This window comes from Mycobacterium sp. NGS16, from assembly GCF_059813225.1.
In genome coordinates this window covers 394,094-1,170,208 of sequence record NZ_JCALEE010000001.1, presented here as the reverse complement: position 1 = coordinate 1,170,208, position 776,115 = coordinate 394,094, and the positions used below count along the sequence as shown (strand labels likewise).

750 protein-coding genes, 4 tRNA genes, 1 other RNA gene, 11 pseudogenes and 6 riboswitches (1 of these 772 running past the window's edge) are annotated in these 776,115 nt (G+C 69.0%); of the genes and pseudogenes, 323 read left to right on the top strand and 443 right to left on the bottom strand.

The window, feature by feature from the left end; translation table 11 throughout:
* Positions 1-49 precede the first annotated feature (49 nt).
* From coaD to AC5Y4Q_RS05725, 6 genes are read right to left on the bottom strand one after another with little or no spacing between them, the layout of a single operon-like run.
* Positions 50-526, bottom strand: coding sequence for a pantetheine-phosphate adenylyltransferase (gene coaD, locus AC5Y4Q_RS05750; protein ID WP_125225324.1), 477 nt, complete (start codon positions 524-526; stop codon positions 50-52).
* Positions 527-549: 23 nt separating this feature from the next.
* Entirely contained in the window at positions 550-1,104 is a 555-nt protein-coding gene (gene rsmD / locus AC5Y4Q_RS05745) for a 16S rRNA (guanine(966)-N(2))-methyltransferase RsmD (protein ID WP_064919826.1), read from the bottom strand.
* Between the two features lie 46 nt (positions 1,105-1,150).
* A complete protein-coding gene (locus AC5Y4Q_RS05740) occupies positions 1,151-4,534 on the bottom strand; it encodes a pyruvate carboxylase (RefSeq protein ID WP_064919823.1) in 3,384 nt (1,127 codons plus the stop codon).
* Positions 4,535-4,544: 10 nt separating this feature from the next.
* Positions 4,545-5,168, bottom strand: coding sequence for a vitamin K epoxide reductase family protein (locus AC5Y4Q_RS05735; RefSeq protein WP_064919822.1), 624 nt, complete (start codon positions 5,166-5,168; stop codon positions 4,545-4,547).
* Positions 5,165-5,920 carry a DsbA family protein gene (locus AC5Y4Q_RS05730; protein WP_064919821.1) on the bottom strand — a complete coding sequence of 252 codons (756 nt, stop codon included), beginning with the start codon at positions 5,918-5,920 and terminating at the stop codon, positions 5,165-5,167. The genes AC5Y4Q_RS05735 and AC5Y4Q_RS05730 overlap by 4 nt, the downstream gene beginning before the upstream one ends.
* A gap of 60 nt (positions 5,921-5,980) precedes the next feature.
* Positions 5,981-7,093, bottom strand: a complete 1,113-nt coding sequence (locus tag AC5Y4Q_RS05725; RefSeq protein WP_125225325.1) for an alpha/beta hydrolase — start codon at positions 7,091-7,093, stop codon at positions 5,981-5,983.
* Here AC5Y4Q_RS05725 and AC5Y4Q_RS05720 point away from each other — a divergent pair.
* Together AC5Y4Q_RS05720 and AC5Y4Q_RS05715 are read left to right on the top strand one after the other, a co-directional pair.
* Complete coding sequence (locus AC5Y4Q_RS05720) at positions 7,092-7,937, top strand: aldo/keto reductase (RefSeq protein WP_064919819.1); 846 nt, start codon at positions 7,092-7,094, stop codon at positions 7,935-7,937. The genes AC5Y4Q_RS05725 and AC5Y4Q_RS05720 overlap by 2 nt on opposite strands.
* Position 7,938: 1 nt before the next feature.
* Positions 7,939-8,778 (top strand): aldo/keto reductase, encoded by an 840-nt coding sequence (locus AC5Y4Q_RS05715; RefSeq protein ID WP_125225326.1) that lies wholly within the window; start codon positions 7,939-7,941, stop codon positions 8,776-8,778.
* A 4-nt stretch (positions 8,779-8,782) separates the two neighbouring features.
* Here the strand turns inward: AC5Y4Q_RS05715 and AC5Y4Q_RS05710 are convergent, their stop codons facing one another.
* Genes AC5Y4Q_RS05710 through AC5Y4Q_RS05700 form a run of 3 tightly spaced genes read right to left on the bottom strand, consistent with a single transcriptional unit; the run spans position 8,783 to position 13,376 of the window.
* Positions 8,783-9,496, bottom strand: a complete 714-nt coding sequence (locus AC5Y4Q_RS05710) for an HNH endonuclease family protein (RefSeq protein ID WP_125225327.1) — start codon at positions 9,494-9,496, stop codon at positions 8,783-8,785.
* Positions 9,493-11,721 carry an ATP-dependent DNA helicase RecG gene (gene recG / locus AC5Y4Q_RS05705; RefSeq protein WP_125225328.1) on the bottom strand — a complete coding sequence of 743 codons (2,229 nt, stop codon included), beginning with the start codon at positions 11,719-11,721 and terminating at the stop codon, positions 9,493-9,495. Before recG ends, AC5Y4Q_RS05710 begins: the two co-directional genes overlap by 4 nt.
* A gap of 2 nt (positions 11,722-11,723) precedes the next feature.
* Positions 11,724-13,376, bottom strand: a complete 1,653-nt coding sequence (locus AC5Y4Q_RS05700; protein WP_065019086.1) for a DAK2 domain-containing protein — start codon at positions 13,374-13,376, stop codon at positions 11,724-11,726.
* A 199-nt stretch (positions 13,377-13,575) separates the two neighbouring features.
* On the opposite strand from AC5Y4Q_RS05700, the gene rpmB reads away from it, so the two are divergent.
* The gene (gene rpmB, locus AC5Y4Q_RS05695) at positions 13,576-13,767 is read left to right on the top strand and encodes a 50S ribosomal protein L28 (RefSeq protein WP_064923574.1); all 192 of its coding nucleotides are present in this window, start codon (positions 13,576-13,578) and stop codon (positions 13,765-13,767) included.
* A 115-nt stretch (positions 13,768-13,882) separates the two neighbouring features.
* On the opposite strand, the gene AC5Y4Q_RS05690 is transcribed toward rpmB, so the two are convergent.
* Positions 13,883-14,563 (bottom strand): uracil-DNA glycosylase, encoded by a 681-nt coding sequence (locus AC5Y4Q_RS05690; protein ID WP_064923576.1) that lies wholly within the window; start codon positions 14,561-14,563, stop codon positions 13,883-13,885.
* 6 nt (positions 14,564-14,569) lie between these two features.
* Positions 14,570-15,580, bottom strand: coding sequence for a thiamine-phosphate kinase (locus AC5Y4Q_RS05685; protein WP_064923578.1), 1,011 nt, complete (start codon positions 15,578-15,580; stop codon positions 14,570-14,572).
* Here AC5Y4Q_RS05685 and AC5Y4Q_RS05680 point away from each other — a divergent pair.
* Together AC5Y4Q_RS05680 and AC5Y4Q_RS05675 are read left to right on the top strand one after the other, a co-directional pair.
* The gene (locus AC5Y4Q_RS05680; RefSeq protein WP_064923580.1) at positions 15,579-16,112 is read left to right on the top strand and encodes a DUF3515 domain-containing protein; all 534 of its coding nucleotides are present in this window, start codon (positions 15,579-15,581) and stop codon (positions 16,110-16,112) included. The two genes, AC5Y4Q_RS05685 and AC5Y4Q_RS05680, sit on opposite strands and share 2 nt — an antisense overlap.
* 36 nt (positions 16,113-16,148) lie before the next feature.
* Positions 16,149-17,474, top strand: coding sequence for a TetR/AcrR family transcriptional regulator (locus AC5Y4Q_RS05675; protein WP_064923583.1), 1,326 nt, complete (start codon positions 16,149-16,151; stop codon positions 17,472-17,474).
* Here AC5Y4Q_RS05675 and AC5Y4Q_RS05670 read toward each other — a convergent pair.
* The 4 genes from AC5Y4Q_RS05670 to AC5Y4Q_RS05655 all read right to left on the bottom strand — a co-directional run bounded on the left by AC5Y4Q_RS05670 (position 17,458) and on the right by AC5Y4Q_RS05655 (position 23,206).
* Positions 17,458-18,603, bottom strand: a complete 1,146-nt coding sequence (locus AC5Y4Q_RS05670; RefSeq protein WP_082952732.1) for a cytochrome P450 — start codon at positions 18,601-18,603, stop codon at positions 17,458-17,460. The genes AC5Y4Q_RS05675 and AC5Y4Q_RS05670 overlap by 17 nt on opposite strands.
* Positions 18,604-18,644: 41 nt before the next feature.
* On the bottom strand, positions 18,645-20,810 hold the full coding sequence (locus tag AC5Y4Q_RS05665) for a hypothetical protein (protein WP_064923587.1): 2,166 nt from the start codon (positions 20,808-20,810) through the stop codon (positions 18,645-18,647).
* Positions 20,811-21,052: 242 nt separating this feature from the next.
* On the bottom strand, positions 21,053-22,171 hold the full coding sequence (locus AC5Y4Q_RS05660) for a D-alanine--D-alanine ligase family protein (protein ID WP_064923589.1): 1,119 nt from the start codon (positions 22,169-22,171) through the stop codon (positions 21,053-21,055).
* Positions 22,172-22,207: 36 nt separating this feature from the next.
* Positions 22,208-23,206, bottom strand: a complete 999-nt coding sequence (locus AC5Y4Q_RS05655) for an NAD(P)H-dependent glycerol-3-phosphate dehydrogenase (RefSeq protein WP_064923650.1) — start codon at positions 23,204-23,206, stop codon at positions 22,208-22,210.
* A 93-nt stretch (positions 23,207-23,299) separates the two neighbouring features.
* On the opposite strand from AC5Y4Q_RS05655, the gene cofC reads away from it, so the two are divergent.
* From cofC to mutT1, 3 genes are read left to right on the top strand one after another with little or no spacing between them, the layout of a single operon-like run.
* Entirely contained in the window at positions 23,300-23,977 is a 678-nt protein-coding gene (cofC, locus tag AC5Y4Q_RS05650) for a 2-phospho-L-lactate guanylyltransferase (protein WP_064923591.1), read from the top strand.
* Entirely contained in the window at positions 23,974-26,178 is a 2,205-nt protein-coding gene (locus AC5Y4Q_RS05645) for an RNA degradosome polyphosphate kinase (protein WP_064923593.1), read from the top strand. The genes cofC and AC5Y4Q_RS05645 overlap by 4 nt, the downstream gene beginning before the upstream one ends.
* 41 nt (positions 26,179-26,219) lie before the next feature.
* The gene (mutT1, locus tag AC5Y4Q_RS05640) at positions 26,220-27,152 is read left to right on the top strand and encodes an 8-oxo-(d)GTP phosphatase MutT1 (RefSeq protein WP_064923595.1); all 933 of its coding nucleotides are present in this window, start codon (positions 26,220-26,222) and stop codon (positions 27,150-27,152) included.
* Positions 27,153-27,199: 47 nt separating this feature from the next.
* Here mutT1 and AC5Y4Q_RS05635 read toward each other — a convergent pair whose 3' ends face one another.
* From AC5Y4Q_RS05635 to leuC, 3 genes are all read right to left on the bottom strand, one after another.
* On the bottom strand, positions 27,200-27,874 hold the full coding sequence (locus AC5Y4Q_RS05635; protein ID WP_064923597.1) for an HU family DNA-binding protein: 675 nt from the start codon (positions 27,872-27,874) through the stop codon (positions 27,200-27,202).
* Between the two features lie 197 nt (positions 27,875-28,071).
* A complete protein-coding gene (leuD, locus tag AC5Y4Q_RS05630; RefSeq protein WP_064923598.1) occupies positions 28,072-28,668 on the bottom strand; it encodes a 3-isopropylmalate dehydratase small subunit in 597 nt (198 codons plus the stop codon).
* Between the two features lie 21 nt (positions 28,669-28,689).
* On the bottom strand, positions 28,690-30,108 hold the full coding sequence (leuC, locus tag AC5Y4Q_RS05625) for a 3-isopropylmalate dehydratase large subunit (protein ID WP_064923600.1): 1,419 nt from the start codon (positions 30,106-30,108) through the stop codon (positions 28,690-28,692).
* A gap of 30 nt (positions 30,109-30,138) precedes the next feature.
* Between leuC and AC5Y4Q_RS05620 the strand changes: the two genes are divergently transcribed.
* Positions 30,139-30,840 carry an IclR family transcriptional regulator gene (locus tag AC5Y4Q_RS05620; protein WP_064923602.1) on the top strand — a complete coding sequence of 234 codons (702 nt, stop codon included), beginning with the start codon at positions 30,139-30,141 and terminating at the stop codon, positions 30,838-30,840.
* 20 nt (positions 30,841-30,860) lie between these two features.
* Positions 30,861-31,361, top strand: a complete 501-nt coding sequence (locus AC5Y4Q_RS05615) for a pyridoxamine 5'-phosphate oxidase family protein (RefSeq protein WP_064923604.1) — start codon at positions 30,861-30,863, stop codon at positions 31,359-31,361.
* Positions 31,362-31,423: 62 nt separating this feature from the next.
* Here the strand turns inward: AC5Y4Q_RS05615 and AC5Y4Q_RS05610 are convergent.
* The 4 genes from AC5Y4Q_RS05610 to AC5Y4Q_RS05595 form a co-directional block, all read right to left on the bottom strand.
* Positions 31,424-31,496 (bottom strand) — tRNA-Glu (locus AC5Y4Q_RS05610).
* A gap of 73 nt (positions 31,497-31,569) precedes the next feature.
* A tRNA-Gln gene (locus AC5Y4Q_RS05605) sits at positions 31,570-31,641 on the bottom strand.
* A 107-nt stretch (positions 31,642-31,748) separates the two neighbouring features.
* Positions 31,749-33,212: a glutamate--tRNA ligase gene (gene gltX / locus AC5Y4Q_RS05600; RefSeq protein WP_064923606.1), complete on the bottom strand. Its 1,464-nt coding sequence runs from the start codon at positions 33,210-33,212 to the stop codon at positions 31,749-31,751.
* Entirely contained in the window at positions 33,209-34,006 is a 798-nt protein-coding gene (locus AC5Y4Q_RS05595; protein WP_064923608.1) for a fumarylacetoacetate hydrolase family protein, read from the bottom strand. The genes gltX and AC5Y4Q_RS05595 overlap by 4 nt, the downstream gene beginning before the upstream one ends.
* A 43-nt stretch (positions 34,007-34,049) precedes the next feature.
* On the opposite strand from AC5Y4Q_RS05595, the gene AC5Y4Q_RS05590 reads away from it, so the two are divergent.
* The 6 genes from AC5Y4Q_RS05590 (at position 34,050) to AC5Y4Q_RS05565 (ending at position 39,117) form a co-directional block, all read left to right on the top strand.
* Positions 34,050-35,324, top strand: a complete 1,275-nt coding sequence (locus AC5Y4Q_RS05590; protein ID WP_082952734.1) for an MFS transporter — start codon at positions 34,050-34,052, stop codon at positions 35,322-35,324.
* Between the two features lie 25 nt (positions 35,325-35,349).
* Positions 35,350-35,898, top strand: a complete 549-nt coding sequence (gene ectA, locus AC5Y4Q_RS05585; protein WP_064923610.1) for a diaminobutyrate acetyltransferase — start codon at positions 35,350-35,352, stop codon at positions 35,896-35,898.
* A gap of 148 nt (positions 35,899-36,046) precedes the next feature.
* Positions 36,047-37,324, top strand: a complete 1,278-nt coding sequence (ectB, locus tag AC5Y4Q_RS05580) for a diaminobutyrate--2-oxoglutarate transaminase (RefSeq protein WP_065019085.1) — start codon at positions 36,047-36,049, stop codon at positions 37,322-37,324.
* Positions 37,321-37,725, top strand: coding sequence for an ectoine synthase (locus AC5Y4Q_RS05575; RefSeq protein WP_064923614.1), 405 nt, complete (start codon positions 37,321-37,323; stop codon positions 37,723-37,725). Before ectB ends, AC5Y4Q_RS05575 begins: the two co-directional genes overlap by 4 nt.
* Positions 37,725-38,615, top strand: coding sequence for an ectoine hydroxylase (gene thpD, locus AC5Y4Q_RS05570; protein ID WP_064923616.1), 891 nt, complete (start codon positions 37,725-37,727; stop codon positions 38,613-38,615). The genes AC5Y4Q_RS05575 and thpD overlap by 1 nt, the downstream gene beginning before the upstream one ends.
* A gap of 10 nt (positions 38,616-38,625) precedes the next feature.
* Positions 38,626-39,117, top strand: a complete 492-nt coding sequence (locus AC5Y4Q_RS05565; RefSeq protein ID WP_064923618.1) for a DUF3830 family protein — start codon at positions 38,626-38,628, stop codon at positions 39,115-39,117.
* A 14-nt stretch (positions 39,118-39,131) separates the two neighbouring features.
* Here the strand turns inward: AC5Y4Q_RS05565 and AC5Y4Q_RS05560 are convergent, their stop codons facing one another.
* Both AC5Y4Q_RS05560 and AC5Y4Q_RS05555 read right to left on the bottom strand, forming a co-directional pair.
* Positions 39,132-40,505: an amidase gene (locus tag AC5Y4Q_RS05560; protein WP_064923620.1), complete on the bottom strand. Its 1,374-nt coding sequence runs from the start codon at positions 40,503-40,505 to the stop codon at positions 39,132-39,134.
* 12 nt (positions 40,506-40,517) lie between these two features.
* Positions 40,518-41,498, bottom strand: a complete 981-nt coding sequence (locus tag AC5Y4Q_RS05555; protein ID WP_064923622.1) for a D-2-hydroxyacid dehydrogenase — start codon at positions 41,496-41,498, stop codon at positions 40,518-40,520.
* 81 nt (positions 41,499-41,579) lie between these two features.
* On the opposite strand from AC5Y4Q_RS05555, the gene AC5Y4Q_RS05550 reads away from it, so the two are divergent.
* Genes AC5Y4Q_RS05550 through AC5Y4Q_RS05535 form a run of 4 tightly spaced genes read left to right on the top strand, consistent with a single transcriptional unit; the run spans position 41,580 to position 44,927 of the window.
* Positions 41,580-42,347 carry a maleate cis-trans isomerase family protein gene (locus AC5Y4Q_RS05550; RefSeq protein ID WP_064923624.1) on the top strand — a complete coding sequence of 256 codons (768 nt, stop codon included), beginning with the start codon at positions 41,580-41,582 and terminating at the stop codon, positions 42,345-42,347.
* Positions 42,344-43,063, top strand: a complete 720-nt coding sequence (locus AC5Y4Q_RS05545; protein WP_064923626.1) for a maleate cis-trans isomerase family protein — start codon at positions 42,344-42,346, stop codon at positions 43,061-43,063. The genes AC5Y4Q_RS05550 and AC5Y4Q_RS05545 overlap by 4 nt, the downstream gene beginning before the upstream one ends.
* Entirely contained in the window at positions 43,060-43,743 is a 684-nt protein-coding gene (locus tag AC5Y4Q_RS05540) for a GntR family transcriptional regulator (protein WP_499958251.1), read from the top strand. Before AC5Y4Q_RS05545 ends, AC5Y4Q_RS05540 begins: the two co-directional genes overlap by 4 nt.
* Complete coding sequence (locus AC5Y4Q_RS05535) at positions 43,740-44,927, top strand: MFS transporter (RefSeq protein WP_064923630.1); 1,188 nt, start codon at positions 43,740-43,742, stop codon at positions 44,925-44,927. The genes AC5Y4Q_RS05540 and AC5Y4Q_RS05535 overlap by 4 nt, the downstream gene beginning before the upstream one ends.
* Here the strand turns inward: AC5Y4Q_RS05535 and AC5Y4Q_RS05530 are convergent.
* Both AC5Y4Q_RS05530 and serA read right to left on the bottom strand, forming a co-directional pair.
* A complete protein-coding gene (locus AC5Y4Q_RS05530; protein WP_064923632.1) occupies positions 44,924-45,940 on the bottom strand; it encodes a 3-isopropylmalate dehydrogenase in 1,017 nt (338 codons plus the stop codon). The two genes, AC5Y4Q_RS05535 and AC5Y4Q_RS05530, sit on opposite strands and share 4 nt — an antisense overlap.
* A complete protein-coding gene (gene serA / locus AC5Y4Q_RS05525; protein WP_064923654.1) occupies positions 45,937-47,523 on the bottom strand; it encodes a phosphoglycerate dehydrogenase in 1,587 nt (528 codons plus the stop codon). Before serA ends, AC5Y4Q_RS05530 begins: the two co-directional genes overlap by 4 nt.
* Positions 47,524-47,786: 263 nt before the next feature.
* Here serA and AC5Y4Q_RS05520 point away from each other — a divergent pair, with 263 nt between their 5' ends.
* Positions 47,787-49,439, top strand: coding sequence for a hypothetical protein (locus AC5Y4Q_RS05520; protein ID WP_064923634.1), 1,653 nt, complete (start codon positions 47,787-47,789; stop codon positions 49,437-49,439).
* An 81-nt stretch (positions 49,440-49,520) separates the two neighbouring features.
* Here AC5Y4Q_RS05520 and AC5Y4Q_RS05515 read toward each other — a convergent pair whose 3' ends face one another.
* The 6 genes from AC5Y4Q_RS05515 to AC5Y4Q_RS05490 all read right to left on the bottom strand — a co-directional run bounded on the left by AC5Y4Q_RS05515 (position 49,521) and on the right by AC5Y4Q_RS05490 (position 56,198).
* Entirely contained in the window at positions 49,521-50,975 is a 1,455-nt protein-coding gene (locus AC5Y4Q_RS05515; protein WP_064923636.1) for a biotin carboxylase, read from the bottom strand.
* Between the two features lie 78 nt (positions 50,976-51,053).
* Positions 51,054-52,055: a ketol-acid reductoisomerase gene (gene ilvC / locus AC5Y4Q_RS05510; protein ID WP_185746655.1), complete on the bottom strand. Its 1,002-nt coding sequence runs from the start codon at positions 52,053-52,055 to the stop codon at positions 51,054-51,056.
* Positions 52,056-52,116: 61 nt separating this feature from the next.
* Entirely contained in the window at positions 52,117-52,629 is a 513-nt protein-coding gene (gene ilvN / locus AC5Y4Q_RS05505; RefSeq protein ID WP_064923640.1) for an acetolactate synthase small subunit, read from the bottom strand.
* Positions 52,629-54,494, bottom strand: coding sequence for an acetolactate synthase large subunit (locus AC5Y4Q_RS05500; RefSeq protein WP_064923642.1), 1,866 nt, complete (start codon positions 54,492-54,494; stop codon positions 52,629-52,631). Before AC5Y4Q_RS05500 ends, ilvN begins: the two co-directional genes overlap by 1 nt.
* A gap of 207 nt (positions 54,495-54,701) precedes the next feature.
* On the bottom strand, positions 54,702-55,559 hold the full coding sequence (locus AC5Y4Q_RS05495; RefSeq protein WP_064923644.1) for a metal-dependent hydrolase: 858 nt from the start codon (positions 55,557-55,559) through the stop codon (positions 54,702-54,704).
* Positions 55,560-55,568: 9 nt separating this feature from the next.
* Positions 55,569-56,198 (bottom strand): TetR/AcrR family transcriptional regulator, encoded by a 630-nt coding sequence (locus AC5Y4Q_RS05490; RefSeq protein WP_064923646.1) that lies wholly within the window; start codon positions 56,196-56,198, stop codon positions 55,569-55,571.
* A gap of 155 nt (positions 56,199-56,353) precedes the next feature.
* Between AC5Y4Q_RS05490 and AC5Y4Q_RS05485 the strand changes: the two genes are divergently transcribed.
* Entirely contained in the window at positions 56,354-56,692 is a 339-nt protein-coding gene (locus AC5Y4Q_RS05485) for a PH domain-containing protein (protein ID WP_064923656.1), read from the top strand.
* Positions 56,693-56,712: 20 nt separating this feature from the next.
* Here the strand turns inward: AC5Y4Q_RS05485 and AC5Y4Q_RS05480 are convergent, their stop codons facing one another.
* Positions 56,713-57,522 carry a DoxX family membrane protein gene (locus AC5Y4Q_RS05480; protein WP_125225337.1) on the bottom strand — a complete coding sequence of 270 codons (810 nt, stop codon included), beginning with the start codon at positions 57,520-57,522 and terminating at the stop codon, positions 56,713-56,715.
* Positions 57,523-57,679: 157 nt separating this feature from the next.
* On the opposite strand from AC5Y4Q_RS05480, the gene AC5Y4Q_RS05475 reads away from it, so the two are divergent.
* Entirely contained in the window at positions 57,680-58,801 is a 1,122-nt protein-coding gene (locus tag AC5Y4Q_RS05475; RefSeq protein WP_064923865.1) for a PQQ-dependent sugar dehydrogenase, read from the top strand.
* Between the two features lie 306 nt (positions 58,802-59,107).
* Complete coding sequence (gene gjpA, locus AC5Y4Q_RS05470; RefSeq protein ID WP_064923866.1) at positions 59,108-60,157, top strand: outer membrane porin GjpA; 1,050 nt, start codon at positions 59,108-59,110, stop codon at positions 60,155-60,157.
* Positions 60,158-60,442: 285 nt separating this feature from the next.
* On the opposite strand, the gene gatB is transcribed toward gjpA (AC5Y4Q_RS05470), so the two are convergent.
* The gene (gene gatB / locus AC5Y4Q_RS05465; RefSeq protein ID WP_064923867.1) at positions 60,443-61,945 is read right to left on the bottom strand and encodes an Asp-tRNA(Asn)/Glu-tRNA(Gln) amidotransferase subunit GatB; all 1,503 of its coding nucleotides are present in this window, start codon (positions 61,943-61,945) and stop codon (positions 60,443-60,445) included.
* Between the two features lie 24 nt (positions 61,946-61,969).
* Positions 61,970-62,638, bottom strand: a complete 669-nt coding sequence (gene tenA / locus AC5Y4Q_RS05460) for a thiaminase II (protein ID WP_064923868.1) — start codon at positions 62,636-62,638, stop codon at positions 61,970-61,972.
* A gap of 37 nt (positions 62,639-62,675) precedes the next feature.
* Between tenA and AC5Y4Q_RS05455 the strand changes: the two genes are divergently transcribed.
* Positions 62,676-63,062, top strand: coding sequence for a DUF2237 family protein (locus AC5Y4Q_RS05455; protein ID WP_064923869.1), 387 nt, complete (start codon positions 62,676-62,678; stop codon positions 63,060-63,062).
* A gap of 8 nt (positions 63,063-63,070) precedes the next feature.
* Here the strand turns inward: AC5Y4Q_RS05455 and AC5Y4Q_RS05450 are convergent, their stop codons facing one another.
* The 4 genes from AC5Y4Q_RS05450 to gatC form a co-directional block, all read right to left on the bottom strand.
* Positions 63,071-63,433: a hypothetical protein gene (locus tag AC5Y4Q_RS05450; RefSeq protein WP_064923870.1), complete on the bottom strand. Its 363-nt coding sequence runs from the start codon at positions 63,431-63,433 to the stop codon at positions 63,071-63,073.
* A 111-nt stretch (positions 63,434-63,544) separates the two neighbouring features.
* On the bottom strand, positions 63,545-64,576 hold the full coding sequence (locus tag AC5Y4Q_RS05445; RefSeq protein WP_064923921.1) for an ATP-dependent 6-phosphofructokinase: 1,032 nt from the start codon (positions 64,574-64,576) through the stop codon (positions 63,545-63,547).
* 101 nt (positions 64,577-64,677) lie between these two features.
* On the bottom strand, positions 64,678-66,159 hold the full coding sequence (gatA, locus tag AC5Y4Q_RS05440; protein ID WP_064923871.1) for an Asp-tRNA(Asn)/Glu-tRNA(Gln) amidotransferase subunit GatA: 1,482 nt from the start codon (positions 66,157-66,159) through the stop codon (positions 64,678-64,680).
* Positions 66,156-66,455, bottom strand: a complete 300-nt coding sequence (gatC, locus tag AC5Y4Q_RS05435; RefSeq protein WP_064923922.1) for an Asp-tRNA(Asn)/Glu-tRNA(Gln) amidotransferase subunit GatC — start codon at positions 66,453-66,455, stop codon at positions 66,156-66,158. The genes gatA and gatC overlap by 4 nt, the downstream gene beginning before the upstream one ends.
* A gap of 39 nt (positions 66,456-66,494) precedes the next feature.
* On the opposite strand from gatC, the gene AC5Y4Q_RS05430 reads away from it, so the two are divergent.
* Positions 66,495-67,160 carry an ACT domain-containing protein gene (locus AC5Y4Q_RS05430; RefSeq protein WP_109535759.1) on the top strand — a complete coding sequence of 222 codons (666 nt, stop codon included), beginning with the start codon at positions 66,495-66,497 and terminating at the stop codon, positions 67,158-67,160.
* Here AC5Y4Q_RS05430 and ligA read toward each other — a convergent pair.
* A complete protein-coding gene (gene ligA / locus AC5Y4Q_RS05425) occupies positions 67,157-69,235 on the bottom strand; it encodes an NAD-dependent DNA ligase LigA (protein WP_064923873.1) in 2,079 nt (692 codons plus the stop codon). The two genes, AC5Y4Q_RS05430 and ligA, sit on opposite strands and share 4 nt — an antisense overlap.
* A 219-nt stretch (positions 69,236-69,454) precedes the next feature.
* Here ligA and AC5Y4Q_RS05420 point away from each other — a divergent pair, with 219 nt between their 5' ends.
* Positions 69,455-70,306 carry an EamA family transporter gene (locus AC5Y4Q_RS05420; protein ID WP_082952759.1) on the top strand — a complete coding sequence of 284 codons (852 nt, stop codon included), beginning with the start codon at positions 69,455-69,457 and terminating at the stop codon, positions 70,304-70,306.
* Between the two features lie 17 nt (positions 70,307-70,323).
* Entirely contained in the window at positions 70,324-70,719 is a 396-nt protein-coding gene (locus AC5Y4Q_RS05415) for an MmcQ/YjbR family DNA-binding protein (RefSeq protein WP_064923874.1), read from the top strand.
* Here AC5Y4Q_RS05415 and AC5Y4Q_RS05410 read toward each other — a convergent pair.
* The 3 genes from AC5Y4Q_RS05410 to AC5Y4Q_RS05400 form a co-directional block, all read right to left on the bottom strand.
* Entirely contained in the window at positions 70,714-71,025 is a 312-nt protein-coding gene (locus tag AC5Y4Q_RS05410) for an ArsR/SmtB family transcription factor (protein ID WP_109535757.1), read from the bottom strand. The genes AC5Y4Q_RS05415 and AC5Y4Q_RS05410 overlap by 6 nt on opposite strands.
* Positions 71,022-71,510, bottom strand: a complete 489-nt coding sequence (locus AC5Y4Q_RS05405; protein WP_064923875.1) for an SRPBCC family protein — start codon at positions 71,508-71,510, stop codon at positions 71,022-71,024. Before AC5Y4Q_RS05405 ends, AC5Y4Q_RS05410 begins: the two co-directional genes overlap by 4 nt.
* Before the next feature lie 375 nt (positions 71,511-71,885).
* On the bottom strand, positions 71,886-72,899 hold the full coding sequence (locus AC5Y4Q_RS05400) for a uroporphyrinogen decarboxylase/cobalamine-independent methonine synthase family protein (RefSeq protein ID WP_064923876.1): 1,014 nt from the start codon (positions 72,897-72,899) through the stop codon (positions 71,886-71,888).
* Positions 72,900-72,979: 80 nt separating this feature from the next.
* Between AC5Y4Q_RS05400 and AC5Y4Q_RS05395 the strand changes: the two genes are divergently transcribed.
* Positions 72,980-73,585, top strand: coding sequence for a sensor domain-containing protein (locus AC5Y4Q_RS05395; protein ID WP_064923925.1), 606 nt, complete (start codon positions 72,980-72,982; stop codon positions 73,583-73,585).
* 10 nt (positions 73,586-73,595) lie between these two features.
* Here the strand turns inward: AC5Y4Q_RS05395 and mnmA are convergent, their stop codons facing one another.
* From mnmA to AC5Y4Q_RS05375, 4 genes are read right to left on the bottom strand one after another with little or no spacing between them, the layout of a single operon-like run.
* Complete coding sequence (mnmA, locus tag AC5Y4Q_RS05390) at positions 73,596-74,669, bottom strand: tRNA 2-thiouridine(34) synthase MnmA (RefSeq protein WP_064923877.1); 1,074 nt, start codon at positions 74,667-74,669, stop codon at positions 73,596-73,598.
* A complete protein-coding gene (locus AC5Y4Q_RS05385; RefSeq protein WP_064923926.1) occupies positions 74,666-75,844 on the bottom strand; it encodes a cysteine desulfurase family protein in 1,179 nt (392 codons plus the stop codon). The genes mnmA and AC5Y4Q_RS05385 overlap by 4 nt, the downstream gene beginning before the upstream one ends.
* A 48-nt stretch (positions 75,845-75,892) precedes the next feature.
* Positions 75,893-76,711 carry a lysophospholipid acyltransferase family protein gene (locus tag AC5Y4Q_RS05380; protein WP_065019460.1) on the bottom strand — a complete coding sequence of 273 codons (819 nt, stop codon included), beginning with the start codon at positions 76,709-76,711 and terminating at the stop codon, positions 75,893-75,895.
* Positions 76,708-77,523, bottom strand: a complete 816-nt coding sequence (locus AC5Y4Q_RS05375) for a GNAT family N-acetyltransferase (RefSeq protein WP_064923878.1) — start codon at positions 77,521-77,523, stop codon at positions 76,708-76,710. The genes AC5Y4Q_RS05380 and AC5Y4Q_RS05375 overlap by 4 nt, the downstream gene beginning before the upstream one ends.
* Before the next feature lie 174 nt (positions 77,524-77,697).
* On the opposite strand from AC5Y4Q_RS05375, the gene AC5Y4Q_RS05370 reads away from it, so the two are divergent.
* Positions 77,698-78,585: an oxidoreductase gene (locus AC5Y4Q_RS05370; RefSeq protein ID WP_499958239.1), complete on the top strand. Its 888-nt coding sequence runs from the start codon at positions 77,698-77,700 to the stop codon at positions 78,583-78,585.
* A complete protein-coding gene (locus AC5Y4Q_RS05365) occupies positions 78,585-79,196 on the top strand; it encodes a TetR/AcrR family transcriptional regulator (RefSeq protein WP_064923880.1) in 612 nt (203 codons plus the stop codon). The genes AC5Y4Q_RS05370 and AC5Y4Q_RS05365 overlap by 1 nt, the downstream gene beginning before the upstream one ends.
* Before the next feature lie 21 nt (positions 79,197-79,217).
* Here AC5Y4Q_RS05365 and AC5Y4Q_RS05360 read toward each other — a convergent pair whose 3' ends face one another.
* The 5 genes from AC5Y4Q_RS05360 to AC5Y4Q_RS05340 form a co-directional block, all read right to left on the bottom strand.
* A complete protein-coding gene (locus AC5Y4Q_RS05360; RefSeq protein WP_064923881.1) occupies positions 79,218-79,943 on the bottom strand; it encodes an SDR family NAD(P)-dependent oxidoreductase in 726 nt (241 codons plus the stop codon).
* On the bottom strand, positions 79,940-80,683 hold the full coding sequence (locus tag AC5Y4Q_RS05355) for an SDR family oxidoreductase (protein WP_064923882.1): 744 nt from the start codon (positions 80,681-80,683) through the stop codon (positions 79,940-79,942). Before AC5Y4Q_RS05355 ends, AC5Y4Q_RS05360 begins: the two co-directional genes overlap by 4 nt.
* 90 nt (positions 80,684-80,773) lie before the next feature.
* Positions 80,774-83,521 (bottom strand): helix-turn-helix transcriptional regulator, encoded by a 2,748-nt coding sequence (locus AC5Y4Q_RS05350; RefSeq protein WP_082952760.1) that lies wholly within the window; start codon positions 83,519-83,521, stop codon positions 80,774-80,776.
* 46 nt (positions 83,522-83,567) lie between these two features.
* A complete protein-coding gene (locus AC5Y4Q_RS05345; RefSeq protein ID WP_064923883.1) occupies positions 83,568-84,524 on the bottom strand; it encodes an electron transfer flavoprotein subunit alpha/FixB family protein in 957 nt (318 codons plus the stop codon).
* A 37-nt stretch (positions 84,525-84,561) separates the two neighbouring features.
* Complete coding sequence (locus AC5Y4Q_RS05340) at positions 84,562-85,353, bottom strand: electron transfer flavoprotein subunit beta/FixA family protein (protein WP_064923884.1); 792 nt, start codon at positions 85,351-85,353, stop codon at positions 84,562-84,564.
* A 196-nt stretch (positions 85,354-85,549) separates the two neighbouring features.
* Between AC5Y4Q_RS05340 and AC5Y4Q_RS05335 the strand changes: the two genes are divergently transcribed.
* From AC5Y4Q_RS05335 to AC5Y4Q_RS05320, 4 genes are all read left to right on the top strand, one after another.
* Complete coding sequence (locus AC5Y4Q_RS05335) at positions 85,550-86,332, top strand: class I SAM-dependent methyltransferase (protein WP_064923885.1); 783 nt, start codon at positions 85,550-85,552, stop codon at positions 86,330-86,332.
* Positions 86,329-87,858, top strand: coding sequence for a 1,4-alpha-glucan branching protein domain-containing protein (locus tag AC5Y4Q_RS05330; RefSeq protein ID WP_064923886.1), 1,530 nt, complete (start codon positions 86,329-86,331; stop codon positions 87,856-87,858). The genes AC5Y4Q_RS05335 and AC5Y4Q_RS05330 overlap by 4 nt, the downstream gene beginning before the upstream one ends.
* Before the next feature lie 61 nt (positions 87,859-87,919).
* Entirely contained in the window at positions 87,920-89,164 is a 1,245-nt protein-coding gene (locus tag AC5Y4Q_RS05325; RefSeq protein WP_064923887.1) for a glycosyltransferase family 4 protein, read from the top strand.
* Positions 89,165-89,172: 8 nt separating this feature from the next.
* Entirely contained in the window at positions 89,173-91,248 is a 2,076-nt protein-coding gene (locus tag AC5Y4Q_RS05320) for an MMPL family transporter (RefSeq protein WP_065019459.1), read from the top strand.
* Here AC5Y4Q_RS05320 and AC5Y4Q_RS05315 read toward each other — a convergent pair.
* The gene (locus tag AC5Y4Q_RS05315) at positions 91,245-91,568 is read right to left on the bottom strand and encodes a TfoX/Sxy family protein (RefSeq protein WP_064923888.1); all 324 of its coding nucleotides are present in this window, start codon (positions 91,566-91,568) and stop codon (positions 91,245-91,247) included. The genes AC5Y4Q_RS05320 and AC5Y4Q_RS05315 overlap by 4 nt on opposite strands.
* A complete protein-coding gene (locus AC5Y4Q_RS05310) occupies positions 91,568-92,446 on the bottom strand; it encodes an alpha/beta fold hydrolase (protein WP_064923889.1) in 879 nt (292 codons plus the stop codon). The genes AC5Y4Q_RS05315 and AC5Y4Q_RS05310 overlap by 1 nt, the downstream gene beginning before the upstream one ends.
* A gap of 62 nt (positions 92,447-92,508) precedes the next feature.
* Between AC5Y4Q_RS05310 and AC5Y4Q_RS05305 the strand changes: the two genes are divergently transcribed.
* Complete coding sequence (locus AC5Y4Q_RS05305) at positions 92,509-93,186, top strand: winged helix-turn-helix transcriptional regulator (RefSeq protein ID WP_064923890.1); 678 nt, start codon at positions 92,509-92,511, stop codon at positions 93,184-93,186.
* Here AC5Y4Q_RS05305 and AC5Y4Q_RS05300 read toward each other — a convergent pair.
* Positions 93,149-94,093 carry an alpha/beta hydrolase gene (locus tag AC5Y4Q_RS05300; RefSeq protein ID WP_064923891.1) on the bottom strand — a complete coding sequence of 315 codons (945 nt, stop codon included), beginning with the start codon at positions 94,091-94,093 and terminating at the stop codon, positions 93,149-93,151. The genes AC5Y4Q_RS05305 and AC5Y4Q_RS05300 overlap by 38 nt on opposite strands.
* A gap of 72 nt (positions 94,094-94,165) precedes the next feature.
* Between AC5Y4Q_RS05300 and AC5Y4Q_RS05295 the strand changes: the two genes are divergently transcribed.
* On the top strand, positions 94,166-95,143 hold the full coding sequence (locus tag AC5Y4Q_RS05295; protein WP_064923892.1) for an LLM class flavin-dependent oxidoreductase: 978 nt from the start codon (positions 94,166-94,168) through the stop codon (positions 95,141-95,143).
* 4 nt (positions 95,144-95,147) lie between these two features.
* Here the strand turns inward: AC5Y4Q_RS05295 and AC5Y4Q_RS05290 are convergent, their stop codons facing one another.
* The 3 genes from AC5Y4Q_RS05290 to AC5Y4Q_RS05280 all read right to left on the bottom strand — a co-directional run bounded on the left by AC5Y4Q_RS05290 (position 95,148) and on the right by AC5Y4Q_RS05280 (position 99,324).
* The gene (locus tag AC5Y4Q_RS05290) at positions 95,148-97,004 is read right to left on the bottom strand and encodes a hypothetical protein (RefSeq protein ID WP_234786564.1); all 1,857 of its coding nucleotides are present in this window, start codon (positions 97,002-97,004) and stop codon (positions 95,148-95,150) included.
* 197 nt (positions 97,005-97,201) lie between these two features.
* Positions 97,202-98,242: an ATP-grasp domain-containing protein gene (locus AC5Y4Q_RS05285; protein WP_234786563.1), complete on the bottom strand. Its 1,041-nt coding sequence runs from the start codon at positions 98,240-98,242 to the stop codon at positions 97,202-97,204.
* A 344-nt stretch (positions 98,243-98,586) separates the two neighbouring features.
* Positions 98,587-99,324 carry an acyltransferase gene (locus tag AC5Y4Q_RS05280; protein ID WP_064923894.1) on the bottom strand — a complete coding sequence of 246 codons (738 nt, stop codon included), beginning with the start codon at positions 99,322-99,324 and terminating at the stop codon, positions 98,587-98,589.
* 126 nt (positions 99,325-99,450) lie between these two features.
* Between AC5Y4Q_RS05280 and AC5Y4Q_RS05275 the strand changes: the two genes are divergently transcribed.
* Entirely contained in the window at positions 99,451-100,722 is a 1,272-nt protein-coding gene (locus tag AC5Y4Q_RS05275) for an outer membrane protein assembly factor BamB (RefSeq protein WP_064923931.1), read from the top strand.
* A gap of 8 nt (positions 100,723-100,730) precedes the next feature.
* Here the strand turns inward: AC5Y4Q_RS05275 and AC5Y4Q_RS05270 are convergent, their stop codons facing one another.
* From AC5Y4Q_RS05270 to AC5Y4Q_RS05220, 11 genes are all read right to left on the bottom strand, one after another.
* Entirely contained in the window at positions 100,731-101,432 is a 702-nt protein-coding gene (locus AC5Y4Q_RS05270) for an esterase (RefSeq protein WP_064923895.1), read from the bottom strand.
* Between the two features lie 77 nt (positions 101,433-101,509).
* Complete coding sequence (locus tag AC5Y4Q_RS05265) at positions 101,510-102,664, bottom strand: THUMP-like domain-containing protein (RefSeq protein WP_064923896.1); 1,155 nt, start codon at positions 102,662-102,664, stop codon at positions 101,510-101,512.
* 26 nt (positions 102,665-102,690) lie between these two features.
* On the bottom strand, positions 102,691-103,659 hold the full coding sequence (locus tag AC5Y4Q_RS05260) for a class I SAM-dependent methyltransferase (RefSeq protein ID WP_064923897.1): 969 nt from the start codon (positions 103,657-103,659) through the stop codon (positions 102,691-102,693).
* Positions 103,660-103,693: 34 nt separating this feature from the next.
* On the bottom strand, positions 103,694-104,764 hold the full coding sequence (locus AC5Y4Q_RS05255; RefSeq protein ID WP_064923898.1) for a histidine phosphatase family protein: 1,071 nt from the start codon (positions 104,762-104,764) through the stop codon (positions 103,694-103,696).
* A gap of 120 nt (positions 104,765-104,884) precedes the next feature.
* A complete protein-coding gene (locus AC5Y4Q_RS05250) occupies positions 104,885-105,925 on the bottom strand; it encodes a histidine phosphatase family protein (RefSeq protein ID WP_064923899.1) in 1,041 nt (346 codons plus the stop codon).
* A 147-nt stretch (positions 105,926-106,072) separates the two neighbouring features.
* On the bottom strand, positions 106,073-107,185 hold the full coding sequence (locus AC5Y4Q_RS05245; RefSeq protein WP_328589412.1) for a histidine phosphatase family protein: 1,113 nt from the start codon (positions 107,183-107,185) through the stop codon (positions 106,073-106,075).
* A gap of 145 nt (positions 107,186-107,330) precedes the next feature.
* Positions 107,331-108,425, bottom strand: a complete 1,095-nt coding sequence (locus AC5Y4Q_RS05240; RefSeq protein ID WP_064923900.1) for a histidine phosphatase family protein — start codon at positions 108,423-108,425, stop codon at positions 107,331-107,333.
* Between the two features lie 120 nt (positions 108,426-108,545).
* A complete protein-coding gene (locus AC5Y4Q_RS05235; RefSeq protein ID WP_064923901.1) occupies positions 108,546-109,556 on the bottom strand; it encodes a histidine phosphatase family protein in 1,011 nt (336 codons plus the stop codon).
* Between the two features lie 83 nt (positions 109,557-109,639).
* Positions 109,640-110,374: an enoyl-CoA hydratase gene (locus tag AC5Y4Q_RS05230; RefSeq protein WP_109535762.1), complete on the bottom strand. Its 735-nt coding sequence runs from the start codon at positions 110,372-110,374 to the stop codon at positions 109,640-109,642.
* Complete coding sequence (locus AC5Y4Q_RS05225) at positions 110,371-111,189, bottom strand: NUDIX hydrolase (protein ID WP_064923903.1); 819 nt, start codon at positions 111,187-111,189, stop codon at positions 110,371-110,373. The genes AC5Y4Q_RS05230 and AC5Y4Q_RS05225 overlap by 4 nt, the downstream gene beginning before the upstream one ends.
* Complete coding sequence (locus AC5Y4Q_RS05220; protein WP_064923904.1) at positions 111,186-112,040, bottom strand: ABC transporter ATP-binding protein; 855 nt, start codon at positions 112,038-112,040, stop codon at positions 111,186-111,188. The genes AC5Y4Q_RS05225 and AC5Y4Q_RS05220 overlap by 4 nt, the downstream gene beginning before the upstream one ends.
* A 155-nt stretch (positions 112,041-112,195) precedes the next feature.
* Here AC5Y4Q_RS05220 and AC5Y4Q_RS05215 point away from each other — a divergent pair, with 155 nt between their 5' ends.
* Positions 112,196-113,581, top strand: a complete 1,386-nt coding sequence (locus AC5Y4Q_RS05215) for a PE-PPE domain-containing protein (protein WP_064923905.1) — start codon at positions 112,196-112,198, stop codon at positions 113,579-113,581.
* 18 nt (positions 113,582-113,599) lie between these two features.
* Here AC5Y4Q_RS05215 and serB read toward each other — a convergent pair whose 3' ends face one another.
* Both serB and ctaD read right to left on the bottom strand, forming a co-directional pair.
* Positions 113,600-114,826: a phosphoserine phosphatase SerB gene (gene serB / locus AC5Y4Q_RS05210; protein ID WP_064923906.1), complete on the bottom strand. Its 1,227-nt coding sequence runs from the start codon at positions 114,824-114,826 to the stop codon at positions 113,600-113,602.
* Positions 114,827-114,884: 58 nt separating this feature from the next.
* The gene (gene ctaD, locus AC5Y4Q_RS05205) at positions 114,885-116,609 is read right to left on the bottom strand and encodes an aa3-type cytochrome oxidase subunit I (RefSeq protein ID WP_064923933.1); all 1,725 of its coding nucleotides are present in this window, start codon (positions 116,607-116,609) and stop codon (positions 114,885-114,887) included.
* Positions 116,610-116,748: 139 nt separating this feature from the next.
* Here ctaD and AC5Y4Q_RS05200 point away from each other — a divergent pair, with 139 nt between their 5' ends.
* The 3 genes from AC5Y4Q_RS05200 (at position 116,749) to AC5Y4Q_RS05190 (ending at position 120,975) form a co-directional block, all read left to right on the top strand.
* On the top strand, positions 116,749-117,828 hold the full coding sequence (locus AC5Y4Q_RS05200; RefSeq protein ID WP_065019458.1) for an iron-siderophore ABC transporter substrate-binding protein: 1,080 nt from the start codon (positions 116,749-116,751) through the stop codon (positions 117,826-117,828).
* 320 nt (positions 117,829-118,148) lie between these two features.
* Positions 118,149-119,708: an adenylate/guanylate cyclase domain-containing protein gene (locus AC5Y4Q_RS05195; protein ID WP_064923934.1), complete on the top strand. Its 1,560-nt coding sequence runs from the start codon at positions 118,149-118,151 to the stop codon at positions 119,706-119,708.
* Between the two features lie 214 nt (positions 119,709-119,922).
* Positions 119,923-120,975, top strand: a complete 1,053-nt coding sequence (locus AC5Y4Q_RS05190; protein ID WP_064923908.1) for an NAD(P)-dependent alcohol dehydrogenase — start codon at positions 119,923-119,925, stop codon at positions 120,973-120,975.
* A 15-nt stretch (positions 120,976-120,990) separates the two neighbouring features.
* On the opposite strand, the gene AC5Y4Q_RS05185 is transcribed toward AC5Y4Q_RS05190, so the two are convergent.
* Positions 120,991-122,151: a CynX/NimT family MFS transporter gene (locus AC5Y4Q_RS05185; RefSeq protein WP_064923935.1), complete on the bottom strand. Its 1,161-nt coding sequence runs from the start codon at positions 122,149-122,151 to the stop codon at positions 120,991-120,993.
* 141 nt (positions 122,152-122,292) lie between these two features.
* Here AC5Y4Q_RS05185 and AC5Y4Q_RS05180 point away from each other — a divergent pair, with 141 nt between their 5' ends.
* Positions 122,293-122,967 (top strand): FadR/GntR family transcriptional regulator, encoded by a 675-nt coding sequence (locus AC5Y4Q_RS05180; RefSeq protein WP_064923909.1) that lies wholly within the window; start codon positions 122,293-122,295, stop codon positions 122,965-122,967.
* A gap of 5 nt (positions 122,968-122,972) precedes the next feature.
* Here AC5Y4Q_RS05180 and AC5Y4Q_RS05175 read toward each other — a convergent pair whose 3' ends face one another.
* The 3 genes from AC5Y4Q_RS05175 to AC5Y4Q_RS05165 form a co-directional block, all read right to left on the bottom strand.
* Positions 122,973-123,380 carry a DoxX family protein gene (locus AC5Y4Q_RS05175; RefSeq protein ID WP_064923910.1) on the bottom strand — a complete coding sequence of 136 codons (408 nt, stop codon included), beginning with the start codon at positions 123,378-123,380 and terminating at the stop codon, positions 122,973-122,975.
* 37 nt (positions 123,381-123,417) lie between these two features.
* Entirely contained in the window at positions 123,418-124,563 is a 1,146-nt protein-coding gene (locus AC5Y4Q_RS05170; RefSeq protein WP_165604385.1) for an MFS transporter, read from the bottom strand.
* A 143-nt stretch (positions 124,564-124,706) separates the two neighbouring features.
* Positions 124,707-125,651 carry a GlxA family transcriptional regulator gene (locus AC5Y4Q_RS05165; RefSeq protein WP_125225592.1) on the bottom strand — a complete coding sequence of 315 codons (945 nt, stop codon included), beginning with the start codon at positions 125,649-125,651 and terminating at the stop codon, positions 124,707-124,709.
* Between the two features lie 137 nt (positions 125,652-125,788).
* Between AC5Y4Q_RS05165 and AC5Y4Q_RS05160 the strand changes: the two genes are divergently transcribed.
* From AC5Y4Q_RS05160 to AC5Y4Q_RS05150, 3 genes are read left to right on the top strand one after another with little or no spacing between them, the layout of a single operon-like run.
* On the top strand, positions 125,789-126,439 hold the full coding sequence (locus tag AC5Y4Q_RS05160) for an HD domain-containing protein (RefSeq protein WP_064923912.1): 651 nt from the start codon (positions 125,789-125,791) through the stop codon (positions 126,437-126,439).
* Between the two features lie 16 nt (positions 126,440-126,455).
* A complete protein-coding gene (locus tag AC5Y4Q_RS05155) occupies positions 126,456-127,157 on the top strand; it encodes a nitroreductase family protein (RefSeq protein ID WP_064923913.1) in 702 nt (233 codons plus the stop codon).
* Between the two features lie 6 nt (positions 127,158-127,163).
* A complete protein-coding gene (locus AC5Y4Q_RS05150) occupies positions 127,164-128,081 on the top strand; it encodes an NADP-dependent oxidoreductase (protein ID WP_064923914.1) in 918 nt (305 codons plus the stop codon).
* A 170-nt stretch (positions 128,082-128,251) separates the two neighbouring features.
* Here AC5Y4Q_RS05150 and nrdF read toward each other — a convergent pair whose 3' ends face one another.
* The 3 genes from nrdF to AC5Y4Q_RS05135 all read right to left on the bottom strand — a co-directional run bounded on the left by nrdF (position 128,252) and on the right by AC5Y4Q_RS05135 (position 132,911).
* Positions 128,252-129,226, bottom strand: coding sequence for a class 1b ribonucleoside-diphosphate reductase subunit beta (gene nrdF / locus AC5Y4Q_RS05145; protein WP_185746683.1), 975 nt, complete (start codon positions 129,224-129,226; stop codon positions 128,252-128,254).
* Between the two features lie 98 nt (positions 129,227-129,324).
* Positions 129,325-130,842 carry a flavin-containing monooxygenase gene (locus AC5Y4Q_RS05140; RefSeq protein ID WP_064923915.1) on the bottom strand — a complete coding sequence of 506 codons (1,518 nt, stop codon included), beginning with the start codon at positions 130,840-130,842 and terminating at the stop codon, positions 129,325-129,327.
* A gap of 119 nt (positions 130,843-130,961) precedes the next feature.
* Complete coding sequence (locus tag AC5Y4Q_RS05135) at positions 130,962-132,911, bottom strand: hypothetical protein (RefSeq protein ID WP_064923916.1); 1,950 nt, start codon at positions 132,909-132,911, stop codon at positions 130,962-130,964.
* Between the two features lie 154 nt (positions 132,912-133,065).
* Between AC5Y4Q_RS05135 and AC5Y4Q_RS05130 the strand changes: the two genes are divergently transcribed.
* Complete coding sequence (locus tag AC5Y4Q_RS05130; RefSeq protein WP_064923917.1) at positions 133,066-134,298, top strand: PucR family transcriptional regulator; 1,233 nt, start codon at positions 133,066-133,068, stop codon at positions 134,296-134,298.
* A gap of 20 nt (positions 134,299-134,318) precedes the next feature.
* Here AC5Y4Q_RS05130 and AC5Y4Q_RS05125 read toward each other — a convergent pair whose 3' ends face one another.
* The gene (locus AC5Y4Q_RS05125) at positions 134,319-135,056 is read right to left on the bottom strand and encodes a TetR/AcrR family transcriptional regulator (protein WP_064923918.1); all 738 of its coding nucleotides are present in this window, start codon (positions 135,054-135,056) and stop codon (positions 134,319-134,321) included.
* A gap of 119 nt (positions 135,057-135,175) precedes the next feature.
* On the opposite strand from AC5Y4Q_RS05125, the gene AC5Y4Q_RS05120 reads away from it, so the two are divergent.
* The gene (locus AC5Y4Q_RS05120; protein WP_064923919.1) at positions 135,176-136,357 is read left to right on the top strand and encodes an NAD(P)/FAD-dependent oxidoreductase; all 1,182 of its coding nucleotides are present in this window, start codon (positions 135,176-135,178) and stop codon (positions 136,355-136,357) included.
* A 98-nt stretch (positions 136,358-136,455) separates the two neighbouring features.
* Here the strand turns inward: AC5Y4Q_RS05120 and AC5Y4Q_RS05115 are convergent, their stop codons facing one another.
* Entirely contained in the window at positions 136,456-137,169 is a 714-nt protein-coding gene (locus AC5Y4Q_RS05115) for a LysR family substrate-binding domain-containing protein (protein ID WP_065019457.1), read from the bottom strand.
* Positions 137,170-137,197: 28 nt separating this feature from the next.
* On the opposite strand from AC5Y4Q_RS05115, the gene AC5Y4Q_RS05110 reads away from it, so the two are divergent.
* A complete protein-coding gene (locus AC5Y4Q_RS05110; RefSeq protein ID WP_064922274.1) occupies positions 137,198-137,584 on the top strand; it encodes a DUF5997 family protein in 387 nt (128 codons plus the stop codon).
* An 84-nt stretch (positions 137,585-137,668) separates the two neighbouring features.
* Here AC5Y4Q_RS05110 and nrdE read toward each other — a convergent pair whose 3' ends face one another.
* The 5 genes from nrdE to AC5Y4Q_RS05085 all read right to left on the bottom strand — a co-directional run bounded on the left by nrdE (position 137,669) and on the right by AC5Y4Q_RS05085 (position 142,689).
* Positions 137,669-139,840, bottom strand: coding sequence for a class 1b ribonucleoside-diphosphate reductase subunit alpha (nrdE, locus tag AC5Y4Q_RS05105; RefSeq protein ID WP_064922273.1), 2,172 nt, complete (start codon positions 139,838-139,840; stop codon positions 137,669-137,671).
* On the bottom strand, positions 139,807-140,265 hold the full coding sequence (nrdI, locus tag AC5Y4Q_RS05100) for a class Ib ribonucleoside-diphosphate reductase assembly flavoprotein NrdI (protein ID WP_064922272.1): 459 nt from the start codon (positions 140,263-140,265) through the stop codon (positions 139,807-139,809). The genes nrdE and nrdI overlap by 34 nt, the downstream gene beginning before the upstream one ends.
* Before the next feature lie 55 nt (positions 140,266-140,320).
* Positions 140,321-140,560, bottom strand: coding sequence for a redoxin NrdH (locus tag AC5Y4Q_RS05095; protein WP_064922271.1), 240 nt, complete (start codon positions 140,558-140,560; stop codon positions 140,321-140,323).
* Positions 140,561-141,070: 510 nt separating this feature from the next.
* Entirely contained in the window at positions 141,071-141,946 is an 876-nt protein-coding gene (locus AC5Y4Q_RS05090) for an SDR family oxidoreductase (RefSeq protein ID WP_064922270.1), read from the bottom strand.
* Positions 141,947-142,041: 95 nt separating this feature from the next.
* The gene (locus AC5Y4Q_RS05085; RefSeq protein ID WP_064922269.1) at positions 142,042-142,689 is read right to left on the bottom strand and encodes a TetR/AcrR family transcriptional regulator; all 648 of its coding nucleotides are present in this window, start codon (positions 142,687-142,689) and stop codon (positions 142,042-142,044) included.
* Between the two features lie 141 nt (positions 142,690-142,830).
* Between AC5Y4Q_RS05085 and AC5Y4Q_RS05080 the strand changes: the two genes are divergently transcribed.
* Positions 142,831-144,306, top strand: a complete 1,476-nt coding sequence (locus tag AC5Y4Q_RS05080; protein ID WP_064922268.1) for a cytochrome P450 — start codon at positions 142,831-142,833, stop codon at positions 144,304-144,306.
* 9 nt (positions 144,307-144,315) lie between these two features.
* On the opposite strand, the gene AC5Y4Q_RS05075 is transcribed toward AC5Y4Q_RS05080, so the two are convergent.
* From AC5Y4Q_RS05075 to AC5Y4Q_RS05060, 4 genes are all read right to left on the bottom strand, one after another.
* Positions 144,316-144,783, bottom strand: a complete 468-nt coding sequence (locus AC5Y4Q_RS05075) for a 2-isopropylmalate synthase (protein WP_064922267.1) — start codon at positions 144,781-144,783, stop codon at positions 144,316-144,318.
* Between the two features lie 172 nt (positions 144,784-144,955).
* On the bottom strand, positions 144,956-146,692 hold the full coding sequence (gene poxB / locus AC5Y4Q_RS05070; RefSeq protein WP_064922266.1) for a ubiquinone-dependent pyruvate dehydrogenase: 1,737 nt from the start codon (positions 146,690-146,692) through the stop codon (positions 144,956-144,958).
* A 119-nt stretch (positions 146,693-146,811) separates the two neighbouring features.
* Positions 146,812-148,977, bottom strand: coding sequence for an acyl-CoA dehydrogenase family protein (locus AC5Y4Q_RS05065; protein ID WP_064922265.1), 2,166 nt, complete (start codon positions 148,975-148,977; stop codon positions 146,812-146,814).
* Between the two features lie 21 nt (positions 148,978-148,998).
* On the bottom strand, positions 148,999-149,757 hold the full coding sequence (locus AC5Y4Q_RS05060; RefSeq protein ID WP_064922264.1) for an SDR family NAD(P)-dependent oxidoreductase: 759 nt from the start codon (positions 149,755-149,757) through the stop codon (positions 148,999-149,001).
* A 102-nt stretch (positions 149,758-149,859) separates the two neighbouring features.
* Here AC5Y4Q_RS05060 and AC5Y4Q_RS05055 point away from each other — a divergent pair, with 102 nt between their 5' ends.
* The 4 genes from AC5Y4Q_RS05055 to AC5Y4Q_RS05040 all read left to right on the top strand — a co-directional run bounded on the left by AC5Y4Q_RS05055 (position 149,860) and on the right by AC5Y4Q_RS05040 (position 154,598).
* Complete coding sequence (locus AC5Y4Q_RS05055) at positions 149,860-152,130, top strand: carbon starvation CstA family protein (protein WP_125225585.1); 2,271 nt, start codon at positions 149,860-149,862, stop codon at positions 152,128-152,130.
* Positions 152,106-152,300 (top strand): YbdD/YjiX family protein, encoded by a 195-nt coding sequence (locus AC5Y4Q_RS05050; protein WP_082952652.1) that lies wholly within the window; start codon positions 152,106-152,108, stop codon positions 152,298-152,300. The genes AC5Y4Q_RS05055 and AC5Y4Q_RS05050 overlap by 25 nt, the downstream gene beginning before the upstream one ends.
* 33 nt (positions 152,301-152,333) lie before the next feature.
* Positions 152,334-153,644: a macrolide-binding ATPase MABP-1 gene (locus tag AC5Y4Q_RS05045; protein WP_125225586.1), complete on the top strand. Its 1,311-nt coding sequence runs from the start codon at positions 152,334-152,336 to the stop codon at positions 153,642-153,644.
* Positions 153,645-153,800: 156 nt separating this feature from the next.
* Positions 153,801-154,598, top strand: a complete 798-nt coding sequence (locus AC5Y4Q_RS05040; RefSeq protein ID WP_125225587.1) for a L,D-transpeptidase — start codon at positions 153,801-153,803, stop codon at positions 154,596-154,598.
* On the opposite strand, the gene AC5Y4Q_RS05035 is transcribed toward AC5Y4Q_RS05040, so the two are convergent.
* Positions 154,588-155,859, bottom strand: coding sequence for a cytochrome P450 (locus AC5Y4Q_RS05035; protein ID WP_125225588.1), 1,272 nt, complete (start codon positions 155,857-155,859; stop codon positions 154,588-154,590). The two genes, AC5Y4Q_RS05040 and AC5Y4Q_RS05035, sit on opposite strands and share 11 nt — an antisense overlap.
* Before the next feature lie 124 nt (positions 155,860-155,983).
* Here AC5Y4Q_RS05035 and AC5Y4Q_RS05030 point away from each other — a divergent pair, with 124 nt between their 5' ends.
* A complete protein-coding gene (locus AC5Y4Q_RS05030; protein WP_185746685.1) occupies positions 155,984-156,952 on the top strand; it encodes a D-2-hydroxyacid dehydrogenase family protein in 969 nt (322 codons plus the stop codon).
* Between the two features lie 150 nt (positions 156,953-157,102).
* Here the strand turns inward: AC5Y4Q_RS05030 and AC5Y4Q_RS05025 are convergent, their stop codons facing one another.
* The 6 genes from AC5Y4Q_RS05025 to AC5Y4Q_RS05000 form a co-directional block, all read right to left on the bottom strand.
* Positions 157,103-157,462 carry a hypothetical protein gene (locus tag AC5Y4Q_RS05025; protein WP_064922259.1) on the bottom strand — a complete coding sequence of 120 codons (360 nt, stop codon included), beginning with the start codon at positions 157,460-157,462 and terminating at the stop codon, positions 157,103-157,105.
* Positions 157,463-157,774: 312 nt separating this feature from the next.
* Positions 157,775-157,847: transfer RNA gene (locus AC5Y4Q_RS05020), tRNA-Ala, on the bottom strand.
* Between the two features lie 73 nt (positions 157,848-157,920).
* Positions 157,921-158,370, bottom strand: a complete 450-nt coding sequence (locus tag AC5Y4Q_RS05015; protein WP_064922258.1) for a GreA/GreB family elongation factor — start codon at positions 158,368-158,370, stop codon at positions 157,921-157,923.
* A gap of 47 nt (positions 158,371-158,417) precedes the next feature.
* Entirely contained in the window at positions 158,418-159,674 is a 1,257-nt protein-coding gene (locus AC5Y4Q_RS05010) for an NAD(P)/FAD-dependent oxidoreductase (RefSeq protein WP_064922257.1), read from the bottom strand.
* Between the two features lie 59 nt (positions 159,675-159,733).
* Positions 159,734-161,284: a PucR family transcriptional regulator gene (locus tag AC5Y4Q_RS05005; protein ID WP_064922256.1), complete on the bottom strand. Its 1,551-nt coding sequence runs from the start codon at positions 161,282-161,284 to the stop codon at positions 159,734-159,736.
* Positions 161,166-162,491 (bottom strand): MFS transporter, encoded by a 1,326-nt coding sequence (locus AC5Y4Q_RS05000; protein ID WP_125225593.1) that lies wholly within the window; start codon positions 162,489-162,491, stop codon positions 161,166-161,168. The genes AC5Y4Q_RS05005 and AC5Y4Q_RS05000 overlap by 119 nt, the downstream gene beginning before the upstream one ends.
* Positions 162,492-162,661: 170 nt before the next feature.
* Here AC5Y4Q_RS05000 and AC5Y4Q_RS04995 point away from each other — a divergent pair, with 170 nt between their 5' ends.
* The gene (locus tag AC5Y4Q_RS04995) at positions 162,662-163,162 is read left to right on the top strand and encodes a hypothetical protein (RefSeq protein WP_125225589.1); all 501 of its coding nucleotides are present in this window, start codon (positions 162,662-162,664) and stop codon (positions 163,160-163,162) included.
* 13 nt (positions 163,163-163,175) lie between these two features.
* Here AC5Y4Q_RS04995 and AC5Y4Q_RS04990 read toward each other — a convergent pair whose 3' ends face one another.
* The 10 genes from AC5Y4Q_RS04990 to prfB form a co-directional block, all read right to left on the bottom strand.
* Positions 163,176-163,544: a DUF488 domain-containing protein gene (locus AC5Y4Q_RS04990; protein ID WP_125225590.1), complete on the bottom strand. Its 369-nt coding sequence runs from the start codon at positions 163,542-163,544 to the stop codon at positions 163,176-163,178.
* Positions 163,545-163,627: 83 nt separating this feature from the next.
* Positions 163,628-164,019, bottom strand: a transfer-messenger RNA (tmRNA) gene (gene ssrA / locus AC5Y4Q_RS04985).
* 112 nt (positions 164,020-164,131) lie between these two features.
* Positions 164,132-164,965: a maleylpyruvate isomerase family mycothiol-dependent enzyme gene (locus AC5Y4Q_RS04980; RefSeq protein ID WP_499958212.1), complete on the bottom strand. Its 834-nt coding sequence runs from the start codon at positions 164,963-164,965 to the stop codon at positions 164,132-164,134.
* A 24-nt stretch (positions 164,966-164,989) separates the two neighbouring features.
* Entirely contained in the window at positions 164,990-165,835 is an 846-nt protein-coding gene (locus AC5Y4Q_RS04975) for an EamA family transporter (protein WP_185746755.1), read from the bottom strand.
* Complete coding sequence (gene smpB, locus AC5Y4Q_RS04970) at positions 165,832-166,329, bottom strand: SsrA-binding protein SmpB (RefSeq protein WP_064922289.1); 498 nt, start codon at positions 166,327-166,329, stop codon at positions 165,832-165,834. Before smpB ends, AC5Y4Q_RS04975 begins: the two co-directional genes overlap by 4 nt.
* Before the next feature lie 2 nt (positions 166,330-166,331).
* Positions 166,332-167,225 carry a permease-like cell division protein FtsX gene (gene ftsX / locus AC5Y4Q_RS04965; protein WP_064922253.1) on the bottom strand — a complete coding sequence of 298 codons (894 nt, stop codon included), beginning with the start codon at positions 167,223-167,225 and terminating at the stop codon, positions 166,332-166,334.
* Between the two features lies 1 nt (position 167,226).
* Positions 167,227-167,916, bottom strand: coding sequence for a cell division ATP-binding protein FtsE (gene ftsE, locus AC5Y4Q_RS04960; protein ID WP_064922252.1), 690 nt, complete (start codon positions 167,914-167,916; stop codon positions 167,227-167,229).
* A gap of 50 nt (positions 167,917-167,966) precedes the next feature.
* Positions 167,967-168,479, bottom strand: a complete 513-nt coding sequence (locus tag AC5Y4Q_RS04955; RefSeq protein ID WP_064922251.1) for an Rv3103c family proline-rich protein — start codon at positions 168,477-168,479, stop codon at positions 167,967-167,969.
* Positions 168,476-169,378: a mechanosensitive ion channel family protein gene (locus AC5Y4Q_RS04950; protein WP_064922250.1), complete on the bottom strand. Its 903-nt coding sequence runs from the start codon at positions 169,376-169,378 to the stop codon at positions 168,476-168,478. Before AC5Y4Q_RS04950 ends, AC5Y4Q_RS04955 begins: the two co-directional genes overlap by 4 nt.
* A 4-nt stretch (positions 169,379-169,382) precedes the next feature.
* Complete coding sequence (gene prfB, locus AC5Y4Q_RS04945; RefSeq protein WP_125225440.1) at positions 169,383-170,498, bottom strand: peptide chain release factor 2; 1,116 nt, start codon at positions 170,496-170,498, stop codon at positions 169,383-169,385.
* Between the two features lie 97 nt (positions 170,499-170,595).
* Here prfB and AC5Y4Q_RS04940 point away from each other — a divergent pair, with 97 nt between their 5' ends.
* Positions 170,596-171,972, top strand: coding sequence for an FAD-dependent oxidoreductase (locus AC5Y4Q_RS04940; RefSeq protein ID WP_064922248.1), 1,377 nt, complete (start codon positions 170,596-170,598; stop codon positions 171,970-171,972).
* Positions 171,973-172,049: 77 nt separating this feature from the next.
* Here the strand turns inward: AC5Y4Q_RS04940 and AC5Y4Q_RS04935 are convergent, their stop codons facing one another.
* Positions 172,050-172,379: a hypothetical protein gene (locus AC5Y4Q_RS04935; protein ID WP_064922247.1), complete on the bottom strand. Its 330-nt coding sequence runs from the start codon at positions 172,377-172,379 to the stop codon at positions 172,050-172,052.
* 23 nt (positions 172,380-172,402) lie between these two features.
* Here AC5Y4Q_RS04935 and hisN point away from each other — a divergent pair, with 23 nt between their 5' ends.
* The 3 genes from hisN to AC5Y4Q_RS04920 all read left to right on the top strand — a co-directional run bounded on the left by hisN (position 172,403) and on the right by AC5Y4Q_RS04920 (position 175,971).
* Entirely contained in the window at positions 172,403-173,215 is an 813-nt protein-coding gene (gene hisN / locus AC5Y4Q_RS04930; protein ID WP_499958208.1) for a histidinol-phosphatase, read from the top strand.
* A 110-nt stretch (positions 173,216-173,325) separates the two neighbouring features.
* Entirely contained in the window at positions 173,326-174,717 is a 1,392-nt protein-coding gene (locus AC5Y4Q_RS04925; protein ID WP_064922245.1) for an acyl-CoA dehydrogenase family protein, read from the top strand.
* A gap of 45 nt (positions 174,718-174,762) precedes the next feature.
* The gene (locus tag AC5Y4Q_RS04920) at positions 174,763-175,971 is read left to right on the top strand and encodes an acyl-CoA dehydrogenase family protein (protein WP_125225441.1); all 1,209 of its coding nucleotides are present in this window, start codon (positions 174,763-174,765) and stop codon (positions 175,969-175,971) included.
* A 117-nt stretch (positions 175,972-176,088) separates the two neighbouring features.
* On the opposite strand, the pseudogene AC5Y4Q_RS04915 reads toward AC5Y4Q_RS04920, so the two are convergent.
* Positions 176,089-176,310: pseudogene (locus tag AC5Y4Q_RS04915) on the bottom strand (TetR family transcriptional regulator); the annotation flags it as partial.
* 115 nt (positions 176,311-176,425) lie between these two features.
* On the opposite strand from AC5Y4Q_RS04915, the gene AC5Y4Q_RS04910 reads away from it, so the two are divergent.
* The 24 genes from AC5Y4Q_RS04910 (at position 176,426) to AC5Y4Q_RS04795 (ending at position 200,878) form a co-directional block, all read left to right on the top strand.
* Positions 176,426-177,520 carry a homogentisate 1,2-dioxygenase gene (locus AC5Y4Q_RS04910; RefSeq protein WP_499958205.1) on the top strand — a complete coding sequence of 365 codons (1,095 nt, stop codon included), beginning with the start codon at positions 176,426-176,428 and terminating at the stop codon, positions 177,518-177,520.
* Positions 177,517-178,701 (top strand): alpha/beta hydrolase family protein, encoded by a 1,185-nt coding sequence (locus AC5Y4Q_RS04905; RefSeq protein WP_499958203.1) that lies wholly within the window; start codon positions 177,517-177,519, stop codon positions 178,699-178,701. The genes AC5Y4Q_RS04910 and AC5Y4Q_RS04905 overlap by 4 nt, the downstream gene beginning before the upstream one ends.
* On the top strand, positions 178,698-179,909 hold the full coding sequence (locus AC5Y4Q_RS04900; RefSeq protein WP_499958201.1) for a CaiB/BaiF CoA transferase family protein: 1,212 nt from the start codon (positions 178,698-178,700) through the stop codon (positions 179,907-179,909). Before AC5Y4Q_RS04905 ends, AC5Y4Q_RS04900 begins: the two co-directional genes overlap by 4 nt.
* On the top strand, positions 179,906-180,805 hold the full coding sequence (locus tag AC5Y4Q_RS04895; protein WP_499958199.1) for a hydroxymethylglutaryl-CoA lyase: 900 nt from the start codon (positions 179,906-179,908) through the stop codon (positions 180,803-180,805). The genes AC5Y4Q_RS04900 and AC5Y4Q_RS04895 overlap by 4 nt, the downstream gene beginning before the upstream one ends.
* A gap of 8 nt (positions 180,806-180,813) precedes the next feature.
* Positions 180,814-181,428, top strand: a complete 615-nt coding sequence (locus tag AC5Y4Q_RS04890) for a TetR/AcrR family transcriptional regulator (RefSeq protein WP_499958197.1) — start codon at positions 180,814-180,816, stop codon at positions 181,426-181,428.
* Positions 181,429-181,448: 20 nt separating this feature from the next.
* Positions 181,449-182,690, top strand: a complete 1,242-nt coding sequence (locus tag AC5Y4Q_RS04885; RefSeq protein ID WP_064922238.1) for an acyl-CoA dehydrogenase family protein — start codon at positions 181,449-181,451, stop codon at positions 182,688-182,690.
* A 112-nt stretch (positions 182,691-182,802) separates the two neighbouring features.
* Positions 182,803-183,771, top strand: coding sequence for a phosphotransferase family protein (locus AC5Y4Q_RS04880; RefSeq protein WP_499958308.1), 969 nt, complete (start codon positions 182,803-182,805; stop codon positions 183,769-183,771).
* The gene (locus AC5Y4Q_RS04875; RefSeq protein WP_499958194.1) at positions 183,768-184,103 is read left to right on the top strand and encodes a DUF6285 domain-containing protein; all 336 of its coding nucleotides are present in this window, start codon (positions 183,768-183,770) and stop codon (positions 184,101-184,103) included. Before AC5Y4Q_RS04880 ends, AC5Y4Q_RS04875 begins: the two co-directional genes overlap by 4 nt.
* A gap of 87 nt (positions 184,104-184,190) precedes the next feature.
* The gene (locus AC5Y4Q_RS04870; RefSeq protein ID WP_064922236.1) at positions 184,191-184,613 is read left to right on the top strand and encodes an Rv3143 family two-component system response regulator; all 423 of its coding nucleotides are present in this window, start codon (positions 184,191-184,193) and stop codon (positions 184,611-184,613) included.
* A gap of 220 nt (positions 184,614-184,833) precedes the next feature.
* Positions 184,834-185,211 (top strand): NADH-quinone oxidoreductase subunit A, encoded by a 378-nt coding sequence (locus AC5Y4Q_RS04865; RefSeq protein WP_064922235.1) that lies wholly within the window; start codon positions 184,834-184,836, stop codon positions 185,209-185,211.
* Positions 185,212-185,233: 22 nt separating this feature from the next.
* Positions 185,234-185,788 (top strand): NuoB/complex I 20 kDa subunit family protein, encoded by a 555-nt coding sequence (locus AC5Y4Q_RS04860; RefSeq protein WP_064922234.1) that lies wholly within the window; start codon positions 185,234-185,236, stop codon positions 185,786-185,788.
* Positions 185,785-186,486 (top strand): NADH-quinone oxidoreductase subunit C, encoded by a 702-nt coding sequence (locus AC5Y4Q_RS04855; protein ID WP_125225443.1) that lies wholly within the window; start codon positions 185,785-185,787, stop codon positions 186,484-186,486. Before AC5Y4Q_RS04860 ends, AC5Y4Q_RS04855 begins: the two co-directional genes overlap by 4 nt.
* Complete coding sequence (nuoD, locus tag AC5Y4Q_RS04850; protein ID WP_125225444.1) at positions 186,486-187,790, top strand: NADH dehydrogenase (quinone) subunit D; 1,305 nt, start codon at positions 186,486-186,488, stop codon at positions 187,788-187,790. The genes AC5Y4Q_RS04855 and nuoD overlap by 1 nt, the downstream gene beginning before the upstream one ends.
* Positions 187,791-187,834: 44 nt before the next feature.
* Entirely contained in the window at positions 187,835-188,614 is a 780-nt protein-coding gene (nuoE, locus tag AC5Y4Q_RS04845) for an NADH-quinone oxidoreductase subunit NuoE (protein ID WP_499958306.1), read from the top strand.
* The gene (gene nuoF / locus AC5Y4Q_RS04840) at positions 188,611-189,948 is read left to right on the top strand and encodes an NADH-quinone oxidoreductase subunit NuoF (protein ID WP_064922231.1); all 1,338 of its coding nucleotides are present in this window, start codon (positions 188,611-188,613) and stop codon (positions 189,946-189,948) included. Before nuoE ends, nuoF begins: the two co-directional genes overlap by 4 nt.
* Positions 189,945-192,356 carry an NADH-quinone oxidoreductase subunit G gene (locus tag AC5Y4Q_RS04835; protein ID WP_499958190.1) on the top strand — a complete coding sequence of 804 codons (2,412 nt, stop codon included), beginning with the start codon at positions 189,945-189,947 and terminating at the stop codon, positions 192,354-192,356. Before nuoF ends, AC5Y4Q_RS04835 begins: the two co-directional genes overlap by 4 nt.
* Complete coding sequence (gene nuoH, locus AC5Y4Q_RS04830) at positions 192,353-193,582, top strand: NADH-quinone oxidoreductase subunit NuoH (protein WP_064922229.1); 1,230 nt, start codon at positions 192,353-192,355, stop codon at positions 193,580-193,582. The genes AC5Y4Q_RS04835 and nuoH overlap by 4 nt, the downstream gene beginning before the upstream one ends.
* The gene (gene nuoI, locus AC5Y4Q_RS04825) at positions 193,569-194,144 is read left to right on the top strand and encodes an NADH-quinone oxidoreductase subunit NuoI (protein ID WP_499958188.1); all 576 of its coding nucleotides are present in this window, start codon (positions 193,569-193,571) and stop codon (positions 194,142-194,144) included. Before nuoH ends, nuoI begins: the two co-directional genes overlap by 14 nt.
* The gene (locus AC5Y4Q_RS04820; protein WP_064922227.1) at positions 194,144-194,953 is read left to right on the top strand and encodes an NADH-quinone oxidoreductase subunit J; all 810 of its coding nucleotides are present in this window, start codon (positions 194,144-194,146) and stop codon (positions 194,951-194,953) included. Before nuoI ends, AC5Y4Q_RS04820 begins: the two co-directional genes overlap by 1 nt.
* Entirely contained in the window at positions 194,950-195,249 is a 300-nt protein-coding gene (gene nuoK, locus AC5Y4Q_RS04815; protein WP_064922226.1) for an NADH-quinone oxidoreductase subunit NuoK, read from the top strand. The genes AC5Y4Q_RS04820 and nuoK overlap by 4 nt, the downstream gene beginning before the upstream one ends.
* A 15-nt stretch (positions 195,250-195,264) precedes the next feature.
* On the top strand, positions 195,265-197,202 hold the full coding sequence (gene nuoL, locus AC5Y4Q_RS04810) for an NADH-quinone oxidoreductase subunit L (RefSeq protein ID WP_499958185.1): 1,938 nt from the start codon (positions 195,265-195,267) through the stop codon (positions 197,200-197,202).
* Entirely contained in the window at positions 197,199-198,761 is a 1,563-nt protein-coding gene (locus AC5Y4Q_RS04805) for an NADH-quinone oxidoreductase subunit M (protein ID WP_499958183.1), read from the top strand. The genes nuoL and AC5Y4Q_RS04805 overlap by 4 nt, the downstream gene beginning before the upstream one ends.
* Positions 198,762-198,763: 2 nt before the next feature.
* Positions 198,764-200,356: an NADH-quinone oxidoreductase subunit NuoN gene (gene nuoN / locus AC5Y4Q_RS04800; protein ID WP_499958181.1), complete on the top strand. Its 1,593-nt coding sequence runs from the start codon at positions 198,764-198,766 to the stop codon at positions 200,354-200,356.
* Positions 200,357-200,422: 66 nt separating this feature from the next.
* Positions 200,423-200,878, top strand: a complete 456-nt coding sequence (locus AC5Y4Q_RS04795) for a flavin reductase family protein (RefSeq protein WP_499958304.1) — start codon at positions 200,423-200,425, stop codon at positions 200,876-200,878.
* A 19-nt stretch (positions 200,879-200,897) separates the two neighbouring features.
* Here AC5Y4Q_RS04795 and AC5Y4Q_RS04790 read toward each other — a convergent pair whose 3' ends face one another.
* Genes AC5Y4Q_RS04790 through AC5Y4Q_RS04780 form a run of 3 tightly spaced genes read right to left on the bottom strand, consistent with a single transcriptional unit; the run spans position 200,898 to position 203,195 of the window.
* On the bottom strand, positions 200,898-201,896 hold the full coding sequence (locus AC5Y4Q_RS04790) for a Gfo/Idh/MocA family protein (protein WP_499958179.1): 999 nt from the start codon (positions 201,894-201,896) through the stop codon (positions 200,898-200,900).
* Positions 201,893-202,588, bottom strand: a complete 696-nt coding sequence (locus AC5Y4Q_RS04785) for a PIG-L deacetylase family protein (protein ID WP_499958177.1) — start codon at positions 202,586-202,588, stop codon at positions 201,893-201,895. The genes AC5Y4Q_RS04790 and AC5Y4Q_RS04785 overlap by 4 nt, the downstream gene beginning before the upstream one ends.
* A gap of 4 nt (positions 202,589-202,592) precedes the next feature.
* The gene (locus AC5Y4Q_RS04780; protein ID WP_064922220.1) at positions 202,593-203,195 is read right to left on the bottom strand and encodes a TetR/AcrR family transcriptional regulator; all 603 of its coding nucleotides are present in this window, start codon (positions 203,193-203,195) and stop codon (positions 202,593-202,595) included.
* A 27-nt stretch (positions 203,196-203,222) separates the two neighbouring features.
* Between AC5Y4Q_RS04780 and AC5Y4Q_RS04775 the strand changes: the two genes are divergently transcribed.
* Together AC5Y4Q_RS04775 and AC5Y4Q_RS04770 are read left to right on the top strand one after the other, a co-directional pair.
* Positions 203,223-204,380 (top strand): phosphotransferase family protein, encoded by a 1,158-nt coding sequence (locus tag AC5Y4Q_RS04775; protein WP_499958174.1) that lies wholly within the window; start codon positions 203,223-203,225, stop codon positions 204,378-204,380.
* Complete coding sequence (locus AC5Y4Q_RS04770; RefSeq protein ID WP_499958172.1) at positions 204,380-205,495, top strand: Rv3169 family protein; 1,116 nt, start codon at positions 204,380-204,382, stop codon at positions 205,493-205,495. The genes AC5Y4Q_RS04775 and AC5Y4Q_RS04770 overlap by 1 nt, the downstream gene beginning before the upstream one ends.
* A gap of 2 nt (positions 205,496-205,497) precedes the next feature.
* Here AC5Y4Q_RS04770 and AC5Y4Q_RS04765 read toward each other — a convergent pair whose 3' ends face one another.
* Together AC5Y4Q_RS04765 and AC5Y4Q_RS04760 are read right to left on the bottom strand one after the other, a co-directional pair.
* Positions 205,498-206,496, bottom strand: a complete 999-nt coding sequence (locus AC5Y4Q_RS04765; RefSeq protein ID WP_499958170.1) for a TIGR03617 family F420-dependent LLM class oxidoreductase — start codon at positions 206,494-206,496, stop codon at positions 205,498-205,500.
* 4 nt (positions 206,497-206,500) lie between these two features.
* A complete protein-coding gene (locus AC5Y4Q_RS04760) occupies positions 206,501-207,487 on the bottom strand; it encodes an alpha/beta fold hydrolase (RefSeq protein WP_064922216.1) in 987 nt (328 codons plus the stop codon).
* A 105-nt stretch (positions 207,488-207,592) separates the two neighbouring features.
* Between AC5Y4Q_RS04760 and AC5Y4Q_RS04755 the strand changes: the two genes are divergently transcribed.
* Both AC5Y4Q_RS04755 and AC5Y4Q_RS04750 read left to right on the top strand, forming a co-directional pair.
* Complete coding sequence (locus AC5Y4Q_RS04755) at positions 207,593-208,567, top strand: NADPH:quinone oxidoreductase family protein (protein WP_064922215.1); 975 nt, start codon at positions 207,593-207,595, stop codon at positions 208,565-208,567.
* Between the two features lie 98 nt (positions 208,568-208,665).
* Positions 208,666-209,487 (top strand): nuclear transport factor 2 family protein, encoded by an 822-nt coding sequence (locus tag AC5Y4Q_RS04750; RefSeq protein ID WP_064922214.1) that lies wholly within the window; start codon positions 208,666-208,668, stop codon positions 209,485-209,487.
* 11 nt (positions 209,488-209,498) lie between these two features.
* On the opposite strand, the gene AC5Y4Q_RS04745 is transcribed toward AC5Y4Q_RS04750, so the two are convergent.
* From AC5Y4Q_RS04745 to AC5Y4Q_RS04735, 3 genes are all read right to left on the bottom strand, one after another.
* Complete coding sequence (locus AC5Y4Q_RS04745; protein WP_499958167.1) at positions 209,499-210,254, bottom strand: DUF1295 domain-containing protein; 756 nt, start codon at positions 210,252-210,254, stop codon at positions 209,499-209,501.
* An 84-nt stretch (positions 210,255-210,338) separates the two neighbouring features.
* Positions 210,339-210,842, bottom strand: a complete 504-nt coding sequence (locus AC5Y4Q_RS04740; RefSeq protein WP_499958165.1) for an STM3941 family protein — start codon at positions 210,840-210,842, stop codon at positions 210,339-210,341.
* 34 nt (positions 210,843-210,876) lie between these two features.
* Positions 210,877-211,260 (bottom strand): MerR family transcriptional regulator, encoded by a 384-nt coding sequence (locus AC5Y4Q_RS04735; protein ID WP_499958163.1) that lies wholly within the window; start codon positions 211,258-211,260, stop codon positions 210,877-210,879.
* Positions 211,261-211,337: 77 nt separating this feature from the next.
* Between AC5Y4Q_RS04735 and lipP1 the strand changes: the two genes are divergently transcribed.
* From lipP1 to AC5Y4Q_RS04720, 3 genes are all read left to right on the top strand, one after another.
* Entirely contained in the window at positions 211,338-212,273 is a 936-nt protein-coding gene (gene lipP1, locus AC5Y4Q_RS04730) for a LipP1 family hormone-sensitive lipase (RefSeq protein ID WP_499958161.1), read from the top strand.
* 77 nt (positions 212,274-212,350) lie between these two features.
* Positions 212,351-213,757, top strand: a complete 1,407-nt coding sequence (locus AC5Y4Q_RS04725; protein WP_499958159.1) for a TIGR00366 family protein — start codon at positions 212,351-212,353, stop codon at positions 213,755-213,757.
* Positions 213,758-213,969: 212 nt separating this feature from the next.
* On the top strand, positions 213,970-214,173 hold the full coding sequence (locus AC5Y4Q_RS04720; RefSeq protein ID WP_125225453.1) for a cold-shock protein: 204 nt from the start codon (positions 213,970-213,972) through the stop codon (positions 214,171-214,173).
* Between the two features lie 261 nt (positions 214,174-214,434).
* On the opposite strand, the pseudogene AC5Y4Q_RS04715 reads toward AC5Y4Q_RS04720, so the two are convergent.
* Both AC5Y4Q_RS04715 and AC5Y4Q_RS04710 read right to left on the bottom strand, forming a co-directional pair.
* Positions 214,435-215,685: pseudogene (locus AC5Y4Q_RS04715) on the bottom strand (APC family permease); the annotation flags it as partial.
* 113 nt (positions 215,686-215,798) lie between these two features.
* Positions 215,799-215,872: transfer RNA gene (locus tag AC5Y4Q_RS04710), tRNA-Met, on the bottom strand.
* A 414-nt stretch (positions 215,873-216,286) separates the two neighbouring features.
* Between AC5Y4Q_RS04710 and AC5Y4Q_RS04705 the strand changes: the two genes are divergently transcribed.
* The 16 genes from AC5Y4Q_RS04705 to AC5Y4Q_RS04630 are packed head-to-tail and all read left to right on the top strand — an operon-like array spanning position 216,287 to position 230,418.
* Positions 216,287-216,520 (top strand): hypothetical protein, encoded by a 234-nt coding sequence (locus AC5Y4Q_RS04705; protein ID WP_499958156.1) that lies wholly within the window; start codon positions 216,287-216,289, stop codon positions 216,518-216,520.
* Positions 216,520-217,407: an MlaE family ABC transporter permease gene (locus AC5Y4Q_RS04700; protein WP_499958154.1), complete on the top strand. Its 888-nt coding sequence runs from the start codon at positions 216,520-216,522 to the stop codon at positions 217,405-217,407. Before AC5Y4Q_RS04705 ends, AC5Y4Q_RS04700 begins: the two co-directional genes overlap by 1 nt.
* Positions 217,407-218,270, top strand: coding sequence for an ABC transporter permease (locus tag AC5Y4Q_RS04695; protein WP_064922208.1), 864 nt, complete (start codon positions 217,407-217,409; stop codon positions 218,268-218,270). Before AC5Y4Q_RS04700 ends, AC5Y4Q_RS04695 begins: the two co-directional genes overlap by 1 nt.
* Before the next feature lie 3 nt (positions 218,271-218,273).
* Positions 218,274-219,710: an MlaD family protein gene (locus AC5Y4Q_RS04690; protein WP_499958151.1), complete on the top strand. Its 1,437-nt coding sequence runs from the start codon at positions 218,274-218,276 to the stop codon at positions 219,708-219,710.
* A complete protein-coding gene (locus AC5Y4Q_RS04685; RefSeq protein WP_064922206.1) occupies positions 219,707-220,756 on the top strand; it encodes an MlaD family protein in 1,050 nt (349 codons plus the stop codon). Before AC5Y4Q_RS04690 ends, AC5Y4Q_RS04685 begins: the two co-directional genes overlap by 4 nt.
* On the top strand, positions 220,753-221,787 hold the full coding sequence (locus tag AC5Y4Q_RS04680) for an MlaD family protein (protein WP_499958148.1): 1,035 nt from the start codon (positions 220,753-220,755) through the stop codon (positions 221,785-221,787). The genes AC5Y4Q_RS04685 and AC5Y4Q_RS04680 overlap by 4 nt, the downstream gene beginning before the upstream one ends.
* Positions 221,784-222,920, top strand: coding sequence for an MCE family protein (locus AC5Y4Q_RS04675; RefSeq protein ID WP_064922205.1), 1,137 nt, complete (start codon positions 221,784-221,786; stop codon positions 222,918-222,920). The genes AC5Y4Q_RS04680 and AC5Y4Q_RS04675 overlap by 4 nt, the downstream gene beginning before the upstream one ends.
* Complete coding sequence (locus AC5Y4Q_RS04670) at positions 222,917-224,032, top strand: MlaD family protein (protein ID WP_064922204.1); 1,116 nt, start codon at positions 222,917-222,919, stop codon at positions 224,030-224,032. The genes AC5Y4Q_RS04675 and AC5Y4Q_RS04670 overlap by 4 nt, the downstream gene beginning before the upstream one ends.
* A complete protein-coding gene (locus AC5Y4Q_RS04665) occupies positions 224,029-225,300 on the top strand; it encodes an MlaD family protein (RefSeq protein WP_499958145.1) in 1,272 nt (423 codons plus the stop codon). The genes AC5Y4Q_RS04670 and AC5Y4Q_RS04665 overlap by 4 nt, the downstream gene beginning before the upstream one ends.
* Before the next feature lie 17 nt (positions 225,301-225,317).
* A complete protein-coding gene (locus AC5Y4Q_RS04660) occupies positions 225,318-225,914 on the top strand; it encodes an Rv1363c family protein (RefSeq protein ID WP_499958143.1) in 597 nt (198 codons plus the stop codon).
* Between the two features lie 19 nt (positions 225,915-225,933).
* The gene (locus AC5Y4Q_RS04655; RefSeq protein ID WP_064922201.1) at positions 225,934-226,512 is read left to right on the top strand and encodes an Rv1363c family protein; all 579 of its coding nucleotides are present in this window, start codon (positions 225,934-225,936) and stop codon (positions 226,510-226,512) included.
* On the top strand, positions 226,509-227,309 hold the full coding sequence (locus AC5Y4Q_RS04650; RefSeq protein ID WP_499958141.1) for a mannan-binding protein: 801 nt from the start codon (positions 226,509-226,511) through the stop codon (positions 227,307-227,309). The genes AC5Y4Q_RS04655 and AC5Y4Q_RS04650 overlap by 4 nt, the downstream gene beginning before the upstream one ends.
* 28 nt (positions 227,310-227,337) lie before the next feature.
* Positions 227,338-227,517, top strand: a complete 180-nt coding sequence (locus AC5Y4Q_RS04645; protein WP_064922199.1) for a hypothetical protein — start codon at positions 227,338-227,340, stop codon at positions 227,515-227,517.
* A 23-nt stretch (positions 227,518-227,540) separates the two neighbouring features.
* On the top strand, positions 227,541-228,422 hold the full coding sequence (locus AC5Y4Q_RS04640) for an oxygenase MpaB family protein (protein ID WP_499958139.1): 882 nt from the start codon (positions 227,541-227,543) through the stop codon (positions 228,420-228,422).
* A gap of 2 nt (positions 228,423-228,424) precedes the next feature.
* Positions 228,425-229,201 carry an oxygenase MpaB family protein gene (locus tag AC5Y4Q_RS04635; RefSeq protein ID WP_499958137.1) on the top strand — a complete coding sequence of 259 codons (777 nt, stop codon included), beginning with the start codon at positions 228,425-228,427 and terminating at the stop codon, positions 229,199-229,201.
* A complete protein-coding gene (locus AC5Y4Q_RS04630) occupies positions 229,198-230,418 on the top strand; it encodes a TetR/AcrR family transcriptional regulator (RefSeq protein WP_499958135.1) in 1,221 nt (406 codons plus the stop codon). The genes AC5Y4Q_RS04635 and AC5Y4Q_RS04630 overlap by 4 nt, the downstream gene beginning before the upstream one ends.
* Before the next feature lie 14 nt (positions 230,419-230,432).
* Here the strand turns inward: AC5Y4Q_RS04630 and AC5Y4Q_RS04625 are convergent, their stop codons facing one another.
* A complete protein-coding gene (locus AC5Y4Q_RS04625) occupies positions 230,433-233,393 on the bottom strand; it encodes a UPF0182 family protein (protein WP_499958133.1) in 2,961 nt (986 codons plus the stop codon).
* 56 nt (positions 233,394-233,449) lie between these two features.
* Positions 233,450-234,469, bottom strand: coding sequence for a YlbL family protein (locus AC5Y4Q_RS04620; RefSeq protein WP_499958131.1), 1,020 nt, complete (start codon positions 234,467-234,469; stop codon positions 233,450-233,452).
* A gap of 99 nt (positions 234,470-234,568) precedes the next feature.
* Between AC5Y4Q_RS04620 and AC5Y4Q_RS04615 the strand changes: the two genes are divergently transcribed.
* The gene (locus tag AC5Y4Q_RS04615; RefSeq protein ID WP_499958129.1) at positions 234,569-235,933 is read left to right on the top strand and encodes a zinc-dependent metalloprotease; all 1,365 of its coding nucleotides are present in this window, start codon (positions 234,569-234,571) and stop codon (positions 235,931-235,933) included.
* 13 nt (positions 235,934-235,946) lie between these two features.
* On the opposite strand, the gene AC5Y4Q_RS04610 is transcribed toward AC5Y4Q_RS04615, so the two are convergent.
* On the bottom strand, positions 235,947-236,834 hold the full coding sequence (locus tag AC5Y4Q_RS04610; RefSeq protein WP_499958127.1) for a lysophospholipid acyltransferase family protein: 888 nt from the start codon (positions 236,832-236,834) through the stop codon (positions 235,947-235,949).
* Positions 236,835-236,880: 46 nt separating this feature from the next.
* On the opposite strand from AC5Y4Q_RS04610, the gene AC5Y4Q_RS04605 reads away from it, so the two are divergent.
* The 3 genes from AC5Y4Q_RS04605 to AC5Y4Q_RS04595 are packed head-to-tail and all read left to right on the top strand — an operon-like array spanning position 236,881 to position 239,783.
* Positions 236,881-237,456 (top strand): TetR/AcrR family transcriptional regulator, encoded by a 576-nt coding sequence (locus tag AC5Y4Q_RS04605; protein ID WP_499958125.1) that lies wholly within the window; start codon positions 236,881-236,883, stop codon positions 237,454-237,456.
* Between the two features lie 40 nt (positions 237,457-237,496).
* A complete protein-coding gene (locus AC5Y4Q_RS04600) occupies positions 237,497-238,366 on the top strand; it encodes a TOMM precursor leader peptide-binding protein (RefSeq protein WP_499958123.1) in 870 nt (289 codons plus the stop codon).
* Positions 238,367-238,421: 55 nt separating this feature from the next.
* Positions 238,422-239,783 carry a macrolide-binding ATPase MABP-1 gene (locus AC5Y4Q_RS04595; RefSeq protein WP_499958121.1) on the top strand — a complete coding sequence of 454 codons (1,362 nt, stop codon included), beginning with the start codon at positions 238,422-238,424 and terminating at the stop codon, positions 239,781-239,783.
* 13 nt (positions 239,784-239,796) lie between these two features.
* Here AC5Y4Q_RS04595 and AC5Y4Q_RS04590 read toward each other — a convergent pair whose 3' ends face one another.
* Together AC5Y4Q_RS04590 and AC5Y4Q_RS04585 are read right to left on the bottom strand one after the other, a co-directional pair.
* A complete protein-coding gene (locus tag AC5Y4Q_RS04590) occupies positions 239,797-240,063 on the bottom strand; it encodes a WhiB family transcriptional regulator (RefSeq protein ID WP_499958119.1) in 267 nt (88 codons plus the stop codon).
* 251 nt (positions 240,064-240,314) lie between these two features.
* On the bottom strand, positions 240,315-242,411 hold the full coding sequence (locus tag AC5Y4Q_RS04585) for an ATP-dependent DNA helicase UvrD2 (protein ID WP_064922190.1): 2,097 nt from the start codon (positions 242,409-242,411) through the stop codon (positions 240,315-240,317).
* A gap of 66 nt (positions 242,412-242,477) precedes the next feature.
* On the opposite strand from AC5Y4Q_RS04585, the gene AC5Y4Q_RS04580 reads away from it, so the two are divergent.
* On the top strand, positions 242,478-242,738 hold the full coding sequence (locus tag AC5Y4Q_RS04580) for a mycoredoxin (protein ID WP_064922189.1): 261 nt from the start codon (positions 242,478-242,480) through the stop codon (positions 242,736-242,738).
* Between the two features lie 14 nt (positions 242,739-242,752).
* On the opposite strand, the gene nudC is transcribed toward AC5Y4Q_RS04580, so the two are convergent.
* Genes nudC through AC5Y4Q_RS04560 form a run of 4 tightly spaced genes read right to left on the bottom strand, consistent with a single transcriptional unit; the run spans position 242,753 to position 251,192 of the window.
* A complete protein-coding gene (gene nudC, locus AC5Y4Q_RS04575; protein WP_234786355.1) occupies positions 242,753-243,667 on the bottom strand; it encodes an NAD(+) diphosphatase in 915 nt (304 codons plus the stop codon).
* Between the two features lie 52 nt (positions 243,668-243,719).
* Entirely contained in the window at positions 243,720-244,796 is a 1,077-nt protein-coding gene (locus tag AC5Y4Q_RS04570; protein WP_064922187.1) for a potassium channel family protein, read from the bottom strand.
* Between the two features lie 55 nt (positions 244,797-244,851).
* Entirely contained in the window at positions 244,852-248,085 is a 3,234-nt protein-coding gene (locus AC5Y4Q_RS04565) for an ATP-dependent DNA helicase (protein WP_499958116.1), read from the bottom strand.
* Positions 248,082-251,192 (bottom strand): ATP-dependent helicase, encoded by a 3,111-nt coding sequence (locus tag AC5Y4Q_RS04560; RefSeq protein WP_499958114.1) that lies wholly within the window; start codon positions 251,190-251,192, stop codon positions 248,082-248,084. Before AC5Y4Q_RS04560 ends, AC5Y4Q_RS04565 begins: the two co-directional genes overlap by 4 nt.
* Before the next feature lie 58 nt (positions 251,193-251,250).
* On the opposite strand from AC5Y4Q_RS04560, the gene AC5Y4Q_RS04555 reads away from it, so the two are divergent.
* Positions 251,251-252,045 (top strand): alpha/beta fold hydrolase, encoded by a 795-nt coding sequence (locus AC5Y4Q_RS04555; RefSeq protein ID WP_499958112.1) that lies wholly within the window; start codon positions 251,251-251,253, stop codon positions 252,043-252,045.
* The gene (locus AC5Y4Q_RS04550; protein ID WP_499958110.1) at positions 252,045-252,341 is read left to right on the top strand and encodes an MGMT family protein; all 297 of its coding nucleotides are present in this window, start codon (positions 252,045-252,047) and stop codon (positions 252,339-252,341) included. The genes AC5Y4Q_RS04555 and AC5Y4Q_RS04550 overlap by 1 nt, the downstream gene beginning before the upstream one ends.
* 2 nt (positions 252,342-252,343) lie before the next feature.
* Here the strand turns inward: AC5Y4Q_RS04550 and AC5Y4Q_RS04545 are convergent, their stop codons facing one another.
* The 3 genes from AC5Y4Q_RS04545 to AC5Y4Q_RS04535 all read right to left on the bottom strand — a co-directional run bounded on the left by AC5Y4Q_RS04545 (position 252,344) and on the right by AC5Y4Q_RS04535 (position 255,585).
* Positions 252,344-253,198, bottom strand: coding sequence for a TIGR02569 family protein (locus AC5Y4Q_RS04545; protein ID WP_064922184.1), 855 nt, complete (start codon positions 253,196-253,198; stop codon positions 252,344-252,346).
* 51 nt (positions 253,199-253,249) lie between these two features.
* On the bottom strand, positions 253,250-254,428 hold the full coding sequence (gene moeZ / locus AC5Y4Q_RS04540) for an adenylyltransferase/sulfurtransferase MoeZ (RefSeq protein ID WP_064922183.1): 1,179 nt from the start codon (positions 254,426-254,428) through the stop codon (positions 253,250-253,252).
* Between the two features lie 122 nt (positions 254,429-254,550).
* Positions 254,551-255,585 carry a DUF3152 domain-containing protein gene (locus AC5Y4Q_RS04535; RefSeq protein ID WP_082952644.1) on the bottom strand — a complete coding sequence of 345 codons (1,035 nt, stop codon included), beginning with the start codon at positions 255,583-255,585 and terminating at the stop codon, positions 254,551-254,553.
* A gap of 202 nt (positions 255,586-255,787) precedes the next feature.
* On the opposite strand from AC5Y4Q_RS04535, the gene fasR reads away from it, so the two are divergent.
* Positions 255,788-256,474: an HTH-type transcriptional activator FasR gene (fasR, locus tag AC5Y4Q_RS04530; RefSeq protein ID WP_064922181.1), complete on the top strand. Its 687-nt coding sequence runs from the start codon at positions 255,788-255,790 to the stop codon at positions 256,472-256,474.
* On the opposite strand, the gene AC5Y4Q_RS04525 is transcribed toward fasR, so the two are convergent.
* Entirely contained in the window at positions 256,471-256,731 is a 261-nt protein-coding gene (locus AC5Y4Q_RS04525) for a DUF3107 domain-containing protein (protein ID WP_064922180.1), read from the bottom strand. The genes fasR and AC5Y4Q_RS04525 overlap by 4 nt on opposite strands.
* A 101-nt stretch (positions 256,732-256,832) precedes the next feature.
* On the bottom strand, positions 256,833-257,528 hold the full coding sequence (locus tag AC5Y4Q_RS04520) for a ferritin-like fold-containing protein (RefSeq protein WP_064922275.1): 696 nt from the start codon (positions 257,526-257,528) through the stop codon (positions 256,833-256,835).
* A gap of 241 nt (positions 257,529-257,769) precedes the next feature.
* Between AC5Y4Q_RS04520 and AC5Y4Q_RS04515 the strand changes: the two genes are divergently transcribed.
* Together AC5Y4Q_RS04515 and AC5Y4Q_RS04510 are read left to right on the top strand one after the other, a co-directional pair.
* The gene (locus tag AC5Y4Q_RS04515) at positions 257,770-259,287 is read left to right on the top strand and encodes a DEAD/DEAH box helicase (RefSeq protein WP_064922179.1); all 1,518 of its coding nucleotides are present in this window, start codon (positions 257,770-257,772) and stop codon (positions 259,285-259,287) included.
* Between the two features lie 14 nt (positions 259,288-259,301).
* Positions 259,302-260,537 carry an Rv3212 family protein gene (locus tag AC5Y4Q_RS04510; protein ID WP_499958105.1) on the top strand — a complete coding sequence of 412 codons (1,236 nt, stop codon included), beginning with the start codon at positions 259,302-259,304 and terminating at the stop codon, positions 260,535-260,537.
* 81 nt (positions 260,538-260,618) lie between these two features.
* On the opposite strand, the gene AC5Y4Q_RS04505 is transcribed toward AC5Y4Q_RS04510, so the two are convergent.
* On the bottom strand, positions 260,619-261,419 hold the full coding sequence (locus AC5Y4Q_RS04505) for a ParA family protein (protein WP_064922177.1): 801 nt from the start codon (positions 261,417-261,419) through the stop codon (positions 260,619-260,621).
* 131 nt (positions 261,420-261,550) lie between these two features.
* Here AC5Y4Q_RS04505 and AC5Y4Q_RS04500 point away from each other — a divergent pair, with 131 nt between their 5' ends.
* Both AC5Y4Q_RS04500 and AC5Y4Q_RS04495 read left to right on the top strand, forming a co-directional pair.
* Complete coding sequence (locus AC5Y4Q_RS04500; protein WP_499958103.1) at positions 261,551-262,147, top strand: acid phosphatase; 597 nt, start codon at positions 261,551-261,553, stop codon at positions 262,145-262,147.
* A 46-nt stretch (positions 262,148-262,193) separates the two neighbouring features.
* Entirely contained in the window at positions 262,194-263,288 is a 1,095-nt protein-coding gene (locus AC5Y4Q_RS04495; protein ID WP_499958101.1) for an isochorismate synthase, read from the top strand.
* On the opposite strand, the gene AC5Y4Q_RS04490 is transcribed toward AC5Y4Q_RS04495, so the two are convergent.
* Positions 263,233-263,640 carry a hypothetical protein gene (locus AC5Y4Q_RS04490; protein WP_499958099.1) on the bottom strand — a complete coding sequence of 136 codons (408 nt, stop codon included), beginning with the start codon at positions 263,638-263,640 and terminating at the stop codon, positions 263,233-263,235. The genes AC5Y4Q_RS04495 and AC5Y4Q_RS04490 overlap by 56 nt on opposite strands.
* A gap of 56 nt (positions 263,641-263,696) precedes the next feature.
* On the opposite strand from AC5Y4Q_RS04490, the gene AC5Y4Q_RS04485 reads away from it, so the two are divergent.
* Both AC5Y4Q_RS04485 and AC5Y4Q_RS04480 read left to right on the top strand, forming a co-directional pair.
* A complete protein-coding gene (locus AC5Y4Q_RS04485) occupies positions 263,697-264,674 on the top strand; it encodes a diacylglycerol/lipid kinase family protein (RefSeq protein ID WP_499958097.1) in 978 nt (325 codons plus the stop codon).
* 244 nt (positions 264,675-264,918) lie between these two features.
* Positions 264,919-265,173, top strand: a complete 255-nt coding sequence (locus AC5Y4Q_RS04480; RefSeq protein ID WP_019737187.1) for a WhiB family transcriptional regulator — start codon at positions 264,919-264,921, stop codon at positions 265,171-265,173.
* 75 nt (positions 265,174-265,248) lie between these two features.
* On the opposite strand, the gene AC5Y4Q_RS04475 is transcribed toward AC5Y4Q_RS04480, so the two are convergent.
* A complete protein-coding gene (locus AC5Y4Q_RS04475; protein WP_125224376.1) occupies positions 265,249-266,745 on the bottom strand; it encodes a sensor histidine kinase in 1,497 nt (498 codons plus the stop codon).
* Positions 266,746-266,775: 30 nt separating this feature from the next.
* Positions 266,776-266,991, bottom strand: a complete 216-nt coding sequence (locus AC5Y4Q_RS04470) for a biotin/lipoyl-binding carrier protein (protein WP_064921674.1) — start codon at positions 266,989-266,991, stop codon at positions 266,776-266,778.
* A gap of 358 nt (positions 266,992-267,349) precedes the next feature.
* Between AC5Y4Q_RS04470 and AC5Y4Q_RS04465 the strand changes: the two genes are divergently transcribed.
* Together AC5Y4Q_RS04465 and AC5Y4Q_RS04460 are read left to right on the top strand one after the other, a co-directional pair.
* A complete protein-coding gene (locus AC5Y4Q_RS04465) occupies positions 267,350-267,739 on the top strand; it encodes a hypothetical protein (RefSeq protein WP_064921665.1) in 390 nt (129 codons plus the stop codon).
* Positions 267,740-267,834: 95 nt separating this feature from the next.
* On the top strand, positions 267,835-267,909 hold the full coding sequence (locus AC5Y4Q_RS04460) for a 50S ribosomal protein bL37 (protein WP_011728008.1): 75 nt from the start codon (positions 267,835-267,837) through the stop codon (positions 267,907-267,909).
* Positions 267,910-267,939: 30 nt separating this feature from the next.
* Here the strand turns inward: AC5Y4Q_RS04460 and rsrA are convergent, their stop codons facing one another.
* The gene (gene rsrA / locus AC5Y4Q_RS04455) at positions 267,940-268,236 is read right to left on the bottom strand and encodes a mycothiol system anti-sigma-R factor (RefSeq protein WP_064921664.1); all 297 of its coding nucleotides are present in this window, start codon (positions 268,234-268,236) and stop codon (positions 267,940-267,942) included.
* Entirely contained in the window at positions 268,233-268,901 is a 669-nt protein-coding gene (locus tag AC5Y4Q_RS04450; protein ID WP_235663859.1) for a sigma-70 family RNA polymerase sigma factor, read from the bottom strand. The genes rsrA and AC5Y4Q_RS04450 overlap by 4 nt, the downstream gene beginning before the upstream one ends.
* A 193-nt stretch (positions 268,902-269,094) precedes the next feature.
* Between AC5Y4Q_RS04450 and ybaK the strand changes: the two are divergent.
* A pseudogene (gene ybaK / locus AC5Y4Q_RS04445) lies at positions 269,095-269,593 on the top strand (Cys-tRNA(Pro) deacylase).
* A gap of 6 nt (positions 269,594-269,599) precedes the next feature.
* On the opposite strand, the gene AC5Y4Q_RS04440 reads toward ybaK, so the two are convergent.
* The 4 genes from AC5Y4Q_RS04440 to AC5Y4Q_RS04425 form a co-directional block, all read right to left on the bottom strand.
* Positions 269,600-270,136 carry an anti-sigma factor antagonist gene (locus AC5Y4Q_RS04440; protein ID WP_499958094.1) on the bottom strand — a complete coding sequence of 179 codons (537 nt, stop codon included), beginning with the start codon at positions 270,134-270,136 and terminating at the stop codon, positions 269,600-269,602.
* Positions 270,137-270,160: 24 nt separating this feature from the next.
* A complete protein-coding gene (locus AC5Y4Q_RS04435; protein ID WP_125224406.1) occupies positions 270,161-270,472 on the bottom strand; it encodes an aminopeptidase in 312 nt (103 codons plus the stop codon).
* 84 nt (positions 270,473-270,556) lie between these two features.
* Complete coding sequence (locus AC5Y4Q_RS04430) at positions 270,557-270,730, bottom strand: CsbD family protein (RefSeq protein ID WP_064921661.1); 174 nt, start codon at positions 270,728-270,730, stop codon at positions 270,557-270,559.
* 80 nt (positions 270,731-270,810) lie between these two features.
* On the bottom strand, positions 270,811-271,554 hold the full coding sequence (locus AC5Y4Q_RS04425) for a TetR/AcrR family transcriptional regulator (protein WP_064921671.1): 744 nt from the start codon (positions 271,552-271,554) through the stop codon (positions 270,811-270,813).
* 207 nt (positions 271,555-271,761) lie between these two features.
* Here AC5Y4Q_RS04425 and AC5Y4Q_RS04420 point away from each other — a divergent pair, with 207 nt between their 5' ends.
* A complete protein-coding gene (locus AC5Y4Q_RS04420; protein ID WP_499958091.1) occupies positions 271,762-272,622 on the top strand; it encodes an SDR family oxidoreductase in 861 nt (286 codons plus the stop codon).
* A gap of 18 nt (positions 272,623-272,640) precedes the next feature.
* A complete protein-coding gene (locus AC5Y4Q_RS04415) occupies positions 272,641-273,612 on the top strand; it encodes a dimethylarginine dimethylaminohydrolase family protein (RefSeq protein ID WP_499958089.1) in 972 nt (323 codons plus the stop codon).
* On the opposite strand, the gene AC5Y4Q_RS04410 is transcribed toward AC5Y4Q_RS04415, so the two are convergent.
* Complete coding sequence (locus AC5Y4Q_RS04410) at positions 273,609-275,024, bottom strand: sensor histidine kinase (protein WP_499958087.1); 1,416 nt, start codon at positions 275,022-275,024, stop codon at positions 273,609-273,611. The genes AC5Y4Q_RS04415 and AC5Y4Q_RS04410 overlap by 4 nt on opposite strands.
* Entirely contained in the window at positions 275,021-275,764 is a 744-nt protein-coding gene (locus tag AC5Y4Q_RS04405; protein WP_185746544.1) for a response regulator transcription factor, read from the bottom strand. The genes AC5Y4Q_RS04410 and AC5Y4Q_RS04405 overlap by 4 nt, the downstream gene beginning before the upstream one ends.
* A gap of 213 nt (positions 275,765-275,977) precedes the next feature.
* On the opposite strand from AC5Y4Q_RS04405, the gene AC5Y4Q_RS04400 reads away from it, so the two are divergent.
* Together AC5Y4Q_RS04400 and AC5Y4Q_RS04395 are read left to right on the top strand one after the other, a co-directional pair.
* A complete protein-coding gene (locus AC5Y4Q_RS04400) occupies positions 275,978-277,330 on the top strand; it encodes a PPE family protein, SVP subgroup (RefSeq protein ID WP_499958084.1) in 1,353 nt (450 codons plus the stop codon).
* Positions 277,331-277,333: 3 nt separating this feature from the next.
* Positions 277,334-278,647 carry a PPE domain-containing protein gene (locus tag AC5Y4Q_RS04395; RefSeq protein WP_499958082.1) on the top strand — a complete coding sequence of 438 codons (1,314 nt, stop codon included), beginning with the start codon at positions 277,334-277,336 and terminating at the stop codon, positions 278,645-278,647.
* A gap of 3 nt (positions 278,648-278,650) precedes the next feature.
* Here AC5Y4Q_RS04395 and AC5Y4Q_RS04390 read toward each other — a convergent pair whose 3' ends face one another.
* Together AC5Y4Q_RS04390 and AC5Y4Q_RS04385 are read right to left on the bottom strand one after the other, a co-directional pair.
* The gene (locus AC5Y4Q_RS04390; protein WP_125224369.1) at positions 278,651-279,397 is read right to left on the bottom strand and encodes an SOS response-associated peptidase; all 747 of its coding nucleotides are present in this window, start codon (positions 279,395-279,397) and stop codon (positions 278,651-278,653) included.
* A 16-nt stretch (positions 279,398-279,413) separates the two neighbouring features.
* Positions 279,414-280,133, bottom strand: coding sequence for a class I SAM-dependent methyltransferase (locus AC5Y4Q_RS04385; RefSeq protein ID WP_125224368.1), 720 nt, complete (start codon positions 280,131-280,133; stop codon positions 279,414-279,416).
* Between the two features lie 92 nt (positions 280,134-280,225).
* Here AC5Y4Q_RS04385 and AC5Y4Q_RS04380 point away from each other — a divergent pair, with 92 nt between their 5' ends.
* The 4 genes from AC5Y4Q_RS04380 (at position 280,226) to AC5Y4Q_RS04365 (ending at position 284,295) form a co-directional block, all read left to right on the top strand.
* Positions 280,226-281,263 carry an LLM class flavin-dependent oxidoreductase gene (locus AC5Y4Q_RS04380; protein ID WP_064921652.1) on the top strand — a complete coding sequence of 346 codons (1,038 nt, stop codon included), beginning with the start codon at positions 280,226-280,228 and terminating at the stop codon, positions 281,261-281,263.
* 224 nt (positions 281,264-281,487) lie between these two features.
* Entirely contained in the window at positions 281,488-281,787 is a 300-nt protein-coding gene (locus AC5Y4Q_RS04375) for a PE family protein (protein WP_064921651.1), read from the top strand.
* A gap of 9 nt (positions 281,788-281,796) precedes the next feature.
* Positions 281,797-283,011: a PPE family protein gene (locus AC5Y4Q_RS04370; RefSeq protein ID WP_064921650.1), complete on the top strand. Its 1,215-nt coding sequence runs from the start codon at positions 281,797-281,799 to the stop codon at positions 283,009-283,011.
* Between the two features lie 18 nt (positions 283,012-283,029).
* On the top strand, positions 283,030-284,295 hold the full coding sequence (locus tag AC5Y4Q_RS04365) for a PPE family protein (protein WP_082952597.1): 1,266 nt from the start codon (positions 283,030-283,032) through the stop codon (positions 284,293-284,295).
* Between the two features lie 120 nt (positions 284,296-284,415).
* Here the strand turns inward: AC5Y4Q_RS04365 and AC5Y4Q_RS04360 are convergent, their stop codons facing one another.
* The gene (locus AC5Y4Q_RS04360) at positions 284,416-285,999 is read right to left on the bottom strand and encodes a serine/threonine-protein kinase (RefSeq protein WP_064921648.1); all 1,584 of its coding nucleotides are present in this window, start codon (positions 285,997-285,999) and stop codon (positions 284,416-284,418) included.
* 107 nt (positions 286,000-286,106) lie between these two features.
* Between AC5Y4Q_RS04360 and aroA the strand changes: the two genes are divergently transcribed.
* The gene (gene aroA, locus AC5Y4Q_RS04355; protein ID WP_125224367.1) at positions 286,107-287,399 is read left to right on the top strand and encodes a 3-phosphoshikimate 1-carboxyvinyltransferase; all 1,293 of its coding nucleotides are present in this window, start codon (positions 286,107-286,109) and stop codon (positions 287,397-287,399) included.
* Positions 287,396-288,376 (top strand): ribosome small subunit-dependent GTPase A, encoded by a 981-nt coding sequence (gene rsgA / locus AC5Y4Q_RS04350; RefSeq protein ID WP_064921669.1) that lies wholly within the window; start codon positions 287,396-287,398, stop codon positions 288,374-288,376. Before aroA ends, rsgA begins: the two co-directional genes overlap by 4 nt.
* Before the next feature lie 82 nt (positions 288,377-288,458).
* Here the strand turns inward: rsgA and AC5Y4Q_RS04345 are convergent, their stop codons facing one another.
* The 5 genes from AC5Y4Q_RS04345 to AC5Y4Q_RS04325 form a co-directional block, all read right to left on the bottom strand.
* Positions 288,459-289,718 (bottom strand): fatty acid desaturase family protein, encoded by a 1,260-nt coding sequence (locus AC5Y4Q_RS04345; protein ID WP_125224366.1) that lies wholly within the window; start codon positions 289,716-289,718, stop codon positions 288,459-288,461.
* Positions 289,719-289,800: 82 nt separating this feature from the next.
* On the bottom strand, positions 289,801-290,943 hold the full coding sequence (locus AC5Y4Q_RS04340; protein WP_064921646.1) for a ferredoxin reductase: 1,143 nt from the start codon (positions 290,941-290,943) through the stop codon (positions 289,801-289,803).
* Between the two features lie 66 nt (positions 290,944-291,009).
* Complete coding sequence (locus AC5Y4Q_RS04335; RefSeq protein ID WP_064921645.1) at positions 291,010-291,519, bottom strand: DUF6912 family protein; 510 nt, start codon at positions 291,517-291,519, stop codon at positions 291,010-291,012.
* Positions 291,520-291,662: 143 nt separating this feature from the next.
* Positions 291,663-292,484 carry a polyphosphate kinase 2 gene (ppk2, locus tag AC5Y4Q_RS04330; protein WP_064921130.1) on the bottom strand — a complete coding sequence of 274 codons (822 nt, stop codon included), beginning with the start codon at positions 292,482-292,484 and terminating at the stop codon, positions 291,663-291,665.
* Positions 292,481-293,875 carry a WS/DGAT/MGAT family O-acyltransferase gene (locus AC5Y4Q_RS04325; RefSeq protein WP_064921129.1) on the bottom strand — a complete coding sequence of 465 codons (1,395 nt, stop codon included), beginning with the start codon at positions 293,873-293,875 and terminating at the stop codon, positions 292,481-292,483. Before AC5Y4Q_RS04325 ends, ppk2 begins: the two co-directional genes overlap by 4 nt.
* Positions 293,876-294,305: 430 nt before the next feature.
* Between AC5Y4Q_RS04325 and AC5Y4Q_RS04320 the strand changes: the two genes are divergently transcribed.
* Positions 294,306-294,644 carry an Rv3235 family protein gene (locus tag AC5Y4Q_RS04320; RefSeq protein ID WP_109535624.1) on the top strand — a complete coding sequence of 113 codons (339 nt, stop codon included), beginning with the start codon at positions 294,306-294,308 and terminating at the stop codon, positions 294,642-294,644.
* Between the two features lie 9 nt (positions 294,645-294,653).
* Here AC5Y4Q_RS04320 and secA read toward each other — a convergent pair whose 3' ends face one another.
* The 3 genes from secA to AC5Y4Q_RS04305 form a co-directional block, all read right to left on the bottom strand.
* Positions 294,654-297,428 (bottom strand): preprotein translocase subunit SecA, encoded by a 2,775-nt coding sequence (secA, locus tag AC5Y4Q_RS04315; RefSeq protein WP_064921127.1) that lies wholly within the window; start codon positions 297,426-297,428, stop codon positions 294,654-294,656.
* 118 nt (positions 297,429-297,546) lie between these two features.
* Entirely contained in the window at positions 297,547-298,251 is a 705-nt protein-coding gene (gene hpf / locus AC5Y4Q_RS04310) for a ribosome hibernation-promoting factor, HPF/YfiA family (protein ID WP_234786425.1), read from the bottom strand.
* 149 nt (positions 298,252-298,400) lie between these two features.
* The gene (locus AC5Y4Q_RS04305; RefSeq protein WP_064921132.1) at positions 298,401-299,036 is read right to left on the bottom strand and encodes a ComF family protein; all 636 of its coding nucleotides are present in this window, start codon (positions 299,034-299,036) and stop codon (positions 298,401-298,403) included.
* A gap of 202 nt (positions 299,037-299,238) precedes the next feature.
* Here AC5Y4Q_RS04305 and AC5Y4Q_RS04300 point away from each other — a divergent pair, with 202 nt between their 5' ends.
* The 9 genes from AC5Y4Q_RS04300 (at position 299,239) to AC5Y4Q_RS04260 (ending at position 308,694) form a co-directional block, all read left to right on the top strand.
* Positions 299,239-301,572 (top strand): nitric-oxide reductase large subunit, encoded by a 2,334-nt coding sequence (locus AC5Y4Q_RS04300; protein ID WP_064921125.1) that lies wholly within the window; start codon positions 299,239-299,241, stop codon positions 301,570-301,572.
* 6 nt (positions 301,573-301,578) lie between these two features.
* On the top strand, positions 301,579-302,220 hold the full coding sequence (locus AC5Y4Q_RS04295; RefSeq protein WP_064921124.1) for a hypothetical protein: 642 nt from the start codon (positions 301,579-301,581) through the stop codon (positions 302,218-302,220).
* The gene (locus AC5Y4Q_RS04290) at positions 302,213-302,980 is read left to right on the top strand and encodes a slipin family protein (RefSeq protein ID WP_064921123.1); all 768 of its coding nucleotides are present in this window, start codon (positions 302,213-302,215) and stop codon (positions 302,978-302,980) included. Before AC5Y4Q_RS04295 ends, AC5Y4Q_RS04290 begins: the two co-directional genes overlap by 8 nt.
* A gap of 94 nt (positions 302,981-303,074) precedes the next feature.
* Positions 303,075-303,839 carry a universal stress protein gene (locus AC5Y4Q_RS04285; RefSeq protein ID WP_064921122.1) on the top strand — a complete coding sequence of 255 codons (765 nt, stop codon included), beginning with the start codon at positions 303,075-303,077 and terminating at the stop codon, positions 303,837-303,839.
* A 23-nt stretch (positions 303,840-303,862) separates the two neighbouring features.
* Positions 303,863-304,504 (top strand): hypoxia response regulator transcription factor DosR/DevR, encoded by a 642-nt coding sequence (gene dosR, locus AC5Y4Q_RS04280; RefSeq protein WP_064921121.1) that lies wholly within the window; start codon positions 303,863-303,865, stop codon positions 304,502-304,504.
* Positions 304,497-306,206 carry a GAF domain-containing sensor histidine kinase gene (locus AC5Y4Q_RS04275; protein ID WP_064921120.1) on the top strand — a complete coding sequence of 570 codons (1,710 nt, stop codon included), beginning with the start codon at positions 304,497-304,499 and terminating at the stop codon, positions 306,204-306,206. Before dosR ends, AC5Y4Q_RS04275 begins: the two co-directional genes overlap by 8 nt.
* A gap of 108 nt (positions 306,207-306,314) precedes the next feature.
* Positions 306,315-306,947, top strand: a complete 633-nt coding sequence (locus AC5Y4Q_RS04270; protein ID WP_131809535.1) for a DUF6308 family protein — start codon at positions 306,315-306,317, stop codon at positions 306,945-306,947.
* Entirely contained in the window at positions 306,944-308,041 is a 1,098-nt protein-coding gene (locus AC5Y4Q_RS04265; protein ID WP_064921118.1) for a DUF5925 domain-containing protein, read from the top strand. The genes AC5Y4Q_RS04270 and AC5Y4Q_RS04265 overlap by 4 nt, the downstream gene beginning before the upstream one ends.
* The gene (locus AC5Y4Q_RS04260; protein WP_064921117.1) at positions 308,038-308,694 is read left to right on the top strand and encodes a DUF6308 family protein; all 657 of its coding nucleotides are present in this window, start codon (positions 308,038-308,040) and stop codon (positions 308,692-308,694) included. Before AC5Y4Q_RS04265 ends, AC5Y4Q_RS04260 begins: the two co-directional genes overlap by 4 nt.
* A gap of 1 nt (position 308,695) precedes the next feature.
* Here the strand turns inward: AC5Y4Q_RS04260 and AC5Y4Q_RS04255 are convergent, their stop codons facing one another.
* Positions 308,696-309,736 carry an Acg family FMN-binding oxidoreductase gene (locus AC5Y4Q_RS04255; RefSeq protein ID WP_234786419.1) on the bottom strand — a complete coding sequence of 347 codons (1,041 nt, stop codon included), beginning with the start codon at positions 309,734-309,736 and terminating at the stop codon, positions 308,696-308,698.
* A 234-nt stretch (positions 309,737-309,970) separates the two neighbouring features.
* Here AC5Y4Q_RS04255 and AC5Y4Q_RS04250 point away from each other — a divergent pair, with 234 nt between their 5' ends.
* The 3 genes and pseudogenes from AC5Y4Q_RS04250 to AC5Y4Q_RS04240 all read left to right on the top strand — a co-directional run.
* Positions 309,971-311,413, top strand: coding sequence for a WS/DGAT/MGAT family O-acyltransferase (locus tag AC5Y4Q_RS04250; protein WP_064923476.1), 1,443 nt, complete (start codon positions 309,971-309,973; stop codon positions 311,411-311,413).
* 154 nt (positions 311,414-311,567) lie between these two features.
* The gene (locus AC5Y4Q_RS04245; protein WP_064923474.1) at positions 311,568-312,674 is read left to right on the top strand and encodes a catalase family peroxidase; all 1,107 of its coding nucleotides are present in this window, start codon (positions 311,568-311,570) and stop codon (positions 312,672-312,674) included.
* Positions 312,671-313,180, top strand: a pseudogene (locus AC5Y4Q_RS04240) (cytochrome b); the annotation flags it as partial. The gene AC5Y4Q_RS04245 and the pseudogene AC5Y4Q_RS04240, both read left to right, overlap by 4 nt.
* A gap of 35 nt (positions 313,181-313,215) precedes the next feature.
* Here the strand turns inward: AC5Y4Q_RS04240 and lpqB are convergent.
* The 4 genes from lpqB to AC5Y4Q_RS04220 form a co-directional block, all read right to left on the bottom strand.
* The gene (gene lpqB, locus AC5Y4Q_RS04235) at positions 313,216-314,976 is read right to left on the bottom strand and encodes an MtrAB system accessory lipoprotein LpqB (RefSeq protein WP_064923472.1); all 1,761 of its coding nucleotides are present in this window, start codon (positions 314,974-314,976) and stop codon (positions 313,216-313,218) included.
* Complete coding sequence (gene mtrB / locus AC5Y4Q_RS04230; RefSeq protein WP_065019120.1) at positions 314,976-316,616, bottom strand: MtrAB system histidine kinase MtrB; 1,641 nt, start codon at positions 316,614-316,616, stop codon at positions 314,976-314,978. The genes lpqB and mtrB overlap by 1 nt, the downstream gene beginning before the upstream one ends.
* Positions 316,617-316,694: 78 nt before the next feature.
* A complete protein-coding gene (mtrA, locus tag AC5Y4Q_RS04225; protein WP_019737852.1) occupies positions 316,695-317,381 on the bottom strand; it encodes a two-component system response regulator MtrA in 687 nt (228 codons plus the stop codon).
* Positions 317,382-317,433: 52 nt separating this feature from the next.
* Complete coding sequence (locus AC5Y4Q_RS04220; protein ID WP_064923824.1) at positions 317,434-318,075, bottom strand: dTMP kinase; 642 nt, start codon at positions 318,073-318,075, stop codon at positions 317,434-317,436.
* A gap of 81 nt (positions 318,076-318,156) precedes the next feature.
* On the opposite strand from AC5Y4Q_RS04220, the gene AC5Y4Q_RS04215 reads away from it, so the two are divergent.
* Positions 318,157-318,546, top strand: coding sequence for a hypothetical protein (locus AC5Y4Q_RS04215; RefSeq protein WP_125224358.1), 390 nt, complete (start codon positions 318,157-318,159; stop codon positions 318,544-318,546).
* 9 nt (positions 318,547-318,555) lie between these two features.
* Here the strand turns inward: AC5Y4Q_RS04215 and AC5Y4Q_RS04210 are convergent, their stop codons facing one another.
* The 6 genes from AC5Y4Q_RS04210 to AC5Y4Q_RS04185 all read right to left on the bottom strand — a co-directional run bounded on the left by AC5Y4Q_RS04210 (position 318,556) and on the right by AC5Y4Q_RS04185 (position 322,803).
* Positions 318,556-318,903 (bottom strand): hypothetical protein, encoded by a 348-nt coding sequence (locus tag AC5Y4Q_RS04210; RefSeq protein ID WP_064923822.1) that lies wholly within the window; start codon positions 318,901-318,903, stop codon positions 318,556-318,558.
* Positions 318,904-319,061: 158 nt separating this feature from the next.
* Entirely contained in the window at positions 319,062-320,519 is a 1,458-nt protein-coding gene (gene ahcY / locus AC5Y4Q_RS04205) for an adenosylhomocysteinase (RefSeq protein WP_064923821.1), read from the bottom strand.
* Between the two features lie 76 nt (positions 320,520-320,595).
* Entirely contained in the window at positions 320,596-321,225 is a 630-nt protein-coding gene (alkX, locus tag AC5Y4Q_RS04200) for a TetR family transcriptional regulator AlkX (RefSeq protein ID WP_064923820.1), read from the bottom strand.
* A complete protein-coding gene (locus AC5Y4Q_RS04195; RefSeq protein ID WP_064923819.1) occupies positions 321,222-321,404 on the bottom strand; it encodes a rubredoxin in 183 nt (60 codons plus the stop codon). Before AC5Y4Q_RS04195 ends, alkX begins: the two co-directional genes overlap by 4 nt.
* Positions 321,401-321,574 carry a rubredoxin gene (locus AC5Y4Q_RS04190; RefSeq protein ID WP_064923818.1) on the bottom strand — a complete coding sequence of 58 codons (174 nt, stop codon included), beginning with the start codon at positions 321,572-321,574 and terminating at the stop codon, positions 321,401-321,403. The genes AC5Y4Q_RS04195 and AC5Y4Q_RS04190 overlap by 4 nt, the downstream gene beginning before the upstream one ends.
* Positions 321,574-322,803: an alkane 1-monooxygenase gene (locus AC5Y4Q_RS04185; RefSeq protein ID WP_064923817.1), complete on the bottom strand. Its 1,230-nt coding sequence runs from the start codon at positions 322,801-322,803 to the stop codon at positions 321,574-321,576. Before AC5Y4Q_RS04185 ends, AC5Y4Q_RS04190 begins: the two co-directional genes overlap by 1 nt.
* A gap of 268 nt (positions 322,804-323,071) precedes the next feature.
* Here AC5Y4Q_RS04185 and AC5Y4Q_RS04180 point away from each other — a divergent pair, with 268 nt between their 5' ends.
* The 3 genes from AC5Y4Q_RS04180 to AC5Y4Q_RS04170 are packed head-to-tail and all read left to right on the top strand — an operon-like array spanning position 323,072 to position 325,883.
* Positions 323,072-324,538: an adenylate/guanylate cyclase domain-containing protein gene (locus tag AC5Y4Q_RS04180; RefSeq protein WP_064923831.1), complete on the top strand. Its 1,467-nt coding sequence runs from the start codon at positions 323,072-323,074 to the stop codon at positions 324,536-324,538.
* 32 nt (positions 324,539-324,570) lie between these two features.
* Positions 324,571-325,485, top strand: a complete 915-nt coding sequence (locus tag AC5Y4Q_RS04175; RefSeq protein WP_064923816.1) for an alpha/beta fold hydrolase — start codon at positions 324,571-324,573, stop codon at positions 325,483-325,485.
* Positions 325,486-325,487: 2 nt separating this feature from the next.
* Positions 325,488-325,883, top strand: coding sequence for a PaaI family thioesterase (locus AC5Y4Q_RS04170; protein ID WP_064923815.1), 396 nt, complete (start codon positions 325,488-325,490; stop codon positions 325,881-325,883).
* On the opposite strand, the gene AC5Y4Q_RS04165 is transcribed toward AC5Y4Q_RS04170, so the two are convergent.
* The 12 genes from AC5Y4Q_RS04165 to AC5Y4Q_RS04110 form a co-directional block, all read right to left on the bottom strand.
* Positions 325,872-326,882 carry an LLM class flavin-dependent oxidoreductase gene (locus AC5Y4Q_RS04165; protein ID WP_064923814.1) on the bottom strand — a complete coding sequence of 337 codons (1,011 nt, stop codon included), beginning with the start codon at positions 326,880-326,882 and terminating at the stop codon, positions 325,872-325,874. The two genes, AC5Y4Q_RS04170 and AC5Y4Q_RS04165, sit on opposite strands and share 12 nt — an antisense overlap.
* On the bottom strand, positions 326,879-327,304 hold the full coding sequence (locus AC5Y4Q_RS04160) for a tautomerase family protein (RefSeq protein ID WP_064923813.1): 426 nt from the start codon (positions 327,302-327,304) through the stop codon (positions 326,879-326,881). Before AC5Y4Q_RS04160 ends, AC5Y4Q_RS04165 begins: the two co-directional genes overlap by 4 nt.
* A 37-nt stretch (positions 327,305-327,341) precedes the next feature.
* A complete protein-coding gene (locus tag AC5Y4Q_RS04155) occupies positions 327,342-328,940 on the bottom strand; it encodes a UbiD family decarboxylase (protein WP_064923812.1) in 1,599 nt (532 codons plus the stop codon).
* Entirely contained in the window at positions 328,937-329,548 is a 612-nt protein-coding gene (locus tag AC5Y4Q_RS04150; protein WP_064923811.1) for a UbiX family flavin prenyltransferase, read from the bottom strand. The genes AC5Y4Q_RS04155 and AC5Y4Q_RS04150 overlap by 4 nt, the downstream gene beginning before the upstream one ends.
* Positions 329,549-329,624: 76 nt before the next feature.
* Complete coding sequence (locus AC5Y4Q_RS04145) at positions 329,625-330,533, bottom strand: SAM-dependent methyltransferase (RefSeq protein ID WP_064923830.1); 909 nt, start codon at positions 330,531-330,533, stop codon at positions 329,625-329,627.
* A 285-nt stretch (positions 330,534-330,818) separates the two neighbouring features.
* Entirely contained in the window at positions 330,819-333,590 is a 2,772-nt protein-coding gene (locus AC5Y4Q_RS04140; RefSeq protein ID WP_234786420.1) for a helix-turn-helix transcriptional regulator, read from the bottom strand.
* A 138-nt stretch (positions 333,591-333,728) separates the two neighbouring features.
* Complete coding sequence (locus AC5Y4Q_RS04135) at positions 333,729-334,814, bottom strand: type I-U CRISPR-associated protein Cas7 (RefSeq protein ID WP_234786421.1); 1,086 nt, start codon at positions 334,812-334,814, stop codon at positions 333,729-333,731.
* The gene (locus AC5Y4Q_RS04130) at positions 334,811-335,752 is read right to left on the bottom strand and encodes a cation diffusion facilitator family transporter (RefSeq protein ID WP_064923810.1); all 942 of its coding nucleotides are present in this window, start codon (positions 335,750-335,752) and stop codon (positions 334,811-334,813) included. The genes AC5Y4Q_RS04135 and AC5Y4Q_RS04130 overlap by 4 nt, the downstream gene beginning before the upstream one ends.
* On the bottom strand, positions 335,753-336,994 hold the full coding sequence (manA, locus tag AC5Y4Q_RS04125) for a mannose-6-phosphate isomerase, class I (protein WP_064923809.1): 1,242 nt from the start codon (positions 336,992-336,994) through the stop codon (positions 335,753-335,755).
* A gap of 8 nt (positions 336,995-337,002) precedes the next feature.
* Positions 337,003-338,142: a hypothetical protein gene (locus AC5Y4Q_RS04120; protein ID WP_064923808.1), complete on the bottom strand. Its 1,140-nt coding sequence runs from the start codon at positions 338,140-338,142 to the stop codon at positions 337,003-337,005.
* The gene (locus tag AC5Y4Q_RS04115; protein WP_064923807.1) at positions 338,139-339,542 is read right to left on the bottom strand and encodes a phosphomannomutase/phosphoglucomutase; all 1,404 of its coding nucleotides are present in this window, start codon (positions 339,540-339,542) and stop codon (positions 338,139-338,141) included. The genes AC5Y4Q_RS04120 and AC5Y4Q_RS04115 overlap by 4 nt, the downstream gene beginning before the upstream one ends.
* Positions 339,543-339,600: 58 nt before the next feature.
* Positions 339,601-340,035 carry a DUF3499 domain-containing protein gene (locus tag AC5Y4Q_RS04110; RefSeq protein WP_082952751.1) on the bottom strand — a complete coding sequence of 145 codons (435 nt, stop codon included), beginning with the start codon at positions 340,033-340,035 and terminating at the stop codon, positions 339,601-339,603.
* A gap of 91 nt (positions 340,036-340,126) precedes the next feature.
* Here AC5Y4Q_RS04110 and AC5Y4Q_RS04105 point away from each other — a divergent pair, with 91 nt between their 5' ends.
* Complete coding sequence (locus AC5Y4Q_RS04105) at positions 340,127-340,582, top strand: metallopeptidase family protein (RefSeq protein WP_064923805.1); 456 nt, start codon at positions 340,127-340,129, stop codon at positions 340,580-340,582.
* Between the two features lie 16 nt (positions 340,583-340,598).
* Here the strand turns inward: AC5Y4Q_RS04105 and AC5Y4Q_RS04100 are convergent, their stop codons facing one another.
* A complete protein-coding gene (locus AC5Y4Q_RS04100) occupies positions 340,599-340,955 on the bottom strand; it encodes a WhiB family transcriptional regulator (protein WP_275080514.1) in 357 nt (118 codons plus the stop codon).
* 362 nt (positions 340,956-341,317) lie between these two features.
* On the opposite strand from AC5Y4Q_RS04100, the gene cofD reads away from it, so the two are divergent.
* The 3 genes from cofD to AC5Y4Q_RS04085 are packed head-to-tail and all read left to right on the top strand — an operon-like array spanning position 341,318 to position 344,177.
* The gene (gene cofD, locus AC5Y4Q_RS04095) at positions 341,318-342,310 is read left to right on the top strand and encodes a 2-phospho-L-lactate transferase (RefSeq protein WP_064923803.1); all 993 of its coding nucleotides are present in this window, start codon (positions 341,318-341,320) and stop codon (positions 342,308-342,310) included.
* Positions 342,307-343,647 (top strand): coenzyme F420-0:L-glutamate ligase, encoded by a 1,341-nt coding sequence (locus AC5Y4Q_RS04090; RefSeq protein WP_064923802.1) that lies wholly within the window; start codon positions 342,307-342,309, stop codon positions 343,645-343,647. The genes cofD and AC5Y4Q_RS04090 overlap by 4 nt, the downstream gene beginning before the upstream one ends.
* Positions 343,644-344,177 (top strand): NUDIX hydrolase, encoded by a 534-nt coding sequence (locus AC5Y4Q_RS04085; protein ID WP_064923801.1) that lies wholly within the window; start codon positions 343,644-343,646, stop codon positions 344,175-344,177. Before AC5Y4Q_RS04090 ends, AC5Y4Q_RS04085 begins: the two co-directional genes overlap by 4 nt.
* A 14-nt stretch (positions 344,178-344,191) precedes the next feature.
* Here AC5Y4Q_RS04085 and AC5Y4Q_RS04080 read toward each other — a convergent pair whose 3' ends face one another.
* From AC5Y4Q_RS04080 to rfbD, 4 genes are all read right to left on the bottom strand, one after another.
* Complete coding sequence (locus AC5Y4Q_RS04080) at positions 344,192-344,548, bottom strand: Rv1352/Rv1906c domain-containing protein (RefSeq protein ID WP_064923800.1); 357 nt, start codon at positions 344,546-344,548, stop codon at positions 344,192-344,194.
* Between the two features lie 89 nt (positions 344,549-344,637).
* Positions 344,638-345,711 (bottom strand): mannose-1-phosphate guanylyltransferase, encoded by a 1,074-nt coding sequence (manB, locus tag AC5Y4Q_RS04075; protein WP_064923799.1) that lies wholly within the window; start codon positions 345,709-345,711, stop codon positions 344,638-344,640.
* Positions 345,708-346,577: a glycosyltransferase family 2 protein gene (locus AC5Y4Q_RS04070; protein ID WP_499958302.1), complete on the bottom strand. Its 870-nt coding sequence runs from the start codon at positions 346,575-346,577 to the stop codon at positions 345,708-345,710. The genes manB and AC5Y4Q_RS04070 overlap by 4 nt, the downstream gene beginning before the upstream one ends.
* Before the next feature lie 28 nt (positions 346,578-346,605).
* Positions 346,606-347,475, bottom strand: coding sequence for a dTDP-4-dehydrorhamnose reductase (rfbD, locus tag AC5Y4Q_RS04065; protein ID WP_064923798.1), 870 nt, complete (start codon positions 347,473-347,475; stop codon positions 346,606-346,608).
* A gap of 90 nt (positions 347,476-347,565) precedes the next feature.
* Here rfbD and AC5Y4Q_RS04060 point away from each other — a divergent pair, with 90 nt between their 5' ends.
* The 4 genes from AC5Y4Q_RS04060 (at position 347,566) to ctpC (ending at position 352,421) form a co-directional block, all read left to right on the top strand.
* Positions 347,566-349,035 (top strand): LCP family protein, encoded by a 1,470-nt coding sequence (locus tag AC5Y4Q_RS04060; protein ID WP_185746541.1) that lies wholly within the window; start codon positions 347,566-347,568, stop codon positions 349,033-349,035.
* 10 nt (positions 349,036-349,045) lie between these two features.
* Entirely contained in the window at positions 349,046-349,771 is a 726-nt protein-coding gene (locus AC5Y4Q_RS04055) for a TIGR03089 family protein (RefSeq protein ID WP_125224350.1), read from the top strand.
* A gap of 174 nt (positions 349,772-349,945) precedes the next feature.
* Positions 349,946-350,227, top strand: a complete 282-nt coding sequence (locus tag AC5Y4Q_RS04050; RefSeq protein WP_064923796.1) for a DUF1490 family protein — start codon at positions 349,946-349,948, stop codon at positions 350,225-350,227.
* Between the two features lie 64 nt (positions 350,228-350,291).
* Positions 350,292-352,421, top strand: coding sequence for a manganese-exporting P-type ATPase CtpC (gene ctpC / locus AC5Y4Q_RS04045; RefSeq protein ID WP_185746551.1), 2,130 nt, complete (start codon positions 350,292-350,294; stop codon positions 352,419-352,421).
* A gap of 99 nt (positions 352,422-352,520) precedes the next feature.
* Here ctpC and AC5Y4Q_RS04040 read toward each other — a convergent pair whose 3' ends face one another.
* From AC5Y4Q_RS04040 to pstS (AC5Y4Q_RS04025), 4 genes and pseudogenes are all read right to left on the bottom strand, one after another.
* Positions 352,521-353,132 (bottom strand): cation efflux transmembrane domain-containing protein, encoded by a 612-nt coding sequence (locus AC5Y4Q_RS04040; protein WP_125224401.1) that lies wholly within the window; start codon positions 353,130-353,132, stop codon positions 352,521-352,523.
* A 183-nt stretch (positions 353,133-353,315) separates the two neighbouring features.
* A pseudogene (locus AC5Y4Q_RS04035) lies at positions 353,316-355,244 on the bottom strand (serine/threonine-protein kinase PknD).
* A gap of 6 nt (positions 355,245-355,250) precedes the next feature.
* Positions 355,251-357,191 carry a serine/threonine-protein kinase PknD gene (locus AC5Y4Q_RS04030; RefSeq protein WP_125224347.1) on the bottom strand — a complete coding sequence of 647 codons (1,941 nt, stop codon included), beginning with the start codon at positions 357,189-357,191 and terminating at the stop codon, positions 355,251-355,253.
* A 91-nt stretch (positions 357,192-357,282) separates the two neighbouring features.
* A complete protein-coding gene (pstS, locus tag AC5Y4Q_RS04025) occupies positions 357,283-358,401 on the bottom strand; it encodes a phosphate ABC transporter substrate-binding protein PstS (RefSeq protein ID WP_064923793.1) in 1,119 nt (372 codons plus the stop codon).
* A 49-nt stretch (positions 358,402-358,450) separates the two neighbouring features.
* Between pstS (AC5Y4Q_RS04025) and pstS (AC5Y4Q_RS04020) the strand changes: the two genes are divergently transcribed.
* From pstS (AC5Y4Q_RS04020) to pstA, 5 genes are all read left to right on the top strand, one after another.
* A complete protein-coding gene (gene pstS, locus AC5Y4Q_RS04020) occupies positions 358,451-359,545 on the top strand; it encodes a phosphate ABC transporter substrate-binding protein PstS (protein ID WP_065019122.1) in 1,095 nt (364 codons plus the stop codon).
* A 46-nt stretch (positions 359,546-359,591) separates the two neighbouring features.
* Positions 359,592-360,398: an ATP-binding cassette domain-containing protein gene (locus AC5Y4Q_RS04015; protein WP_125224346.1), complete on the top strand. Its 807-nt coding sequence runs from the start codon at positions 359,592-359,594 to the stop codon at positions 360,396-360,398.
* A gap of 65 nt (positions 360,399-360,463) precedes the next feature.
* A complete protein-coding gene (gene pstS / locus AC5Y4Q_RS04010) occupies positions 360,464-361,567 on the top strand; it encodes a phosphate ABC transporter substrate-binding protein PstS (RefSeq protein WP_065019123.1) in 1,104 nt (367 codons plus the stop codon).
* 59 nt (positions 361,568-361,626) lie between these two features.
* Complete coding sequence (gene pstC, locus AC5Y4Q_RS04005; protein WP_419179695.1) at positions 361,627-362,595, top strand: phosphate ABC transporter permease subunit PstC; 969 nt, start codon at positions 361,627-361,629, stop codon at positions 362,593-362,595.
* Between the two features lie 2 nt (positions 362,596-362,597).
* Positions 362,598-363,437 (top strand): phosphate ABC transporter permease PstA, encoded by an 840-nt coding sequence (gene pstA / locus AC5Y4Q_RS04000; RefSeq protein WP_064921738.1) that lies wholly within the window; start codon positions 362,598-362,600, stop codon positions 363,435-363,437.
* On the opposite strand, the gene AC5Y4Q_RS03995 is transcribed toward pstA, so the two are convergent.
* From AC5Y4Q_RS03995 to AC5Y4Q_RS03960, 8 genes are all read right to left on the bottom strand, one after another.
* Entirely contained in the window at positions 363,341-364,732 is a 1,392-nt protein-coding gene (locus AC5Y4Q_RS03995) for an acyltransferase family protein (protein ID WP_082952606.1), read from the bottom strand. The two genes, pstA and AC5Y4Q_RS03995, sit on opposite strands and share 97 nt — an antisense overlap.
* 61 nt (positions 364,733-364,793) lie before the next feature.
* Positions 364,794-365,447 (bottom strand): response regulator, encoded by a 654-nt coding sequence (locus AC5Y4Q_RS03990; RefSeq protein ID WP_064921739.1) that lies wholly within the window; start codon positions 365,445-365,447, stop codon positions 364,794-364,796.
* Positions 365,423-366,547 carry a MacS family sensor histidine kinase gene (gene macS / locus AC5Y4Q_RS03985; protein ID WP_065019124.1) on the bottom strand — a complete coding sequence of 375 codons (1,125 nt, stop codon included), beginning with the start codon at positions 366,545-366,547 and terminating at the stop codon, positions 365,423-365,425. The genes AC5Y4Q_RS03990 and macS overlap by 25 nt, the downstream gene beginning before the upstream one ends.
* A gap of 5 nt (positions 366,548-366,552) precedes the next feature.
* On the bottom strand, positions 366,553-367,698 hold the full coding sequence (locus tag AC5Y4Q_RS03980) for an acetate kinase (protein ID WP_125224345.1): 1,146 nt from the start codon (positions 367,696-367,698) through the stop codon (positions 366,553-366,555).
* A complete protein-coding gene (gene pta, locus AC5Y4Q_RS03975; protein ID WP_125224344.1) occupies positions 367,695-369,791 on the bottom strand; it encodes a phosphate acetyltransferase in 2,097 nt (698 codons plus the stop codon). Before pta ends, AC5Y4Q_RS03980 begins: the two co-directional genes overlap by 4 nt.
* A gap of 57 nt (positions 369,792-369,848) precedes the next feature.
* On the bottom strand, positions 369,849-371,018 hold the full coding sequence (locus AC5Y4Q_RS03970) for an acyl-CoA dehydrogenase (RefSeq protein ID WP_064921742.1): 1,170 nt from the start codon (positions 371,016-371,018) through the stop codon (positions 369,849-369,851).
* Between the two features lie 14 nt (positions 371,019-371,032).
* Entirely contained in the window at positions 371,033-371,539 is a 507-nt protein-coding gene (gene purE, locus AC5Y4Q_RS03965; RefSeq protein WP_065019125.1) for a 5-(carboxyamino)imidazole ribonucleotide mutase, read from the bottom strand.
* Positions 371,532-372,761 carry a 5-(carboxyamino)imidazole ribonucleotide synthase gene (locus tag AC5Y4Q_RS03960; protein ID WP_125224343.1) on the bottom strand — a complete coding sequence of 410 codons (1,230 nt, stop codon included), beginning with the start codon at positions 372,759-372,761 and terminating at the stop codon, positions 371,532-371,534. The genes purE and AC5Y4Q_RS03960 overlap by 8 nt, the downstream gene beginning before the upstream one ends.
* Positions 372,762-372,845: 84 nt before the next feature.
* Between AC5Y4Q_RS03960 and AC5Y4Q_RS03955 the strand changes: the two genes are divergently transcribed.
* On the top strand, positions 372,846-373,508 hold the full coding sequence (locus AC5Y4Q_RS03955) for a GtrA family protein (protein WP_125224342.1): 663 nt from the start codon (positions 372,846-372,848) through the stop codon (positions 373,506-373,508).
* Here AC5Y4Q_RS03955 and AC5Y4Q_RS03950 read toward each other — a convergent pair.
* A complete protein-coding gene (locus tag AC5Y4Q_RS03950) occupies positions 373,469-373,981 on the bottom strand; it encodes a PH domain-containing protein (RefSeq protein WP_064921746.1) in 513 nt (170 codons plus the stop codon). The genes AC5Y4Q_RS03955 and AC5Y4Q_RS03950 overlap by 40 nt on opposite strands.
* 9 nt (positions 373,982-373,990) lie before the next feature.
* Positions 373,991-374,806 (bottom strand): biotin--[acetyl-CoA-carboxylase] ligase, encoded by an 816-nt coding sequence (locus AC5Y4Q_RS03945; protein ID WP_064921747.1) that lies wholly within the window; start codon positions 374,804-374,806, stop codon positions 373,991-373,993.
* A gap of 85 nt (positions 374,807-374,891) precedes the next feature.
* Between AC5Y4Q_RS03945 and AC5Y4Q_RS03940 the strand changes: the two genes are divergently transcribed.
* On the top strand, positions 374,892-375,869 hold the full coding sequence (locus tag AC5Y4Q_RS03940; protein ID WP_125224341.1) for an alpha/beta hydrolase: 978 nt from the start codon (positions 374,892-374,894) through the stop codon (positions 375,867-375,869).
* A 1-nt stretch (position 375,870) separates the two neighbouring features.
* Here the strand turns inward: AC5Y4Q_RS03940 and ligD are convergent, their stop codons facing one another.
* Positions 375,871-376,776: a non-homologous end-joining DNA ligase gene (ligD, locus tag AC5Y4Q_RS03935; protein ID WP_207515977.1), complete on the bottom strand. Its 906-nt coding sequence runs from the start codon at positions 376,774-376,776 to the stop codon at positions 375,871-375,873.
* Positions 376,777-377,049: 273 nt separating this feature from the next.
* On the opposite strand from ligD, the gene AC5Y4Q_RS03930 reads away from it, so the two are divergent.
* From AC5Y4Q_RS03930 to AC5Y4Q_RS03915, 4 genes are read left to right on the top strand one after another with little or no spacing between them, the layout of a single operon-like run.
* Positions 377,050-378,702: an acyl-CoA carboxylase subunit beta gene (locus AC5Y4Q_RS03930; RefSeq protein WP_064921750.1), complete on the top strand. Its 1,653-nt coding sequence runs from the start codon at positions 377,050-377,052 to the stop codon at positions 378,700-378,702.
* Positions 378,699-378,971, top strand: a complete 273-nt coding sequence (locus tag AC5Y4Q_RS03925; RefSeq protein WP_064921751.1) for an acyl-CoA carboxylase subunit epsilon — start codon at positions 378,699-378,701, stop codon at positions 378,969-378,971. Before AC5Y4Q_RS03930 ends, AC5Y4Q_RS03925 begins: the two co-directional genes overlap by 4 nt.
* A 50-nt stretch (positions 378,972-379,021) precedes the next feature.
* On the top strand, positions 379,022-379,666 hold the full coding sequence (locus tag AC5Y4Q_RS03920; protein ID WP_125224399.1) for a Maf family protein: 645 nt from the start codon (positions 379,022-379,024) through the stop codon (positions 379,664-379,666).
* Between the two features lie 32 nt (positions 379,667-379,698).
* Entirely contained in the window at positions 379,699-379,953 is a 255-nt protein-coding gene (locus AC5Y4Q_RS03915; protein ID WP_065019126.1) for a hypothetical protein, read from the top strand.
* Here AC5Y4Q_RS03915 and AC5Y4Q_RS03910 read toward each other — a convergent pair.
* The 3 genes from AC5Y4Q_RS03910 to AC5Y4Q_RS03900 are packed head-to-tail and all read right to left on the bottom strand — an operon-like array spanning position 379,950 to position 382,075.
* Complete coding sequence (locus AC5Y4Q_RS03910; RefSeq protein WP_499958046.1) at positions 379,950-381,116, bottom strand: zinc-dependent alcohol dehydrogenase; 1,167 nt, start codon at positions 381,114-381,116, stop codon at positions 379,950-379,952. The two genes, AC5Y4Q_RS03915 and AC5Y4Q_RS03910, sit on opposite strands and share 4 nt — an antisense overlap.
* Before the next feature lie 18 nt (positions 381,117-381,134).
* Positions 381,135-381,674, bottom strand: a complete 540-nt coding sequence (locus AC5Y4Q_RS03905; protein ID WP_064921754.1) for an SRPBCC family protein — start codon at positions 381,672-381,674, stop codon at positions 381,135-381,137.
* 17 nt (positions 381,675-381,691) lie between these two features.
* Positions 381,692-382,075: a hypothetical protein gene (locus AC5Y4Q_RS03900; protein WP_064921755.1), complete on the bottom strand. Its 384-nt coding sequence runs from the start codon at positions 382,073-382,075 to the stop codon at positions 381,692-381,694.
* Positions 382,076-382,195: 120 nt separating this feature from the next.
* On the opposite strand from AC5Y4Q_RS03900, the gene AC5Y4Q_RS03895 reads away from it, so the two are divergent.
* The 4 genes from AC5Y4Q_RS03895 to AC5Y4Q_RS03880 all read left to right on the top strand — a co-directional run bounded on the left by AC5Y4Q_RS03895 (position 382,196) and on the right by AC5Y4Q_RS03880 (position 385,834).
* Complete coding sequence (locus tag AC5Y4Q_RS03895) at positions 382,196-383,110, top strand: sulfurtransferase (RefSeq protein WP_064921756.1); 915 nt, start codon at positions 382,196-382,198, stop codon at positions 383,108-383,110.
* Positions 383,110-383,526 carry a SufE family protein gene (locus AC5Y4Q_RS03890; RefSeq protein WP_064921757.1) on the top strand — a complete coding sequence of 139 codons (417 nt, stop codon included), beginning with the start codon at positions 383,110-383,112 and terminating at the stop codon, positions 383,524-383,526. The genes AC5Y4Q_RS03895 and AC5Y4Q_RS03890 overlap by 1 nt, the downstream gene beginning before the upstream one ends.
* Before the next feature lie 91 nt (positions 383,527-383,617).
* Positions 383,618-385,417, top strand: coding sequence for an acetyl/propionyl/methylcrotonyl-CoA carboxylase subunit alpha (locus tag AC5Y4Q_RS03885; protein WP_064921758.1), 1,800 nt, complete (start codon positions 383,618-383,620; stop codon positions 385,415-385,417).
* A 9-nt stretch (positions 385,418-385,426) separates the two neighbouring features.
* Positions 385,427-385,834: a hypothetical protein gene (locus tag AC5Y4Q_RS03880; RefSeq protein ID WP_064921759.1), complete on the top strand. Its 408-nt coding sequence runs from the start codon at positions 385,427-385,429 to the stop codon at positions 385,832-385,834.
* 278 nt (positions 385,835-386,112) lie between these two features.
* On the opposite strand, the gene AC5Y4Q_RS03875 is transcribed toward AC5Y4Q_RS03880, so the two are convergent.
* Positions 386,113-387,096 carry a TIGR03557 family F420-dependent LLM class oxidoreductase gene (locus AC5Y4Q_RS03875; protein WP_064921760.1) on the bottom strand — a complete coding sequence of 328 codons (984 nt, stop codon included), beginning with the start codon at positions 387,094-387,096 and terminating at the stop codon, positions 386,113-386,115.
* Between the two features lie 92 nt (positions 387,097-387,188).
* Here AC5Y4Q_RS03875 and AC5Y4Q_RS03870 point away from each other — a divergent pair, with 92 nt between their 5' ends.
* Together AC5Y4Q_RS03870 and AC5Y4Q_RS03865 are read left to right on the top strand one after the other, a co-directional pair.
* Complete coding sequence (locus tag AC5Y4Q_RS03870; RefSeq protein WP_064921761.1) at positions 387,189-388,196, top strand: iron-containing redox enzyme family protein; 1,008 nt, start codon at positions 387,189-387,191, stop codon at positions 388,194-388,196.
* A gap of 192 nt (positions 388,197-388,388) precedes the next feature.
* Positions 388,389-388,841, top strand: coding sequence for an STAS domain-containing protein (locus tag AC5Y4Q_RS03865; RefSeq protein ID WP_065019128.1), 453 nt, complete (start codon positions 388,389-388,391; stop codon positions 388,839-388,841).
* On the opposite strand, the gene AC5Y4Q_RS03860 is transcribed toward AC5Y4Q_RS03865, so the two are convergent.
* The gene (locus AC5Y4Q_RS03860; RefSeq protein ID WP_499958042.1) at positions 388,838-390,976 is read right to left on the bottom strand and encodes a catalase; all 2,139 of its coding nucleotides are present in this window, start codon (positions 390,974-390,976) and stop codon (positions 388,838-388,840) included. The two genes, AC5Y4Q_RS03865 and AC5Y4Q_RS03860, sit on opposite strands and share 4 nt — an antisense overlap.
* An 87-nt stretch (positions 390,977-391,063) precedes the next feature.
* Here AC5Y4Q_RS03860 and AC5Y4Q_RS03855 point away from each other — a divergent pair, with 87 nt between their 5' ends.
* From AC5Y4Q_RS03855 to AC5Y4Q_RS03845, 3 genes are read left to right on the top strand one after another with little or no spacing between them, the layout of a single operon-like run.
* Positions 391,064-391,753: an HAD family hydrolase gene (locus AC5Y4Q_RS03855; protein WP_499958040.1), complete on the top strand. Its 690-nt coding sequence runs from the start codon at positions 391,064-391,066 to the stop codon at positions 391,751-391,753.
* Positions 391,746-392,549, top strand: a complete 804-nt coding sequence (locus tag AC5Y4Q_RS03850) for a nucleotidyltransferase (RefSeq protein ID WP_064921765.1) — start codon at positions 391,746-391,748, stop codon at positions 392,547-392,549. The genes AC5Y4Q_RS03855 and AC5Y4Q_RS03850 overlap by 8 nt, the downstream gene beginning before the upstream one ends.
* Positions 392,546-393,304 carry a metallophosphoesterase family protein gene (locus AC5Y4Q_RS03845; RefSeq protein WP_064921766.1) on the top strand — a complete coding sequence of 253 codons (759 nt, stop codon included), beginning with the start codon at positions 392,546-392,548 and terminating at the stop codon, positions 393,302-393,304. Before AC5Y4Q_RS03850 ends, AC5Y4Q_RS03845 begins: the two co-directional genes overlap by 4 nt.
* Here the strand turns inward: AC5Y4Q_RS03845 and AC5Y4Q_RS03840 are convergent.
* Genes AC5Y4Q_RS03840 through AC5Y4Q_RS03805 form a run of 8 tightly spaced genes read right to left on the bottom strand, consistent with a single transcriptional unit; the run spans position 393,235 to position 397,766 of the window.
* On the bottom strand, positions 393,235-395,007 hold the full coding sequence (locus tag AC5Y4Q_RS03840) for a complex I subunit 5 family protein (protein WP_499958037.1): 1,773 nt from the start codon (positions 395,005-395,007) through the stop codon (positions 393,235-393,237). The genes AC5Y4Q_RS03845 and AC5Y4Q_RS03840 overlap by 70 nt on opposite strands.
* 6 nt (positions 395,008-395,013) lie before the next feature.
* Entirely contained in the window at positions 395,014-395,370 is a 357-nt protein-coding gene (locus AC5Y4Q_RS03835; RefSeq protein ID WP_064921767.1) for a sodium:proton antiporter, read from the bottom strand.
* The gene (locus AC5Y4Q_RS03830) at positions 395,367-396,110 is read right to left on the bottom strand and encodes an MnhB domain-containing protein (protein WP_235663851.1); all 744 of its coding nucleotides are present in this window, start codon (positions 396,108-396,110) and stop codon (positions 395,367-395,369) included. The genes AC5Y4Q_RS03835 and AC5Y4Q_RS03830 overlap by 4 nt, the downstream gene beginning before the upstream one ends.
* Positions 396,107-396,358, bottom strand: coding sequence for a Na(+)/H(+) antiporter subunit B (locus AC5Y4Q_RS03825; protein WP_125224338.1), 252 nt, complete (start codon positions 396,356-396,358; stop codon positions 396,107-396,109). Before AC5Y4Q_RS03825 ends, AC5Y4Q_RS03830 begins: the two co-directional genes overlap by 4 nt.
* Positions 396,355-396,648: a monovalent cation/H(+) antiporter subunit G gene (locus AC5Y4Q_RS03820; protein WP_125224337.1), complete on the bottom strand. Its 294-nt coding sequence runs from the start codon at positions 396,646-396,648 to the stop codon at positions 396,355-396,357. Before AC5Y4Q_RS03820 ends, AC5Y4Q_RS03825 begins: the two co-directional genes overlap by 4 nt.
* Entirely contained in the window at positions 396,645-396,899 is a 255-nt protein-coding gene (locus AC5Y4Q_RS03815) for an MrpF/PhaF family protein (protein WP_221740334.1), read from the bottom strand. The genes AC5Y4Q_RS03820 and AC5Y4Q_RS03815 overlap by 4 nt, the downstream gene beginning before the upstream one ends.
* Positions 396,896-397,369: a hypothetical protein gene (locus AC5Y4Q_RS03810; RefSeq protein WP_499958033.1), complete on the bottom strand. Its 474-nt coding sequence runs from the start codon at positions 397,367-397,369 to the stop codon at positions 396,896-396,898. Before AC5Y4Q_RS03810 ends, AC5Y4Q_RS03815 begins: the two co-directional genes overlap by 4 nt.
* On the bottom strand, positions 397,353-397,766 hold the full coding sequence (locus tag AC5Y4Q_RS03805) for a ChaB family protein (protein WP_064921772.1): 414 nt from the start codon (positions 397,764-397,766) through the stop codon (positions 397,353-397,355). The genes AC5Y4Q_RS03810 and AC5Y4Q_RS03805 overlap by 17 nt, the downstream gene beginning before the upstream one ends.
* Before the next feature lie 109 nt (positions 397,767-397,875).
* Here AC5Y4Q_RS03805 and AC5Y4Q_RS03800 point away from each other — a divergent pair, with 109 nt between their 5' ends.
* A complete protein-coding gene (locus AC5Y4Q_RS03800; RefSeq protein WP_125224335.1) occupies positions 397,876-398,982 on the top strand; it encodes an Rv2629 family ribosome hibernation factor in 1,107 nt (368 codons plus the stop codon).
* 9 nt (positions 398,983-398,991) lie between these two features.
* Here the strand turns inward: AC5Y4Q_RS03800 and AC5Y4Q_RS03795 are convergent, their stop codons facing one another.
* From AC5Y4Q_RS03795 to AC5Y4Q_RS03775, 5 genes are all read right to left on the bottom strand, one after another.
* Positions 398,992-400,617, bottom strand: coding sequence for an HNH endonuclease signature motif containing protein (locus AC5Y4Q_RS03795; RefSeq protein WP_499958030.1), 1,626 nt, complete (start codon positions 400,615-400,617; stop codon positions 398,992-398,994).
* A gap of 185 nt (positions 400,618-400,802) precedes the next feature.
* Positions 400,803-401,801, bottom strand: a complete 999-nt coding sequence (locus tag AC5Y4Q_RS03790; RefSeq protein ID WP_064921775.1) for an SDR family oxidoreductase — start codon at positions 401,799-401,801, stop codon at positions 400,803-400,805.
* Positions 401,798-403,471, bottom strand: a complete 1,674-nt coding sequence (locus AC5Y4Q_RS03785; RefSeq protein WP_499958028.1) for a GMC family oxidoreductase — start codon at positions 403,469-403,471, stop codon at positions 401,798-401,800. The genes AC5Y4Q_RS03790 and AC5Y4Q_RS03785 overlap by 4 nt, the downstream gene beginning before the upstream one ends.
* Positions 403,471-404,217 (bottom strand): gluconate 2-dehydrogenase subunit 3 family protein, encoded by a 747-nt coding sequence (locus tag AC5Y4Q_RS03780; protein WP_499958026.1) that lies wholly within the window; start codon positions 404,215-404,217, stop codon positions 403,471-403,473. The genes AC5Y4Q_RS03785 and AC5Y4Q_RS03780 overlap by 1 nt, the downstream gene beginning before the upstream one ends.
* A gap of 7 nt (positions 404,218-404,224) precedes the next feature.
* Entirely contained in the window at positions 404,225-404,722 is a 498-nt protein-coding gene (locus AC5Y4Q_RS03775) for a hypothetical protein (RefSeq protein WP_064921777.1), read from the bottom strand.
* Between the two features lie 142 nt (positions 404,723-404,864).
* Here AC5Y4Q_RS03775 and AC5Y4Q_RS03770 point away from each other — a divergent pair, with 142 nt between their 5' ends.
* The 5 genes from AC5Y4Q_RS03770 to AC5Y4Q_RS03750 all read left to right on the top strand — a co-directional run bounded on the left by AC5Y4Q_RS03770 (position 404,865) and on the right by AC5Y4Q_RS03750 (position 408,070).
* Positions 404,865-405,098, top strand: coding sequence for a hypothetical protein (locus AC5Y4Q_RS03770; protein ID WP_082952610.1), 234 nt, complete (start codon positions 404,865-404,867; stop codon positions 405,096-405,098).
* A 15-nt stretch (positions 405,099-405,113) separates the two neighbouring features.
* Positions 405,114-405,269: a DUF6131 family protein gene (locus AC5Y4Q_RS03765; RefSeq protein WP_221740335.1), complete on the top strand. Its 156-nt coding sequence runs from the start codon at positions 405,114-405,116 to the stop codon at positions 405,267-405,269.
* Positions 405,270-405,382: 113 nt separating this feature from the next.
* Complete coding sequence (locus AC5Y4Q_RS03760) at positions 405,383-406,339, top strand: sensor histidine kinase (protein WP_064921778.1); 957 nt, start codon at positions 405,383-405,385, stop codon at positions 406,337-406,339.
* Positions 406,339-407,166, top strand: a complete 828-nt coding sequence (locus AC5Y4Q_RS03755; protein WP_064921779.1) for an MEDS domain-containing protein — start codon at positions 406,339-406,341, stop codon at positions 407,164-407,166. Before AC5Y4Q_RS03760 ends, AC5Y4Q_RS03755 begins: the two co-directional genes overlap by 1 nt.
* A 43-nt stretch (positions 407,167-407,209) precedes the next feature.
* Positions 407,210-408,070: a cyclopropane mycolic acid synthase family methyltransferase gene (locus AC5Y4Q_RS03750; protein WP_064921780.1), complete on the top strand. Its 861-nt coding sequence runs from the start codon at positions 407,210-407,212 to the stop codon at positions 408,068-408,070.
* 11 nt (positions 408,071-408,081) lie between these two features.
* On the opposite strand, the gene AC5Y4Q_RS03745 is transcribed toward AC5Y4Q_RS03750, so the two are convergent.
* From AC5Y4Q_RS03745 to AC5Y4Q_RS03735, 3 genes are all read right to left on the bottom strand, one after another.
* Positions 408,082-408,441 (bottom strand): J domain-containing protein, encoded by a 360-nt coding sequence (locus tag AC5Y4Q_RS03745; RefSeq protein WP_499958022.1) that lies wholly within the window; start codon positions 408,439-408,441, stop codon positions 408,082-408,084.
* Positions 408,442-408,568: 127 nt separating this feature from the next.
* On the bottom strand, positions 408,569-408,871 hold the full coding sequence (locus AC5Y4Q_RS03740; protein WP_499958020.1) for a hypothetical protein: 303 nt from the start codon (positions 408,869-408,871) through the stop codon (positions 408,569-408,571).
* A 43-nt stretch (positions 408,872-408,914) separates the two neighbouring features.
* Positions 408,915-409,337 (bottom strand): Hsp20/alpha crystallin family protein, encoded by a 423-nt coding sequence (locus tag AC5Y4Q_RS03735; protein ID WP_064921820.1) that lies wholly within the window; start codon positions 409,335-409,337, stop codon positions 408,915-408,917.
* Between the two features lie 125 nt (positions 409,338-409,462).
* Between AC5Y4Q_RS03735 and AC5Y4Q_RS03730 the strand changes: the two genes are divergently transcribed.
* A complete protein-coding gene (locus tag AC5Y4Q_RS03730) occupies positions 409,463-409,861 on the top strand; it encodes a MerR family transcriptional regulator (RefSeq protein ID WP_064921821.1) in 399 nt (132 codons plus the stop codon).
* Complete coding sequence (locus tag AC5Y4Q_RS03725) at positions 409,861-410,073, top strand: Rv3202a family protein (protein WP_499958017.1); 213 nt, start codon at positions 409,861-409,863, stop codon at positions 410,071-410,073. The genes AC5Y4Q_RS03730 and AC5Y4Q_RS03725 overlap by 1 nt, the downstream gene beginning before the upstream one ends.
* Before the next feature lie 11 nt (positions 410,074-410,084).
* Here the strand turns inward: AC5Y4Q_RS03725 and AC5Y4Q_RS03720 are convergent, their stop codons facing one another.
* From AC5Y4Q_RS03720 to AC5Y4Q_RS03710, 3 genes are read right to left on the bottom strand one after another with little or no spacing between them, the layout of a single operon-like run.
* The gene (locus AC5Y4Q_RS03720) at positions 410,085-410,306 is read right to left on the bottom strand and encodes a CDGSH iron-sulfur domain-containing protein (protein ID WP_499958015.1); all 222 of its coding nucleotides are present in this window, start codon (positions 410,304-410,306) and stop codon (positions 410,085-410,087) included.
* Complete coding sequence (locus tag AC5Y4Q_RS03715; protein ID WP_267887749.1) at positions 410,303-410,998, bottom strand: HemK2/MTQ2 family protein methyltransferase; 696 nt, start codon at positions 410,996-410,998, stop codon at positions 410,303-410,305. The genes AC5Y4Q_RS03720 and AC5Y4Q_RS03715 overlap by 4 nt, the downstream gene beginning before the upstream one ends.
* A 43-nt stretch (positions 410,999-411,041) precedes the next feature.
* Positions 411,042-412,094, bottom strand: a complete 1,053-nt coding sequence (locus AC5Y4Q_RS03710; RefSeq protein WP_125224331.1) for an LLM class flavin-dependent oxidoreductase — start codon at positions 412,092-412,094, stop codon at positions 411,042-411,044.
* Positions 412,095-412,166: 72 nt separating this feature from the next.
* Between AC5Y4Q_RS03710 and AC5Y4Q_RS03705 the strand changes: the two genes are divergently transcribed.
* Positions 412,167-413,345, top strand: a complete 1,179-nt coding sequence (locus AC5Y4Q_RS03705; RefSeq protein ID WP_499958012.1) for a phosphatidylserine decarboxylase — start codon at positions 412,167-412,169, stop codon at positions 413,343-413,345.
* 44 nt (positions 413,346-413,389) lie between these two features.
* Positions 413,390-414,502 (top strand): enolase C-terminal domain-like protein, encoded by a 1,113-nt coding sequence (locus AC5Y4Q_RS03700; protein ID WP_499958010.1) that lies wholly within the window; start codon positions 413,390-413,392, stop codon positions 414,500-414,502.
* Here the strand turns inward: AC5Y4Q_RS03700 and AC5Y4Q_RS03695 are convergent.
* The 4 genes from AC5Y4Q_RS03695 to AC5Y4Q_RS03680 are packed head-to-tail and all read right to left on the bottom strand — an operon-like array spanning position 414,465 to position 421,102.
* On the bottom strand, positions 414,465-417,611 hold the full coding sequence (locus AC5Y4Q_RS03695; protein ID WP_499958008.1) for an FAD-binding and (Fe-S)-binding domain-containing protein: 3,147 nt from the start codon (positions 417,609-417,611) through the stop codon (positions 414,465-414,467). The two genes, AC5Y4Q_RS03700 and AC5Y4Q_RS03695, sit on opposite strands and share 38 nt — an antisense overlap.
* Positions 417,608-419,431, bottom strand: a complete 1,824-nt coding sequence (locus tag AC5Y4Q_RS03690) for a thiamine pyrophosphate-requiring protein (protein ID WP_064921789.1) — start codon at positions 419,429-419,431, stop codon at positions 417,608-417,610. Before AC5Y4Q_RS03690 ends, AC5Y4Q_RS03695 begins: the two co-directional genes overlap by 4 nt.
* Before the next feature lie 58 nt (positions 419,432-419,489).
* A complete protein-coding gene (locus tag AC5Y4Q_RS03685) occupies positions 419,490-420,149 on the bottom strand; it encodes a UdgX family uracil-DNA binding protein (RefSeq protein ID WP_064921790.1) in 660 nt (219 codons plus the stop codon).
* Positions 420,146-421,102, bottom strand: a complete 957-nt coding sequence (locus AC5Y4Q_RS03680; protein ID WP_499958005.1) for a TIGR03557 family F420-dependent LLM class oxidoreductase — start codon at positions 421,100-421,102, stop codon at positions 420,146-420,148. The genes AC5Y4Q_RS03685 and AC5Y4Q_RS03680 overlap by 4 nt, the downstream gene beginning before the upstream one ends.
* Before the next feature lie 123 nt (positions 421,103-421,225).
* Here AC5Y4Q_RS03680 and AC5Y4Q_RS03675 point away from each other — a divergent pair, with 123 nt between their 5' ends.
* From AC5Y4Q_RS03675 to AC5Y4Q_RS03665, 3 genes are read left to right on the top strand one after another with little or no spacing between them, the layout of a single operon-like run.
* Positions 421,226-421,465, top strand: coding sequence for a hypothetical protein (locus tag AC5Y4Q_RS03675; protein ID WP_064921792.1), 240 nt, complete (start codon positions 421,226-421,228; stop codon positions 421,463-421,465).
* 16 nt (positions 421,466-421,481) lie between these two features.
* Complete coding sequence (locus AC5Y4Q_RS03670; RefSeq protein WP_165604336.1) at positions 421,482-421,649, top strand: hypothetical protein; 168 nt, start codon at positions 421,482-421,484, stop codon at positions 421,647-421,649.
* Between the two features lie 54 nt (positions 421,650-421,703).
* Positions 421,704-421,904 carry a hypothetical protein gene (locus AC5Y4Q_RS03665; RefSeq protein WP_125224328.1) on the top strand — a complete coding sequence of 67 codons (201 nt, stop codon included), beginning with the start codon at positions 421,704-421,706 and terminating at the stop codon, positions 421,902-421,904.
* 104 nt (positions 421,905-422,008) lie between these two features.
* Here AC5Y4Q_RS03665 and AC5Y4Q_RS03660 read toward each other — a convergent pair whose 3' ends face one another.
* From AC5Y4Q_RS03660 to AC5Y4Q_RS03615, 10 genes and pseudogenes are all read right to left on the bottom strand, one after another.
* On the bottom strand, positions 422,009-423,301 hold the full coding sequence (locus tag AC5Y4Q_RS03660) for a UDP-glucose dehydrogenase family protein (protein ID WP_234786451.1): 1,293 nt from the start codon (positions 423,299-423,301) through the stop codon (positions 422,009-422,011).
* Positions 423,298-424,242, bottom strand: a complete 945-nt coding sequence (locus AC5Y4Q_RS03655; RefSeq protein ID WP_235663849.1) for a glycosyltransferase family 9 protein — start codon at positions 424,240-424,242, stop codon at positions 423,298-423,300. Before AC5Y4Q_RS03655 ends, AC5Y4Q_RS03660 begins: the two co-directional genes overlap by 4 nt.
* A complete protein-coding gene (locus AC5Y4Q_RS03650; RefSeq protein ID WP_125224327.1) occupies positions 424,233-424,922 on the bottom strand; it encodes an SDR family oxidoreductase in 690 nt (229 codons plus the stop codon). Before AC5Y4Q_RS03650 ends, AC5Y4Q_RS03655 begins: the two co-directional genes overlap by 10 nt.
* A gap of 16 nt (positions 424,923-424,938) precedes the next feature.
* On the bottom strand, positions 424,939-426,324 hold the full coding sequence (locus AC5Y4Q_RS03645) for a PfkB family carbohydrate kinase (protein ID WP_125224326.1): 1,386 nt from the start codon (positions 426,322-426,324) through the stop codon (positions 424,939-424,941).
* On the bottom strand, positions 426,321-426,896 hold the full coding sequence (locus AC5Y4Q_RS03640; RefSeq protein WP_165604337.1) for a D-sedoheptulose-7-phosphate isomerase: 576 nt from the start codon (positions 426,894-426,896) through the stop codon (positions 426,321-426,323). The genes AC5Y4Q_RS03645 and AC5Y4Q_RS03640 overlap by 4 nt, the downstream gene beginning before the upstream one ends.
* Before the next feature lie 147 nt (positions 426,897-427,043).
* Positions 427,044-427,610 (bottom strand): annotated as a pseudogene (locus tag AC5Y4Q_RS03635) (glycosyltransferase family 9 protein); the annotation flags it as partial.
* A 314-nt stretch (positions 427,611-427,924) separates the two neighbouring features.
* Entirely contained in the window at positions 427,925-429,421 is a 1,497-nt protein-coding gene (locus AC5Y4Q_RS03630; protein WP_064921799.1) for an HAD-IIIA family hydrolase, read from the bottom strand.
* The gene (locus AC5Y4Q_RS03625) at positions 429,418-431,067 is read right to left on the bottom strand and encodes a carbamoyltransferase family protein (protein WP_499957999.1); all 1,650 of its coding nucleotides are present in this window, start codon (positions 431,065-431,067) and stop codon (positions 429,418-429,420) included. Before AC5Y4Q_RS03625 ends, AC5Y4Q_RS03630 begins: the two co-directional genes overlap by 4 nt.
* 90 nt (positions 431,068-431,157) lie before the next feature.
* On the bottom strand, positions 431,158-432,138 hold the full coding sequence (locus tag AC5Y4Q_RS03620) for an NAD-dependent epimerase/dehydratase family protein (protein WP_419179692.1): 981 nt from the start codon (positions 432,136-432,138) through the stop codon (positions 431,158-431,160).
* Between the two features lie 47 nt (positions 432,139-432,185).
* Complete coding sequence (locus AC5Y4Q_RS03615; RefSeq protein ID WP_109535658.1) at positions 432,186-432,665, bottom strand: MPT63 family protein; 480 nt, start codon at positions 432,663-432,665, stop codon at positions 432,186-432,188.
* A 275-nt stretch (positions 432,666-432,940) separates the two neighbouring features.
* On the opposite strand from AC5Y4Q_RS03615, the gene AC5Y4Q_RS03610 reads away from it, so the two are divergent.
* The 4 genes and pseudogenes from AC5Y4Q_RS03610 to AC5Y4Q_RS03595 all read left to right on the top strand — a co-directional run bounded on the left by AC5Y4Q_RS03610 (position 432,941) and on the right by AC5Y4Q_RS03595 (position 437,374).
* The gene (locus AC5Y4Q_RS03610; RefSeq protein ID WP_064921802.1) at positions 432,941-433,609 is read left to right on the top strand and encodes a PAS and ANTAR domain-containing protein; all 669 of its coding nucleotides are present in this window, start codon (positions 432,941-432,943) and stop codon (positions 433,607-433,609) included.
* Between the two features lie 90 nt (positions 433,610-433,699).
* The gene (locus AC5Y4Q_RS03605) at positions 433,700-434,704 is read left to right on the top strand and encodes a chemotaxis protein CheB (protein ID WP_064921803.1); all 1,005 of its coding nucleotides are present in this window, start codon (positions 433,700-433,702) and stop codon (positions 434,702-434,704) included.
* A 19-nt stretch (positions 434,705-434,723) separates the two neighbouring features.
* Entirely contained in the window at positions 434,724-435,449 is a 726-nt protein-coding gene (locus tag AC5Y4Q_RS03600; RefSeq protein ID WP_082952613.1) for an STAS domain-containing protein, read from the top strand.
* A 72-nt stretch (positions 435,450-435,521) separates the two neighbouring features.
* Positions 435,522-437,374: pseudogene (locus AC5Y4Q_RS03595) on the top strand (CheR family methyltransferase).
* Here AC5Y4Q_RS03595 and AC5Y4Q_RS03590 read toward each other — a convergent pair.
* The 4 genes from AC5Y4Q_RS03590 to AC5Y4Q_RS03575 form a co-directional block, all read right to left on the bottom strand.
* The gene (locus AC5Y4Q_RS03590; protein ID WP_064921804.1) at positions 437,314-437,733 is read right to left on the bottom strand and encodes a hypothetical protein; all 420 of its coding nucleotides are present in this window, start codon (positions 437,731-437,733) and stop codon (positions 437,314-437,316) included. The pseudogene AC5Y4Q_RS03595 and the gene AC5Y4Q_RS03590 overlap by 61 nt on opposite strands.
* Positions 437,730-438,431 carry a GAF and ANTAR domain-containing protein gene (locus tag AC5Y4Q_RS03585; RefSeq protein WP_064921805.1) on the bottom strand — a complete coding sequence of 234 codons (702 nt, stop codon included), beginning with the start codon at positions 438,429-438,431 and terminating at the stop codon, positions 437,730-437,732. Before AC5Y4Q_RS03585 ends, AC5Y4Q_RS03590 begins: the two co-directional genes overlap by 4 nt.
* A gap of 92 nt (positions 438,432-438,523) precedes the next feature.
* Positions 438,524-439,750, bottom strand: a complete 1,227-nt coding sequence (locus AC5Y4Q_RS03580) for a glycosyltransferase (protein ID WP_064921806.1) — start codon at positions 439,748-439,750, stop codon at positions 438,524-438,526.
* A 19-nt stretch (positions 439,751-439,769) separates the two neighbouring features.
* Positions 439,770-440,750, bottom strand: a complete 981-nt coding sequence (locus AC5Y4Q_RS03575; protein ID WP_064921807.1) for a glycosyltransferase — start codon at positions 440,748-440,750, stop codon at positions 439,770-439,772.
* 282 nt (positions 440,751-441,032) lie between these two features.
* Between AC5Y4Q_RS03575 and AC5Y4Q_RS03570 the strand changes: the two genes are divergently transcribed.
* Positions 441,033-441,467, top strand: a complete 435-nt coding sequence (locus AC5Y4Q_RS03570) for an STAS domain-containing protein (RefSeq protein ID WP_185746539.1) — start codon at positions 441,033-441,035, stop codon at positions 441,465-441,467.
* Here AC5Y4Q_RS03570 and AC5Y4Q_RS03565 read toward each other — a convergent pair.
* The 3 genes from AC5Y4Q_RS03565 to AC5Y4Q_RS03555 all read right to left on the bottom strand — a co-directional run bounded on the left by AC5Y4Q_RS03565 (position 441,464) and on the right by AC5Y4Q_RS03555 (position 444,724).
* Positions 441,464-442,786: an MFS transporter gene (locus AC5Y4Q_RS03565; RefSeq protein WP_064921809.1), complete on the bottom strand. Its 1,323-nt coding sequence runs from the start codon at positions 442,784-442,786 to the stop codon at positions 441,464-441,466. The genes AC5Y4Q_RS03570 and AC5Y4Q_RS03565 overlap by 4 nt on opposite strands.
* A gap of 71 nt (positions 442,787-442,857) precedes the next feature.
* A complete protein-coding gene (locus tag AC5Y4Q_RS03560) occupies positions 442,858-444,012 on the bottom strand; it encodes an alpha-hydroxy-acid oxidizing protein (protein WP_064921810.1) in 1,155 nt (384 codons plus the stop codon).
* 4 nt (positions 444,013-444,016) lie between these two features.
* Positions 444,017-444,724 (bottom strand): cutinase family protein, encoded by a 708-nt coding sequence (locus tag AC5Y4Q_RS03555; protein ID WP_082952616.1) that lies wholly within the window; start codon positions 444,722-444,724, stop codon positions 444,017-444,019.
* 199 nt (positions 444,725-444,923) lie between these two features.
* Here AC5Y4Q_RS03555 and AC5Y4Q_RS03550 point away from each other — a divergent pair, with 199 nt between their 5' ends.
* Positions 444,924-445,865, top strand: a complete 942-nt coding sequence (locus tag AC5Y4Q_RS03550; RefSeq protein ID WP_064921812.1) for an esterase family protein — start codon at positions 444,924-444,926, stop codon at positions 445,863-445,865.
* Positions 445,866-445,877: 12 nt separating this feature from the next.
* Here the strand turns inward: AC5Y4Q_RS03550 and AC5Y4Q_RS03545 are convergent, their stop codons facing one another.
* The 4 genes from AC5Y4Q_RS03545 to AC5Y4Q_RS03530 are packed head-to-tail and all read right to left on the bottom strand — an operon-like array spanning position 445,878 to position 448,861.
* Entirely contained in the window at positions 445,878-446,630 is a 753-nt protein-coding gene (locus AC5Y4Q_RS03545) for an MBL fold metallo-hydrolase (protein WP_064921813.1), read from the bottom strand.
* Between the two features lie 5 nt (positions 446,631-446,635).
* A complete protein-coding gene (locus AC5Y4Q_RS03540) occupies positions 446,636-446,791 on the bottom strand; it encodes a hypothetical protein (RefSeq protein ID WP_165604335.1) in 156 nt (51 codons plus the stop codon).
* Positions 446,788-447,351 (bottom strand): hemerythrin domain-containing protein, encoded by a 564-nt coding sequence (locus AC5Y4Q_RS03535; protein ID WP_064921814.1) that lies wholly within the window; start codon positions 447,349-447,351, stop codon positions 446,788-446,790. The genes AC5Y4Q_RS03540 and AC5Y4Q_RS03535 overlap by 4 nt, the downstream gene beginning before the upstream one ends.
* A 49-nt stretch (positions 447,352-447,400) precedes the next feature.
* Positions 447,401-448,861 carry an aminotransferase class I/II-fold pyridoxal phosphate-dependent enzyme gene (locus tag AC5Y4Q_RS03530; protein ID WP_065019231.1) on the bottom strand — a complete coding sequence of 487 codons (1,461 nt, stop codon included), beginning with the start codon at positions 448,859-448,861 and terminating at the stop codon, positions 447,401-447,403.
* 53 nt (positions 448,862-448,914) lie between these two features.
* On the opposite strand from AC5Y4Q_RS03530, the gene AC5Y4Q_RS03525 reads away from it, so the two are divergent.
* Entirely contained in the window at positions 448,915-451,242 is a 2,328-nt protein-coding gene (locus tag AC5Y4Q_RS03525) for a molybdopterin oxidoreductase family protein (RefSeq protein ID WP_064923379.1), read from the top strand.
* Positions 451,239-451,721, top strand: coding sequence for a hypothetical protein (locus AC5Y4Q_RS03520; RefSeq protein ID WP_064923377.1), 483 nt, complete (start codon positions 451,239-451,241; stop codon positions 451,719-451,721). Before AC5Y4Q_RS03525 ends, AC5Y4Q_RS03520 begins: the two co-directional genes overlap by 4 nt.
* Before the next feature lie 2 nt (positions 451,722-451,723).
* Here AC5Y4Q_RS03520 and AC5Y4Q_RS03515 read toward each other — a convergent pair whose 3' ends face one another.
* The 5 genes from AC5Y4Q_RS03515 to AC5Y4Q_RS03495 form a co-directional block, all read right to left on the bottom strand.
* Positions 451,724-452,059 (bottom strand): hypothetical protein, encoded by a 336-nt coding sequence (locus AC5Y4Q_RS03515; RefSeq protein WP_234786450.1) that lies wholly within the window; start codon positions 452,057-452,059, stop codon positions 451,724-451,726.
* 11 nt (positions 452,060-452,070) lie between these two features.
* The gene (locus AC5Y4Q_RS03510) at positions 452,071-452,640 is read right to left on the bottom strand and encodes a type 1 glutamine amidotransferase domain-containing protein (RefSeq protein WP_064923372.1); all 570 of its coding nucleotides are present in this window, start codon (positions 452,638-452,640) and stop codon (positions 452,071-452,073) included.
* A gap of 255 nt (positions 452,641-452,895) precedes the next feature.
* Positions 452,896-453,774, bottom strand: a complete 879-nt coding sequence (locus tag AC5Y4Q_RS03505; RefSeq protein ID WP_165604334.1) for a Rieske (2Fe-2S) protein — start codon at positions 453,772-453,774, stop codon at positions 452,896-452,898.
* 26 nt (positions 453,775-453,800) lie between these two features.
* Positions 453,801-454,337, bottom strand: coding sequence for a DUF1360 domain-containing protein (locus tag AC5Y4Q_RS03500; protein ID WP_064923401.1), 537 nt, complete (start codon positions 454,335-454,337; stop codon positions 453,801-453,803).
* Positions 454,338-454,340: 3 nt separating this feature from the next.
* Positions 454,341-454,676 carry a hemophore-related protein gene (locus AC5Y4Q_RS03495; RefSeq protein ID WP_064923370.1) on the bottom strand — a complete coding sequence of 112 codons (336 nt, stop codon included), beginning with the start codon at positions 454,674-454,676 and terminating at the stop codon, positions 454,341-454,343.
* Positions 454,677-454,794: 118 nt separating this feature from the next.
* Here AC5Y4Q_RS03495 and AC5Y4Q_RS03490 point away from each other — a divergent pair, with 118 nt between their 5' ends.
* Entirely contained in the window at positions 454,795-455,466 is a 672-nt protein-coding gene (locus AC5Y4Q_RS03490) for a cutinase family protein (RefSeq protein WP_082952722.1), read from the top strand.
* Entirely contained in the window at positions 455,463-457,223 is a 1,761-nt protein-coding gene (locus AC5Y4Q_RS03485) for a glycoside hydrolase family 15 protein (RefSeq protein ID WP_064923368.1), read from the top strand. The genes AC5Y4Q_RS03490 and AC5Y4Q_RS03485 overlap by 4 nt, the downstream gene beginning before the upstream one ends.
* On the opposite strand, the gene AC5Y4Q_RS03480 is transcribed toward AC5Y4Q_RS03485, so the two are convergent.
* Entirely contained in the window at positions 457,213-458,391 is a 1,179-nt protein-coding gene (locus AC5Y4Q_RS03480) for an alcohol dehydrogenase catalytic domain-containing protein (RefSeq protein WP_499957993.1), read from the bottom strand. The two genes, AC5Y4Q_RS03485 and AC5Y4Q_RS03480, sit on opposite strands and share 11 nt — an antisense overlap.
* Before the next feature lie 157 nt (positions 458,392-458,548).
* Here AC5Y4Q_RS03480 and AC5Y4Q_RS03475 point away from each other — a divergent pair, with 157 nt between their 5' ends.
* Positions 458,549-459,439, top strand: coding sequence for a manganese catalase family protein (locus AC5Y4Q_RS03475; protein WP_499957991.1), 891 nt, complete (start codon positions 458,549-458,551; stop codon positions 459,437-459,439).
* 16 nt (positions 459,440-459,455) lie between these two features.
* Positions 459,456-459,608 carry a hypothetical protein gene (locus AC5Y4Q_RS03470; protein ID WP_499957989.1) on the top strand — a complete coding sequence of 51 codons (153 nt, stop codon included), beginning with the start codon at positions 459,456-459,458 and terminating at the stop codon, positions 459,606-459,608.
* Between the two features lie 34 nt (positions 459,609-459,642).
* Here the strand turns inward: AC5Y4Q_RS03470 and AC5Y4Q_RS03465 are convergent, their stop codons facing one another.
* Positions 459,643-460,227, bottom strand: a complete 585-nt coding sequence (locus tag AC5Y4Q_RS03465; RefSeq protein ID WP_499957987.1) for a hemerythrin domain-containing protein — start codon at positions 460,225-460,227, stop codon at positions 459,643-459,645.
* Positions 460,228-460,336: 109 nt separating this feature from the next.
* Here AC5Y4Q_RS03465 and AC5Y4Q_RS03460 point away from each other — a divergent pair, with 109 nt between their 5' ends.
* The 4 genes from AC5Y4Q_RS03460 (at position 460,337) to AC5Y4Q_RS03445 (ending at position 463,511) form a co-directional block, all read left to right on the top strand.
* The gene (locus AC5Y4Q_RS03460; protein WP_064923360.1) at positions 460,337-461,845 is read left to right on the top strand and encodes an FAD-dependent oxidoreductase; all 1,509 of its coding nucleotides are present in this window, start codon (positions 460,337-460,339) and stop codon (positions 461,843-461,845) included.
* A gap of 87 nt (positions 461,846-461,932) precedes the next feature.
* Positions 461,933-462,388 (top strand): pyridoxamine 5'-phosphate oxidase family protein, encoded by a 456-nt coding sequence (locus AC5Y4Q_RS03455; RefSeq protein ID WP_082952721.1) that lies wholly within the window; start codon positions 461,933-461,935, stop codon positions 462,386-462,388.
* A complete protein-coding gene (locus tag AC5Y4Q_RS03450) occupies positions 462,385-463,323 on the top strand; it encodes a PfkB family carbohydrate kinase (RefSeq protein WP_064923358.1) in 939 nt (312 codons plus the stop codon). The genes AC5Y4Q_RS03455 and AC5Y4Q_RS03450 overlap by 4 nt, the downstream gene beginning before the upstream one ends.
* Positions 463,320-463,511, top strand: a complete 192-nt coding sequence (locus tag AC5Y4Q_RS03445) for a DUF2795 domain-containing protein (protein WP_234786315.1) — start codon at positions 463,320-463,322, stop codon at positions 463,509-463,511. The genes AC5Y4Q_RS03450 and AC5Y4Q_RS03445 overlap by 4 nt, the downstream gene beginning before the upstream one ends.
* Positions 463,512-463,518: 7 nt before the next feature.
* Here AC5Y4Q_RS03445 and AC5Y4Q_RS03440 read toward each other — a convergent pair whose 3' ends face one another.
* From AC5Y4Q_RS03440 to AC5Y4Q_RS03425, 4 genes are all read right to left on the bottom strand, one after another.
* Positions 463,519-464,307: an RNA polymerase sigma factor SigF gene (locus AC5Y4Q_RS03440; RefSeq protein ID WP_064923355.1), complete on the bottom strand. Its 789-nt coding sequence runs from the start codon at positions 464,305-464,307 to the stop codon at positions 463,519-463,521.
* Positions 464,304-464,741, bottom strand: a complete 438-nt coding sequence (locus AC5Y4Q_RS03435; RefSeq protein ID WP_064923353.1) for an ATP-binding protein — start codon at positions 464,739-464,741, stop codon at positions 464,304-464,306. Before AC5Y4Q_RS03435 ends, AC5Y4Q_RS03440 begins: the two co-directional genes overlap by 4 nt.
* Before the next feature lie 205 nt (positions 464,742-464,946).
* A complete protein-coding gene (gene usfY / locus AC5Y4Q_RS03430) occupies positions 464,947-465,258 on the bottom strand; it encodes a protein UsfY (RefSeq protein WP_064923351.1) in 312 nt (103 codons plus the stop codon).
* A 175-nt stretch (positions 465,259-465,433) separates the two neighbouring features.
* Entirely contained in the window at positions 465,434-465,808 is a 375-nt protein-coding gene (locus tag AC5Y4Q_RS03425; RefSeq protein ID WP_064923349.1) for a hypothetical protein, read from the bottom strand.
* Between the two features lie 153 nt (positions 465,809-465,961).
* On the opposite strand from AC5Y4Q_RS03425, the gene mbp1 reads away from it, so the two are divergent.
* The 3 genes from mbp1 to AC5Y4Q_RS03410 all read left to right on the top strand — a co-directional run bounded on the left by mbp1 (position 465,962) and on the right by AC5Y4Q_RS03410 (position 467,332).
* Positions 465,962-466,201 carry a microaggregate-binding protein 1 gene (gene mbp1, locus AC5Y4Q_RS03420; RefSeq protein ID WP_064923347.1) on the top strand — a complete coding sequence of 80 codons (240 nt, stop codon included), beginning with the start codon at positions 465,962-465,964 and terminating at the stop codon, positions 466,199-466,201.
* A gap of 127 nt (positions 466,202-466,328) precedes the next feature.
* Positions 466,329-467,003 (top strand): winged helix-turn-helix transcriptional regulator, encoded by a 675-nt coding sequence (locus AC5Y4Q_RS03415; protein ID WP_064923345.1) that lies wholly within the window; start codon positions 466,329-466,331, stop codon positions 467,001-467,003.
* Between the two features lie 23 nt (positions 467,004-467,026).
* Positions 467,027-467,332 (top strand): hypothetical protein, encoded by a 306-nt coding sequence (locus tag AC5Y4Q_RS03410; protein WP_064923343.1) that lies wholly within the window; start codon positions 467,027-467,029, stop codon positions 467,330-467,332.
* Positions 467,333-467,389: 57 nt separating this feature from the next.
* Here the strand turns inward: AC5Y4Q_RS03410 and AC5Y4Q_RS03405 are convergent, their stop codons facing one another.
* From AC5Y4Q_RS03405 to AC5Y4Q_RS03395, 3 genes are all read right to left on the bottom strand, one after another.
* The gene (locus AC5Y4Q_RS03405; RefSeq protein ID WP_064923341.1) at positions 467,390-467,809 is read right to left on the bottom strand and encodes a CBS domain-containing protein; all 420 of its coding nucleotides are present in this window, start codon (positions 467,807-467,809) and stop codon (positions 467,390-467,392) included.
* A 76-nt stretch (positions 467,810-467,885) separates the two neighbouring features.
* Positions 467,886-468,941: an NAD-dependent epimerase/dehydratase family protein gene (locus tag AC5Y4Q_RS03400; RefSeq protein ID WP_499957980.1), complete on the bottom strand. Its 1,056-nt coding sequence runs from the start codon at positions 468,939-468,941 to the stop codon at positions 467,886-467,888.
* Positions 468,942-469,025: 84 nt separating this feature from the next.
* Positions 469,026-469,202, bottom strand: a complete 177-nt coding sequence (locus tag AC5Y4Q_RS03395) for a hypothetical protein (protein ID WP_165604274.1) — start codon at positions 469,200-469,202, stop codon at positions 469,026-469,028.
* A gap of 116 nt (positions 469,203-469,318) precedes the next feature.
* On the opposite strand from AC5Y4Q_RS03395, the gene AC5Y4Q_RS03390 reads away from it, so the two are divergent.
* Positions 469,319-470,230 carry a cation diffusion facilitator family transporter gene (locus tag AC5Y4Q_RS03390; RefSeq protein ID WP_064923395.1) on the top strand — a complete coding sequence of 304 codons (912 nt, stop codon included), beginning with the start codon at positions 469,319-469,321 and terminating at the stop codon, positions 470,228-470,230.
* A 102-nt stretch (positions 470,231-470,332) separates the two neighbouring features.
* Here the strand turns inward: AC5Y4Q_RS03390 and AC5Y4Q_RS03385 are convergent, their stop codons facing one another.
* The 3 genes from AC5Y4Q_RS03385 to AC5Y4Q_RS03375 all read right to left on the bottom strand — a co-directional run bounded on the left by AC5Y4Q_RS03385 (position 470,333) and on the right by AC5Y4Q_RS03375 (position 473,901).
* Positions 470,333-471,262: a glycosyltransferase family 2 protein gene (locus AC5Y4Q_RS03385; protein ID WP_064923334.1), complete on the bottom strand. Its 930-nt coding sequence runs from the start codon at positions 471,260-471,262 to the stop codon at positions 470,333-470,335.
* A 154-nt stretch (positions 471,263-471,416) separates the two neighbouring features.
* Entirely contained in the window at positions 471,417-473,393 is a 1,977-nt protein-coding gene (locus AC5Y4Q_RS03380; RefSeq protein WP_064923332.1) for an erythromycin esterase family protein, read from the bottom strand.
* A gap of 109 nt (positions 473,394-473,502) precedes the next feature.
* On the bottom strand, positions 473,503-473,901 hold the full coding sequence (locus tag AC5Y4Q_RS03375) for a hypothetical protein (protein WP_064923330.1): 399 nt from the start codon (positions 473,899-473,901) through the stop codon (positions 473,503-473,505).
* Between the two features lie 107 nt (positions 473,902-474,008).
* Between AC5Y4Q_RS03375 and AC5Y4Q_RS03370 the strand changes: the two genes are divergently transcribed.
* On the top strand, positions 474,009-478,508 hold the full coding sequence (locus AC5Y4Q_RS03370; protein WP_064923328.1) for an ATP-dependent helicase: 4,500 nt from the start codon (positions 474,009-474,011) through the stop codon (positions 478,506-478,508).
* Positions 478,508-479,257, top strand: coding sequence for an endonuclease VIII Nei2 (gene nei2, locus AC5Y4Q_RS03365; RefSeq protein ID WP_064923326.1), 750 nt, complete (start codon positions 478,508-478,510; stop codon positions 479,255-479,257). The genes AC5Y4Q_RS03370 and nei2 overlap by 1 nt, the downstream gene beginning before the upstream one ends.
* 967 nt (positions 479,258-480,224) lie before the next feature.
* On the opposite strand, the gene AC5Y4Q_RS03360 is transcribed toward nei2, so the two are convergent.
* The 6 genes from AC5Y4Q_RS03360 to AC5Y4Q_RS03335 form a co-directional block, all read right to left on the bottom strand.
* Positions 480,225-480,650: a hypothetical protein gene (locus AC5Y4Q_RS03360; protein WP_064923322.1), complete on the bottom strand. Its 426-nt coding sequence runs from the start codon at positions 480,648-480,650 to the stop codon at positions 480,225-480,227.
* 50 nt (positions 480,651-480,700) lie between these two features.
* Positions 480,701-481,573 (bottom strand): pseudouridine synthase, encoded by an 873-nt coding sequence (locus tag AC5Y4Q_RS03355; protein WP_082952720.1) that lies wholly within the window; start codon positions 481,571-481,573, stop codon positions 480,701-480,703.
* A gap of 93 nt (positions 481,574-481,666) precedes the next feature.
* A complete protein-coding gene (locus tag AC5Y4Q_RS03350; RefSeq protein ID WP_064923317.1) occupies positions 481,667-482,518 on the bottom strand; it encodes a hypothetical protein in 852 nt (283 codons plus the stop codon).
* 542 nt (positions 482,519-483,060) lie between these two features.
* Positions 483,061-484,122 carry a hypothetical protein gene (locus AC5Y4Q_RS03345; protein WP_125224307.1) on the bottom strand — a complete coding sequence of 354 codons (1,062 nt, stop codon included), beginning with the start codon at positions 484,120-484,122 and terminating at the stop codon, positions 483,061-483,063.
* 159 nt (positions 484,123-484,281) lie between these two features.
* Positions 484,282-486,003 carry a glycerol-3-phosphate dehydrogenase gene (gene glpD / locus AC5Y4Q_RS03340; protein WP_185746547.1) on the bottom strand — a complete coding sequence of 574 codons (1,722 nt, stop codon included), beginning with the start codon at positions 486,001-486,003 and terminating at the stop codon, positions 484,282-484,284.
* A 187-nt stretch (positions 486,004-486,190) separates the two neighbouring features.
* Entirely contained in the window at positions 486,191-487,615 is a 1,425-nt protein-coding gene (locus AC5Y4Q_RS03335) for an NAD(P)H-quinone dehydrogenase (protein WP_125224306.1), read from the bottom strand.
* Positions 487,616-487,657: 42 nt separating this feature from the next.
* Here AC5Y4Q_RS03335 and AC5Y4Q_RS03330 point away from each other — a divergent pair, with 42 nt between their 5' ends.
* On the top strand, positions 487,658-488,149 hold the full coding sequence (locus AC5Y4Q_RS03330; RefSeq protein ID WP_125224305.1) for a gamma-glutamylcyclotransferase family protein: 492 nt from the start codon (positions 487,658-487,660) through the stop codon (positions 488,147-488,149).
* An 83-nt stretch (positions 488,150-488,232) separates the two neighbouring features.
* Here AC5Y4Q_RS03330 and AC5Y4Q_RS03325 read toward each other — a convergent pair whose 3' ends face one another.
* Complete coding sequence (locus AC5Y4Q_RS03325) at positions 488,233-489,411, bottom strand: amidohydrolase (protein WP_499957973.1); 1,179 nt, start codon at positions 489,409-489,411, stop codon at positions 488,233-488,235.
* 43 nt (positions 489,412-489,454) lie between these two features.
* Between AC5Y4Q_RS03325 and AC5Y4Q_RS03320 the strand changes: the two genes are divergently transcribed.
* Both AC5Y4Q_RS03320 and AC5Y4Q_RS03315 read left to right on the top strand, forming a co-directional pair.
* Positions 489,455-490,243 carry a purine-nucleoside phosphorylase gene (locus AC5Y4Q_RS03320; protein WP_499957971.1) on the top strand — a complete coding sequence of 263 codons (789 nt, stop codon included), beginning with the start codon at positions 489,455-489,457 and terminating at the stop codon, positions 490,241-490,243.
* Positions 490,240-491,847 carry a phospho-sugar mutase gene (locus AC5Y4Q_RS03315; protein ID WP_499957969.1) on the top strand — a complete coding sequence of 536 codons (1,608 nt, stop codon included), beginning with the start codon at positions 490,240-490,242 and terminating at the stop codon, positions 491,845-491,847. The genes AC5Y4Q_RS03320 and AC5Y4Q_RS03315 overlap by 4 nt, the downstream gene beginning before the upstream one ends.
* 129 nt (positions 491,848-491,976) lie before the next feature.
* Here AC5Y4Q_RS03315 and upp read toward each other — a convergent pair whose 3' ends face one another.
* The 6 genes from upp to AC5Y4Q_RS03285 all read right to left on the bottom strand — a co-directional run bounded on the left by upp (position 491,977) and on the right by AC5Y4Q_RS03285 (position 498,224).
* On the bottom strand, positions 491,977-492,609 hold the full coding sequence (gene upp, locus AC5Y4Q_RS03310) for a uracil phosphoribosyltransferase (RefSeq protein WP_499957967.1): 633 nt from the start codon (positions 492,607-492,609) through the stop codon (positions 491,977-491,979).
* A 19-nt stretch (positions 492,610-492,628) separates the two neighbouring features.
* A complete protein-coding gene (locus tag AC5Y4Q_RS03305) occupies positions 492,629-493,984 on the bottom strand; it encodes a PE-PPE domain-containing protein (RefSeq protein WP_499957965.1) in 1,356 nt (451 codons plus the stop codon).
* Between the two features lie 194 nt (positions 493,985-494,178).
* On the bottom strand, positions 494,179-495,639 hold the full coding sequence (locus tag AC5Y4Q_RS03300) for a PE-PPE domain-containing protein (RefSeq protein WP_125224303.1): 1,461 nt from the start codon (positions 495,637-495,639) through the stop codon (positions 494,179-494,181).
* A 798-nt stretch (positions 495,640-496,437) separates the two neighbouring features.
* Positions 496,438-497,091: a carboxymuconolactone decarboxylase family protein gene (locus tag AC5Y4Q_RS03295; protein WP_235663845.1), complete on the bottom strand. Its 654-nt coding sequence runs from the start codon at positions 497,089-497,091 to the stop codon at positions 496,438-496,440.
* Between the two features lie 177 nt (positions 497,092-497,268).
* Positions 497,269-497,667, bottom strand: coding sequence for a nitroreductase family deazaflavin-dependent oxidoreductase (locus tag AC5Y4Q_RS03290; protein ID WP_064923291.1), 399 nt, complete (start codon positions 497,665-497,667; stop codon positions 497,269-497,271).
* Positions 497,668-497,693: 26 nt separating this feature from the next.
* Positions 497,694-498,224: a methyltransferase family protein gene (locus tag AC5Y4Q_RS03285; protein WP_064923289.1), complete on the bottom strand. Its 531-nt coding sequence runs from the start codon at positions 498,222-498,224 to the stop codon at positions 497,694-497,696.
* A gap of 92 nt (positions 498,225-498,316) precedes the next feature.
* Between AC5Y4Q_RS03285 and AC5Y4Q_RS03280 the strand changes: the two genes are divergently transcribed.
* The 4 genes from AC5Y4Q_RS03280 to satS all read left to right on the top strand — a co-directional run bounded on the left by AC5Y4Q_RS03280 (position 498,317) and on the right by satS (position 502,494).
* Positions 498,317-498,928 (top strand): TetR/AcrR family transcriptional regulator, encoded by a 612-nt coding sequence (locus AC5Y4Q_RS03280; protein WP_064923287.1) that lies wholly within the window; start codon positions 498,317-498,319, stop codon positions 498,926-498,928.
* 82 nt (positions 498,929-499,010) lie between these two features.
* Positions 499,011-499,649 carry a TetR/AcrR family transcriptional regulator gene (locus AC5Y4Q_RS03275; protein ID WP_064923285.1) on the top strand — a complete coding sequence of 213 codons (639 nt, stop codon included), beginning with the start codon at positions 499,011-499,013 and terminating at the stop codon, positions 499,647-499,649.
* A complete protein-coding gene (locus AC5Y4Q_RS03270) occupies positions 499,646-501,097 on the top strand; it encodes an FAD-dependent monooxygenase (RefSeq protein ID WP_064923283.1) in 1,452 nt (483 codons plus the stop codon). Before AC5Y4Q_RS03275 ends, AC5Y4Q_RS03270 begins: the two co-directional genes overlap by 4 nt.
* A gap of 128 nt (positions 501,098-501,225) precedes the next feature.
* The gene (satS, locus tag AC5Y4Q_RS03265; protein ID WP_064923281.1) at positions 501,226-502,494 is read left to right on the top strand and encodes a protein export chaperone SatS; all 1,269 of its coding nucleotides are present in this window, start codon (positions 501,226-501,228) and stop codon (positions 502,492-502,494) included.
* Positions 502,495-502,555: 61 nt separating this feature from the next.
* Here satS and AC5Y4Q_RS03260 read toward each other — a convergent pair whose 3' ends face one another.
* Positions 502,556-502,885, bottom strand: a complete 330-nt coding sequence (locus AC5Y4Q_RS03260) for a hypothetical protein (RefSeq protein ID WP_125224299.1) — start codon at positions 502,883-502,885, stop codon at positions 502,556-502,558.
* Between AC5Y4Q_RS03260 and AC5Y4Q_RS03255 the strand changes: the two genes are divergently transcribed.
* Positions 502,878-503,282, top strand: coding sequence for an LGFP repeat-containing protein (locus AC5Y4Q_RS03255; RefSeq protein ID WP_234786392.1), 405 nt, complete (start codon positions 502,878-502,880; stop codon positions 503,280-503,282). The genes AC5Y4Q_RS03260 and AC5Y4Q_RS03255 overlap by 8 nt on opposite strands.
* A gap of 64 nt (positions 503,283-503,346) precedes the next feature.
* Here AC5Y4Q_RS03255 and AC5Y4Q_RS03250 read toward each other — a convergent pair whose 3' ends face one another.
* From AC5Y4Q_RS03250 to AC5Y4Q_RS03240, 3 genes are read right to left on the bottom strand one after another with little or no spacing between them, the layout of a single operon-like run.
* The gene (locus AC5Y4Q_RS03250; RefSeq protein ID WP_064923279.1) at positions 503,347-504,435 is read right to left on the bottom strand and encodes an adenosine deaminase; all 1,089 of its coding nucleotides are present in this window, start codon (positions 504,433-504,435) and stop codon (positions 503,347-503,349) included.
* Positions 504,432-505,724, bottom strand: coding sequence for a thymidine phosphorylase (locus tag AC5Y4Q_RS03245; RefSeq protein WP_064923277.1), 1,293 nt, complete (start codon positions 505,722-505,724; stop codon positions 504,432-504,434). The genes AC5Y4Q_RS03250 and AC5Y4Q_RS03245 overlap by 4 nt, the downstream gene beginning before the upstream one ends.
* Positions 505,715-506,122 carry a cytidine deaminase gene (locus tag AC5Y4Q_RS03240; RefSeq protein WP_185746536.1) on the bottom strand — a complete coding sequence of 136 codons (408 nt, stop codon included), beginning with the start codon at positions 506,120-506,122 and terminating at the stop codon, positions 505,715-505,717. Before AC5Y4Q_RS03240 ends, AC5Y4Q_RS03245 begins: the two co-directional genes overlap by 10 nt.
* A 215-nt stretch (positions 506,123-506,337) precedes the next feature.
* Between AC5Y4Q_RS03240 and sdhC the strand changes: the two genes are divergently transcribed.
* The 6 genes from sdhC (at position 506,338) to AC5Y4Q_RS03210 (ending at position 511,483) form a co-directional block, all read left to right on the top strand.
* Positions 506,338-506,769, top strand: coding sequence for a succinate dehydrogenase, cytochrome b556 subunit (sdhC, locus tag AC5Y4Q_RS03235; protein WP_082952724.1), 432 nt, complete (start codon positions 506,338-506,340; stop codon positions 506,767-506,769).
* Positions 506,766-507,233 (top strand): succinate dehydrogenase hydrophobic membrane anchor subunit, encoded by a 468-nt coding sequence (locus AC5Y4Q_RS03230; RefSeq protein ID WP_064923273.1) that lies wholly within the window; start codon positions 506,766-506,768, stop codon positions 507,231-507,233. Before sdhC ends, AC5Y4Q_RS03230 begins: the two co-directional genes overlap by 4 nt.
* Positions 507,234-507,265: 32 nt before the next feature.
* Entirely contained in the window at positions 507,266-509,020 is a 1,755-nt protein-coding gene (gene sdhA / locus AC5Y4Q_RS03225) for a succinate dehydrogenase flavoprotein subunit (protein ID WP_064923271.1), read from the top strand.
* On the top strand, positions 509,020-509,889 hold the full coding sequence (locus AC5Y4Q_RS03220) for a succinate dehydrogenase iron-sulfur subunit (protein WP_234787937.1): 870 nt from the start codon (positions 509,020-509,022) through the stop codon (positions 509,887-509,889). The genes sdhA and AC5Y4Q_RS03220 overlap by 1 nt, the downstream gene beginning before the upstream one ends.
* Before the next feature lie 105 nt (positions 509,890-509,994).
* The gene (locus tag AC5Y4Q_RS03215; RefSeq protein ID WP_125224296.1) at positions 509,995-510,786 is read left to right on the top strand and encodes a phosphatidylethanolamine N-methyltransferase family domain-containing protein; all 792 of its coding nucleotides are present in this window, start codon (positions 509,995-509,997) and stop codon (positions 510,784-510,786) included.
* 118 nt (positions 510,787-510,904) lie between these two features.
* A complete protein-coding gene (locus AC5Y4Q_RS03210; RefSeq protein ID WP_125224295.1) occupies positions 510,905-511,483 on the top strand; it encodes a carboxymuconolactone decarboxylase family protein in 579 nt (192 codons plus the stop codon).
* A 65-nt stretch (positions 511,484-511,548) separates the two neighbouring features.
* On the opposite strand, the gene AC5Y4Q_RS03205 is transcribed toward AC5Y4Q_RS03210, so the two are convergent.
* Both AC5Y4Q_RS03205 and AC5Y4Q_RS03200 read right to left on the bottom strand, forming a co-directional pair.
* A complete protein-coding gene (locus AC5Y4Q_RS03205; RefSeq protein ID WP_064923265.1) occupies positions 511,549-512,445 on the bottom strand; it encodes a sigma-70 family RNA polymerase sigma factor in 897 nt (298 codons plus the stop codon).
* 26 nt (positions 512,446-512,471) lie between these two features.
* On the bottom strand, positions 512,472-512,909 hold the full coding sequence (locus AC5Y4Q_RS03200) for a styrene oxide isomerase (protein ID WP_064923263.1): 438 nt from the start codon (positions 512,907-512,909) through the stop codon (positions 512,472-512,474).
* An 85-nt stretch (positions 512,910-512,994) separates the two neighbouring features.
* Between AC5Y4Q_RS03200 and AC5Y4Q_RS03195 the strand changes: the two genes are divergently transcribed.
* From AC5Y4Q_RS03195 to AC5Y4Q_RS03170, 6 genes are all read left to right on the top strand, one after another.
* Positions 512,995-513,999: an SMP-30/gluconolactonase/LRE family protein gene (locus AC5Y4Q_RS03195; protein ID WP_125224294.1), complete on the top strand. Its 1,005-nt coding sequence runs from the start codon at positions 512,995-512,997 to the stop codon at positions 513,997-513,999.
* Between the two features lie 142 nt (positions 514,000-514,141).
* Positions 514,142-515,359, top strand: a complete 1,218-nt coding sequence (locus AC5Y4Q_RS03190; protein ID WP_125224293.1) for a D-alanyl-D-alanine carboxypeptidase family protein — start codon at positions 514,142-514,144, stop codon at positions 515,357-515,359.
* Between the two features lie 71 nt (positions 515,360-515,430).
* Positions 515,431-516,840 (top strand): sugar porter family MFS transporter, encoded by a 1,410-nt coding sequence (locus AC5Y4Q_RS03185; protein ID WP_442929138.1) that lies wholly within the window; start codon positions 515,431-515,433, stop codon positions 516,838-516,840.
* The gene (nagA, locus tag AC5Y4Q_RS03180) at positions 516,831-517,949 is read left to right on the top strand and encodes an N-acetylglucosamine-6-phosphate deacetylase (RefSeq protein WP_125224291.1); all 1,119 of its coding nucleotides are present in this window, start codon (positions 516,831-516,833) and stop codon (positions 517,947-517,949) included. The genes AC5Y4Q_RS03185 and nagA overlap by 10 nt, the downstream gene beginning before the upstream one ends.
* Before the next feature lie 9 nt (positions 517,950-517,958).
* Positions 517,959-518,234, top strand: a complete 276-nt coding sequence (locus AC5Y4Q_RS03175; protein WP_064923253.1) for a GNAT family N-acetyltransferase — start codon at positions 517,959-517,961, stop codon at positions 518,232-518,234.
* 62 nt (positions 518,235-518,296) lie between these two features.
* Positions 518,297-518,602 (top strand): DUF2563 family protein, encoded by a 306-nt coding sequence (locus AC5Y4Q_RS03170; RefSeq protein ID WP_125224290.1) that lies wholly within the window; start codon positions 518,297-518,299, stop codon positions 518,600-518,602.
* Here AC5Y4Q_RS03170 and AC5Y4Q_RS03165 read toward each other — a convergent pair.
* From AC5Y4Q_RS03165 to trpS, 4 genes are all read right to left on the bottom strand, one after another.
* On the bottom strand, positions 518,599-520,434 hold the full coding sequence (locus AC5Y4Q_RS03165) for a glycoside hydrolase family 15 protein (RefSeq protein ID WP_064923249.1): 1,836 nt from the start codon (positions 520,432-520,434) through the stop codon (positions 518,599-518,601). The two genes, AC5Y4Q_RS03170 and AC5Y4Q_RS03165, sit on opposite strands and share 4 nt — an antisense overlap.
* A 12-nt stretch (positions 520,435-520,446) precedes the next feature.
* Positions 520,447-521,382, bottom strand: coding sequence for a DUF5996 family protein (locus AC5Y4Q_RS03160; protein WP_499957947.1), 936 nt, complete (start codon positions 521,380-521,382; stop codon positions 520,447-520,449).
* A 67-nt stretch (positions 521,383-521,449) separates the two neighbouring features.
* Entirely contained in the window at positions 521,450-522,388 is a 939-nt protein-coding gene (gene yhjD / locus AC5Y4Q_RS03155) for an inner membrane protein YhjD (RefSeq protein ID WP_064923245.1), read from the bottom strand.
* The gene (gene trpS / locus AC5Y4Q_RS03150; RefSeq protein WP_064923243.1) at positions 522,385-523,404 is read right to left on the bottom strand and encodes a tryptophan--tRNA ligase; all 1,020 of its coding nucleotides are present in this window, start codon (positions 523,402-523,404) and stop codon (positions 522,385-522,387) included. Before trpS ends, yhjD begins: the two co-directional genes overlap by 4 nt.
* Before the next feature lie 78 nt (positions 523,405-523,482).
* Between trpS and AC5Y4Q_RS03145 the strand changes: the two genes are divergently transcribed.
* Both AC5Y4Q_RS03145 and AC5Y4Q_RS03140 read left to right on the top strand, forming a co-directional pair.
* Complete coding sequence (locus AC5Y4Q_RS03145) at positions 523,483-524,100, top strand: TetR family transcriptional regulator (RefSeq protein ID WP_065019076.1); 618 nt, start codon at positions 523,483-523,485, stop codon at positions 524,098-524,100.
* Complete coding sequence (locus AC5Y4Q_RS03140; protein ID WP_064923242.1) at positions 524,084-524,746, top strand: enoyl-CoA hydratase-related protein; 663 nt, start codon at positions 524,084-524,086, stop codon at positions 524,744-524,746. Before AC5Y4Q_RS03145 ends, AC5Y4Q_RS03140 begins: the two co-directional genes overlap by 17 nt.
* A gap of 9 nt (positions 524,747-524,755) precedes the next feature.
* Here AC5Y4Q_RS03140 and AC5Y4Q_RS03135 read toward each other — a convergent pair whose 3' ends face one another.
* The 4 genes from AC5Y4Q_RS03135 to AC5Y4Q_RS03120 all read right to left on the bottom strand — a co-directional run bounded on the left by AC5Y4Q_RS03135 (position 524,756) and on the right by AC5Y4Q_RS03120 (position 526,995).
* Positions 524,756-525,046 carry an SH3-like domain-containing protein gene (locus AC5Y4Q_RS03135; protein WP_109535726.1) on the bottom strand — a complete coding sequence of 97 codons (291 nt, stop codon included), beginning with the start codon at positions 525,044-525,046 and terminating at the stop codon, positions 524,756-524,758.
* 95 nt (positions 525,047-525,141) lie between these two features.
* Positions 525,142-525,861, bottom strand: a complete 720-nt coding sequence (gene scnC / locus AC5Y4Q_RS03130; protein ID WP_064923240.1) for a thiocyanate hydrolase subunit gamma — start codon at positions 525,859-525,861, stop codon at positions 525,142-525,144.
* 28 nt (positions 525,862-525,889) lie between these two features.
* The gene (locus AC5Y4Q_RS03125; protein ID WP_064923238.1) at positions 525,890-526,726 is read right to left on the bottom strand and encodes an SH3-like domain-containing protein; all 837 of its coding nucleotides are present in this window, start codon (positions 526,724-526,726) and stop codon (positions 525,890-525,892) included.
* A 74-nt stretch (positions 526,727-526,800) separates the two neighbouring features.
* Positions 526,801-526,995, bottom strand: coding sequence for a DUF7676 family protein (locus tag AC5Y4Q_RS03120; protein ID WP_428844276.1), 195 nt, complete (start codon positions 526,993-526,995; stop codon positions 526,801-526,803).
* Between the two features lie 271 nt (positions 526,996-527,266).
* Between AC5Y4Q_RS03120 and AC5Y4Q_RS03115 the strand changes: the two genes are divergently transcribed.
* Genes AC5Y4Q_RS03115 through cobM form a run of 4 tightly spaced genes read left to right on the top strand, consistent with a single transcriptional unit; the run spans position 527,267 to position 531,043 of the window.
* Positions 527,267-528,115: a ferredoxin-like domain-containing protein gene (locus tag AC5Y4Q_RS03115; RefSeq protein WP_064922348.1), complete on the top strand. Its 849-nt coding sequence runs from the start codon at positions 527,267-527,269 to the stop codon at positions 528,113-528,115.
* A gap of 8 nt (positions 528,116-528,123) precedes the next feature.
* Entirely contained in the window at positions 528,124-528,780 is a 657-nt protein-coding gene (locus tag AC5Y4Q_RS03110; RefSeq protein WP_064922349.1) for a precorrin-8X methylmutase, read from the top strand.
* Positions 528,777-530,291: a precorrin-3B C(17)-methyltransferase gene (cobJ, locus tag AC5Y4Q_RS03105; RefSeq protein WP_064922350.1), complete on the top strand. Its 1,515-nt coding sequence runs from the start codon at positions 528,777-528,779 to the stop codon at positions 530,289-530,291. Before AC5Y4Q_RS03110 ends, cobJ begins: the two co-directional genes overlap by 4 nt.
* Positions 530,267-531,043 carry a precorrin-4 C(11)-methyltransferase gene (cobM, locus tag AC5Y4Q_RS03100; RefSeq protein WP_064922351.1) on the top strand — a complete coding sequence of 259 codons (777 nt, stop codon included), beginning with the start codon at positions 530,267-530,269 and terminating at the stop codon, positions 531,041-531,043. The genes cobJ and cobM overlap by 25 nt, the downstream gene beginning before the upstream one ends.
* A gap of 97 nt (positions 531,044-531,140) precedes the next feature.
* On the opposite strand, the gene cbiE is transcribed toward cobM, so the two are convergent.
* Positions 531,141-532,352 (bottom strand): precorrin-6y C5,15-methyltransferase (decarboxylating) subunit CbiE, encoded by a 1,212-nt coding sequence (gene cbiE / locus AC5Y4Q_RS03095; RefSeq protein WP_419179745.1) that lies wholly within the window; start codon positions 532,350-532,352, stop codon positions 531,141-531,143.
* 22 nt (positions 532,353-532,374) lie between these two features.
* Positions 532,375-534,192 (bottom strand): alpha/beta hydrolase family protein, encoded by a 1,818-nt coding sequence (locus AC5Y4Q_RS03090; protein WP_125225481.1) that lies wholly within the window; start codon positions 534,190-534,192, stop codon positions 532,375-532,377.
* Positions 534,193-534,552: 360 nt separating this feature from the next.
* Here AC5Y4Q_RS03090 and AC5Y4Q_RS03085 point away from each other — a divergent pair, with 360 nt between their 5' ends.
* On the top strand, positions 534,553-535,215 hold the full coding sequence (locus AC5Y4Q_RS03085; protein WP_064922354.1) for an Abi family protein: 663 nt from the start codon (positions 534,553-534,555) through the stop codon (positions 535,213-535,215).
* A gap of 166 nt (positions 535,216-535,381) precedes the next feature.
* Here AC5Y4Q_RS03085 and AC5Y4Q_RS03080 read toward each other — a convergent pair whose 3' ends face one another.
* Positions 535,382-536,179: a dienelactone hydrolase family protein gene (locus tag AC5Y4Q_RS03080; RefSeq protein WP_064922355.1), complete on the bottom strand. Its 798-nt coding sequence runs from the start codon at positions 536,177-536,179 to the stop codon at positions 535,382-535,384.
* A gap of 23 nt (positions 536,180-536,202) precedes the next feature.
* A riboswitch (cobalamin riboswitch) is annotated at positions 536,203-536,329 on the top strand.
* A gap of 20 nt (positions 536,330-536,349) precedes the next feature.
* Between AC5Y4Q_RS03080 and AC5Y4Q_RS03075 the strand changes: the two genes are divergently transcribed.
* From AC5Y4Q_RS03075 to AC5Y4Q_RS03050, 6 genes are read left to right on the top strand one after another with little or no spacing between them, the layout of a single operon-like run.
* Positions 536,350-538,308, top strand: coding sequence for a magnesium chelatase subunit D family protein (locus AC5Y4Q_RS03075; RefSeq protein ID WP_064922356.1), 1,959 nt, complete (start codon positions 536,350-536,352; stop codon positions 538,306-538,308).
* Positions 538,308-538,922 carry a cob(I)yrinic acid a,c-diamide adenosyltransferase gene (gene cobO, locus AC5Y4Q_RS03070; RefSeq protein ID WP_064922357.1) on the top strand — a complete coding sequence of 205 codons (615 nt, stop codon included), beginning with the start codon at positions 538,308-538,310 and terminating at the stop codon, positions 538,920-538,922. Before AC5Y4Q_RS03075 ends, cobO begins: the two co-directional genes overlap by 1 nt.
* A complete protein-coding gene (gene cobBC / locus AC5Y4Q_RS03065; RefSeq protein ID WP_065018951.1) occupies positions 538,916-541,267 on the top strand; it encodes a bifunctional hydrogenobyrinic acid a,c-diamide synthase/histidinol phosphate aminotransferase CobBC in 2,352 nt (783 codons plus the stop codon). Before cobO ends, cobBC begins: the two co-directional genes overlap by 7 nt.
* The gene (locus AC5Y4Q_RS03060; RefSeq protein WP_064922359.1) at positions 541,267-542,181 is read left to right on the top strand and encodes a cobalamin biosynthesis protein; all 915 of its coding nucleotides are present in this window, start codon (positions 541,267-541,269) and stop codon (positions 542,179-542,181) included. The genes cobBC and AC5Y4Q_RS03060 overlap by 1 nt, the downstream gene beginning before the upstream one ends.
* Before the next feature lie 20 nt (positions 542,182-542,201).
* Positions 542,202-542,540 (top strand): hypothetical protein, encoded by a 339-nt coding sequence (locus AC5Y4Q_RS03055; protein ID WP_234786352.1) that lies wholly within the window; start codon positions 542,202-542,204, stop codon positions 542,538-542,540.
* Complete coding sequence (locus AC5Y4Q_RS03050) at positions 542,518-542,670, top strand: hypothetical protein (RefSeq protein ID WP_165604295.1); 153 nt, start codon at positions 542,518-542,520, stop codon at positions 542,668-542,670. Before AC5Y4Q_RS03055 ends, AC5Y4Q_RS03050 begins: the two co-directional genes overlap by 23 nt.
* 7 nt (positions 542,671-542,677) lie before the next feature.
* Here AC5Y4Q_RS03050 and AC5Y4Q_RS03045 read toward each other — a convergent pair whose 3' ends face one another.
* Genes AC5Y4Q_RS03045 through AC5Y4Q_RS03035 form a run of 3 tightly spaced genes read right to left on the bottom strand, consistent with a single transcriptional unit; the run spans position 542,678 to position 543,782 of the window.
* Complete coding sequence (locus tag AC5Y4Q_RS03045; RefSeq protein WP_064922360.1) at positions 542,678-543,043, bottom strand: hypothetical protein; 366 nt, start codon at positions 543,041-543,043, stop codon at positions 542,678-542,680.
* An 11-nt stretch (positions 543,044-543,054) separates the two neighbouring features.
* On the bottom strand, positions 543,055-543,477 hold the full coding sequence (locus AC5Y4Q_RS03040; RefSeq protein WP_064922380.1) for a nitroreductase family deazaflavin-dependent oxidoreductase: 423 nt from the start codon (positions 543,475-543,477) through the stop codon (positions 543,055-543,057).
* Between the two features lie 14 nt (positions 543,478-543,491).
* On the bottom strand, positions 543,492-543,782 hold the full coding sequence (locus tag AC5Y4Q_RS03035; RefSeq protein ID WP_064922361.1) for an antibiotic biosynthesis monooxygenase family protein: 291 nt from the start codon (positions 543,780-543,782) through the stop codon (positions 543,492-543,494).
* A 123-nt stretch (positions 543,783-543,905) separates the two neighbouring features.
* On the opposite strand from AC5Y4Q_RS03035, the gene AC5Y4Q_RS03030 reads away from it, so the two are divergent.
* On the top strand, positions 543,906-544,355 hold the full coding sequence (locus tag AC5Y4Q_RS03030; protein ID WP_064922362.1) for a hypothetical protein: 450 nt from the start codon (positions 543,906-543,908) through the stop codon (positions 544,353-544,355).
* Here the strand turns inward: AC5Y4Q_RS03030 and AC5Y4Q_RS03025 are convergent.
* From AC5Y4Q_RS03025 to AC5Y4Q_RS03010, 4 genes are read right to left on the bottom strand one after another with little or no spacing between them, the layout of a single operon-like run.
* Positions 544,341-545,075 carry a cobalt-precorrin-6A reductase gene (locus AC5Y4Q_RS03025; protein WP_064922363.1) on the bottom strand — a complete coding sequence of 245 codons (735 nt, stop codon included), beginning with the start codon at positions 545,073-545,075 and terminating at the stop codon, positions 544,341-544,343. The two genes, AC5Y4Q_RS03030 and AC5Y4Q_RS03025, sit on opposite strands and share 15 nt — an antisense overlap.
* A complete protein-coding gene (locus tag AC5Y4Q_RS03020; RefSeq protein WP_064922364.1) occupies positions 545,072-546,523 on the bottom strand; it encodes a cobyric acid synthase in 1,452 nt (483 codons plus the stop codon). Before AC5Y4Q_RS03020 ends, AC5Y4Q_RS03025 begins: the two co-directional genes overlap by 4 nt.
* The gene (cobF, locus tag AC5Y4Q_RS03015) at positions 546,523-547,260 is read right to left on the bottom strand and encodes a precorrin-6A synthase (deacetylating) (RefSeq protein ID WP_064922365.1); all 738 of its coding nucleotides are present in this window, start codon (positions 547,258-547,260) and stop codon (positions 546,523-546,525) included. Before cobF ends, AC5Y4Q_RS03020 begins: the two co-directional genes overlap by 1 nt.
* Positions 547,257-550,829: a cobaltochelatase subunit CobN gene (locus AC5Y4Q_RS03010; RefSeq protein ID WP_064922366.1), complete on the bottom strand. Its 3,573-nt coding sequence runs from the start codon at positions 550,827-550,829 to the stop codon at positions 547,257-547,259. The genes cobF and AC5Y4Q_RS03010 overlap by 4 nt, the downstream gene beginning before the upstream one ends.
* A gap of 32 nt (positions 550,830-550,861) precedes the next feature.
* Positions 550,862-550,994: riboswitch (cobalamin riboswitch) on the bottom strand.
* Positions 550,989-551,178: riboswitch (cobalamin riboswitch) on the top strand. (Overlaps the previous riboswitch by 6 nt.)
* A gap of 37 nt (positions 551,179-551,215) precedes the next feature.
* On the opposite strand from AC5Y4Q_RS03010, the gene AC5Y4Q_RS03005 reads away from it, so the two are divergent.
* Genes AC5Y4Q_RS03005 through AC5Y4Q_RS02990 form a run of 4 tightly spaced genes read left to right on the top strand, consistent with a single transcriptional unit; the run spans position 551,216 to position 555,727 of the window.
* Positions 551,216-552,400: an ABC transporter substrate-binding protein gene (locus AC5Y4Q_RS03005; RefSeq protein WP_064922367.1), complete on the top strand. Its 1,185-nt coding sequence runs from the start codon at positions 551,216-551,218 to the stop codon at positions 552,398-552,400.
* Positions 552,397-553,434: a FecCD family ABC transporter permease gene (locus tag AC5Y4Q_RS03000; RefSeq protein WP_064922368.1), complete on the top strand. Its 1,038-nt coding sequence runs from the start codon at positions 552,397-552,399 to the stop codon at positions 553,432-553,434. Before AC5Y4Q_RS03005 ends, AC5Y4Q_RS03000 begins: the two co-directional genes overlap by 4 nt.
* Positions 553,431-555,158 (top strand): ATP-binding cassette domain-containing protein, encoded by a 1,728-nt coding sequence (locus AC5Y4Q_RS02995; RefSeq protein WP_064922369.1) that lies wholly within the window; start codon positions 553,431-553,433, stop codon positions 555,156-555,158. Before AC5Y4Q_RS03000 ends, AC5Y4Q_RS02995 begins: the two co-directional genes overlap by 4 nt.
* Positions 555,155-555,727: a DUF7676 family protein gene (locus AC5Y4Q_RS02990; protein WP_064922370.1), complete on the top strand. Its 573-nt coding sequence runs from the start codon at positions 555,155-555,157 to the stop codon at positions 555,725-555,727. The genes AC5Y4Q_RS02995 and AC5Y4Q_RS02990 overlap by 4 nt, the downstream gene beginning before the upstream one ends.
* A 41-nt stretch (positions 555,728-555,768) precedes the next feature.
* Here the strand turns inward: AC5Y4Q_RS02990 and AC5Y4Q_RS02985 are convergent, their stop codons facing one another.
* Complete coding sequence (locus AC5Y4Q_RS02985) at positions 555,769-557,484, bottom strand: PPE family protein (RefSeq protein ID WP_499957931.1); 1,716 nt, start codon at positions 557,482-557,484, stop codon at positions 555,769-555,771.
* A gap of 33 nt (positions 557,485-557,517) precedes the next feature.
* A riboswitch (cobalamin riboswitch) is annotated at positions 557,518-557,701 on the bottom strand.
* Positions 557,702-557,724: 23 nt separating this feature from the next.
* Positions 557,725-559,032, bottom strand: a complete 1,308-nt coding sequence (locus AC5Y4Q_RS02980; RefSeq protein WP_064922381.1) for an aminotransferase class I/II-fold pyridoxal phosphate-dependent enzyme — start codon at positions 559,030-559,032, stop codon at positions 557,725-557,727.
* Between the two features lie 40 nt (positions 559,033-559,072).
* Here AC5Y4Q_RS02980 and AC5Y4Q_RS02975 point away from each other — a divergent pair, with 40 nt between their 5' ends.
* On the top strand, positions 559,073-559,729 hold the full coding sequence (locus AC5Y4Q_RS02975; protein ID WP_064922372.1) for a pyridoxamine 5'-phosphate oxidase family protein: 657 nt from the start codon (positions 559,073-559,075) through the stop codon (positions 559,727-559,729).
* Here the strand turns inward: AC5Y4Q_RS02975 and AC5Y4Q_RS02970 are convergent.
* Both AC5Y4Q_RS02970 and AC5Y4Q_RS02965 read right to left on the bottom strand, forming a co-directional pair.
* Positions 559,711-561,300 carry a PPE domain-containing protein gene (locus AC5Y4Q_RS02970; protein ID WP_499957927.1) on the bottom strand — a complete coding sequence of 530 codons (1,590 nt, stop codon included), beginning with the start codon at positions 561,298-561,300 and terminating at the stop codon, positions 559,711-559,713. The genes AC5Y4Q_RS02975 and AC5Y4Q_RS02970 overlap by 19 nt on opposite strands.
* Positions 561,301-561,329: 29 nt before the next feature.
* Positions 561,330-561,509, bottom strand: a riboswitch (cobalamin riboswitch).
* Between the two features lie 81 nt (positions 561,510-561,590).
* Positions 561,591-563,825 (bottom strand): NADP-dependent isocitrate dehydrogenase, encoded by a 2,235-nt coding sequence (locus AC5Y4Q_RS02965; RefSeq protein WP_499957925.1) that lies wholly within the window; start codon positions 563,823-563,825, stop codon positions 561,591-561,593.
* A 142-nt stretch (positions 563,826-563,967) separates the two neighbouring features.
* Positions 563,968-564,088: riboswitch (SAM riboswitch) on the top strand.
* Positions 564,089-564,219: 131 nt separating this feature from the next.
* On the opposite strand from AC5Y4Q_RS02965, the gene AC5Y4Q_RS02960 reads away from it, so the two are divergent.
* The 5 genes from AC5Y4Q_RS02960 (at position 564,220) to AC5Y4Q_RS02940 (ending at position 569,140) form a co-directional block, all read left to right on the top strand.
* Positions 564,220-565,542 (top strand): bifunctional o-acetylhomoserine/o-acetylserine sulfhydrylase, encoded by a 1,323-nt coding sequence (locus tag AC5Y4Q_RS02960; RefSeq protein ID WP_064922375.1) that lies wholly within the window; start codon positions 564,220-564,222, stop codon positions 565,540-565,542.
* 11 nt (positions 565,543-565,553) lie between these two features.
* Positions 565,554-566,693, top strand: a complete 1,140-nt coding sequence (gene metX / locus AC5Y4Q_RS02955; protein WP_064922376.1) for a homoserine O-acetyltransferase MetX — start codon at positions 565,554-565,556, stop codon at positions 566,691-566,693.
* Positions 566,690-567,439: a class I SAM-dependent methyltransferase gene (locus AC5Y4Q_RS02950; RefSeq protein ID WP_064922377.1), complete on the top strand. Its 750-nt coding sequence runs from the start codon at positions 566,690-566,692 to the stop codon at positions 567,437-567,439. Before metX ends, AC5Y4Q_RS02950 begins: the two co-directional genes overlap by 4 nt.
* 236 nt (positions 567,440-567,675) lie before the next feature.
* Complete coding sequence (locus AC5Y4Q_RS02945; RefSeq protein ID WP_234786353.1) at positions 567,676-568,077, top strand: DUF732 domain-containing protein; 402 nt, start codon at positions 567,676-567,678, stop codon at positions 568,075-568,077.
* Positions 568,078-568,276: 199 nt separating this feature from the next.
* Positions 568,277-569,140, top strand: coding sequence for a cyclopropane mycolic acid synthase family methyltransferase (locus tag AC5Y4Q_RS02940; RefSeq protein ID WP_125225501.1), 864 nt, complete (start codon positions 568,277-568,279; stop codon positions 569,138-569,140).
* A gap of 12 nt (positions 569,141-569,152) precedes the next feature.
* Here AC5Y4Q_RS02940 and AC5Y4Q_RS02935 read toward each other — a convergent pair whose 3' ends face one another.
* Entirely contained in the window at positions 569,153-569,446 is a 294-nt protein-coding gene (locus AC5Y4Q_RS02935) for a DUF3017 domain-containing protein (RefSeq protein ID WP_165604341.1), read from the bottom strand.
* Positions 569,443-570,291: a bifunctional methylenetetrahydrofolate dehydrogenase/methenyltetrahydrofolate cyclohydrolase gene (locus tag AC5Y4Q_RS02930; protein ID WP_064922165.1), complete on the bottom strand. Its 849-nt coding sequence runs from the start codon at positions 570,289-570,291 to the stop codon at positions 569,443-569,445. The genes AC5Y4Q_RS02935 and AC5Y4Q_RS02930 overlap by 4 nt, the downstream gene beginning before the upstream one ends.
* 71 nt (positions 570,292-570,362) lie before the next feature.
* Here AC5Y4Q_RS02930 and AC5Y4Q_RS02925 point away from each other — a divergent pair, with 71 nt between their 5' ends.
* A complete protein-coding gene (locus AC5Y4Q_RS02925; protein WP_064922164.1) occupies positions 570,363-571,547 on the top strand; it encodes an NADH:flavin oxidoreductase in 1,185 nt (394 codons plus the stop codon).
* A gap of 78 nt (positions 571,548-571,625) precedes the next feature.
* Positions 571,626-574,331, top strand: a complete 2,706-nt coding sequence (locus AC5Y4Q_RS02920; RefSeq protein WP_499957918.1) for an ATP-binding cassette domain-containing protein — start codon at positions 571,626-571,628, stop codon at positions 574,329-574,331.
* A gap of 2 nt (positions 574,332-574,333) precedes the next feature.
* Here the strand turns inward: AC5Y4Q_RS02920 and AC5Y4Q_RS02915 are convergent, their stop codons facing one another.
* From AC5Y4Q_RS02915 to AC5Y4Q_RS02895, 5 genes are read right to left on the bottom strand one after another with little or no spacing between them, the layout of a single operon-like run.
* Complete coding sequence (locus tag AC5Y4Q_RS02915) at positions 574,334-574,906, bottom strand: pentapeptide repeat-containing protein (RefSeq protein WP_125225504.1); 573 nt, start codon at positions 574,904-574,906, stop codon at positions 574,334-574,336.
* Positions 574,903-575,481 (bottom strand): GTP-binding protein, encoded by a 579-nt coding sequence (locus AC5Y4Q_RS02910; RefSeq protein ID WP_064922161.1) that lies wholly within the window; start codon positions 575,479-575,481, stop codon positions 574,903-574,905. The genes AC5Y4Q_RS02915 and AC5Y4Q_RS02910 overlap by 4 nt, the downstream gene beginning before the upstream one ends.
* Positions 575,459-575,839, bottom strand: a complete 381-nt coding sequence (locus AC5Y4Q_RS02905) for a DUF742 domain-containing protein (RefSeq protein ID WP_499957916.1) — start codon at positions 575,837-575,839, stop codon at positions 575,459-575,461. Before AC5Y4Q_RS02905 ends, AC5Y4Q_RS02910 begins: the two co-directional genes overlap by 23 nt.
* Positions 575,840-575,849: 10 nt before the next feature.
* On the bottom strand, positions 575,850-576,296 hold the full coding sequence (locus AC5Y4Q_RS02900) for a roadblock/LC7 domain-containing protein (RefSeq protein WP_064922160.1): 447 nt from the start codon (positions 576,294-576,296) through the stop codon (positions 575,850-575,852).
* Positions 576,293-579,052 (bottom strand): ATP-binding protein, encoded by a 2,760-nt coding sequence (locus AC5Y4Q_RS02895; RefSeq protein WP_499957913.1) that lies wholly within the window; start codon positions 579,050-579,052, stop codon positions 576,293-576,295. The genes AC5Y4Q_RS02900 and AC5Y4Q_RS02895 overlap by 4 nt, the downstream gene beginning before the upstream one ends.
* 243 nt (positions 579,053-579,295) lie before the next feature.
* On the opposite strand from AC5Y4Q_RS02895, the gene AC5Y4Q_RS02890 reads away from it, so the two are divergent.
* From AC5Y4Q_RS02890 to AC5Y4Q_RS02875, 4 genes are all read left to right on the top strand, one after another.
* Positions 579,296-579,760, top strand: a complete 465-nt coding sequence (locus AC5Y4Q_RS02890; protein WP_064922158.1) for a tRNA (cytidine(34)-2'-O)-methyltransferase — start codon at positions 579,296-579,298, stop codon at positions 579,758-579,760.
* Between the two features lie 244 nt (positions 579,761-580,004).
* Positions 580,005-580,712, top strand: coding sequence for a DUF1326 domain-containing protein (locus AC5Y4Q_RS02885; RefSeq protein ID WP_125225269.1), 708 nt, complete (start codon positions 580,005-580,007; stop codon positions 580,710-580,712).
* 39 nt (positions 580,713-580,751) lie between these two features.
* Positions 580,752-581,084 carry a hypothetical protein gene (locus AC5Y4Q_RS02880; RefSeq protein WP_499957909.1) on the top strand — a complete coding sequence of 111 codons (333 nt, stop codon included), beginning with the start codon at positions 580,752-580,754 and terminating at the stop codon, positions 581,082-581,084.
* Positions 581,085-581,108: 24 nt separating this feature from the next.
* Positions 581,109-581,591: a hypothetical protein gene (locus AC5Y4Q_RS02875; RefSeq protein ID WP_499957907.1), complete on the top strand. Its 483-nt coding sequence runs from the start codon at positions 581,109-581,111 to the stop codon at positions 581,589-581,591.
* Positions 581,592-581,600: 9 nt separating this feature from the next.
* On the opposite strand, the gene AC5Y4Q_RS02870 is transcribed toward AC5Y4Q_RS02875, so the two are convergent.
* Both AC5Y4Q_RS02870 and AC5Y4Q_RS02865 read right to left on the bottom strand, forming a co-directional pair.
* Positions 581,601-582,248 (bottom strand): nitroreductase family protein, encoded by a 648-nt coding sequence (locus tag AC5Y4Q_RS02870; RefSeq protein WP_064921367.1) that lies wholly within the window; start codon positions 582,246-582,248, stop codon positions 581,601-581,603.
* Between the two features lie 21 nt (positions 582,249-582,269).
* Positions 582,270-585,569: an error-prone DNA polymerase gene (locus AC5Y4Q_RS02865; RefSeq protein ID WP_064921412.1), complete on the bottom strand. Its 3,300-nt coding sequence runs from the start codon at positions 585,567-585,569 to the stop codon at positions 582,270-582,272.
* A 113-nt stretch (positions 585,570-585,682) separates the two neighbouring features.
* Here AC5Y4Q_RS02865 and AC5Y4Q_RS02860 point away from each other — a divergent pair, with 113 nt between their 5' ends.
* Together AC5Y4Q_RS02860 and AC5Y4Q_RS02855 are read left to right on the top strand one after the other, a co-directional pair.
* The gene (locus tag AC5Y4Q_RS02860; RefSeq protein WP_064921368.1) at positions 585,683-586,114 is read left to right on the top strand and encodes an MmpS family transport accessory protein; all 432 of its coding nucleotides are present in this window, start codon (positions 585,683-585,685) and stop codon (positions 586,112-586,114) included.
* Positions 586,111-589,017 (top strand): MMPL/RND family transporter, encoded by a 2,907-nt coding sequence (locus AC5Y4Q_RS02855; RefSeq protein WP_125225265.1) that lies wholly within the window; start codon positions 586,111-586,113, stop codon positions 589,015-589,017. The genes AC5Y4Q_RS02860 and AC5Y4Q_RS02855 overlap by 4 nt, the downstream gene beginning before the upstream one ends.
* A 9-nt stretch (positions 589,018-589,026) precedes the next feature.
* Here AC5Y4Q_RS02855 and AC5Y4Q_RS02850 read toward each other — a convergent pair whose 3' ends face one another.
* Positions 589,027-589,887 carry a universal stress protein gene (locus AC5Y4Q_RS02850; protein ID WP_499957903.1) on the bottom strand — a complete coding sequence of 287 codons (861 nt, stop codon included), beginning with the start codon at positions 589,885-589,887 and terminating at the stop codon, positions 589,027-589,029.
* 76 nt (positions 589,888-589,963) lie between these two features.
* Between AC5Y4Q_RS02850 and otsB the strand changes: the two genes are divergently transcribed.
* Positions 589,964-591,043: a trehalose-phosphatase gene (gene otsB / locus AC5Y4Q_RS02845; RefSeq protein ID WP_499957901.1), complete on the top strand. Its 1,080-nt coding sequence runs from the start codon at positions 589,964-589,966 to the stop codon at positions 591,041-591,043.
* Positions 591,044-591,113: 70 nt separating this feature from the next.
* Here otsB and AC5Y4Q_RS02840 read toward each other — a convergent pair whose 3' ends face one another.
* Positions 591,114-591,983, bottom strand: coding sequence for a MaoC/PaaZ C-terminal domain-containing protein (locus tag AC5Y4Q_RS02840; RefSeq protein WP_499957898.1), 870 nt, complete (start codon positions 591,981-591,983; stop codon positions 591,114-591,116).
* A gap of 92 nt (positions 591,984-592,075) precedes the next feature.
* Between AC5Y4Q_RS02840 and AC5Y4Q_RS02835 the strand changes: the two genes are divergently transcribed.
* Genes AC5Y4Q_RS02835 through AC5Y4Q_RS02825 form a run of 3 tightly spaced genes read left to right on the top strand, consistent with a single transcriptional unit; the run spans position 592,076 to position 595,856 of the window.
* Complete coding sequence (locus tag AC5Y4Q_RS02835; RefSeq protein ID WP_428844266.1) at positions 592,076-592,792, top strand: histidine phosphatase family protein; 717 nt, start codon at positions 592,076-592,078, stop codon at positions 592,790-592,792.
* Positions 592,793-592,846: 54 nt separating this feature from the next.
* The gene (locus tag AC5Y4Q_RS02830; RefSeq protein ID WP_499957895.1) at positions 592,847-594,874 is read left to right on the top strand and encodes an SDR family oxidoreductase; all 2,028 of its coding nucleotides are present in this window, start codon (positions 592,847-592,849) and stop codon (positions 594,872-594,874) included.
* Between the two features lie 10 nt (positions 594,875-594,884).
* Positions 594,885-595,856, top strand: coding sequence for a nucleoside hydrolase (locus AC5Y4Q_RS02825; RefSeq protein ID WP_125225260.1), 972 nt, complete (start codon positions 594,885-594,887; stop codon positions 595,854-595,856).
* Here AC5Y4Q_RS02825 and AC5Y4Q_RS02820 read toward each other — a convergent pair.
* The 4 genes and pseudogenes from AC5Y4Q_RS02820 to guaA all read right to left on the bottom strand — a co-directional run bounded on the left by AC5Y4Q_RS02820 (position 595,847) and on the right by guaA (position 600,239).
* On the bottom strand, positions 595,847-597,445 hold the full coding sequence (locus AC5Y4Q_RS02820) for a DNA polymerase Y family protein (RefSeq protein ID WP_499957892.1): 1,599 nt from the start codon (positions 597,443-597,445) through the stop codon (positions 595,847-595,849). The two genes, AC5Y4Q_RS02825 and AC5Y4Q_RS02820, sit on opposite strands and share 10 nt — an antisense overlap.
* Positions 597,445-598,152, bottom strand: a complete 708-nt coding sequence (gene imuA' / locus AC5Y4Q_RS02815; protein WP_499958296.1) for a DnaE2-dependent mutagenesis accessory factor ImuA' — start codon at positions 598,150-598,152, stop codon at positions 597,445-597,447. Before imuA' ends, AC5Y4Q_RS02820 begins: the two co-directional genes overlap by 1 nt.
* A gap of 176 nt (positions 598,153-598,328) precedes the next feature.
* A pseudogene (locus tag AC5Y4Q_RS02810) lies at positions 598,329-598,487 on the bottom strand (NAD-dependent epimerase); the annotation flags it as partial.
* A 198-nt stretch (positions 598,488-598,685) separates the two neighbouring features.
* Entirely contained in the window at positions 598,686-600,239 is a 1,554-nt protein-coding gene (guaA, locus tag AC5Y4Q_RS02805; RefSeq protein ID WP_125225257.1) for a glutamine-hydrolyzing GMP synthase, read from the bottom strand.
* A gap of 91 nt (positions 600,240-600,330) precedes the next feature.
* On the opposite strand from guaA, the gene AC5Y4Q_RS02800 reads away from it, so the two are divergent.
* Positions 600,331-601,068, top strand: a complete 738-nt coding sequence (locus AC5Y4Q_RS02800) for a beta-phosphoglucomutase family hydrolase (protein WP_125225256.1) — start codon at positions 600,331-600,333, stop codon at positions 601,066-601,068.
* Between the two features lie 10 nt (positions 601,069-601,078).
* Positions 601,079-603,439 (top strand): glycoside hydrolase family 65 protein, encoded by a 2,361-nt coding sequence (locus tag AC5Y4Q_RS02795; protein ID WP_064921378.1) that lies wholly within the window; start codon positions 601,079-601,081, stop codon positions 603,437-603,439.
* Between the two features lie 4 nt (positions 603,440-603,443).
* Here AC5Y4Q_RS02795 and AC5Y4Q_RS02790 read toward each other — a convergent pair whose 3' ends face one another.
* The 3 genes from AC5Y4Q_RS02790 to guaB form a co-directional block, all read right to left on the bottom strand.
* Positions 603,444-605,177, bottom strand: a complete 1,734-nt coding sequence (locus AC5Y4Q_RS02790) for a GMC oxidoreductase (protein WP_064921379.1) — start codon at positions 605,175-605,177, stop codon at positions 603,444-603,446.
* 59 nt (positions 605,178-605,236) lie between these two features.
* Positions 605,237-606,367 (bottom strand): GuaB3 family IMP dehydrogenase-related protein, encoded by a 1,131-nt coding sequence (locus AC5Y4Q_RS02785; protein ID WP_185746648.1) that lies wholly within the window; start codon positions 606,365-606,367, stop codon positions 605,237-605,239.
* Between the two features lie 67 nt (positions 606,368-606,434).
* Positions 606,435-608,018: an IMP dehydrogenase gene (guaB, locus tag AC5Y4Q_RS02780; RefSeq protein ID WP_499957887.1), complete on the bottom strand. Its 1,584-nt coding sequence runs from the start codon at positions 608,016-608,018 to the stop codon at positions 606,435-606,437.
* A 148-nt stretch (positions 608,019-608,166) separates the two neighbouring features.
* Between guaB and AC5Y4Q_RS02775 the strand changes: the two genes are divergently transcribed.
* Positions 608,167-608,571: a DUF5319 domain-containing protein gene (locus AC5Y4Q_RS02775; RefSeq protein ID WP_064921417.1), complete on the top strand. Its 405-nt coding sequence runs from the start codon at positions 608,167-608,169 to the stop codon at positions 608,569-608,571.
* On the opposite strand, the gene AC5Y4Q_RS02770 is transcribed toward AC5Y4Q_RS02775, so the two are convergent.
* Entirely contained in the window at positions 608,572-609,384 is an 813-nt protein-coding gene (locus tag AC5Y4Q_RS02770; protein WP_499957885.1) for a hypothetical protein, read from the bottom strand.
* A gap of 241 nt (positions 609,385-609,625) precedes the next feature.
* Between AC5Y4Q_RS02770 and AC5Y4Q_RS02765 the strand changes: the two genes are divergently transcribed.
* The 4 genes from AC5Y4Q_RS02765 to AC5Y4Q_RS02750 all read left to right on the top strand — a co-directional run bounded on the left by AC5Y4Q_RS02765 (position 609,626) and on the right by AC5Y4Q_RS02750 (position 611,773).
* Positions 609,626-609,916 carry a WhiB family transcriptional regulator gene (locus AC5Y4Q_RS02765; protein ID WP_064921382.1) on the top strand — a complete coding sequence of 97 codons (291 nt, stop codon included), beginning with the start codon at positions 609,626-609,628 and terminating at the stop codon, positions 609,914-609,916.
* A gap of 119 nt (positions 609,917-610,035) precedes the next feature.
* On the top strand, positions 610,036-610,281 hold the full coding sequence (locus AC5Y4Q_RS02760) for a hypothetical protein (protein WP_064921383.1): 246 nt from the start codon (positions 610,036-610,038) through the stop codon (positions 610,279-610,281).
* A gap of 81 nt (positions 610,282-610,362) precedes the next feature.
* On the top strand, positions 610,363-610,674 hold the full coding sequence (locus AC5Y4Q_RS02755; RefSeq protein ID WP_064921418.1) for a DUF732 domain-containing protein: 312 nt from the start codon (positions 610,363-610,365) through the stop codon (positions 610,672-610,674).
* 199 nt (positions 610,675-610,873) lie between these two features.
* Positions 610,874-611,773 (top strand): PE-PPE domain-containing protein, encoded by a 900-nt coding sequence (locus tag AC5Y4Q_RS02750; protein WP_235663943.1) that lies wholly within the window; start codon positions 610,874-610,876, stop codon positions 611,771-611,773.
* Here AC5Y4Q_RS02750 and AC5Y4Q_RS02745 read toward each other — a convergent pair.
* Positions 611,757-612,644: an NAD(P)-dependent oxidoreductase gene (locus AC5Y4Q_RS02745; RefSeq protein ID WP_064921385.1), complete on the bottom strand. Its 888-nt coding sequence runs from the start codon at positions 612,642-612,644 to the stop codon at positions 611,757-611,759. The two genes, AC5Y4Q_RS02750 and AC5Y4Q_RS02745, sit on opposite strands and share 17 nt — an antisense overlap.
* Positions 612,641-613,021: a carboxymuconolactone decarboxylase family protein gene (locus tag AC5Y4Q_RS02740; protein ID WP_125225253.1), complete on the bottom strand. Its 381-nt coding sequence runs from the start codon at positions 613,019-613,021 to the stop codon at positions 612,641-612,643. The genes AC5Y4Q_RS02745 and AC5Y4Q_RS02740 overlap by 4 nt, the downstream gene beginning before the upstream one ends.
* Before the next feature lie 115 nt (positions 613,022-613,136).
* Between AC5Y4Q_RS02740 and AC5Y4Q_RS02735 the strand changes: the two genes are divergently transcribed.
* Positions 613,137-614,135 carry a PE-PPE domain-containing protein gene (locus tag AC5Y4Q_RS02735; protein WP_235663942.1) on the top strand — a complete coding sequence of 333 codons (999 nt, stop codon included), beginning with the start codon at positions 613,137-613,139 and terminating at the stop codon, positions 614,133-614,135.
* 44 nt (positions 614,136-614,179) lie between these two features.
* Here the strand turns inward: AC5Y4Q_RS02735 and AC5Y4Q_RS02730 are convergent, their stop codons facing one another.
* The 15 genes and pseudogenes from AC5Y4Q_RS02730 to AC5Y4Q_RS02660 all read right to left on the bottom strand — a co-directional run bounded on the left by AC5Y4Q_RS02730 (position 614,180) and on the right by AC5Y4Q_RS02660 (position 626,398).
* The gene (locus tag AC5Y4Q_RS02730; RefSeq protein ID WP_064921420.1) at positions 614,180-614,461 is read right to left on the bottom strand and encodes a hypothetical protein; all 282 of its coding nucleotides are present in this window, start codon (positions 614,459-614,461) and stop codon (positions 614,180-614,182) included.
* Between the two features lie 8 nt (positions 614,462-614,469).
* Positions 614,470-614,769, bottom strand: a complete 300-nt coding sequence (locus AC5Y4Q_RS02725; protein ID WP_064921387.1) for a GlsB/YeaQ/YmgE family stress response membrane protein — start codon at positions 614,767-614,769, stop codon at positions 614,470-614,472.
* Between the two features lie 188 nt (positions 614,770-614,957).
* Complete coding sequence (groL, locus tag AC5Y4Q_RS02720) at positions 614,958-616,577, bottom strand: chaperonin GroEL (protein WP_064921388.1); 1,620 nt, start codon at positions 616,575-616,577, stop codon at positions 614,958-614,960.
* A 101-nt stretch (positions 616,578-616,678) separates the two neighbouring features.
* A complete protein-coding gene (gene groES / locus AC5Y4Q_RS02715) occupies positions 616,679-616,981 on the bottom strand; it encodes a co-chaperone GroES (RefSeq protein WP_019736720.1) in 303 nt (100 codons plus the stop codon).
* A 202-nt stretch (positions 616,982-617,183) separates the two neighbouring features.
* Positions 617,184-618,215, bottom strand: coding sequence for a tRNA (adenosine(37)-N6)-threonylcarbamoyltransferase complex transferase subunit TsaD (gene tsaD / locus AC5Y4Q_RS02710; protein ID WP_064921389.1), 1,032 nt, complete (start codon positions 618,213-618,215; stop codon positions 617,184-617,186).
* Positions 618,212-618,643, bottom strand: a complete 432-nt coding sequence (gene rimI, locus AC5Y4Q_RS02705) for a ribosomal protein S18-alanine N-acetyltransferase (protein WP_499958294.1) — start codon at positions 618,641-618,643, stop codon at positions 618,212-618,214. The genes tsaD and rimI overlap by 4 nt, the downstream gene beginning before the upstream one ends.
* A 21-nt stretch (positions 618,644-618,664) precedes the next feature.
* Positions 618,665-619,288 (bottom strand): annotated as a pseudogene (gene tsaB / locus AC5Y4Q_RS02700) (tRNA (adenosine(37)-N6)-threonylcarbamoyltransferase complex dimerization subunit type 1 TsaB); the annotation flags it as partial.
* Positions 619,285-619,740: a tRNA (adenosine(37)-N6)-threonylcarbamoyltransferase complex ATPase subunit type 1 TsaE gene (gene tsaE / locus AC5Y4Q_RS02695; protein ID WP_064921390.1), complete on the bottom strand. Its 456-nt coding sequence runs from the start codon at positions 619,738-619,740 to the stop codon at positions 619,285-619,287. The pseudogene tsaB and the gene tsaE, both read right to left, overlap by 4 nt.
* Complete coding sequence (locus AC5Y4Q_RS02690) at positions 619,733-620,839, bottom strand: alpha/beta fold hydrolase (protein WP_064921391.1); 1,107 nt, start codon at positions 620,837-620,839, stop codon at positions 619,733-619,735. The genes tsaE and AC5Y4Q_RS02690 overlap by 8 nt, the downstream gene beginning before the upstream one ends.
* Complete coding sequence (gene alr / locus AC5Y4Q_RS02685; protein WP_499957877.1) at positions 620,829-621,983, bottom strand: alanine racemase; 1,155 nt, start codon at positions 621,981-621,983, stop codon at positions 620,829-620,831. Before alr ends, AC5Y4Q_RS02690 begins: the two co-directional genes overlap by 11 nt.
* Before the next feature lie 91 nt (positions 621,984-622,074).
* Positions 622,075-623,460 carry a glutamate decarboxylase gene (gene gad / locus AC5Y4Q_RS02680; protein ID WP_125225248.1) on the bottom strand — a complete coding sequence of 462 codons (1,386 nt, stop codon included), beginning with the start codon at positions 623,458-623,460 and terminating at the stop codon, positions 622,075-622,077.
* 8 nt (positions 623,461-623,468) lie between these two features.
* On the bottom strand, positions 623,469-624,998 hold the full coding sequence (locus AC5Y4Q_RS02675) for a bifunctional ADP-dependent NAD(P)H-hydrate dehydratase/NAD(P)H-hydrate epimerase (protein ID WP_499957875.1): 1,530 nt from the start codon (positions 624,996-624,998) through the stop codon (positions 623,469-623,471).
* A gap of 6 nt (positions 624,999-625,004) precedes the next feature.
* On the bottom strand, positions 625,005-625,400 hold the full coding sequence (locus AC5Y4Q_RS02670) for a type II toxin-antitoxin system VapC family toxin (RefSeq protein ID WP_499957872.1): 396 nt from the start codon (positions 625,398-625,400) through the stop codon (positions 625,005-625,007).
* Entirely contained in the window at positions 625,397-625,750 is a 354-nt protein-coding gene (locus AC5Y4Q_RS02665) for a type II toxin-antitoxin system Phd/YefM family antitoxin (protein WP_499957870.1), read from the bottom strand. Before AC5Y4Q_RS02665 ends, AC5Y4Q_RS02670 begins: the two co-directional genes overlap by 4 nt.
* Positions 625,751-625,792: 42 nt before the next feature.
* Positions 625,793-626,398: a rhomboid-like protein gene (locus AC5Y4Q_RS02660; RefSeq protein ID WP_234786387.1), complete on the bottom strand. Its 606-nt coding sequence runs from the start codon at positions 626,396-626,398 to the stop codon at positions 625,793-625,795.
* 113 nt (positions 626,399-626,511) lie between these two features.
* Between AC5Y4Q_RS02660 and AC5Y4Q_RS02655 the strand changes: the two genes are divergently transcribed.
* The 4 genes from AC5Y4Q_RS02655 to AC5Y4Q_RS02640 all read left to right on the top strand — a co-directional run bounded on the left by AC5Y4Q_RS02655 (position 626,512) and on the right by AC5Y4Q_RS02640 (position 631,165).
* Positions 626,512-627,399, top strand: coding sequence for a sensor domain-containing protein (locus AC5Y4Q_RS02655; RefSeq protein ID WP_235663941.1), 888 nt, complete (start codon positions 626,512-626,514; stop codon positions 627,397-627,399).
* 310 nt (positions 627,400-627,709) lie between these two features.
* Entirely contained in the window at positions 627,710-628,408 is a 699-nt protein-coding gene (locus AC5Y4Q_RS02650; protein WP_234786385.1) for a sensor domain-containing protein, read from the top strand.
* A gap of 97 nt (positions 628,409-628,505) precedes the next feature.
* Positions 628,506-630,431: a flavin-containing monooxygenase gene (locus AC5Y4Q_RS02645; protein ID WP_499957866.1), complete on the top strand. Its 1,926-nt coding sequence runs from the start codon at positions 628,506-628,508 to the stop codon at positions 630,429-630,431.
* Positions 630,428-631,165, top strand: coding sequence for an SDR family NAD(P)-dependent oxidoreductase (locus AC5Y4Q_RS02640; protein WP_064921400.1), 738 nt, complete (start codon positions 630,428-630,430; stop codon positions 631,163-631,165). Before AC5Y4Q_RS02645 ends, AC5Y4Q_RS02640 begins: the two co-directional genes overlap by 4 nt.
* On the opposite strand, the gene AC5Y4Q_RS02635 is transcribed toward AC5Y4Q_RS02640, so the two are convergent.
* From AC5Y4Q_RS02635 to glmS, 3 genes are all read right to left on the bottom strand, one after another.
* Positions 631,146-631,988 (bottom strand): DUF4436 domain-containing protein, encoded by an 843-nt coding sequence (locus AC5Y4Q_RS02635; RefSeq protein WP_043335614.1) that lies wholly within the window; start codon positions 631,986-631,988, stop codon positions 631,146-631,148. The two genes, AC5Y4Q_RS02640 and AC5Y4Q_RS02635, sit on opposite strands and share 20 nt — an antisense overlap.
* A 207-nt stretch (positions 631,989-632,195) precedes the next feature.
* The gene (locus tag AC5Y4Q_RS02630) at positions 632,196-632,756 is read right to left on the bottom strand and encodes a hypothetical protein (RefSeq protein ID WP_234786384.1); all 561 of its coding nucleotides are present in this window, start codon (positions 632,754-632,756) and stop codon (positions 632,196-632,198) included.
* Positions 632,757-632,767: 11 nt separating this feature from the next.
* Positions 632,768-634,636 carry a glutamine--fructose-6-phosphate transaminase (isomerizing) gene (gene glmS, locus AC5Y4Q_RS02625; RefSeq protein ID WP_064921401.1) on the bottom strand — a complete coding sequence of 623 codons (1,869 nt, stop codon included), beginning with the start codon at positions 634,634-634,636 and terminating at the stop codon, positions 632,768-632,770.
* Positions 634,637-634,777: 141 nt separating this feature from the next.
* Between glmS and AC5Y4Q_RS02620 the strand changes: the two genes are divergently transcribed.
* A complete protein-coding gene (locus tag AC5Y4Q_RS02620; protein WP_499957862.1) occupies positions 634,778-635,617 on the top strand; it encodes a dienelactone hydrolase family protein in 840 nt (279 codons plus the stop codon).
* A gap of 70 nt (positions 635,618-635,687) precedes the next feature.
* Here the strand turns inward: AC5Y4Q_RS02620 and AC5Y4Q_RS02615 are convergent, their stop codons facing one another.
* Both AC5Y4Q_RS02615 and gjpA (AC5Y4Q_RS02610) read right to left on the bottom strand, forming a co-directional pair.
* Positions 635,688-638,891 carry a PGRS repeat-containing protein gene (locus AC5Y4Q_RS02615; protein WP_499957861.1) on the bottom strand — a complete coding sequence of 1,068 codons (3,204 nt, stop codon included), beginning with the start codon at positions 638,889-638,891 and terminating at the stop codon, positions 635,688-635,690.
* A 59-nt stretch (positions 638,892-638,950) separates the two neighbouring features.
* Positions 638,951-640,138 (bottom strand): outer membrane porin GjpA, encoded by a 1,188-nt coding sequence (gene gjpA, locus AC5Y4Q_RS02610; protein WP_499957859.1) that lies wholly within the window; start codon positions 640,136-640,138, stop codon positions 638,951-638,953.
* Between the two features lie 337 nt (positions 640,139-640,475).
* On the opposite strand from gjpA (AC5Y4Q_RS02610), the gene AC5Y4Q_RS02605 reads away from it, so the two are divergent.
* Positions 640,476-642,278, top strand: coding sequence for a fatty acyl-AMP ligase (locus tag AC5Y4Q_RS02605; RefSeq protein ID WP_499957858.1), 1,803 nt, complete (start codon positions 640,476-640,478; stop codon positions 642,276-642,278).
* A 72-nt stretch (positions 642,279-642,350) separates the two neighbouring features.
* Here the strand turns inward: AC5Y4Q_RS02605 and AC5Y4Q_RS02600 are convergent, their stop codons facing one another.
* Both AC5Y4Q_RS02600 and gjpA (AC5Y4Q_RS02595) read right to left on the bottom strand, forming a co-directional pair.
* Entirely contained in the window at positions 642,351-645,131 is a 2,781-nt protein-coding gene (locus AC5Y4Q_RS02600) for a PGRS repeat-containing protein (protein ID WP_499957857.1), read from the bottom strand.
* Positions 645,132-645,215: 84 nt separating this feature from the next.
* Positions 645,216-646,412 carry an outer membrane porin GjpA gene (gjpA, locus tag AC5Y4Q_RS02595; RefSeq protein ID WP_499957855.1) on the bottom strand — a complete coding sequence of 399 codons (1,197 nt, stop codon included), beginning with the start codon at positions 646,410-646,412 and terminating at the stop codon, positions 645,216-645,218.
* 279 nt (positions 646,413-646,691) lie between these two features.
* Here gjpA (AC5Y4Q_RS02595) and AC5Y4Q_RS02590 point away from each other — a divergent pair, with 279 nt between their 5' ends.
* Positions 646,692-647,735 carry an LLM class F420-dependent oxidoreductase gene (locus AC5Y4Q_RS02590; protein ID WP_499957853.1) on the top strand — a complete coding sequence of 348 codons (1,044 nt, stop codon included), beginning with the start codon at positions 646,692-646,694 and terminating at the stop codon, positions 647,733-647,735.
* 78 nt (positions 647,736-647,813) lie between these two features.
* Positions 647,814-649,637 (top strand): fatty acyl-AMP ligase, encoded by a 1,824-nt coding sequence (locus tag AC5Y4Q_RS02585; protein WP_064921409.1) that lies wholly within the window; start codon positions 647,814-647,816, stop codon positions 649,635-649,637.
* A gap of 189 nt (positions 649,638-649,826) precedes the next feature.
* Here AC5Y4Q_RS02585 and AC5Y4Q_RS02580 read toward each other — a convergent pair whose 3' ends face one another.
* The 13 genes from AC5Y4Q_RS02580 to gjpA (AC5Y4Q_RS02520) form a co-directional block, all read right to left on the bottom strand.
* Positions 649,827-650,066, bottom strand: a complete 240-nt coding sequence (locus AC5Y4Q_RS02580) for a CopG family transcriptional regulator (RefSeq protein ID WP_235664010.1) — start codon at positions 650,064-650,066, stop codon at positions 649,827-649,829.
* A gap of 55 nt (positions 650,067-650,121) precedes the next feature.
* Complete coding sequence (locus tag AC5Y4Q_RS02575) at positions 650,122-651,432, bottom strand: hypothetical protein (RefSeq protein ID WP_499957848.1); 1,311 nt, start codon at positions 651,430-651,432, stop codon at positions 650,122-650,124.
* Between the two features lies 1 nt (position 651,433).
* Complete coding sequence (locus AC5Y4Q_RS02570) at positions 651,434-651,736, bottom strand: type VII secretion target (protein ID WP_499957845.1); 303 nt, start codon at positions 651,734-651,736, stop codon at positions 651,434-651,436.
* A gap of 142 nt (positions 651,737-651,878) precedes the next feature.
* Entirely contained in the window at positions 651,879-653,207 is a 1,329-nt protein-coding gene (gene glmM / locus AC5Y4Q_RS02565) for a phosphoglucosamine mutase (protein WP_125225963.1), read from the bottom strand.
* A 145-nt stretch (positions 653,208-653,352) separates the two neighbouring features.
* The gene (rpsI, locus tag AC5Y4Q_RS02560) at positions 653,353-653,865 is read right to left on the bottom strand and encodes a 30S ribosomal protein S9 (RefSeq protein ID WP_064920230.1); all 513 of its coding nucleotides are present in this window, start codon (positions 653,863-653,865) and stop codon (positions 653,353-653,355) included.
* Positions 653,862-654,305 carry a 50S ribosomal protein L13 gene (gene rplM / locus AC5Y4Q_RS02555; protein WP_064920231.1) on the bottom strand — a complete coding sequence of 148 codons (444 nt, stop codon included), beginning with the start codon at positions 654,303-654,305 and terminating at the stop codon, positions 653,862-653,864. Before rplM ends, rpsI begins: the two co-directional genes overlap by 4 nt.
* A gap of 335 nt (positions 654,306-654,640) precedes the next feature.
* Positions 654,641-654,766, bottom strand: a complete 126-nt coding sequence (locus AC5Y4Q_RS02550) for a hypothetical protein (RefSeq protein ID WP_267887732.1) — start codon at positions 654,764-654,766, stop codon at positions 654,641-654,643.
* Positions 654,767-654,782: 16 nt separating this feature from the next.
* On the bottom strand, positions 654,783-655,016 hold the full coding sequence (locus AC5Y4Q_RS02545; RefSeq protein WP_064920232.1) for a hypothetical protein: 234 nt from the start codon (positions 655,014-655,016) through the stop codon (positions 654,783-654,785).
* A gap of 43 nt (positions 655,017-655,059) precedes the next feature.
* Positions 655,060-655,497, bottom strand: coding sequence for a hypothetical protein (locus tag AC5Y4Q_RS02540; RefSeq protein ID WP_499957840.1), 438 nt, complete (start codon positions 655,495-655,497; stop codon positions 655,060-655,062).
* 160 nt (positions 655,498-655,657) lie between these two features.
* On the bottom strand, positions 655,658-655,954 hold the full coding sequence (locus AC5Y4Q_RS02535) for a WXG100 family type VII secretion target (protein ID WP_064920234.1): 297 nt from the start codon (positions 655,952-655,954) through the stop codon (positions 655,658-655,660).
* Position 655,955: 1 nt separating this feature from the next.
* Positions 655,956-656,273 carry a WXG100 family type VII secretion target gene (locus AC5Y4Q_RS02530; RefSeq protein WP_064920235.1) on the bottom strand — a complete coding sequence of 106 codons (318 nt, stop codon included), beginning with the start codon at positions 656,271-656,273 and terminating at the stop codon, positions 655,956-655,958.
* Positions 656,274-656,417: 144 nt separating this feature from the next.
* The gene (locus tag AC5Y4Q_RS02525) at positions 656,418-659,045 is read right to left on the bottom strand and encodes a PGRS repeat-containing protein (protein ID WP_499957832.1); all 2,628 of its coding nucleotides are present in this window, start codon (positions 659,043-659,045) and stop codon (positions 656,418-656,420) included.
* Positions 659,046-659,098: 53 nt separating this feature from the next.
* Entirely contained in the window at positions 659,099-660,223 is a 1,125-nt protein-coding gene (gene gjpA, locus AC5Y4Q_RS02520; RefSeq protein ID WP_499957830.1) for an outer membrane porin GjpA, read from the bottom strand.
* A 237-nt stretch (positions 660,224-660,460) separates the two neighbouring features.
* Here gjpA (AC5Y4Q_RS02520) and AC5Y4Q_RS02515 point away from each other — a divergent pair.
* Positions 660,461-661,288 (top strand): annotated as a pseudogene (locus AC5Y4Q_RS02515) (helix-turn-helix transcriptional regulator); the annotation flags it as partial.
* 32 nt (positions 661,289-661,320) lie between these two features.
* Here AC5Y4Q_RS02515 and AC5Y4Q_RS02510 read toward each other — a convergent pair.
* Positions 661,321-662,484, bottom strand: a complete 1,164-nt coding sequence (locus AC5Y4Q_RS02510) for a type VII secretion-associated protein (protein ID WP_499957828.1) — start codon at positions 662,482-662,484, stop codon at positions 661,321-661,323.
* Positions 662,481-666,032, bottom strand: coding sequence for a type VII secretion protein EccCb (eccCb, locus tag AC5Y4Q_RS02505; RefSeq protein WP_499957826.1), 3,552 nt, complete (start codon positions 666,030-666,032; stop codon positions 662,481-662,483). Before eccCb ends, AC5Y4Q_RS02510 begins: the two co-directional genes overlap by 4 nt.
* 110 nt (positions 666,033-666,142) lie before the next feature.
* Between eccCb and AC5Y4Q_RS02500 the strand changes: the two genes are divergently transcribed.
* Positions 666,143-667,267: an EsaB/YukD family protein gene (locus tag AC5Y4Q_RS02500; protein WP_499957824.1), complete on the top strand. Its 1,125-nt coding sequence runs from the start codon at positions 666,143-666,145 to the stop codon at positions 667,265-667,267.
* Between the two features lie 26 nt (positions 667,268-667,293).
* The gene (gene mycP, locus AC5Y4Q_RS02495) at positions 667,294-668,553 is read left to right on the top strand and encodes a type VII secretion-associated serine protease mycosin (RefSeq protein ID WP_499957822.1); all 1,260 of its coding nucleotides are present in this window, start codon (positions 667,294-667,296) and stop codon (positions 668,551-668,553) included.
* Here the strand turns inward: mycP and eccB are convergent.
* Complete coding sequence (eccB, locus tag AC5Y4Q_RS02490) at positions 668,495-669,598, bottom strand: type VII secretion protein EccB (RefSeq protein WP_499957820.1); 1,104 nt, start codon at positions 669,596-669,598, stop codon at positions 668,495-668,497. The genes mycP and eccB overlap by 59 nt on opposite strands.
* A 106-nt stretch (positions 669,599-669,704) precedes the next feature.
* On the opposite strand from eccB, the gene AC5Y4Q_RS02485 reads away from it, so the two are divergent.
* The gene (locus AC5Y4Q_RS02485) at positions 669,705-670,409 is read left to right on the top strand and encodes a cutinase family protein (protein WP_499957818.1); all 705 of its coding nucleotides are present in this window, start codon (positions 669,705-669,707) and stop codon (positions 670,407-670,409) included.
* Positions 670,410-670,467: 58 nt separating this feature from the next.
* Complete coding sequence (locus AC5Y4Q_RS02480) at positions 670,468-671,097, top strand: cutinase family protein (RefSeq protein WP_064923449.1); 630 nt, start codon at positions 670,468-670,470, stop codon at positions 671,095-671,097.
* Between the two features lie 27 nt (positions 671,098-671,124).
* Here AC5Y4Q_RS02480 and truA read toward each other — a convergent pair whose 3' ends face one another.
* The 8 genes from truA to infA all read right to left on the bottom strand — a co-directional run bounded on the left by truA (position 671,125) and on the right by infA (position 675,703).
* Positions 671,125-672,009, bottom strand: coding sequence for a tRNA pseudouridine(38-40) synthase TruA (gene truA, locus AC5Y4Q_RS02475; RefSeq protein ID WP_499958292.1), 885 nt, complete (start codon positions 672,007-672,009; stop codon positions 671,125-671,127).
* Positions 671,969-672,526 (bottom strand): 50S ribosomal protein L17, encoded by a 558-nt coding sequence (rplQ, locus tag AC5Y4Q_RS02470; protein WP_064923447.1) that lies wholly within the window; start codon positions 672,524-672,526, stop codon positions 671,969-671,971. The genes truA and rplQ overlap by 41 nt, the downstream gene beginning before the upstream one ends.
* A gap of 59 nt (positions 672,527-672,585) precedes the next feature.
* Positions 672,586-673,629, bottom strand: a complete 1,044-nt coding sequence (locus AC5Y4Q_RS02465) for a DNA-directed RNA polymerase subunit alpha (protein WP_064923445.1) — start codon at positions 673,627-673,629, stop codon at positions 672,586-672,588.
* 69 nt (positions 673,630-673,698) lie between these two features.
* Entirely contained in the window at positions 673,699-674,304 is a 606-nt protein-coding gene (gene rpsD / locus AC5Y4Q_RS02460; protein ID WP_064923443.1) for a 30S ribosomal protein S4, read from the bottom strand.
* Positions 674,305-674,319: 15 nt separating this feature from the next.
* A complete protein-coding gene (gene rpsK / locus AC5Y4Q_RS02455; RefSeq protein WP_064923441.1) occupies positions 674,320-674,730 on the bottom strand; it encodes a 30S ribosomal protein S11 in 411 nt (136 codons plus the stop codon).
* Between the two features lie 5 nt (positions 674,731-674,735).
* Positions 674,736-675,110: a 30S ribosomal protein S13 gene (gene rpsM / locus AC5Y4Q_RS02450; protein WP_064923439.1), complete on the bottom strand. Its 375-nt coding sequence runs from the start codon at positions 675,108-675,110 to the stop codon at positions 674,736-674,738.
* Between the two features lie 191 nt (positions 675,111-675,301).
* A complete protein-coding gene (gene rpmJ / locus AC5Y4Q_RS02445; protein ID WP_003879483.1) occupies positions 675,302-675,415 on the bottom strand; it encodes a 50S ribosomal protein L36 in 114 nt (37 codons plus the stop codon).
* Between the two features lie 66 nt (positions 675,416-675,481).
* The gene (gene infA, locus AC5Y4Q_RS02440) at positions 675,482-675,703 is read right to left on the bottom strand and encodes a translation initiation factor IF-1 (RefSeq protein ID WP_003418601.1); all 222 of its coding nucleotides are present in this window, start codon (positions 675,701-675,703) and stop codon (positions 675,482-675,484) included.
* 265 nt (positions 675,704-675,968) lie between these two features.
* Between infA and AC5Y4Q_RS02435 the strand changes: the two genes are divergently transcribed.
* From AC5Y4Q_RS02435 to rfbC, 3 genes are all read left to right on the top strand, one after another.
* Positions 675,969-676,814 carry an LLM class F420-dependent oxidoreductase gene (locus AC5Y4Q_RS02435; RefSeq protein WP_125225725.1) on the top strand — a complete coding sequence of 282 codons (846 nt, stop codon included), beginning with the start codon at positions 675,969-675,971 and terminating at the stop codon, positions 676,812-676,814.
* 75 nt (positions 676,815-676,889) lie between these two features.
* The gene (gene rfbB / locus AC5Y4Q_RS02430) at positions 676,890-677,897 is read left to right on the top strand and encodes a dTDP-glucose 4,6-dehydratase (RefSeq protein ID WP_125225724.1); all 1,008 of its coding nucleotides are present in this window, start codon (positions 676,890-676,892) and stop codon (positions 677,895-677,897) included.
* A gap of 1 nt (position 677,898) precedes the next feature.
* Positions 677,899-678,471: a dTDP-4-dehydrorhamnose 3,5-epimerase gene (gene rfbC, locus AC5Y4Q_RS02425; RefSeq protein ID WP_499957812.1), complete on the top strand. Its 573-nt coding sequence runs from the start codon at positions 677,899-677,901 to the stop codon at positions 678,469-678,471.
* A 31-nt stretch (positions 678,472-678,502) separates the two neighbouring features.
* Here rfbC and AC5Y4Q_RS02420 read toward each other — a convergent pair whose 3' ends face one another.
* Positions 678,503-678,808 (bottom strand): type II toxin-antitoxin system PemK/MazF family toxin, encoded by a 306-nt coding sequence (locus AC5Y4Q_RS02420; RefSeq protein ID WP_064923434.1) that lies wholly within the window; start codon positions 678,806-678,808, stop codon positions 678,503-678,505.
* On the bottom strand, positions 678,798-679,034 hold the full coding sequence (locus AC5Y4Q_RS02415; protein WP_499957809.1) for a hypothetical protein: 237 nt from the start codon (positions 679,032-679,034) through the stop codon (positions 678,798-678,800). Before AC5Y4Q_RS02415 ends, AC5Y4Q_RS02420 begins: the two co-directional genes overlap by 11 nt.
* A gap of 149 nt (positions 679,035-679,183) precedes the next feature.
* Between AC5Y4Q_RS02415 and AC5Y4Q_RS02410 the strand changes: the two genes are divergently transcribed.
* Genes AC5Y4Q_RS02410 through mmsB form a run of 3 tightly spaced genes read left to right on the top strand, consistent with a single transcriptional unit; the run spans position 679,184 to position 682,771 of the window.
* Positions 679,184-680,704 carry a CoA-acylating methylmalonate-semialdehyde dehydrogenase gene (locus tag AC5Y4Q_RS02410; RefSeq protein ID WP_499957807.1) on the top strand — a complete coding sequence of 507 codons (1,521 nt, stop codon included), beginning with the start codon at positions 679,184-679,186 and terminating at the stop codon, positions 680,702-680,704.
* 23 nt (positions 680,705-680,727) lie between these two features.
* Positions 680,728-681,879, top strand: a complete 1,152-nt coding sequence (locus AC5Y4Q_RS02405) for an acyl-CoA dehydrogenase family protein (RefSeq protein WP_125225735.1) — start codon at positions 680,728-680,730, stop codon at positions 681,877-681,879.
* A 19-nt stretch (positions 681,880-681,898) separates the two neighbouring features.
* Complete coding sequence (mmsB, locus tag AC5Y4Q_RS02400; protein ID WP_499957804.1) at positions 681,899-682,771, top strand: 3-hydroxyisobutyrate dehydrogenase; 873 nt, start codon at positions 681,899-681,901, stop codon at positions 682,769-682,771.
* Here the strand turns inward: mmsB and AC5Y4Q_RS02395 are convergent.
* Positions 682,752-683,291: an HAD family hydrolase gene (locus tag AC5Y4Q_RS02395; RefSeq protein WP_064923431.1), complete on the bottom strand. Its 540-nt coding sequence runs from the start codon at positions 683,289-683,291 to the stop codon at positions 682,752-682,754. The two genes, mmsB and AC5Y4Q_RS02395, sit on opposite strands and share 20 nt — an antisense overlap.
* A 139-nt stretch (positions 683,292-683,430) precedes the next feature.
* Between AC5Y4Q_RS02395 and AC5Y4Q_RS02390 the strand changes: the two genes are divergently transcribed.
* Both AC5Y4Q_RS02390 and AC5Y4Q_RS02385 read left to right on the top strand, forming a co-directional pair.
* The gene (locus tag AC5Y4Q_RS02390; RefSeq protein ID WP_019736547.1) at positions 683,431-684,081 is read left to right on the top strand and encodes a response regulator; all 651 of its coding nucleotides are present in this window, start codon (positions 683,431-683,433) and stop codon (positions 684,079-684,081) included.
* Complete coding sequence (locus tag AC5Y4Q_RS02385) at positions 684,078-685,334, top strand: GAF domain-containing sensor histidine kinase (protein ID WP_082952726.1); 1,257 nt, start codon at positions 684,078-684,080, stop codon at positions 685,332-685,334. Before AC5Y4Q_RS02390 ends, AC5Y4Q_RS02385 begins: the two co-directional genes overlap by 4 nt.
* Here AC5Y4Q_RS02385 and AC5Y4Q_RS02380 read toward each other — a convergent pair.
* From AC5Y4Q_RS02380 to secY, 4 genes are read right to left on the bottom strand one after another with little or no spacing between them, the layout of a single operon-like run.
* The gene (locus AC5Y4Q_RS02380; protein ID WP_499957801.1) at positions 685,331-685,837 is read right to left on the bottom strand and encodes a MarR family transcriptional regulator; all 507 of its coding nucleotides are present in this window, start codon (positions 685,835-685,837) and stop codon (positions 685,331-685,333) included. The two genes, AC5Y4Q_RS02385 and AC5Y4Q_RS02380, sit on opposite strands and share 4 nt — an antisense overlap.
* Before the next feature lie 3 nt (positions 685,838-685,840).
* A complete protein-coding gene (gene map, locus AC5Y4Q_RS02375) occupies positions 685,841-686,629 on the bottom strand; it encodes a type I methionyl aminopeptidase (protein WP_064923425.1) in 789 nt (262 codons plus the stop codon).
* Positions 686,630-687,181 carry an adenylate kinase gene (locus AC5Y4Q_RS02370; RefSeq protein WP_064923423.1) on the bottom strand — a complete coding sequence of 184 codons (552 nt, stop codon included), beginning with the start codon at positions 687,179-687,181 and terminating at the stop codon, positions 686,630-686,632. It abuts the gene before it with no gap.
* Positions 687,178-688,509: a preprotein translocase subunit SecY gene (gene secY, locus AC5Y4Q_RS02365; RefSeq protein WP_064923421.1), complete on the bottom strand. Its 1,332-nt coding sequence runs from the start codon at positions 688,507-688,509 to the stop codon at positions 687,178-687,180. Before secY ends, AC5Y4Q_RS02370 begins: the two co-directional genes overlap by 4 nt.
* A gap of 308 nt (positions 688,510-688,817) precedes the next feature.
* Here secY and AC5Y4Q_RS02360 point away from each other — a divergent pair, with 308 nt between their 5' ends.
* Positions 688,818-689,762, top strand: coding sequence for a class I SAM-dependent methyltransferase (locus tag AC5Y4Q_RS02360; RefSeq protein WP_125225719.1), 945 nt, complete (start codon positions 688,818-688,820; stop codon positions 689,760-689,762).
* A gap of 10 nt (positions 689,763-689,772) precedes the next feature.
* Positions 689,773-690,693 carry an SAM-dependent methyltransferase gene (locus AC5Y4Q_RS02355; RefSeq protein ID WP_125225718.1) on the top strand — a complete coding sequence of 307 codons (921 nt, stop codon included), beginning with the start codon at positions 689,773-689,775 and terminating at the stop codon, positions 690,691-690,693.
* A gap of 9 nt (positions 690,694-690,702) precedes the next feature.
* On the opposite strand, the gene AC5Y4Q_RS02350 is transcribed toward AC5Y4Q_RS02355, so the two are convergent.
* From AC5Y4Q_RS02350 to AC5Y4Q_RS02270, 17 genes are all read right to left on the bottom strand, one after another.
* Positions 690,703-692,067: an alkaline phosphatase family protein gene (locus AC5Y4Q_RS02350; protein WP_235663978.1), complete on the bottom strand. Its 1,365-nt coding sequence runs from the start codon at positions 692,065-692,067 to the stop codon at positions 690,703-690,705.
* Positions 692,068-692,233: 166 nt separating this feature from the next.
* On the bottom strand, positions 692,234-692,539 hold the full coding sequence (locus tag AC5Y4Q_RS02345) for a DUF732 domain-containing protein (RefSeq protein WP_185746704.1): 306 nt from the start codon (positions 692,537-692,539) through the stop codon (positions 692,234-692,236).
* An 86-nt stretch (positions 692,540-692,625) separates the two neighbouring features.
* Complete coding sequence (gene sppA, locus AC5Y4Q_RS02340) at positions 692,626-694,422, bottom strand: signal peptide peptidase SppA (RefSeq protein WP_499957796.1); 1,797 nt, start codon at positions 694,420-694,422, stop codon at positions 692,626-692,628.
* A 75-nt stretch (positions 694,423-694,497) separates the two neighbouring features.
* The gene (locus AC5Y4Q_RS02335) at positions 694,498-701,562 is read right to left on the bottom strand and encodes a PGRS repeat-containing protein (RefSeq protein WP_499957794.1); all 7,065 of its coding nucleotides are present in this window, start codon (positions 701,560-701,562) and stop codon (positions 694,498-694,500) included.
* A 193-nt stretch (positions 701,563-701,755) separates the two neighbouring features.
* The gene (gene rplO, locus AC5Y4Q_RS02330; protein WP_064920841.1) at positions 701,756-702,196 is read right to left on the bottom strand and encodes a 50S ribosomal protein L15; all 441 of its coding nucleotides are present in this window, start codon (positions 702,194-702,196) and stop codon (positions 701,756-701,758) included.
* Complete coding sequence (gene rpmD / locus AC5Y4Q_RS02325) at positions 702,193-702,375, bottom strand: 50S ribosomal protein L30 (protein ID WP_019738973.1); 183 nt, start codon at positions 702,373-702,375, stop codon at positions 702,193-702,195. The genes rplO and rpmD overlap by 4 nt, the downstream gene beginning before the upstream one ends.
* Positions 702,376-702,377: 2 nt before the next feature.
* Positions 702,378-703,067 carry a 30S ribosomal protein S5 gene (gene rpsE, locus AC5Y4Q_RS02320; protein ID WP_419179760.1) on the bottom strand — a complete coding sequence of 230 codons (690 nt, stop codon included), beginning with the start codon at positions 703,065-703,067 and terminating at the stop codon, positions 702,378-702,380.
* A 46-nt stretch (positions 703,068-703,113) separates the two neighbouring features.
* Complete coding sequence (gene rplR, locus AC5Y4Q_RS02315; protein ID WP_064920839.1) at positions 703,114-703,503, bottom strand: 50S ribosomal protein L18; 390 nt, start codon at positions 703,501-703,503, stop codon at positions 703,114-703,116.
* A 2-nt stretch (positions 703,504-703,505) separates the two neighbouring features.
* On the bottom strand, positions 703,506-704,045 hold the full coding sequence (gene rplF, locus AC5Y4Q_RS02310) for a 50S ribosomal protein L6 (protein ID WP_064920838.1): 540 nt from the start codon (positions 704,043-704,045) through the stop codon (positions 703,506-703,508).
* 13 nt (positions 704,046-704,058) lie between these two features.
* Positions 704,059-704,457: a 30S ribosomal protein S8 gene (rpsH, locus tag AC5Y4Q_RS02305; RefSeq protein ID WP_029249222.1), complete on the bottom strand. Its 399-nt coding sequence runs from the start codon at positions 704,455-704,457 to the stop codon at positions 704,059-704,061.
* A 20-nt stretch (positions 704,458-704,477) separates the two neighbouring features.
* Entirely contained in the window at positions 704,478-704,663 is a 186-nt protein-coding gene (locus tag AC5Y4Q_RS02300) for a type Z 30S ribosomal protein S14 (protein WP_019737213.1), read from the bottom strand.
* Positions 704,664-704,667: 4 nt separating this feature from the next.
* Positions 704,668-705,231 carry a 50S ribosomal protein L5 gene (gene rplE / locus AC5Y4Q_RS02295; RefSeq protein ID WP_064920837.1) on the bottom strand — a complete coding sequence of 188 codons (564 nt, stop codon included), beginning with the start codon at positions 705,229-705,231 and terminating at the stop codon, positions 704,668-704,670.
* Between the two features lie 2 nt (positions 705,232-705,233).
* Positions 705,234-705,551 (bottom strand): 50S ribosomal protein L24, encoded by a 318-nt coding sequence (gene rplX, locus AC5Y4Q_RS02290; protein ID WP_064920836.1) that lies wholly within the window; start codon positions 705,549-705,551, stop codon positions 705,234-705,236.
* The gene (gene rplN / locus AC5Y4Q_RS02285) at positions 705,552-705,920 is read right to left on the bottom strand and encodes a 50S ribosomal protein L14 (RefSeq protein WP_046318367.1); all 369 of its coding nucleotides are present in this window, start codon (positions 705,918-705,920) and stop codon (positions 705,552-705,554) included.
* Between the two features lie 266 nt (positions 705,921-706,186).
* Positions 706,187-707,047, bottom strand: coding sequence for a formylglycine-generating enzyme family protein (locus AC5Y4Q_RS02280; protein ID WP_064920835.1), 861 nt, complete (start codon positions 707,045-707,047; stop codon positions 706,187-706,189).
* Positions 707,048-707,052: 5 nt separating this feature from the next.
* On the bottom strand, positions 707,053-709,410 hold the full coding sequence (locus AC5Y4Q_RS02275; protein ID WP_125225800.1) for an arylsulfatase: 2,358 nt from the start codon (positions 709,408-709,410) through the stop codon (positions 707,053-707,055).
* A gap of 69 nt (positions 709,411-709,479) precedes the next feature.
* Entirely contained in the window at positions 709,480-710,394 is a 915-nt protein-coding gene (locus tag AC5Y4Q_RS02270; RefSeq protein ID WP_064920833.1) for a LysR family transcriptional regulator, read from the bottom strand.
* A 451-nt stretch (positions 710,395-710,845) separates the two neighbouring features.
* Here AC5Y4Q_RS02270 and AC5Y4Q_RS02265 point away from each other — a divergent pair, with 451 nt between their 5' ends.
* Positions 710,846-711,913: a hypothetical protein gene (locus tag AC5Y4Q_RS02265; RefSeq protein ID WP_165604307.1), complete on the top strand. Its 1,068-nt coding sequence runs from the start codon at positions 710,846-710,848 to the stop codon at positions 711,911-711,913.
* A 156-nt stretch (positions 711,914-712,069) separates the two neighbouring features.
* Positions 712,070-713,254 carry a type VII secretion protein EccE gene (gene eccE / locus AC5Y4Q_RS02260; protein WP_499957782.1) on the top strand — a complete coding sequence of 395 codons (1,185 nt, stop codon included), beginning with the start codon at positions 712,070-712,072 and terminating at the stop codon, positions 713,252-713,254.
* 60 nt (positions 713,255-713,314) lie between these two features.
* On the opposite strand, the gene rpsQ is transcribed toward eccE, so the two are convergent.
* From rpsQ to rpsJ, 11 genes are read right to left on the bottom strand one after another with little or no spacing between them, the layout of a single operon-like run.
* Positions 713,315-713,632: a 30S ribosomal protein S17 gene (rpsQ, locus tag AC5Y4Q_RS02255; RefSeq protein ID WP_064920830.1), complete on the bottom strand. Its 318-nt coding sequence runs from the start codon at positions 713,630-713,632 to the stop codon at positions 713,315-713,317.
* A complete protein-coding gene (gene rpmC / locus AC5Y4Q_RS02250; protein WP_064920829.1) occupies positions 713,632-713,874 on the bottom strand; it encodes a 50S ribosomal protein L29 in 243 nt (80 codons plus the stop codon). The genes rpsQ and rpmC overlap by 1 nt, the downstream gene beginning before the upstream one ends.
* Positions 713,874-714,290, bottom strand: coding sequence for a 50S ribosomal protein L16 (rplP, locus tag AC5Y4Q_RS02245; RefSeq protein ID WP_019737223.1), 417 nt, complete (start codon positions 714,288-714,290; stop codon positions 713,874-713,876). Before rplP ends, rpmC begins: the two co-directional genes overlap by 1 nt.
* Positions 714,291-714,293: 3 nt before the next feature.
* Entirely contained in the window at positions 714,294-715,142 is an 849-nt protein-coding gene (rpsC, locus tag AC5Y4Q_RS02240) for a 30S ribosomal protein S3 (protein ID WP_064920828.1), read from the bottom strand.
* Positions 715,142-715,750, bottom strand: a complete 609-nt coding sequence (gene rplV / locus AC5Y4Q_RS02235) for a 50S ribosomal protein L22 (RefSeq protein WP_064920827.1) — start codon at positions 715,748-715,750, stop codon at positions 715,142-715,144. Before rplV ends, rpsC begins: the two co-directional genes overlap by 1 nt.
* Entirely contained in the window at positions 715,747-716,028 is a 282-nt protein-coding gene (rpsS, locus tag AC5Y4Q_RS02230; protein ID WP_006245110.1) for a 30S ribosomal protein S19, read from the bottom strand. The genes rplV and rpsS overlap by 4 nt, the downstream gene beginning before the upstream one ends.
* A gap of 18 nt (positions 716,029-716,046) precedes the next feature.
* Complete coding sequence (gene rplB / locus AC5Y4Q_RS02225; protein ID WP_499957777.1) at positions 716,047-716,883, bottom strand: 50S ribosomal protein L2; 837 nt, start codon at positions 716,881-716,883, stop codon at positions 716,047-716,049.
* A gap of 27 nt (positions 716,884-716,910) precedes the next feature.
* Positions 716,911-717,213, bottom strand: coding sequence for a 50S ribosomal protein L23 (gene rplW, locus AC5Y4Q_RS02220; RefSeq protein WP_064920825.1), 303 nt, complete (start codon positions 717,211-717,213; stop codon positions 716,911-716,913).
* Positions 717,213-717,866, bottom strand: a complete 654-nt coding sequence (gene rplD / locus AC5Y4Q_RS02215; protein ID WP_064920824.1) for a 50S ribosomal protein L4 — start codon at positions 717,864-717,866, stop codon at positions 717,213-717,215. The genes rplW and rplD overlap by 1 nt, the downstream gene beginning before the upstream one ends.
* Entirely contained in the window at positions 717,866-718,519 is a 654-nt protein-coding gene (gene rplC / locus AC5Y4Q_RS02210; protein ID WP_064920823.1) for a 50S ribosomal protein L3, read from the bottom strand. The genes rplD and rplC overlap by 1 nt, the downstream gene beginning before the upstream one ends.
* Positions 718,520-718,534: 15 nt before the next feature.
* On the bottom strand, positions 718,535-718,840 hold the full coding sequence (gene rpsJ / locus AC5Y4Q_RS02205; RefSeq protein WP_003883485.1) for a 30S ribosomal protein S10: 306 nt from the start codon (positions 718,838-718,840) through the stop codon (positions 718,535-718,537).
* 398 nt (positions 718,841-719,238) lie between these two features.
* Here rpsJ and AC5Y4Q_RS02200 point away from each other — a divergent pair, with 398 nt between their 5' ends.
* Complete coding sequence (locus tag AC5Y4Q_RS02200; RefSeq protein WP_064920822.1) at positions 719,239-719,712, top strand: hotdog fold domain-containing protein; 474 nt, start codon at positions 719,239-719,241, stop codon at positions 719,710-719,712.
* A gap of 76 nt (positions 719,713-719,788) precedes the next feature.
* Here AC5Y4Q_RS02200 and AC5Y4Q_RS02195 read toward each other — a convergent pair whose 3' ends face one another.
* Complete coding sequence (locus tag AC5Y4Q_RS02195) at positions 719,789-721,432, bottom strand: carboxylesterase/lipase family protein (protein ID WP_499957774.1); 1,644 nt, start codon at positions 721,430-721,432, stop codon at positions 719,789-719,791.
* Between the two features lie 117 nt (positions 721,433-721,549).
* On the opposite strand from AC5Y4Q_RS02195, the gene AC5Y4Q_RS02190 reads away from it, so the two are divergent.
* The gene (locus AC5Y4Q_RS02190) at positions 721,550-722,803 is read left to right on the top strand and encodes a cytochrome P450 (RefSeq protein ID WP_499957773.1); all 1,254 of its coding nucleotides are present in this window, start codon (positions 721,550-721,552) and stop codon (positions 722,801-722,803) included.
* Here the strand turns inward: AC5Y4Q_RS02190 and mftG are convergent.
* From mftG to mftA, 7 genes are all read right to left on the bottom strand, one after another.
* Positions 722,800-724,230 (bottom strand): mycofactocin dehydrogenase MftG, encoded by a 1,431-nt coding sequence (mftG, locus tag AC5Y4Q_RS02185; protein ID WP_499957771.1) that lies wholly within the window; start codon positions 724,228-724,230, stop codon positions 722,800-722,802. The two genes, AC5Y4Q_RS02190 and mftG, sit on opposite strands and share 4 nt — an antisense overlap.
* Positions 724,231-724,236: 6 nt before the next feature.
* Complete coding sequence (mftF, locus tag AC5Y4Q_RS02180; RefSeq protein WP_499957770.1) at positions 724,237-725,664, bottom strand: mycofactocin biosynthesis glycosyltransferase MftF; 1,428 nt, start codon at positions 725,662-725,664, stop codon at positions 724,237-724,239.
* Complete coding sequence (mftE, locus tag AC5Y4Q_RS02175) at positions 725,661-726,392, bottom strand: mycofactocin biosynthesis peptidyl-dipeptidase MftE (protein ID WP_064920817.1); 732 nt, start codon at positions 726,390-726,392, stop codon at positions 725,661-725,663. The genes mftF and mftE overlap by 4 nt, the downstream gene beginning before the upstream one ends.
* Positions 726,393-726,609: 217 nt before the next feature.
* Positions 726,610-727,803, bottom strand: a complete 1,194-nt coding sequence (gene mftD, locus AC5Y4Q_RS02170) for a pre-mycofactocin synthase MftD (RefSeq protein WP_499957769.1) — start codon at positions 727,801-727,803, stop codon at positions 726,610-726,612.
* Between the two features lie 3 nt (positions 727,804-727,806).
* Positions 727,807-728,994 carry a mycofactocin radical SAM maturase gene (mftC, locus tag AC5Y4Q_RS02165; protein WP_499957767.1) on the bottom strand — a complete coding sequence of 396 codons (1,188 nt, stop codon included), beginning with the start codon at positions 728,992-728,994 and terminating at the stop codon, positions 727,807-727,809.
* On the bottom strand, positions 728,991-729,308 hold the full coding sequence (mftB, locus tag AC5Y4Q_RS02160; RefSeq protein ID WP_109535602.1) for a mycofactocin biosynthesis chaperone MftB: 318 nt from the start codon (positions 729,306-729,308) through the stop codon (positions 728,991-728,993). The genes mftC and mftB overlap by 4 nt, the downstream gene beginning before the upstream one ends.
* 2 nt (positions 729,309-729,310) lie before the next feature.
* Positions 729,311-729,409: a mycofactocin precursor MftA gene (gene mftA, locus AC5Y4Q_RS02155; protein ID WP_064920814.1), complete on the bottom strand. Its 99-nt coding sequence runs from the start codon at positions 729,407-729,409 to the stop codon at positions 729,311-729,313.
* A gap of 131 nt (positions 729,410-729,540) precedes the next feature.
* On the opposite strand from mftA, the gene mftR reads away from it, so the two are divergent.
* Positions 729,541-730,119, top strand: a complete 579-nt coding sequence (gene mftR, locus AC5Y4Q_RS02150; RefSeq protein ID WP_207515928.1) for a mycofactocin system transcriptional regulator MftR — start codon at positions 729,541-729,543, stop codon at positions 730,117-730,119.
* Positions 730,120-730,206: 87 nt separating this feature from the next.
* On the opposite strand, the gene AC5Y4Q_RS02145 is transcribed toward mftR, so the two are convergent.
* The gene (locus AC5Y4Q_RS02145) at positions 730,207-731,259 is read right to left on the bottom strand and encodes a TIGR03857 family LLM class F420-dependent oxidoreductase (protein ID WP_234786395.1); all 1,053 of its coding nucleotides are present in this window, start codon (positions 731,257-731,259) and stop codon (positions 730,207-730,209) included.
* Positions 731,260-731,416: 157 nt separating this feature from the next.
* Between AC5Y4Q_RS02145 and AC5Y4Q_RS02140 the strand changes: the two genes are divergently transcribed.
* The 3 genes and pseudogenes from AC5Y4Q_RS02140 (at position 731,417) to AC5Y4Q_RS02130 (ending at position 734,431) form a co-directional block, all read left to right on the top strand.
* Complete coding sequence (locus AC5Y4Q_RS02140) at positions 731,417-732,427, top strand: aromatic ring-hydroxylating oxygenase subunit alpha (RefSeq protein WP_064920811.1); 1,011 nt, start codon at positions 731,417-731,419, stop codon at positions 732,425-732,427.
* Between the two features lie 48 nt (positions 732,428-732,475).
* Positions 732,476-732,794, top strand: a pseudogene (locus AC5Y4Q_RS02135) (isochorismatase family protein); the annotation flags it as partial.
* Positions 732,782-734,431 carry an acyl-CoA synthetase gene (locus tag AC5Y4Q_RS02130; RefSeq protein ID WP_064920810.1) on the top strand — a complete coding sequence of 550 codons (1,650 nt, stop codon included), beginning with the start codon at positions 732,782-732,784 and terminating at the stop codon, positions 734,429-734,431. The pseudogene AC5Y4Q_RS02135 and the gene AC5Y4Q_RS02130, both read left to right, overlap by 13 nt.
* Here the strand turns inward: AC5Y4Q_RS02130 and AC5Y4Q_RS02125 are convergent.
* Together AC5Y4Q_RS02125 and AC5Y4Q_RS02120 are read right to left on the bottom strand one after the other, a co-directional pair.
* Positions 734,428-735,858, bottom strand: a complete 1,431-nt coding sequence (locus AC5Y4Q_RS02125; RefSeq protein ID WP_064920843.1) for an aldehyde dehydrogenase family protein — start codon at positions 735,856-735,858, stop codon at positions 734,428-734,430. The two genes, AC5Y4Q_RS02130 and AC5Y4Q_RS02125, sit on opposite strands and share 4 nt — an antisense overlap.
* 14 nt (positions 735,859-735,872) lie before the next feature.
* Complete coding sequence (locus AC5Y4Q_RS02120; RefSeq protein ID WP_064920809.1) at positions 735,873-736,682, bottom strand: NAD(P)-dependent oxidoreductase; 810 nt, start codon at positions 736,680-736,682, stop codon at positions 735,873-735,875.
* Positions 736,683-736,830: 148 nt separating this feature from the next.
* Here AC5Y4Q_RS02120 and AC5Y4Q_RS02115 point away from each other — a divergent pair, with 148 nt between their 5' ends.
* From AC5Y4Q_RS02115 to AC5Y4Q_RS02105, 3 genes are all read left to right on the top strand, one after another.
* Entirely contained in the window at positions 736,831-737,724 is an 894-nt protein-coding gene (locus AC5Y4Q_RS02115; RefSeq protein ID WP_234786394.1) for an SDR family oxidoreductase, read from the top strand.
* Positions 737,636-738,916, top strand: a complete 1,281-nt coding sequence (locus AC5Y4Q_RS02110) for a cytochrome P450 (protein WP_499957763.1) — start codon at positions 737,636-737,638, stop codon at positions 738,914-738,916. Before AC5Y4Q_RS02115 ends, AC5Y4Q_RS02110 begins: the two co-directional genes overlap by 89 nt.
* A 75-nt stretch (positions 738,917-738,991) precedes the next feature.
* Positions 738,992-740,200 (top strand): cytochrome P450, encoded by a 1,209-nt coding sequence (locus AC5Y4Q_RS02105; protein WP_064922615.1) that lies wholly within the window; start codon positions 738,992-738,994, stop codon positions 740,198-740,200.
* 88 nt (positions 740,201-740,288) lie between these two features.
* On the opposite strand, the gene AC5Y4Q_RS02100 is transcribed toward AC5Y4Q_RS02105, so the two are convergent.
* The gene (locus AC5Y4Q_RS02100) at positions 740,289-741,845 is read right to left on the bottom strand and encodes an aldehyde dehydrogenase family protein (RefSeq protein WP_065019432.1); all 1,557 of its coding nucleotides are present in this window, start codon (positions 741,843-741,845) and stop codon (positions 740,289-740,291) included.
* 57 nt (positions 741,846-741,902) lie between these two features.
* Between AC5Y4Q_RS02100 and AC5Y4Q_RS02095 the strand changes: the two genes are divergently transcribed.
* Complete coding sequence (locus AC5Y4Q_RS02095) at positions 741,903-743,117, top strand: CaiB/BaiF CoA transferase family protein (RefSeq protein ID WP_064922627.1); 1,215 nt, start codon at positions 741,903-741,905, stop codon at positions 743,115-743,117.
* Here the strand turns inward: AC5Y4Q_RS02095 and AC5Y4Q_RS02090 are convergent.
* Positions 743,114-743,917, bottom strand: a complete 804-nt coding sequence (locus AC5Y4Q_RS02090; protein ID WP_064922613.1) for a thioesterase family protein — start codon at positions 743,915-743,917, stop codon at positions 743,114-743,116. The genes AC5Y4Q_RS02095 and AC5Y4Q_RS02090 overlap by 4 nt on opposite strands.
* Positions 743,914-744,933, bottom strand: a complete 1,020-nt coding sequence (locus AC5Y4Q_RS02085) for an NAD-dependent epimerase/dehydratase family protein (protein ID WP_064922612.1) — start codon at positions 744,931-744,933, stop codon at positions 743,914-743,916. Before AC5Y4Q_RS02085 ends, AC5Y4Q_RS02090 begins: the two co-directional genes overlap by 4 nt.
* A 111-nt stretch (positions 744,934-745,044) precedes the next feature.
* On the opposite strand from AC5Y4Q_RS02085, the gene AC5Y4Q_RS02080 reads away from it, so the two are divergent.
* Genes AC5Y4Q_RS02080 through AC5Y4Q_RS02070 form a run of 3 tightly spaced genes read left to right on the top strand, consistent with a single transcriptional unit; the run spans position 745,045 to position 747,858 of the window.
* The gene (locus AC5Y4Q_RS02080; RefSeq protein WP_064922611.1) at positions 745,045-745,470 is read left to right on the top strand and encodes a Zn-ribbon domain-containing OB-fold protein; all 426 of its coding nucleotides are present in this window, start codon (positions 745,045-745,047) and stop codon (positions 745,468-745,470) included.
* On the top strand, positions 745,467-746,612 hold the full coding sequence (locus AC5Y4Q_RS02075) for a thiolase family protein (protein WP_064922610.1): 1,146 nt from the start codon (positions 745,467-745,469) through the stop codon (positions 746,610-746,612). The genes AC5Y4Q_RS02080 and AC5Y4Q_RS02075 overlap by 4 nt, the downstream gene beginning before the upstream one ends.
* A 16-nt stretch (positions 746,613-746,628) precedes the next feature.
* Positions 746,629-747,858: an amidohydrolase family protein gene (locus tag AC5Y4Q_RS02070; RefSeq protein ID WP_064922609.1), complete on the top strand. Its 1,230-nt coding sequence runs from the start codon at positions 746,629-746,631 to the stop codon at positions 747,856-747,858.
* Positions 747,859-747,963: 105 nt separating this feature from the next.
* Here the strand turns inward: AC5Y4Q_RS02070 and AC5Y4Q_RS02065 are convergent, their stop codons facing one another.
* From AC5Y4Q_RS02065 to AC5Y4Q_RS02020, 10 genes are read right to left on the bottom strand one after another with little or no spacing between them, the layout of a single operon-like run.
* On the bottom strand, positions 747,964-748,458 hold the full coding sequence (locus AC5Y4Q_RS02065) for a nuclear transport factor 2 family protein (protein ID WP_064922608.1): 495 nt from the start codon (positions 748,456-748,458) through the stop codon (positions 747,964-747,966).
* A complete protein-coding gene (locus AC5Y4Q_RS02060) occupies positions 748,458-748,880 on the bottom strand; it encodes a Zn-ribbon domain-containing OB-fold protein (protein ID WP_064922607.1) in 423 nt (140 codons plus the stop codon). Before AC5Y4Q_RS02060 ends, AC5Y4Q_RS02065 begins: the two co-directional genes overlap by 1 nt.
* Positions 748,881-748,886: 6 nt before the next feature.
* Entirely contained in the window at positions 748,887-750,095 is a 1,209-nt protein-coding gene (locus tag AC5Y4Q_RS02055) for a thiolase family protein (protein ID WP_064922606.1), read from the bottom strand.
* Positions 750,096-750,110: 15 nt separating this feature from the next.
* Entirely contained in the window at positions 750,111-752,336 is a 2,226-nt protein-coding gene (locus AC5Y4Q_RS02050) for an acyl-CoA dehydrogenase family protein (protein ID WP_065019431.1), read from the bottom strand.
* A complete protein-coding gene (locus tag AC5Y4Q_RS02045; RefSeq protein WP_064922604.1) occupies positions 752,333-753,340 on the bottom strand; it encodes an NAD-dependent epimerase/dehydratase family protein in 1,008 nt (335 codons plus the stop codon). Before AC5Y4Q_RS02045 ends, AC5Y4Q_RS02050 begins: the two co-directional genes overlap by 4 nt.
* 12 nt (positions 753,341-753,352) lie before the next feature.
* Positions 753,353-753,793 (bottom strand): nuclear transport factor 2 family protein, encoded by a 441-nt coding sequence (locus AC5Y4Q_RS02040; protein WP_064922603.1) that lies wholly within the window; start codon positions 753,791-753,793, stop codon positions 753,353-753,355.
* Complete coding sequence (locus AC5Y4Q_RS02035) at positions 753,790-754,668, bottom strand: IclR family transcriptional regulator (RefSeq protein ID WP_234786542.1); 879 nt, start codon at positions 754,666-754,668, stop codon at positions 753,790-753,792. The genes AC5Y4Q_RS02040 and AC5Y4Q_RS02035 overlap by 4 nt, the downstream gene beginning before the upstream one ends.
* Positions 754,669-754,687: 19 nt before the next feature.
* A complete protein-coding gene (locus AC5Y4Q_RS02030) occupies positions 754,688-755,521 on the bottom strand; it encodes an SDR family oxidoreductase (protein ID WP_064922602.1) in 834 nt (277 codons plus the stop codon).
* A gap of 13 nt (positions 755,522-755,534) precedes the next feature.
* Positions 755,535-756,350: an SDR family NAD(P)-dependent oxidoreductase gene (locus tag AC5Y4Q_RS02025; protein WP_064922601.1), complete on the bottom strand. Its 816-nt coding sequence runs from the start codon at positions 756,348-756,350 to the stop codon at positions 755,535-755,537.
* Positions 756,351-756,393: 43 nt separating this feature from the next.
* A complete protein-coding gene (locus AC5Y4Q_RS02020) occupies positions 756,394-757,656 on the bottom strand; it encodes an amidohydrolase family protein (RefSeq protein ID WP_064922600.1) in 1,263 nt (420 codons plus the stop codon).
* Positions 757,657-757,681: 25 nt separating this feature from the next.
* Between AC5Y4Q_RS02020 and AC5Y4Q_RS02015 the strand changes: the two genes are divergently transcribed.
* Positions 757,682-758,500, top strand: a complete 819-nt coding sequence (locus AC5Y4Q_RS02015; protein WP_064922599.1) for an AraC family transcriptional regulator — start codon at positions 757,682-757,684, stop codon at positions 758,498-758,500.
* A gap of 119 nt (positions 758,501-758,619) precedes the next feature.
* On the opposite strand, the gene AC5Y4Q_RS02010 is transcribed toward AC5Y4Q_RS02015, so the two are convergent.
* The 9 genes from AC5Y4Q_RS02010 to AC5Y4Q_RS01970 form a co-directional block, all read right to left on the bottom strand.
* Positions 758,620-759,801 carry an acyl-CoA dehydrogenase family protein gene (locus AC5Y4Q_RS02010; protein ID WP_064922598.1) on the bottom strand — a complete coding sequence of 394 codons (1,182 nt, stop codon included), beginning with the start codon at positions 759,799-759,801 and terminating at the stop codon, positions 758,620-758,622.
* A 12-nt stretch (positions 759,802-759,813) separates the two neighbouring features.
* Entirely contained in the window at positions 759,814-760,866 is a 1,053-nt protein-coding gene (locus AC5Y4Q_RS02005) for an acyl-CoA dehydrogenase family protein (protein ID WP_064922597.1), read from the bottom strand.
* 13 nt (positions 760,867-760,879) lie between these two features.
* Positions 760,880-761,698: an amidohydrolase family protein gene (locus AC5Y4Q_RS02000; protein ID WP_064922625.1), complete on the bottom strand. Its 819-nt coding sequence runs from the start codon at positions 761,696-761,698 to the stop codon at positions 760,880-760,882.
* Positions 761,695-763,317, bottom strand: coding sequence for an acyl-CoA synthetase (locus AC5Y4Q_RS01995; protein WP_064922596.1), 1,623 nt, complete (start codon positions 763,315-763,317; stop codon positions 761,695-761,697). The genes AC5Y4Q_RS02000 and AC5Y4Q_RS01995 overlap by 4 nt, the downstream gene beginning before the upstream one ends.
* A gap of 12 nt (positions 763,318-763,329) precedes the next feature.
* Positions 763,330-764,529 (bottom strand): amidohydrolase family protein, encoded by a 1,200-nt coding sequence (locus tag AC5Y4Q_RS01990; protein ID WP_064922595.1) that lies wholly within the window; start codon positions 764,527-764,529, stop codon positions 763,330-763,332.
* Between the two features lie 29 nt (positions 764,530-764,558).
* Entirely contained in the window at positions 764,559-765,377 is an 819-nt protein-coding gene (locus AC5Y4Q_RS01985) for an enoyl-CoA hydratase (protein WP_064922624.1), read from the bottom strand.
* Positions 765,378-765,557: 180 nt separating this feature from the next.
* Positions 765,558-766,355, bottom strand: a complete 798-nt coding sequence (locus AC5Y4Q_RS01980; RefSeq protein ID WP_064922594.1) for an SDR family NAD(P)-dependent oxidoreductase — start codon at positions 766,353-766,355, stop codon at positions 765,558-765,560.
* 3 nt (positions 766,356-766,358) lie between these two features.
* On the bottom strand, positions 766,359-767,129 hold the full coding sequence (locus AC5Y4Q_RS01975; protein WP_064922593.1) for an SDR family oxidoreductase: 771 nt from the start codon (positions 767,127-767,129) through the stop codon (positions 766,359-766,361).
* Between the two features lie 47 nt (positions 767,130-767,176).
* Entirely contained in the window at positions 767,177-767,938 is a 762-nt protein-coding gene (locus tag AC5Y4Q_RS01970) for a crotonase/enoyl-CoA hydratase family protein (RefSeq protein WP_064922592.1), read from the bottom strand.
* 151 nt (positions 767,939-768,089) lie between these two features.
* On the opposite strand from AC5Y4Q_RS01970, the gene AC5Y4Q_RS01965 reads away from it, so the two are divergent.
* The gene (locus AC5Y4Q_RS01965) at positions 768,090-768,848 is read left to right on the top strand and encodes a TetR/AcrR family transcriptional regulator (protein WP_064922591.1); all 759 of its coding nucleotides are present in this window, start codon (positions 768,090-768,092) and stop codon (positions 768,846-768,848) included.
* Positions 768,849-768,850: 2 nt separating this feature from the next.
* Here the strand turns inward: AC5Y4Q_RS01965 and AC5Y4Q_RS01960 are convergent, their stop codons facing one another.
* From AC5Y4Q_RS01960 to AC5Y4Q_RS01950, 3 genes are all read right to left on the bottom strand, one after another.
* Positions 768,851-770,026 (bottom strand): thiolase family protein, encoded by a 1,176-nt coding sequence (locus AC5Y4Q_RS01960; RefSeq protein ID WP_064922590.1) that lies wholly within the window; start codon positions 770,024-770,026, stop codon positions 768,851-768,853.
* 72 nt (positions 770,027-770,098) lie between these two features.
* Positions 770,099-770,977, bottom strand: a complete 879-nt coding sequence (locus AC5Y4Q_RS01955; protein WP_064922589.1) for an enoyl-CoA hydratase/isomerase family protein — start codon at positions 770,975-770,977, stop codon at positions 770,099-770,101.
* The gene (locus AC5Y4Q_RS01950) at positions 770,974-771,666 is read right to left on the bottom strand and encodes a hotdog family protein (RefSeq protein ID WP_499957741.1); all 693 of its coding nucleotides are present in this window, start codon (positions 771,664-771,666) and stop codon (positions 770,974-770,976) included. Before AC5Y4Q_RS01950 ends, AC5Y4Q_RS01955 begins: the two co-directional genes overlap by 4 nt.
* Before the next feature lie 72 nt (positions 771,667-771,738).
* On the opposite strand from AC5Y4Q_RS01950, the gene AC5Y4Q_RS01945 reads away from it, so the two are divergent.
* The 5 genes in view from AC5Y4Q_RS01945 to AC5Y4Q_RS01925 are tightly spaced (at most 17 nt apart) and all read left to right on the top strand, a layout consistent with a single transcriptional unit that may run on beyond the window.
* Positions 771,739-772,572: an enoyl-CoA hydratase/isomerase family protein gene (locus AC5Y4Q_RS01945; protein WP_082952683.1), complete on the top strand. Its 834-nt coding sequence runs from the start codon at positions 771,739-771,741 to the stop codon at positions 772,570-772,572.
* Positions 772,573-772,589: 17 nt separating this feature from the next.
* Positions 772,590-773,396: an enoyl-CoA hydratase/isomerase family protein gene (locus tag AC5Y4Q_RS01940; RefSeq protein ID WP_064922587.1), complete on the top strand. Its 807-nt coding sequence runs from the start codon at positions 772,590-772,592 to the stop codon at positions 773,394-773,396.
* Positions 773,393-774,184: an enoyl-CoA hydratase/isomerase family protein gene (locus tag AC5Y4Q_RS01935; protein WP_064922586.1), complete on the top strand. Its 792-nt coding sequence runs from the start codon at positions 773,393-773,395 to the stop codon at positions 774,182-774,184. Before AC5Y4Q_RS01940 ends, AC5Y4Q_RS01935 begins: the two co-directional genes overlap by 4 nt.
* On the top strand, positions 774,184-775,644 hold the full coding sequence (locus AC5Y4Q_RS01930) for a class I adenylate-forming enzyme family protein (RefSeq protein ID WP_064922585.1): 1,461 nt from the start codon (positions 774,184-774,186) through the stop codon (positions 775,642-775,644). Before AC5Y4Q_RS01935 ends, AC5Y4Q_RS01930 begins: the two co-directional genes overlap by 1 nt.
* Positions 775,634-776,115, top strand: the 5' end (the start) of a protein-coding gene (locus AC5Y4Q_RS01925) for a class I adenylate-forming enzyme family protein (RefSeq protein WP_064922584.1). The gene runs 1,051 nt beyond the window's last position; 482 of the gene's 1,533 nt are visible here — the first part of the coding sequence; the start codon lies at positions 775,634-775,636; its stop codon lies off the right edge, out of view. The genes AC5Y4Q_RS01930 and AC5Y4Q_RS01925 overlap by 11 nt, the downstream gene beginning before the upstream one ends.

Sequence of the window (776,115 nt, the reverse complement as noted above, 5' to 3'; positions counted from 1 at the left end):
AACGCGAACTGAGTCGGCGCACCGCGTCCCGTTTTGCCGGAAGCCGCCGCTAGGAGCGCAGCTTCTCGGCCAGCCGCCGGTTCACCACCTCGGGCAACAGATCCGAGACGTCCCCGCCCATCGACGCGACCTCCTTGGCCAGCGACGAGGACACGAACGAGTACCGCGGTGTGGTCGCCACGAAAAACGTGTCCACCCCGGCGATGTGCTTGTTCATCTGCGCCATCTGCAGCTCGTACTCGAAGTCGGTGCCGGTGCGCAGACCCTTGACGATCGCGGTCAGTCCCCGCTCCCGGACGAAGTCGACCACCAAGCCCTGACCCGACTCCGCGCGCACATTGGGCAGGTGCGCCGTTGCCTCGGCGATCATCTCCAGGCGCTCATCCAGGCTGAACATGCCCTTCTTGGCCGGGTTGACCAACACCGCGGCCACCACCTCATCGAACTGGGCGGCTGCGCGCTCCAAGATGTCGACATGTCCCAGCGTCACCGGGTCGAAGGATCCGGGGCATACCGCACCGCTCATGGCTCAAGACGCTAGCAGCAGGCCTATACCAGTTCGGCCAGCTCCAGCCGGGTGTCGCCGTACCGGCGATCCGGCCACGCCTCCCAGCCGTCCGGCCAGCACACTGCAGAACTGGAGGCAGCGCGCTCGATCACCACCACGGTGCCCGGCCCGGCCCAGCCGCCGGCGGTCAATAACACCGGAAGGGCGTCGATGTCCGCGTCGGCGATCTCATACGGCGGGTCGGCCAGCACCAGATCCACCGGCGCAGCGGTACCGGCGGTCAGCACCGCGGCCACCGTCCCGCGGCGCAGCGTGGCACCGGCCAGTCCCAAGGCGGCGATGTTGCCGGCCAGCACGTCGGCGGCGCGGCGGTCCGATTCGACGAACAGCGCCGAGGCGGCGCCACGCGACAGCGCCTCCAACCCCAGCGCCCCCGAGCCGGCATACAGATCCAGCACCGCCATCCCGGTCAGGTCCAGCCGCGCGTCGAGCACGTTGAACAGTGCCTCACGGACCCGGTCGGTGGTCGGCCGGGTTCCGCGGGGCGGCACGGCAATCCGCCGCCCGCCCGCGGCGCCGCCGACGATGCGGGTCATCTGCGCCACTCCTCAGCATCGCTGCGCTCTGCACCGTCGTCGGCGGTCAGCTCAGCACCACCAGCAGATCGCCGCCCTCGACCTGCGCGGTCTGCGAAACGGCCACCCGCTCCACGGTCCCATCGGCCGGTGCGGTGATGGCGGCCTCCATCTTCATCGCCTCGATGGTGGCGACGGTCTGGCCCGCGGTTACCTGCTCACCCTCTGCCACCCCGATAGTCACCACGCCGGCGAACGGCGCGGCAACGTGTCCGGGCTTGCTGCGATCGGCCTTTTCGGCCACCGGCGCCTCGCTGGCCACGCTGCGGTCACGCACCTCGACCGGCCGCAGCTGGCCGTTGATGATGCACATCACCGTGCGCATGCCGCGTTCATCCGGTTCGGAGATGGCCTCCAACCCGATCAGCAGTTCCACACCGCGTTCGAGGCGCACCCGGTGCTCCTCGCCCTGCCGCAGACCGTAGAAGAACTGGTTGGCCGACAGCCCCGAGGTGTCGCCGTAGAGGTCACGGTGCGCCTCGAATTCCTTGGTGGGGCCGGGAAACAACAGCCGGTTCAGCGTCGCCTGCCGCTTCGGTCCGGACAACGCCAGCGCGGCCTCGTCATCGGCGGAGAGCTGCTGCACCTCCCGCGCCGGGCCACGCCCCGTCAATGCCTTGGTGCGCAACGGTTCCGGCCATCCACCGGCCGGCTCCCCCAGCTCCCCGCGCAGGAAACCGATCACCGAGTCGGGGATGTCCACCCGCGCCGGGTCGGCGGCGAACTCCTCAGCGCTGATGCCGGCCCCGACCAGGGCCAGCGCCAGGTCCCCCACCACCTTCGAGCTGGGGGTGACTTTGATCAGCCGGCCCAGCACCGCGTCGGCTCCGGCGTAGTTGGCTTCGATGTCCTCGAACCGGTCGGCCAGCCCCAGCGCCTTGGCCTGCTGGTGCAGGTTGGACAGCTGACCGCCGGGGATCTCATGCCGGTAGACCCGGCCGGTCGGCCCGGCCAGCCCGGATTCGAACGGGGCGTAAACCTTTCGCACCCCTTCCCAGTACGGCTCCAGGTCGCATACCGCCGACAGCGACAGGCCGGTGTCGAAATCGGTGTGCGCCGCGGCAGCCACGATCGAGCTCAGCGCGGGCTGGCTGGTGGTGCCGGCCAGTGGCGCGGACGCGCCATCGACGGCGTCGGCTCCGGCCCGCCAGGCCGCCTCGTAACTGGCCAGCTGACCGCCCGGAGTGTCATGGGTATGGACGTGGATCGGCAGGTCGAAACGGCTCCGCAGCGCACCGACCAAGGTGGTCGCCGCCGCCGGCCGCAGCAGCCCGGCCATGTCCTTGATCGCCAGCACATGCGCACCCGCGTCGACGATCTGCTCGGCCAGCTTGAGGTAGTAGTCCAAGGTGTAGAGGTCCTCGGCCGGATTGCTGAGGTCTCCGGTGTAGCACATGGCGACTTCGGCGATCGCCGAACCGGTTTCGCGCACCGCGTCGATCGCCGGACGCATCGAGCCGACATTGTTGAGGGCATCGAAGATCCGGAAGATATCGATACCGGTATCGGTTGCTTCCTGAACGAACGCCGAGCACACCGATTCCGGGTAGGGCGTGTAACCGACGGTGTTGCGGCCCCGAAGGAGCATCTGCAGGCAGATGTTGGGCAGTGCTTCACGCAGCGCGGCCAGCCGCTCCCACGGGTCCTCCTTCAAAAACCGCAGCGCCACATCGTAAGTCGCCCCGCCCCAGCACTCCACCGAAAGCAGCTGCGGGGTGGTGCGGGCGACGTACGGCGCCACATTGAGCAGCCCCTTGGTGCGCAGCCGGGTGGCCAGCAGCGACTGGTGCGCATCCCGGAACGTGGTGTCGGTGACCCCGACCGCCGGTGATTCACGCAGCCAGCGGGCGAAGCCGTCGGGCCCGAGCGCCATCAACCGCTGCTTGGAGCCCGGCGGCGGCGCACTCGCCAGATCGACCTCGGGCAGCTTGTCGCGTGGGTACACCGCCGACGGCCGGGCACCATGCGGCTGGTTGACCGTGACGTCGGCCAGATAGGTCAAGATCTTGGTGCCGCGGTCGGCCGAAGCGTGCGAGGTCAGCAGCTGTGGGCGCTCGTCGATGAACGACGTGGTCACGCGTCCGGCGCGGAAGTCGGGGTCGTCGAGCACCGCCTGCAGGAACGGGATGTTCGTCGACACCCCACGGATGCGGAACTCGGCGATCGCCCGCCGCGCCCGGTTCACCGCGGTGGGAAAGTCCCGGCCCCGGCAGGTCAGTTTGACCAGCATCGAATCGAAGTGTGGGCTGACCTCCGCGCCCAGGTTGGTGCCGCCGTCGAGGCGGATACCGGCCCCGCCCGGGCTGCGGTAGGCGGTGATCCGGCCGGTGTCGGGCCGGAAACCGTTGGCCGGGTCCTCGGTGGTGATCCGGCACTGCAGCGCCGCGCCGTGCGGCACGATGTCGTCCTGGCGCAGGCCCAGATCCGCCAGGGACTCCCCGGCGGCGACCCGCAGCTGCGCCGAGACCAGGTCGACGTCGGTGATCTCCTCGGTGACGGTGTGCTCCACCTGGATTCGCGGGTTCATCTCGATGAACACGTAGTGGCCGCGCTCGTCGAGCAGGAACTCCACCGTGCCCGCGCAGCTGTAGCCGATGTGCCTGGCAAACGCGACGGCGTCGGCACAGATCTTGTCCCGCAGCACCGGATCCAGGTTCGGTGCCGGGGCCAGCTCGACGACCTTCTGGTGCCGGCGCTGCACGCTGCAGTCCCGCTCAAACAGGTGCACCACGTTGCCGTGGGCGTCGGCGAGCACCTGCACCTCGATGTGGCGTGGGTTGATCACCGCCTGCTCGAGATACACGGTCGGATCCCCGAAGGCCGATTCGGCTTCCCGACTGGCGGCTTCGACGGCCTCGGCCAACCCACTCCGGTCGGCGACCCGGCGCATCCCACGACCACCCCCGCCCGCGACCGCCTTGACGAACAGGGGGAACGACATGTCGGCCGCGGCCGCCACCAAGTCGTCGACCGAGCGCGACGGCTCCGAGGACGCCAGCACCGGCAGGCCGGCCTCCCGCGCGGCCGCTACCGCGTGCGACTTGTTGCCGGCCAGCGCCAGCACCGCCGCGCTGGGGCCCACGAAGGTGATGCCCTCGTCGGCACAGGCCTGGGCCAGTCGCGGGTTCTCCGAGAGGAAGCCGTACCCGGGGTAGACCGCATCTGCACCGCACCGCTTGGCAGTGGCGACAATGGCCTCCACCGACAGGTAGCCACGCACCGGGTGCCCCGGCTCGCCGATCTGGTAGGACTCGTCCGCCTTGAGCCGGTGCACCGAATTGCGGTCTTCATAGGCGTAGACCGCAACCGTGTCGATTCCGAGTTCATAGGCGGCGCGGAACGCGCGGATGGCGATCTCTCCGCGGTTGGCGACCAGCACTTTGGAGATCACAGGGCACCCCTTAAATCAGCGTCAACCAGTAATCCTGAAATCGAAGGAATACCAACAGGAATAACGCGATAAACCATAACGCAGCCAACGTCCACCGCCACCGGTGCAAATACTGCAATATTTTGGGTGCACCGTCGTACTCAGAGGCGAAAGCGGCGAATATCACCAGCAGGCACATGGTGACCGCCCAGACCACCATGCAGTACGGGCACAGCGCGCCGATCCGGTACAGACTCTGGAAGATCAGCCAGTGCACGAAGCCCGCCCCGACCAGGGTGCCGGCTGCCATACCGCCCCAATACCACCGTGGCAGAGGGACTTTCGCTACCGCCAGCACCCCGGTGACCACCACGACGGTGAACGCCACGATGCCCATCAGCGGGTTGGGGAAGCCCAGCACCGATGCCTGCGGGGTGGCCATCACCGGTCCGCACGACAACACCGGGTTCAGATTGCACGACGGCACATACGACGAATCGGTGAGCAGCCGGATCTTCTCGACGGTCAGGATGAGCGAGGCGGCCAACCCGATGACCCCGGCGACCAACACCGCCCAGGCCCGGGAGGCCGCCGGCGGCGCCCCGGGTGCCGGCGGCGGTGCGGCTGAGTCGACCGCCGGAGCCGCGATGCTCACGACTCCTTGGCCGGGACGTCCATACCGGGCAGGTCGCCGACGATCTCCCGGATCTTCGAGACCAGGGCTTCCGGGGTCGACGGGCGGTAATCCTCACCGTTGATCCGCAGCGTGGGGGTGGCGTGGATGCCGGCGGCCTGGGCCATGCCGCCCACCATCTTGAGGTATTTGCCGCTGTTGATGCACGCCGGAACGCTGCCGGCCGCACCGGCTTGGCGAGCCAGTTCGATCAGACGCTTGTTGTCGGGGAACTCGGTCCCGATCTCCGACGGTTGCAGCTCCTCGGTGTACAGCGCGGTGTGGAACCGGCGGAAGGCGTCGATGCTCTCGTCGGCGACGCAGTAGGCCGCGGCACCGGCCCGCGAGGAGTAATTGTCATTCTGCGAGCGGTCCAGGATCGCGACCATGTGGTAGTCGGCCGCGATCGCCCCGCTGTCGATGAGCCGGGACACCGTCGGACCGAGCGCACGCTCGAGGTTGCCGCAGGCCGGGCAGAGGAAGTCCTCGTAGAACGACACCACAGCCTTCGGCTCGTCGGTGCCGTCGCGGGTGACCAGCTTGCTCGACGTCACCCGGATCGCCTCGCCGGCGCCGGCGCCCTTCTTGTGACTGTTAGACACCACGATGTAGCCGATGAGCCCGACCGCGAAGACCACCACGATCGCGACGAGCCCGATCTGCATGGCGAGATTGCGTTTGTGATCGGCGGCCCTCAAGCCGGAGGCGCCGGGGCGTTTGGGTTTGCTGGCCACAGTGGTCCTCGTGTTCGGTGGTCGGTTTGCGGTTCAGCGTACCGGCGTGCGCAGGCGGCCTCAGCCGCGGCTGAGGTGGGCCCGCAGCGCCGAGATCAACGCGGTGGTCGCGGTGGTGCTGCCACCGCCGAGTCCGAACAGGTTGATGAAACCGTGCGTCAACGACCGCATCCGCCGCAGATCGACGACGACCCCGGCGTCGCGCAGCAGCGTGGCGAACTGTTCGCCTTCGTCGCGCAGCGGGTCGAATCCGGCGACGGCGATCAGCGCGGGCGCCACGCCGGACAGGTCTGGGGCCAGCAGCGGCGACAGCCGCGGGTCGGTCGGATCCAGCCGTGAGCGGCCCACGTACTGGGCGGTGAACCAGTCGATGTCGTGCTTGGTCAGCAGGTAGCCGTCGGCGAAGAGCGTGCGGGAACGGGTCTGGGCCGCCATGTCGGTCACCGGGTAGATCAGCCATTGCAGGGTCGGCGCCGGTCCGCCGTCATCGCGCGCCAGCAGCGCTACCCCCGCGGCCAGGTTGCCGCCGGCGCTGTCCCCGCCCACCGCCACGCAGCCGGGGATGCCGCCCAGCTCCGCCGCGTGGTCGTGGGCCCAGCGGAACGCAGCGTAGGCGTCGTCGAGCGCGGCCGGTGCCGGGTGCTCGGGGGCCAGCCGGTAGTCGATGGACAGCACCACCACCTCGGCGTCCCGACAGGTCAGCCGGCATATCGCGTCGTGGGTGTCCAAGTCCCCGACCACGAAACCGCCGCCGTGATAGAAGACCAGCACCGGGTGCGCGGCGGTATCGCTGCTGCCGGCCGGCCGGTAGCAGCGGGCGGCGATGTCGCCGGCCGGGCCGGGCACCACGGTGTCGCGAACGTCGACATGGATGTCGGTGCCGCCGAGCCCGGCGGTCAGCTCACGGAGCTGGGCTCGGGAGGCGGCCACGTCGTCATCGGTGATGATGCCGTTGATGCCCACGGCGCGCTGCCCGGCCAGCGCCAGGCGCAAGGTGGGGTCGAGGGTGTTGCCGTCGATGGTCACCAACCGCCCGCCGGTCATCAGCCGTTGCACCCCGATCGGCAGCATCGGCGTCACCTTCATGCCGACGGTGAAGACGGTGCTCTGCAGCTGGTCGGCCCACCGCGCCGCCGCCCCGGAGGTCGGTCCGCCTGGCAGACTTCGTGGCATGACTGTTCGAAGTAACTTGCGCTCGGTCACGCTCAACGACGGTAATTCGATCCCCTCCGTCGGTTTCGGGGTTTACAAGATTTCGCCCGCCGACACCGAGCGGGCGGTGAGCACCGCACTCGCGGCGGGATACCGCCACATCGACACCGCTGCCCTGTACGCCAACGAGCGCGAGGTCGGCCGTGCCGTGGCGGCGTCCGGATTGCCGCGCGAGGAGGTGTACATCGTCACCAAGCTGTGGAACGCCGACCAGGGATACGACTCGACGCTGGCGGCATTCGACAAGAGCATGGGCCGGCTCGGCCTCGACGTGCTGGACCTGTACCTGATCCACTGGCCCCTTCCAGCCCTCGGCAAATTCGTCGACACCTTCCGGGCGCTGGCCCACCTGCGGGATCAGGGCCGGATCCGCTCGATCGGGGTGAGCAACTTCGAACCCGAGCACCTCAAGATGCTCATCGACGGCACCGGCATCGTGCCCGTCGTCAACCAGGTCGAGCTGCACCCCCGGTTCAGCCAGGCCGAACTGCGTGCGGTGCACGCCCGCCACGGCATCGCCACCGAGGCGTGGGCGCCGCTGGGCCGGGGTTCGCTGCTGGCGCACCCGACGGTCACCGAGGTCGCGCAGCGGTGCGGCAAGACACCGGCGCAGGTGCTGATCCGGTGGCACATTCAGCTCGGTAATATCGTCATTCCGAAATCGGTCAACCCTGAGCGCATCGTCAGCAACTTCGAAGTCTTCGACTTCGAACTCGGCACGGCTGAGATGGCCGCGATATCCTCGCTCGACGACGGCGCCCGTCTGGGACCCGATCCACGCACATTCGACTACACAGGTAGGTGAGATGACGCCGGGCACTTCGATCCCCACCGTCGCGCTCAACGACGGCAACACGATGCCGACTCTGGGGCTCGGGGTGGCCGAGCTGTCGGACGCCGAAACCGAGCGCGCGGTCTCGGCCGCGCTCGAGCTGGGTTGCCGGCTGATCGACACCGCCAAGGTATACGGCAACGAGGCCGCGGTGGGCCGGGCGATCGCCGCGTCGGGCATCCCCCGCGAGGAGCTGTTCGTCACCACCAAGCTGGCCAACGCCGATCAGGGTTTCACCAGCGCCATCGAGGCCTGTGGTGCCAGCGCGGAGCGGCTCGGGCTGGAGTATGTGGACCTGTACCTGATCCACTGGCCGGCTCCGCCGCTGGGCATGTACGTCGACAGCTTCGGCGGATTGATCCAGGCCAGGGAGCAGGGGCTGACCCGGTCGATCGGGGTGTGCAACTTCACCCCCGAGCACCTCAACGACGCGATCGACCTGTCGTTCGTGACGCCGGCGGTCAACCAGATCGAGCTGCACCCGCTGCTCAACCAGGCCGAGCTGCGGGCGTTCCACGCCGAGCACAACATCGTCACCGAGGCCTACAGCCCGCTGGCGGTGGGCCGGCTGCTCGACCACCCGGCGGTGACGGCGATCGCCGGCGAGTACGGCAAGACCCCCGCTCAGGTGCTGATCCGGTGGAGCCTGCAGCTGGGCAACGTGGTCATCCCGCGGTCGGCCAACCCGGAGCGCATCGCGGCCAACTTCGACGTGTTCGGCTTCGAACTGGCCGCCGAGCACATGGACGCGCTGGGCGGGCTCAACGACGGCACCCGGGTGCGCGAGGACCCGCTGACCTACACCGGGCTCTGAGCCCCTATCCGGTCGGGCACGTCCCCGCCGCCCGGCGCAGCACCTCGGCCGACGGCGCGTCGAGCCGCAGCGCGTAGCCGCGCAGGACCGCGAGGTAGGCCATGGCGTACTGGCAGGCGAACGCCTGATTCGGCGGCATCCACTGGCCCGGCCCGGCATCGCCCTTGTCCTGGTTGCCCTGCCCGGCGACCGCCAGCAGATTGGCCGGGTCGTTGGCGAAGCGCAGCCGCTGGCGGTACGACCAGCCCGAGGCGCCCATGTCCCAGGCGTAGGCCAGCGGGACGATGTGGTCGATCTGCACAGCTTCGCCGATCTTGGCGCCGCGGGTGAAGGCGACGGTGGCATTGGTGTAGGGGTCGTGCAGGGTGCCGGTGGCCACCGCCTGCGCGCAGCGCTTCGTCGACACGTGGGTGATGTCGACCAGGTCACGGTTGAGGATGTCGTTGCGGGTGTCGCAGCCGTTGTGGCCGCCGGGCGCGTCGTTGTCGTCGTCCCAGGCGTCACCGAACAGCGAACGGCGGTAGTCATAGCGGTGGGTGCGCGCCGGAACCACCGTGATCCCGGCCAGCACATCGGTGCCGGGCGCCACCGTGGGCACCCCGGACCGCGCACCCAGGGCACGGCTGCTCCTGCCCGCCGCCGACACGGTCTGAAAGGCGACGACCACGGCCAGCAGCGCCACCACGGCCAGCCACAGCAACGTTTTGCGGTTGGTCATGACTTGTCCAGGTATTCGATGTCGGTGAACGGCTCGGCCAGCACGGCTAATCCGGGATCGGACGGGTCGGTATCCCAGGCCTGCGCGCAGAACTGCCGGGCGGCTTCGATCACCTCGCCGTGATCGGCGAGCGACAACAGCTTCAACCCACCGCGCCAGCCGGACTGATTGCGGCCCAACACATCTCCCTCACCGCGCTCACGCAGGTCCAGGTCGGCCAGCGCGAACCCGTCCAGCGTGCCGGCCACGGCCTCCAGGCGCTTTCCGGCCTTGGATCCCGGGGCGCTGGAGGTCACCAGCAGGCACAGGCTGGCGTGCTGGCCGCGGCCGATCCGGCCGCGCAGCTGGTGCAGCTGGCTGATGCCGAACCAGTCGGCGTCGGCGATCAGCATCACCGTGGCGTTGGGCACGTCGACCCCGACCTCGATCACCGTGGTGCACACCAGCACATCGACTGCGCCGCTGCGGAACGCCGCCATCACCGCGTCCTTCTCGTCTGCGGTGAGCCGCCCGTGCATCAAGCCCAGCCGCAAGCCCGACAGCGGCCCGGCCCGCAGCCGATCGAACAGTCCCACCGCGGTGGCCGAGGTGCGGCCGCCCTCGTCGGTCGCGCCAGGCGTGCTGCCCTCGTCGGACTCGTCGATGCGGGGCGCCACCACGTAGGCCTGCCGGCCGGCCGCGACCTCTTCGCGGATGCGCTGCCAGGCCCGGTCCAGCCAGGCCGGTTTGTCCTTCTCGAAGATCACCGAGGACCGGATCGGTCGGCGCCCGCGGGGCAGCTCGCGCAACGTCGAGGTCTCCAGATCGCCGTAGACCGTGAGCGCTACCGTGCGCGGGATCGGCGTTGCCGTCATCACCAGCAGGTGCGGGGTGATGCCGTCGCGGGCCTTGGCGCGCAACTGGTCCCGCTGCTCGACGCCGAACCGGTGCTGTTCGTCGACGACCACCATGCCCAGCTCGTGGAACTCCACAGCGTCCTGCAGCAGGGCGTGGGTGCCCACCACGATCCCGGCGGCACCACTGTTGATCTCGGCGCGGACCTGCTTCTTGGCGCCCGCCGACATCGAGCCGGTGAGCAGCGTCACCGCGGTGGCGTTGTCGGCGCCGCCGAGCTGACCACCCATCGCCAACGGACCCAGCATGTCCCGGATCGACCGGACGTGTTGGGCGGCAAGCACTTCGGTAGGGGCAAGCAACGCGCACTGATATCCCGCATCGACCATCTGCAGCATCGCCAGCAGCGCCACGATCGTCTTGCCGGAGCCGACCTCACCCTGCAGCAATCGGTTCATCGGACGCGGCGCAGCGAGCTCGGCCGCCAACACGTCAAGCACGTCTCGCTGCCCGGCGGTGAGCTCGAACGGCAAGCGGCCCAGCAGCTCCGCGGCCAGCCCGTCGATTCGCGGCGCCGCCGGCGGGCCGGATTGGGACAGTTCGCTGTTGCGGCGCATCGCCAGCGCCCACTGCAGGCCGAACGCTTCGTCGACGGCCAGCCGATCGCGGGCGCGGTCGCGTTCGGCGGCGTTCTCCGCCAGATGGATCGCCCGCAGCGCTTCGTCTTCGCCGAGCAGACCGCGTTCGGTGCGCACCACCGCCGGCAGCGGATCGGGAACCGGATCGAGCACTGCAAGAACCTGCCGGACACAGGCGAAGATGTCCCAGCTCTGCAGTTTCGCGGTGGCGGGATAGATCGGGTAGCAGCTGCGCTCGAAGTCCGCGTGGTTGAGCTGCCCGCTGACTTTTTGAGATGCGTCGGCGATATTGCGCAGGGAACTGCTGCCGAAGTGACCGTTCTGCGCTGTCCCGTCGGCTTCCTTGAGTACCAAGAAGTCCGGGTGGGTGAGCTGGATCGCGCCCCGGTACAGCTTGACCTCACCGGAGAGCATCACCCGGGTGCCAGGTGTCAGCCGCCAGCGCAGGCCTTTGGGGTTGAAGAACGTCGCACTGACCCTGTTGCGGCCAGTTCCGACGGTGACGACGAGGAATTTGCCCTTACGGCGCTGCATGTCCTTGAGCACGGCCGAGCCGATGGTGTCGACGACGGTGATGTGGTCGCCTTCGACGGGGCGGCTATCGGCGGCCCGGCGGACTCCGGCGCCTTCGACGTAGCTGCGCGGGTAGTGCCGCAACAGCTCGCCGACGGTGCGGATGCCGAACGCATCGTCGAGCTTTGCCGCAGCGTCGGAGCCGATGACGAAATCCAGCCGGTCACGCAACGTGGCCATCGCTACTCGACCCCGATCAGCAGGGCGTCGCCCCGATGCCCGGTGAGGTAGGTCGCCAGTTCTATTCCGGGATGCTGATCATGTACATGGGCCGCGAGCACGTCGACGACATCGCTGTCCGCACCGTCGGGACCGGCTCCAACCAGCACCGTGACCAGCTCACCGCCGGCCGCCAGCAACAGGTCGATCAGGCCGATCGCCGCCGCGCCGACATCGCCGGCCACGATCAGCACCTCGTCACCGGCGATGGCCAGCCCGTCACCGGGCCGGCAGGTGCCGGCCCACGTCAGCGCCTGCTCGGTGGCGACCCGCACCGAACCGTGCCGGGTGCTGCCTGCCGCCCGCGCCATGGTGTAGCCGTCGTCGACCACCGGCCGGCCCGGATCGTGGACCGCCAGCGCCGACAACCCCTGCACCATCGAGCCGGACGGGACCGGCACCACGTCGATGCCCCAGCCGATGGCCGCCGTGCACCCGGCAACCAGCTCCTCGGCGGCGACGTACCCGTTGGGCAGCAGCATCACCTGGGCGGCGCCGGTGTCGACCACCGCGCGCAGCAGCTGCTGGGCGGTGACCATGGTCGCGGGGTCGGCGCTGTGCGGGTCCGGCCGCAGCACGCAGGCGCCCTCGGAGGCGAATAGCTCCTGCGCCCCTTCACCGTCGACCACGGCGAGCACCGCACGCTCCCGGGCCCAACTGCCCGGCGGCAGGCCGGTGGCCCCGCCCAGCGCCGAGATCTGGATCCGCCGCGGCCGGCCGAACGCCAGGCCCGCCTCCACGGCGGCACCGGCGTCGTCGGTGTGCACGTGCACCGAATAGCCGCCGACCACCCCCGAGGTCGCGATCGCCACCGAATCACCGAGCTGGGTCAGCCGTTCGCGCAACGCGTCGGTGTCGTCGGGGCCGCACTCGCCGAGCAGGTACATCACCTCGAATTGCGGCCCGGGCGCCTCGGTGACCGCTTCCGGCGGGCGGGGCCGCGGGGACGGCTGATAAACCTGCCGAACGGGTGCCTGCCCGGTGATCGTCGACCGCAACGCGTCGAGCAACACCAGCAGGCCGCGGCCGCCGGCATCGACCACCCCGGCTTGCGCCAGTACATCGAGCTGTTCGGTGGTCTGCTCCAATGCCTCGGCCGCGGCGTCCGTGGCGGCCGTGATCGCCGCACCCAACCCGGCGCCGTGCGCCGCGCACTGCTCGATGGCCACCGCCGCGGCGTGCAGCACCGACACGATGGTTCCCGGCACTTCCCGGCCGCCCATCGAGGTGATCACCAGCTCGACCCCGTGCCGCAGGCCGGCACCCAACAGCGCGGCGTCGACGTCGGCTGCACGGGTGCCGTCGGCGGCGGTCACGTCCGCCAAGCCGCGCAAGATCTGCGACAGGATCACCCCGGAGTTGCCGCGTGCGCCGTGCAGGGCACCTGCCGACAGCGCGGCCGCGACGCGGGCCACCTCACCGGAGGCGGCCTCGGTGTTGGCCTCGGCCAGGGCCGAGCGCATGGTGAACAGCATGTTGGTGCCGGTGTCGGAATCGGCGACCGGGAAGACGTTGAGCTGGTTGATCTCGTCGGTGTGGGTGATCAGATCGCCGACAGCGGTGTGCGCCCAGTCCCGCAAGGTGGCCGCATCCAGCCGACGTTCGGGGTTGCCCACCTGCACGCACCTTCCTGCCGCCACCTTCGGTGGCTGCAAGCCTAATCATTGCGGGCGACGCCACAGGTCACACCGCTTCGCGGGCTGCAGCGGGCCGTTTTGGTGGTTGCCCGGCCTGCCGGGTATCCTGATCAGGTTGTCGGGCCACCCGCTCGTTAGGTTGTTGGCCCTCAAGCAGACGTTTTGAGGAGTGTCACATATGGCTGCCGTGTGCGATATCTGCGGAAAGGGCCCCGGCTTCGGCAAGTCGGTGTCGCACTCGCACCGTCGGACCAGCCGCCGGTGGGACCCGAACATTCAGACCGTGCACGCCGCCCGTCCCGGCGGCAACAAGCAGCGCCTGAACGCCTGCACCTCGTGCATCAAGGCCGGCAAGGTCGTGCGCGGCTAAATAGTCGCGCGGTTGTGTCATTGCAGCCCTGAGAACGCCGACGGGCTTTACCGGCGGGCGCCGGGCGCCATATCGAGTCGGCGTCGGTAGGAATGCGTGAGGACGTTTCGGTGGTCTAGGGAAGCCGCCAGTCGATCGGCTCGGCGCCCAGCTGGGTCAGCAGCTCGTTGGCGCGGCTGAACGGCCGCGAACCGAAGAACCCCCGCGACGCCGACAGCGGCGAGGGGTGCGGTGACTCGATCGCGACACACTTGTCGGCCAGCATCGGCTTCAGCGTCCCCGCGTCGCGCCCCCACAGAATCGCCACCATCGGCTGCTCACGGGCTACCAGCGCGCGGATCGCGCACTCGGTGACCGCCTCCCACCCCTTGCCGCGGTGTGACGCCGGATTGCCTGGCCGCACCGTGAGCACCCTGTTGAGCAGCAGCACACCGCGCTGCGCCCACGCGGAAAGATCGCCGTTGGCGGGCCTGGGGTAGCCGAGGTCGGCGGTGTACTCGGTGAAGATGTTCTCCAGGCTGCGCGGCAGCGGCCGCACCTGCGGAGCCACCGAGAAACTCAGTCCCACCGCGTGCCCGGGTGTCGGATAGGGATCCTGCCCGACGATCAGCACCCGCACGGCGTCGAACGGAAAGGTGAAGGCTCGCAACACATTGGGCCCGTCCGGAAGGTAGCCGCGCCCGGCTGCGATCTCTTCACGCAGGAACTTGCCCATCAAGGCCACCTGCTCGGTCACCGGCGCCAGGGCCGCGGCCCAACCGCTCTCGACGAGTTCAGGAAGTGGACGCGCGCTCATGGTGTCTCAACGTAACGGGGCGCCGGAACCGTATGACTGCCAGCCCGCATCCCCCTCCCACGGCGCCCCGTCGACCAGCACCCGGGCCGGTCCGTCGAGCACCTGCCCGATCACCCGCCAGCCGGCCGGAACCGCGCCGGGAAACGCCGCGACCAGCGCATGGTCCTCTCCCCCGCCCAGCACCCATGACCACGCCTCGGCGCCAACCGCAGTGGCGACCGGTGCCAGCGCCTGCTGATCGGCGGCCAGCGCCGCGGTGAACACCTCGATCGTCACCTGCGATGCGGTGGCCACATGGCCCAGGTCGGCCAGCAGACCGTCGGAGACGTCGGTCATGGCCTGCGCGCCGGCGTCAGCGGCCACCACGCCCTGCCCGTAGGGCGGCTCCGGGACGAGGTGGCGGCGGCGCAGCGCCTCGAAATCGGCCACACCGTCGCGCAACAGCCGAAAGCCCGCCGCCGACCGGCCCAGCTCGCCGGCCACCGCTACCGTCGCGCCGGGCCGCGCCCCGGACCGCAGCACCGGCGCGCGGCCGGCCAGATCGCCGAGGACCGTCACCGACACGATCCAGGAATCGGCCTCGACCAGGTCACCGCCGACCACCCCAGCACCGAACCGCCCAGCTTCGGCCCACATGCCGTCCGCCACGGCGGCGGCATCGGCGGCCCGCGTGGCCGCGGGGGCGCCGAATGCCACGACGAACGCGGTGGGGCGGGCGCCCATCGCCTCGATGTCGGCGGCATTCTGCGCGATCGCCTTGCGCCCGATGTCGTGCGGAGCCGACCAGTCCAGCCGGAAATGCCGGCCTTCCACCAGCATGTCGGTGGAGACGACGGTCCGGCCATCGGCGCACCGCACCACCGCCGCGTCGTCGCCGGGGCCCACTTCGGTCGCACTGGGCTGACGGCGACCGGCCACCAGCCGGTCGATCATGGGAAACTCTCCAAGCTGACCCAGCGTGGGCTCGCTACCGCGCACAGCCACCGAGTCTAGGGGCGACCGAAAGGACGGGGCCATGACCGACGCCGACGGGCCGCCGCGGTTCGCGCTGATCGCCGCCCTGGTCGTCGCCGTCGCCGCGGTGAGCGCCGCGCTGGCGGTGGCGGCCGCCCACCGGCCGGGCGGGCAACCGGCTGAACCGATCCGGCTTGCGGTGGTGCCGGCCCCGCACGCCGGCGACGCGGCCTGCCACGCCGTGCTCGACGCGCTGCCCGAGCAGCTGGGCGACTATCGGCGCGCCGAGATCGCCCCACCGGCACCCGAAGGCGCGGCGGCCTGGACAGCCGGCGCCGAGGAGACGGTGGTGCTGCGCTGCGGACTGGACCGGCCGGCCGACTTCGTGGTCGGCTCGCCCATCCAGGTGGTCGATCGCGTGCAGTGGTTCGAGGTCCGCGAAGGAGAACGCGCCACCTGGTATGCCGTCGATCGCAAGGTCTATCTGGCGCTGACCCTGCCCCGCGGTTCCGGGCCCGCGCCGATTCAGGAGCTGTCCGATCTGATCGCCGAGAATCTGGACGCAGTGCCGATCCGGCCGGGTCCGGCACGTTAGCCGCCACCTTAAACCGCGGCCGATAAGGTAGCTCGGGTGCCAGGTTCTGAGCCGGTCTACCGTCCCGGTTACGCGCCGGACAATGTCGCGGTCGGTTACCGAGGCCTGGGCACGCGCCGTCGAATTCTGGAGTGCGCCGGGCGCCTTTTCGTCGCGCGCGGCTACCACGGCACGTCGATCGATGCGATCGCCGAAGAAGTGGGCAGTTCCCGCGCCGCCATCTACCAGTACTTCCACAGCAAAGACGACATCTTCGGCGAGCTCTACCGCCAATGCGAACCGGACGTACTCGCCCACGGCCGGCGCCTCGGGCGGCTCGCACCCGACGCCGACGGCCTGCGCAACCTGCATCAGTGGCTGCTGGAGTGGGCCGACATGTACGACAGGTACGCGATGGTGTTTTTGGAGCTACCCGGAATCGGCCCGGTCGAGGGAAGCCCCCAAATCGACGCCGGGCGAATCTCCGTTGAGTACGCAGCGACGATCAGCGCCAAACTGCACGACGCGGGAGTCTGCGGCATTGAACCCGACGACGCGGCCGATGTGCTGATCCGAATAGTGCACATGGTCAATCTGTATCGCTTTCGCGCCATGTTCGGCCTGTGCTCCAGCACGCGTACCTCGGCGTCGCTCGCCATCGCCCTGCAGCTGCTGCTCTTCCCCGAGACACCCGACGAGGTATTGGAAACAGTGGCGGCACCCCCGATGCCGGACGCCGGTCCCCGCACGGCGCCCGAAGTGACTGACGCCGTTGTAGCGCAGGCAGATCCGGGCGCCGGGCCGCCGGTGCGCCAAGAGATTCTGGTGGCCGCCTCGGCGCTGTTCTTCGCTCACGGCTACCACTCAACCTCCATGCGTGACATCGCCGCGGCGGCAGATACCAGCCGGGCCACGCTGTATCGCTACTTCAGCACCAAGGTGGCCATCCTCGCCGAACTCAGCGACCAAGCCATCGCCAAGGGCCGGTCACTCGCCGACGAGCTTCGCGCACTCGCCCACACCGGCATCGGCGCGGAGTCGCTTCAGGATTGGCTGACACGGTTCGTCACCTTCCAGCGTGCCTACGCGGGAGTCACCCGCACTTGGTACGACGGCACCTTGGCGCAGCAGTTGCCCGTCGACAGGTACCGAGCCGGCAATGAGAGCTTCCATAGGGCCACAGTGACTTTGGTCGAGCGTGTCCAACTGCCGGCTGGCCTGGACATGACAGTGTCCGCTGCGGTTTTCCTTGCGGTGCTGGGCAGGCTGACCGACCTTTCGTTGTCGCATCACCCGGAGCGCAACGACGCCGACACCGCGGCCCTGATGATGACCGTGCTGCGCCGCACCCTGCTGCGCGCCGCTTTCACGCCTCCAGGGTGAGAGGCAGGCAGTCCAGGCCGACGTTGCCGCTGGGCCAGCGCACCCGCGGCGTCGCGCCGGGTGTGATGTGGTAGCGCGGGATGCGTTTATGCCACTCCCGGTAGATGATCTGCATCTCCAGCCGGGCCAGGTGCGCGCCCAAGCAGCGGTGCGGGCCCAGGCCAAAACTGGTATGGCGGTTGGTGCTGCGGTGGAAGTCGATGGTCTGCGGGTCGGGAAAGTCGGCCTCATCGCGGTTGGCTACCGCCAGATAGCTGCTGATCATGGTGCCGGCCGGCCAGGTCGTGGTTCCCAGCGTGGCGGTCGCCGTGGTCACCCGCGGGACGAACGGGGACGGCGGATCCAACCGCAGCAGCTCCTCGGTTGCGGCGGCGATCAGCGACGGATCGTCGACGAGTTCTTGGCGCTTGTCGGCGTTTTCCGCCAACCGTTGCATTCCAAAACCCAACGCGTCTTTGACGGTGTCCACACCGGCCAGCACCAGCAGGAAGCACACGCCGATCACGTCATCGTCGGTCAACGCGTCCGGGCCGGACAGCTTCAGCAGCCGGGTGAGCACGTCGTCGCTGTTGCCGAGTCGGACACGACGCTGCCGCACCAACCCCGCGAGGCAGTCGAACAGTTCGGCCGCGGCCTGCAGCCCGTTGCGGGCGGCTTCGGCGTCGGATGTCACCGACGCCGACGGAGCGGCCCGCCCAAGGACTCCATCCTTCCATTCGACGAACTGGTGGCGCATGTCTGACGGAAGCCCGACGACGGTGAAGAAGGCGTCAGCGGCGAAGACTGCGGCAACCTCGGCGATAAAGTCGCAGTGGCCGCGTTCGGCGATCGGTTCGATGAGGCCGGCGGCGCGCCGGCGCAACTCGGGTTCGTGCGGTGTGATCATGCGTGGACTGAACAACGGCTGCAGGATGCGCCGATAGCGCGTCTGCTCCGGCGGGTCGAGGGCCAGCGGTACCAGCGGCACCGGGCAGCTCAACACGCCGAACGCCGTCTTCGACGAGAACATCACCGGGTCCTTCAGCACCTCTTCGACCAGCGCGCGGCCGGTAACGGCATAGCCGTCGTCGACCACAGCCAGAGGGCACCGGCCGACGAGTTCCCATGCGGCATCACGGGACTCGGCCACCGGCAGGTCCGCCGCGGCAAACGTAGGAGTGGTGCCGATGGTCAGAACCAGGTGCCCGGGTCGAAGATGTCGAAGGCCGCGCCGGCGTCAGAGATCCCGGCGGCGGCGTCGCCCGGGTCCAGAGCGGCGACGGCGTCGAACATGCTCGACAGGTCGAGGTTGCCGAACGGCGTCACCAGCATGTCGTGGATGCTGGCCGCGGCGTCGCCGTCCTCGTTCGGAAGGGCCCAGTACACGTTCTCGAAGCCGCCGCCGAAGTCGATGACGCTGTAGACCGTGCCCAACTCCGGCAGGTCAGAGGCGTAGGCGGCGACCGCACCGTTGATGACATCGGCGACCGCCTGCGGGTCGATGCCGGAGCCGTAGAGACCGCCCCAGAACAGTGGGCCGATGAGATCCATATCGGTGAGCTGGCCGGTACCGAGGACGAAGGAGTTGAACGTGTTGCCATAGTTTTCCAGCACAGTGACCAGGTCGGCGGCGGTGAAGCCCAGGCTCGTGAAGTCGATGTCGCTGTTTTCCAGCGCGGCGACCAGGTCGCCGGCGGGCAGGTCGTACCCGTCGACCGTGAGCGTCGTGGTGTCGACGAGACCGAGCAGGCTCGCGGTCTCCACCGCGGTGACCACCGATCCGAGATCGCCGCTGTCGCCGTACGCCTCGAGGGCCTGGTTGGCGAAGTGCGTTGCGCCCCCGAGCGTCCCGCCGCCGATCTGCAGCAACGGCGCGATCCCCGACGTCTCGTTGATCGGGTCGAACCCGGCGCTGCCGGGGTCGAAGGTGACACCGCCGATCGTGAACGCGTTGTCGCTGAGTCCGCTGGCTTCAGCCGCGACGCCAAGACCCGCCAGGGCGGCCCCGGGGTCCATTAGGGCAATGGCGTCGTAACCGGTCGGAAGCTCGAAATTGCCCCACGGCGTCACCACCTTGTCGGTGATGGTGGCCGCGGCGGTGCCGTCGGCGTTCGGGGTGGCGATGTAGACGTTGGCGAAGCCCGAACCGAAGTCGGTGACGCTGTATACCGTGCCGTCAGTTGGCAGCGCGGCCGAGCCGGCACCGTCGGCCGGCGCACCGTCGATGACGGTGAGCTGGGTGCTCTCGATGCCCAACAGGTTCTGGACGTTCACCGCGGTGGTGACCGACCCGATGCCGGACCCGCTGTTGTCATAGACGGTGAAGTCCTGAGTTGCCAGATGCAGGCTGGTGCCGCCGCCGACGACTTGGCCGCCGCCGATCTCCATCAGCGGCGCCACCGCGAAGAGCGGGAATACCGGGGCGAACCCTTCGCCGCCCGGGTCGAAAGTGATGCCGCCGAGGGTGAATGCGTCGTCACCGATGTCTGCGTTGTGAGTGGTGGCGTCCAAGTCCGCGAAGGCGGCTCCCGGATCCATGGCGGCCACGGCATCAAACGTCGTCGGGATGTCGAGATTTCCGAAGGGTGTCACCAGGGTGTCGGTGATGCTCGCAACACCGGTGCCGTCGGCATTGGGAACGGCTGCATAGACATTCGCCCACCCCGAGCCGAAATTGGTGATGCTGAAGACGGTCCCGGCATCTGGCAGGGCCGAGGTGTCGATACCGTTCAATACCGCGGCGATGTCGGCGTCGGTGATGCCGGCGCCGTTGAGGTCGATGTTCGTGCCCAGGAGAGCGATAAGGACGTCGTCGCTGCTGATATCGCCGGTGCCGTATGGGATTTGGGAGCCGAAGGCGGGGGTGGCTGCCAAGGCGTTCGCCAGGTCGCTGACACTGATCCCCGCACCGGCGAAGTCGAGGCCACTGCCGGTGAGGGCAGCCTGGATATCTGCGACCGGCGGCGTGACGGTCTGGACGGTGAACTGCGCGCTGTCAATGCCCAGCAGGTCCGAGGCGTTCACCGAGGCGTGTGCCATGCCCAATTCGGCACCGCTGCCGTCGTATACCACGAGGTCTTGTGTCCCCGCCGCGCTGCCATCGGAACTCAGGAGTGAGCTGAAGCCGATCTTGAGCAATGGGGCGATACCGACAAACGGGTTCACCGGCTCGTACCCGTCACTGCCGGGGTCGAAGGTGAGGCCGCCGACGGTAAAGGCGTTGCCGCTGAGTTCAGCGGTGTCACCGACGGTGTCGGCGGTTGCAGCGGCCGCCTGCAAAACTGCCGCGGTCAGCAGTCCTCCGGCTGTGGCGGCGGCCAACGGGATGTAGCGAAACGTACGGGCGGCTAGCTGCACTGCTCTCTCCTTACCGAGAAGTCAGGAACGCACCCACGCGAACTTACTTGAGAGTAGGGCTACCGACAAGACTCTGCGTCAGAAATTTGAGACACGTCGTCAGAATCGCGTTGTGCTGGCAAAACGTCATCGAGCACAGCCGGTCAAGGCAGAATCGCCGCGCTCACTCAGGTTCCGACCGACCCAGCTGATGCGAAAGCTGTGTCAAAGATCAGTGTGGGATGTGATAGGCCCGCGTGCCGTCAGCGCAGCCCCACCCCGCGGGCCAGCGCGGTGTCGACCATCGTCGCCAGCAGTGTCGGGTAGTCGACGCCGCTGGCCGCCCACATTCGCGGATACATCGAAATCGTGGTGAATCCGGGCATGGTGTTGATCTCGTTGATCACCGGACCGTTGTCGGTGTGGAAGAAGTCCACCCGGGCCAGGCCCTGGCAGTCCAGCGCGGCGAAGGCGCGAATTGCCAACTGCCGCACCGTATCCGCGACGTCGTCGTCAATCTTGGCGGGCACGTCGAGTTCCGCGGCGTCGTCGAGGTACTTGGTGGCGAAGTCGTAGAAGGGGTCGTCGTAGTCGGCAGAGCCGCGCACCACCCGGATCTCCCCCACCGTGCTGGCGGCCACTGTGCCGTCGGGGAATTCCAGCACCCCGCACTCGAGTTCGCGCCCGACGATGGCGGCCTCGATGATGACCTTGGGATCGTGGCGGCGCGCCTCGGCGATGGCCGCGGGAAGCTCGTCGTACGACGTCACCCGACTGACCCCGATCGACGACCCGCCGCGCGCCGGTTTGACGAACACCGGCAACCCCAACCGCTCCCGGTCCTCGATCGACGGCGTCGCCTGGTTGGCCCGCAGCACCGCGTACGGCCCGATCGGCAGGCCCTCAGCCGCCAGCAGCTTCTTGGTGAACTCCTTGTCCATGCCGGCGGCGCTGGCCAGCACCCCGGCGCCGACGTAGGGCACCCCGGCCAGCTCGAGCAGCCCCTGCACCGTGCCGTCCTCGCCGTAGGGGCCGTGCAGCACCGGAAACACCACGTCGACCGACTGCAGCAGCGCCGTGGGCGCCGCCGGGGATGACAAGGCGACCAGTTGGCCGGCCCGCTGCGGGTCGGCGGGCAGGGTCAGTTCGGCACCGGAGGCCTTGCTCACCGCAGGCAGCTGGCGGCCGCTGATCACCCAACTATCCGGGTCGCCGTCGGTGAGCACCCAGGAACCCTCCGGGGTGATCCCGACGGCAACGACCTCGAAACGCTGCGGATCGAGATTGCGCAGGATGCTTCCCGCCGACACGCACGAGATCGCGTGCTCGCTGCTGCGGCCGCCGAACACGACGGCCACCCGGGTGCGTTCGTGGGAATTCACACGCCAGAGGGTACCGGGCGGTCCGGCCCGGGCCGCTCACTCCGGTTTGGTGCGACGTCCCAACAGCAACGCCACCGCCTCGTTGACCGACAAGCCGGTGTGGCAGACCCGATGCACGGCGTCGGTCAGCGGCATCTCCACGTCGTAGCTCGAGGCCAGCGCCAGCACCGACTGACACGACGTGACACCCTCGACGACGTGACCGTCGGTGGTGCTGGGCAGTCCTTGGGACCCCGGTAGCGGCGGCATCGCCTCGCCCCGGCCGAGCCGCTCACCGAACGACCGGTTGCGCGACTGCGGTGAGGTGCAGGTCGCCACCAGGTCACCCACCCCGGCCAGACCGGCCAGCGTGGCGCCCTTGGCCCCGAGCGCGACGCCCAGCCGGATGATCTCGGCCAGTCCCCGGGTGATGATCGCCGCCGCGGTGTTCTCGCCCAGGCCCACCCCGGCCGCCATGCCGCACGCCAGGGCGATGACGTTCTTGCAGGCGCCGCCGATCTCGGTGCCGATCACGTCGGCGTTGGTGTAGGGGCGGAAGTAGCCGGTGTTGAGCATGCGCTGCAGCGCCACCGCCCGACCGGAGTCGGTGCAGGCGACCACCGTTGCGGCGGGCTGTTCGGCGGCGATCTCCGCCGCCAGGTTGGGCCCGGAGATCACGGCGACCTGTCCGGGGTCGACGCCGGTTACCGCGGCGATCACCTGGCTCATCCGCATCAGCGTGCCCAGTTCGATGCCCTTGGCGACACTGACCAGGGTGGCGCCGTCGGCCAGCTGCGCCGTCCAGGCCTCCAGGTTGGTCCGCATGGTCTGCGCCGGCACGGCCAGCACCACCGTGGTCAACCCCGTCAGTGCCTCGGCCGGGTCGGTGGTGGCGCGTACCCCGTCCGGCACCGTGACGCCGGGCAGATAATCGGGGTTGCAGCGGGTCTCGTTGATCTGAGCGGCGACATCGGATCGGCGCGCCCACAGCCTGACCTGGCTACCGGCGTCGGCGAGCACCTTGGCCAGCGCGGTGCCCCAGGCTCCCGCTCCCATCACCGCGACCGTGCCCTCAGCGCCCTCGGTGCCGCTCACCTCACACCACCTCCCTTAGGCGCATCACCCTAACCCGGTACCGACGCTGGCAGGATGTCGGTTGTGAACTCCATGGCCGAGGAAGCCGGTATCGGCCTGATCATCGCCGTCAAACGGCTCACCGTCGCCAAGACCCGGCTGGCGCCGGCCTTTCCCGCACCGCTGCGCGAGGCCGTGGTGCTGGCCATGCTGGTCGACACCATCACCGCGGCGTCGGCCGCCCAGGGGCTGGAGCACATCACCGTGGTCACCCCCGACGAGGCCGCCGCCGCGGCAGCGGCCGAGCTGGGCGCTGACGTGCTGGAGGATCCGACCCCGACCGGCCACGGTGACCCGCTGAACAACGCCCTCGCCGCCGCCGAACGGGCGGTGGCTGGATCGGTGCCGAATATCGTTGCCCTGCAAGGTGATCTGCCGGCACTGCAGTCCTACGAACTCGACGAGGCGATCGCCGCCGCCCGCGCCTACCGGCGCAGCTTCGTGGCCGACCGGCACGGGATGGGCACCGCGGCGCTGTTCGCGTTCGGCAGCCCGCTGGACCCGCGATTCGGTCGGGATTCCTCGGCGCGGCATCGGCAGTCCGGCGCATTGGAGCTGACCGGAGCGTGGCCCGGCCTGCGCTGTGACATCGACACACCCGAGGACCTGGCGGTGGCACGGCGTCTGGGGGTCGGCCCGGCGACCACGCGTGCGCTCGCGCAATCGGCGATCGGTGGCAGCACCACCCATTGATGAGTAATGATTTCGGAGTGGATGAAATCGAGGTCGGCCAACTGACCGAGGCGCGCGGCGACGAGACCGACTGGCGCCCGAATGACGCCACCCCGACCGCGCCACCGGCCGCCACCGCGGCGCCGCTGACCGAGGACGGCGATGAACTGCCCGCGCACCGCTACCTCAACCGGGAGCTGAGCTGGCTGGACTTCAACGCCAGGGTGTTGGCTCTGGCGGCCGACACCTCGCTGCCGCTGTTGGAGCGGGCCAAGTTCCTGGCGATCTTCGCCTCCAATCTCGATGAGTTCTATATGGTCCGGGTCGCCGGTCTCAAGCGCCGCGACGAGATGGGCCTGTCGGTGCGCTCGGCCGACGGCCTGACGCCGCGCGAGCAACTGCGCCGGATCGGTGAGCAGACCCAGCAGATCGCCACCCGCCACGCGCGGGTTTTTCTCGAATCGGTGCGGCCGGCGTTGGCTGACGAAGGCATCCACATCGTCACGTGGGCCGATCTGCAACCGGGCGAACGTGACCAGTTATCGGTGTACTTCCACGAGCAGGTGTTCCCGGTCCTGACGCCGTTGGCGGTCGACCCGGCGCACCCGTTCCCGTTCGTCAGCGGGCTCAGCCTGAATCTGGCGGTGACGGTCAAGCGCCCTGAGGACGGCGGGAATCACTTCGCGCGGGTGAAGGTTCCCGACAACGTCGACCGTTTCGTCGAACTCGATCCCGGCGGCGAGGGGCCCGGTGAGATCCGGTTGCTGCCGATGGAGGAGCTGATCGCGGCATTCCTGCCGGTGCTGTTCCCCGGCATGGAGATCGTCGAGCATCACGCTTTCCGCATCACCCGCAACGCTGATTTCGAGGTCGAGGAGGACCGCGACGAGGACCTGCTGCAGGCCCTGGAACGGGAATTGGCGCGACGCCGATTCGGGTCGCCGGTGCGCCTCGAGGTCGCCGACGACATGACCGAGAGCATGTTAGAGCTGCTGCTGCGGGAACTCGACGTGGATCCCGGCGACGTCATCGAGGTACCCGGACTGTTGGATCTGTCGTCGCTGTGGCAGGTCTACCGCCAGGACCGCCCTGACCTCAAGGACCGCACCTTCGTGCCGGCGACTCACCCGGCGTTCGCCGAACGGGAAACCCCCAAAAGCATTTTCGCCACCCTGCGGGAAGGCGACGTGCTGGTGCACCACCCCTACGATTCGTTCTCCACCAGCGTCCAGCGGTTCGTCGAACAGGCCGCTGCGGACCCCGGAGTGCTGGCGATCAAGCAGACGCTGTACCGCACCTCCGGCGACTCGCCGATCGTCACCGCGTTGATCGACGCCGCCGAAGCCGGAAAACAGGTGGTGGCTCTGGTCGAGATCAAGGCCCGGTTCGACGAGCAGGCCAATATCAAGTGGGCTCGCAAGCTGGAACAGGCGGGCGTGCATGTGGTGTACGGGCTGATCGGGCTCAAGACGCACTGCAAGGTCGCGCTGGTGGTGCGCCGTGAGGGCTCGGTGATTCGGCGGTACTGCCATATCGGCACCGGCAACTACAACAGCAAGACCGCGCGCCTCTACGAGGACATCGGGTTGCTGACCGCCGACCCGGACATCGGCGCCGATCTGACCGACCTGTTCAACTCATTGACCGGCTATTCGCGGAAGATGGAGTACCGCAATCTGTTGGTGGCCCCGCACGGCGTGCGGTCCGGGATCATCGAACGCATCGAACGCGAGACCGCCGCGCATCGCAGCAGCGGCGGAGGGGGCCGGATCCGGCTGAAGCTCAACTCACTGGTCGATGAGCAGGTGGTCGATGCGCTCTACCGTGCCTCGAGGGCCGGCGTGCAGGTCGAATTGGTGGTACGCGGGATCTGCGCACTGCGGCCCGGAGTCGAGGGCTTTTCGGAAAACATCGTCGTTCGGTCGATTCTCGGCCGTTTCCTGGAGCATTCCCGCATCATCGAGTGCCGCGCCATCGACGAATTCTGGATCGGCAGCGCCGACATGATGCACCGCAACTTGGACCGGCGGGTCGAAGTGATGGTGCAGGTGAAGGATCCGCGCCTGACCGCTCAACTGCGTGATGTATTCGACTCTGCGATGCACCCGGCCACCCGCTGTTGGGAACTCGGCCCGGACGGGCAGTGGACCGCAGCACCGCAGGACGGCGCGACGGTGCGCGACCACCAGGTGTCGTTGATGGAACGACATCGCAATCCCTGAGCACCCCGTCCACGAGGCCCGAATTGACCTGCAGGAGTGAAGTGTCCACAAAGACCTCGTCGAACGGCTCGGTGCCGGCGGACAAGATCGTCTACGCCGCCGGTGCGGTGCTGTGGCGGACGCGGCGAAAGACCGTCGAGGTGGCGCTTATCCACCGGCCCCGCTACGACGACTGGTCACTGCCCAAGGGCAAGGTCGATCCCGGGGAGACCGAACCGGTGACGGCGGTACGGGAGATCCTCGAGGAGACCGGCCAGCATGCCCACCTGGGTCGCCGGCTGGGGTCGGTCAGCTATCCGGTCGCCCAGGGCGTCAAGAAGGTGCGCTACTGGAGTGCACGGGCGCTGGGTGGCGATTTCGTGCCCAACCACGAGGTCGACGACCTGGTCTGGCTGCCGGTCAGCGCGGCGCTGAAGGAACTGCACTACCCCTACGACCGGAAGATATTGCGGCGGTTCGCCAAGGCTCCCGCAGACACCCAAACGGTGTTGGTGGTGCGGCACGGCACCGCCGGGCGCCGGTCCCGGTTCACCGGCGATGACACCCTGCGGCCGCTGGACAAGAAGGGGCGCGCGCAGGCCGAGGCACTCACCGCTCAACTGCTGGCCTTCGGCGCCACCGACGTGTACGCGGCCGATCGGGTGCGCTGTCATCAGACCGTCGAACCACTGGCCGCCGAACTCGGCGTGGCCGTGCACAACGAGCCGACGCTGACCGAGGAAGCGTACAACCACACCCCGAAAAAGGGCCGCCGCCGGGTGCTGGAGATCGCCCGGCTGGGCGGCACACCGGTTATCTGCACCCAGGGCAAGGTGATTCCGGACCTGATCGCGTGGTGGTGTGCCCGTGACGGCGTCACCCCGGACAAGTCGCGCAATCGCAAGGGCAGTACCTGGGTGCTATCGGTGTCGGGCGGCCGGTTGATCGCCGCCGACCACCTCGGCAGCCCGCTGGCGGCGCACGCCCTGGTGTAAACGACCGGGCGCCGCGGGGGTTCCCCGCGGCGCCCGGCGATGCGTTGTTACTTACGGCCTTTGCGTGCCGTGGCCTTCTTGGCCGGAGCCTTCTTGGCTGCCGTCTTCTTGGCGGCGGCCTTCTTGGCCGGAGCCTTGGTCGCGGCCTTGCGGGCCGGCGCCTTGGTCGCGGCCTTCTTGGCGGTGACCTTCTTCGCCGGCGCCTTGGTCGCGGTCTTCTTGGCGGTGACCTTCTTCGCCGGCGCCTTGGTCGCGGTCTTCTTGGCGGCGGCCTTCTTGGCCGGAGCCTTGGTCGCCGCCTTCTTGGCCGGAGCCTTAGCCGCGGTCTTCTTCGCGGCGGCCTTGGTGGCCTTCTTAGCCGGCGACTTCTTGGCCGCCTTCTTGGCCGCCGTGGTACCGGCGCCGGCGCCGCGCTTGACCGCGAGGCCCTCGGACGGGACCCGCTGCGCGCCAGAGACAATCGCCTTGAACTGGGCGCCCGGGCGGAAAGCGGGGACAGACGTCGGCTTCACCTTGACCGTCTCACCGGTGCGGGGATTGCGGGCCACGCGCGCGGCGCGACGACGGCGCTCAAACACGCCGAACCCGGTGATGGTGACGCTCTCACCCTTGTGGACGGCGCGCACAATGGCATTGACGAAATGCTCCACGGCATCGGTAGCCGACCGGCGGTCGGTGTCCAATTCCTTTGTGAGCACCTCGATGAGCTCTGCTTTGTTCATCCAATCCCTCCGAAACCAGTGGCCCTACTTGAGCCGACTAGAGCACACGGTAAACCCTGATACCACTGATATCCAAGAGCCACGCGCAATTTCAGATGAGATTATCGGCCATTTCCGCAATCCGGTTACCGCCCTTGGGCGCTGACGGGGGCGTTCAATCGCCCAGAAATAGGCCTCCGGAGACCGTCAACGCGGCGTCAAGAGGCCGGCACGGTCCGCGGTTTCCAGCCCGGGCGGGCTGCCTCGAAGGAATCGATTTCATCGAGTTTCCGCAGCGTAAGGCCTATATCGTCGAGCCCCTCGGACAGTCGCCAGGCGGTGTAGTCGTCAATAGTGAACGCCACCACCGCCGTTCCGGCGGTGATATTCCGATCTTGAAGATTGACAGTGATTTCCAGTCCCGGGCTCTGCTCGATGAGTTTCCAGAGCAGTTCCACGTCGTCCTGGGCCACCTGGGCGGCCAGCAACCCCGCCTTGCCGGCGTTGCCGCGGAAGATGTCGGCGAAGCGTGAGGAGATCACCACCCGGAAGCCGTAATCAAGCAGGGCCCACACCGCGTGCTCCCGGGAGGAACCGGTGCCGAAGTCCGGCCCGGCAACCAGCACCGAACCTTGGTCGAACGGCTTGAGATTCAGGACGAAGGACGGATCGGTGCGCCAGGTGGCGAACAGTCCGTCCTCGAATCCGGTACGGGTGATGCGCTTCAAATAGACCGCCGGAATGATTTGGTCGGTGTCGACATTGGACCGTCGCAGCGGGACTCCGATTCCGGTATGAGTGTGGAAAGCTTCCATGACTAAACTCCTTTATGGCGGTCAGTTCAAGTCGGCGGGTGCCGACAGCGTCCCGCGGACCGCGGTGGCGGCAGCCACCGCCGGAGACACCAGGTGCGTCCGCCCTCCCTTGCCCTGCCGGCCCTCGAAATTACGGTTGGAAGTCGACGCGCAGCGCTGGCCTTCAGCGAGCTGATCGGGGTTCATTCCCAGGCACATCGAACAGCCGGGCTGACGCCACTCGGCGCCCGCGGCGGTGAAAACCTCGGCGAGGCCTTCTGCTTCGGCTTGGTTACGAACCCGCATCGATCCGGGCACGACGAGCATCCGTACCCCTTCGGAGACCCGCCGCCCACGCAGCACGTCGGCCACCGCGCGCAGGTCCTCGATGCGCCCGTTGGTACACGATCCGACGAACACCGTGTCGACCGCGATGTCGCGCATCGGCGTCCCCGGGCGAAGGTCCATGTAGGCCAACGCCTTCTCGGCGGCGCGCCGCTCGGCCTCGTCGGCGATCGTCTCCGGATCGGGAACCGCCGCACCCAGCGGCACGCCCTGGCCGGGGTTGGTGCCCCAGGTGACGAACGGGGTCAGCGCGGATGCGTCCAAGAAGACCTCGGCGTCGAATACCGCGCCTGAGTCGGTGCGCAGGCTGTCCCAGTAGGCCACGGCGGCATCCCAGTCCGCTCCGGAGGGCGCATGCGGGCGCCCCCGCAGATACTCGTAGGTGGTGGCATCGGGAGCCACCATGCCGGCTCGGGCGCCCGCCTCAATGCTCATGTTGCAGATCGTCATCCGCGCCTCCATGGACAGCGCCTCGATGGCGCTGCCCCGGTACTCGATGACATAGCCCTGGCCGCCGCCGGTTCCGATCTGGGCGATCACCGCCAGGATGATGTCCTTGGCCGTCACCCCCTCAGCCAGCCGGCCCTCGACATTGACCGCCATCGTCTTGAACGGCCGCAATGGCAACGTCTGGGTGGCCAGCACGTGTTCGACCTCCGAGGTCCCGATGCCCATCGCCAGCGCACCGAATGCACCGTGGGTGGAGGTGTGACTGTCGCCGCAGACCACGGTGGTGCCCGGCTGGGTGAGCCCCAGCTGCGGGCCGATGATGTGCACGATCCCCTGGTCGACGTCGCCCATCGGATGCAACCGGATGCCGAACTCGGCGCAGTTGCGCCGCAGCGTCTCAACCTGGGTGCGCGACACCGGGTCGGCGATCGGCTTGTCGATGTCGACCGTGGGCACGTTGTGGTCCTCGGTGGCGATGGTCAGGTCCGGGCGCCGCACGCCACGGCCGGCCAACCGCAGGCCCTCGAACGCCTGCGGACTGGTGACCTCGTGCACGAGGTGCAGATCGATGTAGATCAAGTCGGGTTCGGTTCCGCCGCCGGAGACCACGACGTGGTCAGCCCAGACCTTCTCGGCCAGGGTGCGAGGCTGCTGCGTCATTACCATTCTCACATTCTGAGACGTTAGTATCTGTATATGGGACAGCATAGCGGCATCGGCGTTCTGGACAAAGCCCTGGTGGTGCTGCACACGGTCGCTGAATCGCCGTGTGGGCTCGCCGAACTGTGCGATCGCACCGGCCTGCCCCGCGCCACCGCCCACCGGCTCGCCGCCGGTCTGGAGGCACACCGGCTGCTCGGGCGCGACGATGACGGCCGCTGGCAGATCGGTCCCGCGGTCAGTGAACTGGCGGCCCGCGCCGACGATCCGCTACGGGCGGCCGGTGCGGCCGTGCTGCCGCGCCTGCGAGAGATCACCGGCGAGAGCGCGCAGCTGTATCGCCGCGAGGGCTCCGCGCGGGTCTGTGTAGCGGCAGTGGAACCGCCTGCGGGGCTGCGTGACACCGTTCCGGTCGGCGCCCGGCTGCCGATGACCGCCGGCTCGGCAGCCAAGGTACTGCTGGCCTACGCCGAACCGGCGCTGCAGCAGGAAGTGCTGGCGGAGGCCAAGTTCACCGGCCGCGCCCTGGCCGACGTGCGCCGCCGGGGCTGGGCGCAGAGCGTCGCCGAACGCGAACCCGGAGTGGCCAGCGTCTCAGCACCGGTGCGCGACCAACGCGGCACGGTAGTGGCGGCCATCTCGGTGTCCGGCCCGATCGACCGGATGGGGCGGCGCCCCGGGGCGCGCTGGGCGGCGGCCCTCCTTGCGGCCGCCGACGCGCTCACCGCCCGGTTATAGCCGCCTGCCAAACTGCTGGGATGGGAACCAAGCAGCGCGCGCAGATCGTCATGACCGACGCCGAGGTCGCCGACTTCGTCACCAGCCACCGCACCGGGACGCTGGCCACCATCGGCCCCGACGGCCAGCCGCACCTGACCGCGATGTGGTACGCGGTCCTCGACGGCGAAATCTGGCTCGAGACCAAGGCCAAGTCGCAGAAGGCGGTCAACCTGCGCCGTGACCCGCGGGTCAGCTTCCTGCTGGAGGACGGCCAGACCTACGACACCCTGCGCGGGGTGTCATTCGAAGGCGTCGCGGAGATCATCGACGACCCGGACACTCTCTTCCGGGTGGGCGTCAGCGTCTGGGAGCGCTACACCGGTCCCTACACCGACGAGATGAAGCCGGGCGTCGACGCGATGATGAACAACCGGGTGGCTGTGCGCATCGTCACACAGCGCACCCGGTCCTGGGACCACCGCAAGCTGGGATTGCCCGCAATGCCCCTGGCCGGATCCACCGCACCGGCGGGCACCTGAGCCCGTCCGCCCCGAAACCCACAAGGCCCGCACCTTCGTTCCAGGTGCGGGCCTTTGACTTGTACCCCCGATGGGATTCGAACCCACGCTACCGCCGTGAGAGGGCGGCGTCCTAGGCCGCTAGACGACGGGGGCTAGAACATTTCCGGGTTGTCAGCATAGCCCAACCCGATCGGACCGCCTAATCGCTTGCGGCGGACCGGCTTTGCTGGGGTACCAGGACTCGAACCTAGAATGGCTGAACCAGAATCAGCTGTGTTGCCAATTACACCATACCCCATTGGCAGACCATTACCGCTGGTCAGAGTGCCGGTTGGGCACTTCGGGCCAGCCGCTGTGGGCCGACGTGCAGACTACCAAACTTCTACCGAGAAGTACTCATCGCGCTCACCCCACGCCGTCGCGGGCGGCCCGTAACCGCGCCAGGCTGCGCTCGGAACCCAGCAGCTCCAGTGACTCGAACAGCGGCGGGCTGACCAATCCGCCGGTGACGGCGACCCGGACCGGGCCGAAGGCCTTACGCGGTTTGAGCTCCAGGCCGTCCAGCAGCGCGGCCTTCAGCGCGGCCTCGATGGCCTCGGTGGTCCAGTCCGCCACACCGGCCAGCGCGGCGATAGCCGCGTCCAGCACCGGGGCGGCGTCGGGGCCCAACTCCTTGCCGGCGGCGCGCGGGTCCAGCGCGTAGCAGTCGTCGTTGAAGAACTTCAGCAGTGCCCAGGCGTCACCCAGCACCACGATGCGGGTCTGCACCAGTGCCGCGGCCGTCGCGAAGGCGGCGTCATCGAGTCCGGTGTCATGACCGTGGGTGTCGAAGTAGGCACGCAGGCGCGTGGCGAAATCCTGCGGGTCCAGCATCCGGATGTGCTCGGCGTTGAGCGCGTCGGCCTTCTTCTGGTCGAATCGCGCCGGGTTGGAATTGACGTTCACCACATCGAAGGCCGCGACCATCTCGTCAAGACTGAACACGTCGCGGTCGTCGGCGATGGACCAGCCCAGCAGCGCCAGGTAGTTCAGCAGCCCCTCCGGGATGAAGCCGCGGTCGCGGTGCGCGAACAGGTTCGACTGTGGGTCGCGCTTGGACAGCTTTTTCGTTCCTTCACCCAAAACGGTTGGCAGGTGCGCGAATTCCGGAATCCGGTCAGCCACTCCGATACGCATCAATGCCTGGTAGAGCGCGATCTGGCGCGGCGTGGACGGCAGCAGGTCCTCGCCGCGCAGCACGTGGGTGATCTTCATCATGGCGTCGTCAACCGGGTTGACCAATGTGTACAGCGGATCCCCGTTGGCCCGGGTCAGCGCGAAGTCGGGGACGGTGCCGGCCGGAAAGCTCGTCGGCCCACGCACCAGGTCGTGCCAGCCCAGCTCGACATCGGGCATCCGCAGCCGCACGACGGGCTTGCGGCCCTCGGCCAGATAACCGGCGCGCTGTTCGTCGGTGAGGTCCCGGTCGAAATTGTCGTAGCCCAGTTTCGGATTGCGACCGGCGGCGATATGGCGGGCCTCGACCTCCTGCGGCGTCGAGAACGCCTCGTAGGCCTCGCCCGCCGCCAGCAGCTGTGCCACCACGTCCCGGTGGATGTCGGCGCGTTGCGACTGCCGGTAGGGGCCGTAGGGGCCCCCCACCTCGGGGCCCTCGTCCCAGTCCAGGTGCAGCCAGCGCAGGGCGTCGAGCAGCGCCAGATAACTTTCCTCGCTGTCGCGTTGCGCGTCGGTGTCCTCGACCCGGAACACCAAGGTGCCGCCGGTGTGTCGGGCGTAGGCCCAGTTGAACAGCGCGGTGCGGATGAGGCCGACGTGCGGCGTGCCGGTCGGAGACGGGCAGAACCGGACGCGAACAGCAGGTGCAGTCACGACTTTCCTTTGCGGATAACCGGATTGGTGAGGGTTCCGATGCCCTCGACGGAGACGGACACGGTGTCACCGTGTTCGATCGGGCCGACGCCGTCGGGGGTGCCGGTGAGGATGAGGTCGCCGGGCAGCAGGGTCATCACCGCCGAGATCCACTCCACGATGGCGCCGACGTCATGCATCATCAGCGACGTGCGGCTGTCCTGCTTGAGCACCCCGTTGACCTCGGTGCGGATCGCCAGGTCGGCCGGGTCGAGGTCGGTGACGATCCACGGCCCGACCGGACAGAAGGTGTCGTGGCCCTTGGCCCGGGTCCACTGCCCATCGGCCTGCTGCTGGTCGCGGGCCGAGACATCGTTGCCGATGGTGTAGCCCAGGATGTTGTCGCGAGCCCGCGCCGCCGGAACGTCCTTGCACGGCCGCGAGATCACCACCGCCAGCTCGCCCTCGTAGTGCACCGGGGAGGCGTCGGCGGGCAGCTGAATCGGCACGTTCGGCCCCACGATCGCGGTGTTGGGCTTGAGGAACATGGTCGGGTTGGCCGGTGGTGCGCCACCCATCTCGGCGATGTGGGCCGCGTAGTTCTTGCCGATGCAGACCACCTTGCTGGCCAGGATCGGGGCCAGCAGGCGCACGTCGGCCAGCGGCCAGGACCGGCCGGTGAACTCCGGTGTGCCGAACGGGTGCTCGGCGATCTCGCGGGCTGTCATCGCGGTCAGGTCATCGGGCCGGTCCGGATCGCCTTCCAAGCTGACGAAGGCGACGCCGTCCGGGCTGGCAATTCGGCCTAGGCGCATTCGCCCAAGCCTAGTGTTCGCCGGCACCCCGACCGGGGCCGGCATGTGGAACCATGACCAAGTGTCCACGCAGCCGATCAGCACCGCGGCACGCTGGTCAGTAATGATCGTCGCGTTGGCGGCGACGCTGTGCTCGTTCGTGTTCATCAACGGCATCGCCTTCGTCATCCCGATGCTGGAGACCAAGCGCGACACCAACCTGGCAGCGGCGGGTCTGTTGGCGTCGATGCCCAGCTTCGGCATGGTGCTGACCCTGTTCGCCTGGGGCGCCCTGCTGGACCGCATCGGTGAGCGGATCGTGTTGTCGGTCGGATCCGCACTGACCGCGCTGGCCACCTTCGGGGCCGCGTCGATGCACTCGCTGATCGGGGTGGGCGCGTTTCTGTTTCTGGGCGGTATGGCCGCCGCCAGCGCCAACAGCGCCAGCGGCCGGCTGGTGACCGGTTGGTTCCCACCGCACCAGCGCGGTCTGGTGATGGGGATCCGGCAGACTGCGCAGCCACTGGGAATCGCCTTGGGGGCCGAGGTAATTCCGGAACTGGCCGAGCACGGCCTGGCCCGGGCACTGATGTTCCCGGCGACACTGTGCGCGGTGGCGGCGGTGGCGTGCGCCATCGGGGTGGTCGATCCGCCCCGCAGACCCCGATCCGCGGCGACCGGCACGGAGTTGGCCAACCCCTACAGCGGCTCGAAGGTGCTGTGGCGTATCCATCTGTCCTCGGCGCTGTTGATGATTCCGCAAGCTGTGCTGGCCACCTTCATGCTGGTGTGGCTGATCGTCGACACCGACTGGTCGATCGCCGCCGCCGGCGCTCTGGTGACCGTGTCGCAGTTGCTCGGTGCGGCCGGGCGGGTGCTGGCCGGCCGATGGTCCGATCGGGTGAGGTCGCGGCTGCGACCGATCCGCAGCCTCGCCGTCGCCGGTGTGGTGTCCATGGTGGCGCTCGGGGTGGCCGATCATCTGCACTCGCACCTGGCCGAGGCCGCGATGGTGGTTGCGGCAGTGATCAGCGTGCTGGACAACGGGCTGTCGTCGACCGCGGTCGCCGAGATCGCCGGCCCGTATTGGAGCGGGCGCGCGCTCGGCACCCAGAACACCACCCAGCGGCTCACCGCCGGAATCGCTCCCCCGGTGTTCGGTGCGCTGATCGGCGCCGTCGGTTATCCCTTCGCCTTCGCGCTGTGCGGCCTGTTCCCGCTGGCCGCGTGGCGGCTGGTGCCGGTCAGCGCCGAGCCGCGGGGCCGCTCGGTGCTCGAGGCGCTGAAGACGTTGCGGGTACCGCCCGAGGCACCACCGGACCCGTCGGTAAATCGATGAGCCGCCCCCACGTACCGTCGATGGGATGACTGACCCGGCTGATATCCAGCTACGGACGCCGACTGTGGCGGACGGCCCGGCCCTGTGGCAGATGGCCGTCGACAGCGCCACCCTCGACGTCAACGCGCCTTATGCCTACCTGTTGTGGTGCCGCGACTTCGCCGCCAGCTCGGTGATCGCCGAGGTCGGCGGCGAGCCGGCCGGCTTCGTCACCGGCTACCGCCGTCCGGAGCAGCCGGGAACACTGATGGTCTGGCAGGTCGCGGTGAACGACGCGCACCGCGGCATGGGACTGGCCGGACGGATGCTCGATCATCTGGCGACCGCCCTGGTGGCCGACGGCGGCACGCATCTTGAGACGTCGATCACACCGGACAACGAAGCCAGCCGGCGGCTCTTCAGCGCCTTCGCCCGCCGCTGGGACGCCACCCTGGAGTGCTCCGAGCTGTTCGGGGCCGGTTTGTTCCCCGAGTCACACCTGGCCGAAGAGCTGTTTCGGATCGGGCCGCTGCGGGTAGACACGCCAAGCTGGCGACAGCATGGCAAGCTTGAGATCACAAAACGGTCTCGGTAAGGTCACGACCGCGCAAACGAGAGCCCCGGCAGACCTGGCCGGGGGCATCGAGCGGGGTGGTGGGTCGAGCCGAGATCACCCGCGGCACGAGTTGGAAGTCGACCTGTCGTTCCGTTCCGTTGTATGTGACCGACGGACGGAGGAAACCATGAGTATTTTCGAAACCCTTGAATCCGATGTACGGAGTTATTGCCGGTCGTGGCCGGTGACGTTCGACCGGGCCAAAGGCTCCCGGATGTGGGACGTCGACGGCAACGAATACGTGGACTTCTTCGCCGGCGCGGGGGCGCTGAACTACGGCCATAATCACCCGGACCTGCGGGCGCCACTGCTGGAGTACCTGAGTTCGGACCGGGTGGTGCACAGCCTCGACATGCACACCGTGGCCAAGGGCGAGTTCCTGGAGCGGTTCAACGAGGTGATCCTCAAGCCGCGCGGGCTGGACTACAAGGTCCAGTTCCCCGGCCCCACCGGAACCAACGCGGTGGAGTCGGCGCTGAAGCTGGCCCGCAAGGTCACCGGCAAGGAAAGCATCATCAGCTTCACCAATGCCTTCCACGGCATGACGCTGGGCTCGTTGAGCGTCACCGGCAATTCAATGAAACGCGGCGGCGCCGGCATCCCGCTGGTGCACGCCACCCCGATGCCCTACGACAACTACCTCGACGGCGTCACCCCCGACTTCATCTGGTTCGAGCGCCTGCTACAGGACAGCGGCAGCGGCCTCAACGAGCCCGCCGCGGTGATCGTCGAGACGGTGCAGGGTGAAGGCGGCATCAACGTGGCGCGGTTGGAGTGGCTGCACGGGCTGGCCGAACTCTGCAAACGGCACGACCTGCTGCTGATCGTCGACGACGTACAGATGGGCTGCGGGCGCACCGGGCCGTTCTTCAGCTTCGAGGCGGCCGACATCGTGCCCGACATCGTCTGCATGTCCAAGTCCATCAGCGGCTACGGGCTGCCGATGGCACTGACGCTGTTCAAGCCGGAGCTCGACGTGTGGGAGCCCGGCGAGCACAACGGCACCTTCCGCGGCCAGAACCCGTCGTTCGTGACGGCCGCTGCAGCGCTGAACTTCTGGACCGACAACCTGCTGGAAAAGCAGGTGATCCGCAAGGGCGAACAGATCGACCAGGCGCTGCGCGAAGTGATCGAGCCCTTCGAGGGGGTCGAGACCCGCGGCCGCGGGCTGATCCGCGGTGTGGCGTTCGACCAACCCGAGCTGGCCGGTGCGGTGCAGAAGGAGGCGTTCGCTCGCGGGCTGCTGTTGGAGACCTCGGGACCGGAAGGCGAGGTGGTAAAACTGATGCCACCGTTGGTTATCGACGACGACGATCTGGCCGAAGGCCTGACGATCGCCGCCCAGTCGATCGAGGCCGTCGCCACCCGAGAACTCGCCGGCACTACCTCAGGAGCCAATCGATGATCGTCCGTACCCTTGCCGAAATCAAAGGCACCGACCGCGACGTGCAGGCCAAGACCTGGAACAGCCAGCGGCTGCTGCTGGCCCGGGACGGGCAGCGGTTCTCCATGCACGAGACCATCCTGTACGCCGGTACCGAAACCTCGATGTGGTACGCCAACCACGTCGAGGCGGTGTACTGCGTCGGCGGCGAAGGCGAGCTGGTCAACGAGGAGACCGGCGAGGTGCACCCACTTCGCGACGGCACCCTGTACCTGCTCGACGGGCACGAACACCACCGCGTGACGGCTCACACCGACTTGCGCATGGTGTGCGTATTCGACCCGCCGGTCACCGGTCAGGAGGTGCATGACGAGACCGGCGCCTACCCCCTGCTCACCGAGGAAACCCAGGAGACCGCGTAGTGACGACCGCTGTCACCGACCACTACCCCACCCGCAACAACGTCACAATCGGCATCGAGCCGCGGCGTGACCCGGTGGTGTGGGCAACGGAGGCCAACAGCGGGCCCCTGGCCGCCGCCAGCGTCGAGGCGTTCGACGCCGACGGATTCCTGGCCGTCGACCAGCTGGTGGATGCCGACGTCGTCGCCGACCTGCGCAACGAGCTCGACCGCCTGCGCGCCGACCCGGTGCTGGCGGCCGACGAGCGCTCGATCTGCGAACGCGACAGCGGGCAGATCCGGTCGATCTTCGAGGTGCACCGGATCAGTCCGGCGTTCGCCGCGCTCGTCGCCGACCCGCGCCTGGTCGGCCCGGTCCGCCAGTTGCTCGGCTCCGAGGTGTACGTGCACCAGAGCCGGGTCAATTTCAAGCCGGGCTTCAACGGCCGGGAGTTCTACTGGCACTCCGACTTCGAGACCTGGCACGCCGAGGACGGGATGCCCACCCCGCGCGCGATCAGCGTCTCGGTGGCGCTCACCGAGAACCTGGACAGCAACGGTTCGCTGATGATCATGCCGGGCTCGCACCGCTGGTTCGTCTCATGCCCGGACGAGACCCCACCGGATCACTACCGCTCCTCGCTGAAGCAACAAGAGGTCGGCACACCCGATGACGACAGCCTGACGTGGATGGCCGACCAGCACGGCATCCGTCAGATCACCGGCCCGGCGGGGTCGGCGGTCTTCTTCGACAGCAATTGCATGCACGGTTCGAGCAGCAACATCACGCCGTATCCGCGCTCGAACGTCTTCATCGTCTACAACAGCGTGGAGAACACCCTGGTGGAGCCGTTCGGCGCCGCGGCTCCGCGGCCGACCTTCATCGCCAGCCGGACCTTCGACCCGGTGTAGAACGGTCGATGTGGCACGTTTCCTGTCCATCACGCTGACCAGCCGTGGTGTGTCATGCCGCGCGCGACTGCTCGAGGAGGCGGCTCCCCGGACCTGCGCCCTGGTCTGGGATGCGTTGCCGGTGGCCGGCCAGGCCTACCACGGCAAGTACGCCCGCAATGAGGTCTACACGCTGTTGCCGCCGCTGGGCACGCCGGGCCGGGAGAACACCACGGTGACGCCGATCCCCGGCGACGTCTGCTTCTTCAGCTTCGACGCCGGCGATATCGGCAACCCCGCCTACGGTTACGACGAAGGGGAGCAAGGGAATTCACCGCTGGGCGCGACCGATCTGGCGATCTTCTACGGCCGCAACAACCTGCTGCTCAACGGCGACGTCGGCTGGGTACCCGGCAATGTGTTCGCGACGATCGAAGAGGGTTTGACCGAGATGGCGGCCGCGTGCAATGACCTGTGGATGGCCGGCGCGGTGGGCGAACAGTTGGCGTTCGCGCGAGCTTAGTTCCCTCCCGCGGTCTAGAAGCCCAGTACCCGCTCGGCGAACAGCCCGGCTGCCAGCACCAGATCGTCGCTGTGCCGCGGCCCGATGATCTGCATGCCGATCGGCAGGCCTTCGGCGGTGGTACCGATCGGGATACTCAGCGCCGGTTGCTGAGTCATGTTGAACGGGTAGGTGAACGGCGTCCACTGAGCCCACCAGCGCAGGCCCGAATCGATCGGCACGTCGTGCCCGGCGGTGAAGGCCGGGATCGGGGTGGTCGGTGTGATCAGCAGATTGTGGCGTTCATGGAAGCGCCCCATGACCAGTCCCAGGTCGACGCTGACCTGACGCGCGGCCAGATAGTCGACCGCTGAAACCGCCAGGCCGCGTTCCCACATCTCGGCCAGGCCCGGATCGACCAGTCCGCGGTCCTTCTCGTGGCCGCGCAGGCTGCCGGCCGCCCCGGTCGCCCACAGCACCTCGAACGCATCGATGGGGTCGGCGAAGCCGGGATCGGCGACCAGGACGTTCAGCCCGGCGTCGGCCAGCGCCTGCACCGCCGCGGCTACCGTCGCCTCGATCTGCGGGTCGACGTCGACGTAGCCCAGCGTCGGCGAGTAGGCGACGTCCAGACCGACCACCTCCCGCCGGACTTCGCCGCGGTAGGTCGTCAGCGTCGGCGGCAACGACGTGGGGTCGCGGTGATCGGGCAACGCGATGATGTCCATCAGCACGGCGGCGTCTTCGACGGTCCGGGTGATCGGCCCGGCGTGTGCCAGCGGCCCGAACGGACTGATCGGATACATCGGGACCCGCCCGTGGGTGGGCTTGAACCCGACGACGCCGCAGAAACTCGCCGGGATGCGGATGCTGCCCCCGCCGTCGGTGCCGATCGCCAACGGCGCCATTCCGGAGGCGACCGCGGCGGCGCTGCCGCCCGACGACCCGCCCGCGGTGCGGGTGATGTCTACCGGATTGCGGGTGACACCGGTCCGCGGGCTGTCGGTGACGCCCTTCCACGCCAACTCCGGGGTGGTGGTCTTACCCAGCAGCACCATCCCGTCGTCCCGCATCTTCCCGACCGCCGGACTGTCGTCCGGCCACGGCCCGGCGGCGTCGGCGAGCAGCGAACCGCGCAAGGTGGGCCATCCGGCGGTCCGGAACACGTCTTTGACGGCGACCGGCACCCCGTCGAGCAGACCCTTGGTGTAGTTGCCGCTCCAGCGCGCTTCGGACTTGCGCGCCGCGGACAATGCGGCCTGCTCATCGACCAGGCAGAAGGCGTTGACGTCGCCATCACGCTCGGCGATCGCCGAGATCGCGGCCGCGGTTGCTTCAACCGGGGACAGTTCACCGGAGGTGTAGGCCGCGACCAGTTGCAGCGCCGTCAGATCGGTGGGGTGAGTCATGTGCGCGCCTCCTCAACCGGTTCCACTCGGCGTGGCCGGTGACGGCGCGTAGCCGCGGCGTTTGTCGACGACGTTGTGCAGCGGCTGACCGGACACGTACCGCCGGAAGTTGGCGATGAACTGTTGTTGCAAGGCGATTCGCCAACCCGTGATATCGCCACTGTGGTGCGGGGTCAATCGCACACCCGGAGCGCTCCACAGCGGGTGGTCCGCCGGCAGCGGCTCGGGGTCGACCACGTCGAGCGCCGCACCGGCCAGGGCGCCGGTCTGCAGGGCCGACACCAGGGCGTCGGTGTCCACCAGCTCGCCGCGACCGACGTTGATCAGCCGCGCGGTCGGGCGCATGGCAGCCAGCACGCCGGCGTCGACCATGCCCCGGGACTGCGGCGTCAGTGGCGCAGCCAGCACCACATAGTCGGCATCGGCGGCCGCGGCCGCCAAGTCGGTGGTGATCGCGCCGAAGTCAGGGTCCTCGCGCGGTGCGCGCCCGACGCCGCACACCGTCATACCGACCGCACGCAGTAGCCGCGCGATGGCCCGGCCCACCGGCCCGGGGCCGACGATGGTGACCGACGCACCGGCGATCGGCTCGGTGTCGAAGTGTTGCCACCGCTGCGCACGCTGAGCGTCCTCCGAACGCCGGAAGTCCTTGGCGAAGGCCAGGATCTGGCCCAGCACGTATTCGGCGATGGGCTCTTCGAAGATCCCGCGGGAGTTGGTCACCACGACGTCGCTGTCGATCAGGTCGTCGAACAGGACTGCGTCCACCCCGATCGCGGCGACCTGGACCCAGCGCAACGCACCGGCGGCCGGCCACACCGATTCCAGTGCGGGAGAAGAGAAGTCGTACACGAACAGCACATCACAGCCGCTGATCGCTTCGCCCAGCCGCGACGACGGGACCATGCGCAGCTCCGCGTCTGCGCCGATCGAATCGAGTTGGGCGGGAACCGACTCAGCGTGCTGGACGGTCACCACCGGACGCGCGTCCACATTGACACGGTAAAAACAAATCGTATGATTGTCAACAATCCAGGGCTCGCCTGGGGGTGGAACGTCAGTATGGGGAAACCCATGGATCTGTCCCTGTTTCCGGAATTGCCGGACTTCGACGGGCCGGTCGATCAGCGCGATGTCGGCATCATCGCGCCCTTCGATCTGGCGATCGAGCGTGAGCTGTGGCGCTGGATCCCCGCCGAGGTGGCGCTGCACCTGGCGCGCACCCATTACGAACCCGTCCCGGTGAGCCGGGCGATGGCCGAACTGGTCTCGGATACCAACCATTTACAGGCCGCCACCCGCGACGTGCTGCACGTCGAACCCGAGGTGGTCGCCTACCTGTGCTCGTCGGGCAGCTTCATCCACGGTGTCGACTACGAGAAGACCCTGGTCGCCGCGATCGAGGCGGCGGGCGCCAAGGCTGCAGTCACCACCTCGGGGGCACTGGCCGAAGCGATCATCGCCCTGGAGATCTCCCGGGTGTGTGTGCTGACTCCCTACGATGCCGAGCTCACCGAGCTGCTGCGGGTGTTCTTGAACCAGCTCGGAGTGGCGGTGCTGCACTCGGATCACCTGGGCCTGGGCGGCGGCATCTGGAAGGTCAACTACCGGACCGTGGCCGAGCGCATCATTGCCGCCGACCGCCCCGAAGCCCAGGCGATCTTCGTCAGCTGCACCAACTTACGCACCTACGACATCATCGCGCCGCTGGAGGAGATGCTCGGCAAGCCGATCCTGACCGCGAACCAACTGACGATGTGGGCGTGCCTGGGCCGGATGAACCTACCGATGATGGGCCCCGGCCGGTGGCTGCGGGACGTCTTCACCGGAGCCCCGCAATGAGCGGCGTGCGCTGCGTGGGCTTTATCTACCCCGGACATGCCGCGGAGGCCGATTACGGCCAAGCCGCCCGGCTGCTGCAGCTGGATCTGCCCGTCGCGCACGTCTACGGCACCGACCTGCACGCCGTAGCGGAGCTGATGGATCTGGGCAGCCCGGCCAAGCTCGCCCACGGCGCGGCGCTACTGGCGCCGCAACGACCGGCCGCTGTGGTCTGGGCCTGCACCTCAGGCAGTTTCGTGTTCGGGCCCGAGGGCGCCGCGCACCAGGTCGACCGGCTGGCGGCGGAAGCCGGTGTGCCCGCATCCAGCACGTCGTTCGGCTTCGTGCACGCCCTGGCCGCACTGGGTTGCCGCCGCGTTGCGGTTGCCGCCAGCTATCCGCGTGACATCGCCGGGCTGTTCGCGGGATTCATTGCCGCCCACGGCATCACCATCGAGGCGATGGGCGATGCCGGGATTCCCACCGCAGCGGAGGTCGGCCGCCTCACCCGATCCCAGATCCGAGACCTCGCGCTGCGCAACGACACCGCCCGGGCGGAGGCGCTGTTGATCCCCGACACCGCCATGCACACCATCGGCCAGGTGGATGAGCTTGAGCGGCTGCTCGGCAAGCCGGTGCTGACCGCCAACGCAGTGACGATTTGGGAGGGTTTGCGCATCGCCGGGATAGCCCGGCACGCAACGGGACTCGGCGCATTGTTCGAGGAAGGCCGATGACACTTTCACAAGACGCAGCATTCGAGCCGTTGAGCAGACCCTCAACGCCGGAGTTGATCGCCGAGCGGCTGCGCGAGGCGATCACCCGCGGCCGGCTGACGCCGGGCCAGCAGCTCGGCGAGGCGAGCCTGGCCGCACAGTTCGAGGTGTCCCGCGGTCCGTTGCGCGAAGCGATGCAGCGGCTGGTCGCCGAGGGCCTGTTACGCAGCGAACGCAACCGCGGCATCTTCGTCGTCGAACTCACCGACGACGACGTGCGCGATGTCTACCAGGCCCGCAAAACCATTGAACGGGCCGCCGTGAGCGAGGTGCTGCGCCGCGATCCCGGGGCTGCCGCCGCCCGACTACGCCCACCGGTGGAGGCCATGCGCGTTGCCGCCGCCCGGCACGACGGGGCCGCGGCGGCCGATGCCGACCAGGAGTTCCACGAGGTGCTCGTCGAGTGCGCGGGCAGCCCTCGCCTGCACCGGGCGATGCGCACCCTGTTGTCGGAGACCCGGATCCTGCTGGGCGAACTGGAAGAGGCCTACCCCGACCTGCGCGAGCAGGTCACCGAACATGTGGTGTTGCGCAAGGCCATCGGCGCCGGCGACGAGGCCGCCGCGGTCCGGCTGATCGAGGAGCACATGGACGATGCGGTCCGCCGGCTGCTGGCGCGGCGTGCGACGATCACCAGATGACGACCGACGCGATAGGTAGCGCGCGTCGCTGGTCGATCCTGGGCTTGGCGCTGACGGCGACCATGTGCGCCAACGTGTTCATCAATGGTGTCGCGTTTCTTATCCCCGTTCTGCACAGCGACCGCGGGCTGGATCTCGCCCGGGCCGGGCTGCTGTCGTCGCTGCCGAGTTTCGGCCTGGTGGCGACGCTGATCGCCTGGGGCTACCTGGTGGACCGGCTCGGTGAGCGGCTGGTGCTGGTGGCCGGCTCGGCGCTGACCGCGCTGGCGACATTCGGGGCGGCGAGCGCATCGTCGGGGGGCTCGCTGACCGCCACCGGCGCATTCCTGCTGCTGGGCGGGATGGCCGCGGCCAGCAGTAACACCGCCAGCGGCCGGCTGGTGGTGGGATGGTTTCCCGCGCATCAGCGGGGTCTGGCGATGGGTATCCGACAGACCGCGCAGCCCTTGGGAGTCGGACTGGGCGCGTTGGTGATTCCGCGCCTGGCCGAACACCACGGCATCGGCGTGGCGCTGCTGTTCCCGGCCGCGGTGTGCGCGGCGGCGGCGCTGGCCTGCGCCGTGGGGGTCAGTGACCCGCCCCGTCCACCGCGCGACGAAGCACCGGCCGAACACCTGGCCAACCCCTACCGCGGCTCGGCGCTGCTGTGGCGGATCCACGCGATGTCGGTGCTGCTGGTGGTGCCGCAGGTGATGGTGTGGACGTTCATGCTGGTCTGGCTGATGTCCGAGCGGGGCTGGTCGGCGGGCGCGGCCGGCGCCCTGGTCACCGTCAGCCAACTGCTGGGAGCAGCCGGCCGGATCGGTGCCGGACGCTGGTCGGACCGGGTCGGGTCCCGGTTGCGGCCGGTGCGCACCATCGCCGTCGCCGCTGCGCTGACCATGCTGGCCCTGGCGGTGACCGCCTGGGCCGGATCGCCGATCAGTGTGGCGCTCATCGTGGTGGCGTCGGTGATCACGGTGTCGGACAACGGATTGGCCTTCACGGCGATCGCCGAGATCGCCGGCCCGTTCTGGAGTGGGCGGGCCTTGGGCGCCCAGAACACCAGTCAACACTTCGCGGGCGGGCTGGCGCCACCGTTGTTCGGCACCCTGATCGGCGTGGCCGGCTACCCCGTGGCGTTCGCGGTCTGCGCGCTGTTCCCGCTGGCCGCGCTGCCGGTCGTGCCGGCCGATCCGGACTAGAGCAGGCCCAGAATCCGGTCGCCGGTGGCGGCCGTCGACAGCTTCTGGCTGCCGCGGGTGGCCAGGTGCTGCTCGACAGCCTTGTCGACCCGGGCCGCGGCAGCGTGCTCGCCGATGTGGCTCAGCAGCATGGCCACCGACATCACCGCCGCAGTCGGGTCGGCGACGCCCTGCCCGGCGATGTCCGGGGCGCTGCCGTGCACCGGCTCGAACATCGACGGGTTGGTTCCGGTGGCGTCGATGTTGCCGCTGGCCGCCAACCCGATCCCACCGCACACGGCGCCGGCCAGGTCGGTGATGATGTCGCCGAACAGGTTGTCGCTGACGATCACGTCGAACCGGCCGGGATCGTTGACCAGGTAGATGGTGGCGGCGTCCACGTGGGTATAGGCGGTCTCGACGTCCGGGTACTCCTTGCCGATCTCGGCCACCGTGCGCGTCCACAGCGATCCGGCGTAGGTCAGCACATTGTTCTTGTGCACCAGGGTCAGGTGCTTGCGCCGCGCGCGGGCCTTCTCGAACGCGAACCGCACCACCCGGGCCACGCCGAACGCGGTGTTGACGCTGACCTCGGTGGCGACCTCATGCGCGGTGCCGACGCGAAGCGCGCCACCGTTGCCGGTGTAGGGCCCTTCGGTGCCTTCACGCACCACCACGAAGTCGATCGCGGGCGGATCGGCCAGCGGGCTGGCGACCCCCGGGTAGAGCCGGCTGGGTCGCAGGTTGACGTGGTGGTCCAGCGCGAACCGGGCGTGCAGCAACAGACCGCGCTCCAGCACCCCCGACGGCACCGAGGGATCACCGATCGCACCGAGCAGGATCACGTCGTGGCCGCGGAGTTCGTCGAGCACCGAATCCGGCAGCACCTCACCGGTGGCGTGATAGCGCTTTGCCCCGAGGTCGTAGGTGGTCTTCTCCGTACCCGGCAGCACCGCGTCGAGCACTTTCACCGCTTCGGTGATGACCTCCGGGCCGATACCGTCGCCGGGGATGACCGCGAGTTTGACGCTCATGCCAGGTCAACCTCCTCGATCTTGTTGGCGCCGACGGCCGCGCTGATCGCCGAGCACACATCTGCGGGCACCTGGCGGTCGACCCGCAGCAGGATCGTCGCCGCCGGCCCCTCGGCGTCCTCGGAGAGTTGTGCGGCATGGATGTTGATCCCGGCAGAACCCAACAGGGTGCCGATCTTGCCCAGCGCGCCGGGCTGGTCGGAGTAGTTGATGATCAGGTTGACACCCTCGGCCCGCAAGTCGAAGTGCCGGCCGTTGATCTCGACGATCTTCTCCACCTGATGCGGGCCGGACAGGGTGCCGGCCACGGTGACGACCGCCCCGTCGGCGGTCACCGCCCTGAGCTCGACGACGCTACGGTGGTTGGGACTTTCGGTGGCGCTGCCGATTTCGGCGTCCACTCCCCGCTCGGCAGCCAGCGCCGGCGCGTTGACGAACGTCACCGGATCCTCGATGACGGCCGAGAAGAGCCCACGCAGGGCCGAAAGCCGCAGCACTCCAACGTCTTCGGATGCCAGCTCACCGCGCACCTGCACCGACAGCGACACCGGCAGACCGTCGGAGAGTGCACCGGCCAACAGCCCGAGTTTGCGCACCAGGTCCAGCCAGGGCGCTACTTCCTCACTGACCGCGCCACCGCCGACGTTGACCGCGTCGGGCACGAATTCCCCAGCCAGCGCCAGCTTTACGCTCTTGGCGACGTCGGTGCCGGCCCGGTCCTGGGCCTCGGCGGTCGAGGCGCCCAGGTGCGGGGTCACCACGACCTGCGGCAGGTCGAACAACGGGGAGTCGGTGCACGGTTCGGTGGCGAACACGTCCAGTCCGGCGGCTCGGACATGGCCGCTGGTGATCGCCTCGGCCAGCGCCGCCTCGTCGATCAACCCGCCACGGGCCGCGTTGACGATGATGACCCCGGGCTTCGTCTTCGCCAGCGCCTCCTTGCCGATCAGGCCCGCGGTCTCGGGCGTCTTCGGCAGGTGCACCGAGATGAAGTCGGCGCGCGCCAGCAGCTCGTCGAGGCTGAGCAGCTCGATGCCCAGCTGCGCGGCCCGAGCCGCCGACACGTAGGGGTCGTAGGCGATGATATGCGCACCGAACGCGGCCAGGCGCTGGGCGACAAGCTGGCCGATGCGGCCCAAGCCGACCACGCCGACGGTGTGGTCGAAGATCTCGGTGCCGGAGAACGACGAGCGCTTCCACTCGCGGTTGTGCAGTGAGGCGTCCGCAGCCGGGATCTGACGGGCGGCGGCGAGCATCAGCGCGATCGCATGCTCGGCGGCGCTGTGGATGTTCGACGTCGGAGCGTTGACCACCAGCACTCCGCGCGCGGTGGCGGCGTCGACGTCGACGTTGTCCAGGCCGACCCCGGCACGCGCCACGATCTTGAGCTTGGTGCCGGCCGCCAGCACCTCGGCATCGACGGTGGTGGCCGAGCGCACCAGCAAGGCGTCCGCATCCGGTACCGCCGCCAGCAGCTTCTCCCGGTCCGGGCCGTCGACCCAGCGCACCTCGACCTGGTCACCCAGGGCGGCCACGGTGGATTGGGCGAGTTTGTCAGCGATCAAAACCACGGGCAGAGTCACCCGGCCAGCGTAGTGGGCCATCGCCAGCGCGACGAAGTCGGGCGCAGCGGGCCGCCCACCATTAGACAGGCGCGGCGATGGGCCTGGCCCAGCCGGGCGCAAACCGTCCGTCTCGGTAGCGATGCAGCGTGCGGGCGAATGTTCGACGCGGACGCAACTTTCTCAGAACACTTGTAAGTTACTCGTCGGTATGTTACGTTCGCTCAGGTTGCACCCAGGCAATGTATTCAATTTTCTGAAAAGACCCGGAAGAGGAGTTCCGAATGCACCGTCGCATTCTTTGGGCCGCCGGCGCTGCTGGCGGTGGTCTGCTGACCAGCGCATTTTTGACGACGGCCATTGCCGTCGCCGACACTGGCACCGGTAGCACCGTCACCGACAACGCCTTCACCATCGGGGACTTCACCTTCGATCCGGGCGGCGACGGATACACGCCGATCAGCCCGCTGTCTCAGCTTTCGCCGCTGTTGGGCATCGGCGGCGCGTCGATCAGTAAGGCGCTGACCTCTTCCGGGCTTGCCCGCCAGGAGTTCGATGTCTACGGCAAGGACGGCACCGAGCTGGGCACCGTCAACACCAACGTCAACGTGCAGAACCTGTTGGGCATCGAATCCGTCCAGCTGCGGGTCATCGACGCCGACGGCGGTGCCGGCGCCGCGGGGCTCCCGGCCGTCGGGACGGTCTACAGCATCACCGACCTCGGTGGCGGCTTCCAGAACGTCTACATCGCCACGCCGGGCGCCGACGGCGGCCCCGGCACTGTCACCGACGTGCTGGTGACGCCGCTGGGCAACATGAACCTGGACTGGCTCTTCGGCGGCTATGACGCCACTCATGGGCTCAACCCCGGCGATGCCTTCGCCGGCCTGGCCGGCGGCGCCGGCGAATCCAGCGACAACGCCTTCACCATCGACGGCGTGACCTTCGACCCCGGGGCCGACGGATTCAAAGAGGCCAACGAGCTCTTCGGCATCGCGCCGTTGATGAACCTCGGCGGCGGCATGGCCGTCCTCGGCACCATCCAGCTCCCGCTGTACACCCAGAACTTCGACGTGTACGACGGCGACGAGCTGGCCGGGACGGTGAAGACCAACGTCAACACCCTCAACCTGCTGGGCATCGAAGCCACCCAGTTCACCGTCGCCAGCAGCAAACTGGCCGAGGGTGCCGACGCCGCTGACCTTCCGGTCAAGGGCGCCGTCTACTCCGTCGTCAACCTCGGTGGTGGCATCCAGAACATCTACACCGCGGTGCCCGGCGCCGACGGCGGCAAAGCCACCATCACCGACACCTTGGTGACGCCGTGGGGCAAGACCGACCTGAGTTCGATGTTCGCCGGCTTCGACGCCACCAAGCCCCTGGACCCGGGGGCGGCGCTGACCGGCCTCGACGGCGGCGCCGGGAACCTCGGCGAAAACGCCTTCACCATCAACGGGATCACCTTCACCCCGGGCGACGACGGCTTCACCGCCATCAACCCGATGTTCGGTGTTGCGCCGTTGCTGGCGATCGGTGGCGGCGAGCTTGCCGGCGTGCCGTTGGCGCCCCAGGACCTCGAGGTGTACGGCGCCGACGGCAACCTGCTCGGCTCGGTTGACACAGTGGTGAACGTCGCGAACCTGTTCGGCATGATCGAGACCACCCAGTTCACCATCACCGACGGCGAGTTCGCCGATGGTGTGACCGCCGGCCTGCCCGCCGACGGCACGGTGTACTCCATCACCGACCTGTTCGGCTGGACGAACATCTACCAGGCCATCCCCGGTGTCGGCGACGGTCCGGCGACCATCTCCGATGTCCTGGTGACGCCGTTCGGCAACATGGACCTGAGTTGGATGTTCGGCAACTTCGACGCCACCGCCGTCTTCAACCCGGGCGACATCCTCGCCGGCCTCGACTTGGGCGATTTCGCCTAAAGGCCGCGGCCGACCGAAAACCCCACCTGTCGCGGCTGTCAGGTGGGGTTTTCTTTTTCCCTATATGGCGCAAGCCGTGAGTCAGGCCCGGGCGACGAGCCGCGGCACGGTCGGCTCCCCCGGCGACAGCCGGGTCGAGCGGAAGTGGGCCTTGAGGCCCGCCACCCAGCGCCGGCACCGCTCGGTGAGCCGATAGTCTTTGGTCTGCAGGTGCCCGCGGGTGACCAGCACTCCGAGTTCGGCGCCCTTGCAACGCACGTCGCCGGGCGCGGCGATGCGCATGTAGAACGCCTCCGACTCGTCCATCAGCGACGCCCAGTCGTTGGCCGGACGGGCAAACGACACCCGCCCGTCGTCGTCGAGACGCCAGATCCCGGTACGTGGCGTCGCGGTCAGCAGCTCGACGTGCGAGGAGGTCTCCCAGATCATCAGCTGGCCCCAGACGTCGTTGTCGCCGTAGCCGCGCTCCCAGCGCGAGTTGAGCTCGTCGACGTCGAGTTCGTAATCCACGTCCAGGTATTCGAGCAGATGGAACAGGAACAACGGCACGTCGGCGTAGGCCTCGGTGGTCAGGTTCGTCATCGGGCTCACTCCGCTCAGGCGGGGATTCACCTCGCCGAGATACAGCTCGTCGGAGTCCAGGTCGCGCAGCAGGTCCACCTCGAAGTAGCCGCGGTATCGCTCGCGGCCCAGGCAGTCGCCGAGCTTGCGCACCATCTCCCGCGCGGCGTGCGTCTGCGCCGGGGTCAGCGCCCCACGCCACACGTCATTGCCGCACCACCCGCCCTTGTAGGGGGTCAGCTCTGAATAGCCGACCAGGCTGGTCATGGCCGGTCCGACCACGGTGCCGTGCCGGGTCAGCGCGCCCTCCAAGCACACCTCGACATTGCGGATGCGCTTCATCACCTTGAGTTCCTGGCCGACCAGCGCCTCGGCGTGCCGGTCCCAGTCGCGTTGGCCGCGCAGAAAATATGTTGTCGTGCCGGCGTCGCCGTAGGCGGCCTGGACGACGAGGTTCTCCCCCAGCCCGGCACCGCGGGCCAGCGTCAACAGGTCGTCATAGGAACCGGCCCGTCCGATCACATTGGGCACGCTCGACACGCCCGCCTGCTGGGCCAGGCGCGTCATGACGATCTTGGAACTCAGGCGATGTCGCAGCTCCCATCCCGGCTGCATGACCTCCAGCTCCACTTCGTGGGCCAGAGCCTGGGTGGCCTCGTCGAGCATCACGAAGCAGGCCTTGCCGCCGGGCCCTTGGCGCGCGATGAACTCGAGGGTCTCCGGATCACGCAGCAGGTAATTGCACACGTCCTGCATGGAGTCGAAGTCCATCCGGTCGCGCCGCCGGGGGACGAACACCCGCGGGTGCTCGCCTTCGAACGAGTCGAAGTAGGTCAGGTAGAAGAAGTTGCGCACCCAGCGGTCGATGCCGAGCAGATTGAACGGGGTCGGCGATATGAAGTACAGCGGGACGGTGTTGGTGTGAAAGTACGCGCGGATATCCGAGAGCCCGTGCAGCCGACGGCGCGGTTCCATCCCACAAGTCTGCACCGAAATTGAAGCCACGCAGGCGTCCTCTCGGACATTGCCTGCGTGGCTGCAATCTGGAACTGACTAGGCCGTTTCGGTGATGGGCCGGTCCACCCAGCTCATCAGGTCGCGCAGCTTCTTGCCGGTGACCTCGATCGGGTGCTCGGCGTTGGCCTTGCGCAGCCCCTCGAGTTCCTTGTTGCCGCCCTCGACGTTGGCCACCAGGCGCTTGACGAAGGTGCCGTCCTGGATGTCGGAGAGGATGTCGCGCATCCGCTGCTTGGTGTCGGCGTCGATCACCCGCGGGCCGGACAGGTAGCCGCCGAACTCCGCGGTGTCGGAAACCGAGTAGTTCATCCGGGCGATGCCACCCTCATACATCAGGTCGACGATCAGCTTGAGCTCGTGCAGCACCTCGAAGTAGGCCATCTCCGGGGCGTAACCGGCCTCGACCATCACCTCGAAGCCGGCCTTGACCAACTCCTCGGTGCCGCCGCACAATACGGCCTGCTCACCGAACAGGTCGGTCTCGGTCTCCTCCTTGAAGGTGGTCTTGATCACGCCGGCCCGGGTGCCGCCGATGCCCTTGGCGTACGACAGCGCCAGCGCCTCCCCTTCACCGCGCGGGTCCTGGGCGACCGCGATCAGCGAGGGCACGCCCTTGCCGTCGACGAACTGACGGCGCACCAGGTGGCCCGGCCCCTTGGGCGCGACCATCCCGACGGTGATGTCATCAGCCGGCTTGATCAGCCCGAAGTGGATGTTGAGGCCGTGGCCGAAGAACAGCGCGTCACCGGCCTTCAGGTTGGGCTCGATGTCGTTTGTGAAGATCTCGGCCTGCGCGGTGTCGGGCGCCAGCAGCATGATCACGTCGGCCCACTTGGCGACCTCGGCCGGGGTGTCGACCTCCAGGCCCTGCTCGGTAACCTTGGCCCGCGACTTGGAGCCTTCCTTGAGGCCGACCTTCACCTGCACGCCGGAGTCGCGCAGGCTCAGCGAGTGCGCGTGCCCCTGGCTGCCGTAGCCGATCACGCCGACCTTGCGGCCCTGGATGATCGACAGGTCGGCGTCGTCGTCGTAGAACATCTCAACTGCCACTTTGTGTCACTTCTTTCTGTTCGTTCTTCGATGAAGTATTTGCGGGTTGTTACTTAGCCGTGCCGATGCCGCGCGGACCGCGGGACAACGATACGAGACCCGATTGGACGATCTCGCGGATACCGTAGGGCTCCAGCACCCGCAGCAGCGCCTCGAACTTGGCCGGGGTGCCGGTGGCCTCGACGATCAGCGACTCCGGCGAGACGTCGATCACCCTGGCGCGGAACAGGTTCACCGCCTCGACGATCTGGCCGCGGGTCGTCGCGTCGGCGCGGACTTTGATCAGCGCGATCTCACGGGAGACCGAGTTGTCGTCCTCCTGCTCGACGATCTTGATGACGTTGATCAGCTTGTTGAGCTGCTTGGTGATCTGCTCCAGCGGGGTGTCCTCCACCGAGACGACGATCGTCATCCGCGACATGTTCTTGGTCTCGGTGGCGCCGACGGCCAGCGACTCGATGTTGAAGCCGCGCCGGGAGAACAGCGCCGCCACCCGCGCCAGCACACCCGGCTTGTCCTCGACCAGCACCGACAGGGTGTGAGTCTTCCATTCTGCGGCCATCAGGCGTGCCCCTCGTTGTCGGCGTCGTCGAACAGCGGCCGGATACCGCGAGCGGCCTGGATCTCGTCGTTGCTGGTGCCGGCGGCCACCATCGGCCACACCTGTGCGTCCGCGCCGACATGGAAGTCGATCACCACCGGGCGGTCGGTGATCGCCCGCGCCTGGTTGATCACGTCTTCGACGTCTTCCTCTCGCTCGCAACGCAATCCGACGCAACCCAGCGCCTCGGCCAGCATCACGAAGTCGGGAATGCGGTGCGAGTGGGTGGCCAGGTCGGTCTGCGAGTAGCGCTCCCCGTAGAACAGGGTCTGCCACTGGCGCACCATGCCCAGGTTGCCGTTGTTGATCAGCGCGACCTTGATCGGCATGCCTTCGATGGCGCAGGTGGCCAGTTCCTGGTTGGTCATCTGAAAACAGCCGTCGCCGTCGATCGCCCACACCTCGGCGTCCGGGCGGCCCGCCTTGGCGCCCATCGCCGCCGGGATCGCGAAGCCCATGGTGCCCAAGCCGCCGGAATTCAGCCAGGTGCGCGGCTTTTCGTAGTGGACGAACTGCGCGGCCCACATCTGGTGCTGGCCCACACCGGCGACATACACCGCATCGGGACCGGCGATGCGGCCCAGCGTCTCGATCACATACTCCGGGGACAGGCTGCCGTCGCTCTGCGGCCCGTAGCTCAGTGGGTAGGTGGCACGCACGTCGTCGAGGTAGGACCACCACTCGGCCAGATCCAGCGACAGCTTCTCGTGACGCAGGGCGCCGATCAGCTCGGTGATGACGGCCTTGACGTCGCCCACGATCGGCACATCGGCGTGCCGGTTCTTGCCGATCTCCGCCGGGTCGATGTCGGCGTGAATCACCTTGGCGTCCGGGGCGAACGAGTCCAGCTGGCCGGTGACCCGGTCATCGAAGCGGGCGCCCAGGGTGATCAGCAGATCCGAACGCTGCAGGCCGGCAACCGCCGCGACGGTGCCGTGCATGCCGGGCATGCCCAGGTGCTGGCGGTGACTGTCCGGGAAGGCGCCGCGGGCCATCAAGGTGGTGACCACCGGGATGCCGGTCAGCTCGGCCAGCTCCGCCAGCTGTGCGCACGCCTCGCCGCGGATCACCCCACCGCCGACGTAGAGCACCGGCCGGCGCGCCGCGGCGATCAGCTTGGCGGCCTCGCGGATCTGCCGGTTGTGCGGTTTGGTGGTGGGCTTGTAGCCGGGCAGGTCCAGTTTCGGCGGCCAGGCGAAGGTGCACTGACCCTGCAGAATGTCCTTGGGGATATCGACCAGAACTGCTCCAGGCCGTCCGCTTGCCGCGATGTGGAACGCCTCGGCGATCACCCGGGGAATGTCGTCGCCGTTGCGAACCAGGAAGTTGTGCTTGGTGATCGGCATGGTGATGCCGGAGATGTCGGCCTCTTGGAAGGCGTCGGTGCCGATCAGCTGACGGCCGACCTGCCCGGTGATGGCCACCACCGGGATGGAGTCCATCTGTGCGTCGGCCAGCGGGGTGACCAGGTTGGTGGCACCAGGACCCGAGGTGGCCATGCACACCCCCACCCGCCCGGTGGCGTGCGCGTAACCGCTGGCGGCGTGCCCGGCCCCCTGCTCGTGGCGAACCAGCACGTGGCGCAGCTTCTTCGAGTCGAACAGCGGGTCATAGACCGGCAGCACCGCGCCACCCGGGATGCCGAAGATGACGTCGACGTCGAGCTCCTCCAGCGAGCGGATCACCGACTGGGCGCCGGTCATCTGCTCGGGGGCGACGCGCTTGGCTGCGGTCCGGGCCTTGTCGGCGGAAGGAGCCCCGTTGGCCGGCTGCGGCCCGTCGGTTGCGGCCGACCGCTGCGGCGGTCGCGTGGTGGGTGCGCTCACGGTTTCCTCTTCAATTCCTCTGATGATCTGGACTGGTGGCAACAAAAAACCCCCGCCAGCTCAGCTGCTGCACGAGGGTTGCGCGTTGGTGGTTGAAAGCTCAGGCAACAACCAACGCGCAGGGGGCTACTACGAGCATGCCGTTGTCCATAGCGGATGACGGTAGTCGCTGGACCGACCGGGCGTCAAATGAGTCCATTGGGGTGCTCAATGCAGGTGGTCGACAAGCGATCCCTGCTCGCCGAAGAGCGCTGTCGTCCAGTGCGCCAACAGCGCGGTGTTGTCATGGTCGTCGGGATGGAACCCGTACCTGGTGTAGTCACCGAGCCGGCGGAACACCGCACGGGTCAGAAACGGCGAATGCCGCAGTGCGGCAAAGCTGCGGACGAGCCGCACCGGGTGATAGGCAGCGCGGTCAGAGAACAGCGAGATCAGCGAGTAGATGACGACGCTCAGCGGGAAGGTGAGCCGGATGACCCGCATCACCCGGATGCGCCGCTTCTCGCTGCCGCCGACCGCCCGGTAAACGTCAAAGGCAACCGACCGGTGCTCGGATTCCTCGACGGCGTGCCACAGCAGCATCGACCGCACCTCGGAGTCCCCGAGCAGGGCCTGGGCGCGTTCATCGCTGAGCAGGGTCTCGGCGAACACCGCGGTGAAATGCTCGTCGGCCGCGGTCATGGCCAGGCAGGTCAGCGGCGACAATCGCCGCTCGACGAACTTCAGCTGCCGACGGACCATCCGATCCACGCGGGCGGTGGGGTAGCCCATCTGGGCCAGCCGATCGTTGAGCTCGCGATGCTCGCGGCCATGCGAAACCTCTTGGCCGATAAAGCCTTTCACCCGTTCCTTCAGTTCCGGGTCGGTGATCTGGTCGGCGAAGTGGCGCACCGAGCGCACGAAGAAGTCCTCGCCCTCGGGGAACACCGCCGACAGGTGGGCGATGACGTGGCTCATCACCAGGTCTCCGGCGACGTAGTGCCGATCCAGCGAGGCGACCGGGTAGTTGAACCGGATACGGCGCGGGCGGACCGCGGGGTGGTGGCCGTTCGTGTCGGCGGTCATGACGTCCCCTTATGTTTGTTGGTCTGCTGGGTCGGCCACCAGCGGTCGGGCCAGCGCCTTGAAGGTGTCGAGGATGTCGTTGGCGGCCAACGGTTCATAGCCGTCGATCGAGCGCGACATCGCCAGACCGTTCATCAGCGCGAACGCCATCTGCAGGCCGATGCGCGAGTGCGGCGTGGCGCCACCGGCCGGGGCCAGCAGTTGGGCGTAGACCCGCTCGCAGGCTTCGGCGAACTGCCGATCGGTGTCAATGACCGCCGGCGCCAGGTCCGGATCGGTGCGAGCCGCCACCCACAGTTCGTGCGTTGCGGTAAAAGCCGGGCCGGAAAACATCGACCACAGCAGGTCAAAGGCCTCGTCCAGCTTATCGGCGCAGGGATCCAGCCCGGCCATCAAGACCTCGAACTCCTCGATGCGGCGGTTCAGCGCGAATTCGATGGCAGCGGTCAGCAGCCCGATCTTCGTCGGGAAATGACCTTGCAGCGCCCCCACCGACACCCCGGCGCGCCGGGCGACCTCGGTGGTCGTGGTGCCCTTGAAGCCGACCTCGACCAGTGCGTCGAGCGTCGCGTCCAGCAGGGCCCGGCGGGTCTCCGCGGTCCGCTCGGCCTGAGTGCGGCGGGCTCTGGTGGGCGCCATGGGCCCATCCTGCCCCACTTAAAATAAGTAGTCAATATTTTTTCTGCGCGGTCCGGAGGCTGCCGGTCCGCGCGCGCCGGTACCGGCGGTGACATCATGCGAGGGTGGCCTCCCACTCCCCCGATCCGGCGCCGCTGGTCATCCGCGTTTCGCCGATGGCACACTTCGCCGTCGGCTTCCTGGCGCTGGGTCTGCTCATTCCGGTGCTGACCTGGCCACTGACCGCGCCGCTGCTGGTACTGCCGGTGCTGCTCTCGGCGCTGATCGTGCGGTGGCGGACGGTCGCCGACGCGCAGCAGATCACGGTGCGCACGCTGCTCGGCAGCCGCTCGGTCAAATGGGACGCCATCGCAGGACTGGGGTTCAGCCGGGGATCCTGGGCGCGCGCGCACCTGCACAACGGTGAGCAACTGCGCCTGCCGGCGGTCAGCTTCGCGACTTTGCCGCTGCTCACCGAAGCCAGCGGTGGGCGGGTACCCAACCCGTATCGCTGATCAGCAGCTTTATGCGCCGGTCAGCCGAGTGGGTTGGCTCCGTTGAGGAACACCCACATCGCCGCGCCGCCGGCGATTCCGAGCAGCAGCGCCGCAACTGATCCGATGAACGGGCGCCGGGCCCAGCCGCGGTCACCGTCGAGCCCGTACCGGCCGGGCCCGACCAGCACGATCGCCACCGCCACCACAATGAGCATGAGGTGGTACTCGTGGCCGTCCGGCAGGAAGAAGTCGAAGCGCCCTTGGCTCTGCGCCGACACGCCGGCGAGCACGCCGTTGATCAGATACGCCAGTGCGCCGGCAGCGGCCAGCGGGGTGAACAGTCCGAGCACCAGCAGCAGCCCCGCGGCGATCTGCCCGCCGCCGGCGGCGTAGGTCAGGATGTCGGCGTGCTGGTAGCCGGCGTCGGCGATCGAGGACTTGAATCCGGTCAGGCCTTGGCCGCCCCACCAGCCGAACAGCTGCCGCAGCCCGTGAGCCACGAGCAGCACGCCCAGGCCCACGCGCAGGATCAGCAGGCCCAGATCCTGGGTTCCGCGCCGGTCCACCACCCGGAACGGCTCGTCGGCGTCGGCGCCGACCGAACCGGGCACCCGCCCGGGCGCGCCCTGCGGTTCGGCGTACGGCAGCGGGTTGTAGTCACCGCCGAGGGGGCGGGAACCGGTCGGGTCGTAGGGCGGGATGGCAGCGGTCTCGAAATCACCGGTATAGGTCGGCGATGGCATGTCGTCCTCCGGATCCACCAGACGCGCCGACTTGGGACGTCCTTGTTCTGCCTCGGCGGCCTCACCCGGCCGACGCCAGTGTGAGCCCTCACCTTGACTCTTCACCCTGCAAGGGTAAGGGCAACCCCGGCGGGATTGGGGATTTGAACGGCTTCGTTAGCGAATCGATTCCGGCGCGGTGCAACCCCGACGACGCCGCACCGTCGTCGTCCGGGGCGGGCATCGTGGCGAAACCGGACCCGGTGTCCGTAACCTGACGGGCATGCGGATGCGCGGGGCGATTCACCGGGTGCCTGTCGTGCTGTGCGCGGCCCTACTGGTCCTGACCGGTTGCGCGCACTTCGACGACGCTCAGTCACAGCCCTTCACCACCGTGCCCCGCCGCGGGATGGCTCCCAGCACGACGCCCCCGCCGCCCCCGCCGCTGCCGGCCAACCCGTTCCCCAAACAATGCCCGGCCCCCGGGGTGATGCAGGGCTGCCTGGAGAGCACCAGCGGCCTGATCATGCACGCCGACAGCAAATCGGCGCTGGTCGCCGAGCGGACCACCGGCGCGGTGAAGGAGGTCTCGCTGACCGCCGAACCCAAGGTGAAGACGGTCATCGGCGTCGACCCGTCCGGTGACGGCGGACTGATGGACATCGTGCTGTCGCCGACGTACGCCCAGGACCGGCTGATGTACGCCTACATCAGCACCCCCACCGACAACCGGGTGGTCCGGGTCGCCGACGGCGACGTGCCCAAGGACATCCTGACCGGAATTCCCAAGGGCGCGACCGGCAACACCGGCGCACTGATCTTCACCAGCCCCACCACGTTGGTGGTGCTGACCGGCGACGCAGGCAACCCGGCCGCGGCCGCTGATCCCGGTTCCACGGCGGGCAAGGTGTTGCGTATCGAGCAACCGACGACGATCGGGCAGGCGCCGCCCACCACCGCGCTGAGCGGAATGGGTGCCGGCGGCGGGTTATGCGTCGATCGGGTCGACGGCTCGCTCTACGTCACCGACCGGACTCCGAGCGGCGATCGCCTGCAGCGCATCACCAAGGACTCCCGGGTATCGACGGTATGGACCTGGCCGGACAAGCCCGGCGTCGCCGGCTGCGCCGCGATGGACGGAATCGTGCTGGTCAACCTGATCAACACCAAGCAGACCGTGGCCGTGCGGCTGGCCTCGGGTACCGGTTCGGTGACCAGCGAGCCCGAGGTGATGCGTCAGGACACCCACGGCCACGTCTGGGCCGTCAAGATGTCGCCGGACGGCAACGTCTGGGGGGCGACGGTGAACAAGACCGCCGGCGACGCGGAGAAACTCGACGACGTCGTGTTTCCCCTGTTCCCGTCCGGCGGCGGGTTCCCGCGCGCCAACGACGACAAGGACTGATCCGGCCCGCATTGACCTGTGCGGCCATTAAGTTAACTTTGGGCAAACCTTTGCCAACCGCAGCGCGCGCCGGTCCGTCATCCCGGCCGATGCCCCCGGGCCACCACCCGTAGCTCAGCGAAGTGACGCACTGCGCGCACCGACTAACTGGTCTTTTCCGCGTCTGATTCCACCGACGTGGACCACAGACCGCCCCATTATTTACGCGTGCGTAAAACAACGTCGCCGACTTGCTCTCCTAAGCTACTTTCAAGTAACGTTTCGCCGACTGTGCGACCGGTCACAGCAACTGTAATGAGGAGCCCCATGCAAAACGTTGTTCGCTCACCGTGGATCGTCGCCGGCGCGGCGCTCGTCGGCGCCGGCGCCATTGCGGCCACCCCCGTCGCCGCACCGCTTGCCGCCGTGTCCGCCGGGCAGGCACCCACGGTCGCGCTGACCGCCGACTTCGACCCGTTCGGCGCGTGGCAGGACGTCTTCGACACCGCCAAGACCAACGCCACCGCGCTGTGGGACCACATGTCGGAGACCCCGATGGTGGCGGGACAGCAGTTGATCTACGACCTGATGCACGGCGTGTCGATCGACCCGCAGGCCGTCATCGATGCCGTCGTGCAGCCGAGCATGCAAACCGACCTGACGATCTCACCGCTGCTGCTGAGCAACGACGCGCTGCAGGCCCTGATCACGCTGGTGATGCCGCAGTACATGCCCGAGGACTTCCCGCTCACCACCGATGAGCTCACGCCGATTCTCTCCTTCCTCGCCTCACCGCTCAGCGGGGTGCTGATCGGCGCGCTCGGCCCGTCCATCAGCCCGCTGGTGGCGCTGGGCAACAGCGTCAGTGAGATCAGCACCGCACTGTCCGGCGACAACCCGGACTGGACCGCGGCGCTGCAGGAGATGGCCAACATCCCTGCCAACATGGTCGGCGGGCTGCTCAACGGGGCCACCCTCAACCTGGACGCGCTGCTGCCGAGCCTGACCGAGGCCGGCCTGCTGCCCGCGGACCTGGACGTCACCGCGCTCAGCTACACCTTCGGCGGGCTGCTGTCGCCCGGCCTGACCGGGACCGACGTCGAGGGCTTCATCAAGGAGATCTCCGACGGCAGCTCCCCCGGCATCGGCGGCTCGATCATCAACGGCTTGGGACTCACCACCGGCCTCATGGGCTTCCCGCTCGAGGTTGAGGGCCAAGGCGTCGGGCTGCTGGGCGCGTGGCAAAGCCTGCAGGAGATCATCGCCATGGCGCTCGGCTGGGACGGCGTGGGCGATCCGCTCGACGACGTTGCTGCCGGCGGCAGCGCCGCGGGCGCCGACCTGCTCGCCGACCTGGCGAGTTCGTTCGGCCTGTAGACCGGTCGATCATCACGAAAGTGGCCCCCTTCACGAAGGGGGCCACTTTCGTCGTCGTCGCCACCGCCGCAGCGGTTCTCACAGAAGCTTTACCGACTCCGCCCGACGGCCTTAAATATCCGGCTTACTTTGGAACCCGGGTCAAGGTCACCACCGCGGCACACCGAGACCGTCTAGCGAAAAGGAAGACGACACGATGTTGATCGACGTTCGGTGGCTGCAGTTCATCTTCGACCACAGGGGCCGGACCCGAAGCGGCGCCGCCGCCGGCTGAGGCAGCCGGAGCTACCCGCAGGCTTCCAGCACCAGTTCACGCACCCGGGCGGCATCCGCCTGGCCCTTGGTGGCTTTCATCACCGCACCGACGATCGCACCGGCGGCCTGCACCTTGCCACCCCGAATCTTCTCGGCCACATCGGGGTTGGCGGCCAGCGCCTCGTCGATCGCCGCCTGGATCACCGAGTCGTCGCGCACCACCGCCAGGCCACGATCGGTCATCACCTGGGTCGGCTCCCCCTCTCCGGCGAGCACGCCTTCGACAACCTGGCGGGCCAGCTTGTTGGACAGCTTGCCCGAATCCACCAGCGACACCACCTCGGCGACCTGCTTCGGGGTGATGCCCAAGGCGTCGAGTTCAACCCCGGCCTCATTCGCCTTCTGCACCAGGAAGTTTCCCCACCAGGCCCGGGCTGCTTCGCTGGACGCCCCGGCCGCCACGGTGGCCGCCACCAACTCGACCGCACCGGCATTGACCAGGTCGCGCATCACCTCGTCGGAGACGCCCCACTCGTCTTGAATCTTCTTGCGGGCCAACCACGGCAGCTCGCCAATGGTCTCCCGCAACTGCGCGACCAGCTCCGCGCTCGGCGCCACCGGCTCCAGGTCCGGTTCTGGGAAGTAACGGTAGTCCTCGGCGGTCTCCTTGGCCCGGCCCGGGCTGGTGTAGCCGGCCTCGTGGAAGTGCCTGGTCTCCTGGATGACCGTTCCGCCTCCGGTCAGCACCGCGGCCTGGCGCCGCATCTCGTAGCTGACCGCCACCTCGACGCTTTTGAGCGAGTTGACGTTCTTCGTCTCGGTACGGGTGCCGAATTCCGTTGTACCAGTAGGCATCAGCGATACATTGGCGTCACAGCGCATGGACCCCTGATCCATGCGCACATCGGAGACATTCAGGGAGCGCAGCAGATCCCGCAACGCGGTCACATATGCCCGGGCGATCTGTGGGGCACGCTCACCGGCCCCGGTGATCGGCTTGGTGACGATCTCGATCAGCGGCACCCCGGCCCGGTTGTAGTCCACCAGGGATTCACTGGCGCCCTCGATGCGGCCGGTGTCGCTGCCCACGTGGGTGAGCTTGCCGGTGTCCTCCTCCATGTGGGCGCGTTCGATGTCCACCCGCCAGACCGACCCGTCCTCCAGCGGCACGTCCAGGTGGCCGTTGAAGGCGATCGGCTCGTCGTACTGGGAGATCTGATAGTTCTTCGGCTGGTCGGGATAGAAGTAGTTCTTACGGGCGAACCGGCACCAGGACGCGATCTCGCAGTTCAGCGCCAGCCCGATCCGGATCGCCGATTCGACGGCCGCGGCGTTGAGCACCGGCAGCGAACCGGGCAGGCCGAGGCAGACCGGGCACACCTGGGTGTTGGGTTCGGCGCCGAACGCGGTCGAGCAGCCGCAGAACATCTTGGTGGCCGTGGACAGCTCGACATGCACTTCCAGGCCCAGCACCGGGTCGAAGCGGGCGACGACGTCGTCGTAGTCGAGCAGTTCGGCGACAGCAGCGGTCATGGAAGGAAAGTCTAGGTGACCCGATCACACCGGCCAGTCCTCCATCCGGTAGGCGGCGTCGAAGAACATCCACTCATAGCGTGCGGCGGTGTGGACATGCCGGCGCATCAGGTCCCACTCGGCCGATGACGCCTGCGCGCCAATCCGGTCGGTGACCGCCAGCACCGCATCAACCACCGCCTGGTAGTCGGGGCCCGCGTAGGTGTCGATCCAGCGCTGGAACAGCGGCTCCGGCGAGCCGTGGCGCTGCAGATGTTCGCCGACCCGGGCGTAAAGCCAATAGCAGGGCAGCACCGCGGCGACGGCTTCGGCGTAGGAGCCGGATCCGGTGACGGCCAACAGGTAGCTGGCATAGGCCTGCGTGGCCGGGGCGACCGGCACGGCCGCGGCCACCCCGGCGTCCAGGCCCAGGTCGGAGAGCAGCCCGGCGTGCAGTTCGGCCTCGGCGGCGATCGCTACCCCGGCGTGCTCGACGAACATCGTCAACTCCGCCTCGACCGGCGCCTTGGCCGCACAACCGGCCAGCGCCCGCGCGTAGGCGCGCAAGTAGTGCGCGTCTTGGGCGATGTAGTAGCGAAATCGGTCGTGGCCCAACGACCCGTCGGTCAGCCCGGTGATGAAGGGGTGATCGCAGATCCGCTGGTAGATCTCGGCGATATCGGCCCACAACAGCGCGCGCGTCCGCTCAGCCATACCTCACGCTAAGTGATGCCGCCCTAGACTGACGCCCATGCCCGACCGCAACGTACTGGGCGGCCCTTTGCAGCCGTGCGGCACCGACCCCGTCACCGGCTTCTACCGCGACGGCTGCTGTTCGTCCGGGCCGGAGGACGTCGGCCTGCACACCATTTGCGCCGTGGTCACGGCCGAGTTCCTCGAGCACCAGCGCTCGATCGGCAATGACCTGTCCACGCCGATGCCGGCCTATCGGTTCCCGGGCTTGGTGCCCGGTGATCGCTGGTGTGTCACCGCGCTGAATTGGCTGCGGGCGCACCGCGATGGGCGGGCGGCTCCGGTGGTACTGGCCGCCACCCATGAACGCACCCTCGACGTGGTTGCGCTGGATGTATTGCGCGCGTACGCCGTTGACGTACCGGACGACCCGGGCGATTTATAGGCGGAGCGCTACTTGCCCAAAATGGCACCGGCGCCGAGGCCGATGCCACCGTTCTGCTGCTGCTGGCGGTGATGGACGTACCAGATGAATTCCTCGACCAGCTCGCCGTATTGAGGGCAATCGGCCATCACGGACCCGGCTAGCAATTGACCGGTTTGATCCTGGGGCAACCCGCTGGTCTCCAGAATGTGGTTGACCGCGTGTTTGACTCCGGCCAGATTCGGCTGGTCGGTCATGAACGCGCAGACTTCCCCGCCGTGATCGTCGACATATCCGCTGATGGCGTCACCGCTGGCGTGGGCCGGCCCGGCGAGGACAAGCCCGCCCGGCAAGGCGCACAGCGCTGCGGCCAGCCGCGATAGCTTTCCCATGGCGCGCCCCCCCCAACCGTTGTCCGCCCGGCAAGCGAACCCCAGCCCGCCGAACGGTCTTTGACCATTGTGTGACTATTGCCTGAACTTGGCATGCACAAACGGGGAGGACTATCCGAAGAACGCCGCCGCATCGTCATAGCGGCTCTGCGGGACCACCTTGAGTTGGCGCACCGCGTCGGCCAGCGCCACCCTGCCGATCTCCTGGCCGCGCAGCGCCACCATCATCCCGTACTCCCCGGCGTGGGCGGCGTCGGCGGCGTTGACCCCGAACCGGGTGGCCAGCACCCGGTCGTAGGCGGTGGGCGTGCCGCCCCGCTGCACGTGGCCCAGCACGGTGGTGCGCACTTCTTTCTTGACACGTTGCTCGATCTCGACGGCCAACTGGGCGGCGACCCCGGTGAACCGTTCGTGGCCGAACTCGTCGATCCCGCCGGCCCGCAGCTCCATCGACCCGGCAGCGGGTTTGGCGCCTTCGGCCACGACACAGATGAAGTGCGACGAGCCGTGCTGAAAGCGCTGCTTGACCAGCCGGCACACCTCTTCGACGTCGAAGGGTTGCTCGGGGATCAGCGTCATGTGCGCACCGGAGGCCAGCCCGGCGTTCAGTGCGATCCACCCGGCGTGGCGGCCCATCACCTCGACCAGCATCACCCGCTGGTGGGATTCGGCGGTGGAGTGCAGCCGGTCGATGGCCTCGGTGGCGATCTGCAGGGCGGTGTCGTGGCCGAAAGTGACGTCGGTGCAATCGATGTCGTTGTCGATGGTCTTGGGCACCCCGACCACCGGCACGTTCTCCTGCGACAGCCAGTGCGCCGCGGTCAGCGTGCCCTCCCCGCCGATCGGGATGAGCACGTCGATGCCGTTGTCATCGAGGGTCGCTTTGACCTGGTCCAGCCCGGCGCGCAGCTTGTCGGGGTTGACCCGGGCGGTGCCGAGCATGGTGCCGCCCTTGGCCAGCAGCCGGTCGTTGCGGTCGTCGTTGGCCAGCTGGATACGCCGGTTCTCCAGCAGGCCGCGCCAGCCGTCCTGAAATCCCACCACCGTCGAGCCGTAGCGCGAATCGCAGGTGCGCACCACGGCCCTGATCACCGCGTTCAGCCCGGGACAGTCACCGCCACCGGTGAGGACTCCGATCCGCATGAGATCCATCTTGCCGACGCAACGGGCCCGATTGTGCGGATTCATCCGTGCTCCTCGGCGCGTCGCGTATAAAACCGCACGCTGAGCGGGCTGGGGTGCGGCTAAATCGCCGTCGGCAACGCCCCGCGGGCAGCCTCGTAGGCCGCGCCCACCCGGTAGAGCCGGTCGTCGGCCAGCGCCGGCGCCATGATCTGCAGGCCCACCGGCAGCCCGTCGTCGCCGGAGAGCCCCGAGGGCACCGACATGCCGCAGTGCCCGGCCAGGTTCAACGGCAGCGTGCACAGGTCGAACAGGTACATCGCCAGCGGGTCGTCGACCTTCTCCCCCAGCCGGAACGCGGTCGTGGGCGTGGTGGGCGAGATCAGCACGTCCACACTCCGGTAGGCCTCATCCAGGTCGCGGGCGATCAGCGTGCGCACCTTCTGGGCCTGGTTGTAGTAGGCGTCGTAGTAGCCGGCCGACAGCGCGTAGGTGCCGAGCATGATGCGGCGCTTGACCTCCGGGCCGAAGCCGGCCGCCCGGGTCATCGCCATCACCTCCTCGGCGCTGTGGGTGCCGTCGTCGCCGACGCGCAGCCCGAAGCGCATCGCGTCGAAGCGGGCCAGGTTGGATGACACCTCCGAGGGCAGGATCAGGTAGTAGGCGCTCAGCGAGTAGTCGAAGTGCGGGCAGTCCACCTCGGAGATCTGTGCGCCCAGGGCTTGGAGCTGCTCCACGGCGGTATTGAACGACGCCAGCACGCCCGGCTGGTAGCCCTCGCCGCTGTGCAGCTGGCGCACCACACCGATCCGCACGCCCGAAAGATCGCCGGTGGCACCGGCTTTCGCGGCGGCGACGACGTCGGGCACCGGTGCGTCCAGCGAGGTGGAGTCGCGGGGGTCATGTCCGGCGATCACCTGATGCAGCAGCGCGGTATCGAGCACCGTGCGGGCGCACGGCCCGCCCTGGTCCAGTGACGACGCGCAGGCCACCAGCCCGTAGCGGGACACGGTGCCGTAGGTGGGTTTGACACCGACGGTGGCGGTCAGCGCGGCCGGCTGCCGGATCGAGCCGCCGGTGTCGGTGCCGATGGCCAGCGGGGCCTGGAACGCCGCCAGCGCCGCGGCGCTGCCGCCGCCCGATCCGCCGGGCACCCGCTCGACATCCCACGGGTTGCGGGTGACCTGGTAGGCGGAGTTCTCGGTGGAGGAGCCCATCGCGAACTCATCCATGTTGGTCTTGCCCAGAATCGGGATGCCGGCCGCGCGCAGCCGCAGGGTGACCGTCGCGTCGTAGGGGGCGCGCCAGCCTTCCAGGATCTTCGATCCGCAGGTGGTGGGCGCATCGACGGTGGTGAACACGTCTTTGAGGGCCAGCGGGACCCCGGCCAGGGCCGACGGCGACTCCCCGGCCGCGATCGCCTTGTCGGCGGCCTCCGCGGCGGCCAGCGCCTCGTCGGCGGCCACGTGCAGAAAAGCCCCGTATTTCGAGTCGGTGGCCGCGATCTGGTCCAGGTGGGCTCGGGTCACCTCGACCGAGGACACCTCGCGGGCGGCGATGCGCGCCGCCAGGATGGCCGCGTCGGATCGGATCAGCTCGCTCACTGGCCCTCCCCGAGGATCTGCGGGACCGCGAAGCGGCCGTCTTCGGCGCGGGGCGCAGCGGCCAGCGCTTCGGCCTGGCTCAGACAGGGCACGATCTCGTCGGGCCGGGTGACGTTGACGTCCTTGAGCGGGTTGTCGGTCGCCTCGACGCCGGCGACGTCGACGGCCTGAATCGTGCTGACATGGGTAAGGATCGCGTCGAGCTGGCCGGCGAAGCCGTCGAGCTCGGCGTCGGTCAGCGCCAGCCGGGCCAGTCGGGCCAGGTGGGCTACGTCGTCACGGGAGATCTGGGACACGGCCGCCAAGCCTAGTCGGGCTGTGGAACAGTGTTCGCCGTGCCTTCCTATCTGCTGCGCGTCGAACTCGACGACCGCCCGGGCAGCCTCGGCTCACTAGCGGTCGCCCTGGGCTCGGTGGGTGCCGACATCTTGTCGCTGGACGTCGTCGAGCGCGGCAACGGCTCGGCGATCGACGATCTGGTGGTCGAACTGCCGCCCGGATCGATGCCCGACGTGCTGATCACCGCCGCCGAACGGCTCACCGGGATCCGGGTGCACAGCGTGCGCCCACACACCGGGCTGCTGGAGGCGCACCGCGAACTCGAGCTCATCGACCACGTCGCGGCGGCCGGTGACCGCTCGGCCAAGCTGCAGAAGCTGGTCGACGAGGCGCCCCGGGTGCTGCGGGTCAGCTGGTGTGTGGTGGTACGCGGCCAGGGAGCTGGCGGGCAGTTCCGCCGGCTGGCCGGCAGCCCCGGCACCCCCGAGACCGAAGTCGGGGCGGTGCCGTGGCTACCACTCGAACGGGCCACCGCACTGGACAACACCGAAGACTGGGTGCCCGCGGTATGGCGGGAGATGGACACTGCGCTGCTGGCCGCCCCGCTGGGTGACCCAGGAACCGCGATCGTGCTGGGACGCACCGGCGGTCCGGCGTTCCTGCCGGCCGAGGTCGCGCGGCTGGGCTATCTGGCCGGGATCGTCGCGACCCTGCTGCGCTAATCCGTCGACTCGTCGGCGGGTCCCTCGGCCAGCAATCGGATGAAACCCTCCTCGTCCAGGATCGGCACGCCGAGTTCGACGGCCTTGTCGTACTTTGATCCCGGTGCGTCACCGGCGACGACATAGGCCGTCTTCTTCGACACCGACCCGGCCGCCCGGCCGCCGCGCGCGATGATGGCCTCCTTGGCCTCATCGCGGGAGAAGCCGGTCAGCGACCCCGTCACGACGATGCTCAAGCCCTCCAGCGTGCGTTCGATGCTTGCGTCGCGCTCGTCGGCCATCCGCACCCCGGCCGCCCGCCACTTGTCGACGATCGCGCGATGCCAGTCGACGTCGAACCATTCGGTGACGGCGGTGGCGATGGTCGGCCCGACGCCCTCGACGGCCGCCAGTTGCTCGGTGGACGCCGCGGTGATCGCGTCCAGGCTGCCGAATTCGGTGGCCAGCGCCCGGGCCGCGGTCGGGCCGACATGGCGGATCGACAACGCCACCAACACCCGCCACAGCGGCTGCGATTTCGCCTTGTCGAGATTGGCCAGCAGTTGCCGCCCATTCTTGGACAGCGCACCGCCTTTGGTGGTGAACAACTCGGTGCGCAGCAGGTCGTCTTCGGTGAGGTCGAACAGGTCGCCCTCGTCGGTGATGACGCCGGCGCTCAGCAGCGCGATCGCCGCCTCGTACCCGAGCGCCTCGATGTCGAAGGCGCCCCGCCCGGCGACGTGGAACACCCGCTCGCGCAGCTGCGCCGGGCAGGTTCGCGCGTTCGGGCAGCGGATGTCGACGTCGGCCTCCTTGGCCGGCGCCAGCAGGGTGCCGCATTCCGGGCAGTGGGTGGGCATGACGAATTCGCGTTCGGTGCCGTCGCGCAGGTCCACGACCGGCCCGAGCACCTCGGGGATCACGTCGCCGGCCTTGCGGATGATCACGGTGTCGCCGATCAGCACCCCTTTGCGTTTGACCTCCGAGGCGTTGTGCAGGGTGGCCAGGCCGACGGTGGAGCCGGCCACCTTGACCGGGGTCATGTAGGCGAACGGGGTGACGCGCCCGGTGCGGCCGACGCTGACTTTGATGTCGACCAGCGTGGTCTGCGCCTCCTCCGGCGGATACTTGTAGGCCACCGCCCAGCGCGGCACCCGAGAGGTGGCGCCGAGCCGGCGCTGCAACGCCCGGTCGTCGACTTTGACCACCACGCCGTCGATTTCGTGTTCCACGTCGTGGCGGTGCTCACCCCAGTAGGCGATGCGTTCGGCCACCGCGGCCATGCCCTCGACGCGGGCGGTGTGCGCCGAGACCGGCAGACCCCAGGCCTTCATCGCGGTGTAGGCCTCATGCAGGGTCTCGGGGTTGAAGCCCTCGGTGTAGCCCAGCCCGTGGCAGACCATCCGCAGGTTGCGTCGGGCGGTGATGGCCGGGTTCTTCTGCCGCAGTGAGCCGGCCGCGCTGTTGCGGGGATTGGCGAACGGCGCCTTGCCCTCAGCGACCAGGCCGGCGTTGAGGGCTTCGAAGTCCTCCAGGCGGAAGTACACCTCCCCGCGCACCTCCAGTACCGTCGGGACCGGGAATTGGCTGTCGGCGGTGAGGAATTCGGGGATATCGGCGATGGTGCGCGCGTTGAGGGTCACGTCCTCACCGACCCGACCGTCGCCGCGGGTGGCGCCACTGCTCAACCGGCCGTCGCGATACACCAGCCCGAGCGCGACCCCGTCGACCTTGAGCTCGCACAGATAGGTGGTGTCGCCGCCGATCTCACCGGCGACCCGGCCCGCCCAGGCCGTCAGCTCCTCGGGTGAGAACACGTCTTCCAGCGACAGCATGCGCTCCAGGTGCTCGGCCGGCGCGAACTCGGTGGTGAAACCGGCACCGCCCACCAGTTGGGTGGGTGAGTCGGCGGCCCGCAGCTCCGGGTGGGCGTCCTCGAGGGCCAGCAGCCGGTTGAACAGCTCGTCGAACTCGCTGTCGGGAATGATCGGCGCGTCTTTGACGTAGTAGCGGAACTGGTGCTCGCGCACCTCTTCGGCCAGGTCGTGCCACTGCCGCCGGATCTCGGGGGGGACGCTGTCCGCTTCTGGGCTCACCCCCGCAGGTTATCCGGTAGGGCCGTCGCCGGAATTTCGGCGCAGGGTGATTCTTGACCGCGCGAGCCGGCAGCCAGCGCCGGAACACCCAAATCGACCCGAGCCGTTCACTGCGCGTACACCAAGGCTGATTAATCTCCGCTATGCGTAAGCCTTCGTGATGCATGAGAGCTTGCTCAAGACCGCTGGCATCGACCTTTCCCAGGAGCACGAGCAAGCATGGCCTCTTCAAGCCCCTCACTGGCGTTGCTATCGGCGGCCAGTTTCGGGGTCACCGACTTCGTGGGCGGGGTGGCCGCCCGCCAGGTCGCCGCCCTGCGCGTGATCCTGATCTCCACACCGGTGTCGATGGTGCTGATCGGCGGCCTGGCCGCCGTCTGCGGCGGATCGGTAACCGCCAACGCGGTGGTCTACGGTGCGCTGGGCGGAATCAGTCAAGCGATCGGTATCTGGTGGTTCTTCTCGGCGCTCGGCGCCGGGCCGATTTCGGTGGTGTCCCCGCTGGCGGCGCTGGTCGATGCCGCCGTCCCGATCGGATTCGGGTTCCTCTTGGGTGAGCGGCCGAGTCCGGTCGCCACGGCGGGCATCTTGCTGGCGCTGACGGCCGTGGTCCTGATCAGCCGGGAAGCCAGCGGTGCCGGCGCTGGTCCACATCGCTTCACCCCGAAGGTGGCCTGGCTGACGATCGGTTCGGGCTTCGCGCTCGGGCTCAATTTCGTCTGCATCGACCACACCGAGCTGCAGTCGCGGCTGTGGCCACTGCTGTTCGCCCGGGCTGCGGCCACCGTGCTGGTGGTCGTTTTGGCAACGGCCACTCGCAATGCGACGCCGCCGTCCGGGTTCCCGCTGCGGCTGGCATTGGTTGCCGGCGTGCTGGATACCGGGGCCAACGTGACGATGGTGCTGACGCTGCACACCTCGCTGCTGTCGTTGGGCAGCGTGCTGATCTCGCTGTATCCGGCGGCGACGGTGGTGCTGGCGATCGTGGTGCTGCGCGAGCGGGTACATCGCTGGCAAGTGGTCGGCATGGTGCTCGCGGCGGCCGCGGTGGCGATGATCACCGCCGGCTGAGGCTTTAGCCTGGGTCGATGCCGCACCCGATCATGTTCCACGACGACGACCCGGGCCTGGCGGAGTTGCGCCGCATCGCGTTGGGGTTTCCCGAGGCGTCCGAGAAGATCTCGCACGGCCGCCCGGTGTTCTGCGCGCCGAAGATGTTCGCCGTCTTCGGTGGCAGCGCCAAGATCGACGGGTCGGTGGTGCGCTACCCCCACGCGCTGCTGGTCAAGGTCGACGAATCGGAGCGGCGAGCACTTGAGCAAGACAGTCGGTTCTTTCGTCCGATGTATCTGGCGCCATCGGGGTGGCTGGGACTGGATTTCACTGCGGCCCCGGTGGATTGGGACGAGGTCGGTGAGCTGGTCGACGCCTCGTTTCGGCTGACCGCGGCACCGCGGCTGATCCGGCTGCTCGACGGGCTATGACCCGTCTTCGACGTGGGCGCGCAGCCGGTCGATGGTGGCGTCCCAGCGTCGTGACAGGACGGACAGGTAGTCGCCGGCGTCGGCCAGCGGCCGGGCCTGGACCTCCCAGATGCGTTCCCGGCCGCGGCGGGTGCTGCTGACCAGGCCGACCGCCTCCAGCAGTTGCAGGTGCTTGGCGGCCCCCTGCCGTGTCACCGGGATCACCTGGGCGACCTGGGATGTCGAACGGGGACCGCCCTCACACAGCCGGTTGATGATAAGAAGGCGATTGGGGTCGCCGAGCGCCTCGAAGACCGGAGCCGTCACGCCGGCCGGCCCAGCGCCAGATACTTGCGCACCAACTCGGCCTGGTGCGCCCAGCCACCCGAGTTCGCCTCGAAGGCGCTCGACCGCCGCGCGGCGGGCAGCGCGTCGAACCCGCTCTCGACGATGGTGAGCAGCACCCCCTCGGGCGTCTCCGCGAGGGTGAATTCCACCAGTGTCATCGGTTCGTCCCGCACATCGGCGTCCACCGCGAAGGGGTGCCAGCGGTAGGCGAACCGCCGCGGGGGTTCCACGGCGACGATGTGCCAGGTCGCCCGGTTCCCGGCGTGCGGTTCCTGCAGCCGGGCGACGTCGGCGTCGACGGTGGTCGGGGTGATCGTCCCGGTCACCGCGGTTCCGGCGACGAACGGGCCGTCGAACCGGACCCCGAACCACTGCCCGAATTCCGCCGCGTCGCTGATCGCCCGCCAGACCCGGTCCAGCGATGCCCGCAACACGACCTGCTTCTCGATACGATCGGCACTCATATGCAACCTCCTGGTTGCCTATCAGTAGAACAGGCTCGGCCCCTATGCGCAACCAAACGGTTGCGCTTCTAGATCGGGTAGATCCCGCCGGCCGGAGACTCCCGTAGGGGAAGCAGGTGCCGTTCCGGTCAACGCGACGACAAAGACGACATCCGCGTAGCATCATCGGTGCTGATTGATGTCGTAGTCCAAGGTATTCCCCGCTCGGACCAGATCACCGAAGCTGTCACGCAATTGAGCTCCGACCGGGTGAAGTAATCGCCGACCTCGTCGTCCGCCGCCGCATCGCGAGACAGCATCGCACGGCACACCGACAACTAGTTCGCCATTTGTGGAAAATCAGCCTCGGCTCGGAGCCGGTTTCCGCCGGAGCCGCTACACCGCCTCCGGGTCCTCCCCCAGCGCCTCACCCGCCTTACGCACCAGCCCCACTGCGGTGCGCGCCCACTCGGGCGTGGCGCCGGCCATCCCGCAGACCGGGCTGATGCCGACCCGCTCGGCCAGCAGCGAACGCGCAAAGCCGATCCGGTCGGTGATCGCCGCCGCCGCGGCGGCGAGTTCCTCCACCGACGGGCGCCGCGCCGGCGCGACCGCCGGGACCATGCCCAGTACCACGGTGCGCCCGGAGTCGAGGAACGCGCCGATCGCGTCGTAGTCGGCCGGCGCCAAGGCGGTGCAGTCCAGGGATATCGCCGCAATACTGCTGCGCTGCAATACGTTCCACGGCAACTCCGAGGCACAACTGTGCACCAGGATCTCGCCGCCCACCGTCTCGGCGCAGCTGTCGAGCAGCGCGATGGCCACGGCCTCGTCGAGGGCGGGCACCGGGCTCAGCGCGGTGACCCCGGCCAGTCGGCCGGTCACCGCGGCGGTCAGGGACGGCTCGTCGAGCTGTACGACCACCGGGGTGTCAAGCCGCCGGGCCAGGTCGGCCCGGTGCGTCTTGAGGCCCTCGGCCAGCGACGCGGCCAGGTCTCGCATCGCGCCCGGGTCGGTGATCGCCCGGTGGCCGTTGGCCAGCTCCAGCTCGGCGGCCAGGGTCAGCGGCCCGGGCGCCTGCACCTTGACCGGATGCCCACCGCCGCGCAGCCCGGCGATCTCCCAGGCCTCTTCGAGGGCGTCGGTGTCCTCGGCGAGCAGGCTGACCGCGCGCCGGCTCACCGCGCCGGGGCGCGCACACAGCCGGTAGCCGCGCGGGGCGGTGTCGATGGCGATGTCGACCAGCAGCGCACCGGCCCGGCCGAGCAGATCCGCACCCACCCCGCGGGCCGGCAACTCGACCAGGTGGGCCAGGCCGCCGCCCAGCTCGCCGACGACGACCTCGGCGGCCTGGCGCGCCGAAGTGCCCGGCCATGACCCCAGGGCGGTCCCGGTGGCGAAAGCGCTCATCGAGCAACCGTATTGAAGGAGGTTTCGACCTCGACACGGCGGGTTACCTTCGACGAGTGAAGACGTCGCGGCTGGTGCTCATGGGTGCGGTAGCCGCGACGGTGCTCGGTTGTACCCGGTTCGTCGGTGGCACGGCGCTGGCACCGGTCGTGGCGCCGGTGCCCGACGGCGCCGTCCGCGTCGGGGCGATCCTGCTCGATACCTCCCGGATGCGCGGCATCACCGGTACCGACGAGGACCTGACGATCATCCCCACCATGGATTCCATCGCCCCGGTGGACATCGATGAGCTTGCCGCGACGGTGTCGCCACCGTGCCGCTTCGTCTTCACCGAGACGGCGGTGTTCGGCAGCGGGTACACCCAGTTCCGCAAGACCACCTACCAGTACCCGCCCAAGGGCGCGTTGATCTCCGAGGGCGCGGCCGCCTACCCCGACCCGCAGTTCGCCCGCCGCGCATTCGACGAGCTGGTGGCCACCGTCGCCGGTTGTGCCGGCAGCCCCGTCGGGCCGAAGATGGTCGGCGACTGGGGCGCCGACGAGCAGTCCCTGCACACCCGGCCCGGTGAGTGCGGGCGCGCCTACCTGCTCAAGGCGGTGGTGCTGCTGGAGGTCACCCACTGCGGCTTCTCCGAATCGATCGCTGACCTGGTGGTGACGAATATGGCGGCGGCGGTGCCGGGCTAAGGCCGGTGGCTCAGGCGGTGTCGGCGATGGTGGCGCTGGCGATCACCTCGTCGCCGTGCGGGTCCGGGCGGTAGCAGACCAGCGTCTGACCGCGGGCCACCCCGCGCAGTGGCGCACGCAGCCGCACGCGCAGATCGTCGCCGACGAGCTCGGCCACCGCGCCCACGGTCTCCCCGTGGGCGCGCACCTGCACCTCGCATTCGACCGGGCCGCGCCAGGCGCTTCCCGAGGTGAATACCGGCGTCCGTCCGGTCAGGCCCAGCACGTCCAGGTCGGCGGCGGTGCCGACGGTGATGGTGGCGGTGGCGGCGTCGATGCCGGTCACGTAGCGGGGCCGGCCGTCCGGGCCGGGGCCGGCGATGCCCAGGCCCTTGCGCTGGCCGATGGTGAAGCCGTGCACCCCGTCGTGCTCGGCCAGCACCGTCCCGCCGGCGTCGACGACCGCCCCGGGCCGCACCCCGATGTGGCTGCCCAGGAAGGTGCGGGTGTCGCCGGTCGGGATGAAGCAGATGTCGTGACTGTCGGGTTTGCTCGCCACCGCCAGGCCGCGTTCGGCGGCTTCGGCGCGGATGGCCGGCTTGGGGGTGTCGCCGATCGGGAACGCCGCGTGGCTGAGCTGTTCGGCGGTCAGCACCGCCAGCACATAGGACTGGTCCTTGTCGGCGTCGACCGCGCGGCGCAGCCGGCCGTCGGCGAGCCGGGCGTAGTGGCCGGTGGCCACCATGTCGAAGCCGAGCGCCACGGCGCGGGCGGCCACCGCGGAGAACTTGATCTTCTCGTTGCAGCGCACGCACGGGTTCGGGGTCTCACCGCGGGCATAGGAGTCGACGAAGTCGTCGATCACCTCGGCTTGAAACTGCTCAGAGAAGTCCCACACGTAGAACGGGATGCCCAGCAGGTCGGCGACCCGGCGGGCGTCGTCGGAGTCCTCCCGCGAACAGCAGCCCCGCGAGCCGGTGCGCAGTGTGCCCGGGTTGCGGGACAGCGCCAGGTGCACGCCGACCACCTCGTGCCCGGCATCGACCATGCGGGCGGCGGCGACCGACGAATCCACCCCGCCGCTCATCGCGGCTATGACTTTCACCGTGGCACCCCGGCGGCGGCCAGCATGGCCTGACGGGCCCGGTCCACCGCGCCCGGCAGCACCGCCAGCACCGCATCCACGTCGGCGTCGACGCTGGTGTGCCCCAATGACAGCCGCAGCGAGCCCCGCGCGGCCACCGGGTCAGCGCCCATCGCCGTCAGAACGTGCGACGGCCGCGCCACCCCGGCGGTGCAGGCCGAACCGGTGGAGCATTCGATGCCGTTGGCATCCAACAACATCAGCAGCGAGTCACCTTCGCAGCCGGCGAAGGTGAAGTGCGCGTTGCCCGGCAGCCGCTCGGTGCGCGACCCGTTGACGCAGGCGTCCTCAATCCGCGCGAGCACCCCGTCGATGAGCCGGTCCCGCATGGCCGCCACCCGGTCGGCGGTGTCCTCCAGTGAGCCCACCGCGATCTGCAACGCGGTTGCCATGCCGACGGCGCCGGCGACATCGGGTGTGCCCGAACGGATGTCACGCTCCTGGCCCCCGCCGTGCATCAGCGGAACACAGGCCACGTCGCGGCGCATCAACAGCGCGCCGGCCCCGCAGGGCCCACCGAACTTGTGGGCCGTCAGAGTCAGCGCCGACAGCCCGCTGCCCGCGAAGTCGACCGGCAGCTGACCGACGGCCTGCACCGCATCGGAGTGCATGGGCACGCCGAATTCCGCTGCGACGGCGGCGAGTTCGGCAATCGGCAACACAGTGCCGACCTCGTTGTTGGCCCACATCACCGATACCAGTGCGACATCCTCAGAGTCCTGCAGCGCCGCGCGCAGCGCGTCCGGCGTCACCGAACCGTCGGCAGCGGTGGGCAGCCAGGTGATCTCGGCGTCTTCGTGGTCGGCGAGCCAGCTGACCGCGTCCAGCACAGCATGGTGTTCGATCTCGGTGGTGATGATCCGACGCCGGCGCGGGTCGGCGTCACGCCTGGCCCAGTAGATGCCCTTGACCGCCAGGTTGTCGCCGTCGGTGCCGCCGGCGGTGAACACCACCTCCGACGGACGTGCGCCCAGGAGTGCAGCGATCGACTCCCGGGACTCCTCCATCCGGCGGCGCGCGCTGCGGCCGGCGGCGTGCAGCGACGAGGCGTTGCCGACGGTGCCCATCACGGCCGTCATCGCCTCGATGGCCTCGGGGTACATCGGGGTGGTGGCTGCGTGATCCAGATAGACCATGACCCGCCCAGGATACCGGGCAGTTCCCGTCACCTCGGTGGCCATGCGTCAGCAGCAGATGCAGGCCTGCCGGGGCGGTCGCACCTGGCAGCCCACGGCGGCCTGGCAGCGGGCGGCCAGCTCGCGCCGATCTGTCCCGGGCAGCTGCAGGGATGCGACGTGCACCCGCGCGACGGTACGCCGTGCGGTGATCAGCCGGCGCATCGAGGCCGCCAGGGTGTCGTCGCCGACGAAGGCCGGCAGGGTCGAGCGGGATCCGTCGGGATGGTGGTAGCTGAGTTGTAGCGGCTGCACGGGGCGCGCCGCGTCGACGGCGGCCTGGAACATCGCCGGATAGAACCTGCCGTGGGCGCGCCCGCACCAGGTGGTGCCCTCCGGGAACGCCACGACGGTACGGCCTTCCCGCAATCTGGCGGCCACTGCCTCGACCACCGTCGGCAGCCGGCGCAGGCTGTCCCGGTCGATCGGGATGATCCGCATGAGGCGGGCCAGCGCCCCGATGCCGGGCCAGCTGATCAGGTCGGCGCGCGCCACGAATGTCCCCGGGCACACCGCGCCGACGACGAACACGTCCAGCCAGGAGATGTGCCCGCTGACCACCAGCATGCCGCGCAGGTTGCGCAACGGTGCCCCGATCGTCGTCACCCGCACTCCGAAGCAGCGCAACACCAGCCGGCAGCAGCCGCGCTGGAAGGTGACCCGGCCCGGCAGCGGCGCCGCCAGCAGCGGCAGCACCGGTAGCAGCAGCATCAGCAGGGCCAGCCGGGCCGCCACCACCGCCGGGAACAACAGCTTCGCGCCGCCGTGCACGCACGCCGGCGTACACGATGGCCGCGGCGCCCAGGCGTTGACGACCCCGTGGTTCACGCGTCCGTGGCGACGTCGGCTGCCGCCGCGACCGAGCGCAGGCGGTTCAGGTAGCGGGTATCGGCGTCGCTGCGGCACAACAGCGCCGGGAAGTCGCCCACCCCGAAGCCGGGGTCGTGGGCCGGTTCACCGCAGATCCGCGCGCCCAGCCGCAGATAGCCGCGCAGCAGCGGCGGCAGGACCGGACGGGCCGGCGGCGCGATCTCCTCGAGGCTCTTGCCGTCCAGCACCACCGGCCGATACGGCGTCAGCCGGTGCGGTGAGGCGTGGCGGCGCCGCACGAAGTCGCGGACGCCGCGGATCTGGCTGCCGGGCGCGCCCTCGCCGTGGACGGGCACCGAGACGCAGCCGGTGATGTAGTCGTATCCGTAGCGGTCCAGGTAGGCCAGGATCCCGGCCCACATCAACAGCACGACGGCACCGTTGCGGTGCCCCGGGCGCACCACCGCCCGGCCCATCTCGACCAGCGACGGGCGCAGCGGATCGAGTGCGGCGACGTCGAATTCGGCTGCGCTGTAAAGGCCTCCGGCGGCGATGGCGCCGGTCGGGGGCAGCATCCGGTAGCAGCCGACCAGCGCTCCGGAGGTGTCGTCCCGCACCAGCAGGTGATCGCAGTATTGGTCGAATCGGTCGGCGTCTCGGCCGTCGGCCGCGGGCGGCAGGGTGAATCCCGGCTCGGTGCTGAACACCTCGTAGCGCAGCCGCTGCGCGGCTTCGATCAGGGCGGGCTCGGTGGATACCAGCAGCGAGTATCGCGGGGTGTCGGTGGTGGTGGTGGGCTCGGGGGCGATGAGAACAGAACCAGTGCTCACAATCGCCCACGGTCGCGCAGTCATGCGGCGTAGAGGCAATCACCGCATGACATGTCGGTGCACTCTCGGTGACGAGTTGCAGCCTCCGGGCGGTCCGCGCGCTGGCAGCGGCAACTCGAGAGAAATCGACATTGTGACGATAAAAATCAACGTTGTGTAGACTTTGTCGGCAAAGTGCTCGATCGCGATTTCTCGGTCCCAACGGGGGTGCAAATGCCGACACAGCAGTGGCTCATCACCGGCGTCAGCACGGGTCTGGGCCGTGCCTTCGCCCAAGCGGCTTTGGCCGCCGGGCACACCGTCGTCGGGACGGTGCGGTCCGCAGATGACCTAGCGGCCTTCCGCGCGCTCAAACCCGGGTACGCCCACGGCCGCATCGTGGACGTGACGGACGACGACGCCGTTGCGAGTCTGTTCAACGAGGTAGAACAGTGCGTCGGCCCATTGGATGTCGTCGTCGCCAACGCCGGCTACGGCCTGGAGGGCACCTTCGAGGAGACTCCACTGGCCGAGGTGAGGCGACAGTTCGCGGTCAACGTGTTCGGGACCGTGGCCACCCTGCAGGCCGCACTGCCGCAGATGCGCCGGCGCCGGCGCGGACACTTGATGGCCGTCACCTCCATGGGCGGGCTCATGGCCGTCCCCGGCATGTCGGCCTACTGCGGCAGCAAGTTCGCTGTCGAAGGCATCCTGGAAGCACTCGGCAAAGAGGTTGCGCAGTTCGGGATCCACGTGACAGCGATCGAGCCTGGCTCCTTCCGCACCGACTGGGCCGGACGATCCATGACACGCGCCGCGCGGAGCATCGCCGACTACGACGAGCTGTTCGGTCCCATCCGCGAAACCCGAAAGCAGGCCAGCGGCAGGCAGCTGGGCAACCCGGCGAAAGCCGGCGACGCCATCGTGCACATCGCGTCGCTCGAGCGGCCACCGGCACATCTCGTCCTGGGCTCAGATGCGCTGCGACTGATCACCGCCGCGCGCGCGGCTGTAGACGAGGAGATCCGGAGCTGGGAAATGCTTTCCCGCACAACCGACTTCGCCGAAGGCGCCGCGCTCTGATGGTCCGTCACCACCCGGCACACGGCCGCCGCCCCACGGTGCGTAAGGGCGATCTCCGCGAGCAGGCGATTCTGGACACCTGCGAAGCTCTGCTGGCGCAAACGGGCTACGACGCCATGACCGTCGCCGACATCGCCCAGGGCGCCGGCATCACCCGCGGCGCCTTGTACTTCTACTTCGGGTCGAAGCAAGACGTGGTCACCGCACTCGTCGCCCGCACCGTCGAGCACTTGTGGGAGCGGTCCCGCGCCACCGCAGAGACCGACGACCCGTGCCAGGCAATCGCAGCGGCCATGCAGCGCACAGTCGAGCTGTGGAACGAGCACGGCCTAGTCATGCGCACAGCGATCGACCTGTCGTTGACCGTGCCGGAGATCGGCAGACTGTGGAGCCATACCGCTGACTTGTTCATCGCGGCCATCACCGCCGTCCTGGAACGAGCCGGCGTTGAGTCCGGCACGAAACCCGAACAGGCGCCTGCAATGGCGCGCACCTTGTGTTGGATGATCGAGCGGACCTTCTACCACACATCGCACGAATCTCGCGAGGAACTCCAACGGGCATCGAAGACGTGCGAACACATCTGGCTGATCAGCGCCGGGCTGACCTGATGACGCCCCGGTATGCCAACCTCAGGCGGCAGCACCGCCGCCGTCGGCGTGCAGCGTCGAGCCGGTGATGAAACTGGACCGCGGCGAGGCCAGAAACAGTACGGCTTCGGCGATCTCGGACGCCTGCGCGGTGCGGCCGAGCGGAAGCGCCCGGCCCAGTTCGTCGTTGACGTCGCCCCACTCGGCCACCACCCCCGCGGTAGCGGTGGGTCCGGGCGCGACGCTGTTCACCCGCACCCCGTGCGGCCCGAACTCGGCAGCCCAGGTTCGGGTCAGCGATTCCAGGGCGGCTTTGGACGCGCTGTAGCTTGACGCGCCCGGAACGCCTTTGAAGGCGACCATGCTGGTGACGTTGACGATGGCGCCGCGCCCGCGCCGCAACATGGCCGGCACCAGGGCCGCAACCAAGAAGTAGGCGCCGCGCACGTTGGTGTCAAACGTCGACTCGAATGACGAGACGTCCTGGTCGACGGTGAGCGCGCCGGGGAAACTGGCGGCGTTGTTCACCAGGATGTCGACATCACCACACTGCCGGGCAAGGGAGTGCACCGATTCGAGGTCCGCCAGATCGGCGGCCACGAACCGCACGCCGTCGCCGAGTTCGGCGACGGCGGCGGCACCGCGACCAGCGGAACGGCCGGTGATGATCACCGTGGCGCCGTGCCGCGCCAGCAGCCGGGCCGACTCCAGTCCGATACCGGCGGTCCCGCCGGTCACCACCGCGGTCTGGCCCGCCAGCTCGCTCACTGGGTCGCCAGCCAGTCCGCCAGGCGGGTCTGGGCCAGGATCGCGTCGGGGCCGGTGACCAGGCCGGTGTCCCCCACCTTGGTGCCGAAGTAGACGGCCGCCGGGTCGACCACGATCGGCAGGGTCTCGCCGCGGTGCGCTAGCGCCGCAGCGGCCAGTTCGGCGAACGTCATCTTCTCCGGACCGCCGACGTTGACGATCCCGTCCACCGGGGCCGCCTGGGCCGCACGGGCCACCGCGGCGGCCACGTCGGCGCCGGCGATCGGCTGGATCAGCCCCTCGGGGGCCCGCACCACACCGTCGACGGTCAAAGACGCGGTGATCGCGTCGGCGAACTCGTGAAACTGGGTGGCGCGCACGATGGTGTAGGGCAGCCCCGAGTCGGTGATGATCCGTTCCTGGGCCACCTTGGCGCGCATGTAGCCGCTGTCCGGCAGGGCGTCGCAGCCCACGATCGACAGCGCCACGTAGTGGCTGACATCGGCCTTTTTCGCCGCTGCGACCTGGTTGGTGGTCGAGCGGGTGAAGAAGTCCATGACCGGGTCGTCGTCGAAGTTCGGGGAGTTCACCACGTCGACCAGCACGTCGGCGCCCGACAGCGCCTCAACCAGGCCCTGGCCGGTCAGGACGTCGGCGCCGGTGTCGCGCGACGCCGCCACCGGCTCGTGCCCGGCCGCGGCCAGCAGCGCGACGACCTTCGAGCCGATCTGCCCGCTGGCGCCCATCACGGTGATTTTCATTTCTTCCAGACCTCCTTGGTCGACTGTGGTGTGTCCACAGTGGCACTGCAGAGGCCGTGCCGGTACCCCGGAAAGTCCGTAGTCTGCGGGTCAGCGCCACGGGGTGTCGCGCAGTTGACGCCGGGACCGGATGCCGAGCTTGGCGAACACCTTGCGCAGGTGCCATTCGACGGTGTGCGCGCTGATGAACAACTGGGCACCGATTTCGGTGTTGGTCAGACCCGCGCCGGCCAGCTCAGCGATCTGCTGCTCCTGCGGGGTCAAGGCGTCCCCGGGGCCGGTAGGGCGTTTGCCGGCCTTCTCCCCGGTGGCTTGCAGTTCCCGGCGGCTGCGCTCGGCGAAGGCCTGCGCCCCCATCCGGCTGAAAACCGCGTGCGCGGTCCGCAGCTGGGCCCGCGCGTCGCTGCGACGATTCTCCCGCCGCAGCCATTCCCCGTACACCAGCTGGGTGCGGGGCAGCTGCACTGCCATCCGGACACCGGCCAGCCGCTCGAGGGCCTCGCGGTAGCAGTCCTCGGCGGCACTGCCTTGGCTCACCAGCGCCCGCGAGCGGGCCAGCACACCCAGCGCCAAGTCGGTGCCGGCGGCCGACGTGCGCTCTTCGAGCTGTGCCAACGCGTCGAGGGCGACTGCATGTTCGCCGGCGCGCACTGCGGCCTCGACCAGCTCGACCAGATTCCAGCCGTACAGGCCCAAGTCCTCGTATTCGCAGGCCCGCCGCAGCGCCGCGCAGGCCACCGGGTAGTGGCCCAGCCCGAGGTGCAACACCGCGGTGGCATAGCCGACGAGGGCACTGATGCGGCCCTCCCCGCGCGCGGCGCCGTCGCGGGCCGCGGCCTCGATCAGCACGGTGGCCTCCGCTTCGTCGCCGGCCCACGCCGCCAGCGCCAGTTCGTGATAACGCACCGGGGTCTGGCCGGCCGCGGCCGACAGCGACCGCGCCTCGGCGAGAAGCGCACGCGCCGACGCGAACTCGCCGGCCTGGACATGCACCCCGGCCCGGGTCGTCAGCGCGGTCGGTAGCGCCGCCAACGCACCGGTACCGGTGGCCACCCGCACCGCATCGGTGGCGATCCGGTGCCAGGATTCGTCGTCCCACAGATCGTGCACGACAGCCTCGTGGGCGACCGGGAAGGCTTGCCACGACCAGGTTTCCGGGGTGATCGCCGCGATCGCGGCCCGCATCGGTGCGAGGCCGGCCGTGTACCCCGCAGCGATCCGGGTGGCCAGTCCGTGTAGCAGCAGGCCGCTCGGCCGGTGCGGGGTGGCCAGCGGTTGTGCGGTCAGCATCGTCGCGATATCGGTGCGCATCCCGGGCCCGAACTCTCGTCCGGCGTACATGGCCGCGCTGACGGCTTCCAGCATTGCGTCTTGGGCCATCGGCCCGTCCAGGTCGGCCAATTGTGTTGCGGCGTCGAATAGTTGGTGCACCGACTGGGTCAGGGCCGGGGCGTCGCCGGTGCCGCGACCACGGGTGAACGCCAACACCGCGCGAGTGCGCGCCACTCTGGCGCGCTGCAGGTCGTCCAGCGGGGCCATTTCGGCGGTGTCCAGCAGGGCGTCCGCGGCGTCGAGCTCGGCGGCCGCACGCATCGCCTCGGCGGCGTCCAGTGCCCGGGCGCCGCGCAGCGCGGCATCCGGGGTCAGTTCGGTGGCCCGGCTCAAAAACGCCGCCGCCGCAGCGGTTCCGCCGCGAAGCTGGGCCCGGCCGGCGGAGTGTTCCAGTTCCGCGGCGACCGATTCGTCCGGGGCCGCCGCGGCGTGGGCGCCGTGCCACGCACGACGGTCGGGGTCATGCGCCGGGTCGGTGGCTTCGGCCAGGGCACGGTGGGCCTGCCGCCGCTCGCCGTGCTGCGCCGCACGGTAGACGGCCGAGCGCACCAACGGATGCCGGAACCGCACGCGCGCGCCCGTCTCCAGCAGGCCCGCCTCTTCGGCCGGCGTCAAGGCCTCGCCGGGCAGGCCGAGCAGCTGCGCCGCCCGCAGCAGTAGCGTCGGATCCCCCACCGGCTCGGCGGCGGCCAGCAGCAGCAACTGCTGGGTGTCGCCCGGCAACGACCGGATCCGGGCCAGGAAGTGCTGCTCGATCTGGCCGGCCACCGGTTGCACGTCGGGCCGGTGGTATCCGCCCGCCAGTTCGGCGGATGACAGGCCTCGCGGCAACTCCAGTAGCGCCAGCGGGTTGCCGTGTGTTTCGGCGACGATGCGGTCTCGCACCTGGGTATCGATGCGCCCGGCGACCGCCGAGGCCAGCAAGGCCCGGGCGTCGGCATCGCCGAGCCCCCGCAGCACCAGTCTGGGCAGTCCGGTCAGGCCGTCGACCGGCTCGCGCAGCGCGAACACCAGCGCGACCGGTCCGGCCGCCAGCCGGCGCGCCACGAACCCCAAGGTCTGCGCCGTGACCTGGTCCAGCCACTGCGCGTCGTCCACCAGGCACAGCACCGGGCGCTCGACGGCCGCACCGGCCAGCAGCCCCAGCACCGCGAGCCCGACCAGGAAGCGATCCGGTGCCGGGCCCGAGCTCAGACCGAAGGCGGTCTGCAGCGCCGCGCGCTGAGGCTCGGGAAGCTCAGCGGCGCAATCGAGCACCGGCGCGCACAACTGCTGCAGGCCGGCGAAGGCCAGTTCCATGTCCGACTCCACGCCGGCGGTGCCGATCACCTGGAATCCGGTGGCACTGTCGGCCAGGTAGTCCAGCAGCGCGGTCTTGCCGATGCCGGGCTCGCCCCGCACGATCAGCACCTGTGGATCGCCGGCCCGGGTGCGCTCGAGCAGTTGCCGCAGCTGCGCGCACTCCTGGGCGCGGCCGATCAGCCGACCAGTCACGAAAGCCCCCATTCCGGCGTCGGAACGGGGGCTTTCGCGATTGCTCACGCAGAAGAAATTAACCCTTGCGGGCCTTGACCGCCTCGGTCAGCTGCGGGGCGACCTTGAACAGGTCCCCGACGATGCCGTAGTCGGCGATCTCGAAGATCGGCGCTTCCTCGTCCTTGTTGACCACCACGATGGTCTTGGACGTCTGCATGCCGGCCCGGTGCTGGATCGCACCGGAGATGCCCAGGGCGATGTAGAGCTGCGGCGAAACCGTCTTGCCGGTCTGGCCGATCTGGAACTGGCCCGGGTAGTAGCCCGAGTCCACCGCGGCACGCGAGGCGCCCACGGCCGCACCGAGCGAGTCGGCCAGCTCCTCGACCACCGAGAAGCTCTCGGCGCTGCCGACGCCGCGACCGCCGGCCACCACGATGGGGGCCTCGGTGAGCTCCGGACGGTCGCCGGCCACCGCGGGCTCACGCGAGGTGATCTTGGTGGCGTTCTCGGCAGGCGCGGGAACCTCCACGGTGACCTGCTCGCCCGCTCCGGCGCTCGGGGCCGGCTCCACGGCGCCGGCCCGCACGGTGATCACCGGGGTCTCACCGGTGGGCTCGGCGTCGACGGTGTAGGCGCCACCGAAGATGGAGTGCACCACCTTGGCGCCTTCGGAGACCTCGACCACGTCGACCAGCAGACCGGAGCCGATCCGAGCCGCCAGCCGGCCGGCGACCTCCTTGCCGTCGGCGTTGGCGGCGATCAGCACCGCGGCCGGGGTCGCCGACTCGGTCAGCGCGGCCAGCACGTCGACGGTCGGGGTGACCAGGTAACCCTCCACCACGTCGGACTCGGCGACGTAGATCTTGGCCGCACCGGCCTCCTTCAGCCCGTCGACCAGCGGAGCGGCGGTGCCGGGGGCACCGACGACGACGGCGGACGGTTCGCCGAGCACGCGCGCGGCGGTGATCAGTTCGGAGCTGACCTTCTTCAGCGCTCCTTCGGCGTGCTCGACGAGCACGAGTACTTCAGCCATGTTTGTCTACTTCCGTTTTCGTAAGTCCGGGGATCGCTTAGATCAGCTTCTGGGCAACCAGGTACTCGGCGATCTTGGTGCCGCCGTCGCCCTCGTCGGTCACCTTCTCGCCGGCGGTCTTCGGCGGCTTCGGCGTCGACGCGGTCACCTTGGACCCGGCGTTGGCGACACCGACCTCGTCGGCCTCGACCCCGATCTCGGCCAGGGTGAGCACGGTGACTTCCTTCTTCTTGGCGGCCATGATGCCCTTGAAGGACGGGAAGCGGGGCTCGTTGATCTTCTCGTTGACGCTCACCACCGCCGGCAGCGAGGCCTCCAGGGTGAACACGCCCTCGTCGGTCTCCCGCTCGCCGGTGACCTTGCCGCCCTCGACGGTCAGCTTGCGCAGGTGCGTCAGCTGCGGCAGGCCCAGGTACTCGGCGATGATCGCCGGAACCGCACCGCCGACACCGTCGGTGGACTCGTTGCCGGCGATGACCAGCTCGGTGCCCTCGATCGCGCCCAGCGCCCGGGCCAGCGCCCAGGCGGTCTGCACGACGTCGGAACCCTTCATGCCGTCGTCGAGGATGTGCACGGCCTTGTCGGCCCCCATCGACAGCGCCTTGCGGATCGCCTCGGTGGCCCGTTCCGGGCCGGCGGTCAGCACGGTGACGGTGCCTTCGGCACCTTCCTTCTCGCGGATCAGCAGCGCCTCTTCGACGGCCCGCTCGTTGATCTCGTCGAGCACGGCGTCGGCGGCGTCACGGTCCAGCGTGAAGTCGCCGTCACTGAGCTTGCGCTCCGACCAGGTGTCTGGGACCTGTTTGATCAGGACCACGATGTTCGTCATGAGTGTGGTTCGTCCTCCTCGAAGGGGTCCTGCGGCGGCCGGCCACAAGACTGGGTCACGATTTACGCAGCCGCACGGCCATATTACTCGTCGGTAACTTAGTGCGGTTCGCCTGTACAGAGTAGCGGGTCGTGATAGAGCCACTGCGGGGTAGCCGGTTCGTGGACCGCGCCATTAGCGTTAGCCTGCCTGTGCAATGAAATCTATTGACGGTCCCGACTCCCCCGCCGACACCACCTTGATGCTGACGGGCGAGCGCACCATTCCCGGACTCGACGTCGAGAACTACTGGTTCCGCCGTCACGAGGTGGTCTACCAACAGCTGGCGCCGCGTTGCGCCGGCCGCGACGTCCTGGAAGCCGGGTGCGGCGAGGGCTACGGCGCCGACCTGATCGCGCGCGGGGCACGTCGGGTGATCGGGCTGGACTACGACGACGCGGCGGTGGCCCACGTGCGGGACCGCTACCCGCGGGTGGAGGCGATCCAGGGCAATCTCGCCGACTTGCCGCTGCCCGACGCCGCCGTGGACGTGGTGGTCAACTTTCAGGTGATCGAGCACCTGTGGGACCAGGCGCAGTTCATCGCCGAGTGCGCCCGGGTGCTGCGGCCCGGTGGGCTGCTGATGGTGTCGACCCCCAACCGGATCACGTTCTCCCCCGGCCGCGACACCCCGATCAACCCGTTCCACACCCGGGAGCTCAACGCCGCCGAGCTGACCGCACTGCTCATCGACGGCGGGTTCGTCATGGACGCGATGCTCGGGGTGTTTCATGGGCCGGCACTGCGCGAGATGGACGCCCGGCACGGGGGCTCGATCATCGACGCGCAGATCGAACGCGCGGTCGCCGACGCGCCCTGGCCGGCCGAGCTGCTGGCCGACGTCGCCGCCGTCACCAGTACAGATTTCGACATCCTCCACGCCGCCGAACGCGCAATCGATGACAGCCTGGATCTGGTGGCGATCGCGGTGCGGCCGTGAACGAAAAGCCCTCGGTGCCAGGCCTGTTCACCCTGGTGCTGCACACCCACCTCCCGTGGCTGGCCCACCACGGCCGCTGGCCCGTGGGCGAGGAGTGGCTCTACCAATCCTGGTCGGCGGCCTACCTGCCGCTGATGCGGGTGCTGCGGTCGCTGGCCGCTGAGGGCCGGCGCAACCTGCTCACCCTCGGGGTGACGCCGGTGGTCGCCGCCCAGCTCGACGACCCCTACTGCCTCGACGGCATGCACCACTGGCTGGCGAACTGGCAGCTGCGCGCCACCCAGGCCACGACTTTGCCGGATCTGCGCGACTTCGGCCGGCACGAGTGCGCCGCGGCCGAGCAGGCGCTTGAGGAGTTCGCGCTGCTGTGGCGGCACGGTGCCAGCCCGCTGCTGCGCGAGCTGGCGCAGGCCGGCACTGTCGAACTGCTCGGCGGCCCGCTGGCCCACCCGTTCCAGCCCCTGCTGGCGCCGCGGCTTCGTGAGTTCGCGCTGCGCGAGGGCCTGGCCGACGCGGCGGCACGGCTGGCCCACACCCCCGCCGGGATCTGGGCGCCGGAATGCGCCTACGCGCCCGGGATGGAACACGGCTACGCCGCGGCCGGGGTCTCGCACTTCATGGTCGACGGGCCATCGCTGCACGGCGACACCGCGCTGGGCCGCCCGGTCGGCGACACCGACGTGATCGCGTTCGGGCGCGACCTGCAGGTCAGTTACCGGGTGTGGTCGCCGAAATCGGGCTATCCCGGCCACGACGCCTATCGCGACTTCCACACCTACGACCACCGCACCGGGCTGAAGCCGTCCCGGGTCACCGGCCGCAACGTCGACCCCGAACACAAAGCGCCCTATGACCCGCAGCGCGCTGACGCCGCCGTCGACGCCGACGTCGCCGATTTCGTCGAAGTGGTCCGGGGCCGCCTGCAGGCCGAGTCCGAGCGGATCGGTCGCCCCGCCCACGTGGTCGCCGCCTTCGACACCGAGCTGTTCGGCCACTGGTGGTACGAGGGGCCGACCTGGCTGGCCCGGGTATTGCGGGCGCTGCCGGAGGCCGGGGTGCGCGTCGGCACCCTGTCCGACGCGATCAGCGCCGGGTTCGTCGGCGACGCGGTCGAACTGCCGCCCAGCTCCTGGGGCTCGGGCAAGGACTGGCGGGTGTGGTCCGGGGAGAAGGTCGCCGACCTGGTGCAGCTCAACACCGAGGTGGTCGAGACGGCGCTGGGCGCCGTCGACAAGGCGCTGGCGCAGACCGGGGCGCCCTCGGGCCCGACTCCGCGTGACCGGGTCGCCGACCAGATCCTGCGGGAGGCGCTGTTGACGGTGTCCAGCGACTGGCCGTTCATGGTGAGCAAGGACTCCGCCGCCGACTACGCCCGCTATCGCGCACAGCTGCACGCGCACGCCACCCGGGAGATCGCCGACGCACTGGCATCGGGGCATCGTGACGCGGCCGAACGGCTCGCCGAGGGATGGAATCGGGCCGACGGTCTGTTCGGCGCGCTGGATGCCCGTAGGCTGCCACGGTGACCCCCCTCTTTCGCGACCGTGCATGTGTCCGGCGCGACATGGCAGGACAAGGAACAGCCGCGTGAAGATCCTGATGGTGTCGTGGGAATACCCACCGGTGGTGATCGGCGGGTTGGGCCGGCACGTCCACCACCTGTCCACCGCTCTGGCCGCTGCCGGTCATGACGTCGTGGTGCTGGCCAGGCGTCCCTCGGGCACCGACCCGAGCACCCACCCGTTGTCGGACGAGATCAGCGAGGGCGTGCGGGTCATCGCCGCGGCCCAGGATCCGCACGAATTCTCCTTCGGCGAAGACATGATGGCTTGGACCCTGGCGATGGGGCATTCCATGGTGCGCGCCGGGCTGTCCTTGAAGACCGACGGGGGCCAGACCGTGTGGCGCCCCGACCTGGTGCACGCCCACGACTGGCTGGTGGCGCACCCGGCGATCGCGCTGGCCGAATTCTATGATGTCCCTTTGGTTTCCACTATCCATGCCACTGAGGCCGGGCGGCACTCCGGCTGGGTGTCAGGCCGGCTGAGCCGTCAGGTGCACGCGGTGGAATCGTGGCTGGTGCGCGAATCGGACTCCCTGATCACCTGTTCGGCCTCCATGCGCGACGAGATCACCGACCTGTTCGGCCCCGGGCTGGCCGAAACGACCGTGATCCGCAACGGAATCGACGCCGCGCGGTGGCCATTCGCCCGCCGCCGGCCCCGCACCGGTCCGCCGGAACTGCTGTTCGTCGGGCGCCTCGAATACGAGAAGGGCGTGCACGACGCCATTGCGGCGCTACCGAGGATCCGGCGGGCCCACCCGGGCACGACGCTGACCATCGCCGGTGACGGCACCCAGCAGGACTGGCTGATCGAGTGCGCCCGAAAGCACCGGGTGCTCAAGGCAACCCGGTTCGTCGGCCGACTCGACCATGACGAGTTGCTGGCACTGTTGCATCGTGCCGACGCCGCCGTGCTGCCCAGCCACTACGAGCCGTTCGGGCTGGCCGCCCTGGAGGCTGCTGCCGCTGGGACCCCGCTGGTGGCATCCAATGTCGGCGGTCTCGGTGAGGCCGTGATCGACGGCGATACCGGCATGTCGTGCCCACCGCGCGACGTGCCCGCCCTGGCCTCGGCGGTCTGCGCGGTGCTCGACGACCCGGCCGCGGCTCAGCACCGCGCCGTGGCTGCCCGGGACCGGCTCAGCGCCGACTTCGACTGGCATACCGTCGCCGACGAGACCGCTCAGGTGTATCTGGCCGCCAAGCGCCGCGAGCGCGAACCGCAACAGCGCCGACCGATCATCGAGCACGCGCTACCGGACCGGTAAGCCCTCGGGTGTGGGACCGCATCGCCGCCCTAGTCACGCGCCGTCGTTCGTGGCTGGTGGCAGTTGCGGTCGTCGTCGCCGCGGCAGCGCTGATGGCGCCGGGTGGTCACACCTCCGATGCCACCGCATCGCCCGCGCTGCTGCCGGAGTCCGCGGAGTCCGCGGCAGCCGCCGCGGCGCAGCGCGGGTTCCCCGGTGGTGATCGAGCGACGGCGATCCTGGTCGTCACCCGCCGCGACGGCTCGGCTTTGACGGCGGCCGATCTGGCCGCGGTCGCGCAGGCACACGAGCGGATGCAGCAGGTGCCGCAGGCGCTACCCGGCCCGCCGGCTCCGGCAGCGGTCTCCGCCGATGCCCGGGCGGCGATCGCCACCGCGCAGGTGAGCACCGCACTGTCCGGATTCGAGCTGCGTGACGCCGTGCAGGCCCTGCGGTCGGCGGTCACCAATGGCTTGCCCGGCCCGCTCACCGCGCACGTCACCGGTGGGCCGGCGTTCGGCGCCGATATCGCCGATGCCTTCTCCGGGGCCAACATCACCTTGCTGGTGGTGACGGCGCTGGTGGTCGCCCTGCTGTTGATCGTCACCTACCGCTCACCGGTGTTGTGGCTGCTGCCGCTGCTGGTTATCGCGTTCGCCGACCGGGCGGCCACCGTGCTGGGCGGGCTGATCGCCGGCGCGACCGGGGTCACCGTCGACGGCTCGACGGCGGGGATCACCAGCGTGCTGGTGTTCGGCGCCGGCACCAATTACGCACTGCTGCTGATCTCCCGTTACCGAGAGGAGCTGCGCCGTTGCGCAGAGCATCGCATCGCTCTGCGCGCCGCGGTGCGCGCCGCCGGCCCGGCGATTGTGGCCAGCAATGCCACCGTGGTGCTGGCTTTGCTGACTCTGATCGCCGCGAGCATTCCGAGCACCCGCAGCCTGGGGGTCTGTGCAGCCAGCGGGCTGGTGGTGGCGGCGGTGTTCGTGCTGCTGGTTCTGCCCCCGCTGTTGGCGGCGTGCGGGCGAAACGTCTTCTGGCCCTACATTCCCCATATCGGCGACGATTCCACGGGCACCCGCTGGCGCCGGGTCGCCGATGCGGTGGGCCGCCGGCCGGTGCCGATCTGTGCGATCGCGGTGGTGGTGCTGGCGCTGTCGGCAGCCGGGCTGCTCGGCACCCGGGTCGGCCTTTCGCAAACCGAGCAGTTCCGGGTTCGGGCCGACTCGGTGACAGGCTTTCAGACCCTGGCCGAGCACTTCCCCGGCGGGGCGTCCGACCCTACCATCGTCATCGGCTCCAGCGCCCGGACAGCGCAGCTGCGCGACGCCATCACGCGGGTCCCCGGGGTGACGTCGGCGACTCCCACCGGCCTGTCGCCGGCCGGCTTGACCCGGTGGTCGGTCGTGATCGGCGCCGCCCCGTCGACCACCGAGGCGTTCGGTACCGTTGCCGCACTGCGGGATTCGGTTCACGCCGCCGACCCCGATGCGCTGGTGGGCGGCGCCGACGCTCAGGCGCTGGACATCAGCGATGCCGCCGACCGCGACCGCCGGGTGCTCATCCCAGCGATCCTGGCGGTGGTGCTGGTCGTGCTCTGCGTGCTGTTGCGCGCTGCGCTGGCCCCGCCGGTGCTGGTCGCCGCAACGGTGCTCAGCGCGCTGGCCGCACTCGGCCTGGGCGGCTGGGCCAGCATCCACCTGTTCGGATTCCCGGCACTGGACAACAGCACACCGCTGTTCGCGTTCCTGTTCCTGGTCGCGCTCGGGGTGGACTACACCATCTTCCTGGTGACCCGTGCTCGCGAGGAGAGCGCCGAGCGCGGCACCCGCGACGGCATGGTGGCCGCGGTCGCCGCCACCGGCGGCGTGATCACCAGCGCTGGAATCGTTCTGGCGGCGGTGTTCTGCGTGCTCGGTGTGCTGCCGCTGATCGTGCTGACCCAGTTGGGCATCATCGTCGGGCTCGGGATCCTGCTGGACACGTTCGTGGTGCGCACCCTGGTCATCCCGGCGTTGTTCACCCTGATCGGCGACCGGATCTGGTGGCCGTCCAACACCGCGGACACCCGCTCGTCCGACGACCTAGTCGCAGGCCGCTAACGGCTTGTCGCAGCGGCGATTCCGATATCGATCCATTCGCCGAGCCGACGCCGGGTACGCACGTGCTCGGCGCCGACGTGCACCCAGCCGCGCATGGTCCGCCCTCCCATCGCCATGGGCTGCGCGGCGGTGGTCCGCACAAGCTGGTCGGCGCGGTCGGCACCGGCCCGGACCAGCAGGCCGCCCTCGGCGCTGGCGGCGACCGCGATTCTGCCGTAGACGAGGAACGCCAGCCCACCGAACATCGCCTTTTCCAGCACCGGTGGGCCATCGGCGAACTGCTCCCGCACGCGGGCCGCCAACTGCGCGTCGTAAGCCACTATGACCCCGACGGTGCGTACCAGCGCCGGATCGCCTCCGCGAACTGCCCGGGGGCATCCGAGGGCACGAAGTGGCCGGCCCCCTTGATAACCACGGTCTGGTGATCCGTCAGCGTCTGCTCCCACCGCCGTAACTCGTTGTCTCCGAAGGCGAAGTCGGCGTCGCCCCAGACGATCAGCGCCGGCAGCGCCGCGATGGCGGGCAACCCGGATTCGACGCCGGCGAGAAAAGCGCGGCTGGCGGTGATCTCGCGGGGAAACACCGCCGACCCCTCCCGTCGTGCCCAACTGCCGAGGGCCTTCTGGTAGTGGGCCATCTCCTCGCCGGTGGGCTTGGTGAGGCGGTGGCCGACAGGGATCATGACGTTGACGAAGAGGTTGAACTGCCGGATCAGCAGGCGTCCGATCGGGCCGCCCATCACCTGGGACATGATCTGCACCAGCGGAGCTCCGACCGGCCAGGCCCAGGTGTTGGTCAGCACCAGCCGGTCAAAGACCTCGGGGCGCTGCTGCACGACGGCCAACCCGATCGGCCCGCCCCAGTCGTGGGCCACCAAGGTGACGCCGCTCAGCGCGAGCGCTTCGACGAACGCGCCGATCACCCGGGAGTGTTCGGCCGGCAGGTACCGATATCCCGGTGCCGCTGAGGACAGCCCGAATCCGGGGTAGTCCACTGCGATGCAACGGAAGTCCCGCCGTAGCGCTGCGATGACCTCGCGATAGTCGAATGACCAGGTCGGGTTGCCGTGCAAGAACAGCAGCACCGGCCCCGTTCCCTCATCGACGTAGTGCAGGCGGTGCCCATCGATGTCGATGAATCGGCTCTCGAACGGGAACAACTCGTCGTCGACCCAGGCGGGCCTCTCCGCGACCCTCATAGCCACCCTCCTCGTCGAACTTGATATAATCAAGCGCACTTTAGAATAGCAAGTAGGTGGCGATGAGTCGAGACTACGGTCAGTACTGCGGACTTGCCCGGGCCCTGGATGTGGTGGGTGACCGGTGGAACCTGTTGATCGTGCGCCAGCTGCTGCTGGGGCCCGCCCGCTACCGCGAGTTGCGCGACGGGCTGTCCGGCATCGCGACGAACCTACTGACCGAGCGCCTGCGTGATCTGCAGACCGCCGGTGTGGTCGAGCGGCGGTTGTCCGACGACGGCCGCGCGGTCAGCTACGCGCTCACCGACTGGGGCGCGCAGCTGCGTGAGCCCATCTACGCCCTGGTCCGCTGGTCGACGCCGTTGATGGTCCGCGGGCCGCAGGGCGACGAGTTCCGTCCCGAGTGGCTGGCACTGGCGCTGCCCGCCTTGTTCGCCGGTCGCACGCCTGCGGATCGGTCGACCGTGGGAATCGCCGTGGAGGGCGGAATGGTTCAACTGCGAACCACCGAATCCGGCATCGAGGTCGGTATGCCCGACGGGCGCGAGCTTGACGCCGTGCTGCACACCGAGGCGCCCGTGGTTCTCGGGCTCGCGGCCGGTGTGTTGTCCCTTGATGACATTGCCGCGCTCGTGCACATCGACGGCGACGCATCCGCCCTGCGCAGCTTCTTCGGCGCACCCGCAACGGATCCGTCGGGGTCTACACCGATCCCAGATACCGCACCCGGTCGGCGATAACCCGTTGCGACACATCGGCATCGGGGACCAGCAGATCGAACGCATGCGGGCAGCCCGGGTAGACGTGCAACTCGACGGGCACCCCGGCGGCGAGCAACCGGTGCGCAAAGGAGACGTCTTCTGCGGCGAAGATGTCCAGCCCGCCGACGTCGAGGTAGGCCGGCGGCAGACCGGTCAGGTCATCTGCGCGGGCCGGCGCGGCATAGCCGTCGGCGGTGGCGCCGCCCAGCAGCGCGCCCCAGCCGGTGGCATTGTCGTCGTAGCTCCAAGTCAGCAGCCTGCCCGCCGCGTCACCGTCGCGCGTCCGGTCGTCGAGCATCGGGTAGATCAACAGCTGGGTGGCGATCGCCGGCCCACCCCGGTCCCGGGCCAACAGGCACACCCCGGCGGCCAGTCCCCCGCCGGCGCTGTCGCCCATCACCGCCAGCCGGGAAGCATCCACGCCCAACTCAGCGGCGTGGCCGGCCAGCCAGCACAGCGCCGCATAGCAGTCCCGAAGCGGAATGGGGTGCGGGAATTCCGGGGCGACACGGTAATCGACGACCAGCATCGGCACCCCGGATGCGGCGACGTAGCCGCGGACCGCCGCATCGTAGAGTCCACCGAGGCGATCCCAGCCCAGGATCATCCCACCGCCGTGCAGGTACAGCGCCGCACTGCCGGGCTGAGCAGCGCCCGCGCGCCGATACCAGCGCAAGCCGAGCGTGCCGCCCTCGTAACGTAGCGAGAACTCGTGGGCCTCAACGCCGGTGACCGGCGGCCGCGCCGCCAGCACCTGGTTGAACATGTGACCGGCATTGCGGCGACGGGTCACGACGTCACCGACCGCCGGCGGCGGCGCCTCGGCGGCGCCATCTCGCATCGCCAGCAAGGCCGCGAGCACCTGGGCGTCAGGCGGACCGGCCATCGGCGCTCCCTAGCAATCGGTTGACGGTATCGTCCGCTACGGTAACGCCGGAGGAGGTGACCGGTCAGTTCTATGCCGCTACTGAGCGCCCTGCGCCTGAACATGACGAATGTCCCCGGCGCCGGGCATTCCGGGCGCTACCGGGCCGCGCTGGAGATGGCGTCCTACGCCGATGCCCGCGGGGTGACCGCGATCGGTTGCGAAGAACATCATCTCGCCGCCACCGGATGGTTGCCGGCCCCATTGCTGATGGCCGCAGCCGTCGCCGGATGCACGACAACCGCCCGCATCAGCGTGGGTGCGCTGCTGGTGCCGCTCTACGACCCGGTGCGTCTGGCCGAAGACATCGCCGTCCTCGATCAGCTGTCCGCCGGGCGAGTCAGCTTCGTGGCCGGGATCGGTTACCGCCCAGAGGAATACCATGCCCTCGGCAAGGACTTCCGCCGGCGTGGGCGGCTGATGGACGAATCCCTGGCCGTGCTGCTGCAGGCCTGGGGCGACGAACCGTTCGAGTTCAACGGCCAGAAGGTGAATGTCACGCCCAAGCCGTACACCACACCGCATCCGCTGTTGCTCATCGGCGGTATGAGCGTCGCGGCGGCGCGGCGGGCGGCTCGATTCGGGTTGCCGTTCTCGCCGCCGATGCCGATGCCCGACATCGAAGCGGTCTATCTGGCCGAGCTGGCCGCCCACGGCAAGCACGGGTTCGTGTTCAGTCCCGAAAACGGCAACACCGTCACGCATCTCAGCGACGATCCGGACAAGGCCTGGGCCTGCTGCGGTGACTACTTCCTGCACGAGGCCCGCGAATACAGCTCATGGGCCGTGCCGGAAGTGGCGCGCCCCAACGAAACTGCGGTGGGCAGCGTGGCTGAGCTGCGCCGGGCCGGCACGGTGGAGGTGCTGACCCCCGAAGAGCTCATCGCGCAGTGCCGCGCCGGACGCACCAGCGTGACGCTGCATCCGCTGATCGGCGGCCTGCCGCTCGACGACGGGTGGGAGAGCCTGCGGCTGCTGGTCGAGCGGGTGTTGCCGGAGCTGGGATCCTGACGTCTCACGCCTGGACCGCGGCCGCGGCGACCATTCGGTCGGCGCCCCAGCTGCGCTGCAGGTATCCGAGCACCCGGTCCAGCTCGGCCTGGGGCACCGCTGCCCGCTCGCCCGGTTCCAGCGGATCGAAGTGGAAGATGTAGAGCCGCGACGCGAACTGCTCGAACGGCAGCGACGCCTCGCCGAAGCGTTCAGCATGTCCGGCGGTGCTCACCACCACCTCGTCGCCCCAGTCCTGCCCGCTGTCGTTGTTGGGGTTGTAGAAGTAGACCCGCATGGTGCCCTCGGGGTCCAAGCTCACCCGCAGCACGGTGATCGCATGCCAGCCGACGAAGCGGGCGGCGCTGTCGGTCACCGCGATGCCGGCCGGCTGCGGGTGGATGAGCGGTTGATTGCCGTTGTAGAACGGGTGGTAGGCGGCGTAGAAGTGTCGCAGGAACCCTTCCAGGTCGACCAGATTGCCGGTCTCGACATCGACATTGATGCGGAAGCCGCGCCCGGACCACCACCCGTGGAACTCCGGATTGACCCATCGGTGCGGGTCGCCGTCGCGGCCGACACACCGCCGGAACATCTCGGCATAGATGCGGTCCAGATGCGGCACCACCAGCAATGACACCGGGTCCAGGTCGAGGGGATGGTGGGCGGCCACCCCGGCTTCGGTGTCCTTCGACGAGATCGGCTGCCCCTCGAAGTGCATGACGATCTCGTCGTCACGCGCGGCCCAGGCGATCGTCTGCAGCAGATAGTCGGGGTCGTTGTAGGACCACATCGACAATGCACGCGCCGCCTGGCAGGTCGGGTTGTCGCCCTGCCCGACCCCGAGCGGCAGCCCGAGCATCGACAACGTCCCGGCCAGCAGCCAGGTATGGGGGTCTTGCGCCGCCCCGAACACCTGGGTGATCCGCTCGCGGGACTGCTTGGACAGCGGCAACGCCAATTGACGCCACAGCGACGGCGCGACCGGCGGCTGGTAGAGGATGCCGCGCTCGAGCAGCAGCGCCAGCCCGTAGATGCATTGGGCCGTCTCGACGTGCACCGCGGCCGCGATCAGGCTGTGCACCAGATCGTGAAAGCACAGCAGGCTGTCGCGCCCGGTGCTAGACAGGCCCAGCGCCTCGCCGATCAGGTAGTCGCTTTTCTCGAGCAGGAACCGCAGCAGCACCGCGTGATAGGGCGACACCAGCCCGGTGTCGTGCATCGACCGCGCGAAGCCGGCCGCCTCGTACTGCAGGGTCGGTTCGTCCATCGAGTCCAGCCGGCTGCGATACACCTGCACCCCGGGATCTTCCCGACAGCCATCGGTGGTGCCGTACAGGCTGGTGATCAACCGATCCGTCCCCAGCGCACCGCTGCCGAGATCAATGCTCGGATCACTGCGCACAATCGCGATCTGGGTGATCATCGCCTTGATCTGGTCGACCTGGATGGGCCGCTGCCGCAGAATCCGCCAGATCTCATCGACCAGCCGGTCGAGAACGCCGTCGTACCCGATCTCCTCGACCAGGTACCCGAACAGGTCCCGGGTCAGCCGGGCCATCCGGCCCTGCAGTTCGCGCTCCGCCTCGGTCGGCGGGGTCAACAGCAGGGACAGGTTGAGCGCCAGCACCTGCGCGAGATGATGACGCGCCTGCTCGGCGGTGATCAGCGGATGGGGGTACTCGCCGTTGGCCACGGCGAGCAGACGCAGCTCGTTGACCGCCTCCAGCACCACGGTGTCCGGATTCGGGCTGCGCAATGAACCGGTGGTCAGCACCGGCAACAGCGTGCGCGGCGACGCCCAGTCGGTTCCCCAGAACAGCCCGGCCTCCTCCAGCGCTGCGCTGCGGGCGCGTACCGCCGCGCAACCACCCGGTTGCATCAGCACCAGTCGCAGCCCGTCGAGAACACGGCGCAGCCGGTCCGGTTTACCCAGCGCACCGGCCAGCGCCAGCGCGCTGGTGGCATCATCGAGCCTGGTCAGGCGAGATTCCAGGGTCGCTAGGTCACCGTTTGCCTGACTCCGCGGTGGATTCCCAGTCACCTCAACGGGTTCCTCACGTGCGTGCCGCCGCCACCTCAGACGTAGAAGTCAAGGTCTTCTTGTCGCTTGAGCAACCGCCGCATCTCATACGGATCCTCACCGGAGAAGTAGACCAGACCCCAGTGGGTGCCGAATGCGGTGCGCTTGGTGACAGTCTCTTCCAGCGGTGCGGTGAGTTCGTGCGATTCGAAGTATTGGTGATCCTCGGTCTCCTCGGGGATGGCCAGCGTGCTGACCACCCGCCGGCGCGGATACACCCCGAAACAGCCCGCGTGCCCGCTGGCGTCGACGACCTCGCGCGGGAAGAACTGCTCGAGTTCGTCCTCGGTGGTTTTCGGGTCGAACGCCAGCACCAGGCCCTGATAGCCGTTGAAGCCGTAGACGCGCTCCAGCAGTTCGAAGACCTTGAAGCCCGGCGGCCGGTAGGCGACCTCACCGAAGTACATCTCCCCGTCGCTGGTCACGAAATATTCCGGGTGGACAAAGCCGAAATCGATGTCGAACGTCTTGATCAGCTTCTCGATCTGCGCGGTGATCTGCGGCCGGTAACGTTCCAATTCCGGTGACGCCGGTACGAACACCGAATAGCCGAGGGTGACGTACTCGGAAATATTGAGAAACCGAATCTTCCCGTTGTGCACCCAGGCTTCGACGGCGAATTCCCAGCCGTCGAGATGTGATTCCATCAGCGCCGGGAATTCTTCGTCGGGAATCGAGTCAATGTCATCGGGAGCACGAATCACCCGGTGCCCCAGGCAGCCGGCCTTGTCGAAGGCCTTGAAGTGGATCGGGTCGTTGGGGTCGCCGTCGAGTTTCAACAACGTCTGGTTGACCCGCTTGAGGAACCGGATGACGTCGTCGCGGTCGTGCGCCTCCTCGAAGATGCCCACCCGGATCCCGCCCAGCTGGGCGCGGCGCTTCATCAGCGACTTGTCTCGCAGCAGCATGGCTTGGCCGAGCAGTCGCGGGTTGTCCAGCAGGACGGAGTTGATGGCCCCGGCCCATTCCACGGTCTCCTCGAAGAGCGGGATCGCCACGTCGACGCCGCGCTCCTTGAGGGTTTCGGCGATCTCCATCGACCGCTCATTGAGACGCTCGAAATTCCAGGCGAGGTACGGGATGTCGTGCTGCTGACAATATTCTTCGGCCCAGTCCGGCGCCACCACCACATATCGGCGATCGAAACGGTCCACCGCATCGATGGCGTTGAGACTCCAGCCGAGTAACGCAATATAACCCTTGTCGGGGTTCCGGCGCTTTTCCGAGGTCCGCTCAGCAATGATTCCAGCGGAATTCTGCAAAATCCCTCCAATATTTCGGGCTTTCTGCGTGCGCTTCCGCAATCCACCGTACCCGCCGGGCACCGGCGCGCATCCGCCCGCGGGGCCGCCCCAGTTGGAGAGTCAGGAGTCGGCGAGCCTCAGCGTGCCGCTTTCTTGCGTTCGATGTCGGCCAGCGCAGCGGCCAGCTCGGCCCGCTCGGCGGCCGAGGTCTCCCAGGCCAGCTTGCGGTTCTTGACCACCTTGGCCGGCGCGCCCACCGCGATCGAGTAGTCCGGGATGACACCCTTGACCACAGCGTGGGCGCCCAGCACGCAGCCGCGGCCGACGCTGGTCTCACGCAGGATGGTGACCTTGGCCGCGATCCAGGTGTCGGGCCCGATCCGCACCGGGCTCTTGACGATGCCCTGGTCCTTGATGGGCACGGTGATGTCGTCCATCTTGTGGTCGAAGTCGCAGACATAGCACCAGTCCGCCATCAGCACCGAATCGCCGAGCTCGATGTCGAGATAGGTGTTGATGACGTTGTCACGCCCCAGCACCACTTTGTCGCCGATGCGCAGCGAGCCCTCGTGCGCCCGAATGGTGTTCTTGTCGCCGATGTGCACCCAGCGGCCGATCTCCAGCTCGGACAGTTCCGGGGTGGCCTGAATCTCGACGCCTTTGCCCAGGAACACCATGCCGCGGGTGATGACGTGCGGGTTGGCCAGCTTGAACTTCAGCAGCCGCCAGTAACGCACCAGGTACCACGGGGTGTAGGCCCGGTTGGCCAGCACCCAGCGCAGCGAGGCCAGCGTGAGAAAGCGGGCCTGACGCGGATCCCGCAGACGCGAACCACGCCAGCGTTTGTGGATCGGAGCACCCCACATGGTCGTCATGGCCGGAAAGCCTACGCGAGCGCGTTCTTGCCACGCGCTACCCTCACCTGGACTCGTTCACTGGCCTGCCGATGATGGGGGATTGCCACTGTGTTGCGGCGACGCGGTGTCCTGGCAATCGTCGCGGTGACGGCGGTGACGCTGGCGACATTGCCGCTGGGCGGCTGCGCCAACACCGATTCGTGGGTGGACGCCGCCCCCGCACCGGGCTGGCCCGCCCAGTACGGCGATGCCGCCAACAGCAGCAACACCGCCACCGCCGGGGCCACCGACCTGCAGTTGGACTGGACCCGGTCGGTCAAGGGCGAGCTGGGAGCCGGTCCGGCGCTCGGCGTGCACGGCTGGCTGGTGCTCAACTCCCAGACCGAGGCCGGCTGTTCGCTGATGCAGTGGGAGAACGCCGACCACGGCCGGCAGCGCTGGTGCACCCGGCTGCACCAGGGGGGCGGATTCTTCGGCCCGCTCATCGACGGCTTCGACAACGTTTATGTCGGCCAGCCGGGCGCGATGCTGTCTTTTCCACCCACCCAGTGGATCCGCTGGCGGGCACCGGTGATCGGGATGCCCTCGACCCCGCGGATCCTCGGTGACGGCCTGCTGCTGGTGGTGACCCACCTGGGGCAGACCCTGGTTTTCGACGCGCACCGCGGCACCGTCGTGGGCACGCCGCTGGACCTGGTGGACGGCATCGACCCGACCGACTTCCGTCGCGGCTTGGCTGACTGCGCCGCCGCCCGCCCGGACTGCCCGGTCGCCGCCGCGCCCGCCTACTCCCCGGCCAGCAACACCGTGGTGGTGAGCCTGTGGCAGCCGGGCGCCAAGGAGTCCGGCCTCGTCGGCATCAAGTACCACCCGGGCGGCACTCCCCTGCTCACTCAGGAGTGGACCAGCGACGCCGTCGCCGCCGGAGTGCTGGCCAGCCCGGTGCTCTCGGCCGACGGCACCACCGTCTACGTCAATGGACGCGACCAACGGCTGTGGGCGATCAACGCCGCCGACGGCAAGGCGAAATGGTCGGTGCCGCTGAAGTTCCTGGCGCAGACACCGCCGGCGGTGACGCCCGGCGGGCTGATCGTCTCCGGCGGCGGCCCGGACACCGACCTGGTGGCGTTCGCCGACCGCGGCGACTACGCCGAGCAGGTGTGGCGCCGCGACGACACCACCCCGCTGTCGTCGTCGAGCCTGGCCGGAAAGGTCGGCTACACCGTCGTCGCGGGCACCAGTGTCGGGCCGGCCGGGTTGTCGCTGCTGGTGTTCGACCCCAACGACGGCCATACCGTCAACAGCTATCCGCTGCCGGAATCGCGCGGGTTTCCGCTCGGGGTCTCCGTCGGCCGTGACCGGCGGGTGGTGGTCGCCACCAGCGCCGGGCAGGTCTTCAGCTTCGCCCCGGCCTGAACCACCACTCAAACGGCCAGCGGCGGCAGCGCGGCGCGCGGCACCTTCACCGAGGTGGCACCGGCGCTCATCGGCAGCAGCTCGCCGGGCGCGAAGTAGAAGATCACGTCCTCGTTGGTGATGGCGAAGTTCTGGTAGTGCGAGGGGTCCATGCCCGAACCGGTCGAAATCAGGATCGCCGGCACCCCGGTCTGGCGCTCGAGGTCGCGCTGCACCACCGGAAAGATCGCTTCCAATGGCTTGCTGCCCGGTGCGAACAGAGTTTCGAAGGTGATCGGCTTACGCGCCGCCAGATCGTAGTTGAACGACTGGTACCAGGTCGACGGCTGCGGGCCGCCGAGGTCCTGGAAGATCTTGAGCACGACGCTGTGAGTTCCCTTGGGCGCCTGGCCTGAACGGTGCTGCTCGGAGGTGGCGTCCATTTCGTAGGGCATGTCGCGTGAGCCGGGCGACTTGGCCACGGTCAGGAAGCCGTCGCGGTTCTGCACCAGGTAGGCGGTGAGCGCCTGCTGATCGGGGTAGTCGACCGGGAACTTCATGTCGAGCGTGTAATTGGCGGTCGAGGAGTGGACATGACACAGCCCCCCGGACTCGATGGTTCCGCCGAGTTCGGCACACGGCGAAGCCGCGATCGCCGCGGGCAGACCCGGCAGCCCCAGCCACCCGCCCACTGCCCCGCCCGCCAACAGGGCGGCCACCAGAATGCGCATCGTCGGTTTCGTCTCGCTTTGTCTCGACTTGCCGCAGCAAGCAGGAATGGCCCGGAGTCGATAGCCTACCGGGCTATTCAGCGGGAAGGATGGCAGACGAACGCAATCGGCCGGGCCGCGGCCCCCGCCCCGAGCCGGGTGATCACCACCGATAGTGCCCGGTCACCGCGCAGCCGCAGGCGGCGCCGGAGCACGTCGGGATCGAGGTCGACGCCGCGGACCAGGATCTCGCACGTGCCGCAGTCGCGGGCCGCCAGCGCCTGACGCAGGCGCTTCTCGCTGTAGGCCAACGAATCGAGTACCTCGAACCCGCGTACCCCGCAGGGCAACTCATCCCCGGACAGGTAGGCGATATCGGGATCGAGCTGCCAGAGCCCGTGCCGGGCACCGTATTGGCGGACCAGACCGGCCCGCACCACCGCGCCGTCCGGATCGATGATCCACCGCCCCGCCGGGCGCACGTCGCAATCGGCGGGTTCGGCGTCGGTGATCTGCTCGTCGCGGTCCAGGATCACAGCGCGGCGGCGCACCCCGGGGTCAGCCAGGCCGGGTGACCACAGGCAGGCCTCACGTACCGAGGCCCGCCATGAACTGACTTCGATCTCGCCGTCAAAACCCAGCTGTCGCACCTTATCGAAATCGATTCCAGGAGCAGTCTTTACGACGAGTTCGCGCTGCGCATAGACATGCAGCAGGCGGTCCAGGGCGGGTTGGTAGTCGGCCGGGTCGAAGCGGCGCCGTCCCCCACTGCGGCGGCCCGGGTCGGCCAGCACCACCGTGTCGCGGGTGACCGGGGCCAGTGCGTCGGCCCGGACCAGATTTGCCCCGCCCAGATTGTGGCGTGCCATTGCCAGCCGCACCGGGTCCAGGTCGCTGCCCAGCGCCGTAGCGCTGACCTCGGACAGTGCCGCCAGTTCGGTACCGATGGAGCACGTCACATCGTGGACGACGGCATCCGGCGCGCTGGCTTTGATCCGCTGTGCCCGGCGCCGTGCCACCGGCGCGGCGCTGGCCTGTTGCAGCGCCTCGTCGGTGAACAGCCACTGCGCCGTGCCCGGCAGCTCGGCCAGCTTGGCCGACGCCCGCCGGCGCAGCAGAATGGTCTCGGCCAGTGCCGGTGTCCGCCCACCGAAGCGGCCACGCAGCGCGGCGATGTCGGCGACCCTGGTGGCGGCGGTCAACGCGAAACCGGCGACCTCGGCCAGGGCGGCGGCGCCGTCCGTCGAACTCAGGTAGCCGACATCGTCGGCACTGAAATCTAGGACGGTTTAACCCCGGTGACCATCACGTTGTAGAACCAGCCCTTGGGCACCACGCGGCGCAACACGTTGGCGTCCACCCAGCTCAGCGTCCTCCAGCTACCGAACGCGAACCGCGCCCACCCCCAGCCGAGCTTGCCCGGCGGCACCGTGGACTCGAAGGTCCGAACCGGCCAGCCCAGCATGGCGGCGGTGAACTCCTCACTGGCGGTGCGCACGTCCACGGCTCCGGCGTTGGCGGCCATCCGCTCCAGATCACGCGGCTCGAAAGTGTGCAGGTCCACGATCCACTCCAGGGCAGCGGCGCGGGAGTTCTCGTCGAGCTCTTCCTGCGGCCGGCGCCAGGAACCCATCCCGGGCAGTTTCATCGCGGCGACCGTGGTTTTCCACGTCAGGTCGGCCAGCCGGCGGGCATAGAAGTTGCCGACGGTGGTGGGCTCGCCGGCGAACACGAACCGCCCGCCCGGCTTGAGCACCCGGATCACCTCGCGCAGCGACAGCTCCACGTCCGGGATGTGGTGCAGCACGGCGTGGCCGACCACCAAATCGAAGGTGTTGTCCTCGTAGGGAATGCCCTCGGCGTCGGCGACCCGGCCGTCGACGTCCAGGCCGAGGTTCTTGCCGTTGCGGGTGGCGACTTTGACCATGCCCGGCGACAGATCGGTGACCGACCCGCGCCGCGCCACCCCGGACTGCATCAGGTTCAGCAGGAAGAACCCGGTGCCACAGCCCAGCTCCAGCGCCCGGTCATAGGGCAGATTGTCGCGGTCGGCAGCGGGCACGATCACGTCGAAGCGGCCCCGGGCGTAGTCGATACAGCGCTCGTCGTAAGAGATCGACCACTTCTCGTCGTACTGCTCGGCCTCCCAGTCGTGATAGAGCACCTGAGCCAGCTTGCTGTCGTGCCGGGCGGCCTCCACCTGCTCGGCGGTGGCGTGCGGGTTCGGCGTCGGGTCCGTACTCGTCATAGCGAGTCAGCCTAACGGCTGGGCCGACCTCGGTTCAGATCGCTCCCAGCAAGCCGTCAGCGACTGAGTCGGCGGCCCCGCCGGCGCTGCCCGCGAATGCGCCGGTGATCGTGTCCATCACCGACTGCGGGAAGGCCTCGTACGCGGCGATCACGTCGTTGAAGCCGGTCTGCCACGCCGCGGTGATGTCCGCCTGATCACCACCCTGGATGGCCTCCCACAGGTGCCACAGCGCGATCTGCGGCGCGGTGATCACATTGCGGACGTCGACCAACAATCCGGTGATCAGATCCGGATTCGCCGGCACGGCTATGCCGTCCCAACTGACCAGCGTCCAGCCGTCGGTGGGATTGCCCTCCAGGATGGCCTCGCCCGCGTTGGGGGGCGGGCCGCCGTTTTCCAGCACCGTCTGCAGGATCGGCCAGATATCGGGGTTCTTGACGTTCATCAGAATCCAGATGGCGATGTCCCCGCCGCTGGAAGACGCCACGGCGGTCGTCGCGCCGCTCGGGTCGGCGATCGTGTTGTCGTACATCGTCTGGACGGCTTGGTTGACCTGGTCCTCGAACACCACCCCGTTGTAGTTGGTGCCGGGCTCGGAGACCAGGAGGTTGCCGAGGATCCACGAGGCCATCGGCAGGAAGAAGTTGGCTTCGGTGATCAGGTCGCGGGGGTGCCCCTCGAAGAGACCGGCGGGGATCTCGTTGAGGTCCGACAACACCGTCACGTCCGGCATGCCGGGCAGGGCGGCCAGGGCCTGCATGGTCTCCTGGGTCCGGACCAGCTCCGAGGCGTAGATGCCGGCGATACCGCCCGGAAACTCCTGCTGAATGTCCTGGGCGACCTGCGCGGCCTGTTGTTCGCCCAAATCGGTGAGGTGAGCACCGGGCGGCATCGTGCCGAGAATGCCATTGAGGTCGTCGGTCGATTGCCCGTGCCGCACCAGGTCCAGCGTGATGTCGGTAGCGGTGAGCTGGATATCGGTACCGACCGCTGCGGCGGGCGGGGGCGCCGCTAGTGGCGTGACGACGGCGAATACGCCGGTGCCAAGCAGTGCGATGCCGGTGGTGGCCCACGGGCGGGTAGCAAGTCGGTGCTTGTCCATATCTCCCCCTGGCAGACTTCGGGCGCGGTTGACGCCACGCTGCATACCCACTGGCGAACGGGATAACACCCAATTTTCAGGAAGGCCCGGGTCCTTGTTCAGTAACACCGACACGCCGGTTCAGCCTGCCAGCGCCGCCAGCGCGTCGCCGGCACTGCTGCCGGCGGCATCGCCCATGGCCCCGGTGATGGTGTCGATCACCGCCTGCGGGAAGGCTTCGACCGCGGCGACGACTTGGTTGAAGCCGGTCTGCAGCGCGGTGGCGATGTCGGCGGAGTTGCCGCCCAGGATCGCCTCCCAGATGTTCCACAGTGCGATCTGTGGCGCAGTGACCAGGTCGCGGTAGTCAACGAACAGTCCGGTGAGCAGGTCCGGGGTCTGTACGACCGGTGTCCCGTCCCAGCTGAGCATCGTCCAGCCGTCGGTGGGATTGCCCTGCAGGATGGCCTGGCCCGCGTTGGGGGGCGGACCCAGCGTTTGGAGCAGCTGCTGGGCCAGCAGGAAAATCGGCGGGTTTTTGACGTTCATCAGCGCCCAGATCGCGATCGGCCCGCCGCTGGAATACGCCACATCTGTCAGTGGGCCATTGCCCGCGAGGGTGTTGTCGTAGATCGTGCCGATGGCGTCGTCGACCTGCTCATCGAACTGCACGCCGTTGATGGACCCGATCTCGGGTACGAACAGCAAGCCGAGGACCCAGGCGGCCATCGGCCCGAAATAGCCGATCTCGGTGACCAGGTCGCGGGGTTGGCCTTCGAGGAACCCGGCGGGGATCTCGTTGAGGCCCGGCAGGATCTGGACGTCTAGGCCCAGTGCCTGGGCCAACGGGTCGGCGGTCTCCTGGGTCCGGACCAGTTGCGAGGCGTAGATCCCGGCGATGCCGTCGGGGAATTCCTGCTGGATGGCTTTGGCGACGTCGACGGCCTGCTGGTCGCCGAGCTCGGTGAGATGGGCACCGGGGGGCAGCGTGCCGAGAATGCCGTTGGCGTCGTCGGTCGACTCCCCGTGTCGCACCAGATCCAGCGTGATGTCGGTAGCGGTGAGCCGGATGTCGTCTAGCTGCGCGGCGGCGGCCGGGGGTGCCGTTACCGGGGTGATGACTCCGGCGGCGACCAGCGGTATTCCAGCGGCGATCCCCGAACAGCTGAGAAGTCGCTGCATGTCCGTCCTCCCCTGGCAGGACATTTTGTGACGGACATCACATTTCCTATTCGACGTCGAGCCCGGCAATACCGGGTTTTCAGCCAATCGCGCGGGTGCGTTCAGCCGCTCATGCGCCGCGACTCTGGCTCAAGGACCGGCTGCGGTTCAGCCCGCCAGCGATGCCAGCGCGTCGCCGACCGCGTCGCCGGCACTGCCGCCGGCCACATCGCCCAGGGACCCGGTGATGGTGTCGATCACCGCCTGCGGGAACGCGGTGACCGCGGCGAGCACCTCGTTGAAGCCGGTCTGCAGCGCGGCGGTGATGTCGGCGGGGTCGCCACCCTGCAGGGCCTCCATGATGTGCCAGCTGGCCATCTGCGGGGCGATCATCAGGTCGCGGAAGTCGACGAACAGCCCGGTGAGCAGGCCCGGGTTCTCGGCCACCTCCTGCCCGTTCCAGCTGACCAGCGTCCAGCCGTCGGTCGGGTTACCCTCGATCACCACCTGGCCGGTGTTGGGCAGCAACCCCGCCATCAACGACTTGAAGTAGAGCTCGAAGTCGGGGTTCTTGACGTTCATCATCACCCACGTGGAGATCGCCGCGCCGTGCGAGAACGCCACGCCGTTGAGGTTGCCATCGGCATCGACGGGCCCGGCGTTGTTGTAGATCTGGTCGATGGCGTCGGAAAACCGGTCCTGGAACGCCATCCCGTTCGGGTCGATGGTCGAACCCAGCTGCGGCACCCAGTACTGGCCGAACATCCAGGCCATCGGCGCCACCAGGTACAGCAGCGCGGTCGCCTGGCTGGACTGGGAGGTGCCTTCGAGGATGCCGGCGTTGAGCTCATTGAGTCCGGCCAGGTGCGTCACCGGGGTGTCCGGCGCACCCGCCGCGGCCAGCCAGTCGGCTGCGGTCTGCTGAGTCCGGAGGAAGTCTGACGTGTAGATCCCGTCGTAAAAGCTCGGGTCGGCGAGGTGCTGCGGGTTGTCGGGGTCGGCGAGATACATCGCCTGGGTAGCGCCCTCCGCGGTGAGCGGCGCGCCCGGAGGCAGCGTCCCGATGACACCCTCGACGTTGTCGGCCGACTGGCCGTGGCGTACCAGGTCGAGCACCATGTCGGTGGCGGTCAGCTGGATGCCGGGCAGGGTGACAGCGGCCAGCGGCCCGGCCATCGGAGCCGCCGGGCTGGCGGCGAGGAGTCCGGCGCCGACGAGGGCGACTCCGGCGGCGATCCAGGGGCGGGTGTGGTGCATGGCCTTCTCCTTCAGCGAGCACACGTTCAGTTACGATACGTTGCGTAGCGCAAATGTTCAGCTCAGATTAAGCTGATGTTTTTCCTATGTCAATAGTTTGGGGCCACCACAGACGAAGCCGGGCGCAGCGGAATGACCCCGCCACGCCCGGCCAAGCGCCTGCTGCGGTTCAGCTCGCCAGCGACGCCACCACGTCGCCGATCGCGTCGTTGGTTGCCTCCACGCCACCACTCGTGGCATCACCGAATGCTCCGGAGAGGGTCTCGAACACCGCCTGCGGGAACTGGGTCACGGCATTGAACACGTCTTGGAAGCCGGTCTGGATGGCCGAGGTGATCTGGTCCGGATCCATGCTCAGCAGGGCCTGCTGAATGTGGTAGGAAGCCATTTGCGGCGCCACGATCAGGTCACGGACGTCGACGATCAGCCCGGTCATCGAATCCGGGGTCGCGGAGACCTCGACCCCGTCCCAGTTGACCAGCGTCCAGCCGTCCGTCGGATTGCCCTCGATCACCACCCGGCTGGTGTTGGTCAGCGGGTGCTCCAAGAGCAGGTCGAAATCGGGGTTCTTGACGTTCATCAGCGTCCAGACCATGATCGCCCCGCCGTGGGAAAACGCCACGTCGTGCATCGTGGGGTCGTCAAGCGAGAGGCTGTGGTCATAGATCGCTTGAACGGCGTCGCCGAAGCGGTCGTTGAACGCCATCCCGTTGAAGTCCGAGGAACCCAGCAGCGGCACCGAATACAGACCGTAGGTCCACAACATCGGGGCCATCAGGTACGACAGCGCCACCGCCTTGAACTGGTCCACGGTTGACGACTGGATGCCCTCCCAAATGCCGGCGTTGATCTCGTTGAGCCCGGACAGGTTCGCCACATCCATGCCCATCAGTCCGGCGAACGGCGCGGCGGTCTCCTGGGTCCGGACCAGGCCGGAGGCAAAGATCCCGTCCACGCCGTCCGTGCCGTATTCGTCGAACAACGCCTGGCCGACCGCTTCCGCCTGATGGAAGCCGTTGTACGGGTCCGGGTAGTCGGCCAAGTGCGCGCCGGGCGCCACGCTGCCGTTGATGAGCTGGACGTTGTCGGTCGACAGCCCATGCCGCACGAACTCCAGCACCATGTCGGTGGCGGTGAGCTGGATGTCAGGCGTACCGAGGGTGGGCAGTGGCCCGGACATCGAGGCAGCCCCCGGAGTGGCGGCGAGGAGGCCGGCGCCGACAAGGGCGACTCCGGCGGTGATCCATGGGCGGGTGTGGTGCATGGTCTTCTCCTTCAGCGAGCTTCCGTTACGCTACGTCGCGTAACGCAAATACTTCGCTGAAGCTACGCTCACATTTTTCCTACGTCAATAGATCGGCCGCCCGGCGTTCCGGCGCGCGTCCTAGCCGCTCAGCGCGCCGGTGAGGGTGTCGATCACCGCCTGCGGGAAGGCGGTGATCGCCCCGACGACCTGGTCGAACCCGGTCTGCAGGGCGGCGGTGATGTCTGCCTGGTCGCCGCCCTGGAAGGCCTCCAGGATGTGCCAGGCGGCGATCTGCGGCGCCGTGGTGAGATCGCGCCAGTCGACGAACAATCCGGTGAGCAGGTCCGGAGTGGCCGACACCTCGTGCCCTTCCCAGCTGACCAGCGTCCAGCCGTCGGTCGGATTGCCCTCGATCACGACCTGGCCGGTGTTGGCCAGCGGAGTGTGGGTGTCGAGCAACTCTTTGATGACCAGCCCGAAGTCGGGGTTCTTGACGTTCATCAACGTCCAGATCGCGATCGTGCCCGCGTGGGCGAACACCGCGCTGCTCGGCGGGTTGTCCGGGTCGGACACGGTGTGGTGGTAGACGGTTTCGATCGCGTCGGTGACGCGGTCGTTGAACGCCACCCCGTTGGGGTCGATCGTGGATCCCAACATCGGCACCCAGTACTGACCCATGACCCACAGCAATGTCGGTAGGGCGTAGGCGATCTGGGTGAGCGTGTCGAGTTCGCGGCCTTCGAACCATCCCGCATTGATTTCGTTGAGCCCGGCCAGGTGCGTGACGTCCATACCCAGCAGATCGGACAGCGGCTGGGCGGTGTGCTGGGCGCGGATCATCTCCGAGGCGAAGAGCCCGGCGATCCCGTCCGGGAACGCCTCATGAATCGCCGGGGCGACGTCGGCCGCCTGCTGCCGGCCGAGCTCGGTGAGCTCGGCACCCGGCGCCAAGGTGCCCAAAAACCCTTCGGCGTTGTCCACCGACTCGCCGTGGCGCACCAGATCCAGGGTGATGTCCTGGGCGGCCAGCACGACCTCCACCGCGGCGACGTCGGGCAGCGGTGTCGCGACCGGCGTGGCCGCGACAGCTCCCGCGGCGACCAGCGCAACGGTCGCCGTGATCCACGGACGGGGGCCAAGTGGCTGCATTGGTCTCTCTCCCTCACGCCAGCAAGCGGGCGAACGTCGCCACGCGACTGAACGTTAGCTGATAAGAGAGTTAGAACGGGTGATTATCGAGGGTTTTCGCCGAGTCCGGCGGCGAACACCTGGGCGTAGCGGCGGCGGTCGGCCGCGGCCCGCTCGGCCGGCGGCAGCGTGGCGACGGTGTCGATCGAGGCCTTGGCCGCTGCCAGCGCCTGACGCGGGGCATCCACGAAGCGTCGGGCCCAGGTCATCGCCGCGTCGTAGACCCCGTCGGGAGCCACCATGTCGTCGATGACGCCCAGCGCGAGCGCCTCCTCGGCGTCGAAGAACCGCCCGCTGTACGCCAACTCCTTGGCGCGGCTGGCGCCGATGGTGCGCGTGAGCCGGGCCAGCCCGGCACCATCGGGGACCAGCCCGGCCAGGATCTCGGTGGCGCCGAACTTGACGTTGTCACCGCTGATCCGCCAGTCGGCCGCCAACGCCAGCGCCAGCCCGCTGCCCAGCGCGTAGCCGGTGACCGCGGCCACCGTCGGCTTGCCGATCGCCGCCACCGCTTCCACGGCGTCATGGCGGACGCCGGCGAACCGCTCGGCCTCGGCAGGCAGCAAGGTGCGCAGTTCGGGAACGTCGTCACCGGCGCAGAAGATCTCGTGGCCGCCGAACAGCACCACCGCGGCGACGTCGTCGCGCGCCGAGACCTCGGCGGCGGCCGCGGTGAGCTCCCGGTAGACCTGCCGGGTCAAGGCGTTGCTCGGCGGACGCGACAGCACCAGGGTGGCTACTCCGGCCGACGACGGGTGGACCGTGACGAATTCGCTCATCCGGGCCACCGCTTGCCGCGCGCCTCGTTGTAGCGCGCCGAGTCGAAGAACTCGATCTCCCAGTTGTCGCCGTGCCGGGCCAACGTCGGCTGGGTCACCACGATCTGGCGTTCCAACGTCAGCACGTCCTGCACGCTGCGGCCGACCAGCGAATCCAACTGGGTCCAGGTCGGCGGCAGCAGGAAACTGCGCCCGGCCGCGAAGTCTTCGATCGCCGCTTCCGGGGTGACCCACCCGGCGTGGTCGGACTCGGTGTTCTCGCCGTCGGCGCGCTGCCCGACCGGCAGTGCCGCGGCGAAGAAGTAGGTGTCATAGCGTCGGGTGCGCTCGGCCTCCGGGGTCACCCAGTTCGCCCACGGCCGCAACAGTTCGGCATGCAGCACCAGGTTCTCGGTGCGCAGGAACTCGGCGAAGGACAGATCGCCGGCAGCCAGGGCGCGGCGGGAGTCGGCGTATACCGAGGCGTCAGCGACCACACGTTGGGAGTCATCCGCCGGGCCGGCGAACAGCACGCCGGATTCCTCGAAGGTCTCGCGCACCGCCGCGCACACCAGCGCCGCGGCCAGGTCGGTCTGGACGCCGAACCGCTGCGCCCACCAAGACGAGTCCGGCCCGACCCAGGCGATCTCGGCGCTGCGGTCCCGGTCATCGACCCCGCCGCCGGGAAACACCATCACACCGGCAGCGAACTGCATGGCGGCATGGCGCCGCATCAAAAACACGTCCAGGGCACCGCGTCCGCTGTCCCCGTCGCGCACCAGCATCACCGTCGCGGCGGGTCGCGTCGGCAGGGGCGGCGGCTGTGGATGGTTCATGCCCGCCTCCGGTGCGCCGCCCGGCTGCGGGTCCGGCGGGCGAAGTACCGACCGTCGATGACGTCCAAGGAGATCGACTGCCCGAACGCCGCGGACAGGTTCTCCGCGGTCAGCACATCGCTGAGCAGGCCGGCGGCGACGGTGCGGCCCTCGGCCAGCAACAGGCAGTGGCTGAAGCCGACCGGAATCTCCTCGACGTGGTGGGTGACCAGCACAATCGCCGGCGCGTCGGGATCGGCGGCCAGATCGGCCAGCCGGGCGACGAGTTCCTCCCGGCCGCCCAGGTCCAGGCCGGCCGCGGGTTCATCGAGCAGCAGCAGCTCGGGATCGGTCATCAGCGCGCGAGCGATCAGCACCCGCTTGCGCTCGCCTTCGGACAGCGTTTCGTAGGTGCGGTCGGCCAGGTGTTCGGCGCCCAGGCTCTCCAGCAGGTCCACGGCCCGCTCGTGGTCGACGGCGTCATAGCGTTCCCGCCAGCGTCCCAGCACCGCGTAGCCGGCCGAGATCACCAGGTCGCGGACGGTTTCGCCGCCCGGGATCCGCTGCGCCAGCGCTGAGGAGCTCAACCCGACCCGGGCCCGCAGTTCGGTGGTATCGACCCGGCCCAGCTGTTCACCAAGCACAAAGGCCATACCCGAGGACGGATGTTCGGTGGCGGCGGCGATCCGCAGCAGCGATGTCTTGCCGGCCCCGTTGGGCCCGATGATCACCCAGCGTTCGTCGAGTTCAACCGACCAGTCCAGCGGGCCCACCAGGGAGCGCCCGTCACGGCACAACGAAACGCCCTCGAAGTGGATCAGCAGATCTTGGTCGGCCGCTGCAGCGGGGCCGGGGCGTCCGGTGTCGGGCACGGCCCTATGGTGCCGTACCCCGCTCCCCTGGCAACCGACCGGGGTGCCGGTAGCACCGCCCACAGCGCCAGCGTCGGGAAGCAAAGGCATGCAGGTTGTAATTTCCCGGATGGTGCGCGCACACTATCGCCTGCGCCATATTTCAGGGGGTTGCGATGGTCCTCTTTCCCAATGCACTCGCGGTCGGGCTCGCCGCCGGTCTCATCGCCTCCCCGCTGCCGGGCGCCCAGACCCCCGAAATTCAGCTCACCGCAGCCGACGGCACGTCTTCACTGGGCGGCGGCACGGCACTGATTCTCGGCGGCAGCGGCTTGCCGACGCCGAGTCAGACCTACGCCGACTTCGCTGTCGCGGATTACCTGGCACCGCGCGGATTCACCGGCACGACGCAGATCGTCACCACCCCCGAAGGGCTCTACCCGTTCCTGGGCCCGTTCGGCTTGGTGTTCGACAAGTCCGAGGCGCAGGGCGCCCAACTGCTGGCCACCGCGATCGGGGACCAGATCGCCGGCGGGCAGGTGGACGCCGCGAACCCGGTGGTGGTGTTCGGCTATTCGCAGGGCGCCGACGTCGAGACCGTGGCCATGTCGCTGCTCGCCGAGCAGGGCGTGCCCCGCGACCTGGTGCACTTCGTGCTCGTCGGGGATCCCGCCAACCCCAACGGCGGCATGCTGGAACGGTTCAATCTGCCCGACGACAGCATGCCGACAATCCCCAGCCTGGGGCTCACATTCAGCGGTGCTACCCCCGATGATCTGTACCCGACCGACATCTACACCCACGAGTACGACGGATTCGCCGACTTCCCGCGGTACCCGATCAACTTCCTGGCCGACCTCAACGCCGCGCTGGGCATCATCTTCGAGCACACCACCTACCTGGGGCTCACGCCCGAGGAGATCGCCGACGCGGTAGCGCTGCCGACGGCGGCGGCCGACACCTTGACCAACTACTACATGCTGCCGGTCGACACCCTGCCGCTGCTGGCGCCGCTGCAGTTGCTGCCGTTCATCGGCGACCCGTTGGTCGACCTGCTGCAGCCGGCACTGCGAGTGCTGGTCAACCTGGGCTACGGCAACCTCGAACACGGCTGGGACCAGGGCTTCGCCGATCTGCCCACCCCGCTAGGCTTCCTGCCCGATGCCAGTGTGCTGCAACAGGTTCCGCAGGCACTGGCCGAAGGCCTGGTCAAGGGCGTCACCGATGCGTTGAAGGATCTGGCCGACCCGAACAACTACGTGTACTCGCTGCCGTCCTGGGCTGAGCAACTCGTCAAATCCGCGGAGATGCTGCCCGGAAGCCAATTCTCGGTGCTGTCGATGGTGCCCACCACATCGGAAGATCTGTTCGGCACCTTCCCGCCGCACACCGGTATCCCACCGCTGGACATGCTCAGCGCGGTGCTGTTCACCCTGCCGCAGCTGGACTACCAGATCTTCACCAGCGAACTCGCCGACGGAAACCTGCTCGACGCGATCGGCACCCCGATCGCCGCCGACCTCGGGTTGTTGCCGTTGATCGTGGTGGGCGCGCTGTTCTGACCGCGTCTGCTCGCCGGCTTATTCCGGGGGGATCTCGACCCGGCGCAGCACTCCGTCGTGGGCGTCGGCGGCCTCGATCTCGGCGCGGGTGACCCCCAGCAGGAACAGCACCGTGTCCAGGTACGGGTAGCTCAACGATGCATCGGCCACCTCGCGCAACGCCGGTTTGGCGTTGAACGCCACGCCCAACCCGGCGGCGGCCAGCATGTCGATATCGTTGGCGCCGTCGCCGACCGCGACGGTCTGCTCCAGCGGCACGCCGGCCCGGTCGGCGAACTCGCGCAGCGCGTCGGCCTTGCCCGCCCGGTCCACCACCGGCCCGATCACCCGGCCGGTGAGCTTGCCGTCGACGATCTCCAATTCGTTGGCGGCGACGAAGTCCAGCTTCAGCTCGGCGGCCAGCGGTGCGATCACCTGCCGGAACCCACCGGAGACCACCCCGCATTTGAACCCCAGCCGGCGCAACGTGCGCAGCGTGGTGCGTGCCCCCGGGGTGAGCTCGATCTGCCCGGCCACTTCGTCGATGACACCGGCGGGAAGGCCGGCGAGGGTGGCTACCCGGTGATGCAGCGACTCGGCGAAGTCGAGTTCGCCGCGCATCGCGGCCTCGGTGATCGCCGCAACCGCGTCCCCGGCCCCGGCCCGGGCGGCGAGCATCTCGATGACCTCGCCCTGGATCAGCGTGGAGTCGACGTCGAAGACGATCAGGCGCTTGGTCCGCCGCGACAGGCTGGCGTCTTGGAATGCCACGTCGACCCGCTGCTGGGCGGCGACCTGGCTCAGCGCGGACTGCAACTCACCGGCCGCGCCGGGCGGCACCGATACCCGCAGTTCCAGCCCGGTCACCGGGTAGTCCGAGACGCCCCGGATCATGTCGATGTTGGCGTCGATCTCCGCGATCTCGCTGGCCAGCGCCCCGAGGGCGGCGGCGGTCACCGGCCGTCCCAGGACCACGATCCGGTGCGTGGACGGCACGGCGATGATCGGGGCGTCGTCGCTGCGCTCGATCGTGACGTCCAGGCCCACGCCGTGGATGGCCGCGGTGACCTCGGCAGCAAACGCCGATCCGTCGGCCACATCCGGTACTGCAGACACCAGCACGCCCAGAGTCAGCCGGCCGCGGACCACGACCTGTTCGACGTTGAGCAGCTCGATCCGATACCGCGACAGCACCTCGAAGAGCGCTGATGTCACGCCCGGCTGATCGACGCCGGTGACGGTGATCAACACCGGCACCTTGGGCATGCTCACCCGCGGCGGCCGCCCGACCCGACCCGGCGCCGCCTCACCCCCAGCGGACTCATCAAGCGTTTGCGGGCTCGTACAGCTCGTCGCCGGGGTGGCGGCCGACGTGCGCCTCGGCACGCAGCCGATCGATCATGTGCGGGTAGTGCAGCTCGAAAGCCGGCCGCTCCGAACGGATCCGGGGCAGCTCGGTGAAGTTGTGCCGCGGCGGCGGGCAGCTAGTCGCCCACTCCAGCGAGTTGCCGTAGCCCCACGGGTCGTCCACGGTGACAACCTCGCCGTACCGCCAGCTCTTGAAGACGTTCCAGGTGAAGGCCAGCATCGAGGCACCCAGGATGAAAGCTCCGACGGTGGAGACGATGTTGAACGGCTGGAATCCGTCGGTCGGCAGGTAGTCGGCGTACCGCCGCGGCATACCCATGTTGCCCAGCCAGTGCTGAATCAAGAACGTGGTGTGGAACCCGATGAACGTCAGCCAGAAGTGCAGCTTGCCCAGCCGCTCGTCGAGCAGGCGACCGGTCATCTTGGGGAACCAGAAGTAGATTCCGGCGAAGGTGGCGAACACGATGGTGCCGAACAGCACGTAGTGGAAGTGCGCGATCAAGAAGTAGCTGTCGCTGACGTGGAAGTCGATCGGCGGGCTGGCCAGCATCACCCCGGTCAGGCCGCCGGCCAGGAACGTGACGAGGAAGCCGAGCGAAAACAGCATCGGCGTCTCGAACGTCATCTGGCCCCGCCACATCGTGCCGATCCAGTTGAAGAACTTCAGCCCGGTCGGGATGGCGATCATCAGCGTCAGCAGCGAGAAGAACGGCAGCAGCACCGCGCCGGTGGCGTACATGTGGTGCGCCCACACCGCAGTCGACAGCCCGGCGATGCTCATCGTCGCGTAGACCAGGGTGACGTAGCCGAAGATCGGCTTGCGGGAGAACACCGGGAACACTTCGCTGACGATGCCGAAGAACGGCAGCGCGATGATATAGACCTCGGGATGGCCGAAGAACCAGAACAGGTGTTGCCATAGCAACTCACCGCCGTTGGCGGAGTCGTAGATATGCCCGCCCAGGTGCCGGTCGACGGCCAGGCCCAGCAGGGCCGCGGTCAGCAGCGGGAACACGATCAGCACCATGATCGAGGTGACCAGGATGTTCCAGGTGAAGATCGGCATCCGGAACATGGTCATCCCCGGCGCGCGCATGCAGGCCACGGTGGTGATCATGTTCACCCCGCCCAGGATGGTGCCCAGACCACTGACCGCCAGGCCCATGATCCACAGGTCCCCGCCGGCGCCCGGCGAGTGCACGGCGTTGCTCAGCGGGGTGTAGCCGGTCCAGCCGAAGTCGGCTGCACCGCCGGGGGTGATGAACCCGGCCAGCGCGATCGTCGCACCGCACACGAACAGCCAGAACGAGAATGCGTTGAGCCGCGGGAACGCCACGTCGGGCGCGCCGATCTGCAGCGGCAGCACCAGGTTGGCGAAGCCGAACACGATCGGGGTGGCATAGAACAGCAGCATGATCGTGCCGTGCATGGTGAACAGCTGGTTGAACTGCTCATTGGACAGGAACTGCAGGCCCGGCGCGGCGAGCTCGGTGCGCATCAGCAGCGCCAGCAGGCCGCCGATGAAGAAGAACACCATGCAGGCGACGCAGTACATGATGCCGATCAGCTTGTGATCGGTCGTGGTGATCACCTTGTAGAGCAGGCCGCCCTTGGGGCCCATCAACGGTGGGAACGGCCGACTCGGCTCGAGTTCTGCGCGCGGGGGTGCTTCGGCGGTCAACATTCCTCCAAACATGGGCATCCCGGGAACTTGGGTCGAATCCTAACCCCGGCCGTCGCCGCGCCGGTATAGGCCTCCTACAAACTGTCGTATTCGTCTCCCCGGCGGGCGCGCCGCGCCCGGGTGTTACCGTCACCGCGTGAGCAGGGCGGACCGGCGAGCGGTGTCGGCGGCAGCACTGGCCGTGCTGCTGGCCGCGGTCTCGGGCTGCGCCGGCGAGGGGCCGGAATCGGTGCCGACGTCCACCAGCACCACCATGGTCGCCGGGGCCGGGGTGCTGGGCAACGATCGTCGGCCCGACGAGTCCTGTGCGGCCGAGCCGGCCCGGGCCGACGCGGGGCCACCGATGCGGTCGGTGCACAACGCGGCCGGCGTGGAGCCGCCCAGCGTCGAGGTGCCCGAGAACGCGGAGCGCATCGTGGTGCTCTCCGGTGATCAGCTCGATGCCCTGTGCGCGCTCGGCCTGCAGTCGCGCATCGTCGGGGCGGCGCTGCCGGAGGGCTCGGAGAACCAGCCGGCGTATCTGGGCGCGGTGGTGCACGACCTGCCGGCGGTGGGCACCCGCAGCAATCCGGACACCGACGCCATCGCCGCATTGCACCCGGATCTGATCCTGGGAGCCCACGGCCTGACGCCGGGGTATGCGGAGCTGGCGGCGATTGCCCCGACGGTGTTCACCGGAGCACCGGGGATGGCATGGGAGGACAACGTGCGCGGCGTCGGCGCCGCGACCGCGCGCAGCGGCGCCGCCGACCAAGTGCTCGACAAGTTCAGCGAGAAGGCGACCGAGACCGGCGAGGCCAGTGACGCCACCCACTTCCAAGCCTCGGTGGTTGCACTCACCGACAACGGCGTGCGGGTGTACGGGGCGGCCAACTTCGCTGCCAGTGTGCTCAAGGCCGTCGGGGTGGACCGGCCGCCATCGCAACGGTTCACCGACCGGCCCTACATCGAAATCGCCGCAGCCGACGGCGATCTCGGCGGCCGCGCGGACTTCTCGGCGGCCGACGGCGACATCGTCTACGTGTCGTTTGCCTCACCGGCGGCCAAGGCGCGGGCGGCCGCCGTGTTCGACAGCGTCTCCTGGCGCCGGTTGGCGGCCAACCGTGACAGCCGGGTGTTCGTGGTCAACAACGAGGTGTGGCAGACCGGGCAGGGACCGGTCGCGGCCCGCGGCGTGGTCGACGACCTGCGCTGGCTGAACGCGCCGATCAACTAGCCCGGCCGCTGCGGCGATCACCTGCCGCAGCTCGACCGGCGCCGGCTGACGGGCCTCCTCGGCCTCGTCGCGCTGTACTTGCGCCCGTTGGCATTGCGCCGCAAGCCGACAGGTCTCAAGCACCGTCGCCTCGGTGCCCGGCCACCGGCTCCCACTCAAAATTCTCTTTTCGGTGTGAAGCGCGGAAAATTTACTGCAGTGCAGAAGTTTTCACTCGGCTGACCTTCCATTGGCGGCCGGTGATCGCGGCAATTATCGGCGTGGCGTCGGACGCCTCCGTTTTCGGCGACGGCAAACTCCGGCCGCAGTACGCTCATGCCGTGCCCGAAACGTCATACGCCAAGTGTGGCGATCTCAGCCTGGCCTATCAGGTATTCGGTGACGGGCCGATCGAGCTGGTCGTCGTCGGGCCTTTCGTCAGCCACATCGAGCTGGCCTGGACCCTCCCCCAATTCAAAGCGTTCGTTGACCAGCTCGCGACGTTCTGTCGCGTTGCCTGGTTCGACAAGGCCGGCGTCGGGCTGTCGGACCCGGTGCCAAAAGTTCGAACGTTGGAGGAACGCGCCGCCGAGATCGAGGCGGTCATGGATGCCGTCGGCTTCGGACAGGCCGTGGTGTGCGGTCTCAGTGACGGCGGGCCGGTCGCCATCATGTTCGCGGCAACATGGCCGGCGCGAACGCGGGCGCTGATCCTTTCCGGCACAGTGCCCTATTGGGGCTTCGAGGGCTGGGACGACCTAGACCGAGACCCGGCCGAGCTGCGGGCACGCTTCCTTGCCGAACTGGGCGAGGACTACACGCCGTCGATCGAGCAGCTGGCCCGCTTCCAGCAAGCCGGCCGCACGGTGCGCTCCGGGTGGGGCAACGGTGAGACAGCCAGCATCAGTGCCCCCTCGGTCGGGTCGGTACGCCAGCTCGCGATGTGCGAGCGCATGAGCGCGAGCCCGGGGATGGCGCGGGCATCGTTTGAAGCGGCGTTTCTGATCGACGTGCGGCCGATCCTGCCGACACTCACCGCGCCCACGCTGGTCATCCATGCCCGCGAGGACCACGCGGTTCCGGTGCAGGGCGGACGGTATCTCGCCGCCCATATCCCCGGCGCGCGGTACCTGGAGGTCGAAGGCATAGACCACGCACCCTTTTTGACCGAGCCCGACAAGATCCTGACTGAGATCGAGGAGTTCCTCACCGGTAGCCATGCGGCGCCGTCGCAGTCACATCGCGCCCTGCGCACAGTGTTGTTCACCGACATCGTCGCCTCGACGGAACGTGCCGCTGCCACCGGTGACGAACGGTGGCGAGCGGTGCTTCAGCGCTTCGGTGAGGTCACCGCCGAACTGACGAAGCGGTTCAGCGGCGCGGTGGTGAAGAGCACCGGCGACGGCCATCTCGCCACCTTCGACGGCCCGACACAGGCGATCCGCTGTGCCGAGGCATTACAGACCGACGCCGACACCCTGGGCATCGAGATCCGGGTAGGCATCCACACTGGTGAGTGCGAACTGATCGACAACGACATTGCCGGAATGGCGGTGCACATCGCGGCGCGGATCGTCGGCCAGGCCGGCGCCGGGGAGATTCTGGTCTCGCGCACGGTGCGCGACCTGGTCGTCGGCTCGGGCACGGGCTTCGAGGACCGCGGCAGCGTCGAGCTACGCGGCGTTCCCGGCACCTGGCAACTCCTGGCCGTCGATCGCAACGGCCCGCCGGCCGGATCCGCCGAGGCCGAACTGGCGTCGACGCCAACTCCGGGCCCTCAGACCTCGATGCGCCGCTCGGACCGTGCCGTCGCGGTGATGGCACGGCAGACACCGTGGCTGCTGCGCGGGGCCGCCCGCCTCGCTTTGACCACCCGCCGCAGAGGAACCGTGGCACGCTGAGCCGCGACGCCGGCTACGCCCCACCACGGTGCGGCAGTGACCTGCAGAGGGATGTGTCAAAGATTACGTGACGGCCCCATCATCACCCCCACGCTGGGCAAACAGCGCCTCGGCATCGCGCCTGCGCAGAGCAGCCGGCGGCCCGAGAGAACTTACTTCGCTAGGCTATATAAAAACGATGAAAACGCCGCCGAATCGAAGAGGGATATCACCGATGAGCACCGTTTCCGCGTACGCCGCAACGGCGCCGGACGCGCCGCTGAGCAAGACCACCATCACCCGCCGCGAGCCCGGCCCGCACGACGTCGCCTTTGATATCGCCTTCGCCGGAATCTGCCACTCCGACATCCACACCGTCAGGGCCGAATGGGGCCGCCCGCAGTACCCCCTGGTGCCCGGACATGAGATCGCCGGTGTGGTGACCGCGGTCGGCGCGCAAGTCACCAAATTCAAGGTCGGCGACCGTGTCGGGGTCGGCTGTTTTGTCGACTCCTGCCGCGAGTGCCCCAGCTGCCTGGCCGGCCAGGAGCAGTACTGCACCGGCGGCGGCATGGTCGGCACCTACGCCGGCGTCGACCGCGACGGCCAGCCCACCCAGGGCGGCTACAGCGGCGGGATCGTCGTCGACGAGAACTACGTGCTGCGCATCCCGGATGAGATCCCCCTGGATGCGGCTGCACCGCTGCTGTGCGCCGGCATCACCACGTACTCGCCGCTGCGGCACTGGAATGTGGGGCCGGGCAAGCGAATTGCCGTCGTCGGTCTCGGCGGCCTGGGCCACATGGCCGTCAAGCTCGGCACCGCCATGGGCGCCGAGGTCACCGTGCTGTCCCAGTCGCTGAAGAAGATGGAGGACGGCCTGCGATTGGGCGCCCAGCACTACTACGCCACCAGCGACCCCGAGACGTTCAAGAAGCTACGCAACGGCTTCGACGTCATCTTGAACACCGTCTCGGCGAGCCTGGACCTGGGCGCGTATCTGAACCTGCTCACGCTGGACGGCACCCTGGTCGAGTTGGGCATGCCCGAGCACGCGCTGGCGGTGCCACCGGGTCCGCTGGTGCGGATGCGACGCAGCGTGTCGGGGTCGTTGATCGGCGGGATCGCCGAGACGCAGGAGATGCTGGACTTCTGCGCGGCGCACGGTGTGCGCCCCGAGATCGAGGTCATCGAGCCGGACTACGTCAACACCGCCTACGAGCGGGTGCTGGCCTCCGACGTGCGCTACCGCTTCGTCATCGACACCGAGTGGCTACGGCAGTCCTGAGCGCCGGGCCGGGACTCAGACGTAGCGGCCGCGCCCGGCCAGTGCGCCCGCCAGGGTCTGCACCAGGTAGACCGCGAGCATCATGAGCCACGGCACCGTCCATCCGCCGCTCACATGGTGCAGCAGGCCGAACAAGAACGGGCCGGCGCCGGCGAGCAGATAGCCGAAGCCCTGCGCCATCCCCGACAACCGCACGGTGTCCTCGGCGTCGCGGGCACGCAGCGCAATCACGGTGAGCGCCAACGAGAATACGCTCATGCCCAGGCCGACCAGCACGCTCCACAGCAGTGGTGCGGCTGCGGGCGCTAGCAGCAGACCGAGTATTCCGGCGATGCCGAGCACACCCAGCCCGACGATCCAGCCGCTCTGGCTGGCGCGACGCGCGGCCAGCGGCGAGACGATCAGGCTGATCGGCACGGCGATCAGCGAGATCAACCCGAGCAGCAGGCCGGCGTGGGCGTCGCTCATGCCGTTGTCGATCAGCACCTCGGGCAGCCAGCCCATCACCACGTAGGCCAGAAACGACTGGGTGCCGAAGAACAGCGTGACGGTCCAGGCCAGCCTGCTGCGCAACAGCGACCGGCCCTTCGCCGCGGCGACGGGTGCTACGGTGCCGGCCCGATCGAACCCGCGGGACCCCACCACCCAGGCCGCCAGCGCCAGCAGGGCCAGCGCACTCCAGGCGCCCAGGGCCGAGCGCCAGCCTCCCAGCGCGTCATCGAGCAGCGGGGTGACCGCAGACCCCAATGCTCCTCCCCCTTGCAGCGCCGCGGTGTAGATCCCGGTCATCAGCCCCACCCGCGCCGGGAAGGACCCGCGGATGATCACCGGGATCAGCACGTTGATCAACGCGATTCCGGCGGTCGCCACCAAGGTGCCACCGAGCACCGTGAAGGGCCCGTCGCAGACCCGGATCAGCAGTCCGGCAACGAGAGTGAGCAGTGCTGCCGAGATGGTGCGGCCCAATCCGATCCGCCGCGACAACCACGGCGCGGCCAGCCCGGCTCCGGCAAAGCACAGTCCGGGCAGCGTGGTCAGCACGCCGGCCCAGGTGTCCGAGGTGCCCAAGGCGCCACGCATCTCGGGGAGCAGCGGCCCCACGCTGGTGATCGCCGGACGTAGGTTCAGCGCGGTCAGCACCACCGCGACGGTCAGCAGGGCGCCGCCGGCCGCCATCGTGGCCGGTCGGAGCTCGGTGACGCCGTCGAGCTCGAGCTCAAGGTCGTGCTCGTACTGGCCGAGCGTTTCGGTGCGGGCTGCGCGGGTCACCTAACGTAGGATCGCATACATCCCATGATTGGATGAAGGGAGGACGCTGTGCCGTTGGTCACCACCCGCCGCACCGGCTTGGTCGATCAGGTGATCGAACAGCTTCGCGCCTCGGTGACCGGCGGGGAATGGCCGGTCGATTCACGGATCCCCACCGAGCCAGAACTCGCCGACGCGCTCGGGGTCGGCCGCAATACCGTGCGGGAGGCGGTCCGGGCGCTGGCCCACAGCGGCATCCTGGAGGTCCGCCAGGGCGACGGCACGTATGTGCGCGCTACCAGCGAGGTCTCCGGTGCCGTGCGCAGGCTGTGCGGATCCGAGCTACGCGACGTGCTACAGGTGCGGCGTTGCCTGGAAGTCGAGGGCGCGCGCCTGGCCGCCGCTGCCCGCACCGACGACGATCTGGCCGAGTTGCGCGCACTGCTGGAGATCCGCGACGGCCACCAGCAGCAGGGCCGACACTCCGACTTCGTGCGGGCCGACACCGATTTCCATCTCGCGGTGGTCCGCTGTTCGCACAATCCGGTGTTGACCGAGCTGTACTGCGGACTGACCGAAGTGGTCATGGCCAGTGTGGCCACCACGAGCGCGAAACCGGTGCAGTCAGACCAGATCCGGCACCGGGGTTTGGTGGAGGCGATCGCCACTGGCGACGTCGAGGCGGCCGGGCGTGAGGCGGGCGGATTCCTCGACGAGCTGTTAGATCAGCTGCCGGCCCGCTAGGCCGCTCAGTCGCGCCGAAGTCCCAGCACCCGCAGCAGTTCCGGCCGGCGCAGGACGAGCCCGATCCACAGCAGCACGCCGACGTACACGCCGGATAACACGAAGCCGGCCAGCGGCTTGTCGGCTTGTAGGTTGGCGGTCACCGCCCCACCCAGGTAGGCGGTCAGGCCAAGGGCGCCCAGCACCGCGGTGCGCGGGATCAGAAAGACGATCAGGCACACCAGCAGCACCCAGCCGATCACCGCGGTCTTGTCCGGGGCGAAACCGAGCGCTTCGGTGCCTTCGCGGGCGAAGCGCATCCCGGCGATCTTCGGGATGCTGTCGAAGGCGAAGAACAACCCGAGCAGCGCGGTGATCGCGGCTCCGGCGTACCACGCTCGGGAACGGGTGCTGCGTTCGGTCTCTGTCGTCATCCTGCACTCCCTGTACTCGAAGGTGATTACCGCAACATTAAGCGTGTGCCGCGCCGGCCGGTTCGCGGGCACGCAACCGTAACGCGGTATAGCCGAACATGATCAGGGCAGTCGCCACCAGCAGCAGCAGCCCGACCGTGTAGTCGTTGTGCACGGGGTCGTAGGTCACGCCCATCACGATCGGCGGAAAGTAGCCGCCCAAACCTCCTACCGCGGAGACAATTCCGGTGACGGCACCAAGTGTCCCGACCGGGGCACGTCGCGTCACCCACCCGAACACTCCGCCCGTGCCGATACCGAGGGCAACGGCGAGCGTGATGAAGGTGATCGCCGACCATATGTCCGTCGGCGGCTTGAGGGCAGCGACCGCAGCCATCACCGCCGTTCCCGCCAACGACGCCAAGACGACGTACTTGGGTGCGATGCGGTCGGCCAGCGCACCACCGACGGGCCGGGCCAGCACCGCCGCGAGCGCAAACGCCGCCGTGCGTTCCCCGGCATCCACCTGCGAGAACCCGTAGATGGTCTTGATGTAGATGGGCAGGTAGTTGCTGAAGGCCACGAATCCCCCGAACACCACCCCATACAACAGTGACATCTCCCAGGTGACCCGCAGCCGGATCGCCGCCCTGAGCTTGGGCAGCACCGGCGCGGTATTCGGGGCGAAGTAGTCCCCGTTGCTCATCACCAGGAAGCAGATCACGACCGTGACTGCCAGCGCGGCGGCGATCATGTAGTGGGTGTGCAGCAACCCGAACCGTCGCACCATGCGGGGGGTGAAGAACGCCGACAGCGCCGTGCCGGCCATGCCCATGCCGAAGACGCCGGTGGAAAAACCGCGGCGGGCCGGCTCATACCAGTTGTTGGCGAACGGGATACCGATGGCGAACACCGTTCCGGGTATGCCGAGCAGCAGCGCGGAGGCCAGCACCAGGGGGTAGGAGCCGGCGGCCTCGGCGGCACCGACGGCCAGCACCGGGCCGATCGAGGCCAACGAGACCCCGATGAACATGGTGCGACCGCCGAACCGGTCGGTCAGCGGCCCGGCGACCATCCGGCCCAAGGAGCCGGCCAGGATGGGGGTGGCCACCAGCAGCGAGACTTCGGTGCTGCCCAGCGACATCCGCGCGGCATCGGTCATCGCCACCGGGCCGATGAGATTCCAGGCCCAGAAGTTGATCATCGACACCCAGGTGGCCAGGGCCAGTTGCAGCCCCGGGCGGGCGCCGGCAACGGGTCGCTCAACGCTCCTCACTGGGATATGCAAACACCGGGAAGCCCGCTCGGCCCGTCATTCGCCCAAAAAGCCGACAGGCGGGCCTGCGTTCACCCGCGCAGGGCGGTGCGGAATCTGTCTCGGTAGGCCTTCGGCGAGACGCCGAGGTGATCGACGAACACCCGCCGGAGGGTTTCGGTACTGCCGAAGCCCGCGAGGCGTGCCGTGTCGGTCACCGTGTGGCCGGCGTCCAGGGCGGCGCGGGCCGCGTCGACGCGAACCTTTTCGACGTAGTCGGCCGGAGTCATGCCCAGCTCGGATCGGAACAAGCGCGTCAGCTGCCGTGTGCTGAGACTGGCCCGTACGGCGAGAGCGCTGACCCGGTGATCCGCGCCGGGGTCGGCGGCAATGGCATCGGTCACCGCTCGCAGCGCGGACTGCGGCGGCGGATCGGCTTCGACCAGCGTGGAGAACTGCGACTGGCCGCCCGCGCGCTTGAGGTAGACCACCAACCACCGGGCCACGGCGCGGACAAGCTCTGCGCCATGGTCCATTTCGACCAACGCCAACGCCAGGTCGATGCCCGACGACACGCCCGCCGAGGTGAACACATCGCCGTCGCGCACGAAGATCGCGTCCGGCTCGACGGTGATCGCGGGAAAGGCGCGCGAGAACAACCGGACATCATGCCAGTGGGTGGTGGCACGCCGGCCGTTCAACAGACCGGCCTGCGCCAGAACGAACGACCCGGTGCAGATGGAGGCCAGCCGTCGGGTGCGCTGCGCGACCGACTTGACCGCCGCCACAAGCTCAGGATCGATCGCGCGGCGGGGCAGGCTGTCGGCACCGGCGACCATGATGGTATCGGCGCACTCGATCGAGGAGAGGGCATCGGTGACACCCAGCCGCGTCCCGATCGAGGTGGTCACGTCACGCCCGTCCACCGAGGCGATCTTGATCCGGTAGTCGGCTCCGAACCGGTTGGCTTCGGCGAAGACCTCACCGGCACCTGCGACGTCCAACATCGTCACATCGTCGAAGACGACGATCACCATCACCCGCGATCGGGAACCGGCTTCAGCCACGGACCCATTGTGTCGCAATCTGAGGTTTTGACGGCTCGATCGCCGCGCGTCGACCACCCGCGTCGGCGGCAGGCTGGTCTCTGTTCGACCAACCAAGGAGACCCACCGTGCCCGTTCAGCGGAGTGAGACCATCGCCGACATCGTCGTACCCGACACGCCACTCGCCCGCGAGGCGACCGAGTTCGTTCGCAGTGCCGAGGACGACGTGCTGTTCCATCACTCCCGGCGGGTGTACCTGTTCGGAGCGCTGCACGGTCGCCGACTCGGGCGCCAGCCAGACCTGGAACTGCTTTACGTGGCGGCGATGTTCCACGACTTCGGCCTCACCACGCGCTACCGGAGGTCCACTCAGCGCTTCGAGATCGACGGCGCCGATGCCGCCCGCGAGTTCCTGCTGGACCGCGGCGTCGGTCGATCCGAGGCCGATAAGGTGTGGCTCGGCATTGCCCTGCACACGACGCCGGAGATCACCGCACGACTCGACACCGAAACCTTGCTTCTTGCAGCAGGTGTCAAGACCGATGTGGTCGGCGTCGGCCGGGCAGACCTGGACGCGGCGGACATTGACGCGGTGGTCGCCGCCCATCCCCGCCCGGACTTCAAGAACCGCATTCTGGCGGCTTTCAACGACGGTATGAAGCATCGTCCGGACAGCACTTTCGGCACGATGAACGACGATGTGCTGGCACACTTCGACCCCTCCTTCAAGCGGGGAAACCTGGTGGACAGCATCCTCAACAGCCCATGGCCCGAATAGCGAAAGGAGCAGGCACATGGATATCCACGAAGCGCTGTATACCACCAGAATGATGCGGCGGTTGCGGCCTGAACCGATCCCGCTGGACGTCCAGGCCCGCATCCTGGATGCGGCCGTGCGCGCCCCCAACGGGGGTAACACCCAGCGCTGGCATTTTCTCGCCGTCGACGATCCGGCACTCAAGAGTGAACTGGCACAGTTGTTCCGGCAGGGCCGCGCCCTCGAGTACGAGAAATTCGCGGCCGGCACGGGACCGATGGTCGCGCCGGCCCCGGGCGCGGATCCGACCCGACACGACGAGACGATGCGCCGCATCAAGGGCTCCGGGGACTATCTGGCCGACCATTTCGAAGAAGTTCCCCTGCTGCTCTTCGTCTTCGCCATCGACGATCTCGGCGGGGCCAACATCTACCCGGCGATCTGGAGCGCGCTGCTGGCCGCCCGGGCCGAAGGCGTCGGTGGGGTCATGACGATGGTCCTCCGCAATTTCAACGACCGCGTCAACGAACTGCTGGGCGTGCCGGTGGAGGAAGGCTGGACAATGTCAGCCATGCTCGCACTCGGATATCCCCGGGGAAGGTGGGGCGTAGCAGCCAATCGGCGCCCGGTGCAAGAGGTTTCATCACGAAACCACTGGGGCACACCGTTCGGCGTCGACGTCCCTCAGCCGCTGTGGCCGCACGACTACCTGGCGCCCGACCTGGCCACGGTAGGTTGAGTACTCGTGCAGGCAATTGTTGCCACGGACCGCGCTGCGGGTGTCGCGGGGCTTTCGCTGGCCGATGTCGCCTACCCGCATGCCGCGGAGAACGACGTCATCGTCCGGGTCCACGCCGCCGGTTTCACGCCGGGTGAGCTCGACTGGCCGGCCACCTGGACGGACCGCGCGGGGCGTGACCGCTCACCCAGCGTCCCTGGGCACGAGGTCTCCGGTGTCGTGGCCGAGTTGGGCTACGGCACAACCGGGTTGACGCTGGGGCAGCGCGTCTTCGGAATGACCGATTGGGCCCGCAATGGCTCGCTGGCCGAATACGTCGCCGTGGAGGCCCGCAACCTCGCCCCGCTGTCGGCCGACGTAGACCACACGGTGGCCGCCGCTTTGCCGATATCTGGACTGACCGCCTGGCAGGGGCTTTTCGCGCATGCGCGTCTGGTGGCCGGTCAGACAGTGGTGATTCATGGCGCCGCCGGTGCTGTTGGCTGCCTCGCCGTACAACTGGCCCACGAGGCCGGCGCGCGCGTCATCGGAAGCGGTCGAACCGAACACCGGGACACGATCTTGGGCCTCGGCGCCGCTGAGTTCCTGGATCTGCAACAGGATCGGCTGGAGGATGTCGGCCAGGTGGACGTGGTGTTTGACGTGATCGGCGGTGAGCTGCTCGATCGTTCAGCGCCACTGGTGCGTCCCGGTGGGGCGCTGGTTTCCATCGCCGAACCGCCGCGCGTTCGACCCGCCGACGCACAGACCATCTTTTTCGTTGTCGAGCCCGACAGGTCGGGTCTGGCTGTCCTGGAGCGCAGACTCCGCGAGGGCCGGCTGCGCCCGATCCTGGGAGCGACATGCTTACTGGCCGAAGTGCCGACGGCATTCGACCCCGCAAGGCGCAGCCACGGAAAGACCGTCGTCGTCGTCGCCGACTAGGCGCCACCGCCGGCTCTCCGGTGCGCACCGCCACTGCGGTGTCATGGCTGGCTGACCAGCAACCAGCAGATGCTCCAGGCGGCCGTCGAGGTCCGCGAGCGAGCCGCGGCCTGGTGACCGATGTCTTCAGTGGCCGGACTGGATGTGCCCGGCCACCAGACGGGAGAACCTCAGAACTCCCAGTCCTCATCCTCGGTGATGACGGCCTTGCCGATCACATACGACGACCCCGACCCGGAGAAGAAGTCGTGGTTCTCGTCGCCGTTGGGGCTCAGCGCCGACAGGATCGCCGGGTTGACATCGGTCTCATCCCGCGGGAACAGCGCCTCATAGCCGAGGTTCATCAGCGCCTTGTTGGCGTTGTAGCGCAAGAACTTTTTGACGTCCTCGGTCAGCCCGACCCCGTCGTAGAGATCCTGGGTGTACTCGACCTCGTTGTCGTAGAGCTCGAAGAGCAGCTCGTAGGTGTAGTCCTTGAGCTCCTGGCGCTTGGCCTCGTCCTGCATGGCCAGCCCGCGCTGGAACTTGTAGCCGATGTAGTAGCCGTGCACCGCCTCGTCACGGATGATCAGCCGGATCACGTCGGCAGTGTTGGTGAGCTTGCCCCGGCTCGACCAGTACATCGGCAGGTAGAAGCCGGAGTAGAACAGGAAGCTCTCCAACAGCGTGGAGGCCACCTTGCGCTTGAGCGGCTCGTCCCCGCGGTAGTACTGCATGACGATGGCCGCCTTGCGCTGCAGGTTGGCGTTCTCCTCCGACCAGCGGAACGCCTCGTCGATCTCGTTGGTCGAGCACAGCGTGGAGAAGATCTGGCTGTAGCTCTTGGCGTGCACCGACTCCATGAACGCGATGTTGGTGTAGACGGCTTCCTCGTGCGGGGTCAGCGCGTCGGGAATCAGGCTGACCGCGCCGACGGTGCCCTGAATGGTGTCCAGCAGCGTCAGGCCGGTGAAGACCCGCATGGTGAGCTGGCGTTCCTCATCGGTCAGCGTCCCCCAGGACGGCAGGTCGTTGGAGACCGGCACCTTCTCGGGCAGCCAGAAGTTTCCGGTCAGCCGGTCCCAGACCTCGAGGTCCTTGTCGTCGTGCACCCGGTTCCAGTTGATCGCTGAGACCCGGTCGATCAGCTTCAGTTTCTCGCTCACCAGAACCCCATTTCACCCGCGGAAAGCTAGGCCTTCGACACTACCCCTGGGGGCCGACAACCCGTGGCAACACAAGAAGTTGTGTCTGCCGTGTCGCGTCAGCCCACTCCGGAGAACTGGTACTCGGCCGGGCGCAGCTTACGGGTGGAGCGCCAGTACTGCCACGTCATGCCGCTCCACAGCGTCCGGTTGACGCCGTGCTCATCGAGGTACCAGCTGCGGCAGCCGCCGGTATTCCACACCGACCCGCCCAGCTGCCGCTGCAGTTCGGCGTTGAAGCGGTCCTGGGCGGCGCGGGTGGGCGCCAGCGCCTGCGCCCCGGCGGCGTCCGCCGCGGTGATCGCTTCGGCGACGTAGTGGATCTGCGACTCGATCATGAACACCACCGAGGTGTGCCCCAAGCCGGTGTTGGGGCCCAGCAGGAAGAACAGGTTGGGCATGCCGGCGACCGCGATGCCCCGATGCGCCACTACCCCCTCGCGGTTCCAGCGGTCTACCAGGTCCTCCCCGCCCGGGCCCTTGATGTCGACGTAGGTGTAGGAGTCGGTGACATGGAAGCCGGTGGCATAGACGATGACGTCGCACGGGTGCTCGACACCGTCGGCGGTGACGATCCCGCTGGCGGTGATCTTGTCGATGCGCTCGGTGATCAGCTGCGCCTTCGGGTTGGCGACCGCCTGATAGTAGTTGGGCGCGTAGAGGATTCGTTTGCAGCCGGCCCGGTAGCGCGGGGTGAGTTTGCGGCGCAGCTCCTTGTCGCGGACATTGCGGCGGATGTTCCACCGGCCGACCAGCTCGACTGCCCGCAGCAGGCTCGGCCTCCTGGTCATGGCGAAGCCGAGACCTTCCAGCGCCCAGTAGATCGTCGTGCGCACGCCGCGACGCAGGCCCGGAACGGTCGAGAAGGCGGTCAGCAGTGCCTTCGGGAACGGGCTGTTCGGCCGCGGCACCACCCACGGCGGAGTGCGTTGATACAGCTGCACCTGGGCCACCTTCGCGTCATCGCGAACCAGCTCGGGCACGATCTGGATCGCGCTGGCGCCGGTGCCGATCACCGCGACTCGCTTGCCGGTCAGGTCGACGTTGTGATCCCACTGCGCGGAATGGAAAGCCGCCCCGGCAAATTCGTCCATGCCCTCGATGTCGGGCACGCGCGGGATGTGCAACGCCCCGGCACCGGAGATCAAGAACTGGGCGATGTACTCCTGCCCGGTCGTGGTGAACACATGCCAGCGGAACTCGGTGTCGTCCCAGTGCGCGCGGTCGACGCGCGACCCGAACCGGATGCGGCGGCGCAACCCGTATTTGTCGGTGACCCCCTTGAGGTAGTCCAGGATCTCCGGCTGCGGTGAGAACAGTTTGCTCCAGGTGGCCTTCGGCTCGAAGGAGAAGGAGTACAGGTGCGACGGGACGTCGCAGGCGCAGCCGGGGTAGGTGTTGTCGCGCCAGGTTCCGCCGATGTCGTCGGCCTTCTCCAGGATCAGGAAGTCGACGCCGCGGCGTTGCAGTTCGATGCCCATACCGAGCCCGGAGAACCCGGTTCCGATGATGAGCGCCCGGGTCTGTACGGGTGCGCGCTGGCCGGCTTCTTCGGCGGTCTCGTCGGTAAGCGTCATGAGGCGTCCTTCCCTTGCGGGTACTGATGTTCAGTGTGTTTGCCGGACCTGAGTCCGTCAACGTCGTGCCGCCCACCCCGCAGGGCCGTGCGGGGCGGCGGCACGACGGCGACGGCGACTCAGCCCAGCAGGGCGGCCATTACCTGCTGATTCAGGTCGACCAGTGAATCCGTCAGCGGCGAGTACCCACTGAGATCGAAACTGTTGCCGGCGTGCAGGATTCCGGTCGCCATGTCGTCGCGCGCATTGAGCAGACCCGCCATGATTCCGGTCGCCGGGTCGGTGAACGCGTCGTCGAACAGTGTTCCCAGCCCCTGCAGACCGCTGCTCAGCTCGGCCCAGGCCTGCGTCCAGTCGCCGGAGCTGAGATCGCCCTGAACCGCTTGAGCGGTCTCGTCGATGACCGCCTTCATGCTCAACGAGGCCAGCAGGATCGGCAATTCCACGTCTTTGATCGCCAGTGGCAGATTGCCGATGAACGCCGCCAGGCTTCCGGCCGGATTGGTCAGGAACTCCGATGCGACGGCGTCGAGGTTGGGCATCAGGGACGGGTCGGTCATCCGGTCCAGCACCGTCGGTACGTCGGTCTGGCCCCCGAAGATCTGCTCGAACGCCTCTGGGCCCATCGCGGCCTTGAACTGGTTGTACACCAGGTTCCAGCCCAGCCAGTCGATGTTGTGGTCCTGGTCTTGGGTGTAGCCGTAGTCGAAGAGGCGCTCCTGCAGCAGGGCGGCCCGTTCCTCGGCCGTGACCAGCGGGGTGTCCGAGGGCAGATAGTCCTTGACGTCGGCGATGTTGACGACCTGGGTCTGCACGTCCGGGTTGGTCACATCTCCGGTCACGTTCTGCCAGCGCAACCCGACGATGCCGTCGGTCAGCGAGGAATTGTCGACCCAGTTCGCCACGCCGGGGTCCTTGCTGCTGACCACGTAATAGGTGTAGCCGTCGGAATCCTGGAAGATCTGGGTGTTGTTGAGGCCGCCCTGCGCGGTCACATAGGGAACGTTCTGGCCCCAGTCGTTGTAGAGCTGCAGGCCGAAGTACCCGGCCTCCAGGTTGGGCGCCTTGATGATCAGCGCCTGATCCGGGCCGAGCTCGAAGTGCCCCATGCTGCTGATCTGGCCCGGCGTCGATATCCCCTCTACCGCGCCGCTGGTCGCCGAGATGTCGGTCATGGTGTTGTCCGGCAACGAGTCCGGAATCTCCATCTGCGAGTAGTACGTACCCGAGGCGTTCACCAAGGGCATGATCGCGGCAAGCTGGCCGAGCATCGTGATCATCTGGTCATGCGACAACTCCGGAAGACTCGATGCTGCCGTGGCACCGTCTTGATGAATGGTGATGTAGTCGTGCGGCAGACCGCCGTCGCCCATGATGTTGCGAATCATCACCGTTCCCACCCCGGAGATGTCGACCCAGTTCCCGTCGTGGGGTGTGGCACTGAGGATGATCGTGTAGGTGCCGTCGGCGTTGGGGGTGGCGTCGGCCAAGTCCAGGCTCGACACCGGGGTGAAGTCGACCGTCACGCCGTTGCCGGCGTTGGCGGTGAAGGACAGATCCTGGGTGCCCGCACCGGGGTTGACCGTGACCGTGTAGGTCGCGGTGGGGTCGACCGCGATGGGCCCGTACTGGTCGTCGGGGTTCGGCAGGATCAGCGGCGATTGCGGCTCGGCGACGTTCGCCGACCACGGGAACGGGACCCAGGTGATGCTGTCACTGCTGGTGTTCAGCTTGTTCAGCCCGAGCAGCAGCGTGGTGATCGCCAGGTTCTGGGTGTAGCCCTGCAGCGACGACAAATCGGACGGAACGATGAACGGGTAGTCGCTGTTGGTGTCGATGATCTTTTGCTGCGCGTCGAGCAGTTGGTCGATCACCGATTGCATGGCTCCGGCCGGCGCCACTTCGGCGACCGCGTGCGGGGTGGCCAACGCCATCGCCAGTGCCCCGGCCGCCAGCCCTGGTGCCGTGGCGGCCACGACGCGCAGCCGCTGCCGTACCCGGCGCCGCTGAACGGCCTTGCGGTTGGCGCGCTCGACGGCTGCGCGTTGTGTGGATCCGATGCGCGACATGTGGTCCTCCAGTGTGTGGTCAAGGTGCGCTGTGACGGCTGTCACCTGATAGCGACCTGATTGTTCGGGGGTCCCGGGTGGAGAGGAAAGAGCATTTATCACCTAATGCGCCCGATTGCCGGTGCATATTGCACCACCGACCTATGCTCTGGCCATGGACTGGGCACGGCCCTCGGAGCCGGTACGCGAACTGATCCGGCACGGCGCTCAGCTGATGGTCAGCGCTCCCCCGGAATCACTCGACGAACTACACGAGGCCACCCTGTCGGGCGTGTACACCCAGGCAATCGCCTCGGACCCGGTCCTCGCCGAAGGCATCCGCCGCAGTAACCGCTCCAACCTGCTGCACTGGGCGGCCGCCAACGTCAGTCACCCCGGAGAACCGGTACCGGCCAACCTCGCGACGGAGTCATTGCTCATCGTCCGAGACGGTTTCCGCCGCGGCCTCGATGAGTCGGCCGTGCTGGACGCCTACCGAGTGGGAACGAATGTGGTGTGGCGATCGTGGATGCAGACCGCGTTCGAATTGACCCGCGACCCCGACGTGCTGCGCGAACTCCTCGACGTGACGGCCCGCTCGCTGACGTCTTTCATCGATGCGACGATCGCCGGGATCTGCGCGCAGATGCAGATCGAACGCGAGGCGCTGACACGGGGGACGCACGCCGAACGGCGAGAGACCGTTGCGCTGATCCTCGACGGCGCGGCCATCACCAGACAGCGTGCCGAAAGCCGGCTCGGTTACCGACTGCAACAAAGCCACACCGCCGCGGTGATCTGGGCCGATGAGTCCATGGCCAACCTGGCCGATCTCGACGCCGCCGCCGAAGCACTGGGACGCACCGATGATGGCCGGCGCGCCTTGTCGGTGCTCGCCAGCGCGGCGACCCGCTGGGTATGGGTGCCCGGCCCGGCAGGCCCCGACCTCGCCGCCGTCGCAACGGCTCTGGACGACCTGCCGGGGGTGCACATCGCGGTCGGTGCGACGGCGTCAGGCATCGACGGGTTCCGGCGCAGCCATCTCGACGCCGTCACGGCTCAGCGCATGATGGTACGACTGGGCTCAAGCCAGCGCGTCGCGCGATTCACCGACATCGAACTGGTGGCGCTGATCAGTGCCGACCCGGAGTTGGCGGACCGGTTCATCACGCATACCCTCGGAGATTTGGCATCGGCGGACATCGAACTCCGGGAGACAGTCCTGGCATTCGTGCAGCAGCAGTGCAACGCATCGCGCACCGCAGAGCGCATGTTCACCCACCGAAACACGCTGCTGCGCAGGTTAACTCGCGCCAATGAACTGTTGCCGAGGCCCTTGGAGGACAACAGCGTGCACGTCGCGGTGGCCTTGGAGGCACTGCATTGGCGTGGCGCCCGCCAGCTGTGAGGTGCCCAGCGCAGCGAAAATCAGCCGACCGGCTGGCGCTGCACGGCCTCGTGGATCGGCCGGTCCGGGTTGATGGTGATGCCCAGTAGTTCGGCGGTGCCGTTGACCACGCCCATGATGATCGTGGTGAAGTAGCTGGCGAACGCCTCGTGGGTGATCCGCCGCGGGCTGTCCGGGTCCGAGCCCAGCCACCAGTCGGTCGCCGAGGCCGCCGCGCCGAAGGCCGCGAACGCGGCCAGCTCGATCGCGGAGCGGTCCAGCTCCATCTCGCGCAGCTCGTTGTTGAACATCTCCGCCATTGCCAGGGTGATCTCGCGGCCCTCGTTGAGCGTGCGCATCGTCGACTCCGACCGCTCCGGGAAGCGCCCCTGGATGAAGAACCGCAGCACGTTGGGATGTTCGTCGACCAAGGCGACGTATTCCTCCACACTGCGCTGGATCACGGTTCGGACCGGGTCGGTCGCCAGGTCGATCGACGGGAAGATCGCCGCCCACAGCTTGTCGCGCAGCCGCTCCCCGATGGCCTGGAACAGGTCGGATTTATCGGCGAAGTGCCGGTAGATCTTGGGCTTGGCGGTACCGGCTTCCTCGGCGATCTGGCGCACACTCAGGTCGGGGCCGAGCCGGTCGATCGCCCGAAAGGCGGCCTCGACGATCTCGCCGCGGACCTTCTTGCGGTGTTCGCGCCAACGCTCACTGCGCGCATCGACCTTCTGCCCGCCGTTGTCGGCCGGCTTGGGCCTACTGGTTCCGCGCACGTCAAGCACCTTACCGCGTTGCCGGGGCTGACCTGGGGAGACCGCGCGGTGACCTGGTCCGTTAGCATCGGTAGACAGTTCCCGTGGCGCACAAACGCGCATATTTGAGACGAGATGTAGTGACCCAACGATTCGACCTGGCCATCGTCGGCGGCGGCCCGGCGGGATCGGCAGCGGCCTGGCAGGCCCGTCAGGCCGGCGCGAACGTCGTCGTCCTGGACAAGGCCGACTTCCCGCGCGACAAGCCCTGCGGCGACGGGCTGACCGCCCGCGCCGTCAGCTATCTGCAGAAGATGGGGCTGGCCGAAGAGGTCGACAAATTCCACCAGGTCAACCGGGTGAAGGTGTTCAGCCCCAGTGAGTGGGAGCTGTCGTTTCCGCGCCGCCCGGGGATGCCCGATCATGGCTACGTAGCCCGCCGGCCCGAGCTGGACACCCTGCTGCTCAAGCACGCCGAATCGGCCGGGGCGCAGGTCCGCCAGTCCGCCGAGGCCGCCGCACCGCTACTCGACGACGCCGGCCGGGTCACCGGGGTTGTGCTCAAAAGCGGCGAGAAGGTGCGGGCCGACGCGGTGATCGCCGCCGACGGCGCCTACTCGCCGATCAAGCGGGCGCTCAAGCTCGACTCGGCCTACAACGGCTATTCGGCGATCGCGATCCGCGCCGAGATGCCCGCGGCGCGTCCCGATGTCGATTCCCTCGACATCTATCTGAAGCTGGCGTTTCACGGCGACCAGCTCCCCGGCTACGGCTGGGTGTTCCCGTTGGGCGGCGGACGGGTCAACGTCGGTCTGGGCTACGTCAACAGCTACAAGAACTGGCAGGCGATCAACGCCACGCAGTTCCTCGGCGAGTTCCTGGAGACGCTGCCGGCCGAGTGGGAGTTGCCGTCGATCACCGAGCTGAAGGAATCCAAGACGGTGCGGGCCTGGCGGTTGCCGATGGGCTTCACCGCGTGGCCGCCGTGGCGCCCGGGTGTGCTGTTCGCCGGCGATTCCCTGGGTGCGGGCAAGCCCGCCTCCGGGGCGGGCATCTCCAAGGCGCTGGAATCGGGGTTGGCCGCCGGTGAGTGCGCCGTCGCGGCGTTGACCAACGGTGGCCCCGACGACTTCAGCAACTACGCGCAGCGGATGGAGGCCGCCTGGGGCCGGGAGTATCGGCGCGGCCGGGTGTTTCACAAGCTCGCGGGCATTCCAGCGATCGCCAACACCGGGATCAAGCTCATCGACAACGGCTGGGTCCGCGACAAGATGCTGCGGCGGATGTACGCCGGGCAGCAGGGGCCGGCGCACCGGTACTGAGTGGCCAACGGATCGCCCGCGCCTAAGCGCGAGTGTGCCGTTTCGTACGCGACTCGCCGACGATGGCGCCTAAAACGCACAGTCGACGCCTAGTTGACTCAGCGCCGACCGCGCCGGCCCGGGCCCGGCTTCCTTGCGACCTTGCCCGCCGCGGCCCGGGCAGCCTGTTTTGCCAAAGTCTTCTCCCGCGCAGTGCGTTTCGGCACCGGCTGCGCCTGCCCCCGCGAGGATCCCGGTCTGCGGCCACGCACGATGCCGATGAACTCCTCGATCAGGACCGACTGCGACCCGTGCCGGAAGGCGAGTGCCACCGGGCAGGCGGGCGCGTCGGTGATCGGCCGGTAGGTCAGGTCTTTGCGGTGATACAGCCGGGCCAGCGACTGCGGAACGATGAGCACCCCCATCCCCGCGGCGACGAGTTCTATTGCGTCCTTGGTGGTCTCGGGCCGGTAATCGACCGGGGCGCCGGGGGCACCGGCCCAGGCGAGTACGTCGTCGAGTGGGAGCAGTATCGGCTCGCCGTCGAGGTCCGCGGCGGTGATCTCGTCGGCGGCGGCCACCATGTGGTCGGTCGGGACCACGGCGACCGTCGTCTCGTCGTAGAGGGGAATGACGGCCAGCCCGGAGGCGTCGGCCGGCGGCCGCAGCAACGCCACGTCGACGGTGCCGTCGCGAACCGCGGCGGCCGCCTCCGCGGCGGCGACGGACTGTAGCTGCAGTGCGACCTCGGGGTGGCGCTCCGCCCAGATCCGGGCCCACTTCGCGGGCGTCCCGCCGGGGACGTACCCGAGGGTCAGGGAGAGCCGGGTCACCGCATCAGGCTACCGATACGCTGCTTGCATGAGCCGGCCGAACGCGCAGTCCATGAAACCCGCCACGGCGGCGAAGAAGCTCGACGTGTACCTGCCGGCGACACCGGCGGAGTTCCAGGCCGGCCCGATCACCCGCAGCGAGCTCGCCGCCCTGCAGGCCGACCCGCCGCAGTGGCTGAGGGACCTCCGCAAGAACGGGCCGCATCCGAAGAACCTGGTGGCCGCCAAGCTGGGTGTCTCGATCGCCGCACTCGCACGCAACAACGTTGAGAGTGCGCTCACCACCGAGCAGATCAATGCGCTGCTCGAGGAGAAACCGCCGTGGCTGGTCACCGAACGCGAGAGCTACCAGGCGGTGCTGGGCGAGCAGCGACGCCTCAAGGCGCTACATGCGGAACGGGCCCGCGAGAGCTGACGCTCGCCCTGCGCAGCGCCGAGTGTCGGATTAATACACGCCGAAGAGCCAAACGCGTGCATCAACCCGACACTCGGGGAGCCTTTACAGCATGCAGCTGACGCAACCCTCCACCTCGGTGCCCTCCAGCGCCATCTGCCGCAGCCGGATGTAGTACAGCGTCTTGATTCCCTTGCGCCAGGCGTAGATCTGCGCCCGGTTCACGTCGCGGGTGGTGGCGGTGTCCTTGAAAAACAGCGTCAGGCTCAACCCCTGATCCACGTGCTGGGTGGCCGCGGCGTAGGTGTCGATGATCTTCTCGTAGCCGATCTCGTAGGCGTCCTGGTAGTACTCCAGGTTGTCGTTGGTCATGTACGGCGCCGGGTAGTAGACCCGGCCGATCTTGCCTTCCTTGCGGATCTCGATCTTGGAGACGATCGGGTGGATCGAAGAAGTCGAGTGGTTGATGTAGGAGATCGACCCGGTCGGCGGAACCGCCTGCAGGTTCTGGTTGTAGATGCCGTGCGCGGCAACCGATTCCTTGAGTCGCTGCCAATCGCTTTGGTCCGGGATCCGGATACCGGCGTCGGCGAAGAGCTGGCGCACCTTGGCCGTCTTCGGTTCCCACACCTGGTTGAGGTATTTGTCGAAGAACTCCCCGGAGGCGTACTTGGACTTCTCGAATCCTACGAACGCCTTGCCCCGCTCCAGCGCAAGACGATTCGACGCCCGCAGCGCGTGGTACAGCACGGTGTAGAAGTAGATGTTGGTGAAGTCGATGCCCTCTTCCGAGCCGTAGTGGATGCGCTCGCGGGCCAGGTAGCCGTGCAGGTTCATCTGGCCCAGCCCGATGGCGTGCGACTCGTTGTTGCCGTGCTCGATCGACGGCACCGACCAGATGTGGGTCTGATCCGACACCGCGGTCAACGCCCGGATCGCGACCTCGATGGTCTGGCCGAAGTCGGGTGAGTCCATGGCCTTGGCGATGTTGAGCGAGCCCAGGTTGCAGGAGATGTCCTTGCCCACCTTGGCGTACGACAGATCATCGTTGTACAGCGACGCGGTGGAGACCTGCAGGATCTCCGAGCACAGGTTCGAGTGGGTGATCTTGCCGGCGATGGGGTTGGCCCGGTTCACCGTGTCTTCGAACATGATGTAGGGGTAGCCGGACTCGAACTGCAGCTCGGCGAGGGTCTGGAAGAACTCGCGCGCCTTGATCTTGGTCTTGCGGATCGCGGAGTTGTCGACCATTTCGTAGTACTTCTCGCTGACCGAGACGTCGGCGAACGGAACGCCGTAGACCCGCTCGACGTCATAGGGCGAGAACAGGTACATGTCCTCGTTCTTCTTGGCCAGCTCGAAGGTGATGTCGGGGATCACCACGCCCAGGCTCAGCGTCTTGATCCGGATCTTCTCGTCGGCGTTCTCCCGCTTGGTGTCCAGGAACCGGTAGATGTCCGGGTGGTGGGCATGCAGGTACACCGCCCCGGCACCCTGGCGGGCGCCGAGCTGGTTGGCGTAGGAGAACGAGTCCTCCAGCAGCTTCATGATCGGGATGACCCCGGAGGACTGGTTCTCGATGTTCTTGATCGGGGCGCCGTGCTCGCGAATGTTGGTCAGCAGCAACGCCACTCCCCCGCCGCGCTTGGACAGCTGCAGTGCGGAGTTGATCGAGCGGCCGATCGACTCCATGTTGTCCTCGATGCGCAACAGGAAGCAACTGACCGCCTCGCCGCGCTGTTTCTTGCCGGAATTCAAAAACGTCGGGGTGGCCGGCTGGAACCGGCCGTCGATGATCTCGTCGACCAGCTTCTCGGCCAGTGCGGTGTCACCGGCGGCCAGGGTCAGCGCCACCATGCACACCCGGTCCTCGAACCGCTCCAGGTAGCGCTTGCCGTCGAAGGTTTTCAGCGTGTAGGAGGTGTAGTACTTGAACGCGCCCAGAAATGTCGGGAACCGGAACTTCTTGGCGTAGGCCCGGTCCAGCAGTGACTTGACGAAGTTGCGCGAGTACTGGTCGAGTACTTCGCGCTCGTAGTACTCCTTCTGGATCAGGTAGTCGAGCTTCTCGTCCTGGTTGTGGAAGAACACCGTGTTCTGGTTGACGTGCTCCAGGAAGTACTGCCGGGCCGCCAGCACGTCCTTGTCGAATTGGATCTTGCCGTCGCTGTCGTACAGGTTGAGCATCGCGTTGAGCGCGTGGTAGTCCAGCTCGCCCACCGGAGCACTGCGGGTGGTTGCGGTTACCTGCTCTGCAGTTGCAGCGGTAGGTGGCATGCCTCGTCCTTCCAGAAATCAGCCAAACCCGCGCGGACGGCTTGGACGTCCTCGTCGGTTCCCATCAATTCGAATCGGTACAGGTACGGCACCCCGCACTTGCGGGCGATCACGTCGCCGGCATAGCAGAACTCCGCACCGAAGTTGGTGTTGCCGGCGGCGATTACGCCGCGCAGCAGACTCCGGTTGTGTTCGTTGTTCAAAAAGGCGATGACCTGCTTGGGCACGTAACCGCCCTCGTTCACATCGGGCTGCTGACGTCCGCCGCCGTAGGTCGGCAGCACCAGCACGTAGGGGTGATCCACCTCGATGCGCCCGTGCAGCGGAATCCGGATGGCCGGCAGCCGCAGCTTCTGCACGAAGCGGTGGGTGTTCTCCGATACCGAGGAGAAATACACCAGGCTGCATGCAGACTCCGCAGACACGGCGACCCCCTTCAGCTCTCAGTCAGACTCCACCCGTACCCGACCCGGCGGTCACTTACGCGCTGAGCGCTGTCTTCGCCAGCGCCTTGATGCGGTCCGGGCGGAAACCCGACCAGTGCTCGTCGCCGGCGACGACGACCGGGGCCTGCAGGTAACCCAGCGCCATCACGTAGTCCCGCGCTTCGGAGTCGAGCGAGATGTCGACGGTCTCGTAGGCGATGCCCTGATTGTCCAGCGCCTTGTAGGTGGCGTTGCACTGCACGCACGCGGGCTTGGTGTACACGGTGATGCTCATGGGCGGCAGACTCCTCAGCGAATCGTCGACAACGAACGGATGACGGATCAGGTAGAGCGTCCAGCGGGCCGCCAGGACCGCAATTCGCCAGTTCCCCCCACCGTGGCAGGGCACCCAAATCGGTGCTGGTCGCCGCGGCTCGGGTAACCGGAAAACCCCGGCCTGTCGGTTCCACGAACACTACACCTAGTGGTCACCCCTTGGTGTCAATACTAGATGTTCTGAACGACATTGTTGAAATTCGCTGGTCGCGGCCCGGCCGCACCGCGGCCTCGGCGTGTCGCATCTCACAATCGCGCGGGTGGCTCGTCATAACCGCAGGTCTACCACCCGACACCGACAAGCAACCGCAACGCGCGGCCGGCGAACACGTACCAGCAAAGTTGCCCGGACACCGGCTCAGCACGTCCGGCCGGCATCGGCGAGTCGTCGCGGTGTCGGGCGCTGCGACTGTCGGCCGACGGCGGGCCGGATGCTCTGGCGTGGGACGGCGGCAGCCGATGACGCCGGCTAGGAGCTGCGCTGCGGACTCCTCGTCGGAAGCAGTGCGCGGCTGAACAGCCCATTGACCTGCCGCATGACAACGCTGTACGGCAGCCACGCCAGCCGCTTGAACGCATACAACGCGCGGATGTCACCGGAGGTGTAGACCAGGTAGCGGTTGCGAGCCACCCCGGCCAGGATCTTCTCCGCCGCTTTCTCCGGCGTCACCGCGTGGCCGGCGAACCGGTCCACCCACCGTTGCACCTGCGGATCATCGCGGTCGACGCCGGCGATCTCCACGGTGTTGACCAGCGGGGTCTTCACGGCGCCGGGAACCACCACCGACACCCCGATGCGGTGGCGCGCCAGGTCGAAGCGGAGCACCTCCGATACTCCGCGCAGGCCGTACTTGCTAGCGGAATAGGCGGCGTGCCACGGCAACGCGACGATTCCCGCCGCCGAGGACACGTTGACCAGGTGCCCGCCCCGGCCGGCGGCGACCATCGGCGGCAGGAAGGTCTCGATAACGTGGATCGGGCCCATCAGGTTGATGGAGACCATCTTGTTCCACTGCTCGTGGCTCAACCGGTCGACGGTCCCCCACGCCGACACCCCCGCGATGTTCATCACGATGTCCATCGACTCATGGCGCGCGTGGATGTCGGCGCCGAACGCGGCGACGTCGTCGTAATCGGCGATATCGACCACTCGGTGTTCGGGCACCAGCGCCCCCAGCGCCCGCGCGTCGGCCACGGTTTCGGCAAGTCCTTGCGCATTGCGGTCCGTCAGATAAAGCTCCGCGCCCAACTCGGCCAGCCGTAGCGCGGTGGCCCTACCGATCCCGCTCGCCGCTCCGGTGATGAAGCACCGCTTGCCCCGGTAGTACTGCGCTACGCGTGTCATAGGTGCAGACGATACCGGCGGTTCAGCGAGGACGATTCAATCCCCGCGGAGCCCACGGCGCTGACCCGTTGCGCCCGCCTCCGCCGCGCTCGCGATCAGCGCGACCCGCTCCATAACGCGGTGCGCCACAGCGCCTCGAGCACCCGCACGCCACGAGGCACGTCACCATCGGCGCCCAGGAAAGCACTATCGCCGGAGAGCATGTAGGCGGTGGTGGCCGCCAATGTTCGCACCAGGGCGGGAATGTCATCGCTGATCGGGTTCGCCGTACCGGCGGCGATCTCGTCGTTGACCACACCGACGATCTGGTTGATCACCGCGTCGATCTGGGCGTCGAGCAGTTCGCGGATCTCGGCGTCGCTGTTGCGGGCCAGGTTGCACGCCGACATCACCGGGTCGTTGTGGGCATAAACTGCCGCCGCGCTGCCCACCATCCGTTCGGCGAAGGCCGCCGGCGATTCGTCGGCGCCCCGCGGCGCGAAGTAATGGGTGAGTTCTTCGAGTTCCTGAGTCGCCTCGGCGAGGATGTGGGCGAGCACGGCGTACTTGGAATCGAAGTAGAAATAGAAGCCCGAGCGCGCCACCCCGGCGCGGTCGCTGATGGTGCTGACCGACAGCTCCGCGAACGGCTTCTCCTCCAGCAATTCCCGGACTGCCTGCACAATCGCCTGGCGCTGCTTGTCGCCTCGGCGCTGGGGCGCATCGTCGGTGGCCGGACCGCCCGGGTCGTGCTCGGTACTCACCCTTTGCACCTTGCACCACGCCGCGCCGGATTCAAACTTGACACGCGTCAACTTTAATCTGAGGATGTGGATGCGTGACGGTCGCCACAGGCGCCATAGTCGCTGCGTGTTATGACGCCATGAACGAGAGGTAGTCAGCCGATGACGACCATGACCACCCCGCAGTACCTTCTCGACCAGGCCCGGCGTCGGTTCACCCCGACGCTGAACACCATCCCCGGCATGGGCGCCATCGAGAAGCGGCTGTTGAACGTGGAATGGAAGCAGAAGACGCTGGCCGAGCCACCGGCGGGCAGCGGACTCAAACCCATCCTGGGTGATTCCGGGCTGCCGCTGCTCGGCCACATCATCGAGATGTTCCGGCAGGGACCGGATTTCCCGCTGCACATCTACAACAAGTACGGCCCGGTGTACTTCGCGGAGTCACCGATTCTGCCGTCGATCGTTGCGCTGGGACCCGACGCCACCCAGGCCATCTTCACCAACAAGGCGAAGGACTTTTCGACGACCGGCTGGATCCCGGTTATCGGGCCGTTCTTCGACCGTGGCCTGATGCTGCTGGACTTCGACGAGCACTTACATCACAAGCGGATCATGCAGGGCGCGTTCACCCGTCCGCGGCTGGCCAGCTACGTCGAGGACATGGACCGGGTGATCACCCGGATCGTGGCCGACTGGCCGACCGACGACGCGCGGTTCCTGTTCCACCCGGCGGCCAAGGAACTCACGCTCGACGTGGCGGCGGTGGTGTTCATGGGCCATGAACCCGGCGAGGACCACGAGCTGGTGACCAAGGTCAACCACGCCTTCGAGCAGACCACCCGCGCCGGCGGGGCGATCATCCGCACCGGGGTGCCGCCGTTCAAATGGTGGCGTGGTCTGCAGGGCCGCAAGGTGCTCGAGGACTACTTCGCCGAGCGGGTCACCGAACGCCGACGGGTCGAGGGCGCGGACATGCTGTCGGTGCTGTGCCACACCGCCGACGACGACGGGAACACGTTCAGCGACACCGACATCGTCAACCACATGATCTTCCTGATGATGGCCGCGCACGACACCACCACCTCGACGGTGACCACGATGGCCTACCACCTGGCCGCACACCCGGACTGGCAGGAGCGGGCCCGCGACGAATCGGCACGGCTCGGCGACGCACCGCTGGATATCGAGGCGCTGGAGAAGCTGGAGACCCTCGACCTGGTGATGGACGAGTCGCTGCGGCTGGTCACCCCGCTGCCGTTCAATATGCGCCAGGCCGTGCGCGACACCGAGCTGCTCGGGCACTATTTGCCGGCCGGCACCAACGTGGTCACCTGGCCGGGCATGAACCACTGGCTGCCCGAGCTCTACACCAACCCGCGCCAGTTCGACCCGGAGCGGTTCCTGGAGCCGCGCGCCGAGCACAAGAAGCACCGCTACGCCTGGGCGCCGTTCGGCGGCGGGGCGCACAAGTGCATCGGCATGAATTACGGGCGCCTGGAGGTCAAGACCATCGTCCACCGGCTGCTGCGCCGCTACCGGCTGGAGCTGGCCCGGCCCGGGTACCAGCCGCGCTGGGACTACGGCGGGATGCCGATCCCGATGGACGGTATGCCGATCGTGTTGCGTCGGCGGTAGATCGACGCCTCACCGGGCGGTCAGCAGCCGGTTGGCGCAGGTGATGAGGGCCTCCAGCGCGGAGCGCCCGGCATCGGGCGCAAAACCCACCGCCCAGGCCGCACCGCGCCCGTTCGAGCCGTGGATGAAGGTGGCGGTCTCGGCGCCGCACCGAAGCTGGTGAAACCCCAGGATTTCCAGGGGGACTCCGCGGTCGTGCAGCATCGTGGTGAGCGCTGCCAGCGGTCCGGGCGCCGCGGCGGTGCAGGTACCGTTCACGCCGCCGACGGTGAGGGTCGCCTGGTAGGTGCGGCCCTGCGGCCCCAGTCGGGTGGCCGGGCGATCAGCGTCCAGGCAGCGCCATCGGCTCAGCGACAGCGGGCCGGCGGCGCGGCCGTAGGCCGAAACGAAGCCGTCCCAGGACAGCCGCGCGGCCTGGTCGCGCAGTTCACGTGGGAGCGGAACCCGGAATTGGTCGGCGAATGATGTTGTGGTCATGTCTCGGTCTTTTCTGCTCGAGGAGAGTGACCGACGGGTAGCAGCCTCCGACCCACAGCGGGGGGTCGGTCGAAATCAGACCCCGCTGCGGGTACTGGCTACTACAAGCAGATGACGCATGATCCGGCCAGGCTAGTCGGGCTCCGGTCGGCATGCAACCGCATTATTGGGTTCAATCCAGAATGCGCCGAGCCACATTGGTGGTCACCAGATCGAGCAGTTCCTCTCCGCGGCCGGCGAGAATGGTGCGGATCGCATACAACGAGAATCCCTTGGCCTGCTCGGCGGTGATCGCCGGCGGAATCGACAGTTCCTGGCGGGCCGTGATGACGTCGACCACGGCCGGTCCGTCGTAGCCGAACGCTTCGGCGAGGGCGGGCTCCAGGTCGCCGGGCTGCTCCACTCGGCGCCCGAACATGCCCAGCGCGCTGGCGACGGCGCCGAAGTCGGGATTGCGCAACTCGGTGCCGAAGTTGACGATGCCGGCGGCCTTCATCTCCAGCTCGACGAAGTTCAGCGACGAGTTGTTGAATACGACCACCTTGACCGGCAACCGATTCTGCGCCAGCGTCAGCAGCTCGCCGAACAGCATCGCCAGCCCGCCGTCGCCGGCCAAGGCGACCACCTGCCGCTCGCGGTCGACGGTCTGCGCGCCGATCGCGTGCGGCAATGCGCACGCCATGGTGCCGTGGTTGAACGACCCGATCAGCCGTCGCCGCCCGTTCATGGTCACGTAGCGCGCGGCCCACACCACCGGGGAGCCGACGTCGACGGTGAACACCGCGTCGTCGGCGGCCAGCCGATTCGCTACCGCGGCAACGTATTCGGGACGAATCGGGGTGCGGTCGCGATCATTGGACGCCAATGCGTCCAGCCGCTTGCGGGTCTTGCGGTAGTGGCCCAGTGACCGGTCCAGATGAGTGCGGTCGCTCTTGGCGGCCAGTAGCGGGCGCAGCGCGGTGAGGGTGTCGGCGACTGTGCCCAGCAGTCCGAGATCGATCGGGGTGCGCCGGCCCAGGTTTCGGCCACGGATGTCGACCTGGATGATCTGGGCACGCTCGGGATAGAACTGCTGGTAGGGAAAATCGGTGCCGAGCATCAGCAGCACGTCGGCTTCCCTGATCGCCTTGTACCCGGATGCGAATCCGAGCAGCCCGGTCATGCCGACGTCGTGGGGGTTGTCGTACTCGATGTGCTCCTTGCCGCGCAGCGCGTGCACGATCGGGGCCTGTAGCGTCCGCGCCAGTTCGATGACCTGGTCGTGGGCGCCGGCCACCCCGGCACCGGCGAGGATGGTGACATTGGTGGCGGCGTTGAGCATGCCCGCCGCCGTCGCCAGCCCGCGCTGATCGGGATGGCAGACCGACCCGGTCGGCAGCACCGGGCGCGCTCCCCAGGCGGTGTCGTCGACCCGGTTGGAGAAGATCTCGCCGGGCACCACCACGACCGCGACCCCGTTCTCCTCGACCGCGGCGCGCATCGCCAGCTCGAGGATGCGCGGTGCCTGCTCGGGGGTGCTGACCAATTCGCAGTACACGCTGCACTCGTGAAACAGGTTCTGGGGATGGGTTTCCTGGAAGTAGTCCGAGCCGATCTCGGCCAGCGGGATGTGGGCGGCGACCGCCAGCACCGGCACCCGGCTGCGCTGCGCGTCGAACAGACCGTTGATCAGGTGCAGGTTGCCGGGCCCGCAACTGCCGGCGCACACCGCCAGCCCCCCGCTCAGTGCGGCGTCGGCGGCGGCGGCGAACGCCGCGGTCTCCTCGTGCCGCACCTGTTCCCAGGTGAAGTCACCGGCGCGCCGGATCGCGTCGGTGAAGCCGTTGAGGCTGTCCCCCGGGATCCCGTAGACGCGGTGCACTCCACTGCGTTTGAGGGTGGCGATGACATGGTCGGCGACGGTCGCCATTTCACGTCCTCCTCACCAGGAGCGAGTGTGCGCAGAATGCCATCGCGGACGGCGTGTCGCCGCGCAAACACGCACCCTCGCCGAAGCGGTGGTACCCCCGGCCCACGCAGTAGGAAACGCTACTTGATCAGCGGGTCGCGGGGCATCCCCAAGATCCGCTCGGCGATCTGGTTGCGGGTGACCTCCGAGGTGCCGCCGGCGATCGCAATGCCGCGCGCTCCCATCACCATCCGGCCGGCCATCGCGCCGGGGCCGTCGTCGAGGGCCACGTCGGGGCCGAGCAGCGCCGCTCCGATCGCCGCGCCGTCGCCCATGTGCTCGGCGAGCTTGAGTTTGGTGACGTTGCCCTCCGGGCCGGGCCCGGCACCGGCGATGCTGCGCGCCACGCGGCGCAGGTTCAGCAGCCGCAGCGCGTGCTCGTCGGCGACGAACCGGCCGACCCGCACCGCGGCATCGGCCACCGACTGCCGGTGCTGCTGGGCCAGCGCGATCAGCTTCTGGTCGACACCGGCGGTGTAGGAGCCGCCGCCACCGATGCTGACCCGCTCATTGCCTAAGGTGGCCCGGGCTACCTTCCAGCCCTCGTTGACCTCGCCGACGACGTCCTCGTCGGGAACGAACACATCGTTGAAGAACACCTCGTTGAACTCCGAGCCGCCGGTGATCTGGCGCAGCGGACGCACCTGCACGCCCGGGGCCTCCATGTCGATGATCACCATGGTGATGCCGGCGTGCTTGGGGACGTCAGGATCGGTGCGCACGGTGGCCAGCCCACGCCGGCACAGGTGCGCCCCCGAAGTCCAGACCTTCTGGCCGTTGATCTTCCAGCCGCCCTCGACCCGGGTGGCCCTGGTCTTGACCGCGGCGGCATCCGAGCCGGCGTCCGGCTCGGAGAACAGCTGACACCAGATCTCGTCCTGGCGCAGCGCTTTCTCCACGAACCGCTCGATCTGCGAGGGAGTGCCCTGCTGGATCAGGGTCAGGATCACCCAGCCGGTGATGGAATAGTCCGGCCGCTGGATCCCGGCAGCACTGAACTCCTGCTCGATCACCAGCTGCTCGACCGCGTCGGCCGCCCGCCCCCAGGGCTTGGGCCAGTGCGGCATCACGTAGCCGGTTGCGATCAGCCGGTCGAGTTGGGCCTCGGGGGCCAGCCCGGCGATCTCAAGCGCATCGGCGTGGATCTGCGTGCGCAGCTCCTCGGCCTCGGGCGGCAGGTCCAGGCTGTTGGCCCGGGTGATGCCGGCGGCAGCGCTCTCGAATACCGCCAGGGCCGCGGCGTCGCCGCCGAACAGCGCCTGCACCGTCAGGGCGCGGCGCAGCTGCAGGTGGGCGTCGTGCTCCCAGGTGTAGCCGATCCCGCCGTGCACCTGGATGTTCAGCTCGGCGTTGCGCACATAGGCCGGGAACGCCAAGGTGGCGGCTACCGCGGCCGCCAGCCGGAAGGCGAACTCGTCGTCGCCGTCGGCGCGGGCGGCGTCCCACACCGCCGCGGTGGCCGCCTCCGCGGCGACCAGCATGTTCGCGCAGTGGTGCTTGATCGCCTGAAAGGTGGCGATCGGCCGGCCGAACTGTTCGCGCACCTTGGCGTACTCCACCGCCGCGTCGGTGCAGTCGGCAGCGCCGCCGACCGCCTCGGCCGCCAGCAGCAGCCGGGCGCGCGCCAGCGCCGACTCGCGCGCGCCGACCAGCGTGTCATCGGCACTCACCCCGACACCGGTCAGCGTGACCCGCCCGGACCGCCGGGTCGGGTCGAGGTTGCCGGGTACGTCGACGTTGACCCCCGCCCGGTCACGCTCCAATACCAGCACGTCGTCGCCGGCGGCGATCAGCAGCACATCGGCCAGTCCTGCGCCCAGCACGATCCCGGCGTCACCGGAGGCCACGCCGCCGTCGAGGGCGACGGCACCGGCCAGACCCACCCCGGCGGTGACCGAACCGTCGATCAGCCCGGGCAGCAGCCGAGCCTGCTGGTCACCGGTGCCGTTGGCGGCGATCACCGCCGAGGCGATAACCGTCGGCACGAACGGTCCCGGCGCCACAGCTCGGCCCAGCTCCTCGATCACCACCACCAGTTCGGGCAGCCCGAAGCCCGAGCCGCCGTGCGCCTCGTCGATGTGCAGGCCCAGCCAGCCCAGGGCGGCCAATTCGCCCCAGAACGGCGGCCTGCCTTCGTCTGCGGCGTCCAGTAGCGCACGCGCCGCCGCACGGGCCTTCTGGGCGGTCAAGAATCCGCGGGCCACCTCGGCCAGTTCGCGATGGTCGTCGGTTACTGCGATGCCCATTGAAGGCCTCCTGGTGTGTATCTACTTGGGTGCGAACCGCTGTCCGGCGTCGAGCCGCAGGCACTGCCCGTTGAGCATCGGGTTGTCGACGATGGCGGCGACCAGTTTGGCGTACTCCTCCGGGCGGCCGAGCCGCTTGGGGAACGCCGCATCCTTGGTCAGGGCGCTGGCGAACTCGTCCGGGATGCCCTTGGTCAGCCCGGTGGCGAACAGGCTGGGGGCGATCGCCAGCACCCGGATCCCCACCGACCCCAGGTCACGAGCCATGGTCAGGCACATGCCGGCGATACCGGCCTTGGCGGCGGTGTAGGCGACCTGGCCGATCTGCCCCTCGAACGCCGCGATCGACGCGGTGTTGATGATGACGCCGCGCTCCTCGTCTTCGGGCTCGTTGACGCTCATGTGCGCCGCGGCGAGCCGGCTGATGTTGAAGGTGCCGACGAGGTTGAGGTCGACGACCGACTGGAACGATTCTAGGTCGTGCGGTCCGGACTTGGACAGCGTGCGCTTGGCGATCCCGCCGCCGGCGGTGGTCACGATGACGTGCAGGCCGCCCAAGGCCTGCACAGCGTTCTTGAGCACCTCTTCGGTGCCGGCGAAATCCGTGACGTCAACCGGGTAGAACCCTCCGCCGAACCCCGCCGCAACCTCCTTGCCCTCGGAGCCTTCCCGGTCCAGCACCGCGACGCTGGCGCCGCGGGACGCCAGCAGCTCGGCAGTGGCGCGGCCCATCCCCGAGGCACCACCGACGACGACGACCTTCTTGCCACTGATCTCCATGCGAACTCCTTTTAAGCAAGTACTTGAGTATCAGGAACAAGTTATCGTTCCGCTCGGAATCCGCTGCCACTCGGGCATCCGGCAGGCCTGAAGGAGGTAACCGTGGCCGCACCGCCGACCGCGCTGGAGGTGATTGAGCGACGCGACGGCGCGGTGGCCTACCTGCAGACCGATCCGGAACTGCCGCCGGTCGCCGTTGTCGACCGCTCCCCGATCTCGGCGCGCCACAAACTGGTGTTGGGTGCGTTGGCCGTCGTCGGTGCGGTGGCGTGGGCCGTGATCGCCTTCGCCCGCGGCGAGTCGGTGAACGCGGTTTGGTTCGTGGTCGCCGCGCTGTGCACCTATATCTTCGGATTCCGCTGCTACGCAAGGCTTATCGAACGCAAGATCGTGCAGCCCCGCGACGAGCACGCCACCCCCGCGGAGATCTTCGAGGACGGCACCGACTATCTGCCGACCGACCGGCGGGTGCTGTTCGGCCACCACTTCGCCGCGATCGCCGGCGCCGGCCCGCTGGTAGGCCCGGTGCTGGCCACGCAGATGGGCTATCTACCGGGCACGATCTGGATCGTGATCGGCGCGGTGGTGGCCGGCTGCGTGCAGGACTACCTGGTGCTGTGGTGCTCGACGCGGCGCCGTGGGCGCTCGCTCGGGCAGATGGCCCGCGAGGAGCTCGGCGCCGTCGGCGGTGCCGCCGCGATCATCGGGGTGCTGGTGATCATGGTGATTCTGATCGCGGTGTTGGCGCTGATCGTGGTGCGGGCGCTGGCGGTCAGCCCGTGGGGGGTGTTCTCCATTGCGATGACGATCCCGATCGCACTGTTCATGGGGATCTATCTGCGGTTCCTGCGGCCCGGCCGGGTGTCCGAGGTGTCCCTGATCGGCATCGTCGCGTTGCTGGGCGCTGTCGCCTCCGGCCGCTGGGTTGCCGAAACATCCTGGGGCGCCGCGTGGTTCACGCTGTCGCCGGTGACGCTGTCGTGGTGCATCATCGGCTACGGCTTCGCCGCCTCGGTGCTGCCGGTGTGGTTGTTGTTGGCGCCGCGCGACTATCTGTCGACGTTCATGAAGGTCGGCACCATCGTGCTGCTGGCGGTCGGGATCCTGATCGCCCAGCCGATGATGGCCGCTCCCGCCGTCTCGTCCTTCGCCCACACCGGCGACGGGCCGGTGTTCGCCGGCTCGCTGTTCCCGTTCCTGTTCATCACGATCGCATGCGGGGCGCTGTCGGGTTTTCATTCGCTGATCGCCTCGGGCACCACGCCGAAGTTGCTGGAAAAAGAGAGCCAGATGCGGCTGATCGGTTACGGCGGCATGCTCACCGAGTCCTTTGTGGCGGTGATGGCGCTGATCACCGCGTCGATTCTGGACCAGCACCTGTTCTTCACCCTCAATGCTCCGGTCGCCTCGACCGGCGGCACCGCCGCCAGCGCCGCCGACTATGTCAACGGCCTCGGACTCGGCGGGCCGCCGGTGACCGCCGAGCAGATCAGCGGGGCCGCCACGGCCGTCGGGGAGTCCTCGATCGTGTCGCGCACCGGCGGGGCGCCGACATTGGCGCTGGGCATGGCCGATGTGCTGGGCCGGGTGTTCGGCGGGCCGGGCCTGAAAGCGTTCTGGTACCACTTCGCGATCATGTTCGAGGCGCTGTTCATCCTCACCACCGTCGACGCCGGCACCCGGGTGGCCCGCTTCATGCTGTCGGATGCGCTGAGCAACCTGGGCGGGCCGCTGCGTAGGCTCGCCAACCCGGGATGGCGAATCGGCGCCTGGGCGTGCAGCGTCGCGGTGGTCGCCGGGTGGGGTTCCATCCTGTTGATGGGGGTGACCGATCCGCTCGGCGGAATCAACACCCTCTACCCGCTGTTCGGCATCGCCAACCAATTGCTCGCCGCGATCGCGTTGACCGTGGTGACGGTGATCGTGGTCAAGCGGAGCCGGCACGGCTTGAGCCTGAAATGGGCGTTGGTGCCGGGCATTCCGTTGTTGTGGGACCTTGCGGTCACGATGACGGCGTCGTGGCAGAAGATCTTCTCGGCCGACCCGCGGGTCGGCTATTGGACGCAGCACTTTGCCTACCGGGCCGCGGAGCGGGACGGGAAGACCTCCTTCGGGTCGGCGGCCGACCCGGCGCAGCTGCACGACGTCGTCCGCAACACCTTCGTCCAGGGCAGCCTGTCGATCGTATTCGCCTCCCTGGTCGCGGTGGTGTTCGTGACCGGGCTCGTGGTCTGTATCAAGGCGATTCGCGGTAACGCGCCGACGACCGAAGCCGGGCCGGTATTGTCACGGCGGTTCGCGCCCGCCGGGCTGATCCCCTCAGCCGCCGAGCGAAAGGTACAGGCGCAGTGGGACGCTCAGCCAGTGGACTAGCCCGGGCGGCCCGCCATGTCAGCTGGTACTGGGCCAGCCTATTGGGCGACAACCATTACCGCCGGTACCTGGACTACCGCCGGCGGGCCCACCCGGGCGAACCGGTGCTCTCCGAGCGGGACTATTGGCGGCGGCGTTATGCCGCCGATCCCGGTGGACGGTGCTGCTGACCGCACTCGGGCAGCTTCGGGCATGATCGAAAGGTGGCTGACATCACCCGCGGGCGGGCGGCGCGCAATGCCAAGCTCGCCGGCCTGCCGCTGAGCCTGGCCGGGCGGGCCGCTCTCGGATTGGGCAAACGGCTGGCCGGCAGGCCCAAGGACGAAGTCACCGCCGAACTCATGGAGCAGGCGGCCGAGCAGGTGTTCACCGTCCTCGGCGAGCTCAAGGGCGGTGCCATGAAGGTCGGCCAGGTGCTCTCGGTGCTCGAGGCCGCGGTGCCCCCGGAGTTCGGTGAGCCCTACCGTGAGGCCCTGACCAGACTGCAGAAGGACGCCCCACCGTTGCCCGCGAACAAGGTCCACCGGGTGCTCGACGCGCAGTTGGGCACCCGGTGGCGGCAGCGGTTCAGCTCCTTCGACGACGCCCCGGTCGCCGCGGCCAGCATCGGGCAGGTGCACAAAGCGGTGTGGGCCGACGGGCGCCCGGTCGCCGTCAAGATCCAATACCCCGGTGCCGACGAGGCCCTGCGCGCCGACCTGAAGACGTTGCGGCGGCTGACCGGCATACTCAAGCCCCTGGCCCCCGGGGCCGACGTGCAGGGCGTCGTCGACGAACTGATCGACCGCGCCGATATGGAACTGGACTATCGGCTCGAAGCCGACAACCAGCGCGTGTTCGCCAAGGCCTATGCCGGCCATCCGCGCTTCGCGGTGCCACACGTGGTGGCCAGTGCGCCCAAGGTGGTGATCCAGGAGTGGATCGAGGGCATCGGCATGTCGGCGATCATCGCCGGCGGCACCGTCGAGCAGCGCGACCTGCTGGGTGCCCGGCTGGTCGAGCTGATCGGCGACGCACCGGCGCGGGTGGGCATGCTGCACGGGGACGCCCATCCGGGCAATTTCATGCTGCTGCCCGACGGCCGGATGGGTGTCATCGACTTCGGCGCGGTGGCGCCGCTTCCCGACGGCCTGCCGGTCGAGCTGGGCATGGCGCTGCGGTTCGCGGGCCAGTTCAACTACGACCTTTTGCTGCCCACGCTGGAGAAGGCCGGTTTCATCCAGCCGGGCGAACAGATCTCGGTGGCGGAGATCGACGAGATGCTGCGCCGCTACGTCGAGCCGGTGGCACCCGAGGTATTCCATTTCAGCCGCGACTGGCTGCAGAAACTGGCTGCCGCACAACTGGATCAGTCGATTCATCAGATCAAGACCGCACGCCAGTTGGATCTGCCGCCCCACCTGGCGGTGCTGGCGCGCGTCGTCGGGACCACAGTGGCGATCCTGGCTCAGCTGGACGCGCACGTACCGGTTCGGGCGATCGCGCTCGAACTGCTGCCCGGTTTCGCCCCCTAGTAGTGGCCCAGCCGCCCGTCCGGCTCACACGGCCGTGGCCAAACCTTAATGAAGCCTTGACCGAGTCGTGGGCATGGGTTGCAGGGGCGGCAGCTCGAATCTCCTTACCATCAACGGCAATAACCTCAGTTATTTGGTCGGGAAGGTACGCCGCGGATGTGGAAATTGGTGCGCTCTGCCATTGTCATTGTCGGGGTCGCCGTCACAACGGTGGTGACCCCGCCGGCAACGAGTTCGGCGGCTGCCAGCCGGCCACCGGGCGGCGGTATCGCATCGATCCAACCGGCGCAGGGTGCGGTGGTCGGCGTGGCGCATCCGGTGGTGGTGCAGTTTTCGGCGCCGGTGCTCGACCGCCGAGCCGCCGAGCGCGCCATCGCGGTGCGCTCAACCCCGCCCATGACCGGATCCTTCGAGTGGGTCGATGACACCGAGGTGCAGTGGGTTCCCGACCACTACTGGCCGGCGCACAGCACCGTGAAGCTCTCGGTGGGCAAGCTCTCCGCCGATTTCAGCACCGGAGCCAAGGTGGTGGGCGTGGCCAGTATCTCCGCGCACACCTTCACCGTGACCGTCGACGACGAGGAGGCCGGCCCGCTGCCCGCCCCGCATCACCGCCCGCACTGGGGTGAGGACGGGGTGCTGCCAGCCACCATGGGCAAATCCGAGTTCCCTACCCCGACAGGCAATTACACGGTGCTGGCCAAGGACAAGAAGGTCCTGATGGATTCCAGCAGCGTCGGTATCCCGATCGACGACCCCGAGGGCTACCGCTTCGATGTCGAGCAGGCGGTGCGCATCTCGCGGCGCGGCCTCTACGTCCACTCCGCACCCTGGGCGCTGGGCTCGCTGGGCCTGGAGAACGTCAGCCACGGCTGCGTCGGACTGAGCCCCACGGATGCGGAATGGTACTTCGATCGGGTCAACATCGGCGACCCGGTGATCATCAAGGAATAGCGTCGCCTGCACGGCGAGTACGCCCGAAACCCACACGCAGCGAATCGATCCCGTTGATCCAGGGCAGCGCGGACCGCGTCCCGTCGTCGAGTCGGCGGATGTCGGGAATGATGTCGGCCAGCGCGCCGAACACCAGGTTGATCTGCATACGGGCGAGATTTGCACCGATGCAGTAGTGCGCACCCGGCGCCCCGAAACCCAGGTGCGGGTTGGGGCTGCGCAGGATGTCGAACGTGAACGGATCGGCGAACACCTCTTCGTCATAGTTGGCCGAACCGTAGAACATCCCGACCCGCTGGCCCTTGGCGATGTGCACGCCACCGAGGTCGACATCGCGCAGTGCGGTGCGCTGGAAGGAGATCACCGGAGTCGCCCAGCGGACCACTTCGTCGACCATGGTCGGGGGGCGTTCGGCCACAAACAACCGCCATTGGTCGGGATGGTCGAAAAACGCCAACATCCCCTGCGAGGTGGCGTTGCGGGTGGTCTCGTTGCCGGCGACCATCAGCATCATCACGTAGTAACCGAATTCCAGCGCGGTCAGTGCCTCGCCGTCGATCGTCGCAGTGACCAGAGCCGTCGCGATGTCCTCTCGTGGGCGGCTCTTGCGGTCTTCGGCCATTTGGTAGGCGTAGCCCAGAAGTTCGGCGGAGGCCTGCATCGCGTCGGCGGTGGCCGCCTCATCACCGGCGCCGCCGGCCACCAGGCGGTTGCTCCACTCGAAGACGTGCTCGCGCTCGTCGGAGGGAACCCCGATCAGCTCGCAGATGGTCGCCAGGGGTAGCCGGGAGGCCACGTCGGTGACGAAATCGCCGGTCTCGCGCTCGGCGGCCGCGCCGACGATCTCCCGCGCCTGCCGGTCGAGTGAATCGCGCATGCCGGCAATCACGCGCGGGGTGAATCCGCGCGCGACGATGCGGCGCAACTTGGCGTGCTGCGGCCCGTCCAGGAACAGCATCACGTTGTTGCGGGAGGCTTCGTGGACTTCCGGGTTGGTGGTGGTGCTCGTGCGGATCAGCGAGGTGTTCTCATGCGAGGAGAACACCTCGTCCCGCAGGGAAACCGCACGGACGTCAGCGTGTTTCGTGACGACCCAGTAGCCCTCATCGGGGTAGCCGGAGGCGCCGTACGGTTGGTGGTTCCACCAGATGGGTTCGGTCTTGCGCAGCAGGGCGAACTCCTCATGCGGGATCCGCTGCGCGATCAGTGCGGGGTCGGTGAAGTCGAATCCCTCGGGTAGCAGATGAGGTGTCTGGGTCATCGTGTTGCCTTCCGGTCGACTCAGCCCGTAGTCCCCTTCTCGCACGGCGATCGTATGACACAAATCACGTGCCTCCCTATGATTTGGTGATGGCGGTCCAGCCCGATCCGGACGCGGTCTGATGATGGCCACCGCCTCGATACCGCTGCGTATCGCGGTCCTCGACGACTACCAGGGCATCGCCGAAACCGTCGACTGGTCAGCTATCCCGCGGCCCATCGACCTGTTAGCGCTGCGCGAGCACATCGCACCCGGCGACGAACTCCTCGCCCTGCTCGCCGGGCGCGAGGTCGTGGTGGCGATGCGCGAGCGCACCCCGATCGACGCCGAGCTGCTCGGCCGGTTGCCGTCGCTGAAGCTGCTGGTGACGACCGGGCCGTTCAACGCCGCCATTGACACGGCGGCGGCCCGCCGGCTGGGGATCACGGTGTGCGGAACCGGCGGCATCATCACCTCGACGGTCGAACTCACTTGGGCGTTGATCCACGCCCTGCAACGCCACCTGATCGTCGAGGACCGGGCGGTGCGCGCCGGGCGCTGGCAACAGACCGTCGGCGCCGATCTTGCCGGGGCGACGCTGGGACTGGTCGGACTGGGCCGGATCGGTCGGCGGGTCGCCGCGGTGGGCCACGCCTTCGGTATGCGGGTGACGGCGTGGAGCCCCAACCTGACCGCGGAACGTGCCGCCGAAGCGCGGGCGGAGCTGCTGGACCGGCACAGCTTGTTCGCCACCGCCGATGTGGTCTCGGTTCACCTGGTGCTGTCCGAGGCCACCCGGGGCGTCGTCGGCCGCGCCGAGCTCGCGGCGATGAAGTCCAGCGCGATCCTGGTCAACACCGCACGCGGCGGCCTGATCGACGAGGCGGCGCTGATCGAGGCGCTGCGCGCGAAGCGGATCAAAGGTGCGGCGCTCGACGTCTACGGTGAGGAGCCGCTGCCGCCCGGCCACCCCTTGACGGGGCTGCCCAATACCGTACTCACTCCGCACCTGGGTTATGTCACCGAGAAATGCATGGAGCGGTTCTACCGGGATATCGTCGACGATATTGCCGCCTATTGTGTGGGCGCGCCGCGACGAATTGTGGCCGGTTGACTTGTAGCACTATTTCCTTACGGCGAAAACGCATTGCGGCCTCAGGTGCATAACGGTTCTGCCGAAAAGCTGCGGTAGCGAGTGCGGCGAATTCGGGCGCGATAGAACAGGGCCCGCAAGCAGATGCTTGCGGGCCCTGTTTGCCGGGCGTTATTTAGTGCCGCCGGCCAAGCCGATGGGGGCGCTGGCGTCGGCCAGCACACCCGCCACCGGGCTCGCTGCCGCGGCACCGGCCGGCCCTGGCGCCACTAAGGGGATCGGTGGAGGCGCACCCGGCAGCACCGGAATCGGGGCGATCGGCACCGGCGGCACCGGGCCGGGAAGCCCCATCGGCACAACGGGAGCCGCGAGCGTCGTCAGGTCCGCAACGGCGGGCCCGCAGGGAGCCCCGGCCACCACCGCGGTGGTGTCGACCAGTGTCGCCTCCGCCGGCGCTCCGGCACCCGCCGGACCCACGAACGCGGTGAGGCCGCCATTGCACACCGGCCCACCCACCGGCAACGGCACCATCGAAAATGGCGCAGCTACCGCACTGGCACTGAAAATCAGTGCACTTGCACACAAGCCAATACCGGCGAATATCGCGATACCGGGTCTCCCGAGGCTCTTCAACGTACGCTCCGATTGTTAGTATCCAGCCCCCCGGACACGCAGTTTTTGACTGCGAATGAACCGTATCACAGCGTTGTAAGTAACTCCGACCGCAATGTGATTCGTTATCGCATTGATGCGGATCGGCGACGTTGATTCTGCGTTCAGCTGCCGGTTTACCGCATATTTGCATGCTCAATGCGCGATGAACGTCGAGACTCAAGAAATGAGTGGAGCTAAGGGGACTCGAACCCCTGACCCCCACACTGCCAGTGTGGTGCGCTACCAGCTGCGCCATAGCCCCGCGGTGTCGTGCTCATCGAAGCTACACCACCGCCATACCCAGGCTCAAAACGCCTGGTCGCTCACCCCGGCATTCAGGCCGGGTGCTGGGTCTGATGCAACCCGTAGGGCACCGCGTCGAGCAGGGTGACCGTCACGTTGGCGCCGCTGGGCACCTGATAGCTGCGCTGCTCGCCGGGGCGCGCTCCGGCGATGGCCTTGCCGAGCGGCGATTGCGGCGAATAGACCTCCAGCCCGCTCTGGTCGTCGTCGCGCACCCCGAGCAGGAAGGTCTCGGTCTCCCCGTCGTCGTAGCGCACGGTGAGCACCATGCCGGGCTCGGCCACCCCGTCGTCCGGCGGGTCCTCCCCCACGACCGCCACCGACAGCAGATCGTGGATCTGGTGGATCCGAGCCTGGCGCGCCTGCTGCTCGCTGATGTCGGCGGTGCCTGAACCGATGTGCGGCTCGGACAATTCGGCCAGCTCGGCCAGCAGCCGGTCCTTGGTCTGCTGTGTCATCCAGACACCTTGCGAATCAGCCATCGACGATCTCCTTTACAAACTGCAATTGGCTTGGGTACGAACTAGTTTCAGCGCAGCGGATCGAGTTCACGCAACACAGTGGACTGCTTGCCGGTGGTGATCTGCTCGGCGAGCAGCCGCCCGGTCACCGGGCCGTGCGTCAGCCCCCACATCCCGTGGCCGCCGGCGACGTAAACGGTGCGCGGACACACCTCCCCCACCAGGGGGCGCCCATCGGGGCTGACCGGGCGCGGACCCACCCACACTTCGGTGCGCTCCGCCCAGCGCACCCCGTCCAGCAGCGGCCGGGTCGCCGCGACGATGGCTTCGACGCGGGCGGGATTGATCGGGGCGTCCGGATCGCCGAACTCCATGGTGCCGGCGACCCGCAGCTTGGCGTTCAGCGGTGTGCAGGCCACTCGGGCGTCCGGAAGGTAGATCGGGCCGGTGACCGGCCCGTCGACCGGAACCGTGAAGGAGTAGCCGCGCCCGGCGCGCACCGGCACCCGAATCCAACGGGCCGCCAGCTGCGACAGCCAGGCGCCGCTGGCGATCACCGCCGCGGCCGCCGTCAGCGTCGTCCCGTCACGGCCGGTCACCACCACACCGTCTGCGGCCGGCGTCACGTCGGCGACGTCCACCGTGTGCAGCGCGGCGCCGCGCTGCACCACCGCGCGTCCCAGCGCGGTGACGAACCGGCCCGGGTCGAGGAACCGCTGGCCGTCGATCTGCACCGCGGCGGCGACCGCCGACGACGCCAGCGGCACCCGTTCCCGCAGCGCCGCACCGGTCAGTTCGGTGCAGAACACCGGCCTGCCGGCCTCGGAGAACCGCCGCAGCTCGTCGAGCAGGCGCTCGGCGTCGGCCGAAGTGCGAAAGATCGCGGTGATCGGTGCATCGGTGACCGGCGCGTCCACCCCGTTGGCCACCAGCACGTCGTAGGCCTCGATGCATTCCGCACTCAGCGGCGCGTTGGCCCGCACCGCACGGCGCCAGGTCGACGGGCGGCTGTTGGCGGCGAAACGCGCCAGAAAGCTCCACAGCCCCGGGCCCGCGTTGAGCGGCACCTGCAGCGGCGCACCCCGGCTCAGCAGGGACCGCAGTCCGAAGCGCAGATTGGCCGGCTCATTCAGGGGTATGGCCAGCGCCGGGGAGATCCAGCCGGCGTTGCCCCACGAGGAGCCGGCCGCGACGCCGACGCGATCGACGACGGTGACCTCGACCCCGCGTTCCTGCAGGAACCAGGCGGTGGACAACCCGACGATGCCGGCGCCCACCACGATCACCGACCGTGGCGCGCCGTCGATCCGATTGCCCGCACCCATGTATCCCATGATGCGGCGATCGCCGGAAACCGGTTTGACCTAATCACACAACGACGAGGTCAGCGTTTGTCGAAAACCGACATGTCACCGGCCGCCAGCTCGATCATCGCCGCGAATCGGGTGCGCGCATCGTCGAGGCCCAGAGGCGTCACCTCGGCCATCTTGCGCAACCGGTAGCGCATCGTGTTCTCGTGCACGCCGAGGCGCTCGGCCGCCCGCGCCAGATCGCCCTGGGCGTCGAGCCAGGCGCGCAGCGTGGCCACATACGGCGTGCCGTGTGCCGCATCGTGGCGGCGCAGTTCGGCGACCGGCCCGCGGGCCGGGACCCGGCCGGCGCGGGCCGCGGTATACAGCCGTCGCAGCACGATCTCGTCCCAGGCCTCGTCGTAGGCCGGCGGCGCGGCGTCGGGCGGCCCGGCTTCGTGCAGCGCCAGGCATTCTTCGGCCTCCCGGCGCGCCGCGGCCAGCTCGGCCACGCCGGCGACCGCGCTGATCCCCGCCAGCACACTGGCCTGTTGCGGCAGCGCCGAGCGCAGCCCGCTCACCCAGTGCCGGGCCTGCGCCGCGTCCTGGGCGGGCAGCACCGTGTAGACGGTGTTGGCGTCCAGCGCGCTGCGGCCGGGGCGCGACCAGCCGAATCCGGTGGTGACGGCCTCGAAGGCCAGCAACAGCCCGGCATGCGGCTGCGTGGCGATCCGGGTGTGCACGGCGATCACCCGCAGCGGCGCCTGCGGCAGCCCCAGCCTGGCGACCAGGGCGGCGGCGTCGGCCGGGTCGGTTCGACCGTCCAGTAGCCGCGTCACCCAATCGGATTCGACCTGACGCTCCAGGTCCGCACTGGCCCGGGATCGCAGGACGTGCAATGCCACCGTGCGTGCTCCGTCGGCCAGTGCCGTCAGCCGTTGGCCACGCAGGGGGGCCGGGCAGGCCACCCACACCGCTCCCAGCAGCTCGCGGCCGGCCCGTACCGCCACGACCATCCGGCCGGTCAGCCCGTGCTCGGGTTCGGCGGCGACGAACAGCGGTTCATCGTGGCGATCCAGATGCTCTAGCACGCCGCGCTTTTCGAATAGCTCCCGCAGCGGCCCGGCCTCCTGCCGGTTGAGGATCGTCGCCGACCGTGCCGGATCGGCGTGCCGCTGGCCTCGCGAGTAGGCCAGCACCCGGCCGAGCTGGTCTTCGACGGTGACCGCTCCGCCGACGGCATCGGCCAGGCTGTCGGCCACCGCGAACAGATCGGTAGGCCCGCGGCCGGATTCGGTCTCCCGGCCTTCGAGCACCAGCCCGTAGACCACCGCGGCCAGTTCGCTCCAGGACACCGCCGGATCCACCACCAGCACGGCCAGCGACTCGCCCTCGCCGGCGAACGCGGTCTTGTCCTCGGCGTCGCGCACCAGCACGGCGACGGCCTTGGCGGCCACCGCCCAGCGCACCGCCTCTTTTACCGAACGCGCGCCGACGGCCAGCAGAACGTCGCCGATGACGGCGCGCTCACCGGTCACCTCGTGCATCACCACGCTGCTCAGCGGCGTCGTCCGCGGGACGGAGCAGAACCGCAGGCGTACCCCGTAGCTGCCCACCACGTTGACCAGCCGGTCCAGCGTCACCATCAACCGAGCCTAACCACGCCTCGCCGGTGATCCCGCCGATCGGGCTGCGGGCCCGCGTCTCTGGCGCCAGCACCCAGGCGACGGCGGCCACCAGCAGCACGGCGCCGCTGATCGCGAACCCCCACTCGAACGAGAGCCGCTGGGCGATCTGGCCGACCGCCAGTGACCCGACGATCGACCCGAGGTCGGCCATCATCTGATAGGTCGCCACCGCGGTGCCGGCCCGGGCCTGGTTGCCGACCAGATCGGCGATGACGGCCTGCTGCGGCGCCCCGTACATTCCCGAGGCCAGCCCGGCCAGGTACGCCGCGATCAGGAACACCGCCAGCGAGCCGCTGGCACCGAGCAGGATCGTCGCGGCGCCGGCCACCGCGAGCCCGAGGATGAGTGGGCCCCGCCGGCCGATCCGGTCGGAGAGGTGGCCGCTGGGCAGCACCGCGCAGACATTGCCGATCCCGATCGTTGCCAGTGCCAGACCGGCGACGGCGGGTCCGCGGTCCAGGACTTCGGTGACGAACAGCGGCACCAACGCCACCCGCAGCCCGAATACCGACCAGCCGGTGGCGAAGTTCGACAACAGCGCCGAGCGGTAGGCCCGGTGGCGCAGCGCCGCGCGCACCGACACCGTGGGTCCCGTCGAGTCAGCCGGTTCGGCCAGGTGCGAATTACGCAGACTGACGAATACGCCGGTGGCCGCCACCAGTAGCACCGATCCGTAGAACAAAAACGGGGCGCTCAACCCGAAACCCGCTGTGAGACTGCCCAATACCGGACCGCCGACGGTGCCCAGCAGGAACGCGGTAGCGAACATCCCGGCGACCCGCCCGCGGGCATCCGCGGGGCTGATCCGGATCATCAGGCCCACCGCCGCGATGAAGAACATCGTCGACCCGACGCCGCCGAGCGCGCGGAAAAGCAGCAGCTGCCAGTAGGTTTGGACGAATGCACAGGCGGTGGTCGACACCGAGACGATCAACAGGCCGGTCACATAGACCCGGCGTTCTCCCAGCCGCTGCACCAGCAGACCGCTCACCGGCGCGAAGCACAGGCGCATCAGCGCGAATGCGGTGATGAGGAAGGTCGTCGCGGAGATACTCACCCCGAACTGGCGGGCATAGACCGGCAAGACCGGCGACACCACCCCGTAGCCGAGCGCGATCAAGAAGTTGGCGCCGAGCAACACGAAGACTTCCCGTGGCAGCCGCATGCGGGCGGCCCGGGAATCAGAAGTCACCTGCCGATTTTAGGCAACGGTTCGGCAAGACCTGGAATCCGCGGTAGGGATCGCTGTGAGCCGGGTCATCGGTCCGCCCCCGGTAATCTCAGGCCCGCAAGCTTGATCATGAAGAGCTACCGCGGCGCAGAGAGGGCCCAGCGATGGATGACGACCCGGTACGGCGGCCGGTGGTGCTGGCGTTATGGGATCAGCGGGCCGCGTTCGCACCGTTTGCGGTGGCCGGCGCCGGCGCGATCGTGGGCGGCGGCGGGCTGGCCGCCGCCATTGCTGCGCCGGCACCGACCCGCCACGGCGTCTGGGCGGTCGCCTACCTGGTGCTGGTGCTCGGCGTCGGCCAGCTGGTGTTGGGTGCGGGTCAAGCGTTATTGGCCGCCGAGCCACTGCCGCCGGGCGCGGCCAGGGTCACCGCGCTGGCGTTCAACGCCTCCGGAGCGGCGATCGTGCTGGGTGTGGTCACCGACCACATCGTGGTGTTCGACATCGGTTCGGCGCTGCTGTTGGGTGTGCTGGCATGGCTGCTCTACGTGGTGCGCCGTGCCGCGCGACGCGGCTGGGCGCTGGTCGCCTACCGGCTCTTCATCGCGGCCCTGATCGTGAGCATCCCGATCGGAGCGCTGATCACCACCGCGGGCCGCGGCTAGGCTTGGCGCGCCGTCACGGTCGGGCCAGCAACTTGGCCAGCACCGCCGCCTGGCTGCCCTCCACGTCGCGAGTCGCGGTCACCAGGGTGACGGTCTTCTTGCCGCGGGTCAGCGCGCGCAGGGCGTTGAACGCTGTGGCGCCCTGCGGGGAGCGCAGTTCCGCTTCGTAGCGGGAGACGAACTCTTCGAAACGCTCCGGCTGGTGGTTGTACCAGCTGCGCAGCTCCCGAGACGGTGCCGCGTCTTTGAACCAGTGCCCCACCCGCGGGTCGTCCTTGCGGAATCCGCGCGGCCACACCCGGTCGACGAGTATGCGTTGCCCGTCGTCGGCGCGGGGTTCGTCGTAGACGCGGGCCACCCGGATCGTGGTTTTCGCGGTCATGCCCCAGCGTATCGCCGGCAAGCCGGCCCCCGGCGGGCCGAAAACGAAAGCTGGCCAGAGCTTGTGCTCTGGCCAGCTTCTCGGGGTGGAGCTGCCGGGAATCGAACCCGGGTCCTACGGCATTCCCTCAAGGCTTCTCCGTGCGCAGTTCGCTATGCCTCTACTTGGATCTCCCGGTCACGCGAACTAGCCGAGATGACGATCCCAGTCGCTGTTGGTGTCCCGATAAGTCCCGCGACCGGACGTATCGGTGGATCCCTCTAGTCGATGCCAGGGTCCGGGCCGAGGGAGGTCCCGGTCTGACAGGCCCGCCGTCGCTTAGGCAGCGAGGGCGAAGTCGCTCTGGAGAGCGACCTTAGCCGGAGTAAGTGCAACCTTGGCGCTTACTTGGTTACAGCGACGCTTACGGTGGTCTCCTGCCTGCACCGGCACGCTTCCCTTGATTCGACGCGCGAAGTCGAAACCTTTCAGCCCCCTGTCCTTATATTTCTTGCGCTGCCCCGCCGGTTCGGCGAGACAACCCATGGTACCGGTCTGCAACGACAGGTCGCGACATTTTCTTCCCGGGCCCGGCCTGGGGCGACACCTCAGATGACGTAGTTCAGGTGCTGCACGATGCGGGTGGCGACATCCCGGTCGCCGTCGAGTTCGACCCCGTCCGGTGCTGCGCGCCCGCCGGCCACCCGGGTGAACGCCAGCCCGTCCATCCGGATCACCGCGGTGGGCGCCTCGCCGCCGAAGTCGTCGACAACCCGGCCGCGGCCGTCGACCGTCACCCGGATGGTTCGCGCCAGTGGCCCGGTCAGCTCGAGGGCCACCCGGGAGCCCTGGGGCGCCCCGCCGAGCTTGCCCACCACCCTTCCCATCGCGGCGGACATCTCGTCGAGAGCCAGCGCGGCCGCCGGGCCGGCCAGCTCGGCATCTGAGGCCGGCAGTCCCACCCCGTCACGGATGTCGAGTTCGTGCATCCAGCAGTCGAAGATCCGCACGCGCATGAACCGGCCGTAGCTGTCCGGACCGACCGGTGTGGCGGTCGGCGCGCTCCAGTCGTCATCGGAGAGCCCCGCCAGTACCGCGCGCCGCTGCTGGGTCACCGACCGGAACCGCCCCAGCAGATCCGCCGGAGATTCGCCACGCAGATGACGGACCCAGCACTCGTTGTTCGCCCCGATCTCGTTGCGAACGTGTTCGAGCGCCGAGACGTCGAGATCGCTTTGCGGCGTGGGCGTTCCGAGCAGCATCGATTCGGTTCCGACGAGGTGTGCCACCACGTCGTGCACCGACCACCCCGGCAACGGCACCGGCTGCGACCACTGCTGGTCGGTCAAACCGCCCAGCAACTTATCGAGGCCATCCCAGCAGGCGAACAGCCCTGCCAACACCTCGGACTTGTCGAGCCGCGTCAAGGCAGGGTCGGTCATGGATTCCGATGCTAAACCCGGCCGCTATCCGGCGGTGATCATCGCCACCGAAACCACCGCCGCCACCATGCCGACCAGCTGCCCACGATGCACCCGCTCGCGCAGCACCACGATGGCCAGCACCACCGTCACCGCCGGGAACAGCGAGATCAGCACGCTGGCCAGCGACAGCTCCGATCCGCGCAGGGCCAGCAGCATCGCGACGTTGGCGCCGGTATCGGCCAGCCCCGCCAGCAGCGCCAGCCGCAGCGTCGCGCCGGTGGGCACCCGCAGCTCCCCGGCGCCGGTCGCCGCGGTGACCACCAGCACCGCGGCCGCCACCCGCGCGAACGCCAGCGGCCACAGTCCGGAGTCGGCCGGGGCCTCGTGGATGAACACGAAGTCCAGACCGAACGCCACGCCGGCGCCGACGGTCAGCCACGCCACCTTGCGGGTGAACCGGTGCGGGCGGATGTCCTCGTCGGTGGCCTGCCGGCTCACCAAGGCGACGGCGACCAGGGCCAGCACGATTCCGGCCGCGGCCACCGTGCCGGGCCGCTCTCCCTGCAGGACACCGATGACGACCGGTACCCCCGCGGTCAGCACCGCCGAGACCGGGGATACCACCGCGATCGGACCCGAACCCAGGGCGGCGTAGAACCACCACCCGCCCAGTCCCAGCGCCAGCCCGGAGGCCAGGCCCCAGCCGATTGCTCCCGGCGGGATCGGCCCACCGACCGCGATCGCCAGCGTGCCCAACAACATCAGCGCCACCGGGTAGGACACCAGCACCACCCGCAGCGCCGGTACCCGGCGCGCGGCTAGGCCGCCGGCGAAATCGCTGAACCCGAAGCCGGCCGCTGACAGCAGTGCCAGCCCTGCCCCGATCACATGCCCTTGGCGCGTCGTCCCAGCGCGCGCGACACCTCGCGCTGGGCATCCCGGCGAGCGAGATCCTGCCGCTTGTCGTGGGCCTGCTTGCCGCGGGCAAGCGCCAGTTCGACTTTCACCTTGCCTTCGGTGAAATACACCGACAGCGGCACCAAGGTGAGGTTGCCGTCGCGAATCTTGCCGATCAGCGTGTCGATCTGGCGTCGGTGCAACAGCAGCTTGCGGGTGCGTCGCGGGTCATGGTTGGTCCAACTGCCGTGCCGGTACTCGGGGATGTGCATGTTGCGCAGCCACACCTCCCCGTCGTCGACGGTGGCGAACGCATCGACCAGGGAGGCCTGGCCCGCCCGCAGGCTCTTCACCTCGGTGCCCACCAGCGCCACCCCGGCCTCGTAGACGTCCAGAATCGAATAGTTGTGCCGTGCTTTGCGATTCGACGCAATGATCTGCTTGGCCGGTTTGTCGGTGCGCTTGCCCGCCGCCTTCTTGGCCACCACTACCGCCGGACGTACAGACGAAGCGTCACATACGCCGTCGCCCCGGCCATCGCTGCGCCCAGCAACAGCAGGATCGGTGAGATGTACAAGATGTCTGCGTAGTCGATACGGGCGATCAGATGTGCCTGATAGAACTGGCTGAGCGCGTTGTCGAGGAACAATGCCCGCACCACGATCAAGCCGATGACCGCGATGATGACGCCCACGGTCGCGGCCAGCACCGCCTCCAGCAGGAACGGCAACTGGGTGTACCAGCGGCTGGCCCCCACCAGTCGCATGATCGATACCTCGGTGCGGCGGGTGTACGCGGCGACCTGAACCATGTTGGCAATCAATAACACCGCCCCGATCGCCTGCACCAGGGCAACGGCGAACGCAGCGCTGGAGAGCCCGTCGAGCACGGCGAAGAGCCGGTCGATCAGCTTCTTCTGGTTGAGCACGCTGAGCACACCGGGCTGGTCGGCCATCGCGGCGTCGAAATCCCTACTCTGCTCAGGGTTTTCCAACTTGACGATGAACGACGCCGGGAAGGAGTCCTTGCTGGCCACATCCTTGAACTCCGGGAACTTGCGGATCGCGTCGGCGTAGGCGTCGTCGGAATTGAGATAGCGGACCGACTTCACGTCGTCGCGTGCCTCGATGCGCTCGCGCAGCGCCTTACAGGCCGGCGCGTCACAGTTCGGGTCGTCGGCGGCGACGTCGGGATTCAAAAACACCTGCGATTCGACCCGGTCCAGGTAGATGTTGCGGGATTGATCGGCCAAGCGCACCACCAGCAGGCCGCCGCCGAACAACCCGATCGAGATCGCCGTGGTCAGGATCATCGCCACCGTCATGGTGACATTGCGGCGCAGTCCGGTCAGGACTTCGTTGAAGAGGAAACCGAAGCGCACGTCAGCGGTCCATCCCGTAGACCCCGCGCTGTTCGTCGCGCACCAGCCGCCCCAGTGACAGCTCGACGACCCGTTGGCGCATCGAGTCGACGATGTGGTGGTCGTGCGTCGCCATCAGCACCGTGGTCCCGGTGCGGTTGATCCGCTCCAGCAGATCCATGATGTCCTCACTGGTCTCCGGGTCGAGGTTGCCGGTGGGCTCGTCGGCAAGCAGCACCAGCGGCCGGTTGACGAACGCGCGCGCGATGGCCACCCGCTGCTGCTCCCCTCCCGACAACTCGCCGGGCAGCCGGTTGGCTTTGCCGGACAACCCGACCATCTCCAGCACCTCCGGGACCACCCGGTTGATCATCTCCGGTTTCTTGCCGATCACCTCGAGGGCGAACGCGACGTTCTCGAACACGGTCTTCTGCTGCAGCAGCCGGAAGTCCTGGAACACGCAGCCCAGCACCTGGCGCAGGCTCGGGATGTGGCGACCGGGCAGCTTGTTGACGTGGAACTTCGACACTTGGATGTCGCCCTTGGTGGGGGTCTCCTCGGCCAGCAGCAGCCGCATGAACGTCGACTTGCCCGAACCGGACGGTCCGATCAGGAACACGAACTCGCCCTTGTCGATCTTGACGTTGATGTTGTCCAACGCCGGTCGCGCCGACGATTTGTACTGCTTGGTGACATGGTCGAGCGTGATCATCACGGCACGCAGTTTAGCCGTGCGGCGTGCCGGCGCCGGTCAGGCCACATCTACGGCGCCGCAGGATACGAAGTCGGCGGACCCGGTGGCGGCGGGGCGGGGGCGTGCGGGGCGCCGGGTAGTGGCGGCGGTTGCGGCAGCCCAGGCGCCGGCGGCGGCACCTGTTCGGGCGGAGCCGGGGCGGGAGGCGGGCACAGCGGCGGACAGAACGGAAACCCGGGCACCGGTGACGGCGGCGGCGGTGTCTCGGTGGTCGGCGGCGGCGCCTCGGTCGTGGTCGGTGTGGGGGTGACCGTCTCGGTGACGGTCACCGGCGGCTGCTGCAACTTGGTGCGCGGCACCCAGGTGTAGGCCGGGTCGGGGATGAAACCGGGTGGCACCACCTGGGGGGCGGCCGGCGGTGTCGGCTCGGTCCGGTAGGTGTCATAAACCCACCACACCACCGCGAACGCGATGATCAACACCACGGTCGAGGTGCGGATCCGGCCATTGAACAGGTGCACCGGCCAGCGCCGCTTGGCCGCGGCGCGGGCGGTCTCCGGCTTGTTCAGGCTGATATTCACGGCGTCTCCACCGGCTTCACCTCGCCGGCGGTGACGACACCGGCCGAGGCCAGCGCTCGCACCACCTGAATGCGCAGCCGGCGTCCCACCTCGAACTGCTTGCCGGGCAGGGTGCGGGCCACCATGCGCAGATTGACCACACCGAGTTCGATGCTCTCCACCCCCATGATCGACGGCTCGTCCAAGAGCAGGTCGCGCAGCGGGGCGTCGGCCTCGCGCGCGTTCTCACACACCTGGTGCAGCACCTCGTTGACCCGGTTCAGATCGGCGGTGGTGGGAACCGGGATGTCGACGACGGCCCGTGCCCAGTCCTTGGACAAGTTCAACGACCGGACGATGTTGCCGTTCGGGACCGTGAAGACCTCGCCGTTGGGGGTGCGCAATTTGGTCACCCGCAAGGTCACGTCTTCGACGGTCCCCAGCGCCTCGACCGTCGCGCCGATCATGCTCAGCTGCACCAGGTCGCCGAAGCCGTACTGCTTCTCGGTGATGATGAAAAAGCCGCTGAGCAGATCCTGCACCAGTTTCTGGGCGCCGAAACCGAGCGCGCCGCCGATCACCGCGGCCGGCCCCACCAGCGAGCCGATCGGCACATCGAGGATGCCGGTGATCTGGACGGCCACCACCACCCCGAGCAGCACCACCGACACCCAGGAGATCACCGAGGCGACCGCCTGGCGATGCTTGGAGGCCTCCGAGCGCACCAGCGCGTCACTGGCCTGAAAGCCGAGTTCGAGGCGACGCGTGACCCGACGCGCCGCCCAGGTGATGAATCGCGACGCCAGCACCGCCCCGATCAGCAGCAGGACGATCCGCAATCCCTTGGTGATCACCCACTCGCCGATGGCACCGTGCCACAGGTCATGCCAGCGCTGTCCCGGCGAGAACGCCACCACCATGAGGTCAGTCGCCCTCCGGCCTGTTGCGCCACCGGATTCCGGCTTCCAGGAATCCGTCGATGTCACCGTCGAGCACCGCTGCCGGGTTGCCCACCTCGTACTCGGTGCGCAGGTCCTTGACCATCTGATAGGGGTGCAGCACATAGGAGCGCATCTGGTTGCCCCACGAGCTGCCGCCGTCGCCCTTGAGCGCGTCGAGTTCGGCGCGTTCCTCTAAACGCTTGCGCTCCAACAACTTCGCCTGCAGCACCCGCATCGCCGACACCTTGTTCTGCAGCTGGGATTTCTCGTTCTGGCAGGTGACGACGATGCCGGTCGGGAGGTGGGTAAGGCGCACCGCCGAGTCGGTGGTGTTCACCGACTGCCCACCCGGCCCGCTGGAGCGGTAGACGTCGACCCGCACATCGCCTTCGGGGATGTCGATGTGGTCGGTGGTCTCCACCACCGGCAGCACCTCGACCTCGGCGAACGACGTCTGCCGGCGGCTCTGGTTGTCGAACGGGCTGATCCGCACCAGCCGGTGCGTGCCCTGCTCCACCGACAGCGTGCCGTAGGCGAACGGGGCGTGCACCGCGAATGTCGCGCTCTTGATCCCGGCCTCTTCGGCGTAGGAGGTGTCGAAAACCTCGACGCCGTACTTGTGCTGCTCGGCCCAGCGGATGTACATCCGCATCAGCATCTCCGCCCAGTCCGCGGCATCCACGCCGCCCGCACCGGAGCGGATGGTGACCAGCGCCTCGCGTTCGTCGTACTCGCCGGACAGCAGCGTGCGCACCTCCATCGCCTCGATGTCGGCGCGCAGTGAGGCGAGTTCGGCGTCGGCTTCGGCCACCGCGTCGGTTGCAGCCTGTCCCTCCTCCTCGGCCGCCAGCTCGTAAAGCACCGGCAGGTCGTCGAGGCGGCGGCGCAGTTCCTCCACCCGGCGCAGCTCGCCCTGGGCATGTGACAACTCGCTGGTCACCCGCTGGGCGCGGGCCTGGTCGTCCCACAGGTTGGGGTCGGACGCCTCGTGCTCGAGCTTGTCGATGCGGCTGCGCAGGCCATCGACGTCTAACACCCGCTCCACCGTGGTCAAAGTGGCGTCGAGGGCGGCGATGTCGGACTGGCGGTCGGGTTCCACGTTTATCGAGGTTACCGGCGAGCATCGGGAGTCGACCTCTAGCATCGGGGATACGCCGGTGCATGCACGACTTCCCGACAGGAAAGAAGGTTCGAGGATGCGGCCCTACCACGTCGCGATCGTCGGCTCCGGCCCGTCCGGGTATTTCGCCGCGGCCTCCCTGCTCAAGCTGGCCGCCGGCGGTGAGGTCGACGTGCGCGTGGACATGCTGGAGATGCTGCCGACGCCGTGGGGTCTGGTGCGCTCCGGCGTGGCACCCGATCACCCGAAGATCAAGTCGATCAGCGCGCAGTTCGAGAAGACCGCGGCCGATCCGCGGTTCCGGTTCTTCGGCAACATCGCCGTCGGCGAGCACGTACAGGCCGCGGAACTCGCCGAACGCTACGACGCGGTGATCTACGCCGTCGGCGCCCAGTCCGACCGGCACCTGGGCATCCCGGGCGAGGATCTGCCCGGCAGCGTCGCCGCCGTCGACTTCGTCGGCTGGTACAACTGCCACCCGCACTTCAAGGACATGACCCCGGACCTGAGCGGCAAGCGCGCGGTGGTGATCGGCAACGGCAATGTGGCCCTGGACGTGGCACGCATCCTGGTCAGCGACCCCGACGAACTGCGCAACACCGACATCGCCGACCACGCGCTGGAACTGCTCGACCCGCGCGGTATCGAAGAGGTGGTGGTCATCGGCCGCCGCGGCCTGCTGCAAGCCACCTTCACCAGCCCGGAGCTGCGCGAACTGGGCGAGATGAAAAGCCTCGAGAACGTCGACGTGGTGATCCCGCCCGAGGAACTGGCCGGGATCACCGAGGCCGACGCCGAAGCCGCCGGCAAACACCCGAGGGCGAACTTCAAGGTGCTCAGCGGCTACGTCGGCCGCGAGCAGCATCCGGGCAATCGCCGCATCGTATTCCGGTTCCGCACCTCCCCCATCGAGATCCGCGGCGAGGGCCGGGTGCAGGAGATCGTGCTGGGCCGCAATGAACTCGTCACCGACGAACTCGGCAGGGTCAGCGCCCGCGACACCGGGGAGCGCGAAGTGCTACCGGTCGATCTGGTGGTGCGGGCGGTCGGCTACCGCGGGGTGCCGACGCCGGGTCTGCCGTTCGACGAGCGCAGCTGCACCATTCCGCACACCGACGGCCGTATCGAAGGCACCCGCAATCAGTACGTGGTCGGGTGGATCAAGCGCGGGCCGTCCGGGGTGATCGGTTCCAACAAGAGCGACTCGCAGGCCACCGTCGACACCCTCGCCGCCGACCTGGCCTCCCGGGCAGCAGCAGCCGAACTGCCCGATGTCGACGCCGACTATGACGTGCAGCTGGAGAAGTGGCTGCTGTCCCGCCAGCCCGAGCTGGTCACCGCCGAGCACTGGCAGCTGATCGACGCGCACGAGCGGTCCACCGGGGAGCCGCACGGCCGGCCCCGCGTCAAGCTGGTCAGCGTCGCCGAGATGCTGCGGGTCGGGCACGGCTGAGCGTTCGGCGCCACGGTCTGCGCGGTGGCGCGAACCGGAATCTGACGACGCGACACACCGGTGCGGCGTCGGCCGATTCAGTCTCGGGGTGAGGGCGGGCCCACCAGATTCCAGTTGTCGGGGTTGCGCGGCGAATACACCACCGGCAGTAGGTCGCCGATGCTCGGCCAGTTGGCCACGTCGACCGCGAGTCGCTGGTAGACCTCGTGCTCATCCACTCCGGGCCCGTTGATGACGCCGGTGATCGTGACGTACTGCTGACCGACAGCCTCGGGCCGCGGGCTGACGCCGGTGACCAGCAGGGTGCCGTCTTGGGCTCCGCCGCCTGGACCCGGGCGGAAGAACCGTGGCGCGACGAACACCGCCAGAATCGCCAGCAGCAACAGCAGCGCCCACATCTCCCACATCAGGCCATGGTAGGACTGCAGCCATGGCGCAGAGCAACGACAATCTCGACCCCGATCTCCAAGCAGACCTCGCCCTGGGGTTGGCCCTGGCCGACCGGGCCGACGCGATCACCCTGGCTCGATTCGGTGCCCTGGACCTGCGGGTCGACACCAAGCCGGACCTCACCCCGGTCACCGACGCCGACCAGGCGGTCGAGACCGCGCTGCGCGAGATGCTGGCCGCGGACCGGGCCGCCGATGAGATCCTCGGCGAGGAGTTCGGCGGCACAACATCGTTCAGCGGCCGCCAGTGGATCATCGATCCGATCGACGGCACCAAGAACTTCGTGCGCGGGGTCCCGGTCTGGGCCACCTTGATCGCGCTGCTCGTCGACGGCGTCCCCCGCGTCGGGGTCGTCAGCGCCCCGGCGCTGAGCAGGCGGTGGTGGGCCGCCGACGGCCAGGGCGCGTTCGGCAGTTTCGGTGACCGGCCGGCGCGTCGACTGTCGGTGTCGGCGGTGGGCGACCTGGACTCGGCCAGCCTGTCGTTCGCCGGCCTGACGACCTGGGCGCTGCGCGGCCTGCGGGAGCAGTTCCTCGACCTGACCGAGGCGGTGTGGCGGGTGCGGGCCTACGGCGACTTCTGGGCGTACTGCCTGCTGGCCGAGGGCGCGGTCGACGTCGTCGTCGAACCGGCCGTATCGGTGTGGGATCTGGCCGCCCTGGACGTACTGGTGCGCGAGGCGGGCGGAACGTTCACCGATCTGACCGGCGCCCCGGGGCCGCACGGCGGCAGCGCTGTGGCCGCGAATGCGCTGCTGCACCAGCCGGTCTTGAGCCGCCTGACCACGGGTTAGGGGCGCCGGCGCGGGCGCCGCTGACGACTTCGTCACACCTTACTGTCGAGTCACCTTACTTCGGAGTAAGGTGGTCTCACCGATACTTCCCTTTTCAGTGAGGCTCTGACATGACTGACACTGCATCCGTGGCCCGCGATTCCAAGAACAAGCGGTCCGGCCGCTCGAGTGCGATCGGGCTGGAGAAGCCGAAGCGCACCCCGATCGCCAACGCCCTGGCGCTGGTCACCCCGCTGGTCAGCCGGGAGTTTTTGGACCGGCACAACCTGCGCAACCCGCTCAACCGGACCTTGAACTACGGGGTGAAGACGGTCTTCTCGGTGGCCGGGGCGACCTCCCGCGAGTTCAAGCGGGTCCAGACCCTGGGCAAGGCTCCCACCCGGCTCAAGGCGAGCGGCAAAGACTATTTCGATCTGACCCCCGACGACGAGCAGCAGATGATCGTCGAGACGGTCGAGGAGTTCGCGTCGGAGATTCTGCGCCCGGCCGCCCACGACGCCGACGAGGCCGCCGACTACCCGCACGAATTGATCGGTAAGGCCGCCGAACTGGGGATCACCGCTATCAACATCCCGGAGGACTTCGACGGGATCGCCGCACACCGCTCCGCGATCACCAATGTGCTGGTCGGCGAGGCACTGGCCTACGGCGACATGGGCTTGGCGCTGCCGATCCTGGCGCCGGGCGGGGTGGCCGCGGCATTGACGCACTGGGGCAGCGCCGACCAGCAAGCCACCTACCTGCCGGAATTCGCCGGTGAGAACGTCCCGCAGGCGTGCGTGGCCATCGCCGAGCCGCAGCCGCTGTTCGACCCCACCAACCTGAAGACCACCGCGGTGCGCACCCCCAGCGGCTACCGGCTCGACGGCGTCAAGTCCCTGGTGCCGGCAGCGGCAAGCGCGGAGCTGTTCATCGTGGCCGCCCAGCTCAACGGCAAGCCGGCGCTGTTCATCGTGGAGTCCTCGGCGCCGGGCCTGACCGTCAAGGCCGACCCCAGCATGGGCGTCCGCGCCGCGGCGCTGGGCCAGATCGAGCTGAACAAGGTGTCGGTACCGCTGACCGCCCGCCTCGGCGAGGACGCCGCAACCGACACGGACTACTCCGAGGCGATCGCGCTCGCGCGCCTGGGCTGGGCGTCGTTGGCGGTCGGCACCAGCCACGCGGTGCTCGACTATGTGATGCCCTACATCAAGGAGCGTCACGCCTTCGGCGAGCCGATCGCCAACCGGCAGTCGGTGGCGTTCATGTGCGCCAACATCGCCATCGAGCTCGACGGTCTGCGCCTGATGACCTGGCGCGGGGCGGCTCGCGCCGAGCAGGGCTTACCGTTCATCCGCGAGGCCGCGTTGGCCAAGCGGATCGCCACCGACAAGGGCATGCAGATCGGCCTGGACGGCGTACAGCTGCTCGGGGGCCACGGCTACGTCAAGGAACACCCGGTCGAACGCTGGTACCGCGACCTGCGGGCCATCGGCGTGGCCGAGGGCATCGTAGTGATCTAGCGGTCATTCAACCTTTCTTCCCGATACCGACCTGAAAGACCTGACATGGCAATCAATCTGGAACTCCCGAAGAAACTGCAGCACGTCGTCGAGATGACACACGCCGGCGCCGCCGAGATGCTGCGCCCGATCTCACGCAAATACGACCAGCGCGAGCACGCCTACCCGGTCGAACTCGACACGCTGGAGACCCTGTTCGACGGGGTGTCGAAGGCCGGCGGCAACGCGCTGGCCGGAGCCGAGGCCTTCCGCGAGGCCGAGGGCAAAGAGGGCAACCGCAACGGCGCCAACATGGCCGCGCTGTTGCAGGTCCTCGAAATGAGCTGGGGCGACGTCGCTTTGATGCTGTCGGTGCCCTATCAGGGATTGGGCAACGCGGCGATCTCGGGAGTGGCCACCGATGAACAGCTGCAGCGGCTGGGCAAGGTGTGGGCGGCGATGGCCATCACCGAGCCGAGCTTCGGGTCCGACTCGGCCGCGGTGAGCACGACGGCCACGCTGGACGGCGACGAGTACGTGATCAACGGCGAGAAGATCTTCGTCACCGCCGGCTCGCGGGCCACCCACATCGTGGTGTGGGCCACGCTGGACAAGTCCCTGGGCCGTGCGGCGATCAAATCGTTCATCGTGCCGCGGGAGCACCCCGGCGTCATCGTCGAACGCCTGGAGCACAAGCTGGGCATCAAGGCCTCCGACACCGCGGTGATCCGGTTCGACAACGCCCGGATCCCCAAGGACAACCTGCTGGGCAGCCCCGAGATCAACACCGAGAAGAGCTTCTCCGGGGTCATGGAGACCTTCGACAACACCCGGCCAATCGTCGCGGCGATGGCGATCGGTGTCGCCCGCGCGGCCCTGGAGGAGTTGCGCACGATCCTCACCGACGCCGGCGTGGAGATCTCCTACGACAAACCGGCCCACGCCCAAAGCGCGCCGGCCGCCGAGTTCCTGCGGATGGAGGCGGACTGGGAGTCGGCGTACCTGCTGACGCTGCGCTCGGCATGGCAGGCCGACAACAACATCCCCAACTCCAAAGAGGCATCGATGGGCAAGGCCAAGGCCGGCCGGATGGCCACCGACGTCACCCTCAAGACCGTCGAACTGGCCGGCACCACCGGCTATTCGGAGCAGACCCTGCTGGAGAAGTGGGGCCGCGACTCGAAGATCCTCGACATCTTCGAAGGCACCCAGCAGATTCAGCAGCTGGTGGTGGCGCGGCGACTGCTGGGCCTGTCGTCGGCCGAGCTGAAATAGCTCCGCCACACCTCGAACGCCCCCGGTTCCTTTGGGATTCGGGGGCGTTCTACGGCGAGATCCTTCGATGTTGCGCCGTCACGGCCGCAATGTTCGCCGGCCCAGTACTGGAAAGCCTCACCCGCCGCTGCCACCGTCTGTCCGGGCGACTGCCCTTCGACGGCAGTCAATTGCGTGAAGGGCCCGGCCACGTCCGCACGATTGGCGCCGCACGACGTCCAGCACGAGCTGTTGCTCGCCCTCCGGAAAGTGCGACGAGAAAGCGCCCTGCGTGACACCCGCTCGCTGGCAGATCTCGCCGATCCCGGTCCCGGCAACACCGCGACGCCCGAAGGCCCCGGTTGCCGCGGCGACCGCTGTGGTCGCGCAGACCCTTGCCGCTGACGGAAACGAAAAGTAAAGTCACTTTTAGTTCTGCGCCATGTCTGCTGCACGTTCTCCCCGGGGGCCGCCGATGGAATCCTTCGTTCACCTGCGCAAAGGCACCACACCGCGCCGTCTGCACGCCGACCTCGACGGGCTCAAGGACGACGAGCTGGGCCGCGGGGGCTTCACCGGCCGCACCGCCAACATGTACCGGCGCCACGACCCGACCGCCTACCGCGCCGAGGGCCCGCTGCGGCCCATCGATGTACTGGCCGCGCACCTGGAACCCAGCGACGCCACCGATGCCGCCGGCGGCCCACTGCTGCTGTTCAGTAACGCCGACTGCCGCATCTCGCTGTCCCGGCGCTCCGCCGAGATGCCGTTTCATGTCCGCTACGTCGACGGTGACCTGCTGTGCTTCGTGCACGCCGGTGCCGGGCGGCTGGAAACGGAATTCGGTCCGCTGGACTACCGCGAGGGCGACTGGGTGTATCTGCCCAAGGCGGCCACCTGGCGGCAGTTGCCCGCCGCCGAAACGACACTGCTACTCATTGAGGCCACCGACGAATTCCGGGTGCCGCCACCCGGACCGCTGGGCCGGCACTTCCCCTTCGACCCATCGCAGGCGGTAATCCCGGAACCGGCTCCCATCGACGACGACGGACGAGAGGAGTACGAGGTCAGGCTGATCCACGACGGTGGGCCGACAACGCTGTACTACCAACATAATCCGATCGATGTCGAAGGTTGGCGCGGCGACAATTTCGCCTTCACCTTCAACATCGCCGACTACAACGTCATCACCTCCGACAGCGTGCACCTGCCCCCGACGGTGCACCTGTTCATGCAGGCCACCGGCGTGTACGTGATGAACTTTCTGCCCAAGCCCGCCGAAGGAGCGCCCGGCACCGAGCGCACCCCGTGGTATCACCGCAACGTCGACTACGACGAGATCGCGTTCTTCCACGGCGGATCGCTCTACGGGATTCCGATGCCGCCGGGGCTGATCAGTCACGCACCGCAAGGCGTGCACCACGGCGCCCCGGAGAAAGCCCGTGAACGAGCCCGGCGCAAGTTCGACGACTACCAGCGCGTGGACTGGCAGGTGGTCGCCATCGACACCCGCCGCCGGCTCACCCCGTCACCGGAAGTTCTCGCCCACGACCTAGGACAGCACGCATGACCGCCAAGCACGACTACGACCGTATCCCCTATCTCATTGCCTACCAGAACAATTCCGGTGTTCGCGATGTCTATGGCGGCGTCGCCGAGCTGGTGGTGCTGGAAAGCTATCTGCTGCGGCCCAAGGATGCGCCGAGCGACACGGTGCTGATCTTCATGCACCCGATCGGCGGCGGAGCCTACCTGCCGATGGTCAACGCACTGGCCCGCGCCGGTCACCACGTCATCTACTGCAACAGCCGATTCCGCGGCACCGACTCCGCCCTGCTGATGGAGAAGGTGGTCGAAGACCTCGGGCAATGCATCTCCGACGCCAAGAATCGGCTCGGCTATTCGAAGGTGGTGCTGGCCGGCTGGAGCGGGGGTGGTTCGCTGTCGCTGTTCTACCAGCAGCAGGCACAGCATCCGACGGTGACGGCCAGCCCGTCCGGCGACGGCCCCGACCTGACCAAACTCGGGCTGATCCCCGCCGACGGCATCATGCTGCTCGCGGCGCACATCAGCCGGCACGGCACGATGACCGAATGGTTGGACGCCTCGATCCTCGACGAGTCCGATCCGACCAAGCGCGACCCGGAGCTGGACCTCTACAACCCGGACAACCCCAACCAGCCGCCGTACACCGAAGAGTTCCTGGACCGCTACCGCGCCGCCCAGATCGACCGCAACCGCCGAATCACCGCCTGGGTCAAGACGAAGCTGGCCGAGCTCAAGGCCGCCGGGCGCCCCGACGACGAGTTCGCGTTCGTGGTGCACGGCACCATGGCCGACCCGCGTTGGCTGGACCCCACCGTCGACCCCAACGACCGCACCCCGGGCAGCTGCTATCTGGGGGATCCGCAGGTGGTGAACATGAGCCCGGTCGGCCTCGCGCGGTTCTGCACGCTGCGCAGCTGGCTCTCGCAATGGAGCTATGACGACGCCCACGGTGACGGGCTGGACTGCGGCAACGACATCGCGGTTCCCGCCCTGGTGATCGGCAACATGGCCGATGACGCCTGTACCCCCAGCCACACCCGCCGGCTCTTCGAGGCGCTCGGGCATCCTGACAAGGAGATCCATGAAATCCCTGGCGCCAACCACTATTACGCCGGCCCGGATCAGCGTGGTGCGCTGCGGGAGGCCGTGGGCATCGTCACCGATTGGCTGGATCGACACGACTTCGTAGGCTCGTCGGTATGACTCCAACTCCCGTCGGTGCGCTGGACGGCATCCGCGTCATCGAGCTCGGCACGCTGATCTCCGGGCCGTTCGCCGGGCGCCTGCTCGGCGACATGGGCGCCGAGGTCATCAAAATCGAGCTGCCCGGCAGACCCGATCCGCTGCGCACCTGGGGCCAGGCCGAGGTCGACGGCCACCACTTCTTCTGGACTGTGCACGCCCGTAACAAAAAGGCCGTCACGCTGGACCTGCGCACCGACCGCGGGCGCGAGCTGTTTTTGGAGCTGATCGAGAACGCCGACATCGTCGTGGAGAATTTCCGCCCCGGCACGCTGGAACGCTGGGGTCTGGGCTTCGACGTGCTGCGGCAACGCAACAACGGCATCATCTTGGTGCGGGTCTCCGGCTACGGACAGACCGGGCCGGACGCCCACAAGGCGGGGTACGCCTCGGTCGCCGAGGCGGCCAGCGGGCTGCGGCACATGAACGGCTTCCCGGGTGGACCACCACCACGGCTGGCGCTCTCCCTCGGCGACAGCCTGGCCGGCATGTTCGCCGCGCAGGGCGCGCTGGCCGCGCTGTACCGGCGCACCGTCACCGGCGAGGGCCAGGTCGTCGACGTCGCGCTGACCGAATCCTGCTTGGCCATCCAGGAATCCACTATCCCGGACTACGACGTCGGCGGCGTGATACGCGGGCCCTCGGGAACCCGGCTGGAAGGCATCGCCCCGTCGAATATCTACCAGGCCGGCGACGGCAGCTGGGTGGTGATCGCCGCCAACCAGGACAGTGTGTTCGCCCGGCTGTGTCAGGCCATGGGCTCCCCCGGGCTGGCGACCGACCCGCGGTTCGCCGACCACGTTGCGCGCGGGCGCAACCAGGACGAGCTGGACGCCATCATCGGCGAATGGGCCGTGCAGCGAAAGCCCGACGACATCATCGCCACGCTCAACGACGCCGGTGTGATCGCCGGACCGATCAACACCGTCGCCGAAGTGGTCGGTGATCCGCAGCTGCGGGCCCGCGGCATGCTCGTCGAGCACTGGGACGAAGGCGCCGAACGCGCCGTGTTGGGCCCCGGGATCATCCCGATGCTCTCGGACACCCCGGGCGCGATCCGCAACGCCGGGTCGGCCCGGCCGGGCCAACACAACTCCGAGGTCTACGCCGGGCTGCTCGGCAAGACCGAAGCCGAACTGGACGAGCTTCGCGCCGAGGGGGTGCTGTGATTCCCGGCCAGGTCTCGATCCGCGAGGTGGCGTTGCGCGACGGGCTGCAGATCGAACAACCGATCCCGTTGCGCGCCAAGCTCGAACTGCTGGACGCGATCGCCGCCACCGGCGTGCGCGAAGTCGAGGTGACCTCGTTCGTCTCCCCCACCAAGGTTCCCGCGCTGGCCGACGCCGCCGAACTCGCCGCCGAACTGTGGCGCTACCCCGCCCTGGAATTCTCCGCGCTGGTCGCCAGCCCCGGTGGCGCCGCCCGGGCAGTGGCCGCGGGCCTGACCTCGATCGAATACGTGGTGTGCGCCTCGGATTCGTTCAGCTCTGCCAACGTCGGACGGCCGACCGCGGAGGCCGTTGCCGCGATCCCCGATATCGCCGGGATCGCCCATGACGCCGGCGGGTCCGTCGAGGTCATCATCGCCACCGCATGGGACTGCCCGTTCGACGGTCCAACACCGCCCGGCCGCGTCACCGATATCGCTGGATCGGCGAGCGCGTTCGGGGTGGACCGGCTGGCGATCGCCGACACCATCGGCACCACCACGCCGGCGCGGGTCACCGACCTGATCGCGGCCGTGCGCCCGATCATCGGGGACTTGCCGCTGGGGGCGCACTTCCACAACACCCGCGGCGCCGGGCTGGCCTGCGCCTATGCCGCGGTCGGCTGCGGCGTGACCCGCCTGGACGCCTCCGCGGGCGGCCTGGGAGGGTGCCCGTTCGCGCCCGGCGCCACCGGCAACATTGCCACCGAGGATCTCGTCTACCTGCTCGGCGACTGCGGTATCGACACCGGCATCGACCTGCAGGCCGCCATCGCCGCCGCCGGCGTGGCCAGTTCGGTCGTCGGACACCGACTGCCCAGTGCGCTGCTGGCCGCCGGTGACCGGAAACGGCACTGAACGTCCCGATGTCCAACCAGCGTGAGCTCAGCTCAAAAGGCCGCCAAACCCGGCAGGCGATCGAGCAGGCCGCTCGGGAACTGTTCGCCGAACGCGGCTTTCACGGCACCACGCTGGCCGATATCACGTCGGCGGCCGGCAAGTCCCCGGCCGTGCTGTACCGGTATTTCCAGGACAAAGAAGACCTGCTTGCCGCGCTGGCCGAGTCGTTTCTGTCCGACGTGGTCGAACCCTCCAGGCTGAAAATGCGACTGCCGCACTCCCCGCAGGACACCGAGTTCTTCACGTCGGTGGTCAGCGGTTACTGGAGCATGTTCAAACAGAACATCGGCGTCATGATCGCCGTCGCGCAGCTCGCGGCCACCAACCAGCGATTCGCCGCCCTGCAAAACGAATTCCGCCGGTTCGGCATGGAGATCGTCGCCGCCTCGGTTCGGCGCGCCCAGCAGCAGGGCCACGGCCTCGACCTCGATCCCGACCACATCGCGGCGGCGATCGCGCTGCTGTTCGAGAACTTCACCGTCGTCTTCGTCGGCCCGTCCGGACCGGGCTGGCGAATCAGCGATCATGACGCCGTCGCGACGTTGTCGACGATCTGGAGGAAGACCCTGTACGGCTGCTGACCACCGACAAAGGATGTGCCATGGATTTCACACTGCCCGAACATCTTCCGGCGCTACTGGCCGAGATGGACGACTTCATCGAGCGCGAGATCGCCCCGCTGCAGGCCGAGAACATGCAGTACTTCGACCACCGCCGGGAGTTCGCCCGCACCGACGTCAGCAACGGCGGTGTCCCGAACCGGGACTGGGAGGAGTTGCTCGCCGAGATGCGCCGGCGAGCCGACGCGGCGGGCTGGCTGCGCTACGGGCTGCCGTCGTCGCTGGGTGGTCGCGACGGAACCAACCTCGACATGGCGGTGATCCGGGAACATCTGGCACACAAGGGACTCGGCCTGCACAACGACCTCCAGGACGAGTCGTCGATCGTCGGGAACTTCCCGCAGGTGATCATGATGGAGCGGTTCGGCACCGACGAGCAGCGCCGGGTGTGGTCGCAAGCCCTCATCACCGGTGAGCGGTCAATGGCGTTCGGCCTCACCGAACCGGCGCACGGCTCGGATGCGACCTGGATGGAAACCCGCGCCGAACCCGCCGACGGTGGCTGGGTGATCAACGGCGCCAAGCGGTTCAACACCGGGGTACATCGAGCCACCCACGACTTGGTCTTCGCGCGCACGTCCGGTGACCCCGGCTCGGCGCGCGGCATCACCGCGTTCCTGGTGCCCACCGACACACCGGGCTTCAATGTGCCGTTCTACTGGTGGACGTTCAATATGCCCACCGATCACGGCGAGGTCGAGCTCACCGACGTCCGGGTACCCGACGACGCAATACTCGGCGAGGTGGACCACGGCCTGGAGGTGGCCCAGACCTTCCTGCACGAGAACCGGATCCGCCAAGCGGCCTCCAGCCTGGGTGCCGCGCAGTACTGCATCGACCGGGCCGCCGAATATGCCACCCAACGGGTGGTCTTCGGCAAGCCGCTGTCGGTCAACCAGGCCGTGCAGTGGCCGTTGGCCGAGCTGGCCACCGAGGCCCAGATGGTGCGACTGCTGGTGTACTACGCGGCCTGGCATCTGGACCGCGACCATCACCTGGAGGTCTCCGACAAGGTGTCGATGGCCAACTACCGCGCCAACCGGCTGGTGTGCGACGCCGCCGACCAGGCCATCCAGACCTTCGGCGGGATCGGCTACACCCGCCACGAGCCGTTCGAGCACATCTACCGGCACCACCGCCGCTACCGGATCACCGAGGGCGCCGAGGAGATCCAGATCCGCCGGGTCGCGCAGCGACTGTTCGGATTCGACCGCCGGCGATGAGCCGTCGCTCCTGCCCAGGGTGCGGTTTGGTACGCGACACCCGGCGTGTCGCGTACCAAACAGCACACTCCACGCATGAGGCGAACAGGAGGCAGTGGTGAAGACCGAGCAACTGTCGGCCCGGCTGGCCCGGGTGCTGGCGCCGGTGCTGGGTCCGGTCGCCGTCGAGGGCCTGCGGGCCCTGACCGGCGGCGCCAGCAGGACAACCTGGGCATTTGACGCCGTCGTGAAGACCGGGGAAGCAGCGGGGCCTCGCGCCTTGATCCTGCGCACCGGGCCGCCCGATGAGCTGCATGCCAGCATGGAGTTGGAAGCGCACGCACAGCGCGCCGCCCGCGACGCCGGCGCCCCGGTACCGACCGTCCTGATCGCCGACAATTCTGCTGAGGCACTGGGAAATCCATTCCTGATCTGCGATGCGATCCCGGGCGAAACGGTGGTGCGGCGCATCGATCGCCGGCTCGACGACACCGGACGCGAGGTCCTGCTGCACCAATGCGCGCAGGCCCTGGCCGCCATCCACCGGGCCGACCCGGCAGGCATCGCGCTCAGCGCTGACGACCAGCTCACCGCCTGCCGCCTCCAGCTGGACGCGATGCACGACACCACCGCAACCTTCGAGTGGGCGTTTCGCTGGCTGGCCGCCCACCGCCCCCCGGCGGTGCGGCCGCAGCTGGTGCATGGCGACTTCCGGATGGGCAACCTGATCGTCGACGACACCGGGCTGGCGGCCGTGCTGGACTGGGAGCTGGTGCACCTCGGCGACGGCTGCGAGGACCTGGCCTGGTTCTGCCTGCGGGCGTGGCGGTTCGGTGCGCCGGCCGACCGCGCCGCCGGCGGACTCGGGGCGATCGAGGCGTTGCTGGCCGCCTACGAGGGGGCCGCCGGTACGGTGGTCGACCGCCGGCGGTTCGAGTGGTGGCTACTGCTGGGCACCCTGCGGTGGGGAATCATCTGCCGGTACCAGGCCGAGCGGCATCTGAGCGGGCAGGCGCGCTCGGTGGAGCTGGCGACCATCGGCCGGCGGGTCAGCGAGACGGAGTGGGATCTGCTGCGCCTGCTCGACGGGGTCTGGCCGTGACCGCCGGGGGCCGTCGGCCCACCGCCGCCGAGCTCGTCGCCGCGGTCGCCGAGTTCCTCGACACCGATATCCGCGCTGCCACCGAAGGCCAGGTCAACTTCCACGCCCGGGTGGCCGCCAACGCGCTGCGCATCGTCGAACGGGAGTTACGCGACGCCGCGAGTGGCGCCGCGGCCCAGGCGCTGGCCGGATTGGGTTTCGCCGACGAAGCAGCGCTGGCCGCCGCCATCCGGGCCGGTGAGTTCGACGACCGGCCCGATGCGCTCACCGATTGCCTGTATGCCCTGGTGCGGCACCGGCTGGCGATCGACCACCCCGGATACGACCGCTGAGGGTTAGAGTCACTGCGCGACAGTCACTTCGACGGTCGTCCGCCAAAGCTGCTCTGTGGGCGCCACCCGGGCAGTAGCATCTGCACCGTGTCTGACTCCACGTCTTCCACGTCTGCCCTCCAGGCGCTGCGGATCCTGGTCTACAGTGACGACGCCGCGACCCGCGCCCGGGTCATGACCGCGTTGGGCACGCACCTGCACCCGGATCTGCCGGAGCTGAGTTATGTCGAGGTCGCGACGGAACCGGTGGTGATCCGGCAGATGGACGCCGGCGGAATCGACCTCGCCATCCTGGACGGGGAGGCCACTCCGGCCGGCGGGATGGGCATCTGCAAACAGCTCAAGGACGAGATCACGCCCTGCCCGCCGATCGTGGTCCTGACCGGCCGCGCCGACGACGTCTGGCTGGCGAAATGGTCGCATGCCGACGCCGCGCTGGCACACCCGCTGGACCCCATGGCCCTGAGCCGCGCGGTGCTGGGTCTGCTGCGCACGCCGACACCCAGTTAGCGCGGCGGCCCCAGCTTCACCTCTCCTCCGTCGAGCCTCGCTGAACCGCCGGGTTAGGGCGCCCTCAGAAGCGAATTACGCTGTGGCCGTTGACCGCTGCAGCGCGTGACGCCGGTCACAGTTGCCGTCAATTTCGGATTCTTCCCGACCTCCCGGTTGACGCGGGCTAGGCTGTGCCTGAACTCACATCGACGCCCGGAAGGGAACTACGTCACTGAGCATGAACCTGTATATGCCGATCCTGGTGCTCGCCGCGCTCGCCGCCGGTTTCGCGGTATTTTCCGTGGTCATAGCCTCGCTGGTCGGCCCCTCGCGCTATAACCGGTCGAAGCTGGAAGCCTACGAGTGCGGTATCGAACCCACCGACCAGCCGGTGAGCGGGCCGCACGCCCCGCCCGGTCAGCGGTTCCCGGTGAAGTATTACCTGACCGCGATGCTGTTCATCGTTTTCGACATCGAAATCGTTTTCCTCTACCCCTGGGCGGTCGCCTTCGACGGCCTCGGGGTGTTCGCCCTCATCGAAATGGTGCTGTTCGCCGCCGTCGTCTTCGTCGCCTACGCCTACGTCTGGCGGCGCGGCGGCCTGAACTGGGATTGAGTGGAGTAGGCGGGCCTAAACAATGGGATTAGAAGAACAGCTGCCGAGTGGTCTCCTGCTGTCCACCGTGGAGAACCTCGCCGGGTATTTCCGCAAAGGCTCGCTGTGGCCGGCGACCTTCGGGCTGGCCTGTTGCGCGATCGAGATGATGTCGTCGATGGCGCCGGATTACGACATCTCCCGGTTCGGGATGGAGGTGTTCCGGGCGTCGCCGCGCCAGGCCGACCTGATGATCGTGGCGGGTCGGGTCAGCCAGAAGATGGCGCCGGTGCTGCGGCAGATCTACGACCAGATGGTCGAGCCCAAGTGGGTGCTGTCGATGGGCGTGTGCGCGTCGTCGGGCGGGATGTTCAACAACTACGCCATCGTGCAGGGGGTCGATCATGTCGTTCCCGTTGACATTTATCTGCCCGGCTGCCCGCCCCGGCCGGAGATGCTGATGTACGCAATCCTCAAGCTGCACGAGAAGATTCGCGAGATGCCGTTGGGCGCCAACCGGGAGCAGGTGATCACCGCGACCGAAGAGGCGGCCCTGTCGGCCCCGTCCACCTGGCAGATGAGGGGGTTGCTGCGGTGAGTCAGGGCACTGTCGACGGTGGCGACCGGGGCGACTCCGACGACGTGATCAGGGTCCGCCGCGGCCTGTTCGGCGCGACGGGCTCCGGCGACACCTCCGGCTACGGACGCCTGGTGACCGAGGCCGCGCTGCCCGGTGAAACTCCACGGCCCTACGGCGGATACTTCGACGAACTCGTGGACACCCTCACCGCGGCGCTGCAACGCGCAGGCATCGAATTCGCCGACGCCGTAGAGAAAGTGGTGGTCTACCGCGGCGAGCTCACCCTGTATGTCCACCGGGCGCAGCTGCCCGCGGTCGCCCAGCTGCTGCGCGACGAACCGGCCCTGCGCTTCGAGCTGAGCCTGGGGGTCTCCGGCGTGCACTACCCCGCCGACACCGACCGCGAGCTGCACGCGGTCTACCCACTGCGGTCCATCACCCATGGCCGCCGGCTCCGGCTGGAAGTCGCTGCGCCGGATGCGGATCCGCATATTCCTTCGCTGTACGGGATCTATCCCACGACTGATTGGCACGAGCGGGAGACCTACGACTTCTTCGGGATCATCTTCGACGGGCACCCCTCGCTGACCCGGATCGAGATGCCCGACGACTGGCACGGCCACCCGCAGCGCAAGGACTACCCGTTGGGCGGTATCCCGGTCGAATACAAGGGCGCGCAGATACCGCCGCCAGACCAGCGGAGGGCCTACAAGTAATGAGCACTGAGACGCCTCGCACCGTCCTGAACGTCGGCGGGCAGGAATGGGACCAGGTGGTCGAAGCGGCCAAGGCCGCCGACCCCGGCGAACGCATCGTCGTCAACATGGGGCCCCAGCACCCGTCGACCCACGGCGTACTGCGGCTGATTCTCGAACTCGACGGCGAGACGGTGACCGAAGCCCGTTGCGGCATCGGCTATCTGCACACCGGCATCGAGAAGAACCTGGAGGCCCGCTATTGGACACAGGGCGTCACGTTCGTGACTCGAATGGACTACCTGTCGCCGTTCTTCAACGAGGTCGCCTACTGCCTCGGCGTGGAGAAGCTGCTCGGTATCACCGATGAGATCCCCGAACGCGCCAGCGTCATCCGGGTCTTGATGATGGAACTCAACCGGATCTCCTCGCACCTGGTCGCGTTGGCCACCGGCGGCATGGAACTCGGCGCGCTGTCGGTGATGCTGTTCGGCTTCCGGGAACGCGAGCTGGTGCTCGACATCTTCGAGGCGATCACCGGTCTGCGGATGAACCACCAATACATCCGTCCCGGCGGCGTATCGGTGGATCTGCCCAACGAGGTGATCCCCCAGATCCGCGACTTCCTCGACCTGATGCCCAAGCGGCTCAAGGACATCGAAGACCTGCTCACCGAGAACTACATCTGGAAGGCCCGCACCAAGGGCGTGGGCTACCTGGATCTGACCGGATGCATGGCGCTGGGCATCACCGGTCCCGTCCTGCGGTCCACCGGCCTGCCCTATGACGTCCGCCGGGAAGAACCGTATTGCGGCTACCAGGACTACGAATTCGATGTGATCACCGATGACGGCTGTGATGCCTACGGCCGCTACCTGATCCGCATCGCGGAGATCAAGGAGTCACTGAAAATCGTCGAACAATGTCTGGATAAGTTGCGGCCCGGCCCGGTCATGATCGAGGACCGCAAGATCGCCTGGCCGGGTGACCTGACGGTGGGCCCGGATGGGCAGGGCAACTCCAAGGAACATATCGGCTGGATCATGGGTCACTCGATGGAGGGGCTGATCCACCATTTCAAGCGGGTCACCGAGGACCTGTGGGTGCCGCCGGGCCAGGTGTTCGTCTCGGTCGAGTCGCCCCGCGGCGAGCTCGGGGTGCACATGGTCTCAGACGGCGGCACCCGGCCCTACCGGGTGCACTACCGGGACCCGTCGTTCACCAACCTGCAGGCCGTCGCCGCCATGAGCGAGGGCGGGCTGATCGCCGACGTGATCGCCGCGGTCGCCAGCATCGACCCCGTCATGGGCGGGGTGGACCGGTGAGCCAGACGAACGGTCAGAACAACAAAACGGGGCGCGGCCGGCTGATGCCGGCAACCGCCGGAACCGACGGCAAGCGGGTCTTCCTGCAGTTGGGCCGGCCACCGGAGGAACCCAATCAGTTCAACCATCCCGATGCGCCGCACGCCTACTCCGACGAGGTGCGGGCCCGGCTGGAAGCCGACGCCAAGGAGATCATCGCCCGCTACCCGCAGCCGCGGTCGGCGATCCTGCCGCTGCTGCATCTGGTGCAGGCCGAGGACTCCTACGTCACCCCGGCCGGCCTGGCGTTCGTCGCCGACACGCTCGGCATGACCGGCGCCGACGTTGCCGGGGTGGCGTCCTTCTACTCGATGTACCGGCGTGACCCGACCGGCAAATACCTGGTCGGCGTCTGCACCAACACCCTGTGCGCGGTGATGGGCGGCGACGCCATCTACGCATGCCTCAAGCAACACCTGGGCGTCGACAATGACCAGACCACCTCCGACGGGGCGATCACCCTGCAGCACATCGAGTGCAACGCCGCGTGCGACTACGCGCCGGTGGTGATGGTCAACTGGGAGTTCTTCGACAACCAGACCCCGGAATCGGCGCGCGACCTCGTCGACGGGCTGCGAGACGGCCAGCAAGTGCGACCCACCCGTGGGATGCCGTTGTGCAGCTTCGCCGAGACCGAACGGATTCTCGCCGGGTTCCCCGACGAACGCGCCGATGACGGCCAGGGCGGTGCGGGCGCGGCGACCCTGGCCGGCCTGCAGATCGCCCGCGACCACGGGATGACCCCGCCGGAGCCCGGCACCAGCGGCAGTGGGGGCGGCCAATGACACTTGCCGGGGGCACACCGCTGACGCCGGTGTTGAGCAGTTACTGGGACGAACCCGAGTCGTGGACGCTTGCGACCTACCGCCGCCACGACGGCTACGCCGGCATGCGCAAGGCGTTGGCGATGACGCCCGATGAGGTCATCGACCTGGTCAAGGACTCCGGGCTGCGGGGCCGGGGCGGCGCCGGGTTCTCCACCGGAACCAAGTGGTCGTTCGTCCCGCAAGGCGACCAAGGCGCCGCGGCCAAGCCGCATTACCTGCTGGTCAACGCCGACGAGTCCGAACCCGGCACCTGCAAGGACATGCCGCTGCTCATGGCCACGCCGCACGTGCTCATCGAGGGGATGATCATCTGCTGCTACGCGATCCGGGCGCACCAGGCCTTCATCTACGTGCGCGGCGAGGTGGTGCCGGTGGTGCGGCGGTTGCAGACTGCGGTCGCCGAGGCCTACGCGGCCGGGCTGCTGGGCACCGACATCGACGGCAGCGGCTTCGACCTGGACATCACGGTGCACGCCGGGGCGGGCGCCTACATCTGCGGCGAGGAGACCGCGCTGATCGATTCGTTGGAAGGCTACCGGGGCCAGCCGCGACTGCGGCCGCCGTTCCCGGCGGTGGCCGGGCTCTACGCCTCGCCCACCGTGGTCAACAACGTCGAATCCATCGCCAGCGTGCCATCGATCCTGCGCAACGGGGTGGAGTGGTTCCGGTCGATGGGCACCGAGAAGTCCCGTGGCTTCACCCTGTACTCGCTGTCCGGGCACGTGAACCGGCCCGGACAATACGAGGCCCCGCTGGGCATCACGCTGCGCGAACTGCTCGGTTACGCCGGCGGGATCCGCGACGGGCACCGGTTGAAGTTCTGGACGCCGGGCGGGTCGTCGACCCCGCTGCTGACCGAAGAACACCTCGACATCCCGCTGGACTACGAGGGTATGGCGTCGGCCGGGTCGATGTTGGGCACCAAGGCATTACAGATCTTCGATGAAACCACCTGCGTGGTGCGCGCAGCCCAGCGGTGGTCGGAGTTCTACAAACACGAGTCTTGCGGCAAGTGCACACCGTGTCGCGAGGGAACCTATTGGCTGGTCCCGATCTACGAACGACTCGAGACCGGCCGCGGCACCCCCGAAGACCTCGACACCTTGCTCGACATCGCCGACGTGCTGTTCGGAAAATCCTTCTGCGCCTTGGGCGATGGTGCGGCGATGCCGGTGAAGTCGTCGATCGAGTACTTCCGCGACGAATACATCGCCCATCTTGACGGGGGCTGCCCGTTCGACCCGAAAGCGAGCATGTTCGTGCCCAACGGAACTCACGGCGGTGTGGCGTGACTCAACCCTCTCAGGCCAATGGCCAGGAGTCGGTGACGGTGACCATCGACGACCGGCAGATCACAGTTCCCAAGGGCACCTTGATTATTCGGGCCGCCGAGCAGCTCGGCATCGAGATCCCGCGGTTCTGCGACCACCCGCTGCTGGACCCGGTCGCCTGGTGCCGGCAGTGCATGGTCGAGGTGGAGGGCCAGCGCAAGCCGCAGCCCTCCTGCGCGGTCGCCGCCGCCGACGGCATGGTGGTCCGTACCCAGCACACCTCCGCCGAAGCCGATCGGGCTCAGCACCTGGTGATGGAACTGCTGCTGATCAACCACCCGCTGGACTGCCCGACCTGCGACAAGGGCGGTGAATGCCCGCTGCAGAACCAGGCGATGACCCACGGCCGCACCGAGACCCGCTTCGAAGAGGCCAAGCGGACCTACCCCAAGCCGATCAACATCTCCTCCCAGGTACTGCTGGACCGAGAACGCTGCATCCTGTGCGCGCGCTGCACCCGGTTCTCCGACGAGATCGCCGGCGACAAGTTCATCGAGATGATGGACCGCGGCGCCCTGCAGCAGGTCGGCATCTATGCCGAGACGCCGTTTGACTCCTACTTCTCCGGCAACACCGTGCAGATCTGCCCGGTGGGAGCGCTCACCGGCGCCTCCTACCGGTTCCGGGCGCGCCCGTTCGACCTGGTGTCCACGCCCAGCGTCTGCGAACACTGCGCGTCCGGCTGCGCTCAGCGCACCGACCACCGCCGCGGCAAGGTGATGCGCCGGATGGCCGGCGACGACCCGGACGTCAACGAGGAATGGAACTGCGACAAGGGGCGGTGGGCGTTCACCTACGCCACCCAGCCCGACCGGATCAGCACACCGCTGGTGCGCGACGACGCGGGGAACCTGGTCCCCACCTCGTGGCCACATGCGCTGGCGGTCGCGGCGAACGGCCTGGCCGCCGCACGCGGACGCACCGGGGTGCTGGTCGGTGGGCGGGTGACCGCCGAAGACGCCTACGGCTACGCCAAGTTCACCCGCGTGGCGCTGCGCAGCGACGACATCGACTTCCGGGCCCGCACCCAGTCGGCAGAGGAAGCCGCGTTCCTGGCCGCCCGGGTGGCCGGACGCGGCATCGAGACCAGCTACGCCGACCTGGAAGCCGCCCCGGTGGTGCTGCTGGTCGGCTTGGAGCCCGAGGAAGAGTCCCCGATCGTCTTCCTGCGGCTGCGCAAAGCCGCCCGCAAGAAGCACACCAAGGTGTTCGCCGTCGCACCATTTGCCGACCGCGCGCTGACCAAGATGTTCGGCACCGTACTGCCTACCGTTCCCGGCGACGAAGCCGCTGCGCTGGACGGCATCGGCGCAGGCTCCGAGCACGCCGAGCTCAACGAGCTGCTGCGCCAACCCGGCGCGGTGATCCTGGTCGGCGAGCGGTTGGCGGGCTCCCCCGGCGCACTGACCGCCGCGGTTCGGCTGGCCGAGGCGACCGGCGCACGGCTGGCCTGGGTGCCGCGTCGTGCCGGAGAGCGCGGCGCACTGGATTGCGGCGCCCTCGCCGGCCTGCTGCCCGGCGGGCGTCCGCTGAGCGACACGTCCGCGCGGGCCGAGGTCGCCCGGGCCTGGGGGCTGGCCGCGCCCGACGACCTACCGTCGCAGGCCGGGCGTGACACCGACGCCATCCTGACGGCCGCCGCCGACGGAACATTGGGGGCACTGCTGGTCGGTGGAGTCGACCCGGCCGACCTGGCCGACCCGGCTGCGGCGCTGGCCGCCCTCGACGCAGTCGGCTTCCTGGTCAGCCTCGAATTGCGACACAGCGAGGTCACCGAACGCGCCGACGTGGTGCTGCCGGTTGCGGCGGCGGTGGAGAAGTCCGGCACCTATCTCAACTGGGAGGGCCGGCCCCGCCGGTTCGGTGTCGCTCTCGGTGAGCGCGGCACCCTGTCGGATCTGCGGGTACTCGACGCGCTCGCCGAGGAGATGGGTGTCGTGCTGGGGCTTTCGAGCGTGGCGGCAGCGCGCGATGAGCTGACCCGCTTCGGCGCCTGGGATGGCGAGCGGGTGTCCGGCCCCGACGCGGCGCCGGGCCGTCCGGGGCAGCCGGACTCCGGAGAAGCCGTGCTGGCCGGCTGGCGCATGCTGCTGGACAACGGAGCACTGCAGGCCGGCGAGCCGAACCTGGCCGGCACCGCCCGCAAGCCGGTGGCGCGACTGTCGGCACTGACCGCCGCCGAGATCGGTGTTGCGGCGGGCGATCCGGTCACGGTCAGCACCGAACGCGGACACATCAGCCTGCCGCTGGTCATCACCGAGATGCCGGACCGAGTGGTGTGGTTGCCGATGAACTCTGCTGACTCAGCGGTGCACCGCACCCTCGGGGTCGGCCCCGGTGCGGTGGTACGGATTGGACACAGACCATGAGCGATCCCTGGTGGCTGATGTTGGCCAAGGTGCTGGGCGTCTTCGGATTCCTGGTGTTGACGGTGCTGTTTGCGATCGTCATCGAACGAAAGGTGCTGGGGCGCATGCAGATGCGGCCCGGGCCCAACCGGGTCGGGCCGAAGGGCTGGCTGCAGAGCCTCGCCGACGGCATCAAGCTGGCCCTCAAGGAGGACATCACCCCCGTCGGCGTCGACCGGGCGATCTACCTGATGGCCCCAGTCATCTCGACAGTGCCGGCGATCACCGCGTTCGCGGTGATTCCGTTCGGCCCGGAGGTCAGCATCTTCGGTCATCGCACCGCCTTGCAGCTGGCCGACCTGCCGATCGCGGTGCTGTTCATCCTGGCCATGTCGTCGATCGGGGTGTACGGGATCATCCTGGCCGGCTGGTCGTCCGGGTCGGCCTACCCGCTGCTGGGCGGCATCCGCTCGACCGCCCAGGTGATCTCCTACGAGGTCGCGATGGGGCTCGCGTTCGCCTCGGTGTTCCTCTACGCCGGCACGATGTCCACCTCGGGCATCGTGGCCGCCCAGGACCGGATGTGGTTCGCGTTCCTGCTGCTGCCGTCGTTCATGGTCTACCTGACCGCGATGGTCGGTGAGACCAACCGGGCGCCGTTCGATCTGCCCGAAGCCGAGGGCGAGCTCGTCGGGGGCTTCCACACCGAGTACTCGTCGTTGAAGTTCGCGCTGTTCTTCCTGGCCGAATACATCAACGTCACAACGGTTTCGGCGTTGGCCGTCACGTTGTTCTTCGGTGGCTGGCATGCACCGTTCCCGCTCAACCTGTGGGCGGGCGCCAACTCCGGCTGGTGGCCGCTGCTGTGGTTCACCGCCAAGGTGTGGGGTTTCATCTTCATCTACATCTGGCTGCGTGCCACCCTGCCCCGGCTGCGCTACGACCAGTTCATGGCGCTGGGCTGGAAGATTCTGATCCCGGTGGCGCTGGTCTGGGTATTGGTCGCCGCGGTGATGCGCAGCCTGCGCAATGACGGCTACCAGCACTGGCAAGGCGTGTTGATAGCCGTCAGCACGCTCACCACGCTGCTGGTGCTGGCGGCACTACATCGCCGCTTCAGCGCGCTGAACGCCCGGCGCGACGCGCCCCCGCCGATCGTCGCACTGACCTCGCCCGGGGGGTCATTCCCGACACCGCCGCTGCCGCAGCGCAATTCACCGCGGGTCAAGGAGGATGTCAATGGCTAAGCTCAAAGACGCTCTGGCCGGCTTCGGCGTCACCTGGAAGACGATGTTCAAACGGCCGATCAACGACGGCTACCCGGAGCACAAGAAGCCGACCGCGCCGCGCTACCACGGCCGCCACCAGCTCAACCGGCACCCGGACGGGCTGGAGAAGTGCATCGGCTGCGAACTGTGCGCGTGGGCCTGTCCGGCCGACGCCATCTATGTGGAAGCCGCCGACAACACCGACGACGAACGCTTCTCCCCCGGCGAACGCTACGGCCGCGTCTACCAGATCAACTACCTGCGCTGTATCGGCTGCGGACTGTGCATCGAGGCCTGCCCCACCCGCGCGCTGACCATGACCAACAACTACGAGATGGCCGCCGACAACCGCGCCGACCTGATCCTGGAACGCCACCAGCTGCTGGCACCGCTGGAGCCCGGGATGACCGCACCGCCGCACCCGATGCCGGCCGGCGCCACCGACAAGGACTACTACCTGGGCCGGGTCGGCCCCGACGGACTCGACGAGAACCCCGACCTGTTCGTCATGCTGGATCGCAAGAAGCAGGGTAAGGCCTGATGGGCGCCACACTGCTTGCCGCCGACATCGTCGTGGCCACCTCCACCGGGGAGGCGGTGACGTTCTGGGCGCTGGGCGCTTTGGCACTGATCGGTGCGGTCGGGGTCGTCACCGCCGCCAAGGCCGTGTATTCGGCACTGTTCCTGGCGATGACAATGCTCGCCTTGGCCGTCTTCTATTTCGTTCAGGACGCGATGTTCCTCGGGGTGGTGCAGATCGTCGTCTACACCGGCGCGGTGATGATGCTGTTCCTGTTCGTGATGATGCTGATCGGGGTCGACTCCGCCGAATCACTGGTGGAGACCCTGCGCGGCCAACGGATCGCTTCGACGCTCGCCGGTATCGGCTTCGGGGTGCTGCTGATCGCCGGGATCGGCGGCGCCACCATGCATCTGCGCCGGATCGGCACGCCCACCGCGGCGACCGGCGGCTCGACGGAGGTGGGCCAGAGCAACGTCGAGGGGCTGGCGGCGCTGATCTTCACCCGTTACCTGTGGGCGTTCGAGCTCACCAGTGCGCTGCTGATCACCGCGGTGGTCGCGGCCATGGTGCTGACCCATCGGGAGCGACTGCAACCGCGGATGACGCAGCGGGAGCTGTCCATCCGTCGTTTCCAGACGGGCCAGCGCGCGACGCCGCTGCCGACCCCGGGCGTCTACGCCCGTCACAACGCCGTCGACATCGCCGCACGGTTGCCCGACGGGTCCTATTCGGAGCTGTCGGTGTCGGACACCTTGCAGCACCGCTGGGTCGGCGCCACCGGCAACGCCGCGCATGCGACCGGCAACGGGGAGGAGTCGGGCCAGTGAATCCGGAGAACTACCTGTACCTGGCGGCCATGCTGTTCACCCTGGGCGCCACCGGAGTGATGTTGCGGCGCAACGCCTTGGTGATGTTCATGTGCGTCGAGCTGATGCTCAACGCCGCCAACCTGGCGTTCGTCACCTTCGCCCGGCTGCACTCGGCACTCGACGGCCAGATGGTGGCGTTCTTCACGATGGTGGTCGCCGCCTGCGAGGTGGTGATCGGCCTGGCCATCATCATGACGATCTTCCGGGCCCGGCGATCGGTGTCGGTCGACGACGCGAACCTACTGCGCGGCTAGGAGTTGGGGAGCTCAATGACGAATCTGAGCCAGCTGAGCTGGCTGCTGGTGGCGCTGCCGGCGGCCGGCGCGTTGATCCTGTTGCTCGGCGGGCGGCGGACCGACCGGTGGGGGCACCTGCTGGGCTGCGCCGGCGTGCTGGGGTCGTTCGGAATCGGACTGGCGCTGTTGGCCGAGATGCTGGGCCGGGCGGGCGAGGACCGGACGCTGCACTCTCACCTGTTCAGCTGGGTGCCGGTCGGCGCCCTGCGCGTCGACTTCGGGGTGCTGATCGATCCCCTGTCGATCTGCTTCGTGCTGCTGATCAGTGGTGTGGGCGCGTTGATCCACATCTACTCGATCGGCTACATGGCAGCAGACCCCGACCGGCGGCGTTTCTTCGCCTACCTCAACCTGTTCGTCGCGGCGATGCTGCTGCTGGTCGTCGCCGATAACTACCTGGGCCTCTACGTGGGCTGGGAAGGCGTTGGCCTGGCGTCCTACCTGCTGATCGGATTCTGGTATGCCCGGCCGGTCGCGGCGGCGGCCGGCAAGAAGGCGTTCGTGTCCAACCGCGTCGGCGACATCGGGCTGTCGCTGGCGATGTTCGCCATGTTCGCCGGCTTCGGCACGCTGTCCTTCGACGGATTGTTCAGTGCGGTCAGCGATGCCGGACCCAGTGGGCTCACCACCGCGATCGGCTTGCTGCTGCTACTAGCAGCCTGCGCCAAGTCCGCACAGGTGCCGCTACAGGCCTGGTTGTTCGACGCGATGGAGGGCCCCACCCCGGTGTCGGCGCTGATCCACGCCGCCACCATGGTGACCGCCGGGGTGTACCTGATCGTGCGCTCCGGCCCGGTGTACGACCTGTCGGCCGACGCCCGGCTGGCGGTCGTGGTGGTCGGTGCGGTCACGCTGCTCTTCGGTGCGATCATCGGCTGCGCCAAGGACGACATCAAGCGGGCGCTGGCCGCCTCCACCGTCAGCCAGATCGGCTACATGGTGCTGGCCGCCGGACTCGGCCCGGCGGGCTACGCCGTCGCGATCCTGCACCTGCTGACCCACGGTTTCTTCAAGGCCGGACTGTTCCTGGGTTCCGGGTCGGTGATGCACGGGATGAACGACGAGCAGGACATGCGCCGCTACGGCGCACTGCGGGCCTTCATGCCGGTGACGTTCGTGACGTTCGGCATCTGCTATCTGGCGATCATCGGGGTGCCGCCGTTCGCCGGTTTCTACTCCAAGGACGCCATCATCGAGGCCGCGCTGGCCGCTGGCGGAACCCGAGGCTGGATCCTGGGCGCGGTGACGATCCTGGGTGCGGGCATCACCGCGTTCTACATGACCCGGGTGATGCTGATGACGTTCGGCGGTGAACGCCGCTGGGCAGCCGAAGACAGCGAGGTGAGCGCGGAGCGGGCCCTGCAGCACCCGCACGAGTCCCCGCGGGTGATGACCTGGCCGATGATCGTGCTGGCGGTCGGCGCGGTGGTCTCCGGGGCCGCACTGGCCATCGGAGGGCGCCTGGAGCACTGGCTGGAACCGGTGGTGAGCCCGGTGACCGGTGCGGCCCACGAGACGGCGCACGCCATTCCGGCCTGGCTCACCGGCGCCATCACCCTGGGCATCGTCGTGCTCGGCGCCGCGGTCGCCTACCGCATGTATGGCCGCAAACCGATACCGGTCACCGCGCCCACCGATGTGTCGCCGCTGACGGTGGCGGCCCGCCAGTATCTCTACGGCGATGCCTTCAACGAGGAGGTGTTCATGCGTCCGGGTAACCGACTGGCGCAAGGTCTGGTCGACGTCGACGACCGGGCGGTGGACGGTTCGGTCAACATGCTGGCCGGGCTGGTGGCGATCGGGTCGTATCTCATGCGCCGCCTGCAGACCGGCTTCGTGCGCTCCTACGCGCTGACGATGCTGGCCGGCACGGTGCTGGTCGTGGCGGTAGTCCTGGCGGTGCAACTGTGAACACGCACCTGCCCTGGCTGAGCCTGCTGTGGCTCCTTCCGTTGGCCGGCGCCGGCCTGGTCATCGTGTTGCCGGCCGGGGCCACACGGCTGGCGAAGTGGACCGGCCTGCTGGTGAGCCTGGCGACGCTGGCCGTGGCGATCGTCATCACCGCGGGCTTCGATACCACACCGGTGGCCGCCCCCTACCAGTTCGTCGAATCCCATTCCTGGATACCGGCATTCGGGGCCAGCTACACCCTCGGCGTGGACGGTATCGCGGTGGTGCTGGCGCTGCTGACCGCCGGACTGGTGCCGCTGCTGATGCTTGCCGGCTGGAACGACGGCGGTGAACGCACCCGCGGCCCGCACGCCTTCGCCGCGCTGACGCTGACCGTCGAGGCGATGGTGCTGATCTCGCTGGTCTCGCTGGACGTGCTGCTGTTCTACGTGTTCTTCGAGGCGATGCTGATCCCGATGTACTTCATGATCGGCGGCTTCGGCAACGGCGCCGGACGGTCTCGGGCGGCGTTGAAGTTCCTGCTGTACAACCTGTTCGGCGGTCTGATCATGCTGGCCGCGGTGATCGGGGTGTACGTGGTGAGCGCCGGCGAGAGCGCATCTGGCGGCACGTTCGATTTCCGCGAACTGGTCTCGATGTTCTCCGCGGCGACCACCACCGTGGATCCGGGTGTGCTCAAGCTGCTGTTCGCCGGCTTCATGTTCGCGTTCGCGGTCAAGGCTCCGCTGTGGCCGCTGCACCGGTGGCTGCCCGACGCCGCGGTGGAATCCACCCCGGCGACTGCGGTGCTGATGATGGCGGTCATGGACAAGGTGGGAACCTTCGGCATGCTGCGCTACTGCCTGCAGTTGTTCCCGGACGCCTCAACGTATTTCCGCCCGGCCATCATCGTGCTGGCGGTGATCGGGGTGGTCTATGGCGCGATGGTGGCGATCGGCCAGCGCGACATCATGCGGCTGATCGCCTACACCTCGATCTCACACTTCGGTTTCATCATTCTGGGCATCTTCGTGATGACCAGCCAGGGTCAGAGCGGTTCGACGCTGTACATGCTCAACCACGGACTGTCCACCGCGGCGCTGTTCCTGATCGCCGGGTTCCTGATCGCCCGACGCGACGGCACCCGGTCGATCGCCGACTACGGCGGCGTGCAGAAGGTGGCCCCGGTCATGGCCGGCACCTTCATGGTCGCGGCGATGGCCACTCTGTCACTGCCCGGGCTGGCACCCTTCATCAGCGAATTCCTGGTTCTGCTAGGCACTTTCAACCGATACTGGCTGGCAGCGGCGGTCGGCAGCACCGCACTGGTGCTGTCGTCGATCTACATGCTCTGGCTCTACCAGCGGGTGATGACCGGCCCGGTCACCGCGGGCAACGAACGCATCCGTGATCTGGTGCCGCGGGAGCTCGTCGTCGTCGCACCGTTGATCGCGCTGCTGCTGTTCCTGGGCTGCTACCCGAAACCGGTGCTGGACATCATCAACCCGGGCGTCGAGCACACCTTGACCACGATCGGTCAAACCGACCCGGCACCGCTGACCGCCGAGGGGGCGCACTGACCATGTCGGGCATGCCAACACCCCACGTCGAATACGACCTCCTCCTGCCGCTGCTGATCGTCTTCGGCACCGCGGTCACCGGCGTGCTCTTCGAGGCGTTCGTGGCACGGCGGGCGCGTTACCTGATGCAGGTCCTGCTGGCCCTCGGCGGCTTGGCCGCCGCGTTCGCCGCCGTCGTCGCGGTGGGCCGTGATCTGCCCGCTACCGGTCGCCTCGCGGTGCTGGGCGCGGTGGCGGTCGACCGGCCGGTGCTGGTGCTGCAGGGCACCATCTTGTTGGTCGGGATCATGGCCATCGTGTTCATCGCCGAACGCAACGTCGGCGCCACCGAGGGCCCGGGCGCCGCGACCGCGGTGGCCGCCGCGCCGCGGGGCTTGGATTCGTTCACACCGCAAGCCTCCGCGGTCCCGGGCAGCGTCACCGAAGTCGAGGCCGCGCGCAGCGGGGTGACCCAGACCGAGGTGTTCCCGCTGACCGTGCTGGCGATCGGCGGCATGATGGTGTTCCCTGCCGCCAACGACCTGGTCACCATGTTCGTGGCCCTGGAAGTACTGTCGCTGCCGCTGTATCTGCTGTGCGGGCTGGCCCGCTACCGTCGCCTGCTGTCGCAGGAAGCGGCGTTGAAATACTTTCTGCTGGGCGCATTCTCCTCAGCGCTGTTCCTGTTCGGCGCCGCGCTGATCTATGGCGCGACGGCCACCCTGGCGCTGCCCGAGATCGGCGATCAGTTGTTCGCCCACAGCGGTGACTCGCTGGCGCTGATCGGCGCCGCGCTGCTGTTGGTGGGGCTGTTCTTCAAAGTCGGTGCCGTGCCGTTTCACTCCTGGATTCCCGACGTCTACGTCGGCGCCCCGACACCGATCACCGGTTTCATGGCGGCCGCCACCAAGGTCGCCGCGTTCGGGGCCATGCTGCGCATCATCTATGTCGCGTTACCGGCCCTGCACGACCAGTGGCGCCCCCTGATGTGGCTGGTCGCGGTGCTGACCATGGTGGTGGCGACCATCGCAGCGATCACCCAGACCGACATCAAGCGGATGCTGGCCTACTCCTCGATCGCCCATGCGGGCTTCGTGCTGACCGGCGTGCTGGCGGCGATCCCGGCGGGCGTCTCATCGACGCTGTTCTACCTGGCCGCCTACAGTTTCTCCACCGTCGGCGCCTTCGCGGTGGTGAACCTGATCCGCGGCTCCGGCGGCGAAGAAGAACTCGATATGTCCCGGTGGGCTGGCCTGGGGCAGCGCTATCCCGTTGTGGGCCTGTTGTTTTCGATGTTCCTGTTGGCGTTCGCCGGTATCCCGTTGACCAGTGGTTTCGTCAGCAAGTTCGCGGTGTTCTCCGCGGCCGCCGAAGGCGGCGCCGTCCCGTTGGTGGTAGTCGGCGTGATCGCCAGCGGGGTCGCCGCCTACTTCTACGTCCGGGTGATCGTGCTGATGTTCTTCACCGACTCCCCCGCCGACCCGCCGCAACTGGTGTTACCCAGCGTCTGGAGCAAGGCGGCGATCGCACTGTGCGCCGCGGTCACCATCGGACTGGGCGTGTTCCCGCAGCCGCTGCTCGATCTGGTGGACGCCGCAACCGCGTTCGCACTCTGACCGCGGGCGTGCCGGTTGCGGCAGGTCCATCATGGACAGGTGGACGAATTTCAGCGCCTGGTCGCGATGCTGGACTACACCATGTTCGTGGTGACCACCGAGGCGAACGGGCACCCCTCGGGTTGTCTGGTCGGGTTTGCCACCCAAACCAGCCTGCAGCCACCGCGGTTCCTGGTCGGGGTGTCCAAACGCAATCACACCTTCGGGGTGGCAGCCCGCTCCGGGCACCTGGCCGTGCATGTGCTGTCACGCCGTGACCTTGACCTGGCCCGGCTTTTCGGCGGCCAAACCGGCGACGACATCGACAAGTTCGAGCACTGTAGCTGGCACCGCGGTCCGGCGGGAATGCCCATCCTGGACGACTCGCCGGCATGGTTCGTCGGCAAGACGCTGAATCGGATCGAGCTCGGCGACCACTTGGGTTACCTGTTGGAACCCGTCGCCGGACACGCGTCCCAGCCCGCCGGCGACCTGCTGGCGTTCTCCGATGTCGGCGACGTCGAGCCGGGCCACCCCGCCTGAGGCGGCTCGACCTGGCCACTCAGCCCGGCTGGCGCACCGGCAGACCGGCAGCGGTGTAGATCGCGTCGATGACGGTCATGTTCTCGATCGCGTCCTGCGGCGTGGTCCGCACCGGCGCGCCGCGCAGCACGGCATCGGCGAACGCGTCGAGCTGGAAGGCGTAGGAGGCCCGGTGGGTGAAACGCTCGATGCGCCTGCCTCGCTGGGAGTGGACCCGCAGCCGGTGGAAGTACTGGGGCATCAGCGGGTTGAGCGCCCGCAGTTCGCCACGGTCGCCGATCACGCGGGCGCTGACCTGCAGCAGGTTCGTCGACCACAAGGAGCAGCGGATCGCGCCGGTGTGTCCGGCCGGGAACCGCAACTGCGCCGTCATGGCCCGGTCGATCTGCGGGTCACGCAGTTTCGCTTGTGCGGACACGACTTCCGGTGTCGCACCGCCGAATGTGCGGGCCATGTGCACCGCGTAACAGCCGGCATCCATCAATGCTCCACCGGCGAGCGAGTAGTCGTAGCGGATGTCGGAGAACCGGGGCAACGGGAAGCTCAGCGCGGCCTCCACCCGCCGCAGCGTGCCCAGTTCCCCCGAGGTGATGATCTCTTCGATACGCCGCGTCATCGGGTGATACCGGTAGTGGAAGGCCTCCATCACCACCCGGTCGGACTTGGCGGCCACCTCGGTGATCTGGCGGGCTTCGTCGGCGTTGGCGGTGAACGGCTTCTCGCAGAGCACGTGTTTGCCGGCGGCCAGCGCCGCGAGCGTCCACCGGCCGTGCAGGTTGTTGGGCAGCGGGTTGTAGACCGCGTCGATGTCCGGATCGGCGATCAGCTCGTCGTAGCTGTCGTGCACCCGGCCGATGCCGTGCCGGCGCGCAAACGCCCGGGCGCGCCCGCCGTCGCGGGCGGCAACCGCGCTGACCACCACTTCCGGGTTGGCGGCGGCCGGTTTGAGCAGTGACACCGGGGTGATCCGCGCCGCACCGAATACGCCGATCCGTAGGCCGGGGCTGGCATGGGTCATCGGTCCGCGGCCCTCTCCAGAATGAAACCCGCTACCCGCCGGCCGGTTAGCGTCGGGCAGGTCATGTCGATCACCGCACGCGCCTGCTCGCGTACCGGGGTGTGCGGATCCAGCACCGACAGGTAAACCTCGTGCGCGGCAAGTGAATCCACCGCGGCGTCGAGGTAGTCGTCGACGATTTCGACGTGGGTGGCCCCCGGCCCGTTCTGGAACAGCCGGCGCGGCGGGTCCTCCAGCGCGTCCCAGACGTCGGCGACCGCGGCGGCGAACTCGATGTGGTCGCGTTGGTTGGGAACATCGGGAGCGAACTGCGCGCCGCCGTAGATCGTCACCACCACGTCGGGGCGAACCTCGGCGATCACCGAGGCGATCTTGGCCCGCAGTTCCGGCGTGTTGCGGATGTTGCTGTCCGGGAAGTCCCAGAAGTCGACGTCCGGCACACCCACGAGGGCCGCCGCCCGGCGCTGCTCGGCCTCGCGGATCGCCCCGGCCTGCGCCGCGGCCATCCCGGCGATGCCCGCCTCGCCACGGCAGGCCAGGGCGTAGCAGACGGTCTTGCCGGCGGCGGTCCATTTGGCCACCGCGGCGGCGGTGCCGTACTCGGGGTCGTCGGGGTGTGGCACCAACACCAGCAGCGACGCCCAGTCTTGCGGGAAGGGCTGCGGCCCGGTGGGCCCGAACGACTGAGCCATGGGTCTATGCCATCACACCGTGGGCGATGATGTCGGCGATCCGTTGCACCCAGTCATCATCGAGGTCGTCGTCGGGGCGCAGCATCATCGCCAGCAACGTTGCACCGCCGATAATTTCGACGAGCCGGTCAGGGTCCACGCTTGGTCGCGCATCGCCGCGGCTCACCGAGTCGGCCACCCAGTGCCGCATCACCTCGAACAGGCCCTGGAAACGCTCCAAGATTCGCGCGGTCAACTCGGCGTTGGTCGCCATGTCGGCGATCAGACCGGGCAACGCCGCCCGTACCACCGGGTTGGTGAACGCGTCGCGCGCACCGGCCATCATCGCCCGGAGATCGGTGGCCGCATCACCAGGCGCCGCGGACACCGCACTCGGCGGCACCGAGAACACAGCCTCGTGCACCAGCTCGGCCTTGCTGGGCCACCGACGATACAGCGCGGTCTTGGTCGTGCCGGCCCGCTCCGCGACGGCCGCCAGGCTCAGATTCGTATATCCGACTTCCACAACCAGTTCCACGGCGGCCTTCAATATGGCAGCGTCGATACGGGGATCACGAGGCCGCCCGGCCCCGGACCCCTTGTCAACCGGCGAAGGTTCTGCTTTCATAACGCTACCTGTCGTATCGTAATTACTGTGACGGAGGATGCAAACGTGGTCGACCAACCGACAGTGGAAAGGGACGTCGGCCGGATCCAGCGTTCCAGCCGTGATGTCACCACCCTGCCCACGGTAATGTCTCGCTGGCTTGCCACGCAGTTGCCGGGCGGGGCCACGCCGGAGATCACCGTGGAAAGCGGCGTCGACACCAACGGCATGTCGTCGGAGACGATCATGCTCACCGGCCGCTGGATCGCCGACGGCACCCCGGTCGAGCAAAGTTGGGTGATGCGGGTAGCCCCGGCCGACGAAGACGTCCCGGTGTTTCCGGCCTACCGGTTGGACCATCAATTCGAGGTGATGCGGCGGGTCGGGGAGCTCACCGACGTGCCGGTGCCGAAGGTCCGCTGGATCGAACCCACCGGCGAGATCCTGGGTCGGCCGTTCTTCCTGATGGACCGCGTCGACGGCCAGGTTCCCCCCGACGTCATGCCCTACACCTTCGGCAGCAACTGGTTCGCTGACGCCACCGCCGAGCAGCAACGGACCCTGCAGGACTCCACCGTCGAAGTGCTGGCCAAACTGCACGCGATCCCGGACGCGGCAAGGACGTTCGGCTTCCTCGACGAGGGCCGCCAGGGCGAGTCCGCCCTGCAACGCCACTTCACCCAGATCCGCGACTGGTATGAGTTCGCGGTGCCCGACATCGGCCGCTCGCCGCTGCTGGACCGCACCATCGCCTGGCTGGAGGCCAACTGGCCGGCCGATGCGGCCGCCGGCGAGACGGTGCTGTGCTGGGGTGACTCCCGGGTCGGCAACGTGCTCTACCGCGACTTCCGCCCGGTCGCCGTGCTGGACTGGGAGATGGTGGCGCTGGGGCCGCGCGAACTGGACGTGTCCTGGGTGATCTTCGCGCACCGGGTGTTCGAGGAACTCGCCGGGCTGGCCGGATTGCCCGGGCTGCCCCAGGTGTTGCGCGAAGACGACGTCCGGGCCAGCTACCAGCGCCTGACCGGTGCCGAACTCGGGGACCTGCACTGGTTCTATGTCTACGCCGGACTGATGTGGGCGATCGTGTTCATGCGTACCGGGGCCCGCCGGGTGCACTTCGGGGAGATGGAGAAGCCCGACAACCCCGAATCACTCTTCTACCACGCAGGATTGCTGAAAAAGCTGATCGGAGAACAGAACTGATGTTGGGACCACTCGACGAATACCCGGTTCACCAACTGCCGCAACCGATCGCCTGGCCGGGCTCCTCGGACCGCAACTTCTACGACCGGTGCTACCTGAACGCCCACGACCGCACCGGGGACATCTTCTTGATCACCGGTTGCGGCTACTACCCCAACCTCGGCGTGAAAGACGCCTTCGTGCTGGTGCGCCGGGGTGACACCCAGACCGCGGTGCACTTCTCCGACGCCATCGACCAAGACCGGCTCAACCAGCAGGTGGGCGGCTATCGCATCGAGGTCACCGACCCGCTGCGCTCTCTGCGCGTGGTGTGCGAGGAGACCGAGGGCATCGCGGTCGACCTGCGCTGGCAGGCCCTGTTCGATCCGGTGCAAGAACAGCCGCACATCCTGCGGTCCGGCAACCGGGTCACGCTGGACGCGCAGCGTTTCGCCCAGCTGGGCTCCTGGAGCGGCCAGATCGTCATCGACGGCGAGGAGATCGCCGTCGATCCGTCGGTCTGGATCGGATCACGGGACCGGTCCTGGGGGATTCGCCCGGTCGGCGAACGCGAACCGGCCGGCCGGCCCGCCGATCCGCCGTTCGACGGGATGTGGTGGCTGTATGTGCCGATGGCGTTCGACGAGTTCGCGGTGGTGATGATCATCCAGGAGGAGCCCGACGGGTTCCGCTCGCTCAATGACTGCACCCGGGTCTGGCGTGACGGCCGGGTCGAGCAGCTGGGCTGGCCGCGGGTTTCCACCCGGTATCGCTCCGGCACCCGCATCGCCACCGGCGCCACCATCGAAGCGACCCGACCCGATGGCACCCCGGTGGTGTTCGAAGTGGAATCCAAACTGCCCGTACCGATTCACGTCGGCGGCGGGTACGGCGGCGACACCGACTGGCTGCATGGGGAGTGGAAGGGTGAGAAGTTCACCCAGCGGCTGACCTACGACATGACCGATCCGGGCATCATCGCGCGGACCAGCTTCGGGATGATCGATCACGTGGGGCGTGCGATGTGCCGCGAGGGCGACAGCGCCCCGGTCGAGGGCTGGGGCCTCTATGAGCACGGTGTGCTGGGCCGCCATGACCCGACGGGGTTCCCCGACTGGGTCACCATGGCGCCCTAGCGCTAACCCAATTCGCTGACGATCGCCCCGACGACCGCCGGGGCGATCGGCGCAGCCTGGTAAACGCAGACCGTGTCGGCTATTCCGTCGACCCGGTCGCGGATGCGCGCGGCCACCTGCGCCGGAGTACCGCACGCGGCGATGGTGTGCAGGATCTCGTCGGTGATCCGGGCGCCCATCTGCGCCCATTGGCCCTGCTTGGACAGCGCGTTGAGCTCCGGCTGCAGGTCCTGCCAGCCGTGCGCGGCCAGCACCGGCGCATACGCCGGAGTCGACGCATAGAAACCAAGCAACATCCGGGCGGCGGCTTCGGCGGCCTCCCGCTCGGCATCCGTGGCGCCGGTGGCCACGATGATCTCCGGGACGACGCGGAAATCCTCGGCGCGACGTCCGGCTTGAGCAAGCCCCGCACGCACCGCGGACATGGTGCTCTCATGCAGGAATCGCTTGGTGGAGAACGGCATCACCAGCAGCCCGTCGGCGTGCTCGGCCGCCGCGCGGGTCAGCCGGGGCCCCAATGCGCCGAGGTAGATCGGCGGGGCGCCGTGCGGGTTCGGTCCGGGGCTGAAGGTCGGCGTCATCAAGGTGTGCTGGTAGTAGTCGCCGCGAAAGTCCAGCCGTGCACCGGTGCTCCAGGCCTCGAAGATGGCCCGCAGTGCCGCGATCAGTTCGACCATCCGGTGCACCGGGTGGTCGAAGGCGGCGCCGAATCGCTTCTCGATCTGGGTGCGGATCTGGGTGCCCAACCCCAGGACGAACCGTCCGCCGCTGAGCAGCTGATGGTCGTTAGCCTGGTGTGCCAGATGAATCGGGTTGCGCGGGAACGCGATCGCGACGTTGGTCATCAGATCCAGCCCGCCGACGCCGGCCGCCAGCGTCAGCGGCGCAAACACGTCGTGCGGGCCCTCGAAGGTGAACACTCCGTGCACGCCGGAGTCGCGCAGTTCGCGCGCCTGGTCGGCGACACCGGTCAACCCGCTCAGCGCGGTGAGGACTTTCACGGCGCTACGAGATGATTTCGCGAGCGGCCGTCAGGCCGTCGGCGGATCCGGTGGCCAGTTCCACGAGGTCGCGCAGCTCCCGGTTCACCGCGCCGGGGTGCTCAAGGATCGAGCAGTGTCCTCCACTCATTTCGACGAACCTCACGAGATTGGGTGCGGCCTTGGCGATCCGGCGCGAGGCGACGATCGGCAGCAGCCGGTCGCGGGTGCTGCCGATGACCAGGGTCGGTACCGTCAAGCCGTCGAGGCTGATGTGCGACGGGCCGAGCGAATCGACAAGCACGCGCACCCAGTGACCGCGACTGGCCGGCGGGGTCTTGGCGAACAGATCGCAGATCAACGGTGCCACCGAGGAATCGGCCTCACCGCCGACCGCGAGCATGTGCACGAACCGTCGTACCGCCACGTTCGCCGGCCCGACGATCGGAACCGTGCCGAACGTCAGCAGAATCCGGCGCGCCGCCTGCACCCGCGCCTGGTGCAGCGGCGGCGGCACCTGGAACAGGTCGACGTGCGCAAGCAGGTCACCGGTGGTGGTGTTGATCAGCGCAACCGCGTCAGCCCGCTGCTCGACCCGGTGCCGGTACCGATCCGACCAGGCGCTGATCGCGATGCCGCCCATCGAGTGTCCGGCGATCACGGCGCGCTCCCCCGGTTCCAGGGTGGCTTCGAGCACCGAGTCGAGGTCGGAAGCCAGGTGGGTCAGGCTGTACCCGCCGCGCGGGGGCACCTCGCTGCGCCCGTGACCGCGGTGGTCGTAGGCGATCACCCGGTAGTCGCGGGTCAGGTCGGCGATCTGATGGCCCCAGACCCGGATGGCGCAGGTGATGCCGTGTGCCAGCACGATCGGGTAACCGTCGGGCGGGCCGAAGACCTCGGCGTGCAGGCGGGTTCCATCTGCTGCCCGGACCGCCACGGTGCGGCCGGGCGGCAACGCCGCCGGAAACCTGTCGGCGCGACTGCCCCGCCGACCGGGCCGTTGAGAACTCATTGCCACCCCATCGGAGATGCGGCAACGCTGCCGCACCGCGAGTGTACGCGCCGTGGTTTAGGTTTTCGGTAGGCCACTGCGCTCCAGCTGACGAAGGAGGCGCCCATGCGCGCGGTACAGATATCCCAGCTCGACGGACCGGCAGCCGCCCGTCTGGTCGACCTCGACGAGCCCGCCGGCGACGGGGCGGTCGTCGTCGACGTCCACGCCGCCGGAGTGGCGTTTCCCGATGTGCTGCAGTCCCGTGGGCTCTACCAGCACAAACCCGAACTGCCGTTCGTACCGGGCGGGGAGGCGGCCGGCGTGGTGCGCAGCGCCCCGCCCGGCGCGCATGTCCGCGCCGGTGACCGGGTGGCCGCACTGACCATGCTCAACGGCGCGATGGCGCAGGTGATCGCGCTGCCGGCCGCCCAGGTGTTCAAGCTGCCCGACACCGTGTCGTTCGAGGCCGGGGCGGGCCTGCTGTTCAACGACCTGACCGTGCTGTTCGCGCTGACCACCCGCGGCGGGTTGACGCAGGGCCAGACGGTGCTGGTGCACGGCGCGGCCGGCGGCATCGGTACCTCGACGCTGCGGCTGGCCGGTCCACTGGGAGCGTCGCGGGTGATCGCCGTGGTGTCCACCCCCGCCAAAGCCGAGGTGGCCCGGGCCGCCGGTGCCACCGACACGGTGCTGGCCGACGGCTTCCGTGACGCGGTCGCCGAACTGACCGGCGGCAAAGGGGTGGACCTGGTACTCGACCCGGTCGGCGGTGACCGGGTCACCGACTCGCTGCGGTCGCTGGCGCCCGGCGGCAAGCTGCTGGTGGTGGGGTTCACCGGCGGTGAGATTCCGACGGTGAAGGTGAACCGGCTGCTGCTCAACAACATCGACGTGGTCGGCGTCGGCTGGGGCGCCTGGGTGATGTCGCATCCGGGCGAGCTGGAACGGCAGTGGTCGGTGTTGGAGCAGCTGCTGGCCTCCGGAACCGTGACCGCGCCGCAACCACAGGTGTTCGCCCTGGAGCAGGCCGCAGATGCGTTGGCGGCGCTGGAAAGCCGCACCGCGGCCGGCAAGGTGGTGCTGCGGATGCGCGATTAGGGCGTCATCACCGCTGATGTCGCGTTCGCGGCCTTATGTCGTGGTGACCGTTCGCGGGCCGCCCGGCCAGTACCGTTTTCGAACTGAGAGGAATCCCGATGCCAGACCGACGTCGCCCGCACAGTGCCGGTGCACTGCTCGAAGCCGTCGAGCAATCGCCGAAAGCTGTCGCAGCGCACGATAAGTCGGCTTGGGTCGCCCTCTTCGCCGCAGACGGTCAGGTCAACGATCCGGTGGGCTCGACTCCCCATATCGGCACGGGCGCTATCGAGCGTTTCTTCGATACCTTCATCGCGCCCAACACCATCAAGTTCGACGTCGAACATGATGTGGTGTCAGGCATGTCGGTGCTGCGCGACCTCACGGTCTACACCACGATGTCGACGGGCGTCACCATGCAGATCCCGATGCATCTGCGTTATGACCTCGTTTCAGCCGGGCCGGAAGGCGCGCCGGAGATCCAGAAGTTGTTTGCGTACTGGGAACTGCCGACGATGATCTGGCAGCTGCTCAGCTCTGGTGGCCGTGGCCTTTTGGCGTCGTTGATTCTGGGCCCACAACTGGTTCGGCACCAGGGGTTGTCCGGCGCCGTCGGCTTCTTGCGCGGCCTTGCCGGAGTGCGGAAGCGGGGAAAGCGTTGCGTGACCGACCTTGTCGCGGCCTTGGCGCAGGCGGACGCGGCCGCCGTTTCGCCGCTGCTGACTCCGGGTGCCGCCTTGAGCCTGGACGGTGTTTCGGAGACCTCGGTTGCCGAGTTCGTCTCCGCAGCACGGCATCTACAGGTGGACAAGCTCCTTGCCGCGGGGCACACCATATCTGCGACTGTGCATCTGAACGGCAAACGCGGCGTGGGATTGTTTGAATTCTCTCACGAGGCCGCTTACCCCGGCATGATGTCCGCTGTCCGCCTCTATATCTGAGCCACACCCAGCTACAGCACGCCCGGAATGATCGCCTTGCGGTTAGGCGGGTAGTCGGGGAACTGCTGCAGATACCACTTGTGGGTGGCCATCGCCCGCGGTCCCAGATTGGCGATGGAGAAGAGCAGGAAGATCAGCCCCGGAACGGTCCAGGCCATGATCGCCCAGCCCGCCCACAGTATGAGCTCACCGAAGTAGTTGCCCGAAGACACCCAGCGATACACCCCGCCGTAGGGGATGCTGTACCCGCTGCTGCCATCGGCGCGCAGGCCGATCAGGACGCGGTCGGCCTGGAAGTTGATCCCCCAGCCGATCACTGCCACGGCGAGGCCCAGGATAAAGCGGGGGTCGGCAAACCAACGGTCCTGCTGCAAGTGCGGGGCCAGTGCCACCGCGTAGCCGTTGGCGAACCCGTTGACGGCGTTGAAGGTGAAGCCGAAGGCGATACCGGAGACCGGGAACCGTTTGTCATCGCCTTTGCGGCTCAGCGGATAGATCAACCCCCGGTAGAGGTAGTGGCACTGCCACAGTGCGTACAACACGATCGCCGGTGCCCCGTGCTGATGCGCGATGAGCCAGAATGTCACGGTAAAAGCCCACCACTGCGGGCATTCGAACATCAGCCAGCTGATTTTTCCGGGCAGCGTGAAGCGCTGGTCCGGGCTGGCGAAGCGGCCGTATGGGTTGGTGAACCAAAAGCTGCTGGCGAAGGTCACGGCCGTCAGGACGATCAGGAAGACGATAGCGGCGTGGTAGAGACCGGCCATGGCGGAACCTTCCATCCAGGACGAAAAGCAGTAGTAGCACATCGGGCCACCTTGAGGTCGGCAAGGTCAGGCCACGGATGCTGACTAAACCGCGGGGTCTTCCCGTTTGCCCGGTGCGAAGTAGTCGAACGCGGCGCGCATCTCGCTGAGCTTTCCGTCGGTGCCCTGCAGCGACAGCGTGACGTGGCCAAAGAATTTGCCCCCCAGCCGCTTCCGGCCGGCGAACGCGGACGCCTCGTCGAGGAACAAGTGCGCCAGCTGCACCCGGCCCGCGTCCACGGTCGCGATCCGCTCGATGGCGCTCCACGGGATCACCCGTCTACCGTTGCGACGCCCGTAGACCCCTTCGGCGTCGATGCGGACCTCGACGCCGGACTGAAAGAGCCGCGGCACGAGCACCGCCAGGCTGAGCCCGAAGAAGACGATTCCGATCCAGCCCCATACGTGCGTAGCGCCTACTGACCAACGCCGAGGGGGGTCTACCGGCCCGAATCCGCCCACCATCCACACCCCGCCCAGAACGAATGCCAGAGCGATGGCGACCAGCAAGGCGATCCGCCGCCGGTCCAGATGGGCTTCGAATGGCATGAGCGTGTCCTCCCGGTACGTCGACGCTATGACACTAGACGTCGGTATCGCTGATGCGCGCCTTGAACTCCGGGCACTCGACCAGTGGAGTATGGGTGCAGGTCACAGCGTGGGTGAGGCTGTCGCGCATTCGGGTAAGCCGGGCGATCTCCTCGTCGAGCTGGTGGGCTTTCTCGGCCATGCGTGAGCGCAACTCGGTATCGCTGGGCGTGGCGCGCAGGAACCGCTCGATCTGGGCCAGCGTGAACCCGGCGGCCTTGGCGCAGCTGATCAGTGCGAGCCGATCGAGCACGTCTGGTTCGTAGGTGCGGCGAAGGCCGTTGCGTTCACCGGAGCTGATCAACCCGCGCCGCTCGTAGAACCGCAGCGCCGATGACGTCAGGCCGGATCGGGTGGCCACCTCGGCGATGTCCAGCATGGCCTTCTCCTTGACTTGAAGTGCGGTTCAAGTCAGAGACTAACGGTGAACCGCCCACAAGGAAAGGAATCCCAGTCATGCCGCTACATCCCCAGGTCCAGGCTCACCTCGAGCGACTGGCCGGCACCAACTTCGCCGACCTGCACGCTTTCGCCCCCGAACAGGTCCGTCAGGGCATGCGCCTGATGGCACACCGCGTGGGCGCCTGTGAAACCGTCGCCAGCGTGCGAGATCGCACCATTTCCACGAAAGTCGGCGAACTACCGGTCCGGATCTATCACCCGCAGCCGAACCAGCTGCGCCCGGTGATCGTGTTCTTCCACGGCGGTGGTTTCGTGCTCGGTGACCTCGACACCCACGATGGGCTGGCCCGGGCGCTGGCGAACCGCTGCGGCCGTGTCGTCGTCTCCGTCGACTATCCGCTGGCGCCGGAACACAAGTACCCGGCCGCGATCAACGCCGCCTTCGCTGCAACGACGTGGGTGGCCGAGCACGCCGCCGAGTTCGGCGGCAACGGCGCCGACCTCGCCGTCGCCGGTGACAGCGCCGGCGGCAACCTGGCCGCCGTCGTCGCGCTGATGGCCCGCGATGCCGGCGGGCCGGCGATCGCACACCAGGTACTGATCTACCCCGACGTGGATTTTCGGCGGTCGAACGTCTCGATCCGGGAGTTCGCCGGCAGGTACGGCAACATCAGCCGGGCGACCCAACAGTGGTTCATGGACCACTACCTGACCAGCGAGGACCGGAAGCTCGATCCCCACGTCTCGCCGCTACTGGCGCCCAGCCTCGAACATCTCCCGACGACTTTCATCGTCACCGCGGAGTTCGACGCCCTGCGTGATGAGGGCGAGCAATACGGGGCGCGCCTGCGGGCGGCGGGCGTTCACACCATCGTCAATCGCTACGACGGCATGATCCACGAATTCATCCGCTGGCCGTTCGACGCCGCCGACCGGGCGCTCGACGACATCGCCGCCGCGCTCGCAAAGGCACAGGTGTCTTCGCCCTGACGCCTTGAAACGATGACAGGATGAGCTCCTGCTCGACGAGCCGCTCGCGCGGGCGGTTCCAGGGAAGGGGCAACGCCATGACGACGAGCTCGGCGCACCGGGTCCAACGTCGAAGCGTCATGCAGTCACTCACCGGGCTCAGTGTTCGCTATGTCGAGCGTCTGATGCCCGACCCGTATCTGTTCGCGGTGATCCTCACGCTCATCGTCGCCGGCCTGGTCGCTGTGCTGGTACGCGGAGCATCGGCCCACGGCCTGGTGACCGCCTGGTACAGCGGGGTGTGGGGACCGCAGAACATCTTCACGTTCGCCTTCCAGATGGTGCTGATCCTGGTGACGGGCTACACGCTGGCCGAAGCGCCGGTGCTCAAGCGAGCCATTGTCCGAGTCGCGGGTATGCCGCGCAACCAGGCGCAGGGGGCGCTGCTGTGCTTTTCCGTCAGTGCCGTTCTGTCCCTGGTGAACTGGGGCCTAGGGCTGGTGGCCGGCGCGCTGGTGGCCCGGCAGGTGGCACGGCGTTTCCCCGACTCGCATTTCGGCTACCTGATCGCCGCGGCGTTCATGGGCTTCATCGTCTGGACGCAGGGGCTCTCGTCATCGATCGCACTGGCCAACACCGACGCCGGCAGCCCGATCAACGTGATCCACAAGATCGCCGGATTCACCGTGCCGTTGAGCCACACCATCTTCCAGCCCTACAGCTGGCTGTCGGTGATCGTCGTGCTAGCGGTGCTCGCGGTTGCGGTGTGGCGGATGGAGCCTTCGCTCACCCTCGCGCCGGATGCCGCGGTGTTCGAGGACGACGATCCGCTCGTCGAGCCCCAGCGCAGCACGACGTTCGCCGAACGGCTGGAGGACCAGTGGGTGCTCAACGTGTTGGTGTTCGTCGCCGGCATGGCGTATTTCGTGATGAGTGGTTTCGCGCTGAACATCTCCTCGATGATCATGCTGTTCACCATCACCGGTGCGCTGCTGCACCGCACGCCGATCCGCTTCATCCGGGCGTTCACCGGGGCCGCGAAGGTGTCCGGTCCCCTGCTGCTGCAGTACCCGCTCTACGGCGGCCTGGTGGGGCTGCTGGCCTATCAAGGCGCCGAGGACTCCCAGCCGCTGCAGACGTTGTTGGCCCAGACGCTGGTCGACGGCGCGACGCAGTACACGCTGCCGTTCCTGACGTTCATCGGCTCGGTGCTCATCAGCCTGTTCGTGCCGTCCGGCGGTGGGCACTGGGCGGTACAGGGCCCGATCGCGGTCGACTCGGCGCTGGCGATCGGCCAGCACTCGCCCGCCTATCTCGGGTTGATCTCCATGGCCGTCGCCGTCGGTGAGGGCGTGGCGAACATGGTCCAGCCGTTCTGGCTACTGCCGCTGCTGGCGATCGCCAAGCTCAATGTCCGCCAGGTGATGGGCTTTACGGTCGTCGCGTTCGTCATCGGGCTGGCGGTGATGGGGGCGATGACGTTGATTGCGCCGTGGGTGATTTGAGCGCAGTCGTCATTCCTTGATATCTGCCCTTGCTTGTCGGATCCTCGATCCGTCGCGGATGTGTGGGCTGGGGTGACGCCTATCATCACAGCCTGACTCCATCGTTCTCTGCTCGCTGCACAGCCGTGGACCGCGACCAGGCAATCCACCGTGCTACCGTCAATGACGCGCATCTTGCTTGATGCGCTTGGAAAAATGAGAGAAGTTAAGTAATGGCACAGGGCACTGTGAAATGGTTCAATGGCGAAAAGGGCTTCGGCTTCATCGCCCCCGATGGCGGAGCGCCTGACGTCTTCGTTCACTACTCCGAGATCAGTGGCGGCGGATTCCGCACGCTCGAAGAGAACGCTCGGGTTCAGTTCGAGGTAGAACAGGGCGCGAAAGGTCCACAGGCTGTGGGCGTTTCGGTAATCTGATCGAACACACAGACTTCAAAAGGCTGTCGCAGCGCACGCTGCGACAGCCTTTTTTGTGACCCGTGTGCCGGCCTTGCCGACCGGGTCGCCGATGTGGGCCTGTTGGTGGTCGGAGCCATCAGCGATAGCGGCTGCTCACCGCCGCGGGGTCGGTAAGACCGACGGGTTGGACGCGGTGCGTACCGCGCGCTCGGTACTGGGATTCGAGACATCATGGTTGCGGTTTCCCGCTCGCTATCGGTCCCTGCCACCAACCGCGCCGAGCTGCCGTGCACCGTAGGCGGCGATTCCGACGGTGAACACGGCGATTCCAGCAAGGATTGCAGAGAGCGGCAACGCGAATGCCACGACCACGCACCCGGCCAGCCCGACGATCGGGATCAGCCGCGGTGGACGGCCTTCCCCGGCCGACAGTGTCCAGGCCGAGGCGTTCGCCACCGCGTAGTAGACCAGGACAGCGAACGAGGAGAACCCGATCGCGCCCCGGATATCGGTAGTGGCAGCCACGGTGGCGACCACGGCCCCCACGGCCAGCTCGGCGCGATGGGGCACCCCGAACCGGGGATGCACCGCTGCCAGCACCGGCGGCAGATACCGGTCGCGGGCCATGGCCAGCGTCGTCCGTGACACCCCCAAGATCAGCGCCAGCAGCGATCCCATGGCCGCCGCTACTGCCCCCACCCGTACCACCGGGGCCAGCCACTGCGCCCCGGCGTCGGTGACGACCTGGGCCAACGGCGCGGACGACTCCGCAAGCCCTTGTGGGCCAAGAACATTCAACGCCGCGACCGCTACCAGTGCATAAACCACCAGCGTGATCCCCAGGGCGATCGGGATCGCCCGGGGAATGGTGCGGGCTGGGTCACGTACTTCTTCGCCCAAGGTGGCGATGCGCGCATAGCCGGCGAACGCAAAGAACAGCAGTCCCGCCGCTTGGAGCACTCCGCCGGCCGACACCCAGGAGACGCTGGGCGCCTCGAGCGGGGCCCGGGGGGCGCCGAGCGCGGCCACGGTCACCGCAGCCAGCACCGCCAGCACCACAGCCACGATCACCCGGGTCAACCGCGCCGATTTCTGCACACCCACCACGTTCACGGCGGTCAACGCCACCACGGCGGCCACCGCGACCGCGTGCGGATGCGCCGGCCACGCATAGAACCCCACCGTCAACGCCATCGCGGCGCACGACGCGGTCTTGCCGACCACGAACCCCCAGCCGGCCAGGTATCCCCAGAATGGGCCCAGGCGCTCGCGCCCGTACACATACGTGCCGCCAGAAGTCGGATACACCGCCGCCAAGCGTGCCGAGGAGGTCGCATTGCAGTAGGCGATCACCGCCGCGATCGCCAACCCGACCAGCAGTGCCCCACCGGCGGCGAGCGCCGCCGGGGCCAGGGCCACGAAGATCCCGGACCCGATCATCGACCCCAGGCCGATCATCACTGCGTCGAACACGCCCAACTGACGCCGCAATGCCGCGGGCGCGGCCGGTTCGGCACCGGGCGCTGACATCTCCGGCTCGTCCGGCATCAGTGAATGTTCCCAAATGTGCCTCGCGTCGGGAAGACGGCCGAGAAGACGACAACGGCCCCCCGGAGCGTTCTCCGGGGGGCCGTTGCCACTAGTAGCGGGGACAGGATTCGAACCTGCGACCTCTGGGTTATGAGCCCAGCGAGCTACCGAGCTGCTCCACCCCGCGTCGGTGTCTACGAGGCTACCGAACGGAGGCCCGAGGCGCCAAATCGTCCGCGTCACCACCCCGACCGCCCCGCAACGCAGGCGTAATCGAGATTAACAATTCCGGGCGGGCGGTCGACAGCCCGCGCCCCGCCGACACCGCCCCGCCGGCTGACGTCAACGCCGTCCACTGGCATCGCACACGGCGGCCAGAGACGCTCAGATGACGGATAACTTCCCATGTCATTCGCGGCTATTTCCGGTGCATTACGGGCGTTAACCACTCGTTCTGCGCCTGCACGACAGCAGATCGCAGTTAACTTTTCTCTTGCAGCGCTACGTCCGCTGTGTCATGCTGCATCCGCAGCGTCTGCTGCGCCCTGCGTCACACTCCCCTCGGTGGGGCGCAGGGCCAAAGCAGTGGGAGAAACGACGGATGCCCGGAATCGTAGATAACATCGGCCGACTGCTCAGCTATCGGATGAGCGTCGGAGAACTCATCGGCCTGGGCCTGATCGTGGGCACGCCCTACCTGATCATCGGCCTGATCTGGTCGTTGACGCACACCGCTCACCTGCACGAGATGCAAGGGGCGGACCTGGTGGTGTCCTTCCTAGGATCGATCGTGTCGTGGCCGGTGCTGCTGTTCGCAGACGTCTGCATGCAGTGATGGCCGCACCGAATTCCGCCCGTCGCCTGATCGAACTCGCCGACCAACAATTGGCCGGCCGGCCCGGCCTGCGGGCGGTGGTCGATTGGCTCCTGCACTACCTGAAAAGCCACCCGATCCAGTCGCTGGGCACCGGCGGAAGCCAAGTGGTGCTGGGTGTTCGAGCGATCCAGTACCTGTTCGTCGACCTGTTCTCCGGGCGCTTCCTCGTCGGGGAGTTCATCGACCAGACGGCATTCGTGGCCGGCGCCGCCTTCCTGCCAACCGTTTTCGTCACCATCCCGGTCGGGGTGACGCTGTCGATCCAGTTCAGCGTGCTGGCCGGACAGGTCGGTGCCTCCTCCCTGGCCGGCGCGGCCACCGGGCTGGTCATCATCCGCCAGGCCGCCCCTCTGGTCGCCGCGATGCTGCTGGCGGTGGCGGTCGGCTCGGCGGTCTGCGCCGACCTGGGATCACGGACCATGCGCGAAGAAATCCAGGCCATGGAGGTAATGGGCGTCTCGCCGGTGCGGCGGCTGGTGGTCCCCCGCCTGGCGGCGCTGATGACGATCGGCGTATTGCTTACCGGCATCACGTTTTTCGTCGGGTATGTAGCCGGCTACATCTTCAACGTGTTCCTGCAGAACGGGACCGCCGGCTCGTTCATCGCGACCTTCTCGTCCTTCTCCGACGTCGGCGACATGTGGCTGGCGTTCGCCAAGGCGATCGTCTTCGGGATGATCGTCGCGATCGTGAGCTGCCAGAAGGGCCTCGACAGCCACGGCGGGCCGGCCGGGGTGGCCAACTCGGTCAACGCCGCGGTCGTCGAATCCATCCTGCTGCTGATGTTCGTCAACGTCTTGATGAGCCAGCTCTACGTCATTCTGTTCCCGAGGCAGGCGCTGTAATGACGGCCATTCCCAGTGCTTTTCGGCTCCCCGGTCTCCGTGCGGTCGCCGGCCTCTTCGGTGGGGGCTTTTTGGCCGTGGCCCGCGCCGGACACCTGGTGCACTTCTTCGGGCGCACGCTCGTTTCGGTACCGGTCATGATCCGGCATTACCGGCGCGAGATGCTGCGGCTGCTATCCGACATCGCCTGGGGCAACGGCTCGGTGGTCGTCGGCGGCGGCACCATCGCCGTGGCACTGGCGCTGGGTGCGATCGCCGGCGCCCTGGTCGCCGTCGAGGGCTACAACGTGTTGGACCTGCTGGGCCTGGGGCCCGCCACCGGGCTGATCTCCTCGTTCGCCACCACCCGTGAACTCGCCCCGATCATGGTGGGAATGGCGTTCATCGCCCAGGCCGGCTGCCGCTTCACCGCCCAACTCGGCGCGATGCGCATCAACGAGGAGATCGACTCGCTCGAAGCGATGGCGATCAACCCCATCCCATTCCTGGTCACCACCCGGGCGGTCGCCTCGGTCATCGCCGTCGTCCCGCTGTTCCTGGTGGCGCTGGGCATCGCCTACCTGTCCTGCCAGTTCTCGGTCATCTTGATCTCCGGCCAATCCAACGGGTCCTACCTGCACTACTTCTCGCTGTTCGTCAACGGCCGCGATGTGCTGTACGCGACGTTGAAGGCCACCGTGTTCGTCTTCGTGTCGTCGACCATCCAGAGCTACTACGGGTTCATCGCCTCGGGCGGTCCGGCCGGCGTCGGCGTCGCCGCCGGACGCGCGATGCGCACCAGTGTCACCGCGGTGGTCGTGGTGAACATGTTCATGACCATGGCGCTGTGGGGCGTCGAGTCCGGCGCCAGGTTCGGGGGCTAGACGATGCCGAACTCGTTCGACACCGATCCGCGCGGACCCTCCAACCTCCGGGTGTTCGTGCTGGGCGTCGTGTTCATCGTCGTCGCCGTCGCCACCGCGACGCTGATGGTCGCCAAATCCCAGGGCAAGCTTGACAACCTGGTCCGGATCGACATCGAGCTCACCAACATCGGCGACGGCCTGCCGCCGCGCTCGGATGTGAAATACCATGAACTGCTGGTCGGTTCGGTCGCCGACATCACCCCGTCCACCCACGGGCTGCCCAACACGGTCCACGTGGTGCTCAAACCCGAACATGCGGCCAAGATCCCCAACACCGTCACCGCCCGGGTGGTGCCGGCCAACCTGTTCGCGGTCTCGGCGGTCCAGTTGGTCGACAACGGTGCCGCCGGTGACCATTTGCGCTCGGGCGCGGTGGTCTTCGAAGACCGGTCACTGCCCACCGTGCTGTTCCAGAACGTGCTGAACAAGCTCCGCCAGTTGATCAACCCGCTGGGCCGCAAACCCGACGACACCACCGTCGGCGTGATCGCCGCCCTGGGCACCGCCACCCACGGACGCGGCCGGGAACTGACCGACACCGGCCACAACCTCAACGAGATTCTGGCGCAACTGAACTCCGTCGTCGCCGCCGACGACGCCGACCCGACCACCCTGTCGGCCCTGACCGCGGCGGCCCAAGGCCTGCAACGGGTCTCCCCCGAACTCTTCGGCGCGCTGGACCGATCGATTCGGCCGATGGCCACCATCGCCGAAAAGGGACCGCAACTGTCCAGCCTGCTCACCGGCGGAACCGACACCGCGACCACGCTGGCGAACGCCCTGGAGAATCAGGCCGAGCGGATGATCACCATCACCACCCAGCTCACCCCTGCCCTCGGGGTGATCGCCGATCACGCCGACGAATTCCACGGCGTGTCAACCAAGTTACAGACCCTGGCCGACCGGGTCTACGACGTCATCTGGGACCCGAACGAGAAGCTTCTCCAGGTCAAGGCAGCGCTAGCGCTCACGCCGAGCCGCACCTATGTCCGCGCCGACTGCCCGCGTTACGGCGAGCTGGCCGGACTGAGCTGCGCCACCGCACCAGAGGTGCCCACCGCACCCGACCTGTTTCCGGCGCTGGAATCTCAGGGTGTCTCCCCCACCCCGGGCATGACCGAGAATCGCCCGAATCTCACCCCGCCCCGGCACTCGATGCCTGGTGACCCGCAGGGCCCACCGATCCCCGCACCGCCGAAACCCCCGCCGGCCGGCACCCCCGCCGTCGAACCGCAGGGCGCGGTCATCGGCGGCAATGTCGGACCGGTCGGCAGCCCGGCGGAAAAACAGCAGATCAGCGGAATCACCGGCAGCGCCGATACCCCCACGATGTTGCTGCTGGCGCCGTTGCTGCGCGGCAGCACGGTGCACCTGACCGTGAAGGAAGGCGGCCGATGAGCAGTCGTCGCAAATCGGTGATCGGCATGGCCATTTTCACCACCTTCGCCTTGACCGTCACCTGGATGGTCTACAACACCTTGCGCCGCGACATCGCCGGCCCTACCTACAGCTACTCGGCGATCTTCAGTGACGCCTCCGGGATGGCCCCGGGCGACGACGTCCGCGTCGCCGGCGTGCGGGTGGGCCGCGTCGACCGGGTGACGCTGGCCGGCACCGCCGCCAAAGTGCAGTTCCGCGTGCAACGCAGCCAAAAGCTCTACCAGAACACGATCGCCTCGGTGACTTATCAGAGCATCATCGGGCAGCGCTATCTCGGCCTGGCCCAGGGCCCCGGCGACAACCCGGCCATCTTGCCCAACCACGGCCAGATCCCGATCGAACGCACCAACCCGTCGCTGGACGTCTCCTACATGCTCAACGGATTCGAGCCGTTGTTCTCCGAGCTGGACCCCGAACAGGTCGACAACATCAGCACTGCGACAGTCCTGGCGCTGCAGGGCAATCACGCATCGATTCTGATGCTGATCACTCAGGCCTCCCAGCTGGCCGAGACCTTTGCCGGACCCGACGAAGTGCTCAGCGCGCTGATCACCAACCTCGACCGGTTGATGACCGACCTGGCCAACCAGAGCGCCAACATGGAGAACATGATCCGCCAGTCGCGTGACACCATGGTCACGCTGGCCAACCAGCGGCAACCGCTGGTCGACTCGGTGGGCTCGATCAATGCCACCATGGCGCGGCTGTCGACGATCGTCGACAACATCGCCCCGGACCTCGAAGAATTCATCGGGCGCCAGCCCGGCCTGCTCAACTACGGCATCAACGACGGCCGCGAGCGATTCGCCTACATGGCGGCGAACCTGCCCTACGTTCTCCAGGGTCTGGCCCGGGTCACCCAGAGCGGCACCTACAGCGACGTCTACGCCTGCGAGCTGGACTTCGGCTTGTGGCGCGGCCTGTTTCACTGGTTCCGGGCGTTCGTCGGGGCGGCCACCGCCAGCGAAGGCCTCGCCCACCAGCACTCGGCGGCGTGCCGATGAGCCGGATCCCCGCCGCCCTCAAACGGCCCCTTGAGTCCTTCAGCACACCGTGGCTGGGCGTGAGCGCGATCGTCATCATCGCCGCCGTGCTGATGGCTACCGTCGTCTACTCCGGCCTGGGCGTCGGAAAGACCCGCTACCACGCCGAATTCGCACAGGCCGCCCAGATCCGCTCCGGCGCCATGGTTACCATCGCCGGCGTCAAGGTCGGCGCGGTCGAACGCGTGAAGCTCGCCGGCGAGCACGTGGTGGTCGGATTCAACGTCGAGCGCGGCATCGCTCTGGGCGCCGACACCCGCGCCGCGATCAAGTTGACCACCATCCTGGGTTCGCGCTACCTCGAGCTCTCGCCGGCCGGCCCCGGACAGCTCGAGAACCGCACGATCACCTTGGCGCGCACCGAGGTTCCCTACGATCTGCAGCGGACCTTGGCCGGGGCGACCCGCACCTTGGGGCCGGTGGACGCCAACCGGTTCGTCGAATCGCTGACCCTGCTCAACGCCAACCTCGGCGGGGTCGCCGAACAGCTGCCCCAGGCGCTGACCAACCTGCAGGCGATGGCCGATATCATCGCCGACCGCCGCGAGCAACTGGGCACACTGCTGACCAACACCGAAACCCTCACCACCATGCTGCGCGATCAGCGAGCCAACCTCGGCGCCCTGGTGCTGCAGGGCCGCGATGTGCTGCGGGAGATCGCCACCCGCCGCGCCGCCGTGCAACAACTGTTCGCCAGCGCCACGCTGCTGGTCGACCGGGCCCACGGGATCCTCCACGACGAGGCGGCCGTCAACCAGATGATCGCCGACTTCCACGAATTCATGAAGATGACCGCCGATCACGACGCCTTGCTGCGCAGCTTCCTGCAATCCACCCCGGTGGCGTTACGCAACTTCGCCAACGCCACCGGCAGCGGCAACGCGGCCGACGTCTTCTTGCCGGCCGGGATCTTCGTGGACTCCTGGATGTGCGCGCTGAGCGGACGCGCCCGCCAATTCAACCTGGTCGAGTACTTCAAGGACTGCGAATGAGCCGCGCCCTCAAGCTCTACCTGCTCGCCGGTGCGGCCGCTCTGGTCCTGGCCGTCACCGGCGCCGCGGTCGCACCGCAACTGATCCCCGACCTACCGCGGATCGCGGTGCACAAGATCCGGGTGACCGCCCAATTCCAGGACGCCGTAGGCCTTTACACCGGCAACGGGGTATCGGTGCTGGGCATGGACGTCGGCAAGGTCACCAGCATCAACCCCAAGGGTGGCTATGTCGAGGTGAAGCTGGCGATCGACGCCGACGTTGACATCCCCGCCGACGTCGAAGCGGTGACCGTGTCCAACTCCGTGCTCACCGACCGCCACGTCGAGCTCACCCCGGCCTATCGGGGTGGACCCAAGCTCAAAAACGGCGACGTGCTGAGCCTGGACCGCACCCGCACACCGGTGGAGTTCGAGCGAACCCTGGCGATGATGGACAAGCTGGGCAGCGCGTTGCGCGGCGACGACCACAACCAGGGCCCGCTGGGCGAATTCGTGGCGCTGGGATCGCAGATCACGGTCGGGAACGGACCCGACCTCAAGGCGACACTGGGCCGGCTCTCCGAAGCCCTGCAGGTGGGGTCGGACAAGGGCGCGCACAGCAAGAAGACCATCCAGACGATCATCACAGGCGTGGCCGAACTCAGCGAAGCCGCGTCCCGGAACGATGCCGCCCTACGCGAATTCGGTTCCTACATTCACCAGCTCAGCGACATCCTCGCCGCGGAGAACCTCGGCACCGGCAACACCGGGGCCAAGATCAACCGGCTGCTCGCCGAGACCTCGCGGCTGCTGGAAGGCAACCAGGACCGGCTGCGCGACGCGTTCTCCGGTGTTCGCACAGTGGCCACGACACTCACCGACAACGAACGCGACCTGCGCGAAATCCTCGACGTGGCACCGCTGTTCATCGACAATTTCTACAACGTCATCGATGAGAACGCGGGCAGTCTGCGAGCACACCTGCTGCTCGGAAAAACCTTGTTCAACAGCCAGTTCGGCAAGGAGATCTGCAACCTGATGGGTCTACGCCAGCTCGCATGCGCGACCGGAACGCTGCGGGACTACGGACCGGACTTCGGGCTGGGCAGCATGCTCGATCTGATGCAGGACGGGATCGGTGAGCGGCCATGAGGCAGCCGACCAGATGGGTGCGCGGGGCTCGAGCGGCGCTGGCGGTCACGACCGCACTGCTGACGGTCGGATGCGGCCTGGATTTGGAGAGCGTGGCCCTGCCCGCACCCGGCGGCGGTGGCCCCTACTACACCATCACCGCGGTGTTCTCCGACGCCCTGAACCTGCCGGAGAAGGCCAAGGTGCGGTTGTACGGGGCGCAGATCGGTGAGGTCGAATCGATTCGGGCCCAAGACTTCAACGCCTACATCACCATGCGGATCAAATCCGATGTGCCGCTGTATGCGGGCAGCACCGCCGAACTGCGCTCGGCTACCCCGCTCGGCGACATCTTCGTGCAGATCTGGCCCGATAGCAACCGGCCCGACGACGCGCCGCTGCTGAGCAACGGCTCGGTGCTGCCGCTGGAATCGACCGCCAACGCTCCGACCATCGAGGAACTGATCGCCTCGATGGCGATGCTGGTCAACGGCGGCACGGTGCGCCACCTGGTGTCCATGCTCAACGGCGCCGGCAAGGCGGTCGGCGGGCGCGGCGAAAAGCTGGGTCTGCTGCTGGATCAGACCGCGACGCTGCTCTCCCGGATGAGCGCCCGCTCGCAGCAACTGGACCTGACCCTGCGCACGTCGTCGGAGCTGGCCGCGACCATGTCGGCGCGTCAGACCACCCTCGATGACTCGCTGACCCACCTGGCGCCGGCCCTCAACGTCATCTCCGACAACACCTCCGACCTGATCGAGCTGGTCGATACCGGGGCGCGGATCACCCGTCAGCTGTCCCGGTTCCCGTCCCTGCAAGGCACCGACACCCGCAGCGTGAGTGCCGATCTCAACAAGCTGGCGCGGGTATTCAACGAGATCGCCATCGACCCCGAACTTTCGCTGATGCCGTTCAACCGGTTCCTGGGCATCTTGATGAAGACCTTGAACGGCCCCGCCGCCCACGTCAAAGGAGAGATCGACAAGATCACGCTGGTTCCCTGGCCCGACAAGAACTACCCGGGTGATCCGGAATTCCACTGGACCGACGGCACCGACTGGCATCTGATGATCGGTGACCTGCGCTACGAGTGGAACATGCTGCTGTCCCGGATCTACGGACCGCAGCGATGAGACCTTTCCTCGACCTCCTCGACCTGTTCGCCCGGCTCGGCGTCTGGCTGGTCCAGGTCGGCTACCGGCGACGTATCCTGTTGTCCGGCCTCGGGTTAGCGCTGACCACGGTGGTGGCGGCGGCCTACGTGACGATCTTCGGCGTCGGGATCAATCCGGCGCAGAAGACGATCGCGGTGCGGGTGCTGCTGCCGCAATCCGGCGGCCTGCTGGTCAACCAGGACGTCACCCTGCGCGGCATCCCGATCGGGCGGGTCACCGACGTGCACCTGACCGCGGCGGGAGCCGAGGCCGTCGTCGCGGTGCGCGCCGACCGGCCCATCCCGCGCGACACCCGGGTGCGGGTGTCCGGGCTGTCGGTCGCCGGTGAGCAATACCTCGACTTCCGCCCCGAGCACGACCGCGGCCCCTACCTGACCGACGGATCGCTGATCGGTCAGGAGCAGACCACCGTGCCGGTATCGCTGCCCCAGATCATCGATGACAGCCGCGGCGCCCTGGGGCAGGTCGACGCCGAGCAGCTGACCGCGGTCTTCAACGAGCTTCGGGTCAGCCCCGACGGCGGCAAGAAACTGTCTGCGCTGTTGGACGGCATCGTGCTGTTGGCTTCGACGCTCGATGGCGTACTGCCCGAGACCGTCGGCATGCTGCGCAACACCCGGATCTCGTTCACCACCCTCGCCGATGTCACCCCCGGCTTGAGCGCAACCAGCACTGGCCTGCAACAGGTCCTGGGCGGCGTCAACACCATGGACGGCGGCTTCCGCACCCTGGTCGATCTCGGCGGCACCGAACTCGGCCAGGTCGACAGTTTCATCGGTGACAACCGGGAGAACGTCTACGCCCTGTTGGGCAACCTGACCACCCTGTCGCAGATCTTCTATCTGCGGGTGCCCGCCCTGCAAAACCTGTGGCGCCCCGATCACGGCTCCCTGGTGGATCGGCTGGCCGGCACCGTGCACGACGGCGGCATCTGGGTGATCGCCGACATCTACCCGCGGCACCGCTGCGACTACAACCTGCCCCGAAAGCCGCCGTCGGCGGTGAACTTCCCCGCGCCCTACCGCTACACCTACTGCCCCGACGACGACCCGTCGCTGCTGGTTCGCGGCGCCCGCAACGCGCCACGTCCCCTGGGTGACGACACCGCCGGGCCGCCGGCGGGCCACGACCCACTGGCCACCCTGGAGCCGCCACCGGTCTACCCGCCCTACACCTTGCCCACCCCCGATGGCGGCCCGCAGCTGCCCGCCTGGGTTCCGAATTGATGAGAAAGCCGAGCCCCATGGGAAAAGCAGCCGACCCGGACGTCTTCGAGCAACTCGACGACCAACTCGACACGGACACGCCGCGCGACGACGAGACCGCCGCCACCGAAATCGTTGAGCCCGTCGAGCCCCCATCGCGGCGACACCGTACGGCGGGGGCGCTGATCGCCGCCCTGCTGATCGGCGCCCTGGCGTATGCGGGATATGCGGGATGGCGGCTGCATCAAGTCGACGCGCGTGCCGCCGCCGGGCAGGCCGCCCTGGCGGCCGCCAAGGACTACGCCCTCGTGTTGACCACCCTCGACACCGCCGACATCGACGGCAACTACGCCCGTGCACTTGACGGTGCGACGGGACAGTTCAAGGACGCCTACAGCCTGGGGGCCAAGCAGTTACGTCAGATCCTGATCGACAACAAGGCTTCCGGCAAAGGCATCGTCCTGGACGCGGCGGTCAAATCCGCGACCACCAGCCGGGTTGAGGTGTTGCTGTTCGTGGACCAGTCCATCACCAATTCGGTCCGCTCCGACCCACGCCTTGACCGCAACCGGATCCAGATGACCATGGAACTCGTCGACGGCCGGTGGCTGGCCAGCCAGGTCGACCTGATCTGAGCAGCGGGAAGAAATCGATATGACCATCGTTGAGACGCCCAGTGCCCAGGCGGCACAGGAGATTCCCGCGGCTCCGCCACGCCGCACCCGGTGGCGGCGCGCCGCCCGGGCCACCGCGGTGTTCGGCGCGGCCGCCGTGCTCGCGGGCAGCGGATACCAGAGCTGGCTGCTGTACCAGCAGCATCTGTCCGGCGTTGCCGCCCGCGAAGCACTGGACGCCGCAACGCAATACGCGGTGACCCTCACGACCGCGAATCCGGCCACCGTCGACCGGCAGATCAGCGAGCTGCTGGACCGCTCAACCGGCACCTTCCACGACCGCTACGCCAAGCAGAGCTCCGAGCTTCGCGCGATGCTGGTCGCCAACCAGGTGACCACCAGCGGCACCGTCGTCGACTCGGCTGTCAAATCGGCCGATGCCACCAACGCCACCGTGCTGCTGTTCGTCGAGCAGACCTTCACCAGCGCGGCACTCAAGCAAGCCCCCGCGGGCCGCCCCGAGGCGCCGCCCGACATCACCGCCATGGCGTTCAGCCTGCGCAAAGTAGCCGGACGGTGGCTGGTCAACGATGTCGCGGCAGGACAACAACAGCGATGAGTGCCCACAAAGCGGTCTGCGTCCTGGCGGCCCTGCTCACCGCCGTCAACACGGTGGCGGCCCCACCCGCCATCGGCTCCGCGCCGGATTTCTGCAGTGAACTGCAGGCGAGCTGGGACGGCCAACGGTGCACCACCCTGGTCGTGTCATCACGAAAGGCCGAGCGCTACATTGCTTTTGACCTACCCGAGCCACTACTCGACCACCCGGCGACCGGGCCGGTCGTGCGCGACTTCTACCACCGGCTGATGGCCGGGTGGCGTGCTTCGGGCGCCGAGGCGGCCCGCGACAGCAGCGCAATCGCCTACGTCGACAGCTTTCCCGGCCCCGGCGCAGTGCAGTCACTCGTTATCCATGAATGCCTGGAACCGTTCGGGATGCAGGCCAACAACGCCTACCGCACCTTCGTCTTCGACATGGATCAGGGCCGCCGGCTGGCCTTCGGCGACCTGTTCAAAACGGGTGTCGACCCGATGCGCGTCATCCCTCCCGCCGCTGCGCCGGTGCTATCGGCCGCGTTGAACGCCGCAGCGCCCCCGCACGCCCCGAACACCTATCCCTTCACCGTCGAGGAGTTCCAGCCCGATCCGGCCGGAACCGGCTACACCGGCGGCTATCGGGCCTTCGCGCTGTCGGCCGACGAGCTGATCCTGTATCTGCCCGACGCGCCGATGCTTCGCGAGAACCCGCGGCCGGCGGACCGGCTGGTGTGGTCGATGGATGGCGGCGCCGTCATCGCCCGGGTACCACTCACCGCACTGTCGGCGTCGCTTCGGCCCGAATACGGTGGAACATGAGGCCAGCACTGATAGGAGGACCCAGAAGATGATGCTTCTGGTGCGGCTCATCGATCTGGTCGTCAGCATGCTGCGCATCCTGGCCTCCCCTGAGGCGCGGCTGCTGCGCACCGGTGTGCTGGTGGTGCTGTTCTTCGGCGCACTGGTCGGGGCGGCCGGTCTCATCTGGGGGCTCGCCCAGCTGCCACAGTTCTTCGCCAGTCCGTAGCCCAGATCGAAAGGATCGCTGACATGTCGACCTGCGATGAATTGACCACCGCCGAGACCCGCATCCACGTCGTCCAGTACACCCCGCGCTGGGACGACGAAACCGTCGATCTGACCGAGGCACTGGACTTCTGGTCGGCTGCCGCGTCCGCCGCCAACGTCGTCATGCAGTTGAGCATGCCCGGCGTCGGCTACGGGGTGGTGGAGAGCCGCGTCGAATCCGGTGCGCTGATGGAACATCCGTGGAAACGGTTGCGCACCACCGCCCAATATATGGCCGTCGCAGTGCTCGGTAGCGACGAGGAACGCGCCGCCTACCGGGATGCGGTCAATGTCGCGCACCGTCAGGTTCGCTCGACCGACAGCAGCCCGGTCAAGTACAACGCCTTCGATCGCGACCTGCAACTGTGGGTGGCGGCGTGCCTGTTCGTCTTCTACGAGGACACCTATCAGTTGCTGCGCGGCAAGATGACCGAGGAGCAGGCCGAGAATTTCTACCAGCATGCCCGGCCACTCGGCACCACCCTGCAGGTCAGCGATGACCAATGGCCGGCCACCCGTGCCGAATTCGACACCTACTGGAACACGACATGCCAGAGCCTGGAGATGGATGACACCGTCCGCGACTTCCTGATGCGGCTGATCAACCTCAAGATGATCAACCCGGTGCTGCGGGTGATCTTCGCGCCACTGCTGCGGTTCCTGACGATCGGTTTCCTGGCCCCGCGTTTTCGTGAGCTGCTCGGGGTGCAATGGTCGAAGGCCGAACAACGCCAGTTTGAGAATCTGTTCCTGTTCGTGTCGTTTGTGAACCGCTTCATCCCCCCGTTCATCCGCACGTTCAACTACAGCGTGCTGATGGCCGACCTTCGCTACCGGATCCGGCGACGCAAGGCGCTGATCTGATCATGACGTCACCCGCGGTGCAGGGCCTGGACTCCGACAGCATGCTCTGGCATGTGCTGGCCGACCGGCGTTACCTGTTCGTGTTGCCCAGGGCGGTATGTCTGCTGATGCTGCATCCGGGCATCGCCGCCGGCATCACCGAGCACGCGCTGATGCGCGATCGCATCTGGCTGCACAAGAAGCGGACCGTCACCCAGGCGGTCAACTACGCCTACACCGGTGCCGACATGAGCCCCCAGATGCGGTTCGCCCACGAGCACGTCAAAGGCGTGGACGGGTTCGGCCAGAAGTATCATGCCTTGAGTCCCGATATCTTTCATTTTCAGCATGCCGCTTACGTAGAGTCCCTTTTCGTCATGGTCAATACCTTCATCCGACCGCTGGACGTGTCTGAACACGAGCAGCTCTACCAGGAGTGCTGCACCTGGTACCGCAGATATGGCATCTCAAGCCGGTCGATGCCCCCGACCTGGCCCGAGTTCGTCGAATACTTCGAGAACTACTGCCAGACAAAGCTGTTCGCCGGCCCGCACTTCGAGCCGTTCCGGGAACAGATCTTCGCTCCCACCGACTGGTGGATGCGTGTCGTCCCGCACCGGGCCATCCGCGCGCTACAGCATCCGCGTGCCCGAGAACTCACCGGAATCACCGTCACGGCCGCCGACCGGCGCTCCCTGCGACAGTTCGCCCGGCTGGCCCGCCTGTCCACCCTCGCGCCCCGGCACCATTGGAATGCCCGGGCGCGCGCCGCACTTGGCGTCAGGCGAGATTCCCCGTGACTCAACACCTGTCTGAGGCAGCACCCCCGGTCCGGCGGCGTCCCAAAGACCGCAAGGATCAGATCGCCCGCGTGGCCGCCGAGGCTTTCAGCGCGCTCGGCTATCACTCCGTGCGGCTGGACTCCATCGCCAGCGAGGTCGGAATCTCCGCTCCTGCCCTGTACCGGCACTACGCCAGCAAGTACGACCTGTTCCGCGACGCGGTGCTGGCGCTGAGCCAGCAACTGGTCGACGCGACCGATCTGCCGGCCGGACCCGCCGACGAACCGGTGCTCGATCGGCTGGTACGGGCCGTTATCGACATCGCACTGCGCAATCGGGAATCCGGTGGCCTGTACCGCTGGCAGGCGCGCTACCTACGGGAAGCCGACGAGGCCCGCCTGGTCGACCAACTGCGGCTGGTCAACCGCCGCCTGCAGGAGCCGCTGGCCGAACTGCGCCCCACCTCGACTCCGCTGCAGCGGCGGATCCTTTCGGCCGGATTGCTCAGTGTCGCCGGCGGTATCGCCGATCATCGGGTGCGGGCCCCGGCCGAGGACATCAGGAACATACTGACCGGGGCGTCGTCGGCGTTGCTGAACGCGCGGCTGCCCACCCCGGATGATTTCGCGCCCGGGGCGCCCGCCTGGCGCATCTTCACCCCGGACGCCGGGGTCTACGAAGCGCTGCTGCACGCCTCGATGATGTTGTTCCACCGCCACGGCTACGCAGAGACCAGCATGGCCCAGATCGCCAAGGCGGCCGGCGTGCGGGTCGCGGGGATCTACCGCTACTTCCCCGGCAAGGCCGACATCCTCAGCACCGCACTACGGCGCTCCTCCGATCGGCTCTCAGCGGAACTGTCCCGGGTCAACAGCAGCCGCCCACAACCGCGAGAAGCGCTGGCCCAACTCGTCGATGCCTTTATCGCCACCTCGTTCGCCAACCCCGAGCTGGCCTCGGTCTACTACAGCGAACGGATCAATCTCACACCGGCCGATCAGAAGGTGCTGCGCAACGTGCAGCGCTCCACGATCGACTCCTGGGTGGCGTTGCTCGTTGCGGTGCGCCCCGAGCTCACCGCAACCCACGCGCGGTTTTTGGTGCACGCGGCGATGGGCCTGGTCGTCGACGTCGGCCGGCTGGTGCACTACGACCGGCCCGGCACGAATGCGGACAACGCCTACCCGCAGGCATGCGTACGTGCACTGATGCACGCCGTGCTGTTCGGCGCCTGATCAATCGGCAGCCGCTACTTGGTGCTGTTGAACTTCGCCATCGCATCGTCGAGGCGCTGCAGCGCCGCCCCGTAGGCCGCGAAGTCGCCCCGGCGCTGGGTATCGCGCACCGCGGTGATCGCCGCCTCGATCTCGTGCAGCGCGGCGGCTTTCGCCGCAGACAGCCCGGCGTTGCCCGCGGGCGGAGGCGGCACCGCCGCGGCGGGCGGAGCGGCCGGCGGCGGTTGCTGCTGGGCTGCGGCGCCCCCGTCGGTGGGCGCGATGTCGGTTGCCGCCGCGCCGGCTCCCGGACCGAACAGGCCGGTCAGCGCATCAGAAACCGTCGGGCCGTAACCGATCTTGTCGTTGTACATCATCGCCACCCGGATCAGCCGCGGGTACGACGACGCCGCGTCGCTGGAACCCGGTGACGCGTAGACCGGTTCGACGTAGAGCAGCCCGCCCTGGGCCACCGGCAGCGTGAGCAGGTTGCCCCACCGGATGCGGTTCTGGTTGTCGCGCCCGATCACACCGAGGTCCTGGCTGACGGCGGTGTCGGTGGTAATCGCGTTGTTGGCCAGTTTGGGACCGTTGACCTGGCCCGGGATGGTCAGCACCGTGATCTTGCCGTAGGTGTCCGGGTCGGAGCTGGCGCTGATGTAGGCGGCAAGGTAGTCACGCTTGAACCGGTTCATCGCGCTGGTCAACTGATAGGACGCCGAACCGTCCTCTTTGACAAGGTTTTTCGCGACGATGTAGTACGGCGGCTGGAAGCTGCTGGCGGTTGGGTTGGGGTCCAACGGCACATCCCAGAAGTCCGACGTGGAGAAGAACGTCACCGGGTCGTTGACGTGGTACTTGGCCAGCAGCATGCGCTGCACCTTGAACAGGTCTTCGGGGTAGCGCAGGTGCTCGGCGAGCTCGGGGGTGATCTCCGCCTTGGGTTTGACCGTCCCGGGGAACACCTTCATCCAGGCCTTCAGGACCGGGTCCTGCTCGTCCTGGGCGTACAGGCTCACGGTGCCGTCGTAGGCGTCGACGGTGGCCTTGACCGAGTTGCGGATGTAGGACACCCGCCGGTCGGGCAGCAGCCGGTTGAACTCCACTTCCTTGGAGTCCGCGGTCGCCGACGACAGTGAGGTCAGCTGCGAGTAGGGGTAGTTGTCCAATGTGGTGTAGCCGTCGATGATCCACACCAGCCGCTTGTTGACGATCGCGGGGTACACCGTCGAATCGGTGGTCAGCCACGGCGCCACCGCCTGCACCCGGCGAGCCGGGTCGCGGTTGAACAAGATCTTGCTGTCCGAGCCGATCACCGACGAGAACAAGAAGTTGCGTTCGGCGAATTTCGCGGCGAATACGCTGCGGGCCAGCCAGTTTCCGATGCTGACACCGCCGGCACCGGTGTAGGTGTAGTTCTTCGTCTCGACGTTGGTCTCGTAGTCGTATTCGCGGTCGGGGCCATTGCGTCCGACGATCGCGTAATCCGCGACCGTGTCGGCGATCACCGGGCCGTAGTAGATGCGCGGCTGGTCCAGCCGGGCGGGGCCGTCGGAGATCACCGTGCCGTTGGCGCCCACGACGTTCGCCAGAAACTCCGGGTAGCCGCCGTTCTGGTTGGGGTCGTTGGCGATCCCGCGCACGGTGTTGGCCGGCGAGGCGATGAACCCGTTGCCGTGGGTATAGACGGTGTGCCGGTTGATCCAGTCGCGCTGGTTGTCGATCAGCCGATCGGGGTTGAGCTCGCGGGCGGCGACCACGTAGTCGCGCAGCTGGCCGTCGTCGTCGCGATAGCGGTCGATGGTGAGCTGGTCGGGGAAGAAGTAGAAGTTCTTACCCTGCTGGAACTGGGTGAACGCCGGGCTGACGATGGTCGGGTCCAGCAGCCGGATGTTGGACGTGGTGGCGACGTCGGCGCCCACCTGCGCGGCGGTGGCCCGCGCGTCACCGCTGTAGTCGCGGTAGGTGACCACGTCCTCGGTCAGCCCGTAGGCCTGCCTCGTCGCGGCGATCGACCGCGAGATGTATTCGCTCTCCTTCTGCGCCGCGTTGGGCTTGACGCTGAACTGTTCCACGATCAGCGGCCAGCCGGCGCCGACGACCACCGACGACAGCAGCAACAACACCAGGCCGATCGCCGGAATCTGCAAGTCGCGCAGCACGATCGCTGAGAACACCGCTACCGCGCAGATCAGCGCGATCGCCAGCAGGATCATCTTGGCGGGCAGCACCGCGTTGATGTCGGTGTAGCCGGCCCCGGTGAACGGCTTGCCGGTGCGGGTGTGGCTGAGCAGCTCGTAGCGGTCCAGCCAGTAGGCGGCGGCCTTGAGCAGCACCAGGGTGCCGATCAGGCTGACCACCTGGATGCGCGCCGGCCGGCTCAAGGCGCCGGCACGCCCGGAGAGCCGGATCCCGCCGAAGATGTAGTGGGTGGTCAGGTTCGCAACCGTGGCCAGGAAGAACGTCACCAGCAGCAGCCCCACCACCAGCCGGTAGAACGGCAAGTCGAAGGCGTAGAACCCGAGGTCCTTGCCGAACTGCGGATCGGCGATGCCGAAGTCGCCGCCACGCAGGAACAGCTGGATGCGCACCCAGTAGCTCTGGGCGACGATTCCGGCCAGCAGGCCGATCGCCGCCGGAATCCCGAATCCGACCAACCGCAGCCGCGTCAACACCGCGGTGCGATAGCGCGCCACCGGATCGTTGGCGCCGCCCGAGGGCACGAACACCGGCCGGACCCGGAAGGCCATTGCCAGCCCGGCGAACACGATCCCGCCGACGAGCAGCCCCACCACCACGAAGGCGATCAGGCGGGTCAGCAACGTTGTGACGAACACCGAGCGGTAGCCGAGCTCCCCGAACCACAACCAGTCGACGTAACCGTCGATCAGCCGCGGCCCCACCAGCAGCAACAGGATCACGACGAGCGCGCTGCCGATCATGATCCGGCTGCGCGGGGTCAACTTCGGCATTCTCGCGGTGGGCCGCATACCCACGTGCCACGCTCCCTAGCTCGGTTGTCCTGACGGCCCCACTGTAGCCAACCCGGGCTTCAGCAAGAGGGTGGCTGACCTCCACCGGTGAGGGTGTGCAACGCATCCACCGCCTGAGCGAGGCTGTCGACCTTGATCAGTTGCAACCCGTTGTTGTCCGACCGGGCCTCATAGCAGTTCTCTGCCGGTACCAGAAACACCGTCGCACCGGCCTCGCGGGCCGCGATCATTTTGTGCGTGATGCCGCCGATCGCGTCGACCTGGCCGTTGGCTTTGATGACCCCGGTGCCGGCGACGAAGTTCTCGCCGGCCAACCCGCCCGTGCTGAGTTTGTCGACGACGGCCAGGGAGAACATCAGCCCGGCGGAGGGACCGCCGATATTGGCGAGGTTGAAGTCGATGGTGAACGGCGCCCACGGCGCGTCGAGCACCGACACGCCCAGGAAACCGTTGGGACGATCCTTGTTCTCTCCTAGCGTAATCCGCGCTGTGCCGGGCGGGGCGTTCTTACGCCGGTAGTCGATGGCCACCGTCTCGCCCGGCTTGGTGCCGGCCAGCTTCGCGGTGAACTGTTCGACGGTGTAGACGGGTTCGCCGTTGACGGCGTCCACGGCATCACCGGCCTGCAACGCGCCGGCCGACGGCCCGGGATCGTGGACGTCGGCGACGGTGACCGCCCGCGGGTAGCGCAGGTAACCCAGCGCGGCGTATTCGGCGCTCTGCTCGGACGCCCGGAAATCGGCGTCGTTGTCCTCGTCGACTTCCTCGCGCGACTTGCCGGGCGGATAGACCAGGTCACGGGGCACGAGCTGTTCGCGTGCCGACAGCCACAGCGCCAGCGCCTCTCCCAGCGTCAGCCCGTCACGCTGGGACACCGTGGTCATGTTCAGGTGACCGGTCGTGGGATGGGTCGTGGTGCCCTGGATGTCGACGACCTGCTTGCCGTCGACCATCCCCAGGGTGTCGAAGGTGGGGCCGGGCCCCAGCGACACGAAGGGCACGGTGACCGCCGCCAGCAGTACGCCGAACACGGCCACCGGCAGCAGTGCCGCCAGCAGCATCAGAATCCGCCTGTTCACCCCGGGTATGGTAAACGGCCACGGCCCGGGCAGCTCCGGGCCGGACCGTCGGCGGTTGCGTGTCGCAGTCGGCGGGCGCCGGTGGGTACGGTTGTGTCTATGGCTGATCTGCCCTTCGGTTTCTCTTCGGGGGACGACCCCGACCGCGAGCGGCCCGGGGGGCGCGATCCTGGTTCGGGCCCCGGACCGACCGACCCGTTCGGGATGGGCGCCGGTTTCAACATCGCCGATCTGGGCCAGCTCTTCACCCAGCTCGGCCAGATGTTCAGCGGTGCCGGCACGGTGGCCGCCGGCGGCCGACCGTCCGGACCGGTGAATTACGACCTGGCCCGCCAGGTCGCGGCCCGCTCGATCGGTTCTGTCGCGCCGGTCACGGCGTCGACCGCCAGCGCCATCGGCGATGCCGTGCATCTGGCCGAGACGTGGCTCAACGGGGTGACCTCATTGCCGGCCGGCACCACCGGTTCGGCCGCGTGGACCCCGGTGGACTGGGTGGAGCACACCATGGCCACCTGGCAGCGACTGTGCGACCCGATGGCCGAGCAGGTGTCGTCGGTGTGGGCCTCGGCGCTGCCGGAGGAGGCCAAGAGCATGGCCGGTCCCCTGCTGTCGGTGATGTCGCAGATGGGCGGGCTGGCTTTCGGATCGCAGCTGGGCCAGGCACTGGGCCGGCTTTCCGGGGAGATACTGACCTCGACCGACATCGGATTACCGTTGGGACCCAAGGGAATTGCGGCCCTGATGCCCGGCGCGATCGAGGAGCTGGCGAGCGGCCTGGAGCAGCCGCGCAGCGAGATCGTCACCTTTTTGGCCGCCCGCGAGGCCGCCCACCACCGGCTGTTCAGCCACGTGCCGTGGCTGGCCAACCAGCTACTCAGCGCCGTGGAGGCCTACGCCCGCGGGATGAAGATCGACATCCGGGGAATCGAAGAGCTCGCGCAGGGTTTCGACCCGGCTTCGATGGCCGACCCCTCGGCGATGGAGGAGTTGCTGAACCAGGGGGTGTTCGAGCCGCAGTCGACCCCGGAGCAGCTGGCTGCCCTGGAGCGGCTGGAGACCCTGCTGGCCCTGATCGAGGGCTGGGTGCGCACGGTGGTGACCGCGGCGCTGGGCGATCGCATCCCGGGCACCGCTGCGCTGTCGGAGACGCTGCGGCGCCGCCGTGCCACCGGCGGCCCGGCCGAGCAGACCTTCGCCACCCTGGTCGGCCTGGAACTGCGCCCGCGTAAGTTGCGCGAAGCCGCGGTGCTGTGGGAGCGGCTGACCACCGCCGTCGGTATCGACGCCCGCGACCGGGTGTGGCAGCACCCCGACCTGCTGCCGGCGGCCGCCGACCTCGACGACCCGGCTGCGTTCATCGACCGGATCCTGGGCGGCGACACCAGCGGCATCGACTCCGCGATCGACCAGGCGATCGCCGAGTTCCAGCGGGATGCCGACGGCAGCGGCGACACCGACGACTGACGGGCAGCCGGCCTCAGTTGCGTCCTGCCACGGGCCCACTCGCCTCGGCCGGTGAGGTCGCGTGCCGCCAGGCCAAGGGATTGAGATGGCGATAGGGATCGCCGGCGCGGATCTTACGCAGTTCGGCCAAGATCCGCTCGAGCGATTGTTGAGTCTTCTCCCGCACGGCGGCAACCCATTTCTCGGTCGCAACGCGGGCGGGCTTGGCGGTGTCGATCGGGGCACCGAAACGCAAGTACATCCGCTGCGGTCGCGGGATGAGGGTCGGCCCGATGCCGTGCTGCAGCGGTACCGCCATGTCCGGAGGCCCTGACAGCCGTCGAGCCAGCGCAGAGCTGAAGCGCTCCCAGCTGCCTCCGCGACGACTCACGCTTCGATAGACGTCGTCACCACCAACTAGTCCGACAGGCACGATCGGATACTGGTATTCGACTGCGAGACGGGCGAATCCGGCGCGGCCCTGCCAACGCAGGGTGTACTCCTCCCCTTTGAACTTGGGAATCTCACGGCCGCCGCCGGGAAACACCAGAATGGGTTCGTTGTGGCGCATCAGTTCGCGGACGGGCTCGGGCGCGCCCACCAGCGCCCCCGCTGCGGCGAGCAGATCGCGAGCGGGCCCTCGCATGCGCCCGAACTGCCGGTCCGTCAGCGGCCGTACCCGTTTGCCGATCCCACGCCGAACGTGGAAAGGGATCAACAGGGCTTCGATGCTGACCTGGGTGTGGTTGCCCACCAAGAGAAATCGGCCATCGCCAGGAAGGTTCTCGAGCCCCTCGACATAGGGACGGTATGCCTCGACGAGGGGCCTGACCGCGTCGGCGACGGCCTCCACAGCCCGCCGCATCGCCTCGACTCGCGGCGGGTGGTTCAAGATCGCGTCGGTGTCTTGGAGGACGTGCATGTGCTCACAGTACAGAACGAACTAGTTCGTATGGTTAGATCTTGCTGTGCGAAGAAGCGCGACTGAGCTGCGGGGCCAGATACTTGACGCTGCCCGTGCGGAGTTTGCTCGTCATGGCCTCGCCGGCGCACGCATCGATCGCATTGCCCGGACGGCGCACGCCAGCAAGGAACGCCTCTACGCCCACTTCGGTGACAAGGAAGCACTATTTCGGGACGTGGTGGCGACCGATGTGGCGGCGTTCTATCGGTCGGTCACCCTGCGCCCCGACGCGGTGCCCGAATTCGCAGGCGACGTCTACGATTTGGGCAGAAACAGCCCGGAGCACCTGCGCATGATCAGCTGGGCGCGCCTGGAAGGCCTGGCCCTCGACCAGCCGCACGCCGACGGACAGGCGATCTTTGAGCACGCGGTGGCCGCCATCGAAACCGCCCAGAACGGCGGTTATGTCGACCGCTGCTGGCAACCGCTCGATCTGCTGGCCCTGCTGTTCGGTATCGGCCTGGCCTGGGCCCACGCACCCGATCCGTACGAGACCATCACCGACCCCGCCGTCATCGCACGCCAACGGAGCGCCGCCGTGGAGGCCGCGCGGCGCATCGTGGCGCACCCCTGTGGATGACGGGAGGATTCTCGCCGCCGGCCATGGCAGGGTCGCGTCCGTGACAAGGGTTGGTTCCCAGACCTCCAGCTACACCCTCGATCCGGCGCTGCCGGTGTTGCTGCGCCCCGACGGTGCCGTCCAGGTCGGCTGGGATCCGCGCCGGGCGGTACTCGTGCATCCGCCACGCGGGCTGAGCGCGGCCGCGCTGGCCAGCGTCCTGCGCTGCATGCAGATACCGACCACCGTCGCCGCGCTGCGCCAGCAAGCCGCCCAGCACGGCCCGGTGGACATTGAGGAGCTGGACGACCTGCTTGCCGCGCTGGTGGCGGCGCGCGTCGTCGTCCGCGGCGCCGACGGCCGCCGTCAATGCCGCACGGTCTCGCTGCGGGTGCATGGCCGCGGCCCGCTGTCGGATCTGCTGATCGAATCGCTGCGCTGCTCGAGCGCCGTGGTCCGGCACAGTAGTCATCCGCACGCCGCAGTCAGCACCGCCGGGACCGATCTGGTGGTGCTCTCGGACTACCTGATCACCGACCCGCGGCTGGTACGCGAGCTGCATGCCGAGCGGGTGCCGCACCTGCCGGTGCGGGTGCGCGACGGCACCGGGTTGGTCGGCCCGCTGGTCCTGCCGGGAGTCACCAGCTGTCTGGGCTGCGCCGATCTGCACCGCCGGGACCGGGACGCCTCCTGGCCGGCGGTGGCCGCCCAACTGCGCCACACCGTCGCCCACACCGACCGCGCGACGGCCCTGGCGACGGCAGCGCTGGCACTGAGTCAGATCGACCGGGTGATCGCCGCGGTGCGTGGCGCGGCGGTCGACCGGGAGCTGGCCGCACCTCAGACGCTGAACGCCACTCTGGAGCTGGATCTGGCCACCGGGTCGATCATGAGAAGGCGGTGGACGCGGCACCCGCTGTGCGATTGCTGACCTCGCGCCCGCCCCCGGCGATTTCCCACGCGGTGACCGGCGCCACAAGCACATCATGGATGATGGACACGTGTCAGAAATCAAGCGCGGGAGCGCGGCGCGCAATGCGAAGCTGGCCAGTCTGCCCGTCGGCTTCGCCGGCCGGGCCGCCCTCGGTCTCGGGAAGCGGCTGACCGGCAAGTCCAAGGACGCGGTCACCGCCGAGCTCATGGAGAAGGCGGCCAACCAGTTGTTCACCGTCTTGGGTGAACTCAAGGGCGGCGCCATGAAGGTCGGTCAAGCGCTGTCGGTGATGGAGGCGGCCATCCCCGAGGAGTTCGGCGAGCCCTACCGGGAGGCCCTGACCAAGCTGCAGAAGGACGCGCCGCCGTTGCCCGCGGACAAGGTGCACCGGGTGCTCGACGCCCAGCTGGGCACCAAGTGGCGGGAACGGTTCTCCGAGTTCGACGACACCCCGATCGCCTCGGCCAGCATCGGCCAGGTGCACAAGGCGGTGTGGGGCGACGGCCGTCCCGTCGCGGTCAAGATCCAGTACCCCGGAGCCGACGAGGCGCTGCGCGCCGACCTCAAGACGATCCGGCGGTTGACCGGCGTCTTCAAGCAGCTGGCACCCGGTGTGGACGTCAAGGGCGTCATCGACGAGCTGATCGAGCGCACCGAGATGGAGCTGGACTACCGGCTCGAAGCCGACAACCAGCGGATCTTCGCCAAGGCCTACGCGGGCCACCCGCACTTTCTCATCCCGAACGTGGTGGCCAGCGCGCCCAAGACGGTGATCCAGGAGTGGATCGACGGCGTCGGCATGGCCGAGATCATCCGTAACGGCACCGTCGAGCAGCGTGACCTGATGGGCACCCGGCTGGCCGAGTTCACCTGGGACGCGGCGCGCCGGCTGGAGCTGATCCACGGCGACGCCCACCCGGGCAACTTCATGCTGCTACCGGACGGCCGGATGGGCGTGATCGACTTCGGGGCGGTGGCGCCGATGCCCGGCGGCTTCCCGCCGGAGCTGGGCGCCGCCGTGCGCTTCGCCCGGGACAAGGACTACGAACAGGTCATTGCGACGATGCGCCGGGGCGGCTTCATCCAGAAAGGTCAGGACGTCTCGGTGCGCGAGATCGACGAGATGCTGCGCCAGTACGTCGAGCCGGTCGAGGTCGAGACGTTCCACTACAGCCGCAAGTGGCTGATGAGAATGGCCGGCAAACAGCTGGAACGCCCCGTCGAGCAACTCAAGACCGCCCGTCAGCTCGACCTGCCGCCCAAACTGGCGATGCCGATGCGGGTGTTGGCCTCGACCACGGCGATCATGTGTCAGCTGGATGCGCACGTGCCGATCAAACGGCTCTCCGAGGAATTGGTGCCGGGTTTCGTCCCCGACCCCGACAGCGACGCCATGGTCGGGCCCTCCGCCTGAGCCGGCACGCCACTCACGCGGCCACCGGCTCCTTGCGCGGCCGGCCGCGGGGTCGCTTGCGGCTGATGACCGCGCCGCGGTCGAGGATCTCGCCACCCCACACTCCCCAGGGTTCGGCACGCTGCAACGCCAGCGCCAGGCACTGCCGGCGGATCGGGCAGTCGCCGCACAGCGTCTTGGCCCGCTCCAGGTCGGCGGGGTCGTCGGCGAACCACAGGTCGGGTTCGCGATTGCACGGCAGTTCCCGACGTCTTCGGTTGCATGCTGTGGTGCTGGACATGGTGGTCACCTGCTTTCGGGGGTCTGATCAGGGAGCCGCGCAAAAAATATGGCCACGGATCCTGGTGGAGGTCCGTGGCCATCGGGCGGGTTGAGCTGATGCGTTAGACAAAACCCCGATGCACGGACACGCCGGCAGCGGCATGCGCCGCCGCGGCAGCCGCACGTACGCCGATCGTGTTCGGGGTGTTCATGGTTAGGCAGGTTAACCGTTGCCGCGTGCGATGCACAACTGATTTTTAACCTGCGCGTTCAGCCCCGGTTGCGCACCAGCTCGAGCACATCGGAGCCGAACTGTTCCAGCTTGCGCGCACCGATGCCCGGGATGGCGACCAGGGCGGCCTCGTCGGTGGGCAGCATCTCGGCGATCGCGGTCAGCGTGTTGTCGGAAAAGACGATGTAGGCGGGCACTTTCAGCTCGGTGGCGGTGCGCAGCCGCCAGTCCTTGAGCGCCACCAGCAGCTCGGTGTCGACCTCGGCCGCGCAGGTTTCGCAGCGGCTCAACATGATGGCCGCCGGGGTGGCCAGCGCCTTGCTGCAGACCCGGCAGTGCTTCGGGGCACCGCGGGCCCGGCGCCGGGTGGGCGACGACGCCGCGGCATCGGCTTGCGGGGCGATCCCGCTGAGGAACCGCGACGGCTTGCGGGAGGCCCGGCCGCCCGGGGCGCGGGCCAGCGCCCAGCTCAACGCCAGGTGCACCCGGGCGCGGGTGACGCCGACGTAGAGCAGCCGGCGTTCTTCTTCGACGGCCTCGCTGTCGGGGCCGTGCGCCAGGGCATGCGAGATCGGCAGGGTCCCGTCGGCCAGGCCCACCAGGAACACCGCATCCCACTCCAGGCCTTTGGCGGCGTGCAGCGAGGCGAGCGTGACGCCCTGCACCGTCGGCGGGTGGCGGGCATCAGCGCGCATCCGCAGCTCGGCCAGCAGTCCGGGCAAATCCAGGTCCGGGCGCTGCGCGACTTCGTCGTCGACAAGTTCGGCCAGCGCGCCGAGCGCCTCCCAGCGTTCCCGCGCCTTGGCGCCGCTCGGCGGTTCGGCCGTCAGCCCCAGGGGTTCGAGCACGCCGCGCACCGTGTCGGGCAGCGGCCCGTCGGCTCCGCGCTCTGCGGCGCGCCGCAACGCCACCAGCGCCTGACGGATCTCCTGGCGGGTGAAGAACCCCTCGCCCCCGCGGACCTGGTAGGCGATGCCGGCCTCGGTGAGCGCCTCCTCGTACACCTCCGACTGGGCGTTGATCCGGTACAACACGGCGATCTCGGCCGGCGCCGTGCCGCCCTCGATCAGCCGGGCGATCGAGGTGGCCACCGCAGCGGCCTCGGCGACCTCATCGGGATACTCGCGAAAAGTCGGCACCGGCCCGGGGTCCCGCTGACCGATCAGCTTGAGCTTGCTGCCCGCCACCCGGCCGCGGGCCGCGGCGATCACCCGGTTGGCCAGCGACACCACCTCCGGGGTGGAGCGGTAGTCGCGTTCCAGACGCACCAGGGCGGCGTCGGGGAACCGGCGGGTGAAGTCGAGCAGGTAGCGCGGCGAGGCGCCGGTGAACGAGTAGATGGTCTGGTTGGCGTCGCCGACCACGGTCAGGTCGTCGCGTGGGCCCAGCCACGCCGACAACACCCGCTGCTGCAGCGGGGTGACGTCCTGGTATTCGTCGACGACGAAGCAGCGGTAGCGGTCCCGGAATTCGGCGGCCACCGCCGCGTCGTTCTCGATCGCGGCGGCGGTGTGCAGCAGGAGATCATCGAAGTCGAGCATCGCCACGTCGCCGCGGGCCTTGAGCGCCTCGTAGCCGGCGTAGATCTCGGCGAGCTTGCCGGCGTCCACCGGGGTGTCCCGGCCGGCGGCCGCCACCGCCTCGGGGTACTGCTCCGGCCCGATCAGCGAGGCCTTGGCCCACTCGATCTCGCCGGCCACGTCGCGCACGTCGTCGTTGGAGAGGCGCAGCCCGGCATGGCCGGCGGCCCGAGCGACCACGCCGAACTTGCGGTCCAGCAGTTCCCAGGCGGTGTCACCGACCACCCGCGGCCAGAAGTAGCGCAGCTGCCGGCGCGCGGCGGCGTGGAAGGTCAGCGCCTGCACCGCTCCGACGCCGGCCCCGTTGCCGGCGGCGTTGCCCAGGGCGCGCAGCCGGGAGCGCATCTCACCGGCGGCGCGCTGGGTGAACGTCACCGCGAGCACCTGTCCGGGTCCGACATGGCCGGCTGCGACCAGGTGGGCGATCCGGTGGGTGATGGTGCGGGTCTTGCCGGTCCCGGCACCGGCCAGCACACACACCGGCCCCCGCGGCGCCAGCACGGCGGCGCGCTGCTCGTCGTCCAAGCCGGCGATCAACCCGTCCACGGCGTCCATCTTGACAGGGACCTCCGACGCCCGGCCGCGAGCGGCCCGGGATCTCAGCGGCTAGCGTTGACAGCTATGACCGTTAGCGATCCGCCGCTCATCATGTACACCACGCAATGGTGCGGGTACTGCCGCCAGCTCAAGAAAGCCTTGGAGAAGTTCGAGATCGGCTACGACGAGATCGATATCGAGTCCGATCCCACCGCCGCCAAGTTCGTCGAGGAGGCCAACGGCGGCAACCGCACCGTGCCGACGCTGCGGTTCGCCGACGGCTCGACGCTGACCAACCCGACCGGTCGCGAGGTCAAGGCGAAGCTGGACCGGCTCAGCGGCTGATTTATTGCGCGGGATCAGCCGGCCCAGGACTCGATGATGGTCCGGGCGATCGAGATCGATCCGGGCAGCAGCAGTTTCGCCTCCGCCGACCCGCCGCTCCAGGCCCCGGCATCCAGCGCGGCGCGTACCTCGTCGCGGGTGAACCAGTTCGCCTCGGTGATCTCACCGTCGCTGAACACGAACTCCTGCCCCGGGTCGGCGACGGCGTGGAAGCCGACCATCAGCGAGCGCGGGAACGGCCAGGGCTGGCTGCCCAGGTAGCTCACGTCGCGCACGGTGAGCCCGACCTCCTCGTGGACCTCGCGGACCACGCAGGCCTCGAACGACTCGCCGGCTTCGACGAACCCGGCCAGCAGCGAGAACATCCGGACCGGCCAGTTGTGCTGGCGGGCCAGCACGACGCGGTCGGCGCCGTCGTGCACCAGGCAGATCACCGCCGGGTCGATCCGCGGGAACTCCTCGGCTCCAGTGACGGGGTTGACCCGCGCCCACCCGCCGCGCACCGGCTTGGTCGGTGTGCCGTCGACGGCGGAGAACCGTGCGTTCTCATGCCAATTCAGCAGGGCGATGGCCGAGGACACCAGCTGGGCGCTGGTGTCATCGAAGACGTCTCCGATGGCCCGCAGGTCCAGCACGGAGACGTCGGCGCCGGGCGGTGCCTGCAGCGCACCACGGACCGCCCAGACGTGCCGGCCGTCTTCGAGGCGGCCCAGGAACACCGCGTCCGGCGGCGGCACATCACCGAGTTCAGCGGCGTCGTGCAGCACCACCCGGCCGTCGGCGACCAGCACCTGGTTGCGGGGGTCGACCCGCAGCAGCGCCGCGGCCGGCCAGCCGGCGACCGCGGCGTCGGTGTCGGTGCGCAACTGGTCGGCCCGGTCGGCCCCGATCCGCGATAGCAGCGGTACCTGGCGCAGCTGGAAACTCAACATTCCTCCTCGTGCCGACCCGCTTCGCCCAGCTTCGCCGCGCTCGCGATCGTCACGGGTTGCCCACCGTGCGCACGTAGAGCAGCCGGTCGCCGGCCTCGATCGCATCCACGTCCGGGGCGTCCAGGCGCAGCAGCTGTCCGTCGCGCACCACGGCAAGCACGATCTCGTTGAGGTGCTTGGCCGACGCGCCGACCTCTTGCTGCTCCACCTCCCGCTCGGCGATGGCGTACCCGGCATCCGGGGTGAGCAGATCCTCGATGATCTCGACCACGTTGGGTGTGGTGGTGGCGACGCCGAGCAGCCGCCCGGCGGTCTCCGAGGACACCACCACCGAGTTGGCGCCGGACTGCTCCAGCAGATGCTGGTTCTCGGCTTCCCGGATGGCGGCCACGATGGTGGCGTTAGGGGCGATCTCGCGGGCGGTCAAGGTCACCAGCGCCGCGGTGGCATCCGACCCGGTGGCCACCACAATCGCCGCCGCGCGCTGCGCGCTGGCCAGCCGCAGCACGTCAGATCTGGTCGCATCGCCGTCCACCGTCACCAGCCCGGCGCTCTTGGCGCGTTCGAGCACGGCACGGTCGTTGTCGACCACGACGATGTCACTCGGGGTGGTGTCTTCGTCGCCGAGCATTGCGGCGATCGCGGTCTTTCCCTTGGTGCCGTACCCGATGACGATGGTGTGGTCTCGCACTCTTCTCCTCCAACGCTGAATACGGAAGGCCTGTTGGGAAGTCTCGGTGAACGCCTCCACGGTCGTTCCGACCAACAGAATCAGGAACGCGATCCGCAGCGGGGTGATGATCAAAACGTTGATCATCCGGGAGAACTCGGTGATGGGCGTGATGTCGCCGTACCCGGTGGTAGACAGCGTCACCGCCGAGTAATAAAGGCAGTCCAGAAACGTCAGCCGGTCGCCCTGCACGTCGGCGTAGCCGTCCCGGTCGACGTAGACGAAGACCGTCGACACCAACAGGGCCGCCAGCGCGATGAGGCTTCGCCGGTAGACGGTGCGGCCGGGACTGGACTGCCCCTGCGGGATGCGCAGGACGCCGACGAGCGCATGACTGGGTTGGGCGGTCAGCGTCTCGTCGAGACGACGCAGCCGTCGCCAGCTAGCTCCTGCCACGACGGACGGTCACCGGTCAGCCTGACGCACGGACCCACTGTAACCACACCCACGGTCAATGGTTCAGCAGCGCGGCCAGCTCGGCGAAATCGGGCAGTTCATCAGGGACGACGGTGGTGCGGCTGCGGACGTAGTGGAACGCGGCCCGGACCGTGGATTCCGGGCAGCCGGTCAGTGCTGCCCACGCCAGCCGGTACACGCCGAGCTGCACGGTGGCGTGGCGTTGTGCCTCCAGCCCGGCCGGCGCGGCACCGGTCTTCCAGTCCACCACGGTGACGCCGCCGCCCGGCTCGGCGAATACCGCGTCGATGCGGCCACGCACCATCGTCTGCCCGAAGGCCATCTCGAAGGGCACCTCGACGGCCACCGGTGAGCGGGCCGCCCACGGCGAAGCCAGGAATGCCTCCTGCAGCTCTGCCAGTTCCTGCGCATCGGCCCGGGCCGTGTCGGCATCGGCCGCCCCGGGCAGATCGTCGAGCTCGAAGAGCCGCTCGGCACCGTAGAGCCGCTGCACCCAGTCGTGAAATGCGGTGCCCAGCACCGCATGCGGATCCGGGCGGGTCGGTAGCCGGCGGCTCAGCCGCTGCGCCGCGCCGACCGGGTCGCGGCTCAACTCCACCAGGTTGCTCACCGAGACCTGGCTGGGCAGCGCCGGGGTCCGCGGGACGGCGGCCAGGGCCCGCTCGGCCAGCAGCGCATCGACGTCAGCGGCCCAGGGGCTGTTCGGTGCCGTAGCCGGCTCCCCGGCCATCGCGGCGGTGACCAGCGCGGCCCCGGCGGCCACCGCCTCGCGTCGCGCGCCCAGCGGGTCTGCCGGCCATACCGCTTCTGCGGCGTTGTTGCCCAGCGGGTTCGGCTCGCCGTCGGCCGGCGCCGGCGCCCAGTGTTCGACGACACCGGCGCCGGAGTCCTCGATCACCGCTTTGAGTTCGGTCAGGAACTCCGAGGGGCCGCGCGGCTTGCGCTCCCCGATACCCCAGTGGTGACCGGAGACCAGCAGGGTGTCCTCGGCGCGGGTGACCGCGACGTAGAGCAGCCGGCGCTCTTCATCGACCCGGCGCTGATCCAGCCGGCGCTGATGCTCGGAGATGGTGTCGCTCAGCTGTTTTCGATCGTTGACCGCGGCGGTGTCGAGCACCGGGACACCGTGAGAACCCAGGTCGGCGCGGTCGCCGCGCAGCAGCGGCGGCAGCTCGGCGGCATCGGATAGCCAGCTGCGCCGCGACGCGGTCGACGGAAACACCCGCGCCACCAGGTGCGGTACCGCCACCACCTGCCATTCCAGTCCCTTGGCGGCGTGCACCGTGAGGATCTGGACGCGGTCGGCGGCGACCACCGGTGCGGCCGGCGCCAACCCGTTCTCCACCACGGCGGCCGCATCCAGGTACGCCAGCAGGCCCGGTAGTGACCCCGGGCCGCCGGACCCGACCACGTAGCCGGCGACCACGTCGGCGAACGCGTCGAGCTGCTCGGTGCCGGACGCCGGCGCCGCCACCGGCTGCGCGGCGAGCACCTCACAGTCCAGGCCGAGCACCCGGCGCACCTCGGCCACCAGGTCGGGCAGCGGCTGCCACAGGTGGCCGCGCAGCGCGGTCAGCTCCGCGCCCAGTGCGACGATGCGCCGGTAGCCGGTGGCCGAGTAGCGCTCGGCCGGTCCGGGATCGGCGAGCGCGTCCGCCAGGCATGCGGTGTCGGCATCGGGCCCGGCGGCCGCGGCGATCTCGGCGGCCGAGACCTGCCCGACCGCCTCGTCCGGCCGGGCCAACTCGGCGGCACGCCGCCACAGCGCGGCCAGGTCAGCGGCGCCGAGCCGCCACCGCGCGCCGGTCAGCACTCGGATCGCCGCCGCGCCGGCCGTCGGCTCGGAAACCAGCCGCAACATCGCCACCAGGTCAGCGACCTCGGGCACCGACAGCAGCCCGGCCAGGCCGACCACTTCCACCGGGACGCCCCGGGCCCGGATCGCCTCGGCGAAGGGCGCGGCATCGGCGTTGCGCCGCACCAGCACCGCCGCGGTGGGCGGCGCGACACCCTCGGCGTCGGCTTGCCGGTAGCGACGCTGCAGCGCCTCGGCGACCCACTCGTGTTCGGCCGTCACGTCGGGCAGTAGCGCCAGCCGCACGTCGCCTGCTGACGCGTCCGGGCGCGGCCGCAGCGTGTGCACCGTGACGGAGCGCCGCCGCGCTTCCGCGGAGACCTCGTTGGCGAGGTGCAGCACCTCCGGCGGATTGCGCCAGCTGGTCCGCAACTCCAGCGTGGGTGCCGGGGTGCCGTCGGAGAGCGGGAAGTCGGTGGCAAAGCGCGGCAAGTTGGTGGCCGAGGCGCCCCGCCAGCCATAGATCGACTGGATCGGGTCGCCGACGGCGGTCAGCGCCAGGCCGTCGTCGACGCCGCCGCCGAACAGTGCCGACAACGCGACGCGCTGGGCGTGCCCGGTGTCCTGGTATTCGTCGAGCAGAACCACCCGGTAGCTGGCGCGCAGCCGGGCGCCGACGGAGGCGTCGGCCTGCGCCAGCCGCGCGGCGGTGGCCATCTGGGCACCGAAATCCATCACCCGTTCGGCCCGCATCCGCTGGTGCACGGCATCGATCAGCGGTACCAGCTGGGCGCGTTCGGTCTGGGTGTCGAGCATCCTGAGCAGCGACTGGTTGGGTTCGGCGCGCTGGCGGGGCCCCGGGGGCAGGGTGTGGACCAGCCGCTCGAGCTCTAGGTGGGTGTCTCGCAGCGCGTCGGTGTCCACCAGGTGTTCGGCCAGCTGCCCAGCCAGGCGCAGCACCATGGAGGTGATCGCGGACGGATCCCGGTCGGTGCGCAATTCGCCGGGATAGTTGCTGACCACCTCGAACGCCAGCTGCCATAGCCCGGTCTCGGTGAGCAGCCGGGTGTCGGGTTCGATTCCCAGCAGCAACCCGTGCTCGCGCAGCAGTGCGCCGGCGAACGCGTGGTAGGTGCTGACCGTAGGCGCGGCCGGGCCGGCGCCGCCAGCCGCGGGTTCGGGGACCATCAGGCCGGCGCCGGCCAACCGGGCCAGCCGGGAACGGACCCGGCGCAGCAGCTGGCCGGCGGCCTTGCGGGTGAACGTCAGCCCCAGCACCTGGCCCGGATCGGCGTAGCCGTTGGCGACCAGCCACACCACCCGGGCGGCCATCGTTTCGGTTTTGCCGGCTCCGGCTCCGGCGATCACCACCAGCGGGCCCGGCGGTGCGGCGATGACCGCGGCCTGCTCTGCGGTGGGCTGATGCAAGCCGAGCGCGGCGGCCAGCTCGCCCGGGTCATAGCGATTCGTCATGCGCCGTTCCCGGTGTGGGCCGGGCAGCTCGGCCGGATCGGGCAGTGCCGGCAACCGTCGTTGGCCCGGGCGGTGAACTCCGGCCCGGCGGTGGCCGCGGCCGCCTGGGCGATCCGGTCCCGCCACTGGCCGGCGGTTTCGCCGGTGAGCGGGTCTTGTTCCCGCTCGGTGGCGCCGCCGGCGCCGGGCTTGGCCGGGTAGACCAGCCGGGCGCCTCCGGGCTGCTCGCCGGATCCGACGAGGCCGGATTGCACCGCCAGCTGGTAGACGGCCAGCTGCGCGTGCTGTTGCGCGTCGTCTTTGCTGACCGGGGTCTTCGCGGTTTTGACGTCGACAACCACCAGCCGCCCGGCGGCGTCACGCTCGATCCGGTCGATCCGGCCACGTATGCGCACCCCGGCGTCGACCAGCCCATCGAAGGCGACTTCGGTGCCGACCTCGGTGAACTGGTCGCGGGTCTGCGCCCGCCACTCCAGGAACGTCTCGATCATGGCGCGATGCCGCGCGTGCTCGTTGGCCGAATACCACGGCGATTCGACCGGCAGGTGCTGCCAGGCCCGGTCCAACTCCGCCAGCAACTCCGTTGCGCTGCCGGCCGATTCGGCGACAAGCGCATGCATCACCGATCCGATCGTGGAGCGCAGGTCACGACCGTCGGTTCCGCCGTGCCGTTCGCCCAGCCAGCGCAGCGGGCAGTCCAGCAGGCTCTGCAGCGCCGAGGGTGACAGCGTGACGGCGTGCCCGTCATCGGCGCGCCACAGCGGCTCCTGGGTGCTCACCGGCGCCGCGCCGTGCCAGTCGGCCGGGTCGGCGCCGGGCACCCCGGCATGTGCCAGGCGAGCCAGTTGTGTTGCGGCGTCGGCTCGTTCGGAGTCGGTGACGGCTCCGTCCGGGGCGCAGACCACCGCCCGCAGGCGCCCGACGAGCCCGGCCGCCGACAGTACCGGCGGCGCCGCCACCGGTGGCGCCGGCAGCGGGGCGCCGTCGGAGGTGGCGCAGGCCGCGAGTTCGGCGACGAACTCCGACGGGATCTGCTCCTGTGCGCCGCCGGTGTCCCCCTCCCCGTCGACGGCGGTGACGAGCAACCGGCGACGCGCCCGGCCCATCGCCGCCACCAGCAGGCGCCGCTCCTCGGCCAGCAGCGGTGCCCGGGCCGAGACGTCGTCGCCGAGGCCGTGCAGCGTGTCCAGCAGCCGCTGGGTTCCCAACACGCCGCCGCGCGGAACGGTGTTGGGCCACAGTCCTTCCTGGACACCGGCGATGACGACCAGATCCCACTCCCGCCCGAGCGCGGCATGAGCGCTGAGCACAGTGACCGCTTCGCCACCCGCTGCCGGCTCGGCGCGGGGCATCACCAGTTGCATGGCGGCGACATGGTCAGCAAGCCCCGCCAAGGTGGCGCCGGCGGTGCGTGCGGTGTACTGCTCGGCCAGCTCGAACAGTGCGGTCACCGCGTCTAGATCCCGCCCGGCTTGCGCACCGGCCGGCCCGCCGCGCGCGGCCGCCGCCAGCCAGCGTTGCTGCAGCCCGGAGCGATTCCAGGCCTGCCACAGCGTATGGTGCGGGTCCCGGCCGCCAGCGTGACTGCGGGCCGCGGCCTGCAGCACCGCGCGTACCCGGCGCAGCGGGCGGGCGTAGGCGGCCGGCAACTGGCCGGGCTCACCGGACAGCACCGCCGCCAGCCGGTCACCGGGATCGGTTTCCGGGCGGGCCGTGCCGCCACGGCGCAGGAGGCGCTGGACCTGCCGCAGCGAGATCGGATCCATGCGCCCGATCGGGCCGGTGAGCAGATCCAGCGCCCGGCGGCCGTCGACGCCGTCGGCGGCGCACGCCAGCACGGTCAACAGGGCGGCCACCGCCGGCTGCTCGGCCAGCAGGCCCCCGGCGGCCGGGAGGGCCACCGGAATGCCGGCGGCGGCCAGGGTGCGGGGCAGGCGGGCCGCCGCGCGCGGCACCGAGCGGACGATCACCGCCATCTGCGACCAGGGCACTTGAGAGATCAGGTGGGCGCGCCGCAGCGTGTCGGCGATCAAGGCGGCCTCGGCCTGCCCGGTGGCCGCGGTGCGCACCGTGACTGAACCGTCCTCGGGCCCGCTGCCCTCGAGGCGGCGGGTCGTACTCGGCCCGGGCAGCCGCGCGGCGACGGCGTTGATGGCGCGGGCGACCGCCGGGGCGCACCGGTGCGACACCGACAGCTGCAGGGTGGGTGCCTCATCGGCCAGCAGGGCGGCGGGTTCGGCGCCGCGGAATCCGAACACCGCCTGATCGGGGTCGCCGGCGATGATGGTGCGCTGCACACCGGCGGCAAGCACCCGCACCAGCCGGGCCGCCTGCGGGTCGAGTTGCTGGACGTCGTCGACCAGCAGCAACCGGATCCGGCTGCGTTCCTCGGCGAGCAGGTCCGGGTCGGCCGCGAAGGCCTCCAAGGCGGCTCCCACCAATTCCGCGGCGCCCAGCGCCGGCGTGGTCGCCTGTGGTGCCGCGGTGCCGACCGCAGCGCGAAGCAGCATCACCTGTTCGTACTGCCGGGCGAAACGCCCGGCGGCGGCCCACTCCGGGCGGCGGCACCGCTTGCCCAGCCGGACCAACGCCCCCGGGTCGACGCCACGTTCGGCGCAGCGCGCCATCAAGTCCCGCAGTTCGGTGGCGAACCCGTCGGTGGCCAGCGCCGCGTGCAAGGACGGCGGCCAGGCCCCGGCGCCGTCACCGGCGAGCAGTTCCCGGATAACACTGTCCTGTTCGGCCCCGGTGACCAGCCGCGGCGGTGCGGCCTCGGCCCGCCGCGCCGCGCGCTGCAGCACCGCGAAGGCATAGCCGTGCACGGTACGAACCAGCGGTTCCCTGACCGCCCGGGCGGATCCGGGACTGCCCGCCGCCAGCACCTTGGCGGTCAGCGCACCACGGACCGCCGCCGGTAGCCGCCCCGATCCCGTCAGCAGCAGCACCGAATTCGCATCCGTCCCGGCGGCGACGTGTGCCGCGGCGACCTCGACCAGCAGGCTGGTCTTGCCGGTCCCCGGGCCGCCGCGAACCCGCAGCACGCCACGCGCGCACGGGTCCAGCGCCGCGGCGGCCTCGGCGGCAAGCGACCCCCAGTGCTGTGTCATACCGCCCATGACAGCACCGCCCTCCGACAATCCCGGCCGCGGCTGGCACCATCGACGGGTGAATTCCGATCATCGACTGCATGTGCACCGCTACGGCCCGGCGGGACCGGTGCGCATCCTGGCGATCCACGGCCTGACCGGGCACGGTCAACGCTGGCAGCACCTGGCCGACGAGCACCTGGCTGAATTCAGCGTCGCGGCACCGGATCTGATCGGGCACGGCCGCTCGTCGTGGGCGGCACCCTGGACCATCGACGCCAATGTCAAAGAGCTGACCGCGCTGCTCGAGCGCTCCGCCGATGGCCCGGTGCTGGTGGTGGCGCATTCGTTCGGCGGTGCCGTCGCCTTGCATCTGGCCGCAGCCCGTCCGGATCTGGTGGCCGCCCTGGTCCTGCTCGACCCGGCGATCGGCCTGGACGGCCAATGGATGGCCGAGATCGCCGACGCGATGCTGGCCTCACCGGACTATCCCGACCCCGCCGAAGCCCGGGCCGAGAAGGAGCACGGCTCCTGGTCGGACGTCGACGCCGCCGTCCTGGACGCCGAACTCGACGAACACCTGATCGCATTGCCCAGCGGGCGCTACGCCTGGCGGATCAGCGTGCCCGCGATGATGTCGTACTGGAGCGAACTGGCCCGCGACATCGTGCTACCGGAGCCGGGCACCCCGACCACGCTGGTGCGGGCACGCCGCACGTCGCCGCCGTATGTGCGCGAGGATCTCATCGCGGCGCTGCGTGACCGACTCGGTCCTGACCTCCGGCTGGTGGACATCGATTGCCAGCACATGGTGCCCCACGCCAGACCCGCGGAGGTCGCCGCGCTGATCCGTGACCTCCTGCCGGTGACGTGATGGCAGCGGTCACCGACGAGCAGGTCGAGCGGGTGCGCGCGCTGGTCGCCGCGATCCCTGCCGGCCGGGTCGCCACCTATGGTGACATCGCTTCCGCGGCAGGGCTTTCCAGCCCTCGCATCGTCGGATGGATCATGCGCACCGATTCTTTTGACCTGCCCTGGCATCGGGTGATCCGGGCGTCCGGGCGACCGGCGGCGCACCTGAGCACCGAACAACTCGAACGGCTTCGCGCCGAAGGGGTTCTGGCCGTCGACGGCCGGGTGGACCTGCGCACCGCGCGGCACCGGTTCTGACGCTACAGCGCCAAGCGCACCAGCGCCGCCGTGCGCGCCAGGCCGGGGAACGCCTCGGCCGTCGACCGCGGGTGCAGAGCGTGCACGGCGAGCCGGAACATCAACGCGCGCAACAGCATCTGCGGCCATTCCGGCAGCGACTCCCAGCGCTCGATGAGCCCGTCGTCGGCGTCACCCCACGACAGGGCGTCCACCACCACCACACCGGCGGCCCAGGACGGCGGACGCCAGTACGGCGTGATGTCGGTGACGCCGGGCGCCGCGGCGCCGGAGAACAGCACCGTGCCGTACAGATCGCCGTGCACCAACTGGCTCGCACTCTTGGTGGGCTTGCGCAACGTGGCGAGTTGGTTGATCAGGTCGATCGACCGCTGACCGTCCACCGAGCCCGGGGCCAGCCGGGCGCCGGTCTGCAGCGAGGCGAACGGCCGGTCCTCCCACGCGGCCCGGTCGGCGGCGATGAACACGTCGACGTCGGCCCACGGCGCCACCGGCGCCTGGGTGAGGAAACGGGGCCGCTCCAGCTTCGCGGTGGCCTCATGCAGCCGAACCGCCGCCGAGACCACCTCGTCGTGCCGGGGCTCGGGGCTGCCGGCGACGAAGGTGTCCGCGCGCCAGCCCGACACCACATAGCGGCCGTCGGTGGAGCGCACCGGCCGGGCCAGCCGGATGCCGTCGGCGAACAGCGTCTCGCGGACCTTCGCCGACCACGCGGCCCGGGCGTGGTCGGCGACCATCGACACCACCACTTCCCCGCACTTCCAGCCGTCCTCCCAGCCGGCGCCCAGGGGCACCGGGTCCACGCTGCGAAGGCCGAACGTCGCCAGCACGTGTTCAGGCGGCGGCTCGACAGTCACGCGACAAGCCTATGCGGTCCGGGCCGGGGCGTCGGGGAGCCTCGCCGGGCGTCAGTACATCACCATGTCGGGCTGCATCTGCTTGGCCCACGCCACAATTCCCCCCTGCAGATGCACGGCATTGGCGAAACCGGCCTTCTTCAGCGTCGCCAACGCCTCCGCGGAGCGGACACCGGTCTTGCAGTACAGCACCGACATCCGGTCCTGCGGCAGGGCCGCCAACCCCTCGCCGGTGTTGATCGTCGACTGCGGAACCAGCCGGGCCCCCTCGATCCGGTTGATCTCCCATTCCGCCGGTTCGCGCACGTCGATCAGCGCCAGCTTCCGCCCGGAGTCCAGCAGCGCACGCAGCTCGGCCGGGGTGATGGTGGACCCGGCCGCCGCGTCGGCCGCCTCGTCGGAGACCGCCCCGCAGAACGCCTCGTAGTCGATCAGCTCGGTGATCTTGGGCGTGGAGGGATCCTTGCGGATCGCGATGGTGCGGTAGCTCATCTCCAGGGCGTCGTAGATCATCAGCCGGCCCAGCAGCGGGTCCCCGATTCCGGTGATCAGCTTGATCGCTTCGGTGCCCATCACCGACCCGACTGATGCGCACAAAATCCCCAGGACCCCGCCCTCGGCGCACGACGGCACCATCCCGGGCGGCGGGGGCTCGGGGTACAGGTCGCGGTAATTGAGACCCCGTCCGTCCGGTGCGTCCTCCCAGAACACCGAGATCTGGCCCGCGAAGCGGAAGATCGACCCCCACACGTAGGGCTTGTGCGCCAGCACCGCGGCATCGTTGACCAGATAGCGGGTGGCGAAGTTGTCGGTGCCGTCCAGGATCAGGTCATATTGCTCGAACAGTTCGACGGCGTTGTCCGGCTGAAGCCGGACTTGGTGCAGCTGCACGTTGACCAGCGGGTTGACCTCGTTGATCGAGTCGCGGGCGCTTTCGGCCTTCGACCGGCCGATATCGGAGACACCGTGGATGACCTGGCGGTGCAGATTGGATTCCTCGACGACGTCGAAGTCGACGATTCCGATGGTGCCGACACCGGCGGCCGCCAGGTACAGCAGCGTCGGCGCGCCGAGCCCACCCGCGCCGATCACCAGCACCCGGGCGTTCTTGAGCCGCTTCTGCCCCTGCACGCCGACGTCGGGGATGATCAGGTGGCGGCTGTAGCGCGCCACCTCTTCCTTGGTCAGTTCACCGGCCGGTTCCACCAGCGGCGGCAGTGAATTCGACACCGAGAGTCTCCTCAAGATCGCTTCCACTCACCATCACAGCAGCTGGTGGGGTCAACGACAAACGGCTCGCGACGCTTCCCCCACCACCGCGCCTCCCCAGCGCCGGGAAGACCGGTGCCGGTTCAGGGGATCGGAGCGGGCCACGGGTTGAACCGGCAGGTCTTGCCGTCGGGCTTGACCCAGTCCGGGTCGAACTTCGCCGCATCGTCATTGGAGGTGCCGAACGTCTGCTGCATCATCACGGGCGCCAGGGCATCCTGCTTTTCGCACGGCTCGTGGTGCTGGTAGCCGATGGCGTGACCGACCTCGTGGTTGATCAGGTACTGCCGGTAGGAGCCGATATCCCCCTGGAAGGGCACCGCCCCGCGCACCCAGCGGGCCTCGTTGATGAACACCCGCGGTTCCGACCTCGCCCCGTAGGACGGGTTGTAGCAGGACGCTTCCAGCGGGATCTCGTAGCCGCAGCCCTCCCGGACCGTCATCGGTGAGGTCAGCGAGATCCGGAAATCAGGGTCGACCCCGCTGGTCGCGTCGACTCGGACGAACCCGATCTGCGGTGTGTGCGTCCACCCTTTGGGGTTGCGCAAGGTCTGGTCGACCATCCGGGCGAACGCCTCGTCGCCGCCGAAGGCGGTCGTGTCGATGCCGTTCTCCACCTCGATGGTGTAGGCGAACACCTTCTCGGTGCCCCGGCCGAACACCGGCACGGTGCCCGGAATGATGTGCCAGGCCATGTCACCGGCTTCGGTGAACGGCCCACCATCGGGCAGCACGCCGGTCGGCAGGTTGACGTCGAATTCGGTGAGGCCGCGTGGTGGCGCGCCGATGATCGAGGTGCCGGCCGAGCCGATTGTCGGCGGGCCCTGGACCGGCTCGTCGATCTCCGAGGCCCGCACGCCGGTGCCGGTCACGGTCTGATACACCACCACGACGGTGAGCACCATCAGCACCGGCAGGGCGTAGGCGCGCCAGCCGTAGGTGGACACGAACCTGCCCAGCCAGCTCTGCTTGCGCCACTGCCGGTGCACGTCGCGGTCGGACCGCAACCGGCCGGCGCCGGCTGCCAGCGGGTCACGTTGCGCGCGCAGGGGTTCGCGGAAACGATCCCGAAGCACCGGGGCTCGACCGCCGCCACGTTGCCCCGGGTCGTAGGTCACCGTCCCAGAATGACACAAGCACTGCGAGCTGGGACTCTCCGCCGCGCCCTGCAGCGCCGGTCCGGGCCGCCGCGCGACGATCGACGCCGCGTTGATGGATGTCGCTGATGGAAGTGAAGGGTGCAGCGCGTAGTCTCGCTGTCACGCACCGGCCGTCGGATGCCCATTCCCTCGGCCGCGGAGAACCCGGATTGAGGAGTCGATGAGCAAACCGATCGACACGGCCGAGCGGGGTGGCGCCAAGCCGGCCGGCCGCGGCCCGGCCACCGCCAAGGCGCCGGCGGCCGCCGGCCGTCGGGGCAGCCGACTGCCCCGCGACGAGCGGCGCGGCCAGCTGCTGATCGCCGCCAGTGAGGTGTTCGTCGACCGTGGCTACCACGCCGCCGGCATGGACGAGATCGCCGACCGTGCCGGTGTCAGCAAACCGATTCTGTACCAGCACTTCGCGTCGAAGCTGGAGCTGTACCTGGCCGTGCTGGCCCGGCACGTGGAGAACCTGGTCTCCGGTGTGCGCCAGGCGTTGCGGACCACCACCGACAACCGCCAGCGGCTGCGCTCGGCGGTGCAGGCGTTCTTCGACTTCATCGAGCACGACGGCCAGGGTTACCGGCTGATCTTCGAGAACGACAACGTCGCCGAACCGCAGGTGGCGGTCCAGGTGCGGGTCGCGACCGAGTCATGCATCGACGCGATCTTCGACCTGGTCAGCCATGACTCCGGCCTGGACCCGCACCGTGCCCGGATGGTGGCCGTGGGGCTGGTCGCGATCAGCGTGGACTGCGCCCGCTACTGGCTCGACAGCGACCGCCCGATCTCCAAGGAAGACGCCGTCGAGGGCACGGTGGCGTTCGCCTGGGGCGGACTGTCACACGTGCCCCTCACCCGCTAGCTGGCTCCGGTAGCGGCGTCAGAACCGATACCGAAGCCGACCCGCCGGCTGTCGGCGATGCCGATCTCGACGTAGGCGATCTTGGCGGTCTGCACCAGGAACCGCCGGCCCTTCTCGTCGGTGAGGGACAACAGCCCTGGCTGGTCCGATCCCTGGCTGAGCGCGGTGGTGACCAGTTTCTCGACTTCATCTGGCGTCTGCGCGCTGCTGATGACCAGTTCGCGCGAACTGTCAGTGACCCCGATCTTGACCTCCACGCCGGCCCCTTTCGTGTCGCGGTGGGCGTTGTTAAGCAGGCTAGTGGACGGCCACGGGGTTGGAACGCACCGGCCGTTCGCCGTCGGCGATAACCGACCGGTTAGGCCAGCCCGAGTTCTCGCATGCGCTCGTCGTGGGTGTGCTGGACCCGTTCGAAGAACCCGGCCAAGTGGCTCAGCCCGGCGGCGCCGGAGATCACCAGATCGACGAGTTCGTCGTGGTCGGCCAGCACGTACTGCGCCTGGGTGATCGCCTCGCCGAGCAGCCGCCGTGACCACAGCGCCAGCCGGCTGCGTTGTTTGGCGCTGGAGGTGATCGCGCTGCGCACCTCGTCGACGACGAACTGGGAGTGCTTGGTCTCGGCGAGCACCGCCCGCACCACGTCGGCCGCCTCGTCGGGCAGGCCGTCGGCGATCTCCAGGTAGAAGTCGGCGGCCATCGCGTCACCGACGTAGGTCTTGACCAGAGCCTCCAGCCAGGTGCTGGGCATCGTCAGCCGGTGGTAGTTGTCCAGGGCGGTGGCATATTTCGACATCGCCGCCACCACGTCGACACCGCGGCTGGCCAGGGCTTCGCGCAACAACTCGAAGTGGCCCATCTCGGCGGCGGCCATGGCCGCCATCGAGATCCGCCCGCGCAGGTCGGGTGCCATGCGGGCCTCGTCGGTGAGCCGATAGAACGCCGCTACCTCGCCGTAGGCGAGCAGGGCGAAAAGCTCAGTGACACCGGGATGATCGGCGGACAGCCGCGGCTGCGAAGCCTGCTCCACCGGATCGGCTGAGGGAACCGAATTCATCACCACACTGTAGGCGTTCCGCCGCATTGGACCGATGCCCGGCCCGACCAGGTAGTATGGCTACCAGGCAGTGCCGGTTCGGCGCTGCCGCGCAATGTGCGTACACGCGGTTGGCCCGCCTGCTCGGCGAGTGCAGGGCCCCGAATCGGCAAGTAAGTATCGACCGTCACAGCGTGTGCGCCCCGACCACACCGCGATCGACCTACCTACCGCGCCGACTTCGAAAGGCACCTGCCAGCGCATGACCCCGCTTATCGCCACCACCCGTCCCACTACTCCCCCGAGCTTCACCGAACTGGGCGTCCGCGACGAAATCGTCCGCGCACTCGCCGAGGACGGCATCGAGCACGCCTTCGCGATCCAAGAGCTGACCCTGCCGCTGGCCCTGGCCGGCGACGATCTGATCGGCCAGGCCCGCACCGGCATGGGCAAGACCTACGGCTTCGGCATCCCGCTGCTGCAGCGGATCACCACCAGCCCGGACCGGCCGCTGACCGGGGCGCCCCGCGCGTTGGTGGTGGTGCCCACCCGCGAGCTGTGCATCCAGGTCTCCGGCGACCTGGCCGACGCGGCCAAATACCTGACCGCCGGGGACCGTCCGCTCTCGGTGCAGGCCATCTACGGCGGCCGGCCCTACGAGCCGCAGATCGAGGCGCTGCAGGCCGGCGCCGACGTGGTGGTCGGCACCCCGGGCCGGCTGCTGGACCTGGCCCAGCAGGGCCACCTGCAGCTGGGTGGGCTGTCGGTGCTGGTGCTCGACGAGGCCGATGAAATGCTGGACCTGGGCTTTCTGCCCGACATCGAGCGCATCCTGGCCCGCATCCCCGACGACCGGCAGTCGATGCTGTTCTCGGCGACCATGCCCGGCCCGATCATCACGTTGGCCCGCAGCTTCATGAACCAGCCCACCCACATCCGCGCCGAGGCGCCGCACTCCTCGGCGGTGCACGACGCGACCGAGCAGTTCGTCTACCGGGCCCACGCACTGGACAAGGCGGAGTTGGTCGCCCGGGTGCTGCAGGCCCGCGGGCGCGGCGCCACGATGATTTTCACCCGCACCAAGCGGACCGCGCAGAAGGTGGCCGACGACCTGGGCGAGCGCGGCTTCAAAGTGGGCGCGGTGCACGGCGATTTGGGGCAGGTGGCCCGGGAGAAAGCGCTGAAGTCCTTCCGGTCCGGTGACATCGATGTGCTGGTGGCCACCGACGTGGCTGCCCGTGGCATCGACATCGACGACGTCACGCACGTCATCAACTACCAGTGCCCCGACGACGAGAAGACCTATGTGCACCGCATCGGCCGCACCGGCCGGGCCGGGCGCACCGGGGTCGCGGTCACCTTGGTCGACTGGGACGAGCTGGCCCGCTGGACGCTGATCGACAAGGCCCTGAACCTGTGCTGCCCGGACCCGGCGGAGACCTATTCCAGCTCGCCGCACCTCTACACCGAGCTGAACATCCCCGCCGAAGCCAGCGGCACCGTCGGCAAACCGACCCGGTCGCCGGCCAAGCGGGCCGATAGCGAAGACCGCGAGCGCCGCGAGAGCTCGGCCGATCGGCAGCGGGCGCCGCGTAACCCCACCCGCAAGCGGCGGCGTACCCGCGGTGGTCAGGCGAACGGCACCGCGAGCGCCGGGCAGGCCGTCGAGACGGCTGAGACCGCCAGCACCGCCCCCTCCGACGCTAACGGGCCCAGTGCGCCGCGCCGCCGCCGTCGCCGGCGGCCAAGCAAGCCGGCGGCCGCGGTGAACGGCAGCTGAGCCGGGCCGCCGAGATGGTGCGACCGGAGCGCCGCACCGCCGGCGATCTGGTGGCTGCAGCGGTGATCGCGGTCGCCGTCGTCGTCGCCGGCGTGATCGTCTGGTGGACCAGTGACGCCCGCGCGACCGTCAGCCGGCCGGCGACGGACTCATCGACCAATCCCCCATCGGCCGCTATGGTGCCGGCGTCGCTGACCCAGCTGTGGACGGCGGCCAGCCCGGTCACCACGGCGCCGGTGATGGTGTCCGGCACGGTGATCACCGGCGACGGGCCGCAGCTGACCGGCCGCGACCCGGTCACCGGCGAGGAACGCTGGAGCTATGCCCGCGGAGTCGATCTGTGCGCCGTGTCCTGGATCTACCGCTATGCCGTCGCGGTGTATCCCGATGCCCGCGGCTGCGGTCAGGTCAGCACGGTCGTCGCCGCCACCGGCTGGCGCGGTCCGGCTCGAACCAGTTACGCCGATAAGAAGGTGACCGTCACCTCCGAGGGCAGTGCGGTGCTCTCGGCCGGACCCACCCGCCTGGAACTGTGGCGCTCGGACCTGGTCCGGGTGCTGTCCTACGGGGAGATCGACGCCCGGGTCAAACCGTCGGCTCGCGGCCGCGGCCAGGGCTGCACCCTGGTGTCGGCGGCCGCGGCCTCGTCGGCGGTCTCGGTGCTCGAATCCTGTCCCGGGCAAGACGATCTGCAACTGACGCTGCTGCGCCCCGGGAAGGAAGAAGACGAGCCGGAGCGCCAGCATGTCCCCCAGCCGGGGGCGGCCGCCGACTCCGGTGCCCGGGTGCTGGCGGTGACCGACTCCGATACCGGCGCCAACACCGCGGTCTATCTGCCCACACCGCGGCCGCGGGTGGAAGTGGTCGACCAGACCGGCACCAGGATCGCCACGACGCTGCTGCCGGGCAAGGCCAGCCCCGACAGCGCGGCCCTGCAGGTGTCCCGGCCCACCGGTTTGGTGTGCTGGTGGACCGGCGACGCGGTGATGGTGTTCGACGCCGGCACCCTGACTTACCGCTACACCGTCCCGGCGGCCGGGGCCGCGGCGCCGTTGGGGCCGGCAGCACTGATGGCCAATCGGCTGCTGATCCCGGTGACCGGCGGGGTCGGTGTCTTCGACCAGCGCACCGGCGCACCCGAACGCGTCATCCCGGTCAGTCGCCCGCCCGGGACACGGGCGGTGTTTCCGGCAGTCTCGGGTCCCACGGTGCTGGAGCAGCGCGGCGACACCGTGGTCGCGCTGGGTTGAGCTACCGCGCGAGCGTGCACGGCGGTACAGCCCAACCCGGCGTGTCGCCAAAGAGACACGCATGCTCTCCGCCGGGGACGGCTAGACCTCGGGGGTGAAGGTCGGTAGCGCCGTGCCCTTCTGCCAGTGCTTGAGCAGCGCTTCGGCCAGCTCCCGATACGCCTGGGCCCCTTTGTTCTTGCGTCCCGCGATCACCGACGCACCCGATGCGCTGGCCTCGGCGAACCGCACGGTGCGCGGGATCGGCGGGCCCAGCACCGCCAGGCCGTACCGGTCGGCGATGTCGAGCAGCACATCGCGGGTGTGGGTGGTGCGCGAGTCGTACAGCGTCGGCAACGCACCCAGCAGGCGCAGCTTCGGATTGGTGATCTGCTGGACGTCGGCCACCGTGCGCAGGAACTGACCGACGCCGCGATGGGCCAGGGTCTCGCACTGCAGCGGCACGATCACCTCGCCGGCCGCGGTGAGCCCGTTGAGGGTGAGCACCCCCAGCGACGGCGGGCAGTCGATGACCGCCACGTCGAACTCGCCGTCCAGCTTGGCCAGCGCGCGCTGCAGGGCATACTCGCGGCCGGCCCGCATCAGCAGCATCGCCTCGGCGCCGGCCAGATCGATGTTGGCGGGCAGCAGGGTCATGCCTTCGTCGGTCGACACCAGCGCGGCATTGGGCTCGACCTCGCCGAGCAGCACCTCGTGCACCGACACCGGCAGCTTGTCGGGGTCGTGCCCCAGGGAGAAGGTCAGGCAGCCCTGCGGATCGAGGTCGACCAGCAACACCCGCTGGCCCAGTTCGGCCATCGCCGCCCCCAGGGACGCCACCGTCGTGGTCTTGGCCACGCCCCCTTTCTGATTGGCAACCGCCAATATCCGCAGCTGACTCATGTGGCGCCGCCCCTCTCCGGTGGTACCCCCACATCGGTTCCTCCCTTTGCACCACCGCCATACTGGCACGGCTTGCGGCCCGGCAGCACCAAACGCGGCTCGGTGTCCGCCGTCGGGCAGAATCGACGGGCGTGGGCATCGAGGAGCACCGACTGCTGCTGTTGCGCCACGGTGAAACCGAGTGGTCAAAAGGCGGGCAGCACACCGGGCGCAGCGATTTGCCGCTGACCGACACCGGCCGGCGCCAAGCAGTCGCCGCCCGCGCAACGCTGGCCAAACTGCGGCTGGACAACCCGCTGGTGGTCTCCAGCCCGCGCCGGCGCGCCCAGGTCACCGCCGAGCTCGCCGGGCTGCACGTCGACGAAGTCTCCGACGACCTCGCCGAATGGGACTACGGCCGCTACGAGGGTCTGACCACCGCGCAGATCAGGGAATCCGAATCCGACTGGTTGATCTGGACGCACGGCAGCGCGGGCGGTGAAACGGTGGCACAGGTCAGCGATCGCGCCGACCGGGCGGTGGCGTTGGCGCTGCGGCAGCTGGTCGCGCGTGACGTGGTCTTCGTCGGGCACGGTCACTTCTCCCGGGCGGTGATCACCCGTTGGCTCGAGCTGCCGTTGGCCGACGGTGCGCGTTTCGGCATGCCCGCAGCGTCGATCGCGGTCTGCGGATTCGAGCACGGGGTACGCCAGCTCACCGCACTCGGACTGACCGGGCCGGGAGCCTGAGCTGACGACGCCGACGACCCCGACGACGCCGACGGCACCGGCGTTCGTGCTGTCCGGACCGGCCGGGACACTGGTGGCCGACGAAGCCGTGACCGGATTCTGCGATGTCGCCGACGCGCAGGCCGCGCTGGCGTCCGGTGAGGCACCAATTGTGGTGGGCGCGTTGCCTTTCCGCCCGGATGGCGCTGCCGCCCTGTTCGCGCCGGCCCGGGTGCGTCACGATGACGCGCTGCGAGCCCCCGCTGCGGCACTGCCCACGGTGCGCATCGTGGCGCAGCTGCCGGAGCCCGACGAGCACCGGGCCCGGATCCGCCGGGCTCTGCACGAACTGACCGCGACGCAGGGGGCGCTGCGCAAAGTGGTGCTGGCCCGCGGCCTGCGACTGGCCGCCGACGCGCCGTTGGACACCGGTACCGTGCTGCGCCGGTTGATCGCCGCCGATCCGAGCGGCTACGGCTATCTGGTCGACCTGAGCGCTGCCGGGGACGCCTACGCCGGGGCGGTCCTGGTGGGCGCCAGCCCCGAGTTGCTGGTCGCCCGCGACGGCGACCGGGTGACCTGCCGGCCGTTCGCCGGCTCGGCACCCCGCTCGCCCGACCCGGCCGTCGATGCCGCCAACGGGGCCGCGCTGGCCGAATCCGGCAAGAACCGCCACGAGCATCAGTTGGTCGTCGACCAGTTGCGCACCGCGCTCGAACCGCTGTGCACCGAACTCGACATCGCACCGGCGCCGCGGCTGACCGGCACCGCCGCGGTCTGGCACCTGAGCAGCCCGATCACCGGCCGGCTCCGCGACACCGCCACCACCGCACTGGATTTGGCACTGGCGCTGCACCCGACCGCGGCGGTCGGCGGGTTCCCGACGGCGGCCGCGCTCGACCTGATCGAGCGGCTGGAAGGCGACCGGGGCTTCTACGCCGGGGCGGTCGGTTGGTGCAATGCCGTCGGCGACGGGCGGTGGGTGGTCTCGATCCGCTGCGCGCAACTGTCCGCCGACCGGAGATCTGCGCTGGCCCATGCCGGTGGCGGGATCGTCGCCGAATCCGATCCGGACGACGAGCTGGCCGAAACCGTGACGAAGTTCGCTACGATCCTGTCCGCACTGGGCGTTGCGCCGCCCAACGCAGCGCCGCCGGGCTGAACAGCGCCGCCAGTACCGCCGCCGCCGCCACGCCCACCACGGCGCCGTAGCCCCACCGCTGCGAGCCGACTCCCAGGTACCAGGCCACCGGCAACAGGGTCAGGTTGACGAACACCGCGATGCCGCGGCCGAGCCGCCGGCCCCGCAGCAACCCCGCGCCGGCGGCCAGCACCGCAGCACCGACCAGCGCGAACCACGCCGCGGTGCCGTAGCCGTTGACCAGCCGCTGATCGGCTCCGGCCACTGCGCGCACCACCAGCACCACGGCCACCGCCAGCCCGACCGCCCCCTGTACTGCGACGATCAGGCCCGCGCCCCGCACGGCGCGCGGCGGGTCAGCGACAGCGTTCACGCCGCCAGCCTAACCACGGCCCTGTTATCGCCTCGATGCCCATAGACTGGTACCCCGTGCGTGCCGTGCTGATCGTCAATCCCAATGCCACCTCGACGACCGCGGCCGGACGGGACCTGTTGGCCTACGCACTCAAGAGCCGGCTCGACCTGAGCGTCGTGCACACCGACTACCGCGGCCACGCCATCGAAATCAGCCAGGCCGCGGCCCGTGACGGCGTGGACCTGGTCATCGCGCACGGCGGCGACGGCACCGTGCACGGTGTGGTCAACGGCCTCCTCGGAAAACCCGGTTCAGCGCCGCCGAAGCACCTGCCCGCGGTGGCGGTGGTGCCCGGCGGCTCGGCGAACGTGTTCGCCCGTTCGCTGGGGATCGCCCCCGACCCGACGGTGGCCACTAATCAACTGATCGAATTGATCAATGGCCCTGGCGGGCAACCGAATTGGCGCCGGATCGGGCTGATCGACTGCGGCGAGCGGTGGTCGGTGCTCAACGCCGGGATGGGCGTCGACGCCGAGGTGGTGGCCGCCGTCGAAGCCGAACGCGAAAAGGGCCATGCCGTCACCGCGCTGCGCTACGTCCGCGCGGCGGTTCCGGCCGTACTGGCCACCACGCGCCGAGCGCCGACGTTGACGCTGCAGCTGGGCGACGACGAGCCGGTTGCCGGGGTGCACTTCGTGTTCGTCTCCAACTGCAGCCCGTGGACCTATGCCGACGAGCGCTGCGTGTGGACCAACCCCGACACCACGTTCGAGTCCGGGATGGGGGTGTTCGCGACGACCAGCATGAGGGTGCTGCCCACCTTGCGGCTGGTCCGGCAGATGCTGTCGAAGCGGCCGAAGATTCGCGCCAAGCAGCTCATCCGGGACGACAACGTGACCGCACTGCGCATCGACGCCGGCGACACGCCGATCGCCACCCAGATCGACGGGGAGTACCTGGGGTTGCGCACTACGATGACGTTCCGCGCGGTGCCCGACGCCCTCACCGTCGTCGCTCCCCCAGCAAAAAACTCCGCTGACCTGCGCGGATGATATTTCGCGCGGCCGCGGAGCACACAGTTGAACCCACTGTAGTACACATCGGCGGCCGGCCTGGGAGCAGCCCCACGCACGCGTGACGTTGGCCACGTGATAAGGCACACTCTTGACATCTGTCCAGGCTGTGAAACGATCGAGCGATCGGATGCAAGCCGTATTCATTTCTTGCCGCCGCTTATTAACAGTCGAAAAACAAGGGTGCGCCCTGCTGCGCTCTACAGTGAGGAGTTGGAGACTTATGGATTGGCGCCACAAGGCGGTCTGTCGCGACGAGGACCCGGAGCTGTTCTTCCCGGTGGGAAACAGCGGGCCGGCACTCGCCCAGATCGCTTCCGCTAAGCAGGTTTGCGCCCGGTGTCCGGTGGTCACCGAGTGCCTGACCTGGGCGCTGGAGACCGGCCAGGACGCCGGCGTGTGGGGCGGCATGAGCGAGGACGAGCGGCGTGCACTCAAGCGCCGCAACGCCCGGACCCGGGCGCGCAGCGGGGTCTGATCCCAGCGGGCAACTTGCGACGCGGCTCCGACCAGGTCGGGGCCGCGTCGTTTTGCGCCGGGGCACCCCTGGTGCTCACGGCGCCGGACGGGTCCGCCGGCTGCCGACCGGAATCCGCAGCACCATCTCGGTGCCGCCGCCGGGGGCATCACGCGCGGTCAGCGAACCGCTCAGCTCCGCCGATACCAGGGTGTTGACGATCTGCAGACCCAGCCGGTCGGAGGTCTCCAGGCGGAACCCGGCGGGCAGGCCGTGCCCGTCGTCGTGCACCACCACGTCGAGCCAGCGCGCCGACCGTTCGGACCGGATCGTCACACTGCGCCGATCCGCGTCCGCGGAGAAGGCGTGCTCGATCGCGTTCTGCACCAGCTCGGTGATCACCATGACCAGGGCGGTCGCCCGGTCGGCGTCGAGCGCCCCGAGTGTTCCGGTTCGGGCCACCCGGATCGGAGTGTCCACGTTGGCGACGTCGTTCATCATCGGCAGGATCCGGTCGATCACCTTGTCGAGGTTGACCACCTCGTCGACCGACATCGACAGCGCCTCGTGCACCTGCGCGATCGAGGAGACCCGCCGCACCGATTCCAGGAGCGCGTCGCGTCCTTCGGTGTTCGTGGTGCGGCGGGCCTGCAGGCGCAGCAGCGCCGCCACGGTCTGCAGGTTGTTCTTCACCCGGTGGTGGATCTCGCGGATCGTGGCGTCTTTGGACAGCAGCGCCCGGTCACGGCGTTTCACCTCGGTGACGTCGCGGACCAGCACGGCGGCGCCGGCCGGCCGGCCGTGCACGATCAGCGGCAGGGTGCGCAGCAGCACCACCGCACCGGCCGCATCAACCTCGAACCGCATGCTCGATCCGCCGGCCAGCGAATCGCGGACATGCTCGGCCAACTCGTGTGCCTCGAACGGGTCGGAGATCAGTGGCCGGGTGACGGCGACCAGGTTGTGGCCGGCGAGTTCGGCGGCCAGCCCCATCCGGTGGTAGGCCGACAACGCGTTCGGGCTGGCATAGCTGACCGTGCCGTCGACGCCGAGGCGAATAAAGCCGTCACCGACTCGCGGACTCGAACGCGACACCGCGATGTCGCCGACGTCGGGGAAGGTGCCCTCGGAGAGCATGTGCACCAGGTCCGCCGCGCAGTCCAGATAGGCCGCCTCCAGCCGGCTGGATTCGCGCCCGCCGGTCAATGCGGTCTGGTGGGTGAGCACGGCCACCACCCGGTCGCCGTGGCGCACCGGAACGGCCTCGGTACTGCGTTGCCCGGCAGCGTCTTCCGGGCTGGCCCGGCCGATAACGCCCGATTCGAACGCCCCAGCCACCAGCGGCAGCGACTCCGCGTCGGCGACGGTTCCGACGGCGTCGGTGAGCAACACCGTGGGCGCGGTGTTGGGCCGGCACTGTGCGACGCACACCAGTGCGCCGCCGGCCGCCGGCTCGCGGCGCACCCACATCAGATAGTCGGCGAACGACAGGTCCGCCAGTAGTTGCCACTCCCCGACCACGGCATGCAGGTGGTCCACCGCATTGCCCGGCAAAACGGTGTGTTCGGCAAGCAGGTCACCGAGGGTGGACATGGCTCATGTCACGCCATGGGAAAGCTGCGCTCAGCTGATCACGGCGATGAGGTCGCCGGCCTGGATGACATCTCCGACCTTCACGGCCACCTTGCTGATGGTGCCCGCGGACTCGGCCAGCACGGGGATCTCCATCTTCATCGACTCCAGCAACACCACGGTGTCGCCCTCGTTGATCTGTTCGCCCTCGTGGACCACGACCTCGAGCACGCTGGCCACGATCTCCGCGCGAACGTCCTCGGCCATCTTCACCTCGTTCATCACCAGTCAACGATTCCCTGATCACCCAAAAATTCTTCGTCTTATGGAACCACAACCCCGCTGCGTCGTTGAGCGGGGCGCGCACTTGGCGCCCCGCGGTATCCGCCCGCAGCGCCGATTAAGCGAACTCCAAGACACTTAAGCGGATCTAGAGAGTTGGATCCGTGACCGTGTCGTGTTTCTACTGTGACAATTGCATAGCACCGTTACTCCAGTGTTTCTAACGCGTGACGTATTGGCCGTGACGCGGGGGACGAATCGAAGTCGAGCTGAGGAGTACGCGTTGTCTGAGAACCGTTTTGCAAACCCGCGAGTCCGGTTGCCCCTGGTGTGCGCAGCCGCCATGACGCTGGCCTCCCTGGGGTTCGGTGTCGCCTCCGCCAAGGCCGCCCCGGCCCTGGTCGATGACCCGATGCCGCTCCCAGCCCCGATCGGTGCGCCGGCGCTGCCCGGTGCGCCCGGACCGGCCGCCGGCAGCTCGGCGGCCGGTGTGAACGCCGCCAACTCCTTCCTGCAGGCGCTCAACGGCATGCTGAACCGCGTGGTGCCCGGGGTGGGCTCGATCATGCCCAGCGACGTCAGTTCGCTGACCCCGCCTGCGGGGGGCGTGCCCGGGGCGCCCGCGGTCGGGACGCCGCCGCCAGGAACTCCGCCGGCCTTCGGCGCTCCCACGGCCGGCGCCCCGGCCGCACCCGTGCCGCAGACCCTGGCGGGGGCGCGGTCCTTCCACTGAGGTGCGCGCAATCGGTGGCGGGGCCGGTCAAATCCAAGGCCCCGCCACCGGTGTGAGAGACTGTCCAGCCGGAATACCTGCTAGGAGGGTCAATCATGGCAAAGCGTGGCCGCAAGAAGCGCGATCGCAAGCACAGCAAAGCCAACCACGGCAAGCGCCCCAACGCTTAACACGCTGTCGGGGCCGTCGCCGGCCCGGCCCTAGCCGTCGCGGTGGATGATCGTGGTGCGGCTGATCTCCAGCCGGACCCGCTCGTAGAGCTGGCGGGGCGCCTTTTCGCCACTGCACTTGCGGGCGATCAACGCCTTGATCCGTTCCTCGACCCCGTAATGGCGCAGGCAACCCGGGCACTCCTCGAGGTGCCGGCGCAGCTTGGCCTTGGTCTCTGCGGTGCACTCACCGTCCAGCAGCGTCCATACCTCGGCGATGACCTGGGAACAGTCGGTGACCGGCCGGTCGGGATCCGGCGTAGCGCACTCTCCGGTGTACTCGGTCACGACGACACCTCCTCCGATGCCTGGCCGTCACGGATGAACCCGCGGTCTCTGGCGACGTCGGCCAACAGACTGCGCAACTGGCGCCTGCCGCGATGCAGGCGCGACATCACCGTGCCGATCGGCGTATCCATGATCTCGGCGATCTCCTTGTACGGGAACCCTTCGACGTCGGCGTAGTACACCGCCATCCGGAATTCTTCGGGAAGCTGCTGCAACGCCTCTTTGATCTCGGTGTCGGGCAGCAACTCCAAAGCTTCGACCTCCGCCGACCGCAGACCCGTCGAGGTGTGCTCGGCGGTGGCGGCCAGCTGCCAGTCGGTGATCTCGTCGGTCGGGTATTCGGCGGGCTTGCGCTGCTTCTTGCGGTAGCTGTTGATGTAGGTGTTGGTCAGGATGCGGTACAGCCACGCCTTGAGGTTGGTGCCCTCCCGAAAAGACCGGAACCCGGCGTAGGCCTTGACCATGGTCTCCTGCAGCAGGTCCTCGGCGTCCGCCGGATTGCGCGTCATCCGCAGCGCACCGCCGTAGAGCTGGTCGAGCATCGGGATCGCGTCACGCTCGAAGCGCGCCGTCAGTTGCTCGTCGGTCTCATCGGAACGAACCGGGACCGTTGTCTCTGCCGCAGTCTCGGTCCCGGTTTGGGTCGCACTGTCGCCGTCAGCCATCGTGATCGCTGCAGTCCCTTCTGTCGCGGTGCCCACAACCGTCGATGGCTCGATTTCCAGCAGACCGATCGCCGTTGACACCCGGACTCCCTCCGATCCTAGGACTGTGGACATCGGCTGCGCGTGGTGGCCGCGCGCTGCCTTGCTCAACAGCGTCGGCGATGACGCTATTTCCCGCCGTTATCCTGGCCCGGTGAGTCGCGCGGCAACCCGGGCCATCGCCGCCTTGATCGCCGCGCAGGTACCGCACGAAGTGCTGCGCTACCGTCACGAACCCGACCAGCGCTCGTTTGGAGCCGAGGCCGTCGAGCAGCTCGCCACCGCAGGGCCGGCTGGGGTGCGACCCGAGCAGATCTTCAAAACGCTGGTCGTCACCGTGCCGCGCGGCCTGGCGGTCGCGGTGCTGCCGGTGCCGGCGAAGCTGTCGTTGAAAGCCGTCGCCACCGCGCTCGGCGCATCCAAGGCGGCGATGGCCGACCCCGCGGCGGCCCAACGAAGCGACCGGTTACGTGCTGGGCGGGATCTCGCCGTTCGGCCAGCGAAAGGCACTGCCGACGGTCGTGGACGCCTCGGCCGCGAACTTCGATCGGGTGCTGTGCAGCGCCGGCCAACGCGGTTGGGACGTGGCCGTGGCGCCGGCGGATCTGATCCGGCTGACCGATGCGGTGGTCGCTGACATCCGGGCCGGGTGACCAGCGTCAGGCGCTGGACCCATCGACCGGCCCGGGGTCTTCCCGCGGCGCGTCGTCGAGCGCCTCGTCGAGCGTGGCGCAGAACGACAGCTCGCCATCGAAGCCTGCCGCCTTGATGACCCGGCCGACGATCGGTTGGCTGCTGACCAGGCAGAGCCGGACGCCCCGGCGCCGGCAGCTGGTCGCTTCCTCGGCCAATGCGGCAAAGGCGCAGACGGCCATGAACTCCAGCCCGCTGGTATCGACGACCAGCGGACCCGGTGCGGCAGTAATCGCGGCGGCCTCGCCGATCAGCTGGCGCCAGACGGCCACGTTGGATGCGTCGACGCTGCCGCCCGCGCAGACCAGCAGCGCTGAGCCGGTGCGTTCCAGAACGACGCGCACCTCGTCGTCATGAGGAGCCACCACGTAGGCAAGTGCGTCCTCGGCGGGATGACCCGTCGCCGACGTAGCGGCCGCTGCCGCTCCCGCCGGATCCGACGCCGCCCCCCGGCCGCGCCATACCGCGCAGCGACCGAGTTTACGGCGTAAACCGAACAGCATGCGGATGAAGCTACGCCAGTTCGTTTACGTTGTAAACCCGACGGCGGCGGCGACGAGCCCGAGGGCCACCAGCGTCACAACCAAGGCGCGCCGGCTCGACAGTGCGGACTGGCAGCCGGCGACGTAGTTGGTGTGCGGGACACCCTGAGTGGCCACCAACACGGTGGCCACGCTCTTGGCGTTGGCGTCCAAGGCGCCGGAGATATCCGTCGCCGCGATGCTGCCGCAGCCGATCGAACCGCCATCGCCGTCGGAGATCGACACCGGTGCGAGCAACACGATCACCCCCACACACAGCACGGCCAACCCCACCGGCCGAATGAATCGCCACACCATCTGCCGCCCCCCCGTTTCCGCCCGGCACGATGTTGTCGCCGGGCGGTGCCGCCGCCCGGCGCGAGATGCGCATTCTCGGGTGCCTCAGCCCCGGAAGGCGTCTTTGATGTGCTCGCCGGCCTTCTTCAGGCTGGACTTGCCCTGGTCGGCCTTGCCCTCGTTCTTCAGCTCGTCATTGCCGGTGGCCTTCCCGGCGGCCTCTTTGGCCTTGCCCGCAGCATGCTGCGCGGCGTTTCTCGCCTTGTCCGTCAGTCCCATGCGACGCTCCTCCCGATGCGCGCCAACCGTGTGATGCACAACACAACATACCCACGGTGTTTACGCCGTAAACCTGTGGCTCAGTGTCGGGCAAGCAGCAGTTCGAGCCGGTCAAGCATGGCTTCCAGCGCCTCTTCGAATTCGGCGCTGCTGTGGTCCTGGGACAGCATCGGCTGCAACCGCTGCAGGTGCGGATAACTCGTCAGGTCGCGCACCGGCCGGACGCTGTCCTCCAGCAGCGCCTCCTCGGGATGCAGCTCCGCCCCATGCTCAGAGACCTCCAACAACAGGTGCCCGATCAGGAACGTGGTGTAGGAGCGGTAGGCGACCACCGCGGCGCCGTCGTCGAATCCGTAGGAGATCAGCGTGTCGAGGAAGCTTTCCATCCAGCGCAGGCTGCGCAGCGGCGGCCGAACCCACGGCGCCTCGGGAGCCTGCGTGGCGACCAGTGGGAAGACCTCCGGATGGTCGAGGGCGATCTGGCGCACTCCGTGCGCCAGCCGCATCAGGTAGTCCTGCCAGCCGTCTTCTTGTCGCCGCGCGGCGAGCTGGTCGGCATAGAGCCGATCGATGATGTGGTCGACGACCCCGGTCAGCAGGTCACCGCGGCCGTGCACGTAGCGGTAGAGCGCCATCGCCTCGACGCCGCAGGCCGCGCCCAGCGCACGCATGGTCAGCTTCGCCAGGCCGTGGCGGTCGATGAAGTCGATCGCCATCTCCAGGATCCCGTCGCGGCTCAGCTGTGACGGCGGGCGCTGACCGTCGCCACTGCCGGTTACCTCGGCGTCCAGCAGCCGCTGGCCATCGAGATCGTCGGCATCCAACCGGACCACTTCCTTTTCACTGCGCCCGCAGGCTCTGATCGGCCGAGTCATCACGTCGCCGCAAGCGTGCCGAATGGTCACCTAGTTTACGGCGTAAGCCGGCCTGGGCATGCCGGGAACCGCCCAAGCGGCGTCAGCCGCCGTCACCCATCACCCATCTGCCCCGCACGCTCACCGCGCGCCGCACGGCGGCATAGGGTGACACCCATGCCAACCCCAGGACCACTCTCCGGTAAGACCATGTTCATCTCGGGCGCCAGCCGCGGGATCGGGCTGGCGATCGCCAAGCGGGCGGCGCGCGACGGCGCCAATGTCGCGCTGATCGCCAAAACCGCCGAACCGCACCCGAAGCTGTCCGGCACCATCTACACCGCGGCCGCCGAGATCGAGGACGCCGGCGGGCAGGCGCTGCCGATCGTCGGCGACATCCGGGACGGGAACTCGGTCAGAGAGGCCGTCGCGGCGGCCGTCGACCGGTTCGGCGGGATCGACATCTGCGTCAACAACGCCTCGGCGATCAACCTGGGATCGATCCTCGAGGTGCCGCTCAAGCGCTTCGACCTGATGAACGAAATCGAGGTGCGCGGCACCTACGCGGTGTCGCAGGCCTGCATCCCGCACATGATCGGCCGGGACAACCCGCACATCCTCACCTTGTCCCCGCCGATCCGCCTGGAATCCAAGTGGCTCAAGCCGACCGCCTACATGATGGCCAAGTTCGGGATGACGCTGTGCGCGCTGGGCATGGCCGAAGAGCTGCGCGAGCACCAGGTCGCGTCCAACACGCTGTGGCCGCGCACCCTGATCGCCACCGCCGCGGTGCAGAACCTGCTCGGCGGCGACGAGGCGATGGCCCGGGCCCGCACACCCGAGGTGTACGCCGACGCCGCCTACGCGATTTTGACCCGCCCGGCCGGCTCCTACACCGGCAACTCGCTGCTCTGCGAGGACGTGCTGCTCGAGTCCGGCGTCACCGACCTGTCGGTCTATGACTGCGTCCCCGGCTCCGACCTGGGCGTGGACCTGTGGGTGGACACCGTCAACCCACCGGGCTACGTGCAGCCGTAGCACCGGCACCCCGCAGACATGTCCGAGAACCCGCCGGTCTTTGTCGAGAGCGAGTTCGCGCCGCTGCGCACCGTGGTCCTGGCACAATCCGAACTGGCGCTGCCGGAACATATTCCGGTGTCCGAACTGGCGTTCCTGCCGCCCGGCGAATCCGAAAATGTCTCCGGCGGGCAGGATTTCGGTATCGCATATCCGCAGCGCCAACGCGCGTGGGAGCAGGAGCGCGAGAATTTCGCGGCGGTATTGCGCCGCTACGGCGTGGAGGTGCTGCGGCCGCGGATGCTGACCGCCGCCGAGAAATCAGCTCACGACGGGTACGCCAATTTCTTTGTGCGAGACCCGTTCTTCACCGTCGGCAACGTCGTGATCGAGGGCTCGGTTCGGTTTCGGCACCGCCGCCGCGAAATCTTCCCGGTGCGCGACATCATGCTGGAACGGGTGTATCCCGCGGCCTGCAGCTATCTCGCAGTCCCGGTTCCCGAGATCACCGCCGACGACGACGCGACGCTGGGGCCCGGCCCGTTCCTGGAGGGGGGCGACGTCCTGGTGCTCGGCAAGCACGTCTTCGTCGGCACTTCCGGCCTGGCGTCGAACGACCTCGGCGCGCGCTGGTTGGAGAAACTCCTCGGCGCACAGGGCTATACCGTCGAGGTCGTCCGGCTCAACCGGCAGATCCTGCACTTGGACTGCGCGCTCGGATTGATCCGCGACGGGCTGATGGTGGTATGCGAAGAGGCACTGCTCGACGGGGTTCCGGAGCCGTTGGCATCCTGGGACCGGATTTCGGTTTCACTACCGCAGGCCAAGGAGCTGATCACCAACGGGCTGCCGATCAGCCCGGACGTCTATGTGACCGATCCGGCCTTCGGCGGGGTCGGTGACCAGCTGAAACGCCGTGGCGTGACCGTCGAGTATGTCGACTTCCGCGTCAGCCGATCGCTGGGCGGCGCGTTCCGCTGCAGCACCCAGCCGTTGCTGCGCCGCAGCTAGCCGGTCGGTCGCGGCCCGATCATCGGCAGGACCAGCCGGAGGCAGGCGCCGCCGTCGTGGGGCACACAGGTCAGCTGGCCGCCGTGCGCGTCAGCCAGCGCCCGCGCGATCGGCAGACCCAGCCCGGCGCCGCCGTGGTCGCGGCCGCGGGCACTGTCCAGGCGCACCAGCCGGTCGAAGATGCGCTCGGCGTCCTCGGCGCGGATGCCGATCCCGGTGTCGGTGACGGTCACTTCGGCGGCGCCGCCGACACGCTGCACGTCGACGGTGATCTGCCCGCCGGGCGGGGTGTAGCGGCGGGAGTTGTCCAGCAGGTTCGACAGGATCTGCGCCAGCCGGGTGGGGTCCGCCCGCACGGCCAAGGTGTCCAGGCCGGTGCGGGCCAGGTTCAGTTGCGGGGCCAGTAACGCCGCCCGCTCGAGCTGGGTGTCGACGATTCCGATCAGATCGACATCTTTGAGTTCCAGTGGCAGACCGGCGTCGATGTAGCTCAGGTCGAGCATGTCGGTGACCAGCCGGGTGGCGCGGCGGGCCTCGGTGAGCAGCATCGTGGCGCGGCGATGCTGTCGGAGCACTTCAGGGTCGACCGCGTCCTGGCCATCTTGGCCGACGTCCTGGCCGACGTTGCCGGCGATCTGTTCGGCGGCGGCCTGAATGCCGGCGATCGGGGTGCGCAATTCGTGGGCGGCGTCCGCCAGAAAACGCCGTACCGCCGCTTCGGCGCGCTGCGCCGCGTCGGCGGCCCGCTGCGCGCGCTTCTCGGAATCCTCCAGCTCATCGAGCATGTCGTCGAAAGCGCTTGCCGCGCGGCCGAGTTCGGTTCTCGGCCGGTCGGGCCGCAGGCGCCGGCCCCGGTCCCCGGTGGTGATATCCCGGGCCAGATCGGTGAGCCGGTCCAGCGGAGCGAGCATGGCCCGGCTCACCCCGGCCAGCAGAATCGCCGCCACGAGCAGAGTTCCCAGCCCGGCTTCGATCATCAGGCGTTGCAGTCGGTGCATCGTCTCGACCGCCTCGGTGGTGTCGGCGACCAGGATCACCCGGTCGCCGTTGGCCAGCGGATGCACCAACACCGTCGCGGTGTCGTCAGGCTCCAGGGGTGGAGGCGGATACCTTGATCCGCTGGTCGCATCGGGTTCGATCGCGGGGTCGCCGTAGCTGGCACCGTCCGCCGTGACCACCAGCGCGCCGATGACGCCACCGTTGAGCTGTTCGGCCAGTTGGTCGGCGGAAATCCCCAGTGCTACAAGGGAATCAGCGCGCTTCGTGGCGGTCGACAGCCGCTCTTGAAGGCTGTGGTTGGCCAGCGCGCTCAAGGTCGCATTGATGACCAGGCCCATGGTGAGCATCAATAGGGCGAGCAGTCCCAACGCCATCACCGTCAAGCGGCGCCGCAGTGACGGGGTGGCGGTCATGAGGCCGACAGTTGCAGCCGGTAGCCGATCCCGCGCACGGTGTGCAGGATCCGCGGCCCGTGCGCCTCCAGCTTCTGGCGCAGCCCGCTGATGTGGACCTGGACCAGGTTGGGGTCGTAGGCCTCATACCCCCACACCGCATTGAGGATCTGCGCGCTGCTGACGATCCGGCCACGCTGTTCGACCAGGTAGACCAGCACCCGCAGCTCGGTGGCGGTCAGGCCCAGCGGGGTCCCCGAACGCGAGGCCACCCCGGCGTCGACATCGACCATCAGGTCGCCGAACTGTACGGCCGCCGGCAGCCGGCCCCGGCGCCGCAGCACCGCCCCGACCCGCGACACCAGTTCGGCGAGCTCGAACGGCTTGACCACGTAGTCGTCGGCGCCCCCGTCGAGCCCGCGCAGCCGGTCGGGCAGGCCGTCGCGCGCGGTCAGCAGCACCACGCCGACCTCGCCCCAGCGCAGGATCACATCCATCAGAGCGAAGCCGTCGCGTCCCGGCAGCATCACATCGAGCACCACCAGATCCGGCCGGAACCCGTCCAACACCTCCTCCAGGGCGCTGCCGTCGGGCTGGGCGTCGGTCAGATAGCCGGCGTCGGCCAGCGCCTCGCTGACCATCTCGCGGATCGTCTCGGAATCCTCGACCACCAGCACTCGCGGGGTGCCCACGCTGAAGCCCTCGGCGCCACGCGCTGAGGGACTGCCGCCTCGCCGCTCAGCGGACCGGGAATCGGCCATGGTCCATTGATAACACCGCGGCGCCCGGTTGGGCAGCAGCCGCCGGGGCGATTTTCGTCGTTCGCCGTGTTCTTCAGGTTCACTTCAAGTTCACCGTTTACCGTCGCCTCAGGCGAGTGCGGACAGTGGTGCGCCCAGCGGCCCGTCGACCGACGCGAACCGGGGGAATTCAGGAGAGACCATGATGCCTACCACCGACAGAACTGTCTAGCAATGGATTTCGCAACGCTGCCGCCGGAGGTCAACTCCGCTCGGATGTACTCCGGACCTGGCGCCGGGCCATTGCTGGCGGCTGCCACGTCCTGGAGTTCGCTGGCCGCCGAACTGAACGCCGCGGGCCTGGCCTACGACTCGGTGATCGACGAATTATCCAGCGGCTGGGCCGGACCCAGCGCCGCGGCGATGGCCGCCGCCGCCACACCGTATGCGAAATGGATGCACGCCACCGCCGCCCAGGCCGAACATGCGGCATCCCAGGCCAGAACCGCCGCCGCGGCCTACGACGCCGCGTTCGCGATGACCGTGCCGCCGCCGGTCGTCACCGCCAACCGCGCCCAGCTGATGACCCTGCTGGCCACCAACTACCTGGGCCAGAACACCGCGGCCATCGCGGCCACCGAAGCCCACTACTACGAGATGTGGGCCCAGGACGCGACCGCCATGTACGGCTACGCCGGCAGTTCCGCCGCCGCCAGCAGGCTCGCCCCGTTCACCGAGCCGCCGAAGACCACCAACCCGGCGGGGGCGGCCAACCAGGCGGGCGCCGTCGGGCAGGCGGCCGCCACCGTGACCGGCAGCCGCGCCGAGACCGTGGCCTCGGCGATCAGCCAAGCGCTGCAGGGCTTGGCCGCGCCGGGTTCGGCGGCTGCCGGATCGAACGCGTCGCTGCTGGGTTCGGTCGGATCGGCGGCGGCGATGGAGCCCGGTCTGGCGGCGTCGTACGCGGCGCTGGCAGCCAGCCTGTTCGGCACCTTCGTCATCGACTCGGCCGGCACGTTCGGCGTGGATGCGGCCGGCTCCTTCGGTATCGACCTGATCGGTGTCGGCGAGATCGAAAGCGAACTGCTGCCGGAGATGGCGCTGGCCGGTGCGGTGACGCCGGTGACCGCCGAGATGGGCGAAGCAGCCACGCTCAGCGGGCTGTCGGTGCCGCAGACCTGGGCGACCGCGGCGCCGACGACCACGGTGATCCAGCAGGTCGGCGGGGCATTGCCGACGGCCGCCGAGGGCGCTGTCCCCAGTGCGGCCGGCGCCACCGCGCTGCCGTTGGCCGCGATGGCCGCCGCCGGCCTGGCCGGCCGGGCCACCGCCGGCGTCGGACGGGGCCAGCGGCAAGGCGGTGGCGCCACCGCGACCGCGAAAACCAAAGCAGCGGCCGCCCCGCGGGTGCCGCGTCCGGTCGTCAAGCACCATGAGCCGAAGCCGGAGTCACCGCCGCTGCGCCCGCTGAACGGACCGATCACCCGGATCTCGGGCGAACTGCGCGAACTGGCTGACCTCCGCGACGCCGGAATCCTCACCGAAGAAGAGTTCGCCCAGGAGAAGCGGCGCCTACTCGGCCGGTAGCCCATGGATTTCGCGTTTTTGCCGCCGGAGATCAACTCGGGCCGGATGTATTCCGGCGCCGGGGCGGGGCCGCTGCTGGCCGCCGCGGCGTCCTGGGATGCGCTGGGCGCCGAGCTGAACACCGCGGGCCTCGCCTACGAATCGGTGCTCACCGAGCTGGCATCGGGCTGGGCCGGACCGAGCGCCGCGGCCATGGCGGCAGCCGCCGCACCGTATGCCCAGTGGATGCGCGCCGCCGCGGTCCTGGCCGAGGAGACGGCCCTTCAGGCCCGGGCCGCCACCGCCGCCTACGAAACCGCGTTCGCGATGACGGTGCCCCCGCCGGTCATCACCGCCAACCGCAGCCTGCTGATGGCCCTGGTCGCGACCAATTTCCTGGGCCAGAACACCCCGGCGATCGCGGCCACCGAAGCCCACTACGCGCAGATGTGGGCCCAGGACGCGACCGCCATGTCCGGCTACGCCGCCGGCGCCGCCGCCGCCACCAAACTCGTCCCGTTCACCCAACCGCCGCGCACCACCAGCACGGCCGGGCCGGCCGCCCAGGCCGGGGCGGTGGGGCAGGCGGTGGCCACCGCCGCCGAGGGCCAAGGTGAGGGCGTGCTCGCCGGGATCGGCCAGGCGCTGCAGGGCTCCACCCTTCCCGCGGGGTCGTCGGCGGGGGTATCGGCGCTGGCCGGTGTGATCGGCCCGCTGACGGCCGCGGCCACGGCCGGCGCGCCCGCCGTCGAACTCTCCAACGCCGGCCTGGAACTGGTCGTCGACTCGGTGGGCACGTTCGGTATCGATGCGCTCGGCACGTTCCTGATCGATCCGCTCGGCGTCTTCGGGGTAGTCGAGGAAGTGGCTCGAGCCGCGCTTGCCGGCGCCATGCCGGTGACGGCCAGCATGGCCTCAGCGACCTCGATCAGCGGTTTGTCGGTGCCACTGGCCTGGACGTCGGCGGTGCCCTCGGCGATCGGGCAGGCCGGCGTGGCGTTGGCGTCCGCCGCCACCTCCGCGCCCGCGGCCGCGGCATCGGGTGTGGCCGCCGGCGAGACCGTGGTTCCCGCGGTGGGGATGGCCGCGGCGGGTCTGGCGGGCCGGGCCAGCGCGGGTGCCGCTCGGGGCCACCGGGGCCCGACCACCGGCAGGACCACGGCCCCGCAGCCGCCGTCCTCGCGGTCGCACGAGCTGCCGGAGCTGACGCCGGAGTCGGCCTTCGGCCTGCTGATGGGCGCCGATGTGGAGCTGCGTGAGCTGGCCGAGCTGCGCAGCGCCGGCATCCTCACCGAGGAGGAGTACGCCGCCGAGAAGCGGGCCCTGGTCGGCCGATAGCGACTAGAGCAGATATGCCTGTTCGGGTTGCGGCTCGGCCGGCGCGATCAGTTCCGGGCCGTTGTTGCGCACGCTGTTGACCAGGGTGGACACCTCCCGCAGCGCGATCCCTTGGGTCTCCGGGCGGTAAGCCAGCAGCGCGGTGTCCAGCGACGCATCCGGGTCCAACCAAGCGTCCCAACGGTTTTCGGGAAGCAACAGCGGCATCCGATCGTGTATCTCGGCGAGTTCCCCAACCGCCCCGGTGGTGATGATCGTGACGCTGAGCAGCGGGGCGGACCGCCGGTCGCCGCGCCACACCGACCACAGGCCGGCCGCGAACAGCATCGCGCCGTCGCCGTAGATGTAGAACGGGGTTTTGCGGGCCTTCTTCCCCGCCGGTTCGGCCCGCCATTCGTAGAAGCCGTCCATCGGCACCAGGCAGCGCCGGTGGTCGGCGGCTGAGCGGTAGGCCGGCGAGGTGGTGACCTTGTCGGCGCGGGCATTGATCAGCAGCGGGCCGCCGGTCGCCGGCGCACCGTCGGGGCCGGCCTTGGTCCAGGGCGGCACCAGCCCCCAGCGCATCAGCCGCACCCGCCGGGTCGGCACGTCGGCGGGATCGGCGTGGCGGCTGACCACGGTCGCGACGAGATCGGTCGGTGCCACGTTGTAGCTCGGCCCCGGATCAGCGTCGGCCGGCACCTCGTTGACGGCGTCGATCCGCTCGGCCAGCAACGCCGGGTCGGTGGTTACCGCGAAACGCCCGCACATGTCTCCATGGTGGCAGCTAGTCGAGCCGGGTGGCGGCCACCGCCCAGAACGGCATGTGCACCAGGTTGTCTTCGAGCAGGGGCTGCAGGATCGCGAACCGCTGTGCCAGCGCACGGACCCCCTCCACCAGGTCTTCCCGGCCGAGCGCCTCCATCACCGCGACCATCTCGGTGAAGGCGTCGGGGTCGAAGGTGCCCTGATAGGTAGTGGTCCCGATGTGGTCGATGCGCCACCCCGCTTCGGCCAGCAACGGCCCGAACCGCTCGGGCGACAGGCCGTCGAGTTGCCAGCCGTTGACGTTGTGGCGGCCGGCCTCGAACATGAACAGCCGCGCCTGCGCCTTGGTGGCCCGGTGCAGGGCACGCGCATAACGCAGCTGGGTCTCCTCGTCGTCCTGAAAGACGTGGTAGAACGCGCTGTCGACGACGGTGTCGAAACGGCCGTCGAACCCGGCGAGTTCCACCGCGTCAGCGACCTGGAAGTCGACGCTCACGCCGGCTGCCGCGGCGTTGCGTTGCGCCTGCGCGATCGCAGCCGGGGACTGGTCTACTCCGGTTGTCGAATAGCCGTGAGCCGCATAGTGAATCGCGTGGTGTCCCGGCCCGGTGCCGGGATCCAGCACCGCGCCACGCAGCGCTCCGTAGGCCACCAGTTGCTGCACCGCGGGCTGCGGTCGGCCGATGTCCCAGGGCTCGGGCGGACCCGCCGGCGGTGCGAACTCGGTATCGCTGCTCATCGCTGTCCACTGTGCGTGACGCCGGTTAACGACATCGGAACGGACGGTGTACGAACGGCGATAACGGCACCGGTGATGGCAAGATCGCCGCTGTGCGCCTCTCAGTGCTCGACCTCGCGCCGGTGCGCACCGACCAATCCAGTCCGGACGCACTGGCAGCCTCCCTGCGCCTGGCGAAGCTGGCGGACGGGCTGGCCTACACCCGCTACTGGGTCGCCGAGCACCACAACATCCCGTCGGTGGCGGCGACCAGCCCCGCGGTGCTGATCGCGATGCTGGCGGCCGCGACCTCCCGGATGCGCGTCGGCTCCGGCGGGGTGATGCTGCCCAACCACGCACCCCTGGCGGTGGCCGAGCAGTTCGCGCTGCTCGAGGCGGCCCACCCGGGCCGTATCGACCTGGGCATCGGACGGGCGCCGGGCGCCGACCCGGTGGCGACGATGGTGCTGCGCGGCCCGACCGGCCGCGCCGACCACAACGTCGACGACTTCCCCGACCATCTCGATGACCTGATCGCCCTGCTGGGCGCCGCCGGCGTGTCGGTGCAGCTGCCCGACGGCAGCTATGTCCTCAAGGCGACGCCACACGCGCTGACGTCACCGCGCGTCTTCCTGCTGGGATCGTCGCTGGAGTCGGCGCGGGTCGCCGCGGCCAAAGGACTGCCCTACGTGTTCGGCCATCACCTGTTCGGCGAGCACACCGCCGAGGCACTGGCGCTCTACCGGTCGGAGTTCGTGCCGAGCGAAGCCGCCGCAGAGCCGATCACCTTCCTGACCGTCAACACCGTCGTCGCCGAAACCGGCGCGGAGGCAGCCGCTTTGATACTTCCCCACCTGCACCTGCAGGCGCGGACGGCGACCGGGCAGCCGCCGGGCCGCCTCGAACTGGTCGAAGAGGCCCAGCAGGCGACGCTCACCCCGCAGCAGCACCGCGTCGCCCAGGGTGAGCTCGAGCGCGCCGTGGTGGGAACACCGACCGAGGCGCTGGGGCAGTTACGGGAGCTGGCCGGCCGGTTCAGGGTCGACGAAGTGATGCTCAATCCGGTCGCTTCGGCCCGGCGCGGCACCGCCCCGGGCACCGCGCCGGGGCGCGAATCCACGCTGGCACTGCTGGCCGACGCGCTGAACTGAAGATGAACCGCCGGTAACGGCTGCACGACTTCGGCGTGCGGATCGGTGAATGAATCGGGTGCGGTTCCGAACGGTCGGTGAACAACTGCTGACAGTCTGCGAAAAGCCAGCTCCGCGGGTGTGTCACGGCGTTCAGATCGCCTAGCGTCGGGTGTGCACCCAACCGGGTAGCGCGATCCGCATCTCGACGATCGCAGATGACGAAGGACTCGACGAGGAGCGTTATGTCGTTCGTAACAACGCAGCCGGAGGCGCTACTGGCCGCGGTTGCCAACCTACGGACCATCGGGTCGGCGATGACCGCCCACAGCGCCGCAGCAGCGGCCCCCACCACCGGCGTGGTTCCCGCCGCCGCCGACGAGGTCTCCGCGCTGACCGCAGCGCAGTTCGCCGCGCACGCCCAGGCCTACCAGATGGTCAGCGCCCAAGCCGCAGCCGTGCACGAGATGTTCGTGAACGCGCTGAGCAACGGCGCCGGTGCGTACGCCGCCACCGAGGCGGCCAACGCCGCCGCGGCCGGTTAGGTCACCGCGATGGACTACTTGTCGTCCCCGCCGGAGATCACCTCCACCAAGATCTATACCGGCCCGGGCTCGGAACCGATGACGGTGGCGGCGTCGGCGTGGAGCGCGCTGGCCGCCGAACTGAAGTCGATTGCGGCCTCCTACCGGGCGGTGATCAACCAGCTCACCACCGAGGAATGGCTGGGGCCGGCGTCGGCGACGATGGCAACCGCGGCGGCGCCCTACATCAACTGGATGGAGCTCACCGCTGCGCAGGCCGAGCAGGCCGCCGGGCAGAGCCGTTCCGCCGCCTCGGCCTACGAGACCGCGCGCGCGACGATCGTGCCGCCGATGGCGGTCATGGCCAACCGCCAGCAGTTGCAGCAGCTGGTCGCCACCAACATCCTCGGGCAGAACACCCCGTCGATCGCGGCCACCGAAGCCGAGCACGGCGAGATGTGGGCACAGGACACGCTGGCGATGTACGGCTACCACGCCCAGTCCAGCGCGGCGACCAAGCTCAGCGACTTCACCGCGCCGCCGAACCCGACCAATCCGGGCGGCGAGGCCGCCACCGGCAACGCGGTCGCCCAGGCGGTCGGCAGCGCCACCGGGACGCAGGCCACCAAGGCGTCGGGCACGTTGCAGAGCCTGGTGAACTCGCTGACCACGAAGGCCGCCGACGCCACCACCGGCAACCCGGCCCAGGATCTCCTCAACGACCCGAACTACCAGCTCGGCAACCAGGCGATGACCCAGCTGGTGACCAACGCCAACCTGCAGTCCAACAACGTCTGTGCAGTCTGGCGTGGTGTCAGCGGTGTGCTCGGCCTGCAGAAGTTGGCGGCCGACTCGGCCAAGGCCGCGTCGTCGGGAGCCGCGAGCGCGGCGTCGGGCGCGGCCGGTGCGGCCTCGGGCGCGGCCAACGCCGCCAGCGGTGCCGCCGGTTCGATCGGGGGCCTGTCGGTGCCGCCGACCTGGGTTCCGCCGGCCCCGCCGGTGAGCACGCTGGGCCCGGTCTCCGGCGGCTCGTGGGTGCCGGTCGGCCCCGCCGCCAGTGCACCGGTCCCCTCGGCGGGCGGGATTCTCGGCACGACGCCGATGGCGCCCCCGACCGGCATGCCCGGCATGCCCGGAGTCCCGGCCGCGGCCGCCGGTGCGGCCGGAGCCGGATATCGCGGGTTCGGCGCGCCGCGCTACGGGACCCCGTTGACCGTCATGCCACGCCGCCCGTTCGGCGGATAGCACCCGAGGGGTTCAGTGATCGACTACGGGGCACTGCCACCGGAGATCAACTCCGCCCGGATGTATGCCGGAGCCGGATCCGGGCCGATGCTGGCGGCTGCGGGCGCCTGGGATGTGCTGGCCGAGGAGTTGAGCCTGACCGCAGCTGCGGTGGACCTGGCCATCACGGATCTGACCACCACCTGGCGCGGTCCTTCGGCGGCGGCCATGGCGGCGGCGGCACTGCCGTTCACCACCTGGTTCAAGACCACCGCCGCGCAAGCCGAGCTGGCGGCCAGCCAGGCCAAAGCCGCCGCGGCGGCCTTCGAGACCGCATTCGCGATGACCGTTCCGCCGCAGGTGGTCGCGGCCAATCGGGCGCAGCTGCTGATGTTGGTCGCCACGAACTTCTTCGGCCAGAACACCCCGGCCATCGCGGCGACCGAAGCCCACTACGCGGCGATGTGGGCGCAGGACGCCGCGGCGATGTACGGCTACGCGGGTGGCTCTGCCGCGGCCACGCAGCTGTCGGAGTTCACCTCGCCGCCGCAGACCACCAACCCGGCCGCGCCCGCGGGGCAGGCCGCCGCCTCCGCCCAGGCCGCCGGCAACTCCGCGGCATCGCAGGCTGCGACCGCGACGCAATCCTTGACCGCGACGCAATCCTTGACCGCGGCCCAGTCCTTGACCGCGGCCCAGTCGGTCGCCCAGGCGGGCACCGCCACCGGAACCGCCGGCTCCTCGGGCACCACCGTGCCGCCGGCCACCGCGGGCCTACAGCAGCTGGTCAGCCAGCTCACCACGCTCACCGGCTACACCAACTCGGCGATGGGCCTGTTCCGGATCGGCGACTCCGTCGGTCAGGGCCTCAACGGCTGGGAGGTGTCCGGTCAGGCCGTCTCGGAGTCCCGGGCATTCTTGACCGACATGGCGAAGGCAGCCGAAAGCTCCATCAAGGGGGCGGGAACCGCGTCGGTCCGGGCACCGGGTTTCGGCGCTATGAACCCGTCGGTCGCGCTCGGCAAGGGGATGCAGATCGGCGGCCTGTCGGTGCCGCAGAGCTGGCCGACGACGCCCAGTTCGGCCAATCCGGCGACCCTGGTGTCGAGCCGGATGGCAGCGGCCTCGGAAAGCGTGGCAAGCGCCGCAGCCTCAGAAGCCGGCATGGTGCCGCGGGCGGGCGTGCCCGGCATGGCGGGCTTGCCGGGGGCCAGTGCCGCCGCCGGCGGGCCCACCGGCTTCCGGTTCGTGCCGCGCTACGGCTACCGTCACCGGGTGATGAACCGGCCGCCCAGCGCCGGATAACCCCGGATCACCGGCCCAGCGTGAAGCTGGCTTCACGCTCACGGCTCGAGCGTGAAGCCAGCTTCACGCTGGGCGTCGGGGTTTGGCGCTGGACACCATCGGCTGGGTATCGCGGGAGAATCAGGCCGGTTTGGCCGGTTTGGTATCGGTACCGCCGACTACCTCGGCCGGTGCGTCACCGAAACGGCTCGCGACCACCGGCACCCAGATCTGGGCGCCGCGCTGGCCGCACTCGTTGGTGTCGACGGTGGCGACCATCGCACCGTGCAGCACGCCCGGGATGGTCGGCTCCAACGACAGCACCTGGGTGGTGGTCTGGTTGCTCAGCCGCCCGTCGGCGCCCACACACGGGGCCGTCAACTGCTGTGGCCGGGACCGCCAGGTGTCGCTGACGTATTCGAGAACCATCTCGGTGCCGCCGTCGGGCAGTGTGGCCGCCTTGTGGTGGTCCTTCTGGTCGAGCATCGTCGCCGTGGCGGTACACACTTTGGTGTCGCAAGACGACCGGACCGCCCACCAGGTGCTCACGTTGGGCGGCTGCGGGTTGGGGACACCGTTGTACTTCTCCCCCGCCCGGTTGGCGTCGACCCGGAAGGTCCCCTCGAACGCCGGCGCCGTGGGCGGTTGCGCCACCACGCCGGCCGGTGCCTCACCGGCGGCGGCGGCCGTCTCCACCGGCTCGTCAGCCAGTAGTCGCGGGACGACGGTCGCCACCGATCCCACCAACACCAGGGCCAGCGGCAGCACGACAGCCGGACGGGCCAATACCGCCAGTCGGCTTCGCGGTGCTGCGGCGGCGCCCGCCGGTAGTGGCACGCCCCGAACGACGGTGCTGGCGACGTCGGAGGTCTCCTCGGCAGCCGGGTCGTCCAGCCGCTCCGCCAGCGCCGTGACGAAATCCGAGCAGTTCCGGAACCTCTCGGCGGGGTCTTTGGCCAGCGCCGCCGCGAGTACGTCGTCGAACGGGTGCAGCTCGGGACGGTGCGCGCTGACCAGCGGCGGAGGCGTGTTCAGGTGGTGGCTGATGACGGTCACCGGGTTGTCATGCTGGAACGGCGGCGTCCCGGTGAGCATCTGGAACGTGGTGGCGGCCAGCGCATACTGGTCGGCGTATTCCAGCCCCTCCGAGCCCATCAGTTGCTCCGGCGCGGCGTAGGCGATGGTGCCGATCGCCAGGTTGCTCGCGGTCAGCCCGCTGGGACCGCTCAATTGCCGGGCGATACCGAAGTCAGCCAGCACCGCGCTCAGCTCGCCGTCCTCCTGCTCGGTCACCAGGATGTTGCTGGGTTTGACGTCGCGGTGCACCACACCTTTGCGGTGGGCGTAGTCGAGCGCATCGGCGATGGATGCCACGATCGGGATGACGGCCGCCGCCGGCATGCCGGCCGGAAACCGGCGGCAGATCAACTCACCGAGCGTCTCACCGTCGATGTACTCCATCGCGATCCACAACCGCCCGCGATACTCACCGCGATCGTGCACCCGCACGATGTTCGGGTGATCGAGCACCGCGGCGGCTTCGGCCTCCCGCCGGAAGCGCTCCTCATACTCGTCGTCGGCGCTCAACGACCGGCGTAGCACCTTCAGCGCATCGTGGCGCGGCAGGCGAGGGTGCTGAGCGAGATAAACCTTGCCCATCCCGCCTGCGCCCAACAGTTTGAGGATGGTGTACTCAGCAAAAATCGAGCCCGCTGCCAGAGCCATGCCGCCGATGGTAACGATGCTGGGTGAACGGCTGGGTGCTGCAAAGCGGCCAGCGGGCAAAGAACGTCACACCAGCGCCGCATACCGGCGCCTGGCAGGATGAAACCGTGACCACTTGGCCGGCACCGACCACCAGCACCCCTGTCGAGGCAACGGTCACCGTGCCCGGCTCGAAGTCCCAGACCAACCGGGCGCTGATCCTGGCGGCGCTGGCGGCGGCGCGCGGCGGCGAGGTCTCCACCCTCTCCGGCGCCCTGCGCAGCCGCGACACCGACCTGATGCTCGACGCGCTGCGCGCCCTGGGACTGCGGGTGGAGGCGGTGGCTCACCAGGTCACCGTCAGCGGCGAGATCGACCCGGAGCCGGAAACCCGGCTGAACTGCGGCCTGGCCGGGACGGTGTTGCGGTTCGTGCCGCCGCTGGCCGCGTTGAGCACCGCCACGGTGACCTTCGACGGCGACGAACAGGCCCGCAGCCGGCCGATCGCGCCGCTGCTCGATGCGATGCGCAGGCTGGGCATCGCGGTCGACGGTGATGGGCTGCCGTTCGCGATCAAGGGCGCCGGGTCGGTCGCCGGGGGCACGGTGGAGATCGACGCGTCGGCCTCCTCGCAGTTCGTCTCGGGCCTGCTGCTGGCCGGTGCCGCGTTCGACGCCGGACTGACTGTGGTGCACACCGGTCCGTCCCTCCCGTCGGCACCGCACATCGCGATGACGGTGGCGATGCTGCGGCAGGCCGGAATCGACGTCGACGACAGCACCGGCAACCGCTGGCAGGTGCGGCCGGCGACTCCGGCGGCCCGGCACTGGGAGATCGAGCCGGACCTGTCCAACGCCACGCCGTTCCTGGCGGCCGCCGTGGTCACCGGCGGCGAGGTGCGCATCACCGACTGGCCCGCGTTCGGGGTGCAGCCGGCCGATGCCATCACCGACATCATCGGTCGAACCGGCGCAGCGATCCGCCACACCGATTCGCAGCTGCTAGTCCGCGGCCCGGACAGCTATCCCGGTTTCGACGTCGACCTGCGCGCGGTCGGCGAGCTCACCCCGACGGTGGCTGCACTGGCGGCGCTGGCGGCGCCGGGATCGGTGTCGCACCTGCGCGGTATCGCGCATCTGCGTGGCCACGAGACCGACCGGCTGGCGGCGTTGACCACCGAGATCAACCGGCTGGGCGGCAAGGCCGTCGAGACCACCGATGGCCTGGTGATCACCGCGACACCGCTGCACGGCGGAACCTGGCACTCCTATGCTGACCACCGGATGGCCACCGCCGGCGCGATCATCGGATTGCGGGTCGCCGACGTCGACGTGGAGGACATCGAGACCACCGCCAAGACGCTGCCCGCGTTCCCCCGGATGTGGGCGGAGATGCTGGCCGATTCGGGTTCGGGCGCTTGAGGCCCAGCGACTACGACGAGTCCGACGTCAAGGTCCGTTCCGGCCGTGGCTCCCGGCCGCGCACCAAGATCCGCCCCGAACACGCGGATGCGCAATCGGCCATGGTGGTCAGCGTCGACCGCGGCCGCTGGGGCTGCGTGCTCGACGGCGACCCGGGCTGCCAGGTCACCGCGATGCGGGCCCGCGAGCTGGGCCGCACCCCGATCGTCGTCGGCGATCACGTCGACGTGGTCGGGGACCTGTCCGGCCGGCCCGACACGCTGGCCCGCATCGTCCGCCGCGGACCCCGGCGAACGGTGTTGCGGCGCACCGCCGATGACACCGACCCGACCGAGCGGGTGGTGGTCGCCAACGCCGACCAGCTGCTCATCGTGGTGGCCCTGGCCGACCCGCCGCCGCGCACCGGCCTGGTCGAGCGGGCCTTGATCGCCGCCTACGCCGGCGGCCTGGCGCCGATTCTGTGCCTGACCAAGACCGACCTGGCCGATCCGGAGCCGTTCGCCGGCCAGTTCGCCGACCTGGATCTCACGGTGGTCACCGCCGGCCGTGACGACCCGCTCGAGGCGGTGGCCGAGTTGTTGACCGGCCGCATCACCGTGCTGCTGGGCCACTCCGGGGTCGGCAAATCAACCCTGGTCAATCGCCTTGTCCCCCAAGCTGATCGAGCTGTCGGTCAAGTCACCGACATCGGTCGCGGGCGGCACACCTCCACCCAGTCGGTGGCGCTGCGGTTGGTCGGCTCCGGCTGGGTGATCGACACCCCGGGCATCCGGTCGTTCGGCCTGGCCCATATCGCCCCCGACGACGTGCTGATGGCGTTCTCCGACCTGGCCGCGGCGATCACCGAATGTCCGCGCGGCTGCGGGCATCTGGGGCCGCCCGCCGACCCCGAATGTGCGCTGGACACCCTGACCGGGCCGGCCCAGCGCCGCGTCGAGGCGGCGCGCCGGCTGCTGACGGTGCTGAGGGAGGCGTAGCGCGCCATCCCACGGCCGACCCGGAATCTCACGACACCCGTGCGGCGTGTCGCGTCGTGAAATTCCGAGTCGACACGGGAGATCAGGCCGCGAGGTCGGCCCGCCTGTCGCGGCGCCAGCCCCGCACCGCCGAGATCGCGGTTTTGAGCCCGCGGCGCCGCCCGGTCACCGGATCGGCCCCGGCGTAACCGGGCTGTAGCCCGGCGAACATCTTCTCGCTGCGGGTCTCCGGGGCATCGTCGGCGGTGTCGCGCAGGAATCGATCGGGCAACGACAGTTTGGCGATGGTGCGCCAGGTCTTGGCGTACTGCACCAGGAACGGCCCGGAGGTGTAGGGCAGGTCGTACTTCTCGCACACCTGACGTACCCGCTCCGCGATCTCGGGGTAACGGTTACTGGGCAGGTCCGGGTACAGGTGATGTTCGATCTGATGCGACAGGCTGCCGCTGAAGAACCGCATCGCCGGACCGGCGTCGATGTTGGCGCTACCCAGCAGTTGCCGCAGATACCAGTGGCCGCGCGACTCCCCGACCATATCGGTCTTGGTGAACTTCTCCGCGCCGTCCGGGAAGTGGCCGCAGAAGATGATCGCGTTGGACCACACATTGCGGATCACGTTGGCGATCGCGTTGGCCCGCACCGTTGCCCAGAAGGTGGCACCGGGCGACAGTGCCGTCAAAGCCGGGAACGCGACGTAATCCTTGAACAACTGCCGGCCGGCCTTGGCGGAGAACTCCCGCACCCGCACCAGCGTCGCCGCACGGTCGCTGCGCCCCTTGAAGATCTTGCCGATCTCCAAGTGCTGCAACGCGACTCCCCACTCGAAACCGATCGCCAACATGGTGTTGTAGAACAGGTTGAGCAGGTTGAAACGCTTCCAGGGCGCATCGCGGGTGACCCGCAGCAGGCCGTAGCCCACGTCGTCGTCCATCCCGAGGATGTTGGTGTACTTGTGGTGCTGGAAGTTGTGGGTGAAGCGCCAGTGCTTGGACAGCCCGGCCATGTCCCACTCCCAGCCGGTGGAGTGGATCTCCGGGTCGTTCATCCAGTCCCACTGGCCGTGCATGACGTTGTGGCCGATCTCCATGTTCTCGATGATCTTGGCCACCCCCAGGGTCGCGGTGCCGGCCCAGCGGACCGTGCGGCGCGAGCCGGCCGCCAGCAACACCCGGCCGGTCACCTCGAGCAGGCGCTGGGCGGCGATGGTGCGACGGATGTAGCGGGCGTCGCGCTCGCCGCGGGAGTCCTCGATGTCGCGGCGAATGGCGTCGAGTTCCGCGGCGAGGTTCGCCACATCGGCGTCGCTGAGATGCGCGAACGCCTCGACGTCGGTTACCGCCATTGGACCGCCTTCCACAGAGCGTCTTACTACTTGACCTACGCTATCGTAACCTACGTTCGCGTAGGTTACCAACGGGTAACCGTCAGACGTCCAGCTCGCAATCGCCGGCGGCCGTCGAGACACACGTCTGGATGCGGGTGCCCGGCTCATGGTCGACACCGCTGCGCAGATCGCGGACCTGGCCGGCCACCAACTCCACCACGCAGGACTGGCAGATCCCCATCCGGCAGCCGAACGGCATCTGCACCCCGGCGCTCTCACCCGCCTCGAGCAGTGTGGTGGCCGCATCGGTGACGACGCTCTTGCCGCTGGCTGCGAAGGTGACAGTACCCCCACCGGAGGCCACCGCGGTACGGGCGATCGTGAATCGCTCGATGTGCAGGTGGTCGGCGATCCCAGCGTCCGCCCAGATGCGCTCGGCATCGCCGAGCAGCGCCGCCGGCCCGCACGCCCAAACCTGTCGGCCGCGCCAGTCGGGCACCTCGGCGTCCAGCATGGCCGGCCCGGACAGGTCCAGCCGGCCCTGGGAGCGGGTGGCGCGGAACAGCAGCCGGTAGCCGGGGTGCTCCCGCGCCAATGCGGCCAATTCCTCGGCGAACAGCATGTCGGCGGGCGTGGGCGCCGAGTGCAGGTGCACCACATCGGTGATCCCGCCCCGGCGGGCCAGGGTGCGCAGCATCGACATGACCGGCGTGATCCCGGACCCGGCGGTCAAAAACAGCACGGTGGCCGGCGCCGGTTCGGGCAGCACGAATTCGCCCTGCGGAGCGGCCAACCGCACCACGGTGCCCGGCACGACGCCGTCGACCAGGTGGCTGGACAGGAAGCCCTCAGGCATCGCCTTGACCGTGATGGCGATGGTGCGGCCCCCGGTCGGGGCCGACGTCAGCGAGTAGGACCGCCAGCGCCAGCGCCCGTCGACCAGCAGCCCGATGCCGATGTACTGCCCCGGCCGGTAGTCGAAGTGGAAACCCCAGCCGGGTTTGATGACCAGCGTCGCCGAATCGGCGGTTTCACGCCGCACCTCCAGCACCCGGCCGCGCAGTTCGCGGGCCGACCACAGCGGGTTGGCCAGCCGCAGATAGTCGTCCGGCAGTAGCGGCGTGGTGATACGGCTGGCGATGCGCCGCAAGGCATTCCAACCCGGATGGCGGTCGGCGCCGACGACGGTCGGCCGCTTGGTGTCGCCGATGTTGGCACTGATCGACGCATATTTCTTGCTCACTGAAACTTCCCTGCTCGCTACCGAAGGTCGGTAAACCTACGGTAGCGTAGCTTGCCCGATCCGACATCAGAGCAGCTCAAGCAGGAACGGCAGCTCCTGGGTGGCATACCAGGCCAGGTCGTGATCCTGGGCGTCGCCCACGGTCAGCTCGGCATCCTCGTCGCCGAGATCGGCGTCGTCGATCGCTGCCACCGCCGCGCGCACCGCCGGCTCGGCGGCCGCGTTGTCCACATACGCCGCGACCACCTCGCCGATCTCGACCGGCCTGGGCAGCCGCACCACGGCGGCATCGAGATCCGGGCGGGCGGTGACCGGCTCGACCTCGGCGACCAGCACCGCCCTGCGGGTCGGCAGTGTCTCGCCGCTCGGGGCCGGGTCGGCGGTAGCGAGCAGCCGCAGTGACGCCAACGCCGCTTCGCCCAGGGCCACCTCGGCCAGTTCCTCGTCGTCGCCGTGCGCGTAGGACTCCCGCAGCGCCGGCGTCACGGCGAACGCGGTCCCGCTGACCGGCCGCAGTGAACCGTCGGCGACCAACTGGGTCAGCATGGCCAGCGTCGCCGGGATGTAAACCCGCATGAGCTCAGACCCTAGCCGCGATCGCGAGCGCGGCGAAGCCGGGCGAAGCGGGTCGCGGCCATCAAATCAGCCGCGATCGCGAGCGCGGCGAAGCCGGGCGAAGCGGGTCGCGGCCATCAGGCACGGGTCGCCGGGATGGCTGCTCACGCCTCGCTCACCAGAGTGGCGGCGTAGTCGGGTACGTAGTGGTAGCTCCCGCGGTCCGGGCGCTGATAGTCACCGGTGACGACCGGCCGGTCCGGCAACTCCAGCGGCGGAAGCGCTACCTCGGAGTAGGGAATCGTCGACAGCAGGTGCGCCATCATGTTCAGCCGCGCGTGCTTCTTGATCTCCGCCTCGACCACATACCACGGGCTCGCCGCGACGTCGGTGTGCGCCATCATCTCGTCGCGGGCCCGGGAATAGTCCTCCCAGCGGTTCACCGCCTCGAGGTCCATGGGAGACAGCTTCCAGCGCCGCAGCGGATCGTTGCGCCGCTTGCGGAACCGGCGCAGCTGCTCGCGTTGCGAGACCGAGAACCAGTACTTGCGCAACAGGATTCCGTCGTCGATCAACAGCTGCTCGAAAACCGGGGCCTGCGCCAGGAACTGCGCGTGCTCGTCCGGCGTGCAGAATCCCATCACCTTCTCCACGCCGGCGCGGTTGTACCAGGACCGGTCGAAAAGCGTCACCTCGCCGCGGGCCGGCAACGCTGCGACGTAGCGCTGGAAGTACCACTGCCCACGTTCGCGTTCAGTGGGCGCCGGAAGTGCCGCCACGTGCACCACGCGCGGACTCAGGCTCTCGGTGATGCGTTTGATGGCACCGCCTTTGCCGGCCGCGTCGCGGCCCTCGAAGAGCACCACGATCCGGGCGCCGGTAGCCCGCGCCCATTCCTGCAGTTTGACGAATTCGATTTGCAGGCGCTGCAACTCGGCTTCGTAGACGTCGTCGGCGATCCGGCGCTCGGCGAGCTCACCGCTCACGTGGCCGCCTCCAGCAGCTCAGCGAGGGCTTCGTCCAACAGCGCCGAGACCAGCCCCACGTCGCTCATGGACTTGCGGTCGGCGTTGACCCCGTAGTACAGCGTGCCGTTGTAGGAGGTGACCCCGATGGTAAACGCCTTGTTGGGCAACAGCGGTGGCACGCTGTAGGTCTCGAGCAGTTTGGCACCGCAGACGTAGAGCTGGCGCTGCGCACCGGGGGCATTGGTGATCAACAGATTGAACACCCGCCCGGAGAACCCGGCGAAGGCGGTCGCGACCCGCACACCCATCGCGTGCAGCGTCGGCGGGGCGAACCCCGACACGGTCAGGATGGTGCGGGCGTCGACCAATCCGGTCGAGGTGGGGTGGGATTCGGTGGCGTAGGCGATCTGGGAGAGCCGCACCACCGGATTGGGTTCTCCGACCGGCAGATCCACCAGGAACGGGGTGACCGCACCGATGGGCTGCCCCGCGGTGTCGTATTCGTGGTCGGGGTAGACCGACAGCGGCGCCATGGCGCGCACCGTCCGGGTCGAGCCGACCGGCTCGCCGCGGGACAGCAGCCAGTTACGCAGCGCCCCGGTGATCACGGCGAGCACAACGTCGTTGATGGCGCAGTCATAGCGAGCCCGCACCGTGCGATAGTCCTCCAGCGCGCCCTTCGCCACCGTGAACAGTCGGTTCTGCGACACCTGAGTGTTGAGCGGACTGTGCGGCGCCGTGCCGCGCGCGATCGCCCGCGCCGTGTCGAAAGCCTTGCGGCCCAACCAGGTCAGCGGGCTGCCGGCGGTCGATCCCACCGCCTGCAGCTGCGTGCGCGGCGCCGCCACCCAATCCCCGACCGCGCCGAGGACCAGTTCGACGGCGCCGGGCTCGCGCCGCGGAACCCAGATGTCCTCGTCGAACGGCGGTGGCCGCTGCGTCCGGTCGACCAGGACGTGGCCGAGGGCCGGCGCCGCCATCCCGTTGACCAGCGTCTGATGCGACTTGATGTACAGCGCGATCCGGTTGCCGGCCAGCCCCTCGATCAGGTACATCTCCCACAGCGGCCGGAACCGGTCCAGCGGCTGCTGGCTGAGATAGGCGATCAGCTCGTGCAACTGCCGGTCACTGCCGGGTGACGGCACCGCGAGATGGCGCACGTGATAGGTGATGTCGAACTCGTGGTCGTCCACCCACACCGGGCGGGCCAGACTCATCGTGACTTCGCGGATCTTCTGCCGGTAACGCGGGGTCTGGGGCAGCCGTTGCTCGACGGTCGCCAGCAACTTCTCGTAGCCCAGTCCGCCACGCGGGTTACGCAGGATGTACAGCGACTGCACGTACATCGGCGTGGTGGTGTTGTCCAGGCGGTAGAAGGACGCATCCGTCGCCGACAACCGGTTCACCATGCGGCCCGCCCTCCCTGCTGACTCGATCCGAACGGGCGCCGCCAGCGCCCCGAACCCGAGAAAAGTACTGCCGCTCACGGTAGCCCGCCCCACGCGCGAAGCGCACACCGATACGGCCGCGCGGCGCACGCGGATACGGCCGCGCCGCGATTGTGCAATGATCGCGCAGACAGACCCCTGCCACTCTCCAGCAGGACCCCGATCGGATCGACCGTGGAGAGCTGCCGTGACCACCGACCCCACCCCGCCCGTGCGTTGCACTGTCGTGCCGGTGACCGACTACGAACCACCAGCCCGCGCGGCGGTGCCGCGCCGAGGCGCACCGCGGGCATCGGCGCTGTGCTCGCGGCCCCACCGCGCCCATCCGGCGGGACCGGGGCCGGACCGGCCCGCACGGGGCGGGCTGCCGGCGCCGTTACAGTCAGCCGCCGTGTTCGCCGACGCCGCGCTGCGCCGGGTGTTGGAGGTCATCGATGGGCGGCGCCCACCGGCGCATATGCACCCGCTGTTGGCCGCCGGGCTGGCCGAATCGGTGCTGTCGGTGCGCCGCGGGGCGGCCGCGGCCCGCGGCGGGCCGGCGACCTTGGAGCGGGTGCGCGTCCAACCGGCCGGCCCCGCCGACCCGGCCACCGCCGTCGAGGCGTTCGGCACCTACCGGCGCGGCCGGCGTACCCATGCGCTGGCCTGCCGCATCGAGCGGGTGGCCCGGGCCGGACCCGGCACCCGAGTCGGCATGGCCTGGCAGATCGTCGCCCTGCACATCGGCTGAGGGCGGGCCTCAGCTCTTGCGCGGCGTCTTAGGCGGCTTGGGTCCCTTGCCTTCGCGGCGGGCCGCTTCGCGGCGCTCCCGGCGAGAACTCGCTCCCGCCGGCTGCAGGTCACGGTTGCGCCGCACCTGCGCGGAGCCGTCCTCGTCGGGACCGGAGTAGGTCAGCCCGGCCGCGCCGTCGGCGCCGTTGGCGCCGTTGGCGCCGTCGATTCCCTTGGCGCGCAAGCCGAATTCCGCCAGTCCCTCGGGGGCGTCCACCGGTGCCACCGACGGTGCCGGCGCGGCCTCGACGGCGACGTTGAACAGGAAGCCGACCGACTCCTCTTTGAGCCCCTCGAGCATGCCGGTGAACATGTCGTAGCCCTCCCGCTGGTACTCCACCAGCGGGTCGCGCTGAGCCATCGCCCGCAGACCGATGCCCTCCTTGAGGTAGTCCATCTCGTAGAGGTGCTCACGCCATTTGCGGTCCAGCACGGACAGCAGCACGCCGCGTTCCAGCTCCCGCATCGCCCCGGGACCGGCGGTGGCGTCGACCTGCGCCTCACGCGCCGCGTAGGCGTTCTCGGCGTCGGCGAGCAGTGCCTCCAGCAGCTCCTCGCGGGTCAGGTCATCGGCCTCACCGACGTCGTCGGCGTGCAGCAGTTCGTGGTAGTCGATGCCGACCGGGTACAGCGTCTTCAGCGCCGTCCACAGCTGTTCGAGGTCCCAGTCCTCGGCGTAGCCCTCACTGGTGGCGCCGTTGACGTAGGCGGTGATCACGTCGACGAGCATGTCGTGGGCCTGCTCGGCCAGGTTCTCGCCATCGAGGATGCGGCGGCGCTCGGCGTAGATCACCTTGCGCTGCTGGTTCATCACCTCGTCGTACTTGAGGACGTTCTTGCGGATCTCGAAGTTCTGCTGCTCGACCTGGGTCTGGGCGCTCTTGATCGCCCGGTTGACCATCTTCGCCTCGATGGGCACATCGTCGGGCAGGTTCAGCCGGGTCAGCAGGGATTCCAGTGCCGCCCCGTTGAACCGTCGCATCAGCTCGTCCCCCAGCGACAGGTAGAACCGCGACTCCCCCGGGTCGCCCTGCCGGCCGGACCGGCCGCGCAGCTGGTTGTCGATACGTCGCGATTCGTGCCGCTCGGTGCCGAGTACGTAGAGCCCGCCGGCCTCGATCACTTCCTTGGCCTCGGCGGCCGCCTCCGCCTTGATCGCGGTGAGCGTGTCGTCCCAGGCGGCCTCGTACTCCTCGGGGGTTTCGACCGGGTCCAGGCCCTGGCTGCGCAGCTTCTGGTCGGCCAGAAAGTCCGGGTTGCCGCCGAGTACGATGTCGGTGCCGCGACCGGCCATGTTGGTCGCCACGGTGATCGCCCCGCGCCGGCCGGCCTCGGCGATGATGTGCGCCTCGCGCTCGTGCTGCTTGGCGTTGAGGACATTGTGCGGGATGCGCCGCTTGGTCAGCTGCTTGGACAGGTACTCCGAGCGTTCCACACTGGTGGTGCCGATCAACACCGGCTGGCCCTTCTCGTAGCGTTCGGCGATGTCGTCGACGACCGCGGCGAACTTGGCCTCTTCGGTCTTGTAGATGAGGTCGATCTGGTCGGTCCGGGCCATCGGCTTGTTCGTCGGGATCGGCACCACGCCCAGCTTGTAGATCTCGTGCAGCTCGGCGGCTTCGGTCTCGGCGGTGCCGGTCATCCCGGCGAGCTTGTCGTAGAGCCGGAAGTAGTTCTGCAGCGTGATGGTGGCCAGCGTCTGGTTCTCGGCCTTGATCTCGACGCGCTCCTTGGCCTCGATGGCCTGGTGCATGCCCTCGTTGTAGCGCCGCCCGACCAGCACCCGGCCGGTGAACTCGTCGACGATGAAAACTTCGCCGTTGCGGACGATGTAGTCCTTGTCGCGATTGAACAGCTCCTTGGCCTTCAAGGCGTTGTTGAGGTAGCTGACCAGCGGCGAGTTGGCCGCCTCGTAGAGGTTGTCGATGCCGAGCTGGTCCTCGACGAACTCCACCCCGAGCTCATGTACCCCGATGGTGCGCTTGCGCAGGTCCACTTCGTAGTGGACGTCCTTTTCCATCAGCGGCACGATCCGGGCGAACTCGGTGTACCAGTTGGAGCTGCCGTCGGCGGGCCCGGAGATGATCAGCGGGGTGCGGGCCTCGTCGATCAGGATGGAGTCGACCTCGTCGACGATGGCGAAGTTGTGCGGGCGCTGCACCAGCTGGTCGAGCGAATGCGCCATGTTGTCGCGCAGGTAGTCGAAGCCGAACTCGTTGTTGGTGCCGTAGGTGACGTCGGCGTTGTAGGCGGCCCGCCGCTCGTCGGGGGTCATCTGGGACAGGATCACCCCGACCTCCAGCCCCAGGAAGCGGTGCACCCGCCCCATCCACTCGCTGTCGCGTTTGGCCAGATAGTCGTTGACGGTGACGACATGCACGCCTTTGCCGGAGATGGCGTTGAGGTAGGCCGGCAGCACACAGGTCAGGGTCTTGCCCTCACCGGTCTTCATCTCCGCGACGTTGCCGTAGTGCAGGGCCGCACCGCCCATCAGCTGGACGTGGAACGGCCGCTGGCTCAGCACCCGCCAGGCCGCCTCGCGAGCCACCGCGAACGCCTCGGGCAGCAGGTCGTCGAGGGATTCGCCGTCGGCGTGACGCGCGCGGAACTCGTCGGTTTTGGCCCGCAGTTCGGCGTCGGTCAGACTCTCCACATCGCCGGAGAGGGTGTCGATATAGTCGGCGACCTTCCTGAGCCGTTTGACCATGCGGCCCTCACCAAAACGCAGCAACTTGGACAGCACGGCTATGTCCCCTACTCAGTCTTCTTCCATTACGAGCGTCACCCATGGTAGGCGACACCGCCGCACAGCCCGGCTTTGCCGCGGCTGAGCAGTGTTTCGGGGGGCCCGACAAACGGTGTCAGACTAAACGGATCAGACCGTAGTCATAAGCGTGCCGCCGATAGACCACCGAGGGCTGGTCGGTCTCCTTGTCATGGAAGAGAAAGAAGTCGTGGCCCACCAGCTCCATCTCATAGAGCGCGTCGTCGACCGACATCGGCGTGGCGGGGTGCTCCTTGGTGCGGACGATCCGGCCCGGCTCGTGGTCGTGGCCATCGAGTAAGGAACCATCGCCTTCGGCCGCCCCGTCGCGCCGGTCGGGCTCGGCGATGCCATCCCGCTTGAACGCCGCGGCCAGAAACGCCGGGTCCAGCGCGGTGGCCCCGGTCGCCTCGGCCACCGAGACCGGGGTCTTGTCACCGTAGGAGACGTTGCGGCGGTCTTTGCCGCGGCGTAACCGGCCCTCCAGGCGGTCGATCGCGGCCTCGAACGCGGCATAGAAACTGTCGGCGCGGGCCTCACCGCGCACCACCGGTCCACGGCCGTGCGCGGTGATGTCGATCTGCTGGCAGGACTTTCGCTGCCGGCGGTTGTTCGCGTGCTTGAGCTCGACGTCGAAGAGCCGAATGGAGCGGTCCAATCGCTCCAGGCGGGCCAGCTTCTGCGAGACATAAACGCGGAAGTGGTCCGGGATTTCGACATTGCGGCCCTTGACCACGACTTCGGCGCCCGCCACCTGAGCGGGGCGCTCGCCGGTGTCGACCGGCGTACGGCTGGTTTCCATGAATTGACTCACCATGCTCGACACTCTCTTCTCGTCGTCTCGACCACGTACTCCCACGGTTCCCCGTCCTTGATGACGACCGTAGCCATGCCACCGGATACGTGCCACTGGTTTGACGCACCCGTTGCCAGTTGGTAGCCGCGCCGGCATCAAGCCGCCGCGATCACCAGCGCGGCGGCCACGGGAACCCCGCCGTTCCGCAGCACCCGCACCGACTCCGCCAGGGTGGCGCCGGTGGTGACGACGTCGTCGACGAGCAGGACGTCACCGCCGCGACCGGCGGCGGTCAGCCGGCGCCGGTTCAACAGCACCCGGCCGGCGATGTTGCGTTCGCGGGCGCCGCTGCCCAGCCCGACCGAGTCCCGGGTCAATGCCCGCATCCGCAGCGCCGGCGCCACCGTCATGCCGGGATGCCTCGCCGACGCCGCGGCCGCGATCCGCCGGATCGGGTCGCCGCCGCGCCGGCGGGCGGCGCTAGGCCGGGTGGGCGCGGGGACGATCGTCAGCGGCAGCTCGAGCATCCGCCAGCACAGCAGCCGGTCCAGCGCGAGCGCCAGCGTCAAGGCCAGCGGAGCGATGAGATCGGTGCGCCCACGCTCCTTCACCGCGACGATCGCCTGCCGGCGGGCTCCGGCGTAGCGGCCGAGCGCGAACACCGGCACCTGCGGGTCGAGCCGCGGACTGGCCAGCCGGGGCTCGCCCGGACCGACGGCGAGCTGCGCCGCGCAGCCGGCGCACCAACCGGTCGCCGGGGCGCCGCAGCCACCGCACTGGCGGGGCAGCATCAGATCCAATCCGGCGTCGAGCACATCGCCGAGGCTGCCATCGGCCACCGACAGCCCGACCCGAAAATGCCTACTACGTCATGTCGTAACCGCATGTCAAGGGGCATTTAGTCCACAATGACGTGGACGCCGGACCCCAAAACCGTGAGGTCCCTAACAGATTCACGAATTTTGTTCCTCGATACTGTTAGCGTCCGGGTCCATGACCGCCAAACCAACCCAGATCGGTACTCCCACCAGCGATTCCGGCCGCGCTGGGGCGCTGGTCGGCAAAGGCTGGGCGCAGGGCGTGGCCCTGGTGATGATCTTCGGATTCCTGGTGATGGGCATCTTGGCCTATCGCACCTACACCGCCTCGATGCCGATGCCCCAGAAGGTTGTCACCGAGACCGGACAGCAACTGTTCACCGGGGAGGACATCACCCGCGGCCAGGAGTTGTTCCAGGCCCGCGGACTGATGCAATACGGGTCGGTGCTGGGCCACGGCGCCTACCTCGGCCCGGACTACACCGCCGAGTACCTGCGGATGGCCACCGAGAACGTGGCCGGCCAGTTCGAGGCGCAGGGCGTGGTCAATCCGCACGACGAGGTGGTGGCCGAATTCCGCACCAACCGCTACAACGCCGACACCGGCACCCTGGTCTTCACCGACAAGCAGGCCCGGGCATTCGCTGACATCCAGCGCCACTACGCCGAATACTTCGGCGAAGGCTCCACCAAGTACGGCCTGCTGCCGCACCTGATCACCGACTCCGGCGAGATCCGCGACCTGACCGCGTTCTTCGCCTGGACCGCCTGGGCGTCGGCGGCCGACCGGCCCGGCCACACCTACAGCTACACCAACAACTGGCCCTCGGAGCCCCGCGTCGACAACGGCCCCACCGGATCGGTCGTGGTGTGGTCGGTGCTGTCACTGATCGCGCTGCTGGGCGGGATCGGAATCATGTTCACCGTCTACGGCCGCTGGAGCCAGAACATCGGCTGGCACGGCACGGAGATGACCAAGCTCGAGTTCCGTCAGCCCGGTGACGTGGCGCTGACCCGGTCGCAGCGCGCCGCGATCTGGATCTTCGCCGTGGTCGCAGTGCTGTTCCTGGCCCAGACCCTGCTGGGCGGCGCCGTCGAGCACTACCGGGCGGACCTGTCGGAGTTCTACGGCATCGACCTGGCCAAGATCCTGCCCTACAACCTGGCCCGGACGTGGCACCTTCAGCTGTCGCTGTTCTGGACCGCGGCGGCGTTCCTGGCCGGCGGAATCTTCCTGGTGCCGTTCATCACCCGCCGTGAGCCCGGCAAGCAGTCGGTGTTGGTCTACGGTCTGCTCGGCGCACTCGCGGTGGTGGTCTTCGGATCCATGGCGTTCGAGGCGCTGTCGATCTTCGGCGTGATCAAGCCCGGCACCGTGTGGTCGCAGCAGTGGGAGTTCCTGGACCTGCCGCGGTTGTTCCAGGTGCTGCTGATCGTCGGGCTGTTCCTGTGGATCGTCATCATCTGGCGCGGCATGCGCGCCAAGCTGTCGACCACCTCGAAGATGAACCTGCCGTGGCTGTTCTTCTTCACCGGCCTGGCCATCCCGACCTTCTACGCGGTCAGCCTGCTTGCAGGCAGCGAGACGCATTTCTCGGTCGCCGACTTCTGGCGGTTCTGGATGGTGCACCTGTGGGTGGAGGACTTCCTGGAACTGTTCACCACGGCGATGGTGGCCTATATCTTCGTTCAGCTCGGGGTGGTGCGGGAGAAGGTCGCGCTGCTGGTGATCTTCCTCGACATCATCTTGTACTCGGCCGGCGGGGTGATCGGCACCATGCACCACCTGTACTTCTCCGGCACCCCGGTCGAACACATGGCGCTGGGTGCGTTCTTCTCAGCCGCCGAGGTGATCCCGCTGACCTTCCTGACCGTGGAGGCCTGGGCATTCCTGCAGTTGGGCGCTCGGCAAGAGGCCGGTGGCCAGCACAACTTCCCCGCCCGCTGGGCGGTGATGTTCCTGGTCGCGGTGGGGTTCTGGAACTTCCTGGGCGCCGGCATCTTCGGCTTCCTGATCAACCTGCCGGTGGTGTCCTACTACGAGATCGGCACCGCGCTCACCGCCAACCACGCGCACGCGGCGATGTTCGGGGTCTACGGCATGCTCGCGGTGGCCCTGGCCATGTTCGCCTTCCGGTACGTGATCCCGGCGGACGAGTGGCCGAACAAGCTCGCCCGAATCTCGTTCTGGGGCATGAACATCGGCCTGGCGTGGATGGTGTTCGTCACCTTGCTGCCGCTGGGTGTGCTGCAGCTGTTCCACTCGGTCAACGCCGGCTATTTCGAGGCGCGCTCCCTGGGCTACATCACCCAGCCCGGCAACGCCGTGCTGGAATGGCTGCGGCTGCCCGGCGACTTGATCGTCATCATCGCCGGGGTGCTTCCGTTCTGCTGGATCGCATGGACGGCACTGCGCAACTTCCGCTCCGGTGAGACCGTCGACGAACTGCCGGAGCACCCGCTGTACACCTCGGTGGAGAGCGACACCGAGACCGCGACCAAGGGCTGATCGACGATGACGATGCCGGGAGCATGGGTGTGGCTGATCTCCGGCTACGCCCTGCTTCTGCTCGTCTTCGCGTGGGGCTTCGATGCCATGGCCAAGCGGACCTCTGAGCGCGCCGCCCAATGGCGCACCGGAAAATTCGCCTACCACGAAGATCACGACGCCTGGAAGTGCCCACAGGATCAGTGGCTCTGGCCGACCGCCTTCGACCCGGCCAACCGGGTGATGCGGTATCGGGCCACACCGTCGATCTGCAACGCCTGCCCGGTCAAGGACACCTGCACCACGTCGAACCACGGCCGCGAGATCAGCCGGCCGGTGGACCCGTGGCCGCATTCGGAGGCGGGCCGCTTCCACCGCGGTATTGCCTGCGCGGTGGCCGGATTCGGGGTGGTCATGCCGCTGGCGACGCTGATCGCCAACCACCGGCCCGCCGACGTGCTGGTGCTCGGCGCCACGATGGCGCTCGTGCTGGCCGGCGGGTCCCCGCTGCTGCGCCATCTGTGGAACACTCCGTCGAACGCCCCGGATGACATAGCGCACCGGATCAGTCCACAACAGCGGACCGAGAAGGTGGAGGCGGCCATCGACCGGTACTCCACCCGATGGGGCGGCTTTGCCGATAGCTCGAGGAGGCAGCGCAATGAGTGAAGCCCTCATCACCGTCTTGGTGATCGTGATCGCGTTGCTGGCCGCGCTGGCCTACTTCTCGGTCAAAGTGCTGCCGGAGTACGAACGCGGCGTCGTCTTCCGGTTCGGCCACGCCCGTCCGCTGTATGAACCCGGGCTGCGGTTCCTGATTCCCCTGGTGGACAAGATGGTCCGCGTCGATGAGCGGGTGGTGACCCTCACCATCCCCCCGCAGGAGGTGATCACCCGCGACAACGTGCCCGCCCGGGTGAACGCGGTGGTGATGTTCCAGGTGGTCGATCCACTCAAGGCGATTCTGGCGGTGGAGAACTACGCCGTGGCCACCTCCCAGATCGCCCAGACGACACTGCGCTCGCTGCTGGGCCGCGCCGACCTGGACACCCTGCTGGCGCACCGTGACGACCTCAACGCCGACCTGCGCACCATCATCGACACCCAGACCGAGCCGTGGGGTGTGCAGGTCCGGGTGGTCGAGATCAAGGACGTGGAGATCCCGGAATCTATGCAGCGGGCGATGGCCCGGGAGGCCGAAGCCGAGCGCGAACGCCGGGCGAAGGTGATCAACGCCCGCGGTGAACTGCAGGCCTCCGAGGAACTGAGCCAGGCCGCCGAGACGCTGTCACGCAATCCCGCGTCGCTGCAACTGCGTTACCTGCAAACCCTTTTAGAACTCGGCGCCGACCAGAACTCGACGGTGGTCTTCCCGCTGCCGGTGGACATCATCACCCCGTTTCTGGGCGGCGGTTCGCCCAGGCGCTGATATGGACCAATGGCCCTGCAGCTGCTCTGTTCACGCGGTTACCCTGGGCAGTGCCGGGCGCGGTCGACGCCCGGCCGGCGATTCGGGAGCCACCATGGGTGATCGGAAGTCAACACACGCGGTCGTCGTCGGGATCGACGGATCACCGGCCGCGCGCAGCGCCGCGGTCTGGGCCGCCCGCGAAGCGGCCGATCGGAACCTGCCGTTGAAGCTGGTCTATGTCATCGGCCCTGGTGGCGACCCGGCCGATCCCCCCGACCCGCAGGCCGCCGCCTCCAGCGCCCTGTCGCAGGCCCGCGAGGCGGTGCAGGCCAGCACCGGAGTGCAGGCCGAAACCGAGTCGCTGCACGGCAACCCGCTCGCCACCTTGATCGAACTGTCGCGTTCGGCGGCGATGGTCGCGGTGGGCTCGGTCGGGGTGGCCCACACCTGCCACCGCGCCGGTTCGACCGCGGCCGCGCTGGCCGGGTCGGCCCGCTGCCCGGTCGCGGTGATCCGCAGTCCCGACGCCCCACGACGCGGCGGGGCGATCGTCGCCGAAGTGGATGCGTCACCGGACAATAGGGCCGTGCTGGGTTGGGCGATGGCCGAAGCCAAGCTGCGTCACGCGCCCTTGCGGGTGGTCACCTGCGATGAGCAGGTGCGGCGCCGGCTCGACGACTGGGCGCAGCGTCACCCCGACCTGCCGATCGATGCCATCACCGCCGGCGACGCCGCCGGCTACCTCGCCTCCTGCCTGGCCGAGGAAGCCGAGTCGGTCCAGTTGTTCGTCTCGGGCACCCGCGACCGGCGCAGTCTGGGCTGGGCCGGCGGCACCGGCGGCTGTTCGGTGCTCACGGTGGGCGGGACGCCGCGGTGACGGCCGCGGCGAAAAGACGCGGCATGGTCACAGTCTTCCTGGTCGACGATCACGAAGTGGTGCGCCGCGGCCTGATCGACTTGCTCGGCGCCGATCCGGAGCTCGACGTGGTGGGTGAGGCCGGCTCGGTGGCAGAGGCGCTGGCGCGCATCCCGGCCCTGCGTCCCGACGTGGCGGTGCTCGACGTACGGCTGCCGGACGGCAACGGCATCGAGCTGTGCCGCGATCTGCTGTCGCGCATGCCCGAGCTGCGCTGCCTGATCCTGACCTCGTTCACCTCCGACGAGGCGATGCTCGACGCCATCCTGGCCGGCGCCAGTGGCTACATCGTCAAAGACATCAAGGGGATGGAGCTGGCCCGTGCCGTCAAGGACGTCGGCGCCGGACGGTCCCTGCTCGACAACCGCGCGGCGGCGGCATTGATGGCCAAACTGCGCGGCGCCGCCGCCAAGCCCGACCCGTTGTCGGGGCTGTCGGAACAGGAACGCACCTTGCTGGGCCTGCTCGCCGAGGGCCTGACCAACAGGCAGATCGCCGACCGGATGTTCTTGGCGGAGAAGACCGTCAAGAACTATGTGTCGCGGCTGTTGGCCAAGCTGGGCATGGAACGCCGAACCCAGGCCGCGGTGTTCGCCACGAAGCTCGAGCGCTCCCGGAATGACTGATCACGTACCCGCGGACGGTCCGAATCCCTTGCGCGACACACTTTCCCAGTTGCGGCTGCGCGAACTGCTGGTCGGCGTCCAGGACCGGGTCGAGCAGATCGTCGAAGGACGCGACAGGCTCGATGGCCTGCTGGCGGCCATGCTGGTGGTCACCTCCGGGCTGGAACTCGACGCCACCCTGCGCTCCATCGTGCAGACCGCCACCAACCTGGTCGAAGCCAAATACGGTGCACTGGAGGTGCACGATCACGACCGGCGCATGGTGGAGTTCGTCTACGAGGGCATCGACGACGACACCGTCGGGCGGATCGGGCGGCTACCCGAAGGAGTCGGTGTGGTGGGCCTGCTGATCGACGATCCCCACCCGCTGCGGTTGGATGACCTGACCAAACACCCCGCGTCGGTGGGTTTTCCGGCGTACCACCCGACGATGCGCACATTCCTCGGTGTGCCGGTAGGTGTGCAGGACGAGGTCTTCGGCAACCTGTATCTCACCGAGAAGACAGGAGGGCAGCCGTTCAGCGAGGACGACGAGGTGCTGGTGCAGGCACTGGCGGCGGCCGCCGGCATCGCCATCGCCAACGCCCGGTTGTATGCCCAGGCCAAGGCGCGGCAATCCTGGATCGAATCCACCCGCGACATCGCCACCGAACTGCTCTCCGGCACCGATCCCACGACGGTGTTCCGGCTGATCGCCGAGGAGGCCAGCAAGCTCACCGGCGCCGAGTCGGCGCTGGTTGCCATCCCCCTGGACGAGGACCTCCCCGAAGCCGAGGTCAACGAGCTGTTGGTGGTCGAGACCGTCGGTGCGGCAATGGGTTCGGTGTCCGGAGACACCATCCCGGTCGCGGGGACCCCGGTCGGCGAGGCATTCTCCCGGCGGATGCCGCGCAAGGTGGATCGGCTGCGGTTGGCCGGCGTCGACATGGTCGGCCCGGCGCTGATCCTGCCGTTGCGCGCCGCGGACGCGGTGGCCGGCGTCGTCGTGGTGGTGCGCCACGCGGGCGCCAACCCGTTCAGCGGCGAGCAACTCGACATGATGGCCGCGTTCGCCGACCAGGCCGCGCTGGCCTGGCAGTTGGCCACCTCGCAGCGCCGCATGCACGAACTCGACGTGCTCACCGACCGGGACCGGATCGCGCGCGACCTACACGACCACGTGATCCAGCGGCTGTTCGCCGTCGGATTGTCCTTGCAGGGCACCATTCCTCGGGCCCGGTCTGCCGCGGTGCAGCGCCGGCTGAGCGACGCGGTTGACGACTTGCAGGAGATCATCGGCGAGATCCGCACCACCATCTTCGATCTGCACGGCACCTCCTCGGGGGTGACCCGGCTGCGGCAGCGGCTGGACAACGCCGTCGCCCAGTTCTCCGGTTCGGGACTGCACACCACCGTCGCGTTCGTCGGCCCGCTGTCGGTGGTGGAGCCGGCGCTGGCCGATCACGCCGAGGCGGTGGTCTCCGAAGCCGTCAGCAATGCGGTGCGGCATTCCGGCGCCACTGCATTGAGCGTGCAGATCAAGGTCGAAGACGACCTGTCCATCGAGGTGACCGACAACGGCCGCGGGATGCCGCAGGTGGTCACCCGCAGTGGCCTGGCCAATCTGAAACAGCGCGCCGAGCAGGCCGGCGGCGCCTTCGGCGTCGAATCGGCCCCGGGCGGCGGCACCGTGCTGCGCTGGTCGGCCCCGCTGATGACATAGCCGCTAGGGGCCGCCTCGGCCGCCTTCGCGTCGCTTGTCGGAGCCCGCTGTTAGCTTGTTGCTCGCCTGGGCGCTCCCGGACGGGAGGCCGCAGAGAACGGAGAAAAAATGCCTTCCTATTCAGCAGTCCCCGAGTTGGTGCTCGGCGGACGTCCCTTTCCAGTTGCTCTCGACCGAGTCCGCCGGTACTGCGGACTCAGCTGGAGCGGCGGGGCGCCGGAAACGTGGGCCTTCGCCTACTACGACGCGATCCGAACCGATCCCGGCCGGCTGACGCCGGTGGACGTCATCAGTACCGCAGCCCTGCACCCCGGAATCAGCCGCAGCAACCTGGCCTTCTTTGCCGAGCAACGTGACCTGATCCAGGAGTGGCTCGACGAAGCTCCGGTCGGCGTCCCGCTACAGGAAGCATCCGACGATCTGGTGACACACCTGGCGGCGCTGGCGAAATGGTCACCGGCACCGTACTTATCACTTGTGACGAAGGTCTTGCACCGCAAGCGACCTGAACTCATCCCCCTCGTCGACCGCCATATCGTCGACCACTACCGCCCGTTGACCGGACAGCGACGCGCCGAAGCCGCCTGGCCGCGGCTCCTGCACGAGATCCAGGCGGACCTGCAGGGACCGGCCGGCACGGCGCTGGCGGGGTGGGCCGGCCAGATCGGCTCCGAGACCGGCGTTTCCGTCAGTGCGCTGCGGATTCTCGACATCGCGGTGTGGATGGACGGTGAGCGATGACCGGCACGATCACCCCCGCCGTACCGGTGCACGGCGTGCATCATGAAATCCGCGGGTTCGACGGCCACATCCAGACGATGGAAGCGGCCTTCCACACCAATGTCCTCGACGGCACCCAGCCGTTCGTCCGAGCTGTAACCGTCACGCGCGCCACCGAATCAACGCTGCAGCTACCCCCGGATCTGCTGGTCGAGCGGCGCTGGCGCCTGCCCCGCTCGACGCATGTCCTAGCACGCACCGCGGATGCAAGCGTGCTACTCGAATTCCGTGACCAATCGGTCTCTGTCAAAGTCAGCGCCGACCGCATGGAGCGCGCTGATGAGATCGCGGAAGCCTTCGTCGCGCAAAAGGGCACACCCCGGTCATCGGAGACCGTCACCTTGAAGATGGTCGCCTCCACCGATATCGGCGTGCGGACCCGGCGGAACGACATCGAGGCACCGGCATGGGAGGACATCGCACGCAACTACCCTGCCGACGTCGAGCGGCGCCTCGCCGATCTCGTGGGGCTCGACGGACCGGGATCGCGCGGACGCCTGGTGCTGTGGCACGGTCCGCCCGGAACCGGGAAAAGCACCGCACTGCGCGCTCTCGCCCGGAAGTGGAGATCGTGGTGCGACACCGTCTATGTGGTCGATCCCGAGCAGATGTTCCGAAATGCGGGCTACCTCCTGGAGGTGCTGTCCGGTGAGCCATCCGAGCGTGAGAACACACCGCGCTGGCAGCTCATCATCGCCGAAGATACCGATGAATACCTGCGGGTGACCGCCCGGCAAGACGCCGGCGCGGCCCTCGGACGCCTGCTCAACGTGACCGACGGGATACTCGGCCAGGGGATGCGAACCATCATCTTGCTGACCACCAACGAGGACATCAGCAAACTGCATCCCGCGCTCACGCGGCCCGGTCGTTGCCTGGCCGAAGTCGGGTTTCAGAAGTTCACCGTGGCGCAGGCACGCGCCTGGCTGCCCGCGGACGCACCGGCACCGACAGCACCGTCGTCGCTGGCCGAACTCTACGAAAGACTGGGCACCAACAGTCGGATCAGTACCGCTCCGACCCAGGAACCAAGCAACACGGGGATGTACCTATGACCGGACAGACCACACTGCGCATACCGGCCGTACTGGACGAGCGGTCCACCGACGACGCGGTGAAACTGCTTCAGGACTACCGCAATCACTACACCGGCTGGCACTTCGAGACGCTGGGCCACCCGTGGAACGCGCCCGCGACGATCAACACGGTGACAGCCGCCGACTTGCTCGCCCTGAACACATTGTCCGTCCAGGGCTCCGCTCGGGCCTCCATCGAAATTCTGGGCACCGGTCTGGCCCAGGAGTTCACCGAACTGCTCAAGCAGATCAGTCCCGATCTCGACCTGGTCGACGCGACCGACGCCGATATCGGAAACGACTCGCCCGCGAATCGGCTGTGGCAGCTGTGCCGCCCCGACGGCACCAGCCGATGGGGCCATTTCGGCCCGGTGACCACCAGCAAATTGCTGGCACGCAAACGCCCCCGGCTGGTGCCGATCTACGATTCGGTGGTCCGCGACCAGTACGGTTTGCCCGACTCTCGTGGGCTGTGGTCCGGGATGCGGGCAGCGCTGCAAGCAGATGACCGGCGCCTGCACCGCCACGCGGAAATGCTGCGCCGCAGAGCGGACCTGCCCGACACCGTCACACCGTTACGTGTGATCGACATCGTGGTGTGGATGCAGGGTCAAACACCCGACTCGCAGTAGCTCAGGCGAACACGTTTTGAGCGTCGCGCGGATGCGTGGTCACCCATTCCACGGTGTCGTCGAGGAAGCGGCGCGGGGTCGCCGGCAGCGGGTCGGCGTTGATCGGCGCCCAGCCCACCCGCAGCAGCATCTGCGGATAGCCGCTGGTGCCGAAGACATCGCGGCGTACCGCGGCGCGGGTTTCGGCGATCTCGAGCGGCTCGGTGACCGGGCAACTGGCCAGCCCCAGCGCCGTCGCGGTGAGCAACACCACGCTGGTGGCCTCACCGGCGCGCAGTTGCGCCAGCCGGTCGTCATCTCCGGTGCCCAGCGCCAGCATCACCGCGCGGTCCTCGGCGGGGGCGGCCCCGGGTGGCTGGGCCAGCAGCGGGTCGGCGAACAGCCGCCCCGGAATCGGTGCCTCGGCGTCCGGCGCCGGCACGCTGCGCGCCGGGACCCCGGCCACCGACCGGTACCGGCCGCTCCACCTCGTCAGCTCGGCGAGGTAGTCGTAGTCGTTGCGGTGCGTGAAAACGGCCTGGGCCACCACCGCATGGAGCCGGTCGAGCGCGTCGATCCGGCGCAGCATCACCCCGGCGCGGGCGGCGCGAGCGCCCATCAACGCGATGTCGGCCGCCGCCACCGGCCACCCGCTGAAGTACCGGCGGTCGGTGCGCCGCCGCGGTATCGCTGCGGCCAGCGTCACGTCGATTTGTTCGGGGTGCTGCCCGGGAATCGGCCCGGACAGCTCGACCGACGCCAGGTGATCGGGCCGGGCCGGATCGGGCAGCCGGTGGACTTTGCCGTGCCACCCCAGCGCCGCCAGCGCCACCAGGCAATGATGCAGCGCTGCACCGCAACTCAGGATCAGACCGCGGCCGTCGGGATCCACGCTGCGCAGGTGCAGGTCAGGGTCGGCGAACAGCTCCAGGAGAGGCTGCTGTGTCGCCGTCTGCACCCGCCAGCGCCACGGCTGGGAGTTGTGCACCGACGGTGCGCGGCTCGCCAGCTGAAGCGCGGTGCGAACGGTCTCCCGCACGGCCGCGGTGTCCGGGTACCCCACAGGGCATTCATTCACGGTCCGGTCCCCCTTTCCGCTTTCGGCCACGGGCCCTGAGCCGAATCGGCGCCGAACCCCGTGCCTCCTTCACGATGCCCCGCAACGGGCCGGGCTGGACAGGGCACCAAGGCCCGCGGCCGCCCGCCGTTAGACCTCACCGGCTTGGGACTTACGGCCCTGCCGGGACCGCCGGCGCGGGCGGATCATAAGAGCGGACGCAGGCAGGAGGTCCGGATCATGGAGCAACTGACCACACTGGACGCGGGTTTTCTGGAGGCCGAGGACTCCGACCGCCGCATCAGCCTGGCAATCGGCGGGCTGATCGTCTTGGAGGGGCCGCCGCCGGATTACGCCACGCTGTTCGCCACGCTGGGTGCGCGGATCAGCGCCTGCCGGCGGTTCGGTCAGAAGCTGCAACTGCACCCGTTCGACCTGGCGCCACCGCGGTGGGTGCCCGACCCCGACTTCGACATGGCGCATCACCTGCGGCGGGTCGCGCTGCCGCGGCCCGGCGGCGACGCCGAACTGTACGACTTCGTCGCCGACCAGATGGCCCACCGGCTGGACCGGGATCGGCCGCTGTGGCAGATCTGGGTGATCGAGGGACTGCGCGATGACCGGTGGGCGATGCTGATCAAGGTTCACCACTGTGTCGGCGACGGCATCGCCACCTCGCACCTGTTCACCGGGTTGTGCGATGAAGGCGGCGACGTCGGTCAAGGGGTCACCAGCTTCGCCGACCACATCCGCGGTTCCCGCGAAACCCCTTCGGGCGGTCGGTCTTTCGGCCTGCCCACGGTGAACCTGAACCCGGCCAGCTGGGCGGCCGAGCTGTGGAACATCTCGACGGCGATCAGCGCCGCCGCGGCGCGGGCCGCCCGCGGCACCGTCGAGTTGTCGGCCGGACTGCTGCGGCAGGGCAACCCCAGCTCGTTGAACGGGCCGATGAGCGCGTTGCGCCGGTACAGTTCGGCCAAGGTGGCCCTCGCCGACATCAACCAGATCTGCCAGGCGTTCGGCGTGACCGTCAACGACGTCGCACTGGCCGCCCTGACCGAGGGCTACCGGGGCATGCTGGACCGCCGCGGCGAACGCCCGCTGCCCGAGACGCTGCGCACCCTGGTGCCGGTGTCCACCCGCGCCGGCGACGCCATCGGCGCGACCGATAACCGGGTCTCGGTGATGCTGCCCTACCTGCCGGTCGACGAGGAGAGCCCGGTGCGCCGGCTCAAGCTGGTGCACTCGCGGCTGAACCGAACCAAGAGCACCGGGCAACGGCAGGCCGGCAGCGCGTTCGTCTCGGCGGCCAACCGCCTGCCGTTCCCGCTCACCGCGTGGGCGGTGCGGCTGTTGACGCGGCTGCCGCAGCAGGGCGTCACCACCCTGGCGACCAATGTGCCGGGCCCGTCGCAGCCGCTGCACATCCTGGGCCGCCAGGTGCTCGATGTGCTGCCGGTGCCGCCGATCGCGTTACAGCTGCGCACCGGGGTGGCGATGCTGAGCTACGCCGAGCACCTGTTCTTCGGGGTGCTGGCCGACTACGACACCATGCCCGATGTCGACGAGTTCGCCCGCAGCATCGAGGCCGCGGTGGCCCGCCTGGTCGCCGCCGCCAAGCGGCGAACGACGGTGCTCGAACGCGCCGAGAACCGGCGGCTGTCGCTGGTGGCTACCGGGTAGCCACCACGGGCCGGCACGATCAGCACCCGCCGCCCGGCCAACCCATGGCGAACGCTTGGTAAACACCTCGAAACCGCACCGCAATCCGGTTGACAGGGTTCGCGGTGGGCGCGGACCCTGACGCTTGACGCATCGGGGAATATCAGGAGCGCTGATGAGAGAGCGGCCGCGGTTCTTTCCCTCCTCGTGGGCCGAGGCCCCCATCGATCGCCGTGGCGTCCTGCTCGGCATGGCGGCCGTCGGCGGGTTTCTGGCGGTGGACGCGGCCGCCGTGGTGTATGCGCGCGGCCCCGTCGGCTCGGGCGGCCGGCTGACCCCGCAGGGCTTCATCGACGCCTTCCGGCGAGTCCACGGATTCCATCCGGGATTTCGGCGCAATCACGCCAAGGGCGTAGCGGTTGCCGGGTACTTCGATTCCAACGGCAACGGGATCCAGCTAAGCCGCGCGGTGGTGTTCGGCAGCGGCCGGCGCACCCCGATCCTGGGACGGTTCTCGCTGCCGGGCGGCAACCCGGCCGTCGCCGACACGCCCGGTGCGAGCCGGGGTTTGGGCTTGGCGTTCGGGTATCCCGGCGCCGAGCAATGGCGCACCGCGATGTTGAACAGCCCGGTCTTCCCCGACAATTCACCGCAGGGGTTCTACGACCGACTGCTGGCGTCGAAGCCCCGGGCCGATACCGGTAAACCCGACTCCGAGGCGATGGCACGGTTTCTGGCAGCGCATCCCGAGACCGCGCGGGCCATGGCGGTGATCCAACAGCAGCCGGCGTCGTCGGGCTTCGGCGACAGCGCCTACCACGGGCTCAACGCGTTCTATTTCGTCAACGCGGCCGGCGAGCGCACGCCGGTCCGCTGGTCGCTGGCGCCCATGGCTGCGCCCCGCGCGTCACCACCGCCCGAGAACGGGCCGAATTGGTTGTTCGACAACCTCATTCAAGACCTCCGATTCGGCCCGTTGCGCTGGCGCCTCCTGGTGACCGTGGCCGAACCGCAGGACTCGCTCACCGATGCGACGGTCGCCTGGCCACCCGAACGGCGGGTGGTGGAGTTGGGCACGGTGGTGATCGATTCGATCGAGCGGGAGCGGCGCGGCAACGCCCGCGACATCAACTTCGACCCGATGGTGTTGCCGAACGGCATTGCGCCCTCCGCGGATCCGCTGCTGGCCGCCCGCTCGGCGGTGTACGCGGCGTCGTTCCGGCGCCGGGCCGGCGAAAGGGGCGCCCGGCCCGCGGTCGAGGTTCGCGAGGTATCGCGGTGAGCGACTCCGCGGCCGCCGGCCGGTTTCACCTGTCGGTGCGGATCATGCACTGGCTGGTCGCCGCACTGGTTTTCACGACAATCATGGTCGGATTCGCGCTGGCGAACGCGCTGGCCGCCTATCCCACGCTGCTGATGCTGCACAAGATTCTCGGTGCGCTCATCTTCGTCGCGATGATCGCCCGCGTGGTCAACCGGTTGCGGCGCCAGGAGCCGGCGCTGCCGGCCACGGTAGGCCGGTGGGAACGTCGCGCGGTTATCGCTTCGGAGGTATCGCTGTACGCCGCGCTGCTGGCTCAGCCCCTGATCGGCTGGGCCATGCTGACGGCGGCCGGTGTGCCGGTCATGGTCGGCCCGGTCCGGTTGCCGTCACTGATCCCCGTCGACGCCGGCCTGTATGCGCTGCTGCGAAACGAGCATTCGGTTCTTGCCTACGCACTGGTGATCCTGATCGCCGGGCATGTCGCCGCCGTCCTGCTGCACACACTGACCCTGCGCGATGGAATGCTCGCCCGGATGGCGATCGCCCTGCCGGGTGCGGGTCAGCCCGGCAGCACCGGCACCGCGCCGGCGACCATGAACGGGCCCAGCGGCGACCAGCTCTGCTCGTCCTCGGCCCGCGACGACGACAACGCCAGCACCCCGCGCGGATCGGCCACATAGACCGTGGACGGGTCGGCGACGATCGTCGACACCGGCAGCTGCAGATTGCCGTTGGGGGCATCGGAGTTCACCCCGTCGATGTTGACGTAGGACACCGGGTGCTTGGGATCGGATCGGCTCACCACGATGTCGTCGCCGGTGCGCCAGCTCAGCGACACCACCGAGGAGCCGAGCCCGAAGCCCAGCCGGCGCGGATAGTTCAGCACGAACTGGCCGGCCGGGGTCTGCTCGACGCCGGCCAGGATCACCTGACCGCCGATCACCATGGCGGCCCGGGTGCCGTCGCGGGACAGCTGCAGCTCACTGATCGGTCCGGGGAACCTGGCGTTGATCGCCCCGGAGTCCACCGGGATCCGGGCCGGGCGACCCGAGGCCACCTCCTGGATCGCGCGCAGCACGTTGTTGCCGTCGACGACCACCCACACCGCTTCGTCGAGCGACCAGCTCGGCCGTGACAGGGTGTGGCCTTCGGCCGCCAGCACCGCCTCACCGCCGAGGTCGCCGATCCACAGCGTCGCCGGCGGGTCGGGGGCACCCGGGTGCACCACCACCGACGCCACCTGACGTCCGTTGCGCGACAACGCCGCCGACTCCTGATCGGGCTCCCGCCCGAACGCCCCGGGCACCCGGTTGGCCTGCTGCCCGTCCAGGACGAGCAGCGAGCCGCCGACCAGCGCGTGGATCCCGGCGCCGGCGCCGTCTGAGGCGCCCGGGTCGGTGGTGGCCACATCGGAGGTCGTCCAGCCGTCCGGGAACCGGTCGTCGAGCGCCGCGCCGTCGGCATTGATCACATACGGGCCCTTGATGTCCGCCCGGGCCAGAGTCCAGATCAGTTGCGCGGCAAGCAATTGCCGGCTGTTCGGGTCGGTGGTCGACAAGCTGTCCAGTTCGATCTTCGCCCCGCCGTAGCCGCGGCCCACCCCGCTCTTGCCGCCGTCGGCACGGGTCACCGGTCCGCGCAGCCGCAACGGCGCCGCCAGCAGGTTGCGCACACCGGCCATCTCCGGGCGCGGGCCGGCGATCAGTTTCGACACCAGTTCGGTGGCCAGCTGGTCGGGGTCGGACACCGCGACGTAGCGCGGATCGGGGACCACCGTCTTGCCGGTGGGGTCGACGAAATACAGCGTGTTGCGCTTGTAGGTGGCCTGAAACTGCTGCCAGTCCAGGAAGACTCCGTTGGGCAGCCGGTCGATGCGCCAGCCCTCGGAGGTCTTGAGCAGTTCGATGGGCTCCGGGGCGGGCAGGGCACCCTCGGCGGTCTCGAACACGCCCATGTCCGACAGCGAACCGAGCATGTCGGCGCGCATGGTGACCGCAACCCGGTCGGCGCTGCGGGTTTCGACGAACACCACATTGTCGATGAGCAGCGCGCTGCCGGCGTCGTCCCAGGCATCCGACGCCGACTGGGTGAGGAACTGCCGCGCCGCGCGGTGCCGGTTGGCCGGGTCGGCGGTCGCCTTGAGGAACTCCCGCAGCAGCACGTCGGGGTCCATCCCCGGGGTGGGTTTGGGCAGCACCGACGGCGGCGGCGCCTGCACCGTGCCGATCGCCTGCGGGGCCGAGGTGCTGGGCACCCCGGCGCAGCCCGCCAGTGCAACGGTGACGGCGAGCAGCAGCGCCGCCGGACGCAGCCGGCGCATCACCCGCTCCTCTCAGCGTGCTCACGCGCGCGCTGCCGACGCTCGGCGGCGCTCACCGGTTTCATCGGCAGCGGGCTGGTGGTGACCTTGTGGCCGCGCACCAGCGGCAGGGTCAGCCGGAAGCAGGCGCCCTTGCCCGGCTCGCCCCAGGCCTCCAGCCGGCCCTGGTGCAGCCGGGCGTCCTCGACGCTGATCGCCAGGCCCAGCCCGGTTCCCCCGGAGCGCCGCACCCGTGACGGGTCGGCGCGCCAGAACCGGCTGAACACCAGCTTCTCCTCCCCCGGCCGCAACCCCACACCGTGGTCGCGGACCGTGACCGCGACGGTGTCTGCGTCGGCGCCCATCCGGATCACCACCGGCTTATGCTCGGCGTGGTCGATCGCGTTGGCGATCAGGTTGCGCAGAATGCGTTCCACCCGGCGCGGATCGACCTCGGCGATCACCGGATCGCCGGGCATATCCACCTTGAGTTCGACGCCGGCGTCAGCGGCCAGATGACCCACGTTGTCCAGGGCGCTGTTGACCGTCGAGCGCAGGTCCACCGACTCCACCGACAGTTCGGCCACACCCGCGTCGTGCCGGGAGATCTCCAGCAGGTCATTGAGCAACGACTCGAACCGGTCGAGTTCACTGACCAGCAGTTCGGTGGAGCGCCGCAGCGAGGGCTCCAGATCTTCACTGTGGTCGTGGATGAGATCGGCCGCCATCCGCACCGTGGTCAGCGGGGTGCGCAGCTCGTGGCTGACGTCGGAGGTGAACCGGCGCTGCAGGTTGCCGAACTCCTCGAGCTGGGTGATCTGCCGCGACAGGCTCTCGGCCATGTCGTTGAACGACACCGCCAGCCGGGCCATGTCGTCTTCGCCGCGTACCGGCATCCGCTCGGACAGGTGCCCCTCGGCGAACCGTTCGGCGATCCGCGACGCCGACCGCACCGGCAACACCACCTGCCGCGATACCAGCAGCGCGATGCCGGCCAGCAGCACCAGCAGCACCAGTCCCCCGGTGGCGATGGTGCCGCGCACCATGCTGATCGTGTTGCGCTCGGTGCCCAGCGGATAGATCAGGTAGAGCTCCAGGTTGGTGATCCGCGACGTCGTCGGCGTGCCGATCACCAACGCCGGACCGGAGAACCCCTCGACGTGCACGGGGGCGTACTGATAGCTGACCTGACCGGCCTTGACGAATTCCCGCAACGCGGCCGGCACCTGGTCGACCGGCCCGGCGGTGGTCGCCGCCCGCGGGCCCTCGCCGAGCACCACCAGCACCGCGTCGAAGGCACCCGCGGTTCCGCTGCCGGCCGCCGGGTCGGTCTTGCTCATCAGCGTGTTGCGGGCCAGCTGCAGGCTCGAGGTCAGCGACCGGGCCTCCTCACCGCCGACGATGCCGCCGGCCGTGACCCGGGCCCGCTCGATCTGCTCGGTGGCCGCCCGCACCTTGACGTCGAGCACCCGGTCGGTGATCTGGCTGGTCAACACGAATCCGAGCGCCAGGATGACCGCGGCCGACAGCCCCATCGTCAGCGCCACGACCCGCAGCTGCAGCGACCGGCGCCAGGCGACCTGCACCGCGCGGCGCAGCGTGTTCACGCCGAGCAGCAGCGGACCCGACCGCCGGGGGCGCCGTCTGGAGCTGAAAATCATTGGCGCTTCTCCTCAGCATCGCTGGCGCTCTGCCTCGTCGAAGACGCGAAGATCACCGCAGCCGCTCCCCGGTGGGGATCACGGAGGTCCGGCCTTGTAACCCACTCCTCGAACGGTCAGCACCACGGTCGGGTTCTCCGGGTCTTGCTCCACCTTGGCCCGCAGGCGCTGCACGTGCACGTTGACCAGCCGGGTGTCGGCCGGGTGCCGGTATCCCCAGACCTGTTCGAGGAGCACTTCACGAGTAAACACCTGGCGGGGCTTGCGCGCCAACGCCACCAGCAGGTCGAACTCCAACGGGGTCAGGGAGATCTGCTCACCGGCGCGGCTCACCTTGTGCGCCGGCACGTCGATGTCGATGTCAGCGATCGAGAGCATCTCGGCCGGCTCGTCGTCGTTGCGGCGCAGCCGGGCCCGCACCCGGGCCACCAGCTCCTTGGGCTTGAACGGCTTCATGATGTAGTCGTCGGCACCCGACTCCAGCCCAAGCACCACATCGACGGTGTCGGTCTTGGCGGTGAGCATCACGATCGGCACACCGGAGTCCTTCCGCAGCACCCGGCACACGTCGATGCCGTTCATGCCGGGCAGCATCAGGTCCAGCAGCACCAGATCGGGCCGCAGCTCGTGCACCGCGGTGAGCGCCTGGGTGCCGTCGCCGACGACCGCGGTGTCGAAACCCTCCCCACGGAGCACGATGGTGAGCATCTCGGCCAGCGAAGCGTCGTCATCGACGACGAGAATCCTTTGCCTCATGGCGTACATGGTGTCATCAGATCGAGACAAATGCCTGCTACCACACGCGCGTTTCGCGGTTTTACCCGCGCATTTGCGCGGACAGATCGGCCGCCAGCTCGGCCGCTGAGACCGTCGGACCGGCCAGCTGCCACCGCCCCCCGAACCCGGCCCGGGCCAGCGCGCGGTACACCTCGGCGGTGCGGCGCTGCAGGCCGTCGTCGCGCTCGTAGCTGTCGCGGGCGCGGGCGGTGTCCTGCGTCTCGCGAGTCCGGGCGCGCTGGGCGGCCAACTCGGCGGGGACGTCGAGCAGCACCTGCCAGTCGGGCGCCGGCAGGCCGAACCGGCCGAACTCCAGCGTGTGCACCCAGTCCACGATCTCCCCGTCGGCGTCTTGGTGTAGCCGGGCGGCGCTGTAGGCGGCGTTGGAGGCGACGTAGCGATCCAACAGCACGACATCGTGGTGGTGCAGCAGGTGCCGAATCTCGGCCCGAGCCCCGGCGCGGTCCAGCGCGAACAACACCGCCATCGCGTACACCGAATCCGCCAGGTCGCCGTGCTGGCCGTGCAACGCCTCGGCGGCCAGGTCGGCGGTCTCCGAGTCGCCGTAGCGCGGAAACGCCAGCGTGGCCACCGTGCGACCGGTGGCCCGCCACGCGGCCTCCAGCCCCGTGGTCAAGGTGTTCTTGCCGGCGCCGTCGACACCTTCGATCGCAATCAGCACGGCGGCAGCCTACTCACGTTTCCCACCTTCCGGCGTACCGCTGACCGCTAAGCTGACACCCACCGATCCAGGGGGAACCTCATGACCGCAGAAACACGTGTTCGGCGCAGCTGGTCAGATTGGGTCACGGCGGCTGCCGCGGTAATCGCCGCGGTGGCCGCTTCGATAGCGGCCTTCTTCGCTTTTGTCACCCACAGCAAAACCGAGTATGCCGCCGCCAGCGCCATCAAACCCGCCTACCAGGCGTTGTGCGTGAGCTACAGCGACTTCGTACTGACCCAGGCCCACAACGGCTACACGCCGGAAGAGATCCAGCGCGTCATCGATTTCGCGGGCAGCCACCCGATCGACCTGCCGGAAGCCGGCAGCGACGAACCGGATCGATCCGGCATGCCCGGCCGCTGGCCGTCGATCAGTGACGAAAAGGCGTGCGGCACGCCGGCGGAGGTCATCGCTCACGCCAGGCACTGAGCGGCTCGGCTACCAGCCGCCGCGCCCCCCGCTCTGGATGAAACCGTTGATCCGGCCACCGTTGATCCAGCCGTTGTGGCCCCAGTTGCCTTTGCCCCAGTTGCCGTGACCCCAGCCGCCGTTGCCACCACCGTGGCCACCACCGTGGCCGCCGCCGTGGCCCCAGCCTCCGCCCAACGGCATCCCGGCGACGCCGGGCGGTAGGTCGGCGGGAGCGGACGGCCCCGCGACCACGGGGCTTGCCGACGCAACAGCGACCTCGCCGGCGGGAACACCGACGACCGCCGTGGCAGCGGCCAGCAAGGCAGCACCCGCCGCGCGGATCAGCGCGGTATGGATCGATCGCGATGAATTCATGGTCTGAACCCTTCCCGTCGTATGCGTCTGCCGTCCAGCGTAGGCCTCTCGCGGCAGGCAAGCCGCTTCGGCCGTTCCCCGCACCCGCGGGCACCGTCCCCGGCAAAGAGCCCCATTCCGGGCCGGAATGGGGCTCTTGTGCCTGCTGGCAGCCGAAATCAGTACCGGTAGTGGTCCGGCTTGTAGGGGCCCTCGACGTCGACGCCGATGTACTCCGCCTGCTCCTTGGTGAGCTTGGTCAGTGTGCCGCCGAGCGCCTCGACGTGGATGCGGGCGACCTTCTCGTCGAGGTGCTTGGGCAGCCGGTAGACCTCGTTGTCGTACTCGTCGCCCTTGGTCCACAGCTCGATCTGGGCGATCACCTGGTTGGAGAAGCTGTTGCTCATCACGAACGAGGGGTGCCCGGTGGCGTTGCCCAGGTTGAGCAGCCGGCCCTCGGACAGCACGATGATCGACTTCCCGGTGTCACCGAAGGTCCACTGGTCGACCTGCGGCTTGATGTTGAGCTTGGTGGCTCCGGACGTCTCCAGCGCAGCCATCTGGATCTCGTTGTCGAAGTGGCCGATGTTGCCCAGGATGGCCTGGTCCTTCATCGCCTTCATGTGTTCGAGGGTGATGATGTCCTTGTTCCCGGTGGTGGTCACGACGATGTCGGCTTCGGCGATGGCCTGCTCGACGGTCTTGACGTCGAACCCGTCCATCAGCGCCTGCAGGGCGTTGATCGGGTCGATCTCGGTGACGGTGACCCGCGCACCCTGGCCGGCCAGCGACTCCGCGCTGCCCTTGCCCACGTCGCCGTAGCCGCAGACCAGCGCCTTCTTGCCGCCGATCAGCACGTCGGTGCCGCGGTTGATGCCGTCGATCAGCGAGTGCCGGCAACCGTACTTGTTGTCGAACTTGCTCTTGGTGACCGAGTCGTTGACGTTGATCGCCGGGAACACCAGCTCACCGGCGGCGGCCAGCTGGTACAGGCGCAGCACGCCGGTGGTGGTCTCCTCGGTGACACCCTTGACCGACTCGGCGATCTTGGTCCACTTGGTTTTGTCGGTCTCGAACCGGTCGCGCAGCGTGGCCAGGAAGATCTTCCACTCGTGCGAGTCGCCGTCCTCGGCGGGCGGCACCACACCGGCCTTCTCGTACTGGGCGCCGCGCAGCACCATCATGGTGGCGTCGCCGCCGTCGTCGAGGATCATGTTGGCCGGCTCACCCTCCCAGGTCAGGGCCTGCTCGGCGCACCACCAGTACTCCTCCAGGCTCTCGCCCTTCCAGGCGAACACCGGGGTGCCCTTGGGCTCCTCGACGGTGCCGTGGGGGCCGACGACGACCGCGGCGGCCGCGTGGTCCTGGGTGGAGAAGATGTTGCACGACGCCCAACGGACTTCGGCGCCGAGCGCAACCAGGGTCTCGATGAGCACCGCGGTCTGAATCGTCATGTGCAGCGAGCCGGTGATGCGGGCGCCCTTGAGCGGGTTGACGCCGTGGTACTCCTGGCGCAGCGCCATCAGGCCCGGCATCTCGTGCTCGGCCAGCCGGATCTCCTTGCGGCCGTATTCGGCCAGCGACAGGTCGGCGACCTTGTAGTCGATGCCGTTGCGGCTGTCCGCGGTCAAACTCATCAGTGCGCCCCCGTAGGTTCGGTGAAATCAGCTCCGCTACAAGCTACCGGCGAACGCCCGGGAATGCTCGAGCGGGTCAATCGACGTCGATGACCCCGTAGGTCTCGGCGGTCGGAGTGAACAATCGGGCCAGGTCAGCGGCCACGTCGTGGTCGGCTTCCGGGGGCATCGAGACATAGCTCATGGCCAGCCGGACGATGGCCCGGGCCAGGATGCCGGCGTCTTCCTCGCTGGCCTTGACCCAGCTGTGCATGAACGACGACGTCAGCCGCTGCGAGCAGCGGGTGATGATCGGGCCGCTGTCGGTGGTGATGATCTGCAGCAGGTCCGGCTTGGCGACACCGGTCAGCAGCGAGATGACCAGCGGGTCGGCGGCCGACTCGGAGAAAAACGACCGGAACCCCTCCAGAAAGGCGGCGTGGACATCGCCGACGTTGCCGTAGATGGCGCGCTCGACGGCGTCGACGAGTCGGTCGGCCAGCCGGATCGCGTAGCCCTGCGCCAACCCCTGGCGCGAACCGAACTCGTTATAGATGGTCTGTCTGCTGACCCCGGCCGCCTCCGCCACGGCGGCCAGCGTGATCGACGACCAGTCCCGGGTGGTCAGCAACTCCCGCATCGCGTCGAGCACCGAGTCGCGCAGCAGCGCCCGGGATGCCTCGGCGTAGGGGATGCGTTTCACCACCGCGAGATTAGCTGGTGTCATCCCCGCACGACTTCCACCATCTCGAAATCCGCCTTGGCCGCGCCGCAGTCCGGGCAGCTCCAGTCCTCGGGGATATCAGCCCAGCGGGTGCCGGGTGCGATACCGTCCTCCGGCCAGCCCACCGCCTCGTCGTACTCGAAGCCGCACTGCAGGCAGCGGAACAGTTTGTAGTCGCTCACGTTGGGACCTCCACCGGTTCGAAATCCACTTTTTCGCGGACCGCACAGTCCGGGCAGCACCAGTCATCGGGGATCTGGCGCCAGGGTGTGCCGGCCGGAAACCCCTCACGCGGCGCGCCGATGGCCTCGTCATAGAGGTAGTCACAGCCCGGGCAGCGGTAGCGCGCCATCATGCGGCCGCCTGCTCGGTGGCGGCGTAGCGGTTGAGGATCTTCGCCCGGCGCCGGGGGTCGATGTTGACCCGGGTGATGTCGCCGCTGTAGTGCGCCAGCACCCGGTGATCCATCAGCTTGCGCCACAGCGGCGGGAAATACGTCAACCCGATCAGCGACGCGTAGCCGCTGGGCAGGTTCGGCGCCTCGGCCATGCTGCGCAGCGTCTGGTAACGCCGGGTCGGGTTGGCGTGGTGATCACTGTGCCGCTGCAGGTGGTAGAGGAACAGGTTGGTCACCAGATGGTCGGAGTTCCAGCTGTGTTCGGGCGTGCAGCGCTCGTAGCGGCCGTTGGGGCGGGTGCCGCGCAGCAGGCCGTAGTGCTCGATGTAGTTGACCGACTCCAGTAGGGAGAACCCGTAGACGGCCTGGATGACGACGAACGGGATCAGCGCCGGGCCGAACACCGCGATCAGCACTCCCCACAGCACCACCGACATCAGCCACGCGTTGAGCACGTCATTGGACAACCGCCACGGCCCCTTGTCCAACCGGCGCAGCCGCGCGGCCTCCAGTTGCCAGGCCGAGCGCAGACCACCGAAGACGCTGCGCGGCAGGAACTCCCAGAAGGTCTCGCCGAAGCGGCCGGACGCCGGGTCTTCGGGAGTGGCCACCCGCACGTGGTGCCCGCGGTTGTGCTCGATGTAGAAGTGCCCATAGCAGCTCTGCGCCAGGGTGATCTTCGACAGCCAGCGCTCCAGGCGCTCCTTCTTGTGCCCCAGCTCGTGCGCGGTGTTGATGCCGACGCCGCCCAGGGCGCCCACCGACAGCGCCAGCCCGATCTTGGCGAACCAGCTGAGTGACCCCTCGACACCCAGCCAGCTCAGATCGGCCGCCGTGAACAGGTAGGCGCCCAGCACCACGCTGGCGTACTGACACGGGATGTAGGCGTAGGTGCAGTAGCGGTAGTACCGGTCGTTCTCCAGCTGGGCCATCACCTCGTCGGGCGGGTTCTGCCCGTCGACGCCGTACCGCAGATCCAGCGCCGGCAACAACAGGTAGATCAGGATCGGCCCGATCCAGAACGGCACCTGCGCGGCCCCGTGCCAGCCGAGCCGATTCATCGCCCACACGAACGGGAGCATGGTGAAGATCAGCGTCGGGGCGATCAAGCCCATCAGCCACAGGTAGCGCTTCTTGTCCCGCCACGCCTGGATTGGTGCCGCCGCAGTGCCGTTGTGCGCCATCCGCGTCCCTCCTTGTGAGTTCGACCACCGTTGTGGATGGACATTACATCTCGCTACGTCCGTTGTCTAGACATTTGGTGTCAATTTGTACACACAGATTCGCCGCACCGGGCTCGCCCGATCCGTATAACTTTGAGAGCACTTTGACTGCAGCAGGCACTCACGGATGGGCGCGACCGCGATGACTCAGGCAGGTTCGCGGGCCGGTTCGAGCGCAGCGTCGCGGCCCCGTTCGGCCCTTCGGGTCGGTGCCGACTACGCGACCGGGCTGGCCTTCGCCCACCTGCTCACCAGTGCCGAAGCGATCGCGGTGGTGTTGTCGCTGACCGGTGAGACCCCCACCGGTGCCAACATCCTGTTGCGCCCGCAGCACCTGGTCTTGACCGCCGTGCTGGTCGGGCTGGGCACAGTTGCCGTGGTCATCTCCGGAACGGCCAGCATCGCTGGATCGCTGCGCTGGTACACCGCCGGACAGCAACCCGACGCCGGGCAACGCCGCGCCGCGATCAACATCCTGCGCCGCCAGTCGACGATCGTGCTGGGCACCTGGGTGGTCGGCGGAGCCATCGGCCTGGCCGCACTGCGCTCGACCGACGTCGGGCTGCTCGTGCTGCTGGCCATGGTCGTCGTGTTCGGCGGAACCGCGTCGGTGTGCACCAGCATGCTGTTCACCCACCGCACCTTCCGGCCGATCGTGGCTGCCACCTGGCGGAACACCGATGTCCGCGCCACCGCCCCCGGGGTGCTGGCCCGGCTGGTCACCATGTGGTTCATCACCTGCGCGCTGCCCGCCGCGGCCATCGTCGTCCTGATCGTCTGCCGACGGATGGGGTGGGTCATCGACCGCACCGCCTCGGTGGAGACGCCGGTGCTGGTGCTGTGTCTGGTCGCGGTGCTGCTCGGGATGCGCGCCATGATCCTGGTGGCCCGCTCGGTCTCCGATCCGGTCGGCGAGGTCGTCGCCGCCATGGCCCGGGTTCAGCACGGGCAGATGGAGGCCTCGGTCAGCGTCTACGAGCATTCCGAGATCGGGCGGCTGCAAACCGGGTTCAATCGCATGGTGGCCGGCCTGCGCGAACGCGACCGGCTCCGCGACCTGTTCGGCCGGCACGTCGGCCCGGAGGTGGCCCGCCTGGCGGTGGAGCGCGATCTTGCGCTCGCCGGCGATGTGCAGGAGGCGGCGATTCTGTTCATCGACCTGGTGGGCTCGACCGAGCTGGCCGCCACCCATCCGCCGGACGAGGTCGCCGCGGTGCTCAACGACTTCTTCCGCATCGTGGTGGCCGCCGTCGACGCCCAGCAGGGCTCGATCAACAAGTTCCAGGGCGACGCGGCGCTGGCCGTGTTCGGCGCGCCGGTCCCCCTCGAGGGTTCGGCCGCGGCGGCGCTGGCCACCGCCCGCACCCTGCTCACCCAGCTTCGCCGGCTGCCGCTGGTGGACTTCGGGATCGGCGTCTCGGCGGGGCGGGTGTTCGCCGGCAACATCGGCAGCGAGAACCGCTACGAGTACACCGTGGTCGGCGACGCCGTCAACGAGGCGGCGCGGCTGGCCGACCGCGCCAAGACCGTCAGCGCCCGCGTGCTGTGCTCGCAGACCGCGCTGGAACTCGCCGACGACCGCGAGCGGGCGCACTGGGCACAGCACGGCTCGGCGCTGTTGCGCGGCCGCGCCCAGCCGACCGTGATGTCCATGCCGGCCAGCGAGCCGACTGCCGGCCCCGGCACCGGCGTGTGACCCAGCTCCCAGGCCCGTGCCACACTCAGGGCATGGCTTACGCGATCGCCCGCCCGCAGATCGAGGGCAATATCGCCGTCGGCGAAGACCGTCAGCTCGGCTTCGCCGAGTTCGGCGCCCCGCAGGGCCGGGCGATGTTCTGGCTGCACGGCACCCCCGGCGCCCGCCGCCAGATCCCGGTCGAGGCGCGGATCTACGCCAAGGAGGCGAACATCCGCCTGATCGGGGTGGACCGGCCCGGGATCGGTTCCTCGACGCCGTATCAGTACCAGACGGTGTCCCAGTTCGCCGACGATCTGCGTACCGTGGCCGACACCCTGGGCATCGACAAGATGGCGGTCATCGGGCTGTCCGGCGGCGGCCCCTACACCCTGGCGTGCGCGGCGGCGATGCCCGAGCGGGTGGTCGCCGCCGGGATCCTCGGCGGTGTCGCCCCCGCGGTAGGCCCCGACGCCATCGGCAGCGGCCTGATGACGCTGGCCCGGCTCGCCGAGCCGGTGCTGCAGCGCGCCGGGCGCCCGATCAGCATTGTGGCCACCGGCCTGATCCGGATGATCCGGCCGGTGGCCGAACCGGCGCTGGAGCTCTACGCGCTGATCTCCCCCGAGGGCGACCGCCGGCTGCTGGGCCGGCCGGAGTTCAAGGCGATGTTCCTCGACGACCTGCTCAACGGCTCCCGCAAGCAGCTCGCCGCGCCCATCGCCGACGCCGTCCTGTTCGCCCGCTACTGGGGCTTGCGGCTGGATGAGGTGCAGGTGCCGGTGCACTGGTGGCACGGCGACGCCGACCACATCATCCCGTTCGCGCACGGGGAACACGCCGTCTCGCTGCTGCCCGATGCCCGGCTGTACCCGATCCCCGGGGAAAGCCACCTGGCCGGGCTCGGTCGCGCCGAGGAGATTCTGCGCACCATGGACGAGGCCTGGGACCGCGCCGAGGCGCGCTGACTATGACCGCGCCCCAATCGATCCGGGAGTTGTTCGCCCAACTCGGCCTGCAGGAGGTGCCGTCGGCCGACGGCACCTTGACCATGGAGATGCCCGTCGATGAGCGGGTGGTCAACACCGCCGGCGGCCTGCAGGGCGGGTTGATCGCCACCATGGCCGACGTGGCGGCCGGCCAGCTCGCCGCCCGCAGCACCGCTTTCGGCAACGGCATCGCCACCACCGATCTGTTCATCCGCTACCTGCGGCCGATCAAGGTGGGACCGGCGCGGGCCGTCGCGGCCATCCTGCGCACCGGCCGGCGCTCGGTGGTGGTCCAGGTCGACATCTACCGGGGCAACGACGACGAGCTCGCGGCGACGGCGACGGTGAACTTCGCCGCCATCGACCTACCGGGGTGAGCTCCGGACGGCGGCGAGAAAGGTTTCGAGCTCGCGGTCGATGTCCGGGCCCGACGGCTCGAACATGATCTCGGTGGCACCGGCTCGGGCCAGAGCGGAGACCGCGGTTCGGACCCTGGCGGCGTCGCCGGTGAGGGTGACCGACGCAACCGAGGCGTGGCCCCCGGCGCGCCAGGCCGCTAGGTCGGCATCGTTCATCTCCATCATGTGACCCTGGTGGATGTGTAAGTGCCGCAGGGCATGCGGGACCTTCTCGATCACCTCGAGCCAGGCCTGACCACCCGGCATCTCGCGTACCGTCTCGGCGCCGCGGACGGTATAGGTGTAGTGATACGCAGCCGCCCAGGACGGCCCGACGGCCGCGCGAACCCGCTCACCGGCGGGGTCTTCGTCGTCGTCGATGACGGTGCCCATCGTCGCGACCACGGCCCGCGGAAATTCGCGTTGTGCGGCAACCACATCGAACATCGAGATCAGCCCGTCGACGCCGAGACGCTTCGCCACGCCGGCGCCCTTGGGGCCGGTCGCGGCCAGCAGCAACGGGATTCGCAGCGGCAGCGTGTCCGCGTGTGCGGTGGTGAGCATCAGCTTGATGGCTGCGCCTTCCCAATCGACGGTCTCGCCGGCGAGCAGCGCCTGGTAAGTACGGATGTGGGACTCCATATAGGACCACCGGATCGGCGGCTGACCCATGGCGGCCCGGCTGGAGAACCCGGTACCGAATGCACTGACGATGCGGCCCGGGGCCTGCCGATGCAGGGACACGGTCTGTGCGGCATTCACCAACGGGTGGCGAAGTGTCGGAATCAGGACGGCGGGACCCAGCTCGATCGTCGTGGTCAATTCGGCGGCGCGGTGCAGGTCCAGCCAGACATCGCCGCCTTCAAACGGCGTGTCGTAGAGGTAGGCCCGGCGATAGCCCAGTTTCTCCGCCGTCGCGATATGCCGTGCCGCCTCGAACGACGGTGGTATCGCGACGCTTAGGTCGATTCCGGTCACGTCGAGGTGTCTCCGGTCAGGATGGTGCGGTTGGCCGCCAGCCACTGTTCCTCGTCTCCGGGCTCGGGCAGGATCGCCCCGGCCTCCATCGCATTCGCAGGATCGGTCTCGGTCAGCGCAACGAGGATCTCGGCTTCCGATTGCCCGGTGACGCGTGCCCACATCCGGGAGAGTTCGGCCAGCATCGCCTGCCGCGTCGGCAGGTCACGCCCGTGGCGGATGAGTCCGAAGACGTAGGAGTAGGCGGCCGGCTTGCCCGCAACGAAGCAGTTGCCGTCCGGGATCTCGTGAAACAGCACGTTAACGTACAGTCTGGGCGCCCCGGTGGCGTGCGTATGAATGGTGGTGATCCCTTCGGCAACAGCAGCTTTCGCCGACCTGCTCAATAGGCCGGCGGGGCTGTAGCACCGGTAGACGGGCATATGTTCTCCGATCTAATGGATGGCCTGCTGCAGGCGCCTATACCTGTGGCATTCGTTTGCTTAGTTGGGCGAGGGTCAGGCGTTCGCGACCGGCGGTGTCCAGGTAGGGGATGCCGATCCCGTATTCACTCCAGCGGGCGGCGATTCGGGCTTCCAATTCGACTGGTAGCCGGTCGGTCGGGGGGAATCGGCGTCCTCCCCACTGCGGCCGTGGGTCGATGTCCCAGCTGCGGGTGGCGTCGACGAGGACGCGGGTCCATTCGCCGGTGCCGTATTTGTTGGTGTCGTTGCGCTGTGGCGGCGTCGATGGATCCAGTGATGAGCCCAGGCCTGGACCGAAGAAGGCGATATCGCCGTGGCCGGCGTTGACACGGTAGGACAGGGCCCAGTCCAGGGCGGCCGGGTCGTGGATGTCGATGTCTTCCTCGACGACGATGACGTTTTTGTGGAACCACATCGAGCCGCCGGTGCCCCACAGTGCCGAGGCGATCTGTTGGGCGTGTCCGCGGTATCGCTTTTGGATCTGCACCACGGTGTTTTGGCCATTGGTGACCTCGGTCATCCACAGGTCGGTGATGCCGCCGATGCCCAGATCGTCGAGGAGGTTCCAGGTGATGGCCGAGCGGGCGAAGTTGACGATGCTGTCCTCGTTGAGCATCCCGGGGCGGATGCCCTCAAGGGTGCCGCGCAACACCGGGTCGTTGCGGTGGGTGATCCGGGTGACGTGCAGCACCGGCGCCGGTGCGGCATCGCCGATGAATCCGGGGTACTCGGCGAACGGGCCTTCCATGGCGAAGGTCCCCGGGTCGGGGTCGATGTATCCCTCGACGACGATCTCGGCGGTCGCCGGCACATGCAGCGGCACCGACTCGCAGGCCACCAGGTCGACGGGGCGGCCCAGCAGCGCCCCCATCATGTCCCATTCGCAGATGTTCTTGGGGAATGGGCTGCCCGCACAGAACGGCAGCACATCGTGCCATCCGTAGACGACGGCGACCGGCATTGGTTCCGGTTTGTACTCCGCCATGTGTCCACCCCAGCCCTGGCTGGGGACCAGCAGTTTGGCGATCTTGTCGCGGTCGACGATCATGCCCCGGTACAGGCCGATGTTGTCCCGGCCGGTCACTTTGTCTGCTGTGATGACACCGCAGAAGGTGTCGATGTAGCGGCCGCCGTCGTGGCCATGCCATTTCGGCACCGGCAACTCCCGCAGGTCGATGTCGGCGCCTTCGATGATGTTCTGCTTGACCGGGCCGGTGGCCACGATGCGCGGTGCAACGGGGTGGCTGAACGCCTGGCGCAGGTGATGCACGATAGCCGAATCAGTGGTGCCCTCGGGCAGGCCCAGCAGCAACTGGATCTGGCGTCGGCTGCCGATCGCCGACGTCAACAGCTTGGTGCACCGGGTGTTTTCGTGGCCGATGATGTTCTCGAACAACAGCGCCGGTCCACCCAGGCACAAGTTGGCGCGGGTGATCGCACCGATCTCCTCATCCCAGTCCACCGGGACGGTGATCCGGCGCAGCTGACCGGCGGCCTCGAGGGTGCCAAGCCAGCTACGCAGATCAGGACCGGTGTTCTGCTCGATGGCCCCGTTGTCCGTCTGGGGTCCGGTCGCGCCGGTGGCCGTGGTCATTTCGTTGCCCTCACCACCGCCAGCCCGGCGTCACCGTGCACGCCCAGGCGCCGGTCGTCTTTCCAGCGGTTGATCAGCGAGTGCTCGATCCCGAGCTGATCGATGACCCGGCCCACCACATAGTCGGTCACCTCCTGCACCGAACGAGGACGGGCGTAATAGGCCACCGTGGGCGGAAAGATCACCGCACCCGCGCGCGCCAGATACTGCATGTTCTCCAAGTGAATCTCACTTAGCGGAGCCTCCCGGGTGACCAGCACCAGCCGGCGACGCTCCTTGAGCGTGACGTCAGCAGCCCGGGTGATCAGATTGTCGCTGAAGCCGATCCGGATCGCGCTCAACGTCTTCATACTGCACGGACACACCACCATCCCGTCCGTGCGAAACGAGCCACTGGAGATAGCCGCCGCCAGATCGCGGGCACCATAGGCGTGAGTCGCCAGCGCACGAACCTCACCCACACTGACGTCGGTCTCCAACTTGATCGTCGCCCGCGCCCACTCACTGAGAACCAGGTGCGTCTCGACCCCCAACCGAGCAAGTGCCTCCAGCACACCGATGCCCAACACGGCACCCGTCGCACCCGTCATCGCAACAACCACACGCATCATCGGCCTCCACTCACTGTCCGCTGCTGGCCAGGATGCTGCGCACGGGGCAGGCCTCGCATCCGCCGATGGCCAGTCATTCCGATCCCCGACGGATCGCGGTGACGTAGTCCATGGCACCGTGCCCGTCCGGACTGGTGTCCATACCTCCGTCGGCCACTCCGGCCGCGGTGAGCAGATCGGTGAGCCGGTAGCTGACGGTCTGCCAGCCGCGGGCTTGCAGTGAGGACTCGACGTCCTTGGGCCCGCGGGCGTAGGTAAGGGCGCCGAAGTCGACGTCGTAACCGCGCAGTCTCCAGTCCTCGGCGGTGCGCAAGATCATCGCCCCCACTGAGGCGGAGTCACTGCGCAAGTAGTCGGCGGCCAGCCGGCTGCCCGGCGCGCTGAACGCGGTGATCTGCTCCAGCATGCGGTCTTGGGCGTCACCGGGAAGGTATCCGATCATCAGCCCCTCGGCCAACCAGGCGGCCGGCGCCGCCGGATCGAAGCCTGCTGCACGCAGCGCGGCGGGCCAGTCCTGACGCAGATCGATGCCGACCGGGCGCACCTCCGTCTTCGGGTCGGCACCCAGGCGACCCAGCGTCGCGTTCTTGAATGCGATCACCTCCGGCTGGTCGATCTCGTAGACGACCGTCCCTGGTGGCCAATCCAATCGGTACGCCCGGGAATCCAGCCCGGATCCCACGATCACCACCTGCCGTATGCCGGCGATGGTCGCAGCAGGGAAGAAAGCGTCGAAGAACCGGGTGCGAGCCCCGAAATAGTCTGGCATCCAAGCAGATCCGACATCGGCGTACTCCAGCTCGCCGCTTGCCAGTCGTGCGAACAACTCGACCCCGGCAGCGCGGACCAGCGGTTCGGCGAACTTGTCGTTGATGATCGGGTCGGGTCGTCTGCTGGCCGCCGCCCTGGCCGCAGCGACCATGGTCGCGGTGGCGCCGACGCTGCGGGCCAGGTCCCAGGTGTCGTTGTCGCTGCGGTTCATCGTCATACGGTCCTCCGGATCTGCCGGGAGTTTGCGGCGGCCGCAACCGCCGGGCTGGGAGCGGTGGAAGGAATCACCGGTCGAGCTTCACCCACCCGGCCGGCGCCGGGAGGTCGAGGATGCGACAGCTTTCCCACAACTTGCGCCAGCAGAGGCCAGCGGCCCGGGACCACGTGGATGGTCTAACCGCCCAGGCCGGTGGCGCGGGACCGGTCCTGCCGGCATATCGGTGATGCTCCGCCGGCCACAACGTCATTCGCCTCGGCCGGTGGGCAGCAACCGAGCTCAGACCGAGGGGAGAACGTACTCGAGCTGGGCCCGGGAGGTGATGTCGAGTTTGATGAACACCTTGCGCAGGTGGTACTGAACGGTCTTGGCGCTGATGAAGAGCCGGGTACCGATCTCGGGATTGGAGAGCCCGTCGCGGGCCAGCCGAGCGACCTGCAGCTCCTGGGCGGTGAGTTCGGCGGTGCGAGTCGGTTCCGACCGCTTGCGGGCGGTTTCGCCCGTCGCCATAAGCTCCCGCCATGCGCGGTCGGCGAACGCCGACATTCCCATCGACTCCAGCATGTCGTGCGCGGTGCGCAGTTGTTCGCGGGCATCCACGCGGCGCCGCTCCCGGCGAAGCCACTCGCCATAGAGCAGGTGCGCGCGGGCCAGGTCGGTCCGCACCAGGCTGGCCTGCAGGCGTCTGATCGCTTCGCGGTAGAGCTGCTCGGCCTCCTCGCCCTGGGCCACCAGCGCCCGGGATCGCGCGCCCACGCCCAGTGCCCAGTCGGTGCCGCTCGCATCGGTCATCGCGGTCATCCACTGTGTTGCTTCGGTTGCCGTGTCGGTTATTCCGGTACGGGCGGCGGCCTCGATCAGCTCCGCCACGGCCCAGTTCGCGATCCCGGGATAGTGCAGGTCAGGGTATTTCTGATGGTGCAGGGAGCGCTGCGCCGCGGCCATCGCCTCCGGATAATCCCCCGTGCCGTTCAATAACAGTGCCTTCGTCCATTCGGCGATCGCCATGCCGATACCCTCCCCGCGCAGCGGCACCACGGCGAGGATGTCGTCGACCAACCCCATCGTCTCGGCGTAGCGACCGCGGACCGCGGCCAGTTGCGCGGCGGCGTACGGACCCAGATTGATACCGGTGGCCTCGGTGGCAGCCGCCTGCTCGGCGATGAGAACGCTCGCGGTGGACAGGTCGCCGGCGAACACCAGCATGATGGCCCGGGTGCTCAACGCCAGGGGCAGCTCGATGAGCGCGCCGACGCCACGGGCCAGGCGAAGGTAACGCTCCGACAGCGCGTTCCAGCGCGCGTCGTCCCACAGGTGCAATGCGGTCTCGTTGATCAACCACATCCACCGCAGTTCTTCGGTGGGCGACATCTCGCCCGGCACGCTGGCCAGCGCAGCGCGAAGGTCTGCGACCGCCGCTGGGTATCCCTCGACGATGTTCTTGGCCATGCCGGCCAAGAGGTGGTCGGTTGTCCGCGGTATTCCCCGGGGGGCCGGGGCCGACATGGCGGCGCGCGACAGGTCGAGGACGTCTCCGCCAGGGCTTGCGAGCCGCCCGGCGAACGCAGCGGCGGAGATGCCTTCCAGGTAGGTCTCCCTGGCGAGTTGCGGATCGATGGGCTCGAATCTTCGCGCTGCCTGCAGCAGCAGTAGCGGCGCCTCGCCCCCGCGGCTGGTCGCGAACGCGAGGTGAGCGCGGAGCAGGTCGATGTGGGCGCGCTGAAGCTCGCCAACCGACTCCGATTCGGCGGTGGTCAGCAGGTGGGTCGCCGCATCGAATCGCCCGGCCTGCACATTGGCCCGCGCGGCCATCAGGGCGCGTTGTCCCCGCCGGGAGGGCTCGAGCGTCAGCAGTGCCGACCGCTCCAGGAATGCCGCCGCGGCCACCAGCCCACCTCGTTCGAGCGCCTGGTCGGCGGCGCGTTCGAGCTCATCTGCCAGCTTTGCGTCCGGCCCCGCGGCGGCTTGGGCGAGGTGCCAGATGCGCCGGTCCGGGTCACGGGTCGCGTCGGTGGCCTCCCCGAGTCCGCGGTGCACCGACTGCCGGTCCGCGATCGACGACGACCAGTACGTCGCCGAACGCACCAACGGGTGCCGGAAACGTACCCGGGTGCCGATCTCCGCCAGGCCCGCGTCGGCAACGTCCACCGCGGCGCTGTCGTCGATGCCGAGCGCCTGGGCGGCCCGCCACACCAACGCAGCATCGCCGGTCGGATCGGTAGCCGCGACCAGCAGCAGCAGCCGGGCCTCGGGGCGAAGTGCCCGATAGCGGACGCGGAACGTTTCCTCGAGTGCCCCGGTGAGCGACCCCGCGCGCGGCAGCGCGAAGCCACCGGCCAACGCGGCCGTCGATACCGCGCGCGGAAGCTCCAGCAGGGCAAGGGGATTCCCGCGTGATTCGATGACGATCTGATCGCGGACCCGCGCATCGAGCGGACCATCAAGCGCCCTGTCGAGCAGTCGTCGCGCATCGGCGTCCGCCAATTCGGCGACGGGTAGATCCGGCAAGCCGGCTACCTCGATCCCTCGCTGCCGGGTCGCGAACACCATCCCCACCGACTCCTCGCCGAGCCTGCGGGCGACGAATGCCAGCGACCTCATCGAGGCCCGGTCCAGCCACTGTTGATCGTCCACCAGGCAGATGAGTGGTCGTTCCTCGGCCAGGTGCGACAGCAGGCCCAGTACAGCGAGCCCCAGGACGAACTCGTCGGGGGGCGGGCCGGAGCTGATACCAAAGGCGATCTGCATAGCCCGGCGTTGCGGCGCGGGCAGGTGATCGAGCCGGTCGAGGAAGGGGGCACACAGCTGGTGCAGCCCGGCGTACGCCAGTTCCAGCTCCGATTCGACACCTGCTGCACGAAGCACCCGGATGCCGGTCGCTCGCGAGGCGGCGTAGTGCAACAGCGCCGTCTTACCGATACCGGCCTCGCCGTGGATCACAAGGGCCCGGCTCCGACCCGCGCGCAACGCATCCAGAAGTTGATCGACCACGTGGCGCTCCGCGGCGCGGCCCGTCAAGTCCGGGACGCCGCCCTGCAGCGGTACCGACACCCCCTGACGCTATAACGCCGGCCCAGAGCTGCGCAGCCCCGGAGGTTCCGTGCCGCTGCCAGCACTGCATCAGGTTGCGCTGCGTCGACTCGTGCTGGCATCGTCCCTACGGCCGGTCAGTCGATGCGCGCCGGTCCCTCAGCGCATCGCGGTGCGCCGGCTCTCGATGAAGTGCGGCAGCCGGAACCGGCGCGGCTCATGGGCGACCGGCGCCTCCTGCGCCGCTCCCCCGTTCTGGGCCGCGGCGTAGGCCCCGGCGTTGCCGGTGACGTGCAGCACCTGGCCGCGCCAGCTGATGTCGGCTTCCCGGTAGGCCTGCGCCAGCGCGCGCTCCAGCAGGTCGTCGGCCTGCTCGATCGACAGCGCCGCCAGCTCGACGAAGTCGCCGTCGCGGGCGTCGAGCTTGAGCGTCGTCGGGCCGGTCTCGACCAGGTCGCAGTTGGCCCGGATGCTCAGCTCGGCGTTGGCGCGCACCAGCCCGGCCAGCGCGTAGGCACCCAACAATGCCCGGCACGCCTCGTCGCCGGCGGGCCCGCAGTCGAATCGCAGCTGCCGCAGGGCGGCGAAGCTCAGCACCTGAGTGCGGATGATGCGGCTGCAGCAGACGGTGTCGGCGCCCCCGCGGGAATTCGTCGGTGCGCCCTCGACGAGCACGCCGATGATCTCACCGGACAGCACACCGCGAAAGCGGCTCTGGCCCGCGCTGCGGGCGGCGTCGATCGCGCCGAAAACCAGGCTGCCGGGGCTCAATTCCAGGAGAGCGCGGGCGTTTTCGGGCGTGCTTTCGCGCGCAGCGCGGTAGACCGGGTGCGCGATCGCCGGGTGGCCGTCGATCGACCCGGTCAGGAAGTGGCCATCGAAGATGCGTTGCGGCAGTTCAAGATCGGTGTAGACCGAGCGGCCGCCTTCGTAGGCCACCTGCAGATGCGGCACCCGGCTCAGCAGCGGGTGTTGATCGCGCAGGCCTTGCAGGATCGCGGCTTCCACGCGCTGGATCTGGCTCTGATTGTCGTCGACGACCACCGTCGGCGTCGGGTTGCCGTCGATCAGGCGGGTCTCGGTGATGATGGCCGACGGGCCACGTCCGGCGCGGTGGGCCGGGCTGATCGCGGCGTGCGGCCCGCCGGCGGCGGCCAAGTCGGTGGCCACGCTCAAGGTGCTGGCACCGCCGGCCTGGCAGGCCGCGGTCAGCTGTTGGTAGGAGAAGCTGGACAAAACGGTCACCCTTTCTGCTCCCGCGAGTCTGGCACAGGCGTGCGGTCCAGGTCCGGTTCGAGATAGATGACCCGAGCGGTGGGCACGGCCGCGCGGATATTGGCTTCGGCGGCGTCGATGGTGGCCGCGATCGCGGCCAGGTCCAGCCGGGGAACCAGCGCGATCTTGGCGCCCACCAGCATCTCGTCGGGCCCCAGGTACTGGGTGCGGATGTGGATCAGCCGGGTGACGTTGGCGGTCTGTTCCAGCGCCGCGCGGATGGCCCGATCCTCGGCGACGGTGGCGCCCTCGCCGATCAGCAGGCTGTGCATCTCGACCATCAGAAACACCGCGACCACCCCGAGTAGCGCGCCGATGCCCAAGGTTGCCACGCCGTCCCAGACCGGGTTGTCGGTGAGCATGCTCAGGCCCACCCCCGCCAGCGCCAGCACCAGGCCGATCAGTGCGGCGGTGTCCTCCAGCAGCACCACCGGAAGCTCCGGGTTACGCGAGGTGCGCAAGAACCGCAACCAGCTGCCGTCGCCCTTGAGCGGGCGCGATTCGCGCACCGCGGTACGAAAACTGAACGCCTCCAATCCGATCGCCACGACCAGGATCGCCACCGCCACCACCGGAGAACTCAACTCGACCGGGTGGCGGACCTTTTCGTAGCCCTCGTACACCGCGAACATCGAGCCGAGGCTGAACAGCACCAGCGCCACCACGAACGACCAGAAGTAGCGGCTGCGCCCGTGCCCGAACGGATGCAGCGCATCGGGCGCCTTGGCCGCGGCCCGCTGGCCGAACAGCAGCAGCGCCTGGTTGGAGGTGTCGACCACCGAGTGCACCGCCTCGGCGAGCATGGCGGCGCTGCCGGTGATCACATACCCGGTGAACTTCGCCACCGCGATTCCGGCGTTGGCGGCCAGCGCCGCGATGATCGCCCTGGTACTACCGGACGACGACACTCACAGGCCTATCGTCGCCCGGAACAACGCCGCCTGCTGCTGGGCCAGCAGCCGGATCGGTCCGTCGTCGCTGGGCACCCAGGCCGACTCGCCGCGATGCAGCGTCAACGTTTTCGACTTCGCGTGCACTGTGACCGAGCCCTCGGTGCACAACAGGATCTGGGGGCCGTCATGGTGCGCCGGGGCGTCCACCTCGTGGCCCAGGTAGGCGCCGTCGAGCGTCAGCCGGGACACCGCGAACTCCTCGGCGGGCGTCTGGTAGACCAGCTCCGGCCCCTCGGTGTGCACCGCCGGCCGCAGCGCCGCCTCGGTGGTCGGAGTGAAGTCCAGCACCCGCAGCAGTTCGGGCACGTCGACGTGCTTGGGCGTCAGCCCGCCGCGAAGCACGTTGTCCGAGTTGGCCATCACCTCCAGGCCGACCCCGTGCAGGTAGGTGTGCAGGTTGCCGGCCGCCAAGAAGATCGCCTCACCGGGTGCCAGGCTGACCCGGTTGAGCAACAGCGCGGCCAGCACCCCGGCGTCGCCGGGGTAGCGCTCACCGAGTTCGAGCACCGTCTTGGCCTCCGCGGCGAATTCGCCCGCCTCCGAACTGAGATATTGGATGGCGCCTTCCAGCACTGCGGGTACCAGCACATCGAGATCGGGCTGGGGTGCGGTGATCCAGGTGGTGAACAGGGCCCGCAGGCCGTCGGCGTCGGACTGGTCGCCGTCCGGGGCGTCACCGAGCAGGTCGATGAACGGGTCGAGGTCCGATACCGCCAGCGCCCGCAGCAGCTCGGTGGTGCGCGCGGCGGGCCGGAACCCGGCCAGCGCCTCGAACGGCTGCAGCGCCACCAGCAGTTCGGGTTTGTGGCTGGTGTCGCGGTAGTTACGGATCGGCGAGGACACCGGAACTCCGAGCCGCTCCTCACGCTCGTAGCCCTCGATCGCCTGCATGGTGCTGGGGTGCGCCTGCAGGGACAGTGGCTCGTCGGCGGCCAGCACCTTGACCAGGAACGGCAGCCGGTCACCGAAGCGGGCATGAGCCACCGGCCCGAGCTGCCCCTCCCAGTCGGCGGTCAACACGTCCAGCAGCGACGCCTCGCCCTCGGCGGTCTCCAGCCAGGCCGGGTCACCCGGGTGCGCACCCAGCCACAGCTCGGCCTCCGGGTGCGCCGCCGGGACCGGCCGTCCGGTGAACTCGGCGATAGCGGTCCTCGACCCCCAGGCGTAGGTCCGTATCGCACCGCGTAGTGGTTCCACTGTTCTCGTCAACCCCGCAAAAGTCGCACGTAGGCGGCGGCCATCTCCAACCGCACGGCCAGCACCGCAAGCTGTTGTTCGACCCGGTCCGCGTCGGTCGGCACCGGCACCGGCAAAAGTCCAGCCGGCCCGGCGGCCCCCTCCGGCGCCCCCGGTGTCAGCGGTACGTCCCCCGCGCCGATCAGGTCGACATCGTGCAGACCGTTGACCCGGGCCGCCACCACCGTGCGGTCGGCGGCCAGCGTCAGCGCCAGCACCCGCAGCCGGTCGGCGGCCGGGCCGTCGATCTGCTCGTCGTGAAAGATATCGGCGGAGCCCGCCGCGGCCCGCGCCCGCAGCGCGCTCACCGCATCGGCCAGCCCGGTCGCCGCCACCGTCGTCCGCCCGATCCGCAGCATCGCCGCGCAACCGTGCCGGGCCAGCGCCAGCGTCGCCGCACAGTCCCCGGCCAGTGCGACGTCGCGGCCGACGATCCGGTCCGCCAGCATCTTGGCCGGGTTGGTGAAGAGTTCACGCCCGGCGCTGTTGCGCAACGCCTCGGCGTCCAGTTCGTCGGCCAGCGCGCCCAGGTCGGTCTGTGCACCGGTGGCGCCGACCTCGACCGCGTCCAGCACGGCCAGCCCGGCAGCCAGGTAGCGCGGCAGGCCGAACTCGTCGGGGACACCGATTCGCGGCTCAAGCACCGCGACCCGGCCGGCGGTGGCGTCGCGCAGCGGACCCTCGTAGGGAGCGACCACTACCACCCGCGCGCCGCGCCGCACCCCGGCGGCGGCTGCGGCGACCAGCGCCGGATCCCCCGGGTCGTCGCCGGCCACGACCAGCACATCCAGCGACCCAACCCACGCGGGGGCCTCGGAGGCCAGGACCAGCGGTTGGCGAACCACATCTGCGCGGGCCGCCGCCAGCAGGCTGCCCGCCGTCGCCGCCGTTCCGCGGGTCGCCACCCAGACCAGGGTGCGCGGCGGGTAGTCCCAGCCGTCGCTGCGCACCGCGTCCAACGCGCCCTCGGCGACCGCGGCGGCGGTGGCCCGTACCTGCGCGCCGGCCATGGACGCGGCCCGCAACACGCCGTCGTGGTCGGCGGCCAGCAGCCCCTCGGTGTCGTCGAGGTCGACGGTGGAAGAAAAGGATCCGGAGAACGCGTTCACGACCGTGACTTCTCGGCGGCGGTGACGGCCTGGATCTGCCCGGCGACCTTGGCCACCACCGCATCCACCGTGGCGGCGTCGGGCGCCTCCACGTTGAGCCGCAGCAGCGGTTCAGTGTTGGAGCTGCGCAGGTTGAACCAGCTGCCCGCACCCAGGTCGACGGTCACCCCGTCCAGGTGGTCGACGGAGGCTTGCGCGCCGAACGACGCGACGACGGCGTCCACACACGCCTGCGCATCCTCGACGGTGTAGTTGATCTCGCCGGATGCCGCGTACCGCTGGTAGTCGGCGGTCAGCTCGGACAGCGGCCGCTGCTGTTCGCCGAGTGCGGCCAGGACGTGCAGAGCGGCCAGCATGCCCGAGTCGGCGCCCCAGAAGTCCCGGAAGTAGTAGTGCGCCGAATGTTCCCCGCCGAAGATCGCACCGGTCTCGGCCATCAGCCCCTTGATGTAGGAGTGCCCGACCCGCGAGCGCAGCGGCGTGCCGCCGCGCTCGGTCACCAACTCGGCCACCGCCCGCGAGGTGATCAGGTTGTGGATCACCGTCGCACCGGGCTCGCGGGCCAGTTCGCGGGCCGCGACCAGGCCGGTCACCGCCGACGGGGACACCGGGTCGCCGTGCTCGTCGACGACGAAGCACCGGTCGGCGTCGCCGTCGAAGGCCAGTCCGATATCGGCGCCGCGCTCGCGCACAAAGGCCTGTAAGTCGGTGAGGTTGGCCGGGTCCAGCGGGTTGGCCTCGTGGTTGGGGAAGTTGCCGTCCAGCTCGAAATACAGCGGCAGCAGCGTGATCGCCTCGACCGAGCCGAACACCGCCGGGGCGGTGTGGCCGGCCATCCCGTTGCCGGCGTCGACGGCGACCCGCAGCGGGCGCGAGCCGCTGATGTCGACCAGCGAGTGCAGGAACGCCGCGTAGTCGGCCAACACGTCGCGATCGGTGATGGCACCACGCTGCCCGGACCGGCCGGCGTCCGGGTCCACCCCGGCGATCAGCTCGTCGCGGATCCGGCCGAGGCCGGTGTCGGCGCCGACGGGCTTGGCGCCCGCCCGGCACAGCTTGATGCCGTTGTAGGCGGCGGGGTTATGGCTGGCGGTGAACATCGCGCCCGGGCAGTCCAGTGAGCCGGAGGCGAAGTAGAGCTGGTCGGTCGAGGCCAGACCGATCCGGATCACGTCGAGGCCCTGGGCGGTAACCCCGTCGGCGAACGCCGCCGACAACCCGGGCGAACTGTCCCGCATGTCGTGGCCGATCACCACCTGGCGGGCGCCCTCGTCGCCCATCAGCCGGGCGAACGCAGCCCCGACCTCGGTAACCAGGGATTCATCGATCTCCGAACCGACCAGGCCACGTACGTCGTACGCCTTGATCACACGGTGGACAGCCGCAGCGGGCCGAGACATGGACAGGGCTCCTGACGAAGTGGACTCTTGACGCTCAAGCCTAGCCCGGAACGCGCGATCAGTCCGACGGGTCGGGTAACACGCGCAGGTGACCGCGGCGCCGGCCGTTGCTCTTGCCGGGCGGACCGGGCGGTGCCAGCACCCCTTGGGCGGTGGCCGGTGCGCCCCGGGCACCGGAATCCGTCGGGCCGGCCTGCGGGTACCACCCCTTGGCGGGCGCGGCCGGCCCGGACTGGCCCTCGCGAACCGCTTCGGCGAGCGCGACCAGATCGTCTTCCTCCGGCGAGACCCAGGGGCCGGGGTGGCGGACCAGTTCCCAGCCCCGCGGGGCGGTGATCCGGCCGGCGTGGCTGAAGCACAGGTCCCACGAATGCGGCTCGGCGGCGGTCGCCAGCGGGCCGACCACGGCGGTGGAGTCCGAGTAGACGAACGTCAGCGTCGCCACCGCATAGTGCGGACACCCTGGCCGACAGCAGCGGCGGGGAACGTTCACGCCCGTGAGGCTATCGTGGCCGCGCACCGCCGTGTCGCCGGACACGCGCAAGGGGCGAGCAGGCTATGCGCAACCGTTACCATCTTCTTCCGTGATCGCCACGCGTCGGCATTGGCGCGGCCGCGAGCCTCGCGGGCCGCTGCTGCCGCCGACCGTGCCGGGGTGGCGCACCCGCGCCGAACGGTTCGACATGGCGGTGCTGGAGGCCTACGAGCCCATCGAACAACGCTGGAAGCAACGGCTATCGGCGCTCGACGTCGCCGTCGACGAGATTCCGCGGATCGCCGCCCGCGACCCCGACAGTGTGCAGTGGCCGCCGGAAGTGGTCGCCGACGGGCCGATTCCGCTGGCCCGCTTGATTCCCGCCGGGGTCGATGTGCGGGGAAATCCGACGCGGGCGCGAATCCTGCTGTTCCGCAAGCCGATCGAGCAACGGGCGAACGACAGCACCGAACTCGGGGATTTGCTACACGAAATTCTGGTGGCTCAGGTCGCCACCTACCTCGATGTCGACCCCACCGTCATCGACCCCACGATCGAGGACTAGGCCGGACGTAGCGCGCTCAGATGATGCCGCGCTTGAGGCGACGGCGCTCGCGCTCGGACAGGCCGCCCCAGATGCCGAAGCGCTCGTCGTGCGCCAGCGCGTATTCCAGGCACTCGCTGCGCACCGAGCACCGCTGGCAGATCTTCTTGGCCTCGCGGGTGGAGCCGCCCTTCTCCGGGAAGAACGCCTCGGGGTCGGTCTGCGCGCACAGGGCGCGGTCCTGCCACTGCTCATTGGTGGCCGAGGCGGGGTCGAACGGGTCGAATTCGTCGTAGTCCTCGGGTTCGGGAACCAGACTCAGATGGGGCCGGCTGCGCGCCGGTTCGGCCTCGGCCGGCGTCATTGCGGTATGGGCATGCGGTGTCCCCCCCATTACGCCCCAAAGGTGTTCATAGGACATGCTGGGCCTCCTCACCTGGTTGCGCGATCCTGATATGTCGCCCGCTTGTGCGATATTGTCCGTCTCAATTCGAACATGTGATCGAATCTCGGTCTGCGACACCGGAATCGGCTGGCCAACCGGGAAATGACACTGATGTGATTAGACACGGGTTGACTGGTCCGGTCAAGCCGAACGGCCAAATTCCTTACCATCCCGTGACCGATTTCCGACGTGTCCGAGACCGGCGAGTCCGTGTCATCTAGCCCACACCGGCCCTCCGGCGTGTCTTGCGGGGGCTGTTGGGATGCACCGCCACACCGGCCGCGGCCTCACCAAAGGTACTGTCGTGCGCTGTGAAGGTGACGGTTCTGGTCGGGGGGGTCGGCGGTGCCCGCTTCCTGCTCGGCGTCCAGAAACTGCTGGGTCTGGGCCAGTTCGGCGACGGCTCGGACGCCGAGACCGCCGCGCACGAACTGACCGCGGTCGTCAACGTCGGCGACGACGCCTGGATGCACGGGGTGCGCATCTGCCCGGACCTGGACACCTGCATGTACACCCTGGGCGGCGGGGTGGACCCGGAGCGCGGCTGGGGCCACCGCGACGAAACCTGGCACGCGATGGAGGAGTTGGCCCGCTACGGCATGCAGCCGGATTGGTTCGGCCTCGGCGACCGCGACCTGGCCACCCACCTGGTTCGCACCCAGGCGCTGCGCGCCGGCTATCCGCTGACCGAGGTAACCGCGGCACTGTGTGACCGCTGGCAGCCGGGGGCAAGGTTGCTGCCGGTGACCAACGACAGCTGCGAAACGCACGTCGTCATCACCGATCCGGCCGACGACTCGCAGCGCGCGATCCACTTCCAGGAATGGTGGGTGCGCTACCGCGCCGAGGTCCCCACCCACGGATTCGGCTTCGTCGGCAGCGAGAAGGCCAGCGCGACAGCCGAAGTCACCGAGGCGATCGCCGGAGCCGACATCGTGCTGCTGGCCCCGTCCAATCCGGTCGTCAGCATCGGCGCCATTCTCGCCGTACCCGGCATCCGGGCGGCACTGCGATCCACGCCGGCACCGGTCGTCGGCTACTCGCCGATCATCGCCGGGAAACCGTTGCGCGGCATGGCCGATACCTGCCTGAGCGTGATCGGCGTGGAGTCCACTGCGCAGGCCGTGGGCGCGCACTACGGCGCCCGCAACGCAACCGGGATCCTGGACTACTGGCTGGTGCACGAGGGCGAACACGTGCAGGTCGACGGCGTGACCGTGTGCAGCGCCCCGCTGCTGATGACCGATCCCGCCGCGACGGCCGAGATGGTGCGCACCGGGCTGGATCTCGCGGGCAAACGATGACCGAACACGGCAGCGCCGCCAAGGTCGAGATCCTGCCGGTCACCGGCCTGGGCGAATTCCGGCCGGGTGATGACCTGGCGGCCGCGCTGGCGCAGGCCGCGCCCTGGCTGGCCGACGGCGACATCGTGGTCGTCACCAGCAAGGTGGTGTCCAAGTGCGAGGGCCGCATCGTGCCGGCGCCGCACGACGCCGAGGCCCGAGATGCGCTGCGCCGCCAGCTGGTGGAGGCCGAGGCGGTGCGGGTCCTGGCCCGCAAGGGCCGCACCTGGATCACCGAGAATCGGCTGGGGCTGGTGCAGGCCGCCGCGGGCGTGGACGGGTCCAACGTCGGCGCCGACGAACTCGCGCTGCTGCCGGTCGATCCCGACGCAAGTGCCGCCGCGTTGCGCGCCGGCCTGGCCGCGCGGCTCGGGGTCGCGGTGGCGGTGCTGATCACCGACACCATGGGCCGCGCCTGGCGCAACGGGCAGATCGATGTCGCGATCGGGGCATCCGGGCTGACCGTGCTGAACGGCTACGGCGGTGCCGTCGACCGGCACGGCAACGAGTTGGTGGTCACCGAAGTGGCCGTCGCCGACGAGCTCGCCGCCGCCGCCGACCTGGTCAAGGGCAAGCTCACCGATGTTCCGGTGGCGGTGGTACGCGGGGTGTCCAGCCCCGACGACGGCTCCACCGCGGCCGCGCTGGTGCGCTCCGGCGCCGATGACCTGTTCTGGCTGGGCACCGCCGAGGCCATCGAGACCGGGCGGCGACAAGCCCAGCTGCTGCGTCGCTCGGTGCGCACCTTCTCCAGCGAACCCGTGCCGGCGGAGACGATCACCGACGCCATCGCCGAAGCCCTGACCGCCCCGGCGCCGCACCACACCCGGCCGGCGCGGTTCGTCTGGCTGCAGACCCCGAGCGTGCGCACCCGGCTGCTCGATGCGATGGCCCAGCGCTGGCGCGCCGACCTGGCCGGCGACGGCAAATCCGCGGAAGCCATCGAGGCCCGGGTGGCGCGCGGCCGGATCCTCTACGACGCCACCGAAGTCGTCATCCCGGTGATGGTCCCCGACGGCGCCCACCACTACCGGGATGAGGCCCGCACCGCCGCCGAACACACCATGTTCACCGTGGCGGTCGGCGCTGCCGTGCAGGCGCTGCTGGTGGCGCTGGCGGTGCGCGGCGTGGGCAGCTGCTGGATCGGGTCGACCATCTTCACCCCCGAGCTGGTGCGTACTGAGCTGGATCTGCCGGCGGACTGGGAACCGTTGGGCGCCATCGCAATCGGCTACTCCCCCGAGCCGATCGAACCCCGCCCGCCGGCCGCCATCGACGATCTGCTGGTGCGCCGGTGAGCACCCACGCCTCCGCTGTCGCCACGCTGACGGCTTGGGAGGCACCCGATGCCGGACAAGATGCGCTGCGCCACGCGGTCCTGGCGTTTCTGGCCGCCCGCGCCGACGCCTGTGCGCGCGAATGCGCGCCCGGCCACATCACCGCCTCGGCCCTGGTGCTCGACCACACCGGCGAACACGTGCTGCTGACGCTGCATCCGCGGGTGGGCCGCTGGCTGCAACTGGGCGGGCACTGCGAAGACGGTGACGCCGACATCGTCAACGCCGCACTGCGCGAGGCCACCGAGGAATCCGGTATCGCCGGCCTGCAGCTCGACCCGCGTCTGGCGGCCGTACACGTGCATCCGGTGACGTGCTCGCTGGGCGTGCCGACCCGGCATCTGGACCTGCAGTTCGTGGCGCACGCCCCGGCCGGCGCGCAGATCGGCATCAGCGACGAGTCGGTCGACCTGCGCTGGTGGCCGGTGGACGCGTTGCCGCCGGATGCCGATGACGCGTTGGCGCATCTGGTGGCGCGGGCGGTCAGGTAGCCCTGCCCGCGGGCTCATTGGGAGTCGGTGACCCGCGTCCAGGGCTGGCAATTCTGCGACTCGAAGGCCTTGACCGTGGCGGGAATGCTCGCGTACATCGGACCGATAGACGTATTCGTCTGGACCACATGATCCTTGGCCGCATCGGGTGTGCTGTAGGTGAACCACGAACACATCGACTCTTGCGTCGGTACGTTGTTGATCCATACGCCGAAGGCCGAACCCGACCCGCCGGTGTGATACAGGCCAGGTGCGATATCGGTGCCGACCTGATAGACGCCGTTACCGGGAATCGGGTCAAGCGGATCGGCAGCTGCCGACGGCGCCATGGCGACCGCCGCCAGGCACGCGACGAAGACCTTGATGAACATGGCTATGACTATCCCCCGTTGACTCCGCGTTTACGGCGGAAAAGTTCGAGAAAGCTGCACCCTGAGCGCAGAGTCAGCGGAGAGCCGGCTCAGACGTCGCTGGAGTAGCGGATTCCGCAGTCGGGGATCGACACCCCGGGCCACACCCGGGCCCCGCGCAACAGCTCGCAGCGGGCCCCGATGTCGGCGCCGTCACCGATCACCCCGTCGCGGATCAACGCGCGCGGGCCGATGCGCGCGCCGAACCCGATGATCGAGCGTTCGATCACGCAGCCGGCTTCGACTTTGACGCCGTCGAAGATCACCGCGCCGTCCAGCCGGGCGCCCGGGCCGATCTCGGCGCCGCGGCCGACGACCGTCCCGCCGATCAGCACCGCACCCGGCGCCACCGCGGCACCGTCGTGCACCAGCGACTCACCGCGCTGACCGCCCAACGCCGGCGACGGCGCGATGCCGCGCACCAGATCCGCCGAGCCGCGCACGAAGTCCTCCGGGGTGCCCATGTCACGCCAGTAGCTGGTGTCGACGAACCCGCAGACCTTGACCCCGTCGGAGAGCAGCGCTGGAAACACCTCGCGCTCCACCGAAACCGCCCGCCCGCGCGGGATGCGGTCGATGACGTTGCGGGACAGCACATAACAGCCGGCGTTGATCTGGTCGGTCGGCGGATCCTCGGTCTTCTCCAGAAACGCGGTGACCCGGCCGTCGTCGGTGGGCACACACCCGAACGCGCGCGGGTCTCCGACCCGCACCAGGTGCAGGGTCGCCTCGGCGCCGTGCTCGCGGTGATAGGCGTACAACTCGCCCAGGTCCGCCCCCGACAGCACGTCGCCGTTGAACACCATCGCGGTGTCATGGCGCAGCACGGGCGCGACGTTGGCGATACCGCCGCCGGTGCCCAGTGGTTCGTCCTCGGTCACGTAGTCGATCTGCAGGCCCAGCGCGGACCCGTCGCCGAATTCTTGCGCGAACACCGCCGGCTTGTAGGACGTGCTGAGGATGACGTGCTCGATGCCGGCCGCGGCGATCCGCGAGAGCAGGTGGGTGACGAACGGCACGCCCGCGGTCGGCAGCATCGGCTTGGGCGCCGACAACGTCAGCGGCCGCAGCCGGGTGCCCTTGCCGCCGACGAGCACCACGGCATCGACTTGGCTCAGTGTCACGGGCGTCCCTTCATCAGCTTGCGGCGGGCGCTGCGCACCGCCAGGGTCGAGCGCACCGCCAGCGCACCGCGCATGGCCCAGCGCAGCGGCGCCCGCCACCACCCGGTGTGCCGGTCGGCAAGGTAGGTATAGGTGCTGCGGTGGTGCGCCGCTAGGTTGGCCGCCGGGTCCTTGCCGGTGGCGTGCCCCTTCTGGTGCAGTACCTCCGCAGACGGCACGTAGACGTTGAGCCAGCCGGCCTTGCCGAGCCGGTCGCCCAGGTCGACGTCTTCCATGTAGAGGAAGTAGCGCTCGTCGAAGCCGCCGATCGCCTCGAACGCGGCGCGGCGCACCAGCAGGCAGGCGCCGGAGAGCCAGCCCACCGGGCGCTCACTGGGTTCTAGGCGCTCCTGCCGGTAGGCCCGCGACCACGGATTGTTCGGCCACACCGGACCGACCACGGCGTGCATGCCGCCGCGGATCAGGCTCGGCAGGTGGCGCGCCGAGGGGTACACCGAGCCGTCGGGTTCGCGGATCAGCGGGCCCAGCGTCGCCGCGTGCGGCCACCGGTCGGCCGCCTCGAGCAGGGCGTCGATGCTGCCGGGGCCCCACTGCACGTCGGGGTTGGCCACGATGAGAAATTCGCTGCGGTGGCCATCCGCGGCGTCAAGGTGCGCCACCGCGCTGTTGACCGCGCCGCCGTAGCCGAGGTTGGCCCCGGTCACAAACAGCTGCACATTGGGGTAGCGCTGCACGGCTTCCTGCGGGGCGCCATCGGTCGATCCGTTGTCGGCCATCACCACCTGCACGGGGCGGTCGGTGGCCAGCGACAGCGATGCCAGGAAACGGTCCAGATGCCAACCCGGCGAATACGTCACCGTCACCACCGGCAGGGCCTCACTCACGGCGTAGAGGTTATCTCGCCAGTGCCGCGGCCAGCGCATCGCGCCATGAGCGCAGTGGCGCCAGGCCGGCCCGCGCCGATTCGACGCCCGACAGCGCCGAGTAGGCCGGCCGGGCCGCCGGGCGGGGCCGGGCCGCGCTGCTGACCGGCAACACCCGGTGCGGGTCGGCGCCCAGCGCGCTGAACACCGCCCGGGCCTGCTCATAGCGGCTGGCCGCACCGGCATTGGCGGCGTGCAGCACCCGCGCCGTCGGCCACGCCTGCGCCAACGCCAGCAGTGCCTCGACCAGGTCGCCGGCGTAGGTCGGTGAACCGATCTGGTCGTCGACCACCTCCACTGTCGAATCGCCGGGGGCCCGCCCACGCATGACGGCGACGAAGTCCGTCCCGCCGGCGGTACCGGTGTAGACCCAGGCGGTGCGCACCACCAGCGCGTCCGGCGAGGCGCCCAGCACCGCGTTCTCACCGGCCAGTTTGCTGCGGCCGTAGGCACTGAGCGGGCGGGTGGCGTCCCCGGGCTCGTACGGGCGCGGCGGCGCGCCGCCGAAGTCGCCGTCGAAGACGTAGTCGGTGGAGATGTGGATCAGGCGAGCGCCGGCGCGCGTGCAGGCGGCGGCCAGATGGCCCGGGCCGGCCGCGTTGACGGCGTGGGCGCGGTCCGGGTCGGTCTCGGCGGCGTCGACGTTCGTGTAGGCCGCGCAGTTGACCAGCACGTCATTGGCGCGCAGGTCGACGGCGTCGACGGCGTCCGGATCGGTGATGTCGCACTGCGCCGATGTGAGCGCCAGCACGTCGCGGCCCGCCTCGGCGGCGCGGGCGGCCAAGCAGGTGCCGACCTGGCCGCCGGCTCCGGTGATCACGATTCGCTGCCGAGTACTCATAGCTGCCGAGCTTATGCAGCGGTTCCAGCTGATCTGGCGCGCCGATCACGGCTACCGCCGATACAGCAGTTACACAAGTAGCCTGAAGTGATGCCTGCGCAACGTGTGATTCGTGTGATCGCGACCGTGGCAGCCGTCGCCGTCGTCCTCGGCACCGGGGTGGCCTGGAGCCGGGTCCGGTCCTTCGAGGACGGCATCTTCCACGTCGCGTCGCTGGCCCTCGGCAAGGGCGGAGCCGACGGCGCGGTCGACATCCTGCTGGTCGGGATGGACAGTCGCACCGACGCCCACGGCAACCCGCTGACTCCCGAGGAGCTCGCAGCGCTGCGCGTCGGCGACGACGACGCCACCAACACCGACACCATCATCTTGGTCCGCATCCCCAACAACGGGAAGTCGGCCACCGCGATCTCGATTCCCCGCGACTCCTACGTGGCCGCCCCCGGGCTGGACAAGACCAAGATCAACGGCGTCTACGGCGCCACCCGACTCGAGACCGCCGACGCGCTGGTCGCGTCCGGGATGGACCCGGCCCAGGCGCAGGCCCGCGGCACCGAGGCGGGCCGGGAGGCCCTGATCAAGACGGTGGCCGACCTCACCGGGGTCACCGTCGACCACTACGCCGAGGTCGGACTGCTGGGCTTCGCGCTGATCACCGACGCCCTCGGCGGCGTCAACGTCTGCCTGAAAGAGCCCGTGTATGAGGAACTTTCCGGTGCGGACTTCCCGGCCGGCTGGCAGCGACTCGACGGCGCGCAGGCGCTGAGCTTCGTGCGGCAGCGCCACGACCTGCCGCACGGCGACCTCGACCGGGTCCGCCGCCAGCAGGCGGTGATGGCGGAGCTGGCCCACAAGGTGATCTCCGGCAAGACACTGTCGAGTCCGGGCACCCTGTCGCGGCTGCAGGCCGCGGTGCAGCGCTCGGTGGTGCTCTCGGCCGGTTGGGACGTAATGGATTTCGTCACCAAGCTGCAGGATCTGGCGGCGGGCAAGGTCGCCTTCGCCACCATCCCCGTGCTCGAGGAGTCCGGCTGGAGCGACGACGGCATGCAGAGCGTGGTGCGCGTCGACCCAGCCCAGGTGTCCGACTGGGTGGCCGGACTGCTGCATGACACCGACGAGGGCAGGACCGACCAGCGGGCCTACGACCCGGAGCACACCATCGCCAGCGTGTACAACGACACCGATATCAACGGCCTGGCCGCGGCGGTCTCGGGTGTGCTCAACGCCAAGGGGTTTGGTACCGGGTCGGTCGGCAACAACGAAGCCGCCCACGTGCCGAACAGCCAGGTGCAGGCCGCCAACACCGATGACCCCGGCGCCCAGGCGGTGGCCCGGGATCTCGGCGGGTTGCCGGTGGTGTCCAACGAGTCGGTGCCGGCCGGCGCGGTACGCGTCGTGCTGGCCAACGACTACACCGGACCGGGATCGGGCCTGGGTGCCGGTGATCGCGCCGAGGTGGCCGGCATCTCCGGCGTCGCAGACGGCGAGCTGCCCCAAATCCCCGCTGCGTCACCGATTCTGACCGCAGGTTCCAACGACCCGCAATGCGTCAACTAACGTCGGTGAGGTGACCAACCTCAGCTCGGCGATCCTTGACCCGATCATGCGCGCCGACCCGGCGGGCCCACGGATCACCCACTACGACGACGCCACCGGCGAGCGCATCGAGTTATCCGCGGCGACCCTGGCGAACTGGGCCGCCAAGACCGGCAACCTGCTGCGCGACGAACTCGGCGCCGGGGCGCGCAGCCGGGTGGCGGTCTTGCTGCCGGCGCACTGGCAGACCGCGGCGGTGCTGTTCGGCGCGTGGTGGATCGGCGCCGAGGTGCTACTGGCCGCCCCGGGCGGGGACGCCGATATCGCCCTGTGCACCGCCGAGCGGCTCGACGAGGCCGACGCGGCGGTCGCCGCCACCGGCGGCGAGGTGGTCGTGCTGTCCCTGGACCCGTTCGGCGGGCCGGTCCCGGACCTGCCGGTGGGTGTCACCGACTACGCGACGGCGGTGCGGGTGCATGGCGACCAGATCGTCGCCGAACGGGCCCCCGGCCCGGCACTGGCCGGATCGTCCGCCGACGAGGTGCTGGCTTGGTGCGAGAAGTCCGCGGCGGCAACAGGTTTGACACCCTCGGATCGGGTGTGGTCGGCCAATTCCTGGGCCACCCCTGCCGAGCTGGTCGACAACATGCTGGCGGTCTTCGCCGTCGGCGCGTCGCTGGTGCAGGTCACCAATCCCGACCCCGACGCGCAGCAGCGCCGCCGGGAAACCGAGAAGGTCACCCGGACGCTGGGCTGACGCGGCCCGGCGGTCGAGTGTGCGGTTCAATACGCCCGCGCCGGCGTGTTGCGTACGAAACCGCACACGCGGCGCGCTTCCAGGCCGACTCACAGCCGACGCGATATATGCAGAAATGCTTATATGATGATACCCTCGCTGACTAAGACGGACGAGCCACGAAGGGGATGACTCATGGCGGTACAGGGACTGCTGGCGAAGGCGGCCGGCACGGTGTTCACCGGGCTGGTCGGGGTGAGCGCCTATGAGCTGGCGCGTAAGGCGCTGCAGAAGGCTCCGCTGCACGAGGCTGCGGTGACCGCCACCGAATGGAGCCTGCGCGGAACCCGGCGCGCCGAGGAGGTCGCCGAGTCGGCGCGGCTGAAGGTGGCCGACGTGGTCGCCGAGGCACGCGAACGCATCGGCGAGGAGGCGACACCCCCGGCGGCGGCCGTCGCCCACGACCACGACCACTGAGCGCGGCGACGTGAGCGCCGCCGACAGCGCAGAACTGAGCGTCGTCTCCGACGCTGCGGGCCGGATGCGGGTACGGGTCCCCTGGGTCCGAAACGACTCGCGGCGCGCGGTGGCGGTCGAGGAGACGGCCGGGCGGGTCAACGGAGTGCGCACCGTGCACGCCTACCCGCGCACCGGCGCGGTGGTGGTGTGGTACTCCCCCAAACGATGCGACACCGCGGAGATCATGGCGGCGATCCGCGACGCGGCCACCGTCGCCGCCGAGCTGATCCCGGCCCGCACCCCGCGCTCGGCGGACATCCGCAACACCGATGTGCTGCGCATGGTGATCGGCGGTGCAGCCCTGGCGCTGCTGGGCATGCGCCGCTACGTATTCGCCCGGCCGCCGCTGCTCGGGCCGAGCGGCCAGCTGGTCGCCACCGGCGCGACGGTGTTCATGGGTTATCCATTCCTGCGGGGCGCGCTGCGCTCGATCCGGTCCGGCAAGGCCGGCACCGACGCGCTGGTCACCGCCGCGACCATCGCCAGCCTGGTACTGCGGGAGAACGTGGTCGCGCTCACCGTGCTGTGGCTGCTCAACATCGGCGAATACCTGCAGGACCTGACGCTGCGCCGCACCCGGCGCGCCATCTCGGATCTGTTGCGCGGCAGCCAGGACACCGCCTGGGTGCGGCTCGCCGGTGGAACCGAGGTGCAGGTACCGATCGACACGGTGCAGATCGGCGATGAGGTGATCGTCCACGATCACGTTGCGATCCCGGTCGACGGCGAGGTCACCGATGGCGAGGCCATCGTCGACCAGTCCGCGATCACCGGTGAGACCCTGCCCGTCAGCGTGATCGCCGGGGCGACGGTGCACGCCGGTTCGGTGGTGGTGCGCGGCCGGGTGGTGGTGCGCGCCACCGCGGTCGGCAGCCAGACCGTGATCGGCCGGATCATCAGCCGCGTCGAGGAGGCGCAACACGACCGTGCCCCGATCCAGACCGTCGGCGAGAACTTCTCCCGCCGATTCGTACCGGCGTCGTTCATCCTGTCGGCGTTCACCCTGCTGGTCACCGGTGATGTGCGCCGCGCGATGACGATGCTGCTGATCGCCTGCCCGTGCGCGGTCGGGCTGGCCACCCCGACGGCGATCAGCGCGGCGATCGGCAACGGCGCCCGGCGCGGGATCCTGATCAAGGGCGGCTCCCATCTCGAGCAGGCCGGCCGGGTGGACGCGATCGTGTTCGACAAGACCGGCACACTCACCGTGGGCCGCCCGGTGGTGACCAATATCGTTGCCGTCCACAAGGATTGGCAGCCCGAGCAGGTGCTCGCCTACGCCGCAAGCTCGGAGCTGCACTCGCGGCATCCGCTGGCCGAGGCGGTGATCCGCTCCACCGAGGAACGCCACATCAGCATTCCGCCGCATGAGGAGTGCGAAGTTCTGGTCGGGCTGGGCATCCGCACCTGGGCCGACGGCCGTACCCTGCTGCTGGGCAGCCCGAATCTGCTGCGCGCCGAGAAGGTCCGCATCTCGAAGAAGGCGGCGGACTGGGTCACCAAGTTGCGCGCGCAGGCCGAGACCCCGTTGCTGCTGGCGGTCGACGGCACCCTGGTGGGGTTGATCAGCTTGCGTGACGAGGTGCGCCCGGAGGCACACGGCGTGCTTGAGCAGTTGCGTGGCAAGGGAATTCGTCGCATCGTGATGCTCACCGGTGATCATCCCGAGACCGCTGCTGCGGTGGCCGCCGAGCTCGGCATCGACGAGTGGCGCGCCGAGGTGCTCCCCGAAGATAAGCTGCAGGTGGTTCGCGACCTGCAGGACGAGGGCTACGTGGTCGGCATGGTCGGTGACGGGGTCAACGACGCTCCCGCGCTGGCCGCCGCCGACATGGGTATCGCGATGGGCCTGGCCGGCACCGACGTGGCGGTCGAGACCGCCGATGTCGCTCTGGCCAACGACGACCTGCGGCGGCTGCTGGACGTCCGGGACCTGGGCAGCCGGGCCGTTGAGGTGATCCGGCAGAACTACGGCATGTCGATCGCGGTCAACGCCGCCGGTCTGCTGATCGGCGCCGGCGGTGCGCTGTCACCGGTGCTGGCGGCGATTCTGCACAACGCGTCGTCGGTGGCCGTGGTCGCCAATAGTTCGCGGTTGATTCGCTACAAGCTGGGCACCGAACCGATGGCATCCGCCCCCGGCGGGGCGTAATCTGTTTCCGTCCCGGCTGTCCCTGTCGAGCAACACCACCAGCTCCAGGGCAGCCGGGACTTTGCTCGGTAAGCAGTCTCCCCGCAGGTTCGACGGTCTTTAGCAGCCGCAGCCCTCGCCCCGCCAGGACCGGAAGCCCTGCCATACCGACACCGCGGCCACCCCCAGGCCGATCAGCGGATCCAGCCACCATCCCCCCGACCACTGCGCGGTGAGTGTCAACCCGACCAGCACCGCGGCGGCCTGGATCGCGCACAGGTAGTTCTGCACGCCTTCGCCGACGGTGGCCGCCGAACTCAGCCGGGTGCCGAGCCGGCGCTGCGCGCGGCCCAGAATCGGCATCACCAGCACCGCCACAGCGGTGATCGCGATTCCCAGGACGCTGCTCTCGGCGCGGTGGTCGCCCAACAGGTGGCGTACCGATTCGGCCGCGATGTAGGGGGCGTTGATCCAGAACGACACCGCCACCCCGATCTGGGCGCGCCGCTCGGCCGTCGGCGACAGCGTACGTGCGCCGGTGAACCGCCAGATCACGATCGCCCCGGCCAACGCTTCGGGAATGGCGCCCAGCGCCCAGCCGGTCAGCGCGATCGAGCCGGCGGCCAAGCCCTGCCACAGGCCTACTACGCCTTCGAACCCCACCACCACCAGGCTGACCCAGGCGAGCCGGCGAGCCCACCTGGCGGCGCGGTGCCAGCCGGCATCGAGCACCGGGCGAACCGCATGGCGGTGCCCGGCGTGATCGTGCTCGGGAGGGTGGACGGCCGCTGCGTCGATGACCGGATTGGTCAGGCCGACCTCTGGGCCCGCCACGCGACTGTCCACGCGAAAATGCTACCGCCGATCGGCGACGGGGCACGGCCGCCGGACGCACGTCACACCGGCACGACCGGCTCAGCCCGGGGCGAGCCGCACCACCCGGTTGTTGCCGCGGTCGGCCACATAGACCGTGTTGTCCTTGCTCACCGCGACATCCAACGGGGTGTTGAGCCCGGTGAACGCCAGGGTGGTCGGCTCGGTGGCCCCGGCCGGCAGCTTGAGTACCTTGTTACCGTCGTGCTCGGTGACGTAGACGTTGGCACCGGAGTCGACCGTGATGCCCCACGGCACCGCGAGCCCGGGGAACGGCAGCACCACCTGATCGGTGGACCCGGCCGCCAGCTTGAGCACCCGGTTGTTGTCGGTGTCGGTCACATAGACGGTCCCGGAACCGTCCACCGCCACCCCGTCGGGGTTGTTGAGGCCGCTGAACGGCAGCACCGTCTGGGTGTTCGAGCCGGACGCCAACTCGACCACCCGGTCGTTGCCGCGGTCGGCGACGTAGACGTTGCCGCCGGAGTCGACCGCCAGGCCCTCGGGGTAACTCAGCCCGTTGAACGGCAGCACCACCTGGTCGTTGGAGCCGGCCGACAGCTTCACCACCCGATTGTTGAAGTCCGAGACGTAGACGGTGCCGTTGTTGTCGACCGCGACGCCCTGCGGCTGGTAGAGCCCGCTGAACGGCAGCACGGTCGGCGCGGTGGATCCGGCCGCCAGCTTGACCACCCGCCCGTACATGCCCTGGCTGGCGACGTAGACGTTGCCGTCGGAGTCCAGCGCCACCCCGCTCGGGGAGAGCCGGAAGTTGATGCCGGTGAACTGCAGCTCGCTCTGGCCGGCCGGCGCCGCCGCCGACGGGTGCGACGGCCGCGCGATCAGGTAGCCGACCACGCCGACCACCGTGACCAACGCCAGGATCGCGGCGACCAGCACCGCCGGGCGCTGCCCGCCGGGGCCCCCGGGCCGGCGGCCGAGCCGCGAGGACGCCGGCGGCGGCGCGTAGGCCGCCGGCCGGCGCACCGTCGGTGGTTGCGGTGCGGGCCGGTCGCGCCAGCCGGTGACCTGAGCGGCCGGGGCAACCGGGGCAACCGGAGCGGCCGGTGCGGGGCCGAAGGCCGCTTCCTCGCTGTGCCGGATGATGGTGGCCGCCTGATCCTGTTGCGGGCCGGTGAGGGCGTCGTGGGCGGCGGCGGCCAGCTCGCCGGCGCTGCGGTAGCGGTCCTCGGGCCGTTTGGCCATCCCCCGGGCGATCACCTGGTCGAAGGCCGGCGGGACACTGCCCGGGCGCTGCGCGCTGGGCCGCGGGGCGGGTTCGGTCAGGTGCGCGGCGATCATCCGCTCGATGCTGTCGGCCCGGTACGGCGGTGTGCCGGTCAGACACTCACCGAGCACGCAGGCCAGCGAGTAGATGTCGGCGCGGTAGGTGACGTCGCCGCCGGTGAACCGTTCCGGGGCCATGTAGTTGTAGGTGCCCACCGCGGTACCGATCTGAGTCAACCCCGGGTCGGTGGCCGCGCGGGCGATACCGAAATCCACCAGGTAGACGAAGTCGTCCCCGGTCACCAGGATGTTTTCGGGCTTGACGTCGCGGTGCATGATCTGCGCGGCGTGGGCGGCGTCCAACGCAGCGGCGACCTGGCGGATCAGCGCCACCGCCCGGGCGGGGCTGAGCGGGCCGTGCCGGTTGAGCAGGGTGCGCAGTGAGTCGCCTTCGATCAGGCGCATCTCCACGTAGAACTGTCCGTCGATCTCGCCGTAGTCGTGGATGGGCACCACGTGCGGTTCGGTGAGCCGCCCGGCGGTGTCGGCCTCACGCCGCAGCCGGGCGTGCAGAACCGGGTCGTCGGAGAGTTGCGGCGAGATCAGCTTCAACGCCACCATCCGGTGCTTGCGGGTGTCCTCGGCCTCGTAGACCTCACCCATCCCGCCGCTGCCGAGCAGGCGGATCAGCCGGTAGTGCCCGAAGTGGGAACCGGCTCGCGACCCGGGGCCGCCGTTATACACCGGTCCTCATCGGTTCGCGTCCACCATGACGACCCGGTCGTTACCGCGGTCGGCGACGTAGACGTGGCCGTGCTTGTCGACGGCCACATCCAGCGGCGCGTTGAGGCCGGTGAACGGCAACACCTCCGGGATCGCGGCCTCGGCAGCCAGTTTCACCACCTTGTTGCGGCTGTGCTCGGTGACGTAGACGTCGCCGGCGTCGTCCACGGCGATTCCTCGTGGGGAGACGATGCCGGCGAACGGCAATATGATCTGTTCGCCTGCCGCGGCCAGCAGCTTGAGCACCCGGTTGTTGCCGGTGTCGGCGACGTAGACGTTGCCGGCGGAGTCCACCGCTACCCCGCTGGGCTTGTTGAGGCCGGCGAACGGCAGCACGGTCTGGATGTTCGAGCCCGGTTCCAGCCGCACCACCATGTCGGCGCCCCGGTCGGCGACGTAGACGTTGCCGTCGGAATCCACCGCTACCCCGCTGGGATCGTCCAGCCCGGCGAACGGCAGCACCGTGTGCGCCTCGGAACCGGCCGCCAGCTTGACCACCCGGTTGTTGACGTCGGAGAAGTACACATTGCCGCCGTCGTCGACGACCAGCCCGCGCGGCTGATACTGGTCACTGAACGGCAGGACCGTGGTGTCATCCGAGCCGGCCGCCAGTTTCACCACCCGCCCGCGCATGCCTTCGCTGGTGACATAGACGTTGCCGTCGCCGTCCAGCGCCACCCCGCCCGGGGAGAGCCGGTAGTCCAGGTTGGTGAACGACAGCACCTGCTGTGGGGGCGAGGCCACCGCCGACGCCGACGACGGGCGGCTGACCAGGTGGCCGATGCCGGCCACCACGGTCACCGCGGCGAGCGCCGCGGCCGCCGCCAGCACCGGCTTGCACGGCAGTTGCCGGAGCCGGGACGGGCTGGGCAGAGCCGGGGTCGCGCTGCGCAGCTCGGTGCCCAGCAGCGGCGACACCGGGAACGGCACCGGCTGCGGCACGGCGTCCCCGGGGCCCGCGGTACGGGCGGCGGGGCGGGAGTCGGCCCGGGTCTCGGCTTCCAGGCCGCCGGGCAGATGCAGGGCGGGCTCGCCTCGCCGCAGGATCCTGGCCACCTGGTGGCGTTCGGGCTCGGTCAGCGCCTGGTAGGCGGCCGCGGCCAGCTCACCGGCGCTGCTGTAGCGATCCTCGGGTTTGTTGGCCAATCCGCGGGCCAGCACGTCGTCGATGGCCGCCGGGACGCGCCCCGGGCGCAGCTTGCTGGGACATGGGGGCGACGCGGTCCGGCGTTCTTCGACCGCGTCGTCGAGGGTGCCGGAGGAGAACGGAGGCGCTCCGGTCAGGCACGCGGCCAGCACGCAGGCCAGCGAGTAGATGTCGGCGAGGTGGGTGACCTGCTCGCCGGTCAGACGTTCGGGAGCCATGTAATGCACGGTGCCGGTCGCCGGGTCGGGCCGGGTGCCCGGATCCGGGATGGCCGCGGCCACCCCGAAGTCCATCAGGTAGGCCAGGTCGTCGCCGGTGAGCAGGATGTTGGCGGGCTTGACATCACGGTGGGTGACGTCGGCGTTGTGCGCCGCGTCCAGCGCCGCGGCGATCTGCCGCACGATCGCCACCGCGCGCGGCGGGCTCAACGGCCCGCCGTCCGCCAATACGGTGGCCAGGTCGGTGCCGTCGATCAGGGCGGTCTCGAGGTAGAGCACGTCGTCGATCTCGCCGTAGGCCTGGATAGGCACCACGTGGGGCTCGGTCAGCTGACCGGCCGCTTCGGCCTCGTCCTCCAGCCGGCCGCGGAACGCCTCGTCGCCGGAGAACGACTCGGCGATCAGTCTCAGCGCCACCATCTCGTCGGTGCGGGTGTCTTCGGCCCGGTAGACCTCACCCACGACGCCGTGACCCAGCAAACGCTCAAGCCGGTAGGGGCCGAACCGCGACCCCGCCCGCGAACCCGGCTCGGTGTTGTTCACCGACGACGCTCCCTTCGCCTCACCAGCACCCCGGTGCCGCGAATCCGCGGCGAAAGACCTGCCTACCAGCCTAACCGGCGTCACCCCGAAGTCACGAAATGGCGTTTACCGCCGCCAGAAGCTTCGATTTGAAGGAATCCGGCAACGGAATGGAGCCGTACTGGTCAAGTCCGTCCTGGCCGGGGCCGATCGCCGCCTGCATGAACGCCTTGACGGCTGCGCCGGTGGCGGCGTCCGGGTACTTCGAGCAGACGATCTCGTACGTCGCCAGCACGATCGGATAGGCGCCCGCCTCGGTCGGCTTGTAGAACGACGACGTGTCCAGCACCAGGTCATTGGGCTGTCCGGCCGGCGACGCGAACTTGGCCCCGGCGATCGTCTTGCCGACCGAGTCCGCGGAGATCGAGACCGGCTTCGGCCCCGCCGACGTGATGATCTGCGCCATCGGCAGCTGCTTGCCGACAGCGAACGACCACTCGTTGTAGGTGATCGAGCCATCGGTGTTCTGCAGCGCCGCCGACGTGCCGTTGTTCCCCGCGGCGCCTTCACCGACACCGCCGTTGAACATCTCGCTGGTTCCGCCGGTCCACGCGCCATCGGAGGCACCATCGAGATACTTTTGGAAATTGGCGGTGGTTCCCGACTTGTCGCTCCGGTAGACCACATGGATGGGCGTCGAGGGCAGCGGCACACCCGCGTTGAGCGCCTTGATGGCGGGGTTGTCCCAGCTGCCGATCGTGCCGTTGAAGATCTTCGCCAGGGTAGGACCGTCCAGGCTCAGGGAGTTGACTCCGCTGATGTGATAGGTGACCGCAATCGGGCCGAACACGATCGGCAGGTCCCACGCCGGTGAACCGCACCGCTCAGCAGCGCGTTCCGGCTGGCCCTTGGAGGGGTCCAGCGCCACGTCTGATCCGGCGAGATCGGTTTCGTTGGAGACGAACTCGTCCACCCCGGCGCCCGAACCGTTGGCGTTGTAGTCCAGGGTGTGGCCCGGGCACGCCCGGATGTAGGCGTAGACGAACTGCTCGATGGCGTTCTCCTGGGCGGTGGAGCCGCTGGCGTGCAGTTCCTGCTTGCCGCCACAGTCCACCGATGACGCCGGGCCTTCCGCCGAACCGGAATCACCGGCGTGGCCGCCGCATGCCGAAACCGTCAGTGCACCAACGATGAGCAGCGCCACCAACACGGTCCATCGGCCGGGTTTCACAGCTCAAAACCTTACCGCGGTGCCCAGCAGGGGGACGTAGCATTGCTCGATGCGGTCTCGACGGACACGCCTCACCGGGTTGCTCACCGCCACAGTGCTGCTGGGCGCCGCGGCGTGCGGATCGGCCACCACCGGCGACACCGATGCGATGCCGGTGGCGTTGTCGGAGACCGGCAGCACGTTGCTCTACCCGTTGTTCAGCGAGTGGGGTCCGGCCTACCAACAGCAGCACCCCCACGTCACGATCAGCACTCAGGACGGCGGGTCTGGTGCGGGTATCGCCCAGGTAGCCGCGGGTGCGGTGGACATCGGCGCTTCGGACGCCTACCTGTCCGAGGGCGACATGAAGCAACACCCGGGCCTGATGAACATCGCGCTGGCCATCTCGGCCCAGCAGATCAACTACAACCTGCCCAGCGTCACCGAGCCGATCAAGCTCGACGGCAAGGTGCTGGCCGCCATGTACTCCGGCACGGTGAAAACCTGGAACGACCCACAGATCACCGCGCTCAACCCCGGGCTGAACCTGCCCGACACCCCGGTGGTGCCACTGCACCGCTCCGACGGCTCCGGCGACACCTTCTTGTTCACCCAGTACCTGTCCAAACAAGACCCCGACGGCTGGGGCAAAGCCCCCGGTTTCGGCACCACCGTGGACTTCCCCGCAGTGCCCGGGGCGCTGGGCGAGAACGGCAACGGCGCCATGGTGACCGGCTGCGCCGCCAATCCCGGCTGCATCGCCTATGTCAGCATCAGCCAGCAGGATGAGGCGCGCGCTCATCGCCTCGGCACGGCGCAGTTGGCCAACGCGGCCGGCCACTATCTGTTGCCCGACGCCAAAGGCATCCAGGCCGCCGCGGCCGGCTTCGCCGACCAGACCCCCGACAACCAGGCCGTCTCGCTGATCAACGGCCCCGCCCCCGACGCCTACCCGATCGTCAACTACGAGTACGCGATCGTCAACGTCACGCCGAAAGCCACCAGGGATAAAGCCACCGCCCAAGCGCTGCAGGCCTTCCTGCACTGGGCCGTCACCGACGGCAGCTCTCCCAGCTTCCTCGACAAGGTGCACCTGCAGCCGCTGCCCGACGCCGTCGCCAAACAGTCGCAGGCCCAGATCGCCAAAATCGGCGCCGCTCATTGAGGCTTTGACAACCGATCCGCAGGAACCGGACGTAACATAAGCGCCGATGCCACCCGAAAGGCTCGACAGCGAGACCGGGAATGCCAGCGCTCCAGCAATGCGCGCTGTGGGTCTCACCTTGGGTTTCGGCGCCAAAACCGTGCTCGACGAGGTGGATCTGGCGTTTCCCGCCCGGGCGATCACTGCCCTGCTCGGGCCCACGGGTTCGGGCAAAACGACGTTTCTGCGCACCCTGAACCGGATGAACGACAAGGTCACCGGCTACCGCTACCGCGGCGACGTCCTGCTCGACGGGGCAAGCATTTTCGGCGACCGGGATCTGATGGAACTGCGGCGCAGTGTCGGCATGCTGTTTCAGCGCCCCAACCCGTTCCCGATGTCGATCCTGGACAACGTCGTCGCCGGCGCGCGTGCCCATAAGATGGTGCCGCGCAGCCGGTTTCGCGATGTTGCGGAAGAGAAGCTGCGGCTGGTCGGACTCTGGGATGCCGTCAAGGACCGCCTCGGAGACTCCCCGTTCCGGCTCTCCGGCGGCCAGCAGCAACTGCTGTGCACCGCGCGGGCACTGGCGGTCAACCCCGACGTGCTGCTGCTCGACGAGCCGACGTCGTCACTGGATCCGACCACCACGGACAAGATCGAACAGCTCATCTCGTCGCTGACCGACCGGCTGACGGTGATCATGGTGACCCACGATCTGGCCCAGGCCGCGCGGATCGCAGACCGCACCGCGTTCTTCTTCGAGGGCCGGCTGGTCGAGGAAGGCCCGACCGCACAACTGTTCTCGTCTCCGCAGCACCAAGAGACGGTCCGCTACCTCTCCCGGGGGCAGTTGTCCGCCGAGCACGCCTAGGTAATCGCAAGGTACGACGAAAGGGTGTCACCGTGAAAACTCGCCGTCAAAGCAAGCTGAGTCGCATGCTGACCCTGTCGGCCACCGCGCCGCTGATCCTGGCCGCGGCCTCCTGCGGTGGGAAAACCGACACGGCGCCATCGGAATCGGCTCATCCGGGCGGTGTGGCCACGACGCCGGCCTCCTCGGAGGTGGCGTTGTCGGAGACCGGCAGCACGTTGCTCTACCCGTTGTTCAACCAGTGGGGCCCGGCGTATCACCAGAAGTATCCCAACGTCACCATCACCGCGCAGGGCACCGGTTCGGGCACCGGCATCTCGCAGGCCGCCGCGGGTGCGGTGGACATCGGCGCTTCGGACGCCTACCTGTCCGAGGGCGACATGAAAGAACACCCGGGCCTGATGAACGTCGCGCTGGCCATCTCGGCCCAGCAGATCAACTACAACCTTCCCGGTGTCACCGAGGCGATCAAGCTCGACGGCAAGGTGCTGGCCGCCATGTACTCCGGCACGGTGAAAACCTGGAACGACCCACAGATCACCGCGCTCAACCCCGGGCTGAACCTGCCCGACACCCCGGTGGTGCCACTGCACCGCTCCGACGGCTCCGGCGACACCTTCTTGTTCACCCAGTACCTGTCCAAACAAGACCCCGACGGCTGGGGCAAAGCCCCCGGTTTCGGCACCACCGTGGACTTCCCCGCGGTGCCCGGGGCGCTGGGCGAGAACGGCAACGGCGGCATGGTGACCGGCTGCGCCGAAACCCCTGGGTGCGTCGCCTACATCGGCATCAGTTTCCTCGACCAGGCGCGCGACAAGGGTCTGGGCGAAGCCCAGTTGGCCAACGCGGCCGGCCACTATCTGCAGCCCGACGCCAAGAGCATCCAGGCCGCCGCGGCCGGCTTCGCCGACCAGACCCCCGACAACCAGGCCGTCTCGCTGATCAACGGCCCCGCCCCCGACGCCTACCCGATCGTCAACTACGAGTACGCGATCGTCAACGCCCACCAAAAGGATGCCGCCACCGCGCAAACCCTGCAGGCCTTCCTGCACTGGGCGATCACCGACGGCAACGCTCCCACCTTCCTGGACAAGGTGCACTTCCAGCCGCTGCCCGACGCCGTCGCCAAACAGTCGCAGGCCCAGATCGCCAAGATCAGCGCCGAGTAAAGCCGGCTGTGGGCCGCACCGGAGCGCCTTCCGGGGCCCAGCAGGGCCGTGCCGTCGCCCTGCTGGGCGCGGCGGGTGCCGCGATCCCGCTGCTGGCACTGCTGTTCGTGCTGGCGACGCTGCTGATCGAGGCGCTACCCGCGATCGCCGTCAACGGGGTGCACTTTTTCACCGCGACCGACTGGAACCCGGGCAACACCTACGGTTCGGCGACGGTCACCCGCGGCGTCGAGCACCCGACCGGCGCCTACTACGGGGCGCTGCCGTTGATCGTCGGCACCCTGGCCACCTCGGCGATCGCTCTGGTGATCGCGGTTCCGGTGTCGATCGGGGCGGCCCTGCTGATCGCGGAGCGGCTGCCGAAAGGGCTCGCGTCGGCGGTCGGGATGGTGCTGGAACTGCTGGCCGGAATCCCCAGCGTCATCGTCGGACTCTGGGGCGCCATGACGTTCGGGCCGTTCATCGCTCATCACGTCGCGCCGGTGATCGCCCATAACGCCCCGGATGTGCCGCTGCTGCGCTACTTTCGCGGCGACCCAGGTCACGGGGAAGGACTGCTGGTGTCCGGGCTGGTGCTGGCGGTGATGGTCATTCCGATCATCGCCAGCACCAGTCGCGACCTGATCCGGCAGGTGCCGCTGCTGCCCCGCGAGGGCGCACTCGCGTTGGGGATGACTGACTTCGAATGCGCCCGCCGGGTCACGCTGCCGTGGGTGTCCAGCGGCATCGTCGGGGCGATCGTGCTGGGGCTCGGGCGGGCGCTCGGCGAGACGATGGCGGTGGCGATGGTCTCCGGCGCCGTGCTGGGCACCATGCCGACCACCATCTACTCCACCATGACCACGATCGCCGCCACCGTTGTCTCCCAGCTTGATTCGGCGATGACGGACTTCACCGACTTTGCGGTGAAGACACTGGCCGAGGCAAGTCTGGTGCTGATGGTGATCACGCTGCTCACCAATATCGCCGCGCGCATCCTGGTGCGCCGGGTGTCGGGGACCGCGCTGCCGGTGGGCCGGGGAGTCTAGCGATGAACAGCCGCAAGATCGTCAACGTCGCGTTCTGGTCGGGTTGCGCGCTCTGCCTGGCGGTGGTGGTGGTGCCGACGCTGTGGATGCTGATCGAGGTCGTCGGGCGCGCCCTGCCGGTGTTCGACTGGCATGTACTGACCGACAACACCCGCGGCAACGGCGGCGGTCTGCGCAACGCGATCATCGGCACCGCGGTGCTGGGGCTCGGGGTGTTGCTGGTGGGCGGCACCGTCAGCGTGCTCACCGGCTTGTATCTGTCCGAATTCGCCCACGGCAGAACGAAGTCCATCCTGCGCGGCGCCTACGAAGTGCTGGCCGGCATCCCATCGATCGTGCTGGGCTATGTCGGTTACCTGGCGCTGGTGGTGTTCTTCGGGTGGGGGTTCTCCCTGGCCGCCGGGGTGCTGACGCTGTCGGTGCTGTCCATCCCCTACATCACCAAGGCCACCGAGTCTGCGCTCGGTCAGGTTCCGACGTCCTACCGGGAGGGCGCCGAGGCACTCGGCCTGCCGGTCGGCTGGACGCTGCGCAAGATCGTGCTGAAATCGGCGACCCCGGGGATCGTCACGGGAATGCTGGTGGCGCTGGCGCTGGCGATCGGCGAGACGGCACCGATGCTCTACACCGCGGGCTGGTCCAACACCGCGCCGACGGGCGAACTCACCCACTCCCCGGTCGGCTACCTGACCTATCCGATCTGGACGTTCTACAACCTGCCGTCGAAGTCGGCCCGCGACCTGTCCTATAACGCGGCGTTTCTGCTGATCGTCTTCGTGCTGTTGCTGATCCTGGTCGGGCGGCTGATCAGCTGGCTGTCTCGCCGGCACGCCGAGGGCTGACTAGCCAGCACCCGGGCGCCCACCAGTGCGGTCAGCAGCACCGCGACACAGATCAGCCCGTCGTCCTTGAGCCCCCACTTGATGCCGACCAGCGTCGCCGCCCCGGCCACCATCATCAGTGCGCCCACGGCCGCGCTGCGGCCCGGCGCCACCGCTACCGGGGCGTCCCAACCCGGCAGTGGGGTGTTCTCCAGGGGCCGCAGCACCACGAACGCCACCGCCACCGCCGCGGCCACCGCCAGCAGCTGCACCACGCTCAACGCCACGAAGTGCGGCAGGCCCGGATACCGCGGCAGGCCCAGGCCGTCGAAGAGCAGATGCACGCCCAGCAGCACCGGAATGTGCCACAGGTACAGCGTCATCGCCCCGGAGTTGCCGATCGCGGTCAGCCACCACACCCGTGGGCGCTGCGCCCACCGGGTGATCGCCGGTGCCGCCCAGATCGCCAGGGCGCTCATGACGATCGCGTGCCCGGCCAGCAGCAGCGAGGGCGGGCTGGTGTTGGAGAGCCGATCGGCTCCGGTGCCGACCATGCTCGGCTGGTAGGGGCCGAACCACAGCAGCCCCACGTTGACCGCCAGCAGCGCCGCCGCCACGGCCAGCGGCGCCCGCCGGGCCAACAGCCCGCGCCGGTAGGCCACCCCGAACATCGCGGGAATGAGCCAGACGGCGAGGTTGAGATAGCCCAGCGGCGCCAGCGCCGGCCAATGTACCCGGAGCACATCGACGACGGCGATGCCGGCGTAGATGCCGGCCACCCCCGCGGCCAGGCGCGCCGGGGTGGTCACCCGGTAGAGCAGCGGCATCGCGGCCAACACCAGCACGTAGGCGCCGAGGAACCACAGCAGCTGGATGCTGACCCCGGCCACCGGTTCGTAGACGTGCCGGGGCAACACCGGGTGCAGCACGGTCAGGGCGCAGGCCCAGAACGCCAGGTAGTAGAAGACCGGACGGAACAGTCGCAGGCAACGTTTCATCAGCCAGGCGCCCCAGTCGGCATCGGGTCGCCACGAGGTCACACACGCCGCGGCGCCGGCGAAGAAGAACAGCGGCATGATCTGGAAGATCCAGGTCAGCGCCTGCAACGCCGTCGAGGTGGTGAGCAGGTTGTCCCAGATCAGTACGCCGTCGCGGATGACGCTGGTGGCCATCACGGTGTGGCCGGTCACCACGCCGATCAGCGCGGTAATCCGCATGACGTCGACGGCGCGGTCGCGTTCGGGCGGTGTCGCGGCGGCCAGTTCGGCGGGTCCGGGGAAACCCAGCGGCAGGGTCGTGGCACGTGATTCGGTCATGGCTGTGACGATGCCGGTTTCCCGGGCCGCGCGGATGAGTAGGACTACCTGATCTGGGCGGCTATTGGTCCAGACCGTGCTCGATGGCATACCGGGTGAGCTCCACCCGGTTGGCGACCTGCAGCTTGCGAAACGTCGCCTGCACGTGGTTCTCCACGGTGCGGTGGCTCAACGACAGCTTCGCCGCGATCTGCTTGGCGGACAGCCCTTTTGCCACATAGCGCAGCACCTCGGTCTCCCGCTCGGTCAGCGCCGGAGTCGCCGGCCCGCAGTCCCGGCTGCGCGACAGCCGACGGTATTCGCCCAGCACCAGCCCGGCCAGGCCGGGGGTGAACACCGCCCGCCCGGCGGCCGTGGCCTGCACCGCGGCGGTGAGCTCGTCGCGCGAGGCGCTTTTGACCAGGTATCCGGTGGCGCCGGCTTTGACGGCCTGCAGCACGTCGTCGCGCTCGTCGGAGGCCGACAGCACCAAGACTCGCGTCGACGGGCAGGCCTGCAGCACCGCGGTCGTGGCCGCCACACCGTCGCCGTCGGCCAGTCGCATGTCCATCACCACCACATCGGGTCTGACCACCTCGGCCCGGCGGCGCGCGGTGGCCACCCCGTCAGCGGTGGCGACCACGGTGAAGCCCGCCTCGGCCAGGTCGCGGGCCACCGCGTCCCGCCAGATCGGATGGTCGTCGACGACCATCACCGTGGGATGTTCAGTTCCCATTCGGTTCCCTCCCCGACCTCGGTGTGCAGCACGGCGCTGCCGCCCAGCGCCGCCAGCCGGCCCACGATCGACTTCGAGACCCCGATGCGGCCTTGGCGGACCGCCTCTGCCAATCGGCCGGCGGCGATGCCCACCCCGTCGTCGCGCACGCTGACGGTCACGGCCTCGCCCAGGTCCTCGCAGAGCACGAAGGCCCGGGCGCCGTCGCCGGCGTGGCGGCCTACGTTGTCCAGCGCATTGCCGACCGCCGCGTCGAGTTCGGCCGCCACGCCGCGGCGCAGCATCACCGGGGTGGCGGGCAGGCTGATCGACACCCGGTCGTCCCCGCGGCGGCTCAGCAGGGCCCGCAGATCGATGGTGTCGGCGGCGGTTTCCAGGGCGAACTCCGCCGAACTCACCAGCCGCCGCAGCGCGCGCTCCTGCTCGCCGGCCAGTTCCGCCAACTCCGCTGCGCCGCCGCCGATCTCCCGGCCGCGGCGAGCGACCAACGCCAGCACCTGAATGGCGCCGTCGTGGACGTGGCGAGACAGCCGTTCGCGTTCCTCGGTGGCCGCGGTGAGCCGGGCCGCGCGTTGCAGCTCGTCGTGCGCGCGACGGGCCGTCTGGGCGGCCATGCCCACCGCCAGCGCGAGCGCCAATTCGACGATCACCGTGGCGTTGCGGCCGAAGTTCAGGCTCACATAGCCCTTCACGAACGCGCTGGCGGCAGTGATCACCACCGCGGCGGGCAGGCCGCCGGCCGGACCGAACTGCAGGGCCGCCGAGATGACCGCGTTGCTGGCCCACAGCGTCGTCGGCCAGGTCTGGTTGTCCAGCGCCCAGGACCGGGAGGCGACCAGTTCGGTGGTCAGCATCAGCGCCACCACGACGACCAACTCGGCGATCACCCAGCCCGGGCGCCGGCCGAAGCCGCGCAGGTAGGCGATCGCGCACGCGATGCTCCAGGCGATCAGCACCGCGAACAGCAGCCAGGCCATCCCGGGCCGGGTCAGGTCGTCGTTGATCGCGATCTGAAAGCCGAGGGCGTAGAGGCAACTGAGCAAGCGGAACAGCTGCGCCGCCCACCACAGCGGCACGGTCGCATCCGGATCCTGGCGCATGGCCGTTACACGAATTCCCATGCGGCGCGGGCGATCGCGAGCTCCTCGTTGGTGGGGACCACCAGCACGGTGGTGCGCGAGCCGTCGGCGGAGATGACCCGGGCGCCCTTGCCGGTGCGGTTGCGTTCGGGGTCGACGACGATGCCCAGTCCGTCCAGGCCGGCCAGCGTGTCCTCGCGCACCGCGGCGACGTTCTCCCCCACCCCCGCGGTGAAGGCGATCGCGTCGACACGGCCGAGCACCGCCAGGTAGGCGCCGACGTATTTTCGCAGCCGGTGGATGTAGACGTCGTAGGCCAGCTTTGCCGGTGCCGAACCCTCGTCGATGCGTTCGAGCAGCTCCCGGAAGTCGTTGATCCCGCACATTCCCTTGAGCCCGGAGCGCCGGTTGAGCAGTTCGTCGAGCTGTTCCACCCCCATCCCGGCGGTGCGCCGCAGGTGCATCAGCACGCCCGGATCGATGTCGCCGCAGCGGGTCCCCATCACCAGACCCTCCAACGGGGTCAGCCCCATGGAGGTCTCCACCGCCACCCCGCCGCGTACCGCCGACGCCGATGCGCCGTTGCCCAGGTGCAGCACGATCGTGTTGAGCGCGCCGGGGTCGGCGTCCAGCAGCACCGCCACTTGGCCGGAGACGTACTCGTGCGAGGTGCCGTGAAACCCATACCGGCGGATCCCGTGGTCGCGTGCCACCTCGCGGTCAATCGCATAGGTGGCGGCGGCCGGCGGCAGCGAATGGAAAAAACCGGTGTCGAACACCGCCACGTGCGGCACATCCGGGAAGTCGGCGCGCGCCACCTCGATGCCGATCGCGTTGGGCGGGTTGTGCAGTGGCGCCAGCTCGGCGAGCCGCTCGATCTCAGCCAGCACCGCGTCGGTGATCAGCGTCGGCGTGTGAAACTTGGTGCCGCCGTGCACCACCCGATGCCCGACTGCCCGGACCGCGCCGAGGTCAACGCCGGACTCGACGAGCCGGCGGTGAATCAGGCGCAGGCCGGCGGCGTGATCGGGTATCGCCCCCTCCGGCTCACCGATCTGTTCGACCAGTCCCGAGACCACCGCGGTGCCGGCCCCCGGATCGACCACCTGGAACTTGATCGACGAGGAGCCGGAGTTGAGCACCAACACCAGCCCGGTGCCGCCGACGGTCACTGAGCCGCCTCCTGCGCCTGGATCGCGGTGATCGCGACCGTGTAGACGATGTCGTCGACCAGTGCGCCGCGGGACAAGTCGTTGACCGGTTTGGCCAATCCCTGGAGCACCGGCCCGATCGCCACCGCACCGGCGCTGCGCTGCACCGCCTTGTAGGTGTTGTTGCCGGTGTTGAGGTCCGGGAACACCAGCACGGTGGCCCGCCCGGCCACCGCCGAGTCCGGCATTTTGGCCGCCGCCACCTGTTCGTCGACCGCGGCGTCGTATTGGATCGGCCCGTCGGCGAGCAGATCGGGCCGGCGCTGATGCACCAATTGCGTTGCGGCACGCACCTTGTCCACGCCCGCCCCGGCCCCGGATTCACCGGTCGAATACGACAGCAGCGCCACCCGGGGACCGATGCCGAACGCGGCCGCGGTGGCCGCCGAGGAGATCGCGATGTCGGCGAGTTGCTCGACGGTCGGGTCGGGTACCACCGCGCAATCGCCGAACGCCAGCACCCGGTCGGATAGGCACATCAGAAAGACACTGGAGACCGTCGACACCCCGGGCGCGGTCCGGATGATCTCGAACGCCGGGCGGATGGTGTGCGCGGTGGTGTGGGCGGCGCCCGACACCATGCCGTCGGCGATCCCCAGGTGCACCATCATGGTGCCGAAATAGGAGATGTCGCGCATGATTTCGCGGGCGCGTTCCTCGGTCATCCCCTTGTGGGCGCGCAGTCGGGCGTATTCGGCGCCGAACGATTCCAGCAGGCCGCTGTTGGCCGGGTCGACGACTTGGGCCGCCGCCAAGTCCACCCCGAGTTCGGCGCCGCGCCGGCGCACCGCGTCTTCCACGCCGAGCAAGGTCAGGTCGACGATGCCGCGGGACAGTAATCGACCGGCCGCCAACAGGACCCGGTCATCGGTCGCTTCGGGGAGCACGATGTGGCGGCGGTCGGAGCGGGCGCGCTCGAGCAGCCGGTACTCGAACATCTGTGGGGTCACCACCGTCGACGCCGGCACCCGGATCCGTTCGGCCAATTCGGCGCCGTCGATGTGGGCGGCCATCACCGCCAGTGCGGTGTCGATTTTGCGCAGCGCGTCGACGGTGATCCGCGAGCCGGTGTGCGACACCAGTTCGGCGGTGTCGTAGGTGCGGTGGCCGGTGGCGATCAGCGGCAGGGTGGGCCGCAGCCCCTTGACCAGTTTGTCGATCGCCGGGTGCGGCAGCAGGCCGCCGTTGAGAATGATCCCGGCCAGAGACGGGAAGCCCTGTGCCTCATGGGCGTTCACCAGCGCCAGCAGCACGTCGGAGCGGTCGGCCGGCACGATCACCACCTGTCCGTCGGTTAGCCGCTCCAGGATGTTCTCGGCGGTCATCCCGCCGACCATGACGCTGAGGGCCTCGCGGCGCAGCAGCTCAGGGTCACCGCTGTAGACGGTGCCGTCCAGTGCCGTGCAGAGTTCGGCCATCGTGGGGGCGGCCAGCAGGGCCACCTCCGGAACCGCGAACGCCGGAATGTCACCGCCGATACCGGCCAGGGCCGCGGTGACGTCCGCCAGCCGGTCCGGGTCGCAGCGGTTGGCGATCACCGCGGCGGGGTGCGCGTGTACGGCAGCCGCTTCGGCGAGGCAGCGTGCGGTGATCTCGCCGATGGCTTGCGCGTCGCGGCGGTGACCGTTGATGGCCAACACCAGCGGCGCCCCGAGGTTCACCGCGACGCGGGCGTTGAAGGTCAACTCGCTCGGATTGACGACATCGGTGTAGTCGCTTCCGACCACCAGTACCGTGTCGCACTGGCGCGCCACCTCGTGGAAGCGCGCGACGATCTCACCCAGCGCGGCTTCCCGGTCGGCGTAGACCTGCTGGTAGGTCACGCCGCAGCAGCTGCCGCGGTCGTCGATCTTTGCGGTGGCATGCGCCAGCAGTAGCTCGAGTTGGGCGTCGGGCTCATCGAGCGAGCGCACGATCGGGCGGAACACCCCGACCCGCGCCGACGAGGCGGCCAACACGTGCAGCAGGCCCAGCGCGATCGCGGACTTGCCGGTGCCGCCCTCGGCGGCGGCCAGGTAGATGCTCGACGTTCGGGCCGGCTCAGCTTCTGTCATGGTGCCCTCAACTTAGTTGAGGTGGTCGCCATCGGCTTCGGGTTAGCGCCGAGTCGCTCAGCGCAGCAGGTGCCGGCTCATCACCACGCGCTGGATCTGGTTGGTGCCCTCGTAGATCTGGGTGATCTTGGCGTCACGCATCATCCGCTCCACCGGGAAATCGGTGGTGTAACCGGCCCCGCCGAACAACTGCACCGCATCGGTGGTGACCTCCATGGCCACATCGGAGGCAAAGCACTTGCTCGCCGCGGAGATGAAACCCAGCTCGGTCTCGCCGCGCTCGGCGCGTGCGGCGGCCGAATACACCATCAGCCGGGCGGCTTCGAGCTTCATCGCCATGTCGGCGAGCATGAACTGCACCCCCTGGAACGTGGCGATGTTCTTGCCGAACTGCTTGCGGTCCTTGGTGTATTCGATCGCCGCGTCCAACGCCCCCTGCGCGATACCGACGGCCTGGGCGCCGATGGTCGGGCGGGTGTGATCCAGGGTCCGCAACGCCGTCTTGAACCCGGTCCCGGGCTCGCCGATGATCCGGTCACCGGGGATGCGGCAGTTCTCGAAATACAGCTCGGTCGTCGGTGAGCCCTTGATGCCCAGCTTGTGCTCTTTGGGCCCGATGGTGAAGCCCTCGTCATCGATGTGCACCATGAACGCCGAGATGCCGCTGGCATCCAGATCCGGGTCGGTCACCGCCATCACGGTGTACCAGGTGGACTTGCCGCCGTTGGTGATCCAGCACTTGGACCCGTTGAGGATCCAGTCATCCCCGTCGGCCTTGGCGCGGGTGCGCATCGACGCGGCGTCACTGCCGGCCTCCCGCTCACTCAAAGCGTAGGAAGCCATCACCTCACCGGCGGCCAGACCCGGCAACACCTGCGCCTTGAGCTCCTCGGAACCGGCCAGGATCAACCCCATGGTGCCCAGCTTGTTCACCGCCGGAATCAACGACGACGACGCACATACCCGGGCGACCTCTTCGATCACGATGCAGGCCGCCACCGAGTCCGCACCCTGCCCGCCGTACTCCTCGGGCACGTGCACGGCATTGAACCCCGAGGCGTTCAGCGCCGCCAGCGCCTCCTCGGGGAACCGCGCCTGCTCATCGACCTCCTTGGCATACGGAGCAATCTCCTTCTCTGCCAACGCCCGAATCGCCGCCCGCAACTCGTCGTGCTCCTCGGGAAGTTTGAACAGATCAAACGACGGATTCCCGGCCCACCCAGCCATCACAGCCTCCTAAGCTACTCGCCGGTAACTTTACCTTGAAGCGCGGCGTCCTTCGCAAGCACGAGATCGGCCAACTGATCCTGGAACGCCGTCATCCGGGCCCGCAGCGCCGCGTCGGCGGAGCCCAGAATGCGCACCGCCAGCAAACCCGCGTTGCGTGCGCCGCCGATCGAAACCGTGGCCACCGGCACCCCGGCCGGCATCTGCACGATCGACAGCAACGAATCCAAACCGTCCAGCCGGGCCAGCGGAACCGGGACCCCGATCACCGGCAGCGGTGTGGCCGACGCCACCATCCCGGGCAGGTGGGCGGCACCGCCCGCCCCGGCGATGATCACCTCGATGCCGCGGTCGGCGGCGTTGCGGGCGTAGTCGAACATGCGCTGCGGGGTGCGGTGCGCCGAGACCACGCCGACCTCGAACGGGATGTCGAACTCGGCCAGCGCGAGAGCCGCGTCTTCCATCACCGACCAGTCGCTGTCGCTGCCCATGATCACGCCGACCCGGGGGCTGTTAGCCATGTGCATTCCATCCATCTGTCCACTGCCCGTGTGCCAACCAGTGTGCCGCGCTTTCGGCCCGCTCACGCAGCTTCACCGACGCCGTCGCGTCATCACCGAGCAGGTTGACGTGCCCGATCTTGCGGCCGGGCCGCTCGTCCTTGCCGTAGAGGTGCACGCGTGCGTCGGGATAGCGGGCAAACAGGTGGTGCAGCCGCTCGTCCATCGTCATCGCCGGCGGTTCGGGTGCGCCGAGCACATTGGCCATCACGGTCACCGGCACCACCGGGGTGGTGGCGCCGAGCGGATAGTCCAACACCGCGCGCAGATGCTGCTCGAACTGGCTGGTGGCCGCACCGTCCATGGTCCAGTGCCCGGAGTTGTGCGGCCGCATCGCCAACTCGTTGATCAGCAACTCACCGCCCGTGGTCTCGAACAGCTCGACGGCCAGCACCCCCACCACGCCCAGCTCCTCGGCCAGCTGCAACGCCAATTGCTGTGCGGCAGCGGCTGATTCGGCCGACAGGTCGGGTGCGGGCGCGATCACCGTCACACAGATCCCGTCGTCCTGCACCGTCTCCGCCACCGGCCAGGCCGCGCCCTGGCCGAACGGTGACCGGGCGACCAGCGCCGAGAGCTCCCGGCGCATCGCGACCCGCTCTTCGGCCAGCACCGGTACCCCGGCGGCCAGGTAGTCGGCCGCGGCGGCACGGGCGGCGGCCGCGTCGTCGACGATCGTCACCCCGCGCCCGTCGTAGCCGCCGCGGGCCGCCTTGATCACCATCGGGCCACCGGTCAGCGCGGCGAACTCGTCGACCGCCTGCGGCGTCTCGATCTCAGCGAACCGCGGCACCGGTGCGCCCAACGCGGCCAGCTTGCGACGCATCACCAGTTTGTCCTGGGCGTGCAGCAGCGCAGCCGGCGGCGGCGCCACGTTGACACCCTCGGCGACCAGCTTGTCCAGCAGCGCACCCGGCACGTGCTCGTGGTCGAAGGTGAGCACGGTGGCCCCGGAGGCCACGCGGCGCAGGTCATCGAGATCAGTGTGCGAGCCGATCACCACGTCGGGCGTGACCTGGGCGGCCGGCTCGTCGGCCGCGCCGGCCAGCACCCGCAGCCGCTGGCCCAGTGCGATCGCGGCCTGATGGGTCATCCGGGCCAGCTGACCGCCGCCGACCATGGCGACCAGGGGGCACCGCCCGCTCTCCGGCGGCGCTGGCGGGGGTGTGGACGGCACAGACACGGGCAATATCGTGTCACGTCGGCCCTCTGCGTCGTTATCCAGTCGTTAAGCGCCGATCAGGCGGAGTCCGTACACTGGCAACTTGTGTCTTTTACCGACGCCACGATCGCTCGCCTGCCGCGGGTGATCCGGCCACTGGCCGAACGCCACCACGAGTTGATCAAGTTCGCCATTGTCGGCGCGACCACCTTCGTCATCGACTCGGCGCTGTTCTACACGCTCAAGCTGACGGTTCTGGAGCCCAAGCCGGTCACCGCCAAGGTCATCTCCGGCATCGTCGCGGTGATCGCGTCCTACATCCTCAACCGGGAGTGGAGCTTCAAGGACCGGGGTGGCCGGGAGCGTCATCACGAGGCACTGCTGTTCTTCGGGGTCAGCGGCGTCGGCGTGCTGCTGTCGATGGCGCCGCTGTGGTTCTCCAGCTACGTGTTGCAGCTGCGGGCGCCGATGGTGTCGCTGACCCTCGAGAACATCGCCGACTTCATCTCGGCGTACATCGTCGGCAACCTGCTGCAGATGGCGTTCCGGTTCTGGGCGTTCCGGCGCTGGGTCTTCCCCGACGAGTTCGCCCGCAGCGCGGACGTGGCGCTGGGCGCGACGCTCGAGGACGGCGCGCTCGCCGAGGCCTTGGAGGATGCACGAGAAGACACGCTGGAGGGCGGCCCGGACACCGGTGTGGTGACCCTGTTCCGCCGCCCGGCCCGGCATCAGCCCGCAGCGGACGACGGGTTGTCGAAGACCTCGTGATAGAGCAGCGCGTGGACCTGTTCCACGCGCGGAATGTCGTAGAACTCCAACGGTTCCTGTGACGCCGACTCGATGATCAGCGTCCCGGTACGCAGCATCCGGTCGATCAGCCCGTGGACGAACTCCACACTGTTGATCCGTGCCAGCGCAATGTCGATTCCGCTGCGGGTCAGCAGCCCGTGCCGGTACATCACGCGCCGGTCGGTGACGACGAAATGCGTGGTCAGCCAGGTCAGGAACGGCCAGAGCGCCAGCCAGCCGACCACCACCAGCCAGATCGCCCAGATCACCCCGAAGACCACGTTCTTGGCGTTCGGGTCCCAGGCTCGCGGGTTGACGAGCCCGGACGCGAAACCGGCGCAGGCGGTCGCCAACAGCAGGGCCAGCACCGGCCCGATCAGGCGTTTGACGTGCGGGTGCCGGTGCAGCACCACCTGTTCGTCCTCGGCCAGGACGTTGTCCGGATAGCCCACGGTGGTGTCCTAGCGCCGGGGGTCCTCGGGCCGCAGCCGGGTGACGTCACCGGCCGACACGGTGACCGTTTCGGTACCGGTGTTGATGACCAGCCGGCCGGTGTCGTCGATCGCCTCCGCGAGGCCCTCGACCCGCTGATCTCCGGGCATGTCGGCGCGCACCCGGACGCCCAGCGTGCAGCTGTGCCGCCGGTAGTCGGCCGCCAGCGCGTCGTCGGCCCCGCCGGCCGCCCGCCAGGCCGCGATCCGGCCCGCCAGGTGCCGAAGCACCTTGTCGGCCCAGAGATTCCGGTCGAGTACCGAGGCGCCGAGCATGGCCAACGAGACCGCCGCCGGATCGGGCGCCTCCTGCGGGGTCATGGTCACGTTCAGGCCGAGACCGACCACGATGAGCTGTTTGGGCGCAGCCACCTCGGCGAGAATGCCGGCCAACTTGCCCTCGCCCACGATGACGTCGTTGGGCCACTTCAAGCCGACCTGCAGGCCCGAGGTTTCGGCGAGCGCATCGGCCACCGCGACCCCGGTCGCCAGCGTCAGCCAGCCCCATCCCGCCGCCGGCACCGTGTCCGCGGCGACCCCGACCGACAGTGCGAGCTGGCTGCGCGGCGGGGCCACCCAGTGCCGGCCGTGCCGCCCGCGGCCGGCCGTCTGGTGTTCGGCCAGCAGCACCACACCGTCGATGTCCTCGCCTGCAGCCGAGCGGGCCAACAGATCAGCATTGGTCGACCCGGTTTCGGCGACCACATCCAGCGCCCGCCACGGTTGACCCGGCCCGACGAGCTGGTCACGTAACACGGTGGCGTCAAGCGGCGGCGCAAAGTTCATTTCGCCAGCCTAGGGCCGGTGCCGTCGCCGCGCCGGTTGAAACGCCCGAGCGCAGGGTACCCGAAGTGGTGGAGGAGGAGATCGAATGGTCACCAGGGGGCTCAAGCGGCGAATTCACCGTCGTCACAGTGCACAATCGGTGGCGGTCGCGCTGGCCAGCCGATTCGTCGTCAAGAACGTGGTGCGCGCGTGGGCCATCCGGCCGGATCTCGCGTGGCCGCTCGCGTCGGTTGACCGGTTCGCCGGCTGGGTACCCTATCGACCGACAGTGACCGTCGAACCCTTCCGGCTGGGACACTGTGCCGCGGAACGGGTTCAGGCCGCGGAGATACCGGCGCAGCGGGCGATTCTCTACCTGCACGGCGGCGCGTTCTTGACCTGCGGGCTCAACACCCACCGTTCGCTGGTGGCACGACTGTCCCGCGCCGCGGACGCCTGCGTGGTCAACATCGACTACCGAATGTTGCCGTCGCACCGCATATCTGACGCGATCGACGACGGTCTGAGCGGGTTGCGCTGGCTGATCCGACGCGGGTATGACCCGGAGCAGATCGTCGTCGCCGGTGACTCCGCCGGTGGATATCTGGCGTTCATGACCACCTTGGCCGCCCTGCAGGCCGGAATTGCGAAACCTGCTGGCATAGCGACGGTCTCGCCTTTCACCGATGCTGATCCGACGGCAAAGATGCGGCACCGCAACGCCTACCGGTGTGCGATGTTCCCCCGCGGGGCACTGCCGGCGTTCACCCGCTATCTCCGTCGCGCCCAAGTGATTTCGCCGGTGGACGCCGACCTATCGGCACTGCCGCCGGTCACCATCCACGCCAGCTCCGACGAACTGCTGCTGCCCGACGCCGAGGTCATGGCGCAGCGACTCGCTGCCGCGGGTGTGCCCTGCGATCTGCACTTGTGGGACGGCCAGATTCACGATTTCCCGCTAGCCGCCGACGTTCTCCCTGAGGGTCGGCGCGCGATCCGCTACATCGGCGACTTCGTCAAGGAGGTCACCGAAGTCACCGAACCACCCGAGCCGGGCCCCGAACCCGGGACGGCCGTGGCCTGAGCTACGCGCCCAGCTTGGCCAGGCGGTCTCGCAGCGGGGCCAGCGCGCAGGCGTGCCGATGCATGTCGGCCCACGGGTCGCCGCGCTCGGACATCCGCTTGGGCACCTCACGCAGGGTGAACCCATCCGGCCGCATGCCGGGCACGTCGAGTTCGTCCCATTCCAGGGGGGTGGCCACCGGCGCGCCCGGGCGCGCCCGGACCGCGTACGGCGCGACCGCTGTCTGCCCGTAGGCGTTGCGCATCACGTCCACATACACCCGGCCGCCGCGGCCGGCCTTGCGGATTTCGCTGGTGCGATGCAGCGGGTCGTCGGCGACGACGCGGCCGGCAATGGCGCGGGCGAACCCGCGAGCCGTGTCGAAGTCGGCGCTGCCCCGCAGTGGTGCGACGACATGCAGTCCCCGCGACCCCGTCGTCTGCACGTAGGGCGTCATGCCCAGCTCCTGAAGCACATCGGCCACCGCGCGGGCGGTGGCCCGGACCACGGCGAAATCGTCGTCGTCGGGGTCCAGGTCGAACACCAGCCGATCCGGCGTGTCCAGCTGCGGCCGGCGGGACAGCCAGGCGTGCAGCGTGACGCAGTCCTGGTTGGCCGCCCATACCAGCGCCTCGTCGCGGCCCACTACCGGATGCACGACCGATCCCGCACCGGACCTTCTGGGGGCCTCGACCCGGTCCATCCAGTCCGGCAACGACGTGGCGAAGTTCTGCTGGATGAACCCTTCCTCGTCGATGCCGCCGGGAAACCGGGTCAGCGTAAGCGGACGGCCGTCCAGGTGCGGCACCATCACCGGCGCCAGTTCGGCGTAGTAGTCGATCAGGTCGCCCTTGGTGATCGCTTCGTGGGTGGCCGAGGCCGGGAAGAGCACCCGGTCCGGATGGGTGATCGCGATGCGGGGCTTCATCACCGCCGCATACCCGCTGACACCGAAGCGATAAACCGCGTCCCACCAGCCACATATATTGCTTGCGTAACAACGGTTTTGGTTCGGTTACCCCGCCCTGGGCGCAGCGCCGAGGGCACGTGCGTTCGAACGATCGGCCGCCACGGCCGGCCGCGCCTGCTGCGACCTCAGCCGCGCACCGATCAGGTCCTCCCCACCACGGCGACGAGGGCAAAGTCGGGCTAACCGGGTCCGGTCGGGAGAACCGATGCTCCGCGATTAAGATCATTTCTTATGACCAGTGTTACGGAGCACTCCGGGGAGTCCACGGTAGAAGCCCAGGCCAAGCACGTCGTCGACATCCACACCACCGCAGGCAAGCTTGCCGACCTCAAGCGTCGGACCGAGGAAACCCTGCACCCGGTGGGTGAAGCCGCGGTGGAGAAGGTGCACGCCAAGGGCAAGCTGACCGCCCGCGAGCGCATCCTCGCCCTGTTGGACGAGGGGTCGTTCGTCGAGCTCGACGCGCTGGCCAAGCACCGCAGCACCAACTTCGGCCTGGCCGAGAAGCGGCCGCTGGGCGACGGCGTGGTCACCGGCTACGGGACCATCGACGGCCGCGAGGTCTGCATCTTCAGCCAGGACGCCACCGTGTTCGGCGGCAGCCTCGGCGAGGTGTACGGCGAGAAGATCGTCAAGGTCCAGGAGCTGGCCATGAAGACCGGCCGGCCGCTGATCGGCATCAACGACGGCGCCGGCGCCCGCATCCAGGAGGGCGTGGTCTCGCTGGGGCTGTACAGCAAGATCTTCCACAACAACATCCGCGCCTCCGGGGTGATCCCGCAGATCTCGCTGATCATGGGGGCGGCCGCCGGCGGTCACGTGTACTCCCCCGCCCTGACCGACTTCATCGTGATGGTCGACCAGACCTCGCAGATGTTCATCACCGGCCCCGACGTGATCAAGACCGTCACCGGCGAGGACGTCACCCAGGAGGAGCTGGGCGGCGCGCACACCCACATGGGCAAGTCCGGCACCGCGCACTACGTCGCCTCCGGCGAGCAGGACGCCTTCGAGTACGTGCGCGACCTGCTCAGCTACCTGCCGCCGAACAACTACGCCGACCCGCCGCACTACGCGGTGCCGGCGCCCGACGGCGCCATCGAGGACAACCTCACCGACGAGGACCTCGAACTGGACACGCTGATTCCGGACTCGCCGAACCAGCCGTACGACATGCACGAGGTGATCACCCGGATCCTCGACGACGACGAGTTCCTCGAGGTGCAGGCCGGTTATGCCCAGAACATCATCGTCGGGTTCGGCCGCGTCGACGGGCGCACGGTGGGCATCGTGGCCAACCAGCCCACTCAGTTCGCCGGCTGCCTGGACATCAACGCCTCGGAGAAGGCCGCCCGGTTCATCCGGACCTGCGACTGCTTCAACATCCCGATCGTGCTGCTGGTCGACGTGCCCGGCTTCCTGCCCGGCACCGAGCAGGAGTACAACGGCATCATCCGGCGCGGCGCCAAGCTGCTCTACGCCTACGGTGAGGCCACCGTCGCCAAGATCACCGTGATCACCCGCAAGGCCTACGGCGGTGCCTACTGCGTGATGGGTTCCAAGGAGATGGGCGCCGACGTCAACGTGGCCTGGCCGACCGCCCAGATCGCGGTCATGGGCGCTTCCGGCGCGGTCGGCTTCGTCTACCGCCAGCAGCTGGCGGAAGCCGCGAAGAACGGCGAAGACGTCGACGCGCTGCGCCTGCAGTTGCAGCAGGAGTACGAAGACACCCTGGTGAACCCGTACGTCGCCGCCGAGCGCGGCTATGTCGACGCGGTGATCCCGCCCTCGCACACCCGCGGCTACATCGCGACGTCGCTGCGGCTGTTGGAACGCAAGATCGTCCAGCCGCTGCCCAAGAAGCACGGGAACATCCCCCTGTGAGCGGCGCGAGCGCAGCCGGCGACGAGAGCGGCGCCATCACCCCGGAGGCTGCCGCAGCCGCCGAGCCGCACATCCAGGTCCTCAAGGGCAACCCCACCGACGAAGAGCTCGCGGCGCTGGTCGCGGTGCTCGGCGCGGCCGGCGGCGGTGCTGTTGAAACCGGCCCGCCGGATCGCAATATGTGGGGGCACCCGGTGGACAAACTCCGGTATCCGCTGTTCAGCTGGCAACGGGTGACCCTGCTGGAGCGCACTCACTTGCGCCGGTGACGACGCCGAGCGCCAGCGAGGCCGAGGAACCGGCGCCGCAAGCCGCGCCGGTGACGACGCCGCGCTTGGTCCTCGGGTCCGCCTCCTCGGGCCGGTTGGCCGTGCTGCGCGGCGCCGGAGTCGACCCGCTGGTGGTGGTCTCGGGGGTGGACGAGGACGCCGTGGCAGCGGGCCTGGGCCCCGAGGCCCGACCCGCCGACGTCGTGCAGGCCCTGGCGCGAGCCAAGGCCGAAGACGTCGCGGCCCGTCTGGATCCAGCCGTAGCGACCGATTGCGTGGTGATCGGCTGCGATTCGATGCTCTACATCGACGGCGTGTTGGCCGGTAAGCCCCCGTCGGTGGACGAGGCCCGCCGCCGATGGCAGTTCATGGCTGGGCGCGCCGGACAGCTCTACACCGGCCATAGCCTGATCTGGTTGCGCGACAACGCGATACGCCATCAGGCTGCCGAAACAGTGGTCACCGGGGTGCGGTTCGGAACACCCACCGACGACGACCTGGAGGCCTACCTGGCCACCGGCGAGCCGCTACGGGTGGCCGGCGGCTTCACCCTGGACGGTCTGGGCGGCTGGTTCATCGACGGCGTCGACGGCGACCCGTCCAGTGTCATCGGGATCAGCCTGCCGTTGCTGCGGTCGCTGCTCGCCGGGGCCGGCCTGTCCGTCGCCGCACTGTGGGCGGCCAATCCGGTGTAGGCAACGCCCCGACGGGGAAGTCAGTGCGGGTGATGGACATCTGCGCAGACGACGTACGGCGACTGCTCGCCGCGCGCGAGCCCGACACCGTACTGGTATTGATCGAAGGCCGCGTCGAGGCGGTGACCGCCGCCGAGCTGGACTCACCGGCGTATCGCGGCGCCTTGCGCATCGCGTCGCGCGATGAGCTGATCGAACGTACCGGCGGACGGCAGTCGGTCTCGGAGCGGGAACTCGAGGAACAAGCCGAGGCGTTGAACACCGCGGTCCGCAATCTCGGCGGTTAGGGCTGCAGCACCACGCGGATGCAGCCGTCCTTTTTGTTCTTGAAGTAGTCGTAGGCGCGTACCCCGTCCTCAAGCGACATCCGATGCGTGATCAGTGCGGCCGGGTCCAGATCACCCTGCTGGATGTAGTCGAAGAACTGCGCGATGTAGCGCTGGCCGTACTGCTGCGCCGACTTCACGGTGAGTCCTTTGTTGGTGACCACGCCCATGGGGAACTTGTCGGTGAGGCCGTACACCCCCAGCACCGCGACGATGCCGCCCTTGCGGCAGCCCAGGATGGCCTGACGCAAGGCGGTGGCCCGGTCCGTCTCCAGCCGCAGCAACTGTTTGGCGCGGTCGTAGAGCTGCTGAAGACCGGTGCCGTGGCCCTCCATACCGACCGCGTCGATGCAGGCGTCGGGACCACGTCCCCCGGTGCTTTCGCGCAGCACCTCCTGCACGCTGTCGACGGCGGAATAGTCGACCGTTTCGGCTCCGAGCCGCTCTGCGAGCGCAAGTCGTTCCGGTATCCGGTCGACGACGATGACCCGACCGGCGCCGGACAGCAGCGCACCACGGGCGGCCATCAGCCCGACCGCCCCGGCGCCCCACACGGCGACGATGTCACCGGCGTCGATCTCGCAGAAGTCCGCACCCATGTACCCGGTGGGTACCGCATCGGACAGGAACAGGGCCTGCTCGTCGGTGACATCGTCGGGAACCGCAAAGCAATTCGCGTCGCCGAACGGGACGCGAATGTATTGGGCATGAGACCCCTGGTAGCCGCCGAACGGATGGGTATAGCCGTAGATGCCGCCGGTTGGGTAGCCCAAAAGCGGCTGTTGGAGTTCGGCATTGGGATTGGTGGTATCGCACAGCGAGAACAGGTCGTGCCGGCAGTACCAGCACCGGTTGCAGGCGATGAACGACGGGACCACGACGCGCTCACCCACCCGGGGCTGGCTCAGCTGGGAACCGGCCTCGACGACCTCACCCATGAATTCGTGGCCGAAGACATCGCCTTCCCGCATCCCCGGCAGGTAACCGTCGATGAAGTGCAGATCGGATCCGCAGGTGGTCGACAGGCTCACCTTGATGATCGCGTCGTGCGGGTTGAGGATTTCGGGGTCGGGCACCGTCTCCACCGACAAGTCGTTGACCCCGTTCCAACACAGCGCTCGCATGACGTTTCTCCTCCGCGGCTATCGCGCGGACCGGCGCGCGCTCGGGTTGTGTCTGATCGTCGGCAGCTCCCCGGCCTGCAGCAGCGCCCGGGCGCGATACAGCGCCTTGAACGCCAGCGCCCCGGACAGCAGCGAGGGCATCGGGCCCTTGATCCGCAGAGTCACCTCGGTGCCCATATCGTTTGGCGCACTGGCGAAATCGAGAACGATCTCGCTGCGGGAGCGGGATGTGTCGACATCGGCGAAGCGCATCCGCCGGTCGTCCTCGACGAGGACGGAGTCCCACCCGGCGCCGCTGGCCGGCCCGCCGCTGAATTCCCAGCGAAAGCGTCCTGCACCGGTCTGTTTCACCTCGGCGATATCGCCGAGCACCTCGGAGAGCCTGGCGGGGTCGCGGAAGAACTCCTTCGCCGCGTCCAGGCCACCCGCGATGGTGAGCGATTGTGGTCGCTCCCGGCGCCGCAACACCTCGACCGCCTTGCCGAGCACGACCTGCGCTTGGTGCTTGGCGACACCGGCGATGTCTGGAACAACTCCGAATGCGGTGCGTGCAGCCATGGAACGCTCCCTGCGGCTTACCGGGTTACCTCCGGACGTGTCTTGAACAAGGTGCTTACCCAGGCAAGCAGCCAGCCAACCTCGGCGACGGCATCGACGAGATAGACGCGGCTGATCCGGCCCCGCGGGGCGTACACCGCGTCCACACCGCCCAACGTGAGCGCTGTGCCCACGCCGAGCCGACGGGCCTGGCGAACGCCGGCGGCATCGGTGGCGGAGGCCAGCTGCGCCGTGCCGATAGCGACCATCAGGCCTGCCACCGTGTACACCAGCCAGCGGTCGACCTTCGGTCCGAGCACCGCCTCGAAGCTGCGCAGATGTAACAGCGGCCAGAGCCCGCCCACCACGTTGAACGCTCCGTGTAGCCTCGCCAGCCGGGCCGCGCCGACAACGCCGTTCATTCCGGGGCGCATACCCGCCGGCCGACCGGTCAAACGTCGCGTCGGTGCGGTCACACCTCATGCCCGAACAGCGGATCCACCGGGCCCGGAGATGAGCTCTCGCACGGTAGGCTCGACAACGTGCCAGTGCCTGCCGACCCCAGCCCCGCCCTGCAGTCCTACGCCCACCCCGAGAGGTTGGTGACCGCCGACTGGCTCGCGGGCAATCTTGGTAAATCCGGTCTCGTCGTGGTGGAGTCCGACGAGGATGTGCTGCTCTACGACGTCGGCCACATTCCCGGCGCGGTGAAGATCGACTGGGTCACCGACCTCAACGACGCGCCGGTCCGGGACTACATCACCGGGGAGCAGTTCGCCGACCTGATGAACCGCAAGGGCATCTCCCGCGACGACACCGTGGTGATCTACGGCGACAAGTCCAACTGGTGGGCGGCCTACGCGCTGTGGGTGTTCACCCTGTTCGGCCATGAAGACGTCCGGCTGCTCGACGGCGGGCGCGACCTGTGGGTGTCCTCGGGCCGCGAGACCACCCTGGACGTCCCGTCGAAGACGACCACCGGCTACCCGGTGGTGCAGCGCAACGACGCCCCGATCCGGGCCTACAAGGACGACGTGCTGCAGATCCTCGGCCGCGAGCCGCTGATCGATGTCCGCTCGCCGCAGGAGTACACCGGCGAGCGCACCCACATGCCGGACTACCCGGAGGAGGGTGTGCTGCGTGGCGGCCACATCCCCACCGCGGTGTCCATTCCGTGGAGCAAGGCGGCCGACGACGCCGGCCGGTTCCGCAAGCGCGAGGAATTGGAAGAGCTCTACGGGTTCCTGCAGCCCGGGGACAAGCCAGTTGCCTACTGCCGCATCGGGGAACGCTCCAGCCACACCTGGTTCGTGCTCACCCACCTGCTCGGCATGGAGGGCGTCCGCAACTACGACGGCTCCTGGACCGAGTGGGGCAACACCGTGCGGGTTCCGATCGTCGACGGCCCGGAGCCGGGTGCTGCGCCCGCGGCAGCGCAGGGAGCCGCAGCCAGCTGATGAGCCTGCCGGAGGGATTGGCGCAGGTGGTGTCCGACTTCGCCGAAGTCGAAGGCCAGGACAAGCTCAAGCTGCTGATCGAATTCGCCGACGAACTGCCCGAACTGCCCGAAGAGCTGACCGAATCAGCCATGGAACCGGTACCCGAGTGCCAGTCGCCGTTGTTTATGCATGTCGATGCCGCCGACCCGCAACGGGTGCGGCTGTATTTCAGCGCGCCTCCCGAGGCGCCGACGACGCGCGGCTTCGCATCGATCTGGGCCGCCGGCCTCGACGGCGAACCGGCCGACGTCATCCTGGGCGTGCCGGAGGATTTCGCGTCACAGCTCGGGCTGGCCGCACTGATCAGCCCGCTGCGACTACGGGGTATGTCGGCCATGTTGACCCGCATCAAGCGGCATTTACGCGCCGCGTAAGGGGCACTGGAACAGGTTCAGCGGTCGCGCTTTACACTGCCTGAAGCTAGATTCTTAAAGACATTTCTTATACATGCCATCAGGAGGGCCAGTGGCGAACCATGCCAGCTCGAAGATCTCCAAGGTGCTCGTCGCCAACCGCGGAGAGATCGCAGTCCGGGTGATCCGCGCCGCGCGCGACGCCGGATTGGCCAGCGTGGCCGTGTACGCCGAACCCGACGCCGACGCACCCCACGTCCGGCTCGCCGATGAGGCTTTCGCCCTGGGTGGGCAGACCTCGGCCGAGTCCTACTTGGTGTTCGAGAAGATCCTCGACGCCGCGGCCCAGTCGGGCGCCAACGCGATTCACCCCGGGTACGGCTTCCTCTCCGAGAACGCCGACTTCGCCCAGGCCGTGATCGACGCCGGGCTGATCTGGATCGGGCCGAGCCCGCAGTCGATCCGCGACCTCGGCGACAAGGTCACCGCGCGCCACATCGCTGCCCGCGCCAAGGCTCCCCTGGTGCCCGGCACCCCGGACCCGGTCAAGGACGCCGACGAGGTGGTGGCGTTCGCCAAGGAGCACGGTGTGCCGGTGGCCATCAAGGCCGCGTTCGGCGGTGGCGGCCGCGGCATGAAGGTGGCGCGCACGCTCGAAGAGATTCCCGAGCTGTTCGAGTCGGCCACCCGCGAGGCGATTGCGGCCTTCGGTCGCGGCGAGTGCTTCGTAGAGCGTTACCTGGACAAGCCGCGCCACGTCGAGGCCCAGGTCATCGCCGACCAGCACGGCAACGTCGTCGTCGCGGGCACCCGCGACTGCTCGCTGCAGCGCCGCTTCCAGAAGCTGGTCGAGGAGGCCCCGGCGCCGTTCCTGACCGACGCGCAGCGCAAGGAGATCCACGAGTCCGCCAAGCGGATCTGCAAGGAGGCCGGTTACTACGGCGCCGGCACCGTGGAGTACCTGGTCGGCCAGGACGGCCTGATCAGCTTCTTGGAGGTCAACACCCGTCTGCAGGTGGAACACCCCGTCACCGAGGAGACCTCGGGCATCGACCTGGTGCGTGAGCAGTTCCGGATCGCCAACGGCGAGACGCTGGACCTCACCGAGGACCCCGAGCCGCGCGGCCACTCGATCGAGTTCCGCATCAACGGCGAGGACGCCGGTCGCGGCTTCCTGCCGGCCCCCGGCCCGGTTACCCGCTTCGACCCGCCGACCGGCCCCGGCATCCGGATGGACTCCGGCGTGGAGACCGGTTCGGTGATCGGCGGTCAGTTCGACTCGATGCTGGCCAAGCTGATCGTCACCGGCGCGACCCGCACCGAGGCGCTCGAGCGCGCCCGGCGCGCCCTGGACGAGTTCCACGTCGAAGGGCTGGCCACGGTCATCCCGTTCGACCGCGTGGTGGTTCGTGACCCGGCGTTCATCGGCGACGAGAACGGCTTCTCGGTGCACACCCGCTGGATCGAGACCGAGTTCGAGAACAACATCGAACCTTTCACCGGTGGCGAGCCGCTGGATGAAGAAGATGCCCAGCCGCGGCAGAAGGTGGTCGTCGAGGTCGGCGGTCGCCGCCTGGAGGTCTCGCTGCCCGGGGACCTGGCGCTCGGCGGCGGTGGTGCTCCCGGCGGTGCGTCCGGGGCCATCAGGAAGAAGCCGAAGCCCCGCAAGCGCAGCGCCCACGGCGGCGCGGCGGCGTCCGGTGACGCGGTGACCGCGCCCATGCAGGGCACCGTGGTCAAGGTGGCCGTCGAGGAGGGCCAGGAAGTCGCCGCCGGTGACCTGGTCGTCGTCCTGGAGGCGATGAAGATGGAGAACCCCGTCACCGCGCACAAGGACGGTGTCATCACCGGCCTGGCGGCCGAAGCCGGATCCGCCATCACGCAGGGCACCGTGCTCTGCGAGATCAAGTAGCGGGGCCTCATCGAAGCTGTCGAGATCAATGCCGGCCCGTGGTATCTGCGGATGCCACGGGCCGACACTCGTGTCGATGACCGTCCTGCACTGGCCGACCTCGGTGAGACCGACCCGGACTACGTAGCCCAGGCGGTCACCGGGTGGGCCGATGACACGCGTTATCTGTGGGCGGTCTGCGAACCGACCACGGGTGAGCTGCTGGCCGAGGTGACCCTGGACCCGGTCTGCGGCGCGATCGCGACCCGCAGCCGCCCCAGTCATGAGCAGGCGGCGCGCACCGGGGCCGACGCGGTCTCCCGGTTCGCCGCCGGTGCGCTAGGCCTGACCCCGACGGTGATTGCCGGCCCGGGAGGCCTGTGCGCTGCGGTTCCGACCGACGAAAATCCAGGCCGCGCCGCCGATCCCCAGCGCTAAGACGGCGATCCCGAACCCCACCGACCAGCCGGCGTGATGCTGTGCCACCGCGCTGACGAATCCCGCCAGCGCCAGCACCGCCATCACGAGCATGGCCAGTCCCGGCGCTTCACGGCGGTCCTTGAAGACCATCCCGGCCCGGGGCCGGGTTGTGCGCGCCTCATCGATCGGATGCTCGGTCTCGCTCATGGGTCCCTGATACCCGCGGCGGACGGGCGCAAAACCCTCTGCGCTGCTGGCGGCGACCTCCCCCGGGTCCGCCGCGCTCGCAGTCCCCGCTACGCCGCGGCGCGCAGCGCTGCCAGCAGCGGTTCCGCGGCCTTGGCCAGGAAAGCCTCCTGCGTCTCCCCGCCGATCTGGATGAGCGCGATGTCGGTGAAACCGGCTGCGGAGTAGGCGCGCACCGCCTCGACAATGGCGTCCAGATCCGGGCCGCACGGGATCGCGTCCGCGACATCCTGCGGCGTGACGAATTGGGTGGCCGCCGCGAACGCCGCCGGCGTCGGCAACTCCGAGTTGACCAGCCATCCGCCGCCGAACCAGCGGAACTGCCGGTGGGCGCGCTGCACCGCGGCGTCCCGGTCGGGGTCCCAGCACACCGGAAGCTGTCCGATGACCCGGCCGCCGTCCAGTCCGGAGGCCTGCCGCGCGGTGTGCCAGGCGTGGACCAGTTCCGCATCCGGCTGCACCGCGATCAGATCGTCGGCGGCGGTGGCGAATCGGTCCACGCCGTTGCGGCCCGACACCGCCACGGCCAGTGCCACCGGGATCTCCGGAAGGTCCCACAGCCGGGCCTGGTCGACCTGGAAGTGGTCGCCGCACAGGTTGACGGTCTCGCCCATCAGCAGCTCACGGATGATCTTGATCGCTTCGCCGAGCATGGCCTGCCTGCGCCGGACATTCGGCCAGCCGGCACCGGTGACGATGTGCTCGTTGAGGTTCTCCCCGCTGCCCAGGCCCAGCGTGAATCGGCCGTCGGCGAGGATCTGCACCGTGGCCGCCTGCTGCGCCACCACCGCCGGGTGGTAGCGCATCGTCGGGCAGGTGACATAAGAGCACAGCTCCACCCGTTCGGTGGCCTGCGCGACCGCCCCCAGCACCGCCCAGGCGTTCGGAGCGTGGCCCTGCGAAGTCAGCCACGGTGAGAAGTGGTCGCTGCACACCTCGAAGTCGAAACCTCGTTCTTCAGCGGAAACGGCATAACGGACAAGGTCTTTGGGCCCGCTCTGCTCGGTCATCAGGGTGTAGCCGAACCGTGTCATGGACCCCGGGTACCCAACAGCCGACCACCGAAACGAAGACCACGGCGCCCCGACACCGTTTGGCCGCAGCCCTACCCGGGGTACCCGCGAGCGTGACGATCGCACCTACCCGCACCGAACCCGCGCTGCCCGTCGCCTGCGGCCCGCTGTCCTCAGCGGTCTGCGAGCTGCTGCGCCGGCCCGCGGGCGCCACCGAGGGGTTCGCCACCCGCACCGCCGGCGCGGACCCGTATGGCCGAGACCTGCACCTGGCCCTGTACGTCTGTTACGAGCTGCATTACCGCGGCTTCGCCGGGGTGGACCCGGACTGGGAATGGGACGCCACCTTATTGGACCTTCGCGCCGAGTTGGAGCGCGTGTTCCTCAATAGTGTGCGGCAGGATGTCGGACCGATACCGCCGGACACCACCGCGTGCGACGAAATGGCTGCTGCCGCAACCGAGCCCGTGCACGGCAGCGGCCCCTCGTGGTATCTGCGCGACCACGGCACCTGGGAGCAGGCCCGTGAGTACTTCGTGCACCGGTCGCTGTATCACCTCAAAGAAGGTGATCCGCATGCCTGGGCCATCCCCCGCCTGACCGGCCAGGCCAAGGCCTCCTTTGTCGCGGTCGAGTTCGACGAGTACGGCGCCGGCCGCGGCCCACGGGTGCACCAGCAGCTCTTCGCCGATCTGCTCACCGCTGCCGGCCTGAACGCCGAGTACCTCGCCTACCTCGACGTGGTGCCCGCCGAGTCGCTCGCGGTGGTGAATCTGATGTCGTTGTTCGGGTTACACCGCAGGTGGCGCGGTGCCGCCGTGGGGCATTTCGCCTCCACGGAGATCACCTCGCCGCCGGGGTCCAGCCGCCTGGTGGCCGCGTTGCGGCGGATGGGCGCACCCGAGCCGTGCGTGACGTTCTACGCCGAACACGTCGAGGCCGACGCGGTACACGAGCAGGTGGTGCGCACAGATGTGGTCGAGGATCTGATCCGCCAGGACCCGCACCTGCAGGCCGATGTGGTTTTCGGTATGCGTGCCCGCGACGCGGTGGAGAACCGACTGGCCGATCTCATGATGTCGGCATGGTCGGCGGGGCGTTCTTCGCTGTGTGCGATGTGAAACTTAAGCTTTCACTGGGATTTTGCGGAATTTGTGGTTCATCCCTTTACCAATCGGATCACGCCTCGGTAACGTCTGGTTCCTCCGGTTGAGTTCACAGCCGCAGTTGAACGTCACCGTGTTTAAGCCGCTCGCGAAGAGCTTGCGCTGACGTGATCCAACAGCACGATTCGTCGACTGATGGAGCCGCAGATGACTAGCAGCAAGATTTCCCCCGCTTCAGGGACCGCTTTCGCCACTCCCGCAACGGAAGCCACCCAGGCGTGGCGGAATCACACCGCCAAATTCACCGTGCACTGGGGACGGGCGGGAGCAGTGGTCGCCGCGGACGGGGAAATCGACGCAGCCAATGCAAGCCCGTTCGCCGATTACGCCAGGCGCTGCGCCGACTGCTGCGAATGGCTGATCCTGGACTTGGCCGATTTGTCGTTTATCGGCACGGTCGGGTTTACCGCCCTGCAGTCGATCAGCGCCAGGTGTGCCGCCGCGCGGACCCGGCTGAGGGTGATACCGAGCCCGGCGGTGTCGGCGGTGCTGCGGATCTGTGACCCGCAGGCGCGGCTTCCCCTGGTGGCGTCGCTGGCCGACGCCCTGGACGACGTGCAGAAGTCCGGCCGGCCGCTGCGCGCGGTGCCCCCGATCTAGGCGGGCACCGCATCGGCGGCGCGGTCCCAGGCGCGGTGCTTGGCCAGCTCAGTGGTGAACGCGTCGAAGAATTCGTCGTTGAGGTCGTCCGCCGCCGCGGTTGTGGTGACCACTCCGGTGGAGACGGTGACGCCGGTGTCCTCGGCCAGCCGTTCGGCGATGCCGGCTTTGGGCAGCAACTCCACGCCCGCCCCGAATGCCCCGACGGGTTTGAGGTGCTTGTAGGCCTCGGTGATGAAGTGCATCGCGTAGCCGTCGGCGGACAGGGCGCGCACCGCGTCCGGACCGCACGGCACCACCACCGCGTCGTAAAGCACCGAGGCCATGGTGGTGATCGCCCGGTCGACACTCAACTGGCCGCCCGAGCCGCCGGCCAGCTCCCCGCCCGCGATCGGGGCCAGCACTTCGGCGATGGCACCGCGCCGGCGCATCGCCTCGACGAAGCGTTCCACACCGACCACGTCGACGCCGTCGGCGGCCAGCACCGCGATCTTGCGGGTTTCGATGCTGGCGCTGCCCCGCGCGTCCGGCGGAAGGGTGGCGCTGTGCAGCTGCGAGAGCGCCGGTGACACAGGTGCCTTCTCGGCGGCCTGGTCAAGCGGCTGCTCTTTGGGCACCGGCAGGCCCAGCTTGCCGGCCACCTGACTCGCCAGGTCGTGGTCGATGCGGTTGAGCTGCTCGACGACGCGCTGGCGGATCTCGATGGTCTCACATTTTCCCAGTTCGAAGGCGTACGCGGCGACGATATGCTCGGCCTCCGGTGCTGACATGCTCTGGTAGAACATCCGCGCCTGGCTGTAGTGGTTCTCGAAGCTGGCGGCGCGTTTGCGGATCTTGTCGCCGTCCACCTTCTGCGTGTAGTGCCGGAACACCTCGTCGTCCCCGGCCAGTGCGGGGCAGCCGCCGCCCAGCGAATTCTTGTAGTAGCTGGACTTACCGACCGGGATGGCGTGTTGGCTGTAGCCGTCGTGCTGGTTGGTGTGCACCGGCGCCACCGGCCGATTGATCGGTAGATGATTGAAATTCGGTCCGCCGAGCCGGATCAACTGGGTGTCCAGATAGGAGAAGTTGCGGAACTGCAGCAGTGGATCGTTGGTGAAATCGATTCCCGGCACCACGTTGGCGGTGCAGAAGGCCACCTGCTCGGTTTCGGCGAAGAAGTTGTCGGGGTTGCGGTTGAGTACCATTTTACCCACTGGGCGTACCGGAACCTGTTCCTCCGGAATGATTTTCGTGGCATCCAACAGGTCGAAATCGAAACTGAATTCGTCGCTCTCGGGCACCAATTGCACCCCGAGCTCCCACTCCGGGTACTGGCCGGCCTCGATGGAGTCCCACAGGTCCCGGCGGTTGAAATCGGGGTCTTTGCCGGCGATCTTCTGGCATTCGTCCCAGATCAGCGAATGCACGCCGAGCTTGGGCTTCCAGTGGAACTTCACGAAGGTGCCTTGTCCCTTGGCGTTGACGAAGCGGAAGGTGTGCACCCCGAAGCCCTGCATCATCCGGTAGCTGCGCGGCAACGCGCGGTCCGACATCAGCCACATGATGGCGTGCAGCGTCTCGGGCTGCAGCGACACGAAGTCCCACAGGGTGTCGTGGGCGGACTGGGCCTGCGGGATCTCGTTGTCCGGTTCGGGCTTCACCGCGTGCACGAAGTCGGGGAACTTGATCCCGTCCTGGATGAAGAAGACCGGAAAGTTGTTGCCCACCAGGTCGTAGTTGCCCTGTTCGGTATAGAACTTGGTGGCGAACCCGCGCACGTCGCGCACGGTGTCGGCCGAGCCGCGGAAGCCCGCCACGGTGGAGAACCGCACGAACACCGGGGTCTTGGTGCCCGGAGTGGTCAGAAACCGTGCCGCGGTGTACTCGGCCAGTGAATCGTCGTAGGGCTCGAAGTAGCCGTAGGCGCCCGACCCGCGCGCATGCACCACCCGCTCGGGGATCCGCTCGTGGTCGAAGTGCATGACCTTCTCACGCGCGTGGAAGTCCTCCAGCAGCGTCGGCCCGCGCTCCCCGACGGTCAGCGCATCGTCGGTGTGGTCGACCCGCACTCCCTGCTGGGTGGTCAGGTATCCGGACTGCCGGTCGATCCGGTGCTGGTCGAGCTGGCGCTGCTTGGGGTCGTCGGTAGCCACCGTGTTTGTCCTCTCTCCTGGGGACGGTATGGGAATTCCCTGGGTGGGTATCCCAGCCAGGACATCCGCAAACGAGAGGGGCCGATCGTGACCGCCCAATCGGCTGTGTTGTTCGATGTCGACGGCACCTTGGTCGATTCCAACTACCTGCATGTGCACGCGTGGCGGCGCGCGTTCGCCGAGCAGCACATCGAGGTGGAGTCCTGGCGCATCCACCGCGCCATCGGAATGGACGGATCCGAGTTGGTGCGCCTGCTCTCCGACCATGCGCCCGATGACGTCCGCCAGCGGCTCAAGGACCTGCACACGCGCTACTACCTGGAGTCGGCGGCGTTGCTGTCGCCGCTGCCGGGCGCCCGCCGGCTGCTGGAACGCATCGCCGCGCTCGATCTGCCGGTGGTGCTGGCCTCTTCGGCGCCCGAAGAGGAGCTGGCCCTGTTGCGCAAAGCGCTGAACTGCGACGATCTGGTGGACGCGGTCACCTCGTCCGCCGACGTCGACGTCGCCAAACCGGAACCGGACATCATCGGGATCGCCCTGGACCGGATCGGAGCAACCGCCGATCGGGCGGTTTTTGTGGGCGACGCGATCTGGGATGTGCAGGCGTGCCTGCGCGCCGGAGTGCCGAGCATCGGCGTGCTCAGCGGCGGAGTGTCCCGCGCCGAGTTGGAAACCGCCGGCGCCACCGCCGTTTTCGACAACGCCGAAGATCTGGCGCTACACCTCGATCAGACACCGATCGCCGACCTGGCCGACGGGTGGGCCGGACATGGATGAGGCTGCGTTTCTGACCACTCTGGTCCGGGCCATCGGCGCACTGCAGCGCGCCGAGGTGCCCTTCGCCCTGGCCGGCGGAGCGGCGGTGTATGCCCGCGGCGGGCCGCACTCCCACCACGACATCGACCTGCTCGTCGAACCGTCGGATGCCGAGCGGGCAGCCGACGCCCTCGCCGATATCGGCATGTCGCGGTTCCAGCCGCCGGAGGACTGGCTGCTCAAAGTCTTCGACGGCGACGTGCTCATCGACTTGATCCATCGCCTCGGTGACACCGCGGTCAGCGCCGAGACGATTTCGCGCGCGCCGGTGCTGCCGGTCGGTTCGATGACCGCACACGTCATCAGCGCGACCGACCTGATGGCGCAGAAGCTCGCGGTGCTGGACTGCCACCGCTGCGATTACGCCGAACTTCTCGTCGTCGCACGGATCCTGCGCGAACAGGTGGATTGGCCCCAGCTGCGCTGGCGGCTGCGGGACTCACCGTTCGCCCAGGCGTTCTGGCAGCTGCTGTGCGGGCTGTCCATAATCGACGACGACCGCACCGCGCCCGCTGAGGCGCCGGCTCATCTGATCGCCGTCGTACGACGCAAGCTGGCCGAAGACCCGGAGATCGGCGAGCTGGGCATCGGGATCGAAATCGACTCCGACACAGTATGTTTGACAGGCTCAGTCAACGGAGCCCAACGCAAAGCGACGATCGAGACCGCGGTTCGGCGCATCGTGCAACCGCGCACCGTCGTCAACGACATCGAAGTGGTCCAGCTGTGCGAGCCCGTCGAGCAGGTGACCGGGTGATCCGGGTAGCCGCGGTAGGCGACATCCACCTGGGCGAGGACTCGCGCGGCACGATGCGTTGGCACGATCTCGACGACCGGGCCGACATGCTGCTCCTCGCCGGCGACCTGACCCGCCACGGAACCGCTACCGAAGGCCACGTGGTCGCCGACGAATTGACCGCATGCCCGGTACCGGTGGTGTGCGTGCTCGGCAATCACGATTACCACCAGAACCAGCAGGACCAGATCACCGCCGTGCTGCGCGACGCCGGGGTCGTCGTGCTCGAAGGCGAGACCCACACCGTTGAGGTCGCCAACCAGCGGGTCGGCGTCGCCGGTGTCAAGGGTTTCGGCGGCGGGTTCGCCGGCAGATGTGCCACCGCGTTCGGCGAACCGGAGATGAAGGCGTTCGTCGCCGCCACCAAGACCGCGTCGGTGGCGTTGCGGGAGGGCCTGCGGTGCCTGCACACCGACTACCGGATCGCGCTGCTGCACTACTCTCCGGTGGCGGACACCCTGCACGGCGAGCCGCCGGAGATCTATCCGTTCCTGGGCTCGTGCCTGCTCGCCGAGGCGATCGATGATGCCGGCGCCGACCTCGCCGTGCACGGCCACGCGCACGCCGGGACCGAGACGGGCCGCACCGCCGGCGGTGTTCCGGTGCGCAATGTCGCCCAGCCGCTGATCCGGGCGCCCTACACCGTCTACCACGTCAATGGCACGCCCACCGCGGCGGCGAACGCCGCCAGCGCGGCGAACATCCACGCCAGATAGTCGCCGATGTGACCGGAATGCGCTGCGCGCAGCGCGCCCAGCGCCGGCGCGGTGACGGCTTCCGCGGTGCGGCGGGCCACCGCGGGCCAGCGGTGCAACCCGGCGGCCGCCACCCCCGCCGCCACCACGCAGCCCAGGACAGCCAACCCCGCGCCGAGCACCGACCAGCCGGGCGCGGCGGTGGCAGCGCCGGCGTCGACGAACCGGCGTGCGGCGGTGTCGGCGCCGCGCGCGACCGCGGGCAGCGCCCCGGCGGCCAGACAACCGGCCAGCAGCAGCCCGACCGCGGTGTACATGCTCGGCGGTGTCCGCTGCAGCCAGGTGTCGGGCTGCTCGTCGCCCCGGGTGGTGCGCCCGCCGCCGTCGGACGGCTCGGTTCGGCCGCCGACACCGGTGAAGCAGCGGATCCCGGCCCGTAGCACCGCACCGCCGGTGCACGCCGAAACACCAAGGAACAGTGCCGATCCCCAGCCGCTGCCCACGGCCTCCTCGCACAGGGATTTGCCCAGCGCGGTACCGAACGGCGGCAGGCCGGCCAGTGCCGCTGCCGCAACCGCGTAACAAGCCGCCAGCACCGGCTGGCCTCGACCGCGCCCCGCCAGCTCCCATTCGTCGACGCTGTGGTGGCGGTCCAGCAGGATCCCGACGATCAAGAACAGCGCCGATTTGGCTCCGGCGTGGCCGATCAGATACACCGCCGCACCGCCCACCCCCTGCGGGGTCAGTGTCGCGGTGGCCACCAGCAGCAAGCCCATGTGGCCGATCGTCGAGTAGGCCAGCAGCCGCTTGAGGTGTCGTTGCGCCAGGCACATGACCGAGCCGATGACCGCGGTCAGCACCCCGGCGGCGATGAAGGCGCGACTGATCAGCGCCGGCGGCAGGGTGCCCGCGAACACCACCCAGTACACCCGCCACAGCCCGTAGAGCCCGAGTTCGACCATGACGCCGGAGAACAGTACGCACACCCCGGCGGGCGCGACGGCGTGCGCGTCGGCCAGCCAGAAATGCAACGGCACGATCGCGGCTTTGACTCCCAGCGCCGCCGACACCAGGACGAAGGCCGCCACCACCAGCGCATCGGGCGGGCCGTCGCGCAACGCCGCGCCCAGTTGAGCCATGCCGAGCTGACCGACGCGGGCATACAGCATGCTGATGCCGATCAGGGTCACACACGCGCTGAGCGACTGGATGATCCCGAAGTTGAGTGCGCCCTGGATCGCCGACCGGTCTTCGATCTTGATGCCGGTCAGCGCGTAGGCGACTGCGCCCATCAGTTCCAGGAAGACGAACAGGTTGAACAGGTCGGCGGCCATGACGAAGCCGTTCATCGCCGCCAGGAAGATCAACAGCAGTGCGTCGAAGCGGGCACCGGCTTGATCGAGGCCACGGCGACTGTAGAGCGCCGCGCAGCCGGTCAGGGCGCCGATCAGGACCGCGAGGCCCGCCGAGAGCGGGTCGGCCGCCAGGGCGATGCCGACGGCCAGGCCGTCGCGCGGGCGCCAGTCACCGATCCAGGCCACCACGGTGGGCCCGGTCGCGGCGGCCAGCACAACACCGGCGGCACCGGTTGAGGCCGCCGAGGTGGCCACCACCACCGCGTTGGCGAGCGGCCGGGACAGCCGATGGCCCAGCGCCAGCAGCAGACACGCCATCAGGATCGGCACCGCGACCAGCAGCGGCAGCAGGGCGGTGGCGGCCGGCACCGCGGCTCAGCCCCGCAGCGCCGACAACTGATCCGGGTCCAGGGTGTGGTGGCGCTTGTGGACCTGGATCGCCAACGCCAGCAGCAGCGCGGTGACGGTGGCCTGAATGACGATGTCGGTCAAGGTCATCGCCTGCACCACGGGATCCACCACCGGCGCAGGCTGGCCGGGGCCGGTGGTGGGGTCGACGAAGATCGGCGGCGCCGCGCCCTGCTGGTAGCCGACGGTCAGTAGCAGCAGGTAGGTACCGGCCTGCGCCACCGACAAGCACACCACCGCGTGAATCAGGTTGCGGCTGCGCACGATTCCGAACGACCCGATCAGCACCAGCCAGCCCGCCACCCCGTAGATGTAGCTGCTCACGAGCGTTCCCGCTTTCGCGCGACGGTGATCTCTTGGGCCAGGAACTGCGCCAGGAGCACCGTCATGCCGCACGCCACCGCCACCCCGACCGCTGCGTTGAGCAGCGGTACCGACCCGGAAGAAAGCAGTTGACCGCGCGTGCCGGTCGGCAACACGTTGAGCAGGAACGCTCCGCTGGTGAGCAAGCCGGCGATTCCGATGCCGGCGAACGCCGCCGCGCCCAGTGCCTCGCCGATATCGAAGACGTTGACCGGGCGCAGCCGGTCCAGCGCCCGGAAGCTTCCGGTGACGTAGAGCAGGTGCAGGCCGGTGGCCAGCACCACGCCGCCCTGAAAGCCGCCGCCCGGTGTCAGGTGACCGTGGACCACCACGTCGAGTCCTACCGCCAGCGTCACCGGCAGCAGCAGGTAGCCGACCAATCGGGTGGCGTCCAGGGCGGCACTGCGGCCGCTATCGTGGTATTCGCGCTCCTCGACGGTCGGACGCAGCAGCGCCATCACACCGGTCACCGAGGCGACCAGGATCGTCTCCTCGCCGAAGGTGTCGAGGGCGCGCTGGTCGAAGTTCACTGACGCGACCACGTTGGCGGTGGCGTGGGAAAACGCTTCCCGCACTGCGAGATCCCGATACAGGTGGTGCTGCTGCCCGAACGCGGGAAGGTCGGCGAATCCCAGCCACAGCAGTAGGCCCAGGCCGGCCGCGCCGGCGAGGAACAGCACCGTCCGCCCCGCGCGGGTCACCGGCCGGTCTCCCGGTGCCGGCGCTGCACCGCGCGGACGGTGAGCATGACCATCAGCGGCACCACCACTCCGCCGATCAGCAATTGGGACAACGCCACGTCGGGCGCCTGCAGCACCACGAACAAGATGGTCAGCGCCAACCCGAACACCGCCAGCACCAGCGCCTGCCGGTGCGGGTCAGCGGTCAGGGCGACGAGAGTCCCGGTGACGCCGACCAGCGTGACCGAGACCAGGATCAGCACCGTCATGGCGGCGAATCTCCTTTCACCACACCGGCTTCCTGCGCGGTCAGCCGGGCGGTGGCCGCCGACATCGCCGGCGCGGTGAGCAACACCAGCGCGACGATCACCGCGACCATCGCAGCTGCCTCGGTGGCGCCGCGGTGCAGGATCAGGCCCAGTCCGGTCAGCGGGAAACCGACCGATGTGGTGACGGTCAGCAGGTGCAGTTGGTCGACCACGTCGTGCAGCAGGGCTGCCATCAGCGCGCAGCCGGCCATCACCGCCACACCGGCGAAGACCAGCACCCAGGCGATCACGGTCGCCCCGCCAACAACCGGGCATAGACAAGGGTCCCGGGAAAGGTGACCAGCGCCAACACCAGTGGGACGATCAGGCTCCAGTCTTGACGCCAGGACACCGCCAGCAGCATCAGGATCGCGATGGCGCTGACGCCGGCGAATTCCAGACCGACCAGGCGCCGCCGGGGAGCGCCACGCGCGGCCATCCAGACACCGGGCAGAAAGACCCCGCCCTGCAATATCAGCGCGGCCAGTTCCCCCGGGCTCACCGTCCCACCGCCGTCTCCAGCGTGCCCGGGCGCTGCCCGACCCGGTGCACCAGCACCGTCTGGGCGGCAGTGTCGAGCACCACGGTTCCCGGCGTGGTGGCCAGCGCCAGCGTCGCGGCCGCCCGGCGACCGGCCGCCACCGGCGCCGGCTCGTCGGGCAATGTCACCGGGGCGATCGCCGACCGGGCACGCCGCGCCGGCACCAGCACGTAGGCCCACACCTGCGCGGTTTGCGTGAGTAGCTCGCCGGTTACTGTCGGCGCCCAGCACAGCCATCCCGGCCGGAACCGCCAGCTACCGGAGTTCGCCCGCCGGGCCGCTCGGGCGGCGACGGCACACGGAAATGTGCACAGCGCCGCCGCGGCCAGCTCCGCGGCGGTGCGCTGGGTCAGCGTCACCACCCATAGCGCGGCGGCGACCAGCCACCACAGCAGGGTTTCGCCGACCGCTCTGCTACCGGCCGCGGACACGGCGGTTGTGCTTCTTGATCGCCGTGACCAGTTCCGATTTCCGCATCGTCGAGCGCCCGTGGATGTCCAGCCGCCGGGCGACGTCGAGCAGGTGCTGCTTGCTGGCGTTGGCATCAACGCCCTCGGCGGACGGCCCCGAGCTGTTCGGCCCTCCGCCGGCCGCACGCTTGTCGGAGGGGCCGCGCTTCTTCTTGGGCTCCCAATGGTCTCCGACCTTCTCGAAACTGTGCTTGAGCGCCGCGTAGGCGACCCGGTGCGCGCGCTGCTCACTGCCGTACTCCTTGGCGGCCGCGTCGTGCGCTTTGGCGAAGGTGCGTTGCGCCTTGGCGCTGGAGCGTTGCAGCGTGCTGGGCAACTCGCTTTGCTTGGCGGCGCCGCGCTTCGTCGTCTTGGGCATGAGACCTCCAATCAGCCAGTCTGTGCTGCATACCCGCCGTAACGGCTCGGCAACCATTTCCGGCGGCGTGCACGTTTGCCGGGGCGAAGACCGGGCAACCCGAATAGCCGTGGACGCCGAACGCTTCCGTCAATTGCTCACCGGCCGTGCCCCGTTCATCTCGGTGTACTTCGAGGACTCGCACGACACCGAGGACGCGGCAACCAAGCTCGAACTCACCTGGCGTGAGGTGAGCGAACAGCTCACGCGACAGGGTGTGGACCAGCGGCTCGTCGGTGACATCGAACGCGCCGTGATGGACTTGCGGCCACCGGTCGGCAAGAGTGGCCGTGCGGTGATCGCCGATGCCGACGGCGTGGTACTCAACGAACATCTGCAGGTTCCGGCCGCGACCACTGTCCGGCTGTCGCGACTGCCCTACCTCGTCCCGGTCGTCGAGCACGGCTACGAGTACCCGAATTACGTGTTGGCCGAGGTCGACCAGACCGGCGCCGACATCACCGTTCACGCCAACGGCGCACTGCGCTCGGAAACCGTTGACGGTGGCGGGTATCCGGTACACAAGGCGGCCGGGGCCGAGACGCCGGGTTATGGCGATCCGCAGCCGCATGCCGAGGAAGCCGCCCGCAAGAACGTCCGCGCCGTCGCCACCCGGATCGCCGAACTCGCCGGCAGTGCCGAGATCGACGCGGTGTTCGTCGTGGGCGAGGTGCAGTCACGCTCGGCACTGCTGGAAGCCCTACCGAAACGGATCGCCGGCCTGGCATGCGAGCTCTCCGTCGGCGCCCGGCACAGTGGGCACGACTCCGGCGAAGTACAGAACGCGATCGAAGCCGAATGCCTGCGGCGGCAACTCGCCCACATTCAGGCCACGGTGCAACGCTTCACCGCCGAATCGGGCCGGCTCTCCGGCTTGGCGGTCGAAGGGCTTGCCGCGGTGTGCGCCGGGCTGAGCCAGGGCGCGGTGGAGACGCTGATCATCGGCGACATGGGTGATGCGACCGTGGTCGCCGACTCAGACCTGACGGTCACCGCGGCGGACCCGGACATGCTCTCCGAATACGGTGCCGCCCCGGCACATACGCTACGAGCAGATGAGGCCCTGCCCTGGGGGGCGATTGCGATCGGTGCGGCCATCGTCGGCGGCGGTGAGGCGGTCGATCCGGCGGACGGCGTCGCGGCGGTGCTGCGCTACCCGCCGACCGCCTCGGCCTGAAGCGGGTCGTCATCCGGCTTCCGCCCAGTCGTCGTCTTCGACGAGGTGTGGTGGGGGGTGGCCCTGGACGGGCACGGCTTCGTAGGAGGCCTCGTCGAACAGTGGGTCGTCGAGTACCGGGTCGTCGCGAACCGGGTCGTCGGGCCACGGCCACTCGTCGTCGGGCCATAGCCATTCGACGTCGGGCGGTGGCTGCTCCTCGGGCGGCGAGCGGCGAGGGTAGTCGATGACGGCTTCGATGAAGTGGAAGGGGTTGATCCGGGGTTGGCCGTGGTCGAGTTTGGGTGGCGGGATCCATTCGACCCGGCCGGTCTGGCCGAGTCGGGTGGTCCAGCCTTGCTCGCTGGCCATCCGGTTGTCGGGCGCGCACGCTAGCGCGAGGGAATCGATGTCGGTGTGGCCGTTGTTCGCCCAATCGTGTTCCAGGTGGTGCGCCTGGGACAGGTATCCCGAGACCGTGCACCCGGGTCGGGTACAGCCGCGATCGCGTGCGTGCAACACGATGCGCTGATCGGCTGAGGCGATCCGCTTGGAGCGGCCCAGCCACAGCGCGCGGCCTTGGCCGTCGAAGATCGTCAGGTACTGATAGGCGTGGGAGGCCATCCGCAGCAGATCACCCATCGGCAACAAGGAGCCGCCGGCGGTGTGGGCTTTGCCGCAGATGCGGGGTTCGACCGCCTCGGTCGGTGACTGCAGGGCTGGGTGCTCGGCTGCGGCCTGTAACTCGGCCAGGGTGGTTGAGACGATCACCGTGACCGGCAGGCCGTTGAGCTGCCCGAGATCCCCACAGGCCAGCACCGCCCGCAACGCCGCCAACAGCGCATCGTGCTGGCGTTGGTCGCGGGTGCGGTGATCACCCTGGATCTGCTCCTGGCTCGGCGTGCCACTGACACAGGGGTTTTCATCGGCGGAATTGCACATCCCGGGTGCTCCCAGTTTGGCCAGCACCGGTTCCAGGGTGGCCCGCAACTCCGGGGTGATCGTGCCGGACAGGGTGCTCATCCCATCGGGGCGTTGCGGCCCCAGCCGCAGCCCGCGCCGGGCCTGGCGTTCACGGTCGTCGGGCTCGTCGCCGTCTTGATCCAGCACCGCGATCAGGTGAACAGCCAGGCGTTGAAAGGTTTCCGGGCCGAACAAGGTGGCCAACTCCACCAGGTCACGCTCGGCGCGCTCCCGATCAGCCACCGGCACCCCGGCCGGGATCTTGGCCATCGCCTTACGGGCGATCGCCACCTGCTCGGGGCCGACCTGCCCGGCGGCCTGGGCCGCGGCCAGCGCCGGCAGCACCGGTTCCAGGGGCTCGCCGGTGATCGCGGTGCGCGGGCCCAACTCGGCGGCGTCATCGACGCGCCGCCGGGCCTCTTTCGTGCTGATCCGCAACCGCTCACTCAAGGCCTTGGTCAGCGAGCACCCCGCCAACACCTCCCCATGGCCCTCCGCCACCAGCCGGGCCAAGATCTGATGATCGATCACCGGCGCCTGCCACGCCAACGCTTCGCGGCGGGCCAGCACCTCCACCAACTCCTCGGGAGTCAACGCATCAAACGAACACTGCGCCAACCGGGCAGCAATCGCCTCCTGCTCATCGAGACATCCCATGATGGTGTCCCGATCCGCGAATGCATCCCTACCCACAATTCGAACACTAGTGCGAACCACCGACAAAAAACCGGCCCGGGAATTTAAGAAGCCAGTAAGGAATTCGCTTGTCGCGCAGAGGCGGGCAATCACCCCATCGGCCCAGTAAGCCGCTCCGCTCCAACGCCGTCGCGCGGGGGCCGACCCACCGGCGTGCGGGCAGCCGAGCCAGCCGCCCAGCATCAACGCCGGCGCGCAGCCAGCACGCCGGCCCCCGCTACACCCAGCGCAGTCGCGGCCCCGGCGACCAGCCCGGCGTGCCGGGACGCCCAGACCTGCGGGCTGTGCGCATGCGAGGAGTCGTCGAACTCGCCGCGAGCGCCGTGATCGGTGGCGGCGTCCGCCGGCTGCCACAGGTTCTGCACGGCGGTGCCGTCAACGTATTCGCCCGTCTGCTGCGAGTCATAGCCGGTGCGGGCCAGATAGCGGTCCAGCAGGGGGGCGGCGAACTTCTGCGCCAGCAAGGTGGCAACGGTGCTCTCCCCGACCCAGTACTGCTTGCGCCGGGGATGATCTGCCGCTCGCAGCACGGCCCGCGCCACCAACTCCGGCTGGTAGATCGGCGGCACCGGCTGCGGGTGGCGAGGCAGCCGGGACAGCACCCAGGAGAACTGCGGGGTGTTGACCGCCGGCATCTGAACGATCGTGATGTTCACCTTCGAGCCTTCGTGCAGCAGCTCGCAGCGCACCGATTCGGTGAAGCCGTTAACGGCGTGCTTGGCTCCGCAATACGCCGATTGCAGCGGGATCGACCGCTCCCCCAGTGCTGAGCCCACCTGCACCACGGTGCCGTGGTCACGTGGCTTCATCCGCGCCAGCGCCACCATGGTGCCGTAGACGAATCCGAGGTAGCAGACCTCGGTCACCCGTTTGAACTCCTCGGGACCGATCTCGCTGAACGGCGCGAACACCGAGGTGAAGGCGACGTTGACCCAGATGTCGATCGGGCCGAACTCGGCTTCGACGCGGTCGGCGGCGGCCTCCACGGCCGCGTAGTCGGCCACATCGGTCGGGATGGCCAGCGCGGCCCCACCGGCGGTCTCGACATCGCTTGCGGCACCGCGTAATCCGGCTTCGCCACGGGCGAGCAGGGCCACCCTGTCCCCGCGCGCGCCGAACTGCTGCGCGACGGCGCGGCCTATTCCGGCGCTGGCCCCGGTGATGACGACGGTCTGGGTCATGGCTGGAATCCCTTCTGCAGAATGCGCTTTCCGGCAAGCCGCTCGGCGAGCCGGGAGGCCAGCGCCATGATGGTCAGTGCCGGGTTGGCCGACCCCTGGGTCGGGCACACCGAGCCGTCGGAGAGGAACAGGTTGGGCACCCCCCACACCCGGTGGTCGGAGTCGACGACGGAGTTCTCCGGTGCGGTGCCCATCCGGGCGCCGCCGATCAGGTGGGCATAGCGCTGGATGGTCAGCACATCTTGTGCGCCGGCCGCGTGCAGGATGTCGGTGATCACCTTGGTGGAGTACTCCATGTTCGCCTTGTCGTTGTCGCAGCGGCTGTAATCCATTCGGGCCACCGGGATCCCGTACACGTCGGTCTCGTCGGCCAGGGTGACCCTGTTGTCCGGCAGCGGGAGCAATTCGTTGAGCACGCCGATCGTGCTCCAGTGGTTGTAGTCGCGCATGTATTCGCGCAACGCCCGCCCCCAGTGGCCGTCGGCCAGCACGTGCTCAGACCAGCCGATCGGCAACGGCGACACGGTCTGGATGGAGAATCCGCGGGCGAATCCACGGGCGGTGTCGGTTTCGTAGAACTGCTCGCTGCTCACCTGCGGCGGCGGCGCCTTGTACATCCGCAGCTCCTCCGGCCATCGGCCCGCGGTCTGGGCAGCGCCTTGGACCATGACGTAACGGCCGACCTGGTCGTCGTTGTTTCCCAGCCCGTGCGGAAAGCGGGGACTGGCCGAATTCAGCAGCAGCCGTGGGGTCTCGATGGAGTATCCCGCGACGGCGACGACCTTGGCGCGCTGCAGGTGCTCCCTGCCGTGGTTGTCGTAATAGACGACGCCACGCGCCGCCCCGGCGTCATCGAGTTCGATGCGGGCGGCCATGGAATCCGCCCGGATCTCCACACCGTGCGCCAGTGCGTCGGGAAGATGGGTGACGTACGGGCTGGCCTTGGCGTTGACCTTGCAGCCCTGCAGGCAGTAGCCGCGGTAGATGCAGTGCGGACGGTTTCCGAAAGTGCCGTTGACGATTCCGACCGGGCCCACCCGCATCTCGATCCCGAGCGTACAGGCGCCCTCCCACAGCTTGGAGGCGGCACCGGAGATCGGGTGCGGCGACGCGGGATAGCGGTGCGGATAGCCCCACGGCCAGTTCTGTCCCGCCACCGGCAGTTCGGCCTCCAGCACCTCGTAGTGGCGGCGAATGTCCTCGTAGCAGATCGGCCAGTCCACCCCGACCCCGTCGAGGCTGCGCGTGCGCAGATCGCTGGGGTGGAACCGCGGGCAGTAGCCGGCATAGTGCACCATCGAGCCGCCGACTCCCCGGCCGGAGTTGTTCTTGCCCAACTCGATCGGGTCGTCACCGCCGATGATGCGCTTCTGTGTCCAGTACAGCGGGTGCGATCCGGCTTCGTCGGAGACCCAGTCGCTGTCGGGGTGCCAGAAGGGACCCGCCTCGATGATCACGATGCGCCAGCCGGCCCGCGCCAGACGTTGCGCCAGCACCGATCCCCCGGCGCCCGCGCCGACGACCACGAGGTCGACTTCGTCATCGGTGGCATACCGGCACATCGTCTTCTCGCCGGGCAGCTCCCGCGACTGCACATCCAGAAGGAACCGTGAGTCATTGGCGGGTGGGCCCAGCGATCCCTTGAGCAGGCCGCGCCAGAAATCGCCCACTACAGGCCCTCGTCTCGCACCAGCTCCACCGGGTCCTCACCGGTGGCGCCGCGCGTCTCGAAAGGTTCGCGCACCGCCGCCGGTCCGCTCGGCCCGCCCAGTCGCATGAAGCCGCGCGGGTACGCCGGCCCGCCGAACCCGATCTCATTCCACGCCCAGGGGTGTGAATAGAACGCCGACAAGGTCATCCGCATACACACCGACCAAGCACGGCTCACGTTCAACTGCGACCAACTGCCGCCCTGCAGCCAGCCCCGCGAGAAGGCATCGACCAGCGCCAGTTGGGTGGCCACCTCGGTGGCGGCGAACGAGGGCCTGCCGTACCGGTCCCGGGCGGACTCGTCCAAGCCTTTGAGCGTCAGGCGCCAGGTGTCCCGGTCATCCGGCATGTCGGCGTACTGGTAGCCGTCGAGCTGGCCGTCGGCCAGTTTGGCGTCGACGAATTCGGCCACCGGCACCCGCGGCTCGTGGTCTTGGGCCAGCACGATGTCGCAGAATGCCCGCAGGGTGGGCTCCTCAGCGGCGGAGAAGAAGCGCAGCGGCCCCGGCGGCTCCAGCCGGGCCAGCACCACCTTCTGCGTGGCCTCGTCCCAGCTGTCTTGGGTTTGCAGTACGTCGAAATCCGGGTAGCGCCCGATCATCTGCGGCGTGGTGCCGCGGCGTTGTCGCGGCAGCCAGGACGGGTGTGGGGGTTGGCGGTCGGCCCGCAGGTTCGGCAGGTGGTCCGGAAGCGAGGTGTCGGCCATGGGCACCTCAGCGTTCGCGGCGCAGCACCGCGGCCAACAGGCCCATCCCGCCGACCATCGCCATCAGGCCAGGCGCGGCGATCGGCGGACCCATCGGAACGTTGTAGGACGCCATCTTCCAGCCTCCGGGCTTGCGCGCCACCCCGCGAGCGTGCAGGTACTCACCCAGCAGTCCGTTGGCGGCGTAGACCGCGGCGGTCAACGGCAGCCAGCGTTTGGCCCAGCGGCGGGAGAACACCCCCCCGATTCCGGCGGCCACCACCGGCGGCGTCACCAGCACCGGGCTCCACATCCACTTGTTGCCGAAGCCGGCTTTGTAATGCTCGAGATAGATCTCGGCGGTTGTCACCACCGCGGCGAACGCGGTCATCGCCGACAACGACCTCTCGAAGCGGCCGTGTGCCACGTTGCGCAGCATGTGATCGACGAGGTCTCCGGCTTCGCCGATCCACTCCGCGTGACTGCCCGTCCGCAAACCGGATTCGCCGGTACCCAGCAGCATCATCTGCGCTCCGTTCCTGTGAAAGGTTTCGCCGATTCGGCCGCAGTACCCCGCTGCTGGCGGCGCCAAACATCCCATGCGGGTGCCAGGTTTCAACCGCGGCAGAAGCGGGAATTGAACGGTGTATTAGGTGAATGGAGGACGGATGCGGATCGGTGGGTTAGCCGGTGCGATTGTGCTGATATGGCTGCTTATCGGCGTCTTCGCCGCATGGCAGCGCGATTATTTCCACGGGGGTCAAACCAGTTGTGCGACTGCCGGAACCATCGCTGTCACTACCCTGGCGGGCCCCTTGAACTATGCCGGTTACAACCCGGTGGTGACGGATTGTCATTTGCCGCAACCCTCTTCCCTGGGTGTGGTCGGCCAAGTTGTCTGAAAGAAGGGATTGGTGATGATTGCGCTCGGAGTGATCCTCCTTATTCTGGCGCTCGTTTTCAAGATCAACGTGTTGTGGACGATCGGAATCATTCTCCTGGTTGTCGGCGCCATACTGTGGATTCTGGGTGCGGTCGGCCGTCCGGTCGCCGGCCGTCGGTACTGGTATTGACCGGTACCGACCCGGTTGAGCCACGGCCGTTTGCCCTCCTCGCGTTGTCCGGGCAGCGTTAGACTGGTGAGGTTCTGCGCGCCCGCTCACGTTGGATGACAGGGGCACTTGCGATGACTGTCGCTGCCGAAGATGATCCCGGCTCCTTCAGGCATATCGCGCTGTTCTACCGGTCACCGCGCGAATACCTCGATTATCTGGTGCCGTTCATCCTCGACGGTGTTGCCGCCGGACTCCCCGTTCTTGTGGGCGTGCCGGAACCCAAGCTCTCGCTGCTGCGCGGTGCCCTGCCCGCGGGAGCCGCCGAGGCCGTGACGCTGGTGGACATGAGCCAGGTGGGGCGTAACCCCGGGCACATCCTGGGCGGGGTGTTGGGGACGTTTGCCGCCCGTCATCGGTCGGGGCCGATGCGGATGGTCGGCGAGCCGATCTGGAATGGTCGCTCCGCGCTGGAGTATCCGGCTTGCGTGCAGCACGAGGCGCTGATCAACCGGGCGTTCACCGGGCGTGACATCACCTTGTTCTGCCCTTACGACGCAACGCATCTGGACTCCGACATTCTCGTCGACGCCGAGATCACCCACCCGCGCCTGGACGGTGCCGGGCGTCCGGAGCGAACGAGCGCGGGCTTCGCCCCCGAGGCGGCCTGGGTACGCTACAACGAACCGCTGCCCAGCAGCCCGACGGCGGCCAGCTACACCGTGAATCGGCTCAGAGATCTGTCCGGCGCCCGGGCGTTCTCCGCCAAATACGCCCGCTGGTTCGGCTTCTCCACCGCCGACATCGCCGATCTGCAATTGATCGTCAACGAGCTGGCATCCAACAGCCTGCAGCACGGGCGCGGACCATGCACGGTGGCGCTCTGGGAGACCGACGGCCAATTGATCTGCCAGGTGCGCGACTCCGGACACCTGGCGGATCCGATGGCCGGCCGGCGGCCGGTCACGCATCAAGACCATCAGGGGTTCGGGCTGTTCGTGGTCAACGCGACCGCGGACCTGGTACGCATCCACACCGCGTCAAGCGGCACCACCGTGCAAGCGCACCTGCGGATGAGGGAGGCGGCGTGATGGGAACCGCCCGGGCCGACCCGTCGGGCGAATTCGGACACATCGGCTGGCAATACCGCGACCGCGACGAGTTCCTCTGCCGCGCCGCCGAATACATCGCGATCGGCTTGAATCTGGACCAGCGCGTGGTCTACGTCGGCGACGACGAACCCGCGCGGCTCCGGGCCAGCCTGGCTGCTGCCGGCCTCGGCGCTGCCGCCGACGAGGTGGAGCTCAAGACCCTGCCGGAGCACTTCGGGTTCCGCGGCGACGTGGTCGATGCCGAGTCCATGGCCGAACGCTATGCGGCCGCCGCGATCGCAGCGGTCGCAGACGGTTACAGCGGTCTGCGGGTCGTCATCGACGTGACGCCGGTGGTTCGGACGCCGGCCCAGCGCGACGCCCAGTCGGCCCTGGAGTTCCTCGGGGACCGGCGGATCTCCACGCTGCCCGTCGCGGCGTTGTGCGGCTACGACATCTCGGAACTCGGCGACGCCGTTGCCGGGTTGTTGTGCCTGCACCCGGGGGCCGGGCCGACTTCGGTTCCGTTCCAGCTCTACACCCAACCCGCCCGGCGCAATGCCATCGCACTCGCCGGCAACCTCGACGCCGCCAGCGAGGCTCTGTTCGCCACCACCTTGCAGCGAATCCTGCCGCTGCTGTCGCCCGGAACACTCGACATCGACGCGCGGGAGCTGGAATTCATCGGCCACCGACAGCTCGTCCTGCTCGACCGGTGCTGTGCCGCCCATGACCGGGTGGCCGTGCTGCGCAGCAATCGCCCGACCGTGCAACGGCTGTTCGACATCATCGGCTTCGACAACGTCCGGATCGACACGGCGGTGTGAGGGTCTCCCGCGCGGCCACATCTGGGTGTACCCTCAGGGATCGATGCCTGAGTTGGAGCCCAAGTACGCTGAACTGCAGTCGATCTACGACATCTCGAATGAGTTCTTCGAGCTGTTTCTCGGCCCGACGATGGGCTATACCTGCGGGTATTACCAGCATCCGGATACCACCCGAGACGAGGCACAGAACGCGAAGTTCGACCTGGCTTTGGGCAAGCTGGGGCTGCAGCCGGGCATGACACTGTTGGATATCGGCTGCGGCTGGGGCGGCGGAATGAGGCGCGCCCTGGAAGAATTCGATGTCAATGTCATCGGGCTGACGCTCAGTGAGCGGCAACGCGAATATGCCCTGGCCAAGCTGGCCGACCTCGCTACCCGCCGCACGGTGCAGGTGCGTCTACAGGGCTGGGAGGAATTCGACGAGCCGGTGGATCGCATCGTATCCATCGGCGCCTTCGAACACTTCGGCCACAAGCGCTACCCCGACTTCTTCGCCATGGCCCACCGCGTTCTGCCGACCGACGGAGTGATGCTGCTGCACACCATCACCGCAATCACCCAGGACGACGCCCAGCGGCTAGGCCTTCCGCTGACCATGAGCATGGCCCGGTTCAACAAGTTCATCATGACCGAGATCTTCCCCGGCGGTCAGCTGCCGACGGTGTCTATGGTCGCCGACCGCGCGACGGAAGCCGGCTTCACCGTCGGCCGCATCCACGAGATCGGGCCCAACTATGTGCGGACGCTGCAGGATTGGGCCGACGCCCTGGCCGCCCACAAGGACCAAGCGATCGCCGTGCAGTCACAAGAGGTCTATGACCGCTACGACAAGTACCTCAACGGCTGCGTCCAGCTGTTCCGCGACGGCTACACCAGCGTCCACCAGTTCACGCTGCAGAAGTGACACCGCCGGGGTCAGTGATCCCGTCCGCGGTGCCGGCGCACCGGCCCCGCCCACAGGTCTTTGCGGCGTTCCGCAGCGGCCGCCCGACCGTGGGTGACCCGGATCTTCACCGGCCCTTGGGCATTCGCGGCGGGGCGCCCTGAACCTGGCGGATCGGCGCCGGCGTTCCGGCGGCCGCCGTGCCGCAACGCGTCATATGCCCGCAGCAGCTGCTGCAGCTGTGCCTCGGCATCGCCGGGCGGCCGAGAACGCGCATAGCCGGTGTCGGGGTGCAGGGCGCGCAACTTGGTGCGGAAGGCGTGGCTGATCTGAGCTGGAGTGGCCGAAGGCGTCACTCCCAGTACGGCATAGGGATCAAGGCTTTCGCTCATCGCGCCACCAAGCTCACTGAGGCAACCGAGGAAGAACTCTCCTGGTGTAGGCCGGCGTGGCCCCGCTGTCGGGAGAGCAACACACAGCGGGGCCACGCCGAACTCCGGTGTTCATCGTGTGGGGCCATCACCTCCCCTGTGCAGGCGGACAAATCCGGCGGGCGTCCGGAGGCGACCGCTGCGTCGGCCACACCTGCGTGTTACGCCGCCGGGTGGCCGACCGGTGCGCCCGGCGGGCCGGTGGTGGCGCGCCCGGCCGCGCGGGCCCGGCGCTACAAAGGGCGAGCTTCGGGGTTCGGAGCCGGGTGGCGGGCATCTCGGTGCGGACCGCGTAGCAGTGCTCCGGGGCGGTCAGCAGTTGCAGCCATTCGGCGCGCACGATGCGCTCCGCCTCGTCGAGCACGTGGGCGGTTAACGTGTCGGTGGTCATTCTGCTCACCTCCTTCACACGGCCGCCACCCGGCCCCTCGCAATCAGGCGTTGATGGCCCGCTCGCCGTGTCCACTGGCGACTTTGATCCGGCGCGGCTTCGCCTTCTCCGCAACCGGAATGGTCAGCCGAAGCACCCCGTCCTGGTAGCTGGCCTCGATCTGCTCGGCGTCGAGGTTGTCGCCCAGGAACAGCTGACGGCTGAAGACGCCGCGCGGCCGCTCCGCCGACACCATCTCCCGGTTCTGATCAAGGCCGGGCCGTTCGGCGTGCACGGTCAGCACGTTGCGTTCGACGTCGAGATCCAAGGAGTCTTCCGCCACTCCGGGCAAGTCGAACTCGACGATGAACTGGTCTCCGTCGCGCCAGGCGTCCATGGGCATGACCGCCGGCCGGGCCGCGGTGCCCAGTACCTGCTGGGTCCAACGGTCGAGATCACGGAACGGGTCGGTACGCATCAACATCATCTCCACCTCCTCGAATGTTGGCATATTATCTGTGTCTGCCGACATAGATTTTTATATAGCACGGGTGGTAGGTTCGTGCAAGAGGATTTTCTCGCGAGTGGAAGCGACGTATGTTGGTCGAAGACATGAGTGCCCGATCCGGGCTTGGGGTATACAGCATTTCCGTGGCTGCAGAGTTGTCCGGTATCGGTCCGCAGACGCTGCGACTCTACGAGCGACGCGGGCTGCTCACCCCGGCGCGCACCGCGGGCGGGACGCGCCGTTACAGCGATGACGACTTGTCGCGGCTGCAGCGCATCCTGGAGCTGGTCGGTGACGGGGTCAACGTGGCCGGTATCGGGGAGATCCTCAGCCTGGAAGCCCGCAACGCCCGCCTTGAGTCGGAGAACACCAGGCTGGAGTCGGACAACAACCGGCTGAGGTTGGACAACACTCAACTGAAGTCGGACTATGCCCTGCTCGTCGCCGAGCGGGCAGAACGACGAGACCGGGACGCGCGAGCGCGGAAACGAAAGGGGTCATGATGACGAACGCTGAGGGGCTGCCGCCGACCGACGACGTTCCGGAGGCCGATCTGGCCGAACAGCGGACCTCTGCCGACGCCACCGACGAGGAGGCAGGGCTGAACCCCGCCCACCTGCCAAACGCCGACGAGGTCGACGCCAACCCCGCCGACCTGATCGACCAAGCGATCAGCGTTCCGTTGTCCGACGACGACTACGACATAGAACAGTAGCGGCAGACCCGTCACCCGGGCTCGGCCACCTCGCCCTCGACGTGGTGGCGGGACGGTTCCCGTCGCCGGTGGCTGGTGTCGCAGAGCGGATAATTGCGGCTGCGCCCGCAGGCGCAGATGGCGACCATGAACCGGTCCGATTCGACGACGCCCTCGGGGGTCTCGATGCGTACCGGCCCGGGGACCAGGACCGGGCCATTGCGGACCGGGCGAACCACCCGTGGTTCGGTCACGGCTTGTCCGCCCGGATCACCACCAGCTGCTCTTCGCGGCAGCCGCGGGGCATCCGCCCGGTGCGTTCCAGCCAGCCGGCCCGCGCCGAGAGCACCGGACCAAACGGAATCCACCGGGACGCCACGATGTCGGCGTCCAAGCCGCTGTCCCGCAGGACTTTCAGGGACCGGCCGGCGTCGGCCAGTGCCGACTGCACCAACAGCACCGAACCACCACTGCGCAACAGCCTGGCGGCCGAGCGGCACAGCGGGTCGAGGACGATCCGGCCGTCGACGCCACCGTTCCACGACCACTCCGGGCCGCCGGCGGCCGGGATCGGGTCCGCATGCCGCGGGGTGGGCACATACGGCGGGTTGGACACGATCAGGTCGAACGGCTCGCAGGCCAACGCGCCGGTCCACGGGCCCTGCCGGATCTCCACGTCCACCCCGGCGGCGCGCGCGTTGTCCCGGGAGCACCGCACCGCAACGGGACAGATGTCGAATGCGGTGACGCTGCCGGCGCCCATATCGGCCGCCGCGATCGCCACCACCCCTGAGCCGGTGCACAGATCGAGCACCCGGCCGCGGCGGGCCAGGCCCGACGATTCCATCGTCTCGATGAGCAGGTGCGAATCCTGCTGCGGGGCATAGACGCCGAGCGGAGTCAGCAGATCGGTCCTGGTCGCGGGAGTAGCGGCAATCGGGTTCACCCAGCCGGTTTACCCGGCCACCACCGCGGACAAACGCCGTTGATCACTCACGCAACGCGGGCAACACTTCGGTGCCGTAGGTACGAAGTGCGCCGCCCGGATCGGCACCGCCGACGTTCATCATCACGACGACGGTGGCCCCGAGCGCACGCATCGCCTTCATCCGACGCACATGCACCGCCGGATCCGACGACACCGCCCCCATCAGCTTCCACTTGGTGTCGGACACCTGCGCCCCCAACCGCCCGACCTCGCCGGGGTCATGGATGTCGTCGGCGTAGTTCGCGTCGACCAGCGCCGCCTTCCACACCCGGGAATGTTCGAGTGCGGCATCGTCGGTCTCCGCCCACGACATCAGCCCCTGCACGATGATCTCTCCGGGCGGCTTCGCCGCGTCCTCGCAAGCCTTTCGGTAGGCGCCGATCACGGCCGGCGCCTTGGCCGGGTCGCCCAGCGTCCAGACGCCGTCGGCGAGCCGGCCCGCGATAGCGGCCGCACGCGGCCCGAACGCGGACATGAACACCGGCGGGCGGCGCTCGACGTCGAGGTAGATCCGGGCGCCGTCGGTCCGGAAATGGCGGCCCCGGAAATCGACGGTTTCGCCGTTGAGCAGCCGGACGATGATCTCCAGGGCCTCTTCGGTGCGGCACTGCTGTTCGGCGACGCTCGGCCAGTCCAGCCCGGCCGGGACCTCGTTCATCGCCTCGCCGGATCCGACCCCCAGGAACGTCCGGCCCGGATACAGCGATTCCAGGGTCGCGACCTGCTGCGCGACGACGACCGGGTTGTAGCGGTGCACCAGGCCGGTTACCGCGGTACCGAGAGCCACGTTGCGGGTCGCGTGCCCTGCCGCACCCAACCACACCCAGGCGTTGCCGCAGGCGGCGGGCGGGCCGCTGGCCGGATCCCACCAGGGCGCGAGGTGATCGGAGCAGCAGACGCCGTCGAAGCCGGCGTTCTCCGCCTCCACCGCCTGCCGCAGCAACTCCGGTGGCGAGAACCGCTCGTGGCCCAAGGCGGCAAAGTACGCGACGTCGTCGGGCTGGCGCCGGCGCGCCCACAGCACTCCCCGGACCGCGTCGACGACTCCGTGCATGCGCCTCCGCGTACCCGCCGGTGCCCCAGGGCAAACGGTTGACGGGACCGCCGCGGTGGGTATGTCCACCGCATGAGCGAGCCGGACGCGATCACCGACAAACTGCAGGAGGCACTGGGCCGTCAGCAGGGCCTGGCAGAGCTGGTCGAACAGTCGCTGCGCAAGGCCAGGCAACGCGCGCAAGCCGACCTGCGCCCGGCGCTGTTCGAGGCGTTGGAATGGCCTTGTGACATCGGTGAATACCAGGATTACCTGCGGCGCTTCGTCAGGTGGGTGCCGCAGGAGTCGCCGGCGAAGGCCTGGACCGAACAGGGCCAGACCCAAGAGGTCAGCGACCGGATGAGCCACTTCTACTTCCTGGTCGACCAGGAGATCGGCGACCAGACACTGCAGCACTGCGACATCTTCCGGGAGTGGCTGACCGAGTTCGCCAAGCAGTGGGGCAACTTCCTCGACACGCCGGAGTCGTTCAGCCCGGAGGCGCTGAAGTCGTTCATCGCCAACGCACCGGAATACCGCGTCGAGGAGTCCCTGGTCGATGGCGCCCCCAACGCGCCCAGCGGCTGGCTGACCGCCAACCAGTTCATCGCCCGCGAACTCAACGGCGGGCTGCGCCCGATCGCCGAGCCGGGCAGCAACCTGGTGATCACCTCACCGGCCGACTGCCGTTTCCAGCACGCCTTCGACATCGATGCCGACTCGAACATCCCGGCCATCACGCTGAAGAACCAAAGGTTCGGCAACATCAAGCAACTCATGGAAGGCAGCGCCTACCGCGAGAGCTTCGCCGGCGGCACCTTCGTGCATTACATGTTGCCGGTGCACGCCTATCACCGTTATCACCTGCCGGTCGATGGTCTGGTCCGGGAGTCGTTCCGCATCAACGGTGAAGTGTTCCTGCGAGTGTCCATCGAAGACCACGAGTTGCAGGCCAGCGACAGCGCCAGCACCGGTTACGAGTTCTCCCAGACCCGTGGCGTGGTGACCGTCGATACGTCGCGGTCGGCGGCCGGCGACCTCGGCCTGGTCGCGATCATCCCGGTGGGCATGGCGCACGTGTCGTCGGTGGTGCTCACCGGGGTCGAAGGCCGGCACATGGCCAAAGGCGAAGAGTTCGGCTACTTCCAGTTCGGCGGGTCGGACATCATCATCTTGTTCCAGGACGGCGTCGATCCGCAGATCGATACCAGCGAAGACTTCCGGCTGGTCGGCACCCCGGTGGCCCGCTGCACGCCGCTCCCCCGCAACTGATCTGCCCGGGCATACCCGTTCCGCGTCGCGGGTAGTCACCAGCCATGACTTCGCGCGCAGCCACTGCGATACCGATCGAATCCGTCGAGGTCTCGGCCTACGCGATCCCCACCGACGCCCCGGAGTCCGACGGCACCCTGGCCTGGGACTCGACTACCTTCGTGCTGGTCAGCATCCGGGCCGGGGGTCTGGTCGGAACCGGCTACACCTACGGCGGAACGGCGGTGGCCACCGTGGTGGGCGGCAAGCTGGCCGAGGTCATCACCGGCGAGGACGCATTGCAGCCGCCGGCCCGGTGGGCGGGAATGCAGCACGCGGTGCGCAACCTGGGCAAGCCGGGCGTGGTCGCCGAGGCGATCTCGGCGGTCGACATCGCGCTGTGGGATTTACGGGCCCGGCTGCTCGATGAGCCGCTGGCCGTGGCCCTCGGCGCTGTCCATGACGCCACCCCGATCTACGGCAGCGGCGGATTCACCTCCTATGACAACGCCACGCTGTGTAAACAGTTGTGCGGCTGGGCCGACGCCGGCATTCCCCGGGTCAAGATGAAGGTGGGCCGCGACCCGGAGGCCGACACCGGCCGGGTTTCTGCGGCCCGGGCGGCGATCGGCGAGGGTATCGAGTTGTTCGTCGACGCCAACGGGGCCTACCACCGCAAGCAGGCCCTGTGGTGGGCGCGGTGCTTCGCTGATTTCGGTGTGCGGTGGTTCGAGGAACCGGTGACCTCCGACGATCTCGAGGGGCTGCGTCAGTTGACCGAGCACGGGCCGCCGGGAATGGACATCGCCGCCGGCGAATACGGTTACCACCTACCGTATTTCGAGCACATGCTGGCCGCGGGCGCCGTGGACTGCCTGCAGGCCGACGTCACCCGGGCGCTCGGAATCACCGGGGTGCTCAAAGTCGGTGCGCTCTGCGACGCCCGCGGCATCGACCTGTCGCTGCATTGTGCACCGCAGATCAGCGGCCAGGTCGGCACGGCGATCTGGCACCTGCGCCATCTCGAGTACTTCCACGACCATGTACGGATCGAAGGCCTGGCGTTCGACGGAGTGATCACCCCGGAGCCGGGCGGAGTGCTGCGCCCGGACCGGTCGGCACCCGGGCACGGGCTCACCGTCAAACAGGCCGATCTCGACGACTTTCGCGTCGCCTGAATCCGAAGGCTACCGCGGCGAGAGCGGCGACCGGCCCGACAGTCCGGATGGCCCGCGTCGGCGTTGCAGGTCGCGGACGACCGGGCGGCTCAACGGATCTGATGTCCTCGGACAGCTTCGCCATCGCCATCAGCTGGCCCAGGTGCAGCGCTGAGGCGGCGCCGGCGTCGGCAAGCTGTGTCTGGCAGGAGAACCCGTCGGCCACCACCAGCGCGTCGGGGTTCTTGCGGGTCGCCGGGAACAGCGCCTGCTCTCCGCAGTCCATCGATATCTGGTACTTACCTTCTTCGAAGCCGAACGAGCCGGCCAGCCCGCAGCAGCCCCCGGATACCGGCTCGACGTCCACGCCCATCTTCTGCAGCACTTCCTGGTCGGCACTGACGCCGCCGGTGGCCCGCTGGTGGCAGTGGCCCCACAGCAGGGCCCGCATGCGAGAGGTCTTGGGCACCTCGACGTCGAACTTGGCGAAGAACTCGGCGAAGTGATAGCTGTTGCGCACCAGCCGCTCGGCGTCGTCGTCATGCGGAAGCAGTTTGGGCAGCTCGTCTTTGAACACCGCCAGACAGCTCGGCTCCATCCCGACTACCGGGGTGTCGTCGCGGATCTCGTCGCGCAGCGCGGAGAGCACGTCCAGCAGATAGTGTTTGGCGACGTCGAGGAAGCCGTAGTCATACAGCGGGCGTCCGCAGCAGATATGACCGCGCGGCATGAGCACCTGCCAGCCGGCCGCTTCGATGGCCTCCACGCAGGCCACCCCGACATCGGTGTGCAAATGGTTGTTGAAGGTGTCGGGGAACAAGATGACCCGCGGCCCGCCGGAGTTGACCACCGGCCGCGCGGCGAACCACTGCTGCAAGGTCATCGGCGCGAACGTCGGCAACGGGCGGTGCCGGTCGATGCCGCCGACGAATTTGGCGATGGCCGACAGCACCGGGGTCTGGGTGGCGAAGTTCGCCAGCTCCGGGACCTTGGCGGCCAGCCGGGCGGCCTGGTCGATGAAGCCGAAGGCGTAGGCGTAGCGGGGCCGCCACCGGCGCAACGACCGGTAGTGGTGGTAGAGGAACTCCGACTTGTAGGTGGGGATGTCGACGTTGACCGGGCAGTCGTTGGTGCAGCCCTTGCACGCCAGGCACAGGTCCAGTGCGTCCGCGACTTCGGTTGACTGCCAGCCGTCGGTGATCACTTCACCGCGCAGCATCTCGAACAGCAGCCGCGCACGGCCCCGGGTGGAGTGCTTCTCCTCGCGGGTGACCTGATAGCTCGGGCACATGGTGTCCTGCGCTTCGGGCACCCGGCATTTGCCCACCCCCACGCAGCGCAGCGCGGCGTGCGAGAAGTCGCCATGATCCTCCGGGTAGCTGAACTTGACCTTCGGCCGCGGCGGGTTGTAATCGGTGCCCAGCTTGAGGTTCTCGTCGAACCGGTAGGGGTCGATGACCTTGCCGGGGTTCATCTTCCACATCGGATCCCAGATCGACTTGAACTCGCGCATCGCATCGATCAGTCGCGGACCGTACTGCTTGCCGAGCAGCTCGGCGCGCTGCTGGCCGTCGCCGTGCTCCCCCGACATCGAGCCGCCGTAGGAGGCCACCAGATCCCCGGCCGCTTCCAGGAAATGCCGGTAGGTGGCCAGCCCGTCCTTGTGGCGCAGATCGAACCCGACCCGGGAGTGGATGCAGCCCTCCCCCAGGTGCCCGTACATGGCGCCGCGCAGCCCGTGCTCGGCATAGAGCCGCTGCAGGTCCCGCACGTAGTCGCCGACCCGCGCCGGCGGCACCGCCGAGTCCTCCCAGCCGGGCCAGTGGTTGCCGCTGTCCACCGGAAACGCCGTGGATCCCAGCCCGGACTCCCGGATCGACCACAGCTGGGCGCTGTTGCCGCCGTCCTGCTTGCTGCGGGCCATCACGATTCGGTCGGAGCCGAAGCCCTTCTTCTGCTGCAACCACTCGACGAATCGCTGCGCCTGCGCCGACGAATCCCGCGGGTCATCGGAGCCGAACTGCACCATCAGCCACGCCCCGGCCGAATCCACTTGCGGCAGCTGTGCTCTACCGGCCGCGTTGGTTCCGGTCAACTCCTGGTCGTGCACCAGCAGGCTGTCCACTGCCTCGCACCCGATCGGCTTGAACTCCATGATCTCCGGCGCCAGATCGCCGGCGTCTCCGACCGAGTCGAACGCCACGACCACGACGCTGCGGTGCAGCATCGCCGGGGTGAGCATCATGGTCGCGCTCAGCACCACCGCACAGGTGCTCTCGGTCCCCACCAGGGCGCGCGCGACGTTGAAGCCTTTCTCCGGCAGCAGTTCGTCAAGGTTGTAGCCCGACACCCGCCGCGGCAGCTCATCGACATCCGGGTACCCCTTGCGAATGTCGTCGGCATACCTGTCACGCAGATCGCGCAGTGCCGCATAGATTTCGCCCTTCCGGCCGCCCTGGGCGATGATCGCGTCGATCTTGGACTCTTCGTTGTTGCCCACCCAGAACCGGGCGCCGTCGTAGGTGATGATCTCCAATGCGTGGGTGTTGTCCGAGGTGCGCGGCCCCGGCCCGTAGAAGTGCGCCTGGATCGAATGCACACCGCAGGAGTTGTTGCCGATGTTGCCGCCCAGGGTGCACCGGGAGTGCGACGACGGGTCCGGCCCGAACACCAGCCCGTATTCACCGGTGGCCTTGTTGAGTTGCTCATTGATCACCCCGGTCTGCACGGTGCACAACCGTTGGCCCGCGTCGATGTCGATGATCTCGGTCAGATATTTGGAGAAGTCGATGACCACCGCCACGTTGACGGTCTCCCCGGACAGGCTCGTCCCGCCGCCGCGGCACAGCACCGGCGCCCGGTAGCCGTGACAGGCGCGCACGGTCTGCACCACGTCCTCGATCGTCTTGGGCACCACCACCCCGATCGGCACCTGTCGGTAGTTGGAGGCGTCGTTGGCGTACATCGCCTTGGTGCCGGCGTCGAAGCGCACTTCCCCTTCGACGTGGCGGCGCAACTGTTTCTCCAGCCCGATGACGTTGACCCGGTCGACCGCCGCCATTCCTGCGACGAACCGGGTGTCCGGCCGGGCGGGGATCTGCTCGGTGTGCCGGTGGCCGAGCAGGCTCACTCGTCGTCGTCCTTGTCACGCAGGTCGCGTACCGCCTGCTTGGCCGACTCGGTGAACTCGTGCATCTTCTGCTTGGCGCCCTTGGTGGCGACGCTGACCCGGTCCGGGTCTTTGATCATCGCCTTGGCGGTCTTCTTCGCAATGTCCATCCTGATCTGAGGCGGAACCGGTGCGATATCCGGGTCGACGACCACTTCCAGTACCACCGGGCTGCTGGCAGCCAGCGCCTGGTCCCAGGCATGCCCGATGTTCTTCGGGTCATCGCAGCGGATACCGGTCAGCCCGAGCAGCTTGGCGAATTCGGCATACGGTACGTCTGGAATATGTTGGGAGCCCTCGAATTTCTTCTCCCCTCCCATCGCCCGCTGCTCGAAGGTGACCTGGTTGAGGTCCTGATTGTTGAACACGCAGAAGATCAGCGGGCCCTTGGACAGCCGGTCCTTGTAGCGCTTCACGGTGATCATCTCGGCCATGCCGTTCATCTGGAACACCCCGTCACCGACCAGGGCGATCACCGGGCGGCCCGGGTGCGCCAGTTTGGCGGCGATCGCATACGGGGTGCCGGGTCCCATGGTGGCGAGGTTGCCGGCCAGCGAGGCGGCCATTCCGGGCCGCAGCCGCAGGTGCCGCGCCCACCAGTTGGCCACCGAGCCGGCATCGGTGGTGATGACCGAATTATCGGGCAGTCGCTTGGACAGCTCGTGTACCACCAGCTCGGGGTTGAGCGGGTTTGCCTTGTCGTGGGCGCGCTTGTCGAGCACCCGCCACCACTCGGCCACCTCGCCTTCGATCTTCTTGCGCCAGGACCGGTCTTCCTTGCGCTTGAGTAGCGGGATCAGCTCTTGCAGCGTGTCTTTGGAGTCCCCGATCAGGTTGGCGTCCATCGGGTACCGCACGCCGATCATGCGGCCATCATGGTTGATCTCCACCCCCCGGCACTGCCCTTCTTTGGGCAGCCATTCGGAGTAGGGGAAGCTGGATCCGATCATGAACAACGTGTCGGCGCCGGACATCATCGCCTCGCTGGCCGTGGAGCCCAGCAGCCCGATCGGGCCGGTGACATACGGCAGATCGTCGGGCAGGGAAGCCCGCCCCAGGGAGGTCTTGGCCACCCCGGCGCCGAGCAGCTCGGCCACCTGCACCACTTCGTCTGACGCGTCGGCGGCACCGGCGCCGATCAGAATCGCCACCTTCTCGGCATCGTTGAGAATGTCGGCGGCCTTTTGCAATTCCGGTTGCGCGGGGAGCATCCGGGACCGGGACCAGCCGACGCTGCTGAACACCGCACCGTGCATCCGCGGCGGCGACGGCACCGCGTCCTCTTCGGCGACGTCCTCGGGCAGGATGATGGTGGCCACCGTGCGATTCGTCAGCGCCACCTTGCACGCCCGGTCTACCAGGTGCCGGGCCTGCACTGGCGCCATGCAGGTTTGGATGAAGTCCGACGAGACGTCTTTGAACAGTGAGTTGGGGTCGATCTCCTGCTGAAACGCCGCGCCCAGTGACATCCGCTTCTGCTGGCCGACGATGGCCACCACCGGCTGATGGTCGAGTTTGGCGTCATAGAGCCCGTTGAGCAGGTGGATCGCCCCGCCGCCGGACGTGGCCAGGCAGCAGCCGAGTTCGCCGGTGAATTTGGCGTGCCCGGTCGCCATGAAGGCGCCCATCTCCTCGTGGCGCGGCTGGATCAACTCCGGATCGCCTCCGGCCCGGTCCAGTGCGCCGAGCATGGACAGGATGCCGTCACCGGGATATCCGAAGATCCGGTGCACCCCCCACTGGCGTAACCGGTCGATGATGAAGTCCGCGGTCTTCGGCATGGTGCGCTCCCTTCTATCGGCACACGGTTACCCGTCACCGTGGTTGTCAAACAGCCCGTCAGACCACGGTGCTGTTCTGTTCTGTCACAGCGCCGCCGGCCACCCGAAGGTCACTGACGAATGCGCGGTAGGCCGCTGCCCGGTCGGTCCGGTCGCGCAGCACCGCCGAGGGATGCACGGTGGCCAGGACCGGCGGCCCGGATCGGCCCGGCACCTCGATCAGCTCTCCGCGGCCGGTGGAGATCCGGAACGCCGGGCCCAGTAACGATTGCGCGGCAGTAGCACCCAGGCAGACCACCAGTTGCGGACCCACCGCGTCGATCTCGGCGATCAGCCACGGTCGGCACGCCACCACCTCGGTGCGGCCGGGCTTCTGGTGGATCCGGCGCTTGCCCTCGCGGCGGGTGAACTTGAAATGCTTGACCGCGTTGGTCGCATAGACCAAGCCCGGGTCGATGCCGGCGTCGCTTATCGCACGCTCGAGCAGCCGCCCGGCCGGACCCACGAAGGGATGGCCCTGCCGGTCCTCCTGGTCGCCGGGCTGCTCCCCGACCAGCATCAGCGGCGCCCCGCGCCGGCCCTCGCCGAACACCGTCTGGGTGGCGTCGCGGTACAGCTCGCAGCCGTGACACCCCGCGGCCGCGACCCGCAGTGCGCTCAGCGTCCGCTTCTCCGGCAGATAGCGCTGCGCCCCCGGCACTTTCGTCGTTGCGCTCACGCCGCCAGCTCCGGCGCGATCTCGGATTCCCAGAAGGCGAAGAACTCCTCCTGGTCTCCGCCGATCTGCTGCACGTAGACCTCGTCGAAGCCGGCGTCGGCGAATTCGCGGATCCGGTCCAGATACGGTTTGGCGTCCGGACCGGCCGGCACCGCCTGTACCACCATGTCGGCGGTGACCAGACTCGAGGCCTGCTCGAAATGCGTCGGCGTGGGCAGGTTCTGGCCCAGTTCACCGGGGAGCTGCTCACTGGCCCACAACGCCTGCGCGGTGCGCACCCCCTGCTCCTTCGACGGCGCGTAGCACACCTTGAACCCGGCCTGGGTGGGCTTGCCCATCCCGCCGGCATGGTGGAACTCCGAGACCAGCGCGGCGTCGGGCATGCTGCACTGGTACCCGTCGCCGATCCGGCCCGCCAGCCGCGCCGAATGCGGGCCGTAACCGGAGACGTAGATCGGTGTCGGCTTCGGCGGCAGCGTGTAGAGCCGGGCGTTCTCCACGGTGTAGTAGCGCCCGTGGTGGTTGACCTGGTGGCCGGTGAACAGCTCGCGGATCACCGCGACGGCCTCGTCGAGCATGCCGCGGCGGATGGCCGCCGAGGGCCAGCGTGCACCGGTGATGTGTTCGTTCAACGCTTCTCCGGTCCCGACCCCCAGAACGAAGCGGCCGTCGTGTTGGGCGGCGCTGGTCGCTGCGGCCTGCGCGACCACCGCCGGATGGGTGCGCATGATCGGGCAGGTGACGGCAGTGGTGATCGGCAGCGTGCAGGCCTGCGACAGTGCGCCGATCACCGACCACACGAACGGGCTGTGGCCCTGCTGGTCGGTCCAGGGGTGGAAGTGATCGGAGATCCACAGCGCCTCGAACCCGGCCCGCTGCGCCCGGGTGGCCTGACGAACCAGCTCGTTGGGGTGAAACTCCTCGCTGGACAACGCATAACCGAGGGTCGTCATGGCTCAGGCATACCCGTCGTGGCGTCGGCTAATCCTCAGCGAGTTCGCGGCTGGCCGTCGGTTAGTCGTCGCAGACCTCTGGGTAGCCGATTGGCAGAAACATCAAGACCTAGGGGGGATTCGATGGCCGACGTAAAGAACGTGGAGAGCGGCCAGCGCACCGGCACCAAGGACCGCGACTACGACCTGTTGTGGTTCGTGGAGAACTGCCTGGACAACGCATTGCGGATGGACGTCTACATCGCCGACGCCGAACGCACCGGCGACACCGAGTTGGCCGACCTGTTCCGGCGCGCCCAGAACGCCAGCCGTAAGGGCGCCGAAGAGGGCAAGTCGCTGCTGGCGCACCGGCTGCGCGACTGAACATGCGCCTACCGCGATGCCCGAGCAGGTCACCGATGTCTTCTTGCTGACTTACCTCGGGAAGCCGGTGGATGCCTTCCTGCGTCGCGAGGACGCGGCGGCGGAGCTCTCCACCTACAGCGTGGAGGAGCAATCGGTGATGGAGATAGTCCCGGTACGGCTGATCGGCGGCGGTGAGCCGTAGTGCCGCTGCTGCGGCACCGGCCGCGGGTCTGGACCCGCTGCTCAGGGCGTAGGCGTGGGCGCCGTGGTGGTCGCCGGAGCGTCGGACGGCGTCGGCGTCGCGTCCGCGGGCTTACGGGTCGTCGGAGGGCCGGACGACGTCGGCGTCATGGTGGTCGAGGTGGTGTCCGGATCGGCGAACGCGCCCGGCACGATCGCGACCGCGGCGCAGCCGACAGCCATTGACGCCACAAGTGCCGCCCTACCCAGAATCTGATATCCCGCGACCATGCTGGCCCCTCCCCGATGTTTGCCCCGCCGGGCGCGCGGCGCGTGAGGGTGTTTACCCCCGAGGCGGGTACCTAAACATGACCGCCCAGGTCAGTAGCCGCCCGGTGTTCCGTTGCCGAGGCAGACCAGCCGGGCACCGCCGACCGCGCTGCGGTCGACGACGTTGCGGGTGTCGACGACCACCGCACCGGCAGCGGCGCACCGGGCGATGGCCTCCCAGTCCAACTCGGCGAAGTCGGGCCATTCGGTGAGCACCACGATCGCGTCGGCGTCCTTGGCCGCGACGTAGGGGTCGTCGGCGGCCGGGATCGGCAGGTGCGCGGTATCGATCATCGCCAGCCGCGGGTCATAACCGGTGACCTGGGCGCCGCCGGCCTGCAAGCCGGCGCAGACCGCGATCGCCGGGGAGTCACGGATGTCGCTGGTGCCGGCTTTGAACGTCAAGCCCAGCACCGCGACCTTCAGCTCGGCCAGCGGGCGGCCCACCCGGTGCCGCAGCATGGCGGCGATCCGGTGCACCTGGGCGGCGTTGGTCCGCCGGGCCGATTCGATCTCCCGCAGTTCCACACCGTGCGCCCGGCCGGTGCACACCAGTGCCGCACTGTCCTTCGGCAGGCACGAACCGCCCCAGCCCGGGCCCGGCCGCAGAAAGTGCGGGCCGATCCGCGGGTCGGCGCCCATGCAGCGGGCGATGTCGGCGATATCGGCGCCGACGCGGCTGGACAGCTGAGCCAGCGAATTGACGAAGGACAGTTTGACCGCCAGGAAGGCGTTGCTGGCGTACTTGGCCAGCTCCGCACTCTCCAAGCTCATCCGCAACACCGGGGCGGCATCGTTGGAGTACAGCTTCGCGACCCGCTCGGCTGCCGCACCGTCGTCGGCTCCGATCACCACCCGGTCGGGGTGGCAGAAATCCTCGACTGCGTAACCTTCGCGCAGAAACTCGGGATTGGCCACGACGTGGATGCCGCGGGCCGCCAGCGGCGCACCGATGCGCCGGCAGGTGCCGGGCGGAACAGTGGATTTGACCGCCACCGTCGATCCCGGCGACATCGTGTCGGCAAGCTGCGCGACAACGCGTTCGACGGCTCGCAGGTCGGCGCTGCCGTCGTCACTGGTCGGCGTCGGCACGCATACGAAGACGACGTCGCGGTCGGCCAGCAGGCCGTAGTCGTCGGTGATCCGCAGGGTTCCGTGCGCCAGCCCGGCACGCAACAGGTCGTTGACGCCGGGTTCGTCGATCGCGGCGTATCCGACCCGCAACTCGGCGACGCGCCGCCGGTCGGTGTCGATGCACACCGTGTCGACACCGGCGGCGGCCAGACACACCGCACTGGTCAACCCGACATATCCGGCACCGACGACACCGACGCGTGATGTCATGCGCATTCCGCGAGGACGTCTCGGGCCGCGGCGATGACCCGCGCCGGGGTGATCAGCAGCAGTCCCGCATCCGGCCGATCGGCGTGCGGGTCGCCGCGGTCACCGGCCCAGATGGCGACGTGCGGGCCGGGGCCGCGGGGTCCCCAGTGCGCCGGGGGGGTCGGACCGAACAGCAGCACCGAAGCGGTCCCGGTAGCGGTGGCGATATGCCCGATGCCGGTGTCCCCGCACACCAGCAGCCGCGCGTCGCTGATCAACGCGACCATCCCGAGCAGGTCCAGTTCGCCGGCGAGCACCGATGACGACCTCAGTCCGGCGTAGGCGGCGACGATCTCGGCCAGCGAACGTTCGGCGGCCGATCCGGTGATCACCACCCGGTGCCCGGAACGGCTCAGCGCCGCGGCGACCGCGGCGAACCGGTCCGCCGGCCAGCGCCGCGCCGGTGCCGCGGCGCCGGGGTGAATCACCACGACGCCGTCGCGGCGCGGGTATCCCGGTGGCCGGGCGATGCCGAGTTCCCCAGGACGACACGCGATTCCGGCGTGTTCCAGCAGCATGCACCAGCGATCCACATCGTGCAGGTCGTCGCGCCAGGGCGGCCCGTTCACCGCGGGATAGGAGCAATTGCTGTGGCTGATAAGCGTTTTCGCTCCGGTCGACAGCAGGTCGGTGATGCTCTGCGGGCCCCGCCCGTGCAGGTTGACCGCCGCCTGCGGCGCCGGACCGGACCAGTGCAGCGCACCGAGACCGGCGGTCGGCGCCACCGCGTCCACCGCCCCGCACAGCAAGGCCAGCGGTTTCAGCGGTTCCGGTGTGGCCAGCACGATCCGAGCCGACGGGTACGCCCGCCGCAGCCCGCGCAGCGCCGGCACGCCGGTGAGCAGGTCGCCCACCCCCAGTGCGCGCAGCACCAGCACCGTGGCGCTGCCGGTTACGGCCACGACGATTCCTCGCTGGAACACACCACCATCTCCCGGATTTCGCAGCCGGCCGGCTGGCGCAGCGCGAACAGCACCGCCTCGGCCACCAGGTCGGGGTCGTTGAGTTTGGCGTCCGGCGGCGGCTTGTACTGCTCGGCGCGGCCGTCGAAGAACGGGGTGGTCATTCCGCCCGGGATCAGCAGCGTCACGCCGACTTCACCGGCCAGTTCGGCGGCCAGCGCCCGGGTGAACCCGACCACCCCGAACTTCGAGGCACAGTAGGCGGTGGCGTCGCTGACTGCTTTGATGCCCAGCGTCGATGCGCAGGTCACGATCCGGGCGTCGTCGGCGTCGAGGTACGGCAGGGCGGCCCGGATCACCGCGGCGGTGCCCAGCAGGTTGACATGCAGCACCCGTTCCCAGTCCTTGGCCGGGACGCGATCCAGCCGCCCGCAGCTGTCGATGCCCGCCGGGGTGAACACCCCGTGCAGCGGTTGGTCGGCGGTGCCGGCCAGGTCGGCGACGGCCTCTTCGACCGCGGCGGTGTCGGCGAGATCGGCGCACCGGTAGGTGACGTCGTCAGCCGGTTGGTTGATGTCGATCACCAGCGGTGTCCCACCGGCGCGTTGCACCGCCCGCACCGTGGCGGCGCCCAGCCCGGAGGCACCGCCGGCGATCAAGATGTTGCCCAGTTCCTTCATCTTTCACACTCCTTCGCTAGCGGACAGCGGCGATCAGCTTCGACGACGAGTAGCCCGGGATGGTGGGTAGCACCAGCACCTGACCGCCGTGGCGGCGCACCGTTTCCGCCTCGGGCAGTTCCACTCCGCCGTAGTCGCCGCCTTTGACCCAGATGTCGGGCCGGAGCCTCTCGAGCACCGCAGTCGGCGAGGTCTCGTGGAAGATCGCTACGCCGTCCACGCACGCCAGCGCGGCCAGCACCCGCGCGCGGTCCTCGGCGGGCACCACCGGGCGTCCGGTGCCTTTGAGCGCCCGCACCGAATCGTCGGAGTTGATCAGCACCACCAGTGCGTCGCCCAGGTCGCGAGCCCGCCGCAGCAACCGGACGTGGCCGGTGTGCAGCAGGTCGAAGCACCCGCCGGTCGCCACCAGCGTGCCGCCGCGCCGCCGCACCCGATGGGCCAGCGCCGTCACCGCCGCCATGCCGGTGACCGCGCCGCCCGGCGTGCTCAGGTCGATCCCGCCCGGGATCGGCATGGCGCTGGACACGCCGGCCGCGCCGCCGGCCACCACGAAGCGAGACGCATCGGCCACCGCGGCGCTGGCCGCCGCCAGCGCGTCGGCGCCATTGGCCAGGGCCAGTGCGGCGGCCACCGCGAACCGGTCGCCGGCACCGCAGGTGTCGCTGCGGCCGCCGGTGGTACCCGGCGAGCGGATGTGGTGCGCGGCGTGCCGCGCGTCGGCGAACAGCGCGCCGCCGGCCCCCAGCGTGACGCTGACGGCGCCGGCGCCCCAGGCCCGCCGCAGCGCGTCGGCCCGCTGCCCCCCGCCGCAGGACGGGGCGAAGATCTTCGCCTCGGCGTCGTTCGGTGTCGCCAGGGCACACCGCGGGATCGGCACCGCGCCGCGCGGATGCGGGTCCCACACCACGGTTGTCCGTGCCGCGGCAGCGGTCAGTGCCGAACGCAGCTCGTCGTGGGAGGCGACGCCGTGACCGTAGTCGGCGACGCAGATCGCGGCCGCCTCGCCGAACAGCTCGCCGACCTCGGCGGGCAGTCGCTCCTCGGCCGCGTAGCCGTCGCCGTGGTCGACGCGCACCACCGATTGCCCCCCGGCCCGGATCCGGATCTTGCTGAGCGTGCCGCCGCTCAGCGGCAGCCGCACCACCTGGATGCCCGGGTGGTCCTCGGCGAAGATCCTGGCCAGGCTGCGGCCGGTGGCGTCGTCGGCGGTGGCGGTGACCAGCACGACTTCTCCGTACTCGCGGGCGGCCAGTACCGCCGCCAGCCCGGCGCCGCCGGGCCGCTGCCAGATGCGTTCCGGGTCGACGACCGGAACCGGCGCCTCCGGGGACAGTCGGCTGGCGGTACCGTCGACGTCGACATCGAGCATCGAATCCCCCACCACAACAAGCGGTTTCATGCGAGCGTCCGTTCCGTGTCGAGCAGCACCGCATCAACGGCCATGCAGAGGCTGTGCAGCAGCAACAGGTGGATCTCTTGCACGGTGGCCGTCGAGTCGGCCTCCACCGCGATGCCGTCGTCACTCATGGTCAGCAGCGGGTTGGGCGCGGGCCCGGTCAGCGACCAGGTCACCACGCCGATCTCCTGCGCGGCCTTCACCGCGGCCAGCACATTGCGGCTGGTGCCACTGGTGGACAGCGAGACCAGCACGTCACCGCGACGACCGTGGGCACGCACCCCCCGGGCGAACATCTCTTCGGCACCATAGTCGTTGACGATCGCCGTGGACGCCGATGTGTCGGCGTGTAATGCAATGGCCGACAAAGGTTCTCGTTCATCGTGAAAGCGGCCGACCAGTTCCGCGGTCAGGTGCTGCGCCTGGGCGGCACTGCCGCCGTTGCCGCAGGCCAGCAACCGGCCGCCGCCGGCCAGCACCTCGGCCAGCCGCGCACCCCAGTCCGACAGCTGGGCGGCCGCCGGGCGCACCCGGGCGATCGCTCGCTCCAGCTCGGCCATATGCCGTGCGATCATCAGATCACCTCGACTTTCGATTCGGGTCACGGCCGCCACCACGTCGTCGGCGGCGATGCCGTCCAGACAGGGATGGCCCGCGACGGGGCAGTTTCGGGCCCGGCTGCCACGACACGGCGCGGTCTGATCACCGCACAGCATCACCGGGACGCCATAGGGGCTCCAGCGCTCGGCGGGCACCACCGGGGCGAACAGCGAGACGATCGGCGCCCCCACCGCCGCGGCCAGGTGCGCCGGTCCGGTGTTGGGCACCACCACCGCCCGGGCCCCGGCGAACACCGCACCCAGTTCGGCCAGCGTGGTACGCCCGCCCAGGTCAGTTGCGACCGGCCGGTCGAGGCCGGCGACGGTCGCGGTCAGCTCGCGGTCGGCGGCGCCACCGGTGACCACGACGTGCTGCCCGGCCCGGGCCAGGGCGCGCACCAGTTCGGCGGATTTGCCGGCCGAGGGCCGCCGGGCCGGTACCGCGGCGCCTGGATGGAACACCACGTAGTCGTCGCCGCCCAGCGCGGCACGCAGCGGCCGGGAAAGCGGCGGCAATTCCTTGACTTGCAGTCGCCCGTCGTCGCCGGGCGGCAGACTCCAGCCGGCAGCTTGCGCCAGCGCCAGCGCGCGCTGCGGTTCCGGGACGTCGCCGGGGTCGGGGTGGCGCAGGTCCAGCAGGCTCCCGGGGTAGTCGGTGCAGATCGCGCCGATCCAGGCCACCCCCGCCATCCGGCCGATCAGCGCCAACGGCAGCGGCGACTGGTGAAACGAGGTGAGAATCAGCAGCGCGTCAGGCTGTTCGCCGGCCAGCACGTCGACCAATTCGGCCACCGCTGCGGCGGTCACCGGACCGGCGTCGAAGTCCACCCAGCCGGCGCTCCACCGCACCACCCGGTCCACCCCGGGCAGCATCGCGGCCGCGGCGGCGCCGCGCGGGCCGGCCAGAAACACCACCCGGTCGTGCGCCGCGGCAACGGCGCGCACCGCCGGGCCGGTGATCAGCACGTCACCGAGACTGTCGAGCCGCGCGATGACCGCGGTGCTCATCGAATTCCTTTGAGCACCAAGGAGACCGCCGCATTCAGGGAGCGGGCGACCGCGGCGTTGGCACGGGCGTCGGCGATCTCGGCGGTCCGGGTGCGCCGGGTGGGCACCAGGATCGCGTCGGCGTCGGCGGCCAGCGCCGCCGCCACGTCGCCGCCGGTGTCGCCGATCATCACGCAGCGCCGCGGCTGTACCTCGAGCGCCTCGGCGGCCGCCGACACCAGCCCCGGGGCCGGTTTGCGGCAGCCGCAGCCGTCGTTCTCCCCGTGCTGGCAGACCTGCCAGCTGTCGAACGGCCCGAGCAGTTCGTCCACCCGGGAATTGACCGCGTCCAGCTGTTCCGGACTGATCAGGCCCCTGGCCACCCCGGACTGGTTGCTCACCACGGCCAGCCGCAGACCGTGCCGGCGCAGCCGCGCCAGCGCCCGGCGGGCGTGCGGCAGCGGAATCACCCCGTCCGGATCCGCCAGATACGGGTTGTCGTGAATCAGGGTGTCGTCGCGGTCCAGCAGCACCGCCAGCGGCGGGTCGGCCACGGCGTGGCGGAAACGCACGGCACCGGCGACCCGGTGAGCCACCGCCACGGGCGGAATCAGCACGCTGGAGACCACCATCGCGGCGATCTCACGTCGGCTTCGCGGTCCGGCGGCGATACGGCGCCACGCGAATTCCCCGGTGAGCCCGAGCCAGCCCAGTCCCCCGGCCCGGAGCATCGGGCGCCGGCCGGTGATCATGCCCAGCAGCGTCAACAGCCCGGCGCCGCAAGCGATCACGTGCATCGGAAGCCGTCCGCGTCCCTCGCCGATGGCGGTGCGCCACCCGCGGCCGTGCTTGCGGCGCATCAACGCGTCATCGCGGTTGCCGCGCTGGGCTTTGACGCTGCTCCACATCCCGGAGGCCGGGGCGATCGGGTGCACCGATTCGCGGGAGCCGACGGTGATGCGGCCGCCAGCCCGGGTCAGCCGCAGGGCGATGTCGGCGTCCTCGCGGTAGGCCCGCGGGAAGCGTTCGTCGAACCCGCCGCAGCCCACCAGTGCGTCGCGCCGGTAAGCCATGTCGGCGGTGATCCACTGTGCGTCGGACAGCCGCAGGGTGCGCCGCTCATCGTCGGACGGGCGGCGGTCCGCCGGCGTCGGCACCACAATCCGGGCCTGCGATCCGACGACATCCGGACCGGCGGCGGCAAGGTCGGCCTCCAGTCGGGCGCACCAGTTCTGGCCCGGCACGACGTCGTCGTCGACAAAGCAGATCCACTCGGCGCGGACGGCGCGCCAGCCGACGTTGCGAGCGGCGGCCGGGCCGCGACCGCGTGAGCGCAGCACGGTGACCGGCAGAAATCCGGCCTCCGGCCACAGCGGCCGGGCCGGCCCCGGGCGGTCGTCGACGATGATCACCTCACCGGTCGGCGGCCGACACTCCTGCTGCAGCGCGGCCAATAGCCGATTCAGCGAGGGGCGCCCGATCGTGGGGATCACCACCGCATAGCTCGGGGTCATTGGGCGTGCCGCCGAATCAGGAAGGGGCCCAAGGCCAATGCGTCGATCGGGGCGCTGCCGAAGCATGCCAGTGCGTCGCGCGGGCTGTCCACCATCGGCCGCCCAGCGGTGTTGAAGCTGGTGTTGACCACCACCGGCACCCCGGTGCGCTCGGCGAACGCGCTGATCATCGCATGCAGCAGCGGTTGGCCGGTGTCGACGGTCTGGATGCGCGCGGTGCCGTCGACGTGGGTGACCGCGGGAATGCGATCTCGCCACGGCTCGGCGACATCGTGCACGAACAGCATGTACGGGCTGGGCAGCGGGCCACCGGTGAAGATCTCGGCGGCACGCTCGGCGAGCACCATCGGTGCGACCGGGCGGAACTGTTCGCGGCCCTTGACCCGGTTGAGCCGGTCCAGGTTGCCGGCGCGGCGCGGGTCGGCCAGCAGCGACCGGTTGCCCAGGGCCCGGGGGCCGAATTCCGCGCTGCCCTGGAACCATCCGACGACCCCGTCGCCGGCCAGGATGTCGCCGACCGCGACGGCGATGTCGGCAGGGCGTTCGTAACGGATGTCGGCCTCAGCCAGTACGGCGGCGATCTCGTCGTCGGTGAAGGAGCGGCCCAGTGACGCCGAGGGCATCGGCGCGATCTCCTGGTCGTGCTCAGCCGCCACAGCCAGCGCCGCCCCCAGCGCGGTGCCCGAATCACCGGCGGCCGGCTGCACCCAGATCGCTTGGAAGTCACCCCGATTGAACAGCGCGGTGTTGGCCACGCAGTTGAGCGCCACTCCGCCCGCCAGGCACAACGTGTCGGCCTTGGTGCGCTGCGCCAGCCAGGCCACCGTGTCGGCCAGCACCTCCTCGACCACCCGCTGCACGCTGCAGGCCAGGTCGGCGTGCGCCGGGTCCAGTCCCTGCTCGTCGCGGCCACGGGGGCGGGTGAATGCCGACCACTGCACCGGCAGCGTGCGAAACGTGCCGTCCGGGCAGGAGTACACCAGCTCCCGCAACTGCTCGGCGTAGACGGGCCGGCCGTAGGAGGCCATCGCCATCACCTTGTACTCGTCGCTGGACCGGGTGAACCCGAGATGCTCGGTGAGGTTCTCATAGAGCAGGCCCAGCGAATGCGGCAACGCTTGGGACGCAAGGATATCCAGCTTCTGATCGCGATACTCACCGGCCAGCATCGAGGTGGCCTCACCGCGGCCGTCGACCACCAGGACAGCACTGTCACCGAACGGGGAGGCCAGCGCCGCCGACGCCGCGTGGGCCACGTGGTGCCGCACATGGCGCACCACGCCCGGATCCAGCCCGGGCAGTGCGGTGGCCAGAAACCGCGGGGCCCGGCGTGCGTACATGGTGCGCAGATACTCCCAGTCGCGGTCCTGCCCGTCGATCGGCGCGCCGCCGGGTTCTTGGGACTCGGCCAGCGCGGGGTCGTAGGAGTAACCGACCGCATCCAGATCGGCGGGGCCGATCCCGCCCTGCTCCAAACACCACCGGGCGGCGTGGACCGGCAGCTCCCAGGTGGAGAACGCCACCGCCTGCTTGCCGTGCTTGCGCCGGGTGAACCGCTCTTCTTCGGCCGCCGCGACGATCCGGCCGTCGACGAACAGGGCAGCGGCCGGGTCGTGGAAGACCGCGTTGATGCCCAGTACTCGCACGAGAACCTCCCCCGAACCGCGAGAACCGCTTCGATAGCAGTGGAGATACCCACCAGAACCGCTGCTAAACGGGCGACCGGAGCAGGCTGGCTAAACCGTTGCGGTGACGTCGATCTGGGGCCGGAACCAGGCAATGGTGGCATCCAGGCCGTCGGCGGCACCGACCTTCGGCGCCCAGCCCAATAATTCGCGGGCACGCCGGATGTCCGGACAGCGCCGCCGCGGGTCGTCTTGCGCGGCAGCGATATGGCGGATCGGCGAGGTACTGCCGGACCGGGCGCGGATCAGTTCGGCCACTTCCAGTACAGTCAGCTCCTCCGGGCTGCCGATGTTGATCGGGCCGGCGACATCGCGGGCGGCCAGGGCGATCAGCCCCGCGATGGTGTCGTCGACGTAGCACAGCGAGCGGGTCTGCCGGCCGGTGCCGGCGACCGTGATCGGCGCGCCGCGCAGGGCCTGACCGCAGAACGTCGGCACCATCCGACCGTCGTCGAGGCGCATCCCCGGCCCGTAGCTGTTGAAAATCCGGGCCACCCCGACGTCGGCGGCCCTCGCCCGGCGATAGGCGAACGTCAACGCCTCGGCGAATCGCTTGGCCTCGTCGTAGACACTACGCAACCCGACGGGATTCACGTTGCCCCAATAGGTTTCGGGCTGCGGGTGGATCAGCGGGTCACCATAGACCTCACTGGTGGAGGCCAGCACGAAGCGGGCCCGAGACGCCTCGGCGATGGCGAGGGCGGCGGCGGTGCCCTGCGCTCCGGCCCGCAGCGTCGCTATCGGCATCCGCAGATAGTCCGGCGGAGACGCCGCCGAGGCCAGGTGGAACACCGCGTCCAGCGGCCCGAACCGCCCGGGGTCGGCGAACCCTTCGGCGATATCGTGTTCGACGAACTCGATGCCGGAAAGTTGTTGCACCGCAGAGCGATTGGCTGCCGAAGCGGTAGACAGGTCGTCGATACACCATACCCGCTGCGCGCCTGTTTCGAGCAGCAGCGCGCACAATCGGGTGCCGAGAAAGCCGGCGCCACCGGTGACCAGAACCCGGTCGAGCGCACGCACGGGACGCACACCCGAGTGGGCCCGACCGCTGCGATCGGGCCCATCTCGGTTCGGCGTCAGGCCTTGCTCGTCCAGATCAGCACATCCTGGACGCCGTCGTTGTAGACCACGCCGTCCGGCGGCGGGCCGGTGACGTCGAAGTAGAGCTTGCCGCTGGCCTGGCCACCCTGGGCGATCGGCGTCGGCGGGATGCCGCCCGGCACCGGCACGTTATTCACCACGTGGTAGGTGGTGCTGGTGGCCGCCCGGGCATTGAAGTCGTTCACCAGCGGTGTCACCGTCCCCTGGTCCGCATGGGCGGTCACGTCAGCCTGGTACAGCTTGCCCTGCGGCTGGTATCCGGGGATGACCACGTTGGTCGGACCCAGATTGCTGACGGTGTAGGAGGTCGCCAGCGCGCCGTCCTCGAGCTGTTCGGGCGTGCCGAATGGTTGGATCGCCGGCTCGGCCATGGCGGTGGTCGCAGAGAAGACACTCACTGCGGCGATTCCGGCTGCGCCGGCGGCCGTCTTGGCTGCCATCGTGGAGAGCTTCACTTGTGACTCCTTCCATCGAGTCGTTACCTCGCGGCGGTCCGCCTTGCTGGAACATCGCCGCACGTGTCACAGCGCTTACCCAGGGCCCCGGACGGCAAAACACGTTGCAGTTGCGCGGCATGAGGAAATTGTGGATAGTTACGCCAAGCTCGGGCGTTCAGCAGGCAGCGCCGGTCGGGACCGCCCGTGCATTCCTGCGTTTCCAGACCGCGGCTCGCCGCCAGCCGTCTGGATTCAGCTCATACTGTGTTGTGGTGCGAGAAAGCAGGTGCAGGGTGGTCGGGGGTCTCGACGCTCAATTCGGCGCGCCGTTCGGCGACGATGCCGAGCCGCAAAGCGATCTCGATCTGGTGGTCGGACAGGGTGAACCACAGCGGGTCGGGCGGTTCCGGTACTGGCTCGGCGAACAACGCTGGGAATGGTCGGACGCGGTGGCCCGCATGCACGGCTACGAGCCGGGCACGGTTGAGCCCAGCACCGAGCTGCTGCTGCAGCACAAGCACCCAGAAGATCGCCCCCAGGTCGCCGAGGTGCTGGAGCGGGTCCTGCAGGGTGAGCCGTTTTCCAGCCGGCACCGGATCATCGACACCGGCGGCCAGGAGCACTGGGTGATCGTGGTCGGTGACCGCATGCTCGACGACACCGGCGTGGTGACCGGTACCGCCGGCTTCTACGTCGATGTCACCGATGTGCTGCAGGCCGATGTCAGCGCCGTGGTCTCCGAGGTCGCCGAGTCGCGCGCCGTGATCGAGCAGGCCAAAGGGGTGCTGATGGCCGCCTACGGCATCTCCGCCGAGCGGGCGTTCGACATCCTGGTGTGGCGTTCCCAGGAGACCAATGTCAAGGTGCGCGAGCTGGCGGCCCGGTTCCTGGCGGCGATGAGCGGGACCTTTCCCCCGGACTCGGTGTCGCTGGTGGATCACACGCTCTTGACCGTGAGCTGACCCGGCGCCGAGAAGACTACGCTAGACCGCGGCGCGCCCTGAGGTTGCCCGCACCGTCCGGCGGGTAGCCACCCAAAGGTGGTGAGTGCGATGGCAGACACGCCGGGCCCGGTCAACGTCGTGGGCGTGGGGGCTTCGGCCGGCGGGGTCGAGGCGCTGAAGAGGATGGTGGCCGGATTACCGGCCACCTTGCCGTACGCGGTTCTGGTGGTGCTGCACATCCCGGCCCGGGCCCCCAGCGTGCTGGCGCGGATTCTCGATCGGCACGGCCCGCTGCCGGCCAGCACCGGCACCTCGGGGACGCGACTGGAGCACGGTCGCGTGTACGTCGCCGCGCCGGATCACCACCTGATGGTCGAGGACGGCCGGCTGGTGCTCAGCGAAGGACCCACCGAGAACGGGCACCGGCCCGCGATCAACGCCCTGTTCCGCTCGATCGCACTGGCCCACGGCCCCCGCGCGGTCGGGGTGTTGCTGTCGGGAGTGCTGGACGATGGCGTGCTGGGGCTGGCCGCGATCCGGTCGCGCGGCGGCACGGCGATCGCCCAATCGCCGGCTGATGCCCTGTTTCCGGCAATGCCGCAGAACGCTGTGGACGCCGGCACGGTGGACCATCAGGTGCCGGCGCACGAGGTGGGTGCTCTGCTGGAGAAGCTGGCGGACCGAAAGTTCGAGGAAGACGAGATGGAGCCGGACACCAGCATGGAGCTGGAGAACCGGATCGCGATGGCCGGTCGGTTCGCGACCGATTTCAACAGTGACGACCTGGGGCCGCCGTCGGGTTACGTCTGCCCCGACTGCAGCGGCGCCCTCGTCACCGTCAGCAGCGGCAACTACCGGTGCCACGTCGGGCACGCCTGGACCGCCGACGCGCTGCTGCAGGCTCGCGATGACGAAGTGAGCAATGCGCTGTGGATCGCGCTGCGCAGCCTGCAGGAGAAGGCCAAGCTCTCGCGCCGGCTGGCAACTCAGGTCACACCGGGCGTGCTGAGCGAGCGTTATGAGGCGCTGGCCGACGAGGCCGAACACGCCACCGCCGTGCTCGGGCAGCGCCTGGCCGCCCTCTACGAAAGGCAGGAGCAGCACGCTGAGTAGGGTTCCGAGTCAGCTGACGGTGACCGCGGCCGCGGCCGCCGGCGCTTGTCTGCTGACTGCGAGCGGGACGCTGGACAGCAGCACCTACCTCGAACTGCGTGACCGCGTCATCAAAGCGGCGCTCGACGAACCACCGGCCGTGCTGGTGGACGTGAGCGGCCTCGATGTCCCGGCGTCCTCGGCCTGGTCGGTGTTCACCAGTGCCCGCTGGTATGTCAGCACCTGGCCGGACATCCCGATCATGCTGGTCTGCCCGCATCGTGATGTGGCCGCGCGTATCGCGCACACCGGCGTGACCCGCTATGTCCCCGTGCATCCCAACGTCGCGGCCGCGTTACGGTCGTTGGCCCACGGCACGCCTCCCCGCCGCCGGATCCGCATCGAGCTGCCGCGCGCTGTGAGCAGCCTGCGCCGGGCCCGCGACCATGTGGCGCAGTGGCTGTCCAACTGGTCGCACGACGAGCTGATCCCGACCGGGAAGGTCATCGTCGACGCGTTGGTGGAGAACGTGCTTCGCCATACCGACAGCGCACCGGTACTCGTGCTGGAAAGCGCCGACTCCGCCGTCACCATCGCGGTCCAGGACACCAACCCCGCCCCCGCGGTGCGCCGCGAAGCGGTCGGCGGCCCCGACCGGACTTCGGGTCTGGCCGTGGTGGGCGCGCTGTGCCGCGCCTGGGGTAGCAGCCCGGGCCCTAACGGCAAGACGGTGTGGGCGGTCATCGGCCCGGGGAACCGGCTTTAGAGTCGCAGGCCCGACGGCGCGCGCGAGTAGTGTTTGGCCTCGCAGCGGTTTCTGGCGGACGGACGGGGCGAGATGGACGGGAAGAGCGACGGGCCAGACGAAGCGTTCGAGGCGCTGTTGCGCTACCTGCGTGATTCCCGCGGATTCGATTTCACCGGCTATAAGCGCGCTTCGCTGATGCGACGGGTGCGCCACCGGATGAGCCAGGGCGGCGTTGAGACCTACGAGCAGTATCTGGACGTGCTGCAGGCCAGTTCCGACGAATTCTCGGCGCTGTTCAACACCATCCTGATCAACGTCACGGCGTTTTTCCGCGATCCCGATTCCTGGGACTACATCGCCTCCGACGTCATCCCCGGATCCTGGCCGAGCGCGGCCCCGACGACCCGGTCCGGGTGTGGAGCGCCGGCTGCGCCTCCGGCCAGGAGGCCTACACGCTGGCGATGCTGCTGGCCGAAACGCTCGGCCCGGAGGCGTTCCGCCAGCGGGTCAAGATCTACGCCACCGACGTCGACGAGGACGCGCTCACCGAGGCGCGCGCCGCCACCTACGACGCCAGGGCCGTCGAGTCGGTGCCGCCGCAGTATCTGGACCGGTATTTTGACGCCGCCAACGGCCGGTACGTCTTTCGCAAAGACTTGCGCCGCGGAGTGATCTTCGGCCGCAACGACCTGGTCAAGGACGCGCCGATCTCGCGGGTCGACTTGCTGGTGTGCCGCAACACCCTGATGTACATGAACGCCGAGACGCAGCGCAATGTGTTGAACCGCCTGCATTTCGCGCTGTCGCCCCAGGGCACCTTGTTCCTCGGCCACGCCGAGATGCTGCTGAGCCACAGCGACCGATTCACTCCGCTGAACCTCAAGCACCGGATCTTCCGCAAGGCCGCCGGCTCACACAGCGGCCTGCAACGCTACGACCCCGCGGCGTCGATGTATGAGCAGCACAGCGACCTGCCCGGACTGGTGACCGTGCGGGAGATGGCATTCCGGGCGAGCCCGGTGGCGCAGATCGTGGTGACCGGTGAGGACACCGTGGCGATGATCAACCAGCAGGCCGAAACACTGTTCGGGCTCTCCGCCCGCGACATCGGCCGGCTGCTGCGCGACCTGGAAGTCTCCTATCGCCCGGTGGAACTGCGCGCCTATCTGGAACAGGCGAAGGTGGAGCGGCGCTCCGCCCGGATCCAGGACGTCAGCTGGCAGCGCCCCGGCGCCGAGACCATCTGGTTCGAGATCCACGTCAATCCCCTGATCGACGGCGACAACGGTCTGCTGGGCGTGTCGATCGTGTTCTTCGACGTGACCGCCACCCGGGCGCTGGTCGACAAGGTGGTCGCCACCAACCGCCAGCTCGAGGCGGCTTATGAGGAGCTGCAGTCCACCAACGAAGAACTGGAAACGACGAACGAAGAACTGCAATCGACGGTCGAAGAACTCGAAACGACGAACGAAGAACTTCAGTCGACCAACGAAGAGCTCGAAACGATGAACGAGGAGCTGCAGTCCACCAACGACGAGTTGCACACCATCAACGACACCCTGCGCGAGCGCAGCATCGAGCTGGACGATGCCCGTAGCTTTTTGGATTCACTGGTCAACTCGGTGCATCTGGGCATGGTCGTGGTCGACCGGGAGATGCGGGTGGTGGTGTGGAACCGGGGCTGCGAAGACCTGTGGGGATTGCGGTCCGAGGAGACCCTCGGGGCGGCGCTGACCGGCCTCGACATCGGCTTGCCGATGGAGGACATCCGGCCGCTGATCGGCAACGCGTTCGTCGATCCGGACAATCCCGGCGAGGCGCTGGTCGAGGCCGTCAATCGGCGGGGCCGCCCGGCCAAGGTCCGGGTGACGTGTGCGGGCTTTCAGGCGCCCAACGAGGGCGGAGTGCACGGGGCGCTGTTGCTGATGGAGGTGCGCTCGTGATCCGCCGGCTCCGCCCGGGCCTGCGCGGCAGCGGCCCGTTCGTGCAGCTGCGCGTGCGCACGGTGGATTTCGGCGGCGTCGAGGTGAGCGTCCCCGTCGCCGTTGCCGGCCGATAACGCCGCCTGTTCGTGCGCAGCGGCGGCCTCCAGATGCGCGGTGACCGCGTCCAGGTGTCGGTGGGCGGCGTCCCGATGGGCCCGTTCAGCGCGCTGCCGCGACTCGTCGGCACGCACCCGGGCCACGTCGGCGTTCTCCGCCGTCACCGCAATTCCGGCCGCCAGTTCTTCGCGCCGCACCTGCAGCTCCGCGGCTCGCAGCCGGGCCAGCTCGCCACGGGTCGCCGCCGCCGAGAGGTTCACGGGCCCGCGCCTTGCCGGCCGACCACCTGCTGGGCCACCTCGGCCAGCGGGGTGTTGGTGTTCTGTGACAGCCGTTTGAGCAGCTCAAAAGCCTGCACCGCATCGACGTCGAACCGCTCCATGAGCATCCCTTTGGCCTGGCCGATGACGTCGCGGGTGGCCAGCGCGCTGCGAAACTGCTCGTCGCGGCGCACGATGTGCCAGGCCAGCGCCGCGTGGGTGGCCAGGGTCAGCCCCACCTCCACCGCCTCGTCGTCGAAGACGCCGGGCACTTCGGCGTAGAAGTTCAGCGCTCCGGTGCTGCCCTGACCGGTGAACAATTCGAAGGCCAGGACGGACCGGATCGGTGTCGTCTCGGCCACCTCGCGGCAGTAGGACGGCCAGCGCTCCTCGCGGGTGACGTCGTCGAGGCGAACGACGTGATGCTTCCATGCCGCGGCCAGGCAGGGACCCTCCCGGTGGCGCCGCTGAATGTCATCGAGCAGGGCGGGATACTTGCCTGTCGACGCCAGCGTCTGCACTCCGCCACTCGACGTCGTCAGCGTGATTCCGGCGTGCTGCGCGCAGGTCATATGCCCGAGCAGGTTCGCGATCAGGTCATCGAGCGCGCCGTCCACATCGACATGGGCGCGTCGATCCAACGAACGAACCAAGCCCGCCACCTCGCGCATCATGTCACTGCGGTCAGCCGCCGCCATGCTTTTGCTCCGCCCAATCCCGACCGATCTACCCATGTTCCCCCGATCGGCGGGCGGCGGCAATACGTCCCGCACCATCCCTTTCGCGGGCGTCAACCTGAGCCTGAGGCCCGGGCCGCGGTGCGCGACGGCGGCGCCGCGGGCAGCAGTCGGTCATACACCCGCAGCGTGTCGCTGGCGACGCGGTCCCAGGAGTATCTCGAGCGGGCCCGTTCCCGGCCGGCAGCGCCGAAGCCGGACGCGGCGCGCCGATCCCGCAGGATGGCGTTGATCGCGTTCGCGCAGGCCCGCGGGTCCTTCGGCGGTATCAGCAGGCCGGTCACGTCGTGAACCACGGTGTCGAGCATGCCGCCCACCGCCGTCGCCACCACCGGCACCCCGCAGGCCATCGCCTCCAGCGGCACGATCCCGAACGGTTCGTACCACGGGGTACACGTCACCACGTCCGCCGAGCGCAGCAAGGCCGGCATGTCCTCGCGCGCGACCGACCCGTAGAGCGAAACCCGTTCCGCCACACCGAGGTCGGCGGCCAGCTGCCGCAGGCGGCAGGCCTCCGGGACAGTGTCGAGTTCGGTGCGCTGCGGACCGCCGGCGATCACCAGCTCGGCGGTCGGGACGGTGGTCAGCGCCTCGATCACGGTGTCGAACCCCTTGCGTGGCACGAACCGGCCGACCGCGACGATGCGCCGCCGCCCCGTCCGGGGCGCGCTCGGGCCGTGCGGCGAGAACCGGTCCACATCGACGCCGCACGGCACCACCGAGATTCGCAGCCGGTCCCGGCCGAGACGCATCAACTCGAACACCTCATCGCTGCAGCCGGCCGTCACCCACGTCGCCTCGCGGGCCACCCGCGTCTCCAGCCTCAGCCGTTCGGCCGGACTGGTGTCGCGATGGCCCTGGTGCCGTTGCTTGACCACGCCCAGCGCGTGGAACGTCTGGACGGTCGGCACCCGGCGGCGTTTGGCGGCCAGCTGGGTGGCGACTCCCGACATCCAGAAGTGTGCGTGCGCGATGTCGGGTCGCTCGTCGTCCCATTGGGCGTCCAGGTAGCGCCCGAACGTTCCCATGTACTGCAGCAGTTCGTCTTTGGGCACATAGCGGGCCGGCCCCGCCGGCACGTGCACCACCGTGTAGCCCTGCTCGGTGTCGACCCGCTCCGGTAGGCCGGGGTCATCGCGGCGGGTATAGACCTCGACCTGGTGGCCGCGGCGCGCCAGCGCCGCCGACAACTCGGCGACATGGACGTTCTGGCCGCCGGCATCGGCTCCGCCGAGCGCTGCGAGCGGGCTGGCGTGTTCGGAAACCATGGCGATCTTCATCGCGATCCTCTCCTGATAGTCACGCGCACTGCGCTTCGATGATCTGGTCCCACTCGCCCAGAAACCGTTCCAGCCCGAAATGTTCCGTCGCGTAGTCGCGGGCCGCCTTCCCGACCACTTCAGCCAGGTAACGGTCGGCGACCAGCCCGGTCAGCGCCGCCCGCAGGGTGTCGAGGTCGGCGCTGACAACACCCGCCTCCGGCGGCACCACCAGCGGCGCCATGGTCGCGGCGACCGCCACCACCGGCATGCCCAGGAACATGGCCTCCAGCAGTGACAGGCCCAGCGACGTCCAGCGGGCGGTGTGCAGGTACACCCGCCGATGGGCCAGTTCCTTCATCAGCGGCCCGGTCCGCAGGTCGCCGTGGCCGGTGACACCGGCGCAGCGGTGGGGCGGGTCGTTGAGTTCGTCGGTCCCGATCCCCCAGACGTCGACCGGCGCGGATTGCCCGAACACCCCCAGCAGGTCGGCGCCGACGGTGCGCCAGCGCCGCACCGGTTCGTTGATCAGCGTGCCCGCCGCCGCGATGTCGCCGGTATAGAGGTGCCCCGGGTCGGCGATGCCGTGGTCGATGACCGTCGTTGCGGCGCGGCCGTTGTCCCACATCAGTTGGTTGAAGTCGGTGACGTGGATCAGCGGGATGTCGTCACGTTCGGCGATCGGGTGCAGGCTCTCCACCACGAACGGCCGCGGCGCATTGTGCTCGACGTAGACCGCCGGAACATCGATGCCGGGCCGGCGGCCCAGCAGGCGGGTGGCCAGCTCCAGCTCGTGCGGGCGCTGCAACACCACCAGGTCGACGTCGTGGTGGCGCAACTCCGCCGTCGGGACCTCGAAAGCCCGCGGCCAGTCGCGCCCGCAGAGCCCGCGGCCGTCCGGATCCCGTGGGGCGTTGACCGGAATGAGGTAGCGGTGGCGGCCGGCAACAAAGGAGTCCATCCACGAGCCGTGCACATGCCAGATGAGCAGTGAACGCGGGGTGGTCTGCGGAAACGCCATAACCGCTTGTTACCCGCGGCGCTTGCGGCTAAACGTCCAAGCGGTCACCGAAGCGGTTTGCTGCAACGGAATTCGAACGACACCGGGATAAGCACCGTTACCGAACCGTTGCAAAGTGGTGCGGGCAGGCGTAGGTTCATTGACAGGTTGAGTTCCCAGCCACCCGGAAGACGCGTCAAGCCACGCAAGTCAGGGAGGCCCACTCCCTGCCTCTCATCCGTGAAGGTGTAACTCGCATCGACGCGATCCCACAGTACGAGTTTCGACTGATGGAGTGATCACATGTCCGCTTTGAAAGTCGCCGGGTCGGTGTTCCCGGCGCCGCGCATAGGGTCCGTCCCGTTATCCGATACCTGGGAGAGCCCCACCGCCCGGTGCGTCACCCGGTGGGGACGTTCCGGCGCGGTGATCAGTCTGGACGGCGAACTCGACGCCTCCAACGCCGACGAGCTGGCCGGCTACGTGCAGCGTTGCGCGGGCTACTGCGAATGGCTGGTTCTCGACCTGAATGACCTGGAATTCATTGGCACCGCCGGTTTTTCGGTGCTGAAGGCGATAACGTCCCGCTGCGCCGACGCCATGGTGTACTGCACGACGGTGCCGGGGCCCGCGGTAACCCGACTATTGCGGATCTGCGACCCCACCAACGCTTTGCCGACGACGTCGTCGGTGGCCGACGCGCTCGCCGGCGTGCAAGGATTCCGGCCGGTGAGCTAAGCCTCGCGCCCCTCGACCAGCTCGCGGGCCCGCGCTTCACTCTCCACCGCGGGCCCCGAGCCGGGCAGGCGCCTGCCCGCCACCTCCGGGGTGTAGACCAGTGCCAGTGCGCCGATCGCGCCGGCTGCGATCAGCAGGTAGGCAGGCGCTAGCGGGTTGTCGGTGCTGGAGACCAGTGCCTCGGCGATCAGCGGAGTAGTGCCGCCGAACGCCGACACCGACAGGTTGAAGCCGATGGCCAGGGCACCGTAGCGGACCTCGGTGAGAAACAGCGCCGGCAAGGTGGCCGGCAAAGTGGCATCGAGGCACAGCAGCATCGTCCCGATCAGCAGCACCCCGAGAAACGCCCCGGGATAGCTGCCGGCGGAGCCGATGAGGGCGAACGCGGGCACCGACAAGACCACCAACATGGCGCACCCCAGCCACAGCACCGGCTTGACCCCGATGTGGTCGGACAATCGCGCGACCGGCACCACGGCGGCCATCATCACCAGCAGGGTCAGCACGATGAGCAGCAGCCCGGTGGGGTGCGGAACCCGCGCGGTGGTCTGCAGATAGGTGGGCAGGTAACCGGTGAGCAGGTAATCGGTGACGTTGTAGGTCAGTACCAGGGCGATGCAGAGCGCCAGCGGCCGCCAGCGCCGGGTGGTGCGGCGCAGCTGCGCCAGCGCCGAGTCGTCGTCGCCGGGACCTGCCCCGTGGTGCTGGTAGGCCGAGGATTCCTCCAGCCGCAGCCGCAGATACAAAGCAGCCAGCCCCAGCGGAGCGCTGAGCAGCAACGGGATTCGCCATCCCCAACTGAGCATGGCTTCATCGGGCAGCCAGTTCTGCAGCCCGGTCACCAGCGCACCGGCCACAACATAGCCGGCCTGGGAACTCAGCGGCAGGAATCCGGCCATCATGCCCCGCTTGTTGTCCGGGGCTTGTTCGCCGATATAGACCATCGCGCCGACGTATTCGCCGCCTGCGGAGAAGCCCTGCACCATCCGCGTCACGATGAGCAGGATCGGCGCGGCGACCCCGATGGCCCGATAGCCGGGCAGCAGCCCGGTGGCGGTGGTGCCGGCTGTCATCAGGATCAGCGTGGTGACCAGCACCCGCTTGCGCCCGATCCGGTCGCCGAGTGGCCCGAAAACCAATCCACCGACCGGCCGCAACGCGAACGCGGCGGCCAGCGTGCCGAATACACCGATCAGGCTGGCCGCACCGGCACCCGGATAGAACACCCGCGCGATCGTGGTGGCGAGGTATCCGTAGACGCCGAAGTCGTACCACTCCATGAAGTTGCCGATGGCCGTGCCGCGGATGGAGCGCCGGATCGCCGCGGGATCGGCAACCCGGATCTGATCGCGCCGCCAGCGCCGGCGGCGGTGTCTGCGCCGGACCAGTGCTACCCCACCCGTCGTAGCGCTTCGGGCACCAGATCGCGCCGCGCCGGGTAGCCGTCGACCGCCATCAGCAGATCGGCTTCGGCCAGCAGGCAGCGCAGCACGTGCATCACGCCGTCGACGCCCCCGAGTGCCAGGCCGTAGGCGTAGGGGCGGCCGATGCCGACCGCGGTGGCGCCCAGCGCCAACGCCTTGATGATGTCGGCGCCACCGCGGATGCCGGAGTCGAACAGCACCGGTAGCCCGTCGGCCGCCTCCAGGACACCGGGCAGACAGTCCAGCGCCGGCAGGCCGTTGTTGGCTTGGCGCCCACCATGATTCGAGCAGTAGATGCCGTCTGCTCCGGCATCCTTGGCACGCCGCGCGTCGTCGGGATGGCAGATGCCTTTGAGGATCAACGGCAGTTCGGTCACCGACCGCAGCCAGTCCAGATCATCCCAGGTCACCGGGCCACCGAAGATCGGCAGCTTGTGTACCACCGCGTCGGTCGGATCCTCACCCGGCTCCAGTCCGGCCAGGAAGACCGGGTCGGTGGTGTAGTTGGCCAGGCAGCCGCTGGGCACTTGGGGGTAGTTGCCCGCGCTCAGGTCCCGGGGCCGCCAGCCGGTCACCCAGGTGTCCAGGGTGAGCACGATCGCCTTGAATCCGACCACCTCGGCGCGGTGCACCAGGCTGGCGGCCATCTCCCGGTCGGGCGGCGTGTAGAGCTGGAAGAACCCCGGGGTGTCGCCGCACGCCGGCGCCACGTCCTCCATCGGGTCACTGGACAAGGTGCCGGCCACAAAGGGGATGCCGGTGCGGGCCGCGGCCCGCGCGCAGGCCAGGTCGCCGTGGCCGTCCTGGGCGCAGACCCCGATGACGCCGATCGGCGCCATGAACACCGGAGCCGCCAATCGCACCCCGAACAGCTCGACGGACAGGTCTCGCTCGGTGGGCGCCACCAGCATCCGCGGGATCAGGCCCCAGTGCTCGAAGGCCCGGCAGTTGGCGCGCTGGGTGTGCTCGTCACCGGCGCCGCCGGCCACGTATCCCCAGACCGATGGCGGTAGCGCCGCAGCGGCTTTGGCTTCCAGATCGGCGAATGTGATCGGCAGGGCCGGGTTCTGCCCGGCAAGCCCACGACGGTAGATCTCGTCCTGGTAGCTGGCGAATGCCACCTGCTCACCGGTTCTGCAGCTGCTGCATGCGCCAGGCGACGAAGTTGGCCCCCTGTTCGACCATCGTCGCGTCGTCACCGGCGTAGCTGTCGTGCGCGGCGAAATTCAGCCCCTCGGAGCAGACCGCGTCCTCGGGCGCGCACACCAGCAACGTCTTGGTCTGGTACGACGGACCGATCGCGATAGCCGGCTCCTTGAGGAACTTCATCGCCCGCTCGTTGGGCATCGCGAACAGCACGACCGCAGCGACGTGGTCGGCGACGGCAGGGTCTAGCGGCTTGGGCACGGTGGCCGGGTCGATCCCGTCGGGCACCTGCGCCGAGGTGACGAAGCCCATCACCGCGGCGCCCTGCGAGTAACCGCTCAGCACCATCTTGGTTCGGGGGCAGTTGGTCGCCCGGGACAGCACGTGGGTAGCTGCGTCCCGAACGCCATCGACGCCGGTGTCCCATTGGTCGGTGGCCGGGTAGTCGACCGCGTAGACCGACAAGGGTTCAGGGGCAAGACGCGCACTGAGCGCGTTGACGAACGCCTGCCCGGTCGGTCCCACACCGGGCGGCTCACCGGTTCCCCGAGCGAACACCAACTCGGTATCGGGGCACGGTTGGGCATCGGCGGCGGGAACGCCGGGGGCGAAAAGCATTGCGGCACCGGCAGCGGAAGCCGCTATCGCCAGAGTGCCAAGGGAGTAGAGGTTGGGTGGTGCGGACATGTCGGACTAGGTGCCCGCCGCGGCCCCGGCTCAAACCGCGATTTCAATTTTTTTCCTACCCCATTTTTCGGCGCCGGTCTCTGGACAACGGTCCTCCACTTTGTTAAGACAAGAAGGCTAGGTGTCTGTCGACGTCTCCCCTCTCGCACACCCGGCCGACAGGCCGTGACTTTCGGGTCTGCGTGAAAGGGGAGAAACCATGCGGAAGCACACCGCGGGCCGGGTACGCCGGGCCGCCAACGTCATTGTCTCGGCCGGGATCCTGCCCGGAGTGATCGGACTGGCCGCTTCGCCCGCGCCCGCCGGCGCCGCGGGGCCGGAATTCCTGTCTGTGCCCTCGCCGGGCATGGGCCACAACATCACCGTGGAATTCCAGGGCGGCGGACCAGCGGCGGTCTACCTGCTCGACGGCCTGCGCGCCCGCGACGACCGAAGCGGCTGGGACATCGAAACGCCGGCGTTCAATGAGTACGCCGGTTCCGGGATGTCGGTGGTGGCACCGGTGGGCGGCCGCTCCAGCTTCTACACCGACTGGTACGGGTCGGCCAACGGCCAGACCTACAAGTGGGAGACGTTTCTGACCAGCGAGCTGCCCAACTTCCTCGCCGGCAAGGGCGTGCGCTCGACCCGCAACGCGGTGGTGGGCGTTTCGATGTCCGGATCCTCAGCGCTGATCCTGGCGGCCTACCATCCGCAGCAATTCGCTTATGCCGCGTCGCTTTCGGCGCTGCTGACTCCGTCCAGTGGCAACGGTCCGATGCTGATCGGCATGGCGATGAACGACGAGGGCGGCTTCCACCCGCAGGACATGTGGGGCCCGGACGGCAGTGAGGGATGGCAGCGCAACGACCCGACCGTCCAAGCCGGGCGACTGGCCGGCAACAACACCCGACTGTGGATCTACAGCGGCAACGGCACCCCCTCGGAGATCGGCGAAGGAAGCCTGCCCGGCCAGGTGATCGAGCAGGTCGTCACGCAGAGCAACATCGCCTTCCGCGACGCCTACACCGGCGCGGGCGGACACAACGCCACGTTCAACATCGACAGCAACGGGGTGCACAGCTGGGGCTACTGGAACGCCCAGCTGGTGGCGATGAAGCCGGACATGGCGAGCACCCTGGGCGCGGGCGGACGAGTCTGACCGGGGCGAACCTCAGGACGGCCCGGCCTGCAGCGCCGCCTGCGCGGCGGCCGCGATGCCGTCGTACCAGGGCTCGCCGTGGCCGGGCAGGACGGTTTTCGCGCCGGTGTCGGCGAGCGCGCTCAGCGACGCCAGCGCTTCGGTGCTGTCGGCCGTCGCGGCACCCGAGACGATCTGCGGACCCGCGACACCGGTGTAGGGGTCGAGGGTGACCAGCGCATCTCCGGAGATCAAGGTGTCGCGGTCGGCCAGGTGCAGACCGCAGTGGCCCAGCGTGTGCCCGGGACTGAACACCACCCGGGGCCGGCCGGGCACCTCGAGGGCGGTGTCGGCCGAGTAGCACATCGTGTCGGGGAGACCACGTACGACCAGAGCCCCGGCGGCGGCCATCTTCGCTTGGTAGGGAATCGATCTCGGGTAGCGCAGCGGATAAAGCACCCGGGCCTTCTCATGGGCGTATCGGTACGGGTGCGCGGCCAGATACTGGTCGGCGGCGTGCACCCACACCGGTACCTGCCAGCGTTTGCGGATCCGTCGAGCCGAGCCGACATGGTCGAAGTGCGCATGGGTCAGCACCACCGCCCGTACGTCGCCGACCGAACGCCCGAGTTGCGCCAACGCCGCCTCCAGGTGCCGGAAGGTCGCCGGCAGCCCGGTGTCGACCACGGTGATGCCGCTGTCGTCCTCGATGAAGTAGACGTTGACCGCCGCGTGTCCGAGCCGGTGGACGCCGTCGGCGACATTGCGTTCGAGTACACCGGCCATATCGATCAATACCAGTAGCGTCTGCCCGCAACCGGCCGCCCGACCGCCCCCAGCAGCCAGAACACCGCGCCGACGACCATCAGCACGATCCCGATCGCCCAGAGCAGATAGACGTCGAACACCAGTCCCAGGATCAGCAGAACCACCCCGAGCCCGATCATGAGTCGTACCCCAGGATCGCGTCGCGCGCCCGGTCCACCATCGAGGCGAACGGCCCGACGAAGGCGTTGGCCAGCGCGCTCTCGACTCCGGGGTGCGGCCTGGTCGGCGCGACCGCCTCGGCGAGCTTGACCGCCCGTTGCAGCAGCTGCAGTTCGGTGTCACCGAGTTCGGCGCGCAGCGCCGCGAATTCGTCGCGTTCTTCGTGGCCGGCGTGCTCGAGTACGTCATCGCGCAGTTCGCGCAGCTTCTCGGTGAAGAACTCCGAGTCGACGTCGACGTTCTCCAACTCGCTCAGCGCCGATTTGGCCTGCTTCTCCTCGGCCAGCCGCTGCTTGACCAGCTCGGCGCCATTGTCGAGTTCGCGGGCGGCCCGCGGATGCACGATCTCCTCTTCGGCGGTTTCGTGCACGGCCAGCAGGCGACGCAGCCGGACGAACGACTCGTCACGTTCATTGCCCGCGGCCCGCAGGGTCTCGTCGAACAGCGTCCGGATCCGCTCATGCTGGGCGGTGAGGAAATCGACCACGTCGACCGGGCTGTGCAAAGAGGTCTGTGCCATGGCTACCGGCTACCCCGCCCAGGCGGCGGCAAAACCCGCGCCAGAGCTGTCAGGCCACCACCCGGATGTGTTCCAGCGTCGAATCGGTGGCATCGGGCAACGCCATGCCAGCCGCCCGCCCGGATCGCAGATAATCGATGACGGCCGTGTTGAGGCGCTCGCCGGGCACTACGGCCGGCACCCCGGGCGGGTACGGCGTGATCTGCTCGGCGGCAATACGTCCGGCGGCCTGGGATGCGGCGACCATCTCGGTGTCACCGAAGAACGCGTCCCGGGGCAGCTGCACGGTCTCCAGTTGCAGCTCCTCGGGCGAGGGTAGCCGGATCGGGGTCGGCGGGTCGAAAGACCGTGCGGCGGCGCGCCATCCACTCAGCGCATCCACCAGCCGGTCGGCGGTGCTGTGATCGTCGGCGAACGACATGGTGGCCAGGATCCGTCGATGATCCGCCAAACCCACATCGATGCACCGCTGTTCGCGCAGCCAGTCCCGAGCTTGGTAGCCCGACGTTCCGGTCGCTGCGACGTCCACCAGCACCTGCAGCCGGTCCAAGTCGTGGGAGGCCTCCTCGCCCAGCAACACATCGTCGAGCACGTCGACGTCGGGCAGGTCGTCGATGCGACCGCGCACATCGTGCGCCAATTTCAGTGCAGCATCCAGCATTTCGTGTCCATGTTGCACCATCTGGCGGCGCCAGCCGTCCAGCGCCGCGTAGATCGGCACGCTGGGACTGGTGGTCATCAGCAGGTCGGCGCACGCGGTAAGCCGCTCCCGGTCGACGAGATCGCCCTGGATGTGATACACCGAGCCCTGCTCGAATCCGGCTCCCATCTTGTGCACGCTGACCACGCAGACATCGGCGCCGGCATCCATCGCCCAGGTGGGCAGATCCTCGTGGAAGGGCAGGTGCGCACCCCAGGCCTCGTCGACGATCAGCGGCTTACCGCGCTCGTGGCAGATCTTCGCGATGGCGGCCACGTCCGCGCAGGTGCCGTACGGCGACGGGCTGACGATCAGGGCGCCGGCGGCATCGGGATGCTCTTCCCAGGCACCGGCGACCCGTTCGGGTGACGGCGGATGGCTGAAATGCCGCGCGGCGTCCCAGCGCGGGGTGATCCAGCGCGGCTGGATACCGGAGAAGATCAGCCCGCCCACGATCGACTTGTGGCTGTCGCGGGGCAGCAGCAGCCCACCGCCGCTGCCGCCGGCCACCGCCATCATCGCCGCCCGAACGGAAAGCGAACTGCCGCACGTGGAGAAGAACGCCGTCTCGGCCCCCACCGCATCGGCCATCAGCTGCTCGGCGTCGGTCAGGGCCGCCCCGCGCGCCTCCCAGTCGTCCAGCCCGCCGCGCGCGAGGACGTCGGCGCGGAACAGGTCGGCACCCAGCACCTCGCGCACCGCCTCGTCGGCGCCACGGCCCTGGCGGTGCCCCGGCGGGCTGAAGCCGTAGCGGTCCTTGCGGTGGTAATCCGCCAGGGCCTCCAGAACAGGTGCTCGACTGTGATCCATATCCGCCATATCGGCTAGGCATACCCAGGGCAACCAGCGGGTAACCGGCGGTCATGACCGACCGGATCGCCGAGCCCTGGGGCGCGCGCACCCCGTACGCCGCCGGCCAGCCATGGCCCGACCGGGTCGACACCGAGCTCGCCGACGGTCTGGACGCCGACGAGGTGGACTGGGCCCAGTCCGCGGCGGTGCTGCACTCCAACGGCGACGGCATCGACATCGCCACCCACGACGGCCGGATCGTCGGAGTACGGGGCCGGCGCGTCGACCGGGTCAACCACGGCCGGGTGGACCCCAAAGACCTCTACGGCTGGCAGGCCAACAACTCCCCCGATCGGCTGACGGTACCGCTGGTGCGCGAGCGCGGCCGGCTGGTCGAATCCGACTGGGACACCGCGATGAATCGGATCGTGGCGACGACCCAGGCCCTGCTTCGCGACATCGGCCCGAGCGCGATCGGCTTCTACACCAGTGGCCAGCTGATGCTGGAGGAGTACTACACCCTCGGGGTGATCGCGCGCGGCGGACTGGGCACCAACCACGTCGACGGCAATACCCGGCTGTGTACCGCCACCGCCGAGTGGGCGCTGAAGGAGACCTTCGGTTGTGACGGCCAACCCGGCTCCTACACCGACGTCGACCACGCCGACGTCATCGCGCTGTACGGGCACAACGTGGCCGAGACCCAAACCGTGCTGTGGTCGCGGATGCTGGATCGGCTGGCCGGCGCCGACCCGCCACAGATCGTCTGCGTGGACCCACGCCAGACCCCGGTCGCCAAAGCCGCGACGGTGCACCTGGCACCGGTTCCCGGGACCAACCTGGCGTTGATGAACGGCCTGCTGCACGAGATGATCGCGCACGACTGGACCAACCGCGACTATATCGCCGCCCACACCGTCGGATACGAGCAGCTGGCGGCCTGTGTCGCGCAGTATCCGCCGGAGCGGGTGGCCACGATTTGCGATGTCCCGGTGCAGGATCTGCGACGCGCGGCGGAGATCCTCGGTCATGCCCAGCGCCTACTGTCCACCGTATTGCAGGGCTTCTACCAATCTCACCAGGCGACCGCGGCCGCGGTCCAGGTCAACAACCTCAACCTCATTCGCGGCATGCTGGGCCGGCCCGGCGCCGGCATTCTGCAGATGAACGGGCAGCCGACCGCGCAGAACACCCGGGAATGCGGCGCCAACGGGGACTTGCCGGGATTCCGCAACTGGGAAAACGATGCCCACGTCGCCGAGCTGGCCCGGCTGTGGAACGTCGAGGAGGCCAAGATTCCGCACTACTCGGAACCGACGCATGCCATGCAGATGCTGCGCTTCGCCGAGCAGGGCAGTCTGCGGATGCTCTGGGTCAGCGCCACCAACCCGGCGGTGTCGCTTCCGGAGTTGCACCGGATCCGGCGCATCCTCGGCCAGACCCGGCTATTTCTGGTCGTGCAGGACATCTTCCGCACCGAGACAGCCGAGCTCGCCGACGTGGTGTTGCCGGCCGCGGCGTGGGGCGAGAAGACCGGGACGTTCACCAATGCCGATCGCACGGTGCACCTCTCGGAGAAGGCCGTCGATCCGCCCGGGCAGGCCCGACCCGACCTCGATATTTTCTGCGATTACGCCGAGCGGATGGATTTTCGTGATCTCGACGGCGCCCCGCTGATCTCCTGGAAGGATCCCGAGTCGGCGTTTGCGGCCTGGCAGCGCTGCAGCGCCGGCCGCCCCTGCGATTACACCGGGTTGAGCTATGCGAAGCTGCGCGGCGGCAGCGGAATCCAATGGCCTTGTAACGCTGAGCATCCCGACGGCACCGAGCGTCTCTACACCGACGGCGAATTCTGGAGCAAACCCGACTACTGCGAAACCTACGGCAAGGATCTGATCACCGGCGGGGCGATCGAACCGACCCAATACCGGGCAGCCAACCCGGACGGCAAGGCGGTGCTGCGGGCCGCCGGCTACACCCCGCCGCATGAGCGGCCCGCCGACGACGAGTTGTGGCTGACGACCGGCCGTACGGTCTACCACTTCCACACCCGCACCAAAACCGGTCGCGCGCCGCAACTCAACGACGCCGCACCCGAGGTGTGGGTTCAGCTCGCGGCCGCCGATGCCGAACGCCGCGGGATCCGCGACGGCGATCCGGCCATCATCCGTTCGGCACGCGGTTGTGTGCAGGCCCGTGCGCGGGTGGGCGGCATCCGCGACGGCGTCGCATTCATGCCGTTTCACTACGGCTACTGGGACACCGACGGCGATGGTCATCACCGGGCGGCCAATGAACTCACGATCACCGACTGGGACCCGGTGTCCAAACAGCCACTGTTCAAGACGTCGGTGGTACGCATCAGCAAGGGTGTCGAGGCGGACGGGAGCGGCTGGTGAAGCTCGACCTGGCGCTACGGGAGCTGCACCGCTCGGAGATGTCGCTGGCCCGGCGGTTCCGCCGAGTCGGCGAGCGGCACAAGGCTGATCACGACGTCTTCCACCTGTGCGCCGATCTCGCCGGCTGGTCGGACGACCACGTCCGCCGGCTTGCGCAAGCCGGGCACAGTCACGGGTTGCGGCTGGCCGAATCGTCCCCACGGCCCGGGAGGGTGTTGTCGTCGTTGCGGGAGATGACCAGCGTGGTGCTCGGCCGGCGGCCCGAACCGGGTGTTCTGTTGCTGGCTGATCTGCGCAGCCTGTATCTGCACGCCGCCGCGGTCTCGGTCGACTGGGAACTCGTGGCTCAGGGCGCCCAGGCCGCCCGGGACAGCGGGCTGCTCGAGATGGCAGCGCAGTGCCACCCCGAGACGGTGCGGCAGATGGACTGGGCCAACACCATGCTCAAAGAGCTTGCGCCGCAAGTCCTGATGTCATGACACTAGCGCCGGAAGGCGATGACCAGAGCCAGCAGGTCGAGGGCCAGCAACACCCAACCAGCCAGCGGGACAAGGAAACCGCGTCGCCGCCCCGCCGTCACGAACGAGACCAGGATGGTCAGTGCGGCGATGACGGGCGCACCGTAATAGAGCACGCCGAAGACGACGCCGCTGGGCCCGAGGTCGGGACACTCGGCGGTGCTGCACGCGGCGGTGCTCATCACCGCTCCCGTCGCGAACACCATGACCAGCGCAGCCCCGGCGGCGGTCAACACCGCAGCCACCCAGTTGGCCCAGAACCGGGCGCGGCGGTTGTCGGACTGGACCGGTACCGGCATCGGCTCTCCGGTCACAGCGCCGCCTCCCGCGCCCGGAGCTCGTGCACCAACGCATCGCAGAAGGCGGGCAGGTCGTCGGGCTTGCGGCTCGACAGCAGGATCGACGGTCCGCAGTCACAGCGCACCAACTGCTCGTCGACCCACTCGGCGCCCGCGTTGATGATGTCGGTGCGCAGGCTCGGCCAGGACGTGATCCGCCGCCCGGCAAGGACTCCGGCCTCCACCAGGGTCCAGGGGCCATGGCAGATCACGGCGACCGGTTTGCCGGCGTCGAAGAATTCCCGCACGAACGCGACCGCGCGTTCGTTGGTGCGCAACTGGTCCGGGTTGGCCACCCCGCCCGGCAGCACCAGCGCGTCGAAGTCATCGGCGGAGACGTCGTCGACCACACGGTCCACGTCGAATTCGTCGCCACGGTCGAGGTGGTTGAACGCCTGAACCGGCCCGGCGGTCGTCGACACCAACACCGGGCATGCGCCGGCCTTGGCAACCGCGCGCCACGGCTCGGTCAACTCGACCTCCTCAACGCCTTCGGGCGCCACCAGAAACGCGACCCGGCGGCCCTCTTGCGATCCGGACATCGACCTCTCCTTTTCGTGACCTGTTCCGTACTACGGACACCTCCTCCCATACCCGATGGCCCACCCGCACAAACGGAGCCGAATGCCCGGTGTAGCCCGCCGCCACCGGGGGTATCCGGGCCGAATGAGATGGCAGGGCAGCGTGGCGGACTTCGGGTCGGCCGCTGTCACCGGCTTTCCTCACGCCAGCATCTCGATGCTGCGCGTCCTCGACTACCGGGTCGGTCTACCGTCCGGGCCGGCCCGGTCCACACTTCAGCGTCGGCGCCTGCGCACTTCGATCCGAGCGCCGGCGTCGCGGCATTGCAGAGCCGGCTGGGCACCGGTGGCGGGCCCGCGCAGCAGCGCCCCGTCGCGGATGTCGAAGCGTGAGCCGTGGCACGAGCAGGTCACCACGGTGCCGTCGAGTTTCCCCTCGCTCAGCAGGCAACCACGGTGCCCGCACCGGTCATGGATCGCGAAGACGAGTCCGTCGAGCCGGACCAGCAGCACCGGCGTCCCGTCGGCATCTGCCGAATGCAGTTGCCCGTCGGTCAATTCGGCGCTGTCGAGCACCGGTGTCCAGTCATCCGGCCCCGGATCGAACACGGTCTGATTGACCCCGACGCCACGCGAGTAGGCCAGATGGCCGCCGAGATAGCCGCCCAGACTCAGTGACGCGGCGCCACCGAGGCCGAGCAGTGCCGCGCGCAGCCGTCGGCCGCGCATCCGATTGACCAAGGATGCGCAGTACATCAGCAGCGCGCCGGAGTTGGCGGCGGCGTGCACCAGACCGACCCGGCGGGACGCCTCGTCGGACAGTTCGGTGTCTGCCCAGTCGCTGATACCGGTCAGCGCGGTCGGAACGAAGGCGGCGATACCCACCGTGGTCAGCCGGTTGGCCGCCGCGGCACCGGTCCGCGGCGCCAGCAGATCCAGGAGCAGGGCCGCCAGGAACGAACCGATGACCAGATCGGTCAGCGGGGGGTGTGCCGGGTGCCCCAGGCCGGTGCCGCTGATGACGTCCTTGAACGGGCCCTGCCCGGTCAGGCTGCGCACCCGGGCGGCGATCGTCTTCGCGGGAGTGTCCAGGATGACGGCCCGCTCCAGCGCTGTGGTCAGCCGCCGGTCGGCCGCGGTGGTGGTCGACATCATCGGCATCTCCGGGGCCTCCGCTTGCCTTACTGCTGGGTGAGCTGCTGGGCTTTCGCGTAAGCCAGCTGCAGGAAGTCGGCGCCGGCCAGCGCGGTGAAGGTGCCGGCGACCAGCCGGGTCAGCCGGGGAGCGAACACCAGGCCGGCGGCAAACGCGGTGACCGCCCACATGTCCGTGCAGAACGGGCACGTCAACAGCTCCCCCAGACTGTGGCGCAGCTGGCTGGAGTGGCGGGTCTCCTCCATCACCTCGGCGGGGCCGCCGGCGCCGGCATAGTGGGCGAACGGCGCCCGCAGCGGGCTGGTCACCGCGTCCTTGGTGAGCGTCCGGGACAGTTTGTGGGCGCCCACGGTCACCGTCAGCAGGTCGCCGGCCGCCCAGCGCTGCGGCAGACGGCGGCCGGTGGCCGCGGCGGCCACGGTTACCGCCGCGACCAACCCGCCGTAGACCAGCAACACCACCGCGTATCCCCCCAACGGCCGTGGGTTGTCGCCGCGGTACGCGTCGGCCTCCCGCTTGGCCGCATCCGCGATGGTGTTGCCGGACTCGGTCGATTGAGTCATCACTCAGAAGTTGTCACAGGTCTTGGCGATGGGGCCGACCAGGTTGACGAACTGCGCCGCTTCAGGCACGCCTTGGGCCTGTTGCAGCATCTGCTCACGCTGCGGAGGCGGCGAGGCCAGGAAGCTCTGCAGGAACGACTGCGCCATCGGTGTCGCGTTGAATTGCGCTGCGGCTTCCGGCGATTGCGCGTTCATCGCCGCCACCACCTGTGAGTAGCTGCACGTGGTACTGACCGCCGGATCCTGCGCCGGATCCGCAGCCGCGACCCCCACCGCCGACAGCGCCAGCGCCGCGCCACCGGCAGCGGCGGCCAGCCTGGTCAAAGACGTTGTGATCATTGATTTCTCCCCTTCGACTCATGTTCCGTCGGTGACGGTACCGACCTAGGCTTGCCGTTTTCGCACGAGCTAAACCACGGTTTGCCCACCAGCGGTTGTGGGTATCGGACGAAATGCTGTGATTACTCGGATACTCGCCGCGACCGGCCTGGCGGGGGGCACGCTGCTGTGCTGGCCTGCCGGGGACGCGGCCGCCTTGGATTGCCCGGATGTCGAGGTGGTGTTCGCCCGCGGGACCGCCGAACCGCCCGGCGTGGGATCGATGGGGCAGCAGTTCATCGACGCCCTGCGGTGGCGGGTCGGCGGCCGGCCGGTGGGGGTCTACCCGGTCAATTTCCCGGCCGTGCCCGAATTCGGCCCGACGGTCGCCGGGGTGGCCGATGCAGCCGGCCACATCACCGATATGGCGGCGGGTTGCCCACAGACCGCGGTGGTGCTCGGCGGGTACTCGCGGGGCGCGGCGCTGATGGGCTACCTCACCGAACCGGCACCTGCCGCCGACGGGTTCCCCCCGCCGCTGACGCCCGAGGCGGCCGGCCACGTCGCCGCCGTGGCGTTGCTGGGCAGGCCCTCGGCGGCGTTCCTGAATTCCCTCGGTGCGCCGCCCCTGGTGATCGGTCCGGGATTTGCCGCCAAGACGATCGATTTGTGTGCTCCCGGCGACCCGATCTGCTCAGCGGGTGACGACGGCGCCGCCCACTGGGCGTACGCCGCCAACGGCATGACCGCCCAGGCGGCGGATTTCGCCGTGGAACGTCTCGCGCCGCCCGGCCCGGATCCGCGCACATGACCACCGGCCCGGCGCTGCTGGAACGGTTTCCCCCGCAGGTCTTGCGGCAGTACGCGCTGATCGCCGACGGCGAGCGCGGGATCGTGGTCGGCCCGCGCGGCGACTTCTGCTGGATGTGCCTGCCGCGGTGGGACAGTCCGGCGGTGTTCAGTTCGCTGCTCGGCGGCGCCGGCGTGTACGCCGTCACTCCGGAGCTGCGCTATGTGTGGGGCGGCCAATACGAAGAGCGGTCGCTGATCTGGCGTTCCCGCTGGGTGACCATCGACGGAATCGTCGAGTGCCGGGAGGCGCTGGCGTTCCCCGGCGACCCGCACACCGCGGTGGTGCTGCGCCGCATCCGGGCACTCGATCGGCCGGTGCGGATGCAGGTGGCCCTGCAGGTGCGGGCCGACTTCGGCGCCGCCGCCATGTCGGGGTTGTCCTGCCGGGACGACGTGTGGACCGGCCGCTCGGGACCGCACCGGTTCCGGTGGACCGGTGCCGGCCAGGCCAGCCGGCCCGGCGACGGGGCGCTGCACCTGGTGCTCGACGTGGAACCGGGCCGCGACCACGACCTGGTGCTCGAGCTATCCGATCGAGAACTGCCCGATCAGCCGGTCGACGCCGCACAGGCCTGGCGGGCCACCGAAACCGCATGGAAGGAAGCGGTTCCCGAACTCACCGGCACCCTGGCCGATGTCGACGCCCAGCTCGCGTATGCGGTGTTGCGCGGGCTGACCAGCACCGGCGGCGGGATGGTGGCCGCGGCGACAATGTCGTTGCCGGAGCGGGCCAAGGCCGGCCGCAATTTCGACTATCGCTACTGCTGGATCCGCGACCAGTGCTACACCGGGCAGGCGATCGCCGCCGCCGGGCCGCACCCGCTGTTGGATGACGCCGTCCGGTTCGTCACCGAGCGGGTGCTGGACGACGGACCCGACCTGCGACCGGCCTACTGTGTCGACGCCAGCGCACCGCCGCCGGAAGAGGATCTGCCGCTGCCGGGTTACCCGGGTGCCGCGGTCAAAACCGGGAACTGGGTGCGCGGGCAGTTCCAGCTCGACAACTTCGGGGAGGCGCTGCTGCTGCTGGCCGCCGCAGCGAGACTGGACCGGCTGGACAGCACCCATTGGGGTGCGGTGCACACCCTGGTGGACGCGATCGAAAAGCGTTGCGGTGACGCCGACGCCGGCGTGTGGGAACTCGACAACCGGCGCTGGGCGCATTCGCGGCTGATGTGCGCGGCCGGACTGCGCCGTGTCGCCGGCGTGGCGTCACTGGCTGAAGGCGCACGCTGGCACCAGCTGGCCGACAAGCTGGTCGCCGATACCAGCACCGACTGCCTGCACCGCGACGGCCGATGGCAACGCGCATCCGATGACCCGGGGATCGACGCGGCCCTGCTGCTGCCGAGCCTGCGCGGGGCCGTCCCCGCCGATGATCCCCGCACGGTGGCTACCCTGGCCGCGGTGCGCCATGAGCTGACCCGGGACGGCTTCGTCTACCGATACCGGCCCGACCAGCGCGAGCTCGGCGAAGCCGAAGGAGCGTTCCTGTTGTGCAACTTTGCGATGGCCATGGCAGATCACCAGCAGGGCAACGAACTTGCGGCGTTGCAGTGGTTCGAGCGGGGCCGCACCGCGTGCGGCCCGCCCGGCCTGCTCACCGAGGAGTACGACGTCGGCCAGCGCCAATTGCGCGGCAATCTGCCGCAGGCGTTCACCCACGCGCTGCTATTCGAGGCCGCGCACCTGTTGGCCGGTGACGTCACGGCTTGAGCAGGATCTTCACCGCGCCGTCGCGCTTCTCCTGAAATATCTGATAAGCGTGCGGCGCCTGCTCCAGCGGCAGCTCGTGGGTGGCGAAGGTGTCGACGCCCAGGGGGTCGTCGTCGGTGAGCAGCGGCATCAGCCGCTCGACCCGGGGTTTGACGTTGGCCTGGCCCATCCGCAGCTGAATCTGCTTGTCGAACAAGGTGAACATCGGCAGCGGGTCCAGTTTGCCGCCGTAGACGCCGACGATCGATATGGTGCCGCCACGGCGCACGATGTCGATCGCGGCGTACAACGCGGCGAGCCGGTCAAGGCCGGCCTTGCTGATCAACGGCCCGGCGACGGCATCCGGTAACAGCGAGCTGAGCTGCTGCACCGCCTTGGCGCCGCCGGAGCCGTGCGCCTCCATGCCCACGGCGTCGATCACCGCGTCGGTTCCGCGCCCGTCCGTGCGGTCACGGATCAGCTCGCCGAGATCGGATGCCTCACGCAGGTCGACGGTTTCGATTCCCCGCCGGGCCAGCCGGCCCAGCCGCTCGGGCACCAGATCCACCCCGATCACCCGGGCGCCCTGGTGGGTGGCGATCCGGGCCGCCATGTCACCGATCGGGCCGAGCCCCAGCACCGTCACCGTCCCGCCGTCGGGTATTGCGGCGTAGTCCACCGCCTGCAGCGCGGTCGGCAGCACGTCGGACAAATACACGAACCGCGAATCCGGCGGGCCCTCAGGCACTTTGATGTGGGTGTAGTGCGCCTGCGGCACCCGAAGGTACTGCGCCTGGGCGCCCGGAACCTGGCCGTAGAGCTTGGAGTAGCCGAACAGCGCGGCGCCGGTATCCTGCTCGCGCACCCGCGTGGTGTCGCACTGGGTCGGCAGACCCTGCCGGCACATGCCACAGTGCCCGCACGCGATCTGGAACGGGATGACCACCCGGTCGCCCGGCTTGAGGTTGCTGACCCCGCGACCGACCTCGGCGACGACCCCGATCGGTTCGTGGCCGAGGATGTCGCCGGGGTCCATGAACGCGCCGAGCACCTCATAGAGGTGCAGATCCGATCCGCAGATGTTGGTAGTCGTCACCTCGATGACGGCGTCGGTCGGCTTCTCGATCACCGGGTCGGGCACGGTGTCGACTTGGACTTTGCGCTTGCCCTGCCATGTGACCGCCCGCATCGGGTCGCCTCCGTCGTGTCGTGAAGAACACCGCCGGGCTACCCGCACGCACCACAGCGCAAACAGTTTCCGACAGCCCCTGCCGGCGAAGGTTTGAGGCCGATGCCTGCGGGTAGCCCGCGGGAAACAAATCCAGCGTTGTCTTAAGGGAGCCACCATGTTCGTTCACAACAAGGAGATGCAGTTCGAGGTCCGGGTCGAGCGGCCCGATCCGCGTTTCGCCAACCTGCTGCAAGAGCAGTTCGGCGGGGAGAACGGCGAACTCAAGGCGGCGATGCAGTACTTCACCCAGGCGTTCATCCTGCGTCGCAAGAACCCGAAGATGTACGACCTGTTCATGGACATCGCCACCGAGGAGTTCAGCCACCTGGAGATGGTCGGCTCGCTGATCACCATGCTGCTCGACGGCCTCAACGACGACCTGAAGAACGCCAACGAGCGCTGCGACTGGATGCCGGCGGTGGCCAGCCGCGACGGCCGGGACCAGATCATCCACCAGGTGGCGCTCAACCCGCTGCACTTCGTGGAGAGCGGTGGTGGCCCGCATCCCAGCAATGCCGCCGGAACACCGTTCACCGGCGCCTACATCAACGCCAACGGCGACCCGTCGGTTGATCTGCGCAGCAATCTGGGCGCCGAGTCACGGGCCAAGATCGTCTACGAATATCTCAAGCAGTTCACCGACGACCCCGGTGTGCAGGACACCCTGACCTTCCTGATGACCCGAGAGGTCACCCACTTCCAGCAGTTCACCGCGGCCCTCAACGAGCTGCCGGTGAACTTCCCGCCCGGCCAGGCTCCGGGCGACGAGCGCTTCCAGAACGTGGCGTTCAACATGTCCGACGCCGAGACCAGCCGCGGCCCCTGGAACGAGGGCCAGGGCCCGTGGCCGGAGGGCATGCACTGGGAGTACGTCCAGAAGCCGACCCGCGACTGGCTCGGCGGTTCCCTGCGACACAACCGCGGGCCGGCGGAGAACCCCGACGGTAGCCCCGCGGTGCACTCCGAGAAGCCGTTCGCGCACGAACAGCACAGCGCCACAGGGTAAGTGGAAAGCCCCGCCGATGACCGAACGCGGTGACGAACGGCCGGACCCTCCGGAGTCCTTGGAAGATACCGTCGACCGGCTCGACGAGAAGGCCGCCAAGGAACACGACTCGGAAAACCGGGCCCGCGAGACTCCCAAGCGCGGTTCACCCGACGAGCCGCCAGATTAGGCGTTCGCGGCTGCTCGGCGGCTCGAGCTGCCGGTCAACTCTTGGGCGCGTCGGGTGGGTTGTCCGCGGCCCGGCCGGTCAGCCGGTCACGCAGATGGTCGACGGCGGCAGCGACCACGCCCATGGTGTTCTGCGCCAGCCCGCCCGACGGGGCGTTGGGGTGCGGCCGGGTCGGCGCGATCTTCTTGGCGGTGCGGAGCTTGTCGCCCAACTGCTCGAGGTCTTCGGCGCTGACCGCCGTTTTGAACCGCGGCCACACCACGTTCTCCTCGTAGCTGATGTGCTCTCGGGCCGCCGTGACGAATTCGGCCAGCGCGCGGTGATATTCGGGCTCGCCGGGGCGGGTGTCCTCGAGCTGCTGCAACAGCGCCTTGCCGGCTTCCTCCTGGGCGATGGCGACATCGGCTATGTCATCACCGTCGTCGAGCGCCGCTCGAACCGCCGGCCAGAACAGTTGTTCTTCGACGGCCTCGTGCTGGGACTCGGCGATCACGAGATTGGTGACCATGGTCGCCAAGCCGCTCTGGTGGGCCCCGTCGCCCTGCGGCGCGCCGTCAAGTACTTCCAACATGCCCAGCACGCTTTCGTGGTCGGCACGAAGAAAGGCCAATGCGTCCATGACTTTCCCTCCCGAGTCGAGTTCGATTCGATCGCATACCCACCGCGGTGCCGCCGAAACCCGGGAAGCCGACACGTTTCACCGACGCAGTACCGGGTAACTGATCGCCATGACGTCGTTGTGGCTTGCTGACCGGATCGCGACATCACCGGCGTCGGGCACCGCCGAGGACCTCCCCGGGTTCGCCGACGTGGTGGTGGCCGGCGCCGGCATCACCGGGCTGATGACCGCGGTACTGCTGGCGCGGGCAGGCCGCGAGGTGCTGGTGCTGGAGGCTCGGACCGTCGGCGCCTGCGCGACCGGCAACACCACCGCCAAGATCAGCCTGCTCCAGGGCACCCAGCTGTCGGCGATCTCGGCGAAGCAGGGCAAGCGGGTGGCCGCGGCCTATCTCGACGGCAACCGCGCCGGGCAGGACTGGCTGCTGTCGTTCTGCGCCTCGACCGGTGTCGCGGTGCAGCGGGAGGACGCCTACAGTTTCGCCCAGTCCGAGCGCGGGGTGGCGGCGGCGCGCGCCGAGTACGAGGCCTGCCGCGCGGTGGATCTTCCGGTGACCTGGGAGTCGCGGGCCGACGTGCCGTTCGCATTCCATGGCGGGGCCCGGCTGGCCGAGCAGGCGCAGTTCGACCCGATGCCGTTCCTGGACGCGCTGCGCGCCGAGCTGCTCGCCAGCGGCGGCCAGCTGGTGGAACACGCCCGGGTGCAACGGGTTTCCGGCGGGCGGGACGGCCTGCGGCTGCGGGTGGCCGGTCCCCGGGTGCACGCCGAGCTGCAGGCTACCCAACTGGTGCTGGCCACCGGGATCCCGATCCTGGATCGCGGCGGATACTTCGCCCGGCTCAAGCCCAGCCGGTCCTACTGCATGGCGTTCGATGTGCCCGGCGAGATCACCCGCCCGATGATGATCTCCACCGATTCGCCGACGCGGTCGCTGCGCTACGCCCCGGTCAACGGCTCCGAGCGGCTGCTGGTCGGCGGGGCCGGGCACACCGTCGGCCGCGCCAAGCACCCCGGCGACGCGCTGGCCGAACTCGAGGCGTGGACGGTCCGGCACTTCCCGGGCGCGTCCCGTACGCATCTGTGGTCGGCGCAGGACTACACCCCCGTCGACAAGTTGCCCTATGTCGGGCCGATCCTGCCCGACAGCAACACCATCTACGTGGCAACGGGTTTCAACAAATGGGGCATGACCAATGGGGCGGCCGCCGCGCTGGCGCTGTCGGGCCGGCTGCTGGGCAAACGTCCGGAATGGGACCGGGCGTTCGCCAGCTGGAGCACCCGCGAGCTGCGAGGCCTGACCACCGCGCTGACAGCCAACCTTGAGGTCGGCTTCAACCTGGCGAAGGGCTGGATCGCTCCCACGGCCCACATCGGCCAGCACGGCCTGGGCCGCGACGCCGCCGGCGTGGTCAGCGGACCGCCGTGGCACCTGCAAGCCCAGTGCCGGGTGAACGGCGTCGAACACCGCCTCTCCCCGGTCTGCCCGCACCTCGGCGGCATCGTCAATTGGAACGACGCCGACCGGGCCTGGGAGTGCCCGCTGCACGGGTCGCGCTTCGCTCCCGACGGCACCCTGCTGGAAGGCCCCGCCACCCGCGGCCTGACCGCCAGCAGCTGAGGAGCGGCACTCATCGTTTACCGCGCGGCCGGACGGGTAACCGACCGCTGGGCGGTGAACAACAGCTGCGAAGCGATGGGGTGAGCGGTGTGCATCATCGACGATGACATGCGCCTGATCGTGGAGAGCGCGAAGTTGGCGTTCGTCGCCACCGTCTGCGAGGACGGCTCCCCGAACCTGTCGCCCAAGGAGTCGCTGCTGGTGTACGGCGACGACCACCTGGTGTTCATGCACATGGCATCGCCGAGCACGGTGGCCGATCTGCGCCGTGATCCGCGTATCGAGGTCAACGTCGTCGACTTCCTCAAGCGCCGCGGTTATCGCTTCAAGGGCACCGCCCAACTGCGGCCGCCCGGCGACGAGGTCTACGAGTGGCTGCGGCAGTGGGTGATCGCCACCTATGGGCCGCGGTTTCCCTGCCGTGAGGCGGTGCTGATCCGGGTCGAATGCGCGCTGCCGATCGCCTCGCCGGTCTATATGTTCGGCGATGCTCACGAACCCGCGCTGATCCGGAGGTGGTCGGGTATCTACGGACTGCAATGACCGTCACGGTGGTCGGGCAGATCGGGCGCGACCTGGTGCTGCGCAGCGCGGGCTTGCCGCCGGCCGGCGGGTCGGCCCGGGTGCTGCGGCGCCGGGAACTGCTGGGCGGCAAGGGCGCCAACCAAGCCGTGGGCCTGGCCCAGCTGGGTGTGCCGGCCGCGCTGATCGGGGTGGTCGGCGACGACGATGCCGGTGCGGCGGTGTGTGAGCAGGCGGTCGGTGACGGAGTCGACATCAGCGGGGTGACCCGGCGCGGCGAGACCGCGCTGCTGGTCGATCTGGTCGACGAGCCGGCCAGTCGCAGGCTTTTCGAGCACATTCCGGAAAGCTCGCTGCTGACCGCGGCCGACGTGCAGCAGTGCGACACCCTGATCGCCCGGTCGGCCATCGTGTCGCTGCAGTTGCAGCAACCAGCGGAGGCGACGCTGGCGGCCGCCCGGCTGGCACGGCGCCACGGCGCGCAGGTGGTGGCCGACGGCAATCCGCCGGCCGAGGTACGCGACGAAATGCTCTGCTGCGTTGACGTGTTGCGCGCCGACGCCGAGGAGGCGGCGCTGCTCGCCGGCGAACCGGTCACCTGCCAGGCGGCGGCGCGGGCACTGGCCGACCGCCTGTTGGTCGCCGGAGTGCGGCTGGTCGCGCTGGCCGTCCCGGGCGTGGGCGACCTGCTGGTGTGGTCCGGCGGCCAGGAGCTGCTCGGTCTGTCGAAGGCACCGGTAGTCGATCCCACCGGCGCCGGTGACGCGTTCGTAGCCGGTTTGATCGCCGGGCTGCGGCGCGGCCCCGATCCCCGCCGGGCCGGGCGGCTGGCCGCGGCCGCCGCGGCCGCCTGCGTGCCGCAGCTGGGCGGGCGGCCTCACCTGGCCGATCTGGCCCTCCCGGGCGTTTCCGGCTCCAGGCCGCCGGGTACTGCGCACAGATGGGATTCTCTGTGACACAAGTGCAGAAGTGCCTGGCAGGTTTCGAGTACCCAGGCACGGCGGAGGAACTCGCCGACCACGCCCGAAGCAACGGGGCCGAGCCGAAGCTGGTCGACACCCTGCGGGCGTTGAAGAAAGACAGCTTCGACGGTCCCGACGCGGTGATGTCGTCGCTGTCCGCCCAGAATGCGCTGGGCGGGTGAGCGGCGGCTACTGCAGCTGATCGCGCAGCTTCGCCAGTGACTTGGCCAGCAGCCGCGAGACGTGCATCTGCGAGATGCCGACCCGTTCGGCGATCTGGGTCTGGGTCATCGATTCGAAGAACCGCAGCACCAGCACCGTGCGTTCGCGTTCCGGAAGCGCATTGAGCAAGGGCCGCAACGCCTCTCGATCCTCGATCCGGTCCATCCCCGCGTCGCTGTCACCGAGGGTATCGGCGATCGAGCGGACGTCGTCCTCGTCGGAGCTGCCGCCGCTGTCGATGGACAGGGTGTTGTAGGAGCTGCCCGCCACCAGACCTTCGACCACCTCGTCGCGGCTCAACTCCAGCTCGCGGGCCAGCTCCGAGGCGGTCGGCGCCCGGCCCAGGCGTTGGGACAGGTCCGCGGTGGCCGCCCCGAGCCGCAGATGCAGCTCCTTGAGCCGGCGGGGCACCTTGACCGACCAGCTGTTGTCCCGGAAATGCCGGCGGACTTCGCCCATGATCGTCGGGACCGCGAACGAGACGAAATCCGAGCCGGTTTCGACGTCGAAGCGGGTTACGGCGTTGACCAGGCCCACCCGCGCGACCTGGACCAGGTCGTCGCGCAACTCCCCGCGTCCTTCGAACCGGCGGGCGATGTGGTCGGCCAGCGGCAGGCACCGCTCCACGATCTTGTCCTTGCGGTTGCGGAAATCGGCGGAGTCGGCATCGTATTGGGCGAGCTCACGGAACATGTCGCCGACATCGGCGTACTCCGATCCTGACTGTGAGCCGCCGCCGGCGGCGCGCGGGGTCACCGCCTGGAGTCCGCCCGCCGGGTTCTCAATGTCACCCCGAACACCTCGCCGGCACCGTCGGACTCCGGGCCGTCGCGGAACGTCTGCACGTCGTCCACGAGAGAGGTGAGTACGTGCCAGCTGAAGCTGCCCGGCGTCAGCACGTCGGCGCCGCCGCCGGCGGCTGACGCTTGAATCGTCATGCCGTCGTCTTGCGGGTCGACGACGACCCGCAGCGTCGCGCCCGGCGCTGCGCACCGGATCAACTGGGTACACAGCTCGTCGATCGCCAGCCGCAGATCGGCCACGGTATCGACGTCCAGATCCTCGTAGGTCGCGATCGCCCCGACCAGCATGCGCACCACCGCCAAACTCTCCAGTCTGGGCGTGACCCGCAATTCGACGGCTCGCTCGCTGCACGACCGTGAGGTCCGGTCGCTGTGGATGTCGGTCATAAAGCCTCCCGGCGATGTCGGACCGAGACTACCGCTGCGCCCCGATGGCCCATTCACGCCGTCATCACCGCATAGTCGGCCGCCCGGAGGTTAGTCACGGGAGGGCTAGTACCCCGTCGCCGGTCACCTCAACCATCGATTTCGGTACGCGGGAACAAGTCGGCCCGGCCGGAACCCGGCCGGGCCGTGTGGGGTGTTCCGCTGATCAGCTGGTCGAATGCGTCCGGTGCAGCTCCGGGTGCGCCAGCTGCCACTGCTGGTTTACCCGGCCGATCCGCCGGTGCTCGATCAGCAGCCACAGTGCGCCCAGCGCGGCGGCAAGCACCGCGAAGACGGCGACGGCCACACCCTGCCGGTCGTGGCCGGTGGCGAATGCGGTCAGGCAGCCGGCCCCGGCGACCATGCTGACGACCAGCAGGCTGTAGCCCGGCCACCCCATGACGTCGATCACGGCACGACCGGCGTGCGGCCGGGTCGTCCGGACATGGTCAACGGGGTCGTGAAACGTATCGCCCATTGCTTCTTCCTCTCGTGAGTCGTCCGGCCAGTCCGGAGGTCGGGTGGGGAACCCCGTCCGTGGCGAACCCGTCCGCGACCAAAAACTATCGTAGGTCGATGTGATCTACATAACGTCTCACTTTCAGGGCCTTCACAGCGACCCGGCAGTCAATGCCCGGTAAAAACGCCTCTGATCAGCCCATACCACTGATCGGCACCGCGCTGATAAACAAAACGAGAAGCATCAACGACATCAGGAACCAGCCGGCGCCCTGCCATCCCCACCAGGTGCCACGCGCGCGCCAGACCCGGTAGGTCCGCAGGAAGGCCCGCACCCCGCCGCCGGCCAAGATCACCGGCGCCCCCGCGGCGAGCACGGCCCGGTACGGCCTGCCGCACGCCACCGTCTCGGCCGCCGGATCACAGGAGCCGGCCCACCACGCCGCCAGCAAGACGAACGCCACCGCGGCGGCGGTGACCACGCCGGCGAACCTGATCGCCGAGCGGACCTCCTCGTCCTCCTGACCCAACCGGTCGCCGCCGGGGCGGGGTTGCATACGGCGTTCCATGTCCCCACCGTCCGCGCTGATCGGCTCTGCGTCAAGGCGATTCGACGTTTGGGTAATCGGCCGACCGGGAAGCCTTGCGGGTGTGGCGCGCTAACGCAGCCCGCAGGGCTGACCGTCGGCCCGTCACATCCACGAAATCCAGGGAGGGATTTTATGTCGGACGACAAGAAGAGCGGCCCCGAAGAAGGCTTCCGGGGCGCCGTCGAGGGCGTCAAGGGCAAGGCCAAGGAGGCCTTGGGCACCGTGACCGGCAACGACGAAATGTCCCGTGAGGGCAAGGCCCAGCAGGACAAGGGCGAGGCGCAGCGCGACGCCGCCAAGCGCGAAGCCGAGGCCGAATCGGCCCGGGCGGGCGCGGACGCGGCAGAGGCGCGCGAACAGTCCCACCAGTAGCCCGATGGAGGATAGGCCCGGCCCGCGGCGCGGGCCGGGCCTATCGCTGTGCGGTTATTCGCGCCACGTAGCGGGTAATAGTGCCTTGAAAGGCACCGAGGGATATTCCGAGGGTTGGAGCCAGGCGATGGACATTCTGTTACTGACCGACCGGGACGAGTTCGAACAGTCCCTGTCGGCGTTGCGCGTCTTCGGGCATTCGGTTATCCGCGCGCCGCTCGCCATCACCGTCCGGGCCGACTGCCTCAGCGTCGCGGCCGCGCTGGTGGATGGTTGTACCGATCTGACCACGTCACGCGAGACCTGTCGGCGGCTCTGCAGTTGGGAACCGTCGACCGCCGTCCTGGCCGTGGTGAGCGCCGAGGATTTCGCCGCGGTCGATCTCGACTGGCAGGTCGACGATGTCCTGGTCGCGACCGCGGGACCGGCCGAGGCGCATGCCCGACTCCGGTTGGCATTGGCACGCCGGCGCATGTCGGTCCACAGCGCACTGCAATTCGGCGACCTGGTCATCCACCCGGACAGCTACACCGCGTCGCTGTCGAACCGTGAACTCGACCTCACCCTGACCGAGTTCAAGCTGCTCAACTATCTGGTGCAGCACGCGGGTCAGGCGTTCACGCGCACCCGGCTGCTGCAGGAGGTCTGGGGTGGTGAGGGCAGCCGCCGCAAGGTCGACGTCCACGTGCAGCGGCTGCGCGCCAAACTCGGCGCCGACCACGAGTCGATCGTCGACACCGTTCGCGGGGTCGGCTACATGACCCCGGAGTCACCGCAACCCCAATGGGCGATCGCGAATTAAAGCGAACGGAGAGCGCCACCAACATGACTGATCAACCCGAGATCGACCCCGAGACCGACACCAGCGGCGACGACACGCTGCCGCCGAGCGAGGCCACCGACTCCGACGAGCTGCGCAATGACGACGGGGATGCGACCGTCACGCCGCCGGACAGCTGGCAGCCGGTTGATGAGGCGGTCCACGAGTCGCTGGACGACAAGCTGGCCGCTGAGCAGCCCGACGTCGGCGTCGACCAGGGCCTGCACGAGTCCGTCGGTGGCGGGCGGCACCGGGCTCAAGTCTCCGGCAGCCCCGAGGACGGCGACTCGTTCTACAACGTCGAGGAGTGAGGTCGGTGGTAATCGCCCCCGGCAGCTAGCGCAGCTGCCGGCGACGGATGGGTCTCGCTAGCGATTCGGTTGCGCGGCGCTGATGTCGGCGAGTGCAGATTTCTCGTCGCGTTCCAGCGCGAGATCGCCGATGCTCAGCACTCCGGCCAACTGGTCGCCGTCGATGACGGGCAGCCGGCGCACGGCCTTGCGACGCATCAGCTCGACGGCCTCCTCGAGACTCGAATCCGGTCGAACGCTGACTAGCTCCTGGCTGCTACATATCTCACCGACCGGGGTCGACAAGTCTCTGCCTTCGGCGACGACCCGGATGGCGATGTCTCGGTCGGTCACGATGCCCTCGACGTGGCCGTCGCTGAGCACGACGACGTTGCCGATATCGGCTCGGCGCATGCAATCTGCTGCTTCATTGACCGGCATGTCTGCGGGCACCGTCTGGGGGGTGTGGGCCATGATCTCGGCCACGGTGCGTGCCATCTTCTCTTCCTTTCTTCACCTGACGGTCCGTTCAACGGCCCGCCTACCCGATAACCGTGGGCGCCACACCGGAAAGCTACGGCGTGGCCCGTTGCCCGACTCCGGTTGCGAACTCCTTTTGGCGCAGCCGCCCGCCGGCTGACGGCTCGAGCGGCGGTGTGGGCATTCCGCCGCCCGACCGCAGCCCTTGCAAGAACTCCCCTACTGCGTCGAGCGACGTCCGCGTTGGGCTCCAGCCGAGTTCGATGCGGGCCCGTGAGGTATCCATGACCGGCAAGCTCAGCGCGAGATCGAGCAGCGTGGGGCTGGCGGGCACCAGGTGAAGATTCCAGGCAGCAGCAACCGCCGCCCGGATCGGCCACACCGGAAGCTTGATCGGCCGCGCGCCGAACAGCTCGCCGAGAGTCTCGGCGTCGAGCACAGGATCGGCGGCAATGTTGAATGCGCCGCGCACCGGGCGGGTGATAGCCAGCCGGAAGGCCTGTCCGCCGTCAAGAGAATGCAAGGCTTGCAGCCGTAGACCCGGAACATCGGGAAACCGCGGCAGCAGCCCGGGGCGCAACAAAGCGGTTGGCAGCAGCGGGCCGCCGAATAGCCGGCGCTGCTCCGCTGCCGACTCGCGCTTGAACATGAACGCCGGCCGAAGGCGCACCACCCGCATCTCGCGGTGATCTCGTTCGAAGGTATCCAGCACGCGCTCCAGGTAGGACTTCTCCCGGCCGTAGGCCGCCGTGGGAAGCGCATCGGTCGGCCAGGATTCGTCAACCCCGCGATCCTGGTGGCCGGGCGAGTAGGCGCCGACCGACGAGGCGTAGATCAGCGCCCCGACGCCGGCCCGCGCGGCAGCGTGGAAGACCCTGATGCTGCCCAGCACATTGTTTTTCCAAGTAGCCACCTCGTCGTGGGTGGGCTGGAAGATCCAAGCCAACTGCACCACAGCGTCGGCGCCCTGCACGTGGGCTTCGACGTCATCGCAGGTGATGTCGGCCTGAACCCACGTCGTCTTCGGCGGCTGCCAGGTCGGCCGGCGACGGGCGATGCCAACGATCGCTTCGATCTGGTCATCGGCGGCCAATGCCTCGATGACGCTGGTGCCGACATTTCCGGTCGCTCCGGTCACGACCACGCGCATGGCTGCCTCCCTGTGATCTGGCGGTGATACCCGCTGCCCGCTGCCGACGCGAGGGGATGCGACACCGGGAATTGCCCGGCCAGGTCAGTGTTGTGCGTCGTTTCGGCGGGCTTCGGCGCCGGTTTCGCCGACGTCCAGCGCGTCATCAGGGCCGGTCCGCCCCACATAGCTTCCGTCTTCGGCCCTGCCGGCACGAGATCGCGCCTGGTGGGTCTCGGGTTCCACGTCCGACTCCGCTTTGTGGCCCTTGCGCAAAGCCATCGCCGACATCCTTTCGATGTGCTCCAAGACCAGTTGGTCGGGATACCCGCCGGAAAGCTCCAGTCAAACTTTCCGGCGATCGTTTGCCGGGCAGACGGCGCGGGTAGGTGGACCAGGTGGCGAGCAGCGGAACAACTCGGGCCATCGCCGCCGCGCTGGTTGCCAATGTCGGCATCGCCACCGCCAAGTTCGTCGGCTACCTGCTGAGCGACAGTTCGGCCATGCTTGGTGAGTCGGTGCACTCGGTGGCAGACACAGTCAACGAATTGTTGCTCATGGTCGGCAAGCGCCGGGCCCGCAAACGCCCAGATGCGTTGCATCAGTTCGGTTATGGCAGAAGCAGATACTTCTATTCGTTCGTCGTTGCATTGACGATGTTCACCCTCGGCTCGGCTTTCACTCTCTACGAGGGCTATCGCAAGATCACCCATCCCGAGCCGCTGTCCACACCACTGGTCCCCATCTTGATACTGGTAGTTGCAGCGCTTTTTGAGGGCTACAGTCTGCGAACCGCGCGGAATCAGTCGCGGCCACTGAAGGGTTCGAGCAGTTGGTGGGGTTTTGTCCGAAATTCCCGTACGCCGGAATTGCCGGTCGTATTGCTGGAGGACACCGCGGCGCTGACCGGCCTGAGCCTGGCTTTTATCGGGGTGACATTGACAACTCTTACCGGAAACGCGGTGTGGGACGGGCTGGCGACGGTCGGTATCGGGGTACTGCTCGGCGGCGTGGCAACACTGCTGATCATCGAGACGCACAGCCTGCTGATCGGCGAGGGCGCCACCAGCGGGCAATACGCGACAATCCAATCCGCGTTGGAGACGGCACGCCACGTCGACCGTATCTTCGAGCTACGGACCCAGTATCTGGCCCCCGACGAACTGCTGGTGACCGCCAAAGTGGTCTTTGACCCCAAGATGGAACTGGAAACGGTGGCCGACGCCATCAATGGTGCGGAAGCCGACGTCCGCGCTGTCGTGCCGACGGTGCGGGCCATCTATCTTCAGCCCGACTACGAGCGGCACTGATCGGCGTTGCGACAACGCTCTTTTTCGGCGACCCATGATCGGTTCCGAGTAGTCCGCAACGCGCCCCGGGGAGCGACCGCGGCGAGCTCACATGCACATTGCTTAGCCACATGGCCCCGAACTTGTTGGTTCCGATTCACTCCTCGCCGGCCGTTCCACTTCGCAAATCCGGACTCGATCTTCCAGTTCCGGCGGCAACACTCGGCGGTTGCGCAGCGCTGCCGGCAATCGTGCCAATGCTTCGATGGCCGCATGCCGGTGTGCGCGATCGTGGCCGGCGGCCCGCAATAATGCCACCGCCGATGACAGACACCTTGCCGGTGGCCGGCGCATGCATGCGGTCAGAAGTTCGTTACGCAGCACCCGTGCTTGCTGCGCGGTGGTGCTCGCCCGCCGCGGCGACGGCCGGTGGAACGCCACCATCGCCGCGCAGTAGCACAGTTGCCATCCGCCGGCGGCCAAATCCAAGGCCAGCAACTGTTCTTCACCGCGGAATTGCAATACTTCGCTGAAGCCGCCGACCGCCTCGAAGCCGGACTTGCGCACCATCGCTCCGCACGCCTGGAATCCCAGAATCGACGGCCCGGGCAGGTCCGCCCGGTGGCCTAGCGGGCTGCTGGCCAGTCGGTCGCTGAACGGGTCGGTTCGACCTCCCGGCTCGATCACCGTGCGCCCGGCTAACACCGCGACATCGGGATGCCGGTCGAACTCGCGCTCGGCGATGGTGGTTGCATCGGCCTGCCACCACGAGTCGTCGTCGCAGAACGCCACATAGGGCGTCCGCGAAGCGGCCACCCCGATGTTTCGTGCCACCGCCCCGTGGTTGCTGCTCAGCGGGATGATCCGCAGCCGCTCACCGTGCGGATGGCTGCCAGCCAATCCGGCCATGATCGCAGACGTATCGTCGTGAGAGCCGTTATCCACGACGATGATCGGGCACCGCGTGCTGGCCAGCAGATGCGCCACCGTGGCTGCCAGGCTGTCGACGCGATCTTTGGTGGCGATGACGAACGACGTACGCGGCTGGTCCACGCTTAGCAGCTACCCTGGCAATAGGCCGCGAAAACTTGCCGTCATCTGCCGGGGGTTTCACTCCTGGCTGCGGTCGCGGCATGCGGCGTCAACCGGTTCACGCCGCACACCCCCGTGCCGCGCCGGGGTGATCGAATGGTGCGGGCAATACGCTTCACACCGCGTGCGGAAAGGTTTCCGCTTCCCCCGGAACCGGCTCGGCGGTTGCCGGCAATGGCTGCAGCGCGGAAGTGGAATCGATATGAACGACTGCGTCGAATTGATCGGCGGCCCGGGCCATCAAGTAATGGCTTTGGCGTTCGGTGCGTGGACGGTAGATCACTCCGATCGCACGCTGTAAAAGCGGTGTCCGCGGCATGGCGCTCGGCTCTCCTTGCCGACCGGCACGCAGGTAGAAGTCGCCGCGATCAGCGTTGTGGAACAACGCTTCCATGCTGCCGGATAGCGCCGGCCGGACATCCATCGTCTTGGCCGGCTCGCCCCAATCGTCGGCGGCGGTGACAGTGCCGGTGTAGGTGGTGAACCCGATGTTGCAACTGTCACCCGGATACGCTTGACGGACCAGCTGCCCCAGGTTGAGCTCACCGGCGTCACCCAACTCGGTGGCGCGTGCATCACCCAAGTGCGAGTTATGCGCCCATACAATGACTTTCGATCTGCCCACCTGGGCGTCGAGGTGACAGGCAATCTCGTGCAGCGTTTCCATCATGTGCCGATCACGCAAGTTCCACGACGCGATGTGGCCGCCGAACATAGCGCGATAGTACTTTTCCGCGCTCGTCACCAAGCGGGCATTCTGCCTGGCAAAGAAGCGCTCTTCGGTTTCTGCCATGCCATCGCGGCGCACCAGCTCGAGGTCGAGTCGTTGCAGATCGACCAACTGCTGAACAACCTCGTCCTCGCAGGATTCGCCCGTCCCGAACGCGGCGGCGTAGCCGTACCGTTGTTCGTCGGCGAAATGGTCGAAGCAGCTGTAGCGATCCCGGGCCCGCTGCGCGGCGGCGGGATCGCGATTCTCGAGATAGTTGATCACTTCGTCGATCGAACGGCGCAGGCTGTAAAGGTCCAGCCCGTAGAAGCCAACCGGTGCGCGATGGGCGGCGTTATGGGTGCGCAGCCACGCGATGAAGTCAGCGACCACGGCATTGCGCCACATCCACTGCGGAAACCGCTCGAACCCGCCCAACGCGGTGGCGGCGTCCGCATCATCGCCGATGCCGCGGGCATAGCGGTTCGCGCGATACGCGTCGGGCCAATCCGCTTCGACCGCCACCGCGTGAAACCCGCCTTCTTCGATGAGGCGACGGGTCATCTGCGCACGCGCGGCATAGAACTCCCGGGTTCCATGACTGGCCTCCCCGATCAGCACGAACCGCGCCTCGCCGACAAGGCTGAACAACTCTTCGTCGGGGATCACGCCTCCGGGCGCCGGGCGCGCCTCCCGCCGGATCGCCGCAGTAGCGTCATCTCCCCGAGCGGCCGGCTGCGCGTCAGTGGTCGCGGTCGCCAACAGGTGGCGCACCTCGTCGTCGCTGGTCTGGTCGAAGTCCCAATACGCCGCGCCGACAGCCGTGAACCGCTTGGGGGTGATCGCGCAGACGACCTCGTCAGCGAGGCGCTGCAACTCCTCGCAGGTGTCCTGCGGCGCGACCGGCACCGCGACCACCACCCGGGCCGGCGACAGGGCGCGGATTCCCTGCAGCGCGGCCTGCATGGTGGCGCCGGTGGCCAGCCCGTCATCGACCACCACCGCGATCTTGCCGGCAATCTCCGCTGCCGGCCGCGCGCCCCGGTAGGCCTGCTCCCGTCGGGCCAACTCCTGCCGTTCCGCACGGGCGATCTCTTCGAGGTCCTCGGCACCGACCCGGTGGGCACGGATCACGTCGTCGTTGGTCACCACTACCCCGCCGCCGGCGATCGCCCCTAACGCCAGCTCTGGGAATCCGGGCGCACCGAGCTTGCGGACGACGAAAACGTCCAGGGGGGCCTGAAGTTCCCGGGCTACCTCGAACGCGACCGGAACGCCACCGCGCGGAAGGGCAAGTACCACCACTTCGGAATGCCCTCGGTAGTGGCTGAGCCGCCCGGCCAGTACCTGGCCGGCCTCGCGACGGTTCCGGAAGGACCCCATGCCATCGCAACTACCCGGTCAATCCGGCGCGGAAACGGCCGGGTACCGCCGTGGGACGGGATTTCACGTGACCGAAGTGCAGAAATGCCTCGCGGATTCGCCCCGCGTGTCAGAACACGGCGAGCAGGGTCACCAAATCGGCCCCCAGCAAGGCCCAGCCGCAGGCCCAGACCGCGATCCCGCGGCGGTGGGTGGTCGCGAAGAAGAACGCGAGAAATAGCGTCACCGCCGCGACACCGGCCGCTCCGTGATACAGCAGGCCGAACAGCGCGCCGTTCACCCGCAGCTCCGGACAGGCTGCGCTGTTGCACCGAGCGGTGCCGGCCACCCTGGACAGCGCGAAGGTCATCAATAACACCGCGGCCGGCGCGGTCAGCAGCGACAATGCCCAGTTGAGCCACGTCCAGTCGCGCGGTGGCGCTTCCAGCGGCAACTCACCCCGCGGAGCCGGGGTCACATCGGCGAAAATCGGCCGGGCCGCCCGCGCCCGGTGGTCCACAATGGTCATCCCGGCTCCCCCTGTCACCCCTGCCACGGGTGGCCGATTACCCGGCGACGGCGGGCGCAAAACCGCACACCTCGGCAGCGCGCCCGCGAAGTTGGCACCATGGCTGGGTGAGCCGAGATTCCGCTACCGCGCTGGCCCGGTTCTCGGCGCTGACCCGGGACTGGTTCACCGGCACCTTCACCGCGCCCACCACCGCCCAGGAGCAGGCCTGGTCGGCGATCGCCGACGGACACAACACGCTGGTCGTCGCGCCCACCGGGTCCGGCAAGACCCTGGCGGCATTCCTGTGGGCCATCGACCGGCTGACCGCAGCGCCGAGCGGGCCATCGGGCACCCGGGTGCTGTACGTCTCACCGCTCAAGGCCCTGGCGGTCGACGTCGAGCGCAACCTGCGCACCCCGCTGGCCGGTATCGGCCGCATCGCGGCGCATCGCGGCCTGCCCGCGCCGGCCATCACGGTCGGGGTCCGCTCCGGCGACACCTCCGCGGCGCGGCGCCGCGAACTGGTCGCCAAGCCCCCCGACATCTTGATCACCACCCCCGAGTCGCTGTTTTTGATGCTGACGTCGGCGGCGCGGGAAGCCCTGACCGGGGTGCAGACAGTGATCGTCGACGAAGTACACGCGGTGGCCGGGACCAAGCGCGGCAGCCACCTGGCGTTGTCGCTGGAGCGTCTCGATGCGATGTTGGCCCGCCCGGCCCAGCGGATCGGGCTCAGCGCCACCGTGCGTCCCGCCGAAGAGGTCGCCCGGTTCCTGTCCGGCCAGTCCCCGACCCGGATCGTGGCGCCGCCGGCGGCCAAGACGTTCGACCTGACGGTGCAGGTGCCGGTACCGGACATGGCCAGCCCCGCCGAGGGCACCATCTGGCCACAGGTGGAGGAGCGCATCGTCGATCTGATCGAGGCGCACCGCTCCTCGATCGTGTTCGCCAACTCGCGCCGGCTGGCCGAACGACTGACCGCGCGGCTCAACGAGATCCACGCCGAGCGCCGCGACGACCCGGCCGCACCGGTGGCGATCGCACGTGCGGCCGAGCCGGGCGCAGCGGGTCCCCACGCACTAGCACCGCTGGCGCGGGCCCACCACGGGTCGGTGTCCAAGGAGACCCGCGCCGTCGTCGAGGAAGACCTCAAAAGCGGGCGGCTGCGGGCGGTGGTCGCGACCTCGAGCCTGGAGTTGGGCATCGACATGGGCGCGGTCGATCTGGTCATCCAGATCGAGGCGCCACCGTCGGTGGCCAGCGGGCTGCAGCGGATCGGGCGGGCCGGGCACCACGTCGGCGAGATCTCCCGCGGTGTACTGATTCCCAAGCACCGCACCGACCTGATCGGTTGCGCGAACTCGGTCCAGCGGATGCTGGCCGGTCAGATCGAGACGTTGACGGTGCCGGCCAATCCGCTCGACATCCTGGCCCAGCACACGGTGGCCGCGGCCGCGCTGGAGCCACTGGACGCCGAGGCGTGGTTCGACACGGTGCGGCGCAGCGCCCCGTTCGCGACGTTGCCGCGCAGTGTGTTCGAGGCGACGCTGGACCTGCTCTCCGGTAAATACCCGTCGACCGAATTCGCCGAGCTGCGGCCCCGGCTGGTCTACGACCGCGACACCGGCACCTTGACCGGCCGGCCCGGCGCGCAGCGGCTGGCGGTCACCTCCGGTGGCGCCATCCCGGACCGGGGACTGTTCGCGGTGTACCTCGCCGGAACGCAGAAGCCGTCGCGGGTAGGCGAACTCGACGAGGAGATGGTCTACGAATCGCGGCCCGGCGATGTGATCTCGCTGGGCGCCACCAGCTGGCGCATCACCGAGATCACCCATGACCGGGTGCTGGTGGCCCCGGCGCCCGGCCAGCCTGCCCGGCTGCCGTTCTGGCACGGCGACGGAGTCGGACGCCCGGCCGAACTCGGCGCCGCCCTCGGGCAGTTCACCGGTGAGCTGGCCGGCCTCGACCGAACCGCTTTGGACAAACGCTGCGCCGATTTGGGTTTCGATGACTACGCCGCCGACAATCTGTGGCGGCTGCTCGACGACCAGCGCACCGCCACCGGGACCGTTCCCACCGACACCACGCTGCTGGTGGAGCGGTTCCGCGACGAGCTCGGCGACTGGCGGGTGGTGCTGCACTCCCCCTACGGGTTGCGGGTGCACGGACCGCTGGCACTGGCGGTGGGCCGCCGGCTGCAGGAACGCTACGGCATCGACGAGAAACCGACCGCCTCCGACGACGGCATTGTGGTGCGGCTGCCCGACACCCTGGAGACCGAGGCACCCGGCGCGGACCTGTTCGTCTTCGACGCCGACGAAATCGAGCCGATCGTCACCGCCGAGGTCGGCGGTTCGGCGTTGTTCGCCAGCCGGTTTCGGGAATGCGCGGCGCGGGCGCTGCTGTTGCCGCGCCGGCACCCGGGCCGCCGCACACCGTTGTGGCAGCAACGCCAGCGGGCCGCCCAATTGCTGGACGTGGCACGCCGGTATCCCGCGTTTCCGATCGTCTTGGAGACCGTGCGGGAATGCCTGCAAGACGTCTACGACGTGCCGGCCCTGACCGATCTGATGGCGCGGATCGCGCAGCGCCGGGTGCGGGTGGTCCAAGTCGAGACCGCCACCCCGTCGCCGTTCGCGGCGTCGTTGTTGTTCGGCTACGTCGGGGCGTTCATGTACGAGGGCGACAGCCCGCTGGCCGAGCGTCGCGCGGCGGCCCTGTCGCTGGATCCGACCCTGCTGGCGCAGTTGCTGGGTCGGGTGGAGCTGCGCGAGTTGCTCGACCCCGAGGTCATCGATGCCACCGCCCGCCAGTTGCAGCACCTGACCCCGGAGAAGGCCGCCCGCGACGCCGAAGCGGTGGCGGATCTGCTGCGGCTGCTGGGCCCGCTCACCGGCGAGGAGGTCAGCGCCCGGGCCGCGGGCGTGGATGTGGGCGGTTGGCTGGAGCATCTGCTGGCCACCCGGCGGGTGCTGACGGTGTCGTTCGCCGGGCGCAGCTGGTGGATTGCCATCGAGGACACCGGCCGGCTGCGCGACGGCATCGGGGTGGCGGTGCCGCCCGGGGTGCCGGCCGGGTTCACCGAGCCGGTCGCCGACCCGCTGGGTGAACTGCTGGGCCGCTTCGCCCGCACCCACGGACCGTTCACCACCGGGCAGGCCGCCGAGCGGTTCGGGCTGGGCGCCCGGGTGGCCGCCGATGCGCTGGGCCGGCTGGCCGCCGACGGCCGGGTGGTGCGCGGGGAGTTCGCCGACTTCCCGGACGCCACCGGTGAACAATGGTGCGACGCGGAGGTGTTGCGGATTCTGCGACGCCGGTCGCTGGCCGCGCTGCGCTCGGCGATCGAACCGGTGTCGCCGGCCGCCTACGCGCGTTTCCTGCCGGCCTGGCAGCAGCTGGGCGCCCGGGGCACCGCGTCCGGTCTGGACGGGCTGGCCGGGGTGATCGAGCAGCTGGCGGGTGTGCCGTTGCCGGCGTCGGCGGTCGAGCCGCTGGTACTGGGTTCGCGGGTGCGCGACTACGCCCCGGCCATGCTCGACGAGCTGCTGACCTCCGGGGAGGTGCTGTGGTCAGGCGCCGGTGCCCCGGCCGGCAACGCGCCCGCCGCCGACGGGTGGGTGGTGTTCCACACCGCGGATTCGGCGCCGCTGACGTTGACCCCTGGCGCACCGCTCGAGTTCGGCGACGCGCACCGGCAGATCCTGGATGCGCTCGACGGCGGCGGTGCGTTCTTCTTCCGCCAGCTTGGCGGTGGCGCGAGCGAGGTGGAGCTCAAAGCCGCACTGTGGGAGCTGATCTGGGCGGGCTGGGTCACCGGTGACACGTTCGCCCCGATGCGGGCGGTGCTGGCCGGCACCCGGCGCGCCACCCCGGCCCACCGCACGAAGCGCCCGCCGCGGCTGAGCCGCTACAGCGTCGCGCACGCCGCCACTCGTTCCGCCGACCCGGCCGTGGCCGGGCGGTGGTCGCGATTGCCTGCGCCGGAACAGGATTCCACGGTGCGCGCCCACCACACCGCCGAGCTGCTGCTGCACCGCTACGGGGTGCTGACCCGCGGCGCGGTGGCCGCCGAGGCGGTGCCCGGCGGGTTCGCCACCCTCTACAAGGTGCTGAGCGCATTCGAGGAAGCCGGGCGCTGCCAACGCGGTTACTTCATTGAATCGCTGGGCGCGGCACAGTTCGCCCTCGCCTCGACCGTGGACCGGCTGCGCGGCTACCTCGACGGGGTCGACCCGGCCGCACCGGCGTACCACGCGGTGGCGATGGCCGCCGCCGACCCGGCCAACCCGTATGGGGCGGCGTTGGGTTGGCCGGCGCATCCGGGCACCGCTCGTCCGGGCCGCAAGGCGGGCGCGCTGGTGGTGCTGGTCGACGGCGACCTGGTGTGGTTCGTCGAGCGCGGCGGCCGGTCGCTGCTGAACTTCGCCACTGGCGAAGACGCCGCCGAGGTGCAGCGGGCCGCCGCCGGTGCGCTGGCCGGGCTGATCGCCGAGCGCCGGGTCGACGGGATCCTGGTCGAGCGGGTGGACGGCACGGCGGTGCTGGAGATTCGCGACTCGCCGACGACGTCGGCGCTGGCCGAGGCCGGATTCTCCCGCACCCCGCGGGGATTGCGGCTGCGCTGATGCCCGAGGGCGACACCGTCTACCACACCGCCGCCGTGCTCGATGACGCCCTGACCGGAAAGACATTGACCCGCTGCGACATCCGGGTTCCCCGCTACGCCGGCGTCGACCTCACCGGGCAGCGGGTGGACGAGGTGATCAGCCGGGGCAAGCACCTGTTCATCCGGGTCGGGCAAGCCAGCATCCACTCGCATCTGAAGATGGAGGGCAGCTGGCGGGTCGCCCGCGCGCCGCTCGACCATCGGGTGCGAATCATCCTGGAGGCCGGACCCGTTCGCGCTCTCGGTATCGACCTGGGCGTGCTGGAGGTGCTCGAGCGTGACCGCGACGGCGAGGCTGTCGCGCACCTGGGTCCGGATCTGCTCGGCGCCGACTGGGATCCCGACACCGCCGTGGCCAACCTGATGGCCGACCCGCACCGTCCACTGGCGGCGGCCCTGCTGGATCAAACTGTGCTGGCCGGCATCGGCAACGTCTACTGCAACGAATTGTGCTTCGTCGTCGGCCGGTTGCCGACCGCCCCGGTTGCTGCGCTGGCCGATCCGGCCCGCCTGGTGGCGCGCGCCCATGAGATGTTGTGGGCGAATCGGCTGCGATGGTCGCGCTGCACCACCGGCGACACCCGGCCGGGCCGGCAGCTGTGGGTCTATGGCCGGGCCGGGAAGCCGTGCCGGCGCTGCGGGACCTGCGTGCAATGCGATAGCAGCGGCAGCCGCATCAGTTTCTGGTGCCCGTCATGTCAGCGGTGACGTCTGTCCCGGTGAGCGGCGATTGGCCGCCGGTGGTTTCGCTGCTCGGGGAAGCCGGGTACCCGCCTTGATGTCCGAAGCAATCGAGCTAAGGAACGGAAAATGGTGAACAACAGACACGCGCTGATCGGCGTGAGCGTGGCCGGGCTGGCAGCCGGCGGGATCGCCGCCGCCGTGGGCCTTTCGCCTATTGCGGGCGCAACGCAGCCCGGCGGCGCCACGCACGTTTCGGCCTTCGTGCCCCAAGCGCCGCCGCCGCCGGGACCTCCTGGGCCTCCTGGGCCCCCGGGGCCGCCGGGACCTCCCGGTAACGTCGGGCCTCCTGGCGGGCCGGGCGCCGTCGGACCTCCTGGGGCGCCGGGCGCCGTCGGGCCTCCGGGCGGACCGGGTGCCGTTGGGCCTCCGGGCGGACCGGGTGCACCGGGACCGATCGGGCCTCCGGGCGGACCGGGTGCACCGGGACCGATCGGGCCTCCGGGTGGACCGGTTGGGCCTCCGGGCGCTCCCGGCCCCGTCGGACCCGCCGGCCCGCCGGGACCTCCCGGGCACTGACCGGTAACCGAAGTCGGCCAGCCCTGCCGCTGGCCGGCTTTCGGCTGTCCTCGTCCTCGCTGGCTGGCCCGTCGAGCTGCCGGCCTCGGCAGCCGGCAGCGACATGATTGCGACATGATTCCGGCCGAATCCCTGCCCTTGATGACATCGACCACGGCTGGGATCGGGGAGAGCCGACGCGGTTCGGGTGGTTCCCGACGAACATGAACTCGCAGCGAGGTAGTCACCGCGCTGGCCGACGACACCCCGAACGGCAGCGATGCCGCCTTGCCCGAACCCGCCATAACGGGGGGGGCGAGCATCCAGCGGGCTTCCGGGCGCCGCGGCGGCGCCCTGGTCGGTCCTGGTCAGTCTCGCCGAGTCGCTCGGCCTGTCGGGTTAACGCCTCAGCGACGTCGGCCGATCACGCGGCCGATCACGGCCACCCGCCGCAGCCCACACCGGGCAGGCAGCCACCGCCACCGCCGGGTCCGCCCCAGCCGGTGGGTCCGCCCGGGATCTGACCGCCGCCACCGCCGGGCCCGCCACCACCGGTCGGGCCGCCCGGGATCTGGCCGCCACCGCCGCCGGGGCCACCGCCACCGGTGGGGCCACCGGGAATCTCGCCGCCGCCACCACCGGGCCCGCCGCCACCGGTCGGGCCGCCGGGCTCGCCCGGGTGCTCCCCGGGAACGCCGGGGGCGGGCTCCATCGGCGTGGTCTCCGTCGTGGTGATGGTGGTCTCGGTTGTGGTGGTAGTGGTGCTGGTCGGGGCTTCTTCCTTGGTGCCGCTACAACCGGCTGCCACCAGCGCCGCTGCGCTGCCGAGCACCGCGATCGCCATCTTGCCGTGTGCCTTCATCAGAATCAGACTCCCCTCTGCTCTGTCGTGCCTTCCTGTACCCGGGACACTCACAGCGCAAACGCGCGCCCGCTGACGAAGCGGCGCAGCCGCCCGGTGAACGGGTCCTCGAACTCGAGCCGGTGGGCCAGCAGCTGCAGCGGGGTGGAGAAGTCGTCAGGAGCAACCTCGACGATCTGGGGGTACAGCGGATCACCGTCGATGGGCAGACCGAGTGAGGCCAGATGCACCCGCAACTGGTGGGTGCGCCCCGTGCGCGGGGTCAGCCGGTAGCTGCCGTTGCCGAGCGCTTCGACCAGCGTCTCGGCGTTGGGCTCGCCGGGTTCCTCGCGAGCCTGCAGCCAGCCGCGCCGTTTGACGATCCGGCTGCGCACCAGCCGGGGAAACGTGCCCACCGGCGGCGCCGACGAGCGCGCCAGGTACTGCTTCCGCACGACGCCGCGGGCGAACAGCGTCTGATACGGCCCGCGCAGCTCGCGGCGGGTGGTGAACAGCAGGACCCCGGCAGTGAGCCGGTCCAGCCGATGCGCCGGGCTCAGCTCGGGAAGCCCCAGCTCACGACGCAGCCGCACCAGCGCGGTCTGCGCCACGTGCCGCCCGCGGGGCATGGTCGCCAGAAAGTGCGGCTTGTCGACGACCACCAGGTCGTCGTCGCGGTGCAGCACCGGGATGTCGAAGGGCACCGGCACCTCGTCGGGCAACTCCCGGTACCAGAAGATGTGGGCTCCGGCCGGTAGCGCCGTCGTCTCGTCGACCACCGCCCCGTCGGCGGTCAACACCTCCCCGGCGGCCACTTTCGCTGCGGCGGCCGCCCCGAACCGGTCGCGCAGCTCGGCGGCGACCGGCCCGCCGCGGAGCCGCAGCCGGGCCGGGCCCAGTCCGTCACGCACCGGCAGCGGGGCGCGACGTCGACGGGAGGCCATAGCGCCAAGTATGGCCAGCTGAAAAAAGCACATCGGCCACAACCGTCGGGGGTTGTGGCCGATGCGCCCCTACTCGGGTGCCGACTACTCCGTTCAGCCCAGGCCGAGCATGCTGAAGATGCCCAGGTCGCCCAGGAAATCGGTCAGCGTGGTGGTGTCGGTCACCGGGTCACTGCCGGTCGGCAGCAGGCTCGTCAGCAGAGCGCCCAGCGTCTCGCCGCCCAGGGTCCCGGTGCCGTCCGGGTCACTCAGGGTCCCGCCGAGCGTGATGCCGCTGATGACCTCGTTCCAAGGGGCACTCGGGTCGATGCCCAGCAGGCTCGCGATAGTTGCGTCCCCCAGTCCGTTGTCGGTCAACAGGTCGTTCAGCGAGGTGGTGGCCCCGATTCCCAGCATCTCGTTCAGCACGGAGGCGAGCGTGTCGGACGGGGACAAGCCGAGGAACGGCAGATCCAGCAGGCCGGCGTACTGGCCCAGTCCGAAGAGGCCCAGCAGGTCACCGATGCTGGTATTGGCGCCGTCGCCGCCGATGAAGCCACCGAGCAAGGTGTCGATCGGTACGTCACCCAGGCCTACGCCGCCAACCTGCACATCGTTCAGCACCGCGGTGAGATCCGCCGAGAGCAGGCCACCGGTGATCGTGTCCAGCGACGTGCCATCGGGGTTCAGTGCGGCCAGGAGGGTGCTGAGATCCGAACTTGTGTTGATGGGGTTGGCTTCCGTGCCGAACAGACCCAGCACCTGCCCCATGTTGCCGTAGCCCAGGGTGTCCAGCAGGCTCTGCAGGCTCTGCTCGAAGGTCGGGAAGGGGTCGGCGGTCAGCACGTAATCGTGCTGCACCGACCCGGCAAGGCCGGCAGCAACCGTCGGAGCAACGGTCACGCCGCCGAATAGCGCCGCGCCGGCTAATGCGGTTCCGGCGGCGAGTGCGCCGGCTTTTGCCATGAAGCCGTGCGACTCCGTCGGCGCTGCAATGGAAAGAGTTGACATGTATCAGGCCCCCTTCAGGGATCGAACAAATTGGCGTCGCGATTTCCGCAACGAACGTTAACTTAAGTTGTCCTCAGTGTCGTGTCAACTATTTTTCCATTTCCTTTCGCTCGCGTCAGCAACCGGCATCGGCAGTAAATTACCAGCTCACCTGCCCCATTCGCGACGCTGCGCAACAGACATTCCAGCGGTAACATCGCTGCCGCAAACTCGTGGGCGATAACGGCTCACTCAGCATTCTCTAGGCATTCCGGACCTGCGGACAGCTGGCCCACACCAGCAATACCGTCCCAGCGTTAACTTGAGCCATTAACCGTCAAACGGTATGAAATTATCGGCCGAGAAATACCGGCCAATGCGGACTGAGGGGCGAAATGCGCACCCAAACCGCTAGCAAATGACAGCAAAGCAAGCGCGACTGCTTTACGGCGCTGCCCTGGATATAAACCGCACCCGGCCGAGTGGCCGGGTGCGGTTGAGCTGAGAGGGGTTTTCGGCTACCAGTTCAGCAGGCCGAAGGCCTCCAGGATGTCGGTGATCGGAGTGTCACCGGTGATCGTCAGGGTGCTGCTGTCGGGCAGGAAGCTGCTCAACAAGGCGCCGAGGGTCTGCTCCCCCCAGGTTTCGCCGGACGGGTCCAACAGCGTCCCGCCGAACGGCAGGTTGCTGAGGTACTGATCCCAGGTCTGGTTGGGGGTCAGGTGAAGTAGCAGGCCCAGGGTCGCGTTGTCCATGGTGGTGCTGTTGGTGTCGCTCACCGGGAGGGTGTGCAGGTATTCGCCCAGCGTGGTGGCGGTGTCCGGCACTGTCGTAGTAGAGCCGAGGCCCGAAAACGTGTGCTGGATGACGTCGACGGTCGGCTTTCCGAGGATTCCGCTCAACCAGTCGTTCAATGAGCTATTGAGGGTAAGACCGGGATGGCTGGTGATATTGCCGAGAGCGCCGCACGTCAAGGTGCAGTTCTCGACGTTCATGTTGTCCAAGCCCAGTCCGTCGATCAGGCTCCCGTACTGACTCAGCATCGACCCCAGTCCCACCGCGTTGGCCAGGTCGGTCAGCGAATGCGCGCCGGCGCCCGCGCCGAGAAAGGCATCGAGCACCCCGCCGGTGCCGCCGAGGTCGAGGTCGCCGATCGGCACGCCACCCACCAGCCACGCGCTGCCGTGACCGAGCAGCGAGTCGACCGTCGAACTGTAGAGCGGCTCGGTCAACGAGATCCCGAACAGATTGGTGACCCCGTTCAAGGTGAGGCCGTCGGGGTTCAACGAGGCCAGGAAGGACGAGACCGGCGAGTCCACGGTGAAGGCACCGAAGCCTCCCAGCACCTCGTTGAGGTCGCCCATGCCGATGGCGTCGAGCAGGCTCTGCAGGCTCTCGGCGAAGGTCGGGAAAGCCACCAGTTCCAAGTTGCGCTGCGCGGCGGCCGGCGGCGCACCGGGGGACTCCGGCCCAACCGCCACGACGCCGAGAAGACCGGCGCCGGCAAGAACGGTGGCGGCGGCAAGCCGGCCGGCTTTCAACGCCAGCGCGTGCGGGCGCGCCCCGACAAGATCCGACATGGACCACACCTTCCCCGGTACCCGGATCCCCCATGTGATCCAGCTGATGGGCAGAAAGTAGTGGCCCTAGAAGTAACTGTCAAACATATGTTAACGCCGATTTCAGACCATCTGCACGGTTCTCTCGGGGACGTCGTTCGCAGCGTAATGAAGCTCAGTTCATGGAAGCGGAATCGGCTCCAGAATCTCGGTCCTGGCTTCGGGTGCCCTCGCGCGCAACGCATCCGCGGAGGCGTCGTCGGGCTGTTCCTGCGACAAGATCTCGGCCTCCACCCGGGCGGTGTAGTTGGCCACTTCGGCGTCGACGGCGGCGTCGTCCCAGCCGAGCACCGGGGCCATCACCTCGGCCACTTCGCGGGCGCAGTTCACTCCGCGGTGGGCGTACTCGATGGAGATCCGGGTCCGGCGGGCCAGCACGTCCTCCAGGTGTAGGGCGCCCTCGGCGGCGACGGCGTAGGCCACCTCCACCTTCAGATAAGTAGGCGCCTCGGTGATCGGGTCCAGCAGCTCCGGCCGGCCGTCGGCCAGCGCCAGCACGTCGTGGATCAGCGAGCCGTAGCGGTCCAGCAGGTGGCGCACCCGGTAGGGGTGCAGGTCCTGTTCGGCGCCCACGTGCTCGGCCTGGTTGACCAGAGCGAAGTAGCCGTCGGCGCCCAGCAGCGGCACCTTCTCGGTGATCGTCGGCGCCACCCGGGTCGGGATGTACTCGGCGGCGGCGTCGATCGCGTCGGCGGCCATCACCCGGTAGGTGGTGTACTTGCCGCCGGCGATGGCGACCAGGCCCGGCGCCGGCACGGCCACCGCGTGCTCGCGGGACAGTTTGGAGGTGTCGTCGTTCTCCCCGGCCAGCAGCGGCCGCAGCCCGGCGTAGACGCCCTCGATGTCGGCGTGCGACAGCGGCGTGGCCAGCGCGGTGTTGACGGTGGTCAGCAGATAGTCGATATCGGCCTTGGTGGCCGCCGGGTGGGCCAGATCTAGGTTCCAGTCGGTGTCGGTGGTGCCGATGATCCAGTGGGTGCCCCACGGGATGACGAACAGCACCGACTTCTCGGTGCGCAGGATGATCGCCGCCTCGCTGACGATCCGGTCTCGCGGCACCACGATGTGTACGCCCTTGGAGGCCCGCACGTGAAACCGGCCGCGCTGCCGCGACAGCGCCTGAATCTCATCGGTCCACACTCCGGTCGCATTGACCACGACATGCCCGTGCACCTCGGTGGTGGCGCCGTCCTCGGAGTCGCGCACGGTCACCCCGGTCACCCGGTCACCTTCGCGTCTCAGCGCCACCACCTGGGTGGAGCTGCGGATGACCGCCCCATAGTGCGCGGCGGTCCGCGCGACGGTCAGGGTGTGCCGAGCGTCGTCGACGACGGTGTCGTAGTAGCGGATGCCGCCGATCAGCGCGCTGCGCCGCAGCCCCGGGCACAGCCGCAGCGCGCCGGCACGCGTCAGGTGCCGTTGCGCGGGAACGGATTTCGCCCCACCTAACTGGTCGTAGAGGAAGATCCCGCTGGCCACATACGGTCGCTCCCACCACCGCCGGGTCAACGGGTACAGAAACGGCAAGGGTTTGACCAGGTGCGGTGCCAACGTGGTCAGCGACAGCTCGCGTTCGTGCAGCGCCTCGCGCACCAGGCCGAACTCCAACTGTTCGAGGTAGCGCAGCCCGCCGTGGAACATCTTCGAGCTTCGGCTCGACGTGCCGGCAGCGAAGTCGCGGGCCTCGACCAGGGCTACTTTGAGGCCGCGGGTGGCGGCGTCGAGCGCACACCCGGTGCCTACCACGCCCCCGCCGATAACCACCACGTCGAACTGCTCGCTGCCCAGGCGGTCCCAGGCTTGTGCTCGTTGGTCAGGTCCCAGCGTGCTCACGACTGCCAGGCTACGTGGCGGCTGCCCGGCGCCCGGCGTCGAGCGTGAAACTGGCGTCACTCTCGACGCCGAATGTGAGCGCGACTACCCGCGGGCCACGCTGGTGCGTCGAGCGTGTCCGCACTGCGAGCTCCGACGAGAAATTTCGCGCTCAGTGCACGTTGGGCGCGGCGGGCGACGCGAAGACGCGACCGGCTCAGTCCAGGTCGTCGTGCGTCATCAACCGGCGCGCGGCCTCGGTGAGCGACCCTGAGAGCGACGGATACACCGCCAGCGTCTGCGCCAGGTCGGCCACGGTGATCCGGTTCTGCACGGCCAGCGCGATCGGCAGGATCAGCTCGGAGGCGATCGGGGCCACCACCACCCCGCCGATCACCGTGCCGGTGGCCGGCCGGCAGAACAGTTTCAGGAAGCCGTGCCGCATCCGGCTCATCTTGGCCCGGGCGTTGGTCTGCAACGGCAGCATGACGGTGCGGGCGGGCACGGTGCCGTCGTCGATCTGGGACTGCGGCACCCCGACCGCGGCGATCTCGGGCCGGGTGAACACCGCCGCGGCCACCGTGCGCAGCCGGATCGGCGCCACCGCGTCGCCCAGCGCGTGATACATCGCGATGCGGCCCTGCATGGCCGCCACCGAGGCCAGCGGCAGCAGCCCGGTGCAGTCCCCGGCGGCGTAGATCCCCGGAACCGACGTCCGCGAGACGCGGTCGACCTGCAGATAGTTGCCGGGTCCGAGCTTGATACCGACCCGCTCCAGGCCCAGACCGGCGGTATTGGGCACCGACCCGACCGTCATCAGCGCGTGGCTGCCGGTCACGGTGCGGCCATCGGTCATGGTGACCAGCACGCCGTCGTGCGTGCGGGTCACCGACGCGGCCCGGGCGTTTTTGACCAGGGTGACGCCGCGCTCGGCGAACGAGCGCTCCAGCACCCGGGCGGCGTCGGGGTCCTCGTGCGGCAGCACCCGATCGCGGCTGGCCACCACCGTCACCGGCACGCCGAGTTCGGTGTAGGCGTTGACGAACTCCGCGCCGGTCACCCCCGACCCCACCACCACCAGGTGCTCGGGCAGCGTGCGCAGGTCATAGAGCTGACGCCAGGTCAGGATCCGTTCGTCGTCCGGTTCGGCGTTCGGCAGGGTGCGCGGGCTGGCGCCGGTGGCGATGAGCACCACGTCGGCGTCGAGCAGGCGCTGTCCCCCGCCGTGCTCGGTGACCAGGACCCGGTGGCGCGCCAGGCCGGTTTCGGGGTCGATGAGCTCCCCGCGGCCGGCGATGACCTCGACACCGGTGTTGATCAGTTGGGTGCGGATGTCGGCGGACTGCGCGGCGGCCAGCGACTTGACCCGCTCGTGGATCTTCTCCAGCTCGATCTCGGCGTCGGTGAAGTGGATGTCGAAGCCCAGGTGCGGGGCCCGGCGCAGCTCGGTGCGGACCCCGGACGAGGCGATGAACGTTTTGGACGGCACACAGTCCCACAACACGCAGGCACCGCCGATGCCGTCGGCGTCGACCACGGTGACCGACACCGCCTCCGGCCCCTTGGCCGCTGCCACCAGTGCCGCCTCGTAGCCGGCCGGTCCGCCGCCGATGATCACGATGCGCGTGGAGGCAGAAGTCACAGCGACCAACTTATCCGGGGCCCGGCGTTTAAGCTTTCTGCCGTGCCGCTCTACGCCGCCTATGGGTCAAACATGCATCCCGAGCAGATGCTGCAGCGTGCACCGCACTCCCCGATGACCGGCACCGGCTGGATCCACGGCTGGCGGCTGACGTTCGCCGGCGAGGACATCGGCTGGGAGGGCGCGCTGGCGACCGTGGTCGAGGACCCTGGCTCGAGCGTGTTCGTCGTCCTCTACGACGTGACCCCCGAGGACGAGAAGAACATGGACCGCTGGGAGGGTTCGGACTTCGGGATCCACAAGAAGATCCGCTGTCGGGTGGACCGGGTGGACGGGATCACGTCGGATCCGGCCGACAGCGCCCCCGAGCCGGTGCTGGCCTGGCTGTACGTGGTGGACGCCTGGGAGGGCGGTCTGCCGTCGGCGCGCTATCTGGGGGTGGTGGCCGAGGCCGCCCAGATCGCTGGTGCGCCCGAGGAGTACGTGCGCAAACTGCAGACCCGCCCGGCCCGCAACATCGGCCCGGGCAGTTAGTGTCCTCTCCGCGAGCGGGCGTGTCTGCGGGCAAACGCGCACGCTCGCAAAGCGGTGAGGTGCGCCAGCTCGCGCCGCTGAGGCTAAAGCAGCGCGGCCTGGTCGACGATGCCGGCCATCACCTGCACCCCGATGCCCAGCGCCCGCTCGTCGAGATCGAACGTCGGCTGGTGCAGGTCGCGTTGCGGCCCGACCCCCGGCCACACCCCGAGCCGGGCCATCGCGCCGGGCACCTCCTCGAGGTACCAGGAGAAGTCCTCGCCGCCGCCGGACTGCCGGGTCTCGGCCAGCACGTCGGGCCCGACGGCCTCGATCGCGTGGGCGAGCATCCGGGTCGACACCGCCTCGTTGACCACCGGGGGCACCCCGCGGTGGTAGTACAGCGTGTGGTCGATGTTCAGCGGGGCCAGCAATGAGGTCACCGCGTCCTCGATGATGCCCTGCATCGCCACCCAGGTGTCGCGGCTGGCGGTGCGCACGGTGCCGGCCAGCCGCCCGGCCTGCGGGATCGCGTTGGCGGCCGCCCCGGAGTTGACCGCCCCCCACACCAGCACAGTGCTGTTGCGCGGGTCGATGCGCCGGGACAGCACGCCGGGCAGCCCGGTGATCAGCACTCCGAGCCCATAGACCAGATCCGCGGTCAGGTGCGGCCGGGAAGTGTGCCCGCCGGGGCCGCCGACGGTGATCTCGATGGTGTCGGCCGCCGAGGTGATCGGACCCGGGATGGTGGCCACCCGGCCGACCTGCAGCCGCGGATCGCAGTGCAGCGCGAAGATCCGGCTGACCCCGGACAGCACCCCGGCCGCGATCGCGTCGATCGCCCCGCCGGGCATCAGCTCCTCGGCAGCCTGGAACACCAGCCGCACCCCGACCGGCAGCTCCGGCGCCGAAGCCAGCGCCAGCGCCGCTCCCAGCAGGATCGCGGTGTGCGCGTCGTGACCGCAGGCGTGGGTCACCCCCGGCACCAGCGAGGCGTACGGCGCCCCGGTCTGCTCGGTCATCGGCAGCGCGTCGATGTCGGCCCGCAACGCGATGCGCGGGCCGTCTTCGGGGCCGAAGTCGCAGATCAGCCCGGTTCCGCTGGGCAGCACCTTGGGGTTGAGGCCGGCACCGGCCAGGCGTTCGGCGATGAACTGGGTGGTGGCGAACTCCTGGCGGCTCAGCTCCGGGTGGCGGTGCAGATGCCGCCGCCAGGCGATCAGCTCATCGGCGTTGACGGCCAACCACGCCTGCGCGGCCTGCGACGCGGAAGCTGAGGGCATTCACGCAGTATCCCACCGTGGCGCGCGGCTAAGCTCAGGGGCTGTGACGGTTCCGCTCGCGACCCAGGCCGCGGCGGTGGTGGCCCGGCGCACCGGGGTCGACACCCACGACGTGGCGATCGTCCTCGGTTCCGGGTGGGCGCCGGCGGTGGCGGCCCTGGGCACGCCCACCGCGGCGATGCCGATGGCCGACCTGCCCGGGTTCAGTGCGCCGACCGCGGCGGGCCACCTCGGCGAGCTGGTGTCGATACCGATCGGCACCCATCGGGTGCTGGTGCTGGTCGGCCGGATCCACGCCTACGAGGGCCACCCGCTGGTCGACGTGGTGCGACCGGTGCGTACCGCAGTGGCGGCCGGTGCGAACACGGTGGTGTTGACCAACGCGGCCGGCGGCCTGCGTGAGCACTTCGAGGTCGGCCAGCCGGTGCTGATCAGCGACCACCTGAACATGACCGGACGTTCACCGCTTGAGGGCGCGCACTTCGTCGACATGGTCGACGCCTACACCCCGGCGCTGCGCGCACTGGCCCGCCAGGTGGACCCGACATTGGCCGAGGGCGTCTACGCCGGGATGTCCGGCCCGCAGTACGAGACCCCGGCGGAGATCCGGATGCTGCGCACCCTGGGCGCCGACCTGGTGGGCATGTCGACCGTGCACGAGGCGATCGCCGCCCGGGCGGCCGGGGCTCAGGTGCTGGGGCTGTCGCTGGTGACGAACCTGGCGGCCGGGCTCACCGGCGAGCCGCTCAGCCACGCCGAGGTGCTGGCCGCCGGCCGGGAGTCGGCGGCCCGGATGGGTGAGCTGCTCGCCGAGGTCGTAGCCCGGCTGTGAATCCGCGCGACTGGATCGCCCACGACCCGGACCCGGCGACCGCCGCGGAGGTGGCCGGTTGGGACGACGACGAACGGGCCGCCCGGTTCGCGGCGCCGCTGCGTTTCGGCACCGCCGGACTGCGGGGGCCGGTCCGGGGCGGGCCCGACGCGATGAACCTCGCCGTGGTGCTGCGCGCCAGTTGGGCGGTGGCCCAGGTCCTCACCGCACGCGGGCGCGCCGGTGCGACCGTGGTGGTCGGCCGCGACGCCCGCCACGGCTCGCAAGCGTTTGCCGCGGCGACAGCCGAAGTCCTTGCCGCCTCAGGGTTTTCGGTGCTTCGGCTAGCCGATCCGCAGCCGACGCCGGTGGTGGCGTTCGCGGTGCGACAGACCGGCGCGGCGGCCGGTATCCAGATCACCGCCTCGCACAACCCGGCCGGAGACAACGGTTACAAGGTGTACTTCGACGGCGGTGTGCAGATCATCCCCCCGGTCGACACCGAGATCGAGGCCGCGATGGCCGCCGCTCCCCCAGCCGATGCGATCCCCCGCCGCACCGCCCCGCCGGCCGGCGGCGACCTGCTGCAGCGCTACATCGCACGGGCGGCCGCGGTGCGGCGCCACCACGGCGGGATTCGGGTGGCGCTGACGCCGCTGCACGGGGTGGGCGGTGCGCTGGGGGTCGACGTCCTGCGCGCCGCGGGGTTCAGCGACATCCACACCGTGGCAAGCCAATTCGACCCGGATCCGGACTTCCCGACGGTGACGTTTCCCAACCCGGAGGAGCCGGGCGCCGCCGACGCGCTGCTGGAGCTGGCCGCCGATGTCAACGCTGACATCGCGATCGCACTGGATCCTGACGCCGACCGGTGCGCAGTCGGTATCGGCGGACCGGACGGCTGGCGGATGCTGACCGGCAACGAAACCGGCTGGCTACTCGGCGATTACCTGCTTTCCCGGCTGCCGGCCCGCCGTGCCTCGGCTGCGGTGGTTGCCAGCAGCGTGGTGTCGTCGCGGATGCTGGCGGGCATCGCTGGGCGCTACGGGGCACGCCACGTCGAGACGCTGACCGGGTTCAAATGGCTCGCCCGCGCCGATAGCGGCTTGCCCGGCGCCTTGGTCTACGCCTACGAGGAGGCGATCGGCTACTGCGTCGACCCGGATGCGGTGCGCGACAAAGACGGCATCACCGCCGCCGTGCTGGCGTGCGACCTGGTGTCGGCGCTGCGCGACCGTGGCGGCTCGGTTGCCGGGGCGCTCGATGGGTTGGCGCGCCGGCACGGCGTGCACGTCACCGACGCGGTAACCCGCCGAGTGGCCGACGTCGCCGAGGCCACCGCGGTGATGTCCCGGCTGCGCGCTGCTCCCCCCGGTGCACTGGCCGGATTCACTGTCACCGCAACCGATCTGCTGCACCGCGCCGGGCCGACCACCGACGCACTGGAGTTCACCGGGCAGCGTGACGAGACCTCGGTGCGCGTGGTGGTACGGCCCTCGGGCACCGAGCCCAAGCTCAAGTGTTACCTGGAAGTGACGCTGGAGCCATCGAATGATCCGGCCGCCGACCGCGTCGCGGCGCAGCGAATCTGCGCGGCCGTTGCCGAGGAGGTCCGGGACTGGTAGGGCCCGACGGGCCCAACCACCGCCAGGCCCGGGGGCTGTGGCAGTTGCCCGCCTCTGAGCGACAGCGAGCCGTCGGGTCGACTGATGCCTCCTGCGCAGAAACGGTTGTCGCTGGAAGGCGGGCAACACCTACTGTATCCAACGCGGGCCGAATTGCCGGTCGCCGGCGTCGCCGAGCCCCGGCACGATGAAGGCGTCGGCATTGAGCCCGTCGTCGACCGCCGCGGTGAACAGCCGCGCGGCCGGAGCGGCGACCTTAAGTGCCGCAACGCCTTCCGGGGCGGCCACCACGCACAGCACGGTGATGTCGGTCGCGCCGCGATCGACCAGCAGTCCGACGGTGTGCACCAGCGAGCCGCCGGTGGCCAGCATCGGATCCAGCACCATGACCGGCCGGGCGCCCAGATCCGTCGGCAGCGAGGCCAGATACGGCACCGGCAAGTGGCTGGCCTCATCACGTACCACCCCGACGAACCCGACCTCGGCTTCGGGGATCAGGGCGTGGACGGCGTCGACCATGCCCAGCCCGGCGCGCAACACCGGTACCAGCAGCGGCGGCCGCATCAGCCGAACCCCGACGGTGTCGGCCAGCGGGGTGCGCACACGGACCTGCTCACAGGGGGCATCGCGGGTGGCCTCGTAGGCCAGCATCCGGGTCAGGGCGCGCAGCGCCGACCGGAACGCCGCGTTGTCGCTGCCCTTGTCACGCAGAGTCGTCAGCCGCGCCGCGGCCAGCGGGTGGTCGACGACGCACACATCCACGGGCTCACACCATACGGCGTCAGGCGTCGAGGTAGTTGAGGATGCTGAAGCCCAGCCCGACCAGGTCCAGCAGCGGCTGGGCGGAGATCAGCGGCGCCCCGTTGAAGATGGCGTCGGGCCCCAGCACGTCGAGCAGGTTCCACTGGGCGGCCAGGTCGTGCCACCCGGTGAGCAGCGCCTGGTCCAGCTCGATCGTGAGGTGATAGCCCGTCAGTAGCGAGTCGACGACTCCCTGCGACAGCGGAGCCTGCCCGGCGAAGTCCAGCAGGTTATTGAAGGTGTTGGTCAGGCTCTGCACACCGGCGTACTGCATTCCGGCCAGCATCTGCAGCGGGTCCATGCGCAGCAGGAACCCGGCGACCCCGGTGTCCTCGGACAGGTGCCCGGTCGCGGTGACCGCCCAGGAGCCGGCCGCGCCGATCGGGTCCACCCCGTCGACGGTGATGCCGGCGTCCGGGGCGCCGGGGTTGCCGTAGGACCAGTCGATGGCGACCTTCAGCAGGGGCGCGAGCGCGTCACCGACCAGCTTGCCGACATCACCGAGCCCGTAAAGGGGCCCGAGGATCGGCAACTGCGCGGTGGGCAGCATGTAGAAGTCGTTCGACCCGATCGAACCGAGGTCGATCGCGTTGCCGAGGTTGTCGTTGAAGTAAGCGCCGTGCACCGCAGGGATTCCCATCAGCGCGTTGGCCACGGCCAGCAGGTTGGTGGGGTCCAGCGGGAAGTTGGACCAGCCGTCGTATTCGGTGCTGTAGATGCTGGCCGAGAAGTCGGTCGGGCCCGCGCCGATGCCCACCGGGATGCCCAGGAACGGGATGTGCTGCATGCTCCCGTCCAGGCCGTCGGCGAAGTGCAGCCGGCTCAGAATTCCGCCGATCGGGCTGTTCGGGTCACCGATCAGCACGAAGTGCAGGTTGTCCGGGTCGTATGAACCGCCTGGCACGTCGGCGAGCAGCTTCTGCATCGCCAGCGTGGAGACCACCGCGCTCTGCGAGTAGCCGAAGACCGTGACGAGATCGCCGGCCTCCAGTTGGGGGCGGATCGCGGCGTCCAGGTTGGCCGCGCCCTGCGCGAGTGAGTCCGCGAAGTTCAACTGCGGAACCGGCAGCGGCTGGCAGACGATCGGGCAGAACTGCTCGGGGGTGACCAGGCCCTCGAAGTTGTAGCCGGCGAACGTCGACTGCCCGGCGAACCAGGGGTCCGCGGGCTGCAGGTAGAACTGCCGCACCAAGTCCATGTAGTTGCCCACCGTCGGGTCGGACTGGCCGGTGCCGGTCATGATCCAGCCCTCACCGGCCAGCAGCACGATGTCGGCGACCAACTTCTCCAGCCGGTAGGCCAGCGCCGGTGCCAGCAGCGACGAACTGGCCAACACGATCGCGCAGAGCGCGGCCAGCAGGGTCGCCCCACCGCGTGCAGTCGCTGAGCCTTCATCGCAGACCTCCCGGTCGTCGCCGTTGTATCGCCAGACGATTCATATCGATCTATAAGGCGAATTTCAGGCTTCACCTTAGGGAGAAAACGCGCGTTGTCAAATACGCGCTGCGAGCGGGTCCCGGGACCGGCTTGCTAGGCGCCGAAGACGTTGAAGAGATCGAAGCCGGCCCCGACCAGCGCCAGCAGCCCGTCGCCCGGGATGCCGACCCCGCTCAGCACCGCGTCGGGGCCCAGCACATCGCCCAGGTCCATCGAGTCGGCCAGGCTGCTCCAGCCGTCGAGCACGAACTTGTCGATCGAATTGACCAAGTCATAGCCGGTGATGACCTGCAGAAAGTCGGTGATACCGGTGATGGTGGCGATGTCCGAGGCCGACAGGGTGCCGCCGTTGGCCGCGGCAGCGACATCCGCCCACGGGCCGACGAGGCTTTGGATCAGCGCGTTCTGGGTGCCGGCCAGCATCTGCAGCGGGTCCATCTTCATGAACAGGCCCATCACGCCGGAACCGTCATAGAGCTCGCCGGTCGGCGTCATCGCCCACGGCCCGCCGGCCACCCCGAACGCCTGCTGATAGGCGCTGCCGTTGATGAACTCGCCGGCCGGAATCTTGTAGAGCCCGTTGACGTCCGGGTCGCCGGCGTTGCCGTAGCCCCAGTTGATGAACAACCGCGCCCAAGGCGAGAAGAAATCACCGAAGAACTGCCCGGCGGTCCCGCCGTTGAACATGAACTGCAGGATCGGCAGGTTCTGCGGGATCATGTAGAAGTTGGCGTCGCCGATGGTGCCGACGCTGATCGCACTGGCCAGCTGCTCGGCGCTGTAGAGCGGGTAGTACGGGTGCACGGTCAGAATGCCGATCAGCGCGTTGATCACGGCCAGGAGATTGGTCGGGTCCTGCGGGAAGTTGGCCCAGCCGTCGTATTCGCCGGTGTAGATGTCGGTCGAGATGTGGTCGGTGGGCGTGGGCGCCAGGCTCACCGGGATGTTCACGAACGGCACGTGCTGGTCGTCGGGGAACTGGAAGCGGTCCAGGATGCCGCCGATCGCGTTGTTGGGGTCACCGATCAGCACGAAGTGCAGGTTGCCCAGCTGATCCAGGGTCGGGTAGCCCGCCGCCCCGGCGTTGGCGATCAGGTCGTTCATCTCGATAGTGCTGATGGTGGCGCTCTGGGAGTAGCCGAACACGGTGACGTTGTCGCCCGCCAGCAGCTGCGGAAGGATCGAGGAATTCAGCGCGGCGACACCGGCATTCAGCGAGTCGCCGAAGTTCAGCGACGGCTGACCCGGGATGCACACGAACGGGCAGAACTGCTCGGGGGTGGTCAGGCCCTCGAAGTTATAGCCGGGGAAGGACGGCTGGCCGTTGAAGAGCGGCGATGACGGTTGCAGGTAGTTCGCGAGGATCTGGCTGATGTAGGAGCCGACGGTGGGATCGGGTACGCCGGTGCCGCTCATGATCCAGCCTTCGTCGGCCAGTAACGCGAGCTCGTCAAGGACCAGAGGGGCCTCGACCGCCGCGGTCGCACTCACCACGATGGCGCCGGCAGTGGCTACCAGTACCGAACCCACTGAACGCAGCCGTGAGTGTGTCATTGCGGATCTTCCCTTAGCCTGGGCGCCCGCGGCTGTCCAGGGCCGACGGTATCGCGTCCATAATGCACGCGGTAACCCTGGCCGGCGCGGGTATCGACAATTTTCAATCCAGCCGTTTCGCGACGAAATACGCCCGAGGTTCGCTGTCAACCGTCGCAGTGTTGCGCTGCCGCTGTTTGCACCCCAAAGCGGCCCTTGACGGCCAAGTGGCGGATGTCGCACTCAACCCCACCCCGGAGAAGTCGCGCTCGGACTTGACTGATTAGTCAGTCAGGCGCAGACGCCCGAAACCGACACGCTGCCCGGCTATTGGTGAGCACCGCCATCCTCGGTTCGGTGGTCCGCAATGATGTCCAGGACGCCCAGACCGCCGACCCGTTGGCGTTAGCGCGGCTGATCACACCCGGTCTCCTTGCGGCGGCTTCCGCCGGCGATGACCCCGCACAATCAACGCGATCGAGACGCCGCGGCAAGAAGTGATGCCGTCTGCCGGACGTGCGCCTACGCCTTGCGGTTCACGGCGATTCCCGCGAGCAGCCTTTCGGTCAAAGTGAGGCGCTGCACGCGGGATCCAACACGGCGTCGAAGAATCCGCGGCAGCCCGGTACGAAGCTCTGCCAGCTGTTGTCGCCGCGCGCTGACCGCGATCCTCGACCGCCACGGGGCTGACGCCGTGCGCTGTACCTGGGTACCCGCTAGCGCACGACATCGCCACGACGCTGCACAGCAGTGCGGCGATGCGCGCGGTGGGTTCCCGCAACCCGACGGTGTGGGCAGTGTAGAGCGACCGTGGTCTGATCAGTCGGGACGAACCCGAATCCGCGCCAGTGTCCGGTAGGCGCGCCAAGCCTTGGCCGTCCCGTACTCGGCCACCAGAAGCAGTACGGCGTTGATCTGCCCCGGCCCTGCGCCGGCCGCCTCAGCCAGTTCCACGTGCAGAGCAAAGGATTCGTCGAGGGTCTGATTCAGTACGTCGGTAGCCAGACAGCTCAATGCGCGTTCCCGCTGCGATAGCTCGGGATCATCGCTCCAGCGCTGCCGAAACTGCTCGGCAACGAAGGCGGCGAAGTCCGGGTTCAGGGCGGTGAGCTCGTCGACGACCTCAGCGGGAAGCTGTCGGCTCTCGGCCATCCGTGGGGTGTCGGCCGTCGCGCCCGGGTCGACGAGCCGCTGCAGTGCGACCGCCGCCGTCGGATAGCCGACGTACGGGGCCAGGTGCCGGATCGCAGCGATACAGTCGACCGCGGTGACCCCATTGGCACCCGCCATCTGAACGTGGGTTGCCAGGGCGAATCCTAGGTTGGCCGTGCATAAGTCGGCGGCGAGAAAGACGAATGCCTTCTCGCGCATGGTCAGCTGCGGCAGCGACCAGGCGTGCCGGCCGACCTCGATGGCCATCCGAGCGAAAGCCGGATCGAGGCCCTCTACTTGGTCCTGATTGGCCAGCTTCACCGCGCCGCCTCCTCACGGAGCAGGAACCTGCGGCGGCGCTGGCACTGGACCGATAGGATCAGGCCGGGGATAAACACCGTCAGCACCGCCGGGCCCGCCGGTTTGCCCATCCAGCGCCGCTGATATGCACACATCCTCAACCGCCTTCCGTCTGCCGTGCCTCGGGTAGCACCTACGTCAATAACTTTCGTCGACAGCCGGATCCGGTGTGAGATCGAGGAAATCGGCGACATGCAGGGCGCGCAATATCCGGCGTTCGAACCGCCTGACGCCCGAGCGGGTCGGGTCGTGGACCAGCCGAGGTGCCGTGAGCGTCAGTCTGCGTCCGCGGGTTCGCAATTGGCAGCCGCCGGCCGCCACGACGTTTTTCACCCAATCGGAGTCGGGCCCATAGGTCAGCGCGATCCGGACTCCGGTGGCGGTGGTGAAGACGTTGACGGGAGTCTCGTAGATTCGCCCGGAGCGGCGGCCCCGGTGCTGGACCACGCCGAACCCCGGCGCCCGGGGAGCGATCCGACGGGCGATCCGGTTCAGCCCCACCCGATTCCAGCGGGCGATCACTTTCGGGAATGGCATGGCGTTCCTCCTGTGCCCGGACGGTTTCAGCTGCGGTGCGGTTGGTCGACGGGCGTCCACGCGGTGACCCGCGGAATCCAGCGCGGCACATGGCGGCGGTAGGCGTCATAGTCGGCGCCGAACCGCCGGGCCAGGTGCGGCTCTTCGAAAACTGGAACGGCGATCACGACCAGCGTGCAGAACAACGCGAACCAGGCGAGCAACCAGGGGGATGCGGCGATGGCGGCGGTACCCAGTTGGATGCTGAACACCGCGGTCATCATCGGGTTGCGGACACGCCGGTAGGGCCCGCGCACCACCAGGTGGATCGGTGTTCCGACGGCCAGTGCTCCCTCACCGACCCGGTCGAACAACAGCACGGTCCACACCAGAAACCACAGCCCGAAAGCGACCAGCACGCCGCCAGTGACGATCAGCATCAGGCCGGTGCCGGTCCCCGGATCTGGAGCGTCGATGCCGGCGAACGCCACGATCAGCGCCGGGATGAACACCGTCATCGTTGCGGGGGCGATTAGTACGGAGATCAGGTGGTTCACCCACAATCGCCGCTTTGCCATCTACGCACCCCTTTCTTCAACGACTGTTCAAGAAACGACGGTACGCTGCGGCGCTCCGATACGTCAACAGGCGTTGAAGTAAGCTGTCCGATATGGCGGACTCCGGCCGCGCCGGCCGGTGGCGCACCGGCCAGCAGAACAAGCAGCGCATCATCGAGGCCGCGCGTGAGCACTTCATGCGCGATGGCTACGAACAAGCCACCGTGCGCCGGATCGCCGCCGACGCCCGGGTAGATGTCGCGATGGTGTACTACTTCTTCGGCAACAAAGAAGGCCTGTTCAGCGCGTCTGTGCTCGACGTGCCCGAGCATCCCCTGCATCAGTTGGCCACCCTGCTTGACGAGGGGCCAGAAGAGATCGGCCCGCGACTGGTGCGGCATTTCCTCGAACGCTGGGACGAAGGCTCCCTGTTCGACCCGCTGCTGACCCTGTGGCGTTCGGCAGCCATCCAACCGTTGGCGCGCAAGCTGTTACACGACACCCTGGCCGGCCCGGTCGCAGAACGAGTGCATGCCGAGTTCGGAGTGGACAAAGCGGTCCTGCGCGTCGAACTGGTCACTGTGCACCTGTTGGGCCTGGCCTTCGCGCGTTACCAACTCAAGATCGAACCACTCGCCTCCGCAGCGGCCGAGGAGCTGGTCGCGTGGATCGGCCCCACCGTGCAGCGCTATCTCACCGGGCCTCCCCCGGAATCCACCGGCTGACACTCGCCGGTTGCGCGGGCCCCGCCCACGGCCTATCGTACCGAACCGTACCGTTCGGTTCGATGAGCGAGAGGCGGGGCGCGTGCCGCAGCAGAACAGAAACGACAGCAAGGTTCAACAGATCCGGCGGGCCGCCCAAACGCTGTTCCTACGGCACGGGTTCGCCAGCGTGAGCACCGCCGCCCTGGCCCAGGAGGCCGGCGTCTCCAAAGAGACGCTGTATTCCCGCTACCCCAGCAAGGAGGCCGTGCTCGCCGACGTCCTGGAGCACCTGATTATCGCCGGCGAGGGCACGATCAGCGCGCCGTCGCCGGAGCTGACCACACGCGCCGATCTCGACCGGGCGCTGCGGACCCTGGCCGGGGAGCTGGGCGCCGAGCTGATACAGCGCGACTACATCGAGCTGGCGCGCATAGTGATCGCCGAGACGCCCAGGCTGCCCCGAGTGGGCGAGATCTTTCGACAAGCCGTGGCAGAACGAGCGTTTCGGCATACCTCAGAATTACTGGTCGCCGGCCAGGACGCCGGTCTGGTCCGTGATGTCGACACCATGGCCGCCGCGCGCATGTTCGTGGGCCCGCTCGTACTGCACGCGCTGACCAAGGTGCTGCTGGTGGCACCGAGCGCAGCCCAAGAGCCGCCTGAACCGCTAGACGTCGGGACGCACGTCGACCTGTTCCTCGCCGCGGTCGCCACACCCGCCCCGAAGGAGCAGCGATGAACCCCGACGTATTGATCGTCGGTGCCGGGCCCACCGGGCTGACACTGGCCGTGGAATTGGCCCGCCGCGGCGTCGGCGTGCGCATCGTCGACGCGGCGGCCTCCCCCACCACCGAGACCCGCGCCCTCGGCGTTCAGCCCCGCACCCTGGAACTCTTCGAGCGACTGGGACTGGCCGAGGCGGCGAGGACCGGCGGCGTGTGTGTCACCGACTTTCAGGTGTTCAGCGAAGGGAGACGGATGCTGCACCTGGACCTGCGGGGCTTGCCCAGCGCCTATCCGTACCTGCTGATGCTGCCGCAGCCGAAAGTCGAGTCACTACTGGCGGCCAGGCTCGCCGAGTGCGGTGTCGTGGTGGAACGCCGGGTCGAAGTCACCACGCTGAGGCAGCGGCCCGACGCGGTCGAGGTCGACCTGCGCCACGCTGACGGTGTGGCCGAGCGGGCTGCGGTGCGGTGGCTAGTGGGCTGCGACGGCGCGCACAGCACCGTCCGTCACCGGCTCGGCGTGCCGTTTCTCGGTGCCGCCTTGGAGGAGAACTTCGCCGTGGCCGACGTCCGCATGGACTGGCCGCTGCCGCACGACGTGTTCTTCTCCTTTCTCGACCGCGGAAATTTCGTCGCCTACTTCCCGATGCCGGGCGGCCTGCACCGGCTCACGATCGCTTATCGGCCTGGCGAAGCCCCGCCCGGGCACGTGACGTTCGACGAGCTACAGACCGCGGTCGCCCGCTGCGCACCACCGGCATCGCGTGTCGGCGACATCACCTACGCCGGTCGATTTCAGATCAATCAGCGCAGGGTGGCCCGACATCGTGTGGGACGGGTGTTCTTGGCCGGCGACGCCGCCCATGTGCACTCGGTGGTCGGCGGGCAGGGCATGAACACCGGCATCCAAGATGCGTTCAACCTGGGGTGGAAGTTGGCGGCCGTCATTGCCGGTCGAGCGCACCACAATCTGCTGGACAGCTATGCCACCGAGCGTGCACCGGTCGCGCATCGGCTCGTCGCCGGGACCCGGCGGGCAACACGGGTCACCTTGCTGCGCAATCCGATTGCATGCGCGGCACGGCGTCACATCGCTCCGCACGTGACGTCGCAGCCCACCGTGCAGCGCATCCTTTGCCGGGCGCTGACCCAGCTCGACGTGTCTTACCGCGACGGAACCGGCGGCACCAACGATTCCCGTCTTGCGGTCGGTGATCGCTTTCCGCAGGTCCATGCGTTGCATCCGACGAAGTACACGCTGCAGGTACGCGGAGTCGAACCGCCGGGCCTTCGCCGGGTCCTCGACGGCTACCTGGATCTGATCGACGTCCAGCACCTGACCGACTCCCCCGGCTCGGGATTGCTCCTGGTCCGCCCCGACGGCTACATCGCCGTGCTGGACGGCAGTCTCGCCGACCTCGACGCCTATCTGCACAGTTGTGGTGACCGGACACTGAGTTGAAAGCGATCGAATGCGAGCCGGCGGCGGTGCCCGCGACACCATCGGTGTCACGATCCTGCTTCCATGACGGACACATCGAGGCGACCTGACCGGGCAACCCTGACTCCGACGCCGTTATCCTTTGCCGCATGGCAGCTGACCTCGTACCGATCCGTCTTGCGGTGACCGCCGGTGACCGCTACACCCTGTGGGCGCCGCGCTGGCGTGACGCCGGTGACGAGTGGGAGGCGTTCCTGGGCAAGGACGAAGACCTGTACGGGTTCACCACCGCGGCCGACCTGGTGGCGTTCGTGCGCACCAATACCGACAACGACCTGGCGGATCACCCCGCCTGGCAGCGGCTGGTCGAGGCCAACGCCCACAAGCTCAACCCGGCCGCCAACCGCCACTACGACCTGATCGCGGTCGAAGAACTGCTGGCCGACAAGCCGACCAAGAAGTCCGTGCGCGCGGTCGCCGACGCGATGGAGATCGTCTCGTCGATCGGGTCGGTGTGCGACCTGACCACAGTGACGAAGTTCTTCAACGGCAACCCGAGCCTGGGCACGCTGGCCGGCGGCGTCGACAACTTCACCGGCCGGGCCGGCCGCAAGCGGTGGAACGCGATCGCCGAGATCGTCGGCCGCAGCTGGGGTAACGTGCTGGCCGCGGTCGAAGACATCATCAGCACGCCGGACGTCGACGCCGCGGCGTCATCGAAGGCGGCCGACGAGCTGGCCGAAGAGCCCCCGGTCGAGCTGGAGGAGACGGCCCCCGAGGACACCGGCGACACCGCAGACGCCGACTTGGACGAGACGGCCGCCGTGATCACCGAGCAGGCCACCGGCGACCGGGTGGTGCTCGGCGGCGACGCGGATTTCTGGACCAAGGTCGGTATCGACCCGATCCGGATCATCACCGACAACGGGACGTTCTTCACGCTGCGCTGCTACCTCGGCGAGCAGCCGGTGTTCCTGGGCCGCAACGGCCGGATCAGCGTGTTCGGCTCCGAGCGCGGCCTGGCCCGCTACTTGGCCGACGAGCACGATCACGACCTGTCGGACCTGAGCACCTATGACGACATCCGCACCGCCGCCACCGATGGCTCGCTGGCGATCGAGATCACCGACGACAACGTCTACGTGCTCTCGGGCATGGTCGACGACCTGACCGACGGCCCGGATGCGGTTGACCGCGAGCAACTCGAGCTGGCCGTGGAGTTCCTGCAGGATGTCGGCATCTACGCCGAGGACGGCATCGTCAGCGAAACCCTCAAACCGGACCGCGCCCTGGGCCGGCTGGTCAGCTATGTGCTCGACCCGGAATCGGTGGCCGCTCCGCAGCGCCCGTTCGCTCCTGCGGTCAAGGAATGGGAACAACTCGAGCAGTTCGTGCAGTCCCGGCTGCGTCGCGAGTAGCGCTCGAGCGGGCATTTTCACCGCGCACCGCGGGCGCGCCCACGTCGAAGCGGCCCGCAGGTCAGATATGCGGATATTGCAGGAATTCGCTGATAATTGCCGCATTCGTTTGCTCATTTTCATTGCCGAGTGGTCGTATCCCCGATAGCATCTGGCCCGATAACCCTCTGGCCGGGCCGTGTCTTTGCGGGGCCCTTCCAAATTCGAAAGGACTACACATGCGCAAGGCAACACAACGAGCCGCAGCTGTATCCGCCGCGGTTTTGGGTATCGCATTGATCGGCACGGGTTGCAGTAACGACAACGCCAAAGAGAAGACCGGCGACGCGTTGAGTTCGGCCAGTTCGGTTGCCTCCTCGGCCAGCTCGGTGATCTCGTCGGCGATGAGCACCCCCGCCGAGGAGAGCGGCGCCGCCAGCTCCACCGAGATGACCGGCGCGGACGGCAAGGAGTACACCGTCTCCGGCCCGATCCTGGCCAAGCTGGACTCCCTGGACGCCGCCGCCAAGCAGGACCTGGGCGAGCCCACCGGCGCCGAGCAAAAGAACCCCGACGGCGGCATCTTCCAGCAGTTCGACGGCGGCGTGATCGTGCACACCACCCGGTCGTATGTGGTGTGGGGCAAGATCCGCGACAAGTGGAACGAGCTGGGCGGCTCGCAGGGCAAGCTCGGTTACCCGACCAGCGATGAGACCACCAACGCCGACGGCTCCAAGCAGACCACCTTCGAGCACGGCATCATCACCTGGAAGCAGGGCGACCCGGAGGCCACTGTCACCGAGCACTGATCTCGCGCGAACCTTTTGACGACGGCCGGGCAATCGCACTCGCGATTGTCCGGCTTTCGTCGTTTCAGCCGACCAGCACCGCGAATCGCGGCTTGATCACTTCCTCGATGATCTCCACCCGCTGGTCGAACGGGATGAATGCCGACTTCATCGCATTCACCGTGAACCGCTGCAGATCGGTCCAGCCGTAGCCGAACGTGTCGGCCAGCACCAGCATCTCCTTGCTCATGGTGGTGTCGCTCATCAACCGGTTGTCGGTATTGACCGTCACCCGCAATCGGGCGCGCGCCAGCAGGTCGAACGGGTGCTCGGCGATGCTGCCGACGGCGCCGGTCTGCACATTGGAGCTCGGACACAATTCCAACGGAATCCGCTTGTCCCGCAGGATCGCCGCCAGCCGGCCCAACCGCACCGCTCCGTCCTCGCCGACGGTGATGTCGTCGGTGATGCGCACCCCGTGGCCGAGCCGGTCGGCGCCGCAGAACGCGATCGCCTCGTGGATCGACGGCAGCCCGAAGGCTTCACCGGCGTGAATCGTGAAGCGGGCGTTGTGGTCTCGCATGTACTCGAACGCATCCAGGTGCCGGCTGGGCGGATGGCCGGCCTCGGCGCCGGCGATGTCGAAGCCGACCACGCCCTTGTCGCGGAACCGGATGGCCAGCTCGGCGATCTCCCGGGACAGCGCGGCATGCCGCATCGCGGTGACCAGGCAGCGCACCGTGATCTCCCGGCCGGCGGCCGCGGCTTGGCGCTCCCCGTCGGCGAACCCGGCCAGCACCGCATCGGTTACCTCGTCGAACGACAGCCCGCCCTCGATGTGCAATTCGGGCGCGAACCGGACTTCGGCGTAGACGACGTTGTCGGCGGCCAGGTCCTCCACGCATTCGCGGGCCACCCGGTGCAGCGCGTCGGGAGTCTGCATCACCGCCACGGTGTGGCTGAACGGCTCCAGATAGCGCTCCAGCGAACCACTGTGCGAGCGGGTGCGAAACCAGGTCGCCAGCTCGTCGGGGTCGGTGCTGGGCAGCCCGTCGTAGCCGACCTGCCCGGCGATGTCGACGACGGTGGCCGGGCGAAGCCCCCCGTCCAGGTGGTCGTGCAGCAGCGCCTTGGGTGCCTGCCGGATCATCTCCAGGTTCAGCGGTGTGGTCATGGGATGGCTCCGATGATCAGTGGCCGCGGGGCCGTCGGGGTGTTCGGGACATCTGGGACGACGCGGTAGCCGCCGTCCAGCTCGGCACGCGCTGGCCCGAACCGTTCGGGGGTGTCGGTGTAGAGCGTGAACAGCGGCTCGCCGGCGCACACGGGCTCGCCCGGCCGACGGTGGATCCGCACCCCGGCCCCGGCCTGCACCCGCTGCCCCGGGCGGGAACGGCCCGCTCCCAGCCGCCATGCCGTCATACCCACCGCCATCGCGTCGATTTCCCCCATTGTGCCGCCCGCCGATGCCGTGATGGTCTCCGAACATGCCGCGACCGGCAGCGGAACGCTCAGATCACCGCCCTGGGCGGTGACCATCGCGACGAAGGCGTCCATCGCGGTGCCGTCGGCCAGCGTGACCGCTGGGTCCTTGTCGCTGATCCCCGCCAGCGCAAGCATCTCGGCGGCCAGCCGCACTGTCAGCGCCACCACGTCGTCGGGGCCGCCACCGGCCAGCACGTCGAGGGCCTCGGCGACCTCGAGGGCATTGCCGACGGTGGCCCCGAGCGGGCGGTTCATGTCGGTGAGCAGGGCGCGGGTGGGCACCCCGTGCGCGGCGCCGAGTTCGACCATCAGCTCGGCCAGCTCGGTGGCCTGCGGGACGGATTTCATGAAGGCACCCGAGCCGACCTTGACGTCCAAGACCAGCGCCCCGGCACCTTCGGCCAGCTTCTTGCTCATCACCGAGCTGGCGATCAGCGGCAGCGACTCCACGGTGGCGGTGATGTCGCGCAGCGCGTAGAGCTTGGCGTCGGCGGGCGCCAGGGCGCCGGCGGCGAAGATCGCCGCCCCGACATCGGTGAGCTGCGCCCGCAGCCGCGCCGTCGACAGCGTGGGATCGAAGCCCGCGATCGCCTCGAGCTTGTCCAGGGTGCCGCCGGTGTGGCCCAGGCCGCGCCCGGAGGCCTGCGGCACCGCCGCCCCGCAGGCGGCGACCACCGCGACCAGCGGCAGGGTGATCTTGTCGCCCACCCCGCCGGTGGAGTGTTTGTCGACGGTGGGACGGCCCAGATCGCAGAAGTCCATCCGCTCCCCCGAGGCGATCATCGCCGCGGTCCAGCGCGCGGTTTCGCCGGCGTCCATGCCGCGCAGGAAGATCGCCATCAGCAGCGCCGCCATCTGCTCCTCGGCGATCGTGCCGGCGGTGTAGGCGCCGATCAGCCAGTCGATCGCGGCGTCGGTCAGGCGGTGGCCGTCGCGTTTGGTGGCGATCAGCGTCGGCGCGTCGAAGGTCACCCCCATGCGTCGGGTCCGAAGGCGTCCGGCAGCAGGTCGGCCAGTCGCCGCGCACCGGCCGGGTGGTCGATGAGCAGCTGCGGTCCGCCGTGTTCGAGCAGCACCTGGCGGCACCGGCCGCAGGGCATCAGCAACTTGCCGGCAACGTCGGTGCACGACAGTGCCGCCAGCCGACCGCCCCCGGCGGTGTGCAGCGCAGCGACCACCCCGCACTCGGCGCACAGGCCCAGGCCATATGAGACATTTTCCACATTGCAGCCGGTGAACAGCCGTCCGTCGACAGTCAACGCCGCCGCCCCGACTCGCAGCCCCGAATACGGCGCGTAGGCGTTCGCAGCGACCGAAATTGCGTTGCGCCGCAACAGGTCCCAGTCGACTACGCCCGACACCTCAGCTGCGCCCATATCGTTGCCAGTACATCGCGCCGTCCCGTCCATCCGCAGCTATTTGTCGAATTTCACCCTAACTTCGGCCATTCCTACTCATCAGTAACTTTGACGTGGTCGTTTCCACCCTGTGGATGGGTTTAGAGTCCAAGCCGAGGTTATTGACAGCGATGGCGTTGCGTAGCTACCGCGAGCGTGGCCAAACCGGTGGCTACAGATATTTGGAGGCGCTGATGACGGCGACATCCGCCGATGCGGTGACGCCCGGGACGCAGGCTTCTGCCCGGCGTCCCCGGCGGCAGAGTCTGTATAAAGGCGATCCCGGAATGTGGGCGTTCGCCCTGCACCGGATCACCGGTGCGACCATCTTCTTCTTCCTGTTCGTCCACGTGATCGACACCGCGCTGGTGCGGGTCAGTCCGCAGGCCTACACCGAGGTCATCTCGACCTACAAGACGCCGATCGTCGGCCTGATGGAGCTGGGCCTGGTGGCCGCGGTGCTGTTCCACGGTCTCAACGGCATCCGGCTGATCCTGATCGACTTCTGGTGGCAGGGCTGCCGCTGGCAGCGCCAGATGCTGGTGGCGGTCTGCGCGGTCTGGCTGGTGGTGATGGTTCCGGTGGTGGTCCGGATCGGTATGCACATGGCGGAGCGATTCTTATGAGCACACCTGACCTGCAGTTGAGTCGTGGCGCGCTGGCCCCGGTCCGCGGCCCCGACCGCGACCGCCCGGCCGGCCTGGGCGACCCGCGCTCGCCGCAGCGGCACTCCGGGATGCCCAACTTCGAGAAGTACACCTGGCTGTTCATGCGGTTCTCCGGCGCCGTGCTGATCTTCCTGGTGCTGGGCCACCTGTTCATCATGCTGATGTGGCAGGACGGGGTGTACCGGATCGACTTCAACTACGTGGCGGAGCGCTGGCACTCGCCGTACTGGCAGATCTGGGACCTGGCCCTGCTGTGGCTGGCCGAACTGCACGGCGCCAACGGCCTGCGCACGATCATCGGCGACTACACCCGCAGTGACCGCAGCCGGTTCTGGCTGATGACCCTGCTGGCGTTCTCGGTGATCTTCACGCTGGGCCTGGGCAGCTACGTGCTGCTGAGCTTCGACCCCAACATCTCTTGACGGCAGATCTCCTACGAACAGGTGATATCGCGGTGATTCAGGAACATCGATACGACGTGGTGATCGTCGGCGCCGGCGGCGCCGGGATGCGCGCGGCGGTGGAAGCCGCGCCCCGCGCTCGTACGGCAGTGCTGACCAAGCTGTACCCCACGCGCAGCCACACCGGCGCGGCGCAGGGCGGCATGTGCGCCGCGCTGGCCAACGTCGAGGACGACAACTGGGAGTGGCACGCCTTCGACACCGTCAAGGGCGGCGACTACCTGGCCGACCAGGACGCGGTGGAGATCATGGCCAAGGAGGCCATCGACGCGGTGCTGGACCTGGAGAACATGGGCATGCCGTTCTCCCGCACCCCCGAGGGCCGCATCGACCAGCGCCGGTTCGGCGGGCACACCCGCGACCACGGCAAGGCCCCGGTGCGCCGCTCGTGCTACGCCGCCGACCGCACCGGCCACATGATCCTGCAGACGCTGTACCAGAACTGCGTCAAGCACGGTGTGGAGTTCTTCAACGAGTTCTACGTGCTGGACCTGGTGCTCACCGAGACCCCGTCGGGTCCGGTGGCCACCGGCGTGGTGGCCTACGAGCTGGCCACCGGCGAGATCCACGTCTTCCACGCCAAGGCGATCGTGCTGGCCACCGGCGGGTCGGGCCGGATGTACAAGACCACCTCCAACGCGCACACCCTGACCGGCGACGGCATGGGCGTCGTCTTCCGCAAGGGCCTACCGCTGGAGGACATGGAGTTCCACCAGTTCCACCCGACGGGTCTGGCCGGGCTGGGCATTCTCATCTCCGAGGCGGTGCGCGGTGAGGGCGGCCGGCTGCTCAACGCCGACGGTGAGCGGTTCATGGAGCGCTACGCCCCCACCATCGTCGACCTGGCCCCCCGCGACATCGTGGCCCGCTCGATGGTGCTCGAGGTGCTCGAGGGCCGCGGCGCCGGGCCGAACAAGGACTACGTCTACATCGACGTGCGCCACCTCGGCGAAGAGGTGCTCGAGGAGAAGCTGCCCGACATCACTGAGTTCGCCCGCACCTACCTGGGCGTCGACCCGGTCAAGGAGCTGGTACCGGTCTACCCGACCTGCCACTACGTGATGGGCGGCATCCCGACCACGGTGACCGGGCAGGTGCTGCGCGACAACACCGCCACGGTGCCGGGCCTGTATGCCGCCGGCGAGTGCGCCTGTGTGTCGGTGCACGGCGCCAACCGGCTCGGCACCAACTCGCTGCTGGACATCAACGTGTTCGGCCGCCGCGCCGGCGTCGCCGCCGCCGAGTACGCCAACAGCCACGACTTCACCGAGATGCCGGAGAACCCGGCCGACATGGTGGTCAACTGGGTGGCCGACATCCTGTCCGAGCACGGCAACGAGCGCGTCGCCGATATCCGTGGCGCCCTGCAGCAGTCGATGGACAACAACGCCGCGGTGTTCCGCACCGAGAAGACGCTCAAGCAGGCGCTCAGCGACATCCATGCGCTCAAGGAGCGGTACGCCCGGATCACGGTGCACGACAAGGGCAAGCGCTTCAACTCCGATCTGCTGGAGGCCATCGAACTGGGCTTCCTGCTGGAGCTGGCCGAGGTCACCGTCGTCGGTGCCTTGAACCGGCAGGAATCCCGCGGTGGGCATGCCCGCGAGGACTACCCCAACCGCGACGACGTCAACTTCATGCGCCACACCATGGCCTACAAGCAGGGTCCCGACCTGATCGCCGACATCCGGCTGGACTGGAAGCCGGTGGTGCAGACCCGCTACGAACCGAAGGAACGGAAGTACTGATGTCCTCCTCAGCTGACTCCGGCTGCTGCTCATCAGAGTCCGGTTGCTGCTCGCCGGGTCCGTCCAGCGCCGCACCGGCGGCCCTGGTCGACGGCCCGCCCGCCGGCGACCCGCCGCTGCCCCCGGTTCCCGAGGGCGCCCGGATGGTCACCCTCAAGATCGCCCGGTACAACCCGGAGAACCCCGACCAGTACGCCGCCACCGACGGCTGGCAGAGCTTCCGGGTGCCGGCGCTGCCCACCGACCGGTTGCTCAACCTGCTGATCTACGTCAAGAGCTACCTGGACGGCACGCTGACCTTCCGCCGGTCCTGCGCGCACGGCGTGTGCGGCTCCGACGGGGTGCGGGTCAACGGCAACAACAAGCTGGCCTGCAAGATGCTGATGCGCGACATCCTGCCGAAGAACCCGGCCAAGGAGCTGACGCTGACCATCGAGCCGATGCGCGGCCTGCCGGTGGAAAAAGACCTCGTGGTCAACATGGAACCGTTCATGGACGCCTACAAGGCGATCAAGCCGTACCTGATCACCAGCGGCAACCCGCCCACCCGGGAGTGGATCCAAAGCCAGCACGACCGGCACCGCTACGACGACACCACCAAGTGCATTCTGTGCGCCATCTGCACCACCAGCTGCCCGGTGTACTGGAGCGAGGGGGCGTATTTCGGCCCGGCGGCGATCGTCAACGCCCACCGGTTCATCTTCGACTCGCGTGACGAGGGTGCCGCCGAGCGCCTGGATATCCTCAACGAGGTCGACGGGGTGTGGCGCTGCCGCACCACGTTCAACTGCACCGATGCCTGCCCGCGCGGCATCGAGATCACCAAGGCGATCCAGGAGGTCAAGCGGGCCTTGATGTTTGCCCGCTGATCTGCTCCTCATCTGCGCCGAGCGTGAAGCTAGCTTCACGCTCGGCGTCGAGCGTTGCGCTGCCTTCACGTTCGCGCCGGCGGAGGTCCGTGATAGGACACTGTGATGCACTGGTACACCGGTAACCCCGTCTACGACACCGTCCTGAGTTTCGCGTTCGGTTTCGCCGCGTTCGTGATCATCGGCGGCTTCTTCGGACAGAGCTCCTACGGGCGGTTCTCCTCGGCCAAGCTCGGCTTCAACCTCAACCCGAAGTTCGGCTGGTGGCTGATGGAGATCCCGGCGACGGTGGTGTTCGCCGCCGCCTACCTCAGTGGGCCGGCCCGCTTCGAGCCGACTTCCCTTGTGCTGGCCGGGATCTGGGCGCTGCATTACGCCAACCGCGGCTGGTTCTTCCCACTGGCAATCCGCCAGATGCCGGGTAAGCGCAGCACCTTCAACGTGTCGGTGGTGGTGATGGGCATGCTCGTCACCACCATGCACGGCTACCTCAACGGCGCCCTGTTCAGCCACGACTACCTGGGGCGCTACGGCACCGGCTGGTTGACCGACCCGCGCTTTGTGGTGGGCCTGGTGATCTACCTGTGCGGGTTCGCGCTGATCGTCAGCTCCGAGTCGATCGTGCGCAACCTACGCGACAAGAACAACGCCGGCCAGGCCGAGTACAAGATCCCGTTCGGCGGCGGCTTCCGCTTCGTCACCAGCCCGGCCTATCTTGGCGAGCTGATCGCCTGGACGGGTTTCGCCGTGCTGACCTGGGCGCTGCCCGGTGTGGTCATCCTGTTGATCACCGCGGGCAACCTGGTTCCCCGGGCGCTGCAGACCCACCGCTGGTACCGGGACAAGTTCGCCGACTACCCCACCGACCGCAAGGCGCTGGTGCCCTTCGTGCTCTGAGACTCGTCTGCCGCGCCGAGCGTGAAGCCACCGTCACGTTCGACCGCGAGCGTGAAGCCACCGTCACGCTCGACCGGGGGTGCGGTCACATACCGCCGGGCTGTCTCGTCTAAGGGGTATGACTACTCAACCTCGCATCGAACCCCTGGCCCCGAAACGCACCAACCTGCTGACCCGCGCCATGTACCGCTACGCCAAGCGCCGCTTCGGTGAGGTCCCCGAGCCCTTCACCGTCATCGCGCATCACCCACGGCTGCTGGTGGCCGCCGCCGCCCACGAGGGGCTGCTGCAGTCCGGGTCACGCAAGCTGCCCGCCGAGGTGCGCGACCTGGCGGTGTTCTGGACCGCCCGCACCATCGGCTGCTCGTGGTGTGTGGACTTCGGGTCCATGCTGCAACGCCTGGAAGGCATGGACATCGACCGGCTCAAGGAGATCGACGATTACGCGACCTCCCCGCGCTACACCGACGACGAACGGGCCGCCATCGCCTACGCCGACACGATCACCAGCGACCCGCACCGTGTCACCGATGAGCAGGTCGCCGATCTGCGGCAACGGTTCGGCGACGACGGCGTCATCGAGCTGACGTATCAGATCGGAGTCGAGAACATGCGGGCCCGGATGTACGCGGCGCTGGGCATCACCGAACAGGGCTTCAGCTCCGGGGACGCCTGCCGGGTGCCGTGGGCTCAGTAGGGCCTGGAAGCTGTTGTTCGAGACGACCTCACGGCAACTACAGTCTCGAGCGACACCGGCGGTGGCTAGGACCGCAGCGGAGTAGCGGTGAACTTGTCCGGGTTGGCGATGTCCCAGACGGCGTAGACCAGACCGTCGCGCACCGTCATCGCGGTGACGCGCGGCAGCAGCTCGGCGAACCCCTCGACCGCGGGTGCCCCGGGCGTGTAGGTGCCGAGTTCGCCGTTGACCAACGCCAACTGGTTCGCCGTCATCAGGGTCGGCCCGTACCGGCGCGCCAGGCCGAACAGGAACCGCGCCACCTTCTCCGGCCCGCGAATGACCCGGACCGCGGTCGGCGCCCGGCGGTTGGAGTCGCCGGTGAACGTCACGTCGGGGTGCAGCAGCGCCACCACCGCGTCCAGGTCACCGGCGGCCATCGCGGCCATCAGCGACCCGACCGTCTCGTTGTGCCGCGGATCGGGTTGCGGCGGCGGGTCGGCGGCCACGGCGCGCCGGGCCCGCGACGCAAGCTGCCGCGCGGCGGCCGCACTGGTGTTGAGCACCTCGGCGACCTCGGAGAACGGCACCGAGAACCCGTCGTGCAGCACGAACGCCACCCGCTGATCCGGATTCAGCCGCTCCAGCACCACCATCGCGGCGAACCGGGCGTCCTCGCCGGCCACCACCGCCGCCAACGGATCGGATTCGTCGGCGGCGGTCACCACCGGCTCCGGAAGCCATTCGCCGGCATAGGTTTCCCGCCGCCGCGGCGCCGAGCGCAACCGGTCCAGGCCGAGCCGGCTCACCACCGTCGTCAACCAGGCTCGCGAGTCGGCGATCTGCTCGCGCTCGGCGGCATTGAAGCGCAGCCAGGCGTCCTGCACGATGTCCTCGGCGTCGGCGAACATGCCGGTGAGCCGGTAGGCCACCGCCAGCAGATGCGGCCGCAACGCCTCGAACTCCTCGACCGCCGCCGTCATTGCACCAGCCTAAGCGTGGGGGGCGCTCACTGCGCCCGGCCGGCGCCGGGCCACAAGCCGACCAGCGCGATCACGCAGACCGCCAGCATCGCCGCGCTCAAGCTGTACAGACCGGCGTCGACGAGATTCTCCTGCCAGACGGTGCCATGGCGGCCGGCGCCTGCGATCGGAGTCGTCCGCCCGGTGCCGAAGATCGCCGCGGCCAGCGTGGTGGCCCAGTTGGCGTAGGCGCCGTAGAGCGCCAACCAGAACAGCGCGGTCAGCCAGCGGGCCGAGAGCCGCAGTCGGCCCCACAGCAGGCCGAGCACCAAGAGGAACAGCCCGTTCATCACGGCTTCCAGGTGCGAGGACAACCCCATCCGGGGATTGCTCATCGCCCCGGTCGCCAATCCGGTGAGCAAACCCAGCAGGAACAGCAGCACGCCGAACCACAGCAGGGCGCGACCCTTGTCAGCACCTGTCATCAGCCCTCCTCGGATCCGAACACGACATTATTCCGTCGGGCGCATTGCCGAACGGATTGGCGCAGGCGGCCCTAATGTCGTCGACATGAGCTCCAAGCCGCGCATCGCCCCGGTCCGCTGGCGGCCGCCGCCGTCGCGGCCGCTGCCCCCGCCCGACCCGACACCGGCGCTGACGCTCGTCGAAATTCCCGGTACCGCCCCCGAGGACGTCGTCGTCGACGCCGACGGCACCATCTGGACCGGCGTCGAGGACGGGCGCATCATCGCCGTCGGCCCGGACGGCGCGGCGCCAAAGGTGGTGACGCACACCGGCGGGCGCCCCCTGGGACTGGCGTTCACCCACGATCACCGGCTGCTGATCTGCGACAGCCACCGCGGTCTACTGCGCTACGACCCGAAAACCGGGCAGCTGGAAACCCTGGTCAGCCACGTGGCCGGCCGGCCGCTGATGTTCTGCTCGAATGCGGTCGAAACCTCCGACGGCACAATCTATTTCACGGAGTCCACGGACCGGTTCCGCTACGAGCACTACAAGGCCTCGGTGATTGAAGCCCGGGCCAGTGGGTCCCTGCTGCAGCTCACCCCGGACGGTAAGGCAACGGTGCTGGCGTCGGGGCTGCACTTCGCCAACGGCGTCACGCTGACCGCCGACGAATCGGCGGTGGTGTTCGCCGAGAGCACCGGCTGCCGGTTGTCCAAGTACTGGCTGACCGGCCCGCGCCGCGGTTCGATCACCGCGCTGGTCAGCGAGCTGCCCGGCCATCCGGACAACATCTCCACCGGCCGAGACGGCCGGATCTGGGTGGCGATGGTCTCCGACCGCAAGGCCCTGTCGGAGTGGCTGACCCCGCGTGCGCCGGTGCTGCGCACGCTGATGTGGCGGCTGCTGCCGTATCGCTGGCTGCCGGACCCGGCGTCGGTGGTGTGGGTCATCGGGTTCGACGCCGACGACGGCCGGGTGCTCAGCCAGTTCCGAAGCACCGACCCGGGGTTCGGCCTGGTGACCGGTGTGGTTGAAGCCGGCGACCGGCTCTGGCTGGGCCGCATCGCCGGGTCCGGCCTGGCGTACTTCGACCTCCGCCGAGCGTGAAGCTGGCTGCACGTTCGGCGCCGAGCGTGAAGCTGCCTTCACGCTCGGCAGGGAGACCAGGCGGCCCGCTGTAACTTGCGCCCCACCTGTCACAGCGTGGCTCCCGGGATTCGGGCCGCCGTTCCCCTACCCTGCACACACGATGACTTTTGTGCGCTCGGTATCAGCCCTGGTGACGGTGGGTTTTCTCGCCACCGCCTCCCCCCTGGCGGCGGCCGACCCCGGTCTCAACGTCGGGTCCGTCGGCTGCCCGTACCAGGTCAGCACTCCGCCCGCGGTAGACGCCTCCGAGGTGCCGCTGGCCGGTGACCCGCCGCTGCCGCTGCCGGTGCCGACCAGCCCCGTCGGCGGGGAGGCCCTAGCGGGCTGCGGGATCATCACCGCGCCCGGCACCCCGCCGGTGCCCGGCGACATCTCCGCCGAGGCCTGGCTGGTGGCCGATCTGGACAGCGGCGCCGTGATCGCCGCCCGCGACCCGCACGGCCGGCACCGGCCGGCCAGCGTGATCAAGGTGCTGACCGCGATGGCGGCGCTCAACGAGTTGGACCTGAACAAGGTCGTACCCGGCACCCAGGAGGACGCCAACGCCGAAGGCACCCGGGTCGGCGTCGGCCCCGGCGGCAACTTCACCGTCAACCAGCTGCTGCACGGGCTGCTGATGGGATCGGGCAACGACGCCGCCCACGCCCTCGCCATGCAACTCGGCGGATGGGACGCGGCACTGCACAAGATCAACACCCTGGCCGCCAAGCTGGGCGGCCGCGACACCCGCGCCGCCACCCCGTCCGGGCTGGACGGGCCAGGCATGAGCACCTCGGCCTACGACATCGGGCTGTTCTACCGCTATGCCTGGAACAACCCGATGTTCGCCGCCATCGTCGCCACCCGGACCTTCGACTTCCCCGGCTATGGCGACGTGCCCGGCTACCAGCTGGAGAACGACAACCAGCTGCTCTACAACTACCCCGGTGCCCTGGGCGGCAAGACCGGCTACACCGATGACGCCGGGCAGACGTTCGTCGGCGCGGCAACCCGCGACGGCCGGCGGCTGGTCGCGGTGCTGCTGCGCGGCACCCGGCAGCCGATCCCCCCGTGGCAGCAGGCCGCGCACCTGCTCGACTACGGCTTCGCCACCCCGCCCGGCACCCGGGTCGGGACCCTGATCGAGCCCGACCCGGCGCTGGTGGCGCCCCGCGCCGACGCGGCCGGCCCCGATCCCCAGGCGCTGGCGCTGGCACCGGCCGACGACACGGTGCCGGTGCGGGTCGGGGTGGCCATCTTCGGCACGATCATCGTGTTCGCGCTCATCATGGGTGCCCGGGCGGTGAATCGCCGGCCCGGCAGGAGCCCGTCATGGTGAAGGCCGGCGACGCCCGCGCCCGCTAGCCCGGCCCATCCCCTACGGTGAGCTAGATGGGCCGAATCGGGGAACTGCGCCGATCCTCGCCGCTGGCGCTGCTGGTCGGCGTGGCCGCCGCCAGCCTCGGCGTCATCTACGGCTATGACCTGTCCAATATCGCCGGCGCCCTGCTGTTCATCGAGGACGACTTCGGGCTGACCGCCACCCAGCAGGAGATGGTGGCCACCGCCACGGTGATCGGCGAGATCGCCGGTGCCGCGGCGGGCGGCTGGCTGGCCAACACGATCGGGCGCAAGAGCTCGATGGTCGCGGTCGGTCTGAGTTATGCGGTCTTCGCGCTGCTGGGAGCGGCGGCGACGTCGGTGCCGATGCTGACGGTGGCTCGGCTGCTGCTCGGCATCACCATCGGGGTGTCGGTGGTGGTGGTGCCGGTGTTCGTGGCCGAGTCGGCGCCGGCTGCCGCGCGCGGCGCGCTGCTGGTCACCTACGGGGCGGCCACCGTGATCGGGATCATCGCCGGCTACCTGTGCGCCTACTGGCTGGCCGGCACCGGCAGCTGGCGGGCGATGCTGGGGCTGGCCGCGGTGCCCGCCGTACTGGTGACGCTGCTGCTCGTCCGTATCCCCGACACCGCCCGCTGGTATCTGCTCAAGGGCCGCGTCGACGACGCGCACCGCACGCTGCAACGGATCGAACCGACCGCCGACGCGCAGCGCGAGCTCGCCGAGATCGGCCGCACGCTGGCCGAGGAGCAGGCCGGCGGGGTCGGCGTGCTACGCGAGATGCTGCGCCCGCCCTACCTGCGGGCGACGCTGTTCGTGGTGACGTTGGGCTTTTTCATCCAGATCACCGGGATCAACGCGATCGTCTACTACAGTCCCCGGCTGTTCGCGATGATGGGTTTCGAAGGCGATTTCGCGCTGCTGATTCTGCCGGCACTGGTGCAGGTCGCGGCCCTGGCGGCGATGTTCATCTCGCTGGCGTTGATCGACCGGGTGGGCCGGCGTCCCATCCTGCTGTCGGGTATCACCGCGATGGTCGCCGCCAATGCGCTGCTGATCGCGGTGTTCGCCGCGGGTTCGGTATTCGGTGACGCGCTGGCGGCGGTCAAGTTCGGCGGGGTGCTGTTGTTCACCGTCGGCTACACCTTCGGGTTCGGCTCGCTGGTCTGGGTCTACGCCGGGGAGAGCCTGCCGGCCCGGCTGCGCTCGATGGGATCCTCGGCGATGCTGACCTCGAACCTGACGGCCAACGCGATCGTCGCCGGGGTGTTTTTGACCATGCTCACCTCGCTGGGTGGCGCCGGCACCTTCGCAGTGTTCGGGGTGCTGGCACTGCTCAGTCTGGCCTTCGTGTACCGCTACGCCCCGGAGACCAAAGGCCGCCAACTCGAAGACATCCGGCACTTCTGGGAGAACGGCGGCCGCTGGCCCGCCGACGAAGCGGCTCCCGCTGAGATCGGCGCGTCGGCGTGTCGGTGATCAGCGCCGGCACCGTCGTACTCGACGGCCGGGTGCACCGTCCGGGCTGGCTCTCGGTCGACGACGGGCGCATCACCGCCTGCGGATCCGGTCTGGTTCGCGCCGACGACGATCTGCCGGATTGCGTTGTGGTGCCGGGTTTCATCGATATGCACTGCCACGGCGGCGACGGCGTCTCCTACCCCGAAGCCCCCGACCGTGCCGCTGTCCTGCACGCCGGACACGGCACCACCGGCGGGCTGGCCAGCCTGGTGACCGCCGCCCCCGAGGCGCTGCTGGCCCAGGTGCGCACCCTGGCCGAGGCGACCCGGCGCGGTGTGGTGGACGGCATCCACCTGGAGGGGCCCTGGCTGAGCGGGCGGCATTGCGGTGCGCACGATCCGTCGTGGCTGCGCGACCCCGACACCGGCGAGATCGAGGCGCTGCTGGACACCGCCGACGGCACGATCCGGATGGTCACCCTGGCACCCGAAAGCCCCGGCGCGCTCCTGGCGATCCGGCGGTTTGTCGACGCGGGAGTCGTTGTGGCACTGGGCCATACCGATGCCTCCTACGAGCAGACGCAGGCCGCGATCGACGCCGGAGCGACGGTGGGAACCCACCTGTTCAACGCGATGCGCGCGTTGCATCACCGCGAGCCCGGGCCGGTGCCGGCCCTGCTGGCCGACCCGCGGGTGACTGTGGAGCTGATCGCCGACGGGGTGCATCTGCACCCGGGCGTGATCCGGCATGTGGTGGCGGTCGCCGGCCCCGACCGGGTCGCCCTGGTCACCGACGCGATGGCCGCCGCCGGGGCCGGCGACGGCGCATTCACCCTGGGCGGGCTCGGCGTCGACGTCACCGACGGGGTGGCCCGGCTGCGCGGTACGGCCACCATCGCCGGCAGCACCGCCACCATGGACCGGCTGTTCGCGACAGCGGTGGGCCTGCTCGGCGGCGACGACGCGGCGCTGGCCGCGGCGGTGCGCATGACGGCGACCACCCCGGCTCGGGCGCTCGGCCTACGCGGCGTCGGGGTTTTGGCCCCGGGGTCCGCGGCTAACCTGGTGGTGATGAATGCCGACCTGCAGGTGCTGCGGGTCATGCGCCGCGGAACGTGGCTGATGTGAAGGAGAACCATGAGCGAGCCCACCATCACCGATGTCCCCGAGCAGCACCGCTACGAGATCAGCGTCGACGGGGTGCGAGCCGGGCTGGCCGCCTACCACGACAGCGGCGACCGGCGCGATTTCCACCACACCGAGATCGACAAGGCGTTCGGCGGTCAGGGCCTGGCCACCAAGCTGATCGCCTTCGCGCTCGCCGACACCAAGGCTGCGGGCAAGCAGATCGTGCCGAGCTGCTCGTTCGTGGAGGCCTACGTGGCCAAACACCCCGAGTACGCCGCTCAATAAGGTGAATTGACGCAGCTCACCGCGGTGGTAGCGTTGATCGCCACCGCAGTGAGGGGGCAGTCATGTACGTCGACCGGGGCAAGTTGCGTTACGGCGCCGCGGATTCCGGTGCCGCCGGTGAGCACGCCCAGGCCGGCGGCGAGCACCTGGCGGGCGTCTCACCGACGGCCGAAATGTTCGGGGACTTCCCGGATGCGCGCGGGATGCACGAAACACTCAGCGCGGCCCACCAGCACCACAACACGGTGCTGAACCGCCACCGCGAGGTGCTCGAGGGTGTGGCGGCAAAGGCGAACTACGCCGAAAAACGGTTCGGCGCAATGGATGAACACCACGCCCAGTTGTTGCGCGCGGTGCGGCCCGACTAGCCGGTGGCCTGCGCGATCGCCCAGGCGGCATTGACCAGCCCGATATGGCTGAAGGCCTGCGGAAAGTTGCCCAACATCTGCCCCGTGGCGGCGTCCACCTCTTCGGCGAGCAGCCCGACGTCGTTCATGTAGCCGATAGCGGTTTCGAAAACGTCCTGCGCGCGGTCGATTCGGCCACAGACCGCCAACGCCTGCGCCAACCAGAAGGTGCACAGCACGAAGGCGCCCTCCTGGCCGGTGAGCCCGTCGGGATTTGCGCCGGTGACGGTGCGGTAGCGATAGATCAGTCCGCGTGAATCGCTGAGATGCTCGATGACGGCATCGATCGTCGCCAGGACTCTCCGGTCGTCGGGAGGCAGGAACCCCGCCAACGGGATCACCAGGTTCGACGCATCGAGGGTGTCGTCGCCGAAGGACTGGCTGAACGCGTTGGCCAGGTCACTCCAGCCTCGGCGAAGGATCTCGGTGCGGATCTGCTCGGCCGTCGCCTGCCACTCGCCGACCTTGTCCGCGGCGCCGAGCATGTCGGCCATGCGCACCGCCCGGTCCAGCGCCACCCAGCACATCAGCTTGGAATACAGGAAATGCCGCGGCTCGCCGCGCACCTCCCAGATGCCGTGGTCGGGTTCGGTCCAGCGTCGCGCCGCGGCGTCGGCGCAGTCGATGAGGAATTCCCGCCCGGCTACCGCGCCCGGGTGCTCAGGGTCGAGTTGATCGACGAGTCGGTAAGCCGCACTGAGCAACTCGCCGTAGACGTCGAGCTGGCGTTGACGCCAGGCGCCGTTGCCCACCCGTACCGGCCGGCTGTCGCGCCACCCGGTCAGGTGGGCAAGGGTGCGCTCGGTGAGGTCGTGCTCGCCGCCGACGCCGAACATGATCTGCAGGTGCTCGCCGCCGCGCAGGGCACCGGCCGAGCTGGCCGCCAGGTAGTCGAAGAACTGGTGCGCTTCGTCGGGGCAGGCGGCCACCCATAACGCCTCCATGGTGAAGCTGGCGTCACGAACCCAGGCGTAGCGGTAGTCCCAGTTGCGTTCGCCACCGATCTCCTCGGGCAGGGACGTGGTCGGGGCGGCCACTACGGCCCAGGTGGGCTGGTAGGTCAGCGCTTGGAGCACCCGCCCGCTGTGGTGCACCAGGTCTCGCCACGGACCCTGATAGCTCTGGTGCAGCTTCGACCAGCACCGCCAGGCCTCCGCGGTCACCGCGAGGGCCTCCTCGAGGTCGGCTTCGGCCAGCGGGGCCGGAAACGCCTCGGAGGTGCTGCGGTGCATCAGGCCCAGGCACAGCTGCCGACCTTCGCGCAGTATCGCGCGGCCGGTGGCACGGTCGCCGGTGATCTCCAGGGGCACCGGGCAGGTCAAGGCGACGATGTCGGCGCCGCCACGCGCGATGACGCCGCCGGCGACGGCCGAAAGCCGCGGTGTGACTACGGCGTACTCCGGGCGCGGAGCAAAGTCGATGCCCACCTCGACCTCGCCGGTCAGGCAGTGCAGTGAGCGCACCAGCAGGCGTGGTGCTGCGGCTCCCAGCTGGTGCGGGTCATCGGAGGCGCCGGTCGCCAGCGCATCGCGCAGCACCAGTGTTCCGGCCGCGGTGGTGAACGTGGTCTGGAGCACCATCGTGCCGTCGAGGTAGCGACGCGTCACTTCGCTCCGCGGGTCGGTGGGGTGCACCGCGAAATGGCCGCCGCGCGCATCGAGCAGCCTGGCGAAGACCGCCGGGGAGTCGAAGCGCGGGACGCACATCCAGTCGACCGATCCTGCGCGACTGACCAGTGCCGCCGTATGCCGATCCGACAACAGCGCATAGTCGGCGATTGGTGTGGCGCTCACCTCCGGGGCCGCTCAGCCACGCGACTTCGCCCGCCAACGGTCCGGGTCGGCTTCAAGGGCCGCGCGATCCCAGTTGCCGCGTACCGCCGCTGCTTCGTAGGTGTCTTGCAGGAAGTCCAACAGCAGCCGGTCTGGGTCGGGCGCTTGCCGCACCACCTCGTAGGGCAGCACGTATTCACCCAGCTGCTTGCTGTAGTACGCCGCTGCGGGCCGGACCGAATGCTCGGCGAAGCCATCGGGTTCGGGGTAGGCGTAGGCGTAGAAGCCGCCTTCCGCCCCGCCCCCGGGCCAGAATCCGCAGCTGCTGAGCTCGTGCGAATAACCCTCCACCATCACCCAGTCACCGCAGTTGGGGGCGCCTCCGGGGTGGGTCGGCGCCGTTCGCCCGGAGAAGCGTGTGCAGGCAAGATCCATTGCGCCCCAGAAGAAGTGGACGGGGCTGACCTTGCCGACGAAGCGGGAACGAAACCGGCCCAGCACCCGGTGCGCCTGCACCAGTTGCCGCCAGAACAGCTGGGCGGCCTGCGGATCGTAGGAGGCGTGCTCGACATCCTCGGCGAACGGCACGGCCGGCTCGACCTCGTTGGGGTGGGACTGGATTGCCGTGTGCAGGCCCGACTCGTCCAGCGTGGACATGACGGCGCGGTGGAAGTCCGCCACCGATTGTTCCCGCAGCGGAATCGCCCGGGTCGCACCGGAGCCGGTGCGGATCCCCAGTTGGTGGTCGATGAAGTCGAACTCGATGTCGAAAATCTCGCTGCCGTACGGGATCGCCGACGTGGTGAGCCCCCGGGGCGTGACGTACAGGGTGACCTGCCACCAGTGGTTCAACAATGGTGCGTGCGCCAGGCGGACCTTGCCGACGATCTGGGTCCACATGTGCAGGGTGTCCCGCGTCGGGGCCCAGTCCTCGACCCGAAGGCGGGGCCAGGCTGATTCGCGCGCCATGAGCCGTTCTCCTCCCCCGAGCCGTTCGGGCCTGTCGAAGTCGGATCTCGGCCCACCGTAACCCCTCCTACCCGTTTGGGGAACCGGTCACACCGGCACGTCCGGCCGGCCGCTGGGTGGGCCCGTTGTCCGATGCCGTCGCCGCCCAGGCGGTCGCGAACAGGATCAGCCGCACCGTGACGTAGGCGAACACCAGCAGGCCCAGCACCGGGCCGAACACCGCTCCGGCCGGGCCGTTGATCACCGACTGCAGATACACCGAGCCGGCCTGTTTGAACAATTCGTAGCCGACCGCGGCGATCGCGCCGGCCCGCGCCGCGCTGGCCAGGCTGACCGACTCGCGCGGCAGCCGGGCGATCATCCAGGTGAACAGCAGCCAGGACACTGCCACCGCCATCCCCACCGACGCGACCCGCAACACCGCACCCAGCAGGTCGAAGTCGGGAATGCCCAGCCAGCGCAGGATCTTGCGCATCAGCTTGGGGTCGGCCAGGGCGGTGAGCGCCACCGTGACGAGCATGGCCCCGAAGGCCCACACCATGGCGACCAAATCCGACAGTTTAGCCGAGACGAAACCCTGCTTCTCCGAACGTGTTTCCCACATCTCGGAGAGCGCCTCGCGCAGGTTGGCCATCCAGGTCAGGCCCACCCAGGTAGCCGTCGCCAAACCGATCACCCCTACCGAGGCGCGCGAGGAGATCGCGGTGTCCATCAAGGTGACCACCTCGTTGCCGAACTCGCCGGGAATCAGGTGCTTGATCCGGCGTTCGATCCCGTCGAGCACCTCGGGTCGCCGCGACAACAGGAAACCGCCGACGGAGAAGCCGACCATCGCCAGCGGAAACAACGCGAAGATGGTGTAGTAGCTCATCCCGGCAGCGAAGAAGTTGCCCTGCCGGTCGTCGTAGCGTTCCTGGGCCCGCACCGCGTGGTCGAACCAGCCGTAACGCGCCCGCAGCCGGTCGATGATTCCCGGCTTGGAGTCCTGGCTCACGGCTTTGCTCATGCCGGGGGCGGAAGGAATCCCACCCGGTCGTACACCCGCTCGAGGGTCGCGGTAGCCACCGCGCGGGCCCGCTCTGCGCCGGCGGCCAACACCGCCTGTAGTTCGCCCGGATCGGCCAGCAGGTCATCCACCCGTGCCTTGATCGGCGTGACGAATTCGGCGACGGCCTCGGCGGTTTCCTTCTTCAGGTCGCCGTAGCCGCGGCCGGCGTAGCCGTCCACCAGTTTCTCCACGCTCTCGCCGGTGACCGCCGACTGGATGGTCAGCAGGTTCGACACCCCGGGTTTGGTCTCCGGGTCGTAGCGGACCTCACGTTCGGAGTCGGTGACCGCCGAGCGAATCTTCTTGGCGCTTTTCGCCGGGTCGTCGAGCAGGCTGATCAGACCGGCGTCGGTGGCCGCCGACTTGCTCATTTTGGCGGTCGGTTCCTGCAGGTCGTAGATCTTGGCGGTGGCCTTCGGGATCATCACCTCAGGCACCACGAAGGTGTCCGGGAACCGCGCGTTAAAGCGCTGTGCGACATCACGCGCCAGCTCCAGGTGCTGACGCTGATCCTCGCCGACCGGCACCAGATCGGCGTTGTAGGCCAGCACGTCGGCCGCCTGCAGCACCGGGTAGGTGAAAAGGCCCACGGTGGTGGAGTCGGCGCCCTGCTTTTGCGACTTGTCTTTGAATTGCGTCATCCGCGAGGCCTGGCCGAAACCGGTGAAACAGCCCAGCACCCAGGCGAGTTCGGCGTGGGCGGGCACATGACTTTGCACGAAGATGGTGCTGCGCGCCGGGTCGATCCCGAGCGCCAGGTACTGCGCGGCTGTCACCAGTGTGCGCCGGCGCAGCGTGGCGGGGTCCTGCGGCACGGTGATCGCGTGCAGGTCGACGACGCAGAAGAACGCCTCGTTGCCGTCCTGCAGGCCGGTCCACTGAGCGACCGCACCGAGGGCATTGCCGAGGTGAAGCGAGTCGGAGGTGGGTTGGACGCCGGAGAAGACCACGGGACGGGACGGGTTAGTGCTCATGATCGCTCGATCCTGTCACGCCGCGGTCTGACCGACCGCACCTGGTAACAGAGCAGGCGCTCTGTTACTGTGTCGGCCATGCCCCGCCCCCGCGTGCACGACCCCGATCGGGTGCTGGACGCCGTCGAATCGCTGGCGGCGCGGTCCGGTCCCGCCGCGGTGACGATCCGCGCGGTCGGTGAGGCAACCGGCGCCTCCAACGGCGCCGTCTACCACGGGTTCGGGTCGCGGGCCGGATTGCTGGCCGCCGCCTGGCTGCGGGCCGCGCGGCGCTTCCTGGCGCTACAGGACGACCTCGTGAGCGCCGCCTCAGGACCTACCGGCGCGGTGATCGCGGCCGCCGACGCGCCGGTGGCCTTCGCCGAACGGCATCCGGACGCCGCCCGGCTGTTGCAGGCGCTCCGGCACGATGCCCTGCTGGCCGAAGACCTGCCCGAGGAGGTCGCCGCGCAGCTGCGCGGCGTCGCCGCTGAGCTGGTCGCGCTGCTGATCCGGCTGGCGGCCGCCCTGTGGGACCGCCGCGACGCCGCCGCCGTCGACACCGTCACCGTCTGCGTGGTCGACCTGCCCACCGCGATTGTGCTCAGCCGGAACCGGCTGGGCAGCCCCGCCGCTCGCGCCCAGCTGCACGCCGCGGTGCGCGCCGTGCTCGCCGTCGGACCAGAGAAAGGAACACCCCGTGAAGCTGACCTATGACGACAAGATCGCCGTGCTCGAGCTCGGTGACGATGAAAACCGGTTCTCCCCAAGCTTTCTCGATGAGATCGAGCAGGTGCTGGACGACGTGGTGGCCGCCGGCAAGCAGGGCGAGGCGCACGGGCTGGTCACCACCGCGGCCGGCAAGTTCTACTCCAACGGCCTGGACCTGGACTGGCTGATGGCCAACGGCGACCGCACCGACTGGTATGTCGGCCGGGTGCAGGCGCTTTTGGCCAGGGTGCTGACGCTGCCGATCCCGACCGCCGCGGCGGTGGTCGGGCATGCGTTCGGGGCCGGAGCAATGCTGGCGATCGCCCACGACTTCCGGGTGATGCGCGCCGACCGCGGCTTCTTCTGCTTCCCCGAGGTCGACATCCGGATTCCGTTCACCCCCGGGATGGCCGCGCTGATCCAGGCCAAACTGACCCCGCAGGCTCAGGTGGCGTCGATGACCACCGGCCGCCGCTTCGGCGGGCAAGACGCCGCGGCCGCCGGGATCGTGGACGGCACCGCCGGCGAGGGCGCGGTCAGTGCCGGCGCTCTCGACCTGCTGCGCCCGCTGGCCGGTAAGGACACCGGCACCCTGGGCGCGATCAAGGCCACCATGTTCGGGCCTGCGGTCGCCGCGCTCACGGCGGGATGACGCGGCGCGTTACTGCGCTTCCAGCCGGGCGCGAACCACGGCAAGCCGTTGCCGAAGCTCGGTTTCGTCGATCACGCCGCGGGCAACGAGCGAATGCGCCAGCGCCAGGAGCTGATTTTCCGGGTAAGGCACGCTCCGGTACCGGGTCGCCGACAACACGTCCTCCTCGTCACGGCGAGCCTGGAACGAAAAGTCCCGGCCCCCGGATTGGCACGAGGCGGCGTCGAGCGCATCGCAGAGCCCGTCGAGGCTGGTCTTCCACGGCGGCAGCGGGTTTTCCACCCCGTACTTGGCCGCCATGACCGGCCACGACTGGTTGCTTGCGGCGATCTCCGCGAGAACTGCGATTTGCTCGTCCACCAAACCGTCCGGCGCGGAACCGTCCACGATCGGGTTCACGATGCCGCGCCGCTGCTGTTGATCGGGTTGTTGGCCGGCCGGGTCCGGGTGATGACGTTGGCGGTCACCCCGGGTTTGGGTAGGGCGACCCCGATCAAGCAATCCCGGGTGATGATCTCGACCAGTTGGTCTTCGGTCCAGCCTTCGGTGCCCTCCGGCCGCATCGGCATCACCATGAACCGGTGTTTCTGGTTGGAGTCCTCGACGCGCACCTCGACGCCCTCGGGCAGCTCGAGGCCGAACTCGGAGAGCACCTGGCGCGGCCACCGCACAATGCGGCGCCGGTAATTGGGGGTCCGGTACCACTCGGGCGAGTTACCGAGGATCGGCCGTGGGTAGCAGGAGCACAAGGCGCAGCAGATGACGTGGTGGACCGTCGGCGTGTCCTCGAGAATCTTGAAAGCGACGAAGTCGCTGGGAGTGCCGAACCCGGTGGGTTCGAGCCAGTCGACACCGACCTGCTTGCACGCGGCGATCGGGTCGTTCAAGGCCAGCGCTTTGAACTCCGGGTCCAGCCAGGCCTTGGCGACCAGGCGAGCGGCGGGGGTCGGACCGATCTGTTCGGCGTATTCGGTCAGATGGCGATGCTGCTCGGCGGTGAACAGGCCCTTTTCGATACACAGCTCGCGCAGGGCGATCTCAAGAACTTCGAAGTCGGTGATCTCGTCGACCATCGGCTTGACGGTGCGGGCGTGATCGTGATCGTGCTCGGACATGGGCTGCACCTTCGGTGAAATGTGATGGCTAGGCCGGCTCCAACCAACGTTCGGGAATTTCGGTCTGCAAAGTGTCGGTGGCCGGCCCGGTATAGCAATCCCACAATTCGGATTGCTTGAACCGCACGATGTAGAACCATTCCGGCTTCGCGTCCTCGCGATCCCAGGTCTCATCCTCCGGGGCGGGACTCTCGTAGGCCACTTCGGCGATCGTGCCGCAAGCCCCCCGCACGTACTCCGGTGTGCGGGTGTAGAACATCGCGGGCAGGTTGCGGACCCGCACCCGGTCACCGAGCGCGAACCGTGCCGGATCGGCGAGGCCGGCGAACTTCTGCGGATCGCCGATCCCCACCGCCTCGATATGGTGTTTGTTGCGCACGACGTTCGAGCCGTCCCCCTGGAATTTCGGCTGGGCATCCAGGTGGGTCCCCGGCGGCTGGCCGGCGTATCGTTCTTGCACTTCGGCCAGCCGATCGGTCAGCTCGCCCCAGCTGATGTGCTTCTTTGCGATCAGCACCCGGCCTACCGACCACAGCCAGCGGGCGTAGTAGGGCAGGCCGAGATAGATCGGCCGTCCCACGTCGACGTTGCCGATGCGCCGGCGTTCCTCGGAGACCCAGATCCCGCGCCAGCCAAGGACTTCGCACAGCACATAGGTCATCAACTCCCAGTGCTCTTCTTCCTTGTTCTCGTAAGCCTCCGGCGGGGCCGGCTCGCCCCCGATGTCGTGGCACGTCTTCTGATAGGCCCAGTAGTGATCGGGCCGGACCTCATCCGGCATCGGCCATTCCGGATCCCCCGGGAAGGTCGGGGTCAGCCTGGAAATCAGCGCCAGCCGTTCTTCACGTTCGGAAGCTGTGGTCATAGGCGGTCCTCGGTAATGGGTCGCCGCCCGCATTGACTGTCGGCCCGCGGCCTCGTTGTCACGCTAAGCCCAGATCATATTCCGCACAACCCGTGATGATCGGAAAATTTTCTATCGGCAGTCGCCCCAATGTGATTGCCGATGCGCAAGTGGAAATGCCAGCGACCGAAGTCGACGGTGGCGTAGCCGTCCGCCACCGACATCCGCTCGGGCGCATTCGGCGCAACCACTTCCCAAGCGGCGCCGTGGAGGATGGTGCCGAACCAGATCTCCGGCTTCGACGACGGCTGGTTCGGCGATAACGGCCTGAGTCATGTCGAGCCACCTCTGCTGTCCGGTCGACAGCGCATTGCAGCCACACCGGCCAGCTTGAGTCGCCACGCCGCGTTACCCGGTCGGCGGCCTGTTTGGCGCTGCTGGAGCGTACTGCTGAACCGGCGGGAATCAGCGGTTTTCTCGGTCAGCGGGGCCGCGGGGGGCGGGCCGCGGTGGGCGGGGGCGGTAAGGTTTCGGCGAGCCCGAGAGGTCATGTAGCCCGCAGTGTCAGCCCTTCCCAGCGCCAACCACCGCACCCGTGCCGACCGGTGCCCGGGCGTGCTGCGCCCGTGGCCGGCTGAGGACGGGCTGCTGGCGCGGCTGCGGCTGGTCGGTGGCCGGCTTTCGGCGGCCTCGCTGGCGCGACTGCTCGACGCCAGCGCCGAGTTCTCCGACGGCTCCGTTCACCTGACCACCCGGGCCAACCTGCAACTGCGGGGCCTGCCCGGGCGCGACGGGCGCCTCGATCCGGCTGTCGTGGCCGCCATCGAAGCCACCGGGCTGCTACCGTCACGCAGCCACGAGCTGATCCGCAACATCCTGGTCTCCCCGCAGACCGGACATGCCGGCGGGCGCGTCGACCTACGCCCGGTGGCGGAGCGGCTCGACGCGCTGCTCTGCGCCGACTCGCGGCTGGCCCGGTTGCCGGGACGCTTCCTGTTCGTCCTCGACGACGGCCGCGGCGACCTGATCGACCGGACCGCCGACACCGGCCTGGTGGCGCTCAGCGACACCGAAGCACAGCTGCGGGTCGGGGAGAGCTGGGGCGCCGTGCTCAACCTCGCCGACGCCGCCGAACGGGTGGCCGCGGTGGCGGCGGCGTTCCAGGCCGCCCGCGGCGACGGACCCGACGCCCCCTGGCATATCCGGGAACTTTCCGGCCCGCTTGCGCCTGCCGTCACGGCCGACGCCCGCCTGCCCGGACCGTCGGGTCCGCTACCCTACGGTCCGGTGCCTGGCGGCACCCATGTGCCGGTGCCTGACGGGGTGTTGACAGCCGCATTCGGACGCACCCTGCTGGATGCCGCCGAGCTCGTCGTGACCCCGTGGCACGGCATCTTCGTCCCTGCGTAGGAGTTGGCTTGAACAGACCCACCAAGCGCTACGACTACCTCGACGACGGCCCGGCCATCTACGTCGAATCGTTCGCCACCATCCGCCGCGAGTCCGACCTGTCGCATATCCCGGCGAGTGCGGAGCGGCTCGCGGTGCGGATGATCCACGGCGCCGGGCAGACCGACGTCGCCAAGGAACTGCTGATCCACCCCGAGGCGGTGCCCGCCGGCCGCGCCGCCCTCGACGCCGGCGCACCGATCCTCTGCGATGCCCGGATGGTGGCGGTCGGGGTGACCGCCGGGCGGCTGCCCGCCGGCAACGCGGTGCGCTGCTACCTGCGCGACGAACGGGTGCCCGAGCTGGCCCGCAAGTGGGGCACCACCCGTTCGGCGGCGGCGGTCTCCTTGTGGGAGCCGGAGCTCGCCGGTGCCGTCGTCGCGATCGGCAACGCCCCCACCGCGCTGTTCCATCTGCTGGAGCTGATCCTCGACGGGGGGCCGCGCCCCGCGGTGATCGTCGGCTGCCCGGTGGGGTTCATCGGCGCCGCCGAGTCCAAGGAGGCGTTGGCCGCACTGCACGCCGAGCACGGCATCGACATCCCGTTCGTGACGGTGCGCGGCCGGCGCGGCGGCTCGGCGATCACCTCCTCGGCGTTGAACGCCCTCGCCTCGGATGCCGAATGACCGGCACGTTCTACGGGGTGGGCCTCGGGCCCGGTGACCCGGAGCTGATCACCCGCAAGGCCGCGCGGATCATCGCCGACGCCGACGTGGTGGCCTATCACGCCGGGGTCAACAAGGCGTCGTATGCGCGCACCATCGCCGCTGATCTGATCCGTCCCGGCGTTCTCGAGGAGGAGCTGCGCTACCCGGTCACCACCGGCGTCACCGACCACCCCGGCGGCTACGCCGGAGCGCTCGCCGACTTCTACGAGGCCTCGGCGGCACGGCTGGCCGCCCACCTGGATGCGGGCCGCACGGTCGCGCTGCTGACCGAGGGCGATCCGCTGTTCTACGGCTCGTTCATGTACATGCACGACCGGCTGTCGACGCGCTTCGACACCGAGATCATCCCCGGCGTGCCGGCGTTCAGCGCCGCCACCGCCGCACTCGGGATGCCGTTGGTGCGCCAGACCGACGTGCTGACCGTGCTGCCGGGCACTCTGGCCGAGCACGAGCTGGCGATGCGGCTGGCCGACACTGACGGCGCGATCATCATGAAGCTGGGCCGCACCTTCCCGGCCGTGCGCCGCGCGCTGGCCGCCGCCGGCCGGTTGGAGCACGCCTACTACGTCGAACGGGCCAGCCATCCGCAACAGCGCTGGCTGCCGGTTGCCGCCATGGGCGAGGCCGACGAGGTGCCGTATCTGTCGCTGATCGTGGTCGACGGGGATTCCCGCAACGGGCAGCGGTCCCGGACGCCGGCCGATGCGGTCCCGGCCGTTGTCGAGCCGGTCGCCGAGCCGGCCGAGTTGCTGGTGATCGGGCTGGGCCCGGGGCCCGGCGAGTGGCTGACCGGCGAGGCGGTCGCGGCACTGGCCACCGTCGACCACGTGGTGGGCTATGGCCCCTACCTCGCGCGGATCCCGCAGCGAGCCGGGTTGCAGCGGCACTCCTCGGGCAACACCGTCGAGCTGGATCGGGCCCGCTTCGCGCTGGATCTGGCGGCCCGCGGTGAGAAGGTGGCGGTGGTCTCCGGCGGGGACGCCGGGGTCTTCGGTATGGCCGCCGCCGTGTTCGAAGCGGCCTCCGATGAGCAATACCAGCATGTTTCGGTGCGGGTCCTGCCCGGCGTGTCGGCGGTGCAGGCGGTGGCCGCGGCGGCCGGCGCTCCGATCGGGGCCGACTTCGCGGTGCTGAGCCTGTCGGACCGGCTCAAGCCGTGGGAGGTGATCGAGGCGCGGCTGGCCGCGATCGCGCAGGCCGATCTGGTGCTGGCGATCTACAACCCGGCCTCGCGGGCAAGACCCGACCAGATCGCGATGGCCCGCAAAGTGCTGCTGGAGCACCGCGCCCCGCAGACCGTGGTGGTGGTCGGCCGCGACGTCGGCCGGGAGTCCGAGGCGCTCACGGTCACCACGCTGGGTGAGCTGGACACCGACGCGATCGACATGAAATGCCTTGTCCTGGTGGGGGCGTCGTCGACGCGGGTGGCGTCGTCGGGCCGGGTATGGACCCCGCGGTGGGTGCGGTGACGGTGCGGTTCGTCGGCGCCGGACCGGGCGCCGCGGATCTGCTGACGGTGCGGGCGACACGCCTGCTGGCCGACGCCGAGGTGGTGCTCTACCCGGGCAGCTACCTGGATCCGCAGGTACTCGAAGAGTGCTGCGGCACAGCAGAACTCGTCGACACCGCCGATCTGGACCTGGACTCGATCGTGAACCGGCTGATCACCGCCTCCCGGGCGGGCCGGCGGGTGGTGCGGCTGGTGTCGGGTGATCCGTCGCTCTACAGCGCGGTCTTCGAGCAGACCCGCCGGCTCGATGCCGCCGGGGTGCCGTGGGAGATCACGCCCGGAGTGCCGGCCTATGCGGCAGCGGCCGCGGCGGTCGGGCGTGAGCTCACGGTGCCGCTGGTGACGCAGTCGGTGGTGCTGACCCGGGCGCAAGCCGCCTCCACCGCGATGCCGGAGTCCGAATCACTGGCTGCGTTCGCCGCGACCGGGGCCAGCCTGGTGCTGCACCTGGCGATCACCCGGACCCGAGAACTGATGAGCCAGCTGGAATCCGACTACGGTGCGGACTGCCCGGTCGCGGTGGTCTACCGCGCGTCACAGCCCGACGAACTGGTGCTGCGCGGCACCGTCGCCGACATCGCCGATGCCGTCGAGGCGGCGGGATTGCGTTCGGCCGCAGTCATTCTGGTGGGCCGAGCGGTTGCCGACCTGCCCGACCCGTGTGCCGGGGAGAGCCACCTCTACGACCCGGCGCGGGACCGGGGACTCTAGTCGCAAGACACTGACCCGCCGAACGTGTAACCACTGCGAAAAATCTCGCGGAAACTCGCAATGGTTACACGTTCGGCGGGCAGGCTGTTCTTCGTCGTCAAGCGGGCAGGGTTAGCGCCCACTGGGTGACCGCGCGGGCGGGCCGCCAGCCGGTCAAAGCACCGAGCGGGGCAGCGTGTTCGACCTGGATACGGGTCAGCTCGCCGCCGCGCTCGGCGTAGGCCAGGGCCAGCTGCGCCTCGGTTTCCAGCGTGACGGCGTGGGCGACCAGTCGCCCGCCGGGCCGCAGCGCGACCAGGCAGGCGTCGAGCACCCCGGGCCGGCTCAGCCCGCCCCCGATGAAGATGGCGTCCGGTGTAGGTAGCCCTGCCAGCGCCGTCGGGGCCTCGGCGCATACCACCTGCAGCGCGGGCACCCCGAGGTTGGCCGCGTTGCCCGAGATACGCTGCGCCCTAGCCGAGTTGGCTTCGATGGCGATGGCCCGGCAACTCGGGTGGGCGCGCATCCACTCGATACCGATCGAGCCGGCACCCGCGCCGACATCCCACAGCAGCTGTCCCGGCGCCGGGGCCAGGCGTGCCAGCGCGGAGGCCCGCAGGTCGCGTTTGGTGAGCTGCCCGTCGTGGTCGTAGGCGTCATCGGGCAGGCCGGGCGCCCAGCCGGTCAGCAGCGGACCGGCCAGCTCCAGGGCGGCGATGTTGAGCCGCGGGGCCGGTCCGGTGAACGTGGCCGCAGTGGAGTCCAGCGTGGATTCGCCCGCCCCGCCCAGGTCGCCGAGCACCACCATCCGGCTTGCCCCGTAGCCACGGTCTACGAGTAGGGCCGCCAGCTGCCGGGGGATGGTCTCATCGGCGGAGAGCACCAGCACCCGCCGGCCCGGCGCCAACTCGCGCAGCACCGCATGGACATCGCCAGCCCGGACGACCGCCGCCGACTCGGCCGGCCAGCCCAACCGGGCCCGGGCCAGGGCCACCGAGGAAACGGCCGGGATCACGGTGACCTTGTCGGTACCGAACAGCTCGATCAGGGTGTTGCCCACACCGGACAGCAGGGGATCGCCGGAGGCCAGCGCGACCACCCGTTGGCCGGCCAGGCCGTCGAACAGCGCGGGCAGCCCGGCGCGCAGCGGTGAGGGCCAACTGTGCCGCTGCTGCCCGGTTGATTCCGGCAGCATCGCCAGCTGCCGCGGCGCGCCGACCACGGCGTCGGCGGCCATGATTGCCGCCCGCGCAGCCTCGGTCACCCCGTCCCACCCGTCGGCGCCGATACCGATGACCGTGATGCGATCCGGTACGAACACGGCACCGATGCTAACGGGAGAAGAACCCAACTTATCCGGGCAGCACCGCAGGCTCACTGCTGTGACTGTGGATCTCAGTCCCGTCCCCGTTGATGGCGGTCGCTTGCCCGAGCCGTTTATCGATGAGGAACCGCAGCAGCTTTCGGATCACAGTCAACGCGGCGTGCAGCTGTTTGATCCGTGGGCAGCCAGGGTCGCTGAACGGTTCGAGCCGGTTGAGTTCAGCGGCGATCTGGGTCTCCAGGAGGGTGAGCTGACCCCACAGTTGGGTGTCCTCGGGTAGCTGAAGTAATTGATGGGCCCGTGCGGCGGCAACCCGGAGCGTGAGTTGGGTGACGTTGAGCATCACTCGTTCCGGGCTGGTGTCGTTGAATGCCGCCCCAGCTGCCAGGCCGGCACCGCTGGCAGCGAGCCCACCGAGGGTGGCCAGTCCGCCGATCATCCCCCCTGGGCCGAATGCCGCCAACCCACCGGTGATCGCAGCAGCCCCGAAGGCCGATGCGGGGGCTGCCATGGCCAGGCCGACCGGACCGGCGGCCAGTAGCGCCAGTCCTGCAGCGGCGATTCCGATCCGGCCCCAAGGGAGTCCGCCACTGCGGTTGAGTGCAGCTTCAACATCCTCTAGAGCGCTGATGATCTGCACCCGGTGCTTACGCGGCATGCCCAGGGCCAGGAGCATGTCACCGATGGCCTCCTTCTGCGCATCGCCGGTGTCGATCTCATACGGCTCGATGAAATTCGTCGCCGCCAGGGAGACCAGCATGCTGACCACATCACGCAGGTCGAACCGTTCCGGCAGCGGCGGAACCTTTCCGTCGATGACGTCGTACCACTCTGACGGCAGCGGAACGCTGTTCCGCGCTATCTGTTCTGCTTGAGCGGCCAGGTCATCCTGAATCAGCTTCAAGGCATCCATATAGCGGGTCCTGCGTTCCTCATCTTTGATGTGCTTGCCGACGGCGTGAGCGAACCGGAGCCTGACCAGGGTCGCCAGGTCCTTGTCACTCAGTCGGATCGCCAAGTCGTATCTTGCGGGAACCGGTTCCTTGGACGGATAGAGAACCTGGGCCACGAGCTTGGTGACGACTGGGTCTCTGAGGTATTCCTCCGCGCCATGTACGAGGAACCCGGCCGCGTTCAGCGCGAAGTCCTGTGCGCCCGGGAATACCGAGGCCAGCCCTCGCCCGCTGGTGACGATGTCGCGGTGGTTGAAGATGTTCGTCCAGTCATCGACCCGCGCGTACGGGAACTTCTTCAACAACCGTTCCCTGCCCCGGTAGAGCGATGGGCTATTGGCTGGGCTGCCAGCGGTGATGAACCGGCGTACATGTAGCTTCTCGGGCAGGTGATCAAGCAGGTCGATCGCGATCACGCTGCCCAGGCTGTGGCCGATGAGGATGATTTCCCTCCGCACCGGGAGCTGATCGAGGATGCACCGCAGAACCGCGCCCCGGACGCCCTCGTTGTTCACGTAATTCTCGACGTAGTCGAGGTCCATCATTCGGAGCCGTTGAACACCGAGGTCGACGGCGACGTCCATCCACGGCTTGGGGAACTTGTTGAAGCCGAACCCCGCAGCGGTGTCTTCTCGCTGGATGAATCGCTGCACCGCGGCCTGGCGACGCTCAAACTCCCGCCGACTCTTCCGGTCGTCTTTGGGTCGGTACGTCACGTCGGGTATCTTCGCCGAAATACCCTTGGTGGCCAGGATCGACGCGTATGAGGGCGCTATGACGTCCCGTTCATCAATCGGTAGATGTCCAGCTGCTTGTAGTCCTTGGTTGAGGCCCCGCAACCAACTCTTATTGGGGTCGCCGTCGCCGATACCGTGCAGGAAGACAATCTTCATGGACTAGTTCTTACGGCAATGGTCCGACATTCCGTACCGCCGGGGGCGGTCTCTACCGAGTTGGTCCGGCCATACGCAGTGCCTCGAAGGTGCGCTACGAGGTGATCCACGATCCTGGGCAGTTCTTTGTCCTCCTAGCCTCAGCCCGAATGCCGGTCAACAGCCGGCCCGATGTGGGATAGTCACCGTGCCGTGACACAGAGATGCCGATCGCGCGGGGGCATCACGATTGCCGCCGCGGGGAAAGTCGGAGGCTACCTCCGGAAAGACAGAACCCCGGCCGTTTGATCGGCCCTCCGGGGAGGACTACAGGGACGGTTCCGGGGTGTTCGGCTTCGATAGTACAGATAGAAGGGTTTCGTGGGCAATTGGGCGTTCTACGACCACCACTTCGGTCCGGCACGTCTTGGCCACTACCTGGCCTTCACGGGTGGTGACAAATCGCGGGCGATGGAACTCTACCGTTGGAACACCGCCGTGTCAGCCGCATTCTGGGAGTCATTCGCCTACTTCGAAGTGGCATTTCGCAACGCCGTCGACCGCCGCATGTCCCAACGGCACACGCAACTCGGACGCAGCGGGCACTGGATCTTCGATGACGCCTGTGAACTCGGGCGAGATGCGGGTGGGTTGGGAAGGCATCGTCGACCCTATGTCGACGTCGATGAAGCCAAGCGTCGTGTCCGGAGGAACCGGAAGAGCCTGAACTCCGGCCAGATTATCTCCGAGCTATCGTTCGGATTCTGGCATCAGATGGTGTCTAAAAAGCAGACGTTTCTGTGGCCGGACCTCGTGTCGGCGTTTCCTCACGCCCCGAACCGGAATCTGGGAACCATCCATGACCCGATAAGCCGTCTCCGTGAGTTTCGCAATCGGATCGGCCATCATCACCGTGTCTGGTCCGAAGATATCGCAGGCCGGTACGCAGATCTGCTCGGCGTTTCGGGTTTTCTCGATCCCGCGCTCCGCACCTTCATCGACGGGCACAGCCGTGTCCCCACGATGCTTGCCCACCGGCCGTGAAGAGCACCGACACTCTGTCGTCACCCCATGTTGGCGTGGAGGGCTGATTCATTAACGGACTAATTCCGGATTCATCATCGGTTGGTCGTGGGTTCGAGCCCCGCCCGCCCTACGACGGTGCTGTATGGGAAACATCGACAAGCTCTCGGGACCGAGGTGCGCTCCGTTACCTCAACCGCTCGGTGAGGAACTGCACCACGCGCTTGCGCGCCTCGTAGGCCGGGTGGCCGTCGATTTCGCGGACCTGGTCGGTGAGCACCGAGTGCGCCATCCGGGACAGCCCATGCGGATTGCCCGGCGACGAATCGATCTCGATCACCTCGAACGCGTCGCCCAGCCGCGCCTTCAGCGTCGCGAAGCGATCCCCCGGGGCCATCTTGTCCTCACTGAACCGCAGGCCGAGCGCGCACAGCCCGTCGTTGGCGGCGCGGTCGGCGACCACACCCAGCTCGACCTCGGAGAGCCCCGGGTCGCGGCGCTGTTTCAACGTCAGCGGAAGCGGCACCGACGGCTGGCTGAGCACCGGCGCCAGCACGGCGTCATCGACCGCGGCGGCCAGCGCGAAACCGCCGGTGAAGCACTGGCCGATCACCCCGACGCCCTTGCCCGGCGTCGTCTCGTTGAGGTCACGGGCCAGCGCCCGCAGAAACTGGGTGACCGGGCGCTGCTTGCCGGTGGCGAACGCGGCGAACTCCCGCGTCACGCAGGCCCGCGCGATGGTGCTCAGCGCGTAGCCGGGCGTGATCGCCTTACCGGGCTCGCCGAACAAGGAGGGAATGGCGACGGTGAATCCGTTGTCCATCAAGTGATTTCCCAAACCCAGCACCCCGGGGTGCAGACCCGGGATCTCGGGGATCAGCACCACCCCGGGGCCCTCGCCCTTACGGTACACGTCGTGGGTGAAACCGCCACCGGTGAACGGTGCCGGGGTCCATCCGGTCAGGTCTGCTTCGGGTGCGGTCATCTGTGGGTGTCCTTTCGGTTGGTGTTAGGGTATCGGCGCGAAGTGCCAGGGAAGTCGGTGTGACTCCGACACAGGCCCGCTACGGTGTTCCGCGGCGCATTTCGGTGCGTCGCGGTCAGTCCGAATACCGGCTTCGCGTTGCCAACACCGGCATCACGAGCGGAGCCTCAATGCAACAGCTCTACCCCTTCCCCGCCGTCCTCGGCGGCGACCCGGACGCCCCGGGCGGCCTCGACGACATGGCGCTGGCGCTCGTCCTGAGCGCGATCTCCCCCGGCATCGGTGGGGTGCTCATCCGCGGCGAGAAGGGCACCGCCAAGTCGACGCTGGTCCGGGCGCTGACCCAGGTGCTCCCCGCCATCGACGTGGTCGCCGACGACCGGTTCTCCTCCGATCCCGCCGAGGCCAACCCGCTCTCCCCCGACGGCCCGTTCCCCGCCGACGCCCCCGTGCAGACCCGCCCGGTGCGGCTGGTGGAGCTGCCGGTCGGCGCCACCGAGGACCGGGTGGTGGGGTCGATCCACCTGGAGCGGGCGCTGGGCGCCGGCGTAGTGGAGTTCGAGCCCGGCCTGCTGGCCCGGGCCAACCGCGGCATCCTCTACGTCGACGAGGTCAACCTGCTCGCCGACCACCTGGTGGACCTGCTGCTGGATGCGGCTGCCATGGGACGACTGACGGTCGAACGCGACGGCGTCTCGGTCACCCACGCGGCGCGTTTCGTGATCGTCGGGACGATGAATCCCGAGGAGGGCGAGTTGCGCCCGCAACTGCTGGATCGGTTCGGGTTGACCGTGGAGGTCGCCGCGCCGCGTGATCCGGCGGTGCGTGCCGAAGCGGTACGCCGCCGGCTGGCCTTCGACGCCGACCCGGAGGGTTTCGCAGCGGGGTACGCCGCCGCCGAGGAACGGTTGCGCACGCGGATCCGTGCTGCGCAGCAGTTGCTTTCGCACGTGCAGCTCACCGACGCCGCACTGGTCAAGATCGGCGAGATCTGCGCGGCGTTCGACGTGGACGGCCTGCGCGGCGACATCGTCTGTGCCCGCACCGCGGTCGCCCATGCGGCATGGCAGGGCCGCGACGCGGTCAACATCGAAGATCTGCGGGTCGCCGCCCGGTTGGCGCTGCCGCATCGCCGGCGGCGCAAGCCGTTTGACGCCCCCGGCTTCGACGAGGCCGAACTCGACGAGTTGCTGCCGCCGGAGGATCCTGAACCCGACCCGGACCCCGAGGGCCCCGAACCCGATGGCGGCCACACCGCCCCAGCCGGCCCGAACGGTCCGGCGCCGAACAAAGCCGACAGCACCTCGACCGTCGGCGCAGATACCCCTTACCGGGCACGGCTTTTCACCGTCGACGGGGTGGGTGCCGGGCGCGCCGGACGGCGCAGCCGGGCCCGCACCAGCTCCGGGCGCCGCGTGGGCGCCACCGCCGCCGGCACCACCGGGGGGCTCCACCTGTTCGAGACAGTGCGGGCCGCCGCCCCGCATCAGGGCAGCCGCGGCCGGGTGGGTGGGCCGATGGTGCTGCAGGCCAACGACCTTCGCCGCGCCGTGCGGGAGGGCCGCGAGGCGAACCTGGTGCTGTTCGTAGTCGACACCTCCGGGTCGATGGCCGCCGCCGAGCGGATGCGGCATGTCAAGACCGCGATCCTGTCCCTGCTGCTGGACGCCTACCGCCGCCGGGACCGGGTCGCGGTGGTGACGTTTCGCGACACGCATGCCGAGGTGGCGCTGCCCGCGACCGGGTCGGTGGAGATCGCCGCGGCGCGCCTCGAGCAGTTGCCCGCCGGTGGCCGCACGCCGCTGGCGGAAGGGCTGCTGCAAGCCGCCGAGGTGATCCGCCGCGAACGGCTACGCGAGCCGGCCTGCCGTCCGCTGCTGGTGGTGCTCACCGACGGCCGGGCCACCGCCGGTATCAACCCTGTCGAACGGTCCCGCCAGGCCGCTCTTGCGCTTGCCGCCCAAGGTTTTTCGACGGTCGTCGTGGACTGTGAGAGCGGCCGGATGCGGCTCGGGTTGGCGCGCACACTGGCTGAGCATCTGCGGGCCGAATACGTTCCGCTGCCGCAGCTCAGTGCCGAGGCGCTGGCCGACATCGTCCGGGACGCCACCGGAAAGGGAGCCGCCTGATGCCGCAAGGACAACCGCTGACGGTGCCCGACGACAACCTGACCACCCGGCAGCGCCGCAACCGGCCGCTGCTGATGGTGCACACCGGCGACGGCAAGGGCAAGTCCACCGCGGCGTTCGGGATGGCGCTGCGCGGTTGGAATCAGGGCTTTCGGATCGGGGTGTTCCAGTTCGTGAAGTCCGCGAAATGGCGGGTCGGCGAGCAGGCGGTGCTGGAGCGGCTCGGCACCCTGCACGACGAGACCGGTGTGGGCGGCCCGGTGCAGTGGCACAAGATGGGCTCGGGCTGGTCGTGGAGCCGCAAGTCCGGCAGCACCGAGGACCACGCCGGCGACGCGCTGGCCGGCTGGACCGAGATCAAACGCCGTCTCGCCGAGCAGACCCACGACCTGTACGTGCTCGACGAGTTCACCTACCCGATCAACTGGGGCTGGGTGGACATCGACGACGTGGTGACGACCCTGGCCAACCGGCCGGGCCACCAGCATGTGATCATCACCGGCCGCCGCGCTCATCCGCGGCTGGTCGAGATCGCCGACCTGGTCACCGAGATGACCAAGGTCAAGCATCCGATGGACGCCGGCCAGAAGGGCCAGCGCGGGATCGAATGGTAAGTCTCCCCCGCGTCGTTGTCGCCGCGCCCGCATCCGGGCACGGCAAGACCACCGTGGCGGTCGGGCTGATGGCGGCGCTGGCCGCGCGCGGCCTGCAGGTCAGCGGGCACAAGGTCGGCCCGGACTACATCGATCCGGGCTATCACGCGCTGGCCACCGGGCGCCCGGCCCGCAACCTGGACCCGGTGCTGGTCGGTGCGGACCGGATCGTGCCGCTGCTGCTGCACGGTGCCGCCGGCGCGGATATCGCCGTAATCGAAGGCGTGATGGGGCTTTTCGACGGCCGACTCGGTTCTGACGGTGAGGCCTCCACCGCCCACGTCGCGGCGCTGACCGCCTCCCCGGTGGTGCTGGTCGTCGACATCTCGCATGCCGCGCGCACTCACGCGGCGGTGGTGGCGGGGCTGGCTGGTTTCGACCCGGAGGTGCACGTGGCCGGGGTGATCCTCAACCAGGCCGCCAGCGCCCGGCACGCCGACGAGGTCGTCGCTGCCTTGCGCCCGAGCGGTATTCCGCTGCTCGGGGTGCTGCCCCGTGATGCGGGTGTGCAGACCCCGTCGCGGCATCTCGGGCTGGTGCCGGCCGCCGAACGCGACGAGTCCGGTGCCATGCTGGCCAGGCTGGCCGAGCTGATCGAGCAGCATGTCGACCTCGACGCGGTGACGGCCGTGGCGCGCCAGGCACCGGATCTGGTTGGCACCGCGTGGGATCCGGCCGCCGAGGTATGCGCCGCGTCGTCGGCGCGTCCGGTGGTGGCGGTCGCCGGCGGGCGAGCGTTCACGTTCGGCTACACCGAGACGTTCGAACTGCTGCGCGCCGCAGGTTGCGAGGTGGTCTGCTTCGACCCGCTCACCGACTCCCGCCTGCCGGCCGGGACGGCGGGGATCTACCTGGGCGGCGGGTTCCCGGAGGTGTACGCCGGACAGCTTGCCGCCAACACCGCACTGTTGGGTGCACTGCGGGCGGCTATTGCCGCCGGGGTGCCGACCGTCGCCGAATGCGGCGGGTTGGCCTACCTGTGCCGCAGTGTCGGCGAGGCGCCCGGCGTGGGGGCGCTGGCCGGGGCCGCGCAGATGTCGCCGCGGCTGACCCTGGGCTACCGGGATGCCGTCGCACCGGCCGATTCGCTGCTCGCGGAGGCCGGCTTGCGGGTCACCGGGCATGAATTCCACCGCACCCGAGCCACTTTCGAGGAGCCGGTGAGTCCCGCCTGGCAGCTGCCGGACGGCCCGGACGGTGTGGCCGGGCCGCGGCTGCACGCGTCGTATCTGCATATCCACTGGGCCGGGTATCCGCGGCTGGCTCAGCGTTTCGCCGACGCCGTGCATGAGTTCACCGGCCCGGACCTGCACCATCACGGCGATACCGAGGCGCGGCCCGGGCTGGTGGATTTCGCGGTGAACGTCGTCGGCGGGCCGCGCCCGGACTGGCTCGAGGCCGCCCTGCACGCCTCGCTGGATGACGCCTCGGCTTATCCGGATGCGTCCGCCGCCCGTGATGCCCTGGCCGCCCGGCATGGCGTTGGCGCCGATGCAGTGCTGCCCACCGCGGGCGCCTCGGAGGCCTTTGATCTGGTGGCCCGGCTGCGCCGGTGGCGACGGCCGGTGGTGGTCCACCCGCAGTACACCGGGCCGCACGCCGCGCTGATCGCCGCCGGCCACACCGTCGAGACCGTGCTGTGCCGGGCCGACGACGGTTTCGCCCTGCACCCCACCGCGGTGCCCGACGACGCGGACCTCGTCGTCGTCGGCAACCCGACCAACCCGACCGGGGTGCTGCATCCGGCTTCGGTGTTGCTTTCGCTGATGCGGGCCGGGCGGGTGGTTCTGGTTGACGAGGCGTTTCTGGACGCTGTTCCCGGTGAGCCGGAAGGTTTGGCTGGTTCGCCACAGCCGGGTCTGCTGGTGAGCCGCAGCCTGACCAAGCACTGGTCGATTCCCGGGGTGCGGGCGGGGTATCTGGTAGGCGATCCGTCGTTGATCGCCGATGCGGCGCGGCTGCAGATTCCCTGGTCGGTGTCGGCGCCGGCGCTGGCCGCCATGCTGGCCTGCTCTGATGAGCGGGCGCTGGCCGAAAGCGAGTGCCGGGCAGGCCGGTTGGCGCAGTGGCGGGATCAGTTGGGCACGGCACTCAGCGAGCGCGGGGTGCCGTTCGTCGCCGGTGTCGCCCCGTATGTGCTGGCCCGTGTGGGCGCAGGCGTCCATGCGGCGTTGCGGGACAACGGTATCGCGGTGCGGCGGGCCGACACCTTCCCGGGCCTCGACGACAGCTGGGTGCGGATCGCGGCCCGCCCCCCGGAGGTGACGGCTCGGCTGCTGACCGCCCTCGACCGGATTCTGCGGTGATGGCGGCCCGGGCTTTCGGGTTGCTGCTCGGCTACACCGCCGACCGCGCCTGGGCGGATCCGCGCCGACGGCACCCGGTCGCCGGATTCGGGACGTGCGCGCTGGCGTTGGAGCAGCGGCTCTACCGCGACAGCCGCGCCAGCGGTGTCGCCCACACTCTGGTGCTGCTCGCAGGGGTCACCGGGCTGGCCTATGCCACTGAACGCTGCGCCCGAAACCCGTTGGCGCATACCGCGCTGACCGCCCTGGCGACCTGGGCGGTGCTCGGCGGGCGATCCCTGGAGCGGGAGGCGTGCGCGGTGCATGACTTGCTGGCCGCCGGAGACCTTGACCGGGCGCGCGTTCAGGTGCGGAACCTGGTCGGGCGTGACACCGCCGCGCTGGGACCCGACGAGATCGCCCGGGCTGTCGTCGAATCCGTCGCGGAGAACACCTCCGATGCGGTGGTGGCATCCCTTGTGTGGGGTGCAGTGGCGGGGATTCCGGGTCTGGTGGCGCATCGTGCCGTCAACACCCTGGACGCGATGATCGGCCACCGCAACCCTCGCTACGGCCGCTTCGGCTGGGCGGCGGCCCGGCTGGATGACGTGCTGGGCCTGCCGGGCTCCCGGCTGAGCGGAGTCCTGGCCGCCGCCTTGGGGCCGGATTCCCTTGGCGCGCTGCGGGCGTGGCGTCGCGACGCCCGGCATCACCCCAGTCCCAACGCCGGGGTGGTCGAGGCCGCTTTCGCCGGGGCGCTGGGCTTGCAGCTCGGCGGCGTCAACCACTATTACGGCAATCGCCGTGAGGACCGTGCCCTGATGGGACACGGGCGGGCTCCGGTTCCCGCCGACATTCCGCGGGCGGTGCGGCTGGCCCGGCGGGTGGGCGTCGGTGCGGTGGCCGGCGCGGTGATTCTGGGTGCGCGGACGTAACCCGGCTCTAGGCGTTGTTGGTGGGCCTGGCCGGCTTTAGCGTCAGGTTCGTGCCCCCACAATCCTGGGTGACGTTGATCGTCGGCGGTCTGGCGACCGTCGGCGTCGTCGTCACCTGGCAGCAGAAGAACCGGGCCGACCGGCGTAGCGAATGGTGGCGACGCACCACCTGGGCTTTTGAGCGGACGTTCGACCAGAGCAACAGCCAGGCCGGACTCGGCTGGTCCCTGCTGGCCACGCTGATGCGGTCTAAACTGGTGACCGTCGATGACGGCTCTATCGTTCAGGTCATTGCGGAATACGCGGCTTTGGCCGCTGCGGGCAAGGAGGACAGCCATGGCAGCCGAAGACAGGCCTGAGCCCTCGAAACGCCGGGATTACATGTCCGACCTCGATGTCGCCAAGGCAGCCGCCCGAGCCGCTGTGGCCGCCAGCAAGGTCACCGGCCGGCCAGTCGACCCCAGGGTCAAGGAACTCGCGGAGTCCTGAGCGCCGTTCAGTCGTGTGCGATCAGTTCGGCAGCATGGCTTTGCTCGCTGGGCCGGACCTGGCCGGCAGCGGCAGATTTCAGCCGCCAATTCGTCACCAGCCCGTCGGGACCGGTCAGTTCTCCGGCAGCGAGCGCCTCGTCGATGAGGCGCCGGACGCGCGATTCGTCGGCGGCTTCGGCGGCGAACAGGACCCGCAATACCAGGTCGTCGCCGACGACTTGGTTGGCGACGTGGTGCGGCGCAAGCGGGCAGGGCGGCAGGTGATCCCAGCTCCCGCACAGTGCTTGGGCGATGGCACCGCCGGGAGCGTCGGGGCTACCACCGGGGTGCAGCACGACGACCGCGTCATGCGCGTAGGCGCAGCGAGCCATGGGTCGAAATGCTACGTGGTTCTGGTCAGCTCGATGACGGGGATGACCCGATCGGTGCGCTCCCGGTAGGTGGCGAAACCCGGGTAGCGTTCGGCCTGGATGTCGTAGAGCCGGTCGTGTTCTGCGCCGGTGATCTCGGTGGCGGTGACGGGAAAGGTCTCGGTGCCGATCTCGGCCGTGGCCGACGGGTTCGCCCGCAGGTTGTGATACCAGCTGGGATGGCGGTCCTTGCCTTCGTTGGAGGCGAACACGATGATCCGCTCCCCCTCGGGCAGATACATCATCGGGCTGGTGCGCGGCTGCCCGGATTTGGCGCCGGTGGTGGTCAGCAGCAGGACCGGCGCACCCTCGAACGCGCCGCCCAGTTTCCCGCCGTTGCTGCGGAACTCCGCGATGTTGCGGGCATTGAATTCCAGGGTCCGCTTCGCGTCCACGGCCACATCACCCCTTACTCGATTTCGACGAAGTGCTCGATCACCGGCGGGGACTCGTAGAACTCGTGCAGCAGCGCCCGCCACTGCGCAAACTCCGGCGACTTACGAAAACCCTCGGTGTGCGCCTCGACAGTCTCCCACTGCACCAGCAGCAGATAAAGGTTCGGCGACTCGATCGAACGGGACATCGAGATCCCGAGGAAGCCCGGCTGCGCGGCGATCAACGGCCGCGCTTTGGCGAACGCCGCTTCGAACTCGGCCTCGGCGCCGGGGCGGATGGGCAGCACTCCATGCTCGACAATCACGGCTGCCAGTGTGCCGGACGTCCTGTGTCGAGCATTACCCCCCTCCGCACTTGTCTGTGACCGAGTTGCACAGATACGTTTTCTGCAACCGGCAGACACAGATAACTCGGGAGGCGCGGCGAGATGGGTGCGATCGCAGCGGCAGTCGTCTTCGCCTGGCTGGGCATGGTGCTCGCGATCTCGTTTCTGGAGGCGCCGCTGAAATTCCGGGCGCCGGGAATCACCGTGCACCTGGGGCTGGGCATCGGCCGGCTGGTGTTCCGGGCGCTCAACGCGGTCGAGATCGTGCTGGCGGCCGTCGTGGTGCTCACGGTCGCCGTCGATCCGCCGGGCCGGCTCGCGCTGGCGGCGGTCGGTGTGGCGGTGACCGTGCTGGCGGTTCAGTCGCTGCTCGTCCGGCCCCGGCTGCGCCGCCGATCCGACGCGGTGCTGGCCGCCGCCGAGGCCACAACGCCTGGCGGGATGCTCGACCGCTCGCACGCCCACTACGCCTACGCCGGCCTGGAAGTGGTCAAGGTCGCCGCGCTGCTCACCGGCGGCGCGGCCCTGCAAGTCTGGTCAATCGCCGGTTAGCACCCAGGCCAGCGCCTGCTCGACGTCGTACACGCATCGCACGCCGGCCGGCCGGTCCGGACGGCGCACAATGACCACCGGCAGCCCGAGTTCGTCGGCGGCCAGCATCTTCGGCCAGGTGTACTCGCCGCCGGAATCCTTCGTCACCACCACGTCGGCGCGGTGCTCGCGCAGCAGCGCCAGCTCGCCGGGCAGCGCATACGGCCCCCGGTCGGTGACCACCGTCCAGGTGGGCGGCACCGTGATCGACGGCGGGTCCACGACCCGCGCCAACACCGCCGCCTGTGCCAGCGCCACCAGGTAGGACGCCAGCTGCTGGCGCCCGATGGTGAGCACCGGCCGCCGGCCCAGCCGGGCCGCGCGGGCGGCGGCCTGCTCGTGCGAGTCGACCCACTGCCAGGACGGTCTGGCCCGCTCCCCCCAGCCGGGCCGCTCCAGCCGCAGCAGTGGCCGGCCGGCAGCCGAACAGGCGGCGGCCGCGTTGCGTGACATGGTGGTCGCGAACGGATGGGTGGCGTCGACGACGGCGTCGTAGTCGGCCAATGCCGCACGCAGGCCGTCGATCCCACCAAAACCACCGACCCGCACCGCCCCGGCCGGCAGCCGCGGATTGGCCACCCGGCCGGCCAGCGACGTCGTCACGTCGACCCCGGCGGCAACCAGTCGGTCGGCCAACGCACGGGCTTCGGCGGTGCCCCCGAGCAGCAGCACGTGCGTCACGGTGCCCCCGGCGGCAGAAACGGCAGTCCCGGCGGCGGGCCGCCGAGCGCCAACTTCAGCACGGCGTCGACGTCCAGGTGCTCTTCGATCAGATCGGCCAGCAGGTCGAGTCGGTATTCGCGAGCGGCGGGAAACGACGCCCCCGATGGCGCCAGGCCGAGCGTTTCGGCCAGGAACGCTGCGCGCGGCGCGTCGGCTTCGAAGCTCCCGTGTCGCATGGTGCCGAACACCTGGCCGCTGCGGGCGCCGCCGGGAAACTCCTCGGCACCGTCACCGCGGGTGATCCGGCCGTGGTGGATCTCGTATCCGCCGCCGGAGACCCGCAGCACTTTATCTGCGCCGAAACAGGTTTCGACATCCAGCAGGCCCAGACCGGCCACTTCGCCCGGCGGTCCCTCCACGCCGTCGGGGTCGCTGATCGTCCGGCCCAGCATCTGGAAGCCCCCGCAGATCCCCAGCACCGGCTTGCCCGCGGCGGTGTGCGCGGCGATCGCACCATCCAGTCCGCGCGAGCGCAGCCAGGCCAGATCGGACATGGTGGCGCGGGTTCCCGGCAGCACCACCAGATCGGCATCGGACACCCCCCGCGGGTCGGAGGCGAACACCACGTCCAGGTCGGGTTCCAAGCCGAGAGCGTCCAGGTCGGTGAAATTGCTGATCCGCGGCAGCCGGATCACCGCCACCCGCCGCGCGCCGGTGCGCGTCGAGCGCCGGCCCTCCAGGTCAAGTGCGTCCTCGGAGTCCAGCCACAACCCGGGGTGCCACGGCAGGGTGCCGAAAACCCTTCGGCCGGTGAGCTGTTCCAGGTCGGCCAGGCCCGGTTCGAGCAACCGCTGCTGCCCGCGGAACTTGTTCACGATGAATCCCGCCACCAGGGCCTGGTCTTCGGCCGAGAGCAGCGCGACGGTGCCGAAGAACGCGGCGAACACCCCGCCCCGGTCCACATCGCCGACGACCAGCACCGGCAGGCCGGCGTGTCGCGCCAAGCCCATGTTGACGTAATCGCCGGTGCGCAGATTGATTTCGGTCGGGCTGCCGGCGCCCTCGGCGAGCACCACCTCGTAGCGCCCGGCAAGATCGTCGTAGGCGCCGTGCGCGGCCGCAGCCAATTCGGCTCGACCGTGCATCCAGTTCGACGACGACAGCTCACCCCAGGGCCGGCCCATCAGCACCACATGGCTGCGCTGGTCACTGCCGGGTTTGAGCAATACCGGGTTCATTGCCGGCTCGGGAACGGCTCGGGCGGCCAGCGACTGAATCCATTGCGCCCGGCCGATTTCGGCGCCGACACCATCCGCGCCGACAACCACCATCGAGTTGTTCGACATGTTCTGCGCCTTGTACGGCGCCACCCGCACTCCGCGGCGGGCCAACGCCCGACACAGCCCGGTGGTGACCACGGTCTTGCCGGCGTCGCTGGTGGTTCCGGCGATCAGCAGACCGGCCATCAGGTCCGCCGCACCAGGAACACGTCCATCACCCAGCCCGCCTCAGCCTTCGCGGCGTGGCGGGCAGCCGCGATCTTGTCGACGACGTCAGAAACCCGGCCGCTGACCAGCCGCTCCCCTGCCGCACCGAGGTTGGCGCCCCACCAGATCGTCCAATCGGCCACCGCGGAAAGGTCCAGCCCGTCCGGGTTGAGCATCGCGACGATGTTGTCCTGTCCAGCGGTGACGGCCTCGGAAAGCCGCCGACCGGTGGTGATGTGCACCGGCCGGCCCACCTCATGCAGCACGATCCGATGCCGGGCGGCCAGCAGCTGCGGAGCGCTGATCCCGGGCATTACGTCGTAATCTAGCTGCACTCCAAGGGCTTTCACCCGCTCGACGATGCGGATCGTCGAATCGTACAACGCCGGGTCACCCCAGACCAGGAACGCGGCGGTGCCGCCCCGCGCCCGCAAGACGTCCGCATAGCGCGCGGCCCGGGCGGCATGCCAGTCGGCCACCGCCCGGGTGTAGCCGGTCCCGGTCAGCTCCGGCGAGCGGTCGCGGGCCGGATCGGCCACGGTAACGATCGGCACCGACCCGGCATAGGCGTCGACGACAGCCCGCCGCAGCGCCAGTAGCCCGTCGGCGTCGCTCTTCTCGGCTGCCAGCACATAGTCGACCGTCTGCAGTGCGTCGGCCACCTCGGGCGTGACGTGCTGCGGGCCCATCCCGATCCCGAGAATCCAGACTTTCACCGATCCTCCAGGTCTCCTTCGACCTCCAGGTAGGCCTGTTGCAATGCTGCCATGGTCTCAGGATCCGGGTCCGCCCACAGCCCTCGGTCGGCGGCCTCGGTCAACCGCTCCACGATGCCCTGCAGCGCCCACGGATTGGACTTGTCGAGGAACTCGCGGGTGACCGGGTCCAGCACGTATTCGGCGGCGAGCTTCTCATACATCCAGTCGTGCACCACCCCGGCGGTGGCGTCGAAACCGAACAGGTAGTCGACGGTGGCGGCCAGTTCGAAGGCGCCCTTGTAGCCGTGCCGGCGCATGGCGGAGATCCAGCGCGGGTTGACCACCCGGGCCCGAAACACCCGGGCGGTCTCCTCGGCCAGGGTGCGGGTGCGCACGGCATCCGTCGATGTCGAGTCGCCCACATAGGCTTTCGGGTCGGACCCGGACAGCGCCCGCACCGTCGCGATCATGCCGCCGTGGTAGACGAAGTAATCATCGGAGTCGGCGATGTCATGCTCGCGGGTATCGATGTTCTTGGCGGCCACCTTGATCCGGCGATAGTTGGTGCGCATGTCATCGGCTGCGGCACAGCCGTCGAGTCCGCGGCCGTAGGCGAACCCGCCCCAGGTGGTGTAGACCTCGGCCAGATCCTTGTCGTCGCGCCAGGTTCCGGACTCGATCACCTGCAGGATGCCGGCCCCGTAAGAGCCGGGCGCCGACCCGAATACCCGGGTGGTGGCCCGGCGCAGGTCGCCGTGGGCGGCCAGGTCGGCGCGGGCGTGGGCGGCCACGAAGTTCTGCTCGTCCGGCTCGTCGAGGGTCGCGACCATCTGCACGGCGTCGTCGAGCATCGTCACCACGTGCGGGAAAGCGTCCCGGAAGAACCCCGAGATCCGCACCGTCACATCGATTCTGGGCCGCCCGAGCTCCTCAAGCGAGATGATCTCCAGCCGCGACACCCGCCGGGAGGCCTCATCCCAGTCGGGCCGCACCCCGAGCAGGGCCAGCACCTCGGCGACGTCGTCGCCGGAGGTGCGCATCGCCGAGGTGCCCCACACCGACAGCCCCACCGACTCCGGATAGCGTCCGGTGTCGTCGAGGTAGCGTCGCACCAGCGAGTCGGCCATCGCCTGCCCGGTCTGCCACGCCAGCCGCGACGGCACCGCCCGCGGGTCGACGGTGTAGAAGTTGCGTCCGGTGGGCAGCACGTTGACCAGGCCGCGCAGCGGCGACCCCGACGGCCCGGGCCGCACGAACCCCCCGGCCAGTGCGTGCAGCACCGAGTCCAGCTCGGCCGCCGTGCCGGCGAGCCGCGGAACCACTTCGGTGGCGGCGAATCTCAGCACCCGGCACACCTCGGGGTCGGGGTGCAGCGAATCGGCGGCCCCGACCTCCCAGCCGGCGGCCTCCATGGCTTGCACCAGCGACCGGGCGCGCTCCTCGATCTCGTCGACGGCGGCCCCCGGGGCATCTTCTTTGAGTCCCAAAGCGGCCCGCAGGCCGGGCACCGCGTGGTCCACCCCGCCCCAGACCTGCGGGGCCCGCAGGATCGCCAGCACCAGGTTCACCCGCTCGAGACCGGTCGGGGCGCCGCCCAGCACGTGCAGGCCGTCGCGGATCTGGGCGTCTTTGATCTCGCAGAGCCAGCCGTCGACGTGCAGCAGGAAGTCGTCGAATTCCTCATCCTCGGGCCGCTCGTCGAGCCCCAGGTCGCGGTGCATCTCCGCGGCGCGCATCAGGTTCCAGATCTCGCCGCGGATCGCCGGCAGTTTGCCGGGATCCATGGTGGCGATGTTGCCGTACTCGTCGAGCAGTTGCTCGAGCCGCGCGATGTCGCCGTAGGACTCCGCACGCGCCATCGGCGGGATCAGGTGGTCGACGATGGTGGCGTGCGCCCGGCGTTTGGCCTGAGCGCCCTCGCCGGGGTCGTTGACCAGGAACGGGTAGATCAACGGCAGGTCGGCGATCATCGCGTCGGTGGCGCAGGCGGAAGACAACGCCGCGGTCTTGCCGGGCAGCCACTCCATCGAGCCGTGCTTGCCCAGGTGGATCACCGCGTGCGCACCGAATCCATGTGCCAGCCAACGATAGGCGGCCAGGTAGTGGTGACTCGGAGGCAGCTCCGGGTCATGGTAGATCGCCACCGGGTTCTCCCCGAACCCGCGCGGCGGCTGGATCATCAGCACGATGTTGCCGGATCGCAGGGCGGCCAGCACGATCTCACCGGCGGCGTTGACGAACAGCTTGCCGGGTGCGGGGCCCCAGGCCGTCGTCATCGCGTCGCGCAGCGCGTCGGGCAAGTCGGCGGTCCAGGACGCGTACTGATCAGCGGTCACCCGCACCTGCGCCTCGGTCAGCTGCGCCGCAGAAAGCCAGTCCTCGTCCTGGCCGCCGGCCGCGATCAGGGTGTGGATCAGCCGATCCCCGGCCTCGGCTTCGTCCTCGATGTCGAGCACCCCGAAGCCGTCGCCGACGTCGTAGCCCGCGGCGGCCAGCCGGCGCAGCAGCCGCACCGCCGACGCCGGAGTGTCCAGGCCGACCGCATTGCCGACCCGGGAGTGCTTGGTGGGATAGGCCGAGAGCACCAGCGCCAGCTTCTTGTCACGGTTCGGGATGTGGCGCAGCACAGCATGCTTCACCACCACACCGGCAACCCGTGCACACCGCTCGGCATCGGCGGCGTAGTGCGGCAGCCCGTCGTCGTCGATCTCCTTGAAGGAGAACGGCACCGTGATGATCCGGCCGTCGAACTCCGGGATCGCGATCTGGGTGGCCGAATCCAGCGGGGTGACGCCGTCGTCGTTGGCCTGCCAGTCCGCCCGCGACGACGCCAGGCACAGGCCCTGGAACACCGGAATGTCCAGCGCGGCAACGCGTTCGATGTCCCACGCGCCGTCGTCGTCGCCGGCGCTGACGGTCGCGGTGGCGTTCATCGCCCCGCCAGCGGCCAGCATGCAGACCACCACCGCATCCAGCGTGCCCAACGCCGTGTAGAGCTCGTCGGGGGCGTTGCGCAGCGAGGCGGCGAAGATCGGTATCCCGACCGCTCGGCCGGTGGCATCGATGGCGTCGGCCAGGGCGTGCGCGAAACCGGCGTTGCCGCTGACCTCATGGGCGCGGTAGTACAGCACCCCGATCCGCACCCGGTCGGGTGCGCTGACCGGCTCCCGCTCCGCGTACCCCCATTCCGGGATCACCGCCGGCTCGTCGAAACCCTCACCGGTCAAAAGCACGGTGTCGCACAGGAACGCATGCAGCTGGGCCAGGTTGCCCGGCCCGCCCTCGGCGAGATAGGCGTGCGCCTGGGCGGCCAACCCGATCGGGACCGTCGAGCACTCCATCAACTCGGCGTTGGGTGACCGCTCCCCACCGAGCACCACCAGCGGCAGGCCGGTCGCCCGCAGCAGCTTCAGTTCGTCGGCGATCTCCGCCGAGGACCCCAGGATCCGCAGCACCACGACGTCGACTCCGTCGACCAGCGGTTCGATGTCGTGACGTGCCGGGTTGCCGAGCCGGTAGGCCGCCCCACTGGCACGTGCCGACAACAGGTCGGTATCCGAGGTGGACAGAAGCGCAATGCGCCGCATAAGGCAGGCCTCCTGAGGGGTTCGCGCCCCTCGTCGTCGGAAGTCCCGCGGCCAGTATCTGGCTCGAGGAGCTGTGCCTGTCAGCGCCCCTCACAGTGGCGGAACCGCCCCGGATTCGCACCGGGTTCCTGACGCCACGAGACGGCCGCCAGCCTAACGCAGCGCGGCGTGCAAGAATGTCGCCGGTAAGGCGATGACGAAATGAGGAAGCCGGTGGGAATCCGGCGCGGTCCCGCCACTGTCATCGGGGAGTGACCCTCATCAGCCACGGCCCGCCGCTTGTGGGGCTGGAAGGCGAGGCGAACAGTGATCCGAGAGCCAGGAGACTCACGTCCTCGCGTCCTGCGAACCGGGGCGGTGTACCCCGAGGAAGCTGATGCACGCCCATGTCCCGTGCGGTAGTCCCTGCGCTCGCGCTGGTCCTGGCGTTGGTCGCCGGCGTGGCCGGCTGCTCCGACACCCCGCCCCCCCGACAGGCCCGGCCCGGCTGCATCACCGACTTCGACCCGCACGCCGACTACTTTCCGGACAAGTCGACGCTGGCCGAAGCCACCAATTTCCGACTCGAGTATCACCGCAGCTATCAGATCCTGACCGTGCACCGCCCCTACCTCGGCGGCAAACCGGTGTCGTATGTGCTGGTGCGCTGCGGGACACCGGCTCCGGCGCTGACCGGTGAACTGGCTCGCGCCCAACAGATCACGGTCCCGGTGCGCAGCTTGTACTCGGGGTCGACGACGCATCTGGCGATGATCAGCGAGCTGGGCCAGGCCGGGGTCGTCACCGGGGTGGCAAACCCGGCCGCGGTGGCCGACCCGCAGATCCGGGACCGCATCCATGCCGGTGCGACCGTCGGCTACGCGCCGGGCGGACAGCTCAACATCGAGAGCGTGCTGCACGCCGGGCCCGACGTGCTGGTCACCGAGGGCATGGACGACCCCGGCTATCCCAAGCTGCGTGAGGCCGGCATCCCGGTGCTCGCCGACGCCGAGTGGCTGGAGCCGACCCCGCTGGGCCGGGCCGAGTGGGTCAAGGTGTTCGCGGCGCTGACCGGCACCGAGCGACAGGCCGCGCAGACCTACCAGGACATCCGCGACCGCTACCGCGCGCTGGCCGCCCAGGCCGCGCAGGCGGCGCCGGCCGAGGTGCTGGTGGGCACCATGTATTCGGGCAACTGGGCCATGCCCACCGGGGCCAGCTACTCGGGCCGGCTGGTGGCCGACGCCGGCGGCAGCTATCCCTGGCTGGCCGACGACGGCGCCGAGACCCGGCAGCTGAATTTCGAGTCGGTGTACACCCGGGCCGGGAACGCACCGCTGTGGCTGGTCACCGACGCTTGGGAAACGCTCGGCGACGCGGTGGCCCGCGACAGCCGGTACGGTGAACTGGCCGCGGTGCGCACCGGGCAGGTGTGGTCGGCGACCCAGGCGATGACCCCCGGGGGCGGCAACCTGTATTGGGAACGGGGCACGGCGCGACCGGATCTGCTGCTCGGTGACCTGATCGCGATCCTGCACCCGCAGCTCGCCCCGGGCCACTCCTTCGAGTTCTACCGTCAGGTGCGGCGATGACGACGAGACCGCCGCGCACCACGCTGGTGCTGGCCGGGCTGGGGGCCGCGGTGCTGGCGCTGGCCCTGCTGGGTCTGGCGCTGGGTCCGGTGCGGGTGCCGCTGGCCGACACCGTCCGGGTGCTGTTCGGCGCCCAGCCGTCGGATGCGCGCTGGCAGGTGATCGTGACGAGCATGCGGCTGCCGCGAGTGCTCACCGCGCTGGCCGCCGGGGCTGCCCTGGGGGTCGCCGGCCTGCAGCTGCAGACCCTGTTCCGCAACACCCTGGCCGACCCCTACATCCTCGGGGTCAGCTCCGGGGCCAGCCTCGGTGTGGCGCTGGTGGTGTTGGCCGGCGGTGCGGCCGGTTTCAGCACCGCCGGGGCCAGCCGGACCGGTCAGGTCGTCGCGGCAGCCGTGGGCGCCGCGGCGATGCTGACGTTGGTGCTGGGCCTCTCCCGCTGGACCCGCTCGGCGGCGACGCTGCTGTTGATCGGGGTGATGCTGGGTGCGGCCAGCACCGCGCTGGTGAGTCTGGCGCTGGTCTACTCCGATCCGCAGCGGGTGCAGCAATACCTGCTGTGGGGGCTGGGCAGTTTCGCCGCGACCGGCTGGGCCGATCTGCGGTTGCTGCTGCCGCTGGTGGCCGTCGGACTGGTCACCGCAGCGATGACGATTCGGCCGCTCAACGCGCTGCTGCTCGGTGAGAGTTACGCGGCCACAATGGGTATCAACGTGCACCGGGCCCGTATCGTCACGGTCGCCTCGGCGTCGCTGCTGGCGGGGGTGACGACCGCGTTCTGCGGGCCGATCGCGTTTCTCGGGCTGGTGGTGCCGCACGTGGCGCGCATCGCCGTGGGCACCTCGGATCACCGGGTGGTGCTGCCGACGGTGGTGCTGCTGGGTGCGGTCGCCGCGCTGGGGTGCGGCATCGTCAGCCAGGTGCCCGACAGCAACCTGGTCATCCCGATCAATGCCGTCACCGCGCTGGTGGGGGCGCCGGTGGTGATCGCGGTGCTGTTGCGGGCCCGCCGCGGGTCGGGGATGCCGTCATGACGCCCCCAACAGCGGCCGTGCAGCTGGCCGACCTGACGATCGGTTACCGCCATCGGCGCCGATCGACCACCGTGGCGACCGGCCTGAATGCCCGGGCCCGCCGCGGTGAGCTGACCGTGCTGATCGGCCCCAACGGCGCCGGCAAGTCCACCCTGATCCGCACGCTGGCCGGGCTGCAGCCCGCGCTGGGCGGCCGGGTGCTGCTGGACGGCGCTGACCTGACCGGGTTGCCGCGCGACGAGCTGGCCCGTCGGATCGCGGTGGTGTTGACCGGGCGAATCGACCCGGGCCTGCTGTCGGCCCGGGCGCTGGTCGGGCTGGGCCGCATCCCGCACCTGGGCCTGGGCGCCCGGCTGCGCCCCGAAGACGACGAGATCATCGACTGGGCGCTGCGAGCGACCGGCGCGCAGCATCTGGCCGCGCGGCCGGCGGCGGAATTGTCCGACGGGGAATGCCAGCGGGTGCTGACCGCACGCGCCCTGGCGCAGCAGCCGGGCCTGTTGATCCTCGACGAGCCGACCGCGTTCCTGGACGTGTCCTCGCGGGCCGGATTGTTCGGTTTGCTCCGTGAGCTGGCCCGTGACCAGCAGCTGGCGGTGGTGCTCAGCACTCACGACCTGGAGTTGGCGCTGCGCGTGGCCGATCGGGTGTGGCTGCTGGATCCCGCGGGAACGCTGGTGGACACCGTGGGTGAGGAGCTGATGTTGTCCGGGCGCATCGCGGCGATGTTCGACACCGACACGCTGCGCTTTGACCCGGCCAGCGGCATGTTCGCGTTCGGCACCGCCGGCGGTGCGCGCCGATCCGCCCGCGTTGACGCCGGCGAGCCGTTGCGTGCCGCACTGACCCGGGTGCTGTCGCGGGAGGGCTGGGATGTCGGCGAACCCGCCGAAATCATGGTCAGCGCAACCGCTCCCGATGCGGTCGCACTGCGCACCGCGCCGTCGACCACCCGCACCGCGCTACGTGACCTGCCACAGCTGCTGCGCTCCCTTCCCGCCGAACCGCACCGCCGCTTGGCGCCCCAGGATCAGGTGGTGTCGGCCCTGGCCGACTTGTCCACCGTCAGCCCGTATTTCGCGGTGTCCACCGGAACCTTAGACGGCGACTGGCGCCCGGTCACGCGGCTCTACAGCGATCAAATGATGCTCGCCCGAGCTGTCGGCAACGTCGGGCAGCGCATCGGAGCATCCGATCACCGGGTTGCGGCGTCGACCTTCTTCCTCGGATTCGCCGCCCGGCTGTGGTCGATCGGACTGGGCGCACTCGCCGAGCACGGGCTATTGCTGGATCTGGACCCTGATCACCTGTGGTACAACGAATCCGGCGGCACGGTTCGACTGCACCTACCGGAGCCGATGGGCTGGCACGGCGACGACCTGGACACGCTACTGGCCGAGACAGTCCTGGGCCGACACCTGACCCCGCTGGCCGCTGCGCTGCGCCGGCTCGGTCCGATCTCGGAGAAGCTGCTGTACGGAAATGCCGCCTCCGCCGCTCTCGGTGCCGCCCGGGCCCTGGCCACCGAGTCGGGCTGGGGTCTTGCCCGCGACGTGTGCGAAGACGAACGGCTCTCCGGCGCAATCCGTTTCAACGGCGCTCACACCGACTACCGGCGCACCACCTGCTGCCTGTTCTACCGCACTCCCGGCGGCGGACTGTGCGTCGACTGCGCCTTGGACCACAAACCCGAAATCCCGAGGAACAGGAAGGCACCCACATGACCGAGAACACCGTCGTCGCCGATCCTCCGATCGTCGACACCGAAGACCGCGGCCGCGAACAACTGTGGCCGTTGCCCGCCGATCAGCAGAGCCTGCTGGAGCTGCTGCACCTGTGCTTCGACGAGTACTGGGACGAGATCTGGTTCGGCATCATCATGCAGGGCGCCGCCTGGGAGGTCGCCGCCCCTAACGCGCCGCGCAAGATCGCGATGCTCGACGGGTATGCCACCGTCGATTTCGGCCGCTGGCACTTTCACCTGTGCATCGGCAAGCACCGGGCCAGCGGTTCGGAGCTGGGCCGGATTCGCCGGTGCAGCCGCGCCGAGCTGTACCGGCGGATCGGCAAGGACGGCAACCCGATGTCATGGGGCGTGCGGCTGTTCAACGGGCGCGACGAGCAGATGATGACGATCATGCTGCCGAACCCCTTCCTCACCAACGATCAGCAGATGCGCGAAGAGCCCGAGTGGGGCCAGCTGGAACTCTGGGACAAGTTGCGCGCGAAGTACCTGGGCCTGGGCCCGGACCCGTTGGACCGCAGCGGGAACCGGATTCGCTGCGGCGGCTAGCGCCGCTGCCAAGCGCGGCGGTGCCGGGCGCCGCCGCCAGGTCAGTCCGGGTCGGCCGGCCAGGTGTTCGGCATCATCGGGCTGACCGCGCCGCCGCCGAACCCGTCGTCGGCCAGTGCGGTCAGCCCGGCCGGACGCGCGGTGGTCACCCGCCGGGTGGCGCCGGCGAAGCCGTGCGAACCGGTGCCCCGATCCGAGGGCAGCGCCGCAACGGGCTCAGGCTCCAAATCCATGTACTCGTGCCCGCGACCCAGCATGCCGACCTTCGCCTTGCGCCGACGCCGCTGGGGCGCAACCTCTTCCGCCGATTCCGCGGCGGGAACATCGGCACTGTCCGGTTTGGGCACCGGCTTCTTGCGGGCGCTGGTCCCCGATGCCCGTCGAGCACCCATGTCCAGGCCGCCGACCAGGTACATGTAGGCCGGCATGGTCACCGGGGGCGGCCCGGCCGGTGTCGGCGGCGGCGCGCTGGGCGGCGGGGCGGCGGCTGCGGCGGGTGCGGCCGGCGGTGCCGGGGTCGGTGACGGGGCCGGTGCGGGAGCCGGTGCCGGTGCCGGCGGCTGGGCCATCACCAGCCCGGGCGGCGGAGAGGCGGGCGGTGGCACCGCGGCGGCCACCGCGTGATGTGCCAGCGCCCCGATCCCCAGACCGCCGATCACCCCGGCCGGAGCCAGCACGGACGTGGCGGCAAGCGCCGGTAACAGCGCCGGGATCAGCGCCGTCTGGGTGATCAGGTAGTTCAGCGCCTGGATGGTGTTGCCGATCGTCGACCCGACGATCTCGACCATCGCCATCGGCACGACCAGCCCCAGCGCCTGGGGGTTGAACAGGGCGGTGTACATGATCGCCAGCAGGTCGTCGACGATGACGATGCTGGTGAACGCGAAGTAGGACCCCGGGTCCAGCGGCACCGAGAAGATGTAGGCCAGGTTGGCAGGATTGAGATAGCTCAGCGGGTTGCCCGTCCAGGCCAGCCAGGACCCGGGGACCCCCGGTGGCGGCAGCACGCCCGAGCCGGCGAGCTCGGCGAAGAACTTGGCCAGCGGGTCCGCGATTCCCGTGTAGCCGATCTTGTTGAAGAAGTCCACCAGCTCGGCGTACAGCGGGTATTGGCCGCTGTCGGGATAGGGCGGATGTGGCACCAGTCCTTCTACCCATTTGGCGAAGTCGAGGAACCACTGCGGCGGCTGTGGGGCCGACGCGTCGGCGCTCCCGGGCGCTTTGAGCACCGCGGGCGCCGGCTCGGTCTGCGGGGCCGCGGCCACCGCGGTGCTCGCCGTCGCCTGATAGACCGTCATCACGGTGGCGGCCTGCAGCCACATCCGCGCGTAGTCGGCCTCGTTCAAGGCGATCGGAATCGTGTTGATACCAAAGAAATTGGTGCCCACCAGCACCCCGTGGGTGGCGTGGTTGGCGGCCAGTTCGGCCAGCGTCGGCATCGCCGCCAGCGCGCTGGTGTAGGCCGCCGCCGCGCTCTGGTGCTGCGCGGCCGTCACGGTCGCATCCCCACCGGCCCGCAGCAGCCACGCCAGATAGGGCGCGTTGGCGGCCACGAACGCCTCCGCCGACGGGCCCTGCCACGCGCCGGCCTGCACCGCGGCCAACACGGTGGTCAGTTCGTCGGCGATCGCCGTGTACTCGACGGCCAGGGCGCTCCAAGCCGCCGCGGAGGCCAGCAGCGGGCCGGCTCCGGGGCCGGCGGACAACAGGGACGAATGGATCTCAGGGGGCGACGCCACCCAGATAGGCGCAGTCAAGGTGATCAGCTCTCTCGGGGTACACCGCCCCGGGTCGCAGGACGCGACGATGTGAGTGTCCTGACTCTCGGATCACCGCTCGCCTCGCCTTCCAACTCCACCTGGAGCCGTGGCTGTTGAGGGTCGCTCCCCGATCACAGTGGCGGGACCGTGCCGGATTCACACCGGCTTCCTGCACCATCGTTGCCTTACCGGCGCATTATCGCACGGCCGCCGAGCCTCGCCGGTCGCCGTGCGCGGCTAGACGCTGGACCGCCCGGGGCCGCGCACTGCAGCGGCGACCGCATCGGCGAGCGGGTCGATATCGGCGGGCGCCAGCTCGGCGATGGTGACCCGCAGGCCCGGAGCGCACCGGATCCGGAACCGCGCCCCCGGTGCCGCCGCCCAGCCCGCCGCAAACAGCGCCGTCATGGCCACCGCCTCGTCGGGCACCGGGACCCACACGTTGAGCCCGGACCGGCCGTGCGCCACCACATCTCGGGCGGCCAGCGCCGCGCACAGCCCGGCGCGGGCGGCGCCGTAGGCGCTTTCGGCGTCGGCCACCTGCCGGGCCACCGCGGGGTCGCGCCACAGCCCGACCGTCAGATTCTGCAGTAGGTGACTGACCCAGCCCGGCCCCAGCCGCAGCCGGCCGGCCACCCGTTCCACGGTGCGTTGATCCCCGGCCAGCACGGCCAGGCGCAGATCCGGACCGTAGGCCTTGGCCGCCGACCGGATGAACGCCCAGTGCCGGCTCACTCCGGCCAGTGTGTGCAGCGGCACGCCGGCGATAGCCGCACAGTGGTCGTCTTCGATGAGCAGCACATCGGATCCGTCCAGCAGAGCCCGCAGGTCATCTGCGCGGTCAGCGGAAACCGCTGCACCGGTGGGATTCTGGGCGCGGCTGGTCACCACCACCGCACGCACCCCGCGTCCCAGCGCGCGGGCCAGATCGGCGGGCAGCGGACCGTCGTCGTCGACCCCGACCGGTTCGGGGACGAGCCCCAGCGCAGCAAGCAGGTCAATCAGGTTGGGCCATCCCGGGTCTTCGACGGCCACCCGGTCACCGGGGCGCAGGTGAGCAGCGAGCACCCGCTCGATGCCGTCCAGCGCTCCGGAGGTGGCCGCGAGGTGGTCGGCCGGCACCCCGTCGGCGGCCAGTTCGGCCGCGGCAAGCTCGGCCAACGCGGGCGTGATCGGCGGATCCCCGTAGAGCACCACTGGCCCGGGCGCTACCGAAATCGCGGGCAACAGTGCAGGATTCGGGTTTCCGGTGGAAAGGTCCCGCACGCCCGGAGGTACCGCGAGCCCACGCAACGAGCGCGGTGTGGTCGCCGGCCGGTCGCGCACCCGGGTGCCGCGGCGGCCCGCGCTCTCAACGGCGCCGCGGTCACGCAATAACCGGTAGGCGGCGGCCACCGTGTTCGGGTTCACCCCGAGCTGCTGCGCCAGCTCGCGAATCGCCGGCAACGCGGCGCCGGGCGCCAGTGCGCCGGCGGCGATGCCCTCTTCGACGCTGGCCGCGATCGCCTCGGCACCGCCACCGCTGATCCTGTATTGTACTGGCACAGCCATAATATTGCACTAGTACATTAACGGAGGCAAGCCCGTGACCTACGCGCCGACACCGCAGACCATCCCCACCCGCTACCGGGAACGGGCCCGCTACGACCGCGACACCGTGCACCGCATCCTGGACGAGGCCCTGATCTGCCATCTGGGTTATGCCCGCGAGGGCCATCCGGTGGTGCTGCCCACCACCCATGCCCGGGTCGACGAGACGCTGTATCTGCACGGCTCCACCGGCAGCGGCCCGGTGCTGGCCGCCGGCCCCGCCGGTCTGCCGGTCTGCGTCACCGCCACCCTGGTCGACGGGCTGGTGTTGGCCCGCTCGGCGCTGCACCACTCGATGGCCTACCGCTCGGTGGTTGTCATCGGAAACGCCCGGCTGGTCGAGGACGACGCCGAGAAGCGCCTCGGGCTGGATGCGCTGCTCGATCACGTCGCGCCCGGACGGTCCACCGACGCCCGGCCACCCAACCGCCGGGAGCTGGCCGCAACGGCCGTTCTGGCCCTCGACCTCGTCAAAGTGTCCGCCTCGGTGCGTGACGGCGGCCCCAACGACGAACCCGAGGACATCGCGTTGCCGCACTGGGCCGGCGTGGTTCCGCTGCGCCTGGAGGCCGGGCCGCCGGAGCCGGCCGCCGACCTTGACCCGGCCATCGCGCTGCCGTCTTACCTGGAGTCCTACCGCAGGCCGCGCTGATACTCCGGCATCCAGGTGCGCGGCGTCATCGGCGTGGTGGCCCCGCCGCCGAAGGCGTCTCCGGACAGCGCGGTCAGCCCGCTCGGCAGCACCGGTTCTTCGAGGTCCATGTACTCATAGCCGCGGCCGAGCAGGTCGGCCTTGGCCTTGCGGCGCCGACGGGCCCTGGTGTTCTCCTCTGCGGCAACGGCCTCCGCGGGCGCCTCGGCGGTGTCGGGTTCGGGTGCTGTGCGACGGCGCACGCTGGTCCCGGCCGCCCGGCGGGCCTGCTGGCCCAGGCCGGCGACCATATACATGGCGGACAGGCCCTCCACTGGAGACAGCGGCGGCGCGGGCGGCGGCGGTGGGGACCCGGGTGCGGCCGGCAGCGGCGCCGGGTCGGGAGCCGGTGCCGCTGCGGGCGCCGGCGCGGGCGCCGGGACCGGTGGGGTGGGCGCCACCGTCAGCCCGGCGAACGGCGGCGGCGCCGGGGCCAGCGGCACCGGAACGGCGTGCAGACCGGCCAGGCCGGACAGCCCCGCCAGCCCGGCCAGCGGCGCGGCGGCCAGCGGCGCCAGCGCGGTGGTCAGCATCGGCAGCACCATCGGGATCAGCACCACCGCCTGCTCCAGCAGCGTCTTGAGCAGGGCGATCACGTCGGTGATGATGGTGCCGATGGCCTCGACGGCGGTGAACAACAGCGTCGAGGCGATGGTGCCGGGATTGCCGGAGGCAAACGCCGCGGTGAGGTCGGCGGCGATGAACGCGAACGTCTGCGACAGGTAGGCGGCGAACGAGCCGAAGTCCATCGGGTAGCCCAGTGCGAACGCGATGTTGTAGGGACTCAAGAAGCTCAACGGGTTTCCGGTGATCGTCAGCCAGGGGTCGAACCCGGCGAAGATCGACTGGAAGTAGGAGTTGCTGGCCAGTTCGTTGATCATCGGCTGCAACACGTTGTTGTAGAAGTCGGTGTAGCCGCTGTTCTGCAGCCACTCCATGATGTCGTTCTGGCGGTCCGGCGGCAGCTGCGGCTGGCTGGAGTCGGCTGATCCGACTTTGGCGATCTGCGGCGCCGCGACCGTCTGCGGACTCGACGCCACCGCCGCCCCGGCCACCGCCTGATAGGTGGCCATCACGGTGGCGGCCTGGATCCACATCCGGCCGTAGTCGGCCTCATTCACAGCGATCGGGATGGTGTTGACACCGAAGAAGTTGGTGGCGACCAGCACCGCATGGGTGGCGTGGTTGGCCGCCAATTCAGCCAGTGTCGGCATCGCCGCCAGGGCGCTGGTGTAGGCCGTGGCCGCGGTCTGCTGCTGGGCCGCGATCGCCGCGCTGGCGGCACCGGCCTGGGTCAGCCAGGCCAGATACGGCGCGTTGGCCGCCGCGTACGCCTCGGCGGACGGGCCCTGCCACGCCCCGGTCTGCACCGCAGCCAGCAGCGCCGCCAGTTCGTCGGCGATCTCGGTGTATTCGGTGCTCAGCGCCGTCCACGCCGCCGCCGAGGCCAACAACGGACCGGCGCCGGGGCCGGCCGATAGCAACGTCGAGTGGACTTCCGGTGGAGAGGCGATCCACATCGGCGCCGTCACGTTTGCCAGCTCTCTGGGGTCGCCGCCCCGAATCGCAGGATGCGACGACGTGAGTGTCTGGCTCTCGGGTGAAGCTCATTCCCCCGATCACAGTGGCGGGACCGCTCCGGAATTGAAGCGGCGGTTCCAGCTTCGCTGAACCGCCGGATTCGCACCGGCTTCCTACATCGTCGTCGCCTTACCGGCGCATTGTCGCACGCTAGCCCCCGCTCAGCGTGAAGTTGGGCTCACTCTCGCGCTCGAACGTGAAGCTGTCTTCACGTTCGGCCGGGGGCCAGGCGCTCCGGACGTCAGGCCTTGGCGTCGATCGCGGCGTTCAGCGTCGGGCTGGGCCGCATCACCGCCGCCGTCATGTCGTGGTCGGGCGCGTAGTAGCCGCCGATGTCCACCGGCTTGCCCTGCACCACGGTCAGTTCGTTGAGAATGACGTCCTGGTTCTTGGTCAGCGCATCCGCCACCGCGGCGAAGTGCTTGGCCAGCGCGGGATCCTCGGTCTGCGCGGCGAGTTCCTCGGCCCAGTACTTGGCCAGGAAGAACTGGCTGCCGCGGTTGTCAAGCTCACCGGTCTTGCGCGACGGGCTCTTGTTGGCGTCGAGCAGCTTGCCGATCGCCGCATCCAGCGTCGAACCCAGGATCTTGGCGCCCACATTGCCGGTCTTGACGCCCAGGTCGTCGAAACTTGCTGCCAGGGCAAGGAATTCGCCGAGCGAATCCCAGCGCAGGTGGTTCTCCTCGACCAGCTGCTTGACGTGCTTGGGCGCCGAGCCGCCCGCCCCGGTCTCATACATGCCGCCGCCGGCCATCAGCGGCACGATCGACAGCATCTTGGCGCTGGTGCCCAACTCCAGGATCGGGAACAGGTCGGTGAGGTAGTCGCGCAGGATGTTGCCGGTGGCGGCGATGGTGTCCTGACCGCGGATCAGCCGCTCCAGGGTGTAGCGCATGGCCCACACCTGCGGCATGATCTGGATCTCCAGGCCCTCGGTGTCGTAGTCCTTGAGGTAGGCCTTGACCTTCTTGCGCAGCTCCGCCTCGTGCGGACGCTCGGTGTCGAGCCAGAACACCACCGTCATGCCGGAGGCCTTCGCCCGCTGCACGGCCAGCTTCACCCAGTCCCGGATGGCGGCGTCGGTGACCCGGCACAGCCGCCAGATGTCGCCGGCCTCCACGTTCTGGCTCATCAGCACCTCACCGGTGGCCAGGTCGACGACGTCGGCGACGCCGGCCTCGGGAACCTCGAACGTCTTGTCGTGGCTGCCGTACTCCTCGGCCTTCTGCGCCATCAACCCGACGTTGGGGACGGTGCCCATGGTGGCCGGGTCGAACTGGCCGTGGGTCTTGCAGAAGTTGATCAGCTCCTGATAGATGCGGGCGAAGGTGGACTCGGGGTTGACGGCCTTGGTGTCCTTCTGCCGCCCGTCGGCGCCGTACATCTTGCCGCCGGCCCGGATCATCGCCGGCATCGAGGCGTCGACGATCACGTCCGAGGGCGAGTGGAAGTTGGTGATGCCGTTGGCCGAGTCGACCATCGCCAGCTCGGGACGGTGCTCGTGGCAGGCGTGCATGTCCTCGATGATCTCCTCGCGTTGCGAGGCCGGCAGCGTCTCGATCTTGCTGTAGAGGTCAGACAGGCCGTTGTTGACGTTGACGCCCAAGTCGTCGAAGAGCTTCTGGTGCTTGGCGAACGCGTCCTTGTAGAAGACCTTGATGGCGTGGCCGAACACGATCGGGTGGCTGACCTTCATCATGGTGGCCTTGACGTGCAGCGAGAACATCACGCCGGTCTTGCGGGCGTCTTCCATCTGCTCTTCGTAGAACTCGCGCAGCGCTTTGACGCTCATGAACATCGAGTCGATGATGTCGCCGTCGAGCAGCGACACCTTCTCCTTGAGCACAATCGTCTTGCCGCCCTTGGTGTTCAGCACCATCTTGACGTCACGGTCGCGATCCAGGGTCATCGACTTCTCGCCGTGGTAGAAGTCGCCGTGGCGCATGGTGGCCACGTGCGTGCGCGACGCCTGCGACCACTCCCCCATGCTGTGCGGATGCTTGCGCGCGTACTCTTTGACCGCCTTGGGCGCACGCCGGTCCGAGTTGCCTTCCCGCAGAACCGGATTCACCGCGCTGCCCAGGCACTTGGCGTAGCGGCCGTGGATGTCGCGCTCGTCGTCGGTCTTGGGGTCCGCGGGATAGTCCGGCAGGTTGAATCCCTTGCCCTGCAGTTCTTTGATGGCGGCGACCAGCTGCGGCACCGAGGCGCTGATGTTGGGCAGCTTGATGATCGTGGTGTCGGGCAGTCCGGTGAGCCGGCCGAGTTCGGCCAGGTTGTCGGGCACCCGCTGTGCTTCGGTCAGGACGTCGGGGAACTCGGCCAGGATGCGGGCCGCCAGCGAGATGTCACTGGGTTTGACGTCGATACCCGCCGGCCCGGTGAAGGCCTGCACGATCGGCAGGAACGAATACGTCGCCAGCAGCGGCGCCTCGTCGGTCAGCGTGTAGATGATGGTCGGCTGGTCGGCGCACATGGCTGTTCTCCCGGCGTCAGGGTTCGTGTGTCGTTTTGCTCCGCGTTGTACACGGCGGCCCCAGTATCCCGCACCGCGTAATGGCGGCCACCGGCGGTGAGCAGGTGGCGACAGCCGCGCGGGATGCGATAGGCTGCGACACGGTCATGAGTGCCAGCGCTAAGCCCCGGCTTGCTGGCCGGCAACCCTCCAACCGCGGTGGGGTGCCCCGGGTGATTGACCGGGTTGAGTAGCCACCACCGGCTACGCGGCAAGCGCGGGTCCGCCACAACGGGCCCCCCGAGTAGACAGGGGAACCTGATGCGTGCCTCCTTGTGCCCGCTCGCCCGTTGCTGTTGTCGCTAACCCCACTCCTGCACCAGCGATAACACCTCACGAAGAAAGCATTCACACCATGACCGCCGGTAACAACTGGTCGTTCGAGACCAAGCAGATCCACGTCGGCCACGCCGGTGACCCGGAGACCGGGTCGCGCGCCCTGCCGATCTACCAGACCACGTCGTATCTGTTCAGCGACACCGACGAGGCCGCTGCTCGCTTCGCACTGGCCGAGCCGGGCAACATCTACACCCGCCTGACCAACCCGACCAGCGCGGTCATCGAGGAACGCATCGCCGCACTCGAGGGTGGGGTGGGCGCCACCCTGCTGTCGGCCGGGCAGGCTGCCAGCACGTTCGCGATCTTCAACCTGGCCGGCGCCGGCGATCACATCGTGGCCAGCCCGCGGCTGTACGGCGGCACCTACAACCTGTTCCGGTACTCACTGCCCAAGCTGGGCATCGAGGTCAGCTTCGTCGAGGACCCCGACAACCTGGAGTCCTGGGCCGCGGCGGTGCGGCCGAACACCAAGGCGTTCTACGCCGAGACCATCTCCAACCCGAAGATCGACATCCTCGACACCCCCGGCGTCTCGCAGGTGGCCCACGAGCACGGGGTGCCGCTGATCGTCGACAACACCATCGCCACCCCGTACCTGATCCAGCCGATCAGCCAGGGCGCCGACATCGTCGTGCACTCGGCCACCAAGTACCTGGGCGGGCACGGCACCGCGATCGCCGGCGTGATCGTGGACAGCGGCAACTTCGACTGGACCCAGGGCCGTCACCCCGGCTTCACCACGCCGGACCCGAGCTACAACGGCCTGGTCTACGCCGACCTGGGCGAGCCGGCGTACGCGATCAAGATCCGCGCCCAGCTGATGCGCGACTACGGGTCGGTGGCCTCCCCGTTCAACGCCTTCCTGATCGCGCAGGGCCTGGAGACGCTGAGCCTGCGGGTCGAGCGCCACGTCGCCAACGCCCAGCGGGTCGCGGAGTTCCTGGCCGCCCGCGACGACGTGCTCAGCGTCAACTACGCCGGGCTGCCCAGCTCACCGTGGTATCAGCGGGCACAGCAGCTGGCCCCCAAGGGCGTCGGGGGCGTGCTCTCCTTCGAGGTCGCCGGCGGGATCGAGGCTGGGAAGGCCTTCGTCAACGCGCTGAAGCTGCACAGCCACGTCGCCAACATCGGTGACGTGCGCTCGCTGGTGATCCACCCGGCCTCCACCACACATAGCCAGCTGTCCGGGGACGAGCTGCTGAGCACCGGTGTCACCCCGGGCCTGGTGCGGCTGGCGGTCGGCATCGAGGGTATCGAGGACATCCTGGCCGACCTGGAGCTCGGATTCGCCGCGGCGGCCGCTCAGCTCGGCGACTCCTCGGCGCTGGCGGCGCGTTGAGGCGGTCGGCGATGACGATCTCCGACGTGTCCAGGCAGGTGCTGCCCGCCGAGGGAGAGACCGGCGTGGTCGGGATCGGCTCGCTGCGCCTGGAGAGCGGGGCGGTGCTCGACGACGCCCATATCGCCGTGCAGCGCTGGGGTGAGCTGTCGCCGCAACGCGACAACGTCGTGATGGTGCTGCACGCGCTGACCGGGGACTCGCACGTCACCGGGCCCGCCGGCCCCGGGCATCCCACCGCGGGCTGGTGGGACGGAATCGTCGGGCCCGGTGCCCCGATCGACACCGACCGCTGGTGCGCGGTGGCCACCAACGTGTTGGGTGGCTGCCGCGGATCGACCGGCCCGAGTTCGCTGGCCCGCGACGGAAAGCCCTGGGGTTCACGATTTCCCGCCATCTCGATTCGCGACCAGGTGGAAGCCGACATCGCCGCGCTGGCTGCGCTCGGCATCACCGAGGTGGCCGCGGTGCTGGGCGGTTCGATGGGCGGCGCCCGCGGGCTGGAGTGGATGATCGGCCACCCCGACAAGGTGGGCGCGGGTCTGCTGTTGGCCGTCGGCGCCCGGGCCACCGCCGACCAGATCGGCACGCAGAGCACCCAGATCGCCGCGATCAAGGCTGACCCGAACTGGTGCGGCGGCGACTACCACGGCACCGGCCGCAGTCCCGACACCGGGCTGGCGATCGCCCGGCGCATTGCGCACCTGACCTACCGCGGTGAAGCCGAGCTGGACCGGCGGTTCGGCAACGCCGCCCAGGACGGCGAGGACCCGGCCGACGGCGGCCGCTACGCGGTGGAGAGCTACCTGGGCTACCAGGGCGGCAAGCTGGTGGCCCGGTTCGACGCGGGCAGTTATGTGACGCTGACCGATTCACTGTCCTCCTTCGACGTGGGCCGCGGCCGAGGTGGCGTCGCGGCCGCTTTGCGCGGCTGCCCGGTGCCGGCGGTGGTCGCTGGGATCACCTCCGACCGGCTGTATCCGCTGCGCCTGCAGGCGGAGCTGGCCGAGCTGCTGCCCGGCTGCGACGGCCTGCAGGTGGTCGACTCCGAGTGCGGGCATGACGGCTTCCTGCTGGAGACCGACCGCGTCGGCGAGCTGATCCGCCAGACCCTGGAGCTGGCGGGCCCGGCCGGGGACCGCCGGCGGTGAGCTCCGGGGCGCGGCAGGACCGATCGCTGTCGTTCGGCTCGCAGGCCGCCGCCTACGAGCGTGGCCGCCCGTCCTATCCCCCGGAGGCCATCGACTGGCTGCTGCCACCGAACGCCCGGGATGTCCTCGACCTGGGCGCGGGCACCGGCAAGCTGACCGCCCGGCTGGTGGAACGGGGCCTGGATGTCGTAGCCGTGGACCCGATCGCCGAAATGCTCGAGGTGCTGGCCGCGGCGCTGCCCGACACCCCGGCCCTGCTCGGGACCGCCGAGCAGATCCCGCTGCCGGACAACAGCGTCGACGCGGTGCTGGTGGCCCAGGCCTGGCACTGGTTCGACCCGGCGCGCGCCATCCCCGAACTGCTGCGGGTGCTGCGGCCCGGCGGCCGGCTGGGCCTGGTATGGAACACCCGCGACGAACGGCTGGGCTGGGTCAAGGAGCTGGGCACGATCATCGGCCGCGAAGACGCCCGCGACGCGGTGGATGCCGGCGTGCAACTGCCCGAACCGTTCGGCGACATCGAGGGCCATCAGGTGGAGTGGACCAACTACCTGACCCCGCAGGCGCTGATCGACCTGGTCGCCTCCCGCAGCTACTGCATCACCTCCCCGGACGCGGTGCGCACCAAGACCCTGGATCAGGTTCGGCAACTGCTGGCCACCCATCCGGCGCTGGTCGGTGCGACCGGGCTGGCCCTGCCCTACATCACGGTGTGTGTGCGGGCAACGCTGTCAGGCGCCGCCTGACCACATCCCCGGCCGCAGTTTGGTGCGACTTCGCCGGCGCTGCGGCGACAGCGCCGTACCCGAAGCGTGACCTGGCCGTATCGTCGACGTGACGGTGCTGCTGCAGAGTTGCAGCTGACGGGGGCTGTCCGGGTACCCCATACGAACATGGGGGGACCGACATGGGGCATAACCGCGTGCGAGCGGCGGTACCGACGGTGACCGCGATGGCGGCGGCCGGCACGATATGGGCGGGCATGATCACCTCCGTCTGGCTGGCGATACCGGCGCAGGCGAGTCCGGTCGACACCTCGTTCCTGTCCGATCTGGCCGGGGCGGGGGTCCCGGTCGGTGACCCGGCCGCGACGGCCGCGCTCGGCCAGTCCGTCTGCCCCATGCTGACCGAGCCCGCCGGCACCGCCGCCTCGGTGGCATCCCCGATCGCCGGACTCGGCGGCGGTCCGGCCATGTCACCGGAGATGGCGCAGCTGTTCACCGAGATCGCGGTGCAGGCCTACTGCCCGCAGATGCTGTCGCAGTTGGCCAGCGGCCAGGTACCGGAACTGCCGCAGATCCCGGGCATGTCAGCCGGTATCCCGGGGCTGTCCGGCGGGATCCCAGCCATCCCCGCACTTCCGGGCTTCCCCGCCGGCCTGTAACCCGGCGGAGGGCCTTGGCGGCCGTACCGGGCCGAATCTCATTGCGGCGCAAGTGCGGTTGCGCGCATCCGTTCTCCTGTTGTTTACCCGCGTCGGCGTTTGCCGCGGCCGACAGCGGGTATGCGGCTTCGGCCGGCCGGGAGGGACGGTCCTATGGGCGGCACTGACAAGGCCCCCACGGACCGAAAGGCCACCGCCCATGACTCACCGCCTGACCCCGCATTTCGCCGACGTGCAAGCCCATTACGACCTGTCCGACGATTTCTATCGGCTCTTCCTCGATCCGTCCCAGACCTACAGCTGCGCCTACTTCCGGCGCTACGACATGACCCTGGAGGAGGCCCAACTCGCCAAGATCGACCTTTCGCTGGGCAAATTGGGTCTGCGGCCGGGCATGACGTTGCTCGACATCGGCTGCGGCTGGGGTGCCACCATGCGCCGGGCCATCGAGAAGTACAACGTGAACGTGATCGGCCTGACGCTGAGCAAGAACCAGGCCGTCCATGTGGAGTCGATGTTTGCCGCGATGGACACCTCGTGCAGCAGACGCGTGCTGCTGGCCGGTTGGGAGGAGTTCGACGAGCCGGTCGACCGGATCGTGTCCATCGGGGCGTTCGAGCATTTCGGCTACGACCGCTACGACGATTTCTTCACGATGGCCCACCAGGCACTGCCCGCCGACGGCGTGCTGATGCTGCACACCATCTGCGGCTTGTCCCCGCAGGAGATCCTCGACCACGGCATGGCGCTGACGCCCGAGCTGGCCGATTTTCAGATCTTTTTGATGACCGAGATCTTCCCCGGCGGTCAGCTGCCGTCGGTCGGTCTGGTCAAAGAGCATGCCCAGAAGGTGGGGTTCACCGTGAACCGCATCCAGTCGCTGCAGCAGCACTATGCGATGACGCTCGATCACTGGGCGCAGGCTCTCGAGGAGCACGAGTGCGAGGCCATCGAGCTGCAGTCCGACGAGGTCTACCAGCGCTACATGCGCTACCTGACCGGCTGTGCCGAGGAATTCCGGGCCGGCCGCTTCGACGTCAACCAGTTCACGCTGGTCAAGTAGCCGGTCGCGGCGTCAGCTGGTCCCCAGCGGGTCGATGGTCGCGGCGATGTAGACCATCACCGTCGCCGCGGTCGTCATTGTCGCGAAGTCCAGTCCCCGGTCGCGCAGCACCAGCAGCCCGGCCCGGTCCTCGCTCAGCACCAGCCGCAGCGCGGCGGCCACCGCGGTGCCGATCCCGATCAGCAGCGCCCCGCGCCGCCAGAAGTTCGCCCCGACCAGCACGAACGCCGCCACGAAAATCAGGCCGACCAGCACGATCGGCCACTGCCGGATCAGCGTCGCGCGGACCTGCGTCAGCGGGTTCACAGTGCGTTCTCGACCCGTTCGACGACGTTGGTCAGCAGGAACGCTCGCGTCAACGGCCCGACGCCGCCGGGGTTGGGCGAGACGTGGCCGGCCACCTCCCACACGTCTGGGTGCACGTCCCCGACCAGCCCGGCGTCGGTGCGGCTGACACCGACGTCGACGACGGCCGCCCCCGGGCGCACCATCTCGGCGGTGAGCATGTGCGGCACCCCGACCGCGGCGACGATGATGTCGGCCTGCCGGGTCAACGCCGGCAGGTCTCGGGTTCCGGTGTGGCACAAGGTGACCGTGGCGTTCTCGGAGCGGCGGGTCAGTAGCAGCCCCAGCGGACGGCCGACCGTCACGCCGCGACCGATCACCACCACGTGGGCACCGGCGATCGGCACCTCGTAGCGGCGCAGCAGGTGCACGATCCCGCGCGGGGTGCACGGCAGCGCCGCCGGGGTGCCCAGCACCAGCCGGCCCAGGTTGGTCGGATGCAGCCCGTCGGCGTCCTTGGCCGGGTCGACGCGCTCCAGGGCGGCGTTCTCGTCCAGGTGGCCCGGCAGCGGCAGTTGCACGATGTAGCCGGTGCAGTCGGGGTTGGCGTTCAGCTCGTCGATGGTGTCGTTGAGCTGCGCCGTGCTGGCGTCGGCGGGCAGGTCGCGGCGGATCGAGGTGATGCCGACCTTGGCGCAGTCGGCGTGCTTACCGCGCACGTAGGCGTGTGAGCCGGGGTCGTCGCCGACCAGGATGGTGCCCAGCCCGGGCGTACGGCCCGTGGCGGCCAGCGCAGCCACCCGGGTTTTGAGGTCGACGAAGATCTCGTCGCGCGTGGCCTTGCCGTCCAACGTGATCGCACCCACGCCGATAGTCTGGCACGCCCGGCGGCGGTGCCAACGATCACGACCCGCTTCACGCGGCTTAAGCTCCCGATATGCCGACCCCCGACGTTTTCAGTCCCGCCAAGCTCGGTCCGCTCACGCTGCGCAACCGGGTCATCAAGGCGGCCACATTCGAGAACCGCACGCCTGGTGCGCTGGTCTCCGACGACCTGATCGAATACCACCGGCTGCCGGCGGCCGGCGGGGTGGGCATGACCACCGTCGCCTACTGCGCGGTCTCCCGCGGCGGCCGCACCTCCGACGACGGGCTGTGGATGCGCCCGGAGGCCGTCGCCGGGCTGCGCCGGCTCACCGACGCCGTGCACGCCGAGGGCGCGGCGGTCAGCGCGCAGATCGGTCACGCCGGCCCGGTCGCCGACGCCCGCTCCAACAAGGCGCGCGCCCTGGCGCCGGTGCGGTTCTTCAACCCGATCGGCATGCGGTTCGCCAAGAAGGCCACCCGCGACGACATCGACGAGGTCATCGCCCAGCACGCCGAGGCCGCCCGCTACGCGCTCGACGCCGGCTTCGACGCCGTCGAGATCCACCTCGGCCACAACTATCTGGCCAGTTCGTTTCTCTCGCCGCTGATCAACCGCCGCTCCGACGAGTTCGGTGGCTCGCTGGCCAACCGCGCCAAGGTGGCCCGCGGAATCGTGCAGGCGGTCCACAAGGCCGTCGGCGGGCAGATCGCGGTGACCGCGAAGCTGAACATGTCCGACGGGGTGCGCGGCGGCATCAGCCTCGATGAGTCGCTGACCACCGCGAAGTGGCTGCAGGACGACGGTGGCTTGGACGCCCTGGAGCTGACCGCGGGCAGCTCACTGGTCAACCCGATGTACCTGTTCCGCGGGCACGCTCCGGTCAAGGAGTTCGCCGGCGTCTTTCCCCCGCCGCTGCGCTGGGGCATGCGGATGACCGGCAACAAGTTCCTGCGCGAATACCCCTATCACGACGCCTATCTGCTGCGCGATGCCCGGCTCTTCCGCGCCGAGCTGTCGCTGCCACTGATCCTGCTGGGCGGCATCACCAACCGCCAGACCATGGATCAGGCGATGGCCGAGGGCTTCGAATTCGTCGCGATGGCCCGGGCTCTGCTGGCCGAACCGGACCTGATCAACCGGATCGCCGCCGAGCCGGCGACGGAGTCGGAGTGCATTCACTGCAACCAGTGCATGCCCACGATCTATCAGCGCACCCACTGCGTGGTCACCGGCGCGCCGGACGCGCTGCGCTGACGATCCGCCGGCGATCCGCGCCGACTCGCGGCGCAGTGGGCGGGCCGCCACATCCGTCCGCCCGATACAGTTGATCCGATGAGTCACCCTGCTCCGCCGGTGCTGACCGTGCGCTACGACGGGTCGCAAGGCACGTTCTCCGCAGGCCACGATGTGGTCATCGGGCGTGACCTGCGCGCCGATATCCGCATCCCCCATCCCCTGGTCTCCCGCGCGCACCTGCTGCTGCGCTTCGAGCAGGGCAGGTGGCTGGGGATCGACAACGGCTCCCTGAACGGCATCTACGTCAACGGTCAGCGGGTGCCGGTGATCGACATCCGCGACGGCCAGGCCGTCAACCTCGGCAACCCGGACGGGCCGCGGGTGTCCTTCGAGGTGGGCCGGCACCAGGGCCAGGCCGGGCGCCCGCCGCAGACCGTCTCCATTCAGCTGCCGCAGCCGGGTATCGCACGCCCGGGCCGGCCACCGCAACAGCAGGGCTGGCCCTCCCGTCCCGAGCATCCCGATCCGGCGCACTACCCGGATCCGCGTTCGGCCGGGCACGCCGGCGTCCAGCAGCCGTACCGGCCCGGCCCGCCGCCGCATCAGCCGGCGGCTCCCACCCACCGGCAGCCGGCATATCCGTCCGGTCCGGTCGGCCCGCTCAGCCCGGCCGGTTCCGCACCCGGCGAGGCCGCACTGCGGCCCGGCTACCAACCGCCCGCCCAACCGCCCGCGCCGCCGTCGGCGCCGGCCGAGGGATTTCCGCCGCGGCAGCCGTCCACCCGGATGGCGCCGGTGGCGGCAAAGCCGCCGGAGGTCGGCAACCTCGCCACCAAGATGATCGACATCCTGCGGCCGGGTTCCGCCGCGCCGCCGGAGGCACCGGCCGGTGCACTGACCATCGGCCGGGCCACCGACAACGACGTCGTCATCTCCGATGTGCTGGCCTCGCGCCACCACGCGATGCTGATTCCGACCCCGCTGGGCACCGAGATCCGTGACAGCCGAAGCATCAACGGGACCTTCGTCAACGGCGTCCGAATCGGCTCGGCGATCCTCACCGAGGGCGACGTGGTCACCATCGGCAACGTCGACCTGGAGTTCACCGGCGGCACTCTGCTGCGCCGCACCGAAGCCGCCTCGAAATCTGGAGGGCTTGAAGTTCGCGACGTCTGCTTCGACGTCGAGGGCGGCAAGCGGCTGCTCAACAACATCTCGCTGACCGCGCGGCCCGGCACCCTGACCGCGATCATCGGCGGGTCCGGTGCCGGCAAGACGACGCTGTCGCGGCTGATCGCCGGCTACACCAAACCGACGGCCGGTGCGGTCACCTTCGAGGGCCACAACATCCACACCGAGTACGCCTCACTGCGCAGCCGGATCGGGATGGTGCCGCAAGACGACGTGGTGCACCGGCAGCTCACCGTCAACCAGGCGCTGGGCTACGCCGCCGAGCTGCGGCTGCCGCCCGACAGCACCAAGGCCGACCGCGACCGGGCGGTGGCCCAGGTGCTCGAGGAACTCGAGTTGACCAAGCATGCCGACACCCGGGTGGACAAGCTCTCCGGCGGCCAGCGCAAACGCGCGTCGGTGGCCCTGGAGCTGCTGACCGGGCCGTCGCTGCTGATCCTCGACGAGCCGACCTCCGGCCTGGACCCGGCGCTGGACCGCCAGGTGATGCTGATGCTGCGCGGGCTGGCCGACGCCGGCCGCGTGGTGCTGGTGGTCACCCACTCGGTGTCCTATCTGGATGTCTGCGACCAGATCCTGCTGGTGGCGCCCGGCGGCAAGACCGCCTACTGCGGTCCGCCCAAGGAAGTGTTCACCGCGATGGGCGCCGACAACTACGCCGACATCTTCGCCAACGTGGGCGCCGACCCCGACGAGGCCAATCGGCGCTTCCTGGAGCGGGAAGGCGGCCACCGGGGTGCCGCCGCCGCCCAGGTCCCCTCGACACCGCCGGCCGACCTGGGCAGCCCGCCGGCGGAGAGCCTGCGAAAACAGCTGTCGACGATTGCGCGCCGGCAGGTGCGGCTGATCGTCTCCGACCGCGGCTATTCGATCTTCTTGGGCGTGCTGCCCTTTATCGTGGGCGCGCTGTCGCTGACCGTGAAAGGCAAAGGCGGCCTGGGCATGCCGGGGCCCGACGCACCGACCGAACCGCAGTACATCATGGTGCTGCTCATCATCGGCGCAGTCTTCATGGGCACCGCGCTGACCATTCGAGACCTGATCGGGGAACGCCCGATCTTCAAGCGAGAACAGGCCGTGGGCTTGTCGACGATGGCCTATCTGCTGGCCAAAGTCGCAGTGTTCTGCGCGTTCGCCACGGCGCAGGGGGCGATCGCCACCATCATCGTGATTCTGGGCAAAGGCGGTCCGACGCAGGGCGCGGTGATGTTCGGCAGCGCGAATTTCGACTTGTTCCTCGCGGTCGCCGGAACCTGTGTGGCCTCGGCGATCCTGGGTCTGGCGCTGTCGTCATTCGCGCAGTCCAACGAGCAGATCATGCCGATGCTGGTGGTGTCGATCATGTCGCAGCTGGTGCTGGCCGGCGGCATGATCCCGGTGACCGGGCGCATCGGGCTGGCCCAGGCCGCCTGGGTGACTCCGGGCCGGTGGGGCTACGCCGCGGGCGCCTCGGCCATCGACTTCAACAAGCTGGTCAACGTGCCGCAGATCCCCAAGGACCACCTGTGGGACCACACCAAGGGCATCTTCTTGCTCGACATGGCGATGCTGGCGCTGCTGTCGGTGTTCTACAGCGTGGTCGTGTGGTGGAAGATCCGGCTCAAGCGCTGAGCTCAGCGCTCGTCGGGCTCGCTGTCCAACCGCAACCCGTGGGCGGCCGCATACGCCATCGCCTGGGCGATGTCGATGCGTGTGCCGGTCAGCGAGGCGGTGGTCCACAGCGTCGGATCGACTCGGGCGCCGCGCAGATCCGCCTCATCCAGCCGGGTGCTGCTGGTGCGGGCGCCGGTCAGATCAGCCCCACACAGCACCGCTTTGCGCAGGTCGGCCTCCACCAGATTGGCTTCGCGGAGCCGGCAGCCACTGAAATCCACCGCACGGAGGTCACTGCCGCCGAGCCCGGCCAGCGTGAAGTCCACATCGTCGAGCACCAGCGGTCGCATGCGGCACTGCACGAACAGCGACCCCAGCATGCTGCACTGGACGAACTCGCTGTGCCACAACGAGGCCCGCGCGAACCGGCAATTCCGGAACGCCGACCCGCGGTGCTGCGACTCGGCGAAATTGGCGCCGCTGAAGTCGCATTCGTCGAACACCACCCGCTCGGTGTGCAGCCGCGAGAAGTCCTCGTCGCGGAAGTCGTGACCGACAAACTCACGTCCGGTCCACTCCGGTGCCGCGCTCAAGCGTGCGGCGCCAGGCTCGCCAGTGCGTATTCGCTGATCGCGATGAGCGCGTCGCGGGCCGACCGTTGGTCGCGGGCGTCGACGGTGATCACCGGAATGTGCTCGGGCAAGGTGAGCGCCTTGCGCACCGCAGCCACCGGATAGCGCGGTGCCCCGTCGAACTCGTTGACCGCGATCAGGAACGGCAGGTTGCGATGCTCGAAGAAGTCCACCGCGGCGAAGCTGTCCTGCAACCGGCGGCAGTCGGCCAGGATGATCGCGCCGATCGCGCCGCGCACCAGGTCGTCCCACATGAACCAGAACCGGCGCTGGCCGGGCGTGCCGAACAGGTACAGCACCAGGTCGTCGGCCAGGGTGATCCGGCCGAAGTCCATCGCCACCGTGGTGGTCCGCTTGTCCGGGGTGGGCTCCAGCGTGTCGACGGCCGCCGAGGCGTCGGTGACCAGCGCCTCGGTGCGCAACGGCATGATCTCCGAGACGGTGCCGACGAACGTGGTCTTGCCGACCCCGAATCCCCCCGCGATGACGATCTTCGTCGACGCCGTGTCCCGGCTAGCCGAGCGCTCGTAGGCCACGAAGCGTCCTTCCTATCAGTTCTCGGCGTTCGTCCCGGGTGGACGCCTCGTTCAGCGTGCGCCGCACCCGAAGGTAACCCGAGGTGATCAGATCCCCCACCAGGACGCGCGCAACACCCAGCGGCAAGTCCAGCCGAGCGGAGATCTCGGCCACCGACGGGCCCGTCGCACACAGCTCGACGATCCGGCCGCGCGGGTCGCTGGCCGGCCACTGGTTGGGGTGCGCCGCCCGCAACGTCTGCACCGGCGCTTCCAGCGGCAGGCTGACGTCGGTGTGGGTCCGACCGGCTGTCAGCGTATACGGGCGAACCAGCTGCGCCTCAGCATTCAGGGCCTCCGGGCTCTCGGGAGTGTCCATCACCGACACCTCACGAGCGGCCGCCCGGCGACGACGGCGCCGCCCGGCGCGCCGACTGCACCACCGCGCCGACCCGTTCCACCAGCACCGCCATCTCGTAGCCGATCTGGCCGATGTCGCAGGAGGCGCTGGCCAGCGTCGCCAGGTGCGAGCCGTCCCCGACCCGCATCAGCAGCAGGTAGCCGTGCTCCATCTCCACCACCGACTGCAGCACCCGGCCGCCCTCGAACAACTGGGCCGCTCCGCTTGCCAGGCTGGCCAGTCCGGACGCCACCGCGGCCAGCTGGTCGGCCCGTTCCTTGGGCAGATGCTCACTGGCCGCGACCGTCAGCCCGTCGACCGACACCAGCACCGCGTGCGACACCCCGGGCACCTCGCGGGCGAAGTTGGTCACCAGCCAGTCCAGCGAGCTTTCGGAGGCACGCCGCTGTTCACTGTTGTCGGTGGGGAAAGTCATTGCTGGTTTCGTCCCTGATCGGTGTCGAGGCCAGTCTCGAGGCCGGTTTCCCGGGCGTGCGACCTGGCGGCGCGCACCCCGCTGAAGTGGCTGCTGATCGAGGCGCGGATCGCCGCGGGATCCCGCTCCGGTGCCGCATAGGCGGGCCCGTGCGGCACGCCGTTGGATGCTACCGGCTCGTCGGTGTCGGCCGCAGGGCGCGCCGGATCGCCCGGATACTCCGGGGGTGTCTCGGGGTCGGCCGAGCCGGGCACCAGGCGGGCGCCGGGTTCGCGGACCGGCAGGCCGTGCTCGGTGTGGGCGACGACCGGGATGTTCTCCACCTCGGCGGCCACTGACCAACCGCGGTCCCACACCGACTGCCAGTCCAGATCGGCGCGCAGGTCGGGGTCGTTGGGGTCGCTGCCCAGCGCTTCGGAGAGCATCCGCTGATAGATGGTGTCGGTGTCGGGGTCGTTCGCGGCGCTCTCGACCCGGGCCCGGGCCGCGAAGTACGCCGAAGTGTCTGCCGGAGATGTCCTCTCGGGCACCGGTTCGGGCTCGCCGAAGTCCGCGTGGGCCGGTTCCGGCGCCTGGTCTTGGTCCTCGGCCTCCCACCAGGGCTGCGGCAGTTCGCGACGCCCCCGGCCGGCGTCGGCCGGCGGCTGCTCCTGGTCGAGGGGCACCCCGGTGATGCCACTGGAGCCCGGGGTGCGGCGCGGCAGCAGCGAGACGACGGGGCCGGGGTCGGTGTCCTCGGGCTGCGGGTACGGCTCGGACTCGCCGGGCTGGTAGGCCGCGGGTTCGGGCGCGTAGGACGGGGGCGGCGCGGCGGGCGCGGGGAACGTCGGGTGCTGCGGCGGGGCCGGTTCCTCGGCACTCTGGTGGGTCAGCAGGTGCGGCGGCAGGTACACCTCGGCGGTGATCCCCCGCGACCCCTGCGACGCCGGGAACAGCCGGACCTCGATGCCGTGGCGGTGCGCCAGCCGGGAGATCACGAACAGACCCATGTGGCGGGCGTTCTCCGGACTGAACTCGCCGCCGGACGCCAGCCGCATGTTGGCCATCCGCAGGTCGGCGTCGGTCATCCCCAACCCGACGTCGACCACCTCGACGACCACCCCGCCGTCGTTCTCGAAACCGGCCACCACCCGCACCGGCTCCGTCGGCGCCGAATAGCGCAGCGCGTTGTCGATCAACTCCGCGAGCAGGTGCACGCCGTCGGCCGCCGCGGCGCCGATCACCGTGATGTCGGGCACCAGCACCGTCTGCACCCGGTGATAGCCCTCCACCTCGGAGGCGGCGGCGCTGATCAGCGTCGCCAGCGAGACCGACCGGCCGCGCTCGTGGGGCACCCGAGCGCCGGCCAGCACCAGCAGGTTGGCGCCGTTGCGCCGCATCCGGGCGGCGAGGTGATCCAGCCGGAACAGGCTCTCCAGGCGGTCCGGGTCGTCTTCGTTGCGTTCCAGCCGGTCGATGAGCGCCAACTGCTGGTCGACCAGGGACCGGTTGCGCCGCGACATCGTCTCGAACATCTCATTGACCAGACGCCGCAGCCGGGCCTCATCACCGGCGAGCAGCAGCGCCTGGGCATGCAGTTCGTCAACCGCGTGGGCGACCTGACCGACCTCCTCGGTGGTGTAGACCGGCAGCGGCGCGGGTTCGCGTTCGTCGCCGGCGCGCACCCGGGCGATCTCGTGTTCGAGGTCGGTGTGCGCGACCTGCAACGCGCTGTCGCGCAGGGTGCGCAGCGGCCGCACCAGCGAGCGCGCCACCAGCCACACCGCCAGCAGGGCGGCGACGATGGCGGCCACCACCAGCGCGATGTCGCGGAAGGCGGCGGCCCGCCGGTCGGCGGCGCGGTCCTCCACCGCCTTGGTCACCGCCCCGGTGTTCTCGGCGATCAGCCGCGCGGCGATCTGGTCGGTGGTGCGGATCGACTCCCGCAGCACCGGGTTGTTGGGCAGCACCTGCACCGGATCGGACATGATCGCCATCCGGGTCACCAGCTGCTGCTGCAAGGACTTGGCGTCCGGGGAGTCGACGCCGAGCACCTCGCTCATCCCGAACAGCGTCGACGGCTCGGTGCCGGCCAAGGTCATCATCGAGCTGCGCAGTTCCGGGTCGGGAAGCTCACCGCCCCGGTTGACCAGCAGTTCCTGCATCATCATCTGACCGCGGGCGCCGACGGCGCGGCTGAGGGCCTCGGTCTGCGACCGGATCCGTTCACTGTCCACCCGCACCGAACCGGTGATGGCGTCCTCGGCGGTCAGCAGAATCGGCGCGTAGCCGGTCACCTCCTCGCGCAAACCCACCCCGGTGGTCGTCACCAGATCCAGCAGCCCCTGGCCGCGTTCGATCAGCGTGCCCACCCCGGACCGCACGTCGGCGGCGACGTCGGTGTGCGACAGCCGCGAGGCCAGCTCGTACTTGCGGTTCTCGAAGTTCTTCCGGGCGCCCTCGGCGTCGCCGTCGGAGGAAGCGGCGACCAGCGCATCGCCCAGCGCCGACATGTAGTGGGTGATCGCCGGGACCATCTCGGCGCGGTCGGCGACCAGCCGGAGCCGGTTGGCCTCCGACAGCGCGCTAGAGATCCGCAGCCCGCCGAAGACCCCGGCCAGCAGCATCGGCAGCAGCGCGATCGCCAGCACCTTCCACCGCACCGGCCAGTTGCGCACCGACCACCGCGACGGGCGTTTGGCCGCCGCTACTTCGGGCTGTTCTTCATAGTCGTCGAGCGCGGCGTCCACCCCGTGCGGGTGGTCGAAGAGCGTCACCGCTCGACGGCCGGCTCACCGACCGCTCGGCTGAAATTCACCGTCTGCGCCTTCATTCATCGCAAGCTTCCGGCACATCGCACCCGCTGAACCCTTAGCGGTGTGAGACCCGCCTTGATCTAGGCCGTCCTACGTCGGCAATTCGACGAGTATGACAGTCTGCGCGTGCCATCACCATAGCCTTTACCGAAAAGGCACAGCTCCCGAGATGGTTTCGTGTCCGGTAGCCGTAACCTCGGCTGCGTGTTCCGGGTGCTGTTCTATTCGCCGCGCATCCCGCCCAATACCGGCAACGCGATCCGGATGGTGGCGGCCACCGGCGCCGAGCTGCATTTGGTGGAGCCGCTGGGCTTCGATCTGTCCGAACCCAAACTGCGCCGCGCCGGGCTGGACTATCACGACCTGGCGGTGGTCACCGTGCACCCGTCGTTGGCCGACGCCTGGGCGGCGTTGATGCCGGCCCGGGTGTTCGCCTTCACCGCCCACGCGCAAACCTCGTTCGCGCAGGTGCGCTACCAAGCCGGGGACGTGCTGATGTTCGGTCCCGAGCCCGACGGCCTGGATGCGGCAACACTGGCCGATCCGCACATCACCGAGCAGGTGCGCATCCCGATGCTGCCCGGCCGGCGGTCGCTGAACCTGTCCAACGCCGCCGCGGTCGCGGCTTACGAGGCGTGGCGCCAGCACGGATTCGCCGGCGGGCTGTAGTCCCCCGCGCGTCGATCGCCACACCGAACCGCGGCGCCGCCAGCACACAGCACTTCGCCCTCTGGGAGCGACGACGTGTGCATCCGGGCGCGGCTGTGACCGGCCGCGTTGCTCGACACCTCCCTGACTCTCGGTGCCGCGCAGGGCAATCGGCGGGCTAGGCCACTTGCCGTCACCCGAGGCAACCGTGTACCGTCCGTGTATACCCCTACCCCGTATGGGTAGAAAAGAAGGAGAGGCTCTGATGGCTACATCGACGGCAGCGGACTGGCACCTGCGAGGCGAGTGGTTCGACGTGTGCAGCTGCAAGCTGCCCTGCCCGTGCACGTTCGCCCAGCAACCCACCCACGGTGACTGCTTGTTCACCCTGGTTTGGCAGATCCACGACGGGCACTACGGCGACACCGGCCTTGCCGGTCTGGGCGTGGTCGCGCTCGGCGAATTCGCCGGCAACATGTGGGTCGACGATCCCGACGCCACGATGAAATTGATGTTCTACGTCGACGCCAAGGCCGACACGGATCAGCGGTACGCCCTCGAGCGCATCTTCACCGGGAAAGAAGGCGGTTGGCCGGCTGCATTCGGCAGCCTCATCGGCAGGCTGGACCGGATCGAGTACGCGCCCATCACTTTCGACGCGGCCCAGGATCTGGCCTACTGGCGTGCGGAGATTCCCGGAAAGGTCGACGTGCGCGTCGAGGCGCTCACCGGCCCGACGGCGGACCCGAACCGGCGAGTCACCACCGTGAACGCACCGGGCGCGGAGATCGGCCCCGGCCAGGTGGCGACGTGGGGCGTGGTCAAACGCGACCACGCCGAGGGTTTCGACTTCTCCCACGAATACCGCGGCGGCTCGAGCAAACACTTCCCGTTCGACTGGCGGCCGGACACCGATCACCTCGAGGCCGGCCCGGACGTCGGCAGCCACTCGCAGTGCCAGTGCAACGCCTGATCTCGCTACATATCTCACCACCACCGAAAGGAATGTCTGATGGAAATCTCCCGCAAGCGCAGGGTCGCCGGCACCTTGGCCTTCACCGGTATCGCGGTGGCGATCTTCTTCGCCGGCGCCTGGGCGGGATCGTCCGGGATGCTCCCCCTCGGGCCGACTCCGGCCTTGGCGTCCCACGATACGAACATGCCGCCGGACCATGCGCCGGGCTCGGATGACTCGTGCTGCGACATGCCGATGCCGGCCGGCGAGATGGGTCCGGGCATGCACAAGCACGGTGGGATGGGCGCCGGCAAGATGCGACCGGGCATGCCCATGGAACCGCACAAGCCCATGCCGAAGTCGGATAAAACGTGCTGCGACAAGTCATGATCTGCGACCCGGAGCAGAATCCTCATGCTTGAGACCATCAATGGCCTGCCGGCGCATCCCCTGCTGGCGCACCTGGTCGCGGTCCTGGTGCCGGTGACCGCGCTGCTGGCGGTACTTGTCGTGCTCTGGCCGGCCGCACGTCGACGCATCGGTGGCGCCACGGCGTTCGTCGCCGCGGGCACACTGCTGGCGATCCCGCTGACCACGACCGCCGGCAGCTGGCTGCAGCACCGGGTGATGGGTGGCGCGATCCTGCGCCATCACGCCGCGTTGGGTGGCCAGCTCGTCGTGTGGTCGGCGCTGCTCACCATCGCCATGATCTGCTGGTGGGCGCTGCACACCCCGCTCTTCGCAGCAGAAGTGGGCACGCTGTCGCCCATGGTCCGTCGCATCGGTGTCGGCCTTACCGGGGCCGGCACACTGCTGTTCGCGGCCACGTCGACCTGGCTGGTGGTCCGCATCGGTCATACCGGCGCTGAGGCGATGTGGGGCGGGATGGCCTGCTGAGGGCAGGTGTCACCACGTGTCGAAGTGCGCCACCTGCTCGGCCGGCAGCCGCTTGGCCGGCTTGAAGTCGGTGCCCTTGGTGTAGGCGATCGGGAACAGCCCGCCCTGGCTGTACTCCTCGTAGGGGATGCCGAGCACCTCGGCGGTCTGCTTCTCGCCGTCTTCGAGCAGGTGCAACGTCGTCCAGCAGGAGCCCAACCCGCGGGAGCGCAACGCCAGGCAGTAGCTCCACGCGGCCGGGAACAGTGACGCCCAGAAGGACGCGCTGAGACCCAGCGGCGCCTTCTCCGGCCGCCCTTCCAGACACGGGATCATCAGCACCGGCGCGTCCTGCATGTGTTCGGCCAGGTATTTGGCCGAGGCGCTGACGAACTGCATCCGCTCACCGCGCACGTCGCCGTCGCCGTAGTCGGGCTTCATCCGGTCCAGGTAGGGCTCGGCGTTGGCGCGGTAGATGTCGGCGATCGCCTGCTTCTTGACCGGGTCGGTGACGAACATCCACTGCCAGCCCTGGGCGTTGGAACCGGTCGGCGCCTGCAGGGCGATCTCGAGGCACTCCATGAGCACCTCGCGGGGAACCGGCTTGTCGAGGTCGAGTCGCTTGCGAACCGATCGGGTGGTGGTCAGGACTTCGTCTGCGGACAAGTTGAGGTTCATGCCAGGAGGTTACCGCCGGTGCTACCGGAAGTCCCGGGAGCGCGAGCCCACCACCAGCTCGAGGGCGCCCAGCCGCTCGGCCAGCACGGTGACCGCCCCGCTGGCGTTCTGCACCCGCCCACGGATCAGCAGTGCCGTCGCGGTCTGCGCCAACCGGCGATGCCGCGTCCACACCCCCGGCGTGCACAGTACGTTGACCATCCCGGTCTCGTCCTCGAGGTTGACGAACGTCACCCCGCGGGCGGTCGACGGCCGCTGCCGGTGGGTGACCGCCCCGGCCACCAGCACCCGGGTGCCGTCGGGGACGGCGGTGAGCTGCCCGGCCGGAATGACCCCGGCCGCATCGAGATCGGCGCGCAGGAACTGGGTTGGGAAGCTGTCCGGGGACACCCCGGTGGCCCACACGTCGGCGGCGGACAACTCGATCTCGCTCATCCCGGGCAGCGCCGGAGTCTGCGTCGCCACCCCCACCCCGGGCAGCCGGTCCGGCCGCTGGGTCGCCGCCGCCCCGGCCGCCCACAACGCCTCGCGGCGCGACGTGCCGAAGCACCCGAACGCCCCGGCGGTCGCCAGCGCCTCGGCCTGGGGAGCCGAAAGCTGCACCCGGGCAGTCAGATCCAGCATCGAAGTGAACGGCCCGTGCGCCTGGCGGTCGGCCACCAGCCGCTCGGCGAGGTCGTCACCGATACCACGGACAGCGCCCAGCCCGAGCCGGACCTGCGTGCCGTCGCACTCCAGGGTGGCGTGCGCCAGGCTGGCGTTGACGTCCGGACCGTGCACCACGACCCCGTGCCGGCGGGCGTCGGCGACCAGCGACTGCGGCGAATAGAAGCCCATCGGTTGCGCCCGCAGCAGTGCGGCGCAGAATGCGGCCGGGTGGTGCAGCTTGAACCAGGACGAATAGAACACCAGCGAGGCGAAGCTCATCGCGTGACTCTCCGGAAACCCGTAGTTGGCGAAGGCTTCCAGCTTTTCGTAGATGCGGTCGGCCACCGCCCCGGTGATGCCGTGGCACTCGGCCATGCCGTCGTAGAACCGGTCTCGCAGCCGGCGCATCCGCTCCGGTGACCGCTTGGAGCCCATCGCGCGGCGCAATTGGTCGGCTTCGCTCGCGGTGAATCCGGCGCAGTCCACCGCAAGGGTCATCAACTGCTCCTGGAACAACGGAATTCCCAGGGTTTTTCGCAATGCCCGCTTCATGCACGGGTGCTCGTAGGTCACCGGGTCGATGCCGTTGCGGCGGCGAATGTAGGGGTGCACCGACCCGCCCTGGATCGGCCCGGGGCGGATCAGCGCCACCTGCACCACCAGGTCGTAGAACACCCGCGGGCGCAGCCGCGGCAGCGTGGCCATCTGCGCGCGCGACTCCACCTGGAACACCCCGACCGAGTCGGCGGCCGACAACATCTCATACACCGCCGGTTCGGACAGGTCGATCGCGGCCAGGTCCACCTTGATGCCCTTGTGCTCGGCCACCAGGTCGATCGCGTAGTGCAGCGCGGAGAGCATGCCCAGCCCCAGCAGGTCGAACTTCACCAGACCGATTGCCGCACAGTCGTCTTTGTCCCACTGCAATACGCTGCGGCCGGGCATCCGAGCCCATTCCACCGGGCACACGTCGGCGATCGGGCGATCACAGATCACCATGCCGCCGGAGTGGATACCCAGATGCCTTGGCAGATCCGCGATCTGGGTGGCCAAGTCGATCACCCGCTCGGGGATGCCTTCGACATCAGCGTCGTCGCGGCTCAATGCGCCCCACCGGCCCAGCTGCTTGCTCCAGGCGTCCTGTTGGCCGGGTGAGTAGCCCAGCGCGCGGGCCATGTCCCGTACCGCGCTGCGGCCCCGGTAGGTGATGACGTTGGCGACCTGGGCGGCGTGGTCGCGGCCGTATGTGTCGTAGACGTACTGGATCACCTCTTCGCGCCGGTCCGACTCGATGTCGATGTCGATGTCGGGCGGGCCGTCGCGGGCCGGGGACAAGAACCGTTCGAACAGCAGCCCGTTGGCCACCGGATCCACCGCGGTGACCCCGAGGGCGTAGCAGACCGCGGAGTTGGCCGCCGATCCCCTGCCCTGACACAGGATGTCACTGCGCCGGCAGAACTGGGTGATGTCGTGCACCACCAGGAAGTAGCCCGGAAACCCCAGCTGGGCAATGACTTCCAGTTCGCGATCGATCTGGGCATACGCTTTTCGAGCGCGCGGCGCTTTCCCGGGCGGGCCGTAGCGTTTCGCGGCGCCGGTCAGGGTCAGCTGCCGTAGCCAACTGTCCTCGGTGTGCCCGTCCGGGACGGCAAACGGCGGCAGCTGCGGGGCGATCAACGCCAGCGAAAACGCGCACTGTTCGCCGAGCTCGGCCGCCGCCGGCACCGCCGACGGGTGTGCCGCGAACAACCGGGCCATCTCCGCGCCGGAACGCAGATGCGAGCCACCCAGCGGGGCCAACCGGCCGGCGGCGGCATCCAGCGACTGCCGGGCCCGGATCGCCCCCATCGCCATCGCCAGCCGGCCCCGGTCCGGGCCGGCGAAGTGCGCGCCGGTGGTGGCCACCAGGCCGACCCCGAACCGGGGCGCCAGTGCCGCCAGGGCCGCGTTGCGCTCGTCGTCGCAGGGATCGCCGTGCCGGGTCAGCTCGATGCTGACCCGCTCGGCCCCGAACCGGTCCACCAGGCCGGCCAGTGCCGTCGCGGCCGCATCCGGGCCGCCGGTGGCCAGTGCCTGGCGGACGTGGCCCTTGCGGCATCCGGTCAGGATGTGCCAGTGTCCGCCCGCCGCGTCGGCCAGCGTGTCGAGATCGAAACGGGGCCTGTCTTTTTCGCCGGCCAGGTGCGCGGCGGCGATCTGGCGCGACAACCGCCGATAGCCCTCCGGGCCGCGGGCCAGCACCAGCAGGTGCGGGCCGGGCGGGTCCGGGTCGTCGGTGCGGGCCCGCGAAAAAGGCGGCCCCAGCGACAGTTCGGCGCCGAAGACCGTCGCTATCTCCTGCCCCTCAGCGGCCAGCTCGGCGGCCGCCTCGGCGAACCGCACCACCCCGTACAAACCGTTGTGGTCGGTCAGCGCGATCGCCCGCAGGCCCAGTCGGGCGGCCTCGACGACCAGTTCGGCCGGGGTGCTGGCCCCGTCTAAGAAGCTGTACGCCGAATGCGCGTGCAATTCGGCATAAGGAACCGTCGAGCCGGCCGGCCTGGGCCGCTCGGGTCGCGGCGCTGACCGGCCCCGATCGGCCGACACACCGGCGGCGACGCGGGTGTGACGAGGCTTACCATCGAGCACCCGCTCCATCTCCGCCCAGCTCGGCGGCCCGCTGCCCCAGCCCACACCCGACAACATATCGAACATACGTACGAAACACTTAGGCTGGGTGTGAAAAAGAACTTTGATGCACTAATCTGTGTCAGATTCCGGCACGATCCGAAGGGGCCACAGCTTTCATGTTCGGCGTTCTCAGACGCGCGTGGTTACCGTTGCTCATCGTGGCTGTGCTCTTCGTGGGGGGGTTCACGGTGCAGCGGGTCCGCGGCTATTTCGGTGCCGACGACAGCGGCAGCGGGACCGTCCCGTTCGAGGACACCAAGCCGTTTCATCCCAAGGTCGTCGTCTATGACATCTTCAGCCCGGACGGGACCTACGCCGACATCAACTATCTGGACTTAGACGCCACGCCGCAGCGGGTCGACGGCGCCAGCCTGCCGTGGTCGCTGACCCTGTCGACCACCAACCCGGCGGTGAGCCCCAACATCGTCGCCCAAGGTGACGGCAGCACCATCGGCTGCCGGGTCACCATCGACGGCGTGGTCAAAGACGAACGCATCGCCAACAGCCCCGTGAGCGCCCAGACCTTCTGCATTGTGAAATCCGCATGAGCAAACACATCAGCGACGACACCCCGACCGACTCGATGCCGGCCGTCCAATCACCGCACCGCAGCGGGATCTCCGTGTGGATCCGCCGGCTCGCGGTGCCGATCATCCTGGCGTGGGTGGCGATCACGGTCCTGGTGAACGTCATCGTGCCGCAACTCGACGAGGTCGGGAAGCTGCGCGCGGTGTCGATGAGCCCCATGGACGCCCCGTCGATGATCGCCATGAAGCGCATCGGCAAGGTCTTCGACGAGTTCAAGTCGGACAGCTCGGCGATGGTGGTGCTCGAAGGCGACCAGCCGCTCGGCGACGACGCGCACAAGTACTACGACGAACTGGTCGCCAAGATGGAGGCCGACCACGCCCACGTCGAGCACATCCAGGACTTCTGGAGCGACCCGCTGACCGCGGCGGGCTCGCAGAGCCCGGATGGCAAAGCCGCCTATGTGCAGGTCTACCTGGCCGGCAACATGGGCGAGACGCTGGCCAACGAGTCGGTCGAAGCCGTCCAGCAGATCATCGCCGACACCCCCGCCCCCGAAGGCGTGCACGCCTACGTCACCGGTGGGTCCGCGCTCAACGCCGACCAGCACATCGCCGGCGACAAGAGCCTGAAGATCATCACCGCGCTGACGTTCGTGGTGATCATCGTGATGCTGCTGTCGATCTACCGGTCGATCGGCACCGTGCTGCTGGTGCTGGGCATGGTGGTGTTCGAACTGAGCGCTGCCCGCGGCGTGGTGGCCGTGCTCGGCTACTACAACATCATCGGCCTGTCGACGTTCGCGGTGAACCTGCTGGTGACGCTGGCCATCGCCGCCTCGACGGACTACGCGATCTTCCTGCTCGGCCGCTACCAGGAGGCCCGAGCGCTTGGCGAGGACAAAGAGTCGGCCTTCCACACCATGTATCACGGCACCGCGCACGTGATCCTGGGCTCGGGTCTGACCATCGCCGGCGCGACCTTCTGTCTGCACTTCACCCGGCTGCCCTACTTCCGGTCGCTGGGTATCCCGCTGGCGATCGGCATGCTGGTGGTGGTCTTCGCGGCGCTCACGTTCGGCGCCGCGGTGGTGACGGTGGCCAGCCGCTTCGGGATGCTCGAGCCCAAGCGGGCGATGCGGATCCGCACCTGGCGGCGGATCGGCGCGATGATCGTGCGCTGGCCGGGGCCGGTGCTGGTGGCCACCACGGCGGTCTGCCTGGTCGGGCTGCTCACCTTGCCGGGGTACAAGACCAACTACAACGACCGGCAGTACCTGCCGGGCTACGTGCCGGCCAACATCGGCTACGCCGCCGCGGATCGGCACTTCTCCCAGGCCCGGATGAACCCGGAGCTGTTGATGATCGAAGCCGATCACGACATGCGCAACCCGGCGGACTTCCTGATCATCAACCGGATCGCCAAACGGGTCTTCGAGGTCCCCGGCATCGGGCGGGTGCAGACCATCACCCGGCCGCTGGGCACGCCGATCGAGCACACCACGATCCCGTTCGCGATCAGCATGCAGGGCACCACCCAGCAGCTGAACATGAAGTACCAGCTCGACAGCATGAAGAACATGCTGAAAATGGGCGAGGACATGCAGGTCTCCATCGAGAGCATGAAGCAGATGCTCCAGGTCACCCGTGAGATGTCCGCGACGACCCACAGCATGGATCTCAAGATGCACCAGATGCTCGACGACATCCAGCGGATGCGCGACGAGATCGCCGACTTCGACGACATGTGGCGCCCGATGCGTAGCTACTTCTATTGGGAGCCGCACTGTTTCGATATCCCGATCTGCTGGTCGATCCGGTCGATCTTCGACGTGATGGACGGCCTCGACCAGATGACCGAGGATTTCGAAAAGGTGCTGCCCGACATCGACAACCTCGACCGGCTGATGCCGCGGATGCTCGAGATCATGCCGCCGATGATCGAGACCATGGAGAACATGCGGGAGACCCAGCTGAAGATGCAGTCCACCATGGAGGGGCTGCAGCTGCAGATGGAGAAGATGATGGAGGGCCAGAACGCCATGGGCAAGGCGTTCGACGACTCCAAGAACGACGACTCCTTCTATCTGCCACCCGAGGCGTTCGACAACCCCGACTTCAAGCGCGGCATGAAGATGTTCCTGTCGCCCGACGGCCACGCGGTGCGGTTCATCATCAGCCACGAGGGTGATCCGATGTCGCCGGAAGGCGTCTCGCACATCCAGCCGATCAAGCACGCCGTGCACGAGGCGCTCAAGGGCACCCCGCTGGAAGGCTCCAAGGTGTACCTGGCCGGTACCGCGTCGGTGTTCAAGGACATGAAGGACGGCTCGGCCTACGACCTGATCATCGCGGGTATCGCGTCGCTGTGCCTGATCTTCATCATCATGCTGCTGATCACCCGCGCCGTGGTGGCCTCGGCGGTGATCGTCGGCACCGTGCTGTTGTCGCTGGGCACCTCGTTCGGGATCTCGGTGCTGATCTGGCAGCACATCATCGGGCTGGACCTGCACTGGATGGTGCTGGCGATGTCGGTGATCATCCTGTTGGCCGTCGGCTCGGACTACAACCTGTTGCTGGTGTCCCGGATGAAGGAAGAACTGCCCGGCGGGATCAAGACGGGCATCATCCGGGCCATGGGCGGCAGTGGCTCCGTCGTCACCTCAGCGGGCCTGGTGTTCGCGTTCACCATGATGTCGATGCTGGTCTCCGATCTGCGGGTGATCGGTCAGGTGGGCTCCACCATCGGGCTGGGTCTGTTGATCGACACCCTGGTGATCCGCTCGTTCATGACGCCGTCGATCGCCGCACTGCTGGGCCGCTGGTTCTGGTGGCCGCAGCGAGTGTGGTCACGGCCGAGTCCGGTGGCCCAACAGGTTACGCCAGCCCCGGCCACCGGCGCGGTGTCCGTCGGCCGCGTCTGAGCGCAGCCGTCACGCCTCCGGGCGCACCACCAGCACCGGCGCATGCGCCGACTGCACCACCGCCTGGCTGACCGAGCCCAGCAGCATGCCGGTAAAGCCGCCGCGGCCGTGGCTGCCCACCACCACCAGCTGGGCCTGCTGGGACTGCTCGACGAGTTGGTCGGCCGGCCGGTCGCAGACCACCACCCGGCGCACCGTGACGTCGGGGTAGCGCTCCCGCCAGCCGGCCAGCCGCTCGGCCAGGGCCAGTTCGCCGTCGGATGCCATTGCGGCCGCGTCGATCCCGGGAAAGTCGAGCACGCCGGTGTCGTGCCAGGCGTACACCGCCACCAGTTCCACCCCGCGCAGCGACGCCTCCTCGAACGCCACCGCTGTTGCCGCCTCCGACACCGGGGAGCCGTCGATGCCGACCACCACCGGTGCAGTCTCGGAGCGCTGCTGCTCTTCGTGCAGGACCACCACCGGGCAGTGCGCATGCCGGACCAGCGACGAGCTGACCGAGCCGAGCAGGCTGCGCCGCAGCAGCCCGTGCCCGCGGGAGCCGACCACCAGCCGGGCGGCCCGGCGACTGGCGTCCACCAGCATCGGAACCGTCGAGCCGACCACGATCTCGGCGTCGACCCGCAGATTCGGGCCGTGGGTCTCGGCGATCCTGACGGCTTCCCGCAGGTGGCGTTCGCCCTGTTCGTGCTGCCACTCGGTGTAGCCGGGCGGCATCGGCGTCTCGGGGAACGTCATCACCACCGGTGGGGCCAGCACGTGGACCAGCGACAACGGCAGATTGTGCAGGGCGGCGTCGCGGGCCGCCCACTCGACCGCAGCGTTCGACGACGGCGACCCGTCGACACCGACCAGGATTCCGGGGCTCACCCCTCCACGCTAAGCGGTGTGACACCGTGGTAGCTACCGTTCAACTGTAAGGAAGGCGGGCCGTAAGGTGCCGATCATGATCGACCCGCGCCGGCACGACGCGGTGCTGTTAGGCGTGGGCGACGGCACGGCGGCGCTGACGGCGCGGCTGCAGCAGGCCGGGGTGCGGGTGCGGCCGGTGGCTTCCAGCGCCGAGCTGGTGTCCGCGGCCGCCGAGCTGGGGGTGCGCCCGGGCCGGTGTGTGGTGCTCACCGACTCCGAATCGGACGTAACCGCCGCTCGCAGTGCGGGTTTCGCCCTGGTGATCGGGGTCGGCTTTGACGGCGCCGACGCGGCCGTGGCGGCCCTGGATCAGGTCGCGGTGCGCACCGGGGATCGGCCGATGTCAGCGCTGCCCGACGCGATGACCGAGTTGCAGTTGGACGCGCTGACCCGCCCGGCGGTGTTCTTCGACTTCGACGGCACGTTGTCGGAGATCGTCGACGATCCCGAAGCGGCCCGTCCGGTGGCCGGTGCGGTGGAGGCGTTGGCGGCGTTGGCCGCCCGGTGCCCGGTCGCGGTGCTGTCCGGGCGCGATCTGGCCGACGTGCAGGCGCGCGTCGGTGTGGACGGGATCTGGTACGCCGGCAGCCACGGCTTCGAGCTGACCGGCCCGGACGGTGCCCACCACCAGAACGACGCCGCCGCCGACGCGGTGCCGGTACTGGCCGCTGCGGCCGCGTCGCTGCGTGACCGGCTCGGGCCGATACCGGGAGTCATGGTGGAACACAAGCGATACGCCGTCGCGGTGCACTACCGCAACGCGGCCCGCGACCGGGTCGGCGAGGCGACGGCGGCGGTGCGCGATGCCGGGCGCCGCCGCGGGCTGCGGGTGACAACCGGCCGCGAAGTGATCGAGCTGCGCCCGGAGATCGACTGGGACAAGGGCCGCACGCTGCACTGGATTCTGGAGCAGTTGGACCCGGTGACGCCACTGTTCCTCGGCGACGACATCACCGACGAGGACGCCTTCGACGCGGTGGCCGATCTGGCCGGCGCCGGAATCGTGGTGCGGCACACCGACGACGGCGACCGCGGCACCGCCGCCCGGTTCGCCCTGGACAGTCCGGCCCGGGTGGCCGAGTTCACCGCGCGGTTGGCCGAGCGGCTGGCCTGAGCGTGCGGTTTCATCCGCCCCCTGCGGCGCGTCACGGATAAAACCGCACACTCGGCGAAGAGAATGGGCCTCAGCCCCGGTATTCGGCCGCCCCGTCGTCGAGCACCACCCGCGCGTTACCGCCATCGGGCCCGGAGGCCTCGGTGCGGAACACCGCCTTACCCGGCTCGGTGCGCCAGATCGAGGTGGTCAGCGTCTCCCCCGGAAACACCGGGTCGGTGAAGCGCGCCGCGATCGCGCTGACCCGGTGGGCGTCGCCGCCGCCGAGTTCGGCGACCAGCGCCCGTCCGGCGAAGCCGTAGGTGCACAGCCCGTGCAGGATCGGCTTGGGGAACCCGGCCAGCGTGGTGGCGAACCACGGGTCGCTGTGCAGCGGGTTGCGGTCGCCGGAGAGCCGATACAGCAGCGCCTGGTCTTCCCGGGTCGGATAGGCGATGCGCGCATCCGGCTCGGAGTCCGGGATCTGCGGGGCGACCGGCCGCTGCCCCGGCTCCCCGCCGAAGCCGCCGGCCTTGCGGATGACCACAGTCGTCAGCGTCTCGGCGATCGGCTCGGAGGTCTTGGGGTCGGTGCCGCGGGCCCGCAGCATCACGACGGCGTTCTTGCCCTCACCCTTGTCCTGGATGCCGGCCACCTCGGCGACCACCTGCAGACTTCCGGCGGCGGGCAGCGGCGCGAACAGCCGCACCTCCTGGGAGCCGTGCAGCAGCATCGCCGGGTTGAAGGTGCCGATCTTGCCGGCGGCCGCGAAGCCCAAGCAGCAGATGACGGCGTAGGTGGGCAGCACCTGCTGGGTGATGTCGTGACTGTTCTCGGTGGTGAACGCCAGATCGGCCGTCCCGGCGCCGACCCCGAGCGCATAGAGCATGGTGTCGCGATCGGTCCATTCGACCAGCACCGGATCGGTGGTTACGCCGATGGCTGTCGGGTCCAGTGCCATGGGTTCTCCTCAGGCGGTCGTCGAAGGGGATTCGCCTCACCATTTCAGCAGAACCGGCCCCGTCGGTGCCGTCGACACGGCAGGCTGTCGCCATGGGGACGCGCATGGGGAACCGCAGCAGAAAGTTGATCGCACTGGTGTCGGCCGCGTTCGCCGTGGCGCTGGTGCTGGGCGGTTGTTCATCCACACCGCATCCGCGCACCATCACCTTGACCTTGGTCCGGCACGCGGAATCCGAAGCCAATGCCGCCGGGATCGTCGACACCTCGGTGCCCGGTCCGGGGCTGACCGAGAAGGGCCGCGCCGAGGCTCAGGAGATCGCGGATCAGCTCTCGCGCAACCACTATGACGGTGTCTACGCCTCCTCGATGGCACGCACCCAGCAGACCGCCGCCCCGCTGGCGCGCGAGCTCGGCCGTCAGGTGCAGATCCTGCCCGGACTGCGTGAGATCAGCGCCGGCTGGTTCGGCGACAAGCCCGGGTCGGTGGTCAACGCAGCGTATCTGCTCGCCCCGCAGGCTTGGATTCACGGTTACCGGACCACCGCCATCCCCGGCTCGATCGACGGCAACCAGTTCAACGACGAGTTCGGCGCCGCGGTTCAGCGGATCTACGACAGCGGCGACACCAATCCGGTGGCGTTCTCCCACGCCGCGTCGATCATGACGTGGACCCTGATGAACGTGAAGAATCCGCGCGATGAGCTGATGACCGACCACCCGTTGCCCAACATCGGCCGGGTGGTGATCAAGGGCAGCCCGGGCACCGGCTGGAAGCTGGTGGAGTGGGACGGCATTCGCGCGTTCTGAAACCGCTCAGCCCGACCGGTTGACGTGGCCGCCGGGACCGGCGACCATGACCGAATGCGTTATGTCGTTACCGGCGGTACCGGATTCATTGGGCGGCGGGCGGTGTCTCGCCTGCTGGAGACCCGACCCGACGCGCAGGTGTGGGTGCTGGTGCGCCGTTCCTCGCTGGGCCGCTTCGAACGCCTGGCGACCGAGTGGGGCGAGCGAGTAAAACCGCTGGTCGGCGACCTGACGGCGGAGAACCTGGGGCTGACCGAGGCGGTGATCGCCGAACTCGGCAGCATCGATCACGTGCTGCATTGTGCGGCGATCTACGACATCACCGCCGGCGCGGCCGAACAACAGGCGGCCAATGTCGAGGGCACCCGCGCCGTGATCGGCCTGGCGAAGCGACTCGACGCCACCTTGGCGCATGTGTCCTCGATCGCGGTGGCCGGCGACTACGCCGGTGAGTTCACCGAAGACGACTTCGACATCGGCCAGGGGTTGCCCACCCCGTATCACCAGACGAAGTTCGAGGCCGAAGCACTGGTGCGCTCGACGCCGGGGCTGCGGTACCGGGTGTACCGGCCGGCGGTGGTGGTGGGCGATTCCCGCACCGGTGAGATGGACAAGGTCGATGGGCCGTACTACTTCTTTCCGCTGCTGGCCAAGCTGGCGATGCTGCCCGGGCTCACCCCGATGGCGGTGCCCGACACTGGGCGCACCAACGTGGTGCCGGTCGACTACGTGGTCGATGCGCTGGTCGAGCTGATGCACGCCGACGGGTATGACGGGCGTACCTTCCACCTGACCGCGCCGAAATCCATCGGGCTGCCCGACATCTATCGGGCAGTCGCACGGGAGGCCGGACTGCCGCGACTGCGCGCCAAGCTGCCCGGCGCCGTGGCCGCCCCGGTGCTCAACGTCGGTGGGCGCGCCCGGGTGTGGCGCAACATGATCGCCACCCAGCTGGGCCTGCCCGCCGAGGTGCTCGACCTGGTGAACCTGCGGCCGACATTCATCGCCGACGCCACCCGTGCGGCGCTGAACGGCGCCGTCCGGCTGCCCGAGTTCGCTGACTACGCACCGAGACTGTGGCGGTACTGGGCGGAACACCTGGATCCCGACCGGGCCCGCCGGGACGATCCGGCCGGTCCGCTGGTCGGGCGGCACGTCATCATCACCGGAGCCTCCAGCGGCATCGGCCGGGCTTCGGCGATCGCCGTCGCCGAGCGCGGCGGTGTCGTCTTCGCGCTGGCCCGCAGCGGGGAGGCGCTCGACGATCTGGTGGCCGAGATCCGCGCCGCCGGCGGGCAGGCGCACGCCTTCACCTGCGACGTCACCGACTCGGCGTCGGTGGAGCACACCATCAAGGACATCCTGGGCCGGTTCGACCATGTCGACTACCTGGTGAACAACGCCGGCCGGTCGATCCGCCGCTCAGTGGTCAACTCCACCGACCGCCTGCACGACTACGAGCGCACCATGGCGGTCAACTACTTCGGTGCGGTGCGGATGGTGCTGGCATTGCTGCCGCACTGGCGGGAACGACGCTTCGGCCACGTCGTCAACGTCTCCAGCGAAGGGGTGCTGGCGCACAGCCCGCGCTACAGCGCGTATGTGCCCACCAAGGCGGCGCTGGACGCGTTCGCCGATGTGATCTCGACCGAAACCCTGTCGGACCACATCACGTTCACCACCATCCACATGCCGCTGGTGGCCACCCCGATGATCGCGCCATCACGCAAGCTGCTGCCGGTGGGGGCGATCAGCGCCGAACACGCGGCGGCCATGGTGGTACGCGGCCTGATCGAGAAGCCGGACCGGATCGACACCCCATTGGGCACCCTGGCCGAGACCGGCAACTACCTCACCCCCGGGCTGGCACGCCGGCTGCTGCACCAGCTCTACCTGGGCTACCCGGACTCCCCCGCCGCGCGCGGGGTGGCGACGGCCGAACCCGTTGCGGCACACTCCCCTCGGCGCCGCCCGAAGCGTCCGGCCCGGGCGATCACCCGGGTGCGGGTGCCTCGGCAGGTCAAGCGGGTGCCCCGCCCGGTCAAGCGGGCGGTACGGCTGGTGCCGGGCGTCTACTGGTGACCGGGCTGTCGTGACACTGCCCGTCTTCGCCGACTTCGATACCGGCGTCGACGACGCGGTGGCGCTGGTGTATCTGCTGGCCAGCCCGGATGCCGAACTTGTCGGTATCGCCTGCACCGGTGGAAACGTTGCGGTACACCAGGTTTGCTGCAATAACCTGGCCGTGCTGCAACTATGCGGGGCACCCGGCATCCCGGTGTCCAAGGGCGCCGACGCACCGCTGGACGGACCGGCCCACACCGCCGAGACCATCCACGGGCCGCAGGGGCTGGGCTATGCCGAGTTGCCGCCCGGCACCGGCCGACTCACCGGATACGACGCCGCCGCGGCGTGGGTCGCCGCCGCGCGGGCGCACCCGGGGCAGCTGGTCGGGCTGGCCACCGGCCCGCTGACCAACCTGGCCCTGGCGCTGCGGGCCGAACCCGCACTGCCCACGCTGCTGCGCCGGCTGGTGATCATGGGCGGCGCGTTCTCCGGCGAGCGGTCCGGCTGGGCCGAGTTCAACATCGGGTTCGATCCGGTGGCCGCCGCGGAGGTATTCGCGGCCTGGGGAACCGCTGCACCGCAACGACTCCCGATCGTGTGCGGACTGGATCTGACCCGTCACATCGCGATCACCCCGGCGATCCTGGGGCTGCTGCCGGAGCCGTCGGGCCATCCGGTGGTCCGGTTGCTCGACGACGCGCTGCGGTTCTATTTCGAGGCGCACGTTGCCCGGGGCCACGGCTACCTGGCGTATCTGCACGATCCGCTGGCCGCGGCGATCGCGCTGGAACCCGACCTGGTGAGCACCCGCCCGGCCGCGGTACACATCGAGCTCGCGCCCACGGCGGCGCGCGGGCGGACGATTCCCGACTGGGACGCGCGCCGGCCCAATGCGCTGATCGGTGTCGGTGTCGACCCGGCGGCGTTCTTCGACCGGTTCGTGCAGCGAGTCGGCGCGTTGGCCGACCGGCTGGGCGGAGTGCCTCCTCACTCATAGCTGCCCTCCAGGTACCAGCGCCGCGACCGGTAGCACAGCAGCAGGGCCGCACCGGGCGCGCCGCTATCCGCCGAGCCTTCCAGCAGCGCCTGGACCCGGGCGGTGCGCCCCGATCCCGGGCCTTCCCGCTGCGGGTCCCACCACCGCTCGTCGACCGGCCAGGGCCCGGCCCACCAGCGGAGCCGATCGTCACGGCCCCGGGCGACCAGCCATACCGGGTCGGCGGAGAACAGCCCCCGGCCGGTCACCCGGATCGGATTACGTTCGGCGTCAAGCAGTTCCACCGGATCGTCGAGCAGCACCGCCGGGGACGGCTCGGGCAGCCGGCCGGGCCACGGCTGGCGCGGGTCGGCCAGCGGCACCGGCTCATCGCCCAGCGGGGTCAAGGTGATGCGCTCCGCCGGGCCGCGGCCGCCGGAGAGCACCGGCACCCGCACCGCCTCCGGGCCGAGCAGGCCCTGCACCCGCACCAGCGCCCGGCGGGCACGCAACCGATCCTCCTCGCCGAGCCCTCCCCACAGCGGCAGCTGCAGCGCCTCGGTCGCCGAGAGCACCTCCACCGGCTGCAGCCGCAGCAGCGTGATCGGACCGGTGGGCCGATCCCTGCTGACCCGGCTGTTCAACCAGCCGTCCAGCTGCCAGCGCACCCGGTCGGCGGTGGCATCCTCGGTCAACGGCTCGGCGCAGCGCCACACCCGGGTCAGCTCTTCCCCGCCTGTGGTGACGGCATGAATGGCCAGCCGGGTGCAGCCGACGCCGGCGGCCATCAGCGTCCGGTGCAGCACCCCGGCCAGCGAGCGGCCGGCGAACGCCGCGGCGTCGACCCGCTCGATCGGCGGGTCGCAGTGCAGCACCGCATCGAGATCCGGGGTCGGCTCCCGCCCGGACGGCCCGCGTTCCGGCTCGCCGCGGGCGAACCGGTGCGCGATGAGCGCATCGGGCCCGAACCGCGAGGTCACGTCCGGGCGGGGTAGCGCGGCGAACTGTCCGATGGTACGAATCCCTAACCGCCACAACAGATCGACGAGGCCGTCGCGCCCGGGACCGGACAGGCTGGGCTCGGCGGCCAGTTGCCGGATCGACAGCGCCGACAGGAATCGGGCGTCGGCTCCGGGCGGCACTACGACGCCGGCGCGCGCGGCGAGCACCGCGGCGGAGAGCCCATCGGCGATCCCGACCTGGCATTCGACATCGGCTGCGGCCACCGCGTCGACGAGGCGTTCGGCGGCGTGTTCCTCGGAACCGAACGCCCGGGCCGCGCCGCGTACCGAGACCACCAGCAGGCCGGGCCGCAGCACCTCGGCGGCCGGCACCAGTTCGTCGACCGCGGCGAGGACCGGCTCGAACAGCCGGGCGTCGCGGTCGGTGTCGGCGGTCACCACGTGCAGTGGCGGGCAGCGGGCCGCCGCTTCGCGGCGCCGCAGCCCGCGCCGCACGCCGGCCGCGCGGGCACCCGCCGAGCAGGCGATCACCCGATTGGCCAGGGTGACCGCGATCGGTGCGGTGGCCGGCAGGCCCGCCGCGACCGCCGCAGCAACCGCGGGCCAGTCCATGCACCACAGCGCCAATACCCGGGATGCGGCCATCACTACCCGGCCCTGGTTCGCCCGGCCGCGCCCCCGCGGGCCTGCACCTCCAGTCGCACCGCGCCGATCCGCCCGAAGCCGGGGCGCGCCGCACAGCCCGCCGTCGCGCCGCTTGTCGCCTCGCCGCTCGTCACCTCGTAGCCGCTCACCCGGGCGTCCAGCCGCAGCGCCGCGCCCTGCCAGTCACCGCCGGAGATCAGCAGCGCGCACCCCCGGTGGCGAGCCCGGGCCAGCACCACCCGGGTGCGCGCCGGCGGCACGCAGCGGCCGCCCAGGCCGAGCACCACCAGATCCATGCCGTCCATCAGCACCGTGGCCACCTCCACCGGATCGTTGCCGGGGTCGGGGATCACCGCGAGCCGGCTCAGGTCGGCGCCCATCTCCGCTGCGGCCAGCAGCCCGGTGTCCGGCTGGCCGACGATGGCCGCGTGACCGCCGGCCGCCGTCACCGAGGCCACCATGCTCAGCGCCAGCGAGCGGGCCCCCGACAGCACCGCCACCGTGCCCCGCGGCAACCCCGCGGGCAGCACCCCGGCCAGCAGCGGCGGCACCGGCAGCACCGACTCAGAGACCGGGGCGGCGCCGAGCCCCCGCCGCCCGGCGCCCACTTTCCCGGCCACCGCCGCCATTTGCCGGCGCAGCTGCTGCAGCTGTTCAGCACGATTTTCAGGGGCGCTAGGACGTTGCCCCAAGTCCACCGCCGCCGTCATGATCGCCTCCGGGAAACCTCGCATCGGTTCGAAACTATGTTCGATATGCCCGAGTGAACACTTCCCCACCGACAACCGTCAAGCCGGGCCGCCTCAGGGGGTATCACCGGCCCCGGGAGTCACATCCGCACCGCGTCAGGAGGTATGAGATCTTTCCGAAATGGCTAGCGCATGCGCTATCGCGAAGGGGTACCGGCCGCCATCGCCCGATACCCTTCCCGCACGCTCGGGTACCGCGGTGCCCAGCCCGCGACCGCGCGGAAACGGGCGTTGCTGACACGCAGTGATCGGGTCAGCGATGTGGCCCGATCACCGAGCAGGAGGGCCAGCCGGCTGTGGCTACCGATCGCGCCGGTGCCACCCGTGACGAACACGCGCACTTCGTCATAGTACGCGGCGAGGCGGCATGCGCCCCCTCACAGAAGAGGGTGATATCGCCGGCGCAATCCGATTCGAACTCATCACACCCCCGCTCCGCGGGTACGCAAGTGACGGCTGTTACTCGCGGGTTTGGGGCCAGCGCGGCCTGGAAATCACTCCCACTCGATGGTCCCGGGCGGTTTGCTGGTGATATCCAACACCACCCGGTTGACCTCGGCCACCTCGTTGGTGATCCGGGTGGAGATGCGCTCCAGCACCTCATAAGGCACCCGGGTCCAGTCGGCGGTCATGGCGTCCTCACTGGACACCGGCCGCAGCACGATCGGATGCCCGTAGGTGCGGCCGTCGCCCTGCACCCCGACCGAGCGGATGTCGGCCAACAGCACCACCGGGCACTGCCAGATCTGGTGGTCCAGGCCGGCGGTGGTCAACTCCTCGCGAGCGATCGCGTCGGCCGCCCGCAGCGTCGCCAACCGCTCGGAAGTGACCTCGCCGACGATCCGGATCCCCAATCCCGGCCCCGGGAACGGTTGGCGCTCAACGATCTCCTCGGGCAGCCCCAATTCCCGCCCGACCGCACGCACTTCGTCCTTGAACAGCAATCGCAGCGGCTCGACGAGGGTGAACTTCAAATCTTCCGGCAGCCCGCCCACATTGTGGTGGCTCTTGATGTTCGCGGTGCCGGCTCCGCCGCCGGATTCCACCACGTCCGGATACAGCGTGCCCTGCACCAGGAAGTCGATCGGCTCCGCAGCGGCCAGATCACGCACCGCGCCTTCGAAGGCGCGAATGAACTGCCGGCCGATGATCTTTCGCTTGCCCTCGGGGTCAGAGACCCCCGCCAGCGCGTCGAGGAAGACCTCAGCGGCGTCCACCGTGACCAGCCGTGCCCCGGTAGCGGCCACGAAGTCTTCCTGCACCTGCTCGCGCTCCCCGGAGCGCAACAGCCCGTGATCGACGAATACACACGTCAGCCGGTCCCCGATGGCGCGCTGCACCAGCGCCGCGGCGACCGCGGAATCCACCCCGCCGGACAGCCCACAAATGGCGTGACCGTCACCGATCTGAGCCCGCACCTGCTCGATCAGCGCCTCGGCGATGTTGGCGGGCGTCCACACCGCGTCGATACCGGCGAACTCGTGCAGGAACCGGCTGAGCACCCGCTGCCCGTAGGGGGTGTGGATGACCTCCGGGTGGTACTGCACCCCGGCCAGCCGACGCGCCCGGTTCTCGAACGCGGCCACCGGGGCGCCGGCGGTGGCGGCCACCACCGCGAACCCGTCCGGTGCGTCGGTCACCGCATCGCCGTGGCTCATCCACACCGGCTGGGTGCCCGGAAGACCCGAATGCAGTTCGCCGCCGGTCACTTTCAGCTCGGTACGGCCGTACTCACTGGTTCCGGTACGCTCGACGGTGCCGCCGAGCGCGGCCGCCATGGCCTGGAAGCCGTAGCAGATGCCGAACACCGGCACCTCGAGGTCGAACAGCGCCGGATCCAGCTGCGGGGCGCCCTCGGCGTAGACACTGGCCGGCCCGCCGGACAGCACGATCGCCCGCGGGTTGCGCGCGGCGATCTCCTCGACGGTCGCGGTGTGCGGGACGACCTCGGAGAACACCCGCGCCTCGCGGACCCGGCGGGCGATCAGTTGGGCATACTGCGCACCGAAGTCGATGACCAACACGGGGCGCGACGATGGGGACGACACCGCAGAGAGTGTAGTGGCCGCAAACTGTCCCCGATCCGACGGCGGGCATGGTGGAGTGGACATCAGCCCGAGAGCCGGAAGGGGGTCATCCATGGTGCTGGGCCTGCCCGAAACGGTGCGCGCCTGCCTGTTCGATCTCGACGGCGTGCTCACCGACACCGCCAGCGTGCACACCCGGGCGTGGAAGGCCATGTTCGACGGGTATCTGTCGGCGCGCGCCGAGCGCACCGGTACGCCGTTCGTGCCGTTCGACCCGGTGGACGACTACCTGCGATTCGTCGACGGCCGCAAGCGCGACGACGGGGTGCGCACCTTTCTGGCCAGCCGCGACATCGTGCTGCCCGACGGCGGCAACGACGACCCGCCTGAGGCCGAAACGGTGCACGGCCTGGGCAACCGCAAGAACGCGGCGTTCCTCACCGCGCTGCAGACCGACGGGGTGGACGTGTTCGAGGGCTCGCGGCGCTACCTGGCCGCGGTCACCGCGGCGGGCCTGGCCACCGCGGTGGTGTCGGCCAGCGCCAACGCCGGCGAAGTGCTGGCGATCACCGGCCTGGACAAGTTCATCGCGCAGCGCGTCGACGGCGTGACGCTGCGCACCGAACACATCGCGGGCAAGCCGGCCCCGGACTCGTTCCTGCGGGCGGCGCAGCTGCTCGGTGTCGCCCCCGCCGGGGCCGCGGTGTTCGAGGATGCGCTCTCGGGGGTGGCGGCCGGACGGGCCGGCGGGTTCGGTTTCGTGGTGGGTGTCGATCGGGTAGGTCAGGCCCAAGACCTGCTGAGCCATGGCGCCGACCTCGTCGTCACCGATTTGGAGGAACTTCTGTGAAGGCAGGCCGATGATCCCTGAGGACTACTTTCCGATCGACCCCTGGCAGATCCGCGAAACCCGGCTCGACCTGGATCTGCTCGGGCAGACCGAATCCCTGTTCACGCTGTCCAACGGGCACGTCGGATTGCGCGGCAACCTCGACGAGGGCGAGCCCTACGGCCTGCCCGGCACCTACCTGAACTCGTTCTACGAGGTGCGGCCGCTGCCCTACGCCGAGGCCGGGTTCGGCTATCCGCAGGCCGGGCAGACCGTCGTCGACGTGACCAACGGCAAGATCATCCGGCTGATGGTCGACGACGAACCGTTCGACGTCCGCTACGGCGAGCTGATCGACCACGAGCGCACCCTCGACCTGCGGGCCGGCACCCTGGTCCGCCGGGTGCACTGGCGCTCACCGGCCGGCAAACAGGTCAACGTGCATTCGACCCGGCTGGTCTCACTGGCCCAGCGCAGCGTCGCGGCCATCGAGTACGTCGTCGAGGCGATCGACGAATTCGTCCGTGTGACAGTGCAATCCGAGCTGGTCGCCAACGAGGACCAACCGACGACCTCCGGCGACCCGCGGGTGGCGGCGATCCTGGACAACCCCCTGGAGGCCGTGGAGCGGGAGAACACCGACCGCGGGGCGGTGCTGGTGCACCGCACGCGGGCCAGTGGGCTGATGATGGCCGCGGCCATGCACCACGAGATCGAGGTGCCCGGCCGGGTCCAGGTCAACACCATCGCGATTCCCGATGTGGCCGCGACCACGGTGGTGTGCGGGCTGCGCCCCGGGCAGAAATTGCGGATCGTCAAGTACCTGGCCTACGGCTGGTCCAGCGAGCGGTCCCGGCCCGCGCTGCGCGATCAGGCCGTCGCCGCGCTGACCGGTGCCCGCTACAGCGGCTGGCAGGGGCTGGTCGACGCCCAGCGGTCCTACCTCGACGAGTTCTGGGACGGCGCCGACGTCGAGGTCGACGGCGATCCGGACTGCCAGCAGGCGGTCCGCTTCGCGCTGTTTCACCTGCTGCAGGCCAGCGCGCGCGCCGAACGCCGGGCGATCCCCAGCAAGGGACTGACCGGCACCGGATATGACGGCCATACCTTTTGGGACAGTGAGAGTTTCATCATCCCGGTGCTGACCTACACCGCTCCGCACGCGGCGGCTGACGCGCTGCGCTGGCGGTCGTCGACACTGGATCTGGCCCGCGACCGGGCCACCGAACTCGGGCTGGCGGGGGCGGCCTTCCCGTGGCGGACGATCCGTGGCCAGGAGTGCTCGGGATACTGGCCGGCCGGCACGGCCGCCTGGCACATCAATGCCGACATCGCGGCGGCATTCGAGCAGTACCGGATCGTCACCGGGGACGGCTCTTTGGAGGCCGAATGCGGGCTGGCGGTGTTGGTCGAGACCGCCCGGCTGTGGCGGTCGCTGGGCCACCACGACCGGCACGGGGTGTGGCACCTGTCCGGGGTGACCGGCCCCGACGAGTACACCGCGATCGTCCGGGACAACGTGTTCACCAATCTGATGGCCGCCCACAATCTGCGCACCGCGGCCGAGGCGTGCGCCCGCCATCCCGACGCCGCCCACGAGTTGGGGGTCACCACCGAGGAGATGGCCGGCTGGCGCGATGCCGCCGACGCGGCGCACATCCCCTACGATGAGGAACTGGGCGTGCATCCGCAGTGCGAGGGCTTCACCTCCGCCGCAGAGTGGGACTTCGACGCCCGGACCACCTACCCGTTGCTGCTCAACGAACCTTATGTACGGCTCTACCCGGCTCAGGTGGTCAAGCAGGCCGATGTCCTGCTGGCCATGCACTGGCGCAGCCACGCGTTCAGTCCCGAAGAGAAGGCCCGCAACGTCGACTACTACGAGCGGCGCACGGTGCGCGACTCCTCGCTGTCGGCCTGCACCCAGGCGGTGATGTGCGCCGAGGTGGGGCATGTGGAGCTGGCCCACGACTACACCTACGAAACGGCGTTCGTCGACCTGCGCGATCTGCACGACAACACCCGCGAGGGACTGCACTTGGCGGCGCTGGCCGGAACCTGGCTCGCGCTGGTGGCCGGGTTCGGCGGCCTGCGTGACGACGAGGGTGTGCTGGCGCTGGATCCGGCGCTGCCGGATGGGATCTCACGTCTCCGATTCCGCTTGCGTTGGAGGGGTTTCCGCGTCACGGTCGCGGCCACCCACCATGAGGTCACCTATGCGCTGCGTGACGGGCCCGACGGCCGGCTGACGATCCACCATGCCGGCAAGGAACTCGAACTGACCACACAATCACCCACGACGGTGCCGGCGCGCCGGCGCGAACCGCTGCTGCCGCCACCGCACCAGCCGCCCGGGCGCGCACCCAGCCACCGGCACCACGTCGCGCGGTGAGGCCTCAGGCGATGCCGGAGGCCCAGCGCAGCGCGCCGATGGCCTGATCGGGTACCGCCGGGTTCTTCGGCGCGATCGGATCCAGCCGCCGATAGGGCTCGCCCTGGGCCGGCCGCTGGTCGGCCTCGCCCTTGTTCGGCCACAGCGACGCGGCCCGCTCGGCCTGGGCGGCGATCGACAGCGACGGGTTGACACCGAGGTTGGCCGAGACCGCTGCGCCGTCCATCACCGCCAGCGTCGGGTAGCCGTACACCCGCTGGTAGGCATCGATGACACCGTGCTCGGGACTATCCCCGATCGCCGCGCCGCCCAAAAAGTGCGCGGTCAGCGGGATGTTGAACAGCTCGCCCCAGGTGCCCCCGGCCACGCCGTCGATCTTGGCGGCGATGCGACGGGTGACCTCGTTGCCGACCGGGATCCAGCTCGGGTTCGGTTCGCCGTGGCCCTGCTTGCTGGTATAGCGGCGGATACCGAGCCTGCCGCGTTTGGTGAAGGTGGTGATCGAGTTGTCCAGGTGCTGCATGACCAGCGCGATCACCGTGCGCTCACTCCACTGCTTGGGGTTGAGCAGCCGCAGGATGTGCCCGGGGTCTTCGCGGGCCTGATCCAACAGCTGCCGCCAGCGCGGAACGTCGGTGCCCTGCGGGCCGGCGCCGTCGGTCATCAACGTCTGCAGCAGGCCCATCGCGTTGGAGCCCTTGCCGTAGCGGACGGGTTCGACGTGGGTGTCGGCGGTGGGGTGAATAGAGGAGGTGATCGCCACGCCGTGGGTCAGGTTCAGGCCCGGCTTGACGTCCAAAGTAGCTGCGCCAACAATGGATTCGGAGTTGGTGCGGGTCAGCACCCCCAGTTTGTCGGACAGCTTGGGCAGCTTGCCCTTGTCCCGCATCTTGAACAGCAGCCGCTGGGTGTTGTAGGTGCCGGCGGCCAGAATCAGATACCGCGCGGTGAAGGTCTTGCGGTGCCGGCGCGCCCGCAGACCGGTGCGCACCGTGCGCACCTGCCACAGCCCATCGGCACCCTGCTCGAAGGCGGTCACCGTCGTCATCGGATGCACCTGTGCGCCAGCCGATTCCGCCAGATACAGGTAGTTCTTCACCAGGGTGTTCTTGGCGCCCCAGCGGCAACCCGTCATGCACTCGCCGCACTCCAGGCAGCCGGTGCGCTGCGGGCCGGCGCCGCCGAAGTACGGGTCGGGCACCGTCTTGCCCGGGGTCTTGTTTCCGCCCTCACCGAAGAACACCCCGACCGGCGTGGCCACGAACGTGTCGCCGACCCCCATGTCGTCGGCGACCTGTTTGACGATGCGGTCGGCGTCGGTGAACGTCGGGTTCTTGACCACCCCGAGCATCCGCTGCGCCTGCTCGTAGTGCGGCATGAGTTCGGCCCGCCAGTCGGTGATGTGGGCCCACTGTTTGTCGGCGAAGAACGGCTCCGGCGGCACGTAGAGCGTGTTGGCGTAGTTCAGCGAACCACCGCCCACCCCGGCGCCGGCCAGCACCATGACGTTGTTGAGCAGGTGGATGCGCTGGATGCCGTAGCAACCCAGCTTCGGCGCCCACAAGAACTCGCGCAGGTGCCAGGAATTCTTGGCGAAGTCGGCGTCGGCATACCGGCGGCCCGCTTCCAGAACGCCTACGCGATAACCCTTCTCGGTCAGCCGCAGCGCGCTGACGCTGCCCCCGAAACCCGAACCGATGATCAGGACGTCGTAGTCAGGTTGGTAATCCGGCTCCATAGCCAGCAAGTATGGCCCTACTCACTGGTAACTTGCCAGATAGGCTGCCCTTACCTGCCTCAGCTCCCGACGGTCAGTCCGACCTTCTGGAATTCCTTGAGGTCGCAGTAGCCGGCCTTGGCCATCGACCGGCGCAACCCGCCGACCAGGTTCAGCGAGCCGAACGGGTCATCCGAGGGGCCGTCGAGCACCTGCGCCAAGCCCGGGCGCTCCCCGTAGGCGACCTGCATCAGCGCACCGCGCGGCAGCGACGGGTGCGCGGCCGCCGACGGCCAGTACCAGCCGTCACCCTGCGCCTCGGCCGCCGCCGCCAGCGGGGTGCCCAGCACCACCGCATCGGCGCCGCAGGCGATCGCCTTGGCCAGATCCCCGGAGGTGTGGATGTCGCCGTCGGCCAGCACATGCACATACCGCCCGCCGGTCTCGTCGAGGTACTCCCGGCGGGCCGCGGCGGCGTCGGCGATCGCGGTGGCCATCGGCACGCTGATGCCCAGCACCTCGTCGGAGGTCGTCACCCCCGAGGTGGAGCCGTAGCCGACGATCACCCCGGCCGCGCCGGTACGCATCAGGTGCAGTGCGGTGCGGTGGTCGATCACCCCGCCGGCCACCACCGGGATGTCGAGCTCAGAGATGAACGTCTTGAGATTGAGCGGCTCGCCATCATTGGCGACGCGCTCGGCGGAGATGATGGTGCCCTGGATGACCAGCAGGTCAACTCCGGCGGCCACCAGGGCCGGGGTCAGTGCTTGGGCGTTCTGCGGGCTCACCCGCACCGCAGTGGTCACGCCGGCCTCGCGGATGCGCGCCACCGCGGCGCCGAGCAGGTCGGGGTCCAGCGGCGCGGCGTGCAGCTGCTGCAGCAGCCGGATCGCCGCCTCCGGCTCAGCGGACGCCACCGCTGCCTTCTCAATGACCTGGGCGACCTTGGCTTCGATGTCGGCGTGCCGGCCGATCAGCCCTTCGCCGTTGAGCACTCCCAGACCGCCGAGCCGGCCCAGTTCGATCGCGAACTCCGGGGAGACCAGGGCGTCGGTGGGGTGGGCCAGCACCGGGATCTCGAACCGGTAGGCATCCAGCTGCCACGCCGTGGAGACGTCCTTGGAGGAGCGGGTGCGCCGGGACGGCACGATGTTGATGTCGTCGAGCTCGTAGGTGCGACGGGCGGTGCGGCCCATGCCGATCTCAACCATGTCACGCATGACGGGTCAGCCCTCGTTTCTGTTTCACTGCGCGCGAATGCGCTGGACGAACGCCTGCTCAGCGCACGTAGTAGTTCGGCGCTTCGACGGTCATGGTGATGTCGTGCGGGTGGCTTTCCTTCAAACCCGCCGCGGTGATCTGCACGAATTGCGCCTGCTGCAGCTGCTCGATCGTCGCCGAGCCGGTGTAGCCCATCGCCGCCCGCAGCCCCCCGGTGAGCTGGTGGATCACCGTGGTCAGCGGGCCGCGGAACGGCACCCGGCCCTCGATGCCCTCGGGCACCAGTTTGTCCTCGGAGAGCGCGTCGTCCTGGAAGTAGCGGTCCTTGGAGTAGGACTTGGCCCCGCCGCGGCCCTGCATTGCGCCGAGTGAGCCCATCCCGCGGTAGCTCTTGAACTGCTTGCCGTTGACGAAGATCAGCTCGCCGGGCGACTCGGCGGTGCCGGCCAGCAGCGAGCCGAGCATGGTCGTCGACGCGCCGGCGGCCAGCGCCTTGGCGATGTCACCGGAGTACTGCAGCCCGCCGTCGGCGATCACCGGGACTCCGGCCGGCGCGCAGACCGCGACCGCTTCCATGATGGCGGTGATCTGCGGGGCGCCCACCCCGGCGACCACCCGGGTGGTGCAGATCGAGCCGGGGCCGACCCCGACCTTCACCGCGTCGGCGCCGGCCTCGACCAGCGCGGCGGCGCCGCTGCGGGTGGCCACGTTGCCGCCGACCACCTCGACCCGCTCCCCCACTTCGGCCTTGAGCTTGCCGACCATGTCGAGCACTCCGCGGTTGTGGGCGTGCGCGGTGTCCACCACCAACACGTCGACCCCGGCATCGGCCAGCGTCATGGCCCGCACCCAGGCATCGGCGCCGACGCCGACCGCGGCACCGACCAGCAGCCGGCCGTCGCTGTCCTTGGTGGCGTGGGGATGCTGTTCGGTCTTGACGAAGTCCTTGACGGTGATCAGCCCGGTCAGCTTGCCGTGACCGTCGACGATCGGCAGCTTTTCGATCTTGTGCCGGCGCAGCAGGCCCAGCGCGGCGTCGGCGGAGACCCCCTCCTGGGCGGTGATCAGCGGCGCCTTGGTCATCACCTCGGCGACCGGTTTGTTCTGGTCGACCTCGAAGCGCATATCCCGGTTGGTGATGATCCCGACCAGCGCGCCACCGGAGTCGACGACCGGCAGCCCGGAGATCCGGAACCGCGCGCACAGCGCGTCCACCTCGGCCAGGGTGTTCTCCGGGGTGCAAGTGACCGGATCGGTGACCATGCCGGCCTCGGAGCGCTTCACCGTCTCGACCTGGCCGGCCTGCTCGGTGACCGGCAAATTGCGGTGCAGCACGCCCATGCCGCCGGCGCGCGCCATCGCGATCGCCATCCGGGCCTCGGTGACGGTGTCCATGGCGGAGCTGACCAGCGGCACCTTGAGCCGGATCTTGCGGGTCAGCCAGCTGGAGGTGTCGGCGTTGGCCGGCACCACGTCGGAGGCCGCCGGAAGCAGCAGAACGTCGTCGAAGGTCAGGCCCAGCATCGCGATCTTGGCCGGGTGCCCACCAGCGGGGCCGCCGGCCGGCGCCGCATCGTCGTGCGGGCCTATGGCACCCGCGGGGTGGGAAATCGTCGGGGCGCTGGCATCACCAACGGACATGGGGAGCCTCCACTACGCAGCCGGGGTAGAAGCCCATCCTAATCGCGGCGGACAGCGGCTTTCGTTCCCCACCACCCTTGGGGTGATTATGCGGGCCGCAGAACCGGCCGCTGGCGTTCTGTCATGGGGTCTGCGTACCCTGATGGGCGTGCGTGACCACCTACCACCCGGTTTGCCGCCCGACCCGTTCGCCGACGATCCCCACGACCCGTCTGCTGCGCTGGACGCCGTCGACCCGGGCCAGCCGCTGGATCCGCAGGAGCGGACGGCGGTCGAAGCCGACCTCGCCGACCTTGCGGTCTACGAAGCATTGTTGGCGCGCAGGGGGATCCGCGGCCTGGTGGTGTGCTGTGACGACTGCAATCAGGACCACTACCACGACTGGGACATGCTGCGTGCCAACCTGCTGCAGCTGCTCATCGACGGCACCGTCCGCCCGCACGAACCGGCCTACGACCCGGAGCCGGACAGCTACGTGACCTGGGATTACTGCCGCGGTTACGCCGACGCGTCGCTCAACGGGGCGACCTCGGAGGCCGACGGCTACCGCTGATCAGCGGCCCCGCCAGCTTCCCCCGCGGTAACGCACCAGCTCAGCAGCTTCATCACGCAGGTCGCGTAGCTCCTGCGCCGTCCGCGTCGCGCTGCCGGCATCGATCAGCAGGCACGCCAACGCCCACCGCAACGGGACCAGTCCCGCCCGTCCGGCCTCGTCGAACGCGGCGTCGGCAACCGTGCGCGCCCGCTCCCGCTTCCCCGCACAGCACAGCGCCCCGGCCAGCACCACCTGGCTTTTCACCCGGTGGCGCACCATGTCTTCCCCGGTGCCCGAGACTAGCTCCACGGCTTGCTCGGCGTGCCGCACCGCGGTGGCGCCGTCGCCGGTGACCATCGCCAGCTCGGCCGTCACCCAGTTGTGGCGCACCGCCAGCCGCGCCGGACCAGGCGGTTGGGGTGCCTGCCGGGCGCGGCCCAGCAGCGCCGCCGACGCCGCGAACCGCCCCACCCCCAGGGCATCGGCGGCCAGCCCCACCAGGGCATCGGCGGCGGCCTCCGGGTCGACTTCGTGGTCGTTGAGGGCTAGGGCCAGCGCCCGGCCATCGAGGCCCCGGGCCAGATCGTGCCCGCCGAGCTGCCGGGCGAACGACGCCCGCGTGCTGTAGGCCAGCGAGGCCAGCGGGCCCTTGGGCGCCTCACGCAGCAGCGCCGCCAGGTCAGCGTCCGCGCTGGCGTACCGGCCCTGCCCGCCTGCGGCGACGGCACGCAGCCACCGCTGCCGAGGTGTCGTCGCGGCCGGCAATGGCCAGCGGCCGGGCTCCTCGCCGAACGCGGCAGCAGCCAGCACCGCCTCGGGGTCCTGGATCATCGCTGCGCGACGTTACGCGGCCGGTTCAGCGCCCTCGCCGTCCGCCCGGAAAAATATCCACCCTCAGGGAATGTCCACCGTCTTAGGCCAGCCTTTCTTAACCGTTACGTAGGCCTAACTTCAGACGCTTTGGCTACGGTCCCCACAGCGCCGGAAACAGCCGGCGCTGTTTTACGCGCACCACCAAACACCTGAACGGCCGCAACCGATCCGGCCGACCGGCGTTTTGAGAGGGGTTCCCATGCCACTGGTTGAGCAGCTGCCCGGCCGCAATGCGGACGTATGGGATTGGCAACTCCGAGGAGCGTGCCGGGGCGTCGATTCGTCGGTATTTTTTCCACCCGACGGCGAACGCGGCCGCGCCCGAGCGCAGCGGGAGCAGAACGCCAAGAAGTGGTGCCGCAACTGCCCGGTGATGGAGCAGTGCCGCCAGCACGCCCTTGCCGTCGGGGAGCCCTACGGCATCTGGGGCGGCATGTCGGAGTCCGAGCGGCACGCCGCGCTGCGGTGCAATCTGCGGCGCAGCGGCTAGCCCCGCCAGACCACCGGCCGACGGCGTCACATCCGCGGCCGTGGATCCGAACAGCCCCCGCTCGCGGGGGCTGTTCGCTATTGCACGCAATGTCAGACCCGTCGGGTTGAATCCCGGGCATGCGATCTGCACCGGCATTCCTGGCAGTACTTGTCGCCTCGGTCGGCATCGGCCTGGCCGCCCCGGCCAGCGCCGCACCGGCCAGCTGCTTCGACCAGCGGCTCTGCGGCGATCTGAGCGACGTCTACTACTGCCCCGACACCGGCGCGGTGGTGGGCCCGTTCGGGGCCTGCCCCGCGCTGGTGACCGGCCCCTATGCGCCCGGCGGCCTGCGGCCCAACGACGGCTTGTCCCCGCTGGGGTGATTGCCGCGTTATCCCCCATCGCCGGCCACCGCCCCGCTACGCTTCCAAACGGTCCAGGCCGTCGAAAGCGAGGGGAACAACGTGCGCAAACAGCTTCTGTTCGGAACCATCGCGGCAGGATTCACCGTCGGTTTGATCGGCGCACCGATCGCCAGCGCCGATGAGGCGGGCTTCCTCAATGAGCTGCGCGCCAACGGGTTCCCGGGTCTGTCCATCGGCGACGCCCAGATGCCCGACGGGGTGGTAGTCGCGAACGGCTGGATGGCCTGCAACCGGCTGCACTTGGGTGAGAAGCCCGAACAGACACTGGCCCAGTTGAACCCGAACGACGTCGACAAGGGCCGCATGCTGCTCAACGCCGCCCAGCACCACCTGTGCCCGGACACGCTCTGACCGGCCCGGGACAGGCGGCGAAACGCCCGCCCGCGATTTGACTGGCACGTCAGACATCCACTGAAACGCCCAACTCAATCTCAGCGTGTGATAAGCACAGTCGATGAGAACGCGGGGTGCAGCACTAAAAGCGACAGTTGCCGAGGTTGCCGTCGCAGGCGTCCTGTGTGCCGCGGCCGGCGTGGGGATCAGCCAAACCGTGAGCGCCGCGGCCGCACTGCTGGCCTCGACCGGTCCGCTGGCGGGCAGCGTGACGGCGCTCATCCTGGGCGGAACCACCGAGCCGACGCCGTCACCGGAATTCGCGCGATCCGCCGAGAACCTGTTTCTGAACCCGCTGGGCTTCAACGGCGGTGCCACCGGCTCGACGGTCTGCTACATGGACGGAACCGACCCGTGCAGCGCCCCCCTACAGGTGCTGACCACGCCCGAACTGATCCAGCAGGGCCCCAGCAGCCTCACCGCCGCCTCGGCGATCGTCCTCGCCGTGCAGAACGAATTCAACGCCAACCCAGGCGCATTCGACGCCGAGCACCCCCTGACGATCTTCGGGTATTCGCAGAGCGCCACGGCTGAGTCGATCGCCATGACCCGGCTCGCCGAACTCGGAATCCCCAGCAGCGCACTACATTTCGTGTTCATCGGCGACCCGTCCACCCCGGACGGCATCTGGCAACACATCCAAGCGGCCATGGACGCGACGCTGGGCCCCGATTTGACGAACTACCTGCTCAAATTGTTCGGCATGACCGAAGTGCTCGGCAACCTGACCCCGAATGACCTGTATCCGGCAACGATTTACGGGCTGCCTGGCGATCCGGTCTCCAACTTCACCGACGTGTACGCAGATAAGGGTCTCTTCGGTGCGCTGCTGGATGTGCTGTGGCCGCACGTGTGGTACCTGGGGCTGACACCGGAGCAGGTCGCCGACGCGACCACCACCGTCGACGGCGCCCTGACCTACGTCGACATCAACGCCGACGACATCAACGGTCTCGACGCCTGGCTCAACGCGGTCTTCGTCGGTGGAGCGGCCAACAGCGGCATCTTCGAGAGCCTGTGGGACTCTCTGCAACTGTTGTTCAACAACTTCTTCTGACCGCCCCGACGGTGACGCCGGCGGCGTTCTCCAACACTTTGACGATCGAGGTGAAATCGGACTCGGGGCCTTGTTCGCGCAGCGTCGACTCCCACATGCCGGCCACCGCGTCGGCCAGGGGCCGCGGTAGGCCGAGGGCTGCCGCTTCGTCGAGGTAGAGCCGGACGTCCTTGACCATCAGGCCGGTCGCGAACCCGTAGTCGAAGGTGCGTGGCAGCACCGCCTTGGGAAACTTGTCGCGGCTGGCGTGGGTTCCGCCGGAGCCGGCATTGAGCACGTCGAGCATCACCTGCGGGTCGAGACCGGCCTTGACGCCCATCACGATGACCTCAGCGGTGGCGGCCAGCGTGGCGGCCGCCATCAGATTGTTGACCAGCTTCATCGTCTGGGCGGCGCCGGGCTTTTCACCGACGAAGAACGGCCGGCCGAGTTCGTCCAGCAGCGGCTTGGCGGTGTCGAACGCGGCCGGGGGCCCCGACACCATGATCGCCAGGCCGCCCTGCTGCGCCCCGCTCACGCCGCCGCTGACCGGCGCATCCAGCGCGGCGATTCCCCGGGCGGCCAGCGTGTCGTGATTGCGCTGCGCCAGTTCGCTTCCGACGGTCGACAGGTCGATGAACAGCGTGGCCGTCGCACTTTCAGCGACCTCGTCGGCGACCGCCGCCGACGCCGGCAACGACGGCAGGCTGGCCAGCACGATCTGCGCCCGGTCGGCCACCTCCCGCACCGAGGACGCACCGGACGCGCCGAATCTCGTTGCGCGCTCGACCACGTCGTCGCGGGTGTCGTAGACGATCAGTTCGCGTCCCGCCCCCGCCAGCCGGTGCGCCATGGGAAAGCCCATATTGCCCAAACCGATGAAGCCGATCATTGCTGCGTCTCGTATTCGGCGAAGGCGTCGCGGGCGATCCGAAAGCTGTCCACCGCCGCGGGAACACCGGCGTAGATCGCCACCTGCATGAAGACCTCCCGGATCTCGTCGCGGGTGACGCCGTTGGTGAGCGCTCCTTTGACGTGGGTGCGAAGTTCGTTGGGCCGGTTGAGCACTGCGAGCATCGCCAGGTTGAGCATGCTGCGCGTCTTACGCGGCAGCCCCTCGCGGCCCCATACCGCGCCCCAGCAGTATTCGGTGACCAAGTCCTGAAACGGCTTCGAGAAGTCGTCGCCGGCCTCGGCCTTGGCGACATAGGCGTCGCCGAGTACGGCGGCGCGGATCTCGCGGCCCCGCTCGTAGGTGGGTCGGTCCATGGTTCTCCTTTGGCGCCGTCTGCGGGGCTGCACCCCGCCGAGAAAGACAGTGAGAACCCTAGACTCAAATATGAGAACGGGATACTCTCATGCAGCACACAGCGGGGAGGATGCGATGACTCAGGTCACGGCACGAAATGCGTACAAGGCGGTCGCTCAGCTCGCGGTCGCCGGGCTGCTAGTCGCCGCGGCCGGCGTGGGGGTCAGCCAAACGGTCAGCGCCGCGGCCACGCTGCTCGCCTCCACCGGCCCGCTGGCCGGCAGCCAGACCGCGCTCATCCTCGGCGGAACCGGCCAGCCGACGCCCTCACCCGAATTCGCGCGATCCGCCGAGAATCTCTATCTCAACCCGCTCGGTTTCAATGGCGGCTCGACCGATTCGACGGTCTGCTACATGGACGGCACCGACCCGTGCAGTGCCCCACTACAGGTGCTGACCACACCGGAACTGTTCCAGCAGGGGCCGAGCAGCCTCACCGGCGCGGGGCTCATCGTGCTCGCGGTCCAGAACGCCTTCGCCGCCAACCCGGGCGCCTACGATGCCGAACACCCGCTGACGATCTTCGGCTACTCCCAAAGCGCCACCGCCGAATCCATCGCGATGACCCGACTCGCCGAATCGGGCATCCCGCTGGACTCGCTGCACTTCGTGTTCATCGGCAATCCGTCTGCACCGGACGGCGTCTGGCAATACCTGGAAGCCGCCATGTACGCCACGCTGGGCAAGGACCTCTCGGACTACCTGCTCAAGCTGCTCGGCATGACCGAGGTGCTAGGCAACCTGACGCCCAACGACCTGTACTCGGCGACCATCTACGGTCTGCCCGACGACCCAGTCTCCAATTTCGCCGACGTCTACGCCTCCGACGGCCTGTGGGGCGCGCTGCTGGGCATCTTCGGCGCGCACGTGGAGTACCTGGGGCTGACGCCGGACCAGATCGCCGACGCCACTACCACGGTCGACGGCGCCCTGACCTACGTCAATATCGACGACAGCGACATCAACGGCTTCGACGCCTGGCTCAGCGCCCTACTGTTCCACGGGGTCGCCACCAGCGATCCGTTCCAGGCTCTGTTCGACTCGATGAATCTACTTTTCAGCAACTTCTTCTGACGAATCCCGTTGCCTCCGGCAGAATTGCGGTCATCCCAGCATGCTCAGCCGTGCGGGGCCTCGGATATCTTGCTGTCCGGAGTTCCCACCGTCTTGCAGTAGGTCGACACTGACAATCGGGTCGCAGAAATCTCCAGATTGGAGGGATCGGCGCCGCTCTTGTCTTTGAGCATCTTGCTGATCTCGTCGTCCTGCTTCTTCTCGTCCTGCTCGACGAAGTCCTTACACCGGGTGTCGCCACCGGTGTTGATCACCTTCGATGCCGAGCACCCGCCGGAAAGAAGAATCCCGAGCGCAAAGGCAATGAGCGCAACGTGTTTCATCATCCCGCTCCTCACGCGTCGCGACCGGCCAGGCGCAGCAGCCACAGCAGGATGACCGCGCCCAGGATTGCGGTGAACAAGGTGAACCACCAGCCCCCGCTCGCCGTGTCGACCACGAAGCTGAGCAGGAATCCGCCGATGAGCGCACCGACGACACCTACGACGATGTCGGTGAGCAGGCCGAACTTGGTCTTCATGATGAGGCCCGCGATCCAACCGGCAATAGCGCCGATAATTATGTAACCGATCCATCCGACACTGGTCAACGTTGTAGAGCGAGCCAGGAATTCAGTAGCCGCCACTGGGTCCATGGTGATCTCCTTTACCGCGCCTTCAATACACCGTCCTGTTCGACGACGCGATGGATCAATACCCGTTTTGCGCGGTTACAAACTCCGAATACACCACCGAGCGGACGCGAGCGCCCCCATTTCAGCTCCGAAATGGGGGCGCTCGCTAGGGGTACCGCCCGCGTGCGGGGGACCGTTCGTCGCCGCGACTAGTGCGCGTGCCCGTGGTGCCCGTGGGCGTCGGCGGCTTCCTCGGCCGGCTTGTCGACCACCGCGGTCTCGGTGGTCAGCACCATCCGCGCCACCGAGGCGGCGTTGAGCACCGCCGAACGGGTCACCTTGACCGGGTCGACGATCCCGTCGGCGGCCAGGTCACCGTAGGACAGCGTCGCGGCGTTGAAGCCCTGCCCGGACGGCAGCTCGGCCACCTTGCTGGTCACCACCGCGCCGTCGACGCCGGCGTTGGTGGCGATCCAGTACAGCGGCGCGCTCAGCGCAGCGGCGAACACCTCCACGCCCAGCTTCTCGTCGCCGGTCAGCGTGGACTGCAGCTCCGACAGCGCCGCGCGGGCCTGCACCAGGGCGGCGCCGCCGCCGGGGACGATGCCCTCCTCGACCGCGGCCTTGGCCGCCGCCACCGCGTCCTCGACCCGGTGCTTGCGCTCCTTCAAAGCGGTCTCGGTGGCTGCGCCGACCTTGATCACGGCCACGCCGCCGGCCAGCTTGGCCAGCCGCTCTTCGAGCTTCTCGCGGTCCCAGTCAGAGTCGGTCGCCTCGATCTCGGCGCGCAGCTGCTTGACCCGGGCGGCGATCGCCTCGGGGGTGCCGGCCCCGTCGACGATGACGGTGTCGTCCTTGGACACCACCACCCGGCGGGCGGAGCCGAGCACGTCGAGACCGGCCTCGCGCAGCGTCAGGCCGACGTCGGGGTTGATCACCTGGGCGCCGGTGACGACCGCGAGGTCCTCCAGGAACGCCTTGCGCCGGTCGCCGAAGTAGGGCGCCTTGACCGCGACGGCCTTGAGGGTCTTGCGGATCGCGTTGACCACCAGCGTCGACAGCGGCTCGCCCTCGACGTCCTCGGCGATGATCACCAGCGGCTTGCCCGCCTCGACGACCTTCTCCAGCAGCGGCAGCAGGTCGGGCAGCGAGCTGATCTTGTCCCGGTGCAGCAGGATCAGCGCGTCCTCCAGGACGGCCTCCTGCGAGTCGAAGTCGGTGACGAAGTAGGCCGACAGGAAGCCCTTGTCGAAGCCGACGCCGTCGGTGATCTGCAGCTCGGTCGACAGGGTCGAGGACTCCTCCACGCTGACCACACCGTCGCTGCCGACCTTGGTCATCGCCTCCCCGACCAGCTCGCCGATCTCCTCGTCGCGCGAGGACACGTTGGCCACCTGCGCGATCGACTCCTTGCCGGCGACCGGGGTGGCCGCGGCCAGCAGCGCCGACGACACCGCGTCGGCGGCCTTGGCGATCCCGGCGCCCAACGCGATCGGGTTGGCGCCGGCCGCGACATTGCGCAGGCCGCCGGAGATGATGGCCTGGGCCAGCACGGTGGCCGTCGTGGTGCCGTCGCCGGCCACGTCGTTGGTCTTGGTGGCCACCGACTTCACCAGCTGTGCGCCGAGGTTTTCGAACGGGTCCTCCAGGTCGATCTCCCGGGCCACGGCGACGCCGTCCATGGTCACCGTGGGGCCGCCGAACGCCTTGGCCAGCACCACGGTGCGGCCGCGCGGGCCCAACGTGACCCGCACCGCGTCGGCGAGCTTGTCGACGCCGGTCTCCATGGCCCGACGGGCGGACTCGTTGAACTCAATCTGCTTGCTCACGAATGTTCAACCCTTTCCTTCACGCGTGCCGCCCCGGACATCACCCGTAATACGGGGATCTCCGGGGCGGGCACGGTGGTTGCTTGTGGCTACTTGCCGACCTACTTGCCGACGATGGCCAGCACGTCGCGCGCGGACAGGATCAGGTACTCCTCACCGGCGTACTTGATCTCGGTGCCGCCGTACTTGCTGTAGATGACGACGTCGCCTTCCTTGACGTCCAGCGGGATCCGCTTGTCGCCATCCTCGTCCCAGCGGCCGGGGCCGACGGCAACGACGGTGCCTTCCTGCGGCTTCTCCTTGGCGGTGTCCGGAATGACCAGACCGGAAGCGGTCGTGGTCTCGGCCTCGTTGGCCTGAACGAGGATCTTGTCCTCGAGTGGCTTGATGTTCACGCTCGCCACGATTGGAGCCCTCCACATTGTCTGGATGTGACCCGGCGTCGGCCGGGCCCATCGGAACGTACTTACTTAAGGTGTTCGGCATTCGTGCGAGCCCTCGCATCGTCGTCGCGGGTGCCGAGCAAGGAATCGACCGACTGCCACCTAGCACTCTATACATGAGAGTGCTAGCACTCAAGGAGGGCCTGCGACAAGCTGCGGCTCGTCACCCGCTGACCCGGCCCTGGACCACCGGCAGCCCCGGATCGGTGGCCACGTCCAGCGGCGACGGCGGCGCCCCGGCTGCGATCAGGTGCGCCGCAAACGACGCGATCATCGCCCCGTTGTCGGTGCACAACCGCAGCGGCGGGATACGCAATGTCAGACCGGCTGCCGTGCACCGCTGTTCGGCCAGCTCGCGCAGCCGGGAGTTGGCGGCCACCCCGCCGGCGATCAGCAGCGTGCCGACCCCGAGGTCGGTGGCGGCCCGCACCGCTTTGGCCGTCAAAACGTCGGCCACCGATTCCTGGAAGCCGGCCGCCACATCGGCCGGGACGAAGTCGGGGTTGCGCTCCACGTACCGGGCCACCGCGGTTTTGAGCCCGGAGAAGCTGAACGCGTAGGGCGCGTCGCGCGGGCCGGTCATTCCGCGCGGGAAAGTGATCGCCTCACGGTCGCCAGTGCGGGCCAGCTCGTCGAGCACCCGCCCGCCCGGGTAGCCCAACCCGAGCAGCCGGGCCACCTTGTCGTAGGCCTCCCCGGCGGCGTCGTCGACGGTGCTGCCCAGCTCGACGATCGGCTCCGCCAGTGATCGCACGTGCAGCAGGTGGGTGTGGCCGCCGGAGACCAGCAGGCCCACGCATTCGGGCAGCGGCCCGTGGGCATAGACGTCGGCGGCCAGGTGCCCGCCCAGGTGGTTGACGGCGTAGAACGGCACGTCCCAGGCGGCGGCGTAGGCCTTGGCCGCGGCCGCGCCCACCAGCAGCGCGCCGGCCAGCCCCGGTCCGATGGTGGTCGCCACCGCGTCGGGACGCTGCACGCCGGCGGTCGCCAGCGCCCGGCGCATGGTGGGGCCCAGCGCCTCCAGGTGCGCCCGCGACGCGATCTCGGGCACCACCCCGCCGAAACGGGTGTGCTCTTCGACGCTGGAGGCCACCTCGTCGGCCAGCAGCTCCAGTGTGCCGTCGGGGTTCAGCTTGGTGATGCCGACACCTGTTTCGTCGCAGGAGGATTCGATAGCGAGCACGATGGTCGTCATGAACGGGCCTCCCGCCGCATCATGTAGGCGTCGGCGCCATTGCGGTAGTAGCGCTTGCGTACTGCGGTCTCGACGAAGCCGACGTCGCGGTAGAGCCCGATCGCCGCGGCGTTGTCGGTGCGAACCTCCAGGTGCACGACGCCGCCATCGGCGTAGGCCAGCAGGTCCGCCAGCAGCTGGCGGCCGATCCCGCGGCCCTGGTGGGCCGGGGCCACCCCGATGGTGTGCACCTCGAACTCGAACGGCGGGGTACGACCCAGCCGGGCGATGCCGCCGTAGCCGACCAGGGTGTCGCCGATGCGGGCTGCGACGTAATGGTGGTCGCGGGCACCGATCGCTCGCCGGAAGGCCGCGGCCGGCCACGGGTCGTCGCCGCCGAACAGCTGCGCCTCCAGTTCGGCGCAGCGCGCCGCGTCGGAGTCGACCAACGGGCCGAGGGTGACCAGCGGCGTGGCGGACGCCGCCGGCTTGGCGTCGGGCCGGCGCAGGTACATCGGCACCAGCGGCCCCGGTTCGGCGTCCCAATCCCCCACGGCGGCAACCAGTCCCGCCGACGTCGGGAAGGGCACGTCGAGTGTCGGCAGGCCGAACAGTCCGGCGTGTGCGGGCGAGCCGGCCACCGCGACGGCGTCGCCGGGGTCGACATCGGCCGGGGCGCTCACCGCCGGGCCGGCCACCCGTATCCCGTCGCGGTAGCGGGCCCAGTAGACCTCGCGGCGCCGGGCGTCGGTGACCACCAGGGCCGCGCCGGTGGTGTGCATCCCGATCGCGTCCAGACTGCATACGCCGTAGACCGGGATGCCCAGGGCGTGGCCGTAGGCGGCGGCACTGGCCATCCCGACCCGCAGCCCGGTGAACGGCCCCGGCCCGCAGCCCACCACCACCGCGGCCAGATCGGCCATGCCCAACCCAGCATCGGCCAGGGCGGCCAGCACATTGGGGGTGAGCCGCTCGGCGTGCGCCCGGGCGTCCACGGTGAGCCGCTCGGCCAGCACCGTGCATCGGTCAGGGGCCACCAGGCCCGCGGTGACCGCGGGCGTGGCGGTGTCGATAGCCAGGATCGCCCCCGTCATGGCGCGTACCACCGCCAGGTCGCGGTACGCGTCTCGGATTCGGCGCCCCGTTCCAGCCGGATGTCCAGGTGCCGTTCGGAGAGCCGCTCGGCCAGGCCCTCGCCCCACTCCACCACGACGACGGCGTCGTCGAGTTCGGTGTCCAGGTCCAGTGAGTCCAACTCGGCCAACAGGTCCAGGCCCGACTCGTCGAGCAGCCGGTAGAGGTCGACGTGGATCATCGCCGGGGTTCCGGGCCGGCGGGGCCGATGTTCGCGGGCCAGCACGAATGTCGGCGAGGTGACCGGCCCGTCGACGTCGAGCGCCTGGGCGATTCCCTTGGCCAGCACCGTTTTTCCGGCGCCGAGCGGCCCGGACAGCACCACCACGTCGCCGGCGCGCAGCTGGGCGCCGAGTAGCGCTCCCAACGCGATGGTGTCTTCGACTGTCGCCAGGGTCTGCGTTTCAGCCACTGCGCCCCGCCTTCCGGCGCAGCCGGCGGGTCAGGGTCACGCGGCGCGGCGTGGCCCGCTCGACCAACCGCACCAGCGCGTCGTCGATGACGTCGGGTTCCTCCAACTGCACCAGATGGCCGGCACCGGGCACGATCACCAGCTCGCAATCCCACAGCGCGGCCGCCATCGCCCGCGAATAGCCGGGCGGGGTCAGCAGATCGCGGTCACCGCAGGCGACCAGGGTCGGGATCTTGGCCAGGGTGGCAAGCGCGGCGCTCTCGTCGTGCACCTCCAGGGCGTGCAGAAAACCCACCATGGTGGCGACCGGGGTGGTGTGCATCATCTCCTCGGAGAACGCCACCACGCTCGGACTGATCTCGTCGGTGCCGTAGGAGGCCGCCCGCAGGATCGGCGCGATCACCCGGCGGGCGGCGCCCCGGCCGCGGTGCACCAGCTTCGGCGCGTAGCGCACGCTGAACTGGACCGCCTCCAACGCCGGGTTGCGCAGGATCTCCCCCAACGGGGAACGCGAAACCCCTTTGGCCGCCGAAGAGATCAGTGCCACGCCGACGATCCGGTTGCCGTAGCGCGCGGGGAACTGCCGGGCGTGCGACAGCACGGTCATGCCACCCATCGAATGCCCGACCAGCACCACCGGACCGCGCGGCGCGGCCACCTGCAGCACCGCCTCCAGGTCCTGGCCGAGCCGCGGCACGGTGTAGGTGGCGGGCGAGGCGACGGTGGAGTCGCCGTGGCCGCGCTGGTCATAGAAGACCATCCGGACCTGGTCGCCCCATTCGGCGGTCAGGCGGGCCCGCTGAAAGTGGAAAGATCCCATGCGCAAACAGAATCCGTGGGCGAACACCACGGTCAGCGGCGCGTTGCGCGGGCCCACGTCGCGGACCGCCAGTTCGACACCGTCGTCGGTGACCACAACCGAACTGTGGTCGTGCGCGAGGATGTCGAAATCCTCGGCGGCGTAAGGGTCTTCGATGGTGGTGCGACGGGTCACCGACCGCGCGACGGTGGATCCGGCGATGGTTCCGACGGCCGCCAATCCGGCCGCACCGGCCAGCCAGCCACCGGCTCGCAGGTTGGCGCGCCGCTTAGCTGACATCGCCGCCCCGATACGTCCTGGCGACCCGCCCGCGCGGACTGTTCACCACCTCGTAGTGGATGGTGCCCAGCTGGTCGGCCCAGTCCTGGGCCAGCGGCTCGCCGCCCGCGCCGGACCCGAACAAGACGACCTCATCGCCCTCGGTGACGTCGACCGGCCCGGGGCCGAGGTCGACGACGAACTGGTCCATGCACACCCGCCCGACGCTGCGCCGGCGCCGGCCGTTGATCAACACGTCGAACCGTCCGCTCAGCGGGCGGAACACCCCGTCGGCGTAGCCCATCGGGACCAGCGCGACGGTAGTGTCGGCCTCGGCGATCCAGGTGTGCCCGTAGGAGACACCCTCCCCCGCTCGGATCGAGCGCACCAGCACCACAACGGATTTCAGCGTCATCGCGGGAACGAGTCCCATGGCGCCACGCTCCGGGATGGGGCTCAGGCCGTACAGGGCGATTCCCGGCCGCACCATGTCGAAGGCCAGGTCGGGCCGGGTCATCACCCCGGCCGAATTCGCCAGGTGCGCCACCTCGAAGTTCAGGCCCTGATCGCGGGCCAGGCGCAACATGTCGGAGAACCGCTCAGCCTGAAGGTCGTTGACCGGATTGGCGGCTTCGTCGGCGCAGGCCAGATGCGACATCAGGCCTCGCACCCGGATCGCGTCCTCGGAAACAGCGCGGCGCAGGGCGCTCAGCAGCTCGGGGTAACCGGCCGCGTCGACACCGTTGCGGTTCATCCCGGTGTCGGCCTTGACCGTCACCGTCGCCGTGCGGCCGGTGCGGGTCACGGCGTCGAGCAGCTCGTCGAGCTGGCGCACCGAGGAGACCGCGATCTGCACGTCGGCGGCCAAGGCGGGCGCGAAGTCGGTGTCGGGGCCGTGTAGCCACGCCAGCACCGGTGCGGTGATGCCGGCTGCCCGCAACGCCAGCGCCTCATCGACGGTGGCGACCCCGAGTTCGGCGGCACCGGCGGCCAGCGCAGCCCGGGCCACCTGCGCCGCGCCGTGACCGTAGCCGTCGGCTTTGACCACCGCCATCAGCTCGGCGGCACCGGCCTGCTCGGACAGCACCTGCACGTTGTGGGCGATGGCGTCCAGGTCCACCAGCGCCTCGCCGAGCAGTCCGGCCGTTCGGGATGTGGCAGTCATGTCACTGCCATTCTTTCATCCGCGTCGAATGTCGCGTTAATGCACATCGTCGACGGTTTTGCGTAACACAACCCGACGTTCGGCGAAGGGATCAATGCGAGAAGTGCTGCTCGTCGTCGTAGTGTCCGCCGGGTTTGACCCGGTCCAGGGCGGTCACCGACTTCATGATGTCGTCGAACAGCGCCCGGGCGAGATCCGCCGACAGCCCCTCGCGGACCACCACCCGCAGCACCGCGACGTCCTCGGCGCCCTCCGGCATGGTGTAGGCCGGGACCTGCCAGCCGAAGGTGCGCAGCTCATGGGAGACGTCGAACTCGGTGTAGCCGCGGTCACCGGCCAGCCGGCAGCTCACCACCGGGATCGCCGAACCGTCGCTGATCACCTCGAAGTGCTCGGACGCGGCCAGCTGGTGGCTCAGCCAGCGGGCGGTGTCAGACAGGGTCCGCATCACCTCGGTGTAGCCGCTGCGGCCCAGCCGCAGGAAGTTGTAGTACTGGCCGACAACCTGGTTGCCCGGCCGGGAGAAGTTCAGCGTGAAGGTGGGCATGTCCCCGCCCAGGTAGTTCACCCGGAACACCAGTTCCTCGGGCAGCTGCTCGGCGTTACGCCACACCACGAACCCGATGCCGGGGTAGGTCAGCCCGTATTTGTGGCCGCTGACGTTGATCGACACCACCCGTGGCAGCCGGAAGTCCCACTTGAGGTCCGGGTGCAAAAACGGCACCACGAACCCGCCGCTGGCCGCGTCCACGTGCACGGGCACGTCCACGCCGCCCCCCGCCGCCAGCTTGTCCAGGGCCGCGCAGATCGCCTCGACGGGCTCCAGCTCGCCGGTGTAGGTGGTGCCCAGGATCGCCACCACCCCGATGGTGTTCTCGTCGACGGCGTCGATCACCTGCTCCGGGGTGATCACGTAGCGGCCCTCGGCCATCGGCAGGTAGCGCGGTTCGACGTCGAAGTAGCGGCAGAACTTCTCCCACACCACCTGGACGTTGGAGCCCATCACCAGATTGGGGGTGCGCCCCTGCCAATCCGCGGTCTTGGCACGCCAGCGCCACTTGAGCGCCAGCCCGCCGAGCATCACCGCCTCGGACGACCCGACGGTGGACACCCCGATGGCGCTGGCCGGGTCGTCGTCGCGCAGGTTCTCGGCGTGGAACAAGTCGGCGACCATCGACACGCAGCGCTGCTCGATGGCCGCGGTGGCCGGGTACTCGTCCTTGTCGATCATGTTCTTGTCGAACGACTCCGCCATCAGCGTGGACGCCTCGGGGTCCATCCAGGTGGTGACGAAGGTGGCCAGGTTCAGCCGGGAGCTGCCATCCAGCATGAGTTCGTCGTGGATGAAGCGATAGGCGGCCTGCGGATCCATCGGGTCGTCGGGCATCCGCAACGCCGGCACCGGCGCGGTGAACATCCGGCCGGTGTAGGCGGGGGCGACGGTGTGCGCGGGTACGGACGGGTGCGAATGGGTCACGGAGACTCCTATAACTCGGCGACGGCGGTGCGGATGTGAGCCAGGATGTGCGACGCCGACGTCGGGGTGTCGCCGGGTCCGGGGTCGGCGGCCGCGGCCGCAGCAGCGCGGGTGTGCACGAACGCGGCAGCGGCAGCAGCTTGGGCGGCGGGCAGTCCGGACGCCAGCAGAGCGCCGATCATCCCGGACAGCACGTCGCCGGAGCCGGCGGTGGCCGCCCAGGATCCGCCCGCCGGGTTGAGATAGACCGGGCCGCGGTGTTGGTGCGGCGGTCCCAGCTTCGCCTCTCCTCCGTCGAGCCTCGCTGAACCGCTCGATTCATGCGGCGGCCCCAGCTTCGCCTCTCCTCCGTCGAGCCTCGCTGAACCGCCGGGGTCGGCGACGACGGTGACGTGGCCCTTAAGTAGCACGGTGGCACCGAACTTCTCGGCCAATTCCCGCGCCGCGCCGACCCGGTCGGGCCCGGGCGGGTGCCCGGCCAGCCGGGCGTATTCGCCGGCGTGCGGGGTGAGCACGGTCGGGGCCTGTCGGTCGGCCACCAGTGACGGGTGGGCGGCCAGGATGGTCAACGCGTCGGCGTCGACGATCACCGGCAAGTCGGTGCCCAGGGCGAACCACAGCGCCGCGGCGCCCGCCTCGTCGGTGCCCAGTCCCGGCCCGACGACCCAGGCCTGCACTCGCCCGGCGGCCGCCGGGCTGGGCGCAGCGACCACCTCGGGCCAGTGCGAAACCACTTGGGTAGCAGCACTTCCGGCGTAGCGCACCATGCCGGAGGTGGCGGCCACCGCCGCGCCGGCGCACAAGATGGCCGCGCCCGGGTAGGTCGCCGAGCCGGCCAGGATCCCGGTGACGCCCTGGGTGTACTTGTCGTCGCGTGGGCCCGGCGCCGGCCAGCACGCCTCGACGTCGGCCGCGGTCAACGAGTGGATATCGGTGGCCGGCAGGTCCAGGCCGATATCGACCAGTTCGACGCGGCCGCAGTCCCCCAGTGCGTGCACCGGTTTGAGGCCGCCGAAAGTGACGGTGAGCGCGGCGTGCACCGCCGGGCCATCGGCCGCGCCGGTGTGCGGGTCCAGGCCGCTGGGAAGGTCGACGGCCACTACCGGGATGCCCTCGGCGCCGGCGAAGACCTCGGCGGCGTTCGGGCGCAGCGCGCCGCGCCCGGAGATCCCGACCACCCCGTCGATCACCAGATCCGTTGCGGGCGGCACGGCTTCGACGATCCGGCCGCCGGCCCGCTTGAAGGCCGCCAGCCCTTTGGCGTGGGCGCGCTCCGGGTTGAGCAGGATCGCGGTGGCCGCCGCGCCGCGCCGGCGCAGAAACGTGGCCGCCCACAGCGCGTCACCGCCGTTGTCGCCGGACCCCACCACCGCGCAAACGCTGCGGCCGGCCACCCCGCCGGTGCGGGAGGTGAGTTCCCGGGCGATCGCGGTGGCCAGGCCGAAGGCGGCCCGGCGCATCAGGGCGCCGTCGGGCAGGCTCGCCAGCAGGGGCGCTTCGGCGGCGCGGATCGCCTCGACGCTGTAGTAGTGCCGCATTACCGATCAGACTTCCATACCCGGCGAGGCGACCGGAAGGCCGAGCGAGCGGGCGACGGTTGTCACCGGCTGGTCGTACGTGACGAGGGCAATCAGATCCGGTCCGAGCGCCTGCGCTGACGCGACATGGATGGCGTCGAGGGCTCTCAGGCGGCCAGGCAGAGTCGCGGCCCGGTCGCGGATGTCGGACGTGACCTCCAGCTCGTCGTAGTCACGCAGAAGCTCGTCCATCAGGTTCGGGAAGCTGCCCATCTGATCGCAGTTGCGCACCGTCTCAATGAGACCGACGGTACTGGTGGCCCCGCGAAACTCGGCGTGAGCCGAAAGAAACTCACCGAGCTCGGCCGCATTGGGACGTTCGGTCACGAGAGTGACCAGAGCCGACGCATCCAGATAAATCACGGCTTGCTCTCGCCGGACGCCTTACCCTTGGCCTCCACTTCCTCCCGGAAGTCGCGCTCCCAGTCGCTCTCGCTGTAGCGATCTTCGAGCAAGGCGTGGAGAGGATCGGGGGCACCTTCCGGCAGCTTGATCCGGGTGAACGTATCGAGGTCCGCCAGCGTTTTCCCCGACCGATGCAGTGCCCCGGACGCCTCCAGTTCCTCGATCCGGCTGCGCTTCTTCGGCGGGGCCGGGCTCAGCGTGGCGATCACCTTGCCGTGCCGGGTGATCTCCAGCGTTTCGCCGTTCTCGGCGCGGGCGAACATCGCGCTGGGGTTGTAGGAGAACTCACGAATCGACACCGTCGCCATCAGCGCCTCCCGAGAAAGTACCTACATGTGCCTACAACGGTATTACCGCGCCGCGTGTCGCGTTATCGGATAACAGGCCAATCCGATGAGCACCGCCGCCGCGTGACCGATCGCGGTGAAATCGGGGTTGAGCACCAGCGGCACGGTGAAGATGACCACCAGCGCGGCCAGATAGCCCCAGCGCCACGGCCGCCGGATCCGGTAGGTCAGCACCGCCATCACGCCCACCAGGAAGTAGCTGACGCCGATGTCGCGGGCGTAGGTCAGCCGTTCGGATTCCTCGTGCAGGTGGATCAGCACGTACAGGGCGCCCTCGCTGACGTAGGTGGCACCGACGTGGGAGATCAGCCCGACCATCAGCCAGCGCAGGTGGCCCAGCCAATGCTCGGCGGGCGCCAGAAACAGCGTGAACAGCACCAGATACGGCGACCAGTCCTTGCCGTCGATCCACAGCAGGCTGGAGACCAGCACCTCCAGTGGGTCGGTGGCCAGGTGGTGCAGGTTGGTGGACTGCTCGACGAGCATGGTGTGCAGTCGCCGGCCGACCATGTGCTGGATGACGGTGGTGACCCCCAGCACCGCCAACCATAGGTAGGTCAGCGGGGCGTTGTGCACGAAATGCCACGCCGCGGACAGGCGGCTTTTCACGTCGGTCACGGCGTACAGCGTTACATGACGGGTTGTTGTGGGCCATCCACTGCTACCGTCTCCTGAATCAGGCCGTCCGTTTGCGACCGGCACCGACGGGATGGGGTGCACCGATGAACGAACCGCACCGGCCAATTCCTAACCCGCACGACCCGACGAAGTTTGCGCCGATGGGCGGACCCATGATGCCGGGGCCGGGCGGTCAGATGCCGCCGCCCTGGCCGCCGATGCCGCCGAGCCCGCCACCGCACGGCAACCGCCGGCTGATATGGGTCCTGCTGGGGCTGGTCTGCGTGCTGACCGTGACCGCCGTGGTACTCACCGTGACGCTCGTCGGCCGCGACCGGCACGAGCCTGCGCGATCCAGCGCGATAGCCTCATCGGCGACGTCCGGCGACAAGCCACCGCTGCCGGTGTCCGCCCTCGACGGCCTGCTCCCCGCCAAGGACGTCGTCCGCGACGCAGTGAGCGACCCGGGCATTGGCCTCGTCAACGACGGTGCGGCTATAGACACCGACGTCATGGTGGACGCCGACTGCCAAGGGATTGCCTCTGTTGCCGGGCCGGTTTATGCCGGTTCCGGCTGGACCGCTATCCGCTGGCAGCGGTGGAACAGTCCCGCCGAACCTGATCCACCCGAGTGGGTGCACGAAGTCCTGATGTCGGTAGCGACCTATCCTCAGGCCGAAGCGGCCCGCACCTTCTACACCAAGCAGAGCGCAGCGTGGCATAAGTGCTCCGGCCGCAATATCAATTTCCGCATATCCGCTGTCAAGGACGCGCCCGACCAGTTCTGGTCGGTCGGGGTCATCACCGACGCCGATGGGGTGCTCAAAACGACCTTGACCAGGGAAGGCGGCGGTGGCTGGTCGTGCCAGCACACGCTGAACGTACGCAACAACATCGTTGTCCGCATCAGCGTGTGCGGGTTTACAGATTCGGCAGCGGCAGCGCAGACGCTCCTCGACTCAGTCAACCAAAAGATCGACGCGGCAGCGTGAGAAGGAGCGCAACCGCAACGCCGCGGCACTGTTCGCCCGAGCAGTCCCCCGAGATCGCCGCCAGTCCATCAAGTCCTGCGGTCCGGCCGGCCCCGGTAGCGCGGGCTCAGCGATGAACGAGCCGCAGGGTCCGACTCCCAGCCCCTACGACCCGACGCGGTTTACGCCTTGGAACGGGCCAGTCCCACCGTGGTCGGGCGGTCACGTGCCGCCGTCCTGGCCACCGATGCCGCCGGGTCGGCCGCCCCACGGCAACCGTCGACTGCTCTGGGCGCTGCTGGGGTTGGTGTGCGTGCTGACGGCAGTAGTCGTGGCGCTCGTCGTGATCCTCCCCCGCCACGACGGGCACGAGATCGTTGCGCAATCCCCGAGCACGACATCGACGCCGGCAACGTCGCATCAGCGTGCGCCGGTCCCCGTCTCCGCCCTCGAAGGCCTGTTGCCGGACAAGGGTTTCGTCGCCTCCGCGGCGGCTGCCCCCGGCGTCGACCTCGTCGCTCACGGCGAGGGCATTGACGTCGAAGACTTGGTGGACGCCGATTGCCAAGGAGTCGTCGCCGTTTCCTCGCGGGCCTACGTGGGCTCCGGCTGGACTGCTATCCGCTGGCAACACTGGAACAACCCGCCCGAAACCGCCAATTCGGTGAAATTGATGAATCATGTTTCGCTGTCGGTAGCCGCCTATCCGCACGCCAACGCTGCCCGTACCTTTTACGTCAAGCAGAGCGATGCGTGGCGGAAATGCGCCGGAGATCTCGTCAACGGCCAACCGGCCAGCGCGACGGAATACACGGGCCAACTCTGGGTCATCACCGAAGTCACCGCCTCCGATCGTGCAATCGCTGCCACCGCGGTCAACGCCGAGCAGAACGACTGGTCGTGCCGATCCATGATGGCCGTACGCAACAACATCGTCGTCCGCGTCGCGACGTGCGCCCGCACAGGTCCAGCAGCGGCAGCGCAGACGATCCTCGACTCGATAACGGCGAAGATCGACGCGGCAGCTTAAAGGGCACCCCTACCCTTGATCGGCCACGATCCCTGGCGTATCGTCCGATTCAATTTCGCGACGCACAGTAGCGGATCGATGGAAAGGGCTTCAGTTGGTGCGCAACCGCTACGCCGGGGAACCGTTCACCACCCCGACTTCGCAGATCGCCGCCGCGCTGGAGCAGGTCAGTATCCCCACCCTGTTGCTGTCGTGCGTGCACATCACCGGCGATCCCCGCTTCATCCGGGAGTTCAAGCAGAACGGCATCTTCCTCAACGAGATCCAGGGCTTCATGTCCGAGGAGGACAAGGCACGCGCCCGCGCCGAGGCGTTGCCGGTGATCGTCGACTATCGCGACCGGGGCTGTCCGCAGCCCGCTCCGCTGCCCGCCGCGCTCATCAAAGAGATGATGGACTGGGCGGCCTGCGAAACCGTGCCGGATGCCTACCTGGGCCTACTCGCCGAAGAACTCGATCTGGAGGGGGCCGACCCTCGGCGGCCCGCACCGCTGGATCGAGACCGCGCGGCGCAGTTGCCGGTCGTGGTGATCGGCTGCGGGGAATCGGGCGTGCTGGCCGGAATCCGGCTGGCACACGCGGGTATTCCCTTCACCATCGTCGAGAAGAACGCCGGTCCGGGCGGGACGTGGTGGGAGAACACCTACCCGGGCGCCCGGGTGGACGTGGCCAACCACTTCTACTGCTTCAGTTTCGCGCCCAACAACAACTGGGGGCACTACTTCGCCGAACAGCCGGAACTGCAGGCCTATTTCAGCGACCTGATCACCAAACACGGCCTGGATGCCCACATCCGGTGGAACACCGAGGTCACCGCGGCGGCCTGGGACGACGACGCCGGCACCTGGACGCTGACCACCGCAGCGGGCGAGCAGCTGCAGGCACGAGCGGTGATCACCGCGGTCGGCCAACTCAACCGGCCGCACCTGCCGGAGTTCGACGGCGCCGACAGCTTCGCCGGCCCGGCGTTTCACTCCGCGGCCTGGGATCACCGCGTCGACGTGACCGGCAAACGCGTGGCGCTGATCGGCGCGGGCGCCAGCGGCTTCCAGATCGCGCCGGCGATCGCGGGAAAAGTGGAGCACCTCACGGTGTTTCAGCGCACCGCACAGTGGATGTTCCCCAACCCGATGTATCACGACGCGGTCGGCGACGGCGTGCGCTGGGCACTGGAGCACCTGCCGTTCTACGGCCGCTGGTACCGGTTCCTGCTGCTGTGGCCCGGCGCCGACAAGGGCCTGGAGGCCGCCCGGGTGGACCCGACCTATCCCGACCAGGACTACGCGGTCAGCGAGATCAACGCCATGGCCCGGCAGATGTTCACCGGCTGGATCACCGCTCAGGTCGGCGACGACGAGGAGCTGTTGGCCAAGGTGTTGCCGGACTATCCGGCCACCGGCAAACGCACCCTGCAGGACAACGGCACCTGGCTGCAGACCCTGCAGCGCGACAACGTCGACCTGGTGCGCACCGGGATCGAGCGGATCACGCCTCAAGGTCTCCAGACCGAAGACGGTGTCCACCATGACGTGGATGTGATCGTCTACGCCACCGGGTTTCGGCACACCGACGTGCTGTGGCCGATGCGCGTCACCGGCCGCGGCGGCACCGATCTGCACACGCTGTGGGGCAGCCGGCCGTATGCGTATCTGGGTATCACCGTGCCCGGCTTCCCGAACTTCTTTCTGCTCTATGGCCCCGGCGCCCACCTGGCACACGGCGGCAGCCTGATCTTCAACTCCGAGTTGGAGATGCGTTACATCGATGCCTGCCTGGCCAAGATCGCCGGCGAGGGGCTGCACTCGATCGAGCCGACCGCCCAGGCCGCCGCCGAATGGCATCGGGCCACCCAGGATGAGATCAAAAAGACCGTGTGGGCGCACCCGGCGGTCAAGCATTCCTACTTCAAGAACGCCGACGGCGAGATCCACACCGTCAGCCCCTGGCGGCTCGACGAATACTGGTCGGCGGTGCGCGAACCGGACTGGACGCAGTTCATCATCGCCAAAGGAGACCAGAGTTGAGCGGAGTCGTCATCACCGGTGCGGCATCGGGAATCGGCCGCGCGTGCGCGCAGGCGCTGATCGCCGAGGGGCGCCGGGTTGCGTTATGGGACATCGCACCTGGCGTCCAGGAGGTGGCCGACGGCTTGGGCATGCCCGGCGCAGTGGTCGACGTCTGCGATGACGCCGGGATGCCTGCGGCGGTCGCCGCCGCGGCCGAGGCGCTCGACGGGATCGACGGGCTGGTACACGCCGCGGGGCGGGTGGCCCCGGAACCGGTCGGCGCCTACACCGGTGACTCCTGGGATGCCGTCATGGATGTCAACCTGCGTGCCCAGGCCATGCTGGTGCAGCTGATGCTGCCGCACCTGGAGGCGGTAGCCCGGGCCGGCGGCCATCCGGCGGTGGTCGGTATCTCCAGCATCGAGGGGTTGACCGCCAATCCGTTCATCCCGGCCTATTGCGCCTCCAAGGCCGGCCTGCTGGGGTTGACCCGGTCCATGGCCGCGCAACTAGGCCCGGCCGGCATCCGGGTCAACGCGGTGTGCCCGGGCTTCATCGAAACCCCGATGCTGCAGATCGCCCTCGACGTCGAAGAGGTCGCGGCCGGGTTCGTCGCCGCCGCGCCCCTAGGACGCATCGGTCAACCGGAGGAGGTCGCCCAGGCGGTGGCGTTTTTGATGTCGCCGCGGGCGTCGTTCGTCACCGGCACCCAGATCGTCGTCGACGGTGGCGTCACTGCCCGGCATCCGTGACGACGCCCGTGGCCGGCTCGGGTTTCAGGTCACGCCACCAGCAGTAGATGAACAGCAGCATCGACATCACCAGCGCAACGATCACCCAGAGGGTGATCGTGACGTCTATCCAGGATCCGATCGGCGGCGCGTCCGGCAGGGCGTTGCGCAGCGGGATCACCGCGAAAAGCATTGCCGCATACCACGTCGTCATCGGCGGCTGGAATTTGCGCCAGCCCAGGAATGTCAGGTTTGCAACGACGACAGCCACCGCGGCCAGGGCGATCAAGACGCCTACGAGCACGGCACCGAAAGCCATGGTGCTCGGTGACCGGTGCAGCGTCACCCGGTAGGGGCCGCTGCCGCCGTCACGGTCGCTGACGATCTCGTTCTTCCAGCCGGCGATATGGTCGACAAACGTCACCGACATCCGTTCCGGCGTCGTGGCATCGCCGCGGAGAACGTCGACGGTGATCGGCCCGGTCTGGTAGTGATCGAACGGCCAATTCGCTGAGTTGCCGGAGACCGTCAACGGGACCGGGAACACCCCGGGCACCATGCCTTTCGTCCAGGTGCGCTTGGTCGGGGTGACCGCAGAGTGCACGGCGATGCTGAGGTTGTCCCGGAGCCCATGGGTGGCTGGATCGACCAGGTCAGGTCCGGGTGTGATGGTGACCTTGCCGGTCAGCGTGCCCTTGACCGTCTGCAGATCGTCGATGTCGATGGTCACCGTCGTTCCGTCGGCCGCCGCCTGGCCGTCGGTGAGTTGGCGCGGGCAGCCGCATCCCGCTCTCTCATACAGCGCGAGGGTGACGAGATAGGACGCGACGAAGAAGACCGTCATGCCGAGGATCAGAAGTAGCCTGGGCCGGTTGACGTGAACAACCGGATCGCCATTGGGCAAGGCTGCTCTCCCTTACTCTGGATGGTCGACGACAACGGCTGCATCGTCTCATCGCGGCCGTGCTTGCCGCCGAGTTTTCGAAGTACACACGACCCGAATCGAGCGGCTGCAATCGAATTCCGGCGCTGCCGCCGAATCTGTGCCGCGTTAGAAGACTTCGCTGTGCGGTGCCGCGATGACGAACCCGTGCGTTACCGCCGGGGCACCGTTCTTGGCACCGTTCTCGTGCGCGGCCTGGAGTACGCAGACCACCTCGGTGCCCAGCGGACTCCCACAGACCAGCGATTGGGTGGGCGAGAAATCCCAGAAGACGATCTTGTGGCCGGGCACCAGCATGATCGACGGAACCTTGGCCGGATCGCCGAGGAGCCCGGCGGGCGCCATCGGCAGAAACTGCGCCGGACCGTTGCCGTCCGCATAGACGGTGCCCAGGCTCACGCTGCGGGTTCCCGGCGGCGCTCCCACGAAATTCCCGGCACACGCCACGCTGTGCGTGACTTTCCCACGACTCTTCCGGCAGGCCAGACCCGAGGGGGTGGTAAACGCCAGATCCGGGATGCCGGTGAGGTCGCTGACAGTGCCGGGCAGCGGTCCGCTGTCATCGATGAGCGGATTGAGGTCGGGAACCTCGTTTGCGGCAACGGCATTGGGTACCGGCACGAGCATCGCCACCGCGGCGCAGACCACCGCCAGCAATCGTCCCAACACCGAGAGTTCCCCTATTCGACGGTGACCGACTTGGCCAGGTTGCGCGGCTTGTCGACATCGTAACCCCGGGCCTGCGCCACCCCGGCGGCGAACACCTGTAGCGGGATGGTCGACAACAGCGGCTGGTAAAGCGTTGGCACTCCCGGGATTTCGATCAGATGATCGGCGTAGGGCCGCACCGTCTCGTCGCCCTCCTCGGCGATCACGATGGTGACTGCGCCGCGGGCCTGGATCTCGCGGATGTTGGAGAGCAGCTTGGAGTGCAGCATCGCGGCGTTCTTCGGCGAGGGCATCACGACGATCACCGGCAGGTCGTCCTCGATGAGCGCGATCGGGCCGTGTTTGAGCTCACCGGCGGCAAAGCCCTCGGCGTGCATGTAGGCCAGTTCCTTGAGTTTGAGCGCGCCTTCCAGTGCCACCGGGTAGCCGACGTGCCGGCCCAAAAAGAGCACAGCACTCGATTTCGCGAACCGCCGCGCCAGCTCGGCGACCGATTCCATCCCGTCGAGCACCCGCGCCACCAGGTCGGGCATCGCCTCCAGTTGCCGGTACTCGCGCTCGACCTCGTCGGGGTATTTGGTGCCCCGGGCCTGGGCCAGTGCCAGCCCGACCAGATAGTTCGCGGTGACCTGGGCCAGAAACGTCTTGGTCGACGCGACGCCGATCTCCGGTCCGGCCCGGGTGTAGATCACCGCGTCGCACTCGCGCGGGATCTGTGAGCCGTTGGTGTTGCAGACCGCCAGCACCTTGGCCTTCTGCTCCTTGGCATGCCGGACGGCTTCGAGGGTGTCGGCGGTCTCGCCGGACTGGCTGATCGCCACCACCAGGGTGCTGCGGTCCAGAACCGGGTCGCGGTAACGGAATTCGCTGGCCAGCTCGACTTCCACCGGCAGCCGCGTCCAGTGTTCGATCGCGTACTTGGCCAGCAGGCCGGAGTGATACGCGGTGCCGCAGGCCACCACGAACACTTTGTCGACCTCACGCAAGTCCTGATCGGAGAGCCGCTGCTCGTCGAGCACGATCCGGCCGTCCTCGAAGTGACCGAGCAGAGTCTCGGCCACCGCGGTGGGCTGCTCGGCGATCTCTTTGAGCATGAAGTACTCGTAGCCGCCTTTTTCGGCGGCCGACAGGTCCCAGTCGATATGAAACGGGCGAGCAGTGCCGGTCATGTCCTGGCCAGAGAAGTCGGTGATGCGGTAGCTCTCGGCGGTGATGACCACCGCCTGGTCCTGGCCCAGCTCGATCGCGTTGCGGGTGTAGGGGATGAACGCCGCCACGTCCGAACCGAGGAACATCTCGCCCTCGCCGATGCCGACCACCAGCGGGGTGGAGCGCCGCGCCGCCACGATGGTGCCGGGCTCGTCGGCGTGGGCGAACACCACCGTGAAGTGCCCCTCCAGCCGGCGCAGCACCGCCAGCGCCGAGGCCACGAAATCCCCGGCGGTGTCGCCGTGGCGGTACTGGCGGGCCAACAGGTGGACGGTCGCCTCGGTGTCGGTCTCGCTGGTGAACTCCACGCCCTCGCGCTCCAGCTCGTCGCGCAGCGCGGAGAAATTCTCGATGATGCCGTTGTGCACCACGGCGAATTTCGAGGCCGCGTCGCGGTGCGGGTGTGCGTTGCGATCGGTGGGGCGGCCGTGAGTGGCCCAGCGGGTGTGGCCCAGCCCGGTGCCGCCGGTCAACAGGACCGGATCGGTAGCGGCCAGTTCGGCTTCGAGGTTGGCCAGCCGGCCCGCGCGGCGGCGGATAGTGAGCTGTCCGACACCGTCGACGACCGCGATTCCGGCGGAGTCGTAGCCGCGGTATTCCATGCGCCGCAGTGCCTCGACGACGACCTCGCGGGCGGGCCGTTGCCCGACGTAGCCGACGATTCCGCACATAGCTGTTCAGGGTAGTGCAGGGCTGGGGTATCTCTATATTCCTCGCTGCCCGGCCGTGACGGCGACGGGGAGTTCCACGACTTTCGCCAGGCCATGACCGTCGAGCCGCTCCGCGATACGTTCTTGCGTTAACGTCATCGGGTGGCGAGCATCAAGCGTCTGTACAGCGCATTGAACCGTCCGGGCCCGCACCGCGTCTTGCGCGGCGATCTGGCCTATGCGGGGCTGGCCGGTGTGGTTTACACCCCGGCGTCCGGGTACCGGCTTCCCGCGGTGGCGTTCGGCCATGACTGGCTGACCCGCGCCGACCGCTACGCCGGCCTGCTGGAGCACTTGGCGTCGTGGGGCATTGTGGCTGCGGCCCCGGACACCGGGCGCGGCCTGGCGCCGTCGGTGCTGGAATCGGCCGCCGGCTTGGGCCGTGCGCTGGAGATCGCCACCGATATCCGGTTGGGGCCGGGCCGGATCAGCATCGACCGCGGCCGGCTCGCGGTGGCCGGCCACGGTTTCGGCGGTTCAGCGGCGGTATTCGCCGCCGCCGGGTTACCGCTGAAACCCCAAGCGGTGGTGTCGATTTTCCCGACGGTCACCAGCCCCGCTGCCGAGCAGGCCGCGGCGGCGCTGGAGGTGCCCGGTGTGGTGTTCAGCAGCCCGGGCGACTCGACGGCACTGCGCTCCAACGCGGTCGAGCTGGCGCATGCCTGGCGGTCGGCGACGCTGCGGGTGATCACCAAAGCGTCGCCGGCCGGGCTGCCGCAGGGCGGTCGGCTGAGCGGGTTCTTCGGGCTGCCGACCTCGGATCGGCGCACCCAGCGGCGGGTGCGCGCCCTGTTGACCGGATATCTGCTGGCCCAGCTGGCCGGCGACAAGACCTACCGACCGTTCGCCGATCCGGACGTGCGGCTGCCGCATACCGAGCCGCTCGACGCACTGCCGGAACCGGCGAGCCACGAGGAGAAGATCGCCGCGCTGCTCAAGTAGGGCAGCTGCAAACGGCCACGGCCGCCGGGTCCTGTTCAGACCCGACGGCCGTGTCGTTGTTTGCCGGCGACTACCCGGCCGCGCCGACGCTGCCGTCGGCCCCGGCCGTACCCGAGGTGCCATTCGGCGTGCCGGTGCCGGCCGCACCCCCGGCACCGCCCTTGCCGAGCGCCCCGCCGGCCGCCCCGGCACCGCCGGACCCACCGTCGCCACCATGACCGCCGTCACCGCCGTCACCGCCCGCGGCGCCGTCGGTACCGGTCCCGCCGGCACCGCCGGCCCCACCGGCCGCCCCGGCACCGCCCTTGCCGGAGGTACCGCCGCCGGTGCTGGCACCACCGGTGCCGCCGGTGCCCCCGGTACCGCCAGTGCCACCGTCACCCGCGGTGTTGCCCGCGCCGGTCGCGGCGCCACCGGCGCCGCCCTTACCGCCGGCGCCAGCGGCCCCGCCGGTGCCGCCGTTACCGGTGCCCGAGGTGCCGCCGGTACCGCCATTGCCACCCGCGCCGCCGGCGCCACCGTTGGTACCGTCGCCGGCACCCGCCGAGGTGCTGCCGGCGGTCCCGGCCGCGCCCGCCCCGCCGGCGCCACCCCGGCCACCGGTGCCGCCGTTGCCGTCGACGGCGCTGGCTCCGGTCTGACCGGCCGTGCCGCTGGTGCTGGCGCCGCCTTGGCCCGCGGTGCCCGCGGCACCGCCGGCTCCGCCGTCACCGCCATTGCCGCCGGCCAGGCCGTTGCCGGCGCTGTCCACACCGCCGGCACCGCCGGCCCCACCGGTGCCGCCGCTGCCGCCCTTACCCGCGGCGCCGCCGTTGCCGCCGTTGCCGGTATTCGACGCGCCGCCGTTACCGCCGGCGCCGCCGGTGCCGCCGGCCCCACCGTTGGCGCCGTTGCCGCCCGCGGTCCCGGCGACGGTGTCCGTGGCGGTCTTGCCGGACTCACCTGCGCTGCCGGATGTACCGCTACCGCCGGTGCCGCCAGTGCCACCCTGTCCACCGTTGCCGGCCTCCGCGGTGCCGCCGTTACCGCCGGCCCCGCCGGTGCCGCCGCCGGTTCCACCGGTTCCACCGTTGCCGCCCTTACCGCCGTCGGCCGCGAGGGCGCCGTTACCGCCGTTGCCTCCGGCGCCACCGACCCCGCCGCTACCGCCGGTACCGCCGTTGCCGCCGTTACCGGCGTGGCTGGGCGCAACCCCGATGTTGTTGGTCGGCACGGCAGTTCCGGCGCTGTTGCCACCGTTGCCACCCGCGCCGCCGGCCGCACCGGCGCCACCGCCGGCACCATTACCGCCGTTACCGCCGCTCGCGGTGCCATTGCCGCCGTTACCGCCGGAACCGCCGACACCGACTGCACTGCTACCGCCGTTGCCGCCGTTACCGCCGATGCTCACGCCGGTGGTCGCGCCGTTGCCGCCGGCACCGCCGTCGCCGCCGGTAGCGCCAGTACCGGCGGTGGAGGACGGCCCGGCTCCGCCGTTGCCGCCGTTGCCGCCGACGCTGTAGACGGTGCCCGCAGTGAAGTGGTCGCCGTTGACGTCTCGCCACCCGGTGCCGCTACCGCCGGCACCGCCGTCACCGCCGTTGCCGGCCGTTCCCGCACCGGTCAGGCCGGTACCGCCCCCGGCGCCACCGTTACCGCCTTGGGCGTGGTTGCCAGAGAGCAGCCCCCCGCCGGCGCCGACGGTGCCGTTACCGCCGGCGCCGCCGTTGCCGCCGGTACCGCCGACGCCGCTACCGGGCGCACCACCGGTGCCGCCGTTACCGCCGTTGCCGCCGAAGGTCTGGACGGTGTCGTCATCGGTGGCTCCGTTACCGCCTGCGCCACCGTTGCCGCCCGCGCCCGCGGGCCCGCTGGCGCCGGCACCGCCGGTACCACCGTTGCCGCCGTTACCGGCAACGCCTTGGACACCGACAGCGCCGCTGGCGTCACCGCCGCGGCCGCCGTCACCACCGGCAGCTCCGACGTGGGATCCGGTCGAGGCGCCGCCGGCACCACCGACGCCACCGTTGCCACCGTTGGTGACACCGGCGCCACCGGCGCCACCGACACCCCCGGTGCCCCCGCTGCCATCACCGGCGTTAGCGCCGGCGCCGCCGGCACCGCCGTTACCGCCCTTGAGGCCGTCGCCACCGACACCGCCGGCGGCACCGTTGCCGGCGACACCGCCGCTGGTGCTGCTCATGGGATCGCCGCTGCCGCCGCCGGCACCGCCGGCCCCGCCGGCCCCGCCGTTACCGAGGTAGTTGCCGTTCTCATCCTTGAAGCCGTCGCCACCGTTGCCGGCCGCGCCACCATTGGCTCCGATGCCGGCCTGGCCGTGCTCCCAGAAGTTGCTGCCGGCCGCACCGCCGGTGCCGCCGGAACCGCCGTTGCCGCCGTTGACGTGGTCAGCCGTGCCGGCGGCGCCGTCACCGCCGGCCCCGGCCTGCCCGCCGTCACCACCGTTGCCGTAGGTGAAGCCGCCGCGTCCGCCGGCGCCGCCGCTACCGCCGTTGGATCCGTTACCGCTGCCGCCGTTGGCGAAGCTGCCGTTGACGCCGTTACCGCCGGCGCCGCCGGTGCCCCCGGTGCCGAGGAGCCACGCCACCGCGTCGCCACCGGCACCACCGGTGCCGCCCGCGATACCTTCGGCGCCGACGCCCCCGGCGCCACCGTCGCCGCCGTGGCCCATGAAGATCCCGCCCGTACCGCCGTTTCCGCCGGCGGCTCCGAGGCCACCCGAACCGCCGTCGCCGCCGTTGCCGAAGAAGCCGAGCGCATTGCCGCCGTTGCCGCCGTCAACGCCGTCCTGGTCGCTGTTCCAGCCGGCACCGCCGTCGCCGAACCACAGACCGCCGTCACCGCCGTCCGGGTTGTCCGCGGTTCCGGCGGCACCGTCGCCGATCAGGTACTGCCCGGCCATCTCGTTGATGGAGTTGTTGACCATCGCGCCGAAGTCGCTGTTGATCCACGCCTCGATACCGGCGTGCAGCGGCAGGTAGAACCACTGGTCGAGGATGCTGCCCATGTCGAAGGCGGCCGCCGAGCCGGAGAAGTCGAAGGCCGCGAGCCCCGGGTCGACGTCGGCGCCGGCGTCGGCGTCGGCCGGAAAGATGCCGGTGAGCCAATCGAGATTGAACAGGTCCTCGACGTCGGCATGGGCCTGCGGCGCGCCGGCCAGCGGGCTCATCCCGAGGGCCAGGAACGCTGCTGCCGCACCGCCGGCACCTATCGCTCGGTTGCGGTGCCGGAGTTTTCCTGCACCGGTCTGGTTGCGGGTGTAACGACGAGTCATGGGAAGACCTTTCGTGGTGAAAAGTTCGGCTATGGGGATTTCAGGCGGGAGGGGCGGGATCAGCCGAGCAGCCCGAGGTCAGCCAGCAGGTCGCCGAAGGCGAAGCTGTCGGCCATCGAGCTGCCCGCGCCGCCGTCGTCGGTGCCGTCATCGACGACGAAGCCCTCCGGCGCCGGGATGCTGAAGACCGGGTCCTTGCCGCTCCACGAACCCCAGCCAAGCTGCGAGCCGATCACCTGCGAGACACCCAGCCAGGCGCCGAGCGGGCCGATCGCATCGCTCGGCGCGTGCAGGTCGCCGACCACCGGGATGCCGGAGATGTCGAAGCCGATGCTGTTGAAGATCGACCCACCCGAGGCGGGCGCCTGGGCGATCTCGTTGCCGTCGGGGTCCAGCACGTGCATCGGGTCGGCGGTGACGTGGCCGCCGGTGCTGAACCAGCCGCCGAAGGCGAAGTCCAGGTGGGTGATCTCCATACCGCCCGGCAGGAGACCGGCGTCGTTGATCGCCGGCAGCAGGCTGTCGAGGTTGAGGGTGGCGCCGTTGAGTGAGGCGTCGAACATGTTCGCCGGGATGTTGAGCAGGCCCTGGAACGCCGCAGTGGTGTCACCGTCCTTCAGAGCGTCGCTGAACTCCTGCAGGCTGTTGGCGAGCGCGACGCCGGGGGCGATGAACGGGCTGACCGAGGCGAGCATGACCGCGCTCATCGGTGACCCGAGGAAGTTGATGATCGGGGTGAGCGTCTCGGCCTGGTCGGCGGGCAGGAAGCCCGGGACCTGGCTGAAGATGATTTCGTGCCCACCGGCCAGGTTGCCGAGCAGATAGCTGCTGTCCATGGTGTGACGGATGACGTCGTTGATGGTGTCCTGATCGGCGTTCATCAGCGTCAGCGACGACCACGCGTTCTTCAAGTCGGTCTGCATGGCGTTGGTCATCGCGGGGATGGTCGACGGGTCGTCGATCATGCTCTGCAGGTACTCCGACATGCGGGACGAGAGCTGGGTGAAGCCGATGTCGGGCGCCGCGTTGTAGGAGGCCATCATCCGCGCGATGTTGTCCTGCGCGGTGTTGTAGGCCGCTTCGAACGGGGCGAAGAAGTCGGCGAGACCGAAGCTGTCGGCGGTCAACGCCACGTCTCGGGCGATGTTGCCGGTGTATACCGGCGCGACGGTCGGCACGACGGCGACGAGGCCGGCGCCCACGATCGCGACACCCGCGGTGGCGTAGGGACGAAGTGCTTGGTGCATCAACAATCTCCTCGGAAAGGGTTGCCGCACCTTCAGGCGCGTGCAGGGCGTAAGTGAAGTTAGCTAATACAGACCTTAGAAGCAACTCAGGGCACAAGTGGGCGTGGATGTGACGCACCGCACCGGCCGGTGAGCGCTCCGATGCCTGCCAGGCGCATTGACCTGCCGTTTTCTGAACTCCCAGCGTCACGCAGAATCACATTACGTTTACATCCGCATTCGTCCACTTTAGTGAAACTGGCTATAAGAGTAGGGAAATACTGAGAAGAACGCCTTTTCGTGTCCGCGAAGCCCTGCCGGTGCTGCCCTCGCGGTCGCGGCGGATATCTTTGAGCCCGTGCCTCCCGACCCGGCTTCCGTGGTGGATCTGCTTCGTCGACAATCCGATCGATACGGCGACAAGCTCGCGTTCGCGTTCACCGTCGACGGCGAGACGGAAGCCGGCCGGCTTACCTACTGCGAACTCGACCGCAAGGCGCGGGCGATCGCCGCGGGGCTGCAGCGCCGGGGCGCGGCCGGTCGGCGCGTGCTGGTGATCTGCCGCCCCGGCCTGGACAGCATTGCCGCCTACTTCGGTTGCCTGTATGCGGGCGCCGTCGCGGTCCCGGTGCAGGATCAGCTGGCCCGGTTGATGACGATCGTTCCCGATGCCCGCGCCGGTTTCGTGCTGGCCGACGCCGAGACGCAGAACCGGTTCAAGGCCGCCGTCGACGGCATGGTCCGCCGGCCACCGCAGTGGGCGCTGCCGGATGCGCCGCTGGAGGACGCCGACAACTGGGCACCCCCGGATGTCGACGGCTCCACGACCGCGATGATGCAGTACACCTCCGGCTCCACCCGGGCGCCCAAGGGGGTGGTGCTGAGCCACGCCAACCTGCTGCACAATCTGGGTGCCATCGAGGAAGCCTGGGGCGGCTATGAGAACGACCTCGCGGTGTCCTGGCTGCCGCTGCACCACGACATGGGGCTCATCGGCGGGATTCTGGGCACCGTCTACGTCGGCTGCAGCACGGTGCTGTTGTCACCGGCCGGTTTCATCGCCCGCCCCCTCCGCTGGCTGGAGACCGTTTCGCGCTACCGCGCCACGGCGACCGTCGCGCCGAACTTCGCCTACAACCTGTGCGTCGAGCGCAGCACCGGCGACGAACGGGCCGCGCTGGACCTGTCCTGCCTGACCACGGCGATGAACGGCGCCGAGCCGGTGCACGCCGAGACGCTGCGAAGGTTCACCGAGGCGTTCGCCGACGCCGGCTTGCGCCCGCAGGCTCTGATGCCGGTGTACGGCCTGGCCGAGGCCAGCCTGCTGGTGTCGGGCGGTTCGTCCGGCGACGCCCCGGTGATCCGCTGGATCGACCGCGCCGCCCTGGGCGAGGACCGCGTCGCCGACGCCGATCCCGGTGCCGACGGCACGGTGAGCATCGTCGGGTGCGGCCGGCCGCGGGGTGGCCAGCGCATCGTCATCGTCGACCCGGAGAGCCGTCGGCCGCGCGGCGCCGAACAGGTCGGTGAGATCTGGGTGGCCGGGCCCAGCGTCGCGACCGGGTATCGCGGTAAGCCCGAGGACACCGAGAAGACGTTCGGGGGGTATCTGGCCGAGACCCGAGAGGGCCCGTTCCTGCGCACCGGGGATCTGGGCTTTGTGCACGACGGCGAGTTGTTTATCACCGGGCGCTGCAAGGACCTGATCATCCTGACGGGCAATCACTACTACCCCGCCGACCTCGAGGCGAGCGTGCAGTCATGTCACCCGGTGCTGCTGGCGGGGCGCGGCGCCGCGTTCGCGGTCACCTCGGAGTCCGGCACCGACGAACAGCTCGTGGTCGTGCAGGAGGTGGCCGGCCAGCGCATCCGCGAGACCGACCTACCGCATCTGGTTGCCGCCGCCGGCGCCGCGCTGGCCAAGCACCACGGCATCGTGCCGCAGCGGCTGGTGCTCGTCGATCAGTTGACGATCCCCACCACTTCCAGCGGCAAGATCCAGCGCAGCCGGTGCCGGGAGATGTTCCTCGCCGGGGAGTTGGCGACGCTGTTCGAGTGGACCGCCCCGGCGGCCGACAGGGATCCGAAGGCCGCAGCGGAGCGGGCTGCGCTCATCCAGCAGGCGGTGGCGCAGCACTATGCGAAGAATCGGCAGGGCTGAGTGGTCAGCCGCTGAAACGACCACGGTCGCCGAGCCGGAGCCCGGCGACCGTGGTCGCTTTCGAATGATCGGCTACGTGCCGGGCTTGCCGGCCGCACCGTCGCTGCCGGCGGTACCGGCGCTGCCGTCCTGACCCGGCGTGCCGGTGCCGGTAGCGGCACCACCCGGACCAGCGGCACCCGCCGCTCCGCCGTTGCCACCGTCACCGGCCGCCCCACCGGTGCCGTTGCCGGCGCCGCCGGTGCCGTGGGCGCCACCGTTGCCGCCGGTCCCGCCGTTGCCACCGTTGCCGCCATTGCCGCCGTTGTAGCCGTTGCCGGTGTCGGGGTTGGTGCCACCGGCACCACCGGCCCCACCAGCACCGCCGTCACCGCCGGTGCCACCGGCTCCACCGTTGCCACCGGTCCCGGAGGTCGAAGCACCGCCGACGCCGCCGTTACCGCCGGTGCCACCGGTGTTGCCGTTGCCGCCGTTGCCACCGGCCGAGGGAGATTGGCTGGGAAGCGCCGGGATGCCGCTGGTACCCGCAGCGCCTTGGTCGGCGGTAGCACCGGCTCCACCGGCCCCACCGTCACCACCGTTGCCGGCCACCGCGGTGCCACCGGCACCACCGTTGCCGCCGTTGCCCGCGATGACACCGCCGCCGCCGGCGCCACCCGCGCCGCCGGTGCCGCCGTCGACCGAGCCGGTGGCGTTACCGCCGCCGCCGCCAGTACCTCCGTTGCCACCGGCGCCACCGCCATAGGCATGGCCGCCGGCACCGCCGGCACCGCCGGTGCCCGCGTGGCTGTCCCCGAAGCCAGCGGGTCCGCCGGCCGGGGTGGCCACACCGCCGCTGTTACCGCCGGTGCCGCCGTTGCCGCCGGCACCGCCGTCACTGTGGGTGGACAGGCCCGAGTAGCCGTCGGCGCCCATGCCGCCTTGGCCACCGTCTCCGCCGGACGCAGTCCCGTTGCCGCCGTTGCCGCCGTTACCGCCGGCCCCACTCGCCCCGCCGCTGCTGGAGCCACCCTGTCCGCCGGCCCCGCCTTGGCCGCCGACGCTGACCACGCCCGCCCCGGTCGCGCCGTCGGCGCCGTTGCCGCCCTGGCCACCGGTGCCGCCGGTGCCGGCGGAGCCGCTACCTCCGCCGCCACCGCCCTGGCCGCCGTAGCCACCGGCACTCCAGGTGGTGGTGCCGTCGTTCCAGCCCAGGCCCTTGCCTCCCGCGCCGCCATTGCCGCCGGCGCCGCCATCCCCGGTGGTGCTGAAGCCACCGGTACCGCCGCCGCCGCCGTTGCCGCCGCGCAGGGTGCCGTCGCCGCCGGCCGCGCCGTTGCCACCGGCGCCGCTGGTGCCGCTGTTGCTGTTACCGCCCTGGCCGCCGTAACCGCCCTGGCCACCGGTGGTCGCGACCGTAGCGTCATCGGTGGCGCCGTTACCGCCCAGGCCACCGTTGCCGCCGGCACCGCCGGTGCCGCTGTCGCTGTCGCCACCCTGGCCGCCGCCGCCGCCCAGGCCGCCGATGCCGCCGGCCGCGGTGGCCAGGCCGCCCTTGCCGCCGTCACCGCCGAGCCCGCCGGTGTTGGCGCCCAGCGAGCTGCCGCCCTGGCCGCCTTGGCCGCCGTTGCCGCCGGAGTTCCAGGGGAAGGTCTCTCCGGCGGGGTTGATACCGGTACCGTCGCCGCCGTTACCGCCCGTGCCGCCGTTGCCGCCGTGCTCACCGCTACCGCCGGCGCCGCCGGTGCCGCCGCCGCCGCCCTGCCCGAGGTAGTCGCCGGTGACCGAGTCGATGGCTGCGCCGCCGCCGTTACCGCCGTTACCGCCGTTCGCGCCGTCACCGGCCGCCCCGGCGCTGCCGTAGAACGATCCGGCGTAGTAGTCCGAGCCGCGGGCGCCGCCGGCGCCACCGCTACCGCCCTGACCACCGGTGCCACCGCTCATACCGTCGGTGGCTCCAGTGATGCCGTTACCGCCGTTGCCGGCTGTGCCGCCGGCGCCGCCCTTGCCGCCGTCGCCGAACATGAAGCCGCTGCGGCCACCGGCGCCACCGTTACCGCCGGCCCCGCCCGCCATGCCAACACCGGTGCCGCCGTTGGCGAGGGTTCCCGCCGCGCCGTCCATTCCGGCACCGCCGACGCCACCGGCGCCACCGTTGCCGAAGAACCAGGCCGCAGCTGCGCCGCCGTTACCGCCGGCGCCGCCGGCACCACCGTCAGCGGTCGCGGCACCACCGGCGCCGCCGTTACCACCGTTGCCCATCCACCAGCCGCCGGCACCGCCGTCACCACCGGCCGCACCGGCGCCGCCGGCGCCGCCGTTACCACCGTTGCCCAGGAAGCCGAGCGCGTCGCCGCCGTTACCGCCGGCCACACCGGCCTCGTCGCTGCTCCATCCGGCGCCACCATCTCCGAACCACAGCCCGCCGTCGCCGCCGTCGGGCGAGTCCTCGGTGCCGGCAACACCGTTACCGATCAGGTACATGCCCGACCAGTCGTTGATCATGCCGTCGATCTGCTGGCCGAACGGGCTGGTGATCCAGAGCTGGGTCATGGTGTGCAGCGGCTCATAGAACCACTGGTCCATGATTCCGGTCCATGAGAACGGGTCACCGGCCGCGCTGCCCGCGCCGCCGAAGAGCGCGTCGAAGTCCCAGGTGGCGGCGCCGGTGTCGGTCGACGTCCACGAGCTGAACAGATCGCCGAAGATGTCGCCGAGGTCGAAATCGGCGTCGGCGTGCGCGGCGGGTGCCCCGGCTAACGGCGCCATCCCGAAAGCCAGGAACGCGCCCACCGTGCTGGTGGCGCCGATCACCCGCTTGCGGTACCGCGCTCCGGTGTTATCAGGCTGGTTGGTGCTGTGACGACGACTCATTTGCGAACACCTCTCCTGTGAAGCGGTTCAAAAAAGCAGTGTTGAAGGTTGTCAGGGGACTGTCGGAATAGCGGGCGAGCCGGCTCAGATGTCGACGCCGAAGAACGCGTTGAGGACGTCACCAAGGTCCATGCCGGCGAGCGGACTGGCCACAGCGTCGCCCGCGTCCGGAGTTGCGCCCCCGTCGTCGAACAAGCCGTCCGGGATGGTCGGGAAGTCGATCCCGGGCCACGGCGGGTCGACGTGGACCGGGCCCTTGCCGTCCCAGCCGGAGCCCAGCAGCGCCCCGACGGTCTGTCCCCACGCCTCCATGGCCGCGATCGGGCCGACGGCATGGCCGCTGATTGCCAGGGGAATCCCCGGCAGGATGCCGGTCGTCAGGGTGATGCCGAGGCTGTTGAACATCGATCCGCCGACCGCCGGGACGTCGACCGTCGTGCCGTCAACGTCCACCTGGTACGGGCCCACCGCGACGTCACCCGGGGTCAGCATGCCGCCCAAGGCGAACTCGAGGTGAGTGATGTTGGTGCCCTCCGGCAGCAGGCCCAGGCTGTTGATCATCGGGATGAGGCTGTCCAGGTTGAGGGTGGCGCCGTTGAGGTAGCCGTCCATCCAGCTGGCCATGATCTGGTTGAAGCTGTCGCCATCTTGGATGCTGTTCATCATCGCGACCCACGGGGCGAGCGACGGTCCCAGCGAGCCGATGATGATGGCGCTCAGCGGCGAGGCCATGAAGTTCACGATCGGGGTCGCGATGTCGGACATGTCGGCCGGCAGGAACTGCGGCAGCAACGCGAAGAGCGCATCGTGACCAAGGGCGAAGGTGTTCAGATCCGAACCGCTGAGGGTATGCACCCCCACCGTCCCGAGGGTCCCGGTCAAGTCGCCCAACCCGAAAGTCCCGTCGGCGTTCTGCAGGGTGTAGCCGGTCAGCACCGCGTCTAGGTTGCTCTGCATCTGCTGCATCACGTCCGGGATCTTGGACGGGTCATCGAGGATCGACTGCCAGAACTGGGTCTGGTTGGCCAGGAACTGCTGGAAGCCCACGCCGGGGGCCAGCAAGAAGTTCTGGGTCAGGATCGTGGCGTTCTCCGAGGCCTTGTTGAACACCTCCGTCCATGGCGCCATCAGGTCGGGCAGACCGCCCGCGGTGAGGGCGACATCTCGGATGGTGGGAACGCTGGCCACAGGTGCCGCTACCGGCGTGGCAGCGATCAGGCCGGAGCCGACGATCGCGATGCCGGCGGTGACGTAGGGGCGAAGGGTTTGCTGCACAGCCATCTCCTTTTGTGAGGTGCCGCCCTCGGCGAGCGTCTCAAGGGGCCGGACGCCGCCGTGTTGCTCCTGAATTCACACTTATTAACTGATGTGAAATAGGACACTATCCGTGAGGAAGCTAAGACACAAGCATCTTCGTCAAATATTTGTCCCGGTTTTTCGGAAGATGATCGCCCTCGGGCTGCGATACCCATCGTTAACCTATGCGCTTGCTAAGAATCCGGTGGAACGCTGTGCACTTTCTGCCACGCGGTAGCCGGCCGACACTGGTATTTGTCAGAGATGCGAATCGGTGTACAGCTGTCCTATTCAGGTGGATTCAAAGAGGCGGCGGAGCAGGTCATCGAGCTGGAGCGGGCCGGAATCGACGTGGTCGCTGTAGCCGAGGCGTATTCGTTCGACGCGGTCAGTCAGCTGGGCTACCTGGCAGCCAAGACGTCGCGCGTGGAGCTCGTCTCGGGGGTGCTGCCGATCTACACCCGAACGCCCGCGCTGCTGGCGATGACGGCCGCGGGCCTGGATTTCGTCTCCGACGGCCGGTTCCGGCTGGGCATCGGGACCTCCGGGCCGCAGGTGGTGGAGGGTTTCCACGGCGTGCCGTTCGACGCCCCGCTGGAGCGCACCCGTGAGGTGGTGCAGATCTGCCGGGCGGTGTGGCGCCGGGAACGGGTGAGCTATGACGGCAAGCACTATCAGCTGCCGCTGCCGGCGGGCCGCGGCACCGGGTTGGGCAAGCCGTTGCAGCTGATCAACCACCCGGTGCGCGAGCGGATTCCAATCTCCATTGCTGCACTGGGCCCGAAGAACGTCGAACTGACCGCCGAGATCGCCAACGGCTGGCAGCCGGTGTTCTACTACCCGGAGCGCGCCGCCGAGGTGTGGGGTGACGCACTGAAAGCCGGTGCAGCCAAACGGGATCCGGAGCTGGGCCCGCTCGACATCATGGTGGGCGCCTCCCTGGCGATCGGCGACGATGTCGACGACCGGCTGGCGTGGGCAAAACCGCAATTGGCGCTTTACATCGGCGGCATGGGCGCCAAGGGCCGCAACTTCTACCACAATCTGGCCACCCGATACGGCTTCGGCGAAGTGGCCGACCGTATCCAGGAGCTGTATCTGTCCGGGCGCAAGACCGAGGCGATCAACGCCGTACCCGACGAATTGGTGCGGCACACGTCGTTGATCGGGTCACGCGGATTCGTCGCCGAGCGCATCGCCGCGCTCGCCAAGGCGGGCGTCACAACGCTGCTGGCCGGTCCGCTGGCCCACGAGCCGGGTGAGGCGCTGCGCTTTGTGGAGGAGCTGCGCGCGTTGGCGCCGGCCTGACCCCGGTCGCCGCCGCCGGATGCGGGCCGAGGGTGGGCCGGGTGTGTCCCACGACACCCCGCGGGCCAAGATAGGGCCATGGATTTCACGCCCACGGTGACGACGCCCATCGCAGAAACCCTGGTTGAGCTGCTGCAACGCCAAGCCGAGCGGTTCAACGACAAGGTGGCGTTCAGCTTCTCCTACAACGGCGACGACGAAGGCCGCAGTGAGCTGACGTTCCGCGAACTGGACCGCCGGGCCCGCGCGATTGCGGCGAACCTGCAGCGCCACGACGTTGTCGGAGAGCGGGTGCTGGTGCTGGTGCGCCCGGGGCTGGACTTCATCGCCGGGTTCTTCGGCTGCCTCTACGCCGGTGCAGTCGCGGTTCCGGTACACCAGAAGCTGGCGCCGCGCCTGGCGGTGGTCGTCCCGGACGCGCAGGCCCGCTTCGCGCTCACCGCCGGTGAGACCCAGCAGGCCACCCGCAGCGCAGTCGCCGGGATCCCCGGCGAACCGGAGCACTGGTTCTTCACCGACGCCGGCGCCGATCCCGACACCTGGGTCGCCCCCGACATCGACATCAACTCCCCGGCCGCCATCCAGTACACCTCGGGCTCGACCCGTTCACCCAAAGGTGTGCTGCTCAGCCACGGCAACGTGCTGCACAACGTCGACGCCATCCGTCAGGCGTGGAACGGCGATGAGAACGCCAAGGGTGTCTTCTGGCTGCCGCCGCACCATGACCTGGGCCTGATCGGCGGGATCCTGTCGATGCTCTACATCGGGGCCAGCACGGCGCTGATGTCGCCGACCGCGTTCATCAAACGTCCGATGCGCTGGCTGGAACTGGTGTCGGCGCATCGCGGCGTGATCACCGCCGCGCCCAACTTCGCCTACGACCGGTGCGTGGAAACCAGTACGCCCGAAGAGCGTGCGGCCCTTGACCTTTCCTGCTTGACCGTCGCCATGAACGGAGCCGAGGCGGTGCGCGCCACGTCGCTGGCGGCCTTCGCCGATGCCTTCGCGCCGGCGGGTTTCCAGATCTCGTCGTGCTACCCGGTGTACGGGCTGGCGGAGGCCACCCTGCAGGTGTCGGCGGGCTGCCCCACCGGGATGCCGGGGGTGCGCTACGTCGATCGGGTCGCGCTGGCCGAGGACCGCATCGTCGACATCGCAGCGGACGATCCGGCTGCCGCGACGTTCGTGGGTTGCGGTCAGCCGCGCGAATCCGACGTGGCGATCGTTGATCCGGTGACTCACCAGCCCTGCGGACCCGACGAGGTCGGCGAGATCTGGGTCGCCGGGCCCAACGTCGCGCTCGGCTACTGGAATAGGCCCGAGGAGACCGCGGCGACGTTCGGAGCGCGGCTGGCCGCGCCGGGCGACCCGAACCGGGGACCGTTCCTGCGCACCGGCGACTACGGGTTCTTGTGTGGCGGTGAGCTTTTCACCACCGGGCGCTGCAAGGACCTGATCGTCATCGATGGGCACCGCTACTACCCCAACGACATCGAGTTCACCGTCCAGCAGTGCGACCCGGTGCTGGTGTCCGGCCGGGGCGCGGCGTTCGCCACCGACGCGCCGCCCGGCGGCGTCGAGCAGTTGGTCGTCGTGCACGAAGTCGACAGTGCGCGGGCCGGCGAGACCGACCTGGACGACGTCATCGACAGGATCCGGACCGCAGTCGCCACCCACCACGGAATCGCGGCCGACGCCGTGGTTCTGGTGCACCACGTATCGATGCCCACCACCTCGAGCGGCAAGATTCAGCGTGGCCAGACCCGCCAGCAGTTCATCGACGGTGGTCTCGCGGTGGTCGCCGAATGGCGCACGTCGGCCGATGAGATGTCGCTGGAGCAGCTGGAGGCGGCGGCCAAAATCGTTTCGGCGCTGCAGACTTGGGGCACCCGCCAGGGGTGAGGTTCAGCCGGGGTTCAGCGGGTTGATCCAGCGCAGGCCGGGGAATCGCTGAAAATCGGAGTCCGCAGAGGCGAGTTCAACGCCGTGTTCCATCGCGAGAGCTGCAGGTTGTGCACCGGCCACCAAGTTGCCGGTGACGTCGCTGGATTGTGTTTGCTGTCCTCATCGACGGCGTACACGCATCGACGATCATCGGTCGTCGTCGGACAGGTCAAGCACGTCGCCGATGTTGGTGACGTCAACCTTCAAGCCGATCCGCGCTGTGCGATGCAGGTACCGTGCCACGGGGGCACTGGTCTGCGGCGCCATGCCGCGGCGCGCAAGCAGGTTCAGCGCCTCACTGACACCGAGTCCGTTTCGCCGGAGCCGTTCGACCTCGGCGGCGACATCGCTATTGATCACCACAGTCGTCCTCCCAGCCAGCATCATGCGCCTTGCGCATCATGATGCGCGTAGTTCGGCATGGACATGCCTGCCGGCTCATTCACTGTCCCACCTGCGGTAACTCTTCCGCAGCGATCTCACATGGGGTCTTGGGCGAGGTGTCCGGAGCTGGCGGCGCGAGAGCCGGTTCCGTCTCGTCGGATTCGGCTTGCGGTACGGGATCTTCGACCGCCGGGCCCGACTCCGGTTCGGTTACCGCCGCTGTCTCGTCAGCCAGTTCGGCCTCCTGGGGTTCCGCGGTGTCGTCGGTGGCCTCGGCTTCCGGATCCGGGTCGTCCTCGGATTCGTTCGGCTCCACGCCGGCGTCAGGGTGATCGTCTTCCCAGCCGTCGTCATCGAACGGCTCGCCGAATGGCTGCCCGGAGCCGGGATCAGCCAGGGCGTCGGCCAAACGGGGAATCAGCCCACCGAGGCCGCCCAACCCACCGAGACCACCGCCCGGCAACCCGCCCGAGGGCAAACCCAGATCGCCGGGAAGCCCGAGGCCGGCCGGCAAACCCGGATCGACAGGCGGGTCGTCGAATGCTGCGGCGGGTTCCGGTACGGCGGCGCTCGGCCGCTCCCCCGGCGCCGCCGGTATGTCCGCCGGTGCCAGGTCTGCCGCGACGGGGGCCAGGGCCGCCGGAACGACCGGCGCCGGGTCGTCGAGTGGTGCAGCCGCCCCGAGGTCACCCGGAAGCGCGAAAGCCGTCCCCGGCCTCGGGTCGGCCGCGGCCACCGCGGCACGGTAGGCAGCCTCGGCCGCATCCCGCGCCGGCGACACGGCCGAGGCCCACGCGGCCCGAACGTCGTTGTCCACGTAGGGCATCACCTGTTTCTCGATGACCTCGGCGGCGTGCTTGTCGGCGGCACCGGAGCTCACCGCATGCGCGGCGGCCAGCCATGCCGGACGCTGGGCACCGACCTGCTGATCGACCGCCAGCACCGCCGCCACCTTGGCGTCGACCAGCCGCCACAGCTCGTCACGCAGCACCGCGCACCCGGTGGCGGCTGCCCGCAAGCGGGCGGTCAGTTGCGCACCGGCCTCGCAGTGTCGGCGCAGGAACTCCGCGGCGACCTCGGCACCCGGACCGCGCCACGCCGCAGCCAGATCGACCAGTTGTGCACGCTGGCGGCGCAACGCATCCTCGGCCGCCGCCGCCAGCGCATCCAGCGCCGCACAATCGCCGTCGAGCGCCCGCAGATCCAGGCCGGCGTCACTGTCGTAGCGATCGGCGAGCTGCCCGTCGTAGCCGGCGAGATCGGGATACCGGTAGCCCAGCCGGTTACACGCCGAGACGTAGGCCTGGGTGTGCGCCACTGCTTCTCGGCCCTCGCCGAGCCGCCCGGCCACGTCGTACTGCTGGGCCACCTCAGCCGACCCGGTCCGCGGCGTAGGACTCGGCGTGTCCGTAGCGCAGCACTGTGGCCCGTAGCGCCACGGTGATCTCGGTTGTGGCCCGCGACCAGCGCGTCAGCTCCGGCGCCCAGCTATCCAGCGTCCGCCGCAGCGCCTCCCCCGCCGCGACATGGTCACGCCCGGCAATACCGCCGTCAAATGCCAAGCTGCCCAACCGGGTTCGAATCGCGGTGTCGATATCGATCGCGGTGGCGTCGAAGGAGTCGGCCACCGAGCGCACTGCGGCGGGATCAAGATAGAGCTGTTGTCGTCCCATATGGGTAGGACGGTGCGGGCGCTGCAGCGGTTCCCGGGTAATTCCACACGCCGCCGGTGCTAGCGCCGGCGCTATCGTTTCCGAAAAGATCGCCAGCCAGCCACTCGGAAACGCACGTGCCGGACGGGACGCCGGAGCAAGCTCAGCGAGCGCGCACCGTCTCGGCGACACCGAGCGCGATCCGGTGCGCGGTTTCCTCGTCGGCGGCTTCCACCATGACCCGGACGAGCTGCTCGGTTCCCGAGGGGCGCAACAGGATTCGTCCGGTGTCGCCGAGTTCTTCCTCGGCACGCCGCACTGCGGTGCGCACCGCCAGGCGGCCCACCGCCTCGGCCTTGTCGGTGACCTCGACGTTGATCAGCACCTGCGGCAGGGTGCGCATCGCCGAGGCCAGACCGGCCAGCGGCGTGCCGGTCTGCGCCATCCGCGCCATCAGACGCAACCCGGTGATGATGCCGTCGCCGGTGGTGGCCAGACCGGGCAGCACGATGTGACCGGACTGCTCACCGCCGAGGGTGAAGCCGCCGGCCCGCAGCTGCTCGAGCACGTAGCGGTCGCCGACGTCGGTGGTGCGCACCTCGATGCCCGCTTCGCGCATCGCCAGATGCAGCCCGAGATTGCTCATCACGGTTGCTACCAGGGTGTCGCCGGCCAGGTCACCGGCGTCGCGCATGGCCAGCGCCAGCACGACCATGATGGCATCGCCGTCGACCACCTCACCGGCGGCGTCCACGGCCAGGCAGCGGTCGGCGTCGCCGTCGTGGGCCAGGCCCAGGTCGGCGCCGTGAGCGAGCACTGCCGCACGCAAGGGTTCCAGGTTCGTCGAGCCGCAGCCGTCGTTGATATTGAGCCCATCGGGATCGGCGTTGATCGCGATCACTGTGGCGCCGGCGGCCCGGTAGGCGCGTGGCGCCGCCTGGAAAGCCGCGCCGTGAGCACAGTCGACCACCACGGTCAGGCCGTCCAGCCGGGTCCGGTTGGTTTCGCCGAGGTGCCGCAGGTAGCAGTCCAGGGCGTCTTTGGCGTCCACCACCCGGCCCAACCCGGCACCGACCGGTCGTAACCCCGGCCCGGCGGCCACCAGATCCTCGATCTGATCCTCGGTGGCGTCGTCGAGTTTGTGGCCGCCCGGGCCGAAAAACTTGATGCCGTTGTCGGGCATCGGGTTGTGCGACGCGGAGATCATCACCCCGAAGTCGGCTTCATAAGCACTGGTCAAATAGGCCACCGCCGGGGTCGGCAGCACACCGGCCCGCAACGCGTCGACTCCTTGGCTGGTCAGCCCGGCGATCACCGCGGCTTCCAGCATCTCGCCGCTGGCCCGCGGGTCACGGCCGACGACGGCCACCCGGCGCTCGGTGCCGGTGGACAGCCGCTGAGCCGCCGCGCTGCCCAGCGCCATGGCCAGTTCCGCGGTCAATTCGCGGTTGGCGACCCCGCGGACGCCGTCGGTGCCGAAAAGTCGACCCATAACTATCCTTTATCGCCGCGAGCGTGCCTGTTCCCGGCCCGACACGCCGGTGTCGAACCGGAAACTCGCACCCTCGAATACAAGCCGGGGGCACCTTCCCTGTGCGGAAGGTACCCCCAACTCGCTGCCAGAATGCAATCGCAGATCAGCGCTTGCTGTACTGAGGTGCCTTGCGGGCCTTTTTCAGACCGTACTTCTTGCGCTCGGTGGCCCGCGGGTCGCGAGTCAAGAACCCGGCCTTCTTCAGCGCCGGCCGGTCCTCCGGCTGCACCAGGATCAGGGCGCGGGCCAGCGCCAGCCGCAACGCTCCGGCCTGCCCCGAGGGGCCGCCGCCGTCGAGGTGGGCGTAGACGTCGAAGCTCTCCAGGCGGTCGACGGTGACCAGCGGGGCCTTGATGAGCTGCTGGTGCACCTTGTTCGGGAAGTAGGCCTCCAGGGTCCGCCCGTCCAGGTTGAACTTGCCGGTGCCGGGCACCAGACGCACCCGCACCACGGCCTCCTTGCGGCGACCGACGGTCTGGATGGGACGGCCCAGGTCGTGCGGCTCGTAGCTCGGCGCGGCCTCAGCCTGCACCGCTACGGTCTCGTCGACCTCAACAGTCTCGGTGGGCTCAGGGGCCTCGGTGGGGTCGGCACCTTCGATTGCCGTCTCGGTCATTGCGTCACCTGCTTGATTTCGTACGGGACCGGCTGCTGAGCGGTGTGCGGGTGAACCGGCCCGGCGTAGACGCGCAGCTTGGTCTTGATCTGCCGCCCGAGCTTGTTCTTCGGGATCATCCCGAGGATCGCCTTCTCCACGACACGGTCGGGACGGGTCTGCATGAGCTCGCCGATGCTGCGCTTGCGCAGCCCGCCCGGGTAGCCCGAGTGGCGGTAAGCCATCTTGGTCTGCAGTTTGTTGCCGCTCATGGCGACCTTGTCGGCGTTGATGATGATGACGAAGTCACCACCGTCGACATTCGGCGTGAACGTCGGCTTGTGCTTGCCGCGCAGCAGGTTTGCTGCCGCAACGGCGAGCCGGCCGAGCACCACGTCGGTGGCGTCGATGACATACCACGACCGCGTGGTGTCACCCGCCTTCGGCGTATAGGTGGGCACAGCGCTTACCTCTCGTAATTCGGGTTGCTACCCGGTTGTGCGGATCCCGGAGCGAGCCGGGTGCCGGTCCAGCGTGAACGGCGGGGTGGTTCTCGGCGACCGACAGTGACCCGAGGACCCGCTGTGCCAGGACGGCACCGCACGCCAACGGAGCAGCTTACCGGCGGTGATCGCGGTGGGTCAAAACGCGGATGCGCTCCCGCGAGACGGTCGAACGTGATGTTCGCGCTGCACTCCTGCTCTTTGACAGTCAGGACGTCAACGCTCATCCACAACTCACCTTCATATGGCTCGGTCGGCATTTGGTCGACGAAGTCGTAGCCGTTGCCGCGGTATCAGCGGACATTGCGGCCTTCCGTCCACACCCCATCTGAGCCGAACGCCTTCTCGATCAGCTGAGCCAGCTGCTCGACGGTGTCCACTCCGACGTCGGGCACGTCAGACCGAAAATCCGACGCCATAGTTGGCCACAGCCGATCAGGTTGTGGCGGCGGCCAGGCGACGGTCCAATTCGGTCTCGGTCAAGACCTCGACACCCAACTGCTCCGCCAGCGCCCGTGCGTATGGAGCCGCCTGCGAATCCGCGTCGACGCCGAATAGGTATACGACGATGCTGTAGTCGCACCAATCCTCGGGGTGAACCGTCTTCTGCTCGACTTCGACGGCGAGAACGCCGTCGGGAAGCGCCAGCTTGTCGACTGCCGTCTGCACTCTAGAGACATCCACAGCAGCGGGGCTCACGTAAACTCCGGCGCTATTCATTTCGCCATTCTAGGTGCTCATCGTCGCCCAGGACCACCACGATCTGCGCTAGCCGAAGCCCCGACGTGCCGACTTCGCGAACCAGCGCGGACCGCGCCAGGTCTCTGCTCACTCCTACGGCTTTGCGGAGATCCAAAACGCCATACGGCGATTGCCTCCCCAACTGCGCGACGCTGTCCCGGATCGCCCTGATGGACGGGGTCTCGATGGTCTTGAATTCGACAGTGACGCCCGCGGCGTCGATGACGCCATCGGGAATCGTCCAGCCCGGCCCTTGAATGCCGGCATTCCGCGCATCGACAGACCGGACCGACACGTCACGGCCCGGTGCCTTGAGCCAGTCCGCGATCGCCTCTTCGGGCCGGCCCGGTTTCCCAGCGGCCTTGCGATCCTGGTCGAAGTGCCGGTACGGGTCATCGGGCGGCGCCACTGCACCCCGAAGTTCGGCGTAGCTGTATCGACGAGCTGTTCGACGGCCGCCCGGAACGGCGTGCACACGCTCACCCGGGGGCAAAGGGAATCTTGAGCCGGTGTGGCCCCGTCGGCTCTCCATCCGTCGGGGCCACACCGTTGTTCGGGGGTGGTCTCTCCTACCGCCCCCAAGCTCCCGCGGCCCGGCGATCGGCGTCGGCGACGTCCGCCGCGCCGTCGCGCACCGCGCGGCCCAATTCGAACAGGATCTGGTTCAGTGCGGCCACGGCCTGCTGCCACCGGAGTTGTTCGGCGTGATAGGCACCGGCGGCCTCCCGGGTCCACACCTGCTGCAGCGGTGCGATCTGCGATCGCAGCTGTTCCAGCGCGCCGTTGAGCCGGCTGGCCGTGGAGTGGATCTCCTGACGGACGGCGTATTCGATCTCCTCGAAGTTGTACGACAGTGCGGTGTGCATCTCAGATCCCGTCGCCAGCGGCGGCGATGTGGTGCGAGTGGGTCTCGGCCACCTCCCGCAACGCGCGCTCGTTGTGGCGGATGGTCTCGGCGATGCGCTGTAGCGCGTGGTGCAAGCTCAGGGATTCGCTGTTCCAGCGGTCCAGCACATCCTGGAATCGGGCTGCTGCCATCCCTGACCAGACCGACGGCGGCACGGCCCGCATCCGGGCGACGAACGCCTGCAGCATGCCGCGGATCTCTTCGTTGCGAGCGTCGGTGGCCGCCGCGACGGCGAGCATGACGTCGAAGTCGGCGTTGAGTGTGGTGGATGGGCTCACGTCTCTCTCCCATATCGGTCGATGGCTGATATGTAGTTCGACGGGGGCGAGGCGAATTCGGTTCCCCCAGCCACGAGCCAGGAGAAATGGAAACGGTCGCCGGGCCCCGTGAGGGACCCGGCGACCGTGTCGAGGGACTGCTGCCTAGCCGGGGTTGCCCGGGGTGCCGGGGTTGCCGTCAGCACCGACGGGGTCACCGGCGCCGCCTGTGCCACCGGCACCAGCGGCACCTCCTGCACCTGCGGCACCCGCGGTACCCGTGGTGCCATTGCCGGCACCGCCCTGTCCGGCCGTGCCTGCGGCGCCACCGGCCGCGCCGTTGGCGCCGTTGCCGCCGTTGCCGCCGGCCAGGCCCGCGCCGGTGTCGGGGTTGACGCCACCGGCACCGCCGTCACCGCCGCGCCCGCCGTCACCGCCACGGCCGCCGTTGCCGGCGTTGCCGCCGACTCCGTTCTCCGAGCTGCCGCCGTTGCCGCCCTTGCCGCCGACCGAGCCATTGCTGCCGTCGCCGCCGTCACCACCGGGCGTCTTGCCGGGGGTGCCGGTAATCGGGTTGTTGGTGGTTGATCCAAGTGTGCCGGCGCCACCGGTGCCGCCGCCGCCGCCGTTGCCGCCGTTGCCGCCGTTGACATCGCCGGCACCGTTACCACCGTTACCGCCGGTACCGCCGACACCGCCGACACCGCCGCCGTTCTGCCCGCCACCGCCACCGAGGCCACCGTCACCGCCGTTGCCGGCGCGACTGGGCCCAAGGCCCAGGGTGTTGGCCGGAGTCTCGACGCCGCCGCTATTGCCGCCGTTGCCACCGGTGCCCCCAGCACCACCGACACCGGCACCGGCGTCCCAGGAGCCGTTGCCGCCCCTGCCGCCGTTGCCACCGGATGCGGTGCCGTTGCCGCCGTTGCCGCCAGCGCTACCGGCTCCGCCCTCGCCGTTGCCGGTGCCGCCGCCGCCGCCGTTCCCGCCATTGCCGCCGATGCTGACCACGCCGGGGCCGGTCGCGCCGTCGGCGCCGTTGCCGCCCAGGCCGCCGGCACCGCCGGCACCGGTGCCACCGGTGAGGATGTTGGTGGTGGTCGAACCGCCGAGGGCGCCGTTGCCGCCGTTGCCGCCGATGCTCCAGATGGTGCCGTCGGCGTCCTTCCAGCCGGTGGCCACGCCGCCGTCGGCGCCGTTGCCGCCTGCCCCGCCGTTGATGCCGTTGGCGCCGTTGCCGCCGCCGCCACCGTCACCGCCCTTGTAGGTGCCGGTGCCGCCGGCCGCGCCGTCGGTGCTGACACCGGCGGTGTGGCCGTTGCCGCCGCCCCCGCCGTAGCCGCCGCGGCCGCCGATGGTCTTGATGGTGTCGTCGGTGGTGGCGCCGTTGCCGCCGGCCCCGGCCTGCCCGGCATCGCCGCCGCGCCCGCCGTCCAGGTCACCGCCGTAGCCGCCCTGGCCCCCGGTGCCGCCGTTGCCGGCGGTGCCGGTCACCCCGACCGCGCCGGTGGCGTCACCGCCGACGCCGCCGTTGCCGCCGACGCCGCCGACACCGGTGGCGCCTTGGGTGGTGGCGGAGTTGCCCATGCCGTAGCCGCCACTGCCGGCCCAGCCGCCGGCGTTGCCGCCGTTGATGCCGGTTCCGCCGTCGCCGCTGTTGCCGCCGTTGCCGCCGGCGTATCCGGCGCCGCCGTCACCGCCGGTACCGCCGGAGCCGCCGTTGCCGAGGTAGTTGCCGGCCGCGTCCTTGAAGCCGTCACCACCGGCGCCGCCGTTGCCGCCGTGCCCGCCGTTGCCGGACTGGCCGGCGCTGCCGTAAAGCGGCGAGTCGTAGAAGTTGGAGCCGCGGGCGCCGCCCAGGCCGCCCGCACCGCCGCGGCCGGTGGCGTACGTGGCGGCAGCGCCGTTGCCGCCGTCGTGGTGGTCGGCGGTGCCGTCGGCGCCGTCGCCGGCGTTACCGGCCGCAGCGCCCGCACCGCCGGCGCCGCCGTTGCCGAACAGGTAACCGGAGACGCCGCCGGTACCACCGTTGCCGCCGGTGCCGCCCGCTCCGCCATTGCCGTTGCCGCCGTTGGCGAAGCTGCCCTTGGCGCCGTCGGCGCCGACACCACCGGCCCCGCCGGCGCCGCCATTGCCGAACATCCAGGCCATCGCCGCACCGCCGTCGCCACCGTTGCCGCCGTTGAGGTAGCCGATGGCACCGGCGCCGCCGGCACCGCCGTCACCGCCGTGGCCCATCCACGTGCCACCGATACCGCCGTTGCCGCCGGCGGCACCCGCTCCACCGTCGCCGCCGGCGCCGCCGTTGCCGAAGCCGATGGCGTTGCCACCGTTGCCGCCGGCCACCCCGGCCTCATCGCTGTTCCACCCGGCGCCACCATCGCCGAACCACAGCCCGCCGTGGCCGCCGTCGGGGTTCTCCGCGGTGCCGTCGATGCCGTCGCCGATCAGGTACTGCCCGGCCATGGTGTTGATGGCGCCGTTGACCATCTCACCGAGGTCACTGTTGATCCAGGCCTCGGTCAGCGTGTGCAGCGGGGTGTAGAACAGCTGGTCGAACAGCGTGGCAGTGTTGAAGTCGCCCATCAGACCGGAGATGTCGAAGGCTTCCAAACCAGCGGCCGAGCCGGCCACGTCGACGTCGGCGGTCGGGACCATCCAGTCGAAGCTGAACAGGTCCTCGAAGAAGTCGGCCTGGGCGGCGGGCGCCGGCGCCAGCGGCGTCATGCCGAACGCCAGGAACGCCGCGGCGGTGCTGCCGGCACCGATCATCCGGTTGCGCTTGCGGTGAGTCATGTGGGAATGCCTCTCGTGTGAAAAAACGGGTGGGGGAACGATTTTGGCGGGATCTACAGACCCAGCCCGGCCAGCAGTTCGGCGAACGCATCGGTGCCCAACGCGTCACCGGCGCCGCCGTCGTCGAGGTCGGTGGGGATCAGCGGCAGGTCGCTGCCCGCCAGCGGCGGGGTGACCGGCACCGCACCCTTGCCGTCCCAGCCGGAGCCCAGCAACGCGCCGATGGTCTGGCCCAGGCCCAGCATCGCCCCGATCGGGCCGACTGCGTTGCTTTCGATGTTGAGGCTGCCGACCACCGGGGCGCCGGTGAGCTCGAGCCCGACGCTGTTGAGGATCGAGCCGCCCACCGCGGGCGTCTCGGCCACCACCTCGCCGTTGGCGCCGAGCACCTGATACGGGTCGATCGCGACATGGCCGGCGGTGAGCCAGCCGCCGAACGCGATGTCCAGGTGCCCGATCCCCATGCCGTCCGGCAGGTAGTCCCCGGCGGCCTCATTGATCATCGGCAGCATGCTGTCCAGGTTGAGCGTGGCGCCGTTCAGCGAGGCGCCGAACATGTTGGCCAGGGTGTCGGAGAAGTTGTCACCGTCATTGATGCTGTTGAGCAGCGCGACCATCGGCGAGATCCACGGGCCCAGCGAGCCCATGATCAATCCACTCAACGGCGACGACAGGAAGTGGATGATCGGCATCATGTCCGCCGGGAACATCCCGCCCATGATCGACGACAGCGGCCCGGCGAACAGGTCATACCAGCCCATCGCGAAGGTCGAGGAGTCGCCGGCGGCCAGGGTGTGGCTCATGACGATTTCGAGTGTTTCCTGAGTGGGGTTGCTCAGCGTGTAGCCGGTCAGCAGGGCATCGAGGTTGTGGCGGATCTGCTCGGTGACGTAGGTGAGGTTCGTCGGGTCATCCAGCAGCTGCTGGGCATAGTCGTTCTGGTTGGCTATGAACTGCTGGAACGCCACACCCGGCGCCAGGTAGTAGTTGTTCATGATCTGCGTCATGTTCTGCTGCGCGGCGTTGAACACCGCGTCCCAGGCGCTGGTCGCAGCCAGCGCGACATCGCGCACCGTGCCGGTCTGGGGCAGCGGGGCGACCACCGGGGTGGCGGCGATCAGGCCGGCGCCCACGATCGCGACACCGGCGGTGGCGTAGGGGCGGATTGCTGTGCGCAAGGGATATCTCCTCGAGGTTGTGGCGGCTGCCAAGGGGGGTTGGACGCTAAATTGACGTGCGGGAAAGGATCATGGGTGTCTCTCAGATGACGACCAGCCGATATCCACCGCAAAACCGCGGTGACTCCTGAATCCCCAGGTGACGCGACTTGTCGTTATCAGCACGCGTTAAGGCTATGCATCGTTTTGTCGCGAAGTTAGGACGTTTTTTCGCAAGTTTGGACTATTGTCGGCGCCATGCTTCGTTCCGCCCGGTTGGTTCGTCAGCGCGCCGGAGTGAAGGTCTACGAGTACCCGATCGATCCACATACGCCACCGGTGGTGGTGGCCAAGGTGGGCAAGGAAAAGCTCTCCGAGCACGGCCAGATCCACAACTTCCCGGCGCTGTGGTGCAACCGGGCGGCCGGCCTGGTCTACGTGGTCGCGATGGGCGCCACCGTTGACGCGACGGGGGTCGAATGCGCCGACGACGGCACCGCGGTGTTCTTCGATCCGGCCGCGGTAGGTGGTGACGGCGCGTCGCCGTGGCTGACCTGGCAGACACATCCGCTGCTGCGGCTGTTCCTGCACGAGCGCGACGGAGGGCTGCTGCGTCTGGAGCTGCCCGCTTCCGATCTAGCGGCGTTCACCGCCACCCTCGATTCGATGAAATGCGAACTCCGGCAACGGCGGGAGGGGTGTCAGGAGGCGGTGTCAGCGCTGCTGACCCTGCTGCTGATCATCCTCACCCGGGCGGCCGGCGACACGGTACTCGAACTGCGCCACGGCGACGAGCCGCTGCTGGCCGAGGTATTTGCGACAATCGACCGGCGCTTCACCGAGCCGCTGTCACTGCGCGAGGTGGCGCACGAGGTTTCCGTGTCGCCGGGGCATCTGACCACGATCGTGCGCCGCCGTACCGGACGCACGGTGCTGGAATGGATCACCCAACGCCGCATGGGCGAAGCCCGTCGCCTACTGACCGATACCCGGCTGTCGATCACCGAGATCGGCCAGCGGGTCGGGCTTCCCGACGCGGCCTACTTCACCCGCCAGTTCCGCCAAGCTCACGGCACCACCCCCAGTCAGTGGCGCAGATCCCTGCCGGCCGGTGATGCTCAGGTGACGGCGTGGGCCGAGCGCACCGCCTGTTCGCACACCGGGCGCAGCGCATCGGCGCCTTCCGGTCCGCTCTGGCAGCCGATGCCGATCCGCACCGCGCGGTCGACCAGCACCGCCCAGTCGACGTGATGGTCGTCGCGAATCTCCCGGTAGGTCACCGCCGGACGGCCTGCGCTGCTGCCGGCCGGATCGAAGCCGACGAACACTCCGGGCGCGTCCGCGTCGGCGACTTGCATTGCCCGGTGCAAGGGTTCGGCGATGGCGGCGAGGGTTTCACCGGCGGCGGGCGCCTGGGTGATGTGCAGCACCAGTCGGGGGTCGATCGGGGAGGCCACCTCCACTCGGGCCGAGCCGGGGCCGGCGGTGACCCGGCGCACCGACCAGTCCGCCGGCACCTGCACCGCCACCCGGCCCTCCACCAGATACGTCGCCGGTTCGGGCGGCGCATCGTGGTGTGCGCGCAGGGCTAACCCGACCACAGCCAGCGCGGCCGCGAGGGCCAGCGGCAGCCTTGCGCGGCTGCGTTCGGGTTGGGCCATCGCTGAGGCCGGTTCCGGCGTCGCGGCGCGTTCAGCAGCCCGCTCGGCGGGCAGCTCGTCGACAACCGCCACCTGCGCAGCACCCCGCAGCCGGTCGGCGATCAGCGCCGCCAGTGCGCCGGCCCCGCCGATCCCGGCGGGGGCATCGATGACCACCGTGGCACCGGAATGCGGTACCCCGGCCAGCACCCGGTCCGCCACTGCCGCGGCCACCTCCCCGGGAGCGCCGACGCGCGGTTCGGCAGTGATTCTGGCGACGGTGATGGCCACCAGCTGCTCAGCGATCTCCACCACCGCGGTTGCCTGGAATGCGTTGGACAGCACCGCTGATCGCGGCCGGGTGACGATGTCCTCGGCCAGGCCACGGGCGGCTGCGGTGACCCGTTGCACCCGACGCGCCGGCCACCACGAGGGGTGGATGATCTCCATCGACTCGGTGGGCTCCGGGCAGGCAAGCACACTGCGCAGCAGCTGCGGCACCTCGACCGGCTCCCCGTCCACCAGCGCGATCGGCTCGTCGATCCATTCCAAAGCCGCTGCAGCATCGAAGGTTTCGCTGGCACCGCAACACAGCCGGTGAACCGTTGCCGGGCCGACCTCGATGACGGCGCAGTGCGTCACGGCTCCCAGGCCACCTGGATCAGCCGCTCACCGCCGGCCCGGGTGACCAGGGTGCCGCGCCCGGGCGGAAGCGCTCGCGGCCGAACGGATCCGATCAGCGCGGCATCGGCCGGGTCGCCGCTCATCACCAGCCCCATCGCGCCCAGGTCGTGCAGTGCGGCCAGCACCGGCTCGTACATCGACCGGGCCGCGCCGCCGCTACGGCGAGCGACCACCAGGTGCAGCCCCAGATCGGCTGCATGGGGCAGGTATTCCAGCAGCGGCATGAGCGGATTGCCCGCGGCGGTGGCCACCACGTCGTAGTCATCGACCAGGACATACATCTGCGGGCCGGTCCACCACGACCGGTCGCGCAGTTGCTGCGGGTCGATATCCGGCGCGGGCATCCGCCGGGCCAAGCGGTCGATCAGGTCCGGAAGCAGAGCGGCACACGACGCCGCGGACATCGCGTAGCCGGCCAGGTGCTCGGTGTCGACGGCCCCCAGCAGGCTGCGCCGGTAGTCGACCACCAGCAGCCGTGCCTGATCGGCGGTGCGCGTCCGCACCAGCTCCCGGCACAAGGTGCGCAACACCGTCGACTTTCCGCACTCGTTGTCGCCCAGGATCAGCAGATGCGGCTGCCGACCGAAATCGACTGTGACCGGGCCGCGTTCGTCGGCTCCCAGCACGAGCTGGCCACCGGCCGCCGCAATCAGTTCAGCGCGCTCGACCACGGTCGGCAGCAGCGGGATCGGCGGCGCAACATGGTCCTGGTGCTGCAACGGTTCCCACCCTTGCGGGCGTGCCACCAGCATGTGCAGGCCCTCGGGTGTCAGGCCGCGCCCGGGCCGGTCGACGGGCACCCGCTGCGCCTGTCGGCGGTCCAGCTCGGATTCGGCCGGGTCGCCCAGCCGCAGCTCGATGCGGGTGCCGATCAGGTCGCGTAGCGCTGGCCGCACCTCGGCCCACCGCGAGGCGGACAACACCACATGCATACCGAAGGACAGGCTGCGCCGGGCCAAGGCGGTGATCCTTGTCTCCAGGTCGGGTTCGCGGCACAGGGCTGCCCATCCGTCGATCACCAGGAACACGTCCGCGGCCCGGCCGACCGCGCCGGCCTGTTCCCGCCGTTGCAGGATCGCCTCCATCTCGACGATCGTGCGCTGCACCAGATCGGGCTGCCCCGGACCGGCCACCGAGCCCACCTGCGGCAGCCCACCCAGCGCGGACAGTGCGCCCCCACCGAAGTCCACGCAGTAGAACACCACCCGCGTCGCGTCGTGGCTGGCGCTGAGGGCAGCGATCAGGGTGGTCAGTGTCGTCGACTTACCGGTCCGGGGCGCGCCGACGACGGCGACGTGCCCGCCGGCGCCGTCGAGGCGGACCGACAGCGGGGTGCGCCGTTGTTCGACGGGCCGGTCGACGATTCCGATCGGCACGCTCAGTCCGCGATGCTCGCCGTCGAGCAGTTCCCCTAGCGCCGGCGAAGCTGCCAGCGGCGGCAACCACACTCGCCGCGCCGCCGGGCCGTGCCCGGCGATCCGCTGAAGCATTGCCTGTAGCACGGTTCGCCCGTCCGGCTCGGGTGCCGTCGTTGCCGGGCCGCTCGGCGCGGCGGTGAACAGTCGCGCCTCGCGCGGGGCCGGCCGGGGAGCCGGGCACCCGCCGGAGACGTAGGACGTCTGGAATCGGGTGACCTCGGCGTCGGCGGTGCGCAGATATCCCGCCCCGGGCTCATTGGGCAACTCGTGGGCATCCGGCACTCCCAGCACCAGCCGGGACTCGGCAGCCGTCACCGTCTTGAGGCACACCCGGTAAGACAGGTGCGATTCCAAACCGCGCAGCCGGCCCTCCTCGAGCCGCTGGCTGGCCAACAGCAGGTGCATGCCCAGGGAGCGCCCCAGCCGGCCGATCGCGACGAACGTGTCGATGAAATCGGGCTGTTGGTCAAGCAGTTCGGAGAATTCGTCGACGATGACGAGCAGCACCGGCAGGGCCGGCAGGGCCATCTGTGAGGCCCGCCGGGCCTGCGTATAGGTGCTGATACCCGGCACGCCCGCGGCGCGCAGTAGTTCCTGGCGCCGGTGCATCTCACCGGCCAGAGCGTCGCGCATCCGTTCCACCAGCGGCGCCTCATCGGCGAGGTTGGTGATGACCGCGGCGACATGGGGGGCTTGCTCGAATCCGAGAAAGGTTGCGCCGCCCTTGAAGTCGACCAGCACCAGGTTGAGGTCTTCCGGTGAGTGCCGAACTGTCATACCGAGCACCAGGGTGCGCAGGAACTCCGATTTGCCCGAGCCGGTGGCGCCGATGCACAGCCCGTGCGGCCCGCTGCCCCGCTCGGCGGCCTCTTTGATGTCCAGCCGCACCGGGTTTCCGTCCGGGTCGGTGCCAATCGGGACGCACAACCGCTGCGCCGGTGCGCCGGCCCACCCCTCGGCCGGCTCGTGATGGTCGATATTGTCGATGCCCAGCAGCTGCGCCCAGTCCATCGAACCCCCACAGCCGGTCGCGGTCACCGTGTGCGCGGCGAGCCGCTGCGCGCACACCACCGCCTCGGCGGCACTCAGGTAGTCCGGCCGGGTGCCGTCGGGATCGCTCAGCGTCGTCGCGCTCACGCTAAGCCGCCGCGCCGTGCCCCGGACGCCGACCTGCACCACCGATAGGCCGGCGCTGTCGATGACCACCACCGCGCGCCGGCCGGCCAGCGCGGCCTCCGCGGCCGCCAGGCTGGGGTAGGTCAGCCGGAGCGGTCCGGTGGCGTCGCCGAATGACGGATGTTGGTGGTGCGGTAGCCATTTCAGCCAGTCCCAGTGCCCGGACGAGTCGGTGACGGCGGCGATCAGCAGCACATCCGGGGCGTGCAGCATCGCCAGCTGGCAGATCATCGCGCGCAGCAGCCCCCGCGCGCGGTCGCCGTCGCCGTCCAGCAGCAGGGGTTCCGCACCCAGCAGCGGCACCGCGATCGGCACGGCGGGCACCGTCGCATGGGTGTCGAGGAAACGGCTCAGCGCGGTATCGGTGGCCGGGTCGATGCGACGCGCCGGATCCTCCGGTGGCGGCAGCAGCGGGGTGGCCAGGCGGGTCGATCCGATCCCGACCCTGACCCGGCCGAAGTCAGCGTCGCCGGGTCGGCGCTCCCACATCCGGGCGCTGCCGGCCAGCATCCACAACGCGTCCGGCTCAGGATGCGCCCACGCCAGAAACGAGCGCTGGCAGGCGGCGGTGGCGGTCACCGAGTCGCGCAGCGCAGCAAGATAAGCCAGGTAGTTGTCCCGGTCGTCGTCGATGTCGTTGCGGCCGCGGCTTCGCCCGGACAGCGCAGCCGCCACCGCCGAGGCCAGCATCATCACCGGCAGCAGCGCGAACACCGGGCTGCGCGCCACCGCGGCACCCGAGCGGTAGAGCACCGCCGTGATCGTGAGCATCCCCACGGCCGTGACAGCGGGCAGCAGCCGGGCCAGCATCACCGGTGAATCCGGTCGTGGCACCGATGGCGGTGCGGCAACGACGATTTCACCGACCGGCGGTGCCGGCGGCGGGCTCGCGGCGCATCCCGGCGCACTCATCGGCACACCGTAGATAGCCGGCGAACGACCGGCAAGTCAGCTGTGGAACACCGCAAACACGTGGGCCGCCATCGCGCTACGGTGCGCGAAGGCGAGAGAGGAGGCGAGACGTGTCGATCGCCGATTCGGGTCTGCGCCGGGTCGCGGTGCACACCGATACGGTTCACGCGGATCTGGCGCTACCGGCGGGGGTGCCGGTGGCGGCGCTGATCGCGTCTGTTGTCGACCTCTTGCCGCGCCGGGACGGCCCACAGGCGCTGCGCCCCTACCGGCTGAGTCTGCCGGGGCGGGCACCACTGGATGCCGCGAAGACGTTGGGCCAGCAGGGAATCGGAGACGGATCAGTGCTGGTGCTGACGCGCGCGGACGACATCCCGGCGGAGCCGCGCTTCGACGATCCGGCCGAGCAGGTGGCCGCTGTGGTTCGTGCATCGGCCCGACCGTGGAGCCCGGTCGCTCGCCGGCTCGCCGCCGCGCTCGCGGCATCCACCCTGGCCGGCGTCGCGGGTTTCGTGGCCGTTCCCGGCGGGCCCGGCACCCCGAATGCGCTGTTGGCTCTCGCAGCTACCGGGACCGTGGCCGCCGCTGCGCTACCGGCAAGCGGATGTAGCGGTGCGCTGCGCACGACGTTGTGTTGCTTGGCCGGGTTGGCGGTAGCCGCCGCCGTCGTCGGGATGAGCTGTGCCGCAACCGGTATCTCAGGGCAAGCCGTCGGCGCTGTCACGGCGGCCGGCGCCGTCGGCCTGATCCGGGCCGCGAGCCGGATCGCGGTGATGACCCGCGGTCCGGCCCGCGAGGCCCACGACCTGCTGACCGGTCTGGTCGCCGCGTCAGCAGTCGCAGCGGTGCTGGGTACCGTCGGCGTCGCCGCCGGGCAACCGGTCGACGGCGTGCCCCGACCGGTCGGTGTCGCGTTCGCAGCGGCGGCAGGCGCGGCCTTGCTGCTACGCGCCCGCTCCCACACCGACGGCTCACAGATCGCGGCGCTGCTGGCGGGTGGGGTCACCACCATCGGGATCGCCGTTCTCACCGCGGGTTGCGGGCCGTGGCCGGCCGCGGTGGCGGCGGCCTTGGCCGGTGCCGCAGTGGTTTTCGGCTTCACCGCACCGCCCGCATCCCCGTGGGCCCGCCGCGGCGCCGAGGTACTGGAGAGCTTAGCGCTGGGCATGCTGGTGCCCCTGGCCTGCTGGCTCTGCGGGGCCTACGGCGCCGCCCGCGGACTGGGTCTGGGCTGAGCGTGCGCAGCACCAGGGTCGCCCGGATGGCCGCCGCCGCTGCCATCGCCGGGACGACCCAGTGCGTGCCGCCGGCGAACGCGGTCGCACCACCCCCGATCGACAGCTCCCGGCTGCCCGCCGCGGCGCCGGCCGCACCGGCACGGCCCACCGTGCAGCGGGACGCGTGCGCGGTGCCAACGCTGGATCCCGCTGCGTCCGGGACCCAGCTCGAGGGGCTGGACCTGCCGGCGGTCTGGGCGCTCACCCGCGGCGCCGGCCAGCGGGTGGCGGTGATCGACACCGGCGTCGCGCCGCATCGACGGCTGCCCGGGCTGGTGGGCGGCGGCGACTATGTGTTCACCGGCAACGGCACCCAGGACTGCGACGGGCACGGCACCCTGGTCGCCGGCATCGTCGGGGCCGCACCGGATCCCGCCGACCGGTTCAGTGGTGTGGCGCCGCTGGCGACCGTGATCGGCATCCGCCAGTCCAGCACCCGATTCGGCACCATTGGCGACGGACCGGGGGTCGGCGACGTCGACACCCTGGCGAAGGCGGTGCGCATCGCCGCCGATCTGGGGGCGGCGGTGATCAACATCTCCGCGGTGGCCTGCCGGCCCGAGGGCTCCGGCCTGGACGACCGGGCACTCGGCGCCGCGCTGGCGTATGCGGTCGAGGCGAAGAACGCCGTCGTGGTCAGCGCGGCGGGCAACACCGACGACGGCTGCGATGCCGAGCGGCCGATGATCGTCAGCCCGGCCTGGTACGACGACTACGTGCTGACGGTCGGTTCGGTGGATGCCCATGGCGCCCCCTCGGCGTTCACCCGCGCCGGCCCGTGGGTCGACGTGGCCGCGCCCGGCGAGGCAGTGCTGTCGCTGAGCACCGTCGGTGATGCGATGGCAACCAACGCCGGCGGCACCAGCTTCGCCGCGCCGGTGGTCAGCGGTCTGGCGGCGCTGATCCGGGCCCGCTTCCCGGACTGGACACCACGGCAGGTGATGGACCGGATCAAGGCCACCGCGCGCCACCCGCCCGGCGGGCGCGACGACGTCGTCGGCGCCGGGGTGATCGATCCGCTGGCGGCCGTCAGCTTCGAGGCGGCACCGACCGTCCGGCGGGTTCCCGAACCGGCCCGTCCGGCACCGTCGGCCCCGCCGATTGTCGAACCCGTCACGGCTCCGGCCGGGCTGCGCACCGCCATCACCGGCACCGGTGGGCTGCTGGCGCTGCTGCTGGCGGTGCTCACCGGCCGGGCGCTGGCAGCACGACATCGTGCGCCCGCAGCGCCTGCTCGCGACTGAGCCGCGGGCCGGCCGGCAGCCCGGCGAGCATCGGCCACGGCACCCCGGCGGGCGTCTCCGGCAGGCCCAGGCTGCGTGCCGCGGCGGTGTCCTCGACGGTGAACCGCACCCCGGTCTCGTCGATCAGGTAGCCGGCCCCACCGGTTCGGCCGGAGACACCGGCCGCCCGCAGGTAGGCGCTGCGGCCCGGCGGCAGATACACCGCGTCCAAGGCGGGGCCCGGGCCATCGGCCTGGGCCAGCACCGTCGGCGTCGCGCCCGTCGGCAGCGGCAGGCCCACACCGGCAGAGAGCGTGACGCCGACCGGATCGTCGGCCCGCCAATGGGCGCACAGCGTCACCGCCGCGGCCGGCCACTCGGCGACCCGGCCGGCGAAGTCTTTCGCCGGCGGGGCCTCGGGAACCGCATTGAGCAACAGCGACGACACCCGCCGCGGCGCCGCGGATTCCAGCACCGGATCGGCCGGGTTGACCGGTGTCCGCCGGCCGCGCCGCACCAGGTAGACAGCTGCCGACTCCGAGCTGACCGGCACGGCCTCGTCGGCGTCGATACCCGCCGGGTGCGGCGGGTCGGCCCCGGCGATCAACGTGGTGCCGGCCGGGTCGTCGCAGAGCGACCAGGTCGCCGTCGCCGCCAACGCCGCGCCGAGCGCGCCGGGGGCACCGGGGATGCCCAGCGGCGGCCCCCGCCGGGCCCTGCTGATCTCGGTTCCGGCGACCGGCCGCGGGGTGGCAGGGCCGGCGATCAGGCGCGCCGAGGCGAGGTTGAACACCGGATGGACTGTGTCGCCGACCCGGACATACAGCGCCCCAGAGGCGCGGTCGAGCAGGATCGGCGCGTCACCGAGGCCCGGTTGCGGCCGCACGACGGCCAACACCAGAGCGCCGGCCACCACGATCACACTGATCAGGCAGCCCAGACCCAGCCCGGCCCGGCCCGGCGCGGGACCGCCGGCCGGCTGCCCGCACCGCAGCGCACGCTCCAATCGGTGGGCGGCGAATCGGTGCGCACCCAGCTGCAGCTGTGTCGTCGTTGGTGCCGTCATGCGCCCCCGTTCCCGTGCCGACGACGCTAACCGCGGCAGCGGCCGACGGCGTACGGCCATCCACAGGCCTGTCCGCGCCGGAAACCGGCTTCGGTACCATTCCGCTATGCGTTTTGTTCAGTTGAGCAGCATTTTTTGTGCGACGTTGATGGCGGGCGCACTGCTAACCGTCCCGGTCGTGGCTCCCGCGGTCATCCCGTCGGCCGGCGCCTACGACTGTCCCGACGTGGAGGTCATCTTCGCCCGCGGCACCAGCGAGCCGCCCGGTGTCGGCCGGGTGGGCCGGGCGATGATCGACTCGCTGCGCCAGCAAACCTCCAAGCGGGTCGACGAATACGGGGTGAACTACCCCGCCGGCCGGCTGCAGCTCGGTGGCGGCGATGGCGCCAATGACGTGATCCGGCGCGTCAAGGACGCCGCCAACGTCTGCCCCGACACCCAGTTGGTCTTGGGTGGCTACTCCCAGGGCGCCTCGGTGATCGACATCGTCACCGGCACCCAGGTCGGCGGCATCACCTGGGGCAACCAGCTGCCGGCCGAATACGCCGATCAGGTGGTGGCGGTCGCGACCTTCGGCAACCCGGCCGATCGCGCCGGCGGTCCGATCAGCGTGCAGAGCGCCCTGTTCGGCTCCAAAGCCATCGACTTGTGCAACCCGGGTGACCCGATCTGCCATGAGGGCCCGGGCAACGAATGGACCGACCACACCGACGGGTACATCCCGGCGCTGACGAGCCAGGCGGCCAACTTCATCGCCGGCCGGCTCCGCGCCGCCGGCCCCGCGCCCGACACCCAACCCCTGGCGCGCTGACCTGCAACGACCAGGTTAGTTAGCACATCAATTTTTTGTTTCGTTAATATCCTTCGCTGTGAAGGCATACCGCATCCTGGCGGCCTGCGCCGCCGCTGCAGCGCTGCTGGTCAGCCCCGTCCCGTCCCCGACGGCTTCCGCCGAGGGGTGCCCGGACGCCGAGGTGGTGTTCGCGCGGGGCACCAACGAGCCGCCGGGGCTGGGCCGCGTCGGTGACGCCTTCGTCAGCGCACTGCGGGGTCAGACCTCCCGCTCCATCGGTACCTATGCGGTGAACTACCCGGCCAGCTACGACTTCGGACGGGCGGCCGACGGCGCCAACGACGCCAGCGGCCACATCATGTGGATGGTGGAGAACTGCCCGGGCACCCGCCTGGTTCTCGGCGGGTACTCGCAGGGTGCGGCGATCGTCGACGTGGTGGCCGCCGCGCCGGTGCCCGGCTTCGGGTTCACCGCGCCGCTGCCGCCCGAGGCAGCCGACCACATCGCGGCGATCGCGGTGTTCGGCAACCCCTCGAACAAGATCGGCCAGCCCCTGACGAACAGCCCCGCCTATGGGTTCAAGACGATCGACCTGTGCACCGACGGCGACCCGGTCTGCTCCCCCGGGCGCAACTTCGCCGCCCACTCCGGCTACACCCCCGGCATGACCAACCAGGCCGCCTCGTTCGTCGCGGGCCTGCTCTAGCTGTCGTTGCCTTTTAGCGCGCGCCGCTCAGCGCGTCCGCAGGTCCCGGGTGATCACACTGCGCGCCCCCAGCTGATCGTCCGGCGGGTAGTCGACCCCGACCAGGGTCAGGCCGCGCGCCGGGGCGGCGGTGAAATCACTGGACCGGCGAGTGGCATGCAGCAGGTCGGCGCACCAGGTGGCACTGCGGCGGTGTTCGCCGACCGCCAGCACCGCCCCGACCAGGGAGCGCACCATCGACCAGCAGAACGCGTCGGCGCTGACATGCGCGGTAACCAGATCGCCCTCACGCTCCCAGTCCAGCCGCTGCAGATCCCGGATGGTGGTAGCGCCCTCGCGGTGACGGCAGAACGCCGCGAAGTCGTTCAGGCCCAACAGGTTTCGTGATGCCTCGGTCATCGCGTCGACATCCAGCGGGCGCGGCCAGGCGGTGACGTAGCGGGCCAGCTGCGGCGTCACCCCATACGGCGCGGTCGAGAGCTGGTAGGCGTAATGGCGCCGCAGCGCCGAGAATCGGGCATCGAAGTCCGGCGCCGCCCGTTGCACTCGCAGCACCCGGACGTCCACCGGCAGGAAACGCGCCAACCGGCGTGTGAGCGCGAGGAATTCCGGCTCGCCGTCCCGCCGGGTCCGCGAGTAGGCGTGCCGCAGTGCCCCGGTCGGAACGTCGATGTGTGCCACCTGCCCGGTGGCGTGCACGCCGGTATCGGTACGCCCCGCCGCGAAGAGGCGCACCGGAGTGCGAAACACCGTCGCCAGCGTCTCTTCGAGAACGCCGGCGACGGTGCGCTGCCCGTTCTGTACCGCCCAGCCGGCGAAATCCGTGCCGTCGTAGGCGATGTCGAGCCGAAGCCGAACTTCGGCCCCGGACTCAGGACTCGTCGGTGGCCTCGGCCGTCTCGGTGGCCTCAGAAGCTTCGGAAGCCGCAGCCTCAGCGGCCGGCTCCTCAACCTTCTCGGTCTCGGCGGATTCCTCAGCCGGCTTCTCGGCCTTCTCGGCCTTGGCCGGCTTCTCGGCCTTGGCCGCCTTGGCACCCGCCTTGCGCGCCTTCTCGGCCTCGGAGGTCACCGTCTTCTCCCGGACCAGCTCGATCACGGCCATCGGGGCGTTGTCGCCCTGACGCGCCTCGACCTTGATGATGCGGGTGTAGCCGCCGTTGCGGTCCGCGAAGTGCGGGGCGATCTCGGCGAACAGCGAGTGCACCACGTCCTTGTCGCGGATCTTCTTGAGCACCTCACGCCGGTTGTGCAGCGTGCCCTTCTTGGCGTGGGTGATCAGCTTCTCGGCGTACGGCCGCAATGCCCGCGCCTTCGGCTCGGTCGTCTTGATCCGGCCGTGCGTGAACAGCGAGGTGGCCAGGTTGGCCAGCAGCGCCTTCTGGTGCGAGGACGACCCGCCGAGACGGGGACCCTTGGTGGGCTTGGGCATTGCGACTTCTCCTAAATGGGGCCGGCCCCCGTATCAGGTAGGGCCGGGACGGAATTCTGCTAGAGCTGCTCGGTCTCGGCGTAGTCCTGCTCGTCATAGCCGGTGTCGGCCGACCAGGTGCCGGTGGCGACGTCGTAGCCGGCCACCTGCGACGGGTCGAAGCTGGCCGGGCTGTCCTTGAGCGACAGACCGAGCTGGTGCAGCTTCACCTTGACCTCGTCGATGGACTTCTGCCCGAAGTTACGGATGTCGAGCAGGTCGGACTCGGTGCGCGCCACCAGCTCCCCGACCGTGTGCACACCCTCGCGCTTGAGGCAGTTGTAGGACCGCACGGTCAGGTCCAGGTCGTCGATCGGCAGCGCGAACGACGCGATGTGGTCCGCCTCGGCGGGCGACGGCCCGATCTCGATACCCTCGGCCTCGACGTTGAGTTCCCGTGCCAGACCGAACAATTCGACCAGCGTCTTGCCGGCCGAGGCCAGCGCGTCACGCGGGCTGATGGAGTTCTTGGTCTCCACGTCCAGCACCAGTTTGTCGAAGTCGGTGCGCTGCTCGACACGGGTGGCCTCGACCTTGTAGGTCACCTTGAGCACCGGCGAGTAGATCGAGTCGACCGGGATCCGGCCGATCTCGGCACCGGAGACCTTGTTCTGCACGGCCGGGACGTAACCGCGACCGCGCTCGACGATCAGCTCGACTTCGAGCTTGCCCTTGTCGTTGAGGGTGGCGATGTGCATGTCGGGGTTGTGCACCGTCACGCCCGCCGGCGGCACGATGTCACCGGCGGTGACGACGCCCGGGCCCTGCTTGCGCAGGTACATGGTGACCGGCTCGTCCTCCTCCGAGGACACCACCAGGCCCTTGAGGTTCAAGATGATGTCGGTGACATCCTCTTTGACGCCGGGGACAGTGGTGAACTCGTGCAGCACACCGTCGATGCGGATGCTGGTGACGGCCGCGCCGGGGATCGACGACAGCAGGGTGCGCCGAAGCGAGTTCCCCAGGGTGTAACCGAAACCCGGCTCCAGCGGTTCGATGACGAACTGAGACCGGTTGTCGGCCACAACCTCTTCGGACAGGGTCGGTCGCTGCGAGATCAGCATTGTTTTCTATCTCCTTCTCGGCACCCGCTATTTGATGCCGGTCGGTCCTGCACAGCTCAGTGCAGGGTGTTACTTCGAGTAGAACTCGACGATCAGCTGCTCGGTGAGCGGAACGTCGATCTGCGCGCGCTCCGGCAGCTGGTGGACCAGGATGCGCTGCCGCTCCCCGACCACCTGCAGCCAACCCGGAATCGGGCGGTCGCCCGCGGTCTCCCGGGCGATCTGGAACGGCACCGTGTTAAGTGACTTGTCCTTGACGTCGATGATGTCGTACTGCGACACCTGGTAGCTGGGCACGTCGACCTTCACACCGTTGACGGTGAAGTGGCCGTGGCTGACCAGCTGGCGGGCCATCCGACGGGTGCGGGCCAGGCCGGCCCGGTAGACGACGTTGTCCAGCCGACTCTCCAGGATGCGCAGCAGTTCCTCGCCGGTCTTGCCGCCGCGGCGCACCGCTTCCTCGTAGTAGCGGCGGAACTGCTTCTCCATCACGCCGTAGGTGAAGCGCGCCTTCTGCTTCTCCTGCAGCTGCAGCCGGTATTCGCTTTCCTTGATCCGCGCGCGGCCGTGCTGGCCGGGCGGGTAGGGCCGCTTCTCGAATGCCTGGTCGCCGCCGACCAGGTCGACGCCCAGCCGGCGGGACTTGCGGGTGGCGGGTCCGGTGTAACGAGCCATCTCTTTCTAAACCTCCTAGACCCGGCGCCGCTTGGGCGGACGGCAACCGTTGTGCGGCTGCGGCGTGACGTCGGAAATTGCGCCGACCTCCAGACCGGCGGCCTGCAGCGAGCGGATCGCGGTTTCGCGGCCCGAACCCGGGCCCTTCACGAACACGTCGACCTTCTTCACGCCGTGTTCCTGCGCCTTGCGGGCGGCGTTCTCGGCGGCCAGCTGCGCGGCGAACGGAGTCGACTTGCGCGAGCCCTTGAACCCGACGTGACCCGACGACGCCCAGGCGATGACGTTGCCCTGCGGGTCGGTGATCGTCACGATCGTGTTGTTGAAGGTGCTCTTGATGTGCGCGGCACCGTGCGGGATGTTCTTCTTTTCCCGCCGCCGGGTCTTCTGACCCTTCTTGGGCCCGGTGGTTTTCTTCGGTGGCATGACGATTACCTGGCCTTCTTCTTACCGGCGATGGTGCGCTTGGGGCCCTTGCGGGTGCGCGCGTTGGTCTTGGTCCGCTGGCCGCGCACCGGCAGGCCGCGACGGTGCCGCAGGCCCTGGTAGCAGCCGATCTCGATCTTGCGACGGATGTCGGCCTGCACCTCGCGGCGCAGATCACCCTCGACCTTCAGGTTGCCTTCGATGTAGTCGCGCAGCGCGGTGAGCTGCTCGTCGGTGAGGTCCTTGCTGCGCTGGTCCTTGTCGATACCGGTGGCAGCCAGGATTTCGTTGGAGCGGGTACGGCCGATGCCGTAGATGTAGGTCAGCGCGATCTCCATGCGCTTATCGCGCGGCAGGTCGACGCCCACAAGTCGAGCCATGGGTGGCATTCCTCTTTCGTAGCGGAGGTTGTGATCCCAGCCCGTTCCCGGCTGACAGCTCCGGGGCCCGGCCTCCGATCCGGGCGTATGTGAACTGGCCCATCTCTAAAGATGCCAGCCATTCACTGGTACTGGGAGGTCTGCATTCAGTTGTGGCTGGTGCCCGGCTACGCCGGGCCGGCGACTGCTAGCTAGCCCTGACGCTGCTTGTGGCGCGGGTCCGAGCAGATCACCATGACCCGGCCGTGCCGACGGATCACCCTGCACTTGTCGCAGATCGGCTTGACGCTGGGGTTCACCTTCACGGCTGCTGGGGTCCTGTTCTAATCGCTGGTTGGCTTACGTCTTCTGGGCGGCTGGACGATCCGGAGCTACTTGTACCGGTAGACGATGCGTCCGCGGGACAGGTCGTAGGGAGACAACTCCACGACCACCCGGTCTTCCGGCAGGATACGGATGTAGTGCTGCCGCATCTTGCCGCTGATGTGGGCGAGCACCTTGTGACCGTTCTCCAGCTCAATGCGAAACATCGCATTGGGCAGGGGCTCGACCACCCGGCCCTCGACCTCGATGGCACCGTCTTTCTTGGCCATTACTCTCCGGCGATCCTCCGTGTCTGGCTTACTTGTGTATGTGCTTGCGCCCGCCGCGGCGCAGCATCGACTACGACTACAAAACGTGGGCCGGTGGCAGGAAATTCCAGGTAGATCCTGAGAATCTCAGACTGGGCACGCAAGAGTCGACGCGGAAGCCGCACCGTCGTCCCACGATACCCGTTGAAGAGCCCGGGCCAAAATCGTCGGCAGTGACAAACTGGTACGAACGCCCGACCGTTGTCACGCACCCGATGGGACGCCTATGACCGAAGCACTGTCACTCAAACCCGACCTGGGCCGCTACGGCGTCTGGACCTTCGGCGCCCCCACCCCCGAGCAGGCGACCGAGATCGAACGGCTGGGCTACGGCGCGATCTGGGTAGGCGGCTCACCGGCCGCCGAGCTCTCCTTCGTCGAACCGCTGCTGGCGGCGACCTCGACGCTGCAGGTGGCGACCGGGATCGTCAACGTGTGGTCGGCGCCCGCACCGGCGGTCGCAGAGTCGTTTCACCGGATCGAGGCCGCCTATCCGGGCCGGTTCCTGCTCGGTATCGGCGTCGGGCACGCCGAAGCCACCGCCGAGTACCGCAGCCCGTACCGCGCCTTGGTGGACTATCTCGACGCCCTCGACGCGGACGGGGTGCCGACCAGCCGGCGGGTGCTGGCCGCGCTGGGCCCCAAGGTGCTGAAGTTGGCGGCCGAGCGCAGCGCCGGGGCGCACCCCTACCTGACCACCCCCGAGCACACCGCGACCGCCCGGGAGCTGATCGGGCCGTCGGTGTTCTTGGCGCCCGAGCACAAGGTGGTGCTCTCCGGTGATGGTGCCGCGGCCCGCGCCGCGGGACGGGAGGCGGTCGGCTTCTACCTGCGCCTGTCGAACTACGTCAACAACTGGCGACGGCTGGGCTTCAGTGAGCGCGACGTGCGCGCGCCCGGCAGCGACCGGTTGATCGACGCGGTGGTGGCGCACGGCAGTGCCGACGAGGTCGCCGCCCGGCTCGGTGAGCACCTGGCGGCCGGCGCCGATCAGGTGACGATCCAGGTGCTGGGCGGCTCGGATCACCTGCTGCCGACGTTGACGGAGCTGGCCGGGCCGCTGGGTTTGTGATTTCGGCGCGATTGTTCCCGCTGAGCGAGGGAAACCGCGCCGAAATCGCCCGGGGACCCCGGCTAAGGTTGCCCCATGCGCCTGCTGGTCACCGGGGGCGCCGGGTTCATCGGCGCCAACTTCGTGCACCGCACACTGGCCCAGCAGCCCGACGTCGCGATCACCGTGCTCGACGCCCTGACCTACGCCGGCAGCCGAGAATCGCTGGCGCCGGTGGCCGACCGGATCCGCCTGGTGCAAGGCGACATCACCGACGCCGCGCTGGTCACCGAGCTGGTCAGTGAGCTGGATTCGGCCACCGACGCGGTGGTGCACTTCGCCGCCGAAACCCACGTCGACAACGCGCTGGCCGACCCCGAGCCATTTTTGCGGTCCAACGTGGTCGGCACCTTCACTGTGCTGGAGGCGGTACGCCGGCATCGGGTGCGGCTGCACCACGTCTCCACCGACGAGGTCTACGGCGAGCTGGCCCTCGATGACCCGCGCCGGTTCACCGAGACGACCCCGTATCACCCGTCGAGCCCGTACTCGTCGACCAAGGCCGCCGCCGACCTGCTGGTGCGGTCCTGGGTGCGCTCCTACGGGATCCACGCGACGATCTCGAACTGCTCCAACAACTACGGGCCGTATCAGCACGTGGAGAAGTTCATCCCGCGCCAGATCACCAACCTGCTGACCGGGCGCCGAGCCAAGCTGTACGGCAGCGGCGCCAACGTGCGCGACTGGATCCACGTCGACGACCACAACAGTGCCGTCTGGCAGATCATGACCCGTGGGCATCCCGGGCGCACGTACCTGATCGGCGCCGACGGCGAACGTGACAACCGCTCTGTGCTGCAGACCATCCTGCGGCTGATGGGCCACGACGCCGAGGACTTCGATCACGTGCCCGACCGGCCCGGCCACGACCTGCGCTACGCGATCGACCCCTCGGCGCTGCGTGACGAACTGGACTGGAAACCCGAACACACCGACTTCGAGGCCGGACTGCGGGCGACGATCGAGTGGTATCGCGCCAACCAATCCTGGTGGGCGCCACTGAAAGAGGCCGCCGAGGCCCGCTACGCCGAGCTGGGGCGCTGACGTGACATTCCGCGAACTGGCCATCCCGGGGGCCTTCGAGCTCACCCCGACCCAGCACGCCGATGACCGCGGGCTGTTCTTCGAATGGTTCACCGACGACGAGTTCACCGCGTTCGCCGGGCACCGCTTCGACCTGCGCCAGGCCAACTGCTCGGTGTCGCGCGCCGGGGTGCTGCGCGGTCTGCATTTCGCCCAGGTGCCGCCCGGGCAGGCCAAATATGTGACCTGCGTGTCGGGGGCGGTCTTCGATGTCGTCGTCGACATCCGGGTCGGCTCACCGACGTACGGGCGCTGGGATGCGGTGCTGCTGGACACCCGCGAGCGCCGGTCGGTGTACCTCGCGGCCGGTCTCGCCCATGGATTCGTTGCGCTGCAGGACGATTCGACGGTGATGTATCTGTGCTCGGCCGGCTACGACCCGCAACGCGAGCACACCATCTGCGCCACCGACCCGGAGATCGGCATCGACTGGCCGGATGACCACCCCGTGGTGCTCTCCGAGCGCGACCGCATCGCGCCGTCGCTGGCCGAGGTGCGCGCGGCCGGGCTGCTGCCGAGCTGGGATCACGGCTGAATCCGCATACGCCCGAGCGCCTTATTCGCGGCTACAGATCGAGGACCAACGCGAGTGCCTCGTCGACCCGCCCGATCTCCTCGATGGTCAAAAAGCCGACCGGCTCGGTAAGTCGGCGGAGATCGACAGTGTCGAGCTGGTCGCACATGACCAGAGTCTTTTGATCGGCAATGGTGACGACCGGCCGGAAGCTGGTTTCTCGAGCGCTAGTGCTGGTGAAGGCCACAATCCAGGTGCTCAGAGCAAGCCAGTCCGGTTGCAGCACCACGGCGAACCGGCGGCCCTTCTGCTCGTGGCCCGTGCCTCGCGCCGGCAGCCGGTAAACCTCACCCTTCATGCAGCGTCGCCCGATCCTGCTGGATCGCCCGGATTTCAGCAAGATCGACTGGATCGTCCTTGATGGCACGCGCTTCTGCCGCGGCCACTTGGCGGCGTTCGTCGCGGCGCATAGCTGCCAGTGCGGCCAGGATGACCTGGTCGGCGCTCTGCCGCCGGGAAGCCCCGATCTGAAGGAGCAGATCACGGGTGCTGGTTTGGACCTTGACGGTAGTGGTGTCGGCCATGACGCGCAGTCTACCCCCGGTAGACCGCGTGTTGCGAGGATCACATGCGGTCGAGTTTCCGCCCACGGCACCCGCCCTCGCATTTACTAGGATATCCTAGTATTCTCGTTGGTGGCTCGAGCTCACGACACACATTCCCGGGATGGCACATGACCACTCAAATTCCACACTTCATCGATGGCCGCCGCACCGCCGGCCAGTCACAGCGCAGCACCGACGTTTTCGACCCCAACACCGGCGCCGTGCAGGCGACCCTGCCGCTGGCCAACACCGCCGACGTCGACGCCGCCGTCGCCTCGGCCGCCCAAGCACAGAAGGGCTGGGCCGCCCAGAACCCGCAGCGCCGGGCGCGGGTGATGATGCGCTTCATCGACCTGGTCAACACCCATGTCGACGAGCTGGCCGAGCTGCTCTCCCGCGAACACGGCAAGACCCTCGAGGACGCCCGCGGCGACATCCAGCGCGGCATTGAGGTGATCGAGTTCTGCGTCGGCATCCCGCACCTGCTCAAGGGCGAACACACCGAGGGCGCCGGGCCGGGCATCGACGTCTTCTCGCTGCGCCAGCCGCTCGGTGTGGTCGCCGGCATCACCCCGTTCAACTTCCCGGCGATGATCCCGCTGTGGCAGGCCGGCCCCGCGCTGGCCTGCGGTAACGCCTTCATCCTCAAGCCGTCCGAGCGCGACCCCTCGGTCCCGGTACGGCTGGCCGAGTTGTTCATCGAAGCCGGGCTGCCGCCGGGCGTGCTGCAGGTGGTGCACGGCGACAAGGAGGCCGTCGACGCGCTGCTGCACCACCGCGACGTCGCCGCGATCGGTTTCGTCGGCAGCTCCGACATCGCGCAGTACATCTATTCGACGGCGACCGCCCATGGCAAACGCGCCCAGTGCTTCGGCGGGGCCAAGAACCACATGATCGTGATGCCCGACGCCGACCTGGACCAGGCCGTCGACGCGTTGATCGGCGCCGGCTACGGCAGTGCCGGCGAGCGGTGCATGGCGATCAGCGTGGCGGTGCCGGTCGGCGACCAGACCGCCGAGCGGTTGCGCGCCCGGCTGACCGAGCGGATCAACAACCTGCGGGTCGGTCACAGCCTCGACCCCAAGGCCGACTACGGGCCGCTGGTCACCCGCGCGGCCCTGGAACGGGTCAACGACTACATCGGCCAGGGCGTGGCCGCCGGCGCCGAACTGGTGATCGACGGCCGCGAACGCGCCAGCGACGACACCCAATTCGGTGATGCCGATCTGACCGGCGGCTTCTTCGCCGGTCCCACGCTCTTCGACCACGTCACCACCGAGATGTCGATCTACACCGACGAGATCTTCGGCCCGGTGCTGTGCATCGTGCGAGCGCAGGACTACGAAGAGGCCTTGCGGCTGCCCAGCGAGCACGAGTACGGCAACGGGGTGGCGATCTTCACCCGCGACGGCGACACCGCCCGCGACTTCACCTCCCGGGTGCAGGTCGGCATGGTCGGGGTCAACGTGCCGATCCCGGTGCCGGTGGCCTACCACACCTTCGGCGGCTGGAAGCGCTCCGGCTTCGGTGACCTCAACCAGCACGGCACCGCGTCGATCACCTTCTACACCAAGGTCAAGACCGTCACCCAGCGGTGGCCGTCGGGTATCAAGGACGGCGCCGAATTCCATATCCCCACAATGCAATAGGCGCTGAGCAAGTGAACACAGCAATGGATGACGAAGAACGGGTGATCGTCGAGACCGCGGCGGCGTTCGCCGAGAAGCGCCTCGCGCCGCACGCCCTGGACTGGGATGCCACCCACCACTTCCCGGTCGACGTGATGCGCGAAGCCGCCGAGCTGGGCATGGCGGCGATCTACTGCCGTGATGACGTCGGCGGGTCCGGGCTGCGCCGCCTGGACGGGGTGCGCATCTTCGAACAGTTGGCCATCGCCGACCCGGTGATCGCCGCCTACCTGTCGATCCACAACATGTGCGCCTGGATGATCGATTTCTACGGCACCGAGGAACAGCGCAAGACCTGGGTGCCGCAGCTGGCACCGATGACCGCGGTCGCCAGCTACTGCCTCACCGAACCGGGCGCGGGATCGGATGCCAGCGCGCTGAGCACCCGGGCGGTCCGGCACGGCAGCGATTATGTGCTCGACGGCGTCAAGCAGTTCATCTCCGGCGCCGGCGTCTCGGACGTGTATGTGGTGATGGCCCGAACCGGCGACGACAGCCCCCGTGGCATCTCCACGTTCATCGTCGAAAAGGACACGCCCGGACTGAGTTTCGGCGCCGCCGAGCAGAAGATGGGCTGGAACTCCCAGCCGACCGCGCAGGTGATCCTCGAGGGCGTGCGGGTGCCCGCCGAGGCGATGCTCGGTGGCCCCGACGGTGAAGGCACCGGTTTCTCGATCGCGATGAACGGCCTCAACGGCGGCCGGATCAACATCGCGGCCTGCTCACTGGGCGGCGGCCAGGCCGCGTTCGACAAGACCGGCAGTTACCTGGCCGACCGGTCGGCGTTCGGCAAGCCGCTGCTCGACGAGCCGACGATCCGGTTCACCCTCGCCGACATGGCCACTGCGCTGGAGACCTCCCGGCTGCTGCTGTGGCGGGCGGCGACCGCCCTCGACGACAATGCGCCCGACAAAGTCCAGCTGTGCGCGATGGCCAAGCGCTACGTCACCGACGCCTGCTTCGGCGTCGCCGACTCCGCGCTGCAGCTGCACGGCGGCTACGGGTATCTACGCGAATACGGTCTGGAGAAAATCGTCCGGGATCTGCGGGTGCACCGCATCCTGGAGGGCACCAACGAGATCATGCGGATGGTGATCGGACGGGCCGAAGCCGCCCGCGTCCGGTCCGGGCAGTAGCCGGCGCAAAGGAGACACCTTGGCAATCGTGGCGTTCCTCGGGCTGGGCCACATGGGTGGGCCGATGTCGGCGAACCTGGTGGCCGCCGAGCACACCGTGCGTGGCTTCGACCCGGTGGCGGTAGCCGCCGCGGCCGCCGAGCAGCACGGGGTGAGCATCCAGCCGTCGGCTGCCGAAGCGGTGGCCGGCGCCGATGCGGTGGTCACCATGCTGCCGCACGGGGACGCGGTCAAAAGCTGCTACGCCGACATCCTGCCGGCCGCCCGGCCGGACACCCTGTTCATCGACAGCTCCACGATCTCGGTCGCTGACGCCCGCGAGGTGCACGCGCTGGCCGGCTCGCACGGGTTCGCCCAACTCGACGCACCGGTGTCCGGCGGCGTCGCCGGTGCGGTCGCCGGGCGGCTGGCGTTCATGGTCGGCGGCAGCGAAGACGCAGTGCGGCGGGCGACCCCGGTGCTGGAGCCGATGGCCGCCAAGATCATCCACTGCGGTGCGGCGGGCGCCGGCCAGGCCGCCAAGATCTGCAACAACATGGTGCTGGCCGTGCAGCAGGTCGCGGTCGCCGAGGCGTTTGTGCTGGCCGAAAAGCTCGGGCTGGCCGACCAGGCCCTGTTCGACGTGATGACCGGGGCCACCGGAAACTGCTGGGCGCTGCACACCAACTGCCCGGTTCCCGGTCCGGTGCCCACCTCCCCGGCGAACCGGAACTTCGAGCCGGGGTTCGCCACCGCGCTGATGAACAAGGATCTGCACCTGGCGATGGACGCGGTGTCATCGACCGGCGCGCGCGCCCCGCTGGGCAGCCACGCCGCGGCGATCTACGCGGACTTCGCCGTCGAGCACGCCGCCGAGGACTTCAGCGCCGTCATCAACCTGCTGCGCGACTGAGCCGGGCGGCCATCAGCTGCGCCTGCAGCTGGCGGCAGCCCTCGACCAGGAGTCCGTCATAGCCGCCCGCGGAGCCGGTGGTGACCGCCGGCAGGCCCATCGCGGCAGCCGTCCGGCCGTTGTCGTCGCACCCGGCGATCACCAGTGCCTCGCCGGCGACGATGCCCAGCTCCCACAACGCCAGCCGGTACAGCTCGGCGGCACCGGCGGGACCGGTGAGGTCGTCGGCCGTGACGACGGTCTCGGCCATCCCGTCGCCGATCAGTTCCCGCACCCGCGGCTGCACCCGGTCGCGCGGGCCGGCGCCGACCACCGCAACCCAGATGCCGGCGGCAAACAGGCTCAGCACCAGGTCGATCAGCCCGGACCGCGGCTCACCCTCGGCGTCGGCGAGGGCTTCCACGTCGAAGATCACCGCTTGTAAGGGATAGACCTGGGCATCGTCGGCCGGCGGCACCCGGTCCCACCAGAACGGGCGGCCGGGGCGGATCCATGTCGCGAGTTCGGTTGTGATCTGCATAACAGCAGGATGCCGGAACGACAGTCGTCCGTCCTCCCCCATTCGGGGGAACCGTCCGGGGAAACCCGCCGGGCCCGATTCGGCGGTCCCGGCTTCGGCTCACCGCTGCCGTCCCTGGCGGGGGCCTTATTGTCTTGCTATGCCCGTGCGACTGGTCCTCGTCGACGATCACGAGATGGTGATCGAAGGCCTGCGGGCCATGCTCACCGCGTTCGCCGACCGCATCGAGGTGGTCGGGCAGGCGATCAACGCCGAACAGGCGCTGGCCGTGGTCGCCGACACCGACCCCGACATCGTGCTGTGTGACGTGCGAATGCGCGGTGAAAGCGGGCTGGACCTGTGCCTGGCGCTGCGGGAACGCGACCCGGACCGCCGGGTGGTGATGCTCTCGGTCTACGACGACGAGCAGTACCTGTTCGAGGCGCTGCGGGTCGGCGCGAGTGGCTACCTGCTCAAAAGCATCAGCAGTGACGACCTGGTGCACCAGATCGAGTTGGCCCACCGCGGCGAGACGGTGATCGACCCGGGCCTGGCCGCCCGGGCGGCCGGCACCGCCGCCCGGCTGCAGCGCGACGAGTTCTGGCCGGGGGCGCGCCAAGGCCTCACCCAGCGCGAGAGCGAGATCCTGGGCTACATGGTCAGCGGGCTGTCCAACCGCGGGATCGCCACCAAGCTGGTAATCGGCGACGAGACCGTCAAATCGCACCTGCGCTCGATCTACCGCAAGCTCGGGGTCTCCGATCGCACCGGCGCGGTGGCCACCGCGCTGCGGGAAGGCATCTACCGGTGAGCTCCTCGGGCCAGAACCGGTCCCGCGCCCGCAAAGCCACCACGGTGCGGGATTTCGTCGACGCCAACCACGAGCTGGCGCTGCTGCGCGAACTCATCCAGGCCGCCTCGAGCGGGCCCGGCGTGGAACCGCTGGCCGCCGCGGCCGCCCGGATGATCACCGCGGCCACCGGCACCGACGTCTGCTTCGTGCACGTCCTCGACGACACCGACCGTTCCCTGACCCTGACCGGCGCGACCCCGCCGTTCGACACCGAGGTGGGCAAGATCCGGCTGCCGCTGGGCTCGGGGGTGTCGGGCTGGGTGGCCAGCCATCGCGAGCCCGTGGTGATCAGCGACAACAAGGAGGCCGACCCGCGCTACCTGCCGATCGAGTCGCTGCGCGGCCGTGACTTCACCTCGATGGTGTCGGTACCGATGGAGACCGATCCGGGCGGGCTGGTCGGTGTGCTCAACGTGCACACCGTGGCCCGCCGCGAGTTCACCCACGGCGATATCGAGCTGCTGCGGGTGATCGGGCAGCTCATCGCCGGCGCGATGCACCAGGCCCGGCTGCACCGCCAGCTGGTGGCTCGCGAACGCGCCCACGAGCTGTTCGTCGAGCAGGTGATCGAAGCCCAGGAGATCGAGCGCCGCCGGCTGGCCGGCGACATCCACGACGGCATCTCCCAGCGGCTGGTGACGCTGTCCTACCGGCTGGATGCGGCCGCCCGGGCGGTCGGTCACGATCCCGACGAAGCGTCGGCGCAGCTCGATGCCGCTCGTGAGCTGGCCGGTCTGACCCTGCAGGAGACCCGGATCGCGATCAGCGGGCTGCGGCCGCCGGTGCTCGACGACCTGGGCCTGGCCGGCGGGCTGGCCAGCTTGGCCCGGTCCATCCCGCAGCTCAAGATCGAGCTGGATCTGGCTGAGACCCGGCTGCCCGAGCACATCGAGCTGGCGCTGTACCGGATCGCGCAGGAGGGCCTGCAGAACGTCGTCAAGCACGCCGCTGCGACGACGGTGCGACTGGGGTTCGCGGTCACCACCGATCCGGGCATGGCCCGGTTGGAGATCATCGACGACGGGGTGGGTTTCGACACCTTCGAGCACCCGGTGGGCGGCGACGAGATGGGCGGCTACGGGGTGTTGTCGATGGCCGAGCGTGCCGAGTTGGTCGGCGGGCGGCTCAACATCCGCTCGCGCCCGGGCGCGGGCACCGCCGTCACCGCCACCATCCCGGTACCGTCGCCCGCAGCGCGAGACACCGGCTAGAAATCCCCGGCGTTACGGCGCAAGGTCTCGATCGCCGAGGACAGGCTGCGGGATTCCTGCCGGGACATCCCGATGTCGGCGAACACCTCTCGGTTGAGGCTGGCCGTCGCGGCCGCCACCGTCGAGCGGCCCCGCTCGGTGATCGACACCAGGGTGGTGCGGCCGTCGGTGGGGTGCGGCAACCGCTCGACGAGGCCGGCGGCCTCCAACCGTCGGATCGCGTGCGTGACGCTGGTGACGTGGACCTGCAGCCGGTCGGAGGCCTTGGTGATCGGCAGGGCACCGGAGCGGCTGAACGCCAGCAGCCGCAGCAGCTCGAACCGGGAGAAGCTCAGGTCGTAGGGCCGCAGCGTGGCTTCCACCCGGGCCAGCAGGATCTGGTGGGCGCGCATCACCGACGTCACCGCGACCATCCCGTCGGCGACCTCCCCCCAGCCGGCCCGTTCCCAATTCGCGCGAGCCAGCGCGATCGGATCGGCCTCGTCGGGCGGGTGCGGGTCCACGCGTCAGCCGCTCGTGAGGATCCGGGGTCCGTCGTCGGTCACCGCGACGGTGTGTTCCCAATGCGCAGCACGGGACCCGTCGGCGGTGACCACCGTCCACTCGTCGGAGAGGATGACGGTCTGATCGGTTCCCAGGGTCAGCATCGGCTCGATCGCCAGCACCGATCCGGCCACCAGCAGCGGCCCGCGGCCCGGCGCCCCCTCGTTGGGCAGGAACGGGTCCATGTGCATCTGGCGGCCGATGCCGTGGCCGCCGTAGCCGGCGACGATGCCGAATGAGCGGCGGAACTCCTGCGATGCGGCGCGGGCCCCCGTTTCGATGGCGTGTGAGACGTCGCTGAGCCGGTTGCCCGGGACCATCGCCGCGATCCCGGCATGCATCGCCTTACGGGTTGCGTCCGACAGGTTCTCGTCGGCGGCCGCCAGCTTGCCGACCCCGAACGTGATCGCCGCGTCGCCGTGCCAGCCGTCCAGGATCGCACCGCAGTCGATCGACACCAGATCACCTGCCACCAGCACCTCGGTCGACGACGGGATGCCGTGCACCACACGGTCATTGACCGAACTGCAGATCGAGGCGGGGAAACCGTGATAACCCAAGAACGACGGCGTCGCACCCGCCTCCCGGATCACCGATTCGGCGACCTCGTCCAACTCCGACGTCGAGACGCCAACGGCGGCGGCCTCGCGCACCGCGGCCAGCGCCGCGGCAACGACGGCGCCTGCCGCGGCCATCGCGTCGAGCTCCCCCGGGCTGCGATGCGGCACCCGCCGCTTCGGCAGTCCGATCATTTACTGCCCCAGGGCGTTCAAAGCGCGCGCGAACACCTCATCGAGCGTGCCGAGTGCATCCACCACGTGCAGCTCGTGCTCGTCTTGGTAGTAGTCCAGCAGCGGCGTGGTCTCTTCGCGGTAGACGATCATGCGGTTGTGGATCACCTCGGCGGTGTCGTCGGCGCGACCACGTGCCTTGAGCCGCTTGAGCAGTTCGCTCTCGGTGACCCGGAACTCCAGCACCGCATCCAGCTTGGTGTGACGGCGTTCCAGCATGTCATGCAGTGCCTCGGCCTGCTCCACCGAGCGGGGGTAGCCGTCCAGGATGAATCCGTTTGCGGCGTCGGGCTGGTCGAGCCGGTCCTCGACCAGGGCGTTGGTCAGCTCGGGCGGCACCAGGTCGCCGGCGTCGAGGTATTGCTTGGCCTGCCGGCCCAACTCGGTGCCCTCGGCGATGTTGTGCCGGAACAGATCACCGGTGGAGATCTGCGGAACACCCAGCTTCTCCGCCAGCTTCACCGCCTGGGTGCCCTTGCCTGCCCCCGGCGGTCCCAGCAGTACGACTCTCACTTGAGGAACCCTTCGTAGTTACGCTGCATGAGCTGGCTCTCGATCTGCTTGACCGTGTCAAGGCCGACGCCGATCATGATCAGCACCGCGGTGCCGCCGAACGGCAGGTTCTGGACCGTGCCCGAGCTGCCCATGTGCAGGAACAGGTTGGGCAGGACCGAGATGACGCCCAGGTAGATCGAGCCGGGCAGGGTGATCCGGTTGAGCACGAAGCGCAGGTAGTCCGCGGTCGGGCGTCCCGGCCGAATGCCCGGAATGAAGCCGCCGAACTTCTTCATCTCGTCGGCGCGCTCGTCCGGGTTGAACGTGATCGACACGTAGAAGTAGGTGAAGAAGATGATCAGGCCGAAGTACACGGCGATGTAGACGAAGTTCGACGGGTCGGACAGGTACGTGCTGACCAGCTTGTCCCACCAGCTGTTGCCGAGGCCGCCGCTGCCGCTGCGGACCAGCTGGGTGACCAGCTGCGGAATGTAGATCAGCGACGAGGCGAAGATAACCGGGATGACGCCGGCCTGGTTGACCTTGAGCGGCAGGTAGGTCGAGGTGCCGCCGTACATGCGCCGGCCGACCATCCGCTTGGCGTACTGCACCGGGATACGGCGCTGACCCTGCTCGACGAAGACCACACCGACGACGATGGCCAGCGCGGCCAGGCAGACCATGGTGAACACCAGGCCGCCGCGGGAGTCCAGGATGGTCTTGCCCTCGATCGGGATGCGGGCGGCGATACCGACGAAGATCAGCAGCGACATGCCGTTGCCGATGCCGCGTTCGGTGATCAGCTCACCGAGCCACATCACCAACACCGCCCCGGCGGTCATCACCAGCACGATGACGATCAGCGTGAAGATGCTGTGGTCGGCGATGATGTCGTGACGCAGGCTGCAGGTCTGCAGCAGCCCGCCGTTGGCGGCCAGCGCCACGATGGACGTCGCCTGCAGCACGGCCAGCGCCACCGTCAGGTAGCGGGTGTACTGCGTCATCTTGTTCTGGCCGGACTGGCCTTCTTTGCGCAGCTCCTCGAAGCGCGGGATGACCACGGTCAACAGCTGCACGATGATGCTCGCGGTGATGTAGGGCATCACCCCGATGGCGAACACCGTCAACTGCAGCAGCGCACCGCCGGAGAACAGGTTGATCAGCGAGTAGACCTGCGCGGCGTCGCCGCCACTGACCTCTTTGATGCACTGCTGGACGTTCTGGTAGTCGACACCGGGCGACGGGATGGCCGCGCCGAGCCGGTACAGCACGATAATGCCCAGGGCGAACAGGATCTTGCGCCTCAGGTCGACTGTCCGCAGTGATGAGATGAAAGCCGAGAACACTCTTCTCCTCCTGCGCAGCCGAGGTTCGGTCGCGGCGTGCCGATGGACTGGTTCGTTCCAGCCCGGTTAGTCCTGGGGTAATCCTGCGCTTTCGCGTCGACGCGCCGACCGGTCACAAAGCGGCCACGCGTGTCTTCAGGCGCGTCAGCAGTCTACGAGACTAACAGCTGCGCACGGCGGGCCGGGCAGCCGCAGGGACGCGCTGTCAGCCAACCGTCAGCCGGTGGGAGTACAGTCGACGACAGCTCGTTAAATCAGCTAATTAATTTCCGGCGCTGCATCACCGGTAATGAAGGAGAGGTCAAAAGATGGCACGCACCGATAACGACACCTGGGACCTGGCCTCCAGCGTGGGGGCTACCGCGACCATGGTGGCGGTGGGCCGCGCGGTCGCAAGCCGCGGGAACGGCACCGACCGGCCACTGATCAACGACCCCTATGCCGAGCCGCTGGTGCGTGCGGTGGGCGTGGAGCTGTTCAGCAAGCTGGCCAGCGGCGAGCTCAGCCCGGCCGACTTCGACTTCGGCGACGACCAGGCCCAGGACGGGGCGATGACGCTCTCCCGGATGTCCGACAACATGGCGGTGCGCACCCGGTTCTTCGACGAGTTCTTCCTCGACGCGGCCGCGGCGGGCATCCGGCAGGCCGTCATCCTGGCGTCGGGCCTCGATGCCCGCGCCTACCGGCTCGACTGGCCGGCCGGCACCCGAGTCTTCGAGATCGACCAACCCGACGTGATCGAGTTCAAGACCCGGGTGCTCACCGCCCAGGGCGCCCAACCCGCCGCCGATCGCCGGCCGGTCGCCGTCGACCTGCGCGACGATTGGCCGGCGGCGCTGCAGGCCGCGGGTTTCGACGCCTCGGTGCCGACCGCCTGGAGTGCGGAGGGCTTGCTGGCCTACCTGCCGGCCGACGCACAAGACCGGCTGCTGGACACCGTCACCGCGCTGTCGGCACCGGGCAGCAGGTTCGCCATCGAAAGCACACCGCCGCTCGACCCGGCCGACGAAAACAGCGCCCGCCAGCGGATGCGGGAGGCCGCTGAGCGGATGCGCAGCCACGGCCTCGATCTCGACCTCGCCGAGCTGGTCTACTTCGGCGATCGCAACGACGCCCCGTCCTACCTCGCCGAGCGGGGATGGCGCATCGAGGGCCGCAGCATCAACGAGCTATTCGCCGAACACGGGCTGCCGCAACTCGACGACGCTCACGGTTACAGCGGGCTGACCTATGTCAGCGCGACCCTGGGATAGGAGGTAAGCGATGGCACACAGCGGCCGATTTTCCGGGGACAGCTGGGATCTGGCGTCGAGCGTCGGCACGACCGCGACCATGGTCGCGGTCGGCCGCGCGCTGGCCAGCCGGGAGCCCGACGCGCTGATCACCGACCCCTTCGCCGAGCCACTGGTGCGCGCGGTCGGGATCGACTTCTTCAACCGGCTGCTCGACGGCGAGTTGGAACCAGCGGTCGCCGAGGACGCCGCCGCCACCGCCCGGCCGATGACCGAGGTGATAGCGGTGCGCACCCGGTTCTTCGACGACTTCTTCCTGGCTGCCGCCGCAGCCGGCGTCCGGCAGGCCGTCATCTTGGCGTCCGGGCTGGATTCGCGGGCCTACCGGTTGGCCTGGCCGGAAGGCAGCGTCGTCTACGAGATCGACCAGCCGGAGGTGATCGACTTCAAATCCCGCACGCTGGCCGATCTCGGCGCCCAGCCGACCGCGCAGCGTCGCGCGGTCGCCATCGACTTGCGCGATGACTGGCCGGCCGCGTTGCGCCGCAGCGGTTTCGACGAGACCAAACCCACCGCGTGGAGCGCCGAAGGGCTGCTCATCTATCTGCCCCCGGAAGCGCAGGACCGGCTGTTCGACAACATCACCGCCCTGAGCGCACCGGGCAGCAGGCTGGCCACCGAGTACCACCCCGACGGTGCCGCCACGCTCAGCGACTCAAATCAGTCGGTGAGCCAACGCTTCGCCGAATACGGGCTCGACCTCGACTTCGCCAGCCTGGTCTACGCCGGGGAACGCAAGCCCGCCGGGGACTACCTGTCCGACCAGGGCTGGCAGGTCAGCAGCCGCACCCGGCCCGATGTCTTCGCCGATTATGGGCGCAGCTTTCCCGACGACGCTGAAGTCGTTGCGCGGCTGCGCAATTCGGTTGCGATCGAGGCCATACGCACCTAGCCGCGGCTGCTACGCCACGTCGAAGTCCGGCAGAGACAGTTCGGGCGCGGCGAAATCGTGGTCCCCGCCCAGCAGTCCGGGGTCGGTGAACTCCGAGCCACCCGGCAGCGGCGGGTCGGTCGGCGCGATGACGCCGGAGCCGGTCAGGTACGCGATCCCCCGGGCCAGCGTGTCGGTGGTGTCGACCACCAGGCCACCGGTGAACTGCACGACCTGCTGCAGGAATTCGGCCACTCCGCTGATCAAGAAGATGTCCTGGTCGACGATCGACTGCAGGAACTTGTCGATTTCGGTGACGACGAGGTTGAGCCCGTAGGGGATGGAGGTGACGATCGTACGGATGCCCAGCATGATGTCGTTGCCGATGTTCGGGTAGCCGTACATCGCGATCGCCGACAGCAGCGCCTGCTTGAGGTCGTCGGGCACGACGGTGCTGTCCACGATGTTCGGGTCGAGATGCATTGGGCTGCCGTCGAAGTCCGACCGCATCGGGACACCGAACAGCGCCAAGATCGTCGGAGTGATGTCGGCAATCGAGTAGTTCAGGTTCTGACTGCCGTCGGTCGCGTCGTGGCCGGCCTGGTCGAAGATGACGAACTGTGTTGTCTCGTTGGGCGACTGGAAACCATGACCGAAGCCGAGCGACTGCTGGTGGCCATGATCGGTGGTGATGATGATCGACCAGTCGTCACCGGTGAGCGCCTTGACCTGGGCTACCGCATCCAGGATCTCTTTGATGTTGGCCCCGACATTCACCACGGCTTGGGCGTACTCGGCCGAGCCGCCCCCGAACCCGTGCCCGGCCTCGTCGACTTGCACCTGGTAGGAGAACAGAAAATTCGAGATGTCATCGGGGTTGTCTGCGGTGGCCAGGATCTGCGCGATGGTCTGCGCGGTGACCGCCGCGTCGGTGGCAGCCCAGCTGTCCTGGAACGGGACGAAGACGTTGTTGTCCACCGGGTGGCCGCCGGCGCCGGCGATGCCGTTGATGTAGTCCCAGTCGGCGATCACCGAGGTGTTGATCTCCGGCTTGTAGTACTCGAGCATGTTGAACACCGTCGGCCACTTGTCGTACGGCTCGGGCCGGAACAGGTTGTTGACCACACCGTGCTTGTCGTCCCAGACCCCGGTGAGGATGGTCGACCACGATGGCCCCGAGATCGTGGTGTGGTTGACCTCGGTCGCGGCTCCGGTGATGCCCTGGTCCATCGCCAGCTTGAACCCGCTGTCGTCGTTGTAGGCATACTCCAGGATCTTGGACAGGTTCGTACCGTCCACGCCGATCAACAGCACGTGCTCGGCGGCAAGCCACCAGTCGGCGGTGCGCGAAAGCCCCATCGGGGTCCCGACGGCCGCTGCGGTGCCGGCAACCATGCTGGCCACGGCCGTTCCACACAGAAACTGCTTGATTGATGTCACGAGCACCTCATCGACGTTGACGGGCCAACTCGCGTGACACTAGCAGAAACCCAGGGAAACCTCAGGCTTCTCCGCAGATCCGCTAATTTTTCTGATCAGCGGTGAGATATTCGGCGACCGCCTACATGTGCTCCGGGCAGTAATGCGCGGTCGAGATCGCGGCGAACTCCCCCGCCTTCTGGATGGTGAAGCCGGGGTTGGTGGCCTGCACCGCGACGACCGTGTCCATCGGGGACAACCCGGCGTCCATCAGTTGGCACACGGCGCGGCCGGCGGAGACGGCGGCCTGGTCATTGCCGGTGTGGCTCAGGCCGGCACCCGACAAGGTGGCGAGGAACTGCCCGTCAACACCCGTGGGTGCGGCGTGGGCGGGGGCGGCGAGGCCGATCATCGCGCTCAGGCCCGCCAGCAGCAGTAACCGTTTCATGCTGGTAAGCATGCGGGGCGCTCGTTAAGGGCGCGTTACCGAGCTTTTACTGCCGCGGAAGAGTTGTGTTGCGTCGTTGTTACGCCTCACCAGCGCGATTCGCCGAGCCACAGCACCTGTGCGCCGTTGACCGATCGGCCCGCCTGCTCGACGATCCCGGTCATCGACCGCACCAGCAGGGCCCCGACAGCATCGGGCAACGCCGCCGCCGGCTGCGACGACTGGCGCGGCCGGAGGAACTCCCACAGTGACGAGCCGGGGTAGGACACGGTGCGGACCTGCGCGTCGGCGTCGAGTCCGGCCAGCACCTTGGCGCGCCGCACCGCCGTGCGCAGCCCGCCCAGCTCGTCGACCAAACCGCGTTCGGCCGCGTCGGCGCCGGTCCACACCCGCCCGCGAGCCACCGCGTCGACCGCCTCGGTGGACAAGTTGCGGCCCTGCGCGACCCGCTCAACGAAATCGGCATAGAACAGGTCGGCTTCGCTCTCGACCTGCCCCTGCTGTTCAGCAGTGAACGGGGCGTTGATCGACCAGGCGTCGGCGTTGGCGCCCGTGCGCACCGCGTCGGTGCCCACGCCCAACCGGTCCTTGAGCTCGCGGGCGACCAGCTTGCCGGTGACCACCCCGATCGACCCGGTGATGGTGCCGGGGTTGGCCACAATCGCGTCGGCGCCCGTGGCGATGTAGTAGCCGCCGGACGCGGCGACCGCACCCATCGACGCCACCACCGGTTTCCCGGCTTTGCGCGCCTGCTGCACCGCCCGCCAGATGGTCTCCGACCCGGTGACCGAGCCGCCCGGACTGTCCACCCGGAGCACGATCGCGGCGACGTCATCGTCGGCGGCGGCCTCGCGCAGGGCCGCGGAGATCGTGTCGCCGCCGACGCTGCGGTTGCCGAACGGCGACAGCTGCGGCCCGCCGGAGCCGCTGACGATGGCCCCGGCCACGGTCACCACGGCGAGTGCCGGCTTGTTCTTGCGGCCCGGGAGGGGCGGCAGGGACGGTGCCGAGACCAGCGGGCGCCCGGCGGTCGCGTTCGCATAACGCGTCAAGTACAGCCGGGGCGGGGCGTCGGGATCGTCGGCGCCGGACGCCGAATCCCCTTGGCCGCCGGCAAGTTCAGCGATCCGGTCGTAGGCCTCGTCGCGGAAGCCGATCCGGTCGATCAGGCCCGCCTCGACCGCGTCGTCACGCAGCAACGGCGCCCGGTCGGCCAGCTCGTCGATGACGCCGGGATCCAGGTCCCGGGATGCGGCGACGGCCTGGCGCACCTGCGCGTGCAGGCTTTCCAGCAGCGCGGTGTCGGCCTCCCGGTGGGCGTCGGTGTAGGAGTCCTGGGTGAATAGGTTGGCCGCCGATTTGTATTCGCCGCGGGCGACGAACTGCGCTTCGATGCCGGCCTTGCCCAGCGCGCTGCGCAGGAACGTCGCGTTGGTGGCGAAGCCGATCAGTCCCACCATCCCCGACGGTTGCATCCACACCTCGCCGAACGCCGACGCCAGGTAGTAGGACAGTGTTCCGGGGTAGGTCTCGGCCCAGGCCAGCGATGGCTTCACCGCGGTGAACTCGGCGATCGCGGCCCGCAGCTCCTGGACCGGACCGGCGGCCGCGGCCGAAAGCTGCACGCGCGCAATAAGTCCGGCGACCCTCGGGTCTTCGGCGGCGCGGTGGATCGCGGCCACCACGTCACGCAGCACCGGTGGCTGGCTTCCGGAACGGATCAGCGCCAGCGGGTCGAAACCGCCGGTCTCGTGGGGTAACGACTGCAGGTCGAGTTCGAGCACGACACCGTTGGGCACGCCGTGGTGTCGGGCGGTGTCGATGCGACGGGCGACGCCGCGCAGGTCGTCGAGGCCGGGAACCCCGGTCAGCAGGGAGAACATGGATTTCACCCTACCGGCGGTGACCCTACCGGCCGCGGTGTTGCCCGCCGGCGCTCATCAGGTCGGGTCGGCTCGTTAACCGCCGACGACGATGATGTGGCCGGGTGCGCCCTCCCCGCCGGCACCGCCGGTGGTTCCGGTCGGTGCACTGCCCGGCTGGCCGGGGTCTCCCGCCGCCGGGCCACCGTCGCCCCCGGTGCCGCCGGTTCCGCCGGCGCCGCCGTTTCCGCCGGTACCGCCTTGGCCGCCGTTGCCGGAGAACGCGTTTACCAGGCCCCCGCCGGCAGCGCCGCCGTCACCTCCGTCACCGCCGTTGGTTCCGGCCGCGGCGCCCGAGCCGCCGGTGCCGCCGGAGCCGCCGTCACCGCCGGGTGCGACACCGACGAGGTTGCTGCCACCGGTGCCGCCGGTGCCGCCGGCACCCCCGGTGCTGCCGGTTGCGCCGCCGGCCGCACCACCGGTCCCGCCGTCGCCGCCCTTGCCGCCGCCGACGGCTCCGATGAGGCCGTTGCCACCGTGACCGCCCTGGCCACCCTCGCCGGCAACGCTGCCGGCCTGGTTGGCCGCCGCGCCGCCGGTTCCGCCCGTGCCTCCGGCCCCACCGGCACCTTGGGTGCCCACGGCGACTCCCGAATCACCACCGGCGCCACCGGCACCGCCTGCACCGCCTACACCGGCGGCGCCCTGCTCGGCTCCGCTACCACCGCCTACGCCGGCCACGCCACCGGTGCCGCCGTGACCGCCCTGGGCGCCCACCCCGAGCAGACCGACGAGAGCGCTTCCGCCCTTCCCGCCGTCCCCACCGATTCCGCCATCACCACCGGCGCCGTTGCTGCCGTCGGCTCCGCCGCTGGCAGTTCCCGCGACGCCGCCGCCACCGCCGACACCGCCGGTGCCGCCCGCGGCCCCGGTTTGCGGCGCCCCGGCAAGACCCAAGACGTCGAGCAAGGCATCTCCGCCTTGACCGCCGGTACCACCGGTACCGCCGGTACCACCCTGGCCACCAGTGCCGGCATTGAAACCGTCCCCGCCGCTACCGCCGGTGCCGCCGGCACCGCCCTGGCCACCGGCGCCCGGCGCGATCGGGCTGAGCAACGCGTTTTGGCCGTTCGAACCGGCCACGCCGGTGCCGCCTTTGCCACCGGTACCGCCGGCGCCGCCGTCGCCCTGCTGGGCGTGACTGCCGTCGGTCTCCAGCCCGCCCTGACCGCCGGTGCCGCCGGTTCCTCCGGTACCGCCGGTGCCGCCGGCTTGGGTGGTGGTGCCCGCGGTTCCTTGGGCGCCGTTGCCGCCGAGTCCGCCGTTGCCGCCGACGCCGGCATGACCGTCGCCGCCGGTGTCGCCGCTGGCACCGGAGGCCGCCGGGTCGGTGCCGGCCCCGTTCAGGCCGCCCGCGCCGGCGGTGCCGGCCGCACCGCCGTGGCCGGCGTTGCCGCCCGTACCGCCCATGCCGCCGGCTCCGCCGTCGGCGCCGCTCGCCGTCGGTGAGGTGTAGCCGGTGCCGCCGGTACCGCCCACACCGCCGTCGCCGCCCTGGCCGCCGTCACCGGCGTCACCGCCCTTTCCGCCGACGCCGACGCTGCCGTTGGTACTGCCGGTTCCCGCGGCACCGCCTTGACCGCCGGTGCCACCGTTGCCACCGGTTCCGCCGTCGAGGCCGTCGCCGCCGGTGCCCCCGGTACCGCCGGCGGTGTTCACGGCGGTTCCGGTCGTCCCGGTTTCGCCGATGGTGCCATTGGCGCCGGTGGTCCCCGTCGCGCCGTTGCCGCCGGCGCCGCCCTGGCCACCGTTGCCGCCGACACCCTGCAAGCCGGTGGCGCCGGCTGTTCCCGAGTCGGCCCGGTCGGCGCCCGCCCCGTTCAGCCCGCCGATACCCGCGGTGCCGCCCTCACCGCCCTGCCCCCCGGTGCCACCGGCGCCGCCGACGCCACCGTTGCCGCCGGATAGCCCGGTGGTGCCGGTCTGGTCGTAGCCGGCGCCCCCGTTGCCACCGTTGCCGCCGGTGCCACCCTGACCGCCGGCACCGCCGTTGCCGCCGATACCGCCGGCACCCACGACTCCGTCAGTGGACCCGGTGCCTGCCGCACCACCCTGGCCGCCGTTGCCGCCGCTGCCGCCCTGCAAGCCTTGGCCGCCCTCGTGCCCGGCCTCGCCGGTACCACCGTCGAGGGTCACGCTGTCGCCCGCCAAGCCCACTCCACCGTCGGCGCCGGTCTCGCCGATCCCGCCGGTCGCGCCGTCACCCCCGTTGCCGCCGACGCCGCCGTTGCCGCCGGCGCCCTGATTGCCCACGGTGCCGTCGGCACCCGAGGCGGCTTGGCCGTTGAGGCCGGTACCGCCGGCACCACCCTTGCCGGCCGCACCGCCGGCCCCGCCACTACCCCCGGCGCCACCGACCGCACCGTCACCACCATTGGTGCCCGGCGCCGCAGCCGGATCCGATGCCGCGTCATACCCATTGCCACCGCGGCCCCCAGCACCACCGGTGCCGCCATCGCCGCCATCGCCCCCGGCACCACCAACACCACCGGCACCCTGTACGCCCTCGGTCGAGCCATGCCCGCCGGCACCGCCATTACCGCCGGCACCACCATCGCTGCCGGCCCCACCGGTGGCCCCGGTACCACCGCCGCCGCCGGCCGTGCTCGCCGTCGTGGCCGTGCCATCGACACCGTCATCGCCGACCGCACCGGTGCCACCGACAACACCGTCGAACCCGCGACCGCCCACACCGCCGTCGCCGCCGTCACCCCCGGCGCCCTGGGCACCGTCGAAGCCACTGGCGCCACCGTCAGCGGTCAAACCCCCCTTACCGCCGGCACCCCCATCACCGCCGGCCCCACCATCGCCACCACGCCCACCGGTCACCCCGGCCGCCGTCGACGCCAGACCCGCAGCGCCATCAGCGCCATCCCCACCCCGGCCACCATCACCACCGTGCCCGGCAACACCGTCAGCGCCGCTGGCGCCGCGCACTCCGCCGGCGCCCAGGCCTCCTACACCGCCCGCGGCGGCATTACCGCCGCCGCCACCGGTACCACCGGTCTGCCCGGCAGCCCCGGCGGTGGCGCCGTCATCGCCGCGGGCCCCGGCCGAACCATCCCCGCCCGAGCCACCACTGCCACCGTCCCCGCCGGCACCCTGACCGCCGGCGGTGCCGTCCGCGCCCGCAGCGGCCTGACCACCGCGTCCCACCCCACCGGCACCACCGGAGCCCGCCGCGCCCCCGGCACCACCCGCGCCTCCGGCGCCACCGACCGCACCATCGCCACCGCGGGTGCCCGGCGCCGCCAGCGGGTCCGATGCCGCGTCATACCCGTCGCCACCCTTGCCGCCGACACCGCCGGCGCCGCCGACACCGCCGTTGCCGCCGACACCGCCGATCCCGCCCAGGCCTTCGAGACCATCGGTGGAGCCGTGACCCGCCGCACCGCCATTACCGCCGGCACCACCCTCGCTGCCGGCCCCACCGGTAGCCCCGGTACCACCGCCGCCGCCGGCGGTGCTCGCCGTCGTGGCCGTGCCATCGACACCGTCATCGCCGACCGCACCGGTGCCACCGACAACACCGTCGAACCCGCGACCGCCCACACCGCCGTCGCCGCCGTCACCCCCGGCGCCCTGGGCACCGTCGAAGCCACTGGCGCCACCGCCAGCGGTCAAACCCCCCTTACCGCCGGCACCCCCGTCACCGCCGGCCCCACCATCGCCACCACGCCCACCGGTCACCCCGGCCGCCGTCGACGCCAGACCCGCAGCACCATCAGCGCCATCACCACCGCGGCCACCATCACCGCCGTGCCCGGCGACACCATCGGCGCCCTGGCCGGCGCCACCGCTACCGCCGGCGCCGGCGTTGCCGCCGTTGCCGCCCACACCGCCGGTCAGGCCGTCGGCACCCGCGGTGGCACCGTCGTCACCGCGAGCGCCCGTCGACCCGTCACCTCCGGAGCCACCGTTGCCGCCGGTGCCCAGCGCGGTGCCGGTGCCGCCCGTTCCGCCGTTGCCGCCGGTGGTGCCCGGTGCTGCGGCCGGGTCGGTCGCGGCGTCGTAGCCGTTGCCGCCGGCGCCGCCATTGCCCTGCGGGCCGGACGGGCCGGCGCCGGCCTGGCCGTCGCCGCCCGGCGTGGAGCCCGCTCCCCCGGTTCCGGCCGTGCCGGCCTCGCCGAGCGCACCGCCGTTGCCGCCATTGCCGCCGTTCGGGTTTGCCGCGCTGCCGTCGGCGCCGTCGCCGCCGTCGCCGGCCACGCCCGCGTCGCCCCCGTCGCCGCCGGTGCCACCGTCACCCTGCAGGCCCGCGGTTGCGCCGTTGATGCCCGCACCGCCCGCGCCCCCAACACCGCCGGCGCCGCCCGCCGCGCCGTTGCCCCCGGCACCGCCGTCACCGCCATTGCCGTTGCCGCCGTTGGCGAAGGTGCCCGCCCCGCCGCGTGCGCCGTCACCGCCGCTGCCGCCGGCGCCGCCGGTGCCACCGGCGCCGCCTTTGCCGCCGTGATTGCCCGCACCCGAGCCGATACCCCCGGCACCGCCGGTACCGCCGGCCTGGCCAACGATGCCGTTGCCACCGTCCTCGCCGGGTAGGACACCGGTGGCACCGTTGGCACCGGCCGCACCCGCGGTCCCGTCGCCGCCGTTGCCCCCGTTGCCGCTGCCGATGGCATCGCCGCCATCGCCTCCGCTGCCACCGTTGGCGCCGCCGCTGCCGGCCTCGCCTCCGTCGCCGCGCTCGGTGCCGCCGTCGCCGCCGTCGCCGCCGCGGCCGCCGGTGCTTCCCCCGATTCCGGTGCCGTCGCCGCCGTCGCCGCCGCGGCCGCCGTCGCCGTCGGCGCCGGCATTGCCGCCCGCCCCACCGTCGCCGCCGTTGCCGGTGCCCTGCCCCGCACCACCGTTACCGCCGGTGCCGCCGTTGCCGGCCGCGGTGCCGCCCGCTCCGCCGGCGCCGCCGTTGCCACCGGCCGCATCTTCGCCGCCGCCTCCGCCGTTGCCGCCCGCCCCGCCGGCGCCGATCGTTCCGCCGCTGCCGCCGGCGCCGCCCGCGCCGGCGGCCACTCCGGGGGTCGTCGAGGTGAAGCCGTCACCCCCCTTGCCGCCGTGCGTCGCGGTGGGCGACGGGTCCGAGCCGTCGGCGCCGGTGTTCCCGGCCTGACCGGTGCCGGCGGAACCGCCGGTACCGGCCGCGCCGCCGCTGCCGCCCGCGCCGGCCGCTCCGGCGGCACCGGCCGAACCGCCGTTGCCGCCGTCGGGTGAATTGGCGTCGCCCGCGGCCCCGTCGCCCCCGGTACCTCCGGCTGCGGCGTTGCCTCCGGCGCCGCCGTCGCCGCCATTGCCGTTGGCGCCGGCGGTGCCGGTCGGCGAGGTCGCCGCGCCGCCATGGCCGCCCGTTCCCCCGGCCCCGCCGGCCCCGCCGTCGCCGCCGGCGTGCCCGTCGTTGCCCGCGTCGCCGGGGTTGACGCCGGCCGTGCCGGCCAGTCCGGCGGCCCCGTCACCGCCCCGGCCGCCGCTGCCCGCATTGCCGCCGCCGCCACCGTTGGCACCGGCACCACCGGCACCACCGTCGCCTCCGATACCGCCCTGGCCACCCGAAGTGCCCGGAGCCGCAGCGGTGTCCGTTGCCGCGTCGTAGCCGGCCCCGCCGTTGCCGCCGGCACCCCCGGCCCCGCCGTTGCCGTCGGCGGCCCGCGTGGTGCCGTCGGCTTCCAGCCCACCGCCACCACCGTTGCCACCGGCGCCGCCGCTGCCGCCGGCGGTCCCGTTCGGGTCGGTGGCCGTTCCGGCGATGCCATCGCTACCGTCGCCTCCCCTGCCGCCGGTACCGCCGACGCCGGCATGACCGTCGGCGCCATCGCCTGCCGCCACACCATCACCGCTCACGCCGCCGGCGCCGCCGATGCCGGCATTGCCGCCGTTGCCACCGTTACCACCGGCCGAACCATCCGGGCCGTCCTGCGTACCGTCGGTGCCGTCGACGCCCGCGGCGCCGCTACCGCCATTGCCGCCGGCCCCGCCGACACCACCGGCACCTGCCACGCCTGCCGTTCCCGCGGCGCCGGCCTCACCGAACAACGACGCGCCGCGGCCGCCGGCGCCGGCTTGTCCCCCGAGGGCGCCGTTGCCGCCGCTGCCGCCGCTGCTTCCGTTGCCGCCGTTGCCATCTCCGCCGTTGGCGAAGGAACCAGCGGTCCCGCTGAACCCGGCACCGCCGGCGCCGCCGGCGCCGCCCGCGCCGCCGTTGCCGCCGCGCCCGCCGTTACCCAGCCACAGGGAGCCGACGCCGCCGGCACCGCCGTTCCCACCGGCGGTACCCGCACCACCGTTGCCGCCGTTGACCCCTCCGGACGTGGAGTTGGTGCCGCCGGCACCGGCCAGACCCGCGCCGCCGTTACCGCCGTTACCGCCGTTACCCACCGCGCCGATCCCGAACAAGTCCTGGACATGGCCGGTGCCCCCGCCGTCGCCACCGTTGCCGGCCTCGAGCAGGACGCCGTTGACGAAGCCGGCCGCGCCGCCGTCGCCGCCGTTGCCGCCGTTGCCCATCCATTCACCGCCGGCGCCGCCCATGCCGCCGTCAGCGCCCAGCCCGCCCGCACCGCCGTTGCCGCCGTTGCCGAAGCCGCCGGCCATTCCGCCGTTGCCGCCGGCGACCCCGGCAATGGTGCTGGACCAGCCGTCGCCGGCGTCACCGAAGAACAGACCGCCGCCCTGGCCATCCGGATTCGCCTCGGTACCGTCGGCGCCGTCGCAGATGATGCCGCAGAACCCCGGCAGGGTGAACGGCGCCAGCAACGTGTTGATGACCTCGTTGACCTGAGCGCCGAACGGGCTGGCAATCCAGGCTTCGAGCTGATCGTGCAGCGGCAACCACATGGTGGTGAGCCACTGGTCGGCCACCGACGTGCCGTCGGCGGGCCAGGTGAACAGCGCCGGTTCGGCCGGGCCGGAGTTCAGCGCGTCGGCGTCGCCGTCCAGCCCGAACCAGCCCAGGAAGTCATCGAACCCGAAGTCCGCACCGGCTTGCGGTGGAGCCGCCAACGGCGCCATCCCGAACGCCAGGAACGCCGCGACCGCGCTGCCGGTGCCGGCGACCCGCCGTGTGGGGCTGACGCGCCGCCGGGGGAAACCTGAACGCAACCGACGCCTCATCTGCCCACGCCTTCCAAGTAGCCCCGCACGGCGCGTGACGCAGGTCACGTCCTCCCAACCATCGTTATATAAGGCTGTGAGGCACATATCAAGCATTAATGTTTCGGCCCCGACAAAGTGGGCCGCCAAATGCAAGATCGCACCCCACCGTCTGGTGGGGTGCGATCTCGTGATGCGCTTCCTCGGAGAAGCCTTACAGCTCGGTGGCGGTGCCTCCGGCTGCGGTGATCTTCTCGCGGGCGCTGCCGCTGAACTTGTGCGCGGAGATGTCGGCCTTGACGGTGAGCTTGCCATCGCCGAGCACCTTGACCAGGGTGTTCTTGCGAACCGCGCCCTTGGCCACCAGCTCGTCGAGCCCGATCGTGCCGCCGGCCGGGAACAGCCGGTTGATGTCGCCGACGTTGACGACCTCGTACTCGGTACGGAACCGGTTGCGGAAGCCCTTCAGCTTGGGCAGCCGCATGTGGATCGGCATCTGCCCACCCTCGAACCGGACCGGCACGTTCTTGCGGGCCTTGGTGCCCTTGGTGCCGCGGCCCGCGGTCTTGCCCTTGGAGCCTTCACCACGGCCGACGCGGGTGCGCTTGGTCTTCGACCCGGGCGCCGGGCGCAGGTCGTGCAGCTTGATGGTCATTCGGCTTCCTCCACTTGCACGAGGTGGTGGACCACCCGGATCAGCCCGCGGGTCTGGGGGTTGTCCTCACGCACCACCGACTGGCGGATCTTGCGCAGCCCCAGGGTGCGCAGGCTCTCGCGCTGCTTCCAGCGTGCACCGATGGTGCCGCGGACCTGGGTGATCTTCAGATTTGCCATGGTTATGCCGTGCCTTCCCGCGCGGCGCTGGCGGCGAGCGCCTCGCTCTCGCGGCGCGCCTTGAGCATCGCGGCCGGCGCCACATCTTCGATGGGCAGACCGCGCCGGGCCGCCACCTCTTCGGGACGCTGCAGCATCTTCAACGCGGCCACCGTGGCGTGCACCACGTTGATCGCGTTGTCGCTGCCCAGCGACTTGGACAGGATGTCGTGCACCCCGGCGCATTCCAGCACCGCGCGCACCGCACCGCCGGCGATCACACCGGTACCGGGGCTGGCCGGACGCAGGAACACCACACCGGCGGCGGCTTCGCCCTGGACCGGGTGCGTGATGGTGCCACCGATCAGCGGCACCCGGAAGAAGCTCTTGCGGGCTTCCTCGACACCCTTGGCGATCGCGGCCGGCACTTCCTTGGCCTTGCCGTAGCCGACCCCGACCATGCCCTTGCCGTCGCCGACGATCACCAGCGCGGTGAAGCTGAACCGGCGGCCGCCCTTGACCACCTTGGACACCCGGTTGATCGCGACGACGCGTTCCAGGTAGTTGCTCTTGTCGCCGTCCCGGCTGTCACGACCGCCGCGACCACCGTCACGGCCACCGCGCCGGTTGTCACGGTTGTCACGCCCGTCGGTACGGGGGGCGCTGCCCGTGTCGGGACCGGCCGAGGTGGCCCCCGTCGGCTGCTCCGCCATCATGCGGTCCTTCCAGTCATGTTCGTGAAGTCAGTCATCTGGCGCATCAGAACTTCAATCCGCCCTCGCGCGCCGCGTCGGCGAGCGCCGCGATCCGTCCACCGTAGGTGTAGCCGCCGCGGTCGAAGACCACGCTCTCGACGCCGGCAGCCTTGGCGCGCTCGGCGATCAGCTGGCCGACCCGCACGCTGTGCGCCTTCTTGTCGCCGTCCACACCCCGCACGTCGGCCTCGATCGAGGACGCTGCGGCCAGCGTGTGACCGGCCAGGTCGTCGACGAGCTGGACGTGGATGTGCCGCGAGGAGCGGTGCACCACCAGGCGGGGACGCTCGGGGGTACCGGCGATCTTCTTGCGCAGCCGGGCGTGCCGACGCACCCGGTGGTTGCGCCGGGCCTCCGAAACGCCCTGCCCGACGGGCTTGTGTGATTGCGCCATGGCTACTTACCTGTCTTTCCGACCTTGCGGCGAACCTGCTCACCCTCGTAGCGCACGCCCTTGCCCTTGTAGGGGTCGGGCCGGCGCAGACGGCGGATGTTCGCCGAGATCTGACCGACCTTCTGCTTGTCGATGCCCGAGATCGAGAACTTGGTGGGCGTCTCCACCGCGAAGGTGATGCCCTCCGGAGCCTTGATCAGCACCGGGTGGCTGTAGCCCAGGGCGAACTCCAGATCGGAGCCCTTGAGGGCCACGCGGTAACCGACGCCGAAGATCTCCATCTTGCGGACGTAGCCCTCGGAGACGCCGGTGACCAGGTTGGCCACCAGGGTACGGCTCAGCCCGTGCAGCGAGCGGTTGCGACGCTCGTCGTCGGGACGGGTGACCACCAGGGCGCCGTCGTCGTTGCGGGCCACCCGGATGGGCTCGGCCACCGTGAGCTCCAGGGTGCCCTTGGGCCCCTTGACCGACACCTGCTGGCCGTCGATCGTCACATCGACCCCGGCCGGGACCGGGATCGGCTGCTTACCAATACGCGACATGTCTGCTACTCCCTCACCACACGTACGCGAGGACTTCGCCGCCCACGCCCTGCCTCGCCGCCTGACGGTCGGTGAGCAGGCCCGACGACGTGGAGATGATCGCCACGCCCAGGCCGCCGAGCACCCGCGGCAGGTTGGTCGACTTCGCGTAGACCCGCAGGCCGGGCTTGGACACCCGGCGCAGACCGGCGAGACTGCGCTCCCGGTTCGGGCCGTACTTGAGGTTGACCACCAGCGCCTTGCCCACCCGGGCGTCCTCAACGTGGTAGTCGTTGATGTAACCCTCACGCTTGAGGATCTCGGCGATGTTGGCCTTGATCTTCGAGTGCGGCAGGGTCACCTCGTCGTGATACGCCGAGTTGGCGTTGCGCAGACGGGTCAAGAAGTCCGCGATCGGGTCCGTCATAGTCATTTAGCGCTGCTCCTCCGCCGTCACCAGCTGCTCTTCTGCACACCGGGCAGTTCGCCGGCGTGCGCCATCTCGCGAAGGCAGATTCGGCACAGGCCGAACTTGCGGAGCACCGCACGCGGACGGCCGCACTTGTTGCAGCGGGTGTAGGCGCGCACCGCGAACTTGGGCTTGCGGGCCGCCTTGTTAACCAACGCTTTCTTCGCCATCAGGTCACTTCTCCTTGAACGGAAAGCCGAGTGCCCGCAGCAGCGCTCGTCCTTCGTCGTCGTTCGTCGCCGAGGTGACGACGGTGATGTTCATGCCACGCGGGCGGTCGATCGAGTCCACGTCGATCTCGTGGAACATCGACTGCTCGGCCAGCCCGAAGGTGTAGTTGCCGGAGCCGTCGAACTGCTTGGGCGACAACCCGCGGAAGTCGCGGATACGCGGCAGCGCGATCGAGGTGAGCCGGTCCAGGAACTCCCACATCCGGTCACCGCGCAGCGTCACCCGGGCGCCGATCGGCATGCCCTCACGCAGCTTGAACTGGGCGATCGACAGGCGGGCCTTGCGGATCTCCGGCCGCTGACCGGTGATCAGCGCCAGGTCGTTGACCGCGTTGTTGATCAGTTTGGCGTCGCGGGCGGCTTCGCCGACGCCCATGTTGACGACGACCTTCACCACGCCCGGGATCTGCATCACGTTGGCGTACTTGAACTCTTTGTTCAGCGCGTCCCGGATCTCCTCGCGGTAGCGCACCTTGAGCCGGGGCTGGATCTTCTCTGCCGTAGTCATCCCTAGATGTCCTTGCCGTTGCGCTTGGAGACGCGAACCTTCTTGCCGGACTCGGCGTCCACCCGGTACCCGATCCGGGTGGGGTTACCGTCGGAGTCGACGACCATCACGTTGGAGACGTGGATCGGGGCCTCCTGCGTGACGATTCCGCCCGAGGAGGCACCGGCCTGGTTGGCCGAGTTCGCGACGTGCTTCTTGATCCGGTTGACGCCCTGGACCAGCACCCGGTTGCGGGCGGGGTAAGCCCGCAGGACCTTGCCCTTGGCGCCCTTGTCCTTGCCGGCGATGACCAGCACCGTGTCGCCCTTGTGGACCTTCATCTACAGCACCTCCGGAGCCAGCGAGACGATCTTCATGAACCGCTTCTCACGCAGCTCCCGGCCGACCGGCCCGAAGATGCGTGTCCCGCGCGGGTCGTTGTCGGCCTTGATGATGACCGCGGCGTTCTCGTCGAACTTGATGTAGCTGCCGTCGGCGCGGCGACGCTCCTTGGCGGTGCGCACCACCACGGCCTTGACGACGTCACCCCGCTTGACGTTGCCGCCCGGGATGGCGTCCTTCACGGTCGCGACGATGACATCACCGATGCCGGCGTAGCGCCGCGACGAGCCGCCGAGCACGCGGATGCACAAGATCTCCTTGGCACCCGTGTTGTCGGCGACCTTCAACCGCGATTCCTGCTGAATCACCAGATCTCCTCAATAATCGGAGCGACGCGCGGCATGGCAGGGCTAGCCGGCCAGCCGGAATCGTCCCGGGCGTGCGTGGTCTTCCAGTTCTAACGGAGCCGAAGAGCACGCGGGGCCGACTTGCGCCGGCCGAGGTCTGCTCTCAGCAACCCCTGAAGTCTAGGTGACGTATCGCCCAACACCAAATTGCGCGGCCCATCCGCCCAGCGTGAAGTTAGCTTCACACTCGACGGCCGAACGTGAAGCCAGCTTCACGTTCGGCGGGGTCAGATGGCGCCCGCCGCGCAGCGAAACCCGATATGGCTGGTGGCGGTGTCCTGCGACTGCGGGGAGCGGGCCGCAGCCCGGTAGCGGTGGCAGTACTCCGGGGCGCACAGGTGCGACCCGCCCTTGAGGGTCTGATTGACGCCGGGATCGGCGGCCCCGACGGGAGCGCAACAGGCCTTCGCTGGTGCGTCGAGCCGGTGATGGCCGGCGAACTCCGTCGTCGTCCACTCCCATACGTTGCCGATCATGTCGAGAAGCCCCCACCCGTTCGGCGGGAAGGTGCCCACCGGCGACGTGCCGACCCAGCCCAAGGCACCGTCGTTGCGGTAGGGGAAGGCGCCCTGCCAGGTGTTGGCCATCAGGACGCCGCCCGGCTTCTCCTCCTCACCCCAGGGATAGGTGCTGCCGGCACCGGCCCGGGCGGCGTACTCCCATTCGGCTTCGGTCGGCAGCCGCCGCCCGGCCCAGCGGGCGTAGGCCGCTGCGTCCGGGTAGGCGAGCTGCACCACCGGGTGATCCTCGCGCCCGGCTAGATCGCTGCCCGGGCCGAGGGGATGCCGCCAGCTCGCGCCGGGCACCCACCGCCACCACTGTCGCCAGTCCCGCAGGTCGACCGGCCCGGCGGTCGGGGCGAAAACCAAGGCGCCCGGTTCGGCGTCGTACAGCGCGACCCGTTGCTCGGCGACGGTCACATACCCGGTGGCAGCGACGAAGTCGGCGAACTGAGCATTGGTCACCGGATGCCGCTCGATCGCGAAAGCCGCCACCGTCACGGTGTGAATCGGCGCCTCTTCGGGGTAGAAACTCGTCGAGCCCATCCGGAACGCCCCGGCCGGGATCGGCACCAGTTCGGTCAGCATCGCACTCAGTCCCTGGAAAACGCCGCCGCCAGGCTCCTTTTCACATCCAGGTACGGCTCACCGCTGACATCAACCGAGACGTCGGTGATCGTCCCGCCGGTGAAGCCGAACGGCGCCCGGTACGCCGACGACACCGCTTGGCCGGTATTGCGCCCGACGCTCACCCCGCCGCCGGCCAACGCGAACGCCCCCGGCTGGGTGATCATGTCGGCCAATGTGGCGACCACCGTGTCGCCGATGTAGAGCGTGGCCTCCCCGACCGGCGTGTGGCTGCCCTCCACGGTGCCACGCCGCTCGAACCGTAACCCGAAAACGTGTTGCCCCAATGGGATCGGGTCAGGGGCGGACAACCACTGTTCGCGCTCCCCGAGAAAGTTGTAGACGTAGTGCAGCCGGCTGTCCTGGACGAACAGCACATGCCCGCCGTGCCGGGCGCCCTGTTTGAACAGCACCCCCTCGGCGTTGGCTGATTCCACCGTGACACGCGCCAGCACCGTGAACGACCGGCCGCGCAGTTCGACGCACGCGCCCAGCGGCACCTCGGCGGTGTTCGGGTAGTAGGTGTAGGAGCTACGGTCCCCGGACAGGTAGGGCCGCTGCCGAGACGTCATCTCGAAGATGTTGAGGTCGGCGAGCGGCAGCCCGTTGTACTTCTGGGCCTCGGCGAACCACAGCGCCTTGAGTTCGTCGAGCTTTTCGGGATGTTCGGCGGCCAGGTCGCGGCATTGACTGCGGTCGTTTTCGATGTGGTAGAGCTCCCAGCGGTCGGCGTCGAAGTGGCCCCAGCCCGACGGTGTCGCCGCATGCACGGTGTTGGCGAACCATCCCCGGTGCCAGATCCCCCGGGTCCCCAGCATCGTGTAGAACTGGGTGTGCTTGCCGGTGTCCGCGGCCGGGTCGGCAAGCGCCGCTTTAAAACTGATCCCCTCCAGCGGCCGTTGCGCCACCCCGCGCACCGTGTCGGGCGGGGTGATGCCGAGCAGGTCGTAGACGGTCGGGGTCACGTCGCACACGTTGATGTAGGTGTCGCGCACCTCGCCGCGGGCCGGAATTCCCTTGGGCCAGCTGAGGATCGCCGGGTCGGCGATACCGCCTTCGTGGGAGGCGTAACGCTTATAGAGCTTGTAAGGCGTGTTGAACGCCATCGCCCACCCGATCGGGTAATGGTTGTAGGTCTCCGGCCCGCCCAGCTGGTCGAAGAGTTTCATCGCCTCTTCGACGCTGTCGATGTAGCCGTTGAAGAACTTGTTCTCATTGGGTGAGCCGTTGGGCCCGCCCTCCCCGCTGGCGCCGTTGTCGGAGATCACCACGATGATGGTGTTGTCGAGTTGGCCGGATTCCTCCAGATAGTCCAGGATCCGCCCGATCTGAGCGTCGGTGTAGCTCTGGAATCCGGCGAACACCTCGGCCATCCGGGCGAACAACCGCTTCTCGGTGTCATCGAGGCTGTCCCACGGGCGCACGGTGTCCAGGGCCGGCCAGGGCTGGCCCTGAGCGCCGGTGACATCGACATACGGGTTGACCTCGGACAGCTCGGTGTCCGGCGGTACCAAGCCGAGCTTCTTCTGGTTGGCCAGCACGATCTCCCGATACTGTTCGTAGCCCACGTCGAAGCGGCCGGCATAGCGATCGGCCCACTCGGCGAAGACGTGGTGCGGCGCATGCCCGGCACCCGGGCAGATGTACCCGAACCAGGGCTTGCCGGGTGCGATCGTCTGCGCGTCGCGAATGAATTCGATTGTCTTATCGGCAATGTCCTTCGACAGGTGGTAACCGTCCTCCGGCGTGGCCGGCGGCGCCACCGGGTGGTTGTCGTAGACCAGATCGGGATACCACTGGTTGGTCTCCCCGCCTAAGAAGCCGTAGAACCGGTCGAATCCCCGCTGCGTCGGCCAGTGCCTCCTGGTGGCAGCCATGTTGGATTCTTCCAAGGGTGTCAGGTGCCATTTACCGACACAGAAGGTGTTCCAGCCGCGCTCTGCCAGAACCTCACTGAGCAACGCGGTTTCGAACGGGATGCGGCCACTGCAGTTGGGAAAGCCATCGGTGAACTCTTCGATGGTGGCCATGCCGACGCTGGTGGCGTTACGACCGGTCAGCAGAGCCGCCCGCGTCGGGGAACACAGTGCGGTGGTGTGGAATTGGGACAGCCGGATGCCGCGCTGGGCGATCCTGCTCATCGCCGGCATCTCGACCAGCCCGCCGAAGCAGTCCCAGGTGGCGATCCCGGTGTCATCCCAGACCAGGTAGAGCACGTTGGGGGCGCCATCGGGAGCCGTCGGCGCGGCGAACGGGCCCCAGTCCGGTTCGGAGTCCCGGATATCGAGATTGATCTTGCCTGTGAAACTGGTCGAACTCACCATCACCCGCTCCGCTGTCAGCCCCCGGATCGGGTGCGAGACTACCGGCTTCAGCGACGCCGCCGGCGTCTTTCAGACCGCGGACTGCTGCCAGCGGCCGGCTGCCCCGCTGTCCGGAGCGCCGGCCGACAGCAGCTCACCGAGAAATGCCGCGGCCGCCGGCGAGGGCGCACGCTCGCTGGGTGTGACAAGCGCCAGCTCACGGGGGATCCCGGGATCGGTCGCCACGGCAACGATCTGCTCTGACTTGGCCACCAACGCCGGCGGCAGGAAGGCGACGCCCAAGCCGGCGGCAACCAAATCGACCAGATCGCCGGGCGTGTTGGTCTCGGCACAGATGGTCCGCTCAAACCCGAGGTCGGCGCAGATACCGTCGATGTGTAGGCGGGTCCGCAGGTCCGCCCGCCGCTCGACGAACTCCCGCTGCTGCAAATCGGTCAGGGCGACGGTGTCCTGATCGGCAAGCGGATCATCGCGGCGCACCGCCAGCACCAGGAACTCGGTACCCAGGGACAGCTCCTTGACCCGGCTCGCGTCATAGGGGCGGCTGACGAAGGCCAGGTCCAGGTCTCCGTCGGCGGTCGCATTCACCAGAGCGTCGATGGCGTCTTGCCGCAGCGTGATCTCAATGCGGGGGAAGCTTCGGTGGTAGCGCGCCAGCAGGGCGGGCAGGTCGATGGTCCCCAGCCCCTGAATCACCCCCACCGTCAGCGTCCCAGACAACAACCCCCGGACGGCGTCGACGGCCGCCCGGGCACGTTCCGCGGCGGCCAAGGCGTTCTGCGCATCCGGTAGCAATGCCTGCCCGGCGGCAGTGAGGTCGACGCGACGATTGTTGCGGACCAGCAGTGCGGTGCCTAGTTCGGATTCCAGACCGCTGATCGAGGCGGACAAGGTGGACTGCACCACGTGGACTTTCGCCGCTGCCCGGGTGAAGTGTCGCTCTTCGGCCACGGCAACGAAATGTTTCAGCTGGCGCAGTTCCATAGCGATCAGTGTGCAGCTCCGCTCGCGTCGGTCAAACCGAAAGTTCCATTCCGCCAATATGATTACTTTGATTCGGCTGAGACCAAACGTGGATAAATGCTGATCCTAGCCATAACGCAACTGCCCCAAGGACTTACATCGTCGCCCTTACGTGCGTCGATCGATGACAGCGATTCTCTACATTGAGATTAACTGTTGAAATATCCGCCGGCAGGGGTGGTGGAGGCAGCGCCGACCCGTTAGCGTCTGACGAGGACGCCGAGGGGGGTTGAGTCAGTGTCCCGGGCGTCCGGACATACGTTGTCGCCCAACGTTATTGACGCACGCGTTCGGTATCGCGGTGTGTGATGCCCCGTGCGGCGGGTGGATGGACGTTGTTCACCTACGCCCGGGCGAGTTCAAAGGTGAGCTCATGGCCGGGAACATCGAAGAACGGAAGGAACGCACCGAAATGAATCGTCAGATCATATTGTCGGTCGGCGGTGTCACCGCAGGTCTACTCACGACCACATTCGTGTCCACGGGAGTCGCTTCCGCCGACAATGGTGCCGACACTGTGGGCAATGTCGGAAGCACCGCCCTGACGAGCGGGCTGGGAAGCAACTTGGGCGCAAATGCCCTGCTCGGCAACGTCGGCGCTCTCGGCCCGGACGCCACCACCCCGAGCCCTCTTACCTCGCTCGGCGACACCGGCGCCATCACCCCGGACACCAGCACGACGCCGGACACCAGCACCCCGGGCTCGTCACCGCTCGGTGATTCCGGCGGCGTCACCCCGACGGTCGGTACACCGGACGCCACGCCCGGCGACACCACGCCGGCCGGGGGCGAGAGCTTCACCATCGGCCAGGACACCTTCACCCCGGTCCAGGCCGACGGATCGGAGGGCTTCACCCCGCTCACCCCGCTGTTCAGCGCGCCGCCGTTCTTCCAGGTCGGCGAGGGCGATCAGTCGTTCGACGTCACCAGCGGGACCGGCTCGGGCGCCACCGACCTCGGCAATGTCACCGCCAGTGAGGACGTCACCAATCTCTTCGGCGGCATCCACAACACCGAGTTCACCATCACCGGGGTGGACCCGGCCAGCGGGGCGACCGCCGCCGACCTGCCGGCGGTGGGAACGGTCTATGACGTGGCGAACTTCGGCAACGGCTTCGAGAACATCTACACCGACATTCCCGGGGCCGACGGGGCGGCGAACACCATCACGGACACGCTGGTCACACCGTTCGGCGATTTCAACATCCCGACCGATTTCGACGCGGCCGCGCTGCTCGACCCGGGCGACGCGTTCAGCGGGGTGTCCGCCTTGGGTGCCGATGCTGCCGGGGGCGCAGCTGATGCCGCTGCCGGAACCGCCGCCGATGCCGCAGGAGGTGCCGCCGATGCCGCGGCCGGAGGTGCCGCCGACGCCGCAGGAGGTGCCGCCGACGCCGCAGGAGGCGCCGCCGACGCCGCCGCGAACGGCGCCGCCGACGTTGCGAGCAGCATCGATCCGCTGGGCTTCCTCGGCTTTTGACGCTCGCTAGGCAACCGGCCGTCCTCGACGGCCGGCCGGACATCCCAGGTCTCCAGAGCAGGGGGCCTGGGATGTTTGGCGTGCAACCGAACCGGGAAACCCGGTGACCGCACGAATCATGGGAGGTTCGCGGGGGGCCATGAAGCAGGCGCAACGATGAAGGCGCAGCATACTTTTGGGTTGAATCTGTCGTGGCTGCGGGTGACCACGGTATTCCTCATCGACATCGCGATCTTGCGGATCGCCGGCCATTGGCCCGATGAGCTCGGCACGGCGGCTCGCGCCTGGTGGCCGGGAGTGGTGATCGCGGCACTGGTCACCATGGCCGCGTTGATCACCCATCGCCGGGTCCCGCTGACGGCGATCTTGCTGGCCCGGGTCCTGGATCGTTTCGCCAATCCGGCGTCGTTTCTCAACGAGGGCTGCACGCCGGGGTTCAATCATCGCCGCCGCTACGGCCGCGAGGTCGTCGGGGTGCGCGAACATCGGGGCCAGCTGGTCACGGTGATAGCCGTCGAGCCACCGCAGCTGCAGGCCTCCGGTCGCCATGGGCGGGGCCACCGGCCGCCGGCCGCACTGCCGGTTGGGCTGATTGCCGCCGCCCTGCGGCAGTTCGATGTGCGCCTCGACGGCATCGATATCGTCTCGGTGCGAACGCACGACGGCGATACCGCGCCCGTCGACGACCCGCAGACGCCGGCTGTGCCCGCGGCATCCGGTCCCCGAGACACCTGGTTGATCCTGCGGATGGATCCCATGCGCAACGCCGACGCGGTGGCCGTTCGCGACTCGGTGGCGTCAACCCTGGCCGCCGCCACCGAGCGGCTCGCGCACGATCTGGCCGAGCGGCACTTCGTCGCCCGCGTGCTACCGGCCGAAGAATTCGCCGAAGTCGATGCCGCGGTGCTGGCCGGTCTGCAGCCCACCCGGATCCGCCGACGGCGGCGCCGGTTGAAGCAGAAGCAGCGCGAGGGACCCAAACAGTTCGCGGCCACGTTCTGGGTGTCGCCGCGCGACATCTGCACGGCGAATCTGGACCGGCTCTGGCTACCGGCGGCTGACACCACCGCGGTCACGGTCCGGCTGACCGCACAGAACAACCACACCGAGATCGCGGTGTTGGTGCGCTATCACAGCGCCAACCGCCTGCGCAGAAACATCACGGCCGGACTGAACCGCCTCAACGGCCGGCAATTGACCGCGTTGCGTACCAGCCTGCCGACGCCGATGCGCCGCACCCTGGCGGTGCCCGCCCAGGTGCTGGACGACCAGGAGTCGCTGCAGGTACCGCTCGGCCCGCCCGGGCAGCAGCCGCTGGCGCGGGTCAAACTGCCCGCCTAGCCGGGACCCGACCCCAGGCACGACGACGCCCCGCGACGCAGGTCGCGGGGCGGTGTCGTATTACTTGGCCTTCTCGAGGATCTCGACCAGGCGCCAGCGCTTCGTCGCCGACAGCGGACGGGTCTCCATCAGCGACACGCGGTCGCCGATACCGGCCGTGTTGTTCTCGTCGTGCGCCTTGACCTTCTTGGTGGTCCGGATGATCTTGCCGTAGAGCGGGTGCTTCACCCGGTCCTCCAGCTCGACGACGATGGTCTTCTCCATCTTGTCGCTGACCACGTAGCCGATCTGGGTCTTGCGGCGGCCCCGCGGCTTCTCCGTGCGCGGAGTGTGCTTGGGCCCCTTCTCCGTGGCCTTAGCCTTTGCAGCCTCTGCCATTACGATGCCTCGCCTTCAGAACCTTCGGGACCGGACGCCAGGCCCAGTTCCCGTTCGCGCAACACGGTGTAGATGCGCGCGATCTGGTGGCGCACCGTGCGGAGCCGACGGTTGTTGCTGAGCTGCCCGGTCGCCATCTGGAAACGCAGGTTGAACAGCTCCTCTTTGGACTCGCGCAGCCGCTCGACGAGCTCGTCGGCGTTCAGCTCGCGCAGTTCGCCAGCGGTCACTCCCACTGCCATCAGAACTGCTCCTCTCGGGTGACGATGCGCGCCTTGATCGGCAGCTTGTGGATCGCCCGGGTCAGTGCGGCGCGGGCGATGGCCTCGTTGGGGTAGCTGAGCTCGAACAGCACCCGGCCCGGCTTGACGTTGGCGACCCACCACTCCGGCGAGCCCTTACCCGAACCCATGCGGGTCTCGGCGGGCTTCTTGGTCAGCGGGCGGTCCGGGAAGATGTTGATCCACACCTTGCCGCCACGCTTGATGTGCCGGTTGATGGCGATACGCGCCGACTCGATCTGCCGGTTGGTGACGTAGGCGTGCTCCAGGGCCTGGATGCCGTAGTCACCGAACGTCACCGCGGTGCCGCCGCTGGCGATACCACGCTGTTTGGGGTGATGCTGCTTGCGGTGCTTGACCTTGCGGGGAATCAACATGATTCAGCTCTCCGTGCTCTGCTGCTCCGCTGCAGCGGCAGCCGCTGTGCCCTCCTGGGCCGGCTCCGCAGCAGCGGTGGTCTCGGTGCTCTCAGCGGCCCGACCGGCGTCGGTGCTGGTCGCGGTGGTGCCTGAGGCGCCGCTGCGGCGCGGGCGGGTGCCCGACGGCCGCTCCCGGCGGGGACGGTCGGCCGACGGCGCGGCAGCGGACAGCTCGCGCTTGCCACCGACGATGTCGCCCTTGTAGATCCAGACCTTCACGCCGATCCGGCCGAAGGTGGTCTTCGCCTCGTACAGCCCGTAGTCGATGTCGGCGCGCAGCGTGTGCAGCGGCACCCGACCCTCACGGTAGAACTCCGAGCGGCTCATCTCGGCGCCGCCGAGACGACCCGAGCACTGCACCCGGATGCCCTTGACGTTGGGCTGGCGCATCGCCGACTGGATCGCCTTGCGCATCGCCCGACGGAACGCCACACGGTTGCTCAGCTGCTCGGCGACGCCCTGGGCCACCAGCTGCGCCTGCGACTCGGGGTTCTTCACCTCCAGGATGTTCAGCTGCACCTGCTTGCCGGTCAGCTTCTCCAGGTCGGCCCGGATCCGGTCGGCCTCGGTGCCGCGACGGCCGATGACGATGCCCGGCCGGGCGGTGTGGATGTCGACGCGTACCCGGTCACGGGTGCGTTCGATCTCGACATCGGCGATGCCGGCGCGCTCCAGGCCGGTCGACAACAGCCGGCGGATCGCCACGTCTTCCTTGACGTAGTCCGCGTACTGCTTGTCGGCGTACCACCGCGACTTCCAGTCGGTGGTGATCCCGAGCCGGAAGCCGTGCGGGTTGATCTTCTGGCCCATTACTCCGAGCCCTCCTTCGCGTCGGACGTCTCAGGCGCCTTCGTAGCTGCTGCCTTCTTGGCGGGCGCCTTCTTCGCCGCCGCTTTCTCAGTTGCCTTGGCCGCCGGGGCCTTCTTGGCCGGTGCCTTCTCGGTGGCCTTTGCCCCCGCCTTCGCGCCCGCCTTTGCGCCCGCCTTTTCCGAGGCGGCCTTGCTGGCCTGGGCACGACGCGCCCGGGCGGCACCGGCGGACTGCGCCGAACCGCCGCGGGACGACGGCCGGCTCTCCACCACCACGGTGATGTGGCTGGTGCGCCGGCGGATTCGGTAGGCGCGCCCCTGAGCGCGCGGCTTGATCCGCTTGGCGGTCGGGCCCTCGTCGGCGTAGACGGTGGCCACCACCAGGGTGGACGGGTCCAGGCCGTTGTTGTTCTCGGCGTTGGCTGCCGCGCTGGCGATGACCTTGGCCACCGGCAGGCTGGCCTGCTGCGGTGCCCAGCGCAGGATGTCCAGCGCTTCGGTCACGGACTTGCCGCGCACCAGGTCGATCACCCGGCGCGCCTTGCTGGCCGACACCCGCACGAAGCGGGCCTTGGCGACAGCAGACGGGAATTCAGTCGTTACGCTCACCGGCGCTTAGCCTTCCGGTCGTCCTTGATGTGTCCCTTGAAGGTGCGCGTCGGAGCGAATTCGCCGAGCTTGTGCCCGACCATCGACTCGGTGACGAATACCGGGACGTGCTTGCGGCCGTCGTGCACGGCGAACGTGTGCCCGATGAAGTCCGGGATGATCGTCGACCGACGCGACCAGGTCTTGATGACCTGCTTGGTGTTCTTCTCGTTCTGAACGTCGACCTTCTTGAGCAGATGGTCGTCGACGAACGGACCCTTCTTGAGGCTGCGTGGCATCGCTTTCCCCTCCGCTTCTTAGCGCTTCTTGCCGGTGCGCCGGCGTCGGACGATGAGCTTGTCGCTGGGCTTGTTCGGCCGGCGGGTGCGACCCTCCGGCTTACCCCACGGGCTGACCGGGTGCCGGCCACCGGAGGTCTTGCCCTCACCACCACCGTGCGGGTGGTCCACCGGGTTCATCACCACACCACGGACGGAGGGACGCTTGCCCTTCCACCGCATCCGGCCGGCCTTACCCCAGTTGATGTTGGCCTGTTCGGCGTTGCCCACCTCGCCGACGGTGGCGCGGCAGCGCACGTCGACCCGGCGGATCTCACCCGACGGCATCCGCAACGAGGCGTAGGTGCCTTCCTTACCCAGCAGCTGGATGCTGGACCCGGCCGAGCGGGCCAGTTTGGCGCCACCGCCGGGGCGCAGCTCCACAGCGTGCACCAGGGTGCCGGCCGGGATGTTGCGCAGCGGCAGGTTGTTGCCCGGCTTGATGTCGGCGTTGGCGCCCGACTCCACCACGTCGCCCTGCGAAAGACCCTGCGGGGCGATGATGTAGCGCTTCTCGCCGTCCAGGTAGTGCAACAGCGCAATGCGCGCGGTGCGGTTCGGGTCGTACTCGATGTGGGCGACCTTGGCGTTGACGCCGTCCTTGTCGTGGCGACGGAAGTCGATCACCCGGTAGGCGCGCTTGTGGCCGCCACCCTTGTGCCGGGTGGTGATCCGGCCGTGGGCGTTACGCCCGCCGCGGCCGTGCAGCGGCCGAACCAGCGACTTCTCCGGGTGAGAGCGGGTGAGCTCGGCGAAATCGGAGACGCTGGCACCGCGACGACCGGGTGTCGTCGGCTTGTACTTGCGGATTCCCATGTCAGTTAGGTCTCTCTCTCACTCCGGTCAGGCCGGTGCGGCGAACAGGTCGATCGGCTTGCTGCCGGGCGCCAGGGTCACGATGGCGCGCTTGGTGTCCTTGCGCTTGCCGTAGCCGGCCCGGGAACGCTTGCGCTTACCCGGCCGGTTCGCGGTGTTCACCGACGCGACCTTGACAGCGAAGATCTTCTCGATCGCGATCTTGATCTGCGTCTTGTTCGAGTCGGGGTGCACCACGAACGTGTACACGTTGTCCTCGATCAGCCCGTAGGACTTCTCGGAGATGACCGGCGCGAGGATGATGTCGCGGGGGTCGGTGACGGTCGCCATCAGGCCGAAACCTCCTGAGTGGTGGTGTGCGCCTCGATGTAGGCGTTCAGGGCCTCGACGCTGAACACCACATCGTCGGCACGCAGCACGTCGTGGGTGTTGAGCTGGTCCGGCGACAAGATGTGCACGCCCGGCAGGTTGCGCACGCTCTTGGCGCCGGTCTCATCGGCACGGCCGATGACCACCAGCACCTGCTTACGGTCGGTGATCGAGCCCAGGAACGCCTTGGCGCTCTTGGTCGACGGGGTCTGTCCGCTCACCAGCTCGGTGACCGCGTGGATCCGGCCGTTGCGCGCCCGGTCCGACAGCGCGCCGCGCAGGGCGGCGGCGATCATCTTCTTCGGGGTGCGCTGGCTGTAGTCACGCGGCTTCGGGCCGTGCACCACGCCACCACCGGTGAACTGCGGTGCCCGGGTCGAGCCCTGACGGGCACGGCCGGTTCCCTTCTGCCGGTAGGGCTTACGGCCACCGCCGCTGACCTCACCGCGGGTCTTGGTCGAGTGCGTACCCTGCCGGGCCGCGGCCAACTGCGCGATGACCACCTGGTGCATCAGCGCGATGTTGGCGGGAGCGTCGAACAGCTCGGCGGGCAGCTCGACTGAGCCACTCTTCTTGCCGTCCGGTGTCTTGACGTCAATTGTGATGCCGGCCATTACTTCTCACCCTTTTTGATCGCGCTGCGGACCAGTACCAGCCCACCGTTGCGGCCCGGAATGGCGCCCTTGATCAACAGCACACCGTTCTCGGCGTCCACCTTGTGCACCACCAGGTTCTGGGTGGTGACGCGGTCATTGCCCATCCGTCCCGACATCCGGGTGCCCTTGAACACCCGGCCCGGGGTCGAGCAGCCGCCGATCGAGCCCGGCCGGCGGTGCACCGCCTGGGCGCCGTGCCCGGCGCCCTGACCGCGGAAGCCGTGCCGCTTCATGGTGCCGGCGTAGCCCTTGCCCTTGGAGGTGCCGGTCACGTCGACGTAGGCGCCGTCGGCGAAGATCTCGGCGGTCAGTTCCTGGCCGACCTCGTACGCCGCGGCGGCCTCCTCGTCGTCGAGGCGCAACTCGGCCAGGTGCCGGCGGGGGTTGACCCCGGCCGCTGCGTACTGACCGGTGAGCGGCTTGTTGACCTTGCGCGGGCTGATCTCGCCGTAAGCGAGCTGCACGGCGGAGTAGCCGTCGCGCTCGGGGGTGCGGATGCGGGTCACCACGTTGGGCCCGGCCTTGACGACCGTGACCGGCACGACCTTGTTGTTCTCGTCGAACACCTGCGTCATGCCCAGCTTGGTACCCAAAAGACCTTTACGTGCCATGGTTTCTCGTGGCTCCTACTGGATGTTGACGTCGACGCTGGCCGGCAGATCGATGCGCATCAGGGCGTCAACGGTCTTCGGCGTGGGATCGAGGATGTCGATCAGGCGCTTGTGGGTGCGCATCTCGAAGTGCTCCCGCGAGTCCTTGTACTTGTGCGGGGACCGGATGACGCAATACACGTTCTTCTCGGTCGGCAGCGGCACCGGGCCCACCACGCTGGCACCGGTGCGGGTGACCGTCTCGACGATTTTGCGCGCCGAGGCGTCAATAGCCTCATGGTCGTAGGCCTTGAGCCTGATGCGGATCTTTTGTCCCGCCACGCTTCTGCTACCTCACTCCTGCAATGGAGGGTCCGGCTTTCGAACCCTTCGTGCCCCCGCGCGCCAGAACCCGTACGGGCCCGTATGGACATTGCGCTGGGCGCTGCCGCCGCTGTTTACCTGTCCTGGTCCACCGGTCCCCGCGGTCGGGCGTGTCGCCCGCACGCGGCCTCGCTCACGGTGAAGAAACTCCGTGCTGCGAGAGTGGGACCGGACGCGCCCGGGTGGGCGCTGGTCGTATGCCCGGCCAGGGGCAACCCCGGCGCAGGCGAACCTGAACAGTATGCCCCAGATCGGGTCAGCGGCCAAATCCCCGGTCGTACCGCTACCGGTCCCCCGGGCCGGTCACCGGTGCGCCGGTCTCCCGGCGATCTTACTTGTCGGTAAGATAGCTCGTCGTGACCGGATCGACCAGTACATATCAGGCATGGCGACGTCTGGCGGGCATCCCGGGTGGCACCCGGCTGTTCTCGGCCGCGGCGATGGCGCGAGTCCCCTATTTCGCGTCGGTGCTGCCCCATGTGGTCAGGATGGAGCCCGGGCTGGCCGAGGTGCTGGTGCCCAAGTGGCCGTTCGTCTACAACCACCTGCGCACGGTGCACGCGATCGCCTCATGCAACGCCGCCGAGGTCGCGATGGGGATGTTGATGGAGGCCACCGTGCCGCGCACCCACCGCTGGATCCCCAAGGCAATGACGGTGGCCTACCTGGCCAAGGCCACGACGTCGCTGCGGGCCACCGCCCGGCTGGATCCGCCCGACTTCGCCACCATCAGCGAGGGGGCCGAGGTGGTGGTACCGGTCAGCATCACCGACAAGTCCGGCGCCGAGGTCGTGCACGCCGACATCACCACCTGGGTGACGCCGGCCTAGTCTCCCCGCTCGAACGTGAAGCCAATGCCACGTTCAGCGCCGAACGTGAAGCCACCTTCACGTTCGGCGATGTGGGCTAACGGATGCTCGACCAGAACTCACACTGGTGCGCGGTGGCGTAGTCGGTGATCAGCCGGCTGCCATCGGGCCGCAACGACATCCACCGCCGGTCGGCACCGCTCGCGATCTCGGGCCAGTCCGGCTGGCCGACTCCGATCGGCGCGCCGGTGACGACGAAACCGGTCCAGTACTCGATCATCTGATCGGACAGTCGGCGCTGCGCGGGGTCTAACGGCGGGGCGCCACCGATGTCGAACAGGTAGCGCAGCTCCAGCGAGTGGGTGGCGCCGATCGGAAACGGCAGGTTGTCGTAGAGCGCGGGCGCCGGGGCGTGCGGATCGGCGAACTCGTAGCCGTAGACCGGCGCGTCGGCGGCCAGTCCGCGGGCCATCCGGTCGGCCAGGCAGGCGAAGATGTCGTCGGTCGCCGCGGCCGCATACGCCAGCGAGGTGCTGCCGCCGAACCGTGCCGGCGGGTAGTGGTCGGCCACCGCCGCGCCTTCGCCGGAGCCGAAGGTGTCCTTGAGTTCGTCGAGGTACTCCGCGGCGGCGATCTCCCGGCCGACGCGCAGATAGCGCAGCGCTACGAACATGGTGAACTCGTCGCGGTTGACGCCCAGCAGCACCGGTACCCGGGCCACCTGGCCGTCTCGGCCGTCGCGAAACACCCGCACCGGGTCCTGCGGCAGCAGCGAGGTTCCGACCACCGGCCCGCTGAGCTGGTCGGTACCGAAGCGGGCGTACCACAGCGGTTTGGTCAGTCGATCGGCCGGAAGCGCGCGCAGGCAGGCCGCGACCTCCGGGTCCTCCTGCGCGACCCCCCGGTCGGCGCAGCCCAGGGCTGCGGTGTACTCGCGGCTGATCCGCTGGGCTTCGGGGACCTCGACCTGCGCCTGGCACGGTCCGCTTTGGATGATCGCGGCCCGGAACAGGCCGGCCGATTCCGGTGCGGCCAGGTGATCGCAGACCGACATGGCCCCGGCCGATTCGCCGGCGATGGTCACCTTGGCCGGGTCACCGCCGAACGCGCCGATGTTGTCGCGAACCCAGCGCAGCGCCGCCTGCTGATCGGCCAGCCCGTAGTTTCCGACCTCGCCGAGTGCCGGGTCGGCCAGGAATCCCAGGGCGCCCAGGCGGTAGTTGATGGTGACGACGATGATGCGGCCCCGCACCGACAGCCGCTGCGCGTTGTAGATGTCGCTGGCGCCCCGCTGGAAACTGCCGCCGTGAATCCAGACCATGACCGGCAGCGGCTCTGCGGCCGAACCGGTCGGTGTCCACACGTTGAGCGACAGGCAGTCCTCGCTGATCGGGTCCGCCTCGGCGGCATCCGGCTGGACGCACCACGGGCCGCGTTTGACGGCGTCGCGCACGCCTTGCCACGCCGGCATCGGCGCCGGCGGCTGCCAACGCAGCGGCCCGACCGGCGCGGCGGCGTACGGGATTCCTTGGAACAGACGGTGATCGGGTTCGACCATGCCGCGTAGCAGCCCGGCTGCAGTTCGCACCACGTCGGCGTTGAGCGCTACCGCGCGGGGCCCGATGCCCGGCTGGGACGCGGCGCCGTCGGACCGCGCGCACCCGCCGGCCAACGCCGCGAGCAGCGCCAGCGCGAGGGCGCCTGCCCGCAGGCCACGGCGGCGACTTGATCCGGTCGACATGACCGATGAGCCTAATCCGCCGGATCGGCGCAAAGCGCCGCCACGACGGGCGACTATCCCCGACACTGAATAAAAGCTGACACGTGTCAAGAATCCTGCGGGGCGAGGAGTCGACCTTTGAGCACACCGATCATCGACGAGGCCGCCCGGGTGTTCGCCGATCCGACCGCGTACGCCGACGAGCCGCGGCTGCACGCGGCCCTGACCCATCTGCGGGCCAATGCACCGGTGTCGTTGGTGGATCACCCGCCCTACCGGCCGTTCTGGGCGATCACCCGGCACGCCGACATCATGGCGATCGAGCAGGACAACGCGCTGTGGGTCAACGAGCCGCGGCCGGTGCTGGCCCCCGCCGCGGCCGACGATCTACAGCGCTCCCTGCTGGAGTCGGGAATGGGTCTGCGCACGCTGATCCATATGGACGATCCGCATCACCACAAGATGCGCTCCATCATCTCGGACTGGTTTCGCCCCAAGGCGATGCGGGCGATGAAGACCCGGGTCGGCGAACTCGCCAAGCGTTACGTCGACGAGATGCTGCGGATCGGTCCGGAGTGCGACTTCGTCGCCGACATCGCGCTGAATTATCCGCTCTACGTGATCATGTCGCTGTTGGGTCTGCCGGAATCCGATTTCCCCCGGATGCTGAAACTCACCCAGGAACTGTTCGGCGGCGACGACGACGAATACCGGCGCGGCATCACGCCCGAGGAACAGCTGCCGGTGCTGCTGGACTTCTTCGCATACTTCGCGGAGTTGACCGCCGCCCGGCGCGCACACCCCACCGACGACCTCGCGTCCACCATCGCCAACGCGACCATCGACGGCGCACCGCTGTCAGATATCGACACCGCCTCCTACTACGTCATCATCGCCACTGCCGGCCACGACACCACCAGCGCGGCGATCAGCGGCGGGATGCGGGCGCTCATTGAACACCCTGATCAGCGTGAGCGGCTGCGCGCCGACCCGAACCTGATGCCGACCGCGGTCGAAGAGATCATCCGGTGGGTCACCCCGGTCAAGGAGTTCATGCGCACCGCCACCGCCGACACGGAAGTGCGCGGCGTGCCGATCGCCCAGGGGGAATCGGTCTACCTGTCCTATGTTTCGGCCAATCACGACGAGGACGTGTTCGACGACCCGTTCAGCTTCGACGTGGGCCGCGACCCGAACAAGCATCTGTCGTTCGGCCACGGGGTGCACTTCTGCGTGGCCTCCGCCCTGGCCCGGATGGAGATCGACAGCTTCTTCCGCGAACTCATCCCCCGGCTGGACGCCATCGAAATGGCCGGTGCGCCGCAACTGATTTCGACGACATTCGTCGGCGGCGTCAAGCACCTCCCGGTACGTTACCGGCTACGGGGCTAACCGCGCACGAACTCCACCGCCCGATGCGCCAGCATCGCGATCGTCGCGTGCGGTCCGCGGCTCGGGATCCGCGGCAGCGCCGAGCCGTCGATCACCCACAGTCCCTCGATGCCGCGCACTCGGCATTGGGCGTCGAGCACCGCGGTTTCGTCGTTGTCCGCGCCCATCGGCGCACTACTGCACAAGTGTTGTGACGTCGACCAACGCGGCGCGGCGGCGTCGGCGCTGCCCCTGAGCAGCTCGGCAACCAGGGCGACTCCCCGTCGCAAGGCCGCCAGGTCGTCGGGTTCGGTGTCGTAGCGCTGTTCGATGCGGGGCGACACCCGCGGATCACTGGAGACCAATGTCAACCGACCGCGCGCCAGCGGCGCCATCAATGCCACCCCGATCTCCGGCGGACTGGCCGGCCCGCCTTCGTCGATCATCGCAGCGAAAGCTGCGGTATAGGGCCTGATTTCGAGGTTTCCGTCGCACAGCACCGCCTCGAGCACCGGGCGGCCCGGAGTGCCCGGCCAGTCGGCCGTGACCAGCCACTCCGGGTGGTCCACACAGTTCTCGCCCACCGGTAGCACCGCCCGCACCGCGATGCCCGCGTGCCGCAGCATCGCCTCGTGACCGAGCCCGGACAGCATCAGCAGATGCGCTGACTCGATCGCCCCGGCGCACAACACAATCCGCTCTGCCTCCAGCAGGATCGGCCCGGATGGGCCGACCGCGTACACCGCCCGGGCACGGTTCCGTTCGATCTGCACCCCGAGGGCGCGGGTCTCGGTGAGCACCGTCAGGTTCGGCCGAGCCAGGGCGGGCAGCAGACAAGCCGCGCCCGGGCCGGTGCGTACACCGTCGACGATGTTGAGCGGCACCGCTCCCACCCCGGACAGCGATGCCGTCGCCGCATCGTTGAGGTCGGAAATCCAGCCGAACCCGCACCGCTGCGCGTTGTCAACGAACTGCCTTGTGCCATCGCTCATTTCACGAGTGCGTTGCACAGGGATGGGCCCGTTGGCGCCGTGCTGGTCGCCACCGAAGTCAAGGTCGGTCTCGATGGCCCGGAAGGACTCCAGCACGTCGGGCCACGACCAGCCCGCCGGCCAGGCGCCGAAGTCGGCCGGTATCCCCCGGCAGAAGTAACCACCGTTGACGGCGCCGGAACCACCGATGGTCGCGCCGCGCACGATGGTCGCCGGCGGGCCGGCCTGACCGGTCAGCGCCGCCTCATAGCGCCGCACCAGTCGGCTGCCGGGGCCGATCGGCAGGCGCCCCCCGTTGCTCGTCTGCATCGCCAGTGTCGGATCGGCGAGGCCGACGCCCGCTTCCAGTACCGTCACGGTGCAGGCCGGATCCGACGACAGCCGTTCTGCCACAATTGCTCCCGCGCTGCCCGCCCCGACCACCAGGGCATCGCTGTGCACCACCGAAGCCGTCAACGCGACCTAGCTGCGGATCTGCGGCTTGAGTGCGGCCAGGTTGCGCTCCCGCAGCACGCCGCCCCATAGCCCGGCCCCGTAGGCCAGGTCGTCGATCCGCTTGAGCAGCAGGTAGGCCGGCAGCCCGAGCGGCCGGGCCTGGTCGCTCCCGGAGTCGTCGTCGCTGCGCGCGTGCCGTAGCCAGTCCACTATTCCGTCGCTGATCGCCGCCAACAGCACCACCCGGCGGCAGCGCTGCGACAGGCACGCGGCCAGCAACGCGATCGGCCAGTAGTGCCGGCACAGCGCCGAGGCGATCTGCAGCCCGGCGGCGGCCAGACCACGCAGCGTCACCGCGAGCACATCAGCGGGTGCGGTATCCGGGCCCCGCATGGACCGGGCGACCCGGTGGCCGGTCAGCGCCGTGATCGCCAAGGACACCAGGTATCCCAGGGCCGAGCCGAGCGCCATCAGCGCCCAGCCCGCCAACGCCCACCCGGAGATCACCATCGGTGCGGTCTTGTCCGGGTGGCGCGCCGATAGCGGTGCGGCTGATCCGCCGTAAAAAGCTTTGCGCGCCACCCAATCCCGCAGTGCGATCCGGTGGTCGTGGGCAACCAGCGCGATCGGCTCGTAGCGCAACCGGTTACCGGCATCGACCAGCCGCCAGCACAGGTCGACATCCTCACCGGAGCGCAGCGCCTCGTCGAAGCCGCCCAGTTCACGCAGCGCCGAACAGCGGCAGATGATCGCCGCGCTCGGGACATAGGCGACCTTGCCGTAGGGGACCACGGGCGCTTCGCAATCACCGAGGTCCAGTGAGGAACGAATGGCCTCGTACCGCGCGACCAGGTGGTCGTGCGCGACCATACCGACGATGCGTGGCGCGACCAGCGCAACGGTGGGGTCGCAGAAGTGGCCCAACAGGGCTTCGAGCCAACCACGGCGGGGCACCACATCGGAGTCCAGGAACGCCACGAAGTCCGTCGTGCAGGCGGCCAGTCCGGTGTTACGTGCGGCCGCCGGTCCCCGGCTCTCCGGGTGGCGCAGCACCTCGACGTCGCAGCAGTGCGCCGCGGCCAGATCCTCCGGTCGGACCGGCACCTGCGACCCGTCGTCCACCACCACGACCCGCAGGCCGCGCAGCGATGCAACCAACCGATTGAGCCCGACAACGTTGTCCCGCACCGGAATTACGACGGTGACGTCGCGGTGTGACGGGCCTCCTGCCGGGCGCGGGTGAGCAACTGTGGCATCCAGCAGAGTGCGGGCCAGCTGGGCGCTGACAGCGTCGCGGACTTCCAGGCGGCCACCGGAGAGCATCCCCTGGGCGGCCGGCGCCAGCCGCAGCAACCGGGTGGGTGAACCGCCCAACAGCGTCGAACCACTGCCCAGCACCCGCACCTTCCGGTCGACCTGTACGGCGAAACCGTCAGGCAGGCGGGCCGGGGTCATCGCAGCATCCCATCCGGCCCGGGCGTCCAGGCCTGGATCGCCGCGAGGCCGCGCTCGACCATCTCCGCGAAGAGACGGCGTCCCTCCTCGGCGGTGGCGGTGGTCGGGTCGCCGAGCACTCCGACCGCGCTCACCGCAGCGACACCGCCGCTGCGCATCGCGGGAAGCAACTGCGCCAAGGGGGCGCTGTTACCCGGCCGCGCCTGGCTCAGTCTCACCTCATCGGGCGAAAGATACAGCAGCAGAGAAGTTTCGGTGTGTCCGGCGTGGGCGTCGGCCTCCGCGGCGGCGCACGGCACCCAGGCGACGTCACGCGCCTCGAAGCGCAGCCGGCCAACCGCCTCGGCCAGTGCCTGCATGTTGCCACCGTGGCCGTTGACGAAGAGCACCCGCTGCGCCCAGCAGCAGGCCGACCGGCCGTATTCCACCAGCAACCGGCTCAGCGCGTCGGTGCCGATCGAGACGGTTCCGGCGAAGCTCTGGTGCTCCCCGCTGGCGCCGTAGGCCACCGCCGGCGCCACCGGCCAGCCCGGCCCCGAGGATCCGGCCAACCGCTCCGAGACCGCCCGGGCGAGCGCCTGCGCGATCCGGGTGTCGGTGTCCAGCGGTAGGTGCGGTCCGTGCTGCTCGGTCGAACCGACCGGTACCAGTAGCGTCACCGGGTGCCCCGGCAGCTGGCTCTGGAGCTGGCTCGAAGTCGAGCTACCCAGGTCGCCGCGCACCGCCATCGGACGATGGTAAGCGAATTCATCTGCCGTACACCAGTTGTTGACGAGGACAGCAGAGAAATTTCCGGGCGCCCGTTCCTCGAGTCGGTCCCGGATTATCACGCGCGTCCCGTCCGCCCCGGGCGTATCAGGGCCCGGCCCCCTGAGTTCGCAGGTGGACGGCCCGACCGGGCTGGCGGCGGTGCCGGTGCGGCGGAGCCGGCCGCCACCAGTTGACTCAGCGGCCCCCGTCGGAGGGCACACCGAGCGCCCGGGTGAAGCCGGCCGGAACCAGCACGTCGGCTTCCGACAGGTCGTGCACGGAGGCCCGACCGAGGCCCATCAGGGCCGAGTCGATGCCGCCGCGGAGGATGTCGAGGACGTTCTCCACGCCGGGTTGCCCGGCCGCGGCCAGACCCCACAGGTAGGCACGACCGATCATCACCGCCCGAGCGCCCAGCGCCAGCGCCTTGACGACATCGCTGCCCCGCCGGATGCCGCCGTCCAACAGCACCTCGATCTGATCGCCCACCGCCTCGGCGACGGCCGGCAGGGCCCGGATCGCGGCCGGCGTGCCGTCCAGGTTGTTGCCACCGTGGTTCGACACCGAGATCGCCGAAACCCCGGCATCGACAGCCTTTTTCGCGTCGTCGACGCGCATGACACCCTTGAGCATGAACGGCCCGCCCCAGAGCTCCCGCAGCCAGGCGATGTCCTCCCAGGTCGGCGGCGGGGTACCCATCCACTCGCCGTAGGCCTGGAAGAACGGGGGCCCGGGTTCACCACGCCGGCCCTGGTTGGGCACCCGCAGGCTGGGCGGTCGCATGGTCTTGGCCCACTGCAGGAACCACCGCGGCCGGGTCAGCGCCTCGGGCATCATCGTGACCATGGTCTTGAGGTCCATCCGCTCGGGGATCTTCGGGCTGCCCCAGTCCCTGCCGTGCGAGAAAGACCAGTCGGTGGTGGCGATGAGGCCGACCGCGCCGGCGGCCCGGGCGCGCTCGACGCGCTCGGCGATCGCGTCGCGGCCGCCCAGCCAGTAGATCTGGAAGAACGTCTTGGGGTTGGCCGCGATCACTTCTTCCATCGGCTTACTGGCGAACGAAGACAATCCCATCGCGGTACCGCGCGCGGCAGCCGCCCGCGCGACCGCTACCTCGCCGTCCGGGTCGATGGCCTGCACCCCCGTCGGCGAGATCATCACCGGGAAGGAAAGCTGCTGGCCCATAACGGTGGTCGACAGGTCACGTTTCTCGCATGCGCCGACGACGTGCGGGGCGAAACCCAGCTCGCTGAACGCCTCGACGTTGTCCGAGACGGTGAGGCCCTTCTCGCTGGCCGAGATCAGCGACGAATATGCGGATTTCGGGAGGCGTTTGCGCGCCCGTTCCTGGGCGATCGCGACGGTTTCGAACCAGATATCACGCGCCATGGGTCAGATCGGGCTTTCATCGCAGAGCCGCTTGGGCGGCTTGGCAGGGGTGACCAGGGTCAGCGACCGCGGCGCGCTGCTGCGCTTTCCGCGGGAGTGGTCACTGCTCGGTCGGGGCTTGTGCCGCTCGCCGGCCAGTGCCTGCTCGCCGAACCCGCGGACGCACTCCGGGTCGGGGCCGTCCATCGGCAGCCCGGTGAAGAACTTGGCGGCCATGCAGCCGCCCCGGCAGGTGTCATACAGCGGGCAGCTGGCACAGGCGCCGCCGGCCTTGGGGCTGCGCAGGTCGTTGAACAGCTTCGAGTGCTTCCAGACCTGAGCGAATCCGCCGTCACGCAAGACGTTTCCGGCCAAGAACTCGTCATGGATGGCGAACGGGCAGGCGTAGACGTCGCCGACCGGGTCGATCAGGCAGACCACCCGCCCGGCGCCGCACATGTTCAGCCCGGCCAGCGCACCGGATTCGCCCAGCGGCGCCAGGTGGAAGAACGAGTCCCCGGTCAGCACCCCCTCACCCTTGGCGACCAGCCAGTCATACAGCTGGCGCTGTTGGTCGGCGGTGGGGTGCAGGTCGTCCCAGACGTCCACGCCGCGACCGGACGGACGCAGCCGGGTGATCCGCAGCGTGGCGCCGTATCGCGCTGCCAGCGCGGCGAAGTCGTCGAGCTGGTCGATGTTGTGGCGGGTCGCCACGACGGAGATCTTGGTGTCGGCGAACCCGGCCGCGGCCAGGTTCTCCAGCGCACGGATCGCCATGTCGAAGGAGCCCTTGCCGCGGATCGGGTCGTTGACCTCGGCGGTGGCGCCGTCCAGGGAGATCTGGACGTCGACGTAGTCGCTGGCCGCCAGCTTGGCCGCCACCTCCGGGGTGATCCGCAGGCCGTTGGTGGAGAACTTCACCCCGACGTGGTGGGCGGTGGCGTAGTCCACCAGTTCCCAGAAGTCGTCTCGCACAGTGGGTTCGCCGCCGCCGATGTTGACGTAGAACACCTGCATGCGTTCCAGCTCGTCGATGATGTCCTTGCACTGCTGCGTGGACAGCTCCCGCGGGTCACGCCGGCCCGACGCGGACAGGCAGTGCACGCAGGCCAGGTTGCAGGCGTAGGTCAGCTCCCAGGTCAGGCAGATCGGTGCGTCCAGACCATGCTCGAAGTGCTCGACCAGGCTGGGGGCTGCGGCGGGGGCGGTCACGGGGTCTCCTTCGGGTCCGCGGCGATCAGGATGTCGGACGCCGCCAGGACGCCCAGGGCACGCAGATAGGCCGGCTCGGCGGCGGCGTCGATGCCCGCGGCGCGGCACGCCGACCGCGCGTCGGGGTGCTCGACCAACGAGTTGACCAACGTGACCATGGTGAGGTTCTTCAGGAACGACAGTTTGCGCGTCCCGAAGTGATACAGCAGCGCGCCGAAAGTCTCGGGCCGCACCGACACCTGCGGATGCAGGCGCCAGCGCAGGTCCGGGTTGAACGTGTCGGTGACGCGCGCCGCCCCGGCGGCGACGGTCACGGTCAGTAGACCCCGCACATCCCGTCGATGGACACCTCTTCGACCAGGCTCTCGACGACGAGGTCGGTCTGGGTGTTGGCTTCGGTCTGCTGGTTGTCCATCGGTCCGGGCCTTTCTTCGCGGTTTGGTCGACAGCACACTGTCGGATCGGTCACAATCCCGGTCAGGATATGGCATCGAGTGCCGATATGGAAGATGGGGCGGGAGAAAAGTGGCCGGGACCGAATCGCAGGTGCAGGCGAGGGTCGGCCGTCGCCGCTCGACCACCCGCGAGAACATCACCGACGTAGCCATCGACCTGTTCGCCACCCGGGGATTCGCCGAGGTCAGCGTCGACGACGTCGCACACGCCGCCGGCATCGCCCGCCGCACCCTGTTTCGGTACTACGCCTCGAAGAACGCCATCCCCTGGGGGGATTTCGACGCGCATCTGCACCAGCTACGCGAGCTGCTGGACGGTATCGATCCCGAGGCGCCACTCGGTGACGCGCTGCGCGCGGCCCTGTTGGCGTTCAACACCTTCGACGAGGGTGAGACGGCCCGGCATCGCCGGCGCATGCGCGTGATCCTGCAAACCGATGAGCTGCAGGCCTACTCGATGACGATGTACGCCGGGTGGCGCAGCGTCATCGCCGACTTCGTGGCGCGCCGAGACGGTGTGGCCCCGACCGATCTGCGCCCGCAGACGGTGGCGTGGATGATGCTCGGGGTTGCGCTCAGTGCCTACGAGCACTGGCTGCGCGACCCGTCCCTGGCGCTGCCGCAGGCCCTCGGTGACGCGTTCGACGCCATCCGCGGCGGGCTGGACTGACGCCGCCCAGCCCCGCCCCATCCCACCCCGCGCCGAGCGTGAAGCCAACTTCACAGTCGCCGCCCGAGCGTGAAGCTGACTTCACGTTCAGCGGTCGGTGATCTCGCGATAGGCGGTGACGACCGGCTCCAATTCGTCGGGGGTGGCGCCGTGCAGGATCACCGCGTCGGCGCCATAGCCGAACTCGGCCCGGATGCGTTCCGCGCAGCGGCGGGCCGGCCCGGTCGCAGACGGTTCCAGCCATTCGTCGGGGATCAACGTCGCGATGTGCTCGATCTGCTCGGCGGTGGCCTTGTGATCGATGCCGCCGGGAATCGAGGTCACCACCGGGTCGGCCCGGAAACGCTGCAATACCGCGGGATCCCAGTTGTTGGTGCGGACTAGCAGATCGCCGTAGCCCTGCAGGTAGGTGGCCAGCCGCGCCACGGTCTTCTTCAGCCGCAGCTGTTCGGGCAGATGATCGCCGACGGTGGCGAAACACGACCACACCCGCACCGCGTCCGGGTCGCGGCCGGCCCGCTCGGCGGCATTCTTCACCGTTGTGACGCTGCGCTGCAGCGTTTCCGGCGTGAAGAAGGTGTGCAGGATGACGTCGTCGAACAGCCGGCCGCCCAGCGCGAGCGTGTTGGGGCCGAACGCCACCAGGGCCAGCCGGATGTCCTCGTCGAAGTCGGGGTCCAGGGCCAGCACCGGGTAACTGCCCATCGGACCGTCGTGGTTGACGATCACCTCGCCGCGCCACAACCGCCGCATCACCTGCGCCCAGTCGGCCAGCTGCGCCGTCGTCACCGCGGGGATACCGAACGCGGCGTACACCGGCGCTATCCCCCGCCCGATGCCCAAGGTGAATCGCCCGCCGGACAGCCGGTGCAGGGTGGTCGCCCAGGACGCGGTGATCAGCGGATGGCGGGTGTTGTGATTGGTTGCCGCGGTGGCGATCTGCATCCGCTCGGTGACCGCACAGGCCGCACCGGCCAGCGATGAGGCCTCCTTGACGTTCCAGCGCTCGGAGATGAACGCGGTACCGAAGCCGAGCTGCTCCCCCCGGCGGGCTTCGTCCATCAGCGTGGCCGGGCCCTCACCGCCGGCCCCGGCCAGCAGGTAGTAGCCCAGCTCGGCGAGCACCCGTTGGTTCGTCACCTGACCACCTCTTTGAGGAATCGCTCGGTTTCGGCCTGGGCCTGCCGGGACAGAATATGTCCGGCGTAGGTCTTCGGCACCCCGGGTGCGTTCAGCTCTTTCTCTACTGAATGCCCTACGGTACGGTATTCAGTTAGCTCACGTGGGAGGAAACGCGATGAAGGTCCCGTTCACCTGGAAAGTCACCGGCTGGTTCATGATCGGCTGGTCCCCGGAGTTCGAGGTCGGTGCGACCCGCGCCCTGCACTACTTCGGTGAGGACCTGGTCGCCTACCGGGGTGAGTCGGGTGAGCTGCACGTGATGGAGGCGCACTGCAAACACCTCGGCGCCCACCTTGGCCACGGCGGCAAGGTGGTCGAGGAGCGGGTCGAGTGCCCGTTCCACGCGTGGCAGTGGGGGCCCGACGGCTGCAACAAGTTCATCCCGTACCAGCCGGACCGGCCGAACAAGGCGCTGCGCCTGCGCGTTTATCCCGTGATGGAGCAGCACGGCTGCGTGTTCCTCTGGCACCATCCCGATGGGCTTGAGCCCCAGTGGGAGATGCCGGACATCTTCGCCAAGTTCCCCCAGTTCACCGCCGGCCCGAAGGACTATTACCGGGCCTATCCGGAGTTCTCCCGGCGCCTGGAAGGCGAACCGGTGCATCCGCAGATCGTCGCCGAAAACGCCGCTGACAGCGCGCATTTCCAGTACGTGCACCACGCCACCGTGACACCACGGGTGCTGGACTGGAAGATGGCCGACCGGGAATGGCACTTCGTCGCCGGCTTTCCGGACGTGAACAGCGATGACCCCGAGGCGATGGCACTGCGCTTCCACTCGCACCTGTTCGGGCTCGGCGGGGCGATCAGCATCTTCGAAGGCGTGCAGCAGCACCGGCTGATCTTCACCTGCACACCGGTCGACGAGGGCCGCTCGGACCTGTTCTATTCGATCTGGTGGCCGCGCATCCCCGGCGACGACTCCGAGACGGCACCGGATGAGATCCGCGAACGCGTCGAGAAGCAGTTTCTGACCACGGTGGAAGACGACCTGGGCATCTGGCGCTACCAGCGCTACATCGAACATCCGGCGCTGGCCAAGACCGACGCGAAACCGTTTATGACACTGCGGAAATGGGCGAGGCAGTTCTACGACGTACCGGCGGACGAAACCGTCCTCGCGTGATGCTGGGCGAGCTGGGCCGGCGCGCCGTGAACATCGCTGCGGGCAGCCCCGGGTGCCCCCCTGCTGCCGGAATCCGGGCCGGAACCGACGGATCTGGTGCTCAGCCGCGGCCACGGAGTGGGACCGATGGGCGGAACCGAGCTGGACGCGGCGCTGCGCAACCTCGGGGTGTCGACCGTTGTCGTGGAACATCACCATCCCGAACCTGGTGATGGACGCGGTCAACGCCTCCTACGGGGTGGCTCTGCCCCGCGATGCGGTGGCCGGTGTGCCGGCCGAGTACGGGGCTGCGATGATCGAGAACACCCTGTCTCTGCTGGCGACGATCACCACCACCGAGGAGCTGATGCGCACGTGGCGCCGCTGACCCCCTTCACCGTTCCGTCCGTCATCGATGCGGTGGCCGCCGCGATTCCCGACCGCGACCTGGTCATCCAGGGCGATCGCCGCTACACCTACGCCCAGATCGCTGAGCGGTCCAACCGCCTGGCGTCCTACCTGCATGCGCAGGGGCTGGGCTGTCACACGCCGCGATCGGAGCTGGCCGCACACGAGACCGGCCAGGACCTGCTCGGGATCTACGCCTACAACGGCAACGAGTTCATCGAGACCCTGCTGGGCAGTTTCGCCGCCAGGGTGGCCCCGTTCAACGTCAACTACCGCTACGTCCGCAATGAATTGGCTTACCTGCTGGCCGATTCCGGCGCCACCGCACTGGTGTATCACGCCGCGTTCGCCCCGACCCTGGCCGAGGTGCTCCCCGACCTACCGCAACTGCGGGTGCTGATCCAGATCGCCGACGACTCCGGCAACGCCCTGCTCGACGGTGCAGTGGACTACGAGACGGTGCTGGCGGAGAGCTCGCCGCAGCCGCCACCGGTGCAGCCGGACCCCGATGACCTCTATGTGCTCTACACCGGCGGCACCACCGGCATGCCCAAGGGCGTGCTGTGGCGTCAGCACGACATCTTCATGGGCTCCTTCGGCGGCCGCAACCTGATGACCGCCGAAGAGGTCAGCTGCATCGACGACATCGTGGGGCCGGCCCGGGAGAACCCGGGCGTCAAGCTGATGATCCTGCCGCCGCTGATCCACGGCGCCGCGCAGTGGGCGGTGATGACGGCGATCAACACCGGCCAAACCCTGGTCTTCCCTTCGGTAGTCGACCATTTCGACGCCGACGACGTGGTGCGTGCCATCGAGCGGGAGAAGGTGCTGTCGGTGACCGTGGTCGGCGACGCGATGGCCCGGCCGCTGCTCGATGCGATCCGCAAGGGCACCGCCGACGTGTCGTCGCTGATGGTGGTGGCCAACGGCGGCGCGTTGCTGACCCCGTACGTCAAGCAGCAGATCGTCGAAACGCTGCCCGGCGCCATGGTCATCGACGGGGTTGGCTCGTCGGAGACCGGCGCCCAGATGCGGCACATGTCGACCTCGGGTGCGGTGTCCACCGGTACCTTCGCCGGCGGGCCGGATACCTGCGTGGTGGCCGAAGATCTCGGGGCGGTGCTAGAGCCCGGGCACGACGGTCTTGGGTGGCTCGGTCAGCGCGGCTATGTGCCGTTGGGCTACAAGGGCGATGCCGCCAAGACCGCGGCGACGTTCCCGGTGATCGGCGGGATGCGCTTCGCGGTGCCCGGCGACCGGGCCCGGCATTTGGAAGACGGATCGATCGAGTTGTTGGGCCGCGATTCGGTGACGATCAACTCCGGTGGGGAGAAGATCTTCGCCGAGGAGGTCGAAACCGCGATCGCCTCACATCCGGCCGTGGTCGACGTGGTGGTCGCCGGCCGGCCCAGCGAACGGTGGGGCCAGGAGGTGGTGGCGGTGGTCGCCCTCGCCGACGGCGCGACCGCCACCGCCGCCGAACTCATCGACCACGCCGCCGGATCGCTGGCGCGCTACAAGCTGCCCAAGGCGATCGTCTTCCGGCCGGCGATCGTGCGCAGCCCGGCTGGCAAAGCCGACTACCGCTGGGCGCGGGAGCAGGCCGAGCAGGGTTAGCCGCGCTTCGCCAGGCGCCGATGCGCCCGGTTGCGCGCCCGGCGCAACATCGTGTCGGCATACCACCGCATCCCGGGCTTGAACGGCGGCGCGGCGCTTCCGGTGAGGCTGAACGGCAGATCCGAGCCGACCACCGTGCGGTAGTGGCTGAACGCGTCGAAACCGGCCTTGCCGTGGTAGGCGCCCATGCCGCTGCGCCCCACCCCACCGAACGGGGCAGCCGAGGGGATCATCTGTGCGGCGAAGTCGTTGCGCGCCACGCCGCCACTTCGGGTGCGCCGCACAAAGTCCCGGAACGACGGGCCGTCCGGCCCGAACCAGTACGCCACCAGCGGCGCGGGACGCGCGTTGATCTCATCGATCGCCTCGTCGAGACTGCGGTAGCCCTGCACCATCAGCACCGGACCGAAGATCTCCTCCTCGGTGATCCGCATGCTCGCGTCGACGTCGCGCACGATCGTCGGGGCGATCTTGCGCGAGGCTCGATCCGGCAGCACCTCACCATCGGGGGCGACGGCCTCCACGGTGGCGCCGCGTGAGCGGGCGTCCTCGATCAGGCCCAGCACCCGGTCGAAGTTGGCTTCGTTGACGGATGAGCAGTAGTCGCCGTTGGCCGTGATGGTCGGGAACATCTCCCGCAGCGTCGCACGGGCGACGTCGATGAACGAGTCGATCTCGCGTTCGGGCACCAGCACGTAGTCCGGGCACACGCAGACCTGTCCGCCGTTGACCATCCGGGCCGCCGCGATCCGTCTCGCCGATCGCGTGATGTCGGCGCCGGGGGCGACCACGACGGGGTTCTTCCCGCCCAGCTCCAACGTCACCGGGACCAGGTTCGCGGCTGCGGCGCGCTGCACCAGCGTGCCCACTGACGGCGACCCGGTGAAGAACAGGTGGTCGAAGGGCAGTCCCGCGAACGCCGCGGCCACGTCCGCGCCGCCGGTGACGACGGCCAGATCGTCGTCGCTGAAATAGTTCGGGGCGGTCTGCTGCATCAATTCGGCGGTGTGCGCGGTGATCTCGGACATCTTGATCATCACCCGGTTGCCGGCCGCGAACGCCGCGGACGCGGGCAGCACCACCAGTTGCAGCGGGAAGTTCCACGGCCCGATGATCCCGACCACACCGAGCGGACTCGGCTGCACCTCGGCCCGCAGCCCCACCAGGCGCGCCGCGCGCATCAGCTTGCCGGTCCGCATCCATTGCTGCACATGCGATCTGGTGTGCTCGATCACCGGGATCATGCCGACCAGCTCGGTTGCCAGCGACGCCGACCGGGACCGGGTGCCGAAATCAGCGGCCATCGCCTCGACGAAGGCGTCGGTGTTGTCGAGCACCATGGCCAACAACCGGTCGATGCGATTGCGCCGCACCGCCGCGTTGGGCGGGCCGTCGGCGACGAACGACTGCCGTTGTCTCTCCAGCACGTTCAGCAGGTCGGTCACGACAGGTCCAGTGGTCCGGTCTCGGCCACCGTGCGAAGCTGCCCCAACTCGACGCCACGGTCGGCGGCCGCCTCGATGCAGGCCGCGACGTCCTTGCGCATAAAGGGCGCAACGACCTGGGCGAAGCTCTCCACTCCCCCGGCCGACTGCACGTACCCCGCGGCCCGGCTGCCGCCGCTGCAGTGCTCCAGCGCCGAGAACAGACTGGTTTCGGGCACTTCGAGGTTCTTCGCCAGTTCGACGGCGGCCGCGACGAGTTGCGCGTTGGCGGCGAACAGCACGTTGTTGATGAGCTTGAGGTTGAGCGCGGTGCCCAGGCCTCCGGTGGTGATCACCGGATCGGCGTAGGCGGCCAGCACCGGCTGTGCGCGAGCCACCGCATCGTCCGGGCCGCCGAGCAGAACGGTTAGCTTGCCGGCGGCGATGTCGTGGGCACCGCCGCTGACCGGCGCATCCACCAGCACCGGCCCGTCCGGGAATTCCGCCATCAGTTTGATCAGCGTGCTCACCGTTCCGGTGGTGTGCGAGACCACGACCGTGTCGGGGCCGGCATTGGCCAGCAACCCGTCGGCACCGGCGGCGACCTCGAGCAGTTGGGCATCGGAGAACAGGCAGCTGATCACGACGCCGGCATCGCGAGCGACGGCGGCGACCGACTCCACCGGCACCGCGCCGGCGGCAGCCAGCCGCTCGCGCACCTCCGGACGGCGCGCATAGACCTGCACGGAAAAGCCGGCACCGACCAGGCGGAGCACCATCGGCTCGCCCATCTTGCCGGCTCCGACGAACCCGATGGTCTCGGCCATTCTCGGCTCCTGTTCGCATCTTTCGCCGCCCGGGCGGATGTTTGCGGGGCAGTTCGGTAGGGCCAACCGTAGCATTGTTCACCGGCGCCGAATTCGTTACAGTCGTGCTTACTGTCGGCTTTTCGAGTACACCAGAAGGCTAGCGAGGATGACCAACCCGCGGCGCAAGGTGGTGGTCGTCGGCGCCGGCTCTGGCATCGGCGCTGCGGCAGCCACGCACTTCCACGAGCGTGGTGATTTCGTGCTGGCCGTCGACGTGCGCCCCTCGTCGACGCCGGCCTCGCAGCATGACTGTTGCGACCTGCGCGATCCGGCCGCCATCGCCGCGTTCACCGGCCGGGTCGGCGACGGCTGGGACCTGCTGGCCCATGTCGCCGGCGTACCGGGAACAGCACCGGTCGCCGACGTGCTCACGGTCAACTATCTGGGCATGCGCCTGATGACCGAGGCCATGCTGCCCCGGCTACGTCCCGGCGGTGCGGTGGTGGCGGTCGCCTCGACAGCGGCCTTGGGCTGGGAGCAGCGCATCGAGGTGCTCAACGGGCTGCTCGATGCCACCGATGCCGAATCGGTGTTGCGCTGGCAAGCCGGCCAGGACCCGGGGTTCCCGGTGTACACCTCCTCCAAGCAGGCGGTGATCCTCTACGCCAAGCGGCTGGCCGCGACGGCGCGTGCGAAGTACGGCGTGCGGATCAACACCGTCAGCCCCGGCCCGGTCGAGACCCCGATCCTGCCCGACTTCGAGCAGTCGATGGGCAAGGAAACCCTCGACACCGTGCGCGCCACGGTCGGCCGGCACGCCGTCGTCGACGACATCGTGCCGCTGATCGACTTCCTCGGCTCGCCCGACGCCGGGTGGGTCACCGGCCAGGACATTCTCGTCGACGGCGGGTTCATCACCTCGATCACCGCCGGCGCCCCCATCACCGTCTCCAGACCTTCGAGAGGACACCATGACCGTGAGTTCATCCGCCAGCACACCGACGTCTCCGTATCCCCACCACCGACTCGATATCTCGGATCCGGCCTTTTGGAGCAATGACTTTCGCACCCGCGACGAGACGTTCGCGGCGCTGCGCGGCGAGCCGGGCCTGACCTGGCACCGGCCTATGCCGGCCGTCTTCCCGCATCAGGAGACCGGATACTGGGCGGCGACCCGCCACGCCGACATCAAGTTCATCAGCCAGCACGAAGAGCTGTTCTGCTCCCGCGACGGGGTCAGCGTCGATCCGATGCCGGCCGAGATCCAGCGCAATATGACGTTCTTCCTGGCGATGGACCCGCCCGATCACACCCGGTATCGCAAGCTGATCAGCTCGGGGTTCACCCCCCGACAGGTGCGCCGGATCGAGGAGCAGATCAAGTCCAATGCCCGCAGCATCGTCGACGACCTACTGGCGCAACTGCGTACCGGCGACCCGATCGACTTCGTCGCAGCATGTTCCGGGCAGCTGCCGATGCGCACCATCTCCGACATGATCGGCATCGATGCCGCCGATCAGGAGAAGGTCGCCTACGCCGCCGAATGTTTGTTCAGCGGTAGTGATGACGAGTACGCCTCGCTGGAGGAGCGGGCCGTGCACGTCATGACGCAGCTGGGGGTGCTGGCCGGCTCCGGCATCGAGCTGGCGCAGCGCCGCCGCGCCGAGCCGCGCGACGATCTGATGACCGAGTTGGTCAATGCCGAAGTCGACGGCCATCGCCTGACCGACGAGGAGCTGGGCTCGTTCATGGTGCTGCTCGGTTCGGCCGGCAACGACACCACCAAGCAGGCCACCACGCACGCGTTCAAGGCCCTCGTCGATCACCCCGAGCAGCGCGCGTGGCTGCTGGCCGACTTCGACAATCGGATCGACGCCGCGGTCGAGGAGTTCGTGCGGTGGGCGACACCGGTGATCGCTTTCGCGCGCCACGCGGTGGTCGACACCGAGGTGGCCGGGACCGCGATCAAGGCCGGCGAGAAGGTCGCGTTGTTCTACTGCTCGGCCAACCGCGACGAGACGGTGTTCGACCGTCCGCATGAATTCGACATCACCCGCGCCACCAATCCGCACCTGGGGTTCGGTGGCGGTGGAGCGCACTACTGCCTGGGCACGCACGTCGCCCGGATGGAGCTGCGGCACTTGTTCTACGAGCTGCTCACCCGGCTGCCGGAGGTCACGCTCGGCGAACCGGAGTACCTGCACAGCACGTTTGTGCACGGCATCAAGCGAATGCCGATCAGCCTCGCCTGACGCTGGCGCGATGCCCGCCCGATCATTTACTGTAATGCTTACAGTAAATTGCCCGAGCCAGACGGGAGACCAGCCGTGGAGAGCCAGGTCGACGACATCGCCGCCGCACTCGACAAGCCGGCCGGCTACCTCACGAACCCCTACCCCTACTTCGAGAGCAAACGCGCCCAAGCAGGGATCTTCCCCGGCACGGTCATGGACTACTCCAAGACCCCGGCGTCACTGCGGCCCGAGACGCAGTTCGCCGCCGTCTCTTTCGATGCCGTGAACCAGGTGTTCCGGGAAGCGGATTCGTTCAACTCGCACATCTACGACGTCACGATCGGGCTGTTCCTCGGGCCGACCATCCTGGCGATGGAGGGCGAGCCGCACCGCAAGCATCGCAATCTGGTGTCCTCGGCCTTCAAACGGAAGTCGTTGGTGCACTGGGAACCCGACGTGGTGCGGCCGATCTGCAACAGGCTGATCGACGAGTTCATCGAGGCGGGTTCTGCCGACCTGGTGGCCGGTTTCACCTTCGAGTTCCCCACCCGGGTCATCTCGAGACTGCTGGGGCTGCCCGAAGAGGATCTGCCGTGGTTCCGTCAACGGGCGATCGAGCTGATCAGCTACACCGTCAACTACCAGCGCGCGTTCTCCGCGTCGGCGGCATTGAAGGACTACTTCCTGGCGCAGATGGACAAGCGCAAGTCCCATCCGACCGAGGACATCATCGGTGACCTGGTCACCGCGGAGGTCGACGGCGAGAAGCTCAGCGACGAGGCGATCTACTCGTTCCTTCGCCTGCTGCTGCCGGCCGGACTGGAGACCACCTACCGCGCCACCAGCAACCTGCTCTACCTGCTACTGACGCACCCCGAACAGTTCGCCGCGCTGCAGGCCGACCACGACCTGATCAGCCCCGCGATCGAGGAGGGTCTGCGCTACGAGACACCACTGACCACCGTGCAGCGCACCGCGATCCGCGACACCGAGGTCGCCGGCGTCGCCATTCCGGCCGGCGCCGTCGTCGACGTCTGCATCGGATCGGCCAACCGCGACGAGGCCCGGTGGGAACGCGCGGAAGAGTTCGACATCTTCCGCAAGTGGATTCCGCACATCACGTTCGCCGCCGGCGAGCACACCTGCATGGGCCTGCATCTGGCTCGGATGGAGATGCGGGTGGCGATGGAGTGCCTGCTCGAGCGGCTCGGCGAGATCACGCTGGTGACCGACGACAATCCGCACATCTACGGTCAGCCGTTCCGCTCCCCGCGCTCGCTGCCGGTGACGTTCACGGCCTAACGCCCGCCGATTGTGCGGTTTCGTACGCGACTCACCGATGAGGGCGTACCAAACCGCACAGTCGATGACCGAACCGCGGAGGTTGCCTCTACGCCCCCCGCGGTTTCCGATAACCGATGGTCTTGGTCTCCAGGTACTGCGAGAACCCCTCGATCCCGCACTGCCGGCCCCAGCCGCTGTTCTTGTAGCCCCCGAACGGTGCATCGGCGCCGTAGTACATGCCGCCGTTGACGCCGATCGCCCCGGTGCGCACCCTGCGGGCCACGGCCATGGCCCGCTCGGCGGACGCCGAGACCACCGCGCCGGCCAGCCCGAAGGGGCTGTCGTTGGCGATGCGCACCGCCTCGTCGTCGTCGCCGAACGGCAGGATCACCAGCACCGGCCCGAACACCTCCTGTTGGGCGATGGCCGCGCGGTTGTCGACGCCGACGATCACCGTCGGTTGCACGTAGTGCCCGCCGCGCAGGTCCTGCGGCAGGTCGACGTATTCGCCACCACCGGTGGTGATCTCCGCCCCGTCAAGCCGGGCCTGCGCGATCACGTCGAGTACCCGCTGCTTCTGCTGCGCGCTGATCAGCGGGCCCACCAGGGTCTGCGGCAGCGCGGGGTCGCCCACCGGCACCGCCGCGAACGCCGCGGTCACCGCCTTGACCACCTCGTCGAACATGCAGGTGTGCACCAGCATCCGGGTGGTGGCAGCACAGGCCTGCCCGGCGTGCACGCACACCCCGACCGCGCCGGGGATGACCTTGGCCGGGTCGGCATCGTCAAGCACGATCAGCGCCGACTTGCCGCCCAGCTCAAGGAAAGTCCGCTTCATGGTGTCGGCGCTGCGCCGGGCCAGCAGCTTGCCGACGGCGGTCGAGCCGGTGAACGAGATCATGTCGACCCGCGGGTCGGTGCCCAACAGGCCGGCGACCTGATTGGATCCGGTGGGCACCACGTTGATCACCCCGGCGGGGATGTCGGTGTGCTCGGCGACGAGCCGCCCCAACCGGGTGGCGTTCCACGGCGTATGCGGGTCGGGCTTGAGCACAACGGTGTTACCGGCCGCCAGCGCCGGCCCCAGCTTGTTCAGGATCACCTCGACCGGGAAATTGGACGGGGTGATCGCCGCCACCACCCCGACCGGCTCCTTGACGACGGTGCGCACGTTGCGATCGCCGAACAGTCCGCCACCCTCGATCACCCGCTCCCACTCGAACTCGTCGATCAGCCGCTGCGGGTACCGCAGTGCGTCGGCCAGCGGCCAGTCCAGCTGTGCCAGTTGGGTAGTCATCACCGGGCAGCCCACTTCGGCGATCAGCTCGGTGCGTAGCTCTTCCTTCTCGGCCTCCAGCGCCGACTGCAACTGCCGCAGGCAGTGTTTGCGCAGTTCGCGGTTGGTGGACCAGTCGGTGTCGTCGAAGGCGCGCCGGGCCGCGCCGATCGCCCAGCCCATGTCGATGTCATCGGCGGACGCGGTGGTTCCCAGCACCCGCCCGGTGGCGGGGCTGACATTGTCGAACTCCGCACCGGAGGCCGCTGCCACCAGCTTGCCGTCGATGAGCATGCGCGGCTCCGCCGTCGCAGCGGCCCGTTCGCCGATCTCAACACTGGTCGCCTCGACGTCGTCGGCGTCTTTAGGATGCCCAACGGTAACCATTACAGTAGAATACTCCAATGGGTCGGATGTCAGGAGCGCGCTGAGTTGATCAAGGTGATGGACGGCTTCCGGGTGCTCGAGGTCGCGCAGTTCACGTTCGTGCCCGCCGCCGGCGCGATCCTGGCCGACTGGGGCGCTGACGTCATCAAGGTGGAGCACCCGGTGCGCGGCGACACCCAGCGCGGGTTCATCCGGATGGGCGGCTTCGAACTCAACCCCGACCGGCACCCGCTGATCGAACACCCCAACCGCGGCAAACGGAGCGTCGGTATCGACGTCTCTTCACCCGAGGGCCAGCAGGTGCTCTACGAACTGGCCGCCACCGCCGACGTGTTCTTGACCAACTACCTTCCGCGGGCCCGGCAGAAGAACAAGTTCGACGTCGAGCACATCCGGCAGGCGAACCCGAACATCGTCTACGCCCGCGGCAGCGCCTACGGCGACAAGGGACCCGAACGCGACATCGGCGGGTTCGACGGCACGGCGTTCTGGACCCGCAGTGGCGTCGGCTACGCTCTGAGCCCCGAGGAACTCGGCGCACCACTGTCCCAGGGGATTCCGGCGTTCGGCGACTCGGTCGGCGGCATGAACATCGCCGGCGGTATCGCCGCGGCGTTGCTGCATCGCGAGCGCACCGGGGAGGCCCTTGAGGTCGATGTCTCGCTGTTGTCCACCGCGTGGTGGGCGGCCGGCGCCAGCGTCACCCAGGGTATGGAGACCGGCGAGGCCATGCGTGCGCTGATGCCGCAATCCGGTGGCTCACCGGCGAATCCGTTCCTGGGCAACTACGCCACCTCCGACGGCGGCACCATCAACCTGTGCATCGTCAGCCCGACCGGATACATTCGGGACACCTTCGAGCACTTGGGAATTCCTGAAGCCGCCGATGACCCCCGCTTCTGCGACGTGCTGCCGCTGATGGAGAACGCCGACGCGGCCAGCGAACTGATCGTCGCGGCGATCGGCGCCAAGCCCTTCGAGTACTGGCGCCAGCACCTCAAGACGATGAAAGGCCAATGGGCGCCGTTTCAGAGCCTGGTCGACCTGGGCTCGGACGAGCAGGCGATCGCCAACGACATGATCGTCGAAGTCGAAGCCGGTGACGGCGGCCCGGCGTTCAAGGTGGTCCGTGGCCCGGTCCAGTTCAACCACGAACCACTGGAGACCACCCGCGCCCCGCAGGCCTCCGAGCACACTGAGGTCGTGCTGATGGAGCTCGGAATGGACTGGGACCGTATCGAAAAGCTCAAGGAATCCGGCGCTATCGCCTAGCCGGCCGTCGAGTCTTCCCGCCGGTTGCCGGGGTCGAAGTTGAAATTCGCGATCGCGGTCGACACCCCGCTGCCGATCGGGCCGCGGGTGTCGAACAAGCTCGCACTTCCGGTCGCTACTCCGGCGTCGCTGTAATGGGTCAGCGCCGCCAACCCGATATAGGGCCCCACCGGTAGCCGGCTCAGGGCCAGGGTGTAGTCGGCGTTGATGAAGGCCAAGCCCTTGGTGCTGAAATTCGTCAACGAGGCGGTGACGTCGACGGCCATCGCCGCCCGCACGAAGGGCGTGAGCTCCTCGCCGTCGACGAGATCGCGGATCTCGCGGATCCAGGCGTATCGCGGTCCGGAGTGTTGCCACGGAAAGCGATCGCCGACGTCGCCGCCGTAGGCCCGGATGAACATCGGTACCGACTCGTCGAAGCGGGCCGGCTCCTCCGGGACCGGCGGAAGCGTTATCGCGGTGGTGAAGAAGTCACCGTCGGGCTGCACGCCGCGGCGCAGATACAACGCCGAGGCGCGGGCCACCAGCTCGCCGTCCTGCGTCATGGCGGCGTCCACGGCCCGCATCCGCGACCCGGTGCGGACCACCGCGGCGGTGACTCGCAGCGGCGCACTGGCCACCCGGCGCAGGATTTCGACGGTCAGCCGCGCCGGCTGCAAGTCGTCGCCGCCGACGTGCTGCTCGATGGCGCGGGCCAGTAGGCCGCCGACCACCTGGCCGCCCAGCGTCGGCCCCCACCCGCCGTGAGCGATGGCGTTCGGCACCAGGTCGTTGTCACGACGAACCACGAATGGGATCATGTCGTGCTGCGCTCCAGGTAGAACTTCGCGGCGCGGCGGATCGCATGCTCAGTCGGTTCCGGGTGCCAGCCCAGTTCCCGGGTTGCCTTGCTGTGATCGGCAGGAGAGGTCAATGCCATCAGGCGTGCCCCGGTCGCGGTGAAAGCGAAGTCACGGCGCAGCAGTGCTCCCACCGCGCCGACGAGGTGCCCCAGTAGGTGCACAACCGTCATCGGCACACCGATGCGCGGCGGTTGGGCTCCGACCGCTTCGGCTGCGATGGTGAACATCTCGCGCTGCGTCATGTACCGCTCGGAGATGATGTAGCGCTCACCGATCCGGCCGCGCTCCGCGGCCAGCAGCATTGCCCGGGCGGCGTCATCGATCCCGACCACCTCGGCGCCGACGCCGCGCACGTAGGCGGGCAGCTTGCCCAGCGCGGCGAGCTGAATGAGCATGCCTTGCCGCGGCTGCCAGTCCGGCGGCCCGTAGGGATTCGACACGTTCGCCACGACGGCCGGCAGGCCGCGGTCGGCGACATAGGACAGTACCAGCCGCTCGGCCTCGCGCCGTGAGGCGATGTAGCCCCCGCCCTGATCGGCCCAGTTGAACGGCGTTCGCTCGTCCACCGTTTCGCCGTTGCGGCCCACCGCGATGGTGCCGATGGTGCTCAAGAATACGAACCTGTTGAGGTCGGCCTGCGCCGCGACGTCCAGGACGTTGCGCAGCCCGTCGACGTTGGTCCGAAACAGCGGTGCGGGGTCGCGCAGTTCGGCCCGGGTGTCGACGACGCAGTAGTACACGACGTCCCGGTCGGCCATGGCGGCGGCGACCGCCTCGGTGTCGAAGATGTCGCCGTAGCGCCGCTCCACATCGAGCCCGTCGATCCCCTTGGTGGAGCTCGAACGGCGCAGCAACACGCGCACCTCGTCGCCGCGGGCGACCAACTGCCGGGTCACGCAGGCGCCGACGTTACCGCTGGCGCCCATGACCAGAGCTCGCCGCCCATTCGCCGCGGATCCGTTGTTCACTGTCATACCTGCAGCCTTCGCCGTGATCGCCGGTGCCCGGAAGCCCCGCTGGTCAACTGCGGCGATCATACTTTACTGTAAGCATTACAGTTAGCTGACCCGTTAGGCGGAGGCCCCATGCAGAAGGCGCTAGCACCCGACATCTCGACGTGGCCGGAAGAGAACCCCCAGTTGGTCGGCAGCCGCTGCGCGGCCTGCGACGCCACCGTCTTCCCGGCCCAGCCCCGTTGTCCGAAGTGCAGCGGCGATCAGATGGTCCGGGAGTTGCTCCCCCGCAGGGGAACTCTGGTGGCTTGGACCACCCAGGGCTTCCCACCCGGCCCACCGTATCTGGGCCCGGCAGGTAACGACTTCGTGCCGTTCGGCGTGGGGCTGGTGCAGCTCGGCGACGTCGTCCGGGTGGAGGGCCGGCTCACCGTGAACGATCCGGACAAGCTGCAGTTCGGTATGCCGGTGGAGCTGACCATGGTGCCGTTCGCCGCTGACGCTGACGGCAACGAGATCGTCACCTTCGCCTTCCGGCCGACGGGACAGCGCTCATGAACGACGTCGCCATCATCGGGGTCGGTCTGCACCCGTTCGGGCGCTTTGAAGGCAAGTCGGCGATGGAAATGGGCGTCGATGCCATCTTCGCCGCGGTCGCCGATGCCAGAGTGGCCTGGGCGGACATCGGCGCCGCCACCGGCGGCAGCTGGACGGTGGCGAACCCGGATGCGATCGTCGGCATGGTGGGTCTTTCGGGCATCCCGTTCACCAACGTGTTCAATGCCTGTGCCACCGCGGCCAGCGCAGCCAAGGTCTGCGCCGACGGGATCCGGCTCGGCGACTATGACATCGGGATCGCCGTCGGCCTGGACAAGCACCCGCGCGGGGCGTTCACCGAGGACCCGGCGCTGGTCGGCATGCCGCGCTGGTATGCCGAGAACGGCCAGTACCTGACCACCCAATTCTTCGGCATGAAAGCCAACCGGTACCTGCATGATCACGGCATCTCGCAGGCGACGTTGGCCAGGGTCGCAGCCAAGAACTTCCGCAACGGCGCGTTGAACCCGAATGCCTTCCGGCGCAAGCCGATTTCCGAAGAGGAGATCCTGAGCTCGCCGATGCTGAACTATCCGCTGACCCAGTACATGTTCTGCGCGCCGGACGAGGGCGCGGCCGCGGTCGTCATGTGCCGGGCCGATATCGCGCACCGCTACACCGACAAGCCGGTGTACCTGCGGGCGGTGGAGGTGCGCACCCGCCGCTACGGCGCCTATGAGGTCAATACCACGTTCGCGCCGGTCACCGAGGATGTCGCGCCGACGGTGTACGCCGCGCGTGCTGCGTTCGAAAAGGCCGGGGTGGCACCCGAAGACGTCGACGTGGTCCAACTGCAGGACACCGACGCCGGCGCGGAGATCATCCACATGGCCGAATGCGGTTTCTGCGCCGACGGCGACCAGGAGAAGCTGCTCGCCGAGGGTGCGACCGAGATCTCCGGCTCGCTGCCGGTCAACACCGATGGCGGGCTGATCGCCAACGGCGAGCCGATCGGCGCTTCCGGGCTGCGCCAGCTCCACGAGCTGGTGCGCCAGTTGCGCGGCGAGGCCGGTGACCGCCAGGTCCCCGGCGAACCCAAGGTCGGGTTCGCCCAGCTCTACGGCGCACCGGGCACCGCGGCGGCAACAATCCTGACCCGTTAGCGACAAGAGACCCCCAATGAGCCAGTTCAAAGACGCGCCGATCTTCGATGCCGACCAACACATGTACGAAACCCCCGAGGCGTTGACGAAGCACCTGCCGGAGAAGTATTCCCGGGCAGTCCAATTCGCCCAGATCGGCCGCCAGACCCGGATCATCATCAACAATCGCGTCAGCGACTTCATCCCGAATCCGACCTTCGAGCGGGTTGCCGCGCCGGGTGCGCACGAGAGGTTCTTCGCCGGTGAGAACACCGAGGGCCTGACCCTGCGCGAGATGCAGGGGCGTGCGATCGAGGCACCGGCAGCCACCCGCAACCCCGCTGACCGGGTGCAAGAACTGGACCGCCAGGGCGTGGTGGAGGCGCTGAACTACCCGACGCTGGCCAGCCTGGTGGAACACTCCGCAGCCGACGACCCGGAGCTCACCCTCGCGATCATTCACGCGCTGAATCAGTGGATGGCCGAGCACTGGAGCTACAACTACCACGGCCGGGTGTTCTCCACGCCGATCATCAACCTCTCCGAGGTCGACGCCGCCCAGCGCGAGCTGGACTACATCCTGTCCCAGGGCGCCGCGGTGGCGTTGATCAAACCCGGCCCGGTCAACGGTGTCCACGGCTGGCGCTCACCGGCGCTGCCGGAGTTCGATCCGTTCTGGCGCGACGTGGAGGCCGCCGGTCTACCCATCGTGCTGCATGCCAGTTTCCCGCCGCTCGATGACTACGTCGGCCGGTGGGAGCCGCCCTACACGCAGAATTTCATGACGCAGAGCGCTTTCCGCTGGATGGTGCTGGGACATCGGGAGATCGCCGATATGATCACCGCCCTGATCTGCCACGGCACCTTGACCCGATTTCCCAAGCTGCGCATCGCCAGCGTCGAGAACGGCAGCTCATGGATCGCGCCGCTGTTTCACGACTTCGGCGACCTGTACAAGAAGATGCCGCAGAACTTCCCCGAGCATCCCCACGACGTGTTCCGGCGCAACATCTGGGTCAGCCCGTTCTGGGAGGGCTGCATCTCCGATGTCGTCGAGACCGTCGGGTGGGACAAGGTGTTGTTCGGCTCGGACTACCCACACCCCGAAGGCCTGGCCGAGCCGAAGGGATTCTGGAAGTACGCCGAGGGCATGGACGTTCGGCGCACCTATGACTTCATGGGTGACAACGCCCGCCGATTCATGGGGCTGCCGATCACGAACCCGGATCCGGCGGCGGTCAATCCGCCGGCGCCGGCGAGTGTATGAGGTTTGCCCGCCTTATAGCGACACCGCCCGTCTATCCCCCACCACCACAGCAGTTGTCGCTACAAGCCGGGCACAACACCCTATGGTCCAGCAGGCGTCTGGACCTCATTTCATCAGCCGCTCGGCGACTCTGCCCACCACCGCGCGAATCCGCGGCGAGATATACACCGCCACCAGACCGTTGAACACGTCCTCGCGCAGCCGGGTCAGTGTCGAGGTCTTGATCCGCCACTCGCCGTCGACCTTCTCGTAGGTTTCGGTGTAGTGGCCGTAGCCGCGCAGGTTCACGCCCGGACCGAAGCGCACCACATCTTCCAGCGCCCACACCCCTTTGGCCGCCGTGGATGAGGTGAGCTCGATATCCGGCGCATGCACCTGATGCACGGTGGCCTGGGAGCGCAGGCTCTTGCGGGTGAACGCCACGAAATCATCAGCGCCCGCGATGATCTTCCCGCCGGCGCGAGAGGTGTCGCTGACGAAGTCGTCGGCGAAGAGGGCGCGCCAGGCGGTCCAGTCCTTGGTGTCCAGGTAGCGGCAGTAGCGGGACTTGAGCCGTTTGATCGCCTCGATCTCGAGCAGCACCGCAGCGTCGTCCGCCATCAAGCCACCTCGTGCGCGGGTTCGTAGCGCAGCATCGTCACATCGTGTTCGGGGTAGTCGCAGAACACCGGCCGCACCCGCATACCCACCACCAGCTCGTCGGGATCGACGTTGACCAGTTCGGTGGAGAACCGCGGCCCCTCATCCCATTCCACGATCGCCAGCAGTTGCGGGACGGCGTCGGCGAAATGCAGACCCACCGGCCGGCGGGCCACCGTGAAGGAATACAGCGTGCCCATTCCCGAGATCTCTCGCCATTCCAGGTCATCGGCCAGGGTGCGCGGCGCCCGCACCCGCGGGTAGAAAACGTAGCGATCGGTCGATGGCGAGTACTGGATCACGATGCGGTGGTCGGCAAGCGCATCCCAGAACGGTGCGGTGGTCGGTGTTTTGACCGGCATCGGGCGTTCGAAGGTGGTCATCGGCGTTCAGTCCCCTACCAGGATGAGGGTGGTCTGTTCGGACAGGATGCCGCCGTTTCCGGAGACGAAGGCCCGATTGCAGTCGGTGACCTGGGCTGCGCCGGCACGGCCCATGATCTGGCGGGCGGCGTCGCAGACGTGGTGCATGCCGCCGGCCAGACCGGCCTGCCCAAACCCGAGTTGGCCGCCGGCGGTGTTGAGTGGGAAGTCGCCGCGGAAGGTCAGGTCGTGGTCGGTGATGAACTGCATACCCTTGCCCTTTTCGCAGAATCCGGCATCCTCCAGGGACAGCAGCACCGTGATCGTGTAGCAGTCGTAGATGGAGACCATGTCCATGTCCGCGCGGGTCAGATTCGTCATCGCAAAAGCGGTATCGGCGGCCTCGCGGATCGGGGTCGCCAGCAGATCTGCGGCGTAGGTCGGGGTCTTGAACGGCACGTGCTCACCGAACCCCTTGATCCACACCGGACGATTGCGTGCTCGCCGCGCGATGTCGGCCGAGGCGATCACGACGGCGGCACCGCCGACGCAGGGCATCACGATCTCCAGCATGTGCAGGGGGTCGGCGATCACCGGGCTGGCCAGCACGTCGTCGATGCTCAGCGGGGTGTCGCGCCAGATGGCACCGTCGGTGTGGTTGGCGTTGACGCGTTGGTCGACGACGATCTTGGCCATGGCCCGCTCGTCGTAGCCGTAAACGGCACCGTAGCGGGTGGCCACCTGCCCGTAGGGTCCGTTCTGGCCGAGGTTGCCATACGGGATCTCGAATTCCGCCTGCGGAGAGCCGTATTGGTTGCTCGACGAGCCGAAGAACATCGCGTCGACCAGTGGTTTGGGCTTGCGCTCCGACATCGGGGTGATGTAGCGGGCCGGCAGCGCGCACAGCACCACATCGCAGATCCCGAGTTCGATCGCCGCCGCCGCGCGCCACACCATGGCGGCTGCGCTGGCACCGCCCAGGTCGACGATCTCAGCGAATCGGGCCGGCATCCCGAGGTATTCGGCGATGGTCGAGGGAACGAAGATCTCCGACTCGCCCAGGTGCGAGGTGACGATCCCGTTGACGAGTTCGCCCGGCAGTCCGGCGTCAGTCAGCGCGGCCGCACCCAGCTCGGCCCATTGTTCGAGGGTGAATGGGGCCACGGCGGCCTTGTTCATCCGTTCCGGGGGCAGCTCGACGTAGCCGACGATCGCGGCCTCTCCACGTAATCCCATGTGCGGTCCTCTATCTCACTTGCGGGGAAGGCCGAGGATCATCTGCGCGATGACGTTCAGCTGAATCTCGTTGGTGCCGCCGCCGATCAGCTCGGCGGGCGAGAGCAGATAGGGTTCGACGACGGCGGGGTCGGAATCGGCGGCCATCGCCAGGCGCCCGACGGTGGCCAGGGTGGCCCGGAAGGTGCGGCGCAGCAGGACGTTCATCGCGACCTTGGCGATGCTCGACGCCGCGCCGAGGCCCTGTCCGTCCAGCAGCCTGATCGTCTCACGCACCCCGAGCGCCTTGATCGCATTGGTGTAGGCGTCGAGCTCGCCCAACGCCCGCACCGCGTCGTCGCGCTGGTCACCGCCGGCGGCGGCGATGCACCGCAAGGCAATCGCTCGATCGTTCTCGACGTATCCGCTGATGGCTGACCGTTCCTCGGCCATGGTGGCGATGGCCAGCTGCCAGCCTTCGGTGGGCTCGCCGAGCAGCATCTCGTCGGGAACGAAGACGTCGGTGAGGAACACTTCGTTGAATTCAGCAGCCCCGGTGGCCATCACGATCGGCTGGATCTCGATGCCTGGCGAGCGCATGTCCACGATGAAGTAGCCGATGCCGCGATGTTTGGCTGCCGCGGGGTCGGTACGAGCCAGCAGTGCACCATAGTCGGCGCGCTGCGCCGCCGATGTCCAGATCTTGTGCCCGTTGATACGCCATCCGCCCTCGACCTTGACCGCGCGGGTGGTCAACGAGGCCAGGTCGGAGCCGGCGCCCGGCTCGGAAAACAGTTGGCACCAGGCAAGCTCGCCGCGTTGCGTCGGGGGAATCAATTGCTGCTGCAGGGCATCCGGTGCGGCACGTACCAGCGACGGCAGAATCCATTCGGCGATGCCCAGTGACGGCCGGACCAGCCCGGGCCGCTTGGCGAACTCTTCGATGATGATCAACTGCTGCAATGGGGAGGCATCCAGTCCCCACGGTGCGGGCCACTGCGGGGCGATCAGCCCGGCTTCGGCAATCAGTGTGCGTTGCGGGCCGGTTTGGAAGTGCGGGTAGTCGCCTTGGCGTCCCGGGCCGTCGTTGTCCAGCGCCGCGGCGGCATCGAGCGTCGCGACGACGCTCGCCCGGAACTCGGCTTCGGCACCGCCGAGGTCGACGGTGAAATCCCGCTGCTGCGTGGTCGCCAGCTCGCCGAGGCGCCGTGCCCAGCCGGTGGCGGCACCGATCGATGCGGCGACGCTGGTGGCGCGGCGCCAGTACAGATGCAGGTCGTGTTCCCAGGTGAATCCGATGGCGCCGAACATCGTCAAGGTGTCCAGGACGGCATCGGGGCACGGCGTGATCGCCGTCAGTGCCGCAGCAGCGGCGGCCATCTGATGCTGGTCGGGGGTGTCAGTGGCTGCACGGACCGCGTCCCAGGCGGCGGCGCTGGCCAGTTCGCTGTGCACCAGCAGCATCGCCGCCCGGTGTTGCAGTGCCTGGAAGGTGCCGATCGGTTTGCCGAACTGCTCGCGGGTGCGCAGGTGTGCGGTGGCCGCCTCGACGCACCACCCGGCGATCCCGGCGGAGACCGCCGCGGCGAGCCCGACGGCGAGCCATTCGGCGCGCCCGGGCTCGATACCGGTCAAGACGTCGGCTGCCGTTGCCGGGTAGCCGGTAAGTGTGAGGGTGCCCAGATCGGTGAGGAGATCGGTGCCCGCGACCGGATCCACCGACACCTGCGGCCGTGACAGGTCGATGGCCAGCCAGATCTCCGCACCATCCACGCGGTCGGCACCGACCAGCGCGACCCGCGCCGAGCAGGCACCCGAGACCAGGTCGGCGACACCGTCGATCAGCCACCCACCGTCTATCGGACGGGCGGTGAGCGTTGCATGCTGCGGCAGGACCACCGTCGCCGGCGCGCCGGCCGCCACTGCGCCCAGCAATGCCTCCCGGGCCGGCGTCGCCTGAGCGAGCAGCCCGACCGCGCCCGCGACGACCGTGGGCAGAAGCGGCCCCGGCAGGGACGCCTTGCCGGCAGCTTCCAACACGCACGCGGCATCGAGCAGCCCGCCGCCTTGCCCGCCACACGACTCGGGCAGATGGATGGCGTGAAAGCCGTTGGCCACCAGCTCTGGCCACCAGCCCGGCAGCTCTCCGGCGGCCAGCGCATCGAACGCTGTGCGGGTGTCGGCGATCGGTGCATGCCGGGCGGCGAACCGCCGCAGCGACTCGCCGACTTCGCGTTGTTCAAGGGTCAGTGCCACGCTCACGAGCTCTCCAGATTCTTCGTGCGCCCTCTGCTGCGGAAGAAGACAGCGGCTTCGGCCAAGGCCTCGGTGGTCGGCCGGGGTGCCCAGCCCAGTTCTCGCACCGCCTTGTCGTGACTCATCGGCGACATGATGTGCAGCAGTCGCATCGACAGCGGGGTCAGCGCCGTGTCGCGGCGCCGCAGCCGCGCGGCGAACTGGCCGATATGCCCCAGTGCCGACATCACCGTGACCGGAACACCGTATCGGGGTGGCTCGACATCGACTGCGGCACAGGCGGCACAGTAGATGTCGCGAGCGCTCATAAACCGTTCGGAGATGATGTAGCGTTCGCCGGGACGTCCATGCTGGCCGGCCAGGATCAGGGCGCGGGCCGCGTCGTCGATGCCGACGACCTCGGCTTGTGCACCGGAGACGTAGAACGGGAGCTTGCCGCGGACGGCCGCGGCGACCAGCCCACCGTGCGGGGTGGGCTGCCAATCGCCGGAGCCGTAGGTGTTGGCGACACACATCGCCACCGCAGGCAGGCCCTTGTCCCGGTGGTAGGCCAGTACCAGGTTCTCCGCCTGCACCCGGCTGCGGATGTAGTCACCGCCCACCTCCAGCCAGTTGTGGGCGGTGCGTTCATCGGCCAGGCCGTGATCGACGCGGCCGATGGTCCCGATCGAGCTGGTGAACACGAACCGGTCCAAGCCGGCTTCGACCGCGGCGTCGAGGACATGGCGCAGGCCCTCGACATTGGTGCGATACAACGGTTCCGGGTCGCGCAGCCAGGCTCGCGCATCGACCACGCAGTAGTAGACGACGTCACATCCGCTCATCGCCGCGCGCACCGCGTCCGCGTCGAAGATGTCTCCGTGGCGGATCTCGATGTCGAGGCCGTCGATGCCGCGCGTCGAGCTGGTGGCGCGGATCAGCACCCGGACGTCTTCGCCGGCGGCGACGAGTTGCCGGGTGACGTGGGAGCCGAGAAACCCGCTGGCCCCGATCACCAATTTCTTCAGCATTAGGAGTCCGCTCTAATCGGCTTGCGGGGCACGCAGATCGAAGCTGCTCAGCATGCGCGTCTGGGTGAAGATCCGTCGCGCGATGCGCCATCCCTGCGGTGACAGCACCAGCTCGTCGCGGTATTGGCCGACCGCATCCACCCACTGCTGGGGATCGGCGGCCAGAGCCTGCACGGTGTGCACATAGGTCACCGCGGTGGCACGGCCGGCGTTGGCCACATCGATGACCATGTTGTGCAGCATGTGCTTGGCGTCGCTCATCGCCTCATGCACCGTCGCCATGAACTCGGTGATGGATGCCGCATCAGACCACTGCCCGATCTCGCCGTAGTCGGCGACGACGTCGTCGGTGAAGCAGGTCCGAAACAGCGCCCAGTCCTTGGTGTCGATCGCGGTCGCATACCGCAGCAGCACCTCGCTGATGCCGGCTTTCGCGTCGGCGTGCTCGGTCATGCTGGATCCTTCCTTGCCGCCCATAATGATTCGATGCGTGTCGCGGTCTCCCGCACGGCCGCACCGAGGTCGCTGACCTCGGCCGGGGTCAGCGTCGCGAACGGGGACGCACCCACCGACATGGTGACGGTGCCGTCGGTGTCGTGGATCGCCGCGGCCACATTGGCGACCCGGTGCTCGGCGGGATCGAGCTCACCGGGCAGGTAGTCGACGACGGTCAGATCGGCGAAGGCACTGGCGAGCCGGGCGGTGATCTCGTCGGGCTCGCCCTCGGCGGCCAGTGCTTGCAGCGCCGAATAGACCCGGACATACTCGCGGCTCATCCGCTCGATCGCATAGCCGCGGCTGCGGACTTCGTCGAGCACCGCGCTCAGCCGTCGGCGCAGTCGCGGTGAGGGGGCGCCGAGCCCGCCCAACCACTCCCGTCTGACCTGCTCGCCCGCCTCGGCGACGAACTCCCGGCAGAACGGGGCCACGATCGGCATCCGGAACCCGACACTGACTTGCGGTGCGGCCAGCGACTCCCCAACGGTGTCGGTCACCACCACCGTCGGCCCCTGCCGAGCGCCCAGGATGACCTGCATGCCGACCGTGTCGGAGAGCCGCTGCAACTCCGGTCGGAACGCCTGCTTGTTCACCGGCCGGGTCAGCGCGGCGAGTGCGGGCCCCCACGAGTAACCGCCCGAGTGGCGATCGCGCACGATCCACTGCCGAGCCGCCAGGGTCGTGACGATGGCATGGCAGGTGCCGTGGCTGATATGCAGCAGCCTGGCGATCTCCGACAGCGAGAAGCCGCGATCGGGATCCGAGGCCAGCAGCTCCAGGATCCTGATCACCCGTTCGGTCGGGGGCGAAGAAACGGGAGTGCCAGGCACGCCGGTATTCGTGGTCATATCAAGCGTTTCCGGCGGCCAGTCGGGCACGCTCGCGCACCGAGGCGACCACCCCGCCGTCGTTGAGGATATCGGTCCCGGTGAGATAGCCTGCCGCGTCGCCCGCACAGAACGCCAGCAGTGCCGCCATCTCTTCGGGCTTGCCCCACCGTGGCACGGCGGCGTCGACAACCAGCGCCCCGGCACCGGCCCGCTCCTCGAGCCGGCCCATCTCGGTGTCGGTCGAGCCCGGCGACACCGAGACGATGCGCAGCCCGCGGCCGTTGAATCGTTCGGCCTGCGCGCTGCTGTACCAGCGGACGAACGCTTTGCTCACCGCGTAGGCGAAGCCCGAGCGCGCCTCTGCCGGAATCGGGTCGCACACACCTGCCATGGCAGCCAGGAAGGCGTGGGCATCGGTCAGCGCCAGCGGGAATTGTCCGGTCGGAATCAGTTCCTCCGGCAGCAGGTGCGCGGCCATCGATGCCACGTTGACAATGGCCGCTCCCTCGTCGGCGGCGTCATAGAACACTTCGTTGACGTTGACCGCCCCGACCGCGTTGGTTCGCATGATGTAGTCGGCGTCACCCATGCTCGGACTGACGCCCGCGGTGTGGATCACCGACGCAATCGGCCCGATGGCGGCCGCGGTGTCGAAGAGCTGTAAAACGGCATCCCGGTCCGTGACGTCACCGTGGACGAGCGTGACATCAACGTCTTTCAGCGCAGCGCCGGCGCTATCCAACCGGTCTTGCCGGACATCGCAGAGCACCACCACGTGGTCCCGGCCGACGATCCTGGCCGTGGCCGAACCTATCCCGCCCGCCCCGCCGGTGATCACCGATACCCGCGCCATGGCTCCTCCTGCCTCACTTGCCCATTGCGGCGTTGATCGCCTGCGCCATGAACGCCACCGCCTCGTTGCGGCCCAGTGAAGACAGCAGTTGCGCGGCGCCGGTGACCTGGTCACCGACGTACACCGTGGGCCCGTTGCCGAGGTTGTCCAGCGCTGCACGCACCGCTTGCTCGACCGGCTCTGCCCCGGCCGGAACCTGGTCTGTCGAGGTGATCTGACCGCGTTGGTACTCCAGCCGGCGCAGCGCCGGGGTGTCGGTCTTGCCGAGGATCAGGCCGATCACGTCGACGCCGGTGTGCTGCAGCTCGCTCCAGAGCGCCTCGGCGAATACCATGTCGAAGGCTTTGGACGCCCCGTAGGCCACCATGTTGGGGCCGCCGACGAATCCGGCGCCCGAGCCCACGACCACGATGGCGCCCGCGCCGCGTTGGACCATGGGCGGTGCCAGGGCATGGCAGAGTTGCATCGGTACGACGCAGTTGCGCTGCACCATGGCTTCGGCCGCCGAAATAGTGTTCGCCAAAAAGGGTTTGAAGTCCGGATCGGCGCCGGCGCAGTACACCAGAAAACCGACGGCCAAGCCCTCCACCGCCTGAAGCAGCGTGCGCGCCGCCTCGGGTTCAACGAGATCGACTGCCACCGTGCGCGTTTGGACTCGATACCGCGCTGCGATGCCGGCGGCGACTTCGTCGAGCAGCGCCTGCCGGCGCGCCACCAGCACCACGTTGAGCCCGCCCGCGGCCAAGGCATCAGCGAATGCGGCGCCCACCCCGTCGGAGGCGCCGACGATCAGCGCCCACGGCCCGTACCTGCCCACGCCCTGCGTCATATTGTCGAACGATACGTCGAATATTCGACGTGGGCAAGACCGCCTAGGCCTTGGCCAGTTGCTTCTCCGCATACCGCCGCGCCCACTCGGCACGCGACCGGATCGAGGTATCCACGTCGGTCGCGGTGGCCCGCAACGCCCCCACCGTCGCCTGTTCGCGAGGCGTGTGGGCGAACGGATCCCAGCTGAAGAACCGGGCCGAGTTCTCCCAGGTGATCTTGTTGATGTCGGAATCACTGGCGCCCACCGCATCGAGTTCGGCGAGCACCTGTTCGGGGGCATCCGGCCAGAAGCAGTCCGAGTGCGGGTAGTCGCACTCCCAGGCGATGTTGTCGATGCCGATCTCGTGGCGCAGCTTCAGCGACGTCTTGTCGGTGACGTAACAGGCCAGCGAGTGCTCCCGGAACACCTCCGAGGGCAGTTGAGAGCCGAAGTCGCGGCGCAACCACTTCTGGTTGGTGTAGTGCCGGTCGCTGCGGTCCAGGTAGAACGGGATCCAGCCGATGCCGCCCTCGGAGAACGCGAACTTCAGGTCCGGGTAGTTGCGCATTGCCGGGCCCCACAGCAGATCCTGGGCGCACATCGCCGAGATCTGGGTGGCCAGGATGATCAGGTTGTCGATGGGGGCGTTCGGGGCCATGCTGATCGCCCCGAACCCGGTGCCGATGTGTAGGCACATCACCACGTTGCACTCCGAGAGCGTGGTGAACACCGGCCCCCAGTACTCCTCGTCGTGGTAGCTGGGCAGCCCTTCCAGGTGCGGCAGTTCGGGCATGGTGACCGCTCGGCAGCCCTTGGCCGCCACCCGGCGGATCTCGGCGCACATCGCTTCGGGATTCCAGGTCGGCAGGATTGCGATCGGGATGAACCGGCCCGGATACGAGCCCGCCCACTCATCGATGTGCCAGTCGTTGTAGGCGGACACCATTACCAACGTGACGTTCTCGCGAGTCATATTGAGATGCCGCGCGGAGAATCCGGTGAAGGTCGGAAAGCACATCGAGGCCAAGATGCCATTGCGGCTCATGTCCCGAACCCGCTCGTGCACGTCGTAGACCCCGGGACGCATCTCGGCGAAACCGGCGGGGTCCCGGCCCCATTCCTCGGCCGGCCAAGAGACCACGGCGTTGAGCCCGCTGACGCCTTGCGGCCGGCCCTGATACATCCACTGGTCGACGCCCTTGTCATCGGTGACGACGATCGGGGCCTCCGCCTTGTACTTGGCCGGCACATGGCGCAGGAACATGTCGGGCGGCTCCACCACGTGGTCGTCGATGCTGACCAGGATCAAGTCGTCGATGTTCATGCCTCTACTAGTACCCTGGAAAGTCATGACCGTCTCCGCGCGTTCGGCCACAGATTTTGCAGAACCGGCCAACATCGATCTGCGCCGGGGTGGCCGTGCCCGGGCCGGCAGCTACCTCTACGAGGGCCGGCACCTGATCACCGGGTGGCACTCCCACGACATGCACCAGATCGAGTACGCGGTCGGTGGGGTCGTCGAAGTAGAGACCGCCGCGGCGCACTACCTGTTGCCCCCGCAGCAAGCAGCCTGGATTCCGGCCGGGCTGGAGCATCAGGCCACCATGCGGCCCGAAGTCCGTACCGTGGCAGTGATGTTCGACCCCGAGTTGGTGCGGCACGCCGGAGACCGGGCGCGCATTTTGACCGTCTCACCGCTGATCCGGGAGATGATGCTGCATTCGCTGCGCTGGCCGATCGAGCGGGCGTGCGGCGATACGGTCTCCGACGACTTCTTTCGCACCCTGGGCCATCTGGTCGCCGACGCGCTGGACCACGAGGCACCGCTGAGCCTGCCTACCTCCGATCACCCGATCGTCGGGGCGGCGATGGACTACACCAAGGCGCACCTGGCATCAGTGACCGCGGCGCAGGTGAGCCACGCCGTCGCGGTCTCCGAGCGCACCCTGCGCCGCCAATTCGAAGCGGTGATCGGCATGTCGTGGCGGACCTATCTGCTGCATGCCCGGATGCTTCAGGCGATGGCGTTGTTGGCCGCACCCGATCAAGGGGTGCAACAGACCGCGACCGCCGTCGGTTTCGACAGTCTGAGCGCCTTCACCCGGGCGTTCACCAAATTCGCCGGCGAGGCGCCGTCGAGCTACCACCGCAGGATCACGGCGGTTTAGCCGCATCAACCCGGCGGTTTAGCGAGGCTCGACGCAGGAGAGCCGAAGCTGAAACCGCCGCATCAACCCGGCGGTTTAGCGAGGCTCGACGCAGGAGAGCCGAAGCTGGAACCGCCGCATCAACCCGACGTCTTGACCACCGGCGGCGAATAGTTCGGCTTGCCCAAGCCCAGTACGTACTGGGCGATCATGTTGCGGAACACCTCCAGGGTGCCACCGTAGATGCCGACCAGCGGGGCAAAGCGGTAGACGTAGTCCGACGCCCCGTTGTCTATGGAACCGTCGGTGCCGATCGGCAGCGCCGACGCGCTGCCCAGCAGATCCATCAGATCCGGTGAGATATCGCGCATCGCCTGAGCAAGCGCGACCCGGCCGAAGATGGATGGCGCCGACAGTGACGCCTCCACCCGCGCCGCGGCGCGTCCCAGCCGGTAGGCGACTGAGCGGTCGTCGATGCGCCCCGATGTCTCGACGACCGCGCCCGCTTTGTCGACGGCCTCCGCCATGAAGTTCGCCTGGTGCATCATGATCGAGACGTCTTGCAGCCCATCGGGATCAGCCGCGACGGCGCCGTGCTCGACGTTGAGCGGTTCGCGCAGTACGGTCCAGCCGCCGTTGACCTCTCCCAGCCGGTATTTGTCGTCGACCCGCACGTCGCTGTAGTAGACGATGTTGGTGCGGTCGCCGTCGACGGTGCGCAATCCCTGGATCTCGATGCCGGGCGTGTCCAGCGGCACCAGGAACATGGTCAGGCTCTGGTGTTTCTTCGCCTCGGGATCGGTGTTGGTGATCAAGAAGACGTACTGGCAGTTGTGCGCGCCGGTGGTGAACATCTTGGAGCCGTTGATGACCCAGTGGTCGCCGTCGCGCACCGCGCGGGTCTTGCACGTCGCGACGTCGGAGCCGCCCTCGGGCTCGGTGTAACCCAGGCAGAGCCGGATGTGACCGCTGAACACACCGGGCAGGATCTCCTCACATAGTTCAGGAGAGCCGAACGACGCCACCGAACGGGCCACCATCGCGGTGGTTCCCCAGGTCACCCACGGTACGTGCGCGCGGCGCTTCTCCAACTCCCAGATGCGCCGGCGCACCCGGGAAAAGCCGCCGTCCGCTTCGGGTTTCCACTCCGCCTCCAAGTAGCCCGCGGCGCCCAGCGCCAGGTGCACGCCTTCGTCGAAGTTGTCGCCGGTCTCGCGGTCGCGGCGTTTGACCTCCTCGGTCACGTGGGTGGCCAGGAAGGCGCGTACCTCCTCGAGGAAGGCCTGGTCGTCGTCGGTCAATTGCGGTCGTGAGAAGTCCATGATGCTCCAGTTCTAAACGGCTGCGCGGTCGGCGGTTTCGCGGCCGGCGACGATCTCGGCGATGCGGCAGGCGCTGGCGCCGGGATCGCCGCCGGCCAGTGGCCAGCCGCGGGCCCGCACCAGGTACGCCGTGGCAGCGGCTTCCGCCGAAACACCGAGGCCACCTTGGATGTGCACCGCCATGGTGGCGGCCTTGGCGGCTTCCTCGGTCATGAAGACGAACGCCGACGCCGCCAGCTCCGGCCGCTCGTCGGGTTCGTTGTCCATGAACCATCCGGCCCGATAGGCAAGATTGCGCCCGCTCGCAACCGTGATCGCCATGTTCGCCAGCGGGTGAGAGATGGCCTGCAGGGTCCCGATCGGCACCCCGAGGGTGTAGCGGGTCTTGGCGAATTCCGCGGCGATGGTCATGGTCTGCTCCACCATGCCCACCAGCGCGGCGGCGGTCAGCAGTCGCCATTCATCCAGTGCCCGCTGGTATTCGGCCAGTGCGGAGCCCCCGCTGGCCAGCACTGTCCGGGCGTCGACGGCGGCCGGGTCGATCCAGGCCATCGGCAGCCGGCCGATGTTGTCCACTTTCGTGGGTCGGGTGACGAACGTCAGGCGAACGATGTCGTCACCGTCGCGGACGATGATCGCATCGGCGATCGAACCGGTGGGCAACAGACGCGGCCCGTCGGCCGCGTCCTGGTGCGGGTCGAACGCGGCCAGGTGGCTACCGCTCACGACGTCCGCGTCCACCGCGCCAAGACGCGCCAGCAGCCGCGCCGCGCACACGTGATCGATCCACGGCACCGGCGCCAGTGACCGGCCGATCTCTTCGGCGACCAGAATGAGATCCACCAGGGTGGCGCCGTCGCCGCCGACCGATTCCGGCAGCGCCATCGTGGTCGCGCCCATCGCGCACAGCCGCTCCCACAGGTTCTTGTCGAACCCGGATTCCTCAGCGACGCGGACGGTTTCGATATCGCAGTGGGTCGCAAAGAACTGCTTATAGGCGGCTTGTAGCGCCTGATGGTCCTCGGTCAGGCTGTAGTCCAACCTGCGCAGTTCGAAACGATCCATTCGTCATTGCTCCTTAGTGGTCACCGAAGAAGAAATCGCGGGCGTTGTTGTAGAGGTAGTTGTCCATCACATCGGCCGGCAGATTCAGGCCCAGCGCTTCGGGCACGACCCGGTTCATCGGCAGCACCGGCCAGTCCGAGGCGAAGATGATCTTGTCGGCGCCGCGAGTGCGCATGAAGTGCAATAGGGCTTCCGGCAACCGTTTCGGCGACCAAGCCGACGTCATCAGCCGCAGGTTGCGGTACTTGATCAGCATCCGGATCGCGACGTCCCACCACGGGTCGGCGCCGTGGATCATGCACAGCCGCAGTTCCGGGAAGCGCACGCAGACCCGGTCGAGGTGTATCGGGTTCTGCACCTCACCGGGGATCGGCGGTCCCGGAATGCCGGTGTTGACGCACAGCGGCAGATCCAGCTCGGCGCACTTGGCATACAGCGGGTAGTAGACAGCATCACTGGGCGGGTACTGGCCGTCGCCCCAGAAGCTCGGCCCCACCACGGCGTAGACCACCGGCAGGTCCTTGACGACGGCGCTGAGGTCGCGAAGTGCCGGAACCGGACGCAGCAGGTTCACCCCGCCCATCGCCAGCACGAACCGGTCCGGCCTGGCCTCTACGAACTTTCGCGCGGTCACCGACGGTGTGGCCAGGTTGTCCATCAGCACGGCCTTGGTCACACCGTTGGCGTCCATCTCCTCGAGCAGCGCCGACATGTCGGCGGGCTCGAACATCGACTTCGGACCCTTGAAGTAGTCGTCCCGCGTCTTGGCCATCCAGGCGGGCTGTTCGCGTTCGCCGAAGTGAACATTGACCAGACAATCGATCGCTCTCATGAGTTTGCGCATACCTCTTCACCCACTTGGCTTTTCGCCCACCGGTAATCGGCCTTGCCGTTGCCCAGCCGACGGACCTCCGGCACGACGACGAACTCCTTGGGCACCTTGAACCCTGCCAGGGACGTCCTGCAATGCGCCGCGAGCAGATCGCCGTTGACGTCGGCTCCGGTGCGCAGCGCCACCAGCGCGGCCAGCTCTTCGCCCCACCGATCACTGGGCCGGCCCACCACCAGCGCATCCGCCACCGCTGGGTGGGCTCGCAACACTTCTTCGACCTCCTCGACGAACACCTTCTCCCCACCGGTGTTGACCACCAGGGCGTCGCGGCCGAGCAATCGCAGCGTGCCGTCTTCCTCGACGGTGGCCCGATCACCGGAGATCACCACCCGCACACCGTCGATCTGGGCGAAGGTGCGCTGGGTGGCCTCGGCGTCGTTGAAGTAGCCGAGCGGGATCCGCCCCGTCCGCACCACCCAACCGATCTCGGGTTCGCCGGGTTTCAGGAATCGAGCGAGGTCCTCGGAGACCACGGCTCCGCCGGTTCGCAGCTCGAACGTGTCGCGCCGCGCCGCGCGCTGGCTGCGGCCGAACCCCATGTTGCCGGTCTCCGAGGAGCCATACCCGTTGATCAGAGTGATCTGCGGAAGATGCTCGAGCAGTGCCGCCTGATATTTCGGGTTGGTGGCAGCACCGCCGGTCCCGATGGCGTAAAGCGAAGGCAGGCCGTAGACTCCCCTGCCGAGCTCTTCCACCAGCGGTGCCGCGTAGGCGTCACCCACCATCGTCATCAACCCGACCTGTTCGCGCTCAACGGTTTCCAGCACCGAACGCGGGTCGAATCTGGTTCGGGTGTCGTTGAGGATCACGGTCTGTCCGCTCAGGATTGCCGAGAACGCGGTCCACATCCCGGCCGCGTGCATCAGCGGCGACAGCGCGAACCAGGGCGAACCCGCGGTGCTCACCTTCTGGTGGATCTCCGCGGCGGAGGCGTGGTCGGCGCCGACCATCGAGGAGACGTAGATGTCGCTCTGCCGCCACAGCACGCCCTTGGGGCGACCGGTGGTGCCGCCGGTGCAGATCATCAGCAGGTCGTCCGGGGACGCCAATAGGTCCCGATCGGTGTCCCCCTGCGCCAGTGCCTCATCGAGCGGTACCGCGCCGGGGAGGTCGGGGATGGTACTGCCGTCATCGACGCAGATCCGCAGGTCGATTCCGGCCGCAGCGACGATGTCGGCGAACTTTGCCCCCAGTGCCCGGTGGTAGATGATGCCGCGGGGCCCGAGATAGCGGAGCAGGTCGGCGATTTCGGCCGGTGCGTAGTAGAAGTTGACGTTGACCGGTACGGTGCGCGCTTTGAGGCAGCCGATCACCATGTCGGGGTACAGGTCGTTGTGCATCAGCAGCGCGACCCGGTCCTGTCCACATTCCCAGTTGCGCAGCTCCGCGCGCTCACGCCGGGCGCCCAGGCCGCGGCCGGCCAGGAAGTTGGCCAGCCGGCGGGTGCGCTCCGCTGATTCGGCGAACGTGCTGCGCCGGTCCCCGCAAACCGTCATGGTCCGGTCGGGAACGGCCACGGCGATCTCGTCGAGGACCGCGCCGATGGTCCACTCGCTCATAAAGGCAGCGACCTAGGCTGCCGACGCGACGGTGACGCCCAGCAGGTCCAAGGCGTTGTCGCGCATGATCTTGCGGATGTCACCAGCGCTGAACGCCGAAAGCTCCTCGGTGAACGCCACCGGATCTTCCAGTCCCTCGCCATGCGGCCAGTCCGAGCCGAACAGAATCTTGTCGACACCGATGGTCTCCGCTAGCAGCGGCAGGTCATCCTCGTAGTACGGGGCGATCCAGACGTTGTTGCGCAGCTGCTCGACGGGGTCTTCGGCGAAGTGCCGCGGCTGGCTGTTGGCGGCCTTCTTGAGCCGTTTGATCAACCGGTGCACGAAGTACGAGCCGTTCTCGATGCTGGCCACCTTCAGGTTCGGGTGTCGGCTGAACACCTGGTGCACGATCATCGATGCCATCGTGTCGTGGATGGCGCGGTCATCGAGCAGAACCGTGTCCAGCGGATCCTTGGCGCCGAATCCCTCAAAGGTCGATTGGCCGCCCCACATCGCCGCGATGTGCAGATAGCCGCTGTCGGACAAGTGGAATCCGACCGGCACCCCGGCTTCGGCCAACCGCGCCCACACCGGATCATGGCTGGGATCGCCCAGTGAGCGCGGCTTGACCACACCGGGCACCGGCGCGGGCCGCACCAGCACCATCTTGGCGCCCTTGGCCAGAACCTGGTCGACTTCGGCCACCGCGGCGACGGGATCGGCGAGCGAGATGATCGGCGCCGCGATGATCCGGTGGTCGGGCCGGTCGAAACCCCAGTCCTCGTCGAGCCACAGGTTGAAGGCATGCACCGAGGCCATCGTCGCTTCGATGTCGTGTTTGAGAGCCTCTTCGACGCCGCAGGCGAAAGTCGGCAACATGAACACGGTTTCGATGCCCTGAGTGTCCATCACCGTCACCCGGGCGTCGCGATTCTGGTACTCGGGGTGTTGGGCCAGCCGCTCGACCTTCATCAGCGACGCCGGGTCGACGCCCTCGGGGATCTCGCCGCGGAACAGCAGGTCCAAGCAGCCGGGCACGATGATCGGGTCGAACGTCGGGTTGGGGATGAAGTGGTTGACTTTGTCGCCGATCACCGCCTGGGTGCGCTTGCCGTCGGTGAGCATCTGCACACCGCGGCGCTTGAACTTCTTGTCCAGGTGTCGGGTGAACGAGTCCAGCGGCTCGTAGTAGTGGTTGTCGACGTCGATCGCTCGGTAGTCCAGCGTCATTAGCGTGATCCTCTCCCTGCGTTAGTCATTCACGTCAGCGGCGGGAAGTTCGGCGGCCGCTTCTGGAGAAAACTCGTGATGCCCTCGATGAGGTCGGGCCGTGTCAGCGATTCGTACATCAACTTCTCGGCACGCGCGCTCACCGCGGCGACGTCATCGAGCGCGTCGCGGTAGGCCTGCGCCTTGATCACCGCCAGTGATGCCGGTGAGCAGTTCGCGGCGAGGTCATCGGCGTATTCCAGGGCGCGTTCCAACACTGTGTCGGGAGGCGTGACGTGGTTGACCAGCCCGAGTTCGCGGGCCTCCTCGGCCAGGAAGGTTCGCCCGCTCAACAGCAGATCCATCGCCGCACCCCAGCCGGCGAGCCGCGGCAGAATCCAGGTGATCCCGTATTCGGCGATCAATCCGCGGCGGGTGAACGCGGTGGCGAACTTGGCTCCGGCCGCCGCGAACCGGATGTCGCACATCAGCGCATGGGTCAGCCCGATGCCGACACAGGCGCCGTTGATCGCGGCGATGACGGGTTTGCGCAATTCGGTCAGGAAATGCGGGTGACGCTCCCCGACTACTTGAGCCACATCGGTTTTGGCGGCGTCCGGACCCGTCTCGCCGGAGTTTGGTACGGGTCCCAGGTTCGCGCCGGCACAGAAACCGCGCCCGCTGCCGGTCACCACGATCGCCCGCACCGCCGGGTCGGCCTCGGCGCGGTCGATCGCCGCGTAGAAGCCGGCCGCGATGTCGGGCCCCCACGAGTTGAGTCGCTGCGGACGGTTGAAGGTGATCACCGCGACGCCGCCCCGCACCTCGGAGAGCACCGCAGCGTCATCCGGGGCGCCGGTGTCAGCCAGCGTGCCGTCCTCGGCAGCGGTCACGACCCCGCACCTCCTCGCCTCGGATCAACTCGGCCGCCGTAAGAAGCCCGGCTGGAATCTCTCTTACTGTATACCTTTCGGTAGCGCGTTCCGCAACCCTCGCGCGTCCGGCGAGAACAGCTAAGTCAGCAGGTCAGGCGCGGATTTTTGGGCGAGTCAGAGGAAATCGGAGCCGCCGTCGACATTGACGTTGGTTCCGGTCATATAGGAGTTGCGGCGCGAGGCCAGAAAGGCCGCAACCGATCCGACCTCGTCCGGCAGCCCGGCCCGCGGCAGGTGCGCCGGATGACCGAAGTGCTCGGTGATGGCTTCCATCAATCGGTACGGGTCATCCCCATCAACACCGACCGAGCGGGCCCAGCCGACCAGCGCCTCGGAAGCCACACTGCCCGGAGAGATCACGTTGACCAGGATCTCATCGGGAGCCAGCAGCAGCGACAGGTTCTTCGAGATGCTGTTGACCATCGTCTTGGCGGCGGTGTAGGCGGCCAGCACCGTGCTTTGGCGCTGGGTCGAATGCGCCGAGAAATTGACGATCCGGGCCCATTCGGCCTTGCGCAGCAAGGGAAGTGCGGCGCGTACGGTGTGCACCATCCCCATCGCGCCCTGGTCGACGGCCCGGCGCCACTGCTCGTCGGTGAGTTCGTCGAAGGTGCCCCGTACGTCGGGTCCGGCCGCGTTGATGAGGATGTTGAGCTCGCCGCCCCAGCGCCTCCCCAGCTCGGCGAAGACCTCCTGCACGCGCCGCTCGTCGCTGGCGTCGGCGACCAAGCCGACCGCGTCGGGGCTGCCGCGCCGGGTCAGGTCGTCGGTCGCACGGTCGAGGTCGGCGGCCGAGCGCGCCACGACGGCGACCCGCGCACCGTCGTCGGCCAGGCAGCGGGCAGTGGCCAGCCCCATCCCGCGTCCGCCGCCGACGACGACGGCGGTCGCGTCCTGCAGGCCCAGGTCCACGTGTCAGCGCGGCTGGAATCGTTGCGCACCGTCGATGCGCACGACTTCGCCGTTGATGTAGGTGTTCTCCAACAGGTGCTGGGCCAGGCTGGCGTACTCGTCGGGTGTGCCGAGCCGCTTGGGGAACGGCACCGTTTCGGAGAATTTCGCCAGCATCGCGTCGGTGGCGCGTTCCATCGCCGGCGTCCGGATGGTGCCCGGCGCAATGCTGTTCAACCGGATCCCGACCGAGCTGAGATCCCGGGCGCCGCACAGGGTCAACCCGATCACCCCGCCTTTGGCGGCCGCGTACGCGGACTGGCCGATCTGCCCCTCGATGCCGGCGATCGACGACGTCATCACGATCGCGCCACGCTCACCGCCTGAGCCGGGCTCGGTGGTGGCGATCTTGGCCGCCGCCAGCCGCAGCACGTTATAGGTGCCGGTCAGATACAGCGCGATGGTCTTGGTGAAGCCCTCCATCGGGGCGGGGCTGCCGTCGCGGGCGACGATCTTGTCCGCCACGCCGAAGCCGCCGTGGGCGATCACCGCGTAACGCAGGGTCCCCAGTTCGTCGGCCTTGGCCAGCGCCGCCTGCACGTCGTCGTCGTTGAGCACATCGGTGCGCACGTAGACGGCCTTGTTGCCCAGCTCGTCGGCCAGCTTGGTGGCCTTCTCGTCGGCGACGTCGGCGATGACGACCGCCGCACCGGCTTCGTGGAGCCGACGGACCGTGGCCTCACCGAGACCACCAGCGCCTCCGGTCACCAGAACCACTTCACCTGCGAAAGACATGACTACTCCTCACTTTCGATCAACGAGTTCGGGCTGTGGGGCCGGGATCAGGACCCGGTCCAGTTGGGGGCGCGCTTCTCGGCAAAGGCAATGGCACCTTCCTTCGCGTCGTTGGACGCGAACACCGGAGCAATCAGCTCGCCCTGCTTCTGCCACATCTGGTCGGCGGACCAGTCCGCGGACTTGACCATGATGTCCTTGGTCACCGCCACCGCGAGCGGTCCGTTGGCCGTGATCCGCTCGGCCAACTCGAGCGCCCCGTTCAGCGCCTCGCCCGGTTCGGTCAGCACATTGACGAAGCCCCACGACTCCCCTTGCTCGGCGGTGAAACTCTCACCGGTGAGCGCCAATTCGAGTGCCTTCTGGTAGGGGATCCGGTGCGGCAACCGCAACAGGCCGCCGCCGGCCGCCACCAGGCCTCGCTTCACCTCGGGAATGCCGAACTTCGCACCCTTGGCGGCCACCACCAGGTCGGTGGCCAGTACCAGCTCGGTGCCGCCGGCGACCGCGTGACCCTCCACAGCGGAGATGAGCGGCTTGCGCGGCGGGCGCTCGGTGAAGCCAAGGCCCCGCCCTGGGACATACGCCAGTTCTCCGGCTGCGAACGCCTTGAGATCCATTCCCGCGCAGAAGTTTCCGCCGGCTCCGGTCAGCACCGCCAGCGACAGTTCCGGCGTGTCATCGAGTTCGTCGCAGGCGGCAGCCAAGCCTTCGGCGACCGCCTTGTTGGCCGCGTTGCGGGCCTCCGGACGATTGATCGTGATGATCAGGGTTCGTCCCCGACGTTCGGTGAGCACTTCATCTGGCACGGGCAACCCCTCCAGCGGTGTGACAAGTTATACCAAAATGCTTACCATATGCTTTACGGTAAGAGAAGCTCAATACCGGGTGGCAACGACGCGCACCGGTAGGTTTGACGGCGACAAACCGGCCGCGCATCCAGAACTGGAGGTACCCGCAGTGGCAAAGCAGCCTGTCGCCGAGAAGCGTCAGCGGCGCGAACGCGGATCGATCAACCCCGACGACATCATCGACGGCGCGTTCGAGCTCGCCGAACAGATCGGGGTCGACAATCTGAGCATGCCGTTGCTCGGCAAGCACCTCGGTGTCGGGGTGACAAGCATCTACTGGTATTTCCGCAAGAAGGACGACCTGCTCAATGCCATGACCAGCCGCGCCTTGCGGCAGTATGTGTTCGCCACCCCCTACGTAGAGGCCAAGGACTGGCGGCAGACCTTGCGCAACCACGCCCACACCATGCGCGCGACGTTCTTGGGCAACCCGATCCTGTGCGACCTCATCCTGATTCGGGCCGCCCTGAGTCCGCGCGCCGCGCAGCTGGGTGTCCAAGAAGTCGAGCGGGCGATCGCCAGCCTGGTGGAGGCGGGGTTGTCGCCGCAGGATGCCTTCGACACCTACTCCACGATCTCGGTTCATATTCGCGGATCGGTGGTGCTGCGTCGTCTCTACGAGAAGAACCGGGCCTCGGACGCCGAGGGCCCCTCGGACTTCGAGGAAGCGCTCGTCATCGACCCCGAGGTGACCCCGCTGCTGGCCCAGACCACTGAGCAGGGTCATCGGATCGGCGCGGCCGACGACGCCAACTTCGAGTACGGGCTCAACTGCATCCTCGACCACGCCGAGCGACTGATCGAGCAGAACAGCAAACCGGCGCGGCGTCGCGGTAGCACCTCGGCCAAATCCTCGAAGGGCCGCTAGGGCTAGACCTCGATCACCACGGCGCCGCCCTGGCCGCCGCCGGCGCACATCGCCGCCACGCCGATCCCGCCGCCGCGCCGCTGCAGCTCATAGGCCAACGTGGTCACCATCCGCGCTCCGGAGGCAGCAATCGGGTGGCCGAGGCTGCATCCGCTGCCGGAGAAGTTCACCAGCTCCTCGTCCAGGCCGTACTCGCGGCACGCCGCGATCGGCACCGACGCGAAGGCCTCGTTGATCTCCCACAACGCCACGTCCCCCGGGGACAGCCCCGCCCGCTGCAACACCTTGCCGATCACCTTGACCGCTCCCAGGCCGGTGTCGCGAGGGGCGACGCCGGCCGACGCCCAGGCTTTGATGGTGCCCATGACGTTGAGTCCCCGGGCCTGCGCGTAGTCGGCGTCGACGAGTGCGACCGCGGCCGCGGCGTCGTTGGTGCCGCTGCTGTTGCCGGCGGTGATCGAGAAGCCTTCGATCTCGGGGTGCAGGACCTTCAACCCGGCCAGCTTCTCCACTGTGGTGTCGCGGCGGGGATGCTCGTCCACGCTGAACTCGGTCACCGTGCCGTCGGGCAATTGCACCTTCAGCGGCACGATCTCGTCGGTGAACTTGCCCGCGTCGATCGCGGCGATCGCCCGCTGGTGCGACCGGGCCGCCCACACGTCCATCTCCTCGCGGCTGATGCCGGCCGCCTGAGCGGTGTTCCAACCCACCGTGATCGACATGTCGCGGGTGGGAGCGTCCACCGTCTCGGGGTGGGTCGGAGGCATCCACGGCTCGGCGAAGGTGAGCTCGGGGCCGGGGATGCGCATCTTCATCACCGGCAGCATCGACAGGGTCTGCACCCCACCGGCGATCAGCACCCGTTCCATCCCGGAACCGATCTGCGCGGCGGCGTTGCCGATCGCGGTCAGGCTGCCGGCGCAGTGCCGGTTGACCGCCTGGCCGGGCACCGACTCCATCCCGCAGGCGGCTGCGGCGAAGCGCGCCATATCGCCACCGCCATAGTGGGATTCGGCGAAGATCATGTCGTCGATGTCCGCGGGCGCGATCCCGGCCCGGCGGATCACCTCGGGCACCACCGTGGTGATCAGCGTCTCCGCGGAGGTGTTGGCCAGCGTTCCTTTGAATGAGCGTCCGATGGCCGTGCGAACGGCACCGACGATGACAGGCGTAGGCATGCTTTGACCTTACATTATTCGTTCTTTTTGTAAAGGTGCCGGTGGGCGGCAGGTTGGCGTCCCGGAAGCCGCTCAGGGCTCCGGCACGTGAAAGTGCTCATCACGCAGCCGGAACGCCTCCTTGGTGCCGTGCTGCGCCCGCGTCTTGACGAAGTTGAACTCCCCCGGCGCGAACTGCAGGTTGGTGCCGTAGGCGTGAAACAGATAGCTGGCCACCTCTTCGCCCTGATAGGCCTGGCTCTGCTCGACGAGCCGGAACGCCTCCTTGGCGATGACGACACCGTCGGCCGGCATCTTGGCCGCCTTGGCCGCCCAGTACCGCGCCCGTGCCGTCACCGCCGCGGGATCGCAGGTCTCGGTGAACACGCCCAGATGTTCGACCGCGGCGGCTTCGATGATGTCGCCGGTCAACAGCAGTCGTCGCGCCAGCACCGGGCCGAGGCGATGGAAGAACATGTGCAGGCTGCCCAGGGCCGGGCCCAGGAAGCGGGTGGCCGGCATGCCGATCCGGGTGTTGCGGGCGATCACCGAGATGTCGGTCATCAGCGCCATCTCGAAGCCGCCCCCCAGGGCGTAGCCGCTGATCTCGCCCACCGTGACCTTCGGAAACCCCATCAGGTTGTGGTAGAAACCGAACGACTTGCGGTCGACGGTGAGCCGGCGACGCTGGCTCGGCCGGCCCTTGGCCGCCGCGCCAGCCGCCTGGCCGCCCTCGCCGTACCAGCCGTAGGCGTTGTTCATGTCCGCGCCCGCGCTGAAGACGCCCTCGGCGCCCCGCAGCAGCACCACCACGACGTCGTCGTCCTCGGCGACGCGGTCCAGGTAGCGGGCGATCGCATCCCGCATCGCGGCGTCGTAGGAATTACGCCGCCCTGGATTGTTCAGCGTGATGGTGGCGATCCGCCCGTCGGGATCGACATCGAAGAGCACGCGGCCGTCGGTATCGCTCATGGCTGGGACTCCTCACTGGGCCGTCTGCGGCCGAATCGGTTGGCGCTCACCTGCTCCGGCGGCATTGCCGCGGTGGTGACTTCGCCGGTGCACAGCACCTCGCCGCGGTGGAGCAGTCGCGCGGTGGAGGTGATGCCGCGCTCGACCTCGGTTCGCACGATGTCGAAGTTCAGCTCGGTGAGAATGGGCGTCGGGCGGCGGTAGGTGACCAGCAGCGAGCGGGTGCGACCGGCCAAACCCGCTGCGCAGCTCTGATGCTGGGTCACGCAATCGAAGAACACGCCGAGAAAGCCGCCGTGCACCAGTCCGGGAGGGCCTTCGTACACCAGCGGGAAAGCGACTCGCCCCGAGGCGGTTTCGGCGGCAAGGTGGTCGAATCGGTACTCCGGGAAGCAGGGGTTGAACGCCCCGACGTCGAAAGCATGGTTGAGGTAGACCCGACCGCCGCGCTCGGACCGCAGGCGCGGTATCGGGTCAGCCGGGGCGTGGGCCGCCAGCTGCCGCTCCCAATCGGCGCAGCGTTCCAGCATGTCGTCCACTACCGGGTGCGGGTGCTCGAGCGCAAGCAGCAGGCCCGCTAACCGGCGGATGGCGCCGGCCGCCGCCACGGTCTGCTCCAGCGGCGGCTCGCCGAAGCGCGCGCCGCCAGCTGAAACCGCTGAGCTCGCCGAACCGTCCGCCATCGGCATCTCCCTGTCGAATCCGCGTCGAATCGCGCAATCGTATAGCCTACTGTAGCCCTCACGATATACGGTTGAGCGGTGGACACCACAGTGGCCGAGTCCCCCGATTCCGGGCCCGGCGCCGACGGCTCAGTGACGGCGGTGCGCGACGGCGCGCTGCTCCGGCTCACCCTTGTTCGCCCCGATCACCGGAATGCGCTCAGCCCACCGATGACCGAGACGCTGATCGGCGCCCTGACCGAAGCGGCCCGTGATGATGCCCTGCGCGCAATCCACATCCAAGGCGCCGGTGCCGACTTCTGCGCGGGAGCCGATTGGGTCGCCACCAACTCGACCGGCGCGCGGCCCCGCACCGGTGACCTGGTGCGGCGCATCCCGCACGCCGCGCACCGGGTGATCGAACTGCTGCACACCATCCAGTTGCCGGTGGTGTGCAGTGTCCGCGGGTGGGCGGTGGGGCTGGGCTGCAATCTGGCGCTGGCCGCCGATTTCACCGTCGCCGCAACCGACGCCGTGTTCTGGGAACCGTTCCTGGCGCGCGGATTCAGCCCCGACTCGGGAGCCACCTGGTTGCTGCCGCGCCTGGTCGGGCTGGCCCGGGCCAGACGGATGTTGCTGCTCGGCGAGAAGCTCAGCGGTGCCATGGCGCAGGACTGGGGGCTGATCCATCAGGCCGTGGATTCCGCGCAGGTCGACTCAATCACCGAAGAGCTGCTGGCGCGCCTGGCCGACGGGCCCACGGTCGCGATCGGACTGACCAAGCAAGGACTGCACTACGGGCAACACGCGACGCTGCCCCAAGCCATGACGCAGGAGCTGTTCAACCTTGAACTCAGCTGCCGCTCCGCGGATTTCAAAGAGGGACTGGCCGCGTTCACCCAGCGGCGTCCGCCGGATTTCACCGGCCGCTGAACAGAAGGGAATCGGCTATGCCGACGTTCGACACCATCACCTATGAGCTCGACGGGCACACCGCGACGATCACGCTGAACCGCCCCGAGGCGCTCAACGCGCTGAGCCCGCACATGGTCACCGAGCTGCGGGCCGCCTACGCCGAGGCCGAGAACGACGACCGGGTGTGGCTGCTGATCGTGACCGGGACCGGGCGGGCGTTCTGCACCGGCGCCGACGTCAAGGCGATCCCCGGTGACGGCAAGGTGGTCAACGAGCGGCCGTACCTGTCCACCTACGAGCAGTGGGAGGCCCCGCAGGAGGGCACGCCGCCATTTCGGACGATGGCCAAGCCGGTCTTGGCCGCGATCAACGGAATATGTTGCGGCGCAGGCCTGGACTGGGTGACCACCGGTGACATCGTCATCGCCTCCGAGCATGCCACCTTCTTCGACCCGCACGTCTCGATCGGGCTGGTCGCCGGCCGTGAGGTAGTGCGGTTAGCCCGAGTGCTGCCCCGGTCGGTCGCGCTGCGCATGGCGATGATGGGCAAACACGAGCGGATGGACGCCCAGCGTGCCTACCAGCTCGGGATGATCAGCGAGGTGGTCGAGCACGACCGCCTGCTGGAGCGCGCGCACGAGATCGCCGGCGTCCTCAACTCCAATGCGCCGCTGGCGGTGCGCGGCACCCGGCTGGCGATCCTCAAGGGCCTCGACCTGCCGCTGCACGAGGCCGAGATGCTCGCCGAATCGTTTCGGGAACGCAACCTGCACACCGAGGACTCGCTGGAGGGCCCCAAAGCGTTCGTCGAGAAGCGCGCACCGGAGTGGCAGTGCCGATGAAACCGCTGAATTTCGAGACCATCCTGCTCGACGTCGATCGCACCGATCGCGTCGCCACGATCACGCTGAACCGGCCGGATCGGCTCAACGCCTTCAACCGCACCATGTGCGAGGAGATGGTCGCCGCGTGGCGCATCGTCAAACTCGACACCGACGTCAACGCCGTCGTGCTGCGTTCCGCCGGTGACCGGGCCTTCAGCGCCGGACTGGACATCAAGGCCTCCTACGGGCAGCCCGACAACGTCTGGAATCACGAGGATCCCGGTGAGGCGCTCAGTCCCAAGTGGCAGAAGATGTTCAAGCCGGTGGTCTGCGCGGTGCAGGGCATGTGCACCGCGGGCGCGTTCTACTTCGTCAACGAATCCGACGTGGTGATCTGCTCGCAGAGCGCAACGTTCTTCGACTCCCACGTCTCGGCCGGGCTGGTCTGCGCGCTGGAGCCGATCGGGTTGATGCGCCGCATCGGGTTGGGCGAGACCCTGCGGATTGCGCTGATGGGCAACGACGAGCGAGTCAGCGCCGACACCGCGCTGCGCATCGGACTGGTCTCGGAAGTGACAGCGCCCGAACACCTTTGGGCGCGCGCACATGAGATCGCGGCCACCATTGCGGCAAAGCCGCCGTCGGCGACCCAGGGCACGGTCAAGGCCGTCTGGGAGTCATTGGACAAGCCCTACCGCGCCGCCTTGGACCAGGGCCTGATCTACACTCGGCTGGGCAATCCCCTCGGCAAGGCCGAGCTCGACGCGCGCTCACCCCGCCCGGTGACCGAACCGCGGATCCGCTGATGGCGCACCCGCTCAGCGCACGGATCGCCGCGGTGCTCGCCCTGCAGCCCGACGCGCCGGCGGTCGAGTACGCCGGCCAGTGGTTTTCCTGGGCGCAGGTCGGCGTCATGGCCCGGCGCATCGCGGAATTGACCTGCGGCGGCAAGGTCGGGATCCTGCTGCGCAACCGTCCCCCGCACCTGGGCGCGCTGCTCGGGGTGCTGCTGGGCGGGGGGTGCGTGGTGGTCATCAATCCCGCGCGCGGGGATGACCGCACCCGTGCGGACATCGCCGCACTGAAACTGCCGCTGATTATCGGCGAGCCCGACGATCTGGCCGCGCTGGTCACGGCCGCACCGCACACCACGACGGTGGCCATCTCCGACCTCGATGCCGAACCCCAGGTGGCCCCGGCCGCAATCCCCGGCCTGCAAGCCGGCTCGGAACCCAGCCGTCCCGGCGTGGCGGTGTGGATGCTCACCAGCGGCACCACCGGACCGCCCAAGCGCGTCGACCTGAGCTACGACATGCTGGCGCACAGCGTGCTCGGCCCGGCACCGGCCGAGCTGCGGCGCGGTATCGCGATCGTGAACGCACCGCTGGTGCACATCGGCGGGGTGTTCCGGGTGCTGCAGAGTGTCGCCGAGGCGAGATCCTTCGTGCTGCTGGACCGCTTCGAGCTGGACCGCTGGGCCGATGCGGTGCGCAAGTATCGGCCGCGTGCGGTGTCCCTGGTGCCCGCGGCGCTGCGGATGGTGCTGCACTCGACGCTGGGCCGCGAGGACCTGTCCAGCATCCGTGCGGTCACCTCGGGTACCGCACCGCTGTCGGCCGACGACGCCGATGCGTTCACCGAGAAGTTCGGCATCCCGGTACTCACCTCGTACGCGGCAACCGAATTCGGGGGCGGAGTGGCCGGGTGGACGCTCGTGGACTACCGGCGGTTCTGGCGGGACAAGCGCGGCAGCGTCGGCCGGGCCAGCCTGGGGGCGCAACTGCGGGTGGTCGGCGACGACGGTGTTCCGCTGAGACCCGATGAGCCTGGCCTGCTCGAGGTCAAGCCGGGTCAGCTCGGTCCCGACACGGCCTGGATGCGCACCACTGACCTGGCGCGCATCGACGCCGACGGCTTCCTGTGGATCCTGGGCCGGGCGGATCAGGCCATCATCCGCGGCGGGTTCAAAGTGATGCCCGACGACGTCCGGGCCGCACTCGAGGCCCATCCGGCGGTCAGAGGTGCTGCCGTGGTGGGGCGTGCGGATGACCGCCTGGGCCAGACCCCCGTCGCCGCAGTCGAGCTGCGGGCCGGTGCTGCCACCGACGCCGAGACACTGGTCGATTTCCTGAGCACCCGCCTGGCGCGCTACGAGATTCCCACCGACATCGCCATCGTCGACGACCTCCCACGAACGCCCTCGGGCAAGGCCGACCTGGGCGCGGTGCGGGCCCTGATCGGAGCGCCAGGACAGCATGGCCGCTGACGCGCTCGACACTCTGCCGGAAGTCCTGGCCGCCCAGGCCCGTTCGCGCGGCCCTCACCCCCTGCTGATCTGCGACACCGAGCGGATCAGCTACGCCGACGCCGAGCAGCGCTCCGCGGTCTTGGCCGGACACCTCATTGCGCTCGGGGCCGGCAGGGGCACCCATGTCGGGCTGTTGTATCCCAACGGTGCGGCCTTCGTGGTAGGCATGTTTGCGGCAGCCCGCATCGGCGCGGTGGTGGTGCCGTTCCCCACCTTCGCCACCGCGCCGGAGCTGCGCCGCCAACTGGCCCACAGCGATGTGCAGATCCTGCTGGCCGCCGAAACGTACCGGTCCCACGACTATCGCCGGCGCCTCAGCGAAGCGCTCTCCGACGCCGACATCGCCGGCGCGGCACCGTTGTTCAGCGCCCATACCCCGCAGCTGCGCCACGTGGCGTTCGACGCCGATGCGGTCGGCATTGACGTTCC

Bases quoted from the DNA above. Each gene is read 5' to 3' on its own strand.
- alr (WP_499957877.1), bottom strand. From the start codon at position 621,983: ATGACTGCCACATCCCGAACGGCCGGACTGCTCGGCGAGGCGCTGGTG.
- glmS (WP_064921401.1), bottom strand. From the start codon at position 634,636: ATGTGCGGAATCGTCGGCTACGTCGGGCAACGGCCCGCCCGCGAGGTC.
- AC5Y4Q_RS02945 (WP_234786353.1), top strand. From the start codon at position 567,676: ATGATCACCTCCGTCTGGCTGGCGATACCGGCGCAGGCGAGTCCGGTC.
- AC5Y4Q_RS03400 (WP_499957980.1), bottom strand. From the start codon at position 468,941: ATGCGCGTGGTCGTGACCGGAGCGACCGGAAATGTCGGCACCAGCGTC.
- AC5Y4Q_RS05350 (WP_082952760.1), bottom strand. From the start codon at position 83,521: ATGGGGGCTTTCGTGACTGGTCGGCTGATCGGCCGCGCCCAGGAGTGC.
- nuoE (WP_499958306.1), top strand. From the start codon at position 187,835: ATGCCGGCAACCGCCGGAACCGACGGCAAGCGGGTCTTCCTGCAGTTG.
- satS (WP_064923281.1), top strand. From the start codon at position 501,226: ATGGCAGCTGACCTCGTACCGATCCGTCTTGCGGTGACCGCCGGTGAC.
- AC5Y4Q_RS03500 (WP_064923401.1), bottom strand. From the start codon at position 454,337: ATGACTCAATCGACCGAGTCCGGCAACACCATCGCGGATGCGGCCAAG.
- AC5Y4Q_RS03460 (WP_064923360.1), top strand. From the start codon at position 460,337: ATGACGTCGTTGTGGCTTGCTGACCGGATCGCGACATCACCGGCGTCG.
- AC5Y4Q_RS03755 (WP_064921779.1), top strand. From the start codon at position 406,339: ATGGGAACCGCCCGGGCCGACCCGTCGGGCGAATTCGGACACATCGGC.
- nei2 (WP_064923326.1), top strand. From the start codon at position 478,508: ATGCCCGAGGGCGACACCGTCTACCACACCGCCGCCGTGCTCGATGAC.
- gatB (WP_064923867.1), bottom strand. From the start codon at position 61,945: ATGACCGCTGCTGTCGCCGAACTGCTCGACTACGACGACGTCGTCGCC.
- AC5Y4Q_RS05680 (WP_064923580.1), top strand. From the start codon at position 15,579: ATGACCGACGCCGACGGGCCGCCGCGGTTCGCGCTGATCGCCGCCCTG.
- AC5Y4Q_RS03350 (WP_064923317.1), bottom strand. From the start codon at position 482,518: ATGGCAAAAGCCGGCGCACTCGCCGCCGGAACCGCATTAGCCGGCGCG.
- AC5Y4Q_RS05130 (WP_064923917.1), top strand. From the start codon at position 133,066: ATGGACTGGGCACGGCCCTCGGAGCCGGTACGCGAACTGATCCGGCAC.
- dosR (WP_064921121.1), top strand. From the start codon at position 303,863: ATGGTCACAGTCTTCCTGGTCGACGATCACGAAGTGGTGCGCCGCGGC.
- AC5Y4Q_RS04995 (WP_125225589.1), top strand. From the start codon at position 162,662: ATGGATGACGACCCGGTACGGCGGCCGGTGGTGCTGGCGTTATGGGAT.
- AC5Y4Q_RS03905 (WP_064921754.1), bottom strand. From the start codon at position 381,674: ATGGCTGCACGCACCGCATTCGGAGTTGTTCCAGACATCGCCGGTGTC.
- gjpA (WP_064923866.1), top strand. From the start codon at position 59,108: ATGCAAAACGTTGTTCGCTCACCGTGGATCGTCGCCGGCGCGGCGCTC.
- AC5Y4Q_RS03770 (WP_082952610.1), top strand. From the start codon at position 404,865: ATGCGGATCGGTGGGTTAGCCGGTGCGATTGTGCTGATATGGCTGCTT.
- AC5Y4Q_RS05110 (WP_064922274.1), top strand. From the start codon at position 137,198: ATGAGCCGGCCGAACGCGCAGTCCATGAAACCCGCCACGGCGGCGAAG.
- AC5Y4Q_RS04470 (WP_064921674.1), bottom strand. From the start codon at position 266,991: ATGGCCGAGGACGTTCGCGCGGAGATCGTGGCCAGCGTGCTCGAGGTC.
- AC5Y4Q_RS05285 (WP_234786563.1), bottom strand. From the start codon at position 98,242: ATGGAGATCGCCGAAACCCTCAAGGAGCGCGGCGTCGACGTGGCGATC.
- guaB (WP_499957887.1), bottom strand. From the start codon at position 608,018: ATGTCCGTTGGTGATGCCAGCGCCCCGACGATTTCCCACCCCGCGGGT.
- cobBC (WP_065018951.1), top strand. From the start codon at position 538,916: ATGGTAAGTCTCCCCCGCGTCGTTGTCGCCGCGCCCGCATCCGGGCAC.
- AC5Y4Q_RS04285 (WP_064921122.1), top strand. From the start codon at position 303,075: ATGGGTGATCGGAAGTCAACACACGCGGTCGTCGTCGGGATCGACGGA.
- ahcY (WP_064923821.1), bottom strand. From the start codon at position 320,519: ATGAGTTTGACCGCGGACAGCCGCAACGGCATCGACTACAAGGTCGCC.
- sppA (WP_499957796.1), bottom strand. From the start codon at position 694,422: ATGTTCTCCCTGCTGACCGGGGTTCCCGGCCTCGACGACCTGCGCGGC.
- AC5Y4Q_RS04210 (WP_064923822.1), bottom strand. From the start codon at position 318,903: ATGAATTCATCGCGATCGATCCATACCGCGCTGATCCGCGCGGCGGGT.
- AC5Y4Q_RS05475 (WP_064923865.1), top strand. From the start codon at position 57,680: ATGCGGATGCGCGGGGCGATTCACCGGGTGCCTGTCGTGCTGTGCGCG.
- AC5Y4Q_RS03875 (WP_064921760.1), bottom strand. From the start codon at position 387,096: ATGACACGGTTCGGCTACACCCTGATGACCGAGCAGAGCGGGCCCAAA.
- AC5Y4Q_RS04905 (WP_499958203.1), top strand. From the start codon at position 177,517: ATGACCGCCAAGCACGACTACGACCGTATCCCCTATCTCATTGCCTAC.
- AC5Y4Q_RS03505 (WP_165604334.1), bottom strand. From the start codon at position 453,774: ATGATGTCGACCACCACCGCGGCCGACCGGCGGCTGACCACAGCGCTG.
- AC5Y4Q_RS03710 (WP_125224331.1), bottom strand. From the start codon at position 412,094: ATGCACGGAGTCGTCGACGCGGTCCGGGGAGTGCTGTGGGCGCGCCGG.
- AC5Y4Q_RS04390 (WP_125224369.1), bottom strand. From the start codon at position 279,397: ATGTGCGGGCGTTTCGCGGTAACCACCGACCCGGCGTTGCTGGCCGAG.
- AC5Y4Q_RS05385 (WP_064923926.1), bottom strand. From the start codon at position 75,844: ATGGTCTATCTGGATCACGCAGCCACCACCCCGATGTACCCCGAGGCC.
- AC5Y4Q_RS04170 (WP_064923815.1), top strand. From the start codon at position 325,488: ATGACCGCGCCCCAATCGATCCGGGAGTTGTTCGCCCAACTCGGCCTG.
- AC5Y4Q_RS02990 (WP_064922370.1), top strand. From the start codon at position 555,155: ATGACCGAGAACACCGTCGTCGCCGATCCTCCGATCGTCGACACCGAA.
- AC5Y4Q_RS03345 (WP_125224307.1), bottom strand. From the start codon at position 484,122: ATGTCGGATCTTGTCGGGGCGCGCCCGCACGCGCTGGCGTTGAAAGCC.
- AC5Y4Q_RS04790 (WP_499958179.1), bottom strand. From the start codon at position 201,896: ATGACCCATGCCAGCCCCGGCCTACGGATCGGCGTATTCGGTGCGGCG.
- pta (WP_125224344.1), bottom strand. From the start codon at position 369,791: ATGACAGAAGCTGAGCCGGCCCGAACGTCGAGCATCTACCTGGCCGCC.
- mbp1 (WP_064923347.1), top strand. From the start codon at position 465,962: ATGTCGGACGACAAGAAGAGCGGCCCCGAAGAAGGCTTCCGGGGCGCC.
- AC5Y4Q_RS02535 (WP_064920234.1), bottom strand. From the start codon at position 655,954: ATGCACACCGCACTGTCGTACAACTTCGAGGAGATCGAATACGCCGTC.
- AC5Y4Q_RS03215 (WP_125224296.1), top strand. From the start codon at position 509,995: ATGCACTGGTACACCGGTAACCCCGTCTACGACACCGTCCTGAGTTTC.
- AC5Y4Q_RS02785 (WP_185746648.1), bottom strand. From the start codon at position 606,367: ATGGTTGAGATCGGCATGGGCCGCACCGCCCGTCGCACCTACGAGCTC.
- AC5Y4Q_RS02030 (WP_064922602.1), bottom strand. From the start codon at position 755,521: ATGGCGCGGGTATCGGTGATCACCGGCGGGGCGGGCGGGATAGGTTCG.
- AC5Y4Q_RS02615 (WP_499957861.1), bottom strand. From the start codon at position 638,891: ATGACTCGTCGTTACACCCGCAACCAGACCGGTGCAGGAAAACTCCGG.
- AC5Y4Q_RS05690 (WP_064923576.1), bottom strand. From the start codon at position 14,563: ATGAGCGCGCGTCCACTTCCTGAACTCGTCGAGAGCGGTTGGGCCGCG.
- AC5Y4Q_RS05290 (WP_234786564.1), bottom strand. From the start codon at position 97,004: ATGCAACCGGGTGGTTGCGCGGCGGTACGCGCCCGCAGCGCAGCGCTG.
- AC5Y4Q_RS02840 (WP_499957898.1), bottom strand. From the start codon at position 591,983: ATGGCACTGGACCCGACAGCCATCGGCGTAACCACCGATCCGGTGCTG.
- AC5Y4Q_RS05445 (WP_064923921.1), bottom strand. From the start codon at position 64,576: ATGCGGATCGGAGTCCTCACCGGTGGCGGTGACTGTCCCGGGCTGAAC.
- AC5Y4Q_RS03360 (WP_064923322.1), bottom strand. From the start codon at position 480,650: ATGAAGGCACACGGCAAGATGGCGATCGCGGTGCTCGGCAGCGCAGCG.
- AC5Y4Q_RS02570 (WP_499957845.1), bottom strand. From the start codon at position 651,736: ATGGGACGACAACAGCTCTATCTTGATCCCGCCGCAGTGCGCTCGGTG.
- AC5Y4Q_RS04160 (WP_064923813.1), bottom strand. From the start codon at position 327,304: ATGCCCGTCTACCGGTGCTACAGCCCCGCCGGCCTATTGAGCAGGTCG.
- AC5Y4Q_RS03135 (WP_109535726.1), bottom strand. From the start codon at position 525,046: ATGGCGGCCAAGTACGGGGTGGAAAACCCGCTGCCGCCGTGGAAGACC.
- AC5Y4Q_RS04610 (WP_499958127.1), bottom strand. From the start codon at position 236,834: ATGCACGTCCTCCAAGACACCGACGCGATCTTGAACCACCCGCCGCGA.
- AC5Y4Q_RS03780 (WP_499958026.1), bottom strand. From the start codon at position 404,217: ATGGCCGACACCTCGCTTCCGGACCACCTGCCGAACCTGCGGGCCGAC.
- serB (WP_064923906.1), bottom strand. From the start codon at position 114,826: ATGCCCAAGGTGCCGGTGTTGATCACCGTCACCGGCGTCGATCAGCCG.
- AC5Y4Q_RS05080 (WP_064922268.1), top strand. From the start codon at position 142,831: ATGACGACCATGACCACCCCGCAGTACCTTCTCGACCAGGCCCGGCGT.
- AC5Y4Q_RS02835 (WP_428844266.1), top strand. From the start codon at position 592,076: ATGGGGACGCGCATGGGGAACCGCAGCAGAAAGTTGATCGCACTGGTG.
- AC5Y4Q_RS03170 (WP_125224290.1), top strand. From the start codon at position 518,297: ATGTACGTCGACCGGGGCAAGTTGCGTTACGGCGCCGCGGATTCCGGT.
- AC5Y4Q_RS04270 (WP_131809535.1), top strand. From the start codon at position 306,315: ATGCCTTCCTATTCAGCAGTCCCCGAGTTGGTGCTCGGCGGACGTCCC.
- AC5Y4Q_RS04585 (WP_064922190.1), bottom strand. From the start codon at position 242,411: ATGGACGCCGTGGACGGGTTGATCGCCGGCTTGGACGACGAGCAGCGC.
- AC5Y4Q_RS04795 (WP_499958304.1), top strand. From the start codon at position 200,423: ATGCTGGACTACACCATGTTCGTGGTGACCACCGAGGCGAACGGGCAC.
- AC5Y4Q_RS02800 (WP_125225256.1), top strand. From the start codon at position 600,331: ATGGTGCTGGGCCTGCCCGAAACGGTGCGCGCCTGCCTGTTCGATCTC.
- AC5Y4Q_RS03000 (WP_064922368.1), top strand. From the start codon at position 552,397: ATGACGACGAGACCGCCGCGCACCACGCTGGTGCTGGCCGGGCTGGGG.
- AC5Y4Q_RS05420 (WP_082952759.1), top strand. From the start codon at position 69,455: ATGGCCTCTTCAAGCCCCTCACTGGCGTTGCTATCGGCGGCCAGTTTC.
- AC5Y4Q_RS04300 (WP_064921125.1), top strand. From the start codon at position 299,239: ATGACCGCCAAACCAACCCAGATCGGTACTCCCACCAGCGATTCCGGC.
- AC5Y4Q_RS02075 (WP_064922610.1), top strand. From the start codon at position 745,467: ATGAACGACGTCGCCATCATCGGGGTCGGTCTGCACCCGTTCGGGCGC.
- AC5Y4Q_RS03045 (WP_064922360.1), bottom strand. From the start codon at position 543,043: ATGGCTCGCTGCGCCTACGCGCATGACGCGGTCGTCGTGCTGCACCCC.
- AC5Y4Q_RS05035 (WP_125225588.1), bottom strand. From the start codon at position 155,859: ATGACCCAGACACCTCATCTGCTACCCGAGGGATTCGACTTCACCGAC.
- AC5Y4Q_RS04430 (WP_064921661.1), bottom strand. From the start codon at position 270,730: ATGGGACTGACGGACAAGGCGAGAAACGCCGCGCAGCATGCTGCGGGC.
- AC5Y4Q_RS05030 (WP_185746685.1), top strand. From the start codon at position 155,984: ATGGCCACCGCCTCGATACCGCTGCGTATCGCGGTCCTCGACGACTAC.
- AC5Y4Q_RS03725 (WP_499958017.1), top strand. From the start codon at position 409,861: ATGACGAACGCTGAGGGGCTGCCGCCGACCGACGACGTTCCGGAGGCC.
- AC5Y4Q_RS04820 (WP_064922227.1), top strand. From the start codon at position 194,144: ATGGGCGCCACACTGCTTGCCGCCGACATCGTCGTGGCCACCTCCACC.
- AC5Y4Q_RS03465 (WP_499957987.1), bottom strand. From the start codon at position 460,227: ATGGACGCATTGGCCTTTCTTCGTGCCGACCACGAAAGCGTGCTGGGC.
- AC5Y4Q_RS04615 (WP_499958129.1), top strand. From the start codon at position 234,569: ATGGCTGATCTGCCCTTCGGTTTCTCTTCGGGGGACGACCCCGACCGC.
- AC5Y4Q_RS02000 (WP_064922625.1), bottom strand. From the start codon at position 761,698: ATGAGAGCGATCGATTGTCTGGTCAATGTTCACTTCGGCGAACGCGAA.
- AC5Y4Q_RS03285 (WP_064923289.1), bottom strand. From the start codon at position 498,224: ATGGCAAAGCGGCGATTGTGGGTGAACCACCTGATCTCCGTACTAATC.
- AC5Y4Q_RS05295 (WP_064923892.1), top strand. From the start codon at position 94,166: ATGCCGCTACTGAGCGCCCTGCGCCTGAACATGACGAATGTCCCCGGC.
- AC5Y4Q_RS04675 (WP_064922205.1), top strand. From the start codon at position 221,784: ATGAGCCGCGCCCTCAAGCTCTACCTGCTCGCCGGTGCGGCCGCTCTG.
- cobM (WP_064922351.1), top strand. From the start codon at position 530,267: ATGGACCCCGCGGTGGGTGCGGTGACGGTGCGGTTCGTCGGCGCCGGA.
- AC5Y4Q_RS02585 (WP_064921409.1), top strand. From the start codon at position 647,814: ATGGATTTCACGCCCACGGTGACGACGCCCATCGCAGAAACCCTGGTT.
- AC5Y4Q_RS02960 (WP_064922375.1), top strand. From the start codon at position 564,220: ATGACCGCCGGTAACAACTGGTCGTTCGAGACCAAGCAGATCCACGTC.
- AC5Y4Q_RS03585 (WP_064921805.1), bottom strand. From the start codon at position 438,431: ATGGCGGCGGCTGACCGCAGTGACATGATGCGCGAGGTGGCGGGCTTG.
- otsB (WP_499957901.1), top strand. From the start codon at position 589,964: ATGATCGACCCGCGCCGGCACGACGCGGTGCTGTTAGGCGTGGGCGAC.
- AC5Y4Q_RS05395 (WP_064923925.1), top strand. From the start codon at position 72,980: ATGGGTGCGGTAGCCGCGACGGTGCTCGGTTGTACCCGGTTCGTCGGT.
- scnC (WP_064923240.1), bottom strand. From the start codon at position 525,861: ATGTCCGAGCACGATCACGATCACGCCCGCACCGTCAAGCCGATGGTC.
- AC5Y4Q_RS02265 (WP_165604307.1), top strand. From the start codon at position 710,846: ATGAATCGTCAGATCATATTGTCGGTCGGCGGTGTCACCGCAGGTCTA.
- AC5Y4Q_RS02590 (WP_499957853.1), top strand. From the start codon at position 646,692: ATGCGAATCGGTGTACAGCTGTCCTATTCAGGTGGATTCAAAGAGGCG.
- AC5Y4Q_RS03760 (WP_064921778.1), top strand. From the start codon at position 405,383: ATGACTGTCGCTGCCGAAGATGATCCCGGCTCCTTCAGGCATATCGCG.
- AC5Y4Q_RS05530 (WP_064923632.1), bottom strand. From the start codon at position 45,940: ATGAGCGTCAAACTCGCGGTCATCCCCGGCGACGGTATCGGCCCGGAG.
- AC5Y4Q_RS05345 (WP_064923883.1), bottom strand. From the start codon at position 84,524: ATGGCTGAAGTACTCGTGCTCGTCGAGCACGCCGAAGGAGCGCTGAAG.
- AC5Y4Q_RS03480 (WP_499957993.1), bottom strand. From the start codon at position 458,391: ATGCGGGCGGTCACATGGCAGGGCAAGCGCAAAGTCCAAGTCGACACC.
- AC5Y4Q_RS05185 (WP_064923935.1), bottom strand. From the start codon at position 122,151: ATGGCGGCCGGCGGCGCCCTGCTGACCGTCGCGGTGGTGCTGACCGCG.
- eccB (WP_499957820.1), bottom strand. From the start codon at position 669,598: ATGACGGCACCAACGACGACACAGCTGCAGCTGGGTGCGCACCGATTC.
- AC5Y4Q_RS03205 (WP_064923265.1), bottom strand. From the start codon at position 512,445: ATGACGGCGGCGGTCGAGGAGTTCGAGGCGTTGCGGCCGCATCTGCTG.
- AC5Y4Q_RS04760 (WP_064922216.1), bottom strand. From the start codon at position 207,487: ATGAGTTCTCAACGGCCCGGTCGGCGGGGCAGTCGCGCCGACAGGTTT.
- yhjD (WP_064923245.1), bottom strand. From the start codon at position 522,388: ATGAGCAAAGCCGTGAGCCAGGACTCCAAGCCGGGAATCATCGACCGG.
- AC5Y4Q_RS03540 (WP_165604335.1), bottom strand. From the start codon at position 446,791: ATGATCGGGCTCGGGGTGGTTCTGCTGATCCTGGGACTGGTGTTCGAC.
- AC5Y4Q_RS04335 (WP_064921645.1), bottom strand. From the start codon at position 291,519: ATGCGGGTTTACATCCCGGCGACGCTGGCCATGCTGACCCAGTTGGTC.
- AC5Y4Q_RS01960 (WP_064922590.1), bottom strand. From the start codon at position 770,026: ATGCCTACGCCTGTCATCGTCGGTGCCGTTCGCACGGCCATCGGACGC.
- AC5Y4Q_RS02080 (WP_064922611.1), top strand. From the start codon at position 745,045: ATGCAGAAGGCGCTAGCACCCGACATCTCGACGTGGCCGGAAGAGAAC.
- AC5Y4Q_RS02760 (WP_064921383.1), top strand. From the start codon at position 610,036: ATGCGATCTGCACCGGCATTCCTGGCAGTACTTGTCGCCTCGGTCGGC.
- AC5Y4Q_RS05710 (WP_125225327.1), bottom strand. From the start codon at position 9,496: ATGACCAACCGCAAAACGTTGCTGTGGCTGGCCGTGGTGGCGCTGCTG.
- AC5Y4Q_RS04685 (WP_064922206.1), top strand. From the start codon at position 219,707: ATGAGCAGTCGTCGCAAATCGGTGATCGGCATGGCCATTTTCACCACC.
- AC5Y4Q_RS03940 (WP_125224341.1), top strand. From the start codon at position 374,892: ATGGTCACCAGGGGGCTCAAGCGGCGAATTCACCGTCGTCACAGTGCA.
- rpsC (WP_064920828.1), bottom strand. From the start codon at position 715,142: ATGGGCCAGAAGATCAACCCGCACGGCTTCCGGCTCGGGATCACCACC.
- AC5Y4Q_RS05620 (WP_064923602.1), top strand. From the start codon at position 30,139: ATGGGACAGCATAGCGGCATCGGCGTTCTGGACAAAGCCCTGGTGGTG.
- AC5Y4Q_RS05190 (WP_064923908.1), top strand. From the start codon at position 119,923: ATGAGCACCGTTTCCGCGTACGCCGCAACGGCGCCGGACGCGCCGCTG.
- AC5Y4Q_RS02655 (WP_235663941.1), top strand. From the start codon at position 626,512: ATGAACGAACCGCACCGGCCAATTCCTAACCCGCACGACCCGACGAAG.
- AC5Y4Q_RS04465 (WP_064921665.1), top strand. From the start codon at position 267,350: ATGACGCTGGCCTCCCTGGGGTTCGGTGTCGCCTCCGCCAAGGCCGCC.
- rpsI (WP_064920230.1), bottom strand. From the start codon at position 653,865: ATGACCGAGACGGCAATCGAAGGTGCCGACCCCACCGAGGCCCCTGAG.
- AC5Y4Q_RS04900 (WP_499958201.1), top strand. From the start codon at position 178,698: ATGACTCCAACTCCCGTCGGTGCGCTGGACGGCATCCGCGTCATCGAG.
- AC5Y4Q_RS02870 (WP_064921367.1), bottom strand. From the start codon at position 582,248: ATGAACCTCAACTTGTCCGCAGACGAAGTCCTGACCACCACCCGATCG.
- AC5Y4Q_RS02885 (WP_125225269.1), top strand. From the start codon at position 580,005: ATGGCTACATCGACGGCAGCGGACTGGCACCTGCGAGGCGAGTGGTTC.
- AC5Y4Q_RS03825 (WP_125224338.1), bottom strand. From the start codon at position 396,358: ATGACGGTGCTGATCCTGGTCTCGGTCACGCTGGTCGGCGTCACCGGG.
- AC5Y4Q_RS03805 (WP_064921772.1), bottom strand. From the start codon at position 397,766: ATGCCCAAGACGACGAAGCGCGGCGCCGCCAAGCAAAGCGAGTTGCCC.
- tsaD (WP_064921389.1), bottom strand. From the start codon at position 618,215: ATGACGACCATCGTGCTCGCTATCGAATCCTCCTGCGACGAAACAGGT.
- AC5Y4Q_RS04185 (WP_064923817.1), bottom strand. From the start codon at position 322,803: ATGGCGCACAACGGCACTGCGGCGGCACCAATCCAGGCGTGGCGGGAC.
- AC5Y4Q_RS03515 (WP_234786450.1), bottom strand. From the start codon at position 452,059: ATGCCGGTACCGGTCCAGTCCGACAACCGCCGCGCCCGGTTCTGGGCC.
- AC5Y4Q_RS05545 (WP_064923626.1), top strand. From the start codon at position 42,344: ATGAGCGGCGTGCGCTGCGTGGGCTTTATCTACCCCGGACATGCCGCG.
- AC5Y4Q_RS02360 (WP_125225719.1), top strand. From the start codon at position 688,818: ATGGCACGCACCGATAACGACACCTGGGACCTGGCCTCCAGCGTGGGG.
- pstA (WP_064921738.1), top strand. From the start codon at position 362,598: ATGAACAGCCGCAAGATCGTCAACGTCGCGTTCTGGTCGGGTTGCGCG.
- AC5Y4Q_RS03605 (WP_064921803.1), top strand. From the start codon at position 433,700: ATGGCAGACACGCCGGGCCCGGTCAACGTCGTGGGCGTGGGGGCTTCG.
- AC5Y4Q_RS03200 (WP_064923263.1), bottom strand. From the start codon at position 512,909: ATGACAGGTGCTGACAAGGGTCGCGCCCTGCTGTGGTTCGGCGTGCTG.
- AC5Y4Q_RS05280 (WP_064923894.1), bottom strand. From the start codon at position 99,324: ATGACGACCATGTGGGGTGCTCCGATCCACAAACGCTGGCGTGGTTCG.
- AC5Y4Q_RS02090 (WP_064922613.1), bottom strand. From the start codon at position 743,917: ATGATCCCATTCGTGGTTCGTCGTGACAACGACCTGGTGCCGAACGCC.
- AC5Y4Q_RS05155 (WP_064923913.1), top strand. From the start codon at position 126,456: ATGGATATCCACGAAGCGCTGTATACCACCAGAATGATGCGGCGGTTG.
- AC5Y4Q_RS04950 (WP_064922250.1), bottom strand. From the start codon at position 169,378: ATGGTGGTGGCGTTCTCGCCGGGACAGCGCTGGCATGACCTGTGGCAC.
- rpmD (WP_019738973.1), bottom strand. From the start codon at position 702,375: ATGGCAAATCTGAAGATCACCCAGGTCCGCGGCACCATCGGTGCACGC.
- AC5Y4Q_RS05215 (WP_064923905.1), top strand. From the start codon at position 112,196: ATGGTCCTCTTTCCCAATGCACTCGCGGTCGGGCTCGCCGCCGGTCTC.
- AC5Y4Q_RS02855 (WP_125225265.1), top strand. From the start codon at position 586,111: ATGAGCAAACACATCAGCGACGACACCCCGACCGACTCGATGCCGGCC.
- rplP (WP_019737223.1), bottom strand. From the start codon at position 714,290: ATGTTGATTCCCCGCAAGGTCAAGCACCGCAAGCAGCATCACCCCAAA.
- glmM (WP_125225963.1), bottom strand. From the start codon at position 653,207: ATGGGTCGACTTTTCGGCACCGACGGCGTCCGCGGGGTCGCCAACCGC.
- rplC (WP_064920823.1), bottom strand. From the start codon at position 718,519: ATGGCACGTAAAGGTCTTTTGGGTACCAAGCTGGGCATGACGCAGGTG.
- AC5Y4Q_RS03750 (WP_064921780.1), top strand. From the start codon at position 407,210: ATGCCTGAGTTGGAGCCCAAGTACGCTGAACTGCAGTCGATCTACGAC.
- AC5Y4Q_RS04565 (WP_499958116.1), bottom strand. From the start codon at position 248,085: ATGACGAATCGCTATGACCCGGGCGAGCTGGCCGCCGCGCTCGGCTTG.
- leuC (WP_064923600.1), bottom strand. From the start codon at position 30,108: ATGGTAATGACGCAGCAGCCTCGCACCCTGGCCGAGAAGGTCTGGGCT.
- AC5Y4Q_RS02015 (WP_064922599.1), top strand. From the start codon at position 757,682: ATGACCGTCTCCGCGCGTTCGGCCACAGATTTTGCAGAACCGGCCAAC.
- AC5Y4Q_RS04595 (WP_499958121.1), top strand. From the start codon at position 238,422: ATGGATGATGGACACGTGTCAGAAATCAAGCGCGGGAGCGCGGCGCGC.
- alkX (WP_064923820.1), bottom strand. From the start codon at position 321,225: ATGACACCAGCTAATCTCGCGGTGGTGAAACGCATCCCCTACGCCGAG.
- tenA (WP_064923868.1), bottom strand. From the start codon at position 62,638: ATGGCTGAGCGGACGCGCGCGCTGTTGTGGGCCGATATCGCCGAGATC.
- AC5Y4Q_RS03675 (WP_064921792.1), top strand. From the start codon at position 421,226: ATGGCCGACGTAAAGAACGTGGAGAGCGGCCAGCGCACCGGCACCAAG.
- AC5Y4Q_RS03450 (WP_064923358.1), top strand. From the start codon at position 462,385: ATGACCGTCACGGTGGTCGGGCAGATCGGGCGCGACCTGGTGCTGCGC.
- AC5Y4Q_RS03160 (WP_499957947.1), bottom strand. From the start codon at position 521,382: ATGGCGCGCGAATCAGCCTGGCCCCGCCTTCGGGTCGAGGACTGGGCC.
- AC5Y4Q_RS02025 (WP_064922601.1), bottom strand. From the start codon at position 756,350: ATGACGCAGGGCGTGGGCAGGTACGGGCCGTGGGCGCTGATCGTCGGC.
- AC5Y4Q_RS02420 (WP_064923434.1), bottom strand. From the start codon at position 678,808: ATGAAGGGTGAGGTTTACCGGCTGCCGGCGCGAGGCACGGGCCACGAG.
- AC5Y4Q_RS03425 (WP_064923349.1), bottom strand. From the start codon at position 465,808: ATGGAACGCCGTATGCAACCCCGCCCCGGCGGCGACCGGTTGGGTCAG.
- AC5Y4Q_RS04265 (WP_064921118.1), top strand. From the start codon at position 306,944: ATGACCGGCACGATCACCCCCGCCGTACCGGTGCACGGCGTGCATCAT.
- AC5Y4Q_RS04920 (WP_125225441.1), top strand. From the start codon at position 174,763: ATGGCAATCAATCTGGAACTCCCGAAGAAACTGCAGCACGTCGTCGAG.
- infA (WP_003418601.1), bottom strand. From the start codon at position 675,703: ATGGCCAAGAAAGACGGTGCCATCGAGGTCGAGGGCCGGGTGGTCGAG.
- mtrA (WP_019737852.1), bottom strand. From the start codon at position 317,381: ATGTACGCCATGAGGCAAAGGATTCTCGTCGTCGATGACGACGCTTCG.
- AC5Y4Q_RS04885 (WP_064922238.1), top strand. From the start codon at position 181,449: ATGGATTTCACACTGCCCGAACATCTTCCGGCGCTACTGGCCGAGATG.
- AC5Y4Q_RS03945 (WP_064921747.1), bottom strand. From the start codon at position 374,806: ATGAACTTTGCGCCGCCGCTTGACGCCACCGTGTTACGTGACCAGCTC.
- AC5Y4Q_RS03645 (WP_125224326.1), bottom strand. From the start codon at position 426,324: ATGAAACCGCTTGTTGTGGTGGGGGATTCGATGCTCGATGTCGACGTC.
- rplQ (WP_064923447.1), bottom strand. From the start codon at position 672,526: ATGCCCAAGCCCACCAAGGGTCCCCGTCTCGGCGGGTCGTCCTCGCAC.
- AC5Y4Q_RS05365 (WP_064923880.1), top strand. From the start codon at position 78,585: ATGGTCCGTCACCACCCGGCACACGGCCGCCGCCCCACGGTGCGTAAG.
- AC5Y4Q_RS05170 (WP_165604385.1), bottom strand. From the start codon at position 124,563: ATGATCAACTTCTGGGCCTGGAATCTCATCGGCCCGGTGGCGATGACC.
- nuoH (WP_064922229.1), top strand. From the start codon at position 192,353: ATGAGCGATCCCTGGTGGCTGATGTTGGCCAAGGTGCTGGGCGTCTTC.
- AC5Y4Q_RS04660 (WP_499958143.1), top strand. From the start codon at position 225,318: ATGGGAAAAGCAGCCGACCCGGACGTCTTCGAGCAACTCGACGACCAA.
- AC5Y4Q_RS03195 (WP_125224294.1), top strand. From the start codon at position 512,995: ATGAGCTCCAAGCCGCGCATCGCCCCGGTCCGCTGGCGGCCGCCGCCG.
- AC5Y4Q_RS05225 (WP_064923903.1), bottom strand. From the start codon at position 111,189: ATGAACCATCCACAGCCGCCGCCCCTGCCGACGCGACCCGCCGCGACG.
- AC5Y4Q_RS04750 (WP_064922214.1), top strand. From the start codon at position 208,666: ATGCCAGACCGACGTCGCCCGCACAGTGCCGGTGCACTGCTCGAAGCC.
- AC5Y4Q_RS03660 (WP_234786451.1), bottom strand. From the start codon at position 423,301: ATGACATCACGCGTCGGTGTCGTCGGTGCCGGATATGTCGGGTTGACC.
- AC5Y4Q_RS05040 (WP_125225587.1), top strand. From the start codon at position 153,801: ATGTGGAAATTGGTGCGCTCTGCCATTGTCATTGTCGGGGTCGCCGTC.
- AC5Y4Q_RS05635 (WP_064923597.1), bottom strand. From the start codon at position 27,874: ATGAACAAAGCAGAGCTCATCGAGGTGCTCACAAAGGAATTGGACACC.
- rpsM (WP_064923439.1), bottom strand. From the start codon at position 675,110: ATGGCTCGACTTGTGGGCGTCGACCTGCCGCGCGATAAGCGCATGGAG.
- AC5Y4Q_RS02730 (WP_064921420.1), bottom strand. From the start codon at position 614,461: ATGATGAAACACGTTGCGCTCATTGCCTTTGCGCTCGGGATTCTTCTT.
- AC5Y4Q_RS05520 (WP_064923634.1), top strand. From the start codon at position 47,787: ATGCACCGTCGCATTCTTTGGGCCGCCGGCGCTGCTGGCGGTGGTCTG.
- AC5Y4Q_RS02580 (WP_235664010.1), bottom strand. From the start codon at position 650,066: ATGATGCTGGCTGGGAGGACGACTGTGGTGATCAATAGCGATGTCGCC.
- AC5Y4Q_RS01990 (WP_064922595.1), bottom strand. From the start codon at position 764,529: ATGACGCTGGACTACCGAGCGATCGACGTCGACAACCACTACTACGAG.
- AC5Y4Q_RS03525 (WP_064923379.1), top strand. From the start codon at position 448,915: ATGACCGACCGGATCGCCGAGCCCTGGGGCGCGCGCACCCCGTACGCC.
- AC5Y4Q_RS03865 (WP_065019128.1), top strand. From the start codon at position 388,389: ATGACTAGCAGCAAGATTTCCCCCGCTTCAGGGACCGCTTTCGCCACT.
- AC5Y4Q_RS03290 (WP_064923291.1), bottom strand. From the start codon at position 497,667: ATGCCATTCCCGAAAGTGATCGCCCGCTGGAATCGGGTGGGGCTGAAC.
- fasR (WP_064922181.1), top strand. From the start codon at position 255,788: ATGAGCAAACCGATCGACACGGCCGAGCGGGGTGGCGCCAAGCCGGCC.
- AC5Y4Q_RS04100 (WP_275080514.1), bottom strand. From the start codon at position 340,955: ATGGGGGGGACACCGCATGCCCATACCGCAATGACGCCGGCCGAGGCC.
- AC5Y4Q_RS05455 (WP_064923869.1), top strand. From the start codon at position 62,676: ATGCCCGACCGCAACGTACTGGGCGGCCCTTTGCAGCCGTGCGGCACC.
- AC5Y4Q_RS02085 (WP_064922612.1), bottom strand. From the start codon at position 744,933: ATGACAGTGAACAACGGATCCGCGGCGAATGGGCGGCGAGCTCTGGTC.
- AC5Y4Q_RS01955 (WP_064922589.1), bottom strand. From the start codon at position 770,977: ATGAGCGATACCGACGGCCGCGTGCTCTTCGATGTCGATCCCGACGGG.
- recG (WP_125225328.1), bottom strand. From the start codon at position 11,721: ATGGCCACGTTGCGTGACCGGCTGGATTTCGTCATCGGCTCCGACGCT.
- ctpC (WP_185746551.1), top strand. From the start codon at position 350,292: ATGCGGGTACGGGTCCCCTGGGTCCGAAACGACTCGCGGCGCGCGGTG.
- AC5Y4Q_RS04435 (WP_125224406.1), bottom strand. From the start codon at position 270,472: ATGGTGTGGCGATTCATTCGGCCGGTGGGGTTGGCCGTGCTGTGTGTG.
- AC5Y4Q_RS05550 (WP_064923624.1), top strand. From the start codon at position 41,580: ATGGATCTGTCCCTGTTTCCGGAATTGCCGGACTTCGACGGGCCGGTC.
- nrdE (WP_064922273.1), bottom strand. From the start codon at position 139,840: ATGCCACCTACCGCTGCAACTGCAGAGCAGGTAACCGCAACCACCCGC.
- AC5Y4Q_RS04325 (WP_064921129.1), bottom strand. From the start codon at position 293,875: ATGGTGAACCGGTTGTCGGCGACGGATGCGTCCTTCTACCGCCTGGAC.
- imuA' (WP_499958296.1), bottom strand. From the start codon at position 598,152: ATGACGGCGGCGGTGGACTTGGGGCAACGTCCTAGCGCCCCTGAAAAT.
- AC5Y4Q_RS02940 (WP_125225501.1), top strand. From the start codon at position 568,277: ATGACTCACCGCCTGACCCCGCATTTCGCCGACGTGCAAGCCCATTAC.
- AC5Y4Q_RS04560 (WP_499958114.1), bottom strand. From the start codon at position 251,192: ATGACACAGCACTGGGGGTCGCTTGCCGCCGAGGCCGCCGCGGCGCTG.
- AC5Y4Q_RS04370 (WP_064921650.1), top strand. From the start codon at position 281,797: ATGGACTACTTGTCGTCCCCGCCGGAGATCACCTCCACCAAGATCTAT.
- AC5Y4Q_RS03890 (WP_064921757.1), top strand. From the start codon at position 383,110: ATGAGCCTGCCGGAGGGATTGGCGCAGGTGGTGTCCGACTTCGCCGAA.
- AC5Y4Q_RS03575 (WP_064921807.1), bottom strand. From the start codon at position 440,750: ATGGCGTTTCCGCAGACCACCCCGCGTTCACTGCTCATCTGGCATGTG.
- AC5Y4Q_RS04865 (WP_064922235.1), top strand. From the start codon at position 184,834: ATGAACCTGTATATGCCGATCCTGGTGCTCGCCGCGCTCGCCGCCGGT.
- AC5Y4Q_RS04640 (WP_499958139.1), top strand. From the start codon at position 227,541: ATGTCGACCTGCGATGAATTGACCACCGCCGAGACCCGCATCCACGTC.
- AC5Y4Q_RS03220 (WP_234787937.1), top strand. From the start codon at position 509,020: ATGTCCTCCTCAGCTGACTCCGGCTGCTGCTCATCAGAGTCCGGTTGC.
- AC5Y4Q_RS02345 (WP_185746704.1), bottom strand. From the start codon at position 692,539: ATGAAACGGTTACTGCTGCTGGCGGGCCTGAGCGCGATGATCGGCCTC.
- AC5Y4Q_RS04410 (WP_499958087.1), bottom strand. From the start codon at position 275,024: ATGACCGCCACCCCGTCACTGCGGCGCCGCTTGACGGTGATGGCGTTG.
- AC5Y4Q_RS04990 (WP_125225590.1), bottom strand. From the start codon at position 163,544: ATGACCGCGAAAACCACGATCCGGGTGGCCCGCGTCTACGACGAACCC.
- nuoL (WP_499958185.1), top strand. From the start codon at position 195,265: ATGACGAATCTGAGCCAGCTGAGCTGGCTGCTGGTGGCGCTGCCGGCG.
- AC5Y4Q_RS03300 (WP_125224303.1), bottom strand. From the start codon at position 495,639: ATGACACACTCACGGCTGCGTTCAGTGGGTTCGGTACTGGTAGCCACT.
- cobO (WP_064922357.1), top strand. From the start codon at position 538,308: ATGCCGCAAGGACAACCGCTGACGGTGCCCGACGACAACCTGACCACC.
- AC5Y4Q_RS03900 (WP_064921755.1), bottom strand. From the start codon at position 382,075: ATGAACGGCGTTGTCGGCGCGGCCCGGCTGGCGAGGCTACACGGAGCG.
- rpmC (WP_064920829.1), bottom strand. From the start codon at position 713,874: ATGGCAGTGGGAGTGACCGCTGGCGAACTGCGCGAGCTGAACGCCGAC.
- AC5Y4Q_RS02405 (WP_125225735.1), top strand. From the start codon at position 680,728: ATGGATGACGAAGAACGGGTGATCGTCGAGACCGCGGCGGCGTTCGCC.
- AC5Y4Q_RS01950 (WP_499957741.1), bottom strand. From the start codon at position 771,666: ATGCCGATGGCGGACGGTTCGGCGAGCTCAGCGGTTTCAGCTGGCGGC.
- AC5Y4Q_RS02300 (WP_019737213.1), bottom strand. From the start codon at position 704,663: ATGGCGAAGAAAGCGTTGGTTAACAAGGCGGCCCGCAAGCCCAAGTTC.
- AC5Y4Q_RS03930 (WP_064921750.1), top strand. From the start codon at position 377,050: ATGACCAGTGTTACGGAGCACTCCGGGGAGTCCACGGTAGAAGCCCAG.
- AC5Y4Q_RS03245 (WP_064923277.1), bottom strand. From the start codon at position 505,724: ATGGGGGTGACCTTCGACGCGCCGACGCTGATCGCCACCAAACGCGAC.
- AC5Y4Q_RS04695 (WP_064922208.1), top strand. From the start codon at position 217,407: ATGACGGCCATTCCCAGTGCTTTTCGGCTCCCCGGTCTCCGTGCGGTC.
- AC5Y4Q_RS05540 (WP_499958251.1), top strand. From the start codon at position 43,060: ATGACACTTTCACAAGACGCAGCATTCGAGCCGTTGAGCAGACCCTCA.
- rplD (WP_064920824.1), bottom strand. From the start codon at position 717,866: ATGGCCGGCATCACAATTGACGTCAAGACACCGGACGGCAAGAAGAGT.
- AC5Y4Q_RS04650 (WP_499958141.1), top strand. From the start codon at position 226,509: ATGAGTGCCCACAAAGCGGTCTGCGTCCTGGCGGCCCTGCTCACCGCC.
- rpsH (WP_029249222.1), bottom strand. From the start codon at position 704,457: ATGACTATGACGGACCCGATCGCGGACTTCTTGACCCGTCTGCGCAAC.
- AC5Y4Q_RS02390 (WP_019736547.1), top strand. From the start codon at position 683,431: ATGCCCGTGCGACTGGTCCTCGTCGACGATCACGAGATGGTGATCGAA.
- AC5Y4Q_RS03790 (WP_064921775.1), bottom strand. From the start codon at position 401,801: ATGACCCAGACCGTCGTCATCACCGGGGCCAGCGCCGGAATAGGCCGC.
- AC5Y4Q_RS04720 (WP_125225453.1), top strand. From the start codon at position 213,970: ATGGCACAGGGCACTGTGAAATGGTTCAATGGCGAAAAGGGCTTCGGC.
- AC5Y4Q_RS02995 (WP_064922369.1), top strand. From the start codon at position 553,431: ATGACGCCCCCAACAGCGGCCGTGCAGCTGGCCGACCTGACGATCGGT.
- gjpA (WP_499957859.1), bottom strand. From the start codon at position 640,138: ATGCACCAAGCACTTCGTCCCTACGCCACCGCGGGTGTCGCGATCGTG.
- AC5Y4Q_RS01940 (WP_064922587.1), top strand. From the start codon at position 772,590: ATGCCGACGTTCGACACCATCACCTATGAGCTCGACGGGCACACCGCG.
- AC5Y4Q_RS03190 (WP_125224293.1), top strand. From the start codon at position 514,142: ATGACTTTTGTGCGCTCGGTATCAGCCCTGGTGACGGTGGGTTTTCTC.
- AC5Y4Q_RS02010 (WP_064922598.1), bottom strand. From the start codon at position 759,801: ATGGACTTCTCACGACCGCAATTGACCGACGACGACCAGGCCTTCCTC.
- coaD (WP_125225324.1), bottom strand. From the start codon at position 526: ATGAGCGGTGCGGTATGCCCCGGATCCTTCGACCCGGTGACGCTGGGA.
- AC5Y4Q_RS04590 (WP_499958119.1), bottom strand. From the start codon at position 240,063: ATGTCCAGCACCACAGCATGCAACCGAAGACGTCGGGAACTGCCGTGC.
- AC5Y4Q_RS02690 (WP_064921391.1), bottom strand. From the start codon at position 620,839: ATGTCAGCTAAGCGGCGCGCCAACCTGCGAGCCGGTGGCTGGCTGGCC.
- AC5Y4Q_RS02770 (WP_499957885.1), bottom strand. From the start codon at position 609,384: ATGATCCAGGACCCCGAGGCGGTGCTGGCTGCTGCCGCGTTCGGCGAG.
- AC5Y4Q_RS03470 (WP_499957989.1), top strand. From the start codon at position 459,456: ATGACCGAACGCGGTGACGAACGGCCGGACCCTCCGGAGTCCTTGGAA.
- rplF (WP_064920838.1), bottom strand. From the start codon at position 704,045: ATGTCGCGTATTGGTAAGCAGCCGATCCCGGTCCCGGCCGGGGTCGAT.
- AC5Y4Q_RS01975 (WP_064922593.1), bottom strand. From the start codon at position 767,129: ATGTCTTTCGCAGGTGAAGTGGTTCTGGTGACCGGAGGCGCTGGTGGT.
- AC5Y4Q_RS03080 (WP_064922355.1), bottom strand. From the start codon at position 536,179: ATGACCGCACCCGAAGCAGACCTGACCGGATGGACCCCGGCACCGTTC.
- AC5Y4Q_RS05010 (WP_064922257.1), bottom strand. From the start codon at position 159,674: ATGGGTGCGGGCAATCGGATCGACGGCGCGCCACGGTCGGTGATCGTG.
- AC5Y4Q_RS04450 (WP_235663859.1), bottom strand. From the start codon at position 268,901: ATGGCTGACGGCGACAGTGCGACCCAAACCGGGACCGAGACTGCGGCA.
- AC5Y4Q_RS03415 (WP_064923345.1), top strand. From the start codon at position 466,329: ATGGACATTCTGTTACTGACCGACCGGGACGAGTTCGAACAGTCCCTG.
- AC5Y4Q_RS02600 (WP_499957857.1), bottom strand. From the start codon at position 645,131: ATGAGTCGTCGTCACAGCACCAACCAGCCTGATAACACCGGAGCGCGG.
- AC5Y4Q_RS04420 (WP_499958091.1), top strand. From the start codon at position 271,762: ATGCCAACCCCAGGACCACTCTCCGGTAAGACCATGTTCATCTCGGGC.
- AC5Y4Q_RS05075 (WP_064922267.1), bottom strand. From the start codon at position 144,783: ATGACCACAACATCATTCGCCGACCAATTCCGGGTTCCGCTCCCACGT.
- rpsK (WP_064923441.1), bottom strand. From the start codon at position 674,730: ATGCCACCGAAGAAAACCACCGGGCCCAAGAAGGGTCAGAAGACCCGG.
- AC5Y4Q_RS04400 (WP_499958084.1), top strand. From the start codon at position 275,978: ATGGATTTCGCAACGCTGCCGCCGGAGGTCAACTCCGCTCGGATGTAC.
- AC5Y4Q_RS03280 (WP_064923287.1), top strand. From the start codon at position 498,317: ATGGCGGACTCCGGCCGCGCCGGCCGGTGGCGCACCGGCCAGCAGAAC.
- rsmD (WP_064919826.1), bottom strand. From the start codon at position 1,104: ATGACCCGCATCGTCGGCGGCGCCGCGGGCGGGCGGCGGATTGCCGTG.
- leuD (WP_064923598.1), bottom strand. From the start codon at position 28,668: ATGGAAGCTTTCCACACTCATACCGGAATCGGAGTCCCGCTGCGACGG.
- AC5Y4Q_RS03640 (WP_165604337.1), bottom strand. From the start codon at position 426,896: ATGATCGCACGGCATATGGCCGAGCTGGAGCGAGCGATCGCCCGGGTG.
- AC5Y4Q_RS03550 (WP_064921812.1), top strand. From the start codon at position 444,924: ATGCGGAAGCACACCGCGGGCCGGGTACGCCGGGCCGCCAACGTCATT.
- AC5Y4Q_RS05655 (WP_064923650.1), bottom strand. From the start codon at position 23,206: ATGGGAGCGGGAGCCTGGGGCACCGCGCTGGCCAAGGTGCTCGCCGAC.
- AC5Y4Q_RS03005 (WP_064922367.1), top strand. From the start codon at position 551,216: ATGTCCCGTGCGGTAGTCCCTGCGCTCGCGCTGGTCCTGGCGTTGGTC.
- macS (WP_065019124.1), bottom strand. From the start codon at position 366,547: ATGCGCCAGGATCCGGATGCGACCGTGCCGCTGTGGTGGGCGGCGCAG.
- AC5Y4Q_RS03325 (WP_499957973.1), bottom strand. From the start codon at position 489,411: ATGCCCTCAGCTTCCGCGTCGCAGGCCGCGCAGGCGTGGTTGGCCGTC.
- AC5Y4Q_RS02525 (WP_499957832.1), bottom strand. From the start codon at position 659,045: ATGACTCACCGCAAGCGCAACCGGATGATCGGTGCCGGCAGCACCGCC.
- AC5Y4Q_RS04305 (WP_064921132.1), bottom strand. From the start codon at position 299,036: ATGCTGCCCCGCCAGTGCGGTGGCTGCGGCGCCCCGGCGACCGGTTGG.
- AC5Y4Q_RS05000 (WP_125225593.1), bottom strand. From the start codon at position 162,491: ATGCGGCTGCCACGGGAAGTCTTCGTGTTGCTCGGCGCCAACTTCTTG.
- AC5Y4Q_RS03910 (WP_499958046.1), bottom strand. From the start codon at position 381,116: ATGCGAGCGCTGTGTTGGAACGGGGTCAACGACTTGTCGGTGGAGACG.
- rplR (WP_064920839.1), bottom strand. From the start codon at position 703,503: ATGGCGCAATCACACAAGCCCGTCGGGCAGGGCGTTTCGGAGGCCCGG.
- AC5Y4Q_RS03530 (WP_065019231.1), bottom strand. From the start codon at position 448,861: ATGGATCACAGTCGAGCACCTGTTCTGGAGGCCCTGGCGGATTACCAC.
- AC5Y4Q_RS02765 (WP_064921382.1), top strand. From the start codon at position 609,626: ATGCCACTGGTTGAGCAGCTGCCCGGCCGCAATGCGGACGTATGGGAT.
- AC5Y4Q_RS01935 (WP_064922586.1), top strand. From the start codon at position 773,393: ATGAAACCGCTGAATTTCGAGACCATCCTGCTCGACGTCGATCGCACC.
- AC5Y4Q_RS04735 (WP_499958163.1), bottom strand. From the start codon at position 211,260: ATGCTGGACATCGCCGAGGTGGCCACCCGATCCGGCCTGACGTCATCG.
- AC5Y4Q_RS04780 (WP_064922220.1), bottom strand. From the start codon at position 203,195: ATGAAAGCAGAACCTTCGCCGGTTGACAAGGGGTCCGGGGCCGGGCGG.
- AC5Y4Q_RS04060 (WP_185746541.1), top strand. From the start codon at position 347,566: ATGCCTGCGCAACGTGTGATTCGTGTGATCGCGACCGTGGCAGCCGTC.
- AC5Y4Q_RS05250 (WP_064923899.1), bottom strand. From the start codon at position 105,925: ATGCAGCGACTTCTCAGCTGTTCGGGGATCGCCGCTGGAATACCGCTG.
- AC5Y4Q_RS02140 (WP_064920811.1), top strand. From the start codon at position 731,417: ATGAAGGTCCCGTTCACCTGGAAAGTCACCGGCTGGTTCATGATCGGC.
- rplE (WP_064920837.1), bottom strand. From the start codon at position 705,231: ATGACTACGGCAGAGAAGATCCAGCCCCGGCTCAAGGTGCGCTACCGC.
- AC5Y4Q_RS02120 (WP_064920809.1), bottom strand. From the start codon at position 736,682: ATGGCCGAGACCATCGGGTTCGTCGGAGCCGGCAAGATGGGCGAGCCG.
- AC5Y4Q_RS03270 (WP_064923283.1), top strand. From the start codon at position 499,646: ATGAACCCCGACGTATTGATCGTCGGTGCCGGGCCCACCGGGCTGACA.
- AC5Y4Q_RS03060 (WP_064922359.1), top strand. From the start codon at position 541,267: ATGGCGGCCCGGGCTTTCGGGTTGCTGCTCGGCTACACCGCCGACCGC.
- AC5Y4Q_RS01995 (WP_064922596.1), bottom strand. From the start codon at position 763,317: ATGAGCGAGTGGACCATCGGCGCGGTCCTCGACGAGATCGCCGTGGCC.
- AC5Y4Q_RS02110 (WP_499957763.1), top strand. From the start codon at position 737,636: ATGACCGTGAGTTCATCCGCCAGCACACCGACGTCTCCGTATCCCCAC.
- AC5Y4Q_RS03735 (WP_064921820.1), bottom strand. From the start codon at position 409,337: ATGATGTTGATGCGTACCGACCCGTTCCGTGATCTCGACCGTTGGACC.
- AC5Y4Q_RS04665 (WP_499958145.1), top strand. From the start codon at position 224,029: ATGAGACCTTTCCTCGACCTCCTCGACCTGTTCGCCCGGCTCGGCGTC.
- AC5Y4Q_RS02055 (WP_064922606.1), bottom strand. From the start codon at position 750,095: ATGGGATTACGTGGAGAGGCCGCGATCGTCGGCTACGTCGAGCTGCCC.
- AC5Y4Q_RS05005 (WP_064922256.1), bottom strand. From the start codon at position 161,284: ATGGTGACGCTGGACCGGCTGGTCAACGTGGTGGGCAGCTACGGGGTA.
- AC5Y4Q_RS04155 (WP_064923812.1), bottom strand. From the start codon at position 328,940: ATGACCACGGCCACCGGCGCGACCGGACCCCAGACGGACAACGGGGCC.
- AC5Y4Q_RS04635 (WP_499958137.1), top strand. From the start codon at position 228,425: ATGACGTCACCCGCGGTGCAGGGCCTGGACTCCGACAGCATGCTCTGG.
- mftA (WP_064920814.1), bottom strand. From the start codon at position 729,409: ATGGACAACCAGCAGACCGAAGCCAACACCCAGACCGACCTCGTCGTC.
- AC5Y4Q_RS02100 (WP_065019432.1), bottom strand. From the start codon at position 741,845: ATGGTTACCGTTGGGCATCCTAAAGACGCCGACGACGTCGAGGCGACC.
- AC5Y4Q_RS05260 (WP_064923897.1), bottom strand. From the start codon at position 103,659: ATGACGAGTACGGACCCGACGCCGAACCCGCACGCCACCGCCGAGCAG.
- rplO (WP_064920841.1), bottom strand. From the start codon at position 702,196: ATGACCATCAAGCTGCACGACCTGCGCCCGGCGCCCGGGTCGAAGACC.
- nuoI (WP_499958188.1), top strand. From the start codon at position 193,569: ATGTCAATGGCTAAGCTCAAAGACGCTCTGGCCGGCTTCGGCGTCACC.
- AC5Y4Q_RS02900 (WP_064922160.1), bottom strand. From the start codon at position 576,296: ATGACTTTCCCCACCGACAACAGTGAACAGCGGCGTGCCTCCGAAAGC.
- poxB (WP_064922266.1), bottom strand. From the start codon at position 146,692: ATGGCGACCGTCGCCGACCATGTCATCGCCACCCTCAAACGCAGTGGA.
- AC5Y4Q_RS05095 (WP_064922271.1), bottom strand. From the start codon at position 140,560: ATGAGCATCACCGTGTACACCAAGCCCGCGTGCGTGCAGTGCAACGCC.
- AC5Y4Q_RS04520 (WP_064922275.1), bottom strand. From the start codon at position 257,528: ATGAATTCGGTTCCCTCAGCCGATCCGGTGGAGCAGGCTTCGCAGCCG.
- sdhC (WP_082952724.1), top strand. From the start codon at position 506,338: ATGACGGCGACATCCGCCGATGCGGTGACGCCCGGGACGCAGGCTTCT.
- AC5Y4Q_RS04670 (WP_064922204.1), top strand. From the start codon at position 222,917: ATGAGGCAGCCGACCAGATGGGTGCGCGGGGCTCGAGCGGCGCTGGCG.
- AC5Y4Q_RS05135 (WP_064923916.1), bottom strand. From the start codon at position 132,911: ATGTCGCGCATCGGATCCACACAACGCGCAGCCGTCGAGCGCGCCAAC.
- AC5Y4Q_RS02905 (WP_499957916.1), bottom strand. From the start codon at position 575,839: ATGGACACTCCCGAGAGCCCGGAGGCCCTGAATGCTGAGGCGCAGCTG.
- AC5Y4Q_RS03435 (WP_064923353.1), bottom strand. From the start codon at position 464,741: ATGACCGACATCCACAGCGACCGGACCTCACGGTCGTGCAGCGAGCGA.
- AC5Y4Q_RS05065 (WP_064922265.1), bottom strand. From the start codon at position 148,977: ATGGGCATCGCAGTAACCGACGACCATCGCGAACTGGCCGAGGTGGCC.
- AC5Y4Q_RS05490 (WP_064923646.1), bottom strand. From the start codon at position 56,198: ATGGCGCCCACCAGAGCCCGCCGCACTCAGGCCGAGCGGACCGCGGAG.
- AC5Y4Q_RS03915 (WP_065019126.1), top strand. From the start codon at position 379,699: ATGGACATCTGCGCAGACGACGTACGGCGACTGCTCGCCGCGCGCGAG.
- AC5Y4Q_RS05590 (WP_082952734.1), top strand. From the start codon at position 34,050: ATGTGGAACCATGACCAAGTGTCCACGCAGCCGATCAGCACCGCGGCA.
- AC5Y4Q_RS02635 (WP_043335614.1), bottom strand. From the start codon at position 631,988: ATGACGGTCTTCTTCGTCGCGTCCTATCTCGTCACCCTCGCGCTGTAT.
- AC5Y4Q_RS02355 (WP_125225718.1), top strand. From the start codon at position 689,773: ATGGCACACAGCGGCCGATTTTCCGGGGACAGCTGGGATCTGGCGTCG.
- AC5Y4Q_RS04725 (WP_499958159.1), top strand. From the start codon at position 212,351: ATGACGACGAGCTCGGCGCACCGGGTCCAACGTCGAAGCGTCATGCAG.
- AC5Y4Q_RS02410 (WP_499957807.1), top strand. From the start codon at position 679,184: ATGACCACTCAAATTCCACACTTCATCGATGGCCGCCGCACCGCCGGC.
- AC5Y4Q_RS02665 (WP_499957870.1), bottom strand. From the start codon at position 625,750: ATGGCGACGGTGTCGATTCGTGAGTTCTCCTACAACCCCAGCGCGATG.
- AC5Y4Q_RS03495 (WP_064923370.1), bottom strand. From the start codon at position 454,676: ATGATCACAACGTCTTTGACCAGGCTGGCCGCCGCTGCCGGTGGCGCG.
- AC5Y4Q_RS05300 (WP_064923891.1), bottom strand. From the start codon at position 94,093: ATGGCCGGTCCGCCTGACGCCCAGGTGCTCGCGGCCTTGCTGGCGATG.
- AC5Y4Q_RS03255 (WP_234786392.1), top strand. From the start codon at position 502,878: ATGAGCACCCCCGCCGAGGAGAGCGGCGCCGCCAGCTCCACCGAGATG.
- AC5Y4Q_RS04190 (WP_064923818.1), bottom strand. From the start codon at position 321,574: ATGGCGCGCTACCGCTGCCCGGGCTGTGACTACCTCTATGACGAGGCC.
- AC5Y4Q_RS03475 (WP_499957991.1), top strand. From the start codon at position 458,549: ATGTTCGTTCACAACAAGGAGATGCAGTTCGAGGTCCGGGTCGAGCGG.
- AC5Y4Q_RS04175 (WP_064923816.1), top strand. From the start codon at position 324,571: ATGGCTTACGCGATCGCCCGCCCGCAGATCGAGGGCAATATCGCCGTC.
- AC5Y4Q_RS05230 (WP_109535762.1), bottom strand. From the start codon at position 110,374: ATGAGCGAATTCGTCACGGTCCACCCGTCGTCGGCCGGAGTAGCCACC.
- AC5Y4Q_RS04415 (WP_499958089.1), top strand. From the start codon at position 272,641: ATGTCCGAGAACCCGCCGGTCTTTGTCGAGAGCGAGTTCGCGCCGCTG.
- AC5Y4Q_RS04145 (WP_064923830.1), bottom strand. From the start codon at position 330,533: ATGAACCGCAGCGACAACGACACCTGGGACCTGGCCCGCAGCGTCGGC.
- pstS (WP_065019122.1), top strand. From the start codon at position 358,451: ATGCGGTCTCGACGGACACGCCTCACCGGGTTGCTCACCGCCACAGTG.
- AC5Y4Q_RS04090 (WP_064923802.1), top strand. From the start codon at position 342,307: ATGACCGAACACGGCAGCGCCGCCAAGGTCGAGATCCTGCCGGTCACC.
- AC5Y4Q_RS02550 (WP_267887732.1), bottom strand. From the start codon at position 654,766: ATGGCGTCGGATTTTCGGTCTGACGTGCCCGACGTCGGAGTGGACACC.
- AC5Y4Q_RS04655 (WP_064922201.1), top strand. From the start codon at position 225,934: ATGACCATCGTTGAGACGCCCAGTGCCCAGGCGGCACAGGAGATTCCC.
- AC5Y4Q_RS03410 (WP_064923343.1), top strand. From the start codon at position 467,027: ATGACTGATCAACCCGAGATCGACCCCGAGACCGACACCAGCGGCGAC.
- AC5Y4Q_RS04375 (WP_064921651.1), top strand. From the start codon at position 281,488: ATGTCGTTCGTAACAACGCAGCCGGAGGCGCTACTGGCCGCGGTTGCC.
- AC5Y4Q_RS03125 (WP_064923238.1), bottom strand. From the start codon at position 526,726: ATGACCACAGCTTCCGAACGTGAAGAACGGCTGGCGCTGATTTCCAGG.
- AC5Y4Q_RS03050 (WP_165604295.1), top strand. From the start codon at position 542,518: ATGGCAGCCGAAGACAGGCCTGAGCCCTCGAAACGCCGGGATTACATG.
- mftE (WP_064920817.1), bottom strand. From the start codon at position 726,392: ATGGCGGTGCGCGGCGACCTGGGTAGCTCGACTTCGAGCCAGCTCCAG.
- AC5Y4Q_RS03705 (WP_499958012.1), top strand. From the start codon at position 412,167: ATGAGCGAGCCGGACGCGATCACCGACAAACTGCAGGAGGCACTGGGC.
- AC5Y4Q_RS02875 (WP_499957907.1), top strand. From the start codon at position 581,109: ATGCTTGAGACCATCAATGGCCTGCCGGCGCATCCCCTGCTGGCGCAC.
- AC5Y4Q_RS05400 (WP_064923876.1), bottom strand. From the start codon at position 72,899: ATGAGCGCTTTCGCCACCGGGACCGCCCTGGGGTCATGGCCGGGCACT.
- AC5Y4Q_RS04745 (WP_499958167.1), bottom strand. From the start codon at position 210,254: ATGGCCGGTCTCTACCACGCCGCTATCGTCTTCCTGATCGTCCTGACG.
- AC5Y4Q_RS05310 (WP_064923889.1), bottom strand. From the start codon at position 92,446: ATGAGGGTCGCGGAGAGGCCCGCCTGGGTCGACGACGAGTTGTTCCCG.
- AC5Y4Q_RS04860 (WP_064922234.1), top strand. From the start codon at position 185,234: ATGGGATTAGAAGAACAGCTGCCGAGTGGTCTCCTGCTGTCCACCGTG.
- AC5Y4Q_RS04215 (WP_125224358.1), top strand. From the start codon at position 318,157: ATGACCGCAGAAACACGTGTTCGGCGCAGCTGGTCAGATTGGGTCACG.
- AC5Y4Q_RS03395 (WP_165604274.1), bottom strand. From the start codon at position 469,202: ATGGCTTTGCGCAAGGGCCACAAAGCGGAGTCGGACGTGGAACCCGAG.
- AC5Y4Q_RS05495 (WP_064923644.1), bottom strand. From the start codon at position 55,559: ATGACCGCCGACACGAACGGCCACCACCCCGCGGTCCGCCCGCGCCGT.
- nuoN (WP_499958181.1), top strand. From the start codon at position 198,764: ATGTCGGGCATGCCAACACCCCACGTCGAATACGACCTCCTCCTGCCG.
- AC5Y4Q_RS01930 (WP_064922585.1), top strand. From the start codon at position 774,184: ATGGCGCACCCGCTCAGCGCACGGATCGCCGCGGTGCTCGCCCTGCAG.
- AC5Y4Q_RS04080 (WP_064923800.1), bottom strand. From the start codon at position 344,548: ATGTTCATCAAGGTCTTCGTCGCGTGCCTGGCGGCGGTCGCCATGGCG.
- AC5Y4Q_RS04740 (WP_499958165.1), bottom strand. From the start codon at position 210,842: ATGCCATTCGAAGCCCATCTGGACCGGCGGCGGATCGCCTTGCTGGTC.
- AC5Y4Q_RS04515 (WP_064922179.1), top strand. From the start codon at position 257,770: ATGACCCCGCTTATCGCCACCACCCGTCCCACTACTCCCCCGAGCTTC.
- AC5Y4Q_RS05405 (WP_064923875.1), bottom strand. From the start codon at position 71,510: ATGAGTGCCGATCGTATCGAGAAGCAGGTCGTGTTGCGGGCATCGCTG.
- rplW (WP_064920825.1), bottom strand. From the start codon at position 717,213: ATGGCGACCGTCACCGACCCCCGCGACATCATCCTCGCGCCGGTCATC.
- AC5Y4Q_RS04890 (WP_499958197.1), top strand. From the start codon at position 180,814: ATGTCCAACCAGCGTGAGCTCAGCTCAAAAGGCCGCCAAACCCGGCAG.
- ilvN (WP_064923640.1), bottom strand. From the start codon at position 52,629: ATGGCCGCAGAATGGAAGACTCACACCCTGTCGGTGCTGGTCGAGGAC.
- AC5Y4Q_RS02270 (WP_064920833.1), bottom strand. From the start codon at position 710,394: ATGGAACTGCGCCAGCTGAAACATTTCGTTGCCGTGGCCGAAGAGCGA.
- mycP (WP_499957822.1), top strand. From the start codon at position 667,294: ATGGCCGCCGCCGCTGCCATCGCCGGGACGACCCAGTGCGTGCCGCCG.
- AC5Y4Q_RS04360 (WP_064921648.1), bottom strand. From the start codon at position 285,999: ATGGCTCTGGCAGCGGGCTCGATTTTTGCTGAGTACACCATCCTCAAA.
- AC5Y4Q_RS02395 (WP_064923431.1), bottom strand. From the start codon at position 683,291: ATGCAGATCACAACCGAACTCGCGACATGGATCCGCCCCGGCCGCCCG.
- AC5Y4Q_RS04050 (WP_064923796.1), top strand. From the start codon at position 349,946: ATGGCGGTACAGGGACTGCTGGCGAAGGCGGCCGGCACGGTGTTCACC.
- AC5Y4Q_RS03030 (WP_064922362.1), top strand. From the start codon at position 543,906: ATGGGTGCGATCGCAGCGGCAGTCGTCTTCGCCTGGCTGGGCATGGTG.
- AC5Y4Q_RS02675 (WP_499957875.1), bottom strand. From the start codon at position 624,998: ATGCGGCACTACTACAGCGTCGAGGCGATCCGCGCCGCCGAAGCGCCC.
- AC5Y4Q_RS02045 (WP_064922604.1), bottom strand. From the start codon at position 753,340: ATGCTGAAGAAATTGGTGATCGGGGCCAGCGGGTTTCTCGGCTCCCAC.
- ilvC (WP_185746655.1), bottom strand. From the start codon at position 52,055: ATGTTCTACGACGACGACGCCGACCTGTCGATCATCCAGGGCCGCAAG.
- AC5Y4Q_RS03355 (WP_082952720.1), bottom strand. From the start codon at position 481,573: ATGGCCTCCCGTCGACGTCGCGCCCCGCTGCCGGTGCGTGACGGACTG.
- AC5Y4Q_RS03510 (WP_064923372.1), bottom strand. From the start codon at position 452,640: ATGTCCGGATCGCAAGAGGGCCGCCGGGTCGCGTTTCTGGTGGCGCCC.
- AC5Y4Q_RS05270 (WP_064923895.1), bottom strand. From the start codon at position 101,432: ATGCGCATTCTGGTGGCCGCCCTGTTGGCGGGCGGGGCAGTGGGCGGG.
- AC5Y4Q_RS02060 (WP_064922607.1), bottom strand. From the start codon at position 748,880: ATGACCACCTTCGAACGCCCGATGCCGGTCAAAACACCGACCACCGCA.
- rpsQ (WP_064920830.1), bottom strand. From the start codon at position 713,632: ATGGCAGAGGCTGCAAAGGCTAAGGCCACGGAGAAGGGGCCCAAGCAC.
- AC5Y4Q_RS03850 (WP_064921765.1), top strand. From the start codon at position 391,746: ATGGATGAGGCTGCGTTTCTGACCACTCTGGTCCGGGCCATCGGCGCA.
- AC5Y4Q_RS02920 (WP_499957918.1), top strand. From the start codon at position 571,626: ATGAGTCACCCTGCTCCGCCGGTGCTGACCGTGCGCTACGACGGGTCG.
- AC5Y4Q_RS05305 (WP_064923890.1), top strand. From the start codon at position 92,509: ATGAGTCGAGACTACGGTCAGTACTGCGGACTTGCCCGGGCCCTGGAT.
- AC5Y4Q_RS04295 (WP_064921124.1), top strand. From the start codon at position 301,579: ATGACGATGCCGGGAGCATGGGTGTGGCTGATCTCCGGCTACGCCCTG.
- AC5Y4Q_RS04580 (WP_064922189.1), top strand. From the start codon at position 242,478: ATGACCGTTAGCGATCCGCCGCTCATCATGTACACCACGCAATGGTGC.
- AC5Y4Q_RS05025 (WP_064922259.1), bottom strand. From the start codon at position 157,462: ATGGTGCCGTTGCCGGTGGGTGGGCCGGTGTGCAATGGCGGCCTCACC.
- AC5Y4Q_RS03090 (WP_125225481.1), bottom strand. From the start codon at position 534,192: ATGAAGATTGTCTTCCTGCACGGTATCGGCGACGGCGACCCCAATAAG.
- AC5Y4Q_RS05090 (WP_064922270.1), bottom strand. From the start codon at position 141,946: ATGACACGCGTAGCGCAGTACTACCGGGGCAAGCGGTGCTTCATCACC.
- AC5Y4Q_RS03210 (WP_125224295.1), top strand. From the start codon at position 510,905: ATGACTACTCAACCTCGCATCGAACCCCTGGCCCCGAAACGCACCAAC.
- ligD (WP_207515977.1), bottom strand. From the start codon at position 376,776: ATGAAGCCCCGCATCGCGATCACCCATCCGGACCGGGTGCTCTTCCCG.
- AC5Y4Q_RS03765 (WP_221740335.1), top strand. From the start codon at position 405,114: ATGATTGCGCTCGGAGTGATCCTCCTTATTCTGGCGCTCGTTTTCAAG.
- AC5Y4Q_RS03020 (WP_064922364.1), bottom strand. From the start codon at position 546,523: ATGGCCGGTCTGCTGATCGCCGGAACCACCAGCGACGCCGGCAAGACC.
- AC5Y4Q_RS02465 (WP_064923445.1), bottom strand. From the start codon at position 673,629: ATGCTGATCTCGCAGCGACCGACCCTGTCCGAAGAGGTTGTGGCCGAC.
- AC5Y4Q_RS03745 (WP_499958022.1), bottom strand. From the start codon at position 408,441: ATGAGCGAAAGCCTTGATCCCTATGCCGTACTGGGAGTGACGCCTTCG.
- AC5Y4Q_RS02745 (WP_064921385.1), bottom strand. From the start codon at position 612,644: ATGATCGGCTTCATCGGTTTGGGCAATATGGGCTTTCCCATGGCGCAC.
- AC5Y4Q_RS04510 (WP_499958105.1), top strand. From the start codon at position 259,302: ATGGTGCGACCGGAGCGCCGCACCGCCGGCGATCTGGTGGCTGCAGCG.
- AC5Y4Q_RS02725 (WP_064921387.1), bottom strand. From the start codon at position 614,769: ATGGACCCAGTGGCGGCTACTGAATTCCTGGCTCGCTCTACAACGTTG.
- hpf (WP_234786425.1), bottom strand. From the start codon at position 298,251: ATGGAAACCAGCCGTACGCCGGTCGACACCGGCGAGCGCCCCGCTCAG.
- AC5Y4Q_RS03995 (WP_082952606.1), bottom strand. From the start codon at position 364,732: ATGACCGAATCACGTGCCACGACCCTGCCGCTGGGTTTCCCCGGACCC.
- AC5Y4Q_RS04925 (WP_064922245.1), top strand. From the start codon at position 173,326: ATGACTGACACTGCATCCGTGGCCCGCGATTCCAAGAACAAGCGGTCC.
- AC5Y4Q_RS03250 (WP_064923279.1), bottom strand. From the start codon at position 504,435: ATGACCACACCGCTGAACCTGGAGATGATCCGGCAGGCACCCAAGGCG.
- AC5Y4Q_RS02790 (WP_064921379.1), bottom strand. From the start codon at position 605,177: ATGGAGCCGGATTACCAACCTGACTACGACGTCCTGATCATCGGTTCG.
- AC5Y4Q_RS03010 (WP_064922366.1), bottom strand. From the start codon at position 550,829: ATGCGGCGCATTGCGCTTCTGTCCACCTCGGATACCGACCTGTTGTCG.
- AC5Y4Q_RS02435 (WP_125225725.1), top strand. From the start codon at position 675,969: ATGACCGAAGCACTGTCACTCAAACCCGACCTGGGCCGCTACGGCGTC.
- AC5Y4Q_RS03545 (WP_064921813.1), bottom strand. From the start codon at position 446,630: ATGGCCGGTGTACTCGAACGCAATGTCGCCGACGGCGTCCACCGGCTC.
- purE (WP_065019125.1), bottom strand. From the start codon at position 371,539: ATGGCTAACAGCCCCCGGGTCGGCGTGATCATGGGCAGCGACAGCGAC.
- AC5Y4Q_RS02735 (WP_235663942.1), top strand. From the start codon at position 613,137: ATGACTCAGGTCACGGCACGAAATGCGTACAAGGCGGTCGCTCAGCTC.
- AC5Y4Q_RS04645 (WP_064922199.1), top strand. From the start codon at position 227,338: ATGATGCTTCTGGTGCGGCTCATCGATCTGGTCGTCAGCATGCTGCGC.
- AC5Y4Q_RS04755 (WP_064922215.1), top strand. From the start codon at position 207,593: ATGCGCGCGGTACAGATATCCCAGCTCGACGGACCGGCAGCCGCCCGT.
- AC5Y4Q_RS03570 (WP_185746539.1), top strand. From the start codon at position 441,033: ATGTCCGCTTTGAAAGTCGCCGGGTCGGTGTTCCCGGCGCCGCGCATA.
- AC5Y4Q_RS04770 (WP_499958172.1), top strand. From the start codon at position 204,380: ATGTTGGGACCACTCGACGAATACCCGGTTCACCAACTGCCGCAACCG.
- AC5Y4Q_RS05725 (WP_125225325.1), bottom strand. From the start codon at position 7,093: ATGCCACGAAGTCTGCCAGGCGGACCGACCTCCGGGGCGGCGGCGCGG.
- AC5Y4Q_RS04260 (WP_064921117.1), top strand. From the start codon at position 308,038: ATGACCGGACAGACCACACTGCGCATACCGGCCGTACTGGACGAGCGG.
- mftD (WP_499957769.1), bottom strand. From the start codon at position 727,803: ATGGCGCGTGATATCTGGTTCGAAACCGTCGCGATCGCCCAGGAACGG.
- rpsS (WP_006245110.1), bottom strand. From the start codon at position 716,028: ATGCCACGCAGCCTCAAGAAGGGTCCGTTCGTCGACGACCATCTGCTC.
- lpqB (WP_064923472.1), bottom strand. From the start codon at position 314,976: ATGCGCCGGCTGCGTCCGGCGGCGCTGCTGCTCGCCGTCACCGTTGCA.
- AC5Y4Q_RS03485 (WP_064923368.1), top strand. From the start codon at position 455,463: ATGACCACCGGCCCGGCGCTGCTGGAACGGTTTCCCCCGCAGGTCTTG.
- AC5Y4Q_RS05615 (WP_064923604.1), top strand. From the start codon at position 30,861: ATGGGAACCAAGCAGCGCGCGCAGATCGTCATGACCGACGCCGAGGTC.
- AC5Y4Q_RS05515 (WP_064923636.1), bottom strand. From the start codon at position 50,975: ATGGAACCGCGCCGTCGGCTGCACGGGCTCTCGGATATCCGCGCGTAC.
- AC5Y4Q_RS04910 (WP_499958205.1), top strand. From the start codon at position 176,426: ATGGAATCCTTCGTTCACCTGCGCAAAGGCACCACACCGCGCCGTCTG.
- AC5Y4Q_RS04440 (WP_499958094.1), bottom strand. From the start codon at position 270,136: ATGCTGTTCGGTTTACGCCGTAAACTCGGTCGCTGCGCGGTATGGCGC.
- AC5Y4Q_RS03680 (WP_499958005.1), bottom strand. From the start codon at position 421,102: ATGACGACCCTCGGTTATGCGTTGTCCAGCGAGGAGTTTCACCCCAAC.
- AC5Y4Q_RS03740 (WP_499958020.1), bottom strand. From the start codon at position 408,871: ATGACCACCGACACGTTAACCGCCCACGTGCTCGACGAGGCGGAGCGC.
- AC5Y4Q_RS04505 (WP_064922177.1), bottom strand. From the start codon at position 261,419: ATGAGTCAGCTGCGGATATTGGCGGTTGCCAATCAGAAAGGGGGCGTG.
- AC5Y4Q_RS02195 (WP_499957774.1), bottom strand. From the start codon at position 721,432: ATGTCGACCGGATCAAGTCGCCGCCGTGGCCTGCGGGCAGGCGCCCTC.
- AC5Y4Q_RS04345 (WP_125224366.1), bottom strand. From the start codon at position 289,718: ATGGCGGTAACCGACGTCGAGGCGTTCGCGCATCTCAGCGACGCCGAT.
- AC5Y4Q_RS04015 (WP_125224346.1), top strand. From the start codon at position 359,592: ATGCCACCCGAAAGGCTCGACAGCGAGACCGGGAATGCCAGCGCTCCA.
- AC5Y4Q_RS04550 (WP_499958110.1), top strand. From the start codon at position 252,045: ATGGCAGCGGTCACCGACGAGCAGGTCGAGCGGGTGCGCGCGCTGGTC.
- AC5Y4Q_RS02115 (WP_234786394.1), top strand. From the start codon at position 736,831: ATGACCAACCCGCGGCGCAAGGTGGTGGTCGTCGGCGCCGGCTCTGGC.
- AC5Y4Q_RS04115 (WP_064923807.1), bottom strand. From the start codon at position 339,542: ATGTCTCGGCCCGCTGCGGCTGTCCACCGTGTGATCAAGGCGTACGAC.
- AC5Y4Q_RS03580 (WP_064921806.1), bottom strand. From the start codon at position 439,750: ATGAAGATCGCCATGGTTTCCGAACACGCCAGCCCGCTCGCAGCGCTC.
- AC5Y4Q_RS04395 (WP_499958082.1), top strand. From the start codon at position 277,334: ATGGATTTCGCGTTTTTGCCGCCGGAGATCAACTCGGGCCGGATGTAT.
- AC5Y4Q_RS05240 (WP_064923900.1), bottom strand. From the start codon at position 108,425: ATGCACCACACCCGCCCATGGATCACCGCCGGAGTCGCCCTTGTCGGC.
- AC5Y4Q_RS04245 (WP_064923474.1), top strand. From the start codon at position 311,568: ATGAGAGAGCGGCCGCGGTTCTTTCCCTCCTCGTGGGCCGAGGCCCCC.
- rfbD (WP_064923798.1), bottom strand. From the start codon at position 347,475: ATGAGTACTCGGCAGCGAATCGTGATCACCGGAGCCGGCGGCCAGGTC.
- gjpA (WP_499957855.1), bottom strand. From the start codon at position 646,412: ATGGCTGTGCAGCAAACCCTTCGCCCCTACGTCACCGCCGGCATCGCG.
- mtrB (WP_065019120.1), bottom strand. From the start codon at position 316,616: ATGATTTTCAGCTCCAGACGGCGCCCCCGGCGGTCGGGTCCGCTGCTG.
- AC5Y4Q_RS05535 (WP_064923630.1), top strand. From the start codon at position 43,740: ATGACGACCGACGCGATAGGTAGCGCGCGTCGCTGGTCGATCCTGGGC.
- ectB (WP_065019085.1), top strand. From the start codon at position 36,047: ATGAGTATTTTCGAAACCCTTGAATCCGATGTACGGAGTTATTGCCGG.
- AC5Y4Q_RS02020 (WP_064922600.1), bottom strand. From the start codon at position 757,656: ATGAACATCGACGACTTGATCCTGGTCAGCATCGACGACCACGTGGTG.
- AC5Y4Q_RS04290 (WP_064921123.1), top strand. From the start codon at position 302,213: ATGAGTGAAGCCCTCATCACCGTCTTGGTGATCGTGATCGCGTTGCTG.
- ectA (WP_064923610.1), top strand. From the start codon at position 35,350: ATGACTGACCCGGCTGATATCCAGCTACGGACGCCGACTGTGGCGGAC.
- AC5Y4Q_RS03380 (WP_064923332.1), bottom strand. From the start codon at position 473,393: ATGGGGTCCTTCCGGAACCGTCGCGAGGCCGGCCAGGTACTGGCCGGG.
- eccE (WP_499957782.1), top strand. From the start codon at position 712,070: ATGAAGGCGCAGCATACTTTTGGGTTGAATCTGTCGTGGCTGCGGGTG.
- rpmB (WP_064923574.1), top strand. From the start codon at position 13,576: ATGGCTGCCGTGTGCGATATCTGCGGAAAGGGCCCCGGCTTCGGCAAG.
- AC5Y4Q_RS02335 (WP_499957794.1), bottom strand. From the start codon at position 701,562: ATGAGGCGTCGGTTGCGTTCAGGTTTCCCCCGGCGGCGCGTCAGCCCC.
- AC5Y4Q_RS04700 (WP_499958154.1), top strand. From the start codon at position 216,520: ATGGCCGCACCGAATTCCGCCCGTCGCCTGATCGAACTCGCCGACCAA.
- AC5Y4Q_RS05340 (WP_064923884.1), bottom strand. From the start codon at position 85,353: ATGACGAACATCGTGGTCCTGATCAAACAGGTCCCAGACACCTGGTCG.
- AC5Y4Q_RS05255 (WP_064923898.1), bottom strand. From the start codon at position 104,764: ATGGACAAGCACCGACTTGCTACCCGCCCGTGGGCCACCACCGGCATC.
- rpsD (WP_064923443.1), bottom strand. From the start codon at position 674,304: ATGGCTCGTTACACCGGACCCGCCACCCGCAAGTCCCGCCGGCTGGGC.
- AC5Y4Q_RS03970 (WP_064921742.1), bottom strand. From the start codon at position 371,018: ATGGCTGGGTGGGCCGGGAATCCGTCGTTTGATCTGTTCAAACTTCCC.
- AC5Y4Q_RS02880 (WP_499957909.1), top strand. From the start codon at position 580,752: ATGGAAATCTCCCGCAAGCGCAGGGTCGCCGGCACCTTGGCCTTCACC.
- AC5Y4Q_RS05060 (WP_064922264.1), bottom strand. From the start codon at position 149,757: ATGGAGATCAGTGGCAAGAAGGTCGTCGTCGTCGGTGGTGCCTCGGGG.
- AC5Y4Q_RS05715 (WP_125225326.1), top strand. From the start codon at position 7,939: ATGACGCCGGGCACTTCGATCCCCACCGTCGCGCTCAACGACGGCAAC.
- AC5Y4Q_RS05335 (WP_064923885.1), top strand. From the start codon at position 85,550: ATGAAATCTATTGACGGTCCCGACTCCCCCGCCGACACCACCTTGATG.
- AC5Y4Q_RS03630 (WP_064921799.1), bottom strand. From the start codon at position 429,421: ATGACCCCGAGCTATGCGGTGGTGATCCCCACGATCGGGCGCCCCTCG.
- ftsE (WP_064922252.1), bottom strand. From the start codon at position 167,916: ATGATCACGCTCGACCATGTCACCAAGCAGTACAAATCGTCGGCGCGA.
- AC5Y4Q_RS04705 (WP_499958156.1), top strand. From the start codon at position 216,287: ATGCCCGGAATCGTAGATAACATCGGCCGACTGCTCAGCTATCGGATG.
- nuoF (WP_064922231.1), top strand. From the start codon at position 188,611: ATGACACTTGCCGGGGGCACACCGCTGACGCCGGTGTTGAGCAGTTAC.
- AC5Y4Q_RS02860 (WP_064921368.1), top strand. From the start codon at position 585,683: ATGTTCGGCGTTCTCAGACGCGCGTGGTTACCGTTGCTCATCGTGGCT.
- AC5Y4Q_RS02275 (WP_125225800.1), bottom strand. From the start codon at position 709,410: ATGGTGAGTTCGACCAGTTTCACAGGCAAGATCAATCTCGATATCCGG.
- AC5Y4Q_RS03375 (WP_064923330.1), bottom strand. From the start codon at position 473,901: ATGACCATTGTGGACCACCGGGCGCGGGCGGCCCGGCCGATTTTCGCC.
- AC5Y4Q_RS05685 (WP_064923578.1), bottom strand. From the start codon at position 15,580: ATGGCCCCGTCCTTTCGGTCGCCCCTAGACTCGGTGGCTGTGCGCGGT.
- AC5Y4Q_RS03075 (WP_064922356.1), top strand. From the start codon at position 536,350: ATGCAACAGCTCTACCCCTTCCCCGCCGTCCTCGGCGGCGACCCGGAC.
- AC5Y4Q_RS03670 (WP_165604336.1), top strand. From the start codon at position 421,482: ATGCCCGAGCAGGTCACCGATGTCTTCTTGCTGACTTACCTCGGGAAG.
- AC5Y4Q_RS05720 (WP_064919819.1), top strand. From the start codon at position 7,092: ATGACTGTTCGAAGTAACTTGCGCTCGGTCACGCTCAACGACGGTAAT.
- lipP1 (WP_499958161.1), top strand. From the start codon at position 211,338: ATGCCGCTACATCCCCAGGTCCAGGCTCACCTCGAGCGACTGGCCGGC.
- AC5Y4Q_RS04385 (WP_125224368.1), bottom strand. From the start codon at position 280,133: ATGAGCAGCGATACCGAGTTCGCACCGCCGGCGGGTCCGCCCGAGCCC.
- AC5Y4Q_RS03650 (WP_125224327.1), bottom strand. From the start codon at position 424,922: ATGAAGGAACTGGGCAACATCTTGATCGCCGGCGGTGCCTCCGGGCTG.
- AC5Y4Q_RS03690 (WP_064921789.1), bottom strand. From the start codon at position 419,431: ATGCCGAAGACCGCGGACTTCATCATCGACCGGTTACGCCAGTGGGGG.
- AC5Y4Q_RS05165 (WP_125225592.1), bottom strand. From the start codon at position 125,651: ATGGTGATCGTCGTCTTCGACGATGTGACGATGTTGGACGTCGCAGGT.
- map (WP_064923425.1), bottom strand. From the start codon at position 686,629: ATGATCGGACTGCCGAAGCGGCGGGTGCCGCATCGCAGCCCGGGGGAG.
- rpsE (WP_419179760.1), bottom strand. From the start codon at position 703,067: ATGGCGGAGCAGCCGACGGGGGCCACCTCGGCCGGTCCCGACACGGGC.
- cobJ (WP_064922350.1), top strand. From the start codon at position 528,777: ATGACCGGCACGTTCTACGGGGTGGGCCTCGGGCCCGGTGACCCGGAG.
- AC5Y4Q_RS03175 (WP_064923253.1), top strand. From the start codon at position 517,959: ATGAGCGAGCCCACCATCACCGATGTCCCCGAGCAGCACCGCTACGAG.
- rplB (WP_499957777.1), bottom strand. From the start codon at position 716,883: ATGGGAATCCGCAAGTACAAGCCGACGACACCCGGTCGTCGCGGTGCC.
- AC5Y4Q_RS02280 (WP_064920835.1), bottom strand. From the start codon at position 707,047: ATGCTGACCGAACTGGTGCCGATCCCGGCCGGGGCGTTCCGGATGGGC.
- AC5Y4Q_RS02795 (WP_064921378.1), top strand. From the start codon at position 601,079: ATGATCCCTGAGGACTACTTTCCGATCGACCCCTGGCAGATCCGCGAA.
- AC5Y4Q_RS02830 (WP_499957895.1), top strand. From the start codon at position 592,847: ATGCGTTATGTCGTTACCGGCGGTACCGGATTCATTGGGCGGCGGGCG.
- AC5Y4Q_RS05015 (WP_064922258.1), bottom strand. From the start codon at position 158,370: ATGGCTGATTCGCAAGGTGTCTGGATGACACAGCAGACCAAGGACCGG.
- AC5Y4Q_RS02925 (WP_064922164.1), top strand. From the start codon at position 570,363: ATGCCGACCCCCGACGTTTTCAGTCCCGCCAAGCTCGGTCCGCTCACG.
- nuoD (WP_125225444.1), top strand. From the start codon at position 186,486: ATGAGCACTGAGACGCCTCGCACCGTCCTGAACGTCGGCGGGCAGGAA.
- AC5Y4Q_RS04405 (WP_185746544.1), bottom strand. From the start codon at position 275,764: ATGGCCGATTCCCGGTCCGCTGAGCGGCGAGGCGGCAGTCCCTCAGCG.
- AC5Y4Q_RS02350 (WP_235663978.1), bottom strand. From the start codon at position 692,067: ATGGTTGCCGGCACCGCAGCGGCCGTCGGGACCCCGATGGGGCTTTCG.
- AC5Y4Q_RS04785 (WP_499958177.1), bottom strand. From the start codon at position 202,588: ATGGCTCAGTCGTTCGGGCCCACCGGGCCGCAGCCCTTCCCGCAAGAC.
- AC5Y4Q_RS05140 (WP_064923915.1), bottom strand. From the start codon at position 130,842: ATGACGCTTACCGACGAGACCGCCGAAGAAGCCGGCCAGCGCGCACCC.
- AC5Y4Q_RS04935 (WP_064922247.1), bottom strand. From the start codon at position 172,379: ATGTGGGAGATGTGGGCGCTGCTGTTGCTGCTGGCGATTCTGGCGGTG.
- AC5Y4Q_RS03240 (WP_185746536.1), bottom strand. From the start codon at position 506,122: ATGGGCGCAGCTGAGGTGTCGGGCGTAGTCGACTGGGACCTGTTGCGG.
- AC5Y4Q_RS02415 (WP_499957809.1), bottom strand. From the start codon at position 679,034: ATGGCCGACACCACTACCGTCAAGGTCCAAACCAGCACCCGTGATCTG.
- AC5Y4Q_RS04680 (WP_499958148.1), top strand. From the start codon at position 220,753: ATGAGCCGGATCCCCGCCGCCCTCAAACGGCCCCTTGAGTCCTTCAGC.
- AC5Y4Q_RS03145 (WP_065019076.1), top strand. From the start codon at position 523,483: ATGCCCCGCCCCCGCGTGCACGACCCCGATCGGGTGCTGGACGCCGTC.
- AC5Y4Q_RS04940 (WP_064922248.1), top strand. From the start codon at position 170,596: ATGCGGCCCTACCACGTCGCGATCGTCGGCTCCGGCCCGTCCGGGTAT.
- hisN (WP_499958208.1), top strand. From the start codon at position 172,403: ATGGCGCAGAGCAACGACAATCTCGACCCCGATCTCCAAGCAGACCTC.
- AC5Y4Q_RS04475 (WP_125224376.1), bottom strand. From the start codon at position 266,745: ATGTCCACCCTCGGTGACCTGCTTGCCGAACACACCGTTTTGCCGGGC.
- AC5Y4Q_RS03230 (WP_064923273.1), top strand. From the start codon at position 506,766: ATGAGCACACCTGACCTGCAGTTGAGTCGTGGCGCGCTGGCCCCGGTC.
- AC5Y4Q_RS02070 (WP_064922609.1), top strand. From the start codon at position 746,629: ATGAGCCAGTTCAAAGACGCGCCGATCTTCGATGCCGACCAACACATG.
- cofC (WP_064923591.1), top strand. From the start codon at position 23,300: ATGTCGGTTGTGAACTCCATGGCCGAGGAAGCCGGTATCGGCCTGATC.
- AC5Y4Q_RS05415 (WP_064923874.1), top strand. From the start codon at position 70,324: ATGCCGCACCCGATCATGTTCCACGACGACGACCCGGGCCTGGCGGAG.
- AC5Y4Q_RS05575 (WP_064923614.1), top strand. From the start codon at position 37,321: ATGATCGTCCGTACCCTTGCCGAAATCAAAGGCACCGACCGCGACGTG.
- AC5Y4Q_RS03555 (WP_082952616.1), bottom strand. From the start codon at position 444,724: ATGTCCGCACCACCCAACCTCTACTCCCTTGGCACTCTGGCGATAGCG.
- eccCb (WP_499957826.1), bottom strand. From the start codon at position 666,032: ATGAGTGCGCCGGGATGCGCCGCGAGCCCGCCGCCGGCACCGCCGGTC.
- AC5Y4Q_RS04690 (WP_499958151.1), top strand. From the start codon at position 218,274: ATGCCGAACTCGTTCGACACCGATCCGCGCGGACCCTCCAACCTCCGG.
- AC5Y4Q_RS03730 (WP_064921821.1), top strand. From the start codon at position 409,463: ATGAGTGCCCGATCCGGGCTTGGGGTATACAGCATTTCCGTGGCTGCA.
- AC5Y4Q_RS03405 (WP_064923341.1), bottom strand. From the start codon at position 467,809: ATGGCACGCACCGTGGCCGAGATCATGGCCCACACCCCCCAGACGGTG.
- metX (WP_064922376.1), top strand. From the start codon at position 565,554: ATGACGATCTCCGACGTGTCCAGGCAGGTGCTGCCCGCCGAGGGAGAG.
- AC5Y4Q_RS05355 (WP_064923882.1), bottom strand. From the start codon at position 80,683: ATGAAAATCACCGTGATGGGCGCCAGCGGGCAGATCGGCTCGAAGGTC.
- AC5Y4Q_RS03700 (WP_499958010.1), top strand. From the start codon at position 413,390: ATGACTTCGCGCGCAGCCACTGCGATACCGATCGAATCCGTCGAGGTC.
- AC5Y4Q_RS04250 (WP_064923476.1), top strand. From the start codon at position 309,971: ATGGAGCAACTGACCACACTGGACGCGGGTTTTCTGGAGGCCGAGGAC.
- AC5Y4Q_RS02965 (WP_499957925.1), bottom strand. From the start codon at position 563,825: ATGTGCGCCGACCAGCCGACCATCATCTACACGCTGACCGACGAGGCG.
- rfbB (WP_125225724.1), top strand. From the start codon at position 676,890: ATGCGCCTGCTGGTCACCGGGGGCGCCGGGTTCATCGGCGCCAACTTC.
- AC5Y4Q_RS05450 (WP_064923870.1), bottom strand. From the start codon at position 63,433: ATGGGAAAGCTATCGCGGCTGGCCGCAGCGCTGTGCGCCTTGCCGGGC.
- AC5Y4Q_RS05485 (WP_064923656.1), top strand. From the start codon at position 56,354: ATGGCACACTTCGCCGTCGGCTTCCTGGCGCTGGGTCTGCTCATTCCG.
- AC5Y4Q_RS02740 (WP_125225253.1), bottom strand. From the start codon at position 613,021: ATGGACCGACCCACCTACGAGCGGGGCCGCGAGATCCGCGCCGCCGTA.
- AC5Y4Q_RS05595 (WP_064923608.1), bottom strand. From the start codon at position 34,006: ATGCGCCTAGGCCGAATTGCCAGCCCGGACGGCGTCGCCTTCGTCAGC.
- AC5Y4Q_RS03990 (WP_064921739.1), bottom strand. From the start codon at position 365,447: ATGGGAACTGAACATCCCACGGTGATGGTCGTCGACGACCATCCGATC.
- AC5Y4Q_RS05235 (WP_064923901.1), bottom strand. From the start codon at position 109,556: ATGCAGCCACTTGGCCCCCGTCCGTGGATCACGGCGACCGTTGCGCTG.
- AC5Y4Q_RS04980 (WP_499958212.1), bottom strand. From the start codon at position 164,965: ATGACCGACCCTGCCTTGACGCGGCTCGACAAGTCCGAGGTGTTGGCA.
- AC5Y4Q_RS05560 (WP_064923620.1), bottom strand. From the start codon at position 40,505: ATGACTCACCCCACCGATCTGACGGCGCTGCAACTGGTCGCGGCCTAC.
- AC5Y4Q_RS02040 (WP_064922603.1), bottom strand. From the start codon at position 753,793: ATGACCGAGCACGCCGACGCGAAAGCCGGCATCAGCGAGGTGCTGCTG.
- AC5Y4Q_RS02095 (WP_064922627.1), top strand. From the start codon at position 741,903: ATGGACGGCTTCCGGGTGCTCGAGGTCGCGCAGTTCACGTTCGTGCCC.
- AC5Y4Q_RS04480 (WP_019737187.1), top strand. From the start codon at position 264,919: ATGGATTGGCGCCACAAGGCGGTCTGTCGCGACGAGGACCCGGAGCTG.
- AC5Y4Q_RS02485 (WP_499957818.1), top strand. From the start codon at position 669,705: ATGCGTTTTGTTCAGTTGAGCAGCATTTTTTGTGCGACGTTGATGGCG.
- usfY (WP_064923351.1), bottom strand. From the start codon at position 465,258: ATGGGCGATACGTTTCACGACCCCGTTGACCATGTCCGGACGACCCGG.
- AC5Y4Q_RS04150 (WP_064923811.1), bottom strand. From the start codon at position 329,548: ATGCGTGTGGTTGTTGCGATGACGGGTGCGACGGGTGCCGTGTTGGGC.
- rplX (WP_064920836.1), bottom strand. From the start codon at position 705,551: ATGAAGGTCCACAAGGGCGACACGGTGCTGGTCATCGCCGGCAAGGAC.
- AC5Y4Q_RS02005 (WP_064922597.1), bottom strand. From the start codon at position 760,866: ATGGATCGTTTCGAACTGCGCAGGTTGGACTACAGCCTGACCGAGGAC.
- mftF (WP_499957770.1), bottom strand. From the start codon at position 725,664: ATGACCCCGGCCCGCCTGCCTGACGGTTTCGCCGTACAGGTCGACCGG.
- trpS (WP_064923243.1), bottom strand. From the start codon at position 523,404: ATGAGCACTAACCCGTCCCGTCCCGTGGTCTTCTCCGGCGTCCAACCC.
- AC5Y4Q_RS03775 (WP_064921777.1), bottom strand. From the start codon at position 404,722: ATGATGCTGCTGGGTACCGGCGAATCCGGTTTGCGGACGGGCAGTCAC.
- AC5Y4Q_RS05175 (WP_064923910.1), bottom strand. From the start codon at position 123,380: ATGACGACAGAGACCGAACGCAGCACCCGTTCCCGAGCGTGGTACGCC.
- pstS (WP_065019123.1), top strand. From the start codon at position 360,464: ATGCTGACCCTGTCGGCCACCGCGCCGCTGATCCTGGCCGCGGCCTCC.
- AC5Y4Q_RS04275 (WP_064921120.1), top strand. From the start codon at position 304,497: ATGACTGATCACGTACCCGCGGACGGTCCGAATCCCTTGCGCGACACA.
- AC5Y4Q_RS03535 (WP_064921814.1), bottom strand. From the start codon at position 447,351: ATGGCACAGACCTCTTTGCACAGCCCGGTCGACGTGGTCGATTTCCTC.
- AC5Y4Q_RS02065 (WP_064922608.1), bottom strand. From the start codon at position 748,458: ATGGCGGACGACGCTGCGGTGCTGCTCGAGATCGAGGCGATCAAACGG.